The organism is Pseudoruegeria sp. SHC-113, assembly GCF_025376885.1.
Lineage (GTDB): Bacteria > Pseudomonadota > Alphaproteobacteria > Rhodobacterales > Rhodobacteraceae > Pseudoruegeria.
On record NZ_JAHUBR010000001.1, the window covers coordinates 393,286 to 1,282,733 of the forward strand.

Genomic DNA, 889,448 nt, shown 5'->3' on the forward strand with positions numbered 1-889,448 from the left:
CGTGGGCGCGAAGATCGATCACATGCGCGTGCCGCTCTGGACGCGGCTGAAGAACGGCCAGTCGGTGGAGATCATCACCGCGGAAGGCCAGCGCCCGCAGGGCACTTGGCTCGACATCGTGACAACCGGACGCGCCAAGGCCGCGATCCGCAAATCCCTGCGCGAAGAGGATCGCGAGCGCTTCATAAAGCTGGGCCGCGAACTGGCCCGCGTGGCCTTCGAGCACATCGGCAAGAAGGTCACCGACAAAGCTCTGCGCACCGCTGCCGCCAACCTCCGCCTGAAGGACACGAACGAGCTGCTGGCCCGCCTCGGAAGCGCCGAGCTGAAGGCGCGCGACGTGGTGGAGACGCTTTACCCGGATCTGGCCCCTGTCGAAGGCGGCGAAATCGACGAAGCCCGTGCCGTTGTTGGCCTGTCGGAGGATCAGAGCGTCCACCGCGCGCCCTGCTGCCAACCGGTGCCCGGCGAGCGCATCGTTGGGATCACCTTCCGCGGCAAAGGCGTGGTGGTGCACGCCATCGATTGCCCGCGGCTTGGCGAATACGAGGATCAGCCGGAGCGCTGGATCGATCTGCACTGGCACTCGGGCAAGCACAAGGCGGTGCACGCGGTGACGCTCAACATCACCCTGTCCAACGATGCCGGCGTCCTGGGACGAATCTGCACATTGATCGGCGAGCAGAAGGCCAATATCTCGGACATGCACTTCAAGGACCGCAAACCGGATTTCTACCGCCTGCTGATCGACGCGGATGTGCGCGATGCGGAACATCTGCACGCCATCATCACCGCGCTGGATGCCGAAAGCGATGTGGCCAGCATTGAACGCTTGCGCGATGTCTCCGGTGACGGCAAACCCTGATCCGAACACGCCCCGCAACGCCCTGACCCCGGCAAGGATACGCCCCGTTGGTTTTCAAACGCCGAGACAGACGCCCCCCGCATCAGGCCGTGATGGACTTCGTCTATCCGCGGCGCGGCTGGGGCCGGGGCTTCAGCTACCTCAAGCACCGTCTGCGCCGTCTGCCCGACACGCCGGAAAAGATCGCGCGCGGGATCTTTGCCGGGGTATTCGTCTGCTTCACGCCGCTCTTCGGGGTCCATTTCTTCATCGCCGCCTTCATCGCCATGATCCTGCGCGGCAATATCGTGGCCTCGCTTCTGGCCACCTTCTTCGGCAACCCGGTGACCTTCCCGATCATCGCCGTTGTCTCGATGAAGACGGGCCACTTCCTGCTGGGCGAGGCCTATAGCGCGGAAGAGAGCAAGACGCTCTATCAGAACTTCAAGGGCGCGGGCGCGGATGTGAAGGACAACTTCCTCGCCATCTTCTCGGACCGCACGGCCGATTGGTCGCAGCTCAGCCAGTTTTACCACGATGTCTACCTGCCCTATCTGGTGGGCGGGCTGATCCCCGGCATCATCACCGGGCTCGTGGCCTATTACATGAGCGTGCCGGTGATCGCCGCTTACCAGAAGCGGCGCAAGGGCAAGCTGAAGAAGAAACTCGCGCAGCTGCGCGCCAAGGCCGCGAAGGCGGCTGACGAACCTGCCCAGAGCCGCTAGGTTGCGGGCCGGGACGACAGGAGACACCACCACCATGACACAAGCGCCCCTCGGCAAGCTGCGCCTCGGCGTCAACATCGATCACGTGGCCACCGTGCGCAACGCGCGCGGCGGGGCCTATCCCGATCCGCTGCGCGCCGCGCAAATCGCGCAAGAAGCCGGGGCCGATGGCATCACCGCCCACCTGCGCGAAGATCGCCGCCACATTTCGGATGCCGACATCGAAGGCCTGATGGAGGTGCTCACCGTGCCGCTGAACTTCGAGATGGCGGCCACGGAAGAAATGCAGGCCATCGCCCTGCGCCACAAGCCCCATGCCGTCTGCATCGTGCCGGAAAAGCGCGAAGAGCGCACCACGGAGGGCGGGCTCGAAGTCGCGCGGGAAGAAAACCGGCTGGCCCATTTCATTGCGCCGCTGCGCGATGCGGGCTGCCGGGTGTCGATCTTCATCGCCGCCGACAAGCGCCAGATCGAGGCGGCGCACCGGATCGGCGCCGCCGTGATCGAACTGCACACCGGTGCTTATTGCGATGCCCATGCCGAGGGCGATTTCGCCGCGCGCGACCGCGAGCTGGACGCTCTGCGCGAAATGTCGGCCTTCGCCCATTCGCTCGGGCTGGAGGTGCATGCGGGCCACGGGCTGACCTATGACACCGTGCAGCCGGTTGCGGCTTTCCCGGAAGTTATGGAGCTCAACATCGGCCATTTCCTGATCGGCGAGTCGATCTTCCGCGGCCTCACCCCGGCCATCGCCGAAATGCGCCGCCTGATGGATGAGGCGCGCGCATGAAACCAAACCTGATCCGCTACGGCGGCACCGTCATCGCCATTGTTTTCGTCATGGCCATCCTGAACGCGCTCGCGTTGCAATATGTCGGGTTCGGCATCCCGCCCGCGGCGACGATCCTGCTGCCGCTCATGCTGGCCGCCGCGCGCGAAGGGCAGATTGCGGCGCGCGCTGGGTTGGCCGCACCGGAGATGCCCGCCCTGCTGCGCGCCGCCGGGATCTGCACTGCCGTTTACGCCTTGATCGCGGCCTGTTTCTTCCTGGTCCTGCGGCTCTCCTTCGGGGAGGCCTTCGCGCTGCCCGGCGCAGGGATGGCGCGCTTTGGCCTGACGGGCTTCATCCTCGTGGTGGCCTTCGTGATCAACGCCTCCTTCCTGTCGCTCGGGCACAAGACGGAAACGAAGAAGCTGGCGCAGAAGGCGGGCAAATGATCCTCGGCATCGGCACCGATCTGGCCAATATCGAGCGGATCGAGGCCACCTTGGAGCGTTTCGGCGATCGCTTCCGCAATCGCGTTTTCACCGATCTGGAACAAGCCAAGGCCGAGCGCCGGCGCGATACGGCCGGAACCTATGCCAAGCGCTGGGCCGCCAAGGAAGCCTGTTCCAAGGCGCTGGGGACCGGCCTGAGCATGGGCATAGCCTGGAAGGACATGAGCGTCACCAACCTGCGCACGGGTCAGCCGGTGATGCATGTCACGGGCTGGGCGGCGGAGCGGCTGAAGGAAATGACGCCGGAAGGCCATGAGGCGATCATCCATGTGACGCTGACAGACGATCACCCCTGGGCGCAGGCCTTCGTGGTGATCGAGGCGCGGCCCTTGGCCGAGTGATTATGCGCGGCGAGCGGTTGCCCGGGCGGACGCGAAACGCGGCCGCCTTGGGGCGGGCAGCCGCGTGCCCGCCGCTTGCGCGACGGGCGTTCAGCGCAAGACGCCCCGCCGTCCGGGTTGACACCCCGCAGCACTGACGCCAAGACAACACGAACCAAACCCGAGCAGGAATCCCCTTTCATGGCCGCGAAAGCAGAAAAAGAAGAAGGCATCATGGAGACCGTCAAAACGGTCGTCTACGCGCTTCTGATCGCAGGCGTCTTCCGGACGCTCTTCTTCCAGCCCTTCTGGATCCCTTCGGGCTCCATGAAGGATACGCTGCTGATCGGCGATTTCCTCTTCGTCAACAAGATGGCCTATGGCTACTCGCAGCACTCCTGCCCCTTCTCCATGTGCCCGATCCCGGGCCGGATCCTCGGCAGCGAGCCCGAGCGCGGCGACGTGGTGGTGTTCCGCCACCCGGTGAACAACACCGATTTCATCAAGCGCCTGATCGGCCTGCCCGGCGACAAGATCCAGATGCAGAACGGCGTGCTGTTCATCAACGGCGAGGAAGCCGTGCAGACGCCTGATGGCACCTTCACCGAAATCTTCGAAAAGCAGGGCCCCATCGGCAACATGCCCCGTTGTACCACGCCCGTGGGCATCGGCGCGGATTGCGAGAAGGACAAATTCGTCGAGACCCTGCCCGGCGGCGTCTCGCACTCCATTCTCAACATCACCAACGCCGCGACCGACACCACCGGCGTGATCACCGTGCCCGCAGGCCACTACTTCTTCATGGGCGACAACCGTGACAACTCCACCGACAGCCGCGTGCCGCAGAGCGTCGGCGGTGTCGGCTTCGTGCCCTATGAAAACCTGATCGGCCGCGCCGACCGGGTGATGTTCTCCTCCGCCGGGCGTTCGCTGTTCTTCTTCTGGACGTGGCGCTCCGACCGTTTCTTCAAGAGGATCGAGTGAAACTTTCCGCTGACCTGAAAGCGTTCGAGGCCCGGATCGGGCACAGGTTCAAACGGCCCGAGCTTCTGCTGCGGGCCGTTACGCATTCCTCCATGTCCTCGCCCACCCGTTCGGATAACCAGCGGCTGGAGTTCCTTGGCGACCGCGTGCTGGGCCTGACGATGGCGGGCGCGCTGTTTTCTGCTGACAAGGAAGCCACCGAAGGCCAGCTCGCGCCGCGCTTCAACGCGCTGGTGCGCAAGGAGACCTGCGCCGACGTGGCACGTGAGGTCGATCTGGGCGCGGTCTTGAAACTGGGGCGCAGCGAGATGATGTCTGGCGGGCGGCGCAAGGCCGCACTGCTGGGCGACGGGATGGAAGCGGTGATCGCCGCCGTCTATCTGGACGCGGGTTTTGAAGCGGCGCAGGAAATGGTGCTTCGGCTCTGGGGCAAACGCGTGCACACCGTGGAAACCGACAGCCGCGATGCGAAAACCTCGCTGCAGGAATGGGCGCAGGCCCGCAAGCAACAACCGCCGCGCTACGCGCAGCTCAAGCGCGAGGGGCCGGATCACGCCCCGGTTTTCACCATTTCGGTGACGCTGGAGAGCGGCGAAAGTGAAATGGCCACCGCCGGATCGAAACGGCAGGCCGAACAGGCCGCCGCCAAGGCGCTGCTGGCCCGTATGGAGAGTGAAGATGAGTGAAACACGCGCCGGTTTCGTGGCCCTGATCGGGGAGCCCAACGCGGGGAAATCCACGCTGCTGAACCGCATGGTGGGGGCCAAGGTCTCGATCGTGACCCATAAGGTGCAGACCACCCGCGCCCGCATCCGCGGTGTGGCGATGGAAGGGCAGAGCCAGATTGTTTTCGTCGACACGCCCGGCCTGTTCCGCCCGCGCCGCCGGCTTGATCGCGCGATGGTCGCCGCCGCCTGGACGGGTGCAGCCGATGCTGATGTGGTGGTGATGATGGTGGAAGCCCACCGTGGCATCACCGAAGGCGTGCAGGCGATTCTTGACGGTCTGAAAGAGCGCGGCACCGGCCAGAAAGTGGCGCTGGCGATCAACAAGATCGACCGTGTCGCCTCCGAGGTGCTGCTCAAGCTCACCAAGGATCTGAACGAGGCCTATCCTTTCGCGGAGACCTTCATGATCTCCGCCGAGAAGGGCCATGGCGTGGAGCATCTGCGCAAATGGCTGGCGCAGGAAGTGCCCGCCGGGCCGTGGCTCTACCCCGAGGATCAGATCGCCGATCTGCCCATGCGCATGATCGCCGCCGAGATGACCCGCGAAAAGCTCACCCTGCGCCTGCATCAGGAACTGCCCTACCAGCTCACCGTGGAAACCGAGAACTGGGAAGAGCGCAAGGACGGCTCCGCCCGCATCGATCAGGTGATCTACGTCATGCGCGACGGTCACAAGGGCATCGTGCTCGGCAAGAAGGGCGAGACGATCAAGGGCGTCTCCACGGCCGCGCGCGCGGAACTGGAAGCCTTCCTGGATCGCCCGGTGCATCTGTTCCTGCAGGTGAAAGTGCGCCCGAACTGGCTTGAAGAGAAAGAGCGCTACTCCGAGATGGGGCTTGATTTCAAAGACGGCAACGCATGAGCCGGCTGACGGCGGAGTTCTGGGTCTCCGCCTATCTCGCGCGGCTTCGGCTGCGCGACATCCCCGCCTTCGTCACCGCCAAGGGCGATCTGACGGCCGGGGCGGTGCTGGTGAAGCTCAACACGCTGGACGGCGCGGCGCGGGCCTTCCAGCGCAGCTTCGATCTGATGACGGGCGAACGCGCCTGGGTGGTGCTCGCCGAAGGGGCTGAGGCGGAAGTGGATGCCGCTATTTCCCGCCAACGCCGCTTTGACCCGGACCTCTGGGTGATCGAGGTTGAGGACAGGGCGGGGCGGCACCTTCTGGAAGAAGAGGGGCTGGCGGGCTAAACTTTCTTGCCTCCGGCGGGGATATTTGTCCCAAGAAGAAAGGGCTTGCGCTAGGCTGACCCCATGGAATGGCGCGAAGAGGGCGTGTTGATTGCCGTGCGGCGGCACGGCGAAAGCGCCGCGATCATCGAAGTGTTTACCGAAAGCCACGGCCGCCACGCGGGCGTCGTGCGCGGCGGCGCGAGCCGCAAGATCGCCCCGGTGCTGCAACCGGGGGCGCAGCTCGATCTGACGTGGCGCGCGCGGCTTGAAGATCACATCGGTGCTTTCACGGTGGAGCCGCGTAGGAGCCGGGCCGGATTGCTATCAGAGCGGGCCCCGTTGGCCGGGCTGAACGCGCTCTGCGCGATGCTGGCTTTTGCCTTGCCCGAGCGCGAGCCGCACCCGCGCCTTTATGCCCAGACGCAGACGGTGCTCGATCTGCTCGGCGAGAGCGATCTCTGGCCCTATGCCTATCTGCAGTGGGAATTGGCCCTTCTGCGCGCCTTAGGCTTTCCGCTTTCCCTTGATGCCTGCGCGGTGACGGGGGCGCAAACCGGCCTGATCTACGTCTCCCCCAAGACAGGCCGCGCCGTCAGTGCGGAAGGCGCCGGGGACTGGGCCGACAGGCTCCTGCCGCTCCCGGCTTTTCTAGCAGAAGGGCGGCCGCCGGAGGCGGGCGAAATCGCGCAAGGCTTTGCGCTCTCGGGTTTTTTCCTCACGAGCCGCATCGCGGAAGGACTGGCCGGGAAACCGCTGCCACCGGCCCGCCGGCGGCTTCTGGACCTGCTCGCGCGTCAGTCGGCCTCGGCGCGGTAAACCAGCTGCAGGCCGGCCTCATTGGACAGGATCAGCGTGTCGCCCGCCACTTCCGCAAGGCTCACGCTCATGAGCATGGCGAAATAGGTGCCTTCCAGCTCCAGATCCGGGCAGGCCGCGCGGGTGGAAACAAGATCCTGCACCGCGAACCACGGGTAAGGCACGGTCTGCGCGCCGCCATAGCTGTTGCAGGGTGCTTCGCCCGCGATCTGGCCCTCTTCGGGAAACCGCAGCGTGATGCGCGGCCCGATTGGTTGCCCTGCCGCCTCGACAAGCCGCCACGTCGTCTCGGTGCCCGCATAGCCCGAGATCGTCTCGTCTGGCTGGCAGGCGGTAAGGCCGAGGCCCAGAAGGAATACAGCGCGCATCATGCAGCATGCCTGCCACAGCTGTCGCCCGCATGCCAGCCCTTTGGAGGGAAGCCTTGCCGGACGGGCGGCGCGGATGCCAAAGCTTCGGCAAACGGAGGCTCGCCTTGGAAACCCTATGGCTCACCCGCCTGAAACGCCTGCAGGCGCTTGCCGCCACTGGCCAGCACTTCACGCGCGACGGCTTTGACCGCGAGCGCTACGAGGAAATCGATGCGCTCGCCTCGGCCATGCTCGCCGATCTCTTCACCAAAGCCCCGGTGCCGATCCCTGGCCTGCCCAAACCCGCCCACGGCTACGCCACACCCCATGTCGAGGTGCGCGGCGCGGTGATCCGGGACGGTCGCATCCTGCTGGTACGCGAAGCGATGGATGGCCTCTGGGCCCTGCCCGGCGGCTATTGCGACATCGGCCTCTCAGCGGCCGAGAACGTCGAGAAAGAGATCCAAGAGGAGGCCGGGCTCACAGCACGCGCGCGCCACCTCTATCTGATCCGCCACCGCGCCAAGGGCCCCTTCCCGCCGGATCCGAAGGATTTCTACAAGATCTACTTCCTCTGCGACGAAGACGGCCAGGTCACCCCGCGTCCCGCGCAGGAAACCACCGAAGCCGCCTTCTTCGCCCCCGACGCCCTGCCGCCCCTCTCTCCCCTGCGCGTGCATGAAAGCGACATCATGGAAGCTTTCCGCCAAGCGGCCACACCGGGCCTGCCCGTGGAGTTCGACCGCACAGCCCCCTAAAGGCCCCCCACTTTGTTCTTAAAAATTTCTCGGGGGAGGCCCGCAAGGGCCGGGGGCAGAGCCCCCATCCGCCCCTTCAGCCCTCGTCGGCCTCGGGGATTTCGCGCTCCAAGAACCGCTCGAAGGCATCAAGGTTCACCGCCTCGAACTGCCCGAAGCTCTGCATCCAGATCGAGGCATCCCGCAGCGCGTCGGGCTCCAGCTTGCACCATTTCACCCGGCCGAATTTCTCCTGGCTGATCAGCCCGGCGTTCGTGAGCACGTTTAGGTGCTTGGAGATCGCCGCGAGCGACATCTCGAAGGGCTCGGCCACATCCGTCACCGCCATATCATCCTCCAGCAGCATGGAGAGGATCTCCCGCCGGGTGGGGTCGGCCAGGGCCGCGAAGACGGTATCAAGGGGCACAGATTTGCTCACCTCTTTGCCGTAGCTGCGCGCCGCGCGCCGGTCAAGCCGTGCAGGCGAACGGCAAAGGCGCAAGACCCGGATTGGACGGCCCCTTTCCGCCTGCCACACCCGGCAGTGATGTGGGCCATCAGAAATTGCAATTGGCCTCATGGCGGCTGAACGCTTAAGCCAGCCGGGCAGGCGAAAGGACATTGGAATGCAACTGCGCTACTGGGGGCTGATTTTCCTGCTCGGCATGGGGTGGGGGTCGTCTTTTTTCTTCAATGAAATCCTGCTGCGCGAGCTTGGCCCGCTCACCGTGGCACTGGGGCGCGTCGGCATCGGGGCCTTGGGCTGCTGGCTCTGGCTCTTCGCACGCCGCGCGCCGCTGGCAATTCCACTGCGCAGCGTCGGCGTGCTCGTGCTCTTTGCCGCGATCCAATACGCGATCCCGCTCGCCGTCTTCCCGATCACCCAGCAATACATCACCTCTTCCGCCGCCGGGATCGTCAATGCCACCACGCCCGTCATGGCCGTGGCCGTGAGCCATGTCTGGCCCGGCGGCGAGCGGGCGACGTGGCTCAAATCTATCGGCGTCGGCCTTGGTTTGGCCGGCATCGTCGTACTGGTGTCGCCAGCGTTCCGGGGGCAGGGGCCGTCTGATCCCTGGGCGCTGCTGGCCACCATGATCGCGCCCTTCTGCTACGGCATCGCGCTCAACCTCATGCGCGCCTTTGACGGGATGAACCGCACGCTCCTCACAGCCTGGTCGCTGCTGATCGGCACGGCGATGCTTGCCTCCGTCGCGCTGGGGCTGGAGGGCCCCCCCCATATCGAGCGCGCCGGTACATGGGCCGCGCTCTTCGTCATCGGTTTTGCGCTGACCTCCGGTGCCTTCATCCTGCTGTTCTGGCTGATCCCGATCATCGGGGGCACGACGGCCAGCACGATCACCTTCCTCACGCCCGTCTCTGCCGTGCTGCTCGGCGTGCTGATCCTGGCAGAGCCCATTGGCCCGGCGCAGATCGCGGGCATGGCGGTGATCTTCTCGGGCCTGATCTTCATCGACGGCCGCCTGCCGAGGCGCATTTTCAAACCTCAACCAGAAGGTTGAATATCGTTTTCAGGTGGAAATGCGCGATTTCCGCCCTGCGCCGGGGTGTCGCGCCTTTGGAATGTGATTTTAAAACAGATACTTAAGTAGTAAGCCAACCCCGTTGACTCCAAGCGCCGGACTCCCTAGCAAGGCGCTTGAACCGAAAGGAGCGCCTCGCCTGTCTGAGCACGACCACAAAGAGCGTCTGGCCCGCCTCGAAGAGCGCATCCATGCGCTGAAGGGCGGCAAGCAGGAGAAGCACCATTCGGAAGAGCACTACTCGCAGGCCCAGATGGGCTGGCGCATGGTGATCGAGCTTGTGGCTGGCCTTGGGGTCGGCTTTGGCATCGGGTACGGGCTGGACAGCCTCTTCGGCACTCTGCCGATCTTCCTGGTGCTCTTTGTGTTTTTGGGCTTCGCGGCCGGGGTGAAGACGATGCTTCGCACGGCGCAGGAGTTCCAGGAGAAACAGGCGGCAGAGCCCGCCGAGGATGACGAGAGGGCATAACGTGGCAAGCGAAGCACACGGCGAAGAAGGCGGTCTGGTTTTCCACCCGATGGATCAGTTCATCGTGAAGCCCCTGTTTGGGGACGGCGCGGTGCATTGGTACACCATCACCAACGTGACGCTCTGGATGGGCTTCGCGGTGTTGGGCATCTTCCTGCTGATGGTCATCGGCACCCGCGGCCGCGCCGTCGTGCCCTCGCGTGTCCAATCCATCGCCGAACTGGCCTACGGCTTCGTTTACAAGATGGTCGAGGATGTGACGGGCAAGGATGCCGTGCGCTTCTTCCCCTATATCTTCACGCTCTTCCTCTTCATCGTCTTCGCCAACTTCCTTGGCCTGATCCCGATGAGCTTCACCACCACCTCCCACTTCGCGGTGACGGCGGTTCTGGCGCTCGCGGTCTTCATCACGGTCACGGTGCTCGGTTTCGTGCTGAACGGCACCAAGTTCCTCGGCCTCTTCTGGGTGTCCTCCGCGCCGCTGGCGCTGCGCCCGATCCTCGCCGTGATCGAGCTGATTTCCTACTTCGTGCGCCCCGTGAGCCACTGCATTCGTCTTGCAGGCAACGTGATGGCCGGCCATGCCGTGATCAAGGTTTTCGCGGGCTTCGCCGCCATCGCCGTGATCTCGCCGGTCTCCGTGCTCGCGATCACCGCCATGTATGGTCTTGAAGTGCTGGTGGCCTTCATCCAGGCCTACGTGTTCACGATCCTCACCTGCGTCTACCTGAAAGACGCGCTGCACCCCTCTCACTAAGGCAGCGGCGGGCCGTCTGCCCGCCCGCTTCCCCGAACGACACATAAGTTTCTAAAGCTTCCAACCTGTAAGGAGATATCACAATGGAAGGCGAACTCGCACACATCGGCGCTGGTCTGGCTGCAATCGGTTCTGGCGCTGCTGCCATCGGTGTTGGCAACGTGGCCGGCAACTTCCTGTCCGGCGCCCTGCGCAACCCCTCCGCCGCCGGCGGCCAAACCGCGACCCTCTTCATCGGCATCGCCTTTGCAGAAGCTCTGGGGATCTTCTCGTTCCTCGTCGCTCTGCTGCTGATGTTCGCCGTCTAAGAGCTCCGCACGATCCTTACGGTCGGGTGAGCCGCTCCACGGCTCACCCGTTCTTCCACAAGGTTCCTGGAGAACGACGAGATGGCTACCGAGACCCACGACGCCGCAACGGACGCCGCACATACCGCGGGTCACGCTGCAGAATCCGCCGGGATGCCCCAGCTGGATTTTTCTACCTATTCGAACCAGATCGTCTGGCTCGTGATCGCGCTTCTTGCGATCTACTTCATCCTGACCCGCATCGCGCTGCCGCGCGTGGCGGCGGTGCTTGCCGAACGTCAGGGGACCATTACGAATGACATCGCCGCGGCGGAAGAACTGAAGCTGAAAGCGCAGGAGGCTGAGGAAGCCTACCAGCAGGCGCTTGCCGATGCCCGCGCCGAGGCAGCCCGGATTGTGGCCGAAACCAAGGCCGAGATTCAGGGCGAACTGGATGCGGCCACCGCCAAGGCGGATGCCGAGATCGCGGCCAAGGCGGCCGAATCCGAGAAAGCCATCGCCGAGATCCGCGAAGGGGCGCTTGCTGCCGTCAAGGATGTCGCGCAGGACACCGCCTCCGAGATCGTGTCGGCGCTGGGCATGAAAGCCGACGCCGAGGCCATCACCGCCGCCGTCGCAGCGCGTGTGAAAGGGTAAGTGAGATGAAAAAACTGATCCTCGCCCTCTCCCTCGCCGGCACACCGGCTCTCGCAGCCTCCGGCCCGTTCTTCTCGCTGGGCAACACCGACTTCGTGGTGACGCTGGGCTTCCTGCTCTTCATCGGTGTGCTCTTCTACTTCAAAGTGCCCGGGATGATCGGTGGCATGCTCGACAAGCGCGCCGACGACATCAAATCCGAGCTCGACGAAGCCCGCGCCCTGCGCGAGGAAGCGCAAACGGTTCTGGCCTCCTACGAGCGCAAGCAGCGCGAAGTGCAGGAGCAGGCCGATCGCATCGTCGCACACGCCAAGGAAGAGGCCAAACTGGCCGCTGAAGCCGCGAAGAAAGATCTCGAGGCCTCCATCAAGCGCCGCCTCGCCGCCGCGCAGGACCAGATCGCTTCCGCCGAAGCCTCTGCCGTGAAGGAAGTCCGGGATACGGCTGTGAACGTGGCCGTGGCTGCCGCCGCCGAGGTCGTGGCCAAGCAGATGACCGCCGCCGACGGCAACGCGCTCATCGACGCCGCCATCAAGGACGTGTCCGCCAAGCTGCACTAAGCGCTTCGCAAACACCAAAGACGCGAAAAACCCGGCCCCAACAGCCGGGTTTTTTCATGCCCGTCCGCAAGCAAAACGGGCCCCCTTCCTCTCGCTTCAAATACCTCGGGGGGAGCCGCCCGCAGGGCGGCGGGGGGCAGCGCCCCCCAAAGCGCTCCCCAAGCCCCGCAGCTAGCGCCGGTTGCTCTCGTGCTCCAGCCGCTGGCGCGCAATCGCCTCGTTCTGATCGGCCTTCTGCTGATCCTTCAGCGCCCGCTCAACATAGCTCAGATGCGCCTCCACCGCAGCCCGCGCGCCAACCGGATCGCGCGCCTGCAGGGCGCGGTTGATCGCGCCGTGCTGCTCCAGAAGCGAATCCCGCGTGGTGCGTTGCTTGAACATGATCTGGCGATTGTAGAACACACCCTCCCGCAGCAGCCCGAACATCGAGCGCATCATGTGCAGCATCACCACGTTGTGGCTGGCCTCGATGATCGAGAGGTGAAACTCCGCGTCCAGCGCCGCCTCATCCGCCGGGTTGCGCTTGCTGTGGGCGACTTCCATCTTGCGAAAGATCGTGTCGACCACCTTCAGATCCGTGTCCGACCCTAGCCTTGCGGCGCGCTCTGCCGCGAGCCCCTCCATGTCGCGGCGGAAGTCGATATAGTCAAAAACCGCCTCGTCGTGGCTGGCAAAGAGCGTCACCAGCGCATCCGAAAAGGCCGCCTCCAGCACCTGCGCCACGAAGATCCCGGCCCCGGCCCGGGCCTCCAGCAGCCCGCGCTCCTGAAGGTCAGCGATGGCTTCGCGCAGTGAGGGGCGCGAGACCCCTAGCCGTTCGGCCAGCTCGCGCTCGGAAGGCAGCCGTTCACCGGGCCGGAGGATGCCGCGCAGGATCAGCTGTTCGATCTGGCGCACCACCGAACGGGAAAGCTTCTCGGCTTCGATCTTCTGGAAAGGCATGGTGTCTCCGCGTGAATTGGTAAGAACATATGACCACGCCTGCGCGGCGACAACGAAAAAAGCCGGGCGCGGGGCCCGGCTTCCTGCGGTGTCATGGCTGTAGCGTGCCTCAGGCCGTGGGCCGGATGATCACTTCCACGCGCCGGTTCTGTGCCTTGCCTTCCTCGGTAAGGTTGGAAGCCACGGGCTGATCCTCGCCCTTGCCGATCGGCACCAACCGGTTGGAGGGCACGCCGTTGCTGACAAGGATGTTGGACACCGATTGCGCCCGCTGCAGCGACAGCGTCTGGTTATAGGCAGCGGAGCCGGTGTTGTCGGTGTGGCCCACAACTTCGACCACGGAGTCCGGGTATTGCTTCAGGTTTGTCGCCAGCGCGCTCATATCGCCATAGATGGCGGAATTGACGGTGGCGCTATCGGTGGCAAACAGGATGCCCTGCGGCATGATCACTTTCAGCTCCGTCCCGGTGTTCACGATCTGGATGTTGCTGTTGGTGATGCTCTGGCGCAGCGCGGCTTCTTGCTGGTCGAGCCGGTTGCCGATGAAGCCGCCCGCCGCCGCACCCGCCGCCGCGCCGATGAGCGCGCTTTTGGTGGGGTTGCTGCCAGCGGTTGCCAGCCCGGCGAGGCCACCGACGACACCGCCGATGATCGCGCCTTCCTGGGTTTTCTGGGCCCCGTTCGGCAGGTTCGCCGGATCGGTACAGCCCGCAAGTGCGAACGCCCCTGCCACGGAGAGCAGGAGAATGGATTTGGTTCTGGTCATGTCAGGCCTCGATTGGTCCGCGAGGCCGTTCAGCGGTTGTTTTCTTCGGCGTTGCCCACGGCGGCACCGGCAAGGCCACCGATCAGCGCGCCGGTTGCCGCGGATTTACCGGTGTTGCTGCCCGCAGTGGCGACGCCAACCAGCGCACCAGCGGTCGCACCCTGTGCGGCGCGGCGTTCGGTCGTCGTCATGCCGTCACATGCGGCCAGAGCCAGCACACCAAGGGCCGCGGCGGCGATGGGAAGTTTTGCTCGGATCATTTTTCTGCCTCTCGAAGGGGTGATGTGGCGGCAGTATATCACCGCTTGTGAGGCTGCGAAGGCGCAAATGTCGTGCTGTCGGCGGCTTTTCGCCGTGCGCTTGTATGGGCCAGTTGTCAGGAGGCCTCCCCCTCGGCACGCGCGGCCTCATAGGCCAGCATGGCGCGCTTCACGGGCAGGCCCCAGTGATAGCCGCCCAGCCCACCGGATTTGCGCAGCGCGCGGTGGCAGGGGATCAGCCAGCCCACCGGATTGCGCCCCACCGCCGTCCCCACCGCTCGCACCGCACGCGGATGGCCCACCGCGCCCGCGATCTCGCTGTAGGTTGTCACCTGCCCGGAGGGAATGCTCAGCAGCGCTTCCCAGACCTTGATCTGGAACGGCGCGCCGATCAGGTGCAGGCGCGCCTCGCCGGTCTGGCCGAATGCTGCCTCCACCCACGGGCGCAGGGCCTCTGCATCGGCCAGATAGGTGGCTTCGGGCCACCGGGCGCGCAGATCCTCCTGTGCCGCCGCTTCGCCGATCTCATCGGTAAAGGCCAACCCGCAGAGCCCCTTTTCGGTGCCCATCGCCAGCACCAGGCCGAAGGGGCTCTCGAATGTGCCATAGCGGATCACGAGCCCGGCCCCTTTGCGGGCATATTCGCCGGGGCTCATCGCCTCCCAACGCAGGAAGAGATCGTGCAGCCGCCCGTTACCGCTCAGGCCCAACTCGTTCACCGCATCAAGCGTGGTGAAATTCTCGTGCAACATGCGCTTGGCGTGGCCCAGCGTCAGATACTGCTGCACCCGTTTCGGCGAAACCCCGGCCCAGCGGCTGAACAGGCGCTGGAAATGCGCCGGGCTCATGTGCATCCGCGCCGCCAGATCGTCGAGCGAAAGCACCTCCCCGCCCTGCGCGTCGATCTCGGCGATGGCGCGCTTCATAACACCGTAGTGGTAGCCGTCTTCGAGGTTCTGCATGATCTGTCTCCTTGGCCCTGACCCTAGGCACTCCGACGCTTTCAAGCGATCCGAAAGCTGCGCCAAGCGCCGCTCAGGTCTTCAGGTCTTCAGGGCAAACACAAGATCCACGCCCACCACGCCGAGGAACGCATAGCCTTTTGCCAGCATCAGATCGACGATCCGCTGGGCGTGATTGTTGGCTTCGATCGTCCAGGCGGTGATCCTGAACTCGGAGAAGGGAAAGCCCTCAAGCACCCCCAGTTCCGCGCCTTCAATGTCGAGCGAAAGGTAATCGATCTTGTACAGACCCTGTTCGCGCAGCACATCCGCAAGCCGTCGGGCCGGCACGGTGATCGTCTCGGTCCGGGAACGCGGATCGGCCTCAATGGCGGCTTTTTCCCGCGCGCCAAGGCTGTCGACGATGCCGCCCATCTGCGTGTAGCCTGCGCTCACCGACAGGAAGGAGACCTCGCCCGCCTCCGCCGCGATGGCGGTTTGCAGGCAGGGCTGGCTCCGGCTGGCGCGGACCTTGGCGCAGAGCGCCGGGTCGGCTTCGATCAGCAGCCCCGTCCAGCCGCGCAGCAGCTCGAAGAACAGCCCGTTGGAGCCGCTCACCCCGTCATAGGCGCCCACTTCCACGAAGACCCCGCCGCGCTTGCCGCGAAACACATGCTCTTCGAGGAAATGATCCTGCCCGGCTTGCGAGAAATAGCCGGAGGCAGGCGCAAGCATCTGCTGCAGGCCCCAGGCCTGCTGCCGCATGCGCCCTTTCTGCAGGCCTTCCGGCAGCGCCCGGATCTGCGCGGTCGCGTCCGCAAGGCGGGTTTCCAGCGCTTGGCGGGTCTGGCTGGTGAACTGGGCAAGATCGGTTTCGGTCATCGAAAGGGCCTTCGGCAAAAGGGTGTGGCCGCAGTTAGCCATGCAGGACGGCAAAAGCCAAGGAAGCCAGCTTTGCCTTGCAAAACCCAAGGCGCATCGGCAGGGTCTGCCGCCATGAGCACGATGAGCAAACAGTTGGATTTTAACGCGCTGCGCCAGATCTTCGCCCGCTTCCACGCACAGGAGCCGGAGCCGAAGGGCGAGCTTGAGCATGTGAACGTCTATACCCTCGTGGTGGCGGTGGCGCTTTCGGCGCAGGCCACGGATGCGGGGGTGAACAAGGCCACCCGCGGCCTCTTCAAAGTGGCGGACACGCCGCAGAAGATGCTGGACCTCGGCGAAGAGGGGTTGATCGACCACATCAAGACGATCGGCCTTTACAAGCAGAAGGCCAAGAACGTGATGAAGATGAGCCGCATCCTCGTGGAGGACTACGGCGGCGAGGTGCCCTCCTCCCGCGCGGCGCTCCAAAGCCTGCCGGGGGTGGGCCGCAAGACAGCCAATGTCGTGCTCAACATGTGGTGGGGCGTGCCCGCGCAGGCGGTGGACACTCATATCTTCCGCGTCGGTAACCGCACCGGCATCGCACCGGGAAAGAATGTTGACGTTGTGGAACGGGCTATTGAAGACAACATTCCCGCCGAGTATCAGCAGCACGCGCATCACTGGCTGATCCTGCATGGCCGCTACACCTGCAAGGCCCGCAAGCCGATGTGCGGCAACTGCATCATCCGCGACCTCTGCCCCTACGAGGACAAGACCCTATGAGCAAGACCTACAAGGTTGTCGGTATCGGCAACGCCATCGTCGACGTGCTGACCCAATCCGATGACTCCTTCCTCGATCTCATGGGGATCGAAAAGGGCATCATGCAGCTTGTGGAGCGCGAGCGGGGCGAATTGCTCTATGGCGCCATGACAGAGCGCACCCAGGCTGCAGGCGGCTCCGTGGCCAACACGCTGGCCGGCCTTGGGCATCTGGGCCTGTCCACCGCCTTCATCGGCCGCGTGCATGACGACGCGCTGGGGCGCTTCTACGCGCAGACGATGGAAAGCGAAGGCACCGCCTTCGTGAACCCGCCCGTGGAGGGTGGCGAGCTGCCGACCTCGCGTTCGATGATCTTCGTGTCACCTGATGGCGAGCGTTCGATGAACACCTACCTCGGCATCTCCGCCGAGCTGGGGCCTGAGGATGTCTCCGAAGATGTGGCCGGGCAGGCCGAGATCCTGTTCCTTGAGGGCTACCTCTACGACAAGGACAAGGGCAAGCAGGCCTTTGAACGGGCCGCGAAGGTGTGCCAGCAGAACGGCGGCAAGGCCGGCATCGCGCTGTCTGATCCCTTTTGCGTGGATCGCCACCGGGAGGATTTCCGCCGCCTCGTGCGCGAGCTGGACTACGTGATCGGCAACGAACACGAATGGACGAGCCTCTACCAGACGGACGATCTGGGCGCGGCTCTGGAACAGGCGGCCTCTGAAAGCGGGCTGGTTGTCTGCACCCGGTCCGGCGATGAGGTGGTGCTGGTGCAAGGCGAGCAGACCGTCACTGTGCCCGTGAATCGCGTGGTGCCTGTGGATGCCACCGGCGCGGGCGATCAGTTCGCCGCCGGGTTCCTCTATGGCTACGCCACCGGGCAATCGCTGGAGGTTTCGGGCCGCATGGGCTGCATCGCGGCGGCGGAAGTGATCGGCCACATCGGCCCGCGCCCGCAGGCCGACATCAAGGCGCTCTTTGCCAAGGCTGGCTTGATCTGAAGCGTTCCGGGTTTAACCGGACATTTGGTGCATCGCTTTAGCGCTTCTCATCCTCGCGCAGCGCCGCCCCGCCGAGGGCGACGTTGAGGTTCACGTAGTCCACCGCAAGGTTGCGCTTGTCGAGCGCTCTTGCGTTCTGGGCTGAGAGGAACGCCCGTTCGGCGTCCAGTACCTGCAGGAAGTTGATCTTGCGCGCCGCATAGGCCTTGCGCGCAATCGACAACACATCCGCCGCCGCCACCACGGCCTCTTCCGAAGCGGCCACGGCCTCGGTGTGTTTGCTGAGCCCGATGAGGGCGCGTTGAACCTCTTCCACGCCCACAAGCACCACCCGTTCCCATTCCAAGCGCAACTCATCTGCGCGGGCCTTCTGGTAGGCGAGGCGCGCGCGCCGCTTGCCTCTGTCGAACACAGGGATGTCCACAGCACCCCGGAAGAAGCTGCCGATCGGATCGAAACCAGAGTCGGTATAGCCGAGGTTGATGTTGCCGGTCAGCGTCAGGCTCGGATAGAGGTCGGCCTCGGCCACGCCCGTTAGCGCCACGGCTTCCGCATAGCGGCGCTCGGCTTTTCGCACATCGGGGCGGTTGCGCAGCAGGTCTGCGGGGACACCTGTGCGGATGCCGGAGAACTGGGCTGTCGGCTGCGGTGCCTGTTTGTCAAACTTTTCCCGAAAGTCCTGCAGCGGCTCAGCGACCAGCGTGAATATCCTTTGGATCGCGCCTACGAGCAGGATCTCCACCTCGGGCAATTCGGCCTTGGTTTGCGCAACAAGCGCCCGCGACTGTGCGACTTCCAGATCAGAAACCTCGCCGCGCGCTTCAAGCTCCTGCGTCAACTCAAAGGTTCTCTCGCGCGATTTCAGCACTTTGAGGTTGGTACGGATCAGCTCTTGGTAGAACCGCATGTCGATATAGGCGGTTGCGATCTGTGACAGGTAAAACAGCCTTTGCACATCCGCCTCGGCGTATTCGGTATCGATCCGGTAGCCGGCCGCCTCGCGCTCCCGGCGCAGCTCGCCGAAGAGATCGACGATCCAAAGCGATTCAATCCGTGCAAACCCTGAGCCGGAGGCATCTTCGCCGCCGCCAATATCGCGCTTGCCCTCAACCTTGCCGAAAATCGATCCGGGTTGCCCCAACCCGAAGCCAAGCGCCTGCGCCTGTTCGATCCGCGCAAGCGCCTTGCGGATGTCGAGGTTCTGCTTGAAGCCGAGCGCGATCAGATCGTTCAGCAGCGGATCCTTGTAATCCAGCCACCAGCGGTAGCCGTCCCGCACCTGCGGCGTTGCGCCGGTGATGAAGCTGTAGCTGCCGGGCAGATCGGTCTTGGGCGGGGTGAAATCTTCCCCCACCGTGCAGCTCGCCAGCAAGGCGAGGCTCAGCCATCCCGCAAGGGCCTGTCGTCTCAAAAGCGCCTCTCGCCCGTTTGCAGCCGCTATCACTGCGGCCTTTGCGCAAGTCTACGCGCCCGGACACCCCGCAATCAATGCGGGCGCAGGCTTTCAGCGTAAACGTGGCACGACGGACTCACACCTCGGCTATACGCCGAGCTTGGCGTGCACCTCGTCCAGATCGATCTCCCCGATGGGGAATTTGTTCCCGGGGTTCTCGAAATCGTATTTGAACAGGTCAAAATCGCGCTTGTACATCTCGTAGACGAGATGGCGTGACAGGTCGTCGAAGTAATCCTCCACCGGATGCGCGCGCTTGGGCCCGTGGCCTTCGCTTTCGTTGAAACGCGGGATCTCGGCAAGGTTCACGCCGTGGGGCACCTCGATGTGATCGAGCACCGATTGCATGCCGTCGTTGAAGTGCTCGGTGAAAAAGATGTTGTCGTAGCGGCCGCCGTTGACGATGAAGGTCGAGATATGGCCGGACATTGCGGACCAGTGGATGTCGGGCTCCATCGGGCGGCGCCAGCGGATGGTGTCCCGCGCGAACAGCAGGAAGCGGCGGAAGCTGGCGACCTGATCGAACTCGAAGCCGGTTTCAGGATCGCCCACCTCGATGCCGTATTTCTGGATCAGGAGCGGCACGAGGTTGCCCCGGTAGCGTTTGCCGTTGCGCTGGATGCCGCAGATCTTGTCGAAGAAGGACGACAGGATGCGCGTGTAGGGGTTGCGCACGCAGGTGAAGGCGTAGGACGTATGACCCTTCACATTCGCCGTGATCTTTGGCTGGCTGTCTTCTTGGGACCACTTGTGCAGCCCGCTGGTGGAATCGTGAATGTCGCCGTCAAAGAAACTGCCGTGATCCGAGTAATACATGATCTGCCCAATCGTCGAGCAGGCGCATTTCGGAACGACCCGGTAGACGACACTTTCACTCTCGGTCATCCAGGTGCCGGGAAAACCCATAATCTATTTGCCTCCAAGGACCGGGCATTCACACTGTTACCCGGCTACAATTGCCCTCAAAAAAGCAAAGAAGTGGTGTTTATTCAATCTCTCTTCGCAGTATCTATGTAAACAATCGGAGAACTGTGAGGTTTGGGTTTCGGCGATGGCAAAGATTGCCTTCATTTTGTTGTGTCACAAGGATCCGGAAGCGATCATCCAGCAGGCGGAGCAGCTGACCGCCATGGGTGATTGCATGGCGATCCATTTCGACGCGCGTGCCAAGCCCGAACACTACCAAAAGATCCGCGCCGCGCTGGATGGCAACCCGAATGTCACCTTCGCCAAGAAACGCATCAAATGCGGCTGGGGGGAGTGGTCGCTCGTGGAGGCGACGCTTTACGCGGTGGAAGCCGCGGTGGACGCCTTCCCGCGCTGCACCCATTTTTACATGCTCTCAGGCGATTGCATGGCGATCAAATCCGCCAAATATGCGCATGAATTCCTCGACGCCGAGGACGTGGACTACGTGGAGAGCTTCGACTACTTCGAAAGCGACTGGATCAAGACGGGCATGAAGGAAGAGCGCCTGATCTATCGCCACTGGTTCAACGAACGCACCCAGAAATGGCGCTTCTACACCTCCTTCGAACTGCAGAAACGCTTCAATCTCACCCGTGAAGTGCCGGCGGATCTGCAGATCATGATTGGCAGCCAGTGGTGGTGCCTGCGGCGGCGCACCATCGAGTGGATCCTCGATTTCACCCGCCAGCGCCCCGATGTGATGCGTTTCTTCCGCACCACATGGATCCCGGATGAGACTTTTTTCCAGACGCTGGTGCGCCACCTCGTCCCCGAAACCGAGATCCGCACCCGCACGCTCACCTTCCTGATGTTCTCCGACTACGGCATGCCGGTGACCTTTTACAACGATCACTACGAGATGCTGCTGAACCAGGATTTCCTCTTTGCCCGCAAGATCTCGCCGGGGGCGAAGGATCTGAAGCAGAAGCTCGGCGTGCTTTATGCCAACGACGATGCCGATTTCTCGATCAGCAACGAAGGGCGCAGCCTGTTCCGCTTCCTCGTGGACCGCGGCCGTAACGGCCGCCGCTTTGCGCCTCGTTTCTGGGAGACGGAAAGCTCGCTCGGGCCCGAGCGCGAGTTGCTGATCGTCACCTGCAAGAAATGGCACGTCGCCAAGCGGCTGCTGGACAAGGCTAGGCAGGTGACGAACATCCCGATGATCGAATATGTGTTCGACGAAGAGGGCACGCCGCTGCCCGATCTGGGCGGCATCCAGCGCAGCCTCGCCAAACGAACCCGCCACCGCCGCGCCGTGGTGAGGCTGCTGTTCGAATACTATGAAACCGATCGCCTGATCCTCTGCCTCGATCCCGGCAACATCGAGCTGATGCAGGATTTCTTCTCGGACCGCAGCAAGACGAAGATGCTCGAAATCGATTGCGAGTTCACCGACGACTATCTGATCGGCCACGCCAAACGCGTGGGCCTTGCCGGGGAGCGCACGACGCAGGAAACCATCGACAACCTGTTGCCCACCATTCGCGGCGACGTGATCTTTGAAAGCGATCGTATCCGGGATGCCAATTTCCCCGCCACCTTCCGCATGCGCCAGAAAAACAGCGCCGCCGAGAATGCCGAGCCGCTCGCCGAATTCCTCGACATCCCGCTGGATAAGGCGCAGGAGATCGCCGAAACCCCTTACCTCTTCGTGGATTGACCATGCCCTACGCCTATGACGACCAGAACATCTTCGCGAAAATCCTGCGCGGAGAGATCCCGAACACCACGGTGATGGAAACAGAGCACACGCTCGCCTTCCGCGATATCGCCCCGCAGGCGCCCGAACATGTGCTGGTGATCCCGAAAGGTGCCTACGTCTGCTACGATCACTTCGCTCTGGAAGCCAGCGACGCGGAAATCGCAGATTTCACCCGCGTCATCGGCCGCATCTGCGCGGAGCTGGGCGTACAGCCCGGCGAAGGCGGCAAGGGCTACCGGCTGATCGCCAATTCAGGCAACGACGGCGTGCAGGATGTGCCCCATCTGCACGTTCACATCCTCGCCGGTCGCACCCTCGGCCCGATGCTGCTGCGCCGCGACTGAAAAAGATCATTCAAGCGGGGGCCAGCCCCCGCACACAGGATCAGCGGGGGCCAGCCCCCGCACCCCCGGGATATTTGGGCCAAGATGAATGGGCCCCCACTTTGTTCCAAAAATATCTCGGGGGAGTCGCCGAAGGCGGCGGGGGCAGAGCCCCCTCTTTCAGGCTGATGCCGTGGTGAGCGCGAGGAAGACATCTTCCAGATCCGGCTCTTCAGTGCGCACGTCGCGGATGCCGATCCCGGCGTCGCGTAGGCAGCCGAGGACGGCATCTGCGCCGGTCTGGCTGGTGCGGTAGCTGAAGGCGAGGGAGCCATCGCGGCGGTGCTCCAGGGTGACGCCAGCTGGCAGGGTGAGGCCGTTTGCTGCGCCTTCGGGCTGGATCACGAGCGTTTTGCCGTCCATACGGCCTACCAGATCAGCGGTGCGCTCCTGTGCGATCTTTTCGCCGTGGTTGATGATCGCGATTTCGTCGCACATCTCCTCGGCTTCTTCGAGGTAATGTGTTGTCAGGATAATCGTCATGCCCTGTTCGTTGAGGCGGCGCACATTGGCCCAGAGCATCTGGCGCAGCTCGATGTCCACCCCGGCGGTGGGTTCGTCCAGCACCAGCACATGGGGCTGGTGCACAAGCGCCTTGCCCAGAAGCAGCCGCCGCCGCATCCCACCCGAAAGCGAGCGCGCATAGGCGTTGGCCTTGTCGGCAAGGCCGATCATCTCGAGGATCTCGTCGCTGCGGCGCGCCGCCTTGGGCACGCCGTAGAGCCCGGCCTGCACCTCCAGCGCCTCACGCGGGGTGAAGAAGGGATCGAGGTTCAGCTCCTGCGGCATCACCCCGATCGAGGCGCGGCTCTGGCGCGGGTTCACGTCCTGATCGAAGCCCCATATCTTAACGCTGCCGGAGGTTTTCAGCACCAGCCCGGCGAGGATGTTGATCAGGGTCGATTTCCCGGCGCCGTTCGGGCCGAGAAGGCCGAAGATCGAGCCTGCGGGGATCGTCAGGTCCACGCCTTTCAGCGCCTCCTTTGCCGGGGCATTGCCCTGCGCGCCATAGGTCTTGCGCAACCCGGTGATCTGGATGGCGGGCTCTTGCATGATCTGCCCCTTTTGTGGCCTTGCCCGCGTCGGGCGGTTCGCTATCATGCGCCCTGATGTAAGGCCAAGCCCGGCCCGGCTCAACCGCAATGAACGGATCGCAGATGACCCATGAAGCCCCGGAAACCGTGATCGTCAACTCCTGGCGCGTGTCCTGTGATGGTGGCGAGGGCGCGCTCGGCCATCCGCGGGTCTGGCTGTCGATCCCGCAGGATACGGGTGTCGTGGAATGCCCCTATTGTGACAAGCGGATCGTGCATCAGGATCACGCCGAGAAGGCCTGATCTCCAAAGGGCGCCTCCGCGCCGCCGGACCAATTTTCAGCGCGCCCCAGCGGCGCGTTTGCCCTTGAAGGAGGGGCGCTCCCATGAGTTTTGGCAAGGGTCACCACCTCCACCTGATCGACGGCTCCGCCTTCATCTTCCGCGCCTACCACGCGCTGCCGCCGCTCACGCGCAAATCCGACGGGCTGCCCATCGGCGCTGTCTCGGGCTTCTGCAACATGCTGTTCAAGCAGGTGGAGGACACCACCGGCCCCGATGCACCGACCCATGTGGCGGTGATTTTTGACCACTCCGGCAAGAGCTTCCGCAACGCGATTTACGACAAGTACAAGGCCAACCGTCCGCCCGCGCCGGAGGATCTGGTGCCCCAGTTCCCCCTCACCCGCGACGCCACCCGCGCCTTCAACATCGCCTGCATCGAGCAGGAGAATTTCGAGGCCGACGACATCATCGCCACCCTCGCCTGCCGCGCGCGCGAAGCGGGCGGGCGCGTGACGATCATCTCGTCGGACAAGGATCTCATGCAGCTTGTCGGCGACGGCGTCGAGATGCTCGACGTGATGAAGAACAAGCGAATCGACCGCGACGGCGTGTTTGAGAAATTCGGCGTCGGGCCTGAGCGCGTGGTGGATGTGCAGGCGCTGGCGGGCGACAGCGTGGACAACGTCCCCGGCGCGCCCGGCATCGGCATCAAGACGGCCGCGCTGCTGATCAATGAATATGGCGATCTGGAGAGCCTTCTGGCTCGCGCCGAAGAGATCAAGCAGCCCAAGCGCCGCGAAAGCCTCATGGAGAACGCCGAGCTCATCCGCATCTCCCGCGATCTGGTGCAGCTCGATTGCGACATGGAGCTGGATTTTACGCTCGACGATCTGGAGGTGAAGGATCCGGAGGCCGACGCGCTCATGACCTTCCTCGCCTCCATGGAGTTCCGCACTCTCACCAAGCGCATCGCCGATAAGCTGGGCGTGGACAGCCCGGTGATCCCCGACACACCCAAGGCCATTTCCGCCGTGGGAGCCAGTGCGCCGGAAGCGCCGTCGATTGATCCTGCGGCCTATGAATGGGTGAAGGATGCTGCCGGCCTGCAGGCGTGGATCGATCTGATCTACACGCGCGGCTGGGTGGCCATTGATACCGAGACCACCGGGCTCGATGAAATGCAGGCCGATCTGGTGGGCATCTCGCTCTGCGTGAACGCGGGCCACGCCTGCTACATCCCGCTTACCCACCGGGCCTCGGCGGGGGATGATCTCTTCGCCACGGATGCGCTTGCCGAGGGGCAGATGCCGCTGGACGAGGCTTTGGCGATGCTCAAGCCGGTGCTGGCGGATGACAGCATTCTGAAGATCGGCCAGAACCTGAAATACGACGCGAAGATTCTCAAGCGCTACGGGCTCACGATCGCTGCCATGGATGACACCATGTTGCTGTCCTACAGCCTGCATGCGGGCGTGCATGGCCACGGGATGGACACGCTGTCGGATCGCTACTTGTCGCACAGCCCGATCCCGATCAAATCGCTGCTGGGCACGGGCAAATCCGCGATCACCTTCGACAAGGTGCCGATTGAGGACGCGGTGAAATACGCTGCGGAAGACGCCGACATCACCCTGCGGCTCTGGCAGCTGTTCAAGCCGCAGTTGCACCAGCGGCAGGTGACAACGGTGTATGAAACGCTGGAGCGCCCGCTCTCGCCGGTGCTGGCCGAGATGGAGATGCACGGCGTGAAAGTGGACCGCGACGTGCTCTCGCGCATGTCCAACGCCTTCGCCCAGAAGATGGCGGGGCTGGAGGCCGAGATCCACGAGAAGGCTGGTCAGCCCTTCAACGTCGGCTCCCCCAAGCAGCTGGGAGAGATCCTGTTCGACAAGCTGGAGCTGCCCGGCGGCAAGAAGGGAAAGACGGGTGCCTATGCGACCGGAGCCGATGTGCTGGAGGATCTGGCCACCGAACACGAACTGCCGGGGTTGGTGCTCGACTGGCGCCAGCTCTCCAAGCTGAAATCCACCTATACCGATGCGCTGCAGGATCACATCAACCCCGAAACGGGGCGGGTGCATACCTCTTATGTGCAGACAGGGGCCAACACCGGGCGTCTGGCCTCAACCGATCCGAACCTGCAGAACATCCCCGTGCGCAGCGAAGAGGGGCGGCGCATCCGCGAAGCTTTCATCGCGGAGGAGGGCAAGGTGCTCGCCTCGCTCGACTACTCCCAGATCGAACTGCGCATCCTCGCCCATGTGGCCGGGATCGACAGCCTTAAACAGGCGTTCCGCGAAGGGCAGGACATCCACGCCATGACGGCGAGCGAGATGTTCGGCGTGCCGATCGAGGGCATGGACCCGATGGTGCGGCGGCAGGCCAAGGCGATCAACTTCGGCGTGATCTACGGCATCTCGGGCTTCGGCCTCGCGCGCAACCTGCGCATCCCGCGCAAAGAGGCGCAGGATTTCATCGACCGCTACTTCGAGCGCTTCCCCGGGATCCGCGCCTACATGGATGAAACCGTCACCTTCGCGAAGGAACGCGGCTACGTCCAGACACTCTTCGGCCGCAAGATCCATACACCGGAGATTGCCGCCAAGGGGCCCAAGGCCGGTTTTGCCAAACGCGCCGCCATTAACGCGCCTATTCAAGGCACGGCCGCCGATATCATCCGCCGCGCCATGATCCGCATGCCCGCCGCCATTGAAGGCCTGCCTGCGAAAATGCTGCTGCAGGTCCACGACGAGCTTATCTTCGAGATCGACGCTGGCGCGGCAGAGGACACCATCACCCGCGTGCGCGAGGTGATGGAAAGCGCGGCGGCCCCTGCGGTGCATCTGGATGTGCCGCTCGTGGTGGATGCGGGCACCGGGCAGAACTGGGCCGAAGCGCATTAGGACAGAAGTAGGAGCGGGGGCTCTGCCCCCGCACCCCCGAGGTATTTCTGGCAAGAGGAAGGGGCCCCACTTTGTTCTCTAAATATCTCGGGGGAGTCGCCGAAGGCGGCGGGGGCAGAGCCCCCTGGGCGCGGTTCAGTTTGCGCGGGCGTTGAAGGTGAAGAGCTGTTCGCCCGCAATCTGGTAGCCGTTGATGAGGGCTTTCGCGGTGTCCTTGGTCAGCCAGGTTTCGAGCCGCGCAGCACCATCCCCGTTCACATGGGGGTGTTTTTCGGTGCTGACCGGCAGGTAGGCATATTGGTTGAAAAGGACCGGATCGCCTGAAAACAGCAGAGCCAGCGCGCCTTTGTTGCCGAAGTTCAGCCAGCTGGCGCGGTCTGCGAGGATATAGGCGTTCATGCCTGCCGCCGTGTTCAGTGCCGCGCCCATGCCGGAACCGGCGGAGCGGTACCAGCTGCCTTCGGGGGCGATGCCGGCGTCTTTCCAGAGTGCGAGTTCCTTTTTGTGGGTGCCGCTGTCGTCGCCCCGGCTGACGAAGGCGGCATTGCTGCCCGCGATCCGGTTCAGGGCCGCGGCAGCGGTTTCGGCGGTGGCTACGCCGGCCGGATCCTCTGCCGGGCCGATGACCACGAAATCATTATACATGATCTCCCGCCGGTGGGGGCCGTGGCCTGCCGCCACGAAGGCTTCCTCCGAGGCGCGGGAATGCACGAGGATCGCGTCCACATCGCCCGCCTCGCCCAGCCGTAGAGCCTGCCCCGTGCCCACGACCAGAAGCTGCACCTCAAGGCCGGTTTCCGCCTCGATCGCGGGCAGCAGTACATCGGCCAGCCCGGAGTTGTGAAAGGAGGTGGTGACGGCCATTTTGAGCGTTTCGGCCGCAAGTGGCGCGGACAGGCCAAGCGCAGCGGTCAGGGCAAGTAAAAGGGTGCGGATCATTCGACAATGTCTCCGTTGAGGAAGGCGCGGGCTTCCGGTGTTTGGGGATCGGTGAAGAAGGCGGGCGCGGCGGCGGCTTCGTGGATGCGGCCAGCGCGCAGGAAGAGGATGTCGTCGGCGAGCCTGCGGGCCTGCCCCATGTCGTGGGTGGACATCACGATCCGCACGCCTGCCGCGCGGGCCTCGCTCAGGATCGCCTCGATTTCGCGGGTGGCGCGGCCATCGAGATTGGCGCAGGGCTCATCGAGGAGCAGGATCTGCGGCTTGCGGATCAGGGCGCGGGCGAGGGCAAGCTTCTGCTTCTCGCCGCCCGAAAGCACCGTGGCCATGCGCCCGGCGGCCTCGCCAAGGCCCACGCGCGCCGCCCAGTCTTCGGCCTGTGTGCGGGCTTGCGTTTTCGGCGTCCCGTGGGTCAGCAGCGGGTAGGCGATGCTGTCCACCACGGAGCGGCGCATCATGATCGGGGACTGGAACACATAGGCCTGATGGGCGCGGGTTTGCGCCTCGGGCACGGCCCATGCCACCGACCCCTCGCGCGCGCGCTCAAGCCCGTGCATCAGCCGCAGCAGCGTTGTCTTGCCCGACCCATTGGGCCCTATGAGGATCGTTGTGCCGGTGCTGCCGATGGTCAGATCCACTGGGCCGATCAGCCGCTTGCCGCGCCGCTGGACGGTGGCGCCTGTCAGCGTGAGGGGGAGGATGCCAGCTACCATCGGCTTTCGCTTTCCGTGCGCGAGAGCCCGTGGATCAGAAGGTTCACGAGGATCGCCAGCCCGATCAGCACGAAGCCGAGTGCCAGCGCCAGCGCGAAATTGCCCTTGCCGGTTTCCAGCGCGATGGCGGTGGTGAGCACCCGCGTGGCGTGATCGATGTTGCCGCCAACGATCATGATCGCCCCCACCTCGCCGATGGCGCGGCCAAAGCCCGCGAGCGCCGCTGTGAGCAGGGCGCGGCGGCCGTCCCACAGGAGCGCGCGGATGCGCTGGGCTTTCGTGGTGTTCAGCGAGATCAGCAGATCGTGGTATTCCGCCCAGAGATCGCGGATCGCCTGATGGCTGATCGAGGCGATGAGCGGCGTGATGATGATCACCTGCGCAATGATCATGGCCGTGGGCGTGAACAGCAGCCCGAAGACGCCAAAGGGCCCCGAACGCGACAGCAGCAAATAGACGATCAGCCCCACCACCACCGGCGGCAGCCCCATCAGCGCGTTCATCACGGCAATGGTGGCGCGGCGGTGGCGGAAGCGGTTCACCGCGAGCCAGGCCCCGAAGGGCAGGCCGATGGCGGCGGCGATGGCCGTGGCCGTCAGCGTCACCTGCAGGGAGCGCAGGGTGATCTCAATCAGGTCGGGATCCAGCGTCACCACCAGCCGCCCGGCCTCGATCAGGCCTGCGAGGATGTCATTCATGGTGGCGCAACGTCTTGTCTTTCCCCGGAAGTCTGGGTGTCTGGCGGGCAGAGTGGCAAAAACCCCGGCCCCTGCAAAGGGACATTTTGGGGCCGTCCAAGGTCATTTTGGCCGGGCGGGCAGGGGCTTTCGAAAGGCGGCCCCAAGGCCCGAAAGCCTGCGGCCCAGCCAGCGGGAGGCTAGCCCGGCCGCCATGCCGGACGGAAATTCGCTGCGGATCAGCGCCACGGCCTCAGACTCGCTCAGGGCAGCGATACGGCGCACGGTGCCGTCGAACTCCGCCGGACCATAGCGCGCCAGCCGCTGGTTGGCCTGAAAGCCGATCCGGTAGTTATGCCTGAGCGCCTTTGCGCAGGTGGCCTCGTAGCGGGTCAGCGCGCGGGCGTCGCCCTTCAGAAGCGTGGCGCTCAGCGCCGCGCCCAGCAGACGGCCGTAGTCGATCACGATTCGCAGGCCCTCACCCACGGTGGGCGTGGCGAAATTGGCCGCATCCCCGGTGCGGACCGCATCGCCGAAGACTAGCTTCGGCGCGTAGGGCACCGACGGCAGTGTTCCTGCGTTCACCCGCAGCACCTCGCCGATCTCCAGCCCCATACGCGCGGGCATGTCAGAGGCGAGAAACCGCGCCATTAGATCTTTCGGATTGGCGGAACTGTCGGGGTGGATCACCCCTGCGCCGATGCGGATATGGCCGTGGGAGTCGGGAAAGGCCCAGCCGTAGCCCGATGGCACGGCGCTCCCCAGAAAGATGATGCCGCGATCTGGTCGGGCGCTGCCGATGGGCGTTTCATACTCGATGCCAACGCCGATCCGTTCAGGCTTGGGCACATCCCCAAGCGCCGCCATCACCGCACCGTGCCAGCCCGAAGCATCGACGATCTTGCGCGCGAACACCTCCCGTTCGCCGCGTCCGCGCTCGCGGATCACCGCGCGAATACCGCCGCTCACGCGCTTGGCCGAGAGAAATTTCGTACCGCAGAGAAGCGTGCGGTTCTCGTGCTCGGAGCGCGCGGCGAGCCAGCGGTAGAGCCCCGTCACGTCCAGCACCGCCGCCTTGTGGGTGGTCAGGTCATGGCCGCTTTGGGCGGTGTCGGCGTAGAACTCCATCCGGTTCAGCACATGGTAGAGATGGGCGGGGATGCCCAGATCCTCCAGATCGCGCACCCAGGAACAGCCAGAGGTGCGCACCGGAAGGCCGATCTCGCGGTCCTGGTGGACGATCAAAACGCGCAGCTCCGGCGCGAGCGCTTCGGCCACCGAAAGCCCGGCCGGGCCGCCGCCCACGATCAAAACATCAAACGAATCTTCTTTAAACATGCTCCGATCCTACTGCAGCCAGCGCGCTGCGCGGTTGCGTTTTCGCCGCAGGGGGCAGGGACGAGGCAAGAAAATGCCGCCCGGCTGCACACCGGGCGGCGGAGGTGGGGCGCCGTGGGGACGGCACCCGGGGATGAAAGGGCCTAGAAGAAGCCAAGCTTGTTGGGGTTGTAGGAGACGAGCAGGTTTTTCGTCTGCTGGTAGTGGTCCAGCATCATCTTGTGGTTTTCCCGTCCGATGCCCGATTGCTTGTAGCCGCCGAAGGCCGCATGGGCCGGGTAGGCGTGGTAGTTGTTCACCCAGACGCGCCCGGCCTCGATCGACCGGCCAAAGCGGTAGCACCGGTTCGCATCGCGCGACCACACACCCGCGCCCAGCCCGTACATCGTGTCATTGGCCAGCTGCAGCGCTTCCTCTTCCGTCTTGAAGGTGGTCACCGAGACAACCGGCCCGAAGATCTCCTCCTGGAAGACGCGCATCTTGTTGTGACCCTTCAGGATCGTCGGCTGGATGTAATAACCGCCTGCCAGATCCCCTGCAAATTCCGCCGCCGCGCCGCCGGCCAGCACCTGCGCGCCTTCCTCGGCCCCGATCTGCAGGTAGGAGAGGATCTTCTCCTGCTGCTCGGCACTGGCCTGCGCGCCCACCATGGTCTCCATCAGGCGCGGATCGCCCTGTTTGATGGCCTTCACCCGCGCGATGGCGCGTTCGATGAAGGCCTCGTAGATGTCTTCCTGAATGAGCGCGCGCGAGGGGCAGGTGCAGACCTCGCCCTGGTTGAAGGCAAAGAGCACAAAGCCCTCGACCGCCTTGTCGAGGAAGGCGTCATCCGCCGCCATCACGTCGGAGAAGAAGATGTTGGGGCTCTTGCCGCCCAGTTCCAGCGTCACCGGGATCAGGTTCGCGGTGGCGTATTGCATGATCATGCGGCCGGTGTGGGTGGAACCGGTGAAGGCGATCTTGGCGATGCGGTTGCTCTTGGCGAGCGGCGCGCCAACTTCCGGGCCATAGCCGTTGACGACGTTCAGCACGCCATCGGGCAGCAGATCGGCGATCAGCTCCACCAGCACCATGATCGCCGCCGGCGTCTGCTCCGCCGGTTTCAGCACGATGCAATTGCCTGCCGCCAGTGCCGGGGCCAGCTTCCACGCGGCCATCAGGATCGAGAAGTTCCACGGGATGATCTGCCCCACCACGCCGAGCGGCTCGTGGTAATGATAGGCCACGGTGTCGGCGTCGATCTCGCTCATGTTGCCTTCCTGCCCGCGCAGCACGCCCGCGAAATAGCGGAAGTGATCCACAGAAAGCGGGATGTCGGCGAGCGAGGTTTCCCGGATCGGCTTGCCGTTGTCCCAGGTCTCGGCCTTGGCGAGGATGTCGATATTGGCTTCCAGCCGGTCGGCGATCTTCAGCAGCAGGTTGGAGCGCTCCGCAGCCGAGGTGCGCCCCCAGGCCGCGCGGGCGGCATGGGCCGCGTCCAGCGCCGCTTCCACGTCTGCCGCGTCCGAGCGCGCCACTTCGCACACAACCGCCCCGGTGATCGGGGTGATGTTGTCGAAGTAGCGGCCACTGGCGGGCGGGGTGAAGCGGCCACCGATGAAATTGTCGTAGCGCGCCTTGAAGGGCGATGTGTACAGGTCGCTTGCGACCTCGGTCATCTCGTTCATTGGGGTCTCCTCCTCATCAGCCCGGATCCTCCATCCGGGGCAAGTGGGAGGCAGCTTGCGCGCTGCCCGGCGCGCGCGCAGCCGGGGCGCTTGGGCGGCGGCGGACGGTGTGTCTCAGCCCTGAGACACCTGCCGGTCCTTTTCGCTCAACCCGAGGCGTTTCATACGCCGATACAGCGTGGCGCGGCCGATCCCAAGCTGGCGCGCGGCTTCCGAGACATTGCCATCCGAGCGCGCCAGCGCCCGAATCACCGCCGCGCGCTCGGCCTTCTCAAAGCCCGTCGGCCCGTCGTCCCGGCCCAGCAGATCCGCCGCCGGGCGCGGGGCAAGCGCGCCCTCAGCCGCCAGCCCGAAGATCCGCCGCGCCTCCCGCGTGGCCCCGATCACCAGATCATCACCGTCCACCGCCAGCAGCGTCGCCGCCTCGGCGTCCTCGCCGTCGGCCACGAGGATGCGCGCCATGCAATAGGCGGCGCGGAAGTTGGCCTCCTCGATGGCGCGGGCGGTCTGGGCCACTTGCGCGGCGATGAGCCGGTTGAACCCCTCGGTCTGATCGACGCGGGCCGAAGAGACATCTAGCGCCCCAAGGATCTGCCCGCTCGCGCCATAGATCGGCGCATCGATGCAGCTCATCGCGGTGTTGCGCGCATAGAAATGCTCGTCGCGGTGAATGATGATTTTTCTGTTTTCGATCAGACAGGTACCGATGCCGTTGGTGCCCTCCTGCGCCTCGCTCCAATCCGCGCCCTGGGCCAGCCCCCAGCTGTCAAACACCGAGGCCTCCGCCTCGCGCACCCGCCGGTCCAGCACCACGCCGGCGCTGTCGGTCAGCAGCACGGCACAGCCCGATTGTCCGACGAGGGAAAACAGCCGGTCCAGCCGCGGCCCGGCCACCGTCAGGAGCTTCTCCATCGCGCCCCGGCGCTCGCGCAGATCGCTGCCGTCCACCCGGTCCGGCGCGCGCCGCTCCCCGGGATCGAGTCCGTGTTTCTCCGCCGAGCGCCGCCAGCTCGCCGCCAGCCGCGAACGCGCTGCCGCCGAAGGCGAAAGCGCCACGCGCAACACATGCTCCACATGGGCGCTATGGGTCATCGGCCCCTCCTCTCATCCTGACGGGCAGAGTAGGCGCAAGGCCCGCGCGCAGGCAATCCCGGCGCGCGCCCCCTCATCTTGGCAAAAATATCCCGGAGCGCGAGGCAGAGCCTCGCAAGAAATCCTTAGGCTTTCACTCGCTCGGAGGTGGGATCATACATCGGCTTCAGGCTCACCTCTGCCGCCACCCGCCGGCCCGCCACTTCGATCTCATAAGCCGAGGCCAGCACATCGGCGGCTTTCTCCCCGGCGCAGGGCACATAGCCCAGCCCCACGGCCCCGCCCAGCGTGTGGCCGTAGTTGCCCGAGGTCAGGAAGCCCACCACCGCACCGTCGCGCAGGATCGGCTCGGCGTGATAGAGCAGCGGCTCGGGCTCGGTCAGGCGGAACTGCAGCATCCGCATCTTCGGCCCGCTCTCCTTGCGTGCGGCCACGGCGGCGCGGCCGATGAAATCGCCCTTGTCCACCTTCACCGCAAAACCGAGGCCCGCATCCACCGGGTTGTCCTCCGGGGTGATGTCATGGCCGAAGTGGCGATAGCCCTTCTCGATGCGCAGGCTGTCCATCATATGCATCCCGCAAAGCTTCAGCCCCATCTCCTGACCCGCCGCGTGCAGGGTCTCAAACACATGGCCCGCCATGTCGGCAGACACGTAGACTTCCCAGCCCAGCTCGCCCACGTAGGTCACGCGGTGCACCCGGGCGAGGCCCATGCCGATCTCGATCTCCTGTGCCGTGCCAAAGGGGTTGGCCGCATTGCTGAAATCATTGGGCGAGACCTTTTCCAGCAGCCTGCGCGCATTTGGCCCCATTACCGCCAGCACCCCCTCCGCCGCCGTCAAATCGGTGATCACCACGTTAAAATCTCCCACATGGCGGCGTAGGCGGGTCTCATCCGCCAGCCGCGTCGCCGCTGGGGTGACCATCAGGTAAGCGGTTTCGGAAAGCCGCGTCACCGTCACATCGGCCTCGATCCCGCCAAGGGCGTTGAGCATCTGGGTGTAGACGATCTTGCCCACGGGCACGGCCATCTCCCCGCCGCACATGTGGTTGAGGAAGGCTTCGGCATCGCGCCCCTCGATGCGGATCTTGCCGAAGGAGGACATGTCATACATCCCCACGTTCTCCCGCACCGCGTGGTGTTCGCGCGCGCTGTTTTCAAACCAGTTCTGCCGCTTCCAGCTGTAGTTATAGGCGCGCTTCTGCCCCGGATCGGCAAACCAGTTGGCGCGCTCCCAGCCCGCAAGCTCGCCCATCACCGCGCCCTGCTCCAGCAGCTGCGCATGGAAGGGCGTGCGGCGGATCCCGCGGGCGGTGGCTTTCTGGCGGTAAGGGAAGTGATCGGCATAGAGCAGGCCGAGCGTCTCCTTGGAGCGTTCGAACAGATAGTGCTTGTTGCCTTGAAAGGGCTGCATCCGCGCGATGTCCACGTCGCCCAGATCAAAAGGCTTCTCGCCGCTGTCCATCCACTCCGCCAGCGCCATGCCCGCGCCACCCGCCGACTGGATGCCGATGGAGTTGAACCCGGCGGCCACCCAGACATTCTCCATCCCCGGCGCGAGGCCAAGGTGGTAGGCGTCATCCGGTGTGAAGCTTTCGGGGCCGTTGAAGAAGGTGTGGATGCCGGCCTCGGCCAGCATCGGCAGGCGGTTGACGGCGGCCTCAAGGATCGGCTCGAAATGGTCGAAATCCTCCGGGAGCTGATCGAACTCGAAGTTCTCCGGAATGCCGTTCATGCCCCAGGGCTTGGCGTTGGGCTCGAAAGCCCCGAGCAGGATCTTGCCCGCGTCTTCCTTGTAGTAGGCGCATTCATCCGGCACCCGCAGCACCGGAAGCTGCGTCAGGCCGGGAATGTTTTCGGTGACGATGTAGAAATGTTCGCAGGCGTGCAGCGGCACGTTCACCCCGGCCATGCGGCCCACCTCATGGCCCCACATGCCGGCGCAGTTCACGATCATGTCGCAAGCGATATGGCCGCTCTCTTCGCCCTGCTGCCAATCGACTCCCGTCACCCGCAGGCCCGTTTTGCGGATCGCGGTGACCTTGGTGCGCTCGAAGACTTTCGCGCCGTTCTGCTTCGCGCCCTTGGCCAGCGCCAGCGCGATATTGGCCGGATCGCCTTGCCCATCCTTGGGCAGATAGACACCCGCCAGCACGCCCTCGGTGTTCAGATGCGGGTATTTCGCCTTCACCTCCTCCGGCGTGATAGGATCGACCTCCACCCCGAAGGCGCGCGCCATGCTGGCCTGACGCAGGATCTCCTCCTTGCGGTGCTCGGTGAGCGCCACGGTGATCGAGCCGACCCGCTTGAAGCCCGTGGCCACGCCGGTTTCAGCTTCGAGCCCGCCGTAGAGTTCCTGCGAGTATTTCGCGAGCTTCGTCATGTTCTGGGTGGCGCGCAGCTGGGCGATGAGGCCTGCGGCGTGCCAAGTGGTGCCCGAAGTGAGCTGCTTGCGCTCCAGCAACACAACATCCTGCCAGCCCTTCTTGGCCAGATGGTAGGCAATAGAACAGCCGATCACGCCGCCGCCGATGATCACGACGCGGGCTTTTGCGGGGAGGGTCATGCGGGGAACTCCTGTGGCGGGATGAGCACCAGTTTGCCGGGGTAGCGCTTGCTCTGGAAATCGGCCTGCGCGGCGTGGATCTCCTGCAAGGGGTAGGTGTTGGAGACGAGCGGGCGCAGGCGGCCCGAGATCACCAGATCGATCAGCGCGGCGAAAGTCTCGCGCGGCTGGTAGGTGGAGCCCGCCAGATTGAGATCCTTAAGGTAAATCTTGCGCAGGTCCGTCTCCACCATCGGCCCGGCGATCGCGCCCGATACGGCGTAGGTGCCGCCGGGGCGCAGGGCGTCGATCAGGGCACCAAAGCCCGCGCCGCCGACCACGTCGGCCACGCAGTCAAAAGCATCGCGCGGCGGGGTTTCCTCGCGCAGCAGGATCTCGGTTGCCCCGGCGGCGCGCACGGCTTCCGCCTTGCTGGCCGAGGTGAGCCCCGTCACATGCGCGCCCTGCAGATGGGCCAGTTGCACGGCGGCCATGCCGACGCCGCCCGAAGCCCCGGTGATCAGCACGCGCTTGCCTGCCGCCACGCCCGCGCGGCTCAGAAGCGCGACTGCGGTGCCGAAGGCGCAGGGGATGGCGGCGATCTCGATGTCGCTCAGGGGCGAAGCGCCGACGTCATACAGGTCGGCCACGGGCAGGGCGCAGAACTGCGCGAAAGCGCCGTCGCGTTCGCTACCGATGCACTCCATGCCGAAGGGGTTTTCCGCCGTCGGACGGGGCATCACCAGCGGGGCGGTGACGCGCTTGCCAAGCCAGTCAGCCTCCACGCCCGCGCCAAGCGCCGCGACCGTGCCGCAAAGATCGCCGCCCTGCACCAGCGGGAAGGGCAGCGCCCCGGCCCATCCACCAGAGGACTCCTCATCCAAGGCGACACCTTCTCCCGTCGCGCCGCTAACCTCCTCGGCATACCACCCGAGGCGGGTGTTGATGTCGGTGTTGTTCATCCCGGCGGCATGAACGCGGATCAGCGCCTCGCCCGCCTTGGGCTGCGGCACGGGCAGATCCTCTCGCCAGACAAGCTTCTCCGGCCCGCCATGACCGGTGAGCACAACGCCTTTCATCAGGGGGGGCAGGGCATCCATCAGGCATTCTCTCCGGTGATCTCATGGCCCGCCGCTTCCAGCGCGCCGGCAAGCGTTGCAATGTGGTCGGGGCCGACCTCGCAGCAGCCGCCCACGAAGCACGCGCCGGCGGCGACCCAGCCCATGGCGAAGCTCGCGTAGGCGTCGGGCGTCAGATCAGTGCGCGCGGCTAGCACATCGGCGGTGCCGCCGATGGCGAGGCTGTCGATCCCGGTGAAGCCGTTGCCATAGGCTCCGAAGGACAGGCCCGCTTCCGCCAGCAAATGCAGGTTGCCGCTGATCACCTCGGGCTTGCTGCAGTTGAGCATGATGCCTGTTGGCGCAAGATCCTTCAGCAGCGCGACGGCCTCCGAAAGCGGCTCGCCGGAGCGCAACGTGGGGCTGCCATCATCCTTCAACGTCACGGCAACCCATGTGGGCAGGCCGGTGTCCAGCGCGGCGCGGGTGGCGGCTTCGATCTCGCTCAAGGCCGACAATGTTTCGGCCAGCACCAGATCGCTGGCCTCGGCCTGAGCTTCGATGATCTCGGCATAGAGCGGCAGCAGCTCGGCCACGGAAATCGCCATGTCGGGCCGGTAGGAGCCGTGCAGCGGCGAGAGGCAGGCGGCGATCTTGGTGCCGGGCGCGCCGGCGGCTTCGCGCGCGGCATGGGCCAGATCGATCGCGCGCTGTTGCAGGGGGGAAAACATCTCTGCCGCGCCTTCGCGGGCCAGCCGCTCGGGCGTGGTGGAATAGGTGTTCAGCGTCAGCACCTTTGCGCCCGCGCGCAGGAAATCCTCGTGCACGGCCTGCACGATCTCCGGTTCCTCCATCAACACCTTGGCCGACCACAAGGGGTGCGGCTTCATGGATGAGCGGCGCAGAAGCTCCTGCCCGGTGCCGCCATCCTTGAGCATGATCTGCGCCACGGCTGCCTCCTAGGCCCGGATGCGGGCGTTCTCGGGATCCCAGAGCGGCGCATCTTCCTGCACCGTGGCCGGGAACCTCTGCCCGAAAATCTCCACCTCAAGCTTGGTGCCCGGTTCGCAGAGATCGGCGCGCAGCATGGCGAGCGCCACCGAGGCCTCCACCCGGTAGCCATAGCCGCCGGAGGTCGTCTCGCCGACGATCTCGCCGCCGTGCCAAAGGTTGGACATGTAGGGGGCGTCGAACTCCGGGCTGTCCACGATCAGCGTGGCAAAGCGCTTGGCCACGCCGCGCTGCTTCTCGGCCAGAAGCGCAGCTTTGCCGGGGAAGTCCTGCGGCTTGTCAAGCTTGATGAACCGGTCCAGCCCGCCTTCGAGCAGCGAATAATCGGTGGACAGATCGCCCTTCCACGCCCGGTAGCCCTTCTCCAGCCGCAAGCTGTTGAGCGCATACATGCCGAAGGGCTTGGCCCCGGCGGCGGTGAGCGCATCCCAGATCGCGGGCGAGGCCTCCGGCGCGCAGTGGATCTCCCAACCCAATTCACCGGCAAAGGACACGCGCACCAGCGCGGCTTCCTGCCCGGCGACATGGCCCTCAAGGCTTGTGGTCAGCCAGCCCTTGGAAAGATCGTGGTCGGTGAGCGGCGCGAGGATTTCGCGCGACTTCGGCCCTGTCAGCAGCAGGCATTCCACATCCTTGGTGTGGTCCGTCACCGTCACGCCCTCCGGCGCGTTGCGGCGCAGCAGATCGGCATCGTGCCATTGCGCCACTGCGGCGGTGATCAGCCCCACTTCACTGTCGCTGTGCACCATGCAGGACATCTCCGTCACGATGCGGCCGCGATCATCGGCGAAGTAGATAAGCCCGATGCGCCCCGGTGCGGGCAGGCGCGAGGCGGTGAGGCTGTCCACATAGTCCTTCGCGCCCGGCCCCTCGACCTTGAAGCGGCTGAAGCCGGTGATCGGCAGGATGCCCGCCCCATCGCGCACGGCTTCGCATTCCTCCCGCACGCGCGGCTCCCACGGGCCTTTGCGGGCGAAGGTATGGGTGGCCTCTTCCGAGGTGTCATCGCCCGTTTTGGCGTACCAGTTCGCCCGCTCCCAGCCGTTGTAGGCGCCCATCTGGGCTCCCGCATCAAGAAGGCGCGCATGGAGCGGGGAGAGCTTCTTGTCCCGCCCCGCCGGCCATTCATGATGCGGGAAGTGGATGGCATATTCGTGTCCGTAGACCTCCATGCCTTTCTGAATGCAGTAATCTGTGTCGGTGTAATCGGTGTAGCGGCGCGGATCGCAGGACCACATGTCCCATTCCGTCTGCCCCTCGATGATCCATTCGGCCAGCACCTTCCCGGCCCCGCCGGATTGCGCGATGCCGAAGGTGAAGACGCAGGCCTCAAACGCATTGGGCACGCCGGGCATCGGGCCGATCAGCGGCAGCCCGTCGGGCGCGTAGGGAATGGGGCCGTTGATCACCTTGTTGATTCCGGTCTGGCCCAGCAGCGGCACGCGGGCCATGGCGTCCTCGATGTAGAACTCCAGCCGCTCCAGATCGTCCGGGTAGAGCTGGAAGCTGAAATCATCGGGCATCGGGTCGTCGGGCGTGATCCAATGCGCCTTGCAGTTGCGCTCGTAGGGGCCGAGGTTCAGCCCCGTCTTCTCCTGCCGCAGGTAGTAGGAGGTGTCGACGTCGCGCAGCAGGGGCAGCTTGTGGCCGTTCTGGGCCGTCCATTCCGCGATCTCGGGGATCTCGTCGGTGAGCATGTACTGATGGCTCATCACCATCATCGGCACGGTGCGCCCGCCGTAGGGTTTGAACCACTCGCCCACGCGCTTGGCGTAGTAGCCGGCGGCGTTCACCACGTATTCGCAGCGGATATCACCCTTGTCGGTGTGCACGATCCACTCGCCGTTCTCCCGGCTCACACCGGTGGCCGGTGTGAAGCGCAGGATCTTCGCGCCCAGATCCCGCGCGCCCTTGGCATAGGCCTGTGTCAGCTGGCTCGGGTCGATGTCGCCATCGTTGGGGTCATAGAGCCCGCCCGCCAGATCGTGGGTTTCCATGAAGGGGTAGGCGTCTTTCATATCCGCCACCGACATCATCTCGATGTCCATCCCCTGATAGCGGCCCATCGAAGCGGCGCGCTCGAACTCGCGCATCCGCTCGGGGCCATGCGCCAGCCGGACAGAGCCGGTGACGTGGTAGTTCATCGGGTAGTCCACCTCTTCGCCCAGCCGCCGGTACAGCTCTGTCGAATAGCGTTGCAGGTTCATGATTGACCAGCTGTTGGAGAAGGTCGGGATGTTGCCCGCCGCATGCCAGGTGGAGCCTGCCGTCAGCTCGTTCTTCTCAAGCAGCACGCAATCGGACCAGCCCGCCTTGGCGAGGTGGTAAAGGCTTGAGGCCCCGACGGCCCCGCCGCCGATGATCACGACACGTGCAGTGGTAGGGAAATCGGCCATGGCTGAGCTCCTGAATGTTGGATCAATAGACCGGCGGCGAGATCACCCAGATCGCCACCGCCGGTTCAGTGAAGGGGTTTTCCCAGCGCAAGGCCTGTTCGCGCACGCGAAAGCTGTCGCCGGGTGTGATGAGGAATTCGGTATCGTCGAGCCAGATCTTCAGGCGGCCCGAGATCAGGTAGCCAACTTCCTGCGTCGGGCGGGAGATCACGCCGGGCGAGCGCGCGCCGGGGCGGAAGGTGGAGTGGATAACCTCGAAGCTGTCGGTCAGATCGGGCGAGAGCAGCTCCTCCACAAGGCTTGCGTCGGCCTCGCCCACACGGCGGCGGGCGTCGGCGCGCACGATGCGGCCCAGCTCTTCCGCCGGGGCCTCGGCCTGTCCGAAGAGCATCGAGAGCGGCACCTCGTAGAGCGCGGCCAGTGCTTTCAGCTCGTCATAGGAGGGGCTGGAAATATCGCGCTCCACCTGGCTCATCCAGCCAACCGATTTGCCAAGCCGCGACGCCACCTGCCCAAGCGTCATCCCGCGCGATTTCCGCAGGGCGCGCAGGTCCGCGCCAAGCGAAGAAGAGATGCGGGAATCATAAGACATCGGCGCTCCGTGAAAAAACTCTCCGAAATTTCACGACGGGCGCGTGAAAAAGTCAAAGGAAATTTCATGCGTGGCTTAACAGGCGCCGCGGTTGATCCTCGGGCAAGCCCGCATTCACGCCTAGGCGATCCCGGTCAGGCCGCGCTGGGCGTCGCTCCATTGTCGGGGCGGGGTGCCATACATCCGCTTGAATTCACGGCTGAATTGCGAGGCGCTCTGGTATCCCACGTCCAGCGCCGCAGCGTTCACGCTCATGCCGCCCGCGATCTTCATCGCCGCCCGGTTCAGCCGCATGGATTTCACGAACTGGATGGGCGAAAGCGTGGTGGCCTGCTTGAACTTGCGATGAAACACGGCCCGGCTCATGCCAGCGCGGGCAGCCATTTCGTCGATCGAGGCCTCCTCGCTCAGGTGCGAGGACAGATGTGCGATGGCGCGGGCAATGGCGTTCTCCGCGCCGAAGGCCGCGCGGGCAAAGGGCCCGGCCTCGCCTTTCAGGATCGCATAATACAACTCCCGCAGACGTGCCGCGCCGAGCACTGCCGTGTCCATCGGGCTTTCGCCCAGTTGCAGCAGCCGCAGCAGCGCATCCGCAAACCCGGTATCCCAACGCGCGAGGCAAAAGCCGCTTGGCGCGGGCGTTTCGTGCCGCTGCCTCTGGCCGGTGGTGCTCTCCATGTCCATGATCACGTCGAGCATCAATCGCCGATCCAGCGATACCAGAACGCCGTAGAGCGGGGCGTCGGGGCTGGCATCAGGCGTGCCCGCCTGCACTGGCATCGAGGTCGGGCAGCACAGGTACTGGCTGTCGTCGTAGACACAGTGCCGCCCGTCCAGAACGGCCTCCTTGCGGCCGCTGACGATGGCGATGACGGAGGGCTCATAGACGGCGGGCGCACAGGGCACGGCGGTGCAGGCGCGAAACAGCTGCACGCCGGGAAGGCCGGTTTCCGTCAGCCCGTCGGCGCTGGTGCGGTTTGCGATGAGTGTTATAAGCGCTGTCTTGTCCATGCAGGCGATCTAGGGGTGGATTGGGTTCTGTCGCAAGAGGTTTGAGACGATCAGGCAAGAAAGAGAGAGGATAGGCGCTGTTTTCAGTCCCACCCGACATCTATGTGCATATCGCAGAGCAATGAAGGGCCGCGCTGGTCCGTGCCGGATACGGAAAGGATGCCCAATGGCAAAAGACCTCACTTTCGGCCCCAAAGGCTGGCTGCCCGCACGGCTGCCGTCGCTTGCGGGCAAAACCTACGTGATCACCGGGGCCAACGCCGGGGCAGGGTTTCAGGCTGCGCGGACTTTCCTGAGCAAGGGCGCAAGCGTGGTGATGCTGAACCGCAGCGCCGAGAAGTCGCAGGCCGCCGTGGCCGCGCTGAAGGCGGAATACGGGGCGGAGGCCGATGTCCGCTTCATCCGCATGGATCTGTCGGATCTGGCCAGCGTGCGGGAGGCTGCCGCCGAAGTGCTGCGCGCTGTGCCCCGGATCGACGCGCTGATCTGCAACGCCGCCATCGCGCAGGTGCCGGAGCGCAAGCTCACCGTGGACGGGTTTGAGAGCCAGCTTGGCACCAATCACTACGGCCATTTCCTGCTCTGCGGGCTGCTGTTTGACCGTCTGGAGGAGTCCCATGGCCGGATCGTGGTGGTGGCGAGCCTTGGCTACCGGATGGGCCTGCGCACGATCCAGTTCGACGATATGAACTGGGAGAACGGATACGGGGCCAACAAGGCCTACAGCCAGAGTAAGCTGGCGCAGATGATGTTTGCCTATGAACTGCAGGACAGGATCGCGGCCGCGCAAAACTCCGTGCAGGTCTTTGTCTGCCACCCCGGGTCCTCGGCCACATCGCTGATCACCACCAGCGGCAGCCCCCTCATGCGCGCCCTCTTTTGGGCGATGACGAAGACGCCATTGGTGCAGACCGCCGAACAGGGTGCCTTCCCGGAGGTCATGTGTGCCACGGAAACCAGGCTCACCGAGCGCGCGCTGTACGGCCCGACGGGACGCATGGAAGTTGTCGGCCCGGTGGGGCGGGGGTCGCTGGAGCCACATGCCTATGACAAGCCCGTCATGGAACGGCTCTGGGCCGTTACCGAAGAGGCAACCGGCTTCCGCTGGGCCGTCTAGGCGCGGAGCGGCTCCCGGTATTGGGCACGAAAAAAGGGGGCGCGCTGCGCCCCCTTTGGTGGTGATGGATCGGGGTGGGGTCAGCCGCCCTGGTTCGTCTGGAGCGTTTCCAGAACCGAGTCGATCGAGAAGCTGCCCGGTTTCTGGCGCGGCGGGTAATCCGCGAAGGTGCTCAGGAACTGGGACACGATCGCCTGTGCCGGCACCAGCAGGTAGGCGCGCTCAAGCCGCCACTGGCTGTAGTTGATCGCCTCGTGATCGGCCTTCTCGAAGGGGTCAGAGTAGAGGTTGAACACCTTCGGCAGGCGCAACGGCGTCAGCGGGTCCTGCCAGACGTCGAACCCATGGGCGCGCTGCTCTGCGAAGACGACCTTCCATTGGTCATACCGCAGGTTCATCAGGTCGCCGCCATCGGAGAAATAGAAGAACTCCCGACGCGGGCCGCGCTCTTCATCGCCGCGGAAGTAGGGCATGAAGTCATAACCGTCGAGGTGCACCGGCTCGTTGCCTTCGCCGAAGGGGGCTTCGGTCAGCATCCGCTCTTTCATGTCACCATCGCCGAGCGCGGACATGAAGGTCGGGAACCAGTCGAGGTGGCTGATGATCTGGTTGGAAGTGCGGCCCGGTTCGATGACGCCCGGCCATTTGATCATCATCGGAACGCGGAAGCCGCCTTCCCAGTTGGAGTTTTTCTCGTTGCGGAAGGGCGTGGTGCCGCCATCTGGCCAGGAGAAGACCTCAGCGCCGTTGTCGGTGGAATACATCACCACCGTGTTGTCGGCGACGCCCAACTCGTCGAGCTTGTCGAGCATCTGGCCGACCATGCCGTCATGTTCCACCATGCCGTCCGGATAGACGCCGAGGCCGGTGACGCCCTGGCTCTCTTCCTTCAGGTGGGTGAAGATGTGCATGCGGGTGGTATTGTACCACAGGAAGAAGGGCTTGCCCTGTTCCACTGCGCGATCCATGAAATCGAGCGCGCCAGCGGTGACTTCCTCGTCGATGGTTTCCATCCGCTTCTTGGTGAGCGGGCCGGTGTCTTCCACGGAGCCATCGGCGTTGGAGCGGATCACACCGCGCGGGCCGAACTGCTCGCGGAAGGCGGGATCTTTGGGGTAGTCGGCGTTCTCGGGCTCTTCCTCGGCGTTGAGGTGGTAGAGGTTGCCGAAGAACTCGTCGAAACCGTGGTTGGTGGGCAGGTGCTCATCCAGATCGCCAAGGTGGTTCTTGCCGTATTGGCCCGTCATGTAGCCCTTGGACTTCATGTACTCGGCAATCGTCGGATCCTTCTCGGAAATTCCTTCCTTCGCGCCCGGCAGGCCGACCTTCAGCAGGCCGGTGCGGAAGCCCGATTGCCCCGTCACGAAGGAGGCGCGGCCAGCTGTACAGGATTGCTCACCGTAGCCGTGGGTGAAGAGCATCCCTTCCTTGGCGATCCGGTCGATGTTGGGGGTCTCGTAGCCCATCATCCCCTGGTTGTAGGCGGACACGTTCCAGTAGCCGATGTCGTCGCCCCAGATGATGAGGAAGTTCGGTTGCGCATCCTGTGCGGCCAGCGGTGCCGCGATGGCGGATGCTGCAAGCAGCGCCCCTGTGCCAATCGCTTTCTTGAATGAATTGAGACTCATTATTGCCTCCCTGGTGAAAAATTATGCCTCCACAATAGCGCGTTAATTCGTTTCTGAAAGAAAATTGATTCAGCTTTGTGACGCTTCGGGGCAGCGAGCCCCGGCGCTCAGATCATGCTACCCCACGTTCGGCGCAGCGCGGGCGTTGCGTACGGCCAGAAGCAGGCCGAGGCCGGAAGCGATCAGGCTGATGCCCAAGAGCAGCCCCAGCGTGGTGCCCGACACAGCGGCAGGTTGAGCGATCAGGAATATCCCGGCCGTCAGCGGGATCACGCCCCCGAGGGCCAGCAGGGCCCAGCTTGCCTCCGGGCGCAGGCCGAGCCCCTGCCGCAGCCGCGCCGCACCTTCGGCGACCAGAAACAACCCGATCAGGTAGATCGACAACCCAGCGGCCTCCACGAGTTGGATCAGGATGACGAAGCCAGCCAGCAGGGCAAAAAGAAGCGTCAGGATCTGCATCACCGCCCCGCGCATCCGTTTGCCCAGCACCAGCCCCACCAGAAGCGTGGCCGCATAGAGAAACAGCAGCCAGGCGATGATCGTGGTGTCCAGCGGCCCCGCGACCAGCGGATAGGCCGCGGCGAAGGCCCCGGCGGCGAGCATGATGACGGCCTGCAGCGTGAAGAAGCCGCTGTGGCTGGCGAGCGCGGCCAAAAGGAAGTCTTTCCGGGTCTCGGCTTTGGGTGTTTCGGCCATGGGCTGTCTCCTGTCGGCGGCGCGTATCTGTGCAGGCTAGCGCTGCGGGGGCGTTCGGGAAAGCGGGGATTGCGCGAAGATGCTTCACCGCTTGCATCCACTGTGCTAGCGCAGGGGAATGTCTGGTTCCGCTGTGCCCATCCGCCTTCTCACCCTCTGCGCCATCGTCATCGCGCTGGCCGCGGGCGGCTGGATGCTGAACGTCGCCGCCGGGATCGTGATCCCGATCATCCTTGGCGGGCTCGTCGCCTTTCTGCTGAACGCGCTGGCGACCTCGGCCAAGAAGATCCCCGTGATCGGGCCCCTCTGCCCCTTCTGGCTCAGGATGAGCGTGTCGTTCCTGCTGACCTTCGCGGTGCTTCTGGTGTTTGCCGCGCTGCTTGCACGCAACGTGGAGCAGGTGGCCCGCGATGCCTCCAGCTATGGCGAGGCCTTCTCCAACATGCTCAACAGCCTCGCCGCGCGTTTCGGATACGAGGCGGATGTGACATGGCATTCGCTGCAGGATCTCTTCGCAGGCCGGATCAACATGCAGGATACCGTGCGCTACGGCGTGGGGGCGATCACCAATGCGATCGTCTATGTCTTCCTGATCTTCATCTACGCGCTCTTCTTCCTGCTGGAAGCCCGCTATTTCGACATCAAGATGGAGCGCATCTTCCGCACCGCCGACACCCGCCGCCGCGCGCAGTTCATCATGCACCAGATGATCGAGAAGGTGGGCGATTACATGGCGCTCAAGACGCTGGTGAACGTGATGCTCGGCGCGATCTGCTTTGCGATCCTGTTCCTGTTCGGCATCGACTATGCCGCCTTCTGGGCGATCCTGACGGGCGCGTTCAACTACATCCCTTACGTGGGCTCGCTGGTGGCGGTGCTGCTGCCGGTTTTCGTGTCGGTCGGCCAATACGAAAGCATGGACACCACGCTGTCGCTCGCCGCCTGCCTGATCGTGGCGCAGAACATCGTCGGCTATTACATCGAGCCGCGCCTGCTGGGCAAACAGCTCAACATGAGCCCGCTCGTCATCATGATTTCGCTGGCGGCCTGGGGGGCGATGTGGGGGATCGCGGGGGCGATCCTCTCAGTGCCGCTAACCTCGATGATGATCATCCTCTTCGCCGCCTTCCCCGGCACACGCCCGCTGGCCGTGATGCTCAGCGAGGACGGGTTCAGCCGCGACGACGCGGATCCGATGGTGCCGGAACCCGTCACAAGCCTTGCGCCGCAACCGGCGGAAGATCCGGCCGAATAGGCAATCGACATCCCAAGCCCCGCCGCATAAGCATGGCTGCCAATGGCAGGAAGGAAACAAGGGGGCGGCATGTCGGGCGCTGAGTGGGAATTCTGGATCGATCGCGGCGGCACCTTCACCGATATCGTCGCGCGCCGGCCCGATGGCAGCCTGCACACCCACAAGCTTCTGAGCGAAAACCCCGAGCGCTACCGGGACGCCGCCGTGCAGGGCATCCGCGAGATGCTGGGGCTTGGCGCTGGCGATCCCCTGCCCGAAGGCGCGATCCGCGCGGTGAAGATGGGCACCACGGTGGCCACCAACGCGCTGCTGGAGCGCAAGGGCGAGCCGACACTGCTGCTGATCACCGAGGGCTTTCGTGATCTGCTGCTGATCGGCTACCAGACCCGCCCGCGCCTGTTCGATCTCGATATCAAGCGCCCCGATCTGCTCTATGCGGATGTGGCCGAGGTGCCGGGGCGGCTGGATGCCGAAGGCGGCGAGGTTGCCACGCTCGATGAGGCCGCCGCCCGCGAAGCACTACAGGCGGGCTATGATCAGGGCCTGCGCGCCGTCGCCATCGCCTTCCTGCACGCCTATCTGAACCCGGAACATGAGGCCCGCGTGGCCGAGATTGCCACTGAGATCGGCTTCACCCAGATTTCCGCCAGCCACCGCGTCTCGCAACTCGCCAAGCTCGTCGGGCGCGGCGATACCACCGTGGTCGATGCCTATCTCTCCCCCATCCTGCGCCGCTACGTGGAGCAGGTCGCCGATGCGCTGAACGTGGGGCAGGGCGGGGCGGAGCGGCTCCTGTTCATGCAATCCAGCGGCGGGCTCACCGATGCACGGCTGTTTCAGGGCAAGGACGCGATCCTCTCCGGCCCGGCGGGCGGCATCGTCGGCATGGTGAAAACGGGGGCCGCAGCGGGCCACGAAAAGCTCATTGGCTTTGATATGGGCGGCACCTCCACCGATGTGAGCCACTACGCAGGCGAATACGAACGCTCCTTTGAGACCGAGGTCGCAGGCGTGCGGATGCGCGCGCCAATGATGGACATTCACACCGTCGCCGCCGGGGGCGGCTCGATCCTGACCTTCCGCGATGGCCGCTTTCAGGTCGGGCCCGAAAGCGCGGGCGCGAACCCGGGGCCGGCCTGCTACCGTCGCGGCGGGCCGCTCACGGTGACCGATTGCAACGTGATGCTCGGCAAGCTCAGCCCGGCGCATTTCCCCGCAGTGTTCGGCCCCGAAGGCAATGAGCCGCTGGACGCCGCCATCGTGCGCGCAAAATTCGCCGAACTGGCCGCGCAGATCGCAGAAGAAACCGGCCAGCCTGAACTGGCACCCGAGGCCGTGGCCGAAGGCTTCCTGCGCATCGCCGTGGACAATATGGCCAATGCGATCAAGAAAATCTCGGTGCAGCGCGGCCATGACGTGACGCGCTATACGCTGCAATGCTTCGGCGGCGCGGGCGGGCAGCACGCCTGTCTCGTGGCCGATGCGCTGGGGATGGAAACGGTTTTCCTGCATCCTTTCGCCGGGGTGCTATCGGCCTATGGCATGGGGCTTGCCGAGATCCGCGCGCTGCGGGAACGGCAGCTGGATGCGCCACTTGAGGATCTTCCGCTGGCCGAAGCCGCGCGTGTGGAACTAGCGGAAGATGCCAGCGCCGAGGTCGCCGCGCAGGGCGTGGCCGCAGGCGCGATCCGCATCGAGGCCCGCGCGCATCTGCGCTACGAGGGCTCCCATCAGGCGCTGGAAGTCCCCTATGGCAGCACGGAGGCCATGACTGAGGCCTTCGAGTCCGCCCACAAGGCGCGCTTCGGCTTCATCTCGCCGGAACGTGCGCTGTTCTTCGACATGCTCAGCGTGGAGGCCATCGGCGCGACCGGCGAATCCCCCGCCGCGATCTTGCCTGAAGGCACCGTAGGACAAACAGGCGCCATCCCAGTGACCTTCAACGGCACCGCGCATGCCACTCCGATCCTCGATCGCGCCACCCTTGCACCCGGTACAAGCGTCAAGGGCCCCGCCGTCATAACCGAGCCAACCGGCACCAATGTCGTGGAGCCGGGCTGGCGCGCCGAGGTCGATCCGCTGGGCAACCTCGTGTTGCGCCGGGTGGAGGCCAAGGCCCGCCCGCCCGCCGCCGGCACAGAAGCCGATCCGGTGCTGCTGGAGGTCTTCAACAACCTCTTCATGTCTGTGGCCGACCAGATGGGCGCGACGCTCGCCAACACTTCGTGGTCCGTCAACATCAAGGAACGGCTCGATTTCTCCTGCGCGATCTTTGACGCGGCGGGCGATCTGGTGGCCAACGCGCCCCACGTGCCGGTGCACCTCGGCTCGATGTCGGACAGCATCAAAACCGTGATGCGCGAGAACGCGGGCAAGATCCGCGAAGGCGATGCCTTCATGCTCAACTCGCCCTACAACGGCGGTACCCACCTGCCCGACGTCACGGTGGTGACGCCCGTCTTCGTGGCAGGCGAGATCGCCTTCTGGCTCGGCTCGCGCGGCCATCACGCCGACATTGGCGGCCGCACCCCCGGTTCCGCTCCGCCCGACAGCACCCGCATCGAGGAAGAGGGCGTGCTGATCGACAACGTGCGGCTGGTGGCCGAAGGCGTCCTGCAAGAGGCCTTGGCCGAAGAGGTGCTGTCGTCTGGCCGCTACCCCTGCCGCAACATCCCCCAGAACATGGCCGACCTGAAAGCGCAGGTCGCCGCGAATGAGACCGGACGGCAGGAGCTGCTGAAGGTGGTGCAAAGCTTCGGGCGCGACGTGGTGGTGGCCTATATGGGCCACGTGCAGGACAACGCTGAGGAAAGCGTGCGCCGGGTGATCGAACGGCTTACCGATGGCGCCTTCACCTACCCGATGGATCATGGCGCCGAGATCCGCGTGCAGGTCCGGGTGGATCGGGAGGCGCGCGAGGCGGTGATCGATTTCACCGGCACCGCGCCGCAGCACGCGGGCAACCTCAACGCGCCCTCCGCCGTCTGCCGCGCGGTGGTGCTTTACGTGTTCCGCACCATGGTCGGCGCGGAGATCCCGCTGAACGAGGGCTGCCTGAAGCCCCTGCGCATCGTGATCCCGGAAGGCTCCATGCTCAATCCGGTCTACCCGGCGGCGGTGATCTCGGGAAACACGGAAGTCTCCCAAGCCACCTGCAACGCGCTCTACGGCGCGCTTGGGGTGATCGCGGGCTCGCAAGGCACGATGAACAATTTCGTCTGGGGCAATGCGGAATTCCAGAACTACGAAACCATCGCAGGCGGCACCGGCGCGGGGCCGGGGTTTGCGGGGTGCGACGCGGTGCAGACTCATATGACGAACACCCGCAGCACCGATCCTGAGATCCTTGAAAAACGCTTCCCGGTGCGGCTGGAGCATTTCGGCATCCGGGACGGCTCCGGCGGCGCAGGGCAATGGCGCGGCGGCAACGGCGTGATCCGCCGGTTGCGCTTCTTTGCGCCCGTCACCGTCACCACGCTTTGCTCGCATCGCTTGGTGCCGCCCTTCGGCGTGGCGGGTGGCGCGCCCGGCGCGGTGGGGGAGGACTATGTGGAACTGCCCGGCGGCAGCCGCCGCAAGGTGGCCGGTTTTGCCGAGGAGGAGCTGCCTGCAGGTGGGCTTTTCGAGATGCGCACTCCGGGCGGTGGCGGCTGGGGTACGGCGGGTTAGAGGTCAGGCGCTGTCCCGGTCCAGCATCGCCAGCAGGCTCTTGTAAGCGGCGAGCGCCTCTTCCGCCTCGCCGCGCTTTTCGTATTGCTGCGCCAGCGTGCGCAGGAAATTGCGCCGCCAGAGCGGATAGTTGATCTGCTCCGCGATGGCGAGCCCACGGCGCAGCAGGGTGAGCGCGGCCTCCGCGTCACCGGCGTCCAGCGCGAGCATCGCCTGTTGTTCGAGGATCTGGCAGGCGGCGCGCTGATCGCCATCCTCTTCGGCACAGGTCATGCCTTCCTCCAGCGCCTGCCGGGCAGCGTCAAACCGGCCCGTGCGGCGGCAGGCGTCCCCATAGACTTCGCAGGCATAGGGGAACACCACGCGGTTGCGATGGGCGCGGCACAAGTCCATGGCCTCTTCAGCAGCGACAAAGGCCTCGGATCGAAGATCGAGCTGGTTCAGCAGCCGCGCCCGGTTGTGGGCCAGTCGCGCGGCTTCCGCGCCCGTAGCTTGCGCAAGCGCCTCCGTGATTTGTTCCAACGCGGCCTCGGGCTGGCCGGTGTGGCGCATGAGAAGCGCCTCTGAGGCCATCACGTCCAGCCGAGTTTCGATGGGCATCTCCGGGGTGAGCATCCGCCGGGCCGTGTTGATGAACTCACGCGCGCCGGTGAAATCACTGCGGCTGTAGGCGATGATGCAGTGGATTGCATAGACATCCACCAGCGCGGCCAACGGTTTGGCCTGGGGTGCCAACCGCCGCTCCGCGTCCAGGCAATAGCCCTCCGCCTGCCGGAATTGCCCGAGCCACTTGGCCTGCCACGCGAGGGTGCGCAGGGCATCGCCCACCACGGCCTCGGCCTCCGGGTCGCCGGTGCGGGCGGCGGAGCAGATCTGCTGGGCCATATGGGTGCTGCCCGCCCTGTCGCGCCAGCGCGAATACCAAGCGGCGCGGTTCAACACCGACATCTGCGGGACCGAGCCTGCGGCCCTCCCGTGCGTTTCGCTGCCCTGACTCATACCCAAAGAGTAGCCCAAACGCCGGGGAAACGGGCATCAAATTTACCGGCGCCGGCGTGGCTTCGGCGGGTTGATGCCGCGCGCCCGGCAGTGCAGCATGGGCGCGCGCCGCAAGCCGTAGAAATGAAGGAACCAACCGCCGATATGGGCCGCTCCGCCATTTGCCTGACCTTCGACGACCGCCACGTCAGCCACTGGCGCATGGCCCGCGGCATCCTCGCGGCCTATGCGGCGCGGGTCACCTTTTTCATTTCCGGGCCGGATCAGCTGACGGAGGAAGAATTCGCGGCGCTCGACCTGCTGGCTGGGGACGGCCACGAGATCGGCTTCCACAGCATGACCCACCCCCATGCCGAGGCCTTCCTCGCCGAGAAAAGCGCCAAGGCCTATATGGCGCAGGAAATCGATCCGGGGCTTGAACTGCTGAAACGGCGCGGCTTCGCAGCAGAGAGCTTTGCCTTCCCCTACCACGAAAGCGCCGAAGTGCTGATCGCGCCCCTCTTGCGGCGCTTCCGCATCCTGCGGCGGCAGGGGCCGGCAGAGCGGCCCGCGGGGCGCGTGTATGACGGCACCGGCCATCGTATGGTCGATTGCATCGGAAGCATCGACATGGCCAGCAATCCGGCGCTCGACGAGCCCTACTTCAACAAACGCTTCCGCCAGATCGGCAATCGACAGGGCGCGGGGGTGTTCTGCGGCCATGCGGTATGTGCAACAGAAGACGCGGGCACCGCCCCCTACCTGCGCCCGGAAGATCTGGACTGGTTCCTCTGGACCGCGCGCGATAAAGGCCTGCGAAGCCTCCCGATCTCGGCGCTGGCCTGAGCCTTGGAGAAGCGGGGCTGGCTGCCCCGCACCCCGCGGATATTTTAACCAAGATGAAGGGGCCCCACTTTGTTCCCTAAATATCTCGGGGGAGTCGCCGAAGGCGGCGGGGGCAGAGCCCCCTTTTTATCTCAGTAGCTGTAATCGCCGTAGATGCGGGTCAGTTCGCCGTTCCAATCGCCGTTGTAGCGCGCGAGCAACTCGTCGGCCGGTGTCTGGCCGCTGTCGACGCTTTCTTTCAGCGCGTTCAGGAAATGGGTTTCATCGGGGATCAGACCGCCTGCGCCGGGGCGCGCGCGGGATTTCAGGCCGGCTTCGGCGATGGCCACCGCTTCGCGTGCCAGATCGTGCAGCTTTACGCCGCCCGCTTCGCCTTGCAGCCCGTCCACAGACGCCGCGACGCGCAAGCCTTCGCGGGTGTCTGCATCAAGGCCTTTCACCAGATCCCAGGCCGCATCCAGCGCGCCCTGATCGTAGGTCAGCCCGACCCAGAACGCTGGCAGCGCGCAGAGTCTGCGCCAGGGGCCGCCGTCGGCCCCGCGCATCTCGATGAATTTCTTCACCCGCGCTTCGGGGAAGGCGGTTGTCAGGTGGTCGGCCCAATCCGACAGCGTGGGCACTTCGCCGGGCAGCGCGGGGAGTTTGCCGGCAAGGAAATCACGGAAGGACATGCCGAGCGCGTCGATGTATTTGCCGTCGCGGTAGACGAAATACATCGGCACATCGAGGGCGTAGTCGACCCAGCGCTCAAAGCCGAAGCCGTCGTCGAACACAAACGGCACCATGCCGGTGCGCGCGGCGTCCATGTTGCGCCAGACGTAGCTGCGCCAGCTCTTGTGGCCGTTGACCTTGCCCTCGAAGAAAGGTGAATTCGCAAAAAGCGCCGTGGCCATCGGCTGCAGCGCGATGGCCACCCGCATCTTCTGCACCATGTCGGCTTCCGAGGCGAAATCGAGGTTCACCTGCACGGTGCAGGTGCGGCGCATCATCACCCGGCCCATCTCGCCGACGCGGCCCATATAGGCGTCCATCAGCTTGTAGCGGCCTTTGGGCATCAGCGGCATGTCTTCGTGCTGCCAGATCGGCGCGGCACCGAGCCCGATGAAGCCCACCCCGATCTTGTCGGAGATCGCCTTCACATCGCGCAGGTGGGCGTTCACCTCGTCGCAGGTTTCGTGGATGGTTTCCAGCGGAGCGCCCGAAAGCTCCAGCGCGCCGCCGGGCTCAAGGCTCACGTTGGCGCCGCCTTTTTCAAGACCAATCAGCTTGCCGCCTTCGGTGACAGGGGCCCAGCCGTGCTGATCGCGCAGGCCTTCCAGCACCGCGAGGATCGAGCGTTCGCCTTCGTAGGGGAGCGGTTTCAGGCTGTCTTTGCAGTAGCCGAATTTCTCGTGCTCGGTGCCGATGCGCCAATCGGATTTCGGTTTGCAGCCATCCGCGAGATATTGCGCCAGCTGATCGCGGCTCTCGATCGGCCCGCCGCCGGACTGGGGGATAGACATCGCGAAACGCTCCACTTTCACCTGCAGGAAGCCCACAGGTGAAAGCAAAAGCCAGCGAAGTCAATGCAGCATGCGCTGCTCTTTTTGCCAGATCACGACAGGGTGAGCCGGGGGCTGCGTCAGGTAGCGCAGCATCTGCTCGGTCGGGAAGTTCTTGATCGAGGAGAAGACATCAAAGAGCGCGTCCACCCCTTCGGCATTGGCCGGGATGAACAGCGGCGGCGATTCAATGCCGCGCAGCACCCAATGCGGGGCCGGGTCGGGCACCGGGTCCAGCTCCACTTTCGACAGGCCGTCCACCGAGACAGCGCCGCCGGAGAAGGGGCCGTAATAGGCGATGCGGCCTTCGTTGACATGCACCACGCCGGGCCCGCCTTCCCCAAGGCGGAAGCGCGCGCGCTGCACGCCGGCATAGGCCAGCAGGGCGCCGGTGATGCCAAGGATGATGCCGAGCGTCGGCACAAAGCCGAGGCCGCGGAAAATGAGGATGACGCCTACGGCGGCAAACAGCCAGCCGATCAGGAACTCACGCCAGCGCCAGATTGCAGATTTCACTTCTTTTCGCACAAAAGACATTACCAATCACCGAAAACACTTTGCCAGATGGTCAGAGCCGCCACTGCGGCGGTGTCTGCTCTGAGTATGCGTGGACCTAGGCTAATTTGTGTCACGAAGGGGAGGCTTTTAAGATTTTCCCTTTCTTTTAGGGAAAAGCCACCTTCCGGCCCGATCAGGATCGCGGCCTTGGATTGGGTGCCACTGGCTTCAAGCGCGGCGCGCGCGCCGACGAGGGATTCGTTGCAGAAGATCAGGGCGCGGTCTGCGGGCCAGCTGGCGAGCAGCGTGTCGAGCTTCTGCAGGTCGCAGACCTCGGGCACGAAGGTGCCGCCGCATTGCTCGGCGGCCTCCACCGCATGGGCCTGCAGCCGGTCCTGCCGGATGCGTTCGGAGTTGGTGAAGTCGGTCTGCACCGGGAGGATGCGCGCCGCGCCCATCTCGGCAGCTTTCTCCACGATGAAATCGGTGCGGGCCTTCTTGATCGGAGCAAAGAGCAGCCAGAGATCGGGGGGGAGTTGCAAAGGCTTCGTCTGCTCCGCGCAAGCCAACAGCCCGCCGCGTTTGCCGGCCTCGGCCACCTCGGCGCGAAATTCGCCGTCGCGCCCGTTGAACAGCAGCACTGCATCGCCGACGCCCAGCCGCATGACACCAAAGAGGTAATGCGCCTGATCGCGCGACAAAGGAACCGTTTGCCCCTCGGCCAGCGCTGCGTCTACATAAAGCCTGATCTTCGCCGCCGACATGGACGCCCCTTGCATGACCCAATCTTCTGAAACACCGCAATCCAAAGGGCAGGTGGCCGATGCCGTCAAGGGCAATTGGGTGGATCGCCTCGCGCCGGCGGCGACCCGCCCCTATCTTCGGCTGTCGCGGGCGGACCGGCCGATCGGCACATGGCTCTTGCTTTTGCCCTGCTGGTGGGCGGTGCTGCTGGCGGCTCTGGCGACGGGCGGTTTCACCCAATGGGACGGCTGGCTGATGCTGGGCTGTGCGCTGGGCGCCTGGCTGATGCGGGGCGCGGGCTGTACGTGGAACGACATCACCGACCGCGAGTTCGACGCGCAGGTGGCGCGCACGCGCTCCCGGCCGATCCCCTCGGGGCAGGTCTCGGTGCGCGGGGCGGTGATCTGGATGGGGGCGCAGGCGCTTCTGGCCTTTGCGATCCTGCTCAGCTTCCCGCCGCTGGCCATCGCGCTGGGTGTTGGCTCGCTGGCGCTGGTGGCGATCTACCCCTTTGCCAAGCGCTTCACGTGGTGGCCGCAGGTGTTTCTGGGGCTTGCCTTCAACTGGGGCGCTTTGTTGGCTTGGGCGGCGCATGATGGCACCTTGGCCTGGCCCGCGCTGGTGCTTTACGGCGCGGGCATCGCCTGGACATTGTTCTACGACACGATCTACGCCCATCAGGACACCGAGGACGACGCGCTGATCGGGGTGAAATCCACCGCGCGGCTGTTTGGCGAAAACTCCCCGCGCTGGCTTTTTGGCTTCCTCGTGGCGGCGGTGCTGCTGCTGGCGCTGGCGGTGATTGGGGCCACTGCGCCTCTGGGCAACCCGCTTGTGCTTGTTGTGGCCCTTGGCGGCGTCTGGGCTTTCGGCTGGCACATGGCCTGGCAATTGCGCGGCCTGAAGATCGACTCGCCCGAGACCTGCCTGAAGCTCTTCCGCTCCAACCGCGACGCCGGCCTGCTGGTTGCGCTGTTTTTCGCCGTCGCCCTGTTCCTTTGATTGATCCGGCCACGCCCTGCCCCTAAAACCGGGTGCAACATCAAGAACAAGGACGCAAACCACGCATGCGCCTGAAATCCGCTCTTGCCACCGGTGCGGCCTTTACCCTCGCCGGCGGCCTGTGCTTCCTCGCCGCGGCCTCCGCCGTCAATGTGATCGAGGACCGGACCGAGCTCGACGTTACCCGTGCGCTGTCGCTGCAGGGGTTTGATTGGGTCGAGGTGGCCGTCGACGGGCTGATCGTGAACCTCACCGGCACCGCGCCCACCGAGGCCACGCGCTTCCGGGCGCTGTCTGTCGTGGGCTCCGTGGTGGATCACACGCGGGTCAACAACGGGCTGGCGGTCGCCGAGGCCGCGCAGATCGACGCGCCGACCTTTACCATCGAGTTCCTGCGCAATGACAACGGGATCACGCTTGTCGGGCTCGTCCCGGCGCGCGCGGCCCGGACGGAAATACTCTCGGCGGTCTCCAATGCCGGGGGCGGCGCTGTGGTGACGGATCTGCTCGACAGCGCGAGTTACCCGGTGCCGCGTGGCTGGCGTCCGGCGCTGGATTTCGCGCTGGATGCGCTGAAGCTGCTGCCGCGCTCTAAAATCTCGATGACGAGCGAGCGCGTGATCGTCACCGGCATCACCGGCAGCGCCGAAGAGAAGGCTAGGCTCGAAGAACGCCTGCGGGACGCGATGCCCACCGGGCTGGAGGTGGAGATCACCCTCACCGCGCCCCGCCCGGTGCTCACCCCTTTCACGCTGCGCTTCGTCATGGACGAAACCGGCGCGCGCTTTGACGATTGCTCTGCCGACAGCGAAGAGAGCATGGCCCGCATCCTTGGAGCGGCACCAGACGCCGCCAATGCCACCTGTACCATCGGGCTTGGCGTGCCGACCACAAGCTGGGCGCGTGCGGCCACCATCGGGATTGCGGCGGTCCAGAAGCTGGGCGGCGGCACGTTGACGTTCACCGACGCCGATGTCTCTTTCGTGGCGCTGGCAGGCACGCCCCGCGCGGCGTTCGACAAGGCAATGGGCGAGCTTGAGGCGGATCTGCCGGATGTCTTCTCGCTTGCCGCTGAACTGCCTGTGGCCGAAACGGCGGAAGCCGCCGAGGGCGCGCCGGCCGCGCCGGAATTCACCGCCACGCGCAGCCCGGAAGGGCTGGTGCAACTGCGCGGCAAGCTCGCCACGGAGCTGGACCGCGAGGCGGTGGAAAGCTTTGCCCGCGCCGCCTTTGGCGCGTCCAGCGTCTATGCCGCCGCGCGGCTGCAGGAAGAAGGCCTGCCGCCGGGCTGGTCGCTGCGTGTTCTCGCGGGGCTTTCGGCATTCGAGGAACTGAACCACGGTACGCTGCGCATCGAGGAAGACACCTTGACGATTGCCGGTGTCAGCGGCGATCCCGACGCCCGCGCCAATATCGCGCGTATCCTGACGTCGCGGCTCGATGGGGCGGATACGTTCAACATCGACGTCACCTACGAGAAGAAGCTCGATCCTGTCGCCGCCCTGCCAACGCCCGAGGAATGCGTAGCCGATCTGAACACAGCGCTGGGCGAGACGAAGATCACCTTCTCGCCGGGCTCGACAGACATCGAAGCCGGGGCGCTGTCGACGGTGGACAAGCTCGCCGAGATCCTGAAGGCCTGTGCCGAGGTCGAAATGCAGCTGGAAATCGCGGGCCACACGGACAGTCAGGGCCGCGAGGAGATGAACCTGAACCTCAGCCAGTCTCGCGCGGATTCGGTGCTGAACGCCCTGATGGCGCGGCGGGTGCTGACATCCAACATCACGGCCAAGGGCTATGGCGAGGCCGTTCCGATCGAGGATAACGACACCGAGGAGGGCCGCGAGGCCAACCGCAGGATCGAGATCACGCTCGTCGTGCCCGAGGCGCCTGCAGAGGGCGAGGCGGGCGCGGAAGGTGCCGAGGCTGCAGAGGGCGAAACACCGGTGGACGCGGGGGCTGGCAACGCTTCCGATGCCGCTGGCGAAGGCTCAGGCGACGAAGGCTCAGGCGACGAAGGCTCAGGCGACGAAGGCTCCGGCGACGAGGGGTCGGGCGATGAAGGCTCAGGCGATGAGGGCTCCGGTGATGGGCCGGAGGGTGCCGGCGCTGACGGCACCACAGAGACAGGCGACGCCCCGCAAGAGGGCGCAGAGACGGCGGACGGGGACACCACCAATGAACAGAACTGAATTCATCGCCGCAACGGCGCTCATCCTTTTCGTGGCCTTCGCGCTGGGCTGGTTCGCCAACTGGCTGGTGCATCGCTTCACCCGCGTGAGCCAGGCCGACATGGGTGAGTTGGACAAGATGGCCCAGTCGCTGCACGAGGCCGAGGAAACCCGCGACGAGGCGATCATCTACCTGCAACAGCGCGAGGCCGAGATGACCAACGCGCAGGTGCAGCTGGAGGCCGAGCTGTCCGCCGCCATGGAAGGCCTGCGCGACGCCCGCCGCGAGGCCGAGGAACTGCGCGCCTACATCGAATCCCAGAACGCAGGCTGAGGCGGCGCGCAGTCCGCGCGCCTTAGTTCGGCTTGACGGGGCAGGTCTTTATTCCCAGCACCGAGTAGATCGGGCAGACGCCCACGAGGCCGGTGGCCAGTGGGATCAGGCCGATCAGGCCCCAAAGAGTCTGCGGGCCGACGAACACCAGCGACAGCAGGGCGAGGCCGAGGATCACGCGCAGGGCGCGGTCGAGGGTGCCTTCATTCTTGGACATCGTTCTTTCCTTCCGAACAGGGTGTGATGCCCTGATCTAGTCTGCGTGCTGTCGCTTTGACGGTGACTCTGTCACCGCAGGCCTGCGGCAATCTGTTCCAACGCTGTCCGGCTGAGGATGGCGATGCCCTTCTCGCGTTGCAGCACCCACCCTTCCTCGGCAAAAGCCGCCAGCCGGCGCGAGACATAGGCCCGGCCCGAGGCCGTTTCGGTGGCCAGATCGTTGTGGGTGGCTGCCACCACCCCGTCGTTCGACGCCAGCCGCAAGAGCGCCTTGGCGAGGCGGGAGTCGAAATGGGTGAGCGCGACGTCCTCGATCAGTTGCTGATACTCCGTGAAGCGGGTCGAGATCGATACGAGAACCTGCTCGCGGAAGCCCGCGTCCCCGGCGAATTTTTCGCGGAACGCCCCTGCGGGCACAAGCTCACCGGCGAGATCGGTTTCAGCCACGCCTTCCGCGCCATAGGGTTCATCGTTGATCAGGCAGGAAAACGTCTGCAGGCAGACCTCGCCGGGGCGCACCCGGTAGAGCACCACCTGCCGCCCGCTCGCGCCGGTCAGTGTGACCCGGATCATGCCTTCGGTCAGGATCACGAACCCCGGGCAGGCCTGCCCCGGTTGAAACAGGATCTGGCCCTTCTTTGCGGTGAATCCGTTTTGTCGTGCCATGCCGAAACCCCGTTCTCTGCCTTGGCGATTAGAGCCGCGGGGCACGGGTTTCGCAAGCCGGCAGATCGGCTGGGCGGGGTGCGAGCGCTGCCCGCCGCGAGGCCTTCAATACATCGAGGTCCGGTAGGCTTCTTCCAGCTTGCGATCCAGCGCGTCCATATCGGCCTTGGTGGCCGGTGCGCTGTTCGTCTGATCGTGGATGATGGTCATCAGCGAGGGCAGGGCGCTGCGGTCCTGCCGCTCCTCCGGATCCCAGAGCCGTGAGCGCCGCAGCGCCTTGGCGCAATGCAAAAACACCTCCCGCACCCGCACGACGATACCAAGCGTCGGTGCGCGCCCGTTCACCGAAAGCGGGGCCAGCAGATCCGGGTCGCGCGTCAACAGGGCCTCGCCGTTCACGCGCAGGGTGTCCTCATAGCCGGGGATGAGAAACAGCAGCCCCACGGCGGGATTGCCCAGAATGTTGGAGAGCGTGTCGAGCCGGTTGTTGCCCGGGCGGTCGGGGATCAGCAGGGTGTGGGGATCAAGGATCCGCACAAAGCCGCGCGGATCGCCGCGCGGGCTGACATCCGCCGTGCCAGCCGCCGATTGTGTCCCGATGCAGAGAAACGGCGCGCGTTCGATGAAGGCGCGTGCGTGGGGATCGATGTGATCGATGCACTTCTTCACCGCAATCTCGTGGGTTGGCGCGAAGCCGCTGCGCAGGGCCGCCTCGTCCGTCACGAGGAATTCTGGTTTCAGATCAAAGGTATCCGGCATCGCGTGTCACTCCCTTTGGTTCGCGGACGGCTGCCTTTCCGCCCCTATTTCGGCACGGGCAGCCCGCTTGGCACTTTTTTCGGTACGCCGAGCCGCCCCTTGATGGCCTGCGGATCCTCCAGCGCGGCGAGGAAGGCGAGGATCTGCGCCACCTGCGCATCGCTCAATTCGCGCGCGGGCAGATCGCTGGCCAGCGCGATGGCCTGCACCTCTTCCGGGCGGTCCAACACCCAGCTGTCGATGCCGGGGTCATGGCCTTCGGGCAGCGCGGGCAGATCGGCCAGCGCGATGTCGTAGCTCATCAGCCAGCCTTCCGGATCCAGATGGTGGCGGACCACATCTTCCAGCGCGGCATAGGCGCCGGTGTGGCCGTAGGGGGCGGTGTGGGTTACGTTGCGCAAGGAGGGCGTGCGGAAACGGTAGGCATCCTCCTCGCGGCCCGTCACGCGCATGCGGCCCATGTCGCGGTGGTGATCCTCGAACCGTGCCGCTTTGCCGGGGCCGAACTGGGGCATGGCGATGGCGTGGAAGCTGTGGTCCGTCTGGAAGCGGCCCGCGTGGCAGTCGGCACAGCCTGCTTCGCCATAAAACAGCTCCATCCCGGCCAGCGCGTCGCCGGTCAGCGGGGCTTCGCCGCGCAGGTGCTGATCGAAGGCGGAATTGTCCGCGCGCCATTCCTCGGCGATGAAATCGGCCACGACGTTGGCGATGTCGGTAAAGCCCACAGGCGCGCCTTCGCCCAGCAGGGCGTCGAAGCGTTTGCGATATTCAGGGATCGCCGCCACGCGTTCGGCAATCTGCGCCCAAGCCCCGCCCTCATGGGTCAGTTGCCCCAGCCGCACCGCCTGGGAGATCGGATTCTCGGAGTAATGCCCGGCCATCTCATCAGCCGACAGCACCGGGAACATCGCCTGCGCTGAAAGCACGCTCTGGAAACCGGCGACCATCTCTGCCCCGAGCGGCGTGCGGATGCCGCCGGGCTTGTTCGGGTCGGCCTCAAGGCGGCCATCGTGGAACATCACGGTGAACTCGGCTGCGCCAAGGTTGAACAGCGCCGGCGCGTTGCGGGGGATGCGCTCTTCGGGCGGGTTGTCGGGATCAACCTTTCGCTCCGGGCCAAGCCCGATGCCGCCATCGCCGATGGCGAGCGACACGCCATCGCCGGTGCCGAATTTCGGGTGGTGGCAGGTGCCGCAGGCGACCTCCTGATTGCCCGACAGCACCGGATCGTAAAACAGCAGCCAGCCCAGCTCCACCGCCGCCGGATCGCGCGGAGTGAAGGCGCCCTCGGGCAGCAGGGGCTGCGCGGCGGCGGGCAGCGCGAGGAAGGCCGCGGCGGCGGCAAAGCGTGCGGCGCGGATCATGCGGGGGTGGCTCCTGCAGTAAGCTCCAGCTCCAGAACTTGCAGATAGGGCTGGTCGGGTGTTGCGATGATCGACGGAAATTGCGACTTGTTCACCGAATCCGGGCTGTGCTGCGGTTCAAGGCAGAGCCCGCCGAAGGGGTGATAGCTGCGGCCATCAAGGCCGCCGTGGATGTCGCCAAGAGCAGACGCCGTATAGGTCTGGATCGCGGGCTGATCGGTGATGAGCGCAAGCGACAGCCCGTTGGGCGCGGTGAGCCGTGCGGCGGGTTGCGCCGGGTCACGGCCCGCGCGCAGCAGGATGTTGCCGTCCATCCCCTTCAGCTCGGGATCGCGTGCGCGCATCACGGTGGGCTGGCGATAATCCATATGCGCAGGCAGGGGCGCGACCTCTCCGGTGGGGATCAGATCTTGGGCCACGGGCGTCCACTCGCCACCGTCCAGATACAGCTGGTGATCCCAGATCGGCCCTTCGCCCATCAGGTTGTAATAGGCGTGCTGGGCGAGGCAGATCGGCGTCGGGCGATCCACCGTGGCGCGCATCTCGTAGCGCAGCCGCCCACCCTTGAGCGCAACGGTGATGGCAAAATCGGCCACGCCGGGAAAGCCCTCTTCGCCATCGGGCGAGCGATAGGTGAAGCGCGCGGCATTGGCCGCGGTATCAAGCTCCACGGCCATGTTGCGCTGGCTGAGGCCGCCCGCCCCGCCGTGCAGCATGTTCGCGCCTTCGTTGGCGGGCAGGGAGTAGGCCTGCCCGTCCAGCGTGAAGCGCGCGCCGCCGATGCGGTTGGCCACGCGCCCCACGATCACGCCCAGATAGCGGCTGTTGGCCAGATAATCGAGCGGATCATCCAGCCCCAGCACCACGGGCTGATCGACACCACCATGGGCGATGCGCCAATCCTGCAGGGCGACGCCGAGCGAGAGCAGGCAGACTTCCTGCGCGCCCTCTTCCAGAACAACCCGCTGCATCTGCCCGCCACCGGGCAGATCAATCGCCTGAAGCCTGCTCATCGTCCTGTGCCCTGCTGTTGGCGGAGCCGCTTCAGACGAAGCGGTTCCAGAGGTTTTCGAGGTATTCCTGCTTGCCCGAACGCGGCTCGGGGTTCACGCCCGAGGTTGCCACGTAATCGGCCATCTCTTCCAGCGTATAGCCGCCCGAGAGGATCTTCTGCCCCTGATCGCCTTTCCAGCCTGCGTAGCGGTCGGCCACGAAAGCGTCATAGGTGCCGTCTTCGATCACGGCGGCGGCGGCTTTCAGGCCACGGGCGCAGACGTCCATCCCGCCCACATGGGCCATCAGCAGATCTTCGGCGTCGAGCGACTGGCGGCGCAGCTTGGCATCGAAGTTGGTGCCGCCGTTGCCAAAGCCCCCGGCTTTCAGGATGTGGTAATAGGCCATCGCCACTTCCGGCACGTTGTTGGGGAACTGGTCGGTGTCCCAGCCGGATTGGTAATCATTGCGGTTCATGTCGATGGAGCCGAAGATGCCCAGAGCCGCCGCCGTGGCGATTTCATGCTCGAAACTGTGCCCGGCGAGGATCGCGTGGCCCTGCTCGATGTTCATCTTCACTTCGTTTTCCAGCCCGTGGCGCTTGAGGAAGCCGTAGACGGTGGCCACGTCGTAATCATACTGGTGCTTGGAGGGCTCCTGCGGCTTGGGCTCTACGAGGATGTCGCCCTTGAAGCCGATCTTGTGCTTGTACTCCACCACCATGTTCAGCATCCGGCCCATCTGCGCGTCTTCCTGCGCAAGATCTGTGTTGAGCAGGGTTTCATAGCCTTCGCGCCCGCCCCAGAGCACGTAGTTCTCCCCGCCAAGGCGCTGGGTGGCGTCCATGCAGGTCTTGATGGTGGCGGCGGAGAAGGCAAAGACCTCTGGGTCCGGGTTGGTGGAGGCCCCGGCCATGAAGCGGCGGTGGGTGAAGAGGTTCGCGGTGCCCCAGAGGAGCTTCATGCCCGTCTCTTCCTGCTTCTTGGCGAAGACGTCCACGATCTCGTTCAGGGCCTTGGTGTTGTCGGCGAAATTGCCCATCTCCGGGCGCACGTCGGCGTCGTGGAAGCAGTAGTAGGGGGCACCCAGCGCGGTGAACATCTCAAACGCCACATCGGCTTTCAGCTTGGCTTTCGCCATTTCGTCACCGAACCACGGGCGGTCAAAGGTCTGGCCGCCGAACGGGTCGCCACCGGGCCAGGCGAAGCTGTGCCAATAGGCGATGGCGAAGCGCAGGTGATCCTCAAGGCGCTTGCCCATGACAACCTCATCCGGGTTGTAGTGGCGGAAGGCCAGCGGGTTGGTGCTTTCGGGGCCTTCGTAGGCGATCTTGTCGACGGGGAAAAATCCGGTGCTCATGGGTTCAATGCCTTCAGTGCAGGGTAAAGCGCGCGATACTGGGCGAAGGCCGTCTCATAGGCCTCGGCCAGATCGGCACGCGGTTCGATGGTTTCGGCCACTTGGGGCCGGGTCATGATATCGGCCGGGGCGGCGCCTGTGTGGCCCACCATGGCCAGCCGGGCCGCGCCCAGCGCCGCGCCGAAATCGCCCGCCTCGGGCAGATCGACGGGGATGTGCAGAAGCGTTGCGATCAGCTCCACCCAGTAGCGGCTGCGGGAGCCGCCGCCGATGGCCAGCACGCGCGAAAGATCGGTGCCGGTGCCTTTCAGCGCCTCATAATTGTCGCGCAGGGCAAAGCCCACGCCCTCCATCACCGCCTGCGTCAGCGCGGCGTGATCGGTGGCAATTTCAAGCCCGGTAAAAGCGCCGCGGATGCGGCTGTCGTTGTGGGGGGTGCGCTCGCCGGAGAGATAGGGCAGGAAGCGCACCGCGCCGGGGCCGGCGATCTGGTTGCCGAGAAGGCCGGAAAGCTCCGCCGGGCTCTTGCCGAGGTTGCCCGAGAGCCAGTTCATACAGTCCGTGGCGGCAAGGATCACGCCCATCTGGTACCACGTGCCGGGGATGGCGTGGCAGAAGGTATGGACAGCACTTGCCGGATCCGGCGCGAAGCTGCCCTTGGCGGCCAGCACCACGCCGGAGGTGCCAAGCGAGACGAAACCGTCACCTTCCGTGAAGCAGCCCACGCCGCAGGCCGCCACGGCGTTGTCGCCGCCGCCGCCCACCACGACGCAGGGCCCGCTGATGCCCCACTCCGAGGTCAGCGCGGGGCGCAGCATCCCGGCCACCTCGCTGCCTTCCACAAGATCGGGCATCTGATCGCGGCGCATGCCGGATTTTTCCAGAAGCTCCGCCGACCAATCCCGCGCGCCGACATCGAGCCAGCTCGTGCCCGCACAATCCGACATATCCCCCGCGATCTCGCCGGTGAGCCAGAGCCGCAGGTAATCCTTCGGCAGCAGCACCTTGGCGACCTTGGCGAAGGTCTCGGGCTCGTGCTTGGCAAGCCACGACAGCTTGGGCGCGGTGAAGCCGGGAAAGACGATGTTGCCGGAGATCTCCCGAAAGCCCGGTGTGGCGTCCAGCTCGGCGGCTTCCACGGCAGAGCGGGTGTCGTTCCACAGGATACAGGAGCGCAGCACGCCGCCATTGGCATCCAGCAGCACCGCGCCGTGCATATGGCCCGAAAGCCCGATGCCCTTGAGCGCCGAAAGCTCTGCCGGGTGGCGCGCTTTCAGCTCGCCCAAAGCGCCTTCGCAGGCGGCAATCCATTCCGCCGGATCCTGCTCGCTCCAGCCCGAGTGCGGGTGCTGCACGGTGCAGGCGCGCTCGGCTGCGCCAATGATCGCTCCGCCAGCGTCCACGAGCAGCGCGCGCAGCCCGGACGTGCCGAGATCCAATCCCAGATACATCTTTGCCTCCCAAATGCCGCGATCCGTGGCGCGCGTCCTCCTCAGGTGCGGGCCTTCGCGGCAGCTTTTATTTTAGCTGTTAAAATATATAGGAGAGAGTCGCGGGGGCTGTCAATGACTCTTCACAGTGCTCCGCTCAGGGATCGGCCCGCAAGAGCGCGCCAAGGGCGGTGACATCCGCCGCCCCGGCAAGCCCCATGACGGCCTGTGAAACAGCCTCTGCCATAGGCAGGCCGAGCAGGGCTATGGATTTCTCCCGCAGGCGCAAGGCTTTGCTATGCAGGGAGATTTCCGCGTTCAGATCATGGTGGGCCTCGCGCGTTTGCCCCGTGTTCAGCCGCAGGGACACGTGGGAGGCGCTTTCGGCAATGCCCTCGTCAGCAACCACCTCCACGCGGTCACGCAGGGCGGTGAGCGTGGGCAGGGCGCAGGTCTCATCCGAGAAGCTCTCCAATGCGCCGGTTTCTACCCCGGCCAGCGCCATCGCCGCCGTGAGCCGGTAGCTGAACTTCGCCTCAAGCCCGGTCTGGGGGTTAGCGATGTTGCACACGCTCAGCCAGCGCGGGTGGGTGTGGATCTGGACAGAGTCGATGGTCTCCAGATCCTCGACGGGCAAAAGCGCGCGCAGGGCTTCAAGCGCGGCATGGGTGCCGTGGCAGCAGGCGTGGAACTTGTAGGAGGTGCCTTCCAGCACGAAGACTTCCCCCAGCCCGGCGAGCGCTTCCCTGTTCGCCTCACCGTGGTGCGTTTCGCCAAAACCCTGCGGTCCGTCCAGCCCCGCAGGCGTGCTGCCCATGCCGAAGGCCACCAGAAGCGCGGCCTCGACGCCCGCACTGGCGGCCTGACCGGCGTTATAGGGTTTGCCCATGGTGCCAAACTGGCTTTTCAGCCCCGCCGCGCGGGTGGAGGCCAGCCCGATCACCTGAGCCATCTGCGCCCGATCGAGCTTCAAGAGCCGCCCCGCCGCCAGCGCAGCGCCGAAACAGCCGGCCGTGGCTGTCTGGTGGTAGCCCACCTGATAATGCGCCCGGCCCAGCCAATGGCCGATCCGGCAACTGGCCTCATAGCCCAACACGCAGGCCGCAAGGAACTCCGCGCCGGTCGCGCCCTGCCGTTCGGCCACGGCCAGTGCGGCGGGAAAGACCGTGACGCTCGGGTGGCCGATGTGGAGGAAATGCGTGTCGTCGTAATCCAGCGCATGGCTCGTGGTGCCGTTCAGCAGCGCCGCCGCGCGGGCGGGCAGCCGCTGCGCCTGCCCGAAGCCGCTTGCCTCGCCCATGCCAGCCTCCGCCAGCACCAGATCGGCCACGATCCGGGACACTGGCTCCTCGATCCCGGCGCGCCCCACGCTGAGCCAGTCGAGCAAGGAGAGCCGGATCACGGCGCGCGCGCTTTCGGGCAGGGCACTTTCTGGCGTCTCGGTCACGAATCCGGCGATGGCATCGGTGAATGACATGGGCTAGACCTCCGTCGGGCAGGGTGCGGCGCGCCTGATGCGGCCAATCGGCAGGAAATCACGCTTGTGCGGCCCTGCCAACCAGACGCGGGCGCGCAAAAAATTGCTGCCCCCATGTGGGAAGCAATTTGCCCGACGCGCTTGGAAAACCATTTTGTTTTGCAGCCCGCGTGTGGATCAATTTTCATACATTCCCCAAACTGGACGGAACATTTGGCCAATCTGGAGTCATATGCGAAGATTTTTTAATCGCTTTCGAACCCTTGAAGCGCGTATGACTGCCCTCAACGCGCAAACAATGGCCCCGGGCGCAGCCCGTGGCCAACGCGGGCCGTGGCAGCCGGCCTGCAAGCAAGCCAAGCGGGAGGCCGGTACAGCCGCATGACACATCATCAGCCCAAGATCGACCTGTCGCCCAAGGTCTCCGACGAGATCCGCAAGACGACCTGCTACATGTGCGCCTGCCGCTGCGGGATCAACGTGCATATGAAGGACGGCAAGGTCGCCTATATCGAGGGCAACCGCGATCACCCGGTCAATCAGGGGGTGCTCTGCGCCAAGGGCTCTTCGGGGATCATGCAGGTCAACGCGCCCTCGCGGCTGCGCGCGCCGCTCAAGCGGGTGGGGCCGCGTGGCTCCGGTCAGTTCGAGGAAATCAGCTGGGAAGAGGCTCTGACGCTCGCCACCGACTGGCTCGCGCCGATCCGCGAGGAAGCGCCGGAGAAGCTGGCCTTCTTCACGGGCCGCGATCAATCGCAAAGCTTCACCAGCTTCTGGGCGCAGGCTTTCGGCACGCCCAACTACGCCGCGCATGGCGGGTTCTGCTCGGTGAACATGGCGGCGGGCGGCATCTACACCATGGGCGGGGCATTCTGGGAGTTCGGCCAGCCCGATTGGGATCACGCCAAGCTCTTCATGCTCTTTGGCGTGGCCGAGGATCACGACAGCAACCCGATCAAGATGGGGCTCGGCAAGCTGAAGGCGCGTGGCGCGAAGGTGATCGGGGTGAACCCGATCCGCTCGGGCTATAATGCCGTGGCCGACGAATGGGTCGGCATCACGCCGGGCACCGATGGTCTGTTCATCCTGTCGCTCGTGCACTGCTTGCTGAAGGCGGGCAAGATCGATCTGGAGTACCTCACCTGGTACACCGATGCGCCCTGCCTCGTGAACTGCGATCCCAACTCGGAAGAATACGGCCTGATCCTGCGCGATGAGGAGGGCCGCGCGCTTGTCTGGGATCGTATCGAGCGCCGCCCGCGCTGCTACGACAAGCCCGATGTCTGCCCGGATCTGGGTGGCACTTGGGTGAACGAGGGCATCGAGCATAAATCCGTCTTCCAGTTCATGGTCGAGCGCTACCTGAGCGACGAATACAGCCCCGAAGCCGTGGCCGAGCGCTGCGGCGTGCCAGCCGGCAAGATCCGTGCCATCGCCAATGAGCTGGCCCGCGTGGCCTTCGAGGAAGCTTTCGAGATCCAGCAGGAATGGACGGATTTCCGTGGCAAGAAGCACAAGGTGATGAAGGGCCGCCCCGTGGCCATGCACGCCATGCGCGGGATTTCCGCTCACGCCAACGGCTTCCAAACCTGCCGCGCGCTGCACACGCTGCAGATCCTGCTGGGCACCGTGGAAGTGCCCGGCGGCTTCCGCTTCAAGCCGCCGTACCCCAAGCCGGTGGAAGCCCACCCCACGCCCCATTGCAAGAGCCAGCCGGGCCGCCCGCTCGATGGCCCCCACCTTGGTTTCGTGCGCGGCCCCGAACATCTGGCGCTGAAGGAAGACGGCACGCCCGCGCGGATCGACAAGGCGTTCTCCTGGGAAAACCCGATGAGCGCCCATGGGCTGATGCATATGGTCATCAGCAACGCCCATGCGGGCGATCCCTACGAGATCGACACGCTGTTCATGTACATGGCGAACATGAGCTGGAACTCCTCCATGAACACCAAGGGTGTGATGGAGATGCTGACCGACAAGGGCGAGGACGGCGAATACGTGATCCCGCGGATCATCTATTCCGATGCCTATTCCTCGGAGATGGTCGCCTATGCCGATCTGGTGCTTCCCGACACCACCTATCTGGAGCGCCATGACTGCATTAGCCTGCTGGACCGCCCCATTTGCGAGGCCGACGGCGCGGCGGATGCGATCCGCTGGCCGGTGATCGAGCCGGACCGCGATGTGAAGGGCTTCCAGTCTATGCTCTGCGATCTGGGCGCGCGGCTCGGCCTGCCGGGCTTCGTCAATGAGGACGGCAGCCAGAAGTATGCGGATTATGGCGACTACATCACCAACCACATCCGCCGCCCCGGAGTAGGGCCGCTTTTTGGCTGGCGCATGGGCGAGGACGGCAAGGAGCAGCCCGGACGCGGCGCGGCCAACCCCGATCAGCTGCAGCGCTACATCGACAACGGCGGCTTCCACCTGCAGCACGTTCCCGATGCGGCGCGCTACTACAAGCCGTGGAACATGGAGTACCAGGATTGGGCGGTGAAGATGGGGCTCTTTGATGTCCCGCATCCCTACCTGTTCACGCTCTACTGCGAGCCGATGCGCAAGTTCCAGCTGGCCGCCGAAGGCCATGGCGAGCGCCAGCCACCCGAGCATCTGCGCGCCCGCATCAAGGCGACGATGGATCCGCTGCCGATCTGGTGGGACACGGTGGAGGCAAACCGGGGCGCGGAGTATCCCGTTCACGCGCTCACCCAGCGCCCGATGGCGATGTACCACAGCTGGGGCAGCCAGAACGCCTGGCTGCGGCAGATCCACGGCCAGAACCCGCTCTATGTGCCGACGAAAATCTGGGAAGAGAACGGCTTTGCGGAAGGCGACTGGGCGCGGGTGACCTCGCCCCATGGCGAGATCGTCGTGCCCGTGGCCCATATGGCGGCGCTGAACGCAAACACCGTCTGGACATGGAACGCCATCGGCAAGCGCAAGGGGGCCTGGGCGCTGGAAGAGGATGCGCCGGAGGCCACCAAGGGCTTCCTGCTCAACCACCTGATCCACGAGCTGCTGCCCGAAAAGGGCGACGGGCTGCGCTGGTCCAATTCGGACCCGATCACCGGGCAGGCGGCATGGTTTGATTTGCGGGTGCGGATCGAGAAGGCGGCTGCGCCTGCGGAAAGCCAGCCCGCCTTTGACCCAATCGCCTCGCCTGTGGGGCACGGCCCCAAGGTCAACCGTCAGAAGGTGGGGTGAGCGATGCGCAATAACTTTCATGCCTCCGGCGGGGATATTTTCAGAACAAAGTGGGGCCCCAAGCGATGACCGCACTGCCTGACAGCACCGAGAAAAAGCTCGGGCTCGTGATCGATCTGGACACCTGCGTCGGGTGTCATGCCTGTGTGACGGCCTGCAAGGGTTGGAACACCCAGAACTACGGCGCGCCGCTGGCGGATATGGATGCCTATGGGGCCGATCCGGTGGGCTCCTTCCTGAACCGGGTGCATGCGTTTGAGGTCCAGCCCGAGGTGGGGGCCGCGCAGACGATCCATTTCCCGAAATCCTGCCTGCATTGCGATGATGCGCCTTGTGTAACGGTGTGTCCGACCGGGGCCAGTTACAAGCGCGTGGAGGATGGCATTGTTCTGGTCAACGAGGACGCTTGCATGGGCTGCGGGCTTTGCGCCTGGGCCTGCCCCTATGGCGCGCGGGAGCTGGATCAGGACGCGGGCGTGATGAAGAAATGCACGCTCTGCGTGGACCGCATCTATAACGAGAACCTGCCCGAGGAAGACCGCCAGCCGGCCTGCGTGCGCACTTGCCCCGCCGGCGCGCGCCATTTCGGCGATTTCGCGGACCCGGAGAGCAATGTCTCCAAGCTCACCGCCGAACGCGGCGGCATGGCGCTGATGCCCGAGCAGGGCACCCAGCCGGTGAACCGCTACCTGCCGCCGCGCCCGAAGGACACGATGGAGGAGGTGGACGTGCTGGCGCCGCTCCTCAAACCCGTCGCCGAGGAGCCCAAGGGCTTCCTGGGCTGGCTCGACAAGGCTCTGGAGAAGCTCTGACATGCATCCCGCCCCTTCCGTCATCCTGTTCACGACGCTCTCGGGCCTCGGCTTTGGCCTGTTGTTCTTTCTCGGCCTCGGCATCCCCGATGTCTCGGGTTTCGTGGCTTTTGTTTTCTTCTTCATCGGCTATGCGCTGGCCTGTGGCGGGCTCATGGCCTCGACCTTTCACCTTGCGAACCCGAAGAACGCGGTGAAGGCATTTTCGCAGTGGCGCACGAGTTGGCTGAGCCGAGAGGCCTGGCTTGCGGTGCTGGCGCTCACGGTCACGGGGCTTTACGCGGCCTGCCTGATCTTCCTTGGCCTGCATCTGCCTGTTCTGGGGGCGCTGGGCGCGCTTCTGAGCATCGCGACGGTGTTCTCTACCTCGATGATCTACACCCAGCTTGCGAGCATTCCGCGCTGGAACCATTGGTCCACACCGCTCTTGTTCCTGCTGCTGGCCCTTGGCGGCGGTGCGCTTCTGGCCGGGCAGGCGACGCTGGCCGGCGTTCTGCTGCTGGCCGTGGGCGCACTGCAGGCCTGGATCTGGCATGATGGCGATCAGCGCTTCGCGCGGGCGGGTTCGACCATGGGCACGGCCACGGGGCTGGGCGCGATCGGCGACGTGCGGCTGTTCGAGCCGCCGCACACGGGCACGAACTACCTGCTGGAAGAGATGGTCTATGTGGTGGGCCGCAAACATGCGGTGAAGCTGCGCCGGATCGCGCTGCTGTGCATGAGCCTGCTGCCGGCCGCGATCCTGCTGCTGCAGCCTGTGGGCCACCTACTGGCGCTTGTGGCCGTGGTGCTCCATGTGGGCGGGGTCATGGCGGCGCGCTGGTTGTTCTTTGCCGAGGCCGAGCATGTTGTCGGCCTCTACTACGGCAAGCGTGGGGCGGTGGCCTAACGCGCTTTCGGGCGGCCGATCCCCAGTGTCACGATGAAGATCATCCCGGCGGCCAGCACGATGCTGGGGCCGGCGGGGGTGTCGAAGCTCAAAGACAGCTGCAGCCCGGCGAGGCTTGCGAGCATGCCGAGCGCGATGGCGATGGCGGCCATGGCCTCGGGCGTGCGGGCGAGATTGCGCGCGGAAGCCGCGGGGATCAGCAGCAGCGCCGTGATCAGCAGCGCGCCCACGACCTTCAGCGCGACGGCAACGACGATGGCCAGCGCGAGCGTCAGCACCAGCTGTTCGCGCCGGGCGTCGATGCCGCTGGCCTGCGCCAGTTCGGTGTTGAGCGTGGCCGTGAGCAACGCCTGCCAGCGCCATGCCAGCAGCGCCAGTACCAGCGCCGCGCCGCCCCAGATCACCGCCAGATCCTGTTTGGACACCGCAAGGATGTCACCGAAGAGGAAAGCGGACAGATCCACGCGCACCCCACCGAGGAAGCTCATCGCCACAAGGCCCATGGCAAGCGCGGTGTGGCTCATCACGCCGAGCGCCGTCTCGACGGCATGGCCGCGGGCATAAAGCGCGGAGACGGAGAGCGCCATTCCAAGCGCGGTGATCAGTGTGCCGATGTAGATGGAGATCGAGAAGCCGAGCGAGATCGCCACGCCAAGCACGGCGGCATGGGCCGTGGCGTCGCCGAAATAGGCCATCCGTCGCCAGACGACGAAAGAGCCCAGCGGCCCGGCGGCCAGCGCCACGCCGATCCCTGCGAGGGCGGCGCGGATCAGGAAATCATCCAGCATCAGGCGGCTCCGTGGGGGTGGGTGTGCCCGTGATCATGCCCGTGATCGTGGCTGTGATCATGGCTGTGATCGTGGCTGCAGCCCTCGTCGAGGTGGTCGTGCTCATGATCATGGTCGTGTTGGTAAAGCGCCAGCGCGCCGCCGGAGCCAAGGCCGAAGAGCGCGCGGTATTCCGGCGCTTCCGACACCACCGTGGGCGCGCCCTCGCAGCAAATATGGCCGTTGAGGCAGATCACGCGGTCGGTGGCGCGCATCACCACGTGCAGATCGTGGCTCACCATCAGAACGGCGCAGCCCATCTCGGCGCGGATCGCCTCGATCAGGCGGTAGAAGGCGGCAACGCCGGGCTGGTCGAGCCCCTGCGTGGCCTCATCAAGAATCAGGATCTCGGGCTGCATCAGCAAGGCGCGGGCCAGCAGCACGCGCTGGAACTGGCCGCCGGAGAGCGCTGCCATCTGGCGTTCTTCCAGCCCCGGCACGCCGACGCGTGTGAGCATGGCGGCAATCGCTTCCTTGCCGTGGCGCTTGGGCAGGCAGAGGAAGCGGCGCACTGTCAGGGGCAGGTTGGCATCGAGGCTCAGCTTCTGGGGCACGTAGCCGATGCGCAGGCCGGGTTTGCGGCGGATCACGCCGCCGGTGGGGGCGATCACCCCCAGAAGGGCGCGCAGCAGGGTGGATTTGCCCGAGCCGTTGGGGCCGATCACGGTGACGATCTCGCCGGGCTCGATTGCGAAGTTCACTGCCGCCAGCGCGGGCGTGTCGGTATAGGCAACCGACATGTTCTGCGCCTCAAGCAGGCTCATGTAGCGGCGCCTTCGCTGCAGGCGGGGCAGATGCCGACGGCCTCGATGCTGCTCTGGGCCACGGAGAACCCCATGCCTTGTGCCGCCTCCGACAGTGCCGCGAGCACGTTTTCCGCCGGGGCTTCTGCCACGGATTTGCACGAGGAGCAGATCAGGAACACCGGGCTGTGATCGTCGCCGGGGTGGGCGCAGGCGGTATAGGCGTTAAGCCGCTGGATGCGGTGGGCAAGCCCGTTCTCCACCAGAAACTCAAGCGCCCGGTAGGCCACGGGCGGCTGGCTGCCGAAGCCGCCTTCCGCGAGCCGATCCAGCACCTCGTAAGCGCCAAGGGCGCGGTGGCGCTCCAGCAGGATCTCCAGCGTGCGCCGCCGCACCGGTGTCAGCCGCAGCCCGCGCGCCTTGGCGATGGTTTCGGCCTGCGCGAGGCCTTCGTTGCGGCAGGCGGTATGATCGTGGCTGTGAAAGGCGCTGGTGTCTGGCATGGCGGTTTCCCGGTCTTTCGAGTTGTAATGTTATTACATCACGAGTACAGACACCCTCTGTATCGCTTCCCTGACGCCGAAACAAGGATCTCCCATGAAACGCCTGATCGCCGCCGCCGGACTGGCCGCAGCTTCCGCCCAACCCGCCTTTGCCGATGTGCCCCACGTGGTCACCGACATCGCGCCGGTGCATTCGCTGGTGGCACAGGTGATGGGGACATTGGGCACGCCGGATCTACTGATCGACGGCGCGATGGATCCGCACAGCTTCCAGATGAAACCCTCGCAGGCGCGCAGCCTTTCGGAGGCGGATCTCTTCGTCTGGGTCGGGCCGGAGCTGACGCCCTCGCTCGAGCGGGCCATCGAGGGCACCGGCGTGAAGGGCGAAGCGCTCGCGCTGCTGGGCCATGTCCATGGGGAGGCGCATGGCGAGGCGCATGGTGAGGACCACCACGAGGATCATGGCGACGAGAAGCACGGTGATCACGCGCATGATGACCACGCGCATGACGACCATGGCGATGAGAAGCACGACGATCATGCCCATAACGACGAAAAGCATGACGACCACGCGGAAGGCGAACACAAGGAAGCCGGGCACGACGATCACGGGGACGAGCACGGCGACGATCACCACGGCCATGATCACGGCGGGGTGGACCCGCACGCCTGGCTCGATCCGATGGTTGCCCGTGAATGGCTTGGAGAAATCGCGCTCCACCTCGGCGAAGCAGACCCGGAAAACGCCGCCACCTATGCCGCCAATGCGCTGGCTGCCCAAAGCCGCATCGACACGCTGATTGCCAATGTCGAAGGCACGCTCGCTGATGGCGGGCTTGGCCCGGTTCTGGTGTTCCACGACGCCTATGATCATTTCGCCGATCGTTTCGGGGTGGAAATCCTCGGCGCGTTGAAAGCCGGCGATCACGCTGCGCCCAGCGCCGCCCAGATCAAGGAACTGCGTGACGAGGTCGCCGCCCAGCCCGTGGCCTGCGTGTTCCGCGAGCCGCAGCAGGACGACCGCCTGATCCGCGCCGTGGTGGAAGACACCGACGTGGGCTACGGCCTGCTGGATCCGACGGGCGCGACGCTCACCCCCGGTGCCGATCTCTACGATGCGCTGATCCTCGGGATGGCCAAGAGCTTCGCCACCTGCGGCGGCAACTGACACTCGGCGCGCAACCTGTCAGACAACAAAAACCCCCCGGCAGCATTGGCCCATGCTGCCGGGGGGCTTCTCGCATCGCTGAAGTAACGCGGCGGCTTGCAGGACGCCGCGCCCGAGTGATCAGCGGATGCGTTTCTCGGTTTCGGCGTCGAAGAAGAAGAGGTTGGCCGGTTCAAACGTCAGGCCCACCTTGCCGCCGCGCGGCATCGGATCGTCTTCGCGGGCTTCGACCACCAGACGGTCGCCGTTGGCGGCATTGGCATAGACGTAGGAAACGCCGCCGAGGGATTCAGTGATGTCCACCGTGTGGCTCTCGCCCTCCGGGTCCACGCCGATGTGTTGCGGGCGCAGGCCCACGATCACCTTGGCGCCGGGGGCGGGCAGGGCCACCTTGGCCGGGGCCACCGCATCGCCAAGGCCGGGCAGGCGCACGGTGCCGCCTTCTTCCACGACGCCTTCGACAAAGTTCATCGCCGGAGAGCCGATGAAGCCGGCCACGAATTTGTTGTCGGGATCGCGGTACAGATCCATCGGCGCGCCGACCTGTTCGATCACGCCGAATTTCAGCACCACGATCTTGTCGGCCAGTGTCATGGCCTCGACCTGATCGTGGGTCACGTAGATCATCGTCGCACCGATTTCCTTGTGCAGGCGGGCGATCTCCACCCGCATCTCCACACGCAATTCCGCATCGAGGTTGGAGAGCGGCTCGTCAAACAGGAAGACTTCCGGCCCGCGCACGATGGCCCGGCCGATGGCGACGCGCTGGCGTTGGCCACCCGAAAGCGCCTTGGGCTTGCGCTTGAGGTAGTCGTCGAGCTTCAGGATGCGGCTGGCCTCGCCCACCTTTTCCTTGATCTCGGCCTTGGGGTGGCCGTTCATCTTCAGGCCGAAGCCCATGTTTTCTTCCACGGTCATATGCGGGTAGAGCGCATAGGTCTGGAACACCATCGCGACGCCGCGCTCGGCGGGATCCACATGGGTCACGTCGCGCCCGCCGATGTTGATCTGGCCTTCGCTGGTTTCCTCAAGGCCCGCCACCATGCGCAGCAGGGTGGACTTGCCGCAGCCCGAGGGGCCGACGAAAACGCAGAACTCGCCGTCGTCGATCTCCAGATCCACCCCGTGGATGACCTGCACATCGCCGTAGCGCTTGATCACGTTGTTCAGTTTCAAACCTGACATGAATTACGTTCCTGTTCTGGTGGTCTGGGCGGCGGTGTCGGGGAAGCGCCAGCTTGAGGCCTCCCCGGCGATGCGCCGCGCGGTCTCGGCGATCACGGGCGCAAGCGCGGCCAGATCGTCCAGTGATTTGCGGGTGGTTGTGGTGGTGACGGAAAGCGCGCCGAGCACGCGGCTGCTTTCAGTCAGGATCGGCAGCGCGACACAGATGATGCCGGGCTCGTGTTCTTCGCGGTCAAAGGCAAAGCCGCGGGCGCGGATGTTGCCAAGCTCCGCGCGCAGGGCCTCTTCGGAGGCAAGCGTGCTGGGCGTGAAGCGGTGGTAGCTCTGCTGGCTCAGGATCGGGGCAAGCTCTGATTCGGGCAGGTAGGCGAGCATCGCCTTGCCCACGCCCGTGCAATAGGCCGGGCCGACCTTGCCGGCCTGCGAAAACATCTGCACCGGCTCGCGGGCGTTTCGCTTGTCCACGTAAAGCACCTGCGCATGATCGAGCTGCGCCAAGTGCACCGTGTCGCGCACCTCAAGGCTCAGCGCGTCGATGAAGGGGCGCGCGATCGGCGCGAGCGAGCTTTGCGTCCAGGCGGAATGGGCCAGCCGCACAAGGCGCACGCCGGGGGCATAGGTCTGGCGCTCTGTGTCGAAGGCCAGCATCCGCTGGCTGGTGAGCGTCTGGATGAGTCGGTAGGTCGTGGCCTTGGGGTAGGGGCTTTGCTCAAGGATCTCGGAAAACCGCACGGGACGTCCGAAAGACGCAACGAGGTCAAGCACTTCAAGCGCCTTGCCCACGGTCCCATCGCTTCCGGCAACTGCCGCCATTTTCCTCTCCTCCTCCGGCCCGGCGCTCAATTCGTGATCACCCGGCACTTGACAAGCATAGCCGAGTCACGGTTATGTTTTCAATATGCGAAATTAAGTTTCACATACTGGAACCACCACGGGAGGACAAAATGGTTTCCAAAATGAAGATGACGCTTGCCGCACTGGCGAGCTCTGTTGCGCTTGTCGGGCCGGCTGCGGCTGACCTTTCGGGTGATCTGAAAATCTTCCTCGACACTTCCAACCCGGCGCCGCGCGCCACGATGGAAGCGATGATCGCGCGCTTTGCTGAAAAGCACCCCGATCTGAACATCGAAACGACGGTGATCGACCGCGAGGCCTACAAGACCCAGATCCGCAACTTCCTGACGGCGGATACGCCGGACGTTGCCACCTGGTATGCCGCCAACCGGATGAAGCCCTATGTGGACGCTGGCCTCTTCGAGGACGTGTCTGACCTCTGGGCCGAGCCCGAGATCGCCGAGAATCTCGCCTCCACCAAGGGCGCGATGACGATCGACGGCAAGCAATGGGGCGTGCCCTATACCTACTACCAGTGGGGCGTGTACTACCGCAAAGACATCTACGAAGAGCTGGGCCTCTCCGAGCCGTCCAACTGGGACGAGTTCAAGGCCAACTGCCAGGCCATCGTGGATTCCGGCCGCGCCTGCTTCACCATCGGCACCAAGTTCCTTTGGACAGCTGGCGGCTGGTTCGACTACCTGAACATGCGCACCAACGGCTTTGATTTCCACATGGATCTGGCCGCGGGCAAAGTCTCCTGGGAAGACGAGCGCGTGAAGCAGACCTTCATGAACTGGAAAGAGCTCATCGACATGGGTGCTTTCATCGCCGACCACCAGACCTACAGCTGGCAGGAAGCCCTGCCGTTCATGGTTAACGGGGAAGCCGCTGGCTACCTGATGGGCAACTTCGCCGTGGCACCGCTGCGTGAAGCCGGCCTGACGGACGATCAGCTGGACTTCTACCAGTTCCCGGCGATCAACGCAGACGTTGAACTGGCGGAAGACGCCCCGACGGATACGTTCCACATCCCGGCCAACGCCTCCAACAAGGAAGCCGCGCGCGAATTCCTGCGCTTCGTGGTTTCTGCGGACGAGCAGACCGAGATCAACAACGGTGCGAACCTCGGCCAGCTGCCGGTGAACGCGCAATCCGCTGTGGATGACGACAAGTTCCTGAACGAAGGCTTCGCGATGCTCTCGTCCAACTCGCCCGGCGGCGTGGCCCAGTTCTGGGATCGTGACGCACCGGCTGAAATGGCGAAAGTCTCCATGGAAGGCTTCCAGGAGTTCATGGTCAAGCCCGACGAGCTGGATAAGATCCTGGCCAAGCTCGAGCGCGCCCGTGGCCGCATCTACCAATAAGGCCTAAGGCCCTTTCCTGATCGGCCCGCCTGCGTGCGGGCCGATCTTTCCCAGCATTCAGGATTTCTGTCATGGCCGATACCGCCGCACTTCAGACATCCGTAGACACCCGCAGTTGGTTTCACCGCAATCAGCAGAGCATTGCCCCCTGGCTGTTTCTTGCGCCGGGCATCCTGTTTTTCCTCGTCTACGTGATTTTCCCGGTGTTCCAGTCGTTCAACCTTTCGCTCTACGATTGGGACGGGCTGGGCGCGAAAGAATACGTGGGCATGCGCAACTACGAAGATCTCTATTGGGAGTTCGTGGACCGCGATGCCTTCTACGTGTCCCTCAAGAACAACCTGATCTGGCTGGTGCTCTACCTGCTCGCGATCCCGGCGGGCCTGTTCATCGCGCTGTTCCTGAACCAGACCGTCACGGGCATCCGCCTTTATAAATCGCTGTTCTTTTTCCCCTTCGTGATTTCGCAGGTCGTTGTCGGCCTCGTCTTCTCGTGGTTCTACGATCCCACCTTCGGCTTGCTGAACGTGATGCTCGGCTGGGTCGGCATGGGGCCGATCAACGTGCTGGGCAACGAGGATCTGGTGACCTACGGCATCATCGCCGCCGGCCTCTGGCCGCAAACCGCCTATTGCATGATCCTCTACCTCACCGGCCTCAACGCGGTGGACCCGGAGCAAATCGAAGCCGGGCGGCTGGATGGCGCGAAAGGCGTGCGGATGCTCTGGCACGTGGTGCTGCCGCAGCTGAAACCGGCCACCTTCATCGCCTTCGTCGTGACGATCATCGGTGCGCTGCGCTCGTTCGACCTCATCTCCATCATGACGCAGGGCGGCCCCTTCGGCTCTTCGCGCGTGCTGGCCTATTACATGTTTGAAGTTGCGCTCTCGGAATACGGCTTCCGCATGGGCTATGGCGCTGCCATCGCCGTGGTGCTCTTCCTGATCATGCTCTGCTTCATCGCCTACTTCCTGTGGTCGATGTACCAAGAAGAAAAGGGGCGCTGAGATGTTCCCGACTCCGATCGAAAAACAGAGCCGCGCGGCGCAGCTGACCTACCAGTCGCTGCTCCCCGTCGCGCTCCTGATGTGGCTCGCGCCGCTTCTGGCGGTGGCGCTCTTCTCCATCAAGCCCGACACCGATTTCACCAATGCCAACTACTGGGGCTGGCCCTCTTCCTTCGAAGGGATCACCAACTATGGCAAGGTGTTCTTCGAAAGCGACATGCCGCGCTACCTGCTGAACTCGGTGTTCATCACCGTGCCCACGGTGATCGGCGCGGTGGCGCTCTCCACCATGACGGGCTTCGCGCTCGGCGTGTACAAGTTCCGTGCCAACCTCTGGATCTTCTTCATGTTCGTGGCGGGGAACTTCGTGCCCTTCCAGATCCTCATGGTCCCGGTGCGCGATCTGACGCTGGATCTCGGGCTCTACAACACCAAGACGGGCCTCGTGCTGTTTCACGTTGCCTTCCAGACGGGCTTCTGCACGCTTTTCATGCGCAACTTCATCCGCGCCCTGCCGTTTGAGCTGATCGAAGCCGCCCGCGTGGAGGGCGTGAGCGAATGGCGCATTTTCTGGTACGTGGTGTTGCCGCTGATGAAACCGGCACTGGCCGCGCTGGCGGTGCTGATCTTCACCTTCATCTGGAACGATTACTTCTGGGCGGTGGTGCTGACACAGGGCAGCGAAAGCCAGCCGGTGACGGCGGGGATCACCTCCTTCAACGCGCAGTATCGCGCCGCCTACCACCTGATGAGCGCAGGCTCCATCGTGGCCGCCCTGCCGCCCGTGGCGATGTTCTTCCTGATGCAGAAGCACTTTATCGCGGGCCTAACCCTTGGAGCCGTCAAGTAAATGCGCATTTGGCGTTTGGATGATGGGCGGCAGAGCCTTGCCTTTGCCGCCGACACGGGCCTCCCGGAAGTCTTCTACTGGGGGGCCGCGCTGCCGGAAGGCGAAGACCTGCAGGCGCTTTATGCGGCCAGCCGCTCCGATGTGACGGGCGGCATGCTGGATGACAACCCGCCGCTCACGATCTGCCCGGAAAGCAGCGCCACCTTCCCCGGCCAGCCGGGGCTGCGCCTGCGCGACGCCAAGGGCCACGCGCTGGCCCCGCGCTTTGCCTTGCGCGATGTGGTGGCAGGCATGCAGAGCCTCTCCTTCGATCTGGAGGACGCAGCGCTTGGACTGCGTTACTCGGCGGCCTTTTCCCTTGATGCGGAAACGAAGATGCTCACCGCGCAGGCGAGTCTTGAGAGCGAAGCGCCGGTGATCGTCGAGTGGTTCGCCGCGCCGGTGCTGCCCGCCCCGCAGCAGGCGGATGAGATCATCGATTTCTCCGGCAGCTGGATCGGCGAGTTCCGCGAAAACAGCACGCCCTGGGCCCCCGGCCTGCGGGTACGCGAAAGCGTCCTGGGCCGCACCGACCACGCCCATTTCCCCGCCGCCATCCTGCCCGAAACGGGCGCAAACAACACCCAGGGCGCGGCCTATGCGCTGCATCTGGGCTGGTCCGGCGGCCACCGGATGATCGCCGAAGAGCTGCCTGACGGCCGCCGCCAGATCCAGTTAGGTACCGCGTCCGGAAGCCACCGCGCGCCGGTCAAGGCGCTGGCGACGCCCAAACTCTATGCCACATGGTCCGGCGCGGGCATGAACGGCTGCGCCACCGCCTTCCAGCACCACCTGCGCGACCGCGTGATCACCTGGCCCAAACCCGACGCCCCGCGCCCGGTGCATTACAACTGCTGGGAAGCCATCTACTTCGACCATGATCTCGCCACCCTCACCGAGATCGCCGACATCGCCGCCGATCTGGGCGCGGAGCGCTTCGTGCTGGATGACGGCTGGTTCGGCAAGCGCGACGACGATACCACGAGCCTCGGCGACTGGCAGATCGATCCGCGCAAATGGCCCGACGGGCTCACCCCGCTGATCGATCACGTCCACGGGCTGGGCATGAGCTTCGGCCTCTGGTTCGAGCCTGAGATGGTCAACGAGGACAGCGATCTCTACCGCGCCCACCCCGACTGGCTGCTCGGCGCGCCTGATCAGCTGCGCGGCCGCCAGCAACTGGTGCTGAACATGGCGCTGCCCGAGGTGCGCGATTATCTCTACGGCTGCATCGCCGCTGTGCTGCAGAGCCACGCGATCGACTATATCAAATGGGATCACAACCGGGTGCTGCCGGTGTCCGACGCCGCGCAGGCCGAGGGCTTCTACGATCTCCTCGCCCGTCTGCGCGCCGCCTTCCCGGAAACCGAGATCGAAAGCTGCTCCTCGGGCGGCGGGCGCATCGATTTCGGGGTGATGGAGCATTGCCAGCGGGTCTGGCTGTCGGACTCGAACGACGCGCTGGAGCGCCAGCGCATCCAGCACGCCGCCGCGCGCTTCCTGCCCTCTGCTGTCACCGGCTCCCACGTCGGCCCGCGCCACTGTCACACCTCGGGCCGGGTGCTTTCCATGCCCCTGCGTGCCTGGACAGCGGCGCAGCGGCACATGGGCTTCGAGATGGATCCGCGCGAGCTGACGGCAGAGGAAGCCGCCTCTCTGAAATCCGCCACCGCCTGGTACAAGGCCAACCGCGACTGGATGATGGCAGGCAGCATCCTGCGGCTCGATGCGCCCGATCCGGCGATCACCGCCGAGCAGCAGATCGCTTCCGATGGCAGCCGCTTCGCGCTTTTCGCCGCCCACACCGAGGCCTCGACCCAGATCCTGCCGCGCCCGCTGCGGCTCACCGGGCTCGCGCCCGATGCCCGCTATGAGGTCCGCCTCGCCACAGCCACAGATGTACCGGCGCTGTCCCGCACCCCCAACGCGCTGAAAGACGGCCCCGTCACCCTCACAGGTGCCGCGCTCATGCAGCAGGGCCTGCGCCTGCCTTGGTCCTTCCCCGGCACGATCCATGTGGTAGAAGGGCACCGCCTATGAGCCTTCATCTTGGCAAAAATATCCCTGCCGGAGGCAAAATGTGCCGCGCAAGCGGCCCGCTGCCTTTCGCGAAAAGCCCTTTAGACGCCGGAGCATTTCGATGACACACGCCATTTACCCCGATCTTAAAGGGGCTTCCGTTTTCATCACCGGCGGCGGCTCCGGCATCGGCGCGGCGCTGACCGAGGGCTTCCTTGCGCAGGGCGCGAAAGTGGCCTTCGTGCAGCGCTCTGACGCAACCGCCTTTGCCGATGCGATGGAAGCCAAACACGGCAACCGCCCGCTCTACCTGCCCTGCGACATCACCGACATTGCCCGCCTGAAAGCCTGCGTGGCCGAGGCCGCAGAGGCGCACGGCCCGGTGACGGTGCTCGTCAACAACGCCGCCAACGATCAGCGCCACGCCACGCTCGACGTGGATGAAGCCTTCTGGGACTGGTCGCAGGCGATCAACCTCAAGGCCTATTTCTTCGGCTGTCAGGCGGTGATCCCCGGCATGCAGGCCGCGGGCGGCGGCGCGATCATCAACTTCTCTTCCATCAGCTACATGATGGGCGGCGCAGGCTTCCCGGCCTATACCTCTGCCAATTCCGGCATCAACGGGCTCACCCGCTCGCTGGCCCGCGAATTCGGCCCTGACAACATCCGCGTCAACGCGCTCGCACCCGGCTGGGTGCTGACCCAGAAGCAGAAGGATATGTGGGTCACGGAAGAAGCACTCGCTGGCCACATCGAGCGCCAGTGCCTGAAAGAGCCAATGGTCGAGGAAGACATCCTCGGCGGCGTGCTCTTCCTGGCCTCCCGCGCTTCGCGGATGATGACGGGCCAATCCCTTGTGATCGACGGCGGCGTGGTGGTGACAGGCTGATGAGCGGAGAAAGCGCATATTGCGAATGGATCGCGGTGGATTGGGGCACCTCGCACTTGCGGGTCTATGCCATCGCGGCAGATGGCTCCGTGCGGGCCGAAGGGCAGTCGGAAAAGGGCATGGGCGCGCTTACGCCGGAGGGCTTTGAACCCGCCCTGCTGGAGCTGATCGACGGCTGGCTTGGCACCGCGCCGATGGACATTATGGCCTGCGGCATGGTCGGCTCGCGGCAGGGCTGGACGGAAGCCCCCTACCTGCAAGCCCCTTGCAAACCGCAGGGCGGCAGCTTCGCGCTGCCCCCGGTGAACGATCCCCGCCTGCGCGTCTGCATCCTGCCCGGCGTGAAGCAGATTACCCCCGCGCCCGACGTGATGCGCGGCGAGGAAACCCAGATCGCGGGCTTCATCGATCGCCACCCCGGCTTTGACGGCATCCTCTGCCTGCCCGGCACCCACACGAAATGGGTCGAGATCAGCGCGGGCGAGATCGTCAGCTTCCAGACCTTCATGACGGGCGAGATGTTCGCGCTCCTGTCCAAACAGAGCGTGCTGCGCCATTCGGTGCAGAGTGCCGAGTGGGACGATGCCGCCTTCACCGCTGCGCTGGCCGAAAGCATCAGCCGCCCCGAACGCCTCGCCGCGCGGCTCTTCGGCCTGCGCGCCGGTGGGCTCGTGGCGGATCAAACCCCGGCCGAGGCCCGTGCCCGGCTCTCGGGCTACCTGATCGGGGCCGAGCTTGCCGGGGCCAAACCCTATTGGCTGGGCCGCCAGATCGCCCTGATCGGCGCCCCCGCCCTCACCAGCCTTTACGAAACAGCCCTGGCCGCACAGGGTGTCATCGCCCTGTGTGAAGACGCGGCCAGTATGACCCTTGCCGGCCTCGCCGCCGCCCGAGACAGCCTCAAGGAAGGAACGCAATGAGCCGCCCCCTGATCGCCATCCTGCGCGGGATCACCCCCGCCGAAGCCGTCGCCCATTGTGGCGCGCTGATTGACGCGGGGATCACCCGCATCGAAGTGCCGATGAACTCACCCGAGCCGCTGAAAAGCATTGCCGCGATGGTTGAGGCCTATGGCGACAGAGCCCTGATCGGTGCGGGCACGGTGCTGACCCCGGCGCAGGTGCGCGAGATCCACAAGACGGGCGCGCGGCTGATCGTCTCGCCCAATGCCGATGTGGATGTGATCGCTGAATCCAAGGCGCTCGGCATGGAGAGCTTCCCCGGCGTGCTGACGCCGACGGAATGTTTCGCCGCGCTGAAAGCCGGGGCCGACGGGCTGAAGATCTTCCCGGGCTTCCTCTTGGGCACCGAGGGCCTGAAGGCGATCAAGGCGGTGCTGCCACCGGAAGTGCCTGTCTTCATGGTTGGTGGTGTTGGCCCCGACAATTTCGCCGAGTTGATGGCCGCGGGCGCGGCCGGCTTCGGCATCGGCACCTCGCTCTACAAGCCGGGCCGATCTGTCACCGAAACCGCCGCCGCCGCCCGCGCGATGGTGGCCGCCTATGACGAGGCCGCAAACGCATGAGCGCCCCTATTTTCGACGATCGCCGCCTGACCCTTGGCGAAGGCCCGCTGTGGCACCCGCTGCGCAAGCAATACTTCTGGTTCGACATCATGAACCGTCAACTCTGCTCCAACGTCAACGGCGAGGCCCTTAGCTGGCAGTTCGACGAATACGTCAGCGCCGCGGGCTGGGTCGATGAAACCCGCCTGCTGATCGCCTCGCAGACGCAGCTTTTCCTCTTTGACGTGGAAAGCGGCGCGCAGGAGCATGTGGTGGCGCTGGAGGCCGACGATCCGGTGACCCGCTCCAACGATGGCCGCGCCGACCCGTGGGGCGGTTTCTGGATCGGCACCATGGGCATCAACGCCGAGGCACAGGCCGGGGCGATCTACCGCTACTACCGGGGCGAACTGCGCCTGTTGTTCCCCGAGATCACCATCTCCAACTCGATCTGCTTCGCACCCGACAAGAGCGTCGCCTACTACTGTGACACCAAGGCCGGCATCATCATGCGCCAAGCCCTTCGCGCCGAGACGGGCTGGCCCACAGGCCCAGCCGAAGAATGGCTCGATCTGGGCGCGGACGGGCTGAACCCGGATGGCTCCGTGGTGGATGCGGCCGGAAATCTCTGGAACGCCCAATGGGGCGCGGGCCGCGTGGCCTGCTACAGCCCGCAAGGCACGCTCTTGCAAACGCTGGACGTACCGGCAAAACAAGCCACCTGCCCGGCTTTCGGCGGCGACGATGCCACCGACATGTTGGTGACAACGGCCAACGCCGGGCTGGATGAGGCGGCGCTGGCCGCCGATCCGCAGGCCGGGTCGACCTTCCTCTTCAAAGGGCTGGCCAAGGGCCAGCGGGACCATCAGGTGATCCTGTGAAACGCACGCTTGGCGTCTGCTACTACCCCGAACACTGGCCCGAAACACAATGGGCCGAGGATGCCGCGCGCATGGCCGAAGCCGGGCTCTCCTGGGTGCGGATCGGTGAATTTGCATGGTCGCGGCTGGAGCCCACGCCTGGCGATCTGCAGTTCGACTGGCTGGATCGTGCCATCGACGTGCTCGGTGCGGCCGGGCTGAAGGTGATCCTTGGCACCCCCACGGCCACCCCGCCGCGCTGGATGCTCGCCAAACACCCGGACATGCTCGCCGTGGACGAACAGGGCCGCCCGCGCGGCTTCGGCAGCCGCCGGCATTACTGCTTCAGCCACGAAGGCTTCCGCGCCGAGTGCCGCCGCATCGTCACCCTGCTGGCCGAACGTTATGGGAAGAACCCCCATGTGCAGGCCTGGCAGACGGACAATGAATACGGCTGCCACGACACCGTGCTCTCCTATTCCGACAGCGCGCTGGCGGCTTTCCGCAACTGGCTGTCGCAGAAATACCAAAGCCCCGATGCGCTAAACCGGGCGTGGGGCAATGTCTTCTGGTCGATGGACTACGCGAGCTTCGATGAGATCGGCCTTCCGAACCTGACTGTCACCGAGCCCAACCCCTCCCATGTGCTGGCCTTCCGGCGGTTCAGCTCGGATATGGTGGTGGAATTCAACCGCCTGCAGACCGAGATCCTGCGCAAGCACACGGACGCGCCTCTGATCCACAACTACATGGGCCGGATCACCGAGTTCGACCACTACGACGTGGGCGCGGATCTGGATGTGGCCAGCTGGGACAGCTACCCGATCGGCTTCCTGTCGGACCGGCTGGAAGGCACTCCCGAGCACAAGGCGCGCTTCCTGCGGCAGGGCGATCCCGACATGCAGGCGTTTCACCACGATCTCTACCGCTCTGTCGGCAAGGGGCGCTGGTGGATCATGGAGCAGCAGCCCGGCCCGGTGAACTGGGCACCTTACAACCCGGCACCGCTGCCCGGCATGATGCGGCTCTGGGCGTGGGAGGCCTTCGCCCATGGGGCCGAGACCGTCTGTTACTTCCGCTGGCGGCAGGCCCCCTTCGCGCAGGAACAGATGCACGCAGGCCTCTTGCGGCCCGACAGCGTGCCGTCGCCCGCGCTGGGCGATGCCGCGCAGGTGGCCGCCGAGATCGAGGCCATGCCCGAGGTTGGAACGGCGCAGGCGCAGGTGGCGCTGCTGTTTGACTACACCTCCGCCTGGGCCTGGGACACCCAGCCGCAAGGCGCCGATTTTGATTATTTCCGCCTCACCTTCGCCTTCTACCGCGCCCTGCGCCGGGCCGGGCTCTCGGTAGACATCCTGCCGCCGAGCGCGCGCGATTTCACCGGCTACAAGCTGGTGCTCGCGCCGGGGATGATGACGGTGGACCCTGAGCTGCTCGAAGCCCTGCAGGCGGTGGACGGTGCCGCACTGATCGGCCCGCGCAGCAATACGAAAACGCCAGAACTGGCGATCCCAGTGCCGCTGGGGCCGAACCTGCCCGGCATGGACGCTACCATCGCCTTCACCGAAAGCCTCCCGCCCACGAGCGCGGTGGCGCTGGAAGGCGGCGGCGCTTTCCGGCATTGGTTCGAGCAGATCGAAGGTGCCGCCGAGGTGCTGCGGCGCACGGAAGACGGTCGCCCGGCGGTGCTGAAAGCCGGCGCGCTGCGCTATCTGGCGGGCTGGCCCTGCGATGATACGCTCTTTGCCATGGTCATCGAGGCCTGCGCCGAACAAGGGATTCAGACAGTCGACCTGCCCGATGGGCTGCGCCTCCGCGACACCGCCACCCATCGCTTCTACATCAACTACGCGCCCGAAGCGCTCAGCCACGGTGGCGTCACCGTCCCGGCGGCTGGGGTGCATTGGGTGGCTCTCGCTTAAGAAAGGTGGGGGCTCTGCCCCCGCCGCCTTCGGCGTCTCCCCCGAGATATTTTCAGAACAAAGTGGGGCCCCATCATCTTGGCCCAAATATCCCGGGGTGCGGGGCAGCGCCCCGCGTTAAACCTGTGTGCGGGGGCAGAGCCCCCGCTCTTTTCTTTTGTCCGGGGCAGCGCCCCGTGAGAATCCGTTAGGTTTTCTTCTTGCCGATCTTTGGCTCTTCACCCGCGAGGATGCGGGTGATGTTGGCCTTGTGGCGCAGCAGGATCAGCAGCGCCAGAAGGGCGCAGAGCAGGGCGGCGTCGGCGCGGCCGATGAGGATCGCCGCCAGCGGCGAGGTGACGGCGGCCACGAGGGCGGAGAGTGAGGAGATCCGCGTGATGGCGGCTGTGGCGAGCCATGTGCCGCAGGCGATGAGGCCGAGCGGGAAGCTGAGCGCGAGCAGCGTGCCGAGGAAAGTCGCCACGCCCTTGCCGCCCTTGAAGCCAAGGTAGACCGGGTAGCAATGGCCGAGGAAGGCCGCGCCACCCGCCACTTGGGCGGCGTCTTCGCCGATCAGGTACCGCGCCAGCAGCACGGCGATGCCGCCTTTGCCCGCGTCCAGTACCAGCGTCAGGAAGGCGGCGAGCTTGTTGCCGGTGCGCAGCACATTGGTGGCGCCGATGTTGCCCGAGCCGATCTGGCGCAGATCGCCGAGGCCGAAGATCTTTGCCATCACAAGGCCGAAGGGCACGGCCCCGAGCAGGTAGCCTGCGATGGCCGTGAGCGCGAGCAGGGGCAGGGCTGTGGTGAAATCGGGCATCAGAGGGATCCGTGCACTGGGGTTCCGGCAACAAGCGTCAGCAGTACCTTGCCCTGCATCCGCGCGCCGTCAAAGGGGGTGTTCTTGGACTTCGACTGCAGCGTGAAACGGTCCAGCACAAAGGGCGCATCCGGATCAAAGAGCACGAGGTCGGCACGCGCGCCCACGGCAAGGCTACCTCGGGTGAGGCCAAGCCGTTTGGCCGGGTTCAGCGCCATGGCGCGGAACAGCGTGGGCAGATCCAGGAGCTCGGCATGATACAGCCGCAGCGCGGCGGGCAGCAGCGTTTCCAGCCCAACGGCGCCGGAGGCGGCCTCCTCGTAGGGCAGGCGCTTGCTTTCTTCGTCCTGCGGAGTGTGGAAGGAGGAGATCGTGTCGATCAGCCCGTCCTTCACTGCCTGCACCAGCGCCAGCCGATCCTCTTCATCGCGCAGGGGTGGCTTCATCTTGAAGAAGGTGCGGTAATCGCCCACGTCCAGCGCGTTCAGCGTCAGGTGGTGGATGTTTACACCGGCGGTCACGTCCAGCCCGGCGGCTTTGGCGCGGGCCAGCGCGGGCAGAGCGGCGGCGGTGGAGAGCGCGTCGGCGTGGTAGCGCGCGCGCGTCATCTCGACCAGCGCGAGATCGCGCTCAAGCCCCATGCGTTCGGCCATGGGCGACACGGCGGGTAGCCCCTTGAGCGTGGCGAATTTGCCCGAGGTCACAGCCGCGCCCTTGGACAGGATCGGCTCCTGCGGGTGGGTCATCACCAGCGCGCCGAGGGAGCGGGCGTAGGTCATCGCGCGGGAGAGCACCTTGGTGTCCGTCACCACGTGATCGCAATCGGTGAAACCCACAGCACCGGCATCGAGCAGGAAGCCGATCTCCACCATCTCGCGCCCCTCGCGGCCCTTGGTGAGCGCCGCCATCGGCAGCACATTCACCGGCGCGGCCTCATTGGCGCGGCGGGTGACGAACTCCAGCGCTTCGGGCGTGTCGATGGCAGGCAGCGTGTCGGGGCGGGTGACGATGGTTGTCACGCCGCCCGCCGCCGCCGCGCGGCCCGCGGTGCGGAAGCTTTCCTTGTGGCGCTCGCCCGGCTCGCCGATCTTCACACCGATATCCACGATCCCCGGTGCGAGGCATTTGCCGCGTGCGTCATGCACCTGCACGGCAGCGGGCGCCGCGCCCGTGCCCTTCGCCTCGATCCGGCCGTTGTCCACCAGCAGCCAGCCGAGGCTGTCGGTGCCGGCTTCGGGATCAATCAGGCGGGCGTTCTCGATCAAGAGGCTCATGCGCGGCTCCTTTGGACCTGCCGCAGCAGGTCATAGACATGGCGGGCTTCGTCGATGCGTTCGAAGCCGATCCGCTCCCGGCGCGAGCCTTTGGCGGTGTTGCGGTATTGGGTGCGGAAATAGACGGACCCGGGCGAGCCCTCGGCGAGTTCCAGCACATCGTCCGGGGCGATCTCATAGGCGCGCAGCATCTTGCGCGGCCAGAGATTGGCAATGAAGGCGCGCCGGGTGGAGAGTGAATAGGTTGCCACCCGGCGGCGCAGCCAGAAGCGAAAGGGGGTGGCGACGGCCACCGCTAGCCCGGCCGCCACGAAGAGCAGCAGGAACAGGGCCGGGAAGGGGCCATCCTCCAAAGCGCCAGCCATCATCCGCAGAGCGAGCCCAGCGAAGGCGAGGCCGAAGAGCGCGGGCAGCAGATCCTTGCGCATCACCACGAACCGCGTGTCCGGGCGACCCTGCCAGAGCAACGTTTCACCCTCGTCCAATATGCCCTGCCAGCTATCGCTCATCCGGCGGAAATCCAGATCACGACGCCGGTGAGGCCGAACATCAGAAGCAGCATCACCATGGCCACGCGGCCCGACATGGCGGCGTCGGATGGTGTCTTGCGCTTAGGCGTGCCGTCCAGAACGCCGGTGGCGGCGGCGCTTTCCAGCCCGAAGGGCGGCGGCGGGGCGGGGCTTTCCTCGTCAAAACGGGCGAGCAGGCGCAGGGGGGCTTCGGGCCAGAGCTCCTGTTCCACCCCTTTGAAGGCGGAGGAAGCGATCAGCACGACCCAGCCTTCCAGTGCGTTGAGCTGATCCGCGAAGGGTGACAGCTGCTCCTGCGGGATGCCGCCGCCTTCGTGCAGGTATTGCATCAAGCCGAACTCCGCGAGATCGGAGACATCGAAGGCCTCCACGAACTCCGGGTCCAGATCCTGCGCGCCAAGCTTTTCCTGTAGCGGCCAAACAGTGCTGCCGTCGGCGGCCTCGCTCCGGGTGACGAGCGGTTCGGCCACCTCGGGCGGCGCATCCACCGCGAAGAGATAGAGGCGCTTGTGGTCGTGCTCCGAAATCCTGAGCAGGGCGCTCATGCTGTTCCCTCCTGCGGCAGCCCGGCGGCGCGGGCTATGGCGCGGCGGGTGGTGTCCTTGTTGGCCTGATACTTGATCAGGTGCTTGTCGCCGCCGGTGGTGACGATCTGCACCGCGCTTCCCAAGGCGCGGATCTGCGCGATGGAAGCGAGCGGCACGATGCGGCCCATCGGGCCCAGCAAGCGGCGGTCCGTTAGATCCCAGCGCGCCGAAAGATCCTCGCTCGCCAGATAGAAGCCCCGCACGGCAATCGCGGCCAGCCCGCCAACGGCCCCCGTCCAGAGGTAGGGGTTGCCCAGAAGCCAGAGCACGATCATCCCGCCCGCCATCGCCACGGCGGCCATGGCGGCGTGATCGCGCACATAGGTGGCGCGGTCGGCGGGGAAGCTTTCCAGCAGAGTTTCGCCCTCGGCGAGCGGGGCAGTGGGCACCATCTGGTGGTTTGGGATCAGATCGGGATCGGGCATCGGGCCTAGGCCATCACGCCTTGCGGCGCGCGGGCGGCGCGCAGGTTGCGGGCGAGCAGATCCATCGCCGCCATGCGCACGGCGACGCCCATCTCCACCTGTTCCTGAATGACAGAGCGGTTGATGTCGTCGGCGATGGTGCCGTCGATCTCCACCCCGCGGTTCATCGGGCCGGGGTGCATGACGATGGCGTCGTCCTTGGCGAAGGAGAGCTTCTCGGCGTCGAGCCCGTAGCGGTGGTAATACTCGCGCTCGGAGGGGATGAAGCCGCCGTCCATGCGCTCGCGCTGAAGCCGCAGCATCATCACAACGTCCACATCCTTCAGCCCTTCGCGCATGTCCTCATAGACTTCGACGCCCAGTTCCCCCACCTGAGAGGGCATCAGCGTGGGCGGGCCAACAAGGCGCACGCGGTTTTCCATCTTGCCGAGCAGGATTATGTTGGAGCGCGCGACGCGCGAATGGGCGATGTCGCCGCAAATGGCGATGTTGAGCCGGTGCAGCCGGCCCTTGGCGCGGCGGATGGTGAGCGCATCCAGCAGCGCCTGCGTCGGGTGTTCGTGCTTGCCGTCGCCGGCGTTCAGCACCGCGCAGTTCACCTTCTGGGCCAGCAGGTCCACCGCGCCGGAATGGGGGTGGCGCACGACGAGAAGATCGGGGTGCATGGCGTTGAGCGTCAGCGCCGTATCGATCAGGGTTTCGCCCTTTTTGATCGAGCTGGCCTGCATCGCCATGTTCATCACATCCGCCCCCAGCCGCTTGCCCGCGATCTCGAAGCTCGCCTGCGTGCGGGTGGAGTTCTCGAAGAACATGTTGATCTGGGTGAGCCCGGCCAGCGCATCGGCGTGTTTCACCGCGCGGCGGTTGAGGTCCGCGTATTGGTCGGCGAGGTCCAGCAGGGTGCGAATCTCTTCCGGGTGCAGGGGCTCGATTCCGAGGAGATGGCGGTGGTTGAACGTCATGGAGCCTCCTTGTCCGGGTGGCATCGCTTATAGAAAGCAGGGGCGGGGCGCACAAGGTGGCAGCGGCGCGGATTTGCCGGGGATTTACCTTGCCCGCGCACAGGCGTAGCGTGGCGCGCATGAACGCGGAGATGGATTTTCATACGGCCAAGGCCCTGTTGGAATGGCAGCTGGAAATGGGGGCGGACGAGGCAATCCTCGACGCGCCCGTGAACCGATATGAGGCCCCGAAACCGGCTTTGCCTGCGGCAGCGCCCGCAGCTTCCGCGCCCATGCCCACTCGCACGGCCAAGCCGCCGGTCCCCGCGCCCGAGCCGGAAGTGGATCCTGTGGCCGAAGCCCGCGTCGCGGCGCGCGCGGCCACTTCGCTTGAGGCGCTGGAAGCCGCGCTTGCGGCTTTCCCCCATTGCGATCTGAAAAAAGGCGCGCGCAACCTCGTGTTTGGCGATGGCCAGCCAACTGGGCGTGTGATGATCGTCAGTGGCGCGCCGGACCGGGACGAAGATCGCGAGGGCCGCCCCTTTGTCGGCTCCGCAGGCCAGTTGCTGGACCGGATGTTTGATGCCATCGGCTTGAGCCGTGGCGCGCCCGACGCGGAAGCCGCGCTCTATACCACCACGATGCTGCCGTGGCGCCCACCGCAGGGGCGTGATGCGAGCCCGCAGGAGCTCGCCATGCTGCGGCCCTTTGTGGAGAAACACATCGAACTGGCCGCGCCAGACCTGCTGGTGCTGATGGGCAATGCGCCCTGTGCGGGCCTGCTGAAGAAAAGCGGCATCACGCGCCTGCGCGGGCATTGGCAGGAGGTAAAGGGCATCCCGGCGATGCCGATGGCCCACCCCGACGCCCTGTTGAAAAACGCGAGCCTCAAACGCGAGGCGTGGCAGGATCTTCTGGCCATCAAGGCGCGGCTTCTGGGTGAGGGCAAAGCGCCATGATTGATCCGGCGTTCCTGCTGGCTTTCCTGCCCGCCGCCCTTGCCCTGAACCTCACGCCGGGGGCGGACATGATGTTCTGCTTCGGGCAGGGCCTGCGCGCGGGCAAGCGCGCGGCGGTGGCGGCGAGCCTAGGCATTTCGCTCGGGGCGATGGTGCATGTGCTGCTCGCCGGCATCGGCCTTGGCGCGCTGATCGCGCGGCACCCGGCGATGTTCGAGGTGATCCGCTGGGCTGGGGTCGCCTACCTGCTGGTGATTGCCTGGCGCACCCTGCGCTCCCCGCTCACCTCGCCCGAGGACGCGCCCACCCCGGCGGCGCGCTCCGCCCGGCGCGCCTTCCGCGAGGCGCTGGTGGTGAACCTGACAAACCCCAAGGTGATCCTCTTCGTGCTGGCCCTGTTGCCGCAATTCGTGAACCCGGCCCTGCCCACGCTGCCGCAATTCCTTGTCTATGGCGGCGTGCTGGCGGTGGGCGGCTTCATCGTCAACGGGGCGGTGGGCGTCTTCGCGGGCGGGCTTGGCACGCGGCTCCTGCGCTCGGTGCGCTTTGAGCGCGCCATTCGCTGGGTCTCCTCAACGATTTTCGCAGGCCTCGCCCTCCGGCTGGCCTTTCTGCGCCACGGATAGGATCTCATGAGCCGTATCGACGAAACCATCGCCTTCATCCCCACCCGCATCGCCGTGCTCACCGTGTCTGACAGCCGCGGGCTGGCCGAGGATCGCTCCGGCGACGTGCTGGTGCAGCGGCTCACGGAGGCGGGCCACGTGCTGGCCGATCGCAAGATCCTGCCCGACGAACGCGCCGAGATTGCCGAGCAGCTTCGCGCCTGGTGCGCCGATCCGCAGATCGACGTGGTGATCTCCACCGGCGGCACCGGGCTGACGGGCCGGGACGTGACGGTCGAGGCACACCGCGATGTCTATGAAAAGGAAATCGAAGCCTTCGGCACCGTCTTCACCATCGTTTCGATGAAGAAGATCGGCACTTCGGCGGTGCAGAGCCGCGCCACCGGCGGCGTGGCGCAGGGCACCTACCTCTTTGCGCTGCCGGGCAGCCCCGGCGCCTGCAAGGACGCCTGGGACGAGATCCTCGCCTTCCAGCTCGACATGCGCCACCGCCCTTGCAACTTCGTCGAAATTTTCCCGCGACTGGACGAAAAACTCCGACGGAAGTGATCGCGCCGCGCGTATAACCCGTAATCCGCTCGGTTTGAGCTATAATAAAAGAACAGACGATCGGGCGCGCCGTGGCGTGGCCCGCTGCTGCAATGGGAAAGGCAGGCAATGAGGTTTCTGGGACGCAGCCTGATGGGGCTCTTTCTTCTGGCGGTCACGCTGGGGCTCTTTGCCTGGGCGGGCAACACCGTCTATTCGGCGCTGGAAGCCAAACGTGCCGAAGAGCGCCGCGAGCGCCCGTCGCGTGAGCGCGTCTTTGCCGCCGGGGTGATGGATGTTGTGCCCGGTGCGGAAACACCGGTTCTGGAGACCTTCGGCGAGGTTCGCAGCCGCCGCACGCTGGACATTCGCGCGGCCTCCTCGGGCCGTGTTGTCGAGATGGCGGAAGGTTTTGAGGAAGGCGGGCGCGTGCAGGCGGGCGATTTCCTGCTGCGCATCGATCCGGCCGATGCCGAGGCTACACTGGACCGTGCGCGGGCGGATCTGTCCGAAGCACAGGCCGAAGTGCGTGATGCCGAGCGCGGGCTGGAACTGGCCAGTGACGAGCTCTCCTCCTCCGAGCAGCAATTCGAATTGCGCACGGCCGCGCTGGAGCGCCAGCAGAGCCTGAAGGAGCGCGGCGTCGGCACCGATTCCGCCGTGGAAACCGCCGCTTTGGCCGAGGCCGCCGCCCGGCAGCAGGTGGTGTCGCGCCGTCAGGCGCTGGCGCAGGCCGAGGCGCGGGCGGATCTGTCGCTCACCCGTCTCAACCGCGCCGAAATCACCGTGGCCGAGGCCGAGCGCAAACTGGCAGACACCGAAATCACCGCAGGTTTCACCGGCCTTCTGGGCGAGGTCGCCGTGGTGGAAGGTGGGCTCGTGGCCAACAACGAACGCCTCGCCACCCTCACCGACCCGGACGCGCTGGAGGTGGCATTCCGCGTCTCCACCGCCGATTACGCGCGCCTGCTCGATGCCGATGGCCGCCTGATTGGCGCGCCGGTGCAGGTGCGGCTGGATGTGCTGGGGCTCGATCTGACGGCCACCGGCACCATCTCCCGCGAAAGCGCCGCCGTGGGCGAGGGCCAGACGGGCCGCCTGCTGTTTGCTCGGCTTGACCGGCCTGCGGGCTTCCGCCCCGGCGATTTCGTGACCGTCGCCATCGAGGAGCCCGAACTGCGCGGTGTGGCCCGCGTGCCTTCCACCGCGCTCAACGCGGCGTCGCAAGTGCTCGTGATCGGCGAGGAAGACAGGCTTGAAGAGGCCAACGTGGAGCTTCTGCGCCGTCAGGGCGACGAGGTTCTAATCCGCGCGCCGCAGATTTATGGGCGCGAGATCGTCACCGAACGCTCGCCCGTGCTGGGCGCGGGCATCAAGGTGCGCCCGATCCGCCCGGAAGGCACGGAAGCGCCGGAGGAGCCGGAACTGGTGACACTCACGGATGAACGCCGCGCCAAGCTTGTCGCCTTTGTGGAAGGCAATGCGCGGATGCCGGCGGAGGTGAAACAGCGCATCCTGAGCCAGCTTGAAGCGCCGCAGGTGCCCGCGCAGGTGCTGGAGCGGCTGGAAAGCCGGATGGGGGGCTAAGCGATGGTGCGCCAGCTCTCGGGCCGCGCGGGCGGCATCCTCTCCTACTTCACCCGCCACCGCACGGCGGCGAACCTGCTGCTGGTGGTGCTGATCGTCGCCGGCCTTGCCGCGATGCCGCGCATGCGGGCGCAGTTCTTCCCCGATGTGATCGTGGATTCCGTCTCGGTCATCGTCGCTTGGGATGGCGCGGGGGCGGAAGATGTGGACACCGCCATCGTCCAGCTTCTGGAGCCCGCTCTGCTGGCGGTGGAAGGGGTGGAGAGCACCTCGGCCACCTCGCGCGAAGGGCGCGCCAGCATCAACCTTGAGTTCGAGCCCAACTGGGACATGTCCCGCGCCGCCGATGATGTGCAGTCGGCGGTGGATGGGGTGAGCAATCTGCCCGAGGACGCCGAGGATCCCGAAGTCCGGCGCGGCGTGTGGCGCGACAGGGTGACCGATGTTGTCATCACCGGCCCCGTGGATGTGACGCAGCTTGGCCGGTTTGCCGATGAATTCATCACCCGGCTCTTTGCCGCCGGGGTCACGCGGACGACCATCCGGGGCGTCGCCGCGCCGGAAACCATCGTCGAGGTGCCGACGCTCTCGCTGATCCGCAACGATGTGACCATGGCGGAAATCGCCGAGGCCATCGCAGCAGAGGCCAGCGCCGATCCGGCGGGGGATGTGTCCGGCGGCACGGCGCGGGTGCGCACTGGCGTGGCGAAACGCTCCGCCGACGAGATCGAGGCCATCGTGCTGCGCTCCAACCCGGACGGCTCCAAACTGCGCATCGGCGATGTGGCCGAAGTGCGCGTGGAAGGCATCGACCGGGACCGCGCTTATTTCGTGGGGCCGAACCCGGCGATCTCGGTGCGGGTGGACCGCTCCGATCAGGGCGACGCCATCCGCATCCAGCGGCAGGTCGAGGACGTCGCCGCCGAGATGCAGCGCACGCTGCCCGCCGAGGTGAGTATCGATCTGATCCGCACGCGGGCAGAAGCGATCACGGGCCGTTTGAACCTGCTGATGGACAACGGGCTCATGGGGCTGGGCCTCGTCGTGGGCCTGCTGTTCTTGTTCCTCAACGCGCGCACGGCCTTCTGGGTGGCGGCCGGGATTCCGGTGGCCATGCTGGCGGCTATCGCTCTGATGTATGTGGCCGGTCTGACGCTCAACATGATCTCGCTCTTTGCCCTGATCATCACGTTGGGGATCGTGGTGGACGATGCCATCGTGGTGGGCGAACACGCGGATTTCCGGGCACGAAGGCTGAAGGAAAGCCCCGTAGAAGCGGCGGAGAACGCCGCCGTGCGCATGGCCCCGCCGGTGTTCTCGGCCACCATCACCACCGTGATCGCCTTCTTCGGCCTCACCGTGATCTCGGGCCGCTTCGGCGATCTGATTTCCGATATTCCCTTCACCGTGATCGTGGTGCTGATCGCCTCGCTGGTGGAATGCTTCCTGATCCTGCCCAACCACATGAGCCACGCCATCGCCCATTCGGCCAAGCAGCATTGGTACGATTGGCCCAACCGCGTGGTGAACCGGGGCTTCACATGGGTGCGCGAAACGCTGTTCCGCCCGCTGATGCGGTTCGTCGTCTGGGCGCGGTATCCGGTGCTGGCCGGGGCTTTCGTGCTGCTGGCCTCGCAGGCGGTTCTCTTCATCCGGGGCGACGTGCAGTGGCGCTTCTTCAACGCGCCGGAGCAGTCCTCCGTGTCGGGCAATTTCGCCATGGTCTCCGGCGCGAGCCGCGAGGACACGCTGGCGATGATGCGCGAGATGCAGCGCGCCGCCGAGGCGGTGGGCCAGCGCATGGAAGAGGAACACGGACGCAACCCGTTGGACTACGTGCTGGCCGAGATCGGCGGCAACACCGGGCGCTCCATCGCGGGCAGTGAGAACAAGGATGCCGAGCTTCTGGGCTCCATCGCCATCGAACTGATCGACGCCGACCTGCGCCCCTATTCCGCCTTCGCTTTCGTGGCAGATCTGCAGGAAGAGGTGCGCCAGCACCCGCTGGCCGAGACGGTCAGCTTCCGCGGCTGGCGCTCCGGCCCCGGCGGCGATGCGCTGGACGTGGAGTTCTACGGGGCGGATTCCGAAACGCTGAAGGAAGCCGCAGAGGCGCTGAAAACGGCCGTGGCGGTGTATCCGGAAGTCTCTGCCGTTGAGGATTCGCTGGCCTATGACAAGCAGGAGCTGGTGCTGGAGCTGACTCCGCAGGGGCAGGCGCTGGGCTTTGAGATCGGCTCGCTGGGGCGCGTGTTGCGCAACCGGCTCAACGGCATCGAGGCCGCCACCTACCCGGACGGCCCGCGCTCCGCCGAGATCCGCGTCGAACTGCCCACGGGCGAGCTGACGGCGGATTTCATGGAACGCACCCAGCTGCGCTCGCCGCAGGGCGTTTACGTGCCGCTGTCCGACATCGTGACGGTGCAGAGCGAAACCGGCTTCTCCACCGTGCAGCGGGAGAACGGGCTGCGGCTGGTGAATGTGACGGGAGACATCTCCGAAGATGATCCGGCGCGGGCGCAGGCCATCGTGGAAGAGCTGCGCGAGGTGATCCTGCCGCAGATCGAAAGCGATCACGGTGTCGGCTGGCAGATGGGCGGGCTGGCCGAACAGGAGCAAAGCTTCCTGAACGACGCGTTGCTGGGCTTCGCCATGTGCCTGACGGGGATCTACCTCGTGCTGGCGTGGATCTTCGCAAGCTGGAGCCGGCCCTTCGTGGTGATGGCGATCATCCCCTTCGGCCTCGTGGGCACGATCTACGGCCACTACATCTGGGAGGTGCCGCTGTCCATGTTCACCGTCGTCGGGCTGATCGGCATGACGGGGATCATCATCAACGACAGCATCGTGCTGGTGACGACAATCGACGATTACGCCAAGGATCGCGGACTGATCCCGGCCATCGTGGATGGCACCGCCGACCGCCTGCGCGCGGTGATGCTTACGACGGCGACAACCGTTCTGGGCCTTGCGCCGCTGCTTTATGAGCGCTCGGTGCAGGCGCAGTTCCTCAAGCCCACGGTGATCACGCTGGTCTATGGCCTTGGTTTCGGCATGTTCCTCGTGCTTCTGGTGGTGCCCGCGCTTGTGGCGATGCAGCTTGATATCAGCCGGATGTTCCAGGCGCTGCGGCGCGCGCTGCGCCTGCGCCGGGGCGCGCGGGGCGTGGGCGTGGCAACGCTGCTGGCCGCGCTGGGCATGGCCGGGCTTTTCGCAGCAACGATGGGCAGTGTGGCGGTGACGGGGGCCTTCGCGCCGGTCGTGGCAGCGGCCCTGCCGCAGGTGCCCGCGAGCATGGCGGCGGGGTTCGGGCTCTTCGTGGCCGGAAGTTCCGGGCTGGCGCTTGTGGCTTTCGTGGGGGCAGGGCTGCTTAGGCTGCTTGCCCGCGGGCGTGGCCCGGTGGACGGCCCGGCAATCTAACCGGACGCCAGCCTTAGCCAGCCGTACAGCCGCGGATGTCCACCATCCTGTCACGGCCCAACACCGAAATGCGCAGCTCGGAGCGGTCCAGCACGAAGGGCTGGCCGCTCTCGGCGACCATCTCGGCACTGGCCGTAAGCGTGCCGCCCTTGCGGCTGTTCTCGGTTTCCGAAATCCAGACTGAAGCATCACGCAACTCGAAAACGGTGATCTCTTCGCCCCCGGCGGAAGGCATGGTGATCTCTGCCGTCACACGCAGCCCGTCCTCGATCGGCGCGATGCGGCAGGTGACGCCTGCCACCCCTGCCTGTTTCGCCGTCATCGGTTGCGTGGCCAGCGCGGCGGTGATCGCCGGTTCGGGCAATGTCGTTTTCGGCATCTCGCCCTGAATGTTGAGCGTCACCGGGATGCAGACATCCTCGCAGACGCCGATTTCCAGCCGCCCGCGCAGGGTGATCGGCGCACTTGGGTCATGTGGGGTCAGCCGCAGAGGGAAGACGACCTCCCCGGTGTAGCCAATCACGCGCATCCCGTTTTGATGCGAGACTTCGGGCCTAGGCCAGTAGGTCGCCAGACCGGCGATATTCTGGGACGCGCCAAGCGTGAGGCGCGGCGGGATCCCGGCATCGCCTGGGGCGCGCCAGTAGGTTTTCCAGCCGGGCGCAAGCCGCAGGCGGATCCCGGCCATATGGCTGCCATCCTCCGCGCGCCAGCCGGGCAGGAAATCGGCCTGAACGGCCTCATTGGCGGCCAGAACCTGCGCTTTTGCAGGGCTGGCCAGCGCAAGCGCAACGGCGGCACACCGCAGGGCGGCGGCGAAGGAAAAACGGGATCTGCTCATTGGGCGGACAATACGCCGTGCCTGTGGGATGGAAAGTCACAAATCGGATAGGGCCGCGTGATAGTTTGCCCGCCGCCCCTTGCCCTGCCGCGGGCGAGCACGCATCTTTACTCTCATGAGCAAAGCCACCGATCCTATGCGCCTGAAGGGCAAGATTCTCATCGCCATGCCGGGGATGGGGGATCCACGTTTCGACAAGAGCGTTGTCTTCATCTGCGACCACACGGATGAGGGCGCGATGGGGCTGATCGTGAACAAGACAGCGCCAGAGCTCTCGATGGGTGATCTGCTGGATCAGCTGTCGATTAACGGGGATCGGTTTGACACCGATCAGACTGTGCATTTCGGCGGCCCGGTGGAAACCAACCGGGGCTTCGTGCTGCATTCGCCGGATTACTACCGCAAGGGCGCAACGCTGCGGGTGAACGCCATGGCCAGCATGACGGCCTCGCTCGAAGTGCTGCAGGACGCCGCCGAGGGCAGCGGGCCGAAGAGCTTCTTCCTGGCGCTGGGCTATTCCGGCTGGGGCGGCGGGCAGCTTGAGGAAGAGATCGGCCAGAACGGCTGGCTCACCGCCGAGCCCTCGGACGCGCTGCTGTTTTCCGATGCGCAGGACGGCAAATGGACGGATGCGCTGAAGGGCATGGGCGTGGATCCGCTGCTGCTCTCGTCGGCGGCCGGGCACGCATAGAATCTAAGTTCCACGAAAGGTTATTTTGCGCCTGTTTCGCGAGAAACAGGCACGCGCCCGCCCGCCCCATGGCGGGCGCGTTCCGCGCCCACCCGTGCGGGCGCTTACCGCTTGTGGGAATGGGTTTTCGCCGTCAGCCGCGCGGCGCTGCCGCCCGGCGCAGGCGGTCGTTGATCGCGCGGCCCAGCCCGGTTTCGGGGATCGGGGAAACGGCGATGGCCTCGGCTTCTGCCCCGTCCAACTCATGCAGCATCGCAAAAAGGTTCGCCGCTGCTTCCAGTAGATCGCCCGCCGGAGACAGGTTCAGATCCGCCCCTTCCACAGCGCCAAACCCCAGCAAGACCTCGCCCGCGCGCTTCTCCTGCGCATTCAGCCGCACCGGCGCGCCGGGGGCGTAGTGCGATTCGAGCTGGCCGGGGGAGGAGGGCGCATCGGGGCTGGAGCCGCCCAGCCTCAAAGGCGCGCCGATGGCGGCCTCCAGCGCCTCGGCAGGCAGGCCTCCGGGGCGCAGCAGCACGGGCGTTTCCCCGTCAAAGCCGACGATGGTGCTTTCCACGCCAACGCCACAGGCGCCGCCGTCCAGAATGGCGTCGATCCGCCCGTCGAGGCCCTGCGCCACATGGGCGGCCTGCGTGGGGCTGATCTTGCCCGACGGGTTGGCCGAGGGCGCGGCCACAGGGCAGCCTGCCGCCTCAAACAGCGCCTGCGCCAAAGGCGCATCGGGCACGCGCAGGCCCACGGTGGGCAGCCCCGCCGACACCAGCTTTGACAAGGGCGCGCCGGGTTTCATCGGCACCACGAGCGTCAGCGGCCCCGGCCAGAAGGCCTGCGCCAGCCGCAGCGCCGCATCGGGGAAATCGGCCAAGGCCTGCGCCGCCTCAAGCGAGGCCACATGCACGATCAGCGGGTTGAACTGCGGCCGCGCCTTGGCCTCGAAAATCTGCGCCACCGCCGCATCGTTGCCCGCATCCGCGCCAAGCCCGTAGACCGTCTCTGTCGGGAAGGCCACGAGCCCGCCTGAGCGCAGGACGTCACCGGCCCGTTTTATGGCCCGTTCGATGCCGCTTTCCGTGGCGTCCAGATATTCGGTCTTTTGGGTCATGATCTCTGACGCTGCGTTCCGGTTGCCGGTTGACGGCCCATGGCTAGGGTGGCGGATGAGTTGAGTGATTAGCGCCGGAGTCCGCCGATTCCAAGCGCTCCGAGGGAGAAGCCCATGCCATACCGTGCCCCTGTCGAGGATTTCCGCTTCATTTTCGACGAGATCGTCGGCCTGAGCGAGGTTGTTGCCACCGAGCGTTTTGCCGAAGCCACGAGCGATGTCACCCACGCCGTGCTCGGTGAGGCGGGCAAGATGTGCGAAGAGGTGATCGCGCCTGTGAACCGCGCGGGCGATCTGCATCCGGCGCGGCTGGAAAACGGCGTCGTGCGCTCCTCGCCCGGCTTTGCCGAAGCCTATGAGGCCATCCGCGAGGGCGGTTGGGTCGGGCTCGCGGCGGACCCGGAGTTCGGCGGCATGGGGCTGCCCTTCTCCGTGGGCACGGCCGTGAACGACATGATGGCCTCGGCCTGCATGGCGCTGCAGCTGAACCCGTTGCTTTCGCAGGGTCAGATCGAAGCGCTGGAGCATCACGCCTCTGACGAGCTGAAAGCGCTCTACCTGCCCAAGCTCAACGCCGGCATCTGGAGCGGCACGATGAACCTGACCGAGCCGCAGGCCGGATCGGATGTGGGCGCGCTGCGCTCCAAGGCCGAGCCGAACGGCGATGGCACCTATGCGGTGTCGGGGCAGAAGATCTTCATCACCTGGGGCGACAGCGATCTGCACGAAAACACCGTGCACCTCGTGCTGGCGCGCCTGCCTGATGGCGTGGCCGGAACCAAGGGCATCAGCCTGTTCCTCGTGCCCAAGAAACTGCCCGACGCCGATGGCAACCCGGGCGTGGCGAACAGCCTGCGGGTTGTCTCGCTGGAGCACAAGATGGGCATCCACGGCTCCCCCACTGCCGTGATGGAATTTGACGGCGCCAAAGGCTGGCTCGTGGGCGAAGAGCACGGCGGCATGAAGGCGATGTTCACCATGATGAACAACGCCCGCGTCGGTGTGGCCGCGCAGGGCGTGGCCATGGCCGAAGCCGCCTACCAGCACGCGCTGGCCTATGCGATGGACCGCAAGCAGGGCAAAACGCCTGTGGCGGGCGGCCATGGCGGCATCATCGAACACGCCGACGTGCGCCGGATGCTCGCCACCATGAAGGCCGAGATCTTCGCCGCCCGCGCCATCACGCTGGCCTGCGCCGTGGCGATCGACATGCAGAACGCCACAGGCTCCGCCGATTGGACGGCCCGTGCGGCCTTCCTCACGCCGATCTCCAAAGCCTATGGCACCGATGTGGGCAATGAGGTCGCCTATCAGGGCGTGCAGATCCACGGCGGCATGGGCTTCATCGAAGAAACCGGCGCGGCGCAATTCGCCCGCGATGCCCGGATCACCCCGATCTATGAAGGCACCAACGGCATTCAGGCGATGGATCTTGTGGCGCGCAAGCTGATGGATGGCGGCGAGGCTGCTTTCCGCCTGCTGGAGGAGGTCGAGACCCACGCCGAAGCCTCCCGTGGCACCTTCCCGGAACTGGCCGAGGCTGTCTGGGGCGCGGCGGAATCGCTGCGGGAAACCACCGAGTGGCTGATTTCCTGCGAAAACCTGAACGACCGTTTCGCCGGCTGTGTGCCCTACCTGCGCGCCTTTGCCCGCGTGCTGGGTGCCCACTACCATCTGAAGGCCGCCATGGCCGAGGGCGGGGCTGGTGCGCGCACCAATCTGGCGGCCTTCTACATCAAGCGCCTGCTGCCCGAACACGCCGCCCTTCTGGCGCATGTGCAGGAGGGGGCCGAGGGGCTCTACGCCATCACCGACGCCGATCTCGCCGCATGAGCGAGGCTGGCCCGATGCGGATCGGCTACCCGATAGAGGAGCCGCCCGCCTTCGGGGCTGCGGTTCTGATCGCGGAAGGCGTCTACTGGATCCGGCTCAGCCTGCCGATGGCGCTGGATCACGTGAACGCTTACGCGCTGGACGATGGCGACGGCTGGACGCTGATCGACACCGGCCTTGATACCCGCAAGACGCGCGGCCAGTGGCAGGCGGTGCTGGACGGCCCGCTGGCCGGAAAGCCCGTGCGCCGCGTGGTGCTGACCCATTACCACCCCGATCACGTCGGGCTGGCGGCCTGGTTCCAGACCGAGCACGGCGCGGAGCTGGTGACGACGCGCACGAGCTACCTCTATGCAAGGATGCTGACGCTCGACGTGCAGGAGCGCCCGACGCCTGAACAGCTCGCGTTTTGGAAAAGCGCAGGCATGGATACGGCGATCTACGACGCCCGCAGGGAAGAGCGCCCCTTCAACTTCGCCGATGGGGTGGGCGTGCTGCGGCTCGGCTATACCCGTATCCAGCAGGATGACGTGATCACCATGGGCGGGCGGCGCTGGGTGGTGCACATCGGCCACGGCCATGCGCCCGAACATGCCACTTTCTGGAGCCTCGACGATGATCTCGTCATCGCCGGCGATCAGATCATCTCCTCCATTTCGCCCAACATCGGGCTCTATCCGACCGAGCCCGAGGCCGATCCTGTGGCCGAGTGGGACGAAAGCTGCCGCCGCCTCGCCACGCTGGCGCGGCCTGAACACGTGGTACTTGCAGGCCACAAGCGCCCCTTTACCGGGCTGCCGCTGCGGATGCGCCAGCTGATCGAGAATCACGAGGGTGCCCTGCGCCGCCTGCGCGCCCATCTCGCCGCGCCACACACCGCCGGGGAATGCTTCCCGCCGATGTTCAAGCGCGAGATCCGGGCCTCCGAATATGGGCTCGCCCTTGCCGAGACCATGGCCCATGTGGTTCACCTGTGGCATCGGGGCGAGCTATCGCGCCACCGCCGCGCCGATGGCGCATGGCTCTGGCAGATGAAAGGCTGAGCCTGCCGCGCCCCGCACTGCCAAGGGAGGAGAAGCCGTTGGAAGACGATATTCGCACCACCGCCGAAGCCGAAGAGGCAGAGGCCCTGCCGCGCGCCCATGCCGTGCACACCGATCCGGCAGCACAAGGTGCCGAGCAGCGCCCGCTGCCTGCCCGCGTGGCGCAGAAGCCTGTGGGGCAGAAAAGCCCGGCGGAATGGGCCTATGAGCGGCTGATCCTCTACATTCGCAACTTCGAGGAACAGCTCGACAACGAGCATGAGATCGCGATGGGCATGACGGGCGGCAATGCCGGCGTGCTGCGCATCGAGGGGTTGGGGTATTTCGATCCGGATATCGTTACCTTCTACGGCACCGATCCGTCGGGGGCGAAAACGCAGCTGATCCAGCATGTGAGCCAGCTCAGCGTAATGCTGCGCGCCCTGCCGCGGGCCAATCCGCAGGCCGATGTGCCACCGCAGCGGATCGGCTTCCGGCTGGCGCAGGATCTGGAAGGCGAATAGCCGCAACCTTCCTCTGAGACTGGGCCGTGACAGGGCGGGAAAAATCCGCTAGCAACGCGCTCAAACGCTGCAACAGCAACTAACAAGGGACTGCCGGACATGGCCGACGATTTCAAACCGGGTGAGATGGACATCACCGTTCAGGAAAAAACCTTCGCAGGCTTCATCAAGTGGGTGACTTGGGGCGCGACCGTCTCCATCGGCATTCTGATCTTCCTCGCGATCTTCAACAGCTGATCCGAAACCACCGGCCTTGCCGGAAGCGGGAGAACGCGATGATCCTCGATCGACGTTCCTTACTGGCGGGTTTGGCGGCCAGCACGGCCCTTGCGGGCTGTATGGCCGTCGAAGTTGGCGCATCCGACGATGAAATCGCCGCCGTGGCCTATCGCAGTCCCGGCCCGACCAAAATCACCCTCTACACGATGGTGAGCACGCAGAATGACGAAGGCCTGCATTCGGGCCTTCTGATCTCCGCTTCCCAACAGGTTCTGTTTGATCCCGCGGGCAGCTGGTATCACCAGTCGCTGCCCGAGCGCGGCGATGTGATTTTCGGGATGATCCCCCAGGCCGTCGAATTCTACGAGGATTTCCACGCGCGCGAGACGGTGAAGGTCACGATCCAATCCGTCGAGGTTTCGCCGGAAGTGGCCGAGATGGCACTTGGCCTCGCCCGCGCCAACGGGCCGGTCGGCAACGCTTTCTGCTCCAATTCGATCAGCAAGCTGCTGGTTAAACTGCCCGGGTTTGAGGCCGTGGAAGTGACCATGTTCCCGAAGAACCTGCGCGAGTCCTTCTCGCAAGTGCCGGGTGTCCAGACGCGCTATCGTCAGGATCTCGACTCTGATGATCACAAGACCTTGCTTGGCAATCAGGGCGACGTTTAAGCCAGCACGTTCAGCAGCACGAAAAGCGTGCCGGCCCCGGCAAAGATCGCGGCCAGCAGGTTTTTCGTGAAGTACCCCACAACAAGCGTCATCAGCGAGGCGGCCAGCCGGGCCGGATCCGTTTCGCCGCCTGTGGCGGGAGGCCAGACGACGAGCGGTGCGACGAGCCCCGGCAGCACTGCCACGGGCGTGTAGCGCAGAAGGCGCAGGGCCCAGTCGGGCAGATCGCGCCCGCCGATCAGGCCGAGGAAGGAAAAGCGGATCACGAAGGTGCCGATGCCGATCAGCGCGATGATCAGCCAGATTTGCGTATCACTCATGTCCAGCGCCCCTTTCGTTGCAGCCAAAGCTCCACCTGCGCCCCCACGCCCATCGCCGCAAGGGCTGCGATTAGGAGGCCTAGGTTATAGGGCAGTGCTGCGAAGAGCAGCGCCAGCAGGATCGATGTCAGCGCTGCCGCCACATGGGCCAGCGTGCGCAGCATCGGCGCGACGACGGCGAGGAAGGTGATCGGCACCGCGAAATCCAGCGCGTAGTCCGCCGGGATGCTGGCCCCGATCAGCGCGCCCACCAGCGTGAAGGCATACCAGAAGGGGCAGACGAAAGTGATCGCACCGAAGAAGAAGGCCACCTTCGCGGCCACGGACTCTGCCGGGCGGGCTTCGTAATCGGCCATGGATACCGCATAGGCCTGATCCACAAGGAAATAGGCCACGAGCGCGCGCTGCCACAGCGGGGCCGCGCCGATATGCGGGGTGAGGGAGGCCGAATACATCGCCATGCGCATGTTTACCGCCAGCGCCGTGCCGATGATCACCACCGCCGGGGCGTTTTCCGTCAGCAGTTGCACGGCGGCAAACTGCGAGGCCCCGGCGATCACCAGCACCGAGAACCCCAGCACCTGCGCCACGTTCAGCCCGGCCTCGCTCGCCACCACGCCGAAGAGCGTGGAGAAGGGCACGATCACCACGAGGAAGGGGAGCCCTTGTCGCACCCCCCGCAGGTAGGCCGATTTGATGGTGGAGGCCGGCATGTTAACTCCCTAAGGTATCGCTCAAAGCCGCTTAGGCGTTTCGGAAGGGAGTTGCAATTGGCGAGGCTTCACAGCGTCGAAGGCTACCTCATCGCCCCGGATCCCGGCCGCACGGGCCTGACCCGCGCCGTCACCGGGCTCGATCAGGCGGGCCAGCCCACCGAGATTTCAGTCGTGGAAGAGCGCCCGCTCACGATCTACCTGAACCGGCAGGAGATCGTCACCGCCATGACGATCGGCGACTACCCGGAGTATCTGGCGCTCGGCTTCCTGCGCAATCAGGGCATGCTGCACCCCGACGAGGAGGTGACGGCGGTGGATTTCGACGAGGAGCTGGAGACCGTCGTTGTCCGCACCAGGCGGGAAACCGATTACGAAGAGAAGCTGCAGAAGAAAACCCGCACCTCGGGCTGCGCCGTGGGCACGGTGTTTGGCGACATGATGGAGGGGCTTGAGGGCCTGAGCCTGCCCCAGACACCGGTGCGCACCTCGTGGCTCTATGCGCTTTCGGCGCAGATCAACCGCACGCCGAGCCTCTATCTGGAAGCGGGCGCAATCCACGGCACGGTGCTGTGCCGGGAAGATGTGCCGCTCGTCTACATGGAGGACGTGGGCCGCCACAACGCGGTGGACAAGATCGCCGGCTGGATGATGAGCACCCGCGAAGAAGCGGCGGACAAGATCCTATACACCACCGGGCGTCTGACCTCGGAGATGGTGATCAAATGCGCCCAGATGGGCATTCCGGTGCTGGTGTCGCGCTCGGGCTTCACCGCTTGGGGTGTGGAGATCGCCCGACAGGTGGGGCTCACCGTGATCGGGCGGATGCGCGGGCAGCGCTTTGTCTGCCTTGCGGGGGAGGCGCGGCTTGTTTGGGATGCCGATCCGGGCAGCGTGGCCCCGGAAGAGGGCAAGCACCGCCGGAAATCGGTGCAATGAGCGGATCGGAAGGCGGGCAACATGCGTGAACCCTATGGCGTGATCCTTGCCGGTGGCCGTGCCACGCGCATGGGCGGGGGCGACAAGGGCCTGCTGCAGATCGCGGGCCAGAGCCTGCTTGCGCGCGTGGTGGACCGTATCGCCCCGCAGGTTGCGGGCCTCGCGCTGAACGCCAATGGCGATGCGGCGCGGTTTGCGGGCTTCGGCCTACCAGTTCTGCCCGACGGAATTGCCGAGTACCCCGGCCCCTTGGCGGGGGTTCTGGCGGGGATGGATTGGGCCGCCGCGCAGGGCGCGGATCACGTGGTGAGCGTGGCCGCCGATACGCCCTTCTTCCCCGAAGATCTGGTGCCGCGCCTGTTGCTGGCGGCGGAAACCGAAGCCAAGCCCATCGCGCTGGCAGCCACACCAAGGCCCGACGGCGGCCACTGGCGGCACCCGACCTTCGGGCTCTGGCCTGTGGCCCTGCGCCATGATCTGCGGGCCGCACTGGAGGGCGGCCTGCGCAAGGTCGTGCTGTGGACAGACAGCCACGGCACCGCCACAGCGCCCTTCCCGGCCACACCCTTTGATCCCTTCTTCAACGTGAATACGCCGGAGGATCTGGAAACAGCTCGGCGCATGGCGGAAGGCGCGCGCGCATGAGGGTTTACGGGATCGTCGGCTACAAGAACGCCGGGAAAACCGGCCTCGTGGAGCGGCTCGTGGCCGAGATCACCGCGCGCGGTTTCACGGTGTCCACGCTGAAACACGCCCATCACGGGGTGGACGTGGATCAGCCGGGGCGCGACAGCCACCGTCACCGGGAGGCAGGTGCGCAGGAGGTGCTGCTGGCCTCCGCGAAGCGCTGGGCGCTGATGCACGAATTGCGCGGCGCGGCGGAGCCTGCGATGGCGGAGCAGCTTGCGCGGCTCTCGCCGGTGGATCTGGTGCTCGTGGAGGGGTTCAAGCGCGAGGATCACCCCAAGGTCGAGGCCTTCCGGCAGGTCGCGAACAACCCGCTGATCGCGGCGCAGGACGCAAGCGTACGTGCTGTTGCTGCCGATTGCGATGTGGAGGCGGGCGAGCGGCCCGTGTTCGATCTGGACGACACTGGCGCGATCGCGGATTTCATCCTTGCCGAGGTCGGGCTTGTGAAAGCCCCCGCGCCTGCGGCCCCGCTCACCCCGCCCAAGCTGAAGGACGATTGCTTCGCCCTGCCGCCGGGCGTGTCTTGGACTCCTGTGGAGGAAGCGCTCGCGCGTCTGCGCGCGGGGCTCTCCTGCGTGGTGGCGCAGGAGCGCCTGCCGCTCGATCAGGCCGCCGGGCGGATCCTCGCGCAAGATGCCATCGCGGCGCGCGCCAACCCGCCTGCCGCGAATTGCGCAGTGGATGGCTACGGGATGAGGATGTCGGATGTGGGAGGCGCTGGCCCCTTCACCCTGCCGTTGGCAGAGGGCCGCGCGGCGGCGGGCGCGCCTTATGCTGGCACGCCCCCCGCAGGCCACGCGCTGCGCATCCTCACCGGGGCGCTTGTGCCGCCGGGGATGGAGGCCGTGGTGATGGATGAGGACGTCGCCCTCGGCGAGGGCCAGATCGCTTTTGAAGGCCCGATCAAGCCCGGCGCGAACCTGCGCAAGGCGGGCGAAGACGTGGCGCAAAGCGCGATTGCCTTGCCCGCTGGCACGCTCATGGGCGCACCCGAGATTGCCCTGCTCGCGGCGGTGGGTGTGGCGGAGGTCGCGGCCTATCGCCCCTTGCGCGTCGGCGTGCTGTCCACCGGCGATGAACTGGCTCCGAGCGGCAGCACGATGGATAGGGCGCGCACCTTTGATGCCAATCGCCCGATGCTTCTGGAACTGGCCCGCCGCTGGGGCTACGTGCCGGTGGATCTGGGCCACGTGCGCGATGAGCGCAGCGCCCTGCGGGAGCGGCTGAACAGCGCCGCGCGGGAGGCCGATGTGATCCTGACGAGCGGCGGGGCCTCTGCCGGGGATGAAGATCACGTGTCGGCGTTGCTGCGGGAGGAGGGCGCGCTGCAAAGCTGGCGCATCGCCCTGAAACCGGGCCGCCCGCTGGCGCTCGCGCTCTGGGACGGTGTGCCGGTGTTCGGCCTGCCGGGCAATCCGGTGGCGGCCTTCGTCTGTTCGCTGATCTTCGCGCGGCCCGCTTTCTCGGTGCTGGCGGGCGGGGCGTGGCTTGAGCCCATGGGCTTTACCGTTCCGGCGGCCTTTTCCAAGCGCAAGAAGGCGGGGCGGCGGGAATACCTGCGCGCGCGGCTGAATGCGCAAGGTGAAGCCGAGGTCTTTGCCTCGGAAGGCTCCGGGCGCATCTCGGGGCTGGCCTGGGCGGAAGGGATCGTGGAACTGGAAGACGGCGCGCGGGAGATCGCGCCGGGCGATCCGGTGCGCTTCGTGCCCTATGGGAGCTTTGGGTTGGGGTAAGTGTGCGTCGAAGCGCTGGGAAAATATCACAACGGTAGCGCCGTCCCGAGGGGTGGCGCAAACGCGCCGCCCGTTTTGCCGGAGGCAAACCTCCGGTTTGACGGGGGCGGGACGGCGCGGCCCAACAGTGCCTGTTGGGCGGCAAATACCAAGTGAAGTCTAGTTAAACGTCCCCGAAACACGCCCGAGCAGCATGAAGGCGCGGGCGGTGCGGGTGCCGGAGAAGGCCGCGATCTCGGCGTCGGTGGCCCCATCGGCAAACTCGGCAAAGCGGGTGTCGAACTGGCGCAGGAAGTGGTGCGCGGCGTCGCGGAAGATCGGATCGGCCCGCATCCGTGCCGCCGTGAGCGCCAGCGAGGAGCGATCCCGGATCCCGCCCAGAGGCGCAACGGCGCGACCCCGCTCACCGGCCGCGAAAGCCCGCCAGATCTCGGGCCGCGCGCGGTCCGGGCGCAGGTCGTCCATGTAGATGCCTTCCTCGCTCAGCAGCGTCAGCACGTCCTGCGCGGCCTGCACGAGCTTGGCGGTGTCGCGGTGCTTGAGCGCCAGCCGCAAGGCGGTGAAGCCGTCCACGTCATCTGCATCTTCAGGGAAATTCAGCGCCCGCACGAAATCGGCGCGCGAAAGCGGCGGCTGCAGCGCTTCGGCGGGGGTGCCGAGCGCCAGCGCGGCCTGGCCTTCTTCCGTGGCGGTTTTCACCACCTCGCGGGAGATCTTCACCGCTTCGCCTTTCTCGCGCGAGGAGGTGAAGGTGGCGATCCTGTCCTCGGTTTCCTTGGTGCGCGCCGCGATCTCGTCGAGCTTCTTCTCGACCTCGGGCTTGCGCACGCTCTCCATCGCCTTCTGCTGGGCCACGTAGCTCAGGCGCAGCGCGTCGATGGCGGCCTGCAGCCGGGCGCTTTCCTCGCGCATGATGCGGCTGCTCTTGGCCGCCCACGCGCCGATCCAGATCATTGCGACGGGCAGGAAGATCGCCATCATCACCATGACGAAATGCAGCGGATCCAGCCCGGAAAGCGCAGCGCTTTCGCCGCGCATCAGGTAGAAGAAACCGCCGACGAAGGCGATCCAGACCACGGTGAGGATCACCCCGATGCGGTCAGCCGCAGAGGCTCCGCTGTCGCGGGACTGCACGGAATAGATGCCGGCGGCGGGCCGGCCCTTCTCTTGCGGTTCGGCCATAAAACAGCCTCCTGCGCCCGGGCCGCCTTTGCCTCAGACGTATTTCACACTCAAAATTTCGTAGCTCCGCTCGCCACCGGGCGTGCGGACTTCAACACTGTCGCCTTCTTCCTTGCCGATCAGGGCACGGGCCAGCGGGGATTTGAGGTTCAGCAGGCCCTTTTCGATATTGGCCTCTGCCTCGCCGACGATCTGGTACGTCTTTTCCTCGTCGGTGTCTTCGTCCACGAGTTGCACCGTCGCGCCAAACTTGATGGCGCCGGACAGCGAGGCGGGGTCGATCACCTCGGCGAGCGAGAGCATGCCCTCAAGCTCCTTGATCCGGCCTTCGATGAAGCTCTGCTTTTCACGCGCGGAATGGTACTCGGCATTTTCCGACAGATCGCCATGCTCGCGGGCTTCGGCGATGGCCTTGATGATGGCCGGGCGCTCCACGGACTTGAGCTTCTTGAGTTCTCCATCCAGCGCGATGTGGCCGGCGCGGGTCATCGGTATCTTTTCCATGAAGGCCCTGTTTTCTTCGTGTTTATGACGGCGGCAATATCCGCTTGTTAACTCAGGCGGCGCGGCGAAAGTCAAGCCTGCGCGCTTGCGCCCGGCGCTTGCCTGCCGCTGCCTGCGCCAGTGCCGAAATGCCGGGGCGGCGGTTTAGCCGGGGAAGGCGGGCCATGGCAAGGGGGCGGTGAGGGGGATTTGCGGGGCCGAATGTCGCTATCAGCCGGAATAACGCTGTGTTCCGATTGACCGGTGGGGGCGGGATTTGTAGGCCATTCTTCCAGAGAGCTAGCGAACATGGATGAGCGCGCTGCGCCGCGGGGAAGAGAATATGTCTGAGATCGAACGCGAATCGATGGAATACGATGTGGTCATCGTCGGGGCCGGCCCTGCCGGTCTGTCGGCGGCCATCCGCCTGAAACAACTGGACGTCGACCTGAACGTCGTCGTGCTGGAGAAGGGCTCCGAAGTGGGCGCACATATTCTTTCGGGCGCGGTGCTGGACCCGAGCGGGCTGGATGCGCTGATCCCGGACTGGAAGGAAAAGGGCGCGCCGCTCAACACGCCGGTGACGGAGGACAACTTCTACGTCCTCGGGGCCGCCGGCCAGATCCGCGTGCCGAACTGGCCGATGCCGCCGCTGATGAACAACCACGGCAACTACATCGTGTCGATGGGCAACGTCTGCCGCTGGATGGCCGAACAGGCCGAAGGGCTGGGCGTCGAGATCTTCCCGGGCATGGCCTGCTCCGAGCTGGTTTACGGCGAGAATGGCGAAGTGAAGGGCGTGGTGGCCGGTGAGTTCGGCAAGAACCCCGACGGCACGCCGGGGCCGGGCTATGAGCCGGGCATGGAACTGCATGGCAAATACGTGTTCCTGTCCGAAGGCGTGCGCGGCTCGCTCGCCAAGGAAGTGATCGCGAAATACAACCTCTCCGAAGGGCACGAGCCGCAGAAATTCGGACTTGGTATGAAAGAGATCTGGGAGATCGACCCGGCCAAGCACAAGGAAGGCACCGTGACCCACACGATGGGCTGGCCCCTTGGCTCCAACGCGGGCGGCGGCTCCTTCATCTACCACCTGGAGAACAACCAGGTCTATGTGGGCTTCGTGGTGCACCTGAACTACGAAAACCCGCATCTCTTCCCCTACATGGAGTTCCAGCGCTTCAAGCACCACCCGATGGTGGCCGAGCTGCTGAAAGGCGGCAAGCGTGTGGCCTATGGCGCGCGGGCGATCAGCGAAGGCGGCTATCAGTCGATGCCGAAGATGGTCGCGCCGGGCGTGGCACTGCTGGGCTGCTCTGTGGGCATGGTCAACGTGCCGCGCATCAAGGGCAACCACAACGCGATGCTCTCGGGCAAGGCCGCCGCCGAAGCCGCTTTCGAAGCCATCAAGGCCGAGCGTTCGGGCGATGAGCTTTCGGATTACGAGGTCGAGGTGCGCGAAGGCGCGATCGGCAAGGATCTGAAGCGCGTGCGCAACGTGAAGCCGCTCTGGAGCAAGTTCGGCCTCACCACCTCGCTGGTGGCCGGTGGCTTCGACATGTGGGTGAACAACCTTTTCGGCTTCTCCCCCTTCGGCACGCTCAAGCACGGCAAGACGGATGCACAGGCCACGGGCCGCGCCTCGCTCTACCCGGAGATCGACTACCCCAAGCCCGATGGCACGCTCTCGTTTGACCGCCTGACCAACGTCAGCTTCTCGATGACGAACCACGAGGAAAGCCAGCCCTGCCACCTGCAACTGAAGGATGCGAGCATCCCGATCATGGTGAACCTGCCCCAGTTCGACGAACCGGCGCAGCGCTATTGCCCGGCGGGCGTCTACGAGGTGGTGCGTGAGGAAGGCAAGGATCCGCGCTTCGTGGTGAACTTCCAGAACTGCGTCCACTGCAAAACCTGCGACATCAAGGATCCCTCCCAGAACATCAACTGGGCCACGCCGCAGGGTGGGGACGGGCCGAACTACCCGAACATGTAACAATCTCGGCAGCGGGGCGCCCATAGCGGGCGCCCCGCATTGCCTTGCCCCTGCCGAGGCCCTAGATTCGGATCAAGCAGTTCGAAATGACAGGGGCATTCGCGTGGTCAGGAAGCATCTGAGGGCACTTGCCGTGCTCGCATTCGCCGGGGCGCCATTCGCCCCCGTCGCCGTTCAGGCCGAAGACGGGCTCGCCGGGCCCTATCTGGCCGCCCGCCACGCCAGCATCTTCTCCGATTACGAAGCCGCCGCGAATTACTTCACGCGGGCGCTGCTGCGCGATCCGGGCAATCCGGCACTGATGGAGAACGCGCTCACCTCCTTCGTGGGCCTTGGCGATCTGGACCGTGCGGTGCCGGTGGCGCGCAAGATGGTGGCCGATGGGATCAACTCCCAGACGGCGCATATGGTGCTGCTGACCGATCAGTTCCTAACCGGAGAATACACCGCCGCCGTGGCCGATCTGCAGTCGGGCCGCAGTGTGGGCCAGCTTGTGGACGGGCTCGCCGTGGCCTGGGGGCTTGTTGGCGAGGGCGAGATGGGCGAGGCGCTGGCCGAATTCGACGCCATGAGCGAACAACCGGGGCTGGCCGCCTTTGCGCTGTTCCATAAGGCGCTGGCGCTGGCCTCCGTGGGCGATTTCGAAGCCGCCGATCAGATCTTTTCTGGTGAAAGCGGCGTGACGCTGCAGGCCACCCGCCGCGGGGTCATGGCTCATGCGCAGGTGATGGGCCAACTCGATCGCGCCGAGGATGCCATTCAGCTGATCGACGCTGTTGCCGGCCGCGATCTGGACCCGGAAATGCAGAGCCTGCGCGATGCGCTCGCCGCCGGGGAGGATGTACCCTACGACATCGTGCGCGACCCGAAAGAGGGGCTGGGCGAGGTCTTCTACATGGTCGCCGAGGCGCTGCGCTCGGACGCGATGCCGGGCTACACGCTGCTCTATTCGCGCATGTCCGAAGCGCTGCATCCGGGTCAGATCGAGGTGCTGCTGATGAGCGCAGGCCTACTGGAAGAGATGGAGCGCTACACGCTGGCCACCGAAACCTATGACAAGGTGCCCGCCGATCACCCGTCTTTCCATGCCGCCGAGCTGGGCCGCTCGCAGGCGCTGATGGATGCGGGCATGGAAGAGGCGTCCCTCGAAGTGCTGCGCCAGCTTGCCAAGACGCACCCGGATCTGCCGCAGGTCCATGTCTCGCTCGGGGATCGTTACCGCCAGATGGAGCGGTTTGACGAGGCCTCCAAGGCCTATGACGTGGCGCTGGAGATCTACGGCGAGCCCAACGCGAGCCATTGGTTCGTCTACTATGCGCGCGGCATCACCCATGAGCGCGAGGACCGCTGGGAACTGGCCGAGGCCGACTTCCGCGAATCGCTCGAACTGGTGCCGGGCCAGCCGCAGGTGCTGAACTATCTCGGCTATTCGATGGTCGAGATGCAGATCAACCTCGATGAGGCGTTGCAGATGATCGAGGAGGCCGTCGCAGCGCGGCCCGATGATGGCTACATCACGGATTCGCTGGGCTGGGTGCTGTATCGCCTTGGCCGCTACGAGGAGGCCGTGGTGCATATGGAGCGCGCCGCCGAGCTGATGCCGGTGGACCCGATCATCAACGATCACCTCGGCGATACCTACTGGGCTGTGGGCCGCCAGCTTGAGGCGCAGTTCCAATGGCGCCGGGCGCTGTCCTTCGATCCGGAGCCGGAAGAAGCCGAGCGCATCCGCCGCAAGCTCGAGGTGGGGCTCGACGTGGTGCTTGAGGAAGAGGGCGCCGATCCGATTTCCGTGGCCAATGACGGTTAGGGAATTCGCCCCGGCGAAGGTCAATCTCACGCTGCATGTAACGGGCCGCCGGCCCGATCGTTACCATTTGCTGGATTCCTTCGTCGTGTTCGCTTCCGTTGGCGATTGGGTGCGGGCGGAGCCTGCCCCCGAAACGCGGCTCGCCGTGAGCGGACCCCGCGCCGAGGGCGTGCCGGTGGACGGCCGCAATCTGGTGCTGAAAGCCGCCGCGCTGTTGCCGGAGGTGCACGCCGGGATCATGCTTGAAAAACACCTGCCCGCCGCCGCCGGGATCGGAGGCGGCTCCAGCGATGCCGCCGCCACGCTGCGCGCGCTGGCGCGGCTGGGTGGCGCGGAGCTGCCTCCGGCGGAAGCTGTCTTGGCCTTGGGTGCGGATGTGCCCGTCTGCCTTGCGGGTCGCCCCTGCCGGATGGAAGGGATCGGGGAGCGGGTCACGCCGCTTTCGGGGGCTTTGCCGGAGATGGGGATCCTGCTCGTCAATCCGGGCGTGGATGTGCCGACGCCAAAGGTCTTCGCCGCGCTGGACCGGCGAGACAATCCGCCGATGCCTGAGGCGCTGCCCGTCTGCGAGAGCCTCGGCGCTTTCACGGCCTTCCTTGCGCAGCAACGCAACGATCTGGAAGCACCCGCCCGCGCTCTTGAGCCCGTGATCGGCGAGGTGCTTGCCGCTCTTGCAGCCACCGATGGCTGTTCTCTGGCACGGATGTCGGGCTCCGGGGCGACCTGCTTTGGCCTGTATGAAAACGAGGCCGCCGCGCAGGCCGCAGCAAAGGCGCTGCAGCGTCATGTAGATTGGTGGGTGGCCGCGGGGAATGTTTTGCCCTGACAAAGCCGGGCAGGCCTCGCCCGAGGTGGGGGCGAAGCCCCCGCCTTGGGGGCGGGCGGGGGCTGCCCGGCGTGCCGCCGGGCGAACCGAAATCATAAGGTAGGGAGTGCCTAGCTTATCCGCTCGACAACGTAGTCGGCGATGTCCGTCAGCATATCGCGGATCGGATGATCGGGCAGGACAGCAATCGCCTCCTTGGCCTGCACCGACCACGCCAACGCTTCCTGCCGGGTTTCCTCCAGCGTGCCGTGCTTGCGCAGCAATTCCAGCGCATGTTCGAGATCGCCGTCTTCCTGCTTGCGCTTCTCGATCACGCGGGCCCAGAAGGCGCGTTCCTCGGCATCGGCGCAGGCCACGGCCTTGATCACGGGCAGCGTCAGCTTGCCTTCGCGGAAGTCATCGCCCACATTCTTGCCCGTCTGCTCGGCCAGCCCGCCGTAATCCAGCAGATCATCCACGATCTGGAAGCTGATCCCCAGCGCATCGCCATAGGTGAACAGCGCCTTCACATGAGCCTCATCCGCTCCGGCGATCACGCCGCCCACTTCCGTGGCCGCCGAAAACAGTGCCGCCGTCTTACCGCGGATCACCTGCATGTAGATCGCCTCGTCGGTGCGCAGATCCTGCGCCGCCGTCAGCTGCAGCACCTCGCCTTCCGCGATCGTGGCAGAGGCGTTGGAGAGGATGTCCAGTACCCGCAGGTTGCCGGTTTCCACCATCAGCTGGAAGGCGCGGGAAAACAGGTAATCCCCCACCAGCACGGAGGATTTATTGTCCCACAGCAGGTTGGCGGTGGGGCGGCCGCGCCGCTGGGCGCTTTCGTCCACCACGTCGTCATGCAGCAGCGTAGCGGTGTGGATGAACTCCACCGTGGCGGCGAGATTGATGTGATAGGGCCCTTCGTAGCCGCAGAGCCGCGCGGCGGCCAGGGTGAGCATCGGGCGCAGGCGTTTGCCGCCGGCCTCCACAAGGTGGCGCGTCACCTCCGGGATCCGCGGCGCATGTTCCGACGCCATGCGCACGGCAATCAGATCGTTCACCGCGTCCAGATCCGCGGACAGATGGGCGCTCAGGCGCTCGTGGGGTTTGGTTGTGCTATCCAATGCCATCACGCTCTCGTCACTGCTCTCGACAAATGCAGGGGGAACTCATTAGTTGTCAGACTATGAAAGAACTCATGCGTACCAACGACCCGACCCTGATCGCATTCGCCAAAGCCCTGCTTCAGGGGGAGGGTATAGACTGCTTTGAAATGGACGTAAATATGAGCGTCCTTGAAGGGTCCATCGGCATTTTGCCACGCCGGATGCTGGTGCGCAGCGAGGATCATTTCCGCGCCGCTGCCGTGCTGCGCGACAATGACATCCCCGTCTCGGAAGCGGGGCGGTGAGCCAGCCTGACCTGACGCAAGACGCGTTTCTGGGCGGGCGGCTTTCGGTCTGGCAGCCGCGCGCGGGCTACAGGGCCGGGGTGGATCCGGTTTTGCTGGCCGCAGCCGTGCCCGCAAAGGCGGGTGACAACGTGCTGGAGCTGGGCTGCGGCGCGGGCGTGGCCAGCCTCTGCCTTGCGGCGCGGGTGCCGGGGCTGGTGCAGGCTGGTATCGAGGTTCAGCCCTTCTACGCCGCTCTGGCGCGGCGCAACGCGGAAGAAAACGGCGTGGCGCTTGAGGTTTTTGAGGGCGATCTGGCCGCGCCGCCGGAGGCGCTGAAGGCACGGAGTTTCACCCATGTGATCGCCAACCCGCCCTATTTCCTGCGCAATCGGGGCACTGCCGCGCCGCAGGCCGGGCGGGAGCGCGCAATGGGTGAAGAAACCCTTCTGGCCGACTGGCTCTCTACGGCAGCGCGGCGCCTTGCGCCGAAGGGCTGGCTGACGCTGATCCAGGATGCCGAACGCCTGCCCGATCTGCTGCGCGACATGCCCGCGAGCCTTGGAAGCCTCACGGTTTTGCCCCTCGCCGCACGGGAAGGCCGCGCTGCCCACCGGGTGATCCTGCAGGCGCGCAAAGGCGGGCAGGCGGCGTTTTGCTTGCGTGCGCCCGTCGTGATGCATGACGGCCCCCGCCACATCGTCGACGGGGAGGATTACGCGCCGATGATCCGCGCGGTGCTGCGGGAGGGCGCGGCGCTCGGCTAAGCCCCTGCCCGCCGCTGCATCGCAGCGCGCAAAGGCTTGCCGATTTGCGCTGAATTTTACCGGCAGAGCGTGACACGACTCGGATTATGTGCTGCACTCATACTGTTGTTACACAGACCAACACAGGAGGACGAACATGAGCGTCAGCGCACATGTAGCTGAACTGCAGAAGAAGCACCACATCCTCTCGGAGAAGGTTGAAAACGCACTCCGAAGCCCTTCTACGGACGATCTTGAGATCGCGGCGCTGAAGAAACAGAAGCTGCGCATCAAGGAAGAAATCCAGCGCCTTTCGACTGTCTGACCTTTACCTCAACTTCATGTTTTGGCACTGGCGCGGGCCGCCAGTGCCGCACCACCAGTGATCAGCAGCGCCGCCGCCAGCAGAAGCCAGCTTGGCGCTGCAATCCCAAAGATGACCAGCGCCAGAGTTGACAGCAAGGGGGCCGCGTAGGACGCGACGCCCAAAAGCTGGATGTCGCCCTGTTTCACCCCGATATCCCAGACGTAGAAGGCCAGCCCCACCGGGCCGAGCCCCAACGCCAGAACAGCGCCCCAACCAAGGGCGTCCTGCGGCCAAACCGTTGTTTCCAAAGCCAGATGCGCTATGGCTGAAAGCACCGCCGTGGCAAGGCAGAAGACGGCCACCGAGGCAGTGGGCGTTTCGCCGAGTCGCCGCGAGAGCACCGAGTAGCCCGACCACGTGAGCGCGCAGAGAAAGGCCAGCCCGTAGCCCGGCAGCGCACTGCCCTCAAAGGCCGCTCCCCCGCGCAACACGATGAGCGCCGCCCCGGCAAAACCGATGAGTGCGCCAAGGACATGGCCGGCCCGCAAGCTTTCGCCGGGCAGCAGGCCCGAAAACAGCACGATGAGCAGGGGCCAGAGATAGGCAATCAGCCCGGCCTCTGCCGCCGGGGCCATGCGCAGGGCGGAAAAATACAGAAAATGGTAGCCAAAAAGCCCCAGCGTGCCGAAGGCATAGACGCGTAGGGGGATCGCTTTCAGCTGGCCGAACCCACCCGTGCGCCAGACCCAGATCAGCCCGATCGCGCCGCCGATCGAGAAGCAGAGCGCGTTCAGAAGGAATGGCGGCACCGGCGCGCTGCCCACGGTGAAAAGCGCCAGCAGCGCCCAGAGCAGCACGGCGATGAAGCCGATGGCCGTTGCGCGGGATTTTGTCATCGGGGCAGATCCTTCACATCCACGAAGGTGAATTCCTCGCTGATATAGGAGAGCTTTGCAATCTCGGCGGTGATCCAGTCATGAAAGGCGCGGATGGCGGGGCGCGCCTCGCTGCCGGGCAGGCAGACGAAGCGGAAATGGGCGTCGATGGCGAGCGCGGTGCGGAACGGGGCCACGAGCCGCCCCTCCGCGATGTCCTTCACGATGAAGCCGCGCCGCCCCAACACGACACCAGCGCCGTTCAGGGCCGCGTCGATCGCGTGATCGGCCTGGGTGAACCGCGCCCCGCGCGTGGCGGCAAACTCGACGCCGACCGCCTGAAACCACGCGTGCCAATCGCAAGGCGGCTCCAGAAAGGCGATGGAATCATCATGCAGCAGGGGGGCTTCTTTCAGGCTTTCGATGGTGGGGAAGCGCGCGTGCATCTCCGGCGTCATCACCGGGGTGAGCCACTCGCGGGCCAGCGGGCGGGAGTGCAGGCCGGTGTCGGGCGAGGCCCCGAAGCGGATCGCCACGTCCACATCATCGCGCGCCAGATCGGCCATCTTCAGGGAGGCGGCGAAGCGCAGCTCGATCTCCGGGTGATCCTGCGCGAACTGGTAGAGCCGGGGGGCGAGCCATTTCGCGGTGAAGGCGGGCCCGGCGGTGACGCTGAGCGTGTTGCTCTCGCTCAAACGCCGCGCGCTGCGCCAGGCGCTGGCAAGCTGATCGAACCCTTCCGTTGCGCCGGGGCTCAGGGCCTTGCCTGCGGCCGTCAGTTCCACCGCGCGGTTGAGGCGGAGAAACAGCGGTTGCCCGAAATGGGCTTCAAGGGATTTGATCTGGAAGGAAAGCGCCGCCGGCGTGACGTTCAACTCCGCAGCCGCCTTGGCAAAGCTTAGGTGGCGGGCGGCGGCCTCAAAGGCGCGCAGGGCGGTGAGCGGGGGCAGGCGATCCGGCATTTCACATAAGTAAAACTAAACTGACGCCTTGGAAAGTCTCGTTTGTGGCTTTCTTTGCGAGGCTCCATATTGGGTGCAGTTCAGAAACACTTAAGGAAAGCGAGATCGAGATGTTCGAGAGCACCGCCCAGACCCGCACCCGCGACGCGATCCGCGCCGCCCACGCCGAACGCGGCGCAGCCTTTGCCGGCCTGATGAGCCGCCTGTTCACCCGCCACACTTCCCGCTGATCGTTTCCAGTAGATCCGTGGAAAGCAAAGGGCCGGCCTCCTGTTCAGAGTGCCGGCCCTTCCTTTTTGTCCGCTGGCGCGCGATCAGCTCATGTACTGGCCGCCATTGGCGGAGATGGTGGAGCCGGTGATGAAGGCGGCGTCATCCGAAGCAAGGAAAGCCACGCAGCGCGCGATCTCGTCGGCCTCGCCGAGGCGGCCCACCGGGATCTGCGGCAGGATAACCTCGTTCATCACTTTTTCAGGGATCGTGCTCATCATCTCGGTGTTGATGTAGCCCGGGCAGATCACGTTCACGGTGATGCCTGCGCGTGCGCCTTCCTGGGCCAGCGCCTTGGTGAAGCCGATGTCGCCGGCTTTCGAGGCGGCGTAGTTGGCCTGGGCGAACTGGCCTTTCTGGCCGTTGATGGAGGAGATCGTCACGATCCGGCCGAACTTGCGCTCGCGCATCCCGCCCCAGACGTTGTGGCTCATGTTGAAGACGCCGGTGAGGTTGGTGTCGATCACCTCGTGCCATTGCTCGGGCGTCATGCGGTGGAAGGGGGCGTCGCGGGTGATGCCCGCGTTGTTGACGAGCACGTCGACGGGGCCAACCTCGGCCTCGACCTTGGCGATGCCTTCTTTGCAGGCGTCATAATCGCCGACGGACCATTTGAAGGTAGCGATGCCGGTTTCGGCGGTGAAGGCTTTCGCGGCCTCATCGTTGCCGCCGTAGGTGGCGGCGACGTTGTAGCCCTCGGCTTTCAGTTTCTTTGCGATGGCGGCGCCGATGCCGCGTGTGCCGCCGGTGACAAGTGCTGTTCTGGCCATGGATGCTCCTCCCGGGCGCGTAATCAAATTTCCCAAAAAAATTGGGGCGCGCAATTTTCTTGCGCGCCCGTTTGTCTTAGTCGCGTTCGACGCAGAGGGCAACGCCCATGCCGCCGCCGATGCAAAGTGTCGCAAGGCCCTTCTTGGCGTCGCGGCGCTGCATCTCGAACAGCAGCGTGTTCAGCACGCGGCAGCCGGAGGCACCGATGGGGTGGCCGATGGCGATCGCGCCGCCGTTGACGTTCACGATGGCCGGATCCCAGCCCATCTCCTTGTTGACGGCGCAGGCCTGTGCCGCGAAGGCCTCGTTGGCTTCCACGAGATCCAGATCGGAGGCGGACCAGCCGGCCTTCTCCAGCGCCTTGCGCGAGGCGTAGATCGGGCCAACGCCCATGACGGAGGGATCAAGGCCAGCGGTCGCGTAGGAGGCGATGCGGGCGAGCGGTTTGATGCCGCGCTTCTCGGCGTTCTCAGCGCTCATCAGCAGCACGGCGGCCGCACCGTCGTTCAGGCCGGAGGCGTTGGCAGCCGTGACGGAGCCGTCCTTGGTGAAGGCCGGGCGCAGTTTCTGCATGGCTTCGATCGTCGCGCCGTGGCGGATGTATTCATCGCTGTCCACCACGATGTCGCCCTTGCGGGTGGAAATCGTGACGGCGGTGATCTCATCGGCGAATTTGCCGGCCTTCTGCGCGGCTTCGGCTTTGTTCTGGGAAGCGACGGCGAATTCATCCTGCTGCTCGCGTGAAATCTGCCATTTCTCAGCGACATTCTCGGCCGTCTGGCCCATATGGTAGCCGTTGAAGGCGTCCCAGAGGCCGTCCTTGATCATGGAGTCGATGTACTTCATGTCGCCCATTTTCTGGCCCTGACGCAGGTTGGCGACATGGGGGGACATGGACATGTTTTCCTGACCGCCAGCGGCCACGATATCGGCATCGCCGAGCATGATGTGCTGGGCGCCAAGCGCCACCGCGCGCAGGCCGGAGCCGCAGACCTGGTTGAGGCCCCAGGCGGCGCTTTCGATCGGCAGGCCGGCGTTCACATGCGCCTGACGGGCCGGGTTCTGGCCCTGGCCGCCGGTCAGCACCTGGCCGAGGATGGTTTCGGAAACGTCGCCTTTCTCGATCCCGGCACGCTCGACAATGGCTTCGAGCACGATCTTGCCCAGATCATGGGCGGGGGTATTTGCAAAGGAACCAAGGAAAGAGCCGACCGGGGTCCGGGCGGCGGAGGCGATAACGACATTCGTCATGGGGTGAGTCCTCTCCCAAATGAAATCTGGCAAGGCTCGGCCACGGCACGCGCGGCCTGTTATCTCGCCGGTGCAGCATTATTGGTAGGGACATTGCTGCGAAACAGCAACGGACAGGGTGTCTCACATAATGGGCAAATGCCGTTTGTTTGCGCAATCAGGCGCGTTTGCGGCCGGTTTCCGCCTCCCACGGGGGGTGAATCGTGGGCGCGGCGAAGAAATAGCCCTGCATGCAATCGATGCCGAGCCGCAGGAGGTATTCCGCGTCGGCCCGTGATTCGACGCCCTCGGCCACGGTGTACATGTCGAAGTGTTCGCCGATGGAGAGCAGGGCGCGGGCCAGCACCTGATTGTCTGCATCTGTGGCGATGTTGCGGATGAACTGGCTGTCGATCTTCAGGATGTCGAAATAGAACTGCTTGAGGTAGCGGAAGGCCGTGTAGCCCGCGCCGAAATCATCCAGCGCGAAGGCCACGCCTTTGTCCTGCAGGCCCGCCATGAAGGTGGTAACGAGCTCTGGCATGAGCATGGCGCTGGATTCGGTAATCTCGAGGATCAGCCGCTCGCCGATGCGGGGGGCGGCGGTGAGCCCGGCCTCCAGCGTGCGCTGCCATTGCGGATAGCCGATGGAGCGCGCTGACATGTTGATCGAGAGCCGCAGGCTGGGCTGTTCGGCCAGTGTGCGCAGGCCGAGCGCGAGGGCGGTGCAATCGATCTGGCGGCCCAGATCGCTTTCTTCCGCCACGCCGATGAAATCGCGTGCGGGGATCACGCGGCCGGTGTCGTCGAAAATACGGATCAGCCCTTCATAGAAGGCCACGCCGCCGCCCTTCTTGGCGCGCATCACAGGCTGGTAGGCGAGCGCCACCTCCCGATGGGCGAGCGCGCGAGAGACCATGGCCAGCGTATCGCGATTGCGCGAGGCGGTGGCGGCGGCGAGGGGGCTTTGGTGATGGGCGGGAACATCCCGCAGGCGATCCTGAAACTGAGGCGACATCCGGCAATCCTTCTGGCAACAGCCACAGCATGGATCGCGACAGGTTTATCAGTGGTAAAGATTCTTATTTTGTTCTAATTTTCGAACAATGCCGTTTGAAGGGAAATTTTACCGCTTCAGGCGCAACAATCAGGCAGGGCGATCAGGAAGGCAGAACCATGGAACGATGCGGCTGGGTGGGCTCAGAGCAGATCTATCTGGACTATCACGACACCGAGTGGGGCGTGCCCGAATACGACAGCCGTGCGCTCTGGGAGAAGCTGATTCTCGACGGGTTTCAGGCCGGGCTGAGCTGGATCACCATTCTGAAAAAGCGGGAGAATTTCCGTGCCGCTTTTGAGGGCTTCGATCCCGATGTCATCGCGGGCTGGGGCGAGGCCGAGGTGCAGCGCCTGCTTGCCGATCCTGGCATCGTGCGCCATCGCGGCAAGATCGAGGCCACCATCGGCAATGCCCGCGCCTGGCAGAAGATCGAGGCCGATCGGGGGTTTGACCGCTTCCTCTGGGATTACGTCGGCGGCGCGCCGATCCAGAACAGCTTTGTCACGCTGGCCGAAGTCCCCGCCGAAACTCCGCTCTCCAAGCAGATCTCCAAGGATCTGAAGAAAGCGGGCTTCCGTTTCTGCGGGCCGACGATTGTCTATGCCTTCATGCAGGCGGTGGGCATGGTCAATGATCACCTCGTGACCTGCCCGCGCCATGACGCGGTGAAGGCGCTGGCACGGTGAAGGTACTGGCGCGCTAGGCGCGGTAATCCTCGAACCCCGGCGTGCCGGCCACGTCCGGGTGGCGGCGGACGTAGTCGGCCTTGATCGTGGCGGTGCCGTCTTGCGGATTGTCGTGTCGCCAGCCGGGTGGGTTGATGGCATAGCCGAAGCGCTGGCGCAGGCTCAGGCCGGGCTGGGTCATGTCGCGCAGCACGGCGACCCATTCGTGGAAGGCCACCCGCAGCGGATTGAACGTGCCGATATTGGTGACAAGCCCGTAATCGACCTTCTCGTCCTCCCGTTCGGGCACGAAGGTGCCGAACATCTTGTCCCACATAATGAAGACCCCGGCGTAATTCGCGTCCAGATAGCGCGCGTTGCGGCCGTGGTGGACGCGGTGGTGGCTCGGCGTGTTCATCACCGCCTCAAACCAGCGCGGCATCTTTCCGATGGCCTCGGTGTGGATCCAGAACTGGTAGATCAGGTTGATGCCGCCCACGAAGAGCACCATGGCCGGGTGAAAGCCCAACAGGATCAGCGGCGCGCGTACGATCATCATGAAGGTGAAGGTGCCCGTCCATGTCTGGCGCAGGGCGGTTGTCAGATTGTAGTGCTGGCTGGAATGGTGGTTTACGTGGCTCGCCCAAACCCAGCGGATGCGGTGTCCGAAGCGGTGCACCCAGTAGTAGCGCAGATCATCGAGCACGAAGCAGAGCAGCACCACCCAAGCCGAGGTGCCCAGATCCAGCGGCGTGAGCGCCCAGAGGAACATGAAGAAGCCCCAGGCAATGAAGCCCAGCACGATGCCGCTCGCCACGCTGCCCGCGCCCATGATCAGCGACGTCATCGCGTCCTGCATCTCGTAGCGGCCACCCCGGTGCTTGGTGGCGATCCAGATAATCTCGATCAGGATGGCGGCGATGAAGAAGGGCACCGCGAAATTCACGACGTCGGGGTAGGTGAGCATATCGGTCATGCGGCGAGCTCCTGTATCTTTTCTTGCCAGAGGGGCCGCTCTTCGGCGGTGAGGCGCAAGCGCGGGCCGGGGGAGGCGAAGCTGTGGAGATCCACGCGCAGGCCGCAGCGGTTGGGTTTGGCCACGGCACCGGCCAGTCCGCGGGCCACGGTGTCGGCCCCGAAGGCCCAGATCAGCACGCCGCCGGCATCGGTCTCCACCAGCGCGCTGCGGCCATCCTGCGCCAGCAGCACCCGCCCGCCCTCGCGCGCGGGCATGTGGCGCGCCAGCGCGCGGCGCACGTCGTCCTCGCTCTGAAAGGCAAAGGGGTGCGAGACGCCAAGCAGGCGTATCGTCAGCGCAACGGCGATCAGGCCGAAAACGACAAGCGGTCCCAGAACCGAAAGTGGCATGATGTCCTCCCGGGGAAAATCTCGGCCAGCCCTTTGTTTCCTGTCAATCCGGACGTTGGGTCAGCGGGGCTGCAAGGCGCACTGGGCGGCCTCTGCGTATGCGTTAACAGGCCGCTAACGGGCTGCTAACGCGGCACGGGGCAATCTGTGCCTGCGTGACGCTGATGCGTTCGAGGTCTTTTAATTACCTGTTTCTGTTACCAAACATTTCGGCGGTGGCCCGAGCGGAGTTGTGCCCGCGACGGCTGTGTGTAACCGCCTGACCACCTACTTGTTTTAGCTGCCAAGACCACACGGCAACACGCGCATCCCCAGGAGGGTTTCGGCCCTCCGGTGCCCCGGAACGTGCTTCAATTCTGCCTGCCCTGGCGAATCCACGTTCCGGGGTGTTTTCCTTTTGGATTTCGCCAAATGCCCGCCGGCTTGCCCGCCAGCCGTACTGGACACCCAAGCCGCCTTCGTGCTTCCTTCGGGGCAAACCTCTGATCCCGAAGGCCGTTTGTCCGATGCTCCGATCTCTCCTGCGTGAACCGCTCCTGCATTTTGCTCTGATCGGCGTGGTGCTGTTTGCCGTCTTCGCCATGCGCAACCCGGAGGCCGGGGCGCAGGCTGATGCTCGGGTGATCGTAATCGATGACGCCGATGTAGAGCGGCTGCGGCAGAATTTCACCTCCGTCTGGAACCGCCCGCCCGAGCCCGAGGTGCTGGAGGGGCTGGTCGAGAATTACATCTACGAGGAAGTGCTGGTGCGCGAGGCACTGGCCTTGGGGATGGATCAGGGCGATGCGGTGATCCGTCAGCGCCTGCGTCAGAAGATGGAGTTCCTCGCTTCCGCTGCTGCCGAGGCCGTGGCACCGACTGAAGACGAGATCGCGGCCTTTCACGCGGAGAATGCAGCGGCCTACACCCGCCCTGCCCGAATCGGCTTCCAGCAGATTTTCCTTGGTGACAACGGGGTAGAGGCGGACGCCGTGGCGATGTTGAAGGATCTGGAAAATGGTTTGGACTGGCAAACCCTCGGCGCGATGAGCCTGTTGCCGCCGGAACTGTCGTCTGCTCCGCGTGCGGCAATCGAAAGCCTGTTTGGTCCTGGTTTTTACTCGGAACTCGATGGTGCGGAGCCGGCGCAATGGTTTGGGCCTGTGCGCTCAGGATATGGGCTGCACATCGCGCGCATCACTGAAGTGATACCAGCACAAACCCTGCCCCTGGAAGACGTACGATCGAAGGTTGAGGCGGACCTCAAGCAAGCCCGCGCGGCCGAGATGGCCGAGAAGCAGCGCGCCTTTCTCTTGGGGCGCTACACCGTCGAGCGGGCGGAGGCGGCGCAATGATCCGAGCCGCTCTTGCGCTGCTTGTCAGCCTCTGCGCGTTCCTCCTTGCTCCGGCGCAGGCCAACGCCCATGCGCTGCAGCCGGGCTATCTGGAACTTCAGGCGCTGGGCGGCGATGACTTCCGCGCGTTCTGGCGCCGCCCCGATGTGCAGGGCGCGCCAATGGCGATCGACGCCCGGCTGCCCGAAAACTGCACCCTGCGCAGCGGCCCGGCCCCGCAGTTTGATGGCGAAGGCTGGGTCACCCAATGGATCACCGCCTGCCCCGGCGGGCTGGCCGATGGCGAGATCTTCATTGAAGGGCTCGCCAACACCCGCACGGATGTTCTGGTGCGCTACGAGATCGAAGCCGGGCAGGGCGAGGCGCAACGGCTCACCGCATCAGAGCCCGGCTTCACCGTGCCGCGCGCGCCGGGGCCGGGGGAAATTCTGGCGAGCTACTTCGGCCTCGGGATCGAACACATTCTCGAAGGGCTCGATCACCTGCTTTTCGTCTTCGCGCTGCTCCTACTGATCCGGGATCGCTGGCGGCTTCTGGGCGCGGTGACGGCCTTTACCGTGGCGCACAGTGTCACGCTTGCGGCGGCGGCGCTGGGCTGGCTGATCGTGCCCGGTCCGCCCGTGGAGGCGATCATCGCGCTGTCCATCATGTTCCTTGCCGCAGAGGTGCTGAAAAGCGGCGACGGGCAGGCGCGGCTCTCGGAGCGGTTTCCCTGGCTCGTGAGCTTCGGCTTCGGCCTTCTGCACGGGCTGGGCTTTGGCAGCGCGCTGCTGGAGATTGGTCTGCCGCAAAGCGAGATCTGGCTGGCGCTTCTGGCCTTCAACCTTGGGGTGGAGGCCGGGCAGATCCTGTTCATCGCCGTGGTGCTAGCCGCGGGCTGGCTGCTTGCGCGCGTTTTGCCCGCGCTGCTGGACAAGGCCACGACCCTTGGCGCGACGCTGGCAACAGCGGTGACCTATGCCGTGGGGGGCATCGCGGCCTATTGGTTCGTGGAGCGGGTGATGGCCTTCTAGCTGCCGTCCGTTTCCGCAAGCGCTGCGATGATCGCCTTTGCACTGTCGCTGTCCCATTCCGCGTCACCGATCAGCCGGGCGATCTCGCGCCCTTCCGGATCCAGCAGGATCGTGACGGGCAGGCCAAGCACGCCGCTTTCGCGCGCCAGCGCCATGTTCGGATCCAGCAGCACCGGGAGGTGTTGAATCTCAGCCTGTTTGAAGAACTTGTCGATGGCGGGCCTCGGGTTGCGCCCGGTGGCGATGGTTACCACCTCGAAGCGCTCCCCGCCCAGCTCGGCCTGCAGCCGGTCCAGCGAGGGCATTTCGTGGCGGCAGGGGGCGCACCATGTGGCCCAGAAATTCACCAGCGCGTATTTGCCTTTGTAGGCCTCAAGCGTCAGCTCCTGCCCCTCGGCATCGGTGAAGGCCTTGACCGAGGCGGGCGCGGGATCGCTGTGGAACATGAGCTTCTTCATGTCGCCCTCGCGCAGGGCTTCCACCGCAGCCATATCCGCAAAGGCAGCATTTGCACCAAGCGCAAGGGCCGTATAGAGAACGGCGGACCGTAGTAAGCGCATTTATCCCTCCGATGGGCCAGCAAAGGGCCAGACAACCATGACAAACGATACCCCGAAATCCTCTGCCTCCAACGCCATGTGGGGCGGCCGTTTTGCCGCAGGCCCCGATGCGATCATGGAGGCGATCAACGCCTCGATCGATTTCGACAAGCGGATGGCGGCCCAGGATATTCGCGGGTCCCGTGCCCATGCGGCGATGCTCGCTGCACAAGGCATCATTACCGATAGCGATGCGGCGGCCATTCGGGAAGGGCTGCTCACGGTGTTGTCAGAAATCGAGGGCGGCGATTTCCCCTTCTCCAAGGCGCTGGAAGACATCCACATGAACGTGGAAGCCCGCCTGAAAGAGGTGATCGGCGCGCCCGCAGGCCGTTTGCACACGGGCCGCAGCCGCAACGATCAGGTGGCCACCGATTTCAAACTTTGGGTGCGCGATCAGATGGACGCCGCCATCGAGGGCATCGAAGCCCTGATCCGCGCGCTTCTGGCGCAGGCCGAAGCCGGGGCGGATTGGGTGATGCCGGGCTTCACCCATCTGCAAACGGCCCAGCCCGTCACATGGGGCCACCACATGATGGCCTATGTTGAGATGTTCGGCCGCGATGTGAGCCGGTTCCGCGATGCCCGCGCCCGGATGAACGAATCGCCCCTTGGGGCCGCCGCGCTGGCGGGCACGTCCTTCCCCATCGATCGCCACATGACAGCCGAAGCACTGGGGTTTGACCGCCCCGCCGCCAACTCGCTCGACGCCGTAGCCGATCGCGATTTCGCGCTGGAGTTCCTCTCCTGCTCGACGATCTGTGCCATGCACCTGAGCCGTTTCGCCGAGGAACTGGTGATCTGGTCGTCTGCGCAGTTCCGCTTCGTGGTGCTGTCGGATCGTTTCTCCACCGGCTCTTCCATCATGCCGCAAAAGAAGAACCCGGACGCCGCCGAGCTGATCCGCGCCAAGATCGGCCGGATCATGGGGGCGATGGTGGGGCTCTTTACGGTGATGAAAGGCCTGCCGCTGACCTATTCCAAAGACATGCAGGAAGACAAAGAACAGGTGTTTGACGCCGCTGACAGCCTGATGCTCTCGCTCGCCGCGATGACGGGGATGGTCTCGGACATGACGGCCAACCGCCCCTCGCTGGAGGCCGCCGCCGCGTCCGGCTTCTCCACCGCCACCGATCTGGCCGACTGGCTGGTGCGCTCCCTGAACATGCCTTTCCGCGATGCCCACCACGTGACGGGTACGCTTGTGGCCATGGCCGAGAAGAAGGGCTGCGACCTGCCCGACCTGACCTTGGAAGAGATGCAATCGGTTCACGAATCCATCAACGCCTCTGTATTTGACGTGCTGGGTGTGCATAACTCGGTGGCAAGCCGTCAGAGCTATGGCGGCACCGCGCCGGATCAGGTGCGCCTACAGATTGCCCGTTGGAAAGAGTTGCTCGGATGAAACGCCTGTTTGCCCTTGGCCTTGTGGCCCTGCTTGCCGCCTGTAACCCGAACGCCGGTGTCGGCGTGAGCGGTGGCAGCGGGGATGTCTCGGTCAACGCGGGCGTCTCGGGCAATGTGGGCCAGAACTCCACGGCCTATGTCGGCACTGGTGGCGCGGGTGTGTCCACGAGCACTGGCGGGAACACCAGCGTTTACGTCGGCACCGATGGCGCCGGGATTTCCGTGGGCACCGGTAACGTGCGCGTCGGCGTGGGCACGGGCGGCCCGCGCTGGGGCCTTGGCTGGGGCTGGTAACATGACGCGCCCCTTCCTGCTGTGTGCCGCGCTCGCGCTGCTTTCTGCCTGTGGCGTGGACGGCCGACCAATCCCACCTGCCGGATCCGAGGCGCAGGCCCCAAAGCGGGGGCCGGAGATCACGCTGTCCGGTGAAATCAACGTGGGCGTTGTCGTGGACTGACAGGAGGCAGGGTTTTCGCCCGCCCGCAATGTGCTACCTCTGGGCGATCCAAAGAAACGCCCGGAGCCAACCATGCCCTCGCTGCGCCATGTCTACCTTGCCCTTGCCGTGATCGGTGCGATCTGGCCGATGTATTACTTTATCAGCTGGTTTCTTGAATTTGGCTTCTCCCTCACGGCCATGGCCGATGCGTGGCATGTGAATGATGCCACCAGCGGGCTGGTCTGGGATCTCACCATCGCCGCCGTGGCGCTGACGACCTGGGTCCTGAGCGAAACATACGTGCGCAAAAACTGGATTGCCCTCTGGGCGATTCCGGCCACCTGGTGTATCGGCGTGAGCTGCGGCTTGCCGCTGTTTCTGTTCCTGCGCACAAGGCCCATTGACTGATGGATCACTTTCTTTACCGCGGTGGCGTGCTGCACGCCGAAGACGTGCCCGTTCCCACCATCGCGGCGGCTGTCGGCACGCCTTTCTACGCCTATTCCACCGCCACCCTGCAGCGCCATTTCCGCCTGTTTGACGAGGCGCTGGACTGGGGCGAACACCTCGTGTGCTTCGCGATGAAATCCAACAGCAATCAGGCCGTGCTGAAGGTGCTGGCCGAAGCTGGCGCGGGCATGGACGTGGTGAGCGGCGGGGAATACGCCCGCGCCAAGGCGGCCGGTGTGCCGGGCGAGAAGATCGTCTTCTCCGGCGTCGGCAAGACGCGCGAGGAAATGCGCGCCGCCCTTGAAGGCGGCATCCGCCAGTTCAACGTGGAGAGCGAGCCCGAGATGGTGGCGCTGAACGAGGTCGCGCTGAGCCTTGGGGTGCGCGCGCCCATCGCCATCCGCGTGAACCCGGATGTGGACGCAAAGACCCACGCCAAGATCGCCACCGGCAAGAGCGAGAACAAATTCGGCATCCCCATCGCGCGGGCGAGGGAGGTCTACGCCGAGGCCGCCGCCATGAAAGGGCTGGAGGTTGTCGGCATCGATGTACATATCGGCTCCCAGCTCACTGAGCTTGAGCCCTTCCGGCTGGCCTATGAGAAGGTCGCTGAACTGACGGGCGTGCTGCGCGAGGCTGGCCACGCCATCCGCCGCCTCGATCTGGGCGGTGGACTGGGCATCCCCTACGAGCGCTCCAACGCCGCGCCGCCGTTGCCGGTGGAATACGGCGCGCTGGTGAAGGAGACGCTGGGCCATCTGGACTGCGAGATCGAGATCGAGCCGGGCCGGCTTATTTCCGGCAACGCCGGGATCCTCGTCTCGGGCGTGATCTACGTGAAGAACGGCGAGGGCCGTGATTTCCTGATCCTCAATGCGGCGATGAACGATCTGATCCGCCCGGCCATGTATGAGGCCCACCACGACATCGTGCCGGTGGTTGAGCCCGCCCCCGGCGTGGAGCAGCAGCCCTACGACATCGTCGGCCCCGTCTGCGAAACCGGCGATACCTTCGCCAAGCAGCGCCAGATGCCGCCGCTGTCCGCCGGGGATCTGGTGGCTTTCCGCTCCGCCGGGGCCTATGGCGCGGTGATGAGCAGCGAGTACAACTCGCGCCCGCTGATCCCGGAAGTGCTCGTGCATGGCGATCAATTCGCCGTAATCCGTTCACGCCCTACCTATGAAGAAATGATCAGCCGCGATAGCATACCCTCGTGGCTCTGACTGGCGCAGCCGCCCTGCGCCGAACGGAACAGGGAGCATGGCGAACCAAAGCGAAGGCATCACCCGCGCCCTGAAGGGCATCGGCTGGCCCCTGCGTCTGACGCGCTGGGGCATGGTAGCCGAACGCCTGACGCGGGCGTTTTGGCCGCTGTGGAGCCTGCTCTTCGCCGGGGCCGGTGCGCTGCTTTTGGGCCTGCATGAGGCGCTGCCGCTCGAACTTCTCTGGATCATTTCTTTCTGCTGGCTCGTGGCGCTCGTGTTGTTCACAGCGCGCGGCCTGCGCCGCTTCCACTGGCCCACGCTGCCTGAAGCCGAGGCGCGGCTTGATGCAAGCCTGCCGGGCCGCCCGCTTGCCGCGCTGAAGGACACGCAGGCCATTGGCGCGGGCGATGCCGCGTCTGAAGCCGTCTGGCAGGCCCATGTGGCGCGCATGGCGGCCAAGCTGGAAGGCGCGAAGGCGGCGGAGCCGGATCTGCGCATGGCCTCGCGCGATCCCTACGCCCTGCGCTACGTAGCGCTTCTGGTTCTGCTCACGGGGCTTCTGTTTGGCTCTTTCCTGAAAGTCGCCAGCGTGGGCGAGATGGCCCCCGGTGCCGGGGGCGATGGGCTCGCCGCTGCCGGCCCGAGCTGGGAAGGCTGGATCGAGCCACCCCGCTATACCGGCCTTCCGAGCCTCTACCTGAATGATCTGCCCGAAGGTGAGATCGTGATCCCGCAGGGCAGCACCGTGACCCTACGGCTCTATGGCGAGGTCGGCGCGCTGACCGTGGCCGAGACGATCTCCGGCCGCACCGAGATCGCCGAAGGCGCTGCGGAACCGGCGCAATCCTTCACCGTCACCGCGTCTGGCGCCTTGCGCATCGACGGCGAGGGTGGCGCGCAATGGGATGTCACCATGACGCCCGACACCCCGCCGCGCGTCGAGGTCTCGGGCCTGCCCGAGGATACGCTTGGCGGCGAGTTGCGGCAGCCGTTCATTGCCGAGGATGATTACGGCGTTGTTGCCGGGCGGGCGGTGATCGCGCTCGACATGGCCGCGCTGGACCGTCGCTACGGCCTAAGCGCAGCGCCCGAGCCGCGCGAGGACATCCTACTGGATCTGCCGCTCACGATTTCCGGCGATCGGGCCGGGTTCGAGGAAACGCTGGTGGACACCTTTGCCGAGCACCCCTGGGCGGGCCTGCCGGTGACGCTCACGCTGGAGGTGGACGACGCCCTTGGTCAGACAGGCCAGAGTGAGGCCGCGCAGATGGCGCTGCCGGGGCGGCGCTTCTTTGATCCGATGGCCGCCGCGCTGATCGAACAGCGCCGCGATTTGCTCTGGACGCGGGAAAACGCGCCGCGTGTGGTGCAGCTTCTCAAAGCCGTCACCTACAAGCCCGAGGGCCTCTTCGCGCGGGAGGCAGACTATCTGAAACTGCGCGTCATGATGCGCCGTCTGGAAACGGCCACGGAGGCTGGGCTCACTGTGGAAGAACGGGACGACTTCGCGCAGGTGCTGTGGGATCTGGCGGTGCAGATCGAGGATGGCGATCTGTCGGATGCGCTGGAGCGTCTGCGCCGGGCGCAGGATCGGCTCTCGCAGGCGATGCGCGACGGGGCCACCGATCAGGAGATTGCCGAGCTGATGCAGGAGCTGCGCGAGGCGATGCAGGATTACATGCGCCAGCTGGCCGAGCAGGCGCAGGAGGGCGGCGAACAGCAGCAGGCCGAGAACGGCCAATCGCAAGAGATCACCGGCGATCAGCTGCAGGACATGCTCGACCAGATTCAGGAACTGATGGAGCAGGGCCGCATGGCCGAGGCCCAGCAGCTTCTGGATCAGCTGCGCCAGATGATGGAGAATATGCAGGTCACCCAAGGCGGGCAGGGACAGCAGAGCCCCGGTCAGGAGGCCATGGAAGGGCTGGCCGACACGCTGCGCCAGCAGCAGGGGCTCTCGGATGAGGCCTTCCGCGATCTGCAGGAGCAATTCAACCCCAATGCGCAGGCCGGACAGAGCCAGCAGAACGAAGGCCGCAACGGCAGCGAAGGCCGGGGGCAGAGCCACGAAGGCCAGGGCCAGGGACAAGGGCAGGGCGAACAGCAGGGCGAAGGCGGCGAACAGCAGCAGGCCGATGGCCAGCAGGGTGAGCAGGGCGGCGATATGGCCGGCAATCTTGCCGACCGCCAGCAAGCCCTGCGCAACGAGTTGAACCGCCAGCAGCAGAACCTGCCCGGTGCGGGCACGCCCGAGGGCGATGCCGCACGCGAAGCGCTGGGCCGCGCGGGTGATGCGATGGATGGGGCCGAGGAAGCCCTCCGGCAGGACGACCTGCCCGAGGCGCTGGATCGTCAGGCCGAGGCGATGGAGGCCCTGCGCGAGGGCATGCGCAACCTTGGCGATGCCATGGCGCAGCAGCAACAGCAGCAGGGCGGCCAGCAGGGCGAGGCGATGGGCAATGCCCAGCCCAACAACCGCGATCCGCTGGGCCGCGACGCAGGCTCCATGGGCAACGTCGGCACCGACGAGGATCTGCTGCAGGGCGAGGATGTCTACCGCCGCGCCCGCGATCTGCTAGACGCGCTGCGTGAGAAATCCGGCGAACAGGAACGCCCGAGTTTCGAACTGGACTACTTCAAGCGGCTACTCGACCGCTTCTGATCCCCCGAGGCCCGAGAGCTTCTCTGTCAGGCTTGTCATCCAGCCGTTCAGCGCCACGCGGCTTTCGTTGACCAGATCCACATATTGCCCCATCGCCGCTTCGCTTTCCGGCACCGTTTGCACGATGGTGGGGGCGTAGGCATAGGCGCAGATCAGGATCACGATCACGAAAATCATCAGGCTGAAGCCGATGCGGAAGCCCCGGCGCTGCGCGCGCTCGGCCACTTCCGGCTCCACCATCGTGGGCTCCTGCGGGCTGCGCTCCGAGGTGGAGCGCAGGGAGGAGTTGATCTCCTCGATGTCGGGCAGCAGATCCTTGCGGGTGTCTTCGGTTTCGGGTTCGCTGGGCTCGATCCCGCGCAGCCGCGCGGTGCGTTCCTGCACCGGCGTCATCGGCTCCGCCGGTGTCGTTTCCGGCTCGCCGAGCCCCAGATCGCCCTGTGTTTCAAGGCCCGATTGCGCTTCGCGCTGGCGGGCGAGGCTTTCGCGCTCGGCCTCTTCCTTCAGGATGCCAAGGATGGATTCATCCAGCGCCCGCTGGCGCTGCGCCAGAACGGATTGCCCCACGGGCGCACCGGCCTCGGCGTATTCCTCGTCGACCGGTTCGTCTTCGTCGTCGTAGACGTCCTCATCCGCACCGTCATCGTCGTAGGCGCCGCCGTCATCGTCTTCATAGGACGCATCATCCTCAACGTCGCCCTCATCGAACTCCGCCTCTTCCGGCGCATCGGCCTCCGCGTCGTCCGGGGCCACGTCTTCCTGAACGTCGTCCTCGGTGTCCGGCGTGGGGTCCATCGCGGGGCTCAGCCCCTCTTCGGCCAGTTCCTCGCTCAGCGCCGCGTCCAGATGGGCGGGGCGCTGGAACCACGTGTGGCCGCAATTGGAGCACTGCACATCCCGACCGTCGTCGGGAATGACCGCGTCATCCACTTCATATTGCGCATCGCAATTTGGGCAAATCAGCCGCATCGTGCCCCCAGTTCCCGCCGCGCGGGATTGTTTTTTCTCGTTGGCCCCTAATTTCGCCAATCCTATCAAAAGGGTGCGCGAATTCAAAGGATTTGCGCAGGCTTCCATTGAAACCGGGCGCGGGCTTCGGCAAAAGTGACGCACAACCGACGGAGTGAAGACGCGTGATAGACCTGCAAGGGGTGGCCTACAGTTACAGCGGGCGGGAGCTGTTTTCCAACGTGTCCCTCTCGATCACGCCGGGATCGTTCCACTTCCTCACCGGCCCCTCCGGCGCGGGCAAAACCACGCTGCTGAAGCTGTGCTACCTTGAGCTGATGGCCACCTCCGGCAAGGTCAAGGTGTTCGGGCGCGATGCCGGCCAGATGAGCCGGGACGACATCGCCCGCAGCCGGGGCCGCATCGGTGTGGTGCATCAGGATTGCCAGTTCCTCGACCATCTGCCGGTGCTGGAGAACGTCGCCCTGCCGCTGACCGTTTCTGGCAAGGATCCCGAGAAGGCGCGGGAGGATCTGACATCGCTTCTGGCTTGGGTCGGGCTGACCCATCAGGCCGATCGTCGCCCGCCGGAGCTTTCGGGCGGCGAACGCCAGCGCGCAGCACTCGCCCGTGCCGTGATCAACGCGCCCGACGTGATCCTTGCCGATGAGCCCACGGGCAACGTCGATTGGGAGATGAGCCAGCGGTTGCTGTCGCTTCTGGTGGAGCTGAACCGCATGGGCACCGCGATCATCGTGGCCACCCACGACATGAACCTGATCCGCGCCGCCAAGGCGCAGGTGAACACGCGCACGCTGCGGATCTCGGAGCGCAGGCTTGTATCAGCGGGGGCAGACCTGTGAGCGAACGTGTGACCATCGCCAGCTTCCGTGGCTTCCTGCTGGGGGATGCGCAGGCAGACCGCGCCGTGCCGCCGACCGGCTTCACAGCCAGCCTCACCGTTTTTGCGGCCGCCGCCATGAGCTTTCTGGCCGTCTTCGCGCTGGCGCTTTCGCTCACCACCGAACGCATCGCGGAACGCTGGAGCGCGGAGCTCGCGCGCACGGCGACGGTGCGGATCTCGGCCCCGGAAGGCCAGTTGCAGGCTCAGACAGAAGCCGCGCTTCAGGTGTTGCGCACCACGCCCGGCGTGGCCGAGGCGCGGGTGCTCTCCACGGCAGAACAGCAGGCGCTGCTCACCCCGTGGTTCGGCCCGGATCTGCCCATCGACAGCCTGCCGCTGCCGCAGCTGATCGAGATCGAGGAAGGCGGCGAGGGGCTGGACGCGGAGGGCCTGCGCCTGCGGCTCTCCGCCGAAGTGCCCGGCGCGGTGCTGGACGACCACGCCCGCTGGCGCGCGCCGCTGGTGCAGGCGGCGGACCGTCTGCGCGCCTTGGGGCTGTTCTCGCTCGCGCTGATCGGGGCAACGACGGCGGTGATGATCACGCTGGCCGCCAATGCCGCGCTGTCGGCCAATGCGCAGGTGATTGGCGTACTGCGCCTTGTCGGCGCGCGGGATGTCTATATTGCCCGCGCTTTCGTGCGCCGTTTCACCCTGCGCGCGCTCTTTGGCGCGGCCATCGGCACGGCTCTGGCGGCCATAGCGGTGGCCTTCCTGCCCCGCGACGCCACCCGCGACGGCTTTCTCACCGGCCTCGGCTTTGAAGGGCTGGAGTGGGCCTGGCCGCTCGCTATTCCCTTCCTTGCGGCCTTCGTGGCCTTCTGGGCTACCCGCACCGCCGCCTTCCGCACCCTTAAGGAGCTGACCTGATGGCCTATGCCTGGCGCTGGCTGCGCTCGCTTCTCTTCTCGATCCAGATCTACGTGATGATGTTCCTCATGGCGCTCTTCTTCACGCCCATGGCGATCTGGAAGCGTGACTGGGCCTTCCACGGCATCCACACGTGGTGCCGCTATGTGCGCTGGTCTGCCGATTGGATGCTGGGGCTGAAAAGCGAGGTGCGGGGCGAGATCCCGACAGACGAGGTGCTGATCGCGTCGAAACACCAGAGCTTCTTTGACATCATCCTGATCGTCAGCGAAACGCCGCGCCCGAAGTTCATCATGAAGAAACAGCTGAAATGGGCCCCCATCGTCGGCTACTACGCCATGCGCATCGGCTGCGTGCCGGTGGATCGCGGCAAGCGCGGGCAGGCGATTTCCAAGATGGTGGAAGATGTGAAATCCGGCCGCCAGCAGCCGGGCCAGTTGATCATCTACCCGCAGGGCACCCGCGTCGCCCCCGGCGCGATGCTGCCCTACAAGGTCGGCCCCGCCGTGCTCTACAGCCAGACCGGGCAGGATTGCGTCCCGGCGGCCACCAACGTGGGCGTCTTCTGGCCGCGCCACGGCGTCTACCGCAAGCCTGGCCTTGCGGTGGTGGAGTTCCTTCCCCGCATCAAGGCGGGCCTGAGCCGAGAGGCCTTCATGGAAAAGCTCGAAGCCGAGGTGGAGGGCCGTTCGGACGCGCTGATGGCGGAAGCCGGGTTCACGAAAGCCGATTGATCTGAGAGGAGCAGCCGATGGCGCGGATCGAGACGTTGGAGGCGCTTGAGGCGCTCTATGGGACGCCCGGCGAAGCCAGCCTCGTGAAGGTCGCCCGCCGGATGACTCCGGGCTACCGCGCCTTCATCGCGCAAAGCCGTTTCTGCACGCTCACCACCGTCGGCCCGGAGGGCACCGATTGCTCTCCGCGCGGCGATGATGGCCCGGTTGTCACCGAACTGGATCCCGGCACGCTGGCGATGCCCGATTGGCGCGGCAACAACCGGATGGATTCCTTGCGCAATATCGTGCGGGACGGGCGGGTGTCGCTCAGCTTCTTCGTGGCGGGCGCCACCATGGTGGTGCGGGTGAACGGCAGCGCTCACGTCAGCACCGATGCGGATTTGCTGGCGCGCTTCTCTGATCGGGGGCGGCAGCCGCGCAGCGTGATCGTGATTGCCATCGGCGAGGTGTATTTCCAATGCGCCCGCGCCCTGATGCGCGCGCAGCTCTGGCAGGGCATCCCCGCACCGGAGGGCCTGCCAAGCGCGGGCGATCTGCTTTCGGAAATGACGGAAGGCCGTTTTGACGGCGCGTCCTACGATCAGGAATGGCCCGCGCGGGCCGAAAAGACGCTCTGGTAAGGGCTCAAACGGGCAGCGCGGTCGTTTTGAACACGGTTCGCAGCGCGAAGGAGGAATGCATCTGCGCTACGCCGGGCAGGCGGGCCAGATGGCGGCGGTGGATCAGCGCGAAATCCTCGGTGTCCTCGGCAACGACCTTGAGCAGGTAATCGGCGGTGCCCGCCATCAGGTGGCACTCCAGCACATCCGGGATCTTCGCCACTTCGCGCTCAAACGCCTCCAGCACCTCGTCCGCCTGCCCGGACAGCGTGATCTCCACGAACACCGTCGTGGGCCGCCCCAGCTTGCGGCTGTCCAACAGAGCGACGTAATCCTTGATGTAGCCCTCGGACTCCAGCCGCTGCACCCGCCGGTGACAGGCTGAAGCAGAGAGATTGATCCGCTCCGCCAGATCCGCGTTGGAGATCCGCCCGGCCTTCTGCAGCACGGTCAGGATTCGACGATCTATGCTGTCCAAAGCCATAAGCGTGCAAGTTCCTCTCACCGTTTGACAGAAACCTCGCGGCTTCTTGCGTGATTTTGGAAAAACGAGGCAGGAATTTCAAGCCAATTGCGCGCGGCTTGGCAGATACTCCTTTTCAATACGGGAAGGGAGAGAGCCCATGAAAATCGGATGCCCCAAGGAAATCAAGCCACAGGAGTTCCGCGTCGGCCTGACACCGGCCGCCGCGCGGGAAGCCATTGCCCACGGCCACAGCGTGATCGTCGAAACCAATGCCGGCGCGGGGGCCGGCTTTACGGATACGGATTACATCGCCGCCGGCGCGCAAATCCTCGGCACCGCAGCCGAGATCTTTGCCGCCGCCGACATGATCGTGAAGGTGAAGGAGCCACAGGCGGTGGAACGCAAGATGCTGCGCGAAGGCCAGCTGCTGTTCACCTACCTGCACCTTGCGCCCGACCCGGAGCAGACGAAGGATCTGCTGGCCAGCGGCTGCACCGCCATTGCTTACGAAACCGTGACGGATGATCGCGGCGGCCTGCCGCTGCTCGCGCCGATGTCGGAAGTGGCCGGACGGCTCGCGCCGCAGGTCGGGGCCTGGACGCTGCAAAAGGCCAATGGCGGCCGTGGCGTTCTGCTGGGCGGCGTGCCCGGTGTGGGCCCGGCGAAAGTGGTGGTGATCGGTGGCGGCGTTGTTGGCACCCACGCGGCGCGCATTGCCGCCGGGATGGGTGCGGATGTGACGGTGCTAGATCGCTCCCTGCCGCGCCTGCGCTATCTCGATGACGTCTTCGCCCGCGATTTCCGCAACCGTTACGCCTCGGCGGAAGCCACGGCGGAACTGGTGCGCGAAGCCGACATGGTGATCGGCGCGGTGCTGATCCCCGGCGCTGCCGCGCCCAAGCTCGTCAGCCGCGCGCAGCTTTCGGAGATGAAGCCAGGCGCGGCCATCGTGGATGTGGCCATCGATCAGGGCGGTTGTTTCGAAACCTCCCGCGCCACCACCCATCAGGATCCGATCTATGATGTGGATGGCATCATGCATTACTGCGTCGCCAACATGCCCGGTGCCGTGGCCCGCACCTCCACCATCGCACTTGGCAATGCCACCATGCCCTTCCTGCTGGCGCTTGCCGACAAGGGTTGGCGCAAGGCCTGCGAAGAAGATCCACACCTGCTGAACGGGCTCAACGTCCATGCCGGCAAGCTGACCTACTACGCCGTGGGCAAGGCGCTGGGGCTCGACGTGATGGCCCCGCATCTGGCGCTGAAAGCGGCCTAGGCATGGCGCAACGCGAAACGGAAAGGGCCCGCCAGATCGGCGGGCCCTTTTTGGCATCCTGTGATTGGCAGCTTAGCCCTTGTTCAGCGAATCCCGGATCTCGATCAGGATGTCCAGCTCGCTGGGGCCTTCCGGCTCCGCCGGGGCCTCTTCGGCCTCTTCCTTGGCCGCCGCCATGTCCTTCACCTTGTTCACGTAGCGCACGAGCATGAACACGACGAAGGCGATGATCAGGAAGTTGATCACGGCCATGATGAAGCGCCCGTAGGCAAACACGGCCGCCCCGGCTTCCTCTGCTGCCGCGATGGAGGCATATTCGCCCTCGCCCAGCAGCACATACATGCCGGAAAAATCGATCCCGCCGATGAAGAGGCTGATGATCGGGTTGATGAGATCGCCCACCATGGATTGCACGATGGCGGTGAAAGCCGCGCCGATGATGATCCCCACGGCCATGTCCATCACATTGCCCTTGGCGATGAAATCGCGGAACTCCTGAAGCATTCTGTGTCCTTCCCCTGTTGAGGTGCTCTGCGGCACCCAATGTGCCCCACTACCCCATCTCCGGGCTTGAATGTCGGGGAAACTGCGGCGAACACTCCCCGCAATCCATGTTTGTGAAAGCGAAATGCCATGCAGCGCCTCTCTGACCACCCGATCACCCGCCGTTGGCCCGCCATCCGGCCCGAGGTGCTGCAGCTCTATTCCTTTCCCACCCCCAACGGCGTGAAGATCTCGGTCGCGCTGGAGGAGACAGGGCTGCCCTACGAGGCGCATCTCGTCTCGATCCGCACCGACGATCAGCTCACGCCCGAGTTTCTTGCACTCAACCCCAACAACAAGATCCCCGCGATCATTGACCCCGATGGCCCCGGCGGCGCGCCGCTGGCGCTGTTTGAAAGCGGCGCGATCCTGATCTACCTGGCCGAGAAAACCGGCCAGCTCCTGCCCGAGGATCCGGCCGCGCGCTATCAGGCGCTGCAATGGCTGATGTTCCAGATGGGCGGGCTGGGGCCGATGTTCGGGCAAATGGGCTTCTTCACCAAATTCGCCGGGAAAGACTGGGAGGACAAGCGCCCCACCGAGCGCTACGTGGCCGAAAGCCGCCGCCTTGTGGGCGTGCTTGATGCCGCTCTGGCCGGGAAGGACTGGATCGCGGGCAGCTACTCCATCGCCGATATCGCCATCGCGCCCTGGCTCAATGCGCTCGTGACCTCCTATCAGAACGCCGATCTTGTCGGGCTCTTCGAGTTGGACAACGTGCCCGCCTATCTGGAACGCTTCCTCGCGCGGCCCGCCGTGCAGCGCGGCCTCAAAATCCCGCCGCGCCCGCCGGAGTGAGGCCTACGCCCCCGCCTGCGCGCGGCGGCGCAGGGCCAGCCAGATCGTGCCCACGATCAGCAGGTTGATCAGCCCCGCGATCACCGCGTTGGCATAGGTCCAGAAATAGCCTCCCGTAAGATCGAAGACGAAGCCGCCCTGCCAGCCGCCAAGCGCATGGCCGGCCCAGCCGAAGGCCAGCACGATCCCCGTCGCCGAGGCGCGGCGGGCGGGTGGTGTGAGCGTGCCCACAGTGATCAGAACCCCCGTCATCACCCCGCCGTAGCCGAAGCCGTAGAGCGGTGCGAAGAGCCAGAAGCCCTGCATCGTGCCAAGGAAAACAAAGCCCAGCATCAGCGCCGTCTGCCAGCTGGTGGCCGCCATCCAGGCTTGTACAGGGCCGATGATGTCGGCCAGCCGGCCGAAGAACACCCGCCCCAGAACCGCTGCGCCCAGCATGATCAGAAGCGGTCCGCCGGCCTCCGCGCCCACGCCGCAGACGCCCTGAATGAGCGGCACCAGATGCATCAGCGGCACCGCCATGCCGGTGCAGCAGCCCAGAACAGCGATGGAGAGCGCGGGCAGCACCAGCTTCGGCGAAAGCAGCGGCGCGGCCCCTTTCTGGGCAGCCGCGGCAGCGGCCTGCGCCGGGGGCGGAACCATCAAAAGCGACAGCGGCAGCAGCGTCAGACCGGCAAAGGCACCGAGCAGGGTGAAGGCATTCGCCCAGCCCGTGACCTCGATCAGATGGCCCGCCACGAAAGGCACAAGCCCCTGCCCAAGCCCCTGCCCGGCGGAGGCGATACCGATGGCCAGCCCCCGGCTCGCGGTGAACCAGCCGCCCACCAGCGCGATCACAGGTGCGAATAGCGCACCGCCTCCAAGAAACCCGGCGGCGAAGAAGAGCGTGTAGAACTGCCAGAGCGCCTCCGCCCGCGCCGCCAGCAGAAGCGCTGCCGCAAGGCTCGCGGCCCCGATCAGGCAGATCGTCCGCGTCGCGATCCGGTCGGCGAGAAAGCCCATGACGATCCCGCCCAGGGCAATCCCGATCAGCCCCAGCGAGTTGATCGCCGAAACCTCCGCGCGGCTCCAGCCGAAGTGGATCTCCAGCGGGATCACGAAGGCCGACAGCCCGTTCACCAGCGTGCCCATGGCGATGCCCAAAAGCAGGGCCGCCGCCACCACGATCACCCAGCGAAACCTCGGGTTGGACAGGTCAGGGGAAGTCTGCATCGCATCACCGCCACGAGAAAAGAGGCAGCCGGGCGCAAAAAGAACAAGCCTTCGCCCGGGCCGGACTCTGAAAGCTTAACAGATTTCGCGCGCCTCTGACAGAACAAGCGCTCAGCCCGGAAGCGCACCGGTCAGCACGTAGCGCAGGATCTGCACCACCTGCTCTGGCGTCTCGGCCACCGCTTCCGCCGCCGCGTCCACCTCTTTCAAGGCGTGCTGATGCTCCGGCCCGTGCAGGATGATCAGGCTCTTGCCAAGCGCCGCCGCATAGCCCGCGTCAAAGGCCGCGTTCCACTGTTTGTACTTCTCGCCAAAGCGCACCACCACCACATCGGCGGCCTCGATCGCGGTCCGCGTGCGGATCGCATTCACGCCCGCGCCCTTGCGATCATGCCAGAGCGGTTTTTCTTCCGCCCCCAGAATGGCCACGCCGCAATCGTCACTGGCCGCGTGATCGGTGACCGGCGCGGAGAACCGAACCTCCAGCCCCTTCGCGCCCTCAACGATCCGCTCCCGCCAATCGGTGTGGATCTCGCCCGACAGGTAAACCTTCAACATGTGCCGCTCTCCCTAAATCCAAACATGCGAAAGGGGCGCGCGCGCCCCCTCACTTTGTTCCAGAAATATCCCCGCCGGAGGCAAGAAAGTCCAGCCAGCCTCAGCCGCGCAGCACGCCGCCCGTGGCCTTGCCGACCTTCTCCACGATCTTGGCCGCCACGGCCTCGATGTCCTTTTCCTTCAGCGTGGCAGTGGTGGGCTGCAGGCGCACGGTGATGGCGAGGGATTTCTTGCCCTCGCCCAAAGCGCCGCCGATGAACTCGTCGAACACGCGCACCTCTTCGATTAGCGCCTTGTCGGCCCCGGCGGCGGCGTTGACCAGCGTCAGCGCTTCCACATCCGCATCCACCACGAAGGCGAAATCGCGTTCCACCGCCTGCAGATCGCTCGCGGCGAGCGGCGGACGGGTGGGGGATTTGGCTTTCGGGAAGGGCACATTGGCAAGATGGATCGCGAAAGCCACCACGGGGCCTTTCACATCCATCGCCGCGATGGCGCGCGGGTGCAGTTCGCCAAAACCCGCCAGGACCATCTTCGGCCCGAGGCAGATCTTGCCCGAACGGCCCGGATGCCACCAGGCGTTCATCCCGCGCTGGATCTGCGCCTTGGCCGGCGCGCCGACGGCAGCGAGGATCGCCTCGGCATCGGCCTTGGCGTCAAACACATCCACCGCGCGGCGGGTGCCGTGCACATCTTTGGGGCCGGTATGGCCCACGAGGATCCCGGTGATCAGCACTTCCTGATCCTCCGGCTCGCCGCCGTGGAAGGCCGGGCCGACCTCGAACAGCGCCAGATCCATGAAGCCGCGCGCCTGGTTGCGGGCGGCAGCCTGCAGCAGCCCCGGCAGCAGCGAGGGGCGCATGTGGCTCATCTCGCTGGAAATCGGGTTCTCCAGCATCGTCGCATCCGTGCCGCCGCCGAAGGCCTCGGCACTTTTCTGGTCGATGAAGCTGTAGGTCACGCATTCATTGTAGCCGAGTGCTGCCGCCGTGCGCCGCGCGATGGCTTCGCGCTTCTGCATCGGGGTCAGGATCGCGCGCGGCACACCGGCCTGTACACGGGGCAGGGGCTGGCCGACGAGCTTGGTGAGCGAGGCCACGCGTGCGACCTCTTCCACCAGATCGGCCTCGCCCAGCACATCGGGGCGCCAGCTCGGCACATTGGCCATGTCGCCGTCCAGCGTGAAGCCGAGCGCCTCCAGCGTGGCGCGCTGGGTGTCCGCCGGGATCTCCATGCCGACGAGCGATTGCACGCGGTCGGTGTCCAGCCGGTAGGCGCGGGAGACATCGGGCACCGCGCCCGCCGTCACCACGTCGGAGGCCTCACCGCCGCAGAGATCGAGGATCATCTGCGTGGCCTGTTCGATGGCTTGGGCGTTGAAGGCCGGATCGATGCCGCGCTCGTTGCGGTAGCGCGCATCGGAGTTGATCTTCAGCGCACGGCCCGTCTTGGCGATCTGGATCGTGTCCCAGATGGCGGCCTCGAGGAAGACGTTCGTCGTCTCGTCAGTACAGCCCGTGGCCAGCCCGCCCATGATGCCGGCGATGCTTTCCACGCCCTGATCGTCGGAAATCACAACCATGCCCGGCGCGAAGGTGTATTCCTTCTCGTCAAGGCCCACGAGCGTTTCGCCGCCCTTGGCGTGATGCACCCGCAGGTTGCCCTGCACCTTGTCGGCGTCAAACACGTGCAGCGGGCGGTTTTGATCGTAGGTGAAGAAGTTCGTCACATCTACGAGGGCAGAGATCGGGCGCAGGCCGATGGCTTTCAGACGCTTCTGCAGCCATTCGGGCGAGGGGCCGTTCTTCACGCCACGGATCAGCCGGCCCATGAAGAGCGGGGCTTCGTCCAGCGTGACCGCATCAATGGTGACCTTCAGCGGGCTTTCGAAGCTGCCGGCCACCGAAACTTCCTTGGCGGGCTTCAGCGTGCCAAGGCCACGGGCGGCCAGATCGCGGGCCACGCCGCGCACGCCAAGCGCATCGGGGCGGTTCGGGGTGATGGCGATGTCGATGACGGGGTCGATCTTTTCCGGATCGTTGGCGGCGAGCCAGTCGATGAATTTCTCACCCACCTGGCCGGAGGGCAGTTCGATGATGCCGTCGTGATCCTCGCCCAGTTCCAGCTCGCGCATGGAGGCCATCATGCCGTGGCTTTCCACGCCGCGGATCTTGCCGACAGAGAGGGTGATATCCAGCCCCGGCACGTAGTCGCCGGGTTTGGCGAGCACCACGGTGATGCCTTCGCGCGCATTGGGCGCGCCGCAGACGATCTGCTTGTCGCCCTCATCGGTGGCCACGGTGCAGACGCGCAGACGGTCGGCGTCCGGGTGCTGGCTGGCGGCGGTGATCTTGGCCAGCGTGAAGCTTTTCAGCTTCTCGGCCGGGTTGATGACCTCTTCCACTTCAAGGCCAAGATCGGTGAGCGCCTCGGCGATCTGATCCACGGTGGCCTCGGTGTCGAGGTGCTCTTTCAGCCAGGAGAGAGTGAATTTCATTTTTCTTCGGCCTTCCTCATTTTGCGCGCGGGAGCCAACGAAACTGCAGAGAGACCGTATTCCTGCTGACGCGCAATATTTATGAATTCGGTTTGCGCACTGACGACCTTTTGATCGAATGCTTCGTTATCCCGAATTGTTTGCCACAGGTTATTCTGGAAACCAGATTGGATACCTCTTTCTAGATGACGCTGTAGCAATTCGTAGACTTGTCTATGTGTTTCTTGGCAGGCGTATCCAGCTTCAAGGACCTCTGTGTTGCTAGAGACAGTTAGTGCTAGCAGTGCGTCCTCAAGAGCATCCCATCTAGTCGTTAGGTCGGCTAAAGTCTGGATATATGTGTCTGCGGAGTTCGGCCTAAGCCTGTCTATTGTAGACTTGAACCTTCCAAGCTCGACCACAAACTTTTTTAGATCCGTCCGCCGCTCCAACCGAATTTGTAGTTTTCTGTCTTCTTCCTTTTGCCTTGGGTAGACCCGAAGCCCAATATAAAGCGCGGTTGCGGAGGCCAAAACGCTCGCAAGAACGCCTGAAGGGATATGCGAAAGGAAGTTAAAATCACGGCATACGTTTTCGCACACCGTGATGGCGTTGCTTCCGGTCACCGGCTCAGGCCTCCGGCCAGCGTCGGCATGTCCAGCGCGGCGAAGCCGTAGTGGCGCAGCCAGCGCAGGTCGCTGTCGAAGAAGGCGCGCAGGTCGGGGATGCCGTATTTCAGCATCGCCAGCCGGTCGATCCCGAGGCCGAAGGCAAAGCCCTGGTATTCCTCCGGGTCCACCCCGGCGGCCTGCAGCACCTTCGGGTGCACCATGCCGGAGCCGAGGATCTCCATCCAGTCGTCGCCCTCGCCCACTTTCAGCTGGCCACCTTCCCAGGAGCAGCGCAGATCGACTTCGGCCGACGGCTCGGTGAAGGGGAAGTGGGAGGCGCGGAAGCGCAGCTCCACCTGATCCACCTCGAAGAAGGCGCGGCAGAATTCCTCCAGCGTCCACTTGAGGTTGGCCATGGAGATGTTCTTGTCGATGGCGAGGCCTTCGACCTGGTGGAACATCGGGGTGTGGGTCTGGTCGTAATCGGAGCGGTAGACGCGGCCCGGGGCGATGACGCGGATCGGCGCGCCCTGTTTTTCCATCGAGCGGATCTGGACCGGGCTCGTGTGGGTGCGCAGCACGTGGGGCGGGCGGTTGTCGCCTTCGGCGCGGTGCATGTAGAAGGTGTCGAACTCCTGCCGCGCGGGGTGGTGCGGCGGGATGTTGAGCGCGTCGAAATTGTACCAGTCGGTCTCGATCTGCGGGCCTTCGGCCACGGCGAAGCCCATGTCGGCGAAGATCGCGGCGATTTCCTCGGTGACCTGGCTGATCGGGTGGATGGAGCCCCCGGCGCGGCTGCCCGTGCGGCCCGGCAGGGTGACGTCGAGCCACTCGGTTTTCAGGCGCGCATCCAGCGCGGCATCTGCCAGCGCGGCTTTCTTGGCGGTGAGCGCCGTGTTCAGCTCGTCCTTGAGCGCGTTCAGCGCCGGACCGGCCACCTGCCGCTCTTCCGGGCTCATCTTGCCCAGCTCGCGCATCTTGAGCGAAACCTCGCCCTTCTTGCCGATCGCGGCCACGCGCAGCTCTTCCAGCGCGGCTTCGTCGCCGGCGTTCCCAATCGCTTCCAAATAGCGGCTTTTCAGCTCGTTCAATCCGTCCATCGGGCCTTTTCCTCTTGATCGGGCCATGCCCTATCACAGACAGGGTGCAATGCAAGGGAAAGGGAAGGCGCGGGGGCTCTGCCCCCGCACCCCGAGGTATTTCGGGCGAGAGGAAGGCAAAAGAAAACCGCGCCATCCGGGGGATGACGCGGTTTGAACTGTCCCTCGAAGAACGAGGCGGCTTGCTTAAGCCAGAGCGGCTTTCGCCTTGTCCACGATGGCACCGAAGGCTTCGGGCTCGTGCACGGCCAGATCGGCCAGAACCTTGCGGTCCACTTCGATGCCGGCCAGCGACAGGCCGTTGATGAAGCGGGAGTAAGTCAGGGCTTCGTCGTGCGCGCGGACAGCGGCGTTGATGCGCTGGATCCAGAGCGCGCGGAAATTGCGCTTGCGGGCCTTGCGGTCGCGGGTGGCGTATTGGTTCGCCTTGTCGACAGCCTGCGTGGCGGTGCGGAAGGCGTTCTTGCGACGGCCATAGTAGCCTTTGGCTGCCTTGATGACCTTCTTGTGGCGGGCGTGGGTAACTTTACCGGAAGTAACGCGGGACATTGATCAGCTCTCCTTAGCGCGCGTAGGGCATCATCGACTTGATGATTTTCTCATCAGGAGCCGACAGGGTGGTGGTGCCGCGGGCATTGCGGAGGAATTTGTTGGTGCGCTTGATCATGCCGTGACGCTTGCCGGCCTGGCCGGTTTTCACGCGGCCGGACGCCGTCACCTTGAACCGCTTCTTGCAGCTCGATTTCGTCTTCATCTTGGGCATTTCCGTCTCCTTCGATGGGTCGGTCTTGAACGCGACTCGGCATGCCACTTGAGCCGGTCGCGCGATTGAAGTGCGCCGTATAAGGGCGGGTTGGGGAATTGGCAAGAGGCAAAGCGGCCGGATTGGCGGCGAAAACCTAGTGCAGGATGCCGCCGATCACATTGACGAAGGCGTGGGGCACATCGGCGAGTTGGAAGCCGTCGGGCTGCAGCGAGATCGCGTAGAGGATGGCCACGCCGGCGGCCAGCACCAGCACGGCAGACAGCCTTGGGGCATCGCTATCGGCATAGGCCTTGATGGCGGCGGGAAGCGCGAGGGCCAGAAGCACGATGCCGCTCACGAGGAGCATGTCGGGATCCAGATCCGCAAACATCCGCTCTGCCTGTGCCTCCTTCAGATTTGGCGCGGGGCCGGGCTGTAGTGCCCGGCCCCGGGGCCAGAAGTCATGCGCCGGGGCCAAGGCACCGGCTTTAGGGCATTATTCCGCTTCGGAGCTGAAAATCAACCGCTCCTCGCAGGGGGCAACCCGCAGGATGTTGGTGGTGCCGGGCACGTTGAAGGGCACACCGGCGGTGACGACGATGTTGTCCGTCGGCTCGGCAAGGCCCAGATCGCGGGCGGCGCGTACCGCGCCCACCACGGCCATCTTGAAGCGGGCCACCGGGCCCGTCACGGCGCATTGCGTGCCCCAGCTCAGCGAGAGCTGGCGTGCGGTGCGGATGTCGGAGGTGAGGCCGATGATCGGCACGGAGGGGCGCTCGCGGGCCACCAGAAGCGCGGTGGTGCCGGATTGCGTGTAGCAGCAGATCGCCTTGATGTCGGCGGTTTCGGCGATCTCGCGCGCGGCAGACACGATGCCGTCGGCGATGCCGGAGCGTTTCTCCTTCACCAGCGCAATGCGGGAGGCGTCGATCACGGTGCGATAGTTCGGATCGCTTTCCACTTCCTTGGCCACGTTGTGCATCGTCGAGACGGCTTCGATCGGGAAGCTGCCGGCGGCGGATTCGGCCGAGAGCATGATCGCGTCGGTGCCTTCATAGATGGCGGTGGCCACGTCGGAGACCTCGGCGCGCGTCGGCATCGGGCTTTCGATCATGCTTTCCAGCATCTGCGTGGCCACGATCACCGGCTTGGCGGCGGCGCGGCATTTGCGGATTAGGCGCTTCTGGATCGGCGGCACGTTCTGCACCGGAAGCTCCACGCCCAGATCGCCGCGGGCGACCATGATGCCGTCAGAGACTTCGAGGATGCGGTCGAAATCCTTCACCGCGGCAGGCTTCTCGATCTTCGACAGGATCGCGGCGCGGCCCATGGCCAGATCGCGTGCCTCGCGCACGTCATCGGCGCGCTGCACGAAGCTCAGCGCCAGCCAGTCGACGCCCAACTCGCAGACGAACTCCAGATCGCGGCGGTCCTTCTCGGAGAGCGCGGCCAGCGGCAGCACCACGTCGGGGACGTTCACGCCCTTGCGGTTGGAGATGGTGCCGCCCACGGTGACAACGCAATCGGCGAAATCGGAGCCGCATTTCTCCACCTTCAGGCGGATCTTGCCGTCGTTCACCAGCAGGCTGGCGCCCGGCTCAAGCGCGGCGAAGATTTCCTTGTGCGGCAGTTGCACGCGCTCTTTGGTGCCGGCGGCCGGATCCAGATCGAGGCGGAACGTGTCGCCCACTTCCAGCTCCTCGGCCTCGTTGGCAAATTTGCCGACGCGCAGCTTGGGGCCCTGAAGGTCTGCGAGGATGGCGATCGGGGTGCCAACGTCCTTCTCGACCTTGCGGATGATCTCGTGGCGGCGACGGATCTCGTCGTGGTCGCCATGGCTCATGTTGAGCCGGAAGACGTCGGCGCCGGCTTCATGCAGCGCACGGATCATCTTGTAGTCGTCGGATGCGGGGCCCAGCGTGGCCACGATTTTTACATTGCGAGTGCGTGTCATGCTGCCTCGTTCCTCGTGTCGATTCAATTTTTCGGTGGGCCGCGTGCTATATGGCCGAATTGTCGCCCCCTGACAACTGGTGCTTTGCCGCAGGCTGGCCTATTTCAGGGGCTGACAGAATGTTGCGACAGGCCCATGACAGACGCCCCTTTCGAGATCATCGGTGAAGACAGGCCCTCGCCCTGGGTGCTGACATGCGATCATGCCAGCAACCGGGTGCCGCCGGAGATCAACGGCGGTGATCTGGGCCTGCCTGCGCAGGATATGGACCGCCACATCGCCTATGACGTGGGCGCGGCGGCGGTGACGCGGAATCTGGCGGATCTGCTGGACGCCACGGCGGTGCTGTCGAATTTCTCGCGCCTCGTGATCGATCCGAACCGGGGCGAGGATGACCCGACGATCCTGATGAAGCTCTATGACGGCTCGGTGATTCCGGCCAACCGCCACGCCGACGCGGCGGAGCGGGAGCGCAGGCTCAACGCCTATCACCGCCCCTATCATGCGGCGCTGGAGAAGGTGTTCACGGCGCGGCGGCATTCGGCCATTCTTTCGGTCCACAGTTTCACCAATCGGCTGGCCGGGCGGGCCGAACGCCCCTGGCACATCGGTGTGCTGCATTCGCCGGGCGATCAGCGTCTTGCCCTGCCCCTGCTGGCGCGGCTGGCGCAGGAGCCGGATCTTTGTGTGGGCGATAACGAGCCCTATTCCGGCCACCTCACCGGCGACGCGATGGACCGCCACGGGCTGCAGCATGGCCGCGCCCATGTGCTGATCGAGCTGCGCAACGATCTGATCCGCGAGCCGGCCCAGCAACGCGCCTGGGCCGCCCGGCTTGCGCCGATCCTTCGGCAGACCCTTGAAGACGCCGGGCTGGCCCGGCAGGATGCACCCACAGACGCAGGAGCTTGAGCCATGGACGATCAGACCCGCCTTGAACTGGAAGCCGCCGCCTTCCGCCGGCTGCGCGATCACCTCGCCGAACGGACGGATGTGCAAAACATCGACATGATGAATCTCGCCGGTTTCTGCCGCAACTGCCTCTCGCGCTGGTATCAGGAAGCTGCCAACGCGCGCGGCATCGAGATGAGCAAGGATGAGGGGCGCGAGGCTTTCTACGGCATGCCCTATACCGAGTGGCGCGACCGCTATCAAACCGAGGCCAGCGACGCGCAAAAGGAAGCCTTCGCCAAGTCGCACCCGGGGCACTGAGCGGGCCACAATCATCGCATAGCGGACTGTCTACCCACTGTTTTGCCCCGCGAAACAGTGTGTTGAGCGCTGTGGAAGATTGTCAGAAATGTGTTAACGCGGTATAAATCGCCCTGTTTTTGCCATTTTTGAGGCAAGGTTTAAGGGGTATCCGCCGTGGAATTGTTCCTGCTTGTTCCACTTGTTCTGGCTGGCGTGCTGATCGCGCAATCTGACGACGACGATCCGTCGCCTTCGGATGTGGAGGGCGGTGACGGCGCGGATGCGGTGCAGGGCACCGAGGGCGGCGACAACCTCAATGGCGGCGGCGGCGACGATCTGCTGCTGGGCCTTGGCGGCAAGGATCTCCTGCGCGGTGGCGAGGGCAACGACCTCATCGACGGCGGCGCAGGGGATGACGAGATTTACGGCGACGATGGCGATGATGCCGTAACCGGCGGCGCGGGCGATGACCGGATTTTTCTGGCCGGCGGCGACGACATCACCCGGATCGGCGACAGCTGGGACGACAGCGGCGACGATTTCATCCGTGGCGGCAGCGGCAACGACATTCTCTTCGATTTCGGCGGCTCCAACGTGATTTTCGGTGATTCCGGTGATGATGCGATCAGCGGCTTCGATCAGCCGGGAACAGATGAGCCCGATGAGCTTTTCGCAGGGAAAGGCGACGACGAGATCCTTCTGGACGACGGCGATACTGCCACCGGCGCGGCTGGTACGGATCTCTTTACCGTGCTTGTGGACGAGGCTGACGATCAGGCCGCGACCATCACCGATTTCGATCCCGCCAGTGAGCAGCTGGTGGTTCTGCTGGACGCCTCGCTGGGCAGCGTGGACACCAGTGCGCTGGAGCTGCGCGAGAGCGACGGCGACACCGAAGTGCTTCTGGACGAGCAGGTCGTAGCCGTGCTCGCCGGGGTGACGTCGGTCACACAGGCCAATCTGGTTCTTTCCATTCAGGATCTCGGAACCGTCTGAGACCCGGCACCACAAGCCGGGCGCGACATGCGATAGACGATAAGGGGGCGGCGGTACCGGGGGGTGCCGGCGCAGGAGACTGACAATGGACTACATGATTTTCACACCTTTCGCGCTGTTCTGCCTGAGCGTGCTGTTCATGGACGATGAAAGCGAGCCCGTCGAAGAGGGCGATACCGGCGACGGCGGGGATGGCGGCGACGGCGGTTTTCCTGAAGGCGCGATTGGCGGCACCGAAACGGCAGACCTGCTGTCTGGAACCGTTGAGGGCGACGCGATCTTTGGCCTGGGCGGAGACGACAGGCTCTCGGGGCTTGAAGGCGACGATCTGCTCGATGGTGGCGCGGGAGACGATGAAATTTTCGGCGGTTCCGGCGATGATTCGATCCTTGGCGGTGACGGTGTGGATACTGTCTTTGGTGGCGCGGGCGATGATACCGTCGATCTGGGGGCGGGCGACGACCGCATGGGCCCCACCACCGCCGATGAGGGCGATGACACCATCGAAGGCGGTGAAGGCGACGACCGGATCTATGACTGGATCGGCTCCAACACACTGATGGGCGGGGCGGGCGATGATCTGCTCAACAGTCTCGACGATGTGGATGACGACACGCCTGACGTGCTGGATGGCGGCGAGGGGGAGGACCTCCTGCAGGGCGATGACGGCGACACGCTGACCGGCGGCGCGGGCATCGATGATTTTGCAGTGCTGTTTGACGAGCTGGACGATACCGCTGTCACGATCACCGATTTCGATGCGGAAACCGAGGCGCTCGTCGTTTTTGCCCGCAACGATCTGGGCATTCCCGATGATGCGGAGCTGGTGCTGAACACCGCTGAGAACGGCACCGACACCGAGGTGCTGCTCGACGGCGCGCTGGTGGCGCTGGTGCAGGGCACAACGGGGCTTTCGGCGGCCAATCTCACGCTTTCCTTCATCACCCCCGGCGTGGGCTGAGCCAGAAACGGACAGGTGCGAGCCATGCGGCTCGTGCAACGCAGCGTCACGGGCGTTCCGGCTTCAAACCGCTTTGGCCTTCTCCTATTTGTTAACGCAGGAGGACAATCCGAAACGCGGAACAGATGCCATGAATGCCCACGCCGATACGCACACCCACCCCCTGATGGGCCACCTGCCCGAGCTGCAAGATGCGCTGATCGCCCATTACAAGACGCTGTCAGCCGCCTCCCGCCGCCTGCGTTTCCTCACCCCCGCCGCCGACGATGCCTATCTGGAAAAGATCGGCCACCACATTTCGCCTGACCACGTGGTCGAGATCACGCTGGGGGCGGAAACGGCCGGCATTCTCGAGATCTACCTTGGCCGCGACGGCCATGCCGAGATCGGCATTTCCATGGAAGACCGCTTTCAGGGCCGCGGGCTCGGCGGCCAGCTCTTCGCTGCAGGGCTTGAAGCCTGCGCCGAGATGGGCGTGAAAAGCGCCGACCTCTACTTCTCTGCCGCCAACACCGCGATCATGCACATGGTGCTGGAGCGCGGTGCCCGCATCGAGCGCGAAGGCAGCGATGTGATGGCGTTTATCGACCTGTCGAATGGTATTGCGCAGGCGGCTTGATCGGGGCGATCACTGTCCGATGAGTACCCAGAGCGTGTGGGCCGCCATGTAGATCACGATCACGGAGCCGATGGTATAGAACGTGGCGCGGACCTCGTGCGACTTGCTGGTGGCATAGGCCCAGAAGTGCATGGCCCGGGCGACGACGAATCCATAGAGCAGCCCCTGCGCAAGCCCGAGAGCCGGATCCGTTGCTACGAACAAAAGCCCCGCCGCCCAGAAAGCTGGGATGTTTTCAAGGTCGTTTCGATGCAGACGCCGGGAGCGGTCGACGTAGTCGTTGACTTCAAGCTGGGAGGGCGCGGGTGCCCGGTTGATCAAACCTGCGCGCAAGTCTTCCGGGCTGGCGTAACCAGCCCCGATCCGAAGCATCCGGTAGACCGTCATCCAGCCCTGTCCCATGACCTTGAGCACCATCAGGGCCGCCGCGATTGCGTAGGTCGTGAAGACCGGGTTCTCGAAGGTGAATTGCGACATGGCCGTGCCTCCTTGGTGGTGGCCCTAAGCGCATCCGCCTGCGTTCCACCCCTCTTTACTTACCAATGGTAGGCGTTGTAGCTTACCATTGGTAAGCCGTCAAGGAGCACTCCATGCCCAGAGAGAACACCAAAGCCCTTATTCTGGAGGTCGCGGGGGAATTGCTCGCATCCGGGGGGATTTCGGCGGTGTCTTTCGATGCGATTGCCACGCGGCTTGGCCGGTCCAAACAGGCCGTCCTCTACTGGTACCCCAATAAACATGCGCTCCTCGGAGCAATGTTCCTGCCTGCGCTGAAGGCCGAAGCCGAGACGGCAACGGCAGCTTTGGCTCACTGCGAAACCGAGGCTGAGGCGATTGCCGCTTTTGTCTCCTCGATCCTGCGGTTTCACATGGGTGATCTGGACCGGTTCCGCATGATGTACCTACTGCCGCAGACACAGCGCCACGCCGGAGGTGAACCACCGGCCGGCGCCCTGCTGGATGAGGTGCATCCAGTGACCGACGCCATGTATGCGGCGCTGGCGGCTCGGCTCGGGGGCGATCCCATCAGCGCGCGGCAGAAAGCCTTTGCGATCCATTCGGCCGTATTGGGCGTGGCGCTGATGTTCGGTCTGGCCGACAGCCTCGGCGACCCGCTCAAACACGGGGCGGAGGAAGCTGCTCGGGCGCTCATCGAGTCGTTTGGGGCGTCCCTGTAGAAGGGGGCAAACCGGCAAAGAAAAAGCCGCCCGTTGGGCGGCTTTGTCGTTTCGAGGGAAGGCAGTCGCCTCAGACAGCGGCCTTGCGGCTTTCGTCCAGATAGATTTCGCGCAGGCGTTTGGCGACGGGGCCCGGCGTGCCTGCCCCCAGCGCCTTGCCGTCGATCTCCACGACTGGCATCACGAAGGTAGAGGCTGAGGTGATGAAGGCCTCGTCGGCTTCCTGCGCTTCTGCGATAGTGAAGGGGCGTTCTTCCACCACCATCTGGGCTTCCTCGGCAAACTTCAGCACGGCGGCGCGGGTGATGCCGTGCAGGATGTCGTTGGAGAGCTGGCGGGTGATGATCTTGCCGCCCTTCACGATATAGGCGTTGTTGGAGGTGCCTTCGGTGACGGCACCATCTTCCACCATCCACGCATCATCGCAGCCGGCCTTCTTGGCCATCATCTTGCCCATGGAGGGGTAGAGCAGCTGCACGGTTTTGATGTCACGGCGGCCCCAGCGGATGTCCTCGATGGAGATGACTTTGAGGCCCTTTTCGGCAGCGGGCGAGTTGGCAAGGCCCGGCTTGTTCTGGGTAAACAGCACGATGGTGGAGGGCACTTTGGCCGGATCCGGGAAGGCGAAATCGCGATCTTCCGGCGCGCCACGGGTGATCTGCAGGTAGATCATGCCCTCTTCGATGCCGTTCAGGCGCACCAGTTCGCGGTGGACCTCCAGCAGCTCTTCCGTGGTGATCGGCGCGGCCATGTCCAGCTCGGTGAGCGACCGCTCCAGCCGCTTGGCGTGGCCAGCGAAATCGATCAGCTTGCCGTCGAGCACGCTGGTCACTTCATAGACGCCATCGGCCATCAGGAAGCCCCGGTCGAAGATCGACACTTTGGCTTCGGTTTCGGGCAGGTATTCGCCATTCACGTAAACGGTGCGGGTCATCTGTGGCTCCTGAAGATCGTGTTGGAATGTCTGTGGGGGGAAGTCCGGTGTTCGTCAAGCCATCGCTTGGCCGCAGGGCGCGTTGCTGGCCCGCCGCGCAAGCGGTGGGCCCGCGTCCGCCCGCCCCACGGCGGGCGCGTTTCCGCGCCCACCCGGGCGGCCGCTTTGCGCTCTACCCCCAGAGCGCGGCCACGGGCGGGTGCACCCCGGCGGCGTCGAATTGCAATGCGTTGGGGCGGTCCTCGGCCAGAAGCAGTGGCCCGTCCAGATCCGTGATCATCGCCCCCTGCGCCACTAGCGTGGCCGGGGCCATGGCGAGCGAAGAGCCGACCATGCAGCCGACCATGATCCGGTAGCCTTCGGCCACGGCGGTATCGCGCAGGGCGAGCGCTTCTGTCAGCCCGCCTGTTTTGTCGATCTTGATGTTGATCACATCGTATTTGCCCTTCAGAGCGGGCAGCGAGGCGCGATCATGGCAGCTTTCATCGGCACACACTGGCACCGGACGTTCCATGCCGATCAGGGCGTCATCCTCACCGGCGGGCAGGGGCTGCTCAACCAGCGCCACGCCGAGGCGCAGCAGATGCGGGGCGAGATCGGCGTAAACTTCGGCCGACCAGCCCTCGTTGGCATCCACGATGATGCGGGATTTCGGCGCACCGGCGCGCACCGCTTCAAGGCGGGGCATGTCATCAGGCGTGCCGAGCTTGATCTTCAGGAGCGGGCGGAAGGCGTGTTTGGCCGCGGAGGCGCGCATCTTCTCGGGCGTGTCGAGCGAAAGCGTGTAGGCCGTGATCTCAGGGCCGGGCGCGGGCAGGCCCGCCAGATCCCAGGCCCGTTTGCCGGCCTGTTTGGCCTCCAGATCCCAAAGCGCGCAGTCCACGGCATTGCGGGCCGCACCTGCGGGCAGGGCGCTTTGCAGCGCGGCGCGGGTGATCCCTTCGGGCAGGGCGAGGATTTCTTCCGTCACGCTGTCGAGTGTTTCGTTGTAGCGGGCATAGGGCACGCATTCGCCCCGGCCCGTGTGGCCGCAGCGCGTGACCGAAACGGTGAGCACACGGGCCTCGGTGCGTGAGCCGCGCGAAATGGTGAAGGCCTCGGCCAGTTTGAACGTGTCGGGGCTGACGGTGATGGTCATCTTGCGTGGCCTCTCCCAGCGAGCAGTCGAAAAAGAACCGGGCGCGAGCCACCGTTTCCTTGCAGCGGAAAAACAGCAGATCGCGCCCGGAGGTGCAACAGGGGCCTAGACCGCCGCGAGAGCGTCTACAAGACGCCCGGCGCCATGCCGGTAGGGGTCGACGGTGGGCAGGCCCATTTGTGCCTCGACTTTCGCGAGGTATGCGCGGGCGTCTTCTTCGTTCAGGTGCTGGGTGTTGACGGAGATCCCGACAACCTGACAGGCCGGGTTGGCCACGCGGGCCATGGCCAGCGCGGTGTCGCGCAGGTCTTCGAGGCTGGGCAGGCTGTAGCCCGGCAGGCCGCGCATATGGGTGCGGGTCGGCTCGTGGCAGAGGATCAGCGCATCGGGCTGCCCGCCATGCACCAGCGCCATCGTCACGCCGGAGTAGGAGACGTGGAACAGCGAACCCTGACCCTCGATCAGATCCCAGTGATCTTCGTCGTTGTCGGGTGTCAGGTATTCGATGGAGCCCGCCATGAAATCGGCGATCACCGCGTCCAGCGGCACGCCGTGGCCGGTGATCAGGATGCCCGTCTGCCCGGTGGCACGGAAGGTGGATTTCATGCCGCGCGCCTGCATTTCGGCGTCCATCGCCATGGCGGTGTACATCTTGCCCACGGAGCAATCGGTGCCCACGGCAAGGCAGCGCTTGCCGGTACGTTTCACGCCATTGGCGATCGGATAGCCGACGGTGGGCACGCGCACGTCATGCAGGGTGCCGCCATGGGTTTGGGCGGCGGCCACAAGGTCGCCCTCGTCGCGCAGCAGGTTGTGCAGGCCGGAGGCCAGATCGTAGCCCATCTCCAGCGCCGCGATCAGCACTTCTTTCCACGCCTGCGAGATGATCCCGCCGCGGTTGGCCACGCCGATCACCAGCGTCTTCGCACCGGCTTCCTTGGCTTCGGCAAGCGTCATGTCGGTCAGGCCCAGATCGGCACCACAGCCGGGCAGTCGGATCTGGCCCACGGCGTTCTCCGGTCGCCAGTCGCGGATGCCGATGGCAACTTTGGCGGCGAGTTGATCCGGCGCATCGCCGAGGAACAGCAGGTAAGGGGTTTCGATCATGGCAGCCTCTTGTCTTTTGTGTTGGTCCTTCGATACCGGGGCGGGCGGCGAAGGTGTGCCTCAATCGCGGCGCAAAACGTCGGGGAAGGGTGATGAAATTGCGCTCTTTTCTAAAAATGTCGAAGAAAATTCGAATGATTACGAAATAGGCAGGATAAAAACGCCGTTTCGCTCAGGCTGTCGGCGGTTTGTCCCGCGTCCTTTCTGCAGTGCAGGAATCATGCCGCAGGTGCGAAAAAGCCGTTGAATGCTGCGGCGCAATATTCTACCAAAACCAAAACGTGAAATGTAACTTCATTACCCAAGCGAGGTTTGCCGATGAGCTTCCGCCTGCAACCCACTCCGCCCGCGCGCCCCAACCGTTGCCAGCTCTTCGGGCCCGGCTCCAACACCAAGCTTTTTGCCAAGATGGCGGCCTCGGCGGCGGATGTGATCAACCTTGATCTGGAAGATTCGGTCGCGCCCTCCGACAAGGACATCGCCCGCGCCAATGTGATCGAGGCGATCAACACGGTGGATTGGGGTACCAAGACGCTTTCGGTGCGCATTAACAGCCTTGATACGCCCTATTGGTATCGTGACGTGGTGGATCTGCTGGAACAGTCCAGCGAGCGGCTGGATCAGATCATGATTCCCAAGGTCGGCTGCGCCGAGGACATCTACGCCGTGGACGCGCTCGTCACCGCCATCGAGCGCGCCAAGGGCCGCGAGAAGCGCGTGGCGTTTGAGGTGATCATCGAAAGCGCTGCCGGCATCGCCCATGTGGAAGCCATCGCTGCCGCCTCGCCCCGGCTTGAGGCCATGAGCCTTGGCGCAGCCGATTTCGCCGCCTCCATGGGCATGCAGACCACCGGCATCGGTGGCACCCAGGAGAATTATTACATGCTGCGCGAGGGCCAGAAACATTGGTCCGATCCGTGGCACTGGGCGCAGGCCGCCATCGTCGCCGCCTGCCGTACCCACGGTATCCTGCCGGTCGACGGCCCCTTCGGCGATTTTTCCGATGATGAGGGCTATATCGCGCAGGCCAAACGCTCTGCCACGCTGGGGATGGTGGGCAAATGGGCGATCCACCCCAAGCAGATTGCTCTGGCCAACGAGGTGTTCACACCTTCCGAGGAGGCCGTCGCCGAGGCGCGGGAGATCTTGGCGGCGATGGAAGCGGCCAAGGCCAGCGGCGCAGGCGCGACCGTCTACAAGGGCCGTCTGGTGGACATCGCCTCCATCAAACAGGCCGAGGTGATCGTGGCGCAGTCTGAGCTGATCGCCGGGATGTAACCCGTCTGGCCGGGGCCTTCGGGCCGCTGGTGCTTCAAAAACAGGCCGCGCCCGGCTCCTATGAGCGGGCGCGGTTTTGTTTCTGGGCAAGGCCGCCGTCGCTGCCGCAAAGCGTTGCAAATCGCTTGGCGCAGGGTCATATAGGCGCGTGAAGGCATCAGGAGCAGGCAATGAGCAACTATCTTGAGTTCGAAAAACCGCTGGCCGATATCGAAGGCAAGGCGGAGGAGCTGCGCGCCATGGCGCGGGCGAACGACGAGATGGACGTGGAGCAGGAAGCGGCCGCACTCGACAAGAAGGCCGCCGACATGCTGGCCGAGCTCTACAAGGGGCTGACGCCCTGGCGCAAATGCCAGGTGGCGCGCCACCCCGACCGCCCCCATTGCGCCGACTACATCGAGGCGCTTTTCACCGAATACACGCCGCTCGCGGGCGACCGGAACTTCGCCGACGACCATGCCATCATGGGCGGCCTTGCCCGCCTTGGCGACACGCCGGTGGTGGTGATTGGTCACGAGAAGGGCAATGACACCAAGACCCGCATCGAGCGCAACTTCGGCATGGCGCGGCCCGAAGGCTACCGCAAGGCCATCCGCCTGATGGATCTGGCGGATCGGTTCGGCCTGCCGATCATCACGCTGGTGGACACCCCCGGTGCTTACCCGGGCCGTGGCGCGGAAGAACGCGGCCAGTCCGAGGCCATCGCCCGCTCCACCGAGAAATGCCTGCAGGTGAAGGTGCCGCTGATCACGGTGGTGATCGGTGAGGGCGGCTCCGGCGGCGCCGTGGGCATCGCGGCAGGCAACAAGGTGCTGATGCTGGAGCATTCGATCTACTCGGTGATCTCGCCGGAGGGCTGCGCCTCGATCCTGTGGAAGGACGCCGAGAAGATGCGCGAGGCCGCCGAAGCGCTGCGCCTCACCGCGCAGGATCTGCAGAAGCTGGGCGTCTGTGATGACATCATCGCCGAGCCGCTGGGCGGCGCGCACCGCGATCGCGCCGGCACCATCGCGCGGGTTGGCAAGGCGCTGGAAGAACAGCTGCGCGTGCTGGGCAAGAAGAGCCCCGAGAAGCTCGTGAAAGAGCGCCGCCAGAAATTCCTCGACATGGGCAAGAAGGGCCTCTGAGGCCCGTCTTTCCGGATCAGCTTTCGGCAGCTTCCGGCGGATCGGCCCCGATCCGCCCGATGGCGGCATTGGCCTGCATCACCAGCCGATCCAGCAGCGAGAAGAACACGTCGATCGCAAAGCCGAAGAGGAAGGCGATCGTCAGCAGGCCAAGCGAGATGCCCGAGACATCGAACAGGGCGTCCGGCTCGCCCGACCAGAACCAAGCGATGGAGATCCCTGCGAAGGATCCCAGGAACACCCGCAGCAGGATGCGCACGGGGCCGGGATCGGGCAGGAACGGGTTCAGCAGGGCACGCATTGTGAACATCATCGCCCCGAGCGCGCCGTAGAGCGCGGGCAGCCACCAGCGGCTGAGGATGTCCACCTTGTTGCTGATGCCGAGCGCCAGCGCGTTTAGCCGCTGGCGGGAGTTCCCCAGCGCCTGCGGGCTGTCGGACTGGATATTGGCAAAGCATTTGATTGCCCGGATCAGCGAGTCGTGGTGCTGCACCGTGCGCCCGAACATCGTAATTACGGCGAGGCCCTCCGGACCTGCAGGATTGGCAAGGACTCGCACGTGATCAGCGCAGGGGGAGCGCGCCTGCGGCCCGACGGCGGGCTCCACCAAGGGCGCCTGCGGCAGCGAGGCGAGGCTTTGTTGTGGCACCGGCGTGCTGAAATAGGCCTTCGCCCTCAGATAGGCCGGCACCCATGGGTAAATACGTTGCGACTGCCTTTGCGCGTGCTGGATCAGGGTGCGTTCGCGCTCGTCGAGATCGCGCAGCTCGCGCACTTTCTCGCGGAAGAAGACGCTCGTCGTGGCCGGGAAGCTGCCATCGGCCAGGGTCTGGGCGTCATGCTCCAGAATGCGCAGCACAACCTCATTTGTGATGGCCTCCTCCCGCGCCGACTGCAGGGCGCTCACCTGCGAGAGGATCACGCTGGCCTGTTGCTGCCAGACGGTCAGATAGCCGCAGACGAAGATCAGGAAGAAGGCCGCGATCACGAAGGCGATCTTCGTGGTGGCCGTCCGTTTGCCGCCGGAGGCCGGTTTCACGAAGGGGTTCCAACCGCTTTTCAGATCCACCAGCGACACCGGCCGGATGCGCGCCACGGCGGCGTTCAGCGCCTTCTGAACCTCCACGACCTCGGGCGACCCCCACGAAAGCGCCTGTGCGGCATGGGCTTTCTGCAATGCCTCGAAAAGCTGCGTATCATTGAGCTTTCCCGTGTTGCGCCCGTAGGCGGCCACGAGGCCCGCGTCTTCCAGCAGTTCGGCAAGAGAGCTGTCCATCCGCCTGCTCCCGGTCAGCCAAGGATGCCCGGCACCCACCCGTAGTAGGTGGGGCATTCACAGGGCGTGCCCGGGTAGCCGGGATACAGCGCCCAGCACCAGAAGGTGGCTGTGAAGCAGATCGTGCCGGGGGTGTGGGGCGGAACCTGCGCGCGCGCTACGGCGGGGGCGAGCGCTGCGGCAAGCGCAATTGCAAGAACGGGAAGCAGGCGGCGCCGGTGTGGCGCGGGGCGGGACAATTCCATGGATGACCTCGAAATCTGGTCGTCGGTTCAATGTTTGGTTGAGGTTACGGCCTCGAAATATACCCTGAGCATACAGGAACTCTGGGCAAAAGTCACATCCGGCGCAGGCGGAGGCGGATTGACAGGCCCCCGGTGCTGTCGAAGATATCAAGCCATGACACAGGGTGAGGTATCCGGATACTGGCGGAGCGAGAGCGGCCGGGAGGGCGTGCTGGCGGGCTCTGCGGATCCCTCCGCGCTGTTTCCCTATTGGAGTTTCACCAAGACAGTGATCGCGGCGGCGGTTCTGAAACTGGTGGAACAGGGGCAGGCCGATTTGGATGCACCGCTGCCCGATGCGGCCTACAGCCTGCGCCAGCTTCTGGCCCATCGCGCGGGTCTGCCGGACTATGGCCCGTTGCCCGCCTACCACGCGGCTGTTTCAGCCGGTGAGTCAGCTTGGCCGCGCGATCTACTGGTGGCGCGGGCGATGGAGCGGGGGATGCTGTGGCCCCCGGGGCAGGGCTTTGCCTATTCAAACGTCGGTTATCTGTTCTTGCGTGAAGGGATTGAGGCAGCCACGGGGCAGGGGCTGGGGGCGGCGCTTGAGGCCTTGATCCTCGCCCCGCTGGGGCTTGCCTCGGTGCGGCTCTGGGAAGGGCCCACGATGGGCCGCGATCTGCACTGGTCCGCCGCCGTTGGCTACGATCCCGCATGGGTCTATCACGGCTGCCTGATCGGCACAGCGCGCGATGCCGTCACGCTTCTGGACGCACTTCTGAAGGGCGATCTGCTGCCAGCGCCCTTAAGGCGCGAAATGCAAAGCGCTTATCCCGTCGGCGGCGCGCTGCCGGGGCGGCCTTGGGAGCGTTGCGGCTACGGGCTTGGCCTGATGATCGGGGAGGCCACGGGGGCCGGGGCCACTTTGGGCCATTCTGGCGTTGGGCCCTTCTGCGTCAACGCCGTCTACCATTTCCCGGCGCTCGCCGATCCCGTCACCGTGGCGGCCTTCAGCGACGGCAGCGACGAAGCCCCGGTGGAACATGCCGCGGTGCAGGCGGCCCTTGCTAAGCAAAACGCCTAATCACACCCCTAAAAACAACAAACCCCCGCGAAGGGCGGGGGTCGTCGTGTTGGGCCGAGGCCCGAACCAATCGCTAAAAGCTGCTTAGAGCAGCCCTTCGCGTTGAGCTTTTTTGCGCGCCAGCTTGCGAGCACGGCGGATGGCTTCAGCCTTCTCGCGTGCTTTTTTCTCGGAGGGTTTCTCGAAATGCTGCCGAAGCTTCATCTCGCGGAAAACACCCTCACGCTGCAGCTTTTTCTTCAGAGCCCGGAGGGCCTGATCGACGTTGTTGTCGCGAACGCTAACCTGCATGTGGTTTTCACCACCTTTCTAAGTTTGAGTTGCAAGGAAATTGCAGGAGTGGGCCGTATAGCAAAGCCGCCCTATCTTGTCTACAGTCCAGCCAGCCTGTGGAAAGGAATGCCGATGCACCGCCCCGAACATCCCCACGCCGACGTGATTTCCGCCCTTCTGGAGGCCGCTTTGCCCCATGTGGTGTTCGATGGCTGGAGCGAGGAGACCTTCCGCGCCGCTATTGCTGACAGTGAAACCGATTCGGAGCTGGCTCGCATCGCCTGCCCGCGCGGGGCCGTGGATCTGGCCGTGGCCTACCACCGGCTCGGCGATCAGCGCATGGTCGAGGGGCTCAAAACGGCCGATCTCACGACGATGCGCTTTCGCGATCGCGTTGCCTATGCGATCCGCCTGCGGCTCGAAACCGTCGAGGACAAGGAGGCCGTGCGCCGGGCCTCGGCCCTCTTTGCGCTGCCCTCCCATGCTGCCGAAGGCGCGAAGCTCGTGTGGGAGACCTGCGATCTCGTCTGGTCCGCGCTGGGCGACACCTCGGAAGATCTCAACTGGTATTCCAAACGCGCCACGCTGTCGGGTGTCTATGGAACCACGATCCTATATTGGCTCGGCGACGAAACCCCCGGCCATATGGCCACGTGGGAGTTTCTGGACCGCCGGATCGACAACGTGATGCAGATCGAAATGGCCAAGGCCAGCGCGCGGAAGAACCCGCTGCTGAAGCCGCTCATGGCCGGGCAGGACTGGCTGTTTTCGCAAGTCAAAGCCCCGCCCGCCCGCGCTGCGCGCCGCGATCTGCCCGGCGCGATCTGGCCTGAGCAATAACCCCTCCGCGAAGAAGGACAGCGCCCGATGAGCGATACCATGCGCGCGATCGAAATTTCCAAACCGGGTGGGCCCGAAGTGCTGCGCCTCACCGACCGCCCGATCCCTGTCGCCCGCGCGGGCGAGATCGTGATCCGGCTCGCCTATGCCGGGGTCAATCGCCCCGACGCGCTGCAACGCGCTGGCATGTATGCGCCGCCGCCGTCCGCCAGCGATCTGCCGGGGCTGGAGGGCGCGGGCACCATTACCGAGGTCGGCGCGGGTGTCAGTGGCTGGAAGGTGGGCGAAAAGGTCTGCGCCCTGCTGCCCGGCGGCGGTTATGCGGACTACGTCTCCTGCCCGGCGGCCCATGCGCTGCCGATCCCCAAGGGGCTGGATCTGAAACAGGCCGCCTGCCTGCCGGAAACCTATTTCACCGTCTGGTCCAACGTCTTCATGCGCGGTGGCCTGCAGGCGGGCGAGCGCTTTTTGGTGCACGGCGGCTCTTCCGGCATAGGCACCACGGCGATCCAGCTCGCCCGCCATTTCGGCGCGCGAGTGTTCACCACGGCTGGCTCCGAGGAAAAATGCGCGGTCTGCCGCGATCTGGGCGCGGAAGTGGCGATGAACTACCGCGAGGCGGATTTCGTGAAGGTGCTGCAGGCCGAGGGCGGGGCCAACCTGATCCTGGACATGGTCGGCGGCGACTATATCGCCCGCAACATCCGCGCGCTGGCCGATGAGGGCCGCATGGTCCATATCGCCTTCCTGCAGGGCCCCAAGGCCGAGATCAACTTCGCCCAGGTGATGGCCCGCCGCCTCACGATCACCGGCAGCACCCTGCGCCCGCAAAGCGATCTCGCCAAGGCGCGGATCGCGGATCAACTGCGCGAGCACGTTTGGCCGCTTCTGGAAGCCGGGCGCATCGCTCCGGTGATGGACAGCGAGTTCGCGCTGGAAGAGGCCGCGAGCGCCCACGCGCGCATGGAAAGCTCCGGCCACATCGGGAAGATCGTGCTTAAGATCTAGCGGATGAAGCGCTCCACGTAATCCTCGCCAAGCCCGACATCCGCGAAATGCTTGCGGCACATGTCGATCTTGGTGAAGACGTCCTCGTAGCCCAAAACCTCGCCCCAGGGGTCGACGTAACACATCACGCCGTTGACCTGAAAATAGGTGATCATCTCTTCCACATCTTCCGGAACAACGAGGGTGTGGGTCTCGCCGGGCGGCTCGTAAACGTAAGCGCCCGGTGTCGCCTCCCAATCGTGCTCAAGGTAGTGCCAGCGCCCCTTTAGCACGAAGCCATGCACCGGCTGCGGATGGCGGTGGCGCGACAGCACCCCGGCCTTGCGCACCTTCAAGAGGTTCATCCAGTAGCCCTGCGAGCGGTTCAGGCAGAGCGGGCGGAACCAGACGTTCTCCGCCTGCGGCACCCAGAGCCGCTCATCCTCCGGCACCGCGTCGGGGATCACGATCTCCTCCAGCGCATCCCGAGGGAAAGGCAACTGGTAGGGCATCTTCGGGTCTGTATCTTTTGCCATGGGTCCTCCTCACATCGCCAGATATCCGCCGTCCACCGGGTAGACAGCCCCTGTCACGAAACTGGCCTCCGCGCTCAACAGCCAGCCCACCAGCGCGGCCACCTCGCCGGGCTTGCCCCAGCGCTTCATCGGCGTGCGCGCCATGATGCCTTCGGTGCGGGCGGGGTCAGCGCGCAGAGCGCCGGTCATCTCGGTCTCGATCCAGCCGGGCGCCACGGCGTTCACCCGCACGCCTTCCGGAGCCCAGGCCCCGGCCAGAGCCTTCGTCAGCTGCGCCACGCCGCCTTTGGAGGCGGAATAGGCCGGCACCAAGGGCCCGCCGAAGGTGCTGAGCATTGAGGCGGTGTTCACGATCGCGCCGCCCGAAGCGGCCAGCAGGGGCTTGCCGGCCAAACAGCAGCGCATAGTGCCGGTCAAGTTCACATCCAGCACCTGCCGAAACACCTCGATGTCAAATTCATCAACCCGCCGCAGGATGCCCGCGCAGTTCACCAGCCCATCCAGCGTGCCGATCTCTGAAAACAGCGCCGCCACCGAGGCTTCGCTGGTCACATCCAGCGCCCGCACCGATATGCCGTCCTGCGCCACGAACGCGGCGCGTTCCTCCTCAGAGGCCGACGCCGCGATCACTTCCCAGCCCGCCGCCGCCAAGCCGCGCGCTACACCCTCGCCGATCCCGCGCGTGCCGCCTGTCACCACTACCCGCTTCATGCCGCCTCCCACGCCATGCCCACTACAGCCAGCCTACCCCGATTCCCGCGCCGCGCAATCGGCCCTCTCTTCTGACAGGAAATATCCCGGGGGAGACCCCGTCAGGGGCCGGGGGCAGCGCCCCCAAACTCAGGGCTCAGTCCACAGGCTCCAGCAGGGCCTTCGCACTGCAATCCCGGATCACATCCGCCCCGCAGCGCCGCGGGGCCAGATCCTTCGTCAGGCAGATCCGCGCTTCCTGAATATGGCCATCCCGACAGGTCAGCGTGATCCCGTCCGGCGTCAGCCTGGGGTTCTGCGCCAGGAAGGCCTCCTCAACCACCGAAGCCGGCAGGCGCACCGTGCGATCAAGCCGGCGCAGCACCTCTGGCCGAGTCACGCCCTCATAGGCCGCACGGGCCTGCGCGAAGTAGTCCGGGGCGGAAAGCCCCGAACAGCGCCCGTGTTTCTTCCACTGATACCAGGCCGAACCCGCGCTCCCCATGATGTCGGCCATGGCAGCCGTTTCGCCGCGCGTGGCCTCCCGGTGGGGCGTGCGGCAATAGCTTGGCCAGCCGCGCTCATATTGCGGCCAGAGCCCGTGCATCACCCAGCCAAACCCGCTGCCGCCGTCGCATTGCGGCGCGCCCTTCGCGCGGCCCTCCAGCTTGCACCAGTTCGGCGACCAGCTCAGCGCCAGCACGTAGTAGTCGAACTCGCCGGCCCGCTCGCCCTCGGCCCGCGCCGCCCCCGCGAAGGCCATCGCCAGCAGCATGGCCATGATCACACGCATTTGCTCTTCCCTCTTTGCCTTTGCGGCACTATATACGCGGGAAGTTCCCCGACAACGTGAACCCGTCCCGCCCCGGCAGGACCGTCCCGAAAGGGGCGAAGGGAAACGCTTTGTCTGTCGTTAGGACGTGAAAGGAGTAAGACCGATGGCCAAACCGCTCATGGCGAAGGCAACCGCCGTCTGGCTGGTAGACAACACGACGCTGACCTTCAAACAGGTCGCCGATTTCTGCGGGCTGCACGAGCTCGAAGTGCAGGGCATAGCCGATGGCGACGTGGCCACCGGCGTGAAGGGTTTTGACCCGATCGCCAACAACCAGCTGACCCAGGAAGAGATCGACAAGGCCGAGGCCGATCCGCTGCACAAGCTGAAGCTGAAGTTCAACCCGGCCGCCGTGGGCGAGGAAAAACGCCGCGGCCCGCGTTACACGCCGCTGTCCAAGCGTCAGGACCGCCCGGCCTCCATCCTCTGGCTGGTGAAATTCCACCCCGAGCTGTCTGATGGCCAGATCTCCAAACTCGTCGGCACCACCAAGCCGACGATCCAGGCGATCCGCGAGCGCACCCATTGGAACATCGCCAACATCCAGCCGATCGACCCGGTCGCCTTGGGCCTCTGCAAGCAGAGCGAGCTGGATCTTGCCGTGCAGAAAGCCGCTGCGAAACGCGCCGCCGAAGGCGTGGTGATGAGCGATGACGAGCGCCGCAAGCTCGTCTCCACCGAGCAGTCGCTGACGATGGAAACCGAGCCGAAGATCCCCACCGCGATCGAAGGGCTGGAAACCTTCACGCTGGGCGGCGATCCGCGCGGCGACGAGGACGAGGACGACAAGAAAGACGGTGATTTCCTTGACGCCGACAGCTTCTTCAACCTGCCCGAAGGCGGCGACGAGGACGAGCAGCCCTAAGCGGCTGAGCTTTCGAACAACCCAAAAACCCCGCGCTGCAAGGCGTGGGGTTTTTCTTTTCCCTTCGCCTGAGCCTTGCGCAGGAAGCGGATCGCTTGTGCCACTTGGGCACATGATGGTGTGCTCACCGCAACGAGATCTGCCCCATGCAACAAACCACCCTCGCCCTCCTGCTGTTTCTCTTTCCGCTGGCTTATAGTCCCGGACCGGGGAACCTGTTCTTCGCCGGGATCGGTGCCCGTTTCGGCGTGAAAGCCTCGCTCCCGGCCAGCGCCGGGTACCATCTGGCGACCTTCGCGCTCACGCTCTCGATCGGCCTCGGCTTCTCGGGTCTTCTCCACGCAAGCCCTCTGCTGTTTCAGATCCTGCGCTTTGCGGGAGCAGCCTATGTCCTCTGGCTGGCTGTCGGGTTTCTGCGGGCCGGGGCAGAACGTGGCGAAGCGCAGGCGCGCAAGGCCTCTGCGTGGGATGGCGCGGTTCTATTGCTGCTCAACCCGAAGGCCTGGGTGATCATCGCGCTGATGTTCACCCAGTTCCTGCCAGCCTCCCAGCCGCCAGAACCCGCGCGCGTGGTCTGGATCGCCAGTGTCTTCACCCTCAACAATCTTGTCGCCTTCACCCTCTGGACCTGCGCAGGCGATCTCCTGCTGCGCCGGTTTCGAAACCCGGATAAGGCGCGCTGGATGAACATCGCCCTCGGTGTCATGCTGCTCGCCGTGGCGCTTTGGCTCCTGTTGCGCTGATGGCCCAAAACGCAAACACCCCCGCCGAAGCAGGGGTGCATGCGTGTCAGAGTCTGACCGAAATCAGGCGCTTTGCAGCGGCTTCACCTCGATCTCACCTTCCCGGTCGGCCTTCATCGCCAGCGCGGCGGCGTGGCTGGCGGCGGCGGTGGTGAAATAGGGGATCTTGTCAAACAGCGCGACGGCGCGGATGTCGCGGCTGTCCTCGATGGCCTGCGGACCCTCGGTGGTGTTCATCACCAGATCGATCCCGCCGTCCTTGAGCATGTCCACGATGTTCGGGCGCCCCTCATAGACCTTGTTGACGATCTCGCACTCCACCCCGTTTTCACGCAGCCAGCCGGCTGTGCCGCGCGTGGCGACCACGGTGAAACCAAGCTCCGCCAGCACCTGCGCGGCTTCCTTCATGGCCGGGGTCTTGTCCTCATTCTTGATCGAAACGAAGACGCGGCCCGATTTCGGCAGGGCCACACCGGCGCCCATCTGGGCTTTCAGGAAGGCGCGGGCGAAGTTCTTGTCCGAGCCCATCACCTCGCCGGTGGAGCGCATTTCCGGCCCGAGGATCGTGTCCACGCCCGGGAAGCGGGCAAAGGGCAGCACGGCCTCTTTCACGGCGAAGGTGTCGATCTGCGGATCCACGAGGTCGAAGGCGGAAAGCTTCTCACCGGCCATCAACCGCGCGGCGATGGAGGCGATGGGCGAGTTCACGGCCTTGGCCACGAAGGGCACTGTGCGGGAGGCGCGCGGGTTCACCTCGATCAGGAAGATCTCCTGCTCACCGGCTTCATTGGCCTTGATCGCGAATTGCACGTTCATCAGGCCAACCACGTTCAGCTCTTTCGCCAGCGCCACCGTCTGGGCCTTCACCTCGTCGATCAGCGCGGCAGAGAGCGAGTAGGGCGGCAGCGAACAGGCGCTGTCGCCGGAGTGCACGCCGGCCTCCTCGATGTGCTGCATGATCCCGGCCACATGCACGTCGTCGCCATCGCAGAGCGCGTCCACGTCCAGTTCGGTTGCGCCGGAGAGGTAGCTGTCCAGCAGCACCGGGCTCTTGCCCGAAACCACCACGGCCTCGCGGATGTAGCGCTCGAGCTGCGCCATGTCGCGCACGATTTCCATCGCGCGGCCGCCCAGCACGTAAGAGGGGCGGATCACCAGCGGGAAGCCGATCTCACCCGCGATGCGCAGGGCTTCGGCGTCGGTGGAGGCGATGCCGTTCTTCGGCTGCTTCAGGCCAAGGCGGTTCACCAGCGCCTGGAAGCGCTCGCGGTCTTCGGCAAGGTCGATCGCGTCGGGCGTGGTGCCAAGGATCGGGATGCCCTCGGCCTCCAGCGCATTGGCAAGCTTCAGAGGCGTCTGGCCGCCGAATTGCACGATCACCCCGTGCAGCGTGCCGTTCTCCTGCTCCACGCGCAGGATCTCCATCACGTGCTCAAAGGAGAGCGGCTCGAAATAGAGGCGGTCGGAGGTATCGTAGTCGGTGGAGACGGTCTCCGGGTTGCAGTTGATCATCACTGTCTCATAGCCCTGCTCGGTGAGCGAGAAGCAAGCGTGGCAGCAGCAGTAATCGAACTCGATGCCCTGACCGATGCGGTTCGGGCCACCGCCAAGGATGACGACCTTCTTGCGATCGGAGGGCCGCGCCTCGCATTCCACCTCGCCCATGACTGCGCTTTCATAGGTGGAATACATGTAGGGCGTCTGGGCCTCGAACTCGGCGGCGCAGGTGTCGATGCGCTTGAACACGGCCTTCACGCCGAGGTTCAGACGGGCGCGGCGCACGTTCTCTTCGGTGCGGCCCGTGAGCTTGGCAAGGCGGGCGTCGGTGAAGCCCATCATCTTGAGTTTGCGCAGGCCTTCTTCCGTCATCGGCAGGCCATCTTTGCGGATCATGCATTCCGCGCCGATGATCTCCCGGATGCGGGCAAGGAACCACGGATCAAAGGAGGTGATCTCCTGGATCTCGTCGTTGGAGAAGCCAAAGCGCATCGCATCGGCGATCACCCGCAGCCGGTCCGGCGTCTGCTGGGAGAGCGCCTTGGTCATGGCCTTGTCTATGGCGGCCTGGGCACCGGCGTCCTTGCCGACGAGGATCTGTGTGACGAGCGCATCGTCGTGATCGCGCAGCACCATGTCGGCGCGGGCTGGCAGGCCTTCCACGGCCACTTCGTCAAAGCCGGTGAGCCCGGTTTCCAGCGAGGCCAGCGCTTTCTGCATGCTCTCGTGGATCGTGCGGCCGATGGCCATGGCCTCGCCCACGGATTTCATCGCGGTGGTGAGGAAGGGCTGGGAGCCGGGGAATTTTTCGAAGGCAAAGCGCGGGATCTTGGTGACGACGTAGTCGATCGTTGGCTCGAAGGAGGCAGGCGTGACCTTGGTGATGTCGTTGTCCAGCTCATCGAGCGTGTAGCCCACGGCAAGTTTCGCGGCGATCTTGGCGATGGGGAAGCCCGTGGCCTTGGAGGCCAGCGCGGAGGAGCGGCTCACGCGCGGGTTCATCTCGATCACCACCATGCGGCCATCGGCGGGGTTCACGGCCCATTGCACGTTGGAGCCGCCGGTTTCCACGCCGATCTCGCGCAGCACGGCGATCGAGCCGTTGCGCATGATCTGGTATTCCTTGTCCGTGAGCGTCAGCGCCGGGGCCACGGTGATGCTGTCGCCCGTGTGTACGCCCATCGGGTCCACGTTTTCGATGGCGCAGACGATGATGGCGTTGTCGGCCTTGTCGCGGACAACCTCCATCTCGTATTCCTTCCAGCCCAAGAGGCTTTCATCGACGAGGATCTGGTTCACCGGGGAGGCATCCATGCCGGTGCGGCAGAAGTGGATGTAATCATCGCGGTTGTAGGCCACGCCACCGCCGGTGCCGCCCAGCGTGAAGGCGGGGCGGATGATGGCGGGCAGGCCGATGTCTTCCAGCGCGTCCAGCGCGATCTGCACGCCGGCGTCCAGATCGGCATGGCCGTTGGCTTTCTTCGGCGCGGTCACGATGGTGGCGCGGGGGTTTTCAAGGCCGAGGCGGTCCATCGCCTCGCGGAACAGCTTGCGGTCCTCCGCCATCTCGATGGCGTCGCGCTTGGCGCCGATCATCTCCACGCCGAACTTCTCCAGCACGCCCATCTCTTCCAGCGCGAGGGAGGTGTTCAGCCCGGTCTGCCCGCCCATCGTGGGCAGCAGCGCGTCGGGGCGTTCCTTTTCGATGATCTTGGCCACGACTTCCGGCGTGATTGGCTCGATGTAGGTGGCATCGGCCATGTCCGGGTCGGTCATGATCGTGGCCGGGTTGGAGTTCACCAGGATCACCCGGTAGCCTTCCTCGCGCAGCGCCTTGCAGGCCTGGGCGCCGGAGTAGTCGAACTCGCAGGCCTGGCCAATGACGATCGGGCCGGCGCCAATGATCATGATGGAGGAGATATCGGTTCTTTTTGGCATATGTCGGACCCCGGATGACTGGCAAGAAACTCGCGTGAGTGACTCGCGTGCGCGCAAATTGTCGTGGGTTATAGACAGGGAGCGCGAAGGTGCAACCCCTTGAGACGCGAAAGCGCGGGCAATTGCGTGCCCGCCAACCTGCGCCCCGCGCGTTTTTGCAAGGCAGCGCCGCTTCCCCCCTGTGATCGGCCCGATCCCGCCCTATGTTGAGAGCGCAGGAGAGGAGAGCCACAGCCGATGACGATGACTGCCGAAACCAAGAGCCGCGCGCGCTCGGAAACGTCGCTCTGGGTGGAGTTCCTTGCCTTCTTCGTCGCCGGGCCCGTCGCGATCGCCGTTTTCATGCCGCCGGATAGGCTGTTTCCCATGCTCTTCGGGATCATGGTGCTTGGGCTTGTGCTGCTGCACCTGACGCCGGGCTTCAAATGGCGGCTGCTAAAGCAAAGCTGGGGCGGGGTGGAGTGGCGCGCCGTCTGGCTGATGGGGGCGCTGACGGCGGTGGTCTCCTTCGTGGTGATGCAGCTTTTGGCGCCTGAGCAGATGTTCGGCCTCTTCACCCGCGTGCCGTGGTTCTTCTTCCTGATCCTGATCCCCGGCTACACGCTGCTTTCGGCGCTGCCGCAGGAGATCGTCTTCCGCGTGCTCTACTTCCGCCGCTACCGCGCCATCCTGCCCAAGGGCCGCGCGGCGCTTCTGCTGAACGGCGCGATCTTCTCGCTGGCGCATCTGATGTATTGGAGCGTGACTGTCTGCTTGCTCACCTTCTTCGCCGGCGTGATGTTCGCCTGGGCCTACAAGGAGAAACACAGCCTCGGCCTCGCCGTGGCCATGCACGCCATCGCGGGCTGTGTGTTGTTTCTCTTCGGGATGGGCGTGTTCTTCTACTCCGGAAACGTCGTTCGGCCCTTCTGACTTGCTCTTCAGCTTGGCGAAAATATCCCCGCCGGAGGCATGAAGTTTTTCGGCTCTGGCGCTTTCGCGCCAGACCGGGGCGGGGGCTCTGCCCCCGCACCCCCGAGGTATTTGACGCGAGAGGAAAGGGTTATTCGGCGGCGTCTTGTCTGGCCGGGAGGATGCTGGCGTAGAGATAGTCGCGCGTGAGCGGCACCGCTTGTTGGTCGCGGGTCAGCTGGAACTGGTAGACGACCTGACGGTTGTGGCGGAAGGTCAGCTCGCTGGCGCGCAGGTAGTAGCGCCACATGCGGCAGAAGCGGTCGTCATAGAGGGCGCGGGCTTCGTCTTGGCGGGCCATGAAGCGATCATGCCAGTGGCGCAGGGTTTCGGCGTAGTGCAGGCGCCAGATTTCCACATCGCAGGTGCAGAGATCCTCCTTCTCGATGGCTTTAACGACTTCCGACATGGAAGGAACGTAGCCGCCGGGGAAGATGTATCTGTCGATCCACGGGCTTGTGGCGCCGGGCGGGGCGTTTCGGCCGATGGTGTGGATCAGGGCGATGCCGTCCTCCGTCAGGCGGTCGCGTACGTGGCGGAAGTATTCGCGGTAATGCGGCACGCCGACATGTTCGAACATGCCAACCGAGACCACCCGGTCGAACTGGCCGCTCAGGTTGCGGTAATCGGTGAGGCGGAACTCGACCTGATTTTCCAGCCCTGCTGCGCGCACCCTTTCGCAGGCGATTTTGTGCTGTTCTTCCGAAAGCGTGACCCCGAGCACTTTCGCACCGTAGTCGCGCGCGAGGGTGAGCCCCATGCCGCCCCAGCCACAGCCGATGTCGAGCACCTTCATGCCCGGCTCGATCCGAAGCTTGCGGGCGATATGGGCTTTCTTGTTGGCCTGGGCCTGGTCCAGCGTGTCCTGCGGGGTGCGGAAATAGGCGCAGCTGTATTGTTTGTCCGCGTCGAGGAAGAGATCGTAGAGCGCGGCGGAGAGATCGTAGTGGTGGGCGACGTTCTTCTGCGCACGCCCGACCGGATTGTATTGCTGCAGGTGTTTCAGCGCGGTGCGAAAGGCGCGGGCGGGTTGTTGGAACCAGACACGAGGGCGGGTGGCCAGATTGCGGATGACGAAGGTCAGGAAGCCGTGCAGATCGTCGCCGTCGATGGTGAGCGTGCCTTCCATATAGCCTTCCCCCACCGCCAGATCGGGGTTGAAGACGATGCGGCGGGGCAGGCTGTCGTCCAGCAGGTGGATGGTGACGGGATCCCCGGTGCCGTCGCCATAGACGTGGCGGCTGCCGTCCGGGAAATGGACGATAAAGGTGCCGTAGCGCGCGACGCCCGTGATGAATTGGTCCAGCAAACGTTCCCACATGCGCCCCCCTTGTCTGGGCACGGCGCGCGCGTCCTTCCCGTGTCTGCGCGACGTTGCCCTGCGTGGTTCCACCGGATGGTGCTGATACTGTTCACAAAATGGCCCGGTCTGTCCAGTTTTGCGCGAACAGCGCGCGCCGGGGCTGTTCTGGGCGCGTGGGAAGGCCTAAATGGTCGGCAGTCAGCCTGAAAGGGAAGCTATCCGGTGCAGGAGCCGTTCATCCAGTTCGATCAGGGCCCCGGTGGTGGGCCGGAGCGCTTTGCCGCCCCGGCGCGCATGATCGTAGCCTGGGAACCGGAGGAGGTGCCCGCCGCGCTGCAGGCGCTTGGCGCGGCGAGCCGGGCGGGGCTTTGGCTGGCGGGCTATGCCTCTTACGAGCTTGGTTATCTCCTGATGCCGAAGCTGGCGGATAGGCTTCCTTCGGATCGTGATACGCCGCTTCTGGCCTTTGGGGCCTTCCCCGCTACGCCGCAAGGCGCGCTGGGGGCCGAGCCTGCCGGGGCGTTGGCTCCGCTTGCGCCGGTCTGGAGCGCCGACCGCTACGGACAGGCTTTCACGCAGGTGCGCAACTACATTGGCGCAGGTGACATCTATCAGGCCAACCTGACCTTCCCGATTCAGAGCCAGACGGAGGCCGATCCGATGGCGCTCTACCAGCGGCTGGCGGCGCGCCAGCCGGTGCGCCACGGGGCCTATGTGGATTTTGGGATCGGCCCGAAGATCCTGTCGCGTTCGCCGGAGCTGTTTTTCCGCACAGATGCCTCGGGCCGCATCGAGACACGGCCGATGAAGGGCACCATCGCGCGCGGCGAGACGCCCGAGGCCGATGCCGCCAATCGCGCCTGGCTTGCCGAGAGCGAGAAGAACCGCGCCGAGAACCTGATGATCGTGGATCTTCTGCGCAACGACATCAGCCGCATCGCCGAGGTGGGCAGCGTGAAGGTGCCGGACCTTTTCACCATCGAGACCTATGCCACCGTGCATCAGATGACCTCACGCGTGGTGGCGCAGCTTTTGCCCGGTGTCGGGCTTGCCGATCTGCTGGCGGCGCTCTTTCCCTGCGGCTCCATCACCGGCGCGCCGAAGCTGCGCGCGATGGAGATCATCCGCGAATTGGAGGACGCGCCGCGCGGCATCTATTGCGGCGCGATCGGCTGGTGGGCGCCGGACGGGCGCAGCTGTTTCAACGTCGCCATCCGCACGCTTTCGCTGTTCGAGGGCGGCGCGGTGCGGCTGAACGTGGGGGGCGGGCTTGTCTATGACAGCCGCGCCGAGAGCGAATACGAGGAGGCCCTGTGGAAAGCGCGCTTCGCAGACTTGCCCCCGCTGGGCTGATCCTCTTCGAGACCATGGGCTGGCACCACGGCGAGGGGGTGCGCTTCATGGGGCTGCATCTGGATCGCATGTGCGACAGCGCCCGCGCACTGGGCATTCCTTTTGCGCGCCGCGAGATGCACGCGGCGCTTGAGGGTGTGGAAAGCGACGCGCCGCTGCGGCTGCGGCTGAGCATGGGTTTGGACGGCGCGCACAGGCTGGAGCGCTTCCCCCTGCCGCCAACGCCTGCGCGGTGGCGGCTTGGGCTGGCCGAAGCGCGTCTGGAGGCGCGCGATCCGTGGCGGGGGCACAAGACGAGCGAGCGGCAGATCTACGATACCGCGCGCGCCGCGCTCCCTTTGGGGGTGGATGAGCTGCTGTTCCTCAACACGCGCGGGGCCTGCGCGGAAGGCACCATCACCAATCTCTTCGTGGCGGGGCAGGGTGGGGCTCTGCTCACGCCGCCGCTCTCGGCGGGGGTGCTGCCCGGTGTCCTGCGCCGCCACTTGATTGAAACCGGACGTGCGCGCGTGGCCCCGTTGCTGCCGCGCCATCTGATGGAGGCGGAAGCGATCTACATGGGCAATGCGCTGCGCGGGCTCATCCCTTGTGATCTGGCGGAGGATTTTGCCGCCTAGCCGCTTCAGGCAAGGCCAAGGGCGGCGTCACTGGCGGAGGGGCCATATTTGCCGCGCGGTGGCCACGGGCGGCTCTGCCACGGCGGGGAGAAGGCAAAGCTCGATACACTGCGCCCTTCAGGGAGTGCACCGTTTCCGGCCCCGAGCGCATAATCGTAGTAGAGCTTCACCACCTCTTCGCGGCTCACCTGCTGCGCCGCCGGGTGGGCGAGGCAGGCGCTTTGCCATTCCGCCACGCGGCGGTAGTCGGGCGCGTCGGGCAGCAGGAAGCCTTCGTAGTAATCAAGGAACCAGAAGCGCGCGAACATCGGGGTGAAGACGGCTTCCGCAAGTCCAAAATCGCCAAAGAGGAAGGGGCCTTCGGGCGCGTGCTGCTCAAGGAAGGCCCCAAGATCGCGGTAAAGGCCCAAAAGCTTTTCGCGGTGATCCTCGCGCGCGGCGCGATCCTGATTCATAACGAAAAGATAGCCCGCCATGGTAAACGCGCCCTCCTTGCCGATCAGCATGGATTCCACCGCGTGCTCCAGAGGGTCCGCCCGGCGCAGGGGCGCACCGGGCAGCACCTCGTCCAGATAGCGCAGGATCACGAGGCTTTCCTTCAGGATCGCGCCGTCGGCGGTTTCCAGAACGGGCAGGGCCGTGGTGCCGCGCGTCTTGGCCAGAAGCGCCGGATCGCGCGGCTTGGTGATGTCGACCACCTCGAACCGCACCGCATCGGGGGTGCCGCGCAGGGCGAGCAGGATTTCGAGTCGCTGCGAGAAGGGGCAGACGGGGATGTGGTAGACGGTGGGCTTTTCGCTCATGGGCTGGGCTCCAATGGGGGTCCGGTGAAGGTGAGGTGATGGCGCGCGGCGGCCTCCACGATGGCAGGCATGTCGTCGGGGATGCGGAACGCGCCCTGCGCCATCTCTTCGAAAAAGCCTTCAAACCCGCCCGGCGTCAGGATCACGAGGTGGCGGCTTGGCCCCTCTGCGGTGACCTGAAACGTGTGTTCGGTACCGCGCGGAATGAAGACGCTTTCACCGGGGCCGGCGAGCCGTTCCTCGCCCGCGATCCAAACGCGGCAGGCACCGGTGAGCATGACGAAGGTCTCGTCGGCGTCGTGGTGGATGTGCCTAGGCGGGCCGCTCAGGGGTGGGGAGAGGCTGTCCACGATGCTCATGGCGCCGCCGGTGGCGGAGGCGGGCAGGATCGTCTTGTAGCGGACATCGTTCCAGAGGCGGACATCGGGGTCGGTTTCAAGGTCTTTCATCGCAACGCTCCTTGGGGGGAAACTCCGTTTGGGGTGCGAAAGCGCTTTCGGTGGAGGAAGTGTGCGGCAGGGTATGGTATCGTTCAAACGGTTATTTTTGATAATGGGTATCGGACAGATGAATTTCGCGACCTTCGATCTGAACCTGCTGAAGGTGTTGGATGCGCTGTTTCAGGAGGGCTCCACCGTGAAGGCGGGCGCGCGGCTGGGGATGTCGCAATCGGCTGTTTCAGGCGCGTTGGGGCGGCTGCGCCATGCGCTGGGCGATCCGTTGTTCATCCGCCACGGCAACCGGCTGGTGGCGACGGATTACGCCGAGGCCTTGCGCGAGGGGCTGCGGGCGGAGCTTGAGCGGCTGGAGGCGTTGCTGGCCCCGCCACGCGCCTTTGATCCGGCGCAGGCGGAGGGGCAGTTCCGCATCGCGGGCAGCGATTTCTTTGCTGATCTCCTGATGCCGCAGCTCGGGGCGCTTCTGGCGTGGCAGGCACCGGGGCTGAAGGCGCAGCTGGTGGAGCTGGTTCCCACCGACTACATCGCCAGCCTCGAACGCTATGAGGCCGATCTGGTGCTGGTGCCGGACACAGATCTGCCCAGTTGGCTCAAGTCTGCGCCGATGTTCTCCTCGCCGTTTGCTGTGATCGCGCGGGCAGGGCATCCAAGGATCAAAGGGCTGCGGGACGAGGCCGAGATGCCGCTGGATCTGTTCTGCGCCCTGCAGCATGTGCTGTTCTCGCCGGAGGGCAAGCTTGCCGCCATGGGTGATGCGGCGCTGGCGCAGGTGGGCCGCACGCGGCAGGTGGCGATGACGGTGCCGGTGTTTTCGGGCGTTTGCCGGGTGGTGAGCGAGAGCGACCTGATCGCGCTGGTGCCCCTGCAATTGGCGAGGAAAGTGGCCGCGCAGCACGGGCTGCGGCTCTTCGCACCGCCGATGCCCCTGCCTGCGGCCTCCATCATCGGCGTCTGGCACCGCAGGGCCGAGGCCAACCCGCAGGCCGCATGGATGCGCGCGCGGATCTTTGAAGTGCTCAAGCCGTTGGATACAGCGCCGTTGGGGAGACCGCTTGCTGGCGGGAAGTAGCGCTCAGGTTAATGCTTTGAACGCCCGGCGGCACGCCGGGCAGCGCCGACCCGCCCCCATGGGGCGGCGCTTTCGCGCCATCCCGCGGGTCTCTGCTGCCCTTGGAAAACTGCAGTGCAGCCAGGTCTCTGGCTGGCACCTGATTGATCCTAAAGGTTAAACACCCGGCTCGGGTGCAATTCGCCCGATTTGTAGATGCCAACCGCCACCGGTTTGCCCTCATAGGAGGCCCAGGCCTCATCGCCGTATTCCACATCAGAAGCGATCACCATGCCGGGGTTGCCGTTCTTCAGACGGGTCGCCCCTTCCGCCGTCGCGCGCAGTTCGGGCAGCTCATCGAGCCCCACTTCCAGCGGGTGCAGGTATTGATCCAGCTCCGGCGATTTGGCCTTCTCGTTCAACAACTCGAAATCGATCCCGTCCTCGATCTCGAACGGCCCGGACCAGATCCGACACAGCTCGCGCACGTGGCCGTGGCACCCTAGTGCTGCGCCCAGATCCCGCGCGATGGCGCGCACGTAGCCGCCTTTGCCGCAGACCATTTCCAGCGTCACGTGATCGGCATCCTCGCGCGCCACAACCTCCAGCTCTTCCACGTAAAGCGGGCGCGCGGCGATCTCGAAGTCTTCGTCGTCGCGGGCGAGCTTATAGGCGCGCTCGCCGTCGATCTTCACGGCGGAGAACTTGGGCGGCACCTGTTGGATGTCGCCACGAAACGCTGCGAGCGCCTCGGCGATCTGCGCATCCGTGGGGCGCGCGTCGCTTTCTGTGATCACCTCGCCTTCCGCATCATCGGTGTTGGTCGCCTGCCCCAGCCGCACGGTGAAGCGGTAGGCCTTCAGCGCATCGGTGATATAGGGGACGGTTTTCGTCGCCTCGCCCAGTGCCACGGCCAGAACGCCCGTGGCGTCCGGATCCAGCGTGCCCGCGTGGCCGGCCTTCTTGGCGTCAAAGGCCCAGCGGACCTTGTTCACCACCGCGTTCGACGAGATCCCGGCCGGTTTGTTGACAACCAGCCAGCCCGAAATGTCACGCCCCTTGCGCTTGCGGCCCATGTGCGGCTCCTTCGCTGGCCCGCGCGCGGGCCTCTTCACCAGTCAGATAAGGCGCGCCTGCTACAAGCTGCGCGGGGCGGCGTCAACGCCCCGTCAGTTGGAGAGCGCCTCGGCGGACACGACCTTGCCAAGGATCACCCCAAGCGCCAGCCCGGAATCATAGCGCTCCAGCTCCGGCGCGAAGATGCGGGAGACCTTACCGTCGAAGAACAGCGCATCGCGCAGGCCAAGCTCGTCACGGAAGAAACGCGCGAAGGCGTGGAAATTCACCGGATCATCGGCCATCACGAACCACGCCTGCTGGCCGTCCTCGCTCACACCGACGCCATTGCGCAGCAGAAGGCTGTCGCTCTCGGGCAGAAGCTTCGGGTGCAAGTCGCCCCCGAGCACCAGCATCGGGCCGGATTGGGTGGCATAGGTGCAGGCCGGTGGATTGGCCCTGAAAGCTTGGGTCTCGATCACCGAGAGCCGGCCCGGTTCGATGCAGAAGACGCCATTGGGCGTGAGGCCGAAATTGCCGTAGCCGCCGCCATCGGCGATCGGGCTTCGGGTTTCGCCGTTTTCGATAAACAGGCCAACCGGGCGGCGATCGTCGTGATACATGCCCGCATTAGCGGCAAAGGCGAGCCGCTGGCCCTCAGCCTCCAGCGCACGGTTCACCGCCGGGAAGCCGCCGTAGAGCCTGCCTTCGCTGTCGGAATGAAACAGGCGCAGGTCATCGTCCGCGTTGGCGGTGCAGACGGAATAGCGCACCCCTTCAAAGCTTTGCGCCGTGCAGGCCGGGGCTTCGGCGGCAGACACCGCCGGGCCCAGACAGAGCAGAAGGGCAATGCCGAGCGCGCGCAAACCTATTCCTCCTCGTCGCTCCGGCGGGATTCGGTGTCACGGCGCACGCTGTCCTGATTGAGCAGGCGGCGGGTCTCGTCCATCCGGTCGAAGGTCTCGTCCAGCACGAAGCGCAGATCGGGCGCGTATTTCAGCGACATCTGTTTGGAGATCGCACGGCGCAGCTCGCTCTTGTTGCGGCGCAGGATGGCCAGCGCATCCTCGCGGCCCTGCCCGCCGAGCGGCAGCACATAGGCGGTGGCGATCTTGAGGTCGGGCGACACCCGCACCTCGCCCACGGTGATGGACATGCGGTTGAGATCCGGGTCGTGGATGTCGCCCCGGTTCAGCACGTCGGAGAGGGTGCGCCGGATCAACTCGCCGACGCGCAGCTGGCGCTGGGAAGGGCCCGCGCCGGTGTGATGGATGTTCTTTGCCATGGCTGTGAATTACGCCTTGCGCGCAGCCCTTGCAACAGGGGGCTTTGCCAAGCGGGCGAAGAGCCGCTAAACGGAGCGTCACGTTCACGCGAGGAGATCCCACAGATGAGCACGCTTCCCGGTATCGTTGTCACCGGCGCCTCAGGCCGCATGGGCCAGATGCTGATCCGCACCATTGAGGAGAGCGGGAAGGCAAAGCTCGTGGGCGCGCTGGAGCGGCCCGGCCATGATTGGGTGGGCAAGGATGTGGGCATCTGCATGGGCGGCGCGCCCCTTGGCGTGCTGGTGGAGGACGATCCGCTTGAGGCTTTCGCGCGCGCACAGGCGGTGATCGATTTCACCGCGCCGGTCGCCACGGTGGAATTCGCCGCGCTGGCCGCACAGGCGCGCTGCGTGCATGTGATCGGCACCACCGGCATGAGTGAAGAGGAAATCGCCAAGCTCGAGCCCGCCGCCCGCCATGCGGTGATCGTGCGTGCGGGCAACATGAGCCTTGGCGTGAACCTGCTGGTGAAGCTGACGCAGAAAGTGGCCGCCGCGCTGGACGAGGATTTCGACATCGAGATCATCGAAGCCCACCACCACCACAAGGTCGATGCGCCCTCCGGCACGGCGCTTATGCTGGGCGAAGCGGCGGCAGAGGGGCGGGGCGTTGCGCTTTCCGATGTGTCGGACCGGGGCCGCGACGGCATCACCGGTGCGCGCAAGCGCGGCGACATCGGCTTCACCGCCATTCGCGGCGGTGACATCGTGGGCGAGCACGACGTGATGTTCGCCGCCCCCGGCGAGCGTATCGTGCTGCGCCACCTCGCCACCGACCGCGCGATCTTCGCCCGCGGCGCGCTTAAGGCCGCGCTCTGGGGGCAGGATCAGAAGCCCGGCGAATACGATATGATGGACGTGCTGGGGCTGTAGGGGCCTACACGTCAACGCCTCTCGACAGCGCTGTCGACGCGCCACGGCGCCAACACGAGCGAAGCGCTCGACCCGAGGGTGGGCGCATTTCGCGCCCGCCCTGGGGGGCGGGTCGGGCGCGAAGCGGATCGCAAGCGATCCGCGTCATCAAAGAAACGACACACACCCAAACAGCCAATGGTTTGGACGATTTCACTTGCCGGGCCGTGGAATTGGCCCGTCGCCAGCACGGCTTCGCGATCAGAAATCGACGGCGAGGCCCTTCTTCTCCCAGTCGCCAAAGCGCACCGGTTCCGGCCCATCGCGGCCGCCAAGCTCCGTGGGCCGCGCCTTGGCTTCGGCTTGCGCCTTCTCGCGGCGCACCTGCGCTTCGGCCAGCGCGCGCTGGGCGGCGGGCGGCAGATCGGCAGGGGTCTCAGGCGTGTCAGACATGGCGCTCTTCCTTGCTTGGGGCGTGCCCTTGATATACGGCAGGCCATCCCAAGCTCAAGTGACACGAAAGCGCGCCCATGGCCAAACCCGCATCCGACACCCAAGGCATCGCCGCCCGCCGCGCCGCCCTGCGCCTGCTTGACGGCGTTCTGGAAGAGCAGCGGCTGCTGTCGGAGATGGGCGGCGAGGCTGGTCCGATGGGCCGCCTCTCCGCGCCGGACCGTGCCCGCGCGCAGCGTCTGGTCACGGAAACCCTGCGCCAGATGGAGCGGGCTGACAAATTGCTCGGCCCCCATCTGCGCAAACGGCCAGCGCTGCCTGTCCATAACATCCTGCGGCTCGGCACCTATGAAATCTGTGCCGATGGCGCGGCCCCGCATGGCGTGATCAACGCGCTGGTGGAAATCGCGCGCAAGGGCCGCCACAGCCAGCATCAGGCCGGCATGATCAACGCCGTGCTGCGCAAACTCGCAGAAACCGGACCGGCGGACTGGGCCGCGCTGCCGCCGCCCAAGCTGCCCAAATGGCTGCGCAAGCAGATGGTGGCCGACTATGGCAAGGCAGCCGTGGAGGCGATGGAAGCCGCCCACGCAAAAGGCGCGCCGCTGGATCTGAGCCTGAAACCAGGCACGGAGTGGGCCAGTAAACTCATTGGCACGCGCCTGCCCACGGGCTCGCTGCGGCTCACGGATGCCGGGCAGGTCTCCGCGCTTCCGGGCTACACGGAGGGCGCATGGTGGGTGCAGGATGCCGCCGCCGCGCTGCCCGTGCAGGTGCTCGCGCCCAAGCCGGGCGAGAAGCTCCTTGATCTCTGCGCCGCACCGGGCGGCAAGACGATGCAGATGGCCGCCGCCGGGGCGCAGGTCACTGCGCTCGACATTTCCGAGCACCGCATGGCCCGCGTGCAGGAGAACCTCGCCCGCACGCAGCTCACCGCCAGCTGCGTTGTCGGCGATGCGCTGGAGTTTTCCGAAACCGGCTTTGACGCCATCCTTCTGGATGCCCCCTGCACCGCGACAGGCACCATCCGCCGCCACCCCGATCTGCCCCACGCCAAGGACGGGGCCGATTTTCCCGGCCTCTTTGCATTGCAAGAACGGCTTATCGACCACGCGCTCACCCTGCTCGCACCGGGCGGGCGGCTGATCTTCTGCACCTGCTCGCTGCTGCCCGATGAGGGCGAGATCCAGATCGAGGACGCGCTCAAGCGCCACCCCGGCCTGCGCGTCGATTCGGCCGCTTTGGACGTGCCCGGCATCGATCCTTCGTGGAAAACGCCCGAAGGCGGCTTGCGCCTGCGCCCGGATTACTGGGCCGAGGCCGGCGGGATGGACGGCTTCTACATCGCCGCGCTGCGCAAGGATTGAGCCCGTTCGCCGCGCTCGGCGCAAAGCTGCAACGGGCGGGCGTGCAGATCGCGCGCGCCCGGATTAGCGCATGACAGCGCCCCGGCCCGCCGCCTATGATGGCGGGCAACGATAATCGCGCACTTCAAGTTGCAGCTGGGCAGGACGTAAAGAGGCACCATCGGTGGCCACATCCGAGACTTTCCGCGCGCGCCGTCGGCGCTGGATGAACCGCTACACCGCGCGGCGCAGCGCGCTGACGCGCCCGGCCACGGCGCTTGTTTCCCAGCCCGAACCGCGCAGCATCGGCTCCTTCGCGCGGGGGCGTCAGTTGACCAGCGGCAATTTCCTTTTCGCAGGCTACTTGGTGCGCTCGGATGCGGATTCGATCTGGGAGGTGCCGGTGCCCGCGCCGCGCTTCGAGGAGGAGGTGCAGGGCTGCGCCTGGCTCGACGATCTGGCCGCATTGAACGACGCCCGCGCCCGCGAAGCCGCCCGCGCCTGGGTGATGGATTGGGTGCGCCGCTACGGGCGCGGTGGGGGGGCTGGTTGGACACCCGATCTGACAGGCCGCCGCCTGATCCGCTGGATCAACCACGCGCTGGTGATCCTGAACGGGCTGGAGAAACCGGCCAGCGAACAATTCTTCCGCTCCCTCGCGCAGCAGACGGTCTTCCTCTCCAAACGCTGGCAAAGCGCCCAGCCGGGCCTGCCGCGATTCGAAGCCCTTTGCGGGCTGATCTACGCCGGACTCTCGCTGGAAGGCATGGAGCGTTTCGTGCCATCCGCGGTGCGGGCGCTGGGGCGGGAGTGCGCCGAGCAGGTCAACATCGAAGGCGGCATCCCCACCCGCAACCCCGAGGAGCTGCTGGAAGTTTTCACGCTGCTCGTCTGGACGTCGGACGCCCTGCACGAAGAAGGCCGCACGCCGCACCCCGAGCACCTCGCCGCGATCGAACGCATCGCCCCCACCCTGCGCGCGCTGCGCCACAATGACGGCGGGCTTGCACGGTTTCACGGTGGCGGGCGCGGGCTGGAAGGCCGTCTGGATCACGCGCTCTCGGCGGCCGGGGTGCGCCCCAAGCCGCTGGACGGGCTGGCGATGGGCTTTGCGCGGCTGCACGGCGGGCGCGCCAGCGTGATCGTGGATGCCTCCGCCCCGCCGCGCGGCTGGGTCTCGCGCGATGGCCATGCCTCCACGCTGGCCTTCGAAATGACGGAAGGCCGCCGCCCGGTGATCGTGAACTGCGGCTCGGGCGTCTCTTTCGGCGAAACATGGCGGCGGGCAGGGCGCGCCACGGCCAGCCATTCCACGCTGGGGATCGAGGGCTATTCCTCTTCCCGGCTCGGCACCGGCGGGCTGGTGCGCGAGGAGGAGAAGCTCCTGCTCACCGACACGCCCAGCGATGTGCGCTACAGGCTCTCGTCAGGCCCTGCCGGCATGGGGTTTCAGGCCGGGCATGATGGCTACGTGAAAACCCACGGCCTCACCCATATCCGCCAACTCGATCTGCGCTTTGACGGGCGCGAACTGGCCGGGGAAGATACGCTCGCCATCGTCGAGGAAGAGGACAAGGCGCAGTTTGACGCCGTGCTGACACAGAACCGTCTGCAGGGCGTGCATTTCACCATCCGCTTCCACCTGCACCCGGATGTGGATGCGGAGGTGGATCTGGGCGGCACCGCCGTGTCGCTCGCCCTGAAAAGCGGCGAGATTTGGGTGTTCCGCTATCACGGAAAGGCGCAAATGAGCCTTGAGCCGAGCGTTTATCTGGAAAAAACCCGCCTGAAGCCACGTGCGACGAAACAAATCGTTCTCTCTGCCCGCGCAATGGACTATGCGACCCGCATCACGTGGACGCTGGCCATGGCGCAGGATTCCCCCGTGGGGTTGCGCGACCTTGGCCGGGACGTCCCGTATCTGGATGACCTGACCTCTGAGGAAGAGCCCGAATGACCGATCTCACCCCCGTCCGCCGCGCCCTGCTGTCTGTTTCCGACAAGACAGGGCTGATTGAGCTCGCCACCGAACTGGCGGGGATGGGGGTTGAACTGCTCTCCACCGGCGGCTCCGCCAAGGCGATGCGCGAGGCGGGCCTCACCGTAAAGGACGTGAGCGAGATCACCGAGTTTCCGGAAATGATGGATGGCCGGGTGAAAACGTTGCACCCGCGCGTGCACGGCGGCCTGCTGGCCCTGCGCGACAACGACGCCCATGTGGCCGCGATGGAAGAACACGGCATCGGCGGCATCGATTTGCTGGTCGTGAACCTCTACCCGTTTGAAGAAACCGTCGCCAAAGGTGCCGATTATGACACCTGCATCGAAAACATCGACATCGGCGGCCCCGCGATGATCCGCGCCGCCGCCAAGAACCACGGCTTCGTCAACGTGGTGGTGGACGTGCAGGATTACGCCGCGCTTCTGTCGGAACTGAAGGAAAACGGCGGCTCTACTTCCTATCCCTTCCGCCAGAGCCTTGCACTCACCGCCTATTCCCGCACCGCCGCCTATGATGCGGCTGTGTCGGCCTGGATGGCCGAGGCGCTGGCCGAAACCCCGCGCCGCCGCGCCGTGGCCGGCACGCTGGCCCAGACCCTGCGCTACGGCGAGAACCCGCACCAGCAGGCCGCCTTCTACGTGGATGGCACGAACCGCCCTGGTGTGGCCACGGCCACCCAGCATCAGGGCAAGGAGCTCTCCTACAACAACATCAACGACACCGACGCCGCCTTCGAGCTGGTGGCGGAGTTCGCGCCGGAAGACGGCCCCGCCTGCGCCATCATCAAACACGCCAACCCCTGCGGCGTGGCCCGTGGCGCAACGCTGAAAGAGGCCTACCAGAACGCTTTCGACTGCGACCGCACCTCGGCTTTCGGCGGCATCATCGCCCTGAACCAGCCTCTGGATAAGGACACTGCCGAGGAGATCGCCAAGATCTTCACCGAGGTTGTCATCGCGCCGGGCGCATCGGATGAGGCCAAGGCGGTGTTTGCCGCCAAGAAGAACCTGCGCCTGCTCACGACCGAAGGCCTGCCCAACCCCAAGGATGCTGCGCTCACCGTGCGTCAGGTCTCCGGCGGGCTGCTGGTGCAGGACAAGGACAACGGCCACATCGGCATCGAGGATCTTAAGGTCGTCACCAAACGCGCGCCCACCGAGGCAGAGATGCAGGATCTGCTCTTTGCGTGGAAGGTCGCCAAACACGTGAAATCCAACGCCATCGTCTACACCAAGGGCCGCGCCACCGTGGGCGTGGGTGCGGGTCAGATGAGCCGCGTGGACTCCTGCCGCATCGCCGCTCGCAAGGCCGAGGACATGGCCGAGGCGCTGGGGCTGGATACGCCGCTCACCAAGGGCTCCTGCGTGGCCTCTGATGCCTTCTTCCCCTTCGCCGACGGCCTGCTGACAGCCGCCGAGGCCGGGGCGACGGCTGTGATCCAGCCGGGCGGCTCCATGCGCGATGACGAGGTGATCAAGGCCGCCGATGAGGCCGGGCTTGCCATGGTCTTCACCGGCATGCGCCACTTCCGCCACTAAGGACCCGCGATGCGCCTGCTCTGGATCACTGCCGCCCTTATCTTCGTGCTCGATCAGGTCACGAAATACTGGGTGGTGCAGGCGCTCGATCTGAAAACCGTGGGCAGCATCGATGTGCTGCCCCCGTTCCTCAACCTGCGCATGGCGTGGAACGAGGGCATCAACTTCGGCCTTTTCGCGGGCCAGTCCGACACGACCCGCTGGATCCTGATCGCCATCGCCTTCCTGATCACGGGCTGGGTTCTGTGGTGGATCCGCAAGGAAGGCACGCGGCCCATGGCTTTCATCAGTGCGGGCGTGCTGATCGGCGGCGCGATGGGCAATGTGATCGACCGGTTCATCTACGGCGCGGTGGCGGATTTTCTCAACATGTCCTGCTGCGGCTTCACCAACCCCTATGCGTTCAACGTCGCCGATATCGCGATCTTCGCAGGCGCCTTGGGGCTGATCTTTTTCACCGGCGAGTCAAAGCCCGCGTGACGGGGCGGCGATCTTGGGTTAAACAGCCTGGCAAGCGGGCCGGAAATGCAAGGCCGAACAGGACGGGCAAGGAGTAGAGAATGCGCAGAACGGTTGGAGCCATTTCGGTTGCCCTCGCCGCGCTCACGCTGCTGTCGGCCTGTGGCGGCAGCGATCACAAGCTCATGAACATCCGCTCCGAGGACGGCACGCCGGATGAGTTCGGCATCCTGCCGACGAAGCCTCTGGAAACCCCGGAAAACTACGCAAGCCTGCCGGTGCCGACGCCCGGCGCGGGCAACCGCGTGGACCCGACGCCCAAATCCGATGCCGTGGCCGCCCTTGGCGGCAAGCCGTCGGCGCTGGCCGAAGGGCAGGGCATCGCCCGCTCCGATGGCGGCCTCGTGAATTACGCCAGCCGCTACGGCGTGACGCCGGGCATCCGTCAGGTGCTTGCGCAGGAAGATGCCGAGTACCGCAAGGGCAAAGGCCCGCTGCTGTTTGAACGCTGGGCGGGCAAGAACGTCTATTTCGAGGCCTATGAGGATCAGGCCCTGAACCAGAGCGCCGAGTTGCAGCGCTTCCGTAGGGCCGGCGTCAAGACGCCTTCGGCTCCGCCGGAGCTGAAGCAGGACTAAAGTACTGCGAACACAAGCATTTTGCCCTGAACACTGCAGTCCGTGCTCTCTGGATTTAGGCAACGGTAGCGCCGTCCCGAGGGGTGGCGCAAACGCGCCGCCCCGTGGGGGCGGGACGGCGCGGCCCAACAGTGCCTGTTGGGCGGATCCCGATACCGAGCAGACAGCCAATTCATTCCGCCTCACATCCCCGTAACCACGTCTTGAAGCCGCCCCGCTTGCGCGTAGGTTAGGGGAAAGCTGAAAACGGAGGCCTTGATGCGCCGAATCCTTTCCGCCTGCGTGCTGTTCCTCGGCACATGGGCCGCGCCGCTCTTCGCGGACGAGAATGTCACCACCTTCACCCTCGACAATGGCATGGACGTGCTGGTGCTCGAAGATCACCGCGCCCCGGTCGCTGTGCAGATGGTCTGGTACCGCGCGGGCGCGGCCGATGAGCCGCCGGGCACCTCGGGTATCGCCCATTTCCTCGAACACCTGCTGTTCAAGGGCACCGACAAGCTGGAAGCGGGCGAGTTCTCCCGCATCGTGGCCGCCAATGGTGGCACCGACAACGCCTTCACCAGCTGGGATTACACCGCCTATTTCCAGCGCATCGCCGCCGACCGCCTTGAGCTGATGATGGAGATGGAAAGCAACCGGATGCGCAATATCCGCCTCACCGAGGAGGACATCCTCACCGAACGGCAGGTGATCCTTGAAGAGCGCAACCAGCGCACCGACAGCGAACCCGGCGCGCTCTTCGGCGAGCAGCGCCGCGCCGCGCAGTACCTCAACCACCCCTACGGCATCCCGATCATCGGCTGGCGTCACGAGATGGAGACGCTCGACATGGAGGACGCGCTCACCTTCTACGAGCGCTTCTATGCCCCCAACAATGCGATTCTGATCGTCGCCGGGGACGTGGACCCGGAGGAGGTCCGCCGCCTCGCCGAAACCTATTACGGCCCCATCGCGCCGACCGAAGGCCTGCCCGAGCGCGCCCGCCCGCAGGAGCCGCCACAACTCTCCGAGCGCCGCCTCACCTTCAGCGACCCGCGTGTCTCCCAGCCCTATGTGACCCGCAGCTACCTCGCGCCGCAGCGCAAGGCGGGCGATCAGCAGGAAGCCGCCGCGCTCACCCTGCTGGCCAGCCTGTTGGGCGGCAATTCCACCACCTCCGTGCTGGCCCGGAAGCTACAGTTCGAAGAGCAAACCGCGCTTTACACGGCGGCCTTCTACGACGGCGGCACGCTGGATGATGCGAGCTTCGGCCTTGTGATCGTGCCGCAGGAAGGTGTCTCGCTACAGGAGGCCGAAGAGGCGCTGGACGGCGCGATTGAGGCGTTCATTGAGGAAGGCGTGGACCCGGCTCAATTTGAGCGGATCAAGACGCAGATCAAGGCGTCTGAAATCTACGCCCGCGACGATGTGCAGTCCGCTGCCCGCCGCTACGGTATGGCGCTCACCACCGGGCTCACCGTGGAAGACGTGCAGGCCTGGCCCGACGTGCTGATGGCTGTCACCGAGGAAGATGTGATCGATGCCGCGAAGGCGGTGTTTGATAAGCGCAGGGCCGTCACCGGCTGGCTGATGCGCGAAGAAGCGGCGGAGGAGGTCACCCAATGATGATGCGCATGGTTCTGGCCGCGACAGCGGCGCTTGTTCTGGCGCTGCCCGCCCGCGCGGCGGTGGAAATCCAGGAAGTGACCAGCGAAGGCGGCTTCACCGCCTGGCTGGTGGAAGAGCACAGCAACCCTTTCGTCAGCCTTGAGCTGCGCTTCGAAGGCGGGGCGAACCTTGATCCGGAAGGCAAGCGCGGGGCGGTGAACCTGATGACGGGCCTTCTGGAGGAAGGGGCGGGCGATCTGGACGCGCGCGGCTTTGCCGAGGCGCGCGAGGCGCTGGCGTCGAGCTACGGCTTTGACGTTTACGACGACACGCTCACGGTGTCCGCCCAGTTCCTGACGGAAAACCGGGACGAGGCCGTGGCGCTGCTGCGCAAGGCGCTGGTGGAAACCCGCTTCGATCAGGAGGCGCTGGACCGCGTGCGCGCGCAGGTCGTGAGCATCATCCAGAGCGACGAGAAGGATCCCAATTCCATCGCAGCAAGCACCTTCGATGCCCTGGCCTTTGGCGATCACCCCTATGCCACGTCGCGTGACGGCACGCTGGAGAGCATCGCCGCGCTGACCCGCGAGGACATGTTTGAAGCGCGCGACCGCGTGATCGCGAAGGACCGCGTCTTCGTGGGCGCGGTGGGTGATATCACGCCCGAAGAGCTATCGGCCTTGATGGATGCATTGCTGTCGGACCTTCCCGAAACCGGTGCGCCGCAGGTTGGCGAAGCGGAGTTTGCGCTAGAAGGCGGTGTCACCGTTGTGCCCTTCCCGACGCCGCAATCGGTGGTGATCTTCGGCCACGAAGGCATCAAGCGCGACGATGAGGATTTCTTCGCCGCTTTCGTGATGAACCAGATCCTCGGGGCCGGGGGCTTTTCTTCGCGATTGATGGAGGAGGTGCGGGAGAAGCGCGGGCTGACCTACGGCATCTCCACCTTCCTCGTGCCGATGGACCACGCCGAAACCGTGCAGGGGCAGGTGGCCTCGGGCAATGAAGCCGTGGCCGAAGCCATCGAGGTGATCCGTGCGGAGTGGCGACGGATGGCCGAAGAGGGCGTGAGTGAGGAGGAATTGGACAACGCCAAGACCTATCTCACCGGCGCTTATCCGCTGCGGTTCGACGGTAATGGCACCATCGCAAACATCATCGTTGGGATGCAGACGCAAGGCCTGCCGATCGACTACATCGCGACCCGCAACGACAAGGTCGAGGCGGTGACGCAGGCGGATGTGGCCCGTGTCGCCAAACGCCTGCTGGACGCCGATGCGCTGCATTTCGTGGTGGTGGGCGAGCCGGAGGGGCTTGAGACGACGAATTGACCTTCTTTGCCCGGCGGCACGCCGGGCAGCGCCGTCCCGCCCCCATGGGGCGGCGCTTCACGCCACCCCGCGGGACGGCGCTGCCCTCATTCAACTTGAAAACCCTTACTTATGCCCACTGGCAGAATCGCGCCTTCACATGCTACTTCTTGTAGTATGAACTCCTTCACCCCCCACATAAGCGCCAAGAAGCGGCCCGAGATCCGCCAGCTCGATGAAACCGCGATCAACCGGATCGCGGCGGGCGAAGTGGTGGAGCGTCCGGCCTCCGCCGTGAAGGAACTGGTGGAAAACGCGCTCGATGCCGGTGCGCGCCGAATCGAGGTGGCCTTTGCCGATGGCGGCAAGACCCTGATCCGCGTCACCGACGATGGCCACGGCATGGCGCCGGATGATCTGCCGCTCGCGCTCTCCCGCCACGCCACCTCCAAGATCGACGGCTCCGACCTGCTGGACATCCACTCCTTTGGCTTCCGGGGCGAGGCGCTGCCCTCGCTCGGCGCTGTGGGCAGGCTCACAATCACCACCCGCGCCAAAGGCGAGGAGGCCGCGGTGATCCGCGTGGCCGGTGGGCGACTTGAGCCGGTGAAACCGGCGGCGCTCTCGCAAGGCACAGTGGTGGAGCTGAAGGATCTCTTCTACGCCACGCCCGCGCGGCTGAAGTTCATGCGCACCGACCGCGCCGAGGCGCAGGCCATCGGCGACGTGGTGAAGCGGCTCGCCATGGCGGAGCCTTTCGTCGGCTTCACCCTGCGCGATGTCTCCGGCGGCGGCGAGGGGCGAACGGTATTCCGGACCGAGCCCGAGAACGGTGATCTGTTCGATGCTCTGCACAATCGTCTGCGCCGCATCCTCGGCGCGGAGTTCGCCGAGAACGCCCTGCGCATCGAGGCCGAGCGCGATGGCATCGCGCTCACCGGCTACGCCGCCCTGCCGACCTATTCGCGCGGTTCTGCCGTGGCGCAGTATCTCTTCGTCAACGGCCGCCCGGTGAAGGACAAGATGCTCTACGGCGCGCTCCGGGCCGCCTATTTCGACTTCCTCAGCCGCGACCGCCACCCGGCGGCGGTGCTCTTCCTGACCTGCGATCCGCATCTGGTGGATGTGAACGTGCACCCGGCGAAATCCGAGGTGCGCTTCCGCGATCCCGGCATCCCCCGCGGGCTTCTGGTGTCGGGCCTGCGCCACGCGCTGGCGACGGCAGGCCATCGCGCCTCCACCACTGTGGCCGGGGCCACGCTGGGCGCTTTCCGCCCCGAAACACCCGCCGCGCCGCGTGTCTACCAGATGGACCGCCCCTCGCAGGCGGCCCGTTCCTTAAGTTACTTCGCGCAGGCCCCCGCCCCGATGCCGGGCTTCTCCGAAAGCTTCGCGTCCCCCTCGGCCCGCGTGGAAGAGGTGATCGAGCCCGCCCCTGAAAGCGATCCCGCTGCCCTGCCGCTGGGGGCCGCCCGCGCGCAGGTGCATGAGAATTACATCATCGCGCAAACAGGCGATGGCATGGTGATCGTCGATCAGCACGCGGCCCATGAGCGGCTTGTGTACGAGAAGCTGAAGAAGCAGATGGCGGAGAACGGCGTTGCCGCGCAGGCGCTGCTGATCCCGGAGATCGTGGAGCTTTCCGAGCATGACCGCGCCGCGCTGCTGGAGCACACAGAGGAATTGGCGCGTTTCGGCCTCACCATAGAGCCCTTCGGCGGCAATGCCGTGGCCGTACGCGAAACGCCTGCGCTTCTGGGCGAGGTGAATGCCGAAGCCATGCTGCGCGACATTCTGGATGAGCTTGATGACCTTGGCGAAAGCCTCACCCTGCAGGCGCGCATCGAGGCGATCCTGTCGCGCGTGGCCTGCCACGGCTCCATCCGCTCCGGCCGCCGGATGCGCGCGGAAGAGATGAACGCGCTCTTGCGCGAGATGGAAGCCACACCCCATTCCGGCCAGTGCAACCATGGCCGCCCCACCTACGTGGAGCTGAAGCTCGCCGATATCGAGCGGCTGTTTGGCCGGACATGAGGCGGCGCGTCGATTAAGCCTTCGCCCGGCGGCACGCCGGGCAGCCCCCGGCCGCCCCCCCCCCCGGGCGGGGGCTTCACCCCCACCTGGCGGCCTGTGGCTGCCCTCTCCGCGTCTAGCGCATCTGTCCAAAGTCAAAAGACCAAACCCCATGATTCAACTCGGCGACACCACCCTCTCCCTCTCTGATCCGCTCCTGCTCGGCGTGGGGCTCGCCGCGCTGATCGTGCTGGGCCTGCTCATCGCTTCGGTGCGCGCAGCGGGGCGCTCGGCGCGGCTGATGGAGCCGCTGGCCCGGCAAATGGGCCACATGGGCCAGCGCGTGGAGCAGCTTTCGCAAGGCCAGTCCAACCTCGCCGGCAGCCTCTCGAGCGTGTCGCAGAACCAGCAGGTGAGCCAGGCGCAGCTGATGAACCTGATGGAGCAGCGCCTTGGCGAGGTGCAGCTCAACGTCAACGAAAACCTCGCCCGTGTGCAGCGCAGCACCGGCGAGAACCTCGCCACGGTGCAACTCCAGATGCAGGAGAGCCTGACCCAGAGCCAGCTGCAGATGAAGGAGAACCTCGCCAATATCCAGCTCGCCACCTCCCGCAGCCTCGCCGAGGTGCAGGAGAAGATGAACGCCTCCCTGCAGGGCTCGGCCAAGGCCACCGCCACCTCGCTCACCGCGCTGCAGGAGCGTCTGCAAACCATCGACAAGGCGCAGGAGAACATCGAGAAACTCTCCGGCAACGTACTGAGCCTGCAGGACATCCTCTCCAACAAGCAGACGCGCGGGGCCTTCGGGGAGATCCAGTTGACCGACATCGTCTCTAAGGCGCTCCCGAAGGACAGTTTCGGCCTGCAGGTGACGCTCTCCAACGGCAAACGGGCCGACTGCCTGATCCACCTGCCCAACCCGCCGGGCCCCATCGTGATCGACAGCAAGTTTCCGCTGGAGGCCTACGAGGCCCTGCGCCGCGCCGAGACCCCGGCGCAGGTGCAGGAGGCCGCAAGGATGCTGCGCACCTCGGTGAAGAAACACATCAAGGACATCAGCGAGAAATACATCATCGAAGGCGAAACCGCTGATGGCGCGCTGATGTTCCTGCCGAGCGAGGCCGTCTACGCCGAGCTGCATGCGAACTTCCCCGAGTTGGTGCGAGAAGGCTTCGCGGCGCGCGTCTGGATCGTGTCGCCCACCACCTGCATGGCCACGCTCAACACCATGCGCGCGGTGCTCAAGGATGCCCGGATGCGCCAGCAGGCCAGCCACATCCGCAAGGAGCTGAACCTCCTGCACGCCGATGTGGACCGCCTCGGCACCCGCGTCGAAAACCTCGACCGCCACTTCGGTCAGGCCGCCAAGGACATCTCCGAGATCAAGATCAGCGCCGAGAAAGCCGGCCGCCGCGCCGCACGGCTGGACAATTTCGATTTCGAGGAGCTGCAGGCGGAGGAGGCTGTTTCAAACGTTGTGATCGGGCCGGGCGCGTAGCCGGGGATGAAAACCGGGGCCGGATCCTGTAGCATCCTAGGTGATGCCAGATTCCGCCCCGATCCTTGAGAGCGTTCTCACATGCCCTGCCTGCGGCCACCGCACAGGAAACGTCATGCCGACGGACTGCTGCCAATGGTTCTACGAATGCCCCACTTGCAAGGTGTTGCTGAAGCCCAAGCCGGGCGACTGCTGCGTGTACTGCTCTTACGGATCGGTGCCTTGTCCGCCCGTCCAGTCAGGCGATGGCTGCTGCGGCTGACCTGTGTCACGGCTTGATCCGGATCATGGTGCGCCGCTATCCTGCCTGTACAAAACGGACAAAGCGCTCCCGAGGCCTTGTACAGATTGGACAGAATATGCCCCTTCAGATTGCCCCCGAAAAAGTCGCCCAGGTGATCGTGCGGGCGCGCGAGTTTGACTCCAAGGTTGCCCGCTGGGACGGCCCCGGCGACTCGCGCGACAGTGACTCGATCCTTGAAAGCCGCAGCGGCGATGCCACCGAGGCCGAGCTGCGGGAATTCATCCGGGGCCTCAACGAGGACGAGCAGGCGAGCCTTGTGGCCGTCATGTGGATCGGGCGTGACAGTTTCGATGCCAGCGAGCTGGAGGAGGCCATCGCCACCGCGCGGGCCGAGGCCACGGGGCCGACAGACGATTACCTGCTGGGCGTGCCGCTGCTGTCGGACTTCCTCGAAGACGGGCTGGACGCGCTGGGGATCAGCGTGGAAGACGCCGAGCAGGGCATTCTGTAGCCGGCGTTACTCGCCGCAGATCGCCTGCAGGCTGATCCATTGCCCGTCGGTCAGAACGGGCTTTGTGTCCTGACCGCGCATCGGATCGGCCTCGATCAGGGGCAGGGTCGTTTCACCGGAAATATCCACCGCGTAGGCATAGGGCGTGCTGGAGATGCCGCGCGCGGCGAAACGGGCCAGCAGGGCCTCTGTGGGCACCGGATCGGGTTCGGCGATCAGCAGCGTTTCGGCAAATGCATCCAGCACCTCGGGCGCGATGTCGCCGGTTGTCATCAGGTGCAGCGTGGCGCGCAGGCCGGCGGCTTCCAGAAGCTCCTCCATCGTATCCTGCGCGGCGCGGCGCTCGGCCTCGGCCAGCAGGTAGCCCGCCGTCACCGCCGGATCCTCCGGATCCTCCACCAGCGCACGGTTCATCACGATATAGCCGCCGGGCAGATGCACCGTGTTGCGCACACCGCCGGGCAGCACCACGAGCTTGTCATTCGGCCCTAACACGTTTTCGCGCAGCCGGTTCAGCGCCTTGACGCCATAGGTGCCATCGCAGGGCGCGCCCGAGAGCCGCACGAGCCGGTTCAGGAGCTTCTCGCCCACATCCGCGCGCTTGGCGGCGGGCACGATGGTGCCTGCGTAGCGCGTCAGCGCGTCGGGCAGCCAGAAGACGCTCAGCAGCAGGATGGCCAGCGAGAGGCCGCCGATGATCATGCCCCTCAGGCGGCCCGGATGCGGGCGGCTGCGCGCGATGGCCTGCCGCACCTGCCCGATGGCCTCGATCATATCGGCGTCTTCGATCTCCAGCGTTTCGCTGCCCTCGGCATCAGGCGCGTAGAGCGCGGGGCGTTCGCCAGGATTGAGCCGCTCGATGGCCGCAAGGGACCAATGCGTCAGGGGCTGATCGGCGGCGTTGGAGAGCACGAGCGTCGCGTTGCCGAAGGAAACAACCACATCCCGCCGCTGGGCATCGGCGCCGGGTTTCCAGATCCCAGTGGTTTCCAGCCTCTGATATTTGGTGAGGGCCGTCATATGTTGGGTGGTGCCTGCGACTGCTTGTTGTTGGGCGCAGGATAGACGCAACATCTGCGCTTCACAATCCGCCAATCCCGCCAGAGCGCTGCGGATGGCTCTTCCGGGGCGCGTGCGGCTGCTTTACGGTGGCCGCATGATCCTCTCCCGCGGCCGAGGGCTGCTCTTCATCCACATCCCGAAAACCGGGGGCACCTCGCTGGCGTTGGCGCTGGAGGCGCGGGCGATGAAGGACGATATCCTCGTGGGCGACACGCCCAAGGCGGTGAACCGGCGCAAGCGGCAGAAGGGGCTTTCCACCAAGGGGCGGCTCTGGAAGCACTCCACGCTGGCCGATCTGGACGGGCTCATCACCGCCGAGGAGATCGACGCGCTGTTCATCTGCACGCTGGTGCGCAACCCGTGGGACAGGGCGGTGAGCTATTACCACTGGTTGCAGACGCAGAGCTTTGACCACCCCGCCGTGGGGCTGGCGAAATCCCTTGAGTTCAGCCCGTTCCTGAACCACCCGCAGACCCGCGCTTCGCTGCTGCAAACGCCCTATGGCCACTACGTGACGGATGCACGCGGGCGGGAATGTTGCTCCAAATTCATCCGTCTGGAACATCTGGACGAGGATCTTCTGGCGCTCGAAGCCCATCTGGGCTTTTCCCTGCGCCCGCTTCCCTCGGAGAACGCTTCGAGGCGTGGGCGCGACTACCGGGCCTATTATTCCGAAGCCGATGCCGCCCTCGTGGCCCGGCTCTGCGCGGTGGATATTGGACGATTCGGATATGTTTTCACGTAGCGTCACTTGACGGGAACTCACCCGTGAGTTGTGGGTGCGATTGGCGACAATCCCGCCCCTACAGGCGTTTTTACTCCAGAACCGGGCATAATGCCCTTTTTTTGCCAGAGATGGGCCGAAGTTCCGTCCCGACAATCAGGCTTGATGGTTAACGAGGGATGACTGCACCTCCCGATCAAAGGCTACGCACATGTTTGGATTTAAGAAACTGATGAAAAGGACTCCCCTCGGGCGGTCCGACAGTTCCGAAGCCGCCGGTGAACTGGGCACTGCACCTGCCCGCACCGCTGGCCTCGTGAGTGGAACGAAAGTCGCCAGCACGCTCGGCTGGCGCCCCGTCGAGGCAATCGACGTGGGGGACAAGGTACTCACTTTTGACGGCGGCATGCAGCCGGTCGTCCGCGTGGAGCGCGAAACGCTCTGGAAGGGAACGGCGGCCTGCCCGAAAGAGCAGTGGCCGCTGCGCGTGCCCACCGGCGCGCTGGGCAATCAGGATCCGATGTTCCTGCTGCCCGATCAGAACGTGCTGATCGAATCCGACACCGCCGAGGAAGTTCTGGGCGATCCCTTCGCCTTGATCCCGGCGTTGGCGCTGGAAGGGGTGTCGGGCATCCGCCGCATCCGCCCGCACCGGGTGTTGGAAGTGATCACGCTGCACTTCGAAACCGACCAGATCGTTTTCGCCAACATCGGGGCCTTGTTCCATTGCCCCGCCGCCGCGCAAAGCGATCTGCTGACAGCGGAAGGTGAGAACCGCTACGAGCCGCTGCCGCTGACGCAGGCCTGCCTGCTGTCGGATTTCATCGAGCGCGAAGCCGAGGATTTCCGTACTCAGAACGCCCGCCCGATCTAAGAGGGCTCACCGCACGTTTTTCAGGCCCGCGCCCCTCGTGCGGGCCTTTGGCGAGTGCCCGTCGAGCGGATTTTCAGCGCCCGGACCCGGAAAAACCAGGGCCGGGCGTTTTGCATGGCCTGTGCTCAGGCGCGGTCGCCCGGATTGCCGGGCATCAGATCATAGGGTGCCTTCCAGCCCGGCAGGCTGGAGATGTTGGTCAGCCAGCGGTCGATATTGGGCCAATCCGCGCGGTTGAAGCTGAATTCTTCCGGGTAGTAAAGATAGCTGCAGCAGGTGAAATCCGCGATGGTGGGCTTGTCGGCCACGATCCAGTCGCGGCCCTCAAGATGGGCCTCCAGCACCGTGAGCGCGCCTTTCAGGCGGCCCTGAAGAAAGCCGATGACTTCGGCGGGGCGTTTGTCCTCCGGCAGGAAGTTCATCAGGAAGCGCGTCACCCCGGCCTGGCTCGACATCTTGTGGTTGTCCCAGAGGATCCAGCGCAGGATCTCGCGGCGTTCTTCCGGCGTTGCACCGCCGAATTTGCCGGTTTTCTCCACGAGGTAATCCTGAATCACGCCGGATTGCGTCAGGGTGATGCCGGCCTCTTCATCGATCAGAACCGGGGCCTCGCCCATTTCGTTCAGGCCCTTGTAGCCTTCACTGCGGGCCTCGCCGTTGAAGAAATCCACGAACACGGGCTCCCAGTCGAGGCCCGTGAGTTCAAGTGTCAGCGCAGCCTTGTAGGAATGGCCGCTCTCGCCGAAGCAATGCAGTTTCAGTGTCATTTTGGAAAAGTGCCTTTTCGTCAGCTCTTGCGGGAGGCCAGCTCGGCCTGAAACAGGCGCAGCCGGTGGGGCAGCGTTTCCTCGTCGGTCACGCTGTTGAAATTCTCAAGCAGGAAGACGAGCGCTTCGTCCTGGCTCAGCCCGGCTTCGGCCGAGAAGCGGCGCAGGGTGCGATAGGCGGTTTCGGTCAGGGCGACCGGAAAGCGGCGGGTGAGCCGCAGGCGCTTCGGCATGGTTCTTCCCGTTGATCGTTCACCTGCACACTAAAGCCGATGCGCAGGAGAAACGACAGGGGAAAACACGCCGAAGCGGGGCCAAGCAAGTCCGGGCGCTTAGCCGGCGGATTTGGCGTCTTCCTTGGCGAGCTGCGCTTCGCCCCATTCGAGGCGGGCTTTCAGATCGCCGATGGCGGCGGTCAGCTCGTCGCGCTGGGCTTCCATATCCGCAAGGCGGCGGTAGCCCACTTCCATCGTGCGCCGGATCTGCACGTGCTGCGAGTCCGCCACGTTGTAGAGCTCCAGCAGCTGCCGGATCTCTTCAAGGCTGAAGCCAAAGCGCTTGCCGCGCAGGATCAGCTTGAGGCGGGCGCGGTCCGTCTTGTTGTAGAGGCGGCGCTGGCCTTCGCGGTAAGGGGCGAGAAGCTCCTTGGATTCGTAGAAACGCAGCGCGCGCGCCGTCACGCCGAATTCATCGCACATTTCGCGGATGGTCATGAAATCGTCGGTCACGCGGTTGTCTCCCCAATCGTGTGTTTCGGTGGTTTCCCCGAAGTCGTGCACCTTGACGCAAAGGGCAAGATGCCTGCGCCGCCGGTTGCGCGATTACGCCACGTCACTGGGGCGTGACGCTTCGTGCCGAACCCGGCGAAGCCGATGGTTCAGCCGCCAGCCTGCTTGGCAACATCGTCGCGCAGGGCCTGCAACTCGCCTATCGTGGCATCGAGTTGCGCCTTCTGCTCGGCCAGTTCCGCAAGCTGCCTGTCGGCCAGTTCGATCCAGGCCTCCATCTGAGCCCCGGTGCCTTTCTCCTCGTAAATCAGGAGCCATTGGCGGATTTCTTCGAGGCTGAACCCAAAGCGCCGCCCTCGCAGGATCAGCGTCATCCGGGCCACCTCGCGGGGGGTGTAAAACCGGCTTCGTCCCTCTTTTTCCGGGCGCAGAAGCTCGATGTACTCGTAATACCTCAGGGTGCGCGGGGTTACGTCGAACTTCGCGCACATCTCTTTGAAGGAAAGGCGTGTTTCGGTCATAGGCACCATGTCTCCCTGACGCCAACGTAATGGCTTCGCGGCGCGGGTGCAATCGGCAAGGCGCGCCGGATCGGCGGGGCATTTGAGGCTTGCGGCGGTTTTCCGCAGGGCCAATAAATGGGTGGACGTGACGGGAAGGGAAAGGCAGCCGATGGCCTCTGACAGCACAAAACCAAGCCGGGCCGAGATCGCCTCGCAGTTCATCAACGCCATTCCCCATTCGCGCGCGCTGGGAATGGTGATGAAGGATGTTGAGCCCGGCATCGTGCGCATCACCATGCCCTATGATTCCCGCCTTGTGGGCGATCCGCGCACCGGTGTGATGCATGGCGGGGCCGTGTCGGCGCTGATGGACACCTGCTGCGGCGCGGCCGTGATCAGCCACCCGAAAGCGCCGATCACCACGGCCACGCTGGACCTGCGGATCGATTATTTCCGCCCCGCAACGCCGGGGGAAACCCTCCTGTGCGAGGCCCATTGCCACCTGATGACCCGCAGCGCCGCCTTCGTGCGCGCGACCGCATGGGACGCCGACACCTCGCGCCCGGTGGCCGCGGCCAACGGCGTGTTCACGCTCTCCAACGTGAAGGGGAAGAATTGATGAGCCGCAAGCCCGTAGAGCCGCTTCACGTGATCAAGCAGCGCCGCGAGGCCGCGCTGAAGGCGTTGGTGAATGCCATTCCCTATATCGAGTTTCTGGGCGTGGAGTTCGACCGCCACGGCGACGAGCTGACCGGCATCATGCGCTACAGCGATCACCTGATCGGCAACCCGGTTCTGCCCGCGCTGCACGGCGGCGCGACGGCGGCCTTCATGGAAACCGTGGCGGTGATCGAGCTGTCGTGGCGTTTTTTCTGGGAAGACATCGAAAGCGGCGAGATCGACGCATCGGCCCTGACGCCCGAAACCATGCCGCGTCTGCCCAAGACGATCGATTTCTCCATCGATTACCTGCGTTCAGGCCTGCCGCGCGATGCCTATGCGCGCGCCCGGATCAACCGCTTCGGGCGGCGCTATGCCTCCGTTCACGTCGAGGCGTGGCAGGATCACCGCGAGAAGCTCTTTGCGCAGGCCACGGGCCATTTCCTGATGCCCGCGCGGGATGAGTGAGGCAACCGGCAGCCCCAAGGCACCGCTGACCCACCGCCGGGTGCTGCAGATCGCGGTGCCCATCGTGCTGTCCAACGCCACGGTGCCGATCCTTGGCGCGGTCGATACCGGCGTGGTGGGCCAGATCGGCGAGGCCGCGCCCATCGGGGCTGTGGGCATCGGCGCGGTGATCCTTGGCGCGATCTACTGGATCTTCGGCTTCCTGCGCATGGGCACCACGGGGCTGGCCAGTCAGGCTCTGGGGGCCGAGGACAGGCCGGAATACGTGGCGCTCCTGATGCGCGCGTTGCTGATTGGCCTGAGCGCCGGCGTGGTGATGATCTTAGGTCAGGCGCTGCTGTTTGCGGGCGCGTTCCGCGTGGCCCCGGCCTCCGCCGAGGTGGAGGCCTTGGCGCGGGACTATATGGCGATCCGAATCTGGTCCGCCCCGGCCACCATCGCGCTTTACGGTATCACCGGCTGGCTGATCGCAGCGGAGCGTACACGGGCGGTGCTGCTGATCCAGCTCTGGATGAACGGGGTGAACATCGGGCTCGATCTTTGGTTCGTGCTTGGGCTGGGCTGGGGCGTGCAGGGCGTGGCCTTCGCCACGTTTCTGGCGGAATGGAGCGGGCTGGCGCTGGGGCTCTTGTGCTGCCGGGAGGCTTTCGCGGGCCGCGCGTGGAGGGCGTGGGCGCGGATTTTCGATGCCGCCCGCCTGCGCCACATGGCGAGTGTCAACGGCGACATCCTTGTCCGCTCGGTGCTGCTTCAGGCGATCTTTGTCTCGTTCCTCTTCTTCGGAGCCGATCTGGGCGACGTGCCGCTGGCGGCGAACCAGATCCTGCTGCAGTTCCTGCACATCACGGCCTATGCGCTCGATGGCTTTGCCTTCGCCGCCGAGGCGCTGGTAGGGCAGGCGATGGGGGCGAAGGCTGCGCCCCGTCTGCGCCGCGCGGCGGTGATGACGAGCCAGTGGGGGCTGGCCTGCGTGCTGCTGCTCTCGGCCTGTTTCGCGCTCTTTGGCGGGGCGATCATCGACGTGATGACAACCGCGCCCGAGGTGCGCACGGAGGCGCGGATCTACCTTGGCTACATGGTCGCCGCGCCGCTGGTGGGGCTGGCCTGCTGGATGCTGGACGGCATCTTCATCGGCGCGACCCGCACGCGGGACATGCGCAACATGATGATCGTGAGCGCGGTGATTTATTTCGCATCGGTCGCCCTGTTTTTGCCGACACTGGGCAACCACGGGCTCTGGGCCGCGCTGCTGATTTCCTTCCTTGCCCGCGGGCTGACACTGGGCCTGCGCTATCCGGCGCTGGAGGCGGCGGCCAGAAATTGAACGCCTGTTTCGCCAGAAACAGGCACGCGTCCGCCCGCCCCAAGGCGGGCGCGTTCCGCGCCCACCCAGGCGAACGCTCACCGCTTTAGAAGAGCGTCAGCACTTGCTCTGGCGGCCGCCCGATCGCAGCCTTTTCACCGACCACAACGATAGGCCGCTCTAGCAGCACTGGATTGGCCAGAAGCGCTGCGCGCAGATCTGCCTCGGCGCTCTCCGCATTCAGGCCGGCCTCTTTGAAGGCCGCATCCTTCACGCGCATCATCGCGGAGAGCGGCAGGCCAAGGGCGGCCTGCAGAGCGTCCACCTCCGCAGCGCTCGGGCCGTCTTTCAGGTAGAGCCGTACCTCCGGCGCATGGCCGGCCTCTTCCAGCAAGGCCAAGGTCTGGCGGGATTTGCTGCAGCGCGGGTTATGCCAGATGACAACGCTCACAGCCACGCCTCCCGGCCGGTGCCCACGGCCTCGGCCACCGTGGCAAAGCCATCGCGCGCAAGGCAGGCGTCAAGCCCGCGCGCCACCTCGGCCACCAGCCCGAGCCCCTTGTAAACCATCGCCGAATAGATCTGCACCGCAGAGGCCCCGGCGCGGATCTTCTGATAGGCGGCCTCGGCGCTGTCGATCCCGCCAACGCCAATGAGCGGCACCGCGCCGCCGGTCTCCGCCGACAGCCGCGCCAGCACGCGGGTGGATTTCTCAAACAGCGGCTTGCCGGAAAGCCCCCCGGCCTCGTCCTTGTGAGCGCTCGTCAGCCCGTCGCGCGACAGCGTTGTGTTCGTCGCGATCACCGCATCCACGCGGCATTCGGCGGCCACGGCGGCGACATCGGCGATCTCGGCCTCGCTCAGATCCGGCGCGATCTTGAGGAACACCGGGATCGGACGCGCCAAGGCGTCCCGCGTCTCCATCACGCCTGTGAGCAGCGCGGTGAGCGCCGCCTTGCCTTGCAGATCGCGCAGCTTCTCGGTGTTGGGGGAGGAGACGTTGACGGTGGCGAAATCCAGATGCGCGGCGCAATGGGCCAGCACTTGGCTGTAGTCCGCCGCGCGATCCGCGCTGTCCTTGTTGGCGCCGAGGTTCAGGCCCAGCACCATGTCTTTCGGGCGCACGGCAAGGCGACTGCCTATCGCCTCCATGCCCTCGTTGTTGAAGCCGAAGCGGTTGATCACGGCCTCATCTTCGGTGAGGCGGAAGAGGCGCGGCTTTGGATTGCCGGGCTGCGGGCGGGGCGTGGCCGCGCCCACCTCGACAAAGCCGAACCCGGCGCGCGCCAGCGGGCTAAGCGCCTCGGCGTTCTTGTCATAGCCCGCCGCCAGCCCCACCGGGTTCGCCAGATCGAGCCCGGCGAGCCGGGTGCGCAGGCGCTCGGAGGTCACCACGCCGGGCAGGGGCGCGAAGCCGCTGTTGAGCGCCTTGATGGACAGCCCGTGGGCCTTTTCGGGATCCAGCCGGTGCAGGCCCGCAAGGGCGAGTGTCTCGATCAGCTTCATGCCATGCCTTCCGGGAACTGGTGCACGCCATCCACGAGGGGCAGCGGTTTGTGCCAGAGCACATCTTCGATGCGCAAGCTGCGGTAAAGATGCGGAAACAGCGCGCCGCCGCGCGAGGGCTCCCATTTCAACGCTGCGCCAAGGCTCTCGGACTCCAGCGCCAGCAGCCAGAGGCCACTTTCGCTGGCGAAATGCTTCGCGGCGGTTTCGGCGGCCTGCGCGGCGGTGGAGAAATGCACAAAGCCATCGGCCAGATCGACAGGCGCGCCGAGGGTTTGCCCGGCGGCCTCGAAAGCCTCCCATTCGGAGGTGCGGAAGATCTTGTAAATCAGCATGCCCGCCACATGCCCAAGGAACGGGCATCCGTCAAGCGGGGCGGGAAAATGGCGCGAAATTCCCCGCCGGAAAGCGTCACATAGTTTTGACAGGTTGGATGATACGCGTCAGTCTGACCAGATGGACAAAAATAAACAGGGAGTCACCCAAATGCTGTCCCGCATGCTTCTTACTTCCGCCGCCGCGCTCGGCCTTTCCGCCGGGATGGCGGCTGCGGATTATTCGCTGACCATTCTGCACACCAACGATTTCCACGCCCGCTTCGAGCCGATCTCCAAATACGACTCGGGCTGCTCCGAGGAAGACAACACCGCAGGTGAATGCTTCGGCGGCTCCGCCCGCCTCGTGACGGCGGTCGCGGACGCGCGCGCGCGGTCCAACAACTCCATCCTCGTGGACGGGGGCGATCAGTTCCAGGGCACGCTCTATTACACCTACTACAAGGGCAAGGTTGCCGCCGAGATGATGAACAAGCTCGGCTATGACGCAATGACGGTGGGCAACCACGAATTCGACGACGGCCCCGAAGTGCTGCGCGGCTTCATGGACGCGGTGGAATTCCCGGTGCTGATGTCCAACGCCGATATATCGGGCGAACCGGCGCTGGCCGATACGCTGATGAAATCCACGGTGATCGAGCAGGGCGGCGAGAAGATCGGCCTGATCGGCCTCACCCCGCAGAACACCGATGAGCTGGCCAGCCCCGGCAAGAACATCACCTTCTCCGATCCGGTCCCGGCCGTTCAGGCCGAGGTGGACAAGCTGACGGCGGAGGGTGTGAACAAGATCATCGTGCTGAGCCACTCCGGCTACGGTGTCGATCAACGCGTGGCCGCCGAAACCACCGGCGTGGACGTGATCGTGGGCGGCCACTCCAACACGCTCCTGTCCAACACCAATGATCGTGCGGCGGGCCCTTACCCGACGATGGTGAACGGCGTGGCCATCGTGCAGGCCTATGCCTACGGCAAATTCCTTGGCGAGCTGAACGTGACCTTCGATGACGACGGCAACCTGACCGAAGCCGTGGGCGAGCCGCTGGTGATGGACGGCGCTGTTGCGGAAGATGCTGTCACCAAGGCGCGCATCGTTGAGCTGGGCGCACCGCTTGAGGAGATCCGCCAGAAGGTCGTCGGCGCAGCCGGGGCCGCCATCGAAGGCAACCGCGATGTCTGCCGCGCGATGGAATGCGCCATGGGCAATCTGGTGGCCGACGCCATGCTGGAGCGCGTGAAGGATCAGGGCGTGCAGATCGCTTTTGCGAACTCGGGCGGCCTGCGTGCCTCCATCGACGAAGGCGATGTGACGATGGGCGAAGTGCTCACGGTGCTGCCGTTCCAGAACACGCTGTCGACGTTTCAGATCAAGGGTGCGGGCCTTTTGGCCGCGCTTGAGAACGGCGTAAGCCAGGTGGAAGAGGGCGCAGGCCGCTTCCCGCAGGTTTCGGGCATGAAGTTCACCTGGGATCCGGCCGGTGTGGCGAGCGAAAGCCGCATCACCGAGGTGATGGTGGCCGATGGCGACGGCTTCGTGCCGCTCGATCCCGAAGCGACCTACGCCGTGGTGACCAACAACTACGTGCGCAACGGCGGCGACGGCTACAAGATGTTCTCCTCCGATGGCATGAACGCTTACGACTACGGTCCCGATCTGGCCGATGTCGTGGCCGAGTACCTGACGGGCAAGGGCCCCTACGCGCCCTACACCGACGGGCGCATCGCGCAGAAGTAATCGGGCCTTTTGGCTGGAAGGGAAGGGCGCTCCATCGGGGCGCCCATTTCTTTTATACAACAAGCGGTGAGCGTCCGTCCGGGTGGGCGCGGAACGCGCCCGCCATGGGGCGGGCGGACGCGTGCCTGTTTCTGGCGAAACAGGCGAAGTGATCGGCAACTTCGCTCCGGGCTTCTGCTGCCAGCTCAAACCCGCTACCCTCCTCCCATGGACCACCCGCTGATCGACCTCATCAACCAGAAGATCGCCGCCGCCGAAGCCGAAGGGGCGTTTGACAATCTTAAGGGCGCGGGCAAGCCGCTGCCCAGATGCGACGATCCCGAGAACGCGCTGCTGAACCGTCTGGTGAAGGAGGCTGGCGGCGTGCCGGAGTTCGTCTCGCTCTCCCGCGAGCTGGCCCGCCTGCGCGAAGAGCTGCGCGACACGGGCGATCGCACAAAGCGGCAGGCGATCCTCAAGGATATGTCCATGGTGGAAGCGAAGATCGACATCGCCCGCAAGGCGGGGCGCTAGCACGCCATGTGCGGCCGTTTCGCGATCACCCTACCCACGGACGCCATGGCGCAGCTCTTTGACGCCGCGCCCGCCAATGCGCTGCCAGAGGTGCCGAATTACAACGTCTGCCCGACGACGCAGATCCATGTGATCACGGGCCGTGAGGGCGAACGCCGCCGCCTCGGCGCGATGCGCTGGGGCTTCCTGCCCTCATGGTACAAAAGCCCCACCGACGGCCCGCTGCTGATCAACGCGCGGGCGGAAACCATCGCCGAGAAACCTGCCTTCCGCGCCGCCTGCCGAGAGCGCCGCTGCCTGATCCCCTGCTCAGGCTTCTATGAATGGACGAAGGACGAAAGCGGCGCGCGGCTGCCGTGGTACATCCAGCGCGCCGATGGAGCGCCGCTTGTCTTTGCGGCGATCTGGCAGGATTGGGGCCAGGGCGAGGATCGCGCACCCACCTGCGCCATGGTCACCACCGGTGCGAACGACGCAATGGGGCGCATCCACCACCGGATGCCGGTGATCCTTGAAGAGGCCGATTGGGGCCTCTGGCTCGGCGAAGAAGGCAAGGGCGCGGCGCGGCTGATGCGGGCGGCAGGCGAAGAAGTACTGCGGTTCCACCGGGTCGACCCGAAGGTGAACTCCAACCGCGCCTCCGGCGCAGGGCTGATCGCACCGATCCCCGCTTGATTGCGCCCGCCTGCCCCGGCACTCTGCAGGGTAAGGGGCTTGGGAGGGCTTTCATGAAAGACAAGATCGTCACGGCCGAGGCCGCCGCCGCGCTGATCCACGACGGCGACACGATCACCACATCCGGGTTCGTCGGTATCGGCGTGCCGGATCTTCTGCTGAAAGCCGTGGCCGAGCGCTTTGAAGGCACCGGCGCGCCGCGCGATCTGACGCTGGTCTTCGCGGCCGGGCAGGGCGATGGCAAGGCGCGGGGGCTGAACCGGCTGGGGCAGGACGGGCTGCTCAAACGCGTCGTGGGTGGCCACTGGGGCCTGATCCCGCGCGTCGGCGCTCTGGCGATCGACGGGCGTATCGAGGCCTACAACCTGCCGCAGGGCGTGATCAGCCAGATGTTTCGCGACATTGCCGCTGGCAAGGCGGGCACGGTGAGCCATGTGGGGCTCGGCACCTTCGTGGACCCACGCGTGGAGGGCGGAAAAATCAACGCCGCCACCACCGAGGATCTGGTGGAGCTTGTGCAGCTTGGCGGCCGTGAGCAGCTCTTCTACCACGGCTTCCCGATCCATGTGGCCCTACTGCGCGGCACCACGGCCGATCCTTTCGGCAATGTCTCGATGGAGCGCGAGGCGCTGGTGATCGACAATCTTTCCCAAGCCATGGCGGTGAAGAACTCCGGCGGGCTCGTGATCGTGCAGGTGGAGCGCATCGCCGCGCGCGGCGGGCTTAGCCCGCGCGACGTGGTGATCCCCGGCGCGCTTGTGGATGCCGTCGTCGTTTCGGACGCCGAGCACCACATGCAGACCTACGCCACCGCCTATTCGCATCTCTTCGCAGGACAGTTCCGGGCACCGGAAGGCACAAAGGCGAAAACCCCGCTGGACGCGCGCAAGATCATCGCCCGCCGCGCGGCTTTCGAGCTGCCCGTGAACGGCGTGGTAAACCTCGGGATCGGCATGCCCGAAGGCGTGGCCGCTGTGGCCGGGGAGGAGGGGATGCTCGCCCATGTCACTCTCACGGCAGAGCCCGGCGTGGTGGGCGGGCAACCGGCCTCGGGGCTGGATTTCGGTGCGGCGATCAACACCGATGCGATCATCCCGCAATCCCAGCAGTTTGATTTCTACGACGGCGGCGGGCTGGATCTGGCGGTGCTCGGCATGGCGGAAGTGGACGGCAACGGCCATGTGAACGTCTCGCGCTTCGGCACACGGCTGGCCGGGGCCGGGGGCTTCATCAACATCTCCCAGAACGCGCGGCGGGTGGTGTTCACCGGCACGTTCACTGCAGGCGGGCTCGACATCGCGCTGGAAGGGCGACGGCTGCGGATCCTGCAGGAGGGCCGCGCGCAGAAGTTCCTCGACCACGTGCAGCAGATCACCTTCTCGGGCGAGGGCGCGCGCGCCAAGCGCCAGCCGGTGCTCTACGTGACGGAGCGCTGCGTGTTTGAGCTGCGCAGCGAGGGCGTCGTGCTCACCGAGGTCGCGCCGGGGATCGATATCGCGCGCGACATCCTTCCCCACATGGGGTTTGCGCCCATCATTGGCGATGTGATCGAGATGGACGCCCGCATCTTCGCCGATGAGCCGATGGAACTGGCCCGCGACCTGCTGCATCTGGACATGGCCGACCGCATCGCGCTGGGCGATGGCGGCAGGCATCTGTTCATCAACTTCGAGAAACTCCGCCTGCGCTCGCAGGAAGAGGTGGCGCAGATCCGGGCGCGGGTGGAGGAGGTCTGCATGCCGCTAAACCGCCGGGTGGATGTGATCGCTAATTACGACGGGGCACGGATCGACGAGGATGTGGAGGCCGATTTCGCGGCGATGGTGAAGGAGATGGAGGATCGCTTCTACGGTACCGTCACCCGCTATTCCTCCTCGGCCTTCATGCGCATGAAACTGGGCGAAACCTTCCGCCGGGATACGGCCCCCCATGTGTTTGAAACGGCGGCGCAGGCAAAGGACTTTCTGACCCGGCGCGGCTGACTTGCGTGACTGCAGAACGGCAACAAGCCCGATCCGGGGACCGGGCTTGCGCGGGGCGCAAAGCGCCTTGGCTCAGTGGGTGTGGGCGGCGGGCGCGGTGATCAGAAGCCCCGGTGCAGGGGATTTCAGATCGTGGCGCGACTGGCCCTCCGCCGGGATCTCGACCCAAGCGTTCTCGCCGGTGGTGCATTCCTGAACCGTGGCGAAATAGAGCGTGGTGTCGGGCGCGAGCGAGCCGTCCAGCTTGGCGCGGAAGACGAATTCGTCGTAGTGGGCATCTTCGAGGGTGCCGGTCCAGACGATCTCTTTCACCCCTTCGGTGATGGTGCGGCCGTGGGAGTCGTAGGTGTTGGCGTAGGGTCCGGAGACGGTTTCAAGGCTCCAGCCGGCTTTCGGCATCGGTTTGACCGAGATCACGCCTTCCGGGATCGAGATGCGGACGGTCTGCGTGGCGGCACCATCGCAGCCATGGCCAATGCGCATGACGGCCTTGTAGTAGCTGCCGCTGGCGGCTTCCTGCTGTTCCAGCGTTGCATGGGCGAAAGCGCCCGTGGCGAGAGAGGCCGCTGCCGCGGCGATGAGGGCGAAACGGATGGGGTTCATTTTTTTGACCTTTCACATGAGGGGGTGCGCCGGATCTGCCCGGCGCGCGGATGTCATGTGAAACGGGGTGGCGCGCGGGCCCGGTGCCGCTCGTAGGGGGCGCGGCGCACGACATGGTCCGGCGGCGGCATCTCTGCGCGCCGACCGATGGAGTGCCGGACCAGGCATGTGGGCAACAGCGGTGTGGCCGCGGCCTGTGCCAGCGTGCAACTGGGGCACGTTCCGGAATGGGCCTCTTCGCCGCCGCAGATATCGGCGGGGGAAAAGGCGGATAGAGCGAAATCGGGGCCTGTGGCGATCGGGCGGGCAGCGTGGAGGCTGGTGAGCAGGGCAAAGCAGAGCGCCGCCGCCAGAAGGGCGATTGGCCAAGCTCTCCATTTTCCTGTGCTGCGCGGCATTTACCTATTCTTTTCATGCGGTTCGCCCGGCAGCGGCAGGGCCGATGCGGGTGATCTATCCCGGGCCCAGAGATGACGCAAGGGGTGTTGGCCTTCTTTGATGCGGCGCAAATTCACGGAAGGTTTGCAGGCTCCGCCTTTCAGGCGAAGGGGATCAGCGGCGCGCCTGCCGACGCAGATGCCAGCGGTAGATGATCGGGGCGAGGATGTAATCGTAGCCGAAGCAGGAGATCTGGAAGATGCCGGGCAGGGCCACGAGCTTGGCAAGCCAGCGATAGCGGGGCATTTCGCGCCAGAGGATCAGGAAGGCCGGGATGCCTGCGGTGACTTTGCCATCTTTGAGCACATGCAGGCGGCGGGCGGCCTGATCGGCGGTGATACCGAAGGCGGCGAACTCATCGCGGTTGAGATCCTTGAAGGTGAGCGGCAGGGCTTCCTTGCGGGCATAATCCGCGTAGTGGCTGATCTCGAAATTGCACACGGGGCAATCGGCGTTGTAGAGGATCTCGGTTTGCTCGGGCATGGCTTTGCGCTCCTTCACGATGAAACGATAGAGCAGGGGCGTTGGCAGAAAAGGCGGCAGTTTGGCGCGGGTTTTGGGTGCGGCGTGGTTGGCGATCCTGTAGATCACTTGGAAGGGCGCGAGCGGCAGAAAGGACAAGCCAATGGCGGAGCCAGAGATCAAACCGACCGTTGCGGCCGATATCACGGCCTTGCAGGGGGTGCTTGACCAGACGGGGCTTTTCCCCAGCGAGATGCTGCCTGAAATGCTGGCACCGGCGCTGGCTGGGGAAGGCGAAGCGTTCTGGCTCACCTGCCATATGGGCGGCGCGGCCGTGGGCCTGTGCTACACGGTGCCGGAAGCCATGGCGGAGGGCACGTGGAACATGCTTGCGCTCGCGGTGCGGCCGGATCTTCAGGGGCAGCGGCTTGGCGCTAAGCTGGTGGCGGCGGCAGAGGCGCGGCTGCGACAGGCGGGCCAGCGGATTTTGATCGTGGATACGTCAGGCACCCAAGACTTCGACGCGGCGCGGCGGTTTTATCTGGCCAACGGCTATGAAGAAGAGGCCCGGATTCGCGATTTCTGGGCCCCCGGCGATGACAAAGTGACCTTTCGAAAGGCCCTGTGAGGCATCGCGCCTCAAGGGATCTCGGGCTGTGCGCCCGGTGTCAGGATATGGCGCAGCAGGGCCAGTGGATGCGCGCGTAACGTGAGCCGCATGGCGACGTAATCCTCCACCACCTCTTCGCCGAGCGTCATTTCCGGCAGGGTGACCTTGGGCTCGTTGATGGCCTCACCGTCCAGATCGCCCGCGAAGAGCGGCAGCGGCGTGGCGCCGGTGACGGCCTTGGCCTCCCAGAGGGCTTCACGGCGCGAGAGCCCGAGGCTGGCGAAAGCATCGGCCTCGGCCAGCACCGCCAAGAGGCGGGGCGGGGTGCCGGCGCGGCGCCAGAGATCTTCGACCGCCATGTAGCCGTTGCCGCGCGCGGCGGTGATCCATGTGGCCTCTTCCTCGCGCATCGCCTTGATCTGGCGAAACCCCAGCCGCAGCGCCAGCCCGCCCTTGCCGTCAGGCTCCATCACGTTGTCCCAGTAGGAGGCGTTGATGCAGACCGGGCGCACCTCCACCCCGTGTTCGCGCGCGTCGCGCACGATCTGGGCCGGGGCGTAGAAGCCCATCGGCTGGCTGTTGAGGAGCGCGCAGGCGAAGATGCCGGGGTGGTGGCATTTGAGCCAGGCCGAGGCATAGACCAGCAGCGCGAAGCTCGCCGCGTGGCTTTCGGGGAAGCCGTAGCTGCCGAAGCCCTCGATCTGGGAGAAGCAGCGTTCGGCAAAATCGATCTCATAGCCGTTCTTCAGCATGCCCTTGATGAAACGGGCATGAAAATCGGAGACATTGCCGCGTTTCTTGAAGGTGGCGAGCGCGCGGCGCAGGCGGTCGGCCTCTTCCGGGGTGAAGCCCGCGCCGATGATGGCGATCTGCATCGCCTGTTCCTGAAACAGCGGCACGCCGAGGGTTTTGCCCAGCACCTCGCCAAGGGCGTCGGAGGGAAAGCTCACCTCCTCCTCGCCGTTGCGGCGGCGGATGTAGGGGTGCACCATGTCGCCCTGGATCGGGCCGGGGCGGATGATGGCGACCTCGATCACCAGATCGTAGAAGGAGCGCGGCTTCATGCGCGGCAGGAAGTTCATCTGCGCGCGGCTTTCCACCTGGAACACGCCAACGCTGTCGGCCTTGCAGAGCATATCGTAGACGGCCGGATCCTCGGGCGGCAGCGTGGCCAGCGTGAAGCCCTGCTGGTGGTGGCTCTGCAGCAGATCGAAAGCCTTGCGGATGCAGGTGAGCATGCCGAGCGCCAGCACGTCCACCTTCAGGATGCCAAGCGCCTCGATATCGTCCTTGTCCCAGCAGATGACGGTGCGATCCTCCATCGTGGCATTTTCGATGGGGATCAATTCGTCCAGCCGGCCTTCGGTGACGATGAAGCCGCCCACATGCTGGGAGAGGTGACGCGGGAAGCCCTGGATCTCATCGCAGAGCTCAAGGGTTTGCTGCAGGCGGCGATCGCCCGGATCTAGCCCGATTTCGCGCAGGCGATCGTCGCGGATGCCTGCGCCTGCGCCCCAGCCCCAGATCTGGCTGGAGAGCGCGCCCACCGTATCCTCGGTGAGGCCCATCGCCTTGCCTACCTCGCGGATGGCGCGTTTGCCGCGGTAGTGGATCACCGTGGCGCAGAGGCCGGCGCGGTGGCGGCCGTAGCGTTCATAGATGTGCTGGATCACCTCCTCGCGGCGTTCGTGTTCGAAATCCACGTCGATGTCGGGCGGCTCATCGCGGGCTTCCGAGACGAAGCGCTCGAACACCATGGTGCCGATTTCCGGGGAGACGGAGGTGACGCCGAGGCAGTAGCAGACCACGGAGTTGGCCGCTGAGCCGCGCCCCTGGCAGAGGATGCCACGGCTGCGGGCGAAGGCGACGATGTCGTTCACGGTGAGGAAATAGGGCTCGTAGCGCAGCTTGCCGATGAGGGTGAGCTCATGCTGCAGCATCGCCTTCACCCGCTCCGGCGCGCCGGCCGGGTAGCGCCATTTCAGCCCGGCGTGGGCGAGGCGGGAGAGGCGGGCGGCAGGGGTTTCGCCCTCGCTGATTTCGCTGGGGTATTCGTAGCGCAGCTCATCGAGCGAGAAGGTGCAGGCGGCGGCGATCTCGCAGGCGCGGATGAGGGCGGCTTCATGGCCTTTGAACAGGCGCGCCATTTCGGCAGGCGACCGCAGGCGCTGCTCGCCATTGGCCAGCGCGCGGGCACCCAGCTGATCGACGCGCAGCCCTTCGCGCACGGCGGTGAGCACGTCGGCCAGTTTGCGGCGTTTGCCGTGGTGCATGCGCGGGGCGGCGGAGGCCACGGTGGGGATGGCAAGCTGCTCAGATAGAGCGGTGAGCCGGGCAAAGCGGGCGGCATCCTGCCCGTCATAAAGCGGGGCCAGCAGCAGGGAGACATGGTCGGGGAAGCGGCGCGCCAGCCGCTGCGCCTGTGTCTGCCATGCGCCCGCGCCGCGCTGCACCGTTGCGCGTGTGGCGGGCGGGTGCAGGAGCAGGTGGAGGCCGTCGGAAGCCTCCAGCAGGTCTTCGAAGCCCAGATCGCAGGTGCCTTTCGCAGCCCGCAAGCGGCCCTTGGAGATCAGCCGGGTGAGCCGGCCCCAGGCGGTGCGGTCCGTGGGCAGAGCGGTGGCGGTGAAACCGTCGCGCAGGGCAATTTTTGCCGCTGGCAGCAGGCGCGGGGTGCAGAAGATATCGGCAGACGGGGCTGCGGGCAGATGCGCGGGCTTAGGCGGGCCGATCAGGCCGACGGTTTCGTCATGGGCGCGGCGGAGGCGCACCTGCCGGGCGATCTCGCGGCATTCGATATGGGCGCGCACGATCCCGGCGACGCTGTTCTCATCGGCCACGGCGATTTCGGAAATGCCCAAGAGTGCTGCGCGGCGGGCGTATTCCTCCGGGTGGGAGGCGCCGGTGAGGAAGGAGAAATTACTGGTGAGGTGCAGCTCGGGGAGGGATGTGTTCACCTCTTCTGTTTCGCCCGGCGGCACGCCGGGCAGCCCCCGACCGCCCCCGTCACGCCAAAGGCGTGCATCCTGCACGGCGCGGGGGCTTTCACCCCCACCTCCAGCGGGGGCTGCCCTTCTCTCTGCAGTTCCCCCCATCACGCAAACCGCCCCTGGCAGAACCAGCCCGCCGACATCAGCGCGCCATGGGCGAAGTAGAGCCAGAGCGTCTCCCCGGCTTCGGTGGTGAGCCGCCAGTAATCGCGCAGGCCCGAGCGCCAGTGCGGATCATCGAGCCACCACTCCGGCGCGATGCGCTCCGGCCCGGTGGCGATGCGGGTGATATGCGTCTGGCCGCGCCAGCGGAATTCTGCGGGCGGGTTGGGCGCTTCGGGGGCCATCACCGGCTCCGGCGGCCAGAGCCGCAGCGGGCGCGGCGCGGTGGGCGCGGGCCAGTCGGCTGCCGGTTCGGACCAGGCCGCCGCCAGCACGGAGGCGGTCTTCTCGGGGATGTGGCTGGAGGCCGGGTGCAGCCGGGTGATCGTCTCAAGCCCGATGCGCGCCCCGAGGCGGCCGATCAGATCATCAAGCCCGGTATCGCCGGACAGCTGGGCGCGCACCGCGCCCGCGGCCTCGATATGGCCGCGGTGCTGGCGGGCGTGCAGCGGTTCGGTCACATGGGCCTCCAGCCGCAGCATGTCAAAGCCGAAACCGGCCTCAAGCTCGCCGATCTTCAGGCTCAGCAGCGGGCGCAGGCGATCCGGATCGTGGCTGGGGCGGGCAAGGCCCAGATCCAGCGCCTGCATCGTCTGATCGGTGCGATAGGCCTGCAGCCGGATGCGCCGCGCGCCGCGCCCCTTCTCCCGCAGGCGGGTGCAGAGCGGCGGCAGCAGGCGATCCACCGCCGCCATCACATCGGCCTCCAGCCCGATCGGATCGGGCAGGGTGAGGCGCACTGCGAAATGCAGCGGCGGCTTGGCGGGGGAGACGGGCTCCGGCTCCACCCCGAGCGCCTGATCGAGCCTGCGCACCACATCCTGCCCGAAGCGGCGGGCGAGGGCGGCGCGCGGCGTGCCGGCCAGATCGCCGACGCGGCGGATTCCGAGCCGGTTGAGCTGGCTGCGCGCGGCCTCACTGAGCCGGAGCGCGGCGATGGGCAGATCGGCCAGCGCGCTGCGGGTGTGGCCGGGCCGGGCGATGCGGGCGGCCTCGCTGGGCGGCTGGGCCCCGGCAGGGGGCTGCCCGCCACGCTCCCAGTGGCGGCGCTTGGCGGCGCGCGAGCGGGTGGCGCGGGCCTCCTGATCCACCGCATCGCCGCTGCGCAAACCTTCCGCGCCCTGCCCGGCATAGCGCGCCAGCGCCCAGGCCGCGCCCACCGTATCGGCGATGCCCGCCTGCACGCTGAGGCCCAGATCGGCGCAATCGGCCTCCACCTGCGCCAAGAGCGCCTCCTCGCCGCCAAAGAGATGCGCGCAGCCGGTGAGGTCGATCACCAGCCCGCTGGGCGCTTCCTCCCCCACCCAGGGCGAGAACTTCCCGGCCCAGCGGCGCAGCACGGTGAGGAAGGCGGCCTCGGCCTGCGCATTCTGCAGCCGGGTGAGCAGCTCCGGGCACATGGCGCGGGCGTCGCGCAGGGGTTGGCCGGCAAACAGCCCCTCCGCACTGGCGGCCGCCGAGAGCGAAGAGAGCACCTGCATCTGCCCGGTGTCGCGCACCACGGCGAAGGGCGCATCCACCGTGCCCCGCTCCATCCGGAGCAGGCGTTCGGCCCCGAGGCGCGGGAACCAGAGAGAGAGGATTCGGCGGTTTGGCATCGCGTGGCAGCGCAAATGTTCCTGTTATGTTCTAAATCTAATCCGCGCCGGTACAGGAGTCGAGTCCGCCTGTGCGTCAGCGGAGCCTCGTCTGTGCGCCTGCTCACGATCCAGTGAGTAGGCAGGCTGCGACAAAATGGTAAGCTTGGGCTTCATAGGTAGCAGGAGCCCCCGAATGACTCGCTTTTTCCAGATGACGACCGCCGCAACCGTTTTCGCGGCAACCATGGCCTTCGCCCACAGCGGCGTGGCCAACGAAGCCGTGAAAGCCCGCATGGAGGCCATGAAGGCCATCGGCGGCGCCACTGGCACCATCGGCAAGATGGTCCAGGGCCAGACCGATTTCGACGCCGCCGCCGCGCAGGCCGCCGCCGCCACGATGGCGGAGAAGGCCGCTATGATCCCGGCGCTCTTCGAAGCCAATGAAACCGATCCCGAAAGCGAGGCCGCTCCGGCGATCTGGACGAATTGGGACGATTTCCTCGCCAAGGGCAGCGCGCTGGAAATGGCGGCCAAAGGGCTCGACACCTCGTCGCTGGATGCCATGAAGGCCGGTTTCGGCCCCATTGGCGCAGCCTGTGCCGATTGCCACAAGGCCTACCGTATCAAGAAATGATCCCCTGCAGCCTCCCGCCGTGCCCCGCTTCCGTGGGGCCGGCATGATCTGCGGCTACATGGCGGCCTCCGCGGATGGCTATATTGCCGACGCGGGCGGTGGCGTGGGCTGGCTCGAGGCCTTCAACGGGGTGGACACCGGCTATGCTGGCTTCATTGCGGGCATCGACACCGTCGTCATGGGCCGCAAGACCTATGATCAGGTCATCGGCTTTGACGTGGGCTGGCCCTACGAGGGCAAGCGCTGCGTTGTTGTCACCTCCAGCCCGCTCACCAGCCGCCTTGGCCTGCCCGAGGTCTGGAGCGCGGGGCTGCCCGCGCTTGCAAGCGAGCTTGTCGAGGCCAAGGCCTGGGCCGTTGGCGGTGCGCGCCTGCAGGCGGATCTGATCCGTTTGGGCGCGCTGGATTGGCTCGATCTCTTCGTGATGCCGGTCTTCCTTGGGGCCGGCGTGCCGCTGTTTCCCTCCGAAGGCCCGCCACAGGCGCTTGCCCTGCAAGAACAGGAAAGCTTTGAGGGTGGCATCCAGCGCCTGCGCTACGCCCCGCGCACTTAAGGAGCCAACCCCGCGACGCCGCCTGGCCGATACGTCGCGCCCGTGCACTGCCCTGTCGCCCGCGCCGGTTGAAAACTGCCTGCCTTTCCCGCAGGCTCACCCCAAAAGCATTTCGCAGGAAGGATTGACCATGCGCACCAAAGCCGCCGTTGCCATTGCCGCCGGAAAACCGCTGGAAATCATGGACGTGAACCTCGACGGCCCCCGCGCGGGCGAAGTCCTCGTTGAGATCAAGGCCACCGGCATCTGCCACACCGATGAGTTCACCCTCTCCGGGGCAGACCCGGAAGGCCTGTTCCCGGCGATCCTGGGCCATGAGGGCGCGGGCGTGGTGGTGGAGGTCGGCCCCGGTGTCACCTCGCTTAAGCCCGGCGATCACGTGATCCCGCTCTACACGCCGGAGTGCCGGGAATGCGAATACTGCCTGAACCCAAAAACCAACCTCTGCCAGTCGATCCGCTCCACCCAAGGCCAGGGGCTGATGCCCGACGGCACCTCGCGCTTCTCCACGCTCGATGGCGATCCGATCCTGCACTACATGGGCTGCTCCACCTTCGCCAACCACACGGTGCTGCCCGAAATCGCGCTCGCCAAAGTGCGCAAGGACGCGCCATTTGAGAAGATCTGCTACATCGGCTGCGGCGTCACCACCGGCATCGGCGCGGTGATCAACACCGCCAAGGTAGAGATCGGCGCCCGCGCCATCGTCTTCGGGCTGGGCGGCATCGGGCTCAACGTGATCCAGGGGCTGCGGCTGGCCGGGGCCGACCAGATCGTCGGCGTCGATCTGAACCCGGCCAAAAAACCCATGGCCGAACGCTTCGGCATGACGGATTTCGTCAACCCGAGCGAGGTGGACGGCGATCTGGTGGCCTATCTCGTCAACCTCACCAAGGGCGGCGCGGATTATACCTTTGACGCCACCGGCAACGTCAATGTCATGCGCACCGCACTGGAAAGCGCGCATAAGGGCTGGGGCGAAAGCGTCATCATCGGCGTCGCACCTGCGGGCGCGGAAATCGCCACGCGCCCCTTCCAGCTTGTCACGGGCCGCGTCTGGCGCGGTACGGCCTTCGGCGGCGCGCGCGGCCGCACCGATGTGCCGAAAATCGTGGACTGGTACATGGACGGCAAGATCGAGATCGATCCGATGATCACCCACACCATGGGACTTTCCGAGATCAACAAGGGCTTCGATCTGATGCACGCGGGCGAAAGCATCCGCTCCGTCGTCGTCTACTGAACCCTACTTTGTTCTGAAAATACCCTCGGGGGGTCGCGGGGGGCAGACAGCCTCCCGCGCTTGCCTGCCTAGCTCAAGAGCACCCAAAGATAGGCCGCATAAAGCGCCAGAAGCACCAACCCTTCACGCCGCGCCACGCGCCAGCCGGAGCGGGCGAAGAGCAGCAGCAGCGCCGTGGTGCCGCAAAGCACCCAGACATCCAGCCGCGCGATCTCTTCCGGCACTTCCAACGGATGCACGATGGCCGTGATCCCCAGAATGCCGAGGATGTTGAAGATATTGCTGCCGATCACGTTGCCGAGCGCCACTTCGCCCTCGCCTTTGCGCACCGCGATCACCGAGGTCACCAGCTCCGGCAGCGAGGTGCCGATGGCCACGATTGTCAGCCCGATCACGGCCTCCGAAAGCCCCAGAACCGTGGCGACGTTCACCGCGCCTTCCACGAGGAACCGCGCACCGAAGATCGTGATCACCAGTCCGCCAAACGCCATCAGCAGCGCCAGCCCGAGCGAAGTGCCGGGTTCGGGCACGGTGTCGGCTTCAGCCGCATACATCTCGGAAGCCGCCGAGCCCCCGGCGCGGGCCTCGGTGATCAGCGTAAAAGCGAGGTAGGCCACCAGCGAGGCAAAGAGGCCGAGCCCGGCCAGCCGCCCGACATGGCCCCAGAGGATCGCGGCGGCGCAGAGCAGGGTGGCCAGCACCAGCACGCTGCCGTCCCGCCGCAGCGCGGCCGGGTTCACGGCGATGGGGGCCAGCGCTGCAGCGACACCGAGAATAAGAAGCGTGTTGCCGATGTTGCTGCCCACCACGTTGCCGACGGCAATGCCCGGCGCACCGGCGAAAGCCGCCTGAAGGCTGGTGACAAGCTCGGGCGAGGAGGTGCCGAAGCCCACAAGCGTCAGGCCGATCACCATGGGCGAGATCCCGAAGCGCCGCGCGGCCGTCACCGCTCCGCGCACCAGAAGTTCGCCTCCGATTACGAGCCCGATCAGGCCAAGGGCAATCAGCAGATAATCCGTCATCGCGCGCATCCTTCGTGAGCGAACCGCTCCCGCACGTCAGCATTGCGCGGGGGCGATACAAGGGGCGCGCGGCATGAGGGGAAAATAAACTTGGGCAGGCAGCGCGCCGGCTTATGCCCGCGCCGTGCTGCCTGTGCCGTAGCGGGCCATGAACATCTCCACGGCGCCGTCCACGATGCGCGCTTTCTCAGCGTCGGAGAACTTCGTCTGGATGCCGCAGAGAATGCGCGGGAAGATATAGGTCTTGGTCAGCTCCATCAGTTGCTCGGCGGCCAGCTCCATATCGTCGATCACGAAATGGCCCTGCTCGGCCGCACAGCGCAGGAACTCCGACACGCGTTCGCGCACGAGGCGCGGGCCAGAGTCGTAGAACTGGCAGCCCAGCTCGGGAAAGCGCGCCGATTCCGCCACGCAGATGCGGAAGACGTTGATCCCGAAATCAGAGGTCACGAACTCCACCATCGCTCGCGCGATATGGGTCAGGGCTTCGCGCGGGTCATTGGCCATGTCCACCACGTTGATCGTGGACTCCGCCTGCCGCTCGCATTCCTGCCGCGCCACTTCCGCAAAGAGCACGCGCTTGTCGGGGAAATAGGAATAGAGCGTCGCCTTGGAGACACCGGCCGCCTTGGCGATATCGTCCACATTTGCCCCTTCAAAGCCGTCTCGCATGAAGATGGCCCGCGCGCCCTCGATCACCTGATCGAACTTGCGGCCCTTCTTGATGGTGTCAGCAATGATGTTCATGGCGCCTCCGGTTGTGGTCGTCAGTATAAACTGCGCAGTTCAGTTTCGGCAAGCAGACCTAAGCGTGGCGGGGCCGAATAAAAAGGGGGCACACGCAATGGTGTGCCCCAGGGCTCTCGGGATGAGAGGTCAGGGAGGAAAAACGTTGGGGAATTATTTCGCGCCGAGCCAGCCAAACAGCGGCGTGGCCGGCTTCGGGGTGCGGGTGGTGTCGGAGGTGGCATCCTGCGGATAGGACACCGAGGGGATCGAGAAGACGAAACCACCGGCCATGGATTGGCCAGCGGACAGGACGACGGAGGCTGCTGCGAGGGCGAAGAGGGTCTGTTTCATGGGGAGCACCTGTTTAACTGAACTGCTTGGTTCAGTTCTTATCTAAACTATACAGTTCACTTTGCAAGGGGTGAATTGGCCCAAGCTTGTTTTCGCTTGCAAAAGGAACCTGCTGGCATAGTTTAGAACTGTTCTAAAAAAGAGGCTCCCATGTTCTCCCCGCGCAAACGGCTGAAGTTCTCCGATCTCGACGCACGCCAGATTCTGTCGCTCGCCATCGCCTCGGAGGAGGAAGACGCCCAGATCTACCGCCACTACGCCGACAGCCTGCGCGCCGATTTCCCGGCCTCGGCGCAGGTGTTCGATGGCATGGCGCAGGAAGAAGACGATCATCGCCGCCGTCTGATCGATGTCTACACCGAGCGCTTCGGCCCCAACATCGTGCCGATCCGCCGTGATCACGTGGCCGGTTTCCCCACGCGCCATCCCACGTGGCTGGTGGAAAACCTCGGGCTGGAGCGGATGCGCGAAGAGGCCGCGATGATGGAAAAAGGCGCGGCCAATTTCTACACCAAGGCCGCGCAGCGCACCTCGGATGCGGGCATCCGCAAGTTGTTGGGGGACCTGGCGGCCGAGGAAATGGGCCATGCCACGAAGGCCGAGCGCCTGCAGGAAACCCATCTGGACGATACCGCGAAGGATCAGGAAGAAGTGACGGCCCAGCGGCAGTTCATCCTCACATGGGTGCAGCCGGGGCTCGCTGGGTTGATGGACGGCTCCGTCTCCACGCTCGCTCCGATCTTCGCCGCCGCCTTCGCCACGCAGGATACGTGGATCACCTTCCAGGTCGGCCTTGCGGCGTCGGTGGGGGCTGGGATCTCTATGGGGTTCACCGAGGCGGCCTCTGACGATGGCCAATTGTCGGGCAGGGGCTCGCCCGTCAAACGCGGTTTTGCCTCGGGCATCATGACGACGGTGGGCGGTATGGGCCACGCGCTGCCCTACCTGATCCCGGATTTCTGGACCGCTACCGTCATCGCCATCCTTGTTGTCTTCATCGAGCTTTGGGCCATCGTCTGGATCCAGAACCGCTTCATGCAGACCCCCTTCTTCCGCGCCACGTTTCAGGTGGTGCTGGGCGGCGCTTTGGTGTTTGCGGCAGGCGCGTTGATCGGCGGGGGATAGCGCGGGCGCATCAGCCGTGCTAGGCGGCTAGGGATGGTCGAGATCTTTCTGAAAACGCTGCCCTTCTTCGGGCTGATCGCGCTGGGCTACTGGGCCGGGCGCACGCGCTTCTTTTCCGAGGAGGCCACTGCCTACCTGACGAAGTTCGTTTTCTACTTCGCGCTCTCGGCGATGCTGTTCAAATTCTCCGCCAACCTCTCGCTGGCCGAGATCCTCGACTGGCCCTTCATCTGGGCCTACCTGCTGGGCACGGCCGCCGTTTACGTGATCGCCACGCTGGTGGCCCTGATCCGCAAGCGTGGCATCGCCGAAGCGGCCGTAGAGGCCCAATGCGCGGTGATCGGCAATATCGGCTTCCTCGGCATCCCCATGCTGGCGTTGCTGCTGGGTGAAGCCGCCATTGGCTACGTGATGATGATGCTGGCGGTGGATCTGATCGTGTTCGGCAGCCTCATCGTGATCCTGATCACCGGCAGCCGCGACGGGCGTGTTTCGCTACGCACCCTGCGCACCGTGGGCATGGGCCTCTTGCGCAACCCGATGATCGTCTCCATCGCGGTTGGCCTCACATGGTCTGCCCTGCAGGTGCCCATTCCGGTGCCGCTGAACGAATTCGTGGATATCCTCGGCTCCGCCGCCACCCCCGGCGCGCTGTTCGCCGTGGGGGCCTCGCTTGCCTCCAAATCGGCGGAGCGGGTCAGCGTGGCCGTCTGGCTTTCGGTCTGCAAGCTGGCGCTGCACCCGGCGGCAGTGGCGATCTGCGCGCTGCTGATCTTCCCCGTCTCGCCCTATGGCGCGGGTGTAATGATCGCGGCCGCCGCCCTGCCCGTGGCGGGCAATATCTTCATGATCGCGCAGCACTACGGCGTCGCACCTCAGCGGGTGTCGGCGGCGATCCTGATCTCCACCCTCGTAAGCGTCGCCACCGTGCCGCCCGTGATCGCCTGGGTTTCGGGTTTCTGAGCTTGCGCCCGGCGGGCGGGCTGCGTTAGCCCAAGGGCAGGCAGCAAGCGGAGGATGCGTGATGAAGACCCTTTCCGAGAACAAATGCTTCGGCGGCGAGCAGGGCGTCTACAGCCACGCCTCCAAGGCCTGCGCGTGCGAGATGACCTTCGGCCTGTTCCTCCCCGCCGAAGCGCAGGAGGGGCCGGTGCCGCTTCTATGGTATCTCTCGGGCCTCACCTGCACCCATGAGAACGCGATGGTGAAAGCGGGCGCACAGGCCTGGGCGGCGGAGCAGGGCATCGCGCTCGTCTTCCCTGATACCTCGCCGCGCGGCGAAGGCGTGGCCGATGACTCCGAGTATGATCTGGGGCAGGGCGCGGGCTTCTACCTGAACGCCACGCAAGCGCCGTGGGCGGCACATTTCAGAATGTGGGATTACCTCGCCGAGGAGCTTCCGGCGGCGCTTGATGCGGCCTTTCCGCTGGACATGGAACGGCAGGCGATCACCGGCCATTCCATGGGCGGCCACGGCGCGCTGACGCTGGCGATGGGCCTGCCGGGGCGCTTCCGTTCGGTTTCTGCCTTCGCGCCGATTGCCAACCCGACGGAGTCCGACTGGGGCAAGAAACAGCTTGGCGCCTATCTGGGCGAGGGTGCGGATTGGGCTTCCCATGATGCGAGCCTCCTGATGGCGGCGCAGGGCTTTGACGGACCGGTGCTGGTGGATCAGGGCAGCGAGGATCAGTTCCTCGATCTGCTGCGCCCCGAGGCGCTGGCCCAGGCCATGGCGGCGCGGCGGCAGGAGGGGGCGTTCCGGATGCAGAAGGGCTACGACCACTCCTATTTCTTCGTCTCGACCTTCATGGAAGAGCATGTGAATTTCCACGCCGAGGCGCTCTACGCATGAGCAAGCTCTACGTGGACGCCGATGCCTGCCCGGTGAAGGGCGAGGCCGAGAAGGTCGCCACGCGGCTGAAGGTGCCGATGTTTCTGGTCTCCAACGGCGGTTTGCGGCTGTCGCCCAATCCGCTGGTGGAGGTGGTGATCGTGCCGGAAGGCCCTGATGTGGCGGATATGTGGATCGCCGAGCGCGCCGGGGTGGGGGATGTGGTGATCACCACCGATATCCCGCTGGCGGCAAGATGCATCGAGGCGGGGGCGGCGGTGCTGAAGCCCAACGGCGAGGAGCTGACGGCGCGCAACATCGGCAACGTGCTCGCAACGCGTGACCTTATGGCCGACCTGCGCGCCGCCGATCCCTTCCGGCAGGGCGGCGGCAAGGCCTTCTCCAAACAGGACCGCGCCAATTTTCTGAACGCGCTGGACCGTGTGCTGGGTGCGGCGTTGCGCAAGCAATGATCCTCTTTTTGCCTGTTTCACCAGAAACAGGCACGCGTCCGCCCGCCCGTCACACCAAAGATGTGTTTGCAGCACGGGGGCGGGCGCGTTCCGTGCCCACCCGGGCGGACGCTCACTGCTTCATGCAAGCGTTTCCCTCTTGAACCTCACCCACAAACCCAAGAGGCTGTGCGCAAACCTGCTTCCCTACCCATGAAAAGGCCCGCCCCATGCCCAAACCCCAAGCTGTGGTGTTCGACATCGGCAACGTCCTGATCGAATGGCAGCCCGAGCGCCACTACGACGCCATCGTCGGCGAGGCCCGCCGTAAGGAGATGTTCGCCGCCGTCGATCTGCACGCGATGAACGACCGCGTCGATCTGGGCGAGAACTTCCACGACACGGTGATGGATTGCGCTAAAGCCTACCCGGAATTCGCCGAGGACATCCGCCGCTGGCATGACGACTGGCTCCACATGGCGAGCCCCGCCATTCCGCACTCGGTTGCCCTGCTGCGCGCTCTGCGCAAGGCGGGGGTCCCCGTCTTTGCGCTCTCCAACTTCGGGGTGGAAACCTTCGCCCTTGCCGAAGTCGAATACCCCTTCCTGCAGGAGTTCGACCGCCGTTACATCTCCGGCCACATGCGCCTCGCCAAGCCGGGGCCCGAGATCTACGCCGCGCTCGAAGCTGATAGCGGCGTCGCGCCCGAGGCGCTTCTTTTCGCCGATGACCGCGCCGACAATATCGCCGCCGCCAAGGCGCGCGGCTGGCAGACGCACCTCTTTACCGGGCCGCAAGGCTGGGCGCGGGCGTTGGTTGAGACCGGGCTGCTCACGGACGCGGAGGCCGGCCTGTGAGCCTGCCGATCATCAGCCGGGCCGAGGCCGAGCCGCATCTGGACTGGCTCGCCCTCACGGAAGCGCTGGAAGCGGGCCACAGCCTGCCCCGCGCCGAGATCGGCGACACCTTCCTGCGCCGCGGGGAGGACACGCTGCTCTCGCGCTCGGCCTTCATCGACGGCCTCGGCATCGCGGTGAAATCCGCCACCATCTTTCCCGGCAATGCGGGCGGTGACGTGCCGACGATCAACGGCGCGGTGAGCCTCTTTGCCGATGCCGATGGAACGCTGGAGGCGCTGGTGGATTTCCACCTCGTCACCAAGTGGAAAACCGCAGGCGACAGCCTACTGGCCGCCCGCAAACTGGCCCGCCCCGACAGTGAGGTGATCCTGATCGTCGGCGCAGGCACGGTGGGCCATTCGCTGCGGGAAGCCTATGCGGCCGCCTTCCCCAAGGCGCGGTTTCTCGTCTGGAACCGCTCGCCCGCCCCGGCCGAAGCCTTCGCCGCCGCCCATCCCGATACGCAGGCCGCGCCCGATCTGGAGGCCGCCGTGCGGCTGGCTGACATCATCACCTCCGCCACCATGTCCACCGCGCCGCTGATCAAGGGCGCGTGGCTGCGCGAAGGCCAGCATCTGGACGGGATCGGCGCTTACCGGGCCGACATGCGCGAATACGATGACGCGGTACTGCGCTGTGCCAGCCTCTTCGTCGACAGCCGCGACACGACGCTGGCCCATATCGGCGAGCTGAAAACGCCGCTGGCCGAAGGGGTGATCACGGAAGCCGACATCCGCGCCGATTACTACGATCTGCCCTCTGGCCGCTTTGCCCGCAGCAGTGACGCCGAGATCACCTTTTTCAAGAACGGCGGCGGCGCGCATCTCGACCTGATGACGGCCCGACACATCCTCAAAGTCTGGCAAGCCGCGCAGGGGCAGCGCTGAGCCATGCTCTGGCTGGGCCTCTTCCTTCTACTGGCGGCCTGCGTGGCCGGTTTACCCTTCTGGCTGGAACGCCGCCGCGCAGGGGTGCAGAAACGCACCGCTTTGGCCGGGGAGCGCCGGATCGGTGCGGAAGGGGCGCGCACGCTCTGCCGCTGGCAGGGGCCGGTGAAGGGGCCGGTGGCGCTTTGCATCCATGGGCTGACAACACCGCAGCAGGCCTTTGACCCGCTCGCACCCCATCTGGCGCGCATGGGCTTTCGGGTGCTGACCTATGATCTGCCGGGCCGTGGGGGCTCCGAGGCAAGGGCAGGCGAACAGGACACCGCCTTCTTCCTCGCCCAACTTCAGGAAGTGCTGGAGGCGCAGGGCGTGGAGCATTGCGATCTGGTGATCGGCTATTCAATGGGCGGCTCCATCGCCGCCGCCTTTGCTGCCGACGCGCCGCACCGGGTGGGCCATCTTGTCCTGCTGGCCCCGGCGGGGCTGGGGCTGACCCTGCCGCGCTGGCAGGAGATCGCGCGTGACGTGCCGGGTTTGGGCGATTGGCTGATGCTGGGTGTCGGGCGGGCCCGGCTGGCCCAGGCCTTCCGCACGTCTGCCGCAGCAGAAAACGCCCCGCCGGATATTCTCGCCGCTCAGCTTTCCGCCCTCGCACAACGCGGCTTCCTGCCCGCGGTGCTGTCGAGCCTGCGGTATGCGCTTTCGGAAGACGGCGGCCCCGCGCAGGCGCGTCTGGCAGAGGCGGGCGTGCCGCTGCTGGCGATCTGGGGGGCGCAGGACGCGGTGATCCCGAAGTCCGCCCTTGGCCGCCTTGCCCAGATCAACCGCGCCGCGCGGCAGGAAGTGCTGGAAACAGCCGGCCACGGGCTGCCCTACACCCACGCCGACTCAATCGCGGCAGAGCTGCGCGGCTTCCTGAGGGAGCTTTAAACACCCCCGCAAGCAATCCTTGGCCCCGTTTTGCGGATCTGCCACCGGGGCGCAGGAAAAAAGCTGCACATAATTTCGCATCCGCCTGTAAATCTCTGCGCAGAGTTTCGGTGATCCGGCAGGCGCGCGCTCACCCCAAAATCCGGTGATCTCGCAGGTCCGTGATCGACCGTGAGGAAACTCGCGCGTTTACTGGGGTGTTATTTTACGGGTTCGCCCGGAAATCCAGCACCACGCCCGATCAACCCCCACCCCCTCCGTCTGTAAAAAAATGCACAGGGCCTGCGCCGACGGAACGGTGGAGATGCGCGGCGCGGCGCGGTGGCGGCCCCCCTCTTTTCATTCGCCAGCGGCACCCTTACCTCAATCTCATCGCAACGACGGGCCCCAAGCCCACCGAAACTAGAAACCCCAAGTCGCAGGCCAAACCCCAAATGCCTGCAGGAGAAAACGACATGTTCAAGAAACTCGCAATCACCGCCGTCGCCACTGCCCTCGCTGTTCCCGCCTTCGCTGGCAACCCGAACACCCCGGGCGCGATCCAGATGTCTTACGAGGCTGGCGTGACGCCCGGCGTCTACGATGTGGCCCAACTGCAGCGTCTGCAGGAAGCCCGCTCCAACGGCGACATGGAAGCCGTGAACTTCATCCTGAGCCAAGGCGCTGACACCTCCGTCAACACGCTGGACGCCACCTCCGGCAACGCAGGCAAAGCCCAACTCGCCGCGATCGCCGGTGTGAACGCCGACGATTTCACCGTGGCCCAGCTTGATCGCCTGATCGACGCACAGCGCGACGGTGATAAGGAAGAAGTCCGCTTCATCCTGAGCCAAGCCGGCTCCTTCGTGGAAGGCGATGTGGTCTCCACCTCTTCCGTGCCGAGCCAAGGCGCCCAGATGCTGGGCAAGCTGACCGGCAAAGACGCCGCCACCACGCCGCTGAGCGAACTGGTCGGCGACGACCTCTGATCACGGTAGCGCCTGCCCCCCTCGCGGGGGCATGCCACCGGTTTTCCTTCCAGTAAGGACCCAGTCACGGGCACCCGAAGCGGTGCCCGTTTTCGGTCGCGCGCGACCGTTCAGGCGGCAGGAGCTTGGGGCCCTGCCGCCTTTCTTGTGTCTGCCATCCGGCGGGCTCTGCGGCCTGTTAAATCAGCCCCTGCTTTTCGCATTTGCGCACCCTTTCCGATGATCCTTGGACAGGCCATGCGGGAGGCTGGCTCTTGCAATCACCATTGGGGCGGTTGGAAGTTTGCCGGAAAGATGCAGAAATTATGAAAGTCATCGAAAAAACAGTATCTTAACGTTGCTTCGGCAAGGGGCGATGTGGGCCTTTAGGCCCTTTGCCTAGTGTGGAATTCCGCACAGATCCTGTGCCCTTCAAAGCCTCACAATTCGGCGACGATCCGTGATCGGCGGCCCTCTTTTCAGCGTCGGTCCCAGCCCATATCTCCCAATCATCGCAACGACGGGCCCCAAGCCCAACCAGACTTCAAACCCCAAACAACGGCCACCCTCCCCAATGTGGCCAAAGGAGAAAACAAGATGTTCAAGAAAATCGCCCTCACCGCTGTCGCCGCTGCCATCGCCGTCCCGGCTTTCGCAGGCAACCCGCAAAGCGCCGGTGCCATCCAGATGTCGCTGGAAGCCGGCGTCACCCCCGGCATCTATGATGTCGCCCAGCTGCAGCGCCTGCAGGAAGCCCGCGCCAACTCCGACAAGGAAACCGTGGCCTTCATCCTGAGCCAAGGGGCCGACTACGGCGTCAACACGCTGGACGGTTCTTCCGTGAACGGTGGCAAGCAGCAGCTCGCAAATGAGGCCGGTGTGAACGCCGCCGATTTCACGATCGCCCAGCTGGAGCGCCTGATCCAGGCACAGCGCGACGAGGATGACGAAGAGATCAACTTCGTCCTGAGCCAGGCCGGCACCTTCACCGACAACGGTGTCGTCTCCACCTCCTCCGTGCCGACCGCCGGTGACCGTATGCTCGCCGCGATCCACGGTGTGGATGCCTCCAGCCTGTCGCGCCATGACCTGATCCTGCTGGATCAAGCCATCTCCGACAACGATCAGGAACGCATCCGCTGGATCCTGAACAAGTAACACCTTCTCCGGAAGGCTTAGAGCTGCGGGCGCTCAGCATAGGGCGCCCGCACGGCCGCGCGCGGCCGCCACGGGCGGCAGGTGCTTGGGGTCCTGCCGCCCCCCACTTCCTCTAAAATCCCCAATTCTTCCCCTTCTCTTCTGCTTCCGGCGCGCCACACAGGGCGCGCCCCTTGCAAGCCCCCCCTCTTTGCGCCATCTAAACCCTGACACAGCGCCCAAGCGATGCATTCAGGAGGCTTTCATGCTGGAATTCGGCAACACACCCGCCCCGGCCGGGGCCTCGGCAGGCGATCTGATCAAGGACGTCACCGAAGCCACTTTCATGGCCGACGTGGTGGAAGAGAGCCAGACGACCCCCGTGATCGTGGATTTCTGGGCCCCGTGGTGTGGCCCCTGCAAGACCCTCGGCCCGGCCCTTGAAGCCGCCGTCACCGCTGCCGGTGGCAAGGTGAAGATGGCCAAGGTCGACGTGGATCAGAACCAGATGATCGCGGGCCAGCTCCGCATCCAGAGCATTCCCACCGTCTATGCCTTTTGGCAGGGCCAGCCGGTGGACGGCTTCCAGGGCGCGCTGCCGGCGTCCGAGATTCAGACCTTCGTGGATCGCGTCGCCGCTCTGGCGGGCGATGGCGGGTTGGCCGATGCCGTGGCCGCCGCCGAAGAGATGCTCGCCGAAGGGGCCGCGGAAGACGCCGCGCAGACCTTCGCCGCCATTCTGGAAGAAGACCCGAAGAACGCCGCCGCCTATGCCGGGCTGATGAACGCGCTTCTGGCACTGGGCGACACCGCGCAGGTCAAAGCGATGCTGGAAGCCGCTCCGGCCGAGATCGCGGGCACGGCGGAAGTGGAAGCCGTGCGCGCCCAGATCGCGCTGGCGGACCAGGCCGCCGACGCGGGCCCCGTGGCCGAGCTGCGCGCTGCCGTGGAGGCCGATGCCGACAATCTTGAAGCCCGCTTCGAGCTGGCTAAGGCGCTGCATGCGGCGGGCGAGGTGGAAGAGGCCGTGGCCGAATTGCTGGAGCTGTTCCGCCGGGATCGGGAGTGGAACGAGGGCGCCGCGAAGGCGCAGCTTTTCACCATCTTCGACGCGCTGAAACCGCAGGATCCCATCGCGTTGAACGGGCGGCGCAAGCTCTCGTCGATGATCTTTGCCTGACCGCGGTTTCGGTCTATCTTGACCGTCATGTTTCCTGCTGCGGATCTCCCGGACACCATTGCTGTCTTTCCACTGCCCGGGGCGCTGCTGCTGCCCCGCGCCCGCTTGCCTTTGCATATCTTCGAGCCGCGCTACCTCGCGATGCTCGATGATACGCTCAAGACGAGCCACCGGCTGATCGGCATGGTGCAGCCCATGGAAACGCCGGGGCGCACCGAGAAACGGCTGCACCGGATCGGCTGTGCGGGCCGCGTGACGGGCTTCTCCGAAACCGAAGACGGGCGCTACATGATCACGCTCGCCGGCATCTCGCGCTTCCGCATCGAAAACGAAGTCGCCGGATTCAGCCCCTACATCCGGGCGGATGTGAGCTGGGCCGGGTTTGAGCGCGATACCGGGGCGGCCGAGAAGGACTCAGGCTTCGATCGCTCTGCCCTGATGGCCCTGCTGAAGCGCTATTTCACTGCTCAGGATCTGCGCACCGACTGGGAAGCCCTGCGCGAGGCGGAGGATGAATTGCTGATCAATTCGCTCTCCATGCTTTGCCCGTTCGAAAACGAGGACAAGCAGGCCCTGCTCGAAGCGCCCTCGCTGCGCACCCGGCGCGAAACCCTTGTGACGTTGATCGAGTTCGCCCTGCGCAGCGGCGGCCATGAAGAAGAGGTGATGCAATGAAGGAAGACGGAACCTTTGATCCGCGCATGCTGGAGGCGCTTGTCTGCCCGATCACGCAGAACCGGCTGGACTGGAACGCCGAGACGCAGGAGCTGATCTCGAAATCCGCCAATCTCGCCTTCCCGGTGCGCAATGGCATCCCGGTGATGCTGGTCAGCGAAGCGCGCGAGCTGGACTAGACGCGCGCTTTTACGGCCTCAACCTCGCGCCGCCATCCGGCGCGGCATCCGGCGCAGCGCTTTAAAGGTGCTCAAGCCAAGGTAGCTGCCCACCAGCCCAGCGGCGAAGGCCTTCTCGCCCTCCTGAGGTGCCTGCCCTTTGCCCATGCGGTGCATCTGGGCCACGTAGAATTCCACCCGCGCCACGGTGTTGAGCAGGTTTACCACGCCCGGCGGGGCGTTCACGCCAAAGCGTCCCTTACCCAGCACCAGCCCGTCCTCGTCGATACCTATCTTTTCCAGATCGCCCGCGATCAGCCCTTCGGGCGCATCGGGCGCTACGCAGAGCGGGCGGGCCAGCCCGACCATGGCGATGCCATCTTCCGCGATGGCCGCCTCCATCGCCACGCGGCTGCGAAAGCCGCCGGTGACCATGATCGGCACCGAAAGCCCCTCCCGGATCTCCTGCGCATACTCAAGGAAGAAGGCCTCGCGCTTGCGGGTGCTTTCGCGCTGGGGCGCGGCCTCGGCCGTAACCTCGGCGAAGGCCATTTCCTCGTAGGTGCCGCCGGAGATTTCCAACAGGTCGATGCCGTCTTCCTCCAGCCAGCGGGCCACCTGTTTGCACTCTTCCAGAGTGAAGCCGCCCTTCTGGAAATCCGCCGAATTGAGCTTTACGCCGATGGGAAAGCCCGGCCCGACAGCCGCGCGGGTGGCCGTAACGACGGCGCGCAGGAAGCGGGCGCGGTTCTCAAGCGAGCCGCCCCAATCATCGCCGCGCCGGTTGGTGATTGGCGACAGGAACTGGCTGATCAGGTAACCATGCGCCCCGTGGATCTGTACCCCGTCAAAGCCCGCCTTCTGCGCGATGCGCGCGGTTTCAGCGTAGCGGGCGATCACCTCGGCGATCTCGGCCTCCGTCATTGCGCGGGGCTTGCCGAAGAGGCCGAGCAGCTTCAGCTTTTCCTCCGAAGGCGAGAGCGGGCGCGGGTTGATGATCATCGGGCATTGGCGGCCCGGATGGCTGATCTGCATCCAGACGTGCGATCCGCCCCATTGCGCCGCCTTGGCCCAGCGGGACACCGCGGCGAGGTGGCGTTCGTCTTCCACCACCACATTGCCGGGGCGCTCCAGCGAGCGGCCATCCACCATCACGTTGCCCGTCACCAGTAGGCCCGCACCCCCGCGCGACCAGCGGGCATAGAGCGCGTCATGGGCGGGGGTGGGGGCATCATCGGCCCCGGCGAGCGCTTCCGTCATGGCGCTTTTGCCGATCCGGTTGGGCAGCGACACGCCGCAGGGCAGGGGGAGCGGGGCGGCGAGCGGGCTTTGCGTCATGGGGATCCTTAAACCTTTGGTTGCAGCCAGATTTGGGGGCTTTTGACTTTAGGTCAAGATGGCGGAAGAAAACCATCTGGCCTGTGGGGTTGATCCTGCCGCGCTGGCGGGGCAGCAAGGGCGCAAGGAACCGAGGGAGGCCGGGATGGCAGAAGATACTCACACCGCCGTGACTGCAGAAGGTTTGCTGGCGCAGCTCAAGGCTTGGGGCCTGCCCTACATGCTGCATCACCACGTGCCGCTGCGCACGGTGGAGGAGGCCAAATCGGTGGAGGCCAGCATGGCGGTGCCAGGACAGAAGGCCTTCCGCACCAAGAACCTGTTCCTGCGCGACCGCAAGAAACGCGGCTACCTGATCACACTGGAGCAGGATCGCGCAGTGGATTTGAAAGCGCTGGGAGCGCAAATTGGCGCGCCGGGGCTGTCGTTCGGCTCGCCCGAGCGGCTGAAGGAGGCGCTGGGCGTGGCGCCGGGCGCGGTGAGCGCGCTGGCGATGATCAACGGCGTGGAGGCGGGTGTCACCTTCCTGATGGATGCCGCCGCGCAGGAGGCCGATGTGATCTACATGCATCCGCTGGTGAACGATCAGACCGTCGCGATGCGGCGCGAGGACGTGCTCGCTTTCATGGAGCGCATCGGCTGCGATCTGCGCTGGCTCTCTTTCTAGTCACGCTTTCTCGTTACGCCAATGCCAGCCGCAGCGCGGCGCGCACATGGGCGGCGGAGGGGTTCACGAAGGTGAAACCCCCTTCCTCGAAGGCGACATCGTCCAGATGCGCAGGGAAGGCCAGCGGCAGTTCGGTGCAGGCCAGCAGGATGGCCGTGCCCGGCGTGGCATGGCGGGCGCAGAAGGCCAGCAGCCGGGCCTGCGCGGCCGGGCTGGCGCCGCCGTAAAACTCGGTGTCGATCATCGCCTGCATCTCGGCGATCTCATCCTCGGGCAGTTGCGCATTTGCCGCGACGCCGACCTCGGCAAGCGCCTGCGCGTAATCCTGCGCCTGCATCGTGACGGCGGTCCCAAGTACGAGCGCCGCCTTGCAGCCGGTCTCGGCGGTGGCCTGCGCGGCCTCGGTGAAGATCGACAGGATCGGCATCGTCACCCCTTGCCGGATCGCATGGAGCCGGGCGTGGGGCGTGTTGGAGGCGATCAGCGCGAAATCGCAGCTCGCGGCTTCAAGCCGAAGCATGGCGTCGCGGAAGATGGCGTCAAACCCCGCCCAGCTGGCCTCATCGCCGGCGGTGCCACGCAGGGCGCGGGTCTGGGATTGGGTGACGGATTCAATCGTCATCGGCGGCACGGGCAGGGGGGATTTTGCCCCCTGCGCGGCGAAGTGCGCGCCCGCGCCTTCGCAGATCGCCCGGTAGTAATCGATGGTGGACGCCCAGCCGACCCCGCCCAGAATGCCGATTTTTTTCATCGCTCAGCCTTTGCGCGCGGTGAACAGGTTGAAGCTTGCCGGAATCTCGACACCCTCCGCCCCGGCGTAGCGGTGCCAGTCCTGCGCAAGATCCGCTGCAATCGCCCCCTTCTCGGCCTCGCTGGCACCGGCTTCCAGGCAGATCCGCCCAGCAGGCCCGATCTCCATCGCCAGAGAGGCGGCGTCTTCGGGGCTGCCCGGCGGGGTAAGCGCCACCCTGACCGTATCGGCTGAGACGTCCTGCAGCCCTGCCTGCGCAAGCAGGCCGCAGACGCGCTCCTGATCGGCAAAGGCCATGGGGCCGGGCTCATGGGGGTCTGTGGGCGCGGGCGCACCGAAGCGGGTGACGGCGTGGTGGCGCGGCCCGGAGAACCACGGGTTTTCGTCCAGCGCGCGCCAGCAGAGAAAGGCGATGCGGCCTCCGGGGCGCAGGCTGCGCGCGATGTTGCGGAAGGCGGCGACGGGATCGGCAAAGAACATCACCCCGAAGCGGGAAGCCGCAATGTCGAAGGTTGCGGGGGCAAACGGATGCAGTTGCACATCCGCCAGCAGGAACCGCGCGCCGCTTTGCGCCTGCGCCTCCAGCCGTTCGGCGGCGTCCAGAAGGCTGGTGGAAATATCAGCCCCCGTGGCCGAGCCCTCGGGCCCGGCGGTCTGAGCGAAATCTATCGTTGAACGCCCGGCCCCGCAGCCGATGTCCAGTACGTGCTCGCCGGGCTGCACGGCGGCGGCCTCCTGCAGGGCGCGCAGAGGCGGAGTGAACAGCGTGTCGAGCGCCTCCTGCCGGGCCACCCATTTCAGGCCGGGGCCGGATGTCCAGAACTCGCCCTGCGCGGCATTCGGTGTATCTTGGGTCATGGGAGCCTTCCGAAAACTGGTGGGCTATCGGTGAAGGCTGCGCCACGAGCGACCGCTTGGCCAGAAATTTCTTGCCTCCGGCGGGGATATTTTTGCCAAGATGAAGCATGAGGCGCGGCGCTGACAGGAAAGGATGCAGCCTATGGGCGGCGCGAAGACAACGGTTCTGATCCTCGGCAGCGGGCCGAATGCGCTGGATTTGCGGGGCATGGATCGCAACGGATTTGATGAGATCGTGGTGATCAACAACGCCTGGCAGGTGGTGGAGGATTGGACCGTCCATATCGCGCCGGAGGATTTTCCGGCCGAGCAGCATCCGCCTGCTATACGCGCCGGTCAACGCAAGGTGGGGGCGGAGACTTACGTGCCGAGCCAGAACCGCTATGGCGGGGTTGTCTATGCCGGGGGCAGCATGGCGTTTACCACCACCTACTGGGTGCTGGACGCGCTTGCGCCAGATGTGATCGCTTATCTGGGGTGCGACATGGTCTATGCCGCCACTGGCAACACCCATTTCTACGGCACCGGCGCGGCGGACCCCCTGCGCAAGGATCCGACGCTGCAGTCGCTGGAGGCGAAGGCCCTGCGGATGGAGGCCGTGGCGGCGGCGCAGGGCTGTGCCTTGGTGAACCTGTCCGTCGCGGAGTCTGTCCTGCCCTATCCACGGTGCGATGTGGCCGGGCTTGGGGCGGTTGCGGGGCCACGCGAGGTGGATCGGGGGGCTGTAGAACGGGCTTTGGCGGCAGAAGCGCGCGCAGGCCTTGTGGTCCCCAGCGGGCGCTACTGGGAGAGCCTTGATGAACACGCCGGCGCGCAACTCGCGGACATCGATGGGCTTTGGCTGGAGACCTGCCCAGTTCCCGTGACAGCCTGAATTAAAAGCGCCGCCGCCGGCTTGGGGCCAGCGGCGGCTTCGGGGTGCCTAAGCGCGCGTGGGTGTCAGGCGGCTTTCAGGGCGGCGATAGCGGTGTTGGCCGCTTCCAGCGCGCCGGCCTCGTTCATGTTCAGCCCTGTGGCGCCGATGAACTCCACATCCGTGATGCCGATGAAGCCCAGCACCTGCCGCACCAGCGGCGTTGCGTGATCGTAGTCCGAGCCCAGCGGCACCCCGCCGGAGGCCACGGCCACGATGGCGCGCTTGCCCTCCAGCAGGCCGACGGGGCCGTTCTCGGTGTAGGTGAAGGTCACCCCGGCGCGGGCGATCTGGTCAACCCATTCCTTGAAGGCGGCGGGGGCGGAGAAGTTGTAGATCGGCAGGCCGATCACCAGCACATCGGCGGCCTTCACCTCGGCGATCAGCTCATCGGAGAGGGCGAGCACGTCGCGCTGGGCGTCGCTGCGATCGGCCTCGGGCGTGAAGTTCGCGCCCACCCAGGTTTCGCTGATCACCGGCAGGCCGCTGGCGAGATCGCGGGTGGTGACATCGGCACCGGGGAAGCGGGCGATGATGTTTTCGGTGAGTTGGCGGGAGAAGGAGCCTGCCTTGCGGGCGGAGGTCTCGATGCGGAGGATATTGGTCATGTCAGGGGTCCTTATGGCGGTCTGTGACGAGAAATCTGTTGTGGGAGAGATTTGGTTATTGCATTTGTGAACGCAATTGGCCCATTTTCACATTGAGTGTTTGAAATTGCACAGGTGCGCGATGGACAATTGGGATGAGATTCGCACGGCCTACCAAGTGGCCCGGATGGGAACCGTCAGCGGCGCGGCGGATGTGCTGGGCGTGCACCATGCCACGGTGATCCGCCACATCGACGCGCTGGAGGCGCAGCTGGGCGCGAAGCTCTTCCAGCGCCACGCGCGGGGCTATACGCCCACCGAGGCGGGGCGCGATCTCTTGCAGGTGGCGCAGGCCACGGACGATCAGTTCACCCAGCTTGAAAGCCGCATCAAGGGTGGTGAGGGCGATATGCGCGGCGAATTGGTGGTGACGGCGCTGCCCAATTTCACCCCTCTGCTGGCCCCGGTGCTGGCGGAGTTCCAGATTGCCAACCCGGGCCTCGTGGTGCGCCTGCTCACCGGGCTGCGGCTGTTCCGGCTGGAATACGGCGAGGCCCATGTGGCGATCCGGGCCGGTTCCGCCCCGCAGGAGCCCGACAACGTGGTGCAACCTTTCTACAAGCAGGACATGGGGCTCTACGCCCACAAGAGCTACATGGCGCGGGCAGGCGAGGTGTCGAAAGAGGCACCGCTGGACAGCCATGCCTTCATCGGCCCGGATGATCCGGATTCCCGCGCGCCTTTCTACCAGTGGATGAAGGAGGCGATCCCGCGCGAGCGCGTCGTGTTCCGGCTGTCGGGCTCTGAAGAGGTGCTGGATGCCCTGCGCGGGGGCGTGGCGATCGGGTTTTTGCCGGTTTGGCAAGCCGTACAGGAGCCGGACCTCGTGCAGGTGATGCCGCCACGCCCGGAGTGGAGCGCGGCGTCGTGGATCGTGACCCATGTGGATCTGCACCGCACGCCCAAGGTGCAGGCCTTCCTTGGCCTGCTGAAGGAACGTTCGAAGGCATGGCCCTGCGCGACGGTGGAGGCTTGAGCACGGCCTCGCCTGCCGAAGCAGCGGGCGCGCGGCGGCAGGCGCTGCTGGGCCATGCGGCGATGCTTACTTTCTCGGCGCTGGTGGCGGGCAGTTTCAGCCTTGGCTCCATGGCCGCGAACGAGATCGCCCCGGCGGCGCTGAACGCGCTGCGCTTCCTGATCGCGGGCGCGCTGATCGGCACCATCGCCCATGCCACCGTCGGGCTGAAGCGCGTGCAGTTCGAGGCACCGTGGCGCTACGCGGTGCTGGGCGGGCTCTTCGCGATCTACTTCGTGCTGATGTTCGAAGGGCTGAAAACCGCGCCGCCGGTTTCGACCGCGGCTGTGTTCACGCTGACGCCGGTGATGTCGGCGGGGTTTGGCTACCTGCTCTTGCGCCAGATCACCACGCCACGCATGGCGCTGGCGCTGTCCATTGGCGCGGCCGGGGCGCTCTGGGTGATCTTCCGCGCAGATCTGGCCGCGCTGCTGGCCTTCCGCGTGGGCGAAGGCGAGATGATCTATTTCTGGGGCTGCGTGGCGCACGCCATCTACACGCCCATGGTGCGCCGCCTGAACCGGGGTGAGCCTGCCGTGGTGTTTTCCTTCGGGATGATGGTGGCGGGCTTCCTGATCCTCGCGCTCTGGGGCTGGCAAGACATCCTCGCCACTGACTGGCTTTCGCTGCCGCCCATCGTCTGGATCACCATCCTCTACACGGCTGTCTTTGCCTCGGCGGCCACCTTCGTGCTGCTGCAGTTCGCCGCTCTTCGCCTGCCTTCCGCCAAGGTCATGGCCTACACCTACCTCACGCCAAGCTGGGTGATCCTCTGGGAGATCGCGCTGGGACGGGGCGCGCCACCGGCACTGGTGCTGCCGGGGATCGCGCTCACGGTGCTGTCGCTGCTGTTGCTGCTGCGCGCGGAGTAAGCGGGCCGCCGCCGCAGCGCTATTTGGCGCAACCATATGAAAATAATGGAATATGTTTCCGCCCGACCCGGCGCTCGGGCCGGGATTTCAAGAGGCGATTTGCGTTCAGGGCTTGTACAAAAACGTTCATTTCAATCCCGCGTCGGGGGGCATAGCTGTGCCGCAGCGCCGAAGAGTGAACGGCGCAGTACAGTTTTACACGTGACAGAAAAAGAGCAGATCCCCATGAAGAAGATCCTTCTCGGCAGCCTCGCCGTGGCCACCACCCTTGCCGCCCCCGCCGCTTTCGCGGTGGAACTGAACGGCGCCTCCGTAGATCTGGGCTACTCCGCCTTCACCGATGACGGCGATGTGAACAAAACCGATCTCAACAGTTCTGTGGAGCTTGGCTTCTCCCCGAACTTTGCCGCGCAGATCGATCTGGGGGCCTCGAAATTCGGCCTGACCAACGAAGACAACATCAACGCCGCACTGCACGGCATCTACCACCTCGATCAGGCCACCGCCTTCGGTGCCTTCTATGGCGTGGACAGAATTGCCGGCGAGAGCAACACCTTCTACGGCCTTGAAGCCGCCTACGACACCGGCCCCTATGAAACGCAGGGCTACGTGCAATTTGGCGACTACGGAAACGAGGATTTCTGGGGCGCCGGCGGTTCCCTGCGCTACGCGGTGAACGCAAGCTTCGGCCTTGGCGCGAGCTATGACTACGCCGACATCGACAACGCCTTCAGCGCGCAGCGCTTTGCCGCCGTGGCCGATTACAACGTCAACGACTCGACGCGCCTCTATGCGGAACTGGGCGTCCTGGACTCCAACGATCTGGGCGCAGATGCAGAACCCTTCATCGGCGCAGGCGTGAAAGTCTCGCTCGGTGGCGCAGGCGAGCCGACCTTCGGCAACCGTGGCCTGATCGGCCTGCTGCCGGGCCTTTGATCCGCAGCGAAAGACCTTGGGCCTGCCCGGCGATCGGGCGGGCCTCTGAAAGCCCAATCAAGCCCCATCCGCGCGCCGGTTTCCCTCGTTTCCCGTCGCGCGGGTGGGGCTTTTTCTTGAGTGGCATGCGCGCCGGGCTGACAGTACTGCCGCCGGACTTTTCCGGTAAGCGCCGGATTTCCTTTCGCCCTTCCTTGCCGTCACGAATGGCAACGCGCTCGCCTTCCGGTTAAGTTGCGTCCTGAACCAAACCGGAGATTTTCTGATGCTCACCAAACGCACCTTTCTTTCGGGCCTCCTGTCGAGCGCGGCGCTCACAGTGGCCCCCGCAACCGTCAAGGCAGCGACGCCCGATGCGACGCTCTTCACCAATGTGCGGGTTTTTGACGGGACATCCGATGCGCTGACGGGCCTGACCAATGTTTTGGTGGAAGGAGAGCTCATCAAGGAGATCTCACCAACGGCTGATGCTGCGCCAGAGGTGCCGCGTATCGACGGGGGCGGGCGCACCCTGATGCCGGGGCTGATCGACAATCACGTGCACCTGCAGTGGAATCAGGGGCCGATGGAGTTCATGACGGCGCGCCCGGATTACGTTGCCGCGCTGGCCCTGCGCGAGTGCGAAGCCACGTTGATGCGGGGATTCACCGGGGTCCGCGACACCGGCGGTGGGATCCTCGGCGTGGCGCGGGCGATTGACGAGGGCCTCTATCCCGGCCCGCGCATTCAGGCCTGCAACGCGGCGATTGGCATGACAGCCGGCCACGGGGACTATCGCCCGCGCAGCGTCCTGCCCCGTGTCTTCGGAGGGCCCGCCATTACAGAGCTTGAAGCCAAGCAGATTTCCATCATCGCGGACGGGGTCGCCGAGGTGCTGACGGCCACGCGCGAACAGTTCCGCCAAGGCGCGCATTTCATCAAGGTGTTCTCCGGTGGAGCTGTGTCCGGGCTCTATGACCCGCTAGACATCAACGAATACTCGCCGGATGAGTTGAAAGCCGCCGTGGAGGAAGCCAAGCGCTGGAACACCTACGCGGCCTCGCACGCCTATATGGATTCCTCGGTGCGCAGCGCGATTGAGGCGGGCTTTGCCTGTATCGAGCACTGCAACCTGATGACGCCGGACTCGATGGAACTTGCCGTTGAAAAGGGCGTCTGGCTGTCCACGCAGGTCGGCTTCTTCATGACGGATATTCCTGAAGGGTTTTCCGAAGCGCAGGCGCAGCGCCAGCAAATGGCGCGCGATGGGCTGGATGCGATGCTGCGGCTGGCGAAGGACTACGGTGCCAAGATCGCTCTGGGTACGGATTTCGTAGGCTCTTCCGAAACCAAAGCCACCCAGTTGAACGAGCTTGCGCTGCGCGCGCCGTGGTTCAGCAACGCCGAGATCCTGCAGCAGGCCACCGGCAACAACGGGCAGCTTTGGGAACTGGCCGGGCCGCGCAGCCCCTATCAGAAGGGGGCCGTTGGCGTGATCGTACCGGGGGCCTATGCCGATATCCTCCTCGTCAACGGAGATCCGGTTGCCGATCTTTCGGTGATGGCAACGGCCGACAATTTCGATGTCATCATGAAAGGCGGGCGGGCTTACAAGAACACCCTGTCTTGAGGCCGTCGGCGTTTCCAGCCGCGCCGCTGCCTTGAGCAGGGCGGCCTAGAAGCTCTTGCGCGCTTTCAGGGCGGCGGAGATCGTGCCGTCGTCCAGATAATCCAGCTCGCCGCCGATGGGCACGCCCTGCGCCAGCGAGGTGACGGCGACGCCCGCGCCTTCCAGTTGTTCGGCGATGTAATGGGCGGTGGTCTGGCCATCGACCGTGGCGTTGAGCGCGAGGATCACCTCGCTCACGCTTTCGCTGGCCACGCGGTCCAGAAGGCGGGGGATGCGCAGATCCTCGGGCCCGACGCTGTCCAGCGCGGAAAGCGTGCCGCCCAGCACGTGGTAGCGCCCGGCAAAAGCCTTGCCGCGCTCCATCGCCCAGAGATCGGCCACGTCCTCCACCACGCAAATCTGCCCGTTGCCGCGCTTCTCGGAGGCGCAGATCTCGCAGATGTCGGTGACACCGACGTTGCCGCAATTCAGGCATTCGCGCGCCGAAATCGCCACCTGGTGCATGGCGTCGGCCAGCGGGGTGAGCAGCAGGCTGCGCTTGCGGATCAGGTGCAGCACCGCGCGACGGGCCGAGCGCGGCCCGAGGCCGGGCAGCTTGGCCATCATCTCGATCAGATTCTCGATGTCGCGCGGGGCTTCGCTCATGTGGGGCAGATCGCCTTACACGGGCAGTTTCATGTCGGCGGGCAGGCCGAGGGATTCGGTGAGGTTCTTCATCTCTTCCTCATGGCGCACCGCGGCCTTGGCCTGTGCGTCCTTGATGGCGGCAAGGATCAGATCCTCGACAACTTCTTTCTCTTCCGGGTTGAAGATGGAAGGGTCGATCTCAAGGCCGATCAGCTCGCCCTTTACGGTGGAGGTGGCCTTCACGAGGCCCGCACCGGACACGCCTTCCACCTGCATCGTGTTCATCGCCTCCTGAAGCTCGGCGAGCTTCACCTGCATTTCCTGCGCCTTCTTCATCATCTTGGCCATATCGCCAAGGCCGCCGAGTCCTTTGAGCATGGGGTATCCTTCGTTGTCCGTTGTGGATGTGTTCATCTGTTCGGCCCCTGTTTACTTGGCCCGCCGGGCGCTGACAAACAAAAGCCTGCCGCTCGCAGATGGGGGCGGGTTTGATCGGTGTCAAATACACATTCCTGCACGCGAATATGATAGGCCCGACTCACATCCGCACAGGAGGCTTTCATGACGCGGCTGGCAATGGTGATCTTCTCGATGGTGGCAACGACGCTTGCGGGCACGGGCGTGGTGATCGCGCTGGTGACGGGGCTCGATACGCTGGTGCCGATCCTCGCCTTCGCGGCGCTGGGCTTCGTGCTGGCCTTCCCGGCCACGTGGCTGATCGCGCGCAAACTGGCGGCGCTGGGCTGAGCTTACGCCTCAGGCGTTCAGGAACACCCGGAGTGTGGCTTCGAACTCGCGCGGCTTCTCGGCGTGAAGCCAATGGCCCGCGCCGGGGATGCGGGAAAACCGCGCTTTCGGGAAATGCGCCTTGACCGTCTCGCGGTGCGCGGGCAGCACGTAGTCTGACTCCGCGCCGGAGAGGAAGAGCGTCGGGCCGGTGAACTGGCCGGTGACCTCGGGAAAGCCCACGATCTTGCTCATCTCGGCTTCCAGCGTGTCGAGGTTCAGCCGCCAGCGCTTTCCCTTCACGTCGAGCGATTGCAGCAGGAAGGCGCGGATGCCGTCTTCGGGCACGCTTACTTTCAAGGCACGATCCGCATCGCCGCGCGTGGAGATGGCGGAAAGATCCAGCCCGCGCATGGCGTGGATGTACTGCACCTGCGTGTGGCTGTAGGCGACAGGGGCGATGTCAGCCACCACGAGGCGGTTCACCATCTCGGGGTGCTCAAGCGCCAGCACCATGCTCGCCTTGCCGCCCATGGAATGGCCCACCACATCGGCCTGCCCGCCGTTGGCTGCAATGACCTCGGCCAGATCATCGGCCAGATCGGCGTAGCTGTGGGTGGGGAAATGCGCGCTTTCGCCGTGGTTGCGCATGTCCACCGTGAGCACCTCGCGCTCATCGGACAACCGCTTGGCGATCACGCCCCAATTGCGCGCGGAGCCATAAAGGCCATGGACGATCAGGAGGGGCGGGCGGCCGTTGGCAGAGCCGGTTCGAAGCGTGTTGAGCATGGGTTTGCTTTTAGCCGCTGGCACGCGCGCACGCCAGATGGATTGAGATTGCCGCCGCAAGGCTGTAAGCCGGTGGGGCTGCAGGGAAAAGTGACGATGACAATGGTGCCGGTTCAGCAGATGGCCGAGGAGATCTCTGGCCTGTTCTCCGAAAAACTCGCGATCCGCGGGCGCACGCTGGCCGCGCAGGCCCGAAAGGCGCGCCGCTTCCTGCCCAAGGCGGTGCGGGCGGACGCGGCGTTTCTTTCCGAGAGCGTGAAGCTGGCAGACCACCCCAAGCTTGCGCGCCGGATCGACCCGACGCGCGCGCAGGCGGCCTATGAGAACTGCAAGCGGCATCTGGAGGCGGTGGACCCGGCGGAGCGCCGTAAGTCCATGTGGCTCGGGATAGTGACGAGCGTGGCCTGGGCGATCTTCGTGGTGATCGTTCTCTTTGTCGTGGTGCTTGTCTGGCGCGGGTTTGTGTGAGCTGCAGATTGCCCACGTGCATCTTGAGCATTGGTCAGCCCGAATTTGGTTTCCAAGGATTGGATTGGAGCGCCGCTTCCGCGGGGTGGCGCAATCGCGCCGCCCGTTTTGCCGGAGGCAAACCTTCGGTTTGACGGGGCGGAACGGCGCGGCGCAACGGTTCCCGTTGCGCGGGACTTGACCGCTAGCGCCCCGCCAACCCCTCCGGGACGATCAGCCGGTTTTCCGGCTCCAGCCGTTCGATGATCCAGCGGAAGTGATCGCGGCGGAAGGCGATGCAGCCTTCCGTGGGGTGGCGCGGCTTGCGCCAGATGTGCAGGAAAATCGCCGAGCCGCGCCCGGCCTCGGCCTCGGGCCAGTTCCAATCCGTCACCAGCACCAGATCATAGAGCGGATCGGCGCGGCGCAGGCGCTCGTGGCTCAGGCCGTAGGGCGCGCGCACATGCTGGTTGTAGTCGGGCGCGCCAGAGGCATCGCTCCAGAGATCGCCGGGGCCGATGGGAAAGGCTTCCCCCGCAACGCGGACACGGTCTGGGCGGGCCATCAGCCCCATGATGCGATGCACGCCAGCGGGTGTCGCGCCATCGCCCTCGCGCTTGGTGGTGGACACCCCGCCGCGCCCGATGGCGCAAGGGATGGTGCGGCCCAGAAAGCGGATGCCGCGCGGTGTGAGCACCAGATCCTGCGGGCGCATGCTCACAGCAGGTGGCCCGATTTCGCGGCCTTGGTGGCCAGGTAGGCCTCGTTCAGCGGGTTCAGCCCTACTTTCAGCGGCACGCGCTCGGTGACTTGCACACCGGCATCTTCCATCATCGCCACCTTGCGCGGGTTGTTGGTGAGCAGGCGCACCTGCGCGAAGCCCATGCGCTTGAGGATCTCGGAGCCGATACGGAAATCGCGCTCGTCATCCTCGAAGCCGAGCCGGTGGTTGGCCTCCACGGTGTCAAAGCCCTGATCCTGCAGCGAGTAGGCGCGCATCTTGTTGGCAAGGCCGATCCCGCGCCCTTCCTGATTGAGGTAAAGCAGCACGCCGGCGCCTTCAGTACCCATCTGCGCCAGCGCGCCGCGCAGCTGCGGGCCGCAATCGCATTTCAGCGAGCCGAGCACATCGCCGGTGAAACAGGCCGAGTGCAGCCGCGCCAAAACGGGTGCGTCGCGCGGAGGGCTGCCGATCTCGATGGCGTAATGCTCCTCGCCGCCGTCTTCGGGGCGGTAGATGTGCAGCCGCCCGGCCTCGGACGCCATCATCGGCAGGCGCGCGTGCACCACCTCGTTCATCGGGCTCGTGGTGTGGAGCACCGGGTAGGCGGCCCCGGCGTCGAGCCATGTGAGCCCATGCTCGGCGGCGAAAGCGGGGCCGGCGGGGATCTCGACAAGGATCGCGGCCGGCAGCACCTGCGCGGCCTTGCAGAAGGTGATGGCGGCGCGGGCCAGCCGCGCATCGCCTTCGCGCAATGTCTGCAGCGGGCCTTTCATCGGGTGCATCAGGTCATCGGCCGGATCCGCGAGGCTGCGCAGCCAGTCGCAGGTGGCATCACCGGGAATCGCGACACGGGCCACCATCGCATCATAGGCGCGGGCCTTCAGCGTCTCGGCGCGGCGGGTGGTGAGGGCGAGCACCGGTTGGCCGGGCAGGATGCGCATGTCCTGCAGGCGGGCGCTGCTGAGCGTCTCGACCGAGGCCACCAGCGCGAAGCGGCCCTCAAGCCCCAGCACGATGGGCACGCCCATGCGCAGATCGGCGCGGGCGCGGGCCTGAAGCTCGGTGATGTCGGGGCGCAGGTGCATGGCGGACCTGTTATACTGTTACAGCCAGAAGCCGATACTTAGGGGGTTGGTGGCCGAATGTGAAACATTTCTCACTCGTTTCGTGGCGTTTTGACACGAGCGCGTGAGTGTGTTGTAGCAAATCTTGTCGCCGGGGGTGGCGATGATCAACTCTTGTCCCAACAGAGCGAGGAGTGCGAAGCCGATGGCAACCCTGAAGAAAATCCTGCTGGTGGACGATGACGAGGATCTCCGCGAGGCCCTGAGCGAACAGCTCGTCATGACCGAAGATTTCGACGTCTTTGAGGCCGGCAACGGCCAGGAGGCGATGGCCAAGGCCAAGGAGGCGATCTACGATCTGGTGATCCTCGACGTGGGCCTGCCCGATACCGACGGCCGCGAGCTCTGCCGCCTGCTGCGCAAACAGGGCGTGAAATGCCCGATCCTGATGCTGACGGGCCATGACAGCGATGCCGACACGATCCTCGGCCTTGATGCCGGCGCGAACGACTACATCACCAAGCCCTTCAAGTTCCCGGTCTTGCTGGCCCGCATCCGCGCCCAATTGCGCCAGCACGAGCAGAGCGAAGACGCCGTGTTCCAGCTGGGGCCCTACACGTTCAAACCGGCGATGAAGATGCTGGTGGATGAGGACGATCGCAAGATCCGGCTCACCGAGAAGGAAACCAACATCCTGAAGTTCCTCTACCGCGCATCCGAAGGCGTGGTGCCGCGCGACGTGCTGCTGCACGAGGTCTGGGGCTATAACGCCGGTGTAACGACCCATACGTTAGAAACGCATATCTACCGGCTGCGCCAGAAGATCGAACCCGATCCTTCCAACGCACGCCTGCTGGTGACGGAGAGCGGCGGCTACCGCCTCGCCTCCTGACCTCATCCCCTTTTCAGAACGGGGCAATGTTCTGAAACCTCCCTGTTGGACTGGCCCGGCCTTGTGCCGGGCCTTTTTTCTTGGGGCTTGGCGCTTGGGGCAATCCAGCGGTCCGCTGGCGCGGGCAGGTTTGTTGGCCCGCTGACGCGGGCGGCCTCCGGCGTGGATATTTTCCGCCAAGATGAAGGAGGCGGGTTCAAATGTGGGGGGAGGGGATTACATGGAGGGGTTCGAGACAGACAAGCCAGACGAAAGGCAAACCCCATGGTGCTTCAGGCGCGTTACGATTCCTTCGGCGATCCGGCCGATGTTCTTCACCTCAACGACGCCGAGGCGCAGGGGCTTGCCGCAGGGCAGGCCCGGATTGCCATGCTGCGCGCGCCGATCAACCCGTCGGATCTGATCCAAGTGGCGGGCAACTATGGTGTGCGGCCAGAGCTGCCCGCGGTGGCCGGCAACGAGGGGCTGGGGCGCGTTATAGAGGTGGCCGAGGGCGTTGCCACTGTGAAGCCCGGCGATCTGGTGTTGCTGCCTGCGGGCTGCGGCACCTGGCAGAGCGAAGTGGTGGCCGATGCTGCGACGCTCTTTGCCCTGCCGGAGGCCGATCTGGATCAGCTTTCCATGCTCACGGTGAACCCGCCCACGGCCTTTCTGCTGCTGGAAGAGTTCGTGGACCTGCATGAGGGCGACTGGATCATCCAGTCCGCCGCGAATTCGGCCGTGGGGCGCTACGTGATCCAGCTGGCCGCGCAGCGGGGCTTGCGCACCGTGAACGTGGTGCGCCGCCCCGAACTGGCGGCGGAGCTGGAAGACCTGGGCGCCGATGTCGTGCTGGTGGATGGCGAGGACCTGCCCCAGCGGGTGGCCGATGCCGTGGGTGAGGGGCGCATCCGGCTGGGGGTGGATGCCGTTTCGGGCGGAACGTTCGCCCGGATGAGCGAATGCCTCGCGCCGGGGGGCGTGATGGTCTCCTACGGGGCGATGGCCAATGCGCCCGCCATGCTCAGCCCGCAGGCGGTGATCTTCCGCGATGTTCAGGTGCGCGGCTTCTGGCTCGCGCGCTGGTTCACCCATGCGAGCCCCACCCGAAAGCAGGAGGTTTTCGGCGCGCTGATCGGGCTGATCGCGCAAGGCAAGCTGAAGGCCGCGGTGGACGCCGTTTATCCGCTTTCTGCGCTTTCCGACGCCGTGGCCCATGCCGCGCGCGACGGGCGGGGCGGCAAGGTCTTGCTTGCCCCCAGCGAGGGTGTTTAACTCCGCCGTGACCTCGAAGGCCCGCCTGCGCGGGCCTTCTTTGCCTTTGCCCCAAACGCCTAGCGGAGCCGCCCCATGCCCTTCACCCTCGCCACCTGGAACATCAACTCCGTGCGCCTGCGCGAAGAGATCGTGCTGAAGCTGATGCAGGAGGAGATGCCCGATGTCCTGTGCCTGCAGGAGTGCAAGAGCCCGGTGGAGAAGATCCCTTTGGAGGGGTTCCGGGCGCTGGGCTATCACCACATGGTGGCGCGCGGGCAGAAGGGCTACAACGGGGTAGCGATCCTCTCGAAGATCCCGATGGAAGAAGCCGGCAGCGAGGATTTCGCCAGCCTCGGCCATGCCCGTCATATCGCCGGGCGGCTGGAAAATGGCGTGACGGTGCATAATTTCTACGTGCCTGCGGGCGGCGATGTGGCGGACCGTGACGTGAACGAGAAGTTCGGCCAGAAGCTCGACTACCTCACCGACATGCGCGACAGCTTCCATGCCGCTGCGCCTGAGAAATCCATACTCGTGGGCGATCTGAACATCGCGCCGCGCGAGGATGACGTCTGGGATCACAAGAAGCTGCTGAAGGTCGTCAGCCATACGCCGATCGAGGTGGAGTACCTCGCACAGGTGCAGGAGGCCGGCAACTGGGTGGATGTGACCCGCGCCGACATCCCCGACGGGCGGCTCTATTCCTGGTGGTCCTACCGGGCGAAGGATTGGGACGGGGCCGACAAGGGCCGCCGGCTTGATCACGTCTGGGCAACGCCCGACATCGCGGGCGCGGCGCACTCCAGCCGCATCCTGCGCGCGGCGCGCGGCTGGGAGAAACCCTCAGACCACGCGCCCGTTTTCGCGACATTCGATCTGTAGCAGCCGCCCTCAGGCGTTCGCGGTGGTCGGATCGATCACCGTGACGACCTCGGTGATCACATTGGCCGGGAAGCCGCTGAGTTCGGAGTGCTTGCGCACCGCGTCTTCGTTGTCGGCAAGGTAGACGCAGAAGGTCTTGTCGCCGGTCACATAGGAATGCTGCCACTGCACATGGCCAGCGAGTTCCGCGAGGGCTTCATTGGATTTTGCCGCTGCGCCGCAAAGCTCCTGCGCGTTCATGCCGCCGACACCGGGCAGATCGCGTTCGATCACGTATTTCTTCATGGTCTTTCCCCCCTGAAATGCAACGAAATATGCCATTCTGAAACAGTGGAGCCGGTGCGCAGCCGGGCGATTAGCAGGCGCGCGCAGAAGGCTTCCACTGCTTCATGTTAACATAATTCGCACGCAAAGGCACGCGGGCGGGGGGCTCTCGCCGGGGGTGTCAGCGCGCTGCCGTGTAGAAGATCGGCGAGGTATAGGCGCGATCCTGCACTTCCGCCGGGACGGTCTCGGGCAGGGGCACGCCGAAGAAGGCGGCGTCATGGGTAGTCCAGCGCGGGGTCGGGATCTCCAGCACGCGCACGTAGTAAAAGGCGTCCTGCGCGGCGTCGAACTCCGGGTCTTCCCAGTAGCCCTGCAGCGCCACGGCACCGATGGCGTTGGTGTAGGTGGCCGAGGCCACATCCACGGTGGAGCCAACCGGCGTGCGGGCGCGGCCATCTTTGCCGATCTCGCGTCCGTCTGAGACGGCGATGTCATAGATCCGCTCGTGGGTATCGCCTTTTGCATCCAGCCAGCCCTTGATGATCTGGACGCGGTCCAGATTGGCCCCATCCGGATCGCGCAGGGCGCGCACGAGGAAGCGCGGGGTGGCGCCATCGGGCGCGGCCCGCAGATCGCCGCCCATGGGCACGCCACCGTTGTAGCCGGTGGCGGCGAAATCGGTGCTGTTCAGATCACCTTCCTCAAAGCCCCAGCCGCCAAACACGCGCACGCGCATCCGCGTGCCGGTGGTGGCGTAGGCTTCCTTGCGGGTCAGCGCGCCGAATACCTCGCGGCGGGTGTTTTCCCGCGCCCAGACCGCCGTGAGCCCGGCCGCGGATTCCTGTGCGGTGAGGATGCGCAAGGCAGGGTCATCCGCCGGGATCACCTCGATGGTGTGGCGGTTGGGCGAGGGCTCGGTGTGCTGGTACTTGCCGAAGTAGTTGTCCTCCCGCGTGGTGGGGATCGCTGTATGGGCGTCGGTGGTGCCATACATGCCGAACTTGTAGGGGTTCACGCCGATATCGCGGCCGATCTTCAGGCCCAGCTTCAGCGCCGAGCGGGCGTGTTCGTATTGCAGCATCTCGGGCGTTTTCGCAGCGGTGCCGGAGAGGTTTGCCACGTCCCAGCGCTCGAAATCGGCGAACTCGTCGTCGGGCGAGAGCATTGGGTGGGTTTCCTCGTCGCCCTTGATCTGCGTCATCTCATGCATCGGCTCCCAGCGGATGCGCTTGGCGGCGTATTCTGCCGTCAGGGGCGAGCCGTCGAACTGGGTTTCGGGAAACATCAGCCCGTTGCTCATGTTGCCGTTGTGCGGCACCGAGATCGCCTGCCCGCCGGTTTTCTCCTCATAGGCAGCGAGGTAATCCCACAAAAGCTCCGGGTCGGGCGCATCGAAAAAGGTGAGCGGGCGCGTGGCGGAGGTCTTCTCGGCGCCATCGGCAAAGAGGATCACGCGGTGCAGGTTGTCGCCCTGCGGGGTGAAAGTCCATTCAAAGCCCGCAAGCGAGGTGAAGACGCCGGGCTCGTTGTACTCGTCGATCGTCTCCACGAGATCCACCCAGAGATCGCCATCCAGCCCCAGTCCTGCCGTCGGGTCGATCCCGCGCACGGTGCCGATCTCGATGATCTCACCGAAGGCGGCCATGCGGTCCTGCTGGCCGCCGTTGAAGAGCGCGTGGATGCGTGCGCCCCAATCGTCCTGCAACAGGCGCGGATCGCTTTTGCGGATGGCGGTGGCCAGCCCGATCATCTCGGCGTGTTCGGTGACGGCGAGGAAATCCAGCGGCCGGATCAGCTGCACCGGCTGGCCGGTGTTTGAGCGGATTTTCTCGCCGCGCGCGATGCGGAAGGCGTCATGCACGTTCAGCGAGGTGCCAATCAGGCCGGCGTCAAAGGAAATCTCGGTGTGGAAGTGCAGATCCCCGAAGAGCACCTGATCCGGGTAGGCGCGGCCGGCGAAGGGCGAATAGACGGGCGTGTCATCGACGGTATCGGTGCTGACGCTGCCCTCGAAGGCAACAGCGGGCGCGGCGGCAAGACCAAAAGCAAGAGCGAGAAAGCCGAGGCGGTTTGTGAGCGATGAACTGGCGGGCATAGGGCGGACTCCGTCTTGTTTTGCCTTCGTCTTGGGCCATGTGGTGAGCGCGCATTTCGTATCCGGTCCCAGCATAGGCTGCCGCGACGGTTTCACAAAACCCTAAAGTCTTACGATTTCAGCCCGTTCCTGAGGGAAAGACTGCTCAGGCGTTGGCCGCTCCGGCGGGTGATCCGCGCAGCTTGAGCGGAATTTCCTTCACCGGCAGATGCACGATGGCTGAGAAAGCCCCGACGCCCACGCCTACCCACCAGACGGCGGTGTAATCGCCCGTCAGGTCATACATCCGCCCGCCGAGCCAGACGCCGAGGAAGCTCCCCAACTGGTGGCTGAAGAAGACAAACCCGTAGAGCGTGCCCATGTAGCGCAGCCCGTAGATATAGGCCACGAGGCCGGAGGTGAGCGGAATGGTGGCCAGCCAGAGCGAGCCCATCGCGAGCGAGAACAGCACCACGCTCGTTGGCGTGATGGGCAGCATGATGAAGGCGGCGGCCACGATGGTGCGCAGGGTGTAGATGATCGCAAGCAGGTATTTCTTGGAGTAGCGCTTGCCGAGCCAGCTCGCAAACAGCGTGCCGCCGATATTGGCCAGCCCGATGAGCGAGATCGCCACCGCGCCGAGGGCGGAGGTGGTGGTGATGCCCACAGAGTAGAGCATCCCGCCGGGCTGGATCGGGCCGCACATCTCCGTCACGAAGGCCGGGAAATGGGCCGTCACGAAGGAAAGCTGGTAGCCGCAGGAAAAGAAGCCGAGGAAGATTAGCGTGTAGCTCGGATCGCGGAAGGCCTTGCCGAGGATCTCGCTCATGCTCTCCTCGATGTCGGCCTTGTTGGCCACCGGCGCGCGCATCATTGGCAGCACCAGAAGCGCCAGCAGGATGGCCGCCGCGAAGACGAGAAAGACGTTCTGCCAGCTCATGAAGCCCAGAAGCCACTCGGCGGTGGGCGCGCCGATCACCTGCCCCATGGAGCCCGCCGCCGTGGCGATGCCCAAGGCCATGGAGCGGTTTTCGTCTGAAGCGGCTCGCCCGACGATGGCGATGATCAGCCCCATGCCGGTGCCAGCGATGCCGAAACCCACGAGGATCTCGATCCACTGATGCGCGCCCGGCGTGATCGCATAAGCCGAAAGCACAAGCCCCGCCGCATAGGTGAGTGCACCAAGGATCACCGCCTTCCGGTCGCCGAATTTCTCTGCAATCGCGCCGAAAATCGGCTGGCCCACGCCCCAGGCGAGGTTCTGAATCGCGATGGCAAGCGAGAACTCCGCGCGCAGCCAGCCGAACTCTTCCGCAATCGGAATCTGGAACACACCGAAGCTTGCCCGAATGGCGAAGCTGATCATGATCACGATACAGCCGCCGATCAGGACCGGGGTGAAAAGGGGCGCGCGCGTCTCTTGCATGTCTCTCTCCTGCACAGCCGGGCCACGATGGCGAAAGCAGGGCGGCGCGGTCAATTCAGTTTTTGTGAAGGGGCCCATCTGCAGGGGCGAACAGAGGCAGGCAGCGCTTGGCAGCGCGCCGGTTTTTTGGCAAGGGAAGGCCGCGAGGGCAAAAGGACGTGTCGGCAATGGCAACACTGGGCGAGATCTACGCAGCGAAGGTGAAGGCAGGCGAGATCCGCCCCGATCCGGCGCAGGAGCTGGTGTTGCCCCTCCTGCAGGACATCCGCGCGCATCTGGAAACCGCCACCACCCGCAAGCGCGGGGTGCTGGGCGGGCTCTTCAGCAAACCGCCGAAAACACCTGAGGGGCTTTACCTTTGGGGCGGAGTCGGGCGCGGCAAGTCGATGCTGATGGATCTCTTCGTGGAAAACCTCGCGATCGAGCAGAAACGCCGGGTGCATTTCCACGCCTTCATGCAGGAGATCCACGCCGCCCTGCACGAGGCGCGCAAGAGCGGGGTGGAGGATGCGATCCAGCCCGTGGCCGATGCCGTGGCTGCCGAAGTGCGCCTTCTGGCCTTTGACGAGATGCAGATCTCCGACATCACCGACGCGATGATCGTAGGGCGGCTGTTTGACAAGCTCTTCGCGGCAGGCGTGGTGGTGGTGACAACCTCGAACCGGGTGCCAGATGATCTTTACAAGGACGGTCTGAACCGCCACCTGTTCCTGCCCTTCATCGAACTGCTGAAAGATCGCATGGTGGTGCATGAACTGGTGAGCCCGACGGATTACCGGCAGGACAGGCTCTCCGGCGCGCAGGTCTACTTCACACCGATCAACGCGGCGGCGCGCGCCAAGATCCGTTCCGTTTGGGCTGCGCTGTCAGGTGGCGAGGCCGCGCCGCTGATGCTGCCGGTCAAGGGCCGCGAAGTGGTGCTTCCCGCCTACCGAAACGGCGTAGCGCGGGCGAGTTTCTTCGAGCTATGCGGCAAACCGCTTGGCCCGGCGGACTACCTTGCCATCGCGCAGGCCGTGCGTGTGCTGGTGGTGGACGACATCCCCAATCTCTCGCGCAGCAATTTCAACGAGGCCAAACGCTTCGTCACCCTGATCGACGCGCTCTACGAAGCCAAAGTGCGCCTGATCTGCTCGGCGGCAGCGGAACCGGAAATGCTTTACCTTGAAGGCGAAGGCACTTTTGAATTCGAACGCACGGCCAGTCGGTTGCGCGAGATGCAGGACGCGGATTGGGGCAAACCTGCTGCGTCCTAGGGGGCTCTGCCCCCGCCGCCTTCGGCGCCTCCCCCGAGATATTTACAGAACAAAGTGGGGGCCCATCTTCTTCTGGCCGGCAATATCCCGGGGGTGCGGGGGCAGAGCCCCCGCTGAGTCCTGGGTCGGGCCGAAGGCTCCGCAGGAAATGCGTGATGCAGGTCTAACCCAATGTTTCGACGCAATGGCGGCGGAAGGCACGTTTGAGCATGTCCAACTCAGCGCGCAGCAGGTCCATCTCGGCGCGGATGTCCTCGGCCATGGGCTCACCGGTGAGGATGGCAAAGCTTCCGAGCGTGACATCGTCGGGCTTTGAACGGATCAGGAAGGTCTGCACCCCGTCTGACAGTGCGGCGGCCGGGATCGGGATGCGCAGGTGCCATTGGCCGGGTGTTCCCTCGATGGCTGTGAGCGTGACGCCTTCGATTGCGGTCTCAAGGTGGGTGACGTCGATCTCGGGGGCTTCGGCGCTTTCCATCGTGAGCACCCCTTCCCAGGTGCCTGCCTGGATGCGGCTTTTGGTCAGCGTGGGGTCGGACATGTCTGGGGCCTCCTAAAGCTCGGCGCGGGGGCGGCGGGTGAGGGTGAGATCGCGCAGGATGATCTGGTTCATCTCCGGGCCCTCGAAGATGAAATCCACCCACATCCGTTCCACCCGTTTCTCGTTCAGCTTGGTGTAGGTCATGTCGAACTCGACCGACACGTCTTCCTCCTGCCAGGGCAGTTCACGCACGATCTGTTCGGTGTTGGGCCCGTGTTTGACATTGAGCCGCGCGAAGATTTCCAGCGGTTTTTCCAGCTCAACGATGGCGTCCAGTTTCACGAGGTGGCGTTTGCGCAGCCCGTGGGCGGCTTCTTCCGGGAGGTCGATGGCGAGCGACAGGAAGCTGCCGTCAAAGCGAAAGACGTCCATCCGAAGGCCGAAGGGGGCGAGATCCTCTTCCCGCGTGTTGCGGATCTGGCGCACGGTCAGCTCGGAGATGGAGCAATCGTGGTACACGGTCACCTCATGGCCGATCTTTTCCTGCGTCTGCACCGAGGCCCGGCCCGGCGGCGTCAGCGGGCCGCGCCACAGTTCGGGCCGATAGGCCCAATCGCAGAACATCGGCTTCTGGATCGCCGTGGAGCCGATCAGCGGCAGCGCAAGGCGGCTGTCGGCGATGTAGGAGAGCTTGTCGAGTTGGCCGCGCAACTGCCGTGCCCGGCCACGCCAGGTACGCAACTCCGCAGGAGAGGCCTGTTCCGCCGCGCCTGCCACGCGTTTCCAGCGCGCAAGGCTGCGTTTGAACAGGAGCCGATCCAGCGGCGTATCGATCCGTTTGGCCATGTGCAGACTGCCCCGTCTTCCTGCCCGTATTCCTGCCCGTACTGCTGTACGCATTCCTGCCCGGTTCCTGCGCCGGTGACATGCGCAATCATCCCAAGGCTTCACTCTGCAGGCAACACCTTAAGATCAGTTTGCGTGGCTAATTTTTCCGACGAAGGATTTCAGCACCGCGAAGCTGTCTCTTTCGGCAACGGGCTGCTGGCGGGTGCCAGCCACAGTGGCGGAAATGATATGGCCGTCCACATCGAAAAAGGCGCGCCAGTAGTCTTCGCCCAGTTCCGGCGCGGTGCGCGTGCCCGTATCGCGGCTGCGCACGTAGAAGACGCTGCCTTCGCTGCGGGTCTCCAGCACTTCCACGGTTTCGGAGCGCCCATCGCGGCTGAGCACGCGCAGACCATCCTCGGAGCGGAAGAAGCGATCGAGCACCGGCAGGCTTTGGGCGATGGTGTAGCCTTCACCGAGGCCGGAGACGGTGGCCGTGAGCACCGCGCGCACCTCCGGTTCGCGCAGGCCGGGATCCTGCGTGATGGCGGCGCAGCTGCCCAGCAACACGAAGGCCTCCGTGCCGCGCTGGCGCGAAGCGTCCACGTCGATGCAGTAGCCGGACGGCCCGGTGATCACCACGGCGGGCTCGGACACGCTGACCTTGGAGGCCGCGGGACGTTGGGATTGTGCCGTTGATTGGGAGGGGGCTGCGGCGGCCTGCGTTGCGGCGGCCACCAGCAGGAGGAGCGCGCCGGCCGCTCTGGCCGCCACGCTCAGGTTCGATCCGACCTCAGAGGTCCATATAGACATGCTTCTCCGCTTTGCCGCCCGGATGGGTCACGGCACCGCGATAGGTTTCTTGCACCTGCTGCGCGTACTTCCACAGCGCGCCGGAGGCGTAGATCGTTTCGCGGGGGCCTGCCCAGTTTGCCTTACGTTCAGCGAGTTCCTCGTCGCTCAGGGCCACCGAGATCTCACCTTTGATTGCGTCGATCGTAATCCGATCGCCATCTTTCAGCAACGCGATCGGTCCGCAATGAGCGGCTTCCGGCCCAACGTGCCCCACGCAGAAGCCGCGGGTCGCGCCGGAGAAGCGGCCATCGGTGATCAGCGCCACCTTTTTGCCCATACCCTGGCCCGAAAGCGCAGCCGTGGTGGCGAGCATTTCGCGCATGCCGGGGCCGCCGGAGGGGCCCTCGTTGCGGATCACCAGAACCTCGCCTTCCTTGTATTCGCGGGCCTGCACGGCGGCGAAGGCCTCTTCCTCGCATTCAAACACGCGGGCCGGGCCGGAGAAGACCTGCTGCTCCGCCGTCATGCCCGCCACCTTCACGATGGCGCCTTCCGGCGCGAGGTTGCCTTTCAGGCCCACGACGCCGCCGGTCTTGGTCAGCGGCGCGGCGACGGAATGGATCACGCGGCCATCGGCTTCGCGGCTGATCTTGTCCAGCTCTTCGCCGATGGAGTAGCCAGAGGCCGTCATGCAGTCGCGGATGATGAGGCCGGCCTTGTCGAGTTCTTTCATCACCACGGGCACACCGCCGGCCTCGTAGAGGTCTTTCGCCACGAACTGGCCGCCTGGCTTCAGATCCACGAAATAAGGGGTGTCGCGGAAGATGTCGCAGACGTCATCGAGGAAGAATTCGATCCCGGCTTCATGGGCGATGGCGGGCAGGTGCAGGCCGGCGTTGGTGGAGCCACCGGTGCAGGCCACGATGCGCGCGGCGTTGATCATTGCGTCGCGGGTGACGATGTCGCGCGCGCGGATGTTCTTCTCGATCAGGTTCATCACCGCGCGGCCCGAAGCCTCGCCGTATTGATCGCGGCTCTCGTAAGGCGCGGGCGCGCCGGAGGAGTTGAACAGCGCAAGGCCGATCGCTTCAGACACGCAGGCCATGGTGTTGGCGGTGAACTGGCCGCCGCAGGCACCCGCGGAGGGGCAGGCCACGGCTTCGAGCTTCTCCAGCTCGCAGGTGGAGAGGTTGCCGGCCTGGTGCTGGCCGACGGCCTCGAACACGTCCTGCACCGTCACGTCCTGGCCGTTGTGGCGGCCCGGCAGGATGGAGCCGCCGTAGATGAAGACGCTGGGCACGTTCAGGCGCACCATGGCCATCATCATGCCGGGCAGGGACTTGTCGCAACCGGCAAGGCCCACGAGCGCGTCATAGCAGTGGCCGCGCATGGTGAGCTCCACCGTGTCGGCGATGGCTTCGCGGGAGGCCAGCGAGGAGCGCATGCCCTCGTGGCCCATGGCGATGCCGTCGGTCACGGTGATGGTGGTGAATTCGCGCGGAGTGCCCATCGCCTGTTTCACGCCCATCTTCACAGATTGGGCCTGACGGTTCAGCGCGATGTTACAGGGGGCGGCCTCGTTCCAGCAGGTGCCCACGCCGACGAGCGGCTGATGGATTTCCGCTTCGCTCAGGCCCATGGCGTACATGTAGGACCGGTGCGGCGCGCGGGCCGGGCCTTCCGTCACGTGGCGGCTGGGCAGTTTGGATTTGTCGAACGGCGGCTTGAGCATGGAGAACCTCCCAGAAATTGGCTGCGTTCGGGAATAGGCAATGAGGCCGGATTCCACAAGCGCGATTGCGGTTTTTAGGCCCTGCGGGTAGCGTCGCGCCGATGAGCCTGCTTCGCCCTTCCGCCTACGCCCCCCATGAGGCCTTCGTGGCCCCCGCCCGCGCCAAACCGGCGCTGTGGCGACTGGCTGTCGGCATCCTCGGGACAGGCGCGCTCTACATGATCATGGGAAGCGCGATCTACGTGGCCTTCGCCGCGCTGGACGGCGGCCCAGCCGGTGCCAGTTGGGAGGATCTCGGCACGCCGATGGCCACGCTGGGGCTGCTGGTGGGCTTCGCCTTCATGGTGATCGGCTGCTTCGGGGCTGCAAGCCTGCTGCATGGGCGCGATTTCGCCTCTCTGATGGGCCCAAGGGCGCGGTTCTGGGCCAGCTTCCGCGTGGCGCTGGTGGCGATCCTCGCAGTCGAGTTCGTGATCTTCGCGCTGCCGCCCTACGTGATGCCGGAACTCGCCCCGGGGCTGGCGCTTCCACGCTGGCTCCTGTTCCTGCCGATCTCTCTGGCGGCGCTGTTTATTCAGGTGTTCGCCGAGGAGATCTTCTTCCGAGGCTACATCCAGCAGCAACTCGCCGCGCGCTTTGCAAGCCCGCTTGTCTGGATGGTACTGCCCTCTGCGCTCTTTGCCTTCGGCCACTACGACCCTCAAGGCATGGGGGGCAACGCGCTGATGGTGGTGGCATGGTCCTTCACCTTCGGGTTGGTTGCGGCCGATCTGACGGCGCGCACCGGCAGCCTCGGCCCGGCCACCGCGCTGCATTTCGCCAACAATGCCTTCGGCATCCTGCTCGTCAGCCCGCCGGGGCCGCTCTCGGGCCTAGCGCTCTACACACTGCCCTTCACGCTCGCCGACCTGCCCGCGGGCGATCCGCTGATCCTGATCGACCTCGGCCTGATCCTTTGTGGCTGGCTCGCGATCCGGCTGGCGCTCAAGGTCTGATTGCATTTCCCTTGGGTGCACCTTATTTCAGTGCGCAACACAGGCACAGGTACTGGCACAGGGGATACGCACCGGTATGAACTGGATCACCAACTACGTCCGCCCTCGGATCAACTCGCTGTTTTCGCGCCGCGAGGTGCCCGAGAACCTCTGGACGAAATGCCCCGAATGCGGAACCATGCTGTTCCACCGTGAGCTGTCGGACAACCTGCAGGTCTGCCACAACTGCAACCATCACCTCGCCATCACCCCGCGCGAGCGCTTCGATGCGCTGTTTGACGGCGGCATCTACGTTGAGGTGAAAGTGCCCGACGTGGTGGCCGATCCGCTGCATTTCCGCGACCAGAAGAAATACCCCGACCGCATGAAGGCCGCCGTCAAGAAGACGGGCGAGAAAGAGGCCATGCTGGTGGGCGAAGGCGAGATGGGCGGCACCCAGATCGTCGCCGCCGCGCAGGATTTCGCCTTCATGGGCGGCTCCATGGGGATGTATGTGGGCAACGCGATCATCGCCGCGGCTGAACGCGCGGTGGAGCGCGGCTGCCCGATGGTGCTGTTCTCCGCCGCCGGTGGCGCACGGATGCAGGAAGGCATCCTGAGCCTGATGCAGATGCCGCGCACCACGGTGGCCGTCGAAATGCTGAAAGAGGCGGGCCTGCCCTATATCGTGGTGCTCACCCACCCGACGACGGGCGGGGTGACGGCCTCCTACGCCATGCTGGGCGACGTGCAGATCGCCGAGCCCAACGCGCTGATCGGCTTCGCGGGCACCCGCGTGATCGAACAGACGATCCGCGAGAAACTGCCCGAGGGCTTCCAGCGGTCGGAATACCTGCTGGACCACGGCATGCTGGATCGCGTGACCGACCGCCGCGCCCTGCGCGACGAGCTGATCACCATCTGCCGGATGCTGATGAAACAGCCCTCCTCCGTCGCGGGCGCCCTGCCCAAGCCCGAAGACGTTTCGGATGCGCCGGAGGCCCCGGCCAAACCCGCCGCTGACGCGAAGGCTGAGGCCAAACCGGACGCCAAATCCGACGTAAAAGCCAAGCCGGAAGAGGCCGCGGCCGCCAAAGACAAGGGCGATGCGGCATCTGACAAGGGCGAAACCAAGGACGCAGCCAAGCCGTGAGCGCAGCAGGCGCGGGCTCCGACGCCATCCTCGCCCGGATGATGGCGCTGCATCCGAAGATCATCGACCTCACGCTGGATCGTGTCTGGCGGCTCTTGGCGGCGCTCGACCACCCCGAGCGCGCCCTGCCGCCGGTGATCCATATCGCCGGCACCAATGGCAAGGGCAGCACGCAGGCAATGGTCCGCGCCGGGCTTGAGGCCGCCGGAAAGTCCGTCCACGCCTATACCTCGCCCCACCTCGCGCGCTTTCACGAGCGTATCCGGCTGGCGGGTGACCTGATCACCGAAGAAGCGCTCACCGAGGTGCTCGACGAGTGCTATGCCGCCAATGGCGGCGAGGCGATCACCTATTTCGAAATCACGACAGTGGCCGGCCTGCTGGCCTTCGCGCGCAGCCCAGCGGATTACACGCTTCTGGAAGTCGGCCTCGGCGGCCGGCTCGACGCCACCAATGTGGTGGAGACCCCCGCGCTCACCGTGATCACCCCGGTCAGCATCGACCACCAGCAGTTCCTCGGCGAAACCCTGCCTGAGATCGCGGGTGAGAAGGCTGGCATCCTGAAGCGCGGGGTGCCCTGCATTGTCGGGCGTCAGGAAGAGGCCGCGCTTGAGGTAATCGAAGCCCGCGCCGCCCGCCTCGGCGCGCCGCTCTTCACCTATGGCCAGCACTGGCACGTCTGGGAAGAACGCGGACGGCTGATCTATCAGGACGAAAATGGGCTGATGGACCTGCCGCTGCCCGTGCTTCAGGGCGCGCATCAGGTCGAAAACGCGGGAATGGCCATCGCCGCCCTGCGCTGCCTCGGCTTTGGCGAAACCGCCTGCGAAGGCGCGCTGCGGGATGCGGTCTGGCCGGCCCGGATGCAACGACTGAAGGAAGGCCCGCTTGTGGAGCGCGCAGGCACGGCGGAGCTCTGGCTCGACGGCGGCCACAACCCGAGCGCAGGCGAGGCCCTCGCCGCGCTGCTGGCCACCCTGCCGGAGAAACCCACGCATCTGATCTGTGGCATGCTCAACACCAAGGATATCGGCGGCTACCTGCGCCCGCTGGCCGCGCAGGCCGCGTCGCTCCACGCGGTCTCGATCCCCGGCGAAACCGCCACCCTGCCTGCAGCTGAAACGGCCGAAGCTGCACGAAAAGCCGGGCTGGCCGCGGTGGAAGCGCCGGACGTGGCAACAGCCATCACGGCGATCACCGCGAAGGCCCCAAATGCCCGCATCCTGATCTGCGGCTCGCTCTACCTCGCCGGCAGCATCCTGCGCGAAAACGGCTAGGCCATGCGGCTTGTAAGATAAAGCGGGGGCTCTGCCCCCGCACCCCCGGGATACTTCCAGTCAGAAGATGGGGCCCCACTTTGTTCTCTAAATATCTCGGGGGAGGCGCCGAAGGCGGCGGGGGCAGAGCCCCCCATGACTCCGCCAAAGCCTGCCTTTACGTTCGCGTAAACTGTGTGACGTTGCGTTCCTCGTGACTTCGCGCTTGCCTTGAAGGACATCTGTGGCACTGCAGGAGGATCCCACATGACCCAGTCTCACTACCCCAATCTCTTGGCGCCGCTCGATCTTGGGTTCACGACCCTGAAGAACCGGGTGTTGATGGGCTCGATGCACACCGGGCTCGAAGAGACGAAGGACTGGAACCGGGTTGCGGAGTTCTATGCCGAGCGCGCGCGCGGCGGGGTGGCTTTGATCGTCACCGGGGGCATGGCCCCCAACCGCGAAGGTGGGGTATTCCCCGGTGCGGCGGGCCTGTTCAACGATCAGGACATCGCCAACCACCGGATCGTGACCGACCGCGTCCATGACAATGGCGGTAAGATCGCCATGCAGATCCTCCATGCCGGCCGCTACGCTTACTCGCCCGAGTGCGTCGCGCCCTCGCCGGTCAAATCGCCGATATCCCCCTTCCCACCGAAGGAGCTGGACGAGGCGGGCATCGAGAAGCAGATCGCGGATTTCGTGACCGCCACGGTGCGCGCCCGCGAAGCCGGCTATGATGGCGTCGAGATCATGGGATCCGAGGGCTATTTCATCAACCAGTTCCTCGTGACCCACACCAACAAGCGCACCGACCGCTGGGGCGGGGACTATGAGAACCGCATGCGCCTGCCGGTGGAGATCGTGCGCCGCTGCCGCGAGGCGGTGGGGCCGGACTTCATCATCATCTACCGCCTGTCGATGATTGACCTCGTGCCCAATGGCTCTACCCATGAAGAGGTGGTGCAGCTGGCGCAGGCCGTGGAGGCCGCAGGCGCGACCATCATCAACACCGGCATCGGCTGGCACGAGGCCCGTGTGCCTACCATCGCCACTTCGGTGCCGCGCCGTGCCTTCACCTGGGTCACGCAGAAGCTGATGGGCAAGGTCGGCGTGCCGCTGATCACCTCCAACCGGATCAACACCCCCGAAGTGGCCGAAAGCGTGCTGGCCGATGGCTGCGCGGATATGGTTTCCATGGCGCGGCCCTTTCTGGCGGACTCCGATTTCGTGGCCAAGGCAGAGGCGGGCCGCGCCGATGAGATCGCGCCGTGCATTGCCTGCAACCAGGCGTGCCTCGATCACACCTTTTCGGGCAAGCTGACGAGCTGCCTCGTGAACCCACGGGCCTGTCATGAAACGGAGATCGTGATCACCCCCACGGATACGCCGAAATCCATCGCCGTTGTGGGCGCTGGGCCGGCGGGGCTATCGGCTGCGCTGACGCTGGATGAGCGCGGCCACCGTGTGACGCTGATCGACCGCGCGCGTGAGCTGGGCGGCCAGCTCAACATCGCCAAGCAGATCCCCGGCAAGGAGGAATTCCACGGTTTCGTGCAATGGTTCGAGACCATGGTGGCCAAATCCTCCATCACGGTGAAACTCGCCACCGAGGCCACGCCGGATCTGCTGGCGGAGTTTGATGAGATCATCGTCGCCACCGGCGTCGTGCCGCGCGATCCGCAGATTCCGGGGCAGGATGGCGCCAATGTGCTCGGCTACATCGATGTGCTGCGCGAGAAGAAGCCCGTCGGTAAGACGGTGGCCGTGATCGGCGCGGGCGGCATTGGCTTTGATGTCTCCGAATACCTTGTGCACGAGGGCGAAAGCCCCACGGAAGATCTGAAACTCTGGAAAGAGGAATGGGGCGTGGGCGATCCGGAAGAAACGCGCGGCGGCCTCGCCAGCGACGGCCCGCAGCCCCATGCCCCGGCGCGGGCAGTGACGCTACTGCAGCGCAAGGCTCAGAAACCCGGCAAGGGGCTTGGCAAGACCACGGGCTGGATCCACCGCGCCGCGCTTCAGATGAAGGGCGTGAAGATGGTCGGCGGTGTGAATTACGAGAAGATCGACGCCGAAGGTCTCCACGTCAGCCACGGCGAAGCGCGCGAGAACCCGCAGGTGATCCCGGCCGATACCGTTGTGATTTGCGCCGGGCAGGTGTCGGATCGCTCGCTCGCGGACGCACTGGCGGCCACGGGTAAGCCCGTGCATGTGATCGGCGGGGCCGATGTGGCGGCGGAGCTCGATGCCAAGCGCGCCATCAATCAAGGCACGCGGCTCGCGGCTTCGCTTTAAGTCAGGGCGTAGCGGCGCTGTCAAAGCGCCGCCGCGTTTGCCTTTGGCGCTGAAAAACCAGCCTTTTTCAGCGCTCTTGGCTGATTGTTTCTCTGTTTCCCCATCCCGAACGATCCCTTTTTAAACCCCGAGATTGTCGGGCGTTCACCCCAATTCCGCCCGATTCTGGCAGCATACCCTTAGGGGAACACAGGATCTGGTAGGACTTGTTATGGACCGTTTGACCGAAATGGAAGCCTTCGCCACTGTCGTGGATCAGGGAGGGTTTACTGACGCCGCCCGCAAGATGGGGATCTCCAAATCGGCGGTGTCCAAACACGTATCTTCTCTGGAAGCCCGCCTTGGCGCGCGGCTTCTGAACCGCACCACCCGCCGGGTGAGCCCCACCGAGATTGGCCTTGCCTATTACGATCGCGCCCGCCGGGTGCTGAACGATGCGGGCGAGGCGGATGCGCTTGTCACCTCGATGCAATCGGCGCCCTCGGGCCTGCTGCGGATCTCCGTGGCCACCGACTTCGGCGTCAATCACCTCTCGCCGGTGCTGGGGGATTTCCTGCTCGAGTTCCCCGACATCACCGTGAACATGGTGCTCAACAACCGCTACGTGGAGCTGATCAGCGAGGGCTTTGACATGGCCGTGCGCATCGGTGAGCTGGAAGACAGCTCCCTGCGCGCCCGCAAGCTCACGGAAACCACCAAGCGGATGATCGGCAGCCCGGCCTATTTCGAGAAATACGGCCGCCCGCAGAAGATCGACGATCTGAACGAGCACAAGCTTCTGCATTATTCCAGCCAGTCCAACGGGGCCGTCTGGAAGCTCACCGCGCCCTCTGGCGAGAAGCGGCAAGTACGCACGGCGGGCTGGCTTTCGGTGAACGACGGCCAATCGCTGCTCAATGCCGCGATCTCCGGCCTTGGCATCGCTTACCTGCCGAGCTTCCTCTACGGCGACGCGCTGAAGAAAGGGCTGGTGGAAGAGGCCATTCCCGATCTGCCGCAAGAGACACAGGGCATCTATGCCGTCTACCCGCCGGGGCGGTTCACCCAGCCCAAGGTGCGCGCCTTCATCGATTTCCTCGTCAACGCCTTTGCCGAAAAAGGCCCCGACCACTGGTAAGATTTCAAGGGTTTCCCTCGCGAAGGCATTCCTCCCCCGCCTTCGCTACTGGGTCGAAGTGAGAACCACTTCGACCCGTCTGTTTTGGGTGCGCCCGTCATCTGTCAGGTTGCTGGCGCGCGGGGAGAGGAAGCCCATCCCTTCGGCGCTGATCTGCTCCGGGTTCACGCCATGGGCCTGCGTCAGCCGCGCCGCCACAGAGGCGGCGCGTTTCTTTGAAAGCGCTACGTTGCCCTCCAGCGAGCCTTCCGCATCGGTGTGCCCCACCAGCGCGACCGTGCGTTCCGGGTTGGCCCTAAGATAGGCTGCCAGCGCGCCAAGCGAGTCAAACGGCCCCTTGCCCAGCTCGGAGGAGCCGGTTTCGAAGGCCAGATCGTCCAGCACCAGATAGCCCGTGCCTTCCAGCCGCTCTGCGAAACTGCCGGGAATGGTGGGCGTTGGTGCGGTGGTGATGGGCCCCGTTCCACCAGTGCCGCCTGCTTCGCTCTGGTTCGCGGCGGCGGGGCGGATTTCGGTCAGCTGCAGGAAGCCCTCGGTGGCGCTGCGGCTCACCATGACGCCGAGGTATTCGGCCTCCTGCCCGGTGCCACGCCGGGCGGAAAGGAAACGGAAATCGCCGAGATCCACATGCATCGCCGGAGCGTTCATCGTGCCGGAGGCAAAGCGGAAATCAAAGCCGCCGCAGGCGTCGGTTTCGCAGGCAAAGAGGATCGTGAAGCCAGCCGCCTCCAGCTGGCTGCGCAGGGGGGCGATGAGATCCAGCGTCGAGGCGCTGCTGCCAGCGATGCGCCAGGCGCTGCGGCGCAGCTGTCCTTCGGTGGGCAAAAGCTGCGCGCCGCTCTCCTGCCAGGCCCCGGTGGGCAGCGCGAAGCTGCCGTTGGCCTCTGCCTCTTCCGCAGTCAGCTCCGCCCCTGCGGGCAGGCTCAGCGGGGCAGCCATTGCCGCGCCAGAAAGGCAGGCGCAGGCGGCCAGAGCTTGGGCGAAAAGCGCGTTCATCGGGATTGCGAATGATACTCGGGGTTGGGCCGCATGTCGGTGGCCGAAGCGATCCGGTTGCTCATGTTGAAGAACCCGGCCACCGAGGCGATGTCCCAGATGTCGCGCTCCGAAAAGCCCACGCTGCGCAGGCCTTCACGGTCTTTCTCTTCGATGGTGTAGCTCGCGTTCGTCATCAGCGCGGCGAAATCCAGCATCGCGCGGTGGCGGGCCGTGAGCTTGGCCACGCGGTAGTTCATCACCAGCATTTCGCCCAGTTCGGGATCGCCCGAAAGCTCGCGCACCGCCGCGCCATGGGCCACGAGGCAGTAATAGCAGCGGTTGATGGAGGAGACGACGACGGCGATCATCTCGCGCTCGAGCTTGCTGAGGCCGGAGTCCGCAAGCATCAGATCGTTGTAGAGCCCGGTGAAAGCGTTCAGCTTCTCGATGTCGAAGGCATAGGCCTTCAGCACGTTGGGGATGAGCCCCAGCTTCTCGGTGCAGATGTCGAAGTATTTCTGGATGTCGGCGGGCAGCGGATCCACCATCGGCAGATCCAGCGCCGTCGGCTGGGTGTCTTCTGTTGTCACGTGTCTGGTGCCCCGGCGGATGCCAATTGTCGGTAGTGGTAGGTTTCCACAGATGCCATGCCGAGGGAAGCATAGAGCGCGTTGGCTGGCATGTTTTCGCGCGTCACGGCGAGCGCCATCCAGCGCGCACCGGCCTTTTGCGCCCATTGCGCGGCCACGCCCATCATCTTGCGGGCGGCCTGCTTGCGGCGCATCTGCGGGGAGACTTCGAGCGCGTGGAGCATGGCTATTTCCCCGTGCAGCGCCACGAAGGCCGTGCCCGCCGCCCGGGCTTCGGCGCGGCCCAGAATGGCGGCCTTTGGGCCTTGCGCGCGCGGCATCACCGCCAGCCGCGCCGCGCCGATCCCGGCTTCGGCCCAGATTTCCTCCTGAATGGCGAGCGGGGGCCAGATGGCGAAGCCAGAAAGCCGTTCGGTGTCGATCGCGGCGAGGGCCTCGATGGGGGCCACGTAGAGCCGGACCGGGTCCACAAGTGCGTAGCCGCGCGCCGCGAGTGCGGTATCGAGCGCGGAATCCTCCGGGCGGATCATGAAGAGGGGGTCTTGCCCAAGCGCGTGCATGGCGGCCTCGGCCTGCGGGATGTCGGCCTCAGACACGGGGCCTGCCGGTGTCGCCGCCGAAACGCGTTTGCCGCCACCGGCGCCGAAGCGGATGTGCCAAGGGCCGATCGTTTCGAGCCGTGCGGCAGGCCATGTGGCTTCCAAGGCTGCGAAGAGCGCCGCCCGGTCGGGGCTTTGCATCAGAGCGCGCCCTCGAATTCCTGCGCGAGCCGGGTCATGGCGGCATCAATCCGCGCCCCATCCGTGCCCCGGATCACGATATTGGCCCCGTAAGCGCCGTCCTGCTGGAAGGGGTAGGAGCCGATGGAGAGATCAGCGAAATCCGCCGCCAGCGCGGCCAGCGGCCCGGCGATATCGCCCTCGCCCCGGTTGATGCGCAGCGATTGCGACAGCAGCGGCGCGCCGCCGGTAAGTGTGGGAAGCACCGAGGCCACCATGGCCTGAAACACCGAAGGCACCCCGGCCATCACATGCACATTCTGCAGGGTGAAGCCCGGCGCGATGGAGACGGGGTTGTCGATCAGCGCCGCGCCATCAGGGATGCGAGCCATGCGCAGGCGGGCCTCGTTCAGCTCGCGCCCCGTGGCCTCGTAGTGATCGGCCAGCAGCTTGCGGGCATCGGCGCGCACGGTGATCGGCGTGTCGAAAGCGGCGGCGATGCATTCGGCGGTGATGTCGTCATGGGTGGGGCCGATGCCGCCGGAGGTGAACAGGTGATCAGCGGAGGCCGAAAGCGCCTGCACCGCCTTGATGATCGCGGCGCGATCATCGGCCACCACGCGCACCTCGACCAGGTCGATCCCCTGTTTGGCCAGTTCCCCGGCGAGGAAATGCATGTTGGAATCGCGGGTGCGGCCCGAGAGGATCTCGTCCCCGATCACGAGCATGGCGGCGGTGGGGTTGGGCATGGTGGGGCTCCGTCTTGCCGGGTGGTTGGCTTCGGTATAGGCCTGCGCCATGCGCTTTCAAACCCCTCTCGTGCCCGCCACGCTGATCCGCCGCTACAAACGTTTCCTCGCCGATGTGCGGCTTGAGGATGGCCGCGAGGTGGTGGCCCATTGCCCCAATCCCGGCGGTATGATCGGGCTGCAGGAGGAGGGGATACGGATTTGGCTCGAGCCCAACGACGACCCGAAGAAGAAGCTGAAATACGGCTGGCGGCTGGTGGAGCACGAGGGCGGCCACTGGACGGGGATCGACACCGGCGTGCCGAACCGGGTGGTGAAGGAAGCGCTGCAGGCGCGCGAGATCCCGGCGCTTTCCGCTTACTCGGGCGTGCGGCCCGAGGCGAAATATGGCGCGTCGAGCCGGGTGGATTTTCTGCTCACCGAGCCGGGTCTGCCCGATTGCTACGTGGAAGTGAAAAACGTCCATCTGCGGCGGCAGGGCGATCTGGCGGAGTTTCCCGACAGTGTCACCGCGCGCGGGCGCAAGCATCTGGGGGAACTGGCGGCGATGGTGGCGGAAGGCCACCGTGCGGTGATGCTTTACCTCGTGCAACGCACCGATTGCGCTCGCTTTGCGCTGGCGGCGGATATGGACCCGGCTTATGCGGCGGCTTTCGTTGAAGCGCGGGCTGCCGGGGTGGAGGCGCTCTGCCATGGCACGCGGATTTCGCCGGAAGGGGTTTGGCTGGCAGGAGAGCTTCCGGTGGAAGATGTTTAAGGTTCTGAAAAAGTAAAGGAAATGCTGAGCTCTGGCGTGAAGGGCAGCCCCCATCCGCCGGGTGGGGGTGAAGCCCCCGCCCGAAGCGGGCGGACGGGGGCTGCCCGGCGTGCCGCCGGGCGAAAGGGGATCATCCTTTCTGGAAGCCTCCCTCGTCGCTGGCGTTTGAATATGCCGTGCCCTTCCCCCACTGGCACTTTCCGCGCAAAACCCTTATCTGTAGCGCGCACTCAACTGTTCGGAGCATTCCCTTGGACGATAGCCGTGGCCGCCTGACCCGTGACGGAATCCGCATTTACCCGCAGGATGCCTTTGCCGGCATGCATGCCGCTGGCCGCGTGGCCGCGGAAATCCTCGATGGCGTCGCCGCCCTCGTGATTCCCGGCGCGACGACGGGCGAGCTGGATCAATGGATCACCGATCAGGTCGAGGCCATGGGCGCGACATCGGCCACCATCGGCTACAAGGGCTACCAGCACGCCTCCTGCATCTCGGTGAACCATGTCGTCTGCCACGGTATCCCCGGTGAGAAGAAGCTCAAGGATGGCGACATCCTGAACATCGACGTCACCGTGATCGTGGATGGCTGGTACGGCGACACGAGCCGGATGTATGTGGCCGGGAAGCTGCCGCGCAAGGCGGAGCGGCTCATTCAGGTGACGCATGACTCCCTGATGAAGGGCATCGAGGCGGTGAAGCCGGGCAACACCTTCGGCGACATCGGTCACGCGATCCAGAGCTACGCCGAGAGCCACCGCATGTCGGTGGTGCGCGATTTCTGCGGCCACGGGCTCGGCCGCGTGTTCCACGCGCCGCCCAACGTGCTGCACTATGGCCGCCCGGGCTCCGGCCCGGTGCTGGAAGAGGGCATGTTCTTCACCATCGAGCCGATGATCAATCTGGGCCGCCCGGAAACCAAGGTTCTGGCCGACGATTGGACAGCCGTGACCCGCGACAAAAGCCTCTCGGCGCAGTTCGAGCACTCCGTGGGCGTGACGGCTGATGGCGTGGAAATCTTCACGCTCTCCCCGGCCGGGCGCTTCCACCCCACTTACGGGGAATAAGCGGCGGTTTTTCCCCCTTCGCCTTGCGCGCTTGATCCCGGTTGCCGCTTTGGCAATGCTGGCGGGCAGGGAAGGGGAAATCGGCTGTGTCACACCATCTTCTGCGCATCACGGATCTGAAGCCGCGCCAGATCGACTATGTCCTGCAACGGGCGATCACGCTGGGGCGCGATTTCGCGGCGGGGGGCATGGCTCCGGTGCTGGCCGGGCGCCGCGTGGCGCTGATCAACGGGGACCGCGGCTGGCGCAACCCGGTGGCGATGGAGCTTGGGCTTGCCGCCATGGGCGCCCATTGCGTTCAGGTGCCGGTGGGGCTTGCGGGGGCGGAAAGCCCGCGCGATCTGGCCCGCTATCTGGCGAACTGGTTCGATCTGGTGGCGATCCGCACCCCCTCGCTTGGCGCGCTGGACGTCTTTGCCGATGCCTGCGCGCTGCCCGTGCTGAACCTGCGCACCAAGCAGAACCACCCCTTTGAGGTCCTTGGTGATCTCTCCTACGTGCGCGCCCTGCGGGGCGGCATCGAAGGCTTGCGCGTGGCCGTTGTGGGGCCGGACGCCAATATCCTTGCCTCATGGGCGGAGGCCGCCGTGGCCCTGCCGATAGAGGTGGTGCAGATCGCCCCGCCTGCGCGTTGGCTGGCCCCCTCCCGCTACCCGACGGACCGCCTGCAGGTTTCCGATGACATGGGCGAACTGGCCCGTGCCGATGCCATTGTCACCGATTGCTGGCCACGCGGGGCGGAAGAGGCTGAGATGGCCCCGTTCCGCATCGAGGCCGCTCATCTGGACGCCACCAAACCCGGCTGCCTCTTCATCCCGTGCCCACCCGTCACGCGCGGTGAGGAGGTGAGCGCGGCAGCTATGGATCACCCCCGCTGCGTGGCCTATGCGGCCAAGGCGCAGCTGATGCATGTGCAGACGGCCTTTGCCGAGGCGGTGCTGACGGAGCGGTTGCCGTCTTGAATGCCAGATTGTGTATTTGGTTTGAACAGAAGCGCCGCTTCCGCGGGGTGGCGCAATCGCGTCGCCAGTTTTGCCGGAGGCAAACCTCCGGTTTGACGGGGGCGGAACGGCGCGGCCCAACAGTGCCTGTTAGGCACGAGATAAGAAATCGATGTTAGGGCAGTTCTGTTTTTCGTTCCGCCTCCATCCGCCGCCAGATCAGCAGAAACAGCGTTTCACCGCCGGCCGCCGTAGCCACATCGCTCATCAGCGGCCAGAGAGACTGCGCCGGCGCAGGGGCCGCTTTCGCCTGTTTCGGCGCGGCAGTGGCGTAGTCGTCGGTGTAGCCGGTCTCTGTCAGGGGGTGGGCTCCAGAAAGGTGATCACCGTGTCACCATAGCGCTTTTCGCCCAGCACGCCAAATCCGGCCGGGGCGCTGGCCGCGTTGTCCTCGAAAACGATCAGCGCGCCCTCTGCGATCCAGCCGCCCGCCACGGCGCTCTCAAGCGCCTTCTGCCCCAACCCTTTGCCGTAGGGCGGATCGAGGAAGATCAGATCAAACCCGGCCCCTGTGTTGGCGGGCAGCCGCGTGGCGTCGCGCCGGATCAGACGGCTCTCGCCTTCCGCGCGGCACAGGCGGATGTTCTCGGAAATCAGCGCCTGCGCCTTGCGGCCATCGTCCACGAAACAGGCTTCCGCCGCCCCGCGCGACAGCGCCTCAAGCCCCAGCGCGCCGGTGCCTGCAAACAGATCTAAGACGCGCGCGTCCTCAATCGGATCGCCGAACTTCCCGCCCAGAAGCGTGTTGAACAGGCTCTCGCGCACGCGATCGGTTGTCGGGCGCAGATGCGCGCCCGCGTCGCCCTTGCCAACCGAGGCAAGGGCCTTGCCCCGAAAGCTGCCGGCAATGATGCGCATGCTGCGGTTTCCCTCTGGTTTTGAACCCCGCGGAGCCTATATCTGCCGTTCATGGAAACGCAATCGCGAACAGGGAACTGACATGACGATTTCCGTAGGAAACAAACTGCCGACGGCTGAGCTTTTCACCATCGGGGAGGCCGGCCCCGCGCAGGTGTCGCTGGGCGACAAGCTCGCCGGGCGCAAAGTGGTGATTTTCGGCCTGCCGGGCGCCTACACGGGCACCTGCTCCACCGCCCATGTGCCGAGCTTCATGCGCACCAAGGAGGCCTTCGCGGCCAAGGGCGTGGACGAGATCATCTGCGTGTCGGTCAACGATCCGTTCGTGATGAAAGCCTGGGGCGAGGCCACCGGTGCCACCGAAGCCGGCCTCACCTTCCTCGGTGACAGCATGGCCGCTTTCACCAAGGCCATCGGCATGGATTTCACCGCGCCCCCGGCCGGGCTGGTGGACCGCTCCAAACGCTATGCGATGCTGGTGGACGATGGCACGGTGACGGTGCTCAACGTCGAGGAAAACCCTGGCGTTTGCGAAACCTCCGCTGGGGAAGCCCTGCTGGAGCAGATCGCCTGATCTGACGGCGTTTCAGCCCCATGATTTCTACGCGCGCCCCGCCAGCTGGCCGGGCGCGCTTCCTTTGCGCCGTGCCGCGCAGCCCTTTGCTTAAGGCATTTGCTCTGCGCCTTTGGGTGGTGCAGGAATGGCGGCGCACACGTATTGCGATTTTCAGCCCAGAATGTCGCCTCAAAGTTTAAATCTTCGTAAGCGCTTCCCTTAAAGCTTTACTGTTTACGCCACGTTACCTGTTTCGCCCCTTTCCTGACGCGACGGTATTCCCCACATCAGGGGTGTTTCGATGTGTTAACGAGTTTGGGGAATGTCATGGCCCTTCTGACGATCCCGGTGGGTGCCTTCGCCACCGGCAACATCACCGGCAATCCACCTGACAGTGGCGTGCTCGTGACGGGCCTTCCGATCTCGGATTTCGTGGCCGATCTGGGCGGGGATCCCAATGTGGCGCGGGTGCTTCTTGAGATCGACGATTCCGACATCCAGCTGGGCGATGTGAACGGGGACGGAAACCCGGACTCCTACATCACCAACGGCACGCGCCCGCTGTCGTTCCAGATCGACGTCGACGGGGACGGTATCCCCGATTTCGACGTGCGTGGCCAGAACCCCAACGATCTGGACATCTACGTCGGTGGTCAGGAGGGCGACAACATCGCCCGGTTCAACGGCACCTTCCGGATCTTTGAAAGCGGCACCGACACTCAGGTCGGCACCTTCCCGGCACAGAACCTCTATATCTCCAGCAACGGCAATTTCCCCGATCCGGGCGAGGTGAAGACCATCGTCGATTCAGGCTCCGGCACGTTCATCATCGGCGGGGAAGGCGTGTTCCCGCCGCCGCCCGCGATCTGTTTCGTGGCCGGCACGATGATCCAGACGCGGCAGGGCGAGGTGGCGGTGGAGACTCTCAGGGTCGGCGATATGGTGCTGACGCGGGGCAACAGCTACCAGCCGGTGCGCTGGATCGGCACCCGCACCCTTCATGCCCACGAGGTAAAGCGCGATCGGCGCTTCCGGTCCGTCACCATTGCGGCGGGCGTCCTTGGCAATGATCGCCCCCTGCGCGTGAGCCAGCAGCACCGGGTGCTGGTGAGCGGGGCCCGCATGGAACTGATGTTCGGAATGGACGAGGCGCTGGTGCCCGCGATTGCCCTTCTGGACGATCGCCACGTGCGGCTCGACGCGCCCGAAACCGTGACCTATGTGCACATCCTGCTCGATCACCACGAGCTCGTGTTCTCCAACGGCTGCTTCTCTGAAAGCATCCAGCCCGGCGCGCTGTTTCTGGACGCGCAGTCCTCCCGCACCCGCGCCGAACTGCTGGAAATGTTCCCCGACATCTTCACCCCCGGCAGCCTTGAGAACACCGGCGCGCTGATGCCCGTGCTCAAACGCTTCGAGGCCCGCGCCGGGCTACTGCACTAACAAAAAAGGCCCCGTGAAAGGGGCCTTTTGCTTGGGTTACGTGCCGGATCAGGACGTGACCTGCACCATCGTGCGGGTGGGGAAGGGGATGTCGATCCCGCCAGCGTCAAAGGCGTCTTTCACCTGCCGGGTGAGGCCGAACTTGATGTCCCAGTAGTCTGCCGCGTTGCACCAGACGCGGACGGTGAAATCCACCGAGCTGTCGCCGAGATTACCAACCTTCACGAAGGGCTCCGGATCGGCATGGATGCGGGCATCGGCCTTGATCAGATCGCCGATGATCCCTTCGGCCTTCTTCAGATCGCTGCCGTAGGAGACACCGAAGACGAAATCCACGCGGCGGGTTGGGTGGGCCGAGTAATTGGTGATGGGCGAGCCCCAGACTTGCGCATTGGGGATGATGATCTGCACATTGTCCGGCGTGGCCAGTTCGGTGGTGAAGATCGAGATCTCCTTCACCGTGCCGCTTTCGCCGCCAACTTCGATGAAATCACCCGTTTTGAAAGGGCGGAACAGGATCAGCATCACGCCGGCCGCGAAGTTCGACAGCGTGCCCTGCAGGGCAAGGCCCACGGCAAGGCCGGCGGCACCGATCAGCGCCACGAGCGAGGTGGTTTCGACCCCGAAGCGGTTGAGGATGAAGATCCCGCCAAGCGCCATCACCATCACGCGGGCGATGTTGCCGAGGAAGGCAAAGAGCGTCGGATCCAGTTCCTCGCGCTTGCCGCCGAGGCTCACGATCCGGTTCTTCACCCATTTCGCCGCCCAGAGCGTGACGATCAGGATGGCGAAGGCCGCCACCACGTTCAGCCCCAGCTGTACGAGCCAATCGAGCGAGAGATACTTCGAAACATCAATTCCGGCTGCGGTGTCCATAACTCATCCTTACCCTGCGAGTGCATCCATCTTGCGTGCGAGCTTCACGTCCAGCTCCGAAAGCCCGCCCGCGTCATGGGTGGTTAGCGTGACCTCGACCGTCTTGTAAACATTGAACCATTCCGGGTGGTGGTTCCACTTCTCGGCAAACAGCGCGCTGCGCGTCATGAAGCCGAAGGCCTCCACGAAGTTCTTGAAGACGAAGCTCTTGCTGATCGCGTCACGCGTTTCGTCATGGGCCCAGCCGGTGGCGGTGAGCGCGGTGAGCGCCTCGGCGCGCGCCGGGTCTGCGAGTTTCTCGGTCATGTCTCAGGGTCCTTCCCTTTGCGGAACGGGCCGTAGCTGGTGAGGATTTCGATGTCCTCCTCAACGGCGGCGCGTTCGGCCTCCAGATATTGCGCGATGGCGCGGCGAAAGCCGTCGTCTGCCACCCAGTGCAGCGAATGGGTTGTGACGGGCAGGTAGCCGCGCGCCAGTTTGTGTTCGCCCTGCGCGCCGGCCTCCACACGGGCCATGCCGTGGGTGATCGCATGGTCGATGGCCGCGTAGTAGCAGAGTTCGAAATGCAGGCAGGGGTGATGTTCGGTGCAGCCCCAGTAGCGGCCATAGAGCGTTTCGCGGCCGATGAAGTTCAGCGCTCCGGCCACCCAGCGCCCCTCGCGCTCGGCCAGCACAAGCAGGATGTCATCCCGCAAATGGGCCTGTGCCTCGTCGAAGAAGGCGCGTGTCAGGTAGGGTGAGCCCCATTTGCGCGCGCCGGTGTCCTGGTAGAAGTGCCAGAAGGCGTCCCAGTGCTCGGGCTGGATCGCATCGCCCGTCAGGTGATGGATCGTGCCGCCAAAGCCCTGCGCCGTGGCGCGCTCCTTGCGGATCGCCTTGCGCTTGCGCGACGACAGCGAGGCGAGGAAGGCGTCGAAATCGGCGTAGCCTTCGTTGACCCAGTGAAACTGCTGGCTGGCCCGCGCCATCAGCCCCATCTGCCGCCCGGCGATGGCCTCGGCCTCGGTGCAGAAGGTGGCGTGGAGCGAGGAGAGCCCGTTTTCGCTGGCGAGCTGCACCGCCCCCTGCACCAGCGCCCCCATGCCCGCCGCCTCATGGCCGGGCTTTACGAGGAAGCGGCGGCCCGTGGCGGGGGTGAAGGGCACGGCGATCTGCAGCTTGGGGTAGTAACGCCCGCCGGCGTTCTCATAGGCGTGGGCCCAGTTGTGATCGAAGATGTATTCGCCCTGGCTGTGGCTCTTCACATAGAGCGGCGCGGCGGCGATCATCTCGCCGCCTTGCTCTGCCGTCAGGTAGCGCGGGCTCCAGCCGGTGCCCGGGCCAACGGAGCCAGACGTTTCCAACGCGCGCAGGAAGCGGTGGGTGGTGAAAGGATCAAGCGGCCGCCCGCCATCGGCCGTTTCCGGCGCGGCGCAGGCATCCCACGCGGCCGGGGCAACCTCGGAAAGGCTGCTCTGCACGTGAATCTCGATCTGCTCTGCCGTGGCCATGCACTGCCCCTGCGCGTTTCGCCCTGTACCCCAACTTGGCATCCCGAAAGCCGAGGTCAAGCGCTCAGGGCGCAGGCGTGTAGCCTTCGAAGGTGATGTTCTCGGCCACCTGCCGCGCCTGCGCTTCCTGTGCGGCGGAGCGCACCGTCCAGCACAGAATACGGGCACCTTCCGCTTTCAGCTCGACCACGCGCGGCATGGCAAGATCGCGCACGCCGTGGCTGAGGAAGCTCGCGCCTGTGGCGGCATAGTCGGGAATGGTGCTCAGGCGCTCCCGCGTGGCGGCGGGGACGAGCCCCCAATCCTCGGCGGTGAACTCTTCGGTAGTCAGGCCGCGCGGCAGATCCGGGCGCAGCGCGCCGAAGGCGGCCACCGCATGGGGGTTGAAGGACATCACGGCCACCGGGCCCGCGTAACCTACCAGCGCCTGCGCCACAGCGCGTTCCAGCGCATCCGGGCCAGCCGCCAGCGCGCCGGACTGATCCTTGATCTCGATCAGCAGCGGCACGCGGCCGGCCACGAGCGCAAACCCCTCCGCGAGCGTCGGGATGCCTTCGGAGCCGCCTTTAAGCGGGATCGCAGAAAGCTCTGCGGTGCTGCGCTGCGCCACCGCGCCGCGTTCCGCCGTCAGCCGGCCCAGATCGTAATCGTGAAAGATCATTGCGACGCCATCGCTGGACAGCTGCACGTCGATCTCGATGCCGTAGCCCGCCTCCACTGCCGCCTGCATCGCGGCGCGGGAGTTTTCCGGCCGCCCCGCGCCCAGATCGTGCAGCGCACGGTGGGCGATGGGGGCCGTCAGGAAGGCCTCGGGCAGAGGCACAAAAGGCAGGTCAGCCATCGTGGCCTCACTTGATCTGGAAAATGCCTTCGATCTCAACCGCCACGCCGAAGGGCAGGGAGGCGGCGCTCACGGCGGACCGGCTGTGCCGCCCGGCCTCGCCAAGGGCTTCCACCATGAAATCAGATGCCCCGTTGACCACTTTGGGCTGATCGGTGAAATCGGCGGTGGAGTTCACGAAGCCCGTCAGCTTCACCACGCGCACGAGACGATCCAGATCGCCGCCGCAAGCCGCTTTCACCTGGGCCAGCAAGCCGATCGCGCAGGTTTTCGCGGCGGCTGCACCGGCCTCCACCTCCATCGTTTCACCGAGCTTTCCGGTGATAAACCCATCCGGGCCGTTGGAAATCTGGCCCGACACATAGACGGTATCGCCCACGATCACGTAGGGCACGTAATTCGCCTGCGGCGCAGGCGCGTCGGGCAGGGTGACGCCAAGCTCGGCGAGGCGGGTTTCATGGGTTCCGGGCATGGGTCTGCTCCTTGCGGCTTTGACGTTCGCGCGCACGCTATCCGGGGCGTGCGCGCGGCGGCAAGGGCAAATCAGCTCTCGCGGAAGGCGCGGTTGAAATAATCCGCGAGCGGTTTCACGAGGTAAGCCATGGGCGTGCGATCGCTGGTGCGCAGGTAGCTTTCCACCGGCATCCCCGGCACCAGAACGGCCCCTTCCGGCAGCTTCGACATCTCGCCGTCGAGCAGGATGATCTCCGACAGGTAATAGCTCTGACGCGAAGCCTCGTCGATGAAGGCATCCGGCGACACGCGCACCACCTTGCCGATCAACTCCGGCGTGTTGCGGGTATCAAGCGCGGTGAACCGCACGAAGACTTCCTGCCCGGCATAGACCTCGTCTACGTGGATCGGGCTCACCTGTGCGGAGATCACCAGCGGGCGGTCCTGCGGCACGAGCGAGAGGATCGGCTCCGCCGGGCGGATCACCGCGCGTTTGATCGAGACGGATTTCGACAGCACCACGCCCGAGACCGGCGCTGTGATGTCCAGCCGGGAGAGGCGCTCGCGCAGCTTGGTGCGCTGCTCGCGCAGCTCAAGCTCCTGGAACTGCAGGTTGCGCAGCTGGGTGATCGCCTCCTCGCGGCGCTGAACGTCCAGCTTGAGAACGGCGATTTCGATCTCGGTGATGCGCCCCTCGGCCTCGGCCTTAGAGGCCTCAAGCTCGCCCACCGTGCCCAGAAGCCGCGCCTGTTCGCGCTGCAGCGACAGCACCCGGGGCGCCTGCGCCAGTCCCTTGGCCAGAAGCTCCTGCTGGTCTTCCAGCTCTTCGCCGATCAGCTCCAGCTGCCGCGTGAGGGCGTTTTGCTGGGCGCTGATCCCGCTGATCTGGCTTTCGATCTGGCCGGAGCGTTTCTGCAGCTGTTCCACTTCCTTGGAGAGCGTCAGCGCGCGGGCGGTGAAGAGCCTGGCCTGGCCTTCCATCACGTCTTTTACCGATTGGCTGGCCACGGCGGCCTCCACCAGTTCCAGATCGAAGACGACATCGGACGCCCCGTCGCGCTCGGCGGTATAGCGGGCGCGGCGGGCCATGATCTCGTAGAGCTGGCCTTCCACCACGGCCAGATCGCTGCGCAGCTCGCGGCTTTCCAGCCGGATCAGCAGATCGCCCGCCTGTACCAGATCGCCTTCCTCCACGAAGATCTCTTCCACCACGCCGCCATCGGGGTGCTGGACGACCTGCTGGTTCTGATCCACCTGGATCTGGCCTGAGGCGATGATGGCTCCGGCAATCTGGGAGCGCGCCGCCCAGTAGCCGAAGCCCCCGACAAGGATGAAAACGGCGATGAAGCCCACGATCAGCGCGCCGCGCGGAGACCAGGGTTTGGGGGGCTGTTTCTGGCTCACGATACGCCTCCGGCCGATTGGCTCTGCTTGGATTGCTGGATCTGCTGGGCATTGGCGACGGTGCGCTGCAGCACCTCGTCCTTGGGGCCGAACAGCTTGGGAATGCCGCCTTCCAGCACGAGGAGCGTGTCACACTCCATGATGGCCGCCGGGCGGTGCGCCATGATCAGCGCCGCGCCGCCATCGGCCTTGATCGCGCGGATAGCGGCGTTCAGGGCAAGGCTGCCTTCATTGTCGAGGTTGGAGTTGGGCTCATCGAGCACCAGCAGCACCGGGTTGCCGAAAAGCGCCCGTGCCAGCCCGATGCGCTGCACCTGCCCGCCGGAAAGCCGCCCGCCATTGGCGGTGACCTGCGTTTCATAGCCATCGGGCAGCCGCAGGATCATGCTATGGGCGTCGGCTTTCTGCGCGGCCGAGACGATGTCTTCGTCCTTGGCGTTGGGGGTCAGGCGGCTGATGTTCTCGGCTATGGTGCCGTCAAAGAGCTGCACCTTCTGCGGCAGGTAGCCGATCAGGCGGCCCAGCGTGTCCGGGTCGTATTGATCGAGCGCGGCACTGTCGAGCCGGATTGTTCCGCCCGCAAGGGGCCAGATCCCGGTGAGCGCGCGGGCGAGTGTTGTCTTGCCGGCACCTGAGGGGCCGATCACGCCGCAGGCCTGCCCCGGCTCCACCTTGAAGGAGACCATCCTGAGCGAGGCCTGCGCCTCGCCCGGCGGCACCACGGTGGCCTGGTTGACCTCGATCCGGGCCTTGGGGCGCGGAAGCTGGGTGCGCGGCGCGGCCACGGGCACTTCGTTGAGAAGCCCGGCCAGCGAGGCCCGGCCCTTCTGCGCGCGCTGCACCAGCGGCCAGTTGCCGACGATCTGTTCGATCGGCGCGAGGGCGCGGCCCAGAAGGATGGAACCGGCGATCATCGCACCCGCCGTCAGCTCGTTCTGCAGCACGAGGTAGGCACCAAGGCCCAGCATTGCTGATTGCAGGAACAGGCGGAACGTCTTGGACATGGAGGTCGCTCCGCCGCCGAAATCGGCCGCATGCATGGATTCCTCGAGCGCCTGCTGCCGCAGCCCCTGCCAGCGGTTGAAGGCCGCTTTGCGCATCCCAAGGCTCTGCACCATTTCCGAATCGATTCGCATCTGCTCGGCCACGCGGTCGGCGCGATGGGTCAGGCTGGCCGCCTCCACCAGCGCGCGGCGCGTCATGAGCTGGTTCAGGATGGTGATCACGATCAGCACACCGCCGCCCACCACGGCCAGCACGCCGAGCCAGGTGTGGAAGATGAAAATCCCGACAAGGAAGATCGGCGTCCAGGGGATGTCGAAGAAGGCCCCGAAGGCGGGTGAGGAATAGAGCCTGCGCACCGATTCCAGATCCTGCAGCGCGGTTGCGCCGAATTTCGCGCCCCGTCCGGTGGTCTGCGAGGTGAGCATGGCCTGGAAGACGCGCTGGTCCAGAAGCACCTGAAACCGCGCGCCTATGCGGGCAAAGACGCGGGTGCGGGTGAAATCCAGCACCCCCATCATCGCGTAGAGGAAGGCAACCAGCACGAAGAGCGCGGCCAGCGTCTCCTCGGATTGGCTGCCCAGCACCCGGTCATAGACCTGCAGCATGAACAGCGGCCCGGTGAGCATGAGCAGGTTCACGAAGAAACTGAAGATGGCGGACGACCAGTACAGCCCCCGGCTTTCGCGGCGGATGGCGGCAAGTTCGCTTGCGCCGGCTTCTTCCCGTGATGGTTGCGACATTCGTGATTTCCCGTTTCCTGAACTTGCTGTCAGACTATCATTTGGGCGGCGGCTGCGTCAGGGGGCACCCTTGCGGTTTCTGCCGCGCCCGGGTTTTACTATGTTTTCAATATTGTGCGACCTGAGATACCTGATTTGAACCAGAGATGCCGCCAAAGTTCCAATGCTTTGAGTCCGATCGTGCAGATACGGCGTCATTCCCGCGTTAACAAACTGTTGTCCCTGCGCAGACTGGCCGTCCCGCTGGCGCTTGTCGCTCTGCTCGCGGCCTGCGCCGCGCCGGACGTCCCCACGGGAATCAACGACCCCTACGAGGAAGGCAACCGCGCCCGCCATGAGGCCAACAAGGCGCTCGACCGGGCCAGCGGAACGGGCGGCGGCTTTTACGCCGAGGTGCCGGGGCCCGCGCGGCAGGGGGTGACGAATTTTGCCAACAACATCCGCCTGCCTTCGATGGTGGTGCAGAACGCGCTGCAGCTGGACGTGGAAGGCTTCGCGCAGAACAGCTGGCGGCTGGTGATCAACACCACCGTCGGCATCGGCGGGCTGTTCGATCCGGCCGGGGCCATCGGGCTGTACGAAGATCCGACGGGCTTCAGTGAAACGCTCTACGTTTGGGGCGTGGGCGAGGGGGCCTATCTCGAATTGCCGCTGCTCGGGCCCTCCACCCAGCGCGACGTTGTCGGCGGCACGGTGGATCTGCTCGCCAATCCCTATTTCTACGTGACAGGGCCGGCCGGCACCGTTGTCGGCCTGCTTGCCCTTGCCGGGGATCGCCTGAATGATCGTGTGCGCTACGCGGGCACGGTGGAGTCGATCCTGTACGACAGCGTCGACAGCTACGCCCAATCGCGCCTGATCTTCCTGCAGAACCGCCGCTATGAACTGGCGCGCGGGAAGGGGGATCCGGCGGCCGATCTTGCCGATCCCTACGCGGACCCCTACGCTGACCCCTACGGCGATCCGCTGGCCAGCGATCCGGCGTCTGATCCGCCCCATGCAGAGGAGACTGCCTATGCCGATCCCTACGCAGACCCATATGCCGATCCCTACGCGGATCCCTACGCCAACTGAGCCCACACGCCGCCGCTTTCTGGCCGGGCTGGGCGCGCTCGGTACCGCAGCACTGCTGCCCGGCGCAGGCCATGCGCTGAACGCGGGGCAGGCCGAAGCCCTTGTCGGCGCGCTGGTGAAGGACATCAACCGCATCATCAACTCCGGTAACTCCGAAAGCGCGATGTATGGCGATTTCGAACGTCTCTTCGCCAAATATGCCGACGTTCCGACCATCGCACGCTACACGCTGGGGGCGGACGCCCGCAGCGCCTCCTCCGCCCAGCTGCGCGCCTATACGAGCGCCTTCCAGGGCTATATCTCGCGCAAATACGGCAAGCGCTTCCGCGAGTTCATCGGCGGGCGTCTCGAAGTGAACAGCGCCCGCGCGGTGAAGAACTTCTACGAGGTGAAAACCACCGCCTACCTGCGCGGTGAAGCGCCTTTCGAGGTAACGTTCCTCGTGTCCGACCGTTCCGGCAGCACAAAGTTCTTCAACATCTTCATCGAAGGGGTGAACATGTTGCTGACCGAGCGCTCCGAGATCGGCGCCATGCTGGATCGCCGCCGGGGCAACCTCGACCAACTCACAGCAGACCTGCGCAAGCTGCCCTGATTTTGGGCCCCTTCATCTTGGCTGAAATATCCCGGGGGTCTGGGGGCTGGCCCCCAGTCTTTCCTGTGTCTGGGGGCTGGTCCCCAGCCTGACCGCCTTGGTGGTAAGGGCGAAGGGGGAGGGGGGCTCTGCCCCCCGCCGCCCTTGCGGGCGACTCCCCCCGAGGTATTTGACGCGAGAGGAATGGGGCTGTGTCAGTTGCCGCCGAGGATGGTGCCCAGCACTTCGAGGATCACCTGTTCGGCCACGTTTGCCGGGTTCTGCTTGCGTTTTTGCTGCTGGGCGACGGCCGGGGCTTTGGCGGGGGCGCTGGGCACGATCATCGGCAGCGGGCTGACGGGGACACCTTCATGGACCCGTACCATGGTTTCGCGCCAGATTTCTGCCGGTAGACCACCGCCGGTGACTCCGGTGAGAGGGGTGTTGTCGTCATAGCCCATCCAGATCCCGGCCACGTAATCGGCGGTGAAGCCGATGAACCAGGCGTCGCGCGCCGATTGGGAGGTGCCGGTCTTGCCGGCGGCCGGGCGCTCGCCGAGGCGGGCGCGTTGCCCGGTGCCCTGTTCGATGACCTTGTTCATCATGTAGATGAGCCCGCCGGCGGCGGTTTCGGAGATCACCCGTTCGCCCATGCCGCCATCCTGACCGGAGAGCGGCGCATCGTCGCCCTGCAGGCGCAGTTCCATGATGCCGTAGGGCTCCACGCTGCGACCGCCGTTCAGGATGCCCGCATAGGCACCCGTCATCTCGATCAGGGTGGTTTCGGAGGTGCCGAGCGCGATGGCGGGGCCGGGGGCGAGATCGTTCTCAAGGCCGAAATCCCGTGCCACGGTGCTCACGTTCTCCCGCCCGACCGCTTCGGACAGGCGGACGGTGGAGGTGTTGAGCGATTTCGCCAGCGATTCGGTGAGTGTGACCTCGCCGTAGAACTCGCGGCTGTAGTTCTTGGGCGACCACGCGCCTGAGCCCGGCACGTTGATCGTGAGCGGTGCGTCGAGGATCGTGTCGAGCGGGGTGTAGCCGAGATCCAGCGCGGCGGCATAGACGAAGGGTTTGAAGGCCGAGCCCGTCTGGCGCAGGGCTTGCGTGGCGCGGTTGAAGGCACCGGAGACCTTCGTCTTGCGCCCGCCCACCATGGCGCGCACCGCGCCATCGGCGCTCATGATCACGATGGCGGCTTCTGCCTTGGAGCCTTCGCGCACCTTCTCTTCGAAGATGTACTGCAGTGCGCCTTCCGCGGCTTTCTGGATGCGCTGATCGAAGGTGGTGCGGATGATCACGTCTTCGGTGGTGTCGCGGGTCAGGAAGGAGGGGCCGGAATCCATCACCCAATCGGCGAAATAGCCGCCTGCGCGGGCTTGCGCGGCGTCGGAGAGCTCCGCCGGGTGGGTGCGGGCGTAGTCGGCCTCGGCGACGCTCAGGTAGCCCTGATCCTGCATCAGCCCGACGATGACATTGGCGCGGTCCTGCGAGCGCTGCAGGTTGTTGGTGGGGGCAAAGCGGCTGGGCGCTGTCAGCAACCCGGCGAGCATCGCGGCTTCGGCGGCGTCCACCTCGTTGGCGGATTTGCCGAAGTAGCGCTGGCTGGCGGCCTCGAACCCGCGCGAGCCTGCGCCGAGGTAGGCGCGGTTCAGGTAGATGGTAAGGATTTCATCCTTGGAGTATTTCGCCTCCATCGCCATGGCGTAGATGGCTTCCTTCACCTTGCGGGCGATGGTGCCGCGGCGGCATTCGCTTTCGTATTCCGCCTCGGTCTGGCCGGACTCCGGATCATAGGGCGTGCCGAAGCAGAGAAGCTTGGCCGTTTGCTGGGTGATGGTGGAACCGCCGTGGCCCGAGAGCGGGCCGCGCCCTTCGCGCATGTTGATTCGCATCGCCCCGGCCACGCCGCGCGGGCTGATGCCGAAATGGCGGTAGAAGCGTTTGTCCTCGGTGGCGATCACCGCGTTCTTGAGGTGTGGAGAGACCGTATCGGCGGTGATCACCCCGCCGAACTGATCGCCGCGCCAGGCAAAGACCTGGCCGTCCCGATCCAGCAGCGTGACGGAGCCGCGGGTGCGCCCGTCCACGAGATCGCGCGCGTCGGGCAGGCTGGCATAGTAATAGGCTATGCCAAGGCCGATCAGCATCACCAACACAGCCGTGAACCGCCATGTGAAGCCCCAGATCAGCCGGAAGATCCAGGAGAAGATCCCGCCGAAGAAGGCGGCGATCGGGTTGCGGCGGCGTGCGGGCTTCTTCGCGCTTGTCTTGCGGCGTGCCGTGGCCTTGGGCTTGGCGGCCTTCTTCGGCGCAGCCTTGGGCTTGCCGCCCGCGGCTTTGCTGCCCGACGTGCCATAGCGCTTGTCCGCCACCAGGGGCGGGCGGGATTTGCCTGATCTGCTCATGCGGCCCCTTCTGCGACCTGATGTGTTTTTCCGAAAGATACCCTGAAGCAATGGAAATGTAGAGCGGCGAGTTCCTGCCGATTCGCATTTTCCTTTTTGCTTAATTATTAATCTTTACGCCCAATTTGTGCAAAAATTAGGCACATTGCCCCGCAGATATGCAGCAGACCCCCTGACCTTTTGTTGATTACAGCCCCGAAGCCGCGCCTTCTGCCCTCGGTGCAATTGCAGGCGCGCCGGCCCTCACCGGCCCCGCCTGCCAACCGGAAGGGGAAGACAGTGAAACTCATCATTGCAGCAATCAAGCCGTTCAAGCTCGAGGAGGTGCGCGAAGCGCTCACGTCCATCGGCGTTCGCGGCATGATGGTGACCGAGATCAAGGGCTTCGGCTCGCAGTCCGGCCACACCGAGATCTATCGCGGCGCGGAATACGCCGTGAACTTCGTGCCGAAAGTGAAACTGGAAATCGTCGTCAGCGCCGCCATGGCCGACCAAGTTGTCGAGACGATCCAGACCACCGCGAAAACCGACAAGATCGGCGACGGCAAGATTTTCGTCCTCGACGTGAACCAGGCGGTGCGCGTGCGGACAGGCGAGACCAACGAAGACGCGCTTTGAGCCGTCAATCGTAGCAGACAAGGGACTAAGAGACCGATGAAATTGACGAAAACCCTCCTTCTGGCCGGTTCCATGGCCGCGCTGCCGGCGCTGGGCTTCGCCCAGGACGCCGCCGCCGCCCCGGACATCAACCCCTATATCTTCACGACGCTGCTGTTCCTGATCGGCGGCTTCCTCGTGTTCTGGATGGCGGCGGGCTTTGCCATGCTCGAAGCCGGCCTCGTGCGCTCCAAGAACGTGACGATGCAGTTGATGAAGAACATCTCGCTCTTCTCCATCGCCGCCATCATGTACTGGCTGGTGGGCTTCAACCTAATGTACCCCGGCGACGGCTGGACCATCCCGGGCCTGCTGGGCGCGCTCTTCGTGCCGACCTCGCTGGAGCCGGTGGGCCTTGATGCCGCCGATGCCGCGCTGGACTACGCCTCTGTCGGTTCGGATTTCTTCTTCCAGCTGATGTTCTGCGCCACCACGGCCTCCATCGTGTCCGGTACGCTGGCCGAGCGCATTAAACTGTGGCCCTTCCTGATCTTCGTGGCCATCCTGACGGGCATCATCTACCCGATCGAGGCCTCCTGGCAGTGGGGCGGCGGCTTCCTGTCCGAAATGGGCTTCTCTGACTTCGCCGGCTCCACGCTGGTGCACGCTGCCGGTGGTTTTGCCGCTCTCGCAGGGGCCATCGTGCTTGGCCCGCGGATCGGCAAATACAAGGACGGCCGCACCGTGCCGATGCCGGGTTCCAACCTTGCCCTCGCCACGCTGGGTACGTTCATCCTGTGGCTCGGCTGGTTCGGCTTCAACGGCGGCTCGCAGCTGGCCATGGGCACCGTGGGTGACGTTACCGACGTGTCCCGTATCTTCGCCAACACCAACATGGCTGCCGCTGCCGGTGCTGTTGCCGCCCTGTTCATGACGCAGATCCTCTACAAGAAGCCGGACCTCACCATGGTGCTCAACGGCGCTCTGGCTGGCCTCGTGTCCATCACCGCCGGCCCGCTCGATCCCTCGCTCTTCGGCGCGCTCTGGATCGGTGCCGTGGGTGGTATCATCGTGGTCTTCGTCGTGCCGATGCTCGACAAGTTCAAGATCGATGACGTTGTCGGCGCCATCCCGGTGCACCTCGTGGCCGGTTTCTGGGGCACGCTGGTTGTTCCGGTCTACACCGAAGGCACCTCCTTCGTGACCCAGATCATCGGCTTCGCAGCCATCGGCGCCTTCGTCTTCGTGGTGTCGCTGATCGTCTGGATCATCCTGAAGGGGATCATGGGCATCCGCGTCTCCGAAGAGGACGAGATCAACGGTCTCGACATGGCGGAACTGGGCATGGAAGCCTATCCCGATTTCTCCAAAGGCTGATCACCCTTCCTGTCAGTCTTTACACACTGCCCGGGCGTTCGCGCCCGGGTTTTTTGTTTGGGAAACAGATTTTTGCGAGGCTCTGCCTCGCGCTCCGAGGTATTTGGAGCGAGAGGAAGGGGGCCCCGTTCAGGGCCTGCGGCCTGCGCGCAGAAGGGCGGAGAGCTGATCGTAGAGCAGATCGTAGGTGAGCCGGATGCGGCGGCTGGTGTGCAATTCACGGTGGGTGGTGAGCCAGATCGGCACCGGGATCGGGGCCATGTCGGGGAAGACGGATTCCAGGCCGCCGCAGGCCTCGGCGACACGGCGCTCCATTGGCATGATGCCGAGCCCGTGGCGCACCATCTCCCAGCCGGCGATGCCGCTGGTGGAGGTGAGGCGGACGTTTTCTTCACTTAAGGTAACCCCTTGCGCGGCAAAGATGGCCCGCATCTGGGCGCTGTCGCCGATGCTCACGAGCCGCGCCTGTTCGAGGGTGGCGTTTGTGAGGGGGCGGCCGAGGCTGTCGAGGTAGGCGGGGGTGGCGTAGACGAAGGCTTCGGAATCGGGCAGGCGGCGGGCGATCAGGTCGGGCTGTTCGGGGCGCACGTGGCGGATGGCGATATCGGCCTCGCGGCGCAGCAGATCGGAAAGCGCGTTTTCGGCGACGACGGTGATCTCGATCCCCGGCGCGCTCTGCTGGATCGCATGCAGCAGCGGCGGCAGGATATAAGCGGCGAAGACATCGGTGCAGGAGATCGCGACGCGCCCTTCCACCGCCTGCGACTGGCCCGAGGCCGCCAGCGAGATGCGGCTCGCCGCTTCGCCCATGGCGCGCACGTGGTCCAGCAGTTCAAGGCCGGACGGTGTGAGGGTGAGCGCCTTGCCGGTGCGTTCAAACAGCACCACGCCGAGGCTTTCCTCCAGCGCGGCGACCTGCCGGCCCAGCGTGGGCTGGGTCTGCCCCAGCGCGCGGGCCGCCGCCGAGAGCGAGCCCTCCTCCACCGTGGCGAGGAAGGCGCGGATCTGGTTCCAGTCAAAGGAGATGGCCTGCCAATTCATCTCCAAGTGATAGGCGCTTGATCCCCTGCGGAGCAAGGGCGCGCGGCGCGGCGGGGCCATGCATATACGCATGAGCTGGCAACGGATTTCGCCGATGGGCGTAAGTCGCAGTGGGCGCTATCTTTGCCTCCAACAGAGACAGGAGAGAGCCATGGCCGACGCCAGCCAGTTCTGGGATGCGCTTTCGGAGCGCTACAGCAAGAGCCCGATCAAGGATATGCCCGCCTATGAGGCGACTCTCGCCCGCACCCGTGCCTATCTGGGCGCGCAGGACAAGGTGCTGGAGCTGGGCTGCGGCACCGCCTCCACTGCCCTGCTGCTGGCCGGGCAGGTTGCGGAGTATACCGCGAGCGATTTCTCCCACGGGATGGTGGAGATCGGCCGGGCCAAGGCCGCACAGGCGGGGGTGCGCAACCTGCGCCACCTGCAGGCGGCGATCCCGGATGCGCAATTCGCGGATGCCGCCTATGACACGGTGCTGGCCTTTAACCTGCTGCATCTGCTCCCGGATCTCCCGGCATCGCTGGCCGATGTGCACCGGATCCTGAAGCCGGGCGGGCATTTCATTTCGAAAAGCGTCTGCCTTGGGGGGGCGTGGTATCTGAAACCCGTGATCAGCGCCATGCGGGCGGTGGGCAAGGCCCCCTATGTGGCCTTCCTGACGCCCGAGGAGGTGGAGGCTGCCATTTCGGCGGCTGGCTTCGAGATCATCGAGCGCGGGGATTACCCGAAGAAGCGCACACCCAGCCGTTTCGTGGTGGCGCGGAAGCTTTAGGCGGCCACCAGCGCCGCGCGCAGCACTTTGCCGAGCCGCTGCATGCCGGTCTCGATCTTCTCCGGCGTGGCGCGGGAGAAGCTCAGGCGCAGGGTGTTGCGGCCGGAGCCGTCGGCGAAGAAAGCTCCGCCGGGCACGAAGGCGATGCGCTCCTGCTCAAGCGCCTGTTTCAGCAGCTCTGCTGCGTCCATCCCGCGCGGCAGGGTGAGCCAGACGAACATGCCGCCTTCAGGATCGGACCACGTGACGCCCTCCGGCATATGCGCCGTGAGCGCGGCGAGCATGGCGGCGCAGCGGGTGGCGTAGGTGTCGCGCAGCATTTCGGTGTGTTCGGCGTAGATCGTCTGCGCCACCTCTGCGACGGCCATCTGGTTGAGCGTGGCCGAATGCAGGTCGGCGGCCTGTTTCATTAGCACCAGCCGCGCGATGACGGCCTGCGGGGCGCAGACCCAGCCGACGCGTAAGCCCGGCGAGAGCGTTTTGGAGAAGCTGCCGCAATAGATCGTGCGCGCGGCTTCGATGCTGCCTGAACGGGCCACATCAAGGCTCAGGATTGGTGGGATCGCCTCGCCCCGGTAGCGCAGGGCCTGATAGGCGGCGTCTTCAAGGAGGGGGATGTCCAGCGCTTCTGCCAGATCCAGCAGGCTTTCGCGCTCGCGCAGAGAGAGGGTTTCGCCCGTTGGGTTGGCGAAATCGGCGGAGACATAGGCAAATTTCACCGTGCTTCCCGCAGCTTCGGCGGCCTGCCGATAGGCCTCCGCGCCGCGGTTGCCGCCGGGGGTGAGCTGATCGTAGCGCGGCTCATAGGCGTTGAAGGCGCCGAGCGCGCCAAGGTAGGTGGGCCAGCCCAGAAGCGCCGTGTCGCCGGGGGAGAGCAGCAGCTTGCCGAGGTAATCCAGCGCCTGCTGGCTGCCAGAGGTGATCAGGATGTTCTCGCGCGTGCAGGGCACGCCGATGCGGCCCATCTCGCCCGCGATCCAATCACGCAGGGGCCTGTGGCCCTCGGAGACAGAATATTGCAGCGCCGCAGACGCACCGGTGGCGAAGATCTTCTCAAAGGCCGCCCGGAAGGCTTCCGCCGGAAACAGCGCCGGATCGGGGATGCCGCCCGCGAAGGAGATCACTTCGGGCTGATCCAGCAGCTTCAGAAGCTCGCGGATCTCGCTGGCCTTCATGCGGCCCATCCGGCTTGCAAATACGCTGTGCCACTCCATCAGAGCCTCCCTTGGCGATGCGATCGGGCAAACGCTCGCATGGGGATGCATTTACGTCAATATAGCTGACATAAATCGTGATCGCGACGGAAAGCGCCTGAAAGCGTGCAGGCGAAGGGCCACGAGGGCCACTGCCGCCTTGACAACCCGCCCCGCCTCATATGTACCGGCGCCCAACCATACAGACACGCCCGGGAAGGGAGCATCATGCACGCATATCGCAGCCACACCTGCGCAGAGCTCAACAAGGATCACGTTGGCCAGACGGTCCGGCTTTCGGGCTGGGTTCATCGGGTGCGCGATCACGGCGGCCTGCTGTTCATCGACCTGCGCGATCACTACGGTATCACCCAGGTGATGGCGGACCCGGACAGCCCGGTGTTTGCCGCGCTGGAAAAGGTGCGCAGCGAGTGGTGCATCCGCATCGACGGCAACGTCATGGCGCGGGACGAAAGCCTCGTGAACCCGGCGATCCCCACCGGCGAGATCGAGGTGTTCATCCGCGATCTTGAAGTTCTGGGCAAGGCCGAGGAACTGCCGCTGATGGTCTTCGGCGATCAGGAATATCCGGAAGAAACCCGCCTGAAGTACCGCTACCTCGATCTGCGCCGCGAGAAGCTTCAAACCAACATGAAGATGCGCTCCGACGTGGTGGCCTCCATGCGCAAGCGCATGTGGGACAAGGGTTTCCGCGAGTTCCAGACGCCGATCATCACCGCCTCGTCGCCGGAAGGCGCGCGCGATTTCCTCGTGCCCTCCCGCCTGCACCCCGGCAAGTTCTACGCGCTGCCGCAGGCGCCGCAGCAGTTCAAACAGCTGATCATGGTCTCGGGCTACGACAAGTATTTCCAGATCGCGCCCTGCTTCCGCGATGAAGACCCGCGCGCGGACCGCTCGCCCACCGATTTCTACCAGCTTGATCTTGAGATGAGCTTCGTCACCCAGCAGGATGTGTTCGACACGATCTCGCCTGTGCTGGCGGGCGTCTTCGAGGAATTCGGCGGCGGTAAGAAAGTGGACAACCCCGCCGAGTGGCCGCAGATCTCCTACCGCGATGCGGCGCTCTGGTATGGCTCCGACAAGCCGGACCTCCGCAACCCGATCAAGATGCAGGTGGTGAGCGAGCACTTCCGCGGCTCGGGCTTTGCGATCTTCGCCAAGCTGCTGGAGCAGGAGGGCACCGAGATCCGCGCCATCCCAGCCCCGACGGGCGGCAGCCGCAAATTCTGCGACCGGATGAACAAATTCGCCCAAGGAGAAGGCCTGCCGGGCATGGGCTATATTTTTTGGCGCGAAGGTGAGAACGGCATGGAAGCCGCCGGTCCGCTCGCCAAGAACATCGGCCCGGAGCGCACCGAGGCGATCCGCCAGCAGCTGGGGCTGAACGTGGGCGATGCGGCCTTCTTCCTCGGTGGCAAGCCCAAGGCCTTTGAAAAGGTCGCCGGCAAGGCCCGCACCGTGATCGGCGATGAGCTTGGCCTGACCGAGCAGGATCGCTTCGCCTTCGCCTGGATCGTGGATTTCCCGATCTACGAGCAGGACGAGGAAACCGGCGAGATCGATTTCGAGCACAACCCCTTCTCCATGCCGCAAGGCGGGCTGGAGGCGCTCAACGGCGATCCGCTGCAGGTGAAGGGCTTCCAGTACGATCTGGCTTGCAACGGCTACGAGCTGGTGTCCGGCGCGATCCGCAACCACAAGCCCGAGATCATGCTGAAAGCCTTTGAGCTGGCCGGTTACGGCGAGGATGAGGTGAAGAGCCGCTTCGGCGCGCTCTATCAGGCCTTCCACTACGGCGCCCCGCCGCACGGTGGCTGTGCCGCTGGCGTGGACCGCATCGTGATGCTGCTCGCCGAAGAGGCCAACATCCGCGAAGTGATGATGTTCCCGATGAACCAGCGCGCCGAGGATCTGATGATGGCCGCCCCCAGCGCGCCGCAGAACGAACAGCTGCGCGAGCTGAGCCTGCGGGTGATCCCGCAGGAGTGATCCCTGCGCAGCAGTCAAGTATTCAAGGCCCCGGCACTTTTGCTGGGGCCTTTTTCTGTGCGGGCTGCCCTTTTGCGCCGCTTCCTGCCGATTGACGCAATCGTGACGGCGAAAACCCGCGCTGCCCGTGCGAAATCCCTGCGCGCCATGCCCTGCCTTGGGTTACACTTGATGAACGCGCCATTTGAGCGCCCAGCAGCCCGAGTCCCGCCTGCCATGTTCGATCCAGAGACCGCCGCCATCCGCTTCGGCACCGGCCTGTCGCCCACCCTTGCGCCGCCCCAGAGCGTGGCGGCCATGCTTGCCGCGCTGCAAGGCCCTGATGTGGTGGCCGAGGCGCTCCCGATCCAGAGTTTCACTGAAAGGCTCGACACGTTTCAGGCGTTCAACGCGCGCAGCAAGGCGCGGCGGCAGACGCAGAAATCAGGGGACGCGGCGGCTGAACGCGCCGCCATCGAAGAGATCCGCAGCTATCGCCGCCAACTGAATGCTGACAGGCGGGACGGTTTTCGCGCCGAGCTGGCCCGCGCCGCCGAAACGTCGGATGGGTTCCGCGAGCGGCTGGCGTGGTTCTGGGCCGATCACTTCACCGCCGTGGGCCGTTACCCGCCCGCCGAAGCCGCACAGGCGAGCTACCTCGAAGAAGCCATTCGCCCGCATCTGACAGGCAATTTCGCCCAGCTCCTGCGTGCTGCCGCCCTGCACCCCATGATGCAGCTCTACCTGGACCAGAACGCATCTGTCGGCCCCAATTCGCAGGCCGCGAAGAAGAACGCGCGCGGGCTGAACGAGAACCTTGCCCGCGAGTTGCTGGAGCTGCACACGCTGGGCGTGGAAGGCACCTACACCCAAAGCGATGTGCGTGAACTGGCGCGGCTGCTGACCGGCGCGGGCTTCAGTGCGCGCAACGGTGGCTTCATGTATCGCGCCAATGTGGCGGACCCCGGCACCAAAACCGTCCTTGGGGTGCGCTACGGCGAGCCGGAGAGCAACGAGGCCGAGATGCTGCGCTTTCTGGATGCCGTGGCAACGCACCCCGACACCGCACGCCACATCGCGCGCAAGTTCGTGGTGCATTTCGTCTCTGATACGCCCGATGCAGATCACGTGGCCCATGTGGCCCGCGCGTTCACCGAAAGCGGCGGTGCGCTGATGCCAACCTATGCCGCCCTGCTGGAGCACCCCGCCGCATGGGGCCACCCCGACAGCAAGGTGAAGCCGCCCGCCGATTACGTCGCCTCCGCGCTGCGGGCGCTGGGGCTTGGGCATGACGCCTTGCGCGGGTTGAAAACCAACCGGCTGCAGCTTCTGTTCCTTGCGCCCTTGGCCGGGATGCACCAGCCGTGGCGCGCGCCGTCCGGCCCCGATGGCTGGCCCGAAGCGGCGGAGGACTGGATCACGCCGCAGGGGCTCGCGGGCCGCATCCAATGGGCGATGACGGTGCCGCAGGTGCTGCAGCGCGATCTGCCCGATCCGCTCACCTTCGCGGAAACCGCACTGGGGCAGCGGTTGACCCCGGAAATCGCCTTCGCCGCCCAAAACGCCGAAACCCGCTGGGAAGCCATCGGCCTCGTGCTCGCTTCCCCTGCCTTTCAACGCCGATAGGAGGCCCCCATGCGCCTGCTGACACGTCGGAACTTCCTGCTGCGCGCCTCGGCCCTTGGCTGTTCGGCCGCCGCCAGCCCGCTGATCACCCCCGTCACCTTCGCCTCCGCCCCGTGGGACAACCGGCTCGTGGTGATCATCCTGCGCGGCGGGATGGACGGGCTGGATGTGGCCCGCCCCTATGGCGATCCGGGCTTTGCCGCCCTGCGCGCCGGGCTCGCCCCGGAAAAGGAGCTTGGCCCCCGCGATCTGGATGGTTTCTACGCCCTGCACCCCGCGCTCACCGGCCTGCGCCCGATGTGGGACGCGGGCCAGCTGGCCTTCGCCCATGCCGTTTCCACCCCCTACCGGGACAAGCGCAGCCATTTCGACGGGCAGGACATGCTCGAGGCGGGCGGCGACACCGTGCCGGGCGTGGGCACCGCGCGCAGCGGCTGGCTCAACCGGCTGTTGCTGGAAGCCCCTGGCCATGATGTGCGTACCGCCTTTGCCGTTGGCCGCGAGGATCTGGCGATCCTCGCCGGGGAGGCGGACGTGTCCAACTGGGCGCCGGATGCGCGGCTCGCGCTTTCGGCGCAGGCGCGGCGGCTTCTGGAGCTTGTCGCCCATGATGATCCGCTCTTTGCCGACAACGCCGCCGAGGCGATGGATCTGGCCGCCGCGATCGACCCGGACGCCGAGGTGCCGGAGGATTTCGGCGACATGCTGCAGGACATGAGCGAGGGCGTGGCCGAGAGCCGCAAGGGCAAGGGCCATGTGAAACTGGCCGAGTTCACCGCCAGCCAGCTGCGCGAAGACACCCGCATCGCCGCCTTCTCGCTCAACAACTGGGACACCCACCGCGATCAGAAACGCCTGCTGGCACGCTCGCTGGGCCAGCTTGAGGACGTGCTGCTCACGCTGCAGGCCGAGCTTGGCCCGGTCTGGGAAAAAACGGCCGTGGTGGCTATGACGGAATTCGGCCGCACCGCGCGGGAGAACGGCAGCCGGGGCACCGATCACGGCACCGGCGGGCTGATGCTCATGGCCGGCGGTGCGGTGCGCGGCGGGAAAGTCTATGGCAAATGGCCGGGGCTTGGGGCGTCTGACCTCTATAAGGAACGCGATCTTCTGCCCACCGAGGACGTGCGCACCTATGCGGCTATGGCCATTCAGGGGCTCTTCGGCACCGAACAATCGGTGCTGGAACAGACCGTCTTCCCCGGCCTCGACATGGGCGCGCGGCCGAACGTGATCCTGTGAGGTCAGCGGTGGTGGACATCGGCGGAGTAATCCTGTCCTGATGGCTGGGTTTGCGGCCAAGGAAAGGACACTGCCATGGACAGCCACCGCCCCGTCGGGGACATCCTCACAGGCTGGACACCCGCTCCCGCGCCCGGGCCTTCGGTGCTTGAAGGGCGCTACGCGCGGCTGGAGCGGCTCTCGGCCAAAGCCCATGCGGCGCCGCTTTTCGCCGCCAACAGCGCCGATGCCCGGATCTGGGATTACCTGCCCTATGGCCCCTTTGACACGGTTGAGGCCTATAGCGCGTGGGTCGAGGCTATGGCACCGGGGTCAGACCCGATGTTCTACGCGATCCGCGATCAGGACAGCGGGCTCTGGGGCGGCGTGGCAAGCTACCTGCGCATCGCGCCCGAGGTGGGCAGCATCGAGCTGGGCCACATCAACCTTTCCCCCCGCCTGCAGGGCACCCGCGCCGCGACAGAGGCGCTTACCCTGATGATCCGCTGGGCGATGGAGGCCGGCTATCGCCGGTTCGAGTGGAAATGCGATGCGCTCAACGCGGGCTCACGCCGTGCGGCGGAGCGGCTGGGCTTGAGCTATGAAGGCACCTTCCGGCAGGCCACCATCGTGAAGGGGCGCAACCGCGATACGGCGTGGTTCGCCGCCACCGACGGCGACTGGCCCGCCCTGAGCACCGCCTATGACAGCTGGCTTGCGCCGGAGAATTTCACCTCCGACGGCCAGCAGCGCCAGTCTCTCACGGCCCTCACCGCGCCCATTCTGGTGGCGCAGGATCCGGCCCGAAAGGCGCGGGAACGGGGCTAAGAGCGGCATTTCAGATCGGCGGGCGGTCGCGCAGGCGTTCCTCCACGAGGTGAAACAGCTGCGTCAGCTCCGGCGCGCCGCGCCGGGGGCTGGAGGGCAGGGCTTTCGCCGCCTGCTCAAGGGCCGGATCGGCGGCACCGCGGGCAAGACCATGGACAAACCGGGCCAGGTAGCTTGCGCGCATCTCCTCGCTGGGCGCTGCGCTTACCTTTCCAGCGGCTGGCAGCCCCGCGCGGATCGCCGCCAACCCGTGCCGGGCGCGGCGCAGATCGTCGAAATAGGCGAGGCTGTCGGGGGGAGGCGCGGCCTCGCCGTTCTGCTCAAGCACGGTCGGCAGACGCGGCCAATCGCCCGGCGGCTCCGCCCAAGGGGTGCCGGGCGGCAGCGCCTTGCGCAGGGCGGCTTCGAACCCCGACAGCGAGGGAATAGGTTTTTCGATGAAGCCATCCGCCCCGGCCTCCAGCGCAGCACCGCGCAGCTCCGGATCACCGCTGGTGGCCAGCAGCGCCAGCGGTCGTGGGCTGTGGCTGCGCAGCCGGGAGAGCAGTGCGAGCCCGCTGCCGTCGGGCAGGCCCAGATCGGCGAGCAGCACATCCGGGCGGCTGCGCGCCAGATGGCGCCAGGCCGCCGAGAGGCTGTCGGCCCGCCGCATCCGCAGGCCAAGGGCGCGGCACATCAGGCGGATCGCGTCGCTTGCGAAGCGGCTGTCCTCCACCAGCAGCATCGTGAGCCCGGCCAAGGGCGGGCGCGTCTGTTGGGTGTGCGAGCCGGGCATCTGGCATCTCCTTCCATCCGGGGCATGACGTGGCGTGCGGGCTGTTCTTCCGCGCCCCGCGCATTAAATCGCGCCATGACTAACGCCGGGTTAAACCCGCCCGCCTGCGGCACCGCAGCGCTTGCGGCAGGGCAGGGGCGCGGGCATAACCCGCGCTTGAGAGCGCGAGAGAGAGGAGAGCCGAGATGATCGGTCGTCTGAATCATGTGGCCATTGCCGTTCCGGATCTGGAAGCGGCATCGGCCCAATACCGCAACACGCTGGGGGCCAAAGTCGGCGCGCCGCAGGATGAGCCCGATCACGGTGTGACCGTGGTGTTCATCGAACTGCCCAACACCAAGATCGAGCTGCTGTATCCGCTGGGCGACGAAAGCCCGATCAACGGGTTTCTGGAGAAGAACCCGGCCGGCGGCATTCACCACATCTGCTACGAGGTCGAGGACATCCTCGCCGCCCGCGATCACCTGAAGGCCGAAGGCGCGCGGGTTCTGGGCAGCGGTGATCCCAAGATCGGGGCGCATGGCAAGCCCGTGCTGTTCCTGCATCCGAAGGATTTCAACGGCTGCCTCGTCGAACTGGAGCAAGTCTGAGCCATGACCATCACCGCCGCCCTCGTCCTCTATGCCGTGATCTGGTTCATGGTGCTGTTCATCGTGCTGCCGATCCGACTGAAAACGCAGGGCGAGAGCGGTGCGGTGGTGGAAGGCACGCCGAAATCCGCGCCCCTGAACCCCGATCTCAAGCGGAAGACGAAGATCGTCACGCTGGTGACAACGGTGCTCTTCGTGATCATCGCTGGGATCATCATTTCCGGCGTGATCAGCGTGCGCGATCTGGACTGGTATAACCGCATGGGCCCGCCGGCGAGCACGCTGGCGGATTGAACTTCCGCGGAGTGATCCGCGACTAAGTGCTCTGAGCGCCCGCCATGGGACGGGCGGAAGGGGCGGGCGGCCGTGTGCCTTCTACTGGAGTGGCAGGCGACCATCCAGAGGTGCCTAGGTCTTGGCCTGCGTTCCCGTCAGCCGGTGGAACAGGTGGGTGAAGGTCGCCGCGCCCAGCACCGGGATCAGCAGGTTCACGATCGGGATCGACAGCGGCACCGCCATCAGCGCGCCGGACACCCAGATCTGCGGCGCGAACTCCCGCCGCAGCACCGCCGCTTGCGCCCGGCCCACGCGGCGCATGGCCACGAGCTGGAAATATTCCCGCCCCAGAAGGAAGCCGTTCAGCAGCCAGAAGATGATCGGCGCGAGCGGGGCGAAGAAAATGTAAAGCACCAGCGCCACGAGGTTGGCGAGGATCAGCACGCCCAGAAACCCGGCCGCATCGCGGATGGTTTCGGCCAGCGGAATGCGCTCCACGGGCGGTAGGTGAGGATAGTGGCGCTCTTCCACCGCCTCGGAGACCTCTTCGAGAAAGAGCCCCATGAAGGCCGCCGCCACCGGCACCATCAGGAAGACGGACAGCCCCATCATCACGGGGATCATCGCCCAGGAGAGCGCATCGCCGACCCATGTGATCTGCCCCACGAAGGGCAGTGAGACGCTTTCCGGCACAAGCCAGGCCACGCCATACATGAAGACCACGGTGAGCCCGAACAGCAGCGCGACGGTCAGGCCGACGCCGAGCAGCAGCACCTTGCGAAAGCGCGGATCGCCGATCTGGTTCAGCGCGAGGGAGAAATCACGAAACATCAGGCGTCTACCCATTGCGTGATCGCCGCCAGATCCGGGCGCGGGCGCTCGGGCGGGGCATTGGTCTCGGTGCCGATGTGGATCATCCCCGCGATGCGCTCGTGCGCGGCAAGGCCAAGGCCCTCGGCGACGAAAGCGCGGTCGTGGCTGGCCCAGCCGGAGAGCCAGTTCGCGCCCCAGCCAGCCGCCAGCGCAGCGTTCAGCAGCGCGAGGCAGACGGCACCGGCGGAATAGGTCTGCTCTATGGCGGGGATCTTCTCGCTCGCTTTCGGGCTTTCCACCACGGCCACCACGAGGCCCGCATCGGCATATTGGCGGCGGGCCTTCTCGATGGCTTCGGCCTCCAGCCCAAGCGCCACGCCGCGGCTTTCCACCAGCGCCGCAAGCCGCTGCAGGGCGGCCTCTTCCAGCACGATGAAGCGCCAGGGTTCGAGCTTGCCATGATCCGGCGTGCGCGCGGCGGCTTCCAGCAGCGGGCCCAGATCGGCGCGCGCGGGCCAGGGCGCGGTCAGCGTCTTGGCCGGGCGGGAGCGGCGGGTGAGCAGGAAATCAAGGGCCTCGGGGCGCGGGTTCGGCATGGAAGTCTCCGGTCGTCTGGTCACATGCCATGTCGGCATGGGGCGCTGCCCATTCAAGGGCCGCTTGGGGTTTGCATCAAATGGCTGGCGGCGGGCTAGCGGGTGAGGGGGATCAGCGCGAGGGCGAAGAAGCAGAGCGCGGCTGGCACGCCATAGAGCCAAGCGCGCGTCTGCCAGCCCTCTTCCTGCGCCTTCCAGTTCTCGCGGAATGCGCGCCCGGCGAAGATCATCACCAGAAGGAACAGGATGCCCGTGACGGGCGTGAGGCTCAGGCTATCCATGGGCAGGCTCCGCTTGATCAAGGTAATGGCGCACGCAGGTCTGGACGTGGCGGAAGCGATCCCCGCCGAGCTTGGTGCCGCCGTACCAGCGTGTCACCACGATAAGGTGGTTGGTCAGGGCTTCACGCTCCAACATCCGCAGGATCACCATCCCGGCACCGCTCTCGCCATCGTCGTTTTTCAGGGGCAGTTGCTGGCCGCTATCATCCGCGAGCAGCACGGCCCATGTGTTGTGCGTGGCCTTGGCGTAGCGCTTCTGGCGGCAGAGCGCCTTGATCAGCGCCTCGGCCTCTTCCTTGCTGGCAGCAGGGCCGCCGCTGACGGAGTATTTGCTGCCCTTGTCGGACAGCACGCCTTCGAATTGCACAAGATCCGCCATGCGTTCAGTTCAGCCGCGCCGCCGTGGCGCGCACGGTTTGCATGCGGGCGGCGTTGGGCGGATGGGTGCCGAGGAAGCGGTTGCCTGGATCAGGAATGCGCGTGAAATACTCGGCGCCCTTCACCGGATCATAGCCCGCGCGATGGGCAATGACGGTGCCAAGCGCGTCGGCTTCCAGCTCGAAATCCTTCGAGTAGCTGCGCGCGCCCACGGTGGCGCCGAATTCCTGCGCGGCTTCGATGGCGGTGGCATCGCCCCCCAGTTGCGAGGCAAGGATCCCGGCCACAAGCGCGCCTGCCATGGCATTGTCCTGCTGCTTGGTGAGATGGGCGGAGATGTGATGCGCGGCCTCGTGGCCCATGATGAAGGCCAGTTCATCCTCATTCTTCACATCGGCGATGAGCGGGATCGTGAAGGCGAGGATCGGGCGGCCGGAGCGGTCCACCGTCTGGTAGGCATTGGGGGGCTGGCCGGGGCGGTCGTCCACCACGACTCGGAAATCACAGTTGGTGTTCTGCGTGCGCGCCCGGCATTCGGCCTCGGCCACGGGCTCCACGCGTTTCACGACGGAGGTGAAATTATTGGCCGCCTGCTGCGGGCTCGGCAACCCGTCGCGGCTCGCGCTTGTCTGCCCGGAGGGCGCTTGCGGCGGTGGCGGTGCAGCGCAGGCGGTGGCCAGAAGCAGCGCCAGAAGCAGCGCCAGAAGCGGCGCAGCGCGAAGGGGAGTGCGGAAAAGCCGTGTCACCATGTTGCCTGAGTGCTCTTCTTAAGTGCTTTACCTGTCTGCTGAGCCTGTCTGCCCGGAGAAAAACGCCCTCAAGGGCGTGTCTTTCTCATGAGTCTTAGCGCGCGGACACGGGGAAGGCGAGAGCGGCAGTTGCATTCGCCACGGCCCGGCGTAATCTGGCCGTATGTTTACCATCGAACACGAATTCGACGCCACGGTCGTCACCCTCGTCGATGACGGGGACGGCGGGCAGAGCCCGCTTCAGGAAGACGTTGTGATCAACGCTTTCGAGGAATGCATCACCATCGAGCAGCTGGACCCGCGCAGCGAGGAGGTGCAGGTGATCACGCTCTCCATCGCCATGCTCAACGATCTGGCCGCCGCGCTGGATTTGCCCGAGGGCGTCTACAAGCTGGTGGCCGAGAAGCGCAGGCCCGGCTAATCCAGCACGCGGAAAACCTTCTCGCGGGATGTGTCACCCCGGATCAGCGCGAGCCGCGATTTCGCGATCCCCATTTCCTTTGCTAGCAGCTTGCGCACGGCCTCGTTGGCCTTGCCTTTTTCCGGCACCGCGGTGACGGAGACTTTCAGCACACCGTCCTCCAGCCGCATCCCGTTGCGCGCCGCTTTCGGCGTGACCTTCACCGCAATCTCGCATCCGGGCGCAGTTAGGCGCGCCAGATGGGCTTTGTGGTCGGGGGGGCTCATGCGGTTGCCTCGCGTTGCCCCACATGCTGCGGTGCTGCCGCGCAGAGGGCGGTAGTCGCACTGAAGACCACGCCGGGTGAGGCGATACAGGCGGCCAGAAAGCGCGTAACATGCTGGGTGTCCATGAGAGGCGATCCAACTGCAAAAGGTGGGCGGAGTGAACCCGGCCGCTTCAGTCAAGGCAAGGAAATTATGTGCGAAAATCCCCCCATGGACGGCACGCCTGCCCCGGCCTAGGCTGGCCGCAATTGAGGAGGGTGCACCGATGACAACCGGCTTTTACTGGGATGAACGCTGTTTCTGGCACGCGGGCGGCAACTATGCCTTCACCCTGCCTTTGGGCGGGCTGGTGCAGCCGCTGGCCAGTGGCGGCTTGCCTGAGAACCCGGAAACCAAGCGGCGGCTGAAGAACCTGCTGGAGGTCACCGGCCTGATCAGCGAGCTGGATGTGCGCGGCGCAGCGCCTTCGGGGGAGGGCGATCTGCTCCGGGTGCATCCGCGTGAGTACATCAAGAACTTCAAGGCGATGTCGGATGCGGGCGGTGGCGAGCTGGGCTTGCGCACGCCTTTCGCGCAGGGCGGTTTCGAGGCTGCCACGCTGTCCGCCGGGCTGGCGCAGGACGCGCTTTTCAACGTGCTGCGCGGGGCACATGCCAATGCCTATGCGCTGTCCCGCCCGCCGGGGCACCATTGCCTGCCCGATTTCCCCAACGGCTTCTGCCTGCTGGCCAATATCGCCATCGCTGTGCAAGCGGCGCGGGCGGCGGGGCTCTGCGAGCGGGTGGCGGTGCTCGACTGGGACGTTCACCACGGCAACGGCACCGAGGCGATCTTCTACGAGGATCCCGATGTGCTCACGGTCTCGCTGCATCAGGAGCGCAACTACCCGCTTGATACCGGCGATGTGGCGGCGCGGGGGGCGGGGAGAGGCGAAGGCTTCAACGCCAACATCCCGCTGCCGCCGGGCGCGGGCCACGCCACCTATCTGGCCGCGATGGAGCGCATCGCCCTGCCGTTGATCCGTGCCTTCAAACCGGATGTGATTATCGTGGCCTGCGGGTTTGATGCCGCCGCCATCGATCCGCTGTCCCGCATGCTGGCCACCGCCGAGACGTTCCGTGCGATGACGGCGCAGGTGAAAGCTTTGGCGGAGGATATTTGCGAAGGCCGCCTCGTGGCAGTGCATGAGGGCGGGTATTCGGAAGTGTATGTGCCGTTCTGTGGCCATGCCGTGATCGCGGAACTGGCGGGGAGCGCGACGGTGGCGGTCGATCCGATGGCCGAAACGCTGGCCGCGCGGCAGCCGGGGGCGCGGTTTGAGGCCTATTGCGATTCGCATCTAGAGGAGATGCGGGAAGCTTTGGGGGCTTAGATAGACTGATCAGCCATCACGCATGTGACGGCCACGCGCCTGCCTGCCCCTGGGCAGGCGCGTTCCGCGCCCGCCCAGTCAAGCGCTCATCGCTTGTAAGTGGGGGATTTTGCTAGCAGATCAGTTGCCGAACTGGTTTACGATCTGGCCCGCACGCTTGCAGGCGAGCTTGTCGCGCAGCGGGCTGTCGGGATCGATGTCCTTCTTGCAGACAACGCATTTGTCAGCCCCGGCGATGGCGTTGAGCCCGCCGCAGCTGCCCTTGATCGTGCGGCCCTTGAACATCACGCCCACGGCCATGCCGGTGACGACGAGGGTGAGAAGGATGAAGGCGAGTACGAAGGTGGCCATGATCTGCGTCCGTGTGCTTGCTTGAAGGTTTATTTATTGCCTTCGACGTAGGAATCAAAGGCGCGAGATGACGCGGTCACGAAATCGTTGCCTTCGCGGCTGATGAAATAGACGGCCAGCCCAAGCGCCTCGGCGGCCTCAAGCCCGCGCGCCTGCCCCATCGCGAGCATCGCCGTGGCCCAGCCATCGGCAAGCATCGCGTTCTCTGCGAGCACCGTAACAGAGGCCGTCTTGTGGGTGATCGGGCGGCCGGTGTTGGGATCGATGATGTGGCTGTAGCGGATGCCGTCATCCTCGAAATAGTTGCGGTAGTCGCCCGAGGTCGCCATGCCGGTGTTCTCCACCGGCAGCACCAGTTGCAGCGTCTTGCTGCGCGCGTCGGGCTTTTCGATGCCGATGGACCACGGCTTGTTCTCGGCGTTCTTGCCGGAGGCCACCAGATCGCCGCCGATTTCCACCAGATAGCGGCTGATGTCCTTGGAGGCCACGAGCGCGGCCACTTCGTCCACGCCGTATCCTTTTGCAATCGCGGAGAGATTCACCGATACGCCGGGCTTTTCCTTCTTCAGCGTCGGCCCCTCGGCGAGCGTCAGAAGGCTCAGTTGGCCCACGTCGGAGAGCGCGGCGAGGATCTCGGCATCCGTCGGGATCGGCTCGCCGGGCTTCTTCGGGCCAAAGCCCCAAAGTTCGATCAGCGGGGCGAGCGTCACGTCGAAGACGCCGCCCGAGCCAAGGTGGATGCCGTTGGCGGCCTCCATCACATAGGCAAATTCCGCCGACACCGGCTGCGCGCCCAGATCGGTGGAGGCGTTGAAACGCGAAACCTCGGAGTTCGGATCCCAGTTGCTCATCTGGGCGTTCACCCGCGCGAGCACAGCCTCGATATCGGCGTGCAGCGCCTCGGCCTCCAGCCCTTCCGGCATGTCCACCACCGTCACGCTGTAGGTGGTGCCCATGGTTTCGCCCACAAGCCGCACGGGCTCGGGCTCATCGGTGGAAAACAGGCAGGCTGAAAGGGCGAAAGGGGCGATCAAAGCAGGGAGAAGGCGCATGGCGTCAGGTCACCGGGGTTCGTGAGTCTGGGTTGCGGGTGTGTTTCATGCGGCCCCGGCGGTGTCAATTGGCGTGGGGTGAGACATTAAGACGTGCGTTTTCCGGTAAATTCGCACCCGCAGCATGTTGCCCTGACTGGATTAGCTGAATAAAAGCGGGCGCGATGACCGCAGGGCAGGGGCTGATGCGCCGCGCGGTGATTCATGCTATGTGCTGCCCTGTTTGAAAAGACCATCGCGCCCCTGTGGCGCCTGAACTTGCCGAGGCCTATGTCAGAATTCGTACTCAAGCGGGGTCTTGATCTGCCGATTACCGGTGCCCCCGACCAGAAGATCAGCGAGGGCGCTGCACCGGCGTCCGTGGCCCTGATCGGAGCCGATTATGTCGGCTTGAAACCGAAGATGCTGATTGCCGAAGGCGATGAGGTCGTGCGTGGCACGCCGCTCTTCTGCCACAAGGACGATCCCGAGGTGATGTATGTCGCTCCCGCCAAAGGCCGGGTGCGCGCGATCAACCGGGGCGCGCGCCGCGTGCTGCAGAGCGTCGTGATCGACGTGGACGACATCAGCGATGCGGGCATGGATTTCGGCAAGGCCGATCCTGCCGCGCTCACCGGCGATGACCTGCGCGCCAAGCTGGCGGCCTCTGGCCTCTGGACGGGCTTCCTGACCCGCCCCTACGCCAAGGTGCCCGCACTGGACAGCGCCGCTGCCGACATTTTCGTAACCGCCATGGACAGCGAGCCGCTTTCGGCGGATGCCGCCGTGATCCTCGCCGAGAAAACGGCGGAGTTCCGCGCCGGTGTGACGGCGCTCACCAAGCTCACCGAAGGCCGCGTCTTCGTCTGTACCGCACCGGGCACGCAAGCCGGTGTGGACGGCATCGAGCGCGTGGAAACCCACAGCTTTGCCGGCCCGCACCCCGCCGGGCTTGCTGGCACGCATATGCACTTCCTGTCCGTCCCCACGGCTGAAAAGACCGTCTGGTCCATCGGCTATCAGGACGTGATCGCCATCGGCGCACTGCTGCTGACCGGCCATCTGGACATCACCCGCGTGATCTCCCTTGCTGGCCCGCTCGCCGCCAACCCGCGCCTCGTGCGCACGGTGACGGGCGCTTCGCTGGCCGAACTGACCGATGGTGAGATCGCTGGCGATGAGCCTTGCCGCGTGATTTCGGGCTCCGTGCTTTCGGGCACGCAAGCCGAAGGTCCGTTCGCCTATCTGGGCCGCTACGCGCGTCAGGTGACGCTGATCAAGGAAGACGCCGACCAGAGCGTTCTGGGCTGGATCATTCCGCAGCCGAACAAGTTCTCGGTGCTGCCGGTTCTGGCCTCGGCCATGAGCAAGAACAAGCTGTTCAACATGACCTCGAACCTCAACGGCGGCCGCCGTGCGATGGTGCCGACGGGCGTGTTCGAGCGGCTGATGCCGCAGGATTTCCTGCCCACCCAACTGCTGCGCGCCCTTCTGGTGATGGACACCGACACCGCCCAGGCGCTGGGCGCGCTTGAACTGGCCGAGGAAGACGTCGCGCTCTGCGCGTTTGCCTGCCCGGCCAAGTATGAGTATGGCCTCGCCCTGCGCGACAGCCTGCAAAAGATCGAGAAGGAAGGCTGACCCATGGGACTGCGCAGTTTCTTCGACCGGATCGAGCCCAATTTCGAGAAGGGCGGCAAGTACGAGAAGTTCTTCCCGCTCTACGAGATGGTCGAATCCTTTATCTACACGCCGAAAACCGTCACGACCGTTGCGCCGCACGCGCGCAGCTACGTGGATATGAAGCGCATCATGACCTACGTCGTGATCGCCACGATCCCCTGTATCCTGATGGCGCTCTACAACACCGGCCTGCAAACCAACTCCGCCCTCACGGCCCTTGGGCCTGACAGCCACACCGGCTGGCGCGTGGCGGTGATGCAGTTCCTCGGTTTCTCGCTGGAGCCGGGCCTGATCGCCAACCTCTTCCACGGCTTCCTCTACTTCCTGCCGATCTACGTGGTGACGCTGGTTGTCGGCGGCATCTGGGAAGTGATCTTCGCCACCGTGCGCGGCCATGAAGTGAACGAGGGCTTCCTCGTGACCTCCATGCTCTACGTGCTGATCCTGCCGGCTTCCACGCCGCTGTGGCAGGTGGCTCTGGGCATCAGCTTCGGCGTGGTGCTGGGCAAGGAAGTCTTCGGCGGCACCGGCAAGAACTTCCTGAACCCCGCCCTCACCGGCCGGGCGTTCCTCTACTTCGCTTACCCGGCCAACATGTCCGGCGACAAGATCTGGACGCCCGTTGACGGGTTCTCCGGCGCGACCTCGCTCGGCATTTCCGCCGCCGAAGGCGTGCAGGCGCTGGCCGGCTACGGCATCACCTGGTGGGACGCTTTCGTGGGCACCATTCAGGGCTCGCTCGGTGAAACCAGCGCGCTGGCCGCGATGATTGGCCTTGCCTTCCTGCTTGTCACCCGCATCGCCAACTGGCGCCTGATCGTGGGTTGCATGGGCGGCATGATCGGCTTCTCGCTGCTGCTCAACCTGATCGGTTCCGACACCAACCCGATGTTCGCCATGCCCTGGTACTGGCACTTCGTGCTCGGCGGCTATGCCTTCGGCCTTGCCTTCATGGTGACCGAACCCGTCTCGGCCTCCCACACCAACGTGGGCCGCTACATCTACGGCGCGCTGATCGGTTTCATGGTTGTGATGATCCGTGTGCTGAACCCGGCGTTCCCGGAAGGCATGATGCTGGCCATCCTGTTCGCAAACATCTTCGCCCCGCTGATCGACTACTTCGTCGTGCGGGCCAACATTAGCCGGAGGGCCAAGCGCCATGTCTGAGCAAGAGCTCAACACCCCGGAGGCCAAGGGCCCGATCGGCCGCTTCTTGGCCGCAAGCCCCGACAGCACCGTGAAAACCATCACCGTGGCCGTCGTGCTCTGCCTGTTCTGCTCCATGGTCGTGGCCATGGCCGCCGTGAACCTGCGCCCGGTGCAGGAGGCCAACAAGCTGCGCGACAAGCAGGTCAACATCCTGCAGGTCGCCGGCCTCTATGAGCCGGGCGTCGATGTCTCCGAAGCCTTCGCCGCCTTCGAGCCGCGCGTGGTGGAACTGGCAACCGGCACCTACACCGACCAGTTCGACGCGGCCACTTTTGATGACCGCGCCGCGGCCTCCGATCCGACCCTGAGCATCGCTCTGGACGACGATCCGGCCAGCATCGGCCGCCAGAGCAAATTCGCCACCGTCTACCTGCTGAAGGATGACGCCGGCGCGCTCGACAAGGTGATCCTGCCGATCTACGGCTACGGCCTGTGGTCCACGCTCTATGGCTTCATCGCGCTGGAAGAGAACGGCAACGACATCTACGGCCTGCAGTTCTACGAGCACGCTGAAACGCCGGGCCTCGGTGCCGAGGTGGACAACCCGCGCTGGAAAGCGCTCTGGAACGGCAAGCAGCTGCGTGACGAAGACGGCGCGCTGAAGATCACCGTAGCCAAGGGCACGGGCGATCCCCGCTTCCACGTGGACGCGCTGGCTGGCGCCACCCTCACCTCCGTCGGCGTCGACAACCTCGTGCGCTTCTGGATGGGCGAGGCCGGCTTCACGCCCTTCCTTGAAAACCTGAAGGCAGGAGAGCTGTAATGGCCCAGACCCGCAAGACACTGCTCGTCGATCCGCTGGTCGACAACAACCCGATCACGCTTCAGGTTCTGGGCATCTGTTCCGCCCTCGCGGTGACCTCCTCGCTGAAGGTGGCCTTCGTGATGGCGCTCGCCGTGACCTTCGTGACCGCCTTTTCGAGCTTCTTCATCTCGATCCTGCGCAACCAGATCCCGAACTCGATCCGGATCATCGTGCAGATGGTGATCATCGCCTCGCTCGTGATCCTCGTGGATCAGGTGCTGAAGGCCTATGCCTTCGAGATCTCGAAAACGCTCTCGGTCTTCGTCGGCCTGATCATCACCAACTGTATCGTGATGGGCCGCGCCGAAGCCTTCGCCATGAAGAACCCGCCGGTGGCGAGCTTCATCGACGGCATCGGCAACGGCCTTGGCTACGGTCTGATCCTGATGCTCGTCGGTTTCGTGCGCGAGCTCTTCGGCTCGGGCTCGCTCTTCGGCATCACCATTTTCGAGACGGTCAACAACGGTGGCTGGTACGTGCCCAACGGCATGCTGCTTCTGCCGCCGTCGGCCTTCTTCCTGATCGGCCTGATCATCTGGGCCTTCCGCACCTGGAAGCCCGCGCAGGTCGAAGAACGTGAATACAAGATCCAGACGGTGGAGGCTCACTGATGGAAGGGCTGCTTTCCCTGGCCGTTAAGGCCATCTTCGTCGAGAACCTCGCGCTCTCCTTCTTCCTCGGCATGTGTACCTTCATCGCCGTGTCTAAGAAGATTTCGACCGCGATCGGCCTCGGCATCTCGGTGATGCTCGTGCAAACGATCACCGTGCCCGCCAACAACCTGATCCTCACCTACCTGCTGAAGCCCGGCGCGCTGTCGTGGGCCGGCTTCCCGGACGTGGACCTGACCTTCCTCGGCCTGATCTCCTACATCGGGGTGATCGCCGCCATGGTGCAGATCCTCGAGATGATCCTCGATAAGTACTTCCCGCCGCTCTACAACGCGCTGGGGATCTTCCTGCCGCTCATCACCGTGAACTGCGCCATCCTTGGCGGCTCGCTCTTCATGGTGGAACGGGATTACTCCTTCCCGGAGTCGGTGACTTACGGCCTGTCTTCCGGCTTTGGCTGGGCGCTTGCCATCACCGCGATGGCCGGTGTGCGCGAGAAGCTTAAGTACTCCGATATCCCGGACGGCCTGCAGGGCCTGGGCATCACCTTCATCACCGCCGGCCTGATGGCCATGGGCTTCATGTCCTTCTCCGGCGTCAAACTGTAAGGAGACAAGAGGAATGGAAACCTTTTCGCTCGGCGTTCTCCTCTTCACGCTGATCGTGCTGGCGCTCGTGACCGTGATCATGTTCGCCCGCTCGCGCCTCGTGTCCTCGGGCAACGTCAACATCACCATCAACGGTGAGAAAACGATCTCTGTCCCCGCCGGTGGCAAGCTGCTGCAAACGCTCGCGGCCGAGAAGCTCTTCGTGCCCTCCGCCTGCGGCGGCGGCGGCACCTGCGCCCAGTGCCGGGTCAAGGTGCTGGACGGCGGCGGCTCCATCCTGCCGACCGAGGAAAGCCACATCACCAAGCGCGAGGCCGCCTGTGGCGATCGCCTCTCCTGCCAGGTGGCCGTGAAGCAGGACATGGAAATCGAAGTCCCGGAAGAGGTCTTCGGTGTGAAGAAATGGCGCTGTAAAGTGCGCTCGAACGACAACGTGGCGACCTTCATCAAGGAGCTGGTGCTGGAACTGCCCGAAGGCGAGGACGTGAAGTTCCGCGCCGGTGGCTACATCCAGATCGAGTGCCCGCCCTATGCGCTCTCCTACAAGGAGTTCGACATCGATGAGGAATACCATCCGGATTGGGACAAGTTCAAAATCTGGGACGTGAACTCCAAAGTCGATGAGCCGGTGGAACGCGCCTACTCGATGGCCAACTACCCGGAAGAGAAGGGCATCGTGATGCTCAACGTCCGGATCGCCTCGCCGCCTCCGGGCTCCGAAGGCATCCCGGCCGGCAAGATGTCCTCCTACATCTTCAACCTGAAACCGGGTGACGAGGTGACGATCTCTGGTCCGTTCGGCGAGTTCTTCGCCCGCGACACCAAGAAAGAGATGGTCTTCGTGGGCGGTGGTGCCGGTATGGCGCCGATGCGCTCGCATATCTTCGACCAGCTGCGCCGCATCAAGACCGATCGCAAGATCACCTTCTGGTACGGCGCCCGCTCCAAGCGCGAAATGTTCTACGTGGAAGATTTCGACATGTTGGCCGCGGAGAACGAGAACTTCGAATGGCACGTGGCGCTGTCCGACGCGATGCCGGAGGACAACTGGACGGGCTACACCGGCTTCATCCACAACGTCTTGTTCGAGGAATACCTCAAGAACCACCCGGCGCCGGAAGATTGCGAATTCTACATGTGTGGCCCGCCCATCATGAACCAATCCGTGATCAACATGCTGCTCGATCTCGGTGTGGATCGCGAAGACATCATGCTGGACGATTTCGGCGGCTAAGCCCGCTGACCCAAGCGACAGACAGATCGGAAAAGGCCACCCCGCGCGGGTGGCCTTTTTCCTTTCCGAAAGGGGATTTGCGCTGCGGCGCAATAAAATGTCTCGCCAAATGGTGACCCTGCGATAAGCTGGAGGCAAGACTCGCGCATGTCTTTCTTGAGGAGGAGCAAAACATGGCACCCACATCCTACCAGTCCAAGATGAAGGGCGATGATCCCAAGACCCACAGCCAGAGCGTCGATCAGGTTGTGGCCATGGGCAATGCGACGGTGGCGACGATCCTCGAAGGCAAGGGCAGCGATGTCTACGCGGTGCGCCCTCAGGACACGATCGCCGAGGCCACGCGGGTGATGAAGGAGAAGCACATCGGCGCGGTGGTGGTGAAGGATGCCGCCGGGGCGCTCGTGGGCATCCTCTCGGAGCGCGACATCGTGCGCCAGCTGGCCGATACGCCGGGCCAGACGCTGAGCCACACGGTGGAGGCCCTGATGACGAAAAGCCCCGTGACCTGCTCGCCCGATGAGCCGCTGCTGGCGATGCTGCAGCGGATGACGGAAGGGCGCTTCCGCCACCTGCCGGTGATGGAGGAAGATCGCCTTGTGGGGGTGATCACCATCGGCGACGTGGTGAGCTACCGCCTGCGCGAGCTGGAATATGAAGCGCTGAAAATGAAGCAGATGATCGTGGGCTAGGACCCGCGCTTCGGAGTCTCAAAAGGGGGCCTTGATGCAGATCAAGGCCCCCTTTGCCGTTTTTGGCTCTGCTTTGCCTCATGCAACAGGGATCAGGCAGAGGGAGCCCGCGTCGATGAAGCCGCTTGGAGACGAACGAAAGCACTATTGGCTGGCCACACGGATGGCCGATGCCGCCGATGTGAATCTCGTGGAGGCTTTCACAGATGGGCGGCTCAGCTCGAAGGAGTGGGCCGGGCTCGTGACTCGCTGCCGGGGCTGTCAATGGGTCGAGGGCTGCGAGCGCTGGCTGGAGGCCGAGCATCCCGGTGCCGATGTGCCCGCGGGCTGCCGCAACGGCCGCGTTTTCGACGCCCTGAAGATCCCTGCTTGACCGGACCAGAGGAGGAACACCCATGCCCAGCAATGAACAGTTCAAGCGCCACGCCATTCTAGTGGACCGCATGGCCGAGACCCTCGGCGTCGACCTGCAGGAGAAAGTCCTGCGGGGCGAAACCGATATGGTGGAGATCGAGGAAGCTGTCTTCCGCTGCACCGCCTGCACCGATCCGGGCACCTGCGCCCATTGGCTGGACGCCGCGCAGGGCGTGCAGGAGCAAACGCCGCCCTATTGCCGCAATGCAGATATGATGGCTGCGCTGAAAGGCTAAGCCCGCGCCTTTACAGGAAGCCGCGCAGCACGGGCAGCAGGCTCGCCGCTGCGACACCCACCACCGCGCCGACGATCAGGCGCATGGCCGGCGTCTTGAAGCCGGGTGCGGCGAGGCTCAGCAGGCCACAGACGGCGGCATAGAAGATGAGGGCGACGGGATCCATGGCTTGAGCCTAGGCGCATCTGCCTGTTTCTGGCAACGGTTTCTGCGCCGCTCAGGCCCGCAGGTAGCCTTTGCGCAGGAGTCTTTCGCGGGCGCGGTCCGCCTCCAGCGAGGCGGCGCGCAGATCGGAAAAGAGGCGGATCCTCTGCCGCCCCTGCCGCCCGCGCGCGCCCCATTCCATCACCACGGACCACTCGCCGAACAGGTTCAACTGGATCTCGATCCGGTAGAAGCCGGGGCGGCGGTTAGGGTCTGGTTGTGTGAGCAGCAGGCAGACTGGCATGAGCGAAACGTAGGGGAAGCGCGATTCGCCCGCAAGCCCGATGTGACGCGCGCGGGGGCCCTTAGCCCACAAGGATGATGCTGCTGGTGCCAGACGCGCGGCGCAGGGCATGCACCTCGGCCAGCGCCGGATCATCCCGCCACGCCAGCGCGGCCTCGCGGCTGGGGAAGCTCAGCACGCCCGCCATCGTCGGCAGGGGCAGCCCATCGTCCAGCAGCGTTGGCGTCGGGCTCGCGGCCTCCAGCTTGCCGCCGTGGCGGGCAAGTGCTTCGCCCGCGCGTTCGCGATAGGCGGCAAGGGCTTCGGGATCGGTGATGGTCATGTTGACGGTCGCGTAGATCATGGGGGTGGGCCTTTCCTTTTCGGTGATGGTGGGAAGGTAAGCGCGGCCGGCTTTTGCGAAAACCGGGTGCTTTTGCAGATGTCCCATGCAAAACTGCATGCATGAAAGAAGATTGGGACGATCTGCGCGCCGTGCTGATGGTGGTGCGCCATGGTTCGCTCGCGCGGGCGGCAGAGGCGCTGGGGGTGAACTACACCACCGTGGCCCGCCGCATCGCGCAGGCCGAGGAGACCTACGACACGCGCTTCTTCGAGCGCCTGCCCGCAGGCTATGCCGCGACGCCAGAGGGCGAAGCCGCCGCTCGCGCTGCCGAAGCCATGGCCGAGCGCGAAACCGGCCTGCGGCTGCAACTGGCCGGGCAGGACGCGCGGCTCTCCGGTCCGCTCACCGTCACCGCGCCCGCACTGCTGATCAGCTCGCACCTATGTGGCGTCTTCGATGCCTTCACCCGCGCCCACCCGGATGTGGACTTGCGCGTGCTGGCCGCCAACGAGGTGCTGAACCTGAACCGCCGAGAAGCCGATCTGGCGGTGCGCATCAGCAATGACCCGGGCGACACGCTCACCGGGCGACGGCTGGTGCGCCAGCAGACCGCCGCCTTTGCCGCGCCCGCGCTGGCCGCGCGGCTGCGCGATGTGCCGGATACCCCGCTGGAATGGATCGGCTTCACCTTCTGGGAGGCCCCGCCAAAAGCCTCACGGCAGGCCCATCCCGAAGCCCGCATCCGCCTGCGGTTTGACGATATGATCGCCGTAATCGGGGCCACGCAGGCCGGGCTTGGGGTGGCGCGGATGCCGATCTTCGTTGGCCGCGCCGCGGGGCTTGAGCAGGTGCCGGTGATGGAGCCGCAACCCTATACCGATATCTGGATGGTCGCCCATCGCGACGTCTGGCCCGCCGCCAAGGTGGCCGCCATGCGGGCGCTGATCGTGGCGCGCTTCGCGCAGGCGCAGGGCGAGTTCACCACGGACGCCTGACGTGCAGCCGTGCCGCAGCCTGTGAAGGCGCGCTTTGGCTGGTATCGGGCGCGCCGCCGCGCTACACGGGCGCAACGGAAGGGATGAGGACACCATGGCAACTCAGGACAAAGTGCTCGCAACCGTGAGCGCCTCTGCGCCCCGGCGCATATTCGCGATGGGGGTGCTGGGCATTCTCGGGCTTCTGCTGATCTACATCGCCTTCTCCACGCCCCCGGACTCGCTCGGCTGGCAGATCTTCCTGATCGCCTTCGGGGCCTTTGCCGTCTGGGCGGCGGTGGTGCTGGGCAAGGCCACGCAGCATGTGATCGAGCTCACGCCCACCGAGCTGCGCGAAAGCACCGGCCGCGTGCTCTGCCGCGTGGAAGACATTGAGGACGTGAGCCGTGGCGTCTTCGCGATGAAGCCTTCCAATGGCTTCCTGATCAAAGTGAAGAATGCCGAGCGCCGCGCCTGGGCGCCGGGGCTCTGGTGGCGGCTCTATGGCCGCATCGGCGTGGGCGGGGTGACGGCGGCGAGCCAGTCCAAGGTGATGTCGGAGATCATCGCCGCCATTCTGGCCGAGCGCATGGGCGTGTCCGGCACCAACGCTTTCACCGAGGCACTGATGGCGGTGCAGCCGAAACCCGCGCCGCTGCCCGAGCCGGACGCCGAACTGCCGCTGGAAGAGCGCGTGGTGGCCGGGATGCTGGGCTGGCTTTCGATGCGCGACCCGGACGACTGGCACGAGGTGGCGATCAGCTACAACTGGGATCGTTCGATCGAGCCGCTGCTGTGGATGCTGGCGCAGCCGACCTGCGATCAGGCCACCGTGGCGACGCTCTTCTGGCGCGCAAGCCCCGTGGATGCGTTGGGCCACACCGATCTGGACGCCGCGCGCAAGGCCTACAACGGCAAGGGCTTTGAAGTGGTGCAAGCCATCATCGCTCAGCTCAACGCGGGCGGCTACGCGCGTTCCGAGATTGCCTTTGAGGGCCATAAGCTGGGCGGCAGCGTCGAAAGCTGGCAGGCCCGTGCCGAAGGGGCGGGGCTTACGGGCGATCTGCCCGCGTGGCTTTGGGAAAAGCGCGGCGGGCGGGATCTGTCGGAGCCGCGTTACACCGAAGGCCTGCCGCGCCCGATCGTCGAATGGGTCTTTCCGGATTGGGAAGAGGGCTGGGGCGACTGAGGCCGCCCCTAGGCCTGCCTACTCGGCGGTGCGCACGCCCCAATTCTGATAGGCCTCAAGCCCCGCGCTACAGACCTCAAGGCTCATGACCTTGATCTGGTTCGCATCGCTGCGGCCCGAGCGCGTCTCTTCCCCGAGGGTGACGCAAAGTTCCGGCGCGGAGGCTGGCGAGATCGTGCCCTCGCCGCTGAACAGGAAGCTCTGGGCCGGGCTCGCATCGCAGGTGGCCAGCGCCAGCGCACTGCCGGCGGTGAGGCTCTCCGCCTCGGCGCAGACATCGAACTCCGTCATGTAGAGCAGCCCCTCGGCAAAACGGGCCCTGTCAAAGCTCTGATCGAGCCCAAGCGCACCGCCGGGGCTGTAGCAAGTGTGCCCCTGCAGCCCGTCGGCCGGATTAGCCTCGGCCTCGCGCCCACCGGCGATATCGACGCAATAGCCGTTCTGGGTGTTGTCGAGCATGTCGAGCAGGTAAATCTCGACGGTTTCGGCCTGCGCACTGCTAAGGGCGAGCAGGGAGGCGACACAGGCGAGGGCGGTTGTCTTGGGGATCACGGCAAAAACTCCGGGTAAAAACAATCACGCAGCGGCATGGTTTTGCCAAAGCTGCCACCATACTACGCACCGCGCGCAGGTTTCCGTCGCAAAAAAAGAAAGCCCCCTCGGGCTGCGAGGGGGCTTTGGGCAGATGGTGTGCCGTGTGTCGCGGATCAGGAGACGAATTCGAGCTTGGGCACGAAGCGCGGGCTGGTCACGACGAAGTTTTCAAACTCGATCCCCGAGTGCAGCCATGTGGTATAGAACGGCAGGTGCTCCAGCACGGCGGAGTAATCCATGTGCGTTTCCACGAGGATGATCGTATCGCCATCGGCCATCACCGGGATACGGTCCAGCATGCCGTCCAGGTCGGCCTGATCCAATTCGTCTTCCGGGTTGGTGCCAGCGACCTTGCTCCAGTTGAGCAGAAGCTTGTCCTGCGACACGCTCCAAGACACCAGCGAGACGCGGATCCAGGAGGCCTCGGTATCGTCGGTCAGGTAGTCGAAGACGTCAGCGAGCCCGTCGATGAAAGCTTGATCGACCGGATCCTTCTGGCGCGACAGGAGATCGCCCACGGTGTAGGCGGCCTTCACATTGGCGGTGCGGGCGCGGAAGGCGTCGTAATAGGTCACTGTCAGGCCGAACCCCAGCATCATCAAGGGCAGGATGATCACGGCTTCAACGCTCAGGCCGCCATCGCTGCGCTTGGTGAAGCGGCGCAGCCGGGCGCGGATATGTTGGATCACAGACATCAGCTCGGCTCGTTCACAAAAGCCGTCGCCGAAACCAGCGCTGTCTGGTTTAGGTGGTTCAGGCCAAGGTTGGTGGTGAATTTCGTGCTCGGAAAGATCGTGTCGACCATGGAGCAGACCCGCACCAGCATCAGCGTGTTTTCCACGCCGGAGTAGACCGGATCTTCCTGCACGACGATCTCTTCGTCCTGGTATTCAACGCAGGTGGCGTCCGGGTCGAGTGTGCCCCAGTCGGCATCGCTCACGGTGCGCAGCTCGACCATGGTTTCCGCCTCGCAATTGGGGATGATCACTCCGGCGTAGAAGCAGACGCTTTCGCGCAGGTCATCGGCGTCCGGATCCTTGTATTTGCCCAGCCGCAGATCGCGCACCGTCATGTCGACGCCGCGGTCCAGAGCAACCTGCTTGGCCGTCATCATGCCGGTTTCCGCCGCTGCGAAGAGCAGGGTGATGAAGAGCGGCGTCCAGATCGCGAACTCGATGGTGGCGCTGCCGTCCTGCCGCTTGGCAAAGCCGCCAAGGGCACGGCGCATATATCTTACGACACGTTTCATTGGGTCAGCTTCAGGTTGTTGATCTGGGTGGCGATGCTGGCGAAGGCATCTTTGATTTCCAGATCCTGCACATCGTAAAAGTGGTTATAGGTGGACGCGCAATCTTTCATCACCTGTTTGGAATGGTCGGTGACCTCGTAGCCGATGGTGAAGATGATGATGTTCTTGTCTTTGGCCGCCGTGCAGATGTCGTCCAGACGATCATCCTTGGTGGATGCCCCGACATAGGAGCGTGCGCCCGGGTCGATTTTGTCGGCGTAGGAGCTACTGCCGGTCATCGGCTCGTAGATCTTGTCGGCCACATATTCGAGCGAGTAATCGTTCCACAGTTGCGGGTAGCTCTGGCGCACGGCCTCCCCCTCGACGGGCGTCAGCACGACGGTCTCCTGGTCCTGGTAGGAACACTTCGTCTTGCCCTTCTTGTTCTCCCAGCAGACGAGCACCTGCTCATATTCGATCGTCTCGATCTCGGCACCATCGCCGTAGGGCAGATCGTGCAGGGCGTCATCGATCTCCCACCAGTACTGATCTTGTTCAGGCCAGTAGACGGAGAGGTAGCCATCATGGTCGTTTTCGTAGACGTCCGAATAGCCGTTGATGAATTCATCCCTAAGATAGTACTGGCTCGTGTTGATGCCGTCTGTCATCACGATCAGCACTTTCATGCCGCCGTTGTAGTCATACTCGAAGGGGCGGTTTTCGAAGGACGCGTCCACGTCGCCGTCCGCGATCATCTGGGTGATCACTCCCTGCGTGTCCGGGTCCAGCAAGGCCGTCGCCCATTTCACGCCCACGTCGATGGAGGTGTTGCCATCGGCGAAGAAGTCTTCGATGTGGTTCTTCAGCGTTGTCGTGTTCTTCTCGAAGGCCATGATTTCGCGGCTGTCTTCTGTCTGACAGACAAGACGGCGGCCCGAGTAGGAATCCGTGTTGTTGGGCTTGGACCATTCTTTCCACGGGTCGAAATGGCCGGTGCGCTGCATCAGCGTCTCCGTCGACAGGGTCGTCGTCAGGAAGTCGTCGCTGGTGAAATCGACGCAATGCGAATAGCTGTGCTCATCGGTCAGGTTGTAGTGCTGCGCGAGCGTCGCACCGGCGTTCACCTGCGTGGCGTAGGGGATGATCGAATAGGACACCGTGCCGTCGATCGAAGAGGAGGAAATCTGGTCGATGAAGTCCTGCGCCGCGTCCTTCAGGTTGGCGAGTTTCGTCGTCACCCCGTCGGCGGAATACTGCCCCATGGAGCCGGATACATCGAGCACCATCGAGATCTCAAGATCGCGGATCCGCTCCTCGGCGGTGCCGGAGGCCGGCGCAGCGAGTTCATAAATCCCCGACATCTTCATGAAGTGGGTTGTCACCGCGCGGCTCGCTGTGGCGGATACGATCCGGTAGGAAACCAGTTCGTCCTGATCCACCGAGATGTCGCTTTCGCTGATGTAGTCGCCAAGGCCGGCCTTGTCGAAGTAGTCAAGCACCACCGATTTCGGGTCGAGTTCCTGATCGCGGTCGGCGGCGGCGAGAACGGCGCGGTCCAGCGTGTTCTGCAGCGTCACACGCTCGCTTTCAAATTTCATCAGATCCACCGCGATCCCACCCATCAGGATCATCATGATGAAGATGAAGAGGGCGAAAACGGTCATCGTGCCGTCCTCTGCATTGCGGAACTGGCGCGCAAACGCATAGGCTTCGGACAGGGAGACGGTGCGGCGGTCGCGTGTCATCGGTTTCTTCTTCATGGCGGGTATCCAGAGTTCAGGGTAATCCCAATCCTTCATTTCTGCGATTTGGTTGTGGCCAAAATAGGGCAAAGTTCAGGGGGTTATGGGGAATCCGGGCTGTGTTAAGCCTTTGTTTCCCATTCTTGACCAATACTGTTTCGGCCGCTGCGCCAATGGTTTCGGCAGGGGTGGAATGTCCACTTCAGCCTTCGCGATCTGTTGGCGCGTTAATGATTCGCTCATCTCGTGGCATGTTTCCGCAAGGGAAAGTCTGAAGTTTTCAAACTGCCCGAAAAATAGGCTCTTTCCAGCCCCTGCCACCGGGCCTAGGCTTGGAGGGCAATGTTATGCACCGGGCCGGAATTTCGCGGCGCGGGATCAGGGAGAGATATGCATATGAGCACCAAGCGAGAGCCGAGTTTCCGGGAGTCCGTGGATCTGATGTTCAACCGGGCGGCGGGCCTGATGGATCTGGAGCCGGGGCTGGAAGAGAAGATCCGCGTGGTCAACGCCACCTACACCGTGCGCTTTGGTGTGCGGCTGCGGGGCGAGGTCAAGACTTTCACCGGCTACCGCTCCGTCCACTCCGAGCATATGGAGCCTGTGAAAGGCGGGATCCGCTACGCGCTCGGCGTCAATCAGGACGAGGTCGAGGCGCTCGCGGCGCTGATGACCTATAAATGCGCTCTCGTGGAAGCGCCCTTCGGCGGATCCAAGGGCGGGCTTTGCATCGATCCGCGTGAATATGACGCCGCCGAGCTGGAGCGCATCACCCGCCGCTTCGCCTATGAGCTGGCCAAACGCGATCTGATCAACCCCTCCCAGAACGTGCCCGCGCCTGACATGGGCACCGGCGAGCGTGAGATGGCCTGGATCGCCGATCAATACGCCCGCATGAACACCACCGACATCAACGCCCGCGCCTGTGTCACCGGCAAGCCGCTGCACGCCGGCGGCATCTCGGGCCGGGTCGAGGCTACAGGGCGCGGCGTGCAATACGCCCTGCAGGAGTTCTTCCGCCATCCCGAGGACAAGGCGCAGGCCGGGCTGGAAGGCAAGCTCGACGGCAAGCGCGTGATCGTGCAGGGGCTTGGCAACGTGGGCTATCACGCGGCGAAATTCCTGAGCGAGGAGGATGGCGCGAAGGTCATCGGCATCATCGAACGCGACGGCGCGCTCTATGATCCGGACGGGCTCGATGTAGAGGCTGTCTCGGCCTACATCCGCAAGCACGGCGGGGTGAACATGTTCCCAGGGCCGCAATATGTGAAGGAGGGCGCGAAGCTTCTGGAGGAAGAGTGCGACATCCTGATCCCGGCGGCACTGGAAGGTGTGATCAACCTCGACAATGCCGAGCGCATCAAGGCGCCGCTGATCATCGAGGCTGCCAACGGCCCGATCACGGCCGGCGCCGATGACGTGCTGCGCAAGAAGGGCACGGTGATCATTCCCGATCTCTACGCCAACGCCGGCGGTGTGACGGTCTCCTACTTCGAGTGGGTCAAGAACCTCTCCCACATCCGCTTCGGCCGGATGCAGCGGCGGCAGGAGGAAGCGCGCCACCAACTGCTGGTGGACGAGCTGGAGCGGCTGGACCGTTACCTGGGCGATGCCTGGTCGATGACGCCGAACTTCAAGGAGAAGTATCTGCGCGGGGCCGATGAGCTGGAGCTGGTGCGCTCGGGCCTCGATGACACGATGCGGATTGCCTACCAGTCGATGCGCGAAGTCTGGCACGGGCGCGGCGACGTGGAGGATCTGCGCACGGCGGGCTTTATCGTCTCCATCGGCCGCGTGGCCAAGAGCTACGAGGCCAAGGGCCTGTAAAGCCGAGTAGTCTCGCCCGGCGGCACGCCGGGCAGCCCCCGTCCGCCCCCGTCAAACCTATGGTTTGCCTTTGGCAAAACGGGGCGGGGGCTTCTCCCCCGCCCGGCGGTCAGGGGCTGCCCTTCTCTCCCCATAACGGCCGTTCAGCTCAGCGGGCCTGACTCCCAATCTCTCTTTCGCGGCAAAACGCGTCGCGAAAGGGCCAGCCGCTGTCGGCGGGGGGCTTTACCTCTGGCCCCATCCCGCGCCACCATCGCGGGGCAGGGCGCAAGGGGTGCCCGTGGAGAGGGCCATCATGCGATTTTCCGCCTGGCAGCTGCTGAAGGAAGGGCTCACCGGCAACAAGGGCTGGGGTGCGCATTGGCGCGATCCGGAGCCCAAGCCCGCCTATGACGTTCTGATCATCGGCGGCGGCGGCCACGGGCTGGCCACGGCCTATTACCTTGCCAAGGAACACGGCATCACCAATGTCGCCGTGCTGGAAAAGGGCTATATCGGCGGCGGCAACGTGGGGCGCAACACCACCATTGTGCGCGCCAATTACGGGCTGCCGGGCAACTCCGAGTTCTACTCCCACTCCCTCAAGCTCTGGGAGGGGCTGGAAGCTGATCTGAACTACAACGTGATGCATTCCCAGCGCGGTATCATCAACTTGTTCCACTCCGACGGCGCGCGCGATGCCGCCGCCCGGCGCGGCAACGCGATGATCAACCAGGGCGATGACGCCGTTCTGCTGGACCGCGACGGCGTGCGCGCCATGCTGCCCTATCTGGACTATGAAAACATCCGCTTCCCCGTCTACGGTGGCCTCTACCACGCGCGCGGCGGCACCGCCCGCCACGATGCCGTGGCCTGGGGCTTTGCCCGTGGCGCGGATCAGCGCGGGGTGGATCTGATCCAGAACTGCGAAGTGACGGGGATCGACGTTGAGCAGGGCCGCGTCACAGGCGTGCAAACAACGCGCGGGGCCATCAAGGCCAATAAGGTCGCCATGGTCACCGCCGGGCGGTCCGGGCAGGTGGCCGCAATGGCCGGGATGCGCCTGCCGATCGAAAGCCACATCCTGCAGGCCTTCGTCACCGAAGGGCTCAAGCCCTGTATCGATACGGTGATCACCTTCGGCATGGGGCACTTTTACATCAGCCAGTCCGACAAGGGCGGGCTCGTCTTTGGCGGCGATCTGGATTTCTACGCCTCCTACGCGGCCCGCGGGAACCTGCCGCAGGCCGAGCATGTGATGGAAGCCGCGATGACGCTGATGCCGATGATCGGCAAGGCCCGCGTGCTGCGCAGCTGGGGCGGCATCATGGATATGTCACCCGACGGCTCGCCCATCATCGACACCACCCATATCGACGGGCTCTTCCTGAATTGCGGCTGGTGCTACGGCGGCTTCAAGGCGGTGCCGGGATCCGGAAACGTCACCGCCCATCTGATCGCCACGGGCCGCCCGCATGAGGCTGCCACGAAATACCGGCTCGACCGCTTCGCCACGGGCATTGGCCTGATGGACGAAGAAGGCACCGGCAGCCAACACAACCTGCATTAGGGAGCGCATGCCATGAGGATCACCTGCCCCTGTTGCGGCCCCCGCGATCTGCGCGAGTTTTCCTATCGGGGCGCGGCCAGCGATCTGGACCGCCCCGCCGCCGATGCGCCGCCGGAAGATTGGCACGCCTACCTCCACCTGCGCGACAACCCCGCCGGGGTGACGCGCGATCTTTGGTATCACGAGCTGGGCTGCGCAAGCTGGCTCGTGGTGACGCGCAACACGGTGACGCATGAGATCCTCTCCTGCGAGATGGCGCGCGATGTCGCGCGGGAGGCGGCACGATGAGGATCGACGGCACCGGGCTGATCAACCGCGACAAACCCGTCAGCTTCAGCTTCGATGGCCGCAGCTATCAGGGCTTTGAGGGCGATACGCTGGCCTCCGCCTTGCTCGCCAATGGCGTGCGGCTGATGGGGCGCAGCTTCAAGTATCACCGCCCGCGCGGCGTGTTCACCGCCGGCTCCGAAGAGCCCAACGCGCTGATGACAGTCGGGCGCGGCGCGGCGCAAACGCCCAACGTGCGCGCCACCGTGCAGGAGATCTACGAGGGGCTGGACGCCCGCAGCCAGAACCGCTGGCCCTCGCTCTCGGCTGATCTGCTTTCGGTGAACGATCTGCTCTCGCCCTTCCTTGGCGCGGGCTTCTACTACAAGACCTTCATGTGGCCCCGCAGCTTCTGGGAGAAGCTCTATGAGCCGGTGATCCGCCGCGCCGCCGGGCTGGGCGCGCTCTCCGGAGCCCACGACACTGCGCGCTACGATCGCGCCTACGCCTTCTGCGATCTGCTCGTGGTCGGCTCCGGCCCCGCCGGGCTCATGGCGGCGCTCACGGCGGGCCGTTCGGGGGCCGATGTGATCCTCTGCGAGGAAGACAGCGCCTTCGGCGGGCGGCTCAACAGCGAGGCGGAAGAGATCGACGGCGCGCCTGCGCGGGCGTGGGTGAAGGCCTGCCTCGCGGAACTGGACAGCCTGCCCAACGTGCGGCTGATGCGGCGCACCACGGTGACCGGGGCCTATGATCAGGGCACCTACGGTGCGCTGGAGCGCGTGGCCTTGCACATGGCCGATCCCGGCGACCGCCCGCTGGAAACCTTCTGGCACATCGCCGCGAAAGCCTGCGTGCTGGCCGCCGGTGCTTTGGAGCGCCCCATCGCCTTTCCGATGAATGACCGCCCCGGCGTGATGACGGCCAGCGCCCTGCGCAGCTACCTGCACCGCTACAACGTCGCCCCCGGCAAGCGCGTCGCGGTGTTTGGCAACAACGATGGCGCGCGGCAGACGGCCGAGGATCTGCGCGCGGCAGGCGTGGAAGTGGCCGCTCTTGTCGACAGCCGGTCTGACGCCGACCTGCCGGTGGGTTTCAACGCCTTCAAGGGCGCGCAGGTCATCCACACCAAGGGCTATACGGGGCTGAAATCCATCACCATCTCCACAGGGAATCGCGAAGAGGTGATCGAGGCCGATTGCCTTGCCGTCACCGGCGGCTGGAACCCGACACTGCACCTCACCTGCCACATGGGCGCGCGGCCCGTCTGGAGCGAACCCCTCGCCGCCTTCGTGCCCGCAGACCATACCGTGCCCGGCATGATCCCGGCGGGCGCGGCCAAGGGCCTCTTCTCCACGGCGGGATGCCTTGCCGATGGCCAGCGCGCCGCGAAAGAAGCGCTCAGGGCGCTGGGCCTGAAGGCCAAAGCCGCCGATCTGCCCGTGGCCTCCGATGCCCCCTACAGTGTCGCGCCGCTCTGGCAGGTGCCCGGCAAGAGGCGCGCGTGGCTCGATTTCCAGAACGACGTGACGGTGAAGGACGTCAAGCAGGCCGCGCAGGAGAACTTCCGCTCGGTCGAGCACATGAAGCGCTACACGACGCAAGGTATGGCCACCGATCAGGGCAAGAACAGCAACGTGGGTGCGCTCGCGGTGCTGGCCGATGCCACCGGGCGCGGCATCCCCGAAACCGGCACCACCACCTTCCGCCCGCCCTTCGCGCCGGTCTCCATCGCGGCCATGGGCGCTGGCGCGCGCGGCAAGGGCTTTGCGCCCGAGCGCTTCACCACCTCCCACGCCGCCAGCCAGCGCCGCGCCGCGCCACAGATCGAGGCCGGGCTCTGGTATCGCCCCTCCTATTATCCGCTCCCGGGCGATTCCGGTTGGCAGGAGGCCTGCAACCGCGAGGTCGGCTATGTGCGCAATGCGGTCGGGGTCTGCGATGTCTCGACGCTGGGCAAGATCGACATTCAGGGCAAGGACGCCGCCGCCTTCCTTGATTTCGTCTACACCAACACCTTCTCCACCCTGAAAGAGGGGCGCGTGCGCTACGGGCTGATGTTGCGCGAGGATGGCCACGTGATGGACGATGGCACCTGCGCGCGGCTGGGGCCGAACCATTACCTGATGACAACCACCACTGCAGCCGCCGGTCAGGTGATGAAACATCTGGAGTTCGTGCGCCAAGCCCTGCGCCCGGAGCTGGATGTCTGCCTTGCCTCCGTGACCGAGCATTGGGCCCAATTCGCCGTGGCCGGCCCGCAATCGCGCGCGCTGCTGGACGCCGTGCTGGATGCGCCGGTCGATGAAGCGGAGTTCCCCTTCATGGGCTGCGGTGCTGTCACCGTGGCGGGCGTGCCCGGGCGGCTCTTCCGCATCTCCTTCTCCGGCGAACATGCCTATGAAATCGCCGTCCCCGCCCGCTACGGCGCGGCGCTGTTCGGCGATCTCGTCGCCCGCGCCGAGGTGCTGGGCGGCGGGGCCTACGGGATGGAGGCGCTCAACGTTCTGCGGATCGAGAAGGGCTTCATCACCCACGCCGAGATCCACGGTCGCACCACCGCTTTTGACATCGGGATGGCGCGGATGGTGGCGGCCAAGAAGGAGTGCATAGGCAAGGCGGCCTCCCAGCGCGAAGGGCTTTCGGGGCCGGAGCGCGAGCAGCTTGTGGGGCTGAAGCCCGTGCTGCCGGGCGGGCGGATCACCGCCGGCGCGCATCTGTTCTCGGAAGCCAAACCGGCCACACGGGTGCATGATGAGGGCTATGTGACCTCCACCGGCTACTCCCCCACACTGGGCCATGAGATCGGGCTTGGCTTCCTGAAAAACGGGCCGATGCGCCATGGCGAGGTGGTGAAGCTGGTGGACCACCTGCGCGGGGTGGAAACGCTCTGCACCGTCTGCGGCCCGGTTTTCCTTGATCCCGACGGAGGGCGGATGCGTGGCTGACCTGATTGCAAAATCCCCCTGCGCCGGGCTGTTGCCGGTGCAGCACGGCGGGCTGGTCCTGACCGAATGCGCCCCCGAGGCGATCCACCTGCTCGCCGCCTATCAGGGTGCGGCGGCCAAGGCGGGCGCGGCGCTTGAAAAGGCGCACGGGCTGGGCTGGCCAAAGCCCGGCACCTCCACTCAGTCCGCTCAGGCCCGCGCGCTGTGGTTCGCCCCGGATCAGGCGCTCTTGCTCGGCGCGGTGCCCGTGGCCTCGCTCGCGCGCCATTGTGCCATAACCGATCAAAGCGACGGCTGGGCGCGGGTGGACCTGACGGGGCAGGGCGCGGAGGATGTGCTTGCCCGCCTCGTGCCGGTGGATCTGCGCGCTCAAAGCTTCCCCGAAGGTGCAGTGGCACGCACGGCGGTGTTTCACATGAGTGCTGTGATCACCCGCACAGGCGCGGCTAGCTTCGAGATCCTTGTCTTCCGCTCCATGGCCCAGACGCTGGTGCACGAGCTTTTGGAAGCCATGAAAAGCGTGGTGGCGCAGCAGAGCTAAATCGCCCGGCACCGCCGGGCCGCGCCCGCCCCGCCCCATGGGCGGGCGCTTCGCTTCCGCCCCGGAGCGGGCGCCGCCCTCTGTGAGAGCTGAAACGACGCAACGCCCTTGTTTTCACCGCTTGACCAGCGGTCAAATCCACATCATATGCCGAGCCATGACCGATCTCGCCAAAATCCGCAATTTCTCCATCGTCGCCCATATCGACCACGGGAAATCCACCCTCGCAGACCGCCTGATCCAGGCCACCGGTACCGTTCAGGACCGGGACATGAAGGAACAGCTGCTGGACTCGATGGACATCGAACGCGAACGCGGGATCACCATCAAGGCCAACACCGTGCGTATCGATTACGAGGCCGAGGACGGCGAGCGCTACGTGCTCAACCTGATCGACACCCCCGGCCACGTCGATTTCGCCTATGAGGTCTCCCGTTCGATGCAGGCGGTAGAGGGCTCGCTGCTGGTGGTGGATTCCACCCAGGGCGTCGAAGCGCAGACGCTGGCCAACGTCTATCAGGCGATTGATGCGGACCACGAGATCGTGCCGGTGCTGAACAAGATCGACCTGCCCGCTTCCGATTGCGAGCGCGTGGCGGAGCAGATCGAGGACGTGATCGGCATCGACGCCTCCAACGCCATTCAGGTCTCCGCCAAGACCGGCATCGGTATCCGCGAAACGCTGGAAGCCATCGTCACCCGCCTGCCCGCGCCGCAAGGCACGCGCGACGCGCCACTCAAGGCGATGCTCGTGGACAGCTGGTACGACAGCTACCTCGGCGTGATCGTTCTGGTGCGCATCATCGATGGCGTCCTGAAGAAGGGCGACAAGATCCGCATGATGTCCACCAACGCCGTCTACCCGGTGGAGCGCATCGGTGTCTTCCGCCCGGCGATGGCGGTGATCGACGAGCTGGGCCCGGGCGAAATCGGCTTCCTGACCGCCTCCATCAAACAGGTGCGAGACACCCGCGTGGGCGATACCGTCACCCATGAGCGCAAGGGCTGCGAAAAGCCGCTGCCGGGCTTCAAACCCGCCCAGCCCGTGGTCTTCTGCGGCCTCTTCCCGGTGGACAACGCCGAATTCGAAGATCTGCGCACCGCGATCGAGAAGCTCTCGCTCAACGATGCCTCCTTCTCCTCCGAGATGGAAACCTCCGCCGCGCTGGGCTTCGGCTTCCGTTGTGGGTTCCTTGGCCTCCTTCATCTGGAAGTGATCCGCGACCGGCTGGAACGCGAATACGATATCGAACTGATCACCACTGCGCCGAGCGTGGTCTATCACGTACACATGCGCGACGGCGAAGTGCGCGAGCTGCATAACCCCGCCGATATGCCCGATCTGACCCATGTGGATCACATCGAAGAGCCGCGCATCAAGGCCACGATCCTCGTGCCCGACGAATACCTCGGCGACGTGCTGAAGCTCTGCCAGGATCGCCGCGGCATCCAGCTGGATCTCACCTACGCCGGCAGCCGCGCCATGGTCGTCTACGATCTGCCGCTCAACGAGGTGGTGTTTGATTTCTATGATCGCCTGAAATCGGTAACGAAGGGTTACGCCAGCTTCGATTACCAGATGATCGGCTACCGCGAGGACAGCCTCGTGAAGATGCAGATCCTCGTGAACGAAGAGCCGGTGGACGCGCTCTCCGTCATGGTGCACCGCGACCGCGCCGAGATGCGAGGCCGTGCGATGGTGGAGAAGCTCAAGGAACTGATCCCGCGCCACATGTTCAAGATCCCGATCCAGGCCGCCGTTGGTGGCCGCGTCGTGGCCCGCGAAACGCTCTCGGCCATGCGCAAGGACGTGACGGCGAAATGCTACGGCGGCGACGCCACCCGGAAGCGCAAGCTTCTGGACAAGCAGAAGGCCGGCAAGAAGAAAATGCGCCAGTTCGGCAAGGTGGAGATCCCGCAACAGGCGTTCATCTCCGCGCTGAAGATGGACGATTGATCCAGCCGTGGCCCCAACGGGGCCACGAGAAAGCATCGCCTATTCTGCGGCTTTCGGGATGTACCAATCGTCGAATTTGCTGAGGTCCGTCAGGATCCGCTGATAGCCATTGGCCGTCAGCAGCGCGTGGATCTGCGCCCGCTGCTCGGTGAAATTATGCTCCACCGTGATCAGCCCGAACCTATGGCGGCTGAAATCGAATGCGTTCAGGATCTCGAACTCGCTGCCCTCCGTGTCCACCGACAGGTAGTCGATGAAGGCCGGGGCGTTGTGCTGGGCCAGAAGATCTACCAGCGAAACGGTCTCCACGATGATCCGCTCCGCCTTTTCCCGCTTCTCGGCGTGATGATCGCTGTCGGCGAATTGCGCGAGCGTTGAAAGTGTGCGGGAGTCGGCCATGTCGAACTCCAGCTGCTCGCCGGTGGTGCGCCAGACGCAGCGCGTGTCGATGATGCAGTTGCGCTTGCGGCGCAGCTTTGCGTGCCAGCCCACCGCGGGCTCTGAAAGGATGCCCTTCCAGCCGAAATGCAATTCCAGAAGGTTGCTGTTAGAGTATTTCTCACCATTGGTGGCGCCGAATTCCACGAAGTAGCCATCGGGCTTGAAGCCATTGACCACCAGCGCCAGCAGATCCTGCCGCAACTGGCCCCGCACGATCAGCCCCTCAGCCGTTTCGGGGGCGAGGAACTTCTGGCGGATGGCGGCGATTTCGGGGGGCTCGGACGCGAGTTGCGCGTCCGTGGTGGCGGTGAGGTGTTCTTCTGGCATTCCGTTTGCGTTCCGGCTGCGCGCCCTGCCGGTGTGGCCAGCGCCGTCCTGTGGATAGTGGCAGGCATTTCCCGGGGGGGGAAGAGGGAAGGCAGGGGAAGGCCGGAAGGATCAGAACTGCCGCTGCACCTTTTCGGCTTCGCGGCTGATGGTGCTGCCAGCGCTCTCCAGATCCTTGCCGGCCCCTTTCACGGTTTCGCAGGCAGAAAGCATCAGAAGAGCGGCGAGAAGGGCGGTCAGGCGGGGCATGTCTTTCCTCGTGAAACGGGTATTTGGCGCGGCAACCTAGGCGCTCGACGCGGCATTGGCCAGTGGGCAAACGTCTTCCGGCCGGAGATCGGCATCAGCCCGCCTGCGCACTTCTTCGCAATCTTCCCAGCCTGCGCATGCGCCCCAGCAGCCGCTTCAGGCGCGGCCAGCGTGGCGCGCCGGTGCCGATCTCTCCGCCCGTCACCGGCTCCAGTCCGCCTGCCGCGAGGATTTCACGCTCCATCCTCCGGCTCATCTGGAGTTCCTGCACCTGAAGCGCGGCTTCCCGACGGGTCACGAGCTTGCCATCACGCCCTTCCACCAGCCCGGGCGGCAACGACAGTGCCCGCCCCGCGCGGCGCCCGCTCAATGGGGGGCGGTGCCCCAGTGCCTCGGTATCGGCGAGGTCCCAGATCCGGCGGGCTTCCGGGATCGACACCAGTGCCGCCAGCGGTTTGCCGTGCCGTGTCAGCACGATCACTTCACGTGGGTCTTGTGCCCGTGCCACGAGGTGTCCGAGCCTGTCGCGGGCCTGGCTGAGGGGAATCTGCATCGCACGCCCTTGGCCGTTTTTCTGCCCGCAGAATCCCGCGATTGCGTTAACAGCGGTTTGAAGGCGCGCGCGCTGGTGTCACCTTGGCCATTGCGTGCAGGCTCGGCTAAATCATGCAGTACCCGCCCGGAAAGGAGCCGACATGCACCGGAGATTCCTGATCATTGCCCAGGCCCGCAGCGGCTCCACCTACCTGCAATCCCTGCTCAACGCCCATCCCTCCATCCGCTGCCGGGGCGAGTTGTTCGACCTTGGCCAGATCGACGACGACGGCGACAAGATCAGGGATCCGGCGCGGCTTGCGGCCCGGGATGCCGATCCGGCGGGCTTCCTGCACAGGAAGCTGGCGGGCGAGGGGCTGGAAACGGAGGGGCTGCTCTCCATCGGGGCGAAGCTGCTGTTTCATCATAACCCGCGCCTCTTTTCCGAGATCCTGCCATCAGCCCCCGACATCTCGCTGATCCACGTCAGCCGCAGCAACAAGCTCGCCCAGTTTGCCTCTGCCCGGCAGGTCGAAAAAACCGGCCGCTGGGTTGCCTCGGGCGGCGACGGGCCGCCTCCCCGGATCGCACCGGCGCCGAAGTGGGCCTTGGCGGAATGCAACCGGCTGGCCAACGAGGATCTCTTCCTCGGTCACTGGATTGCGGCCCTGCCGAACCCCAGCCTCAGGGTCGCCTATGCCGATCTTTTCGCGCCCGGCATTGCGGATCGTCTCACCGGCTTTCTCGGTCTGCCCTCCGTCGGGCCGCTCGCCGGTGCGTTGCGCAAGCAGGGCCAGAACCGGATCCTTGACCGTTTCGAGAACCCGGGGCCGGTGCGGGCCACCTTCGAAGCCGCCGGTCTGGGCGCATGGCTGGGGCCGGAACTGCCCTGATCGCGGGCTTGTACAAAACCGGCACATCGGCCCGGCGCCTCTGTACAAAACCGGCAATAGGCGGCGTCTTGCCAGAAAATGGTCCTCCGCCTAGGCTGGTCCGACTCGAAGCAAAAGGAGAGCCGCCATGCCCGTGACCGCTGCCGAACTCGTTGCTGCCGCCAATGCCGTCGTCCCCCGGATCAGCCAGGCCGAAGCTGCCGCCAAGGTGGCTGCAGGCGCGCTGCTGCTCGACATCCGCGACGCCCCGGAACTGGAGGCCAACGGCCGCGCCGAGGGTTCGCACCACGTGCCGCGTGGAATGCTGGAGTTCCGGGCTGATCCGGAGAGCCCCTTCCATGATCCTGAGTTGCGCAAGGGTCGCCCTGTGGTGCTGCACTGCGCTTCAGGCGGCCGGGCCGCGCTGGCCGGAAAGCTGCTCAAGGATCTGGGCTATGACGAGGTCTACAACCTCGGTGGCTTCAAGGATTGGGTCGAGGGCGGCGGGGCCGTTGTGGAGCCGATGGACAAGGGTATGTAACCCCGCGCAGGCCTACTTCCGATAATGCGTCGGCACGATGATCAGCGCGCCGACGGAAGCGACGATGGCGTTCAGCCCGGGTGAGCCGAAGCTGATGCCGAACATGATCCGCACGAAGAAGAACAGCAGCGCCCCGCCGACACAGATGATGATCGAGGGCAGGTAGCCGTTGTGGGTGAAGCCCGTGCGCTCTGTCACGTAGCCCACGATCCCCGCGATCACGAGGGTGCCAAATAGGGTGAGAAACATGGGGGCTCCTGTTGCCGCTCTGGCTTTCATCTTGGGCGCAGGCGGGGGCAAGTCAACCTTGGGCGGGCTGCCGTATGCAAAAAGGCCCCGGACATGCCGGGGCCTTCTCTTAAAGTCTGAAAGAAGGGGTGAGGATCAGTCCTCAGCCTTTTCCTTCTTCTCTTCCTTGATCTCTTCGCCGGTCTCCTGGTCCACGACCTTCATGGAGAGGCGCACCTTGCCGCGATCGTCAAAGCCCAGCAGCTTCACTTTCACGTCCTGACCCTCTTTCAGCACGTCGGAGGGGTGGTTCAGACGGCGGTTTTCGATTTGCGAAACGTGCACAAGGCCGTCGCGCTTGCCGAAGAAGTTCACGAAGGCGCCGAAATCGACGATCTTCACGACCTTGCCGTCATAAACCTGGCCAGCTTCCGGCTCTGCCACGATCGAGTAGATCATGTCGTGGGCCTTCTTGATGGCTTCCGCGTCGGCCGAAGCGATCTTGATCACGCCGTCGTCGTTGATGTCGACCTTCGCGCCGGAGGTTTCCACGATTTCGCGGATGACCTTGCCGCCGGAGCCGATGACTTCGCGGATCTTGTCGGTCGGGACGGTCATCGTCTCGATGCGCGGAGCATGATCGGAGAACTCGCCGGCTTCAGACAGTGCCTTGGACATTTCGCCGAGGATGTGGAGGCGGCCTTCCTTGGCTTGCGCCAGGGCTTTCTCCATGATCTCGGGCGTGATGCCGGCCACTTTGATGTCCATCTGCAGGGAGGTGATCCCGGCTTCGGTGCCAGCCACTTTGAAGTCCATGTCGCCGAGGTGATCTTCGTCGCCAAGGATGTCGGTCAGGATGGCGTAGGAGCCGTCATCTTCCAGCACGAGGCCCATGGCCACACCGGCCACGGCGGCTTTCAGCGGAACGCCTGCGTCCATCATCGAGAGCGAGCCGCCGCAGACGGAGGCCATCGAGGAGGAGCCGTTGGACTCGGTGATCTCCGACACCACGCGGATGGTGTAGGGGAAATCGGTCGGGGCCGGCAGAACCGCCTGCAGCGCGCGCCAGGCAAGCTTGCCGTGGCCGATTTCACGGCGGCCCGGGGAGCCCACGCGGCCCACTTCACCCACGGAGTAGGGGGGGAAGTTGTAGTGCAGCAGGAAGTTGGATTTGTAGGTGCCGGTCAGCGCGTCGATCATCTGCTCGTCGTCGCCGGTGCCCAGCGTGGTGACCACGAGGCCTTGCGTTTCGCCACGGGTGAACAGGGCGGAGCCATGCGCACGGGGCAGAACCGAGACTTCGCTTTCGATGGCGCGCACGGTCGTCGTGTTGCGGCCGTCGATGCGGGTGCCGTTCTTCACGACATCGCCACGCAGGATGGTGGACTCGAGCTTCTTCAGCGCGGAGCCGAGGTTCGCGTCTGCCAGCTGCTCTTCGGTGAGAGCGGCCTTGATCGCGTCACGGGCGGCGCCAACGGCGGCCACGCGGTCCTGCTTGTCGGTGATCGCGTAGGCGGCGCGCATCTGCGCTTCACCGGCGGCTTTCACGGCTTCAAACAGATCGGCATAATCCGGTGCTTCGAACTGGAACGGCTCTTTCGCGGATTCTTCGGCCAGCGAGATGATCAGGTCGATCACCGGCTGGATCTGCTCATGCGCGAAGGTCACGGCGCCCAGCATTTCGGCTTCGGTCAGCTCGTAGGCTTCCGATTCCACCATCATCACGGCGTCTTTGGTGCCGGCGACAACCAGATCGAGGCGCTGCTCGGGGTTGTTGCGCAGCATGTGCATGTCGTCGCAGGACGGGTTCAGCACGTATTCGCCATCCACGTAACCCACGCGGGCACCGGCGATCGGGCCCATGAAGGGCGCGCCGGAGATGGTGAGCGCGGCGGAAGCGGCGATCATGGCCACGATGTCGGGATCGTTGACGAGGTCATGGGACAGAACGGTGCACATCACGAGCACTTCGTTCTTGAAACCCGGCACGAAGAGCGGGCGGATCGGACGGTCGATCAGGCGCGCGGTCAGCGTTTCCTTCTCTGTCGGGCGCGCCTCGCGCTTGAAGAAGCCACCCGGGATCTTGCCGGCGGCGTAGTATTTTTCCTGGTAGTGAACCGTGAGCGGGAAGAAATCCTGGCCCGGTTTCTGTTCCTTGGCGAAGGTCACGTTGGCCATGACAGAGGTTTCGCCGAGGGTGGCGATGACGGTGCCATCGGCCTGACGGGCAACCTTGCCCGTTTCGAGGGTGAGGGTTTCGTCGCCCCACTGCATCGATTTCTTGGTTACATCAAACATCTAGCGTATCCTGTAAGGGAGCCCTCCCGGGCGTTCCCGGGTCTCCCTGATGAGTTGGCGGCCCCATTGCCGCCGGCCCTTTCCATCTTAACTGCGAGCGCCAGGGCCAGTGCGCAAGTCTCAGATTTCCCGCGCATACTAGAGTTTGGGCCGGATTGGAAGGGGGCGCTTGTTTTCCGGGCACTGGCAGGCGCTCCAACGCGCATCTGGCGGGATGTTTGCGATAACATCAGGGCCTGAGTCGCCTTTTGGAGTGCCGGGCGGGTTGCGGAGCGGCGGGCTGTGAAGTGGTTCTGAATTCAGACCAATCCCGCCTAATCCGGTTTGCACTATCTGCATAGCCGCCCCGCAGAAAGTGCAAGGCTCTGCGGCGCTCACGGCGGGCCGGATCCATGTTTGCCGAAAAAACAGACGGTTTTATAAGGGGTTGAGAGCACGCTGCGCTGCGGCGTGCGGTTTTTTGCCCCGAACCCGCCCCGCCTCCCTTGAAGCCTGCAAAGAAATCCCTAGCCAGCCGCCGCTTTGAGTGGAATGAAGCCGCCCAACACGCGTTGCGCTGGCCCGCATGGCCGCTTCACAGCCCGCCTCCGCACCGTGTGAGGGATCGAAATGGGCACCCTCGTGCCCGCCAGAAGAACCGGAAAAGAAAAGGTCACAACACATGGGACTGACGTGCCAGGACGTGATGGTGCCGAGTGATGAGCAAATCACTATCGGCCCCGAGGAAAGCGTGGCAACCGCCTTCCAACTGATCAAACAGAACCGCGCCCGCTTCCTGCCGGTGGTGGATGCCGACGGCAAATACCTTGGCGTCTTCACCGCGCCGACGCTGCTCAAGCTCTTCCTGCCGAAGGCCGCGATCATCGGCCTGAACGACAGCACGAGCCGCGTGGCCATGGGGCACCTGAGCTTCATGAACCTCGACAAGGAAGATTTCGACAACCAGCTCGAAGCGCTGAAATACGAGAAGGTCGTCAACAACATGTCCAACCCCGACAACATTCCCGTTGCGGCCCCGGACACGCCGATCATGGAAGGCATCTTCCTGTACTACAAATTCAAGCGTCACGTTGTGCTCGTCGAGCCCAAGACCGGGCGTTTCGTCGGCACCGTCTCCAGCAATTCCCTGCTGGATCGCGCGCTCAGCTAAGCCTGCTCCTCATCCTCCCAAGATCATAAAACCGGACGAAAACCGTGTCTGAACAAACTGCCCACCACGGGGAAGCCGCCTTCTCCGTCCCCGATCTTCTCGGCATTGAGCCGCTTTGGGTCGCCACCGGGATCCTCATCGCCGTTTACGCGGTGCTCATCACCGAGAAAGTCAACCGCGCCATCCTCGCCATGCTGGGCGCTTCGCTGATGGTGCTCTTCGGCATCCTCAACCAAGAGCAGGCCGTGGATGGCGTGGACGCCAACACGCTCGCCCTGCTGATTGGCATGATGGTGATCGTCGGCATCACCTCCAAAAGCGGCCTGTTCCAATATGTGGCCATCAAGGCGGCGAAATCGGTGAAGGCCGATCCAACCGGCATCCTGATCATGCTCACGGTGATCACGGCCGTCTTCTCGGCGCTGCTGGACAACGTGACGACGGTGCTGCTGATCGCGCCGATCACGCTGCTGATCACCGACGCGCTGGAAACCAAGGTTTTTCCCTTCTTCCTCGCCGAAATCCTCGCCTCCAACGTGGGCGGCACGGCTACGTTGATCGGTGACCCGCCCAACATCATCATCGGCTCCGCGGCGGGTCTGAGCTTCAACCAGTTCGTGGTGAACCTCGCCCCGATCTCCGCGATCTGCCTCGTGGTGCTGACCGGCATCATCTACCAGATGAACCGCAAGGCGCTTGCGGCGATCCCGAAATCGGCCTCCGAGCGGATCATGAAGTTCAACGAGGGCGAAGCGATCACCGACCGCGCGCTGATGATCAAATCGCTCTGCGTGCTGGCGCTGGTGCTTGCGGGCTTCACGCTGGGCCACAGCTACGGCATCCAGCCGGGCACCTCGGCGCTGGCCGGCGCAGGCCTGCTGATGCTGCTGGCCTATGGTCACCACAAGGGCGAGGAGCAATCCGAAGCCGTGCACCACATCTTCGGCGAAGTCGAATGGATCACCATCTTCTTCTTCGGCGGCCTCTTTGTCATCGTGGCCGGTGTGGAGCACGTGGGCCTGCTGGAGATCTTTGCCAACAAGGTGCTGGAAATCACCGAAGGCGATCTTGAGAAGACGGCGCTGCTGATCTTCTGGGCCTCGGGCATCCTGTCGGCGATCCTCGACAACATCCCCTTCGTGGCAACGATGATCCCGCTGATCGAAAGCACGGCCGACACCTTCGGTGGGCCTGAGGCGATCGAGCCGCTCTGGTGGTCGCTCGCGCTGGGCGCCTGTCTGGGGGGCAACGGCACGCTGCTGGGCGCTTCGGCGAACCTGACCGTGGCGGCTTTCGCCGAGAAGGCGAAACAGCCGATCGGCTTCATGCAGTTCATGAAGTACGCCTTCCCGATCATGATCCTGACGCTGGCGATTGCCCACGTCTACATCTGGCTGCGCTACTTCTGATCGTGGCCAACGGATGAACCTGAAAGGCCCGCCGGTGCTCCGCGCGGGCCTTTTTTGTTTGGCTTTGTCGCGGGATTTCTCTTGCTAAGGGCAGGTCCCGTCCGCCGGGTGGGGGTGAAGCCCCGGCCCGATGGGGGCGGACGGGGGCTGCCCGGCGTTCCGCCGGGCAAGAGGACAGGTACAAAAAAAAACCGCGCCTTCCGGAGAAGACGCGGTGCGTTTCACAGAGGCCTGTGAAGCGGCGCTTAGCGGCGGATGCCGAGGCGCTCGATCAGGCTCTGGTAACGGGCTTCTTCCTTGCCCTTCAGGTAGTCCAGCAGCTTGCGGCGCTGGGCAACCATTTTCAGAAGGCCACGGCGGCCGTGGTTGTCCTTCTTGTGGGTCTTGAAGTGCTCGGTGAGCGTGTTGATGCGCGAGGTCAGGATGGCAACCTGGACTTCCGGGGAGCCGGTATCGCCTTCTTTGGTGGCGAATTCCTTGATAACGCGGTCTTTTTCTTCAACGGTGATCGACATCGGGGTCTCCTAAAGGTTTGAGTTCATGTCATGGCGCAAGCCGGGATGTCGTCCAGCAGGGCCCGTGGAGGCCTCCCCCCGAAGAGGGAAGGATGGGCGCGTATACGCAGAATCGCGGCGCGGGGAAAGGGAAAAATATGCGCGCTACCCTCAGGCGGCGTGCCGCCGGTGCCGGGGCCAGCCTAGGTCAGAAGGGCGATCTGGCTCGGATCCAGCCCGCTCACCCCTTTCAGCGTGGCGATGTGGACGCCGTCCAGATAGATCTCGCTGTCCTGCCCGTCGCCCGCCTGAACCTCCTGCAGGGTGACCTCGGGCAGCACGCCGGTCGGGCCGGAGTACTGGATCAACAGCGCATCCTCGCTGGCGTTGAAATCCATGATCGTGGCCTCGCTGCCCTCCTCGATCCAGTCGCCGACAAAGAAGCTGTCCGCCCCTTCGCCGCCTGTGCCGACATCTTCGTTGCCGAGCACCAGCACGTCGTCGCCGCTGCCGCCGTTGAGGAAATCCTGCCCGTCCGTATCATTGCCGTCGGCGTCCTGCACGGTGCCGGTCAGCGTGTCGTTGCCGCCGCCGCCTATGATCGCGTCCGCGCCGCTGCCGCCGGTGACGCTATCGTCCCCGTAGCCGCCTTCAAGCTGGTCATCGCCCGTGCCGCCGGAGAGGACGTCATTGCCCTCGCCGCCGATCAGCGTGTCATCGCCCGCACCGCCAGAAAGCGTATCGTCGCCGCCCCAGCCGCGCAGCAAGTCGGCGGCTTCATCGCCGATCAGCACATCGTTGCCATCCCCGCCCACGACGTCATCGGAGCCCTCGCCCCCGGTGAGCAGATCGTCCCCCGCCTGACCAAGGATATTGTCGGAGCCGCTGCCGCCGTCGATGATGTCATTGCCATCGCCCCCGGCGAGCAGATCGTTGCCGCCGTGGCCAGAGATCACGTCGTCCCCGTCGGTGCCTTCCAGCACATCATCGCCTTCGGTGCCCTCGATCTCTTCCCCGCCGAGCATCATGTCGGCGACGAAGCCCGCGGCCAGAAGGCCGAACAAACCCACCAATCCCATCATGGCGCAGGTGCCTCACTCATCAAACCAAGCGCGCGATTCGGACGCGCGTGGAGAGAGTAAACCCGCGTGGGTCTTAGGATGGCGTTAAGAATTCCGAAACTTTTAGGTAAATCCTATTCGCTCGCGGGAGACGCAGGCTCGGCGGCGGAGGCTTCGGTTTCAGGCGCGGGCCTGCCCTTGTCGTATTCGCCTTGGATTTCCTGCGCGATCTCCCCGGCCCAATCGCCGATGATCGGGATGAAATCGATCTTGGAGAGCGAATAGATCACCACCGACACCAGCACCGAGGCGCCGATCACCGTGCCCAGACCCAAGGCGAGGCCACGGGCGAACTGGAACATCAGCGTGCGCCAGATGTTGTTGTTGATGCGCACGATGCGATGGTTGTTGAACGTATGCAGCTCCTGGCGGATGGCAGCCAGTTCTTCGGTCAGCGTATCTTGGTCAGCGCTCATGATGTCCCTTTTTCGTTGCCCCACGTTACCCGGCCAAGCCCGTGGCGCAAGCTATTCCCCGACGTCCCAGGGGCGCGGGGCTTCGGAATAGGCAATGTAGAGCGGGTGTTTGGGGTGGCCCGCCTTGGAGAGGCCAAGGTGGAACAGCGGCAGGCCGGTTTCGCGCAGGAGCGCCTCGACTTGGGGGCCGCGATTGAGATGCGCCCCATGGGTGCCCCAGGCGCAGATGATCTGATCGGCCCACTGCGCGGCCTCCCGGATGGCGGCATCATTCTCGAGGCCGACGGGATCGGCCGCGGCGCGCATTTTGCGCGGGTCGGTGTCGCGCCAGGCGAAGATGTTGCAGACCCGGAAGGCCCCGAAGCCCAGCGTGCGCGCGCGGCGTTCGCAACGCTCCACGGTGGGATCGTTCTGCACTTCCGTGGCGGTGGAGGGGTTGAGCATCAGGAAGACCGCCTTGCGCCCGGCAGGATCCCATATGCGGGTCAGCGCGTAGCGGTAGCGCTCGCAATCGGAGTAGAGCGCGGTGGAGGCGGCGTCGTCTTTCTGGTGGGTGCGGGTGATCATGCTCTGATGGCCCGCCGGTGGCTGAGGTCGGATGCCTCCGGCGGGGATATTTGGGGAACAAAGTGGGGCAGGGCACCGCAAAGGTGCCCCGCCGTGGTTCAAGCCTGTGCTCAGATACCGGCGTCCACGATCGCTTTGGCGAGGATCGGCACGGTTTGGGCGTTGAGGCCGGCGATGTTCATGCGGCTGTCGCCGACCATGTAGATCGCGTGATCGGCGCGCAGTTTTTCCACCAGTTCGGGCGTGGTGCCGAGGCGGGAGAACATGCCGCGGTGCTGGGCGAGGAAGCCGAAGCGATCGGACCCCGCGGCACGCTGCAACTCATCGGCCAGTTGCTGGCGCAGCGAGAGCATGCCGAGGCGCACCTCCTCCAGCTCCGTCTGCCACTCGGCGCGCAGGGCGGGATCGGTGAGGATCATCGTCACAAGCCGGGCGCCGTGGTCGGGCGGGAAGGAGTAGTTCTGGCGGTTCAGGAAGGCGAGGCTGCCCTGGGCCAGCGGCTGGCCGTCGGCTTTTTCCGAGATCGCCATCAGCAGGCCGGTGCGCTCGCGGTAGATGCCGAAGTTCTTGGAGCAGGAGGCCGCGATCAGGCATTCGGGCATTTCGCTCGCCACCATGCGCACGGCGGCGGCGTCTTCTTCCAGACCATCGCCGAAGCCCTGGTAGGCGATGTCCACGAAGGGCACCGCGCCCACGTCCTGCAGGACGGAGATCACCTCGGCCCATTGCGCCAGTGTCAGGTTGGCGCCCGTCGGGTTGTGGCAGCAGCCGTGCAGCAGCACGACGTCACCCGCCTTCACCTGCGCGAGATCTTCCAGCATGCCTTCGAAATCGACACCGCGGGTTTCCTCGTCGAAATAGCGGTACTCGGCCATCGGCATCTTGAGGAACTTCAGGATCGAGGGGTGGTTGGGCCAGGTCGGGGCGGATAGCCAGACGGTGGCGTCCGGGTTGACCCATTTGATCAGCTCGAAGCCCTGCCGGATCGCGCCGGTTCCGCCGGGCGTGGCCACGGCGGCGATGCGGGCGCGCACAACCGAAGTGCCCAGCACCAGATCGATCATCGCATCGCCGAAGGCCGGATCGCCCGCGAGCCCGGTGTAGGATTTCGTCGTCTCCGTTTCCCACAGGGTTTTCTCGGCGGCCTTGATGGCGCGCATCACGGGCGTGACGCCCTCTGCGTTCTTGTACACACCGACGCCCAGGTCGATCTTGCCGTCGCGGGGATCTTCCCGGAAGGCCTGCATCAGGGCGAGGATCTTGTCTGCGGGTTGTTGTTGGAGGAGTTCGAGCATGGTTAGGCTTCGCCGGTTGCTACGTTGAGGTAAGGGAACATGCCCCACTCGGCCCAGGAGCCGTCGTAGAGCGAATGATCGCGATGGCCCATGCGCTCCAGCGCAAGGGAGAGGACGGCCGCGGTGACGCCGGAGCCGCAGGTGGTGATCACGGGTTTGGCCAGATCGACGCCGGCAGCCTCGAAGACCGCGCGGGTCTCTTCGGGCGATTTCAGGGTCTTGTCGGCGTTCAGCAGGCTTGCGTAATGCACGTTGCGGGAATTGGGGATGTGGCCTGCGCGCAGGCCTGCGCGGGGCTCCGGGGCCTCGCCGCGGAAGCGCGAGGGCGAGCGGGCATCGACGATGGCGTGATCGGCGAGCTTGGCGGCATGGGCCACCTGCGTGACGTCCTTCACCAGATGCGCCTGCCGCTGCACCGTCATATGGCGGTCGCGAATGATCGGCGGCATGTCCTCGACCGGGCGGCCCTCGGCCTGCCACTTGGGAAAGCCGCCATCCAGCACGGCGACATCGGTTTTGCCCATCAGGCGGAACAGCCACCAGACGCGGGCGGCGGAGAACAGGCCAGAGCCGTCATAGATCACGACCTGATGGCCATCGCCCACGCCCATCGCCCGCATGCGGGACATGAATTTCTCCACCGGCGGTGCCATATGGGGCATCTCGGAGCGGTGATCGCTGATCTCCTCGATGTCGAAGAAGCGTGCGCCAGGGATATGGGCGGCGTCATACTCGGCCTTGGGATCGCGCGCCTCAGCGGGCAGATACCAGGAGGCATCGAGCACGCGCAGGTCGGGATCCTTCAGATGGGCGGCAAGCCACTCCGTGGATACCAGCGTTTTCGGATCGTCCGTTGCCATGCCTTCCCCCAGTTTGCGCAGCCCGCAACGTGCCGGGTCGCGCCCCGGGCGGGCAGCCCTTGCCTAGCGCCGGGAGGGACGAAGGGCAAGCAAATAGGCGGCTTATTCGCCGTGGCGTAGCAGGCGCTGCTTCTGGCGGCCCCAATCGCGCTTGGCCTCGGTTTCGCGCTTGTCGACCGTCTTCTTGCCCTTGGCGATGCCGATCTTCAGCTTCACGTAGCCCTTGTGGTTGAAGTAGAGCACCAGCGGCACCAGCGTCATGCCCTTGCGCTGGGTCTCGTTCCAGAGGCGGGAAAGCTCCTTGCGGGAGACCAGAAGCTTGCGCTTGCGCCGCTCTTCATGGCCGAAGGTCTTGGCCTGTTCATAGGGCGCGATGTAGCAGTTCGTCAGCCACAGCTCGCCGTTGTCCACGGAGGCATAGCTCTCGGCGATGTTGGACTGGCCGGTGCGCAGGGATTTGACCTCGGAGCCAAGCAGCATCACGCCACATTCGAGATCGTCCTCGATGGCGTAATCGTAGCGGGCACGCCGGTTCTCGGCGATCACCTTGTAGTTCTTTTCTTCCGGGGTCTGCTTTTTCTTGGCCATGCAGCGCACTTAAGCTTTGGGCCGGAATTAGTCCAGAGGGGCACGATGCCGTGAACGGGGCGCGAAAGCCTTTGACCTTCCCCTAGATGGAAGCCTTAGGCGAGGCTTCACCAAGAACAGGGGCATCCATGGAAATGAAGAAAACGCTGATCGCAACAGGGGGCGTGGCTCTGGCCGTCGTGGCCGGTTTTGTCATGTTTGGCGGCGGCGCGGACACGGCGCAGGAGCCGGTGGCCGCGCTGGAGGGGGCGGCGCTGGTGCAGATCATCGTGCCCGAGGTGCTGTCGGAGAATGCCGCGATCGGCAAGCGCGGCTTCGATCTCTATTGCGCGCAGTGCCACGGGCCCAATGCCGTAGGTCAGGACGGCGTCGCGCCGCCGCTGGTGCACAAGATCTACGAGCCCTCCCACCATGCCGACGAGTCGTTCCAGCGCGCGGTTGCGCAGGGGGTACAGGCGCATCACTGGACCTTCGGCAACATGCCCCCGGTACAAGGGCTGAGCCGGGCGGATGTGGCGCTGATCATCGCCTATGTTCGGGAATTGCAGCAGGCCAACGGAATCCAGTGATGTGGGATAGAATGCGGAGATTCGTTGTGTTCGGTGCTGCCGCGCTTTGGGCTGCGCCCGTGTTTGCGGCTCATGAGCTGGAAGGGCGCGATACGGCGGCGGGGCGGGCGCTCTACGCTGAGCATTGTGCAGCGTGCCATGGTGCGAAATTGGAAGGCCAGCCGGACTGGCAGAGCCCCGGCCCCGATGGCCGGTTACCGGCCCCGCCTCACGATGCGAGCGGGCATACGTGGCACCACGACAATCAGCTCTTGTTCGACTACACGTGGCTTGGCGGCGCGGGGGCTCTGGAGGCGCGCGGGATCAGCAATTTCGACAGCGGCATGCCGGGGTTCGAGGGCGTGCTGAGTTCGGAGCAGATCTGGGATGTGCTGGCCTATATCGCTTCGACATGGCCGGATCGGATCCAGTCGATCCAGAAACAGCGAAACCCGCCGCATTGAGCGGCGGGCCTCAAAATGTTTGGGCTGCGTAGCCCGTTCAGATCAGTTCAACAGGCCCGCGTGGCGCAGGGCGGCGTCGATCTTCTCGCGCGTGGGCGCGGTGGCCGGGGTGAGCGGCAGGCGGATTTCCTCGCCGCAGAGGCCCAGTTTGCTCATCGCGTATTTCGCGCCCACGAGGCCGGGCTCGGTGAAGATTGCCATATGCAGCGGCATCAGGCGGTCCAGAAGCGAAAGCGCGGCCGGGTAATCGCCGGAAAGCGTTGCAGCCTGGAAATCGGCGCAGAGCTTGGGCGCGACGTTGGCCGTCACCGAGATGCAGCCCACGCCGCCATGGGCGTTGAAGCCGAGCGCGGTGGCGTCTTCGCCGGAGAGCTGCGCGAAATCGGTGCCGCAGGTGATGCGCTGCTGGGGCACGCGGGACAGATCGCCGGTGGCATCCTTCACGCCCACGATACGCGGCAGCTTCGCCAGCTCGCCCATGGTGTCGGGCGTCATGTCCACGATGGAGCGGCCGGGGATGTTGTAGATGATGATCGGCAGGCCACAGGCATCGTGGATGGCGCGGAAATGAGCCTTGAGCCCTTCCTGCGTCGGCTTGTTGTAATAGGGCGTGACCACGAGGATCGCATCCGCCCCCACGCTTTCGGCGTGCTGGGCGAGGTGAATCGATTCCGAGGTGCTGTTGGAGCCAGCGCCCGCGATCACCGGCACGCGGCCCGCGGCGGCTTTCACCACCTCTTCCACCACGATCTCATGCTCGCGGTGGCTCAAGGTGGGGCTTTCGCCGGTGGTGCCCACGGGCACGAAACCGCTGGAGCCTTCAGCAATGTGCCAATCGACGAGGCGTTTGAGCGTGTCGATATCCAGTTCGCCGTTCTTGAACGGCGTCACCAGGGCTGGAATGGACCCTTTGAACATGACACGTCTCCTTTGGTTCGAATTTTTCTGTATGATGTGGGCGAGTCGCCCGATTGCAAGCGCGCGGAACCTATCCGCGATCGCGGCAATTGCCAAGTTTGTGAATTGCCCCTGTGCGGGGCGGGGCTAGAGTTCCGAAAACGGGCGGAAGCCGAGCAGAGGTTTGCAGAGAATGCACCGATTGAGCTTACTTGTGAGCAGCCTATTCCTGTGCGCCGCGACAGCGGTCGGCGCGCAGCAGCTTTCCGAGGCCCGCGTGCTGGGCAACGCCTTTGAGGCGATGCGGCAGGGGGACTGGGACGAAGCCACCCGCCGCGCGCGGGCGGGCAATGAAGTTGTCGAGGATCTGGTGGAATGGCACCGCCTACGCGCAGGCCGGGGCGAGATGCCCGACTACATCGCCTTTCTGACCGACAACAGCGACTGGCCCGGCCTGCCGCTGCTGCGCAAACGCGGGGAGGACAGCATCCCGCGCGGGGCGTCGCCGCAGAATGTCCTGGCCTACTTTGGGGGCGCGCTTCCGCAAACCGGCGTCGGCGCGTTGCGGCTTGGAGAAGCGCAGGCGCGGCTTGGCAATCAGGGCGAGGCCGAGGCCACGCTGGTGCTGGCTTGGCGCACGCTGGATCTGACCCGCGAAGAGCGCGAGGCCTTCCTTGAGCGGCACGGCAAGCTTGTGACGCCGCACAATGAGGCACGGCTCGACATGCTGCTGTGGCAGGGCGAGAAGATTCAGGCCGAGGCGATGTATCCTTTCGTATCCGAGGGCTGGCGGGCGCTGGGCGCAGCGCGGCTTGCGTTGCGCGATCAGGCGCCGGGTGTGGATGGGCTGATCGAGAAGGTCCCAGCGTCACTCGCTGATCATCCGGGGCTGGCCTATGAGCGGTTCAACTGGCGCGCCCGCAAGGGGCGCAATGCCGATGCGATCGCGCTTCTTCTGGAGCGCAGCACAAGCGCTGCCGCCCTTGGCGAGCCGGAGCGCTGGTCCGGCTGGCGGCGGGCGCTTGCGCGGGTGGAAATGCGCGAAGGCAACGCGCAGACGGCCTATCGCATCGCGGCCAACCACTTCCTGACCGGCGGCAGCGCTTATGCCGATCTGGAGTGGCTCGCGGGCTATATCGCCCTGCGCTACCTGAACGATCCGGCCACGGCCTACGGGCATTTCTCCCACCTGCGCGAGGAGGTCTCCTCTCCGATCAGCAACGGGCGCGCGGGCTACTGGCAGGGCCGGGCGCTTGCGGCGATGGGCGAGGCCGATCGGGCGCGGGAGGCCTATGCCTTCGGCGCGACCTATCAATCGAGCTTCTACGGGCTGCTCGCGGCCGAAGCCGCCGGGCTGCCGATGGACCCGGCGCTGACCGGGGCGGAGGTCTTCCCCGACTGGCGACAGGCCAGCTTCATGACCAGCGACGTGCTGCATGCGGCGCTGATCCTGCACAAGGCAGGCGAACTGAGCCTTGCGGAGCGCTTCCTCGTGCATCTGGCCGAAACGCAGGACCGCACGGCGCTGGGGCAGCTTGGCGATCTGGCCTTTGCCATCAACGAGCCGCATATCGCGCTGATGGTCGCCAAACAGGCCGCCAGCATGGGGCACGTGATCGACAAGGCCTACTACCCCCTTCACGAATTGGCCGACGGGCCCATGCCGGTGCCACCGGAACTGGCGCTTTCCATCGCGCGGCGGGAAAGCGAGTTTGACCCCGCCGTGATCAGCCCCGTGGGCGCGCGCGGGTTGATGCAGTTGATGCCCGGCACGGCGCAGGACATGGCGAAGGAAGTGGGCGTGGACTATTCCAAGGGCCGCCTGCTGAGCGACTGGGGCTACAACGCGAAACTCGGCACCGCTTACCTGAACGAGTTGATCGAGGAGTTCGGAGAGAACTATATCCTCGTCTCCGTGGCCTATAACGCCGGCCCCAGCCGCGCGCGGCGCTGGATCGAGGAGCGCGGCGATCCGCGCTCGGCCGGGGTTGATATCGTCGACTGGATCGAGCACATCCCCTTCACCGAGACCCGCAACTACGTGATGCGGGTGACCGAAGCCCTGCCGATTTACCGCGCACGGATGTCGGGGCAGGTGGGCCTTCCACGGCTCGCGGAAGAGTTGAACGGCTCTTGAGGGGAAGGTTGCGCTGCGGGCCTTGCGCCCCGCAGCGCAGGCAAGAGCGGGGCTCTGCCCCGCACCCCGAGATATTTGTAGAACAAAGTAGGCTCAGGAGGCGGGTTTGGCCGGATCCTCCGGGGGCGCGGCGCGGGCCCGGCTGCGCAGCAGCGTGAAGATGCCGGCGGCGGTGACAATGGCAGCCCCCAGCGCCACATTGGGGCGCAGCGCTTCGCCGAAGAGCAGGATGCCCATGGTGGAGGCGAAGACGAGTTGCAGATAGGCGAAGGGTTGTACGGCGCTGGCCTCGGCCACGGCGTAGCATTTGATCAGCAGCCAGTGGCCAAGCGCGCCAAAGACGCAGAGCAGCGCCATCCAGCCCCAATCCGGCGCTGTCATCGGCTCCCACGACCAGATCCCGATGGCTGTCATCGCGGCGGCGCCCACGGTGCCTGTCCAGAAGAAGCTCGTCGCGGCGCTGTCCTTGCGGGCGGCGAAGCGGGTGGCGAGCCCGTAGCAGGCAAACATCGTGGCCGAGAGCAGCGGCACCACGGCGGCCGGAGCAAAGACGCCGCTGCCGGGCTGCAGGATGATCAGCACGCCGATGAAGCCGATGCCGATGGCGCCCCAACGCCGCCAGCCGACCTTTTCGCCCAGCACCGGGCCTGAGAGCGCGGCGATGATCAGCGGGTAGCAGGCGAAGACGGCGTGGCTTTCTACGAGGCCGAGCAGCACGAAGGCCAGAACCATCACGCAGATCTCCATGGCCAGCAGGAGCCCCCGGAAGATCTGCAGCAGCGGTTGGCCCGTGCGCGCGGTGGCGCGCAGCCCGCCCGGGCGGCGCGCGGCGATCACCACCACGAAGGCGGCGAAGAACCAGTAGCGCACCATCACAACCATCAACGTGTTGTATTCGCCCGCAAGGTGGCGCGAGATGCCGTCCTGCAGGGCGAAGACGAAGGTGGTGGCGACCATCAGAAGGATGCCGAGCCGGGTGTTCTGCTCCGTCATTTGGGTGCTGCCGGGCCGGTGAGCGTGGCTTTCGTCATGTGGCGTTTGCGCCCGTGGCCGGGGATACGCTCAACGGTGAAGCCCGCCTCCGCGAGCCCGCGCCGCACGAAACCGGCGGCCGTGTAGGTGGCGGCGCTGCCGCCGGGCGCAGTGTGGCGGGCAACCTCGCGCATCAGCGCCTCTTCCCAGAGCTCGGGGTTGCGTGCAGGCGCGAAGCCGTCGAGGAACCAGGCGTCGGCCTTGCCCTCCCAGCGGGCCAGCTCCTGCCGCGCATCGCCGATGCGGATGTCGGCGATGAGATCGGGCAGGGTGACCTGCCGCGCGCCGGCCTCCCATTGTGCAAGGAAGGGATCGGCAATGGCGCGGGCCTCGGGGAAGGCCGCGAGCGCGCGAGCCATGTCGGTGGCCGTCATCGGGTAGGCTTCGAAACTGGTGAAGCGCAGCGGGCCGCTCTGGCCGCTATCCCGCCACGCCAGCAGCGCCGCGAAGAGGTTCAGCCCGGTGCCAAAGCCCAGTTCCGCGATCTGAAACCCCGGTTTGAAGCGCGCCGGAAGCCCGTTGCCGGCCAGAAACACATGCCGCGTCTCCGCAAGGCCGTTTTCCAGCGAGAAATAGGGGTCGTCGAACTGGCGGGAGACGGGCAGGGCGCCGTCGCGCCAGTCGAGATCGGCTGTCTGGCTCCGGGGCATGGGATATCCTAAAAGCAGGGGCGAACGGGCGGACAATGGCGAAGGCGGCGGGCGATGGCAACGGTGGATGTGACGGTACGCGGCGCGGGGATCTTTGGGCTTTCGGTGGCCTGGGCCTGCCTGCAGGCGGGCGCGCGGGTGCGCGTGGTGGACCCTTATGGCGTGGGCGCGGGGGCGTCGGGCGGGCTCGTGGGGGCGCTGGCCCCGCATACGCCGGAGCGGTGGAATGCGAAGAAGCAGTTCCAGTTCGAAAGCCTGATGATGGCGGAAGGGTTTTGGCAGGCGGTGGCGCAGGCCGGCGGGCAGGATCCGGGCTATGCGCGCTCCGGCCGGCTGCAGCCCATCGCCGACGACCGCAGCCTTGCGCTGGCGCAGGAGCGCGCCGCGCAGACCGAAGCGCTCTGGCAGGGCAAAGCGGTATGGCAGGTGGTGCCGCAAGGCGCGCATGAGGGCTGGCGGCCCGAGAGCCCCACGGGGTTCCTGATCCACGACACGCTGAGCGGCCGGATGCATCCGCGCCGGGCCTCGGCCGCTCTGGCTGCGGCGCTGACGGCACGCGGGGCGGAGATCGTGGCCGAGGCAGCCGACGAAGGGCAGGTGCTCTGGGCCACGGGCCACGCCGGGCTTGCGGCGCTGTCGGAGGCCTTTGGGCGTAGCCTTGGCGGCGGGGTGAAAGGGCAGGCGTTGCTCCTGCGCTTCGCCGCGTCGGACAAGCCGCAGCTCTTCGCCGATGCGCTGCATATCATCCCCCATGCCGATGGCACGGTGGCGATCGGCTCCACCAGTGAACGGGAGTTCAGCGACCCTGCGTCCACGGATGAGCAGCTTGATGCCATCCACGCCCGCGCGCTTGCGGCCTTTCCGATGCTGCAAGGCGCAGAGGTGCTGGAGCGCTGGGCCGGGGTGCGCCCACGCGCCAAAAGCCGCGCGCCGATGCTGGGGGCGTGGCCCGGAAGGCCCGGCCATTTCATCGCCAACGGCGGCTTCAAGATCGGTTTCGGCATGGCCCCGAAAGTGGCGCAGGTGATGGCAGGCCTGATACTGGAGGGGCGCGACGCGATCCCCGAAGGCTTCCGCGTGGAAGACAACCTCTAGCACTTCAGGCAGGCGTGGCTTCGGCCTCCATGCAAAGCCGCCCATCCTCAGCGCGCACCCAGAGGCGCTGGCCCTTGCGGCAGAACATGGCCGCCTCGCTGTGCATCAGGGGCGCGGTGGCGCGGAAGCGGAAGGCCGCGAGCGGCCCCAGCTCTGCTTGTGCCTTTTCCATCAGCATATGCGCCAGCAGGGGGCCGTGTACCACAAGGCCTGCGTAGCCTTCTATCTGACGGGCATAGACCTCATCGTAGTGGATGCGGTGGCCGTTGAAGGTCAGGGCGGAGTAGCGAAACAGCAGCGTGCTGTTGAAAGCGCGCCGAGTGGCACTCTCCTCATCCGTTGGCGCTTGCGGCGCGACGGGGCGCGGCGTGGCGGGGTCGGCCTCCTGCCGGTAGACGAGATCCTGCCATTCGGTGATACAGAGTTCGCCGCCCTGCCAGATCTCGTGGCGCAGGGTGACGAAACCCAAAGGCCCGCTGCGTCCCTCCTTACGCTTGGTGGCCTCCACGGTGCTGCGCTTCTTAGCCGGGGTGCCGCAAGTAAGCGGCGCGTGGAAGGTGAGCCGCCCCCCGGCCCACATGCGGCGGGGCAGGCCCATGTCGGGGATCAGGCCCTGCCCGGTGCGCGGATGGCCGTCCCGCCCGAGGGCGTCCGGGGGCTGCGCATCCCAGAAATAGATCTGGTGCCAGAAAGGCGGCAGCGCCGCGCCCGCCGATGGCGCGGCCCCGGCCCGGCCAAGGCTTGCATGCAGGGCTTGTGCCCGCGCCGGATCCAGCGCGCAGGTTAGGGTTTGATAAAAGGGGGCTTTCTCTGGCATGATCCCAGCTTATTGGAGAAACACAGGTCATTTGAAGGGGGGAACATGCCGAGCGTGTCGTCTCTGGACCATCTGGTCCTGACGGTGGCCGATCTCGACGCCGCCGTAGCATTTTATTCAGAGGTGCTGGGCATGGAGGCCCGCAGCTTCACGCCCGAAGGGGGCGAGCCGCGCACCGCATTGCATTTCGGGTTGCAGAAGCTGAACCTGCACGTGGCAGGCAAGGAGTTCGAGCCCAAGGCGCAAACGCCCCAGCCGGGCTCTGCCGATCTTTGCTTTCTCTCGGCCAACAGCCTGAAGAACTGGCAGGTGCATCTGGCAAACCACGGCGTGAAAGTGGAGGAAGGTCCCGTGCGCCGCACAGGCGCGACAGGGCCGATCGATTCTCTTTACGTGCGCGATCCGGACGGCAACCTCGTGGAGATCGCCACCCGCGCTTAAGCGGCCTTGGCCAGGGCGCTCAGAGCGCGCAGATCGCTCATCAACTCGGTGAGCGCCTTCTCATAGCGCACGTTGGTCAGCCTGCCTTGCGCATCGAATTGCTCCTCGCACTGGCCTACCAGAACCTCCGGCCCCGGCAGAACATGGGGGCGGAAAGGATTGAGGCACAGCCGCAGCGAGTTCTGCGCCCGCTCGCCGCCTGCGCGCCCGCCGGTGGCCGAGACGATGGCCACGGGCTTGCCGCGCCACGGCCCGCCCTTGGTGCGGCTCACCCAGTCCAGCGCGTTCTTCAGCACGCCGGAGAGGTTCTTGTTGTATTCCGGCGTCGAGATCACCACCGCATCGGCCGCTGCGACCTGATCGGCCAGTGCCTGCACTTGGGCGGGAATGCCCTCGGCATCTTCCAGATCGCCATCATAAAGCGGCAGGCGCAGGTCGGCGCGGACCACTTCGGCCTCGCCAAACAGCCGCGCGGCCTCTTCCAGAAGTTTACGGTTGTAAGAGCCCGCCCGCAGCGAGCCCGAAATCAGCAGAAGCTTCGGCATCTGTCGTCCCTTGTGTTGTCTCTCTTAGCCCAACCTAGGGCGCGCCGCCGCCCGGCACAGCGCCCCAAAAGCGCACAGGCCCTGCGCACCTGGCACACCGCGCTTCCTCACCTGGCTGTAAATATCCCCGCCGGAGGCAAGAAGCTGCACGAAAGGGCAGCGTCTTTCCTTCAGTACTCCACACCGATCTGCGCTTTGATCCCGGAGCGGAACGGATGTTTCACCAGTTCCATTTCCGTTACCAGATCGGCAACCTCGATCAGCTCGTCCTTGGCGTTGCGCCCGGTGAGCACGACATGGGTCATCTCGGGTTTCTCATCGCGCAGGAAGGCGACAACGTCGTTCACGTCGATGTAATCGTAGCGCAGGGCGATGTTGATCTCGTCCAGCAGCACCATCGTGTTCTTGGGGTCGCGGATCAGCTCCTTGGCCTTTTCCCAGGCCGCTTTCGCCATCTCGATGTCGCGGCTCTTGTCCTGGGTTTCCCAGGTGAAGCCCTCGCCCATCGTGTGGAATTCGCAAAGATCGGCAAAGCGCTCGGTGATCAGGTTGCGCTCGCCGCACTCCATGCCGCCCTTGATGAACTGCACCACGGCGCATGGCATGCCATGGGCGATGCAGCGGAAGATCATCCCGAAGGCAGCGGAGCTTTTGCCCTTGCCCTTGCCGGTGTGGATGATGATCAGGCCCTTCTTATCCGTCTTCGTGGCCATGATCTTGTCGCGAGCGGCCTTCTTCTTGGCCATCTTCATCGCGTGGCGTTCCAGATCTTCCGGGCTCTGTTCCGACATGCCTGTCCTCTTTATTGCTCTGTGGGGCACCCGCGGGCGGGCCTAGGAGGCCTCGCCGATCTCGGGCGCATCGGCTGGAGCGAAACCTTCGTATCTGGGCAGGGCATCGTCAAGCGCGATCCACGGCAGTTTCTCGGCGTGATGCACGTGGAAGCGCGGGGTGAAAGCCTCGGGCGACTCGAGCCCGGCGGCATAGAGATGGATCTCGCCTGCGTAGCGTTCGGCCTGAAAGGCCACGGGCGTGCCGCAGCGGCTGCAGAAATGGCGGGTGACACCGGGGGAGGAGGCATAGGCACCGGGCGTCGCGCCTGTCCAGCGAAAGCCCGAGCTGCGCACACCGAGGAACGTTACAACCGGGGCGGCGCACTGGCGGCGGCAGTCGGCGCAGTGGCAATGACAGGCCCAGAGCATCGGCCCCTCGGCTTCCCATCGTGTGTCGCCGCAGAGGCAATGGCCTTTCAGTGTCATGCTGTCACCCTCCCGTTTGCTCTTTGGCAGGGAACGTGGCGAAAACGGGCGCGCGGGGCAAGGGCGCGCCCGTCTTGGGCGGCGGTTAGGCCGGTGCCGCAGGGTTGGCGGGCTGCGCGCCGAAGTGCTTGCGGTTCAGCCCGATCAGCAGCGCGATCATGGCGATCTGGAAGGCCACGGCGACGCCGGAGAGCGCCCAGTAGGCAAGGCCGAATTTCGCGATCAGCCCGCTCGCCACCAGCCCCTTGTTGATCCAGAACTGCAGCAGAACGCTCATCGCCACACCGGGGCAGACCAGCGCATAGGAGCCGGGCGAGGCCTCCGCCCCCCAGAGGAAGCGCGCGCCGTAACCTTGGCGCGCCAGCACCATCAGCCCGAGCAGTCCGAAGAGGATCTGGACAGAGAGGAACCGCGTCAGGCTCATCAGCGTGTCGGCTGGGGCGGTGTGGCCGCCAAAGAGGCTGTGCAGCCCGTGGCCCTGCCGCAGAGTGAGGATGGCAAGGATCGTCATCAGCGGGATCAGGATCATCAACGTCGGGGCGGTCTCCTGCGCGGCGCCGTGCTCCATCATGGCGCGCAGGCCAAGGATCATCGCGAGCCCTGCGATCAGCGCGGCGGTGATCAGGAAGAAGGTCGAGAAGATCAGGCTCAGACCGGCGGTGAGCGTCAGTTGGCTCATCGCGGCCGGGGCGGCCATGCCGACACCGATCATGGCGAAGCCGAAGGCGGGCAGGATCTGGGCGAAGGAGTTGTTCTTACTGCAGTCAAAGCCGCCGTGCACCAGCACCCGGCCCAGAAAACCGCCCAGCAAGCGGAAGGCCAGCACGCCAATGGCCAAAAAGCCGGCCATCGCCAGCGGGAAGAGGTATTCCACCACGCCCCAGAGGCCGGGCACGAAGACGAGGCCGAGGATGAACAGCATGTTCACCGACATCGCCAGCGCCAGCGGCAGCGCCATCAGCTGGCTTTCGGCATTGCTCGCGCGGAGGGCCTTGCCCCGCTCGGACGACAGAAAGGGTTTGAGCCGGGAGAGGTTCCAGGCCAGCGCGCGCAGGTTCAGCACGGCAAAGCCCGCAATGCCAAAGAGCGCGATCAGAATCATGCCTTGCAGGGCAGGCGTGCCCGACAGGAAAGCCGCCTGTATGTCGCCAAACACCGGTACCGGGCGGCCCACATGCGGGATCCAGAACATCAGGTACATGAAGAAGGTCACCGCAAGGCCCCCGGCCCCGACAGAGGCGAGGAAATACTGCGGTGCGTATGTCTCGGAGGGGCGGGGCGGCACGGCGGGGCCTTGGGGAAGGGCAGATGTCTTGCGCATAGCGGGCTCCATTACATTCAGAAGTTTGAATGTAATATATGCGAGAATTTGAATATGTAAACGCGGCAATCTGGCAGCCCCGCGATTGGCGGAGCGTCCGCGCCGGGTTTCATCAAAAGCCTTTAGGAAACAGCGCGTTCGTAGGTGTAGGAGGTGGCACGCGTATAGCCGGGATGCGCCGTGGCGCAGGTGCGCGTGAAGCCGAGATGGGCGAAGAAGCTGTGGTTTTCCGTAAGTTCCACCCGGGTTTGCAGGCGCAGGCCCGGCAGGCCAAGCCGCGCCGCTTCCCGCGCGGCCTCGGCCAGAAGTGCCGCCGCATATCCCTTGCCGCGCGCCGTAGAGGCGACGGCGAGTTTGCCCACGTAGAGGCAATCGGTTTTCGGGGTCAGGAACAGGCAGGCCTGCGGTGCATGATCGCTGTCGCCGACCACAAGCACGCCACCCCCCGCCGCCTGCGCGGCGATGTCCTGCAGGGTGAGCCGGTGCAGCGAGGAGGGGGGATCGATCCGCCCTTCCATTCCCGCGAAAGCCTCTGACAGCAGATCCCGCAGCGCCCGACAGGCCGCTTCATCCGGCTGGGTGAGGCGGCGGGGGCGCAGGCCTGCCTCGCTCACGGCAGCAGCGCCGCGATCCGGGCGCGGGCGGAGTTGGAGCGCGGCTGCCAGAGGCCGCGATCGACGGCCTCCTGCAGGCGTTCGGCGATCTCTTTCAGGGCAGGCGCGTTGTGTTCTGCAATGAAATCGCGGGTGGCTTCGTCTTCCAGAAAGGCCCCTTCCACGAGGTCGAAATGATGGCCCTTCACCGCGCCCGTGGTGGCGGCGAAGGCAAAGAGGTAATCCACCGTCGCCGCGATCTCGAAGGCGCCCTTGTAGCCGTGGCGCTTCACGCCATCGATCCACTTCGGGTTCACCACGCGGGAGCGCACGACGCGGCTGATTTCCTCGTCCAGCGTGCGGATCTGCGGGCGTTCGGGGCGGGAGTGATCGTTGTGGTAGATTGGCCGGTCGCGCCCCTGCAGCGTGGCCACAGCCGCCGCCGCGCCGCCTTCGAACTGGTAGTAATCGTCGGAGTCGAGCAGATCGTGCTCGCGGTTGTCCTGGTTCTGCACGATGGCCTCGGCTTCGCTGAGCCGCGTTTCAAAGGCGCTGCGCGCCCGCGTGCCTTCCGCGCCCTTGCCATAGGCGTAGCTGCCCCATTGCAGGTAGGCCTCGGCCAGATCGGCCTTGTCGGCCCAGAGCCGCTCGTCGATCATCGCCTGCAGCCCCGCGCCATAGGCTCCGGGTTTGGAGCCAAAGACGCGGAACGCACCGCTTTCACCTTCGGTGCGCGCGCGGGCGGCAGCCGGGTTCTGCTCGGCAGGCTCGTCCAGCGCCATCACCGCCCGCGCGGCGCTGTCGACCAGTGCGATGAGCTGCGGAAAGGCGTCGCGGAAGAAGCCGGAAACCCGCAGGGTGACATCCACGCGGGGGCGGCCCAGCACGGAGGCCGGGAGCACCTCGAAGCCTGTGACACGGCGGTTGGCGCTGTCCCACTTTGGCTTCACGCCCATCAGCGCAAGGCATTGGGCGATGTCATCGCCGCCGGTGCGCATGTTGGCGGTGCCCCAGGCGGTGAGCAGCAGGCTGCGCGGCCAGTCGCCATGCTCCTGCAGATGGCGCTCGATCAGGAGGTTGGCGGATTTCCACCCCAGTGCCCAGGCCGTGGGCGTGGGCACGGCACGGCTGTCGACCGAGTAGAAGTTGCGCCCCGTAGGCAGCACATCAAGCCGCCCGCGCGTCGGCGCGCCGGAGGGGCCGGGCGGCAGGAAGCGGCCCGAAAGCGCGGTGAGCAGGCCTGCACTTTCCTGCGGGCCGCAAGCGGCGACCATGGGCGCGACAGTCTCGCGGGCATGGGCGAGCACCTCGGCGCTCAAGGAGCCGGGGGCGTCGCCATCACCGTCCAGTAGCAGCGCGGCGAAGAGCTCAAGCCTTTCGATGGTGTCGCCCGTGCTGCGCCAGTTGGCGCTGTCTACGTTGGCGAGGCATTCTGGGCGCGGGCCGTCCCACGGCGCGGCCATCTCGGCGGACAGCGGGTCAAAGCCAAGCGCCAGATCGTCCGCCAGTGCGCGGATCAGGGAGGCATCGGCCCCTTTGCCCGCGCCGCGCGGCACGCGCACCAGCGCCTGCACCAGATCGCGCGCCAGCCGCCCCTCCGGCGCTTGGCCGAAAATGTGCAGCCCGTCGCGGATCTGGGCTTCCTTCAACTCGCAGAGATAGGCGTCGAGCTTGGCCAGATCGCTCTCCTCATCCTCCCCGGTGAGGCCTGCATCGGCATCAAGACCGGTGGCCGAGGTCATCGACAGGATCTCGCGTTTCAGATGGGCGATGCGGCGCGGGTCCACCCCGGCGGCCTCGTAATATTCGTCCACCAGCGCTTCGAGGTCCTTCAGCGGCCCGTAGGTTTCGGCGCGGGTCAAGGGCGGGGTGAGGTGATCCACGATCACGGCTTGCGCGCGGCGCTTGGCCTGCGTGCCCTCGCCGGGATCGTTGACGATGAAAGGGTAGATGTGGGGCATCGGCCCGAGCACGGCCTCGGGCAGGCAGTCTTCCGAGAGCGACAGCGCCTTGCCCGGCAGCCATTCGAGATTGCCGTGCTTGCCCATATGCACAATCGCCTGCGCGCCGAAATGGTGGCGGAGCCAGAAATAGAAGGCGAGGTAGTTGTGCGGTGGGACGAGATCGGGGGAGTGGTAGGTTTCCGTTGGGTCGATGTGATAGCCGCGCGCGGGCTGCACGCCGACGCAGGCATTGCCGAAGCGGAAGATGGAGAGGGCGAAATGGCCCTCGGGCGGAGTGCCCGTGGCGGGTGAGGAAGCCTCCGGCGGGGATATTTTTGGAACAAAGTAGGGATCGGCTTCAGGCTTGCCCCAGCGATCCTCGATGCGGGATCGCACGGCCCAGGGCAGCGCATCATAGGCGGCGCGGTAGGCGGTGAGGCTCAAGGCCTCGCCGCCGTCTCGGGTGGCGCGATCGGTGAGCCAGTTGGTGGGGCCGGCGAGGATCTGCGCCATGAGGGCGTCGGCATCCTGCGGCGGGGTGTCGATCCGGTAACCGGCTTGCGCAAGGCTTTTCAGCGCGAGGACGGTGGCGGCGGGGGTATCGAGCCCGACGCCATTGGCGAGGCGGCCGTCCTTGTTGGGGTAGTTCGCCAGCACCAGCGCGACTTTGCGCTCCGGTTCCTTGGTGCTGCGCAGGGCGGCCCAGTTGGCGGCGAGATCGGCGACGAACTCCACCCGATCGCCGCGCGCCTTATAGGTGGCGATGGGGCATTCGGTGGCTTCGTCAAAGAAGGCCTCGCCCTTGAAGGAGATCGCGCGCGACAGGATGCGGCCGTCGACTTCTGGCAGGGCGACGTTCATCGCGATATCGCGCCCCGAAAGCCCGGTGACGCCGCTTTCCCAGGCGCTTTCGGTGCCAGCGGAGAGCACCACCTGAAAGATCGGGGCTTCATTGGCGGCGGGGCTGGCGAGCGGGTTCTCCGCTGTGGCGTCGCCCTGATGTGGGGAGCCTGTGGCGAAGGCGGTGGCGTTGAGGATCACCGAAGGGGGCGCTTCGGCGAAGAGGCTTTGCAGCGTGGCGGCGGAGAGCGGATCCTTCAGCGAGGCGACGAAGACGGGCAGGGGGTTCAGCCCGCGCCGCAGCAGAGATTTCACCAGCCGGTTGATCGGGTTGAGCCCCGCGCCCTGCACGAGCGCGCGGTAGAAGACGATGGGAACGACGGGTGCGCCGTCTGTCCAGTGGCTTTGCGCTGCAGCGAGGCCCGCGATGCCGTCGCCGGGCCAGTAGACCCCGGCCTTCAGGAGCGGCGCGGCGGCGGCGGGTTTTTCGCCGCCGTCGATCATCGCCTTGGCGTAGCTCAGGAACCGTGTGGCGTTCTCTGGGCCGCCTTCCACCAGATAAGCCCAGAGGGCTTCGTAATCCTCGTCCGAGACTGTCGAAAACTCGCGCAAGGTGGCGTCGGGCTTGTCGTCGCCGGGCAGGGCGGCGAAGGGCACGCCTGCCTCGCGCAGGCGAGCGGCGTATTGCTCAAAACCGTATTTCCAATAGGCCGCGCCGCCCAGCACGCGGGCCACGACGAGTTTGCATTTCGACGCACAGGCGTCGATGTGCAGATCCACCGACATCGCGTGTTGCAGGTGCATGAGGCTCGCAAGCCGCAGGCCCGGCGGGGCTTCCATCTCGCCGCGCGCGGCGCTGAGTGCGGCGAGTTCGGTGTCGGCGGCGGAGATGAACAGCAGATCAGACGGGCTCTGGCCCAGATCGACCGGTTCGCTTCCGTCTTCGATGGCGCCGGGGGTGGCGGCGAGCAGGTGCATGGATCGGGGCCTTGGTGTTACGGGGCCGGAGGGCACCTCCGGCGGGGATATTTTCAGTCAGAAGAGCGGAGCGGTTTTTCCATGAAGAGGCTGGCGGGGTGTTCCTCATAGGCACCGAAGGGGCCGCGGACCGTATAGCCCAGATCGCTGTAGAGGGCGACGGCGGCAGCGAGTTTCTCTCCGGTTTCCAGCTTGACGGAAGGCAGGCCGAGGGCGCTGGCGCGGGCTTCGAGATCGGCCATCAGGGCGCGCGCGGTGCCGCGCCCGCGCCCCTGTGGCGTGACGTAGAGGCGTTTCACTTCGCCGTAGCCGTCGCATTCACAGAGCGCGACGCAGCCCGCCGGGGTGCCTCCCGCGGTGCGGGCGACAAGGAAGGTGATCCCCGGCGCGGCCAGCTCGGCGGCGGTGAAGGTGAAGCATTCATCTTCCGAGTAGACCTCGCGCAGGGCGGCCTCGGAGCCTTCGATGAGGGCGGCGGCGTCCGGGGTGAGGGGGCTTTCGGCGGCGATGGTGAGCGTCATGGGGATCTCAGGCCTGCAGGGCCGCTTCGATGGCGGCGCGGTCGAGCCCGGCCTGACCGATCACCACGAGCCGCGCCTCGCGGGGCTCATCGGCGGCGATGGGGCGGTCGAAATAGGTGTCCACCCGCGGGCCAACCGCCTGCAGCGTGAGGCGCATCGGCTTGCCGGACACGGCGGCGAAGCCCTTCAGGCGCAGGATGTCATGGGCGCGGATCACCTCGGCCACCTGTGCGGCGAAGGCCTTGGCATCGCTGATTTCTGGGAGGGTGACGACGAAGCTTTCGAAATCGTCGTGATCGTGATCGTGGTGATGATGGTCGTGATCGTCGTGGTCGTGATCATCGTCGTGGTGGTGATGGTGATGCACCTCGTGGCGCGCGGCCAGATCGTTTTCCGCGCCGATGTTCTGGCCCAGCAGCACTTCGACGGGGAGCGCGCCCATGGTGGATTTCACGACCTGTACCCCTTTGCGGCTTTCGCCACGCAGGCGGGTGGCCAGCGCCTCGGCCTCTTCCGGGGTGAGCAGATCGGATTTGTTGACCACGATCATGTCGGCGCAGGCGACCTGATCCTCGAACAGCTCGGAGAGCGGCGTTTCGTGATCGAGGTTTTCGTCCAGTTTGCGCTGGGCATCCACGGCAGCGACGTTATGGGCAAAACGCCCTTCCGTCACAGCCTTGCCGTCCACCACTGTCACCACGCCATCCACGGTGACGCGGGTGGAGATCTCGGGCCAGTTGAAGGCGCGCACCAAGGGCTGGGGCAGGGCAAGGCCGGAGGTTTCGATCACGATGTGATCGGGGGCGTTCTCACGGGCGAGCAGCTTTTCCATCGTCGGGATGAAATCATCAGCCACGGTGCAGCAGATGCAGCCGTTGGAGAGCTCCATCACGTCCTCTTCGGTGCACGTCTCGTCGCCGCAGCCTTTCAGGATGTCGCCATCCACGCCGAGATCGCCGAACTCGTTGATGATCAGCGCGATGCGCTTGCCGTTGGCGTTCTGCAGCATGTGGCGGATGAGGGTGGTTTTCCCGGCGCCGAGGAAGCCGGTAACGACGGTGGCAGGGATCTTTGCGGGCATCGGGGGCGTCCTTGCATGAGGGGATTGCGGAAGTCCGCGGGCCACAGGGGCGGCCCGCGGTAAAGATCAGGCGGAGCGGCTCTGGCTCCAGAAATGCCCGGCAACGAAGCCAAGCAGGGCCCAGGCCATGCAGCCCACGGCAAGCGTGCGTGCGACGAAAAGGGCTGCGAGTTCGGGCGGGGCGACACCGGCGTAGCCGTCCAGATGCGGTGCCCCGATGACGTGGGGCGCGAGGATCAGCGCGAACCCGGCGAGCGGCAGCCAGAGCCCGGTGCCGAAGGCGATGAAGGCCAGCCCAACGACCGTGGCAACCACCGTGGTGATCCACCAGTATTGCCGCAGCACGACGTCGGCGGCGGGGGTGCCGGGAAGCTCCGGGTAGAGCCCTGCCGCCGGGGCGAGTTGCACGGCAATGAAACCGGCAAGCCCCCAGACGAGGCCGCTCTTGGCCGAAACAGCCACGCCGAACTGCGCCGCGAGGGCGAAGCCTGCCACCAGTATCAGGCCAAAGCCCGTGTAGGTGATCATGTTAACGGCGGCCGTCATCCCGTGGCGGGCGAGCGCGTTTTCTTCCGCCTCCTCTTCCGCGGCATGGCCTTCTGCGTTTTCCGTGGGTGCAGAACCATGGCCTTCGGCCTCGTTGATCACGAGCACCCCGGCGTAGTGGGATTTCGCACCGGTTTCATACTCCTCGCCTTCGAGGAGCACCGGGGTCACAAGCCAAAATTGCAGCAAGGCGGCGATCAGCCCTGCTGCAACACCAGCGAACAACGCGCTGGTCAGGATTTTCTGAAACATGAGTCGGGGTGGCCGCGGCTCAGTGGCAGGGGAAGGCGATGGCGTGGCGCGTGTCGTGGGCGGCGTCGTGGAACACCGTAGCCTGCGCGAAGCCTGCAAAGAACAGCAGGCCAATGCCGAAGGCAGCCGCGCCAAGGATCGGCAGAAGGCCAGAGCGGGCACCGGCGGCGGAATGGGTCAGGGTCGTCATTCGTTGTCTCCTCGTCTCCGTCACACCCGACGGATCATTGGTTTTTGGGTGCAGGGCTGGTCTCCTGGCTCGCGGGTCATGGCGCGGCGTCCTCCTTCCCGGCGTTTCGGCCAGTGGGTCTTGGACGGGCGCTCACCGCTTACAGTCGCGGGGGCGGCTGAGGCTTCAGGCCCCGGATTGGGTCACCTTCACCATCATTCCCATTTCATCCCCGGGCGCTTTGCGCCGTGTCGGGGAACCTTACGAGGATTGTTGTGCGCCGTGGGGTGGGCCGTGGTCAAGCTTATTCGCTGGTATCAACAGGCGCGACGTGGGGGCGGCTCCATCTGGTTGCGCTAACGGCACCGCCGCGAATTTCGTTTGCCAAGGCCCGCTTTGGGGGTATCACTTGGCGCATGACACTTTCGCCCATTCGCACCGCCACCCGGCATGATCTTCCCGCCATCGAGCGGGTCTTCTCCGCGGCCTACTCGGAGTATGAGTTTGTTATCAAGGGCTTGCCGGATATGGCGGCGGGCGTGGCCGAAGCTGTCGCCGCCCATGAGGTCTGGGTGGTGGAGAATGATCACGCCATCGTCGGCTGCCTGATCCTGAAGGAATTCGAGGACTCGCTGCAGGTGGTGAATGTGGCCACCACGCCGGAAGTGCGCGGGCAGGGGCTGGGCGGCATGATGATGCGCTTTGCCGAGGCCGAAGGGGCTCTGCGGGGCGTGGATTGCCTGCGGCTGGCGACTCATGTGGATATGCCCGGCAACGTAGAGATGTACCGCCACCTCGGCTGGGAAGAGACCGGCCGCGACGGGATGCGTGTCTTCATGGAGAAGGTGCTTTAAGCGCTCGTTCCGCTCAAAAGGGTCACTCAATATCTTGTGGATAACTAATCCACTGCTGCCACATGGGGTGTGCCAGCATTGACTCAAAGCTGATTCCCCCAAACACTGATCCACAAGAGGAATCAACACAGGCCACCCATTGCGCTTCTCCCGCCTTCGACTGAACGGCTTCAAAAGCTTCGTGGACCCGACCGATCTCGTGATCGCCGACGGGCTCACCGGCGTGGTGGGGCCGAACGGCTGCGGCAAGTCCAACCTGCTTGAGGCGCTGCGCTGGGTGATGGGCGAGAACCGCCCCACGGCGATGCGCGGCGGCGGGATGGAGGATGTGATCTTCGCGGGCGCCTCCTCGCGGCCCGCGCGCAACTTTGCCGAAGTCACCCTGCAGCTCGATAACTCGGACCGCCTCGCGCCCTCGGGTTTCAACGATCTGGACACGCTGGAGATCGTGCGCCGGATCACGCGGGACGCGGGCTCGGCCTATAAGGCCAACACCAAGGATGTGCGCGCGCGCGACATCCAGATGCTCTTTGCCGATGCCTCCACCGGCGCGCATTCGCCCGCGCTGGTGCGGCAGGGGCAGATTTCGGAGCTGATCAACGCCAAGCCCAAGAACCGCCGCCGCGTGCTGGAAGAAGCCGCCGGGATCTCCGGGCTGTACCAGCGCCGCCACGAGGCCGAGCTGAAGCTCAAGGGCACCGAGACCAATCTGGCCCGTGTTGAGGATGTGATCGAACAGCTCGCCCAGCAGTTGGGGCAACTGGCGCGTCAGGCGCGTCAGGCGCAGCGCTATCGCACCATTGGCGAAGAGCTCCGCAGCTTTGAAGGCATGCTGCTCTACCGCCGCTGGCGCGAGGCCGACGAAGCCCGGCAGGTGGCGCAAGCCGAGCTCACCGAGCGCACCCGGCAGGCCGGTCAGGCCGAGGTGCTCGCCCGGGAAGCCGCCCGCAAACGCGAAGAGGCCGATGCCGGTCTGCCTGCCCTGCGCGAGGAGGAGGCCATCGCGGCGGCCGTGCTGCAGCGGCTTTCGGTGCAGCGGGACACGCTGAAGGATCAGGAAGCCCGCGCGCTGCAGCTGATCGACACGCTCACCGGGCGGATCGAGCAACTCACCCGCGACATGGAGCGCGAGGCCGGGCTGAACAAGGATGCCGGGGAGACGATCGAACGGCTCGAATGGGAGCAGGGCCAGCTCACAAAGGCCAGCGCGGGCCACGAGGGCAAACTGGCCGAGGCCTCGGATGCGGCGCGCGAGGCGGCGCAGGTCTTGCAGGATCGCGAGGCCGATCTGAGTCAGTTGACGGAAGATGTCGCCCGGCTCGCCGCGCGGCACCAGTCCGCCAACCGCCTGCTGGAAGACAGCCGCAAAACGCTGGCCCGCAACGAGGAGGAGGCCACGAAGGCCAAGGCCTCCTCGGAAGCGGCGCGGGCGGCTTTGGCGCAGGCGGAGGAGGCTTTTGCCGAGGCCACCGAGGCGCAGGATGAGGCGGCGATTCTCGCGGAGGAAGCCGAGGCCGCGCTGGAGGCCGCCGACATGGCGCGCGACGATGCGCAGGCGCGCGAATCCGAGGCCCGCGCCCTGCGTTCTGAGGCTGAGGGCGAGGCCGGGGCCCTGCGCGCCGAAGTGGCCGCGCTGGCCAAGCTCGTGGAGCGTGATACAGCCGAAGGCGGCCAGCTTCTGGACCGGGTGCAGGTGAGCCCCGGCTATGAAAAGGCATTGGGCGCGGCGCTGGCCGATGATCTGCGCGCACCGGAAGTGGCGGCGGATGCGGCCTCGGGCTGGGCGGTTCTGCCGGGCTATGGCGCGCCGCAATTGCTGCCCGAAGGCATCACCGCGCTGACCAACCACGTGAGCGTGCCCGAGGTGCTGGCGCGGCGCATGGCCCAGATCGGGCTGGTGGAGCGCGCCGATGGCCCGCGCCTGCAGGCTGAGCTGAAGCCGGGGCAGCGGCTGGTGAGCCTTGAGGGCGATCTCTGGCGCTGGGACGGCTTCCGCGCCGGGGCCGAGGATGCGCCAAGCGCTGCGGCCCTGCGGCTGCAGCAGCTCAACCGGCTGGTGGAGCTCAAGCGCGATCTGGAAGAGGTGAAGGCCCGCGCGGAAGGCGCGCAACAGGCCCATGAACTGCTGACGGAAAACCTCAAGCGCCTTACCCGCGAGGATCAGGACGCCCGCGAGGCCCGCAAGCGAGCCGACCGCGCCATGACGGACGCGGGCCGCGCGCTCTCGAAAGCGGAGGCCGACCGCAACATCGCGCAGGGGCGTTTGGAGAGCCTTGGCCTTGCGGTGCGCCGCCACGAGGAAGAGGCGATGAGCGCGCACCAGCGGGTGCTGGAGGCCGAACGCGGGTTGGAGGATCTGGAGGATCTCGACGCCGCCCGCGCCCGCGCCGAGGACATCAAGATGACGGTGGAGGCCGCGCGCATCACCATGATGGCCCGCCGCTCCGCCCATGACGAATTGCGCCGCGAAGGCGAGGCCCGCCTCAAGCGCAGCCAGGAGATCACCAAGGAAATCAGCGGCTGGCGGCACCGGCTCGAAAGTGCGGACAAGCGCATCGCCGAGCTGGAAGAGCGCCGGATGGCCTCGCAGGAAGAACTTGAGGTCGCGCAGGCCGCGCCCGAGGAACTGGCCATCCAGCGCGAGGAACTGCTGGCCGGGATCGAAGGGGCCGAGGCCCGCCGTGCGGCTGCGTCGGATGCTCTGGCCGCTGCCGAAACAGTGGCGCGGGAAGCGGCGGTGCATGAGAAGGAAGCCGAGCGGCTCGCCAGCGAGGCCCGCGAGGCCCGCGCCCGCTCCGAAGCCCGCGCCGAGGCCGCTCGCGACACGGTCGCCCGCGCCGCCGAACGCATCGAGGAAGAGCGCGAGATGGCCCCGGCGGCCTTGTTGGACAGTCTGAAGGTCGACCCCGACAAGATGCCGCCAGCCGCCACGGTGGAGGCCGATGTCGAGCGGCTCAAACGCCAGCGCGACGCGCTTGGCGCGGTGAACCTGCGTGCCGAGGAAGACGCCCGTGAAGTGCAGGAAGAGCACGATACGCTGCTGGGTGAGAAGACGGATCTGGAAGAGGCGGTGAAGCGGCTGCGCAGCGGCATCGCCAGCCTCAACCGCGAAGGGCGCGAACGGCTGCTCACCGCTTTCGAGCAGGTGAACTCCAATTTCGCCATGCTGTTCAAGCATCTCTTCGGCGGCGGCGAGGCCAAGCTCGTGCTGGTGGAAAGCGAGGATCCGCTGGATGCGGGCCTCGAGATCATGTGCATGCCGCCGGGCAAGAAGCTCTCCACGCTGTCGCTGCTCTCGGGCGGCGAGCAGACGCTGACCGCCATGGCGCTGATCTTCGCGGTGTTCCTCGCCAACCCGGCCCCGATCTGTGTGCTCGACGAGGTGGACGCGCCGCTCGATGACGCGAACGTCACGCGCTTCTGCGATCTGCTGGACGAAATGTGCCGCCGCACCGAGACGCGCTTTCTGATCATCACCCACCACGCGGTGACGATGGCGCGGATGGACCGGCTGTTCGGCGTCACCATGGCCGAGCAGGGCGTGAGCCAGCTGGTGAGCGTTGACCTGAAGAAAGCTGAAGCTCTGGTGGCCTGAAGAAGCGGCCTCGCGGGATCGTGACGGGCGTGTGTGCGTGCCGGGCGCTAGGCTCGCGCCATGGTTCAGCAGGAGGGCGAAGGGATGCGGGTTTTTCTGGCAGGTGCGATATGGGCAGTTATGGCCGCCGGTAGCGCCTTGGCGCAGGAGGCCGCCGGCCTGCGGGCGGGTGATACGCCCTTTGCCCCTGCAGAGCTGACGGAATTGCTTTCCGGGCAGGCGGTGACCTTCTTTGACGGCGGCACCGCACGGTTCGGGGCGGAGGGCGCCTATTCCTACATCTACGAAGGCTCCGATCAGGTCTGGGCGGGGACATGGGCCGCCGGGCAGGACAGCGCTGTCTGCGTGGCGTTCGAGAACGGCACCTCCCGCTGCGACACCTATGTGGATGATGGCAAGCGGCTGGTGCTGATCACCGAGGCGGGGGACCGCTTCCCGGCAAAAAGCCGCGAGCCCTTTTAGGCGGCTGCTTGGGGTAAGCCATTATGGCTTTCAGCACGGGGCGGCTTGGGGTAGGCTCAGGCAACCTCAACGCTTTGTTTCATTGCAGGAAACCCATGATGCGCGTCACGATTTCGGCCCTTGTCCTTGCCGCCCTCTCGCTCGGCGGCACCCCCGCCCTTGCCGCCACATGCGGCAACACCGGCGACGGGTTCAACGCCTGGAAACGCGATTTCGCCGCCGAGGCCAAGGCCGCGGGCGTGGGCAACCGGGGGTTGGAGGCGCTCTCGCAGGCGCAATATGCCACCAAGACGATCTGGGCGGACCGCAACCAGAAATCCTTCAAATACAGCCTTGAGAAATTCATGGAGGTGCGCGGCTCTTCCACCATTGTGGCGCAGGGGCGCAAGCGCAAGGCGCGCAACCCGGAGTTCTACGCCGCGCTCGAACGCATCTACGGCGTGCCAGCCGGGGTGCTGATCGCCATTCACGGCATGGAGACGGCCTTCGGCGGCTTCATGGGCGACAGCTCGGTTGTCTCCGCGATCACCACGCTGGCCTATGATTGCCGCCGCTCGGAGTTCTTCGAGCCCCATGCCATCGGCGCGCTGAAACTGGTGGATCAGGGCTCGATCACGCTCAACACCAAGGGCGCGAAACATGGCGAGTTGGGCCATACGCAATTCCTGCCCGGCAATGCCCTGCGCTACGGGGTGGATGGCAACGGCGACGGGAAGGTCGATTTCTACAATGTTTCGGATGCCATGGCCTCCACCGCAAATTTCCTGCGGCAGAAGGGCTGGCAGCCGGGCAAGGGCTACCAGCCGGGCGAGCCGAATTTCGCGGTGATCCAGGAGTGGAACGCTGCCGGTGTATACCAGAAGGCCATTGCGATCATGGCCAAGCAGATCGACGGCTGAGCGCGGGTTGACGACGAGGGAGGGGGGGCGCTGCCCCCCGTCCTTTTCAGGGACTCCCCCCGAGGTATTTTGAGCGAGAGGAAGAGGTTCAGGCCAGGGCGAGCGCGAAGGTGAGCGCAAGGCCTGTGGCCCAGGCGCGCCAGAGGCGGGCGGCGGCGGCGTCGATCTCGTCGGCACCGATCTGGCGGCGGCCTTCCGGGTAGACCCATGGGAAGCTGCACATCTGGCCCTCATAAGAGCGGGGGCCGGAGAGGGCGACATTGAGGCTCGCGGCCATGGCGGCCTCGGGCCAGCCCGCGTTGGGGGAGCGGTGCAGGGGCGCGTCGCGGCGGATCACCTGCCAGAGGCGCGGCCAGGCTTTGGGCGGCGCGCTGGAGGCCATGATCAGCACGGAAGTGAGGCGCGCGGGGATCCAGTTCAGCAGATCGTCAAAACGCGCTGACGCCCAGCCAAAGGCCTCGTGGTGCGGGGTGCGATAGCCGATCATGCTGTCGGCGGTGTTGGTGATCTTGTAGACCATGAGCCCCGGCAGCCCCAGAAGCAGGAACCAGAAGGCTGGGGCGATGACGCCGTCCGACAGGTTCTCGGCGGCGCTTTCGATGGCGGCGCGGGCGGTGGCGGGCGCGTCCATGGTGGCTGTGTCGCGGCCCACGATCATCGCAACCGCGCGGCGACCCTCGGGCAGGCCCGCGCGCAGGCCGTCCGCGACGGCGGCGACATGTTGCACGAGGCTCTTCTGGGCCAGAAGGACCGCTGCGATCAGAACTTCCCAGAGATCACCGAACGGAAGGGCGGCGATCAGGCCGCCGAGCGCCCATGCCCCACCGCAGAGCACGGCGAGCAGCAGCAGGCCCTTCTCACGCCGGTTCACGCCCCTGTTGAACCGTGCATCGGCCCAGCCGATCACGCGCCCCATCAGCACCGCCGGATGCGGCAGGCGATCCCAGAGCCATTTTGGTTCGCCAAGGGCGGCGTCCAGCAGGGCGGCGAGCAGGAGGGCGGCGGCGTGGCTCACGGGGTGAGGCCTTCCAGTGCCGTTTCAAATTGCGTCCAGCGGTCCGGCGCGGGCAGGCCGAGGCGCAGCCAGCTTTTGTTGTAGGGGAAGATGCGGCTCCAGACGTGGGATCGGGCGAGGGCCTCCTGCCAGCGGCCGGCGTCCTCCATGGCGAAGAGGCGGAACAGTGGAGTGCCGCCAAGGGGTTGCGCGCCGTCGCGGGCCATCAGCCCGTCGAGCCTTGCGCTATCTGCGGCAAGTCGGGCACGGGTTGCTTGCGCCCAACTGTCATCAGAGAGCGCGCGGGCGCCGATGGCGAGGGCGGGGCCGGAGACCTGCCAAGGCCCCAGCGCCTCTTTCAGGGGCGCGATGAGGGCAGGCGCGCCGATGGCGAAGCCGAGCCGCAGCCCCGCAAGCCCCCAGAATTTGCCGAAGCTTTTCAGGATCAGGGTCTGGCCATAGGTGGCGCGGGCGATGTGGCTTGCTTGCGGGGCGATGTCGCAGAAGCTTTCGTCGATCACGGTGAGGGCGGGGCCGCCTTTTGACAGATCACTTTCGTTCCAGAACCGGCCATCGGGGTTGTTGGGGTGTACGGCCACGCGCAGATCGGGCGCAGCGGCCGCCGTGCCCGGCTCCACCTGCCAGCCGGCGGCGGTGAAGGCGGCGGCGTGTTCGTTGTAGGTGGGGCTCTGGATATGGGCGCGGCCCGGAGGGCGCAGCAGCGGGGTGCGGGCGATGATCGCCGAGGCCCCCGGTGCGGGCAGGACAGCCGCGCCCTCAGGGATGGCCCAGAAGCGGCGGGCGGCGGATTCCAGTGCGGCGAAAGCTGCGGCATCGGGCAGGGCTGTCCAGGCATCTGCCGGCAGGGTGCCGACAGGGTAGGGCACCGGGTTAATGCCGGTGGAAAGATCGAGCCAGCTTTCACGGGTGCCGCCGAACCGGGCGATGGCGGCATCGATCCCGCCGCCGTGATCGCGCGGGGTCATTCCTCCTCCGGCAGCGGCGCGTGGCGGGTGACGAAATGACCCTTCACCCCTTGTGGCCAGCTGCGGTAGGGCACCTGACCGGAGGCGCTTTCGGCGTGCAGGGCGGCATAGCCGACGATGGCCTGCGCGGCTTCTGCATCCGGCGTAAAATCCCCCAGCGTATAGGCAAGCTTGCCATGGGACTGGATCGCGATGTTGCAGCCGGACTTGCAGCCCATCAGGCAGGATTGGCGGCGTGTGCGCAGGGTGGGCAGCGCGGCGGCCTCGGCCTCGATCAGGGCGGCCAGCGCCTCGCCGTCGGTCTGATCGTTGCCGCGCTCTTCCCAATCCTCGCGCTTGCAGGTGTCGCAGATCGTGATCCAGGTCGTCATCAAAAAGTGCCTCGCGTCGGTTCCCCGCACCATCAAGCGCATTCGCAGCGCCGGTGCAACCCGCGCACCGCCTGGTTAATCGTGGTTAAAGCAAAATTAACCAATCGGATGCTACGTTAGCGCGAACGGTCGGGGATGGCCGTTCAGGGATGCGAAACGTGTACAGGGACTTACCGGAGGACATATGCAGGTTCTGATCGTGGAAAGCGATCCGGGGCTTGGCGATTTGTGGCAGCGCCATATCGAGCGCCAGGGCTGCGGCGTGCTGCGCGCGGACAGCGAGGCGGCGGCCATTGCCGCCCTGCGCGATACGCGGACACCGGTGAATGTGATCGTGCTGAACCTCTTTCTGACGGGGGGCAGCGCGCTCGCCGTTTCGGATTACGCCAGCTACCGCCACCCGAAGGCGCGGGTGATCTTCGTCACCTCCACCAGCTTCTTCTCCGATGGCTCGCTCTTCGCGATCGCGCCCAATGCCTGCGCCTATGTGCCCACCCACACGCGGCCAGAGGATCTGGCCGCGATGGCAGGCCACTACGCGGCCAGTTGATCGCGCCCGTGCGGGGCGTCGAAATCCGGTGCCGGGTTGATCGGGATGATGCGGTGCGGATTGATGCTTTCGTGGCTGTAGTGGTAGTGGCGCACGATGTGATCGAAGTTCACCGTCTCGCGCACGCCGGGGTATTGGTAGAGCTCGCGCGTGTAGGCCCAAAGATTGGGGAAATCCACCAGCCGGTTGCGGTTGCACTTGAAATGCAGGTGGTAGACGGGATCGAACCGCAGGAGCGTGGGCAGCAGTCGCCAGTCGGCTTCGGTGATCTGGTTTCCCACCAGATAGCGCTGGTGGGAGAGGCGTTCTTCCAGCCAGTCCATCGTGTCAAACAGCGCGTGCACGGCCTCGTCATAGGCGCGCTGGCTGGTGGCGAAGCCGGATTTATACACGCCGTTGTTGACCGTGTCGTAGATGCGCGCGTTCACCACTTCGATCTCGCCGCGCAGGGCCTCGGGCCAGAAATCCTGCGTGTTGCCGGTGAGCCCGTTGAAGGCGGAATTGAACATGCGGATGATCTCCGCACTTTCGTTGGAGACGATGGTGCCTGTCGCCTTGTCCCAGAGGATCGGCACCGTGGCGCGGCCCGACACATCCGGCTTGGCCTTCACGTAGAGATCGCGCACGAAGCGGGCGCCGTTAACGGGATCGCCCGTCGCGCCGGGGTAATCATCGGCAAGGCTCCAGCCGTCCGAGAGCATGTCAGGATGCACCACAGAGACGCCGATATGCGGGGCGAGTCCCTTGATCGCGCGGAAGATCAGCGTGCGATGCGCCCAGGGGCAGGCGTAGGAGACGTAGAGGTGATAGCGCCCGCTTTCGGCGGGAAACCCGGCCGCGCCCGTCGGGCCTGCGCTGCCGTCTGCGGTGATCCAGTTGCGAAAGCCCGCAGTGGAGCGGACGAATTTTCCGCCGGTGGATTTCGTGTCATACCACGTGTCTTCCCAGACACCGTTCACAAGCTGGCCCATCATGCGCTCCTTCGTTGATCTTGCGCCTAACCTAGTCAGGGACGCGGGCCAGACCAGAGGCACCCGCGCGCAAGGCCTCTGCGCTGATGCACGGTCGCTCGGGAGCTGCGCGCGACGTGTCGGAATCACGCGGCACTGCGGCGTGTTTACCGTTGCCCCACCCGTGCCGCTTCTCTACACCGGGCACAGACGAAGCCCATTATGGGCCGGAGCGGAGGGCAGCCCGCGCATCGACCCAATCTGGGGATGCAGAGGCTGCGTCGTCGGATGGCAGCCCCGCGCGGGCTGCACGGCTGCCTTTGCCCGGTCCAAAGCCGCGAAAAGGAGCCACATCGTGAAAGCCATTCTCTTCCCCCTGACGCTCGTCCTGCCGGGCATGGCAGTGGCCCATACCGGGCATATCGCGGATGTGGCGGGCGCGGGCCATGATCACTGGGTCGCGGGGGCCGCCATCGGCGCGGCCATCGCCATCTCGCTCTGGGCGGCGCTCAAGGGCGGGCGCAAGGCGGAAAGCGAGGCCGAGGCCTCAGAGGATGACGCCAGCGACGCCACCCCGCAGGACGCCTGAGCCATGAGCGAGGTGAAGACGGGCGTGATGATCTGCGGCCACGGCTCCCGGAGCCAGGCTGCCGTCGATGAATTTGCCGTGCTGGCCGAGAAACTCCCCGCGCTTCTGCCGCCGGAGTGGAAGGTCGACTACGGCTATCTCGAATTTGCAAACCCGGTGATCCGCGACGGGCTGGACCGCCTGCGCGAACAGGGCTGCGAGCGCATCCTCGCGGTGCCGGGGATGCTCTTTGCCGCGATGCACGCCAAGAACGACATCCCCACCGTGCTCAACAGCTATGCCGCCAAACATGGCATCGAGGTCTCCTACGGGCGCGAGTTGGGCGTGGACCCGAAGATGATCGCCGCCGCCGCCGGGCGCATCCGGGAGGCCGTGGCGCAGGCGGATGCCGAAAGCGGCCCCGTGCCGCTGGAGGAGACCTGCCTCGTCGTGATCGGGCGCGGGGCCTCGGACCCGGATGCCAACGCCAATGTCGCCAAGATCGCGCGGCTGCTGCACGAGGGCATCGGCTTTGGCTGGTGCGAGGTTGGCTATTCCGGCGTCACCTTTCCGCTGGTGGAGCCCTGCCTGCAACATGCTGCGAAACTGGGCTACAAGCGCATCGTCGTCTTCCCCTATTTCCTCTTCACCGGCATCCTGATCGACCGCATCTACGGCTTCACCGATCAGGTAGCGGCCGAACACCCCGGCATTGAATTCGTGAAGGCGGGCTACCTGAACGATCACCCCAAGGTGCTGGAAACCTTCGCCGAACGCGTGCGCGAACAGGCCGGGGCCAACCCGCCGCCCAATTGCGGCACCTGCGGCTACCGCTCACAGGTGCTCTCGATCGAAGGGCAGGCCCCAGTGCATGTCGCCATCGAAGATCGCGCCAGCCATCCCGCCTTCGCCGATACACCGCCGCCGACCTGCGTCATGTGCAAATACCGCACCGAGGTGCTGGGGTTCGAGGCTGAGCTGGGCGCGGTGCAGGAAAGCCATCACCACCACGTCGAAGGGCAGGGTGCTTCCGCCCCCGGCTCTAACGTGGCCGATTGCAGCCTGTGCTCGACCTTCTGCACCGGCCTCTGCCGCCTCGAAAAGGCGCATCACCACCATCATCACCACCACCACCATGGCGATGGGTACCACCATCATCATCATCACGATGACAGCCACCACCATGACCACGATCACCACCACGATCATGATCACCACCACCCGGAATACCCCCACGCCAAACACCCCCACGGGCCCGAAAGCGCCCGCAAGGCAAAGGCATAAGCTCCCCGCTTGGGCCCCCACTTTGTTCTTCAAATATCCCCGCCGGAGGCTCCCCAGCCTCCCGCCAGACCTGAGGCAGGGCAAATATGCGCCCCTATGAGAAAGATCCGCAGGCGATCTACGCCGAAAGCTTCGCCACCGTCCGGCGCGAAGCAAGGCTGGATCGCTTCCCGCCCGGCATGGAGCGGCTGGCAATTCGTCTGATCCACGCCTGCGGCATGGTCGAGGTGGCCGACAGGCTGGCCTTCTCGGAAAACGCGTATCGCGCCGGGCAGGCCGCGCTCGCCAAAGGCGCGCCGATTCTGTGCGATTGCGAGATGGTCGGCGCGGGCATCATCCGCCGCTACTTACCGGCTGAGAACGAGGTCATCGTGACCCTCAACGATCCCCGCGTGCCGGGCATGGCGCAGGAAATCGGCAACACCCGCTCCGCCGCCGCCGTGGAGCTTTGGGCCGAGCATCTGGAGGGCGCGGTCGTTGCCATCGGCAATGCGCCCACGGCACTGTTCCATCTGCTCGAACTGCTCGACGCCGGCGCGCCGAAACCCGCCGTGATCCTCGGATTCCCGGTGGGCTTCGTGGGGGCTGCCGAAAGCAAGGCCGAACTGGCCGCCAACCCGCGCGGCTGCGATTTCGTCGCGCTCCGGGGCCGCCGCGGCGGCTCCGCCATCGCCTCCGCCGCTGTCAACGCGCTGGCGGCAGGGCTGCCCGAAGAAGGAAAACTGCAATGAGCTCTCAGGCCTGGCTGCATATCGTCGGCATCGGCGAAGACGGGATGGAGGGCCTCACCCCGGCCACCCGCGCCGTGGTGGAGGCCGCCGAGGTGATCATCGGCGGCGAGCGCCACCATGCGCTGTCCGACAGCCTCACGGCGGAGCGCCTTGCCTGGCCCTCGCCCTTTGACGCGCTGATCGACCAGCTCGAAGGCCTCAAAGGCAAGCGGGTGGTGGTTTTGGCCACGGGCGATCCGCTCTGGTATTCGGTTGGCGCGCGCATCGGCCGGGCGATTCCGCCCGGCGAAATCACCTATCACCCACAGCTTTCAGCCTTCCAGCTGGCCGCCGCGCGGATGGGCTGGTCGATGGCGGATCTCGAAACGCTCACCGTGCATGGCCGCCCGGTGGAGCAGATGATCGCCTTCATCCAGCCCCACCAGCGCCTGCTGATCCTCACCACCGGGGCCGAGACGCCCGCCCAGATTGCCCGCTTCCTCACCGAGCGCGGCTTCGGCGAAAGCCGGCTGAGCGTACTGGCCGCGATGGGGGGCACACGGGAAGAGCGCTTTGACGGGCTGGCCAAGGATTGGTCCCACGAGGTACCTGCCTTCAACACGCTGGCCGTGGAATGTATCGCCTTGCCTGAAGCCGCGCTTCTGCCGCGTGTGCCGGGGCTGGCGGATGATCTTTTCCAGCACGACGGCACCATGACGAAACGCGAGGTCCGTGCGGCCACGCTGGCCAAGCTCATGCCGATGCGCGGCGCGCTTCTGTGGGACATCGGAACCGGCTGCGGCTCTGTCGCCGTGGAGTGGATGCGCGCCGCGCGCTACGCCCGCGCCATCGGCATCGAGCCCCGCGCCGACCGCCGCGCCATGGCCGCCGCCAATGCGCTGGCGCTGGGCACGCCCAAGCTCGAACTGCGCGACGGGCAGGTGCCCGAAGCGCTGGACGGCCTTGAAGCGCCGGATGCGATCTTCATCGGCGGCGGGCTCTCCCGCGAAACCTTTGAAGCCGCTTGGTCTGCCCTGCGCCCGCTGGGCCGGCTCGTGGCCAATGCGGTGACGCTGGAGAGCGAAAGCGTGCTCGTGACGCTGCACAAGGAATACGGTGGCGATCTGGTGAAGCTCTCGGTGAACCGCGCCGAGCCTGTTGGCCCGCGCACCGGCTGGCGGCCGCTGATGCCCGTCACCCAATGGAGCCTGATCAAGCGATGAGTTCCCCCGGAAAGCTCTATGGCGTGGGCCTCGGCCCCGGCAACCCGGAGCTGATGACTCTCAAGGCCCACCGCCTGATCGCGCAGGCGACCACCGTGGCCTATCCGGCGCTCGCGGGCGGCGAGAGCTTCGCCCGCCGCATCGCCGCCGATGTGATCCCCGCCGGCGCACGGGAGATCGTGATGGACGTGCCGATGACGCCCGCCCGCGAACCGGCGCAGGCCGCCTACGACAAGGGTGCGGCCGAAATCGCCGTCGTGTTGGAGGCAGGTGAGGACGTTGTCTGCCTCTGCGAGGGCGATCCCTTCTTCTACGGCTCCTTCATGTATCTCTTCGCGCGGCTGTCGCAGCGGTTCGAGGTGGAGGTGGTGCCCGGCGTCACCTCCGTCACCGCCTGTGCGGCGGAGGCCGGGATGCCGCTGTCGGCCCGCAATGAGCGCGTCACCATCCTGCCCGGCCCGCTGCCGGAGGCGGAACTGCGCGCCCGCGTGGAAGGGGCCGAGAGCGTGGTGCTGATGAAGGTGGGCCGCCACCTGCCCAAGATCCGGCGCGTGTTCGACGGCCTCGGCCTGACCCACCGCGCCACCTATGTGGAGCGCGCGACGCTGCCCGAGCAGAAGGTGCTTCCGTTAAGCGAAGCCCCGGAAACCGCGCCCTATTTCTCGATGATTCTGCTGACGAAAGGTGCCGATCCATGGCTCTGACCCCCATCGTGATCTGCCTCAACCGCTCCGGCGAACCCACCGCCCGCCGCGTGGCGCAAGCCCTTGGCGCGCCCGTTCATGGCCGCGAGGGCCGGGTGGATGTGGCCGATGCCTTCTTCCCGGACGCGCTGGAGCACATCCGCACGCTTTTCGCCGCGGGCACACCGGTGATCGGCGTCTGCGCCGCCGGGATCCTGATCCGTGCCGTCGCGCCTTTGTTGGTGGATAAAACCAAAGAGCCGCCGGTGGTGGCGGTCTCAGATGATGGCGGTGTCGTGGTGCCGCTGCTGGGCGGCCATCGCGGGGCGAACCGCTTGGCAAGCGAAATCGCGCAAGCGCTGGAGGCCACCGCCGCCGTCACCACGGCAGGCGATGTGGCGCTGGGTGTGGCGCTGGATGCGCCGCCCGCAGGGTATCGGCTGGCCAACCCGCAAGACGCGAAATCGGTGATGGCGCGGCTGCTTGCCGGGGAAACCCCGCGCGTGGAAGGCGAAAACATCTTTGGGCTGAAGGCCTCGGCCACCGGCACGCTTACGATGTCGGTGGGCGAGACTCCTTCCCAAGCCGATCTGCGCTACCATCCGCAGAGCTATACGCTCGGGCTGGGCTGTGCGCGCAACGCCGACCCGGAGGAACTCTGGGCGCTGGTTCAGGAGGTTCTCTCCGAGGCCAACATCGCGCCGGAGGCCGTGGCCAGCGTGAACTCCATCGACCTGAAAGGCGATGAGCCCGCAATGAACGTCGTCGCACAGCGCCTTGGCGTGCCCCTGCGCCTCTTCACCGCGCAGGAGTTGGAAGCCGAGGCCGCGCGGCTGGAAACCCCCTCTGAGGTCGTCTTTGCCGAAGTCGGCTGCCACGGCGTGAGCGAAGGTGCCGCGCTGGCGGCAGCGGGGCAGGGCGGAACGCTTGCCGTGGCCAAGCGCAAGACGGCCAACACAACGGCGGCGCTGGCGAAAGCTCCCGAACCGATCCTTGATCTGCCGGGCCGCGCGCGCGGGCGGCTCTCGATCATCGGCATCGGCCCCGGTCAGCATTCCTGGCGCACGCCCGAGGCCAGCGCGCTGGTGGCGCAGGCCGAGGAGCTGGTGGGCTACGGGCTCTATATCGATCTGCTCGGCCCGCTCGCGGCGGGCAAGGAGCGTTCCGATTTCCCGCTCGGCGGCGAGGAAGATCGCTGCCGCTTCGCGATGGAACAGGCTGGCAAGGGCAAGAACGTGGCCCTGATCTGCTCGGGCGATGCGGGGATCTACGCCATGGGTGCGTTGGTGTTCGAACTGCTGGACCGTGGGCCCGAAGCCATGGGCGTCACGGATGCCGCGCGCCGCGTGGAGGTGATCTGCACCCCCGGCGTTTCCGCGCTGCAAGGGGCCGCTGCCCGTGCTGGCGCGCCGCTGGGGCATGATTTCTGCGCCATATCACTCTCCGATCTGCTCACCCCGCGCGAGGACATCGTGAAGCGCCTGCACGCCGCCGCCGAGGGCGATTTCGTGATCGCCTTCTACAATCCGGTGTCCATGCGCCGCCGCACCCTGCTGGCCGAGGCCCGCGAGATCCTACTCAAGCACCGCCCCGCCGATACGCCCGTGATGCTGGCCTCCTCACTGGGCCGCCCGGAAGAACACATCCGCTACCGCAAACTGAGCGAGTTGGAGGTGGACGAGGTGGACATGCTCACCGTTGTGCTCGTCGGCTCGTCCCACTCCCGCCTTGCGCAGCTGGGCGAGGGGCCGCGCATGTTCACCCCGCGCGGCTATGCCCGCAAGATCGACGGCGATCTTGCCAAACCGGCTTAAGAAGGAAGCAACCATGACCGTCTATTTCATCGGCGCCGGGCCGGGCGATCCGGAACTGCTCACGCTCAAGGCACAGAAACGCATCGGGGCCTGCCCTGTCTGCCTCTATGCGGGCTCGCTGGTGCCGGCTGAAGTGGTGGCCTGCGCACCCGAGGGCGCGCGGGTAATGGACACCGCCGCCATGACGCTGGAGGAAACCCACGCCGAGATCTTGGCAGCGCACGCGCGTGGCGAGGATGTCGCCCGCGTGCATTCCGGCGATCCCTCGCTCTACGGCGCGATCGCCGAGCAGATCCGCCGCCTGAAGGCCGATGGCATCGCTTACGAGATCATCCCCGGCGTGCCCGCCTATGCGGCAGCAGCGGCGGCGTTGGGGCAGGAGCTGACGATCCCAGAAATTGCGCAGTCCATCGTGCTGACGCGCATGTCGATGCAGTCGACCTCCATGCCCGCAGGCGAGACGCTGGAGAATTTCGCCCGCACCGGCGCGACGCTGGCGATCCACCTAGCGGTGCGCAACATGCGCGAGATCGAGCGCGTGCTCACCCCACACTACGGCGCGGACTGCCCCGTGGTGGTGGCCTATCGCGTGGGCTGGCCCGATCAGATCCTGTTGCGCGGCACGCTGACTGATATCCGCCAGAAGGTGCGCACGGAGAAGATCACCCGCACGGCGCTGATTCTCGTCGGCCCGGCGCTGGAGTCAGGGCGCGACTTCAAGGACTCGGCCCTTTATGATCCGGCCAAGCCCCACGTGCTACGGCCCGTGGTTGGTGTCGATCTGGTGGAGCCCCACAACACCTAGGATATTGCTGCGCGCGCAAGCGAAATTGCTGCGCGCGCGAGCGTGCCGAAGGCGCATCAGGCGGGCGGAAGCCCTTGGGCCTTCACAATAAATTCTTGAATCTCCGCTAGGCTCTGGCACGTTAAGACTCATTAAGGAGCACGGCCATGTCGGAATATCTGCCCAGGGAAGTGCGCGAAGGGCTGGAGCAGGCCCGCCGCCGCGATGCCAAGATCATCTCCCGCCTGCGGGTGCATTCGGGCGATCAGGTGTTCCGTATCCTCTCGATGACAGAGGAAGGCTTCACGCTCGAGGGCGAGAAGGGCTTGCGCGGCTTCGTGGAGATTTACGAAGGCAACCGGCCGATTTCGCAATGCCTGATCGTTCGGGCCGACTCAGATGGCGACGAGGTGCGTTACATCTTCAAGCGCCGCTCCCCGATCCGAGACAGCGCCGCATTGGATTTCGCCGAGCCGGACAACAAGCCTGCCGGTTTCCTGCCGCGCCACTAGCCGTCAGGGCGCTTTCGGCTCCCAAAGCTCGATCGGGTTGCCTTCCGGATCCTGCAGCCGCGCAAAGCGCCCGATGGGCATGGGATCGCTTTCCGTCACCTCAATTCCCGCGGCGCGCAGCTGCGCCAACATTGCATCCATGTCGCTCACCCGGAAATTCAGCATGAAAGCCTGCGCCGGATCGCCGAAGTAATCGGTATCTGCCGGGAAAGGGGCGAAGACGGTGGGGCCACCTTCGGGCGTCCAGGGCTGGCTGTCGAAATCCTGCGGCACCTGCGCGATGCCGAGGTGGGTGTCATACCAGGCCGCGAGCGCCGCCGGATCCTTGCTGCGAAAGAAGACCCCGCCAAAGCCGATCACCTTTTCCATGCCGTTTCCTCCTGAACATCCGCCCAAGGATAGCATGGCCGGGGCGCAGCGTCGCTATTGCAGATCGCCGAAGGCCGCCGCCAGCCGCTCCACCGCTTCCTGCACGCGGGCGCGCGGCATGCCGAGGTTGAAGCGCAGGAAGCTCTCGCCCCCGGTGCCCAGCGTATGGCCCGGCGTGGCGGCGATGCGCGCGTCCTTGAACACCCGGCGCTGGAATTCCTCCCGCACCATGCCCGTGCCTGCGAAATCCACCCACGAGAGGTAGGTGGACTCCATCGGCATGAACGAAAGCCCCGGAATGGCGGCGATCCCCTCGCCAAAAAGCGCGGCATTGCCCGCCAGATAGGCCCGCAGCTCATCCACCCAAGCCGCGCCCGCCGGGGAATAGGCGGCCTCCATCAGCACGATCCCGAAGAGGTTCGGGTTGATGTCGAAGCCACGATAGAACCGCCCGAAGCGCTCCCGCAGGGCCGGATCGGGGATCGTCACACAGCCGCAGCGCGTGCCCGCGATGTTGAACGTCTTGGAGGCCGAGGTGGTGATGATCAGCCGGTCCGTGATCTCGGGGCAGGCGACCGGCATCGGCAGGTGGGTCTGGCCCGGGAAGGTCAGATCATGGTGGATCTCGTCGGAGACAAGGATCAGATCGTGGTGCTTGCAGAAATCGGCCAGTTGCGAGAGTTCGGACTGCGTCCAGACGCGCCCCGCCGGGTTGTGCGGCGAGGAAAACAGCACCATCTTCTCGCGGCCCGTCATCATGCCGTCGTAGGCGGCGAAATCCATCGTGTAGCGGCCGTCCTCCTGCATCAGTGGAAGCTCCGTCAGATTGCGGCCTGTCTTGCCGATCTTGATCGCGAATTCGTGGTAGACGGGCGAGAAGATCGCCACGTGATCCTCGGGCTCCGTGAAGCACTGGATCGCCATGGCGATGCCGTGGCCCAACCCGTAGGTCGTGAACATGTGGTCGGTGTCCAGCGCCCAGCCGTGGCGCTCCTGCATCCACCAGCGCACGGACTCGTTGAAGCTCTCCAGCCCGCAGAAATAGCCGTAGTTGGCCTTTTCAAGCTGCGCTTTCACGGCATCCTGCAAGAAGTCCGGCGCGCGGAAATCCATATCCGCGATCCACATCGCCAGCCCATCTTCCTGCGGCACGCCAAAGGCGCGCTCCATCAGATCCCATTTGGAGGAATTGCTCCCCCGGCGGTCGATGATCTCATCAAAGGGGCTGGCGGTGTCGAGGCTCATGGATGTCTCCGGATTGTCTTGCGCTGCCACGCTAAACCTTCACCGCGCGAGCGCAACCCCGTTGCACCAAGGGCAGGGCTGCCTTACATGAGCGCCATGAGCAAACGCGATATCCTGATCCACCCCGATCCGCGCCTGAAGAAAGTGGCCGATGAGATCGACACCTTCGATGCCGGGCTGAAACAGCTGGCGGACGACATGCTGGAAACCATGTACGACGCACCGGGCATTGGCCTTGCCGCGCCGCAAATCGGTGTGCTGCAGCGGATCATCGTTCTGGATTGCGTGAAGGAAGGCGAGGGCGATCCCGCGCCCATCGTCATGGTGAACCCGCAGGTGATGTGGTCTTCGGAAGATACAAGCGTCTACGAAGAGGGCTGCCTGTCGATCCCCGAGCAATATGCCGAGGTCACGCGGCCGTCCGAAGTGGAAGTGCGCTGGTTCTCGACGGAGGGCGGGGAGGAGTCGGCAAAGTTCGACAAGCTCTGGGCCACCTGCGTGCAGCACGAGATCGACCACCTCGACGGCAAGCTCTTCATCGATTACCTGAAGCCGCTCAAGCGCCAGATGATCACGCGCAAGATGCAGAAGCTGAAGCGCGAACGCGCCCGCTCATGAGCCGCCTTGCGATCCTGCGCTGGCCGGATCCGCGCCTTGCTGCGGTCTGCGAGGCGGTCACGGACATTCCCGCCGCCGCCGCCCTCGCGCAGAATATGCTCGAAACGATGTATGCCGCCCCGGGCCGGGGCTTGGCCGCGCCACAGGTGGGCGTGCTCAAGCGGCTTTTCGTGATGGATGTGACGTGGAAGGAGGGCGCGCCCGCGCCGCTCATCTGCATCAATCCCGAGGTCGTTTCATCCTCGGAAGAGCGCGGCGAAGGCGAAGAAGGCTGCCTGTCGATCCCCGGAGTCACCGCCCTAGTGCGCCGCCCGCTCGCGATCACGCTCCGCTACTTGGATGAAACGGGTGGGCAACAGGAGGCCGCGCTCACCGGCTTCGCCGCTCGCTGCGCCCAGCACGAGCTCGATCACCTCGACGGGCTGGTGACCTTCGACCGCCTTCCGCCCGAGGCCCGTGCACCCCTTGAAGCCCAATACGAGGCCCAGCCATGACGATCCGCCCCTGCCTGCGCTACCCTGACAAACGCCTGCGCACCCGCGTGTCCGAGCTTGCCGAGATCACGGAGGAGGCCCGCACCGCCTGGCAGGACATGATCGACACGATGGAGGCCATGCCCGGCGTCGGCATGGGCGCGCCCCAGATCGGCGTGATGCTGCGCCTCGCGGTGGTGGATGCGTCGGAGAAACGCGGCCAGGCCGTACGCATGGCCAACCCGGAAATCCTCCATGCCTCAAGCCAGATGCGCAGCCACGAGGAAGCCAGCCCCAACCTGCCCGGCGTCTCCGCCGTGATCGAACGCCCCCGCGCGGTGACGGTGCGCTTCCTGAACGCCGAGGGCGAGATGGAGGAGCGCGATTTTGTGGGCCTCTGGGCCACCTCCGTGCAGCACCAGATCGATCACCTCAACGGCAAGCTCTTCGTCGATCACCTCTCCAAGACCAAGCGCGACATGCTGATCCGCAAGAGCCGCAAGCTGCACGGCTGAGCGCCGCCCCCATGCATCTGCGCATATCGCCCCTGCGAAATTGGTGAATGTGCAGGGCACAGCGCGCCGGGTAGGTTCATCCCCACGATAGACGTGAGGACGCCCAAGATGACCCTTTTGCCCAGTGACCGCTCCGATGACACCCGCGCCACGCTCACCGCGCTCTGGCTCGCGCTGCTGATCAACGCGTTCATCTGCGATCCGCAGGTGCTTCTGGGCGCAGGCGGCGTGATGGCGGGCGCTCTGGCCGTGAGCCTCGGGTTGATCCTTCTCGGCACGTTCCTGCCGCGCCGCTTCGCCCGCGTCGCACACGGGGCAGCGGCGCTCCTGATGCTCGCCGAACTGGCGGCGCTGCCATTGGGCGCATGGTTTGCCCTCTCGCAGGCGGCAGGGCTGCTCGCAGTGCTCTGGCTGGCGCTGCGCTGGCAGGGGCGTGAGGCTCCCATGCATCTGGCACGCCACCCCGCCTTGCGCTAAGAGGCCTGCGTAAGGGGCCACGCGCCCCGGCTCACAGCGTCGGAGGCAGGCATGCGCATCATCTTCATGGGAACGCCGGAGTTTTCAGTGCCGGTTCTGGACGCGCTGATCGAAGCCGGGCACGAGATCGCCTGCGTCTATTGCCAGCCGCCGCGCCCGGCGGGCCGCGGCAAGAAGGAGCGCCCCACGCCGGTGCACGCCCGTGCCGAGGCGCTGGGCCTGCCGGTTCGCCACCCGACCTCGCTGCGCAACGAAGCCGCGCAGGCCGATTTCGCCGCGCTTCAGGCCGACATCGCCGTGGTCGTCGCTTATGGTCTGATCCTGCCGCAGGCGGTGCTGGACGCCCCCACCAACGGCTGCCTCAACATCCACGCCTCGCTGCTGCCGCGCTGGCGCGGGGCCGCGCCGATCCACCGCGCGATCCTCGCAGGCGATGCCGAAACCGGCGTCTGCATCATGCAGATGGAGGCCGGGCTCGATACAGGCCCCGTCCTGTTGCGCGCCGCCACGCCCATCGGCCCTGAGGAAACCACCGCCCGCCTGCACGATCGCCTCTCCCTGCTGGGGGCCGAGAAGATCGTCGAGGCCCTCGCCACCCTCCCCACCCTGACGCCTGAGCCGCAGCCCGAGGAGGGCGTGACCTACGCCGAAAAGATCGATAAATCCGAAGCCCGGATCGACTGGTCCGCCCCCGCAGAAGACGTGGACCGCAAGATCCGCGGCCTCTCCCCTTTCCCGGGCGCATGGTGCGAGGCAGGCGGCGAACGCCTGAAACTCACCGAAAGTCGCCTCGCCGAGGGCAACGCCGCGCCCGGCACCCACCTTGGCACCTTTCGCATCGCCTGTGGCTCCGGTGCGGTGCAAATCCTTGCCGCCCAACGCGACGGCAAACGCGCCATGACAACCGAAGACCTCCTGCGCGGCTTCACGCCTCCCGATCGCTTCACATGACGCCATGGGCCTTGAGGGCCTTGATCGGGGCCCCCTACTTTGTTCTATAAATATCTCCGCCGGAGGCATAAAATCTCTGGCGCTCCCTCGCCGCTTGCGCGGCGCAGCCAGTGAAGGCCTGCCATGTCCGTTCTCGTCCTGATCATCGTCGGTGCCGCCGCAGGCTTCCTTGCCACCCGGCTGATGGATGTGGAAACCGACACCGTCACGACCGTCGCCATCGGCGTCATCGGCGCGCTGTTGGGCGGGTTTATCCTGCGGCTATTGGGCTCGCTCTTCGGGATGCTCTCGGGCTTTGTCGGCGCAGTGTTGGGCGCCATGCTCTTGCTGTGGCTCTGGAAACAGTACCAGGCGCGTAAATAGCCTAGTTCCGCGGCGGGCGCGGCTTGTAGAGCGGCAGCCGCCAGCCGAAGGCAATAGAGCCCGCCCGCAAAACAAAAGCTGTGGCGGCGGCGACAAACATCGCCATCCCAAGCGTGCCGCCCAGTGCCAGCATGCCGATCCCGCAGGCCGCACCGGCGAGGCAAGCCGTGGCGTAGATCTCGCCCTGATTGAGCAGCAGCGGCACTTCATTGGCCACCACGTCCCGCATCAGCCCCCCCATGGTGCCGGTGATCATCGTCATCATCGCCACCACGAAAAGCCCATGCCCGTGATCGAGAGCAACGCCGAACCCAACCGAAACGGCGACCGAGAGTGCAACGGCATCAAGCCAGACAATCCACGTCTTGCGGCTTTCGAGCATCGGGGCGGTGAAGTAGATCAGGATGCTCGCGGCCGTGGCAACGCCGACATAGCTTGGCGAGGCAATCCAAAAGACAGCTTCCCGGTTCAGCAAAAGATCCCGGATCGTCCCTCCGCCCACAGCCGTGAGCGTGCCAAGGAAGATGAAACCCACGATATCAAGCTGCGCGCGGCTGGCCACCAGCGCGCCCGTCAGCGCGAAGACGAAAACCGAGGTGTGATCCAGCAGCGCGAAGGCCGTCATTTCCCGGCCTTGCTCTTCTTTGGTTTGTAAGGGGCCATCCCGGCGCGCGCCAGTTCATCGGCGCGTTCGTTTTCCGGGTGGCCGGCGTGGCCCTTGACCCATTTCCACTCCACCGTGTGGCGCTTCACCGCCTCATCCAGCCGCCGCCAGAGATCCTCGTTCTTCACCGGCTTCTTGGTGGAGGTTTTCCAGCCGTTGCGTTTCCAGCCATACATCCACTGGGTGATGCCGCCCTTCACATAGGCGCTGTCGGTCACCACGGTGAGGGTAGAAGGGCGCTCCAGCACCTCCAGCGCGTGGATCGCGGCCAGAAGCTCCATCCGGTTGTTGGTGGTCTCCGCCTCGCCGCCCTTCAGCTCGCGCTCCTTGAGCACGGTTTCGCCTTCGCGCGCGATCAGCAGCGCGCCCCAGCCGCCGGGGCCGGGGTTCCCGGAACAGGCGCCATCGGTATATGCAAACAGTTCAGCCATGGGCGGTCAGTATGACAAAGGGATCGCTTGTGCCAGCCAAACCTGCGGCTTCCCCAAACCGTTTTCCGGCCACCCTGAATCCGGCCTGCGCAAGCAGGTTTTCCAGCTCTTCAACGCTATAGTAGGTGTAGAACCGCCCCAGCCCGTCGCGCCCCTCGCCACTGCCAAGCTTCATGCCCAGATGCAGCAGCCCGCCCGGTTTCAGGGCGCGTTTGATCGCCTGAAGATGGGTGGAAAAGGCGGCGCGCGGGGCGTGGAGCAGGCTGAAATTGGCCCAGATCCCATCGTAGCGATCTATCGCTTCAAGATCGGCAAACGTCGCCACCCGCGCTTCAACCCCGGCCTTTCGGGCCAGCGCCACCATTTCCGGCGCGGCGTCCGTGGCCTCCACGTCAAAGCCCGCGTCCATCATCATCCGCGCCGAATTACCCGGCCCGCAGCCCAGATCCAGCACCCGCGCATGGGCGGGCAGGGCGGCCATGAAGGCGCGCAGATCGGCGTCGGGCTGCCCCCGGCTGACGAGCTGCGCATAGTCAGAAGCCTTGGCCGCGTAGACGGCGAGGGTTTCGGCGTCGGACATGGGGGGCTACAGCCGCTCGGTGGCGAGTTTCAGCCCGAGCCCTGCAAAGGCGGCGGCAAAGGCGCGGCGCATCCAGCGCAGCGCGCGCGGGGAGCGCAGAACGCGGTCCCGCGCGGCGGCTGCAAAGAGGCCATAGGCGATGAACACCGCGAAGGTCATCGCCATGAAAACTGCACCCAGAAGCAGCATTTCTGCCGTGGCCGTGGCGGGGTTGGCCGTCAGGAACTGCGGCAGGAAAGCGAGGAAGAAGATCGAAAGCTTGGGGTTCAGGATGTTGATCAACCCGCCCTTCAGCGCGATCGGCCCCGCGCGCAAGGGGGCTTTCGCGCCCGCGCCTTCCGCATCGAAGCTGCCGCCCTCTTTCAGCGTCTGCCACGCGAGGTAGAGCAGGAAGGCGACTCCGGCGAATTTCACCACCTGAAAGATCAGCGCACTCGTGTGCAGCAGCGCGGCCAGCCCAAGCGTCGCGGCCAGCAGATGCGGCACGATCCCCAGCGTACAGCCGAAGGCGGCGGCCACGGCGGCGCGGCTGCCACGCGCAAGCCCGGTACCGAGCGTGTAGATCACGCCCGTTCCCGGTGCGAGCACAACGATGAAAGCGGTCAGAAGAAACTCGGGGCTGATCATGCAGGGGCCGCCTTCCGCGGTTAGAAACTCACCCCGACATAGAGGCAGAGCAGCACCAGCCCCGTCAACAGGATGCGCAGCCACATCCACCAGCGCGGCGCCAGCGTGCGCCACCAGAACCAGCCGTCAAACAGCAGAAGCACGGTAAAGCCCACCATCAGCGCCACCAGCGGGGCCATCAGGCCTGAACCGACGAGGAAGAAGGCCCAGAGCGCGGGCAGCACCGACAGCACATAGCCCACGGTGGCGATCCGCCCCGCCGTCTGCGCGGCAAAGCCCCAGAGCACGCCGGACATGAAGGCAAGGATCACGATCCCGTAGCTGATCATCACCGAAGTGCCGGAGAAGCGCGCGGGCATCAGATTGCGCAGGGGGCCGGTGAGATCGGGCAGCAGGTGGCTCAGCGCGCCCCAGGCAAAGGGCAGCACGCCCGCGAGGCCAAGGATCAGGGCGGCGCGGGGGATCGTGCTCATGCAGGCACCCGCAGCACGCGCGGCACTTTGAACTCCACGTTCTCCTGTGCGGTTTCCACCATCTCGACCGTCACCTCGTAGCGGGCGCGGAAGGCGTCCACCACCTCGTTCACCAGCACTTCCGGCGCGCTCGCACCGGCGGTGAGCCCGATGGAGCGGATGCCTTCAAGGGCGCGCCAGTCGATGTCGGCGGCGCGTTGGACGAGCTGTGAATACTTGCACCCGGCCGCCGCGCCCACTTCCACCAGCCGCTTGGAGTTGGAGGAGTTCGGCGCGCCGATCACGAGGATCGCGTCGCAGTTCGGGGCCATTTCCTTCACCGCGTGCTGTCGGTTGGTGGTGGCGTAGCAGATGTCTTCCTTGTGGGGGCCGACAATGGCGGGGAAGCGGGCTTTCAGCGCCGCCACCACATTGGCGGTGTCATCGATGGAGAGCGTGGTTTGCGTGATATACGCAAGCTTTTCCGGATCGCGCACCTCAAGCGTGGCCACGTCGCCGGGCTCCTCCACCAAGAGCACCTCGCCTTCGGGCAGCTGCCCCATGGTGCCCACTGTCTCCGGGTGGCCCGCGTGGCCGATCATGATCATCTGCAGCCCGTTCTCATGGTGCCGCTCGGCCTCGATATGGACCTTACTCACCAGCGGGCAGGTGGCATCCACATAGACCATCTCGCGCGCCTCAGCGGCGGCAGGCACCGCCTTGGGCACACCATGGGCCGAGAAGATCACCGGGCGGTCCGGCGGGCATTCGTCGAGCTCTTCCACGAAAACGGCGCCCTGATCGCGCAGCCCGTCCACGACGAATTTGTTGTGCACGATCTCGTGGCGCACATAGACGGGCGCGCCCCATTTCTCCAAGGCCATCTCCACGATCTTGATCGCGCGCACCACACCGGCACAAAAGCCGCGCGGGGCGGCGAGATAGAGGGTCAGGGGGGCTTTGGACATGGTGAGGCCTTCCTCATGCGGTTCGGCCCAAGATGTAGACGCTTTGCGGCCCCGGGCCAAGGGCATGCGGCGCGCGGGGGGCTCGTGGAATGTCGCATCCCGGCTTGCCTGCGCGGGCGGGCTGCGGGATAGATGCCCAAACGGGCATTTGGCGAAAGGGGCGCATCATGGGGCAGATCATCGTTGTGGGGGCCGGGCAGGCCGGGGCATCGCTGGTGGCGAAGCTGCGCGCGCTGGGCTGTGAGGATGCGATCACCCTGATCGGCGAGGAGCCCGTGCCGCCCTACCAGCGCCCGCCGCTCTCCAAGGCCTATCTGCTGGGGGAGATGGCGCGGGAGCGGCTCTACCTGCGGCCCGAGAGCTTCTATGCCGAGCAGGATATTGCCTTGCGCATGGGCACGGGCGTTGCCGCAATCGCCCCTGAGGCCGGCAATGTGACCCTGACCACAGGCGAGGTGCTGCCCTTCGATCAACTGGCGCTTACCACCGGCTCTAGCCCCATCCGGCTGCCTGCCGCGATCGGCGGCGATCTGGGCGGCGTTTACACCGTGCGCGGACTGGCGGATGTGGACGCAATGGCGGAGGAGTTTTCCGAAGGCCGCCGCGTTCTGATCGTGGGGGGCGGCTACATCGGGCTGGAGGCCGCCGCCGTGGCTGCGAAGAAGGGCCTGCAGGTGACGCTCGTTGAAATGGCCCCGCGCATCCTGCAGCGCGTCGCCGCGCCGGAGACGGCGGATTTCTTCCGCGCCCTGCACCAAAGCCACAGCGTGGATCTGCGCGAAGGCGTCGGCCTTGCGCGGCTCACCGGCGAGGGCCGCGTTTCGGCGGCGGAGCTTTCCGATGGCACCACGCTCGCGGTGGATTTCGTCATCGTCGGCATCGGCATCCGCCCCAATGTGGCTTTGGCCGAAGCCGCCGGGCTTGCGATCGAGAACGGGATCCGCACCGATGAAACGGGCCGCACCTCCGCTCCCAATATCTGGGCGGCTGGCGATTGTGCGTCCTTTCCGTTCCGGGGGCAGCGCATCCGGCTGGAGAGCGTGCCCAATGCCATCGATCAGGCCGAAGTTGTGGCGGCCAACATGCTGGGCGCGGCGCTGGCCTACGAGGCCAAGCCGTGGTTCTGGTCCGATCAGTATGACGTGAAGCTGCAGATCACCGGGCTGAATACGGGCTATGATCGCGTGATCCGGCGCGCTGGTGCCAAGGAAGGCACGGGCTCGCATTGGTATTACGCGGGTGCGCAGCTTCTGAGCGTGGACGCCATGTCGGACCCGCGCGCCTATATGGTGGCGAAGAAGGTGCTGGATGCGGGGGGCAATATCCCGCCGGAGGCCGCTGCCGATCCGGATGCCGATCTGAAAAGCTATATGCGCTGAAGGAGGCCCGAGATGAGCCAGTCTGCTGCCGATATCGCCTATGCCAACGCCGATTTCATCCCCGATGCCGCCGCCTATCCGCTCCGCTGGGAGGAAGCCGCGCGCAACTGGCGCGAGGTGGAACATGCCGTGGGCCGGGCACAGCTGAACCTGCCCTATGGCGAAGGCGCGCGGCAGCGTTTCGATCTGTTCTTCCCCGCCGGACGGCCCGAGGGGCTGATGGTGTTCGTGCATGGCGGCTACTGGCGGCGGTTTGACAACAAGCTGTGGTCCCACTTCGCCGCCGGTGCGCAGGCGGCGGGCTGGGCTGTGGTGATGCCGAGCTACACGCTCGCGCCCGAGGCGCGGATTTCTGAGATCACGCAAGAGGTGCGCCGCGCCGTGGAAGCCGCCGCCACGCGGGTGCGGGGGCCGATCGTGCTTACAGGGCATTCCGCCGGAGGTCACCTCGTGGCGCGGATGCTGTGCCCGGATGTGGGGCTGGATGCTGAGGTGGCGGCGCGGCTGCAGAAGGTTGTGCCAATTTCGCCGCTCTCCGATCTCGCCCCGCTGATGGAAACGTCGATGAATGCCGATCTGCGGATCGACGCGGCAGAGGCGGTGTCTGAAAGCCCGATCCGCCATACGCCTTTGGCTTGCCCTGCCACTGTCTGGGTTGGCGCGGAAGAGCGTCCGGCCTTTCTGGATCAGGCGCGCTGGCTCACCGAGGCCTGGGAGGGCGCAGAGCTGCAGATCGATCGGGGGCGGCATCATTTCGATGTGATCGACGGGTTGGAAGAGGCCGAGAGCCCGTTGATGAAAGTGCTTTTGGGCTAGGCACGCCGGCAAACAAGGGAAATTTGACTTGTTTTATTGCCTGGCGGCACGCCGGGCAGCCCCCGTCCGCCCCGTCACGCCTCAGGCGTGCAGTTTACCTGTTGCGGGGGCTTCTCCCCCGCCCACGGCCGGGGGCTGCCCTATGGAAGGGGCGCAAGCGGTTGTTTCAATTATGGATTTAAACCATCCGCTCAGTTGGCCTCATACACCCCGCGCGCAATCGCCCGGGCCATGCAGAGCGCGGCGGCGTGGCCCAGCAGGATGGGATCCGCGACGGGATCGGCGAGCGGCCGCACCCCGGTGCTCACCCCGAAGATCAGATCGCCGTCAAAGGGCGTGTGCGACGGGTAGAGCGCGCGGGCGTAGCCGTCATGGGCGGCCGTGGCCATGCGCTGGGCCCCGGCCTGCGTGAGCGTGGCGTCGGTGGCGACAATGCCGATGGTGGTGTTCTCTCCCGGCCCGCCTTTCAGGCGCGGGGAGGCGAGCGGGTCAAACGCCCCGGCGGGGGCTGGCCCCAGCCCGCCGAACTCTCCGTCCAGCTCGAACGGCGCGGCCCAAAAGTGCTGGCTCTCACCCACCGTGGGGCTTCCCAGCGCGTTCACCGCCACGAGGGCCCCCACGGTTTGCCCACCCGGCAGCACGAGCGAGGCCGAGCCCAGCCCGCCCCGGCCAGTGGCCGTTGTGGCGCCAATTCCCGCGCCGGACGCGCCGAGCGCGAAGTCTTCCGCTGAGGCGTCCAGCGCCGCTTTTCCAAGGCTCTTGTAGGGGTTCTCTGCCCATTCCTTCTGCCCGCCGTTGAGCAGATCAAACAAGATCGCCGCCGGGACAATAGGCACCTTTTGCCCACCCACATCAAAGCCCCGGCCCGCAGCGCGCAAGCCATCGGCCACGCCCGAGGCCGCATCCAGCCCGAAGGCCGAGCCGCCGGAAAGCACCAGCGCATCGACCTGCTGCACTGTCTTGTCGGGCGCAAGCAGATCTGTTTCCCGCGTGCCGGGCGCACCGCCCATGACGTGGACCGCCGCCGTGAAGGGTGCATCCCCCACGAGCACAGTGCTGCCCGTCAGAACGCGCGCGTCTTCGGCATTGCCGACGCGCAGGCCGGCCACATCGGTGATCAGGTTGCGGGGGCCTTTGCGCATCAGATTGTGGGCTTGTGCACAGCGGTTGCGGGATCGCCGGTGTTGGGCGTGCCAGCGGGTTCGATCAACATCACCTTGGCTTCCGCAACAGAGCGCGGGCGGTGGCGCACACCGGCGGGTACCACGAACAGCTCACCGGGGCCGAGCACATGGGTTTCGTTGCCTACGTCCAGCAGCACCTCGCCTTCGAGCACGAGGAAAAGATCGTCCGTATCCGGGTGATCGTGGTAGGGAAACTCCCCCTGAAACTTCGCCACCATCACGTCATTGCCGTTGTAACTGGCCACGATATGGGGCGACCAAGGCGCGCTGATCTGCGCCAGCTTCTCAGCCAGATTCACCTTCTTCATATGCAGCGGCCTCCATCCACTTCCAACGCGACACCGGTGATCATAGCGGCCTCCTCCGAGCAAAGGAAACAGGCGGCATTGCCCAGATCCTCGGGCTGCGAGAAGCGCCCGAGCGGGATGGTGGAGAGGAATTTGGCGCGCATTTCCGGCGTGTCTTCGCCAAGGAAAGAGGCCAGAAGCGGCGTTTCCCCGGCCACGGGGTTGAGCGCGTTGACGCGGATGCCTACGGGCGCAAGCTCCACAGCCATGGTGCGGGTGGCGGTGATCATCCAGCCCTTGGAGGCGTTGTACCAGTTCAGGAGCGGGCGCGGCGAAACACCGGCCGTAGAGGCGATGTTGAGGATCGCCCCGGCACCATGGGCCTTCATATGCGGCACGATATGGCGGGCGGTGAGGTAGACGGATTTGGCGTTCACCGCGAGCACTCGGTCGAACTCCTCCTCCCAGACATCCTCCAGCGGCATGGGCGGATGGGTGATGCCTGCGTTGTTCACGAGAATGTCGAGCTGGCCGAAGGTATCGAAGGCGGCCCTTGCCATGCGCTCCACGCTGACATTGAGCGACACATCGACGTGCTGGGCGATCCCGCCCACCGCTTCGGCCACGCTGCGCGCGGCCTCGATGTTGATGTCGGCCACCATAACCCGCGCGCCCTCGGCGGCGAACTTGCGCGCGATCCCGGCGCCAAAGCCCGAGCCCGCGCCCGTCACGATGGCTGTTTTTCCGTGCAAACGTCCCATGTGTGCCTCCCTTTGGGAAAGTGTTTCACAGGGGCGGACGTGGGCAAAGGCTTTTGCCTTGCCAAATCTGCGCGATTTTCGGAAAGCTTGGCCTTGAGCATCGGCGATGGCGTCGCCGGGGCGCAGCCTGCGCTGCTTGGCCCTCACCGGCCTGCCGTCCTGAACGCCGGGATCTTTCGAGGGGCCCGTGATGCGTTGCGTGGCCCCGCCTGAAAAGGGGTCTCAGATGACACTCGACCGCCCTGAATTCTACCGCTTCCACAATGGTGAGAAAGCGCCTCTACCATTCGCGACAGAGGAATATGAGACCCGGCTCGCCGGCCTGCGCGCCATCATGGCGGAGGCAGGGCTTTCGGCCTGCGTGCTCACCTCGATGCACAACATCGCCTATTACTCGGGCTTCCTCTATTGCGCCTTCGGGCGGCCCTATGCCTGCGTGGTGACGCCGGAGACCAGCGTGACGATCTCTGCCGGGATTGACGCGGGCCAGCCTTGGCGGCGCTGCCATGGCGACAACATCACCTACACCGACTGGCAGCGCGACAACTACTGGCGCGCGATCCGCTCGGTGACGGGAGAGGGCGGCGCGATCGGCTATGAGGGAGATCACCTGACGCTCTTGCAGGCCGAGAAGCTCGCGGCCTTCCTGAAGCCCGCCCGCAAGGCCGATATCGCCCCGGCCACGATGCGCCAGCGAATGCATAAATCCCCCGCCGAAATCGCCCTGATCCGGGCCGGGGCCGCCGTGGCCGATGTGGGCGGCTTTGCCATCCGCGACGCGGTGGCCGTGGGTAAGCGCGAGATCGACGTGGCCATGGCCGGGCGGGACGCGATGGAAGCCGAGATCGCGGCGCGGTTTCCCGACGCGGAATACCGCGACACCTGGGTCTGGTTCCAGTCTGGGCTGAACACCGACGGCGCGCACAACCCGGTGACCGGGCGTGTGTTGGAGCGCGGTGACATCCTGAGCCTGAACACGTTTCCGATGATCTCGGGATATTATACCGCGCTGGAACGCACGCTTTTCGTGGCGGAGGTGGACGCGGCGAGCCTTGCCTATTGGGAGGCCAATGTGGGCGCGCATGAACTGGGCATCTCGCTGATCCGCCCCGGTGTGAGCTGTGCCGAGATCACCGCTGGCGTAAACGCCTTCTTTGCCGAACGCGACCTGCTGCAGTATCGCTCCTTCGGTTATGGCCATTCCTTCGGGGTGCTGAGCCATTACTACGGGCGCGAAGCGGGGTTGGAACTGCGCGAGGACATCGACACGGTGCTGGAGCCGGGGATGGTGATCTCGATGGAGCCGATGATCACGATTCCAGACGGTGCGCCGGGGGCCGGGGGCTACCGGGAGCACGACATTCTGGTGGTCACCGAGGACGGTGCGGAGAACATCACGAAATACCCTTATGGCCCGGCGTTTAACGTGGTCGGCTAGGGGCTGCCCCTGTGCGGGGCAGCGGGGGAGGGGGGCTCTGCCCCCCGTCCCTTTCGGGACTCCCCCCGGGATATTTCCAGTCAGAAGAGTGGGACGGCAGGCTTTGAATGCCGTGTGTTCTGCCTCTACATAGAAGGGGAAGAAGGAGGGCCGGGATGGCTTTGGTGCGTTTGGTTGTCGTGGGGTTCATCGTTTTGACGGTGGTCTATGTCTGCCTTTCGCTCTATTCCCGCTCCGTGCGGCGCGAGAAGCTAGAGCGGGAGTTCGACGAGGAGATCCGGGAGGGCGACCGCGATGGGTTTGTGCGCGAAGGGCTGCGGGACTATGACCAATCGTTGCGCCGCAAGCTGATCCTTGGTGTCTACGTTGTGCCGATGCTGGCGATAGCAGCGACCGTTTATGTTGTGAATTTCATGTGAGGGAAGAATGCGTTACGTCAAATGGGGCCTGATCGGCACGGTGCTTCTGAGCCTGTTTGCCTTCCTGCATTACACGCTGCCGCGGACCGATATCGTCATCGTGACGGGGGTGGATATCAAGCTGGAGCAGGTGTCGCCGAACTCGATCTTCTGGGCCAATTCGGAAACTGGCACGGTGACGGCGGATGGCAAGGTGCAGCGCGATGTGCGTTTCATCAACACCACCAAGGCCAATGGCAAGCCGCGGGTGTTTCGCAACGAGGACACCGGCTGGGGCTGGCCGCCGTACTTCAAGCTCGACTCCTCCAACCTGCACACCGAGGCGCAGGGGTTGATCTCCAACCGCGACAACCCGCAATGGGTGGCGATGCGTGCCTATGGCTGGCGCAGCGAGTTCCTGTCGATTTACCCCAACGCGGTGAGTGTGCGCCCTGTCGAGGGGCCGGATGTGCGGATCATCCCCTGGATCAACATCGTGATCCTGACGCTGCTGGCGGCGTTTGCCTTCTGGCTCTGGCGGGTCTGGGTGCGCTTCAAGGAGCGGCGGATCGACCCGGTTCTGGAGGATGCCGCGGTGGCGCTGGATGAGCTTGACGATCGGGCCGATGCGGCGGCTGACAAGGCCAAGGGGTTTTTTGGCAGGATGGCCGCGCCGTTTCGCCGGAAGTAAAGCGGGGGCGCTGCTCCCGCACCCCCGAGGTATTTGTGGAACAAAGTGAAAGGGCGCCGGGTGAGGGCGCCTTTTTCGTTATTCGCCGTAGGGCACCCAGATGTTTTTCACCTCGGTTGCGGCTTCGAGGAAGCGGCGGCCTTCGGCTTCGGCCGCGAACCAGTCGGTGGCCTGGTCGTTGCAGACCCAGGTGCGCTTGAGATTGCCAGCAGAGGCTTTCTCGACCAAGGCCGAGAGCCCTGGCGAGAAGGCCCAGAGGGCGTCGACGTCCATATGGGCGGCGAGTGCCGGGGCCGTATCGCCGTGGGGGCCGGTGAGGATGTTCACCACGCCTGCCGGCACGTCGGAGGTTTCCAGCACCTGATAGAAATCGGTGGCGGCGAGCGGGTAGGGGTGGCTGGCGGCGAGCACCACGCGGTTGCCCATGGCGATGGCCGGGGCCATCAGCGAGACGAGGCCCAGAAGCGGGGCCTCATCGGGGCAGAGCGCGCCGATCACGCCGATGGGTTCCTTCATCGCCAATGCGACGCCCCGGATCGGCACGCCATGCGCTGCGCCGTCGTATTTGTCGGCCCAGGCGGCATAGGTAAAGAGGCGGCTGATGGCGGTCTCCACTTCCTTCGCGCCCTGTTTGCCGCCGGTCATCGCGTCGATCCGTGCGGCGAATTCTTCCGCGCGGGCCGAGAGGTTCTCGCCAATGTAATAAAGGATCTGGGCGCGCAGGTGGCCGGTGGTTTTGGCCCAGCCTTTTGCGGCCTGAGCGGCTTCCACGGCGTTGCGGACGTCTTTGCGATTGGCGATGCCGACATGGCCCAGAAGCTTGCCCTTGGGGGACCAGACGGCTTGCGCGTAGCCGCCGTCGGGGCGGGCCTGCTTGCCACCGATGTAGAATTTCGCGGTGCGGTCCAGCCCTTCGGCTTCGGGCTTTTTCGGCGCCGGGGTGGGGGCAATGGGGCTGAGCGCTTTGGCTTTGCCGGCGGGCTTGGTGTAGGCCGACAGCCCCTCCCAGCCGCCTTCGCGCCCGTAGCCGCTTTCGCGGACGCCGCCGAAACCGGCGGCCGCGTCGAACATGTTGGTGCCATTGACCCAGACGACGCCCGCGACGAGCTTGGGGGCAATATCCAGCGCGAGGTTGATGTTTTCCGTCCAGAGCGTGGCGGCGAGGCCGTAGCGGGTGTTGTTGGCGATGGCCACGGCCTCTTCGGGCGTGCGGAAGGTGGTGGAGGCCAGAACGGGGCCGAAGATTTCCTCCTGCATCAGCGGGCTGGCCGGGTGCAGGCCTGTGATCAGCGTGGGCGGGTAGAAGCAGCCGTTTTCCGGCACCGGGCCGGGCTGGAAGATCTCGCCCTCATGGGCGTTTTCGCTCACGAGGCGGGTGATGGTTTGCAGTTGTACCGGATCGACGATGGCGCCGACGTCGATGCATTTGTCCAGCGGATCGCCAAGGCGCAGGCCTTCCATGCGGGCCTTGAGCTTGTCGTAAAACCGCTCGGCGATGCCTTCCTGTACCAGCAGCCGCGAGCCCGCGCAGCAGACCTGGCCCTGGTTGAACCAGATCGCATCGACGAGCCCCTCCACGGCGCTGTCCAGATCGGCGTCGTCAAAGACGATGTAGGGGGATTTGCCGCCCAGTTCGAGTGTGAGCGCCTTGCCGGATCCTGCGGTGGCTTCTCGGATGCGGCGGCCCACGTCTGTGGAGCCGGTGAAGGCGATTTTGTCGATGTCGTCGTGGGCAACGATGGCCTCGCCGGTGCGCCCGTCGCCGGTGACGATGTTGACGACGCCCTTGGGAAGGCCCGCCTCCTGACAGATCTGCGCGAAGAGCAGTGCTGTGAGCGAGGTGTATTCGGCCGGTTTCAGCACCACGGTGTTGCCCATGGCCAGCGCCGGGGCGATCTTCCACGCGAGCATCAGCAGCGGGAAGTTCCACGGGATGATCTGGCCGCAGACACCAAGCGCCTCGCGGCCCGGAAGCTCGGCCTCCATCAACTGAGCCATGCCCGCGTGATAGTAGAAGTGGCGCGCGACGAGGGGGATGTCGATGTCGCGGCTTTCGCGGATGGGTTTGCCGTTGTCCAGCGTCTCCAGCACCGCGAAAAGGCGGCTGTGCTTCTGCACGAGGCGGGCGAGCGCGTAGAGGTATTTGGCGCGGGCATGACCGGGGAGAGCGGCCCATTTGGCTTGCGCGCGGCGGGCGGCTTTCACCGCTGTATCCACGTCCTGCGCGCTGCCTTGCGTGAGAAGGGCGAGCGTATTGCCATTGGCCGGGTTGCGGCTTTCGAAGGTTTCGGCGCCGGGGGCTGTGAAGCTTCCGTCGATGAAATGGCCGAAGCTGTCGCCCGCGTCCACGAGCCAGGCGAGCGCTTCGGCGGCGCTTTCGGGGGCGGGGCCGTAATCCATGGTTTCGAAGATCTCTTTGACGGTCATTGGATGTGCTCTCTCAGGACGAGGAAGATGACGAACAGGAGCCAGAGGCCCGCGAGCCCCCAGAGGGCGCGCTGCACGCGGGCGGTGCGCTGGTGCAGGCGGGCGTAGGCGGCAAGCTCGGGCGTTTGTGCGATGTGCTCGGGCGGCAGGTAGTCGGGCTCCGGGCCAAGCTGGCGCTGCAGCAGGGTGGGCAGATCCCGCACCGCGCGTTTGAGCTTGCGCCGACGCCATGTCTGCGCGCCGAGCCAGATCGCGGCGGCGAGGCCGAAGAGCAGCATATAGGGGTTCTGCTGCATCCCGATCACGCCATCGGGTGGCGGTAGCCGGCGGAATAGGCGCCGGTGACGTGGTGTTCGAGCTGGCGCTCGATGTCGCCCAGCAGGGAGGAGGCCCCGAAGCGGAACAGATCGGGCTGCAGCCAGCGATCGCCCAGCTCGTCCTTGATGAGGGCGAGGTAGGTGAGCGCGTCCTTGGCCTTGGAGATGCCGCCGGCGGGTTTGTAGCCGACGCGGTAGCCGGTGCGGGCGTGATACTCGCGGATGGCGCGGATCATCACGAGGCTGACGGGCAGCGTGGCGTTCACGCCTTCCTTGCCGGTGGAGGTCTTGATGAAATCCGCGCCTGCCATCATGCAGACATAGGAGGCGCGGGCGACGTTGCGCAGGGTGCCAAGCTCGCCGGTGGCGAGGATGGCTTTCACATGGGCCTCGCCGCAGGCCGCGCGCATCTCGGCCATCTCATCGTAGAGCGCCTGCCAGTTGCCCTGCAGCACGTGGCGGCGGGTGATGACGATATCGATCTCTTTGGCCCCGGCTTTCACGCTCTCGCCGATCTCGGCAATGCGCAGCGGGAAGGGGGACAGCCCGGCCGGGAAGCCGGTGGAGACGGCGGCGACGGGGATGGTGGTGCCTTTCAGTGCCTCGACGGCGGTTTCCACCATGTCGTGGTAGACGCAGACGGCCCCGGTGTGGATCGGCCCCATGCCGAGGGCCTTGAGGATGTCAGGGCGGACGGGCTGGCGGGCCTTGGCGCAGAGGCGGCGCACGCGGCCTTCGGTATCGTCACCGGCGAGCGTGGTGAGATCGATCAGGGTGATCGCCTTCAGGAGCCAGGCGGCCTGGTACTCTTTCTTCACCGAGCGGCGACCCGGCAGCGTGGCGGCGCGGCGTTCGATGGCGGAGGTATTGGCCTGCAGGCCGCGGATCCAGTCCAGATCCAGCGCCATGCCAGGGTTGCGCGGCTCATGGAGCTGCGGCAGCTGGGCGGTGCCGGTGCGTGTATCTGCGCTCTGTGTCTCTGATGTCATCGTCTCTGTCTGCACGGCTGAGCCTCCCGCTCGTCGAATGTCAAACCGTCTCACGGCTCTTCGGCTATTTCAAGTTTGGCCTATTGCAAGTTTGACCATTTGGTCAAGTCTGCCGCGGCGTGCCTGTTTGGGCGGGCAATCCAGTGGACGCGCCTTGCAGGCGCGGAAGGATCTCTCGCCCCTCCGCTGGCGCGGGGGGGCTCGGGGGCCTGCGGCGCGGATATTTTCCGCCAAGCTGAAGGGCTGTGGTTTGCCTTTTTCGCGGGATTCGGATTAGGAGGGGGCAAGCAAGGAGAGCTGCCATGAGTTTCAATCGTTCGATCAAGATCGCGCCCTCGATCCTGTCTGCCGATTTCGCCAATTTCGGAGCCGAGTGCGCCGCCATCGAGGCGCAGGGGTGTGACTGGGTGCATGTGGATGTGATGGACGGGCATTTCGTGCCCAACCTCACTTTCGGGCCCGCCACCTGCAAGGCGATCCGCCCGCATATCAAGACGGTGATGGATGTGCATCTGATGATCGCACCCGTCGATCCCTACATCGAGGCCTTCGCTGAGGCCGGGGCCGATGTGATCACCGCCCATGTGGAAGCCGGCCCGCATATCCACCGCACGCTGCAGGCCATTCGTGGCGCAGGGGCGAAGGCCGGTGTGGCGCTGAACCCCGGCACGCCGGTGGAGACGGTCGATTACCTGCTGGACATGGTGGATCTGGTCTGCGTGATGACGGTGAACCCCGGGTTTGGCGGGCAGAAGTTCATCCATTCGCAGGTGGAAAAGGTGCGCAAACTGCGCAATATGATCGGGGATCGCCCGATCCATATCGAGATCGACGGCGGGGTGACACCGGAAACCGCGCCTCTGGTGGCTGAAGCTGGCGCCGATGTGCTAGTGGCCGGCTCTGCCGTGTTCAAGGGCGGCTCGGTGGCGGAACCTGCCGCTTACGGCGAGAACATCCGGGCCATCCGTGCGGCGGCAGAAGCCGCGCGGGGCTGAGGCCTAGCTGTCAGCGGGCGGCTCCTGGCCCGCGGGCAGCCAGATCGTGAAGCTTGTTCCCGTGCCGGGCGTGCTGGCCACAGCGATACGCCCACCGGCACGGGTGATGAGATCGCGGCTGATCGAAAGTCCGAGGCCTGTGCCCTCACTGCGCTTGGTGGTGAAAAACGGGTCAAACACCCGCTCTGCCACCTCCGGTGCCATGCCCGCGCCAGTATCTGTCACGGTGATCTGCACGCCGGGCGTGCCCCCCTCTGCTTGGTCGCGGGTGCCTAGCGCCAGTTGACCGCCCTCGGGCATGGCATGGATGGCATTGACGATCAGGTTGATCAGCACCTGCTGCAGCTCGGTGCGGTTCATGGCGACAGGTTCCGTGGCTGCCATGTCCAGATCGACTGCGATCGCCACCCGGTGCATGAGGTGCTGCACCAGCGGCAGGCAATCGCGGATCACCGCTTCGGGCGGGTGGCTGTCGATCACGCCTGCGTATTCCTCTGGGCGGGCGAATTGCAGCAGCTTGCCGACGAGCACGTTGATCGAATGTACCTGCTCGTAGATCAGGGAAAATTCGGTTTCCACGTCCAGATCGGCCGCGCCGATTTCCTCGCGGATCACGTCGAGGTTGCCTTGAATCACCGCCACCGGGTTGTTGATCTCATGGGCGATGCCGGCGGTGATTTCGCCGATGGCGGCGAGCTTCTCGCTCACCACGAGCTGTTTGGTAGTGGCTTCCAGCCGCTGGTTGGCCTCTTCCAGCGCGCGGGTGCGTTCGGCGACGCGATCGTTCAGGCGGCGGTCGCGTTCCTGGATCTGCTCCAGCAGATCGTCGAAAGCCCCGGCGACGCGGCCGATTTCATCGGCTGTCTGCGGCGCGCCGGTGCGCGCGCCCAGGTCGCCGCCTTCGACGCGGGCGATGGTGTGGGTCATGCGCTCCAGCGGTTTGAAGATGCTGCGCGCCCACCGCAGGAAGATCGGCACCGAAAGCGCCACCACCAGCAGGAAGGCCGCCGTGATGATCAGCAGCGTCTGGCGTTTGGCGGCCTGAAAGGGGGTGTCCAGAAAGCCGACGTAGAGCATGCCGATGCGGGTGCCGAAACTGTCTTCGATGGGCTGGTAGGCGGAGATGTACCAGTCGTTCACCACGAAGGCGCGGTCGAGCCATGTTTGCCCCTCGCCCAGCACCGCTTGCCGCACCACGGCGGAGACGCGGGTGCCGAGCGCGCGCACATCGGCGAAGAGGCGCACGTTGGTGGAGACGCGTACGTCCTCCAGAAACAGCGTGGCGGTGCCTTGTGAGCCCTCGGTGAGGCTTTCGGCCGGGTAGACGAGATCGTTGATGGTGTCGATGAAGGCGAGGTTGCGGTTCAGCAGCACGCCGCCCACGAGCGCGCTGCCGTCTGCGGCGGGCGCGGCCACATGCATCACCATGCCCCGGCTTTCCTCGGTTCGTTCGGTGGGCACGGCGGCCTCGGTGGGCACCAGATCGAGCCGGGCCTGTGCGGCCAGCGCGGGGGAGATGGCGGCGAGGTCTGCGCCGGAGAACAGATCGATGGCGGCGGATTGGGAGCCAGCGCGCGCGGCCTGCACCACGGGCCATTTGCCGGGGGCATTGAGGCTGGCGGAGGCGGGGCTTATGAGGGGCGGCGCCTCTGCGGGGAGGAGGTAGAGGAAATCGAGGCCGAGGGCGGTGCGGCGGGCTTCCAGCAGGGCTTTGATGCGGGCGGGATCCCCTGACGCGCGTGCCTCGGCCAAGGCGGCGCTTTCGGAGAGCGCGCGGACTTCGGCGCTGCGGGCCTCCAGCAGGCTGCTCATATATTGGCGCGCAATGGTCAGCTCGCCGTTCACCTTGGCGATCAGCAGCCTGTCGAAGCGGTCGGCCCAGTTGTAGAGCGTGATGCCGATGAACAGCGGCATGACGACGAGCATCGGCAGAAGCGCGATGGCCAGAAGCCGGACGCGGACGGAGCGGAACCGGCTCAGGCCGCGCCGCCGGGCCTCAGACATTCCACATGGCGCATTTGCGGTCCACCGTCTTGCGTGAGACGCCAAGCCTGCGCGCGGCCTCGGCGCGGTTGCCGCCGCAGGCTTCGAGCACCGCGAGGATGTGGCGACGCTCGACCACATGGAGGGATTCCGACGGCGCGTCGGTATCGCTTTCCTGTTGTCCGGCGAACTCGGGCGGAAACTCACCAAGGATCAGCGAGCGTTCAATCAGGTTGCGCAACTCGCGCACATTGCCGGGCCAATCATAGCGCGAGAGGTTCACCAGCACGTCTTCGGTGAGCGTGAGCGGCAGCACCCCCAGATCGCGGGAGATCTTCTGCATGAACATCAGCGCCAGCTCCTGCACATCGCCGATGCGATCCTTCAGGCGCGGCATGGTGATGGTGAGCACGTTGATGCGGTGGTACAGATCGGCCCGAAAGCGCCCGGCCTCTACAGCGGCTGGAAGATCAGCGTTGGTGGCGAAGACAAAGCGCACGTCGAGCGGGATTTCCCGCGTCGCCCCGGCGGGGCGGATGCGCTTTTCTTCGATCACGCGCAGCAACGTGGCCTGCACGGGCAGGGGCAGCTCGGCGATTTCGTCCAGAAAAAGCGTGCCGCCGTTGGCATAGGCAAAGAGCCCGTCCTTGCGCTCAGGCCGTGGCGCGCTGCCATCGGGCACATGGCCGAAGAGTTCGGTTTCGATGCGGTCCGGTGAGATGGCGGCGCAGTTCACCGGCACGAAGGGTTTGGCGGCGCGGTCCGATATGGCGTGCAGCGTGCGGGCGGCGATTTCCTTGCCGGTGCCGCTGGCCCCGGTAAACAGCACGCTGGTGGGCAAAGGCGCGGCGCGTTCCAGTGTGTTGCGGATCTCACGGATGCTGTCGGAGCTGCCCAGAAGCCGGCCACGCTCGCCGGCGGCATCGCTGGCCAACTCGTGCTTCAGCAGGTAGTTCTCGCGCCGCAGCTGCATACGATCGAGGCAGCGGGCCACGGCGTTCAGAATCTGGTTGGAACGGAAGGGCTTGAGCACGAAATCCACCGCACCCGCGCGCAGGGCCTGAATGGCGGTTTCCAGATCGGCGAAGGCGGTGATCAGGATCGCATCGGCGTAAAAGCCCACTTCGCGCTGCTCGCGCAGCCAGTCGAGCCCGGTCTTGCCGGGCATCACGTTATCAAGGATCACGATGTCGAAATGGACCTGATCCATCAGCTTCGCGGCCTGATCGGTGTTGGCGGCCTGTTCCACCCGCAGGCAGCGGGGCTTGAGGATCTTCACGAGAAAATTGCGCATCCCCGGCTCGTCGTCGATCACGAGGATCGACGCGCCGGAGAGGGCGAACTCCTGCCCGTCGGATTTCTGCGGGCGGGAGAGGGGCGTTTGGATTTGGCTCATCTGGCTGCTTGTGGGCCTCAATCGGTGCGCACGTTCTCGCTGGTGTTGCGATCCTGCGCGGAGAAGCCCGCGTTCTGAAGCGCAAAATAGGCGGCGACGGAGATCACCCCTATGGCGACAAAGGCCAGCAACATGGTTTTCATTTCTCTCTCCCCTCTTCGGATGAGGCCGCGCGCAGGTAGGCGATCAGATCGTCCCGATCCTGTTGCGCGGTGATCCGCTGCATCGGCATCTTGCTGCCCGGGATGTAGTGATCCGGCCCGAGATCGAACAAGGCGTCGATGGTCTCATCATTCCAGATGATGGCGGCGGTTTGCAACGTTTGCGAATAGCTGTAACCGGCCACGCTGCCTGCGGGCCTGCCAAAGAGCCCGTAGAGCGTCGGCCCGGCGCGGCGCTTGCTGTCGGGCGTGAGCGTGTGGCAGATGGAGCATTTGCGTTTGAACTGGCGCTCGCCGTTGCCCATCTCCGCCGGGTCTTCCAGAAAGCTGCGCTCGCCAGCGGCCATGGCAGCCTCGGTGGCGTCGGCCTCCACCGGCCAGGAATACATCGCATCATCCAGCCCCCCGGCGTGGATGTTCTGCCCATCGGCCGAGAAGCGCAGCGCCCAGACGGGGCCGCGCAGGGCGGCCTTGAAATCGTTCACGATGCGGCCGCGTTCGGTGTCGATCACCATGATGTAGCCTTCGCCATCGCCCACCGCGAGCAGGCGGCCATCGCGGCTGATGTCCATGGCGAGGATCGGGCGGCGGTCCAGCGTGAAATCGGCGATCTTCTCGCCGGTGTCCACGTCCACGATGCGGGTGCCGCCATCCACGGCGCCATAGGCGAGCCAGCCTTTGTCCGCGTTCAGGACAAGCGTGTTGATGCCGAAGCCGTGGCGCAGCAGCAGGCGGGTTTCCTGTGCCGTCGCCACGTCCCAGACGCGGAGTGTGCCATCGGTGGAGGCGGAATAGAGCGTGCTGCCATCTGCGGAGAAGGCGGTGGCGTTGACGCCTGCGGAATGGCCTTTCAGGAAGCGCGGCGTGCCGGTGGCAAGATCCCAGAGGCCGATGCTGCCATCCCAGCTGGATGAGGCGAGCGTTGCGGCGTCCGGCGAACGCGCGAGGCCGATCACCTTGCCTTGGTGCCCCTCAAGCCGCTCTGCGGTGCCCGCTTCCAGATCCCAGAGCAGCACCGCGAAATCATCCCCGGCGGAGGCCGCGCGGGCCTCGTCGATGAACAGCACGGCATTGGCGGCGGCGTCATGGCCTTCGAGCCAGCGCGGCGTGCCGGACCGCCAGAGGCCCACGGTGTAGTCGAAGCTGGCGGTCAACACCGACTCCCCTGAAGGCGATACGTCGATCCCCTTCACCGGGCCGCCGTGGCCTTTCAGCGTGTAGAACTCCTGCGCAATCCCCGCGCCGGACAGGAGCAGGCCGCTTGCCAGACACAGGGCAAAGATAGGGCGCGAGCGTAGGGCAGGCATGGGCGCGGCGGGCTATTCGGCCGGCGCGGCTGCCGGGGTGTCCTTGCTGCCGTCGCCTTGCGCCGCGCCATGCACCTCATCGTACCAGAGGTTGTGGTGCTCCTTGGCCCATTGCGCTTCCACCTCGCCAGAGCCCATGGCATCGAAAGCGCCCTCCATGCCGACACTGCCCAGATAGATATGAGCGAAGATGATGCCGATGAAGACGAAGGCGACGATGGCGTGCCAGCCTTGGGAAAGCTGCATCTCCTGCTGCGGGGTGAGGGCTGTTTGCAGATCGCCCATGCCCATCGCCTGCGGGATGCCCATGGCGTTCAGGATGTCGAAGGTCTTGGCGAACATCGGCATTTCGAAGGGAAACAGCAGCGAAAGACCGGAGAGCGAGATCGACACGCCCAGCACGATCACCGCCCAGAAGATTATCTTCTGCCCGGCGTTGAACTTCTTGGCCGGCGGGTGGCTGTTCTTGGAAAACAGCCCGCCGCCCTTGGCGAGCCAGACAAGATCGTGGCGGTTGGGGATGTTGTGGGCGACCCACATCACGAAGATCATCACGAGCGCGATCATGAAGGCCCACGACACATTGTTGTGCACCCATTTGCTGTAGAGCGCGATGGTGGCATAGGCCTCCTTGCCGAGGAAGGGGATCAGCCCGGTGCGCCCGAAGAGCGAGATCAGCCCGGTGATGCCCAGCAGGATGAAGGAGCCCGCCAGCAACCAGTGGCCAAAGCGTTCGATGTCTTTGAAGCGCAGGATGTATTGGCCGGTCTTCTCGCCGTCGATGCGGATCTTGCCGCGCAGCAGATAGAAGAGCACCAGAAGGCCAAGCACGCCGAGCAGGAAATAGCCGCCCCATGTTTTCAGGGTGGTGTCGCGCCAGATCAGCCATTCCATGCCGCCGTCCTGCATGATCACGCGATCCACGTCGCGGCCGGTGGAGACGGTGACATCGGCCTCGTTGAAGCGTAGCGCGCGCCAGAGTTCGGAGTCCGACACGCCGCCAAGCGTGCCAAGCTGGTTGGTGATGCCTGCGGCGTTGTTCGGATCGCCGATCGCTTCGCGGCGGAATGTGTTGTCCACCTGTTCGCCGCGCTGGCGCGCCATGATGTCTTCGCGCGTCTGGGCACCGCCCGTTGCGGCGCGCGGATCGGGTTGGCTGGCCTCGGACGTGGTTTCTGCCGGGCCTGTGGCTTCCTGTGCCAGCGCGGGGGCTGGCCCCGCAGACAAGAGGGTGACGGTCAGAAGCAGGGAAAGGGCGTAACGCATCATGGCTTTGCTCGCTCGCGATCAGGCTCGTTTACGTTGGGGCAGGTGAATACCTAGGGCCGCAGCCCCCCCTTTCAAACGCGCAGTCAAAATCCGGCAACAGGGCGGAGTCCAGCTCCGCCCTGTCGGGGCCGGGGCAACACGGGAAGGGGATGAGCCCGTGCCGCCCCGGCGGGTTCAAAAGGCAACCGGTAAGGTCAGCCGCCTTTCTGGTCGTAGGCCGTGCCCCAGCCCCATGCACCGGAGCCGAAGCCGCGCGCCACGACGCGTTCGCGGTAGATCGCGGAGACGACATCGCCATCGCCGGCCAGAAGCGCCTTGGTGGAGCACATCTCGGCGCAGATCGGCAGCTTGCCTTCCGCGATCCGGTTGCGCCCGTATTTGGCGAACTCGGCGGTGGAATGGGTCTCTTCCGGGCCACCGGCACAGAAGGTGCATTTGTCCATCTTGCCGCGGGATCCGAAATTGCCCGCCTGCGGATACTGCGGCGCGCCGAAGGGGCACGCGTAGAAGCAGTAGCCGCAGCCGATGCAGAGATCCTTAGAATGCAGCACCACGCCTTCTTCGTCCTGGTAGAAGCAATCCACCGGGCAGACGGCCATACAGGGCGCGTCCGAACAGTGCATGCAGGCCACCGAGATGGACCTTTCGCCGGGTTTGCCGTCGTTGATGGTGACCACCCTGCGCCGGTTGATGCCCCAGGGCACCTCGTGCTCGTTCTTACAGGCGGTCACGCAGGCGTTGCATTCGATGCAGCGCTCGGCGTCACAGAGAAACTTCGCTCTTGCCATTTCTCACTCCTCCTTATGCGGCCCAGATCTTGCAGAGAGTGGCTTTCGTCTCCTGCATCTGGGTGACCGAGTCATAGCCATAGGTCTGGGCGGTGTTGGTGGATTCACCGAGCACGTAAGGATCGGCACCGACCGGATACTTGCTCCGCAGGTCCTCCCCTTCCAGATGCCCGCCGAAGTGGAACGGCATGAAGGCAACGCCTTCGCCCACGCGTTCCGTCACCATGGCCATCACCTTGACCTTGCCGCCTTCCGGGCCTTCGACCCAGACCTGCGCGCCGTCCCGCACACCAAGGTTATTGGCGTCACGCGGGTTGATCTCGACGAACATGTCTTGCTGAAGTTCGGCCAGCCAGGGGTTGGACCGGGTTTCGTCCCCGCCGCCCTCATATTCGACCAGACGGCCGGAGGTGAGGATGATCGGGTAGTCCTTCGAGAAGTCGTTCTTCTGGATGGAAGCGTACAGCGTGGGCACGCGCCAGAAGTGCTTGTCCTCGTAGGTCGGGTAGTCCGCCACCAGATCGCGCCGGTTGGAATAGAGCGGCTCGCGGTGCAGCGGCACCGGATCCGGGAAGTTCCACACAACCGCGCGGGCCTTGGCGTTGCCGAAGGGCGCACACTCATGGGCAATGGCCACGCGCTGGATGCCGCCCGAGAGGTCGGTCTTCCAGTTCACGGTGCCAATGTCGCCATCACCGGCCACGGCCTCGATCGCGGCACGCTCTTCCGGTGTCAGGTCGCCGTCCCAGCCGAGATCCATCAGCATCTGCATGGTGAACTCGGGGTAGCCGTCCTGAATCTCCGAACCCGCCGAATAGACGCCCTCGGCCAGCAGGTTGTCGCCATCGCGCTCCACGCCGAAACGGGCGCGGAAGGTCAGGCCACCCTGGCTGACAGGTTTGGACATGTCATAGAGGTTCGGCGTGCCGGGATGGTTCATCTCGGCGGTGCCCCAGCTCGGCCACGGCAGGCCATAGTAGTCGCCATCGGCCGGCCCACCCACAGCTTGCAGCGTGGTGCGGTCGAAGGTGTGCTGGTTGGCCATGTGCATCTTCAGCCGTTCCGGGCTCTGCCCGGTGTAGCCGATCGTCCACATGCCGCGGTTGAACTCGCGGGTGATGTCCTCGATGTTGGGCTCGTTCTCGCCATCCATGGAGATGTTGCGGAACAGCCGATCCTCGAAGCCGAACTTCTTGGCAAACAGCGCCATGATCACGTGGTCGGGCTTGCTCTCGAAGAGCGGCGCCATGACCTGATCGCGCCACTGCAGCGAGCGGTTGGAGGCCGTCACCGAGCCGCGGGTCTCGAACTGCGTCGTCGCCGGCAGCAGGTAAACGCCATCGGTCCGGTCCTGCAGCACAGCCGAGACGGTCGGGAAGGGATCGACCACGACGAGAAGGTCGAGCTTCTCCATCGCCGTCTTCATTTCCTTCTGACGCGTCTGCGAGTTCGGCGCGTGGCCCCAGAGCACCATGGCCCGCGTGTTGTCGGGCTGATCAAGGTTCTCCTTGGCTTCCAGAACACCGTCGATCCAGCGGCTTACGGGGATGCCCGTCAGGTTCATCATGGCTTTATCCTTGCCGTCAGCGCCCTTGATGGTGCCGAAGCGGGATTTCAGCCAGTCCAGATCCTCTTCCCAGACCCGGGCCCAATGCGCCCAGGAGCCGGCCGACAGGCCGTAGTAGCCCGGCAGCGTGTCGGCCAGAACGCCAAGGTCGGTTGCGCCCTGCACGTTGTCGTGGCCGCGGAAGATATTGGTGCCGCCGCCTTCGGTGCCCATGTTGCCAAGGGCGAGCTGCAGGATGCAGTAGGCGCGGGTGTTGTTGTTGCCGTTGGTGTGCTGCGTGCCACCCATGCACCAGATCACGGTTCCGGGGCGGTTGTTGACCATGGTAAGCGCCACGCGGCGCAGCTGGCTGCCGGGCACGCCGGTGACGCGCTCGACTTCTTCCGGGTTCCATTTCCGCACTTCCTCGCGGATCTGGTCCATCCCCCAGACACGGGTGCGGATGAACTCCTTGTCCTCCCAGCCGTTCTCGAAGATGTGGTACAGGATGCCCCAGATCAGGGCCACGTCGGAGCCCGGACGGAAGCGGACATACTCATCGGCGTGCGCGGCCGTGCGCGTGAAGCGCGGGTCGCAGACGATGAGCGGTGCGTTGTTCTGTTCCTTGGCTTTCAGGATGTGAAGCAGCGAAACAGGGTGCGCCTCGGCCGGGTTGCCGCCGATCAGGAAGATCGCGCGGGATTTGTGGATGTCGTTGTAGCTGTTGGTCATGGCGCCGTAGCCCCATGTGTTCGCAACACCCGCAACGGTGGTGGAGTGGCAGATCCGGGCCTGGTGATCGATGTTGTTCGTGCCCCAGTAGGCGGCGAACTTGCGATACAGGTAGGCCTGCTCGTTGTTGTGCTTGGCGGAGCCGAGCCAGTAGACGCTGTCTGCGCCGCTTTCTTCGCGAATCGAGAGCATCTTGTCGCCGATCTCGTCGATCGCCTGCTCCCAGCTGATGCGCACCCATTCCCCGTTCTCTTTCTTCATCGGGTACTTCAGGCGGCGCTCGCCGTGGGCGTGTTCGCGCACGGCTGCCCCTTTGGCGCAATGGGCGCCAAGGTTGAACGGGCTGTCCCAGCCGGGCTCTTGCCCGATCCAGACGCCGTTGCTGACCTCTGCCACCACGGTACAGCCAACCGAGCAGTGGGTGCAGACGGATTTCACCGTCTCCACGGCGCCGGTGATGGCGGCTTGGGCGTTGGCGCGGGTGACGGTGCCTCCGGTGGCACCGAGTGCGGCTAGGCCACCGATGGCCAGGCCGGAGCCACGCAGAAAGGCGCGGCGATCCACCGATTTATCGGCGATGTTTTGCAGGAGGCTTGTCCGCTGGGGGCGTCGCGCAACCCCGTTGGTCTTTTTCCTGAGCATGTGTCCTCTCCCTTGCTAGACCGGGCTTCCCCGGTGGGCTGGGTATGAAAAATGGCTGGCCTTTCTGGGCGTCACGCAACCGGCGGGCCGTAGTGCCGTCCGTCCGCTCTTAGAAGCGGGCGGTGTCGTAGTACTGGCGGGTGTGCGGGGTATCCTGCATCCCGGTGCCCGGAGCCTCGGCCGCTTCGGCCTCGTCTGCGGGCAGGGCGGCGGCCGCAACGGCAGCCGGTGCACCGGTGGCAGCGAGTTTCAGAAACCCGCGGCGGCTGGTGCCTTCGCCTTCAGTCTTCTTGCTCATCCTTGCTCCTCCTTAGGGTTGTTCAAGGGGTGCGGGCTCATCCCGCGCTCATCCGGAAGGCCTCGCGCTCGATCTCCATGAAAGCCTTGCCGATCGAGCCGACAGAGGCATAGAGGACCGAGGACTGAGCCCCTTCCAAATCCGAAAAGAAATGCGCGGCCCAGGGGCCGATGTGCTTGCCGTAAAAGGCTTTCTGAACCTCCAGCGGCGCGGGCTTGCCGAAGCGCCCGGTGATCATCCCGGCCATCATCTCCATCAGGCTGGCGATGTTGTCTTCGGGTTCATAGACGTTCTCGGCCCGCGTGATGCCCTGTGCGGCCATGTCGTTGCGCAGCAGGGCGAGCGGTTTTTCGTTCAGGAACCCCGTCAGGTAGAAGCTCGCGTAGGGCAGCAGCTCGCCGCGGCCAAGCCCGATGAACAGCGCGTTGAACTCGCGTTCCGCGGCTTTGGGCTTGGTGACCTTCGCCACGCGCGACAGCGCCGAAACGGCCTGCCCCAGATCGCTCTCATCCCCGGACAGCGCGGCGGCGCGGCCCAGAAGATCGGCATTGGGCGGGGCTGCCAGAAGCACGCCGAGGAAATCGTAGAGATCGGCCCGCAGCTGATCTTCCTCGGCAATGGCAATGGGGGTGGCTTCTGCAGACATCTAGGCTCCTTCGGGGGCGGCAGTGAAATGAAACGCCATGCGGCGGCGCGCCGGCGGGGCAAGGGGCTCGGCGGCAGGGGCCATGTGGTCGGGCGCGGGTTCAGCTTGTGCTTCAGGCGCGGCCTCGGCGAGCAGCGGCTCCTCGGTCGGTGCCTCTGCAGCCACCTCTGCGTCGCTTGCCTCGATTGCTTCCACGAGCGTGTCCTTGGCTGCCTCTGCGGCCTTTCGGGCCATTTCCTCGACATGGACGCTCAGCCCCTTGCCGACGATGTAGCTCGTCTGCAGATCCTTCACGACGGTCGCGGCATCGGTGTAGTCGTCGGCGTAATCCACCAGATCATCGAGGCAGGCCAGCACTGGATTCGAGCGCCAGAGCTTGCGCAGCGCGCGGCGGCGCAGGTGTTCGGGGACGGCCTTGGTCATGAAGCCCGAGAAATCGTCGCCGGGCTGCAGGCTGTCGGGATCGGGCAGATCGAGGCTGGCGAGGATCTCGGCGTCGGTTTGCTCGGCCTGCTCGGCGCGCAGGGCTTCGGCCTGCGCCTCCTCCTCGGCAGCGGCCAGCGCGGCGGCCTCCTGTGCCGCCTCGGCCTGCACGCCCGCCTTGCGGCGCGACCAGAAATCCGCGCCCCGGCTCATTGCAAACGCCCCCGACGGCTGCCCGGCGCACGGAACACATCCGCCATTTGCGGGATGCGCGCATCGCCCTTGCCGTCTTCCTTCATGTCCACGCGGCGCTTGTCGCGGCGGCGTTTCACGAAGACTTCGTCCTCGTGGTGCTCCTGCACGAACGCATGGATCCAGCCGACGAGCCCCTCGGGCATCGGCACCAGCTCCACGATCTCTTCGCCGCTATCGAGGTAATCCTGCGTCTCGTAGGGAGAGGCCGTGGCCATCACCACCTCAAGGCCCGTCGGGCTGCCGGGCGTTGGGCGCAGCACCACGCCGATGCTAGGCACGCGGCTCGAAAGGGCAGTGAGATAGGCCTCGGTTTCGCCGCGCCACAGCTCCAGCGGCACGGTGGCGGCGTGGTATTCCACCGCCTCGCCTTCGCGGCGCAGCTCGTACCAGCTGCGGTCCGGCGCTCCGGGCAGAACCGCCACCGCCTTCCACGCCCACTGCGCCCACCGCGTCACCCCCGGAGATTTCCGGATGACGATCCCGAGTGGCATCGAAGCAGTGGCCTGCGGCATGTAATGTCTTCCTCCCGTTGCCGGACTTTTGTCTCTGGCCCTTCCACTCTGAGCCGATCTCGCGCTTTCGCAAAGGAAATTTACTTCAGGGCAAGTGGGCCGGACCAAAGGTGGACATTTTGACCGTCCCGGGATCGGCGCGGTGCGCGGCTCGGACGAATTGTCTAGTTTTGCGAAAGCCTGAGTTTTTTGCTTGGGGAGGTGCTGCGATGCGGCATGCGAATCACCTGCCGCTTTCCCTGAAAACGCCTTTACGCGCCCTAGGTTTCGTGACTACGTGAATAGGGGAATCGCGATCGCCAGGCCCGGCGCACCGGCACATTGCCGAGGAGGAGACATGGCCAAGCAGCTGATTTTATGTGATTGTTTGGGGAGCCAGGCGATCGACGGCGCGGCAATCGGCGCGGCAAGCGGGCTCGCCTGCTCACGCGTGCACTCGGGCTTGTGCGGCGCGCAGGCCGAGGCCGCCGCCGCCCTGATCGCGCAAGGCGAGGCCGTGATCGCCTGCCAGCAGGAGCGCAGTTTTTTCGAGGATCTGGCGGCTGAAATCGAGGCCCCGACACCGCTCTTCGTGGACCTGCGCGACCGGGCCGGATGGTCCGACGAAGGCGACTCCGCCGCGCCGAAAATGGCCGCGCTGGCCGCCGAAGCCCTGATCCCGCCGGCTGGCGGCAAACTGCTCGACGTGACCTCGGAAGGGCTCTGCCTAATCCTCGGCCCCGCCGAACGCGCTTTTGAAGCCGCCGCACAACTGGCCGGGAGCCTGAGCGTCACCGTGCTGCTGGAAACCCCCGCCGAGCTGCCGCTGGATCGCGGCTTTGACGTGGTGGTGGGCCGCCTGAAATTCGCCTCGGGCGCGCTGGGCCAGTTTGCGCTGCGCGTCGATGCCTTGCAGCAGGTCGAGCGGGGCGGGCGCGGAGCCTTCACGCTCACGCCACCGCGCGATGGCGGCCAGACGGAATGCGATGTGATCCTCGATCTGCGGGGCGGCACGCCGCTCTTTCCTGCGCCGGAGAAACGCGAAGGCTACCTGCGCCCCGATCCGGGGGATGCCAAGGCCGTGGCGGCGGCGATTTTCGAGGCCGGGCAGATGGTCGGCACCTTCGAGAAGCCGCTCTATCTGGCCTACAACGAACATATCTGCGCCCATGCCCGCGCCGAGCAGACGGGCTGCAGCAAGTGCCTCGACATCTGCCCCACCGGGGCAATCACGCCCGATGGCGAGCATGTGGCAATTGACCCGATGATCTGTGCCGGCTGCGGCGCCTGTTCGGCGCTCTGCCCCTCCGGTGCGATCACCTATGACGATCCGCCTGTGGCCCATGCGGTGCGCCGGATGCAGGTACTATCCGAAACCTACGCCAAGGCCGGCGGCAAAGCCCCGCGCCTTCTGGTGCATGATGACGTCTACGGCAGCGAGATGATCTCGCTCTCCGCCCGCTTCGGGCGCGGCCTTCCCGCCGATGTGCTGCCGCTGGCGGTTGGTACCGTGACGGGCTTTGGCCATGCCGAGATGCTGGCAGCATTGGCGGTCGGCTTTGCCGAGGTCTCGGTTCTGCTCGCGCCCAAAGCCGAAGCCGGCGTGATCGAAGGCGAGGCAGCGCTGGCCCGTGCGCTCTCCGGGGCCTCCGGCGCGCAGGTCCATGTGCTCGATATCGCGGACCCGGACGCCTTGAGCGCACAGCTTTACGAGGCGGCAAAACCGCCCGCGCCCATCGCACCCGTGCTTCCCTTGGGGGATCGGCGGCAGGTCACCCGGCTCGCCGCCAAGGCGCTGAACCCCGGCAGTGACGCCACCCTGCCGCTGCCCGCAGGCGCGCCCTATGGCGCGGTGCTGGTCGATACCGACGCCTGCACGCTCTGCCTCTCCTGCGTGTCGCTCTGCCCCGCAGGCGCGCTTCTGGACAACGAGGACATGCCGCAGCTGCGTTTCCAGGAAGACGCCTGCCTGCAATGCGGCATCTGCAAGACGATTTGCCCGGAGCAGGCCATTGCCCTTGAGCCGCGGATGAACCTCTCGGAAACCGCTCTGGCGCAAGTGGTTTTGCACGAAGAAGAGCCCTACGCCTGCATCGAATGCGGCGCGCTCTTCGGGGTGAAATCCACAGTGGAGCGCATCGTGGAGCAGCTCGCCGGGAAGCATCCGATGTTTGCCACCAGCGAGGCCGGGAAGATGATCCGCATGTGCGACAATTGCCGGGTCAACGCCCAGTTCCACCAGCAGAACAACCCGTTCTCAGGCGGCGAGCGGCCCAAACCGCGTACCACCGACGACTACTACAGCGAGCGCAAGGATCACTGATGCTGGATTGGAGCGCCCAGATCAGCCGGGGCGATGGCGGACACAAAGGCAAGGATCGCGTCGAGATCCTCCAGCGTCATTTCCACCGGCGCGATGGGGCTTGGGCGCGTCGCGTCGAAGGGCTCGGTGATGTCGGCGACCTGCGTAAACGCCGGGTGTGGCTTGAGCGCGTAGAAGGCCATGAAACGCTCCTCCCAGTCGCCAAAAGTGCGCAGCACGGCGAAAGAGGGCGTGGAGCCAAGCCCGTCCATCCGGTTGATCTCGCCGATCACATGGCAGCGCCCGCAAAGCGTGAGCGACAGACGCGCGCCTTCTTCCGCGTCGCCGTCAAACACGGTGGCCTCCGCGACAACGGCCTCGACCATGGGCGCGGTATAGGCCTCGCCCGCCGCAGGCTGGAAGGCCAGCACGGTGTTCAGGCCGGTGTCCGACAGCAGCCAGTCGGCGAATTTCGCGCGATACTCGGCCCGCTCCGCGGCGGATGTATCGGCTTCGATCAGCACATAAGTTGTGCCACCGCCGGAGAAAGCCGCCTTCCCACCGCCCTCGGCCGGGCGGGCAATGAGCAGCATGTCCACGCCCTCGGCATCGGGCAGGGCCACGGCCACACGGATAGAGTTTTTCAGCGAAAACCGGGGCAGCATATGCTTCAGAAGCCCGCTTTCGGCCAGTTCGGGCGCCGCGCCGAGCGTGATCTGACGCTCCTGCGCGGCGGCCTGAGCGCCGCAGAAAATCAGGGCCGCAATGGCCAGGCTTCGCTTGAATCCCTCTGTGCGCATCCGCAGCCTCCCTCGCTTTCGCGCCCCTGTTCGCACCCTTGGCAAAGCGTAAGCGGCAGCCGTTTCGCGCGTCAATCCCCACAGAAATACCCCAAAGAACACTCCAGAAACCAACGGGAGATCGCCCCATGAGCGACGATTTCAACATGTCCATGCGCAAGTTCCTCAAGCAGGTCGGCGTGACGAGCCAGCAGGCCATCGAAGCCGCCATGCGCGAGGCCGGCAAGCCCGGCGAGGCCTATGAGGCCAAGGTGGTGCTCACCATCGACGGGCTGAACCTGACCCACACCGTCACGGGCACCATCGCCGGGGATAACGCATGAGCCTGACCCGTGAAGACGTGCTCGCCGTTCTTAAAACGGTCGAGCTGCCCGGCGGCGGCGGCGATCTTGCGGCCTCCGGCATGGTGCGCGCGCTCACCGTGGACGGCGGTGCCGTGCGCTTCGTGATGGAGATCGATCCCTCCCGCGCGCCTGCGGCCGAAGCCGCCAAAGCAGAGGCGGAAACCAAGATCAAAGCGCTGCCCGGCGTGCAGGGCGTCTCCATTGTGATGACGGCCCACAGCAGCCCGAAAGCGCCGCCGGATTTGAAAGCCAGCCGTCCGGCGCAGCCGCAAGGCCCGCAGAAGATCCCCGGTGTCGATCACATCATCGCTGTCGCCTCCGGCAAGGGCGGCGTGGGCAAGAGTACCGTGTCGGCCAACCTCGCCGCCGCGCTGGCCGCTGAGGGGCGCAAGGTCGGCCTGCTCGACGCCGATGTCTACGGCCCCTCCCAGCCGCGCATGCTCGGCGTCTCCGGTCGCCCGGCCTCGCCGGATGGCAAGACAATCCTGCCCCTGCGTAACCACGGGGTGACGATGATGTCCATCGGGCTGATGACGCCGGACGATCAGGCGGTCGTTTGGCGCGGGCCGATGCTGATGGGCGCGCTGCAGCAGATGATGAACCAGGTGCAATGGGGCGCGCTCGACGTGCTGATCGTCGATCTGCCGCCGGGCACGGGGGATGTGCAGATGACGCTCACCCAAAAGGCAGCAGTGGACGGGGCGATCATCGTCTCCACCCCGCAGGACGTGGCCTTGCTGGATGCCCGCAAGGGGATCGACATGTTCAACAAGATGAAAACGCCGATCCTTGGCATGATCGAGAACATGTCCACCCATATCTGCAGCAACTGCGGCCATGAGGAACATGTGTTCGGCCATGGCGGCGTGAAGGCGGAAGCCGAGAAGCTGGGCGTGCCGCTTCTGGCGGAGATCCCGCTGCATCTCGATATCCGGCTGGCCGCCGATGGCGGCGCGCCGATCGTGGTGACGAAGCCCACAAGCCCGCAGGCCGAGGCCTTCCGCGCCGTGGCGCGCGATTTGGTGGCGCGGGGGCTCGCGTGAGCGAGGCGCTGAGCTTTCCGCCGCTGATGTCGGGGCTTGCGCTCTCCGGCACGGTGGATCCCTTCGAGCGTGCTTGTGCTCAGGCCGCGCTGGGATGTGATGCGGGACTGGTGGCGTACAACATCGGGGCCGACACGATCCGCGCCGCCCTCGTGCTCGCCCCCGAAGTGCCGCTGCGCGCGGCGATGGCGATGCTGCCCACCTGCGGCCTCGGGTTGCAGAATGCGCTCGGCGCGCTGGCACCGCCGGAAGTGGCGGTGCATCTGGAATGGAGCGGGGGTGTGCGCGTAAACGGCGCGCTTTGCGGGGGGCTTCGTGTCGCGGCCTCCACGCAGGAGCCCGATCAGGTGCCTGACTGGCTGGTGGTCGGCCTGAGCCTCGCCTGGCTGCCGCCGGACCCGGACGCGCCCGGCATCACACCCGATGCCACCGGCCTCGTCGCCGAGGGTTGCGGCGAGGTGGATCCGGGCCAGCTTCTGGAAAGCTGGGCGCGACATACGCTCGTCTGGATCAACCGGTTGGAAGACGGCGGCGCTGCCGCGCTGCACACTGACTGGCGCGGGCTTGCCCACGGGCTGGGGGAGGAGATCTCTCAGCCGTGGCAGGGCGAACACCTGCGCGGCAGCTTTCTGGGCGTGGACGAGAATTTCGGCATGCTTCTGCGGCAGGGCAGCGAAACGCGCCTTCTGCCCCTGACTGGCCTTCTGGAGGAAACCCGATGAGTCACGCCGCCAAACTCGCCCGCGCGATTCATTTCGATGAAAGCGATATGAACGTCTTCCAAAGCCCCGCGCGCACCGGGGAATGGGCCATCTCTGGCGGGTTCGAATTTTCCAACTGGGGCGAAGCAGACCTCACCGGCAAGGCGCGGCAGGCCTTCGCCAACGGCTGGCTGGGCCTTGAAACCTTCGGCCGCGTGACATTCGTCGCCGTCACCGCGATCGAGCCCGGCGAACTGGCGGACCTCGCCGAGCGCCTCGCCGATCATTTCGTGCAGATCTACGGCGCGCCCTCGCCAGAAGCCGCCCGCGCCGTGGCCGAAGAGGAAATCGCCCATATGCGCGCGCTCTGCGAGGATCACGCGCCCAACACGCTGCTCACCGTGCAACGCAGCCTCGCCGAGACCGGCGTGCGCGAACAGTTCCGCTTCATCGAACCCAGCGACGCCGGCCTCGACCAATTTGCCATCCACGGCTCGCTCGACGAATAGGGGCGCTGCCCCTCTTGGCCGTTTCCGGCCAATTCACCCCGGGATAATTGGGCCAAGCTGAAGGGGCCCCACTTTGTTCCAAAAATATCTCGGGGGAGTCCGAAGGACGGGGGGCAGAGCCCCCCTTCGCCCGGATCATCCTGGCCTGCGGTCGGGGATGTCCTCACAGGCGGCCATGGCAGCGTAGAAGGCACGCAGGGACTTGGCGGCGTCGTTGGGGAACGCGCCATCATCCTGCACATCCGTGATGCGGTCCACGCGGAACATGCGGAAATCCTCGCGCAGTTCGCACCAGGCCACGAGCGTCCAGACCTTGCCCCAGAACCAGAGGCCAAGGGGGCGGATGCGGCGCGTGGTGGCGGCGCCGGATTGATCTTCATAGGCCATCTGCAGCGCGGTGCGCGTTTCGGCGGCGTCTTCCAGCCGGTCCAGCAGCGCGCGGGTTTGGGGGGTGAGGTCGCCGGGGTTGCGGGCGTGCACGCGCACGGTTTCAGTCTTTTCACGCATTGCAGGTGGCAGCACCGCGTCGATCTTCACGAGTGCTTCTTCGGCGGCCAGCGCCATCCCGGCCCCGCCCCATTCGCGCACCATGCGTGCACCCGCCACCAGCGCCACCAGCTCGCTGCGGGTGAACATCAGCGGCGGGAGGTCATAGCCCGCGCGCATGACGTAGCCGACCCCGGCCTCCCCCTCGATGGGGACGCCAGAGCCGATCAGATCGGCGATGTCGCGGTAGATGGTGCGTTCGCTCACTTCCAGCCTTTCGGCCAGCCGCGCCGCTGTCAGCAGCCGTCCGCCCCGCAAGGACTGGACGATCTGGAACAGGCGGTCGGCGCGGCGCATGGCTCAGGCGGCCTCGAAGAGGCCGATGGAATTGCCATCGGGATCAAGGATGTAGATGAACTGCCCCGGCGGGATGGTGATCGGCCCGGCCACGCGGGTGCCGCCTGCTGCCACGGCGCGCGCGGCGGTGGCTTCGGCGGTGTCGCTCACGGCCAGATGCACCGTGGTGCCCGCGCCGCCTCCGGGTTCGCCCGGATAGAGATGGCCCGCGATGGAGGTCTCCGTCATCGGGAAATAGGCCACCGGATTGGGGCCGCTTTCATCGAGCTTCAACTCCCAGTTCATCGTGGTGGCGTAGAAATCCATCGCATCGGCGAGGTTGCTCACGGGAATCTCGCACCAGACGAGGGCGTGTTCTTTATCGGTCGGCATGTCTCAAATCCTGAGTTTGGGTTGGCAATGCCGATGTTCTGCCACAGCCCCCCTGACAGCATACTGTCAGGAGCCTGTCAGGGGGAGGCGTTTTTCTTGCCCGGTTTCCGACCCTAAACCCCGAAGCGCGCGTTCACCCGCTTGCGCACGATGGGCCCGACGGTGGCGATCACCGCAAAGGCGATGGGCCAGGCCAGCGCCCAGGCTGCGAGCCAATCGCCCAGAAACCCCGCGCCAAATCCGAGCGCCTTCCATGTGGCCACACAGGTGACGATGAAGCTCATCAGCCCCGATGTAATGGCGCTGAAGGTGAGATGGGCCTGCAGGGGGCGCGTCATTCCAGCTCCTCCGAGGGGATGATCGGGAAGAAGCTCCCGCCCGACCAGACTCCGAACCAGAGCCGCCCTTCGTGCTGGCGGTGCTGGCCCAGTTCGATCAGCCGGTAGAAGCTCTTGCGGTCGACCAGCGCTTCCAGATTGGCGCGCACCAGCACATAGGGTGAGGGCTCGCCGGTTTCGGCATCCCGCACCACGCGGATCGGATGCGCGGCATCGGCCGTCACCACATCCTCGATATGGGTGTGAAAGGTGAGCTGCTGCTCCGCCCCTTCGCCCTCCACCTCGAAATCCACCGCCACGAAGGGTGCGTCTTCCACGGTGATTCCCACCTTCTCGACGGGGGTGACGAGGAAGTAATCCTCCCCATCCTTGCGCAGAATGGAGGAGAAGAGCTTCACCAGCCCGAAGCGCCCGATGGGGGTGCCGAGGTAGAACCACGTGCCGTCGCGTGCGATGCGCATGTCCAGATCGCCGCAGAAGGGTGGGTTCCACAGGTGCACCGGCGGCGGGCCCTTCTTGCCGGCGGCTTTCGCCGCGGCTGCCAGCGTGTCGGCGCTCGGTTTCACGATGTTTTCATCAGCCATAGGTTTTGCCATTTGTGCTGTGGGAATTATCGTCCTTTAATAGCTCATATAGCGAGCAGAGGAGACTTGCCATGCCCCAGACCGAAGACCTCGTGTCAGATATCGAAGCCCTCGGTGAAAAGCTCGCCGCCGCGAAGGCCAGCATTTCCAGACGTTTGATCGGTCAGGAGCGGGTGGTGGACCTCACGCTGGCCTCGCTTCTGTGCGGTGGTCATGCGCTGCTGATCGGCCTGCCGGGGCTCGGCAAGACGCGGCTGGTGGAGACGCTCTCCACCGTCATGGGGCTCGATGGCTCCCGCGTGCAGTTCACGCCGGACCTGATGCCGGCCGATATTCTGGGCTCCGAGGTTTTGGAAAAGAAAAAAGGCGGTGAGCGGGAGTTTCGCTTCATTCAGGGGCCGATCTTCTGCCAGCTTCTGATGGCCGATGAGATCAACCGCGCAAGCCCCCGGACGCAATCGGCGCTGCTGCAGGCGATGCAGGAGAAGAAGGTGACGATCGCCGGCGAGGAGCGCGCGCTGGGCGCGCCCTTCCATGTGCTCGCCACCCAGAATCCGATCGAGCAGGAGGGCACCTATCCGCTGCCCGAAGCCCAGCTTGACCGTTTCCTCGTGCAGATTGACGTCGAATACCCGGACCGCGACACCGAACGCGCGATCATCCTCGCGACGACGGGGGTTGAGGAGGAGGAGGCACAGGCTGTCTTTTCCGCCGAAGAGCTTCTGGCCGCGCAAACGCTTCTGCGCCGGATGCCGGTGGGCGAGGGGGTGGTGGAGCTGATCCTCGATCTGGTGCGCGCCTGCCGCCCCGATGATCCCGACGCGCCGGATGTGGTGCGCGAGAACGTGTCGTGGGGGCCGGGGCCGCGTGCGGCGCAGGCGCTGATGCTCACCGTGCGCGCCGAGGCGCTGCTGCACGGGCGGCTCGTGCCTTCGCCGGAGGATGTGCTGCGGATGGCGCGCCCGGTGCTGTCGCACCGCATGGCGCTCTCCTTCGCGGCGCGGGCGCGTGGTGTGGAGCTTTCGGATGTGATCGCAGAGGTGGCTGAGCGCGTGTCGCGCACCGAGGCCGCTGCGTGAGAGCCCCCCGCGCCCTTCGCCGGACGGCGGCGGAAACCGCCGCGCCCTTCCCGCCCCTGCTGGCGGATGCCGAGCGGCTTGCGGCCACCGTGTTGCTGGGCGAACACGGGCGCAGGCGGGCAGGGATGGGCGATGAGTTCTGGCAATACCGCCCGGCCACGGAGGGCGATGAGGCGCGGCTAATCGACTGGCGGCGCTCTGCCAAATCGGATGTGCATTTCATCCGCCAGCGCGAATGGCAGGCGGCCCAGAGCGTGATGTTCTGGATCGACAACGCCCGCGCGATGGATTTCACCTCGGATGAGGGCTGGCCGCGCAAGGTCTCTCGCGCACGCACTTTGGCGCTGGCACTCTCGATCCTGCTGGTGCGCGCGGGCGAGCGCGTGGGGCTGACGACGTCGGACCACCCGCCGCGCTCAGGCGAGGCGCAGCTGTTGCGGCTGGCCGAGGAACTGTTGGGCGAAGGCGAGGGCGCGGAATATGGCGCGCCGGAAACGCGGGGCATGCGGCCCCATTCGGCGGCTGTCTTCTTTTCGGATTTTCTCGGGCCCCTGGCTGGGATCGAATCCGCCGTGGCGCGCGCGGCGGATCGCGATGTGCGGGGTGTATTGTTTCAGGTGTTGGACCCGCAGGAGGAAAGCTTCCCCTTCGATGGCCGCACCATCTTTGAAAGCGTCGGCGGCACCATGAGCCATGAAACCCGCCGCGCAGGCGATCTGCGCAGCCGCTATCTGGAGCGGCTGGCCACCCGGCGCGACGCACTCACCGCGCTCTGCCGCGCCACGGGCTGGCAGCTGCATGTGCACCATACCGATCAGCCGGGGCAGGCCGCGCTCCTGTGGCTGCATCAGGCCTTGCAGCGGGGGCGCCGCTGATGCTTGTGCTCGGCCCCATAGGCTTCACTGCGCCCTGGCTTCTGTTGGGGCTTCTGGCATTGCCGGTGCTCTGGATCCTGCTGCGCGTGATGCCACCTGCCCCGATCCGGCGGCGCTTTCCGGGCGTTGTGCTGCTTCTGGGCCTGAAGGACGAGGAAAGCGAAACCGATCGCACCCCGTGGTGGCTGCTGCTTCTGCGCCTCGCAGCTATCGCGGCGCTGATCCTCGGCTTCGCGGGGCCGGTGCTGAACCCGCAGCCGGATCGTGGCGGCGAGGGGCCGCTGCTGATTGTCTCGGATTCCACCTGGGCCTCAGCACAGGGCTGGCCGCGCCGCATGGAGCGGGTGGAAGGCCTGCTGGATGAGGCCTCGCGCGCCGGGCGCTCGGTGGCTGTTGTCTCGCTCACCGACCTGCCGCCGCCGGGCGATCTGCCCTTCCTTGCGGCGGATGCGTGGAAGCCCCGGCTCGCAGGCCTCGCCCCGCAGCCCCATGCGCCGTCGACAGAGGCGCTCTCGGCGTGGTTGCTTTCCTTGCCGCAGGGCAGTTTCGAGACCTATTGGATCTCCGACGGGCTGGCGCGTGACAGCCGTGGTCCGCTGCTCTCGGCCCTGCAAACCCGGGGCGCGGTGACGGTGTTCCAGCCGCCAAGCCCCACCCTTGGCCTGCGCCCGGCGACCTATGCGGACGGCGTGATCGATGTCACCGTGCTGCGCGATCTGGCCGCCGTGGCGCAATCGGTGCCGGTGAGCGCCATCGGGCTGGACCCCTCCGGCACCGAGCGCGTGCTGGCCAGCGGTTCGGCGGAGTTCCAGCCGGACGAAAACGAGGCCACCGTCGTCCTCGCGCTGCCGCCGGAACTGCGCAACCGCGTGACCCGTTTCGCGCTGGGTGGTGTGCGCTCGGCAGGCGCGGTGTCGCTGACTGACGATGCGCTGAAACGGCGCGAGGTGGCGCTGATCGCGGGCCGCGAGGATCGCGAAGGGCTGGAGCTGCTCTCGCCGCTGCACTACCTGCGGCAGGCGCTCGCCCCCACCGCCGACCTGCTGGAAGGCGCGCTGACCGATCTTTTGCCCGCCAATCCCGACGCCATCATCCTTGCCGATGTCGCCACGCTTTCGGGCGGGGAGGCGGCGAGCTTGCAGGAATGGGTCGAGGCCGGGGGGCTGCTCGTGCGCTTTGCCGGCCCGCGCCTTGCTGCGAGCGACGTGAGCCGCGAGGCCGAGGATCCGCTGATGCCGGTGCGCCTGCGCGCCGGAGGCCGCACCGTCGGCGGCGCGATGAGCTGGGGCGCGCCCAAGAGCCTGCGCGCCTTCGCCGACGGCTCGCCCTTTTTCGGCCTCGCCGTGCCGCAGGATGTGGACGTGAGCGCGCAGGTGCTGGCCCAGCCCGACCCGGAGCTTGCGAGCCGCACCATCGCCGTACTGGAAGACGGCACGCCGCTTGTCACCCGCAAGAGCCTTGGCGAGGGGCAGGTGGTGCTGTTCCATGTCACCGCCAATGCTGAATGGTCGAGCCTGCCCCTTTCCGGCCTCTTCGTGCAGATGCTGGAGCGGCTCGCTGTCTCCACGCGCCCGGCCCGCCCCACGGTGGAGGATCTCGAGGGCACCACATGGCAGCCGATGCGCGTTCTGGATGGTTTTGGAGATTTCGCCGAGGCAGGTGCGCTGTCCGGTGTGCCGGGCGAGGTGATCGCCGAGGGCACCACCGGCCCAAGCGCCCCGCCGGGGCTCTACGCTGCCGGGGATCGCGCCATCGCACTGAACGTAATTGGTGCTGAAACCGAACTGGCGCGCGCCGCATGGCCGGTGGGCGTGCCTGTGCAAGGCCTGGCCGTGGCGCGGGAGATCACGCTGAAGGGGCCGCTGCTCACCGCCGCGCTGGCGCTGCTGATCGCCGATATTCTCGCCTCTCTTCTGGTCGCGGGCCGCCTTTCGGGCTTGCTGCGCCGCCCGGCGCGGACCACGGCGCTGATTGCCACTCTCGGCCTGGGCGCGCTGCTGCTGCCCACGCCGCCTGCCTTCGCGCAAGAGGCGCAGAACGATCCAGCCGCCGAGGCCCTTGCGCTGGCCGCCACGCAGGAAGTGGTGCTGGCCCATGTGATGACGGGCGACGCACAGCTTGACGCCATCGCGCAAGCCGGCCTGCGCGGCCTCGGGCGCACGCTCTTCCAGCGCACCGCCGTGGAGCCGGCGGAGCCCATCGCAGTGAACCTCGAAACCGACGAGCTGGCCTTCTTCCCCTTCCTTTACTGGCCGATTTCCTACGGCCAGCCGATCCCGAGCGAGGAAGCCTATGCCAAGCTCAACCGTTACCTGCGCTCTGGCGGCATGATCTTGTTTGACACCCGTGATGCCGATGTGTCGGGCTATGCGGGCCAGACGCCGGAGGCGCGCAAACTGCAGCGCCTTGCCGCGCCGCTCGACATTCCGCCGTTGGAGCAGATCCCGGCCGATCACGTGCTCACCCGCACCTTCTATCTGCTGCAGGATTTCCCCGGCCGCCACGCGGGCCGCGATGTCTGGGTGGAGGCCGCGCCGCCGGATGCGGTGCAGATTGAGGGCATGCCCTTCCGCAATCTCAACGATGGCGTCACACCCGTGGTGATCGGCGGCAACGACTGGGCGGCGGCCTGGGCCATAGATGAGCGCGGCGGGCGCATGTTCCCCGTCGGGCGCGGCTTCGGCGGCGAAATGCAGCGCGAGATCGCCCTGCGCTTCGGGGTGAACCTCGTGATGCATGTGCTGACGGGCAACTATAAATCCGATCAGGTCCATGTGCCTGCGCTTCTGGACAGGCTGGGGCAATGACGGCAGACAGGATCCTCTTCGACGCGCTGGTGTCTTGGCCGCTGATCTGGGCTGGGGCCGCGCTGTTGGCGGCACTGCTGGTGTTTGCCGCGTTCCGGGGGCTTTCAGGCTGGTGGCTTCGCGCCCTTGGCGGTGCTGTGCTGCTGCTTGCGCTGGCCAACCCGTCGCTCCAAACCGAGGAACGCGAAACGCTCTCTGACATCGCGCTGGTGATCGAGGATCGCAGCGCGAGCCAGACCATCGCCGCGCGCCCCGCGCAGATGGACACGGCCGCCGCGCAACTCGATGCTGCCCTCGCCGCGCGCCCCAACACCGAGGTGCGCCGCGTGGTGGTGGGTGACGGGGACGAAAACACCGGCACCCTGATGATGGGCGCGCTGGCGCAGGCGATGGCCGACCTGCCCGATGACCGGCTGGCAGGTGTCTTCCTGCTCACCGACGGGCAGGCCCATGATGCCGAGCTTCAGCCCGCCGTGCCCGCTCCCTTGCATGTGCTGCTCACCGGAGAGCCACAGGACTGGGATCGCCGCCTCGCCGTGCGCAACGCGCCGGCCTTCGGCATTCTGGGCGAGGAGGTCTCCCTGCGGTTGCGGGTGGAGGATCAGGGCGCGGTGCCGGAAGACGTGATGGGGATGGCCGAGTTGCAGATCTCGGTCGACGGCAATCCGGCGGTCTCGGTGCAGGTGCCCACGGGGCGCGATCTGGAACTGCCGATCACGCTGGCCCATGGCGGGCTGAACGTGGTGCAGATCACCGTGCCGGAAGCCCAAGGCGAGCTGACCACCCGCAACAACTCCGCCGTGGTGCAGATCAATGGCGTGCGCGATCGCTTGCGCGTTCTTCTGGTGTCGGGCGAGCCGCATCCGGGCGAGCGCACATGGCGCAACCTGCTGAAATCCGACAGCTCTGTGGATCTCGTCCATTTCACCATCCTGCGCCCGCCGGAAAAACAGGATGGCGTGCCGGTGTCGGAGCTTTCGCTGATCGCCTTCCCCACGCGCGAGCTGTTTCTCGACAAGATCGACGAGTTCGATCTGATTATTTTCGATCGCTACAAGCGGCGCGGCATTCTGCCGGGGCTCTACCTTGATAACATTGCCCGCTACGTGGAAGAGGGCGGCGCGGTGCTGATCGCCGCGGGGCCGGATTTTGCCTCCGCCGACAGCCTGTTTCACTCCGGCATCGCCTCGGTGCTGCCCGCCGCCCCCACGGCGCGGGTGATCGAGGAGGGCTTCCGCCCCGCGATCACCGAACTGGGCCAGCGCCACCCGGTGACGGAGGGGCTGGATACGCCCTTCCTCGATGGCGAAGGCCCGCCGGAGTGGGGCCGCTGGTTCCGCCTCGTGGATCTGGAGCCCATCGGCGGCAGCGAGGTGATGGAGGGCATCGACGGCCGTCCGCTCCTGATGCTGGATCGCGTCGGCGAGGGGCGCGTGGCGCTATTGGCTTCTGATCACGCATGGCTCTGGAGCCGGGGCTTTGAAGGCGGCGGCCCGCAGTTGGAGCTGCTGCGGCGGCTGGCGCATTGGATGATGAAGGAACCCGAACTGGAGGAGGAGGCCCTCTGGGCCGAGGCCAACGGGCAGGAGATGACCATCGTGCGCCGCACTTTGGGCGAAGAGGTCGGCCCGGTTGAGATCACCACACCCGATGGCAGCAGCGTTTCGGTGACGCTGGAGCAGGTCGCGCCGGGGCGCTACGAGGCCACCTATCTGGGGCCGGACATGGGGCTTTATCGCCTCACCGAAGCCGATCTGGAAAGCGTCATCGCGCTGGGGCCCGCCGCACCGCGCGAGTTCGAGGAAACCATCGCCTCCGCCGCGCCGCTCGCCGCGCAGGTGGCGGCGACGAATGGCGGGGCCGTGGCGCTGTCGGAAGGTATGCCGGGCCTGCGCAATGTGCGCGCCGGGCGGCCCGCCGCGGGCCGGGGCTGGCTCGGGCTGACCCCGCGCGAGGCCTATCTGACCACGGATGTGCGCGTCGCGCCGCTGTTGCCGGGCTGGCTGTTCCTGATGCTGGCCGCACTTCTGGCCGTGGGCGCCTGGCTCTATGAGGGGCGGCGCGCGCGGCGGGAGGCGTGAGCCGGGCTTACTCCAGCTCGATCAGGAAGATCGGCGCGGCCCACCCATCCTGATTGCAGCGCGCCTGTATGCCCACATGGGTGGTGCCTTCGGGCAGGGAGACGCCGCCGAGCGAGCGGGTGAACGGCTGTTCATCCACATGGGGATGCAACAACTCGCGCACGCCCAGAACCTGCCCATCCTCATCCACGATGCGCCAGCCATCGGCGTAGTGATCCCAGCCGGTGTCCGGGTGGGCGAGCGTCACGGTAAAGCGCCACGTGTCGCCGGTTTGCTCGGCATAGGCGGTGTCGATGAACGGGGCATCGGCAAGCGCGGGCGCGGACAGCAGCAGGAGGGCAAAGGCGGCGTGTTTCATTCGGCAGGCTCCGTTGAGAGGGTTCCAAGCCCGTCCAGCAGCACGGTGCGGGAACGTGAGGAAAACTCGCGCCGCCATAGGAAAGAGAGCGTCAGGACGGTGGCGAGCAGCAAGACCCAAGCCCCTAGCAGCCACGTGAGCGCGGCGAGCGCGAAATAGACGGAGCGCAAGCCGCGATTGTAGCTGCGCGCCGCCGAGATGTTGAGTTCGGCGGCCTGTGCGGCGCGGGCGTAAACGGCGGGATTGTCGTGATCATTGGGTACGGCGGCCATCACCACGGCGCAATAGCCAAACAGCCGGTGCGCCCAGACGAATTTGAGGAAAGCGTTCACCACAAAGATCAGCGCCATGCCGATCTTCACCTCCCAGACGATGTCGGGCGCGGTTTCGAAGGTGAAATCCTCAGCCACGCCCGAAAGCCGCTCGGTGTTGCCGATCAGGGCCATGCCGCCGCCGAGCGCGATCATGCAGGCCGAGGCAAAGAAGGTGGTGCCCTGCCGCAGCGAGGACAGGATCGTGGCGTCGAAAATGCGCGGCTGGCGGGTCACGAACTGGCGCATCCACTCGCGCCGGTAGCGCCGCATCAGCACCGAAACCGAGGGCTTGTGGCTCTTGGCGTTGTCCACGAGGTGGCCGATCACGAACCAGCCGCCCCAGATCAGCAGAACGGCGGCGAGGTCGACGGGGGTGAAATGGGGCAGGGCGGTCTGAAAATTCATAGGGCGCGTTTTAAGCGCTGCCGCTTGCTGTTGCTAGGGGGCATCCTTGCGCGCGGGCCTTTGTGCGGTTGTGCGGCCACGGCGCAGCCAGAGGCGCAGGCGCGCGCGCCATCCCGAAGGGCTGCCCGGTTTGGGGACAGCGGCCAGCAGCGCGGCATCGGTGACTTCGCGCCGCTCGGCGGCTTTCGCGCGGCGGCTCCGGGCGTTCAGCAGGCGGATCAGTGCGGCGAGTTCGGCGCGGGCCGGAGAGCGGCAGTCGGGAAAATAGAGCCTCGCCGCGCCAAGGAATTCATCGTCGTGCAGCACTTCAGCCTTCCGCACGACGGAAATCTCAAGGCGGCCATAGGGAAAGAACAGGCGGCAATCGCGTATTTCCCCGTAGGAGTCCGCATCGATCGGGCCTTCGATCACCGCCATATCGGGCGCAATGCGGATCCCCGCGTGCCAGTGTCCGTCGATCTGCACCGAGAAGGTAAGCGCCTGCGCGGGAACGGCGGGCGGCGGGCCATCGGCCTCTGCCAGCCTGCGGGCGGGCGAATCGGCCGCTTTGGCTGCGCTGGCAGCCCGTGTCTGATCGCGCTGCAAAACACGCATTCTGCCCCTCCCTGACAACAGACACGGGCCGCAAACGGAAAATGGCCCACTCTGGGAACTGCTGGCTCCAGACTGCGCCCGGCTTGGTTATCAATTGGTTAATGCCGCTCGGGTCGCAGGCAGCTGCCCTGCGCGCTTTGCGCACAGGGGGGTGGAAAATGCTTGGTGTTTTACCGAAGCGTTGCTATCGGTGGAAAAATTGGTAAAGTAATTTTACCAATGAGGGTGAGGGGCCGAAGCCGCCCCGGATGGAGGAGAGACGCCATGCAGATGCCACAGCCCGACGCCGGGATCCTTGCGCGCAAGGCGCGGATCGTCTCCCGCCTGTCCGCCGTTTTGAGCGACGGCGCGGTGATCCACGCGCCGGAGGAAACCCGCGCCTACGAATGCGATGCGCTCACCGCCTATAAATGCCCGCCGATGGCCGTGGTGCTGCCCGCGAGCACGGCGGAGGTTTCGGCCGTGCTGAAGGTTTGCCATGAGGAGGGCGTGCCGGTGGTGCCGCGCGGGGCGGGCACCTCGCTTGCAGGCGGCGCGTTGCCCACTGCCGATTGCGTGATCCTGGGCACCGCGCGCATGAACGCGGTCCTGGAAACCGACTACGACAACCGCTTCGTCCGCGTGCAATCCGGGCGCACCAACCTTTCCGTCACCGGGGCTGTCGAGGAAGAAGGCTTCTTCTACGCGCCCGATCCCTCAAGCCAGCTTGCCTGCGCCATCGCGGGCAATGTGGCGATGAATTCCGGCGGGGCGCATTGCCTGAAATACGGCGTCACCACCAACAACCTGATGGGCGTGACGATGGTGCTGATGGATGGCACCGTGGTGGAAATCGGCGGCGCGCATCTGGATGCGGCGGGGCTGGACCTGCTTGGCGTGATCTGCGGCTCCGAAGGGCAGCTTGGCGTCGTCACGGAAGCCACGCTGCGCATCCTGCACAAGCCCGAAGGCGCGCGCCCCGTGCTGATCGGCTATGACAGCAATGAGGTGGCCGGGGCCTGCGTGTCCGACATCATCCGCGCGGGCGTGCTGCCGGTGGCCATCGAGTTCATGGACCGCCCCTGCATCCGCGCCTGCGAGTCCTTCGCCAAGGCAGGCTACCCCGATTGCGAGGCGCTCCTGATCGTGGAGGTGGAAGGCAGCGAGGCGGAGATCCAGCATCAGCTTGGCCTGATCACCGAGATCGCCCGCCGTCATAACCCGGTGGAGCTGCGCGAAGCCAAGGATGCCGATGAGGCCGGGCGCATCTGGCTGGGGCGCAAATCGGCTTTCGGCGCGATGGGGCAGATCAACGATTACATGTGCCTTGATGGCACGATCCCTGTCTCCTCCCTGCCCACGGTGCTGCGCCGGATTGGCGAGCTGTCCGGCGAATATGGGCTGGATGTGGCCAACGTCTTCCATGCGGGCGATGGCAACATGCACCCGCTGATCCTGTTTGATGCTAACAAGCCCGGCGATCTGGAGAAATGCGAGGAACTGGGCGCGGAGATCCTGAAGCTTTGCGTCGAGGCGGGGGGCTGCCTGACGGGCGAGCATGGCGTGGGCGTGGAGAAGCGCGACCTGATGGGCTTCCAATATGCGCCCGAGGATCTGGAAGCGCAGATGGCGGTGAAGGATGTGTTCGATCCGCAGTGGCTGCTGAACCCCGCGAAGGTCTTCCCGCTGACCGTCTCCCAACCGCGCCGCGCCGCCGCCTGACACCGGAGCCCAACGCATGACACTGAAGACCGAAACCGAGCTGGCCGAGGCCATCGCCACGGCGCAAGGCCCGCTGGCTATCAAGGGCGGCGGCACCCGCACCATCGGCCACGCCGTGGGCACCCCGCTGGAGACCGCTGGCCTCACCGGCATCAGCCTGCATGAGCCGGGTGCGCTCACCCTCGTGGCCGCCGCCGGGACGCCTTTGGCCGAAATCGATGCGGTGCTTGCCGCCGAAAACCAGCGGCTGGCCTTCGAGCCGCCCGACCTGCGCGCGCTTCTGGGCCGTGAGGGCACGCCGACCATTGGTGGCGCGGTGGCGGCCAATGCCTCTGGCCCGCGCCGCATTCAGGCCGGGGCCTGCCGCGATCACCTGCTGGGTGTGCGCTACGTGGATGGCAGCGGCACCGTTGTGAAGAACGGCGGGCGGGTGATGAAGAACGTCACCGGCTATGATCTCGTGAAGCTCATGGCCGGGAGCCACGGCACGCTTGGGGTGCTCTCGGAGGTCTCGCTTAAGGTGCTGCCCGCGCCGGAAGCCACGGCAACGGTGCTGATCGAAGGGCTTGCGGACGATCAGGCCGTCGCGGCGATGGCGGCGGCGCTGGGCTCGCCGTTCGATGTGTCCGGTGCCGCCCACACGCAGAAGGGAGTGGACGGCGCGCCGGTGACGATGATCCGCGTGGAGGGCTTTGCGCCCTCCGTGGCCTACCGGGCGCAGGCGGTGAAGGAGAAGCTGGCGGGCTTTGGCGATGTCACCATTGAGGACGATCCCGAGAAAACCGCCGCCGGTTGGGCCTGGGTCCGCGACGTGACTCAACACGCAGGCCAGCCCGGCGATGTCTGGCGCATTTCGGTGAAACCCAGCGACGGGCCGGAGGCCGCGCGGCGACTTTCAGGCGCAGAGGTGCTTTATGATTGGGGCGGCGGGCTCCTGTGGGCGCGGGTGCCGGAAGGCACGGACGTGCGCGCGAGCCTTGGTGGGCTGCCCGGCCATGCCACCCGTGTGCGCGGGGCAGGGGTGAAGGATCCGGCCTTCCCCGTAGAGGCTGCCCCCGTGGCCGCGCTTTCGGCAGGCCTGCGCGCGCGGTTCGATCCGCGCGGCATTCTCAACCCCGGCATCATGGGCTGAAGGACAAAGACCAATGCAGACGAATTTCACCGAAGCCCAGCTGAAAGACCCCGGCATCCAGCGCGCCAACGAGATCCTGCGCTCCTGCGTGCATTGCGGCTTCTGCACGGCGACCTGCCCGACCTATCAGGTGCTTGGCGATGAGCTCGACAGCCCGCGGGGCCGCATTTACCTGATCAAGGACATGCTGGAAAATGAGCGCCCGGCGGATGAGAAAACGGTGAAACACATCGACCGCTGCCTCTCCTGCCTGGCCTGCATGACGACCTGCCCTTCGGGCGTGCATTACATGCATCTGGTGGACGAAGCCCGCGCCTATATCGAGAAGACCTACAAACGCCCCTTCTCGGACCGCGCCCTGCGCTGGATCCTCGCGCAGATCCTGCCCTATCCGACGCGCTTCCGCCTTGCGCTTCTGGGGGCAAAGATCGGGCGGCCCTTCAAGTTCCTGATGCCCGATGCGCGGCTGAAGGCGATGCTGGAGATGGCGCCCAAGTCTATCCCGCCGGTGAGCCGCAACGACGATCCGCAGGTCTTCCCGGCCAAGGGCGAGCGGCTCAAGCGCGTGGCGCTGATGACGGGCTGCGCGCAGAAGGCGCTCAACACCGACATCAACGACGCCACCATCCGCCTGCTGCGGCGCATGGGCTGCGAGGTGGTGATCGCGGAAGGCATGGGCTGCTGCGGCGCGCTGACCCATCACATGGGCAAGGTGGACGCCAGCCACGCCGCTGCTGCCGCCAACATCCGGGCCTGGATGGCCGAGGTGAACGGCGAGGGGCTCGATGCCATCGTCATCAACACTTCGGGCTGCGGCACCACGGTGAAAGACTACGGCCATATGTTCCGCAATGATCCGCTCGCGGCGGAGGCTGCTAAGGTTTCTGAACTGGCGGTGGACGTGTCCGAGCTGTTGGAAAAGCTCGACGTGCCGGAAGGCGCGGACAAGGGCCTCACGGTGGCCTATCACGCGGCCTGCTCGCTGCAGCACGGCCAGCAAGTGAAGACTGCGCCCAAGACGCTGCTGAAGAAGGCCGGGTTCACCGTGGTGGAGCCCGCGGACAGCCACCTCTGCTGCGGCTCGGCCGGCACCTACAACCTGATGCAGCCGGAGATCTCCAAGCAGCTCAAGGAGCGCAAGGTGCGCACGCTGGAGGCCAGGAAGCCCGATGTGATCGCAGCCGGAAACATCGGCTGCATGATGCAGATCGGCGGCGGTACGCAGGTGCCGGTGGTGCACAGCGTGGAGCTTCTGGACTGGGCCACCGGCGGCCCCAAACCGCGCGCTCTGGCGCAGGCGGAGTAAAGCCGATCCCACGCGGGGCCAGAGTTTGAGCCCGCACTAGGGAAAAACCGGGCCTTTCGTGCTATGCTCCCCCCATTGGAGCGATGATTTTGCCAATGGGGGGCGCCATGCCGACATTTGACAGCGAAGAGGCCGCGCGGCACCACCGGGATCTCCATTCCCATCTGCCGTCCGATCCGGCTCTGCGGGTCAAGACGTTGGAAAGCCTCGCGGTGGAGCGCGGGCTGGTGGCCCCTGAAAGCGTGGACGCCTGGGTCGAGGCCTATTCGGAACATGTCGGCCCCAAACGTGGCGCACAGGTGGTGGCCCGCGCTTGGGTGGATCCGGCCTTCCGCGCGCGGCTGCTGGAGAACGCAGCGGAAGCGATCAAGGATTTCGGCTTTCAGGGCGGCGCAACCGGCCATCTGAAGGCCGTCGAGAACACGGGGGATCAGCACAACATCGTCGTCTGCACGCTGTGCTCTTGCTACCCGTTCGCGATCCTCGGCATGTCCCCGGCGTGGTACAAATCCGCCGAATACCGGGCGCGCACCGTGCGTGAGCCCCGCGCGGTGTTGCGCGAGTTTGGCGTGGACCTGCCAGAGAACGTGGGCGTGCGCGTCTGGGACAGCACGGCGGAGCTGCGGTATCTGGTGATCCCTCAGCGCCCGGCAGGCACAGAGGGTTGGAGCGAAGAGGCTCTCGCGGCCATCGTCACGCGCAATTCCATGATCGGCACCGAACGCGACCTGAAAACGGAGGCCGCGTGATGGATGGCATTCACGATCTGGGCGGGATGGAGGGCTTCGGGCCCATTCCCATCACCGAAGGCAGCGCCGATTTCGCTGATCTGGAGATCTGGGAGCAGCGCATGTGGGGGCTCTCAAGCAGTCCCATCGCGCCGGGCATTACCATCGACTGGTTCCGCCACGGCATCGAACGCATGGTGCCGGGCGATTACCTGACCTACGCCTATTTCAACAAGTGGTGCGCCAATTACTTCATGTTCCTGCTGGATGGCGGCACCGTGACGCTTGCAGACATAACGCGCGGCCATGTGCGCGATCCTGCTCCGGCGGCCAAGGCGATGACGCTCGCGGAGGTTCTGGCCGAGGAAGCGGCCAGCGATTTCAGCTTCGTAAGGGACATCGCGGCGGCGCCGGGCTTCACCAAAGGGGAGACCGTCCGGACCCGTCGGCACATGGGGTCAGGCCACACCCGCCTGCCACGTTACGCGCGGGGGGCGGCGGGCCGGGTGCTGGCCCACCACGGGGCGCATGTGCTGCCTGACAAGGGGGCCTTGGGGCTTGATGAGGCGGAGCACCTCTACACGGTCGTCTTCAGCGCGCAGGAGCTTTGGGGCGAGACCGCCAACCCGCGCGACGAGATCACGCTGGATCTTTGGGAGAGCTACCTTGTTCCGGCCTGAGTTCCAGCCCGAAGATCCGCTCGCGCCTCCGGTGGCGGCTTTCGACGAACCTTGGCAGGCCCAGGCCCTCGCCTTGGCTGATGCCATGGTGCAGGCAGGGCATTTCAGCACATCCGACTGGGCTGAGGCCTTGGGCGCATCGCTGAAAGAGGCCGAGGCGGCGGGCGCGCCGGATACGTTGGATACCTACTACACAGCGGTTCTGACCGCCCTTGAGCATCTGGCCGAGGCAAAGGCCGGGATAGACGCCGGGGCGCGCAAGGCGCGCCGAGCGGGGTGGGAAAAGGCCTATCGCCGCACACCGCATGGGCAGCCTGTGATCCTTCGTCCGTCGGACGGCTGAGCCGTCACAGCCGGCCTCCTGCGTGGTTAATCAATTCGGCGCACCGCGGCCCCCGGGCCTTCACAGAACCGCAGCATTGGCCCCAACCGGCCACAATCCTGCCCAACGCCGCCGCTAGCTTTCGGGGAAGATATTCGGAGGCTTCATGCGGTTCTTTACCATTCTTCTGCTTTTCCTGCTCTCCTGGGGCGGCGCGGCGCAGGCGCAGGGATTCGGCGCGGGCGATGCGCATTCCCTGCGCGCCCTGCAGACGGCCGATGACGGCAAGGGCTGGGAAGCCGTGGGCCGGCTCAACATCGGCAACCGCAGCATGTGCACCGGGGCCCTGATTGCCGACGATCTGGTGCTGACAGCCGCCCATTGCCTCTTTGACCGCCCCACCGGCGCGCGCGTGGATATTTCCGGCATCCAGTTCCTTGCCGGATGGCGCAATGGCCGCGCCTCGGCCTATCGGGGCATCAGCCATGCGGTGGTGCACCCGGACTACTTGTTTGGTGCGGCGGATGGCGAAAGCAAGGTGCGCAATGATATTGCCCTGCTGCGCCTCGACCAGCCCGTGCGCAATGGCACGATCCAGCCTTTCGCCATCGACACCCGACCCCGCCGGGGCGATGAGGTGGGCGTGGTGTCCTACGCGCAGGATCGCTCCGAACAGCCCTCGCTGCAGGAAGTCTGCCATGTGCTGGCCCGTCAGTCCGGTGCGCTGGTGCTCTCCTGCGATGTGGATTTCGGCTCGTCTGGTGCGCCGATCTTCGTGATGCAGAATGGCATCGCCAAGATCGTGTCCGTCGTCTCGGCCAAGGCCGAGGTAGGCGATCAGAAAGTGGCGCTGGGCAGCGAACTGGAAACGCCGCTGGCGACCGTCATGGCGATGATGGAGGACGCAGCCGACCCCTTCCAGCGTGCCCGCCCCACCGTGCGCCGCATGAGCCTGAGCGAAGATCGCGCAAGCTCCGGCGCGAAGTTCCTGCGGCCCTGAGGCGCGGCCGCTCATGACACCTCTCCTCCGCCTTGCCGCCTTACTTCTGCTCCTGCCCGCCGCAGCGCTGGCCCAGCAGGACAGCGGCCTTCAACGCCTCACCGACCGCGACGATGTCTTCGGGCTGGAGGCCGTGGGGCGGATCGATCTGGGGGAAGATAGCTATTGCAGCGGGGCATTGATCGCACCCGATCTGGTGCTCACCGCTGCCCATTGTTTGTTCGATCGTAGGACCCGCCAACCGCGTGACCTGTCACGCACCCTGTTCAGTGCCAGTTTAAGGGATGGAACGGCTCTGTTTCAGGCGGCGGTTCTGCGGGCCGTGCCACGGGAAGGTTATGTGCCCTTCGCGCCGGTCAGCCGGGACAACATCGTGCAGGATGTTGCCCTACTTCAGCTGTCCAGCTCCGTGAGCACGGCCATTATTGCGCCCTATGCAGTGGATGTGGCCCCGCAGGCGGGTGCGCCGGTGAGCGTCGTCTCTTATGCCAGGGGGCGCGACGAAGCGCCTTCGTGGCAGCGCTCCTGCAAGGTGGTAGAGCGCGATACCGAAGCGCTCGCGCTGTCGTGCGACGTATACTACGGCTCCTCCGGCGCGCCGGTCTTTGGCGGCGACGGGCGTCGGCGGCGCATCGTTTCGCTGATCTCGTCGGGTTACCGCGATGGCGAGAGCCACATCGCCTTCGGCATGGTGCTGCCCGAGGCCGTGGCCGAACTGAAAACCGCCCTGCGTGCCGGGCGCGGGGTGATCGAAGCGGGGCCGTCAGGGCCGCGCCGCTTCGGGGCCGACATCAACGGAAAATCCAGCAGCGGCGCGAAATTCCTGCGGCCCTGAAGGCCAGCACGCGCCCTCTTGAAACCGCGTTTTTCCCTGCCTACCTGAATGATACCGGGTGCCACTTGAGGGCCCGGTGATCAGAAACAATGGCCTGTCCGCAACAGGAAGGCCGCCACATGGAAATCGCTTGAAGAAGGATATCCCACATGCGTAATTTCGATCTCTCCCCGCTCTATCGCGCCACCGTTGGCTTTGACCAGATCGCCGATCTGATGGATCGCGCCCTTGCGAGCGATGTGAGCCAGAACACCTATCCGCCCTACAACATCGAGAAAACCGCCGATGATGCTTACCGTATCACCGTGGCCGTGGCCGGCTTCTCCGAGGCCGAGCTCTCTGTTGAGGTGAAGGAAAACGCGCTGATCATCTCGGCCAAGAAGGCCAAGGATGAGGCCGAGCGTAACTACCTGCACCGGGGCATCGCCACCCGCGCCTTCGAGCGCCGCTTCCACCTGGCCGACCACGTGCGCGTGGCTGGTGCCACCCATGAAGATGGTCTGCTGCACATCGATCTGGTGCGCGAAGTGCCCGAAACGCTGAAGCCGCGTACGATCCAGATCAACGGCGGCAAGGCCATCGAAGGCAATACCGTCAACTGATCCGGCCCTTTGGCTGAACGAAGAAAGGCGCGCCACAGGGCGCGCCTTTTGTTTTCTTGAGCGTTTCGGCCGCCGTTTGGGCTGCCCTTACATCGCGCCGCCGAGCGAGAAGAACAGCGTCTCGCCGGAGTGATCGTCCACACCGTCATTGTCGGTGGAGACGAAGAAGGTGCCGGACGCGTCGATGGCGAGGCCCTCGACCTTGTCCTGCACGTAGCCGTTCAGGCTGAGCAGATCCTGGATCAGATCGCGCACCTCTTCCTTGCTCACGACGGGCAGCGCGCCGCCGAGGGGGGCAGGCACCATTTCAGCGGCGGGGATGCGATAGATCTTCTTCGTCACCGCCTCTGCGCCGATCTGGTTGTCGCGCTCGATCACATAGACATGATCGCCGTGGGCCACGATTTCCGACAGGCCGACCCAGCCTTTTGCGGGGGCGGCTTTCGGATAATGCACCGCGCCCCATTCCTCGGTTTCGAGGTTGTAGGCCACGAGCTTCACGTGGTTTTCCGGGTCATCGCCCCATTCGCGCTGTACCGCCATCCAGAGCGTGTCGCCCAGTTTGGTGATGCCCTCGAACCCGAAGCGTTCCTCGACCGCCATCAGCTCTGCCGGCAGGCCGATCTCCTGCTTGATCTCGCCTTTGGCGTTCACGTTGTAGAGCGCGTGCGGGATCACGCGATCGGTGCGGCCTTCGCTGGCGAGCCAGAAGCCGCCGTTGCCGTCCAGCGTGATTCCTTCCAGATCAAGCTTCTGCGCGGGCGCACCGGCGCGGGTCACGCGGAGCGCTTCTGTGATGCGGGCCGGGGTGGCGGTGGCGTCGATGGTGAAGATCGTCGGCTGGTAGCCGTAGAAGCTGTCGTTCACCGCGTAGAGCAGGCCGGGCGTTTGCGCATCGGCTACCATGCCAGAGATCGCGCCCCAACCGATCAGTTCATCGGTGCCGGCGCTGGTGAGTTGCGGGTAGGCGGCGGGGGCGTCCTGATACTCATAGATCATCACATGGGCGCGGATGCCGCCATCTTCGATGAGGTCTTTCTCATTGGCCGTCACCAGCAGGTTGCGCTGGGGGATCGCCACGATGCCTTCGGGCGCGATGCCGGAGGGCAGCAGCTGGGTGAGCTGCGGGTTGGCCGGATCGGTGGCATCGTAGACGCCCACGATGGAGCCACGTTCGGAGCCGACGAAGACCATCGGCGTGCCGTCAAAGCGGGCGGTCTCGATGGATTCCGGCTCCACGCCTTTCGCATCGGAGCGTTTGTCCGGGTAGTGGCCGATCTGGATCAGCGCGTGCTCGAAGGCGGTGCCGGACTCATAAACGACCTCGCCGGATTTGTGGAAGATCGTCCAGCCGCGGGAGCCGCCCTGATAGTCGCCCTCGTTGGCGGTGGCGAAGTGATCGTCGTCCAGCCATTTCACCGCGTCAGGCTCGCGCAGGCGGCCGGGCTGGCGTTCGGTGAAGCGCAGCGCGCCGCGCTCGTCGGTGGCGTCGATGCCCTCCAGATCCACGGATCCGGCGGAGAAATGCGACAGCACCTCACCGTCACGGCTCACCACAACCATATGGTTGTTTTCCTGCAGGGAGACGACGATCTCGCCCAGCCCGTTCACATCCACGAACTCCGGCTCCGGATCGCTGCCCGCGATCCCGGCAAGGCCCGTCAGGTCCACAACCTTCATCGTTGCGCAATCGGCCACGCCCTCCGGCGTGTCGATCAGCACGAGGGTACCGGCGGGCATCTGCGGGATCGCGCTGTCGTTCAGATCTTCATCGCGCTCGTTCTCGATGGCGATGGCCACGAAAGAGGCATCCTTTGCGGTGGCGATGGAATCGGGCTGGCCGCCGATATCGCAGCGGGCCACTTCCGCTTGCGTGTCGATGTCGATCACGGCGAGGTGGCCAGACGGGGCCACGTAGCTTTCCGAGGTGTTCACGCCCACAAGCGCTTTGGTACCGATGAGGGACACCGAGGTCGGCTCGCCCTCAAGCGCGATGTTGCCGAGGGGCTTGGGGTTGGCCGGGTCGGTGATGTCCACCATACCCAGAACGCCCAGCGGGCTATCGGTGTAGACAAGGCGCATGCCGTCCGCCGTGGCGGCGATGATCTCGGGCGAGGTCTCGCGGCTCTGGTCTTCGCCCTGCGCCATGTTGGCCGGGGTCGCGAAGCTGGCGATGCGGTTGAAGTTCATCTCGGCGGACGCGGTGCCGGCGGTCAGCGCCAGCACGGAAGTCAGCCCAAGCAGGTGTCTGGACATTGCAGTCTCCCCTTCAGGTCTTGGATCTGTGCGGGAATGCTGCGGCGAGGTGACAGGCGGGTGACGGCTCTGTTTCGGTTTTGTGAAATCCTGCCGGGTGGTGAAGAATTGGGCGCTGGCGCGTTCGCGGGCGTATTTTCATTGATCAAGGCCGCGCCCTATGCCTAGCTGAGCGGCGAAGAAACGCATTTCGCGCCAAGCTTTTTGAAAGGATGACACATGGAAGACTCCATCGGCTTCTTCGATATTTTCTGGTCCATTTTCTGGCTGTTCCTGATGGTCGCCTGGTTCTGGGTGGCGATCTCGGTCGTGGCCGACATCTTCCGCTCCAAGGATATGAGCGGCATCTCCAAGGCGATCTGGATTGCCTTCGTGATCCTGATCCCCTGGGCTGGTGTGCTCGGCTACCTCATCATCCGGGGCGACAAGATGAAGGAGCACAACGAGGCGGCCGTGGCCCAGATGCAGGCCGCGCAGAAGGATTACATTCGCTCCGTGGCGACCGTTTCGCCCGCTGAGGAAATCGAGAAGCTCGCCGCGCTGAAGGAAAAAGGCGCACTGACGGAAGAGGAATTCGCAGCCCAGAAGGCCAAGATCCTGAACCCGTAATCCGGGAACTCCCCGAACAGAAATGGCCCGGCGCATTGCCGGGCCATTTTGTTTTCTAAACCTGTGGTGCTGCCGGTTAGTCCAGCAAGCGCCGCGCGATTACCTGCGCCTGAATTTCCGCCGCCCCTTCGAAGATGTTCAGGATGCGCGCATCGCAGAGGATGCGGCTGACGGAATATTCCAGCGCAAAGCCGTTGCCGCCGTGGATCTGCAGCGCGTTGTCCGCTGCCGCCCAAGCCACGCGGGCGCCCAGAAGCTTGGCCATGCCGGCTTCCAGATCGCAGCGTTTGTCGTGGTCCTTCTGCCAGGCGGAGAAGTAGGTCAGCTGACGGGCGATCATGATCTCCACAGCCATCATCGCGAGCTTGCCGCCGACGCGCGGGAATTCGATCAGGGATTTGCCGAACTGCTTGCGGTCGATCGCGTATTGCATGCCGACTTCCATCGCCGACTGCGCCACACCAATAGCGCGGGCGGCGGTCTGGATGCGGGCGCTTTCGAAGGTCTGCATCAGCTGCTTGAAGCCCTGGCCTTCCTTGCCGCCGAGCAGGTTCTCGCCCTTCACCTTGAAGCCGTCAAAGCCCAGCTCGTATTCCTTCATGCCGCGATAGCCGAGCACTTCGATTTCGCCGCCGGTCATGCCGGGGGTCGGGAAGGGGGCCTCATCGGTGCCGGGGGTCTTTTCGGCGAGGAACATCGACAACCCGGAGTAGTTCGTGGTGGTGGGATCGGTGCGCGCCAGCAGCGTCATCACATGGGTGCGCGCGGCGTGGGTGATCCATGTCTTGTTGCCGGTGACGGTGTAATCGCCATCCTCGCCCTTCACCGCGCGGGTGCGCAGGGCGCCGAGGTCGGAGCCGGTGTTGGGCTCGGTGAACACGGCGGTGGGCAGGATCTCGGCACTGGCGAGCTTGGGCAGCCATTGCTGTTTTTGCTCTTCCGTGCCGCCGCAGAGGATCAGCTCTGCCGCGATTTCGGAGCGCGTGCCCAGCGAGCCGACGCCGATATAGCCGCGCGAAAGCTCTTCCGACACAACCACCATCGAGGCCTTGGACAGGCCGAAGCCGCCGAATTCTTCCGGGATCGTTAGGCCGAAGACGCCCATCTCCGCCAGATCGCCAATCACCTCCATCGGGATCAGCTCATCCTTCAGGTGCCATTCGTGGGCGTAGGGGATGACCTTCTCATCGGCATAGCGGCGGAACTGATCGCGGATCATCTCCAGCTCTTCGTCGAGCCCGGAGGTGCCGAAGGTGGCGTTGGCGCTCTGCTCCTGCATCAGCTCCACAAGACGGGTGCGGGCGGCGGTGGAGTTGCCTTGGGCCATAAGGCGCTCCACCGCCGGCTCGCGGTTTGCCGGGGGCGTGAGGCCGAGGTCCTGCAAGCGGGCCATTTCCCCCTGGCTCATCGGGATGCCCCCGAAGATCTGGTTGAGGTATTCTCCGAAGGCGATCTGGTGGATCAGCGCTTCGATCTCCCCGAATTTGCCTTCGCCCTGCACGCGCTCTGCCCAGGCCTGCATCTGGCGCAGGGATTGCGCGTAGGTGGCGAGCCAGCTCAGCGTATGGGCGGCGTATTGGTGCTGCTCCAGCAGGCCGGACGAGACGCGGCCCTCCTTGGTGACCAAGGCGCGCAGCTTCTCGCGCCCGGCCTGAAACAGCGCCTCGACCGTGGGCAGCGCAGCCGCCGTGGTGGGCAGAAGATCGTCCAGAAGCGGGCTTGTCGTCATGTGGCTCAAGTCCTGTCCGTCATGTGGCATGTCTGGCTCCTTGAATCGGGGTCTCACCGGGTTTAGCCATTTTGCAGGTGCAGCGCAATAATAATGCGCGAAAATATCCGCGCGTGAACGAAAATAACCTTACGACTTTTTGCGCTGCCCGCAGACCTCCGGCTGAGATATAGAAGGGAGAGCGCCGATGGGGAGCCCTTTCAACATGCTTGTTTTACAGGAATTTGCAACGCAAACGCTGCTGATCGCCTGCGCCGTGGCGCTGCTGGCGGGCTTCGTGAAAGGGGCAACAGGCTTTGCCATGCCGATGATCATGATCTCGGGGCTCGGCTCGATCATGGCGCCCGATCTCGCACTTGCGGCACTGATCCTGCCCACGGTGGTGATGAACGCCGCGCAGGCGCTGCGGCAGGGGGTAGGGGCGGCGCTGGCCTCGGCGCGGCGGCATTGGCTCTACCTCGCGCTGGTGCTCGCCTTTATTGCGTTAAGCGCCCAGCTCGTGCGGGTGCTCTCCTCACAGGCGCTGTTTCTGATGATCGGCGTGCCGGTGACGCTCTTCGCGGTGAGCCAGCTTCTGGGCTGGCGGCTCAGCTTCCCCGAAAGCCGCCGCCGCGTGGTGGAGGTCACCGTGGGGGCCATCGCGGGATTCTGCGGCGGGATCTCGGGCGTCTGGGGGCCGCCGACAGTGGCTTACCTCACCGCTTTGGACACCCCAAAGCAGGAGGCCGTGCGGGTGCAGGGCGTGATCTACGGGGCGGGGGCTGTGGTGCTGCTGCTCGCCCATATGCGCTCTGGCATCTTCAACGCGGAGACAGCCCCGCTCTCGGCCCTGCTGCTGCTGCCCGCCGGGGTGGGCATGGCGCTGGGGTTCAGAGCACAGGACCGCATGGATCAAACCCGCTTCCGCACCGCCACGCTGGTGGTGCTGGTGGTGGCGGGGCTGAATTTGGTTAGGCGGGGGGTAGTGGGGTAGGGATAGGTTTAGCTCTTGCTAAATATGGCAAGCTGGCGTGCTAGCGATTTCGCTAGACGGGCCAAAAAATGTTTTTATTTTCAGTTATTTGCGGCGGTTATTGACTTAGTATCACGGCCTTGATACTAGTTCGACATGCTAGAGATTTCCAAATCAGACGTTTTAAGAAGCTTCCGCAGAGATAACCCATGGTGGGACGAAGCTTTCAGTGCACCAAAGGACCCTAGGGAAAAGAAGCGCGCCTATTTCGAGCCGTTTGCAGGCCTTGCCTTGGATTGGTCTGTACGCCGATCCACAATTTTAATGGGGCCGAGGCGAGTTGGTAAGACGGTCATGCTGCGCCAGCTTATCGAACAGGCTATAAGTGATGGCTTTAGTGGTAAGAACATTCTGTTCGTTTCAATTGATACTCCACTGTATAGCGGAATGCCTCTGTTAAGGTTGATAGAGTTGTTCGAGGAAGAAACTGCCCACAACCCTAGTGAACGGCGTATCATCGTCTTTGATGAGATTCAGTATCTAAAAAACTGGGAAGTACACCTGAAGGTGTTGACGGACCAGTACCCGAACACGCGTTTTATCGCCTCCGGTTCGGCGGCCGCAGCACTTAGGCTCAAAAGTGAAGAATCGGGTGCAGGTAGATTTACTGACTTTTTTCTACCTCCTCTGACTTTCGCAGAGTTTCTTGCGTTTAGTGAGATAGAAGATGATTTGATCACATCTGCAGCGCTAGGGTCTACTCTTCGTTTCGCAACTCCGGATATTGCTAAGCTCAATCAAGAATTTATCAACTACCTGAACTTTGGCGGTTACCCAGAGGCTGTTCTGAACGAAACTATCAAAGCAAACGTTCAACGGTTTCTCGGTCGCGACATTATTGACAAAGTACTTCTGCGCGACCTGCCAAGTCTATATGGTATCCAGGACATTCAGGAACTGAATAGACTTTTCACAACCTTAGCTTACCACACGGGGCAAGAGATAAGCCTCGATGGCCTTGCTCAGAGCTCGGGCGTCGCAAAAAATACTATTACGAAGTATCTGGACTACCTCGAAGCCGCATTCTTAATTGTACGGGTGCGTCGTGTGGATGATACTGGAAAAACCTTCAAAAGAATGAGGAATTTTAAAGTCTACCTAACAAACCCTTCTATGAGGGCCGCACTATTCTCTCAAATATCGGATGGTGATGAGGCAATGGGTGCGATGGCCGAGACCGCCATTTTCTCTCAATGGTTTCATTCGGATACTATGAAAAACTTGCACTATGCTCGGTGGAAAAAGGGGAAAAAGGATTTAGAAGTGGATATTGTCAGGGTTGATCCAGCGCGTCTGAAATCAACTTGGGCCTACGAAATCAAGTGGTCAGACCGTTATGCGTTAGATCAGCCTGGGGAGCTTAGTGGACTTGTTGAGTTTGCAAAGCGAAACTTCGAGAAAGGTTTCCCGGCTGGCGCTACAAGCAAGACGGTCTATGCTGAAAGTGAAGTGGACGGAGTTCTTGTAAGGCATTTTCCTTGTTCCTTGCACTGTTATCAAGTCGGTAAGAACGTGGCAGAAGGGCGGGCTCCCTAGATCTGGAGTCGGCCTTGGTTTTTTGAAAGTCTTCCAGCATTCGATGTAAGAACGCCCGGCTCTCACCGGGCGTTCTTCTTAACCACTCTGCCGAACCCTCACCCGATGGCGACGGCCTTCACGTCCTCGTCGATGTAATCCACGTATTGCGCGAAGTTCTCCGCGAACATGTGGACGAGCTTGGCGGCTTGCTCATCGTAGGCGTCCGCATCGTCCCAGGTGCGGCGGGGGTCCAGCAGGATGTCCGGCACGCCGGGCACCGATACGGGCACTTCAAAGCCGAAGTTCGGATCCTTGCGGTATTTGACCTCGGCCAGCGTGCCGTCCAGCGCGGCTGTGAGCAGGGCGCGGGTGGCCTTGATCGGCATGCGCGAGCCCGTGCCGTAGGCGCCGCCCGTCCAGCCGGTGTTCACCAGCCAGCAGGTGGCCCCGTGCTTGGCGATCTTTTCGCGCAGCAGGTTGCCGTAGGCCTCCGGGCGGCGGGGCATGAAGGGCGCGCCGAAGCAGGTGGAGAAGGTCGGCTCCGGCTCCGTCACGCCGCGCTCGGTGCCGGCCACCTTCGAGGTGAAGCCCGACAGGAAGTGATACATCGCCTGCGCCGGGGTGAGCCGCGCGATGGGAGGCAGCACGCCGAAGGCATCGCAGGTGAGCATGATGATGTTCTTCGGGTGGCCGCCAAGCGCGGATTTGGACGCGTTGGAGATATACTCCAGCGGGTAGGCGCAGCGCATGTTGGCGGTGAGGCTGTCGTCCTCGAAATCCAGCTCCTTGGTGTGGGCATCGTAGACCATGTTCTCGATCACGGTGCCGAACTTCTTGGTGGTGGCGTAGATCTCGGGCTCGGCCTCTTCCGAGAGGTTGATCGTTTTGGCGTAGCAGCCGCCTTCGAAGTTGAAGGTGCCGCGGTTGGACCAGCCGTGTTCATCGTCGCCGATCAGCACGCGGTTTGGATCGGCCGAAAGCGTGGTTTTGCCGGTGCCGGAGAGGCCGAAGAAGATCGCCGTGTCCACCGGGTTGTGCGGCGCGTGGTTGGCGGAGCAATGCATCGCCATGACGCCCTTGCCCGGCAGGATGTAGTTGAGCAGCGTGAAGACGCTTTTCTTGTTCTCGCCCGCGTATTCCGTGCCGCCGATCAGGATCAGCTTGCGATCGAAATTCATCGCGATCACGGTTTCGCTCCGGCAGCCGTGCCTGGCCGGATCCGCCTTGAAGGTGGGGCAGTTAATCACGGTGAACTCGGGCTGGAACTCGGCGAGATCTTCCATGTCCGGGCGGCGCAGCATGTGGCGGATGAAGAGCCCGTGCCATGCCAGCTCGGTGACCATGCGCACGTCGAGCCGGTGGGTGGGGTCGGCCCCGCCGAAGAGATCCTGCACGAAGTAATCGCGCCCCTTCATATGGGCGAGCATGTCTTCGTAGAGCACGTCAAAGGCGGCGGGCTCCATCGGGGCGTTGTTTTCCCACCAGATGCTGTCTTCCACGGAGGGCGTGCGGACGACGAATTTGTCCTTGGGCGAGCGGCCCGTGTGCTTGCCTGTGGAGACAAGGAAAGTGCCGCCCTGACCGAGCGTGCCTTCCTTGCGCTGCAGGGCTTCCTCGATCAGCGCGGGCTCGAGGTAGTTGTAATAGACGTTCCCCAGCCCGGTGATGCCTTGATCGTCGAGTGTGAAAGCGGGGTTTACCCGGCCATGAGTCATCTGCAAGCTCCTCGCGCGCGCAGGATTGCTGCGGCGCCTCTCTCTTTCCCTGAAGTGTGAAGCAATGGGCCATCATTGCCGCCGCGCCGGTGTGGTGCGGACAATTCTTTCATAACATGCCGCTCTGCAGAAAGAATAGGTCGCAATCGCCTGGTTAGCGCAATCAGTCGCACCGGTTAGCGCAACCGTCGCGTGAAAAGTGAGTCATATTCGCCAGAGTTAACGATTTTTATGCAGCTATGACGGCCAAATCAGGGGCGATTCGCAGTTTGGAGTTGATTCTGGCCCTGTCAGGCGTGAGAGTATGTCAAAAATCAGGCATAAAAACATATCAAGGGCAGTACCCATGTCGAAAATTGCACTTGTCGATGACGACAGGAATATCCTGACGTCGGTCTCCATGACTCTGGAAGCCGAGGGCTTCGAGGTGGAGACCTACAACGATGGCCAGACGGCGCTGGACGCCTTCAACAAGAAGCTCCCCGATATGGCCGTTCTCGATATCAAGATGCCCCGGATGGACGGGATGGATCTGCTACAGCGGCTGCGCCAGAAGACCTCGATGCCGGTGATCTTCCTTACCTCCAAGGACGATGAGATCGACGAGGTGCTCGGCCTGCGCATGGGGGCAGATGATTATGTGAAGAAGCCCTTCTCGCAGCGGCTGCTGGTGGAGCGCATCCGCGCGCTTCTGCGCCGTCAGGAGGCGATGAACAACGAGGATGGCCCCGTCACCGAAGAAAACAAGGTGATCGAGCGCGGCGCGCTGACGATGGATCCGCTGCGCCACTCGGTGTCCTGGAAGGGCAAGGACGTCTCGCTCACGGTGACGGAATTCCTGCTGCTGCAGGCGCTGGCGCAGCGCCCCGGCTTCGTGAAAAGTCGCGATCAGCTGATGGACGTGGCCTATGATGATCAGGTCTACGTGGATGACCGCACGATCGACAGCCACATCAAACGTCTGCGCAAGAAGATGCGCACGGTGGATGAGGATTTCTCCGCCATCGAAACCCTCTACGGCATCGGCTATCGTTACAACGAAGAAGAATGACACTCGCACCGGAGATTGACGTGCGCGACGGCAAAAGCAGAAGCGCGAATGTCCTGCTGGGGGAGGATTGGGAAAATCCGACCGCCGGCGGCGATGGGGAGCTGTCCGCCCGCCGGGCGCGGCGGGGCTTCATCGCGCTCAACCGCTCTGCCCTGGCGCGCAAGATCATCACCTTCAACCTGCTGGCGCTGATCATTCTCGTGGCCGGGGTGCTCTATCTGAACCCGGTGCGCAGCTCGCTCGTGGAGCAGCGCGACGCGGGCATCGTGTCCGAAACAGCGCTGGTGGCCAGCGTGTTCGAGGCGCAGATTCCGGCCAGCGTGCCTGTAAACCTTGCGACGGGCGACGGCGTGGATGTGCAGCGCACGCTGGACGCGCTTTCGCTGCCCTCGGGCACCGAGGCATTCGTATTCGACGCGAACGGCACCCTTGTGGGGCAGGCGATGGGTGCCTTGGATCGGGATGGAGGCAGTGACGCGCAGGAACGCAGCACCCTGATCACCGATTTCCTGAATTCTGTCTGGGAAAGCATCTCGGGCGTTCTGGGGCCGGACAGCCCCGCGGTGGAAGCGACCCCGCTCAGCGCCGAGGACATCGCCCGCGATCTGCTGCCCACGGCGCTGGAATCCGCTGCGCCGGCACAGGTGACGCAGGAAGGCGAGGGCGGCGAGCGCTTCGCGGTTGTGTCGCCGATCCTGCAGAACGGATCGCCCGTGGGTGCCGTGGCGCTTACAAGTGCGGCCGGGGAGATCGATCGCCTCGTGCGGCAGGATCGTGAGCAGGTGCTGCAGATGTTCGTGGTGGCGCTTCTGGTGTCCATCGGGTTGAGCCTTGCACTGGCCTCCACCATCGCCAATCCGCTTTCGGATCTGGCGGAGGCGGCGGAGCTGGGCCGGGATCGTAACGCCCGCAAGATGAGCCCGAGCCGCATCCGGATCCCGGATCTGACGGCCCGTCCCGACGAAATAGGCCGCCTGTCCGGCGCGCTGCGCGGCATGGTGACGGCGCTTTATGATCGCATCGACGCCAACGAGCAGTTCGCCGCCGACGTGGCCCATGAAATCAAGAACCCGCTCGCCTCGCTACGCTCCGCCGTGGGCACGCTGCGGGTCGCGAAGCGGGACGATCAGCGTGAGAAGCTGCTGGACGTGATCGATCACGACGTGCGCCGCCTTGATCGCCTCGTGTCCGACATTTCCAACGCCTCCCGGCTTGATTCCGAACTCGTCCGCGAGGAGGAAGAGGCCTTCGATCTGCTCAAGATGCTGGGCAACATCAACGAATACCTCGGCAATGAGGCGCGCACGAAGGGGATCGAGTTCATCTCGGATCTGCCGAGCAAGCCGATCATCGTGATGGGGCTTGAGGCCCGGCTGGCGCAGGTGTTTGTGAACCTGATCACCAATGCGATTTCCTTCTGCGAAGACGGCGACGCGATCCGGGTCTGGGCGCGCAAGCGCGAGAACCGCATCCTGATCGTCGTGGAGGATACCGGCCCCGGCATTCCCGATCAGGCGCTGCACAAGATCTTCAACCGCTTCTATTCCGAACGCCCCCCCGGCCAGTTCGGCAACAACTCGGGCCTCGGACTTGCGATCTCCAAGCAGATCGTCGAGGCCCATGACGGCGTGATCTGGGCAGAGAACATCCGCCCCACCGAGGCCGACGTGACGTCTGAACCGCTGGGCGCACGCTTCGTGGTGGGCCTGCCTGTCTAGGCGGGGCGGCCATGGCGCAGAACGCGGAAATCCTTGAAGAAAAGCTGAAACGGGCGCTCTCCTCCGGAGCGCCCGTTCATGCCTCTGCCGTCGCGCTTGAGGGGAACGGGTTGCTGATCCTCGGGGCGTCGGGCAGTGGCAAATCCGGCCTCGCTCTGCAGCTTCTGGCACTGGGGGCGGGGCTGGTGGCCGATGACGGCGTCCTGCTTGAGTCCGGCGAAGCCGGTGAGGCCGGGATCACCCTGCGCTGCCCGCCGCCGATTTCCGGGCTGATCGAAGCGCGCGGGCTTGGCCTTGTGCCGGTGCCCGCCGTGACCGAAGCCCGCCTGTGCCTGATCGTGGATCTGGATGCCCCCAGCCCCGCGCGCCTGCCTGCGCCGCAGGCAATCCCCCTTCTGGGACATTCCGTCCCCTTGCTCCCGAAGGTCGATGCCGCACATTTTCCGGCAGCCCTGATGCTCGCCCTGCGCGCCGGCGGCGTGCTGACCGAGGAGAGAAGCCAATGAGCGATCCAAGCCCGCGCGGCCAGAAACTTGTCTTTGTGACGGGGCCGTCCGGGGCGGGGCGGTCCAGCGCGATCCGCGTGCTGGAAGATCTTGGCTTTGAGGCCATCGACAACATGCCGCTGACGCTGGTGCCCCGCCTGCTGGAGGGGGCGGCGTCCAGCCGCCCGCTGGCGCTTGGGATCGACGCGCGCAACCGGGATTTCTCGGCCAACGCCATGGCCGCACTGATCGACGATCTGACCGCGCGCAGCGACGTGGCCGTCGAGGTTCTGTTCTTGGATTGCCGGGCCGATGTGCTGCTGCGCCGCTTCTCCGAAACCCGCCGCCGCCACCCGCTGGCCCCGGCCGACACGCCCATCGCCGGGATCGAGGCCGAGATGGATCTGCTGCAGCCCGCGCGCAAGCGGGCCGATGTGCTGATCGACACAAGCGAGCTGACCCCGCACGAGCTGCGCGCCGAGATCGAGCGCTGGTTCGCGCCGGAGAGCGGGCAGCGTCTGGCCGTATCTGTTCAAAGCTTTTCCTACAAGCGTGGCACCCCGCGCGGGATCGATATGATCTTCGATTGCCGTTTTCTGGCGAACCCCTATTGGAAGCCTGAGCTACGCGCGCAGAACGGGCAGGATGCGCCGGTGCAGGATTACGTCGCGTCCGATCCGCGCTTCGCGGCCTTCTTTGCCAAGGTGCTCGATCTTTCGGAACTGCTGCTGCCCGCCTATATCGAAGAGGGTAAGGCACATTTGTCGATCGGGTTCGGCTGCACGGGCGGCCAGCACCGTTCGGTCACAATGGCTGAAAAACTCGCCGCGGCGCTTGCACAAGCCGGATGGCAGGTGTCTATAAGACATCGGGAACTTGAACGTCGGGCGTCACTCCCGCCCGACAAACACTAGGATGAATACGTGATCGGCATCGTGATTGTCGCACACGGGGGGCTGGCCGGGGAATACCTGTCCGCTGTCGAGCATGTGGTCGGCAGGCAGGCGGGCATGCGTGCCATCACCATCGGTGCGGAGGATGACCGGAGCCTCAAGCAGGATGAAATCTGCGCCGCCGCTGATTCAGTGGATACCGGGGATGGTGTCGTGGTGGTGACGGATATGTTCGGCGGCTCACCCTCCAACCTCTCTTTGCGCGCCTGCAGCCCGTCCAACCGGATGATCCTGTACGGGGCGAATCTGCCGATGCTGATCAAGCTGGCAAAAAGCCGAAGCAAACCGGTGGAGATCGCGGTCGAGGCCGCGAAGGCCGCTGGCCGGAAATATATAAACAGTTACGACGTGTCGTCGGGCTGAGGGACATTATGACAGAACGCCGTAGCCTGAAGATCATTAACGAGAAGGGCTTACATGCCCGCGCCTCTGCTAAACTCGTGGAAGTTGTCGAAGCCCATGACGCCGAGGCCGAGGTCTCGCGCGATGGCATATCCGCATCAGGGGATTCCATCATGGGGCTTTTGATGTTGGCAGCCTCAAAGGGAACCACTATTGAGGTGGAGACACGCGGACCAGAAGCTGCACAACTGGCCCAAGCCCTCGAGACCCTCGTGGCAAACAGGTTTGGCGAATCCTTCTGATCCGCGCCGCACGGCAAGGACGGGGCGCATATGATGGATGAGACCGGACACGGCAAAGCTCCCGCGGAAGGCGAGTACGTGCCGTATGACAAACGGCAGCTCTCCTACGCCAACACCTTCCCGAACCCGTTCAAGGCCAATGTGATCCGCACCATGGAATGGTGCACGGGCAAGATCCCGATCCTACGCCGCATCCGCCAGTTCGAACGCGAAGGCGTTGAGCAGGGGCAGGGGTTCTGGTCCCATGCGCTGCGGCTGATGGGGGTGGAGCTTCAAACACCCGATGAGCAGATCCGGCGCATCCCGAAAGAGGGCCCCGTGGTCATCGTCGCCAACCACCCGCACGGGCTGGTGGATGGCATCGTGCTGGCCGAGCTCGTGGGCCGCGTGCGCACCGATTACAAGATCCTCACACGCTCGCTCCTGACGGGGGTGGACGAGGTGAAGCAGTTTATGATCCCGGTGCCCTTCCCCCATGAGGACGGCGCGCAGGAAAAGAGCCTCGACATGCGCCGCCAGGCAATGGCGCATCTGGCCGAGGGCGGTGTGATCGTGCTGTTCCCCTCCGGCGTTGTGGCCACCTCCGACAGCTGGTTCGGCCCGGTGATCGAGAAGGAATGGAACCCGTTCACTTCCAAGATGGTGAAGCGCTCCGGGGCGACGGTGGTGCCGGTCTATTTCCCGGGGCAGAACTCCCGCGCCTATCAGATCGCCAACCAAATCTCTGCCACGCTGCGGCAGGGGCTCCTGCTGCATGAGGTGGCTCATGCGCTGAACCGGCCGCAGGCGCCCGTGGTGGGCTACCCGATCACGCCGGAGGAGATCAGCCGTTGGGAGGGCAATGCGACAGAGTTCGTGGCCTATCTGCGCGCGCGCACGCTGGCGCTGCGCACCCAACCGCAGGCGCGTGGGCTAAGCCTGAAGGATGCCGCCAGCATCCGTCCGCTTGCCAAGGAATAGACGCGTGCCTCAGCGCGTCGGCACCGGGGTCTCGCCGCGGTAATCGTAAAAGCCGCGCTTGGTTTTGCGGCCCAGCCAGCCAGCCTCGACGTATTTCGTCAGCAGCGGGCAGGGGCGGTACTTGGTGTCCGCCAGCCCCTCGTGCAGCACGTTCATGATCGCAAGGCAGGTGTCGAGCCCGATGAAATCGGCCAGCTCCAGCGGCCCCATCGGGTGGTTCGCGCCCAGCTTCATCGAAGTGTCGATGGAACGCACATTGCCGACGCCCTCATAGAGCGTGTAGATCGCCTCGTTGATCATCGGCATCAGGATGCGGTTCACGATGAAGGCGGGGAAATCCTCGGCCGAAGCGGCTGTCTTCCCGAGGTTTTCCACCACTTCAAGGCAGGCGTTGTAGGTCGGCTCGTCGGTGGCAATGCCGCGGATCAACTCCACCAGCTGCATGATCGGTACCGGGTTCATGAAGTGGAACCCCATGAATTTCTCGGGCCTGTCGGTGCGCGAGGCCAGCCGGGTGATGGAGATGGACGAGGTGTTGGACGTCAGGATCGTTTCGGGCTTCAGATGCGGGAGCAGATCCTCGAAAATCGCTTGCTTGATCGTCTCGCGCTCGGTGGCGGCCTCGATCACGAGGTCCGTCTGGCCGAGATCCGGCAGCGCCAGCGTGGTGCTGATCCGGGCGATGGCGGTTTCCATGTCGTCGCGGGTGATCGTCTCTTTGGAGACCTGCCGGTCCATGTTGCGGCGGATCAGGGCCATGGCCTTGTCCAGCCCGTCCTGCGAGATGTCGTTGAGCTTCACGTCATAGCCCGCGAGCGCGAAAACATGGGCAATCCCGTTGCCCATCTGGCCTGCGCCAACGATTCCGACCGTCTTGATACCCATGGCTCTGCCTCGCTGAAAATCCCCGTGACACTAATCGCTTGCGCCGGGAAATCGCAAGGGCTCGCGGGCGGAAACCGTGCAGCTGCGGCAATTGTTAAGGCTTTGGTAAAGGTACTCTGCGAGCCTGTGGGGGCCATTTGAAGACGGGAGGGTGCAATGGTGGGAAAGCACTCCGAGCCACAGTTGACCCAAGGCGAGGGCCTGGGGGGCGCGTCGCTTTGGCTCAAGGGGCAAATCCTTGAAGCGCAAGCCGTCGCGCCGCATCCCGAAGCACACGTGGTGTTTCTGGGCGGGACGCTGACAGCCGGGCACGGCGTGGCGCATCCTTTCGCGCAGCAGGTGGGGGCACTTCTTGAGCGCCCGGTGGCCCGTTTCGGGCTTCCCAATGCGGGCGTGGATGCCCTTCTGGCGCTTACCGTCGGGCTGGAGGCTGCGCGGGCGGCGCGGATCACCGTCGTGGAGACACCGGGGCTTCATGGGCTCAACAATCGCTTCTACCATGTGCACCGCAAGCGCAATGATCGCTTCGTCGCGGCGCTGCCGCCCCTCATTGCCCTGTACCCGCGCACCGATTTCACCGGGATCAATTTCGTCGGCCATCTCACACGGGTGCTGCAGCATGAAAATGCTGCCGCCTATGAGCGTGTCGAGGCAGAGCTGCGCCTGCAATGGGCGGCGCGGATGGCGGAGCTGATCGGGATCGCCGGGCCGGAGGTGCTTCTGCTGACCCTGCGGGCCGAGGATCCGGCAGGCCCGCGCGGCGGGATCATGGCGGCGGGTGTCACGCCGCAGATGCTGACGGCGCTGAGCCTGCAAACCGGCGCGCAACTGCTGGAATGCATCCTGCCGGAGCCAAAGGCCACGCCCTATTCCGTGATCCCCGGAGCTTTCGCCCATGATCTGATCGCCACGCGCCTGCAGTTCACCCTGGAAACACTGTTTGACGACGTGTAGCGCTGCTCAAGGAACGCGGCCCCATGAATAAGGCCCGCCACATGGGCGGGCCTTTGGCAATTCTCACGCAGGCCGGGGCCTGAGCGGGCTTGATCAGCCCAGCTTTTCTGTCAGCTCTGGCACGGCCTGGAACAGGTCGGCCACGAGGCCGAAATCGGCGACCTGGAAGATCGGCGCTTCTTCGTCCTTGTTGATGGCGACGATGATCTTGGAGTCCTTCATGCCGGCGAGGTGCTGGATCGCACCGGAAATGCCGCAGGCAATGTAGAGCTCGGGCGCAACCACTTTGCCGGTCTGGCCCACTTGCCAGTCGTTCGGAGCGTAGCCCGAATCCACGGCGGCGCGGGAGGCGCCAACGGCGGCACCGAGCTTGTCGGCCAGCGCTTCGATGATCTTGAAGTCGTCCTCAGAGCCAACACCACGGCCGCCGGACACGACGATGCCTGCGCTCGTCAGCTCGGGGCGGTCGCTTGCGGCCACCTTGTCCTCGACCCAGGATGCAAGCCCGGTGTCGGAGGCGCCGCCGATGGCTTCCACGGCAGCGGAGCCGCCTTCGCCAGCGGCATCAAACGTGGAGGTGCGGAAGGTGATGACCTTCTTCGCATCGCTCGACTTCACGGTCTGGATCGCGTTGCCCGCGTAGATCGGGCGCTCGAACGTGTCGGCATCCACAACCGCCGTCACGTCGGAGATCACCATCGCGTCCAGAAGGGCTGCCACGCGGGGCATCACGTTCTTGGCGTCGGTGGTGGCCGGGGCGACGATATGATCAAAGCCATCGGCCAGCGAGACGATCAGCGCGGCGGTGTTCTCGGCAAGGCGGTGGCCCAGCGCGGCATCCTCGGCAACAAGCACCTTGGACACGCCGTCGATCTTGGCGGCGGCGTCACCGGCGGCGGAGGCAGAAGCGCCTGCGGCCAGAACCGTCACGTCGCCCAGCGCTTTCGCGGCCGTCACAGCCTTGGCGGTGGCATCAAAGCTCAGTTCGCCATTGTTCACTTCGGCAAGGAGAAGAACAGCCATTACACAGCCCCCGCTTCTTTGAGTTTCGCAACCAGCTCGTCCACGGAGCCCACCACGATGCCGGCGGCACGGGCTTCGGGCTCTTTCGTGGAGACGACGGTGAGGCGCGGCGTGACGTCGACGCCAAAGTCGGCGGCGGTTTTCTCGTCCAGCGGCTTCTTCTTCGCCTTCATGATGTTGGGCAGTGAGGCGTAGCGCGGTTCGTTCAGGCGCAGGTCGGCGGTGACGATGGCGGGCATCTTCACGCTGATCGTCTGCAGGCCGCCGTCCACTTCGCGGGTGACCTTGGCGGTGTCGCCGTCCACGTCCAGTTCGGAGGCAAAGGTCGCCTGGGACCAGCCGAGCAGGGCGGACAGCATCTGGCCGGTGGCGTTCATGTCGTTGTCGATTGCCTGCTTGCCGGCGATCACGAGGCCGGGCTGCTCTTCTTCCACGACTTTGGCGAGGATCTTGGCAACGGCCAGGGGCTCGATGTCCTGGTGGACGTCATCGGCAGCCACCACGAGGATGGCGCGATCGGCGCCCATGGCCAGCGCGGTGCGCAGGGTTTCCTGAGCCTGCTTCACGCCGATGGAGACGACGACGATCTCGTCGGCCTTGCCCTTTTCCTTCAGGCGGATCGCCTCTTCGACGGCAATCTCGTCAAAGGGGTTCATCGACATTTTGACGTTGGCGAGATCAACACCCGTGCCGTCCGCTTTGACGCGAACCTTCACGTTGTAATCGATCACGCGTTTGACAGGCACCAATACCTTCATCGCGTTTTTCTCCTTAAAAACCTCTCCCCGCTCAGCGCGGGGCCTCAAGCTCTCGAGGGATTAAGTAGCGTGGCGCGTTCGGAGAAAACAGAGCAAAATCGACAGGAAAGCGCCCGGCGACGCCGCGTTTTGTTTCCGATTGACGTAAGGGGAGGTATTTGGCGGGCAAAAGCGGCCTGATTGCAGGCGGTTGCCGCGAAGGGCTCAAAGGGAATCGGCGGCGGGAGAAAAATCAGCCCGCCGCGTCAGGCGTTAAACTGTTTGCGCTAGCGGTTCGCGCCGGGCACCCAGAGCACATCCGCGCGGCCATCGTCATTGGCAATGCGCGAGGCCACGAAGCACCAGTCGCTCAGGCGGTTGAGGTATTTCACGGCGGCCGGGTTGATCAGTTCCATCGTCGCCAGTTCCACCGAAAGCCGCTCGGCGCGGCGGGTGACGGTGCGGCAGAGATGCAGATGCGCGGCCAGCGCGCTGCCGCCGGGCAGCACGAAGGAGCGCAGCGGCTCAAGGGCGGCGTTCATCGCGTCGATCTCGCGCTCCAGCCGGGCGACCTGCCCATCGCTCATGCGCAGCGGCGGGTATTCGGCCTCGGCGTCCTTTTCCATGTCGGGGCGGCAGAGGTCCGCGCCCAGATCGAAAAGGTCGTTCTGGATCGCGGCCAGTTGCGCGTCCATCTCGCCCTCCGCATGGAGCCGAGCCAGGCCGAAGGTGGCGTTGGCCTCGTCCACGGTGCCGTAGGCGTTCACGCGAGCCGAGTGTTTGGCCACGCGCGCGCCATTGCCGAGCGCGGTTTCGCCAGCGTCGCCGGTCTTGGTGTAGATCTTGCTGAGAACGACCATATCAGCCCCCGGATTGGCGCAGGAAAACGAAAACAAGGATCAGGGCCACGGCCACCGCCTGTGCGATGATCCGGTAGCGCATGATCCGGTTGGCGTGTTTGCGGTTGAAATCGCCGCCGCGGGCAAAGCCGCCGATCCCGATCATCAGGATCACGAGAACCAGCAGGGTTGCGCCGGCAACGACGAGGAAAAGCGGATCCGAAAGCATGGGGGCTCCGTTTGTTTGCTGTTGCACGTGATGTAGCCGCCGCGCGCGCGAAAGCGAATATGAATTTGCGACGCAGGGGCTTCGCTAGCCTTTCACCAGCAATTTGTCCAAGGCGCGCGTCGACAGGATCCGCCGCAGCGCGCCCATGATGTAGGTGGGCGTTGTCACGTAGTAGCGCGGGCGCGGGCGCTTGGATTCCAGCGCGTGGATCAGCTTCTGCGTGACAGCCTCGGCGGGCAGTTCGAACTTGTCCGGTCCGCGATCCTCATACAGCCGCTTCATCAGCTTGCGCCGGTACTGTTCGGCGCGGGGTGAGGCCTCCCAGTCGATCCAGCGCTCGAAATGGGGGATGGCGTTTTGCCGGATCTTCGAGGTGATCGGGCCGGGCTCGATTAGGATGACCTCGATGCCGGTGCCCTGCATTTCGATGCGCAGCGTGTCTGAAAGCCCTTCGAGCGCGTATTTGCTGGAGACATAAGCGCCGCGGAAGGGGGCGGTGACGAAGCCGAGGATGGAAGAGCAGTTGACGATCCGCCCATGCCCCTGCGCGCGCATCACCGGGATCAGGCGGCGAGTCAGCTCGTGGTAGCCGAAAAGGTTGGTCTCGTAGATGGCGCGCAGGGCATCGGTGGGCAGATCCTCCACCGCGCCGGGCACGGCGTAGGCGCCGTTGTTGAACACCGCATCGAGCGTGCCGCCGGTGCGGCTCAGGCTTTCGGCCACGGCGGCGGCGATGGAGGCCTCATCAGTGTAATCCAGCACGAAGCTTTCCAGCCCTTCGCCGCGCAGGCGGGCGCAATCTTCTTCCTTGCGGCAGGTCGCGAACACGCGCCAGCCGCGTTTGGCCAGCCCGTGGGCCGCGTCATATCCGATGCCCGAGGAGCAGCCCGTGATCAGGACCGACTTTTCCTTGCTCATGCCTCACCCTTGCCAGTTGTCGCTTTGATTTGCGGCAACCTTAGGCAAGGGTGGGCGGGGGAGGAACCGGAAAAATCCGGGGATCGCGCAGCGTTAGGGGGCGCTGCGGGAGAGGAACTTCGCGGACATATAGCCCGTCTGTCCAGTGGTGAGATCCCGGATACGCGCCCAGCCATTGGCCTCAAGCGCGATCATCTCGGCGGCGCTGCCGCGCGTGAGCGATGCAAGCACGCCATTAGCGGTGGAGGGGCCGGAGCGCATGTTCACGCGGCTTCCCGTCACGTACCAGACGTCATCGCCGGAGGCCTGCACCTGAGCGATCTTCTTCGCCGCAGTTTTGGAGACATAGCCCGCCGGGGCATCGCTCTTGCCGATGGCCAGCATCTCAGGTGCGATGGGCGCGGAGGTCATCTTGGCGACGCGTTTGGCCGGCGGAAAGGCCTTAGCGGCGGCGGCTTCCACGTTCGGGGCTTCGGCCTCGGGCGCGGGGGCCAGAAAAACGGGGGGTTCGGCGTCGAGCGAGGCCACTTTGATCTCGCTCGGCAAGCCCTCGGCCTGCGCCACTTCGGCGGCCTCGGAGGCCCCGTCGCCCGCCGGGATAAAATACATTGCGCCAAACAGGCACAGGCTCAAAATCACAATCAAACGTACCATAATACTCTTCCCCCGGAGGGTGGCAGCCCTCCTCACACAACCCCGACAGGTTAACACGAATGTGCTGAGTCGGGGACTCTTAACGCCTTTATTTCTTGCTTGAGGCGGCGTTTCACGGGGAAGAAGCCGGGAATCTTCCCACGTTATCAGCCGGTGCGGCGATGCCGCTTTACCTGTCATGCCTTGGGGGGTATCACATCATCTATGAGCGAGCAGACAGAAGACAACAACATCGTGCCCAACGAGATCGCCGAGCCGCTGCGCCGCGCCATTGGCGAGCGCTATCTGACATACGCGCTGTCCACCATCATGCACCGGGCGTTGCCCGATGCGAGGGATGGTCTGAAGCCGGTGCACCGCCGGATTCTCTTCGCGATGCGCGAACTGCGGCTCTCCTCTACCGGGGGCTTCCGCAAATCCGCGAAGATTTCAGGCGACGTGATGGGCAACTATCACCCGCACGGTGACGCCGCGATTTACGATGCGATGGCACGTTTGGCGCAGGATTTCGCCGTGCGCTACCCGCTGGTCGATGGCCAGGGCAACTTCGGCAACATCGACGGCGACAACCCGGCCGCCTCGCGTTACACCGAGGCCCGCATGACGGTGGCCGCCGAGGCGCTGCTGGAAGGGCTCAACGAGGACGCCGTCGATTTCCGTGAAAACTACGACGGCACGCTCTCGGAGCCGGAAGTGCTGCCGGCGAGCTTCCCCAACCTTCTGGCCAATGGCGCCAGCGGCATCGCCGTGGGCATGGCCACGAACATCCCGCCGCACAACATCCCCGAACTGGTGGATGCCTGCCTGCACATGATCAAAGTGCCGGACGTGCGTGACGATACGCTTCTGAACTATGTGAAGGGCCCCGACTTCCCCACCGGCGGCGTTTGCGTCGAACCGCCCGAGAGCGTGGCGCAGGCCTATCGCACCGGGCGCGGCTCTTTCCGGCTGCGCTGCCGATGGACAACCGAGGATCTGGGCCGCGGCCAGTGGCAGGTTGTCGTGACCGAGATCCCTTATCAGGTTCAGAAATCCAAGCTGATCGAGAAGATCGCCGAGCTGATCCAGACGAAGAAGATCCCGATCCTCGCCGATGTGCGCGATGAAAGCGCCGACGATATCCGGCTGATCCTTGAGCCCAAGAGCAAGAACGTCGATCCCGAGGTTCTGATGAACACGCTGTTCCGCAACTCCGATCTGGAGGTGCGCTTCAGCCTGAACATGAACGTGCTGATCGACGGGCGCACGCCGAAGGTCTGTTCGCTGAAAGAGGTGCTGCGCGCCTTCCTCGATCACCGCCGCGACGTGCTGGAGCGGCGCAGCCGCCACCGGCTGGGCAAGATCGACCACCGGCTCGAAGTGCTCGACGGCTTGATCATCGCCTTCCTCAATCTGGACCGCGTGATCGACATCATCCGCTACGACGACGACCCCAAGGCCGCGCTGATGGCGGAGAACTGGGAAGAGCCGCGCGGGCGGGTGGCCTATGAATCCGATTACGTCTCGCCGCTGGACATCAAGGCCAAGGGCGGCACCCGGCTCACCGAGGTGCAGGTCGAGGCGATCCTGAACATGCGCCTGCGCTCCCTGCGCCGCCTTGAGGAAATCGAGCTGGTGCGCGAGCGCGATGGCCTGCGCGAGGAGCGCGCGGGCCTGTTGGAACTGCTGGGCAGCGAAGATCTGCAGTGGCAGCGCATCTCCGAGCAGCTGCGCGAAACCAAGCAGCAGTTCGGCAAGGATTACGAAGGCGGCAAGCGCCGCACGCTCTTTGCCGAGGCCGCCGAGGTGGAAGACGTGCCGCTGGAAGCCATGATCGAGCGCGAGCCGATCACCGTGGTCTGCTCCAAGATGGGCTGGATCCGCGCCATGAAGGGCCATATCGGCCCCGACCAGCAGCTCAAGTTCCGCGACGGCGACGAGGGGCGTTTCGTGCTCCACGCCGAAACCACCGATCGCATTCTCGTCTTTGGCAACAACGGGCGCTTCTACACGCTCTCGGCGGCCAACCTGCCCGGCGGGCGGGGCATGGGCGAGCCGCTGCGGCTGATGGTGGATCTGCCCAACGAGACAGAGATCGTCGATCTACTGGTGCTCAAGCCCGAAGAGAAGCTGATCGTGGCCTCCTCGGCCGGTGACGGCTTCATCGTGGCGCAGAAGGACGTTGTCGCGCAGACGCGCTCTGGCAAGCAGGTGCTGAACGTAAAAGGCGAGGATCGCGCTGTGATCTGCAAGCCGGTGGTGGGCGATCACGTGGCGATTGTCAGCCAGAACCGCCGCCTCTTGGTCTTCCCCGTCTCGGAACTGCCCGAAATGGGCCGGGGCAAGGGCGTGCGTCTGCAGAAATACAACATGGCCCGTGGCAAACAGGGCGTGCTGGAACTGGACGGCGGCTTGTCGGACGTGACGACCTTCACCTTCGCAGACGGCCTGAGCTGGACGCGGCAGGGCGGGGGCAACCGCACTGAGCCGGACATGACGAACTGGCTCGGAAAGCGCGCCAGCGTCGGCAAGACGGTGCCCCACGGCTTCCCGCGCGACAACAAGTTCACCTGATCGATGGGGTCGGCGCTGCATACGGAATTTGCCGGGCAGCGCCGCGCTCTCTTCTGGCTCGCGCTGCGCACCGCGCTGCTCACCGTCCTGACCCTCGGCATCTATCGTTTCTGGATGAAAACGCGGCTGCGGCGGTACTACTGGTCCTCCGTGCGCCCCGGCGGCGTACCGCTGGAATATGCGGGCGAGCCGCTGGAGAAGCTGCTGGGCTTCCTCGTGGCTGTTGTGGTGATGGCCTTCTACCTCGGCGTGGTGAACCTCGTGCTGATGTTTGCCTCCTTCTCGCTGCTGAATTCGGCGATGGCGGCTTACGCGATCTCCTTCGCGGGCGTCTTGCCGGTGATCTTCTACGCCAGCTACCGCGCGCGGCGGTATATCCTTGCGCGCACCCGCTGGCGTGGCCTGCGCTTTGGCATGGTGCCCGGCGCTTGGGGGTATGCCTGGCGCTGCATCGCCCATTGGATGGTGACGCTGCTGAGCCTCGGACTGCTGCTGCCGCGCCAGACCTTCTGGCTGGAGAAATACCGCGCCGACCGCACCCGCTACGGCTCCGCCGCGCTGGAGCAGGGCGGCAGCTGGCGCAAGATGTATGGCGCGGCGATGCTGCACGTGCTGATCGGCGTTTTCGCAAGCCTGCTGTTCCTGATCGTCGGCCTCAATGGCGGCGAGCCGGGGGCACTCTGGGGTCTGTGCCTTTCGCTGCCGTGGCTGCTGCTGGGCCTGATCGCCTACCGGGTCGAGACCTTCCGCTACCTGACGAACCACAAGCGCCTTGGGGGTGTTGGCTTTGAGGCGGCCCCCCGCCTGGGCCGCGTCGCCTGGATCACCCTGCGCGGCTGGCTGGGCATCGGGCTTGTGGTGGGCGGGCTCGCCACGCTGGGCGCCGTGGCGATCACATTCGCCGTGCATCCGGGCGGATTTGACGTGGAACTGATGGAAGAGATGGGCATCGAGCCCGGCGAGGCAGAACCGGAAACCGCCGAAGCCCCGGACGCACCAGAACCGCAGGCGCTGCCCGATTGGGTGGTCTTCGCGGCGCTGATCCCGCTCTATTTCGCGGTCTTCACCCTCTACGGCGTGCTGCGCCATATCTTCCTGACGCTGCCTCTGGCCCGTCACTATGCCGAAACGCTCACCCTCACCAATCCAGACGCCCTTGAGGCCATCACCCAGCGCGCGCGCGATCCCTTCGCGGAGGCCGAAGGCTTTGCCGATGCGCTCGATGTCGGGGCGGCTTTCTGATGGGGGTGCGGATTCATGTGGGCGCGGCCCCTGAGCCTTTCACTGGTACGGCCCGCTACGTGGACGCCGAGCGCGCACTTGTGATGCCGGTCGAAATCCTGATCGACGATGAGGCCGCGCCGGGGGTCCTGCAGATCCGCGCGAGCGCGCTGCCGGAGGTGCCGGTGCTGATCGAAACGCCAGACGGGGGCGATCCCGAGCCGCAGCCCGAACCTGTACCGCGCCCCGAACCGGGGTCCGAGATTGCCCGCTGGCCGCTGGCTGAGATCCGCCGTCTGCGCGATCAGGCCGATCCGGCGCTGCTGACCCTCAAGCATCTGGGCGCGGACCGGCTCGAACGGCTCTATATCGACGATGCGGAGGTGATGCAGCGCCTGCTGGTGCGCTGCCCTGCGCCGGAGCGGCCTGAGCGCACGGTAAAGCGCGGGCGCATCGCGCTCTGGGCGCTGGGGGCGGTGGCCTCCGTAGCGCTGATCCTCTTCGTGCTGGTGCCCAACATGGCCAATCAACTGGCCACGCTGCTGCCGCCCGATGGTGAAAGAGCTCTGGGCGCGGCCACGCTGGAGCAGATCCGCGACGCGCTGAGCGATGACCCGCTCGCGCCGGTCGCCTTCTGCGAAAGCCCTGAGGGCGATGCTGCCCTTGCCGCGATGGCTGCGCGCCTCACGGACGGGCTTGAGCTGGCCCAGCCCCTGAGCCTGCATGTGCTGGATGACCCGATGGTCAACGCCTTTGCTCTGCCGGGGGGCTACGTCGTGTTTTTCCGGGGCATGATCGATGCCGCCGACCACCCCGACGAAATCGCCGCCGTGATGGCCCATGAGATCGGCCATGTCGTCTCCCGCGATCCGGCGCGCCACGCGCTGCGCTCGGCGGGCTCCATCGGCGTGCTGGGGCTGCTGTTTGGCGATTTCGCTGGCGGGGCGGTGGTGCTGCTGCTGGCGGAACAGCTGATCTCGGCCAACTATTCACAAGAGGCCGAACGCGCGGCTGATGGCTTCGGGCTGGGGCTCATGGAGGCTGCCGGGCTCGATGCCGAGCAGATGGCGCGGATGTTTGAGCGCCTGCAGGCCGAAGAGCAGGCTGTCACGGGGGACAGCGCCAGCGAAGAGGCGGCCGAAACCGCTGGCCTTTTGCGCTATTTCCTGAGCCATCCGCAGACGAGCGAGCGCATCGCCGCCGTACGCGCGGCCGGGGCAGGAGGCAGCGACGCCACGCCCTCGCTGGATGCGGCGCAATGGCAGGCGCTGCAGGGGATCTGCGGCCCCTCCGAAGCAGATCAGAAATACTGAGCCGCTTTAACGCTTGTGCGCGCGCACCCACACGCCGCCTTCCGGGCGCAGGGTGAGCAGCATCACGGGCTTGGGTTCCTTGCCGTCCACGGGCTCAAACCGGAAACGCGACAGCAAGGTGCCCAGGACAATGACGGTTTCTTGCAGGGCGAACTCCGCGCCGATGCAGATTCTGGGGCCATCACCGAAGGGCAGATAGGAAAACCGGGTGATCGATTTGCGATCCCGGAAGCGTTCCGGTTTGAAACTGTCCGGGTCCTTCCAAAGCCGTCGGTTGCGATGTAAGGCATAGATCGGCAGGACCAACGGATCCCCTTTGCGCACCTCGTGGCCAATGAGCGTATCATCCCCTTTTGCCGACCGTATCAGCAGTGCAAAGGGTGGATAAAGCCGCATGGTTTCCTCGATGATGCAGCGGATGAACGGCATCTTGGCCACGTCATCGATCACCGCTGTGCGCCCGTTCAGGACGGCCCTGGCTTCCTGTGCGGCCTTTTCCTGAACCTCGGGATCAATCGAGCAGAGGTAGATGGCCCAGGCGAGCGTCAGCGCGCTGGTCTCGTGGCCCGCGACAACAAAGGTCAGAAGGTTGTTGCGCAGCTCTTCGGTTGTCATCTTGCGCTTGGTGACAGGATCTTCGCCCGCCAGAAACAGGTCCGTCAGGTCGGGGTTCGGGTTTGGCCCTTCCGCGCGGCGCTTCTCGATGGCGCGGTCCACGATCTTCTGTACTTTGGTCAGGTCGCGGGCGCTGAACAAGCGGGAGGGGCGTGGGATCCAGAATGGCGCTCCCAGCGCATCCAGCAAGGAAACGCGCCCGGTACGCTTGATGAAACTGTCCAGAGCGCGGTGCATCTGCTCGCGGCTCAGACTGTCATCATTGGACAGGGTTACATCGGAGATGATTTCAAAGGTGACCTCGATCATCGGGTCGAGGATGTTGAACGGCTCCCCTTCCGGGATCTGCGCGATCTTCTCGACCGTGCGCGCCGTGGATTCCGTCATGATGGGCGCAAGGCTGGCAACGTTCCGATAGGAGAAAATCGGCGCAGCTGTGCGCCGTTGCCAGAGCCAGTATTGCCCGTGCGCCACGAAGATACTCTCCCCGATGGCCGTGCGCATGATGTTCACGGCGACTTCCGCTTTCGGGTAGTTATCAACGTTGTCCTTCAGGATGCGCTTCAGGGCTTCCGGGTCCATCACCATATGCCAGCGGCGGATGGTTTCGCTCGTCAGCATCGGTTCGTGCACCGCGTTCTGCGGTATCATTTCGACAAGGTTACGGCGGGCGGTTCGTAGGAAGCGAAGCACCCCGGCCACCCCCCAGGGCTTCGTGCGCAGCGGGACTTTGACGGGTTCCATGGGGCAGGCGGTATCCAAATTCGTGAAGTATGGGCGCAGCTTACACCGGCACGCGGCCTGGTGGAACCGGGGCATTGCGTCTCAAGCACGGCTTATGCGGGATGCACCTTCAGCCAGACCCCACCTTCCGGACGCAGGGTGAGAATCATCACCGGTTTCGGATCGCGGCCGGGGATGGCCTCGAACCGGTAGCGCGACAGCAGGGTGGCGAGGATGATCACCGCCTCCTGCAGGGCGAAGCTCGCACCGATGCAGATGCGGGGGCCATCGCCGAAGGGCAGGTAGGCAAACCGGTCGATCGCGCGCGGGTCGGCGAAGCGGTCTGGCCGGAAGGCGTCCGGGTCCTCCCAGAGCAGATGGTTGCGGTGCAGCGCGTAGACCGGGATCATCACCGTGTCGCCCTTGCGCACCTCCCGGTCGCAGAGCGTGTCCGGTGCCAATGCGGTGCGCGACAGGAAGGCCGCCGGCGGGTAGAGGCGGAGGGTCTCGTCGATGATCCGGCGCGTGAGCGGCAGGTTGGGCACATCTTCAGCCGTGGCGGCGCGCCCGTTGAGCACGGCTTGCGCCTCGGCGCGAGCTTCGGCCTGCACCTGCTCATCAAAGGCGCAGAGATACAGCGCCCAGCTCAAGGTAAGCGCGGTTGTCTCGTGCCCGGCGACGATGAAGGTCAGCAGGTTGTCGCGCAACTCCGGCGTGCTCATCTGCCGCTTGGTCTCGGGATCTTCCCCGGCCATCATCAGATCCAGCAAGTCCGGCGCGCCGGGTTTCGGCCGGGATTTGCGGCTTTCGATGGCGCTGTCGGAGACGCGTTTCATCGTCTTCAAAGCCGCCCCGCTCATCACACGGCCCGGGCGCGGCACCCATGTGGGCACGCCCACCACATCCATCAGCGAAAGCTTGGCCGTCTGCGCGATGTAAGCGTCGATGGCCTTATGCACCTCGCTGCGGTCAAAACCTTCGCCGCCGGAGAAGGTCACATCTGAGATCACCTCGAAGGTGGCGGTGACCATTTCCTCGAACAGATCCGCGGCCCGCGTGCCGCCAGACTGGGCAAAAGGCGCTAACCGAGCGCAGGAGCGTTCCGCCGCCGCCGACATGATCGGCGCAAGTCCGGCCACATTGCGGTGGGAAAAAACCGGCGCGGCGGCGCGGCGCTGCCAGTGCCAATGTGCCCCTTCCGCGATGAAAAGGCTGTCGCCTATGGCCGGGCGCAGGATGTTCTTGGTGACGTCGGATTTCGGGTAATCCGCCAGCCTGTCGCGCAGGATGTGCTTCAGGCTCACCGGATCCATCACCATATGCCAGCGCTTGCCGGTGCGCCCGGAGACGATGGGCTGGCGCGTGGCGATTTCGGGGATGATCTCCAGCACGTTGCGCCGGGCCACCTGGAAGGATTGCCAGATGCCCCAGGGCTCCTTGACCAGCGGCACGAAGGCGGGCACGCGGCCCGCCTGCGCGGTGTCAATCGGGGCCGGGGCGGCGGTGCTGATGGGGGCAGACTGTTGCATATCAAGGACCTCCCCCCTCAGTATAGGCGGCGCACCGCGCGGGGCAATTGCCTTGCGGGGCCTGCCTTGCTATCGAAAGCCCCATTGCCCAGCCGGAGACCCCCATGCGCCCCATTCTTTCCCGCCGCACCCTCCTTGCCCTGCTCGCCGCGCCGCTTCTGGCCGCCTGCAGCGTCGGCTCTCCGGAACTGGAGCCGCCCAAGGATCTCGGCGAGTTCCGGCTGGGGCGCTACTTCATCTACGCCGATGACGCGCAGATCGGCCCGCTGTCCAAAAATGTGACGGCGGACGACTGGGAAGACATCATGGCCGATGCGCTGGTGGAGCGGCTGGGGCGTTACCAGGGCGGGCGGGCCTATGACATCGGGATCAATCTGGTGGGCTATGTGGTGGCCGTGCCGGGGGTGCCGGTGGTGGCCTCGCCCAAGTCGGTGGCCATCGTCATGGTGAACATCTGGGACGAAGGCAACAAGCAGAAGCTCAACGCCGAGCCCAAGCAGATCACGGTGCTGGAGAATTTCACAGCCGATGGGGTGATCAGCTCCGGCCTGACCATGTCGAGCCGCGAGCAGATGGAAGAGCTGTCGCGCAACGTGGCGCGCAGCATCGAGAAATGGATCTCGGAAAACCCGGATTGGGTGAACCGCCCCTCGCTGCTGGAAGAAGGTGAACTGCCCTCGCCGCCGCAGCGGATTTTCGACAAGTCCGACGCCCGTGCGGCGGTTTCCTCAAGTGGCGCTTGATTTTTCCTGCGGAGCCCGGTAACGAGCCCGCGATGCAGACTCGGGCCCCATCTGGCCCCCCAAAACACGAGGCGCCGCGACTATGGCAAAGGAAAAGTTTGAGCGTACGAAACCGCACGTCAACATCGGCACCATTGGCCACGTTGACCACGGCAAGACGACGCTGACCGCAGCGATCACCAAGCAATTCGGTGACTTCAAAGCCTACGACGAGATCGACGGCGCCCCGGAAGAGAAAGCCCGCGGCATCACCATCTCCACGGCGCACGTTGAGTACGAGACGGACGCCCGTCACTACGCCCACGTGGACTGCCCCGGCCACGCCGACTACGTGAAGAACATGATCACCGGTGCTGCCCAGATGGACGGCGCGATCCTGGTTGTGAACGCTGCTGACGGCCCGATGCCGCAGACCCGCGAGCACATCCTGCTGGGCCGTCAGGTTGGCATCCCGAAGATGGTCGTGTTCATGAACAAAGTGGACCAGGTGGACGACGAGGAACTGCTCGAGCTGGTGGAAATGGAAATCCGCGAGCTGCTGTCTTCCTACGACTACCCGGGCGACGATATCCCGATCGTGGCAGGCTCCGCCCTGGCCGCTCTGGAAGGCCGTGACGACAACATCGGTTCCGAGAAGATCGCCGAGCTGATGCAGGCCGTCGACGACTACATCGACACGCCCGAGCGCGCAGTGGATCAGCCGTTCCTGATGCCGATCGAAGACGTGTTCTCGATCTCCGGCCGCGGCACCGTTGTGACCGGTCGTGTTGAGCGCGGCGTGATCAACGTGGGCGACAGCATCGAGATCGTGGGCATCAAGGACACGCAAACGACGACCTGTACCGGCGTTGAAATGTTCCGCAAGCTGCTGGATCGCGGTGAAGCCGGCGACAACATCGGCGCCCTGCTGCGCGGCATCGACCGTGAAGCCGTCGAGCGTGGCCAGGTTCTGTGTAAGCCGGGCTCCGTGACCCCGCACACGAAGTTCGAAGCCGAAGCCTACATCCTGACGAAGGAAGAAGGCGGCCGTCACACCCCGTTCTTCGCCAACTACCGCCCGCAGTTCTACTTCCGCACGACGGATGTGACCGGCACGGTGACGCTGGCCGAAGGCACCGAGATGGTGATGCCGGGCGACAACATCTCCTTCACCGTTGAGCTGATCGCCCCGATCGCCATGGAAGACGGTCTGCGCTTCGCCATCCGCGAAGGCGGCCGCACCGTCGGCGCTGGCGTTGTGTCCAAGATCCTCGCGTAAGCGAGATCTGACGCTCCAATAGAAAAGGGCCGCTCTTCGGAGCGGCCCTTTTTGCATGCCTGCGCGCTTGTTGTGGGCAAAAAAAGAGGGGGCTCTGCCCCCGCCACGCCTCGCGGCGTGCCTCCCCCGAGATATTTACAGAACAAAGTGGGGCCCCATCTTCTGACCCGAAGTATCCCGGGGGTGCGGGGGCTGGCCCCCGCTTGAAACGGCGTGCGGGGTGCAAGCCCCGCGGGTTTGCTAGAGGAGCGGGGTGCTATGTCCGCAGGCGGTATCGGCGCGGGCGCAGAGGGCGGTGAGCTGGGTTTCCAGGGCAAGGCGCAGGGCTTCGGTTTCAGTTTCCGTCGGTTTCTTGGGCATATCCTCAGCGAAGCGTTCGCAGAGGATCACGCCGGAGGTCCAGGGCAGGGGGACGAAAAGGCGATCCCAGGTGCCGAGCCGAAAGCCGCGGCGCGCGGAGAAGGCGGTGAGGTAGATCGGGCGGCCTGTGAGCCTTGCCCAGGCCAGCGGCACTGTTTTGGCCACGCCGCTGGGGCCGGAGGGGCCGTCCACAGCGAAGCCCACCGACACGCCCTCGCGCATTTTTCCGACGATGGCGCGGGAGAGCGCCACATGGCTTTGCTTGCGGGGCAGGGGCACTGTCTGAAAACCGAATTCCTCCTGCACCAGACCGGCGAGTTTGCCGGCTTTGGCGGCGGAGGTGATCGAGCAGATGTCGCCTTCTTCGCGGGGCGGGAACATGAAGGGCGAGAGCATCAGGCGCTGGTGCATGAGCCCCATGATCACCGGACGCCCGGCGCGGATTTCGGCGCTGATCTCCTCCATGCCCTCACAGCTGTAAGTGCTGGTGCGATAGGCGAAGCGGATATAGGCCGCGAAGCGGCGGGCGAGGAAGCGGTTCAGCCGGGGGCTGTTGCTCAAGCGTTTGCGTAGCTTCACGGGGTGTCCTTTCCTTGCGCGAGGGTTAGCGCTGCCCGCGCGTCGGATCAACTCCTTCTCCCATCTGGCGCAACAGGGCTTCGGTGGCCGCGTCCTCCGGGATCAGCAGTTCGATGTCAAACCCCTCCACCATCTCGTCCTGCACGGTGGCGAGTTGGCCCAGTAGTGAGGTGATCCGCAGGCTCGCCCCCCCGGGCGGCCGGATCACGACGGGGATATAGACAGGCACCGTCCGCCCGTCTGTCAGCAGCGCCTCGACATGGGCAAAGAGGCCGCGAGCGCGGGCATCGTCAAAGATTGCCGCCACCGTGGCGTCCCGCGCGGCGGCGGATTGCAGGCGGAAGAACAGGGCGGCGCTGGCGTCTTCCCAGTTTTCGATGAGCCCCATAAAACCAGGCGACAGCATGACGGCCAGCAGGTTGTCCGGGCTGTTGGTGGGCTCCGTGCCGGGCAGGAAGGCGCCGAACAGGTGCTGCGCCATCGCGTTGCGGCGCAGGATGTTCCAGCTTTTGTCCAGCAGGAAGGCCGGGAAGGGCCAGTTGCCCAGCACGCGGTGTTCGATCATGTCCAGCGTTGCCGTGACATCGCGCGAGTCCAGCTCGCGCATCCGGTAGGGGTTCGCATAGCCCGAAGCGGCAAACAGGCTCGCCCGCTGGCCGGGGCTCAGGCGCAGCTCCGCGCAGAGCCGCACCAGAAAGCTGCGCGAGGGCTGGGCGCGGCCGGTTTCCAGAAAGGAGATGTGGCGTTGCGTGGAGGCCAGTTCCAGCGCCAGCGCCGCTTGCGACAGCCCCAGCGCGCTGCGCACCGATTTGAGGACGGGCCCGAAGGCGGTTTGCTCCATCTCATTCCCTCCGAAGGAATTGCCACCATTCCCAGTGGGCCATAGGCTCCGCGCCAAGGCAACCCGCCTCTGCAGGACAGGAAAGGACACCCCATGATGCAGCATTGGATACTCGCCGCGCTCGCGCTTTACCTGGCCGGGATTTATCTCTGCTCGGCGCTTCTGATTCCGGGTTATGGGATCTCGGCCTATCTCGGTTCGCGCGACAGTGAGCCTGCGCCCGCGCCGGTTCTGGCCCGGGCGCGGCGGGCCTCGCGCAATTTTCAGGAGAACCTACCTGTGTTCCTTGCGCTGGCGCTGTTGGCGATGATTCTGCCGGAGGCGAAGATGGGGCAGGCGCTGCTCGGCGCGCAGATCTTCGTTCTGGCGCGCATTGTCTATCTTCCGCTCTATCTGGCTGCGGTGCCGGTGCTGCGCTCGGCCGTGTTCACGGTGGGGTTTGGCGGGCTTGTTCTGATGGCTTTGGCCGTTCTTTGAAACGGCTTCAAGCCCATGCCCGCCTGCCGCCAGACCCTCGCGCAGCGGGCGGCTTCTTTTTTTGCGAAGTGCTCTTGATTCCCCCGTACAGGCGTCGTAATCCAGCGCACGGCCTAGGGGTTTAGCTCAGTTGGTAGAGCATCGGTCTCCAAAACCGAGGGTCGTGGGTTCGAGTCCCTCAGCCCCTGCCAGGCCGCCCAAGGGCGGGCTGGTTCCGCCGAGAAACCGCGCGCATCCCGCGACAGGCGATGCGCCAACGGGGATCGAGCGAGATCGTGCCAGACAGCCTGAACGTCTTCCTGCACATCGGCGCCCACAAGACGGCCACCACCCATTTCCAGAAGCTGCTGGACCGCAACGCCGAGCGCCTTGCCGCGGCTTCCGTGCGCTATGTGGGGCCCAGCACGATCCGCCCCACGGGGCTGAGCCTGCGCCAGATTCTGGGACTTGAGACCGGCAGCCGGCCGGGCGCGGCGCTGCCCGTGCTGGAAGATCTGGCTCAAGGCGCGCGGACGGTGATCCTGTCGGAAGAAAACCTGCTCGGACCGATGTTTCAGGGCGACACCGCACAGCTGTTTCCGCTCTATCCCAAGGCCGATCTGCGGGTCGAACGGATCGTCCGCGGGCTTTCGGGATGCAACCTGCGCCTGATGCTGTCGGTGCGCGAGCCGTCGTCCTATCTGGTCTCAGCCTACAGCCAGGCCATGTTGCGCGCGCGCTATGGCCGCTTCGTGGATTTCGTCGGCGGCGCACAGCCAGAACAGATCCAATGGTCCAATCTTGTGCGGCGGTTGAGCCTGATCAAGGGCGCTCAGGAGCTGATCCTCTGGCGCTACGAGGAGTACGGAGCACTTCTGCCGCAGATCCTTGGCGAAGCCATCCCGGAGGGCGTCGTGGCCGCGCTGGACCACCCCGAGGGGCTGGCCCATCAGGGGCTGTCGCGCACCGCCGTGGCGGTGACACAGGCCTGGGCCGAAGACGAACCGAAGGACAAGGGGCTGGCCAAACGTGCGCGCGAGGCCTTCCCGGTGAGCAAGGCGCATCCGGGGTTCGATCCCTGGCCAGACACCATCAAGGAGGCCAGCCGGGCCGCCTATGAGGCTGATATCGCCACGGCTGCGGCCCTGCCCGGTGTCCGGCTCCTGCAGCCTTACGCCTGAGCGGGGCGCCGCTGCTGCACCGCCTGACGCGCTATTGACTTGAAAACCGCCGCCAGAGCCCGTATCTGCAGGGCGTTTCCGGATAAAGGCAGACGATAGAATGGCAACCAAGACGAATCCGCTTCAGTTCATCCAGCAGGTGCGGGGCGAAGTCTCCAAGGTGGTATGGCCCACCCGCCGCGAGGTGATCCTGACCACCGTGATGGTCTTCATCATGGCGACGCTGACGGCGATCTTCTTCTTCTTTGTTGATCTGCTGATCCGCACCGGGCTGACCGGCCTTCTCGGGATGTTCGGCTAAGGCCGAATGCAAGGCCTGCCGGTGCTTGTCATTTCAGCAGGCAGGCTGTAGGTAGCCCAGACTTCCCCAATCCGGCGTGCTTCGAATCGAGTCGCACGCCGATTTATATTGCGGAACCAAGAGTTGAATTTCCGGGCAAAGCCCCGGGCGATGCGAGGACGAAGGCAGATGGCAAAGCGGTGGTATTCGGTGAGCGTGCTCTCGAACTTCGAGAAGAAGATCGCTGAGCAGATCAAACACGCCGTCGAGGAAGCCGGCCTCGAGGAAGAGATCGAAGAAGTTCTGGTGCCGACCGAAGAGGTCATCGAAGTGCGCCGGGGCAAGAAGGTCTCGACCGAGCGCCGCTTCATGCCGGGCTACGTGCTTGTGCGCATGGAAATGACGGATGCGGGCTACCACCTGATCACCTCGATCAACCGCGTCACCGGGTTCCTTGGTCCGCAAGGCCGCCCGATGCCGATGCGCGATGCCGAGGTGAACCAGATCCTCAACCGCGTCGAGGAAAACCAGGAAGCGCCGCGCACGCTGATCCGTTTCGAGGTCGGCGAGAAGGTGAATGTGAACGACGGCCCCTTCGAGGGCTTCGAAGGCATGGTGGAAGAGGTGGACGACGACAACCAGCGCCTGAAGGTGACGGTGTCGATTTTCGGCCGCGCAACCCCCGTCGAACTGGAATACACGCAGGTTTCCAAAGGGGCCTGATCCCCGGACGGTGGATCACCAGACAGTTTCAAAAAGCGCCCCGGTTCAAGGGGCGCTTTTTTCGTTCAGGCGGGTGGATCACGCCTCAGCCATGCGCATGGACAACGCTGAGGGCATGTGCGGCTGCGGCCAGTGCAAAGGAGCCATCCTTGTCTTCGGGCAATAGCCCGGCATCGCGCTGGGGCAGCGAGCCGACCTGCAGAAGCCGCCCTTCCAGAACCGTCCCCCAGACTTCAATATCCTTGATGGCCATGGGCTCCACCGTAAGCGGGTTTTCGGAAACCACGGTGAAATTGGCCCGTTTGCCTGTCTCGATGCTGCCGAGCGCGTGGTCCAGCCGGTGGGAAAACGCAGCGTCCAGCGTGACGCTCTTCAAAGCCATCTCCGCCGTCACCCGTTGCTCCGGGCCAGCGATGCGGCCCGAGCTGGTGACGCGGTTCACCGCGCACCACATCAGAAACAGCGGATCGCAAGGAGCCATCGGCATGTCTGAGTGGAGCGAGAAGGACACGCCCGCGCGGCCCACATCTCCCAGCCGGACCATCGAGTCCGCCCGCTCCGGGCCGAGGCCCACCTTGCTGTATTGATCGGCAAGGGCGCGCACGTAGTAGGGGTTCGCGCTCACGATGGCCCCGAGCGCGCGGATCCACGCGACCTGATCTTCCGCGCTGACACCGAAGTGGACGATGACCGTCCGGTGATCAAAGCGCGGCGTGCGGCGCTGGTTGGCTTCCAGATTTTCAAGCACGCGATCAAGGCCCGCATCGCCGTTGACGTGGATATGGATCTGATAGCCCGCCTCCCAGTACAGCCGGAACGCGCGCTCGAAGAGGTCGGCGTCCATCATCCAGTCGCCTTCATGGCCGTCGAGATAAGGCTCGCGCACCTGCATCGCGAGCGAGTAGATCGCGCCATCCGCAAAGAGCTTGATGCTGCCTTCGGCCAGCGCGGTGAAGCCGTCGTACCAATCGTGCAGTGCCTCGGTTTCGGCAATGACCTCTGCGTCATCCTCCGATTTGGCCACGAGGCTCTTGCCGTCGGCGATGAAATCCCAGCGGAAGGGCATGTCGGACGAGGACATGACGGAGTTCACGATATCCTGCACTGGTTTTGCGAGGATGCCGCCGGGCTCATTGCCGTGGGTGATGCCCTTGGCGTGCATGTAATCACGCATGGTGTGCAGCCCGGCGACGAATTTCTCCGGCCGGATCACCAGAGAGGCGATGCTGGGCAGCACGGCAAAGAGCCCCTGTTCCCAGAAATGGCCGTCTTCGAAACTGGATTGGCTTTGCGCGGAGTCGCTCCAGCTCTGCATCAGCGCTTCGGTGACGCCACCTGCCTCCATCGCGGCGGTGTTGAGGATGAACTCGTGGCAGGAGCGGGCCCAGGCGAAGATCGGGCGCGTGGTGCTGACCGTGTCCAGATCCGCGCGTGTGAGGGGCCCGTAGAAGGCCGCGTGGTAGCCCCATGTGAGCAGGGGCTCGTCGGGATCGTCCATGGCGTCATGGGCCTGTGTGAGCCGTGTCAGGAAATCGTCCTTGTCCGTCACGGCGCGCACGGTGCCCGTGGGCAGCGCCCAATCCTCGATGGCCAGAATTTCTGAGGACATCGTAAGCCCCGCGAGCACAGGGTGATCGTGCTGTGCGATGAAACCGGGCAGGATCACGAGATCTTCAAACGTGGTGTCGATGTCGAAGGGTTGCGTGCCGAGGGCGGCTGTCACCTCGTCCAATGACCCCGCGCCAAGGATCCGCCCGCCGATCACGGCCACGGCTTGGGCCGTTGGGCGGTCCGGGTCGAGCGTGACGATCTCGCGCGCGGTGTAGACGGTCGCGCGGTCTGCGGGCTGAAGCGAGGTGCCGATGTCGCTCAGGCTGCCTTCCTGCGCGAAGGCGCGCGCAACGCCGGACAGGGACGTGGCCCCCAGCAGGGCGGCGCGCAGGAGCATGCGCCGATCAATGGGCTTCATGGGAAATCTCCTTTTTGAAATCCTCCCCACTATCCGGAGGCGGTCCGGACGCGTCAATTTTTTAAAGCTTTCGGCAGGGCCTTGCATTCAGGGCCGCTTACGCGTAGTGCGTGCCGATCACCTCGTATGGGGTGATTCATACGTGGGAGGCGGCGCGCACGCGTGCGGGCACCTGACCACGGGCAAACCTGACGGCAGATCGCGATCTGTCGTTGCTGTAACAAGGAGATGGCCAATGGCCAAGAAGCTTGCTGGCACCATGAAGCTGCAGATCCCTGCAGGCAAAGCCAACCCGTCGCCGCCCGTGGGCCCCGCCCTGGGTCAGCGCGGCATCAACATCATGGAATTCTGCAAGGCGTTCAACGCCAAGACGCAGGACATGGAGCCCGGTGCGCCGTGCCCGACCGTGATCACCTACTACCAGGACAAATCCTTCGCGATGGACATCAAGACGCCGCCCGCGTCTTACTACCTCAAGAAGGCTGCTGGCCTGAAGCCCGTCGGCAAGCGCAACCGTCCGAAAGGCGCTGAGAAGCCCGGCCGTGAGACGATCGCTTACGTGACCGTGGCCCAGGTGCGCGAGATCGCCGAAGCCAAGATGAAGGACCTGTCCGCGAACGACGTGGAAGCCGCAATGCAAATCATCCTGGGCTCCGCGAAGTCCATGGGCATCGAGGTGAAGTAATCATGGCCAAGCTTGGAAAACGCACCACCGCCGCCCGCGCCGCATTTGCCGGCAAGGAAAACCTCTCCGTCGAGGAAGCCGTTGCCCTGATCAAAGGCAACGCGACCGCCAAATTCGACGAGACGCTCGAGATCGCGATGAACCTCGGTGTTGACCCGCGCCACGCTGACCAGATGGTCCGCGGCGTTGTTACGCTACCCAACGGCACCGGCAAAACCGTGCGCGTTGCTGTCTTCGCCCGTGGCCCGAAAGCGGAAGAAGCCCAGAAAGCTGGTGCTGACATCGTGGGCGCCGAAGACCTGATGGAAACCATCCAGGGCGGCACCATCGAGTTCGATCGCTGCATCGCGACCCCGGACATGATGCCGATCGTTGGCCGCCTGGGTAAGATCCTCGGCCCGCGCAACCTGATGCCGAACCCGAAGGTCGGCACCGTGACGATGGACGTGGCGCAAGCCGTGGCCAACGCCAAGGGTGGCGAAGTTCAGTTCAAGGCTGAAAAAGCAGGCGTCGTGCACGCCGGCATCGGCAAGGTCTCCTTCGACGAGGCCAAGCTGGCCGAGAACGTGCGTGCCTTCGTGGAAGCCGTCTCCCGCGCCAAGCCGACGGGTGCCAAGGGCTCCTACATGAAGAAAATCGCGCTGAGCTCCTCCATGGGCCCGGGCGTGACGATCTCCGTGGAAAACGCCACCGGCAACTGAGCCCAACCGGTTCAGACTAGAAATTGAGGAAGGGGCGCGGTTTTCGCGCCCCTTTTTCGTTGCGCTGCTATTTTGGGGCGCTCTGCTTGCGGAAATCGCCCGTTCTCCGGGCCGTGGAAAGCCTTCGTTAAGCTTTTGCTTGGCATAGTCCGGGGCAAGTGGGCAGGCAGAAAGGCGCAAAGTGTGACGCAGCAAGGCGATGGGTTCAGGGATCGGGATTTGCCCTCCCGTCTTGCCGGTGTCGGAATCATTTTCCTGGCGTCGGGGTTCTTCCTGCCGACGGCTTTCGTTGTCGCGGCCTTTGCCACCGTGGCCTATAGCGAAGCGCGGCTCTATGGCCTGCGGCGCCGTGCGGCAGAGGCGGGGCAGCCGCCTGACCCGGCCTTCAGCGTGGCTTTGATGGGGCTCGCGAGCGCGGCCATGATGGCCAATTGCGCGCTGCTGGCGCTGCAGGGGGGCGTGGCAGAAACGGTTCTGGCGCTTGCGATCCTGATCGGGGCGCTCACCCATACGATGCTGATCAAGGAGCACAGCTTTGCAGAACGTCTGGCCAAGCTCGGCCCTCTGATCGCAACGGCGCTTTTCCTTCCGGCAGCCCGCAGTCTCAACGGCGCGCCCGCGATGCAGGTTTTGCTTTTCGCCTTCATCATTGCGTTTCTTCTGCTTTACCTGAGCCTTGCCTACCGGGTGAACCAGCGTCTGAAAGCGGAGATGGCGCAGGCCCGCGCGCGGGCGGAAGCGGCCAATCGCGCCAAAGATGATTTTCTGGCCGTCATCAGCCATGAAATCCGCACTCCGCTCAACGGGGTGCTGGGTGCGGTTCAGCTATTGCAGGAGGAAGAGGATCCGGACCGCCGCAAGCGGCAGCTCGATCTGCTTGAACGCTCCGCGCGCGATGCGGAGCGGATCGTGACGGAGCTTCTGGACAGCGCCAAAATCGAGTCCGGCCATTTCAGCCTCGCGTCGGAGGTCGCCAACCTCGCCCAGACCTGTGGCGACGTGGTGGATCTGTTCCGCGGCCTTGCCGAGGACAAGGGGCTTGATCTTGCATTCAGGGTGGATCCGGCCCTGCCGCAGGATCTGATGTTTGACCGGATGCGCGTGCGCCAATGCGTGTCCAACCTGCTGTCGAACGCGCTGAAATACACCGATGACGGTGGGGTGGAGCTTTGGGCGGGCCGGGCGCCGGGCGAACCGGGCAAGGTCGAGGTCCGCGTAAAGGACAGCGGCCCCGGCATCGCCCGGGAGGATCAGGCGCGGATCTTCGAGAAGTACCAGCAGATCCAGCCTGCAGCGCGCAGCACGGGCGCGGCCGGGCCCGCCGGTGGATTGAAGCTCAACAGCACAGGCCTTGGCCTGCCGATCACCCGCCAACTGGCGCGGCGGATGGGCGGGGATGTGACCCTGCGCTCCCGCCCCGGACGGGGCTCGGAATTCTGCCTGAGCTTCGAGGCTCAAGCCGTGGCGAGGCCGGTGCCGGCTGCCGGTGAAGCCGTCACGCCTTCGCGTGATATGAAAGCCGCCGTAGCCACTCTGGACGCTGGCGCGCATGTTCTGGTGGTGGATGACAACCGCACCAACCGCACCATCGCGCTGGCCTTCCTGCGCCGCATGGGGCTGACCGGCGCAGAAGCCTGCGACGGGCTGGAGGGCCTTGCCGCGCTGGAAGCTGCGCGCTTCGACCTGGTTCTGCTCGATCTGAACATGCCGCGCATGGGCGGGGCGGAGATGTTTGCCGCGATGCAAGCGGCGGGCGGCCGGATCGCGGCGACGCCGGTCATTGCGCTCTCGGCGGAAGACGAGGAGGAAGCGGCGGCCCGGATCCGGACCCTCGGCATGGCGGACTATGTGCCCAAGCCGATCGACAAGGCGGTGCTGGAAGCCCGTGTTGCGAAGGTGATCGGCGCTGCCCGCGCCACGGCGGGCTCCTCCGCGGAGCATCCTGCGGACGGGGGCAGAGAGCCCGCCACACCGCGGCCCATGGGGCCGAAACCGGCGCTCCCGCATCCCGGCCCTCATTCCGGCCCGCAGTCTCGCGCTGCGGCGACGTCCGCCAAGGCGCGGTCCGATCTGCTGGCGCGCGATGCCTGAGTTGCCGCTCACCGGCTGGTGAGCAGGGGTGGGTAGACGGCAGGCAGTGGGAAAGACCGGGGCATTCGCCCTTGCCCCCGCGCCGAGAACCCCCTAAGAGGCAGTCCTGCACTGGAGCGCGCGATTCGTCGGGCGCTGCTTTGCGTTTCGTCCGAGACGGTGGGTGAGGCCTCGCTTCATAATTCCTGCCCGAGACGGGAGATGACAGAATTTGCCAGAGACTACCTCGGGCGCATTTTGGCTTTGTCCCGTACATCAAGGACTTAAGAGGCCGTTTCGACATCGGAGCGGCTAAACCTGAGCCGAGGGGTGATGCCCCTCACATTTGGAGTAACGCTGTGGATAGAGCCCAGAAAGAGAAACTGGTCGAGGAACTCGGCCAAATCTTCGAAAGCTCTGGCGTCGTCGTGGTTTCCCACTACGAAGGCCTCACCGTTGCTGAGATGCAGGATCTGCGTGCCCGCGCCCGCGAGGCAGGTAGTTCCGTGCGTGTTGCCAAAAACAAGCTCGCCAAAATCGCCCTGGAAGGTAAGCCCTGTGCTTCGATTTCCGAATACCTTTCGGGCATGACCGTTCTGACCTTCTCCGAGGACCCCGTGGCAGCAGCCAAGGTGGCCGAGGACTTCGCCAAAGATAACAAAAAGTTTGAGATCCTTGGCGGTGCAATGGGTGAGAGCGCTCTGGACCGTGCTGGTGTTACCGCCGTGTCGAAGATGCCGTCCCGCGAGGAGCTTATCGCTTCCATCGTCGGCTGCATCGGCGCCCCGGCTGCCAACATCGCCGGTGCCATTGGCGCGCCTGCAAGCAACATCGCTGGCATCCTCTCCACTCTGGAGGAGCGGGAAGCCGCTTAAGCAACAAGAGACCTGCGTGGGGGTTGAACCCTGGCACGTTGGAACACATCTTAACGAACGGAAAACAGTACAATGGCTGATCTGAAAAAACTGGCTGAAGAGATCGTTGGTCTGACCCTTCTCGAAGCTCAAGAGCTGAAAACCATCCTGAAAGACGAGTACGGCATCGAGCCGGCTGCTGGTGGCGCCGTGATGGTTGCTGCTGCAGGCGACGCCGGTGGCGCTGCTGCTGAAGAAGAAAAAACCGAGTTCGACGTCATCCTGAAGTCGGCCGGCGCGTCCAAAATCAACGTCATCAAAGAAGTCCGCGCCATCACCGGCCTGGGCCTCAAAGAAGCCAAAGAGCTGGTGGAAGCCGGCGGCAAGGCTGTCAAAGAAGGCGTGTCCAAGGACGAAGCCGAAGACATCAAAGGCAAGCTGGAAGCAGCTGGCGCCGAAGTCGAAGTCAAGTAATCTACCGGGGCTCAAGCGCCCCGCAGTGACTTGTAATTTCTGGCTGGATCCGGAGCAATCCGGGTCCAGCCGAACCTGTCTTGGAAAGGGCTTTGCCTGAGAAGCTCTTTCCAAGGTGTGGTTCAACGATCGGGAGGGCCCCGGTGGGACGGAGCCCAGGCATAGATCGAACCCCCTTGTTTCGTGTGCGGCGCGGTGCTGTGGCCCCGGCAGACTCGTGCCCGCGAAGAACGCTGAAAAGGTGACCACGCGCATGGCTCAGACCTACCTTGGCCAAAAACGGCTTCGCAAATACTACGGTAAAATCCGCGAAGTCCTGGAGATGCCGAACCTGATCGAGGTTCAGAAATCCTCCTACGATCTGTTCCTGAAATCCGGCGACCAGCCTGACCCGACCGACGGGGAAGGCATCAAGGGCGTCTTTCAATCGGTTTTCCCGATCAAGGATTTCAACGAAACCGCCGTTCTGGAGTTCGTCAAATACGAGCTTGAGAAGCCGAAGTACGATGTTGAGGAATGTCAGCAGCGCGACATGACCTACAGCGCCCCGCTGAAGGTGACCCTGCGCCTGATCGTGTTCGATGTCGATGAGGACACCGGCGCGAAATCCGTGAAGGACATCAAGGAGCAGGACGTGTTCATGGGCGATATGCCCCTGATGACGCCCAACGGCACCTTCATCGTCAACGGCACCGAGCGTGTGATCGTTTCCCAGATGCACCGCTCGCCGGGCGTGTTCTTTGACCATGACAAAGGCAAGACGCATTCCTCCGGCAAGCTGCTGTTTGCCTGCCGCATCATCCCCTACCGTGGCTCCTGGCTCGATTTCGAATTCGACGCCAAGGACATCGTCTTTGCCCGCATCGACCGTCGCCGCAAGCTGCCCGTCACCACGCTGCTGTACGCGCTCGGCCTCGATCAGGAAGGCATCTGCGACGCCTACTATGATACCGTCACCTACAAGCTGAAGAAGAACAAGGGCTGGGCCACCAAGTTCTTCCCCGAGCGTGTGCGTGGCACCCGCCCCACCTATGACCTGATCGACGCCGCCACCGGCGAAGTGATCGCCGAAGCGGGCAAGAAGGTCACCCCGCGCGCGGTGAAACAGCTGATCGATGAAGGCAAGGTGAAGGAGCTTCTGGTGCCCTTCGACCGGATCGTGGGCAAATATGTTGCCAAGGATCTGATCGACGAGGAAACCGGCGCGATCTTCGTGGAAGCCGGCGACGAGCTGACGCTGGAGCACGACAAGGACGGCGAGCTGATCGGTGGCACGCTGAAAGAGCTGATGGATGCCGGTTTCACCGAGATCCCGGTTCTGGACATCGACAACATCAACGTCGGCCCCTACATCCGCAACACGATGGCCGCCGACAAGAACATGGGCCGCGACACCGCGCTCATGGACATCTACCGCGTCATGCGTCCGGGCGAGCCGCCCACCGTTGAAGCGGCCTCCACGCTGTTTGACAGCCTGTTCTTCGACAGCGAGCGCTACGATCTTTCCGCCGTGGGCCGCGTGAAGATGAACATGCGTCTTGCTCTGGATGCGGCTGACACCCAGCGCACCCTGCGCAAGGAAGACATCATCGCCTGCATCAAGGCGCTGGTGGAGCTGCGCGACGGCAAGGGCGACATCGACGACATCGACCACCTCGGCAACCGCCGGGTGCGTTCGGTTGGCGAGCTGATGGAAAACCAGTACCGCGTCGGCCTGCTGCGCATGGAGCGTGCGATCAAGGAGCGGATGTCTTCCGTCGAGATCGACACGGTGATGCCGCAGGATCTGATCAACGCGAAACCGGCCGCTGCCGCCGTGCGCGAGTTCTTCGGCTCGTCCCAGCTGTCGCAGTTCATGGACCAGACGAACCCGCTCTCCGAAGTGACGCACAAGCGTCGCCTCTCGGCGCTTGGGCCGGGCGGTCTGACCCGCGAGCGCGCCGGTTTCGAGGTGCGCGACGTGCACCCGACGCACTACGGCCGCATGTGCCCGATTGAAACGCCGGAAGGCCCGAACATCGGCCTGATCAACTCGCTGGCCACCTATGCCCGCGTGAACAAATACGGCTTCATCGAGACCCCCTACCGCAAGGTGGTGGACGGCAAGGTGACGGATGACGTGCAATACATGTCCGCCACCGAGGAAATGCGCCACACTGTGGCACAGGCCAACGCCAAGCTTGATGAGGACGGCAAGTTCGTCAACGACATGGTCTCCACCCGTCAGGCCGGCGAATACACGCTGCAGACGATCGAGAACGTGGACCTGATCGACGTGTCGCCGAAACAGCTGGTGTCTGTGGCTGCCTCGCTGATTCCGTTCCTTGAAAACGACGACGCCAACCGCGCTCTCATGGGCTCGAACATGCAACGTCAGGCGGTTCCGCTGCTGCGCGCCGATGCGCCGCTCGTGGGCACCGGCATCGAGGAAGTCGTGGCCCGGGATTCCGGTGCTGCGATCATGGCAAAACGCGCCGGTGTGATCGACCAAGTCGACGCCCAGCGTATCGTTGTGCGCGCCACTTCCGATCTGGAAGTGGGTGATCCCGGCGTGGACATCTACCGGATGCGCAAGTTCCAGCGCTCCAACCAGAACACCTGCATCAACCAGCGTCCGCTGGTGAAAGTGGGCGACATCGTGGGCAAGGGCGAAGTGATCGCCGACGGCCCCTCCACGGATATGGGGGAACTGGCGCTCGGTAAGAACGTCGTCGTCGCCTTCATGCCCTGGAACGGCTACAACTACGAGGACTCCATCCTGATCTCCGAGCGCATCGCGCGCGACGACGTCTTTACCTCGATCCACATCGAGGAATTCGAAGTCGCCGCCCGTGACACGAAGCTCGGGCCGGAAGAGATCACCCGCGATATCCCGAACGTCGGCGAGGAAGCCCTGCGCAACCTCGACGAGGCGGGCATCGTCTACATCGGCGCCGATGTGGAGCCGGGCGATATTCTCGTCGGTAAGATCACGCCGAAGGGCGAAAGCCCGATGACGCCGGAAGAAAAGCTTCTGCGCGCCATCTTCGGTGAGAAAGCCTCCGACGTGCGCGACACCTCGCTGCGCGTGAAGCCGGGCGACTACGGCACCGTCGTGGAAGTGCGCGTCTTCAACCGCCATGGCGTGGAAAAAGACGAGCGTGCCCTGCAGATCGAGCGTGAGGAAATCGAACGCCTCGCCCGTGACCGCGACGACGAGATGCACATCCTTGAGCGCAACATCTACGCGCGCCTGAAGGACATGATCCTCGGCAAGCAGGCCGTGAAAGGCCCGCGCGGCGTGGCACCGAACTCGGTGATCACCGAAGAGCTGCTGGGCACCCTGTCCAAAGGCCAGTGGTGGCAGCTCGCCCTTGAGGACGAGGACGACGCCAAGATCGTGGAAGCGCTCAACGAGCAGTTCGAGGCACAGCGCCGTGCGCTGGAGCATCGCTTCGAGGACAAGGTCGAGAAGGTCCGCCGCGGCGACGATCTGCCGCCGGGCGTGATGAAGATGGTCAAAGTCTTCATCGCGGTGAAGCGCAAGCTTCAGCCGGGCGACAAGATGGCCGGCCGTCACGGCAACAAAGGTGTGATTTCCAAGGTTGTTCCGATGGAAGACATGCCGTTCCTCGCCGATGGTACCCCTGTTGACTTCTGCCTCAACCCGCTGGGCGTGCCCTCGCGGATGAACGTTGGTCAGATCCTCGAAACCCACATGGGTTGGGCGTCCCGTGGTCTGGGCATCCAGATCGACGATGCGCTGCAGGAATACCGCCGCTCCGGTGACATGACGCCGGTCCGCGAGGCCCTGCGCATTGCCTATGGCGACGATGTCTACGAGGAAGGCCTCGCCGGCCTCGAAGAGGACTCGCTGCTGGAGCGTGCAGGCAACGTGACGCGCGGTGTGCCGATCGCAACGCCGGTGTTTGACGGTGCCAAGGAAGCCGATGTGAACGAAGCTCTGGTGAAAGCGGGCTTCTCGCAGTCGGGCCAATCGGTGCTCTACGATGGCCGCACGGGCGAGCAATTCTCCCGTCAGGTCACCGTGGGTGTGAAATACCTGCTCAAGCTGCACCACCTGGTGGACGACAAGATCCACGCCCGTTCCACGGGCCCGTACTCGCTCGTCACCCAGCAGCCGCTGGGCGGTAAGGCGCAGTTCGGTGGTCAGCGTTTCGGGGAGATGGAAGTCTGGGCTCTGGAAGCCTATGGCGCCGCCTACACCCTGCAGGAAATGCTCACCGTGAAGTCGGACGACGTTGCTGGCCGGACGAAAGTCTACGAAAGCATCGTGAAGGGCGAAGACAACTTCGAAGCCGGCGTGCCGGAATCCTTCAACGTGCTCGTCAAAGAAGTCCGTGGCCTCGGCCTGAACATGGAACTCCTGGATGCGGAGGAGGAGGATTGAGCCAACAGGCGGGTTAACCCCCGCCTCACGGCCCCGGGGCGCGCGAAGCCTGCTTCGCCGCCCTCACATCCTCCCCCGCACCCTCTGACCCACGAGGTATCAAAATGAACCAGGAACTCACGAACAACCCGTTCAACCCGCTGACGCCGCAAAAGACCTTCGACGAGATCAAGGTCTCGCTGGCCAGCCCTGAGCGGATCCTCTCTTGGTCCTACGGTGAGATCAAGAAGCCCGAAACCATCAACTACCGCACGTTCAAGCCCGAGCGTGACGGCCTCTTCTGCGCGCGGATCTTTGGCCCGATCAAGGATTACGAATGCCTCTGCGGCAAATACAAGCGCATGAAATATCGCGGCGTTGTCTGCGAGAAATGCGGTGTGGAGGTCACGCTGCAGAAGGTCCGCCGCGAGCGCATGGGCCACATCGAACTGGCCGCACCGGTGGCGCACATCTGGTTCCTCAAGTCGCTTCCGTCCCGGATCGGCCTGATGCTGGACATGACCCTGCGCGATCTGGAACGCATTCTCTACTTCGAGAACTACGTCGTGATCGAGCCGGGCCTCACGGATCTGACCTACGGCCAGTTGATGAGCGAAGAAGAGTTCATGGACGCCCAAGACGTCTATGGCATGGACGCCTTCACCGCCGGCATCGGCGCGGAAGCCATCCGTGAAATGCTCTCCATGATCGATCTGGAAGCCGAAGCCGAGCAGCTGCGCGCCGATCTGGCCGAAGCCACCGGAGAACTGAAGCCCAAGAAGATCATCAAGCGCCTGAAAGTGGTGGAATCCTTCCTTGAATCTGGCAACCGCCCGGAGTGGATGATCCTCACCGTGATCCCGGTGATCCCGCCGGAACTTCGCCCGCTGGTGCCGCTGGACGGTGGCCGCTTCGCGACCTCCGATCTCAACGATCTGTACCGCCGCGTGATCAACCGCAACAACCGCCTCAAGCGCCTCATCGAGCTGCGCGCGCCCGACATCATCGTGCGCAACGAAAAGCGGATGCTGCAGGAATCCGTGGATGCACTGTTTGACAACGGCCGCCGCGGCCGCGTGATCACCGGCGCCAACAAGCGCCCGCTGAAATCGCTGTCGGACATGCTGAAAGGCAAGCAGGGCCGCTTCCGCCAGAACCTTCTCGGCAAGCGCGTGGACTTCTCGGGCCGGTCCGTCATCGTGACGGGCCCGGAGCTGAAGCTGCACCAGTGTGGCCTACCCAAGAAGATGGCGCTGGAGCTGTTCAAGCCGTTCATCTATTCGCGCCTTGAAGCCAAGGGGCTGTCTTCCACCGTGAAGCAGGCCAAGAAGCTCGTTGAAAAAGAGCGCCCCGAGGTCTGGGACATCCTTGACGAGGTCATCCGTGAGCACCCGGTTCTGCTGAACCGCGCGCCCACACTGCACCGTCTTGGCATTCAGGCCTTTGAACCCACGCTGATCGAAGGCAAGGCCATCCAGCTGCACCCGCTCGTCTGCTCGGCCTTCAACGCCGACTTCGACGGTGACCAGATGGCTGTCCACGTGCCGCTCTCGCTGGAAGCCCAGCTGGAAGCCCGCGTGCTGATGATGTCCACCAACAACGTGCTGTCGCCCGCCAACGGCGCGCCGATCATCGTGCCGTCGCAGGATATGATCCTCGGCCTCTACTACATCACGATGGAACGCGAAGGCATGAAGGGCGAAGGCATGGTCTTCTCCTCCGTGGACGAAGTCCAGCATGCGCTCGCCGCCGGCGAGGTGCACCTGCACGCCAAGGTGAAGGCCCGCATCAAGCAGATCGACGAGAACGGCCTTGAAGTCTACAAGCGCTTCGACACCACGCCGGGCCGCATCCGCCTCGGCGCGCTGCTGCCGCTGAACGCGAAAGCACCGTTTGAACTGGTGAACCGTCTTCTGCGGAAGAAGGAAGTGCAGCAAGTGATCGACACCGTCTACCGCTACTGCGGTCAGAAAGAGTCCGTCATCTTCTGTGACCAGATCATGAGCCTCGGCTTCAAGGAAGCCTTTGCCGCCGGTATCTCCTTCGGCAAGGACGACATGGTGATCCCCGACACCAAGTGGGAGATCGTTGAAGACACCCGCGAGCAGGTGAAGGGCTTCGAGCAACAGTACATGGACGGCCTGATCACCCAGGGCGAAAAGTACAACAAGGTTGTCGACGCCTGGTCCAAATGTAACGACAAGGTCACGGACGCGATGATGTCCACGATCTCGAACGCCGGTCACGACGAGACCGGCGCCGAGAACGAGCCGAACTCCGTTTACATGATGGCCCACTCCGGTGCGCGGGGCTCGGTGACGCAGATGAAACAGCTCGGCGGGATGCGCGGCCTGATGGCCAAGCCGAACGGCGAGATCATCGAAACGCCGATCATCTCGAACTTCAAGGAAGGCCTGACCGTGCTCGAGTACTTCAACTCGACCCACGGTGCCCGTAAAGGCCTCTCCGATACCGCTCTGAAAACGGCAAACTCCGGGTACCTGACCCGCCGCCTCGTTGACGTGGCGCAGGATTGCATCGTGCGCCTGCCCGACTGCGGCACCGAGAAGGCGATCACGGCCGAAGCCGCTGTCAACGACGGTGAGGTTGTCTCCTCGCTGGCCGAACGCATCCTTGGCCGCGTGGCCGCCGATGACGTTCTGCGCCCCGGCACCGATGAGGTGCTCGTGGCCAAGGGCGAGCTGATCGACGAGCGCAAGGCGGATACGATCGAGGAAGCCGGTGTGGCCTCCATGCGCATCCGCAGCCCGCTGACCTGTGAAGCCGAAGAAGGCGTTTGCGCCCAGTGTTACGGCCGGGATCTGGCCCGCGGCACGCGCGTGAACATCGGCGAGGCTGTCGGCATCATCGCCGCGCAGTCCATCGGTGAGCCGGGCACGCAGCTGACGATGCGGACCTTCCACATCGGCGGCGTTGCCCAGGGTGGCCAGCAGTCCTTCCAGGAAGCGAGCCAGGAAGGCCGCGTGGAGTTCCGCAACACCAACCTTTTGGAAAACGCGCATGGCGAGCTGATCGTCATGGGCCGCAACATGCAGCTTGCGATCATCGACGAGAACGAGCAGGAGCGCGCCTCCTTCAAGCTCGGCTACGGCTCGAAGGTGCACGTCAAGGAAGGCATGAAGGTTGTTCGCGGCGACAAGCTGTTCGAATGGGATCCCTACACCCTGCCGATCATCGCGGAGAAAGCCGGTAAGGCGAAATTCGTCGATCTCTACTCGGGCATCTCCGTGCGCGACGTGACCGACGATGCCACCGGCATGACCCAGAAGATCGTGTCCGACTGGCGCGCCGCGCCCAAGGGCAACGAGCTTAAGCCCGAGATCATCATCGTCGACGCCGATGGCGAGCCGGTCCGCAACGATGCGGGCAACCCGGTGACCTACCCGATGTCGGTGGATGCGATCCTCTCGATCGAAGACGGTCAGGACATCAAGGCAGGTGACGTTGTGGCGCGTATTCCGCGTGAAGGCGCCAAGACGAAAGACATCACCGGTGGTCTGCCCCGTGTGGCCGAACTGTTCGAAGCCCGCCGCCCGAAAGATCACGCGATCATCGCCGAAATCGATGGTTACGTGCGCTACGGCCGCGACTACAAGAACAAGCGCCGCATCTCGATCGAACCGGCCGATGAGTCGATGGAACCCGTCGAATACATGGTGCCCAAAGGCAAGCACATCCCGGTTGCCGAAGGCGATTTCGTCCAGAAGGGCGATTACATCATGGACGGCAACCCTGCGCCGCACGACATCCTGTCGATCCTCGGTGTGGAGGCTCTGGCCAACTACATGATCGACGAGGTGCAGGACGTGTATCGACTGCAGGGCGTGAAGATCAACGACAAGCACGTCGAGGTCATCGTCCGGCAGATGCTGCAGAAGTGGGAGATCTCCGAATCCGGCGATACGACGCTTCTGAAGGGCGAGCACGTGGACAAGATCGAGTTCGATCAGGCCAACGAAAAGGCGCTGGCCCGTGGCAAGCGTCCGGCGCAAGGCGAGCCGATCCTGCTCGGGATCACCAAGGCCAGCCTGCAGACGCGCTCCTTCATCTCGGCCGCCTCCTTCCAGGAGACGACCCGCGTCCTCACCGAGGCCTCGGTGCAGGGCAAGAAGGACAAGCTCGTCGGCCTGAAGGAGAACGTGATCGTGGGTCGCCTGATCCCGGCCGGGACGGGTGGCGCGACCCAGCGCGTGCGCCGCATCGCGGCCGACCGCGACAACGTGGTGCTCGAAGCACGCCGTGCCGAAGCCGAGGAAGCCGTGGCCCTTGCCGCGCCGACCGAGGCCGATGCCGGCAGCTTCTCCGACGATGTGATCGGTGGCGACGAGTTCGACACCATCCTCGTGGAAACGCCGGAAAGCCGCGAAGAATAAGCGCCGCTTTCTCGCGCCTGAACACATCAAAGCCCTCCGCCACACCGGCGGGGGGCTTTTCCTTTGGGGCCCCTTTCCTCTTGCCAAAAATACCTCGGGGGAGGCCCCGTCAGGGGCCGGGGGCAGAGCCCCCTCTTTTTGCGGCCCTTCCTCAAGCCCGCTTGACAGAGCCGCGCGAAACCGCCACCGCTTCGTCTATGAAAGACAACACGCGCGGCGCGCTTCTGATGATCGGCAGCATGACAGGCTTCACCCTGAACGATGCCTGCATGAAATCGCTCTCCGGCGAGATTCCCCTGTTTCAGGCCATCCTGCTGCGCGGCGTGGTCACGACGCTGGCGATCCTGCTGCTGGCCCGCGCCATGGGCAAGCTGACCTTCCGCATTCCGAAACGGGATCGCAAGATGATCCTGCTGCGCACGCTGGTCGAGGTGGGCGCGGCCTATTTCTTCATCAGCGCGCTCTTCAACATGCCGATCGCCAATGCCACGGCGATCCTGCAAACCCTGCCGCTCACGGTCACGCTCGCAGGCGCGGTGTTTCTGGGCGAGCCCGTCGGCTGGCGCAGGCTCTCGGCGATTTTCGTGGGCTTCATTGGCGTCTTGCTGATCGTGCGCCCGGGCACGGAAGGCTTCAATATCTATTCCGTCTACGCGCTGATTGCCGTGGCGCTGGTCACGGCGCGCGATCTTTTCGCGCGCGCGGTGTCCCCGGCGGTGCCCTCACTCACCGTCGCGGCGGCGGCGGCCTTCGGCGTCACGCTTCTTGGGGCGGCCGGAACGGCGGGCAGCGAATGGGTGGTGATGGAGCCACGACATTGGGCGCTGATCGGCGGCAGCGTTGTCTTCGTCATTGCGGGCTACGTGTTCAGCGTTGCCGTCATGCGCGTGGGCGACATCGGCTTCGTCGCACCCTTCCGCTACACGAGCCTGCTGATCGCGCTGGTGCTCGGCGTGCTGGTGTTCGGCGAATGGCCACGCCCTGCCACGCTGCTGGGCGCGGCGATTGTCGTGGGCATGGGGGTCTGGGTGCTCTACCGCGAGCAGGTGGTGCAGCGGCAGGGGTAAGCGGGCTTAGGGCAGGGCAAAGGCCGCACGGGAAATCGCGCCGCCGTCGCGCGTCAGCTCGTAAAGCAGCGATTGCGCCTCGAAGCGGCGCAGGTGCCGCGTTTCGGGGGCCCCGTGGCTCAGCGCCTGCAGCGGGCAATCCGAAAGCCCGGTCACCAGCCCGACCGATTGCAGCCTTGGCAGCCATTCCGGCGAGACGGTGGACAGGTTCACCGTCTCTGTCCAGAGATCGCCCACCTGTACCGGGGCGGGGGCGGAGAGGATCAGGTTGTGATAGGTCACCCCCCGGCTCGGCGCATCGGCATAGGCCTTGGTGAGCGGTGCGAACTCGCGCGCGGCCACCAGCACATCGATCTCACCGAAATCATATTCCACGTTGGGCCCGCCGACGCGCAGCCCCTGACCGGGGGCCAGCGAGAAGGCGCGCGCGTTGCCAAGGGCATTGGCCGGGAAGACAACCGGCGCAAACCGCGGCAGGCAGGTGAGCACCGTCTGCGGGACAGGGGTGCGCGCCACGGCCAGGACGGTTTCATAGGTGCCGCCCGGCGTCACCACGCGCGTGCCGGGCCGGATCGATTCCACGGCCTCTTCGCCCTGTTCGCAGCGCACCTGCGTGCCGGACACGAGGCCCAGGCAGCCGCTGGTGGGCAGGGCGGCGAGGAAGCCGAACAGCGCTTCGCGCAGCAGGCTGAGCCCGTCGCGCTGTGGCTCTTGAAAGAGGGTGATTTCCCGGTAGCCTTCGGCCAGCACAAAGGGGGGCTCAGCGTCCGAAGCGGCCGGCTGCCGCAGGAACACGCGGCGGCGGCGATCAACGAGGAATAGCGTTTCGCGCGGATCCAGCGCCGGGGCAGCCCCTAGCGCGGCAGCCGGAAAAGCGGCGGACAGATGCGCGGCGGTGATGTCTGGCAAAATGCAGTCGTCGGGGTGAAAGCTGTGGACAAGCCCGTAATCGGAAGACCAGATCTCGATCCCGGCCAAGGAGGCCGCTTTTCCTGTATTCTTTCCATCTTCCCCAACGCCCAGGCCTTGTAACGGGTGTGATGAGTGGGCACCCTTCAACAAGCTGGAGGAAAGAACCCCGACCATACCATTACTCCGAAAACTGATTAACTCTGCACAGCCTCATCTAGGTGGCGGGCCGGGGCGTTTGTTGGGATGAATCTGGACAATTTGAGGGCAATTTGAACCGCCCACTCTTGGTGACGTTGCGGCACCCGGCCATGGCCCGCGGGGAAGCGGCCAAACCGGGGGGCTCTGTTGACATCCCGCCCGACTCCCATTAAATCGCGCGTCACTCAGGCAGGGGCCCCGTGCCCCGTTTGCTTGCGAAAGCCTAAACTTGAGTGGTCATGATCCGGGCCAAGGCCCCGATCCTCTGTCATCTGACCGTGTTCGTCCCGGACGTTTCGAAGGGGCGTATGCGGTATTGGCGTTTTGTCATGGGGGCAAGACGCTGTCGAGAAGCAGCGCCTCAGGGTTTGAGGCGAGTATTGACACCATGCAACAAGAGGATTGTGCATGCCAACGATTCAACAGCTGATCCGCAAGCCGCGGCAGCCGAAAGTGAAGCGACAGAAGTCCCAGCACCTGCAGGCTTGCCCGCAGAAGCGCGGCGTCTGCACGCGCGTCTACACCACCACGCCGAAGAAGCCGAACTCCGCTATGCGGAAAGTTGCGAAGGTCCGCCTGACCAACGGTTTCGAGGTGATCTCCTACATCCCCGGTGAAAGCCACAACCTTCAGGAGCACTCTGTGGTTCTGATCCGCGGCGGCCGGGTAAAAGACCTTCCGGGTGTGCGTTACCACATCCTGCGCGGTGTTCTGGATACCCAGGGCGTCAAAGATCGTAAGCAACGCCGTTCGAAATACGGCGCGAAGCGTCCGAAGTAAGGAGATCCCGGAATGTCTCGTCGTCACGCCGCTGAAAAACGCGAAGTGCTGCCCGACGCCAAATATGGCGATCGCGTGCTGACCAAATTCATGAACAACCTGATGATCGACGGCAAGAAAAGCGTTGCCGAAAAGATCGTCTACAACGCCTTCGACCGCGTTGAGGCCAAACTGAAGAAAGCGCCGGTGGAAGTGTTCCACGAAGCGCTGGACAACGTGAAGCCCTCCGTTGAGGTCCGCTCCCGCCGTGTTGGTGGTGCGACCTACCAGGTGCCCGTCGAAGTGCGCCCCGAGCGTCGCGAAGCTCTTGCGATCCGCTGGCTGATCACCGCTGCCCGCGCCCGCAACGAGAACACCATGGAAGAGCGCCTCGCCGGCGAACTCCTGGACGCTGTCAACAGCCGCGGCACCGCGGTCAAGAAGCGCGAAGACACTCACAAGATGGCCGAAGCCAACAAAGCTTTCAGCCATTACCGCTGGTAACAACCGTCCAAGGACACAAAACCCATGGCACGCGAATATCCCCTCGACCGCTACCGCAACTTCGGGATCATGGCGCATATCGATGCAGGCAAAACCACCTGCTCGGAGCGCATCCTGTACTACACCGGCAAATCCCACAACATCGGCGAGGTGCACGATGGTGCAGCCACGATGGACTGGATGGAGCAGGAGCAGGAACGCGGTATCACCATCACTTCCGCTGCGACGACCACCTTCTGGGAGCGCACCGAAGATGGCCAAACCGCAGACACGCCGAAGCACCGTCTGAACATCATCGACACCCCCGGTCACGTTGACTTCACGATCGAGGTGGAGCGTTCGCTCGCCGTGCTCGACGGTGCCGTCTGCGTGCTCGACGCCAACGCCGGCGTTGAGCCCCAGACCGAAACCGTGTGGCGTCAGGCTGACCGCTACAAAGTTCCGCGTATGGTCTTCGTCAACAAGATGGACAAGATCGGCGCTGACTTCTTCAACTGCGTTCGCATGATCGAAGACCGCACTGGCGCGCGCGCCGTGCCGGTTGGTATCCCGATCGGTGCCGAAAGCGAGCTGGAAGGCCTGATCGACCTCGTCACCATGGAAGAATGGCTCTGGCAGGGCGATGACCTCGGCGCAAGCTGGATCAAAGCTCCGATCCGTGACAGCCTGAAAGACATGGCCGACGAATGGCGCGGCAAAATGGTGGAAGCCGCCGTCGAAGAAGACGACGACGCGATGGAAGCCTACCTCGAAGGCGAAGAGCCCGACGTGCCGACCCTGCGCAAACTGCTGCGCAAGGGCACGCTGGCCCTGCACTTCGTGCCGGTTCTGGGGGGCTCTGCCTTCAAGAACAAAGGCGTGCAGCCGCTGCTGAACGCCGTAATCGACTACCTGCCGAGCCCGCTCGACGTGGTGGATTACATGGGCTTCAAGCCCGGCGACGAAGAAGAAGTGCGTAACATCGCCCGCCGCGCGGACGACGACATGCCCTTCGCTGGCCTTGCCTTCAAGATCATGAACGACCCCTTCGTGGGCTCCCTGACCTTCACCCGGATCTACTCCGGCAAGATGAACAAGGGCGACAACGTCACGAACTCGACCAAAGGCAAGAAAGAGCGCATCGGTCGTATGATGATGATGCACTCCAACAACCGTGAAGAGATCGAAGAGGCATTTGCCGGCGACATCATCGCTCTGGCTGGCCTGAAGGACACGACCACCGGTGACACGCTTTGCGCCACCAACGACCCGGTCGTTCTGGAAACGATGACCTTCCCGGAGCCGGTGATCGAAATCGCCGTGGAGCCGAAAACCAAGAACGACCAGGAGAAAATGTCCCAGGGTCTGGCCCGTCTGGCCGCCGAAGACCCGTCCTTCCGCGTCGAAACGGATCTCGAATCCGGTCAGACGATCATGAAGGGCATGGGCGAACTTCACCTGGACATCCTGGTGGATCGTCTGAAGCGCGAGTTCAAAGTGGAAGCCAACATCGGCGCGCCGCAGGTGGCCTACCGCGAGACCATCGGTCACGAGGTGGAGCACTCCTACACCCACAAGAAACAGTCGGGTGGCTCTGGCCAGTTCGCCGAGGTGAAGCTGATCATCACCCCCACCGAGCCGGGCGAAGGCTACTCCTTCGAATCCCGCATCGTGGGCGGCACCGTGCCGAAGGAATACATCCCGGGTGTCGAAAAAGGCATCAAGTCGGTGATGGATTCCGGCCCGCTTGCCGGCTTCCCGGTGATCGACTTCAAGGTTGCCCTGATCGACGGTAAGTTCCACGACGTGGACTCCAGCGTTCTGGCCTTCGAAATTGCCTCCCGCATGTGCATGCGCGAAGGGATGCGCAAAGCCGGCGCCAAGCTGCTTGAGCCGGTGATGAAGGTCGAAGTGATCACGCCGGAAGAGTACACCGGTGGCATCATCGGCGATCTCACCTCCCGTCGGGGTCAGGTGACGGGGCAGGAGCCGCGCGGCAACGCCGTTGCGATCAACGCCTTCGTGCCGCTGGCCAACATGTTCGGCTACATCAACACGCTGCGTTCCATGTCCTCGGGCCGCGCGCAGTTCTCGATGCAGTTCGATCACTACGATCCGGTGCCGAACAACATCTCCGAAGAGATCCAGGCGAAATACGCATAAGAACCGGGTGGCGGGGTTGACCCCGCCCTACCCACCCCCAAGTAGGGCGGGGCTCACCCCGCCGTCCGACACAGAAAAGGAGCTTTGCACATGGCAAAGGAAAAGTTTGAGCGTACGAAACCGCACGTCAACATCGGCACCATTGGCCACGTTGACCACGGCAAAACGACGCTGACCGCAGCGATCACCAAGCAATTCGGTGACTTCAAAGCCTACGACGAGATCGACGGCGCCCCGGAAGAGAAAGCCCGCGGCATCACCATCTCCACGGCGCACGTTGAGTACGAGACGGACGCCCGTCACTACGCCCACGTGGACTGCCCCGGCCACGCCGACTACGTGAAGAACATGATCACCGGTGCTGCCCAGATGGACGGCGCGATCCTGGTTGTGAACGCTGCTGACGGCCCGATGCCGCAGACCCGCGAGCACATCCTGCTGGGCCGTCAGGTTGGCATCCCGAAGATGGTCGTGTTCATGAACAAAGTGGACCAGGTGGACGACGAGGAACTGCTCGAGCTGGTGGAAATGGAAATCCGCGAGCTGCTGTCTTCCTACGACTACCCGGGCGACGATATCCCGATCGTGGCAGGCTCCGCCCTGGCCGCTCTGGAAGGCCGTGACGACAACATCGGTTCCGAGAAGATCGCCGAGCTGATGCAGGCCGTCGACGACTACATCGACACGCCCGAGCGCGCAGTGGATCAGCCGTTCCTGATGCCGATCGAAGACGTGTTCTCGATCTCCGGCCGCGGCACCGTTGTGACCGGTCGTGTTGAGCGCGGCGTGATCAACGTGGGCGACAGCATCGAGATCGTGGGCATCAAGGACACGCAAACGACGACCTGTACCGGCGTTGAAATGTTCCGCAAGCTGCTGGATCGCGGTGAAGCCGGCGACAACATCGGCGCCCTGCTGCGCGGCATCGACCGTGAAGCCGTCGAGCGTGGCCAGGTTCTGTGTAAGCCGGGCTCCGTGACCCCGCACACGAAGTTCGAAGCCGAAGCCTACATCCTGACGAAGGAAGAAGGCGGCCGTCACACCCCGTTCTTCGCCAACTACCGCCCGCAGTTCTACTTCCGCACGACGGATGTGACCGGCACGGTGACGCTGGCCGAAGGCACCGAGATGGTGATGCCGGGCGACAACATCTCCTTCACCGTTGAGCTGATCGCCCCGATCGCCATGGAAGACGGTCTGCGCTTCGCCATCCGCGAAGGCGGCCGCACCGTCGGCGCTGGCGTTGTGTCCAAGATCCTCGCGTAAGCGAGATCTGACGCTCCAATAGAAAAGGGCCGCTCTTCGGAGCGGCCCTTTTTGCATGCCTGCGCGCTTGTTGTGGGCAAAAAAAGAGGGGGCTCTGCCCCCGCCACGCCTCGCGGCGTGCCTCCCCCGAGATATTTACAGAACAAAGTGGGGCCCCATCTTCTGACCCGAAGTATCCCGGGGGTGCGGGGGCTGGCCCCCGCTTGAAACGGCGTGCGGGGGCTGGCCCCCGCTTGAACCTGCGTGCGGGGGCTGGCCCCCGCTTGAAACAGCGTACGGGGCAAAGCCTCGCGAAAGACTTTAGAAGTCCAGGCCGAGATCGAGGGTCTTCACCGAATGGGTGAGGGCGCCGGAGGAGATGTAGTCCACGCCCGTTGCCGAGACTTCGGCGATCCGGGGCAGGGTCATGTTGCCGGAGGCTTCGGTTTTCAGGCGGCCAGCCACGGCAATGACGGCCTGCGTGAGGGTTGCGGTGTCCATGTTGTCCAGCAGCACGACGTCGGCCCCGCCCTCGGCGAGCACTTCATAGAGCTGTTCGAGCGTGTCGACCTCGATTTCCACGCGGATCATATGGGAGGCCTGCGCCTTGGCAGCGCGCAAGACTGGGGCGATGCCACCGGCGGCGGCGATGTGGTTGTCCTTGATCAGGATTGCATCCGAGAGGCCAAAACGGTGGTTGAAGCCGCCGCCATGCAGCACGGCCTGTTTCTCGAAGAGGCGCAGGCCGGGGGTGGTTTTGCGTGTGCAGGTGATGCGCGTCTGCGTGCCGTGCGTCTCAGCAACGAAAGCGGCGGTGAGCGTTGCGATCCCGGCCATGCGGCCGGCGAAATTTAGGGCCACGCGTTCGGCCGAGAGGATCGAGGCGGCGCTGCCCTCGATGGTCATCAGCGTGTCGCCGGGCGCGCAGGGGCTGCCGTCGGCTTTCACGATGGCCACTTGCAGCATGGGGTCAAAGAGGCGGAAGGCCAGCGCCGCCACCTGCATGCCCGAAACAACCCCAACCTCGCGGCTGTTGAGTCTGGCGGTGTAGCGCAGGCCTTCGGGGATCACGGTGCGCGTGGTGATGTCGCCGTTGTGGCCCAGATCCTCTGCCAGCGCGGCGCGGATCATGGGCTCGAGGATCAGGTCGGGCAGGGGGCCGGTTTTCTGAAGGGTCATCGGGACAGGGCCTCGGCTTGGAGGGTTATGGCATCTGCAAGCGTCAGGCGGCTGCGCTGTGCCTGGGCCGGGTCGGCCTCGGGGAAATCGGCGCGGAAGTGCCCGCCCCGGCTTTCGCGGCGCTGCCAGGCGGCGGCCGTGATCAGCGTGGCGGTGGCCAGCATGTTCTTCAGGCTCTCATCCTGCGCGGTGCTTTGCAGCTCGGCGAGGGTGGCGAGCGCCTTGCGCAGCCCGTCTGCCGTGCGGACTACGCCGACATGGACCGTCAGGGAGGTACGCAGGGTGGTAATGGCGGCCTCTGTTTCAGGCGCAGAGGCCGGGGGCAGGGCAAGCGCCACGGGGGCTGCTGTCTGAGGGCCATCGGGCAGCGCCTCTGCGATGGAGAGCGCACAGGCGCGGGCGAAGACGAGAGCTTCGAGCAACCCGTTGGAGGCCAGCCGATTGGCGCCGTGCAGCCCTGTGGAGGCCGCCTCGCCGCAGGCCCAGAGGCCGGGCAGGGAGCTTTTGCCGGAGAGATCGGTGTCGATCCCGCCCATGTGGTAGTGCGCGGCGGCGGCGACGGGGATCGGTGTGGTGAGCGGATCCAGCCCGGCGCGCGCGCAGGCCTCGGCCACGGCGGGGAAGCGGGCGAGGCCCTCCTTGGCGAAGACCTCCCGGCAGTCGAGCATCGGGCGTTTGCCGACTTGCGTTTGCGCGAAGATGGCGCGGGCGACGATGTCGCGCGGGGCCAGTTCGGCCTTGGGGTGCTCGGCCAGCATGAAGCGCTCGCCGGCGGCGTTCACCAGCGTGGCCCCTTCGCCGCGCAGGGCTTCGGTGGCGAGCGGGGCCGGGTCTTCGCCTATGTCGATGGCGGTCGGGTGGAATTGCACGAATTCCGCATCCGAGATCACCGCGCCCGCTCGCGCGGCCATGCCGATCACCTGCCCGCGGATGCGCGGCGGGTTGGTGGTGAGCGCGTAGAGCCCGGCGGAGCCGCCGCCGGCGAGCAGGATCGCTGGGGCCGTGAGTAGAGCAGAGGCCGTGGGCGTCGCCGGATCGGCGCTTTGCAGCCAGACACCGGTGGCGCGGCCCACTTCGGTTTCTATGCCGGTGGCCAGAACGCCTTCAAGCACCTGCACCGAGGGCGTTTCCCGCGTGACAGCGATCAGCGCTTCCATGATCTCGCGGCCCGCCTGATCGCCCTTTACCCGTACCACGCGTGCGTAGCTGTGGGCGGCTTCCAGCGAGAGCACATATTGGCCGTTTTCGTCGCGGTCAAAGGGCGTGCCCAGCGTGGTGAGATCGAGGATGTGGTCGCGCGCGGCATGCGTGACGAAGCGGGCGACCTCCGGGTCCACCGTGCCCGCGCCGGCGCCCAGCGTATCGGTGGCGTGGCTTTCGGCGCTGTCGGCTGCCGCCATGGCCGCCGCCACACCGCCCTGCGCCCAGGCCGAGCTTGCGCCCTGGCCCAGCGGATCGGGCGAGATGACGAGAACCGGGCGCGGTGCCAGTTTGAGCGCCGCGTAAAGCGCGCCGATCCCGGCGCCGACGATCACGATGCGATCGGTGTGCGTGGCCATTCCCCCGATGTCTCCCGCTGAGGCCCTAGAGGCCCAGTTCGCGGCTGAGATCGATCATCCGCTCGACCGACAGGCGGGCCTTCTCGGCCACCTCGGCGTCCACTTCCACGGCACCTTCCATCGTGTGCAGCGCGTGGAGCACCTTTTCCAGCGTGATCTTCTTCATGTAGGGGCACATGTTGCAGGGTTTGGCGAAATTCACGTCCGGCAGCTCATCGGCGATGTTGGAGGCCATGGAGCACTCGGTAACGAGCATCACCTCTTGGGGGCGGTTGTCCTCGACCCATTTGATGATGCCGGAGGTGGAGCCGGTGAAATCGGCCTCGGCCACCACGGCGGGCGTGCATTCCGGGTGCGCGATGATCTTCACCTCGGGCTGCAACTCGCGGTAGGCGCGCAGATCTTCCGGGGTGTAGAGCTCGTGCACGATGCAGGAGCCCGGCCAATAGACGACCTTTTTCTTCGACAGGTTCGCCACGTTCTGCGCGAGATACTGATCGGGCGTCATGATGACGGTGTCAGACTCCATCGCATCCACGATCTGCACGGCATTGGCGGAGGTGCAGCAGATGTCGGAGGCGGCTTTCACCTCGGCGGTGGTGTTGACGTAGCTTACCACGGGCGCGCCGGGGTATTTCGCGCGCATCTCTTCCACGCCTGCCGCCGTGATGCTTTCGGCCAGCGAGCAGCCAGCCGCCATGTCGGGCATCAGCACCGTTTTGGCCGGGTTCAGGATCTTGGAAGTCTCGGCCATGAAATGCACGCCGCATTGCACGATCACCTCTTCCTCGACCTCGGTGGCCTTGATGGCGAGCTGCAGCGAGTCCCCCACGAAATCGGCGATGCCGTGGTAGATCTCGGGCGTCATGTAGTTATGGGCGAGGATCACCGCGTTGCGCTCTTTCTTGAGGCGGTTGATCTCGATCACATAGGGCGCGTAGATCGCCCAATCGGCGGGCGAAACGACGCGATCCATCTTCTCGTAAATCGCCTGCGTTGCCTCCGCCTTCTCGATGGACGGGGCAAGATCGTAATGCTTGGCCAGTTCGGCACCGGCTTGGCTCAGGTCCAGCACGTGCGGCCCTCCTCTGCGCGTTCGGGGCTTTCGCTTATCCGCTTCCGGGGCGAGTGGCTACATCAAACTGTCACAGGAGCGCGTTTCGCCGCGTTTTCGGCCTGTTTTCCTTGGATTTCTGACCGTCTGGTTAGCTTTCAGCGTTCCTCGCTCTGCCAATTCGCCTTCGGGTGCATCTGCTTTTGCTCATCGCGGAAGGCATCGGGCAGCACGCGGCTCATCAGGCTGACGAGGAAGGCGGTGGAGACGCCGAAGGTCAGAAGCCCGGTGACGGAGGCGAAGGCGCCGAAGATGCGGTGGCCCGGTTCCAGCACGATGTCGCCGTAGCCGAGCGTCGTGTAGGTGACGAGAGAGAAGTAAACGGCATCCGACGTGGTGCCTAGCGCGCCCATTTTCATCAGCGCAAAGGCCCAGAGCCAGACCTGTACCGTATGGGCCAGCACGAGGAAGAGGAAGGCTCCGCCCACGATCAGCGAGATGCGTACCATTGGGCGCATCCGGGCCACGCGGCGGGCGATGTCGATCGTCACCGGCACGGCCCCGGCGATGAACATCACGTGGATCACCGCGCAGGCCGACAGGATCACCGATCCCCAGAACAGTTGATTCAGCATGGTTTCGGGCGGCCTCCCTTTTGGTTCGGGCCAGCCTATGCGCATGGGGAGGGAGGCTCAAGACGGGAGACCCCAGAGCAGGCCGCAGGGCGTGAAACGGCTAGTGACGCTGAAAATGAAATCGATTACATTGATGCGGACAATCAAAGAGGGGAGGCGGCAATGGCGCGCAAGGCATTGATCACATGGGGCGGCTGGGAGGGCCATGAGCCGGAGCAGGTCGCCCGGTTGTTTCGCGGTATGCTGGAGGCCGAGGGCTTCGAGATCGCGCTGCATGACACGCTCGACTGCCTCGCCGATGGCACGGCGCTGCAGGAACTGGATCTGATCGTGCCTGTCTGGACGATGAGCGAGATCGCCAAGGAGTCCGTGCAGAACGTCTCGGAGGCCGTGGCGCGGGGCACCGGGCTTGCGGGCGTGCACGGCGGCATGTGCGATGCCTTCCGCAACAATACGCTCTGGCAGTTCATGACGGGCGGCAACTGGGTGGCGCATCCGGGCGGCGATGGTGTGCGCTACCGGGTGACGATGGCCAACAGTTCCTCGCCGCTGGTGGCCGGGATTGGCGATTTCGACGTGGAGAGCGAGCAGTATTACCTGCATGTGGACCCGGCCAACGAAGTGCTGGCCACCACGCGTTTCCCGGCCGTGACCTGGTATCACAGCCCCAACGGCCCGGTGGAGATGCCCGTGGCCTGGACAAAGCGCTGGGGGCTGGGGCGCGTCTACTACAATGCGCTCGGCCACAAGGCCAATGTGATCGATCACGGCCCCGCACAGGAGATGATCCGCCGCGGGCTGCTCTGGGCCGCCGAGGGCAAAGCCGAAGCTGCCGGGGGCGATGTGGCGCAGTTTGCTTCGCCGGGGAACCACCTTTAGGCGCAGGCCGCCTGTCTGCCAGCAAAAAGCCGCCACTTGTGGCGCGCGGCGCGCAGTGGGCGGCGAAACCCGCGCCGCCCGCTTGACCTTTTCGCCCCCATTTGCGCAGGGTGCCGCCACAGCGCGCCTTGGCGCGAAAGCCGCTTCAGGAGCACAGGTTTGGCCGCCACACCGCCCCCTTTCGCCCGTTTCGAATGGATGATCGCCTGGCGCTACCTGCGTGCCAAGCGCGCCGAAGGGGGCGTCAGCGTCATGACGTGGATCTCGCTCGTTGGCATCACGCTCGCGGTCTTCGCCCTGATCGCCACGCTCGCCGTGCGCTCGGGCTTCCGCACCGAATTCGTCGATACGATCCTCGGTGCCAATGCCCACGTCACCGTCTACAACGCGCTTGAAATCTCCGACACCGGCGTGACGAGCCGCGCCATGGCCGATTACGCCGAGAAGGCCGAGGACGTGCGCGGCGTTGCGGGCGTCACGCGCGTTGCGCCGCTGGTAAAAGGGCAGGTCATGGCCAATGCCCGCAACAGCAACACCGGCGTGATTGTCTTCGGCATCTCGGAGGAGGATCTGCTTGGCATCCCCCGCGTGGCGGACCCGGAGACGGGCGAGGGCGATATCACCCGGTTCAACGAGGGCGTGGCCATCGGCTCCGGCGTCGCGCGCGAGTTGGGGCTCATGCTGGGCGACAACATCACCTTGATCTCCCCCAATGGCGTGCGCACCGCCTTCGGCACCAGCCCGCGCGTGAATGTCTACGAGGTCGTCTACGTCTTCACCGCAGGCCGCTATGACATTGATTCCACACGCGTTTACATGCCGTTTGCCGAGGCTCAGAGCTACTTCAACCGCGAAGGCGTGGCCGATGAGCTTGAGGTGATGGTGCAGAGCCCGGAAACCATTGAAAAGCTGCTGCCCGCCATCGTGGAGGCCGCCGGGGATCGCGCCCTTGTCTGGACGTGGAAGGATTCCTCCGGCTCCTTCCTGCGCGCGCTCGACGTGGAGGACAACGTGATGTTCATCATCCTGTCGATCCTCGTGCTGATCGCCTCGATGAACATCATCTCCGGCCTGATCATGCTGGTGAAGAACAAGGGCCGCGACATCGGCATCCTGCGTACCATGGGGCTCACCGAGGGCTCGGTGATGCGGGTGTTCTTCATCTGCGGGGCCTCAACCGGGCTGATCGGCACGCTGGCCGGGGTGATCCTCGGCTGCCTCTTCGCGATCTACATCGATCCGATCTTCTCGGCGGTGAACTACCTGTCGGGCGGCGGTGTCTGGGATCCCTCGATCCGCGGCATCTACTACCTGCCCGCCGAGTTGCGCCTGAGCGATGTGCTCTCGGCCATCAGCCTGTCGCTGTTCCTATCCTTCTTCGTGACCCTCTTTCCCGCCCGCCGCGCGGCGCGGATGAACCCGGTGGAGGCCCTGCGCTATGAGTGAGCCGCTACTGGAATTGTCAGGCGTCACAAAGGTTTACAAGCGCGGTGAGGCCGGTGAGGTGCAGGTGCTGCGCGGGGCTGATCTGGTGCTGAACCCCGGCGAGGTGGTGGCGCTTGTGGCCCCCTCCGGGGCCGGGAAATCCACGCTGCTGCACATCGCCGGGCTTTTGGACACGCCAGACGCGGGCGAGGTGCGCATCGCGGGGCAGGCCATGCAGGGCCAGAGCGATCGCCGCCGCACCGCCGTGCGCCGCGCCGATCTGGGCTTTGTCTACCAGTTCCACCACCTGCTGCCGGAGTTCACGGCCGCCGAGAACATCATCCTGCCGCAGCTTGCCAACGGCGTGAGCCAGCGCGCCGCCGCGGCGCGGGCGGCGGATCTTCTGGGTCGCGTCGGGCTGTCAGAGCGCATGGAGCACCGCCCGGCCGCGCTTTCAGGCGGCGAGCAGCAGCGGGTGGCCTTCTGCCGCGCGCTGGCCAACAGCCCCCGCGTTCTGCTGGCCGATGAGCCCACCGGCAACCTTGATCCGGGCACGTCGGATCAGGTGTTTGCAGCGCTGATGGAACTGGCCGCCGGCACCGGGCTCGGCGCACTGATCGCCACGCACAACCTCGATCTCGCCGCGCGCATGGACCGCGTGGTGCGGCTAGAAGCGGGCGAACTCGTTTCCGCGTAAGCCTTTCTTAAAGCGGGTATCGGAGACTGGGCGGCGAATCCTGTCTGGAGGCCCTGTTCGTGCCCTTTGCCATTTCGCGTTGCCGTTTTTCCGTTCACCGATGGCTGATCGCCGTCGGCCTCGTGATGCTTTTGGGGGGCGGCGGGGCCTCTGCCCAGCCGCTGGAGCCGCAGGAACGGTTCTGGATCCTCTGGGAACATATCGAGCACAGTGGGCAGAATTGCCCCGATGGGGCCAGCTGCGAAACCCGGCGCAGCTACACCAGCCGCCTGTTTGAGCCGCTGGACAAGCGCGGCGTCTACCGGCTGTTCGGCCTGCTCGATCTGCATGCCGCCAGAAGGGGGCAATCCGCCGAACACCCGGAAGCGCCCCGCATTTGCCAGCACACTGACTCCGAGGTGCTGCTGGGGTTTGACCCTGAACGGCTGCGCCTGTCCGAAAAGATCGACGCCCTAGCGGGTTTGCCCGGTGTTCATGTCAACCTGCGCGGCCTCAAAGCGCCGGAAGGGTTTGAGGGGGATTTCGGCGGCGGTCTGCAAGCGGCTTTTGAAAGCCGGTTCAAGGCTGCGGGCATCAGGCTTCTCACGGAAGAAGAGATGGAGCAGACTCCCGGCCAGCCGAAGCTCAATGTCTATTTCAGCCGCACCAACCCCGACACCGGCTGCTGGTACTCTGTCTTTGCCAGCCTGAGCCAGACGGTGCTGCTGACGCGGGACATTCGTATCAAGCTCGTTGCCGGCACTTGGGCCATGTCGGCAGGCTACTCCGCCGATACCCCTGACGCGACGGAATATGGCTCCATCCTGCGCGTGGCGGATGCCTTTGTTCGGGATTACCTCAAGGCCAATGCCAGCGGTGGGTAAGCCATGCGTTGCCACTGGCCATTTGCCTCGCTAGGCTGATGAAATCACGAGGTTTCATTGGTGGGAGGGTTCCATGCGCGTGAAAACAGGGATCGTGGCCGGGTTGGCACTGGCTGTTCTGGCGGGGTGTAACGTGGCCGTGGGCACCAGCGGCAGCAACGGCACTGGCGTGGCCGTTAGCACCAACGTCGGGGCGCGTGGCGGCACCTACGTAACGCGCAACGGCTTCACGGCGATCCCCGACCCGCAGGTGCCCGGCCAGTTTGAGATCCTGCCCTCTGGCCGCTCCGGTGCCTCCGACTATTGGTGCGCAGCGGGCGATTACGTGGCCATGGGCCTCGGGCGCGGCGGCAACACGCGCATTTACGTCGCCAAGCCGGAAGGCGGGAGCCGCTTTGTATCCGGGCGCAAGGCGACGACTTTCACCTTTGCTCCAAGTGCCGAGTTGCAAGCCGCAGGAGAGGCCTTGCCAGACAGCTACAATTTCTCGGTCAAACGCGTCGGTGAAAACCGCCACGCCGCCGCCGCTCAGACAGTCTGCCGCCCGATCAACCCCTTCTTCTTCGACTGACGCCCGTCAACTCGTTGGAGAGGGCCCGCTGCAAGACGGCCGGGGCGCGCGCCCATCTGGGCTTGCTGGACTGAAGGCAATGCAGCGGATCACGGCGCGCGCTTCCGTGTCGGGCGCTGCGTGGCCGGCCCAATCGGCGATGCTGGGATCGGCCGCCCAAATATTGGCGAAGAGCCGTCCCGGCACCTCGGGCAGCGCGTGTCCGTCGCGGGCGTTGATCCGCAGAACCTCCCGTCCGTTGACCTGCCAGGCGATGAAACCCGGATGCCAGTCGAACGCATAGTGGTTGAACCCTTCGGAGGCATCAAAGCCAAGCGGGATGCGACGGCTCTGCAATTTGCCATCAACAAACCAGGCCGCATGGAGGTGGTCGGGCGATTTTCCCAGAATTTCGATGTCTATCTCATCATGGCGGCTGCCGTAGGCCGGCCCCGTATAGGTGAAAAATCCTGTCACCAACCCAGCGCCACGGGCCGTCCGCATCACCACCTCGTAGCGCCCGTAGCCCGTTGGCGCATGGCGGCGCAGCGATGCCCCCGAGAAACGGTTCGCGCCGCCTGAGTGCGGACGCAGGGAGAGGGAAAGCCCCGTGGCTGCCGCGCGCAAATTGCCACGACGCCAATCCGTGTCGAAGGCGGGGTGGCTGAAATCGTAATGCGCCACGCTCCAAGCCGTACTGTCGAGCGCCGGAAAGCGATCCATAAACCCGGCGCCGGGCGCGGAGGCTGAGGGCAGCGGCGACGCAGGCATCGGCGCGAGTGATCCTGCCAGGGCCAGCGCAGCCAGCCCGGTATGAAGGCGGTTCATGAGGCCTCCGTGTCAGATTAACGATTTGTTAACCATTAACCTAAAGGCGTCTCGTTGGGGGCGAAACAGGATCGTTAATTCTTGGTTAACGCGCGCGCACGGGCCCGGTGTAAAATGTGTGATCCGTGCCCCGCTGGCTCCGCGTCCAATTGCCTGTTTCATTCACAGGGTTTTGCCCGCTTTGGCGTGGACGCACTTGCTCCGGCGCTTTAGGGTTGCCGGTGATTGCATTGCCTCCCAAAGGAGATTTCACATGAAAGCGCTTGCCGCTTCCGCCCTTGTTGCATTGACCGCATTGGCTGCCTGCAATACCAGCAGCGGCCCGCCGGCCTTCATCGCTCAGAATTCGCTGCAGGTGATCGCGAACCCGTCACGCCCCGTTGATTTCGAAGTGCTGCAGCAATCGCCCAATGGCCCGTCGGATTACTGGTGCGCCGCAGGCGATTACGCCATGCGCAAGCTGGGTGTGCCCAGCACGGCCCGCATCTACCTGCGCAAACCGATCGGCCCGGCCGAATTCCGCTCTGGCCGCAACGCCATCGGCTATACCGTCGATCCCAGCCCGGAGCTGAGCCAGCGCGCCAGCGTGCTGCCGTCGCGGCTGACGATGTCCATCAACCGCGTGGGCGAGAACTGGGGTGCCGAACACGCGCGCTTCACCTGCCAGACGCGCGCGGCCATGCTGCGGGACTGATGGGGTGACCCAGACAAACTTCGAGCTCCGGACCAATGGCCCGGGGCTCTATGAAGTCACGCGCGAGGTGCGGGGCTTTCTAAGCTCGGGGCCATCCACAGGGCTGCTCACGCTCTTCGTGCGCCACACTTCCTGTTCGCTCCTGATCCAGGAAAACGCCGATCCCGAGGTGCAGGGCGATCTGCAGGCCTTTTTTCACCGGCTGGTGCCCCCGACGAGCGATCCTTCCATGGCCTACCTGCGCCACACCTATGAGGGCCCGGACGACATGCCCGCGCATATCAAGGCGGCGATGATGCCGGTGAGCCTCTCGATCCCGATTTCGGGCGGCCAAATGGTGCTTGGCACATGGCAGGGGATCTACCTGTTCGAGCACCGCACCGCCCAGCACACCCGCCAGATCTTTGGCCATATCTCCCCTTAAGCGCCCCTCATCTGGGGGTGGCAAATGCCCCCTACCCAAACTGTTGGGGAGCGCCTATAGTGCCTGTGGATAACTCTAAAAGCACTTCAAGGGAGAGGCCATGCGCTGCCCGTTTTGCGGTAATATCGATACTCAGGTGAAAGATTCCCGCCCGGCAGAGGATCATGTTGCGATCCGGCGGCGGCGGTTTTGCCCGGCCTGTGGCGGGCGGTTCACAACCTATGAACGGGTGCAGCTGCGCGATCTGGTGGTGATCAAATCCAATGGCCGCCGCGAGGATTTCGACCGCGACAAGCTGGAGCGTTCGATCCGTATCGCGCTGCAGAAACGCCCGGTTGAGCCGGAGCGGATGGATCAGATGATCTCCGGCATCGTACGGCGGCTCGAAAGCATGGGCGATACCGACATTTCCTCCAAGACGATCGGCGAGATCGTGATGGAATCCCTCGCCCGGATCGACACCGTCGCCTATGTGCGCTTTGCCAGCGTTTACAAGAACTTCCAGGCTGCGGATGATTTCGAGGATTTCGTGCACGAGCTGCGTCCGCCTTCACAGCCGGAAGAATAGCCTGATGGACATCCGGTACATGCGGCTCGCGCTCACCTTGGCGGCGCGGGGGCTGGGGCGCTGTTGGCCGAACCCGGCTGTGGGCTGCGTGCTGGTGCGCGACGGGCGCATCGTCGGGCGCGGGTTCACCCAGCCGGGCGGCCGGCCCCATGCCGAGCGAGTGGCGCTGGCACAGGCGGGCGATCTGGCCCGCGGCGCGACCGCTTACGTTACGCTTGAGCCCTGTTCCCATCACGGCAAGACGCCACCCTGCGCTGAGGGGCTGATCGAGGCGGGGGTGGCCCGTGTGATTAGTGCGCTGGAAGACAGTGACCCCCGCGTCGCGGGCCGGGGCCATGCCATGCTGCGTGCGGCCGGGATCGAGGTTGTCACCGGCGTGTTGGCGGAAGAGGCCCGCGCGGCGAACCTCGGGTTCCTTCTGCGGGTGGAGCAGAACCGGCCCCTCGTCACGCTCAAGCTTGCCAGCTCTTTCGATGGCCGTATCGCCACGGCAACGGGCGAAAGCCAGTGGATCACCGGGCCCGAGGCGCGCCGCTTGGTACATGCCGAGCGTGCCATCCATGACGCGGTTCTTGTGGGCGGCGGCACGGCGCGGGCGGATGATCCCGGGCTCACGGTGCGCGGGCTGGGCGTGGCGCATCAGCCGGTGCGCATCGTGGCCTCGCGCAGGCTCGATCTGCCGCAGGACGGGCAACTCGCGCGGACCGCGCGGGAGGTGCCGGTGTGGCTCTTGCACGGGCGCGATGCGGCAGTGGCGGATGTGCAGGCGTGGCAGTCGCTGGGCGCGGAAACGATTGAGGTCGAGGTTGCGCCCAACCGCGAGCTTTCGGTTCCGGCGCTTCTGCAGGCGTTGGCCGAGCGTGGGCTGACGCGGGTGTTCTGTGAGGGCGGCGGGGCCTTTGCGGCCTCGCTGCTGAACGCGGGTCTGGTGGATAGGCTGGTGGGCTTCACAGCGGGCGTTGCGCTGGGTGCGGAGGGGCGGCCCTCGCTGGGGGCCATGGGCGTGGAGCGCCTGGCCGAAGCGCCGCGTTTTGCCTTGCAGGAAAGCCGTGCTGTGGGGGGCGATGTGATGCATGTCTGGCATCGGGTCGACAAAGCCGACTGACTCTGCCCGGTGGCGTGCCGGGCAGCCCGCGACCGCCCTCATCGGGCGGGGCAGCCCATTTCACCCAAGCATTGCTTACCGCCAGAGATACGCACGGCTGGCAAAGAGGCCCTGCAATTTCGAAAGGCTCCGATTGAAAGGGCCGGGGCGCGGCAGATCGCCTGCGGCGAGCCGGGCCACGATCACTTCAGGCGGGCAGGGCAGGCCAGTTATGGGATCACAGTAGCGCGGGTAGTCAATCAGCGCGGCGTGGATCAGCCCCGAAAGCGCGGGCCGCGCCTTACGCCGTGCAGGCACCTCGCCCAGATCCTGCGTCAGCCCCCAGCCCGCGTAAAATGGCGTGCCAAGGCAGGTGACGGGTACCCCACGCAGCAGCGCTTCGAACCCGAGCAGCGAGGTCATCGTCCAGACCTCCTTAACCTCCTTTAGAAGCGCCACCGGATCAGCCTCCCGCAGCACGGCATCGGCGAGGCGGGCCAGATCGGCCTCCGCCACCGCGCCCTGCCGCAGCCCGGCCTCCACGTCCGGGTGGGGTTTGTAGAGGATCACGGCTTCCGGGTTGGCGGCGCGGGTGGCTTCCAGCAGGGCGAGGTTGCTGGCCACAGTTTGCGTGCCGGTGCGGATCGAGGCGTCATCCTCTACCTGTCCGGGCACAAGGATGCGGTGGCCTTCGGGCAGCGGGGGCAGGGGGGGGGCAGTAAGGTTGTACTTACTGAGCCCGGCCTTCAGGATGCGCGCCTGCAGCGCCTCGGCGCGGGCCACACCTTCCGGGAGGAGCTGTTCTGAGGCCGCGATCAGGCGTTCAAGGCGGCTTTCACGGCGGGGATCGTAGTAGATGCCGAGATCGTCCAGCACCAGCGAGAGCGGCGGGATCAGCTCCGCGCCGAGCCCCTTGGACCGCAGGAAGCCATCCTCCACACGGGCAAGCGGAACCTGCGCGGCATGGGCGGCGCTTTCCAACTCGGGCGTGACCTTCCCGGCCCAGCCCATGAGCGGGCGGTCCAAGGCCTGCGCCTGTGCAAGCGCCTTGTCGGGGGCGCCCTGAAAACGCAGCGAGGCCTGTGTGCCGAAGAAAAGCTGAAAGGGCTTGCGCTTCCAGAGGCGGATCCCTGTGCCGACCCAACCTCGGCGATCCTCGCGCCACGCGCGGGCCAGCGCGGGCAGGGTGGTGAGCACCTCTTCGAGGTCGCAGAGCCTGTCGCCAAAGGGATCGTACCACTTGGGGTACAGCAGCATCACCCCGGCATAGAGCTGCGCGCGGGTGAGCGAACGGCTGCGGCGGGCCACGGGCATGCGATCATCCGTCAGCCCCCAGCCCGCGTAGAAGGGCTGGCCGAACACCACGGGCCTATGCCCGGCATAGATCGCCTCAAACCCCATGAGCGAGGAGACGGTATAGACGGCCACCGCGCCCTCCATCAGCGCCCAGGGCGAGACGGGATCCGAGAGCAGATGCACGCGGGCAGAGGCGTCTCGCGCATCGAAATGGCCTTGCCGGTGGCCTTGCGCCGTTTCGGGGTGCGTCTTGACGTAGACGGGCAGGCCGGGATGTTCGAGCTGCGCGGTGACGAGCATGTCGCGGAAGGTGGCCACATCGGCCCCGCAGGCGGTGAGCGAGGCATCGCCGCGGGTCTGGTCCAGCACCAGCACATAGGGGGCCTCGGGCACCGGCGTGGCCGGGTCGAAAGCGTTGTATTTGGAGAGATGCGCGGCGGCCTGCTGCGCGGCGCAGGCGCGGGCGCGGTCCAGCAGGGCGGTGTCGTCCAGCGGGTGAGTAGCGAGCAGGGTTTCCAGATCGCTGGGGGTGCGGCCGTCGAAATGCACGCCGGTTTGATCCAGCACGAGACCCAGCGGCGGCTCGCCATCGCGCCCCGGTTTGACGGAGCGCAGGAAGGCGTCTTCCACCCGCAGGATCGGGTTGCCCGTGCGCGCCGCCACGCCTTCGCCGCGCGGCGCGGTCGGGCTCTGGCCCCAGACGCCCACAAGGTCGGCCTCGCCGGGTTTTCCCAGCGCCACCTTATTGCCGGACAGCTCAAGAATGCGCCGCACCCGTCGCTGAGTCAGAAAGCCGCCGTTGTAAACGAAAAGCCGCCGGGCGGTGTCCCCCCCGGCGGCTTTGGGATCGTCATAGCCTTGCGGCACGGGCCTAGTTGGCCAGCTGAGAGAGCGAGGCGGTGGTGTTGACCGGCCCGACAACGGCGTTGAAGGTTTTCTGCCAGCGTACGTAGGGCGCTTCGGTCACGTAGACGGTGTCATCCTCGCGGATCACGAAATCCCGCGCCATGAACATGCCGTTGGGCTCTGTCAGGTTCAGCACGTAGACCATGCGCTGCGCGCCCTGCAGATCACTGCGGCCGAGCACGGTGTTGGCGATCTCCGCCGGCTCGTTGCGCATGACGAACACGCCCGTCGGGTCGGCAAGGTTAGAGTTCAGGCCGCCCACGAGCGCCAGCGCCTCGATGGCCGAGATCGTCTGGGTCTCAAAGGGCACGCGGCTCTGGGCCCCTGTTGCGCCAAGCACGGTGAAATCGCGGGTGTCTTCCTCCACCACGATGCGATCGCCGTTGCGCAGGGCGATGTCCATATGGGGGTTCTTGTAGAGATCAGTGAGCCAGATGCGTTCGGTCTTGCCGCCACGGATCACGTTCACCTGCGTGATCTCAAGCTCGGTGGTGATGCCACCGGCCTGTGCGAGCATGCCTGAGAGCGTGCGCGAGGGGCGCTCGATCGGGTAGACACCTTGGCCAGCCACGCCGCCTACGACGGAAACGGTCGAGCCATCGCCCGCGGCACGCGTGATCAGCACCTGCGGGTCGGGGGTTTGGGTATCCAGCTTCTCGGTGATGATCTGGCGCAGGGCTTCGGGCGTGTTGCCTGCGGCCCGCACACGGCCCGCGTAGGGCACGAAGATATGGCCGGAGCCATCCACCTGCACTTCGGCCAGCTGGGTGAAGTTCACGCCTTCCTGCCCCAGAAGCGGCACATCGCTGTTTTCCCAGATCGTCATCGCCAGCGTATCGCCGGGGCTGATCGTGTCAGACCCAAGAACGCCTGCGTTCTGGAAGGATTGCGAGAAGCCAAGGGCCGGGACAAGCGAGGTCGCGCGCGTAACGCGGTCATTGACGGTGATGATGAACGCATCGCCCTGCCGCTGGACGCTGCCTTCGTAGATTTCTTCCTTGTTCGGGCCGGAACGTGGGAGCGTACACCCCACAAGGCTTGCACAAAGCAAGCAGAATGCCGCTGCGCGAGCGACGCTGGACGCCACACTTTTCACGGTTGGGCTCCTCGATTATGAACACTGCCTCAAGTTTTTTTCGTAAACTACGAGAATCCCGTTCTAAAATCCAGTCGCATGAATGTGGCCTTCAGGTGACAACCCGCAACTGTTGCCGAGGAGCCGCTTTGCCGGATTTTAGCGCATCATAGGGATCCTGCGGTGCGAGCATCAGATCCACGATCTGGCGCAACAGCTGCCTGCGCCCCCGGCTGGAGTAGAACCCGCCGGAAACCTGCGACGTTTCCAGAAGGTAGTCGCGATAATCGCGGTAGGCGCGGGTATCGGGCCGCGCCGGCGTGGCGAAAAAATCCGCTAGCGGCTGTGTCGAGACGAACTCGGGCTTGGAGTAGACGGCATCGCCAAAGACTTTCAGCGGCAACCCGCGCCAGAGCACTTGCTGGGCGGCGGTGGAATTGACCGTCACCGCGCTGCGGGCGTGATCCAGCAGCTGGGCCAGCTTGCCGCCGCGCACGTAATGCACGCGGCCCGCCACGCCATGGGCGCGGGCCAGATCCTTCACCTGTTTGCGAATCGGCACTTGCCCGTTTTCCAGCGGATGCGCCTTGAACACGAGGTGATGATGGCCCGGCGCGCCGTCGGCAAAGCCCTCGATCACCAGCGCGAGGAACTCACTCATGGAGGAAAACGGGCTGTGCATCTGGAAGCTGGAGTCATGCTCAAGCTGTAGCAATGCGAGGTGATAGGGAAAGCCGCCCGTCTTGATCTTCGTGGTGGCGATCACGCGATCCGCCCAGAGCGCGGGCATCAGCAGGAGCCTGCGGAAGTAGAGCTGAAATTCGCGGGTGACGGGCAGGGCGCGGTGCGGGCGGAAATTGCGGTACTCGCCGTTTCGCAGCATCACGAAGTAATGGTAGAGCGCGCCGTAGAACACGTGCTGGCGCATGTCACCCCAATGGGCAGGGGCCTCGGGCACATCCACATCCGATTGCGCGAGCGCTTCCTGCATGGACGGGATGCTCATCTCCATCAGGCGCGAATGGCCGTTGCTGCCGCCGCGCTCATAGGTCACCCAGTAGGGGCGCAGGTAGCCTTCCTCGAAGACATGCACGGTGATGCCAAGGCTTTCGGCGATTTCCACCGCCTGCGCATGGATCGGGCGCGTGTCGCCGTAAAGAGCGATGTCCGTGATCTGCTTCTCGGCCAAGATTTGGCGGAAGCGTGCGGGCCATTGCTCCTGACTGTCGCGGAAAGGGATGTAGCTTGCGCCATGGAACCAGAAGGCGCGATCGCCCTGGTTGAAGCCCACCCGCCAGACCTCGGCCCCCGCCAGCCGCAGCATCTTGCCGAGCTGGTGGAAAAAGGGCCCATGCGGCCCCTGCAGGAATAGAAACCTGCGATCGGTGACGAGGTTGCGTCCCATAGTCCCTCACATGATGCGCGGCTGCACCCGCATTGCATCTACACGAAAACATTTACCCAACGGGGAACTCACCCGCCAGAATGAACGCTCAAACTGTCATAAATATGGCGAAACAAGTATATCAATCCTGCATCAATTTTACCGAACCGCTATAAATGCCGTCACGTTGGCCCCGCCCCGCCCCCTTGCGTCACCTGTGGGGAGCCGCTACGTCAGGCGCAGGATTTCGCCCTCAGGAAGGAGCGCCCCATGTTCACGGGTATCATCACCGATGTCGGCCGCATTCTGGAGCTGGAGCAGCGCGGCGATCTGCGCGCGCGCATCGGCACCGCTTATGATGTGTCGGGCGTGGATCTCGGTGCCTCCATCGCCTGCAACGGTGTCTGCCTGACGGTGATCGCCAAGGGCACGGAGCCGCAGAACTGGTTCGACGTGGAGATCAGCGCTGAGAGCGTTGAGAAAACCAACATCGGCACGCAGGGCTCCGAGTGGCTGGTCGGAGGCCGCCTCAATCTGGAACGCGCGCTGAAAGTGGGCGACGAGTTGGGCGGACACATCGTCTCGGGCCATGTGGATGGCGTGGCCGAGATCACCGAGACCCGCGACGAGGGTGACAGCACCCGCTTCACCTTCCGCGCGCCGGAAGCGCTGGCGAAATTCATTGCGCCGAAAGGCTCGGTAGCGCTCAACGGCACCTCGCTCACCGTGAACGAGGTCGAGGGCTGCACCTTCGGCGTCAACATCATCCCGCACACCAAACAGGTCACCATTTGGGGCGCGGCCAAGGCCGGCGACGTGGTGAACCTCGAGATCGACACAATGGCCCGCTACGTGGCGCGGCTTCGCGAATGGGGCACCCAATGAGCGCCGAATTTCATGATGCGATTTCCTCCATCGAGGAGATCATCGAAGACGCCCGCAACGGGCGCATGTTTGTCCTTGTCGACGCCGAGGACCGCGAGAACGAAGGCGATCTCGTGATCCCCGCGCAGATGGCAACGCCGGAAGCGATCAACTTCATGGCCACCCATGGCCGTGGTCTGATCTGCCTCACCCTCACCGAGGATCGCATCGACGCGCTGGGCCTGCCCCTGATGGCAAACTACAACTCCTCGCGCCACGAAACCGCCTTCACCATCTCCATCGAAGCCCGCGAAGGCGTGACCACCGGCATCTCCGCCCATGACCGCGCCCGCACCGTGGCCGTGGCCATCGACGCCGGCAAGACCGGGGCCGACATCGCCACGCCGGGCCATGTCTTCCCGCTGCGCGCGCGCGACGGCGGCGTGCTGGTGCGCGCTGGCCATACCGAAGCCGCGGTGGACATCAGCCGGCTCGCCGGGCTCAACCCCTCTGGCGTGATCTGCGAGATCATGAACGAAGACGGCACCATGGCGCGCCTGCCCGATCTGGTGAGCTTCGCGCAGCTGCACGGGCTCAAGATCGGCACCATCGAGGATCTGATCGCCTACCGCCGCCGCCACGACAACCTCGTGGAAATCTCCTCCGATCACCCGATCACCTCGGAATACGGCGGCGAGTGGCAGATGAAGATCTTCACCGACAAAACCATGGGTGCCGAACACATCGCCCTGATCAAGGGCGACATCACCGCCCCCGGCCCGGTGCTCACCCGCATGCACACGCTCGATCCGCTGCTCGATGTTGTCGGCACGGGCGCGGCCGGGCGGGCTGCTGAGTTCGGCGATGCGATGCGCGAAGTGGCCCGCGAGGGCCGCGGCGTTGTTGTGCTGCTGCGTGATCTGCACATGAAGCTTGAGAAGGACGATGTCGTCACCTCGACCACGCTCAAGCAATACGGGCTTGGTGCCCAGATCCTGAGCAACCTCGGCCTCTCCGAGATCGTGCTGCTCACCAATTCCCCGAAACCCAAGGTCGTCGGGCTGGAGGCTTATGGGCTTTCGATCACCGACACCCGCAAGATCCCGATGGAGCGCGGCTGATGGCTGGTATTTCGCATTACGTTCTGGAGCGCCCGCGCTTTGAGAAGCCGGTGAAACTGCTGGTCGTCGTTTCGCCCTACTACAAGGAAATCGCCGATGATCTGGTGGCCGGTGCCAAGGCCGAGATCGAGGCCGTGGGCGGCAGCTGGGAGCTGATCGAAGTCCCCGGCGCGCTGGAGATCCCCACCGCCATCGGCATCGCCGACAGGCAGGCGAATTTCGACGGTTACGTGGCGCTGGGCTGCGTGATCCGCGGCGAAACCACCCATTACGAAACCGTCTGCAACGACAGCTCCCGCGCGATCCAGCTTCTGGGCCTGCAGGGCCTGTGCATCGGCAACGGTATCCTGACCGTCGAGAACGAAGCGCAGGCCATCGTGCGCGCGGCCACCGATCAGCAAAACAAAGGCGGCGGCGCGGCGGCTGCGGCCTTGCATCTGATCGCGCTTTCGCGCAAATGGGGCGCCCAGACCAAAGGCATCGGATTCCGCCCGCAAAGCGAGGAGATCCGCATCGCCGAGCAAAGCAGCGGATCCAAACCAGCATGAGCGCCAAATCCGATCAGAAACGCCAGATGAAATCCGCCGCCCGGCTCTATGCCGTGCAGGCGCTGTTTCAGATGGAAAGCGCCGGGCAGACCGCCGAGAAGGTGATGCGCGAGTTCGAAGATCACCGCTTTGGTGCCGTCTATGAAGAGGGTGAAATGGCGGAAGGCGATCTCAGCCATTTCCGCTTCCTGATGGACAATGCCGTCAACTACCAGGCCAAGATCGACCAGATGACGGACCGCGCCCTCGTGGCGAAATGGCCGATCGACCGGATCGACCCCACCCTGCGCGCGCTCTTCCGCGCCGCCGGGGCCGAGCTCACCAAGGGCGACACCCCGCCACGCGTCGCGATCACCGAATTTGTCGACGTGGCCAAAGCTTTCTACCCGGAAGGCCGCGAGCCGAAGTTCGTCAACGCCGTGCTCGATCACATGGCCCGCGAAGCCAAGCCCGAAGCTTTCTGAAGGGGCGCCCCTCCCGGGCCCCCACTTTGTTCCCCAAATATCCCCGCCGGAGGCATGAAACCGGCGCCGCCTGCGGCGCCTTGCGCCCTTGGCAGACAAGCGCGATGGCCTATCCTCTATCAGCGTTACCCGTTGCCGGAGGTTCCCATGCCCGCCCTTGTGCGCCTGTATATCACCCATTCCCTGATCGGTTTCGGCATCGCCGCGCTCTTCGTGGCGATCCTGCTCTGGTTCAACGTGGCCAACCTCTGGCATCTCGTCACCCATTCCGACATCGGCTGGATGGCGGTGGCGCTCATGGTGCTCTTTAACGGGATCGTCTTTTCCGGCGTGCAATTCGGCATCGCCATCATGCGCATGGCCGATGAGGACGATGACACCGGCGGCAAGCGCGATGCGCTGCCGCTCATGGCGCCAAATCCCGTGCCGGTGCCGGTGGAGACGCGTCAGAAGCGGTAAAGTGGCGGGCCCGCAAACGCAGCCGTAGAGGTTGACGAATTCCCGAGGACCTGTGTGAACAGGTGGGCGCCAGATAACGCGGCCAGGACCGTGCCAGAGCCAGCTCCCTCGGATTTGCTTAAGGCCACCGGAATTGAACCTATGTTTACGAGAAGGGCAGCACCCGCCGCTGATCTACATAGGGTGCGCGCGCTGCTTTGCCAAGCGCCTGCAGATCACGGAAGCAGGCGCAGATCGGCAAAAGCGTTTCGCAGCGTCTGAAACACATCCAGATTGAACCGCACAAGGGTGCGATCCTCGCGCGCCCACACGGACGACAGCAGGCATTTCACCATGGCCCAGCCCGCGAGCCGTTCGGCCTCCAGCCCGGTGGTGCGGGCAAAAAGCTCCAGTCGGCCAGCCTGACACGCCGGCATCAGCCGGCCTTCAAACCCCTTCGGGTTGCGAAAGGCATTGGCAAGTTCAAAGGCCGGATCGCCCCAAAGCCCCTTCGGATCGATCGCCACGCAGCCCGCATCCGTTCGGATGACGTTGTCATGGTGCAGATCGCCGTGCAGCAGGTGGGGCGTGGGGGCGGTGTCCAACAGATGGCGGGCCAGGGCTTTCGCCGTCTTTAGGGCGGCAACATCTTCCGGCTGCCACCACGCTTGCGGCTCATAGGCCCACAGGGCCTTGCACCAACTGGCGTGATCGGGGAAATCGGCTTGCTCCGGTGTGCGGCGGGAAAGCAGGCGCTGGGCCAGTTCGGCGAGTTCGAGATCCGCGAGGCGATCGGCCCCTTGCCGACAGATGTCACCAAGGGCGGGGCCTTCCAGCCATTCCAGCAGAACGATCCCCGGCTCATGCGCAAGGCAGCGCACAACGCCGGGCCCTTTCATGGCCTCAAGCCAATGCGGCGCACGCCCCTCGTTGCGCGAATTCCTCGCCTTGAACAGTTTAAGCGCGGCAGGCCCCCAGCGGCTTTGGACCCGGTAGACATCCGCAATATCCGTCCGGGCCACATGCTTTGGAGATTGGATGCCCCAATCGCGGGGCAGCTCCGGGAGGGAGGGGATCAGGGCTGTCATGGCACATTGATCCGAGCACGCGGGGGCAGGCGCTGTCAATTTGGTTCCGGGGCAGGCAGCGCGCAGGCGGCAGAAGCGAAGCCCTTGCCTTTTGTTCACCTATTGTTCATGGTTTGCCCATGAGTGATCTGTCCGATCTTTCCGGTGCGCCCGAGTTGCAGCCGGGCCAACTGCTGGCCCGCGGTGTCTGTCGCCACCTGCGCCACCATGATTTCGTGGCGATCGAGGAATTCGTGCCTGATCGCGGCCTGCGGGTGGATGTGATGGCGCTGGGCCCGAAAGGCGAGATCTGGGTGGTGGAATGCAAATCCAGCCGCGCCGACTACCAGAGCGATTCCAAGTGGCAGGGCTATCTGGACTGGTGCGACCGCTATTTCTGGGCGGTGGATGCCGATTTCCCTACGGATCTGCTGCCACAGGAAACCGGGCTGATCATCGCCGATGCCTATGACGCGGAGATCCTGCGGCTGGGGCCCGAAAGCAAACTGGCCGCGCCCCGGCGCAAGGTGCTGACGCATAAATTCGCCCGCCACGCCGCGCGGCGGCTGCAGGCGTTCCGCGATCCGGGCGTCAGCGCCCTTTTCGGGCCTTGACGGCTTCCGCGGCGGCGCGGATTTCCTCGGCGATCTCGATGGCTTCCTCAGGCTCGAAATCCATCGGGATTTCCACGCCGTCGGCCTCGATGTAAATGCGCACCATGCCCAGCGAGGTGGGGCCGATCTGCATGTTGGCAGAAATGTCGCTTTCGCTGTTGATCCCCATCGGGCGATCTCCTTTGTCTGGTCTGCCCGGAGGTACTGCTTTCGCTGCCGCCACGCAAGGGTGCCGAGCTTTGCCGCTTTCTTGAACTGACAGCGAAAAACCCGTAGACTCGCTCTTGCATTCGCCGGACAGCGGCGATACATGAGCCCCCGTGCCGCCTTAGCTCAGTTGGTTAGAGCGCTTGATTGTGGATCAAGAGGTCCCCCGTTCGAGCCGGGGAGGTGGTACCACCCTCACTTCTTTTTTGGCGTGCCCCTGCGGCTGAAGCAGTGTGAGTCGCGCCCGATTCTCCCGATCCTTTCCACGCCGGTGTTTCAACACCCCCACTGCGCGCACAGTCTGCTTGGAAATCCAGCCCGCCGCCGATTTCAGAAGCACTGTCTTTTGCGAAATCCGCCGCCTATCCCACGGTCGAAAATCCGATATTTCACGCCATCTTGGCCTGTTCCGATGGGCTATAGGCCGATTTGGGCCTAGCGCCGCCGGGGCTGCGACGCGGCCTTGGCGCGGCCTGAAATTTGCCGCGCGTCATCGAATGAGTTGCAAAGTCTTTAGGCAGTTGTTTTAGTCAGAGCTGAAAAGAGAGCGCTTGCAAGCGCCACGCAAGACAGGGAGCCCACAGTGGCCACATCCGAAGCGGATAGCGCGTTCGTCGTCTTCGACCGCGTGCAGAAAAGCTATGACGGGGAAACACTCGTCGTCAAAGATCTCAATCTTTCCATCGGCAAGGGGGAATTCCTGACGATGCTCGGGCCGTCGGGCTCCGGCAAGACGACCTGCCTGATGATGCTCGCCGGGTTTGAAACCGCCACCCATGGCGAGATCCTGCTCGATGGCAAGCCGATCAACAACATCCCGCCGCACAAGCGCGGCATCGGCATGGTGTTCCAGAACTACGCCCTCTTCCCGCATATGACGGTGAACGAGAACCTCGCCTTCCCGCTGGAAGTGCGCGGCATGGGCAAGGACGAACGCGAGGCCAAGGTCAAGCGCGCGCTCGAAATGGTGCAGATGGGCGCCTTCGGCAACCGCCGCCCGGCGCAGCTTTCGGGCGGCCAGCAGCAGCGGATCGCTCTGGCCCGTGCGCTGGTGTTCGACCCGGCGCTGGTGCTGATGGACGAACCCCTTGGCGCGCTCGACAAGCAGCTGCGCGAACATATGCAATACGAGATCAAGCACCTGCACGAAAACCTCGGGATCACCGTGGTTTACGTGACGCACGATCAGTCCGAAGCGCTCACCATGTCCGATCGCGTGGCGGTGTTTGACGATGGCATCATCCAGCAACTCGCCCCGCCCGAAGAGCTCTATGAGCAGCCGAAAAACAGCTTTGTGGCCCAGTTCATCGGCGAGAACAACAAGCTTTCCGGCAAGGTCACCGCGATTGAAGGCGATATCGCCACGGTGCAGCTTGCCGATGGCGAAAGCTGCACCGCGCTTGCGGTGAATTGCGGTGGTGTGGGCAGCGATACCCTGATCTCCGTGCGCCCGGAACGCGTGAGCGTGGATGCGGGGCAGGGGCCCAACAGTACCGAGGCCACCGTGCAAGAGCTGATCTACCTCGGCGATCACATCCGCTGCCGGCTCACCGTGCATGGCAACAGCGAATTCGTGGTGAAAGTGCCCAACTCCGCCGGGCACAGCCACCTGAACGTGGGCGAAACCACGCGGGTCCAATGGCTCGCGGAGGATGCCCGCGCCCTCGACGCAGGCTGACCCATTTCCAGCCTTCGGCCGCTGGCCGTGCCGAAAGGTGCGGCCCACGGCAAAACCATAAGACCAAGTACCAACATGGGAGATACATGATGAAAAAGACACTGGTCCTGACCACGGCCCTGACGAGCCTCGCCTATGGCGCAAGCGCGCAGGAAGTCACCGTGATGTCCTGGGGGGGCGCTTACACGAAGTCCCAGGTCGAAGCCTACCACAAGCCCTTCACCGCCGAGACGGGCATCAGCATCAACTCCGTTGACGCCGACAACCCCGCCACGCCGATCAAGGCGCAGGTGGAAGCCGGCAACGTGACGGTCGACGTCGCCGACGTGGAATTCTCCGACGCCGTGCGCCTCTGCGACGAAGGCCTGCTGGAAGAGATCGATCTCTCCATGCTGCCCGCCGCCCCGGATGGCACTCCGGCCGCGGATGACTTCATCGAAGGCGCGCTGCAGGATTGCGCCGTGGCCAACATCGTGTGGTCCACGGTCTACGCCTACAACACCGCCAACGTCGAAGGCACGCCGATGACGATGGCGGACTTCTTCGACACCGAGAAGTTCCCGGGCAAGCGCGGCCTGCGCAAATCCGCCAAGGCGACGCTGGAAATGGCCCTGATGGGCGATGGCGTGCCGGCCGGCGAGGTCTATGACCTGCTGGAAACCGACGAGGGTGTGGACCGCGCCTTCGCCAAGCTCGACGAGATCAAGGGCGACATCGTCTGGTGGGAAGCCGGCGCCCAGCCGCCGCAGCTTCTGGCTGATGGCGAGGTGGTGATGTCCACCGCTTACAACGGCCGGATCTTCAACGCCGCCGTGGGTGAAGGCCAGCCCTTCGAGATCGTCTGGGACGGCCAGATCCTCGACTTCGACCTCTTCGTGGTGCCGAAAGGCGCGCCCAACAAGGACGAAGCCATGAAGTTCATCGCCTTCTCCACCGACACCCAGCGCCTCGCCGATCAGGCCTCCTGGATCTCCTATGGTCCGGCCCGGAAATCCTCCGGTGCGCTCGTCGGCCTCTACTCCGACGGCAAAACCGAGATGGCACCGCATATGCCGACGGCCGCCGACAACCTCGGCAATGCGCTCGTGAACAACTTCGAGTTCTGGGTCGATCGTGACGCCGAACTGAACGAGCGTTTCAACGCCTGGCTCGCCAACTAAGCCTTTTTCGGGCGGCCCTCCCACGGGGGGCCGCCCGCTTCTTTCCGCAGGATACGCCCCATGGCCGACACCACCGCCCCCCTCACCACGGCTGACGGCAAACCGTTGAAAGCCGCGCTCGCCTCGGCACAAGCCAAGGCCCGCCGCCGCGCGTTTTTCCTCGTTCTGCCGCTTCTGGCCTTCGTCCTGCTCACTTTCGTGGCCCCGATCACCCAGATGCTGCACCGCTCGGTGCACAACCCCGGTTTCACCACCCACAAAGATATCGGCTCCGGGGTAGAGACCCCGATCATGGTGAACCTGCGCGCATGGTTTGATGAAAACCCGGCCGGCACCGAACCCGATGAGGCCGCCTACGAGGCGCTGGCGCAGGATCTCGTTCTGCTGCGCGAGCTGAAAGCGCCGGGCAACGTGGGCACGCGGATCAACTACGAACGCGCCGGTTCGCGTTCCATGTTCACCAAGGCCGCCCGCAGCGCCGCAAAGCTGGAGCCGCCCTACAAGGAGGCCATCCTTGATCTCGATGAGGATTGGGCCGATCCTGAGCTCTGGCAGGTGATGCGCGGGGCCTCCTCGGCCTATACGGTCAACTTCTACCTCGCTGCGCTCGATCTGGCCCGCGATGCGGATGGCTCGGTCGTCTCGGTCGATGAAAACCGGCAGGTCTATGTGAAGCTCTTCACGCGCACGCTACTGCTGTCGCTGCTGATTACCTTCCTGTGCTTCCTGCTGGCCTACCCGATCGCGCACCTGCTGGCGACGCTGCCCTTGCGCCACTCCAACCTCCTGATGATCTTCGTGCTCCTGCCCTTCTGGACATCGCTTCTGGTGCGCACCACAAGCTGGATCGTGCTCTTGCAAAGCCAGGGCGTGGTGAACGACAGCCTCGTCGCCACCGGCCTGCTGGACGACGACAACCGCATCCAGATGATCTACAACCAGACCGGCACGATCATCGCCATGACGCATATCCTGCTGCCTTTCATGGTGCTGCCGCTCTACTCGGTGATGCGCCCGATCAACCCCTCCTACGTGCGCGCCGCGCGCAGCCTCGGCGCCACCAGCTGGACGGCCTTCCGCCGGATCTACTTCCCGCAAACCGTGCCCGGTATCGGCGCGGGCGCTCTCCTCGTCTTCATCCTCGCCGTGGGTTACTACATTACGCCCGCCCTGGTGGGGGGGGCCGATGGGCAGCTGATCTCCAACCTCATCGCCTTCCACATGACGAAATCGCTGAACTGGTCGCTCGCTGCGGCGCTGGCGGCGATCCTGCTGGGCGGCATCCTCGTGCTCTACTGGCTCTACGACCGCCTCGTGGGCATCGACAACCTGAAACTCGGCTGAGGGGGAACACCGCCATGCATCTTCCTCTCGCCGGAAATACCTCGGGGGTGCGGGGGCAGAGCCCCCGCTTCGAAACTGTGGTGCGGGGGCAGAGCCCCCGCCCTGATCTGAACAGAAAGCGCAGCTGATGGCTCTTCCCAACCACGCTTCCACCCTCGAACGTGTCTGGCACTACGCCTATCTCGTGATCTGCGGGCTGATCTTCCTGTTCCTGATCGCCCCGATCCTCGTGGTGATCCCGCTCTCCTTCAACGCCGAGCCCTATTTCACCTTCACCGAGAAGATGCTGGCGCTCGATCCCACCGGCTATTCCACCCGCTGGTACGATCTGCTGCTGACCTTCGGCATGGAGAACCCGGACGCCGCCCGCGATGGCAGCTGGTGGTCGGACGCCTGGGAGAATGCCGCCTGGATCAGCGCGGCGAAGAACTCGGTGATCATCGGCTTCTTCTCCACCATCCTCGCGACCTTCCTCGGCACGCTCGCCGCCCTTGGCCTGAGCCGCCCGGAGATGCCCTTCCGCCGCGCGATCATGGCGATCCTGATCTCGCCGATGATCGTGCCGATCATCATCACCGCCACCGGGCTCTTCTTCTTCTACTCCATGACGGGGCTTGCGAACTCCTACTTGGGTGTGATCATGGCCCACGCCACGCTGGGCATTCCTTTCGTCATCATCACCGTGACAGCCACGCTCGTGGGGTTTGACCACTCGCTCACCCGCGCCGCCGCGAGCCTTGGTGCGAACCCGACGACCTCCTTCTTCAAGATCACCATGCCGCTGATCCTGCCCGGCGTGATCTCCGGTGCGCTTTTTGCCTTCGTGACGTCCTTTGACGAAGTCGTCGTGGTGCTCTTCGTGGCCGCTCATGATCAGCAGACAATCCCGCGCCAGATGTGGAACGGTATCCGCGAGCAGATCAGCCCGGCGATCCTCTCGGTGGCCACGATCCTCGTGCTGGTCTCCATCGCCCTGCTGACCACGGTCGAACTGCTGCGCCGCCGCTCGGAGAAGTTGCGCGGGGTTGCGCCGCAGTAAATAGGGCGAAGGCGAGCAAGTCCAAGACTGATTGCACGTCGTTCCAAGGTATCGCCCGGCGGCACGCCGGGCAGCCCCCGTCCGCCCCCCTCGGGCGGGGGCTTCACCCCCACCCGGCGGATCGGGGCCGCCCTTAGCGCGGACCACAGCGGGCCGTTTCAATGCAGTCTCAAGGTCGAGAAGAGGGGGGCTATGTCCCCAGCAGCGCAAGCCACACCCAAGCCGTGAGGATCGTGCCTGCCGTGCCCAGCAGCACCGCGCTGGCGGCCACCCGTTTGCCCACCCCGTAGAGATTGGCAAAGACATAGGCGTTCACCCCCGGTGCCATGGCGGATGTCAGGATAGCGGAGCGGAAGGCGGCCTCGTTCAACCCGCTGGCCGTGCCGAAGATCCAGACGAGCGAGGGGTGCAGGATGAGCGAGACCGCCACCACGAAACAGATCGTGCGCAGATCGCCTTCCGGGCGGTAGCGGTAGAGCACGCCACCGAGCGAGAACAGCGCCGCAGGCAGGGCTGCGCGCACCATGAGATCCAGCGCATCCGTCACCACGCCGGGCAGGGGCACATGGGCGAGGTTCACCACGAACCCGAGCGCAATCGCGATCACCAGTGCGTTGGAGAACATCGCTTTCAGCACCCGCAGTGGCACTCTCGCAAGCGATCCGCCCCGGTTGCGCGCCAGCTCCATCACCGTGATCCCGAGCCCGTAGCAGAAGGGCGAATGCAGCGCGACGATGGCGAAGTTCGCCTCCAGCGCCTCCGGCCCGTAGGCGCGTTCGGTGATCGGCAGGCCCAGCAGCACGGAGTTTGAGAAGAGGCAGCAGAAGCCGATGGCGACGCTGTCTTCCCACGGGCGATTGAACAGCAGCCGCGCCCCCGCGATGCCCACGGCAAAACAGAGCGCCGCCGCGCCGTAGAAGCTGCCGAGCAAGGCCAGATCGAAGCCCGCCGAAAGATCCAGCGTCGAGATAGCGCGAAACAGCAGGCAGGGGATGGCGAAGTTCTGGGTGAATTTGACGATGCCGTCGATGGCCTCGTCCGAAAGCTTCTTGCGCCAGACCGCGAGGTAGCCGAAGCCGATCACGAAGAAGACCGGCAGGATGACCTCGATCAGCGCCTGCATCTGCTAGACCGCAAACCGCAAGGTGAGCCCGTCGTAGGCGGGCTGGATGTGATCCTCGGTCTCCGCCAGCACCGTGGCGTAATCCAGATCGATGTGCATGTTCGTCAGCACCCCCTGTTTCGCCCCGCTGCGGGCGATCCACTCAAGGGCAGTGTCCAGATGGATATGGGTCGGGTGCGGGGTGCGGCGCAGGGCGTCCAGAATGAAGCACTCAAGGCCCTGAAGCCTGGCCCAGTTCTCCTCCGGCATTTCGCTCACATCGGGCAGGTAGGCCACATCGCCGATGCGGAAGCCAAGGGCGTCGATGCTGCCGTGGCGCACGCGGAAGGGGGAAAGCGTGATCACCCCGCCGTCTCCTGCAATCACCACATCGCCGTCGATGGAATGCAGATCGAGGATCGGCGGGTAGGGGGAGCCCGCGGGCTGCACGAAAGCATAGCCGAAGCGCGAGATCAGATCGTTCTGCGTGTCGCCATCGGCCCAGACGGGCAGGCGCTGGCGGGTGTTGAACACCACCTGCCGCAGGTCATCGAGCCCGTGTACGTGATCGGCGTGGGAATGGGTAAACACAACCGCATCCAGCGTGCCGGCTCCGGCGTCGATCAACTGCTGGCGCATATCGGGCGAAGTGTCGATCAGCACCCGCGTCACACCGCCTTCGGCCTCACGCTCGATAAGAAGCGAGCAGCGGCTGCGGCGGTTTTTAGGGTTCTCAGGGTCGCAATCGCCCCAGTTGCCGCCAATGCGCGGCACGCCGCCCGAGGAGCCGCAGCCGAGGATGCGAAAGCGGATCTCCCCCATCAGGCGGCCTGCGCCGCTTTGGCGGCTTTGGTGAAGAGCCGGTCGAAATTGGCGCAGGTTTGCGCGGCGAAATCCGCATAGCTCAGGCCGAAAATCTCAGCCCCCACTTTAGCGGTGTGGATGGAATATCCCGGCTCGTTGCGTTTGCCGCGATAGGGCTGTGGCGCGAGATAGGGCGCGTCCGTTTCCACGAGGATGCGTTCCACCGGGGCGCTGGCGAAGATGTCGCGCAGCTCCTGGCTTTTCTTGAAGGTCGCGATGCCCGACATGGAGAGGTAAAAGCCCAGATCAAGCGCCGCTTCCGCCAGCGCGCGGCTGGAAGAAAAGCAGTGCATCACGCAGGTATAGACCCCGGCGGCATGTTCCTCGCTCAGGATGCGCGCCATGTCCTCATCCGCCGCACGGGCGTGGATGATCAGGGGCAGGCCGGTTTGCCGTGCGGCCTCGATATGGATGCGCAAGCTGTCCTGCTGCACGGCCTTGCTCTCGGCGGTATAGTGGTAATCCAGCCCCGACTCGCCGATGCCGACGAATTTGGGATGCTGCGCCAGCGCGACCAGCTCTTCGACCGTGGCCAGCGGTTCATCTGCGGCGCTCATCGGGTGGGTGCCTGCGGCGTAGTAGACGGGCGCAAAGCGCTCCGCGATGGCGCGCACCTGCGGCTCAAGGCGCAGGCGGGTGCAGATGGTGACCATGCGGCTCACCCCGGCCTCAACGGCGCGCTCCACCACCTGCGGCAGTTCCTCGGCGAAATCGGGGAAATCGAGGTGGCAGTGGCTGTCGACGATCTGGGGAACTGCTGTCATGGCGGCCTTTGTCAGGCGGCCGTGCGCGCCGCCGTTTCATTGATCTTGAAGACCATATCAAGCAGAAGCGCGGCAGGGTCAAGGTTGACGGCCCGCCCATGGCGCACCCGCGCGCCAAGGCTCTGCTGCAGCTCGGCCCAGCGGCGGCCTGCCTGCGGATTTGGCGCCATGCGCGCGAGCAGCGCGGCCTCGCCGGGGGCGGCCTCCACGGCGGGCGGGCCGATCACACCGGCGCGCGCGGCGCGGGCGAGAAAGAGATCGAGCAGATCGAACAGCAGCGCCTGCTGCGCCTCCTTGCCCTTGCCCAACGTGCTTTCCGAAAGCGCGATGGCCAGTTGTCGATCCACGCGGGGCAGGCCGGTGAACAGCTTCACGATGGCCCCGTAAAGGGCGAGCCCGTCGTGGTGCAGCAGTTGCAGCGCCTCGCCCACGGAGCCCGCAGACAATTCGGCTAGCGCCTCAGGCGAGGGCACCTCGGCCTCCCCGGCCTGCGCCAGCGCCTGCGCGATGGTCTCTGGCGGCAGGGCACGGCAGCGCAACTCGCGGCAGCGAGAGCGGATCGTGGGCAGAAGGCGTGAGGGCTGGTGGCTGATCAGCAGCAGCACCGCGCCCGCCGGGGGCTCTTCGAGCTGTTTCAGCAGGGCGTTGGCGGCGTTGACGTTCAACTCGTCGGCAGAATCCACGATCACCACGCGCCGTCCGCCATCCGCCGAGGATAGGCCAAAGAAGCTGCGCATCTTGCGCACCTCATCCACCGTGATTTCCTGCCGTAGAGCGCCGGTTTTCTCGTTCACCGGGCGTTTGAGCGAAAACAGCCCGCCTTCCGCGCCGGAGAGCAGGCGGCGCGCAACCGGGTGATCGGCTGGAATGTCGAGCGTTTCGGGCGCAGGGGGCGCATCGCCGAACAACCCGCCGCTGTCGGCCTTGGGTGTGGCCAGCAGGAAACGGGCGATCTTCCACGCCAACGTCGCCTTGCCCACGCCCTTGGGGCCGGTGATCAGCCAGGCATGGTGCAGGCGGCCGGTGTTGAACGCGTCCAGAAAGGCGGCTTCGGCCTCGGATTGGCCGAGCAAGGTGGCGGTTTCGCGCGGGTGCGGCGCGCCTTCGATCCGATCGGGTTCCGGGGGCGGGGTGTCGCTCATGGCAGGCGGGCTTTCACGGCGGCAAAGACCTGCTCCGCCACGGTATCCGGCGTCGCGTCGCCGTCGATCACGGCAAAGCGGGGCGCAAATTCCGCCGCCAACTCGAGGAAGCCTGCGCGCATCTTTTGCTGCAGCTCCAGCCCGAAGTCCTCGAACCGCTCTTCCGCCGTCTGCCGGGCCTTGGCGCGGGACAGCCCCTTGGCCGGGTCCATGTCGATCAGCACGGTGAGATCCGGCTCGCGGCCAATCATCAGGCTGTGCAGCGCATCCACCGTGCCGCGCAGATCGCCCCGGCTGATGCCCTGATACATGCGCGTGCTGTCAGCGAAACGGTCGCAGAGCACGATCTTGCCCTCGGCCAGGGCGGGCTGGATCGTGCGCTCAAGGTGATCGCGGCGGGCGGCGGTGAACAGCAGGATTTCCGTCTCGGCGGACCAACGGTCCGGATCGCCTTCCAGAACCAGACGGCGGATTTCCTCGGCCCCCGGCGAGCCGCCGGGTTCGCGCGTCAGCACCACCGCGTGGCCTTCAGCCTCAAGCCGTGCGGCCAGCAGGCGGGCCTGCGTGGATTTGCCGGATCCGTCGATCCCTTCGAAGGAAATGAACATCCTGCGGGTTATAGGCCGGAAGCCAGAGTGTCCGCCTGGGCTTCCCCCATCACCTGTCGGTACAGCACCTGCGCCGCGGCCCTCAGGCGCGGCAGGAAGCCTCCACGAGCCACGTCACGATCCGCCACCAGCGGAATGCGCGCATCGGGCATGCCTTCGAGCTGCACCACAAGCGTGCCGATCTCATCGCCCTTCGCGATGGGGGCTTCGAGCGGGGATTTATGCTCCACCGTGGCCGTCAGATCACCGTGGGACAGCGCGGGCACCAGCAGCGTGGCATCCGCGGTCGGCACGAGCCCGACGGACGGGGACGCGCCCATCCACACCTTGGCAGACGCGACTTGCGTTCCGGCGGTGGCCACGGTTTTCTCCACGAACTGGCGGAAGGCCCAGCTCACCACGCGCTCGGCCTCTTCGGCACGCGCGCGTTCACTGTCGAGCCCGGTGATCACGAAGGTCACGCGGCGGCTGCCTTGCTTGGCGGAGCCGACAAGCCCGTAACCGGCTTCCTGCGTGTGGCCCGTTTTCAGCCCATCCGCGCCGATGCCGAGCTTCAGCAGCGGGTTGCGGTTGAAGCGGTTGTCGGGCGAGCGGCCATCGAAGGGGAACTCGGTCTGCGCGAAATAGGGGTAATACTCGGGGAAGTCGTTGATCAGCCGCTGGGCCAGAACGCCCAGATCATGCATCGACATGCGCTGCGAGGGGTGCGGCCAGCCCGAGGCATTGGCGAAGGTGGAGTTCGTCATGCCGAGCGCCTGCGCGCGGGCGTTCATCTGGGTGGCAAAGGTGGCTTCCGATCCCGCCAGCCCTTCGGCCACTACGACACAGGCGTCATTGCCCGATTGCACGATGATGCCGAGGATCAGTTCTTCCACGGTGGGGCGATCGCGCTCGTTCAGGAACATGGTGGAGCCGCCCATCGCCTTGGCGCGGGAAGAAACAGGAAAGCGCGTCTCCATCGTCACGCGGCCATCCTTGAGCGCCTCAAACAGCATGTTCAGCGTCATCAGCTTGGACATGGAGGCCGGCGGCAGCGCCACATCGGCGCGTTTCTCCAGAAGCACGGTGCCGGTGGTCTGGTCGATCACATAGGCCGCCGTGGCCGCTGTCTCGAAGGAGAAGGCGGGCAGGGGCAGAGCAAGGATCATTGCGGTGGCGGCGGCTTTCAGCATCTGGCGCATCTTTGTCTCCGGTTCGCGTTAGCTGGACACGAAATAGGCATCCTCGAAGCCGAGCCCCTGCACTTTCTTCAAAAGCACGTTGCGGTCGGATTTCGAGCTGGCCGGGCCAACGATGACCCGCCAGAAGGTTTTGCCTGCGGTGGTCTGTTTCTTAACGGTCGGGATCACCCCGTGCTGGCGCATCGCCTCGGCGGTGCCCTTGGCGTTGTCCTCCACGGAGAAGATGCCGATCTGCACGTAGGGTTTGTCGAGCTTGCTGGTGGTCGTCGGCTTGGGGGCCGGGGCCGGGACCGGGGCGGCAGCGGCAGGCGCTGCGGCCTCGCTGGCTTCCACAGCGGCGATGGCGGCGCCGGCAACGGCGATCGGATCTTCCAGCGTCTGCGATTCAATCTGGTCGGGTGCATCCAGCTGCGCCGTGGCGGTGGCTTCGGGCTCCACCGGCACCTCTTCCTTGCGCAGCGCGGTGACGTTCAGGCTCACGGGCTGGCCGGCCAGCATGCCAAGCGCCTCGGCGGCATCGGAGGAGACCTGGAACACCGGGCCCGGCGTCTCGCGTTCGCGGCGGAACAGCGCGCCGATCACGAATTTTCCGTTGTCCTCGTTGCGGATGATCACGCGTTCTGGATCCTTGCTGTCGGGGTGGGCCACCCAGACGCCGCCCAGCGAGGGGCGGCCGTCCCACAGGCCTTTCTCCGTCTGTTGGAACACATCCGGCGCCTCGACATCGCGTTCCACGATCTTGACCGAGGTCGCGGTGGAGGTGGTGGAGGCTTCGGGATCGTCATCGCCACCGAAGGGGTTGATTTTGGTGGCCTCGTTGCAGCCTGCCACGGCCAATGCACATAGAACGGCCGCGATGGCCGTGCTCCGCTTGACTGCTGTCATGGTGTTGCCCTTTTCCTCTCGCCTCGCGCCTGCCGGGGCGCCCCTCGTTTCGCGGGGGCATGCCGTTCGCGCCGGTTTTACCGTCTTTGCGGCGCAGTGTAGCGGTTTGGCAAGGGTATGGGAAGTGGATCGGCGGCATCCGGCCGAGCCGATCACGCGGAAGTTTGCGGTTTCAGAATCAACCCGGCCCCGCTAGGAGTTCTCGGCACCGGAGAGGTGGCAGAGTGGTCGAATGCGGCGGTCTTGAAAACCGTTGAGCGTGTGAGCGTTCCCTGGGTTCGAATCCCAGTCTCTCCGCCACCATCACCATTGCGAAACATCGAACGCCCCCGGTCAGCGCCGGAATTTTCCCTGTTTTCAAAGGGGTTTGCGGACTGAGTCCGAACCTCTGAGACGGGCCTGACCCCCGGTTTCGGTCTCTGAACCGCCCCGGGTCTCTGGTCGCGCGAACCTCGCGTAATTCGGTTCGCTGTGATTTTCGCAAGCGTTTTCAATGACCTGAGTTTCAACCCCGCCAAAACTTCGTCCCCTGTTTCCAATGCCTACGAGGGAAACATGCCCCGAACCAACAGGAGGCGTAGTGGCTGGGGCTGGTGGCAGATTGGTTCGCAAGAATGACGGCGCATGGCGGTGTGTCACTGGCCAGCGCCCTGATCCTCGCACATCGCCGCGCGGCCATGAAAATGCCGCCGGTTTCGCGCGGTATTGGTAAGGTGGGAACAAATAGACGGAGACTTCATGGCAACCATCGACATTTTCCCAGACATTCACGGGCAGATCGGCAAGCTGCGGACAGCGCTTGATGATCTGGGTTGGCACCGCCGCGCCGCCGGCTGGGTCCACCCGGAACCCGAGCGCGCCATCGTCTTCCTGGGCGACTTCATCGACCGAGGGCCCGAGAACAGGGCCGTCATCGATCTCGTCCGCAGCCTGATCGACAGCGGCAAGGCGCGCGCGATCATGGGCAACCACGAGCTCAATGCCCTTCATTTCCACACCGTGCATCCCCAAACGGGCCAGCCTTTGCGCGACCGCTCGGACAAGAACCTGCGCCAGCACAAGAGTTTTCTCAACGAGTTCCCGCTCGGCGCGCAGGATACCCGCGAAGTGCTGGATTGGATGCGCACCCTGCCGCTCTTCATCGAAGAGGCCGGATTTCGGGCGGTTCACGCTTGCTGGCGGGAAAGCTCGATCGACAGGGTGCGGGCACTCACCGGCAACGGTGTGCTGTCGGAGGAGCAGCTGATATGGGCGGCCGACCGGGAAAACGAGCTTTTCCACCTCACCGAGGAAATCGCCAAGGGCCCCGAGCACAAGCTGCCCGACGGCGCCTGCTTTCACGACAAGGACGGCACCAGGCGCGACGCCGTTCGCTTGCAATGGTGGAACTCGGATGCGAAAACGTGGCGCGAAATCGCGATCTCGGTGCCCGATCCGGACGATCTGCCAGATGATCCTCTGCCCGACACCCTACAGGCGCAGACATATCCAAAGGCGGGGCGCCCGGTATTCTTTGGCCACTACTGGCTGACCGGCGCGCCGCGATTACAGGCTCCCAATGCGTTGTGCCTTGATTATTCGGCAGGTAAGGACGGCCCCTTGGCCACATACGAATTGGAAGCTGGCGACAGGACGCTCACGCCCGAGCGCATCCGCGTTCACGCCGCGAAAAGTTGACGGGACGGTCACTCAAACACCCGCTCCACCTGTTGCTCCCACGGCAGCGAGGCGATCAGGCACAACTCGTAGATCGTGATCGCGCAGGGTTCGCGGTGGACGACGAGGCGTTCCAGCACCTCGGGCGCCAGCCAGGCGAGGCGCGTGAGGCGGCTGAGGTAGCGGTCGGAGAGGCCCTCGTCGGCGGCGAGATCCGTGAGCGTGGCGACCTCGCCACTCTCCAGCATCTTTCGCCAGCGCCAAGCTCGGCCGATGGCGCGCAAGAGGCGGGGATCCTGACCGGTGGGCATTGCGGCCTCAATCTCCTTCGGCGGCAGGATGCGCGGGCGGCCGCCTCGCTTGCGCAAGGTGAGCGGCACGTGGACGCGGATCGTGTTGGTGCTTGGCATCAGGCGGCGTCCTCGGTCTTGGGCGTCAGCAGGCTGGCCAGCGCGCCAAGCCCGTCATGGCGCAGGTCGATGTCCATCCCGTCCTCGCCCACCGTGACCCGCGCCACCAAGAGCTGCACGACGCGCGCCTGTTCGGCCGGGATCAGCGCGGCCCACATGTCGTCGAACTGGCCAAGCGTGGCGACGACGGTGTTCTCGTCGAGATCCGGGCGCTCCTTCCTCAGCGCCCGCGCCGTGCGCGCCACGATCTCTGGCGTGCGCAGCATCCGCCGCACTTCCGCGATCACAGCCTCCTCGACCATCGCCGCCGGCAGCCGCTGCGGCCCGCGCAGTTCGGCCCTTGGCTGGCTACGGATCACGTCCATCGAGGTGTAGTAGCAATAGCGCTTGCCCTTGCGCTTGGTGTGATGCGGCGTCATCGCGGCGCCGGTCTGGGTGAAGATCAGCCCGCGCAACAGGGCCGGCGCGGCTGCCCGGGTTCGTCCGGCGCGTGCGTGCGTGTTGCCCTTCAGAACGGCATGGGCGGCTTCCCACAGCTCCGGACTGATGATCGCCTCATGCACGCCGGGATGGACCGCGCCCTTGTGGGTGATCTCGCCGCGGTAGATGCGGTTGTGCAGGAGCTTGTAGAGCGCGCCCCGGTCGATGGGCCGTCCGCGCTTGGAGCGGATGCCGCGCGCGTCGAGTTCGCGCACGACCGAGGCGGTGGTCTCGGACCGCGCGAAGAGCTCGAATATGGTGCGCACGTTCTCGGCCTCGGCCGGGTTGATGACCAGCTTGCGGTCGATGGCGTCATAGCCGAGCGGGACGAAGCCGCCCATCCACATGCCCTTCTTCTTCGAGGCTGCGACCTTGTCGCGGATCCGCTCGCCGATCACCTCGCGCTCGAACTGGGCGAAGCTGAGCAGGATGTTGAGCGTCAGGCGCCCCATGGAGGTGGTGGTGTTGAAGGACTGGGTGACGGACACGAAGGTCACCCCATGGCGGTCGAAGATCTCGACCAGCTTCGAGAAATCCATCAGCGCGCGGCTGAGCCGGTCGATCTTGTAGACAACCACCACGTCCACCAGCCCGTCCTCGATGTCGTCGATCAGCTGTGCCAGCGCGGGACGGTCCAGCGTGCCGCCGGAGAATCCGCCATCGTCGTAACGTTCCCGCAGACACGCCCAGCCCTCGGCGCGCTGGCTGGCGATATAGGCTTCGCAGGCCTCGCGTTGGGCATCGAGGCTGTTGAACTCCATGTCGAGCCCTTCTTCGCTCGACTTGCGGGTATAGATGGCGCAGCGCAGGCGGCGCGCAGGCGTTTGTCGTGCGGTCATTTCACCCCTCCCGTCCGGTCGAGGCCGAAGAAGCGCCAGCCGTTCCAGTTCACGCCGGTGATGGCGCGCACGGCGGCCGAGAGCGACTTGAAGCGGCGCCCCCGCCATTCGAACCCGTCCGCCAGCACGGTGACGACATGCTCTTCGCCTTCCCATTCGCGCACCAGCTTGGTGCCGGGGGCGGGCTTGCGCGGGTCCGAGACCAGGCCGCCCAGCTTGCCGGCGGCGACCTCCTCGGCCAGCACGTCGAGTGTGCGCCGCGTCTCGCGCCCCAGCCCGCCGAGGGCCAGCTCCTGGATGCGGTAGCCAAGCCGAAGCTCGAGGTTGCCGCGGCTGCCATTCGGCGCGGGCGCATCGAACAGCGCCTCCCACTTCTCGCGCAACTGCGCCACGCTCATCGCCCGCAGGGCCATCAGTTCCGCCAGGACGTCGGGCCGTCCCGCCGCGCTTCCATTCGATCTTGTGTGTCTCATTCTTCGCCTCCAACTCGGTTTCGCAACTGCCTCCGACGACGGCGTCTGAGGGCGAGAATGTCCAGCGAACTGTCTGGGTGCGCGGAAGAATTATCCTGAGGTTTCGGTGGGTTGGCGCGCATAATGGCGCCTGCGAGGATCTCGGCCAGCTCAGCGAGCCGCTGGCTGGTCGTGAGCGTCTCGGCGGGCGGCGCGAAGGACAAATCGTCGGGCATGGGGAGCGAACCTCCTGAGGCAGTTTGCTCCGTGTTCGCCGCGCGAGGGGACGGATTTCAAGGGAAATCAGAGGGTTGTCGCAGGGATGCGAATTTGCGCGAAGCGCGTAGTATGTACAGCCTTGGGGATGATCCACGTTGGTCGTTTCTGGAGATCGCTTCGCAAGAGAAAGCTCCGATGTGACATGAATAACCACCAAAAAAGATCACGAAACACCACCAGTTTACCCCAAAATATACCACCAAAAAAATCCCCAAATTGCGGGAGATTTATGATACGCAGTCAAGCAAATTGGCCTCGTCAACACCACTGAGGACAATCCAATGCAAACACAAACGAACGATCAGATGACTGTCACGATCACCGCACATGCCAACCAGCGCATCGCCCAGCGAGGCATCTGCCGCAAGGCGTTAAACCTTGTAGCTCTTTATGGACATGACACCCCGGCACGTAACGGGAGCAAAGCGCGCGAGATTCGCGTGTCGCAGTTCTCGGAACTGTATGAGTTGGGATTCGCCGTCACCACTATCGAGAAAGCATTGCGCATCCGCGCGATCATCACTCGCGATGAAAAGGTGCAAACCTGCTATCACAGGCCTCCGGAGAAGCACGCGCGCCCGCGCCGGTCCAAACAAGTACGTTCGTTGCGCCCGAACTGGAGGGGCTGACCATGTCGAGCCGTATCATCGATGCAAGAAACCGTTTTTCGGGAACACAAAAACCCGCCGGCAAGCAACAGATCGAGGCCGACTTGCAGGAGCGCCGCGCCCGACAGCAAAGAGAGGCTCGCAAGCTGCGGGGTCATCTCAAGGCAACGCCGAGGCTCCCGGTGGAAGATCGTAGCGCCATTGCACGAAACCTGGGGCGTGTCATAGAACGCGTCCCCGGCGAAAAACCGACGCTCACGGTCCGGCAGTTTCTGTTTTCTGCCTTTGGCGAGGATGAAGCGGTGTCGAAAGAGAAGAAGCGCAAGCGATACTTCCGGTTCGACGGCGAACAACTGGACGGCGATCTCAACGCCTCGGGCGCGACATTCCTCCGGCTCAGCGAGCACCTTGCCGACTTCCTGAACCCGGAATTCGACGTTGAGATGCGGCGCGACCAGATGCTCTTGGCCGTGTGTGACGGAACATCGTTTTACGGACCGTCCCGTCCACGCCTCAAGGCCGACGTGCCGCTGTTCGAGAAGTTTCGCGATGTGATGCAGCGGTTCGTGGACCGGATCGCGCGGGAAACCGACGTGATCGCGTATTTCGACGAGGTTCGGAACTACTCGATCCGAAATCACCCGCACACGATGCATGACTGCGCGCCGGAAGTGCTGGCCAATCTGCATAGACAGACCTTTCCCGTTGATCGCTTCGAGCACCTTCCCGGCGACGAAGAGGGCACCGTATATGAGGAATACAGCCGGCTGCGCCTTGCCGGGTTCGACATCCAGGCGGAAGGAGTGTCTCTCCTCTATCCGAAAATTCGTTTGGCACGAATCTATGTGCCGCGCCCGGTGCTTTGCCTGCCGGCCTATGTGCCGACCGCGAAGCTCGAGGAACTTCGGACCCGCGCGTTGACAGAGGCCGAGTTGAAAGAGGCGCTGGACCGCTACGAACCTAAATCGTATGCCGACAAGACCGATGACGACATCAGGAAGCACGCTATCCAGGAATGGCGTAATCGGCGCGAGCATGAGATGTGGCGCGCCGCCATCCGCGAGGCAGGGCTTGACCCGGACAACATGGATTGGCATGGGTTCGAGGACGAGCTGGATGGCGAAGCCCTGCACGGTGCCGCATGGCATACCTTCTGGCAGGCGATGAGTGTGGACATGCATTTGGTCGCCGACGGCCGCCCGGAAGCCTTGCGTCTCGGCTTGTCCTTTTCGTCGCTGCAATACCCACACTGGACGGATGCCGCGAAGGATCTCGCGAAGCCAGCCGACGACGATTTGCCAGATAAGGAAAAAGTCAATTGCGTCTGGTTTGACGAAAACCCTGAAGACCCTTTTGTCCCTTGGTTCCCGGTCGGCGATAGAAGCTATGTCTGCCGTGGATGGAAGCACAACTGGGGGGCTGACGTCGGCCGGGAGGCGGACTTTGAACCCGCGCTGCCGGACTACGTTGACGGATTGGCGGAGGAGCCACTCTGGCCGCTTCAGGGCGCGCAGATCTGGCAGCTGCTGACTATGAAGTTGAAGGATTGGCAGGCGTTTCATCATTCAGTCGGCCTGAAGCACCGGGCGGAAAATGAACCGCCCAGCCTTCGCCCGCTGTTCGACGCCCCAAAAAGATGGGCGCAGGCACCGGATGGATCACTTGCCGCCGCGATGCTCTCCAGCCTCGCTTTTGGCGAAGGCCCGGAGCGGCTGGACGACAAGTTCATCGCGCAGGTCAACAAGATGGTTCGCTGCTTTCGGGACATGAAAGAGGGTCTGGCCGGCGATTTCGAGGACGCCTTGGTCAAACACGGATATCATCCGGACCGTTGAGGTTCAGCGAAGCAAGCTAATTGCGATCACCTCAAATCTCCCGCGCGAACCAACGAATGCGGCCGACGATGTGGATTTCGTCGGCCGTTCGTTCATAGGGGCTGTAGACGGGATTGTCGGAGATGACGCGCACGGCGGGCGGGTCGCTGTTGGGGATGTGCTCGAGCCGCTTGGCGACCAGCCCCATGCCGTCGTCGAGCACGAAGATGCCGGGCGGGTTGGGGGTGCGGCGGGCCATGTCGACCAGCACCGTGTCGCCGCTCAAAAGCGTCGGCGCCATGCTGTCGCCCTCCACATGCATGATGCGCAGCTGCGAGGGGCTGGCGCCGAGGCTGCCCTTTATCCAGGAGCGGCGGAAGTGATAGGCGCGGCCGGCGCTGTCCTCGTGATCCTGCACCACCGCGCCGCCGCCCATGGACGGGCGCGGGCTCGCGTGGGCGATGGAGACGAAGGCCTCGTCGGGGTTCTCGATGAAGGGGGGCGTGCCCTCGACATCGCCGATGCCGTGGATCAGCCAGTCGCGCTCCACCTTCAGAACCTGCGCGACGGCGCCGAGGCGTTCGACGTTCGGACGGGTCGAACGGCCCCGCAGGATGTCGTAGACGAAGGAGCGATTGACCCCGGCCATCTCGGCCACATGCGCGGGGCTGAGCCCGAGCTGGTGCGCGCGGGCCCTGAGACGGTCGGCCAATGTGTGATGCAAGGTCATGTTGTCCCCAGCGAGTTGTGGATGAAATAGGATAAAACAGGATTGATCGTGAGGCGTCAAGCGAATAGGAACAAAGGGTAAACAATCGGGGCGGGATTCGGAGGGCGCGCGTGCATATCGAGAAGCTGTATTTCACGCTGCCCGAGATCCTGGAGCGCTGGTCGATCAGCGAGGATGACCTCATCTATCTCGCCGAGAATGACAGGCTGCGGCTGTCGGTTCGGGTGTTCGGCGTGCCGATCGAGTTCGGCGATTTCGAAGAGACGCCGGAGGGGGAGCATTTCCCGGTGCCGTGGGAGCAGACCCGCTTCAACGGCCTGCTGGATCTGCATGCGCAGGACGTCTTTCAACTGTTCCGCTGTGGCCAGATCCATGTGAGCTCGTTCCGCACGGACCGGGCTGGCTACTCGTTCGTGCAGGACGGCGCGGAGCCGGTTCTGGTGCTGATCGGGGATCTCCTGTTGCGGCGGGATGAACGAGACCGCTTTGAAATCCAATCCGGATTCTCCGGCCGTTCGGAGGCTGGCGAAGAGAACACCTTCATCGTCTCTGCTGACTACCAGGACGTGCGCTGCAACGGCTACCGCTTCAAGCTGGGCCCGATCCAGGCCGAGGTGGTGCGCGCGCTGCACGCGGCCGCCCAAGCCGGCGAGCCCTGGCAGAACGGCAAGGCGATCCTCAGCATGGCCGGCTCGAAGAGCCTGCGCATGGCCGACGTGTTCAAGTCGAAGAAGAACTGGCGCCAGCTGATCCGCTCGGACCGCAAGGGTGGTTATCGCCTGAACGTCGACTGAAACGCCTCTTCCCCTCGCGATCCGACTCGCGGATTGCTCCAAAGGGGGATCGGCAGGGGGATGGTGGGGGATCACCCATCCCCCACCTGACCGGAAACCCCACTGCCGCAAGGCGCAAGTGATCCCCCTCCGCATCCCCCGATGATCCTGACGACATCCCCCAGCGGGATTTGGCATCACTTCCCCGAAGCCATCAACGAGGGGTAGCACGATGCGGAAACCACAATGTCTCAACCAGAAGGAACTCGCCCGGCGCTGGACCATCTCCCACCGAACGCTGGAGCGTTGGCGGTGGGCGGGTGAAGGCCCGGCCTACATGAAGATCGGCGGCCGGGTGGTTTACCGGCTCGAGGACATCATCGCCTTCGAGCAAGGCCAGTTGCAACAAACCGCCGACACCGCGCCGGGAGCGGCGTGATGGGACGCCTGTCGCCCATCACCGAGGCCGAGGTGGTACCGATCCACGGGTTGAACGGCCCCGGTCTCGACGAGGTCGGGCTCTGCGCCTGGATCGCGCAGGCCGAGCCCGGCGAGACGCTGGTCTATCACCGCGGCTTTCTCGCGGTGGATGCGACCTCGGTCGTCTCGCGGCTCTCGTCCGAGCAACAACGCAGCCTGCAGCAGGTAGCGGCGGCGGCCATGCGCGCAGCGGACCAGGGGCTGGTGCATCTCGTGCAGACCCGGCTCGACCCCGACGAATTCGCCTACATCGCCATCGCTCGACCCAGACCCGGCCCGCCCGGCGCGTCCCTGTCCATGCGGCTGCTCGAAGCGGCCTGACACCCATTCCCCCAAAAAACCGGAGACACCCATGCCATATCCCGAGAACACCCCGAGCATCGACGAGTTGCTCAACCTTCCCACCGGCGAGATTGCCCAGCTGCCGGTCGAACTGCTCGCCGTCCTGCAGCGCGAGATCGCCGAGGCCGCGCGCCAGATGCGCGCCGTCAGCGCCCGGTTCAACGCCGCGCTGGATGTCCGCTACGGCTCCCGCGCCGCCGAGGCCCGCCGCGCCTGCGGCAAGGACACCGGCACCGTGCGCATCGCCGATGGCGACTTTACCGTGGTCGCCGATTTGCCCAAGCGAGTGGATTGGGACCAGGAGCAACTTGCCGCCATGGTTGAGCGCATCCGCGCCGCGGGCGACGATCCCGCCCAATATGTCGATGTCACCTACAAGGTGCCCGAGCGCAAATACGCCGCCTGGCCCGAGGCGATCCGCGCCGGATTCGAGCCCGCCCGCACCGTGCGTCCGGGTGCGCTGAAGGTCGAGATCAAGCCGGAAGGGGCGGATCGATGACCCTCCCAATCATCACCGCCGATCAGCGGCTGGCCGAGATGCGCGGCGTCAAGGCCGCGATCTTCGGAGCCAGCGGCGCGGGCAAGACCACACTTTTGCGCACGCTCAAGGCAAGCACGACGCTGTTCTTCGACCTCGAAGCGGGTGATCTCGCCGTCGAGGGGCTGGCCATCGACACGATCCGGCCGCGCACCTGGACCGAATGCCGGGATTTCGCGGTGTTCATCGGCGGAGCCAACCCGGCGCTGCGCGAGGACCAGCCCTACAGCCGGGCGCATTACGACGCGGTTTGCGAGAAGTTCGGCGATCCGTCTGCGCTCGACAAGTACGACACGATCTTCGTCGACTCGATCACCGTCGCCGGGCGCCTCTGCTTCCAGTGGTGCAAGGGTCAGCCCGAGGCGCATTCGGACAAGACCGGCAAGCCGGATGTGCGCGGCGCCTACGGGCTGCACGGGCGCGAGATGATCGCCTGGCTCACCCATCTGCAGCACACGCGGGCGAAGAACGTGATCTTCGTCGGCATCCTCGACGAGAAGCTCGACGACTTCAATCGCAAGGTCTTCGTGCCGCAGATCGAGGGCTCCAAGACCGGGCTGGAACTGCCCGGCATCGTCGACGAGGTGCTGACACTCACGTTGCTGCCAGATGACCAGGGTGTGCCCCGGCGGGTCTTCGTCTGCCAGACCCAGAACCCCTGGGGCTATCCGGCCAAGGACCGCTCCGGTCGGCTGGAGATGCTCGAGCCCCCCGATCTCGGCCAACTCATCAAGAAGATCCGCCAGCCGCTTCCGATCGATGCACGTCCGCTTGTCACCGACGCGCCGCGCATCCCGGCGCCGGCAACGACCCCTCAATCCGATCCCACTAACTGAAAGGACCCCACACCATGACCGGTCTCTGGAACGATTTCAACGACGCGCAATCCAATGCCAACCTCATCCCCAAGGGCACGCTCGCCAAGGTGCGGCTGACCATCCGGCCCGGTGGTTTCGACGACCCTTCGCAGGGCTGGACCGGGGGCTATGCCACCCGCGGCTCCACCGGCGCGGTGTATTTGAACGGTGAGTTCACCGTGACCGAGGGCCCCTATGCCCGACGCAAGATCTTCACGCTGATCGGGCTTTACAGCCCCAAGGGGCCGGACTGGGCCAACATGGGCCGCAGCCTGATCCGGGGCATGCTGAACTCGGCGCGGGGGATTTCCGACAAGGACCAGTCCCCGCAGGCGCAGGCGGCGCGACGCATCGGCGGCTTTGCCGATCTCGACGGGCTCGAGTTCGTTGCCCGGATCGATGTCGGCACCGACGCCATGGGCGAGGAGAAGAACGAGATCCGCGCGGCGGTGACGCCGGATCATCGGGACTATGCCCGGATCATGGGGACGGCAGGGCACGGTTATCAGCCGCCTGCGCAACCTGCGCCGCAGTCTTCGACCGCGCAGCAACCCACCGCCCCGGCAACCCCGGGCCGCCCGTCCTGGGCCGAGTGAGGGCACCCCCATGCGCCTTCGTCCCCGCCAGAAACTCTTCGTGGAGCGCAGCCTCGCTGCGCTCTCGACCCACGGCAACACGCTCGGCATCGCCCCTACCGGATCGGGCAAGACCATCATGTTGTCCGCCGTTGCGGGCAAGATGGTCGAGGGCGGCGCCAAGGCCTGCGTTCTGGCCCATCGCGATGAGCTGACGGCCCAGAACCGCGAGAAGTTCGGCCGGGTCAATCCCGATATCTCAACCTCGGTCGTGGATGCCGTCACGAAGGACTGGTCCGGCCAGGTCACCTTCGCCATGGCGCCAACACTCACGCGCGCTGCCAATCTCGCGGCCATGCCCAAGCTCGATCTGCTGGTGATCGACGAGGCGCATCACGCGATTGCCGAGAGCTACCGCCGCATTGTCGACCGGGTGCGGGGCGCCAACCCCGAGGCCCGGATCTTCGGCGTCACCGCCACGCCGAACCGCGGCGACCGCAAGGGGCTGCGCCGGGTCTTCGACAACGTGGCCGACCAGGTCCGGCTGGGCGAGCTGATCGCCTCTGGCCACCTCGTGCCGCCGCGCACCTTCGTGATCGACGTGGGCGTGCGCGCGCAACTGCAAAAGGTGCGCAAGACCGCCCTCGACTTCGACATGACCGAGGTCGCCGGGATCATGGACCGCGCGCCGGTCACCGACGAGGTGATCTGCCACTGGCGCGAGAAGGCCGCCGGGCGGCCCACCATCGTCTTCTGCTCGACCGTCGCCCATGCCGCCCATGTCGCCGAGGCCTTCAACGCGGCGGGCATTCCGGCGGGGCTGATCCATGGCGATCTGGCAGCCGACGAGCGCCGCAACATCCTCGCCGCCTACGCCTCGGGCGAGATCGCCGTGCTGGTCAACGTCGCCGTGCTCACGGAGGGCTTCGACCATCCGCCTACAGCTTGCGTGATCCTGCTGCGGCCCAGTTCCTGCAAGTCCACCATGATCCAGATGGTCGGGCGCGGCCTGCGCACCGTTGATCCCGCCGAGCATCCTGGCATCGTCAAGACCGATTGCGTGGTGCTGGATTTCGGGACGTCGAGCCTGATGCACGGCACGCTGGAACAGGACGTGGACCTCGATGGCCGCGATGCCGTCGGCATGGCGCCCACGAAGACCTGCCCGGACTGCGAGGCCGAGATCCCGCTTGGTGCGCGGGAATGCCCGCTCTGTGGTGCGTTGCTGGTCGAGCCGAAGGACGAGGCCGGTGCCGAAGCGCTCGAGGGCTTCGTGATGACCGAGATCGACCTGCTGAAGCGGTCGAGCTTCCAGTGGGTCGACCTCTTCGGCGACGAGGCGGCGCTGATGGCCACGGGCTTCACCGCCTGGGCCGGCATCTTCTGGCTCGAAGGGCTCTGGCATGCGGTCGGTGGCCGGCGCGGGGCGCAGCCCCGGCTTCTCGGCATCGGCGAACGCGCCGTCTGCCTTGCACAGGCCGATGACTGGCTGAACACACATGAGAGCGACGAGAGCGCTTTCAAGACCCGGGGCTGGCTGCGCCAGGCGCCGACCGAGAAGCAGCTGCAATACCTGCCGGCGAGCGCGCGGCAGGACTACGGGCTCACCCGCTACCACGCCTCGGCGCTGATCTCCTTCCGGTTCCACAAGCGCGCGATACGGCAACTCGTCCGCTCCGCCGCCATGCCGGAACGGAGGGCCGCGTGAGCCATGTCGCGCAAGTCCCATCCCCGCCCGCAGCGGCTGCGGATCGACCGGGCTCTGATCGCCTCTGGCATCCGCGCCCGGTGCTCTGCGCCGTCTGCACATCCCGAACCCGCGGCTTCGGCTGGTTCGACGCCTCCCGTCCGCGTCCGCACCGAACCCGCCGCTGGTTCTGCTCAATGGGCTGCCAGGCGGCCTTCACCCGAAAGGCAAAGAGAGGACTGAACATGGTCGATTTCACCGAGGAGGAAACCCGGGCGCTGCCCGCCGTGATGCGTGCGCTTGCCCCCGAGATGGAGCGGATCGGCTGGGACCGTCCGTTGGGCCAGCTGACGCAGAACGACATGCACCGGCTGATCGTCACCACCGTCGAGGCCTTCCGCGCCGAGATGGCCGAGATCGCCAGCCAATCGGAGATCCCGTTCTGATGCTGGACTACAACCATCGCCCCGGTATCGCGGAGCGCATCAACGCCGCCGTGGATGCCGCGCTCGAGGCCGAACGCGCCGCGACCCCGCCGCGCGATTATCTCGGGGCCTCCCGGCTGGGGCAGTCTTGCGAGCGGGCGCTGCAGTTCGAGTTCGCCCAGGCCCCCAAGGACGAGAGCCAGGAGTTTTCCGGCCGGTCGCTCAGGATCTTCGCGATCGGGCACGCGCTCGAGGATCTCGCCATCAAGTGGTTGCGCGCCGCCGGGCTCGATCTGGTCACCCGGAAGCGCGACGGGGGCCAGTTCGGCTTTTCGGTCGCGGGCGGGCGCATTCGCGGCCATGTGGACGGGATCGTCGTGGGCGCCCCTGCCGCCATGGGTCTGCGCACACCCGCCCTCTGGGAATGCAAGACGATGAACGCCAAGAACTGGCGCGAGACGGTGGCCAAGGGCGTGACCGTCTCCAAGCCCGTCTATGCCGCCCAGATCGCGCTCTACCAGGCCTACATGGAAGCCACGGTGCCGGGCCTCTCGTCCAACCCGGCGCTCTTCACAGCGATCAACAAGGACACCGCCGAGCTGCACCACGAACTGGTGCCCTTCGATGCCGATCTCGCGCAGCGCATGTCGGATCGCGCGGTGCGGATCCTGCGAGCGACGGACGCGGGCGAGTTGCTGCCGCGCGTGGCCCGGAACCGCGATTTCTTCGAGTGCCGCTTCTGCCCCTGGGCCGAGCGCTGCTGGAGCCTGACGCGATGAGCGACGCCCCCAAAGACCCGCCCGAACCACCCCAGGACACCGACATGCGCGATGACCACACGGCCGACCAGTCCGAGGCCAACCTCGTCCATTTCAACCCCTGGCGCGATTTCAACGACGCCGCACCCATGCTCGACCCGTTCGGCGACGAGCCGGATCCCGAGCAGATCGCCTCCTTCATGGAGGTGGTCTTCGGCTACTGCGACGGGCTGGTCCCGGTGCGCAGCTTCATCGACAAAGGACAGGGGATCGACGGCCGGCCGCACAACATCTGGATCGCCGCCGACGCGACGGCGCCGGAGAAGATGGCGACCTTCGCCAACTGGGCCGCGCGCGAAGGCGCGGCGGTCTATGTGATCCCCGGCACGGTCGCGGAAACCGGCCAGGCCAAGGCCGCCGACGTGGCGCAGATGCAGGCCGTCGTCGTCGACATCGACAGCGGCGACATCGCCTCCAAGCGCGCCCATCTGGAGCGCCATCTCGGCCCGCCCACAATGGTCGTCGAAAGCGGCGGCATCACGCCCGAGGGCCAGCGGAAAGCGCACGTCTGGTGGAAGCTCACCGAGCCCGCCGAGGGCGATGACATCCGGCGCCTTTGCCGTCTGCGTGGCGACATTGCCGCCAAGGTCGGAGGCGACATGCATTTCCGCTCGGCGCATCAGCCGATCCGGGTGGCGGGCTCGGTCTATTACAAGAACGGCCTCAAGACGTTGGTGCGGATCGTCGAATTGAATGCTGGCCTCGAGCGCGATCTCGACGAGTTCGCCGAGGCCGTGGCCGACATGCCGCCCGCGCCGGGCGTGAACCTCACGCCGGACTTTGCCACAGCCGACAAGCCCGCCGTGGACGACGTTCTGGTCACCCCGGTGCGCGAGGGCGGCTCCGACGACTGGTCGCGCTTCGAAGGCGCCTCCGCCGCCATCGGCTACTTCATCCGGCTGGTCCACGAGGGGCGCCTCTCGAAGAACGAGGGCTGGGAGGCGATCTGCGGCTACAACGCCGCCATGCTGCGCCCCCAGTGGCCGGTGGACCGGCTCAAGCGCGAATCCGAACGCCTCTGGGCGCGCCATGTCGAGCGCCACGGCCCGCCGCTCGTCCGGCTCGACAGCGCCGCCCCGGTGCCCGACGAGATGCCCAGCTTCACGCTCGGGCAGCTGCTAGACGACCAGAGCCCGATGCCCGCCGATCTGATCGGCCCCCGGGTGCTGACGCCGGGCGGCCTCCTGGTGCTCGGCGGCGCGCCCAAGGTGGGCAAAAGCGATCTGCTAATCTCCTGGCTCGTGCACATGGCCGCCGGGGTGCCATTTCTGGGCTTCACCCCGCCACGGCCCTTGCGGATCTTCTACCTGCAGGCGGAGATCCAGTATCACTACCTGCGCGAGCGCATGCAGCAGATCGGCCTGCCAGCGGAGCTGATCGCCGCGGCGCGCGACAACCTGGTCGTCACCCCGAAGCTGAAGATGCTGCTTGATGCCGAGGGCAGCGCCCGCCTGGCCGCCGCGATCCGGGCCGCGTTCCCCGACGCGCCCCTCGACATCCTCTGCATCGACCCGATCCGTAACCTCTTCGACGGCGGGCCCGATGGCGGCGGCGAGAACGACAACGCCGCGATGATGTTCTTCCTCAAGGACCGCGTCGAGGTGCTTCGCGACCACGTCAATCCCGACTGCGGCGTGATCCTCGTCCACCACACCAAGAAGCTCTCCAAGAACCAGGTGAAGGAGGATCCATTCCTCGCGCTGTCCGGCGCCAGCGCGCTCAGGGGTTTCTACACGACGGGTCTGATCCTGCACCGGCCGGACGAAGACGCCAGCGAACGCCGGTTGGAAATCGAACTCAGGAACGGCCCCGCGCTGCCTGCCAAACTCGTCGACAAGGTCAAAGGGGCGTGGGTCGAGGTCAACCCGATGAACGAACGCCTGGTGCGCGCCGAACAGGGCGCGAAGTTCGATGCCGAGCGCGTTCGGAAACAAGACGTGATCCTTGCCCTGTTGCTCGACGAGGCGGTCGAGGGGCGGCTTTACACCTCCACCCAGTTCGGGGCGGCCTTCGAGAACCAGCACGGGCTGGGCAGTCAGTACACCATCCGCGACCGGCTGAGCGTGCTGGCGACCAAGGGCTTCGTGAAGTTCCGTCGCGATCTGGCCGAACATGGCTACCCCGCCACGCGATCGCACTTCGGCTACCTTTGCGTCGAGGGCATGCGCTTCGGCCGCGACCCGGTGGTCGATGACGAGACCGGGGAGGTCCTGGCGGAGGGCGAACCGGTCCTGCCAACCCACTTCAAATGTCCCCATTCCGGACGTGCCAGGGAGGTCGAGAACCCCGCCGTCTGGCTCTATCCGGAGGGGCTCGATGAGTGACTTCGTCATATGACAAAGGCCTTTGTCATCCTCATGCCTTTGTCATGAATCCAATGAAATCAACGACTTGGCGATGACGATGACAAAGGCCTCTGTCATGCCCCTTTGTCATCCAAAACGGGAGAAAGCAACGTGAAAACAGATACTTGTCAGGATCGGATGAGGAAGAGTGGGAACCCCTATACTACGTATGAGGGGGGCGACCTCCAGTCCGCCCCCTCATACGACGGTAGTATCCGCGCGACAGGCCATCGCCAGCCCACCTCTCATGGCGGCAAGCACATGCCCACAAAGAGAAATCAGCGGGTCATCCGCAAGATCGATTTTCGAGTGCTGCCCGCCCCGGGCACGGTGCTGATGCATGAAGGCCAGCGATACGTGATGGTCGGGTCGGATCTGCACGTCAGCCGCGACGGAAAGACCGTTCCGATCATCCTCTGGCAAAGTTACTGCGCCGAGTGTGGAACGCCATTCCAATGTTCAAGCGGCCTCAAGTCCGGGTCGTTGAACCGGCGCTGCCCTGTCCACCATGCGCCCGGCAAGGCCGTCTCCGGCTCGGGGCGCAAGCGGGTGTCGCGGCATCTGCGCAAACACGGCAGGCGCAAGAAACCCTGAACCGAAATCCGACGACGGCGGCCGGTACCGCCAAGCATCAACCGCCGTCGTCTTCCACCCGAGCAGCCACCAGAAAAGGAGACCACCCATGGCTGATACGACTCTGTCCGGCGACGTGCCGGGCGCAACCCTGAATCCGCCCTCACGCACGATCCTTGCCCTCGATCTGGGCACCACGACCGGCTGGGCCTTGCGCGGCCATGACGGTCTGATCACCACCGGCACGGTCAGCTTCCGCCCCGGCCGCTTCGACGGCGGCGGCATGCGCTATCTGCGCTTCACCAACTGGTTGACCGAGATCGATCGGCTCTCGGGGCCGGTGGAAGCGATCTGGTTCGAGGAAGTCCGCCGCCATGCGGGCACCGACGCGGCCCATGTCTACGGCGGGCTCATGGCCACGCTGACCGCATGGGCCGAGTTGCGTGGCGTGCCTTACGAGGGCGTGCCCGTCGGCACCATCAAGCGTCACGTCACCGGCAAGGGCAATGCGCCCAAGCACGCCATGATCGAGGCGGCTTGTGCGCGGGGCTTCAGCCCGGCAGACGACAACGAGGCCGACGCCATCGCGATCCTGCTTTGGGCGATCGAAACCAAGGGAGGGCTGGCATGAAGGCGATGAGGTTCACCCCACCGGGCTATGGCGGGCAGCGACGCGACCCCGACGAGGTCAAGCGCGACGGCTGGCGGGAGCAAGGCTTGCTGGCAGTTTCCCTTGACGACCAACGGCTTACTTGGCCTGAGCGTGAACTGGTGCGGCAACTCGGCGAGCGTCTCTACGGCGCGCGCCTCGACAAGACGGAGGACAAACGATGACCCATTGGACACCCGCCCTCGTGGAGGAACGGCTCGCGGAAGCGGCCCTGATCCTGCGACGGCTCCCGGACCCGCGCCGGCGTGGCTATTTCTCGACCTGGCCCGAGATCGTCCACAGCTTCGCCGACAAGGTGGGCCAGGAGCCGAAACAGATGCGCGTGCTGCCCTCGCCGCAGGCGATCAGCCGGATGGAGGAGACGCTGACCTGGACCGGCTGCCTCGAACCCATCGACGGCAAGATCGTCTGGATGAAGGCACATGGCGAGCGCTGGAAGGAGATCTGCTACGCGGCGGGCCTGCAACGCGCGGCGGCCCATCAGCACTGGGCCTATGGGCTTTCGGTCATCGCGCTCACCTTGAACCGGCAACCGGTCAACCGACAGCTTTCCAAGCGCAAGCTGATCCGCCTCGCACGCGGCGCGTAGCGGATGGAAAATTGTCTGGCAGACAGTTTTCGATGAGACAAAAACGGCTCTTCCGGGGTAGAAATCAGGTATCCTCGGGAGAGGCGCGCGCGGGACGGCCCGGGCTGCTGGCTTCCGAGAGTCCATCGAAGGGTCCAGCCGGGCCAATTCGCTAACCCTTTGAATTCTTGGTTCCTTCTGGGCCAAATACGTATGCTGGCGGGCTTGGCGCGCAATATCGCCAGCGACAGAGCCGAATTTTTGGGAAGCCACCCGGAATCCGGACCAACCCCCGACGCCGAAAAATCGTCGTAACATCAAATACATGACCGGCCACGCGGGGTGGATACCCCGTGGATGCCGGAGTCCAGCGCGCAAGCCGATGGACTCCGCCGCGCCGGAATCCACCACCACTCACGGAACATCGCCCATGACGCTGAGCTTCGCCCCCGAGCGGATCGAAACCTGGCCGCTGGCCAAGCTCCAGCCCTACGCGAAGAACGCGAAGGTGCACGGGGCCGACCAGGTGGCGAAGATCGCCGCCAGCATGGCCGAGTTCGGCTGGACCGTGCCGTGCCTCGTCGGCGAGGACGGCGAGCTGATCGCGGGCCATGGCCGGGTGCTGGCCGCCACGCAGCTCGGCCTGACCGAGGCGCCAGTCATCGTGCTCGGCCACCTGACCGAGGCGCAGCGTCGGGCCTACCGCATCGCGGACAACAAGCTGACAGAACTCGCCGACTGGAACGAAGCCGTTCTTTCGGCGGAACTGCGGGACTTGCTGGCCGACGACTACGACCTGTCTTTGGTTGGCTTCTCGGACGGTGAACTCGACAAACTGCTTGCGTTCGATCCGGACGGGGACGGTGAAGAAGAAGTTGGCGCTGGGGGCTCCGTGCCGCCGGTGACCATCCCCGAACCGCCCCGCAACCCGGTGTCGCGGACGGGCGACCTGTGGATCCTTGGTGATCACCGCCTGCTCTGCGGGGACAGCACGAACCACGAAGACGTCCGCCGCCTGATGAACGGCGAGCGCGCGGTGCTGTTCGCCACCGACCCGCCGTATCTCGTCGACTACGACGGCTCGAACCACCCGACACGGAACAAGGACTGGTCGGCGTCCTACGGCACGACCTGGGACGACAGTTCGCAGGGCGCGGACCTCTACGACGGCTTCATCGCCGCGGCGGTCGCCGAGGCAATCACAGAGGACGCCGCCTGGTACTGCTGGCACGCCTCCCGCCGTCAGGCGATGCTGGAAGCCTGTTGGGAAAAAGCCGGGGCCTTCGTCCACCAGCAGATCATCTGGGTGAAGGACCGCGGGGTGCTCACCCGGTCGCATTACCTCTGGAAGCACGAGCCCTGTTTCATGGGCTGGCGCCGTCCGAACCGGCCTCCGAAGGTCGCCGAGCAGACGCTGCCCTCGACATGGGAGATGCCTTCCTTCGCGAAGGACGAGCGCCCGGACCACCCGACCCCGAAACCGCTCGACGCCTTCGGGATCCCGATGCGCCAGCATGTGGCTCGCGGCGGGCTTTGCTACGAGCCGTTCTCGGGCTCCGGCTCACAGATCATGGCGGGCGAGGCCAACGGCCGCCGCGTCTTCGCGATGGAGATCAGCCCGGCCTATGTCGACGTCGCGGTCGAGCGTTGGCAGGCCGACTCCGGCAAGAATGCGAACCTCGACGGCGACGGCAGGACCTTCGCCGAGGTAAAAGCGGAGCGGCTGGGCGAAACCGCCACCACTGGGGCCGATGCCGCCGCCTGATGGCCGTCTACTACAACGATGCCGATCCTGCGGCCTGCGCATGGCTGCGGGAGCTGATTGCGGCCAAGCTGCTGCCGGCCGGCGATGTGGACGAGCGCTCTATCCTCGAGGTGGAGCCCGCCGACCTGCGCGGCTTCGCGCAATGCCATTTCTTCGCCGGGATCGGCGGCTGGCCCTACGCGCTGCGCCTCGCGGGCGTCGCGGAGGAGCTGTCCGTCTGGACCGGATCGCCGCCCTGCCAGCCCTTCAGCCAGGCCGGGCAACGCAAGGGACAGGACGATGACCGCCATCTCGCCCCGGCATTCCTGCGCCTCGTCACCGCCTGCCGACCGGAGCTCGTCTTCGGCGAGCAGGTCGCAAGCGCGGCGGTGCTCGGAAGGGTTGGCGGCGCGGCTCGAACGGCGGCTGAAGGCAAGGCTGGCTGGGCGTGGTTCGACGCTCTGGCGGCTGACCTGGAAGCGGCATCTTACGCCGTCGCAGCGGCCGATCTGCCGGCTGCGGGCATCGGCGCGCCGCACATCCGCCAGCGGCTGTTCTTCGGCGCTGTCGCCTTGGGGTCCGGCGGGATGGGCGACAGCCTCGGCGCGGGATTTCAAGGACGGATCGGAATGCCGGTCCGTCCCGATCAACGCGCTGCTGGGCCGGCAGGTCTGGCTCGCGGGCTGGCCGACGGCGATGGCGGGCTCGCCCGCGACGGCAGCGTACAACGCGGCGGGCAACACGGATGCAAGCCGCAGGACGGTGAAGCTGGTGGACTGGTCGACGGCGCCGACCCCGCCGGGACCCGTGCGACGGACGGCGTCTGGCGAGATCCGGACTGGCTCCTCTGCCGCGATGGCCGCTGGCGGCCCGTTGAGCCCGGAACATTCCCGTTGGCTGATGGGATACCCGGCCGCATGGGGCTCTTGCGGGGCTACGGCAATGCGATCGTGCCGCCGCTCGCGGCGGAATTCGTGACGGCGTTTCTGGAGTGCCTGTAATGAAGCAGAGCCGGATCATGTCCATGGTCGAGGCGGCAACGAACGTCGTCGTCGGCTACGTTTTGGCCATCGCCACGCAGATCGTGGTGTTCCCGTGGTTCGGGATCGAGACGGGTCTCGCGGAGCATCTGACCATCGGTCTTGCCTTCGTCGGCGTCTCGTTGGTGCGGTCCTTCGCCCTGCGTCGCCTGTTCGAGGCGATCCGAATCCGGGGCACGCAATGAAGAACCACCGCCCGACATTGGGCGGCGGTAGCAAGATCTAGAGGTGAGGGGCGTCAGTCGCGGGCGATGCGATAGACTCGTCCGCGCTGTTCGTCCTTCTCTGAGGTAACCGTCAGCCCGAGCTTCTTCTTCAGCGCGCCGGACATGGCACCTCGAATCGTGTGCGACCGCCACTGAAGCGCCGTGGCGATCTCGCCGATGGTGGCACCGCCCTCGGCGCGGAGCATCTCGATCAGCTTCGCCTGCTTCGTACCCGTGCGCGGTTTGCGAGTCTTGTGCGCGGGGGTGGTGTGCGTTTGCTCCGGCTCGATGCCGATGGCCGCGAGACCCGCGTCGGTGACGTGCAGGAGGATGGCGCAACCGTCTTCGTCGTTGCGCCAGATGCGGTTCAGCGCGGGATCGGCCTTCGCAAGCTGGTCCGTCACCGTCTCGGCGATCAGCCCGCGCTTCAGTAGCGAGCCGATCACTTTCTGCGCGGCACCTCCGCGCAAGCTGCCGGGCAGCGGCAGGACGTTGCGGTCGTCGCGCTGCGCGGCGGCGCCGAGGATCACGAGCTGGGTGTCGGAAAGTCTTGTCATCTGGGGTCTCCGTTTTTTGAGGCTCGCGTCATGCGGCGCCTACTACGACCCCGAGCCCGCCAGCGGGCGGGCCGGAGTTCGGTCCGGGCCGGGGATCACTCGGCGTATTCGCCTTCGCCGAACAGGAAGTCGGTGATTTCCCTGAGGTCGCTGGCGACGTGTTCGAGCGATCCAACGCTGCCCCAATTGACCGCCTCGGGATCGAACCCGAAGTGATCGTCGCTGAGCGCCTGCAGGCGGGCGAGCATCTCGTCGATCTCAGCCTTCTTGCCGATGAAGGCGGCGAGTGCGGCTTCTTTGTTGCGCCGCGCCTTCTCGGCGCGCAGTTCATGGCGGGGGGTGGTTTGCGGGTTGAGGCGGGTCGTCATCGTGGTGGCTCCGTGGTGAGTTGCATCGTCCTTGTGATGACACGTTCGCTCTGGTCGGGAGGCTTATCAACACCATAAGCATATGTTTTTTCATGATAATCGGAGCGCGCCATGGAGGGGTTGAGCGAGCGCCAATACGCCGCCCGTGTCGGCCTGTCGCGCGGTGCGATCCAGAAGGCCAAGGCGACGGGGCGGCTGGTGCTGCACGAAGATGGCAGCATCGACGCGGAAGCCAGCGATGTCCTGCGCGCGCAAGCGACCGATCCGTCGAAGACCCGCAAAGCGCCGCAGCCGAAGCTGAAGCCCGTTCCGGAAGCGGCGGTCACCGCCGTTGGCGAGACGCTCAAGGAACAGGGAATGGCGGCTCCGCCGGTCGGCGGCGGTACCACCTTCCTGCAGGCCAAGACGGCCAACGAGGTGCTGAAGGCGCAGGAGCGCCGGCTCCGGCTGCAGAAGCTCAAGGGCGAGTTGATCGACCGGGCCCGCGCGCTGTCGCTCGTGTTTCGGTTGGCGCGGCAGGAACGTGATGTCTGGGTCAATTGGCCCGCGCGGGCGGCGGCGCTGATGGCGGCTGAGCTCTCGGCCTCATGCAGCGAAGCGGTAGGCCAAGAAATCGTGATCGAGCCCGCCAGGATGCAGAAAGTTCTGGAGAAACATGTCCGTGCCCAGCTCGACGAACTTGCCGAGGTCAAACCCGATCTCCGGTGAGGATGCGTTTGAGGGCGCGGCGGAGATCCTGCGCGCCTGGGGCGAAGGCCTCAAGCCGGATCCAGACTTGACGGTGTCGGAATGGGCGGATCGCCACCGGATGCTCTCCGGCCGCGCCTCGGCCGAACCGGGGCGATATCGCACGGCCCGCACGCCCTACATGGGCGAGATCATGGACCGGCTGTCGCCCGGTGATCCGACCCAACGGATCGTTTTCATGAAGGCCGCTCAGGTCGGCGCGACCGAAGCGGGAAACAACTGGATCGGCTTCGCGATCCACCAGGCACCAGGGCCGATGCTCGCCGTCCAGCCCACGGTGGAATTGGCGAAACGGAACTCGCGGCAGCGGATCGATCCGCTGATTGACGAAAGCCCGGAGCTGCGGGAGCGGGTAAAGCCGGCACGCTCGCGCGACGCGGGCAATACCATGTTGTCCAAGGAATTCGCGGGCGGCATCCTGATCATGACCGGGGCAAATTCGGCGGTAGGTCTCCGCTCGACCCCGGCGCGGTACATCTTCCTCGACGAGGTCGATGCTTATCCGGCCTCGGCCGATGAGGAAGGCGATCCGGTGACGCTGGCGGAAGCGCGCTCGCTGACCTTCGCGCACCGGCGCAAGGTGTTCCTCGTCTCGACGCCGACGATCCGGGGGATGAGCCGGATCGAACGGGACTATGAGGCCAGCGATCAACGCCGGTTCTTCGTGCCGTGTCCGCATTGCGGTGCGATGCAGTGGCTGAAATTCGAGCGGCTACGCTGGGAGAAGGGCCGGCCGGAAACGGCGGAATACCGTTGCGAGGCCTGCGAGGTGCCCATCGCGGAACACCACAAGACGGCGCTGTTGCAAGCGGGCGAATGGCGTCCGACCGCCACGGCGGCCGATCCGAACACCGTCGGCTATCACCTCTCGGCGCTCTATTCACCCATCGGTTGGCTGAGCTGGGAGCGGATCGTGCGAGCCTGGGAGGCGGCCCAAGGGTCGGACGAGGCGATCAAGGCCTTCCGCAATACGATCCTCGGCGAGACATGGGTCGAGACCGGCGAGGCGCCCGATTGGCAGCGGCTTTACGACCGGCGCGAGCGCTGGAAGCCGGGCATCGTTCCTGCGGGCGGGCTGTTCCTGACGGCCGGGGCCGACGTTCAGAAAGACAGGATCGAGATCGATATCTGGGCCTGGGGCCGTGGGCTCGAAAGCTGGCTGGTCGATCATATCGTGATCGAGGGTGGACCGGACCGGCAGGATGCCTGGGGCGACCTGACGGAATTGCTCGGCCGCACCTGGCCGCACGAACGTGGCGCGCATCTGAAGATCGCGCGGCTGGCCATCGATACCGGCTACGAGGCCCCGGCGGCCTATGGCTGGGCGCGGGCGCAGGGATTTGCGCAGGTCGCTCCCGTCAAGGGTGTCGAGGGGTTCAACCGCGCGAGCCCCGTTTCCGGGCCGACTTATGTGGACGCGACCGAGGGCGGCAAACGTCTGCGCCGTGGCGCACGCCTTTGGACCGTGGCGGTCTCGACCTTCAAGGCCGAAACCTACCGCTTCCTGCGGCTGGCGCGGCCCACGGAGGAGGATCTGGCCAAGGGGGCGGCGTTCCCGGCCGGCACGGTGCATTTGCCGCATTGGGTCGAGAACGAATGGCTGAAGCAGTTCGTGGCCGAACAACTGGTGACGGTGCGCACGAAACGCGGCTTCGCCCGGCTGGAATGGCAGAAGCTTCGGGAACGTAACGAGGCGCTGGACTGCCGGGTTTATGCCCGCGCCGCCGCCTGGATCGCGGGCGCGGATCGCTGGACCGACGAGAAATGGCGCGATCTCGAGGATCAGCTTGGGGTCGCCGATCCTTCCGCGGATCCTGCGGGGCAGATCAACAGGCAGGCGAAGACGTCGCAAGGCAAACGCCGATCCGACTGGCTCGGGCGGCGCGGGGGATGGTTTTGAGTGAGGACCGGTCCGCGTAGCGGATGCGAGGCTCCAGTGGAGCGTCGCAAGGGAACGAACGCACTGAGCGGGAGCGAAGGGCATGGATTGGACGGAAACCGAGCTCTCGGCGCTGCGCCGGGCCTATGCCAGCGGCACGACCCGGGTCAGCTATGACGGCAAGTCCGTCGACTACGGATCGGCCGAGGATCTTCTGGCGCGCATCCGGACCATCGAGCGGGCGATTGCGGGCACCACCCGGCCTTTGCCGGTGGCGGGCCTCGCGGGCTTCTCGCGCGGGGATCGGTGATGTCGGCGACCTGGTTCGATCACGCCATCGCCACGGTGGCGCCGCGCACGGCGGCCCGCCGTGTTCTCGCCAGGCAAGCCTTCGAGACCCTGGCGCGGGGCTATGACGGCGCCGCGAAAGGGCGACGGACGGAAGGCTGGCGCGCGCCGGGCAGTTCCGCCGACACCGAGATCGGCATCGCCGGGGCGCTCTTGCGCGACCGGATGCGCGACCTGGTCCGCAACAACCCGCATGCGGCCAAGGCCGTGGCGGTGCTGGTGAACAACATCGTCGGTGCGGGCATCATGCCGCGCGCGGCCAGCGGCGACGACACGCTGGATCGAAAAGTAAACGCGCTCTTTGCCCAATGGTCCGAGGCGGCCGACGCCGATGGCCAGCTCGACTTCTACGGCCTGCAGACGCTGATCTGCCGCGAGATGGTCGAAGCGGGCGAGGTGCTGGTGCGCCGCCGCCTGCGCCGATCCTCGGACGGACTACCCGTTCCGCTGCAATTGCAGGTGCTGGAGGCCGACTTCCTCGACGCCACCAAATCCGGCGCCATCGGCAAGGGCCGCCTTGTGCAGGGGATCGAGTTCGACGCGATCGGCAAGCGCCGGGCCTATTGGTTGTATGCCGAACATCCCGGCGATGCCTATGGCGCCTTGCGCGGTGCCACCAACAGCCGCCCGGTCCTGGCGACCGAGATCGCCCATGTCTACGAGAAGCAGCGCACGCAGGCACGCGGCGTTCCCTGGGGCGCGCCGGTGATCCGGTCCTTGCGCGATCTCGACGATTACGAGGTCGCCGAGATCGTGCGCAAGAAGACCGAGGCCTGCGTCACCGCCATCGTCTTTGGCGACGACGAGGCGCAGCAGGGCATCGCGCCCGCCGTGGTCGATGCCGACGGGAACCGCGTCGAGCAGTTCGAACCGGGCCTCATCGCCTATGCCCGTGGCGGAAAGGACATCCGGTTCAACCAGCCTGCCGCCACCGGCGGCTACGGCGAATACAAACGCGCCAGCCTGCATACGATCTCGGCGGGGTTCCGGGTGCCCTACGAATTGCTGACCGGGGACCTCTCCCAGGTCAATTACTCCTCGATCCGGGCGGGGCTCGTGGAGTTCCGCCGGATGATCGATGCAGTTCAGTGGCAGCTCTTCATCCCGATGCTCTGCGCGCCCGTGTGGCGTTGGTTCACCGAAGCGGCGTGGGCCGCGGGCCAAATCCCGACTCCGGATGTGCCGGTCGAATGGTCGCCGCCAAAGTTCGAGGCGGTCGATCCGCAGAAGGACGCGATGGCGAACCTCTTGTCGATCCGCTCGGGGACCATGACGCTGGCCGAGGTGATCGCCCAGCAGGGCCGCAATCCCGACGCCGTGCTGGCGGAAATTGCCGCGACCAACGCGAAACTCGACGCGCTCGGGCTGGTGCTCGACAGCGATCCGCGCCGGGTTACCAAGACCGGCAGCGCGCAGACGAGTGACCCGGTGGATGAACCTTCCGCCGACACACCGACCGACCCGGCACCGACCGCCCAACAGGACTGACCAACATGGACACGATGATCGAACTGCCGGCCCTGCGCCGGTCGGCGGAGCTTGCGCCGAACTCGGCCGATAGCGAGGCCCGCACCGTCGAGGTGATCTGGTCGGCGGGGGCGCGTGTCCGCCGCTCGACCCTGTTCGGCGAACCCTATGACGAGGAACTGAGCCTCGATCCGACCCATGTGCGGCTGGACCGTTTGAACGCGGGAGCGCCGTTTCTGAAGGTGCACGAGATCGACACGCTGGACGCGGTGATCGGCTCGGTCGTACCCGGTTCGGCCCGCATCGAAAACGGCCGGGGCATTGCGCAGGTGAGGATCAGCGAGCGCGCCGACGTCGAACCGATCTGGCGCGATATCCAGGCCGGCCACATCCGGGCCGTCTCCATCGGCTACCAGGTTCATCGCTTCGAGGTCACGAAGCCCGAGTCGGGCCGCGAGCTCTGGCGCGCCGTCGACTGGACGCCCTTCGAGGTGTCGGCCGTGCCCGTGGGGGCCGATCCCGCCGCGGGCTTTCGAGCCCATTCCCAACTTCACGACTGCGTCCTCCATCGCCGGGACGTGCAACCCACCATCACAGGAGCCATCCCGATGAGCGACAAGACCGACACCCCGGCCACCGACGCCGCAACCCGCACCATCACCCAGCCGACCGAGCCGGTCGCGACCGAGGACACCAACATGCCCGAGCCGAAAACCCCCGCGACGGAACCGCAAACGGCTGCGGTCGAAACCCGTTCCCAGCCGAAACCGCAAAAGCCCGAACTCACCCCGGCGCCTGACGCGGAAGCCGCCGCCACCCGTGCCCGCGAGGCAGAGCGCGACCGCGTCTCCACCATCTACGATCTGGCCGGCCGCCTGAACCTCGAGCGCAGCTTTGCCGAGGATCTGGTGAAACGCGGCACGGATATCGACGAGGCCCGGCGCCTGATCCTCGACCAGGTCGCCGCCAAGTCCGAGGAAACCCGCACCTTCGGCCAGGTGTCGATCCCGCTCGGTGGCCGTGACGAGCAGGTCACCCGGCGCGAGGCCGTGGCCAATGCGCTCCTGCACCGCTACAGCCCGACGCTCTTCGAACTGGAAGATGCGGCGCGGCAATATCGCGGCATGACGCTCATGGAACTGGCGCGCGAGAGCCTCGGCAATGCCGGGGTCAACACGCGCGGTCTGTCGCGCGACGAGGTGGCGACGCGGGCGCTGCATTCCACGTCCGACTTTCCCGAGATCCTCGCCGCCGTCACCAACAAGACGCTGCGGCAGGCCTACGAGGCCTATCCCCGGACCTTCATGCTGTTCTGCCGCCAGGTGCTGGCGACCGACTTCAAGGCGATGCACCGGGTCCAGCTGGGCGAGGCGCCACAGCTGCTGGAGGTGGGCGAGAGCGGCGAGTTCAAGCGCGGCACGCTGGGCGAGAGTAAGGAGAGCTACAAGGTCAAGACTTATGGCCGGGTGGTTGCGATCACCCGCCAGACGCTGATCAACGACGATCTCGACGCTTTCACCCGGATCCCGGCGATGTATGGCAACTCCATCGCGCAGCTGGAATCGGACGTGGTCTGGGGCATCATCACCGCCAACCCGACCATGGCCGACGGCAACGCGATCTTCCACGCCAGCCACAAGAACCTCGCCGGCACCGGCGCGGCGCTCGATGTCAGCAGCGTCGGTGCGGCCCGCGCGGCCATGGCCAAGCAGACCGGGCTCGACAAGAAGACGGTGCTGAACGTCCGCCCCGCCTACCTGATCGTGCCGGCGGCGCTGGAGCTTAGGGCCGAGCAGCTGGTGGCCCAGAACCTCGTGCCCGCCCAGAGCGGTAACGTGGTCCCGCAGTCGATCCGCACCCTCTCGCCCATCGCCGAGCCGCGGCTCGACGCGGCGAGCGAGACGGCCTGGTATCTCGCAGCCTCGCCCAACCAGATCGACACCATCGAGTACGCCTATCTCGAAGGCCAGCAGGGCGCCTACATCGAGACGCGCAACGGCTTCGACGTCGATGGCGTCGAGATCAAGTGCCGCCTCGACTTCGGCGCCAAGGCCATCGACTGGCGCGGCCTCTACAAGAACCCCGGCGCGTAAGCCGGGCCAACCCCTGAACCCTGATCCCTGACGAACGGGCGGCCCTCGCGCGCCGCCCGTCGTCGTATCCAAGAGGACCCTGCGATGAAGAACTATGTCCAGCCCGGCACCACGCTCACCCTGACCGCGCCCTATGCCGTGACCTCCGGCGACGGCCTCCTCGTGGGCTCGATCTTCGGCGTGGCCGCCGGCGATGCCGCCAATGGCGAGACCCTCGAGGTCGCGCTCACCGGTGTCTTCGATCTCAAGAAGGTCGCGAGCCAGGCCTGGTCCGCCGGCGACAAGGTCTATTGGGACAACACCAACAAGGAGGTCACCAAGACCGCCACGGCGAATACACTCATCGGGGTGGCAACCGAAGCCGTCGCGGGCGGCTCGGGCGACGTGATCGGCCGGGTGCGCCTGAACGGCAGCTTCTGATGACGGCGTTCTCCGCCGTCGTCGATGCCCTGTTCAACGACCCCAACATCGGCCGCGAGGCGATCTATACCTCCGGTGGGGGCACGCCCGTTCTGGTGCGCATTGTCTCCCGGCAGGGGGACGCCATCACCGACTTCGGCGACGCGCGCCTCTGGTCGGAGACCACGAAGGTCGACCTGCGTGTCGCCGAGGTTCCGGCGCCACGCCCCGGCGACCGGCTCGAGATCGACGGCGAGGCCTTCCTTATTCAGGGCGAACCGGTCCGCGACCGCGAGCGGCTGGTCTGGACGGTGGATCTGCGGCCTGCGTGACTCGCGATGAAAAGCAAGCTCGACATCACTCCGGATCTCGTCGCCGCCATGGCGGCCGAGGTGAAGGCGGGCGAGAAGGCCGTCACCGCCGCCATGCGCGAGGCCGGGACCGGGCTCAAGACCGCCTGGCGTGGCCAGATCATGGGTGCCGGGCTCGGGCGGCGGCTTGCCAATTCGATCCGCAGCCAGACCTACCCGAAGGCCGGAGAGAGTCTGAACGCCGCCGCGCTGGTCTGGTCCAAGGCCCCGGTCATCGTCGGCGCCCATGACACCGGCCCGCTGATCCGCTCGAAGGACGGGTTCTGGCTGGCAATTCCGCTCCCCGCCGCCGGCAAGGGGCGACGCGGGGCGAAGCTGACCCCCGGCGAATGGGAACGGCGCCGCGGCATGCGCCTGCGCTTCGTCTATCGTCGGACGGGCCCGAGCCTGCTGGTGGCCGACGGACGGCTCAACACGAAGGGTCTCGGTGTTGCCTCGCGCTCCAAGACCGGACGCGGCCGCGCCACCGTGCCGATCTTTCTGCTGGTCCCGCAGGTGAAATTGCCGAAGCGGCTGGATCTCGACCGCGACGCCGAGCGGGCGCTCGACAGCGCGCCGGGGCTGATCGTGGCGAACTGGGTGGAAGTCAGAATGTGATGTCCACTTTCCCGATGGGGTAGTCGTTGTATGCAGGCAAAAAATGTCTCGGGCAAAAAAGACAAAGGCGATAGTCGGCATCCGGCGATGTGAGGGTTTCAGTGCAACAACAAAGACTTTAAACAATCCTGACGGCGTGTTCGGCTAAAGTCGAACTCTGCGATCTGACGTCTGACGCCTATGGGACAGTTGAACGAAATGTACTGCTATGTCGACGAAAGCGGCAATACTGGGGCTAACCTGTTTGATCCGGCTCAGCCCGTCCTCTATTATGGCCTAGTCACCTCCAAGACGAACCTCGACGTCACGGCCGAACCTCTTCTGCGAGCGGCTCGCGCGAAGCTCGGCGTTGAACGTCTTCATGCCAATGCACTGGGCGTTGGGAGGCTATCGGAGATTGCCCAAAGTCTCGGCCGCTTTGCCCTGAAGCGCGATGTCCGGTTCTCGCTCTTCAAGGTCGTGAAGCCCGATCATGCTGTGATCACCTTCTTTGACCAGGTGTTCGATGCTGGTCTCAACGACGCTGTTCCGTGGCATCATTACTGGACACCACTTCGATATGTTCTCGTTTTTAAGGTCGCCTATCTCTTCGACGAAGATACGGCGAAGTTAGCGTGGGCGGCGCGGCAGGAGACGAACCCGGCAAAGGCGGCTGAGGCTTTGCGCGCAATCTGCGCCACACTGCATGGGAGGCTTAATCGGCTACCGGATCCTCGCTCTCGAGAGTTGATCTCCGGAGCCTTGACATGGGCAGCTGCGAACCCGTTCGAGATCAGCTATGGCGCGGGCAACAAGGACAGCGCACTTCAGATTTCCCCAAATCTGGTAGGTTTCCAGCAGGTCCTGCAATACACCGCCATTCAGGCGCGGAAGCAGTCAAGGCAGGTACGTCAGATCACTGTCGATCGGCAGACGCAGTTCAATCGGGCACAGGGTGAGCTGGCGGAGTTCTATCGCAGGATCCGAGGCCACAAGCAGAGTATGGGGCCGGGGATGCCCGAGATGGACATGACTAGCATGCCTAAGGTTCCGCCTGTGTTTCGTCCTGGCGACGATAGCGCTGGCCTCGAACTGGTCGACGTCGTGCTGTGGGTTGCGAAGCGGCACGCGGAGGGGAAGCCGATCTCTGCGGAACTGGCGGAGATGTTCAACGCCTTCGCCAAGCGCGGCGTAACGGACGAGGTCTCACTACGTGGTCTTGAACGTCGGTGGAGTTTCCTCCTCGATCTCCCGGAGCCCGAGGGGCCCTTGCCTGAATACCTGGCAGCTCGGATCGAAAAATGGGAAGAGGACCGGCGAAGGGCCGTCGAAAGTTGCTGACACTGTAGTTGCTGGCGATCGGAGTTTCTCTGGGAGCTTGCAGGCTTGAGCAAGTGCATTTCAGCGCCGGGCAGAACGGTTCGAAGCATTCCTTCTCTGCATGCGCGCGATGGCAGGAATCCATGCCCACCCAACGCGAAACCATCCTCGCCGCGCTGCACGCGCGGCTTTCGGCGCTGCCGGCGACCGTCCTGCGCGGCGACGTGCTGCCGGAGCGCGTGCCGGCCGGGGGCCTCGTGATTCTGCGCGACGGTGAACCGGGGGAGCCGGAGGTGACGCTGTCGCCGCTCGCGTATCATTACCAGCACCGGGCGGAGCTCGAGGTGGTGGTGCTGGGCGCGGACCGCGACGCCACCTTCGACGCGCTTTGCGCCAGCATTGGTACTGCGCTCGCCGCTGACCGCACGCTGGGCGGGCTCTGCGACTGGGTCGAAGCGGAAGTGCCAAGGCCCGTGGATCTGCCCGTCGAGGGCGCGGCGAGCCTCAAGGCAGGCGTCATTCCGGTTGTCTTGCACTACACCACGGCCGATCCGCTCGGCTGATCCCACCATTTGAGGAGAACACCATGGCACGCGCCCAGGGGGCGCGGTCGCAGCTCGCGGCCGCGTTCGAGACGACCTATGGCACCGCCCCGGCCTCGGGCTTCATGCAGATGCCGTTTGCCAGCGCCTCGCTGGGGGCCGAACAGCCGCTCCTGGCTTCCGAGCTTCTCGGCTATGGCCGCGACCCGCTGGCGCCCTTGAAAGACGCGGTGACGGCGGATGGCGACATCACCGTGCCGCTCGACGCCGAGGCCTTCGGCTTCTGGCTGAAGGCGGCGTTCGGCAATCCGACCACTACTGGCACGACGAACAAGACCCACACCTTCAAGTCGGGCAGTTGGAACCTGCCCAGCATGGCCATCGAGGTGGCGATGCCCGAGATCCCGCGCTTCGCGATGTATACCGGTTGCGTGCTCGATCAGTTGAGCATCGCCATGCAGCGCTCGGGACTGCTGACGGCGGACGTGAAGCTAGTGGCGCAAGGCGAGAACGTCGCCTCATCGACAGCAGCCGGCACCCCCACGGCCTACGCCCTGCAACGGTTCGGCCACTTCAACGGGGCGATCAAGAGGAACGGCACCAGCCTCGGCAACATCGTCTCGGCCGACCTGACCTACGCCAACAATGTCGAGCGCATCGAAACCATCCGCAACGATGGCCGCATCGATGGCGCGGACCCGTCCATCGCCGCGCTCACCGGCAAGATCGACGTGCGCTTTGCCGACACGACGCTGATGGACCAGGCGCTGAACGGGACGGCGGCCAGCCTCGAGTTCTCTTGGGTGATCTCGGCGAATGTGAGCCTGACGATCATTGCCCATGCCGTCTACCTGCCGCGCCCAAGGGTCGAAATCCAGGGGCCGCAGGGCATCCAAGCCAGCTTCGACTGGCAGGCGGCCTATGACTCCGTGGCCGGGCAGATGTGCACAATCGTCCTCAAGAACCAAGTGGGGAACTACTGACATGCTGACCCTCGATCTTTCCAACGAACCGCGCTGGCACGACCTCGCCCCAGGCGTCCGGGTTCAGCTGCGCCCGCTGACCACCGCCCTGATGGTGGCGACGCGCAGCGATCCGGCCGTCGAGGCGGTGCACGAGGAGGCGTCCGACGAGGAGCGCGCGCTGGCGTTCGCGAAGGCGCTAGCGCGGCGCGCCGTGCTCGCGTGGGAAGGCGTGGGCGATGCCGACGGCAATGCGATCGATCCGAGCGCGCAAGCCATCGATGCGCTGCTCGACATCTGGCCGATCTTCGAGGCCTTCCAACTCGCCTACGTCTCCAAAGGCCTGCTGTTGGAGCAGGAAAAAAACGCCTCCGCGCCCTTGCCGAGTGGTCCTTCGGCGGGGGCGAGCGATACTGCGAAGCCTGCGCGCAAGTCTGCCCGGATTGTCCGGCGCGGCTGAACCGGCCGCTGACCCTCGAGGGCTGGCAGGTTTGGGACCTGGTCGGCCGCCTCGGCGGCCAGCTTCGTGTGCTGCCCGGCGCGGTGATCGGCTGGGATATGGCGGCCGCGCTGGCGCTCGGAGATGCCCTCGGCGTGCCGCCCGCTGCCACGGCCGAACTTCTGCCCATCATCGAGGCGGTGATGGTCGCCAAACTCAACGAACAGATGGAACACGCACATGGCGGAAAAACGGGTTAGCGTCCGCCTCGCCGCGGTCGGCGGCAGGCAGGTGCGCGCCGAGCTGGAAGGCGTCGGTGAAGCCGGCGCCCGCGGCTTCGGCCGGCTCAGCCGCGAGATGGAGGCGGCCAACGCAAGGCTCGCGGGCTTCGCGCGCCGAGTGCGCGTCGCGGCAGCGGCTGCGGTCGCGGCTGCCACGGCTGCCGGTGTTGCAATGGTCCGCTCCGGCCTGCAGACGGTCGATGCGCAGGCGAAGCTCGCGCAATCGCTTGGCACCACCGTTGCCTCGATCCAGACGCTGGAACGCGCCGGGGAACTCGCCGGCGTGTCGATGTCCGGCATCGAGCAGGCGACGAAGGACCTGACGCGGCGCCTGAGCCAGGCGGCGGCTGGAACCGGCCCGGCGGCGCAGGCGCTGGAGCGGTTGGGGCTTTCGGCCGCTGACCTTCTGGCCCTGCCGCTCGACGAACGCGTGGGCGCGATCAATGCCGCCATCGAGGACTTCGTCCCTGTCGCGGAGCGCGCGGCCGTCGCGGGGCAACTCTTTGGCGAGGAAGGCTCCATTGCCATGAGCCGGATAGACACGGCGACCTTGCGGCAGGCGACCGAGAATGTGCGCGCCTTCGGTGTGGTCGTTTCGGAAGCCGACGCCGACCGGATCGAACGGACAAACGATGCGATCTCCCGGCTGGGCCTCATCTGGCGGGGGCTATCGAACCAGCTCGCCGTTGCTGCCGCTCCGGCGCTGGAAGCGGTGGCCGATGCCATGGCGACACTCGCGAGCCGCACCGGACCGCTCGGCCAGGCCATCGTAGGATTGTTCGAGAACATCGGCCGGCTCACCGCCTATGCCGCGACCTTCGCGGGTTTCCTTGCGAGTCGCTGGGTGGCTGGCATGGCGGCTGCGGCCTTGTCCGTGCGCGGCCTTGCCACCGCGCTGGTCGTGTTGCGTGGGGCGCTCATCCGCACCGGTATCGGCGCGCTGATCGTCGGCGCGGGCGAGCTGATCTACCAGTTCACGAAGCTGGTGCGCGGCGCCGGCAGCTTTGGCGAGGCGCTCGAGCTCATGGGCAATGTCGCCAAGGCAGTGTGGGACGGGATCAAGCTGACCGTCACATCTTTCGTCGATGATTTCCGGGCGATGCGGGCGGACATCGAGGCGATCTGGCTGCGCCTCATGGCCTTCCTCTCGCAAAAATGGGCCGACTTCCTCGCCCAGATCGGCCCGACCTTCAACGCGGTCTCGGAGCGCATCGGGGCCGACGCCAGGATCGATATCTTCGGGGCCCAGAGCTACGCCTCCTACCTAGATCATGCCGCCAGCAATGCTGGCCACCAGGCCGATGCGGTGCGCAGCCGCGCGGCGGAGACAAGGGCACACGCCTTCGATGGAGTCCGCGAGGCGGTGGAGGCGTTGCGGGCCGCCATGCGCGCAAGCGGCGAGGACGGGGCGGATGCGCTCGACCAGGCAACGGAAGCCGCCGACCGGGTGACGGATGCGCTGGATGCCACCGGCCAGGCGGGTCGGGCTGCGGGCGCGACCAATGCCGACGGCGCGGAGGAGGCGGCGACCGGCTGGGCGGCGGTCACCGCGACGCTGGCCGATTACGCCGCCACGGCCCGCGACATCGGCGCCGATATCGGCCAGTCCCTCGTGGGAGCCTTCCGCAGCGCCGAGGATGCGGTGGCGGCGTTCGTTAAGTCCGGCAAGCTGGATTTTCGGGATCTGGTGACGTCGCTCATCGCCGACTTGGCCCGGCTCGCCGCCCGGCGGTTCATTCTCGGGCCGATGGCCAGTGCGCTTGGCGGCATCCTCGGGGGTGCCGGTGGGCTGTTTGCCAACGTCCTGCATGCGGGCGGGATGGTCGGATCCGAAGGACGCGCGCGCATGGTCCCGGCCATGGCCTTCGCCGGTGCGCCTCGGATGCACGGTGGAGGTTGGGCCGGTCTAAAGCCCGATGAGGTGCCCGCGATCCTCCAGCGTGGTGAGCGGGTGCTGAGCCGGCGCGAGGCACAGGTTTATGGCGCTGGAGGTGGAGTCACCATCAGCATCAACACCCGCGACGCGGAAAGCTTCCGGCAATCCCGCACGCAGATCGCGGCCGACATAGCCCGCGCGGTGTCGCTTGGCCGCAGGGGGCTCTGATGGCGTTTCACGAGGTCCGGTTTCCGGACGATATCAGCCGGGGCGCGCGCGGCGGGCCGGAACGGCGCACGCAGATTGTCGAGCTGGCCTCGGGCGACGAGGAGCGCAACGCCAGCTGGGCCAATTCGCGCCGCCGCTACGATGTGGCTTATGGCATCCGCCGCGCGGACGATCTGGCGGCTGTGGTCGCCTTCTTCGAGGCGCGCAACGGGCGGCTCTACGGATTCCGCTGGAAGGACTGGGCTGACTTCAAGTCCTGCTTGCCATCGCAGGCCCCATCGGCAACCGATCAGGTCATAGGCACTGGCGACGGGACCATGACCGACTTCCAGCTGGTGAAGGCCTACGCCTCGGGCGCGCAGAGCTGGACCCGGACCATCACCAAGCCGGTCGCGAGCAGCGTGACGGTTGCGATTGACGGGGTTGAGCAGGCCGCCGGCTGGTCGGTCGACATCACCACCGGCCTCGTCAGCTTCGACAGCGCGCCTGCGGCTGGCGTCTCCATCACCGCCGGATTCGAGTTCGACGTGCCGGTCCGCTTCGACGCGGACGCGCTCGACGTGAGGCTCGATCTCGAGCGGCTTGGCTCCATCACTTCCATCCCGCTCCTGGAGATCCGGCGATGAACGACAATTCCGGCTTCGTCGCGACAGTGCTGCGCGACCTCGCGGCCTCTACCGCCGTGATCCTCGCCGCCTGGGGCGCGCTTGGCGGCGCCACCAACGCGCTGACCACGAAGATGCGCTTGCGCGACGCCCTGCGCCACATCCTGCTCGGCGGGCTGATCGCCGCCGGCATGGGCAGCCTGTCGATGGCGGTGATCACCAGCTGGCTCGGCCTGCCGCCGCAGGCGATCCCGGCCGGAGGCGCTGCCGGTTCCGCCGCCTATCTCGTCGGCGTCTTCGGCCCGGCGGTGATCGAACTGGTGCTCGCCCGGCTGCGCCAGGCACGGGGGGGCGACGATGACTGAGCTCGTCCGTGTCCTGCGCGGCCTGCGGCGTCTGACCGACGACCCACGCGATGCCTTTGCTCACCGTCTGCGCATCGGCCTCGCGGTCGCCGCGCTGATCCTGATCCTCTCCTTCCTGAGGTAACCCCATGCACATGACAGACCGGGGCCTTCTGGCTCTTGCCCGGCACGAGGGCATCGTGCCCGGGCCCTACCGCGATTCCACCGGCACCTGGACCTTCGGCATCGGCCATACGGCTGCTGCCGGGCCGCCCGATCCGGCAGAGATGCCGCGCGGGATGCCCGAGGACCTGGACGCGGCAATCCGTGAGGCGTTCCGGCTGTTCCGCGAGGACATCGGAAGCTACGAGGCCGACGTCCGGCGCGCCGTGACCGTGCCGCTGGCACCGTGCGAGTTCGATGCGCTGGTCTCTTTTCACTACAACACCGGCGGCATTGCCCGCGCCGCGCTGACCCGGCATCTCAATGCCGGCAATCGCGTCGCGGCCGCCGACGCGTTCCTGAACTGGCGCAAGCCTGCGTCCATCTTCCCGCGCCGCGAGGCCGAACGCTACCTGTTCCGTGATGGCCGCTATCCCACCGGCACGATCCCGGTCTGGGGCGTGGACGCGCAGGGACGAGTGGATTTCTCCCGGCCGATCCGTCGCCTGACCGAGGATGAGGCTCTGGCCTTGGCTCGCGGGCCGTTGCCGACGCCTACGGTCCTCGAACCTGCACCCAACCCGCCGACTGGCTGGCTTGTCCGGCTGGCCGCCTTCTTCTCCACCCTGATCCGGAGGGTCTGATCCCATGCGCTACATCCGACCCAAATCCCTGACATGGTGGGCGGGGCTGCTCGCGATGTTGACCGGTATCGCCTCCGTCGCGCTGCCCGCCACCGGCCCGCTCGCTGAAATGTCCAGCCTCGTCGCGCTTCTGGCCGGCTCGGGCGACGCCTCACCCGCCGGGCTCATCTTTCTCGGTCTCGGTCTCATCGGCCTGCGCGACCGGATCGAGCGGGGGTTCAAAGGTGATGACTGATTTCCTGATCTGGCTGGTTGCGGCCTTCGGTGCGGTCGGGGGCGTCGTCCTCGGCCGCATCTGGGGGCGGGTGGAAGGCAGGCGCACAGGCAAACGGGAGGCGGAACGCGATGCGATGGAAGACAAGAGCGAGCGCGTCGAGCGCGGGCGCGACGCGGTTCGCGACGGCCGCGGCGCTGGCGATCCTGCTGACCGGCTGCGCCGCAACGATGGGCGCTGGTGACGCCGGCTGCGCGTCCTATGCCGAGGCGCGGCTCGCCCAGCCTGCAGCAGAGACCGTCGCAGAGGTGCCGTCCGCATGGGCGGACTGGATCGCCGATCTCGACGACCGCATGACGGGAACCTGCCGATGAAATCCCTCTCGCCCGCGCTTCAGGCGCATCTAGACGAGGGCACGACCACGCTCGCCTGGTGCTGGCGGATCGCCCGTGCCGACGGTGTCACCTTCGGCTTCACCGATCACGACCGGACACTCAGCTTCGACGGCACGAGCTTCGAGCCGGAAAGCGGGCTGACGGCTTCCGAAGTTCGCTCCGGCTCGGACCTGTCCGTAGATGCGCAGGACGCCGAGGGCGTTCTGACCTCGGACCGGATCACCGAGACCGACATCCTCGACGGTCGCTGGGACAACGCCGAGGTCGAGGTCTGGCGGGTGAACTGGGCCGACACAAGCCAGCGCGTTCTGATGCGACGCGGCGCCATCGGCCAGATCCGGCGGGGGCGGCTTGCCTTCGTCGCCGAGGTGCGCTCGCTGGCCCATGTGCTCGGGCAGACGGTGGGGCGAACCTTCCAGGCGAGTTGCGACGCGGCGCTCGGCGATGCGCGCTGCGGCGTCGATCTGGAGAACCCAGTGTTCAAGGGAACCGGCGCCGTGATCGACCTTCTGCGCGACCGGGCCTTCACCGCGTCGGGGCTCGCTAGCTTCGAGGCGGGCTGGTTCACCTTCGGCACGCTGGACTGGACGAGCGGCGCGAATGCTGGGCGGCGAACCGAGGTGCTGGGCCATGACGTTGCGGATGGCGTCGCCATCCTGACTCTGCTCGAGGCGCCGGTGCGGGCGATCGTCGAGGGCGATGCCTTCACTATCCGCGCGGGCTGTGACAAGCGCATCGAGACCTGCGGGTCGAAGTTCGCCAACACCGCCAACTTCCGTGGCTTCCCGCATATACCGGGCCAGGACACGATCCTGCGCTACGCGATGAAGGACGGCGGCCATGACGGGGGCGTGCTGTGACCAACGTCGTTTCGAATGGAACCGACGGGCGGCAGTGCATCGCATCGCGATGCACGAGCGCCACCGCCGATCCCTCCCGCGTCATTGCCATCGCGCGGTCATGGCTCGGAACGCCGTATCACGACCAGGCGAGCCTGCGCGGCGTGGGCTGCGACTGCCTCGGGCTTGCACGGGGCATCTGGCGAGAGGTCGTCGGCCCTGAACCTTTCCCGATCCCGCCCTACAGCCGCGACTGGGGCGAGACCGGCCCGCGCGAGGTTCTGGCCGAGGGCGCCCGCGCCATGATGATCGAGGTGCTGCCCGCCGAAGCTGGTCCGGGCGCGTTGGTGCTCTTCCGCATGATGCCCCGCGCCATCGCCAAGCATGTCGGCATCCTGACCGGCCCCGCGACCTTCCTCCATGCCTACGAGCGGCTCGGCGTGATCGAGGAACCGCTCACCCCATCCTGGCGGCGACGCATCGCCTTCGCCTTCCTGTTCCCGCAACGCTGAAGCATCTCCATGGCCACTCTTGTTCTCGGCGCGGCCGGCGCCGCCATCGGCGGTTCGATCGGCGGCGCCATCCTCGGCGTGAGCGCCGCGACCATCGGCGGCTTCGTCGGCTCCACCATCGGCTCGGTGGTCGACAGCTGGATCGTGTCCTCGCTTGCACCGACCCAGCGCATCGAGGGGCCGCGCCTCGATAGCCTTCGGATCACGTCCTCGACAGAAGGAGCGGTGATTCCACGCGTCTACGGCCGCATGCGCATGGGCGGCAACGTGATCTGGGCGACCGACTTCCGCGAGGAGACCAAGACCACCACGCAGGGCGGCGGCAAGGGCGGCGGGGGCGGCGGCAAGGTCAAGACGACCGAGTATCTCTACTACGCCAGCTTTGCCGTCGCGCTCTGCGAGGGCCCGGTCACTGGGATTGGTCGCATCTGGGCCGACGGCAAGCTCCTCGACACGGCCAGCATCATCTGGCGCTGGTATCCGGGCGACGAGAGCCAGGCCGCGGACCCGTTCATCGCCGCGAAGATGGGCGCGGCCAACACCCCGGCCTATCGCGGCACCGCCTATGTCGTCTTTGAAGACCTCCCGCTCGGTAACTTTGGCAACCGCTTGCCGCAACTCTCCTTCGAGGTCTTCCGCCCGCTTGCCGATCCGGACACCGCCGAGGGGCTGACGCAGGCCGTCACCATGATCCCGGCCTCGGGCGAGTTCACCTATGCCACGACCGGCATCCGCAAGGGCAGCGGCGGGGCGCAAACGCCTGAGAACCTGAACGCGCTCTCGGATACCGCCGACATGGTGGTGGCGCTCGACCGGTTGCAGGCGATGGCACCGAAGGTGGAAAGCGTCAGCCTCGTGGTCGCCTGGTTCGGCAACGACCTGCGCGCAGGCGAGTGCAAGATCCGGCCCGGCGTGGAGGTGTCGGCCAAGTCCACCAGCCCGCAAACATGGTCCGTGAACGGCGTGTCCCGTGCCAATGCCCACCTCGTCAGCCGGGATGACCAGGACCGACCGACCTATGGCGGAACGCCCGCCGATTTCGCGGTGATCCAGGCGATCAAGGAAATGAAGGCGCGCGGGCTGCGCGTGACCTTCTATCCCTTCATCCTGATGGACGTTCCGCCGGGCAACACCCTACCGAACCCATACTCCGACAACGCTGCAGAGGCAGGGCAACCCGTCTTTCCTTGGCGCGGCCGGATCACGTGCTCGCCCGCGGCGGGCTATGCCGGCAGCGTCGACAAGACTGCCGCTGCGGCAAGCCAGGTCGCGGCCTTCTTCGGGAGCGCCAGTCCTTCCGACTTCGCGGTGTCCGGCGAGACGATCTCCTGGACCGGCTCTGCGGGCGACTGGGGCCTGCGGCGCATGGTGCTGCACTACGCCCATCTCTGTGCAGCGGCGGGCGGGGTCGATGCCTTCCTGATCGGCTCTGAGCTGCGCGGCCTTACCACCATTCGCGACAGCGCCACCACCTATCCCGCGGTGGCGCAGCTTCAAAGCCTCGCGGCCGATGTGCGCTCTATCCTCGGGCCCGGAACGGCGATCAGCTACGCTGCCGACTGGTCGGAATACTTCGGCCATCAGCCCGGCGATGGCTCGGGCGACGTGTTCTTCCACCTCGACCCGCTCTGGGCGGATACCAATATCGATTTCGTCGGCATCGACAATTACATGCCGCTGTCGGACTGGCGCGATGGCTTCGAGCACGCAGATGCGCAAGAGGGCTGGCCTGCCATCTACGACCGGGCTTATCTGCAAAAGAACATCGCCGGCGGCGAGGGCTTCGACTGGTTCTATGCCAGCGACACCGACCGCTCCGCGCAGGTCCGCACACCGATCAGCGATGGCGTTTACGGCGAGCCATGGGTGTTTCGCTACAAGGATTTGTGGAACTGGTGGTCGCGACCACATCACGACCGCCAAGGCGGTCTGCGCACCAATCCCATCCCCGACGGCGACACCCCCGCGACCTGGTCACCGACGACAACCACCGTGTCGCCCAGGCCGGAAGGTTTCGGCCCGTTCACCTCGGCCGCCAGGATCGCGGCCATCGACGGCTCCAACGATTTCGCGCAATCGGCCTCGGCGCAGGATCTGGTGGTGGCGGGCGAGACCTATGAGACCGGCGTCCTCCTCAAGCCGGGGACGTCGGGCAGCGCCCGGATCTATGTCAACCTTACCGGGGCGCCGAACAAGGAAGTCCGGATCGACGACTTCTCCGGCGCGGCGCCATACACCTCGGATCCTGACATCTTCGATCTTGCGCTTGCCGACATCGGCGGCGGGATCTGGCGGCTGACATTCAACTGGATCGCGCCGATCACAGACACGACCGTGCAACTGCGCGTCGGACCCTATTCGTCCGTGCCGGGCGAGGACGTGCATGTGCTGGCTGGCTGGATCACCTCCCGCAACCGTGGCACCACCCCGTGGCTTCCGCAGTCCAAACCGATCCGCTTCACCGAACTGGGCTGCCCGGCCATCGACCGTGGCACCAATCAGCCCAACGTCTTCTTCGATCCGAAATCGTCGGAGAGCTTCACGCCACATTTCTCGCGCGGTTGGCGGGATGACGCGATCCAGCGGGCTTATCTCGAGGCGACCTGGCTCTTCTGGGCCGATCCGACGAACAACCCGCTGTCCTCTGTCTATGGCGGCCGGATGGTCGATGCGCCGCAATGCGCGGCCTGGACCTGGGACGCGCGGCCATACCCGTTCTTTCCCGAACTGACCGATGTCTGGACCGATGGCCCCAACTGGCGGCTTGGCCACTGGCTGACGGGGCGCCTCGGAGCGGTCTCGCTCGCGGCGCTGGTCCGGCATCTCTGCCTGCGCGCGGGGCTGCCCGAGGACCGCATCGACGTCTCCGGCCTCTGGGGCGCGGTGGAGGGCTACGCCATCACCGCGCTGGAGAGCCCGCGCGCGTCGATCACCACGCTCGCGCGGCACTTCGGCTTCGACGCGGTGGAGACTGAGGGCGTGATCCGCTTCGTCATGCGCGGCCGGGCAGCGGTAGCTACAGTCAGCCCCGACGATCTCGTCGCGCCTCGCGAGGGCGATGTCCTCGAACTGACCCGCGGCCAGGAGACCGAACTCCCACAGGCCCTGAAATGGCAGGTCGCCCGCGCCGACGAGGATTACGAGGCCGCGCAGGTCGAGGCCCGGCGCATCACCGTGGACACGACCCGCATCGCCTCCGAGTCCTTCCCCATGGCGGTGCCGCCCGAGGAAGCGGAACGCCGTTGCCGCCGCGCGCTGATGGAGGCGTGGACGGCCCGCGAGAGTGCTGTGTTCCGCCTGCCGCCCTCGCGGCTGGCGCTCGACCCGGCCGATGTCGTCTCGTTCACACATGACGGCCGCGCCGTCCCGCTGCGGCTCGTCTCCATCGCCGATGCCGATGCCCGAGGCATCGAAGCAGTCCGCCAGGACCGGGAGGCCTACGATCTGCCGCCCGGCGCCCCGCGGCCCTCGGCGCTCTCGCAGGCCGTCGTCTTCGGCGCGCCCGAGGCAGTGCTGCTGGACCTGCCGCAGCTGACCGAGGACCAGCCCGCGCACCGGCCGCTGGTCGCCGCGCACGCCGTTCCCTGGCCGGGCGAGATCGCGGTGTTCCGCAGCCCCTCGACCGATGGCTTCGAGCTGCTGACCACGTTCGGCAGCCGCGTCCGGATCGGCGCGTTGGTGTCGGACCTCTACGCGGGCCCCACCTCGCGCTTCGACCTCGGCAACGTGCTGGTGGTCGACCTACTGTCCGGCACGCTGGAGAGCGTCACGGACCTGACTCTGTTCGGCGGTGCCAACGCGCTCGCCATCGAGAGCACGCCCGGCGTCTGGGAGATCGTGCAGGCGGGCGCAGCGGAGCTGATCGCCCCGGGCCGCTATCGCCTGACCCGGCTCCTGCGCGGCCAGCGCGGCACCGAGGATGCCATGGGCAATCCCGCGCCGGCAGGCGCGCGGGTCGTCGTGCTGGACACCGCGCTGGCGTCAATGCCGATCGCCGAGGCCGACCTCGGGATCCGATGGAACTGGCGCATCGGCCCCGCAAGCCGCCCGGTCAGCGACGAGACCTATGTCGCGCAGAATTTCACGCCCCAAGGCGTCGGGCTGCGGCCGTTCTCAGTCGCCCATGTCGAGCAGCCGTGGCGAAAGCCCCGCGCGCCCGGCGATCTGACGATCCGCTGGACGCGCCGGTCCCGCGCGCTCGCCGCCGACAGCTGGGGCGGGCTGGAGGTGCCGCTCGGAGAGGAGATCGAAGCCTACGAGGTCGAGATCCTCGACGGCGCCACAGTGAAGCGGGTGCTGAGCACGGCAACCACCAGCGCGGTCTACACGGACGCGCAGCAGACTGCCGACTGGGGCGCGCCGCTTGGCCCCGGCGACACGCTCGACATCCGCATCTTCCAGCTCTCCGCCCTCATCGGGCGGGGCGCGCCGAAAACCGTCACGCTGACACTCTGAAGGCCAACCCATGTCCGACGCCACGACTCATCTCCTGCTGCCGTACATCCTGGCGGCGCAGGCCCAGAAGCATGTCTCCCACAACGAGGCGCTGCGGATCCTCGACGGGCTCGTCCAGCTCTCTGTTATCGATCGGGACCTGGCAGCACCCCCTGCGAGCCCCGCCGATGGCGACCGCTACATCGTCGCCTCGGGCGCGACCGGCGACTGGGCGGGCTGGGACCTGAACGTCGCGCTCTGGACGGATGGGGCCTGGCTGCGCCTGCCGCCGCGCACCGGCTGGCGGGCGTGGGTCGAGGACGAGGGGCTGCTGTTGGTCTACGACGGCGCGGGCTGGATCGGGACCACCCCGGCGGCACTGCAGAACATGGCGCTCCTCGGGCTAGGCACGGCGGCCGACGCGTCCAACCCGTTCTCGGCCAAGCTGAACGCCGCGCTCTGGACCGCGAAGACCGTGGCCGAAGGTGGGACCGGCGATCTCTTCTACACCATGAACAAGGAGGCAGCGGGCGACGACCTCGGGCTGACGCTCCAGACCGGTTTCGTAACCAAGGCGCTGGTCGGGCTCTTCGGCTCCGACCGGTTTCGTCTTGCGGTCTCGGCCGATGGCAGCACCTTCTTCGACGGGCTCAGCGTCGACAACGCAACCGGCATCGTCGACCAGCCCCGGCTGCCGCGGTTCAAGGCCTACACGAACTACGACAACTACGTCGGCGTCGGGACCTGGACGAAGATCGGCCTGAACAACACCGACTACAACGATCAGGGCGCCTTCGACGCCGCCAACAACCGCTTCGTGGCGCCGGTCGACGGCACCTATCTGTTCGGCGCGACGCTCATGTACAAGGTGAACGCCAGCACCACAGCGCGGATGAGCGGGCGACTGGTGCTGAATGGTACCACCGAAATCAGGGGCTCTCGTGGCGAAATCAGCGGCACCCATGTGTCAGAGGCGACCGCGCTGTGGCTGCAGACGATGGTCGCGCTCACCGCGGGCGACACCGTCGAGTTGCAGGGCAATTTCCGCGCGGCCGACGGGTATTTCGCGGCGGATCATACGTCGTTCTGGGGGACGAAAATCGGTTGAGCAGCGAAAGGAGGCTCCGATGACACAACCACGACCGAGGGCTTCGTGCGCATGCCCAATGCCGAGTTCGAGGAGATCGCGCATCGCTGAGTTGGTGCCGCAGGTAGTCTATATTGGTTGGCGACAGCAATAGCGCTTCAGAGTCTGGCCACCTTGCGCCTTAGACGAGCGGCTGCCTCTTCTCGATACATCTCTTCCCCCTGACGCCGCATCTCTCGGATCACCCCGTCAATCTTGATTTCAGCCGCCTTTAGCTGCGGGGGAGAAATGTGCACGTTAGCCTCATCGCCCGGTATCCCTCGAAACGAGGTCTCAGAAAGCATCGGTGTTCGATGAGCGAGGCGAGCCGGCTGCATTCGGACTAGGAGACCGTGGGGCCTGTTCGGTATCAGTTCATCCCGAAGGCGACGGTGCAGATCATCCGCGTCGTTTGCGCCGGTTGCGGTCTCCAGATATGCGGCAGCGATCTCGTGGGATAGGACCAGCTGCTCCGCGGACGCGCGCCTGTTCGCGTTGACGTCATCAATGCCTTTCTCGACGGCGCGGATCTCGTCCGTTAGCGCCTTTGCCAGTTCGGCTTCGACCGGCGCCGAGTCGACCTCTCCAACCGTGGCATTCGGATCAATCTCAATCTCCTTAAGGTCAGCGACCCGTAGCGCACTGACCGGACCGGTCGTAGTGGCAACACAGAAGCCGACTCTCTCGATCCCGTTGTTTCCGAGTGCCCCTGAAACACTGACACGCGCCATCCACCCCGCGTGCAAATCCGGGAGCTGTTCCAAGAGATGATCGAAGGCGGGAGCGCCGTAGGACGCGAACTCTAGCGTAGTCCGAACCTCAGGCGGAGGCCGATCAAGAAGTTCCCGTGATGCGGTGATATGAGAAACCCGTCCGTCCTCGTAACGAAGGGCGAAGATACCGGGATGTTCGGTCACGGAGAGAAGATGCGGGGCCACTTTTGCGAGGGAAGTCAGCGCGACATCAATGTCCGCCAACGAGACTGGGGCGGCGAAGTCGCCCGACCGCTCCCAGGCCCGGTAGAACTCCTGCAGCTCCTTTGGCGGAATCTCGAGGGCCTCAGCCGCCGCTTTGGATCGACGTAGCCGTTCGGCCGCTTCTGTCTCTATCCGCCGGAGCTCGTCGGCCGAGACACTAGGGTTCTCGAGGGCTCGGAAGTCTGCCTCGGTGACCGGCAGCAGTGCGATTTGTTGTGGGCCAACTATCAGGCCCGCCTCAGCGAGACGGGAGAGGAGTCGCCCGTAGACCCGCTCCTCCGCCGACCCGGCGTAAGCGTAGTTCGCGACGAAGATCTCATGATACTTCTGGCCGATCCGGTCGATGCGCCCGATCCGCTGCTCCACCTTCGCCGGGTTCCAAGGAAGGTCAAAGTTTATCAGCAGGTCTGCGGTCTGGAGATTCAGCCCTTCAGCCGCGGCGTCCGTACACAGCAGGACGTCGATATCCCCGCGGACGAAGCTTTGGGTGATCTCGAGGCGTGTGGTGCTGATCATCTTCCCAGCGGCAGGGTCGTAACGGCTGCCGCCCGCCCCGGAGAAGGTGCCGACCAGCGCGCTAGGCATCCGGGAGCGGAGCTCGTCGACCAAGTGATCAAGTGTGTCCTTGAAACGGGTGAAGACCACCGTCTGTCGAAACCGGCTGCCTTGGCGCCGCGCGTTCAACTCGGACAGGAGCCGGTCGAGCTTTGACGGCACACCGACTAACTCGTCGAGGCGATCCAATAGACCCCGAAGCGCCTCCTGCTCCCAAAGGAGGTCAGATTCGGTGCGCCCGTCCAGCAGAGCATCGACGGCGACCTCGTCCCCTTCATCATCCCCTTCGAATACGGCTTCTTCCAGCTCCTCGTTGGTAGGATTGAACCCGGCGTGCTGGTGGGCCCGAAGGGTGGCTTTCACCTTCTCTGTCCGCCGCTCCAGCGTCTTGCGGATCGCATGGAGGCTGGAAGCGAAACGGAGCCGAAGGAAGCTTAGATAGAAGCCGACGGAGGCGACGCGTCGCTGGTCCTCCTGGCGGGCGGAGGCCCGAACGCGGGTGTCGAGATCCCGACAGTATGCCTCGAGCGCGTCGTAGACGCGCCGCTCGGTCGGCGAGAAGTTGATCGGGTCGAGTGGACGCACATGCCTTTCGGCCAAGTTTGCGTTCAGCTTTCCGCTGTCCCGGTAGAGCCGCAGAAGGTCCCTAGTGTGACGCAACATGACGCGCGAGAGCGGGGCGGCCGCGCGCAGAACCCGGGCGATAAGTCGCCAGTCCCCGGCAGGGAACGGGCGCGCTTCCTCCACCCAACGGGCCACGGTCCGCTGATCTGCTGGCGAACGGTAAGCGCTCATAATGAATGTCCAGTACTCCGGGTCGAGCAGCTTGATCTCGAGAATGGCGCGGCGCAGGAACTCCAGCGTCGCGTCGGAGATCCGGCCCCGGCCCCGAACGAATTCCTGGACCGCCTCGTAGTACTGTCGCGAGATGTCGTCATCGAGCCCGAAGCTCCCGACCCGTCCCGTGAGCCGCATCAGGTCGAACGCCTCCTGCATCGCGAGCTGCATTGGGGTCGCCGTCGCGAGTAGAAGGGCGCGAGCTTTCGGGCGGATCACCTCATCTATGAGTGAGTAGAGCTGGTTCTGCCGGTGCACCGCACGCGCATAATGGGCCTCGTCCACGAGGGCGATATCCCACCCCTTGGCACCCCGGACCTCGCTGCGCCTAGTCCTGTGCGTCAGCAAGCCGGTTGAGGCGATCACCAGGTTCGGGGCGAGAAGGCCCCCTTCGGAAACCTCGACCGGGTTCGAGTCCTCGTCGAGGCGTTCATGGCTCATTCGCCCCCGCGGGGCCGTCCGGGCGAAATCGAGCAGAAACTTCGACTTCATCTCGCGCTGCCATTGTCGCGTCAGCGAGGCAGGGGAAGCAATCAGCACCCTCGAGGCGATGCCGGACAGGGTAAGGGACCGGATCGCAAGGCCCGCCTCGATCGTTTTCCCGAGCCCCACCTCGTCGCACATCAGGAAGCTGTGCGGCCAGGAATTGACCAGGCGGCGGGCGACGAAGGCTTGGTGCGGCCAAGGGACAACCGGTGCGGTCTCGATGCCGACGAACCGCCCGCCTGGCAAGCACGGCCCGTCCTTGATCAGGCGCCACCGAAGATAATCGATCGGGGCGAGCGCGGCGAACGGGCTTTCTGGATCCTTCGGCGGAGTGGGTGCCTCCGTCCCGTCGATCTCCTTCGGCTCGATCACGTCCCGTCCCATTCGGACCAAACGCGCCTTGACCGCCTCTGGCAAATCCATGACGCGGATCCCCTCGCTCCCATGACGCCAGAGGTGATCGAAATCTTTCAGAGCTTTTCCAGTCTGGCGACGGCTCCGTTCATCCCACCACGAACAATGCAGCAGGACGTTCTCGGCGTTGATCGACAGGGCTGTCTTTGACTCGTTCAGGGACCCGTCAATCCGGATCACGTTTCCCTCACCGTCCACGAACACGGCCCATTTCTCGTGAACGTACCCGTCGGCCGTGGACTCGACGGAGAGCGGATCGCCGGTTTCCTTGTGAACCCGAAAGGCCACCTTCACCTCGAGGAGCCCCTTGGAAACCAAATAGGCGAACAGGTCGACGCCCCGGACCGTCTCCGCGCTCCAGGACCCGTCATTCTCAAGGGCGGCCGTCAGGTGTGCGACAAGCGCCTCATCAGCACCCCGCAGCGCCGCCTTCACGTCTTCCGCGTCCAGATCGCAACCGACCAGGAAGCGGGCCTTCGCCCCGTTGCGAGCGAAGGCGGTGAACCCCTGAGAGGCGGCCGCGAGGGACGAGGACCGGAAGTACCCGGCGACCCGGTCATAGCGGACCGACCGCTCCAAGGCCGGGATATAGAACTCCTTCAGGATATCGGTCGCGGGCTCGCCGGGACGGATCTCTGACGTCCGGTACTCGTCCCGCCACTCGACGTCCCGGAAGGACGCCGGCGTCTCTTTCGCGCCGGCTGCTTCTGTCACTGCGCGTCCCCGAAGCTCTCAAGGGCAAAGCGCACCCAGTCGACCTCTTTCTGGAGACGCTCATCCCCGATCTCGGCCCGGTAAACCTCCAGCAAGTCTCGCAGCAGTTGCGCCTGCGGCAGACAGTGCTTCTCGAAGTAGGCCCGGACTAGAACGTCCTCCCCTTGCCGATAGGCGGCGATCAGACCGTGCAGCCGGTCCCAAGCAGTCTGGGGTTTTTCAATGCGCGCAGGGGCCCGCTCTTCCGGTGCCGCAAGGCGCACCTTCGAACCCGACTTCACGAGGGGCGCGGCATAGGTCGCCCCGGACTGCTGGGTCGCAAGGCCCACTCGGCGATCGGCAACGGTATAGTTCCCGCTCTTCCCTTCGATCGCGACGTTCAGGGCGTTTGCGAGGTTCCGCGCGTCGTCGAAGGCGAACTCGGCCGTGCCGAATGCGCCGAGGATGGTGAGCGCGACGCCGGTCTCCGTGTCCAGCTCATCGACCGAGAGGCGACCCTGCGTGATCCGGGTGATCTGGTGCGCTGCCACGACGGCGCTGGCGGCGGTCATCGCCTGAACCGGAGAGACCACATCATCCCCGTCATACACTGGCCAACGCTCCGACAGGACCTGAAGCGCCCGCCCGAAGCTGGCGATCATCTCATCGACCGGGCTGAGGTTCAGACGGTCGAACTCGGCTAGGCCGTCTCGAACTGCCGCGCGGATCCGGGCGGCGACCCCGGTCCCACCGATCCCCTGCCAGGCGGCCGGTTCTGCGTCCTCATCGACCCGCTTGCGGCAGGTGATGAAGATGGTCGAAGCGGCAGCCGCCAAGTTCATTTGGTGTGTTGAGTAGCCAAATTCCGACTCAACTGGCATGCAGGCGGTGATGACCCAACCCGACTCGATCAGGGACCGCGTCAGGGTCTCCCACGCCTCCTGCTTCTTGTGTGTAAACATCAAGGTCATGACGCCATCATCACTGAGGACACGGCGGCACTCGGCGAAAATCTCGCCCATCATGCGCTCATAAGCGGCTTTGGCTTTCTTCGCTGATCCATCGCGCGCAGGGTTCGCGACGGCCTCTTCTTTCTTATTCACGAAGCGGCGCGAGAAAAGCTCGGGATAGACATCGCGAAGGCCGCGTTTCTGCCAGACGTAGTAGAAGTCCGAGAGTTCGCCGTATTGAACGTTGTCGTAGTAGGGCGGATCGAAGCAGACGAGATCGACCGAGCCGGACGCGACCGGCGCCATATTTCCTGCCGAACCGTTCAGGACGGTCAGGGGCAGAGTTCCATCCTGAGCCCGGTGAACCGTGAGTGCCAGATCAGCAATCCCCTTATACGCATCGATCACTTGGGAAAGCGCCCACCTGAGACCACTCGCAGGCCCAGAGTACGGCATCTCGCCGTAAGTCCACTTCAGCGAAAAGTCATGACGGCTGAAAGTCCCGGAAACCGATGTTCGCTGAGGGATCCAACGTGTCTGCCGGCTATTGTAGTCGACAAACTTGTCCACCATGAACTGCAGGTAAGTAATGACAGCATTTCCGCGAGCCTCGCCGAGCGATGCGCGGATCTCAGGCTGCAGGCTCCGAAATCGTTCAATCATAGTGAGATGGCCCAGGAGCTGCCGAGGTGCAAATAGATCGCTCCAACGCTTCATTCCGTAGCGCAATGGTTCGCTTGTCTTTGAGCCCGTTGGGATGGCTTCTGTAGGGATCAAGTCAGACGATTCCCAGCGGCCCCAATTATCAACCAAGCGGCCTTGAGCTCGTTCCAAAGCAGCGATGTCAAACTCCGTTGCCGCACGGAAGAACTTTACTTTCTCAGTCTTTACTTCGCCCGTGCGATCTCCTGAAGCATACCGTTGAGGGCGACCGCGAGCATCCATCTTCGGTTGGAAGCGCACCGCTTGGACCGCATAAACGCGGTCCCACCAATCACCGTGACGGCTTTCCCCATTCGCTTGTGCCTTGATCTCATCCCCGGAGATCGCCTGTCGACAATGGACACACTGCCCAATGCCGCGCGTAACGGTAGAGCCGTCAGGGTCTTCTCCATTTGGACCTTTACCGCCCTTCACTTCGTAAGTTTCGAAAGATACGGTTTTGTCTCCGTGAGGGACGATCCTGACGCCCCACTGATCGCTCCCTGACTTGGCCAGCCATTGGCTGTTCATCAACGGCGCTTCTCCGCCACAAGAGGGACATCTTACCATTCGGCAGTAGAGGATCCCGTTCTGGTCATGCTCCGTTTGGCCATAGACGCGCATCAGCTCCGGATCTCCGCGCACGACTCGCTCAAGCTTCTGACGCTCGGCCTCAGGCAACGGTGAGCGCGGGGTGACGTCGAGCATCTCCGCCTCGACCTCGGAAACCAGTCGATCGCCCCATTTCTGAATGTCGTTCAGCAGTTCGGGGCCGAACCGAGCCGGAAAGTCGAGGGTCGCATGCAGGATCGTGGTCGCGACCGGGTTCAGCTCGTTGGCAATCACGGTGTGTCCAAGGCGCAGCGCCTCGAACGGAATGCTGCCTCCCCCGGCAGTCGCGTCCAGAACCGTCAACCCGGTCGGCCGGTATTCCGGAGAGTTCGCATAGGCGCGGTTGTAGGCGTAAAGGTCCTCCGGGTCCCAACGAATGGTCTCGCCCAGCGCCTTCTTCACTCGGTCGAGTTTGGCGAAAGCGACGCGGTCGTTGACATGCGCCGGGTCAGCCGCGCGCTCTTCAACGCGGAGCCGGGTGCCTTCCGCCGGAAGTGGCAACCGAAACGCTGCGGAATCCCGCTCCCAACGGATCACGACAGGATCGCGGGAAAACGCCGGATCATAGGAGGTCAGGCGGTCGATGATCTCCCGGTTCCGCTCGCGCCGTTCGACCTCTGCATCCAGGAACTTCATTCCCTTCTCGTCCAGAAGAAGGGACTCGCCTGAAGCGGTCCGGCGCACATGCGCCAGCGGCTTCCCGACAAGGGTCCATTCCTGGTCGCCGACGATCGCGACTTTCTTCATGATTCCGAGGTCCCGGACGAAGGCTTCTGGATCGGCATCGGACCCGAGGAGGGACGCCTGGATAGCCGCTCGAGACGGGATCAGGGGGCGTCGCGCCCACCAGACGTGGAGGAAGTAGAGGGGTGGCAGGGCCGAGCTGGACCCGCGCTCTCGTTGCGTTTCCGCGCCCACCTGGTGACACGGGAAGCCGCTCTCCATGAGCCGCAGGTCGTTCGACAAATCCTTCATACCATTCCTTCTTTCTTCTTCATTGGCGCGCGCGCAGCTTGGTGAGCATGGTGTCGACCTCAGTGTCAGGTCCCTTCCCCTGCCCACACAGCATCACCCGAAGTCCGGATACGGCCCACCGGTTGGCGACCGGCCCATAATGCGTGATCCGGGAGAACCAGTAGACGGCCTCCTCCCGCGAAAAGGTGGCGACGCGCCGTGACAGCAGTTCCGACCGATCAAGGTCGCTCAGGCGCTCTTGAAGCTTGAAGATGATCCCGAGCTTCGCGCCGGCCTCTTCATCGAGAACCAGGGTCCTATGTGTGCGCATCCCTTCCTCGGACAGGAAGGCGTCGACCTCTAGCGGAACGTCATTTTCGTTTCGGGCCCGGGACGCGATCGCTCGGACGACCGGCAGGAGGCGGCGGAGGCTGTCCCCATGCAGTCGGCCGCGGTCCTGAAGATGTCCGGTCCGCGCATCCCCCTCATCCCCGTCACGGGCCCGCCGTTCCTTGATCACGAGGACAGGCGGAGGAACGTCGTTGTGACGCGTGATCCGCAACGCGAAGGGCGCCGCAGAGAGGTGCCCCTCGTGCAGCGCCTTGTAGAGTTCCGCATGTCTGTGCGGACGCCCTTTCTTGGCCATCATTCAGCGCCTTTCTTGAGCTCTGCCACCAAGGCGCACTCATCATCCGGATGTTCAATTTCGATCGACGCAAATGTGTCGGCATCGACCCGGCCAACGGTCATCACGGTTTCGAACAATTCATCCAGTGCTTTCAGGCTTTCTGGTGTTGCGCCTGAAATCTTGAGGTCGATCGATGCTCCTCCGGGTACCTTGAGGGCCTGGACCCTGAGGTCATCCACTGTCGATTTAGTGCCATTGGCGCCCACACGACCGAGACGCTTGACCAAAGGCAGAAGAACCCTCGGTGCGTCTCCTTCTTCTTCGATCAGAAGGGTCTGGGGCGCGCTCGCGAGCCAGCCGCGCCTCGCAGCTTCAGCCCGGACAATCAGCACATCATCGGGGCGCGGGGGACGGATGGTCGCTTCGACACCTTCACGAAAGCCGTTTGGCTTTTCTTGCTGCGCCGGCTCGCCATCGTGAATGAGGTATCGGTCCTGCGCGATCACCTTGGGGATAACGTTCAGGACGTCCGCGTCTGTCACGGCCTCAGATTTCTCTTTGACCTTCTCTACGATGTCGGAGACGCGGGTTTCAGTGGCAAGCCGCGCCACCTCTGCTGCCCATTCCCTGATCTTGTCTTCGGACGGCTTCTCACCCTTGATCCAGCCGCGGGCTCGGGCCTTCGCCACCTGAATGATAGACCACCCATCGGCAGAGAGATCGACGTTCAGCGGGACCTGGTTTTGCGCGTCGTAAATCTCGTCAGGCCGATCGCTCTTGGCGTCGGTGAAGCGGAACAAGCACCAGACACCTCGCTCTACACCTGCGGAGATTACGCGGTTCAAGACGCTTGGGTTTTCTAGAATTGGCCAGCGCCGTTGCTGCGCGAACGCGTCCCGGATCCCGTTGACGGTTGGTGTATCCCCGCCAAGGCCGAAGAAGAGCTGCGAGAGGCCACGAACGATCTCCATGGTGGCTGCCCGATCCGTCTCGATTACCTCTCCGTCCTTGCGTAAGATCTCCTTGACCTGCTCGGCAACCGGGGCACCCCCTTCACCGCCAGCAACCCGAATCTCTCGGATCGCGATGCCGTCGGACCCCGGATATACAAGCCGGGTGTAGCTCTTGCTTACCGCAACGTTTAGGTCGTTCCGGGCCCGCGCTCGGCGGCCTTGGAAATCGTCATCAAGTTGCCGGAGAGTGAGTCCATAGGCGCCGGGGTCGGCGGCGAGCTTCTCCATAGCCCGGACATCTCGCGCCAGCTCAAGGAGCCTGTCTAGGCTCTGTTGCGCCCGCTGGTCGCCGAACATCCCATCACTGTCCCGGTCTGTCGGAACAGTGTTGGGGATCAGAAGCGCCACATGGTTCTGAGATATCCTCGGCTGTCCGTTCCCCACCGTTTGAATGAAATCGTCGACGACTATGCGCGGGGCGTCGACCCGAACGATCCCGATCGAGGGGCGACGGGGGGACTCAGCCATGTCTTGTGGGGCGGTCACGTCTTCTCGAACCTCGAAGATTCCGTTCTGGTTAGTGATCACCTTCCGAGACGCCTCGAGGATAAGCCGCAAAGCGTCATCCCGTTTCACCCCCTCACGGATGTCGCTGAGGGCCCGGTTGATGGTCGGGTCGGTGTTCGCAAAGAACTTTCCCCCATCCTCTCGCAGATAATAGGCGTGCTTCTGAATTGCCTCGAGGGCGGTCTTCACAGCGGTTGCGGGCAGCCCCGGCATCAGTACGGAGAGGAGGGCGTCTGCCTCGTTGATCCCAAACAGGTTGTTGGACACCCCACCGGCGCGGCCAACCAGGCTGTTCACCAGAACGACGCGCCAAGTCATCTCGTGGTATGGAACCCCAGACGGGAGCGGGTTGGCGGCGTCGCGCATCTGAGCTCGGCTCCGGTTCGAGGCGAGCGCATCTGACTGAGGCCCCCCGACGTCGGTGTTGAGGACGATCTGCATATCGCCCGCCTTGAGACGACTTCCCACGATCTCGTCCGCCATCAGCCGGTCCGAGAAGTCGAGATGCCCCACATGGATCATTGGGGCGTACGGCCGCTTCTGCCAGAGGAGCCTGATCGCCAGCGTCATAACCCGCAGAACCCCGCGAGTTCCCTGAAACGTTTCGATCGAAGCGAGCTTTTCGTTCAGGAACCGCAGGAAAGTCGGGTGGAAGGGGTAGCTAGCCCGGATCCGGTCCGCATAGTCGGTCTGTTTCGCCTCTGAAGGCAGGTCGGCCGGTGAGCTGGCGTAAAGAGCGGCATAAGCCTCCGCGGCCCTTTCTGCTGCTTCGGGATCGATGTGCGAAAACAGTCGGCGGGCGAGAACCCGGGCGAGCTCGCTCTGTGGGACTGGCTTAATTGGTAGCGCATCACGCGCAACGACGCTCTCGGTCTCGCCGACGGCGCGCGCGGCCCGTTGCGCAGCCTCCTCCGGGGCGACCTCGGACCCTGTGATCCGAGTAAGTTCGGTTCCAAGGCTCTCGCTTTGGCGGGCGAAAGCGTCCGATGAGCTGGCAAGGGAGATCACGACCGCGATGCCGGATGCGGACCGGGCGAAGGTCGACAAGGACATGAGGAAGGCAGCCACTTGTGTTGCGCCCTTTCCCGGATGCGCTGCCTCGAACCGCGCGACATACTGTGCAAGCTCGTCGATAAGGATAATCACCTTACGCCCGTCGAGTACCCGTTTGAAGAAGTCCTTGCCGGGCGCTGCAACCGAGGTGGCGTCCCCTTCTAATTCCCTGTAGAGCGTCTCACCTCCCACCTGCATTGCAAGCTCGCCCCAGAGGGTATGGGGGATGAGCGCGGCACCGGACGGCTTATTCACAGAGAGAACGTCTCCCGCGATCGCTACGACGTCCACGGCGCCCGGCGCAGGCAGCGGCAGGCCCGGAAAGAGGGGGTCAACGAGCTCGCGAATCTCCGTTCCACATTTGGCGCAGTGGACCAGCCCGATCAGGGAGTGGGTCTTCCCACCACCAAACCCGGTCTCAAGACGGGTGATCGCGCTCGCCGTGGTGTCTCCAGCGACCCTCAGGAAGACGGTGGACAATAGGTCGCGCATCCCGCTCGTGGGGTATGTCGCCTCTCCGAAGAAGACAGAGGCATCAGTGTAGGGGGTCTCCGCAACACTTTGACCTGCATAGCTATCCATCACCTGGTTCAGGCTCGCAGTGAAAAGCTCTGGGTTGAAAGTCCCCTTGATAATATCCGCACGCGGGGTGCAACTGTCATAGAGGGACAACAGTCCATTGGTATTGTTTTCCGAGTTCGTCATCCGCCAAAGCCCCCTATCCTCACTGTTCTCATTTCTTGGCGCCAATCCGCCGTGCCGTGCTTAGTCGGCTGCCGCTTTTCTGACTGCTGGGTATGGCTGCCATTACATCGCCACGATTTATCAAGATGATTTGTTGGTTTTGAGGTGTACGTGCGCTCGGATCAGTGTCGAGACCGAGGCGCTTTAAAGCGTAGTAGAGCAATGCGCGTCGGACCTTTATCTTGGCCTTTCCGCCGCGCATGCCGTAGTCGAGAGCGATGACCTTCGCCTGTGTTTCTGAGAGCTCGGGGTGGGGCCCAACTTCCAGAGTAACCTCACAATGCCAGTCGCAATCTTCGTCGGCCGATGTATCGCTCTCCCTTGATCCGCGGATGTCGAGAATTCGTGAAAGCAGGAAGTCCTTGAAGCATTCGTCAGTCAGGCAATACGCCCGGGCGTGCCAGCGGAACCCGTCGAAGGCGATGGCGTGGGGCGCGATCCAGCGCCAGCTCGGCTCGGGGCGGGACAGACTTTGGTATTTTACCTCGATCGCTTCCGACCGGCGAATGGCGCCAACGACTGATCGGAGCGTTGCAGGATTGACGCCACGCACCGGCGTCGGTGCGGATGCAAACGGCGGAAGCTCCGTGATCCAGGCGTCGTCACGGTCAAGGATGCCATCGGCGACCGAACGCAGCTGGGCCAGATACTTGCTGGCGTCGGGTTCGCTGAAATGGGCCTTGAAGTCTGGCGTGCGGACATAGGTCCGGGCGCTCTTGTCATAGACCATGTTGTCGGGCGCCAGGCCGATGTAGCGATTCAGGTCGGCCGACGCCTGGTTCACCGAAACTCCGAACTGATCCATCAGGTCGCTGCGGTTCACGCGCCCCTCCCAAAACAGGCGGAACTCGATGAACTCGAGCCGTTGCTCGACGCCCCAGCGAAGCTCCGCCTTGCTGTCTTCCACATCACTCTCCCGGCTTGGCCGATGCGCATGGTAACTATGCGCGCACATTTTCTGTGCTTGAGGGGATGCTAGCGGAGTGGTTGAGCGCAGGCAATCGCAAATCGCGTATCGAGATGAAATTGGCGGCAGCCTGTCGGTTCACGTAAGCCTATGCCATCAAGCCGTTTTTTTGGCTACTCTGCGCGTCAGCCACAGAAGGAAAGATTTCGTGTCCAACAAGCAGAACGGGGAAAGCATAGGGTCAAATGGCTCCCACCAGAGCGGATCAGGTGAAGATGAAACCGGCCGGAGTGAGTCGGGAAACGCCAATCGCGACTCAATCGACCGCCTGAAAGCAGAACTTGGTCGTGCGTTTTCTGCTCCCGAGGAGGAATACAAGCCGTTGACCGTTTCCGATGTGATCGCCCGAAATCGCGAATGACCATATCAGCGTGCTCGAATTGACCTCCCCCGGTTTGTGGGGTCTCCGAGCCGGGGGAGGCGGGCAGCCAGAGGGCAAACGCAGTCATCCTGCGAAGTCAAGTTCCGCGACCTGGTCTCGTGTCTTGCCCAGAAGCATGGCGCGTTCGAATGCCAGGATGTCTTCCAGCCGATACACCACGCGTCCGCCGATTTTCATGTACACTGGACCTTCGCAGGCCCACCGCCAGCGCTCAAGCGTTCGATGACTGATCCTCCAACGCGCCGCCAATTCCTTCTGGTTCAAGCAAGTCGGTTGCATGTGTTACTCCTTTCGCACAACTCGGTTTTGTTGCTCGCAAACCAAGGCGTGAATGGAAAAACGAGTAAAGTCAGAAGTTTGCGCGAATTGCACATGCGGACCAAACCTTCGGAGAGTTCGCGAGTATCAGACAACACCCGCCTCGATTCCTCGATTTGTCATCGGCCACTGGTGGCTACGTTGAGACGGGATTTTCGGTATTCCGTCCCCTCCGCCACTATCACCCTTTCGAACCCGTCGCACAAAAACTGCGCGTCCATCAGCTGACGCGGTTCTCCTACTACATCGTGGCGCCGCCTGGCTGGGAAGAGCGCGTGCGGGGCAAGGACTGGCCCGCGCTCATGCAGCTGCCCTGGATCGGCACGCCACCGGCGTCGGTACACAACCGGCTGCTGACACCAATCTTCGCGCGGCACGGGCAGGCCCCGAAGATCGTGGCCACGGTGGATCAGGAGCTTTCGATGCTCGCCATGGTGCAATCGGGTGTGGGCTTAAGCCTGTGTCGGGATTCACTGGCGCTCTACCAGCGGCAGGCCAACGGGCTGGCCATCGCCGATCAGGTGGAGATCGAAACCTCGCTCAGTTTCCTGTCGCTTGAAGCCCGGCGCGGCGATCCGCGGATCGAGGCCGTCTGCGCTGCGATCTCGCGCATCTGGCCCGCCCGCCCCTGAACAACGTGGCCCGGCTCATTTGCCTTTCTTGATGTAGGCGGCAACCAGATCAGCCTCGCGCCGGTCTACCCGCGCCCGGCCATGACGTTCGCCGCGTAGGGCGTGAGCCGTTTGTCCCTTTCGCGCTGGGCGACTTCCTGCACCTTGCGCCAGAGCACCGGCAGGGCCGGGTGGCCCACGCGGTTGGCGAGCCGCATCATCGCCCATGTGCCGTCGATGCCCAGATCCACCGGGATTTCGGCCAAAAGCCCCAGCGCCAGCATGTTGCGCACGCAGCCGCGCGTGGTGAGCAGGATCAGATCGCTCTCGGCCACCGCGTCGCGCAGCAGGGCGATGTTGTGGGAGTTCACGGCGATCCGCGCCCGCCCGTCGGGCGCTGGCGCAAGGCGGGCGGTGAAATCGGAGATCACATCGGCGGGCAGGTGGGTCGTTGCGAAGTGGTAGCTGGCCAGATCCTCGATGCGGGGTTTTAAGAGCGAGAGCATCGGGTGGCCGGGGCGGCAGAATGCGCCACCGGCCTGTGCGGGGAGGTCCAGCCGCTGCAGGCGGGCATCTGAGGGCGGAAGATCGCGCGTGTCGCCGATCAGCAGGTCGATCTCTTCCTTTTCGAGCATCGGCACGAGCTGGGTTGTTTCCGCGACCCTTACGTCCAGCGCGATCCCCGGGTGTGCATTGTGAAATTCAGCCACGATGGGGCCGCCGAGGCTGGTGGAGAACACCGCCGTCATGCCGACTCGCAGGGTGCCCGACTCACCGCTGGCCAAGTTGTTGATCTCTTGCTCAAGGTTGCGGGCCTCAAACAGCAGCTTGCCGATCCGCTCCAGCAGCGTTTCACCCATAGGGGTAAGCCGCACCGGGCGCTTGCTGCGCTCCACGAGCTGCAACCCGACGCGTGTCTCCAAGGCCTTGATCGAGTTGGACAAAGCGGGCTGCGTTATGTTCGCCTGTTCGGCGGCCAGCGCGAAGCTGCCGGTTTCAGCCAGAAGTTGTAGGTGGTGGAGCTGGGAGATGTTGAGCATGGTGCGACGTTGTCTGAAATATTATTAAAACCATGAATGATAACCTTCAAAAAGTAAACTGGACTGAATGATTTGCTCTGGCTAACCCTTCCCTGCCAGAAGGAGCTCCGCCGCGCGGGGACAGGGAGAGAGACAGACCATGAAAATCTTTAAAACCGCTGCCACAGTTGCGGCCTTGGCTGCTGGATTTGCCGCGCCGGCCTTTTCGGAGACGGTGCTGAAACTGGCCACCGCCGCGCCTGAGAAAACCCCTTGGGGCGCGCAGGTGATGCGGCTGGCAGAAGCCGTGGCTGCCGAAAGCGAAGGCCGCCTGCGCATCGAGCCTTACTTCAATTCCCAGCTTGGCACCGAGAACGACACGCTCGCCCAGCTGGCGCGGGGCCGCATCGAGATGGGGCTCTTCACCGTGAACGCGGGCGCCCAGCAGGCGCCGGAAATCGGCCTGATGCAGCTCTACGGGATCTACGACAGCAACGATCAGCGCGCCTGCGTGCAGGACAACCACCTGACCGACGAGATCCGCGCCCGCCTCGGGGAGAAGGGCGTCTACTTCGGCGCCTGGGCCGAGGTCGGCAATGGTTACCTGATGTCGGACCGCGCGCTGACCAGCGTGGAAGATCTGCGCGGGCTGAAGGTTGGCATCTCGGTGAACCGCATCAACACCGAATACTGGAAGGCCATGGGCGCGAACCCCGTGCCGATCAGCCCCGGCGAGGCCGCCTCGGCTGCCTCCACCGGCCTGATCGATCTCTACCCGACCGTCTACACCTTCTTCGTGCCGTCCGGGCTGAACAAGGTTTATCCGATCGTCAACGAGTACAACTACTCCACCGGCCCGGCGATGTGGGCCATGAGCCAGCGCGTGCTGGACCGCCTGAGCGCCGAGGATCAGGAGGCGGTGAAGCGCGCCTTTGCGCAATTCAACTCCGCCGATGTGATGGCCGAGATCTTTGCCTTCGAGGACGTGCTGCGCGGCCTGCACACCAAGAGCGGCGGCCAGATTGTGGATCTGACGCCGGAGCAGATTGAAGGCTTCCGTGAAAAGCTCCCCCCGTTCTGGGAGGCGATGGCTGCGGATTACGGCGACGATGGCGCTGCGATCCTCAAACTTGTGCAAGACGGCAAGGCCGCCTGCGGCAGCTAGGCTGCACAGCCGGGCGCGCGCTCATCTCTGCCCTCGCGCGCCCGGCACCTATTTCTTTCGCCCGACAGCAAGCCAACCCGCGAGCCGCGCATGAACGCCTCTTCCCAATCCCCTTCCAGCCACGCCGCCCCGCCTGCGGTGCAGCGCTTTCTGGCCCGCTGGCAGATGGTGGAGCGCTGGGTGGCGGTGCTGGCCTTCACCGGTATCGGGGCGCTGATCTTCGCCGATGTCGCCGGGCGCGAGCTGATCGGCCCGCTGGCGGATTTTCTGGGCATCGAGATGGGCGCTACCGGCGTCTATGGCGCGCGCAAGATCTCGCTGCACCTGCTTGTGATCGGGGCCTTCGCGGGCCTTGGCGTGAGCGTGGCCACCGGCACACAGATCGTGCCGCGCGTGGCCTTCGGCTGGGTGCCAGCCGCCTGGGAGGCCGCGGTCACGCGCCTCGGTAACCTCGTGAGCGCGGCCTTTCTTGGGGCTGTCACCTATTACGCCATCGTCTTTGTCGCCTCCTCGCGGGAGATCGGCACGGTGATCCCCGGCCTCGACTGGCCGGCGTGGATCATCCAGTCCTTCATGCCCATCGGCTTTGCCTCGGCTGCCCTGCGCTACCTCGCCTTCGCCATCTGGCCGGGCGTTGCCCCCCAGCTTGAGGAGATCCCGGAATGAGCGCGCTCGGCCTGTGCCTTCTCGTGCTGGTGTTGCTGATCCTGCGCCAGCCGCTCACCATCCTGCTGATCGCCGCCATCGGCTATGTGCATCTCGTCTGGGGGCATGGCTACCTTGATTACATCGTCGAGGACATGTGGACCTCGCTCAACAAGGAGCTGATCCTCTCGGTGCCGCTGTTCCTGCTCTGCGGGGCGGTGATGAGCAAGGGCAGCTCCGCCAAGCGGCTGGTGCGCATCATCCGGGCGCTCACCGCACCAACACGGGGCGGGCTGGGCGTGGCGACGATTGTCTCCTGCGCGGTGTTCGCCGCGATCTCCGGCTCCTCCATCGTGACGATGATCGCCGTGGGCTCGGTGCTTTATCCGGCTATGCAGGAAGCCGGCTATACCAAGCGCTATGCGCTGGGCTCGGTGGTGGCCGGGGGCACGCTGGGCATCATCATCCCGCCCTCAATCCCGCTGATCCTTTACGGGCTCGTCACCGAAACCTCCGTGGTGGATCTTTTCCTCGCCGGGCTTCTGCCGGGGCTTCTGCTGATCGTGCTGATGATCCTTTACGGCATCTGGGCCAACCGCCACCAGCCGGCGCAGAAGATGGATTGGGCCGAACTGCGCGCCGCGCTGAAAAGTGGCATCTGGGCGGCCTTCTTCCCGGTGATCCTGCTGGGCGGTATCTACTCGGGCTTCTATTCGCCCACCGAAAGCGCGGCCGTGGCGCTTGTCTATGCGCTGCTGATCGAATTCTTTGTGCATCGCGAGATGAATTTGCGCGGCTATTTCGACGTGGTGACGGAAACCGCCAAACTCGGCGGCGCGCTGTTTCCGTTGATCGCGGTGGCGCTGTCGCTGAACCTGATTCTCACGGAGTACCGCGTCCCGGCGCAGATGGTGGAGCTGACGCAGGGCTATATCGACAACCCTTGGGCCTTCCTGATCCTCGTCAACCTGCTGCTGCTGGCGGTTGGCGCCTTCATGACGACGAACGAGGCGATCCTGATCCTTGCGCCGATCCTAATGCCGGTGGCCGCCTCCTACGGGTTCGATCCGATCCATTTCGGGATCATCATGATCGTGAACCTCGAAATCGGCTACCTCACCCCGCCTGTGGGCATGAACCTGATGGTGGCCATGATCACATTCCGGGAGAAATTCTCCGATCTCGTCATGGCGGTGCTGCCCTATATCGCGCTGATGATCGTCGGCCTTGCGATCATCGCCCTCGTGCCCTGGCTTTCGCTTGCCCTTCTGTAACCCTTCGCCCCGTTTCCCCGTTTCAAGGAGCCTCGCCATGCAGGCGCATCTCAAAACCCCCTCCGCCCAAGACACGGCCCGGCTGCGCTCGCAGGTGAGCGTGCCCAAGCTCTTGGAATGCGGGGACGTGGCCCATTGGTGGTGCACCCATATCGCCGAGGTGATGCCCACGGCGGTGATCCCCAGCGCGCAGGCCGCCGCGCCGCTTCCCGTGGCGAAGAATGATGCGTTGCTGGACGTGCAGGCCGACACCGCGCTGGGCCACCTGTCTTTGCGCGACTTCCTCGCCCACCCCGAAAGCGGCGCGCGCGGCTTTCTCGTGGTGCACAAGGGTCAGATCGTCTGCGAGGAATACCCCGATCTGCGCCCCGATCAGCCGCACCTCTGGGCCTCCTGCGCCAAACCAATGGCGGGGCTGATGATCGAGCACCTCATCGAGGCGGGCCAGCTTTCGGAGCAGGACACGCTGGGCCAGCACATCGCCGCCCTGCGCGAAACCGACTGGGCCGAAGTGCGGGTGATCGACGTGCTGGACATGACTCCGGGCATGGACTGCGAGGAGAACGAGGCCACCCGGTCTGACCCCCGCTCCAACGCCATCCGCGCCTTTCTGGCGGAGTTCAACATGCCCTATGAGGGCCGTGTGGAGAGCCTGCTGGAGGTGCTGCAATCCAGCCGCAAGGTTTCCGAGCCGGGGCGGAAGTTTGAATACGGCTCGCCCTGCACGCAGGTTCTGGTGCTTCTGGCCGAAGCGGTGAGCGGCCTGCCCTGGGCCGAGCTGTTCCGCCAGCAGGTCTGGGCGCATCTGCGCACCGAAGGCCCTTTGCAGATGCACCTCACCCCCGATGGAACCCCGCTGGCCCATGGAGTCGTCTCAAGCACCCTGCGCGACATGGCCCGCTTCGCGATGCTTTACACGCCCAGCTGGAACAAGGTCGCGGCGCAGCTGGTGGTGAGCGCGGACACGCTCGCCCGCATCCGCGCCGTGGCACGTGGCAAGGCGTTCTTTCAGGCGGGCTACGATGGCCCCGTCTTCACCGAGCGGCTGGGCGATGACACCATGCTCGGCAACGCCCGTCAGTGGGATTGCATCTGGCCCGATGGCGATCTCTACAAGGGCGGTTTTATGGATCAGGGCCTCTATGCTTCGCCTGAGCGGGATTTCGTGATCTGTTACTTCTCCACGACGCCCGAGATGAAAACCACGCGCTACCTGCGCCCGCTTGCCACCTCCGGCCTGCTCGGCTGAGCGGCTCTGCGACAGAAGGAGACAGCGATGAACGCCCCCGTCAAACGCCTCGACATGACCCTAGAGGATCGCCTCAACCAGCAGGAAGGCTGGGTCTATATGACAGGCATGCAGGCGCTCGTGCGCTTGCCGATCCAGCAGATCCGCCGCGACCGCGCGGCCGGGATGAACACCGGCGGCTATATCTCGGGCTACCGCGGATCGCCCGTTGGCACCTACGACATGACGCTGCAACAGGCCGCCGCAGCGTTGAAGGAGCACAATGTGGTGTTCCAGCCCGGCGTGAACGAGGATCTCGCCGCCACCGCCACGTGGGGCGCGCAGCAGGTGGGGCTGTTTCCCGGCGCGACGGTGGAGGGGGTGTTCTCCATCTGGTACGGCAAGGCGCCGGGGATGGACCGCTCGATGGATCCGCTGCGCCACGCCAACCTTGCGGGCACCAACCCGAAGGGCGGCACGCTCCTGCTGGTGGGCGATGACCACGGCGCGAAATCCTCGACGCTGGCCTGCTACTCCGATCTCAACTTCGCCTCGCTCGGCATGCCGCTGCTGGCCCCGGCCAACGCGCAGGACGTGCTGGATTTCGGCCTGCACGGCATCGCCATGAGCCGCTATTCCGGCACGCTCACGGGGCTGAAGCTCGTGACGGATGTGGTGGAGGGCGGCGGCTCTGTCCATGTCGGCCCCGAGAGCCCGGCGATCACCATGCCTGAGGACACCGGCGTGGACACCGGGATCAAGCCTTTCGTGCCGATGCTGGAGCAGGAGCGCATCCTGTGGGACGTGAAGCTCAAGAAGGTCATGGCCTATGCGCGGGCCAACGGGCTCAATCAGGTCAGCGGCGCGGCGAAAGCGAAGATCGGCATCGTCGCCGCCGGCAAGGCCTGGCAGGATCTCAACCAGGCGCTGGCGGGCATGAGCTATGCGGACGGGCGCATCGGCGCGACCGAGGTGAAGCTGATGAAGGTCGGCATGGTCTGGCCGCTGGACCCGGACGCCATGCGCGCCTTCGCCCGGGGGCTCGATACGCTCATCGTCGTGGAGGAAAAGCGCCCGCTGCTGGAGGATCAGATCCGCGCCGCGCTCTATGGCTCTGACGCCGCGCCGCGCATCATTGGCAAGGCTTTCGCGGGCAGCGCCTATAGCGCGGCGGGGGCAGACACGGCCTTCCCGGCCTACGGCGAGATCGATCCGAACCTGATCACCCGCGTGATCGCGCGGGCTGCGGGCGAGGCCGATCCCGCAAGCAACATCGCGCTGCCCAACCAGTCCGGCGAGCCGCCGCAGCTGGGGGCAGGGGGCGTGATCCGGCCGCCCTCCTTCTGCGCGGGCTGCCCCCATGGGCGCTCCACGCAGGTGATCGAGGGCAGCCGCGCGCTGGCGGGCATCGGCTGCCACACGATGGCGATGCTACGCAATCCGGTGCAGACGAACTCCGTCAGCCACATGGGCGGCGAGGGCGTGATGTGGCTGGGGCAGTTCCCCTTCACCCGGGAAGAACATGTCTTCGCCAATATGGGCGATGGCACCTATTTCCACTCCGGCCTGCTGGCGATCCGCGCCGCCGTGGCCGCGAAGGCACCGATCACCTACAAGCTCCTGCACAACGGCTTTGTCTCCATGACGGGCGGGCAGGGGCATGATGGCGAGGTCTCGCCGGAAAGCATGGTGGCCCAGCTGCGCGCCGAAGGGGTGGAGCGCATCGCACTAGTGGCCGATGAGCCGGAGAACTACACCGGCAAGGATCTGGGCACCGGCGTCACGCTGCATGAACGCGGCGAACTTGAGAGCGTGCAGCGGGATCTGCGTGGCTTTCCCGGCGTGAGCGTGCTGATCTACGATCAACCCTGCGCCACCGAGCGCCGCCGCCTGCGAAAGCGCGGCAAATGGGCCGATCCCGACAAGCGCGCCTTCATCAACCCCGCCGTTTGCGAAGGCTGCGGCGATTGCTCCACTGTCTCGGCCTGCATGGCCATCGAACCGCTGGAAACCGAATACGGCCGAAAGCGCCAGATCAACCAATCCTCCTGCAACAAGGATTTCTCCTGCGTGGAGGGCTTCTGCCCCTCCTTCGTGACCGTCAGAGGCGCGACCCCGCGCAAGGCGCAAACCGGCGGCAAGGCGGTGGACGCAAGCCACCTGCCCAGCCCTGCGATCCCGGTGGTCGAGGGCTCGTGGTCCATCCTCGTCTCGGGCATCGGCGGCGCTGGCGTGGTGACGGTGGGCCAGACGCTGGCCGTGGCCGCCCATGCCGATGGCTATTACTCCTCCAACCTCGACATCACCGGGCTCGCACAGAAATACGGCGCGGTGCACAGCCACATCAAGATCGCCGCCAGCCCGGCGCAGATGCGCGCAACCCGCATCGCCATGGGCGAGGCCGACGCGCTGATCGGCTGCGATCTGGTGGTGGCGGCGGGTGACGAGGCGCTCTCGCGCCTGAACGTCGGCGCGGCCGTGGCGGTGACGGACACGACGGTTGTGCCGACCTCGGCCTTCTCGGCCAACCCGGACTGGCAGCTGAACGGGGCCGAGCAGGTCGAACGCCTCACCCGCCTGCTGGGCACCCGCGCGCAGGCGATGGACGCGCAGGCGCTGGCCGAGGCGGTGATGGGCGATCGTGTCTTTGCCAATATGGTGCTGATGGGCGCGGCCTGGCAGCAGGGGGGCATCCCGCTCTCGCTGGCCGCCATCCACCGTGCGATCGAACTGAACGGCGTGGCCGTGGCGGCGAACCTGAAAGCCTTCGATCTGGGCCGCATCGCGCAGGCTGAGCCCGAGGCCGCTGCGGCCCTCATGGGCAAGGGCGCGCCAGTGGATCTGGCCGCGCACCGCGAAGTGCCGTTGGCCGATCTCATCCAGCGCCGCACCGTCGATCTGACCGCTTATCAGGATGCCGCCTTCGCCGCCCGCTACACCGCCATGCTCGACAAGGTGCAGGCGGCGGGGCTTCCCGAAGCCGCCATCCGCGCCGTGGCCAAGGGCTACTATAAGCTGATGGCCGTGAAGGACGAATGGGAGGTTGCGCGGCTCTACACAAGGCCTGCGTTCCGCGCCGAACTGGATGCGGCTTTCGACGGCGAGAAGGAGCTGACTTTCTACTTCGGCGCATGGCCCTTCGGCGGCACTGATCCCAAGACGGGCAATCCGGTGAAAGGCGCCGTGAAGGGGCGCACCGCGCTGCGGGCGTTTGCCTTGCTGAACCGTCTGCGCCGCTTGCGCGGCACCCGGTTTGATCCGTTCCGCAACAGCGAGGAGGCCCGGCTGGGGCGCGACCTGCTGGCGCTCTATGAGGACGACATCGCCTTCGCGCTCAGCCATTGGTCGCCTGCCTCTGCCGAGACCCTGAGCGAGCTTCTCGATCTGCCCGAACACATCCGCGGCTACGGACATGTGCGCGCGCGCCACGCGGAGGCGGCGGCCAAGCGCCGCGCCGAGCTGCGCGCCCGCGTACTCGATCCCGAAACCGCCGCTGCCTGACAAAGGACCAACCTATGAAACTGCGTTCTGACAAGGTCACCCAGGGTGACATCAATACCGGTGTGCGCGCGCTCTGGCGGGCCACGGGCACCGGCGAGGGCGATTTCGGCAAGCCGATCATCGGCATCGCCAACAGCTTCACCGAGATGGTGCCGGGCCATGTGCACCTGCAGCCGCTGGGGCGGCTTGTCGCGAAAGAGATCAAGGCCGCCGGTGGTGTGGCCAAGGAGTTCAACACCATCGCCGTGGATGACGGCATCGCCATGGGCCACGAGGGCATGATGTATTCGCTGCCCTCCCGCGAGCTGATCGCGGACGCAGTGGAATACATGGCCAACGCCCATGCCATCGACGCGCTGATCTGCCTGAGCAATTGCGACAAGATCACCCCGGCGATGCTGATGGCCGCCAACCGGCTGAACATCCCGACGATCTTCGTCTCCGGCGGGCCGATGGAAAGCGGCCAGATGCAGTATCGCGGCAAGCTCAAGCGCATCGACGCGATCGACACGATCTACGTGGCCGGGGCCGCCGATGCCACCCGCGAGGAGATCCAGACCGTCGAGGAAAATGCCTGCCCCACCTGCGGCTCCTGCGCGCTGATGGGGACGGCGAACTCGATGAACTGCCTGACCGAGAGCCTTGGGATCGCGCTGCCGGGCAACGGCACCATCGTCGCCACCCACACCGACCGCAAGCAGCTCTTCGTGGACGCCGCCCACCGCATCGTGGCGATGGCGAAGGCCCATTACGGCGAAGGCGATACAAGCGTTCTGCCGCGCTCGATCTGCTCGCGCGAAGGGCTTGAGAACGCCGTGCGCGTCTCCATGGCCATCGGCGGCTCCACCAACACGATCCTGCATCTGCTCGCCATCGCGCAGGAAAGCGGCGTGCCCTTCACCATCGACGATTTCGACCGCATCAGCCGCGAAACCCCCTGCCTGTGCAAGGTCTCGCCCACTGCCGAGGAGGTCTTCATCGAAGACATGCACCGCGCCGGCGGTGTGATGGGCGTGGTGGCAGAGCTGAACCGCGCCGGGCTTCTGCACAAGGATCAGCCGACCGCGCAGGGCTGCTCCATCGGAGAACTCGCCGCGCGCTGGGACATCTGCAACCCGGAAAACCTTGAAGCCCGCCGCCTCTATAGCGCTGGCCCCGGCGGCATCCGCTCCATCGCGGCCTTCTCGCAGTCCAGCCGCTTCGGCGAGTCGGACGGCAACCGCGAGACCGGTGTGATCCGCGATGCCGATCACGCCTTCACCAAGGAGGGCGGGCTGGCCGTGCTGCGCGGCAATCTCGCGCCGGACTCCTGCGTGGTGAAAAGCGCGGGCGTGCCGGAGAAGATCATGCAGTTCCGGGGCACGGCCATCGTAACCGAAAGCATGGAAGAGGCTTTGGAGAAGATCCAGAACGGCACCGTTGGCGAGGGCCATGTGGTGGTGATCCGCTACGAAGGCCCGCGCGGCGGGCCCGGCATGCGCGAGATGCTCACCCCCACCGGGATGCTCAAGGCGCGCGGACTGGGCGACAAGGCCGCACTCATCACCGATGGCCGCTTCTCCGGGGCCACCTCGGGGCTGTCGGTGGGCCATGTCTCGCCGGAAGCGGCCTCCGGTGGGCCAATCGCGCTGGTGCGGGATGGCGATCCGATCGTCTTTGATATTCCCGCGCGCAGTGTGCGGCTGGAGGTCAGTGAGGAAGAGCTTGAAAAGCGCCGCGCCGAAGAGCTGGCCCGTGGGGCGGCCGCCTTTACGCCCCGCGCACGCGTTCGGGATGTTTCGACCTCCCTGCGCATCTACGGGCTGATGGCAGCCTCTGCCGACAAGGGCGGCGCGCGCGATGTGGAGCGGCTCGCCGCTCTGGAGCAATTCGCCAAGACGCTCTGAGAACGACCAGGAACAGGAAAGGCCCGCCGCCATGCCGACATTCGATTTCGTCCCCGCCTCCACCGAGGATTTCCGCCGCCGCGCCGAGCGCCGCCTGCCGCGTTTCCTGTTCGACTATGTCGATGGCGGGGCCTATGGCGAGCGCACGCTGGCCGCCAATGAGGCCGGTTTTGCCCGGATCGGGCTACACCAGCGGGTGATGCGCGATGTTTCGGCCTGCGACATGGCCACTGCGCTGGCCGGGCAGGCGGCGGCGCTGCCGGTGGCCCTTGCGCCCGTTGGCATGGCCGGGATGCTGGCACAGCGCGGCGAGGTGCAGGCCAAGCGCGCGGCCGATGCGGCCGGGGTGCCTTTCACGCTCTCCACCGTGTCGATCTGTTCGATGGAGGAGGTCGCGGCGGTGTCCGAGGTGCCCTTCTGGTTCCAGCTCTACATGCTGCGGGATCGCGCCGTGGTGCAGGAGCTGTTGGAGCGCGCCTGGGGCCTTGGGGTGCGCACGCTGCTGTTCACGGTGGATCTGGCTGTGGTGGGCGCGCGCTATCGCGATGTGAGGAACGGCATCGCGGGCGGGGCCTCGAGGCTGGCCCGCCTGCGCGCTGGGCCGGTGGATTTCGCCGCCCATCCGCGCTGGCTCTGGGACGTGGCGCTCAAGGGCAAGCCGCACGGCTTTGGCAACCTCTCCACCTATGTGCCCAACGCCACCAACCCGCAGGCCTATCGCGGCTGGGTGGAGAGTCAGTTCGATGCCTCCGTCACCTGGGAGGACATCCGCTGGCTGCGCGATCAGTGGAAAGGGCGGCTCGTGATCAAGGGCGTGTTGAACGGCGAGGATGCGAAAGCCGCTGTGGAAGCGGGGGCCGATGGCGTGATTGTCTCCAACCACGGCGGGCGGCAGTTGGATGGTGTTGCTGCTTCAATCGAGGCGCTGCCCGAGGTTGTGGCCGAAGTGGGCGAGGCTTGCGAGGTTCTGATGGATGGCGGCGTGCGCAGCGGGCTCGACGTGCTGCGGGCGGTCTCGCTCGGGGCGAAAGGCGTGCTCATTGGGCGGCCCTGGGCCTGGGCGATGGGCGCGGGCGGGGAGGCGGCTGTTTCGGCGCTTCTGAAAACATGGCAGGGCGAGATGCGCGTGGCCATGGCGCTGACCGGCATCCAGAGCCTTGCGGAGGCCGGCCCCGGCCTGCTGCGCCCCGCCACCGCTTAAGCCGTGGCAGGGCGCGCTTTCTGGCCTACTTCACCGCCCCGGCGGTGAGGCCGGATTGGAACTGCCGCGTCATCAGCAGGTAGGCTACGACGACGGGCAGGGTCGAGATCACCACCGAGGCAAAGACCAAGCCCCATTCGGTGGAATAGGCCCCGATGAAACTGACGATCCCAACGGGCATCGTCTGGGCTTCGGGCTTGAAGGCGATGATCAGCGGGATGAAGAACTCGTTCCACATCCAGACCCCGTTCAGGATCGCCACCGAGACGAGGCCCGGCTTCATCAGCGGCATCACCACGCGCCAAAAGATCTGCCATTCGGTGGCGCCGTCCATCCGGGCAGCATGGATCAGATCGCGCGGCAGGGCGGCGGCGATGGGCGTCAGCACCAGCACGCCCAGCGGCAGGCCCATGGCGATATAGGGGAAGATCAGCGCCAGCAGCGTGCCGAAGAAGCCAAGGGCCTTGAGCAGGATGAACAGCGGCAGGATGATCGCATGCACCGGGATCAGCAGGCCCGACACGAAGAGCGAATAGAGCGGCAGCGCGAATTTCTTCTCTTTGCGGCTGATGCCATAGGCGATCATCGTGGCCAGCACCGTGGAGCAGATCACCGAAACGGATGTGACGATGATCGTGTTCGGCAGCGTGATCGAGATATGGGCATCCGTCCAGGCGCGGGCGTAGTTGTCAAAGGCCCAGCTCTTCGGCATGCCGAAGGGGTTCATGAAGAACTCCGGCACCGTCTTGAAGCTGGCGATCACCATGAAGAACAACGGCCCCAGCACCCAGGCGCAGGCGATCAGCAGCACCGAGGTGCGCATGGCCTTGCCAAGGAAGCGCTTCAGCGGTCCGGCGCTGTGGGTCAGCGGCGCGGCGGCAGGGCGGGAGGTGGCGGTTGCGGTATAGGTCATTGCTCGATCTCCCGGCTGCGCAGGATGCGGATGAGGCCCCAGCAGATCGCCGCCATCACCACCAGAACGAGGATGGAGATCGCCACGCCGAAGGCAAAGCGGACTTCCGCCGACGAGAAGGCGGAGCCGCCGAAGGCGGTGCGGTAGATCAGCGTGCCCAGCACGTCTGTCGCGAAGTTTGGCGCGCCTAAGGGGCCGGTCAGCACGTAGACGACGTCAAAGGTGCGGAAGGTGCCGATGAAGGTGAGCACGGTGAGGGCTGTGAAGGCGGGCGAAAGCTGCGGAAACACCACGCGCCAGAACACCTGACGGCTGTTCGCGCCGTCCATCTCGGCGGCCTGTTTCAGCTCTTCGGGCACATTCTGCAGGCTCGAAAGGTAAATGATGATCGACCAGCCAAGGCTGTTCCACGCGATCACCATGATGATCGTGGGCAGCGCGGTGGCAGGGTTGGAGAGCCATTGCTCGGCCAGAAAGCCCAGCCCGATCGCCTTCAGCATCGGGTTGATGAGGCCGATATTGGCGGAAAGCATCAGCGTCCAGACAAAGCCGGTTGCCACCAGCGACATGATCACCGGCAGGAACAGCACCGTGCGGTAGACTTCCATGAAACGCGGGCGTTCGTTCAGCAGCACCGCGATGTAGAGCCCCACCGTGTGCTGGAAGACGAGGATCACCACGAAGATGATCGCATTGTGCCAGGCGGCGCGCCAGAAGGGCGCATGCATCAGGATCTCGACGTAATTGGCGAGGCCGATGAAGCTGTACTCATTGCCCAGCCCCGTCCAGTCGGTGAGCGAGATGGCGACGGCGAAGCCGAGCGGAAACAGCATCACGGCGGCGAAGAACAGGAAGCCCGGCAGCACGAACCAGAGGTGTCCGTAGGTGCGGGCGAAGGCCGAGGGTGGCTTTGGCGGGCGGGGGGTGGCGGCGTGCGACATCTGGCTATTCCTTGCGCGCAGGGCGCAATCGGGCAGGGAAAAGGGAAACAGCGGCCCCTTATTAGGAGGCCGCCGTGGCTGTGCTTGCGATCAGCTGCCGGAGGGCTGCACGGCCTCTTGCAGGCGGGCGGCGAACTCTTCAGGCGTGATTTCGCCAAGGAAGAGCGCGCCGACGTTCTGCTGCGCGGCCGAGAAGACAGCGCCGGTCTCAGGCAGCTCGTAGAACACGCGCACGTCGTTGGAGAGCGCGGCCTCGATCATCTCCTTGATGACGCGGTTCTCGGACGGCACGACGCCTTTCGTGGTGGAGAGCGTGATCGTGTCCACCACCATCTGCGCGGCCTCGGTGCCCATCATCCACTGCAGGAACTGTTTGGCTTCTTCCGGGTGCTCGGACTGGCTGTTGATGGCGTAGACATATTCCATCCCCGTCACCGTGGCCGGTGTGCCGCCTTCAACGGCGGGGAAGGGCACCACGCCCAGATCGACGGCCGGGTTGATCTCCTGATAGCCGGCGTAATCGGCCGAGCCACCGGGCATCATCGCGCCCTGACCAAGGGCGGCGAGCGCCTTGCCTTCCACGTAGGGCGTGGAGAGCGCGCCGTCCTGCATGCAGGGGTAGATGTCCTGCAGGAACTGGGCGGCGGCCACCAGATCCGGGTCGGTGAACTTGCGCTCACCGGCGCGCAGCTGCTCGTAGCCTTCCGCGCCCATCACCGAGGAGGCCATCATCATGTAGAGGAAGCTCGGCACGATGCCGTCCTGCGCGGGCACGACGAGCGGGGTGATGCCGCGCTCTTTCAGGGTGGCGCAGACCTCCATGAACTCGGACTGCGTGGAGGGCGGGGTCAGGCCCTGCTCTTCAAAGATGTTGCGGTGGTAATAGAGGCCCACCGTATAGGCGCCCATGATCGGGGCGGCGTAGTTCTTGTCGCCGTTGGTGATCGCGTCGCGGCCTGCATCGGTGAGGCCGGAGTAATCCAGCGCGCCGGTCAGATCCGTCAGGTAGCCTGCAGCGGCGGCGGCGTCGATCTCGGGTCCGGCGGGCAGGCCGAAGAGATCGGGCGCTTCACCGGCGGCCAGCGCGGTGTTCAGGCGGGCGGAGTAGTTGGTGCCCGCGATTTCCTCCAGCTCGATCTTGATGCCGGGGTTGGCTTCTTCGAACTTGTCCAGGATCGCCTGCGCGCGGTCTTTCCACTCCGGGTGGTTGTGCCACATCGTGAGTGTCACATCCCCGGCAAGCGCGCCGGCGGCTGTCAGGGCAAGGGACGAGGCCAGAAGGCCCGTTTTAAGCAGCGATTTCATTCTCTCCTCCGTGTGTTGAAATCGTATGGTTTTTGGTCTTTCGGGCCGGAGCCGGCGGGCCTGTCCGCCTCCGGGTCTTTTCTTAAGGATCCGGGCCTAGAGCGCCTCGCCCGTGACTGGATCGAAGAAATGCAGGTAGGTGCAGGAGACGGCGACGCGCACATCACTGCCTGCGTGGGCCTTGGAGCGTGCGCCAAAGCGGCAGATGCAATTGGCCTCGGCCTCGCCTGCGGCTTCGAAACTCACGTGATCGAGGCCTTCCTCGTTCTCCTCGCCATCGCGCACCGGGGCCACCGGCAGGGCGACATGGGCCATGTGATCGGAGCCCAGCGATTCAACCAGCCGCAGCGGCACATCAAGGCATTGATCCGCCGGATGATCCTTGGCGAGGCTTGCGTCCTCGATGTCTTCCGGGCGGATGCCAAAGATCACCTCGCGGCCCGCGAAGCTTTCGGCCTTCGGGTAGCGGGCGAGGGCCTCTGCGGGCACCGCAAGGCGCTGGCTGCCGATCTGCAGCGCAAGCCCGCCTTCGGCGGCCACCAGCGGCGCGCGGAAGAGGTTCATCGCGGGCGAGCCGATGAAACTGGCCACAAAGGTGTTGGCGGGCTGGTGATAGAGCACATCCGGCGCGCCGACCTGCTGCAGCACCCCATCGCGCATCAGCGCCACACGGTCGCCCATCGTCATGGCTTCCACCTGATCGTGGGTTACGTAGATCGTTGTCACGTTCAGCCGTCGCTGGATCTGGGCGATCTCGGAGCGCATCTGCACCCGCAGCTTGGCATCGAGGTTGGAGAGAGGCTCGTCCATCAGGAAGACAGAGGGCCGCCGGATGATCGCCCGCCCCATGGCGACGCGCTGGCGCTGCCCGCCCGAAAGCCGCCCCGGCTTGCGCTTGAGGTAGGGCTCAAGCTGCAGGATCTTGGCGACCTCGGCGACGCGGCGGTCGATCTCGGCTTTCGGCGCTTTGGCGATCTGCAGCGGGAAGGCGATGTTGTCGTAGACGGAGAGGTGGGGGTAGAGCGCGTAGCTCTGGAACACCATGGCGATGTCGCGGTCGCGCGAGGCGAAATCATTCACCACCTGATCGCCGATGCGGATGGTGCCCTCGCTGGCCTCTTCCAGCCCCGCGACGATCTTGAGCGCGGTGGATTTGCCGCAGCCCGACGGGCCGACGAGCACGAGAAACTCGCCATCCTCGATCTCCAGATCCAGGTTGCTCAGCGCCTGCAGATCGCTGCCGGCATAGCTCTTGCCCAGGTGTGAAAGCGTTACTGTTGCCACGAAGGCCTCCCCCAAAATTCTGCGCGCGAGTCAGCCCAAGGGCCGGGCCCGCTGCCCCGCGATCCGGCCCCTCTGCCGGATGTCTTCTCTATAATTGCGCGCATTGGTAGCTGTGGGTCAACAGTTAATGTAATGAACGTATCAAAATAATATACTAAATGGCCAGATCGTCCAAATCGCACCGCTCCGAGTACGCTGTGCGGGTGGCGTGAGCCCTACGAAGAGCGCGAATCAAGCAGGGGAAATGACAAATGGCCGCGCTTTCGGGGCGCGGCCGTTCGTGAAAAGGTAGGTCGGTGTCAGCCCTCGCGGATCTCGCCTGTCCAGGCGGTGCGGTCGATGTCGAGATCGGGGTAATCCGCCGGCTGCAGCACCGGGCGATCCACCCCGGCGGCCAGCTGGCTGCGGAAATCGGTGAGCAACCGCAGGCAGGTGGGCAGCAGCATCATGATCACCACGAGGTTCACCACCGCAAGCACCCCCATTAGCGGATCGGAGAAGAAGAAAACCGCCGTCGCCCCTGGGGCCGTGGCGCCGAGGAAGACGATGCCAATGATCACCACGCGCAAGATATTGCGTGCGATGGGGGCTTCGGTGATCACGGTGAGCGCGTTCTCTCCGAGGTAGTAGTTGTAGATGATCGAGGAGAAGGCAAAGAGCAGGATCATGAGCGAAAGCGCGTATTGCGCCCATGTGCCGAGGTGGAACACCAGCGATTGCTGGGTCAGAGCGATGCCGTCGATCGCTTCCGCGCCGGGCTGGTAGATGCCGCCCAGCAGGACGATCATCGCGGTGCAGGTGCAGATGAAGATCGTGTCGATGAAGACAGAAAGGCTCTGCGTGATGCCCTGGCTGATCGGGTGGCGCACATCCGCCGTCGCCGCCACGTTGGGGGCGGAGCCAAGGCCCGCCTCGTTGGAAAACAGCCCGCGCTGCAAGCCTTGAGAGAGCGCCGCGCCCATGCCGCCCGCCACTGCCTCGCGGAAGCCAAAGGCATTGGCGACGATGTCCACCAGCACGCCCGGCACAGCGGTGATGTTGAAGAGGATGATCAGGAGCGCCATGGCGATGTAGCCAAGCGCCATCACGGGCACCACCACATCGGCGACCTTGGCGATCCGGTGGATGCCGCCAAAGACGATGAAGCCCGCGATCACAGAAAGTAGCGCGCCGGTCACGGTGCGGCTCACGCCCATGCTGTCCTGCATTGCTCCGGCCACGGTGTTGCCCTGAAAGGCGTTAAAGCCAACGCCGAAGGCGGCGATCAGGCAGACGGCATAGACGATGGCGAGCCAGCGGTACTGCATGCCAAGCCCGTGCAGGATCGCGCGCGCCGGGCCGCCGCGGAAGGTGCCGTCCGGTTGGCGTTGTTTGAAGAGCTGCGCAAGGGAGCATTCCACGAGGCTCGTGGCCATGCCGACAAGCGCAATCGCCCACATCCAGAACACCGCGCCGGGCCCGCCCACGGTGATTGCAACAGCGACACCGGCGATATTGCCGCCGCCCACGCGGCCGCCCACGCTGATCAGCAGCGCCTCGCGCGCGGAAATCGCATCCGGGTCGGCGGATTGGTTCTTGCCTGAAAGCACCCGGAACATCCGCTTGAAGAAACGGATCTGCACGAAGCCGGTGAGCATCGTGATGAAGCCGCCGAAGACAACCAGAAGCGGAATCAGCGCCCAGCCCCATGTCAGATCGCCGATGACGCCGAAAAACGTTTCAAGCAGGCCCATACCTGTCTCCCTGTCCCTGATGCGCCGTCATAAGCGCGGCACCCTGCGGCGCACTCTGCCGCAAGGTCAGGGAAGGGAATAGGAAAATCTGGCCCCAAGACGCGGGCGGTCAGCCCGCGATCTCGATCCGCTGGCCGCTATCGGCCTCGAAAAAATGCAGCGCATGGGCGGGCAGGGTGACGCTGAGCGCATCGCCAGCGGCCACACGGGCGCGGGCGGGCAGGCGGATGGTGACGGTCGTCTCGCCCAGCTTGGCCTCGGCGAAGGTGTCACCGCCGGTGCGCTCGATGCGCTCCACGATGAGCGGGGCCGAGAAGCTGCTCGCGCCCTCGCGCAGTTCGGCATCCTCAGGCCGGAAGCCGAATTGCACCGGGCCTTCGGGCAGAGCGGCGTCAATCGCAAGGCTGTGGTCGCCGAAGGACAGCAGGCTGCCAGCCCCCTCGCGGCGGCAGGTGGCGGGCACGATGTTCATCGGCGGGTTGCCCATGAAGCGGGCTACGAAGGTGTTGGCCGGGGTGAAATAGATCTCGTCCGGCGTGCCGAACTGCTGCACGTAGCCCGCGTGCATCACGCAGATCTTGGTGGCGAGCGTCATGGCTTCGATCTGGTCGTGCGTCACGTAAACAACCGAGGCATTCACCGTTTCATGCAGGCGGCGGATCTCGGCGCGCATTTCCACACGCAGCTTGGCGTCAAGGTTGGAGAGCGGCTCGTCAAAGAGGAAGAGCTTGGGATCGCGCACCAGCGCGCGGCCCATGGCAACCCGCTGGCGCTGCCCGCCGGACAGTTCGCTGGGCTTGCGTTCCAGAAGCGGTTCGATCTGCAGCACGGCCGCAACGCGGGCCAGCGCTTCGGCCTGCTCGGCCTTGGAAATACCGCGCACCTTCATACCGAAGGTGATGTTTTCGCCCACCGTCATCGTCGGGTAGAGCGCATAGGACTGGAACACCATGGCGATGTCCCGGTCGCGCGGCGGCACATCGCCCATGTCGGCCTCGCCGATGCGCAAGCTCCCCGAGGTGATTTCCTCCAGCCCGGCGATGCAGTTCAGCAGGGTGGACTTGCCGCAGCCCGAGGGCCCCAGCAGCACGAGGAAATCGCCGGGCAGCATGGAGAGGGTGATGTCGTGCAGCACCTCCACGTCGCCGTAGCTTTTCTTGAGGTTTTCGAGGCTGAGCACGGGGCTTGTCGTGGTTTTCATCGGATCATTCCTGCGGAGCGGCCGAGGTGGAGGCGCGAACGATCAACTCCACGGGGGCGGTTTTCTGTTGGGTGTCGACCTTGGCGCCATTGCCGAGCGCCACGAGCATGCGGGCGATCTCCTGCCCGGCTTCGCGGATCGGGGCGCGGGTGACGGTGAGCGGGACGGAGAAGTTCTCTGTTTTCATCGAGGACAGCCCGTCATCGTGGGAGATGACGGAGACATCGCGGCCCATCTCCAGCCCCTCTTCGCGCAGGCGACGGGTGAGGCCGAGGGTCTGCAGCGTGGAGGAGCAGAGGATCGCCGTGGGGGGCTCGCTGCCGGCGAAAAGCTGGCGGGTGAGCGCATAGCCCTCATCCTCGCTCATGGTGGCGTGGTGGATGAGGCGCGGCTCGGTCTGCAGGCTCTTCTCGGCGAAGGCTTTCTTGAAGCCGTCCAGCCGCTGGCGGGCAAACATCGTATCCGTGGGGCCATTGATCAGGGCAATGCGCCGGTGGCCGAGGTTCAGCAGCAGGCGCGTGGCGTCGTGGAAGGCGCGCTCATTGGCGATATCGTAGAAGGCGTAGGGCGCATCGGCCTCTGTCTGGCCGTGGACGACGAAGGGGAAGGCCATCTCGGTCAACGCGGCGACGCGGGCGTCTTTTACCTTGGGCGCGGAGATCACGAAGCCATCCACCTTGCCGGTGGAGGCGTAGCGCCGGTAGGTGGCGAGCCCTTCGGCGGAGGTGAGCATCACGTCCAGATCCTGCGCGGCGAGCTCCTGCGTGAAACCGGCAAGAAAATCCACGAAGTGCGGATCGTTCAGCAGATCGTCGGATTGATCGAGCACCAGACCGTAAGCCCCGGCGCGGCCCGTGGCGAGGCGTCGGGCCGAGGTGTTGGGGCGGTAGTTCAGCTGCCGCGCCGCCTCCTGCACCTTGCGGCGGGTGTCCTGGTTCACGGTGGAATAGCCGTTGAGTGCACGGCTGACCGTGGCCTGAGACAGGCCCAGATGCTCGGCAAGATCCTTGAGATTGGCCACGGCGCTCCTCATCGCTGGCGGGGTGCGCTTACGGGTGTTTATGAAAGCGCTTTAAGTTTGCTTGTACCGCAGGAGCGGGCGTTGGATCAACCAAAACTCTCCTGCAGGCGCTTTTATTCATGTAAATAAGGAAAATGCACCGTGCCGCGATCCGGGCTTGACAGAATCGCCCGACCTGAAATTATAGAAAGCGCTTTCAATAACCCGCCGCACACCGGAGAATCACATGACGTCGCCTCTTTCCCTTCCCGCAAACGGACAGCTGGCCGGCGATGCCGATTGGTGGCGTGGCGCGGTGATTTACCAGATCTACCCGCGCTCCTTTCAGGATGACAACGGCGATGGCATCGGCGATCTGGCGGGCATCACCCGCCGCCTCGATCACATCGCAAGCTTGGGCGCGGACGCGATCTGGCTTTCGCCCTTCTTCACCTCGCCCATGAAGGACATGGGCTATGACGTGTCCGATTACTGCGACGTGGATCCATCCTTCGGCACGCTCGCCGATTTCGACGCGCTGGTGGCCAAGGCCCACGGGCTGGGCCTGCGCGTGATGATCGATCAGGTGCTCTCGCACACGTCTGATCAGCACCCGTGGTTCGAGGAAAGCCGCCAATCCCGCGAGGGCGACAAGGCCGATTGGTACGTCTGGGCCGATGCGCAGGCCGATGGCACCCCGCCGACGAACTGGCAGTCCGTTTTCGGCGGTGCCGCCTGGACGTGGGATGCCCGCCGCAAGCAATACTACCTGCACAACTTCCTGTCCTCGCAGCCGGATCTGAACTTCCACTGTGTCGCTGTGCAGGATGCGCTGCTCGATACCGTGCGTTTCTGGCTGGATCGCGGTGTGGATGGTTTCCGGCTTGATACCGTGAACTTCTATTTCCACGATCAGGATCTGCGCAACAACCCGCCCGCCGGCGGCGCAGGCAATGACGTGCCCGATATCAACCCCTACGGCTATCAGGATCACGTCTATGACAAGACGCGGCCCGAAAACATCGGCTTCCTGAAGCGCTTCCGCGCGCTGCTCGATCAGTTCCCCGGCACCGCTGCCGTGGGCGAAGTGGGCGATGGCGAGCGCAGCCTGCAGACGATGGCGGAATACACTGCCGACGGCGACCGGCTGCAGATGTGCTACTCCTTCGACATGCTGGGCCCGGATTTCTCCAAAGAGCACTTCCGCGGCTGCATCGAGAAATTCGAAGCCGCCAGCGAGGAATTCAGCCAGGGCAATTCCTGGCCGTGCTGGGCCTTCTCCAACCACGATGTGAACCGCCACATGAGCCGCTGGGCCCATCACGCGGAAGATCAAGCCGCACTGGCCAAGCTCGCAGGCGGCCTGCTGATGAGCCTGAAAGGTTCGATCTGCCTCTATCAGGGCGAGGAACTGGGCCTCATCGAGGCCGAGCTGCAATTCGAGGATCTGACGGACCCTTACGGCATCACCTTCTGGCCCGAGTTCAAGGGCCGCGACGGCTGCCGCACGCCGATGGTCTGGGATCACGCCGCGCCCAACGCGGGCTTCTCCGCCGCCAACAAGACATGGCTGCCGGTGACCCCGCCCCATGCCGCCGTCGCGGTGGACACGCAGGCCGGGCTTGAGCTGTCGATCCTTGAGCACTACCGCGCCTTCCTCTCGATGCGCAAAACCCGCGCCTCGCTGATCAAAGGCGACATCGCATTCCTCGATTGGGAGGGCGGTCTCGCCTTCCTGCGCCGCTACGAGGGCGAAACCACGCTCTGCGTCTTCAATCTGACGAAAGAGCCGGTGCGGTTCGCGCTGCCCGAAGGCCATATCACGCCGCTGTTCGGTGCCGTTTCCGGTGCCGCGGCCAGTCTGGAAGGCTTCGGCCTTCTGATCGCAGACATTTCGTAACACCAAGCAAAACCCCCGGGAGGAGAAAAATGGTGAACAAACTCAAAGGCACGCTGTCGCTGGTGGCCCTGCTGGCCGCAACGCCGGCCGTCGCGCTGGAAGAAGGCAAGCTGATCATCTGGATCAACGGTGACAAAGGCTACAACGGCCTTCAGGCCGTGGGCGACAAATTCGCCGAGGAGCTGGGCGTTGAAGTCGTTGTCGAGCACCCCGAGAGCGTGACCGATAAGTTCCAGCAGGCTGCCGCCAACGGGCAAGGCCCCGATATCTTCATTTGGGCACATGACCGTTTCGGCGAATGGGCCGCAGGCGGCCTGATCTCCCCGGTGGAGCCCTCCGAGGCCGTGAAGGCCAACACCTTCGATTTCACCTGGGACGCGGTGAGCTTTGACGGCAAGGTCTGGGGTTACCCAGTGGCCGTGGAAGCCGTTGGCCTGATCTACAACAAGGATCTGATCGACACGCCCCCCGCCACCATGGAAGAGATCGCCGATCTCAAGATCGACGGCGTGACCGCCCCGATCATGTGGGACTACAATAACACCTACTTCTCCTTCCCGCTGCTGATGGCTGGCGGTGGCTTCGCCTTCGAGAAGGTGGACGGCAACTATGACGCCTCCACCACCGGTGTGGCCAATGCGGGCTCCGTGGCCGGCGCATCCGTGATCAAATCCCTGATCGACGGTGGCGTGATGCCGAAGGGCGTGGACTACGGCGTGATGGATGCCGCGATCAACAAGGGCGAAACCGCCATGGTGATCAACGGCCCCTGGGCGTGGTCCAACCTCAAGCAATCCGGCGTGAACTTCGGCGTGGCGCCGATCCCGTCGGTGGCCGGTGAGCCCTCCAAGGCCTTCGTCGGCGTTCTGGCCGCAACGGTGAACGCCTCGAGCCCGAACAAAGACATCGCTGTCGAGTTCATCGAGAACTACCTGCTGACCGATGAGGGGCTCGACTCCGTGAACTCCGACGTGCCGCTGGGCGCTGTGGCCTCCGTCTCCTTCGCCGAGAAAGTGGGCAACGACCCGCTGATCGCCGCGACGCTGGAAAACGCCCGCACCGGCGTGCCGATGCCCTCCATCCCGGCGATGGGCAAGTTCTGGTCCGCCATGGAGCCGGCGCTGAAAGCCATCACCGGCGGCCAGTCCTCCGTTGAGGAAGCGCTGGGCGCGGCAGAGACCCGCATCCTCGCCGACTAAACCGATCTGAAACGGGCGGCGCGTATGGGCCGCCCGTTTTGCATATTGCCGAGGGAGGAGCCCCGCATGGCCATGAGCGACACAGTTTCCGCCGCCCCGATGACAGGCGCGCGTTTTGGCCGGTTGATCCGCTTCGCCGGGCTTGGCGCGATTGCCGTGGCCTTCCTCTACGTGATCTGGGGCCTCTATATGGCGGCTCAGCCGGTCTACGCGGTGCTGACCTTCGCGCTCGGCGCGGCGATCGTGATCCTCTACGGCTGGTCGCGCTTCTACACTTGGCGCTTCGTCTTTCCCGGCGTCGCGGCCGTGGCCGTGTTCATCGTGCTGCCGGTGATCTACACCTCCGCCATCGGCTTCACCAATTTCTCTGCCACCAACCTTCTGACGCTGGACCGCGTGCAGGCCTACCACCTGCAGACGCTGGTGAAAGAAGAGGGCAGCAAGCGCCCCTTCGCACTGACCACCGAAGGCGAGATCTACTTCCCGGCCGAGGGCGACCGCCCGGCGCTGATCACCCCGCCGCTTGGCGCGGCTGAACCGCTTCTGGCCGAGCCCGCGCTCGTGGCACCGGAGACCGAAGCGCTGAAGGCCGTGATGGCCAACCGCGACGCGCTTCAGGCCGCTTCCGTGCAAACGCCGGACGGCCAGATCCTGACGATGGACGGGCTGCGCGCTTTCTCGGCCTCGGCCCCCTTCTACACGCTGCTGCCCGATGGGGTTCTCGTCGGAGCCGATGGCACCCGCCTGATCCCGAACCAAGAGATCGGCTTTTACGAAACCGAAGAGGGTGAGAAGGTCACCCCCGGCTGGCGCGTGCCCGTGGGATGGGACAACTTCCGCGACATCGCCCAGAACGAGGGCATCCGCGAGCCGATCTTCCAGATCTTCGTCTGGACCTTCACCTTCGCCTTCCTGTCGATGCTGCTGACCTTCTCCGTCGGCACCGGGCTTGCGGTGATCCTTGAGTGGCCGCATCTGAAAGGCGCTGCGATCTACCGCGTGCTGCTGGTGCTGCCCTACGCCGTGCCGGCCTTCATCTCGATTCTCGTGTTCCGCGGGCTGTTCAACCAGAACTTCGGCGAGATCAACCTGATCCTGAGCCAGCTCTTCGGCATCAAGCCAGACTGGTTCACCGATCCGGCGCTGGCGCGCTCGATGCTGCTGATCGTGAACACATGGCTTGGCTATCCGTACTGGATGCTGCTGATCGCGGGCTACCTGCAGGCGGTGCCCAAGGACCACTACAAGGCCGCTGCGCTGGAGGGGGCCGGGCCGGTGCGCTGCTTCTTCTCGATCACCCTGCCGCAGATCCTGCCGCCCTCGGTGCCGCTTCTGATCGCGAACTTCGCCTTCAACTTCAACAACATCGTGCTGGTGCTGCTGCTGACGCGCGGCGGCCCGGACATCCCCGGCACGCTGCTGCCGGCGGGTTCGACCGATCTGCTGGGCTCCTTCACCTACCAGATGGCGTTCAATGACTCCGGCCAGAACTTCGGCATGGCCGGCGCGATCTCCACGCTGATCTTCGCCGTCACCGGCATCATCGCCTACACCAACTTCCGGGTGATGCAGAAACTCGCCGCCAAGAGGAGTGCGCGCTGATGATCGTTGAACGCAAATCCAACCTGCTGCGCCGCAAGATCCTCGCCCATGGCTGCCTGCTGATCTTCCTCGCACTGATCATGTTCCCGTTTCTGATGGTGCTGTCGATCTCCTTTAGGGAAGGCAACTTTTCGACCGGCGCGCTGTTTCCCGAACGTCCGACGTTGGAGCACTGGGCGCTGGCGCTCGGCTTTGACTACACCCGCGCCGATGGCACCGTGATCACGCCGCCTTACCCGGTGCTGCTGTGGCTCTGGAACTCGATCAAGGTGGGGCTGATTGCCTCGGCCGGGGTGCTCGTGCTCTCCACCACCTCCGCCTATGCCTTCGCGCGGATGCCCTTCAAGGGGCGTCAGGGCGTGCTGGATACGCTGCTGATCGTGCAGATGTTCCCGGCGGCGCTGGCCGTGGTGGCAATCTACGCGATCTTCGACACGCTGGGCCGTGTGGTGCCTTGGCTTGGCGTGGACAGCCACCCGGCGCTGATCCTGAGCTACCTCTCGGCGATCACCCTGCACATCTGGACGATCAAGGGCTACTTTGACTCCGTCGATCCGGCGCTGGACAAGGCCGCCCAGATCGACGGCGCGACGCCGTGGCAGGCCTTCCGCTACATCTTCCTGCCGCTCTCGGTGCCGATTTTGGCGGTCGTCTTCGTGCTGGCCTTCATCTTCTTCATCAACGAATACCCGGTGGCCTCGGTGCTGCTGCGCGAAACCGACAAGATGACCCTCGCCGTGGGCGCGCGGCAGTATCTTTATGAGCAGAAATACCTCTGGGGCGATTTCGCCGCCGCCGCGATCCTGTCGGGGCTGCCGATCACGGTGCTCTTCCTGATCGCACAACGCTTCCTTGTCTCGGGGCTGAGCGATGGGGCTGTGAAGGGGTAGGGCGGAAAACGCCTGCCAGAAAGTGCGAGGCCAGCCCCCGCCCGGGGGGCGGGTCGGGGGCTGGCCGGCTTCGCCGGCTGAAGTCCAAACTTTGAAAATCGCCTTACAGGCTGCTCAGCCTGTGGCGTTCCAGCAGGCTCACGATCATCTCCCGCGCCCGCTCGCGGTGGGCACGGTGCAGAAGCCGCGCGGCCCCGGCATCGCCGCGCCGGATCGCGTCCAGCACCTCGCGGTGATCGTCGTTGGATTGCGTGGGCAGGGGGCGGATGTACAGCGTGCTCGCCTTCGCGCGCCGCACCTGATCGCCCATCATCCCCACAATCGCCGCCGCCCGCGCGTTGCCGCCAAGGCGCACCAGCTCGCTGTGAAACAGATCATCCGCCGCCGCCCAGGCCTCGCGATCTTCCGCCGCCAGAGCCGCGTCCATATCGGCAATCGCGGCCTCAAGCTGCACCAGATCATCCGCGCCCGGCTTGCTCAGCGCCGCGCGTTCGGCGGCGAGGCTTTCAAGCTCGGTCAGGATCTCGTAGATCTCGCGCATGTCCTCGGGCGACACGGGGAGGATCCGCACGCCCTTACGGGGCCGCATCTCCAGCAGGCCCTGGCTTTCCAGCGTCAGCGCCGCTTCCCGTACCGGGGTGCGCGACATGCCCAGCCTCTCGGCCAGCTCGCTTTCCAGATGATCGGAGCCGCCAGAGAGCTCGCCAGTAAAAATCATGCGCCGCAGTTCCTGCAGCGCACGCTGGGTGTTGGACAGGGATTTTACCGGCTGAACCGCCACGCTCACTCCAATCGTATCTTTGCCTGCGCATCAGCCGATGCGTAGATCGCGTCCTCTATCTGGATCACTTTAAGATAGTCTTGGGCGGTGTTTTCAAGAGGCGATCCCTCACGGATCCCGGCTATGACGTGCGCTTGCAACGCATGGACGCAATCTCCGCCGAAGCCCTCCCAGCCGTCGGGCGGCAGGATTTCCTCGGTTTCGAGCCCGCCGAAGGGGCGCAGATGGACGGAGCCATCCCCCAGCAATGTGAGCGTGCCCTCGGTGCCTTCAAACCACGCCTCGCCCATGGTGCGGCGGTGGTTGTCGGCGGCGTGATCGAGGCTGCGGTTGCCGTCAAACAGCGCGCGAACACCGTTTGGGTGGTCAAACAGGATGTAGCCCGCATCCTCGCCCGCAATCACCGGGTTCACCTTGCGCAGATCGGCATAGACCCCTTCCGGATCGCCCATCAGGTAGCGGAAGGTATCGACCCAGTGAACGGCCGTTTCATGCACGAGGAAGCGCTCCATCTGCTGGAAATAGGGCTGCCGGTCCAGATAGGCGCGGGGGCCCTGGCCATCGCCGGGGCGCAGGCGGAAGGTGGCCTGCTGAAGCGTGCCGATGCGGCCCGCCTCAAGCGCGCCCTTGATGGCGCGATACCACGGCTGGAAGCGGAAGTTCTCATGCACGACGATGGTCGCGCCCGCCGCCTCGGCCTCGGCACAAATGGCCTGCGCTTCCGCCAGATCCTTGCAGAAGGGCTTCTGGCAGATCATCCATTTCACCCCGCAGTCAAGCGCGGTGCGGATCGCCTGCGCATGGGCCACGGGGGGCAGGATGATGTCCAGCAGGTCGGGCTTTTCACTCTCCAGCATCAGGCGCAGATCATCATAGGCGGGCAGGCCGGTGGCCTGCGCCTTGGTGATGTCGCGGTTGCAGGAGGCCACCGGAACGGCGCCGGGCATCCGTGCCCAGCTGCCGTAGTGGAACTGGCTGAAATACCCCGCGCCGAGGCAGGCCACGCGCACGTCCTTCATGGGGCTCATGCCACGAAGAGCGTGTCGAGCACGGCCGAAGCGGCCTCTTTGGTGCCGGCCTTGCCGCCCAGATCGCGGGTCAGAACCTCGCCGCGGGCCACCACGTCTTCCACCGCTTCGCGCAGGCGGTTGCCGTCGGCGATCATGGCGGGCACGTCGTGCTGGATGCCGAGCCAATCGAGCATCATGGCTGCCGAAAGAATCATCGCCAGCGGGTTGGCCACGCCTTGCCCGGCGATATCCGGCGCGGAGCCGTGGCAGGGTTGGAAGACAGCGTGCTCAAGGCCGATGTCAGCCGAGGGGGCAAGGCCGAGGCCGCCCATCAGGCCCGCGCCCAGATCGGAGAGGATGTCGCCGAACATGTTCTCGGTGACCATCACGTCAAATTCCCAGGGCTTCTGCACCATCCAGAGCGCGGTGGCGTCCACATAGGCGTGATCGGCCTTCAGATCCGGGTGGTTCGCGGCTTCGGCGTCAAAGAGCGAGCGGAAATAGGCGAAGGCGCGGAAGACGTTGGCCTTGTCCACGCAGGTGACCCGGCCCTTGCCGCGCCCTTGCGCCTTGCGGGCGGCAGCGAGCTCAAAAGTGAAGCGGAAGAGCTTCTCGGAAATGTCGCGCGTGATCAGCAGGGTTTCGCGGGCTTCGTTCTCGCTCACCTCGCCCTTGCCTTGGGTGAAAAACAGCCCTTCCGTGCTTTCGCGGATCAGCACGAAATCGATCTCCTTGCCTTCGGGCAGGGCGAGCGGCGTGCGCTGGCCGGCTTTCACCGTAACAGGGCGCACCCCGGCAAAGAGCGTGAGCGCCTTGCGCAGATCGATCTGCGGCGAGATCTCGGTGCCGTCCGGGTAACGCACATCGGGCAGGCCCATGGCGGAAAGCAGGATCGCATCGGCGCGTTTGGCCGTTTCCATCGAACTGGCCGGGAATGATTCGCCGGTCTTGGCGTAATGCGCCGCGCCTGCCGGGACGTCGGTGAATGTCAGCGCATAGTCCGGGGAGGCCTCGGCCATCCGTTTCAGAATCTCCACCGTAGGTGCCGTGATCTCCGGCCCGATTCCATCGCCTTCAAAAACCGCGATCTCAAACGTCTTCGTCATGTGTGCTCCCGCCTTCATCTCGACCTGAATTGCATATCTTGCAGATTTTTCCATCTGAAAGTTGACAGCGCATGAATTAATGCATACGCAAAAAAATGCAATACGAAATGCACATGCAGGGAGGAATATCAGTCATGCGCACTCACCTCACCAAACTTGCCGCCGTTGCGGCCCTCGCCCTCGGCGCGACCGGCGCTGTGGAAGCTCAGCAATACCCCTACCGTGACATCACCACGGCCGTTGTCTGGGGCGCCGGTGGCGGCACCGACACGATCAACCGGATGATCATGGCGGAAATGGAGAAGCACCTGCCAGTGTCGATCAACGTGATCAACCAGACCGGCGGCGTGGCCGGCTCCAACGGCATGGTCTACGTGATGAACCAGCCCGATGACGGCTACACGCTGGTGGGCCTGTCCGAATCCAACGTCACCGCGGCCGTGCAGGGCGGCTGGGACAAGAAATTCGACTACTGGTACCCCTTCATCGTCGGCGGCTCGCCCGACCTGATCTCGGTTCCCGCAAACAGCCCCTACAGCACGCTGCAGGAACTGGTTGACGCTGCCAAGGCCGCTCCGGGCACCATCCCGGCGGCTGCCTCCGGTGCTGGCTCCATCCACCACCTGAACCTGCTCGCCATCGAGCAAGGCGCGGGCGCAACCTTCAAATTCGTGCCCTACAAAGGTTCCGCCCCCGGCCAGGAAGCCGCGATTGCCGGTGAGGTTGCCCTCGTCGTGACCTCGCTCGCCGAGCAGGCCGCGCTGATCGAAGGTGGCCAGCTGAAGCCGCTCGCCATGCTGACCCCGGAAACCGCCGACATCGCCGGCATGACGATCCCGTCCGCTTTCGACATCTACGAAGGGCTCGACAAATACCTGCCGCTGAAACAGGCGATCGGTTTTGCCGTGCACAACTCCGCCAGCGACGAGGTGAAAGCCGCCCTTGGCGAAGCCTTTGAGAAGGCCATCGCGGGCGACACCGTGGCCGAATGGGCTGCTGCCAACAACTACGACGTGGGCGGCCAGTACGGCGAAGAAGCACAGGCGCTCTTCTCCACGCTGGAAAGCACCTTCGCCTACACGCTGAAAGAGCTCGGCGCCACCACGGTGGACCCGGAAAGCCTCGGCATCGCGAAGCCCTAAGGCCAGAGACCGGGCCCGGTTTCGGGCCCGCTACAGGCCCGCTACAGGCAAGAAAAACAGGGGGTGCAGCCCGTCTGCGCCCCCTGACCTGACACCAGATCCGGCCACCACCAAGCCCACCACCAAGCAGGAGATCCCCCTTGGCCCCGCAACAGGATGAAACCGCCGTGCTGCGCGCACGGGATTTCTGGGCGTCGCTCGCGCTGATCGCGCTGTCGCTCTTCTTCCTCTGGAAAACCTCAGCCATTCCGTTGTTCGGCGAGAACCGCGCAGGCGTGAGCGGGGCGGACTGGTACACCTCCGCCGCGCTGGTGCCGCTGGGCATTTTTGGCGGGCTCTTCGTGCTGGCCTGCATCCTGCTGAGCATTGCCATCCGCTCCGGCGGCGCGGCCCACGCGCTCTCGGCCGTAGGCATCGGCTGGGACCGTGCGGAGGCGCAGCGCTTCGGCACCATTGCCGTGATGCTCTTCTTCTACATCGCGGGCCTTGTGCCGCGCGTGGATTTCATCATCGCTAGCGGCCTGCTGATTACGGCGATGATCTTCGGCTACCACGGTGGCCATGCCCGCCGCGCGCTGCTCTCGGCTGCCGTGGTGGCGCTGGCCGGGGCCTATGCGCTGATCGCCCACGGCCCGCAAGCCGAGTGGAACGCCCATTCCGACGATTGGCTCACGCTCTTCTGCTGGATCGGCCTCACCGTGCCGGTGCTGCGCGCCTCCCGGCAGGAACGCGTGCTGCGCATCGTGCCGCTTCTGGCCTTCTTCGCACCTTTCATCCTCGTCTGCGCCATGGCCTTCGGCTTCCGCCAGAACGTCCCGGCGCGGGGCGGGCTCTTCTTCAAGCAGATCGAGTATCACTACTACGTCACCCTGCGCCCGCTGTGGAAAGACTGACATGGACTTCGTATTCTCCCAACTCGCCGGTTTCGGACACGCCTTCTGGGCGCTGGCCATCGATCCGGTCACCTATCTCTATCTGGTTTCCTCCGTCTTCCTCGGGATCACCTTCGGCGCGCTGCCGGGGCTCACCGCCACGCTGGCGGTGACGATCCTCACCGGCTTCTTCGGCAACAAGATCCCGCTGGATTACGCGCTGATCGCCCTGCTGGGGGCCTATGTGGGCGCGATCTATGGCGGCAGTTATCCCTCGATCCTGCTCAACATCCCCGGCACGGCGGCCTCGGCGGCCACGGCGATGGACGGCCACCCGCTCGCCAAGGCGGGCCGGGGCGGCGAGGCGCTGGGGCTTACCACGACGGCCAGTTTCATCGGCACGATCATCGGCACCTTCGCGCTGCTGATCTTCGTCTGGGTGCTGCTCGGGATCTCGAAAAACATCGCCAGCCCCGAGAAGGCGCTGCTGGCGCTCTTCGGCATCCTTCTCTCGGGCACGCTGATGAGCGAGGATCTGGTCATCAAGGGCTGGATCGCCGGGCTGATCGGGCTGGCGATGGCCATGGTCGGGCTGGATCCGCTCCTGTCGGAGCCGCGTTACACCTTCGGCTGGTCCTACCTGCTGAGCGGCTTCCAGGTGGTGCCGGTGCTGATGGGCGCTTTCGCCGTGCCGCAGATCATCGAAGGGCTGCGCCATGTGGAAGTGGGGCAGATGGCCGAGCTGAAGGGCCGCATCCTCCCCAACCTCAAGGCCATCCGCCGCTACCTGCCCACGATCACCCGCTCCGGCGTGATCGGCACCGGCGTCGGCGCGCTGCCCGGCGTGGGCGAAGATGTGGCGGGCTGGGTCTCCTACGGGGTCGGCAAGACCGTCTCCAAGGAGGGCGACAAGTTCGGTAAGGGCAGCACCGAAGGGTTGCTTTCGAGCGAGACCGCCAACAACGCCTGCATCGGCGGCGCGCTGATCCCGCTTCTGGTGCTCGGCATCCCCGGCTCGCCCCCGGCGGCGGCCCTGATGGGGGCCTTCAAGATCAACAACGTAATCCCGGGGCCGACGATCGACCCGGCCATCATCCTGCGTGTGGTGGCAATCCTCGTGCTCGCAAGCTTCACCATGTTCATCATGGGGCTCTTCACCGCGCGGATCTTCATCAAGATCCTGAAGATCCCGCAGACGATCTTCCTGCCCATCGTCATGGTGCTCACCGCCATTGGTTCCTTCTCCGTGGGCGGCGGCATCAACGATCTCTACCTGATGCTGGGCGTCGGCTTCGTGGCCTACATGATGAACCTGATGAAATACCCGATTGCCCCGCTGGTGATCGGCGTGATCCTGGGGAGCCTGTTCGACGAAACCTTCCGCCGTTCGCTCTTCCTGTCGGATGGAGATCTTTCGGTCTTTGTTTCGCGCCCCGGCGCTGCCATTCTGGTGGCGCTCAATGTGGCGCTGATCATCAGCCAGGTGCCGCTCGCCAAACGGGCCTTTGCCCGCATGAAAGGAAAAACCGCCTGATGTTCGCCGTGACAGTGACCTTCACCCTCAAGCCCGGGCAGATGGAGGCTTTTCTGCCGCTCATGCTCGCCAATGCCCGCACCTCGCTTGAGGTGGAGCCCGGCTGCCTGCAGTTCGACACCTGCCGTAACGCGGGCGGCGATGAGATCTTCCTCTACGAGATCTACACCGACCGCGCCGCCTTCGACACGCATCTGGCCAGCCCCCATTTCAAGGCCTTTGACGCCGAGGTGGCCGACATGGTGGCGGCCAAGCAGGTGGCGCTGTTTGACGAGGTGCTGCGGTGAGCGACTGGGAGGTCTACGCCGTCAAATACGCCGACCGCAACGCGCGGGTGCGGGGCGACAGTTTCATCTTTGACGACAACCACGATGCCCCCCATGCGATGGACTATTTCATCTGGGTGCTGCGGCAGGGCAGCCGCGTGATCCTCGTGGACACGGGCTATGATGCCGAAGAAGCCGCCAGCCGGGATCGTCCGATACGCATGGATCCGCGCGAGGCGCTCGCCCCGCTGGGCATTGCGCCGGAAGCGGTGGAGCAGGTGATCGTCACCCATCTGCACTATGATCATGCCGGGGGGCTGCATCTTTTTCCCAACGCCACGCTGCATTTGCAGGCCGCCGAGATGGCCTATGCCACCGGCCCCTGCATGTGCCACGGCGTGCTAAAGATGCCCTTCACGGCGGGGCATATCTGCGAGGCGGTGCAGCGGCTCTATTCCGGGCGGCTCACCTTCTACGAGGGCGATGGCGAGGTGGCTGATGGGGTCACCGTGCATTGCATCGGCGGCCACAGCCGGGGCCTGCAATGCGTGCGCGTGCGCACCAAGGCGGGCTGGCTCGTGCTGGCCTCGGACGCGACCCACTACTACGAGAACGTGTTCAAGCGGAAACCCTTCCCCATCGTGGTGGATCTGCAGAACATGCTCGACGGGTTCACCCGGCTCGAAACCCTCGCCAGCACGCGCGCGCTGATCGTGCCGGGCCATGACCCGCTGGTGCGCCAGCTCTTCCTGCAGGGCCCCGCCGCCCATATCGTGCGGCTCGACACAGGCCCGCAGGACACAAATCTAATGACGGAGATCCTTTCATGAAGATCGGAGTGATTGCCGACGATTTCACCGGCGCGTCCGATATTGCGCTCACTTTGGCTGAGGCCGGGATGGCGGTGAGCCAGTTCATTGGCGTGCCCGAGGGCGCGGCGGATGCGGCGCTGGATGCGGGTGTCGTGGCGCTTAAATCGCGCACCGCGCCGGTGGCAGAGGCCATCGCCCAATCGCTGGCTGCCTGTGACTGGCTGCTCGCGCAGGGATGCGCACAGATCATCTTCAAGGTCTGCTCTACGTTCGATTCCACGCCGGAAGGCAACATCGGCCCGGTGCTCGATGCGCTGGCCGATCGCCTCGGCGCGGAAGGCGTGATCACCTGTCCGGCCTTTCCGGAAAACGGCCGCAGCGTCTACATGGGGCATCTCTTCGTGGGCGATGTACCGCTGAACGAAAGCGGCATGCAGAACCACCCGCTGACCCCGATGACGGATTCCGACCTGCGCCGCGTTCTGGCCGCGCAGTCGTCCCGCCCCGTGGGCCATGTGGCGGCGCTCACCGTCATGGCCGGGGCGGAAGCGATCCGCGCCGCGCTGCCGCGCGAGGGCCATGTGATCGTGGACGCGATCCGGGACGCCGACCTGATGGAGATCGGCAAGGCCGCAAAAGGGGCCGCGCTTCTCTGTGGCGGCTCCGGCATCGCGCTCGGCCTGCCAGCGAACTTCGGCCACAGCCCCGCCACGCCTGCGTGGGAGCCGGTGAAAGGCCCCGGCGTCGTGCTGTCGGGCTCCTGCAGCCGCGCCACGCGCGGGCAGGTGGCGCGCTACAAGGCACTGGCCCCGCACCGCGAAATCTCCGCCGCCGAGGCCGTGAAGGGTGAAGTCACCACCGAGGAACTGGCCGATTGGGTTCTGGCGCAGGAGGTGCCGCCGCTCGTCTATTCCTCTGCCGATCCCGAAGTGGTCAAGGCCGCGCAGGAGATCTTCGGCAAGGGCGTCGCCGCCGAGGCCATTGAACAACTGTTCTCCGACCTCGCCGCCACGCTGGCGGCGCGCGGCGTGGCGCGCATCGTGGTTGCCGGGGGCGAGACCTCCGGCGCGGCGGTTCAGGGCGTGCAGGCGCGCGCCTTGCGCATCGGGATGCGGCTGGCCGCGGGCGTCCCTGCGGTGCGCGTCGAAGGCGACCGCCCGCTGGCCATGGCGCTAAAATCGGGCAACTTCGGCGGGCCGGATTTCTTCTCAGAGGCGCTGGCGCTGCTGGCAGGTGAGGCATGAGTACGGAGGCGAGGCTGCGCGAGCAGATCTGCCTGCTCGCCAAATCCATGTTCGACCGCGGGCTCACCGGTGGCAGCACCGGCAATATCTCGGCCCGCACTGAGGACGGCGGCTTGCTCGTCAGCCCCACCGGCACCAGCTTCGGCAGGCTCGATCCGGGCCGTTTGAGCCGCTTTGACGCCAAGGGCGTGCTGATCGGAGGCGATGCGCCGACGAAGGAAATGCCGCTGCACAGCGCTTTCTATGACACCCGCAGCACGGCCGGCGCAGTGGTGCATCTGCACTCCTGCCATTCCGTGGCGTTCTCGATGCTGCCCGAGGTGGACCCGGACAACTTCCTGCCCCCGCTCACGCCCTACGGGATCATGCGGCTCGGAAAGGTGAAGCTCCTGCCCTTCTTCCTGCCGGGCGACCCGGCGATGGGCGAGGCGGTGCGCGGGCTGGCGGGCAAACGCTCCGCCGTGATGCTCGCCAACCACGGCCCGGTGGTGGCCGGAAAGGACGTGGAAGCCGCCTGCAACGCAATCGAGGAACTCGAAGACACCGCCCGCCTCGCACTCCTCACCCGCGGCATGCACCCACGCGCCCTGACCGAAGCGCAGGTGCAGGCGCTGGTAACGAAATTCGACGTGGAGTGGGACGACTAGAGGAAGACCGGTTGAATGAAGCAGTGAGCGTCCGCCCGGGTGGGTGCGGAACGCGCCCGCCGTTGTGCTGGAAGCACACCTTCGGTGTGACGAGCGGGCGGACGCGTGCCCGTCACTGGCGTGACGGGCGAAAATTCTCAAAAAAGTCTTTCGACTAGGGCAGGGGATCCGTCTTGAAGAGCCGGATCTTCAGCCCTCCGTGGGCGACCGGGCTGCGCAATGGGCCAAAAGGCAGCCCGGTCGCCTGCGCCAATCCGGCGTCCGAGGTGATCACCCCCACGCGCCAGCCGGAAAACCCGGCCATCAGCCGTTTGCCCAGTGTGCCATAGAGCGAAAACAGCTCCCTGCGATCCCCGATCCGCGCGCCATAGGGCGGGTTCACGATCACGAGGCCGGGGCCTGCGCAGGGCGGCACCAGCGCCCCCACCGAGCGCTGCGCGAAGCTGGCCACATCGGCCACCCCCGCCCGCGCGGCGTTCTGCTGGCTGGACTGCACCGCGCCGGCGTCCCTGTCAAAGCCGAAGAACCGGGCCGGCGTGCTGCGGGGCGCGGCCTCGGATTTGATCGCCTCATAGGCCTCGGTGTTGAACGTTGCGAGCTGCTCGAAGGCAAAATGGCGGCTGCGCCCCGGCGCAAGGCCAAGCGCCCAATCCGCCGCTTCGATAATGAAAGTGCCCGAACCGCACATCGGATCGACAACGGGCTCCGCCCCCGTGAAGCCGCAATCGCGCAGGAATAGCGCGGCCAGCGTTTCCCGCATCGGCGCCTTTGCCACGGCGGGCTTGTGGCCGCGCTTGTGCAGGGACTCGCCCGAGGTATCCACGCTGAAGGTGCAAAGATCATCTTCGATGCGCAGCTTCAGCACCACCTCGGCCCCTGGCGAAACCGTCGCGCCGAAGCTTTCGGTCAGCGCCCTCTCCACTCGCTCGGCGGCCGCCTTGGCGTGGTAGATCTTGCTGCGCTTGGAGGTCACATCCACCCGCAGCGGCACATCGGCGCGCAGCACCTCGCCCCAAATAAAGGCGCGCGCCTTCTTGTCGAGCTGTGCCAGATGGTTGGCGTGAAAGCTGCCGATCCGCGCCAGCACGCGCCCCGCGCCGCGCATCCGGTAGTTAGCGCGCCAGACATCAGACCAGCCGCCCTGAAACGTCACGCCGCCGGGCGTCATTTGCGGATCGGAACAGCCCAGCTCAATCGCCTCGCGGCGCAGGGCGGGCTCGAGCCCCGGCGGGGCCATCAGGAAGATCTCGAAAGGGGATGTGCTGCTCATGGGGCCTCCATACGCCCAATGCCTGCCCCGCACGAGGCCAAAAGCACCCGGTTTGGGGTAAACAGCGTCAATATGCGCGCCTGTCTGGCACGTTCTTCCGGTTGATCCGCGCCGCAGTTTTGTCTAAGCGGAGAGCGCCTGCTGCCTGCAGCGGCGCCTCTGCCTTTGCGCAAAGGCCCCCGGGCGGCACCGAGAGTTACCGACGCGATGGCGCCGCCACCGCTGGCCACAGAGACTTCTTAAAACGCACGAGAAAGGTTTTGGGACATGGCAGAAAAACAGACGCCGAACATATTGTATACAATTGTAGACGAAGCGCCCCAACTGGCGAGCGCCTCGCTCCTGCCGATCATCCAGGCCTTCGCCGCGCCTGCCGGGATCACCGTGGGCACCAAGGATATTTCCGTTGCAGGCCGCATCCTTTCGACCTTCCCGGAATATCTCGAAGAAGGCCAGCGCATCGCCGATGATCTCGCCGAATTGGGCGAGCTGGTGAAAACCGCCGACGCCAACGTCATCAAACTGCCCAACATCTCGGCCTCCGTGCCCCAGCTGACCGCCGCCATCGCCGAGCTGCAGGCGCAGGGCTATGCCGTGCCCGCCTACCCGGAAGAGCCGAAGACGGACGAAGAGAAAAGCGTGCGCGCCCGTTACGACGCCATCAAGGGCTCCGCCGTGAACCCGGTGCTGCGCGAAGGCAACTCCGACCGCCGCGCCGCCAAGGCCGTGAAGAACTACGCCCAGAAAAACCCGCATTCCATGGGCACATGGGAGGCCACGAGCAAGACGAAGGTCAGCTCCATGCCGGGCAATGATTTCTACGCCAACGAGAAATCCGCCACCATCACCGCCGCCCAAGCCGGTGACGCGAAGATCGAATTCGTCGCCAAAGACGGCGGCGTGACCGTGCTGAAAGACGCCTGGCCGCTGGCCGAGGGCACCGTGGCCGATGCCACCTTCATGTCGGTCAAGGCGCTCTCTGCTTTCCTCGCCGAGGCCATCGAAGATACCAAGGCCGACGGCACCATGTTCTCGCTGCACATGAAGGCCACGATGATGAAGGTCTCCGACCCGATCATCTTCGGCTACGCGGTGAAAGCCTGGCTCGCGCCGGTGTTCGAACAGTTCGGCGACAAGCTGGCCGCGCTCGGTGTGAACCCGAACTCCGGCCTCGGCGATCTGCTGGCCCGCGTTAAGGGTGAGCCCGAGATCATGGCCGCCATCGAAGCCGTGACCGCCACGCGCCCGGCGATGTATATGGTCGACAGCGACAAGGGCATCACCAACCTGCACGTGCCCTCTGACGTGATCATCGACGCCTCCATGCCCGCCGTGATCCGCGCGGGCGGCAAAGGCTGGGATCAGACCGGTGCCAAGGGCGACACCAACTGCGTGATCCCCGACCGCTGCTACGCGACAGTTTACGACGAAACCATCAACTTCTTCAAAGCCAATGGCGCGCTGAACCCGGCCACCGCCGGGGCCGTGGCCAACGTGGGCCTGATGGCGCAGAAGGCCGAGGAATACGGCTCCCACCCGACGACCTTTGAAGCGCCGGCGGATGGCTCCATCCGCATCGTGCTCGCCAACGGCGACGTGCTGCACGCCCATGAGGTGGAAGCGGGCGACATCTGGCGCGCCTGCACCGTGAAGAAAGCCCCAATCGAGAACTGGATCGAACTGGCGATGGACCGCCAGCGCCTGACCGGCTCCGAGGCGATCTTCTGGCTCGATGCCAACCGCGCCCATGACGCTGAGCTGATCAAATACGTTCAGCCCGCGCTGGAGGCTGCCGGCGTGGCCGAGAAGTTCCAGATCCTCGCCCCACGCGAGGCCACGGCGCAATCGCTGAAGACGATCACCGCAGGGGAGGACAGCATCGCCATCACCGGCAACGTGCTGCGCGACTACCTCACCGATCTCTTCCCGATCCTCGAGCTGGGCACCTCCGCCAAGATGCTCTCGATCGTGAAGCTGATGAACGGTGGCGGCTTGTTTGAAACCGGGGCCGGCGGCTCTGCGCCCAAACACGTGCAGCAGCTGGTGGAAGAAAACCACCTGCGCTGGGATTCGATGGGCGAATTCTGCGCGCTCGGCGAAAGCCTGAACTTCCTCGCCGATACCCAAGGCATCGCCAAAGCGGGCGTGCTGGGGGCAGCCGCCGAGGCCGCGACGCAGGGCATCCTCGATTTCAACCGCTCGCCCTCGCGCAAAGTGGGTGAGCCCGACAATCGCGACAGCCACTACTGGTTCGCCCGCTACTGGGCCGAGGCTCTGGCCGCGCAAACCGACGATGCCGAACTCGCCGCCCATTTCGCCCCCATCGCGGCGGATCTGGCCGCGAAAGAAGAAGCCATTCTTGGTGAACTCGCTGCGGCCCAAGGCAAGGCGGCTGATCTCGGTGGCTACTACCACACCGATCCGGCCAAAGCGGCAGCCGTGATGCGCCCCAGCGCCACGCTGAACGCCATCATCGGCTGATCTACCCAAAAATCACACTGTTAAACGCCCGGTCCTTCGACCGGGCGTTTTCACTTTCAGCGGGGGCTCTGCCCCCGCACCCCCGGGATATTTTCGGTCAGAAGATGGCCCCACTTTGTTCAACAAATATCTCGGGGGAGACGCCGAAGGCGGCGGGGGCAGAGCCCCAAAAGGCAAAACAGAAAGCCCCGGCGCGATGGCCGGGGCTTTCTCATGTCTGGGATGCGCCGCTCAGTGCTTCTTCTTGCGCGGCGGCATGAGGTCCGTGATCGTGCCTTCGAACATCTCGGCGGCGAAGTTCACGGTTTCGCTGAGCGTCGGGTGGGGGTGGATCGTGTGGCCGAGGTCCACCGCATCCGCGCCCATTTCGATGGCCAGCGCCACTTCGGCGATCAGGTCACCGGCGTTGGGGCCAACGATGCCCGCCCCGATCACGCGATCATCGCTTTCATCAAAAATCAGCTTGGTGATGCCTTCCGAACGCCCCAGCGAGAGAGAGCGACCTGACGCAGCCCAGGGGAACACCCCTTTGCCGATTTTCAGACCCTTCGCCTTGGCTTCGTTCTCCGTCACGCCCACCCAGGCCACTTCCGGATCGGTATAGGCCACGGAGGGGATGATTTTGGCATCAAAGAAGCGCTTGTGCCCGGCGCAGACTTCCGCCGCCACTTTGCCTTCATGCACCGCTTTATGCGCGAGCATCGGCTGGCCCACCACGTCGCCGATGGCGAAGATATGCGGCACGCCGGTCCGCTGCTGGTTGTCCACCGCGATGAAGCCGCGCTCATCCACCGCTACACCGGCCGCAGCGGCGTTGATCTTGGCGCCATTGGGGCGGCGACCAACGGAGACGAGCACCATGTCGAAGGTGTCCACGATCTCCCCGTCGGGGCCTTCCATCGTGACCTTCAGCCCCTTCTTCTGGGCCTCCACGGCGGTGACCTTCGTCTTGGTGAAGATGTTCTCGTAGCGGCCCTCGATGCGCTTGGCCAAGGGCTTCACGATGTCCTTGTCGGCGCCAGGGATGATCTGATCCATGAACTCGACAACCGTCACCTTGGAGCCGAGCGCATCGTAGACGCAGCCCATCTCGAGCCCGATGATGCCGCCGCCCAGAACCAGCAGGCGTTTCGGGATCTCTTTCAGCTCCAGCGCGCCGGTGGAATCGATCACGCGCGGGTCGTCATGGGGAATGAAGGGCAGCTCCACCGGCTCGGAGCCGGCCGCGATGATGCAATTGTCAAAACTGACGGTGGTCTTCTTGCCGTCGTTGTCGACCTCGATCATGTTCGGCCCGGTGAACTGGCCGTAGCCCGTCACCACCTCGACCTTGCGGCCCTTGGCGAGCCCGGCAAGGCCGCCCGTGAGCTGTTTCACCACGCTCTCTTTCCAAGACCGCAGCTTGTCGATGTCGGTCTTGGGCTTGGCGAAGGTGATGCCGTGCTCGCCCATTTCCTCGGCCTCGGTGATCACCTTGGCCGCATGCAGCAGCGCCTTGGAGGGGATACAGCCCACGTTCAGGCAAACCCCACCGAGATAGGGATCCTTCTCGATCAGCACGACCTTCTTGCCCAGATCGGCAGCCCGGAAAGCGGCGGTGTAGCCGCCGGGACCGGAGCCCAGAACCACAACCTCGCCATGCACATCACCCTTGCCGGATGCGGTGCCTGTCGCGGCAACGGCGGCAGGCGCCGCCGGGGCAGCGGCGGCCGAGGGGGCCTCGACGGCCTCCGAGGCCGCTCCCCCTTCTGCTTCCAGCGTCAGGATCAGCGAGCCTTCGGACACGGTGTCGCCTTCGGCCACAGCGATCGAGAGCACCTTGCCCGCAGCCGGGCTCGGCACTTCCATCGTGGCCTTGTCGCTTTCCAGCTCGATCAGCGGATCCTCGGCAGCAACGGTGTCGCCCACCGCCACGAGGATGCTCACCACCGGAACGGAATCGAAATCACCGATATCGGGTACTTTGACGTCCATCTCTCAGCGCCCCCTCACAGCATCAGCCGGCGCACGTCGCCGAGCAGGTGTTTCAGCGTGGCGCAGAAGCGCGCGGCCAACGCGCCGTCGATGGCGCGGTGGTCGTAGGAGAGCGAGAGCGGCTGCATCAGGCGCGGCACGAATTGCTCGCCGTCCCAGACGGGTGCCATCTTGGAACGGGTGAGGCCCAAGATCGCCACTTCCGGTGCGTTCACGATCGGGGTGAAGCTGGTGCCGCCGATGCCGCCCAGCGAGGAGATCGTGAAGGTCGCGCCGGACATGTCATCGCCCTTCAGCTTGCCGTCACGCGCCTTGGCGGAGAGCTCCATCAGATCCTTGGAGATCTCGATGATGCCCTTGCGGTCGGCGTCCTTGATCACAGGTACAACCAGCCCGTTGGGCGTGTCTGCCGCGAAGCCGATGTTGTAGAAATCCTTCTTGATCAGCTTGTCGCCATCCGGGTGGATCGAGGAGTTCACCTCCCAGTGCTGCTTGAGCGCAGAGACGGAGGCTTTCACCACGAAGGACAGCAGCGTGACGCGGTAGCCTTCCTGCTTGGCAATGCCGTCAAGCTCGCGGCGGTAGCCGTCCAGATCGGTGATATCGGCTTCCTCGTTGTGGGTCACATGCGGGATGTTCAGCCAGCTGCGGTGCAGGGCCGGGCCGGAGATCTTCTTGATCCGGGGCATGTCCACATTCTCGACGGGGCCGAACTTGGAGAAGTCCACCGCCGGGATCGGCGGGATCCCCATGCCGCCTTGGGCGGCGCCGCCAGAGGCGGCCGGTGCGGCGGCGCCTTTGAAAGCTTTCATCACGTCTTCACGCAGGATGCGGCCCTTGCGGCCCGTGCCGTTGACCTTGGCGATGTCCACGTCAAGCGTGCGGGCGAAAGCGCGCACGGAGGGGCTCGCGTGGGCCTTGCCGAAGCCGGCATCGGTAACAGGGGCCGGAGCCGCCGCCGGGGCAGCAGCGGGAGCGGCAGCAGGCGCTGCGGCGGGGGCAGCAGCTGGCGCGGCGGCCGGAGCCGCTGCGGGGGCGGCGGCAGCGCCCTCGCCTTCCAGCACGAGGATCAGGGAGCCTTCCGACACCGTATCGCCTTCGGAGACCTTGATCTCCACCACCTTGCCAGCGGCAGAGGAGGGGACTTCCATCGTCGCCTTGTCGCTTTCCAGCTCGACGATCGGATCCTCCACGGCGATCACATCGCCCACGCTCACCAGAACCGTGACGACCGGGACCGAGTCGAAATCGCCGATGTCGGGAACTTTCACTTCAATTGTCATTTTCGTTCTCCTCCTTCGGCCTTACACGAGCCGCGGGTTCGGCTTAGCGCCGTCGATGTCGTATTTGGTGAGGGCTGCTTCGAGATCTTTCTTCGTCACCGCGCCATCGCGGTAGAGATCGACCATCGCGGCAGCGGCGATGTGGTTGGCGTCCACTTCGAAGAAGCGGCGCAGGTTGACGCGGCTGTCGGAGCGGCCGAAGCCATCGGTGCCCAGAACCGTGAAGCGCTGGCCGTCCGGGATGAAGCCCCGGATCTGTTCGGCGTAGTTCTTCATGTAGTCCGTGGCGCAGATGATCGGGCCCTTGGAGCCTTCCAGCGCTTCCGTCACATAGGCCTTCTTCGGCTCGGCGAGCGGGTTCAGGCGGTTGTGGCGCTCGGCGTCCTGACCGTCGCGGGCCAGTTCGTTGAGGCTGGTGGCGGACCAGATATCGGCCGTGACGCCGAAATCTTCCTTCAGCATCTCCGCGGCCTTCAGCGCCTGCACGAGGATCGTGCCGGAGCCCATCAGGTTCACGTGTTTCTTCGTCGGCTTCTTCACTTCGGAGAAGCGGTAGAGCCCCTTGATGATGCCCTCCTCGGCGCCCATGGGCATGTCGGGGTGGGCATAGTTCTCGTTCATCAGGGTCAGGTAGAAATACACGTCTTCCTGATCGCCATACATCCGCTTCAGCCCGTTCTGGATGATCACGGCCACCTCGAACTGGAAGGTCGGATCATAGCTGATGCAGTTCGGGATCGTGCCGGCGAGGATGTGGCTGTGGCCGTCCTCGTGCTGCAGGCCTTCACCGTTGAGCGTGGTGCGCCCCGCGGTGCCGCCCAGCATGAAGCCGCGCGCACGGCTGTCGCCTGCGGCCCAGGCCAGATCGCCGATCCGTTGGAAGCCGAACATGGAGTAGTAGATGAAGAAGGGGATCATCGGCACGCCATGGTTGGAATAGGCGGTGGCCGCCGCGATCCAATCGGCCATGGCACCGGCCTCGTTGATGCCTTCCTGCAGAACCTGACCGTCCGTGCTCTCCTTGTAGTAGGACATCTGGTCGGCGTCCTGCGGCGTGTAGAGCTGGCCGAGCGGGTTGTAGATGCCCACCGAGCGGAACAGGCCTTCCATGCCGAAAGTGCGGCTTTCATCCGGCACGATCGGTACCACCTGCTTGCCGATCTGCTTGTCGCGCAGCAGCGTTGTCAGGATGCGCACGAAGGCCATCGTGGTGGAAATCTCGCGATCGCCGGTGCCTTTCAGTTGCGCGGCGAATTTGTCGAGCGCCGGGATGTCCAGAGCGGGCGTGTCGTGGAAACGCTGCGGGAAGGCCCCGCCGAGCGCCTTGCGACGGTCCGCCAGATAGGCCTTCTGCGCGTTGTTGAGCGAAACGAAGGGCGCCTTGCCCACGTCCTCGTCGGAGACCGGGATCTGGAAGCGATCACGGAAAGCGCGCAGCTGCTCTTCGTTGAGCTTCTTCTGCTGGTGGGTGGTGTTCTGGCCTTCGCCAGCGGTGCCCATGCCGTGGCCCTTCACGGTTTTCACCAGAAGGCAGGAGGGCTGGCCCTTGGTCTCGGTGGCCTTCTTGAAAGCGGTATAGACCTTCTCCGGGTCGTGGCCGCCGCGGCGGAGCGCCCAGATCTGCTCGTCGCTCCAGTCTTCCACCAGTTTGGCCGTCTCCGGGTATTTGCCGAAGAAATGCTCGCGGATGTAGGCGCCATCCTTGGATTTGAACGTCTGGTAGTCGCCGTCCACGGTTTCATCCATCAGCTGGCGCAGGCGGCCGGAGGTGTCTTTCTCCAGCAGCTCGTCCCAGCCCTTACCCCAGAGGAGCTTGATCACGTTCCAGCCCGCGCCGCGGAAATCGCCTTCGAGTTCCTGCACGATCTTGTGGTTGCCGCGCACCGGGCCATCAAGGCGCTGCAGGTTGCAGTTGATCACGAAGATCAGGTTGTCGAGCCCTTCGCGGGCCGCGAGGTCGATCGCGCCACGGCTTTCGGGCTCGTCCATCTCGCCATCGCCGAGGAAACACCACACCTTACGGTCGGCCATGTCGATCAGGCCGCGGTTGTGCATGTATTTCATGAAACGCGCCTGGTAGATCGCCATCAGCGGGCCAAGGCCCATGGAGACGGTCGGGAACTGCCAGTAATCGGGCATCAGCCAGGGGTGCGGGTAGGAGGAGAGCCCTTTGCCGTCCACTTCGGAGCGGAAGTTCAGAAGCTCTTCCTCACTGATGCGGCCTTCCATGAAGGAACGCGCGTAGATGCCGGGGATCACGTGGCCCTGGAAGAACACCAGATCGCCGCCGTGGATCGCGGATTTTGCGCGCCAGAAGTGGTTCAGGCCGATGTCATACATCACCGCCGAGGAGGCGAAGGAGGCGATGTGGCCGCCGTACTCGCTGCTTTCCTTGTTGCGGCGCACCACCGTGGCCATGGCGTTCCAGCGGTTGATGGTGCGGATGCGCCATTCCATTTCCATGTCGCCGGGGAACTCAAGCTGATCGTCTGCCGGGATGGTGTTCTGGTAGGGGGTGGTTGCCGAGAAGGGCAGGGTGGCCCCGGCGGCGCGGGCCTGCTGGACGGCTTTGTCGAGCAGGAAATGCGCGCGGTCGGCGCCGTCCCGGGCGATCACATCCTCGATGGCTTCCTGCCATTCCTGTGATTCAACGGGATCGATGTCAGGGGTCTGACCACTCATAGTCGTTGTTCCTCCCTTGAGGGGTTAGGCCATGTACTGGCCGCCATTGGCGGAGATGGTGGAGCCGGTGATAAAGGCGGCGTCATCCGAAGCAAGGAAGGCCACGCAGCGCGCGATCTCGTCGGCCTCGCCGAGGCGGCCCACCGGGATCTGCGGCAGGATAACCTCGTTCATCACTTTTTCAGGGATCGTGCTCATCATCTCGGTGTTGATGTAGCCCGGGCAGATCACGTTCACGGTGATGCCTGCGCGTGCGCCTTCCTGGGCCAGCGCCTTGGTGAAGCCGATGTCGCCGGCTTTCGAGGCGGCGTAGTTGGCCTGGGCGAACTGGCCTTTCTGGCCGTTGATGGAGGAGATCGTCACGATCCGGCCGAACTTGCGCTCGCGCATCCCGCCCCAGACGTTGTGGCTCATGTTGAACACGCCGGTGAGGTTGGTGTCGATCACCTCGTGCCACTGTTCGGGCGTCATGCGGTGGAAGGGGGCGTCGCGGGTGATGCCGGCGTTGTTGACGAGCACGTCGACGGGGCCAACCTCGGCCTCGACCTTGGCGATGCCTTCTTTGCAAGCCTCGTAGTCGCCGACAGACCATTTGAAAGTGGCGATGCCGGTTTCGGCGGTGAAGGCTTTCGCGGCCTCATCGTTGCCGCCATAGGTGGCGGCGACGTTGTAGCCCTCGGCTTTCAGTTTCTTCGCGATGGCGGCGCCGATGCCGCGTGTGCCGCCGGTGACAAGTGCTGTTCTGGCCATGATCTCCTCCGGGTCGTTTAATGTTTAACAGTCAAAAGGGCTGACGTATTTGGCATTCCATAGCGTAACACGGGGGCGCATGGCAGGGCTCTGGGGGCATGGCAGCCATGCGTCAGGGGAATGGTTTAACCTTAAATTAAATATATTCCCTTTATTTTCATACCGTTGCGCTTCCGCCTGCTGCATTCCGTAGCGGAAAGCCTCGGCCGATACCTCCTTGATCGGCGGTTTTTTGCGCGTTCCTTGGCGGGGCGGCCCGGTCAAAGCGGGCCGGATTCGTATCCGCGCCATCCGATGATCAGACACCGGCACAAGAGCGAAAAACTCTCAGAATCTGTCTGTGTCCCCCCATCTGGCATTTGCTTTACCTTCCTGCGTTCTTTACCGTCCGATCAAGTTATTTTGTTAGGGCAGCAGGCGAACTGTGCAGAAGACACTGCAAATCTCGGTTATCGGGGATGTTGAAATTCGCCTTTCCGGAGAGGCTGTTCTGACGGGCAAGCGCAAGGCGCTGGCATTGCTCACCTATCTGGCACTCGTTGCCCCGCACCGTTTTCCGCGCAGTGTGGTGGCCGGGCTACTGTGGGAGGACGTGTCTGAGGCCGCTGCCCGCAACTCGCTGCGCCAGATCCTGTCGGATGTGCGCAAGGCGTTCACCGGCCCCGCCGAGCCGCTGGTGGCGATCGACCGGGAAACCATTGGGCTGGATCTCGAAAACACTTCCATCGATGCCGTCACACTGATGGATGACCTGGCGGCGGGCCAGCTGCCGGACGTTCTGCAGGCCAACCCGGAACTCCCCGACCTGCTCTTCCGTGGGCTGGACGGCATCGGAAGCGAGTTTGATAGCTGGCTGCGCGAGATGCGGCGCGTGTTTGAAGAGCAACTGACCGAGCGGCTCGGCAAGCTGATCGAACCCGGGCAAGCCGCGGAAGACATCCGCCTTAAGGCCGCCGGCATCTTGTTGCGGCTCGATCCCTACAACGAGAAAGCCTGTCGTGTGGTCATGGCGATCTCGGCCGGGCAGGGCGAGACGCGCGAGGCGCTGAAGGCCTATGATGCGCTCTTCCAGCGGCTGGAAGAGGAGATGGACATCGAGCCCTCGCCCCAGACGCAGGATCTGGCGGTGAAGATCAAAATGGGAGAGTTCAGCGTTGAACCATCTCCCGCGCCTGCCGCCCCGACTGCCGGTCCAGCCGGCCCCGCCGCGCCGCTGGGCCAAAACGGCCCGCCCCGGCTGGCGGTTTTCCCCTTTCAGAACCTCGGCCCGGATGACGTGCCGGATTACTTCGTGGATGGCATCCTTGAGGATACCGTCTGCATGCTCGCCTCCCTGAAGGAGCCGCGGGTTCTGTCCTCCAACTCCACGCGCGGGGTGAACCTGCGCGAGCGCTCCGCGCAGGATCGCGCGCGGGATCTTGGGGCCAATTACACGGTCTTCGGCAGCATCCGCCGCGCGCATCAGCGCTATCATATCTCGGTGCAACTGGTGGAAGTGGGCACCGAGCTTGTGGAATGGGCGCGGACCTATACCGCCAGCGAGAACGAGCTGTTTGACATCCAGAGCCATATCGCGGGCTCTATCGCCAACCGGCTGCAGCCCTCCGTGCAAACGGCCGAACTGCGCCGTACCAACGGCTTCAAACCGGCCGATCTTTCCGCTTATCACCTGACCCTGCGCGCTAAGGAGCTGGCCTTCCGGCTCAACCGCGAAAGCTTCGGCGAAGCGCGCGATCTGCTGGTGATGGCGGCGGAAAAGGATCCGACCTTCGCCCCCACCTTCATCGCCCTGACGGATTGGTATTCGATCAGCCTCGGGCAGGGCTGGTCCTCCGATGTGGGCAAGGATTGGCGCGCCTTGGAAGACGCCGCCTCGCAGGCACTGCGCCTGAGCGGCGAAAGCGGCCGCGCGCTGGCGATGTATGCCCACAACCGCGCCATCCACGGCGGGGCGCGCTCTGTCTCTCACCAGATGCTGGAGCGGGCGCTGGAGCATTCCCCCAGCGACGCTGAAACCCTGCTCTGGACGGTGCCGACCTTCGCCTTTCAGGGGCAGGCCGCTCTTGCGGTGCAGAACGGGCAGCGCGCGATGACGCTTTCGCCGCAGGATCCCTTCATGTTCCGCTACGAGCATTTCCTCAGCATCGCGCAATATGTGGAAGGCAACTACGAGGAAGCCGCGCGGCTTGGGCTGGACAGCTACGAGAAGAACCCCTCCTACACGTCAAACCTGCGGATGACGGCGGCCTCGCTCATGGAAACGGGCCGCACCGGCGAAGCACAGGAGCTCGTGGCCGTGATGAAGCGGCTCGATCCCGACTATTCCCTTCAGAAATTTCAGGAAAACCAACCCTTTGACGATCCGAAAGTGGGGCAGCGCTATGTGACTGTCCTACGGGATGCGGGGCTGGATTGAGCGTGGGGCTTAACCTTTAACGATTGGATCACACTCGCCTCACACGTGTTCATTTTTAAACGTGCTATAAATCAGGGAGACGACGATGGTCGGATATTTGAACGGCGGTGTGAATGGCGGCGTTAACGGAGGTGTTAACGGCGGGGTGAATGGTGGCGTGAACGGCGGCGTCAACGGCGGGGTCAACGGGGGCGTGTCCACAAGCCCCTACGCCATTGGCGGCGCGCCCCTGCATATTCCAATCGTGGATTCGCTGAGCAACGTCGACGACAAGCCCTTCGCGATGATCACCGATGTGGAATTCCCGGAAGCAGCCTGGGCGGCGAGCCTGAAGGCGCAGCTGATCGTCAACAAGTTCTGCAAGACGGATTGGGACGATCCCGCCACCGGCATTCAGGGCACCGCGCCTGACAATTCGGCGGCCGCCATCGAGGCCGAGATCCAGAAGCTGATCCATGAGCGCAATTACCTGCGCGGCCAGCGCGTGGGCGAGATCCTCGCGCAGGTGGATGGCTCGGAGCTCTACTGGTCCAACCTTCTGATGGCGGGGGCCAACAACCGCCCGCGCACCGCCGAGCTGATCGCCTGCGGCATGATGATCGGCACCGTTGTGGCGATGCATTTCAAGCACAAGTGGAAGCGCGCCCGGCCGAGCCAGGTGTTCCCGGCGATCATGCCCGCCATCCCCACGCCGCGCCATCCCTCCTACCCGAGCGGCCATGCCACGCAGTCTTTCCTCGTGATGCAGCTTCTGGCCGCCGTGCTGCCCGGCGAGAAGGACAACGTGATGTTCCCCTACATCCGCTCCATGGCCGATCGCATCGCCCACAACCGCGAGGTGGCCGGGGTGCATTTCGGCTCGGATTCCGATGAGGGCGAGCGTCTGGCGCAGGAAGTCTATGAGCGTTACCTGACGCAGCTTGCCCCGCTGCAGGATCTGATCACGGCGGCGAAGGCGGAATGGGTGGATGTGGCCTCCACGCTGCCACTGAAGGATTCCGGCGAGCTGGACGGTCCGCCCAATGTCTCCAAGCAGATCGCGCGGGATTTGGCCAATGATCTGGCAAAGGATGCATGAGCCATGGGCCGCGATATTCTGGACAATGATTTCGGCACCGGCGGGGGGCTGCCCTCGCCCACGGTGACGGCCGCCATCTGCGCGCAAGGCTATGCGCAGGGCGTGCTTGATACGTTCAACGCCACCCGTCCGCTGGATGATCGCGCCGCGATCGATTTGGTGGACGGCATGGACTGGCCCGCCCGCGATCAGTGGCGGCGCGGCACCTGCACGGCCTTTGCGGCGGCGGCGCTGGCGGAGTTCACGCAGGCCAAGGCCTGCGGCAGTTTCGAGAGCTTCTCGCCGGAGTTCCTGTATTGGTGCATGCGCAAGGAGGAAGGCTACACGCCCGATCCGGGGATGCCCTACTACGATCTTGGGGCGACGAAGCTTGAGCAGGCCAAGCGCGTTCTGGCCGATCTCGGGGCCTGTCGCGAGAAATACGCCCCCTATGTGCTCAACCCGGCCACGCTGATGCGCCGGCCTTCGCAGGCGGCGTGGGACGATGCCAAGGCGCATCGGTTCGAAACCGTGATCTACGATGATTTCGAGGGCCGAGGCCCGGATTTCGACGTGGCGCACACGATCTATGAAGAGCTGGCGGCAGGCCGCCCGGTGGCCGTGGGCCTACCCGTCTTTGGCTACAAGGGCAACCGCGCGCTGGACAACTGGACCAACAGCCGGACGATGAACACCGGCCGCGTGATGGGCCCGGTGAACGAGCCCGATCTGGTGGATCCGGAGGAGGTCGTGTCAGGCCATGTTGTCTGTATCACCGGTTACCAGCCTGATCCGGGCAGCGTGGCGGGGGGCTGGTTCATCTTCAAGAACAGCTGGGCCGCGCGGTTCAACGATCCGGTGATGATCTACCATGAGAACACCGTGCCCCGGATCAAGCGGCGCGGCTACGGGGCTGTGTCCGTGGCCCATGTACTGGGCTACACGCTGGAGCTTCTGAGCGTGAAGGTGAAGGCTTAGGAGAAAGGTTGAGAAGGGCTGACCCTGCCCGTTGGGGGCGGTCGGGGGCTGCCCGGCGTGCCGCCGGGCAAAGGGGCGCTTCACCCTAGTAATGGCTCGTGTAGCCGCCATCCACGGCCAGAACCTGCCCCGTCACATAAGAGGCTTCCTCAGAAGCCAGAAACAGCGCCGCCGGGGCCAGTTCTGGCGGCTCGCCCCAGCGCTTGAGCGCGGTTGCCGCTTCCAGCCGCGCTTGTATCTTCGGATCCTGCGCGGCTTTCGCATTGGGGGCGGTGCGGAAAAAGCCCGGCGCGATGGCGTTTACGGTGATCCCGTGAGGGCCAAGCTCTGCCGCCAGAGCTTTCGTCATCCCGTTCACTCCGGCCTTGGCCGATGTATAGGCCGCATCGCCACTCTGGGCGATGATCCCGGCAATCGACGAGATGTTGATAATCCGCCCTCGCGTGCCGCCCGTTACCATCAGCCGCGCCGCCTGTTGGGCCAGCAGGAAGGGCGCCACAAGATCGGCGTTGATCAGCCGCGCCACATCGGCGGCGTTGAAATCGGCGAGCGCCCGGCGGTCACGTAGCCCGACGTTGTTGACAAGGATGTCCAGCCCGCCCGGCGTAAACTGCGCCATGGTGGCTTCGATGGCCTCAGGCGATGTGGCGTCAAAGGGCAGGGGGCGGGCGTGGCCCTCGATGCCCGACATCGCAAGCGCGCAGCTTTCTGGGCTGCGGCCATTCACCAAAACATGCGCACCCTGCCGGGCAAAGAGCTTTGCAATCTCGAACCCAAGCCCGCTGGTGGCCCCGGTGATCAGGGCGGTTTTTCCGGTGAGACTGAAGGCGGCAGGATGCATGGGCGGCTCCGGTAAGGTGATCCCCCTGTCCTAGGGCAGATTCTCGCGGATGACGATCTCCAACCGGATCTTTTCCTGCGCTTCGATGATCTGCGTGCCATCGCAGGTGGCGCGCAGCACGCGGATGGCGCTGCGCACGATATGGCCCACGTTCTGCGTGATCACCGCATCCACCACGCCGCTTTCCAGCCCACGCCTTGTGGAGTCCGTCAGTTCATGGGCGATCACCGTCACCTGCTGAGAAAGCCCCACTGCCTTCAGTACCCGGCTGACCTCACGGTTGCCTGCGCCCATCACGTAGAGCCCCGTCACATCGCCGCGCCCTTCCAGCGCGCGGGGCAAAAGCGCGGCGATATAGGCCATGTCGTCCCGGCCTTCGAGCGAGGGCAGCACGGTGATCTCGGGGAAGGACTCGGCCATGACCTGATCGAAGCCAAAGCGCCGCTCAAGGCTGTCGCGCGCCTGCATGGAATTCACCAGAACCATCACACGATGCGCACCGGGGCCTAGAAACCGCCCCATCAGCGCGCCCGCCGTGCGCCCGGCCTGCACGTTGTCCACGCCAACGAAATGATCCCGGTCGGAGTTCGGCTGATCCGAGACCAGCGTCACCACCGCGCGGTCCTGTTCCTTCAGATGGCGGATCGCATCGCGCACGGGCGGGGTTTCCGGCGCCAGGATCGCCACGCCATCCACCGCTTGGCTGGCCAGTTCATCGAGCCGCGCGGCGATCTGATGCGGGTCATGGCCGGGCACGGGCAGGATCGTCACCCGCGTGCGGTCCAGCCGGGAGAGCGTGGCGACCTCGTTCACCATGTCGCGCACCGATTGCAGGAACAGGCTGTCGCCATCGGGCAATACGAAGACGAAATGATACTCCCGCCGACGCGCCAGATTGGCGGCGGTGATGTCGCGCACATAGCCGATCTTGGCGATAGCGGCGTTGACCTTCTCTACCGTCTTCTTGCGCACGCCGGGGCGTTCGTTGAGCACGCGATCCACCGTCGCAAGGCTCACTCCGGCCTCTTTCGCGATGTCGTTGACGGTTGGCCTTCCCACGCTGCTCACTCTTCCATTTACAGTTTGTTAACCATTTTGCCCCATGCCGGGATGCGCGCCGCCAGAAACAGGCGCAGGGCATTCTTGTCAAGTTTACAAGCACATATTGCCCATCCTTCCCACCGCTGTCGAGAAAAATGAGGTGCGTACCTCAGAAAATTCTAGACGTGAGGGGCGTACCTCAGATAACTCATACATTAGGCACGAGGGAATCGCTTTGCCATGGTTTCGGCGGGGCGGGCGTGCCTTCCATTCTGGGAGGAGATAAAATGACCTATAAGACAAAAGCTGCCGTTTCCGCCTTGGCACTCGCGGCCGCCGGCTTCGGCTCCGCCGCACAGGCCGACGATCTGACGCTCTGTTGGGCGGCCTGGGATCCGGCCAACGCGCTGGTGGAACTGTCCAAGGATTTCGAGGAGAAATCCGGCCATTCGATGAGCTTCGAGTTCATCCCCTGGCCCAACTTCGCGGACCGGATGCTCAACGAGCTGAACTCCGGCGGCAAGCTCTGTGACCTGCTGATCGGCGACAGCCAGTGGATCGGCGGCGGTGCCGAGAACGGCCACTACGTGAAGCTCAACGATTTCTTCGACGCCGAAGGCATCAGCATGGACGATTTCGCCCCGGCGACCGTCTACGCCTATTCTACATGGCCCAAAGGCAGCCCGAACTACTACGCGCTGCCCGCCATGGGCGATGCGAACGGCTGGTTCTACCGCAAGGACTGGTTTGAAAACGAAGAGATCCGCGCGGCCTACAAGGAAGCCACCGGCAACGAGCTGGGCGAGCCCAAAAGCCAGAAAGAGCTGATGGAGATCGCCAAGTTCTTCCAGGGACGTGAGATCGACGGCAACACCGTTTACGGCGCTTCGATCTTCACCGAGCGCGGCTCGGAAGGCATCACCATGGGCGCGACTGGCGCGCTCTATGCCTGGGGCTTCAAGTATGAGAACGAGCCCGGTTCCTACGATATGGAAGGGGCGGTGAACTCGCCCGAAGCCATCGAGGCGCTGGAGTTCTACAAGGCGCTTTATGAATGCTGCACCCCGCCGGGCTACACCAACTCCTACATGGGGGAATCGCTCGATGCCTTCAAATCCGGGCAGGTGGCGATGGCGATGAACTGGTTCGCCTTCTTCCCCGGCCTCTATCAGGATCCGGACGTGGGCGGCGACAAGATCGACTTCTTCGTCAACCCGCCGCAGAACCAGCCAGGCTCCACGCTGGGCGGGCAGGGCATCTCGGTCGTCAGCTACTCCGAGAAGCAGGACGCAGCGCTTGAGTATATCAAGTGGTTCGCCGATCCCGCGATCCAGGCCCGTTGGTGGGAGCTGGGTGGCTACTCTGCCCATAACGACGTGCTGAACGATCCGGGCTTCGTGGACAGCCAGCCTTTTGCGGGGGACTTCCTCGAAGCCATGCAAAACGTGCAGGATTTCTGGCAGGAGCCGGCCTATGCCGAACTGCTGCTGGCGATGCAGAAGCGCCTGCATGACTACATCGTGGCCGATCAGGGCACGGCGGAAGAGGCGTTGAACCTGCTGATCGAGGATTGGACGGAAACCTTCGAAGACGAAGGCAAACTCTAAGCCGCACCGAACTCTCCCGGGTGGCCCGCCAGCACGGCGGGCCGCCTGATCCCGAGGGCGTCCGCCGGCATGGCGCGGGCGGGCGCTCCCCCTTTGCCTTTCAACTGGATGCGAGATGTCAGAGTCACCCATCACCCGCATGGCCGAGGCCACGCCCCCGCCGCTGGCGCGCAAGGTGCGCGGCCTGTCGGACAGGGCCATCGCGTGGATCTTCGTTGCGCCCACGATATTCCTGCTGTTGGCGGTCAACATTTTCCCGCTGATCTGGACGATCAACCTGAGCTTCACCAACTTCCGGGCCAACCGGCCCAACAGGGACGTCGAGTATATCGGCCTGCGCAACTACGAACGCATCCTCACCGACTCCGACATTTGGCTGTCGATGCAGGCCACGGCGCATTTCCTGTTCTGGACGATCTTCTTCCAGGTGCTGATCGGCTTCACGCTGGCCTGGCTGATCAACCGGAAGTTCAAGGGCAATGATCTCTGGACGACGATCATTGTGCTGCCGATGATGCTCTCCCCCGCCGTTGTGGGCAATTTCTGGACGTTTCTCTACCAGCCCCAGATCGGCCTGTTTAACTACATCGTCGCCTTCTTCACCGGGGCGGATCCTTCCAGTTTCGAGATGCTCGGATCGGTGCAGCTTGCGCCATGGGCCATCGTGATCGTGGACACGTGGATGTGGACGCCTTTCGTGATGCTGATCTGCCTCGCCGGCCTGCGCTCGATCCCCGATTACATCTACGAAGCCGCTGCGATCGACCGCGCCAGCAAGTGGCGGCAGTTCTGGACGATCACCGTGCCGATGGTGATGCCCTTCCTCATGCTCGCCGTGCTCTTCCGCGGCATCGAGAACTTCAAGATGTTCGATCTCGTGGTGCAGCTCACTGGGGGTGGGCCGGGCTCCACCACCGAGCTGGCCTCGATCAACCTCAAACGCGAGGCGTTTGAGAAATGGCGCACCGGCTATTCCTCGGCCTTCGCCATCATCCTTTTCGTCACCGTCTTCGGGCTTGCCTCGATCTACGTGAAGGCGCTGAACAAGGTGAAAGACAGATGAGCTATTCCATCACCGACCCCTCGCCGCGCCAGAAGTGGTTCGCCGGCACGCTCGTGATCCTCTACGCGCTTATCACGCTGATGCCGCTGGTCTGGATCCTGATGACGGGCTTCAAGACGCCGCCGGATTCGATCAGCTACCCGCCGAAAGTGATCTTCCAGCCCTCGCTCGAAGGCTATGTGAACCTCTTCACCACCCGCACCCGCGTGTCGCCCGATGATCTGGCCGCGCTGCCGCCGCCCGCCAATTTCGCCGAGGAAATCGTACGCAACCGCGACATGGTGATCGTGGGGCCAAGCAAGTTTGGCGAGCGCTTCATGAACTCGGTGATCATAGGGTTTGGCTCCACCTTCCTGAGCATCTTCCTTGGCACGCTCGCGGCCTATGCCTTCAGCCGCTACAAGATCCCGCTGAAAGACGATCTGCTGTTCTTCATCCTCTCCACGCGGATGATGCCACCCATCGCCGTCGCCATCCCGATCTTCCTGATGTACCGCACGCTGGGGCTATCGGACACGCATCTGGGCATGATCCTGCTCTACACGGCGGTCAACATCTCGCTCGCGGTCTGGCTGCTGAAAGGCTTCATCGACGAGATCCCGACCGAATACGAGGAAGCGGCGCTGATCGACGGCTACACCCGCTTTCAGGCCTTCTACAAAGTGGTGCTGCCTCAGGCGGCCACGGGCATCGCCTCCACCGCGATCTTCTGCCTGATCTTTGCCTGGAACGAATACGCCTTCGCTGTGCTGCTGACCTCGGGCACCGCGCAAACGGCCCCGCCCTTCATCCCAACGATCATCGGCGTGGGCGGCCTCGATTGGCCCGCCGTGGCCGCTGGCGCCACGATCTTCCTGCTGCCGGTCATGGTCTTCACCATCCTCCTGCGCAAGCACCTGCTGCGTGGCATCACCTTCGGAGCGGTTCGCAAATGAGCAATTTCATCAACGGTTTGCTGCGCCTGCGCCGCGGCCCATGGGAAATGGTGGCAACGATCCTCATCGCGCTGGGCGTCTTCATGCTGATGCAGCCCTTCGCGCTCTGGATGTACACCTATTCCTTCATCGTCACGCTTGTGGGCACGGTGATGTTCATCATCGTCAGCCATTTCCCGGAGTAAGAGATGGCCGAGATCATCATCAAGAACCTGCAGAAGATGTTCGGCGAGTTCACCGCCGTGCAATCTTCCTCCTTCACCATCGAGGATGGCGAGTTTTTCATGCTGCTGGGGCCCTCGGGCTGCGGCAAGACAACCACCCTGCGCATGATCGCGGGGCTGGAACTCCCCACCTCCGGCGAAATCTATCTGGACGGCGAAGAGGTCAGCCAGCGCCCGGCGAGCCAGCGCGATATTGCCTTCGTCTTCCAGATGTTTGCGCTCTATCCGCATATGAAAGTGGGCCAGAACCTGCGCTACCCGCTCATCAGCCAAGGGATGGGCCGGGCCGAAGCCAATGCCAAAGTCGCTGAGGTGGCCAAGATCCTCGGCATCGAAGGCATCCTGAATCGCCCTGTGGGCGGGCTTTCGGGCGGGGATCGCCAGCGCGTGGCTTTGGGCCGCGCCATCGTGCGCAACCCCAAGGCCTTCATGATGGACGAACCCCTCGGCGCGCTCGATGCGGAGTTCCGCGAGCATATGGCCGAGGAATTGCGCGCGCTGCATGATCGCATGGGGGCAACCACTGTTTACGTCACCCACGATCAACTTGAGGCCATGCAGATGGGCGACAAGATCGTGGTGATGAACCACGGCGTGGTAGAGCAGTTCGGCACCCCGCAGGACATCTACGACAAGCCCGCCACCATGTTCGTCGCCGATTTCATCGGCGCGCCTTCGATGAACTTCCTCGATTTCAAAGGCGCCGTGCGCCCCGGTCAGACGTCCGTTGCGCTGGGCGAGGCGGAGTTTGCCGTGCCCGAACAGATCGGCGCGGGGCAGGGGGATCTCGTCTTCGGCGTGCGGCCCGAGCACATCGGCTTCTCCGACGCCAGCCCCTACCGGGGGCGCATCGACGCCACCGAGTATCTCGGCACCACTCAGATCGTCACCGTGCAAACACCTCATGGTGATGTGAAGGCGCGCATCCCCTCCAGCCAGCATGTGACGGAAGGCGAGGCCGTCGGCCTCACCTTCGCGCCGGAGCGCATCACGCTGTTTGACAAGCCTTCGGGCCGCGCCCTGCGCAGCGCGCTGAACAAGGAGTATGTGGCCGATGTCTGAAGTCATTCTGAACGCCGTCTCCAAACGCTTCGGCGACACGCAGGCGCTGGAAGATGTTTCCATGGTGGTGCCCGATGGCTCCTTCGTGGTGCTTCTTGGCCCCACGGGCGCGGGCAAAACCACCACCCTGCGCCTGATCGCGGGGCTGGATCGGCCCGATGCGGGCGATATCTCCATCGGCGGCCATAGTGTGCTCGACTACACGCCTGCGCAGCGCGATGTGGCCATGGTGTTCCAGCAATATTCGCTCTATCCACATCTCACCGTGCGCGACAATCTCGCCTTCCCGCTGAAATCGCCGCTGCTGAAAACCCCAGCGGATGAGATCGCGCGCAAGGTGCAGGAGGTGGCCGAAAAGCTGCGCATCCCGCACAAGCTCGATAACAAGGCCACCGAACTGTCTGGCGGCGAGATGCAGCGTGTCTCCATCGGCCGCGCGCTGGTGCGCCAGCCGCAGATTTACCTGATGGACGAGCCGCTTTCCTCGCTTGATGCCAAGCTGCGCGCCGAATTGCGGGTGGAACTCAAGCACATTCAGGCCGATCTGGGCGCAACGATGCTCTATGTCACCCACGATCAGATCGAGGCGATGACGATGGCCACCCATATCGGCGTGCTGGAGGAGGGCCGGCTTGTGCAGTTCGGCACCCCGCGCGAGATCTACGAAAACCCCGTCAGCACCTATGTGGCCACACGGCTGGGGCAGCCCAAGATCAACCTTCTGCCGGCGGATCTCTTCCCCGGTGCGCCCAGCGGGGCGCAGACGATCGGCCTCAGGCCCGAGCATATCCTGCAGGGCGAAGGCCAGCCCGCCACCGTGCTGCGGGTCGAGCACCTTGGCGATCAGACGCGCCTGCACCTGCGCTTTGGTGGCCATGAGGTCGTCACCACGACGGAGGTGCACAGCCATCTCGCCCATGGCGACGAGATCACGATCCGCCCGCAATCCCCCCTTTATTTCGACGCCACCGGCGCGTGCATGACGACGGGAGCCTGAGCATGAAACAGTTCATCAACGCCAAAGAAGATCTTGTCACCGAGGCCATTCAGGGCGCGTTGCGCACCGCAGGCGGGCGATTGGCGCGGCTCGACGGGTTTCCCCACATCAAGGTCGTGGTGCGCACCGATTGGGACAAATCCAAGGTCGCGCTCGTTTCGGGCGGTGGCTCCGGCCATGAGCCCTCGCACGCCGGCTTCGTCGGGCGCGGGCTGCTGACGGCGGCGGTCTGCGGCGATGTTTTCGCCTCGCCTTCGGTGGACGCGGTGCTGGCGGGCATCCTTGCGGTCTCCGGCAAGGCGGGCTGCCTGTTGATCGTGAAGAACTACACCGGTGATCGCCTGAACTTCGGGCTGGCGGCGGAGCGCGCGCGGGCCTTCGGCATCAAGGTGCGCATGGTGATCGTGGACGACGACGTGGCGCTGCCCGATCTGCCGCAGCCGCGCGGCGTGGCAGGTACGCTCTTCGTGCATAAGATCGCAGGCCATCTGGCCGAAGCGGGCGCGGATCTGGACACCGTCGCCAATGCCGCGCAGGCGGTGATCGACAATGTCGTCTCCATCGGCATGTCGCTCGATACTTGCACCATCCCCGGCTCCCCGAAGGAAGATCGCATCGGCGCGGGCATGGCCGAGCTTGGCCTTGGCATCCACGGCGAAGCGGGCATCGAGCAGGTGCAGTTCGAAGGCGCGCGCCACGCGATGTCGCTCGTTGTGGGCAAGCTTGCGCCGCGCGCGGGCAAGGGGCCCTATGTGGCGCTGCTGAACAACCTCGGCGGTGCGACGCCTTTGGAGATGAGCGTTCTGGCCGAGGAACTGGCACGCTCCGAGATCGGCGGGCAGATCCGCTGGATGATCGGCCCCGCGCCCCTGATGACCTCGCTCGATATGCGCGGCTTCTCCGTCTCGCTGCTGTCGGTCTCGCCCGTGCAGGAGGAGGCGCTGCGCAGTGCGGTGGCCCCCGGTGCATGGCCCGGCATGCAGGGCTTTGGCGATGTGGACGTGCGCCCCTTGCCCGACGGGCTCTCCCCGATCCAGCCGCTGCCCAGCAAACACGCAGGCAACGCCGCGCTGCTGGCGAAATGCTGCACGCTGATGATCGGGGCCGAAGCCGCGCTGAACGCACTGGACGCGAAATCGGGCGACGGCGATACGGGCTCCACGCTCTCCACGGCGGCGCGCGCCTTGGTGGCCAGCACCGACCGGCTGCCGCTCGCCGATCTCACGCAGCTCTACCGCGCCATCGGCCTTGAGCTGAGCCAGACGATGGGCGGCTCTTCCGGCGTGCTGCTGGCGATCTTCTTCTCCGCGGCTGGCGATGCCTCGGCCAATGGGGCCGGGCCTGTCGAGGCTTTGAAGGCAGGCCTTGCGCGCGTGCAGCAGGTCGGCGGCGCGCAAGTGGGGGATCGCACCATGATCGACGCGCTCGCCCCTGCGCTCGACGCCCTGCCGCAGGGCGTGGCGGCGGCGGCTGCTGCAGCGCGCGCCGGGGCCGATGCCACGGCGCAGATCACCAAGGCCAAGGCGGGCCGCGCGAGCTACATCTCCGAGGCCTCCCTTGCGGGCCACAACGATCCGGGTGCGGAGGCGGTGGCCTTGCTGTTTGAAGGGCTCTGAGCAGAGCCGGGAATGGCGGGGCGGCCACGCTGGCTGCCAAGAAGGGCGCGGAAGGCTTTCGCGCTCTTTATCATTTCCGCAAAGCCGCCTAGGCTGACCCACAAAAGGGCACGCAACGCACGGCGGGCGTGCGGAGCAGCAACGGCCACGGGGGAAGAGCGGGCGTGTTTCGCGGAGATAACGGCGGAGTTCTGTTGCGCGTTGAAGGTGGCGTGCTGATCGCCCATGATTCCACCGGAGTCAGCCTGCGCCTTTCAGACTCCACCCTCGCCGACCTGCGCGCCCGGTTGGGGATTTCAGTGCCCCGGCCTGCAAACCTTCCGCCTCATGTGGCCGGGCTCGATTGCTGGAATGTAACCGCCGAAGGCGACTGGCTGCGCTTTGACGCGCGCATCCCCCCCTATGATCACCCACGCGGCTTCCGCGCGCATCTGCGCGGTGGAGGCGTGCTGGCCGATGGCGCAGGGCCGATGCTGGGCCTCTTCTCCATCGGCGGCGCGCGGCGCGCCATGGGGCGCGATCTGCCCTTGGCCTTTCCCTGCCATGTGGTGTCGGCGGATGATGACATTGGCGCCGTTGGCATGGCGGGCGTGGAGCCTGCACCGGAAACCGATCTGCTGCACCCTTTGCGTGAAGCCACGCAGGACGCGCTGGTGGCCGACGCGCTTCTGGCCATGCGGCAGGCGCAGGGGCAGAGCCTGCCGCTGATCGTGGCGCGCGCCGAGACCGAAAGCGCCCATCGGGCGCAGGATCTGGCGTCGGGGCTGGCGCTGGACAACCTCAAGACGGCGATCCACAATTTCACAGCCGCCGCCGCCACGTTGGGCCGCCCGGCGCGCGTGCTGGCGGTGACGATCGATTTCGGCGCGGAGGACGTTCTGAGCGATGCCGCCTCCTACGAGGCCGGGATCCGCGCGCTGGTGGCCGAGATCACGGGGTTCATCGGCGAGTTGGGCCTGCACGAACCTCTTTTCCTGCTTCGTTGCGATGAGAGCGGAGCGCGGGTCGCTGAACATTGGGCGCTGTCCGTGTTTCCCGCAGCCACGACCCTTTCTGTTGCCGGGCCGGACTACCCTTTCGAGCGGGACGGCTACGGTCGCTACACGGAGGCCGGCGCGCGCGCCGCAGCTGCTCTGGAGGCGCATGTGCTTTGCGCCCGTCTCGCAGGTACTCCGTGGGCGGCACCGCGTCTGTTGCTGGCCGAACGTGTGGACGCCGGGCGAATACGCGTGACCGCGGAAGGGCTTGGCACCTTGCATCTTGAGGCCAACGCTAAGTTTCCGGTCGCGGGCAAGAGCGGTTTCGTGTTGACCGATGCCAAAGGCAAGACACTCGCATTGTCAGGGGTGGCGATTGCGGAGGACGATCCGCGAAGCCTTGTTCTCTCGTACAAGGCAAAGGGCACTGCGCCGCTCACTCTGTCCTACGCTCGGGGAAGCGGTGGGCTGCTGTGCGACGATTGGCGCTGCGCCGAAGACCCGACCCTGCGTCGGTGGGCCTTGCCGGCGATACTGGAGGTCAGATGAGCTTCGGGGATCTTTCCAAGGTGGCGCCGTCTGCATGCCTCGACCCGGAGGCCCTTCCACTGACCGAAATCGTGGCGGCTCAAGGCGGCCTTTGGTTCAGTTCCGAGTCCAGCCTGCTCCAGCAGGAGGACGAAGGCGTTGTATCCCTTCGCGCACGTTGCGGCGGAGATGTCGCCCGCGCGGCCAATGGCAACACAGAGTTTTGCGGCCTGACCGAGATCGCGGGTCAGCCCTTCCTCGTTTTCCCGCCGCGCAAAAACGCTGGCTTTGTGGCTGATCTTGGCCAGATCAAAACCTGCGTGAGCCTTGCGGTGGTCCATTCTGACTCCGCGAAAGCGGGGAAAATTTCAGGCACGCTCTGCGCGATAGCCACGGGGGATGGCGCCAGCACATTGGTGCTCGAGGATCGCGGCGAGGGGTTGCGCCTGACCAATCGCGATGGCGATCCGGCTCAGACCGTGCCTGCGGCCTCTGGCCTACGCCTGAGCTTTCTAGTCTGGGATAGCGCGGGCGCAACTTATGCCGATGCGGCAGGGCGCAGTTGCAAGCTGGATTGGCCGGGGGCAATCGCCGAGGGCGCGGCGCAGCTGTTCATCGGGTGCCGCCGCGACAGCGCGGGCATGCTGAAAACCCAAGGCGCGGCCGCCATCGCCGATGTCATCGCCTTTCCAGAACGCGACATCCTCTCCCCCGCCATGGCCCCGGTGCGCGCCCGGCTGGCCACCTACCTGCGCGAGGTTTTCACCGATGGGCTTTGACGCGAATTCCGTCGCCACCGACAATATCGCAGTGATCTGGATCGACGATCTGATCGACGTCTTTACATGGCGCGAAGCCTTTGGCGTGCGCATCCAGACGCCGAACCTCGATCGCTTCATGGCGCGGGGCGTGCGCTTCAAAAACGCCTATGCCACCGTGCCGCTCTGCGCGCCCTGCCGCGCGGAGCTTGCCACCGGGCTTTCGCCGTTTCGCACCGGGCTTGTGGATCTCAACCGGCTCTGGCGCGATGTGCTGCCGCCCACCGAAGGCTGGCAATACGATCTGCGCCGGGCCGGTTTTGAAACCTTCACCACCGGCAAGACGGATGGCACCTACAAGCCGATGCCGGAGGCCTACCGCCGCGTGCTCTTCCACACCGACGCCCCCGCGCAGGCGCGTGGCAACCGCAAGGGCTACAAGGAATACTGGCACACCGGCCCCGGCATCAAGGGCATCAACCACCCCGAGGACGACGGCAGTCAGGATGATCGGCTCTATGATTATTGGGTGGCGCAGAACGCCATCGATCACCTCGCTCGGGTCGATCCAAAGAAGCGTCACCTGATCCAGCTGGGCTTCCAGCACCCGCATTACGATCTCGTCTGCCCGGATCGCTTCTACCAGATGTATGACGCGAGCCAGATCCGCTGGCCCGACATCGCCGAAGAGGCCGATTTCCACGGCCCCGCCTCCAACATGGCCGTCTATGAAGCGGCCTATATCGCCAATGGCCAGTTCACCCCCGAACGCGCGGGCGAGGACGGCTGGCGGCAGGTGGTGCGCGGCTATTTCGCCGCCTGCTCCCACATGGATCACGAGCTGGGCCGTTTCCTCGACGCGCTGGAGGCCTCGCCCATCGGGCAGAACACCACGGTTGTGCTGTTGTCCGACAATGGCTTCAACCTCGGCAACCACGACAGTTTCCACAAGATGAGCCAATGGGACAGCGCCGCCCATGTGCCGCTCGGGATCTGGTCGCCGCGGATGAAGGCGGGGCAGGAGATTGCGCTGCCGGTCTCGCTGCACAATCTGCCCAAGACGATCATGCAGCTTGCAGGGCTGCCGCCGCGCACGCATTGGACCTCGGGCCAGAGCCTGCTGCCGCTGATCGATGAGAGCTTCGGCAGCTTTGACACCAGCAAATCCCCGATCACCTGCGTCTTCGGCACACTCTCGGTGCGCCCTTCGGTGGAGGGGCTGCAGCACCTGCGTTACTTCCGCTACCCGAACGGCGAAGAGCATGTCTATGACGTGGAGAATGACCCCGGCGAGACGGAGAACCTGATCGAAACCGCCCCCATCGAGGTGCTGCGTAGCGAGCTTGTGCGCGGGGCGCTGGAGCTGGGGCTCGATCTGCGCGGCATGGAGGATCCGGCCAGCGGCGTGAACGCGATGATGGCGGTGGATGGCACCGTGGTCCTGCGTGGCGGGGTGGCGAACAATGATTACTGGGCCTATGGCGCGGATGCCGAGAAGATCGAAGAGGAAAAGGACGGCGGCACCGATACGCTCTGGTACATGGGCGGGCCGGATGATTACGTGCTGCGCGCGCCTGCCAACGTGGAGAAGATCCGCATCGCCACCGTCGTGGCTCGCAACGAGCAGCCCCGCGATGAGCCCCGCCGCATCGCCATCGTCGCCCACCCCGAAAGCCCCATCGAGTTTGAAACCAGCGAGCGCGTGGTGGTGGATGTGACGGGCTCCAACGGCGATGACGTGATGTACGGCCCCAAATATGACGGCGCGCGGTTTCTGGGCGGCAAGGGCAATGATCGCCTGATCGCGCGCTCCAAACGCTCCAAGTCGCGCCACCATTTCGAGGGCGGCGAGGGGCATGACTACCTCTTCGGTGGCAAGGGGGCGGATTACCTGCACGGCGGCACCGGCAACGATGAGATCCACGGCCGCGAGGGCAAGAACGTGATCCACGGCGGCCATGGCAACGATGTGATCTTCGACGGCCCCGGCGCAAGCCAGATCCACACCGGCCCCGGGCGCAACCGGGTGGTGTCGGACAGCGGCAAGGACGTGATCCACGTCGGCTCCGGCGAAAACGACATCACCCTGGGCAGCGACGCGAGCCTTTTGCACATCGCCTATGGCGGGCTGACGCGGGTCACCGGGTTCAAACCGGGCGACGTGTTGAACCTCGAAAGCTGGCCCGCCGCGCCGGAGGTTGTGGCCGAGGGCGAAGGCCTGCGGCTGTCGCTCGGGGGCGCCCATGTCTGCCTGCTGGATTTCGCCGAGGAGGCCGCGCTTGTCGACGCGCTGCGCCTGCCGGCTTTTGCCTGATCGGATGCATTGTGATGAATGAGTGGAGCAAAGGATTGCCGAGCGATGGCTGAGGCGTTTGACCCGCAGGCGCTGTTATTGCCCGGCGTTGAAGTGATCGAAAATGCCGTTGTTGTGCCTTGGGGGCCGGAGCGCAAACGCGGCATCGCGCGGCCTGCGGGGGTGTTCTACCCGGATGGCACCCTCTGCGACGCCGCAACATGCCTGCGCTCCTTCGGGCGGCCCACGACGCTGCCCACGGGCTTTCCCGACGCAAGCGAGATCGCCGAGACGATCCCCGGCACCCATCTGTTCGCGGGGCTGGCCTATGGCCATTTCGGCCACGCGCTGTGCGAGTCCCTTGGGCGGCTCTGGTATCTGGACCAGCCCAATGTGCAGATCGCCGGGCTCTACTTCTTCCCGAAAGCGAAAAAGTCCCGCCCGCGCAACGCGCTGTCGGGCGTCCTGCCGCTTCTGAAGGCCTTGAAGGTGCGCAAGCCGCCGATGGCCTCCAACACGCCTTTGCGGTTTGAGCGGCTCGTGGTGCCGCCGCAGGGGTTCGGCGTGCACGAGATGATCGCCGGCGCGCCGGAGTTCCGCGCCTTTGTGCGCAACCGTCTGAAGGCGGGCACGGCCACTGGGGCGGGGCGCAAGATCTACATCTCGCGCAGCCGGCTCTATTCCAAGCGCGGGCGCATTCTGCAGGAGCAGCTGATCGAGGAGCGGCTGGTGGCGGAAGGTTACGAGATCTTCCACCCCCAAGCCCATGACATAACCGAGCAGCTCGCCACCTACCGCGCGGCCGACAGCATCATCTCCACCGACAATTCCGCGCTGCACCTCGCGGCCTTTGTCATGCCCAAGGGCGCACGGGTGGCGCTGCTGATCCGCCGGCCAGGCGACATCTACAAGGATTTCGTTCTGCAGCTGTCGCGTTTTGCCGAAACGGAGCCGGTGATTGTGGACTGCGGCACCAATTACTGGGCGCTTGAAGCCGAGCGGGTGAGTTTTAACGAGGTCTATACCGGTGTCGATTTCCCGGCGATGGGGCGGGCGCTGGCCGAGGCGGGCTTCATCAAAAATGGGGCTTGGCCGGAAGCCGACGCACGTGTGGTTGAAGACCAGATCGCGGGCTATGCCCAAGGCCTTGGCGGGCCTGTGGTGGAAGTGTTTCCTCCGGCAAGGTTGTTGAAGGGGGGGAGTGCTTAACTCTTTTTTGTCTGTTTCGCTAGAAACAGACACGCGCCCGCCCGCCCCATGGCGGGCGCTTAGCTCTGTGTGGGAAGCGGTCCTTTCCGCCTCAGAAATCAAACCTCACCCCCTGCGCGAGCGGCAGCTCCGCCGAGTAGTTCACGGTGTTCGTTTGCCGCCGCATATAGGCCTTCCACGCGTCTGAGCCGCTCTCGCGCCCGCCGCCGGTTTCCTTCTCGCCGCCGAAGGCTCCGCCGATCTCGGCCCCAGATGGCCCGATGTTGACGTTGGCAATGCCGCAATCCGATCCCGCGGCCGAAACGAAAGCCTCCGCCTCGCGCATGTCGCGGGTGAAGATGCAGGAGGAAAGCCCCTGCGGCACGCCATTCTGCATCGCCATAGCGCTGTCGAAGTCCTCGTAGCCCATGACGTAGAGAATGGGCGCGAAGGTCTCGTGTTGAACGATTTCACTCTGGGCGGGCATCTCCACGATGGCCGGCGCGTGGTAGGCCCCGCCCTGCGGCACACCCGACGCGCAAGCCGCGCCGCCATGCACCGTGCCGCCCTGCGCCCGCGCTGCTTCCAGCGCGGCCTGCATCGCGTCCGCCGCGCCCTGATCCACCAGCGGGCCGACGAGCGTGGCCGGGTCCAGCGGCGAGCCGATGGGCAGGCTTGCGTAGGCTTTCACCAGTTTCGCCACCAGATCGGCGCGCAAGCTCTCGTGCACGATCAGACGGCGCAGGGAGGTGCAGCGCTGCCCGGCGGTGCCCACGGCGGAAAAGACGATGGCGCGCACGGCCATGTCCAGATCCGCCGACGGGGCCACGATCATCGCGTTGTTGCCGCCCAGCTCAAGGATCGAGCGGCCAAAGCGCGCCGCCACTTTCGGGGCCACGGCGCGGCCCATGCGGGTGGATCCTGTGGCCGAGATCACCGGCACATCCGCGCTATCCACTAGCGCTTCGCCCAGTCCCGCGCCGCCGATCACCACGTGGTGCAATCCCTCCGGCGCATCGCCAAACCGCGCCAGCGCGCGCATGAAAATGGCCTCGCAGGCCAGCGCGGTGAGGGGTGTTTTCTCGCTCGGCTTCCAGATCACCGGATCGCCGCAAACCAGCGCCAGCGCCGTGTTCCAGCTCCAGACCGCGACCGGGAAGTTGAAGGCCGTGATCACGCCCACCGGGCCGACCGGGTGCCAGCTTTCCATCATCCGGTGGCCGGGGCGTTCGGAGGCGATCGTGAGGCCATAGAGCTGGCGCGACAGCCCGACCGCGAAATCGCAGATGTCGATCATCTCCTGCACCTCTCCAAGCCCTTCGGAGCGGATCTTGCCCGCCTCAAGCGAGACGAGAAGGCCCAAAGGCTCTTTCGCGGCGCGCAGCTCTTCGCCGAGCAGCCGCACCAATTCGCCCCGGCGTGGGGCGGGCACGCTGCGCCACTGCAGGAAGGCCGATTGCGCAGCGGCAATCACGCTCACCATATCGGATTGCGGGGTTTCATGGACCTCCGCCAGAAGGCTCCCGTCAATCGGGGAGCGCACCGGCAGGCTGCCGCCGCTGATGTGTTTGGCATCGATCGCCAGTGCCGCGCGGCAGGCCTCCAAGGCTTGGGCGACGGTTTCGGTTTTGACTTGGGTCATCTCGTTCATGCGGCCCCCTTGAGCTCGGTTACGGTGCCAGCCCGGTAGAGCTGGCCAAAATCGGTGGCGAGGAAATCGGAAAGCCGGACCTGCTCCTGCGACAGGAAGCCCGCCTGCGGCAGCACACCTTTCCGTAGAAGCTCCACCACGCTGCAAATGCCGGCGGCCGTGGTGATCTGGATCGCGCTCCAATGCTGGCCGTTCACCTCCCTCGCGTAGGTCTTGTTGAGGAAACTGTGCTCGCGCAGCGCGCCATCGATCAGCCCTGTGGCGGTGCAATGCACGATCACCACGTCCTGATCGGTGCGGGGCAGGGCGGCCTCGAAGATCTCTTTCATCAGGTCGCGTCTGGCCTCAAGCCGCAGATCCTGCAGCAGCAGCTTCACCACGTCCCGGTGGCCGGGGTAGCGGATGGTGCGATAGCTCACGCTGCGCGCCTTCCCGGCGAGCGTTTCGGCCAGCGTGCCCAGCCCGCCGGAGGTGTTGAAACACTCGTAATCCACCCCGTCGAGGCTGAAGGCTTCCAGCCCCTCAAGCGGGGCAAGCCTCTGCAGGCTGCCGCCCACGATGGCTTCGCAGGGGTTGCAATACTCGTTGATCAGCCCGTCGGTGGACCATGTGAGATTGTATTTCAGCGTATTCGTCGGGAACTGCGGCAGCGCGCCGACGCGCAAGGAGAGCGTGTGCAAGTCGTCAAACCGCGCGGCCAGATCCGCGCCCGCGATGCCCACGAAGCCCGGCGCCAGCCCGCATTGCGGCATGAAGGCGGTTTGCGCGCCGTCCGCCAGTTGGCGCACGGCTTTAGTGGCGGCCACGTCTTCGGTCAGGTCGAAGTAATGCGCCCCGGCGCGTTTGGCGCCTGCGGCGATGCTTGGGGTGAGGAAGAAGGGCGCGGCGCTGATGACCGCGTCGCAATCGGCAAGGGCTTCGGCCACGCTCGCGGCATCGGCCCCATCGACCTGCCGCATCACCGCGCCGGGGATGTCGAGCCGCTTCAGGGCCGCAAGATCGCTGTCCGCGATCACCACCCGGTAGTTGCGCGATGCCGATAGAAAGGCTGCGATCGTTTGCCCGATCTTGCCCGCGCCCATGATGCAGACTGTCCACATCCCGAGATCTCCTCCTGTTGCCTCAGCTTCAGGCTGCGCCCGGAGATGTGCGGGGGGTATCAGGTAAAGTGTCGGATACGCTTTATGTGGCTGTGTTTTTGCCGGTTTTTACGGCAAATCGTCGGAGGCAATCCCAAATTGCTCCGTGATCCGCTGCGCCGTCTCGTCATAGCGGCGGTCAAAGCGGCTGCCGAAGACGATGGAGGTCTTCGTGCGCAGCACCCCCGGCATTTCGCCGATTTCATCCACGATGGCGTCCAAATCCTCGATCCCCGGCGCTTCAAGTTGTAGGAAAAGATCGAACTCCCCATTGATCGACAGGCAGACCCGTGCCTCGGTGTATTGCGAAAGGCGCTGGATGATCTTGCGGGTTTCGGGCTGCTTTACCTCAATCAACACAAGGGCTTGGATGCCTTTGCTGCCGGGGGCCTGCGCCAGAACCACGGAATAGCCTGCAATCACGCCTTCGCGTTCCAGCCGGCTGATGCGCTCATGCACGGTGGAGCGCGGCACGCCGAGGCGCGCCGCGAGGGTGGAGGTGCTTTGCCGCGCGTTGCGCTGCAACTCGGCGATGATGCGTCGGTCCAGCGCGTCGCGGAACCATGTGGGGGCGGAATTCGTCATCCTGTCAGGATGCGCGCAAATCCCGGCAGTCTGTCAAGCCCGCGCGGCAGACCACTCAAGCCCCCGGATCGCACCGCGCAGTTCCGCCAGCCCGCGCAGGCGGCCAACGGCGGGGTAGCCCGGCGTGCTCTCGCGGCCCAGATCGGTGAGGATCTTGTGGCCGTGATCGGGGCGCATCGGGATCTGAACCCCGCGCGCCTTTTCCGCCGAAAGCAGGCCGGTGAGCACGGCCATCATGTCCAGATCGCCGGCCAGATGGGCGTCCTCGTGGAAAGAGCGCGGATCGCTCTCCCGCTTGGTGGCGCGCAGGTGGGCGAAATGGATGCGCGGGGCCAGCGCCGCGATCATGGCGGGCAGGTCATTGTCGGCCCGCACGCCCAGCGAACCGGTGCAGAAGGTGAAGCCGTTTTCCGGCGTGTCCACCATGGCGGCAATGTCTTGCAGATCGGTAAAGGAGGACACGATGCGCGGCAGGCCAAAGAGCGGGCGGGGGGGATCGTCGGGGTGGATCGCGAGGGTGAAGCCCTCGGCCTTTGCCACCGGCACCACGATCTCAAGAAAGGCGGCGAGGCGGGCCTTCAGCCCGGCGGCGTCGATGCCCGCGTAGCGCGCCAGTTGGGCGCGGAAGCTGTCCAGCGAATAGCTTTCCTCGCTGCCCGGCAAGCCGGCGATGATGGTGGCCTGCAGCTTCGCGCGATCTTCTTCGGAGGAAGCGTCAAACCACGCCTGCGCAAGCGCCTTGTCGGCCTCGGAATAGTCGGCCTCCGCCCCTTTGCGCTGCAGGATCAACAGGTCGAACGCGGCATAGGCGGCGAAATCGAAACGCAGGGCGCGCGCGCCGTCGGGCATTTCGTAGGTCAGATCGGTGCGGGTCCAGTCGAGCACCGGCATGAAGTTGTAGCAGATCGTGCGCACGCCCTGCCGCGCCAGCCTGCGGGCCGTCTCGGCCCAGTTTTCTGCCAGCGCTTCCCAGCCGGGCGCGCCTGTCTTGATGTCCTCGTGGATCGGGATGCTTTCCACCACGGCCCAGTTCAGCCCGGCGGCCTCGATCATCGCCTTGCGCGCGGCGATTTCCTCTTCCGGCCAGACTACACCATTGGGCTGATCATGCAGCGCGGTGACGATGCCCGTGGCCCCGGCCTGCCGCACATCCGCCAGCGAAACGGGATCCTTCGGCCCGAACCAGCGCCAACATTCCTGCATGATCATTCCTCCCGCTTGTGAGTGCGGCGCCACCTAAGCCGCTGATCTGGCGAATGTCGAGAGAGAAGCGACCTTGGGTTAACTTCGCGGCTAGGCAAGCCCGCGCGCTTGGCTAGAGTGACGCCATGAAAGCATTGCGACTCTGGGAGGTTGCGCAGGCCGGGCCGGATGGGCTCACCCTGCGTATCGATGGGCGCCACCTGCTGCGGCTGGAGGCGCTGGAGGCGGATTTGATCCGCGTGAGCCTGCTCAACGGGGGTGCGTGGCGCAACCCGCGCACGTGGTCTGTTGCGCCGGAAGAAGATGTGCCTTGGGAGGGGCGCTGCCGCGACAGTCGCGCGGGGTTTGCCGTCCCCGCGCTGCGGTTTGACGCTGACACGGCCACTGCAGAGACGGACCATCTGCGGGTGAAGATCCACGCGCCGCTGGCGCTGGAATGGCACTGGCGGAGCGGCCCGGACGCCCCGTGGCAGCCCCTGATGGCCGACCGCCCCGAGGCCGCCTACATGCTGGGCACCCGCGATCACCGCAACAGCCATTTCCTGCGCCGCAATGCAGGCGAGCGCATCTTCGGGCTGGGGGAGAAATCAGGCCCGCTCGAGCGCACGGGTCGCCGGTTTGAGATGCGCAACCTCGATGCGCTCGGCTATGACGCCCGCAGCACCGATCCGCTCTACAAACACATCCCCTTCACGCTCACCGCCCGCGAAGCTGGCCCGGCCTACGGGCTGTTTTACGACAACCTGTCCACCTGCTGGTTCGATCTGGGCAACGAGTTGGACAATTACCACCCGGCCTATCGCGCCTACCGCGCGCAGGACGGTGATTTGCAGTATTACGTGATGGCAGGCGCGGGCGTGCCGGAGGTCGTCTCCCGCTTCCATCGCCTGATCGGGGGCACCGCCTTCATGCCGCTCTGGGGGCTCGGCTATTCCGGCTCCTCCATGGCGCTGGCGGATGCGCCGGACGGGCAGGCGCAGATCGAGGATTTCCTTGCGCGCTGTCGCAGCGAGGGCATTCCGCTCGACAGTTTCCAGATGTCCTCGGGCTACACCACGATCGGCCCGCGTCGTTACGTGTTCAACTGGAACACGGATCGATTCCCGGACCCGGAAGGCATGGCCGCCAAATTCGCTGCCGAGGGCGTGGAACTGATCGCCAACATCAAGCCGGTGCTGCTGGACGATCACCCGAAATACGCCGAAGCGGAAGCGGCGGGGCTCTTCGTGAAAGATGGCGACACCGGCGCGCCCGAAACGTCTGCCTTCTGGGACGGGCGCGGCTCGCATCTGGACATGACGAACCCCAACACTCTGCGCTGGTGGCAGAAAGGCGTGCGGGAGCAGCTTCTGGCAAAAGGCATCCGCAACACCTGGAACGACAACAACGAATTCGAGGTCTGGGAGGATGCGGCGCAATGCGCGGGCTTTGGGGAGCCGCTTGATATTGCCCTGATCCGCCCGCTGCACGGCATGCTGATGACGCGCGCCTCCAGCGAGGAGCAGAAGCGCCACCGCCCCGATGAGCGGCCCTACCTGATCTCCCGCTGCGCCGCGCCGGGCACCCAGCGCTATGCCCAGACATGGACAGGCGACAACCGCACCAACTGGGAGACCTTGCAATACAACATCCCCATGGCACTGGGGCTGGGGCTTTCGGGCTTCTTTAACATCGGCCACGATGTAGGCGGGTTCGCCGGTCCGCCTCCGGGGCCGGAGCTGTTCCTGCGCTGGGTGCAGAACGGCATCTTCTCGCCGCGCTTCACGATCCATTCGTGGAACGATGATGCCACCTCCAACGTGCCGTGGATGCACCCGGAGGTGGCGGGCGAGGTGAAGGCGGCCATCGCGCTGCGCTACCGTCTTATGCCCTACTTCTACACGCAGCTTTATCGCGCCGTCACCGAAGGCGCGCCGATCCTGCGGCCGCGGTTCTACGATTTCCCCGAGGATCCCACCTGCTGGGAGGAAAGCTTCGACGTGATGGTCGGCCCCGATCTGCTGGTCGCCAATGTGGTGGAGCCGGGGGCCAAGCGCCGGGCTGTGTATCTGCCTCAGTGCGCAGAGGGCTGGTGGGACTATGCCACCGGCCTTTGGTATGCGGGCGGGCAGTGGCTGGACCTCGCGGTGGATCTGGCCAGCATCCCGATTTTCGTACGCGGCGGGGCGTTGCTGCCGCTTGCCACGGCCGCCTGCAAGGGCGTGGCCGATACACTCAAGGCCCGCGCGCTGGCCGTCTATCCCTCCGGTGCGGACGGATCGCGCGAAAACCTGCTCTACGAGGATGACGGCGTGGCGGTGGACGCGCTCAGTGGCAACCACGCGCGCCTGCGGTTCACGCTTGAGCAGGCAGGCGAGGCTTGCACGCTCTCCGTCTCGCGGACAGGAGCCTTCGCCTTGCCCTATGAGGCGGCAGAGATCCTTCTGCCGGAGGGGTTCACTGGCGCGCTGACAGGCCCCTCCGGCCCGCTTGCAAGCGGCGCGCGGCTGGTGCTCTGATTGCTTGCCGCGTGGGCGGGCTTGCACCTTCCCGCGCGGCTTGAAACACTCTCGCAACAATCGTGACTCATGCCGTCATGGTCGCGAGGCTTGGAGGATTCTCATGGATATTGGACAGAACACACCTGTGGTCATCACTGGGGGCGGCTCCGGCCTTGGCGAGGCCACGGCCCGCAGGCTTGCCGGGCTTGGCGCGAAAGTGGCGATCTTCGATCTGAACCCGGAAGCCGGGGAGGCCGTGGCAGCCGACATCGGCGGGCTCTATTGCCAGGTGGATGTGAGCGATCCCGAAAGCCTCGCCGCAGGCTTCGCGAAAGCCCGCGCCGCCCACGGGCAGGAGCGCATCCTTCTGTGCTGCGCCGGCATCGCGCCCGCGCAAAAGACGGTAGCAAAAGGCGCGCCGCATGATCCGGCGCTCTTTGCCAAGGTCATCAACGTGAACCTCAATGGAAGCTTCTTCGCCGCCTCGCAGGCAGCGGCCGGCATGGCGGCCGCCGAGCCGATCACCAAGGATGGCGGGCGCGGCGTGATCATCATGACGGCCTCCATCGCCGGCTACGAAGGGCAGGTCGGGCAGGCGGCTTACGCGGCCTCCAAGGGCGGCATCATCGGCCTCGCTTTGCCCATGGCGCGCGATCTGACGAATGTGGGCGTGCGGGTGATGGCCATTGCGCCGGGGCTCTTCCTGACGCCGATGCTGTTGGGCCTGCCGCAGGAGGTTCAGGATTCGCTCGGCGCGCAGGTGCCGTTCCCGGCCCGCCTTGCCGATCCGCAGGAATACGCGCAACTCGCCCAGCAGATCTGCGAAAACGAGATGCTCAACGGCTCCGTTATCCGCCTTGACGGCGCTCTGCGCATGAGCCCGCGCTGATGATCGCCCATTGCGTCTTCCTCGATCTGCGCGCAGATGCAGACACCAATGAACTGGCCGAGGTGCTCGCCTGGCTCGATGCGCTGCGCGGTGAGATCGACGGCTATGACGGCTTCGAAGCCGGGCCCAACCGCGACTATGAGCTGAAAACACCGCAATATCCGTGGGGATTCATCTGCCGCTTCCGCGATGCGGCTGCGCTGCAGGTCTATGCGCAGGACCCAGGCCACAAAGCACTGGGCGCGCGGCTCGTGGCCATGTGCAACGGCGGCGCGGACGGCATTCTGGTCTTCGATCTGGAAAGCTAGGTCCGGCCCGCAACATTCTGGAAACAATTGCGCGCAACATGCATGCTGAGGCGCGAGAGGGAGGGAGAGCCCGATGTTCAACGCAACCATGAAATTCGATCTCGGTGAGGACGTGAACGCCCTGCGCGAGATGGTACACCGCTGGGCGCAGGACCGGGTGAAGCCGCTCGCCGCCGAGGTGGACAAGAGCAATGAGTTTCCCGCCGCGCTCTGGCGCGAAATGGGCGATCTGGGCCTGCTGGGCATCACCGTGCCGGAGGAATTCGGCGGCGCTGGCATGGGCTATCTGGCCCATGTGATCGCGGTGGAGGAAATCGCCCGCGCTTCGGCCTCCGTCTCGCTCTCCTACGGCGCGCATTCCAACCTTTGCGTGAACCAGATCAAGCTCAACGGCACGCCCGAGCAGAAGGCGAAATACCTGCCTGGGCTGATCTCGGGCGAACACGTCGGCGCGCTGGCGATGAGCGAGGCGGGCGCGGGCTCGGACGTGGTGTCGATGAAGCTGCGCGCCGAGAAGCGCAACGATCGCTACGTGCTGAACGGCACGAAATACTGGATCACCAACGGCCCTGATGCCGATACGCTCGTCGTCTACGCAAAGACCGATCCCGAGGCCGGCAGCAAGGGCATAACCGCCTTCCTAATCGAGAAATCCATGCATGGCTTCTCCACTTCGCCGCATTTCGACAAACTCGGCATGCGCGGCTCCAACACGGCCGAGCTGATCTTCGAGGACGTGGAAGTGCCGTTCGAGAACGTGCTCGGCGAAGAGGGCAAGGGCGTGCGCGTGCTGATGAGCGGGCTCGACTACGAGCGCGTGGTGCTTTCGGGCATCGGCACCGGCATTATGGCCGCCTGTCTGGATGAGATCATGCCCTATATGGCCGAGCGCAAGCAGTTCGGGCAGGCGATCGGGAACTTCCAGCTCATGCAGGGCAAGATCGCCGATATGTACACCAAGATGAACTCCGCCCGCGCTTACGTCTACGAAGTCGCCAAAGCCTGTGATCGCGGCGAAGTCACCCGGCAGGATGCGGCGGCTTGCGTGCTTTATGCCTCGGAAGAAGCCATGGCCGTGGCGCATCAGGCGGTGCAGGCCATGGGCGGCGCGGGCTTCATGAACGAAACCCCGGTCAGCCGCATCTTCCGCGACGCCAAGCTGATGGAAATCGGCGCAGGCACCAGCGAGATCCGCCGCATGCTCGTGGGGCGCGAGATGATGGCGGCGATGGGTTAAGGCGCATGAAACTCACCTCCGCCATCTCCCCCGGCTCCGACACCTTCAAGGCCAATGAGGCCGCCCATGAGGCCGCGCTGGCCGAGATCCGCGCGGCGGCCGAAATGGCCATGGCCGGTGGCGGGGAACGCGCCCGCGAACGCCACCTCTCGCGCGGCAAGATCCTGCCGCGTGAACGGGTGGAACGCCTGCTCGATCCCGGCTCGCCCTTCCTTGAGGTCGGGCTCTTCGCCGCCCATGGGCTCTACGAGGGCGCCTCGCCTGCCGCCGGTGCGGTGGCGGGCATCGGGCTCGTGGAGGGGCAGGAGTGCATGATCGTCTGCAACGATGCCACCGTGAAAGGCGGCACCTACTACCCGATGACGGTCAAGAAACACCTGCGCGCACAGGAGATCGCGGAAGCGAACAACCTGCCCTGCATCTATCTGGTCGACAGCGGCGGCGCGAACCTGCCCAACCAGGACGAGGTTTTCCCCGACCGCGATCACTTCGGGCGTATCTTCTTCAATCAGGCCAACATGAGCGCCAAGGGCATTCCGCAGATCGCCGTTGTCATGGGCTCCTGCACGGCCGGCGGGGCCTATGTGCCCGCGATGAGCGACGTGACGATCATCGTGAAGGAGCAGGGGACGATCTTCCTCGCAGGCCCACCGCTGGTGAAGGCCGCCACGGGCGAGGTGGTCAGTGCGGAGGATCTGGGCGGCGGTGATGTGCACACGCGGCTCTCCGGCGTAGCCGACTATCTGGCCGAGGATGATGCCCACGCGCTGGCGCTCGCCCGTCAGGCCGTGGCCAACCTCAACCGCCCCAAGCGTTCCCAGCTCGATCTGCGCACTCCGGAAGAGCCCGCCTATGATCCGGCAGAGCTTCTGGGCGTCGTCCCTGCGGATCTGAAAACGCCTTATGACATCCGCGAGGTCATCGCGCGGCTGGTGGACGGCTCGCGGTTTGACGAATTCAAGGCCCGCTACGGCACCACGCTCGTCTGCGGCTTTTCCCATGTCATGGGCATTCCAGTGGGCATCATCGCGAACAACGGCGTGCTGTTTTCAGAAAGCGCGGTAAAGGGCGCGCATTTCGTCGAACTCTGCTCCCAGCGCAAGATCCCGCTCGTTTTCCTGCAGAACATCACCGGTTTCATGGTCGGCCAGAAATACGAAAGTGGCGGCATCGCCAAAGATGGTGCCAAGCTCGTCACCGCCGTGGCCACCACCAAAGTGCCCAAGATCACCATGCTCGTGGGCGGCTCCTTTGGCGCGGGCAACTACGGCATGTGCGGCCGCGCCTATTCGCCCCGCTTCCTGTGGACATGGCCCAACTCCCGCATCTCGGTGATGGGCGGCGAGCAGGCAGCAGGCGTGCTGGCCACCGTCAAACGCGACGCCATCGAACGCGCGGGCGGCAGCTGGAGTGCAGAGGAAGAGGCCAGCTTCAAACGCCCCACCATCGAGATGTTCACCGAGCAATCCCACCCGCTCTACGCCTCCGCCCGCCTCTGGGACGACGGCATCATCGACCCGCGCGACAGCCGCCGCGTGCTCGCCCTTTCCCTGCGCGCAGCCCTCAACGCCCAGATCGAGGAAACACGCTTCGGCGTGTTCCGGATGTAATGTCTGAGATCGCCGCTCTGAAAGCGAAATACCCGGGTGCCGTGACCTTCAAGTTCGGCGACAACCCCACCCTGAGCGCCGAGCTGATCGCGCTGGTGCGCGCGGGGCGCAAAACCGCCACCTGCGGGGCCCTGCGCGATTATGAGGCCGGTGGCGAAGCCCTGCCCGAAGTCGGCCGCCGCGATATCGCGCTCAACTGGGACGACACCCCGGCCTTCGTCATCGAAACCGTGGAAGTCACGCTGAAGCGCTACTGCGACGTGGATGAAGCCTTCGCGCTGGAGGAGGGCGAAAACCCCGATCTTGCCGGCTGGCGCGCGGGCCATGAGGCCTATTTCCGCCGCAATGGCGGCTTTGACCCCGAGATGATGCTCGTCTGCGAACGCTTCCGCATGATCGAAGATCTGCAACCGGACGCGGAGGCCTGAATGCTGCCCGCGCCCGCCTCTCTTCTGACCCGAAATATCCCGGGGGAGTCGTGCCGCAGGCACGGCGGGGGCAGCGCCCCCACGCCCCATGCACAAAGGACCCTTGCCCATGTTTGACAAGATCCTCATCGCCAACCGCGGCGAAATCGCCTGCCGCGTGATCGAAACCGCTCGCCGTCTGGGCGTGGCGACCGTCGCCGTCTACTCAGATGCCGATGCGGGTGCGAAACACGTCGCGCTGGCCGATGAGGCGGTGCACATCGGCCCGCCCGCTGCTGCTGAAAGCTACCTGCTGGGCGCGCGTCTCATCGAAGCCGCGCAGGCCACCGGCGCGCAGGCGATCCATCCGGGCTACGGCTTCCTTTCGGAAAACCCCGGCTTCGTGGAGGCCGTCGAGGCCGCGGGCCTCACCTTCATCGGCCCGCCCGCCGACGCGATCCGCGCCATGGGGCTGAAGGATGCCGCCAAGGCGCTGATGGAAGAGGCCGGCGTGCCCGTGGTGCCCGGCTATCACGGGGCCGAGCAGGGCGCGGATTTCCTGAAATCCCGCGCCGATGAGATCGGCTACCCCGTCCTGATCAAGGCCCGCGCGGGCGGTGGCGGAAAGGGCATGCGCCTTGTCGAGCGCCCCGGGGAATTTGCCGCCGCGCTGGAAGGCGCGCAGCGTGAGGGGCAGGCGAGCTTTGGCGATCCTGCCGTTCTGGTCGAGAAATACATCCAGCAGCCGCGCCACATCGAGATCCAGGTCTTCGGCGATGCCCATGGCAACGTCATCCACCTGTTTGAGCGCGACTGCTCCCTGCAGCGCCGCCACCAGAAGGTGATCGAGGAAGCCCCTGCGCCCGACATGCCCCCCGAAGTGCGCGCCGCCATGGGGCAGGCGGCGGTCAACGCCGCCAAGGCCATCGGCTATCAGGGCGCGGGCACCGTGGAATTCATCGTCGACGGCGCGAACGGTCTGCGGACGGATGGCTTCTGGTTCATGGAAATGAACACCCGTTTGCAGGTGGAGCACCCTGTTTCCGAGGCGATCACCGGGCTCGATTTCGTCGAGCTTCAGCTGCGCGTCGCCGCGGGTGAGCCGCTCCCGGTCCTGCAAGAGGATCTCGCCATCACCGGCTGGGCTTTCGAGGCGCGCGTCTATGCGGAAGACGCCACCAAGGGCTTCCTGCCAGCCACCGGCACGCTTACCTACCTCAGCTTCCCGCAAGGCACCGAGTTCTCACTCGGCGGCGTGCGGATCGACAGCGGCGTGCGCAGCGGCGATGCCGTTTCGCCGTGGTATGATCCGATGATCGCCAAGGTGATCACCCACGGCCCCACACGCGAAATCGCCTTGCAGAAACTGATCCGCGCCTTGCGGCAAACGCAGGTCGCCGGGCTCACCACCAACATCCCCTTCCTGATCCGCCTTGCGGAGCATGAAGGCTTCGCGGCGGGGCAGGTCGATACCGGCCTCATCGCCCGCGATCAGGAAGCACTCACCCATGTGACCGCGCCCGATGCTGCGGCGCTTGCCGTCGCCGCTGCCGCCACGCTCCCGGCACGGATAAAAGATGGATGGCAGCCGCTGGCGGGCTTCCGCGCCTGGGGGCAGGGGGGCAGAACCGTTGCCCTCCAACAGGGGGAAACCCAGACAGAGGTACGCCTCAACCACGCGGGTGATCAGCTCACTGCACAGGTCGGTGATCAAACCGTCACGCTGCAGCCACTCGGACAAGGCAACTACAGCGTCTCTTCCCCCGAAGGCCGCCGCAGCCTCTCTGCCAGTTTCGACGGCACGGAGGTGACCGTCTTCACCGGCGCGGCGACCCACCGTTTCACGCGCCCCGACCCGCTTGCGGCTGGCGCGGGCGATGCCACAGGGGGCGACACGATTACCGCGCCTATGCCGGGCCTCGTGAAGGCGGTGCTGGTCACCGCAGGGCAGGCCGTCACCAAGGGCCAGCCGCTCGCCATTCTGGAAGCCATGAAGATGGAGCACACGCTCACCGCCGCCCGCGATGGCACGGTGGCGGAGCTTCTGACCTCCGAGGGCGCACAGGTGCAGGACGGTGCTTTGCTGCTCGCGCTCGAACCGGAAGAGACAGGCTAAGGCCACTGGCGCAGGGGCCGCGCTTCTCCTATGTCTTGGGGCCGGCCCACCACAGGAATTTGCCCATGCCCGCCCGCCTGCCGCGCCCGAATTGCGCCCTGATCCATCCCGCCGCCGCCGATTGGGCGGCCGGGCCCGGTTTCACGCTGGTGGATCCGGCCACGGAGGCGGAGGTGGCGGAGATCCCCGTCTGCGGCACAGCAGACGTGGACAGCGCCGTCGCAAAGGCCAAGGCCTTCTCGCGGCAGCTGGCGCTCGGCGCGGTGCAGCTGGATCCGCTTGAGATCCTCGAACGGCTCATCGCCGAAATCGAAGCCCGGCAAGCGGCCTTTGCCGAAGCTGTCGCCCGCGAAATGGGCGCGCCGCTGGACTTCGCGACCGACAAACAGGTCGGCACTGCGCTGGCCCACCTGCACACAATCCTGAAAGCCGCCCGCGAGAACCCATCCGAACAGGCCACCCCGCCGGGGCAGGAGAGCCATTTCGTTCGCCATGAACCGCTCGGCGTCGCCGCGTTGATCACGCCCTGGAACTGGCCGCTCAACCAGGTCGCGCTGAAGGTGGGCGCGGCACTTGCAGCGGGCTGCACGATGATCCTGAAGCCCAGCGAATACGCCACCCGCTCGGCCCTGCTCTTTGCCGAATGCATGGAGGCCGCAGGCGCGCCCGAAGGCCTCTTCGCGCTGCTGTCCGGCGATGGCCGCACCGGCGCGGCGTTGGCCGCCCATCCCGGTGTAGACGTCATCTCCTTCACCGGCTCCACCAGCGTGGGCCGCGCCATCGCCGCCGCCGCCGGGGCCAATCTCACGCCCTGTTTGCTGGAACTCGGCGGCAAGTCCGCCAACATTCTCTTCGCCGATTGCGACGTGGACACCGCCGTCACGCAAGGGCTGGCCCATTGCTTCCGCAACGCCGGCCAAAGCTGCAACGCCGCCTCCCGCATGCTGGTGGCGCGCGAAATTTATGCAGAGGTCTGCGCGCGCGCCACAACCGAGGCTGAAACCTACCGCTTCGATAGCCCGCTCAAACCCGGCGGCCATCAAGGCCCGCTGGTGAACCACGCCCAGTTCGATCACGTTCAGGCCGCGATCCGCAAAGCGCAAAGCCAGGGCGCGCGGCTGCTCACCGGCGGGCCGGGCCGCGCCGATGGCCACAACAAGGGCTTCTACCCGCGCCCCACCGTCTTCGCCGACGTCACGCCCGAAATGGCGCTCTTCCACGAGGAAGCCTTCGGCCCCGTCCTCTCCCTCACGCCATTTGACGGCGAAGAAGACGCAATAGCCCTCGCCAATGAAAGCGCCTACGGGCTCGCGGGCTACATCCAGACAGGAAGCCGCGAAACCGCGATGCGCGTGGCGCGTCAGCTTGAGGTGGGCATGGTGCAGATCAACGGCCAGAGCCGGGTGGAAGGCGCGCCCTTCGGGGGACGCAAGGCTTCGGGCTATGGCCGCGAAGCTGGGCTCTGGGGCATCCGCGCCTTCCAGACGGTCAAATCGATCAGCGGCGTCTAACCCTTTCCTCTTGCCAGAAATACCTCGGGGGGAGCGCCGCAAGGCGCGGGGGGCAGCGCCCCCCGAACTGCCCCGTCAGCCGCCCAGCCGGTCGATCAGGAAATCCATGAACACCCGCACTTTCGGGGTCAGCACATTGGAGCGCGGGTAGATCAGCCAGAGCACCGAGGCATCGTCCAGCCGCCACTCCGGCAAGACTCTCACCAACCGCCCCGCCGCCAGTTCCTCCCCCACGCTCCAGAGCGAGTTGAACGAAAGCCCCGCCCCGGCCAGCGTGGCGGCGCGCAAGGAATCGCCATCGTTCAGAATGGTGCGGCAGCTCATGGTCGCCAGATCCAGCCGCGCCTTCTGCCCGCTGTCATGTACCAGAGGCACGGCCTTCGTGGTGCACCAGGCCAGAAACTCGTGGCCCGCGAGGGCGTCCAGCGTTTCGGGCGTGTCATGCTGCGCGAGATAGGCGGGCGCGGCGCAGAGCACGCGGGTGTCTTCGGCGAGTTTGCGCCCGCGCAGGCTGCTGTCTTCTAGTGGTGCGGACCGCAGGGCCAGATCGAAGCTGCCCTCGATCAGGTCCAGACGGCTGTCGGAGAGATGCAGATCCAGCGTGATCTTCGGGTAGAGGGCATGAAACGCAGGAAGCAAGGGCATGATGTGCCGCTGCGCATAGCTTGCAGGCGCGGTGAAGTGCAGGGTGCCGCCGGGCCCGGCGGTGTCGAGCCCAAGGGCCGCGCGCCCGGCCTCGGCCTGGGCAAGGATCTCCCGCGCGTAAGGCAGGAAGGCCGCGCCCTCTTCGCTGAGCGAGACCTTGCGCGTGGTGCGGTGCAAAAGCTCCACCCCCAGCTCGTGCTCCAGCTTGGCGAGCCGCGCGCTGGCCACGGCGGGGGCGAGCCCCAGCTTGCGCCCGGCGGCGGAGATGTTGAGCCTCTCGGCGGCTGCCACGAAAAGGCGGAGCGTCTCTGTGTCCATGGGTGATTATATCGAAAAGGCGAATTCTCTAATCCATTCTGTGCCGATTTTATCGCTGATCACAAGTGATACCTCCCTGTGACAGACATTCTCTGACAACAGGACCAGCCCATGAACGCGATCACCCCAACCACCGCCGACGTCGCCGCCCAGATCCGCGCGGCTTTCGCCTTCCGCCACGCGACCAAGATTTTCGATCCCGCCCGCAAGGTCTCCGAGGCCGATATGGCGACGATCCTTGAGGCCGGGCGGCTCTCGCCCACCTCCTTCGGCCATGAGCCCTTCCGCATCCTGATGATCCAGAGCCCGGAGAAACGCGAGTTGTTTCGCGACTTTTCCTGGGGGGCGAACGGGATGATGAATGGTTCTGCGGGCCAGCTTGGCACCGCGAGCCATTTCGGCATCCTTCTGGCCGCGCGCGCGCCGCTGATGACGGCGGGTTCGGACTATCTGCTCAACCACTACCGCACGGTGAAACATCTGCCCGAAGAGGTCATCGAGCTGTTCAACGGCGCTTACGGCAAGTTTCAGAGCAGCGATCACAAGATCACCACGGATCGCGAGATCACCGACTGGTCGGGCAAACAGGCCTATATCGTGCTTGCCAACATGATGACGGCGGCGGCGCTGCTGGGGGTGGATTCCTGCCCGATCGAGGGGTTCGATATGGCGCAGACGGCTGCAGTTCTGCAGGCGGAGTTCGGCATCGACACCGAAGCCTGGCAGCCTGCCGTGATGTTTGCCTTCGGCCACCGCGCGCAAGAGCCTGCCTTCCCGCAGACCCGCCGCAGCATGGACGACACGGTCAGCTGGTTCTGACCCAAACACGGGCCGCGCAGCCTTGCGCGGCCCGTTTGATCTGGGAGGAAAAGCCGATGGCAGAGCAGGCGTTTGCAGAGATCAACCGGGGCTTCAACGCCACCTTTCGTGCGGGACGGCTGAGCCTTGGCCTCGTGGTGCCCGTTGCGGCCTATCCCGGCAGCCCGGTGCCAGATATGGAAGGCCATCTGGCACGCGCGAAGCGGGCCGAGGCGCTGGGCTTTGCCGCGCTCTGGCTTCGGGATGTGCCCTTCAACGTGCCGAGCTTCGGCGATGCGGGGCAGCTTTTTGATCCCTTCACCTATCTCGGCTTTCTGGCCGGCCAGACCCGCGACATCGCCCTTGGCGTGGCCAGCATCGTGCTGCCCCTGCGCCACCCGGCCCATGTGGCCAAGGCGGCGGCCAGCGTGGATGTGCTCTCGGGTGGGCGGCTGATCCTCGGGGTGGCCTCGGGCGACAGGCCGGAGGAATACCCGGCGATGGGGGCGGATATCGAGGCCCGAGCGGAGGCCTTCCGGGAGAGCTTTGCCTATATCCGCGCCATGGGCGAGGCCACACCGCGGATCGTCAATCACTTCGGGCAGACCGACGGGCGCATCGATATGTTGCCCAAACCCACGGGCACGCGCCTGCCGCTTCTTATCACCGGCTCCAGTCGGCAAGCGCCGGACTGGATCGCCGAACACGGCGATGGTTGGATGACCTATCCGCGTGGCGGGGCCGCTCAGGCGCAGGTGCTGGCAGACTGGCGGGCAAGTCTGGCGCGGCTGGGCCAGCCCGCAAAGCCCGTCCTGCAGCCGCTTTACGTGGATCTGGCGGAAGATCCCGATGAGGGCCCCAGCCCGATCCATCTGGGCGTGCGCACGGGCCATCGCTGGCTGCTGGCCTACCTGAGAGAGCTTGAGGCCAGCGGCGTGCACCACGTGGCGCTGAACCTGCGGTTCAACCGCGCGCCGATCGACGCGACATTGGACAGGCTGGCGCGCGACGTGCTGCCGTCCTTCACCTGAAGGGAGAGCGAAGATGAAAAAGACGATCCTGATCACCGGCGCGACCGACGGCATCGGCCGCGCCACGGCGCAGGCGCTGGCCGGCGATGGCCACCGGCCGATCCTGCACGGGCGCAATGCCGAGAAACTGGCCGCCGTGGCGGCTGAAGTTGGTGGAGAGGTACGCACAGAACTGGCGGACTTCGCGGATCTTTCTAAGGTCGCCGCGCTGGGCCGCCGCGTGGCGGAGGCCCATGGACCGGTGGACGTGTTGATCAACAACGCGGGCGTGTTGCGCACCAGTCAGCCGCGCACCGCATCGGGGGAGGACGTGCGCTTCGTGGTGAACACATTCGCGCCTGCGTTGCTGTCCCGCCTGCTGCTGCCCGCCCTCGCGCCGGGGGCACGGCTTGTGCATCTCTCCTCGGCGGCGCAGGCCCCGGTGGATCTGGCCGCCCTGCGCGGTGAGAGGCCTTTGGAGGCGATGGAGGCCTATGCCCAGAGCAAGCTTGCGCTCACCCTGTGGAGTCAGGCCTTCGGGCAGGCGCACCCTGAGGGGCTGGTATCTGTGGCGGTCAATCCGGGCTCGCTTCTGGCCACCAATATGGTGCGGGAGGGGTTTGGGATGGCTGGCCATGACATCGGGATCGGCGTGGGTATCCTCACGCGCGCCGCCCTGAGCCCTGAGTTCGCCACGGCGTCCGGCAAGTATTTCGACAATGACGCGGGCCGCTTCGCCGCGCCTCAGGCGGATGCCTCTGACCCGGCCAAGCTGCGCGCCGTGGTGGAGGCCATCGAGAGCCGGATCGCGGGCTATCTGTAAGGCGTTTCGGATCTATTTTTAAAAGGAAACGGGCCCCGAGGGGCCCGTTGCAGGTTTCTGGTGCTTCGTTCAGGCGAAGCTGACGCCGTGTTCGACCATCGGAAGATCGGCAATGGTCAGATCGCTGGCCGCCGCGATGGCATTGGCCAGCGCCGGGGCGGAGGGCGGGGTGCCCGGCTCGCCGATGCCGGTGGGGGCTTCGGTGGATTTGACGATATGCACCTCGATCGCGGCGATGTCGCCGATGCGCAGGGGCTCGTAGTCGGGGAAGTTGTATTGCTCCACCGCGCCGCCTGCGAGCGTGATCTGATCGCGCATCGCGTGGCCGATGCCGTAGCCGATACCGCCTTCCATCTGGGCGCGGATGATGTCGGGGTTCACGGGGATGCCGCAATCCACCGCCGCCGTCACCTTCTCGATGCGGAAGCCGGCCTCTGCGGTGCCCGAAAGCTCCACAACTTCCGCCGCGTAGGAGCCGAAGGACTTGTGCACGGCAATCCCCATGGAGCGCCCTGTGGGCGCGTTGCCCCAGCCCGCTTTCTCGGCGGCGAGTTTCAGCACGGCGGATTTGCGCGCCTGATCGGCTCCGGTTCCTTGAAGGTGGGCGAGACGGAACTCCAGTGGATCGCGGCCCGCAGCCTTGGCGGCCATGTCCATCATCACTTCCATGGCGTAGGCCGTGTGGGTGTGGCCCACGGAGCGCCACCAGAGGGTGGAGGTGGCCTTCTTGGTATCGGTCAGGCCCACGAACATGCCGGGCACCTGATAGGGGGTGTCCGACACGCCCTCCACCGAAGAGCTGTCCACCCCGTCGTGCACGGCGAAGGCCTCAAACGCGGTGCCCTTCATGATGGACTGGCCCGCGATGCGGTGATCCCAGCCGAGGATGTCGCCCTCGGCGGAAAGCCCGACGCGCACCTTGTGGCCGAAGGCCGGGCGGTAGTAGCCGGAGCGCAGATCGTCTTCGCGGGTCCAGACGAGCTTCACTGGGCGGGAGCGGTCCGTCATCACGAAGGCCAGCGCGGCCTCGACCTGGTAGTCCGCATCCGGCGTGGCGCGGCGGCCGAAGGAGCCGCCGGCGAGCATCGTGTTGATGTGGATCTTCTCTGCCGGCAGGCCAAAGATCTGCTGGTAGGCCATATGCGGCCCCGTGGGCATCTGCGCGCCGTCGTGGAGCACGATGTCGCCCTCCGCCGTCTGCTCGATGGTGCAGTTCAGCGGCTCCATAGGAGCATGGGCCAGAAGCGGGAAGTAGAAGGTTTTCTCGACCACTTGCGCCGCGCCCTCTATGGCGGCCAGCGTTGCGGCGTGATCCTTCTTCAGCACGTTGTATTCCGGCTCGGCGTCAAGCGCGGCCATGATCTCGGCGCGGATCTCATCAGACGAACGGGTTTCCGCCGCCGAAGTGTCCCACTCCACGCTGAGCGCCTCGCGGGCCTGGATCGCGGCCCAGGTGGTTTCGGCATAGACGGCCACGCCGGCCTGATTGGGCAGCACCGCGGCGCGGATGTAGCCTTTGACGCCCTGCGCGCCGCTGTCGTCAAAGCCGGTGGCCAGCGCGCCCTTCTGTTCGGGGCGGGCGATCATCACCACCATCTGGTTGTCCAGATGCACATCCATGGCGAATTTCGCCTTGCCGTTGCCCTTGATCACGGAATCCAGCCGCCGGGTGCTTTCATTGCCGATGATGCGCCATTCCTCGGGCGTTTTGAGCCTTGGTTCGGCGGGCGGCTCCAACTGCGCGGCGGCAGCGACAAAATCGCCGATGGGCGCACTTTGGCTACCGCCAACAACCATGCCTTCCTCGATGGTAAGGCCGGACGGTTCAACGCCCCAAGCCTCGGCGGCGGCTTTGATCAGCATCTCGCGCGCGGCGGCCCCGGCCTGCCGGTATTGCATGAAACTGTTGGCCATGGCGGTAGAGCCGCCGGTGCCCTGGAAGGGGCCGAACAGAAGGTTGTTGTAGACCTGCGGGTTGGAGGGCGCGAAGGCGTATTGGATCTGATCCATGCGCAGGCCCAGTTCTTCGGCGATCAGCGTGGAGAGGCCGGTGGCCGGGCCCTGGCCCTTCTCGAAATGCTTGATGATCGCGGTGAAATTGCCGTCTGCGTCGATCTTGACGAAGGGGTTCATCATCGCATCGGAAGAGGAGGCGGCAAGCGCCCCGTTCGGGCGGGCACCGATGAAGAGCGCGGCACCGGCAGCGGCGGCTGCGCCTTTCAGGAAGGAGCGGCGGGAGGTGGAAAGGGTCATCAGATCAGGCCTCCATGATCTCTGCGGCGCGCTGGATACCGGCGCGGATTCGCTGGTAGGTCGCGCAACGGCAGGCGTTGCCGTACATGTAGTCGTCAATCTCTTGAGCGCTGGGCTTGGCGTTTTCCCGCAGCAGCCCGACGGCCGACATGATCTGCCCCGACTGGCAGTATCCGCATTGCACCACGTCCAGCTCGGCCCAGGCCTGCTGCACGGCCTGGCCGATCGGATCTTCCTCCATCTGCTCGATGGTGGTGATCTCGCTGCCTTCCACATCCTCGATGTAGGTCTGGCAGGAGCGCACCGGTTCGCCGTCCAGATGCACGGTGCAGGCCCCGCAGGAGGCCACGCCGCAGCCGAATTTGGTGCCGGTGAGTTTCAATTCGTCCCGGATCACCCAGAGAAGGGGGGTGCCGGGCTCGGCCTCGACCTCATGGGTCTTGCCGTTCAGGGTAAGGGATATGGCCATTGGGGGATCTCCTGTTGGAAGAGTGCCTGATGGGGTGATTGCGCCTGCGCCGAGGGGAGACGTGAGACTTCTTGGTGTAAACTGTGGCGTTTACTCTATCGTTGAATGCCGAGATGTAAACGCTAAAGTTTACACGGAAATGTGATTGCCCCTGCGACGCCCGGTTCCGCCCCTCTGCCCCTGTGCGAATGAGCTAGCCCGTGCTAAGGAAAAATCCATGACGGATGCGACCCCCTGCACTGGCCCCACCTGCGAAAACCCGAAGCGGCTTCAGATCATCGAGGCCGCCGTGGCGGAATTTGGCGAGCGTGGCTTTGCCGAAGCGAGCATGGACAGGATCTCGGCGCGGGCCTGTGTGTCCAAGCGGACCGTCTACAAGCACTTCGAAAGCAAGGAAAATCTCTTTGCTGCCATTGCCGAGGAGATGTCGGCGCGAATGGCGGCGGAGCTGGATGTGGCCTATGTGCCCGGTGAACCCATCGCGCCGCAGCTGATGCGGCTGGCGGAGGCGGAGGGGCGGATTTTCCGCTCGCCCGAGGCGATGGCGATGGCGCGGATGTGGCTGAGCGAGACGCTGCGCGCGCCGGAGATGGCGCAGAAGAGTCAGGCCAAGATCGACGCTCACGGTGCCTTCGCGCGCTTTCTGGCGGCGGCTTCGGCGGATGGAGCGCTCAGCCTAGATTCCGTGGATCGCGCCGCGAGCGAGTTTGTCGGCCTTCTGAAAGCGCGCGCCTTCTGGCCCCATGTGCTGGGCGGCACCGTGATCAGCGCCGAGGAGATGCAGGATGTGCAGCGCGAAGCTGTCGCCATGATGCTCGCGCGCTATGGCGTGGCCGGGTAGGGCACTTACCTGAGGATGAACACCGAGCAGGGCGCGCGGCGCGCAGCGCGGGCGGCGGTGGAGCCGAGCGCATAGCCGCGCGCGTCCGGGCTTTGGGCGCTGACCACGATCAGATCCACGGCATTCTCAGAAGCATAGCTACAGATCTGCACCCCGGCCTTGCCCTTCACCACGGCCGTTTCAACGCCCTCTTCGGTGGCGGCGATGGCCTCGAGCCGTTCCTTCACGCGATTGGAGAGGTGGTTTTCGGCGCTGACCGTGACGAACTCAGCCACGAAGCCGGGGATGTCCTCCAATACTGTGAGCAGGGTGATGCGCCCGCCGGGGGCCAGCAGGTGGCGGGCGGTGGCGATCTTGCGGGCGGCGGCCCCTTCGTGATCAAGGGCGACGGGGATCAGGATGTGGGAATACAAGGCCTTGGCCCTCCTTTGACGGGTTAAACTGGCGCAAGGCCCGCAAGGGCGCGGGCCTGCTCAACGTAGGCTTTTGGCACCGCGATCCCTTCGGCTTGCGCGCGGGCAAGAGTTTTGATGCGGCGGGTGCCGGGCAGCCGTGCGCCCTCGGCCCCTTCGATAAGCGACAGCAGCGCTTCAAGCCGGGTGGCAAAGCCAGCGGCGTCCGCAGGTTGCAGGGCCAGTAGGAACTGGCCCGCGCCGGGGGGCGGGCCGTCGGCGGTGAAGAAAGAGGAGATGCCGGGGCTGGCATTGGCCCCCGTGAAGCTGGCGGCGAGGATCTCGACCATCAGGGCAAGGGCCGTGCCCTTGGCCTCGCCGATGGGCAGCATCGTGCCCGTAAGCGCGGCCTCTGCATCCGTCGTCGGCTGGCCCTCGGCATCAAGCGCCCAGCCCTCGGGGATCGGCTGGCCGGATTTCTTCGCATGCATCACCTTGCCTCGCGCCACACGCGAGAGCGACAGATCGATGACAAGCGGCGGCTTGCCGGGCCTTGGCACGGCGAAGGCGATGGGGTTGGTTCCGAACACCGGGGTTTTGGCCCCAAAAGGCGCCATGGCGGCGGGCGCATTGGCAACCATCAGCCCCACGAGCCCGGCCTGCGCGAGCTTCTCCACCTGCACGGACAGTGCGCCGCAATGGTGGGAGCGGCGGATGGCGAGCGAGGCGGTGCCTGCCGCCTGCGCGGCCTCGATCAAGGCGGTGATCCCGGCCTCAAGCGCGGGGTAGGCAAAGCCGTGGGCGGCGTCCACTTCCACCCGGCCGGGCGCGGTGCGCTGGCAAATGGGCACGGCTGCGCCATCGACCTTGCCCGTCTGAACCTGAGCCGCGTAATCCGCCAGCCGCGAGAACCCGTGGCCGACCTGGCCCTCGGCCTCTGCCGCCACAAGCGCGCGCGCCACGGAGGCGGCGGCAGGTGCGGCCACGCCCACGCCCGCCAGAGCGCTGGCGATCAGCGCTTCGGCCTCGGCGAGCGAAAGGATCTCATGGCTTTCAGACATCTTCAAAACTGCAGGCGGCCCGGGAAGGGGCCGGGCCGCCTGCCACCCGTCAGGCGCTGCGGTAGAGCTTCGTCATCGAGAATTCCCGATGCCCGAGCGCCTCGGCGGCGGTGTTGCGGCCATTGGCGGTACGGCGGATCATCTCGATCAGCGCATCGCCGGCTTCATCGATGGTCATCTCGCGGCGCAGGATGCCGGAAACATCCACATCCACATGCTCACTCATGGTGCGCACCGTGCGCGGGTTGGCCGTGATCTTGATCACCGGCACGATCGGGTTGCCGACCACGTTGCCCTGCCCGGTGGGGAAGGTGTGGATCACCGCCCCGCCCGCTGCCATCAGCGTGACGCATTCCGCCGCCGCCGAGGAGCTGTCCATGAAGTAGAGCCCCGCGCCGGATTGCGGCGCTTCGGCGGCATCGAGGATGTCGATGTACTGCGAGGTGCGGCCGATCTTTTCGAGGTTGCCAAGCGCCTTTTCTTCGATGGTGGTCAGGCCGCCTTCGATGTTGCCCTTGGTGGGCTGGCTGTCGGAGAGGTCATCGGTCTGGTGGGCGAAGATCACATCGTCCTGATAGGCTTTCCACATCTTGTACCAGCGCTCGCCGACTTCCTCGTTGATCGCGCGCTTCTGGCAGATGTGCTCAGCGCCGGTGATCTCGGAGGTTTCGCCGAAGAAGCCGGTGATGCCTTCGGGCAGGAGCTTGTCGTACATGTTGCCCACGGTCGGGCAGGAGCCGAGGCCGGTGGTCGTGTCGCTCTCGCCGCATTTGGTGGAGACCCAAAGCTCGGAGATCGAGCATTCCTCGCGCTGCAGCTCGGTGGCCCAGTGGACGAAATCCTTCGCCGCCCAGCTGGCGCGGCGGATGGTTTCGAAATCGCCGTTCTGCTCGATGGAGAATTCCGCCACCGGCTTGCCCGTTTCGCGGATGCCATCGGCGATCCGCTTCGTCCAGCCCGGCTCGATGCCGATCACCACAACTGCGGCCACATTGGGGTTCGCGCCGGTGCCGATCATGGTGCGGAAGTGCAGCTCCAGATCCGCGCCGAATTGCAGGCGGCCATAGGCGTGGGGGATCGCCAGCGTGCCCTTCACGTTGTTGGCCACGGCCTCGCAGGCGGCGTTGGAAATATCGTCGACGGGAAGGATCACGACGTGGTTGCGCACGCCCACACGGCCGTTTTCACGCCGGAAACCCTTCACGGTGATGTTGGAGTATTTAGATGCCATCAGATCGGCTCCTTACCAGCGTTTCGTTTTGCAGTTGTGGGTGTGGACGTGGCCGCCTTTGGGGATGTCGGCGATGATCTTGCCGATGTCCTCGCCGTATTTCGTGGCGGTGTCGCCGTTCTTCAGATCCTTCAGCGCGATCTTGTGGCCGATCGGCACATCGGCCCCGGCGGTGAGGCGGAAGGTGGAATTGTCATGCGTCACGCAGCACAGCATGTCCGTGCCCGCGGTCAGCCCTTCCACCACGACGACACCGACGTTGTCGGCATGTTCGTGGACGAGCAGGTGGGGGATTTCAGCCATTGATGGTCTCCTCAGGCGTCAGGTTTGAGAATGATCTTCGGGGCCGCTGTGCGGCCCGCTCGGATGTCGGCGAAGGCGGAAGCGCCTTCGGAAAGGGGGCGGCGTTCGACCCAGTCAAGCGGGCCGAGACGGCCGTCAAACATCGCTTGCGCGCAGTCGCGGAAATCCTGCGCGGTGTAAGTATAGGTGCCGGTAAACGTGATCTCCTGCAGAGTCATGCGGCGGATATCGAGCCCGCCTTCGGACGAGCCGAGGCCGATATGCACGATGATGCCGCCGGGGCGGGCTGCCGCCGAGGCCGCCGCGCGGGTGGGGGCGATGCCGACGCCATCCACGATCACGTCATAATGGCGCTGGGTGGCGGCCTCCGCCTTTATCACGGTGACCCCGCAACGCTCGCTCAGGTAGCGGGCGCGCGCGAGGTTGGGTTCCACGAGGCGGACGTCGGTGATGCCTTGGGCCATCAGGCTCAGAGCCGCGCCAAGGCCGATGGCCCCGCCGCCGAAGACAAGCGCCCGCGCGCCGTCCCGCGCGCCGGCAGGGTGCGCCCGTGCGATGCGGGCGGCGTGCCAGCCGCAGGCGATGGGCTCCGCCAACGCCGCCTGATCGGGGGAGATGTGATCGGGCACCGCCACGAGGTTGCGCTCGGGGAGCGCGACCCATTCGGCAAAGCCTCCTTCGCGCGGCGGCATGGAGATGATCTGACGCTCCGGGCAGAGGTTGTCCTGCCCGGCCTTGCAGGCCCGGCATGTGCCGCAGGTGACGAGCGGGTTGATCGTCACGCGCTGGCGGCTGCCATCGGGCATCTCCGCCACACCGGCCACCTCATGGCCAAGGATCAGCGGGGCCGGGCGGCGCTCGTCATGGCCGAGAAAGGCATGCATGTCGGAGCCGCAGATGCCCGCGCTTTCCACGCGCACCGGCACCTCGCCCGCCTTGTGAGACGGCGGCAGAACATCCCGGATTTCAAGGCTCTCGGGGCCGGTATAGACAAGCGCTTTCATTTCGCGGTGAACCCCCCATCAACCATGAGCACCTGCCCCGTCACGTAGCGGGAGGCCTCGGAGCAGAGAAACAGAAGCGGGCCGTCGAGATCTTCGGGCACGCCATTGCGGCCCACGCAGGTTTGGGCGGCGTTGCGGGCGGCACGGGCTTCATCGGAGAAGACGGCCGCCGTGAGTTCGGTCGGGAAGAACCCCGGCGCGATGGCATTGGCGGTGATGCCCCGGCCAGACCACGCCTCGGCCATGGCCCGCGTCATCTGCGCCACGCCGCCCTTGCTCGCGCCATAGGCGATGCCGCCGGGAAAGGCGCGGAAGGATTGCAGGGACGCGAAATTCACGATGCGGCCCCAGCCTTTCTCCGCCATCGCAGGCGCAAACGCCTGGCTCAGGAAGAAAGGGGCGGAGAGGTTGACGGCGAGCGTCGCTTCCCAGCCCTCAGGCGTGACGTCATCGGCGGCCTGCCGGGTGTTGAGCCCGGCGGCATGGACCAGAATATCCGGCGCACCAAAGGGTGCCGCAATGCGGGCGACAAGATCCGCGCGCTTTGCGGGATCCGCCACATCGCCCGCTACGGCGGCGCGTTTGCCGGAGCCTTCGGCGCAGAAAGCCTGAAGCGCCTCTTCGCGCCGCGCCACGGCCACCACGGAGGCCCCGGCGGCTGCCAGAACCTCGGCGGCGCGCCGCCCCAGCCCGGAGCTGGCCCCGGTGACGCAGGCCACCCGGCCCGCGACCGAGAACAGCGGCGCATCCGCCACCGGGGAAGGGGCGGCGTGACTATTCATTGGCCGACAGATCGAAGGTTTCGTCGGGGAAGTATTTCTTCAGCCGGATGTCGGCTGTGCGGGCGTGGCCCTCCATGCCTTCCAGCCGCGAAATCCGCGCAGTGGCTTCGGCCACGGGCTTGGCCCCTTCGCGGGTGGCGCGCTGCCAAGTGACGATCTTCATGTATTTGTGCACCGACAGGCCGCCGGTGTAGCTGGCCGCGCCCGAGGTGGGCAACACGTGGTTGGTGCCGGAGGCCTTGTCGCCAAAGGCAACGGTGGTTTCTTCGCCAAGGAAAAGCGAGCCGTAGCAGGAGAGGCGGTCGAGCCACCAATCCAGATCCTCGGCCTGCACGGTGAGGTGCTCCGGCGCGTAATCGTCAGAAGTGGCGGCCATTTCCTCGCGGTCGGCGCAGAGGATCACCTCGGCGTAGTCGCGCCAAGCGGCGGTGGCGTTTTCGCGGTTCACCTCTGGAAGATCCGCAATCAGCAGCGGCACGAGGCGCATCACCTCTTCGGCGAGCTGGCGGTCATCCGTCACCAGCCAGACCGGCGAGTTGTAGCCATGCTCGGCTTGGCCCACCAGATCGGCGGCCACGATCATCGGATCAGCCGCACCATCGGCCAGCACGAGGCTGTCGGTCGGCCCGGCGATCATGTCGATGCCGACACGGCCAAAGAGCATCCGCTTGGCTTCGGCCACGAATTGGTTGCCGGGGCCGACGAGGATATTGGCCTTGGGCAGGCCAAAGAGGCCGAAGGTCATCGCGGCGACGCCCTGAACGCCCCCCATGGCCATGATCTTGTCCGCGCCGCAGACATGGGCGGCGTAGATGATAGCGGGCGCGATGCCCACGCCGGGGCGGGGCGGGGAGGCGGCCACGATGTGTTTGCAGCCCGCAACTTTTGCCGTCGTCACCGTCATGATCGCGCTGGCGATATGGCTGTAGCGCCCGCCGGGCACGTAGCAGCCCGCCGCATGCACGGGGATGGCCTTCTGGCCGGCGATCAGGCCGGGTACGACCTCGACCTCGAAGTTGCCCACTGTCGAAAGCTGCGCTTCGGCAAATTTCTTCACGTTGGCGTGGGAGAACTCGATGTCCCGGCGCAGCTGCTCCGGCACCAGCGCGGCGGCGGCGGCGATGGTCTCTTCCGACAGCAGGATCTCGCCCTCGTAGCGGTCGAACTTCTGCGCGTATTCCAAGGCTTTGGCGTCGCCGCCGGCCTCGATGTCGTCAAGGATGTCGCGGACGATCTTCTTGGTTTCAGACGCATCGCTCTTGGAGGTCAGCGTGGCTTTTTTCAGATACTCTCTCGGCATGGCAGGGCCCTACTTGTAGATGTCTGGAAGGAGGATGGTGGAGATCGTGGGCACGTAGGCGATGAAAAGGGTGACCACGAGCATGAAGAAAACGAAGGGGATGGCGCGGTAGGCGATCTTGAGGATCGATTCCCCGGTGATCCCGGCCACCACGAAGAGGTTCAGCCCCAAGGGTGGCGTGATGAAGCCGACACCCAGTGCGGTGATCATCATGATGCAGAACTGGATCTCGTTCATGCCGATGTCATCGGCCAGGGGTTTGAGGATCGGCGCGAGGATCACGATGTTGGGCGTGGTTTCCATCACGCAGCCCGCTGCGATCAGGATGCCCACCATCATGAGGATCAGCACCAACGGCTCGTCGCTCACCGAAGTGGCGGCGGCCACGAAGCCTTGCGGCACGCCGATGATGGCAAGCGCCTCGGCCAGCGGGGCGGAGAAGGCGATGATCGGCAGGATCACCCCGTTCACTTTTGCGGACGAAACGAGCATCGCCGGGAAATCGCTCAGACGCAGGGTGCCGAGGATGAAGCCCATGATGATCGTCACCACAACGGCGGTGGCCCCGGCTTCCGTCGGCGTCAGGCGGCCGGAGAAAATGCCGTAGAAGATGATGCCGGGCACGAGGAAGGCATACCAGCCGGATTTCAGCGCCGTTCCGAGGCGGGAGAAATACTCAGCCATGCTGATGTTGCCACCGCCTTCCCAGCCCTTGAGCCGGTTCATGATGATGTTGGTGGCAAGGATCGACAGCAGGATGGCGATGCCCGGGATCAGCGCGGCGAGGAACAGCGTGGAGGCCGATATGCCCAGCACGAGGCCGATGATGATATAGGCGATGGAGGGGGGGATCAGGATGCCGGTACAGGCACCTGCCGCAACCAGCGCACAGGCGTAGGGGCGGGGGTAGCCCGATTCCACCAGCCGGTCGATCGTCATCCGGCCCACGGCGGCGGCCCCGGCGGCGTCAGAGCCCGAGATCGCGGCGAACATGCCGCAGACCAGCACCGTGGCCGAGCCGAAGCCACCCTTGGCGAATTGGGTGAGCGCTTCCGCCACATCAAGGAATTTTCGACTGAGCCCGGTGCGCACCAGCACGTCGCCCGTCAGGATGAAGAGCGGCACGGCGGTGAGTGCGAAGAAATCGATGCCGGAGAACAGCTTCTCGCCCACGAGGCTCAAGGGGAGCGCGCCGGACCAGACCAGCATCAGGATCGCAGAGGAGCCGATGGCGGCCCAGACGGGCACGGCAAGCGCCACGAGAAGCACGAAGAGGATGACGGGGCCGTAGAAATCCCAGCCAAGGACAACGGATTGATCGAGTTGGTTCCAGAGCATGGCTTTCCTCCTCAGTCGAACAGCTTGTCGCCTTCGTAGACGGGGCGACCCGCACGAAGGTCCGCGAGATCGCGGAGGATGGATTGGATGAGGCGCAAGAGCACCAGCGCGAAGCCCAGCGGCACGGCCATCAGGAACCAGACGCGGCTGATGCGCAGCCCGTCGGTGACGGAGCCGAACTTGGCGGAGACATGCACGGTTTCGTAGGAGTAGTAGAGCGCGACGACCGAGACGGCGACCATCACGAAATCCCCGAAGAGGTAGATCAGCGCCTTAACGCGCGGGCTGACGTAATGCAGGATCACGTCGATCCGGATATGGCCCCGTTCCTTGACGGCGGCGGCGGCCCCGATCCAGGCCAGATAGATGAAGGAGTAGCGCACGATCTCCTCGCCCCAGATCGAGGAATAGGAGAGCAGTTCGCGCCGCAGCACTTCGATGAACATCGTCGCCACGAGCATCGTGTAGAAGATGAGCAAGAGCCATCGCTCGGCATTCCGGTTGAGGGTTTGCAGAACTTGCATCCGTCACATCCTTCCCGTGCGCTGGCTTTGAACGGCCTGCGGCGATGCTGGTTTCAAGAGGGGTTTCAAGGGGTTGGCAGGGCGGGGGTACCGCCCTGCCGCAGTGTATCAGGCGTCGTGGACGTAGTAGCGGCCCATGGTGCCCGCGGCCTCTTCGAGCTTGGCGAAGGTCTCCATCGAGCCGGCAAGCTCCACTTTGAACTCGTCCCACTCGGAGCGCTGGAAGCCACCGGCCTCTTTCCACTCACCGAGCTGATCTTCGCTCAGGGAATGGAATTCCACGCCGGCCTTCACCAGCTCGGCCATGGCATAGGCGCGGGCGGAGGGCACTTTGGCGAGGTTCTGGTGGGCGGTTAGCTCACCGGCGAATTCCACGCCTTCCTGCACGTCAGCGGGCAGCGAGTTGAACCACTCGAGGTTCATCGAGTAGATCTGGCTGTCCGGCACGGCCTGCGTGAAGGTGACGTGGCTCAGGATGTCCTTGAAGCCAAAGACGTAGAGCGCGCCGACGGAGGGATCGAGCGCATCGGCCACGCCCTGCTTGATGGCAGACGGCGTTTCGCCCCATGCCACCGGCGTCGGGTTGGCGCCGACCATGCGGTAGTATTGCTGCAGCATCTTGGAGCCCGGCACGCGGAACTTCACCCCGGCCATATCGCCCGGCGTGATGACGGCATCGCCGCCCTTGCGCACGGCCACGACGCGCGGATCGATGTTGATGTAGAACAGCGCCTTGAAGCCTGCGGCTTCGATCTTGGGGTGCACTTCGCTCTTCCAGGCGTCAGAGGTGACGAGGTTGGTGAAGCGCTGGTTGGAGCCGCAGAAGTAGGGCATGTTGATCAGGTCGGCTGCGCTCGCGTAGGGCGCGAAGTTCGACAGCGAGTGCTGGGCGCATTGGATCGTGCCGGCCTGCACCGCCTGCACCAGCGCACCGCCCGCGCCGAGCTGGCCGCCGGGGGCGAGCTTGACGTAGATCTTGCCGTTGGTGGCATTCTGGATGTTTTCTTTCAGATCCAGCTGCATGATCGGGTAGCTGCGGGACGCGCCCAGCACATAGGCCGTGGCGATGGTCATCACGTGGTCAGCGGCGGCTTCGCGCTCGCTCTCTTCCTTGGCGGTCTGGGCCACCGCTTCGGTGGACCACAGCATGCCACCTGCACCGGCCACAACAGCTGCTGTAAAGCCGCCAGTGCTGGCGAGTTTCAGAAAGTTGCGGCGCTCCAGCGACGCGATCTCGCGTTTTTCACGATCCATGTTTTCCTCCCTAGAATGGTTCATGAGTGGTTGTCGTTCTTGGATTTCTCGGCTGACTCGCGCCGCAGGATCTCGATCACAAAGACGATCGTTGCGGCGAAGAGTGTCAGCATCTCGCCAACGTCGCTCATGAACTGCGCGCCACCGAAGGCGCCGAGCAGAACGTTTGCGAGGTAGATCGCGAATATCGCGGCGGCCAGTAACAGAATCACGGGTGAGTCCTCCCTTCACTCTGATTCCCTGAGAAATGTAAGCGCTTACATTTTGCAATGCAAGCGCTTACATCTGAAACTGGTTCGGCAAGGCGGTAAGGCAAGCCCCAAAGGAAAAGCTATTCGCAAGCGAGGCGAAGATGAGCGATGAGCGGCAGAATCTGGGCGGACCCGGCGCAGGGGGGGATTTTTCCCCGACGCTGGAAGACGTTGCCGCACGTGCGAAGGTTTCAACCGCCACCGTCTCGCGTTGCCTGAACACGCCGGAGCGGGTGTCGGAGGCCACGCGGGAGCGGGTGATGGAGGCGGTGCGCGCGCTGGGCTATGCGCCGAATTTCGGCGCGCGGGCGCTGGCGGCCAACCGCACCAACACCTTCGGCGCGATCATCCCGACGATGGAGAACGCCATTTTCGCGCGCGGCCTTCAAGCCTTTCAGGAGGAGTTGGGCCGCCACGGGATCACGCTGCTCGTGGCGTCCTCCTCCTACAGCCCCGAACTGGAGGAAGAGCAGATCCGCGCCCTCGCCGCACGCGGGGCGGAAGCGATCCTGCTGATCGGGACAGACCGCACGCCGGAAAGCTACACGCTGCTGCAGCGGCGCAAGATCCCCCATGTCATCGCCTGGACGAGCATGCGGGGCGAAGGGCAATATTCCATCGGCTTTGACAACCGAAAGGCGATGGAAGCTCTGACGGCGAAGGTGCTGGAGGCGGGCCACCGGCGTTTGGCGCTGATCTCGGCCCCTCGCGCAGGGAACGACCGCGCCCGCGAGCGCGCGGAGGGCGTGGTGCAGGCGATGCAGGCCCATGGCTTGCCGCCCAAGGCCCTGACGCTGATCGAAACGCCCTATTCCATTTCCAACGGGGCCGAGGCCTTCGCCGGGCTGATGGCGGGGGCCACGCGGCCCACAGCGGTGATGTGCGGCAACGACGTGCTGGCTGCCGGGGCCCTGCGGCAGGCGCGCAGCATGGGCATCTCGGTGCCAAAGGACGTCTCCGTCACCGGCTTTGACGACATCGAGATCGCCGAGATCGTCAGCCCCGCGCTCACCACGGTGCATGTGCCCCACCGCGCCATGGGCGCAGGTGCGGCGCGCAAGCTGATGGCGCTGCGCAACGGCGAGACGGTGGCCGAGAGCGAGGAACTGCCCGCCACGATCATGTGGCGGGACTCGCTCGGGCCTGTACGCGCCGGGTGAGTTCCAGGCCTAAGCCGCCTGGCTCCGGCGCAGGCATTCTGCGTTGAACACCACGAAGCTGATCAGATCGATCGGATCCGCTGTGGCCAGCGCGAGGTGGTCGGCGCTGGTATCGAGCATCTCGGCAAGCGAGAGCTGGCCGCCATCCACGAACCCCATCTGCCAGTCCGGCAGATGACGGCTGGCCAGTTTGCCCTGTGCCAGAACGGTGATGGCCTCATGCCGTGGATCCGCCGAGATGCGGGCCAGAACCGTTTCCAGTGCAGCCTCGCTGCCTTCCAGATATTGCAGGAAGTGATCGCCTTCCCGGTGCAGAAAACCGGTGACGCCTTCCTTGATGTTGTTGCGGCGGCAGGCGGCGAGGATGTCATTGTGATCGGCCGCGCTGGCGGGGATCAACGCATGGCTGGTGTAGATCGTGTAATGCAAGGCCGAGCTCCTTTCTCCGGATCGGGACAGGATCCGGCATAAGCCTTTGCGTGGGGTTAATCCGTCAATTTGAACGAAACGGCTTCAGACGATGGCGTGACGCTCCGTGAGCAGTGGATCGAGCCAGGCCCGCAGCGCGGAGGCCTCGGGCGCGATCGGCTGGGCGAGCCCTTCGGTAAAGCTGGCAAAGGCTGCCTCGTTCATCCGGTTGAGCCCGACGATCACCGGGATCTCCAGCGCAAGCGCCTCGGCGATCAGGGGGCGGAAGCCCCGGCCATCGGCCTCGTGCTTGCCGAACTTGTTGACGATCAGGCAATCGGGCCTCGTGGCCAGTTGGGCTTCCACCAGCCCCACCGCCTGTTCCAGCGCCGCCGGATCCAGACGGCAGCCGCGCGCCTCCGCGCCGAGGCTCTGGGATATGCGGATCACCGGCCCATCAGGCAGCACCTGCACGTCCATGTCGCAAGGGCCATCGCAGGGGCGTTCGGTGTTGATCTGGACAACGCCAGCCGGGCGGTGGCCACCCGCGATTAGGGCCTCTGCCAGCCCGTGCAGCAGCAAGTCGGTGTCCCCGCGCCCGGGGGCCATGGTGTAGGCGATGTTCATTGCGGCTCTCCTTCGGCAAGGAGCAAAGCGTAGAGGCGCGGGGAGCGCAATGGGTCAGGTGCGCGCGGCCTCGAACGCCGCCCAGGCCTTCTCAAATGCTGCGAAATCAAAGCCGGGCTCGCGGGCGGGGCCAAGGATCAGCGCTTCGGTGTCCAGCAGCTTGTGGATCGCCGTGCCCAGCTCGCTTAAGTAAGCCTCGGGGATCACCAGCGCACCGTGGCGGTCGGCGTGGACGATCTCGTCATTGGCAATGGTGAGGCCAAAGAGCGTGACCGGCGTGCCGATCTCGCGCACATGGACAAAGCCATGGCTGGGGCCCACCGAGCCCGCGATCACCGGGAAGCCCTCGGGCAGATCGCCCAGATCGCGCATCACGCCGTTGGTCAGCGCGCCCGACAGGCCCAGCCCCTTGTGGACGGTGGTGTTGATCTCGCCCCAGAAGGCGCCGATGGCGTCCGCGCCGTCCAGATCTTCGATCACGGCGAGCGCGGGGCGGGGGCCTTCGGACATGTGTTTGTAATAGGCCATGCGGCGGGCTTTGATCACCTCAGCCGCTTCAGTTGGGGGCGCGAGCGCGGCGATCTTGGCGGTGCGGGCATGGCCGACGATGGCCCCTTCCGTTGGCGCGCTGCTCAGTACGGTGCCGCGGGTGAAACGGTTAAAGCCGCGCTTGCCCTCCACCACCTCGATGGCGTTGCAGACGGTGGGGGTGTCGACCCTGCGCAGCAGGGCCAGAAGGTCATCGGTCAGCATGGGGGTCTCCATCCACTTCGGTCAGCCAGCGGCGTAGGGCCGCGTTTGTCTCCTCGGGTGTCTCCAGCACCGGCAAATGGCCCGCGCCTTCGATCACCACAAGCTTTGCGCCGGGGATCAATCCGGCCATCAAGTCGTGCCGCGCCACCGGGCAGAGCGCATCCTGCGCGCCGCAGAGCACCAACGCCGGACCTTGGAAGCGGGCCAGCGTGGCCGTCTGGTCCGGGCGGTCGCGCAGGGCGCGCGATTGGCGCAGAAAGGCCTCTGGCCCCAGATCCAGCGCCATCTCCATGCAGAGATCGAGCACCGCCGCGCGCCCCTCACCGGGGGCGAGGTAATTCGGCTTCATCTCGTCACGCATCACCGACGCCAGCCCGCCACTTGCCGCCTTCACCATCTGCGGCGCGCGCCGGGCTTTCACCTCGTCTGTTTCCGCCAGCGGGTTGGTATCCAGCAGCGCAAGGCCCGCCACCCGCTCCGGGGCCTGCCGCAGCACCTCCATGGCGACGATGCCACCCATGGAAAGCCCGGCCAGCGCGAAGCGGGGCGGGGCCTGTGCCAGCACCTTTTCCGCCAAAGCCGCCACGGTATCCGCGCCTGCAAGGCCGGGCGTGAGTATCTCACGCTCCGCGCCAAAGGCGGCGATCTGGGGGCCAAACAGCCGCCCGTCGCACATCATGCCGGGCAGCAGAACGAGCGGCAGTGTCACGACACCAGCGCCGCGCCTTCCGAAAGCGCGGCCAGCTTGGCGTAGGCGATATCGGGATCGATGGTGCCAAAGCCCGCAAAGGTGCCAAAGCCGCAATCGCTGCCCGCGATCACGCGCTCATGGCCGACGATATCGGTGAAGCGCGCGATGCGCTGGGCGACAAGCTCGGGGTGCTCGACGAAATTCGTCGTCGTGTCCACCACGCCGGGCACCAGCACCTTGCCGTCGGGGATGTCGGCTTTGCGGTCGCGGAACACCGTCCACTCATGGCCGTGGCGCGGGTTGGAGGTTTCAAACAGCACATAGCGCGCCTTGGCACTCATCAGCGTGTCAAACATCTTCGCCATCGGGATGTCGCAAACATGCGGCCCTTCGTAGTTGCCCCAGCAGATGTGAATGCGGATCTTCTCTTCCGGTACGTTCTGCAGCGCGTGGTTCAGCGCCTCGACGTGGGAGGCGGCAACCTTGAGGAATTCCTCATCCGACAGCTCGGTAAACAGCATGTGGCGCGAGAGCGCGAGGTCGGGGCAATCCAGTTGCAGATCGAGGCCGGAGGCGACGATGGTCTCGTATTCCTCCTTCATGGCATCGGCCAGCGCGGCGAGATAGGTCTCGCGGGTGGCGTAGTGATCGTTCTGCAGGAAGAGCGAGATCACGCCGGGCGAGGCGGCGTTCATGAAGCCGCGCTCCACGCCGTGTTTGGCCATGGCGGCTTTCAGGTTGGCGATGTCGGCCTGTAGCTCGCCCTGACCCTTGCTCTTCACCTCACCCACGCACATCGGGCGGGCATATTTTGGCGTGCCGCCATCATCGGCCAGTCGCTTCAGGAAGCCGGGGAACTGCTTGAGATCGGCGGGCGCATTGCGCGGGCTGTCGCCGTCAAAGCCGGTGTAGCGATCCTTCACATAGGTCGCGTAGCTGATCTTCGACGTTTCGCCATCGGAGACGATGCCAACCCCGGCCTCCACCTGACGGCGGACGGTTTCATCCACGGCCTCCGTCATGGCGGCGTCGAAATCGGCCTGCTCATAGGCCGTGCCATTCTCGCGGGCGAAGATGAAATCCACCACCTTCTGGGTGCGGGGCAGGGAGCCCACGTGGGTTGTTGCGATCTTGCTCATGTGGGCTCTCCCTTTGGTGTCGGATCAGTTTGGCTGCCAGCTCGGGCCGGCGGCGTCATCGGTGGCGACGATGTGATAGAGCGCGGCGTCGCCTGTCATCGAAGGCTGGGCGCGGTGGGCGAGGCCTTCGGGCACGCTCATCGTATCACCGGGCGCAAGCGTTGCGCTGCCGCCTTCCCACTCCACGCGCCAATGGCCGGTAACGGGCATCAGCACGGAGGGGCGCTCGTGGCTGTGCATGGCCTCGCTCGCGGAGCCACGTGTGATGAAATCTACCTCGAAACCGGGCTTGTCGCGCAGAAGGCCGTGTTCGCCGATCACCTTGCAGGGCTGCTTATCGGCGAGCGCGACCATGTCCCAGTAGCGGGCCACATGGTTGGGCAGCACATCGGCCGTGCTCGGCTCCGGGCGCTTGGCGAGTTCTTCGGCGCTCATCAGCGGCATCGGGTTGACGCCTTCGGGCAGGCTCTGGCCCTTCTTGGTGTCATAAAGCTTGCCGTTCTCGCCCAGCACGAGGCCATGCTCGGCGGCATCCTCGATCACCTGCGGGGCCCACATGACACCGCCGCCAGCATCGTCGCCGCCGAGGATCGCCATGATCATCCCGTAATCGTTGCCGATGTTTTCAAAACCCCGGAAGATGCCGGTGGGGATGTTGAAAATGTCACCGGCTTCCAGCACCACTTCGCCTGCCGTGCCCCAGCGGCCCCAGAAGAAGCGCCAGCGGCCGGAGAGCACGAAGAAGGCCTCCGCCGTGTGGTGATCGTGCAGCGAGTTGCGGCAGCGGGGCGGCTGGCCCGCCGCGCCGATGTTGAAGCCATGCGGGATCGAGATATGCACGTGCTGATCGGGGCTTTCGGACACGCCGCCGCCGATGATGGTGAAGTTTTCCTTCTGGTTCGAGCCGGGGGTATGGGCGTCGATGAAGGCGGTTTTACAGGGTTGCAGATCGCCGTAGCGGACGATGCGGTCTTCAAGGGTGGTCATGGGTCAGCTCCATTGGCTGAGGGTCATTCTCTGGTGCGAAAGGGGCGGGAGGGCCCCGCCTCCGGGTGGCCGCAGGTTGAGCCTGCGCGCGCGACGGCTGGCGAGATAACCATGCCGGCGGCGCAGGGCTTGGGAGGGATGCGGCAGGGCGGCCATCTACGCAGCGCCTTCATGCAGCAGGATCTGTTTCCAGACGGCAGTTTCGTCAAACAGCGTCCACTCACGGCGCAGGCGCACAGGCGCGGCACCGAGCGTGCCGAATTCGGCGTGTGTGATGCCCATCACATGGACCGGCGCGCCGGTGGGTTTGCCGAAGCTGCCCCAGCCCTCGTGTTTGCCGGTCAGGCTCCAGCGCAGCGCGGCGCGGGGCGGCATGGTGGGATCTTCGCGGCCGATCACGTGGTGGATCTCGAAATCCGCAGACGGGAAGGCCGCGCGCAGGCCCATCCAGAAGCGTTCTGCCGCGTCCCAGCCGTGGCCGGAGATCCCGCCGGGGTATTCCACCTGTGCGGCGCGGTCATACTCGGAGCCGATGGCGGCAATGTCGGCCCCCATGATGCGGGTGATCAGATCGGCAAGCCGCGCGCCCCATGCGTTGTCGTTGCCGCGGCCCTTGTAGGGGCCGGGCACGTCGATGGCGGGGGTGAATGGCTTCACGCAGGCCTCCGCCCCGCCTTCGCGGGCGATCAGATCGCGGGCGTAGTCTTTCGGATCCCATCCCAACTGCCGTACGATAGCACCCTGATCGCGGATCAGCCATTCGTCGTTGATCGCGTTGTCGATGGCGTGGCAGTCCGCAAGGATACGGTAGCGCAGCTTGGTGCCGGAGGCCTTGCCGTAGACGCCATCGCCCATGTGCGTTGCCGTAGAGAAGATCCGGTGGCTTGAGAGCATTCCGTCTTCCGGCGTGCCGGACCAGATCACATCCTCGCCCAGCAACTGGCGGTCGGGGAATTCGGCCAGCGTGGCCATCGTTGCGCCGATGACGCCCTGATTGCCCACCACGACAGAGCTGGGCGAGCGCACCACGATGTCGGGCGCATAGTAGTGGTGCAGGGTCGCGATGCCGCGATCCTCCCAGATTTCCTTGGTGATGCCGATGATGTAATCGGGGAAATCGGCGAATTTGGGGTCAAAGCCCTTCATTTGGTCCAACCTTCAGGTATGCGGGCCGAGCTGCGCAGGATCAGCTCGCCTTCGATTTCGATATGCTCCGGCGCGGCCTCGCGCTCCTCGATCTGGCGCAGGACAAGATCGACGGTGGCCTCCACCATCCGGTTCACGGGCTGGCGCAGGGTGGTGAGTTTGTAGGGCCCCCAGCTGGCCAGCGGCACGTCGTCATAGCCGACAACCGAGATGTCGCGGCCCGGCTCATGGCCGCCTTCGCGCAGGGCGTCGATCACGGCGAAGGCCATGTGATCGTTGCCCACGAAGATCGCGTCGGGCTGCAGCGTGCCGCCCATCAGCTGATAGGTGCAGGCCATGGCCACCTCGCGGCTGTACATGCCGTCGACCATGGCGAAGGGCTGCTGCCCGGCGGCCTCCATCGCCGAAAGGAACCCGGCCTGACGGTCGCGCCCGGTGGAGCTGCCCTGCCAGCCCGCGATATGGGCGATGCGCTCATGGCCGCCGGCGAGCAGGAACTCCGCTGCCTTGCGCCCGCCCGCCACGTTGGCGGAGGTCACGTAGGAGAGCCCCGGCCCGCCTTGCCCGCGGTTGAAGAGCACCACGGGGATGCCCGCGCGCTGGGCGCGCTCGGCCAGATCGGAGCTCATCGAGACCGAGGCCGCGATAATGCCGTCCACCTGATAATCCATCAGCTCTTCCAGTAGCCCGTCCACGCCATCTGTGGAGTTGGGCGCGGTGAAGATCAGGATGTGGTAGCCGCGTTTCTGCAGCGCGTTGGAGAGCATCTCCAGCGCCACCGGGTAGAACTGGTTTTCGAGATAGGCAACGACAAGCCCGATGATGCGGCTGCGGCCTGACACCATGGCGCGGGCCAGCACGTTGGGGCGGTAGCCCAGCTCTTCGGCGGCCTTGCGCACCTTCTGCACCGTCTTTTCCGAGGCCGAGGCCCCCGGCGTGAACACGCGGCTCACTGCCGACTGGCTGACCCCGGCCCGCGCAGCAACCTCGGCCGATGTGACCTTCTCTTTTGCCATCAATCCGCCGTCCAACCTCCGTCGATCATCATCGCGGTGCCGGTGACAAGCGCCGAGGCCTCCGAAGCGAGGTAGACGGCCGCGCCCATGATGTCTTCCACCTCGCCGGGGCGGCCGAGCTTGATCTTCTCCTTGATCCACGCCCGCTTGGCCGGATCGCCGAAGGTGCCACGGGTCAGCTCGGTGAGGATGAAGGTGGGGCAGATCGTGTTGACGCGGATCTTCGCCGGCCCCCATTCGATGGCCATGGCTTTTGTCATGCCCTCGACGGCGTGTTTGGAGGCGCAGTAGACGGCGCGCTCCGGCCCGCCGACATGGCCCATCTGGCTGGAAATCGTCATGATCGAGCCGGGCTTTCCGGCGGCGATCAGCTTCTTGGCCACCGCCTGCGCAAGGAAATAACAGCCGCGCAGGTTGATCCCCATCACCGCGTCGAAATCCTCGGGCGTGGTGTCCACCGTCTTCGTGTGGCGGGCGAGCCCTGCGGCGTTGAGCAGGATGTCGAAAGGCTCCGCAGCCTCAATCGCGGCGCGGGTCGCGTCTACGTCAGACACATCCAGCGCCAGCACATCGGCCTGCCAGCCCTTGGCGGCGAAGGCCTCGGCGGCGTCCTTGAGCGTGTCGGCGCGCCGGGCGCAGAGGGTGACAGCCGCCCCGGCCTCGGCCAGAGCCACGGCGCAGGCAAGCCCGATGCCGGAGGAAGCCCCGGCCACAAGCGCGCGTTTGCCATCAAGGCGGAAAGAGGGGGTGCGGGGCAGATCCATCAGGCAGGTTCCATCATGGCGGGCGTGCTGCCCGGATGCCGCCCATGCGTCAGTTCCCGAAGCCGGGCAAATACGTCTACCCCGATCTGATCGTAGAGATCCAGCAGGTCCACCAGCACCCAGTTTTCGCGGATTTTTCCAGCCTCGATACGCCAGAAATCCAGCGAGCGCAGGGTGATGCGCTGGCCCGTTGGCGCGATGCCGAGCCAGCCGCCGCCGGTGATCGTTTGCGCCATGTTGGGCCAGCCGGTGACGGCGACGTAGTGGTTGTCGGCGAAGAAATGGTGCTTGATGCCTTCAGGGCTCAAAGCGCGATCGGGCATAGCGGCGAGGAAGGGGATCTGGTGGATGTTGCGGAAGCCATCGATCCCGCGCGCGGTGCCGATGCCGGCGGGGCCGTACCAATTCATCCGCTCATGCCAGAAGCGCGGCATCTCCATCACTTCGGGGCCGCCTTGGGCTGGGTGGCGCGTCATATGGGTGAGCATGTCCACAACCAGCGCGCAGGAGGCGGCACTTGTGGCCTCATCGCGGGGCGCGCGGTGCAGCCCGTCGCCGCTGGCAGGGCCGGGGATGCAGAACTCGCGCCCCAGCGAGGGCGCAAGCGGCCAGGCTCCGGCCTGCATCATCAGCTCCGGGATGTCCCAGATCGCCTGCATCTCCACGATGCGGCCCGCCTCCATGCGGTAGAACTCGTGAAAACGCATATGCGCGAGCCGCCCGGTCGGGGGGATGCCGAGGAAGGGCGCGGCGAAGGTGCCCAGATAGGTGCCGCCACAGCCGACCCATACCGCGCCGTCCTCATCGGTGCCCTCCATCACGATCCAGTCGCGCCGCTCCAGATCGGGCAGGGCGGCGGCGAGGGCGGCGAGGGCTTCTCGGTAGAAGGTATCGGGCCCGGCGAGGGTGCCGAAAGGGTGGCAGAGGCGGATCACTGCATCAGGGTAAAAACAGGCGGCAAGCGCGGCCTGTACGCCAGCCGCGCTCCAATCGTATTGCGCCGTGCGCAGGGGGGCGATGGCCTGCGCAAGGGATGCGGCGGCTGCGCTCATTCGGCGGCTTCTCCGTAAGGAACATTCTGCCCGCCGTAGCGGCGGACGCGCAGGTTGCATTGCTCGGCATGGCCCACGAAGCCTTCGAGCAGGCAGAGCCGGGAGCCGTAAGCGCCGATCTTGGCGGCGGCCTCATCGGTGGTGATGCGCTGATAACTGTGGGTTTTCAGGTATTTGCCGACCCAAAGCCCGCCCGTGTAGCGGCCAGCCTTCTTGGTGGGCAGCGTGTGGTTGGTGCCGATCACCTTGTCGCCATTGGCCACATTGGTGCGCGGGCCAAGGAAGAGCGCGCCGTAGCAGGTCATATGCTCAAGGAACCAGTCGTCGCGGTCCGTCATCACCTGCACGTGCTCGTAGGCCATATCGTCGGCGACCTGCAGCATCTCCTCGTAAGTGTCGCAGAGGATCACGTCTCCGTAGTCGCGCCAGCTCACGGAGGCCGTGTTCGCGGTGGGCAGGATCGCAAGGATGCGCTCCACTTCCGAAAGCGTCTCCTCGGCGAGGCGGCGCGAGGTGGTGAGCAGGCAGGCGGGGCTGTTGTAGCCGTGTTCGGCCTGCCCCAGCAGATCGGTGGCGCACATTTCGGCGTCCACGGTCTCATCGGCGATCACCATGGTTTCGGTGGGGCCAGCGAACAGATCGATGCCGACGCGGCCGAAAAGCTGGCGCTTGGCTTCGGCTACGAAGGCGTTGCCGGGGCCGACGAGCAGGTGCACGGGTTCCATGCTTTCGGTGCCGATGGCCATGGCGCCCACGGCCTGAATGCCGCCGAGCACGTAGATCTCATCCGCGCCACCCAGATGCATCGCGGCGATCACGGCAGGGTTCGGCTCGCCGTTGAAGGGCGGGGTGCAGGCGACGATGCGCGGCACACCGGCCACTTTGGCGGTGGCCACCGACATATGCGCAGAGGCCACCATCGGGAACTTGCCGCCGGGCACGTAGCAGCCCACGGACTGCACCGGGATGTTCTTGTGGCCGAGGATCACGCCGGGCAGCGTCTCGACCTCGATGTCCACCATGCTGGCGCGCTGGGCCTTGGCGAAATTCACCACCTGCTCCTGCGCGAAGCGGATGTCGGCCATGTCGCGCGGGGAGACCTTGGCGATGATCGCCTCGATTTCCTCTGCGCTCAGACGGTAGCTCTCACGCTCGTAGCCGTCGAACTTCACCGCCAGCTCACGAACGGCGGCGTCGCCGCGGGCCTCGATGTCGGCCAGCGTGGCGGCGACGGTGTCGCGCACGCGTGCGTCGTCCTCGGCCTTCTCGGTTTCGGGCTTGCTGCGCTTGAGATACTCGATTGCCATCTGTCTTTCCTTACGCCGTCGGCGCGGCTTTGGCCGCCGGACGGGGCGCGATACGCTCGCCCCGGTCATAGGCTTCCCAGCCCTCGCCGTTGAAAACATCGTGGCCCAGTTGGGCCAGCACATGGGGGAAATCCACCATCACCCAATTGTCGGTGATGCGCCCCTCTTCGACCTTCCAGAAATCCATGTACCGGATCTCTACCCGCTTGCCGGTGGGGGCGATCCCCATGAACTCGCCGGAATGCAGGGCCTCCTGCCGCCCGAAGGCCGCCGCCCATTCGCCCATGTAGAGCCGGGCCTCATCAACACAGACCTTGTCGGAGAAGGCGGCCTGAAACGGGCGCTGCCAGTTGTCCTGAAAGGCCTGCAGGCCGATCTTGGTGCCGCAGCCCTGATTGCCCATCCAGCGGAAGCTTTCGGCAAAGAACTGGCCGATGTCGTCGATCCGGTGATCGTTGAGCCCGTCGACCATGCCTTCGATCACGGCGCGGGTTTCTTCCGTTTTCGAAAGATCGGTGTCGCGGCTCAGGACCGCCTGTTCGGGGCGCGCACCGCTCATCCTTTCACCGCCCCGGCGGTCAGGCCGCTCACGATCTGGCGTTGGAAGAACATCACGAGCACGAAGAGCGGCGCGGTGGCCGAGACAACGGCGGCAACGGCGAACATCACGTTGCCTTCGGTGTAGGTGGTGCCGAGGAAGGCGGCGATTTCAGGAACCATGGTGCGGTTGCTTTCAGAAAGGAGCATGGAGGTCACGGCGAAGTCGTTGTAGGCCAACAGGAAGCTGAACAGGCCGGTGGTGATCACGCCGGGCCACATCACCGGCACGATCACGTGGCGGAAGGCCTGAAACTGGGTGCAGCCATCCACCTTGGCGCTTTCGTCGAGCTCTTTGGGGATGTTCTGGAAGAAGCTGTGCAGCATCCACAGCGTGAAGGGCTGGTTGATCGCCACGAGCACGATGATCGTGGTGGGCAGGATGCCCCAGAGGTTCCACTCGAAGAAGGGCAGCAGGTAGCCCGCAACCAGCGTCACCGGCGGCATGGCGCGGAAGATCAGCGCGATGATCAGCAGCCAGAAGGTGTAGCGGAAGCCCGAGCGCGACAGCGCGTAGCCCCCGAGCGTGCCGATGGTTAGCGAGGTGAGCACCACGAAGAAGCAGACGATGAAGGTGTTGATCACCGCGCGCCAGAATTCCTCCTGCACCCAGGCCCCGTGGTAGCCCGCGCCGGTGAAGGAGCTGCCATAGGCGGCCTCGGTGTTCTTGCCGGTGAGCGCGTTCGTCCAGTCGGCGATGGAGAAGAAGTCCAACTCCACCTTGAAGCTGCCCCAGAACGTCCAGAGGAAGGGAAAGGCGGCAAGGATCAGCCAGACGATCACGAAGAGGTTCGCGGCGATCTTCAGCCCGGTCGGGGTGCGTTGTGCTTTGGAGGCCATCAGTGCTTGCTCCGGAAGTCGCGCCATGTCCGGACAAGGACCGGCGAAAGAAGGATTGCCACGCCGAGGATCGTCATGACGGAGGTGGCCGAGGCCGCCGAGAGCTGGCGGGTTTCGCCCTGAAGATCGTTGAAGATGATCCACGACAGCGAGGTCGCATGGGCGGAGGCGTTGAAGCCGACGATCGGCTCAAAGACGCGGAAATTGTCCATCAGCTGGATCAGCGCCACGAAGGTGACGAGCGGCATGAGATGCGGGATCACCACGAAGCGGACCTGTTGCCAGCGGGTGGCACCGTCGATCTGCGCGGCTTCAAGCTGGTCCTGCGGCAGGGTCTGAAGCCCGGCGTAGAAGACGACGAAGGCAAAGGGGGCGGAGTGCCAGACGCCGTAGACGATCAGCATCACCCATGTGAGCCCGGTAGAGGCTTTGAGCGAGAGATCCGGGTCATTGGCGGCCCATTGGATGAAGGAGCCGAGGATGCCGCGGCTGTCGATCATCCAGAACAGGATCAGCGAGCCCACGAGCGGGGTGACGATCATCGGCAACAGCGAGAAGAAGATCACGAAACCCTTCAGCCCGGCCTGCAGGCGGTTCACGGCCAGCGCGATCATCAGCCCGAGGGCGATCAGCAGCGGCGTGACGGTGAAGGTATAGGTGAGCGTGAAGGCCATCGCGCGGTAGAAGGGCAGGTTGCCGAGCCGCTTGAAGAAGCCAGAAAGGCTTTGGCGGTTGTTCCAGGCTTCCGCCACTTCCGCGAAGGCGAGGTGGCCGCGATCAAGGTAGATGTCGAGGCCCACGAAGCGGCCCAGCGGGCGCTCGTCGCGCAGCTCGCGGGTGGCGTCCTGATCGATCGAGGTCTCCTCACGGCAGCCGAAGGGGCCGCAGGATTCCACCGTCACCAGCACGGCTTCATGCGGGGCGAACATCGATTGGGTCACGACCGAAACGATCGGCATGGCAATGAACAGCAGCATCGCAAGGCCGGTCGGCAGGAAGAACCAGAAGAAGGTGCGGTGTTTCATGGGGCTCGCCGTTGCGGCGCGGGCGCGAGGGCCGGTGCCAGATCAGATGCGTAAAAGGGTGGGCGGTGGCTGTGGCTCCGGCCGCAAGTGGCCGGGTGCCTGTGATTTGGAAAAAAAGCGGGGGGCGCGAAGGCCCCCCACCAGGAGGAGAGCTTATTGCAGGAAGCCTGCTTCCTTGGCGGCTGCCGTATAGGCGGCTTCCACGTCGGCCAGGGCCTGTTCGGCGCTTTCCTTGCCTTGCATGAAGTCGGAAAGCTCATTGCCGAGCGCGGTGTGCAGCAGGCCCATGTAGGGCAGCATCGGGTAGGGGATGGTGCCCGCGTTGGCGGCTTCGAACACGCCCACGGCGGCCTCGGTCGGCTGGTAGCCGTCGATCAGCCACACGGCCTGCGTACGGATCTCTTCATCTTGCATCAGCTCCGGGCGGATGCCGTTCATCATCGCTACGAAAGTGGCCTCGGCCTCTTCATCGGAGATGTTCTTGGCCACGGTCCAGCCGTCCCACCACAGGGTGGAGGCTGGGGTGGAGCCGCCGTTGACCGTCATCGGGCCGGCAATCGCGAAACCGTCCACAACTTCCTGCGGCACGCCTTCGGCGGTGACAAGCGTTGCGGCGCGGCTGCCCCACATGTTCATCAGAGCCACGTTGCCGGCGCGGTATTCCGCGTTGGTGGCGTTGGAGTCATGGGTCAGGAAATCGGGGTTCATGAATTCCGACAGCGATTTCATCATGTTGAGCGCGTTCACACCGGCTTCGGAGTTCACGTTCGGCTCTGCGGTGCCGGCCTTGAAGAATTCGCCGCCCATGCCGAGGAACATGTTGTTGAATTCCTGTGCGAGGTTCCAGCCGGACGCATAAGCGCCGCCGATCGGGTTCTCCATGATGCCCTTGTCGCGGATCATCTGCGCGGCGGCGAGCATGTCTTCATAGGTTTTCGGCGGTTCGACACCGATCTGCTCCAGCACATCGGCGCGGTACACAAGGTGCTGCGCGTTGGCCATGAAGGCCACGGCCATGACCTTGCCGTCGATGGTGATCAGCTGCGTCTTGCTCAGATCGCCGCCGTGCTTGGCCACCAGATCGTCCAGCGGGCGGATCACGTCTTCATTCATCAGCGCCACGATGGAGGAGTTGGCGATGATCGCCGAAGTGTATTCGGCCGGGTTGCCCTGCATGCCCGGGACGTTGATCGTCTGGTGTTCGCTCGTGAGGTTGGTTTTCACCTCGCCGCCGGTGCAGGCCTGCGCGCCAGCGCCCACGGTCTGGATGGCGGGGAATTCGTTGCCGACGATGCTGACGCGGGCGCCGATTTCACAGGCGTTCGCGCTTGTCGCGGCGAGGACGGCGAAGGCACTGGCCGTCGTGAACTTCTTCAGAAACATTCTCTTCTCTCCCTGTTGTGTGGTGCCGGATGCGCCTTGCAATCACGCACCTGGCGTTGCCCCGCCGCACTTGGTGCGCGGCGGTATTCCTGCGGGGTCAGTCCCCGATACGCGCCCCTGTGTCTGCGTCGAACAAGTGGCAGATGCTGGCCGGAATGCGGATCGAGACCTGATCGCCGATCTCGGCGCGGTAGGTCTTGTCGGCCTTCGCGCTTACAAGCGCGCCGCCGATGCGCACGCTGACCATCGTGGCGTCGCCCAGAAGCTCCAGCGTGTAGATCGGCGCGGTGATCTGGCCGCCGTCGCTCGCCACCTCCGCATCCTCGGCGCGGAACCCCAGAGTGATCGGGCCATCCGGGGCGTTCAGCCCTGCAATCTCGGTGTTCTTGGCGCGGAAGGTGCCGCCCGACATCTCGCCCTTCATCAGGTTCATCGCCGGGCTGCCGATGAAGCTCGCCACGAAGGTGTTGGCGGGCTTGTCGTAGATCTCGGTGGGGCTGCCCACCTGTTGGACGATGCCCTTCTCCATCACCACCACGCGGTCCGCGAGCGTCATCGCTTCGATCTGATCGTGGGTCACGTAGATCGTCGTCACCGCCAATTCGTGGCTGAGGTTCTTGATCTGGGCACGGGTGGAGACGCGCAGCTTGGCGTCGAGGTTGGAGAGCGGCTCGTCCATCAGGAAGACGTTGGGCTCGCGCACGATGGCGCGGGCGAGCGCCACGCGCTGGCGCTGGCCGCCGGAAAGCTCCGCCGGTTTGCGGTGCAGGAACTCGTCGAGCTCCACCATGGCGCTCGCGCGCATCACCTTTTCCTTGTGGGTGGCGGGGTCAGACCCGCGCACCCGCAGCGGGAAGCGGATGTTTTCATAGACGTTCATGTTCGGGTAGAGCGCGTAGCTCTGGAACACCATCGCGACGTCGCGATCCTTGGGCTCCAGATCGTTGACGACCTTGCCGTCGATCAGGATCTCGCCGTCCGTCGGATCCTCAAGGCCTGCGATCATGCGCATCGTCGTCGTCTTGCCGCAGCCCGAGGGGCCAAGCAGCACGAGGAACTCGCGGTCGGGAATGGTGAGGTCGAACTTGTCGACGCCGATGAAGGAACCCCAGCGCTTGGATACGCCGGACAATCTGATTTCCGCCAAGGCGGCCTCCCCTGATGCAGTCGCGTTTTGCATACGCTTGCAATAACGGTAGACTTGCCGGGTCGATTCCGGCAAGCTAATTTTGCATGCGTTTGCAAGATCGCGTTTAGAAGGTTGAAAACGTGACGGATTTTCAGGAAGAAAAGGCGCTCGTGCGGCGCTTTCACAGAGCGCTGGAAGGCGCTTCGGGTGACGTTGGGGCAGGTGGGGTGTCAGAATCACTAAACCTAGCGCTCACCACCCATTGCGCGCCGGGGCTGATCTGGCGCGGGTTTCACCCGTTTGGTAAGATCATCGGGCCAAAGGCCGTGGCCGCGCGCTTCTGGGCCCCGCTCAAGCGCGCGCTCACTTCCCTGCAGCGGCGGGAGGACATCTTCTTCGCCGGCAAGAACCAGATGGACGGGTTTGAGGGCGTCTGGGTCGTGTCCATGGGCCATCTGATGGGGCTCTTCGATACGCCCTGGCTGGGGATCCGGCCCACCGGCAAGCTCGCCTTCCTGCGCTATTGCAGCTTCTACAAGGTGGAAGGCGGGCAGATCTCCGAAACGGCGATGTACGTCGACATCCCGCATCTGATGGCGCAGGCGGGGCAGGGGATCTTCCCGAACCAGACGGCCCAGCACCTCGTGCAGCCGGGGCCGCGCACCCATGACGGGCTGCTTTATGAGGCGCAGCCGGCTGCAACGGGCGAGGAGACGCTGGCCCTGATCAACCGGATGATTTCCGACCTCGGGCAATGGCAATCGGGCCTGCCGCTGGAGGAGGAACTGGCGCTCACATGGGCGCCCGACATGCTCTGGTGGGGGCCGGAAGGCATCGGCGCGACCTACACCATCAAGCGCTACGCCAAGCAGCACTCGGGGCCCTTCCGCGCGGCCTTTTCCGAGCGCTCCAAAACCAAACACATCGCGCGGCTGGCGGAAGGCCACTACGGCGGCTTCTTCGGTTGGCCCAATTTCACCGCCAAGCCGACGGGCGGTTTCATGGGGCAGCCTCCGAGCGACACGGCGGGTGAGTTTCGCGTGATCGACATCTACCGGCGCGAGGGCGGCAAGCTGGCCGAGAACTGGATTTTCATCGACCTTCTGCACTTCTGGAAGATGCAGGGGCGGGATTTTCTGGCCGAGGCAACTGGAGTCAACCATGCGGATTGATGCCCATCACCACCTCTGGGATCTCGCGGCGGTGCATTACCCGTGGCTCATGGCGCAAGGCGTGCCGCGCTTCTTTGGCGATCCCGCCCCGATCCAGCGCGATTACCTGATCGACGAATTCCGCGCGGATGCCGCCGGGTTTGAAGCCTCGGTGCATATTCAGGTGGGCGCAGAGGATGCGCTCGCCGAAGCGCGTTGGGTGCAAAGCGTCGCCGATGCCACGCCGGACTGGCCGCTGCTGCAGGTCGCCTTCTGCGATCTCACCGCGCCGGATCTGGGCGCGCGGCTGGATGCGCTGCAGGCGCTGCCCTCGTTGCGCGGAGTGCGCCAGATCGTGGGCCGCGCTCCGGGGGAGGACGCCCAGACCGGCACCAACGCCCTGCTCACCGATCCGCGTTTCGCGGCGGGCCTGCGAGAGATCGCGGCGCGGGGGCTTTCCTTCGATCTGCAATTGGTTCCAGAGCTTTACGAGGTGATGGCGCGGGTTCTGGATGCCGCACCCGAGGTGCAGGTGGCGCTCTGTCACGCCGGATCGCCCCATGATCGCAGCGCGCAAGGGCTTGCAAGCTGGGCGCAGGCGTTGCGCCTGCTTTCGGATCGCGAACAGGTCGTGTGCAAGCTCTCGGGCCTCGGCATGTTCGAGCACGACTGGCGCATCGAAAGCCTGCGCCCGATCGTGGAGACCTGCCTTGATCAATTCGGCGCGGCGCGCTGCATGTTCGGCTCCAATTTCCCGGTCGACAGCCTCACCTCCGATTACGCCACCCTGCGCCAGGCCCATGAGGCGCTCGTGCCAGCGGCACAGCATACTGAAGTATTCGGCGGCACTGCGGCGCGCTTTTACCGCTTTGCGGCCTGATCGGCCCTCAGCCTCTGCCGGTAGGCGCGCGGCGTTTCGCCCGCGTTGGTTTTGAAAAAGCGGGTAAAATTGGCGGCGGCGGAGAAGCCCAGCCGGGCGGCGATATCGGCCACCGGCGCATCGTTGGCCTGCAGGGCTTCGCGCGCAAGCGTAAGCCTTGCGCGCCGCATCTCTCGCGGCAGGCTGGTGCCCAGAACCGCGAGCCCGCTTTCCAATTCCTCCGGCGAAAGCCCGATGGCCTCGGCAACGGCCCTTGGCAGGTTGTCTTCGTGGCGGGCGAGGATGTCGGGGGCCACGGCGGCAATGGCGCGGGTGAGGGACGGGCGGCCATGAGGCTCAAGCGTGGCAAGGATCTGCTCGGGCGGGTTTACAACTTTCGCGCGCAAGAGCCGTGAGGGGAAGCGGAGCACCTGTGTCGTGCCCCCGGTTTCCCTGACCTGCACGCCGCGATAGCCCGCCGGGAGTGCGCGTGCGGAGGGCGTTTCCAGCACCACATCCGCGCCGGACCAGCCGCCCTCGATCAGGTCAAGAAACCGCAGATGCACGGCAAAGCCGAAGCCGATGACCTGAAGCGGAACCTTGCGCGGCCGAAACTTCCGGCTCACCACATAGGCGGTCTCCTTGGCCTCGATCTCCAGCCGGTGGCGCACAGATGTCCCGAAAGCAGGCGTGGACAGGATCAGGCCGGTGAACATATGGCCAAGAGTTTCCCCGCCCGCGAGCGCTTCGCGTGTGATCGGCCAGGCCTGCATGTCCATCTGTTCGGCCACATGGACCCCGAGCCAGGGATCGCCAGAAGCCTGCGCGAAGGTCTCCAGCAGCCCGTATACAACCTCTGCCTGCACCAACCGCGCAGGATCGCGCGCGGCGTCCAACGCAAGATTTTGCACTCCCAGCAGGCGTTCGACGTCGTGACCGCGCGCTTTCAGGTGGGCAAGAAACGGAGCGATTGTCGCCAGTTGCACCAAAGCGTTGGCGCGTGATTCGGCAGGGCCGTGGCGAGGGGGGGGAGCATGGGAAGGCATGTGTAATTCTATAACACGCCCTTTCCGAAAAACTATCAAGATTCTTATGGGTTGTGAGTAAGTCTGGCTGAAAATGATAAGTTTCCGAGAGCCCCGGTTGGTAGCCTGACACCAGCGGCCAGCAAGCTGCCTGTTGGGCAGTGCCAATGGCCACAATTTCGGGAGAGGAACGAATGAAGGCGTATCTGAAACCGGCGGCGCTTGCCGCCTTTGCTGCCGCACCGGTGTTCGCGCAGGACGCGGCTCCGCAGGTGCTGATCACCAATGTCCACGTCTTTGACGGGGTTAACGAGCAGCGGATCGAAAACGCTTCGGTGCTGATCGAAGGCAACCTGATCAAGACGATCTCCACCGAGGCCATCGACGCCCCGGATGCCGAGATGATCGACGGCGGCGGCGGCACGCTGACTCCGGGGTTTGTTGAAACCCATGCCCACCTGCTGCTGATGGGGCCGAGCCTGAGCGCGATGGAAGCCAATACGACGTGGGAGGATTTCGCCATCCACGGCACCCGCATGGCCGAGATGTACCTGATGCAGGGGTTCACCACCGTCCGTGACGCTGGGGGGGCCAACGGCGGGTTGCGTCGCGCCATCGAAAGCGGGCAGATCGTTGGTCCACGCTATTACCCTGCCGGCGCGTTCATCGGCACCCGTGGCGGCCATGCCGATTTCGCCAACTTTACCGCGCCTCCGGGCAGCGAAACCAACTTCGGCCGCCTGAACATGGCACAGGAAGTCAGCGGCGTGGATGACGTCTATCGCTACGCCCGCAACAACCTGCGCATGGGGGCGACCCAAGTGAAATTCATGCAGTCCGGCGGGGTCGTTTCGGCCTTTGACCCGTGGCAGCTGCTGGCCGGCTCGAAGGAAGAAATCGAAGCCGCGGTGCAGGTGGCCAACGAATACGGCACCTATGTGATGGCGCATTCCTACCGCAAGGAAGCGATCATGAACGCGCTGGACGCGGGCGTGATGTCCATCGAGCATGGCTTTTCCTTCGACTGCGAGATTGCCGAGGTAATGAACGAGAAGGGGGCCTTCATCTCCACGAACCTGACCGCTTTTGATCCGGGACTATTGGACGTTCCCGCCGTCAAGAACCAGCCATCCAGTCTCCGTAAAGCGATATCTGCAACAGCGACCTTCGAGAACTACATTCCGAACATGAAGCAGTGTCCGGTCAAACGTGCCTTCCAGACAGATTGCGTTGGCTCGGTCGAAGACTGCAACATCCAGATCGCTTACGAGAAGCACCTTAATAACGAGTTCTTTGGCCCCCATCAATCGCTGGTGACGATGACATCGATCGGCGGTGAGCTTGTGGCGCTTTCGGGGGATTTCACGAACCCCTTCACGGAAGGCAAGCTGGGGGTGATCGAAGAGGGCGCCTATGCCGACATCCTGATCATCGACGGCAACCCGCTGGAGGATTTCAGCGTGGTCGGCACGGGTGATGTGTGGTTCGGCGCGGATCCGCGCCCTGAAAGCCCCGAAACCATCCGCCTCATCATGAAGGATGGCGTCGTTTACAAGAACACGCTGCAATAATGGTGCGTTTCGGGGGCAGCCGGTTTTCGCGGGCTGCCCCTGAACAAGAAAGAAAGGCAGGCGCATGAGCACGTGGAACCAAGTGCGGCTGACTGCCGTGGCGCTGGTCCTTCTGGGAGCGCAATCGGTCGGGGCGAACGAAAACCTGAGTGTCGATGACCTGGCAAAGGAACTTGCCAACCCGGGCGCAGCCAATGCGACTCTCAACTTCAAAACGGAGTACAGGAGTTTTGACGGCAGCCTGCCCGGCGCTTCGGACGCAGGCAGCCTCACCTTTACCTTCCAACCCGTGTTTCCTTTCAAACTACCGAATGGGAACAACCTGATCTTCAGACCGGCGCTTGGCTACGTCGTGGATGCCCCCCGGCCGGGTGCTGGCGGCATTTCAGATGTCAGTGCGTGGAACGACATCCCGTTCGATCTTTTGTATTCTTGGCAGAATGACGCCTGGACCATCGGGGCTGGTATCGTCGGCAGCGTTCCCATCGGATCCTCTGTATCGTCGGAAAACTGGCTCTTGGGCCCAAGTTTCCTGGCGGTGCGCACATTTGATTGGGGCGTGGCTGGCATATTCCCCTTCCACAACGAAAAGATCGGCGGGAGCGGGCCCGATGCCTCGATCACCTCCCTTCAGTATTTCCTGTTTTATGGCCTCGGCGGGGGATGGCAGATCGGCACCGGGCCGACGATCACCTACAACTGGGAAGCCCCCTCGGATGATGCCTTGACCTTTCCGATTCAGTTGGCCGTTTCGAAGACAACGGCCATCGGAAGCCAGATCGTCAAATTGAACCTCTCCGCGGAGCGGAATGTAATCCGCCCGGACGACTTCTCGGAAGACTGGACATTCACCTTCACTGTCAGCCCGGTCGTGAAGAACCCGTTTCAGCCAAACCCGCCTGCTCCACCTGTAGACGCAGCCACACGGGCGGCCGTCCTGGCGCCGGTCCGGTAAGGCTAAACGCAGCATTCCAGACCAACGCGAGCGATCATGTTAAGGTCAGACAAACAGAAGGACACGCAGGTAAGCGCATGAACGGCAGATTCTCATCCACTTTGGCAGCGTTTCTTGGGGGCTGGTGCCTGCTGACAGGTGCGGTTCAGGCCGAAGGGCTCTCGGGGCCGTCTTCCACCGCAGCGGCGCTCGCGCCCGGCGATGGGCTCACCGATCCGCAGTTCCGCTCCGATTTTCCCCTCAGTGCCCTGCCGGGGTTCTATGCATGGAAGGATGGGCTGGCAGAAGGCGGTTTCAGCTTTGGCGCGGACTACCTTGCGCTCGGCCAATGGGGCAATTCCGACATCGGCTCCGGCGATGCCGGTGGTGGCATCGCGCGGCTCTTTGGCACCTATGATGCCGGGGGCGGCCATTCCTACACCTTCAAGCTGGAGAACCGCCACGCCTATGGCGCGGTCGCTCCGCAGTTCTTCGGGCTCGACTCCGGCGCGCTCTCCATCACCGGCACGGCTTTCAACGATAGCGGCACGCTGCTGACGAACCTCTTCTACACCTACCGCGATCCCGAAGGGCGCTTCACGCTGCAGGCGGGCCAGATCGACGTGACGGATTTCCTCGACATCTACAGCCTCGTCAGCCCCTACACGGCCTTCCAGAACCTCGCCTTCAACACCAACCCGACGATCAACGCCCCCAACCCGGGCCTTGGCCTCGCCGCCGGGGTGCAGCTTTCCCCGAATGTCTACGCCGTCGCTAGTATCGCCGATGCAAATGGCGATCCGTCTTCGCCGGACACCGGCGTGTTCTCCAGTGGCGAAACCTTCAAGAGCCTTGAGATCGGCTATACTTCGGGGCCGGGCAGGATCTATTTCGACAACATCCACCTGACGTTTTGGCAATCCGACGCCAGCGACGATCTGGGCCGCCCAAAGGACAAGGGCGTCAGCTTCTCCGCGTCCTGGCTGTTTGGCAACGCATGGGCCCCTTTCCTGCGCTACGGGCAATCCGACGGCACCGCGGCGCTCTATGAACGCTCGCTCTCCACCGGGATCGGCTGGTATCGCCGCAACACCGATCTGGCAGGGCTCGGCCTGAACTGGGCCGAGGGCAACGGCATCGACGGGCGGCAATTCACGGCTGAAGCCTTCTACCGCTTCTCGATTTCGCCGAACTTTCAGATCACGCCGTCTGTGCAGTTCATCGAGAACCCGCTGCTGGATCCAACGCAAAGCTCCATCACCCTCTTTGGCCTGCGCGCGCGGATGCTGTTCTGACACATGGCGGCAGGGCTGCGGGCCGGATAGCCCGTGCCCATTGCCCGCGTTCATAGGCCCGCGCGAGCATGCAGCTATTGAAAACACCCAGCCCACCCAAAGCCCTGCTTTTTTCCACCTTTTTCGCCTTGTCTTCCGCAAACCGCCCCATTACACGGGTCGACGGAGACGTGGCCGAGTGGTCGAAGGCGCTCCCCTGCTAAGGGAGTAGGCGGGAAACCGTCTCGAGGGTTCGAATCCCTTCGTCTCCGCCATCACACATAACGTGTTGTTATTGCGAGGTTTTTGCGACGATGTCCAACGGCTTGTTGTCCAGAATGGACCACAGGAAGGCCGAGACAGACGACATGCGATACCTCGTTCAGCCTCGCGGCCCCGGCAAAAGCTGGGTGTTTCGTATGGTAACTCCCCATGACCTCGTGGGTGTTCCAAACCCGTGGGATGGAAAGCCGCTCGGGAAAGAGATCAAGAGAGGGCTTGGGACACGCCAATTAACCGAGGCCCGTAAGCGCCGTGACATCGCGCTGGGCGACATCCGCAGGCTTCAGGATGGTTTGAGCGACGGTGAAACCTTTTCGCTCGCCTCTGCAGTTCAGTGGCGGGAGACAATCTTGGCTGATCAGGCCGAGGCCGAAGCTCGCGATGATGGATCCAACGTAGGCTCAGAGTTTGTACTGCACCACATGCTGGAGCAAGCTGAGGCGCGTGGTATTCCTCGGGACCAGCTCAAGCGTTTCGCTCGTGTTGCCACAGGGAAGGGGTTCCCGCTCGATGTTGCTCACTCCCAGTACGTGGAAGCTCGGAAAGTCGGAAACGCCTTCGGTTTCGCTCCATTGAAGCGCACAACGATTATGAACCTCGATACGGCAATCAAGCATCTACGCGCCCATCTCAGCGATGAAGCGAAGACTGCCTGCTTGGAGGACGTGACGCCAGAGGTCGCTCTTCGATTTCGTGACGTGTACCTCCCCTCAGCCCGCAGTCATCGCAGCCCTGAGGGCTTATCAGCTCAGACGGTAGCTAAGAACGTTAATCTGCTGAAACAGCTCTGGCTCTGGGCAATCGAGAGTGGGCACCTTGGGAGAAAAGCCCGAAACCCTTGGGAGTTCAGGAGGGGTCTTCGCCGTTCCGCAGGGAACCGTGAACAGGTCCGGCAGGACTACCAGCCGAAAGAGTTCTCCAAACTCCTGAAGGCGACCAGCAGAGGCACCAAGGAGGGCGATCTGATCCGCCTCGCCATCGCCACCGGCTGCCGTGCGGACGAGCTTGCAACGATCTCCTCCGCTCAGGTCCGCAACGATGGATCTGGCTTTGACCTCACCGACGGCAAGACAAAGAACGCCCGTCGCTTCATTCCCGTCGTAGGTGACGCCAGAGCGCTTCTACAGGACCGTGTAGCGGCGCATGGCCCGACTGGCAGGCTCTTTCCCGAGTGGCCCATCAGACCCGCCTCAGGGAAAGCTGCAGCGGTCTCGCAGTGGTTTACACGCTTCCGCCGAAAGGAGCTGGGGAAAGAATCTGACGGACGCCTCGCCCTTCACTCGACCCGCCACACATGGCGCACTGTTGCCCGCCGCGCCAACGTTGACGAGGCAGCAATCAACGACCTTGGAGGATGGGCAGGACCTCGTAAGTCAAACTCAGCGTATGACCATGGCTTGCTTGAGGGGCAGCTTGTTGAAGCGCAAGGGAAGGTCTGGGACGAGTTGCAGCGAGCAGGGTATCTGGACGGGTTTTAGCCTCGGCCAGCGGCCTTCAAAACGTCGGAAATCATTTTCACAGCGCTTGGGTCGATACCGCCGTCTTTCGCTTCAGGTGTTACTCTGTTTTGTCCAAAGAGTTTTTGGGTCAACTGATTTTTGAGTTCAAAACGTATGTCGTCAGGAAGCGACGAGAGGAAGGGGTCAATCGCTTTCACCTCCAAGGCGAACCAACGCATGTGCTGTTCTGTCAATCGGTGGACGCTCGACTGTCTCGCTGCGTAACCGCCCATGCCGAGAAAGACAAATGTTAGAGACGCAGCTGCAAGCAACTCAGGCCAGTTCGGTGAACCATCAGTGTTTGCTTCGAAGCCCATGAAGTACTTCAGAAGAAGCCACAAGCCGGCAGCAATGAACGATCCCATCGCTACCCACCGCCAAGTGTTAGCAGCTTTATGCTCATCTTCAGCGCTCTTTTGGTAACCCCCGGCGACACCATCTGTTCCAACCAACTTATGGATTTCGAGAATGTCTTTGTGTTTGGCTTTTGCGTCGAGAAGGTGTGTTTTGATGCGTTCTTCAAATGTCGCGAAAGCATCGCTTAACTTCTTGTTGTGGTCGGAACTAATACTCTTGACCTCAGCTTCGGATTTGTCACGCCATTCACGAAGGGCTGTATCGAACTGCTTTCTTCGCTCAATTTGATTTGTAGAAAACTCTTCTGCACGAGTTGTTTGAGCTGTTGTGAACTCACCCTGCCAGTCGCTGAAAGCTTGATCCGTCTGTTTTTCGAGATCGCTAAGTGCCAGCTTGAGTTTCGAAGTCGCTTTCTCTACCTCGGCAAGCTTTGTCTCACCTTGCTCAATGCGACTGGAAAAGTCTTTCTCGCGGGTCTCAATCGCTTTGCAAAACTTGTCGTATGCTTTTTCGATTTCCCGCAGCTTGGGCGTCACTCCGGTCGCATTACGCGAGAACATTAGCCCAACGAAAGGATGTAGTTTGTCTGCAAGAAAATCGTTTGCCGCTCGAAGTTGTTGTACGCTCGGACTCGATGAATAGGTTTTGAGGTTGCTCCATACTTGGGCCTGTCGCAGTTGCTGATCAAGTTGCGTGAGCGGCAACAATGGGAAAAGCTCGGGGTCGACTTCACTCAATGATACGCCAATTGCGTCGAGAGTTTTGAAGAACCTGCGTCGTTCGACCTCATGCTCACTGTCAATTTGCTCAACATTAACGTTCAGCCACTCCCTCAGTTGCGCAAGTGAGTTATGGATTTGATGACCTTCAAACTGCTCAGCCCAACGCGACATGGAAATACCTTGTTTTAGTCCAATGGATGTGCACAACTTTTAGATGTGAAATTGCTTCTTGGCCAGACATCTGTAGCGGCGATTTTCGGAAGACCGGTCACCCGGTTTGCCGGATCTTCAGAGAAACAAATACAGGCAAAAAGATCACCTAAGAACTCTGTAAACCGACGTCCTCGCGATCCCAAGTTCTCGGGCAATTTCTGTCGCTCCCATACCCTCAACATCCCTGAGCCTCTTCACTTCGTCTACGTCGATGGACGGTTTGCGTCCCCTGTAGATCCCCGCAGCTTTCGCTTTGGCGATCCCTTCCATCTGCCGTTCACGCCGCAAGTTCGTTTCGAACTCAGCGAAGACCCCAAGCATTTGGAAGAAGGCCTTGCCAGCTGCACTACTGGTATCCACAGGCTGCTCTGTCGCTTTAAGCGCCACACCATTCTCTTGAAGCTCTCTGGCGATCCCGGAGAGATCGTCCATTGAGCGGGCAAGGCGATCAAGCCGCGTCACGACCAGCACGTCTCCCGGCCTCAGGAAATCCATCAAGGTCTTCAATTCTTCGCGCCCCTGTCTGCTTGTCCCGCTGATCTTCTCCTCACGGATGATCTCGCAGCCCGCCGCACTTAACGCTTCGCGCTGTATCGTCAGGTCTTGATCTGCGGTAGAGACACGCGCGTATCCGTATGTAGCCATCGTTGTTTGTCCTTTTTGGGTCTTTGACCCTTCCTCTGTATTGTCCTGTATTTCTGAAAGCAACCCTAAAAGGACACGCAATCTGTTCTGTCGCAGTGTTCAGTAAGGGTATACCCCATCGCGACACATGTGGTCTGGGGCTTATCGTCCTCCACCTCGTCCGCTCAACGATGACGGCAGGGCTTTCAATGCAAATGGGGGCTAATAACAGGGCCTTACTTTGCTTTAGCATTTGAAGGACATGCGTTACGACCGTCCTAATTTTCAAAGCCTTCCCTCCTTTCAGGTGCGTCTACGCCCAGCGCGGCCCGTTCGTCACATCCCGCTTGTCAGTGGAACTGTTGCGCTCCCCATCTGGTCGGAATTTACTGTAGTGCTGCGGTCGCTTCAGGCTTCGACTGACGCCCAATTTCACGCTTGCCTCTGAGGGGCGCTGAGCGAGCCTCTGAGGGGGTGTCCTACGGGTGGCCCCCCCTCTCTTGCTCAGAGAACGCCCCTCTTTCGCAAGCCTACGGGGGAGAACATTCATCTCCGTGTTTATGATGATGCTCTGAAAAATGTGCGGCGTAAAACACGTCGGGTCCCATTGGGTAAGGGCTGGGGATGTAATGGTAAGGGAGGAAGTTCAGTCCACGTCGCCGTCATCGTCCATGAGGCAATAAGGGTCGATCATGTCCCCAAGCTCGTAGTGAATGTATTCATCGTAGAGGTACTGTAGCCCTTTTCGTCCGAGCCGCTTTGCTACCACGGCGCATGCCGCCTCAACCTGCAGGCCTGCCATGAAGCCGAGGTCGCGACCAATCTTTTCATCCAGCTCAGCTGTCTTTGCCTCAATCATCAATTCTCGCTCCTCTTCGGTATACTCCCGCCTTTCCCGGTCCTTCAGAGTAGCCATCGCCTGTCGCCAGTGCTTGGGCAGACCGTCATCGGGGTTAAGCTCCTGAAGTGCTCTTAGAGTGCTTCGCATGTTGGCGACGGTGCGCTCGCTTGCACCAGTTGCCTTTGCGATGGCTTTTCTGCTGTAGATACTCGGACCAAGACACACGAGCCTCCACGCTGCGTCGGTTCTTTCCTCGGACGTCAATGGCAGTCGAGCCTTGCTGTTCTCAGCCAAAGCCATCAATTGAGCTTGTTCGATTCCGCATTGATGAACTACGACGGGGACTTTCTTCCGCCATTCCGCTTGCCGGTATGCAGCGAGCCTGTGATGGCCATCCACGACGACCATCTGTTCTTTGTCCGGATCCATCCAAATCGTTATTGGATCAAGCACGTTTCCGTTGTCCAGCACCTTAGCAAGTTCGTCCACATGGTGCTGATCGACTTCAAAATGCCGAAACTGAAATACTCCAGGATTCGTAGTGATGTAGCGAAGGCTCACGTTCTGCCGCGCTGGCCGGGCAGGGTGTTGTTTTGTCATGGTTTTTCCGTTTCCAAAGTGCGGTTTGGTGCTTTGAGAGAGCCTGCTGAGCCTGTGCAGAATACACACCCCTGAAGCTGCACACCCCAGCGTCACTGGGGAGACCGCGTCTGTTACTTCTCAGGCTTGAGCGTAGGGGACAACCCGCCCACCGGGCATTAAGTCAAATACAGGCCCAGCCGACTTGCTTCTCGATGGGGGAACCTAAAGCGATCCTTCTGTAATGGTGGGCCTTAAGGCGGCAGAGAAATTCTCAATGATGTCCACCAATGCTTGCGCTACCGCGTCGCACATGCTGTTGTCCAACAAGGACAACGCTCAAAATGGACAACGTCAGAGCGAAAAGCAAAGTGATAACATGCGGTTAGTTGGAGGGGGGAAGTCTCCCTTCGTCTCCCCATTGCGCACTCGCACGAAAGTGATGTCGGCGCACCATACTTGGTTCAGGCGCTGGATCTGCATCTTTCTCAGCAGATACGGATACACTGGATGGTGGGGGTGCGGCTGGCTGGTTTTGGGCCTTTTGTAGATCGCCTCGAGGCCCATCTTCGCCATCAGTCTCCTGACGCGATGACGCCCGACAACAATCCCTTCCCGGCGCAGATAGCCAGCGATCTGCCGCGACCCGAAGAACGGGTATCTGGTGAACACACGGTCGATCTCGTTCATCATCGCCAGCGTGTCCGCGTCGATGCCGACTGCTTGTATTGCAAATCCCCCGTCCTCTGCGATGATCGCCGGTGCCCGGGATTTGCATGGAGGTCAAAGTGGCTCAAACCAAAATAGACCTTCGGTTGCTGAGTTACTTTTTGCGTACGGCCGAAATGGGCAATATCACCAAGGCTGCGGACTCTCTGAATGTTGCACAGCCGACTCTGTCCAAAGCAATCCAGCTTCTTGAACATCAGCTGAAGGCGCCGTTGTTCCGAAGAACGGCATATGGGGTAGAGACCACGGTCATCGGTGATCAGCTTCTTCGTCACGCCCGTTTGGTCGCGGCGCAGGTGGCCGATGCCGTGGACGAGGTCGAGATGTTGCGGGATGGAACAGCCGGGCAGGTGCGCATTGGGGCGGGGCCGTCATGGGTACGTCGTATGTTGCCGGAGGCAATCGCTGCGGCGCTGCGGGATCGGCCGGGATTGGGGATATATGTCTCAAGTGGCTTTGACGAGCGGCTTCTGGCCGGGCTTGATGATGGCGCGCTGGATTTTGTGGTCGCTGAAAAACCCTTGTCCGGTGAGACATCGGACTATGATTACGAGCCATTGACCGATGATGCGCTGATCGTCACCGGCCGGCCTTCTCATGCACTTGCCGGGCAGGGTTCTGTTCCACATGCCGAAGCGTTGGCACAGAATTGGGCGCTGCCACCCAAGCACACATTGGCCCGACGCAAGCTGGACGGGAAGGTCATCAGCCTGGGCGAAACTCCGCCCGAGCCAATCGTCGAAAGTAATTCGCAAACCTTCCTTCTGGGCTTTGCGCAGCAATGCGATGTGTTGCTCTACACAACACGGTCTGTCCTGGCGATCCCGGAAGGCAGGGGGCTGGTCGAGATTGATGTTCCCGGTCTTGCATCGTCGCGCGCAGCGGGGCTGATCTTTCGCAAGCCAAAACTATTGTCTCCGGCCGCACTGTTCGTGGCAGAAAAACTCAAGGAAATCTGCGCTTTGGATCCGGTAAACTGAACGCCATAGCCATTAGCTATGGGGATCGAAGGTTTTATCATTTCACGAATGATGTGGGGCTTGACATAGTTGCAGAACCTTCTGGCCGGACAATGTGTGTTCGACGCCAGAATTCAATGGGAGGAGATCCGCAATGAAAAAACACCTTTGGGGTGATCGGTTCTGTTTGGCTGGATTGCTGGCCGGAACCGCAATGGCCGCCGCTCTGGCCGCACCGGTCATGGCAGAAGAAGCACCAATCACCATCGTCATCAATCAGTCGCCCTGGTTTCCCGGCTTTCAGAACGTTGTCGAGCTGTACGAAGAGAAAACCGGCAATACGGTTGAACTGGATGTGAACCCTTTTGCTGGGTCGTTGGAGAAACAACGCACGGCCGTTCGCACTGACGAAAGCCCGTTCGATATCTTGATCATGAATGCCGGCTTCTTTGTCGAGTTCTACAAGGGTGGTTTCATGGACCCGCTGACCGACATTGACGCCGGTTTCAAACTGTCCGACGCCATTTACGACTTCGACGAAAGTGTTTGCTGGGACAATAGCGCCGCGACCGTATCCTGCGACGGTGACGGCAAGCTGATGACCGTTCCGGTAAACCCCAACATTCTGATCCTGCACTATCGCGCGGATCTCTATGAAGAAAATGGTCTGAAAGTGCCGGCAACCTGGGACGAGCTTTTCGCCAATGCCAAGGCGCTGAACAACCCGCCAAAGATGTATGGTATCAGCCAGCGTGGTCAACGCGGGGCGTTTGATGTCACCTTTGATGTCTTTCCCTATCTCTGGTCGCATGGCGGCGGCATTTTCAAAGACCAGAAAGCGGGCGATTACACGATCACGATCAACAGCCCTGAAACCCTTGCCGGTATGGAAACCTATCTGAAGTTTGCCAACGAGGTCGGGCATCCCTCGACTGCAGGTCAGACGCAGACCAACGTGATCCAGAACATGGCAACTGGTAAAGCCGGGCACATCATGTCCGTTTTGGCACCTGGACTTTTTGACGACCCGAACCAGTCGGCCGTCGTGAACAAAGTGAACTATGCGGCGCCGCCCTCTTCCGCTGATTTCCCCGGTGCCACACCGCTTGGCCACTGGCTGGCAGGCGTACCCAAGAACGTGCCGGACGAGCGCAAACAAGCTGCGCTGGCCTTCTTGGAGTGGTTCCAGACTGATGAGGCGCAAGAGGCTTATGCCCGTGCCGGATCCGCTCCTGTGAGCCGTGCGATCCTGGAAGGACCGATGTCGGAAACGCAGGAATTCCGCTGGATGAAGGCAATGGCCGAGGCCATCCCGAATGCCGGTCTGACCTTCCTGATCCCCGAGGCCAGCCAGGTCCTTGCCATTACCGAACTGCGCTTGAACGAAGCTATTGGTGGTCAGCTCGAGCTGAAAGACGCGCTGAACACCGCCGCTGCGGAAATCGCCGAGATCATGACAAGCGCGGGCTATGATGCCCCCGTCCTGCCTGACCTCGAGTGATCTCCTCCCAAGGCCGCCCGGTGTGATGAGCCGGGCGGCCGCTTTGACCGAAGGAATACCCACCATGCGATCGGACACTTTCTGGCGCTATGCCACGCTGGCCCCTGCCGTGATTCTGTTTCTCGTCCTAACCATCCTGCCGCTATTCAATCTTGGCGCGCTTGGGTTTCACAAGGTCGAGTGGGTCGACAGGCAAGCTGTGTGGGAATGGGAAGGCCTTCGCAACTATGCCCATCTGGCCAAGGACACGTTGTTCAAGGCCGGTATTCTGAACACGATAATCTTCTCGGTTGTCGCGGTCGCGTTCCAGATGGTTCTGGGGTTCTGGCTGGCCTTGCTGACGACCCGCGTCACGCGCTTCCGCATCTTCTATCGCACGGTCTTTATTCTTCCGATCCTGGTGCCCGGCATCATCATCGGCGCGATCTGGAAGCTGATGTATTCTTACGATTTCGGAGTGATCAACCAGGTGATCCTGTGGCTGGGTGGTAATCCCGTCGACTGGCTGGGCAATCCTGATCTTGCCTTGATGAGTGTGATCATCGTTGATGTTTGGCATTGGACGCCGTTTTGTTTTCTGCTGATGCTGGCCAGTCTCGAAAGCCTGCCGCAGGATATTTTCGAGGCCGCCGAGATCGATGGCGCCGGCCGCTGGCAGGTACTGCGCCATATCGTTTTGCCGCTGATGCTGCCCGCGATTATCGTCACGTTCATTTTCCGAATGATCCTGGCCTTCAAGGTGTTTGACGAGATCTACCTTTTGACGGGAGGGGGGCCGGGGACGTCCACGGAAGTGATCAGTTATACCATCTACCGCCGTTTCTTTACCGAGGATCAGATCGGGTACGGATCGGCCATGTCGCTGGCAACCATCGCCGTGATTGCAACCTTGATCATCCTCGCCTCGCGCTTTGCCACCAAGAAAGGACCGAACGCATGATCGACCATTCGCGCACCGCACCGCTTGCCCGCCATGCGGTCCTGATCGGCTTTGCCCTGATCGTGCTGTTTCCTTTTTTCTGGATCGTCGTGGCATCTTTCAAGACCCAGATCGCCCTTCTGATGGGGCAATGGAAATTCACCCCGACGCTGTTTGGCTATGACGCTGTCATCAACTCGAAAACCTCGGATTTCGTCAACAACTTCAAAAACTCGGCCATCATCGCGCTGGCGTCTACGGGTATCGTTCTGTCGGTCGCGACATTGGCTGCATTTTCGCTTTACCGGCTGACCTGGGCTGATTGGGTTTTGCGGGGTCTTCTGGCGTGGTCCGTGATCTTTCACATGGTGCCCCCGATCACGCTTGCGGGGGCTTGGTACACGATGTTCCGCGCGGTTGGCCTGGACAACACCTATGCGGGCATCATCCTTGCCCATACGACGATCAACCTGCCCATGGCGCTGTGGATGATGGGCGTGTTCATCAAGGATGTCCCGAAAGAGCTGGTTGAGGCCGCCCAGATCGACGGTGCAAGGACGCCGCAGGTTTTGTGGTCCGTGGTCGTGCCCATCGTGCGCCCCGGTCTGGCGGCAACCGGCATTCTTTGCTTCATCTTCTCGTGGAATGAATTCCCGGTGGCCCTGACCCTGACCCAGCGTGACACCGCAACGGTACCGCTTGGGATCGGCAAATACGCTCAGGAAAATACCATCGCGTTTACCGAAATGGCCGCCGCGTCGACCCTTTCCATCGTGCCTGCCTTCATCCTTCTGATCTTTGCCCAACGCTTCATTGTGCGCGGGCTGACCTCTGGCGCTGTGAAATAAGGATCGATCCCGATGCGAACCGTATTCCTTCTGTTCGACAGCCTGAACCGGCACATGCTGGAACCCTATGGCGGCAAGGCGCTGGCGACTCCGAACTTTGCCCGGCTGGCAGCCCGCAGCGCGACCTTTGACAAGCACTATGTTGGCTCGATGCCTTGCATGCCGGCGCGGCGTGACATCCTGACGGGGCGGCTGGGGTTCATGCACCGGTCCTGGGGGCCGGTAGAGCCGTTCGACATCTGTTTCACCGAGGTTCTGCAAAAGGCCAAGGGAACTTACAGCCACCTTGCGACCGACCACTTCCATTATTGGGAAGACGGGGGGGCCACCTATCATAACCGATATGACAGCTATGACTTGATCCGGGGTCAGGAGGGGGACCGATGGGTGGCAGAAGTGTCGCCGGATTTTGATACGCTGCGCACCAAGTACCACCCTGCCCAGTTCAGCGAGAAGCCCCGAAGCTATCCGCGCGCGCATATGCTGAACCGCAAACGCATTGCCGCCGAGGATGAGTTCCCGTCCTACCAGACCGTGCAGGCGGGGCTCGAATTTATCGAAACCAATCGGGACACGGATAACTGGTTCCTCCAGATCGAATGTTTCGACCCGCACGAACCATTCCACGCGCCGGATCGTTTCAAGGCTGAATTCGATAGTGGTTGGGATGGGCCAATCCGTGACTGGCCGCCTTATGGGCATGGCCGTGGCGATACCGTCGAAGACAGAGAGTTGCGAGCAAATTACTTGGCCTCGATCGCCCATTGTGATGCGCTTTTGGGGCAGGTTCTGGATGCGTTCGATACCCACGATCTTTGGCAGGACACCGCGCTTGTGGTGACAACAGATCATGGGTTTCTGTTGGGAGAACACGACTTCTGGGCCAAGAACCGGATGAACCTGTACGAGGAACTGGCGCATATCCCGCTCTTCCTGCACGACCCGCGCTTTCCAACACCGGGGGCTCGTGTCGATGCGCTGACCCAGACACCGGATCTTTGCGCGACCTTTCTTGATCTGCATGACGGCCCACGTCCCGAGTCCGTGCAGGGCCGCTCTTTGGTTCCGATGCTGCAAGGCGCGCCGGGGCATGATGCGGTGATGTTTGGCTTTTTCGGAGGTGCGGCCAATGTGACCGACGGGCGATACACCTATTTCCGGTTCCCCGAAGATCTGATGCAGCAGGAGCTGTTCCAGTACACTCTCATGCCGACGCATATTTTCGATTTCTTTGCCGAGGATGAGCTGACCGAGGCGGAACTTTCGCCGCCAATGCCCTTCAGCCGCAACATGCCGTTGCTCAAGGTGCCGGTGCGCCCTTCAAGCGCGATGTTCAACACCTATGGACCGGGTTGCCTGATGGAAACCAAAACAGTTCTGTATGACCTGCAAACTGATCCGGGACAAACCAAGCCGCTGCATGATCCCGCTGCCGAAGCGCGTATGATCAGGCTTCTGGGCGCCCGGATGAGCGCAGTTTCCGCCCCGGCGGAAGCTTTTCGCCGCTTTGATCTTACCGAACCGGAGTGCGTGTCATGATCATTGGCCCCGTGCCGACGGCGCGCGAACGTCTGACCGAATTGACCGGCGACCGCCGGCAACTGGCTTCGGTGCGCCGGATTACGCTGGATGATGGGCCGGAACGCGGCCTTCAGGCGCTGGCATTTTCAACCGGAGGCGGGTTGGATTTCTGGGTGTTGTCAGACCGGACCATGGACATTGGTCCGCTTTGGTACCATGGCATGCCGGTCGCATGGCAACATCCGGGCGGCACGACATCTCCGAAACTTCACAATCCTCATGGTGACAATGGCACCGGAGTTGACCGCGCTTTGACGGGCTTCCTGTTGACCTGTGGCCTCGACAACGTGCGACAACCGCGGAACGGTTTACCGCTGCACGGGACGCTGCCGCTCACACCTGCCCGCATCACTTCTCATGGAGAGGATTGGGACGCCGGTCGACCGTTTTTGTTCGCGCAAGGTGAGATTGTCAAAGCTCACCTGTCAGGTCCGTCTTTTGCGTTGACCCGGCGGATCGAAGCGCCAATTGGCGGCACGGAACTGCGCCTTGTGGACACGGTCGAAAATATCGGACCGGAAACCGCTGAATTCCGCATCCTTTATCACACGAATTTCGGCTTTCCTGCAGTTGGCGCTGGCACAAGCGTGAGCCTGAACGGACACACGGTGTTGAGGCACGACCCCCCGGACAATGGCCGATCCGGGCCATGTGCGCCGGCGATGTGCCGCAACGCGGGCGACGCGCCGGTGTGTACGACAGTGCTCGACCGGCCAGCCGCCGGACAATGGCGCGGATTGTCGGTCGCGGTCGAGACTGAAACGGCAAACCTGCCGTACCTCCAGGTTTGGTCCGATCCGCGCCCGCGCCGAAACATCGTGGCGATTGAGCCCGCGAACTGCGACCGCAATGCGGATGGCACAAGTGGCCCGGGAACCACGCTTAATCCCGGCGAAACCTGGACGTCGACACTCACCTACCGTTTCGCGTCCCCTGACGCGTCAATAGAAGGAGCGCCAAATGGCAACGGTTGAACTTAAGCGCGTCAGCAAGACTTTCGGTCAGGTTGACGTGATCAAGGGTATTGATCTCGAAATCCGTGAAGGCGAGTTTCTCGTGCTTGTTGGTCCGTCGGGATGTGGCAAATCAACCTTGTTGCGGATGATCTCCGGGCTTGAGACAATTTCGGGCGGCGACCTTTTGATCGGAGGCCAGAGGGTGAACGATGTGCCCGCGCGCGATCGCGGCATTGCGATGGTGTTCCAGTCATACGCGCTTTATCCGCATATGACGGTGGCACAGAACATGTCCTTTTCTCTGAAGCTATCCGGTAAATCGGCGGCTGAACAAAGGCAATTGATCGGACCCGCTGCCGAGATCTTGGGCTTGGAACCCTTTCTTGACCGTTTTCCGAGAGAGCTGTCCGGTGGGCAGCGCCAGCGTGTCGCCATGGGGCGTGCCATCGTACGCGAACCCGAGGTGTTCCTGTTTGACGAACCATTATCGAACCTTGATGCCAAGCTGCGCGTCAGGATGCGGGCCGAGTTGAAGGAACTGCACCAGAAATTGCGAACAACGACGGTCTACGTGACCCATGACCAGATTGAGGCCATGACGCTTGCCGATCGCATCGTTGTGCTTCGCGATGGCCAAATCGAGCAGGTTGGCACACCGCTTGAGCTTTACGACAAGCCAGCCAACCGATTTGTCGGGTCATTCCTTGGCTCACCGGCGATGAACTTTTTCGACGTGCCGCTGTCGGGCGACCAACACGACCAAGCGCGATTTGCCGACGGCGATGTGGTGCGGCTTCCGCACGGCATGGCGGGGCATGACAGGGTAACACTTGGCGTTCGTCCCGAGGCGATGGAACTGGTCTCGGAGAAAGGCGAGGGCACAATATCGGCTGAGGTTGTGGTTGTCGAACCGACGGGCTCGGAAACTGAGTTGTTCCTTCGCAAAGGCCAAAGCCAATTCACCGCCTGCTTCCGCGATCGGATTAACATCCAGCCCGGCGAAAGGGTGCATTTGAAGATTGATCCGGTAAAATATCACATATTCGACAGCCAGACCGAGGTAGCAATCTGATTGTGTTCCGGTCGCTCCGACTGCGAGGGGCATTGTTGGCAGTTTGCGCTGGTTGTGTCCTACTTTGTCAAATGATCGGGGAAAACCGTCGACAATCCACGTATCGACCGGAATAGGGCGACACACAAAGTTGAAGCGCCTACATCAACTGCGCGAACAGGAAAATGACCCACCCTAAGCCTTTCCACATAATGACCAAACCGATGGGGCCGCGCTGCAACATCGACTGCAAGTATTGTTATTATCTGGAGAAAGAAGGGCTTTACCCCTCGGAAAAGAAATTCCGCATGTCCGAGGATATGCTTGAGCATTATGTGCGCGCATTGATCGAGACCAGCCGAAAGGCAGGTATGAAAGAGGTAGCGTTTGCCTGGCAAGGTGGAGAGCCGACACTATTAGGTCTGCCGTTTTTTGAGCGGGCCGTGGAACTGCAACGGACACATTGTCCTGACGGCATTCAGATATCCAACTCCATTCAGACCAACGGAATCCTGCTAGACGATGACTGGGCGCGTTTCTTGGCGCGGGAAAACTTCCTCGTTGGCCTCAGCGTCGATGGTCCCAAGTCGGTTCATGATCGTTATCGTGTCGACAGGCAGGGGCGCCCGACTTTCGACAAGGTCATGCAAGGGGGTGAAATTTTGCGGCGGCATAGGGTGGAATTCAATATCCTTTGCACGGTCCACCGGGGAAATGCCGGAAAGGGTAAAACCGTTTATCGGTTCCTGCGTGAGCTCGGCTCGCCGCATATCCAGTTCATTCCAATCGTCGAACGCGCCGGTTCGCATGGCGGTTTGGCCGCAGCTCCGCAGATCGACGCGGCCCATGCCAACGAAATTACGACATGGAGCGTATCGCCCCGGGCCTATGGTAAGTTTCTGTGTGACATCTTTGATATCTGGTACCGACAGGATATCGGGCGTGTGTTCGTTCAGTTCTTTGAAACCCAAATTGGCCTTTGGTCGGGCGGTCTGGCCTCACTCTGTGTGTTTGCCGAAACCTGTGGAAATGCGCTTGCGATGGAGCACAATGGCGACCTCTATGCCTGCGACCACTTTGTCTATCCCGAGTATAAGCTTGGCAACATCGGCAAGGCGCCAATGGACGAACTTGTATGGTCCGAACGTGCAAAAGCCTTTGGGGCGGCCAAAAAGGAAACGCTTACAACCCAGTGCCAAACTTGCAAGTTCCGTTTTGCATGTAACGGTGGGTGTCCCAAGCACCGCTTGATTGCGTCGAAAGACGGTGAAGCCGGGCACAACTACTTTTGTGAAAGCTACACCATGTTTTTCCACCACGCGGGCGGTCGCCTTAGGTCGATAGCTAGAGCGCTTGGACCGGTGTGAAGGTCTTGTCAGAGGAGTGCTGCTTGATGCGGGCAGGGCGAGGAAGTGGCGTTGCCCAATGGCAAACAATCCCCATTCCGCTACTTTTGAACGTCACCAGAAGTCATCCGCCTGGCGGTCATGATGTACAATCGATTTCCTCTGTCGCTTCGAAATGTGGAGGATCTCCTCCACGTGCGCGGCGTTGATGTAAGCCATGAAGCCGTGCGGTATTGGTGGCATCGGATTGGTCCGATGTTCGCCACCGAGATCCGGAAACGACGAATTGCCGGTATGAAATCTACCGACTGGCGTTGGTATCTGGATGAGGTTTTCGTGTAGATAAACGGCGAGCGGCACTGCCTCTGGCGCGCCGTGGACCACTAAGGCGAGATACCCGAGAGCCACGTCACTTGGAAGCCAGACAAAAAGGCTGCGCTAAAACTTCTAAGGAAATCAATGCGCAAGCACAGTCGTCCCGAAGTGATCGTGACCGATCGGCTTAGGCCCTATGGTGCTGCGTTAAAGGAGTTTGGCGCCGATCATCGCCAGGAAACCGGTCGCTGGCTGAAAAACCGTGCTGAGAATTTGCACTTGCCCTTCCGACGACGGGAACAAGAGATGCTTCGCTTCAGGCGCATGCGAATTTTGCAGAAATTCGCTGCCCTCCATGCGTCATCTATAACCTCTTCAATCCGGGACGTAGCCTCACCTCAATATCGAATTTCAAGGTAAACCGTGCTGCGGCTCTGACCGAGTGGCGGCAACTTTGTGCCACTTAAGGGCAGTTATGCTGTCCTAGCTGAGACGAGTTCGAAACCGTCTGACAGCACCGCCACCCAGCCTTGTGGATGACCGTTCGTGCTCACCAACCTTTGGCCTGGTGTTTTCGCTTTATCGACGGCTGTGTCGCTCGCGCCAAGGGGTGGATATCCCGCGCGATCAGGCCTCAAGCCAGACAGTTTGGCTTCAACACTGCGACATCGGCGACTCCGCGAGCCGCATGTGTGTCAGAAAATCACGGCAACGACCAAAATGACCAGACAGGCCGCGCCGATCGTGCGGCTTCTCACCGTTCCGCCCCAGTCTGATACATCTTTTCTGTATTGGGCGAGTACAGTGGAGATGTCCTTGTCCCCCTTCACCAACTGGTTCAGATCCTGTTCGAAATCCTGTTCCCGTAGGGTTTTGTTCATCGCCTGATTGTCCGCTCTTTTGAATCTGTTTCGCTTCAGACTTAACCGCGTGGGGCGCGCGAACAAGCGCGCTTTGACGTTGGACCCTTGACTGAAGCGCTAGCGCCGGAGGGCAGACTATGCTTAAGCCCAAAGCCCTCAGCACGCCCGGCCAACCTACCCGGTTGGTGAGCCAATAATCATGCGGTCTCTATGGGCGGGATATTGGAGGCGAGTACCGGAATCGAACCGGTGTACACGGATTTGCAATCCGCTGCGTCACCACTCCGCCAACTCGCCGAAGAGGTAGGGCGGTGGATATACGACTACCCGAGGCTCTGCAAGCGCGGAAATGGGGGAAACTGCGCAGTTGCTCCGCTGGGCCTGATGTGGCAAAAAACATCACGTATACAGGACCGCACGCAAGAGTATTGCCCATGCCGGATTTCGAGCAACGCCGCAGGCTGATGGTGGACACACAGATCCGCCCCTCTGACGTGACGAAGTTCCCCATTATCGACGCCATGTTGACCGTCCCGCGCGAGCATTTCGTGCCGGGCTCCCTGCGCGAGGCCGCCTATGTGGGGGAGACCCTGAGTATCGGCCGGGATCGCGTTCTGCTGGAGCCGCGCAGCCTTGCCAAGATGCTCGATGCGCTGGACATTCAGCCCAGCGAACTGGTGCTCGACGTGGGCTGTGGCCTTGGCTACTCGGCAGCGCTCATCGCGCGCCTTGCGGAGGCTGTCGTGGCAGTCGAGCCCATGGAAGGGCTGGCCGAAGAAGGGCAGGGGATCCTTGCGGACGCGGGGATCGACAATGCCGTGATCCTGGAGCGCGCCCTTACAAATGGCGCGCCCAAGCACGGCCCCTATGATGTGATCACGCTGCAAGGCGCGGTGGAGATCCTGCCGGATGGCCTCTTGGCGCAGCTGAAGGAAGGTGGCCGGATCGGGTGTATCTTCGCCGATGGCGATCTTGGCATCCTCAAGGTCGGCACCAAGATCGACGGGCGGATCTCCTGGCGGTTTGTCTGCAACGTCGGCGCGCCTGTCTTGCCGGGGTTTGCGCGGGAAGCCCACTTCGCATTGTAAGCGCAGGGCGAGAACGCCCGCGCCAAAAAAGGAAAACGAGATGTCGAGCAGCACCTGGAAATCGAAACTGGCGGCGCTGGCGGCGGCAACGTGCCTTTGCGCACCCGCGGCCCACGCCCAATCCCTGTCGGACACGCTGATCGGGGCCTACAACCACTCGGGCCTCATCCAGCAGAACCGCGCCGTGTTGCGCGCCGCCGACGAAGACGTGGCGCAATCCGTTGCGGCTCTTCGCCCCGCTCTGGAATATTCCGCGGGCTACACCTACGGCTCCACGGCCTTCACAAGCTCCAGCATCAACGAGACGGCTACTGGAAACGTCGCCCTGACCGCAAGCCTGTTGCTCTATGATTTCGGCCGCACGCGGCTCTCGATCGACGCCGCCAAGGAAACGGTGCTGGCCACGCGCGATGCGCTGAAGGGCATCGAGCAGGATGTGCTTCTGCGCGCGCTTGCCGCGCATATGAATGTGCGCCGGAGCATCGAATTCGTCTCGCTTGCCGAGAACTCCGTGCGCCTGATCGCCGAAGAACTGCGCGCCGCGCAGGATCGCTTCGAGGTCGGGGAAGTGACGCGCACGGATGTTTCGCTCGCCGAGGCCCGACTGGCTTCCGCCCGCTCAACGCTTGCAGCCGCGCAGGGCAACCTGGCGCAATCCCGTGAGGAATACCGTGCAGCCGTGGGCGTTTACCCGACGAGCCCCGGTGCCCCCGGCGCCCTGCCGCGCACCGCAGAGTCGCTGGAAACCGCGCGGGACATCTCGATCCGCAGCCACCCGGACATGGCACAGGCCAAGCGCAACGTGACGATCTCCGAGATCAACATCGCGCGGGCGGATTCGCTCAAACGGCCCACGGTGCGGGGCTTTGCCGATGTGACCCACAATTTCGGCGATCTCTCGACGGGCAACAGCCGGGATGACGCCCGCGTCGGGCTGACGCTCTCTGGCCCGATTTACCAGGGCGGCGCGCTGGCGTCGCAAAGCCGGCAGGCCATCGCGCAGCGCGATGCCGCCCGCGGCGCGCTGCATGTGGTGCGCCATGCGCTGGGGCAGGAAGTCGGCAACGCGTGGTCGGCGATCCTCGTGGCCGAGGCCAGCGTGCGCGCCGGCACCCAGCAGGTGCGGGCCGCGCAGGAAGCCTTCGACGGTACCCGCGAGGAAGCCCAGCTCGGCGCGCGCACGACGCTGGACGTGCTTGACGCGGAACAGGATCTGCTCGACGCGCAGGCCGATCTCGTCTCCGCCCAGATCGATGTCTACATCGCGACGTACCAGCTTTTGTCGTCCATGGGTCTGATGAGCGTGGAACATCTGGGGCTGAACGTGCCCACTTATGATCCGGCGGCCTACTACAATTCGGTGCGCAACGCGCCCGCCGGCCTGAGCGCGCAGGGGCGCGAGCTGGATCGCGTCCTGCGGGCCATCGGCAAACAGTAATCGTCGCATTTTCGACAATCTGTTGTGTGAACAAGGCCTTGCCGCTACTATGAGCGGCGAGGCTATACAGAAAAAAGCAGGTCAGCGATGGAAACCAGGGCGGAATATGAGGACGTTTTAAGCTCCATCCGGCGGCTCGTTTCCGAAGAGGTGCGCAGCCGTGCCCCGCTGGCCGACGTGAAATCAGACTCGAAACCGGAACCGCGCGAAAGTCGCGCGTCTGCCACGGTTGAAAAACTCGTGCTGACACCGGCGCAGCGGATTTCCCCCGCACCCTCTCACGAAACCGAGGCCCCGCGCGCGGCCAGCCCCTCAGAACCGCTTCTCTTGCGTCCGGTGGATGCCCCGCAAGAGCATGTCTCGAAGGCTTCCGAGGCAACACCTCAGCTTGCGGGCGAGGAGGATCCTTTCGCCTCTTTCGAGGAGGTCTTCGGCAGCGATGAATGGCCCCGCGCCCCCCTTGCGGATTCGCGCCTTGCCAGCCTTGAACGCACCATTGCTGAACTTGAAGCCGTGGTCGGCGATCAGGGCCATGTCTACGAGCCCGACGGCAGCGAAGAGGAAGGCTCGAGCCCCGAGGTGGAGCCGCTGCGGGTTGTACCAACACGCGCCAGGGCTGCGGATCCAGAGTCGGAGCCTGAAATCGCTGTAGCGGCTGAGCCGGAGGCACCGGCCGACGTGGAGGAGTCACACGGAGAGCTTCCGAGCTTCCTGCGCAGCGCGCCCGAGGCCGGGCATCACGCGCCGGACACGGAGCCGGCTTTCGAGCCTGTATCAGACTCCGCCCAGGAAGAGCCCGTAGCGGAGTCTATTGCGGAGGGCGGGGACGAGGTCGAGCCGGACGCAGATGTTTTCACCAGCATGGCCGAGGACGAAGACGCCGTGCTTCTCGACGAAGAAACCCTGCGCCAGATGGTTCGCGATCTCGTGCGCGAAGAACTGCAGGGTGTGCTGGGCGAGCGCATCACCCGCAACGTGCGCAAGCTCGTGCGGACCGAAATTCACCGGATCGTCGCCAGCCAGGACTTCGACTGATCCGCCAAACCTCCCCGGCGTGAGCGCTCTTTGCCAATCTGCATAGGCGGCCGTGTTTGACTGCTGCCAGACTTTTCGCGGGGCTCTGCCCCGCACCCCGGGATATTTTCGCCAGGATGAAGGGGCCCCATTTCCTCTTGCCACAAATACCTCGGGGGTGCGGGGGCAGAGCCCCCGCGGCGCCCGTCAGGCGCCTTTGTGACCGTCATCGGCCATCGCGAGCAGAGCGTCGAGGTCCAGGCAAGCCTCGAGGTGGTCTGCCAGCCTGTCGAGCGTTTCATCGACGGAGGCCTCGTAGTCCGAAACACCCGGCGTGCCGCCAAGGCGGGCGAGCGAGGTGTGGCGGAACGCATCGCTGGCGAAGAGCCCGTGCAGGTAGCAGCCGCGCACGCGCTGGTTTGGGCTCTGCGCGCCGTGGAGTGCGCCATTGACCTGCAGCCAGCCGTTCGCGCAATCGGGGCCAGTGGTTTCGCCAATATGGATCTCATACCCCGAGACAGTTGCACCACTGCTGATGTCGATTGCTGCGGTGAGGGCGAGCGTCTTTGCAGGTTTCATCGTGGTTTCGACGTCCAGATGCCCAAGCCCCTCTACGCTGCCCGCAGGGCCCTCGATGCCATCGGGATCGTGGATCCACCGCCCCAGCATCTGGTAGCCGCCGCAGATGCCCAGCACATGGCCACCGCGCCGAAGATGGGCGGCGAGGTCGATGTCCCAGCCTTGGGCGCGGAAATGAGCCAGATCGGCAATGGTGGATTTGCTGCCCGGGATCAGTATCAGATCGGCGTCACCGGGCAGGGGCGCACCTTCCTGCACGATCACGACCTCCACGTTCGGCTCGGCGGCCAGCGGGTCCAGATCGTCGAAATTGGCGATCCGCGAAAGCCGGGGGACGGCGATCTTCAGGCCTTTGCCTTTTGAGGACGTTATGTCCATCACGTCTTCTGCTGGTAGCTTCCACGCATCTGAAAACCAGGGCACCACACCAAGCGGCACCCAGCCGGTGCGCGTTGCGATGGCGGTCATCCCTTCGTCAAAGAGGCTTGGGTCGCCACGGAACTTGTTGATGGCAAAGCCCTTGATACGCGCGCGATCCGCCTCTGACAGCACGGCATCGGTCCCCACGAGTTGGGCGATGACACCGCCACGATCAATGTCACCGATCAGCACCACGGGCACGTTTGCAGCCTCGGCAAAGCCCATATTGGCAATGTCACCCGCCCGCAGATTGATCTCGGCGGGGCTTCCGGCCCCTTCCACAAGGACAAGATCGCAGGTTTGCGCCAGCCGGTGAAAGCTCGCAAGCACCTCGGGCAGCAGCTGCCCCTTCATCTTGCCATAGTCGCGCGCCTTCACCGTGGCGCGGCGTTGGCCGCGCACCACCACTTGTGCGCCGGTGTCGGTCTCCGGCTTCAGCAGCACCGGGTTCATATCCACCAAGGGCGCCGCGCCACAGGCGCGCGCCTGCAGCGCCTGCGCGCGGCCGATCTCGCCGCCATCGGCCGTCACCGCAGCGTTGTTGGACATGTTCTGGGGCTTGAAGGGGCGGACGGCGAGGCCACGGCGGCTGTAGGCGCGGCACAGCCCGGCCATGAGGATCGACTTGCCGACATTGCTGCCCGCCCCCTGCAGCATGATTGATTTGGCCATCCGCGCCGCTCCCTCTATGGTCCTACTTCGGATACCCCGTCACGCGCAGAAGGCAAGCCCCGGATCGATGAACACCCCCGCCCATCTTCTGCTCGGCGCCGCCGTCTTCGCCAAACCGGGCGCGCGGCTGGTGACGGCGGCAGCCGTTTTCGGCGCGCTGCTGCCCGACCTGTCGCTCTATCTGCTGGCCGGCGGCGCGATCTATGTGCTGGGGGTGCCGCCGGAGACGGTCTTTGGCGAGTACTACTTTTCCGACAGCTGGCAGACGATCTTTGCCATCGACAACAGCCTGATCCTCTGGGGGGCTTTGTTTGCCCTGTCCCTGGCGTGGGGCGGGGCAGCGCTGCGCGCCTTCGCCGGATCGGGGCTGCTGCACGTGGCCTCGGACTTCCTGCTGCACAACGATGATGCGCGCCGACAGTTCTGGCCTCTGAGCGACTGGGTGTTCCATTCGCCCGTCAGCTACTGGGACCCGGACCACTACGGCTGGCTCATCGGGCCTCTGGAAATGCTGCTGTGCATCGGCTTGGCAATCGTGCTGTGGCGCCGCTTTCACGGGGTGATTGCAAGGCTCACTGTGCTGCTGCTGCTCGGGCTCGAAATCCTGCCTTGGGCCGTGTTTTTCCTGTTTCTTGGGGGGGGCAGCTAGGGCGCTTCTGAAGCGGGAAAGCCCCAAAGAAAAAGCGCGTCCCCTTTCGGGGAACGCGCTTTTTGGGGGCGGGCGGAAGCCTTGGTTTAGGCGGCTTCAGCCTGTTGCTGGCGGCGTTCGCTCTCTTCGCGCGACAGCGCTACAGATGTGCGGATGCCTTTGGAAACGAAGTCCATCAGCCCGGAGACAACCCGCTCGTTGGGGTCGATCCCGGCACAGGACAGCACTTCGCGCCCATCCCGCGAGCGTGCCCACCGGGCGATCTGCTCCGGTCCGTTGCCATATTTTTTGTCGTCGGCAATCGCGTCATCCAGTGCGGCCAGAACGACGGCGGCGAAAAGCTTGCGCGCGCGGTTGCCCTGTTCGTGGTTGAAAGCGGTGCCATCAACGAAATCAGCCATCTCGTCGTCCTTTTTATTCTTGCTCTTGCAATTTTGGCGTTCGGCGAATATCGCGATTTCTGCGCGATTCGGTATCCCAATTATTTCAAGGGAGCCATGCGCCTAGTGCATAACTGGTGAAGCGGTGTACGGGTTCCTGGGTGACTTGTCAGCGCCTGACGTGCTGTATATAGGGTTGCGCCAATACCGATCAACCCTCATTGACATGGTTTTGTTACATGCCAAAAATCAACGGAAACGAAATCCGCCCCGGCAACGTTCTGGAGCACAACGGCGGCCTCTGGGTTGCGGTGAAAGTGGATCACGTGAAACCCGGCAAGGGCGGCGCATTCGCCCAGGTCGAAATGAAGAACCTGCGCAACGGCTCGAAACTGAACGAGCGTTTCCGCAGCGCCGATAAGGTCGAGCGCGTGCGGCTTGAGCAGAAGGACCAGCAGTTCCTCTACGAGAGCGACGGCATGCTGGTCTTCATGGATTCCGAAACCTTCGAGCAGATCGAACTGCCCGCCGACATCCTCGGCGAGCGCCGCCCCTTCCTGCAGGACGGCATGACGATTGTCATCGAATACCATGAATCTGAAGCACTTAGCGCCACGCTGCCGCAGAAGGTGACCTGCACCATCGAGCAGACGGAGCCTGTGGTCAAAGGCCAAACGGCGGCGAACTCCTTCAAGCCGGCGATCCTCGACAATGGCGTCAAGGTCATGGTGCCGCCCTTCGTCGGCCCCGGTGAAGCTATCGTGGTGAACACCGAAACCATGGAATATTCCGAGCGCGCCTAAGCGGCAGCCTCAGACTGTACGAATGAAGAAGGGGCGCGGTTGCGCCCCTTTGTTTTTTGCGAGGCTCTGCCTCGCGCTCCGGGATATTTTGACCAAGATGAAGGGGCCCCTTTCCTCTTGCCAAAAATACCTCGGGGGTGCGGGGGCAGAGCCCCCGCTCTTACGTTTGCAGCAGTCGTAACGTTGCGTCACCGGCGCGCAAGGGGCCGCTCGTTCGGTCAAATCGCAGGTAGGCGAGCGCCTTTTGGCCGCTTTGAGTGAAGAGTGTGCCGGCGGGTTTTCCCTCTGCGGTGATCTCGCTGCCCTCGGGGGCGGTTCCTTCAATGGCGACCTGTGCAAGTCCTTTGCGCAGCTCGGTTTTGTGCTTCATGCGCGCGGTGACTTCCTGCCCCACGTAGCACCCCTTCTTGAAATCCACGCCGGAGAGGCGCTCGAAGCCGTTTTCGAGGATGTAGCTTTCGTCCGGGCGCAACTCGATGCCGCTCTCGGGAATCACGTGTTCCACGCGCAGGGCGTCCCAATTGGTGCCGTCTTCGGGAAGAGCCCCCTCGCTATAGAGCCGCCATCCTAGGGCTGGATGGCGTGGATCAGACAGGGCTCCGTCCGGTGCGGGGCCGGTGCCGCGCGACATCTTCAGCGGGCTTTGTGCGATCTGAACATCGGCACGCAGGCGATACATCGTCAGTCGTCGCGCAAGATCGGCGGCAAGTCCCGTGGCCACGTCCAGAAGGATTGCATCGCCTTGCCGGGTCAGGAAGAAATCGGCCAGGTATTTTCCTTGCGGCGAGAGCAGCGCGGCATAGACGAGCCGCCCCTCCAGCCGGGAGAGGTCATTGGTCACGAGGTTCTGCAGGAAGTCCTCCGCATCCGCCCCGGTGAGGCTCAGGATCGTTCGGTCGCCGGTCATCTTGGGCTCCTCTTGTTCGCGCCGCTTCAATATAGGACAACGCGGGCCGGGCAACAGGCCCCACGCCGCGTCCCCATGAAGGAGTTTTCCATGCGCGCCCCGATCTCGGTCCTCATTCCGACGCTGGATGCGGGCAAGTCTCTGCCGGATCTTCTGGGTGGGTTGATGGAGGCCAATGCGGAAGGGCTGATCCGGGAAGTGATCTTCACCGATGGCGGCTCGCAGGATGACACCCGGCGGATTGCCGAGGCCATCGGCGCGCAGTGGATCGCGGGTGTTGCCGGGCGCGGCGGGCAGTTGGCGCGCGGCGCCGCAGTGGCGCAGGGGGAGTGGCTCTTGGTGCTCCATGCCGACAGCCGCCTTGCGCCGGGGTGGTCGGAAACCGTGGCGGAATTCATGGGGCAGAAGGATCAGGCGGGCTATTTCTGGCTGCGCTTCGCGGAGGGCGGCGTGCCGGGGGCTTTGGTGGCGCGTTGGGCAAACCTGCGCAGCCGCGCTATGGGTCTGCCCTATGGCGATCAGGGGCTTTTGATCCCGCGTGCGCTTTACGATGCCGTGGGCGGCTATCCCGAGATTGCCCTGATGGAGGACGTGGCCATCGCCCGTGCGCTGAAACGGCAGCTCGCGCCGATTGGCGCCACGCTCACGACCTCTGCCGACCGCTACCGTCGGCAGGGCTGGCTCCGGCGCGGCAGCCGCAATCTGATCCTTCTGGCGCGCTATTTGCTGGGGGCCGATCCTGACAGGCTCGCGGCGGCCTACCGGCGCTAGCTGTTTTCTTCGCTGCGGAACTGCAGACGGTAGAGATCGGCGTAGATCCCGCCGCGGCTGAGCAATTCGTCATGGGTGCCCTCGTCCACCACGCGCCCATGATCCATCACCACGATCTTGTCGGCCTCACGGATGGTGGAGAGCCTGTGAGCGATCACCAGTGTCGTGCGTCCCTTGGAGAGCGTCTCCAGCGCCTTCTGCACCTGGATCTCGGATTGGGCGTCCAGCGCCGACGTGGCCTCGTCCAGCAGCAGGATCGGGGCGTTGCGCACCAGCGCGCGGGCGATGGCGACGCGCTGGCGTTGCCCACCGGAGAGTGCAGAGCCGCGCGGGCCGGCGTGGGTCTCCACGCCATCGGGCAGTTTGGCGAGGAATTCGCTCACACTGGCCGCATCCAGCGCGGCGCGCAGCTCGTCCTCGGAGATGTCGGTTCGGCCCAGCGTGATGTTTTCCCGGATGGTTTCGTCAAACAGCAGCGCATCCTGTGTGACGACTGAAAACTGGCTGCGCAGATCCGAGAGCGACAGGTCCGACACCGGCGTGTCGCCCACCGTCACGCGGCCCGAGGAAGGGTCCACGATCCGGGTCAGCACGTTGAAGATGGTGGATTTCCCTGCGCCGGAGGCCCCGACGAGAGCGGTCGTTGCCCCGGCCTCGGCGGTGAAGCTCGCGCCGCGCAGCACTTCCACCTCACCGTAGGAGAGGCGCACGTCTTCCAGCGCTATCTTCGTGCTTGGGAGCGGCAGACTGGCTTTCACCGTGGCCGGAGACAGGATCGTCGGCTCCTCGTCAAACAGGCGGTACAGCCGCTCGAGGCTCGCCGCCGCCACCTGCCACGTGCCGGCGATTCCGCCCAACCGGCGCAATGGCTGGAAGGCCAGCGCCATGGCGGTGAAGAAACTCATGAACTCCCCCACGCTCTTTTCGCCCGAGATGATTTCCTGCCCGCCCACCATGAGCACGCCGAAAAAGCCGATGCCGGTGACGATGTCGATCATCGCGGGGATCAGCGCGCGGATGGCGGCGGTGCGCACTTCCACACGCACGATGCGGTAGACGATCCGGTCAAACCGGTTGGCTTGATACTCCTCCATCCGGTTCAGCTTGATCGGGTTGATGCCGTGGAAGACTTCATCCAGCCGGGTCGACCGTTGAGAAGCGCCTTCGCGCGACTGGCGCGCTTTCTTGCGGATGTAGCGTTGCAGGTAGGCGGTGGGCAGGATCAAAACGGGGGCAGCGATGAGCGCCAGCAGCGTCCAGTACCAGTCGATCGCGATGGCCACGGCGAAGAGCGAGATGAGCGAGACGAAATCGCGCCCCACGCCCGAGATGATCACCGACCACACGCGCTGCACCGCCACCGTATCGCCCTGCACGCGCTCCATTAGGGAGCCCGGCGGGTTCTTCTGGAAGAAGGTGCTGTCCAGCCGCATCATGTGTTTGACGAGATCGCTCTGCATCTCGGTCGAAGTGGCCTGCGCGACCTGCGTGAGGATGGCTTTCTGGCTGATGTTGGTGATGGCGCGCACGAGGAAGAGGAGCAGGATCGCCATGCCGACCCACCAGAGCGCATCCGCGCGGCCGCCCACGAAAACAAGGTCAAACATCGGCTGCAGCATGTAGCTGAGAATGCCCAGCGTGCTGCCCTCAACGACCATCAACAGGCCCGCCAGCGCCATCCACCAGACGTGCTTCTTCAGGTACCCGTGCCAGAGCCGCTTGAGCAGCACACGGGAGTCGTAATCGTGGTGGGAAAGCTCGTCTGCCAAGGGGCCGTTCCTTGTGTGGTCCTTGTCCGTGGGACGCATCTGCTTGCGCCCGGCGTCGCCTTTCCGTCTAGCGGCTCTCGCCAATACAGGCAAGACACGGGCATGGTGCGGGGAAGGCGGGCGGAAAGCGGCACAGGCTGATTGACGCTGCGCTTCAGAGGCGTAAGGTTCGCCCGACTTTGAAGTGAGGATCCCCGATGAACCTGTCATCCGGCCGCCATTACCTTGCCATTCCGGGCCCCTCCGTGATGCCCGAGCGCGTGCTGCAGGCCATGCACCGGCCAGCGCCCAATATCTACACGGGCGAGCTGGTGGAGATGGTCGCGGGCATGGTCCCGGATCTGAAGGCCGTGGCGCGCACCGAGCACAAGGTGGCGATCTATATCGCCAACGGCCATGGCGTCTGGGAAGCCGCGCTCGCCAATGTCGTGAACCGCGGCGAAAAGGTGCTGGTGCTGGCCACGGGGCGGTTTGGCCACGGCTGGGGTGAAATGGCGCAGGCCATGGGGATCAATGTCGAGGTGATGGACTACGGCAAGCGGGCCACCTTCGATCTGGAAGCGGTTGAGGCGCGGTTGCGGGCCGATGCCACGGGCGAGATTCGCGCGGTTCTTGCTGTGCAGGTAGACACCTCCACCTCGGTACGCAACGACATTGCCGCCCTTCGCAAGGCGATGGACGCTGCCGGCCACCCGGCGCTGCTGATGGCTGATTGCATGGCGAGCCTTGGCTGCGATCTGTTCGAGATGGACGCCTGGGGCGTGGATGTGATGCTGGCGGGCTGCCAGAAGGGCCTGATGACCCCACCGGGCATGGCCTTCGTCTATTTCAACGAAAAGGCGGCCGAGGCACGCAAGCGGGTCGAGATCGTCTCCTCCTATTGGGATTGGACGAAGCGCGCCGATCCGGCGGAGTTCTACCAGTATTTCTGCGGCACCGCGCCGACGCACCACCTCTACGGGTTGCGCGAGGCGCTCACGATGATCGTCCATGAAGAGGGTATCGAGGAGGTGTGGAAGCGCCACGCGGTGCTGTCGCGGGCGATCTGGGCGGCGCTGGAGCATTGGGGGCAGGATGGCCCGATGGAGATGAACATCGCCGATCCGGCGCTGCGCAGCCATTCGGTGACGGCGGTGCGCATGGGCACGCCCTCGGGCACCGATCTGCGCAACTGGATGTCGCAGAACGCCGGTGTGACGCTGGGCATCGGCCTTGGCATGGCGGACCCAAAAGATCCGGCCTGGCACGGGTTTTTCCGCATCGGCCATATGGGCCATGTGAACAGCCAGATGGTGCTGGGGGTGCTTGGTTCTATTGAAACGGGCCTGCGCGCGCTCAACATCCCGCACGGGAAGGGCGCACTAGAGGCGGCCACGCGGGTGCTGGCGGAAGCGCAGATCTGACAAAGGGTCGGCGGAAGCCGTTCACGCGCGGGAGCGACGCCAGTCCAGTAGCTTGTTCATCCCCCAAGAGATCGCCAGAGCGGCGAGCAGGCCGAGCCAGGCCCAGATCACCAGCAGGGTGGAGAACAGCAGCACGCCCGCCGAAACCAGAAACGGCGTGGTGTAGTTTTCGACCGGTTTGACGGGGTGTTCCTGCATGCCGTACGCCTCTGACCACTTGTGAAAACAGTAGCCGATCAGGGCCGTCTGGCGAGTCACATTGTTGCGCGCCTCAGGCCTCGGCGGCTTTCAGCGCTTCGGGTAGTGCCTGCGCGACCTTTTCCAGATCCTGCGGTCGGCCTGCGGAAATCCGGATGCAGCGTTCCTGCGGGGCCACGAAGGGCATCCGCACGAAGACATCCTGCGCGATCATTTCGGTGAGCACCCGGCGGGCATAATCGCCATCGCGTCCGCAATCCACGGCCACGAAATTCGTGGCACTGGGCAGGGCGGAAAGGTCATTGGCTGCCGCAATACGGGCAATCTCGGCGCGGGCGGCCTCGACTTGAGAAATGACGCCGCGCAGGTAGGTTTGGTCCGCCAGTGCCGCCAGCGCCCCGGCCTGCGCGATGCGGTTCACGCCGAAATGGTTGCGGATCTTGTTGAAGGCGGTGGCCAGTTCCGCCGCACAGATCGCATAGCCCACGCGCGCGCCGGCCATGCCGTAAGCCTTTGAAAAGGTGCGCATGCGGATCACGCGCGGATCATCTGCTACCAGCGGCGGGGCGGTGCCTTCGGGGGCAAACTCCACATAGGCTTCATCGAGCACCAGCAGGCAGCCCTCGGGTAGGGCGTCGATCATGGCGCTGATGGTCTCGGCTGCATGCCACGTGCCCATGGGGTTGTCCGGATTGGCGAGATAGACGAGTTTCGCGCCGGTTTCGCGCGCCTTGGCAAGGAGCGCCTCCGGGTCTTCATGATCGCCTTTGTAGGGCACTTTGTGCAGCACACCGCCAAAGCCCGCGACGTGGAAGTTGAACGTGGGGTAAGCGCCTTCTGAGGTGACGACGGCATCGCCTTCCCCGATAAAGAGCCGCACGAGGTAGCCCAGAAGCCCGTCGATCCCTTCGCCCACCACGATATTGGCCGGGCTCACGCCGTGATGTGCGGCCAGCGCGGCCTTCAGATCGTGGTTTTCCGGATCGCCATACATCCACACACCACTCGCGGCCTCGGCCATGGTGGCGATGGCCTTGGGCGAGGGGCCGAAGGTGCTTTCATTCGCACCCAGCCGCGCGGCGAAGGCGCGGCCCCGCGCGCGCTCCTGCGTCTCCGGGCCGACGAAGGGCACGGTGGCGGGCAGGCTTTCCACGAGGGGCGTGAAACGGGGCGGGGTGTGGCGCGGTGCTGTCATGGCGGCAAGGAAAACGGAATTCCGCCGCCCGGCGCAAGCGGGAAAACGCGGTGATCAGGCTTTGCGCGGGCGCAGGCCCAGATAGGCCACGAGCGCCAGCGCCCCGGCCAGCAGCATTGTCAGGCTGATCGCCCGGTGGCTGCCATCATAGAGCAGCGTCGCCACCAGCGCGCCGCCCGCGCCAAGGCTCATCTGCACCGTGCCCAGAAGCGAGGAGGCAAAGCCCGGCATGTCGCCCGCCGGCTCAAGAGCGGAGGAAATCGACAGCGGGAAGACCATACCGAAGGCGTAGACGTAGAAGCAGACGATGAACCAGAAGAGCGGCAGCGGCGGGGTGAAAAGCGCGGTGACACCATTGGCCAGAGCCGCCACAGCCAGCACTTTGACAGCGAGTTTCAAGCCTTCGGGCAGGCTGCGGGCTTTCAAATATCTGTTCACGGTGACCGCCCCGAGCAGGTTTGACAGCGCCGCAATTGCAAAAATCGAACCAAAGGCCGCCGGGGAGACGCCATAGGCCTCTTCCGTGATCACAGCGCCCATCGACAGGATCGAGGCATAGCCCGCGAAGGTGAAACCGCCGAGCAGCAGGGGCTGCTGGAAGGCGCGGAGCGAGAGCAGATGCTTGCCCGCGCTGCCCACGAAGGAGAGCGAGAAGCGCTCGGGCCGCCGCTCACCCGTCTCCTGCAGCGCCCAAAGACTGTAGGCGAGGAAGGCAAGCCCCATGAGGCCCAGCCCGATGAACATGGCGGGCCAGTCAAAGAGCACCAACAGGCCCGAGCCGAGGATCGGCGCGATCATCGTGCCGGCGGTGAGAATTGCGGCAAGTATGCTCATCAGCTGCCCCGCTGCGCTGCCCTTGGCCACATCGCGCACCATGGCGCGCGCGATCACCGGCGTGCCGCCCATCAGCCCTTGCAGCACGCGCAGCGCGATGAGCGTGTTGAAGTCCGGCGCATAGGCGCAGGCGAAGCTGGCGGCCGAGAAGCCGACGAGTGAGAAGATCAGCGCCCGGCGGCGGCCGAAGGCGTCGGAGAACAGGCCCCAGAACAGCTGGCCCACCGCATAGGCGAGGAAATAGGCCCCCACCAGCAACGCGCCCAACTGCTCCTCCACGCCGAAATCGCGCGCGATCACGCCCGTGGCGGGGAGGATGATGTCCGTCGAGACAGCGGTGAGCGCGGTGATGCCGCCCAGAAACAGCAGGGCATCGAAACGGCTGAAGGCGTGTTTGGCGGCCATGGGGCAAATCCTTGCGGCGGAACGAAAAAGGGCGCCCCGCGGGGCGCCCGATCAGGCCTTAGCCGATTTCAGCGAGCCGCGCCAGCGCTGCGCGGAGCTTGGCTTCCTCGCCTTCCTTTTCCGCCAGCAGCGCGCGGTTTTCCTCAACCACTTCCTCCGGGGCCGAGGCCACGAATTTCGGGTTGTTGAGCCGCCCACGCAGGCCGCCCATATCCTTGGCGAGCTTGCCCAGCGTCTTTTCGAGCCGCGCCTTTTCTTCGGCCACGTCGATGATGTCGGCCAGCGGCAGGCAGAAGGTGCCGCCCGCAACGGCGATCGTCACCGCGCCCTTGGGGGCCTCGGTGGCTTCGCTGAGCGCTTCGATGCGGCCCAGCTTCAGGATCAGCGCCGCGTTGCGTTCCCATGCGCCCTTGCCGGCTTCGTCCAGCTCCAGCTGCACCATCGGGATCTTCGCGCCCGCAGGCACATGCATCTCGGCGCGGGTGGAGCGGATGCTCTCGATCAGGCCCACGACCCAGTTCATCTCGCGGTCGGCTTCGGCATCCACCAGTTCGGCACCGTAAGTGGGCCAATCGGCGTGCACCAGCAGGCTCGCGCGCTCCTGCGAGATCGCGCCCCAGAGCTCTTCGGTGATGAAGGGCATGATCGGGTGCAGCAGGATGAGGCACTGGTCGATCACCCAGGCCATGGTGGCGCGGGTCTCGGCAACGACGGCGGCATCCTCGCTGTTCAGGAGCGGCTTGGCAAATTCGACGTACCAGTCGCAGACGACGTTCCAAACGTAGGCATAAAGCCCAGTGGCGGCATCGTTGAAACGGTAGCCCGCGAGCGCCTCATCGGTGGCGATGCGCGCTTTGGCGGTTTCGCCGATGATCCACTTGTTCACTGTCTGCTGCACGCTTGCAGGATCAAACGCCGCGCTCGGCACGCATTCGTTCATCTCGGCAAAGCGCGCGGCGTTCCAGAGCTTAGTGCCGAAGTTGCGATAGCCCGCGATGCGCTGCGTATCGAGCTTCAGCGCGCCGCCCATGGAGGCCATGGCCGCATTGGTAAAGCGCAGCGCGTCCGCACCGAATTCCTCGATCAGCTCCAGCGGGTCGATCACGTTGCCGGTGGATTTGGACATCTTCTTGCCCTTGGCATCGCGCACGAGGCCGTGGAGGTAGACATCGTGGAACGGGATCTGATCGACCACGGCAAGCTGCATCATCATCATCCGGGCGACCCAGAAGAAGAGGATGTCCTGCCCCGTCACCAGCACCGAGGTGGGGAAATATTTCGCCAGCGCATCCGTCTGCTCGGGCCAGCCGAGCGTGCCGATGGGCCAGAGACCGGAAGAGAACCATGTGTCCAGCACGTCGGGGTCGCGGGTCAGCGCGACGCCTGCGCCGGCCTGCGCCTGTGCTTCGGCCTCGGTGGCGGCGCAATACTGGTTGCCCTCGGCGTCAAACCACACCGGAATCTGGTGCCCCCACCAGAGCTGGCGAGAGATGCACCAGGGTTCGATGTTTTCCAGCCAGTGGTAATAGGTCTTCTCGCCGCTTTCGGGCATGATCCGCACGGTGCCGTCCTTCACCGCGTCCAGCGCCGGGCCGACGATCTTGTCGGTGTCCACGAACCACTGGTCGGTGAGCATCGGCTCGATCACGACCTTGGAGCGATCCCCGAAGGGCTGCATGATCGGCTTGTTTTCGACCATCGGCACGGTCTCGGTGATCTCAGAGGCGTTGCCCTCCTCATCTTTCACCGTTTTCGTTTCCGTGACCATCACGGCAAGTCCTTCGGAGGTGATCTGTTCGACCACCTTCTTACGCGCCTCGAAACGGTCCAGGCCGCGCAGATCATCCGGCACGAGGTTGATCGCGTCGACCTCGTTCTCGGTGAATTCCGCGCCTTTGGCGTGGGCCTGCGCCTTGGCGGCTTCCTCGGCGTATGGCGCGCCATCGGCACGCATCGCGCCCTTGGTGTCCATCAGGCGATACATCGGGATGCCGCCGCGTTTGGCGACCTGATAGTCGTTGAAATCATGGGCGCCGGTGATTTTCACCGCGCCGGAGCCGAAATCGGGATCCGGATATTCATCGGTGATGATCGGGATCAGGCGGCGGTGCTCTTTCGGGCCCACCGGGATCTCACAGAGCTTGCCGACGATGGGCGCGTAGCGCTCATCATCCGGGTGTACGGCCACTGCACCATCACCCAGCATTGTTTCGGGGCGGGTGGTGGCGATGGAGATGTAATCGCGCTCTTCTTCCAGCACGACATTGCCGTCTTCATCCTTCTCGACATAGGTATAGGTCACCCCGTCGGCGAGCGGATATTTGAAGTGCCACATGTGGCCGGCGACCTCGATGTTCTCCACTTCAAGGTCGGAAATCGCGGTTTCGAAATGGGGATCCCAGTTCACCAGCCGCTTGCCGCGATAAATCAGCCTCTTGTTGTACATCTCAACAAAGACCTTGATCACCGCATCATGGAAGTTGCCCCCGGCCTCATCGGCAGGCGCACCCGGCGCGCCGGACATGGTAAAGGCGGTGCGATCCCAATCGCAGGAGGCCCCGAGCCGCTTGAGCTGGTTGATGATGGTGCCGCCGGACTGGTCTTTCCATTCCCAGACCTTCTCAAGGAAGGCCTCGCGCCCCAGTTCGGCGCGGGAGGGCTGCTGATGTTTGGCCAGTTCGCGCTCCACCACCATCTGCGTGGCGATGCCCGCGTGATCGGTGCCGGGCTGCCAGAGCGTGTCGTAGCCCTGCATTCGTTTCCAGCGGATCAGGATGTCCTGCAGGGTGTTGTTGAAGGCATGGCCCATGTGCAGCACGCCGGTGACGTTGGGCGGCGGGATCATGATCGAGAAGGCGGGCTGGCCCGGCTTGGCGTTCGCGCCAGCGGCAAAGGCTTTCGCCTCTTCCCAAGTTTCATAGATCCGGGCCTCGGCGGCGCCGGCGTCGAAGGTTTTTTCCATGGCCATTTCGGGTGGTCCCACGTGTTTTTTTTCGCGTCACGCGTTCTCTAGCGAAAGCGTGCTGCGAGGGAAAGGGGCAGGCGGAAGCAGGGGGCATTCGGGGGGTGTTTTGCTAGAATCGCCTTATGCGTGTATTATGCCGTTAATATTCAACAAAAACGAATTTCTGGGAGGGAAGATCATGAGACAAAAAGGATGGGCCCTTGCGCTCCTGTTTGGCCAGGTTGTGGCCATGTCCGGCGCGGTTTTTGCGCAGGACGGCCCCAACGGGCTGCAGAAGCTGATGTTGTATCGCAGTTTCGTGCAGGACGATCCGGCCTGCGCGGTCAGTGTCGAGAACGGTGCGCCCGTCTTCGCAGCGCCACAGGCCGGTTCTGCTGCCGCCACCTGCCCGGATGCCTTTGCCTGGGTGCAACTGGCCGAAGCGATCACGCAATCTTTCTGGAACTGGGGCACCGACCAGACAGTCTGGCCCGCCACGCCCTGGCCGATGTGCAGCGCGCAGGTGAGCAGCAACTGCTGTGATCCGAATGCGGCGATCGATCCGGCCAGCCAGCCTACAAATTGCCCGGTGTTCCGGGCGGATTACGATCCGATCAGCCCACTTCCGGCAACGCCCAGCGGCACGCCGTCGGGCAACGTGATCAACCACGCAGGCCTAAACATCGCCGATACGATCGATCCGGGCCGCCTGCTGCGGGATCTGGAACTGGAGCTTGTGTTCCGCAACAAGCCGATGGTGGATTACATCTACCGAAACGACATGTACTCCCGCGAAGGCATGGCCGCGCGCAATGTGGCGCAGAACGCCGCCATCAACGCAGGGGACATCGGCAAGGCGCACAGCCTTGAGGTGCGATTCCCTGTCGAGGCGTCCATGGTGAAGGTCGATTTCCTGCATCAGGACATTCTGCTGTCACAAGGATTGATCTCAACGACTGACAGCGCCGGTAACCCGCTCGACCCTCCGAACAACCCGGAGTATCCGATGATCACCGTCTACGTTGAAGGTACAGGCGCCGAAGGCGAAGTGCCGGGATATTATTACCTGATGGCGATGACGAATGCCTCCAAGGCGCTGCCGATCTGGCATTGGTACGCGGTGGAGCATGTCGCCAACCCCGGGCGCTGCGATTACATCGGCTGCAACGACAGCTTCGGCTACGCCACTCCCGGCGCGGCGCAGGATGGCGCAAGCTTCGGCTCCACGTACATCCCGCCGATGATCACCCTGAATGATGATCAGGCAGAGCCCGGCCCCGGTGAGGCCAACCCCAACAGCCCGCTTTTCGTGACGGGCGAGTTCTACGACCCGGTACAAACGGGCGAGGCGATCACCCCGGCTCTGCAATCCTTGTTTGCGGGCATGGGCATCGCCACGGCGGCAAGCGATCCCGATCCAACGGTGATTTCTGCGGATGACCCGGCCTGGGTGAACTACCGTCTGAAAGGCACCCAAACGACCTTCAACACCAACGCCGGCGTGCCGACAGGGCAGGGCGCGACGATCACCGAAGGCGGCTTCGTCAACTCCGCCTCCTGCACAACCTGCCATTCGCAGGCCTCCGTCAGCGCGACAGCCGGAATCGGAATGCAGGGGGTTGGCGGCAGCTGGCGGCCCAATCTCTTGGGCTACACCCAGATCCAGATGGGCGCGCCCGACATGGACTGGTTCTATGCCAATTCGCGTGCCGTTGTGACGGCCACGCAGATGGATTTCGTCTGGGGGATCCTGAACGCCAACTGCCAGGTGCCCAAACAGGGTGCACCGCATGGCACCTGTGAAACGATCCCGGACGCGCCGGTGATCGTGCCGCCGCAGTAGCACGGGCCCTTCTCGCGTGCTTCCAGTCTGGACACCCTGACGTGCGGGGTTACAGTTCGGCGAAACGGATGACACGCGAGGAGAGACCCGATGGAGAAGTTCGGTAAGAGCCAACCCGTGAAACGGGTGGAGGATGTGCGTTTTCTCAACGGCACCGGCCGCTATGTGGACGATCTGGCCCCGAAGGGCGCCCTGCACGCCTTTTTCCTGCGCTCGCCTGTCGCCCATGCGGAGATCACGCGCCTTGATCTGGAGGATGCGCGTTCCGCGCCCGGCGTGCATCTTGTGGTGAGCGCGCAGGATCTGCTGGACGCGGGCGTCAAGCTCGGCATGGACGGTCATCTCGTGCGCAATCTCGATGGCAGCAAGGGCGCGGACCCGGAGCGGCCGATTCTTGCCAAGGGGCGCGTGCGCTTCGTGGGCGAAGCCATCGCGGCGGTGATCGCCGAAACGCCTGAGGCCGCCAAGGATGCGGCCGAGCTGATCGGCTATGACTTCGACGAGCTGGACGTGCACATCGATCCCGTCCCCGGTGGTGCGCAGATCCACCCGGAAGCGCCTGAAAACATTGCCTTTGACTGGGGCATGGGCGATGCCGAGCGCACCAAGGCCGCGCTTTCGGGCGCCGCGCATCACCTGACCTACGAGATCGGCGACAACCGCATCATCGCCAACGCGATGGAGCCGCGCGCTTGCTATGCGGAGTTCGACGGCACCCGCCTGCATCTCTGCGTGAACGGGCAGGGTGTCTGGGGGCCGAAGAAGGATCTGGCCGCACATTTGGGGATGGATGCGGTAGATATCCGCGTCACCAACCCGGATGTGGGCGGCGGCTTCGGCATGAAGGCCTTCATGTACCCGGAGTATTTCGTCACCGCCCATGCGGCGCGGGCGCTGGGCAAACCGGTCCGCTGGAGTTCGGAGCGCACCGAGGCGATGCTGTCGGACAACGCGGGCCGCGATCTTGTCACCACCTGCGAGCTGGGCTTTGACGCGGATCACAAGCTTCTGGCCTATCGCGTCACCACCGCTTGCAACATGGGGGCCTACAACTCCGGCTTCGCGCAGGCGATCCAAACGGAGCTTTTCGCCAAGGTGCTGATGGGCACCTATGACGTGCAAGACACCTACCTCGGCGTGAAGGGCATCTACACCAACACCACGCAGGTGGACGCCTATCGCGGTGCGGGGCGGCCCGAGGCGATCTATGCGCTGGAGCGGGCGATGGATTACGCCGCGGCCGATCTGGGCGTGGATGCCTGGGAGCTGCGGCGGCGGAATTTCATCAAGCCCACGGCCTTCCCCTACACAAGCTCCACCGGCGAGATCTACGACGTGGGTGATTTCGACCGCGTGCTGGATCGGGTGGCGGCGGAATGCGATCTGGCCGGCTTCGCCTCCCGCCGCGCCGCGAGCGAGGCGGCGGGCAAGCTGCGCGGCATCGGGCTCTGTTACTACATCGAATCCATCCTCGGCGATCCGCAGGAAACCGCGCGCGTGGATTTCGAGGAGGACGGCACGGCGACGATCTACGTCGGCACGCAGTCCAACGGGCAGGGCCATGAAACCGCCTTCACCCGCTTCCTGTCTGATCACACCGGCATCCCGCCGGAGAAGATCAATTTCGTGCAGGGCGACAGTGACCGCATCCAGAAAGGCGGCGGCACCGGGGGCTCGCGCTCGGGCACCACGCAGGCCACGGCCACGCTGGGCACGGTGAGCAAGATGATCGCGGCGTTCACGCCCTTCCTCGCCGAGGCTTTCGACGTGGCCACGGACGCGATCTCCTTTGACGACGAGAAGTTCCGCGCGACAGGCACCAACCAGACCTGCACCATGCTGGAAGCCGCCGAGATGGCGCGCACGGCAGGGCGCAGCGATCTGCTGAGCCATTCCGCCACCACCGAACTGCCGGGCCGCTCCTTCCCCAACGGGGCCCATGTGGCCGAAGTGGAGGTGGATCCCGCAACCGGCTTCACGCAGGTGCTGCGCTACACGGTGACGGATGATTTCGGCAACCTGCTGAACCCGATGATCGTGGAAGGGCAGGTCCATGGCGGCGTGGCGCAGGGGCTGGGGCAGGCGCTCACCGAACATGTCGTTTACGATGAGACAGGCCAGTTGCTCACGGCAACGTTCATGGACTACGGCATGCCCCGTGCGCAGGATATGCCCATGGTCGCCTTCACCACCGAGGGCGTGCCTTCCACCGCAAACGTGCTGGGCATGAAGGGCTGTGGCGAGGCCGGAACGGTGGGCTCCATGGCGGCTGTTTCGAACGCGGTGATGGATGCGCTGCGCGAGGCCGGGGTGCGGCGGGCAGACATGCCCTTCACCCCGCACCGCGTCTGGCAAATGCTGAACGAGGAGAAAGGGCAGATTGCGGCTGAATGATCGCCTCCGGCGCTGGCTTGGGCTGTCGCCGCCTGTCAGACAGGCCCCGCTGCGCCGGGTGCGGGGGCCGGTTGACCATGTGATCATCATCGATGGCACGATGTCCTCGCTGAAGCCGGGATGCGAAACCAACGCGGGCCTGCTTTACAAGCTGCTCGCCTCCCTGCCGCCCGATCCGGGGCTTTCGCTCTATTATGACACCGGCATCCAATGGGTGAACTGGCGCACCACGGGCGATGTGATCCAAGGTAAGGGCACCAACCGCAAGATCCGGCAGGCTTACGGGTTTCTCGCCTCGCGTTACCGGCCCGGTGACCGCATCTTCCTGCTGGGCTATTCGCGCGGCGCTTTCGCGGTGCGCTCTCTGGCCGGGATCATCGACCGGATCGGCCTGCTGACACCACAACAGGCCACGGTGCGCCAGATCCGGCAGGCCTACCGACACTACGAGCGCGCCCCGGACTCTGACGCCGCACAGATCTTCGCCCGGCTTTATTGCCACGAGGCCTGCCAGATCGAGATGGTCGGCGTCTGGGATACGGTGAAGGCGCTGGGCCTGCGGGTGCCGCTGTTGTGGCGGCTCACCGAGCAGCAGCACGCTTTCCACAACCACAAGCTGGGCGCGAGCATCCGCCATGGCTATCAGGCGCTGGCGATGGATGAAACGCGCGAGGCCTTCGCTCCGGTGCTCTGGGATTGTCCGCCGGGCTTCAAGGGCGATGTGCAGCAGGTCTGGTTTCGCGGGGCCCATGGCGATGTGGGCGGGCAGTTGGGCGGCTATGACGCCGCGCGCCCGCTCGCCAATATCCCGCTTGTCTGGATGCTGGAGCGGCTTGAGGGCCATGGCGTTGCGCTGCCTGCAGATTGGCGCGCGCGCTTTCCCTGCGATCCAGCTGCGCCTTCGGTGGGGATGAACCGGGGCTGGGGCAAGATGTTCCTCGCCCGCCGCCGCCGCACCATCGGGCAGGATGTGTCGGAAAGCATCCACCCCACGGCCGAAGCCCATGTGCCCAAAGCGAAAGCGAAAATCGTGCTGGCGCTACCCGGCGGGGCGGGGGCCGTTCAGCACGATGCAGGTGGTTGAGGCCGTGGCGTAGAGTTTGCCATCCGCCACGCCCCGGATCTCGCCCGAGGCCACGCCGGTTGAGCGGCCCGCGTGCTGGCAGAGGCCGATGGCGTCCACCTCAATCCCCAGTGGAATGCTCTTGATGATGTTCACCTTCAGCTCAAGCGTCGTGTAGCCTGCGCCCTTTGGCAGGCGGCTTTGCACCGCGCAGGCGACGCAGCTGTCGAGGATCGTGGCATACCAGCCGCCATGGGTCGTGCCGAGCGGGTTGAAGGCATCGAACGTCGGCGCGCCGCGAAAGGTGACGCGGCCCTCTTCCACCGCGTGCAGCCGGTAGTTCAGCGTTTTGGAGATCGGCGGGGCGGGGTAGCGCCCCTCCAGAATGCCGCGCAGAAAATCGACGCCCGGCATCGAGAGCATCTCGGCCGGGGTCAGCAAATCATCAGGTGATGTGGCGTAGTAAAGATCGGGCATGGCTCCTCCTGCCTGCCCGACCCTAGGCGACTAGACCGATCGGTTCAATCGCTCCCGTGGCGGCTTACGCCACTTTCTCAAGCGAAGCCTGCGGCGTGACACCAAGGGCATGGCAGACGTCGCGCGTCAGGTGGGGGCGGTTGAGCGTGTAGAACTGCAGGTGATCCACGCCGCCTTCGATCAGATCGGAGCACAGCTCGGTGCAGAGCGCGGTGGCCAGCAGATCCTCGCGGCCGTCGCGGATGGCCTTCTCGAAGGCCTCATCCAGCCACGCGGGCACGGAAGTGCCGCAGCGCAGGGCGAAGTTGCGCACGCCTTTCCAGCTGTGGATCGGCAGGATACCGGGGATGATCGGCGCATCGATCCCGGCCTTCTCGCAGGCATCGCGGAAGCGGAAGAAGGTCTCGGCCTCGAAGAAGAACTGTGTGATCGCGGAATGGGCACCGGCGTCGATCTTGCGCTTTAGCCATTCCACATTGGCCTGCACGCTCTCGGCCTCCGGGTGTTTCTCGGGGTAGGCACCCACGCGCAGCTTGAACTTGCCGGTCTCCGCCAGCGCCTCGATCAGCTCGCAGGCATGGGCAAAGCCCTCCGGGTGCGGCGTGAACTTGCCCTCGCCCTTCGGCGGATCGCCCCGCAGCGCGACGATCTCCGTCACGCCGGCCTCGGCATAGGCGTTCGCGATCTCCAGCGTTTCAGCGCGGGAGGCGTTCACGCAGGTCAGATGCGCGGCCACGTTGAGCCCGTAATGGGTGTGGATCGTCTGCACGGCGTCGTGGGTCAGATCGCGGGTGGTGCCGCCCGCGCCATAGGTCACCGACACGAAATCCGGCCCCAGCGGCGCCAGCATCTGCACGGTTTCCCACAGGCGGAACGACGCATCCAGCGTCTGCGGCGGGAAGAACTCGAAAGAGATGCGGGGCGATGTCATGGAATCGGATCCTTGTTTGCGTTGCCTGCCTTTTCGCATTTGGCTAACAATGAAACAAATTCATAATTCTCATCATCAATATGAGGAAGATTTGAAGATGCATCTGGAGTTCCGGCATCTGCGCTCGATCAAGGCCATTCACGATGCAGGCGGTCTGGCCCGGGCGGCGGATCTTCTGCACATCACCCAATCGGCGCTCTCCCACCAGATCAAGGGGCTGGAGGATCAGGCCGGGGTCGAGCTTTTCGTGCGCCGTTCCAAGCCCTTGCGGCTCTCGGCGGCCGGCATGAAACTGCTGCGCCTTGCCGAGAAGATCCTGCCGGAGGTCGAGGCGCTGGAGCAGGATTTCGCAGGGCTGCAATCGGGCCGCTCGGGCCGCCTGCACATCGCCATCGAATGTCACGCCTGTTTCGAATGGCTCTTTCCGGTGTTGGAAGAATTCCGCAAGGCCTGGCCTGACGTGGATGTGGACATCCGCCCCGGCCTCGCGTTTGACGCGCTGCCTGCGCTGCAGAAAGAGGATGTGGATCTTGTCGTCTCCTCTGACCCTGAGAATCTCGACGGCGTGGAGTTCTCGCCGCTTTTCGATTACGAGCCGGTGTTCGTGGCCTCCTCCCAGAACCCGCTGGCGCAGAAACCTTTCGTCGTGGCCGAGGATTTCCGCGAGGAAACACTCATCACCTACCCGGTGGACCGCTCCCGGCTCGATGTATTCACAGAGCTTCTGACGCCCGCGAAAGTGGAGCCCAAGGCCACGCGGCAAGCCGAGCTGACGGCGGTGATCCTGCTTTTGGTGGCTTCCAACCGCGGCGTCGCGGTGCTGCCCGATTGGGTGGTGCGCGAGGTGAAGTACAATTCCGATTACGTCACTCGGCCGATCACCGAAAAGGGGCTGACCAAGCGGCTTTACGCGGCGATCCGTTCCGACGATGCGCAGAAACCCTACATGAGCCACCTGATCCGGCTGGCCCGCACCGAACCCGTGAAACTGCAAAGGATGTGACGCTGCGGCAGGCGCAAGCCGGCCTTGCGCGCCACGCAGCCCGGAAGGCTTGGCAAAACCCCATCTTCCGCGTATACGCGCGGCCTGACAAAGGAGCGCCCCCCGATGCAAGGCAGTGCCAATCTCAACGTAATGATCAAAGCCGCCCGTAAGGCCGGCCGTTCGCTGGTGAAGGATTTCCGCGAGGTCGAGAACCTGCAGGTCTCCATGAAAGGGGCCGGGGATTTCGTCAGCCGCGCCGATCTGGCCGCCGAGGCGATCATCCGCGAAGAGCTGATGGAAGCACGCCCGAACTACGGCTGGGTGGGCGAAGAAAGCAAAGCCGTTGCGGGCGCGGATCCGACTCGCCGCTGGATCGTCGATCCGCTGGATGGCACCACGAACTTCCTGCACGGCCTGCCGCATTGGGCGGTGTCCATCGCGCTTGAACACAAGGGCGAGGTTGTCTCGGCGGTTGTTTTCGACGCCGCCAAGGACGAGCTTTACTTCGCCGAGAAAGGCGCGGGCGCCTGGATGAACGAAAGCCGCCTGCGCGTCTCGGGCCGCCGTTCGATGATCGAATGCGTTTTTGCCACGGGCCTGCCCTTCGGCACCCGCCCCGACCTGCCGGAAACGCTGCAGGATCTGGCCCGCCTGCTGCCCGCCTGCGCCGGTGTGCGCCGCTGGGGCGCTTCCGCGCTCGATCTCGCCTATGTGGCTGCGGGCCGCTACGACGGTTACTGGGAGCGCAGCCTGCACTCCTGGGATATCGCCGCCGGCCTTCTGCTGGTGAAAGAGGCCGGTGGCCTTGTCGAGCCGCTGCGTGAAGGCGGCAACGCCGTGGAAGACGGCGAGGTGATCTGCGGCAACGAGGCGATCTTCAACCAGTTCGCCAAGGTCATCCGCAACGCGTGATCCTACCGGTCGGCGGGGTGTTTCACCCCGTCCGCCCAGGGGATATCCCCCAGTTCCGAGGGGTTCACCCCCTCCAGCGCGCCCACGTTCACCCCGTATTCATTCGGGTTGGAGCGCCTTTGATGGTGCGTGTAGATCCCGCAGGTTTTGCAGAAATAATGCTTCGCGATGCCGGTGCCCCATTGGTAGAGGGTCAGGTGGTTTGCGCCTTTCACGATCTCGATGCCGTCCAGCGGCGCAGAGGCCGCGATCGCGCCCCGGCGGCGGCAAAACGAACAATCGCAGCGCCGCATGGTGTTGAGCCCGTCGCTCAAAGTCACGCGCAGTTCGACGGCCCCGCAGTGGCAGGTCAGTTTGTGGGTCATTTTCGTCTCCGGGTGTTCGGTATGCGAGAGGGGGACAGGCGATAGTGCGCCTCCGGGTGGGGCGGGTGGCCTTCGGTGCGCTGCCAAAAGGCTGGCCCGCCGCGTTTGAGCCAGGCGGGCAGGGTGGCAATCAACCCGATCACGAAGCCGCCGGTGTGGGCCCAATAGGCCACGCCGCCGCTGTCCGGATCTGCCCCGGCGCTGTTGAAAAGCTGCAGGGCAAGCCAGGCCCCGAGCACGATCCAGGCCGGGATCGGGATGATCTTGAAGATCACGATGAAGATGAACAGCACGTCCACCTTCGCTTTCGGAAACAGCAGAAAGTAGCCGCCCATCACCCCGGCAATCGCGCCCGACGCGCCGACGGTCGGGATCCGCGAATAGGGCGCAGCGGCGAAATGCGCCAGTGCCGCCACCACGCCGCAGACCAGGTAGAACAGCAGGAAGCGGCCATGCCCGAATTCCTCTTCCATGTTGTCGCCGAACACCCAGAGAAACAGCATGTTCCCCGCCAGATGCATGACGCTGCCATGCAGGAACATCGAGGTGCCGATGGTGTGCAGATCCACGCCGGCGGCAATCTCAACAGGGCGCATGGCCCAACGGTCATAGAAGGCGGCGGTGGCAAACGGATCGCCCAGAAGGCCCCAGTAGCCGAGGAATATCAGCACGTTGCTCGCGATCAGCACCAGCGTGACATAGGGTGTTTTTTGAGAGGGGTTGTGATCGCGAATGGGAAACATGGCGCGACGCTGCAGCAGCAGCATGGCGGCGTCAAGCGGATTGAACGCAGAGGGTTTGGACCGGGGTCTGCGCCTGTACCCCGCGCTCCGCATGGGCGTTCGTCGCTTCACAACCGCGCTTTGATCAAGAGGTGACACCTTGAGGGGCGCAGTTGTGCTTTGTGCCTTTCATTCAGCCGTTTACACCGCTGCTCCAACGTTTATGGTCGCCACTCCTGCACCGCGGGCGTGGTGGAATGGTAGACACAGGAGACTTAAAATCTCTAGGCCGAAAGGCCGTGCCGGTTCGAGCCCGGCCGCCCGTACCAGCTCTTGTTCCTCAGGCTGACAATCAAGTTTTCTTGCCAGTTCGTTGCCCGGCAGTTTTGACCAGGTTAGTTCTGAGCCTGGCGATCCGTTCTGGGTGTGCCGGGCTTTACCGCCTTCAGCGCATTTCACGGCCCCGGCGCTGGGACGGGTAATCAAAACCGGAGGTCCGGAAGAAGCCGAGGCCAACCGAGCCGTGCCGTTGAAGCAGAAATCAGGCTGGCCAGCGGCACCGGTGCCATTTCGACGGAAATCTGGCTCGCAGAGCCTTCACCGGCAAAAGCGAGCCCACTATAGCGGTCGGCCATCCGCGCGAGGCTGTCTTCGCTCAGGGCGATCCGGGCGTCCACCAGAAGGGGCGTTTGGACCGGCGCCAAAGCGGGGGGGACTGGCCCTGATACGGCCGTATGGGAGGCCTGCGTTTGATACTCGGGGATGAAGCCTGTGACCTCACCGGTCAACGGGAGGCGTCCGGGGGCAGCGCCCATTGGCAAAATCCGTACCTCCGAACCCAAGGGAACCTTCAGAGCCGTTGCTTCATCCAAGCGAAAGCGGACGTCATACGTCTGGGGGTCGGAGGCTTCGAGCCGCAGGATCGGTGTATCCTCAGGGGGTGCGGCAAGGGCGGATTGGGTGCGCACATTGCGCGCCACGCCGCTTGCGGGAGCTTGCAGGCGCGGGGTGTCCAGAAAACGCTCCATCAGGCGGAGCTGCGCCTCGGCCACACGCACGGACTCCCCAAGCGCCGCGAAGGCTTCGGCGATTGCGAGCCGCTCGGTGGCAATGGCTAGGCGCTCTTCGTCATGAAGCTGCGCCAAGGCCTGCGCGAGATCGGCGCGGTTGCTATCCGTCAGAACCGCCGCGCGGGTGAGCGCCTCCCGGTCCGCGAGGGCGCGCGCTGGATTGCGGGCGGACTGTACCAGAAGCGCCTTGCGTTGCTCTTCAAGAGCGATCCGCTCCAGAAGGTGCGCGGCCTTTTCGGTGTGGCTTTCATGGATCCGGTCGAGGCCGATTGCGGCTTCCTCGCAGCGGCGCAGTGCAGACAGCAGGCGAAAGGGGTGTGGTGCATTCAGGCTTGGTGTGGAGAATGCCTCCGGCAGGTCCACCCGGCCTTCCGGGCGCGCCAATGTGCCAAGGCATCGCATCAGCGCGCGATCGGTTTCCAACCGAAAACGCGCCTCCTGAATGGCGGTCTCCAATTCCCCCGTGTCCACAAGCGCAACGGTTTCCCCCCGACTCACGGCTTCACCGTTTGCCACAAGGATGGTTTGCAGCGGAATACCGGCAGGCAGGACCACGAGCGCGGGCGGATTGAGCGGCGCAAGCACACCCTGGTAGCGGCCTGTGTCCGAAACCCGCGATGACGCCACCGCGTGCCAGATCAGATGTGCCCCCGCGCCCACCAGCAGCAGGGAGGCGGCAAGCATCAGGATGCTGAGGAACCTCAAAGGGGCTCGTGGCATGGCTGTCCTCCTTCCCGCTCGTGTCAATGCGCGCGCGTGGCGGCGCCAACGGCCGGTGCCATGCGGGGATCATATGTCTCGATCTGGACAGAGATCGTGCGGCTGTCCTTGGAAATCCGTTGATCAAAGCTCTGGCTGTGCCGCAGGATTTCGGCGAGCGGATCTCGGTTCAGGACCTCCCCAGATTGCGCCAGCTTTCCGCGGGCGCTTTCAAGTTGGGCGTTGGAGATCGCCGCACCGGAATCGGTGAGCTCCAGTTGGCAGAACCCTTTGAAGTGCTTGAAGTCAAAGCGGATCTTTTGACGATCACTTCCGTTGTTCTCGCCAGCGCTGAGCGCGAGCAGTTCGCTGCCAACAACGCAGGCTTTCCGGCGGTTGCCTTCGTCACCACGCCGACGGAAATGGCTGCGCAGCCACAGGTGGAGCGAGTCCTCGGCTTCAAGCGTATCCTCCGTCACGAAGCGGGACCACCCTTCAGCGAGGCGGCTGCGGATTTCCGCCGCGGGGCCAACATCCAGCAAACGCCCACCCTCAAGGACAATGATCGTGTCGCAAAGCTCAAGGAGGCCGCGGTGATCAGTGGCCAGAAGGAAGCTTCGCCCTGCCCTCCGCTCCGTCCGGATCCGTTCAGCAAGCGCGCCCATCAGGGCTTCGCTCGCGCCATCTTCAGGGCGGTCCAGCAGGTAAAGCGCCGGGTTCAGAAGGAAGCCGCGGGCCAGCGCCAAGGCGTTCTGCTCGCTCGCAGACAGGCGGGTGGCATCCTTCGCGGCCACGATTCGCTCCGCGGCATCGGCTGAATAGACGATCTGTTCAAGTGCCCGCCGGGCCCGCAGGCCCAGACTGTCTGCTGAGAAACAGGTTAGGTTGTCGAGCCCGGACACCGGCAGGATACGCGGGGTGGCGGGGAGGTAGACGCAGGGCGGCGTGAATTCACGGCGGCTGCGGCTCCAGAGATCCTCTTCGTTTAAGGCTGCAAAGCCGCTCACGCGCAAGCCCGTCAGATCAAGCGGAGCGGCGAGGGCTTGCAGAAGCAGTGACTTCCCGGAGGCCGCGGAGCCGATAACCCCTGTCACGCTGCCTGGCGGCAGCGAAATCTCCACGTCGCGCAAGAGGGCGCCCTGTGTTGGGGAGGCAACCGTCAGCCGGTGAACACGCAGGCCGGAGGGGCCGGCGGGGGCGTCTTCTGTTTCCGGCAGGGCGATCTTTTCAATCTCGGCTGGTACCGGCAGACGATCGGCCTGCGCTTCCGGCCAAACCGGCTTCGCGCCTGCCAGCACCGCCCAGAGAACAAGCAGGAGAATCCCCGGCATGGCGGCCGTCGCCAGAACCTGCTGGGCCATCAGCCAACTGCCAAACGCAAGGGTCACAATCAGGGCAACGCCCGTAGACAGCGCGCCCGGCGTGGCCATCAGGCCAAAGGGGCGCGGGGCCGCGCTGGCCAGGGCAAAACCTGTGGCGTCCCGCCCGGCCAGAACCGATGCTGCTTCCGAGGCTGTGAAATCCCACGGCGGCTCCGCCAGGTTGAGCGCGCGCGCAATCGCAGGTAGGCCATGGTTAAGCGCAACCCCTGCGAAGACGCCGAGCCCAAGCAGGGGGTGGACTGCCGTCAGGGCGATGCCGATCAGGACGCCGATTGCTGCCCGCGCGCGCGCTTCGTTTCTTTGCCGTGTGTACTGATACCCGGTGAGGGCGCGGCCATGGGCGAAATCCAGCACGATCAGCCCCAGAAGGGGCGCAGTGCCCAGGACAGCGAGGGCCAAGGCGGCCTGAAGCTTGCGTTGTTCGGCCACGATATCGGTGAAGAAGATCGCCAGCACCGCGATGGACAGCCAGCAGGCTGCCGAACTGGCGGTGAATATAAAGGATAGCGTTGCAGCCCAGCTTGGCAGGGCGCGATCGGTGACGCGCAATGGTTCGAGCGCGGCGACCGCTCCGGCCTGAGCGGCTGCCTCTGATTTCAGTTTCTCGGTCTGCTGGGCGATTTTACTCATGTCGGCCGCTCCGGGTGATTGGGACTTGCAGCAGCAATAGAGCGGAAGGGTAAACATTCCCTTTTCAGCGGCACGCTCGAAGACGAGAAAACTTCGAAACAAATTCGGGGAATTTGCGGGCAAGGTTTATGCGCTTGTTAAGGATGTAGCGGGTAGAAGGCCAGAGACCAAGGATTTATGTGCTTAGGAAGGGTCTGCGTCATGTCTGGAAGCAAAACATCAAGAAAGTCAGCGGGCTACGGTGTTTTTGTTCTTGCACTCTCGGCGCTGTTTCTTACGGCAGCGGCGGCAGGCATTGGCACGCGCGCACGGGAAATCCTATTGTTCCAGGAAGAAGAGGTGATCCCGATTATTGCCGGCAGCGAATTGGATAACATTCCGGCGCTCATGCGGGGTAACATGCCGGTGCACACCACAAGTCTGATCCGGGGGGATGCACCACGGGTGAAGCCGCCGCGCATGTGCGAAATGGAACCCGACTACTTTGACAGGCTTGCCCTCGATGTCCCCCTGAAGCCCGGCTACACGCGACACAACGAATATGTGCGCAGCTATAAGGCCCGCCGGGGGTTCCTGACAGAGCGCGAGTTGCGCGCTGCCAAGGTTGCTTGGCATTACTTCGAAAAATTCACTCAGGAAACCACTGGCCTTGCCAATAGCGTGGGGAACTTTCCGTCTACCACCCTGTGGGACACCGCAAGCTATGTCAGCGGGCTGGTGGCGGCCTATGAGCTTTGTCTGATCGAGAAGCCGGAATTTGACATTCGGATTTTCCGGCTGCTGACGACGGTCAAGGATCTGAAATTGTTTCGGGGGGAATTGCCGAACAAAGTATACCACACGAAAACGGCCGAGCAGGTCGACTATACCAACAAACCGGGTGAGATCGGCTTTTCCGCGCTGGATATCGGCCGGTTTCTCGTGTGGATGCGGATCATCAAGAACCGCTACCCCTACCTCGGCAACTCGGTGGATTCGATCCTGCTTAAGTGGGATTTCCACAATGTGATCGACAGCGAAGGCCTGTTGTTTGGCGCTTATGTCGACAAAGAGACCGGTGAAACGGTCTATGCACAGGAGGGGCGGCTTGGCTACGAGGAATATGCGGCCAAAGGCTTTGCGCTCTGGGGGTTTCGCCCGCTGCTGGCCCACCGGGCCGAGCCCTATCTGACGGCCAGCATCTTTGGTGTCGCGGTTCCCTATGATGGGCGCGATCCGCGGATCTTCCACTCCCAGAATTACGTGGTCACGGAATCCTATCTGCAGGACGGGCTCGAACTTGGGTTTGATCTGCCGCACGATGACAGTTCGCCGGAACGCGTCCATTCCGATGGGTGGCGGGCGGAGTTCGCCGATCGGATCTACCAGGTTCAGGAAAACCGCTGGCGGCAAACCGGGTTCATGACAGCGCGCAGCGAGCACAATGTGAAGGGCCCGCCCTACTTCACCTACGATACGATTTTTTCCGATGGCTACCCGTGGAACACGGTCACACCACGGGGCGATTATGCGCCGGACCATGCTGCGATTGCCGCAAAGGCGGCGATGGGCCTCTGGGCACTCTGGGATACGCCTTACACAAATGAGCTCTTTGAGGCTGTGATCGAACTCTACGACCCGGAAAACGGCATGTATGAGGGGCTGTACGAGCGTGGTCAGGGCAAGGTCGAAATTTTCACCGCCAACAACAACGGCATTATTCTCGCGGCCCTGCTCCACAAGGTTCAGGGGCCAATCCTGACCCCATATCGCGGCGAAACGGAGGTTTGGTATACCGCTTTCCGCGATCAGGACATCCGCGAGCGCCGCAAGTACCCCGATCCCCCGCGCGAGGAAAACTGGCTGCCCGCCTTGCGCCATTCCGTCCAATCCGAGGAGGATTTCTGATGCACCGTTCTTCGCAATATGCGCTGGTTGCGGGCCTGGCCAGCCTTCTGGCCCTGTCACCGCTCGCAGCCCAGTCACCCACGGCCGAGGATCCCGCCGAGCGGTTCGACTCCGAGAATGCCATACTCGATACCTCTCTGCCCTTTGCCATCGGGGCCCAGGAAGCAAGGCAGAGCCTGCGAGGCTCATTCGGGTGGCCCACCTTTCAGGAGGGGCTGGTGGAAGGTGTTTATTTTCGGTTCGATCCGGATGGCTATGCCCGCTTCTCCCCCGCGCCGCGGCTGGATACCGATGTGTTTGAGGTCATCTGCCGCCCCCGGACCTATAGCTGCATGGGCCGCAAAGGGGCGCTGGGCCTGTTTCTGAACGCGCGCGGCCAGTTGCAATTGCGCATCGAAGGGATTGCCGAGGGGGATACGTTCCACATCGCGGAGGGCGTGACGGAAATTCAGCTTCCGCCGCGGCTGCTTCACCCTCTGGATTCGCGTTTTGAAGCCCTGCTGATGGCGGGGGGCGAGCTTGTCGTCCGGCGTGGCGGGGAAGAGTTCGATCGGATTTCCCTGATCGGGTTTTCTGCCGTTTCCACCTATCTGCGCTGGGTCATGGCTCGGCAGGATTACACCATCCTTCCGCGGGGGTGGCCGGTTCCGAACTCACGGGCAAATAAGGCCGGTGGGATCACCCAGGCGGCCAGTTGGCAAAGCCCGATGCCTCAGCCGCAAGCCGTGTTGCCGGTCGCACCGGTCGCGGCCGAACAGGGGATCGCCCCCGCACTTCAGGCGATCTCTGGCCAGCAGGACGAACTGGCGGAGGTGCGAAGTGAGCTCTCCATGCTGCGTGCTTTGCTGGAAGAGGAAGCGTCCGCGAGCGGAACCATGGACAAACCCATGGCGCCCGGCTTTTCTGCAGAACAACCGATTGGCGCCACACTTCATGTACCGCTTGGTGAGGCCGGCGCATTAGAAGAGCGCATTGCACGGCTTGAGAGCGCCGTTGCCGCCTTGGAATCGCTCTTCGCCAACACCGCACCTCGCGCGATCGAGCAAGCTGCAGTGACTGTTGATCCCTTCACCCCGCCCACCGACATGGGAGCCGCAGGGGAAGCCGCCGCTTTCGGTGCCGCGGCCGGCCAGGAAGAGACGACAGGGCAACTCTATGCGGCACCAAGCGCCAGCCTTGACGATTTCCTGGGGCGAACCGGCGAAGCTGCTGCGGCGGTCGCACCTGGTGTCGTCTGGGGGGAGGCTTCGGAACAGCCCAGCCTCGCGGCCCTCAGTGAAACGCTGCAGACGGCATATGATGTGCCCCCCGACGTAGCACAAATGGTGATCTCGATGATTTCCTCTCCGGCGCGCCATACTGCAGTTGCCGGCCCGCCCATGGCGGCCGGTACGGCATCTTTGACGGGCGATCCCTTTTCCGTTGTGGACCCATCCACGGATAAGGAGATGATCGATCTGTTCCGAACCCGCGAAGTTGATCGTATTCTCGCCGAACTGGACGCAAGCCTTTCGGGAGCGGGGCCCGCCGAGGCCGTGCAAGGTGCTCCATTCGGGGGGGGCGAAACGGGAGAGGCCACGCTTTTCCCGTCACTTGAGCGGGCTGTGGCCGCGCCGGCCTCCGCTGGCCCGGCGATGGTGGTGGCAAACGCAGGAACAGAGCCGATGCAGATTGATATGACGCCAAATGTTCCAACAAACGATCTGGAGGAGTACCTGACCCTTTCAGCCTATTTCAAATCCGTATTGGAGTAGGTTGGCCGGTAAAGGCACTGGCAGGCGGCTTCCAAACGCTTGGCAAGCCGCTATAAATATGCACAGGACACCTGTGAGAAGGCCAATGCTCCATGCCCGTGCTGCCCTGCCAGCTGATGCGCTGCCTCGCCGTCGCAGTTTCTGTGGCGCTTTCGTCTCTGGCAAGCGGAGCCGCATTTGCAGCGGGCGAACTGCGTGTTTTTGCTGCCGCGAGCCTGCAAGAAGTGCTTCAGACAGCAGCGGATCTCTATGAGGCTCGAGCGGGCGAGGAGGTTGTTTTGGTCTATGCTGGCAGCGGAGCGCTGGCGCGTCAAATCGCTGCTGGAGCGCCGGCGGATCTCTTCATCTCGGCCAACACGGCCTGGGCCGAATGGCTCGTGACGGCGCGCCCTGAGGCGAAGCCATCCGGATTTGTTGCTGGAAACGCCCTTGTCGCTATCGTGCCCAATGAGGGATCTGAAAGCCTAAGAAGCGAGTTGAGTGCAGAGCTCTTCGGATCTCGCATTGCCATGGGTTTGACCGAAGCCGTACCGGCGGGGATCTATGGGCGACAGGCTCTGGAAAACCTCGGGCTTTGGGAGGCAGTCGGCCCCAATGTCGTTGAGACAGAAAACGTCCGCGTGGCGATGGCACTGGTGGCGGCGGGTGCCGTGACCTCAGGAATTGTCTACCGCTCAGACGCTCTGGCAGAACCGAAGGTGCGCATCGCGGCGCAGTTTCCCGATGCCAGCCATGATCAGATCCGCTACCCGGTGGTCAGGATAGGCGATCAAGCCGCGGCCTTCCTCGAGCTTCTGATGTCGGCGGAAGGTCAGAGCCTCTTCGCAGCTCATGGTTTCGCACCCCTGGCGGGGCCCGGCAAGTGATGGGCCTCGGTGCGGAGGAATGGCAGGTCGTCTGCCTTTCCGTAAAGGTTGCTTCCGTGGCGACGATCCTTAGCCTGCCTGTGGCAGTGGTGGTTGCCTATCTTCTCTCGCGCACCCGGTTTGCGGCAAAACCCCTTCTCAATGCATTCGTGTATCTGCCCCTTATCATGCCGCCCGTCGTGACCGGTTTCATCTTGTTGCGCCTCTTTGCGCCAAACGCGCCGCTGGGGCGGTTTTTAGAGGAAACACTGGGGCTGACGCTGGCCTTCCGCTGGACAGGCGCTGCTTTGGCGGCGGCTGTGATGGCTTTTCCCCTGATGGTGCGCGCGATCCGGCTTGCGCTCGACGCTGTGGACCCCAGGTTGGAAATCGCGGCGGAGACCCTCGGAGCGCGCCGCTCTGTGGCATTCTTCACGGTGACCCTGCCCCTGGTGCTGCCAGGCATCCTTGCTGGGGTGGTTTTGGCCTTCGCCAAGTCTCTGGGAGAATTCGGCGCCACGATCACCTTCGTGTCCAACATTCCCGGTGAAACGCGCACGCTCCCCTTGGCAATCTACACAAATCTGCAGATCCCGGGGCAGGAAGCGGCCGCGTTGGAGCTTGCCTTCTTGGCGGTCGCCATCTCCCTTGTCGCGATTTTCCTCTCGGAATGGATCGCGCACCGAATGGCCCGTCGGATGCAGGGGGGCTGATGCTCAAGGTCGATTTCCAACATACCTTCCCCGGTTTGGCCTTCGATATCCGCTTCAAAGCCGCTGCCGGCATTACCGTGTTGCTGGGGCCTTCTGGTTGCGGGAAGACAACGGTTGTCAATGCGATTGCAGGCATTCTGCGCCCGGATGTGGGCCGGATCTCGCTGGGACAAGAGGTGCTGATGGACAGCGGCTCGGGCCGCTTTCTGCCGCCAAGAGCGCGCCGGATTGGCTACGTCTTTCAGGATGCGCGCTTGTTTCCGCACATGTCGGTGGAGAGCAATCTTCTCTATGGCGCGCGGCGAAGGGGGATTGCGCGCAACGCGGATTTTCAGGAACTCGTCGCCCTGCTTGGGTTGGGTGGGCTTCTCAAACGTGCACCGGCGCGGTTGTCTGGCGGGGAGCGGCAGCGCGTGGCCTTGGGGCGGGCCTTGTTATCTGGCCCGGACGTCCTGTTGATGGATGAACCCATGGCGGCATTGGATGAGGGGCGCAAAGCCGATTTGCTTCCCTATATCGAACGGCTCGCTCAGGAACGTGCCGTGCCCATGCTCTACGTGACCCACAATATTTCGGAAGCCGCGCGCCTTGCGGATACGATTGTGGTTTTAGAACGGGGGCGTGTCGCTGCGTTCGGCCCGGCTGCGGATGTTTTTTCAGACCCTGAGCTCGCACCCGTCTTGGGGGTTCGCGAAGCGGGCGCAGTGGTGGAAGGGCGGGTGGAAGGAGCGTATTCGGACGGGCTTGCGGAGGTTGCGGTGCCCGGCGGGCGTTTGTTCCTGCCTGGATTATCTGCTGAGAAAGGGGCGGCTGTTCGCCTGCGGATCGAAGCGCAAGACGTGATGATTGCACTGGAGCCACCACGCGGCATCTCCGCTTTGAACATCTTGCCTGTTGTTGTGACGTCTGTGAAGCAAGGCCATGGCCCCGGGGTCCTTGTCCAACTTGCAAATGGCGACATGCGGCTTCTGGCGCGGGTCACCAAGCGCAGTGCGATGGCGCTGGATCTGCGCGAAGGGTTGGCGTGTCATGCGGTTCTAAAATCCGTTTCCGTGGCAAGGGACGGGATTCAGACGCGCCGTTGACCATTTTGTCCGCCGTTCAGAGCCGGCCGGGTGGAACCAATGGGCCAAAAGCCTTGTAGTGTAGCGCTTCAAGAACAACGGCATTCGTGTTCAGGGCAAGGGCGGTGTTGGGGCGCGATCCGGCTTCATATACGCCGGCCATCCAGCCACGTTCTGTCGCGGTTTCCCGGGTGACATGTGCCCGGACCCTTCCGGCGTAAGGGCCGCCAAACAGGGCCTCCCAGCCGAAAGCCGCTTTCAGGGATTGGCTGAGCAGCGCATCGTGATGGCTGCCGTCTTCCGCAAGTGCTGTCCAGGCTCTGCCATTTCCAAGAACCGCGCCGTAGAGAAAATAAGGCGGGGCATCGATATGGTCTTCTGAGAGCATAGTCAGGATCCCGGTGTCCGCGTGGCGGGCCTGCATGGCGCGCAGCACCTGAGAGGCCTGCTGCCAGCCATCGTCATCGAGCCCGAGTTCCAGTCCCATCAGAACATAGGGCTCGCTCAGGGTGGTTGTAATCGCATCGAACCTGCGATGGCTCCGGCGATCGTCAGGCACGGGCACGTTCAAAACCTCTGTCCAGGTCACGGTATTGGCAGCCGACACCGCACGGGTGGCCCCAAGCCCTGACCGCATGAGCGCCCGCGCGGCGTATTGCTCGTATCCCAGCCGCCCTTCCTGTACGAGCTTGTGTTCCTGTGTGTCTGCGTCGCGCGTTGCGCCGAATAGCATCCCATCCGAGATGAGCGCCTCGAAAGACCAGCGCGCGACGGCTTCGTGGATTACCGGGGTCATATCGGGCGCGTGGAGCTGTAGCGCCTTGAGGGCCAACATCAACCGCCCCAAATCAACCGCAGACCAGCCAACGCCGCGCTCGGAGCTTTCGTTCTGGTAGTTCACCATGGCGAGGGATTGCGTGTCATAGGCCTTGTTGGGCAGGAGCCCTTCGTAGAGGGGCATGCGAGCAAGCGCGGCAAGGGCACGCTGGGCGCGGTCTTCAAAGTCTGAATTCGGCAGGATGCCAAGCTTGTTCGCTGAAACCAATGCAAACAGGTAAGAGCCAAAGTCCCAGAGCGTAACTGACGGGAAGCCGTCCACCGCGTTGACAAGCCCTGTCTGTGGTTGCGTGTTTTCAGAAAAATATGCCCAGGCCGTTTGCGCGGCCTGCATGTCTGCGGCGGTGAGTGTGCTTTGCGGTGCCAGGGGGAGAGGATCGGAGACCTCCGCCGGGGCGAGCTCGAGCACAGAAACGGGATCGAAGGATGCGCTGCGGTGTTCAACAGCGACGGCCACGGCTGCGGCCGCGCAGAGGCCAAACAGGAAGGCGAAGTTGGGGCGATAGAGTCTAAAAGCGTTCATGGGTGCGATCCTTCCACCATCTTGTCGTATGTTTGAGACAGCGGCGCAGGCCTCCAAAGCGCGGCGCGCGGTGCGGCCGACAACAGAAAAACGTTCCATGCAGCCCAAAACAGATTGACGAGCAGGAACGGCAGGCCTAGCCCCGACTGCCCGAAGGCCGCCTGCCAGGTGGCAAAGACGACAGCGCAGACCGTCGCGCCGATCAGTGCGAAATGTGGCCAGACGGTTCGAATGGCATCTGAGAAAAGGGGGGTTTTGGGGGTGGGTTTGAAACCGATACGCTGCTTGCGCAGAACCTGCCAGAAGGCCCGCAGTGTCAGCGGTAACGTGGCGACAGCAAGCAGGCGCCCCTTGTTGACGTCATGGCCCCAACACCCCGCAATCAGAGCAAGCTCCGTGGCCACAAGCATTGGCAAAAGATGCAGGAAGAAGGTGGAAATATCGGCCTTGAGCGGCGCGGTGCCCGTGGCAAGCGCCACAACCGGCGCGGCAAGAAGGATCGGCAGCCACAGGCAGGACAGGTAGGACCAAAATGTTGCCGCATAGTGAAGCTTGGTGTGCCAGGGCAGGCTACGCATGCGTAAGGGGTTGTTGTGAAACAGGATATCGAGGCTGCCACCGGCATACTTCAGGCGCTGCGTGGCCCAAGCCTTGATGCCCCATGGGCTCAGCATCCGACTTTCAACGTCCGGATGGTAGACGGATCGCCACCTTGCTTCAGGCTCTGCCTGCGTCAGGATCGAGGTGTAGATGTCCTCGGAGACATGGTATCGAAACGGTTGCAGATCGCGGTTTGTAAAACCAATGGGCCCTGGAGCCGATTGCGCAAGATGCCGGGCGTAACCTGACAAGGCGGTATCGAACACGGCTTCGCGCCGATGAATGGACCCTGCACCGCAACAGAACGAAGCATTGTTGCGGTGCCTCCGCCGCTGAATCACATCGAAGAAAAGCCCCGGGTCAGACAGGAAGACGTCGGCTTCGCGTGTTCCACCGCGCTTGGCGGGCAGATCGTAGAACCAATGCGGCGTTTGAACCCAGGCGACCTTTGCGTCGCGAAAATAGCCCAACGTGTTCTCCAGAAACCCGGGCAAAACGCGTGTGTCCGCATCGCAGATCACGAAAAAATCGCCTGTGGTGCGCAGCAGGGCATGCCGCAGGTTTCCGGCTTTGAAGCCGGTGTTCTGCTGCCGGGCAATGTAATTGACGCCTTCCTTTGCCGCCCGAATGGCCATCTCAGCCCTGTCACCATCGTCCAGAATATGGATCAAAGCGCGGCACCCGGGCGGCACATGCAAGGCTTTCGCAGCTTGGATGGATAGGGCCACGATTCCGGGATCTTCATTGTAGGTTGTGATGAGAACGTCGATCACTATCTGCCGGTTCCCAACGAGCCCAACATCCTGCGCCCTTTCGGGCGGCATGGCGCGAGGGGTGTCCGCGAGGCTCCAAATGTCGTGGAAGAACAGAAGGCAGCCGACGAAGGCGAGTGTTTCGGCGCCAGCCACGCTGATGGAAAACAGAAGGGCGTCCGGGTTCAGTGTTTCACTCCACCGCCAATACAAATACCAGGTGCCCTGGCCAAGGCTGAGCGCAGCCAGAAAGTGCCAGCACCGCAACTGCTCTTTGGATGGAGGCGTCCAATGGGGCGGCTTGCGGCCCTCGAAGGGGGCGAAATGGTAACCCATGGAGTTGCTCATTGGAGGGGCCGGGCAAGGGCGAGGCTGCTCTGCGCTGCCACCCGTGCAACCGAACTGGTGAGAGGCGCTGCCGATGGCTGCGCCTGTTCTACCGCTCGGCGACTGCCATCGTTTGCCGCAAGGATCGGCAGTTGCCAGCCGGGGGCCGCGACGACGTTGTGCAGACGGCCACCGGTTGCCGGGGTCAGCAGAGAGGTAAGCACGCTGCTCACAACCTCCGTTCCACGCCCGAGCCGGCACCCGGTTTCGATGATCGCCGGCCCGGAAATTCTGCATCCAGCAGCGATCTCGACGTCCGAACCGATGTAGCACGGGCCAGAGATCTGCGCCCGGCGCGACAACCTCGCGCTGGGTTCCACGAGAAGGGTTCGGCCGTTCACTCCCGCGAGCCGCTCAGCGAGCGACGCGCGCAGGTGGCCGAAATAGACAGCACTGTCGCTAACCAAGGGCTTATGCGCGGCGGCGGCGAAACTTTGCACGGTTTGGCCCCTGCGCATCATGTCTGGCAGCAATGTGGAAAAGAAGCCGCGCCCGGGCGAGAGGTTCAATCCGTCCAGCGCGCCCGCGGAGAAAACGGCTACCCCGGCAAAGGAAGCCTTGCTGGCGGCCACCGCGTTGAGATCTGCAAGGATCATGCTGCCGGATGAGCCGGCTATCGCGAGGCTGACTGCGCAGTTCGATGTGCGATGTGCCTCCAAGAGATCCGGGATACCTGCAGTGGACGCCGCGTGGCCAAAGACCACAAGGCACTCGCGCTCGAAGGCACTCAGATCCCTGTGCAGGGCCAGCAGGGCAGAGCCGGCTTCACGCCCGCAGTAGGCGTTGTTGTAGGGGCGGAGGGTTTGCGCCGGGACAAGCGCGCGCAGGGCATGGGAGCGGATTTCCTCACCGTCCGGGCCGCAGTCAAGCGTGATCTCGGCGATGCCTTCTGCGCTTAGCCCCTGCAGCGTGCCGTGAAGCAAGGTGGTTCCGAAGACCGGGAGCAATCCGAGGGGCACATTGTGCGAGGGTGGGCCGGGGTGGCGCTCTCCAGCCAGAACAATGGCCTGCCGGTCTGCCAGACGCAGGCGGCGAAGCCCCTCGCTTTCAAGCGCGTCTTTGCGGGTTTCAAACAGAGGCAGCCAGGCCGTGATCGGGTGGCTGCTTTCCTCGAAGCCGGCGGGATCCGGCAAGCCGCACACCGCAATCTGGCAAAACGGCGAAAAACGACGGTAGATCTCAAGCAGAGCGCCGAGTGCCGCCATGTCCGGCGTATGAGCCTTGGTGAACTCCAGCACTACTCCAGGTGTTTTCAGAGCCACCTGACCAGAGAGCAGGCTTTCGAGAGCCGGGTAGAGCGGGGCCGGCAAGCGAGGGCTTTTCACAGCAAAGACAGCGATGCCGCCGATCCGATCGGTGAGCTCAAACATGCGCACGCTCCTGTTGGTTGGATCGTTGAAGTGAGAAAAATTGGGTGAGGCGGGGCATAGGCCCCATGCCAATCGTCCATGCGAGGCTGTTCAGACGCGAAAGGGCCAGAACGAAAAAACTTGTCGCGACAAGTGCAAAGCCGACTTCTGCAAGGAACTGCCCTGTTGGCCCAAGGTGGGTTTTTGCTGTGGTGGACTCTGCGAGATCAAGGAAAATCGGGTGGCACAGGTAGATCCCAAAGCTGTAGGGTGCCAGCCGCGATACCCAGCCGGGCCAGCGGCGGTTCGCCAAGAGCATGGCGCAAACAAACAGGACGGCAGGCATCGTGTAATCAGCCCAGTAGCCCGGGGTGAAATTATAGTCCCAATCCCCGCGCACCATGATCCGGGCGGTGTGCCAGAACTTGATCGCAAGCAGCACAAGGCCAAGAGATACGGCGACCGCCAGTGCCTGCCGGGGCCAGCGGCCATGGCCGTAGCGTTTTGAGAGCCCATAGAAAGCGCCCGCCAAAAGCCCGTAACCGCAGTATGAGAGGATCTTCAAGGTGCGCAGGATATAGTCGAACCCCGGCAGATCCTGAGCGTTGACCCAGAGGAATACATCGGCTTCCCGTTTCAGCGCCAGGCCAAAAAGAAACAGGACTCCAAGCCAGGGGCGTTTCACCGCGCAGAGGAAAAGCGGGTAGGCCAGGACGAGTCCGAACATGGTTGGCAGGAAATGCATGTGGTACTTGCTGCTGCCGAGCACTAGAAACCTCAGCCATTCCGACGGGCTTGCAAGAACGTTCTGGTAGCCGTCCAGGTAGCCGAAAGCGCTGGCTTTTTGCAGGTTCCAAACTGCATAGAAACCCGTCCAGAACAGGAAAGGCACCAGCAACCGGCGCGTTTGCTCTTTGATAGTTGTGGCATAGGGGCGGGGGCGGCGATCCAGTGCCATGACCAACAGAAAAAGCGAGATCAGGATGAACAACTCGGTGCGGGCGGTGTAAATGAACGCGCGCGCGATGAGGGGGAAGGCCTTTTCGGCCAGCTCGGCGTCTGGATAAGGTTGGCCAGCCGCGTCGGACGATGCGTGCAGCCCCACCATGGAGACCCCGGCCGCGAGTCGCAGCGCGTCGATCCATCTGTGGCGGGTGTCTGGCATGTAAGCATCCTTGAGTGAGCGGGATTTCCCTTCGAGGTATGCATGTGAGTCGGAAAGATAGGGTAAACAAAACCCGGCTCACGGGCGGCAAAAGGAAAAGATCAACATTCAGAAAATGTTAGGATTTTCCGGTCAACCTCACGGGTATGTTCTGCGTTGAATCCCTGCCGGAGGCTTGCTTATGGCTGTTGCCCCTTTCCTAAGAACCTGTCTGTTGATCGCTGCCGTCCTGCCGCTTTCTAAAGGGGTGCATGCGCAAGGGGCGGACGGGTTTTCGAAAGCGCCGAGCGCCGTCAATATGGAGACGGATGTGCTCTTCTTCGCGTCGGGCTCCGATCGTCTGACCCCGGAATCCGACAAGCTTCTGACGGATTTGGCCGGGGTGATGAAAACCGAAGTCATGGCCGGGGCTTGCCTGCTTCTTGTCGGGCATTCAGACACTGTCGGCCCGGAAGCGGCGAATCTGCGGATTTCGGAAAAACGCGCCGAACGCGTGCGTGCTCTATTGCAGGAACGCATGGCACCGCAGGAGATTCAGATCGCCATTGAAGCCATGGGCGAAAGTGACCCGATCGAGGGGGAGCCGGGGGAGAGCGCGAAAAATCGCAGGGTTGTGATCTGGGCGCGGCGTTGCCCCGGAGCAGCTTGAGGCCTGGTTCGAAGAGCAGGGGGTTGGCGGGGTTTCGCAAGCCGATGCCGGGTTCCTTTTCCATCTGTCCGGGAATAGGGTTTCATGGTTCACGGCTCCAACAGAGGGATCAAGAGCTGTAGTTGTTGCGCGCTCAAAGGCTCAAATGCGCAGCGCCGACCGGGCAGATGCTTCTAAAAAGTATGTGCCTGCCTTGGGCTCGCGCTTGGCCTGCGCCGGGGGTGGGCGATTGACTTCATCCTCTGGTGTAGCGGGGCGGACACCGGCGAACGTGGACACGTTTGGTAGATCAATTCTTCGGGCTTAAAAGGCAAAGGGCAGAGCGCAGCAAAAGAAACCCGCGCCGATGGCGCGGGTTTTTTGGTTGGGGGCCGGTGTTGTGTTCGGCAGAACGATGCAGCATCTGCCCCGCGGCTCTTGAAATGTGCCCGGGCGAAGGGTTGCTTAGCTGCGCTGCCCGGCGAATTCAGTCTGCCAGCCTTCACGCTCCTCGTCGGAGATTTTGCGGAACATGACGTCGGGCACCGAGAAGGGATGGCCCGAGGGCAAAGCGGCCAGCGCGCCTTCCAGATCGCCGGGCCAACTGTCGTCCTTGGTCTGCATTGCCTGCAGCATGGCGGCTGCGGCATCGGGGATGAAGGGGGCGGAGAGGATCGCGTAGAGGCGGATCAGGTTCAGCGAGAGGCGCACTATCGCGGCGGCGGCCTCGGGATCAGTTTTGAACTTGGCCCAGGGCTCGGCGGCCTGCAGGTACTCGTTGCCCAGCACCCAGATGGCGCGCAGCTCGCCTGCGGCCTTGCGCACTTCCATGGCTTCCATGAAGCCCTCATAGGCGCGCACGCGGGTTTCCAGATCGGCGATCAGCTGGGCTTCGGCCGGGCCAAAAGCTCCGCCCTCCGGCACCACTTCGCCGAACTTCGAACGGCAGAACTTGGTGACGCGGGAGACGAAATTGCCCAGCACGTCGGCCAGATCCTTGTTCACCGAGGCCTGGAAATTCTCCCATGTGAACTCGCTGTCGGAGTTCTCCGGCGCATGGCTCAGCAGCCACCAGCGCCAGTAGTCGGCGGGCAGGATCGCCAAGGCCTGATCCATGAACACGCCGCGTCCCTGGCTGGTGGAGAACTGGCCGCCATCATAGTTCAGGTAGTTGAAGGACTTGATGTAATCGACAAGCTTCCACGGCTCGCCCGAGCCCATGATCGTGGCCGGGAAGGAGAGCGTGTGGAAGGGCACGTTGTCCTTGCCCATGAACTGCACGTAGCGCACATCCTCAGCGCCCTTGTCGGTGCGCCACCAGCGCTCCCAATCGGCATCCGTCTTGCCATTGGCATCGGCCCATTCGGCGGTGCCGGCGATATATTCGATGGGCGCGTCAAACCAGACGTAGAAGACCTTGCCCTCCATGCCGGGCCAGTCCTCGGTGCCTTTTTTCACGGGCACACCCCAGTGCAGATCGCGGGTGATGCCCCGGTCCTGCAGGCCGTCGCCATCATGCAGCCATTTCTTGGCAATCGAGGTGGTGAGCACGGGCCAGTCGGCCTTGCTGTCGATCCAGCTGTCCAGCTGATCCTTCAGCGCGGATTGGCGCAGGTAGAGGTGCTTGGTTTCGCGCACTTCCAGATCGGTGGAGCCGGAAATCGCGGAGCGCGGATCGATCAGATCGGTCGGATCCAGCTGCTTGGTGCAGTTTTCGCACTGATCGCCGCGAGCCTTGTCGTAGCCGCAGTTGGGGCAGGTGCCTTCGATGTAGCGATCCGGCAGGAAGCGGCCATCGGCGTGGGAGTAGACCTGCTTCTCGCTCACTTCGGTGATGTAGCCATTCTCGGCCAGTTTGCCGGCGAAATGCTGGGTCAGCACGCGGTTGCGCGCCGAAGACGAGCGGCCGAAGTGATCGAAGGACAGCCGGAAGCCATCGGCGATCCCGGCCTGCACGGCGTGCATTTCGGCGCAGAAGTCTTCCACCGGCTTGCCGGCCTTGGCGGCGGCCAGTTCTGCCGGTGTGCCGTGTTCGTCGGTGGCGCAGATGAACATCACCTCATTGCCACGCTGGCGCATGTAGCGGGCATAGAGATCGGCCGGCAGCTGGGAGCCGACGAGATTGCCGAGGTGTTTGATCCCGTTGATGTAGGGGATCGCCGAGGTGATGAGAATGCGTGCCATGCGGGGAGCGCCTTTTTCTTGTTCGGGCTCCCTTTATCGCATGGCTTGCGCGGTGGAAAGCGTCAGTCGTCTTCTCGTGGCTTTGGCTCCGCTTCCGCGCTGCCCCGCGTGGGCTTGTCGCGCTCGCGGCCCATGAGGCGGCCAATGGTGAAGGAGGTGCGGGGCGCGTAGACGTAGCGCGTGCGCTCGGGCACAGTCGGTCGGGCGCGCATCCGGGTCAGGCCGAAGACCACCAGCACCACATGGCCCAGGGCGATGAAGGCGAAGAGGGCAGGCGGCCCGTAGGCTTCGATCAGGGCGGAGGTGAGCACCGGGCTGGCGATGGCGCCGAGCGCGAAGAGGAACATCAACGCGGCTGAAAGCTCGATCCGCTCGTGGCTTTCGGCGAAATCATGGGCATGCGCGGCGGAAACAGAATAGATCGGGAATGTGGTGAAGCCGAAGAACGTCGCCGAGGCGAGGATGATGGCGGTGCTGCCGGTGCCTGCGACAACGGTCGTGATGCAGGAGAGCGTGGCGGCGGCGGAGAGCCAGATCAGCACCCAGCGGCGATCGTATTTGTCGGCCAGCCAGCCCACGGGATATTGCGCCAGTGCGCCCCCGGCCACGAAGGCGGCGAGGAACAGGCCGATCTGGTCGGCGCGCAGGCCCACCTCCTGCCCGTAAATTGGGCCGACCATGCGGAAGGCGGCGCTCGTGAGCCCTGCCACGATCACCCCGGCAGCGGCCAGCGGCGAGCGGCGCACGGCGATCATCGGGCGCAGGCGCGGGGAGTCCGGCGCTTCGGGCGGTTTGCTCGTGGTCAGCGCAAGCGGCAGCAGCGAGGCGCAGCAGATGATGGCGAGCAGGTTGTAAGAGATGAAATGCGCGGGCTCCAGAAAGGCAATCAGCAGCTGCGCAACGAGCGAGGCCCCCATGTCCACCACGCGGTACATGCCCATGGCGCGGCCCCGGCTTTCGTTGGTGACCTTCGCGTTCAGCCAGCTTTCGATCACCGTGTAGCAGCCCGCCACGCACATGCCCGAGGCCACACGCATCAGCGCCCAGGCGGTCGGGTCCACGATCATCATGTGGCTCATAAGTCCGATGGCCCCGGCGGCGGCGAAGGCGGCGAAGGCGCGGCTGGGGCCGACGCTGCCCATCAGGCGCGGGGCCCACCAGCAGCCGATGAAGAAGCCGAAGAAATGCGCCGAGCCAAGGAAGCCGACCTGCGCCGGTGTGAAATCGAGCGCGAGGCCCGAGAGCGCGTCCAGCGGGCCGACGCCACCGGAGGACAGCTGCAGGAAGACGACCGACAGCAACAGGGCGGCGAAGGAGATCATCAGGCGCATGGCGCAAAAGGGCTTTCGGTTTTGGCCGCAGGCAGGCTCAGGCTAGGGGGGCGCTTCGCCGCGCGTCTTGCCCGAAGTCGACACCTCGTGTCGGAAACCGGGGCTTTGCGCCTGCCTCAGGGGGCGCGTTGGATTCGCGCGCGGATCGACAGGTCAATCGGATCCTGCACGAATTGCGGAAAGCCGTCAGCCCCGAATGCCCCCCGGCTGATGCGCCCGGTGAGCAGGATGGTGAGCTGGCTCAGATCGCCCTCGGCCTGCCCGCGCTGCCGGTAAAGCCGGGCCTGCAGCGTGACGGGGCGTGTGATACCACGGATGGTCAGATCGCCCTGCATCTGCGCGCGGGCGGGGGAGCCGGTTATGCTGCGGCTCTGGAAGGTGATCGTGGGGTGGTTGGCCACGTCCAGCACTTGCCCGCCCAGCATGGCCTCGGTGGCAAAGGGCAGGCCCGCATCGGCACGCGCGGGCAGCAGGGTGACGGAGACGCTGCTGCGGCTCACATCGGTGAAGTCGATGCGGATGTCGGCCTCGGCCACGGGCATCTGCCCGCGCACGCGCTCGGCGTTGAGGAAATAGCTGAAGCCCACGGTGGAGGCTTCGGGCTGCAGCGCGTAGCCCACGGGCGCCGCTGCCACGGGCGTTGCGGCAAGGCAGAGGGCGAAGAACGGGGCGCAAAGAGAAGAGGCGAGTCGCTTCAGCATGGGCTTAGGTTAGGCCGATGCTGCGGGTTTGCCTGTCACGTTTTCGGGAAGCGGGGTTACGCGGCCTCCGGCTGCAGATCGAAGGCGGGGCCTCGGTTGCTGGCCCGGTTGCTGGCCTGAGTGCTCACCTGCCAGCGTTTCACCGGGGCATTTCGGGCGCGGCTGCGGGTCAGCTGCCAGCGCTCCTGCGCGCCGGTATGGGCGGCGGCGAACTGCCAGCGGCTTTCCACGCCCTGCGCACCGCCCTCGCCGGGGGTGAGCAGCAGGCCAAGGGGGGCAAAGCGCCCCTCAGCCGCGCCGGTCTCCGCCGCGAGGTGCAGCCTGCGCACCGGGGTGAGCGCGGGCGGTGCAGGCAGATCGGCCACCACCAGCGGCACGGCACCAGAGCGCAGCCCTTCCTCCATCGCCCAGAGCAGATCCTCGGGCCGGCGCGGGGTGGCAAAGAGGAAGCGCCCCGGCGCGGCGAAGCGCACCATGCCCTGCCCATGCAGCGCGTCGGGCAGCCAGCCGGGGCTGATCCAGAGCACCGGCCCCTCCTGTGCGCCGGCCAGAATCATCGCCAGCGTGTGCCGGGCCCCGCCGCAGAACTCATGGGTGCGCGCCTTCGCAAGGCCCAGATCGCCGATCAGCGGGGCCTCGGCGGCGGGGCGGTGGGGTTTATGGCTCAGAATCGCAGGGGTCATGGGAAGGGAGGCTAGCATGTTCTTGTTATGTTCTCAATCTTCACATCCTGCCCAAACTCTGGGCTTGCGATTCGCGCTCTGGTGGTTAGCCTCCCTCCTGATTTCCAAAAAAGGCGGCGATATGCGCAAGGTAACCCTCGGTCGGACAGACCTGCTGGTAAGTGAACTCTGTTTGGGCTCCATGACATGGGGCACCCAAAACACGCTCGATGAGGCCTGCGGGCAGATCGACATGGCGCTTGAGCGCGGGGTGAACTTCATCGACACGGCCGAGATGTACCCGGTGAACCCGGTGAAGGCCGAGACGGTGGGGCGCACCGAAACCTATATCGGGGAGTGGGTGGCCCGCTCCGGGCGGCGCGACGAGGTGGTGATCGCCACCAAACACGCCGGGCTGAACGAGCGTTTCGTGCGCCCCGGCGAGCCGATCAGCGGCGCCACGATGCATGCCTGCGTGGATGCGTCGCTCAAGCGGCTGCAGACGGATGTGATCGATCTTTACCAGCTGCACTGGCCGAACCGGGGCTCTTTCCACTTCCGCCAGATCTGGAATTATGACCCGTCCAAACAGGATCGCGCCGCCACCATCGCCAATATGGTCGATGTGCTGGAGGCGATGAGCGCGCTGCAGAAAGCGGGCAAGGTGCGCCACTTCGGGCTCTCCAACGAAAGCGCCTGGGGCACGACGCAATGGCTCATGCAGGCCGAGGCACTGGGCGCGCCGCGGATGGAGACGATCCAGAACGAATACTCCCTTCTGTGCCGCCAGTTCGACAGCGATCTGGCCGAGATGAGCGTGAATGAAGATGTCACGCTGCTGGCCTTTTCACCGCTGGCCACCGGCCTGCTGACCGGCAAATACGACGGCGGCAAAACCGTGCCCGAAGGCTCACGCCTGGCGCTGAACGGCGATCTGGGCGGGCGCGTGGGGCCGCGAGTCTGGCCCGCCGTGGAGGCCTATCTGGCGATTGCGCGCAAGCACGGGCTGGATCCGTCGCAGATGGCGATTGCCTGGTGCCTGACGCGCCCCTTCAAGACGATCCCGATCTTCGGCGCCACCTCGCTGGCGCAGCTGGACGTGGCGCTGGGCGCAAGTGATGTTGTATTGAGTGACGAGGTTTTGCAGGAGATCGACAGCGCGCATCGCGCCCATCCCATGCCGTATTGATGCGCCACGAGAAGCTTCATACCGCCTCCGTTCTGGGCTGCGGCGCCGCCGGGCGCCTCTGGGCCAGCCGCTTCCTTGCCTCGGGTTGGGAGGTGGTTCTATTTGATCCCGACCCTGCGCGATCCGAAGCCCTGCTGGAAGCCTTGAGCGCCGCCCATCCGGGCGGGCGCGTCTCTGTCGTGGGGGCGATCTCGGCCGCCGTGGGGCAGGCGAGCTGGATTCAGGATTGCGTGCCCGACCGTCTGACGCTCAAGCGCACGCTCTATCAGCGCGTGCAGGGCCATTGCCGGGAGGACGCGCTTGTCTGCAGTTCGAGCAAAGGCTTCAAGCTGGAGCAGATCCGCCGTTGCGCTACGCGGCCCCGTCAGATCCTGAAGGTGACGCTCTGCGAGCAGACGCTTTCGCCGAAAGTGGAGGCCAGCGCCTCGGCTGATCCGGCCCTGATGGCGCGCGCGGAGGAGCTGCTGCGCTGGGCCGAGCCGCTGCCTGCGCATGTTTAGGTTAAAGCTCTGAGGCCAGCCCCTTCCCAGTGAGAGTGTCGGGGGCTGGCCGGCGATGCCGGCTGATTGCATGTCGGCTAAAGCGCCGCCTCAAGCCCCTCCAGAAATCCCGGAATATCGCGGGAATCCACCGCAGCCTCGCGCACCAGCCAGTCGAAGTGGCGCGTGATGGCCTGCACCCGTTCGGTGTCGCGGAAGGCGATGTAGTTGCGCCCCAGATAGATCACCGCCAGCAGCGGGCCGAACACCGTGACCGGCGCGGAATAGAGCCTGCGCGCATCAAACAGCACGATCCGCAGCGTCGGATAAAGCTGATCATAGAGCGCGATCAGGTGGCGCAGTTGGGCGGCGCGCAGATCGCGGCCCAGATCGGCGTAATAGCCCTCGCCGCGCGCGAAGGCCTCGATCTCGTGGCGGGGCAGGGCGATCTCGTAATCCGAACGCGCGCTGCGCATCCAGCGCAGGCGGTCCTCCATCGCGCCGATGGCCTGATCCGTGGTGCGCCCCAGCTGCGGCAGGTATTCCCAGCGCAGCATGTCGCGGGTTTTCAACATGTCGGGCAGCGTCGCGGGGACGTGGCGGATCTTGTAGCCCGCCGCCTCCTGATGCCAGGCGAAGATCTCGTCATCCACCAGCGCGCGCGGTGCTTCCGTCATGGTGAGCGCATTGGCCATCAGGTCCGCCGCAAGTTCGGGGCGGTTCGTCAGGCCAAGGAGCCAATCCGCCGAAACCCCGAGATGGGCCGCGCATTCCGCCGCCAGCTGGGCGTTGGGCAGACGGGCCGTCTGCGAGGTGAGGATCTGTGAGATCGTGGAGCGGTCCACCCCCACCGCGCGGGACAGCGCGCTACGGTTGCTGCCGCGCTCCTGCATGGCCTGCGCGAGCCTTTCGCGGAAGAGCAGGGCGCGATCCCGCTTGTCGGTTTTTGTCATCATCGCTGTGTTTTCTCACCAATGTTGGGAAAACCTTGTGCATCCACCAGATACCTCCCGGTACGGGCTCTGGCTAGAAAAAAGAAACAACAAAAAACCCGTGAGGCAGGCATGGACAGCACCGGACGCACCTTCGTGAAAGCTCTTCTGTGGCAGGTGACGGGCATCCTCTGCACCGTGATCATCGGGCTGGTGCTGACAGGCTCCGCCGCGCTCGGCGGCAAGATCGCGCTGGCCAATGCAGCCCTCGGCTTCGCGCTTTACGCGATTTACGAGCGGCTCTGGGCGCGGGTGCGCTGGGGGCGGGCGGATGCGTGAGCGAGGCGGAAAAGGCGGCGTGGAATGGATCACGCTGGCCACACTGGCGGGCTGCTATGGGGCATGGGCGTTGGCCATTTTCTGCCTGGCGGACCTCAGCCCCTTGGCGGCAGGGCTTTTGGCAGCGCTCGCCATCGCGCTGCATTCCTCGCTGCAACATGAGGCGCTTCACGGCCACCCCTTCCGCAACGCAACCGCCAATGCCGCGCTCGTCTTCCCGGCGCTGGGGCTTTTCATCCCCTACGCGCGCTTTCGCGACACCCATCTCGCCCACCACCGCGATGCGGCGCTGACGGACCCATACGACGATCCGGAATCCTACTACCTCGCGCCGGAAAGCTGGGGCCGGCTCTGCGCGATCCGGCGCGGGCTTTATACCTTCAACAACACGCTCTTCGGGCGGATGCTGATCGGCCCGGCGCTAGGGCAGGCCTGTTTCCTGATCACCGAGGTGCGCGCCTTCCGGGCAGGCGCGCCGGGGATTGCACGCGCCTGGGGGCTGCACGCGCTCTCCGTCGCGCTCGTGCTTTGGGCGGTTTCCTTCTCGGCTCTGCCGCTTTGGGCCTACGCGCTGGCGGCCTATGGTGGGATGTCGATCCTGAAGATCCGCACCTTTCTGGAGCATCAGGCGCATGAGCGCGCCCGCGCCCGCACAGTGATCATCGAAGATCGCGGCCCGCTGGCCTTTCTCTTCCTCAACAACAACCTGCACGTGGTGCACCACATGCACCCGCGCGTGGCGTGGTATCGCCTTCCCGGCCTCTACCGCAAACACCGCGCCCATTACCTGCGGGTCAACGATGGCTACCGCTACAATAGCTACACCGAGGTGCTGCGCCGCTACGCCTTTCGCCGTAAGGATCCGGTGATCCATCCGCTGATCGCGCATCCCGGCGAATAAAGGCTCGACATTTCCGGCCCATGGGGTAGGCGCTGGGTATGGAACTCTGGATCCCCATCACCATCGGCGCTGCTCTGGCGCAGAACCTGCGCTTCATGCTGCAAAAGCATCTGAAGGGCGGCAAGCTCTCCACCGGCGGGGCGACGTTTTCGCGCTTCCTCTATTCCGCGCCGCTGGTCGCGCTTCTGGTGGCGGCCTATGTGGGCGCCACGAGGCAGGCGCTGCCCGATCCCGGCGCGCGCTTCTGGATCTTCGCGCTCACCGGAGGGCTGGCGCAGGTGCTCGCGACGATGTGCGTCGTCGCGCTCTTTGCCGAGCGTAATTTTGCGGTGGGGATCACCTTCAAGAAAACCGAAGTGCTGCAAACCGCCTTGCTGGGCTTCGTGGTGCTGGGCGAGGGCATCTCGCTTGGCGCGCTTTGTGCGATGCTGCTGGGCTTTGTGGCCGTTGTCCTGCTGGCCGATCCGCCCAAGGCGGGCGGGCAGGGGGGCTGGAAACGCTACCTGAACCGCGCCACCGGGCTGGGCGTGCTCTCTGGCGTGCTCTTTGCCTGCTCCGCCGTGGGCTACCGGGGCGCGTCGCTTTCGCTGGGGGATCTGGATTTCTTCCTGCGCTCGGCCTTCACGCTCTCCTGCGTGACGGCGGCCCAAACGATTGGCATGGCGCTCTGGCTGCGCTGGCGCGAACCCGGCGAGATCACCCGCGTGCTGGCAAGCTGGCGCGTGGCTGCGCTTGTGGGGGTGACGTCCATGCTGGGCTCGCTCGGCTGGTTCACGGCCTTCACCCTGCAAAACGCCGCCTATGTGAAGGCGTTGGGGCAGATCGAACTGCTGTTCAGCTTCCTCGCCACCGTTTTCGTGTTCCGCGAAAGCACCACCCGGCGGGAGATCGTCGCGATGCTCCTGCTGACGGCCAGCATCCTGCTGCTGATCCTCTTCAAGTAAGAGGCGAGGCCCCGGCGAGCCGCAGGAAGAGCGATTCCTCGTCGTCGTTGCGGAAGAAGGGCACCTCTTCGGGCATCTCGCCCGTGCGCAGCGCGCGGGAAAGCTCGGCCAAAACCACCTCGGTGATGAAGGGCAGATCGTAGCTGCGGGCTTCGGACAGCGGCACCCAGTGCAGATGCGAAAGCTCATCGGAGGCGCGGGAGAAATCGTCCGGATCGCTTTGCAGCGCCTCCACATGGGCCACGAAGAAACGCGCATCGAACCGGCGGGGGCGGCCCGGCGGGGTGATCGCGCGGAAGAAGAAGCGCAGGCCCTCGGGCGAGGGCAGGTGGCCTGTGGCGGCGTAACTGTGCCAATCGTCCGGCACCTCATCAGGCCATGTGCCGGGCGCGCCGAGGATCAGCCCGGTTTCCTCCCACAACTCCCGCACGGCGGCCACGTAGAGCGCCGGCACGAGTGCGGCGTCAGATTCCTGTGCGAGGCGTGCGGCGCAAGGCGCAGGCGGCGGGCTGGCGAGCGCCACATCGGCGTCGCCCGCATCCACCGCGCCACCGGGAAAGACATATTTGTTGGGCATGAAGACAGCCCCGGCCCCGCGCTGGCCCATGAGCACCTTGGGGGCGCTGCCCGCATCGCGCAAAAGGATCACCGTCGCGGCGTCGCGGATCGCTGTCTTGTCCATGGAAGGCCCCTTTGAAACCTCGTCCGCCAGTGGGGCGCGTGGGCTACTTATGCCCGAAGCCGTGCAGGCGCTTGGCCCATTGCAAGGCAATGAACGCCCCCTTGATGCGCGGCAAGAGATACAGCGAAAGCGCCACGCAGCCAACCGAAAGGAAGGCCGCCATAGTTAGCGGGTCCGGGCGCAGCTCCGTGTAGGTGACATGGATCACCGGGGCCATCAGGTGGCCGACGACGAGGATCGTCAGGTAGGCGGGGCCATCGTCGGCGCGCTGGTGGTGCAGTTCTTCCCCGCAGACAGGGCAGCTGTCGCGGACCTTCAGATAGCCCGAAAACATCTCGCCCGCGCCGCAGTTGGGGCAGCGGCGGCGCCAACCGCGCAGCATGGCGGGGCGCACGGGGCGATCTTCTTCCTGGTGCCCCGGATGGGTGGCGATGTCGGTCATGAGGCGCGCCCTGTGGTTTGCGTTGAGCCCTGCAACATAGGGCTTTGCGCGCGCACGGGAACCCGGTGAAGTGACCTTGCGTCGAGGTGTCGCAAGACTGTGCGCGCTAATCACGAGGCCGTGATCAGACGAAAAAAATCGCCCCCCGCCGACGGAAACCTGAAGCCCCTCCGTTTGACCTTGTGAACGCGGCAGACACAGGCCGCGCTTCCAGAGAAACCGAAAAGGAAGGACTACAGGATGAAACGCTCCCAACTGATCGCCGGCGCAACCGCACTGGCCGTTCTGGCCACCGCATTCGGGGCCGCGACCACGGCAGAGGCCAAGCCAGGCAAGGGCGGCCACCGTGGCCAGGAGATGACCTTCGAGCAGCTCGACGTCAACGGTGACGGCAAGATCACCGCAGAAGACCTCGCCGCCGCGAAAGCTGCGCGCTTCACCGAGATGGATGCCGACGGCAACGGCACGATCTCTGCCGAAGAGCTGAGCGCCAAGATGGAGGCCCGCCACGCCGACCGCGCCGCGAAGATGATCGAGCGGCTCGACACCAACGGTGACGGTGTGCTCTCGGCCGAAGAGCTTGAAGCTGGCCGCGGCGGCAAGGGCGATCGCGAAGGCGGCGACCGGGCCGCACGGATGATCGAACGCTTCGACACCGATGGCGATGGTGCCATCTCGGCCGAGGAATTCGAGGCCGCCAAGGAAAAGATGGCCGAACGCCGCGATGGCAAGGGCCGCGATGGCAAAGGCAAGGACGGCAAGCGCGGCGAATAAACGCCACGCGTGCTGGCGGGGGCGGCGTGCTGCCCCCGCCGCATTGCCCGGGCGGATTGCTCCGGGCGTTTGAACGCGCTACGCAAAACGGGAATGGATATGCCGTTTGATGCCATGAGCGAGGTCAGCGACGAGGCCCTTCTCGTCCTCTACGCCAACGGGGACCGCGCCGCCGCGCGGGCCTTGACGGTGCGGCTGACTCCGCGTGTTCTGGGCTATGCCGCCCGCGTGCTGTCGGATCCGGCGGAGGCCGAGGACGTGGCGCAGGAGGCGATGTTGCGGCTCTGGCGGATCGCGCCGGAGTGGCGGCAGGGGGAGGCAAAAGTCTCCACCTGGCTCTACCGCGTGGTGGCCAACCTGTGCACCGACCGGCTGCGCAAGCGCCGGGCCGGGTCGCTGGACGAGGCCGAGGAGCCGCAGGACGAGGCCCCCGGTGCCGAGGAACGCCTGCAACAGGCCGCCCGCGCGCACGCCTTGAACGCCGCGCTGGCCAGATTGCCCGAACGGCAGCGGCAGGCGGTGGTTCTGCGCCATTTGGAAGGGCTTGCGAACCCGGAGATTGCCGAGGTTCTGGAGATCAGTGTCGAGGCCGTGGAAAGCCTGACGGCACGGGGAAAGCGCGCGCTGGCCGAGGCGCTGGCCGCACAACGTGAAGCATTGGGGTACGAAGATGACTGACCGCAGCGAAATGGACGATGAGCTGGAGCTGTTCTTCAGCGCCGGTCGCGCGCATGCCGCGCAGCCGTCCAACGACCTTTTGATGAAAATCGCCGCCGAGGCCGATGCCGAAGCGCTGGCGCGCGAGGCTTTGGTGGCTGCACAGGCCCGCCCCGCGCCGCGCGGGCTCTGGGCCGGGCTGGTGGCCACCATCGGCGGCTGGCCCGCCATGGCCGGCGTGCTGACGGCCTCGGCCGCGGGTTTCTGGATCGGTTTCAGCGCCCCGGCCCCCCTTGCCGACGGGGTGTCCTGGCTCAATGATACGGCCTATGTGTCGGATTACCTGCCCAGCTACGAGCTGGCATCGGCGCTGGAGTGACGGATGACGAATGAAACACAATCCCCCAAGCCCGGCCCCGATGCGGGTGGCCCCGAAAAACCGGGCCTGCCGCGCCGGGTGAAGCTGCTGCTTGGGCTCTCGCTCAGCCTGAACGCGCTGGTGGTTGCCTTGGCGCTGGGCGCGGTGCTCTCGCCGGACGGTCCGCGCAAGGGGCCGCCGCGGGTGAAGGACATTGGCGCGAACGCCATGGTGCGCGCGCTGCCCGAGGCGCGGCAGAAAGCCCTGCGCGAGGCTCTGGGCAACCGGATTGGCAAGGATGGCAAAGACGCGCGGGTGGATCTGCGCGCCATCAGCCGCGCCCTGCAGGAGGCCCTGCGGGCCGAGCCCTTCGACGTGGCGCGGGTGGATGCGATCCTGCAGGAAACCGAATCCCGCCGCGACGCGCAATTGGCGATCGGACGGGAGGTCTTCCTGATGCAGCTCAACGAGATGAGCCCTGAGGAGCGCCTCGCCTTTGCCGACCGCTTGCAGGAGCAAAGCCGCCGCGGCCCAGGCAAACCGCCGCGCGACTGACCCATCGGCCCTTTTTGCGAACGCCACCCGTGTTCTGGCGGGCCGTTAAGGCTCGCTTTGACCCGCCTGCAGCCCGGCGCGGGCTGGCGCGCGGGAGCGATGGGGGGGATGGCAGGGCATGGGCCGCGAAAGAGCCTGCAGCATTTCGGATTGGGCAAATGTCGCGTCTTCTCGGCCTCTCTCATGGATCAAACGCGAAGGACGATGCACGATGTGTCAGGTGAGACCCGAAACGCTTTTAGAAAGAGCGAACGGGCACGGAGGCTGCCCGGCGCATTGCCCCTTGATTTCTGGCGCACAGAAACTCTGCGCGCTAAAGCTTTACCCGGTTCGTTTTTCCAGCGCGGTTTAGCTGGTTCATTTTGCCAGCTGTCTTCGATCCGTGCACCCGATAGACCTCCCGCAGCAGCGGAGAAATACAATGGGCGGGCCGTTCCTGCCGCCCCTCGCGCCCTGCGCCAAAGAGTAGGCCAACACGCCACCCACCAAGAACGCCTCGGCGTCATCCCACCAGCCTCCCAACAACCGACAGGCCATGCGACAAGCGGGTTGCGATCAGACGCCGGACACCGAGAGCCAGGGCGCATCCGGCGGGGCCGTTCCGCCGGGCATAACCTGTGGCCCGGTGGAGGCCCCTGTCAGACGGTGACGTTCCCAGGCGCGGCGCAGGCGTAGGAGCACTTCCTGCTCGCCGCAGGCCCCGTCGATCACATCCAGCGCGCCGCAGCGCAGGGCAAAGCGCGCGGCCTCGCCAAAAGGCTGGCGCGTGACGAAAACGAAAGCGGCGCTGGCCGGCACCCGCCACCCCGGCCCGTCCATCACGATGGCAAGGCTGCGCTCCGCAGGCGCATGGGCGGTGGAAAGTGCCCCGGCATGGGCCGCGAGGCGAGTGATCATGTCGTGCGTGGCCCCGGCGGGGCCGGGAGAGATCCAGAACACTGCCTTGCCCGCAAAGGCACGCTCGGGCTCGCGCAGCCCGGCCTGCAGCGGCGGTGGCACGGTGAGCCCCGCCCGGCGGCGGCTGATGTTGTTGATCCTGTCCAGTAGGTAGCCCGGCGAGGCATCCTCCGCGATCCAGTCTTCCGCGCCCATATCGAGCGCCTTGCCGCGCCGTGCCGCATCGGAGGGGCCGACAAGCAGTACGGCGGGCATCTGGCCGCTGCCCTGCGGAAGTGTAGAGGGGGTGGCTTGCGGTGCGGGTGGCGCTTCCGAGGCGCGAGGGGAAAGCGAGGGCTGCCCGGCGCCGGTGGGCTTTGCCCCGACAAGGATTTTGCGCAGATCGGTGCCTGCAGCGACGCGTGCCACGACGATATCGGCCCCGCTGTCCTTGCCGCATTCCGCGATGCGCCAGCGCGCGGGCAGTTCCACCACATTGTGATTGCCCGCTGCAAGCACGCCGCGCAGGGCGTGCAAAGGGCCACCGGCCAGATCGATCAGAAGTATCCGCGACGCCATATATCCACCGTTCAAAATACGCGCTATCAGGCTTTCCTGAAGTGTCACGTGCAATGGTTAAGAAATTGCATACAACCCTAGGCTGAAACATGACTCCTGACAACGCTCAAGTTCTGGCCCTGCAGGCCCTCGGCTGGCTGGCATCAAATGACGATCTTCTGCCCGTCTTCCTCGGGGCCAGCGGTGCGTCGCTTACGGATGTCCGCGCGCGGGCGGCGGAGCCCGAGTTCCTCGCCTCGGTGCTGGATTTCCTGCTGATGGACGACGCCTGGGTGATCGGCTTCTGCGCTGACTGCAACCTGCCGAATGAGGCGCTGATGCAAGCCCGCGCCGCGCTGCCCGGCGGCGGGCAGGTGCATTGGACTTAACTCAGAGGTCCAGCTCCAGCACACCGCCGGGCTCTGCCGCGCGGGATTGGCAGAGGATGATACGGTTTTCCCGCTCTGCCTTTGACAGCACGAAGTCGCGGTGCTCCACCGCGCCGCCCGTAAGCCCGCAGGCGCAGACACCGCAGAGCCCGTCGGAACACTTCAGATCCACATGTACCCCGGCTGCGATCAGCGCATCCGCCGCGCTTTCCTGCGCGGACACGGCAATCTCGCGCCCGCTCTGGCGCAGCTTCAGGCGGAAGGGGTGGTTTTCGTACTGGGGCAAGTCCGGCACGGCGAAAAATTCCTGATGGCGGGCCTCCTCGGGGAAGCCAGCGGCCTCTGCCGCCTCCATCACGGCGGCCATATAGGCGTCCGGCCCACAGGTATAGACATGCGCGCCCGCGCGATGCGTCAGGATCTGTGCGAGATCGGCGCGGGTGCCTTCCGCCGAGATATGGAGATGCACTTTGTCGGCCCAGGGCACGGTGGCCAGATCGGCCAGAAAGCCCGCGCTGTCGCGGCTGGCCACGCTGTAATGCAGCGCGAAGGGCCGCCCAAGCGCGTGCAGCCGATGGGCCATGGCGATCATCGGCGTGATGCCGATGCCGCCGCCCATGAGAAAGCTGAAACTGGCCTCTTCCTGCAGCGGGAAGTGGTTGATCGGGTGGGAAACGAACACCCGCCGCCCCGGTGCAAAGATGCGGTGTAGGAGCTTTGAGCCGCCCCGGCCTCGCGCCTCGCGCAGCACGGCGATCTGGTAGCAAGAGCGGTCCGCCGGATCGCCCGAGAGCGAATACTGCCGGAAGAACTCCGGCGCGACGACGACATCCACATGCGCCCCTGCCGTGAAGGGCGGCAAGTCCGCGCCGTCGGGGTGGCGGAACTCGTATTTCGTGACGCCCTGCGCCATCTGCTCCACCTTGCTCACAACGAGCGAGAGCACCGGCGCTTCCGCGTTGCCGGCCGTATAGACATGTTCCGGCGGCGTGCCGGCAGCGCGGGCGGCCTTGTGCTGATCGGCGGTGAGCATGGCCTTATAGGCGGCAATCCCGGCCTCGCGGTCCATCGGGAAGGGCCAGGGGTAGGGCGGCGGGGCCAGCGGAGCGGGGTAGACGGCCAGCGTCTGATCCTCAAACCGCAGCTTCAGATCCTTCTGCAAGGCGCGGGCGTTTACGGGGTGCGCGGAAGGGCGATAGGCCCCATCGTCCACCATCTCCAGATCCCACCACCATTTCTTTGCCTGGTTGATCTCCCCCTTGCCGAGCGCGTCATCCAGTTTGGCCAGCGGCTTGGCGAGCCCCGGCGCGTGGCTGGCGAGCCAGCGGAAGGGGGCCTCGGCGAAAAGGCCTTCAAGGTTCCACGGGCAGGTTTTCATGCAGCGGCCACACATGGCACCGTTCTTCTGGCTCACGCGGTAGGTGGTGCATTTCTGGCTGTCGGATTTCCAGATTTCATAGCCGTTGAACATCAGCTTCGGCCCCGCCGTGATCGCGCCTGAGGGGCATTCGCGGGCGCATTTGTTGCAGGCCTCGCAGAAGCGCTGCAGGCCGAAATCGATCGGCTTGTCGTGCGCCATCGGCATGTTCGTCGTCACCACGCCGCTTTTCAGGCGCGGGCCGAGGAAGGGGTTCAGGATCACCTCGCCGATGCGGGAGACCTCGCCCAGCCCGGCGAGCAGCAGCAGCGGCGGGTGAAGGACTTCATCGTCCATCACCGAATGCACGCGCGCGGTATAGCCGAGCTTGCGGATATGGGCGGCGAGCACGCCGCCGAGCAGCGAAAACCTCAAATAAGCGCGCATGGACTGAGCGCAGGCGATCCAGTCATCGCCGCTCGCGCCTTCCATCGTTTCGTGCCCCTGATCGATGATCATGGAAATCGCGTTGCGGTGGTAGGGCGCGATCGGCTGGCCGCTGGCGTCGTGGGAGTAATAGGCCCAATCCGGGCAGGCAGAGAGGCCGACGGCATCCACCCCCAGATAATAGAGCGCAGCCTTGATGCTGGCAGCGTTGCGCGCGGGATCTTCGGTGGAGGGGTGCACGTCGGGCGCGGCCTCGCCGTCCTGCAGCACGGTGAAGGCCCCAAGGCTGGGGCGGAAGGCAAAGGCAGAGGCCGACTTGCGCACGTAGTTGCCGTTCTTTGCAGCCTCCTGCACCTGTTTGCCCAGATCGCCAAAGAGGCCGCGCGCGAACATGTTGGCGCGTTTCGGCACGCGGGCCACATTTTCAGCGTCGATATAGGTTGTCGGCTCCTCCACGCGCTTCAGGGTTTCGAACGGGTGCGGCCCGGCGGCGAAATCGCGCTTAGAGAAAGGATCGCGGTTGCGGGCGGATTTCGCGTGGGTGCCGAGCCCGCTGCGGTAACTGGCGGGCGGCTTGGCCCCGGGTGCTAGCGGCTGATCGGGGGCAAGATCCAGCGTGGTTGTCACCACGGCAAGCTGGTAGCGCGAGCCAAGGAAGGGGTTGTCCGCCTGCGCGCCTTCGGCAAGGCCCGCGTTCACGGCGAGGCGGCGCAGGTGCACATCGCTCTCGGCCTCAGAATGGGCGCGAGCATCCCAGCCCAGCGAGCGGATGTAGCTCGCCAGCGTGACGGCTGTTTCCATCGCGCGCAGGGTGCCGCGCTGGGCCTCGGCCTCGTGGATCCAGTCGCTGCCAGCTTCATCGGCGCGCGGCGGGCGCGGGGCGTCATAGAGGAACACCAGCGCGTGGGTGTGGTGGCGGCAATCGCCCTTGGGCGCTTTGAGGGACTCCCTCAGCCCGGCCATGATCACGTCGATCCCGGCGGCCAGCGTCTTGACCTGTTTTGTTTCCAGCGTCTGCGCCAGACGCGCGACATCCGGGTTGCGCGTGGGGGTGGCAAGCCAGTCGGCATCGCCGATCCGGGCCACGCCCACCATGGAAGCGTCGCAGTAATAGCCGAAGGCTTTCAGATGGTTGGCGCGCTCTTGCAGCTCGGAAGGGATCTTGGCACGCTCGGCCTTCACGAGCCCCTCGCGCGTGGCGTCCAGCATCGCCTGATACTCCTGCATCGCGTTGACGATGGAGAGCGGATCTTCGGGCCGGCGGAAGCTCACCCCCTGCTGGGGGGGCAGGGCTGCCAGCACGGCCTCGGGCAGGCTGGCCACACGCGGCAGGGCCTCCAGCGGGTAAGGGCCAAGGTGCATCGGGCGGGAGCGGTAGGAGCGGAGCTTGCGCATCTGGCGGGCTTTCGGCTAGCGGGTATGGGCGGGATCACGCGGATCAGAGCTTGGAGAGGCGGGTCTCTTCCCCTTCGCGCAGCGCATCGAGCAGGCCCAGAAGCTGCGCTTTCTCGCCCTCGCCCAGCTTGGCAAGGAAATGCGCGCTGTTGGCGCGGGCGTGGGCATTGGCCTCCAGCAGCAGGTCGGCGCCACGCGGCGTGGCCGCCACCAGCGTCATCCGTTTGTCGTCCTGCCCGGTGGAGCGCGCGATCAGCCCTGCGGCCTCCATCTGCCGCAACGCGCGGGAGATGGCGGTGCGGTCCACGCTCACATAGGCGGCGATCTCGGAGGGGTTCTGTAACCCTTCCCCTTCGCAGGCCAGCAGGATACACCAATGCAGGCGCGTGAGGCCAAGATCCTTCAGCCCGTCCTCGAACCGCTTCTCGATCACCCGCGCGCTCAGCGAGAGCTGATAGCCCAGGGCGGCGTGCAGGTCATATGCCGTCTTCTTCAACATAATTGACAGCGTTAACTAAATTTCTGCCCCTGTCAACAAGCGTGCAATCGCTTGCATGGTTGATCGCGGGGGTGCTTGGCGACAGAATATTGCGATTGAGGGAGGAAACATGAAAGAAATTCGCGCAGTCCTTTTCGATAAGGACGGAACCCTTTTTGATTTCCACGCCACCTGGAGCGCCTGGGCGCATGATTTCCTGCAGGCGCTTTCGGGCGGCGAGCCAGCGCTGGCCGCAAGGCTTGGCAACGCCATCGGCTATGACACCGAGTTGCGGATCTTCAAACCCGGCAGCCCCGTGATCGCGGGCACACCGGGGGAGATCGCCGATGCGATGTTGCCGCATCTGCCGGGGCAGGGGGCGGCTGCGCTGATCGAGCAGATGAACCGCGCCGCCGCCGAAGCCCCCATGGTGGAGGCCGCGCCTTTGGCCGAGCTGCTGTCTGAACTGCGCAAGGCGGGCTTTAGGCTGGGCGTTGCCACCAATGACGCTGAAGCGCCCGCGCGTGCGCATCTCGAAGCCACCGGCATCCTTCCGGCCTTCGATTTCATCGCAGGCTTTGACAGCGGCCACGGGGCCAAGCCCGATCCGGGCATGCTGCTGGCCTTCGCCCGCGCCACGGGGCTTGCGCCCGATCAGGTGGTGATGGTGGGTGACAGCCGCCACGATCTTCTGGCCGGCCGCGCGGCGGGCATGGCCACCGTGGGCGTGCTCACCGGCCTTGCCGGGCCCGAGGAACTGGTGCCGCTGGCCAACGCGGTTTTGCCCGACATCAGCCATCTGCCCGGCTGGCTGCGCGGGCAGGCCCCGGAACTGGAACTGGCAGAGGCCGCCGGGTAGCCCATCCCCAGCCGCCTTGCGGCAGGATGGAAGACGGGCGACAGGAAATGTCGCATTCTGGCGCTCCACCTTTGGGCTTTGCGCGCAGGATTTCCCTCAGACGGAGGGAATGCCCATGGCTGAACACGCCACCAAACGCCGCCGCCACGGCGGCCGTGCCGGCAACGCGCGGCGCAGCACCACGGCCACGATCGAGCAGATGCCCTGGCGCGTCCCGGTCAACACCGATGCGCCCACAGAGCCGCTCAACGAGGAGGGCATCGAGGCCATCCATGACTGCGCCATGCGGATCCTTGAGGAAATCGGTATCGAATTTCTCAACGCCGAGGCGCTGGCCGTTCTGAAAGATGCAGGCTGCACCATCGACGGGCAGAACGTGCGTATGGGGCGCGATTGGGTGATGGAGATGGTCGCCAAGGCCCCGGCCGATTTCACCATCACGCCGCGCAACCCCGCGCGGGAGATCCATATCGGCGGCAAGAGCATGGTCTTCGTCAATGTCTCCTCGCCGCCCAACTACTGGGATCTGGAAAAGGGCAAGATCCCCGGCACCCGCGAGGATTGCCAAAACCTGCTCAAGCTCACGCAGTATTTCAACTGCATCCACGTCGCCGGCGGCTACCCGGTGGAACCGGTGGACGTGCACGCCTCGGTGCGCCACCTCGACGTGCTCTATGACAAGCTCACCCTGACCGACAAAGTCGCCCATGCCTACAGCCTCGGCAAGGAGCGGGTGGAAGACGTGATGGAGATGGTGCGCATCGCGGGCGGGCTTACGCAAGAGGAATTCGAAGCCACACCGCGCATGTACACCAACATCAATTCCACCTCGCCCCTCAAGCACGATGAGCCGATGCTCGATGGCTACATGCGCTGCGTGCGGCGCGGGCAGGCGACGGTGGTCACGCCCTTCACGCTGGCCGGTGCCATGGCACCGGTGACAATGGCCGGGGCCGTGGCGCAGTCCATCGCCGAAGCGCTCTGTGTGATCGCGCTGGCGCAATATATCCGCCCCGGCGCGCCTTGCGTGCTGGGCACGTTCACCTCCAACGTGGACATGAAATCCGGCGCCCCCGCCTTCGGCACGCCCGAATACATGCGCGCCACCCAGATGACGGGCCAGATGGCGCGCTACTACGGGTTGCCCCTGCGCTCCTCCGGCGTTTGCGCGGCCAATGTGCCGGACGGGCAGGCGATGTGGGAGACGTCCAATTCGCTCTGGGCGGCCGTGCAATCGCAGACGAACATGGTCTACCACGCCGCCGGCTGGCTTGAGGGCGGGCTGATTGCGAGCCCCGAGAAATTCATTATGGATTGCGAGATCCTGCAGCAGATCCAGCGCTATTTCGAGCCCGCCACCTTCGCCACCGGAGAAGACGACATCGCGCTGGAGGCGATCCGTTCCGTTGGCAATGATGGCCATTTCTTCGGGATCGACCACACGCAGGAGCGCTACACGACAGCCTTTTACCAGCCTTTCTTGAGCGACTGGCGCAATTTCGAAGGCTGGAATCTGGCGGGCGGCGTCTGGACGGCGGAGCGCGCGCACCGGATGTTCAAGGCGATCATGGCGGAATTCCAGCCGCCGCCGATGGAGGACGCGATCCGCGAGGAACTGGCCGATTTCGTGGCACGGCGCAAACGCGAAGGGGGCGCGCCGACGGATTTCTGACCGTCGAAAAACTTCGGTGCGCAAAATAATGATCTGCGTCAGGCTTTCTTTAACGCCTGTTTCCTAGGGTGCGAAAAAACAACCTCGGGAAAATCCAGATGCACGGATTGATCAACCGCTCGATCGAGATCTTTTTGAAAGAGCGCCACGGCGCGGCGCTCTGGCAGGCGGTCGCGCAGGAAGCGCAGGTACCGGACGGAAGTTTCGAGGCGATGCTGCCCTATGAGGATGCGCTTACGGGCCGGGTGATCGCCGCCGCCGCGCAGAGGCTTTCGCGCAGCGAGGCAGAGATTCTGGAGGATCTGGGGATCTTCCTGATCACCTCGGAGCGCACGCAAGTGGTGCGCCGCCTGCTGCGCTATGGCGGGGTGAGCTTTCTGGATTTCCTCTACTCGCTGGATGATCTGCAGGATCGCGTCAAGCTCGCGGTGCCGGAACTTGAGGTGCCGCGGTTCGAACTGCAGCGCGAAGGCCAGAGTGGCTTTCACCTGATCGTGGAAAGCCCGGTGGCAGGCATGGGCCACGTGACGGTCGGCATCCTGCGCGCGCTGGCCGATGATTACGGCGCGCTGGTGGTGCTAGAGGAAAGCCACGATGCCGGCACGCAAAGCGATATCACGGTGCATCTGCTCAACAGCACCCATGCCGCCGGGCGGCGGTTTTCGCTCGCCGGGGAGCCTGCATGATGGCCGCGTTTCAACCCGCCAATATCCCGCCCGAAGGCCTGAATCGGCTGATGCCCATGCATGTGATGCTGGACGAAAAGGGCTGCATCCAGCATTTCGGCCCCACGCTGCATTGCCTCTGGCCCTATGGCGCGCCGCTGGGGCGCAGCTTTTTCGAGGTGCTCACGGTGAGCCGCCCGCGCGGCATCACCGATCTGAAAGGGCTGATGGCCCATGCGAGCGAACGGCTGCACATTGAACTTGCGGAAGGCGAGGCCCCGGCGCTCAAGGGCATCGCCATGCCCTTGCAGGACGGCGGCGCGCTGCTGAACCTCTCGTTCGGGATCTCCGTTGTGGAGGCCGTGCGTCTTTACGATCTGACAGATGCCGATTTCGCTCCCACCGATCTGACGGTGGAAATGCTCTACCTGATCGAGGCCAAATCGGCCGCGGCGGCTGAGCTGTCGCGCCTCAGCCAGCGGCTGCAGGGCGCGCGGATCGCGGCCGAGGAACAGGCCTTCACCGACACGCTCACCGGCCTGCGCAACCGCCGCGCGATGGATGTGGTGCTGGCCCGCCTCATCAGCTCTGAGCGCGGCTTCGGGCTGATGCATCTGGATCTGGACTACTTCAAGGACGTGAACGACACGCTGGGCCACGCCGCGGGCGATCTGGTGCTGCAGCATGTCGCCAAAGTGCTGGTGGAGGCCACCCGGGAGGACGATCTTGCCGCCCGTGTCGGTGGTGATGAGTTCGTGCTGCTCTTTGCCGGGCTTACGGATGTGGATCAGCTCAACCGCATCGCCGGGCGGATCATCGAACGGCTTGAGGATCCGGTTTACTTCGAAGGCCAGCCCTGCCGTATTTCGGGGAGCATCGGCACCACGGTGTCTGATTTCTACAAGGCCCCGGAGGCCGAGGCGATGCTGCATGATGCCGACATTGCGCTCTATGCCTCCAAGCACAAGGGCAAGGCTTGTTACACCGTCTTCTCCAAGGATCTCGGCCAGTTGGAGCCCCCCAAAGGCCGGGAGGCCGCGCCGCCCCACTAGCCTTCCGTCTCGTTCGCCGGTGCCTCCTGTCCCCGCCTTTCGGGCACCGGCACACAGCGGGCGCCCGGCCTTCCCCCTCCCCAGCGTCCGGGCGCCCGACATGTGAAAACCTTCTGTAGCTAGGCTTGAGGGGACTTTAGCATGAAAGGGTCACTGAAGGCGGCGCGGTGAACCGTGGCGACTGGCGGGTCGCGGCCGGGCCTCTGGTGAAAATCTCCGCAAATCGCCCCGCGACCCAGCGCGCCTTGAGGTTGCGGGCGGTAGCCCATAGCCTTGCCCCGAACCAAGGGTGGAGGCCCGGACAATGGCAGAACCGAACACTCGGAAAGTCGCTCTTGTCACGGGGGCCGCCCGTGGGATCGGGCGGGCCATCGCGCAGGATCTGGCGCAGGATCACGATCTTGCCTTCACCTGGCTCACCACCACGCCTAAGGCCCCACCCGAGGGTGCGTTGGCTTTGCAGGCTGATCTGTCACAACCCGGCAGTGCGGAAGAGGTGATCAAGGCAGTCATAACCCGCTTTGGCCGGATCGATGTGATCGTCAATAACGCAGGCCTCGTGCAGCCAAGCCCGCTTGAAGCCTATGATCCCAGCGCCGCGCAAGCCGTTCTGACCGTCAACCTGCTGGCCCCAGGCGCGCTGCTCGCGGCAGCCTTGCCGCACCTTCAGCCCGGCGCGGCCATCGTCAATATTTCCTCTGTGAACGCCTACCTGCCCCCACGCGGCGCGGCGCTTTATGGCGCGAGCAAGGCGGCGCTCAACCTTTGGACAAAGGGCGCGGCCAAGGAGCTGGGGCCAAGGGGCATACGCGTCAATGCCATCGCACCGGGGGCGATCAACATCCCCGAAGCACCGCGCCCCGACGAGCTGACCGAGCTCTTCGTGAAAGAAACCGCACTGGGCCGGATCGGCACACCGGAAGACATCGCCCGTGCCGTGCGCTTTCTGGCCAGCGAGGCGGCGGGCTTCATCACAGGCGAGGTGCTGACGGTGTCCGGCGGCTACCGGCTCTAGCGGATCTGATCGTCCAGCCAGATCGTGACTGGGCCGTCATTCACCAGATGCACCTGCATGTTTGCCCCGAAGATGCCGGTTTGCACCGGGATGCCTTCCCCCGAAAGCGCTTCGGCGAAGGCCTCATAGAGCGCCTTGCCGTGAGCAGGCGCGGCGGCCTGCGAGAAGCCGGGGCGATTGCCCGAGCGGGTGTCGGCGGCAAGGGTGAACTGCGAAACAACCAGCGCGCTGCCGCCAATATCGCGCAGGCTGCGGTTCATCTTGCCCGCGTCATCGGTGAAAATGCGCAGCTTGGCGATCTTGGCCGCGAGCCGCGCGGGCTGCTTTGCCGTATCGCCCTCCATCGCGCAGACGAGGATCAGCAGGCCCGGCCCACATGCGCCGACGGTTTCTCCGTCCACCTCAACCCGCGCCTGCGTGACGCGCTGCAACAGCGCCCTCACGAGAGTTCGGAGAGCCGCGGCGGGTTGGCCCCGGCGCGCGACACGGTAACGGCGGCGGCCTTCACGCCAAGCCTCAACGCATGGGCGACGTCCTCAGCCGTGAGCCCCGCCAGCGCGCCCTTGTCGAGTGTACCCCGCTGAGCCAAACCGGCCAGCACGCCCGCGTTGAACGTATCGCCCGCGCCGACAGTATCGACGACCTCCACGGGCGTGGCGGCCACGAAGGCTTCCTCGTTGCCCCAGAACGCCCGCGCGCCCTTCGCGCCCTCGGTGATGCAGACAAGCTGCGCGCCCTTGTCCAGCAGGCCCTGCGCCAGCGGTGCAATCTCGCCGTCGCCTTCCAGCCAGTGCAGATCCTCGTCCGACAATTTCACGATGTCGGCGATGGCGATCATGCGGTTGATGCGGGCGCGATAGGCAGCTTCGTCGGTGATGAAGCCGGGCCGGATGTTGGGGTCGATCATCGTGAGCGCGGTTGGGGCGACCTGCGCCATCAGCGTTTCATAAGCACTGCCGCCGGGCTCGGAGACAAGGCTGATGCCGCCGAAGAAATGCGCGCGGTCAGCTTCAGGCGCTTTCGGCATCTCCTCCACCGCGAACATGCGGCCGGCGGTGTTTTCATCGTAGAACGCGTAGCGCGCCTGCCCGTCGGTGAGCGTCACGAAGGCGAGCGTCGTGGGGCGGGGCGAGCGCACGCAGCCGCTGTGATCGACGCCGCTGGCCGTGAGCACCGCTTCCAGCTGCGCGCCGAAAAGGTCGGTCGACAGCCCGGTGACGAAGGCGGTGTCCTGTTCCAGCCGCGCCAAGGCGATGGCGGTGTTGAACACCGCGCCGCCCGCAAAGGGCGCGAAGGCCGCTTCGCCGCCCGTAGCCTCGCGCGGCAGCATGTCGATCAGGGCCTCGCCACAGCAGACAACCATCCCGTTTCTCCCCTAGAAGTCAGCCATTCTGCGCCGCGAAATAGCCGATGACCGCCGCGATTGATAGCGCAAACATTGCCGCGAGTAAAATTTTCCACGTGGAGTAGGGCCGCTCCCCCTGCACCCGGCCGGACTGACCGTTGACGACGAAGCGATAGGTCTTGCCGCGATACTTGTAGGCCGCCATCCAGACCGGCAGCAGGATGTGCTTGAAGGTGATGTCGGAGACCGCCGTATCCAGCGACTGGATGCGCTGCACATCGCCGCCGATGTCGAATTTCACGTCCCGCTCGATCACGCGATCCATGCGCGCGCGGGCCTCGTGGAAACCTTCATCGAGCTGCACTTGGTAGCCTTCCGCGCGCATCCCGGCCAGGTATTCGGCCTGATAGGGCTCCAGCAGCGAGAGGTCCCAGGGCTCCAGCGCATCCGTATAGCTCTTGGGGAGCGAGCGGCTCGCGAGCACCAGCACATCGTCGAAGAAGCGCGCCACGCGGCCCGCCGCCGGGCTCCAGCGGATCTTACGCTCCTGGCGCTGCTGGGTCTTTCCGTCCACCACCACTGTGCGGGTGACGTAGTAATAGGTGCCGCGCTGGCCGGTGTAGCGGCTTTTGGTGTCGGCGTCATAGGTCCAGTAGGGCACGTAGATGCCCTCGAGCTTTCGGCCCTTGCGGGCGTATTCCTGCAAGCCGTTGGGGGCGAACCAGAGGCGGCCCAGCCAATCGTTCATCGCTTTGTGAGCGGCGCGTTCTTCCACCACGAAGGGGATCACGCCGCGCGGCTTGATGTGGCGGTGTGCGCCGGTGTCGGTGACGACGGGGCTCGCGCAGAAGGGGCATTCGGCGGCGTGGGTTTCTTCGGAGAATTCCACCTGCGCGCCGCAGCTTTCGCAGGTGATGACGCGAGTTTCCTCGATCTCGGCTTCGGGCAGCATGTCGCGCAGGGCTTGCTGGAAATCGAGCTCCTTGATGGCTTCCAATTTGCGGCCCGTGCCCTCGATGGCTTCGGTGAAGCCGCAATGATCGCATTGCAACTGGCCTTCAACGGGCGAGTAGCGCAGATCGGAGCCGCAGGAGGGGCAGGGGAAGCGGTGATCTTCCACTTCCGGGCGTTCTTCCTGTGCTTTCAGGTGCTTGCTGCCCGGCATGGCGGTGCCGGGCAGGGGCGGTGGCACGTCAGGTGGGCACAAGGCTTACACCCCCGGCGGCGGGGGCGGCGGCAGGATGGTGAAGAGCTGCGCCAGCTCGGCCACGTCCTCGGCTTTCATCCAGCCGTCCTGACCCGGCGTCCAGACGAAGCTTTCGCGGGTGAGGCTGCCATCGGCGGCCATGCGCCCGAGATCGGCCTTGGAGAAGGGGCCCGAGGTCTGCCCGTCCTTGGCGATGTGCCAGACATGCTCCACCGGCGGGGGCGGCGGGGCGACCGGTGCGGCCGCCGCGGGCGCTTGCGCGGGGCGGGCACCCCAGGGGCCGGATTGGGCCATCTGGTTGGCCATCGCCATGCCCATCCCCATGCCAAGGCCCGCGCCCATGCCTCCCCCGCCATTGGGGTTCGCGGCGGCGGCCGTCATGGCTTCGGCGGCGGAATACTGGGTAAACTGCCCCAGATCGCCCGCCAGCCCCATGGACGTGCGCTTGTCGAGCGCGGCTTCCACGGCGGGCGGCAGCGAGATGTTCTCGATGTAAAGCTCGGGCATGGTGAGCCCGTAGGCCGTGAGCGTGTCGGAGATCTGCGCGGCCACGAGCTTGCCCAGATCGGCGGTGTTGGCGGCCATGTCCAGCACCGGGATGCCGGAGGAGGCGAGCACCCGGCTGGCTTCCTGCACGATGATGTTGCGGATCTGGTAGGTGATCTCATCCTTGGTGAATTCACCGTCGGTGCCAACGATCTCCACCATGAAGCGGCCCGGATCGGTGACGCGGATCGTATAGGTGCCGAAGGCGCGCAGGCGCACCGGGCCGAATTCCGGGTCACGGATGATGATCGGGTTCTTCGTGCCCCATTTCAGATCGGTGAAGCGGGTGGTGTTGACGAAGTAGATCTCGCTCTTGAAGGGCGATTTGAAGCCGTGATCCCAGTGCTGCAGGGTCGTCATCACCGGCATGTTGTTGGTTTCGAGCATGTAGAGCCCGGGCGAGAACACATCCGCCAGCTGCCCCTCATGGACGAAGACCGCCGCCTGCCCCTCGCGCACGGTGAGCTTGGCGCCGTATTTGATCTCGTGGCCATGACGCTCAAACCGCCAGACGATGGTGTCGCGCGTGTCGTCGGTCCAGTGGATCACATCGATGAACTGGCCGGAGAGGAAATCGAAGATGCCCATGGCTGGTCGCCCTTCTTTAACGGAAATCAGTTGTGTTTCATGTCCCAGAGGATGCGATCCACGATGGGGCGCGCCTGTTTGGCGTTCATGCCCACCTTGAGGCGCGGATCGTAGAGAATGCGCAGCAGGGTTTCGTCGTGCTGGGTGAGCAGGGCGAATTCCTTGTCGTCGTTGAACAGCGAGGGGCGCGCCTTGGGGCTGTCGTTGGGCAGGCCGAGGCCCTGCGCCACTTCCTCGTGAATGCAGGAGAGCCGCAGCAGATCGGGCAGCTCCGCCGGAATCATGGCGATGGCCTGCCGGTAGGGGTTGCCCTCGCCGCCGGGGGCGATGGCGATCACGAGGCACAGCTGGCTGCGCGGGATCTTGGTGAGATGGCGGATCGAGGCCTGCGAGAGCGTCGGCACCAGCTGCTTGAGCCGGGGGCCATAGGCGGCGCGCTCGGCCTCGTTCAGGATCAGCACGTGGAAATTGCCGCCGCGCTTGGACAGGCTCACCGAATGGCGCGTCGCCCCGGCCAGCCGCTTGGTATAGGCGCCGAGGTTCTGGGTGTCCTTCTTGCGCTGCGCGGCTGGCACGGAATCGCCGAACTCGACGCTCACCCGCACCGGGCCTTCCCAGCGTTTCAGGGTAGAGGCCCCGCCGCGCCCCCCAAGCCGCCCGCCGCGCTGATCGTATTCCGTTGCCAGCGCGATGGCGGTGAAATTGTTGATCACGTCGAGCCGATCATAGCGGACATTCTTGCCGCGATCGGTGCGCAGGTAGCCTGCGCGCACGAAATCATTCTGCACGCGGGCATAATGCGCCTGCAGGGGGCTTGCCTTACGGGCCGAGGCCACCTGCGATTTCGGCAGCGATGAGCTGGACCGCGTCGCCGTCTGGCCGGGCTGCATGGCGTTGCCGGTCAGCCCGAAGAGGCCGACACAGGCAGCCGCCATGCAAAGCACGCGGCGCAGGCGGGTGCGGTGTGCGCTCATCCCGGGATCAGCCCTTGCCCGCCGGCACGGCCTCACCGGCATTGCTGCCGATCCCGTCCTTGCGGGCCTTGGCGGAGGCCAGCGTGTCGCGCAGCTCGTGCTCCATCTGCACGAGATCCTTCTCGGCAGCAGCGCGCTTGGCCTTGCCCTCATCGGCAATGGCAAGGCTTTCGTTGATCGTCGCGATCAGCTCGGCGTTGGCCGCCTTCACGGCTTCGATGTCGAAGACGCCGCGCTCCATCTCCTCGCGCACGGCCTTGTTGGCCTGCCGCAGGTTCTTGGCGTTGGCCGTCAGCAGCTCGTTCGTCAGATCATTGGCGTCCTTCACGGCGGCGGCGGCTTCGGAGGAGCGCTGGATCGTCACCGCTTGTGCGAGCTGGGTTTCCCAGAGCGGCACGGTGTTCACGAGCGTGGAATTGATCTTGGTGATCAGGGATTTGTCGTTCTCCTGCACCAGACGGATGGAGGGCAGCGATTGCATGGTGACCTGCCGCGTGAGCTTCAGATCATGCACCCGGCGCTCCAGATCGTCGCGCGCGGCGCGCAGATCGCGCAGTTCCTGCGCCACCATCACCTGATCGGCCTCCGGTGCGGCCTCAACGGCCTTCTCCTTGGCCGGGATCACGGTGCCGTCGAGTTCTTTCAGCTTCTCCTCACCCGCGGCGATGTAAAGCGCCAGCTCATCGTAGAAGTTCAGCGTTTTCTCGTATAGCAGATCGAGCGATTTCACGTCTTTCAGCAGCGTGTGCTCGTGCTTCAGCAGCTCGTCGGTGATGCGGTCGATCTGATCCTGCACGTCTTCGTATTTGGCGACGAATTTCGCCATCGGCGTGGCCTTGCCCGTGAGCCGCTCCCACCAGCTGCGCTTGCGGTTCGGATCCAGCTCCTCCACCGAGAAGCCGCGGATGGTGGAGACGATATCGCGCAAGGAATCGCCTGCCGGGCCAACGTCCTTGTTTTTCACGTCGGCCAGCATCGCCTGGCTGATTTCCTGCAGCTCGGCCTGCGCGGCGGAGCCGAAGCTGATGATCGAGCCGGTGTCCGTCATGTCCAACTCGGCCATGCGGCTGCGGATGCCTTCGGCCACCGGGGCCTCGGCCTGCGCAAGGGGCACGATATCGCTGGCCGGTTCGGGCAGCACCACGGCGGTGGCCTCTTCAACCTCCGTCAGGACAGCTTGCGCCTTCAGTCTTGTTTCTTCCGACATCGTCTCTTCCCTCTGTTCAGAACAGGCGTTCCGTTTCTCAGGCTTTGCAGGCGCTTATTGCGAGCGCGCCAGCCCTTCGCGCTGAAGTCTTTCGCGCAATACATCAATTTCAACATCAAGATCGGCCTTGTTGTCCAGCAACAGGGCCTCGGTGCGGGCGTCGAAATTGGCCTCAAGATCGTCCAGAAGCGCTTCGAACTCGCCCTTTGCGGCGGAATTCCGCGTAGTGGTGTAGAGATCGGCGAATTTCACCGCTGCGTCGCTGGCGCCCTGCAGGTAGATTCCAAGATATTTGCGCGCCGCCGTCAAATCGCGCGGATCATCCTCCACGGTGCGGAACATGCGCCGCGCGCTGGCCTGAAACCGCTCCACGCGGGCGGTCAGGGCACGATCGTTCACCCGCGCCACGGCCGCGCTCATGCGCTTCAGATTGGCCTCGGCCTCTCCCACGGCGCGGGCCACACGGTCGCTCTGGTGGCGGTCGACGCCCTCCACGTTCTTGTCCGTCAACGGATCTAGGCCGAAGGCAAAGCTGTGCAGCCCGGCCCCCAGCACGCCGAAGATCAGCGCGTTCAGCAGCGAGCCCGAGCCTGCAAACCCAGCCAGCGCCAACCCCGCGCCGGTGAGGGCAGAGGCGAACATCTTGCGCGGAATCGCCGGTTTGCGCGCCACTTTGCGGGCGTCATAGGCCTCCTGCGCGAGGATCCCCTCGCGTGTTAGCCAGGCGGCAAGCACGAGGATGCCGAAGGCCGTGAGATTTGCGGCCATGCCCACGGGCTCCATGGTGAAGGCCCGGATCGCCAGCGGGATCGGCGCGAAGAACAACAGGTTGGTGCGCCCGCCCGCCCGGCTGCGGCGCTTGCCCTCAAAGGGGTTGCGTGGGGCCTCTGCCGCGTGCTCTGTCGCGCCGCCGGGGCTGTATTTTCCGCCAAACTTCTGCGCCATCACGCGCCACCGGAGGCGGAGACATAGGCGATCAGCCCGATCAGCAGGAAAAAGGCGATCTTGCGCAATCCGTCCGCAGACATGGCATCTCCCGGGGTAAAACCTCACACTCAGGAGCAATATAAGCAGCCTCGGGGCGGCTTACCACCGGGGAAAGGAACGCAGGCGTTCCCCCTGCAAAACCTGCCCCATGGGAAAGCGCTTAGCTACGCGGCTTGCGGCGGGTGCGCACGGGCTTGGGCTTCGGGGTCGCGTCAAGGCCCAGCTGGTCACGCACCACGCGGCCCTTCAGCTCTTCCACCTCGCCGGGCTTCAGATCGCCCAGCCGGAAGGGGCCGTAGCTGATGCGCAGCAGACGGTTCACCTCAAGGCCGATGCTCTCCATCGCGCGGCGGATCTCGCGGTTCTTGCCTTCGCGCAGGGAAACGGTGAGCCAGGCATTCGCACCCTGTTGCCGGTCCAGCGTCACCGTCATCGGCTGGAAGCGCTCGCCATCCACCGAAACACCCTTGCGCAGCGGCGCGAAATCCTCGTCCTTCGGTGTGCCCTTGATCCGCACCCGGTACTTGCGCAGCCAGCCGGTGGAGGGCAGTTCCAGCTTACGCTTGATGCCGCCGTCATTGGTCAGCAGCAGCAGCCCTTCGGAGTTGATGTCGAGCCGGCCCACGCTCATCACCCGCGGCATGCCTTCGGGCAGGGAGTCAAACACCGTCTGGCGCCCCTTTTCGTCCTTGTTCGTCGTCACAAGGCCCAGCGGCTTGTGATAGAGCCAGATACGCGCCTGCTCCGGTTCGGCCAGATCCGCGCCGTCGACCTTGATCCGGTCCTTCTCCGTCACGTTCAGGGCGGGGCTGTCGATCACCTTGCCGTTCACGCTCACGCGCCCGGCCTCGATCATCCGCTCCGCCTCGCGCCGCGAGGCCACGCCGGCCCGCGCCAGCACCTTGGCGATCCGATCGCCCTGTCTCGATTCATTGCTCATGGATCGGGCTTACGCCGGATCGCGCGCGATGGAAAGCGGCTTGGCAAAGCCGCGCGTGGCAGGCAGAAACACGCCATGAGCCCATTTCGCTCTCATATGGCCATCGCACTTGAGGAAGCCCGCGCCGCCGCCGCGCGCGGCGAAGTGCCTGTGGGCGCGGTGCTGATCGCGCCCGATGGAAGTCTGCTGGCCCGCGCCGGCAACCGTACCCGCGAGCTTTCCGATCCCACTGCCCATGCCGAGATCCTCGCCATCCGCGCCGCCTGCGCAGCAACGGGGCAGGAGCGCCTGCCGGGCTGCGATCTCTACGTCACGCTCGAGCCCTGCCCGATGTGCGCCACCGCCATTTCCGCCGCCCGCATCGCGCGGCTCTACTATGGCGCGGCCGACCCAAAGTCGGGAGGCCTCAACCAAGGCCCGCGCATCTTCACCCACGCCCAAGCCCATCACGTGCCCGAGGTCTATGACGGCATCGACGCCGCCTCCAGCGAAGCCCTGCTCAAATCCTTCTTCGCAACCCTGCGCTAACCCTACTTTGTTCTGAAAATATCTCGGGGGTCCGGGGGCAGAGCCCCCGGCCTCTCCTCAATAGAGCCCCCTCTAAGCCCGGATCGCCTCCAACACCTCAGGCTCCACAACCGTCACCCCCGGCAAGCCCGCTTTAAGCTCTTCGGCGTCCTGCGCCAGCAGCGGGAAGGTACGGTAGTGGCAGGGGATCACCATCTCGAAATCGAAAAATGTCCGCGCGGCGAAAGCGGCGGCGCGCATGTCCATGGTGAAATGCCCGCCCGCACAAAGGATGCCGATGTCGGGTGTGTAATACTCCCCCATCCACGCCATGTCGGCCATCACGTCGGTGTCGCCGGACACATAGACCGTGCGCCCTTCGCCGCGGATCATGAAGCCAGCCTCCGCCCCCGCGTAGATCGGCCCGCCTGCGCTCCCGAGCGAGGAGGAATGCACCGCGTTCACCATGCTCACCGCCACATCCCCGAGCGCCACCGTGCCGCCCTTGTTGAAGCCCACCGTCGTCACGCCCTCGCTGGCCTCCCAATGGCTCATCAGATCGTAGATCCCCACAAGCGGGGCCGAGAGCTCCTTTGAAAGCGCCAGCGCATCGCCGGCGTGATCGCCGTGGCCGTGGGTGATCAAGATATGTGTCGCGCCGGACACCGCCTCGGCCCGCCGCCCTGCCGGAAACATAGGGTTGCCGGTGAGCCAGGGGTCCACCAGCAACACCTGATCCCCGATCTCGATGCGAAAGCCCGAATGGCCAAGCCAGATGATGTTCATTGCCGCTTCCTCCGCTATGTCTGGCCTCAGAGTAGCAAAGCTTGGGGGCAAGTCACGTGGATTGGACGGCAGAGATTGACGGCTATTGCGAACGGCTGGATGCCTCTTTCTGGGCCGAGACGCTCAACGCGCTCTCCAATGCCGCCTTCCTGATCGCCGCCCTGTGGGTCGCCCGCCGCCTCGGCGCGGGCGCGGCCCCTATCGCGCGCCTGCTCTGCGTGGTGCTCTTTGCGATCGGTGTCGGATCCTTTCTGTTCCACACCTTCGCAAATACGTGGTCAGCGCTGGCCGATGTGCTGCCGATCCTTGCCTTCGTGCTGATTTACATCTTCGCCGCCAACCAGGATTTCTGGGGGCTGTCCGGCGCAAAGGCCTTGGGGCTGACGACGCTGTTCTTCCCATACGCCTTTGCCACCGGGGCCGGTTTCAGCGCGCTCCTGCCTGTGCTGGGCGGCTCTGCGGCCTATATGCCCATCGCGCTGCTGATCGCGATCTACGGCCTTCTGCTGCGCAAAAAGCACCCGGAGACCGCGAAAGGCCTGCTGATCGGCGCGGCGCTCCTGAGCCTGTCTATTCTGGCCCGCACGCTGGACGAACCGCTCTGCGCCGCCTTCCCGCTGGGCACCCATCCGGCCTGGCATCTGCTCAACGCGCTGATGCTTTGCCACATGATCATGGTTTACCAGCGCCACATGCTTGCGGCGGGCGGGGCAGGGCGCTAAAGGCTTGTGCCAATCACGCCCGACGAAACGGAAGGGAACACCATGTCGATCGACACGGAGACCGCCGCCCGCGTGGCCAAGCTGGCCCGCATCAAGGTGGAAGAGTCCGCGCTGCCCGCGCTGGCCGAAGAATTCAACACGATCCTCGGTTTCATCGAGGAGCTGAACGAGGTGGATGTGGAGGGCGTCGAGCCGATGACCTCCGTCACCCCGATGCGCCTGAAACGCCGCGAAGACGTGGTGACCGAAGGTGACCAGCAGGACAAGATCCTCGCCAACGCGCCCGATGCCCGCGAAGGGTTCTTTGCCGTTCCAAAGGTGGTGGAATAATGTCTGATCTCAACACGCTCACCATCGCCGAAGCCCGCGACAAGCTGCGCGCAGGTGAGGTGACTTCCGCCGAGCTGACCGAGGCCTGCCTCACCGCCATCGAAGGCGCAGGCGCGCTCAACGCTTTCGTGCACAACACGCCCGAGATCGCTCGCGCGCAGGCCGCAGCGGCAGACGAGCGCCTGAAATCCGGCGATGCGCCCGCCATGTGCGGCATCCCTCTGGGCATCAAGGATCTGTTCTGCACCAAGGGCGTGCCGAGCCAGGCGGCCTCCGCTATCCTTGAAGGCTTCAAACCCGAATATGAAAGCACCGTCTCCCAGCAGCTCTGGGACGCAGGCGCCGTCATGCTGGGCAAGCTGAACATGGACGAGTTCGCCATGGGCTCCTCCAACGAAACCTCCACCTACGGCAACGTGGTGAACCCCTGGCGGCGCGGCAATGAAGCAACCCCGCTCACCCCGGGTGGCTCCTCCGGCGGCTCCGCGGCTGCCGTGGCGGCCGATCTCTGCCTTGCCGCCACCGGCACCGACACCGGCGGCTCGATCCGCCAGCCCGCCGCCTTCACCGGCATCACCGGCATCAAGCCCACCTACGGGCGCTGCTCGCGCTGGGGCATCGTCGCCTTTGCCTCCTCGCTTGATCAGGCCGGCCCGATGACGAAAGACGTGCGCGACGCAGCGATCATGCTGGAAGCCATGTGCGGCCATGACGACAAGGACAGCACCTCTGCCGAGCTGGCCGTGCCGAATTTCGAAGCAGCCCTGACGGGCGACATTCGCGGCAAGAAGATCGGCATCCCGAAGGAATACCGGATGGAGGGCATGCCCGCCGAGATCGAAAAGCTCTGGGCCGATGGCACTGCCATGCTGAAGGACGCCGGTGCCGAGATCGTCGACATCAGCCTGCCGCACACGAAATACGCGCTGCCCGCCTATTACGTGATCGCGCCGGCCGAGGCCTCCTCCAACCTCGCCCGCTACGATGGCGTGCGCTACGGCCACCGCGCCAAGCTCGCCGCTGGCGATGGCATCACCGAGATGTATGAGAAGACCCGCGCCGAAGGCTTCGGCCACGAGGTGCAGCGCCGCGTGATGGTCGGCACCTATGTGCTTTCTGCGGGCTTCTACGACGCCTATTACAACCGCGCCCGCCGCGTCCGCACGCTGATCAAGAAGGATTTCGAGGATGTCTTCGCCGCAGGCGTGGACGCGATCCTGACCCCGGCGACGCCGTCCGCCGCCTTCGGCTTGGGCGAGATGACGGATGCCGATCCGGTGCAGATGTATCTCAACGACGTCTTCACGGTGACGGTGAACCTTGCAGGCCTTCCCGGCATTTCCGTGCCGGCCGGGCTCGATGCGCAGGGCCTGCCGCTGGGGCTGCAGCTGATCGGCAAGCCCTGGGAAGAGGGCGATCTGCTGAACACCGCCTATGTGCTGGAACGCGCCGCGGGCTTCGTTTCCAAGCCGGCCAAATGGTGGTAAAACCTGCCAAACGAGGCAGGCCTGAGGAAGAGACATGCGCGCAGCCGTAGCGGTTTTCGCCCTTGCAGGGCTCGCAGCTTGCGAGCCCACCATCCCTGATTCCGGCGCGGGTGTCGGCTTTAATAATTATGCCGAATACCAGCAGGAACGCGCCCGGCGCGAGGCGGAGCTGACGGGCGGCACGCCGCTCCCTTCCGCGCAGGCGATCTCGGCCGAGACCGCCACACAAGCCGGGGCACCGCTCTCCGCGCTGAACGCGCAGGGGCAGGCGACGGTCACCGCCGCCGCAGCGCCTGTGGGCACGCTGCCGGGGGCCGCGCCGGTGGCCTCTTCGGCGCTCTCGGAAGCGCCTGTTGCGCCGGGGGCGCAGCCCGCCGTGGCTCCGATCACCGCGGGTGAGCTCGATGCCGCCCTTGGACGCGCCCCGGCAGCCCAGCCGCGCGCGCTGTCGTCCACCAATTCCGACGGCTCCCCCAACATCGTGGCCTATGCGCTGAACACCACGAACGCCGTGGGCCAGCCCGCCTATGTGCGCGATGGTGGTGTCTCGGCAGAGAAGCTGCAGCGCAACTGCGCCAAATACGGCACCTCTGATCAGGCACAGGCGGCCTTCCTTGCCGCCGGTGGCCCGCAGAAGGATCGCCACGACATCGATCCCGACGGCGACGGCTTTGCCTGCGGCTGGAACCCGGCCCCCTTCCGCGCCGCGCGGGGCGGCTGAGGTGCAGATCACGCCCTTCCCCTCGCCGAACTTCGGCGAACGGCGGGGGGCGGCACAGCCTGATCTCATCGTTCTTCACTACACTGCCATGCAAAGCTGCGACGCCGCGCGGGATCGGCTGTGCGATCCCGCGTTCGAGGTTTCCGCACATTACCTGATTGGCCGCGATGGGGCCTGCCTGCGGCTTGTGGAGGAGGACAAGCGCGCCTGGCACGCAGGGGCAGGGCGCTGGGGCGATGTGGTGGATGTGAACAGCCGCTCCATCGGGATTGAGCTCGACAATGACGGCGCGAGCCCGTTTTCCGCCCCGCAAATGGCAACGCTCGAGGCGCTGCTGCCCGAAGTGATGCGGCGCTGGGGCATTCCGCCTGCGCGCGTGATCGGCCATTCCGACATGGCGCCTGCGCGCAAGATCGATCCCGGCCCGCGGTTTGACTGGCGGCGGCTGGCGCTGCAAGGGCTCTCGGTCTGGCCAGAACCGGCTGCGCCGGGGGATCTCTATGCCGATCTTGCCCGTTTTGGCTATGATCCCGAAGCCCCGCGCGAAGCTGTGCTGGCTGCTTTCCGTGCCCGGTTTCGCCCCGGCGCAGACGGCTCGGCGGATGCGGAAGATGCAGGCCTAGCGGCGGATCTGGCCGCGCGCTTCGCGGTTGACCGGACAGGCGCGCTGACATAAGCCTCGCGGCGCGCGGATGGCCGGATGGCCGCGGCCCCTTCGGGGGGCGAGGAAAGTCCGGACTCCACAAGGCAACGGTGCCGGGTAACGCCCGGCCGGGGCAACCCGAGGGAAAGCGCCACAGAAAACAGACCGCCAGCGCGCGGGTCGGGCAACCGATACCACGGGCGGGTAAGGGTGAAACGGTGAGGTAAGAGCTCACCGCGCTTCTGGCAACAGCGGCGGCACGGCAAGCCCCACCGGGAGCAATGCCAAATAGGGATCGCGCGTGGCCTCGGCCACAGGGGTGCTTTGCCCCGAGCAGATCCGGGTTGGCAGCTGGAGGCGGCGTGGCAACACGGCGTCTAGATGAATGGCCATCCAGGGGGCGCAAGCCTCTGGACAGAATCCGGCTTACAGGCCGTCCGCGCGTTTTGCCTGTTTGAAGGAATCGGCCGCCCTTTCAGGGCAACAGGTTGGTTGGCGCACTTGCGTGCGCGGCCTTCGGCGAGGATATTTTTTGCCAAGATGAAAAGGGGCGCGCGGTTTCGCGGGCTTTCTGGTTGACTCGGGCCACGGGAGGCGTAAAAGGCGGCTTCTATGTTTTCACGGGCGGCACTCCCGCCCCGCGCAGGAGCTATGACATGGCGAAGCCGACCACGATTAAAATCCGCCTGAACTCGACCGCGGGCACGGGCCACTTCTATGTGACCAAGAAAAACGCTCGCACCATGACCGAGAAGATGGTTGTGAAGAAGTATGACCCGGTTGTGCGCAAGCACGTCGAGTACAAGGAAGGCAAGATCAAGTAAGTTGATCTGCTTTCTCCCCGGAGAGGGGCGATGAAGAGGCCACGCCGCGCGCGTGGCTTTTTTCGTTTTGGGTCAGCTTTTTCAGGCCGGGGCGGTGGCGAGGCGGCGGAACTGCAGCAGCGCGAGGACGCTGATCGCCAGAAGGGCTGCGCCGAAATAGACTGCGGCTGAGGCTAGGCCGGTTTTGTCGGAGAGCGCCCCTGCCAGGGCGGGCGCGGCCATCATTATCGCGTAGTAGATGGTGAAGAAGACGCCCATGCCGAAGCTTCGGCTTTCAGCCGGCAGGACTGTGCCGGGCAGCGTCATGATCGGGCCGGCTGCGAGGCCGAAGAGCGCGCCGGCCACCAGCAGCATCGGAGCCACGAGGCTGGCTGGGCCCTGCACTGCGGCAGGCACGAGGATCATGTAGCTCACGAGGCTCAGCAGGATGATCGTGTCGCGCCGCCCGGTTTTGTCGGCCAGCACCCCGCCCAGCGGTACGGTGATCGCGAGCAGGAGCATGAAGAGGCTCGTGGTCGCGCTGGCGGCGGCGAGGCTCCAGCCTTTCTGGGCGAGTAGGGCGGGGCCGAAGCTGAAGACCATGGCAAGGGCGGTGTTGTAGAGCGCCCAGACGAGACCCGCGCAGACAAGGGCGGCGAGGGGGAGGCGTGTGCGGCCCGGGCTGGCGGGCGGTGCCGTGCTGGCCGCCGGTGCCCGGTAGACCAGCAGGAAGAGCGCCAGCGCGGCGGCGATGAAGCCAAGCGTTACGCCGCGTGCAAGCGACAGGCCGCCAAGGCTCTCGGCGATGGGCAGAACGAGCAGGGCAGCCGCGATGCCGATGGGCCAGGAGTTGATGAAGATCGCCATGGCGGTGTTGATCTCCCGCCCGAGAAACCAGTCGACCAGCATCTTCGTCATCACCACATTGATGATGACCCCGCCCGTGCCGGAGATGAGCCTGCCACTGATGGCCACGGCAAAGGGGGAGGCGAAGCTTTCGGAAAACGCGATCAGCGCGCCGCCGGTCAGCATAAGCCCAAGGCTCACCGCGACGGTTCGGACTTCGCCGAAGCGGGCGGCGATGGCGCCGCCGGGCAGGGCGACAGCGATGCCCGGGGCAAGGTAGAGGCCGATCAGCACGCCGATGTCGACGAGGGTGACATGGTAGCTTTCGGCGATGACCGGTGACAGGGCGGCGATGGATTGAAACTGGAACGCCATCGTGGTGCGCGCAAGGAAGAGCACGCAAAGGATTTGCCAGCGTTTGTCCATGAGCCCTCCGTCCCCGCTGGTATCATGGGCAGGGAAGGGGCGGTGAGGCAAGCTTTAGCGGCGGACGGGCAGGGTGGTTGTCGCTTCAGAGAGCGTTTTCCCGGCGCGGATGAGGCGCAATTGGCCTGTGTAGAGGCCTTCGGCAAGCCCCTGAGCGCGGCGGCCTGAGGCGCGGAAGGCCTGTGCCTGCGTGCGCTCGAAGCTGGCTTCGCTTTGATGAAAAAGGCTGCCGTCGGGCGCCGTGATGGTGATCTGCAGCACGTCACCGGCGCGCGGGCCGAAGGCGTGGCCCCAGAGCACGAGGGCAGGGGCCTCAGTCGGCAGGGTTTCCCGTGCGGCGGTGCCCGCCTTGATGGCCGCGTACTCTGGCACGGCATCGGAAAAGCCCAGACTGATCAGCCCGCCGGCCTGATACTCGAGCGGATCGGCCCAGAGGCTTTCACCGGAAGGTGCCCCAGCGCAGCTTGTGGCAAGCGGCGCGAAAGGATCGAGCGTTTCGCCGTCCTTGCGGATCGAGATGTGGACATGGGGGAACTCGGTGCGCCCGGAGAGGCCGACAAGGCCAAGCGGTGCGCCGGTGGCGACCTGCTGGCCAAGCGAGACGGACACGCTGCCCTGTTTCATGTGGCAATACTGGCTTTCCCAGCCGTCGCCATGATCCAGCACCACGCCGTTGCCGCAGTCGCGCCCCTCCAGTGGTGGCGCGCCGGGATCGGAGAAGCGGATGTCGGGCATCGAATTGCGGATGCCGGTGACGGTGCCGGGGGCGGAGGCCAGAACCGGAACGCCGAGCGCCATGATAGAATCGTCAGGCAGGGCGAAATCGGTGCCCTTGTGGCCGTCGTAGGCCAGCGGGCCGCAGGTGAAATCCTGTGCGCCGGGGCCGGGATCGCGATCCATGTAGTTCTGGATGTAGCAGCCCATCTCGGGGGTGCAGTCCAGCGGGGGCTGAAGACGAATCTCCCCCGCAACCGGGGTTGCGAGGGAGAGGCTTAGCACTGCGGCCGCAGCGCGCATGATCAGTCGGCGGTTAGCAGCGGCGGCTTGCGCGAGGAGAGCTGCCGCGTTTCGGGCGAATCGATCTGCAGATCGATCTTGCCGTCCTTGATCGCCACCTTGACGTTGCCGCCCTTGGCGAGCTTGCCGAAGAGAAGCTCCTCGGCGAGCGGCTTCTTGATGTGCTCCTGGATCACGCGGCCCAGCGGACGCGCGCCCATCTTGTCGTCGTAGCCTTCTTCGGCGAGCCATTCGGCAGCCGGCTTGGTGAGCTCGATCGTGACGTTGCGGTCCAGAAGCTGGGCTTCCAGTTGCAGCACGAACTTCTCGACGACCTGCAGGATCACTTCCTTGCCGAGCGGCGCGAAGGAGACCACCGCGTCCAGACGGTTGCGGAACTCCGGCGTGAAGGTGCGCTCGATGGCGGCAGTATCTTCACCCTCGCGGCGGTCGCGCCCGAAGCCGATGGCGGCTTTGGCCTGCTCAGCCGCACCGGCGTTGGAGGTCATGATCAGGATCACATTGCGGAAATCCACCGTGCGGCCGTTGTGATCGGTCAGCTGGCCGTGATCCATCACCTGCAGCAGGATGTTGTAGACATCCGGATGCGCCTTCTCGATTTCGTCCAGAAGCAGCACGCAGTGCGGGTGCTGATCCACGCCATCGGTGAGCAGGCCGCCCTGATCGAAGCCGACATAGCCCGGAGGCGCGCCGATCAGGCGGGAAACCGCGTGTTTCTCCATGTACTCGGACATGTCAAAGCGCATCAGCTCCACCCCGAGCGTATCGGCCAATTGCTTGGCGACCTCGGTCTTGCCCACACCTGTCGGCCCGGCAAACAGGTAGTTGCCGATGGGCTTTTCAGGCTCGCGCAGGCCGGCACGGGCCAGCTTGATCGCGCTTGCGAGCGATTCGATGGCCTTGTCCTGCCCGAAGACGACGCGCTTGAGCGTGCCTTCCAGATCCTTGAGCACCTCGGCATCGTCCTTGGAGACGTTTTTCGGAGGGATGCGCGCGATCTTGGCGACGACATCCTCGATCTCCTTCACGCCAATCGTCTTGCGGCGCTTGCTCTCGGCCACCAGATGCTGCGCTGCGCCGGCTTCATCGATCACATCGATGGCCTTGTCGGGCAGTTTGCGGTCGGTGATGTAACGCGCCGACAGCTCCACCGCGGTGCGGATCGCATCGTTGGTGTAGCGGATATCGTGGTGCGCCTCGAAATGCGGCTTAAGCCCCCGAAGGATCTTCACCGCGTCTTCGACGCTGGGCTCGTTCACGTCGATCTTCTGGAAGCGCCGCGACAGGGCGCGGTCCTTCTCGAAGTGCTGGCGGAACTCCTTGTAGGTGGTGGAGCCCATGCAGCGCAGCTTGCCGCCCTGCAGCGCGGGCTTCAGCAGGTTGGACGCGTCCATAGCGCCGCCAGAGGTGGCCCCGGCGCCGATCACCGTGTGGATTTCATCGATGAACAGCACCGCGTCGGGGTGCTCTTCAAGCTCCGTCACGACGGCTTTCAGCCGCTCCTCGAAATCGCCCCGGTAGCGCGTGCCGGCGAGCAGCGCGCCCATGTCCAGCGAGTAGATCGTGGCAGACGCCAGAACCTCGGGCGTTTGCCCTTCCACGATCTTCTTGGCGAGCCCTTCGGCGATGGCGGTTTTGCCCACGCCGGGATCGCCCACCAGAAGCGGGTTGTTCTTGCGGCGGCGGCAGAGCACCTGGATGCAGCGCTCAACCTCGTGATCGCGGCCGATCAGCGGATCCACGTCGCCCTTGCGGGATTTCTCGTTCAGGTCCACGCAATATTTGCCGAGCGCGCTTTCCTTCTGCTCGCTGGCTTCCTCTGAGGCCTGCGACACGGCTTCCTCGTCCATGTCGTCCGCGCCGGTGACCGGGCGGGATTCCCCGAACTCCGGGTTCTTGGCGACGCCATGGGCGATGTAGTTGACCGCGTCATACCGGGTCATGTCCTGCTCCTGCAGGAAGTAAGCGGCGTTGGATTCGCGTTCCGCAAAGATCGCGACGAGCACATTTGCCCCGGTCACTTCGGTGCGGCCGGAGGATTGCACGTGAATGGCGGCGCGTTGGATCACGCGCTGGAAGGCGGCCGTGGGCACGGCTTCACTGCCTTCGATATCTGTGATGAGCGTGGCGAGATCATCGTCGATGAAATCTTCGAGCGTGGCGCGCAGCTGTTCGAGATCGACATTGCAGGCGCGCATGACCTTCACCGCGTCCGGCTCGTCCGTCAGGGCCAGAAGGAGATGCTCCAGCGTGGCCAGCTCGTGCTTGCGCGCATTGGCCAGCGCCAGCGCATTGTGGATTGCTGCTTCGAGAGATTTGGAAAATGACGGCATTCCACTTTCCTTTCTTGCCTTAGGGGGACTTAAACCACCCGCATGGGCGCGGCCCCTATATGTTAAGATTTCGGTTTTCTGGCGCGCTCTTCAAGGCCAAAATCCGAAACTTTCACTATTGTGACAGTTTTTGCAGCGCTTCGTTACGATCCCGCTAAGCAAAGCGGCGTTACCCCAAGAAACACCGGTTGAAGCGCCCGAATGTCGGGCGGTTTGTGCTGCGGTGCAGCATTTTCGCCCGCGCCGTCGCGGGCCAAGGTGCTGCAGATAAGCTCTGCGCGGGCTGTTTCAAACCCTGCCCACGCTCAAGTGCCAAATTCCTGCGCCCCTGCGAGGGGGCTAAAAATTGTTGCGGGCCTCGCGCACCGCCGTGAAGACCTCCAGATCGCTGCCCGATGGCAGGCCGATCCCCGCCTTCACCGAGTCCATATGGGCGCGCAAGAAGGGGTTGGTGGCTTTTTCCGTGCCCAATGCGCTTGGCACCGTGGGCTCGTCAGCCTCGCGCGCCGCTGTGATCGCGGCCATGCGGGCCTGCAGATCGGCGTTGCCGGGCTCCACCGTCAGGGCGAAATGGGCGTTGTGGGCCGTATACTCATGGCCGGAATAGACCTGCGTTGCGTCGGGCAGAGCGGCGAGCTTGGCGAGGCTTGCCATCATCTGCGCAGGCGTGCCCTCGAAAAGCCGGCCACAGCCCATCGCCATCAGGCTATCGGCGGTGAAGAGCGCACCGGACGCAGGGAGGTAGAAGGCGATATGCCCTAGGGTGTGGCCGGAGACGTCGAACACGCGCATCTCTTCGCCCAGCAGGGTGACGCTTTCGCCGTCGGTGAGGCTGTAATCCAGATCCGGCAGCCGCTCGGCGTCCAGCTCCGCGCCCCAGACCTTCGGCTTGAAGGCCTCCTGCAGATCCGCCAGCCCGTCCACGTGATCCCAGTGGTGATGGGTCAGCAGCACGTGATCGAGCCCCCAGCCGCGCTCGTCCAGCGCGACGCGGATCGGATCGGCCTCCGGCGCATCCACCAGCGCCGTTTCACCGGTTTCGGCATTGTGCAGCAGGTAGGCGTAATTGTCGGACAGGCAGGGGACGGTAACGATCTCAAGAGGCATGGTTTTTCCGGGGCTCTTCGGTATGCTCGCCTTAACTTTTGCCGATCCCGGGGCGCCTTGCAATGCACTTGGATGTGCTGGACCTGAAGAATTTCTACTACCGCAGCGCGCTGGGGCGCGTGGCGCAGAAGGCCGTGCGCGATCAGGTCCTGCAGCTCTGGCCGGAGGCGCAGGGGCAGACGGTGGCAGGCTTCGGCTTCGCGGTGCCCTTGCTGCGCCCGTATCTGGAAGACGCGCGCCGGGTGATCGGGCTGATGCCCGGGCCGCAGGGCGTGATGAGCTGGCCTGCGGGCATGAAGAATGTCGCGCTATTGTGTGACGAGATGCACTGGCCGCTGGAAACCGGCTCGGTGGACAAGCTCGTGCTGATGCACGGGCTGGAAACCAGCGAAACACCGGCGGCGCTCTTGGAGGAATGCTGGCGCGTGCTGGGCCCCGGCGGGCGGATGATCGTGATCGTGCCCAACCGTGCCGGGCTCTGGGCGCGGCGGGACATCACCCCCTTCGGCTTTGGCCGCCCCTACAGCCTTGGCCAGCTCGAAGCCCAGCTCAAGAGCCACAGCTTTGAACCCGAACGCCACGTGGCCGCGCTCTTCGCGCCGCCCTCGAACCGCCGCTTCTGGCTGAAAACCGGCCCCGTCTGGGAAAGCGCCGGGCGCAAGATCTCTTCCGCGCTGGCGGGTGGGGTTGTCATGGTGGAAGCCTCCAAGCAGATGTTCCAGCCGCGCCGCCCGGGCCTCCCGGCCGCCGTGCGCAAGCCACTGCGGCTGCTGGATGGCATCGCCCAACCCGGTGTCGAGCCGATCTGACAGAATCGAAACCGCCCATACACGGCGCTTTTGGCCCGCTTTACGCCGGGACAATTGGACGCGCCTTGGCGCTAACAGCCCCGCAAGCCCGGCAGATAATGCTGCATGGGCATAAAAACCCCGGTTCAACGCTGTTGCGAGGTGGCAATCCCTCTGCTACACCCCCGCTGATTTTGGCGCATGCGTTCGTATGCGCTTCTCAGCCTGCCCTGTCCGCGGCCCTCGCGGAAGCCCGGGGCTCAAGACATCGGAAGGGTGGACGTGTCCGAACCAGCTTCGATTTCCTCCGGCATCGCCTCGCGCTACGCGACCGCGGTGTTCGATCTGGCCAAGGAGGCCGGAAAGATCGCTGATTTCGAATCCAACATCGCGGATTTGGAAACAGCCCTGAACGACAGCGCAGACCTGCGCGACCTGATTTCTTCTCCTCTCTATACCCGTGACCAGCAGGAAGCCGGTATCGCCGCCGTTGCCAAGGCGATGAAGCTGCGCCCGAACCTCGCGAACGCCCTGAGCCTGATGGCCCAGAAGCGCCGCCTGTTCGTGCTGCCGCAGTTCCTCGCGGCCCTCAAGGCGCTGATCGCGGAAGAGAAGGGCGAGATTACGGCGGATGTCACCGCCGCCAAGAAGCTGACGAAAGCTCAGGAAGAGGCCCTTGCCAAGGCCCTGAAAGAGACCGTCGGTAAAGACGTGAACCTGAATGTTGCCGTCGACAGCGCGCTGATCGGTGGCCTCGTTGTGAAAGTGGGCTCCAAGATGATCGACACCTCGATCCGCTCGCAGCTCAGCAAGCTCCAGAATTCCATGAAAGAGGTCGGATAATGGGTATCCAAGCAGCAGAAATCTCTGCGATCCTTAAGGACCAGATCAAGAACTTCGGCAAGGAAGCCGAAGTTGCCGAAGTTGGTCGTGTTCTGTCCGTCGGTGACGGTATCGCGCGTGTCTATGGCCTCGACAATGTTCAGGCCGGCGAGATGGTCGAGTTCCCCGGCGGCATCCAGGGCATGGCCCTGAACCTTGAAAGCGACAACGTGGGTGTCGTGATCTTCGGCTCCGACCGCGACATTAAAGAAGGTGACGTTGTTAAGCGCACCAACTCCATCGTGGACGTGCCCGCAGGCGACGGCCTTCTGGGCCGCGTTGTGGATGGCCTTGGCAACCCGATCGACGGCAAAGGCCCGATCGAGGCCTCCGAGCGCCGCGTCGCCGACGTGAAGGCGCCGGGCATCATCCCGCGTAAATCCGTGCACGAGCCGATGGCCACTGGCCTGAAGTCCGTGGACGCCATGATCCCGATCGGCCGTGGCCAGCGCGAGCTGATCATCGGCGACCGTCAGACCGGTAAAACCGCTGTAGCGCTCGACACGATCCTGAACCAGAAAACTTACAACGACGCCGCCGGCGATGACGAGAGCAAGAAGCTCTACTGCATCTACGTGGCCGTGGGCCAGAAGCGCTCCACCGTTGCCCAGCTGGTGAAGAAGCTCGAAGAATCCGGCGCGATCGACTACTCCATCGTCGTCGCCGCCACCGCCTCCGACCCGGCCCCGATGCAGTTCCTGGCGCCCTACGCCGCGACCGCAATGGCCGAGTACTTCCGCGACAACGGCCGCCACGCCCTGATCATCTACGATGACCTCTCCAAGCAAGCCGTGGCCTACCGTCAGATGTCCCTGCTGCTGCGCCGTCCGCCGGGCCGCGAAGCTTACCCGGGCGACGTGTTCTACCTGCACTCCCGCCTGCTGGAGCGTTCCGCGAAGCTCAACGAAGACAACGGCTCCGGCTCGCTGACGGCTCTGCCGATCATCGAAACCCAAGGCGGTGACGTGTCGGCCTTTATTCCGACCAACGTGATCTCCATCACCGACGGCCAGATCTTCCTTGAGACCGAGCTTTTCTTCCAGGGCATCCGCCCCGCCGTGAACACCGGTCTGTCGGTGTCCCGCGTGGGCTCCTCGGCCCAGACGGACGCTATGAAATCCGTTGCCGGCCCGGTGAAACTGTCGCTCGCCCAGTACCGCGAGATGGCCGCCTTCGCCCAGTTCGGCTCCGACCTCGACGCCTCCACCCAGCAGCTGCTGAACCGGGGTGCCCGTCTGACCGAGCTGATGAAGCAGCCGCAGTACTCGCCGCTGACCAACGCGGAAATCGTCTGCCTGATCTTCGCCGGCACCAACGGCTTCCTCGACAAGATCGCCGTGCGCGACGTGGGCCGCTACGAAGCCGGCCTGCTGAACCACCTGCGGTCTAAGAAAGCCGACCTGCTTGACTGGATCACCAAGGAAGATCCGAAGATCAAGGGCGAAGCCGCTGACAAACTGAAGGCCGCGATCCAAGAATTCGCCGCTGATTTCTCGTAAGGCGCCGTTAGGACAAGCTTATGCCCAGTCTTAAGGACCTCAAAAACAGGATCGAAAGCGTCAAGTCGACGCGGAAGATCACCAAGGCCATGCAAATGGTCGCGGCGGCCAAGCTCCGCCGTGCCCAGGAGGCGGCGGAAGCCGGCCGGCCTTATGCAGAACGGATGAACGCCGTTCTGAACGGGCTGGCGGCATCCGTCGGCAGCTCCGACAGCGCACCGAAGCTGCTTTCGGGCACGGGCTCCGATCAGACCCACCTTCTGGTGGTGATGACCGCTGAGCGCGGCCTCTGCGGCGGCTTCAACTCCTCGATTGCCAAGCTGGCGCGCGTCAAAGCGCAAGAGCTGGTTGCCCAAGGCAAGACGGTCAAGATCCTGACCGTCGGCAAGAAGGGGCGGGAGCAGCTGAAGCGCGACCTCGGCGAGCACCTCGTGGCTCACGTGGACCTGAGCGACGTGAAATCGGTCGGCTATGCCAATGCCGCCGAGATCGCGGGCCAGATCCTGCAGCGGTTCGATGGGGGCGAATTCGACGTCGCCACCATCTTCTACAACCGCTTCGAAAGCGTGATCAGCCAGGTGCCGACGGCGCTGCAGATCATCCCGGCGACCTTCGAGGACACCGCGGAAGAAAGCACGCTCTACGATTACGAGCCCAGCGAGGAAGGTATTCTTGCCGACCTGCTGCCGCGCGGCGTCGCCACCGCCATCTTCTCGGCTCTGCTCGAGAACGGCGCCTCTGAACAGGGCGCCCGGATGTCGGCCATGGACAACGCAACCCGCAACGCTGGCGACATGATCGAAAAGCTGACGATCGAGTACAACCGCTCGCGTCAGGCCGTGATCACCAACGAGCTTATCGAAATCATCTCGGGCGCCGAAGCGCTCTAAAGGACCCGGAGAAACGACATGGCAAATGCAAAAGGCAAAGTGACCCAGGTCATCGGCGCCGTCGTGGACGTTCAGTTCGAAGACCATCTTCCCGAAATTCTGAACGCACTGGAAACTGAAAACAACGGCAAGCGCCTGGTTCTGGAGGTTGCACAGCACCTCGGCGAGAACACCGTGCGCACCATCGCGATGGACGCCACCGAAGGCCTCGTGCGCGGCGCCAAGGTGACGGACTCCGGCGAGCCGATCTCCGTGCCCGTGGGCACCGCGACGCTCGGCCGTATCCTGAACGTCATCGGCGAGCCGGTGGACGAAGGCGGCCCGGTGAACGCGTCGGAAAAACGCGCCATCCACCAGCCCGCCCCGGAGTTCCAGGAGCAGGCCACCGAGACCGAGATCCTCGTGACCGGCATCAAGGTTGTGGATCTTCTCGCGCCCTACTCCAAAGGCGGTAAAATCGGCCTCTTCGGCGGTGCCGGCGTGGGCAAGACCGTTCTCATCATGGAACTGATCAACAACATCGCAAAGGTGCACTCGGGCTACTCCGTGTTCGCCGGTGTGGGTGAGCGGACCCGTGAGGGCAACGACCTCTACCACGAGATGATCGAATCCAACGTGATCAAGCCCGACAACCTGGAAGACTCCCAGGTGGCCCTTGTTTACGGTCAGATGAACGAGCCTCCGGGGGCCCGTGCCCGCGTTGCCCTGACCGGCCTGACGCTGGCCGAGCAGTTCCGCGATGCCTCCGGCACCGACGTTCTGTTCTTCGTGGACAACATCTTCCGCTTCACGCAGGCCGGCTCCGAAGTGTCCGCTCTGCTGGGCCGTATTCCTTCTGCTGTGGGCTACCAGCCGACACTGGCAACCGACATGGGCGCCATGCAGGAGCGCATCACCTCCACGAAAGCAGGCTCGATCACCTCGATCCAGGCTGTTTACGTTCCGGCAGATGACCTTACCGACCCGGCTCCGGCCACGACCTTTGCCCACCTTGACGCAACGACCGTTCTGTCGCGCGCCATCTCCGAGCTGGGCATCTACCCGGCCGTGGACCCGCTGGACTCCTCCAGCCGGATCCTCGACCCGGCGATTGTTGGCGAAGAGCACTACCAGGTTGCCCGTGACGTGCAGGAGATCCTGCAGCGCTACAAGGCCCTGCAAGACATCATCGCCATCCTCGGCATGGACGAACTGAGCGAAGAAGACAAACTGACCGTGGCCCGCGCCCGGAAGATCCAGCGCTTCCTCTCCCAGCCGTTCGACGTGGCGAAAGTCTTCACCGGCTCCGACGGTGTGCAGGTTCCGCTGGAAGACACGATCGCGTCCTTCAAGGCCGTTGTGGCCGGCGAGTACGATCACCTTCCGGAAGGCGCCTTCTACATGGTTGGCGGCATCAACGAAGTGATCGCCAAGGCCGAGAAAATGGCGGCAGAAGCCGCTTAAGGAGTAGCCAATGGCTGAGACCATGCAATTCGATCTGGTGTCGCCCGAGCGCAGCCTTGCCTCGCTCGAAGCGACCGAAGTCCAGATCCCTGGCGCCGATGGCGACATGACGGCGATGCCGGGTCACAGCCCGGTCATCACCAGCCTGCGCCCCGGTGTCGTGCGGATCAAGACGGCCGAAGGCGAGAAGGATTTCGTTGTCACTTCCGGTTTTGCCGAAGTCACCGCGAGTTCCGTCTCCGTGATCGCCGAACGGGCCCATCCGGGCACCGAGGTGACCAAGGCCGATCTTGAGGACGTTCTGGCAGACGCCCGCGCAAAAGCGCAGGCCGCCGTGGACGACAAGGATGGCGCGGAGAAATTCGTGGCCGATCTCGTCGCCCTCATGGACGCGATGGACTGACCCGCAGGGCATCTACCTTGCCGGAAATCGAAAAGGCCCTGCGGCATCCGCGGGGCCTTTTTGTTTTTTGATCTTTTTTTTGGCGTTTTTCTGATTTACGCCAGTAGGGAAACACCAGAAGACCGGAAATGCGGAAATTTCAGTCCCACACCCTAGGCATTGAGCAAGGCTCCATCGTTCTTTTCTCCGATTACCAGCACGACGGCGTGATGTGGACGGGGAAGGGCGCGCGGGAATTTCGCCATGTGGTGAGCTTTGACAACCCCTTCAGCACGCCGCCGATGGTGCAGGTCGGGGTCTCGATGTTTGATTTCGACCGCGACACCAACCAGCGCGCCGACATCTCCGCCGAGTTGATCACCCGCGAAGGCTTTGCAATCGTTTTCCGCACCTGGGGCGATACGCGCGTGGCCCGGATCCGGGCCGATTGGATCGCGTTCGGCGATGTGCCCAATGAAGACGATTGGGACGTGGACTAAAGACAAGGCGCGCGCTTTTGGCATGAAAAAACCCCGCTTCAGTGAAGCGGGGTTTTTCGTTTGGGTATCTGGGCAGGATCAGTCCTGCGTGTAGAGCCCTTCGTAGATCGGGCCCAGCGTGTCCAGATCAAACAGCGAGGAGACGGAAGTGCCGTTCCAGGTGTTCAGGATCGCCTGCGCGAAGATCGGCGCGGTGGGGACGATGCGGATGTTCTCGGCCTTTTTCACGGCCGGCGTGGCCTCGATCGTGTCGGTGATCACGAGGCTCTTCATCACGGAGTTCGTGACACGGCCCACGGCGGGGCCGGAGAGCACACCGTGGGTGATGTAGCTGTGCACTTCCTTGGCACCTTGCTCCATCAGGTGCTCGGCGGCCTTGCAGAGCGTGCCTGCGGTGTCGCAAAGGTCGTCCACGATCAGGCAGACCTTGCCTTTCACATCGCCGATAACCGTCATCTCGGCCACTTCGCCGGGCTTCTCGCGGCGCTTGTCGACGATGGAGAGCGGGCTGTCGATCCGCTTCGCGAGCTCGCGGGCGCGGGCCACGCCGCCCACGTCCGGCGAAACGACCATCAGCTCGTCCATCTGATCCTTGAAGTGATGCGCGATATCGAGCGCGAAGATCGGCGAGGCGTAGAGGTTGTCCACCGGGATGTCGAAGAAACCCTGGATCTGGGTGGCGTGCAGATCCATCGTCAGCACCCGCTCAACACCGGCTTCCACCAGCATGTTGGCCACGAGCTTGGCGGTGATCGGCGTGCGGGCCTTGGTGCGGCGGTCCTGACGGGCGTAGCCGAAATAGGGGATCACGGCGGTGATGCGCCCGGCCGAGGAGCGGCGCAGCGCGTCGGCGATGATCAGCAGTTCCATCAGGTTGTCATTGGCCGGGTTCGAGGTGGGCTGGATGATGAACATATCCTCGCCGCGCACGTTCTCGAAGACCTCGACAAAGATCTCGCCGTCGTTGAAGCGTTCCACGCGGGCATCCACGAGGCCGACGTTCATGCCGCGGTGCATCGACATGCGGCGGGCCACCGCCTTGGCGAGGGACTTGTTGGCGTTGCCAGCGATCAGCTTGGGCTCATTGTTGGTGCGCATGGGGCAGCTCTCTTTTCGGCAGGGATCCGGGTGGGCTTGACGGATTCGTGAGTTTGACACCGCTTAGCACCCCTCTAGGCTCTTGCAAAGTTTACAGGGCCGGGAAGGGGCACGGATGGCACGGATTGACTATTATTTCGCGACGGTTTCACCGTTCACCTACATCGCGGGCACGCGGCTAGAGGAGATCGCGGCCCGGCACGGAGCCGAGATTGCCTATAAGCCGCTCGACATCATGGCGCTGTTTGCGCGCACCGGCGGCACGCCGCCAAAGGATCGCCACCCCTCCCGTCAGGAATACCGACTGCAGGAGATGCGCCGGCAGGCGGCCAAGAACGGGATGCCGATCAACCTGAAGCCCGCCTTCTGGCCTGCCAACCCTGCGCCCTCGTCTTATGCGCTCATCGCTGCGCAGAAGGCCGGCGGCGGCGATCTGGGCGCGCTGGTGGCCGGCTTCACCCGCGCCTGCTGGGCCGAGGACCGCAACATCGCCGAGGACGAGGTGATCCGCGATTGCCTCGCGGCGGCGGGCTTTGATCCGGCGCTGGCCAATGCCGGACTGCTGGAGGGGGCCGAGGCCTATGTGCGCAATCTCGAAGAGGCGGTTGAGGCCGGGGCTTTTGGGGCGCCGTTCTACATCGTTGGAGAAGAGCGGTTTTGGGGGCAGGACCGGCTCGCGGAGCTGGATGCATACCTGAGCACGCATGGATAGGGCAGGGCCGGGGCTCTGCCCCGGACCCCGAGATATTTTTGGAACAAAGTAGGGTTTAGAGCAGGGCGAGGAAGCGGTCGATCTCGGCCTCGGGCAGGGACCAGTCTGTGACGAAACGCGCGGTGATTTCGCCCTCGGCCGTTTCGCTGGCGCTGTAGACCGCACCGGCAGCTTGCAGGCGGGTGTGCAGGGCGGCAGGGAAGCGCGCGAAGATCATGTTCACTTCCGGGCTGTGCGTGAGGGTGACTTGCGGGCAGGCGCGCAGGCCTTTGGCAAGGCGGGCGGCTTTTTCGTTGGCCTGCTGCGCCATTTCCAGCCAGAGGCCGCCTTGCAGGTAGGCCAGCATTTGGGCCGCAAGGAAACGGTGTTTGGAGAAGAGATGCGCGGCGCGTTTGCGGCGCAGGGCAAGCTCCCAGTCGTGTGCGAGATCGAAGAAGATGACGGCCTCGACCCCCAGAAGGCCGTTTTTGGTGCCGCCGAAGCTGACGGCATCGATGCCGGCTTTCCACGTCATTTCGGCCGGGGTGCAGCCGAGGGCGGCGCAGGCATTGGCGAAGCGCGCCCCATCGAGATGGGTGGCGAGGCCGTTTTCGCGGGCCAGTGCTGTGAGGGCGGCGAGTTCGGCGAGGGTGTAGAGCGTGCCGCGCTCGGTGGCCTGTGTGAGCGTGAGCGCGCTGGGTTGGGGCACATGGACATCACCCTTCGGGCGGCGGGCCAGCGCGGCCTTGAGGGCTTCCGGCGTGATCTTGGCGTTCTCGGTGGCGACGGGGGAAAGCTTCGCGCCGCCGGAAAAGAACTCAGGCGCGTTGCATTCGTCTTCCTCTACATGGGCCAGATCGGCGCAGAAGGCGGTGCCCCAGGGCGGGGTGAGCGCGGCGAGGCTCAGGGCGTTGGCGGCGGTGCCGGTGGCCACGAGATGCACGCTGGCCTGCGGCGCCTCAAACAGGGCGTGGATGGCCTCAACCGCCTGCCGGGAAAGATCATCATTGCCGTAGGGGCGCGCGTGGCCCGTGTTGGCGGCCAGCAGCGCCTCCATCACCTGCGGATGCGCGGGGCCGGCGTTGTCGGAGGCGAAGAACATCAGGTCGGCTCCTCGATGATGTGGTCTTCCCACTCTTCTTCCGGCACCTCGAACTCGGGCACCGTCCAGCCGCGTACCGAGACGCCGGCCTCATGCACGCTTTCGGGCGTGCCGGAGATCAGCGGGTGCCAATCGTAGAGCGGCTTGCCCTCGTAGAGCAGGCGATAGGCGCAGGTGACGGGCATCCAATAGGCGGTGTCGGGCAGGGTTTTCGGCGAGAGCACCACGCATTCGGGTACGAATTGCTTGCGGATCTCATATTGGCTGCAGCGGCAGCTTTCATCGTCCAGCAGGCGGCAGGCAACGCGGGTGAGGGCGACCTCGCCGGTGTCGGCGTCCTCAAGCTTGTTGAGGCAGCATTTGCCGCAGCCGTCACAGAGCGCCTCCCACTCGGCGGGGGTGAGCTTGTTCAGCGCATGGCGCTCCCAGAAGCGCGGGCGCAGGCCCTTGCGCCGGATCGGATCCTTGGCGGCCATGGCTTCAGGCGCTCGCAAGGATCTGGCGGGCGTGGGCGCAGTCGGCGTCCATCTGGGTGATGAGCGCTTCAAGGCTGTCAAACCGCTCCTCGGGCCGCAGATATGCCACCAGCGCCACCGACAGGTGGCTGCCGTAGAGATCGCCTTTGAAATCGAAGACGAAGGTCTCGATATTGGGATGCTTGCCGTCAAAGGTGGGGCGGATGCCGATGGAGGCCGCGCCCAGATAGCTGCCCTTATGGGGGCCGGAAAGCACATCCACCTTCACCGCATACACGCCGAACATCGGCTGGTGCAGCCCGGCGATGGACATGTTGGCGGTCGGATAGCCCAGATCGCGGCCGCGCTGATCGCCGCGGATCACCTCGCCTTCGATGCGGTGCAAATGGCCCAGCATGCGCGCGGCATCTTCGGGGCGGCCTTCGGTGAGCGCGGTGCGGATGTTGGTGGAGGAGACCTCGCCGGCCTCGGTCTCCACGATCTCCACCACATGGACATCAAAGCCCATCTGCGCCCCGAAGGTTTTCAGATCCGCAACCGTGCCCTTGCGCCCCTTGCCGAAGCAGAAATCCGCGCCCACAACAACGCCTGAGAGCCCGAGCCCCTTGCTGATCACCTCGCGCGCGAACTCTTCAGCGGTGAGCGCCGAAAGCGTGGCGTTGAAGTTCATCTCGTAGAGCCGTTCCACACCCAGCCGCTTGAGGCGGTTGGCTTTCGCCTCGGCGTTCATCAGCCGGAAGGGCGGCGCGTCGGGTGCGAAATATTCGCGCGGGTGGGGCTCGAAGGTCATCACGCCGAGGGGGCGGCCCGCGGCCTGCGCCAGCGCGCGCGTCTGGGCGATGACGGCCTGATGGCCGATGTGCACGCCGTCGAAATTGCCGATCGCGGCGATGGCGCCCCGGTCCTGCTCTTCGACGAATTGGTAATCTCGTATGATCCGCATTTGCCCGGCGTAGCGCCCTTGCGGAAGCGTTGCAAGGGGGCGCGCTGCGTCGCTGGGATGTGGCGGGCGGGGTTAGTCGAACTTGCGGCTGGGGGCGAGCACGGTGGCTTCGCCTTTGAGCACGGGTTTGCCGTCGATCAGGCAGCGGGTGTCGAGCCGTACCCGGCGCTTGGCGTGATCGATTTCCAGCACTTCCACCTCGGCCAGCACCACGTCACCAGGGCGCACGGGGGCGAGGAACTTCAGGCTCTGGCCCATGTAGACAGTGCCATGGCCGGGCAGTTGCTCGCCGATCACCGCAGAGATCAGACCGGCGGTGAGCATGCCATGGGCGATGCGCCCTTCAAAGATCGTGTCCTGCGCGTAGGCCTCGTCCAGATGCACCGGGTTGCGGTCGGTGGAGACCTCGGCAAAGAGCTCGATGTCGCGATCGGTGACCTGTTTGCGCAGGGACCGCACCATGCCGATCTCCAGATCCTCGATGCAGATGGTGCCGCGGGGCATGTTGTCCAACATGGGGGCGTCTTTCCTGTTCATACTGCGCTGCAGCATAAATCAGGGGCGGGCAGAAATCAATCCGCCGCGCAAGAAAGAGGCGCAAGTGGCGCAAGTGTCGCAATTATGTTTCGCGTCGGATGCGCCGCCATGAGTTAGCGCAGGAAGCCGATGGCATAGGTCGGAGCCATCATTTCCTTTTGCAGATAGGCGTTTAGCAGGGCTTCATCGGGCTGTTCGCGGGTCGCGGTCTCGGCGGCGGCCAGCCCGCCGGTGATGAAGAGGCTGTCGATGTCCTCGCCCAGAGCGCCTTCGATATCGGTGCGGATTCCATCGCCGATGGCGAGGATACGGGAATCGGGGATGACCTCGCCAAGGGCGGTGAGCCGCAGCCGGGCGAGATCATAGATCGGCGGGTGGGGCTTGCCGAAATAGAGGCTCTCGCCGCCCATCTCGGTGTAAAGCTGCGCCACGGCACCGGCGCACCATTCGCGGGTCTCGCCGCGATCCACCACGATGTCGGGATTGGCGCAGAGCAGCTTCAGCCCCTTCTGCTTGGCATAGAGCAGCTGCGGGCGCAGGTCTGCCGGATCGGCCATCGCATCGAAGGGCCCGGTGCAGACAATGCCCTCGGCCTCTTCTAGCGCCACCTGCGAGATTGCAACCGGATCCTCGATGATCTTCAGCGGGTCGAAGAAGCTCTGATCATGGGGCGCGCCGATGAAGAAGATTTTTTCGCCCACGGCCCCGCGGAACATGGCGGCGCGGGCGGAATCGCCGCTGGTGGCGATGGAATCCCAGCAATCCGACGGCACGCCAATCTTGGCGAGCTGTTCCTCCACCGAGGCGCGGTGGCGGGGGGCGTTGGTGACGAAAACCACCTTGCCGCCCTGCGCGCGAAAGCCCTGCATAGCGGCGACGGCCTCGGGGAAGGGGCGGATCCCGTTGTGCATGCAGCCCCAGAGATCGACGAAGAGGGCATCGTATTGCGCGGCGATCTCGGAGAGGGATTGGATGATGCGGGTCATGGGGTCCTCGGGGCTGTGCGGTGGCGTGGTGGCACGTGCTTACCCGCTGCGGCGGGCGAGGTGCAGCCCTAATCTGGGGCAGGGGCCATGTTGCGGCGGTTTTCTGAAGCCATGGCGACGGAACCCCCGGCGCGGCGCGTATCAGGTTTAACCGGACCGAATGACTTAGACGTGAGGGATTTGAGATGAGCGATTTGGGGGCAGGGCGTGCATGGCTCGGAAACCTGCAGCGGGTGGCCGCCGCTTTTGTCTGCGTCAGCCTTGCACTGCTCACCGTTTCTGCCGTGGCGCTTTCGCCGGTGCTCTGGGCAGAGGTGCCCTATGCCGTTGTTCTGGACGCGGCCCGGTGACGCGTTTCTTCGCGGCCCTGCGGCGCATCTGGCGCGCGGCCCCGGTGGCGAGTCTCGTCTTGGCTGTTGCGCTTCTGGCGAGCGCGGTGTTCGGCCTGCGCGCCGCGCTGCACTGGCACCAGATGCCGCCGCGCGCGGAGCGGATGCAGCCCGTGGCCGGCTGGATGACACCGCGCTATGTGGCGCGATCGTGGCGCGTGCCGCCGGAGGTGGTGCTGGAGGCCATCGACGCTCCGCGCCCGCCGCCTGACGGGCCGATGAGCCTTGATGCGCTGGCCACCTTTCGTGGGGTTCCCACGGCGCAGGTGATTTCCGAGGCCGAAGCGGCCATCGCCGCCTTTCATGCTGCCAAACGGGCGGCGGACGAAGGCAAGATGCGATGACGGAAACGATCTTTGCCCTCGTCACGCAATACGGCAGCGTGGTGATCATGGCCTCGGCCTTTCTTTCCTGCCTGCTGCTGCCAATCCCGACCTCGCTGATGATGCTCACCGGCGGGGCCTTCGTAGCCTCGGGCGATCTCGACCCGCTCGCGGTTGGCGGCGCGGCCTTTCTGGGCGCGGTGCTGGGCGATCAGGCGGGCTACCTGATCGGGCGGCGGGGCGGTGCTGTGATGCTGCAGCGCCTTGCTCGCTCCCCGGCGCGCGCCGCTGCCCTTGGCCGCGCGCAGGCGCTGGTGGCGCGGCGCGGCGGGATCGGGGTGTTCCTTTCCACATGGGCGCTTGCGCCGCTGGGGCCCTGGGTCAATTTCGCCTCCGGTGCCGCGGGGCTATCGTGGCGGCGCTTCACGCTCTGGGACGTGGCGGGCGAGGCGATCTGGGTCACGCTCTATGTTGGGCTGGGCTACCTGTTCATGGATCAGGTGAGCTATGTGGCCGATGTCATGGGCAATGTGATCGGCTTTCTCGTGGCGCTTGCGGTCGCCGGGGCGATGGCGCTCTGGATCCGCGCCGTGCTGCGGGCCAAGGAGGCCGGGAGGGCAAGGGGGCTCCGGCCTGCCACTGGCGCTACTCCGCAATCGCCCCGCTGAAGGTGGCCGTGAGGCGCTCGTTCAGGGCGTGGTGGGGCTTGGCGGAAGTGCCATAATGCAGCTCTGCGAAGGCGGCGATGTCGTTGAAGATCACCTTGGTGGTGCCATCCGCACCGGCATAGACCAGCAGCTTCTGGCAGAAGGCATCGAGCCCGATGGCCGGGAAATCGGCCATGGCCACGCCGCCGGGGCCGGGGCCGCCGAAGAGAAGGAGCACCGCGTCCGGCACGTCGGTGCCAAGCGCTTCGGCTTCTGCGGTGAAGTCGATCTCTCCGAACCAGACGGTATCGTCCTGCGCCATCACCACCTCTTTCAGGCTGGCCACAGCCGTAGGGACGTCCATGCCGGTGGTCAGTTCGATGACTCCGTAATCCTGCGTGAGCGCCTCGGTGGGCGCAGTCGCAACGGGACCGGCCATTTCTCCGGTGACACTGGCAAGGCGCGCGCTGAATTCCTCAAGGGCAGCGCCGCCGGACAGGCCATGGCGGATCTGCAGGAAGCCTGCACCTGTGGTGATCGCGGCGGCCTCGGACCCGTTGCCATAGGCGAGCAGGCGGAAGGGCAGATCCAGCCCGGCACGGATGTTTTCCGCCAGAAGCGGTGTGTTCACTGCCGGATCCGAGAAGATCTGCACCCGCGAGGGCGGCATGGCAACGCCCTCGGCCTCGGCAAGGCGGGCGTGATCAATTTCCACGATAGGCGTGAGCCCGGCGCTCTCGATGGCGCGGGTGGCCCCTTGAGCGATGGCGTCCACATCGGCCTGAAGCGTATCAGCAAGGGCTGGCGCGGCGAAAAGGCCCGCGAAAGCCGCGCCCTTGGCGAATGCCCGAAAATGGAGTGGTTTCATTAGTCGTCTCTCCTTCGTCGTTGAGCGTGGATCGGTCACGTCGCGGCCCGCAGGCAGCGCAGGGCAAGAGCGGCAAAGAACAGCTCAGCCACCAGATAAAACAGCAACACGCCGTTTGGCATGCCGTCGAGGACGATGCTTAGGATCCGTCCTGCCGCCAGTCCGGCCATGAACAGGAAAAGCACCCATAGGGCGGGGATGGTGAGGTTAGGGCGGCTCGCACCGGCCAACCAGAAAAGAGCGTTGGCAAGATACAGCCCCATGATGGCGCGAAAGACGTGAGTCTGGTTCACACCCTCGACGGGGAAGCCGAGCAGGTAGGTTACAGTGGCTGACGGCATGACGCCGTAAGACAGGGCAATCGGCACCAGGCCCAACGCAGCGAGGATCAGGACGAGGCGATCAGACAATAGCTTGCCCTCCAGTCAGAAATGCCGAGCAGTGCGCTCGCCCTGAGCGGGAGATAAACGTCGCCGGCTAATCAATGGAGTAACCTTTGCGCATTCGGCGCTTTGGGGAAAGGGGGCAACCGGGTAGGACTTTAGCCTTTCGGTTGGCGAGAAAACGATTGAAAAGACAAAAAAAGGGCCGCCCGATGGGCAGCCCTCGCATTGGTTCTGAAGTGCGGGCGCGGCCCGCTGCGGATCAGACCTTCAGGTTGGGAATGATCTGTTTCTTGCGGCTCATGATGCCCGGCAGGACCACGGCATCGCCCGAAACGGTGGCGCCGAAGCTCTTCTCGGCGACGGTTTTCACCAGATCGTTGGGCACCAGAAGCGTGGCTTCCTCGGCGAGGATATCCACCACGAACAGAAGCACCTGATCCACGCCATCCTCGGCGGCCACACCACCCATGGAGGCCATCAGGCTCGCCTTGCGGTCCAGCACCATCTTCGGCGCGGTGGTTTCCAGCACGGAAACGCGGAACTTGGTGCCGTCGAGCGCGTATTCCTTGGAGTCCATGCGCAGCAGTTCGGCATCGGAGAAAGCGGAGACGTCGGATTTGGCTTCGAACATCTCAGACGCATAGGCGTCCACGTCCACACCCAGCTCAGCGGCCAGCTTCAGGGCCACGGCTTTGTCGTGCTCGGTGGTGGTGGGGGAGCGGAAGTTCAGCGTGTCCGACAGGATGCAGGAGAGTGCGGCGCCCTTGATGGCTTCGGGCATCTTGGCGGCGTCATCGCCCATCAGGTCCACCATGATCGTCGCGGTGCAGGCCAGCGGGCGCACGGTGATGTCGATCGGCTTTTTGGTGGCAAGACCGCCCTGCAGCATGTGGTGGTCGATGATCTGCACCACATCGGCCTCGTTGATGGAGGCGGGCAGTTCGGCGACGTTGTTGGTGTCCACCACAACCACGGTGTCCTCAGCGCTCACGTCGGCGATGATTTCCGGCTGCTCAAAGCCCCAGCGCTTCAGCACGAAGGCGGCTTCGGTGTTGGGCTCGCCCAGCAGCTTGGCTTCGGCCGGGGTGCCTTTGATCTCAGAGAGGTACCACGCCCAGACGAGCGGGGAGCCGGTGGAATCGGTATCGGGGGATTTGTGGCCGAGAACTTTGATGGTCATAGGGGAGGGTCCACTTGCAAAGAAAAGCGTTGAATTTGGCCCGGCTTATAGGCGGCGGGGGCGGGCTTGTCACGAGGTGGGATGTCGCGGTTGCAGCACGCCGAAAGATGCCGCACTCTGGGGACAGAACACGCAGAGCGCCCGGCAAGCGGCGCGCGGCAATAGGCGGAGCAGCACAGATGCAAACATGGAAACACACAGTGGCAGGGGGCGGGCTGATGCTTGGCCTCGTGGCCTGCGCCCAGACAATCGGCACCCCGGTGGCGCAGGGCAAGGCGACCTACGATCAATATTGCGCCCAGTGCCACGGCACCTCAGGCATGGGTGATGGTCCGCTGGCGGGCAGCCTGCCGGGCGGCAAGGCCCCGGATCTGACGGGAATCGCGGCGGCCAATGGCGGCACTTTCCCGGAAGTGGCGGTGATGAGCCAGATCGACGGCTATTTCCGCGAAGGCTCGCACACGAGCCTGATGCCGGAGTTTGGCGAGATCCTCGCCGACGGGCCGACGGTGATCTACGAAAGCGGCGATGGCACCGAGACGCCAACGCCCGAGCTTCTGGTGGATCTCGTCGCCTACCTGGAAACCCTGCAGCGCTAGACGCGTGGCAGGCAGATCACATCAGGGCAGGCTACATCAGGCAAAGCGCCAGCCAGGGCACCACGGTGAACACCAGCGTGGCGATCTTGTAGTTGGCGAGGAAGCTGAAATAGGCCTCTGGCAGCGCCTCCTGTGGCACGCCGGTGAGCTTTGTATGGATCGCCTTGGCCCAGTCGCCAAGCAGCATGAGCATCACCGTTGCGAAGAGCAGGAAGGCAATGTTGATCAAAGCCATCAGGCCGAAGAACTGCTGCAGGGTGTCAATGGTCATTGGGGCCTCCTTGGGTGGCCAGAGGGGAGGCGAAAGGCCTCCCTTTCTCACCCTTTAGATGGGGATTTTGGCGTGTTTTCTCAAGGGGCGGCGTGGTGAGCAAGCCCAGCGAAACCGATCTCTACGCGCCGCTGAAATCCTATCTGGAGGCGCGCGGCTTTACCGTGAAGAGCGAAGTCTCCGGGGTGGATATCGTGGCCGTTCAGGAGGGCGGGCCGGACGCTGATGCGGAGCCCGTTCTGATCGAGATGAAGCTTAGCTTTTCCCTCACATTGTTTCATCAGGCCGTCGCGCGCCAGACAGTGAGCGAGGCCGTTTACATCGCCGTGCCACGCGGCAAGGGGCGCGCGTTTCAGAAGGTGCTGAAATCCAGCCTGACCCTGTGCCGCCGCCTCGGTCTCGGCCTGCTGACGGTGCGGCTTTCGGATGGCTTCGTGGAGGCCCACGTTGACCCGGGCCCCTACCGCCCCAAGATGGCGGCGCGGCGCAAGGCGGGGCTGCTGCGCGAATTTGCCCGGCGCGCGGGTGATCCTAACACCGGCGGCACGCGGGGCCAGCTCGTGACCGCCTACCGGCAGGACGCCCGCCGCCTGCTGGCCTATCTGGCCGAGGCCGGGCCGAGCAAGGGCAGCGTGGTGGCCAAGGCCACGGGCGTGGCGCGGGCCACCGAGATGATGGCGACCAATCACAAGGGCTGGTTCTGCCGCGTGGAGCGCGGGATCTATGCCGCTACCGACGCGGGGCTTGCAGAATTGGCGCAGGCTGAGGCCGAGTAGGCCTGCCTATTTGATGCCGACACCCAGACGGAAGCCGCTGGTTTTGCCCGTGTCCCGATCATTGCCCATGTGGTAGACGCGGATCGTGTAGTCGCCGTTTTCGGGCAGTTCGATAAAGGCGTCGTTGCCGTCGATGGAGCCATTGTAGATCGCGTAGCCGTCGGAGCCCGGCGGTAGGATGTTGAAATAGACGGTGCCGCTACCGTTGGTGCCTTCCACGGAGAGGCCCACATTCATCTGCTGGCCCGCGCGGGCGCCGAGCACGTAGTCGGTATATTCGTCGCCAATGATGCTGCCGCTTAAGGTTGCGCTGTCGGTGCCGCGTTCGAACTGCACGGGGATCGTCGTTTGCGCCGTCGCGGGAAGTGCGAAAAGTACGAGGGCGGACAACAGGATGTGTCGCATGGGGGCCTCCGGTTGATGATGCGTGAACCGAAAGCCTAGCGCGTCGGGGGCGTTGCGGCCAGTTCTCTGCAAGAGCAGGGCTCAGTTGCCAGCCCTTTTGCCCCGCCAGAGAATGAAGAGGCCCGAGGCCACAATCAGAGCTGAGCCCAAGAGCATCGCGGGCGTCAGGCTTTCTCCGAACAGCAGGAGCCCAAGCGCCACGCCGAAGATCAGCCGGGTGTAGCGGAAGGGCGTCACGGCGGAGACTTCACCGGTGCGCATCGCCTTCATCAGGCTCGCATAGGCCGCCGTGCCGCAGAGGATGGCACCCAACAGGCACATAGCGGCGCGGGGATCGGGCAGGGCGAAGGCCGCCCCTTCCCAAAGCGCGTAGCCGCTGCCGGCCACGATCAGCGCAAGGAAGCCGTAATAGCCCAGCACGGCGGTGGAGAGCCCCGCCGGGGCCGCGCGGCTGGCCAGATCGCGGCCCGCGAAGCCCAGCATACCGACCACGGCGATCAGCGACAGAGGTGAGAAGCTCTCTGCGCCCGGCTGCAGGATGATCAGCACCCCGGCAAGGCCGATGCCGATGGCGCTCCAGCGTCGCCAGCCGACGCGCTCGCTGAACACAAGCGCGGCCCCGGCCACCACCACAAGCGGCGTGGCCTGCAGGATCACTGTGGCCGTCGACAGCGGCAGCAGCGCGATGGCGAGCATGTAGAAAAGCCGCCCGACCACCTCGAACACCGCCCGGATCTGCATCGGGCGGGAGGCAACCTCGGGGGCCAGCAGGTGCGCCCCCGTCAGGCGGGCCACCAGTGCGAAAATCAGCGCGCCACCCAGACCGAAGAGGATCAGCACCTCGCTCACGGGCAGGCTTTGGGCGGCGGCTTTTAGGAAGGCGTCTTCCACGGCGAAGGCCGCCATGGCTGCGATCATGAAGGCACTGCCGCGCAGGTTGGCGGTCCGGTCCGTGGCGATCTGCATGAGAAAGGGGCCTCTGCCCGCGTGGCGGCCCGGTCAGGCCGCCCTGGCGCGCCTAGGCCTTGCCCTTGTTGTTGGCGTTGCGCCCGGCGCCGGGCTGGGCGATGGGGCCGATGGCCGTCCAGGTGATGGAGGCGCGGGCGATGTGGGTGTTGTCCCACGTCAGGAACACGGCCGTGAAGCCCGTGGCCGAGACATTCTCGGCGGCCACGTGAAAGCGCAGGTTGGTGCTTTGGTCGGCGTCCATCCCGGTCAGCGCCACCGACATCACCGGCACGTCGAGGAAAGGCTGCTTGAAGATGAAGCTCATCTCCACCCGGCGCTCACCGTCGCCCGACCACATGTAATCGCCGGAATCGACATGGTTGAACAACTCATCCGTCGCCGAAAGCACGGCGCTGCTGGAGGAGAGGTGCAGCAGTTGCTGGATGAAAGGTGTGCGGATCACCTCGTCTTTCATGGCGGCCTTCTTCTCTGTGTCGCTTGTAGGTTTCATACGCTTTGGTGCCTCAAAGCGATACCACCTGTCAAAGGTGGAATTCCTGACTGGACAGCCGTTCAGTGACGCTGCGTGCAGTTTTTTCCGGGCGGCGCTGTTGACAGGCCGCGGGCCGTTGCCTATTTCCGGTGCGTTATCACTCTACACGCTTGAGTGCTAACATTGGGAGACAACTCGAACTGAGGAACGAATTCGAGATGGCATTTACACCGCTTCACGACCGTGTTCTGGTCCGTCGCGTTGAGAGCGACGAGAAAACCGCTGGCGGGCTGATCATCCCCGATAGCGCAAAAGAAAAGCCGGCCGAAGGCCTGGTTGTTGCTGTTGGCGCTGGCGCCAAAGACGAAGACGGCGACCGCATCGCGATGGATGTGAAAGAAGGGGACAAGATCCTCTTCGGCAAATGGTCCGGCACCGAAGTCACCATCGATGGTGAAGAGCTGCTGATCATGAAAGAATCCGACATCATGGGCATCATCGCCTGATCGTCGACTGACCTTTCCACAGAAATTCTCTAGGAGCATTCGAAATGGCAAAAGACGTCAAATTCGATACCGATGCCCGCAACCGCATGCTGAAAGGCGTCAACATTCTGGCTGATGCCGTGAAAGTGACGCTCGGCCCGAAAGGCCGCAACGTGGTTCTGGACAAATCCTTCGGCGCCCCGCGCATCACCAAGGACGGCGTGTCCGTGGCGAAGGAAATCGAACTGGAAGACAAGTTCGAAAACATGGGCGCCCAGATGGTGAAGGAAGTCGCTTCCCGCACCAACGACGAAGCTGGCGACGGCACCACCACCGCCACCGTTCTGGCCCAGGCCATCGTGAAAGAAGGCATGAAGCAGGTTGCTGCTGGCCTGAACCCGATGGATCTGAAGCGCGGCATCGACCTCGCGACCGCGAAAGTGGTTGAGTCCATCAAGGCGGCCTCCCGCCCGGTGAACGACTCCGCTGAAGTCGCCCAGGTTGGCACCATCTCCGCCAACGGCGAAGCCGAGATCGGCCGTCAGATCGCTGACGCGATGCAGAAAGTCGGCAACGAAGGCGTCATCACGGTTGAGGAAAACAAAGGCCTCGAAACCGAGACCGACGTTGTGGAAGGCATGCAGTTCGACCGCGGCTACCTGTCTCCCTACTTCGTAACCAACCCGGACAAGATGGTTGCTGAGCTCGAAGACTGCATGATCCTGCTGCACGAGAAGAAGCTCTCTTCCCTGCAGCCGATGGTGCCGCTGCTCGAGTCCGTGATCCAATCCCAGAAGCCGCTGCTGATCATCGCAGAGGACGTGGAAGGCGAAGCCCTCGCGACCCTCGTGGTGAACAAGCTGCGTGGTGGCCTGAAGATCGCTGCCGTCAAGGCTCCGGGCTTCGGCGACCGTCGCAAGGCCATGCTGCAGGACATCGCGATCCTGACCGGCGGCCAGGTGATCTCTGAAGATCTCGGCATGAAGCTCGAGAACGTGACCGTGGACATGCTTGGCTCCGCCAAGAAAGTCACCATCACCAAAGACGAGACCACCGTTGTGGACGGCGCTGGCGAGAAGGCCGAGATCGAAGCCCGCGTGGCCCAGATCCGCACCCAGATCGAAGAGACCTCCTCTGACTACGACCGTGAGAAGCTGCAAGAGCGCGTGGCCAAACTGGCCGGCGGTGTTGCCGTGATCCGCGTCGGCGGCATGACCGAAGTGGAAGTGAAAGAGCGTAAAGATCGCGTTGACGATGCTCTGAACGCCACCCGCGCTGCCGTTCAGGAAGGCGTGGTTGTCGGCGGCGGTGTTGCCCTCGTGCAGGCTGGCAAGGTGCTGGAAGGCCTCGAAGGCGCCAACTCCGATCAGAACGCCGGCATCATGATCGTGCGCAAGGCCATCGAGGCCCCGCTGCGCCAGATCGCCGAGAACGCCGGTGTTGACGGTGCTGTCGTGGCTGGCAAGGTCCGTGAATCCAACGATCTGACCTTCGGCTTCAACGCCCAGACCGAAGAATATGGCGACATGTTCAAGTTCGGCGTCATCGACCCGGCCAAGGTTGTCCGCACCGCTCTGGAAGACGCTGCTTCCGTTGCTGGCCTGCTGATCACCACCGAAGCCATGGTTGCCGACAAGCCCGCCAAAGACGGCGGCGCCCCGGCAATGCCCGACATGGGCGGCATGGGCGGCATGATGTAAGCCACACGGCTGAACATCTGTTCATCAGGAGGGGCTGCCCATCGGGCGGCCCCTTTTTCATTTGTGCGATCAAGGTTCTGGCGGGCAGTTCGGACGCGCAACTCATCCAAAATACCTCCTGCCGCGTATCCTTCTGTAGATGACGCACACACGTCCCGGAGGTTCAACATGCGCAAATTTCTGATCGCCCCCGCTCTTGTCGCCCTTGCGATGGTGACGGCTCCCTTGCGTGCCGACGCTCTGCCGCCCGAGATTTCCGCCACCGTGGGGCAGGCCACGCCCATCGGCGCGGTCTCTTTCTCTGCGCTTGGCTTCAAGTTCTACGACGCAAAGCTCTACACCGCCGGTGGCCGCGCCTTCGGTTGGGAGCAACCTTTCGGGCTAGAGCTCGCCTACAGCCGCGGCATCTCGGCGGGTCAGCTGATCGGGGCCACCATGCGCGAACTGCGCCGGATGGAGGGACGTCAGGGGGATCACGCTGCGATTGAAGCGCAGCTGGCCACCTGCTTCAAGAGCGTCTCCCAAGGTGATCGCTACGTGGCGATCCCAGCAGGGCGCGACGGGGTGGATTTCTGGCTGAATGGCCGCAAGACCTGCGAGCTGCGCCATCCGGGTGCGCGGGAGCGGGTGCTGGGCATCTGGCTCTCCGACAACGCCCGCGACCCGGCACTTTCACGGAAGCTGCGCGGCCAGGGCTAAAGCGTTAGTGTACCCCCGCATCGCTCTCTACGCGGCCATGCTCGCCTTCGCGGGCCTGCCGCTCTATGTGCACCTGCCGCGCTTCGCGACGGGGGAACTGGACCTGTCGCTCGCCGCTCTGGGCAGCGTGCTTCTTGTGATCCGTCTGATGGATTTCCTGCAGGATCCCCTACTGGGCTGGCTGGCGGACAGGCCGGGCGCGCCCCGGCGGGGGCTGGCCCTGCTGGGCGGTGTTGCGCTGGCGGCGGGGTTTCTGGGCACCTTTGCGGTGCCGCCCCCGGCTGGCATGGCCCCGGCGCTCTGGTTGCTGCTGACGCTGATCCTCGTCTTCACCGCTTATAGCCTTCTGATGATCCTCTTCTACGGGCAGGGCGTGCGCCTCGCCGCCACAGTGGGCGAGGGCGGCCATGTGCGGCTGGCCGGGGTGCGCGAGGCCGGGACGGCGGCGGGCATCCTGCTGGCCACGGCGCTGCCGAGCTTGCTTGAGGCCACGGGCCGCGCCGAGACCGCCTATCGTGATTTCGCGCTGGCCGCCGGGCTGGTGATCCTGCTCGCCAGCCTCGCCATGTGGCCGCTCTGGCGGCAGGGCGCGCGCGTGTCCACGAGCCAAGCCATGCCCAATCCGCGCGATCTGTTCAAAAGCCCGCGCCTGCGCTTCCTGCTGTTGCTGGGCTTCGTGAACGCGCTACCGGTGGCCGCCACCAGCACGCTGTTTCTGTTCTTCGTGGAAGACAGGCTGGCGCTCCCGGCGCTGGCCGGGCCCTTCCTGCTTTTGTTCTTCGCGGCCGCTGGCGCAACCGCGCCGCTCTGGTCGCGCGCGGCGCGGCGCTTCGGCACGCGCGCCACGCTGCTCACCGGCATGGCGCTTTCGGTCGTGGCTTTCATCGGCGCTGCCGCGCTGGGCCCCGGGCAGGGGCTGGCCTTCGCCGTGGTCTGCCTCGCCTCCGGTGCTGCCGTGGGGGCCGACATGGTCCTGCTGCCCGCCCTTTTTGCCATGGCCGTGGACAGCGAGAACCAGCCCGAGGGGCTGGCTTTCGGGCTCTGGGCCTTCGTCGCCAAAGCCGCGCTGGCGCTGGCGGCGGGCATTCTGTTGCCCCTGCTGGATGCCTTCGGCTTTGTGCCGGGGCAAGAGAACACCGCCCGCGCGATGTCGGCGCTCGTGGTCGCCTATGCGCTGCTGCCCTGCGCGCTCAAGCTCTTCGCGATGGCGCTCGTGCTGCGGCTCCCCTCTGACGCGACAGAGCAAACGGTGCGTCTTCGCGGGCACGCGTAGCGCTCTTAGTCCCGCACTGTTGGTGAAACTTCCCGCAAGCTCCCGATAAGGTTGTATCATACCGTCCTATTGGCGGAAGTTGACCTAGGGTGAGTCGCGCTCCGCCGTGTTCAGGGCACTTTGGGGGGACCATCCATGCCTGTTTCGATCAAACGCATTTTCTTGCACCTGGCCGCATCCGGCCTCGCGCTCACGGCGGCGAGCATTGCCACGCACGCCGAAGAGGGCATGAAGGCTTACGAAATCAAAGACATGCGCGGAATGCGCTTTTGCGAGTTCCTGCTGATCAGCGCCGACAATGTGGTGATTTACAACACCTCCGCCTCCGATGGCTGCCCGGCCGACAAATGGGAGGCGCTCGATCTGGAGGCGCTCGCCGCAGAGCATGGTGTGCTGAAGGCGCAGCTCAACGGGCCGAAGTTCTGGGCCATGGATGAGCAGACGGTTTACCTGGGCGAAGAAAAGATCTTCGGCGGCATCGCCGCCCGCTACGGTGCAACCCTGCCGCTGGCCGCCCTTGGCAGCGGCGAAGGGGCCGCGCCCTATGAGCCCTACGTCAGCGCCAAGAACCAGAGCTTCGTCTTCCGCGCCGGGGCGCCGATCTATGAGTTGGTGGATGCAGAGGGCAACGTTTATGCGCTCAATGCGTGGGGCCCGAATGTGACGGATGGCAACCCCGACAACCTCGCCGCCCAACTTGCCCCCGCGGAAGGCTGGACGGCCCGCGCGACGCTGCCCGAGGCCGATGTGATCATCGCAGGCACCTCGGACACGCCGGTGGACATGGTCGGTGATGACATGAAGCAGTATTACACCCGCTACAGGGCCGATCAGTGAGCGGCAGCCGCCTGAGCGCCATCGCAGGCGCGGCGCTGGCCTTCCAGCTCTGCGCCGCGCCGCTTTTGGCACAGGGCCTACCGCCCGCCAAAACGTTGTCAGGCTATCAGGAGACCGCGAGCCTTGAGACGGGCGACAGCGTCACCGAAGATCTTGCGCTGGATGATCAGCGCGTGCGCGGCGTGCTCTCCTTTCCCGGGCTGGAGCAGGCCGTGGCCCCGTGGTTTGCCTGGAAGAAACGCCTGAATGATGAGTATGGGCTGAAGCTTCAGTTCAGCTACCAAAGCTCGCGCCAGACTTTAAGCGACACGCTGGGCGAGGAGGATGCGGCGGCGATGCGGCTGCAGCTTCAGGGCTCGTGGGATCTGCTGGGGCGCGGCACCAAGAACAAGGGCACGCTCACCTTCCGCCTTGAAGAGCGCCAGCGGCTGGGCACGGCGATTCCGCCCACGAAGCTGGCCTTTGAATACGGCGGTATCAAACCCTCCGGCGGCTTCTCCGATTTCGGCTTTGCGCTCACCGAGCTTGCGTGGCGGCAATCGCTCATGGAGGGGCGCTTGCGCTTCGTCGTGGGCAAGATCAGCGCGCTCTCGTGGTACAACGGGCACGCGCTGTCCTCCTCGCTGCGGGGCTTTCAGAACCTCGCCCTGCAGAGCAGCCTCACCAAGCCTGCGCCGGGCCGCGGTATCGGCGGCGGCGTGGCCTATGAGTTTTCTGAGCATTTCGGCGTGGTGGCGGGTATCCACGATGCCAATGCCAAGACCGCCGACAACCCGTTCGACACCATCGATCAGGGCGAATTCTACAAATCCGTCGAATTCCGCTACTGGCCCACGAACCGCGACATGCGCCGCTGGGACGTTGTGCGCTTGCAGTTCTGGCAACAGGACGCGCTGAAGGACAAAGGCGTGCCGGAAAGCAAGGGCGTGACCTTTCTCGCCAGCCGTCTGCTACAGGATCGCTGGTTTCCCTTCGTGATCGCCGGGCTTTCGGATGGCAAATCCACGGTGATGAAGAAGGATTTCACCGCCGGGCTCGGCGTGGGGATCGACACCCAGCACCGCGCCGCGCGCGATATCTTCGGGATCGCGGTGAATTGGGGGGAGCCCTCCAACGATCTGCTGCGCGAACAGGTGACGACAGAAGCCTTCTACGCTTTGACGCTGGTGCAGAACGTGGTGATCACGCCCTCGGTGCAATGGGTGCGCAACCCGGCGGCCAGCACGGCGTTTGACGATGTCTTCACCTTCGGGCTGCGCTTCCGCACGACATTTTGAGGGCAGGGGGCCAAGCTCCCCCTCTCGCGCCGCCATGGTTTTCTGCTACCACATTGCCCATGGAGATTCGCGCCACCACACCGGATGACTACGCCGCCATAGATGATGTGATCATCGAGGCCTTCGGGCAGGTGGATGAAGCCCGCCTCGTGGACATGCTGCGCCGCGATCGCGCCGTGGCGCTGGAGCTTGTGGCCGAGGTGACACGCCCCAACGGGCCGGAGATCGTCGGCCATATCCTGTTTTCGCGCTTTGCGGAGCCCGCCGGCTGGCTGGCGCTCGCTCCGGTTTCGGTGAAGCCGAGCCGCCACCGGCAGGGGATCGGCGGCAAGCTGATTGCTTCGGGATGTGCGGCCGCACAGGAAGCCGGATATGCCGCCGTGGTGGTGCTCGGGAGCCCCAAGCTCTATGGCCGCCACGGGTTCTCGGTGAAACAGGCCGCGGGCCTGACCTCGCCCTATCCGCTGGAGTATACCGGCCTGCGCTGGCTCGGGGAGGGCAGCGGCACGCCCGAGGCCCGCCTGCGCTACCCGGACGCTTTTGCCCGCCTCGAAAACTGATCCTGAAAGCCTGATCAAGAAAGCTAACCGATGCGCCTTGCCCTGCTGACGGCCCTCACCATGGTGGCCTTCGCCGCCAATTCGATCCTGAACCGGCTTGCGCTGGCGGGCGGCCATATCGATCCGGCAAGCTTTGCGGTGGTGCGCTTGGTGGCGGGTGCGGTGATGCTGGCGGTGTTGCTGGGCCTGCGCGGGCGGCTCGCGCCCCTCAGCGCGCGGCCCAACCTCGCGATGGTGGCGGGGCTTGCCGTCTACATGATCGGCTTCTCCTTTGCCTATGTCACGTTGGACGCCGGGGTCGGGGCGCTGATCCTGTTTGGCGTGGTGCAGGTCACGATGTTTGCCGGGGCGCTTTTGGCCCGCGAACCGGTGCCGCCTGCGCGCTGGCTCGGGGCTTGCGTCGCCTTCGCGGGGCTCGTGCTGTTGCTCTGGCCCGCGTCCGGTGCCGCGCAGGGGATCTCGCTCGCCGGGGCGGCCCTGATGGTGCCGGCGGCGGTGGGCTGGGGAGTCTATTCCTTGATGGGCCGGGGCGCGGCGGACCCTCTGGGCGATACCGCGCGCAATTTCCTCTGGGCGCTGCCCGTCGCGCTGCTGCCGCTCGCCGTGGCGGGGCCGCTGAGTGCCAACGGCGCAGGCATCGCGCTGGCGGTTGTTGCGGGGGCGGTGACATCGGCGCTGGGCTACGCGCTCTGGTACGCGCTTCTGCCCGCGCTGGGGGCCACCCGCGCCGCCGTGGCGCAGCTGACGGTGCCGGTCATCGCGGCCTTTGGCGGCGTGCTGCTTCTCGCGGAGCCGATGACCCTGCGCTTCGCACTGGCCGCAGCGCTTGTGCTCGGCGGTGTCTTGCTGTCGCTGCGTCGCGCCCGCGCGTGAGGCCTCGCCAAGTGGCCAAGCGGTGCCTATCTTAGCACCCATGAAACAGTTTCTGCTTGCCTCACTGGTGTTGCTCATGCCTCTGCCCGCAAAGGCCGAATGCGTTGTCCTGCTGCACGGGCTTGCCCGCGGCGAAACCTCCATGGTGGTGATGGAAAAGGCGCTGCAGGCGCTCGGCTATCGCACCGTGAACGACGGCTACCCCTCCACGGAAGCCACGATTGAAGAGCTCGTGGCGCAGACGATCCCGGCGGCCGTGGCCAAATGCGGCTCCGACAAGACCCATTTCGTGACCCATTCCATGGGCGGCATCCTCGTGCGGGCCTGGCTGGCGGAAAACAGCCCCGAGAACATGGGCCGCGTTGTCATGATGGGCCCGCCCAACCACGGCTCCGAACTGGTCGATCAACTCGGCGATCTGGAGCCGTTTGAGTGGATCAACGGCCCGGCGGGCCTGCAGCTTGGCACCGATGAGAACTCGCTGCCCAACCGTCTCGGCGCGGCGTCGTTTGAGCTTGGCGTGATTGCCGGGGACCGCACGCTGAACCCGCTCTACTCGTCGCTGATCGACGGGCCGAACGACGGCAAGGTCTCGGTGGCGAGCACGCGGATTCAAGGTATGCAGGATCACATCGTGCTGCCGGTGACCCATACGTTCATGATGAACAACCCGCTGGTGATCGCGCAGACAGATCACTTCCTGCGCGAGGGAAAATTCGATCACGCGATGACCTATGTCGACGCCCTGCAAGGCGCGCGCGATGTGCTGCTGGAGCTGCCGATCCTGAAGGGGGAGTAGCCTGCGTGCCGGCTCCGGTCTCAGCGCCCTCCATCGAGGCCTTCCACGCAGCCCTCAGCGCGCAGGACCGTGCCATCGCGGATGAGTTGCGCAGCGCGATCCAAAACGCGCTGCCGGAGGCCGAAGGCAAGATCTGGCACCGCCATCCGGTCTGGTTTCTCGAAGGCAACCCGATCGTCGGCTACAGCCGCCTGAAAGACGCCCTGCGCCTGATGTTCTGGAGCGGACAGTCCTTTACGACTGAAGGCCTCTCGCCCAGCGGCAGCTTCAAGGCCGCCGAGATCCGCTACCGCGCGGCCTCCGAGATCGACGCGCAAGCCCTCGCCAAATGGCTTGCCGAGGCGCGCGTGGTGCAGTGGGATTACAAGAACATCGTGAAACGAAAAGGGCAGCTCCGACGGCTGCCCTGATTGATGTCTTGCCTCTGGCGGGGATATTTCTGGCCAGAAGAGAGGCTCAACTGCGCACGCGGTTGACGTGGCCCATCTTGCGGCCGGGCTTGGCGTCTTCCTTGCCATAGAGGTGCAGCGCCGCGCCGCTTTCGCGGGCTATTTCGGGCACGCGGAGCACGTCGTCGCCGATCAGGTTCTCCATCACCACATCGCTGTGACGCTTGCCGTCGCCCAGAGGCCAGCCCGCCACGGCGCGGATGTGCTGTTCGAACTGATCCACCGCACAGCCATTCTGCGTCCAGTGGCCGGAGTTGTGCACGCGCGGGGCGATCTCGTTCACGACGAGGCCCTTCGGCGTCACGAAAAGCTCCACGCCCATGACGCCCACGTATTTCAGCGCGCTCAGGATCTTGGCGGCCAGCAGCACCGCATCGGTGCGTTGGCCCGCCGTCAGCCGCGCCGGAACGGTGGTGGTGGCGAGGATGCCCTCCTTGTGGACGTTCTCACCGGGATCGAAACAGGCCACTTCGCCATCGATCCCGCGCGCGGCGATCACGCTGACTTCGTGGCTGAAATCGACGAACCCCTCAAGGATCGCGGGCGCACTGGCCATATCGGCCAGCGCCTGCGCGGCGTCTTCTGGGTTGCGCAACCGGGCCTGCCCCTTGCCGTCATAGCCGAAGCGGCGGGTTTTCAGGATCGCAGGCGTGCCGATTTCCTCGATGGCTTCGGCCAGATCCACGGCGTCATCCACCGCCGCGAAGGGGGCGGTGAGCAGGCCGAGATCGGAGAGGAAGGCCTTCTCCACCAGCCGGTCCTGACTCACGGCCAGCGCCTGACGGTTGGGGCGGATCGGGCGGTGGGCTTCGAGTGTGTCGAGCGCCTCGGTGGGAATGTTCTCAAACTCGTAGGTGATCACGTCCACCGCATCGGCGAAGGCCAGAAGCGCTGCGGTATCCTCATAGGGCGCGGTGGTGACGGCATCGGCCACATGGCCTGCCGGTGGGTTGGCGCCGGGCTCGTAGATATGGGTGCGAAAGCCAAGGCGCGCGGCGGCGACCGAAAGCATCCGGCCCAACTGGCCGCCGCCCAGAATGCCGATGGTTGCGCCGGGGGCGAGCATCTCGGGCGTGTCAGTCATCTTGCGGCTCATCGGGAATGGAGGCAGAGAGGGTTTCACGCCAAGCGTCGAGGCGCTCGGCAAGCTCGGGATCCTGCAGCGCGAGGATGCCGGCGGCCATCAGCCCGGCGTTCGCCGCCCCCGCCGCGCCGATGGCCATCGTGGCCACGGGAAAGCCCTTGGGCATCTGCACGATGGAATAGAGGCTGTCCACGCCTGAAAGCGCCTTCGTCTGCACCGGCACGCCCACGACAGGCACGCGCGTCTTGCTGGCCATCATGCCCGGCAGATGCGCCGCACCGCCGGCGCCTGCGATGATCACCTGCAAGCCCCGCGCAGCGGCGGATTTTCCGTAGTCCCAAAGGCGGTCCGGCGTGCGGTGGGCGGAGACGATCTTGGCCTCATAGGCCACGCCCAGCTCGTCCAGAATATCGCCTGCGAGTTTCATCGTCGGCCAGTCGCTCTGACTGCCCATGATGATGCCGACCTTGGGGTGTGTCATCCGTGCCGCGTCCCTGTTTTGGAGCCTGTTTGAAAGGAAGCGGCACTATAGCCGGATGCAGGCCCGATGCAATGCGGCAGGCGTGCGGCCATCCCCGCTCGGGCGTTCAGGCGATAATGTCTGGCGTCAGCTCGTCCTCGATGCGGGCGATCTGATCCTTCAGCTGCAGCTTCTGCTTCTTGAGCCGCCGCATCATCAGCATGTCCGCATGGGGTTTTTCCTGCAGCGCGTGGATGGCTTCATCCAGATCGCGGTGCTCGCGCCGCAGCACTTCGAGCTTCACCCGCAGCACCTCTTCGTGGGTCAGTTCGTGGGGGCTGTCCATTGCTTTCGCTGTCGCGCTTTCTTCTGTCTGCTCTGGTTTGAAACTAGCCGGTTTGAGCCCCGCCGCAAAGGGGCGAATCTCTTGCGAACCCCTGCCAGAGCCCCCATATTTCCTTGCAAAGGGCTGCCTTCGGGGGCCTTGCACAGACCGTCGCTTACAAAAGGACGCATAAGATGAGCAAACTGACCCTCGGGTCCCATCCCTTCCTTCTGGGGTTCGACCAGCTCGAACGCCTCGTGGAGCGCACCGCCAAGAGCGGCAACGATGGCTACCCGCCCTTCAACATCGAACAGACGAGCGAAAACAGCTACCGCATCACACTGGCGGTGGCCGGTTTTGCGGAAGCCGATCTGGCGATCACGGTGGAGGATCGGCAGCTTGTGGTGCGGGGCCGCCAGCGTGACGACAGCGAAGGCCGGATCTTCCTGCACCGTGGCATTGCTGCACGCCAGTTCCAGAAAAGTTTCGTTCTAGCGGATGGTGTTGAAGTCGGCGAAGCCAGCATGGAAAATGGCCTTCTACATATCGACCTGAGTCGCTCGGTGCCTGACGCCGTGGTCCAGACGATCAAGATCAATAAGAATTAAGGAGGCGCGACTTGGAAAACGAATTCGAGATCCCGTCCGGGGCCAAGGATCGTATCGTCTACATCCGCCCCATCGAGCTGAACGACCTGCCCGAAGAGGTGCAGGAACAGGCCATGGACGCCAAAGATCTGGTGGCCGTGCACAATTCCGACGGCGAGCAGCTTGCACTGGTCGATGGCCGCCGTCTTGCCTTCATTCTTGCCCGCGAGCATGATTTCGAGCCGGTGAGCATCCACTGATGGCCGCTTACGCCTTCGATTGGGTGGACGCTTTCACGGCGCAGCCCTTCGGAGGCAACGGTTGTGTCGTGGTGCACGGTGCGGCCGATATCTCCTATGAGGATCGCCTCGCGCTGGTGCGCGAAACATCGCTGGCGGAATGCGCATATATGGTCGGCTCCGATGTGGCCGACTTCGGCGTGCGCTATTACCTGGCCGACAAGGAAATCCTGATGGCGGGTCACCCGACGGTGGCCACCGTTGCTTCGCTGCTGGATCGCGGCATGGTGCGGCTGGAAGGCGGCTTGGCGGAGTTCACGCTGGAAGTGGGCGCGGGGGTTTTGCCGATCCGTGTCGAAGATACCACCAGCGGTCCGCTCATCACCATGACGCAAGCTGCGCCCAGTTTCGGCAAGCAGCACGAGCCCGCGCGCATTGCTGCGATCTACGGGCTGTCTGCCGATGACATCCTCGGCACGCCGCAGACCGTTTCCACCGGAACGCCTTTCTGCATCACGGTTCTCAAGAGCCGCGACGCCCTGCGCCGCGCTCAGATGGACGTGGGGGCGCTGGAGGCGTTCCGCGCCTATGACGGCTCCGATCGCGCCAGCCTGATGGAGCCCTTCCTCGTCACGCTCGGCGGCGAAACCGAGGCGGGCGATACATTTTCGCGCCTGCTTTTGGCCCCGCCTTCGCTGCCCGAGGATCCCTTCACCGGCTCGGCGACGGGCTGCATGGCCGCCTACCTCTGGCACCACGGACTGATCGAGGCCCCACGCTTCACGGCGGAGCAGGGCCATTGGATGGGCCGCCCCGGCCAGGCGCAGGTGGAGGTTCTGGGCCCGCGCGAGGCGATCACCGGTGTGAAGGTCGGCGGGCAGGCCCGCGTGCTGATGCGCGGCGAACTGGCGCTCTAAGCCTTACCGATCCAAGACTTCCACCGACAGAATCGTCGGCAGGTGGCGCACCACCTCCTGCCAGCTTTCGCCTTCATCCCGCGTTGCGAAGACAGAGCCGCTGTTTGTCCCGAAGTAGACGCCCGCGGGCTCCTGCCGGTCCCCCGCCATCGCCTGACGCAGCACGGTGAAGAAACAGGCTTCCTGCGGCAGCCCCTGCCGCTGCGCCTGCCAGCTGTCGCCGCCGTCGCGCGAGCACCAGACGGCGCAGGCGGCATCGGGCGGGAAGCGCCCGGCCATGTCGCCGTTGAGCGGCAGCGTCCAGATCACATCGGGATCGCGCGGGTGGGCGTGGATCGGGAAGCCGAAGGTCGAGGGCAGGCCTTCGGTGATGTCATCCCAGTTGCGCCCGCCGTCCTTGGAGCGCCAGACGCCGTGGTGGTTTTGCTGGTAGAGCAGATCGCCGCCCCCTGCGGCGCGCTGCATGTTGTGCACGCAATGGCCGATTTCGCCACCCTTGGGCGCGGCGGGGTGATCATGGCCCTCGCAGGCCTGCGCATTGCTCACCCGGTTGCGCCGCTCCCAGCTTGCGCCGCCATCCTCGCTGGCGAAAACCCCGGCCGCCGAGATCCCGACCCAGAGCTTTTCGGGTGCGGCAGGGTCATGCAGGATCGTGTGCAGCGTCAATCCGGCCGCGCCGCCTTGCCAATCTTTGGCGGACGGGTGATCTGTGAGGCCTGAAAGTTTCTCCCACGTCTGCCCGCCATCGGTGCTTTTCAGAAGCGTGGCTGGTTTCGTGCCCGCATAGAGCGCGCCGTCCGCCTGATGCAGGGACCAGACCTGCGCGAAGTCATCGCCGAAGGGCAGCGGGGCATCGGTCCAGCCGATCATCGCGGCAAAATCGGCGTCGTTCTTCGCCCATTCGTCCTGCTGCCCGCTTGTCATGCGCGAAAGCGACCATGTCTCGCCATTGTCGGTACTGCGCCAGACGCCCGCGCCGAACCAATCGCCGCCGCCCCCGGCCCAGATCGTGCCGGTCTCGGGATCGCCCGCCATGTGGTTGATCGGCCAGCCGCCGCAGAAGGGGCCGCGTACGCGGAAGCTTTCGCGGGTTGCGTCACTTTCGGCGAGGAAGGCACCCTTGGTGGTGCCGATGAGCAGGGTGAGGGGCATGGGAAACCTCCGGTTGAACGCCCCATCCTACCACGGGTTTTCGCAAACTGAGCGCAAACAAAAAGCCCCGCACGCGGCGGGGCTTTCCAGAGCACTTAAAGGGTTGCCGATCAGGCCCCGATCAGGCCCATGCTTTCGAGCTTCAGCAGAACCTGCTGGGCGCAGTAATCCACGTCGTTGCCTTCCGTCTCAAGGCGCAGCTCGGGGTTCTCGGGCACGTCGTAGGGATCGGAGATGCCGGTGAACTCCTTGATCTTGCCTTCACGGGCAAGCTTGTAGAGCCCCTTGCGGTCGCGCTTCTCGCATTCCTCGATCGAGGTCGCCACATGCACTTCCACGAAAGCCCCGAAGGCTTCGATGTCCTCGCGCACGGCGCGGCGGGTCGAGGCGTAGGGCGCGATGGGCGCGCAGATGGCGATACCGCCGTTCTTGGTGATCTCGCTCGCAACATAGCCGATGCGGCGGATGTTCAGATCGCGGTGCTCCTTGGAGAAGCCCAGCTCGCTGGAGAGGTTCTTGCGCACGAGGTCGCCGTCCAGAAGCGTCGTCGGGCGGCCGCCCATTTCCATCAGCTTCACCATCAGCGCGTTGGCGATGGTGGATTTGCCGGAGCCGGAGAAGCCGGTGAAGAACACCGTGAAGCCCTGCTTGGAGCGCGGCGGCTTGGTCTTGCGCAGCTCGTTCACCACGGCCGGGAAGGAGAACCACTCGGGGATCTCAAGGCCCTCGGCGAGGCGGCGGCGCAGTTCGGTGCCGGAGATGTTGAGGATCGTGACCTTGTCCTTGTCGGCAATCTCGTCAGCCGGCTCGTACTGGGCGCGCTCCTGCACATAGACCATGTGTTTGAAGTCGACCATTTCGATGCCCATTTCCTCCTGGTGTTCCCGGAAGAGATCCTGCGCATCGTAGGGGCCGTAGAAATCCTCGCCCTTGGAGTTCGAGCCGGGGCCAGCGTGATCGCGGCCAACGATAAAGTGCGTCAGGCCGTGGTTCTTACGGATCAGGCCATGCCAGACGGCTTCGCGCGGGCCAGCCATGCGCATGGCAAGGTTCAGCAGGCTCATGTGCGTGGTCGAGGCCGGGTACTGATCGAGCACGGCTTCATAGCAGCGTACGCGGGTGAAGTGGTCGATGTCGCCCGGTTTCGTCATGCCAACAACGGGGTGGATCAGCAGGTTGGCCTCGGCTTCCTTCGCGGCGCGGAAGGTCAGTTCCTGGTGGGCGCGGTGCAGCGGGTTGCGCGTCTGGAAGGCGACGATCTTGCGCCAGCCCATCTTGCGGAAATAGGCGCGCAGCTCGTTGGGCGTGTCGCGGCGGGAGCGGAAATCGTAGTGTACCGGCTGTTGGATGCCGACGACGGGGCCGCCGAGGTAGATCTTGCCAGCGTGGTGGTGCAGGTAGTTCACAGCAGGGTGGGCGATGTCATCAGCACCGAAGACCTTCTCGGCCTCGTTGGATTTGTTCGGCTCCCAGCGGTCGGTCACGGTCATCGTGCCGAGGATCACGCCTTCCTGATCGCGCAGGGCGATGTCCTGGCCGAGTTCCAGCTTGGCGGCGAAGTCTTCGCTCACGTCCAGCGTGATCGGCATCGGCCAGAGCGAGCCATCGGCGAGGCGCATGTTTTCCACGACGCCGTTGTAATCTTCTTCCGTCAGGAAGCCCTTGAGCGGGTTGAAGCCGCCGTTCATCAGCAGCTCGAGATCGCAGATCTGGCGCGGGGTCAGATCCCAGCTCACGAGGTCGGCGGCCTCGACTTTCAGTTTTTGCGAAGATTCGTAGGAAACAAAGAGCTCCGGGATGGGAGCGAGATTATTCTGCATTTCATTGGTCCTATGCTTTAAGGGAACGAGGCCACTGGTTGTGCCCGTCAGCTCGGCGTGCAAAGCGTCGTATTCGGCGAACTTCCGGGCGAGAAATCTGTCGGTGAGCCGGTTTTTCTCGGCCGCACCACGGGCGGTGATGTCGTAGGTGAAGCGCTGGCGTTTGTCGGGGCCCTGCCGGTTGCTGACCCGCACGAGCCCGGCCTCGGTGGCGGCGCGCAGCTGCGCGTTCAGCCGGCCAAGGGAGATCCCCAGCGCCGCCGCCGTATCGCGCTGGCTGGCCCCCGGCGCCAGCTCCAGCTGGCGCAGCAGGCGAAAGAGGAGATCTTCCTCTTCAGACAGGCTGGCTTTGGCAGTTTGGGAGGACATTTTCCCGACTCTCAAATGCGTTCACGAGTGAACACATTGCACAGTTTGCAGCTGCAGCAAAGAAAAATCTTTGTAACAAGAGCGGAATAGCGCCTATGCGCTGGGGTTATGCCTCTTGCGCCACCTGATCGCGCAGCAGCCGGCGCAGGATCTTGCCGGAGGCGGATTTGGGGATTTCAGCCACGAAACGGATTTGATGCAGCTGTTTGTAATGGGCGAGGTTGGCCTCCATATGGGCGTGGATCGCCTCCGCATTCGGCCCCCCTTCGGCGCAGAGCACGAAGGCGATGGGCACTTCCCCGGCCTCGTCATCCGGCAGGCCGATCACGGCGGCATCATTGACACCCTCAAGCGCGATAAGCGTGGCCTCAAGCTCGGCAGGGGCGATCTGGAAGCCCTTGAATTTGATCAGCTCTTTCAGGCGGTCGACGATGTACATGTAGCCTTCGGCATCAAAGCGTGCGATGTCGCCGGTGCGCAGCCAGCCTTCAGGCGTGATGGTGTCTGCGGTGGCCGTGGGGTTGTTCAGGTAGCCCTGCATCACCTGCGGCCCCTTGATCCACAGCTCGCCCTCTTCGCCCACGGGCAGCGGGGCCAGCGTTTCTGGATCCACGATCTGGCAGGTGGTGTTGGAGACGGTGAGCCCGGCCGCGCCAGAGCGCGGGCGGCTGGCGGGCACCACGTGGGAGACGGGGCTCAGTTCCGTCATGCCATAGCCCTGCACCACCGTGCAGCCGAGCCGTGCGGAAAGCGCGTCTGAAAGCTCCTTGCCCGAAGGGGCGGCCGCGATGAACACCTCTTTCACATGGCTCAGGTTGTAGTCCTCCACCAGCGGATGTTTCGCCAGCGCCAGAGCGACAGGCGGCACGACCCAGCAGCGTTTGCAGTGGAAATCCTGCGTGATCTGCAAGAACAGCGCGAGGTCAAAACGCGGCATCGTCACCAGCACGCCGCCGGCCCCCAGATGGACGTTCATCAGCACGGTCATGCCGTAGATGTGGAAAAGCGGCAGGAAGCCCGCCGTTGTCTCGCCGCGCTCAAAGCCTGCGGCCTCGATCGTCTGATCCACATTCACCACCATGTTGCGATGCGACAGCATCACGCCCTTGGGCAGCCCCGTCGTGCCGGAGGAATAGGGCAGGGCGACGATGTGGCTGTCCAGATCCACCGGGTGTTGCGCGTCCTGCGGTGCGCCGAAGAGGGCAGTAAACTCCGGCGTGCCGATGGCGATCACCGGCTTTCCGTTTGCCCCGGCCTGCGCCGTTTCAAGGAAGGCTGGGATGGTGAAAAGAATATCGGCCCCGGAATCCGCCATCTGGTGGGCAACTTCCGGGCCAGTGTATGTGGGGTTCAGCGTGGTAACCGTGCCCCCCGCCCAGGCAGCGCCGTGGAAGATCACGCAGTATTCCGGCAGGTTCGGCGCCATCAGCGCCACCGTCTTCCCGGCCCCAAACCCCGCAGCACTTAGCCCGCCCGCGAAGCGCTTGACTTGATCCATGAAGGCCGCCGCCGTCACTTCGCGCCCCGTGGGGCCGTCGATCAGCACCACGTCATCGGGGCGGGTCACAAGATCGGCGAACACGCGTTCGGTGATCGTTTGCTCTGTCAGGGCGACATCGGGAAAGGGGCTGGTGATCTGGGTCATTGGGTCCTCCGCTGCCGCCAGCTTGGCACAGGCGCGGTGCACGGCCCAAGGAAAATGAACAGGCGGGCTTTCCGCCAGCGTGCCGCCGAAATGAAAAACGCCCGGCTCTAAGAGCCGGGCGCTGAAATGGCTAATGCCTGCTGGCTTACTCCTGCTCGGCGAGGAAACGCTCGGCATCGAGCGCGGCCATGCAGCCCATGCCGGCCGAGGTCACGGCCTGACGGTAGACCGGATCGGTGATGTCACCGGCGGCGAAGATGCCGGGCACCGAGGTCTGCGAAGTGCCGGGGGTGACTTTCACGTAGCCGCCCATGTGGGTTTCGAGCTTGTCTTTAACCAGCTCGTTGGCGGGCGCGTGGCCGATGGCGATGAACACGCCCTTGGCCGGGATCTCGGTGATTTCGCCGGTTTCCACGTGTTTCACCTTCACGCCTTCCACGCCCAGCGGCATGTCGGTGCCGGTGACTTCGGCCAGCTCGTGGAACCAGAGGGTTTCGATCTTCTCGTTCTTGAACAGGCGGTCCTGCAGGATCTTCTCGGCGCGCAGCTCGTCGCGGCGGTGGATGAGCGTGACCTTGGACGCGAAATTCGTCAGGAACAGCGCCTCTTCCACGGCGGTGTTGCCGCCGCCCACAACCACGATCTCCTGCCCGCGGTAGAAGAAGCCGTCACAGGTGGCGCAAGCCGAGACGCCGAAGCCCTTGAACTTCTCTTCCGTCTCAAGCCCCAGCCATTTGGCGCGCGCGCCCGTGGCGAGGATCACCGCATCGGCGGTGTAGGTGGTGCCGCTGTCGCCCTTGGCGGTGAAGGGGCGGCTTTCCACGTCCAGTTCGGTGATGATGTCGGAGATGATCTCGGTGCCCATCGCCTTGGCGTGGGCTTCCATGTTTACCATCAGGTCCGGGCCCTGAATTTCGGTGTTGCCGGGCCAGTTTTCCACTTCGGTGGTCGTCGTCAGCTGGCCGCCCGGCTCGATGCCCTGCACGAGGATCGGCGACAGCATCGCGCGCGAGGCATAGACGCCGGCGGTGTAGCCGGCGGGGCCGGAGCCGATGATCAGGACTTTGGTGTGACGGGTGTCGGCCATGGGGCATCTCCGGGAGTGTTGCGGTGGGCGCATCAGGCGCGTTGCGCAAGCGATATAATGATGCCTGCCCGCTTCGGCTACCCCTTAAGGCGCCTCTGTGGGGGCGGCCATGCGTGCAGGTCATTTCGGGCTTGAACTTGGTGCTTAGATTAACTTAATTGCGCATCTGTGAAATATTATTGCGCCAAAGGGGCGCGATGGATAGAGTTCGCAAAAATCGTCACCAGAAGAACACGCAAGGGGGGCCCATGCCCGGCGCCAAACTCGATCCGATCGACCGCAAGATACTCGCCGAGCTTCAGGCCGACGGTCGGATGACCAACGTCGAGCTGGCCAAACGCGTGGGCATCTCCGCGCCGCCCTGCCTACGCCGGGTGCGCACGTTGGAGGAAAACGGCTACATCAAGGGCTACCACGCCGAGGTGGACGCGCGCGAGCTTGGCTTCGAGGTACAGGTCTTCGCCATGGTCGGGCTGGCCAAACAGGCCGAGGCCGATCTGAGCGCTTTTGAGGACCGCTGCCGCAGCTGGCCGCTGGTTCGCGAGTGCCACATGCTCAACGGCGAGGTGGATTTCATCCTGAAATGTGCCGCGCCGGATCTTTCCACCTTCCAGACGTTCCTGACCGAGCAACTCACAGCCGCCGACAACGTGGCCAGCGTGAAAACCTCGCTCGTGATCCGCTGCGCCAAGGATGAGCCCGGCGTGCCATTCGAGGTGCTGGAGGCCCGGCTCAGCCAGGAGCCGTAGGTGGGTAGACTGTTCAGCTTGGTGAGGGCAGCCCCAGACCGCGGGCGGGGCTGAAAGCCCCCGCGCAGTAGCAAAGGCACGCCTCCGGCGTGACGGGGGCGGTTGGGGGCTGCCCGGCGTGCCGCCGGGCAAGAAAGCCTATAGGGCGCGCTGCCTAACCTCTTGATTCCATGACCATGACAAGCTGCGTGCCCGGCTGAAGCGCCTCGTAGACGTGGCTCACATCCGCCGGGTAGCGGTAGTAATCACCCGGTCGCAGGATCTCCTCCGCGCCCACAGGGCCGATGCGCGCTTCCCCGGCCATGAGCAGGCAATGCTCCACCGTGCCCGGTGGGTGCGGATCAGACCGGCGGGGCTCGCCGGGGGCCAGCTCCACACGGTAGATGTCGCGTCGCAGGCCGGGCGGGCAGGGGGCCAGAAGCGTGGCGCGGTAGGCGGCGTGTTCGGAGCCCACACCGTGCCCTTCGCCCGCGCGCACCAGCGTCAACTCGGGCGTCGGGGTTTCAAACAGGAAGGAAAACGGCACGCCAAGGGCCGTGGCGATGGCCCAGAGCGTTTCGATCGAGGGGTTGCCCTTGCCTGATTCCAGCTGCGAGAGCGTGGATTTCGCCAGCCCGGCGGCCTCGGCGAGCGCCGAAAGGCTCAACGAAGCCTTGGCGCGTTCGCGGCGGATGGCGGCGGCGATCATCTCGTTCGGTGCGGGCTGGGGCATCGGAGATCGTTTTCTGAAGTGAACGGTTGACGGGTTTGCCGAACGGCGTATGTTCGTCTGAGTGAACAATGTTCGTTTCATCGGGTCAAGCCATGTCTGCCGTCACTGCCACTTCCACCCCGCCCTCACCGCTGCAGGAGGCCCTGCTGGGCGTGCGGGACATGCTGCCGCTGGCTTTCGCCGTGGCCACCTATGGCGCGGCCTTTGGCGTGCTTTCGGCGCAGGGCGGGCTGTCGCTTGGCCAGTCCGGCGTGTTCAGCGCGCTGGTGTTCGGCGGCTCCGCCCAGATGATCGCGCTGGAGCGGCTGGGGGCCGGGGCGGGCGCGCTCGCGGCTGTCATGGCGGGCGTGGCGCTGAACCTGCGGATGCTGCTGACAACGGCGGCCATGCGCGAGGCGCTTTCCGGTCAGGCGGCGTGGAAGATCGCGCTTGGCGCACATCTGACGACCGACGCTTCCGCCGCGCTCCTGCAGATGTCGCGCGCCAAGGGGTTGCGCGCGAGCTACTGGTATCTGACGGGCGGGGGGCTGCTGCTCTATGTGACTTGGGTCGCCGTGACACTCGCGGGCTACGGGCTTTCGGGCTTCATCGCCTCGCCGGAGCGGCTGGCGGTGGATTTCGCCCTCGCGGCGGGCTTCGTGGCGATGCTGCCGGGCCTCTGGCGCGGATCGCGCGATCTGCGGCCTTGGGCCGGGTCGGCGGCGACGGTCTGCGCGTTGATGCTGCTCACGCCCCTTGCGGCAAGCTGGGCGCTGATCCTCGGCGCGCTCGCCGGGGCATTCATCGCGGGGGTGCAGGGCGATGAGTGAGCAGGACGCTGTGATCTGGTTGATCATCTTCGGGCTGGCGGCGGGAAGCTTCGCGATCCGGCTTTCGGGTTTCCTGCTGGCGCAACGCCTGCCGCGCACGGGGCCCTGGGCGCGGGGGCTTGAGGCGCTGCCGGGCTGCCTGATCATCGCGCTCGTGGCGCTCCTGATGGTGCAGGGCGGGCCGGTGGAATGGGCCGGCGGCGCGGTGGCGCTGGGGGTTGCCTTCGCCTTCCGCAACGTGCCGCTTTCTATGATCGCGGGCATGGCCGCCGTGGCGATTTTGCGGGCGCTTGGGTAGGTGGCTGCTAGAAAAGAATAATCCCGCCCGTCGGTACGACGGGCAGCCCCCGACCACCCCCTCGGGCGGGGGCTTCGCCGCCCACCCGGCGGCCGGGGGATCCCCTAGGTTTGAAACGGATCCTGCGGATAGGTTACATGGGCCAGACAGAGCCCCTGCGGCGGGCAGACGGGCCCGCAGGCGGCGCGATCCTTGGCCTCCAGCGCGGCCTGAACGTCATCCGGGCTCCATGCGCCTGCGCCCACCCGCTCCAGCGTGCCCACGAAGCTGCGTACCTGATTGTGCAGGAAGCTGCGCGCGCGCACGTGGAAGCGGAACTCCTGCCCGTGCGGCACGGCAAATTCCTCGATTTCCAGCGAATCCAGCGTCTTCACCGGGCTTTCTGCCTGACACATCGTGGAGCGGAAGGTGGTGAAATCATGCAAGCCCACAAGGCGCTGCGCGGCCTCCTGCATCGGCGCAAGCATGAGCGGATAGGCCACCTGCCACACGTTGCCCCGCTCATGGGTTGCCGGCGCGCGGCGGCACAGCAGGCGGAAGAGATACTGCCGCTCCGTGGCTGAAAACCGCGCGTGGAAATCCTCCTCCACAGGCGCGACCTGCAGGATCGACACCGGCAGGGGCTTGAGGTGATGGTTCAGCGCCTCGCCCAGCCGGAAGGGATCCCAGTCTTTCACCAGATCGCAATGGGCCACCTGCCCAAGCGCATGCACGCCCGCATCGGTGCGCCCGGCGGCGGCGATCCCCGGCGCATCGGGCTGCAGTTTCCGCAACGCCTCCTCGATGGCCTGCTGCACGGACGGATGCTCCTTCTGCCGCTGCCAGCCAGCGAAAGGCGCACCGTCATATTCGATTTTCAACGCAAATCTGGGCATATGCGCCAGATAGCGGCAGGCGGGCGCAATGTCCATCATGCGCTGCCCGCCCTAGGCAGGGCCGCCCAGCATGCCTATCTTCACGAAACTGCGCTTTGGCGCGTGCATGAGAAAAAGGATACCCGCTTGAGGCTGAGCGATCTGGCAGATGGGGTGACCCGGCAGGTGGAAAACCTGGGGGCGAGCGTTTCGGAAACCTTTCTGGAGCCCACCGTGCGGCTCGGGGTGACGGGGCTTGCGCGCTCGGGCAAGACGGTGTTCATCACCTCGCTGGTGGCGAACCTCTTGAACCGGGGCCGCATGGCGCAGTTCACGCCCGAGGTGAACGGCACCATTCGTGCTGCCTACCTGCAGCCCCAGCCCGACGATACCATCCCGCGTTTTGACTACGAAAGCCATCTGGCCGCGCTTACCGGCCCCGCGCCGCATTGGCCGGAAAGCACGCGCTCGGTTTCCGAGCTGCGCCTGAGCTTCCGCGTGCAGCCCACGGGCCTTCTGGGCGGGCTTTCCGGCCCGCGCACCGTCCATGTGGACATCGTGGATTATCCGGGCGAATGGCTGCTCGATCTGGCGCTGCTGGATCAGGATTATGCCGGCTGGGCCGAACAGGCGCTCGTCAAGGTGCGCGCGCGGGAGGCAGGCGCTGCCTTTGCCGCGCTCGCCGAGGCCACCGATCCGGCGGCGAAGTTCGAAGAGACGCAAGCCAAGGCGCTGGCCGAGGCCTTCACCGCCTATCTGCGGGGCGCGCAGGCGGCGGGGTTTTCCGATTGCACGCCGGGGCGCTTCCTGCTGCCCGGCGAAATGGAGGGCTCACCGGTCCTGACCTTCGCGCCCTTGCCACGGCCCGAACGAAACAAGCGCGGCGGCCTCTGGCGCGAGATGGAGCGGCGGTTTGAAGCCTATAAAGCGCAGGTCGTAAAGCCCTTCTTCCGCAACCATTTCGCCCGGATCGACCGCCAGGTCGTGCTGGTGGACGCGCTGGGCGCGATCCACAACGGCCCCGCCGCCGTGGAGAACCTGCGCCAGTCGATGGCGGAAATCCTCGCCGCCTTCCGCCCGGGCCGCAACGGCTTCCTGCAGCGGCTGCTGCTGGGCAAGCGGGTGGAGCGCATCCTCTTTGCCGCCACCAAGGCCGATCACCTGCACCACAGCCAGCACCCCCAGCTGACCGCGATCATCGAAGCACTGGTGCGCGATGCGCGCGACCAGGCCGATTTCGCCGGGGCCAAAACGGGTGCGCTCGCCATCGCCGCCCTGCGCGCCACGGTGGAGGAGACGCGCCAGCATCAGGGCGAAACGCTCAACCTCGTGCGCGGCACGCTTCTGGACACCGGCAAGCCCGCCGCCTTCCACCCCGGCACGCTGCCCGATGATCCCGCGCGCCTGCTCACCCCGGCGCGGCAGGGGGCGGAGGGCTGGCTCGACGGCGATTTCGCCGCCATGCGCTTTGCCCCGGCCGAGCTGCGCCTGAAGCCGGGCGAAGGCCTGCCCCACATCCGGCTCGACCGCGCCGCCGACTTTCTGATCGGAGACATGCTGACATGAGCGAGCCCCGCCAGCCTGCCCGCCCCGGCCCCGTGCTGATCGACATCGAAGAGGGCGCCGAGGCCCACAGCCCCGCCGAAGCGCCGCCGGTTCCGGACGCGATGCCGGTGACGGGCGCGGCCATGCAGCAGATAGCCCAGATCGCCGCCCGCCCACGCTCGCGCCTGAGCCGCTGGTTCTGGGGCCTGCTGGGCGCGCTCTTCACCTTCGTGCTGTCGGTGGCGGCCTGGGATTTCGTCGCCGGGCTTCTGGCGCGCAACGCGCTGCTGGGCAACGCCGCGCTGGCGCTGGTGGCGCTCTTCATCATGGTGCTGCTGGCCATTGCCGGGCGCGAATGGCTGGCCTTTGCCCGCCTGCGCCGGATCGACCACCTGCAGCACGCAAGTGCCGACGCCCTGCTGCATGGCAATCTGGGCGCGGCGCGCAAAGTCAGTGCGGAGGTCAAGGCGCTCTATGCAGGCCGCAAGGATCTGGACTGGGCCATGGCGCGTTTCAACGACCGCGAGGCCGACCAGCTTGATGCCGAGGCGCTGCTGGGCCTTGTGGAAACCGAACTGCTTGCCCCCATCGACGCCGCCGCAACCCGCGAAGTGGAGGCCGCCGCACGGCAGGTCGCCACCGTGACGGCCATCGTGCCGATCGCGCTGGCCGACGTGGTGGCCGCGCTCACCGCCAATGTGCGCATGGTGCGCCGCATTGCCGAGCTTTATGGCGGGCGGGCCGGCACGCTGGGCAGCTGGCGGCTGATGCGCACCGTGATCACTCATCTCGTGGCCACCGGGGCTGTGGCCGTGGGCGACGATCTGATCGGCTCCGTGGCCGGGGGCGGCATGGTCAGCAAGATCTCGCGCCGGTTCGGCGAAGGCATCGTCAACGGCGCGCTCACCGCGCGAGTGGGCGTTGCCGCGCTGGAGGTTTGCCGCCCGCTGGCCTTCTCCGCGCGCAAGCGCCCCTCGGTGACGGGCATCGTGCAGCGCGCGTTGCGCGGGCTGTTTGGGCAGGGCTAAGCGCGGCCTAGAAGCGCGGGACAGCGCCTATGGGCGTGTCCCGATCCTCCACACCCATGCGCAGGCCACGCCCGATCCGATGCGCCAGCGCCGAGAAGCTCTGAGCCGTTTCCGGCGGCAGGGTCTCGGCCAACGTGCTGTCAAACAGAGCGAGCCAATCGGTGAAATGCGCCGCCTTCACATCGCCCGCCGCGAGGTGCTTCTGCATCGGATTGCCCGCATAGCTGCGTTCTATCAGGATCGCGTTGCGCCAGAAGGCGGCGATGTTGGCCTCATGGGCCTGCCAGCTGGCGTGGCTCGTGCCGACATGGCGCAGGAAAACGGGCCCCAGCACGGGATGCACCCGCACCCGCGCGTAAAAGCGTGCCACGACGGTGTCGATCTGTTCTGCGGTGATCGGAAAACGGGCCAGCATCGGCGGGCTCCTTGGGCTGCTGCTGCCCCTGTCTAGCCCCGCTCGCGCAAAGGAGCGACGGGCCGCGTTGCCGCATCCGCTAGTCGCTGTCGGGCGCTTGGGCCGGTTCAGGGTCTGTGACCGGTTCAGGAGCCGCATCTGCCTGCGGTGCGGGGGCCGGTTCTAGCTCCGGCGCTGTCGTAGAGGTCGGGGCAGACTCAGCGGCGGGCGCAGGCGTCGCCGCAGGGGGTGTCGCAGGCGCAGAGGCTGCCTGAGGGGCGGGCACAGGTGTGAGGGCAGGGGGCTCGGGCGGGCGCTGGCAGTTCACGGCGCTCAGCACGATGTCCTTCAGCACCTCGCCCGAGGAAATGATGGCCTGATCGATCAGCACCTCCGGCGCATCCAGAATGGCGTGGATCTGCGCCGTGGTGGCGGCCACCTCGGCCTCGATCCTGCCAACCCGTGCCTGAACTGCCAGCATCGCCGCGTCCGAGGCCTCGCCCGAGGCGTCCCGCATCGTGGCCAGATCGCTGCGCAGGCCCGAAAGGTTCTCGTTCATCGCTGAGAGCTCATCGCGCAACGGCTGCACCTCGATCAGGTTTTCCGCGAACGTGGCCACCACCCCATCGACCTTGCGCATGGTCAGATAGGCGAAGATGAGGCACAGGAGCGCCAGCATCAGCGTGGCATTGAGCAGGGCCAGCAGCAGGTTCTTGATCAGTCTCGGGATACGGTTGCGCCGCGCCATGTGTGGCCTCTTGTGTTGCTGTCTGTGCTCGTTTGGCGGCCACTAGGGCGGGCCGGAGCGTCTGGGTCAAGTGTGTTCCTTCGGCGGCGGTGCTTGAAGCGATCCAGCGGCGGCCTTCACGGCGCGCGTCAGCGATGCCAGAGGCGCGCGCACCAGCCGGTTGAATTGCCAATGCAGCGGCACTTCCAGAACGGGCTCCCGCCCCAGCGCCACGAGCGTGCCCGCGCGCAGGTGGTCCGCCACCAGCGCCTCCGGGTTCATACCCCAGCCCATGCCCCGCAGCGCGCCCTCCACGAAAGCCTGCGTGGAGGGCAGAAAATGGCTGGGGAAGGGCTGCTCCCGCCCCAATTCGCGTTTGAGCCAGCGCTTCTGCAGCCCGTCGCGCATGTTGAACGTCATCCCGGGCGCAAGGGCCGCGGTCTCGGCGGTGACCCCTTTAGGGAAGTGACGCGCGGCGAAGGCGGGGCTGGCGGTGGCCACGTAGCGCAGCGCACCCAGCGGGTGGCTGTCGCAGCCCTGCACAGGCGCGCCGTGGCTGCTGACGGCGGCCATCACCTCGCCCCGCCGCAGCCATCCGGCAGAGTGATCCTGATCGTCCACCACCACGTCAAACAGCAAGCCCTCCTGCGCGGCCATGGCCGGCAGGAACCAGGTGGCAAGGCTGTCGGCATTGACGGCGATGCGCAGGGGCTCGGGCCGGGTGCTCTGACCCAGATCCGCCGCGAGGGTCTGTTCCAAGAGCGCCACCGCCTCGCCGTGGCGGCATAGGCGCTGACCGGCCTCGGTGGCCTCGCAGGGCTGGCCCCGGCGCACGAGCACAACGCCCACGCGCTCTTCCAGCGCCTTGATGCGCTGGGAGATGGCGGAAGGCGTCACCCCAAGCGCGGCGGCGGCGGCCTCGAAACTGCCGCTGCGTACAACGGCCAGAAGGGCGGTGAGGGCGGGATCGGTAAACATTAGTTCTGCTTAATCTAGACAAGTAACATTAACTGGTCTTGCTTGTCCGCACAGCGTAGTCAACCGAAAACGCACAGAAGGACACCCGCCATGAGCGCCTATTTCGCCGGTTTTGCCCTCGGCTTCAGCCTGATCCTCGCCATCGGGGCGCAAAACGCCTTTGTGCTGCGGCAGGGGTTGCGCAACGAACATGTGCTCGCCGTGGTGCTGGCCTGCGCGCTTTCGGACGCGGTGCTGATCGCCATCGGTGTGAGCGGCTTCGGCGCCATCGCAGGGGCCGCGCCTTGGCTGATCCCGGCCTTCAAATACGGCGGCGCGGCCTTCCTGCTCGGCTACGGCGCGCTGGCGTTCCGGTCTGCCATTCGTGGAGGTGCGGCGCTCACCGCGGGCGATCAGCCGCGCCAGAGCCTCACGGCCGCGCTCACCACCTGCCTCGCGCTGACATGGTTCAACCCCCATGTCTACCTCGATACGGTGGTGCTGCTGGGCTCGATCAGCACCCAATACGAGGGCGCTCGGCTTGCGTTTGGCCTTGGCGCAATCACCGCCTCTTTCACCTTCTTCGTCTGCCTCGGCTTCGGAGCCCGGTTGCTGCGCGGCTTCTTCGCCCAGCCCGCCGCCTGGCGCGCGCTGGATCTGGTGGTGGGCGCAACGATGTGGGCCATCGCCGCCTCGCTGATTGTCAACTGAGCTTGCATGCCCGCGCGCTTTGCGCTTAGCTCGCGCCATGCCCCAAGCACAGGACCGCCCCGCCGCCGGCATCTTCTGGATGATCGTGACCGGCCTGAATTTCGTCGCCGTGACGGCGATCGTGAAACACGTGGGCGCAGGGCTCCCGGCCGCGCAATCGGCCTTCCTGCGCTACCTGCTGGGGCTTGTGTTTCTTCTGCCGATGATCCGGCCCATGCTGCGCACCCCTATGGACCGCCCGCTGCTCCTTCTCTTCACGGCGCGCGGCGCGGTGCATACCGTGGGGGTGATCCTTTGGTTCTACGCGATGACCCGCATTCCCATCGCGGAAGTGACGGCGATGAACTACCTCTCGCCCGTCTACGTGACGCTCGGTGCCGCGCTCTTCCTCGGCGAAACCCTGGCCTTCCGGCGCATCCTCGCAGTGCTCGCCGCCCTGCTCGGTGCGCTGATCATCCTGCGCCCGGGCCTGCGCGAGGTGAACGCGGGCCACCTTGCGATGATCGGCACCGCGCTGGCCTTCGCGGGCAGCTACCTGATCGCCAAACGGGTGTCCGGACAGGTCAGCCCGGCGGTGGTGGTGGGGATGCTCTCGATCACGGTGACACTCGGCCTCGCCCCCTTCGCCGTCGCCGTCTGGGTGACACCGAGCCCGGCGGAGCTGGGCTGGCTCTTCCTCGTCGCCTGTTTCGCCACGGCCGGCCACTACACGATGACGCTGGCTTTCCAGGCCGCGCCGCTCACGGTGACGCAGCCTGTTACCTTCCTGCAGCTGATCTGGGCCACTTCGCTTGGCGCCTTTGTCTTTGGCGAGCCCGTAGATGGCTGGGTGGTGTTGGGCGGCTCCATCATCCTTGGCGCGGTCAGCTTCATCACCTGGCGTGAGGCCGTTCTGAAACGCCGGACACGCACCCCTCCAGCCAATGCGACCAAGGTCTGACGGCGAAAAAAGAGGGGGCTCTGCCCCCGCCGCCCTGTGGGCGCCTCCCCCGAGGTATTTTTGGCAAGAGGAAAGGGGCCCCACTTTGTTCTGTAAATATCTCGGGGGGAGTCCGAAGGACGGGGGGCAGAGCCCCCTCTTGATCCGTGGCGGCGTCAGCCGCGCGGATCCAGCAGTTTGCTCAGCACCGTGTCCTTGGTGATCTGGCCGAGCAGGCGGCCATCCTCGACCACGCCGACGGGCGCGCCGGTGTGGGTGATGCGGTCCATGACGGATTGGATCTTTTCACCGGGTGGCACGGTTTCGGCCGGGCTGCCGGTGGCGGGTTCCATCACGTCGCGCGCACAGAGCACGCCGAGCGGGTTCATATGGGCGACGAAGTCGGCCACGTATTCATTCGCGGGGGCCGAGAAGATCTGCTGCGGGGTGCCGCATTGCACGATGCGCCCGCCTTCCATGATGGCGATGCGGTTGCCGATCTTGAAGGCTTCGTCCAGATCGTGGGAGACGAAGATGATCGTGCGCTTGAGTTTGGCTTGCAGTTCAAGAAGCTCGTCCTGAAGCTTGGCGCGGATCAGCGGGTCGAGCGCGCTGAAGGGTTCGTCCATCAAGAGGATCGGCGCTTCGGTGGCGAAGGCGCGCGCAAGGCCAACGCGCTGCTGCATGCCGCCGGAAAGTTCCCCGACCTTGCGCTCGGCCCAGTCCGACAGCCCCACGAGGGCAAGCTGTTCGTCCACTTTCGCGTCGCGCTCGGCCTTGGAAAGCCCGGCCAGTTCCAGCCCCAATCCAGCGTTTTCGCGCACGCTGCGCCAGGGCAGCAGGCCGAATTGCTGGAACACCATGGCGATGCGCGTCTGGCGCATATGGCGCAGCTTGGCGCTGTCGGCGTTGGTGACATCCACCATCTCCTGGCCGTCATGCACCCGCACGCAGCCGCGCACCACCGGGTTCAGCCCGTTCACCGCCCGCAGCAGGGTGGATTTGCCGGAGCCAGACAGCCCCATCAGCACGAGGATCTCGCCCTCTTCCACGGAGAGCGCGCAATCATGCACGCCCAGCACTTGCCGCGTGGCTGTCTGCACTTCGGCGCGGCTCTGGCCCGCGTCCATCAGCGGCAGCGCGGCTTCAGGGTCCTCGCCGAAGACGATGGACACATTATCAAATTCCACGGCACTCATTTGCGTTCCACCCTCAGGATACGGTCCAGCATGATGGCGACGACGACGATGACGAAGCCGCTTTCAAACCCCAGCGCGGTGTTGACCTGGTTCAGCGCGCGCACCACCGGCACGCCGAGCCCGTCTGCGCCCACCAGTGCGGCGATCACCACCATCGATAGCGACAGCATGATCGTCTGGTTCAGCCCCGTCATGATCTGGGGCAGGGCGTAAGGCAGCTCCACCTTCCAGAGCCGCTGCCTCGGGGTCGCCCCGAAGGCCTCGGCAGCTTCCAGCAGCGGTGTGGGGGTGGAAGACACGCCCAGGTGGGTGAGCCGGATCGGCGCGGGGAGCACGAAAATCACCGTGGCGATCAGACCGGGCACCATGCCGATGCCGAAGAAGACGATGGCCGGGATCAAGTAAACAAACGTCGGCAGCGTCTGCATCAGATCGAGGATCGGGCGCAGGAAGCTGTAGAGCTTGGGCCGGTGCGCCGTGGCGATGCCGATGGGCACGCCGATCCCCATGCAGACGACACAGGCCGAGAGCACCAGCGTCAGGCTTTCGGTCGTCTCCTCCCAGTAGCCCTGGTTGAGGATGAAGAGCATTCCGAGCGCCACGAAGAGGCAGGTCTTCCAGCTTTTCTGCAGCAGCCACGTGATGCCGACGATGACAAGGACCATCAGCAGTGGCGGCGGGGTCTGCAGCACCCAGAGAATGCCGTCGATCAGCGCTTCCATCACCGTGGCCAGCCCGTCGAAGAACCATTCGCCGTATTCCTGCAGCCAGTCGAACACCGCCGCAGCGGCCTTGCCGACCGGGATCTTGTACTCTGTGAGCCAGTCCATCCGTTCGCCTTGTTGTGGGGGTTTCTGAGATCTTTAGTGCCCGGCACCGCCGGGCCGCGCCCGTCCGCCCCCCCGGGCGGGCGCGATGCGCCCACCCGCGGACGGGCGCGGCTCTCATGTCAAAGGCCGCACCCGCCCAAGGCGGTCAGGGTTTGGGAGGCTTACATGCCCAGGGCGGCTTTCACAGCGGCCACGGCGTCGCCGCCATCGGCGGTGGTCACGCCGTCGAGCCAGGCCATGAAGGCGTCCGGGTTGGCGGCCAGCCAGGCGGAGGCCGCATCCCGCGGATCGGCACCATCGTTCAGGATCGCGCCCATGATCTCGTTCTCCATGGCCAGCGTGAACTCGAGGTTCGTCAGCAGTTTGCCGACATTCTCGCATTCCGCCACGTAGCCTGCGCGGGTGTTGGTGAACACGCTTGCGCCGCCGAGGTTGGGGCCGAAGAACTCATCGCCGCCGGTCAGGTAGCCCATCTCGAAGTTGGCGTTCATCGGGTGCGGTTCCCAGCCGAGGAAGACGATCGGATCGCCTTTTTTCGTGGCGCGGGCGACCTGCGCCAGCATGCCCTGCTCGGAGCTTTCCTTGACCGAGAAGCCTTCAAGGCCAAAGGCGTTGCCGTCGATCATCGACTGGATCAGGCGGTTGCCGTCGTTGCCGGGCTCGATGCCGTAGATCTCGCCGTCCAGCTCATCTGCGAATTTCGCGATGTCGGCGAAATCCTTGATGCCCAGATCGGTGCCGGCCTTATTCACGGCCAGCGTGTATTTCGCGCCGGCGAGGTTTTCGCGCACGGTGTCCACGGTGCCGGCCTCGCGGTAGGGGGCGATGTCGGCTTCCATCGTGGGCATCCAGTTGCCGAGGAAGATGTCGATGTCACCGTTGGCGAGCGAGGTGTAGGTCACCGGCACGGAGAGCACCTTGATGTCGGTCTCGTAGCCGAGCGCGTCCAGCACGAAGGTGGTGGCGGCGGTGGTGGCGGTGATGTCCGTCCAGCCCACGTCGGAGAAGGAGACGGAGCCGCAATCGGCGGCGGCCTGTCCGGCGATGGCGGTCAGCGCAAGCGCCGAAAGGGTGGTGCGAAGGGTCATGTGGGGGTCTCCCTGTTTTTTCTTGATTGACGAGTCAATTAAAAACCACCAGACTCATTCTGGCAAGTGGTTTACGGAGTTTAGCATGCCGAAGGTCGGAATGGAGCCGATCCGGCGCGAGGCGCTGGTCTTGGCGACGATCGCCGAAGTGGGCGAGGCGGGCTCGCTGGATGTGACCGTGAGCCAGATCGCCAAACGCGCGGGAATGTCCAGCGCGCTGGCGCATCATTACTTCGGCGGCAAGGATCAGATTTTCCTCGCCGCGATGCGCCATATCCTCACCGGCTACGGCCGCGAGGTGCGCGCGGCGCTGGCGGGTAAGGCCGACCATACCGCGCGGCTCGAAGCCATCATCCGGGCAAGCTTTTCCGACAGCCAGTTCGGGGCCGAGGTGATCTCGGCCTGGCTGAACTTCTACGTGAAGGCCCAGCAATCGCCCGATGCGGCGCGGCTGCTGCGGCTGTATCACCGGCGGCTGCATTCCAACCTGCTCCATGATCTGCGGCCCCTCGTGGGCGCACGCGCCGACGAGGTCGCGCGCAGCATCGCCGCAATGATCGACGGTGTCTATATCCGTCAGGCGCTCTCGGGCGCGCCGGTGACGCCTGAGGCCGCCGCCGCGCTGGTCTCAAGCGTGCTGCATATGGCTCTGGCACAGGAGGCACGGCAATGAGCAGCCCCAACATCCTGATTTTCATGGTGGATCAGCTGGCAGGCACCTTCTTCCCGGACGGCCCTGCAGATTGGCTCCATGCGCCCAACCTCAAGCGGCTCGCGGCGCGCTCGGCGCGGTTTGCCAATGCCTACACGGCTTCGCCCCTCTGTGGCCCGGCGCGGGCGAGCTTCATGACGGGCTGCCTGCCCAGCCGTACCGGCGTCTATGACAACGCCGCCGAATTCGCCCCCGATAAGCCCACCTTCGCCCATCATCTACGGTCTAGCGGCTACCAGAGCTGCCTTGCGGGCAAGATGCATTTCGTCGGCCCCGACCAGCTGCACGGCTTCGAGGAACGGCTGACAAGCGACATCTACCCAGCCGACTACGGCTGGACGCCGGATTACCGAAAGCCCGGCGAGCGGATCGACTGGTGGTATCACAACATGGGCTCCGTCACCGGCGCGGGCGTGGCTGAGATCACCAACCAGCTGGAATATGACGATGAGGTCGCCGCGAAGGCCACGGCGAAGGTCTATGATCTGGCGCGCGGCAAGGATGCGCGCCCGTGGTGTCTGACGGTGAGCTTCACCCATCCGCATGATCCTTATGTGGCGCGGCGCAAGTATTGGGATCTCTATGAGGACTGCGCGCACCTCTTGCCCGAGGTGCCGCCCATTCCCTTCGCCGAACAGGACGCCCAGAGCCGCCGGATTTTCGAGGCCAATGATTTCGAGAACTACTCCATCACGGCGCGCGAGGTTCAGCGCTCCCGTCGGGCCTATTTCGCCAATATTTCTTACATCGACGAGAAAATCGGTGAGGTGATGGAAGCCTTGGAGGCCACGCGGCAGGAGGCGGTGATCCTCTTCACTTCTGATCACGGCGACATGCTGGGCGAGCGCGGGCTCTGGTTCAAGATGAGCTTCCTTGAGGGCTCCGCCCGTGTGCCGCTGATGATTGCCGGGCCGGGCATCGCGCCGGGGCGGCATGAGGCGCCCGTTTCGCTGCTGGATGTGACGCCGACGCTTTGCGAAATCGCGGGGATGCCGTCTGAGGCCGTCACGCCATGGTGCGAGGGCGAAAGCCTCTTGCCGCTCACGCGCGGGGCGGAGCGCACGGCACCGGTGCGGATGGAATATGCCGCCGAAAGCAGCCAGGCCCCGCTTGTCTGCCTGCGCTATGGCAAGTGGAAATACATCCGCTGTGCGCTCGATCCCGATCTGCTGTTCGATCTGGAGGCCGATCCGCAGGAGCTAGAAAACCTCGCCGAACACCCGGCCCATCAGGGCACGCGCAACGCGCTGCGGGTAAAATCGGAGGCGCGCTGGGATCTGCAGGCGTTTGACGCCGATGTGCGCGCCAGTCAGGCCCGCCGCTGGGTCGTCTATGACGCCCTGCGACAGGGGCACTACACCCCGTGGGAATACAGCCCGCCGCGCGAAGACGCCTACCGCTTCATGCGCAACCACATGAATCTCAATACCCTCGAAGAAGAGGCGCGGTTCCCGCGCGGCGAATAGCTGCCGGGCTCATGCCCCTTTGACTGCTGATAGAACAAGGACGATCCGATGCGCCCCAATGCCCAGCCCGTGGCCAGCCACTTCATCAATGGCCGCTACGTGGAAGACACCGCCGGCACCCCGATCCCGGTGATCTATGCCGCCACCGGCGAGCAGATTGCACAGGTCCATGCCGCGACACCCGCCATCGTGGAAGAGGCGCTTGCGGCGGCGCAGGCGGGCCAGAAGATCTGGGCGGCGATGAGCGGCACCGAACGTGGCCGCGTGCTGCGCCGCGCCGCCGATATGATCCGGGAGCGGAACAGGGCGCTGTCGGAACTGGAAACGCTCGACACCGGCAAACCGATGCAGGAGACGCTCTACGTGGACGCCACCTCGGGTGCGGATGCGCTGGAGTATTTCGGCGGGCTGGCGGGCAGCCTGACGGGCGAACATATCCCGCTGGGGCGCGATTGGGTCTATACGGTGCGCGAACCTTTGGGCGTGTGCGTTGGCATCGGCGCGTGGAACTACCCCACGCAGATCGCCTGCTGGAAAGGCGCGCCCGCGCTGGCCTGTGGCAACGCGATGGTTTTCAAACCCAGCGAAACCACGCCGCTCTGTGCGCTGAAAGTGGCCGAGATCCTGCATGAGGCGGGGCTGCCTGCCGGTGTTTACAACGTGGTGCAGGGCATGGGCGAGGTGGGCGCTGCCTTGGTGAGTGATCCGCGCGTGGCGAAGGTCTCGCTCACCGGCTCGGTGCCGACGGGGCGCAAGGTCTATGCGGCGGCGGCGGACGGGATGAAGCATGTCACGATGGAACTCGGCGGCAAGAGCCCGCTGGTGATCTTTGACGATGCCGATCTGGAAAACGCCGTGGGCGGCGCCATTCTGGGGAACTTCTATTCCTCCGGGCAGGTCTGCTCCAACGGCACTCGGGTCTTCGTGCAGAAGGGCATCAAGGAAGCCTTCCTCGCCCGCCTGAAAGAGCGGCTCGCGGCGGGTGTGGTGATGGGCGATCCGCTGGATGAGGCGGTGAACTTCGGCCCGATGGTGAGCGAGCGCCAGATGCAGATCGTGCAGGGCTATATTGCGAAAGGCGTCGCGGAGGGCGCGCGGCTTGTCCATGGCGGTGGCCGGGCGGAGCGGGAGGGCTTCTACCTTGAGCCGACCGTTTTTGCCGATGTGACTGACGGCATGACCATCGCGCAGGAAGAGATTTTCGGCCCCGTCATGGCGGTGCTCGACTTTGACTCGGAGGACGAGGTGATTGCGCGGGCCAATGACACGGTCTTCGGCCTTTCGGCGGGCGTCTTCACGCAGGATCTGACCCGCGCGCACCGGGTGATCGGGGCGCTGGAGGCGGGCAGCTGTTTCATCAACTCCTACAACGACGCCCCGGTGGAAGCGCCCTTCGGCGGCAGCAAGATGAGCGGCGTGGGGCGGGAGAATTCGAAAGAGGCCATCGCCCACTACAGCCAGGTGAAATCCGTCTACGTGCGGATGGGCGACGTGGAAGCGCCTTTCTAGCAAGGCGCGTTTCGGCCGAGGCGGGGGGGCTCCCGCCAGCGGCGCGGCGCGCCCCTTGGGGGCGCTTGGCCGCTGTTGGGCCCGGCGCCGCTGGCGCGGCGCGGTTTCGCAGGATGACAGAGGAAAGACACCCGGCGGATCGCTGGCGTTGGCAAGGAATGAGTGACGGTATGGAAGCGGATTTCGTGATCGTAGGCGCAGGCTCGGCAGGCTGCGCGATGGCCTATCGTCTGAGCGAGGCGGGCGCGTCGGTGCTGGTGATCGAACATGGCGGCAGCGATGCGGGGCCCTTCATCCAGATGCCTGCCGCTCTGAGCTATCCGATGAACATGAGCCTTTATGACTGGGGTTTTCAGAGCGAGCCGGAGCCGCATCTGAACAACCGCCGCCTTGCGACCCCGCGCGGCAAAGTGATCGGCGGCTCCTCCTCGATCAACGGCATGGTTTACGTGCGCGGCCACGCCAAGGATTTCGACCATTGGGCGGAGGCGGGCGCGCAGGGCTGGGCCTATGCAGATGTGCTGCCTTACTTCAAGCGCATGGAGAGCTGGCATGACGGCGGTCACGGGGGCGATCCCCGCTGGCGCGGCTCTGACGGGCCGCTGCACGTGAGCCGGGGCCCGCGCGACAACCCTTTGCATGACGCTTTCGTCGCGGCCGGCCAGCAGGCGGGCTACGAGATCACGCAGGATTACAACGGCGAGAAGCAGGAGGGCTTCGGCCCGATGGAGCAGACCGTCTGGCAGGGGCGGCGCTGGTCGGCGGCAAATGCCTATCTGCGGCCGGCGCTCAAACGAGAGACCTGCAGCCTGATCAAGGGGCTGGCCACGCGCATCGTGATCGAGGAGGGCCGCGCCACGGGCGTCGAGATCCTGCGCGGTGGCGCGCCCGAGGTGATCCGCGCCCGGCGCGAGGTGATCATCGCGGCCTCCTCCATCAACTCGCCCAAACTGCTGTTGCTCTCGGGCATCGGCCCGGCGGGAGAACTGGCGGCGCAAGGCATCGATGTGGTGGCCGACCGCCCCGGCGTTGGCAAGAACCTGCAGGATCACCTTGAGGTCTATTTCCAGATGGCCGCTGCCAAGCCGGTGACGCTCTATCGTTACTGGAACCTGATCTCCAAGGGGCTGATCGGGGCGCAATGGCTGTTTACGAAAACCGGGCTGGGGGCCTCGAACCAGTTTGAAAGCGCGGCCTTCATCCGCAGCCGGGCTGGGGTGGAGTACCCCGACATCCAGTATCATTTCCTGCCCCTCGCCGTGCGCTACGATGGCCGCGCGGCGGCAGAAGGCCATGGCTTTCAGGCCCATGTCGGCCCGATGCGCTCGCCCTCGCGCGGGGAGATCACGCTCAAGAGCAGCGATCCCCGCGAGGCGCCGCGCATCTTCTTCAACTACATGTCCTGCGAACAGGATTGGCAGGATTTCCGCACCTGCCTGCGCCTGACGCGAGAGATCTTCGGGCAGGAGGCCTTCAAGCCCTTCGTGAAGCACGAGATCCAGCCCGGGGCCGCCTTGCAAAGCGACGACGAATTGGATGGCTTCATCCGCGAACACGCCGAAAGCGCCTATCACCCCTGCGGCACCTGCAAGATAGGCGCGGCGGAGGATACGATGGCGGTTGTGGACCCTGAGTGCCGGGTGATCGGCGTCGAGGGCCTGCGCGTGGCCGACAGCTCCATCTTCCCGCGCATCACCAATGGCAACCTCAACGGCCCGTCGATCATGGTGGGTGAGAAGGCGAGCGACCATATCCTCGGCAAACCGGCGCTGGCGCCTTCCAATGCCGAACCCTGGCTCAGCCCGCGCTGGCAAAGCGCGCAGCGGTGATTTTCGGCAACGTATTAACCTTCGTTAACAAAGCCGCTTGAAGCCCTCCGATACCGCCGGTAGCCGGGGGGCATGACGCGCTTTCTCCTCCTGTTCGCCCTTCTCCTCGCCACTCCGCTTGCCGCCGCGCCTTTTGGGGGGCGCGTTGAGGTAAGCGATGGCGATTCCTTGCGCATGGGCAGCACCCGCATCCGGCTTTTCGGCATCGATGCGCCGGAGCTGGATCAATCCTGCCGCAAGGCCGATGGGCGGGTCTGGGCCTGTGGCGATTGGGCGAAGGCCACGCTTGCAGGCCTTGTGGCCGGGCAAAAGCTGAGTTGCCAGCAGCGCGACACTGATCGCTATGGCCGGGTGGTGGCCAGTTGCACGGCGGGCGGCAAGGATCTGGGGGCGGAGATGGTCCGGCTTGGGGCGGCGATGGCCTATCGCAAATACGCGCTGGACTACGTGGATCTGGAGAAACAGGCCGTCTTCGCCAAGCGCGGGATCTGGGCGGGCGAGGTGCGCGCGCCGGAGGATCACCGGCGCGGCAAGGCGGCGGCTCCGGCTGCGCAGGCGCAACCCCTGCAAGGTTGCGTGATCAAGGGCAATATCTCGGGCAACGGGCAGATCTACCACATGCCGGGGCAGGCCGATTACACCAAGGTGCGGATCAACACCGCCAAGGGCGAGCGCTGGTTCTCCTCTGAAGGCGAAGCGCAGGCGGCGGGCTGGCGGAGGGCGCGGCGCTGAGGCGCGGCTGCGAAGTGCAGCCGGAGCGCCGCCCGAAACACCTGACGATTTTTACCTGAAATTTGCCGCCGATTTGATCCCGATCAAGGCAGTCGGGCGCCAGCGTCCCTACCTGTTGTTTGCAACAGAAAGACGGAGACGCAGATGTCCAATACCCCGCATGAACTTGCCGCCGAATTTCCGGACAAACTGGAAGAGATCAGCAAGCTGAAGCAGGAAAACGCCCATTTCGCCAAGCTGATGGAAGAATATCACGAGGTGAACCGCGACGTGCACCGGGCCGAAACCAATGTCGCCCCCACGGATGATCTGCACGAAGGCGAGCTGCGCAAGAAGCGTATGGCGCTGAAGGACGAGCTTTGGAAAATGCTCAGCGCGGTGGACTGAGACACCGGGAGGACGTTGAGCATTTGGGCGCTGCGGGGGGTTTAGTCCTTTCCCCTCGCGGCGCCTTTGTCGTTTTAAGGGGGAAGTTTGGCGGGGCAGGGGCCGTGGCCCCTGCCCCAGGGCTTTAGCGGCCCCGGATACGCGGATCGAGCGCGTCGCGGAGGCCATCGCCGATGTAGTTCACGCTCAGCACCGTGAGCGAGATCGCGATGCCCGGCCAGACCACCCGCTCCGGGTAGGAGACCATCCGGTCTACGCTGTCGTTCAGCAGGCGGCCCCATGTGGGGAAATCCGGCGGGAAGCCGAAGCCGAGGAAGCTGAGCGCGCTTTCGGTGATGATCGAGGCAGCGATGCCGAGCGTGGCCGAAACCATGATCGGGCTCATGATGTTGGGTAGGATGTGGTTGGTGATGATCCGGCGCGAAGGCGTGCCGATGGAGCGCGCCGCGAGCACGAATTCCCGCTCTTTCAGCGCCAGCACGTCGCCCCGCACGATCCGCGCGGTCTGCATCCAACTGGTGATGCCGATCAGCGCCACGATCAGTGCGAACGTGCCGCCTTCCACACCGAAAGTGGCCGAGAGCGGCTCGCGGAAAAGCAGCGAGGCCACGAGGATCAGCGGCAGCAGGGGCAGCGCCAGGAATAGGTCCGTCGTGCGCATCAGTGGGCCGTCGAGCTTGCGGAAGTAGCCCGCCACCACGCCGATGGCCGTGCCCAGCACGATCGAGAGCACCATCGCCGTGAGCCCTACCGCGATCGACACCCGGCCGCCGTACATCAGGCGGGCGAGGTTGTCGCGGGCGAGGTTGTCGGTGCCCAGCGGATTGGCCCAGCTGACCTTGGCACTGCTGTCCCAGAGCGCGGTGTAGATCGGGCGGATATCGCGCTGCTTGATCATGTCCACCACGGGCGGGATCGCCTGCGGATCGGCGCGCCAGAGCACCGGGCCCAGCGTCACGCCGAAAACGATGGTGGCGAAGATGATCAACCCCACGAGCGCGCCGCGGTGGCTTTTGAACTGATCCCAGACATCCCACCACTGGCTGCGGGTGCCTTCCATCTCTTCGAGTTGTTGCACGGTCTCAGTCATAGCGGATCCTCGGATCAAGAATGCCGTAGAGCACATCGGCAACAAGGTTGAAGAGCACGATCAGCACCGCGAAGATGAAGGTGAGCGTCTGAACCATCGGCAGGTCATTGGCCTGGATCGAGGTGATCAGCAGCTGGCCGATCCCGTTCACCTTGAAGACCTGCTCGGTGATGATGGCCCCGCCGAAGATCGAGGGGATGCCAAGCGCGATCACGGTGACCACGGGGATCATCGAGTTGCGCAGCACATGCACCATGACAACGTGCCATTCGCCGAGCCCTTTGGCCCGCGCGGTCCGCACGTAATCCTGATTGAGGTTGTCCAGCATCGAGGCGCGCATGAAGCGGCTGATCTGGCTTGTGATCTGCAGCGCCAGCACCATGACGGGCAGGAACATCTGGTTCAGCTGAACCTTGAAGCTCGCCCAGTCGCTGACCTTATGCGTGGTGTCGTAGATCGAGGGGAACCAGCCGAGGTTCACCGCGAAGATCACGATCACCAGCACACCCGAAAAGAAGGGCGGCACGGAGAAGCCGACCATGGTTATGAACGTCCCGGCGTTATCGAACACCGAGTATTGCTTGTAGGCCGAGTAGATGCCGATGGGCAGGGCGATCAGGATGCCCACGAGGTAGGCGACGCCCACGACCCAGAGCGTCTGCGGCAGGCGCTGGTAGACGATGTCCATCACCGGAGAGCGGGTCTGCCAGCTGATCACGCGCAGCTTGCCTTCGGTGAGGTTGGTGCCGAACATGTTGTCGATGAGCACCTGCGGTTCGATCCAGAAGAACTGCACGATCCATTTCCAATACTGGACATAGACCGGCTGGCCGAGGCCAAGCGCCTCGCGCATCTTCTCTTTCACTTCCGGCGGCACGGTGAGGGGCACCTGGGCCATCGGATCGCCCGGTGCAAGCTGGAGAAGCAGGAAGATCACCAGCGAGATAAACAGAAGCGTCGGGATCGCGAGGATCAACCGGCGAAGGGTAAAGGTAAGCATGGAGGGAGTGGCCCGCAGCTAGGGTGCCGCCGCACGCCCGTAAAGGGATGCGGCGGCGGTTGGTTTTACTTCACGCGGTGCCAGTCGGCGACGTTCCAGAGCTCGGAGTCCCAGACGTTCAGCTTCACGCCGCCAAGGCTGTTGGCGTGGGCCGAGAGGCGGCCACGGTGCACGAGCGGGATCATGCCGCCGTTTTCCACAACCATGCGGTTCAGCTCTTTCGCGATCTCGGCGCGCTCATCGGCGTTGGCCGTGGAGGCGAGCTTGGCGTGCAGCGCGTCATATTCCTCGGAGCAGAAGCGGGAGATGTTCTCGCCCTGCCACTGGTTGGCCGGCGACGGAGCCTTGTCGCACAGCGCGTTGCCGAGGTAGGTCTGCGGGTCGGTGCCGTTGAAGGTGTTGGCGTACATTTCCACGTCCGCGTAGAACTTCTGGAAGGTGTCCGGGGAGCCCGGATCGCCACCGAAGAAGACGGATGCGTTGATGTTGCGCAGCTCGGCTTCAACGCCAATTTCGCTCCACCACTGTTTGATCAGGGCTTGGAAGTCCTGACGCACGGCGTTGGTGGAGGTCTGGTACAGAACCTTCAGCGCCACGCCGTCTTTCTCGCGGATGCCGTCGCCGTCGGTGTCAACGATGCCGGCTTCATCGAGCAGCGCGTTGGCGCCGGCGATGTCCTGCACGTCACAGCCTTCGACTTCGATCGCGTAAGCCGCCGGGGCCGGAACCCAGGAGCAGGACACGCGGCCGGCCTTGCCGTAGCCGACTTCCACCAGCAGCGGGCGGTCGATGGCCATGGAGAGCGCCTTGTAGACGGCCGGATCCGAGAGGAACGGGTGCGGACGCACGACGGAACGCTCGTCCGGGCCAAGCGCCGGATCGGGGTTGGTGTTGTTGAGCATGATGCGCTCAAGCAGCGGGCCGAAGCCGGCCACGGCGGTGCCTTTGCCAGCGGCTTCCATGCCGGCAATCACGTCGGGTGCGAGCTGCAGGTTCCAGGCGTAGTCGAACTCGCCGGTTTCCATCACGGCGCGGCCCGCAGCGGTGGCATCGCCGCCGCCCTTGAAGGTCAGCGTGGCGAAGGCCGGCTTGGCGGCGTCGCGGTAGTTCTGGTTGGCTTCCATCGAGATCACGTCGTTGGGACGGAAATCGGTGACGGTGAAGGGGCCGGTGCCAACGGGGTTGAAGTTTTCCGTGGTGCACTCGGGCGCTTTGGCGCCAAGGCAGTTGGCGAATTGTGCCGCCTGCAGGATCGGGCTCTCACCGCCCACGAAGGGGCCGTAGGGGAAGGGGGTGGGCTTGTCGAAGGTGACGACAACGGTCAGCTCGTCGGGCGTTTCCACGCTCGTCACGCCGCCGAATTTCGTCAGCTGGGCGCAGCCGCCTTCGGGATGCATGCAGTAGTCGGCGGTGAATTTCACGTCAGCCGAGGTGAAGGGGGTGCCGTCGGACCACAGGATGCCCGGTTTGATCTTCCAGGTGATGGAGGTCAGATCCTCGGCCACGCCGCCGTTTTCCACGGTCGGCACTTCTTCGGCCAGCCAGGGCACCAGCGTGCCGGTCTCGTCGTAGCGGGCCAGCGGCTCGATGATCAGCGAGGCGGCCTCGATGTCCTTGGTGCCACCCGACAGGAACGGGTTCAGGATCGACGGTGCCTGCCAATAGATGATGTTCACATGGCCGTCCGCGCCACGCTCGGCCATGGCCATCGGTGCCATGGCAAAGGCGGCGGCAGCGCCCAGCAGGGTTGCTTTGAGGTTCATTCAGACTCTCCTTGTTGGATTTCCCCGTTTTCGGGTTTGCCCCGAAAATCGTTTTTCACGTTTGTTGCGGACACCTTTTTGGTGCTCCGGTCAGTATGACACTGTTTGAAGGCTCCCTGACAATGCCCGCGTTACGTGCGGTGGAGTTGACACCGATCGCTGCCCAATGGGCGAGCGAATGCCCATAGTCTGACCAGTTCCAGATTTTTGTAAAGGCCCTGCGCGGCACTCGGGCACATCTTGTTGGCTACGTTAGTTAACATTGCCAACTAACTATGCAAAGCTGGTCGAAAGAGGCAGAGAATCGCTCCGTACCGGTGCCGTAGGGGCAGGGGAATCAGGCAGGCGCGGCTGCGCTTGTGTTTGACAATTTCCCGAAAGCCTCGCTAGCGTTCCGGCCAAAACAACAGGGTAAGCAACCATGCTCGATCAACCGCTCATCGATGTGCGCAACCTGCGCGTGGAGTTCGATACCAACTCTGGCCTCGTGGTGGGTGCGGAGGATGTTTCCTTTGAAATTCAACCGGGTGAGACGCTCTGCGTCGTCGGCGAATCCGGGTCGGGCAAATCGATTTCCGCGCTCTCGATGATGCGTCTGGTGGAGTTCGGCGGCGGCCGGATTGCCAACGGCTCGCTGATGTTCCGAATCAAGGACGGCGAGACGATCGACATCGCCAAGGCCGATCCGCGTGACATGCGCGAGATTCGTGGCAACGAGATCGGGATGATCTTTCAGGAGCCGATGACCTCGCTCAACCCGGTCTTCACCATCGGCCGCCAGCTCACCGAAGGGCTGAAGCTGCACAAGAACCTGAGCCAGAAGAAGGCCGACGCCCGCGCCATCGAACTGCTTCGGCAGGTACGCATTCCCGAGCCCGAGCGGCGGATGAAGCAATACCCGCACGAGTTGTCCGGCGGTATGCGCCAGCGCGTGGTGATCGCCATGGCCATGGCCTGCGAGCCGCGCATTCTAATCTGCGACGAGCCCACAACCGCGCTCGACGTGACGATCCAGGCCGAGATCCTCGCCCTGATCGACCGCCTCAAGCGCGAGCACAACACCGCCGTTCTGTTCATCACCCACGATATGGCCGTGGTGGCCCAGATGGCCGACCGCGTTGTCGTCATGTATCGCGGCAACATGGTGGAAGAGGGCAGCGTCGAGGAGATCTTCGAGAACCCGAAGGCCGACTACACCAAGGCGCTTCTGGCCGCCGTGCCGCGCCTTGGCGAGATGACGGGCAAGCCCGCGCCCGAACCAATGCGTATCATGGGTCAGGAAACGCCCGACTGGACGACGAAAGCCCCCAAGGCCACGCCCGGCGAACTGCTGCTGGAGGTGAAAAACCTCACCACGCGTTTCCCGGTGAAGAAGGGTCTGATGCGCCGCACCGTGGCCAATGTCCACGCGGTGGAGGATGTCTCCTTCCGGCTGAACGCGGGTGAGACGCTCTCGCTCGTGGGCGAAAGCGGCTGTGGCAAATCCTCCTGTGGGCGCTCGATCCTGCGGCTGGTGGAGCCCCAGTCGGGCACGATCAACCTCGGCGGCACGGATGTGATGGCGCTGGATCAGAAGGGCCTCCTGAAGGCCCGGCGCGACATGCAGATGGTGTTTCAGGATCCCTTCGCCTCGCTCAACCCGCAGGTGCGCCTGATGGATCAGGTCGCTGAGCCGCTGCGCAACTACAACATCGCCTCGGGGGCTGAGTTGACGGACCGCGTCGCCCGCCTGTTTGACCGCGTGCACCTGCCGCGCAGCTTCATGAAGCGCTACCCGCACGAGCTCTCCGGCGGCCAGCGCCAGCGCATCGCCATTGCGCGTGCGCTCGCGCTGAACCCCAAGCTGATCGTCGCCGATGAGGCGGTTTCGGCGCTCGATGTCTCGGTGCAGGCGCAGGTGCTGAACCTGATGATGGAACTGCAGGCCGAGCTTGGCATCGCCATGCTCTTCATCAGCCACGACATGGCCGTAGTGGAGCGCGTCTCGCATCAGACGGCGGTGATGTATCTGGGCCGCATCGTGGAGATCGGCCCCCGCGCCGCCATCTTCGAGGATCCGCGCCACCCCTACACGCAATCGTTGCTCTCGGCGGTGCCCGTGGCCGATCCGCGCCAGCGCGCCGGTGCGCGAGAGCTGAACTTCAAGCCGATCCCTTCGCCGATCTTCCCGGTTGGCTATGAGCCCGGCCCCTCCCTATATGACGAGGTGAGCCCGGGTCATTTCGTGCTCCGATCCTGATCCGATCGCGCGGCCCGGTCAGGAGGCATCTGTGAGAGAAGACCTTACCGCACGCGAGATCCTTGAGCGGCTCGTCGCCTTTCCCACCGTCAGCAGCGGCAGTAATCTGGCGTTGATCGACTGGGTGGAGGGCTATCTCGCGGGCCATGGCGTTGCCGCCCACCGCGTTTATAACGCCGATCGCACCAAGGCCGCGCTGTTTGCCAATGTGGGGCCGGAGGTGGCGGGCGGTGTCGTCCTCTCTGGCCATACGGATGTGGTGCCGGTGGAGGGGCAGGCGTGGACCAGCGATCCCTTCACGCTCACCGAACGCGACGGCAAGCTCTATGGGCGCGGCGCTTGTGACATGAAAGGCTTCTGCGCGCTTGCGCTGGCGGCGGTGCCCGAGGCGCTGCAGGCCGGGGTGAACCGCCCGCTGCAGATCGCGCTCTCCTATGACGAGGAAATCGGCTGCACCGGTGCACCGCCGCTGGTTGAAGCGATGAACGCAACCCTGCCCAAGGCCTTGGCCGCGCTGATCGGGGAGCCGACGATGATGCAGGTGGTGACGGGCCACAAGGGCATGTCGGGGCTGCGGGTGCATGTGAAGGGCTTTGAGGTGCATTCCTCGCTGCTGCCCGAAGGGGTCTCGGCCATTCTGGAAGGCACGCGGCTCGTAGATTGGGTGCGCCAGCGCAACGCGGAGCTTCAGGCCGCCACCCCAAGCGCGCTCGCGGCCATGTTCCATCCGCCCTTCACCACCGCCCATGTGGGCGAGATCCGGGGCGGCACGGCCCATAACATCACCGCCAAGGATTGCCGGTTTGACGTCACCTTCCGCAGCGTTCCCGGCGAATCTGCTGCCGATTGGGCAGATCGCTTCCGCGAGGAAGCCGCCGCGCTGGATGCAGAACTGAAAGCACGTCATCCGGCCGCTGGCGTCGTGGTGGAAGAGGATTTCATCATGCCCGCCCTGCGCCCCGAAACCGACGGCGCCGCGGAAGAACTCGCCCGCCGCCTGACCGGCGACAACGGCAGCCACACGGTGAGCTACGGCACCGAAGCCGGGCATTTTCAGGATGGCGGCTATTCGGCTGTCGTCTGCGGCCCGGGCGACATCGCCCAGGCCCACCAGCCCGACGAATACATCACCCTTTCCCAATTCGACGCCGGCCAGGCCTTCCTGCGCCGGCTGATCACCCATCTCTCAGAATAGGACGATCCATGCCCATCAAGAACCGTTTTGCCGAGCTTCAGGACGAAATCACCGCCTGGCGGCGCGACCTGCATGAAAACCCTGAGATCCTCTTTGAAACCCACCGCACCGCGGCGATGGTGGCCGAAAAGCTGAAGGAATTTGGCTGCGACGAGATCGTCACCGGCCTCGGGCGCACCGGGGTTGTGGGCGTGATCAAGGGCAAGGCCAACACCTCGGGCAAGGTCGTGGGCCTGCGCGCCGATATGGACGCGCTGCCGATCCACGAGGCGACGGGGCTGGAGTATGCTTCCAAGACCCCGGGCGCGATGCACGCTTGCGGCCACGATGGCCACACCGCCATGCTGCTCGGCGCGGCGAAATACCTGTCGGAAACGCGCAACTTCGACGGCACGGTGGTGGTGATCTTCCAGCCCGCCGAAGAAGGCGGCGGCGGTGGCCGCGAGATGTGCGAAGACGGCATGATGGAGCGCTTCGGCATTCAGGAAGTCTACGGCATGCACAACTGGCCGGGCCGCCCTGTTGGCAGCTTCGCCATCCGCCCGGGCGCTTTCTTTGCCGCCACGGACACGTTTGAAATCGCGGTGAAAGGGCGCGGCGGACATGCCGCCAAACCCCAGGAAACCGTGGATCCTGTGGTGATGGCGAGCCAGATCGTGACCGCCCTGCAAACCATCGCCAGCCGCAACGCCGATCCGGTGAAGCAGGTGGTGGTTTCCGTGACAAGCATCGAGAGCGACAGCAAGGCTTTCAACGTGATCCCGCAGAAGGTCACCCTGCGCGGCACCGTGCGCACGCTTGATGCGGAGATCCGCGATTTGGCCGAAACCCGGATCAAGGCGATCTGTGAAAGCATGGGCGTAGCGCTGGGTGGCGCGGCGGATGTGAATTACATGCGGGGCTATCCGGTGATGGTGAACAGCGAGGCCGAAACCGAATTCGCCGCCGAAGTGGCGCGCAAAGTCTCCGGCGGCTGCGATGACGCGCCGCTCGTCATGGGTGGTGAGGATTTCGCCTATATGCTCGAAGAACGCCCGGGCGCCTACATCCTTGTCGGCAATGGCGATACGGCCGCGGTGCATCACCCGGAATACAACTTCAACGACGATGCCATTCCAGCGGGCTGCTCCTGGTGGGCGGAGATCGTGGAAAGCCGGATGCCCGCCGCCTAACGCCATTCAAAATGCATGCGGGGCTTTGCCCCGCATACTGGATTGTTGCGAGGCTCTGCCTCGCGCTCCGGGATATTTGGGGCAAGATGATGGGGCCCCACTTTGTTCTGTAAATATCTCGGGGGAGTCGCCGAAGGCGGCGGGGGCAGAGCCCCCTCTGGCCAGTTTATCCGCCCGTATGGCTCATGTGGCGGCTCATCTGACCGCCGAGTTCCTGCCGGGAATAGTCGAAATCATGGCCCTTGGGCTTCAGCCCGATGGCAGCGCGGATGGCCTCTTGCAGCGGAGCGTCCTGATCTGGGTGGGCGCGCAGGGGCGCGCGCAGGTCGCTTTTGCCTTCCTGCCCAAGGCAGGTGTAGATCTCGCCGGTGCAGGTGATGCGCACGCGGTTGCAGCTTTCGCAAAAATTATGGGTGAGCGGCGTGATGAAGCCGATCTTCTGGCCGGTTTCCTCAAGCCGCACGTAACGCGCCGGGCCGCCGGTGCGTTCCGTTAGATCGCTCACGGTGAAGCGTTCGGCAAGGCGCGCGCGCAGATCCTTGAGCGACCAATATTGCCCGAGCCGGTTTTCGTTGCCGATGTCGCCCATCGGCATGACCTCGATGAAGGTGAGGTCCATATCCTTTTGTGCGCACCAGTCGGTCAGCGTGAACAGTTCGTCCTCGTTGAAGTCTTTCAGCGCAACGGTGTTGATTTTCACGCGAAGGCCTGCCGCCTGCGCTGCTTCGATGCCCTCCAGCACCTGTTGCAGGCGGCCCCAGCGGGTGATTTCAGCGAATTTGGCCTCATCCAGCGTGTCGAGCGAGATGTTGATGCGGCGCACACCGGCCTCAAACAGCGGCTGCGCGAATTTCGCCAGCTGGCTGCCGTTGGTGGTGAGCGTCAGTTCCGAGAGCGCGCCGCTGTCAAGGTGGCGGCTCATGCCCTCGAAAAACGTCATGATCCCCTTGCGCACGAGCGGCTCGCCGCCGGTGATGCGCAGCTTCTTCACGCCCATGCCGATGAAGGCAGAGCAGAGGCGGTCCAGCTCTTCCAGCGTCAGCAATTCCTTCTTGGGAAGGAAGGTCATGTTCTCCGACATGCAGTACACACAGCGGAAATCGCATCGGTCTGTCACCGAAACCCGCAGGTAGGTGATGGCGCGCTGGAAGGGGTCGATCAACTGGCTCATGCAGGGAAGGTAGGAGTCAATTCGCCCAAGGGCAAGCGCGGGATTGCACCTTCAAAACCGGGTGCCTAGGGTGGCGTCATGAAAATGCGTTCCGTCCTTTCCCCCTTTCCCCTCGCGCTTGCCCTGGCAGGCTGTGCGTCGCTGCAGATGCCACAGCTGGCGCCCACGCCAGAGGCGCCTGAAGCCACGGCGACAGCGGCCGATCCTGAGGCGCGCGTTGCGCCTGCAGATGCGGTGACGGTGGAAGAATTCGACACCACGACGTCTGCCGAACGCGCGGCCGCTGAAGCTGCCCCGGCCCCGGCTGGCGAGGCGCTTCTGGGCAAGACGGTCGCCTCGCTCGGCGATCCCACGCTGGGTGGGTTCTGGCTGGAAACGCCGCTCGTGGATTCCACCCGACAGGGACGCATCGAAAGCGCTGCTGGAAAAAGCGTGAACGTGGAGCTGCGCCCCATCGACGGCGCGGCGTCGGCCGGCAGCCGCATCTCGCTGGCCGCGTTGCGCCTGCTGGAAGTGCCGTTGACCGATCTGCCGGAGCTGTCCGTCTATGGCGGCTGAGCCCCTGCGGCTTCTGGATCCGGCCTGGGACTGGAGCACAGCGCAGGCCCGCTTCCGCTGGCAGGTGCCGGAGCATTTCAACATCGCCGAGGTCTGCTGCGATCGCTGGGCGCGCCGTGAACCGGACCGCCTTGCGCTGACCCACATTGGTGACGATGGCAGCCGCAGCAGCTGGAGTTACGGCCAGCTCAAGCTGGCCTCAGACAGGCTGGCGGCGGCGTTCCGGGCCGAAGGCGTGGGGCAGGGGGATCGCGTGGCGCTGCTCTTGCCGCAGGGCCCTGAGGTGCTGATCACCCATTTCGCCGCGATGAAACTGGGCGCGATTGTCCTCCCGCTCTTCACGCTCTTCGGCCCTGAGGCGCTGGACTTCCGCCTCTCCGACAGCGGCGCGCGCGTGCTGGTGACCGATGGCGCGAGCCTTGAGAAACTCGCCGCACTGCAGACGAGGCCGCAGGCTGTTTTCTGCACCGATCCCGCGCCCGCGCCGATCAGAAGCTTTGCGCAGGCCATCGATCACGGGCCGGGGCTCACTCAGATGGTGAACACCCGTTCAGAAGATCCGGCGGTGCTGATCTACACCTCCGGCACCACCGGCCCGCCGAAAGGCGCGCTCCATGCCCATCGCTTCCTGCTTGGCCATCTGCCCTGCATGGAGCTTGGCCATATGCACTTTCCGCAGCCCGGCGCCGTGGGTTGGACGCCCGCCGACTGGGCCTGGATCGGTGGGCTGATGGATATGGCGATGCCCTGCCTCTACTACGGCGTGCCGCAAATCTCGGGCCGGATGCGCAAGTTCGATCCTGACGCCGCCTTCCGCCTGATCCGCGAGGAGGCGCTCACCACGCTCTTCCTGCCGCCCACCGCGCTGCGGCTGTTGCGGCAGGCGCAGGTGCCTGCGGGGCTCTCTGTGCGCTCGATCACCTCGGGCGGCGAGAGCCTTGGCGCGGATCTGTTGCAATGGGGGCGGGACGCGCTGAACGCGCCCATCAACGAGCTTTATGGCCAGACCGAATGCAACCTCGTGATCTCCGGCAACCCCGAGATGATGGAGATCCGCCCCGGCACCATGGGCCGCGCCCTGCCGGGCCATGAGGTCGCCATCATCGACGCGCAAGGCACGCCCCTGCCGCCCAACACCGAAGGCGAGATCGCCGTGCGCGCGCCCGATCCGGTGATGTTTCTGGGCTATTGGAACCAGCCCGAGGCCACGGCGAAGAAATTCGTCAACGGCTGGCTGAAAACCTGCGATCTGGGGCGGATGGACGCCGAAGGCTACGTCACCTACGGCAGCCGCGATGACGATGTGATCACCTCTGCCGGATACCGCATCGGCCCCACCGAGATCGAGAACTGCCTTGCGGGCCATCCGGATGTGCTGGCGGCCGCCGTGGTGGGCGTGCCCGATCCTGTCCGCACCGAGGCCGTGAAGGCCTATGTGGTGCTGCGCGAGGGCGCGGCTTGGGACGGGCTGGAGGCCACGCTGATAGCCCGCGTGCGCGCGCAGGTCAGCGCCCATGTCGCCCCGCGCAGCGTGGAGCGGATCGCGGAAATGCCGATGACGGCCACCGGAAAAATCCAGCGCCGCGTGCTGCGCGCGCGCGGCTAGACAAAGCGCCGCCCAAGCCGCCCCAAAGCCTTCCCTTGCCCCCCGCGCGGCCCTTCCGTATACGCGAGGCGCATATGACCCCAAAGGGACAGGACCATGGCCAAAGTGAAGAAACAGCCCCGGCCCAAGGCGTTGCCGCCGAAGGGCTTCCGTGACTATTTCGGAAGCGAAGTGACCGAGCGCAAACATATGCTCGATCAGATCGCCGCTGTGTATCATCGCTATGGTTTCGAGGCGTTGGAAAGCCCCGCCGTGGAAACGGTGGAGGCGCTCGGCAAGTTCCTGCCCGATGTGGATCGCCCCAACGAGGGCGTCTTTGCCTGGCAGGATGAAGACGAAAGCTGGATGGCGCTGCGCTACGATCTGACGGCCCCGCTGGCGCGTGTTTATGCCCAGCACCGCAACGATCTGCCCACGCCCTACCGCCGCTACGCGATGGGGCCTGTCTGGCGCAACGAAAAGCCCGGCCCCGGGCGCTACCGCCAGTTCTACCAATGCGATGCCGACACGGTGGGCACCGCTTCCGTGGCTGCTGACGCCGAGATCTGCGCGATGCTCTCGGACACGCTGGAGCACGTGGGCATTCCGCGCGGCGATTACGTGGTGCGGGTGAACAACCGAAAGGTGCTGAACGGCGTGCTGGAGGCCATGGGGCTGCCTGAAGACGCCAGCACCCGCGATGACGTGCTGCGCACCATCGACAAGTTCGACAAGGTCGGCGAGGCGGGCGTGCGCCAGCTCCTGACCAAGGGGCGGCTCGATGCCTCCGGCGCTTACATCGACGGTGTAGGCCTGAGCGAGGATCAGGCCGAGCCGGTGATCGCCTTCCTTACCTCCAAGGCCGCGGATGTGGCGCAAACCTTCGCGAACCTGCGCGGTGCGGTCGGCGCGAGCAAGATCGGCGCGGAAGGCATCGCGGAGCTGGAACAGATCGGCGATCTTCTGGCCGCAGGCGGTTATGGTGCAGACCGGATCGAGATTGATCCAAGCGTCGTGCGCGGGCTTGGCTATTACACCGGCCCGGTGTTCGAGGCCGAGCTGACCTTTGAAATCTTTGACGAAAAGGGCCAGAAGCGGCAGTTCGGCTCTGTCTCGGGCGGCGGGCGCTACGACGATCTGGTGAAGCGCTTCACAGGCCAGCCGGTGCCCGCAACGGGCGTGTCCATCGGTGTTGATCGCCTTCTGGCCGCCCTGCGCGAGAAGGGTCGCATCCAGAGCGAGGCCACCGGCCCCGTCGTGGTGACGGTGATGGATAAGGCCCGCATGGCTGATTACCAGGCCATGGTCACCGAGTTGCGCAATGCCGGGATCCGCGCCGAGGTCTATCTGGGCAACCCGAAGAACTTCGGCAACCAGCTCAAATACGCCGACATGCGGCATTCGCCTGTGGCTATCATTCAGGGTGGCGACGAGGCCGAGCGCGGTGTGGTGCAGGTGAAGGATCTGGTGCTTGGGGCGAAGATCGCCCAGAGCGCCACGCTAGAGGAATGGAAGGCCCAGCCCGCGCAGACCGAAGTGCCGCTGGCGGATCTCGTGGCCGAGGTGCGCCGCATCCTTGCGGGCGCGGAGGGCTGACATGTCGATCAAACCCGATGCGCGCGCCGAGGCCCTGCGCCTGCGCGCCTTTTTCGAAGCTGCAGGCGCGGTGCCGGTGGAGGCAGACATCCTGCAACCCGCCGAAACGCTGCTCGATCTTTACGGCGAGGACATCCGCGCGCGTGCTTACGTAACGAGCGATCCCCTGCGCGGCGAGCAGATGCTGCGCCCGGATTTCACCGTGCCGGTGGTGCAGATGCATATGGCCGACGGGGCCGAACCCGCCCGCTACACCTACGCGGGCGAGGTCTTTCGGCGGCAGGAACAGGACACAGGCCGCCCCAGCGAATACCTGCAAGTGGGATACGAGGTCTTTGACGGCAGCGATCCGGCGGCGGCGGATGCGGAAGTCTTCGCGCTGTTTCAGGAGGTGCTTTCGCCCCTCGGCCTAAGGGCTGCGACGGGCGACATCGGCGTGCTGAAAAGCGCGGTGATGGGGCTTTCGACGACCGAGCGCCGCAAACGCGCCCTGCTGCGCCACATCTGGCGTCCGCGCCGCTTCCGTGCGCTGCTGGACCGCTTCGGCGGCAAGGCGCAGGCTCCGGCGGCCCGTCAGGCACTGCTGGCGGCTTTGGATCGCGGCGAGGATGTCTTTGCCAAGGCCGGGCCGGAGAACGGCTTGCGCAGCCGCTCGGAAGTGGAAGCGCGGCTTGCCGCCTTGCAGGAAGACGCCGCCGAGCCGCCGATCGCGGCCAGCGAAGTGGCCGTGCTGAATGACATCCTGTCGCTCAAGGAAAAGCTGCCCCATGTGGTGGCCAACCTCGGCGATATCGCCGTGGATCTTCCGGCCATCCTGCCTGCCGTGGAGCGGCTCAAACGCCGGATGGAGGCGCTCTCGGCGCGCGGTGTGGATGTGGCGGATCTGGATTTCGAAACCAGCTACGGCCGCACGCAGATGGAATATTATGACGGTTTCGTCTTCGGCTTCTACGCCACCAGCCGCGCCGATCTGCCGCCTGTGGCCACCGGCGGGCGCTATGACGCGCTCACCGAAGTTCTGGGGCGCGGCACGTCGATCCCGGCCGTGGGCGGGGTGATCCGGCCCGAGGTCGTGGCGCTTCTGCGCGCTGGAGGTGCAGCATGACGGTGAAGCTCGGGGTGCCCTCCAAGGGGCGGCTAATGGAAAAGACCTTCGACTGGTTCGGCGCGCGTGGCGTGAACTTGAGCCGGGCCGGGGGCGAACGCGAATATGCCGGCGCCGTCGAGGGCGTCGAGGGCGTTGAACTGGTGCTGCTGTCAGCGGGCGAGATCCCGCGCGAACTGGCCGCCGGGCGCATCCATCTGGGCGTGACGGGCACCGATCTGGTGCGCGAGAAGCTCGCCGCGTGGGATACGCGCGTGCAGGAGGTGGCGGCGATGGGCTTCGGGCAGGCCGACCTGATCATCGCCGTGCCTAACCACTGGGTGGACGTGGACACGCTCGACGATCTGGACGCCGCCGCCGCTGCCTTCCGGCGTACGCATGGCTTCCGGTTGCGCATCGCCACCAAGTACCACCGGCTGATCCGTGAATTCCTGAAGGAAAACGGTGTGGCCGATTACCAGCTCGTGGACAGCCAGGGCGCGACCGAAGGCACGGTGAAGAACGAAACGGCGGAAGCCGTGGCCGACATCACCTCCACCGGCGAGACCCTGCGTGCCAATCACCTGAAGATCCTGTCGGACGGTCTGGTGCATAAATCGCAGGCCACGCTGTTGAAGGCGCTGAACGCGCCTTGGACAACCGAAGACCGCGCGGCTTATGCGGCGCTGGTGGAAAAGCTGGGTGTGGCGGACTGAGGGCTGGTTGTTTAAAGGGCTGATTGGCGGTGTAAACCTAGAACAACGGTAGCGCCGTCCCGAGGGGAGGCGCATCGCGCCGCCCCGTGGGGGCGGGACGGCGCGGCCCGACAGTGCCTGTCGGGCGGAACTCTTTCGTACTAAGCCGCCTCGTGCAGCAGGATCGCGGCCTCGGAGGCCGAGAGATTGCGCCGGGCGTAGTCGCCGTAGGTGTGGGGGTCGGCCTCGATGCCGGGCAGCACCTGCGCCAGTTCGGCCAGCTGCGGTGCCTCGATCGCGCCAAGCCCGGTGTTGGCCGGGTGGAAGCTTTCGGTCTCCACGCCATTGGCCCAGACGATCTGATGCCGGTCCAGCAGCAGGTGAAAATAGGTCACCTCCCGCGCCGCCAGATCGCGCTGCACGCCGCGGTGCTGTAATAGATCACGCGCCGCAACGAGCACCTCGTCGCTGTTGAACAGCGCCTGCGCCTCGCGCCCGCGCAGAAGCATCCGGTGATCGGGCGAAACCAGCAGATCCTCGCGCGGATCGCCGTCGCCAAACGCCCCGGCGCGGATGCGGATCGGGCGGTAATCCGGCATCGCGTAAAGCCGCGCGCCGCTGATCCGGCGCTTGCCAACCCAGCGGATGGCTTGCATGCCGTCGTCCTTCGTCTGCAGCCTGTCGCCCTCGGTGAGCTCTTCCACAAGGCGCGGCCCGCGCTCCGTCAGGATCGTGGTGCCTGCGGTGAAGCAGATCACCCCCTGCGGCGCGTCGCTGCCCCGGCCTTGCCGCACGTCCAGCGCGCGGTGCACGACCCAAAGCTCCACGCCCTGCGGCGGCAGCTCGTTGAGGAACATGATCAGCGCGTTGCGCTGCGGCCCGGTGTCGATGATCGACGCCGTATAGCTGCGCCGCCCGTCGGTGACGGTAAAGCCCGCCTCCATCAGCGGCTCGTCATATTCAAAGTGGCCATCCTGGGGCGCGCCTGTGCCAGCGTTTTGCCCCATCGCCGCGCCCACCAGTTTGCGTACCGCGCGCGCCGCTGTTTTCCGATCCGCGCTTGCCCCGCCTGATCCGCCCAGAACCAACACGTTGCCGGGGCCGTCCACCCGGACAGCCTCCCCTCGCCAACGCCAAGTGGCGCCCACGACGAGGGCACGTGGATCCGCGGCCTGTTGGCCGTCGGTTTCTGTTTGGGTCCAGGAGATGACAAACGTGCCGCGAAAGCCCGTGTCCATACCTGTATGCCTGCCATTTTATTCTTTTTTGTGCCACGGACGGTAACACCGGCGAATCAGCGCGCAAAGCTTTTTCTGACCGATCTATACGGAAGAGGCAGGGCCGGGCGGCCGCTGTTGCACGGAGCCCGCAGAAACGACAAACGGGCGCCGAAACGCCCGTTCATTTCTGTACGGCGAGGCAAGCGCCGTCAGAAGGCCCAGTGCAGTCGCAGCGAGCCGACAAACTGGCCCTCGGATTGGGTCTCGAATTCCTCGCCGAGGTAGGAAAGCCCGTAGAAGAAGCCCGCGTTGCCTTGCTGCCAGTGGAAACCGGCGCGGGCGCGGGTGCGGAAATCCGTCAGCTCCAACCCGTCTTCTTCGGGCAAGTAGATCGAGTCAAACACCTTGGCAATGTCGGCGCCCAGCACGAAGGAGGTGCCGGGATCGAAATCGCGGGTGCCGCGATAAAGCTGGCCCGAGCTCACGTCGCGTAGCAGCAGTTCGTTCTGGCCGATCTTGCCGAAGATGTAGTCAAAGCCCGCGCGCACCAGCGTTTCCTCGCCCGCGCGGCCCTCGATGAAGGGGCGCAGCAGGTGGTTTTCGCCGAAGCGCAGCGGTTGCGCCATCTCGCCGGAAACAGCGCCGTAGAGCTTGTTGCCCAGCTGGTTGGCCAGCACAGCCTCGCTCGGGGAGGGGGCACTGATCCAGTCGTGCAGGATGTCCTGCAGGGAGGAAAGCCCGGTGTCCTCGCCCACGAGCACCAGATCGCCGCCGAGGCTGATCTCGGTGCCGCGCATCTGGAAGTGGCTGTGCGCGCCGAAGGTCAGCACACCGGCATAGCGGCGGTCTGTCGGGTCCACGAAGCCCAGCGTCTCGGGCTGCAGGATCTCGCCGCGAAAGCGCAGCTCCACCAATTCACCGAAGCCGGCCGGGCGGCGGCCTGTCCAATCCTCGCGGCCATAGACCTTGGACACCACATAGGAACCGGTGCGCCAGCGGTCGTGGCCATCGCCAATGAGATCGTTGGTGAGAAGGCGGCCGGTGCCAACGCCGCGCCAATCCTGTGCGAGTGCGGGTGCCGCAAGCGTGATCGCTGCGGACAGAAGCCCGATGAGAGCCTTGCGCATCTCTGCTCCTAACTTTGCCTGTAGAACTGCTTCTTTGTTGTTGCCGCCACTGTAGCGGAGCCATGTGGCCCAAAAAAGGCGGAAACCCCAAAAAAGCCGCGCCCGGAGCGGGGCGCGGCTTTGATTGAGGCTTGAGCACCACACTAGCCCTCAGGTTGCCGCGAAAACGGGCAGCCCACAAGACTATGTTAGCCGCATTTGCTGTGGCCGCAGGAGCGGCAGGTCATGCAGCCCTCGACCATCTGCATGTCATATTGCCCGCAGGAGGGGCAGGCCTTGCCGCGCGGGGCTTCGCCCACGGCAACAGCCTCGGCCTTGGGATCGCTCTTCAGCCCCATGCCTTCGCCCTCGATGAAGCCGATGGTGATCAGGTGGCGTTCGATCACGCCGCCGATGGCTGCGAGGATGGACGGAATGTATTTGCCCTGGATCCACGCCCCGCCGCGCGGATCGAACACCGCTTTCAGCTCTTCCACCACGAAGGAGACATCGCCGCCACGCCGGAACACCGCGGAGATCATCCGCGTCAGTGCCAGCGTCCAGGCGTAATGCTCCATGTTCTTGGAGTTGATGAAGACCTCGAAGGGCCGGCGGTGGCCGTTGATGATGATGTCGTTGATCGTCAGGTAGATCGCGTGTTCGCTGTCGGGCCACTTCAGCTTGTAGGTGTTGCCCTCCAGTGCCTGCGGGCGGTCCAGCGGCTCGGACATGTAGATCACGTCGCCGTGGGGCATCTGCGGCTCGTCATCGCCGGAAGCCACAACGGTGGGGGCGTCCTTTTCTTTCTTTTCTTCGCTGACGCTCAGCACCGAGCCCGTCACATCGTTGGGGCGGTAGGTGGTGCAGCCTTTGCAGCCGGTATCCCAGGCTTCCATGTAGACGTCTTTGAAATCCTCGAAGGAGATATCCTCGGGGCAGTTGATTGTCTTGGAGATCGAGGAATCGATCCATTTCTGCGCCGCCGCCTGCATTCGCACGTGATCAAGCGGGGCGAGCGTCTGGGCGTTTACGAAGTGATCGGGCAGCGGGGTGTCGCCGAATTTCTCGCGCCAGAGCTGCACGGCGTAATCCACCACTTCTTCCTCGGTGCGCGAGCCATCCTTCTGCAGCACCTTGCGCTTGTAGGCATAGGCAAACACCGGCTCGATCCCGGAGGAGACATTGCCGGCGTAAAGGCTGATCGTGCCGGTGGGGGCAATGGAGGTGAGCAGCGCGTTGCGGATGCCGTGGGTGCGGATCGCCTCGCGCACGTCGTCGTCCATGTGCTGGAGCGAACCGGAGGCGAGGTAGGCCTCGGCGTCAAACAGCGGGAAGGGGCCTTTCTCCTTCGCGAGTTCCACGGAGGCCAGATAAGAGGCCCGTGCGATTTGCTTCATCCAGGCTTCGGTCTGCGCGGCGGCCTCTTCGGAGCCATAGCGCAGGCCGACCATCAGCAGCGCATCGGCAAGCCCCGTCACGCCTAGGCCGATGCGGCGCTTGGCCTGGGCTTCCTGCGCCTGGGCTTCCAGCGGGAAGCGGGAGGCATCCACTACGTTGTCCATCATGCGGATGGCCATACGCACCAGATCATCCAGCGCGGCCTCATCCAGCGCGGCATTCGCCTCGAACGGGTTCTTCACGAGGCGGGCCATGTTCACCGAGCCCAGCAGGCAGGCGCCATAGGGGGGCAGGGGCTGCTCGCCGCAGGGGTTGGTGGCGGCGATCTGCTCGCAATAGGCGAGGTTGTTCATCTGGTTGATGCGGTCGATGAAGATCACGCCGGGCTCGGCGTAATCATAGGTGCCTTTCATGATCTTGTTCCACAGATCGCGCGCCTGCACCGTGTGGTAGACCTTGCCGTCAAACACCAGCTCCCAGCTGCCATCGGCCTTCACAGCCTCCATGAAGGCATCCGTCACCAGCACCGAGAGGTTGAACATCCGAAGCCGCGCGGGATCCTGCTTGGCGGTGATGAAATCCTGAATGTCGGGGTGATCGCAGCGCATGGTGGCCATCATCGCGCCCCGGCGGGAGCCCGCGCTCATGATGGTGCGGCACATGGCGTCCCAGACGTCCATGAAGGAGAGCGGCCCCGAGGCATCGGCGGCCACGCCTTTCACATCCGCGCCGCGCGGACGGATGGTGGAGAAATCATAGCCGATGCCGCCGCCCTGCTGCATGGTGAGCGCGGCTTCCTTCAGCATGTCGAAGATGCCGCCCATGCTGTCGGGGATCGTGCCCATGACGAAGCAGTTGAACAGTGTCACCGCGCGGCCCGTGCCTGCGCCCGCGGTGATGCGGCCTGCGGGGAGGTATTTGAAATCCTCCAGCGCTTCGTAGAACTTGCCTTCCCATGCGGCCGGCTCGGCCTCCACCTCGGCGAGCGACCGGGCGATGCGGCGCCAGCTGTCTTCCACCGTTACATCGACCGGGCTGCCGTCAGCGGCTTTCAGACGGTATTTCATATCCCAGATCTGTTCGGCGATGGGGGCGGCAAAGCGGGTCATTTCAGGCTCCGGTGAGTGGCGTCGGCATGGGGGTGTGATCTATGTCGAAAACACAGGCAGGCAATCTAGCAAAAGGGGGGCAGACCCACAAGAGATTGAAGCCGCCAATCGTGGTGCTACAATATCTATGAAATCTGGGGACGACTCTGTGGATAAACCTGTGAATCTTGTCAAACTCTGCGTCGGGGCCGAGGCGGTGGAGGATCTGGAGGGCTGGCAGGCGGCACGCCGGGCGGCGGATCCGGATTTCGAGCTGCGCCACGTGACGCGGATGTGGCCCAAGCGCGAGGCCGAGCTTCTGGCGGGTGGCTCGCTCTACTGGGTGTTCAAGGGCATGATTCTCGCTCGCCAGCGCATCCTGCGGCTGGATGAGGTGATCGGGGAGGACGGCATCCGCCGCTGCGGCATCGTGCTGGATCCGGACGTTGTGCGCACGGCCGCCGTGCCGCGCCGCCCGTTTCAGGGCTGGCGCTACCTCGCCCCCGCCGACAGCCCGCCCGACCTGCGCGCCCGCGCCGCACAGGAAGAGGCCCTGCCGCCGGAACTGAGCGCCGCGCTGGCCGAGATCGGCGTGCTTTAGGCCTTTCGCGGCCTTCTTTTGCTGCGCGTCCGCCTTTTGCCGTTGACACCACCCGGCGCGGCTGTATAAGCCCGCCATCCCGGCTCTCGCAGCCGGGCTATTCATTTGGTGTTGGTGGCCCCCGCAAGGGGATGCCTGTCAGCCGCAAGGTTAAGGACAACGCCCTTCATATGCGCCTTCGGGCGCGGACCTAACGAAGGAGATCAGCCGTGACCAAACGCACGTCTGCCAAGTACAAAATCGATCGCCGCATGGGCGAAAACATCTGGGGCCGTCCGAAATCCCCGGTGAACCGCCGCGAATACGGCCCCGGCCAGCACGGCCAGCGCCGCAAGGGCAAACTCTCCGATTTCGGCATCCAGCTGCGCGCCAAACAGAAGCTGAAAGGCTACTACGGCGATCTGACCGAGAAACAATTCCGCCGCATCTACAGCGATGCAGAGCGTGTGAAGGGTGACACCGGCGAGAACCTGATCGGCCTGCTCGAGCGCCGTCTGGACGCTGTTGTCTACCGCGCCAAATTCGTGCCGACTGTCTTCGCTGCCCGCCAGTTCGTGAACCACGGCCACGTGCTCGTGAACGGCAAGCGCGTGAACATCCCCTCCTACCGCGTGCAGGAAGGTGACGTGATCGAAGTCCGCGAGAAATCCAAGCAACTGGCCATCGTGCTGGAAGCCGCTGCCCTCGCAGAGCGTGACGTGCCCGACTACCTCGAAGTTGATCACTCCAAAATGACCGCCACTTTCGTGCGCACCCCCGGCCTGTCCGACGTGCCCTACCCGGTGGTGATGGAGCCCAACCTCGTCATCGAATACTACGCGCAGAACTAAGCCTCTGCCGCGACCCCGCGATTGGGAGGGCTGCGCATCCGGCGCGGCCCTCCTTTTTCGTTTCTTCCCCCCTTCCCGTGTATACTGCCCCTTTCTCCTCCCTCCCTTGCCGGCACAGTTCCGGCGCAAAGGACTGCCGCCATGACCGATGACATCGAAGCCAAAGCCGCCGCGCTCGCGGAGCGCATCTCTGCCGCGCCCGTGTTGAACACGGAGGCCGATGCGCAGGCTCGGGCAGCAGCGGCGCTCCTGCTGGACGCCCATGGCGTCGAGGCCATTGCAGCGGCTTTCGTGGCGCAATTCGTGGCGCAGGAAGCGGCTGCCGCGCGCAAGCCCGCCCGCGATGAGAAGAAACCCTCTGTGGCGCGCGATGAGTTCGCCGAGTGCTTCTGGGTGCGCCTGTCGCTGGGCCATGACCGCAAGGCGGAGGCGCGCTGGCTGCTGCCGATGCTGCTGACCAACGGCAAGATCGAAAAAGCCGCCGTGGGCGCGATCCGCGTGCGCGACGAGGAAACCTTCGTGCAGCTCGATCTCTCCTGCGAGGAGACCTTCTTCGCAGCCATCGGCGAGTCCATGATGCTGGAAGACAACATCGAGGTCACACGCCTTGACGGCGAGCCGAACTTTCCCTCTCGCGGCCCGCGCCCCGGCGGCCGCCCGGATCACCGTGGTGGGGATCGCGGCGGCTACAAAGGCGGCCGTGATGGTGACCGTGGCGGCTACAAAGGCAAACGCGACGGTGATCGCGGTGGCTATCAGGGTGGCTACAAGGGCAAGCGCGACGATGATCGCGGTGGCTATCAGGGTGGCTACAAGGGCAAGCGCGATGAGGATCGTGGCGGCTATCAGGGCGGCTACAAGGGTAAGCGCGATGACGACCGTGGCGGCTATCAGGGCGGCTACAAGGGCAAGCGTGATGACGACCGCGGCGGTGACCGTGGCGGCTACAAGGGCAAGCGCGATGAGGATCGCGGTGGCTATCAGGGTGGCTACAAAGGCAAGCGCGATGACGACCGTGGTGGCGACAAACCCTACGGCGGCAAACCCAAATCCTTCGGTGACAAACCCAAAGCTTATGGCGACAAGCCCAAGGGCAAGGGCTTTGCCAAACCGGGCGGCAAGCCTGGCCCCAAGCCGGCGGCGCGTCCGAACATGGCCGATGCCAGCGTCTCGCTGCGCAAGAAGGGCGGCGGGCGCCCCCATACCGCCAACAAGCGCGGCTAAGCTTCAGTCAATCCAATTGCAAACGCCGCCCCATGGGCGGCGTTTTCCGTATTCTGGTGCCTGTGGCGCGCGTCAGAGCGGCAGTGGACGTTCCTCGGCGATGGCTTCCATCGCGAAGAAGGAGGTCACGCTGTCCAGTTCCACCCCTTCGATCAGGCGCTGGTAGACGCCATCGTAGCTGTCCATGCTCTCGGTCACGACTTTCAGCAGGTAGTCGTAGTCGCCGCTGATGCGGTGGAAATCGATCACTTCGGGGATCGTCAGCACATGACGGCGGAAGGTCTTGAGCCAGTCCGCCGAATGGTGCCGGGTGCGGATCATCACGAAGACGACGAGCCCGAGCCCTGTCTGCTTGCGGTCGATCCGGGCGCGCGCGCCCTGCAGCACGCCGCGCGCATTGAGCGCGTTCAGCCGCCGCCAGCAGGCGTTCTGGGACATGCCGACACGCTCCGCCAGATCGCGCTGGGAGAGCGAGGCGTCTTTCTGGAGCTCGGCGAGGATGCGGAGATCGATCTGATCAAGGGGTTTGTCTGCCATGGCGGCAGTGAAGGCGACAGCGGCGGGCATGGCAAGCGGGTTCCAGTCCGTTGATCTGGATTTTTCTACAGCGGGTGTCATTTGACACGCAGTGAGATATACATCTCTCATTTAGACCCAAAATCTGGCGTAAATTCGCATAAACTGGGGGCGTTTCCTCGCGTCTCTGCCGCCATATTCCTTCCACGAGCACGAAGGATACCGATCACATGACCCTCTCCCAGTTCCACCACTCACTCAAGACCCCGGCCCTGCTGGGAGAGCTGAGGGCAGGCCTGATCGGTGAGGGCGCGATGATTCCCGGCCTGCATGGGGATGTGCCGCTGGTCTATGCCGACTATGTTGCCTCGGGCAGGGCCTTGCGGCAGGTCGAAGACTTCATCGCGTCCTCTGTTCTGCCCTATTACGCCAACAGCCATACCGAGGCCTCCTACTGCGGCGGCTACATGACCCGCCTGCGCCGCGAAGCCCGGGCCGAGATCGCGCGGATCACCGGGGCTGGGGAAGACTGCGCGGTGATCTTCGCAGGGGCCGGGGCGACGGCCGGGCTGAACCGGCTGGTGTCGCTCTTCGGTATTGCCCAGGCGCGCAAGCCTGTCGTCTTCATCGGCCCCTATGAGCATCACTCCAACATCCTGCCCTGGCGCGAAAGCGGGGCGCAGGTTGTAGAGATCCCGGAATGTGCCGAGACCGGTGGGCCGGATCTCGCGGCACTGGAAGAGGCCCTGAAAGCCCATGGCGATGCCGACCTCAGGATCGGCGCTTTCTCCGCAGCCTCCAACGTGACGGGCATCATCACCGATCCCGATCCGGTGACGCGGCTCCTCAAGGCGCACGGCGCGAAGGCTGTCTGGGATTACGCCGGGGCCGGGCCTTACCTGCCGATCACCATGGGCACGGGCAGCGATGCCGCCAAGGACGCCGTCGTCGTCTCGCCGCATAAGTTTCCGGGCGGCCCCGGTGCCTCCGGCGTGCTGATCCTGCGCAAGGCCGCCGTCGCGCGCAATGCGCCCAGCTGGCCCGGCGGCGGCACCGTTTCCTTCGTCTCGCCCTGGGGGCATGAATACTCCCGCGATCTGGCCACCCGCGAAGAGGCCGGCACGCCGAACGTCATCGGTGACATCCGCGCCGCGCTCGCCTTCCTCGTCAAAGAGGCCGTGGGCGAAGACGTGATCGCCGAACGCGAATGCGCCCACAACGCGGCCGCGCTTGCGGGCTGGCAAAGCAACCCGCGCCTGTCGCTTCTGGGGGCGGGGCATCCGCATCGCCTGCCGATCTATTCCTTCCTCGTCCGAGACCGCGAAGGCAATCCGGTGCACCAGCAGCTCTTCACGCGCATGCTCTCAGATGTCTACGGCATCCAGGCGCGCGGCGGCTGCGCCTGCGCCGGCCCTTACGCCCACCGGCTGCTGGGGATCGACCGCGCCGCTTCCGAAGCGCTGTTCTCCGATCTTCAGGCAGGGCGCGAGCTGCGCAAACCGGGCTGGGTGCGGCTGAACTTCAGCTACCTGATGAGCGAGGAAACGGCGCGCTACGTGATCGACTCCGTCAACGCCCTCACCGAGCGCTGCGCGGACCTCGCCCCGCTCTACGCGGCCGATCCCTCCACCGCCCGCTTCAAACCCGCTCGCGCCGCCTGAGGCTGCCGCGAGAATTCGGAGACAGCAAACGCCCCTGCTTTCCTCTCGCTTCAAATACCTCGGAGGTGCGGGGGGCAGAGCCCCCGCTCCTCCGCTTTAAAAAAAAGGCCGGTGCTTTCACACCGGCCTCTTCGTTTCCAGATCCGTCTGCGCTTATTCGCGGTTGCCGAAGAGCTGCAGCAGGAACATGAACATGTTGATGAAGTCGAGGTAGAGGCTCAGCGCGCCCATGATGGCGGCTTTGCCGAGCCACTCGCTGTCCATCGAATGCGCATGGGCGAGGTAGTCGTTCTTGATCTTCTGCGTGTCATAGGCGGTGAGGCCTGCAAAGATCAGCACGCCGAGGATCGACACGGCGAAGGCAATCGCCGGGCTGCCCAGCCAGATGTTGATCAGCGAGGCGACCACAAGGCCGATCACGCCCATGATCAGGAAGCTGCCCATCGCGGAAAGGTCTTTCTTGGTGGTGTAGCCCACCAGCGAAAGGCCCGCGAAGGCGATGGAGGTCACGAGGAAGACCTGCGCGATCGACGTGCCGGTGAAGGCGATGAAGATCCAGGCCATCGACAGCCCCATCACGGCGGCGAAAGCGTAGAAGAACAGCTGCGCGCCGGCGGCGGAGAGGCGGTTGATCGCCGCGCCGAAGGCAAAGACCATGATCAGCGGGGCAAACATCACGACCCAGCCGAGGATGTTCATTTTCAGCGTCACCGGATCGCGGAAGATCGACATCAGCTCCGGCGAGGAGCCGACGGCCCATGCCACGAGGAAGGTCAGCAGCGTGCCGACCGACATCGTTGCGTAGACCTTGTTCATATGCGTCCGCAGACCTTCGTCGATCTGCGCGGCGCGAGCGCCTGACTGGGCGCGGACCGTATCGAATTGAGCCATTCATGCCTCCAAGTTGTCAGATGGGCGGCATGCAAAGCAATGCGGCCGCCTTCCTCGCAAATATCGGGGCAGATGGCGGGGATTTCAAGGATTTCCGGGCGCGGGGCTGGCCGATTTCCGCCAGCCGCGCGCTATCATGGGGCGACTGGGGTACTCAGTTGCGCCAAGTGGCGGGCACGTCCCAAAAGGGGCGGGCGGATTCTGCCTCGGCTTCGGCGCGGGTCAGGCCGATATCGGCGAGCGCGGCGGCGTCGAGCGCCTTGAGGGCTTGGCGCTGGCGCCAGGCAGCGTCGGCGGCCAGAAGGCGGGCGAGGAAGGGGCGGCGGGCGGTCTGAACGGCGGCACCGCGGGTGTGGGAGGCGTAGGCTTGCATGGGTCTTTCCTTTCCATTCCGTGATGTATGGTAGGGGTTCGATAATTCTTGTTGATGTATATGGCGTGGCGTGGTCTATTTTTGAAATAAATCATTTTTGCCCAATACATCACGGATGTTGATATGCCCCGGAACCTCGATCTCACCGCCCTGCGCTCTTTCGTGGCCGTTGCCGAAGCCGGTGGTGTGACCCGCGCAGCCGGGTTCTTGAACCTCACGCAATCGGCGGTGTCGATGCAGCTCAAACGTCTGGAAGAGTCCCTCGATCTGCAGTTACTGGACCGGTCGGGCCGGGGCATCGCGCTCACTGCCGCCGGGGAGCAGCTTCTGGGCTATGCGCGCCGGATGCTGCAGCTCAATGATGAGGTTTATGCGCGGCTCACCCATCAGGCGTTTGAGGGCGAGGTGGTGCTGGGCGTGCCGCATGACATCGTCTACCCCGCAATTCCGCAGGTTCTGCAGCGCTTCAACGCCGAATACCCGCGCGTGAAGGTCCAGCTGCTGTCGAGCTACACGCGCAACCTCAAGGCGCAGTTTGCCCGTGGCGAATGCGATCTGATCCTCACCACCGAAGACATCTGCGATGCCGGCGGCGAGACCCTGCGCAGCCTGCCGCTGATCTGGGTCGGGGCACCGGGCGGCCACGCCTGGAAGCAGCGCCCACTGCGGCTGGCCTATGAGCACAACTGCCTGTTTCGCAGCACGGTGCAGGCGGCGCTGGATACGGCGGGAATCCCGTGGGAGATGGCGGTGGAAAGCGATTCCACCCGCACCATCGAGGCCAGTGTGTCGGCCGATCTGGCGGTGCACACCTCGCTTGCGGGCATGGAGCCGCCTTACCTTGAGCGCATCCCCCACAATGGCGCACTGCCGGAGCTGACCGGCAAGAAGATCAACCTCTACGTGGCCGAGATGGCCGCCACACCTGTGCTGCAGGATCTGGCCGGGCTGATCCGGCAGGCCTATGCCAAGGCCGGGCGGCCACAGCTTCAGGCGGTGTCGGCCTCCTGATCACCTGCTTCGGCCGTTTCTGCCTCGACATCCTTGCTAGACGGCGGCACCCACCCACGTTGGAAGCGGTTGCCGAAAGCATTGCCTGAGCCTCGCATCTCCGCGTCCATCTCGGCGCGCATCTCCTTGGCGCGGGCCACATAGGGCGCGTTCTCATGGGCGGGGACATTCGGATCATAGAGCCCGGCCAGCTCGCGCAGCTGCTTGCGGTCCTGCCGCTCAAAGCCGCGCACCATGCGCTCGGCCTCGAAAGGGTGCACGCCAAGCGCCTCCAGCGCGCTGCGCCCGGCGCGCAGGGAGCTGTCGAAGGTCTCGCGGATGATGTCACCGGCCCCGGCGGCGAATAGCTCATACACGTGGTGCCGGTTGCGCGCCCGCGCCACGATATGCACATGCGGGTGGTTCTGGCTGACGTAGCGCGTCAGCTCGGTGATCCGGTGCTCGTCGTCGATGGCAACCACCAGCATCTTGGCTTCTTCGATCCCAGCGGCATGCAAGAGGTCGGGCCGGGTGGCATCGCCGTAAAACACCTGCGCATCAAAGGCGCGCAGCATTTCGAGC

Annotated in this window: 886 protein-coding genes, 6 tRNA genes, 1 other RNA gene, 1 pseudogene and 1 riboswitch (2 of these 895 only partly in view); of the genes and pseudogenes, 492 read left to right on the forward strand and 402 right to left on the reverse strand. The window is 65.0% G+C overall.

Annotation, left to right across the window (positions count from 1 at the left end; all coding sequences use genetic code 11):
- From KVX96_RS01875 to recO, 10 genes are all read left to right on the forward strand, one after another.
- Positions 1-865 carry the 3' end of a RelA/SpoT family protein gene (locus KVX96_RS01875; protein ID WP_261192479.1) on the forward strand. Its footprint begins 1,262 nt before the window's first position, so the window shows 865 of its 2,127 coding nt (coding positions 1,263-2,127); its start codon lies beyond the left edge, outside the window; the stop codon is at positions 863-865.
- 92 nt (positions 866-957) lie between these two features.
- Positions 958-1,569 (forward strand): DUF2062 domain-containing protein, encoded by a 612-nt coding sequence (locus KVX96_RS01880; protein ID WP_314733127.1) that lies wholly within the window; start codon positions 958-960, stop codon positions 1,567-1,569.
- A 34-nt stretch (positions 1,570-1,603) separates the two neighbouring features.
- On the forward strand, positions 1,604-2,359 hold the full coding sequence (locus tag KVX96_RS01885) for a pyridoxine 5'-phosphate synthase (protein WP_261192482.1): 756 nt from the start codon (positions 1,604-1,606) through the stop codon (positions 2,357-2,359).
- Positions 2,356-2,787: an ABZJ_00895 family protein gene (locus KVX96_RS01890; RefSeq protein WP_261192484.1), complete on the forward strand. Its 432-nt coding sequence runs from the start codon at positions 2,356-2,358 to the stop codon at positions 2,785-2,787. Before KVX96_RS01885 ends, KVX96_RS01890 begins: the two co-directional genes overlap by 4 nt.
- Complete coding sequence (gene acpS, locus KVX96_RS01895) at positions 2,784-3,188, forward strand: holo-ACP synthase (RefSeq protein ID WP_261192485.1); 405 nt, start codon at positions 2,784-2,786, stop codon at positions 3,186-3,188. Before KVX96_RS01890 ends, acpS begins: the two co-directional genes overlap by 4 nt.
- 180 nt (positions 3,189-3,368) lie before the next feature.
- Positions 3,369-4,151 (forward strand): signal peptidase I, encoded by a 783-nt coding sequence (gene lepB, locus KVX96_RS01900; protein ID WP_261192487.1) that lies wholly within the window; start codon positions 3,369-3,371, stop codon positions 4,149-4,151.
- Positions 4,148-4,837, forward strand: a complete 690-nt coding sequence (gene rnc, locus KVX96_RS01905; protein ID WP_261192490.1) for a ribonuclease III — start codon at positions 4,148-4,150, stop codon at positions 4,835-4,837. The genes lepB and rnc overlap by 4 nt, the downstream gene beginning before the upstream one ends.
- The gene (era, locus tag KVX96_RS01910) at positions 4,830-5,741 is read left to right on the forward strand and encodes a GTPase Era (protein ID WP_261192492.1); all 912 of its coding nucleotides are present in this window, start codon (positions 4,830-4,832) and stop codon (positions 5,739-5,741) included. The genes rnc and era overlap by 8 nt, the downstream gene beginning before the upstream one ends.
- Positions 5,738-6,070: a DUF1491 family protein gene (locus KVX96_RS01915; protein WP_261192493.1), complete on the forward strand. Its 333-nt coding sequence runs from the start codon at positions 5,738-5,740 to the stop codon at positions 6,068-6,070. Before era ends, KVX96_RS01915 begins: the two co-directional genes overlap by 4 nt.
- Before the next feature lie 63 nt (positions 6,071-6,133).
- Positions 6,134-6,868 (forward strand): DNA repair protein RecO, encoded by a 735-nt coding sequence (recO, locus tag KVX96_RS01920; RefSeq protein ID WP_261192496.1) that lies wholly within the window; start codon positions 6,134-6,136, stop codon positions 6,866-6,868.
- Here recO and KVX96_RS01925 read toward each other — a convergent pair.
- Positions 6,847-7,239 (reverse strand): META domain-containing protein, encoded by a 393-nt coding sequence (locus tag KVX96_RS01925; protein WP_261192497.1) that lies wholly within the window; start codon positions 7,237-7,239, stop codon positions 6,847-6,849. The genes recO and KVX96_RS01925 overlap by 22 nt on opposite strands.
- A 104-nt stretch (positions 7,240-7,343) precedes the next feature.
- Between KVX96_RS01925 and KVX96_RS01930 the strand changes: the two genes are divergently transcribed.
- Positions 7,344-7,976 carry an NUDIX hydrolase gene (locus tag KVX96_RS01930; RefSeq protein WP_261192501.1) on the forward strand — a complete coding sequence of 211 codons (633 nt, stop codon included), beginning with the start codon at positions 7,344-7,346 and terminating at the stop codon, positions 7,974-7,976.
- A 76-nt stretch (positions 7,977-8,052) separates the two neighbouring features.
- On the opposite strand, the gene KVX96_RS01935 is transcribed toward KVX96_RS01930, so the two are convergent.
- Positions 8,053-8,394, reverse strand: coding sequence for an ArsR/SmtB family transcription factor (locus KVX96_RS01935; protein ID WP_261192503.1), 342 nt, complete (start codon positions 8,392-8,394; stop codon positions 8,053-8,055).
- A 187-nt stretch (positions 8,395-8,581) separates the two neighbouring features.
- Here KVX96_RS01935 and KVX96_RS01940 point away from each other — a divergent pair, with 187 nt between their 5' ends.
- The 6 genes from KVX96_RS01940 (at position 8,582) to KVX96_RS01965 (ending at position 12,229) form a co-directional block, all read left to right on the forward strand.
- Complete coding sequence (locus tag KVX96_RS01940; RefSeq protein ID WP_261192505.1) at positions 8,582-9,478, forward strand: DMT family transporter; 897 nt, start codon at positions 8,582-8,584, stop codon at positions 9,476-9,478.
- Positions 9,479-9,638: 160 nt separating this feature from the next.
- On the forward strand, positions 9,639-9,968 hold the full coding sequence (locus tag KVX96_RS01945; protein WP_261195358.1) for an AtpZ/AtpI family protein: 330 nt from the start codon (positions 9,639-9,641) through the stop codon (positions 9,966-9,968).
- A 1-nt stretch (position 9,969) separates the two neighbouring features.
- Positions 9,970-10,725, forward strand: coding sequence for a F0F1 ATP synthase subunit A (locus KVX96_RS01950; protein ID WP_261192506.1), 756 nt, complete (start codon positions 9,970-9,972; stop codon positions 10,723-10,725).
- An 83-nt stretch (positions 10,726-10,808) separates the two neighbouring features.
- Complete coding sequence (locus KVX96_RS01955) at positions 10,809-11,033, forward strand: F0F1 ATP synthase subunit C (protein WP_085867918.1); 225 nt, start codon at positions 10,809-10,811, stop codon at positions 11,031-11,033.
- An 81-nt stretch (positions 11,034-11,114) separates the two neighbouring features.
- Positions 11,115-11,669 carry a F0F1 ATP synthase subunit B' gene (locus KVX96_RS01960; RefSeq protein WP_261192508.1) on the forward strand — a complete coding sequence of 185 codons (555 nt, stop codon included), beginning with the start codon at positions 11,115-11,117 and terminating at the stop codon, positions 11,667-11,669.
- Between the two features lie 5 nt (positions 11,670-11,674).
- A complete protein-coding gene (locus KVX96_RS01965) occupies positions 11,675-12,229 on the forward strand; it encodes a F0F1 ATP synthase subunit B (RefSeq protein ID WP_261192509.1) in 555 nt (184 codons plus the stop codon).
- 171 nt (positions 12,230-12,400) lie between these two features.
- Here KVX96_RS01965 and KVX96_RS01970 read toward each other — a convergent pair whose 3' ends face one another.
- The 5 genes from KVX96_RS01970 to KVX96_RS01990 all read right to left on the reverse strand — a co-directional run bounded on the left by KVX96_RS01970 (position 12,401) and on the right by KVX96_RS01990 (position 16,020).
- Entirely contained in the window at positions 12,401-13,171 is a 771-nt protein-coding gene (locus KVX96_RS01970; RefSeq protein WP_261192511.1) for a FadR/GntR family transcriptional regulator, read from the reverse strand.
- Between the two features lie 109 nt (positions 13,172-13,280).
- Positions 13,281-13,937: an OmpA family protein gene (locus KVX96_RS01975; protein ID WP_261192513.1), complete on the reverse strand. Its 657-nt coding sequence runs from the start codon at positions 13,935-13,937 to the stop codon at positions 13,281-13,283.
- 29 nt (positions 13,938-13,966) lie between these two features.
- Positions 13,967-14,197: a DUF3482 domain-containing protein gene (locus KVX96_RS01980; protein WP_261192515.1), complete on the reverse strand. Its 231-nt coding sequence runs from the start codon at positions 14,195-14,197 to the stop codon at positions 13,967-13,969.
- A 116-nt stretch (positions 14,198-14,313) separates the two neighbouring features.
- Positions 14,314-15,159 carry a bifunctional helix-turn-helix domain-containing protein/methylated-DNA--[protein]-cysteine S-methyltransferase gene (locus KVX96_RS01985; protein ID WP_261192516.1) on the reverse strand — a complete coding sequence of 282 codons (846 nt, stop codon included), beginning with the start codon at positions 15,157-15,159 and terminating at the stop codon, positions 14,314-14,316.
- An 81-nt stretch (positions 15,160-15,240) separates the two neighbouring features.
- The gene (locus tag KVX96_RS01990; protein WP_261192518.1) at positions 15,241-16,020 is read right to left on the reverse strand and encodes an FkbM family methyltransferase; all 780 of its coding nucleotides are present in this window, start codon (positions 16,018-16,020) and stop codon (positions 15,241-15,243) included.
- Between the two features lie 123 nt (positions 16,021-16,143).
- Between KVX96_RS01990 and nth the strand changes: the two genes are divergently transcribed.
- Together nth and KVX96_RS02000 are read left to right on the forward strand one after the other, a co-directional pair.
- A complete protein-coding gene (nth, locus tag KVX96_RS01995; protein ID WP_261195359.1) occupies positions 16,144-16,788 on the forward strand; it encodes an endonuclease III in 645 nt (214 codons plus the stop codon).
- A complete protein-coding gene (locus KVX96_RS02000) occupies positions 16,785-17,774 on the forward strand; it encodes an adenosine kinase (RefSeq protein WP_261192521.1) in 990 nt (329 codons plus the stop codon). Before nth ends, KVX96_RS02000 begins: the two co-directional genes overlap by 4 nt.
- A 37-nt stretch (positions 17,775-17,811) precedes the next feature.
- Here the strand turns inward: KVX96_RS02000 and KVX96_RS02005 are convergent, their stop codons facing one another.
- The gene (locus KVX96_RS02005) at positions 17,812-19,185 is read right to left on the reverse strand and encodes an efflux transporter outer membrane subunit (protein WP_261192522.1); all 1,374 of its coding nucleotides are present in this window, start codon (positions 19,183-19,185) and stop codon (positions 17,812-17,814) included.
- A gap of 129 nt (positions 19,186-19,314) precedes the next feature.
- The gene (locus KVX96_RS02010) at positions 19,315-20,133 is read right to left on the reverse strand and encodes a sulfotransferase family protein (protein ID WP_261192523.1); all 819 of its coding nucleotides are present in this window, start codon (positions 20,131-20,133) and stop codon (positions 19,315-19,317) included.
- A 145-nt stretch (positions 20,134-20,278) separates the two neighbouring features.
- Here KVX96_RS02010 and KVX96_RS02015 point away from each other — a divergent pair, with 145 nt between their 5' ends.
- On the forward strand, positions 20,279-21,856 hold the full coding sequence (locus KVX96_RS02015; RefSeq protein WP_261192524.1) for a beta-1,6-N-acetylglucosaminyltransferase: 1,578 nt from the start codon (positions 20,279-20,281) through the stop codon (positions 21,854-21,856).
- 2 nt (positions 21,857-21,858) lie between these two features.
- Positions 21,859-22,242: an HIT domain-containing protein gene (locus tag KVX96_RS02020; RefSeq protein ID WP_261192525.1), complete on the forward strand. Its 384-nt coding sequence runs from the start codon at positions 21,859-21,861 to the stop codon at positions 22,240-22,242.
- A 159-nt stretch (positions 22,243-22,401) separates the two neighbouring features.
- Here the strand turns inward: KVX96_RS02020 and KVX96_RS02025 are convergent, their stop codons facing one another.
- Positions 22,402-23,334 (reverse strand): ABC transporter ATP-binding protein, encoded by a 933-nt coding sequence (locus tag KVX96_RS02025; protein WP_261192526.1) that lies wholly within the window; start codon positions 23,332-23,334, stop codon positions 22,402-22,404.
- Between the two features lie 104 nt (positions 23,335-23,438).
- On the opposite strand from KVX96_RS02025, the gene KVX96_RS02030 reads away from it, so the two are divergent.
- A complete protein-coding gene (locus KVX96_RS02030; protein ID WP_261195361.1) occupies positions 23,439-23,618 on the forward strand; it encodes a zinc-finger domain-containing protein in 180 nt (59 codons plus the stop codon).
- An 83-nt stretch (positions 23,619-23,701) separates the two neighbouring features.
- Positions 23,702-26,503 (forward strand): DNA polymerase I, encoded by a 2,802-nt coding sequence (polA, locus tag KVX96_RS02035; RefSeq protein ID WP_261192527.1) that lies wholly within the window; start codon positions 23,702-23,704, stop codon positions 26,501-26,503.
- 135 nt (positions 26,504-26,638) lie between these two features.
- Here the strand turns inward: polA and KVX96_RS02040 are convergent, their stop codons facing one another.
- The 12 genes from KVX96_RS02040 to KVX96_RS02095 form a co-directional block, all read right to left on the reverse strand.
- A complete protein-coding gene (locus KVX96_RS02040) occupies positions 26,639-27,442 on the reverse strand; it encodes a substrate-binding domain-containing protein (protein ID WP_261192529.1) in 804 nt (267 codons plus the stop codon).
- Positions 27,439-28,155 carry an energy-coupling factor ABC transporter ATP-binding protein gene (locus tag KVX96_RS02045; protein WP_261192531.1) on the reverse strand — a complete coding sequence of 239 codons (717 nt, stop codon included), beginning with the start codon at positions 28,153-28,155 and terminating at the stop codon, positions 27,439-27,441. The genes KVX96_RS02040 and KVX96_RS02045 overlap by 4 nt, the downstream gene beginning before the upstream one ends.
- A complete protein-coding gene (locus KVX96_RS02050; protein ID WP_261192535.1) occupies positions 28,149-28,853 on the reverse strand; it encodes an ABC transporter permease in 705 nt (234 codons plus the stop codon). The genes KVX96_RS02045 and KVX96_RS02050 overlap by 7 nt, the downstream gene beginning before the upstream one ends.
- Before the next feature lie 102 nt (positions 28,854-28,955).
- Positions 28,956-30,170 (reverse strand): NAD(P)/FAD-dependent oxidoreductase, encoded by a 1,215-nt coding sequence (locus KVX96_RS02055; protein ID WP_261192536.1) that lies wholly within the window; start codon positions 30,168-30,170, stop codon positions 28,956-28,958.
- A 143-nt stretch (positions 30,171-30,313) separates the two neighbouring features.
- A complete protein-coding gene (locus KVX96_RS02060; RefSeq protein ID WP_261192539.1) occupies positions 30,314-31,837 on the reverse strand; it encodes an aldehyde dehydrogenase family protein in 1,524 nt (507 codons plus the stop codon).
- Between the two features lie 114 nt (positions 31,838-31,951).
- Positions 31,952-32,929, reverse strand: coding sequence for a helix-turn-helix domain-containing protein (locus KVX96_RS02065; protein ID WP_261192541.1), 978 nt, complete (start codon positions 32,927-32,929; stop codon positions 31,952-31,954).
- Positions 32,930-33,054: 125 nt separating this feature from the next.
- On the reverse strand, positions 33,055-35,496 hold the full coding sequence (locus KVX96_RS02070) for an FAD-dependent oxidoreductase (protein ID WP_261192543.1): 2,442 nt from the start codon (positions 35,494-35,496) through the stop codon (positions 33,055-33,057).
- Positions 35,493-36,575 (reverse strand): zinc-binding dehydrogenase, encoded by a 1,083-nt coding sequence (locus tag KVX96_RS02075; RefSeq protein WP_314733083.1) that lies wholly within the window; start codon positions 36,573-36,575, stop codon positions 35,493-35,495. Before KVX96_RS02075 ends, KVX96_RS02070 begins: the two co-directional genes overlap by 4 nt.
- Positions 36,575-37,483 (reverse strand): homocysteine S-methyltransferase family protein, encoded by a 909-nt coding sequence (locus KVX96_RS02080; RefSeq protein ID WP_261192545.1) that lies wholly within the window; start codon positions 37,481-37,483, stop codon positions 36,575-36,577. The genes KVX96_RS02075 and KVX96_RS02080 overlap by 1 nt, the downstream gene beginning before the upstream one ends.
- A 9-nt stretch (positions 37,484-37,492) precedes the next feature.
- Complete coding sequence (locus tag KVX96_RS02085; RefSeq protein ID WP_261192547.1) at positions 37,493-39,940, reverse strand: FAD-dependent oxidoreductase; 2,448 nt, start codon at positions 39,938-39,940, stop codon at positions 37,493-37,495.
- Between the two features lie 22 nt (positions 39,941-39,962).
- Positions 39,963-40,532 carry a helix-turn-helix domain-containing protein gene (locus KVX96_RS02090; RefSeq protein ID WP_261192549.1) on the reverse strand — a complete coding sequence of 190 codons (570 nt, stop codon included), beginning with the start codon at positions 40,530-40,532 and terminating at the stop codon, positions 39,963-39,965.
- Between the two features lie 120 nt (positions 40,533-40,652).
- A complete protein-coding gene (locus KVX96_RS02095) occupies positions 40,653-41,543 on the reverse strand; it encodes an AraC family transcriptional regulator (protein ID WP_261192551.1) in 891 nt (296 codons plus the stop codon).
- Positions 41,544-41,709: 166 nt separating this feature from the next.
- Between KVX96_RS02095 and KVX96_RS02100 the strand changes: the two genes are divergently transcribed.
- Positions 41,710-42,660: an SDR family oxidoreductase gene (locus KVX96_RS02100; RefSeq protein ID WP_261192552.1), complete on the forward strand. Its 951-nt coding sequence runs from the start codon at positions 41,710-41,712 to the stop codon at positions 42,658-42,660.
- An 80-nt stretch (positions 42,661-42,740) separates the two neighbouring features.
- On the opposite strand, the gene KVX96_RS02105 is transcribed toward KVX96_RS02100, so the two are convergent.
- Complete coding sequence (locus KVX96_RS02105; protein ID WP_261192553.1) at positions 42,741-44,288, reverse strand: arylsulfatase; 1,548 nt, start codon at positions 44,286-44,288, stop codon at positions 42,741-42,743.
- Positions 44,289-44,405: 117 nt separating this feature from the next.
- Entirely contained in the window at positions 44,406-44,984 is a 579-nt protein-coding gene (locus tag KVX96_RS02110) for a DUF308 domain-containing protein (RefSeq protein ID WP_261192554.1), read from the reverse strand.
- Positions 44,985-45,102: 118 nt separating this feature from the next.
- Here KVX96_RS02110 and KVX96_RS02115 point away from each other — a divergent pair, with 118 nt between their 5' ends.
- Positions 45,103-46,239: an AI-2E family transporter gene (locus tag KVX96_RS02115; protein WP_261192555.1), complete on the forward strand. Its 1,137-nt coding sequence runs from the start codon at positions 45,103-45,105 to the stop codon at positions 46,237-46,239.
- Positions 46,240-46,308: 69 nt separating this feature from the next.
- On the forward strand, positions 46,309-49,908 hold the full coding sequence (locus KVX96_RS02120; protein WP_261192556.1) for a hydantoinase B/oxoprolinase family protein: 3,600 nt from the start codon (positions 46,309-46,311) through the stop codon (positions 49,906-49,908).
- A 3-nt stretch (positions 49,909-49,911) separates the two neighbouring features.
- Here the strand turns inward: KVX96_RS02120 and KVX96_RS02125 are convergent, their stop codons facing one another.
- Entirely contained in the window at positions 49,912-50,856 is a 945-nt protein-coding gene (locus KVX96_RS02125) for a hypothetical protein (protein WP_261192557.1), read from the reverse strand.
- Positions 50,857-51,030: 174 nt separating this feature from the next.
- On the opposite strand from KVX96_RS02125, the gene KVX96_RS02130 reads away from it, so the two are divergent.
- Positions 51,031-51,732: a polysaccharide deacetylase family protein gene (locus KVX96_RS02130; RefSeq protein ID WP_261192558.1), complete on the forward strand. Its 702-nt coding sequence runs from the start codon at positions 51,031-51,033 to the stop codon at positions 51,730-51,732.
- Between the two features lie 131 nt (positions 51,733-51,863).
- On the opposite strand, the gene KVX96_RS02135 is transcribed toward KVX96_RS02130, so the two are convergent.
- The 3 genes from KVX96_RS02135 to KVX96_RS02145 are packed head-to-tail and all read right to left on the reverse strand — an operon-like array spanning position 51,864 to position 54,535.
- Entirely contained in the window at positions 51,864-53,234 is a 1,371-nt protein-coding gene (locus tag KVX96_RS02135; RefSeq protein WP_261192560.1) for a glutamate--cysteine ligase, read from the reverse strand.
- 60 nt (positions 53,235-53,294) lie between these two features.
- The gene (locus KVX96_RS02140; protein ID WP_261192561.1) at positions 53,295-53,789 is read right to left on the reverse strand and encodes a hypothetical protein; all 495 of its coding nucleotides are present in this window, start codon (positions 53,787-53,789) and stop codon (positions 53,295-53,297) included.
- Positions 53,790-53,809: 20 nt separating this feature from the next.
- Positions 53,810-54,535 carry a 16S rRNA (uracil(1498)-N(3))-methyltransferase gene (locus KVX96_RS02145; RefSeq protein WP_261195363.1) on the reverse strand — a complete coding sequence of 242 codons (726 nt, stop codon included), beginning with the start codon at positions 54,533-54,535 and terminating at the stop codon, positions 53,810-53,812.
- 13 nt (positions 54,536-54,548) lie between these two features.
- Here KVX96_RS02145 and ubiA point away from each other — a divergent pair, with 13 nt between their 5' ends.
- From ubiA to KVX96_RS02160, 3 genes are all read left to right on the forward strand, one after another.
- Positions 54,549-55,517, forward strand: a complete 969-nt coding sequence (ubiA, locus tag KVX96_RS02150) for a 4-hydroxybenzoate octaprenyltransferase (RefSeq protein WP_261192562.1) — start codon at positions 54,549-54,551, stop codon at positions 55,515-55,517.
- A 65-nt stretch (positions 55,518-55,582) separates the two neighbouring features.
- Positions 55,583-57,709: an OmpA family protein gene (locus KVX96_RS02155; RefSeq protein ID WP_261192563.1), complete on the forward strand. Its 2,127-nt coding sequence runs from the start codon at positions 55,583-55,585 to the stop codon at positions 57,707-57,709.
- A complete protein-coding gene (locus tag KVX96_RS02160; RefSeq protein ID WP_261192564.1) occupies positions 57,696-58,022 on the forward strand; it encodes a hypothetical protein in 327 nt (108 codons plus the stop codon). The genes KVX96_RS02155 and KVX96_RS02160 overlap by 14 nt, the downstream gene beginning before the upstream one ends.
- Positions 58,023-58,044: 22 nt before the next feature.
- Here KVX96_RS02160 and KVX96_RS02165 read toward each other — a convergent pair whose 3' ends face one another.
- The 8 genes from KVX96_RS02165 to KVX96_RS02200 form a co-directional block, all read right to left on the reverse strand.
- On the reverse strand, positions 58,045-58,239 hold the full coding sequence (locus KVX96_RS02165; RefSeq protein ID WP_261192565.1) for a DUF2892 domain-containing protein: 195 nt from the start codon (positions 58,237-58,239) through the stop codon (positions 58,045-58,047).
- Positions 58,240-58,310: 71 nt separating this feature from the next.
- A complete protein-coding gene (locus tag KVX96_RS02170) occupies positions 58,311-58,907 on the reverse strand; it encodes a Crp/Fnr family transcriptional regulator (RefSeq protein ID WP_261192566.1) in 597 nt (198 codons plus the stop codon).
- Between the two features lie 105 nt (positions 58,908-59,012).
- Positions 59,013-59,666, reverse strand: a complete 654-nt coding sequence (locus tag KVX96_RS02175) for a pyridoxamine 5'-phosphate oxidase family protein (RefSeq protein ID WP_261192567.1) — start codon at positions 59,664-59,666, stop codon at positions 59,013-59,015.
- A gap of 44 nt (positions 59,667-59,710) precedes the next feature.
- On the reverse strand, positions 59,711-61,030 hold the full coding sequence (locus KVX96_RS02180) for a cytochrome-c peroxidase (RefSeq protein ID WP_261192568.1): 1,320 nt from the start codon (positions 61,028-61,030) through the stop codon (positions 59,711-59,713).
- Complete coding sequence (locus tag KVX96_RS02185) at positions 61,027-62,043, reverse strand: aldose epimerase family protein (protein ID WP_261192569.1); 1,017 nt, start codon at positions 62,041-62,043, stop codon at positions 61,027-61,029. Before KVX96_RS02185 ends, KVX96_RS02180 begins: the two co-directional genes overlap by 4 nt.
- A gap of 31 nt (positions 62,044-62,074) precedes the next feature.
- The gene (gene xylA / locus KVX96_RS02190; RefSeq protein ID WP_261192570.1) at positions 62,075-63,382 is read right to left on the reverse strand and encodes a xylose isomerase; all 1,308 of its coding nucleotides are present in this window, start codon (positions 63,380-63,382) and stop codon (positions 62,075-62,077) included.
- Entirely contained in the window at positions 63,379-64,833 is a 1,455-nt protein-coding gene (gene xylB / locus KVX96_RS02195) for a xylulokinase (protein WP_261192571.1), read from the reverse strand. The genes xylA and xylB overlap by 4 nt, the downstream gene beginning before the upstream one ends.
- 136 nt (positions 64,834-64,969) lie before the next feature.
- On the reverse strand, positions 64,970-66,289 hold the full coding sequence (locus KVX96_RS02200; RefSeq protein ID WP_261192572.1) for an MmgE/PrpD family protein: 1,320 nt from the start codon (positions 66,287-66,289) through the stop codon (positions 64,970-64,972).
- Between the two features lie 381 nt (positions 66,290-66,670).
- Between KVX96_RS02200 and KVX96_RS02205 the strand changes: the two genes are divergently transcribed.
- The 3 genes from KVX96_RS02205 to KVX96_RS02215 all read left to right on the forward strand — a co-directional run bounded on the left by KVX96_RS02205 (position 66,671) and on the right by KVX96_RS02215 (position 71,194).
- The gene (locus tag KVX96_RS02205; RefSeq protein ID WP_261192573.1) at positions 66,671-69,493 is read left to right on the forward strand and encodes a molybdopterin oxidoreductase family protein; all 2,823 of its coding nucleotides are present in this window, start codon (positions 66,671-66,673) and stop codon (positions 69,491-69,493) included.
- Positions 69,494-69,558: 65 nt separating this feature from the next.
- On the forward strand, positions 69,559-70,305 hold the full coding sequence (locus KVX96_RS02210; RefSeq protein WP_261192574.1) for a 4Fe-4S dicluster domain-containing protein: 747 nt from the start codon (positions 69,559-69,561) through the stop codon (positions 70,303-70,305).
- 1 nt (position 70,306) lies between these two features.
- The gene (locus KVX96_RS02215) at positions 70,307-71,194 is read left to right on the forward strand and encodes a dimethyl sulfoxide reductase anchor subunit family protein (RefSeq protein WP_261192575.1); all 888 of its coding nucleotides are present in this window, start codon (positions 70,307-70,309) and stop codon (positions 71,192-71,194) included.
- On the opposite strand, the gene KVX96_RS02220 is transcribed toward KVX96_RS02215, so the two are convergent.
- Genes KVX96_RS02220 through KVX96_RS02230 form a run of 3 tightly spaced genes read right to left on the reverse strand, consistent with a single transcriptional unit; the run spans position 71,191 to position 73,267 of the window.
- Positions 71,191-71,982, reverse strand: a complete 792-nt coding sequence (locus KVX96_RS02220) for a metal ABC transporter permease (protein ID WP_261192576.1) — start codon at positions 71,980-71,982, stop codon at positions 71,191-71,193. The genes KVX96_RS02215 and KVX96_RS02220 overlap by 4 nt on opposite strands.
- Positions 71,982-72,785 (reverse strand): metal ABC transporter ATP-binding protein, encoded by an 804-nt coding sequence (locus KVX96_RS02225; RefSeq protein WP_261192578.1) that lies wholly within the window; start codon positions 72,783-72,785, stop codon positions 71,982-71,984. The genes KVX96_RS02220 and KVX96_RS02225 overlap by 1 nt, the downstream gene beginning before the upstream one ends.
- A complete protein-coding gene (locus tag KVX96_RS02230; RefSeq protein ID WP_261192579.1) occupies positions 72,782-73,267 on the reverse strand; it encodes a transcriptional repressor in 486 nt (161 codons plus the stop codon). Before KVX96_RS02230 ends, KVX96_RS02225 begins: the two co-directional genes overlap by 4 nt.
- A 94-nt stretch (positions 73,268-73,361) precedes the next feature.
- Here KVX96_RS02230 and KVX96_RS02235 point away from each other — a divergent pair, with 94 nt between their 5' ends.
- On the forward strand, positions 73,362-74,435 hold the full coding sequence (locus KVX96_RS02235) for a zinc ABC transporter substrate-binding protein (protein WP_261192581.1): 1,074 nt from the start codon (positions 73,362-73,364) through the stop codon (positions 74,433-74,435).
- 120 nt (positions 74,436-74,555) lie between these two features.
- Here the strand turns inward: KVX96_RS02235 and KVX96_RS02240 are convergent, their stop codons facing one another.
- A complete protein-coding gene (locus tag KVX96_RS02240; protein ID WP_261192583.1) occupies positions 74,556-75,620 on the reverse strand; it encodes an ABC transporter ATP-binding protein in 1,065 nt (354 codons plus the stop codon).
- 3 nt (positions 75,621-75,623) lie between these two features.
- On the reverse strand, positions 75,624-76,433 hold the full coding sequence (locus tag KVX96_RS02245; protein WP_261192585.1) for an IclR family transcriptional regulator: 810 nt from the start codon (positions 76,431-76,433) through the stop codon (positions 75,624-75,626).
- 131 nt (positions 76,434-76,564) lie between these two features.
- Between KVX96_RS02245 and KVX96_RS02250 the strand changes: the two genes are divergently transcribed.
- The 9 genes from KVX96_RS02250 to KVX96_RS02290 all read left to right on the forward strand — a co-directional run bounded on the left by KVX96_RS02250 (position 76,565) and on the right by KVX96_RS02290 (position 86,911).
- Positions 76,565-77,821 (forward strand): ABC transporter substrate-binding protein, encoded by a 1,257-nt coding sequence (locus KVX96_RS02250; protein ID WP_261192586.1) that lies wholly within the window; start codon positions 76,565-76,567, stop codon positions 77,819-77,821.
- Positions 77,822-77,892: 71 nt separating this feature from the next.
- Complete coding sequence (locus KVX96_RS02255; RefSeq protein ID WP_261192588.1) at positions 77,893-78,828, forward strand: carbohydrate ABC transporter permease; 936 nt, start codon at positions 77,893-77,895, stop codon at positions 78,826-78,828.
- 1 nt (position 78,829) lies between these two features.
- On the forward strand, positions 78,830-79,678 hold the full coding sequence (locus KVX96_RS02260) for a carbohydrate ABC transporter permease (RefSeq protein ID WP_261192589.1): 849 nt from the start codon (positions 78,830-78,832) through the stop codon (positions 79,676-79,678).
- Positions 79,679-81,757 (forward strand): alpha-galactosidase, encoded by a 2,079-nt coding sequence (locus KVX96_RS02265; protein ID WP_261192591.1) that lies wholly within the window; start codon positions 79,679-79,681, stop codon positions 81,755-81,757.
- A 100-nt stretch (positions 81,758-81,857) separates the two neighbouring features.
- Positions 81,858-82,625: an SDR family NAD(P)-dependent oxidoreductase gene (locus KVX96_RS02270; protein ID WP_261192592.1), complete on the forward strand. Its 768-nt coding sequence runs from the start codon at positions 81,858-81,860 to the stop codon at positions 82,623-82,625.
- Positions 82,625-83,545: a 2-dehydro-3-deoxygalactonokinase gene (locus KVX96_RS02275; protein ID WP_261192593.1), complete on the forward strand. Its 921-nt coding sequence runs from the start codon at positions 82,625-82,627 to the stop codon at positions 83,543-83,545. Before KVX96_RS02270 ends, KVX96_RS02275 begins: the two co-directional genes overlap by 1 nt.
- Positions 83,542-84,150 (forward strand): 2-dehydro-3-deoxy-6-phosphogalactonate aldolase, encoded by a 609-nt coding sequence (locus KVX96_RS02280; protein WP_261192594.1) that lies wholly within the window; start codon positions 83,542-83,544, stop codon positions 84,148-84,150. Before KVX96_RS02275 ends, KVX96_RS02280 begins: the two co-directional genes overlap by 4 nt.
- Positions 84,147-85,010 (forward strand): SMP-30/gluconolactonase/LRE family protein, encoded by an 864-nt coding sequence (locus tag KVX96_RS02285; RefSeq protein ID WP_261192595.1) that lies wholly within the window; start codon positions 84,147-84,149, stop codon positions 85,008-85,010. Before KVX96_RS02280 ends, KVX96_RS02285 begins: the two co-directional genes overlap by 4 nt.
- On the forward strand, positions 85,007-86,911 hold the full coding sequence (locus tag KVX96_RS02290; protein ID WP_261192596.1) for a beta-galactosidase: 1,905 nt from the start codon (positions 85,007-85,009) through the stop codon (positions 86,909-86,911). The genes KVX96_RS02285 and KVX96_RS02290 overlap by 4 nt, the downstream gene beginning before the upstream one ends.
- Before the next feature lie 187 nt (positions 86,912-87,098).
- Here KVX96_RS02290 and plsY read toward each other — a convergent pair whose 3' ends face one another.
- The 6 genes from plsY to KVX96_RS02320 are packed head-to-tail and all read right to left on the reverse strand — an operon-like array spanning position 87,099 to position 91,488.
- A complete protein-coding gene (gene plsY, locus KVX96_RS02295; protein WP_261192597.1) occupies positions 87,099-87,710 on the reverse strand; it encodes a glycerol-3-phosphate 1-O-acyltransferase PlsY in 612 nt (203 codons plus the stop codon).
- Complete coding sequence (pyrC, locus tag KVX96_RS02300; RefSeq protein WP_261192598.1) at positions 87,710-88,984, reverse strand: dihydroorotase; 1,275 nt, start codon at positions 88,982-88,984, stop codon at positions 87,710-87,712. The genes plsY and pyrC overlap by 1 nt, the downstream gene beginning before the upstream one ends.
- Entirely contained in the window at positions 88,981-89,493 is a 513-nt protein-coding gene (locus KVX96_RS02305; RefSeq protein ID WP_261192599.1) for an aspartate carbamoyltransferase catalytic subunit, read from the reverse strand. Before KVX96_RS02305 ends, pyrC begins: the two co-directional genes overlap by 4 nt.
- Entirely contained in the window at positions 89,490-90,059 is a 570-nt protein-coding gene (locus KVX96_RS02310) for a hypothetical protein (protein ID WP_261192601.1), read from the reverse strand. Before KVX96_RS02310 ends, KVX96_RS02305 begins: the two co-directional genes overlap by 4 nt.
- Positions 90,056-90,526, reverse strand: coding sequence for a hypothetical protein (locus KVX96_RS02315; protein ID WP_261192602.1), 471 nt, complete (start codon positions 90,524-90,526; stop codon positions 90,056-90,058). The genes KVX96_RS02310 and KVX96_RS02315 overlap by 4 nt, the downstream gene beginning before the upstream one ends.
- A gap of 5 nt (positions 90,527-90,531) precedes the next feature.
- Entirely contained in the window at positions 90,532-91,488 is a 957-nt protein-coding gene (locus KVX96_RS02320) for an aspartate carbamoyltransferase catalytic subunit (RefSeq protein WP_261192603.1), read from the reverse strand.
- 119 nt (positions 91,489-91,607) lie between these two features.
- On the opposite strand from KVX96_RS02320, the gene KVX96_RS02325 reads away from it, so the two are divergent.
- The 5 genes from KVX96_RS02325 to KVX96_RS02345 all read left to right on the forward strand — a co-directional run bounded on the left by KVX96_RS02325 (position 91,608) and on the right by KVX96_RS02345 (position 98,587).
- Entirely contained in the window at positions 91,608-92,426 is an 819-nt protein-coding gene (locus tag KVX96_RS02325) for a uracil-DNA glycosylase (protein WP_261192604.1), read from the forward strand.
- Positions 92,423-93,052 carry a LysE family translocator gene (locus KVX96_RS02330; protein WP_261192605.1) on the forward strand — a complete coding sequence of 210 codons (630 nt, stop codon included), beginning with the start codon at positions 92,423-92,425 and terminating at the stop codon, positions 93,050-93,052. Before KVX96_RS02325 ends, KVX96_RS02330 begins: the two co-directional genes overlap by 4 nt.
- Positions 93,053-93,058: 6 nt before the next feature.
- Positions 93,059-93,601, forward strand: a complete 543-nt coding sequence (gene moaB, locus KVX96_RS02335; protein WP_261192606.1) for a molybdenum cofactor biosynthesis protein B — start codon at positions 93,059-93,061, stop codon at positions 93,599-93,601.
- A gap of 108 nt (positions 93,602-93,709) precedes the next feature.
- Positions 93,710-95,167: an efflux RND transporter periplasmic adaptor subunit gene (locus KVX96_RS02340; protein WP_261192607.1), complete on the forward strand. Its 1,458-nt coding sequence runs from the start codon at positions 93,710-93,712 to the stop codon at positions 95,165-95,167.
- Between the two features lie 3 nt (positions 95,168-95,170).
- Positions 95,171-98,587: an efflux RND transporter permease subunit gene (locus KVX96_RS02345; protein WP_261192608.1), complete on the forward strand. Its 3,417-nt coding sequence runs from the start codon at positions 95,171-95,173 to the stop codon at positions 98,585-98,587.
- Between the two features lie 13 nt (positions 98,588-98,600).
- On the opposite strand, the gene KVX96_RS02350 is transcribed toward KVX96_RS02345, so the two are convergent.
- Complete coding sequence (locus KVX96_RS02350) at positions 98,601-99,428, reverse strand: protein-disulfide reductase DsbD domain-containing protein (RefSeq protein ID WP_261192609.1); 828 nt, start codon at positions 99,426-99,428, stop codon at positions 98,601-98,603.
- A gap of 115 nt (positions 99,429-99,543) precedes the next feature.
- Here KVX96_RS02350 and KVX96_RS02355 point away from each other — a divergent pair, with 115 nt between their 5' ends.
- Complete coding sequence (locus KVX96_RS02355; RefSeq protein WP_261192610.1) at positions 99,544-100,119, forward strand: YqgE/AlgH family protein; 576 nt, start codon at positions 99,544-99,546, stop codon at positions 100,117-100,119.
- A gap of 133 nt (positions 100,120-100,252) precedes the next feature.
- On the opposite strand, the gene KVX96_RS02360 is transcribed toward KVX96_RS02355, so the two are convergent.
- Positions 100,253-101,221 carry an L-threonylcarbamoyladenylate synthase gene (locus KVX96_RS02360; protein ID WP_261192611.1) on the reverse strand — a complete coding sequence of 323 codons (969 nt, stop codon included), beginning with the start codon at positions 101,219-101,221 and terminating at the stop codon, positions 100,253-100,255.
- Positions 101,222-101,335: 114 nt separating this feature from the next.
- Here KVX96_RS02360 and KVX96_RS02365 point away from each other — a divergent pair, with 114 nt between their 5' ends.
- The 5 genes from KVX96_RS02365 (at position 101,336) to KVX96_RS02385 (ending at position 105,487) form a co-directional block, all read left to right on the forward strand.
- Complete coding sequence (locus tag KVX96_RS02365) at positions 101,336-103,054, forward strand: acyl-CoA dehydrogenase (protein WP_261192612.1); 1,719 nt, start codon at positions 101,336-101,338, stop codon at positions 103,052-103,054.
- Positions 103,051-104,097 (forward strand): MBL fold metallo-hydrolase, encoded by a 1,047-nt coding sequence (locus KVX96_RS02370; RefSeq protein WP_261192613.1) that lies wholly within the window; start codon positions 103,051-103,053, stop codon positions 104,095-104,097. Before KVX96_RS02365 ends, KVX96_RS02370 begins: the two co-directional genes overlap by 4 nt.
- A gap of 38 nt (positions 104,098-104,135) precedes the next feature.
- The gene (locus KVX96_RS02375; RefSeq protein ID WP_261192614.1) at positions 104,136-104,600 is read left to right on the forward strand and encodes a DUF6173 family protein; all 465 of its coding nucleotides are present in this window, start codon (positions 104,136-104,138) and stop codon (positions 104,598-104,600) included.
- Between the two features lie 99 nt (positions 104,601-104,699).
- Positions 104,700-104,837: an aa3-type cytochrome c oxidase subunit IV gene (locus tag KVX96_RS02380; protein WP_261192615.1), complete on the forward strand. Its 138-nt coding sequence runs from the start codon at positions 104,700-104,702 to the stop codon at positions 104,835-104,837.
- A gap of 38 nt (positions 104,838-104,875) precedes the next feature.
- Positions 104,876-105,487, forward strand: coding sequence for a hypothetical protein (locus KVX96_RS02385; RefSeq protein WP_261192616.1), 612 nt, complete (start codon positions 104,876-104,878; stop codon positions 105,485-105,487).
- Here KVX96_RS02385 and KVX96_RS02390 read toward each other — a convergent pair.
- The gene (locus KVX96_RS02390) at positions 105,484-105,807 is read right to left on the reverse strand and encodes an AzlD domain-containing protein (protein ID WP_261192617.1); all 324 of its coding nucleotides are present in this window, start codon (positions 105,805-105,807) and stop codon (positions 105,484-105,486) included. The genes KVX96_RS02385 and KVX96_RS02390 overlap by 4 nt on opposite strands.
- Positions 105,804-106,520 (reverse strand): AzlC family ABC transporter permease, encoded by a 717-nt coding sequence (locus KVX96_RS02395; RefSeq protein ID WP_261192618.1) that lies wholly within the window; start codon positions 106,518-106,520, stop codon positions 105,804-105,806. The genes KVX96_RS02390 and KVX96_RS02395 overlap by 4 nt, the downstream gene beginning before the upstream one ends.
- A gap of 57 nt (positions 106,521-106,577) precedes the next feature.
- On the opposite strand from KVX96_RS02395, the gene KVX96_RS02400 reads away from it, so the two are divergent.
- Genes KVX96_RS02400 through KVX96_RS02410 form a run of 3 tightly spaced genes read left to right on the forward strand, consistent with a single transcriptional unit; the run spans position 106,578 to position 109,882 of the window.
- Positions 106,578-107,459 (forward strand): formate dehydrogenase accessory sulfurtransferase FdhD, encoded by an 882-nt coding sequence (locus tag KVX96_RS02400; RefSeq protein WP_261192620.1) that lies wholly within the window; start codon positions 106,578-106,580, stop codon positions 107,457-107,459.
- Between the two features lie 21 nt (positions 107,460-107,480).
- On the forward strand, positions 107,481-108,104 hold the full coding sequence (gene mobA / locus KVX96_RS02405) for a molybdenum cofactor guanylyltransferase MobA (protein WP_261192621.1): 624 nt from the start codon (positions 107,481-107,483) through the stop codon (positions 108,102-108,104).
- Positions 108,101-109,882: a bifunctional molybdopterin-guanine dinucleotide biosynthesis adaptor protein MobB/molybdopterin molybdotransferase MoeA gene (locus KVX96_RS02410; RefSeq protein WP_261192622.1), complete on the forward strand. Its 1,782-nt coding sequence runs from the start codon at positions 108,101-108,103 to the stop codon at positions 109,880-109,882. Before mobA ends, KVX96_RS02410 begins: the two co-directional genes overlap by 4 nt.
- 159 nt (positions 109,883-110,041) lie before the next feature.
- Here KVX96_RS02410 and KVX96_RS02415 read toward each other — a convergent pair whose 3' ends face one another.
- Positions 110,042-111,064 carry a hypothetical protein gene (locus KVX96_RS02415; protein ID WP_261192623.1) on the reverse strand — a complete coding sequence of 341 codons (1,023 nt, stop codon included), beginning with the start codon at positions 111,062-111,064 and terminating at the stop codon, positions 110,042-110,044.
- Positions 111,065-111,097: 33 nt separating this feature from the next.
- Complete coding sequence (gene greA / locus KVX96_RS02420; RefSeq protein WP_261192624.1) at positions 111,098-111,568, reverse strand: transcription elongation factor GreA; 471 nt, start codon at positions 111,566-111,568, stop codon at positions 111,098-111,100.
- Between the two features lie 322 nt (positions 111,569-111,890).
- On the opposite strand from greA, the gene KVX96_RS02425 reads away from it, so the two are divergent.
- The 3 genes from KVX96_RS02425 to KVX96_RS02435 all read left to right on the forward strand — a co-directional run bounded on the left by KVX96_RS02425 (position 111,891) and on the right by KVX96_RS02435 (position 116,179).
- Positions 111,891-113,543, forward strand: coding sequence for an electron transfer flavoprotein-ubiquinone oxidoreductase (locus KVX96_RS02425; RefSeq protein WP_261192625.1), 1,653 nt, complete (start codon positions 111,891-111,893; stop codon positions 113,541-113,543).
- Between the two features lie 133 nt (positions 113,544-113,676).
- Positions 113,677-115,353, forward strand: coding sequence for a tetratricopeptide repeat protein (locus tag KVX96_RS02430; protein ID WP_261192626.1), 1,677 nt, complete (start codon positions 113,677-113,679; stop codon positions 115,351-115,353).
- On the forward strand, positions 115,343-116,179 hold the full coding sequence (locus KVX96_RS02435; RefSeq protein WP_261192628.1) for a 4-(cytidine 5'-diphospho)-2-C-methyl-D-erythritol kinase: 837 nt from the start codon (positions 115,343-115,345) through the stop codon (positions 116,177-116,179). The genes KVX96_RS02430 and KVX96_RS02435 overlap by 11 nt, the downstream gene beginning before the upstream one ends.
- Before the next feature lie 110 nt (positions 116,180-116,289).
- Here the strand turns inward: KVX96_RS02435 and KVX96_RS02440 are convergent, their stop codons facing one another.
- Complete coding sequence (locus tag KVX96_RS02440; protein ID WP_261192629.1) at positions 116,290-117,288, reverse strand: polyprenyl synthetase family protein; 999 nt, start codon at positions 117,286-117,288, stop codon at positions 116,290-116,292.
- A 56-nt stretch (positions 117,289-117,344) separates the two neighbouring features.
- On the opposite strand from KVX96_RS02440, the gene KVX96_RS02445 reads away from it, so the two are divergent.
- The 3 genes from KVX96_RS02445 (at position 117,345) to KVX96_RS02455 (ending at position 118,619) form a co-directional block, all read left to right on the forward strand.
- Positions 117,345-117,569: a DUF2007 domain-containing protein gene (locus tag KVX96_RS02445; RefSeq protein ID WP_261192630.1), complete on the forward strand. Its 225-nt coding sequence runs from the start codon at positions 117,345-117,347 to the stop codon at positions 117,567-117,569.
- Positions 117,566-118,315, forward strand: coding sequence for a tRNA1(Val) (adenine(37)-N6)-methyltransferase (locus KVX96_RS02450; protein WP_261192631.1), 750 nt, complete (start codon positions 117,566-117,568; stop codon positions 118,313-118,315). Before KVX96_RS02445 ends, KVX96_RS02450 begins: the two co-directional genes overlap by 4 nt.
- Before the next feature lie 136 nt (positions 118,316-118,451).
- A complete protein-coding gene (locus tag KVX96_RS02455) occupies positions 118,452-118,619 on the forward strand; it encodes a YdcH family protein (protein ID WP_261192633.1) in 168 nt (55 codons plus the stop codon).
- A gap of 14 nt (positions 118,620-118,633) precedes the next feature.
- Here the strand turns inward: KVX96_RS02455 and KVX96_RS02460 are convergent, their stop codons facing one another.
- From KVX96_RS02460 to KVX96_RS02480, 5 genes are all read right to left on the reverse strand, one after another.
- Positions 118,634-119,497, reverse strand: coding sequence for a DMT family transporter (locus tag KVX96_RS02460; protein ID WP_261192635.1), 864 nt, complete (start codon positions 119,495-119,497; stop codon positions 118,634-118,636).
- Entirely contained in the window at positions 119,494-120,438 is a 945-nt protein-coding gene (gene gcvA / locus KVX96_RS02465) for a transcriptional regulator GcvA (protein ID WP_261192636.1), read from the reverse strand. The genes KVX96_RS02460 and gcvA overlap by 4 nt, the downstream gene beginning before the upstream one ends.
- Before the next feature lie 314 nt (positions 120,439-120,752).
- Positions 120,753-121,478, reverse strand: a complete 726-nt coding sequence (gene phbB / locus KVX96_RS02470; protein ID WP_261192638.1) for an acetoacetyl-CoA reductase — start codon at positions 121,476-121,478, stop codon at positions 120,753-120,755.
- A 76-nt stretch (positions 121,479-121,554) separates the two neighbouring features.
- The gene (locus tag KVX96_RS02475; RefSeq protein ID WP_261192639.1) at positions 121,555-122,730 is read right to left on the reverse strand and encodes an acetyl-CoA C-acetyltransferase; all 1,176 of its coding nucleotides are present in this window, start codon (positions 122,728-122,730) and stop codon (positions 121,555-121,557) included.
- A 157-nt stretch (positions 122,731-122,887) separates the two neighbouring features.
- Positions 122,888-123,727 carry an EAL domain-containing protein gene (locus tag KVX96_RS02480; RefSeq protein WP_261192640.1) on the reverse strand — a complete coding sequence of 280 codons (840 nt, stop codon included), beginning with the start codon at positions 123,725-123,727 and terminating at the stop codon, positions 122,888-122,890.
- A gap of 158 nt (positions 123,728-123,885) precedes the next feature.
- Here KVX96_RS02480 and KVX96_RS02485 point away from each other — a divergent pair, with 158 nt between their 5' ends.
- Positions 123,886-124,455, forward strand: coding sequence for a DNA-3-methyladenine glycosylase I (locus KVX96_RS02485; protein ID WP_261192641.1), 570 nt, complete (start codon positions 123,886-123,888; stop codon positions 124,453-124,455).
- 13 nt (positions 124,456-124,468) lie between these two features.
- Here the strand turns inward: KVX96_RS02485 and KVX96_RS02490 are convergent, their stop codons facing one another.
- Positions 124,469-125,410, reverse strand: coding sequence for a sterol desaturase family protein (locus KVX96_RS02490; protein ID WP_261192642.1), 942 nt, complete (start codon positions 125,408-125,410; stop codon positions 124,469-124,471).
- On the reverse strand, positions 125,407-125,802 hold the full coding sequence (locus KVX96_RS02495) for a hypothetical protein (RefSeq protein ID WP_261192643.1): 396 nt from the start codon (positions 125,800-125,802) through the stop codon (positions 125,407-125,409). Before KVX96_RS02495 ends, KVX96_RS02490 begins: the two co-directional genes overlap by 4 nt.
- A 506-nt stretch (positions 125,803-126,308) precedes the next feature.
- On the opposite strand from KVX96_RS02495, the gene KVX96_RS02500 reads away from it, so the two are divergent.
- Both KVX96_RS02500 and KVX96_RS02505 read left to right on the forward strand, forming a co-directional pair.
- On the forward strand, positions 126,309-127,136 hold the full coding sequence (locus KVX96_RS02500; protein WP_261192644.1) for a peptidylprolyl isomerase: 828 nt from the start codon (positions 126,309-126,311) through the stop codon (positions 127,134-127,136).
- A complete protein-coding gene (locus KVX96_RS02505; RefSeq protein WP_261192645.1) occupies positions 127,133-128,149 on the forward strand; it encodes a HupE/UreJ family protein in 1,017 nt (338 codons plus the stop codon). The genes KVX96_RS02500 and KVX96_RS02505 overlap by 4 nt, the downstream gene beginning before the upstream one ends.
- Here the strand turns inward: KVX96_RS02505 and KVX96_RS02510 are convergent.
- On the reverse strand, positions 128,146-128,709 hold the full coding sequence (locus KVX96_RS02510) for a TlpA disulfide reductase family protein (protein WP_261192646.1): 564 nt from the start codon (positions 128,707-128,709) through the stop codon (positions 128,146-128,148). The genes KVX96_RS02505 and KVX96_RS02510 overlap by 4 nt on opposite strands.
- A gap of 37 nt (positions 128,710-128,746) precedes the next feature.
- Between KVX96_RS02510 and argH the strand changes: the two genes are divergently transcribed.
- From argH to KVX96_RS02540, 6 genes are all read left to right on the forward strand, one after another.
- Positions 128,747-130,153 (forward strand): argininosuccinate lyase, encoded by a 1,407-nt coding sequence (argH, locus tag KVX96_RS02515; RefSeq protein WP_261192647.1) that lies wholly within the window; start codon positions 128,747-128,749, stop codon positions 130,151-130,153.
- A complete protein-coding gene (locus KVX96_RS02520; protein ID WP_261192648.1) occupies positions 130,150-130,449 on the forward strand; it encodes a hypothetical protein in 300 nt (99 codons plus the stop codon). The genes argH and KVX96_RS02520 overlap by 4 nt, the downstream gene beginning before the upstream one ends.
- A 1-nt stretch (position 130,450) precedes the next feature.
- On the forward strand, positions 130,451-130,612 hold the full coding sequence (locus tag KVX96_RS02525) for a hypothetical protein (RefSeq protein ID WP_261192649.1): 162 nt from the start codon (positions 130,451-130,453) through the stop codon (positions 130,610-130,612).
- Between the two features lie 72 nt (positions 130,613-130,684).
- Positions 130,685-131,002 (forward strand): DUF2834 domain-containing protein, encoded by a 318-nt coding sequence (locus KVX96_RS02530; protein WP_261192650.1) that lies wholly within the window; start codon positions 130,685-130,687, stop codon positions 131,000-131,002.
- Positions 131,002-132,267, forward strand: a complete 1,266-nt coding sequence (gene lysA, locus KVX96_RS02535) for a diaminopimelate decarboxylase (protein WP_261192651.1) — start codon at positions 131,002-131,004, stop codon at positions 132,265-132,267. The genes KVX96_RS02530 and lysA overlap by 1 nt, the downstream gene beginning before the upstream one ends.
- Before the next feature lie 37 nt (positions 132,268-132,304).
- On the forward strand, positions 132,305-134,911 hold the full coding sequence (locus tag KVX96_RS02540) for a TIGR02302 family protein (RefSeq protein ID WP_261192652.1): 2,607 nt from the start codon (positions 132,305-132,307) through the stop codon (positions 134,909-134,911).
- Here KVX96_RS02540 and KVX96_RS02545 read toward each other — a convergent pair.
- The gene (locus tag KVX96_RS02545; protein WP_261192653.1) at positions 134,894-135,880 is read right to left on the reverse strand and encodes a zinc-ribbon domain-containing protein; all 987 of its coding nucleotides are present in this window, start codon (positions 135,878-135,880) and stop codon (positions 134,894-134,896) included. The genes KVX96_RS02540 and KVX96_RS02545 overlap by 18 nt on opposite strands.
- A gap of 164 nt (positions 135,881-136,044) precedes the next feature.
- Between KVX96_RS02545 and KVX96_RS02550 the strand changes: the two genes are divergently transcribed.
- From KVX96_RS02550 to KVX96_RS02565, 4 genes are read left to right on the forward strand one after another with little or no spacing between them, the layout of a single operon-like run.
- A complete protein-coding gene (locus KVX96_RS02550) occupies positions 136,045-136,722 on the forward strand; it encodes a cell division ATP-binding protein FtsE (protein WP_261192654.1) in 678 nt (225 codons plus the stop codon).
- A complete protein-coding gene (locus KVX96_RS02555; RefSeq protein ID WP_261192655.1) occupies positions 136,719-137,630 on the forward strand; it encodes a cell division protein FtsX in 912 nt (303 codons plus the stop codon). Before KVX96_RS02550 ends, KVX96_RS02555 begins: the two co-directional genes overlap by 4 nt.
- Positions 137,630-138,364: a lysophospholipid acyltransferase family protein gene (locus KVX96_RS02560; RefSeq protein WP_261192656.1), complete on the forward strand. Its 735-nt coding sequence runs from the start codon at positions 137,630-137,632 to the stop codon at positions 138,362-138,364. Before KVX96_RS02555 ends, KVX96_RS02560 begins: the two co-directional genes overlap by 1 nt.
- A gap of 17 nt (positions 138,365-138,381) precedes the next feature.
- On the forward strand, positions 138,382-138,987 hold the full coding sequence (locus KVX96_RS02565) for a pyridoxamine 5'-phosphate oxidase family protein (protein ID WP_261192657.1): 606 nt from the start codon (positions 138,382-138,384) through the stop codon (positions 138,985-138,987).
- 4 nt (positions 138,988-138,991) lie between these two features.
- On the opposite strand, the gene KVX96_RS02570 is transcribed toward KVX96_RS02565, so the two are convergent.
- Positions 138,992-139,450, reverse strand: coding sequence for an Lrp/AsnC family transcriptional regulator (locus KVX96_RS02570; RefSeq protein ID WP_261192658.1), 459 nt, complete (start codon positions 139,448-139,450; stop codon positions 138,992-138,994).
- Between the two features lie 139 nt (positions 139,451-139,589).
- Here KVX96_RS02570 and ald point away from each other — a divergent pair, with 139 nt between their 5' ends.
- Positions 139,590-140,711: an alanine dehydrogenase gene (gene ald / locus KVX96_RS02575; RefSeq protein ID WP_261192659.1), complete on the forward strand. Its 1,122-nt coding sequence runs from the start codon at positions 139,590-139,592 to the stop codon at positions 140,709-140,711.
- A 72-nt stretch (positions 140,712-140,783) separates the two neighbouring features.
- Here ald and mscL read toward each other — a convergent pair whose 3' ends face one another.
- Complete coding sequence (gene mscL, locus KVX96_RS02580) at positions 140,784-141,215, reverse strand: large conductance mechanosensitive channel protein MscL (protein ID WP_261192660.1); 432 nt, start codon at positions 141,213-141,215, stop codon at positions 140,784-140,786.
- A 129-nt stretch (positions 141,216-141,344) separates the two neighbouring features.
- Here mscL and KVX96_RS02585 point away from each other — a divergent pair, with 129 nt between their 5' ends.
- Positions 141,345-142,052, forward strand: coding sequence for a glutathione S-transferase N-terminal domain-containing protein (locus tag KVX96_RS02585; protein WP_261192661.1), 708 nt, complete (start codon positions 141,345-141,347; stop codon positions 142,050-142,052).
- A 3-nt stretch (positions 142,053-142,055) separates the two neighbouring features.
- Here KVX96_RS02585 and KVX96_RS02590 read toward each other — a convergent pair whose 3' ends face one another.
- The 9 genes from KVX96_RS02590 to pyk form a co-directional block, all read right to left on the reverse strand.
- Positions 142,056-143,264, reverse strand: coding sequence for an MFS transporter (locus tag KVX96_RS02590; protein WP_261192662.1), 1,209 nt, complete (start codon positions 143,262-143,264; stop codon positions 142,056-142,058).
- Positions 143,265-143,375: 111 nt separating this feature from the next.
- The gene (locus KVX96_RS02595; protein ID WP_261192663.1) at positions 143,376-143,822 is read right to left on the reverse strand and encodes a YtoQ family protein; all 447 of its coding nucleotides are present in this window, start codon (positions 143,820-143,822) and stop codon (positions 143,376-143,378) included.
- Between the two features lie 100 nt (positions 143,823-143,922).
- Positions 143,923-146,319, reverse strand: a complete 2,397-nt coding sequence (gene pheT / locus KVX96_RS02600) for a phenylalanine--tRNA ligase subunit beta (RefSeq protein ID WP_261192664.1) — start codon at positions 146,317-146,319, stop codon at positions 143,923-143,925.
- The gene (locus KVX96_RS02605; RefSeq protein ID WP_261192665.1) at positions 146,316-146,924 is read right to left on the reverse strand and encodes a hypothetical protein; all 609 of its coding nucleotides are present in this window, start codon (positions 146,922-146,924) and stop codon (positions 146,316-146,318) included. The genes pheT and KVX96_RS02605 overlap by 4 nt, the downstream gene beginning before the upstream one ends.
- Positions 146,921-148,009, reverse strand: a complete 1,089-nt coding sequence (pheS, locus tag KVX96_RS02610; protein WP_409977080.1) for a phenylalanine--tRNA ligase subunit alpha — start codon at positions 148,007-148,009, stop codon at positions 146,921-146,923. The genes KVX96_RS02605 and pheS overlap by 4 nt, the downstream gene beginning before the upstream one ends.
- A gap of 186 nt (positions 148,010-148,195) precedes the next feature.
- Complete coding sequence (gene rplT, locus KVX96_RS02615) at positions 148,196-148,558, reverse strand: 50S ribosomal protein L20 (RefSeq protein ID WP_085869862.1); 363 nt, start codon at positions 148,556-148,558, stop codon at positions 148,196-148,198.
- Positions 148,559-148,571: 13 nt separating this feature from the next.
- Positions 148,572-148,772, reverse strand: coding sequence for a 50S ribosomal protein L35 (rpmI, locus tag KVX96_RS02620; protein WP_085869861.1), 201 nt, complete (start codon positions 148,770-148,772; stop codon positions 148,572-148,574).
- A 136-nt stretch (positions 148,773-148,908) separates the two neighbouring features.
- A complete protein-coding gene (locus KVX96_RS02625) occupies positions 148,909-149,145 on the reverse strand; it encodes a hypothetical protein (protein ID WP_261192666.1) in 237 nt (78 codons plus the stop codon).
- Positions 149,146-149,250: 105 nt separating this feature from the next.
- Positions 149,251-150,708, reverse strand: coding sequence for a pyruvate kinase (pyk, locus tag KVX96_RS02630; RefSeq protein WP_261192667.1), 1,458 nt, complete (start codon positions 150,706-150,708; stop codon positions 149,251-149,253).
- 135 nt (positions 150,709-150,843) lie between these two features.
- Between pyk and KVX96_RS02635 the strand changes: the two genes are divergently transcribed.
- From KVX96_RS02635 to KVX96_RS02655, 5 genes are all read left to right on the forward strand, one after another.
- Positions 150,844-151,620 (forward strand): N-formylglutamate amidohydrolase, encoded by a 777-nt coding sequence (locus KVX96_RS02635; protein WP_261192668.1) that lies wholly within the window; start codon positions 150,844-150,846, stop codon positions 151,618-151,620.
- Between the two features lie 3 nt (positions 151,621-151,623).
- On the forward strand, positions 151,624-151,920 hold the full coding sequence (locus KVX96_RS02640) for a DUF1244 domain-containing protein (protein ID WP_261192669.1): 297 nt from the start codon (positions 151,624-151,626) through the stop codon (positions 151,918-151,920).
- A 156-nt stretch (positions 151,921-152,076) separates the two neighbouring features.
- Positions 152,077-152,898 (forward strand): calcium-binding protein, encoded by an 822-nt coding sequence (locus KVX96_RS02645; RefSeq protein WP_261192670.1) that lies wholly within the window; start codon positions 152,077-152,079, stop codon positions 152,896-152,898.
- An 85-nt stretch (positions 152,899-152,983) separates the two neighbouring features.
- Complete coding sequence (locus KVX96_RS02650) at positions 152,984-153,859, forward strand: calcium-binding protein (protein WP_261192671.1); 876 nt, start codon at positions 152,984-152,986, stop codon at positions 153,857-153,859.
- Between the two features lie 130 nt (positions 153,860-153,989).
- Positions 153,990-154,478, forward strand: a complete 489-nt coding sequence (locus tag KVX96_RS02655; protein WP_261192672.1) for a GNAT family N-acetyltransferase — start codon at positions 153,990-153,992, stop codon at positions 154,476-154,478.
- Between the two features lie 9 nt (positions 154,479-154,487).
- On the opposite strand, the gene KVX96_RS02660 is transcribed toward KVX96_RS02655, so the two are convergent.
- Positions 154,488-154,955, reverse strand: a complete 468-nt coding sequence (locus KVX96_RS02660) for an MAPEG family protein (protein WP_261192673.1) — start codon at positions 154,953-154,955, stop codon at positions 154,488-154,490.
- A gap of 113 nt (positions 154,956-155,068) precedes the next feature.
- On the opposite strand from KVX96_RS02660, the gene KVX96_RS02665 reads away from it, so the two are divergent.
- Positions 155,069-155,656: a TetR/AcrR family transcriptional regulator gene (locus KVX96_RS02665; protein ID WP_261192674.1), complete on the forward strand. Its 588-nt coding sequence runs from the start codon at positions 155,069-155,071 to the stop codon at positions 155,654-155,656.
- 70 nt (positions 155,657-155,726) lie between these two features.
- On the opposite strand, the gene KVX96_RS02670 is transcribed toward KVX96_RS02665, so the two are convergent.
- From KVX96_RS02670 to dgcN, 3 genes are all read right to left on the reverse strand, one after another.
- Positions 155,727-156,590 carry a D-amino-acid transaminase gene (locus KVX96_RS02670; protein ID WP_261192675.1) on the reverse strand — a complete coding sequence of 288 codons (864 nt, stop codon included), beginning with the start codon at positions 156,588-156,590 and terminating at the stop codon, positions 155,727-155,729.
- Positions 156,591-156,762: 172 nt separating this feature from the next.
- On the reverse strand, positions 156,763-157,728 hold the full coding sequence (dgcA, locus tag KVX96_RS02675; protein ID WP_261192676.1) for an N-acetyl-D-Glu racemase DgcA: 966 nt from the start codon (positions 157,726-157,728) through the stop codon (positions 156,763-156,765).
- Positions 157,729-157,833: 105 nt separating this feature from the next.
- The gene (dgcN, locus tag KVX96_RS02680) at positions 157,834-158,835 is read right to left on the reverse strand and encodes an N-acetyltransferase DgcN (RefSeq protein WP_261192677.1); all 1,002 of its coding nucleotides are present in this window, start codon (positions 158,833-158,835) and stop codon (positions 157,834-157,836) included.
- 318 nt (positions 158,836-159,153) lie between these two features.
- Between dgcN and KVX96_RS02685 the strand changes: the two genes are divergently transcribed.
- On the forward strand, positions 159,154-160,113 hold the full coding sequence (locus tag KVX96_RS02685) for an L-malyl-CoA/beta-methylmalyl-CoA lyase (protein ID WP_261192678.1): 960 nt from the start codon (positions 159,154-159,156) through the stop codon (positions 160,111-160,113).
- A gap of 170 nt (positions 160,114-160,283) precedes the next feature.
- Positions 160,284-161,240 carry an acetyl-CoA carboxylase carboxyltransferase subunit alpha gene (locus KVX96_RS02690; RefSeq protein WP_261192679.1) on the forward strand — a complete coding sequence of 319 codons (957 nt, stop codon included), beginning with the start codon at positions 160,284-160,286 and terminating at the stop codon, positions 161,238-161,240.
- Between the two features lie 16 nt (positions 161,241-161,256).
- On the opposite strand, the gene KVX96_RS02695 is transcribed toward KVX96_RS02690, so the two are convergent.
- Both KVX96_RS02695 and KVX96_RS02700 read right to left on the reverse strand, forming a co-directional pair.
- On the reverse strand, positions 161,257-162,516 hold the full coding sequence (locus KVX96_RS02695) for a hypothetical protein (protein WP_261192680.1): 1,260 nt from the start codon (positions 162,514-162,516) through the stop codon (positions 161,257-161,259).
- Positions 162,517-162,530: 14 nt separating this feature from the next.
- Positions 162,531-162,761, reverse strand: coding sequence for a hypothetical protein (locus tag KVX96_RS02700; RefSeq protein ID WP_261192681.1), 231 nt, complete (start codon positions 162,759-162,761; stop codon positions 162,531-162,533).
- A gap of 154 nt (positions 162,762-162,915) precedes the next feature.
- On the opposite strand from KVX96_RS02700, the gene KVX96_RS02705 reads away from it, so the two are divergent.
- Positions 162,916-163,824: a serine hydrolase domain-containing protein gene (locus KVX96_RS02705; RefSeq protein WP_261192685.1), complete on the forward strand. Its 909-nt coding sequence runs from the start codon at positions 162,916-162,918 to the stop codon at positions 163,822-163,824.
- A gap of 84 nt (positions 163,825-163,908) precedes the next feature.
- On the opposite strand, the gene rpsU is transcribed toward KVX96_RS02705, so the two are convergent.
- The gene (gene rpsU / locus KVX96_RS02710; RefSeq protein ID WP_007818122.1) at positions 163,909-164,115 is read right to left on the reverse strand and encodes a 30S ribosomal protein S21; all 207 of its coding nucleotides are present in this window, start codon (positions 164,113-164,115) and stop codon (positions 163,909-163,911) included.
- Between the two features lie 108 nt (positions 164,116-164,223).
- Here rpsU and KVX96_RS02715 point away from each other — a divergent pair, with 108 nt between their 5' ends.
- Together KVX96_RS02715 and KVX96_RS02720 are read left to right on the forward strand one after the other, a co-directional pair.
- Positions 164,224-164,937 carry a COQ9 family protein gene (locus KVX96_RS02715; protein ID WP_261192686.1) on the forward strand — a complete coding sequence of 238 codons (714 nt, stop codon included), beginning with the start codon at positions 164,224-164,226 and terminating at the stop codon, positions 164,935-164,937.
- A 27-nt stretch (positions 164,938-164,964) separates the two neighbouring features.
- Positions 164,965-165,945: an NAD(P)H-quinone oxidoreductase gene (locus KVX96_RS02720; protein ID WP_261192687.1), complete on the forward strand. Its 981-nt coding sequence runs from the start codon at positions 164,965-164,967 to the stop codon at positions 165,943-165,945.
- Here the strand turns inward: KVX96_RS02720 and KVX96_RS02725 are convergent.
- The 3 genes from KVX96_RS02725 to KVX96_RS02735 form a co-directional block, all read right to left on the reverse strand.
- Positions 165,942-166,460: a 2,4'-dihydroxyacetophenone dioxygenase family protein gene (locus KVX96_RS02725; RefSeq protein ID WP_261192688.1), complete on the reverse strand. Its 519-nt coding sequence runs from the start codon at positions 166,458-166,460 to the stop codon at positions 165,942-165,944. The two genes, KVX96_RS02720 and KVX96_RS02725, sit on opposite strands and share 4 nt — an antisense overlap.
- A 9-nt stretch (positions 166,461-166,469) precedes the next feature.
- Entirely contained in the window at positions 166,470-167,171 is a 702-nt protein-coding gene (locus tag KVX96_RS02730) for an SDR family NAD(P)-dependent oxidoreductase (RefSeq protein WP_261192689.1), read from the reverse strand.
- Between the two features lie 136 nt (positions 167,172-167,307).
- The gene (locus tag KVX96_RS02735; RefSeq protein WP_261192690.1) at positions 167,308-167,943 is read right to left on the reverse strand and encodes a ribonuclease T2; all 636 of its coding nucleotides are present in this window, start codon (positions 167,941-167,943) and stop codon (positions 167,308-167,310) included.
- A 145-nt stretch (positions 167,944-168,088) separates the two neighbouring features.
- Here KVX96_RS02735 and KVX96_RS02740 point away from each other — a divergent pair, with 145 nt between their 5' ends.
- Complete coding sequence (locus KVX96_RS02740) at positions 168,089-168,850, forward strand: DUF1013 domain-containing protein (RefSeq protein WP_261192691.1); 762 nt, start codon at positions 168,089-168,091, stop codon at positions 168,848-168,850.
- A 146-nt stretch (positions 168,851-168,996) separates the two neighbouring features.
- The gene (locus tag KVX96_RS02745; RefSeq protein WP_261192692.1) at positions 168,997-169,593 is read left to right on the forward strand and encodes a LysE family translocator; all 597 of its coding nucleotides are present in this window, start codon (positions 168,997-168,999) and stop codon (positions 169,591-169,593) included.
- 63 nt (positions 169,594-169,656) lie between these two features.
- Here KVX96_RS02745 and carB read toward each other — a convergent pair whose 3' ends face one another.
- Complete coding sequence (carB, locus tag KVX96_RS02750; RefSeq protein WP_261192694.1) at positions 169,657-173,028, reverse strand: carbamoyl-phosphate synthase large subunit; 3,372 nt, start codon at positions 173,026-173,028, stop codon at positions 169,657-169,659.
- 237 nt (positions 173,029-173,265) lie between these two features.
- On the opposite strand from carB, the gene KVX96_RS02755 reads away from it, so the two are divergent.
- Entirely contained in the window at positions 173,266-173,940 is a 675-nt protein-coding gene (locus KVX96_RS02755; protein ID WP_261192695.1) for a CPBP family intramembrane glutamic endopeptidase, read from the forward strand.
- A 130-nt stretch (positions 173,941-174,070) separates the two neighbouring features.
- Here KVX96_RS02755 and KVX96_RS02760 read toward each other — a convergent pair whose 3' ends face one another.
- Complete coding sequence (locus tag KVX96_RS02760) at positions 174,071-175,300, reverse strand: SAM-dependent methyltransferase (RefSeq protein WP_261192696.1); 1,230 nt, start codon at positions 175,298-175,300, stop codon at positions 174,071-174,073.
- Between the two features lie 204 nt (positions 175,301-175,504).
- On the opposite strand from KVX96_RS02760, the gene KVX96_RS02765 reads away from it, so the two are divergent.
- Together KVX96_RS02765 and KVX96_RS02770 are read left to right on the forward strand one after the other, a co-directional pair.
- On the forward strand, positions 175,505-176,635 hold the full coding sequence (locus KVX96_RS02765) for an aminodeoxychorismate synthase component I (RefSeq protein WP_261192697.1): 1,131 nt from the start codon (positions 175,505-175,507) through the stop codon (positions 176,633-176,635).
- On the forward strand, positions 176,596-177,252 hold the full coding sequence (locus tag KVX96_RS02770; RefSeq protein ID WP_261192698.1) for an aminotransferase class IV: 657 nt from the start codon (positions 176,596-176,598) through the stop codon (positions 177,250-177,252). The genes KVX96_RS02765 and KVX96_RS02770 overlap by 40 nt, the downstream gene beginning before the upstream one ends.
- A gap of 5 nt (positions 177,253-177,257) precedes the next feature.
- Here KVX96_RS02770 and KVX96_RS02775 read toward each other — a convergent pair whose 3' ends face one another.
- Both KVX96_RS02775 and KVX96_RS02780 read right to left on the reverse strand, forming a co-directional pair.
- On the reverse strand, positions 177,258-178,055 hold the full coding sequence (locus KVX96_RS02775; protein ID WP_261192699.1) for a glutathione S-transferase family protein: 798 nt from the start codon (positions 178,053-178,055) through the stop codon (positions 177,258-177,260).
- The gene (locus KVX96_RS02780) at positions 178,052-178,504 is read right to left on the reverse strand and encodes a cupin domain-containing protein (RefSeq protein WP_261192700.1); all 453 of its coding nucleotides are present in this window, start codon (positions 178,502-178,504) and stop codon (positions 178,052-178,054) included. The genes KVX96_RS02775 and KVX96_RS02780 overlap by 4 nt, the downstream gene beginning before the upstream one ends.
- A 103-nt stretch (positions 178,505-178,607) precedes the next feature.
- On the opposite strand from KVX96_RS02780, the gene KVX96_RS02785 reads away from it, so the two are divergent.
- Positions 178,608-179,582 (forward strand): LysR family transcriptional regulator, encoded by a 975-nt coding sequence (locus tag KVX96_RS02785; protein ID WP_314733084.1) that lies wholly within the window; start codon positions 178,608-178,610, stop codon positions 179,580-179,582.
- A 149-nt stretch (positions 179,583-179,731) separates the two neighbouring features.
- On the opposite strand, the gene truB is transcribed toward KVX96_RS02785, so the two are convergent.
- From truB to rbfA, 3 genes are all read right to left on the reverse strand, one after another.
- Positions 179,732-180,637, reverse strand: a complete 906-nt coding sequence (gene truB / locus KVX96_RS02790) for a tRNA pseudouridine(55) synthase TruB (RefSeq protein ID WP_261192701.1) — start codon at positions 180,635-180,637, stop codon at positions 179,732-179,734.
- A gap of 93 nt (positions 180,638-180,730) precedes the next feature.
- The gene (locus tag KVX96_RS02795; protein ID WP_261192702.1) at positions 180,731-181,483 is read right to left on the reverse strand and encodes a phosphodiester glycosidase family protein; all 753 of its coding nucleotides are present in this window, start codon (positions 181,481-181,483) and stop codon (positions 180,731-180,733) included.
- Positions 181,484-181,485: 2 nt separating this feature from the next.
- A complete protein-coding gene (gene rbfA / locus KVX96_RS02800) occupies positions 181,486-181,902 on the reverse strand; it encodes a 30S ribosome-binding factor RbfA (protein ID WP_261192703.1) in 417 nt (138 codons plus the stop codon).
- A gap of 105 nt (positions 181,903-182,007) precedes the next feature.
- On the opposite strand from rbfA, the gene dapB reads away from it, so the two are divergent.
- Positions 182,008-182,817, forward strand: a complete 810-nt coding sequence (gene dapB, locus KVX96_RS02805) for a 4-hydroxy-tetrahydrodipicolinate reductase (RefSeq protein ID WP_261192704.1) — start codon at positions 182,008-182,010, stop codon at positions 182,815-182,817.
- Positions 182,818-183,057: 240 nt separating this feature from the next.
- On the opposite strand, the gene KVX96_RS02810 is transcribed toward dapB, so the two are convergent.
- Positions 183,058-183,249, reverse strand: a complete 192-nt coding sequence (locus tag KVX96_RS02810; RefSeq protein WP_261192705.1) for a DUF1674 domain-containing protein — start codon at positions 183,247-183,249, stop codon at positions 183,058-183,060.
- 77 nt (positions 183,250-183,326) lie between these two features.
- Between KVX96_RS02810 and KVX96_RS02815 the strand changes: the two genes are divergently transcribed.
- From KVX96_RS02815 to KVX96_RS02865, 11 genes are all read left to right on the forward strand, one after another.
- Positions 183,327-184,616, forward strand: coding sequence for an RsmB/NOP family class I SAM-dependent RNA methyltransferase (locus KVX96_RS02815; RefSeq protein ID WP_261192706.1), 1,290 nt, complete (start codon positions 183,327-183,329; stop codon positions 184,614-184,616).
- A 205-nt stretch (positions 184,617-184,821) separates the two neighbouring features.
- The gene (locus KVX96_RS02820; RefSeq protein ID WP_261195366.1) at positions 184,822-186,552 is read left to right on the forward strand and encodes a heparinase II/III family protein; all 1,731 of its coding nucleotides are present in this window, start codon (positions 184,822-184,824) and stop codon (positions 186,550-186,552) included.
- Complete coding sequence (gene purH / locus KVX96_RS02825) at positions 186,549-188,135, forward strand: bifunctional phosphoribosylaminoimidazolecarboxamide formyltransferase/IMP cyclohydrolase (protein WP_261192707.1); 1,587 nt, start codon at positions 186,549-186,551, stop codon at positions 188,133-188,135. Before KVX96_RS02820 ends, purH begins: the two co-directional genes overlap by 4 nt.
- Positions 188,136-188,144: 9 nt before the next feature.
- The gene (lspA, locus tag KVX96_RS02830; RefSeq protein ID WP_261192708.1) at positions 188,145-188,615 is read left to right on the forward strand and encodes a signal peptidase II; all 471 of its coding nucleotides are present in this window, start codon (positions 188,145-188,147) and stop codon (positions 188,613-188,615) included.
- An 80-nt stretch (positions 188,616-188,695) separates the two neighbouring features.
- Positions 188,696-189,232, forward strand: coding sequence for a DUF3035 domain-containing protein (locus tag KVX96_RS02835; RefSeq protein ID WP_261192709.1), 537 nt, complete (start codon positions 188,696-188,698; stop codon positions 189,230-189,232).
- A 258-nt stretch (positions 189,233-189,490) separates the two neighbouring features.
- The gene (locus KVX96_RS02840; protein WP_261192710.1) at positions 189,491-190,840 is read left to right on the forward strand and encodes a M16 family metallopeptidase; all 1,350 of its coding nucleotides are present in this window, start codon (positions 189,491-189,493) and stop codon (positions 190,838-190,840) included.
- 2 nt (positions 190,841-190,842) lie between these two features.
- A complete protein-coding gene (locus KVX96_RS02845; protein ID WP_261195367.1) occupies positions 190,843-192,153 on the forward strand; it encodes a M16 family metallopeptidase in 1,311 nt (436 codons plus the stop codon).
- 156 nt (positions 192,154-192,309) lie between these two features.
- Positions 192,310-194,166 carry a DNA mismatch repair endonuclease MutL gene (gene mutL / locus KVX96_RS02850; protein ID WP_261192711.1) on the forward strand — a complete coding sequence of 619 codons (1,857 nt, stop codon included), beginning with the start codon at positions 192,310-192,312 and terminating at the stop codon, positions 194,164-194,166.
- Between the two features lie 151 nt (positions 194,167-194,317).
- Positions 194,318-195,643 (forward strand): DNA recombination protein RmuC, encoded by a 1,326-nt coding sequence (locus tag KVX96_RS02855; RefSeq protein WP_261192713.1) that lies wholly within the window; start codon positions 194,318-194,320, stop codon positions 195,641-195,643.
- 43 nt (positions 195,644-195,686) lie between these two features.
- A complete protein-coding gene (locus KVX96_RS02860; protein WP_261192715.1) occupies positions 195,687-195,905 on the forward strand; it encodes a GDCCVxC domain-containing (seleno)protein in 219 nt (72 codons plus the stop codon).
- A 97-nt stretch (positions 195,906-196,002) separates the two neighbouring features.
- Positions 196,003-196,398, forward strand: coding sequence for a DUF3775 domain-containing protein (locus tag KVX96_RS02865; protein WP_261192717.1), 396 nt, complete (start codon positions 196,003-196,005; stop codon positions 196,396-196,398).
- 6 nt (positions 196,399-196,404) lie between these two features.
- Here KVX96_RS02865 and KVX96_RS02870 read toward each other — a convergent pair whose 3' ends face one another.
- Positions 196,405-197,418 carry a hypothetical protein gene (locus KVX96_RS02870; protein WP_261192718.1) on the reverse strand — a complete coding sequence of 338 codons (1,014 nt, stop codon included), beginning with the start codon at positions 197,416-197,418 and terminating at the stop codon, positions 196,405-196,407.
- A 136-nt stretch (positions 197,419-197,554) separates the two neighbouring features.
- On the opposite strand from KVX96_RS02870, the gene KVX96_RS02875 reads away from it, so the two are divergent.
- Both KVX96_RS02875 and KVX96_RS02880 read left to right on the forward strand, forming a co-directional pair.
- On the forward strand, positions 197,555-198,205 hold the full coding sequence (locus KVX96_RS02875) for a sulfotransferase family protein (RefSeq protein ID WP_261192719.1): 651 nt from the start codon (positions 197,555-197,557) through the stop codon (positions 198,203-198,205).
- A 211-nt stretch (positions 198,206-198,416) separates the two neighbouring features.
- On the forward strand, positions 198,417-199,058 hold the full coding sequence (locus tag KVX96_RS02880; RefSeq protein WP_261192720.1) for a Hint domain-containing protein: 642 nt from the start codon (positions 198,417-198,419) through the stop codon (positions 199,056-199,058).
- A 125-nt stretch (positions 199,059-199,183) separates the two neighbouring features.
- Here the strand turns inward: KVX96_RS02880 and KVX96_RS02885 are convergent, their stop codons facing one another.
- From KVX96_RS02885 to KVX96_RS02900, 4 genes are all read right to left on the reverse strand, one after another.
- Positions 199,184-199,825: a glutathione S-transferase family protein gene (locus KVX96_RS02885; RefSeq protein ID WP_261192721.1), complete on the reverse strand. Its 642-nt coding sequence runs from the start codon at positions 199,823-199,825 to the stop codon at positions 199,184-199,186.
- 20 nt (positions 199,826-199,845) lie between these two features.
- A complete protein-coding gene (locus tag KVX96_RS02890) occupies positions 199,846-200,058 on the reverse strand; it encodes a hypothetical protein (RefSeq protein ID WP_261192722.1) in 213 nt (70 codons plus the stop codon).
- 99 nt (positions 200,059-200,157) lie between these two features.
- Positions 200,158-200,553 (reverse strand): MerR family transcriptional regulator, encoded by a 396-nt coding sequence (locus KVX96_RS02895; protein ID WP_261192723.1) that lies wholly within the window; start codon positions 200,551-200,553, stop codon positions 200,158-200,160.
- Positions 200,554-200,702: 149 nt separating this feature from the next.
- Positions 200,703-201,074 carry a MerR family transcriptional regulator gene (locus KVX96_RS02900; RefSeq protein ID WP_261192724.1) on the reverse strand — a complete coding sequence of 124 codons (372 nt, stop codon included), beginning with the start codon at positions 201,072-201,074 and terminating at the stop codon, positions 200,703-200,705.
- Positions 201,075-201,225: 151 nt separating this feature from the next.
- Here KVX96_RS02900 and KVX96_RS02905 point away from each other — a divergent pair, with 151 nt between their 5' ends.
- From KVX96_RS02905 to KVX96_RS02915, 3 genes are read left to right on the forward strand one after another with little or no spacing between them, the layout of a single operon-like run.
- Positions 201,226-201,675: a PaaI family thioesterase gene (locus KVX96_RS02905; protein WP_261192725.1), complete on the forward strand. Its 450-nt coding sequence runs from the start codon at positions 201,226-201,228 to the stop codon at positions 201,673-201,675.
- Positions 201,675-202,184, forward strand: a complete 510-nt coding sequence (locus KVX96_RS02910; protein WP_261192726.1) for a PaaI family thioesterase — start codon at positions 201,675-201,677, stop codon at positions 202,182-202,184. The genes KVX96_RS02905 and KVX96_RS02910 overlap by 1 nt, the downstream gene beginning before the upstream one ends.
- Complete coding sequence (locus tag KVX96_RS02915; RefSeq protein ID WP_261192727.1) at positions 202,177-203,508, forward strand: MATE family efflux transporter; 1,332 nt, start codon at positions 202,177-202,179, stop codon at positions 203,506-203,508. Before KVX96_RS02910 ends, KVX96_RS02915 begins: the two co-directional genes overlap by 8 nt.
- Before the next feature lie 85 nt (positions 203,509-203,593).
- Here the strand turns inward: KVX96_RS02915 and arsC are convergent, their stop codons facing one another.
- The 3 genes from arsC to KVX96_RS02930 are packed head-to-tail and all read right to left on the reverse strand — an operon-like array spanning position 203,594 to position 205,328.
- Positions 203,594-203,938: an arsenate reductase (glutaredoxin) gene (gene arsC / locus KVX96_RS02920; protein ID WP_261192728.1), complete on the reverse strand. Its 345-nt coding sequence runs from the start codon at positions 203,936-203,938 to the stop codon at positions 203,594-203,596.
- On the reverse strand, positions 203,935-204,993 hold the full coding sequence (locus tag KVX96_RS02925; protein ID WP_261192729.1) for a quinone-dependent dihydroorotate dehydrogenase: 1,059 nt from the start codon (positions 204,991-204,993) through the stop codon (positions 203,935-203,937). Before KVX96_RS02925 ends, arsC begins: the two co-directional genes overlap by 4 nt.
- Entirely contained in the window at positions 204,990-205,328 is a 339-nt protein-coding gene (locus tag KVX96_RS02930; protein ID WP_261192731.1) for a DUF952 domain-containing protein, read from the reverse strand. Before KVX96_RS02930 ends, KVX96_RS02925 begins: the two co-directional genes overlap by 4 nt.
- 151 nt (positions 205,329-205,479) lie before the next feature.
- Between KVX96_RS02930 and KVX96_RS02935 the strand changes: the two genes are divergently transcribed.
- The 4 genes from KVX96_RS02935 to KVX96_RS02950 all read left to right on the forward strand — a co-directional run bounded on the left by KVX96_RS02935 (position 205,480) and on the right by KVX96_RS02950 (position 210,230).
- The gene (locus tag KVX96_RS02935; protein WP_261192732.1) at positions 205,480-207,060 is read left to right on the forward strand and encodes a bifunctional metallophosphatase/5'-nucleotidase; all 1,581 of its coding nucleotides are present in this window, start codon (positions 205,480-205,482) and stop codon (positions 207,058-207,060) included.
- Positions 207,061-207,267: 207 nt separating this feature from the next.
- Positions 207,268-207,573: a DUF1992 domain-containing protein gene (locus KVX96_RS02940; protein ID WP_261192733.1), complete on the forward strand. Its 306-nt coding sequence runs from the start codon at positions 207,268-207,270 to the stop codon at positions 207,571-207,573.
- A gap of 6 nt (positions 207,574-207,579) precedes the next feature.
- The gene (locus KVX96_RS02945) at positions 207,580-208,248 is read left to right on the forward strand and encodes an SOS response-associated peptidase (RefSeq protein WP_261192734.1); all 669 of its coding nucleotides are present in this window, start codon (positions 207,580-207,582) and stop codon (positions 208,246-208,248) included.
- Between the two features lie 53 nt (positions 208,249-208,301).
- Entirely contained in the window at positions 208,302-210,230 is a 1,929-nt protein-coding gene (locus tag KVX96_RS02950; RefSeq protein WP_261192735.1) for an acyl CoA:acetate/3-ketoacid CoA transferase, read from the forward strand.
- A 72-nt stretch (positions 210,231-210,302) separates the two neighbouring features.
- On the opposite strand, the gene KVX96_RS02955 is transcribed toward KVX96_RS02950, so the two are convergent.
- The gene (locus KVX96_RS02955) at positions 210,303-210,833 is read right to left on the reverse strand and encodes a YcnI family protein (RefSeq protein ID WP_261192736.1); all 531 of its coding nucleotides are present in this window, start codon (positions 210,831-210,833) and stop codon (positions 210,303-210,305) included.
- 552 nt (positions 210,834-211,385) lie between these two features.
- Complete coding sequence (locus tag KVX96_RS02960) at positions 211,386-211,862, reverse strand: DUF393 domain-containing protein (RefSeq protein ID WP_314733085.1); 477 nt, start codon at positions 211,860-211,862, stop codon at positions 211,386-211,388.
- Positions 211,863-211,896: 34 nt separating this feature from the next.
- On the opposite strand from KVX96_RS02960, the gene KVX96_RS02965 reads away from it, so the two are divergent.
- The gene (locus tag KVX96_RS02965; protein WP_261192737.1) at positions 211,897-212,361 is read left to right on the forward strand and encodes a GNAT family N-acetyltransferase; all 465 of its coding nucleotides are present in this window, start codon (positions 211,897-211,899) and stop codon (positions 212,359-212,361) included.
- A gap of 11 nt (positions 212,362-212,372) precedes the next feature.
- Here KVX96_RS02965 and KVX96_RS02970 read toward each other — a convergent pair whose 3' ends face one another.
- Together KVX96_RS02970 and KVX96_RS02975 are read right to left on the reverse strand one after the other, a co-directional pair.
- Positions 212,373-215,297 carry an error-prone DNA polymerase gene (locus tag KVX96_RS02970; protein WP_261192738.1) on the reverse strand — a complete coding sequence of 975 codons (2,925 nt, stop codon included), beginning with the start codon at positions 215,295-215,297 and terminating at the stop codon, positions 212,373-212,375.
- 137 nt (positions 215,298-215,434) lie between these two features.
- The gene (locus KVX96_RS02975) at positions 215,435-217,090 is read right to left on the reverse strand and encodes a DNA polymerase Y family protein (RefSeq protein ID WP_261192739.1); all 1,656 of its coding nucleotides are present in this window, start codon (positions 217,088-217,090) and stop codon (positions 215,435-215,437) included.
- Between the two features lie 175 nt (positions 217,091-217,265).
- On the opposite strand from KVX96_RS02975, the gene KVX96_RS02980 reads away from it, so the two are divergent.
- The 3 genes from KVX96_RS02980 to KVX96_RS02990 all read left to right on the forward strand — a co-directional run bounded on the left by KVX96_RS02980 (position 217,266) and on the right by KVX96_RS02990 (position 219,502).
- A complete protein-coding gene (locus KVX96_RS02980) occupies positions 217,266-217,706 on the forward strand; it encodes a c-type cytochrome (RefSeq protein WP_261192740.1) in 441 nt (146 codons plus the stop codon).
- A gap of 19 nt (positions 217,707-217,725) precedes the next feature.
- Complete coding sequence (locus tag KVX96_RS02985; RefSeq protein ID WP_261192742.1) at positions 217,726-218,259, forward strand: dihydrofolate reductase family protein; 534 nt, start codon at positions 217,726-217,728, stop codon at positions 218,257-218,259.
- Positions 218,260-218,389: 130 nt separating this feature from the next.
- Entirely contained in the window at positions 218,390-219,502 is a 1,113-nt protein-coding gene (locus KVX96_RS02990) for an S-(hydroxymethyl)glutathione dehydrogenase/class III alcohol dehydrogenase (RefSeq protein WP_261192743.1), read from the forward strand.
- Positions 219,503-219,570: 68 nt separating this feature from the next.
- Here KVX96_RS02990 and KVX96_RS02995 read toward each other — a convergent pair whose 3' ends face one another.
- The 3 genes from KVX96_RS02995 to KVX96_RS03005 all read right to left on the reverse strand — a co-directional run bounded on the left by KVX96_RS02995 (position 219,571) and on the right by KVX96_RS03005 (position 221,604).
- Complete coding sequence (locus tag KVX96_RS02995; protein WP_261192744.1) at positions 219,571-220,524, reverse strand: calcium/sodium antiporter; 954 nt, start codon at positions 220,522-220,524, stop codon at positions 219,571-219,573.
- A 111-nt stretch (positions 220,525-220,635) separates the two neighbouring features.
- Positions 220,636-221,271 carry a TetR/AcrR family transcriptional regulator gene (locus KVX96_RS03000; RefSeq protein ID WP_261192745.1) on the reverse strand — a complete coding sequence of 212 codons (636 nt, stop codon included), beginning with the start codon at positions 221,269-221,271 and terminating at the stop codon, positions 220,636-220,638.
- A gap of 153 nt (positions 221,272-221,424) precedes the next feature.
- Positions 221,425-221,604 (reverse strand): hypothetical protein, encoded by a 180-nt coding sequence (locus KVX96_RS03005; RefSeq protein WP_261192746.1) that lies wholly within the window; start codon positions 221,602-221,604, stop codon positions 221,425-221,427.
- A gap of 150 nt (positions 221,605-221,754) precedes the next feature.
- Here KVX96_RS03005 and mbfA point away from each other — a divergent pair, with 150 nt between their 5' ends.
- The 12 genes from mbfA to KVX96_RS03065 all read left to right on the forward strand — a co-directional run bounded on the left by mbfA (position 221,755) and on the right by KVX96_RS03065 (position 231,846).
- Positions 221,755-222,729: an iron exporter MbfA gene (gene mbfA / locus KVX96_RS03010; protein WP_261192747.1), complete on the forward strand. Its 975-nt coding sequence runs from the start codon at positions 221,755-221,757 to the stop codon at positions 222,727-222,729.
- A gap of 33 nt (positions 222,730-222,762) precedes the next feature.
- Positions 222,763-223,692: an AEC family transporter gene (locus KVX96_RS03015; protein WP_261192748.1), complete on the forward strand. Its 930-nt coding sequence runs from the start codon at positions 222,763-222,765 to the stop codon at positions 223,690-223,692.
- Positions 223,693-223,753: 61 nt separating this feature from the next.
- Complete coding sequence (gene fghA, locus KVX96_RS03020; RefSeq protein ID WP_261192749.1) at positions 223,754-224,581, forward strand: S-formylglutathione hydrolase; 828 nt, start codon at positions 223,754-223,756, stop codon at positions 224,579-224,581.
- Entirely contained in the window at positions 224,578-225,033 is a 456-nt protein-coding gene (locus KVX96_RS03025; RefSeq protein WP_261192750.1) for a YaiI/YqxD family protein, read from the forward strand. The genes fghA and KVX96_RS03025 overlap by 4 nt, the downstream gene beginning before the upstream one ends.
- A 209-nt stretch (positions 225,034-225,242) precedes the next feature.
- On the forward strand, positions 225,243-225,869 hold the full coding sequence (locus KVX96_RS03030; protein ID WP_261192751.1) for an HAD family hydrolase: 627 nt from the start codon (positions 225,243-225,245) through the stop codon (positions 225,867-225,869).
- Positions 225,866-226,798, forward strand: a complete 933-nt coding sequence (locus KVX96_RS03035) for an ornithine cyclodeaminase family protein (protein ID WP_261192752.1) — start codon at positions 225,866-225,868, stop codon at positions 226,796-226,798. Before KVX96_RS03030 ends, KVX96_RS03035 begins: the two co-directional genes overlap by 4 nt.
- Before the next feature lie 3 nt (positions 226,799-226,801).
- Entirely contained in the window at positions 226,802-227,728 is a 927-nt protein-coding gene (locus KVX96_RS03040; protein WP_261192753.1) for an alpha/beta fold hydrolase, read from the forward strand.
- Positions 227,729-228,183: 455 nt separating this feature from the next.
- Positions 228,184-228,696 carry a hypothetical protein gene (locus tag KVX96_RS03045; RefSeq protein WP_261192754.1) on the forward strand — a complete coding sequence of 171 codons (513 nt, stop codon included), beginning with the start codon at positions 228,184-228,186 and terminating at the stop codon, positions 228,694-228,696.
- A gap of 576 nt (positions 228,697-229,272) precedes the next feature.
- Complete coding sequence (locus KVX96_RS03050; protein ID WP_261192755.1) at positions 229,273-229,833, forward strand: hypothetical protein; 561 nt, start codon at positions 229,273-229,275, stop codon at positions 229,831-229,833.
- Between the two features lie 244 nt (positions 229,834-230,077).
- Positions 230,078-230,992 carry a thioredoxin family protein gene (locus tag KVX96_RS03055; RefSeq protein ID WP_261192756.1) on the forward strand — a complete coding sequence of 305 codons (915 nt, stop codon included), beginning with the start codon at positions 230,078-230,080 and terminating at the stop codon, positions 230,990-230,992.
- A gap of 27 nt (positions 230,993-231,019) precedes the next feature.
- Positions 231,020-231,667: an LON peptidase substrate-binding domain-containing protein gene (locus tag KVX96_RS03060; RefSeq protein WP_261192757.1), complete on the forward strand. Its 648-nt coding sequence runs from the start codon at positions 231,020-231,022 to the stop codon at positions 231,665-231,667.
- Entirely contained in the window at positions 231,664-231,846 is a 183-nt protein-coding gene (locus tag KVX96_RS03065) for a Trm112 family protein (protein WP_261192758.1), read from the forward strand. The genes KVX96_RS03060 and KVX96_RS03065 overlap by 4 nt, the downstream gene beginning before the upstream one ends.
- Positions 231,847-231,864: 18 nt before the next feature.
- Here KVX96_RS03065 and KVX96_RS03070 read toward each other — a convergent pair whose 3' ends face one another.
- Positions 231,865-233,163, reverse strand: a complete 1,299-nt coding sequence (locus KVX96_RS03070; protein WP_261192759.1) for an NADH:flavin oxidoreductase/NADH oxidase family protein — start codon at positions 233,161-233,163, stop codon at positions 231,865-231,867.
- 145 nt (positions 233,164-233,308) lie between these two features.
- On the opposite strand from KVX96_RS03070, the gene KVX96_RS03075 reads away from it, so the two are divergent.
- Positions 233,309-233,830, forward strand: coding sequence for a prolyl-tRNA synthetase associated domain-containing protein (locus KVX96_RS03075; RefSeq protein WP_261192760.1), 522 nt, complete (start codon positions 233,309-233,311; stop codon positions 233,828-233,830).
- Positions 233,831-233,843: 13 nt separating this feature from the next.
- Here the strand turns inward: KVX96_RS03075 and KVX96_RS03080 are convergent, their stop codons facing one another.
- Entirely contained in the window at positions 233,844-234,581 is a 738-nt protein-coding gene (locus KVX96_RS03080) for an aspartate/glutamate racemase family protein (RefSeq protein ID WP_261192761.1), read from the reverse strand.
- Positions 234,582-234,584: 3 nt separating this feature from the next.
- Complete coding sequence (locus KVX96_RS03085; protein WP_261192762.1) at positions 234,585-235,439, reverse strand: class I SAM-dependent methyltransferase; 855 nt, start codon at positions 235,437-235,439, stop codon at positions 234,585-234,587.
- Between the two features lie 142 nt (positions 235,440-235,581).
- On the opposite strand from KVX96_RS03085, the gene KVX96_RS03090 reads away from it, so the two are divergent.
- A complete protein-coding gene (locus KVX96_RS03090; protein WP_261192763.1) occupies positions 235,582-236,313 on the forward strand; it encodes a hypothetical protein in 732 nt (243 codons plus the stop codon).
- 65 nt (positions 236,314-236,378) lie between these two features.
- Here KVX96_RS03090 and KVX96_RS03095 read toward each other — a convergent pair whose 3' ends face one another.
- A complete protein-coding gene (locus KVX96_RS03095; protein WP_261192764.1) occupies positions 236,379-236,960 on the reverse strand; it encodes an FMN-dependent NADH-azoreductase in 582 nt (193 codons plus the stop codon).
- 121 nt (positions 236,961-237,081) lie between these two features.
- Between KVX96_RS03095 and KVX96_RS03100 the strand changes: the two genes are divergently transcribed.
- The 4 genes from KVX96_RS03100 to KVX96_RS03115 all read left to right on the forward strand — a co-directional run bounded on the left by KVX96_RS03100 (position 237,082) and on the right by KVX96_RS03115 (position 241,431).
- Positions 237,082-237,975 (forward strand): LysR family transcriptional regulator, encoded by an 894-nt coding sequence (locus tag KVX96_RS03100; protein ID WP_261192765.1) that lies wholly within the window; start codon positions 237,082-237,084, stop codon positions 237,973-237,975.
- A complete protein-coding gene (locus KVX96_RS03105; protein ID WP_261192766.1) occupies positions 237,948-238,886 on the forward strand; it encodes a DMT family transporter in 939 nt (312 codons plus the stop codon). Before KVX96_RS03100 ends, KVX96_RS03105 begins: the two co-directional genes overlap by 28 nt.
- Before the next feature lie 225 nt (positions 238,887-239,111).
- Entirely contained in the window at positions 239,112-239,822 is a 711-nt protein-coding gene (locus KVX96_RS03110; protein ID WP_261192767.1) for a hypothetical protein, read from the forward strand.
- Positions 239,823-240,087: 265 nt separating this feature from the next.
- Positions 240,088-241,431, forward strand: coding sequence for a metal-dependent hydrolase family protein (locus KVX96_RS03115; protein ID WP_261192768.1), 1,344 nt, complete (start codon positions 240,088-240,090; stop codon positions 241,429-241,431).
- Between the two features lie 45 nt (positions 241,432-241,476).
- Here KVX96_RS03115 and recR read toward each other — a convergent pair whose 3' ends face one another.
- Together recR and KVX96_RS03125 are read right to left on the reverse strand one after the other, a co-directional pair.
- Positions 241,477-242,076, reverse strand: a complete 600-nt coding sequence (gene recR / locus KVX96_RS03120; protein ID WP_261192769.1) for a recombination mediator RecR — start codon at positions 242,074-242,076, stop codon at positions 241,477-241,479.
- A 15-nt stretch (positions 242,077-242,091) separates the two neighbouring features.
- Positions 242,092-242,436 carry a YbaB/EbfC family nucleoid-associated protein gene (locus KVX96_RS03125; RefSeq protein WP_261192770.1) on the reverse strand — a complete coding sequence of 115 codons (345 nt, stop codon included), beginning with the start codon at positions 242,434-242,436 and terminating at the stop codon, positions 242,092-242,094.
- Positions 242,437-242,619: 183 nt separating this feature from the next.
- Here KVX96_RS03125 and KVX96_RS03130 point away from each other — a divergent pair, with 183 nt between their 5' ends.
- Entirely contained in the window at positions 242,620-242,805 is a 186-nt protein-coding gene (locus KVX96_RS03130; protein ID WP_261192771.1) for a CTP synthetase, read from the forward strand.
- 9 nt (positions 242,806-242,814) lie between these two features.
- Here the strand turns inward: KVX96_RS03130 and KVX96_RS03135 are convergent, their stop codons facing one another.
- Entirely contained in the window at positions 242,815-243,573 is a 759-nt protein-coding gene (locus tag KVX96_RS03135) for an alpha/beta fold hydrolase (protein WP_261192772.1), read from the reverse strand.
- A 90-nt stretch (positions 243,574-243,663) separates the two neighbouring features.
- Between KVX96_RS03135 and KVX96_RS03140 the strand changes: the two genes are divergently transcribed.
- The gene (locus tag KVX96_RS03140; protein ID WP_261192773.1) at positions 243,664-244,041 is read left to right on the forward strand and encodes a hypothetical protein; all 378 of its coding nucleotides are present in this window, start codon (positions 243,664-243,666) and stop codon (positions 244,039-244,041) included.
- A 184-nt stretch (positions 244,042-244,225) separates the two neighbouring features.
- On the opposite strand, the gene KVX96_RS03145 is transcribed toward KVX96_RS03140, so the two are convergent.
- Both KVX96_RS03145 and ribA read right to left on the reverse strand, forming a co-directional pair.
- Positions 244,226-244,735 (reverse strand): L,D-transpeptidase, encoded by a 510-nt coding sequence (locus KVX96_RS03145; RefSeq protein ID WP_261195369.1) that lies wholly within the window; start codon positions 244,733-244,735, stop codon positions 244,226-244,228.
- A 2-nt stretch (positions 244,736-244,737) separates the two neighbouring features.
- A complete protein-coding gene (gene ribA, locus KVX96_RS03150; protein ID WP_261192774.1) occupies positions 244,738-245,829 on the reverse strand; it encodes a GTP cyclohydrolase II in 1,092 nt (363 codons plus the stop codon).
- 184 nt (positions 245,830-246,013) lie between these two features.
- Here ribA and KVX96_RS03155 point away from each other — a divergent pair, with 184 nt between their 5' ends.
- The 3 genes from KVX96_RS03155 to KVX96_RS03165 all read left to right on the forward strand — a co-directional run bounded on the left by KVX96_RS03155 (position 246,014) and on the right by KVX96_RS03165 (position 248,818).
- Positions 246,014-246,700 carry a response regulator transcription factor gene (locus KVX96_RS03155; RefSeq protein WP_261192775.1) on the forward strand — a complete coding sequence of 229 codons (687 nt, stop codon included), beginning with the start codon at positions 246,014-246,016 and terminating at the stop codon, positions 246,698-246,700.
- A gap of 264 nt (positions 246,701-246,964) precedes the next feature.
- Entirely contained in the window at positions 246,965-247,954 is a 990-nt protein-coding gene (locus KVX96_RS03160) for a zinc-dependent alcohol dehydrogenase family protein (protein ID WP_261192776.1), read from the forward strand.
- A gap of 75 nt (positions 247,955-248,029) precedes the next feature.
- A complete protein-coding gene (locus KVX96_RS03165) occupies positions 248,030-248,818 on the forward strand; it encodes an exodeoxyribonuclease III (protein WP_261192777.1) in 789 nt (262 codons plus the stop codon).
- 9 nt (positions 248,819-248,827) lie between these two features.
- Here KVX96_RS03165 and KVX96_RS03170 read toward each other — a convergent pair whose 3' ends face one another.
- The 3 genes from KVX96_RS03170 to KVX96_RS03180 form a co-directional block, all read right to left on the reverse strand.
- Complete coding sequence (locus KVX96_RS03170; protein ID WP_261192778.1) at positions 248,828-249,103, reverse strand: DUF4242 domain-containing protein; 276 nt, start codon at positions 249,101-249,103, stop codon at positions 248,828-248,830.
- Positions 249,104-249,263: 160 nt separating this feature from the next.
- Positions 249,264-251,180 (reverse strand): DUF3604 domain-containing protein, encoded by a 1,917-nt coding sequence (locus KVX96_RS03175; RefSeq protein ID WP_261192780.1) that lies wholly within the window; start codon positions 251,178-251,180, stop codon positions 249,264-249,266.
- Positions 251,181-251,325: 145 nt separating this feature from the next.
- Positions 251,326-252,585 (reverse strand): MFS transporter, encoded by a 1,260-nt coding sequence (locus tag KVX96_RS03180; protein ID WP_261192782.1) that lies wholly within the window; start codon positions 252,583-252,585, stop codon positions 251,326-251,328.
- A 167-nt stretch (positions 252,586-252,752) separates the two neighbouring features.
- Here KVX96_RS03180 and zapE point away from each other — a divergent pair, with 167 nt between their 5' ends.
- Entirely contained in the window at positions 252,753-253,841 is a 1,089-nt protein-coding gene (zapE, locus tag KVX96_RS03185; protein ID WP_261192783.1) for a cell division protein ZapE, read from the forward strand.
- A gap of 163 nt (positions 253,842-254,004) precedes the next feature.
- Here zapE and KVX96_RS03190 read toward each other — a convergent pair whose 3' ends face one another.
- The 4 genes from KVX96_RS03190 to ilvD (KVX96_RS03205) all read right to left on the reverse strand — a co-directional run bounded on the left by KVX96_RS03190 (position 254,005) and on the right by ilvD (KVX96_RS03205) (position 257,677).
- Complete coding sequence (locus KVX96_RS03190) at positions 254,005-254,382, reverse strand: hypothetical protein (protein ID WP_261192784.1); 378 nt, start codon at positions 254,380-254,382, stop codon at positions 254,005-254,007.
- A gap of 12 nt (positions 254,383-254,394) precedes the next feature.
- Positions 254,395-255,168, reverse strand: a complete 774-nt coding sequence (locus KVX96_RS03195) for a DUF6478 family protein (RefSeq protein ID WP_261192785.1) — start codon at positions 255,166-255,168, stop codon at positions 254,395-254,397.
- 126 nt (positions 255,169-255,294) lie between these two features.
- Positions 255,295-255,963 carry a hypothetical protein gene (locus tag KVX96_RS03200; RefSeq protein WP_261192786.1) on the reverse strand — a complete coding sequence of 223 codons (669 nt, stop codon included), beginning with the start codon at positions 255,961-255,963 and terminating at the stop codon, positions 255,295-255,297.
- Positions 255,944-257,677 (reverse strand): dihydroxy-acid dehydratase, encoded by a 1,734-nt coding sequence (gene ilvD / locus KVX96_RS03205; RefSeq protein ID WP_261192787.1) that lies wholly within the window; start codon positions 257,675-257,677, stop codon positions 255,944-255,946. Before ilvD (KVX96_RS03205) ends, KVX96_RS03200 begins: the two co-directional genes overlap by 20 nt.
- Before the next feature lie 101 nt (positions 257,678-257,778).
- On the opposite strand from ilvD (KVX96_RS03205), the gene KVX96_RS03210 reads away from it, so the two are divergent.
- The 5 genes from KVX96_RS03210 (at position 257,779) to KVX96_RS03230 (ending at position 264,478) form a co-directional block, all read left to right on the forward strand.
- The gene (locus KVX96_RS03210; protein WP_261192788.1) at positions 257,779-258,672 is read left to right on the forward strand and encodes a CPBP family intramembrane glutamic endopeptidase; all 894 of its coding nucleotides are present in this window, start codon (positions 257,779-257,781) and stop codon (positions 258,670-258,672) included.
- A gap of 76 nt (positions 258,673-258,748) precedes the next feature.
- Positions 258,749-259,804, forward strand: coding sequence for an acetyl-CoA carboxylase, carboxyltransferase subunit beta (accD, locus tag KVX96_RS03215; RefSeq protein WP_261192789.1), 1,056 nt, complete (start codon positions 258,749-258,751; stop codon positions 259,802-259,804).
- A 38-nt stretch (positions 259,805-259,842) separates the two neighbouring features.
- Complete coding sequence (locus KVX96_RS03220; RefSeq protein WP_261195370.1) at positions 259,843-261,081, forward strand: bifunctional folylpolyglutamate synthase/dihydrofolate synthase; 1,239 nt, start codon at positions 259,843-259,845, stop codon at positions 261,079-261,081.
- A 246-nt stretch (positions 261,082-261,327) separates the two neighbouring features.
- Positions 261,328-263,361: an NADPH-dependent 2,4-dienoyl-CoA reductase gene (locus KVX96_RS03225; RefSeq protein ID WP_261192790.1), complete on the forward strand. Its 2,034-nt coding sequence runs from the start codon at positions 261,328-261,330 to the stop codon at positions 263,359-263,361.
- Positions 263,362-263,572: 211 nt separating this feature from the next.
- The gene (locus tag KVX96_RS03230) at positions 263,573-264,478 is read left to right on the forward strand and encodes a LysR family transcriptional regulator (protein WP_261192791.1); all 906 of its coding nucleotides are present in this window, start codon (positions 263,573-263,575) and stop codon (positions 264,476-264,478) included.
- A 45-nt stretch (positions 264,479-264,523) separates the two neighbouring features.
- Here KVX96_RS03230 and KVX96_RS03235 read toward each other — a convergent pair whose 3' ends face one another.
- Genes KVX96_RS03235 through KVX96_RS03250 form a run of 4 tightly spaced genes read right to left on the reverse strand, consistent with a single transcriptional unit; the run spans position 264,524 to position 267,514 of the window.
- Positions 264,524-265,474, reverse strand: coding sequence for an OmpA family protein (locus KVX96_RS03235; RefSeq protein WP_261192792.1), 951 nt, complete (start codon positions 265,472-265,474; stop codon positions 264,524-264,526).
- A complete protein-coding gene (locus KVX96_RS03240) occupies positions 265,471-266,046 on the reverse strand; it encodes a peroxidase-related enzyme (RefSeq protein ID WP_261192793.1) in 576 nt (191 codons plus the stop codon). Before KVX96_RS03240 ends, KVX96_RS03235 begins: the two co-directional genes overlap by 4 nt.
- On the reverse strand, positions 266,043-266,786 hold the full coding sequence (locus KVX96_RS03245; RefSeq protein ID WP_261192794.1) for a GNAT family N-acetyltransferase: 744 nt from the start codon (positions 266,784-266,786) through the stop codon (positions 266,043-266,045). The genes KVX96_RS03240 and KVX96_RS03245 overlap by 4 nt, the downstream gene beginning before the upstream one ends.
- Positions 266,786-267,514 carry a competence/damage-inducible protein A gene (locus KVX96_RS03250; RefSeq protein WP_261192795.1) on the reverse strand — a complete coding sequence of 243 codons (729 nt, stop codon included), beginning with the start codon at positions 267,512-267,514 and terminating at the stop codon, positions 266,786-266,788. Before KVX96_RS03250 ends, KVX96_RS03245 begins: the two co-directional genes overlap by 1 nt.
- A gap of 49 nt (positions 267,515-267,563) precedes the next feature.
- On the opposite strand from KVX96_RS03250, the gene sfsA reads away from it, so the two are divergent.
- From sfsA to KVX96_RS03265, 3 genes are all read left to right on the forward strand, one after another.
- Positions 267,564-268,271, forward strand: a complete 708-nt coding sequence (gene sfsA, locus KVX96_RS03255) for a DNA/RNA nuclease SfsA (RefSeq protein ID WP_261192796.1) — start codon at positions 267,564-267,566, stop codon at positions 268,269-268,271.
- A gap of 251 nt (positions 268,272-268,522) precedes the next feature.
- The gene (gene map, locus KVX96_RS03260; protein ID WP_261192797.1) at positions 268,523-269,335 is read left to right on the forward strand and encodes a type I methionyl aminopeptidase; all 813 of its coding nucleotides are present in this window, start codon (positions 268,523-268,525) and stop codon (positions 269,333-269,335) included.
- Between the two features lie 86 nt (positions 269,336-269,421).
- Positions 269,422-270,297, forward strand: coding sequence for an ornithine carbamoyltransferase (locus tag KVX96_RS03265; protein WP_261192798.1), 876 nt, complete (start codon positions 269,422-269,424; stop codon positions 270,295-270,297).
- Between the two features lie 336 nt (positions 270,298-270,633).
- Here KVX96_RS03265 and rsmD read toward each other — a convergent pair whose 3' ends face one another.
- Entirely contained in the window at positions 270,634-271,194 is a 561-nt protein-coding gene (rsmD, locus tag KVX96_RS03270) for a 16S rRNA (guanine(966)-N(2))-methyltransferase RsmD (protein WP_261192799.1), read from the reverse strand.
- An 82-nt stretch (positions 271,195-271,276) separates the two neighbouring features.
- Here rsmD and KVX96_RS03275 point away from each other — a divergent pair, with 82 nt between their 5' ends.
- Both KVX96_RS03275 and KVX96_RS03280 read left to right on the forward strand, forming a co-directional pair.
- Positions 271,277-271,768 carry a peroxiredoxin gene (locus KVX96_RS03275; RefSeq protein ID WP_261192801.1) on the forward strand — a complete coding sequence of 164 codons (492 nt, stop codon included), beginning with the start codon at positions 271,277-271,279 and terminating at the stop codon, positions 271,766-271,768.
- 309 nt (positions 271,769-272,077) lie between these two features.
- Positions 272,078-273,193 (forward strand): Hint domain-containing protein, encoded by a 1,116-nt coding sequence (locus tag KVX96_RS03280; RefSeq protein ID WP_261192803.1) that lies wholly within the window; start codon positions 272,078-272,080, stop codon positions 273,191-273,193.
- A gap of 48 nt (positions 273,194-273,241) precedes the next feature.
- Here the strand turns inward: KVX96_RS03280 and KVX96_RS03285 are convergent, their stop codons facing one another.
- The 7 genes from KVX96_RS03285 to KVX96_RS03315 all read right to left on the reverse strand — a co-directional run bounded on the left by KVX96_RS03285 (position 273,242) and on the right by KVX96_RS03315 (position 280,002).
- Positions 273,242-274,069: a mechanosensitive ion channel family protein gene (locus KVX96_RS03285; RefSeq protein ID WP_261192804.1), complete on the reverse strand. Its 828-nt coding sequence runs from the start codon at positions 274,067-274,069 to the stop codon at positions 273,242-273,244.
- A 9-nt stretch (positions 274,070-274,078) separates the two neighbouring features.
- The gene (locus tag KVX96_RS03290; RefSeq protein WP_261192805.1) at positions 274,079-274,375 is read right to left on the reverse strand and encodes a 4a-hydroxytetrahydrobiopterin dehydratase; all 297 of its coding nucleotides are present in this window, start codon (positions 274,373-274,375) and stop codon (positions 274,079-274,081) included.
- Positions 274,372-275,559, reverse strand: a complete 1,188-nt coding sequence (locus tag KVX96_RS03295) for a GNAT family N-acetyltransferase (RefSeq protein WP_261192806.1) — start codon at positions 275,557-275,559, stop codon at positions 274,372-274,374. The genes KVX96_RS03290 and KVX96_RS03295 overlap by 4 nt, the downstream gene beginning before the upstream one ends.
- Positions 275,560-275,623: 64 nt before the next feature.
- Positions 275,624-276,400 (reverse strand): glycerophosphodiester phosphodiesterase family protein, encoded by a 777-nt coding sequence (locus KVX96_RS03300; protein WP_261192807.1) that lies wholly within the window; start codon positions 276,398-276,400, stop codon positions 275,624-275,626.
- Positions 276,401-276,407: 7 nt separating this feature from the next.
- Entirely contained in the window at positions 276,408-276,872 is a 465-nt protein-coding gene (locus tag KVX96_RS03305; protein WP_261192808.1) for a RidA family protein, read from the reverse strand.
- A gap of 71 nt (positions 276,873-276,943) precedes the next feature.
- Positions 276,944-278,260, reverse strand: a complete 1,317-nt coding sequence (locus tag KVX96_RS03310; protein WP_409977114.1) for an HlyD family type I secretion periplasmic adaptor subunit — start codon at positions 278,258-278,260, stop codon at positions 276,944-276,946.
- Positions 278,254-280,002: a type I secretion system permease/ATPase gene (locus KVX96_RS03315; protein ID WP_261192810.1), complete on the reverse strand. Its 1,749-nt coding sequence runs from the start codon at positions 280,000-280,002 to the stop codon at positions 278,254-278,256. Before KVX96_RS03315 ends, KVX96_RS03310 begins: the two co-directional genes overlap by 7 nt.
- A 216-nt stretch (positions 280,003-280,218) precedes the next feature.
- Here KVX96_RS03315 and KVX96_RS03320 point away from each other — a divergent pair, with 216 nt between their 5' ends.
- Positions 280,219-281,076, forward strand: a complete 858-nt coding sequence (locus tag KVX96_RS03320) for a VacJ family lipoprotein (protein ID WP_261192811.1) — start codon at positions 280,219-280,221, stop codon at positions 281,074-281,076.
- On the forward strand, positions 281,042-281,671 hold the full coding sequence (locus KVX96_RS03325; protein ID WP_261195372.1) for a phospholipid-binding protein MlaC: 630 nt from the start codon (positions 281,042-281,044) through the stop codon (positions 281,669-281,671). Before KVX96_RS03320 ends, KVX96_RS03325 begins: the two co-directional genes overlap by 35 nt.
- 194 nt (positions 281,672-281,865) lie before the next feature.
- Here the strand turns inward: KVX96_RS03325 and KVX96_RS03330 are convergent, their stop codons facing one another.
- Complete coding sequence (locus KVX96_RS03330; protein ID WP_261192812.1) at positions 281,866-284,058, reverse strand: transglycosylase domain-containing protein; 2,193 nt, start codon at positions 284,056-284,058, stop codon at positions 281,866-281,868.
- 279 nt (positions 284,059-284,337) lie between these two features.
- Here KVX96_RS03330 and KVX96_RS03335 point away from each other — a divergent pair, with 279 nt between their 5' ends.
- The gene (locus tag KVX96_RS03335) at positions 284,338-284,676 is read left to right on the forward strand and encodes a P-II family nitrogen regulator (protein ID WP_085869927.1); all 339 of its coding nucleotides are present in this window, start codon (positions 284,338-284,340) and stop codon (positions 284,674-284,676) included.
- Between the two features lie 36 nt (positions 284,677-284,712).
- Positions 284,713-286,032 carry an ammonium transporter gene (gene amt, locus KVX96_RS03340; protein ID WP_261192813.1) on the forward strand — a complete coding sequence of 440 codons (1,320 nt, stop codon included), beginning with the start codon at positions 284,713-284,715 and terminating at the stop codon, positions 286,030-286,032.
- A 129-nt stretch (positions 286,033-286,161) separates the two neighbouring features.
- Here amt and KVX96_RS03345 read toward each other — a convergent pair whose 3' ends face one another.
- Positions 286,162-287,073 carry a LysR family transcriptional regulator gene (locus KVX96_RS03345; protein ID WP_261192815.1) on the reverse strand — a complete coding sequence of 304 codons (912 nt, stop codon included), beginning with the start codon at positions 287,071-287,073 and terminating at the stop codon, positions 286,162-286,164.
- Positions 287,074-287,224: 151 nt separating this feature from the next.
- On the opposite strand from KVX96_RS03345, the gene KVX96_RS03350 reads away from it, so the two are divergent.
- A complete protein-coding gene (locus KVX96_RS03350) occupies positions 287,225-287,848 on the forward strand; it encodes a class I SAM-dependent methyltransferase (RefSeq protein WP_261192816.1) in 624 nt (207 codons plus the stop codon).
- On the opposite strand, the gene KVX96_RS03355 is transcribed toward KVX96_RS03350, so the two are convergent.
- Positions 287,845-289,062, reverse strand: coding sequence for a PLP-dependent aminotransferase family protein (locus tag KVX96_RS03355; RefSeq protein ID WP_261192817.1), 1,218 nt, complete (start codon positions 289,060-289,062; stop codon positions 287,845-287,847). The two genes, KVX96_RS03350 and KVX96_RS03355, sit on opposite strands and share 4 nt — an antisense overlap.
- 207 nt (positions 289,063-289,269) lie before the next feature.
- On the opposite strand from KVX96_RS03355, the gene aspS reads away from it, so the two are divergent.
- The 4 genes from aspS (at position 289,270) to KVX96_RS03375 (ending at position 294,705) form a co-directional block, all read left to right on the forward strand.
- Positions 289,270-291,051 carry an aspartate--tRNA ligase gene (gene aspS / locus KVX96_RS03360; RefSeq protein ID WP_261192818.1) on the forward strand — a complete coding sequence of 594 codons (1,782 nt, stop codon included), beginning with the start codon at positions 289,270-289,272 and terminating at the stop codon, positions 291,049-291,051.
- Between the two features lie 216 nt (positions 291,052-291,267).
- Entirely contained in the window at positions 291,268-292,656 is a 1,389-nt protein-coding gene (locus KVX96_RS03365; protein ID WP_261192819.1) for a DUF1800 family protein, read from the forward strand.
- Between the two features lie 9 nt (positions 292,657-292,665).
- Positions 292,666-293,898, forward strand: a complete 1,233-nt coding sequence (locus KVX96_RS03370; protein WP_261192820.1) for a DUF1501 domain-containing protein — start codon at positions 292,666-292,668, stop codon at positions 293,896-293,898.
- Positions 293,899-293,973: 75 nt separating this feature from the next.
- A complete protein-coding gene (locus KVX96_RS03375) occupies positions 293,974-294,705 on the forward strand; it encodes a GNAT family N-acetyltransferase (RefSeq protein ID WP_261192821.1) in 732 nt (243 codons plus the stop codon).
- Between the two features lie 10 nt (positions 294,706-294,715).
- On the opposite strand, the gene KVX96_RS03380 is transcribed toward KVX96_RS03375, so the two are convergent.
- Positions 294,716-295,480, reverse strand: a complete 765-nt coding sequence (locus KVX96_RS03380; RefSeq protein WP_261192822.1) for a response regulator — start codon at positions 295,478-295,480, stop codon at positions 294,716-294,718.
- Positions 295,481-295,665: 185 nt separating this feature from the next.
- Between KVX96_RS03380 and mce the strand changes: the two genes are divergently transcribed.
- Positions 295,666-296,070: a methylmalonyl-CoA epimerase gene (gene mce / locus KVX96_RS03385; protein ID WP_261192823.1), complete on the forward strand. Its 405-nt coding sequence runs from the start codon at positions 295,666-295,668 to the stop codon at positions 296,068-296,070.
- A gap of 3 nt (positions 296,071-296,073) precedes the next feature.
- Positions 296,074-296,364, forward strand: a complete 291-nt coding sequence (locus KVX96_RS03390) for a DUF1467 family protein (protein ID WP_261192824.1) — start codon at positions 296,074-296,076, stop codon at positions 296,362-296,364.
- A 114-nt stretch (positions 296,365-296,478) separates the two neighbouring features.
- On the opposite strand, the gene KVX96_RS03395 is transcribed toward KVX96_RS03390, so the two are convergent.
- From KVX96_RS03395 to KVX96_RS03415, 5 genes are all read right to left on the reverse strand, one after another.
- On the reverse strand, positions 296,479-297,192 hold the full coding sequence (locus tag KVX96_RS03395; RefSeq protein WP_261192825.1) for an EI24 domain-containing protein: 714 nt from the start codon (positions 297,190-297,192) through the stop codon (positions 296,479-296,481).
- Complete coding sequence (locus tag KVX96_RS03400; protein WP_261192827.1) at positions 297,177-297,755, reverse strand: nitroreductase; 579 nt, start codon at positions 297,753-297,755, stop codon at positions 297,177-297,179. The genes KVX96_RS03395 and KVX96_RS03400 overlap by 16 nt, the downstream gene beginning before the upstream one ends.
- 95 nt (positions 297,756-297,850) lie before the next feature.
- Positions 297,851-298,036 (reverse strand): hypothetical protein, encoded by a 186-nt coding sequence (locus KVX96_RS03405; protein WP_261192828.1) that lies wholly within the window; start codon positions 298,034-298,036, stop codon positions 297,851-297,853.
- Entirely contained in the window at positions 298,029-298,415 is a 387-nt protein-coding gene (locus KVX96_RS03410) for a YigZ family protein (protein WP_261192830.1), read from the reverse strand. Before KVX96_RS03410 ends, KVX96_RS03405 begins: the two co-directional genes overlap by 8 nt.
- A 4-nt stretch (positions 298,416-298,419) precedes the next feature.
- A complete protein-coding gene (locus KVX96_RS03415) occupies positions 298,420-299,163 on the reverse strand; it encodes a M48 family metalloprotease (protein ID WP_261192832.1) in 744 nt (247 codons plus the stop codon).
- A 163-nt stretch (positions 299,164-299,326) separates the two neighbouring features.
- Between KVX96_RS03415 and KVX96_RS03420 the strand changes: the two genes are divergently transcribed.
- Positions 299,327-299,584: a hypothetical protein gene (locus tag KVX96_RS03420; RefSeq protein WP_261192833.1), complete on the forward strand. Its 258-nt coding sequence runs from the start codon at positions 299,327-299,329 to the stop codon at positions 299,582-299,584.
- Here KVX96_RS03420 and KVX96_RS03425 read toward each other — a convergent pair.
- A complete protein-coding gene (locus KVX96_RS03425; RefSeq protein ID WP_261192834.1) occupies positions 299,581-299,850 on the reverse strand; it encodes a DUF167 domain-containing protein in 270 nt (89 codons plus the stop codon). The two genes, KVX96_RS03420 and KVX96_RS03425, sit on opposite strands and share 4 nt — an antisense overlap.
- A gap of 265 nt (positions 299,851-300,115) precedes the next feature.
- Here KVX96_RS03425 and KVX96_RS03430 point away from each other — a divergent pair, with 265 nt between their 5' ends.
- Positions 300,116-301,222, forward strand: a complete 1,107-nt coding sequence (locus tag KVX96_RS03430) for a class II histone deacetylase (protein ID WP_261192835.1) — start codon at positions 300,116-300,118, stop codon at positions 301,220-301,222.
- 120 nt (positions 301,223-301,342) lie between these two features.
- Here the strand turns inward: KVX96_RS03430 and nqrM are convergent, their stop codons facing one another.
- Positions 301,343-301,573, reverse strand: a complete 231-nt coding sequence (gene nqrM / locus KVX96_RS03435) for a (Na+)-NQR maturation NqrM (protein ID WP_261192836.1) — start codon at positions 301,571-301,573, stop codon at positions 301,343-301,345.
- 29 nt (positions 301,574-301,602) lie between these two features.
- Positions 301,603-302,625 carry an FAD:protein FMN transferase gene (locus tag KVX96_RS03440; RefSeq protein ID WP_261192837.1) on the reverse strand — a complete coding sequence of 341 codons (1,023 nt, stop codon included), beginning with the start codon at positions 302,623-302,625 and terminating at the stop codon, positions 301,603-301,605.
- Between the two features lie 270 nt (positions 302,626-302,895).
- On the opposite strand from KVX96_RS03440, the gene KVX96_RS03445 reads away from it, so the two are divergent.
- The 9 genes from KVX96_RS03445 (at position 302,896) to KVX96_RS03485 (ending at position 310,096) form a co-directional block, all read left to right on the forward strand.
- On the forward strand, positions 302,896-304,245 hold the full coding sequence (locus KVX96_RS03445; protein WP_261192838.1) for a Na(+)-translocating NADH-quinone reductase subunit A: 1,350 nt from the start codon (positions 302,896-302,898) through the stop codon (positions 304,243-304,245).
- Positions 304,246-304,248: 3 nt separating this feature from the next.
- The gene (locus KVX96_RS03450) at positions 304,249-305,454 is read left to right on the forward strand and encodes an NADH:ubiquinone reductase (Na(+)-transporting) subunit B (protein ID WP_261192839.1); all 1,206 of its coding nucleotides are present in this window, start codon (positions 304,249-304,251) and stop codon (positions 305,452-305,454) included.
- On the forward strand, positions 305,447-306,259 hold the full coding sequence (locus tag KVX96_RS03455; RefSeq protein WP_261192840.1) for a Na(+)-translocating NADH-quinone reductase subunit C: 813 nt from the start codon (positions 305,447-305,449) through the stop codon (positions 306,257-306,259). Before KVX96_RS03450 ends, KVX96_RS03455 begins: the two co-directional genes overlap by 8 nt.
- Positions 306,259-306,912: an NADH:ubiquinone reductase (Na(+)-transporting) subunit D gene (locus KVX96_RS03460; RefSeq protein WP_261192841.1), complete on the forward strand. Its 654-nt coding sequence runs from the start codon at positions 306,259-306,261 to the stop codon at positions 306,910-306,912. The genes KVX96_RS03455 and KVX96_RS03460 overlap by 1 nt, the downstream gene beginning before the upstream one ends.
- Complete coding sequence (gene nqrE / locus KVX96_RS03465; protein WP_261192842.1) at positions 306,912-307,520, forward strand: NADH:ubiquinone reductase (Na(+)-transporting) subunit E; 609 nt, start codon at positions 306,912-306,914, stop codon at positions 307,518-307,520. Before KVX96_RS03460 ends, nqrE begins: the two co-directional genes overlap by 1 nt.
- A 13-nt stretch (positions 307,521-307,533) precedes the next feature.
- Entirely contained in the window at positions 307,534-308,754 is a 1,221-nt protein-coding gene (gene nqrF, locus KVX96_RS03470; RefSeq protein WP_261192844.1) for an NADH:ubiquinone reductase (Na(+)-transporting) subunit F, read from the forward strand.
- A 173-nt stretch (positions 308,755-308,927) separates the two neighbouring features.
- The gene (locus KVX96_RS03475) at positions 308,928-309,446 is read left to right on the forward strand and encodes a CBS domain-containing protein (RefSeq protein WP_261192846.1); all 519 of its coding nucleotides are present in this window, start codon (positions 308,928-308,930) and stop codon (positions 309,444-309,446) included.
- Positions 309,447-309,561: 115 nt separating this feature from the next.
- A complete protein-coding gene (locus KVX96_RS03480; RefSeq protein WP_261192847.1) occupies positions 309,562-309,819 on the forward strand; it encodes a DUF6455 family protein in 258 nt (85 codons plus the stop codon).
- A gap of 22 nt (positions 309,820-309,841) precedes the next feature.
- Positions 309,842-310,096 (forward strand): DUF6455 family protein, encoded by a 255-nt coding sequence (locus KVX96_RS03485; protein WP_261192849.1) that lies wholly within the window; start codon positions 309,842-309,844, stop codon positions 310,094-310,096.
- Between the two features lie 10 nt (positions 310,097-310,106).
- On the opposite strand, the gene KVX96_RS03490 is transcribed toward KVX96_RS03485, so the two are convergent.
- The 3 genes from KVX96_RS03490 to KVX96_RS03500 all read right to left on the reverse strand — a co-directional run bounded on the left by KVX96_RS03490 (position 310,107) and on the right by KVX96_RS03500 (position 310,887).
- Positions 310,107-310,262 carry a hypothetical protein gene (locus KVX96_RS03490; RefSeq protein WP_261192851.1) on the reverse strand — a complete coding sequence of 52 codons (156 nt, stop codon included), beginning with the start codon at positions 310,260-310,262 and terminating at the stop codon, positions 310,107-310,109.
- A 51-nt stretch (positions 310,263-310,313) separates the two neighbouring features.
- Positions 310,314-310,544, reverse strand: coding sequence for a WGR domain-containing protein (locus KVX96_RS03495; RefSeq protein ID WP_261192853.1), 231 nt, complete (start codon positions 310,542-310,544; stop codon positions 310,314-310,316).
- 61 nt (positions 310,545-310,605) lie between these two features.
- Positions 310,606-310,887, reverse strand: a complete 282-nt coding sequence (locus KVX96_RS03500; protein ID WP_261192855.1) for a DUF1330 domain-containing protein — start codon at positions 310,885-310,887, stop codon at positions 310,606-310,608.
- A 101-nt stretch (positions 310,888-310,988) separates the two neighbouring features.
- On the opposite strand from KVX96_RS03500, the gene KVX96_RS03505 reads away from it, so the two are divergent.
- Entirely contained in the window at positions 310,989-311,864 is an 876-nt protein-coding gene (locus tag KVX96_RS03505) for a LysR family transcriptional regulator (protein WP_261192856.1), read from the forward strand.
- 94 nt (positions 311,865-311,958) lie between these two features.
- Positions 311,959-313,032 (forward strand): DUF4274 domain-containing protein, encoded by a 1,074-nt coding sequence (locus KVX96_RS19200; RefSeq protein ID WP_314733086.1) that lies wholly within the window; start codon positions 311,959-311,961, stop codon positions 313,030-313,032.
- Between the two features lie 18 nt (positions 313,033-313,050).
- On the opposite strand, the gene KVX96_RS03520 is transcribed toward KVX96_RS19200, so the two are convergent.
- The 4 genes from KVX96_RS03520 to KVX96_RS03535 form a co-directional block, all read right to left on the reverse strand.
- Positions 313,051-313,584, reverse strand: a complete 534-nt coding sequence (locus tag KVX96_RS03520; RefSeq protein ID WP_261192857.1) for a hypothetical protein — start codon at positions 313,582-313,584, stop codon at positions 313,051-313,053.
- A 155-nt stretch (positions 313,585-313,739) separates the two neighbouring features.
- A complete protein-coding gene (locus tag KVX96_RS03525; RefSeq protein WP_261192858.1) occupies positions 313,740-314,321 on the reverse strand; it encodes a TadE/TadG family type IV pilus assembly protein in 582 nt (193 codons plus the stop codon).
- On the reverse strand, positions 314,321-314,875 hold the full coding sequence (locus KVX96_RS03530) for a TadE/TadG family type IV pilus assembly protein (protein ID WP_261192859.1): 555 nt from the start codon (positions 314,873-314,875) through the stop codon (positions 314,321-314,323). The genes KVX96_RS03525 and KVX96_RS03530 overlap by 1 nt, the downstream gene beginning before the upstream one ends.
- Positions 314,872-316,599 carry a TadE/TadG family type IV pilus assembly protein gene (locus KVX96_RS03535; protein WP_261192860.1) on the reverse strand — a complete coding sequence of 576 codons (1,728 nt, stop codon included), beginning with the start codon at positions 316,597-316,599 and terminating at the stop codon, positions 314,872-314,874. Before KVX96_RS03535 ends, KVX96_RS03530 begins: the two co-directional genes overlap by 4 nt.
- A gap of 393 nt (positions 316,600-316,992) precedes the next feature.
- Here KVX96_RS03535 and KVX96_RS03540 point away from each other — a divergent pair, with 393 nt between their 5' ends.
- The 6 genes from KVX96_RS03540 (at position 316,993) to lepA (ending at position 325,685) form a co-directional block, all read left to right on the forward strand.
- Positions 316,993-318,423, forward strand: coding sequence for a Glu/Leu/Phe/Val family dehydrogenase (locus KVX96_RS03540; protein WP_261192861.1), 1,431 nt, complete (start codon positions 316,993-316,995; stop codon positions 318,421-318,423).
- 295 nt (positions 318,424-318,718) lie between these two features.
- Positions 318,719-319,972: a sarcosine oxidase subunit beta family protein gene (locus KVX96_RS03545; protein WP_261192862.1), complete on the forward strand. Its 1,254-nt coding sequence runs from the start codon at positions 318,719-318,721 to the stop codon at positions 319,970-319,972.
- Positions 319,973-319,984: 12 nt separating this feature from the next.
- Complete coding sequence (locus KVX96_RS03550) at positions 319,985-320,260, forward strand: sarcosine oxidase subunit delta (RefSeq protein ID WP_261192863.1); 276 nt, start codon at positions 319,985-319,987, stop codon at positions 320,258-320,260.
- Positions 320,257-323,187, forward strand: coding sequence for a sarcosine oxidase subunit alpha family protein (locus KVX96_RS03555; protein ID WP_261192864.1), 2,931 nt, complete (start codon positions 320,257-320,259; stop codon positions 323,185-323,187). The genes KVX96_RS03550 and KVX96_RS03555 overlap by 4 nt, the downstream gene beginning before the upstream one ends.
- Complete coding sequence (locus KVX96_RS03560) at positions 323,180-323,728, forward strand: sarcosine oxidase subunit gamma (RefSeq protein ID WP_261192865.1); 549 nt, start codon at positions 323,180-323,182, stop codon at positions 323,726-323,728. Before KVX96_RS03555 ends, KVX96_RS03560 begins: the two co-directional genes overlap by 8 nt.
- A 157-nt stretch (positions 323,729-323,885) precedes the next feature.
- On the forward strand, positions 323,886-325,685 hold the full coding sequence (lepA, locus tag KVX96_RS03565; protein ID WP_261192867.1) for a translation elongation factor 4: 1,800 nt from the start codon (positions 323,886-323,888) through the stop codon (positions 325,683-325,685).
- A gap of 39 nt (positions 325,686-325,724) precedes the next feature.
- Here the strand turns inward: lepA and KVX96_RS03570 are convergent, their stop codons facing one another.
- The 3 genes from KVX96_RS03570 to KVX96_RS03580 form a co-directional block, all read right to left on the reverse strand.
- The gene (locus tag KVX96_RS03570; protein ID WP_261192868.1) at positions 325,725-326,453 is read right to left on the reverse strand and encodes an FkbM family methyltransferase; all 729 of its coding nucleotides are present in this window, start codon (positions 326,451-326,453) and stop codon (positions 325,725-325,727) included.
- A gap of 111 nt (positions 326,454-326,564) precedes the next feature.
- Complete coding sequence (locus KVX96_RS03575; RefSeq protein WP_261192869.1) at positions 326,565-326,702, reverse strand: entericidin A/B family lipoprotein; 138 nt, start codon at positions 326,700-326,702, stop codon at positions 326,565-326,567.
- A 94-nt stretch (positions 326,703-326,796) separates the two neighbouring features.
- A complete protein-coding gene (locus tag KVX96_RS03580) occupies positions 326,797-327,255 on the reverse strand; it encodes a type II toxin-antitoxin system Phd/YefM family antitoxin (protein WP_261192870.1) in 459 nt (152 codons plus the stop codon).
- Between the two features lie 142 nt (positions 327,256-327,397).
- On the opposite strand from KVX96_RS03580, the gene KVX96_RS03585 reads away from it, so the two are divergent.
- Positions 327,398-328,129 carry a sulfotransferase gene (locus KVX96_RS03585; RefSeq protein ID WP_261192871.1) on the forward strand — a complete coding sequence of 244 codons (732 nt, stop codon included), beginning with the start codon at positions 327,398-327,400 and terminating at the stop codon, positions 328,127-328,129.
- A 127-nt stretch (positions 328,130-328,256) separates the two neighbouring features.
- The gene (locus tag KVX96_RS03590; RefSeq protein WP_261192872.1) at positions 328,257-328,649 is read left to right on the forward strand and encodes a rhodanese-like domain-containing protein; all 393 of its coding nucleotides are present in this window, start codon (positions 328,257-328,259) and stop codon (positions 328,647-328,649) included.
- A 12-nt stretch (positions 328,650-328,661) separates the two neighbouring features.
- On the opposite strand, the gene KVX96_RS03595 is transcribed toward KVX96_RS03590, so the two are convergent.
- Both KVX96_RS03595 and pnp read right to left on the reverse strand, forming a co-directional pair.
- A complete protein-coding gene (locus KVX96_RS03595; protein WP_261192873.1) occupies positions 328,662-328,898 on the reverse strand; it encodes a hypothetical protein in 237 nt (78 codons plus the stop codon).
- Between the two features lie 135 nt (positions 328,899-329,033).
- Positions 329,034-331,175: a polyribonucleotide nucleotidyltransferase gene (pnp, locus tag KVX96_RS03600; protein WP_261192874.1), complete on the reverse strand. Its 2,142-nt coding sequence runs from the start codon at positions 331,173-331,175 to the stop codon at positions 329,034-329,036.
- 661 nt (positions 331,176-331,836) lie between these two features.
- Here pnp and KVX96_RS03605 point away from each other — a divergent pair.
- Together KVX96_RS03605 and KVX96_RS03610 are read left to right on the forward strand one after the other, a co-directional pair.
- A complete protein-coding gene (locus KVX96_RS03605; RefSeq protein ID WP_261192875.1) occupies positions 331,837-332,325 on the forward strand; it encodes an HPP family protein in 489 nt (162 codons plus the stop codon).
- Positions 332,326-332,369: 44 nt separating this feature from the next.
- Positions 332,370-333,734, forward strand: coding sequence for an ArsB/NhaD family transporter (locus KVX96_RS03610; RefSeq protein ID WP_261192876.1), 1,365 nt, complete (start codon positions 332,370-332,372; stop codon positions 333,732-333,734).
- A 245-nt stretch (positions 333,735-333,979) separates the two neighbouring features.
- Here the strand turns inward: KVX96_RS03610 and rpsO are convergent, their stop codons facing one another.
- The 7 genes from rpsO to smpB form a co-directional block, all read right to left on the reverse strand.
- Entirely contained in the window at positions 333,980-334,249 is a 270-nt protein-coding gene (gene rpsO / locus KVX96_RS03615; protein ID WP_261192878.1) for a 30S ribosomal protein S15, read from the reverse strand.
- Between the two features lie 182 nt (positions 334,250-334,431).
- Complete coding sequence (locus KVX96_RS03620) at positions 334,432-335,310, reverse strand: calcium-binding protein (RefSeq protein WP_261192880.1); 879 nt, start codon at positions 335,308-335,310, stop codon at positions 334,432-334,434.
- 113 nt (positions 335,311-335,423) lie between these two features.
- Positions 335,424-335,765, reverse strand: a complete 342-nt coding sequence (locus tag KVX96_RS03625; protein ID WP_261192881.1) for a DUF5665 domain-containing protein — start codon at positions 335,763-335,765, stop codon at positions 335,424-335,426.
- 51 nt (positions 335,766-335,816) lie between these two features.
- The gene (locus KVX96_RS03630) at positions 335,817-336,332 is read right to left on the reverse strand and encodes a DUF1643 domain-containing protein (RefSeq protein ID WP_261192883.1); all 516 of its coding nucleotides are present in this window, start codon (positions 336,330-336,332) and stop codon (positions 335,817-335,819) included.
- A gap of 110 nt (positions 336,333-336,442) precedes the next feature.
- A complete protein-coding gene (locus KVX96_RS03635; RefSeq protein WP_261192884.1) occupies positions 336,443-337,627 on the reverse strand; it encodes an aromatic amino acid transaminase in 1,185 nt (394 codons plus the stop codon).
- A gap of 2 nt (positions 337,628-337,629) precedes the next feature.
- Entirely contained in the window at positions 337,630-338,487 is an 858-nt protein-coding gene (sseA, locus tag KVX96_RS03640; protein ID WP_261192885.1) for a 3-mercaptopyruvate sulfurtransferase, read from the reverse strand.
- 102 nt (positions 338,488-338,589) lie between these two features.
- Complete coding sequence (smpB, locus tag KVX96_RS03645) at positions 338,590-339,075, reverse strand: SsrA-binding protein SmpB (protein WP_261192886.1); 486 nt, start codon at positions 339,073-339,075, stop codon at positions 338,590-338,592.
- A 134-nt stretch (positions 339,076-339,209) separates the two neighbouring features.
- Here smpB and KVX96_RS03650 point away from each other — a divergent pair, with 134 nt between their 5' ends.
- Complete coding sequence (locus tag KVX96_RS03650) at positions 339,210-339,644, forward strand: c-type cytochrome (RefSeq protein ID WP_409977115.1); 435 nt, start codon at positions 339,210-339,212, stop codon at positions 339,642-339,644.
- 11 nt (positions 339,645-339,655) lie between these two features.
- Positions 339,656-340,087: a c-type cytochrome gene (locus KVX96_RS03655; RefSeq protein ID WP_261192887.1), complete on the forward strand. Its 432-nt coding sequence runs from the start codon at positions 339,656-339,658 to the stop codon at positions 340,085-340,087.
- 42 nt (positions 340,088-340,129) lie between these two features.
- On the opposite strand, the gene dapA is transcribed toward KVX96_RS03655, so the two are convergent.
- Positions 340,130-341,005 carry a 4-hydroxy-tetrahydrodipicolinate synthase gene (gene dapA / locus KVX96_RS03660; protein WP_261192888.1) on the reverse strand — a complete coding sequence of 292 codons (876 nt, stop codon included), beginning with the start codon at positions 341,003-341,005 and terminating at the stop codon, positions 340,130-340,132.
- Positions 341,006-341,198: 193 nt separating this feature from the next.
- On the opposite strand from dapA, the gene KVX96_RS03665 reads away from it, so the two are divergent.
- Complete coding sequence (locus KVX96_RS03665; protein WP_261192889.1) at positions 341,199-343,121, forward strand: lytic transglycosylase domain-containing protein; 1,923 nt, start codon at positions 341,199-341,201, stop codon at positions 343,119-343,121.
- A gap of 93 nt (positions 343,122-343,214) precedes the next feature.
- Here KVX96_RS03665 and KVX96_RS03670 read toward each other — a convergent pair whose 3' ends face one another.
- Together KVX96_RS03670 and mnmD are read right to left on the reverse strand one after the other, a co-directional pair.
- On the reverse strand, positions 343,215-344,114 hold the full coding sequence (locus tag KVX96_RS03670) for a DMT family transporter (protein WP_261192890.1): 900 nt from the start codon (positions 344,112-344,114) through the stop codon (positions 343,215-343,217).
- A complete protein-coding gene (gene mnmD, locus KVX96_RS03675) occupies positions 344,111-344,803 on the reverse strand; it encodes a tRNA (5-methylaminomethyl-2-thiouridine)(34)-methyltransferase MnmD (protein WP_261192891.1) in 693 nt (230 codons plus the stop codon). Before mnmD ends, KVX96_RS03670 begins: the two co-directional genes overlap by 4 nt.
- Positions 344,804-344,857: 54 nt before the next feature.
- On the opposite strand from mnmD, the gene KVX96_RS03680 reads away from it, so the two are divergent.
- The gene (locus KVX96_RS03680; RefSeq protein WP_261192892.1) at positions 344,858-345,898 is read left to right on the forward strand and encodes an NAD(P)/FAD-dependent oxidoreductase; all 1,041 of its coding nucleotides are present in this window, start codon (positions 344,858-344,860) and stop codon (positions 345,896-345,898) included.
- Between the two features lie 4 nt (positions 345,899-345,902).
- On the opposite strand, the gene KVX96_RS03685 is transcribed toward KVX96_RS03680, so the two are convergent.
- Positions 345,903-346,715 carry a MaoC family dehydratase N-terminal domain-containing protein gene (locus tag KVX96_RS03685; protein ID WP_261192893.1) on the reverse strand — a complete coding sequence of 271 codons (813 nt, stop codon included), beginning with the start codon at positions 346,713-346,715 and terminating at the stop codon, positions 345,903-345,905.
- A gap of 45 nt (positions 346,716-346,760) precedes the next feature.
- Between KVX96_RS03685 and KVX96_RS03690 the strand changes: the two genes are divergently transcribed.
- On the forward strand, positions 346,761-347,156 hold the full coding sequence (locus KVX96_RS03690) for a VOC family protein (protein ID WP_261192895.1): 396 nt from the start codon (positions 346,761-346,763) through the stop codon (positions 347,154-347,156).
- Here the strand turns inward: KVX96_RS03690 and KVX96_RS03695 are convergent.
- The 10 genes from KVX96_RS03695 to KVX96_RS03740 all read right to left on the reverse strand — a co-directional run bounded on the left by KVX96_RS03695 (position 347,153) and on the right by KVX96_RS03740 (position 357,225).
- Positions 347,153-347,701, reverse strand: a complete 549-nt coding sequence (locus KVX96_RS03695; RefSeq protein WP_261192896.1) for an NADPH-dependent FMN reductase — start codon at positions 347,699-347,701, stop codon at positions 347,153-347,155. The two genes, KVX96_RS03690 and KVX96_RS03695, sit on opposite strands and share 4 nt — an antisense overlap.
- A 170-nt stretch (positions 347,702-347,871) precedes the next feature.
- On the reverse strand, positions 347,872-348,492 hold the full coding sequence (gene cobO / locus KVX96_RS03700) for a cob(I)yrinic acid a,c-diamide adenosyltransferase (RefSeq protein WP_261192898.1): 621 nt from the start codon (positions 348,490-348,492) through the stop codon (positions 347,872-347,874).
- 42 nt (positions 348,493-348,534) lie between these two features.
- Complete coding sequence (locus tag KVX96_RS03705; RefSeq protein WP_261192899.1) at positions 348,535-348,960, reverse strand: GFA family protein; 426 nt, start codon at positions 348,958-348,960, stop codon at positions 348,535-348,537.
- Between the two features lie 85 nt (positions 348,961-349,045).
- On the reverse strand, positions 349,046-350,281 hold the full coding sequence (locus KVX96_RS03710) for a TsoY family (seleno)protein (protein WP_261192900.1): 1,236 nt from the start codon (positions 350,279-350,281) through the stop codon (positions 349,046-349,048).
- A gap of 122 nt (positions 350,282-350,403) precedes the next feature.
- Positions 350,404-350,895, reverse strand: a complete 492-nt coding sequence (locus KVX96_RS03715) for a GNAT family N-acetyltransferase (protein ID WP_314733087.1) — start codon at positions 350,893-350,895, stop codon at positions 350,404-350,406.
- Positions 350,892-354,635, reverse strand: a complete 3,744-nt coding sequence (cobN, locus tag KVX96_RS03720) for a cobaltochelatase subunit CobN (protein WP_261192901.1) — start codon at positions 354,633-354,635, stop codon at positions 350,892-350,894. The genes KVX96_RS03715 and cobN overlap by 4 nt, the downstream gene beginning before the upstream one ends.
- 53 nt (positions 354,636-354,688) lie before the next feature.
- Positions 354,689-355,156, reverse strand: a complete 468-nt coding sequence (locus tag KVX96_RS03725) for a GNAT family N-acetyltransferase (protein WP_261192902.1) — start codon at positions 355,154-355,156, stop codon at positions 354,689-354,691.
- A gap of 7 nt (positions 355,157-355,163) precedes the next feature.
- A complete protein-coding gene (gene cobW, locus KVX96_RS03730; protein WP_261192903.1) occupies positions 355,164-356,237 on the reverse strand; it encodes a cobalamin biosynthesis protein CobW in 1,074 nt (357 codons plus the stop codon).
- 66 nt (positions 356,238-356,303) lie between these two features.
- Positions 356,304-357,035: a CbtA family protein gene (locus KVX96_RS03735; RefSeq protein WP_261192904.1), complete on the reverse strand. Its 732-nt coding sequence runs from the start codon at positions 357,033-357,035 to the stop codon at positions 356,304-356,306.
- A gap of 19 nt (positions 357,036-357,054) precedes the next feature.
- A complete protein-coding gene (locus tag KVX96_RS03740; RefSeq protein WP_261192906.1) occupies positions 357,055-357,225 on the reverse strand; it encodes a CbtB domain-containing protein in 171 nt (56 codons plus the stop codon).
- Between the two features lie 36 nt (positions 357,226-357,261).
- Positions 357,262-357,483: riboswitch (cobalamin riboswitch) on the reverse strand.
- A 137-nt stretch (positions 357,484-357,620) separates the two neighbouring features.
- Here KVX96_RS03740 and KVX96_RS03745 point away from each other — a divergent pair.
- The 4 genes from KVX96_RS03745 (at position 357,621) to KVX96_RS03760 (ending at position 363,014) form a co-directional block, all read left to right on the forward strand.
- The gene (locus KVX96_RS03745; RefSeq protein WP_261192908.1) at positions 357,621-358,058 is read left to right on the forward strand and encodes a GNAT family N-acetyltransferase; all 438 of its coding nucleotides are present in this window, start codon (positions 357,621-357,623) and stop codon (positions 358,056-358,058) included.
- Between the two features lie 139 nt (positions 358,059-358,197).
- Positions 358,198-361,653 (forward strand): chromosome segregation protein SMC, encoded by a 3,456-nt coding sequence (gene smc / locus KVX96_RS03750; protein WP_261192910.1) that lies wholly within the window; start codon positions 358,198-358,200, stop codon positions 361,651-361,653.
- Positions 361,654-361,737: 84 nt separating this feature from the next.
- Positions 361,738-362,115, forward strand: coding sequence for a hypothetical protein (locus KVX96_RS03755; protein WP_261192911.1), 378 nt, complete (start codon positions 361,738-361,740; stop codon positions 362,113-362,115).
- Between the two features lie 95 nt (positions 362,116-362,210).
- A complete protein-coding gene (locus tag KVX96_RS03760; protein WP_261192912.1) occupies positions 362,211-363,014 on the forward strand; it encodes a lytic transglycosylase domain-containing protein in 804 nt (267 codons plus the stop codon).
- 88 nt (positions 363,015-363,102) lie between these two features.
- On the opposite strand, the gene cbiB is transcribed toward KVX96_RS03760, so the two are convergent.
- Genes cbiB through KVX96_RS03775 form a run of 3 tightly spaced genes read right to left on the reverse strand, consistent with a single transcriptional unit; the run spans position 363,103 to position 365,365 of the window.
- Positions 363,103-364,029: an adenosylcobinamide-phosphate synthase CbiB gene (gene cbiB / locus KVX96_RS03765; RefSeq protein WP_261192913.1), complete on the reverse strand. Its 927-nt coding sequence runs from the start codon at positions 364,027-364,029 to the stop codon at positions 363,103-363,105.
- Positions 364,026-364,994 (reverse strand): threonine-phosphate decarboxylase, encoded by a 969-nt coding sequence (locus tag KVX96_RS03770; protein WP_261192914.1) that lies wholly within the window; start codon positions 364,992-364,994, stop codon positions 364,026-364,028. Before KVX96_RS03770 ends, cbiB begins: the two co-directional genes overlap by 4 nt.
- A complete protein-coding gene (locus KVX96_RS03775; RefSeq protein WP_261192915.1) occupies positions 364,991-365,365 on the reverse strand; it encodes a DUF1636 domain-containing protein in 375 nt (124 codons plus the stop codon). The genes KVX96_RS03770 and KVX96_RS03775 overlap by 4 nt, the downstream gene beginning before the upstream one ends.
- A 184-nt stretch (positions 365,366-365,549) precedes the next feature.
- Here KVX96_RS03775 and KVX96_RS03780 point away from each other — a divergent pair, with 184 nt between their 5' ends.
- Entirely contained in the window at positions 365,550-365,915 is a 366-nt protein-coding gene (locus KVX96_RS03780) for a hypothetical protein (protein ID WP_261192916.1), read from the forward strand.
- Here the strand turns inward: KVX96_RS03780 and KVX96_RS03785 are convergent.
- The gene (locus KVX96_RS03785; protein ID WP_261195376.1) at positions 365,900-366,886 is read right to left on the reverse strand and encodes a glutathione S-transferase family protein; all 987 of its coding nucleotides are present in this window, start codon (positions 366,884-366,886) and stop codon (positions 365,900-365,902) included. The genes KVX96_RS03780 and KVX96_RS03785 overlap by 16 nt on opposite strands.
- A gap of 334 nt (positions 366,887-367,220) precedes the next feature.
- Between KVX96_RS03785 and KVX96_RS03790 the strand changes: the two genes are divergently transcribed.
- From KVX96_RS03790 to KVX96_RS03825, 8 genes are all read left to right on the forward strand, one after another.
- Positions 367,221-367,454, forward strand: a complete 234-nt coding sequence (locus KVX96_RS03790) for a DUF6732 family protein (RefSeq protein ID WP_261192917.1) — start codon at positions 367,221-367,223, stop codon at positions 367,452-367,454.
- 3 nt (positions 367,455-367,457) lie between these two features.
- Positions 367,458-368,717, forward strand: coding sequence for a sirohydrochlorin chelatase (locus KVX96_RS03795; RefSeq protein WP_261192918.1), 1,260 nt, complete (start codon positions 367,458-367,460; stop codon positions 368,715-368,717).
- An 86-nt stretch (positions 368,718-368,803) separates the two neighbouring features.
- Positions 368,804-369,448, forward strand: coding sequence for a precorrin-8X methylmutase (locus KVX96_RS03800; RefSeq protein WP_261192920.1), 645 nt, complete (start codon positions 368,804-368,806; stop codon positions 369,446-369,448).
- Complete coding sequence (gene cbiE / locus KVX96_RS03805; protein ID WP_261192921.1) at positions 369,445-370,650, forward strand: precorrin-6y C5,15-methyltransferase (decarboxylating) subunit CbiE; 1,206 nt, start codon at positions 369,445-369,447, stop codon at positions 370,648-370,650. Before KVX96_RS03800 ends, cbiE begins: the two co-directional genes overlap by 4 nt.
- Positions 370,647-371,354: a precorrin-2 C(20)-methyltransferase gene (gene cobI, locus KVX96_RS03810; RefSeq protein WP_261192922.1), complete on the forward strand. Its 708-nt coding sequence runs from the start codon at positions 370,647-370,649 to the stop codon at positions 371,352-371,354. Before cbiE ends, cobI begins: the two co-directional genes overlap by 4 nt.
- Positions 371,345-373,147 carry a precorrin-3B C(17)-methyltransferase gene (gene cobJ, locus KVX96_RS03815; RefSeq protein WP_261192923.1) on the forward strand — a complete coding sequence of 601 codons (1,803 nt, stop codon included), beginning with the start codon at positions 371,345-371,347 and terminating at the stop codon, positions 373,145-373,147. The genes cobI and cobJ overlap by 10 nt, the downstream gene beginning before the upstream one ends.
- A 13-nt stretch (positions 373,148-373,160) precedes the next feature.
- The gene (gene cobM / locus KVX96_RS03820; protein WP_261192924.1) at positions 373,161-373,952 is read left to right on the forward strand and encodes a precorrin-4 C(11)-methyltransferase; all 792 of its coding nucleotides are present in this window, start codon (positions 373,161-373,163) and stop codon (positions 373,950-373,952) included.
- Between the two features lie 146 nt (positions 373,953-374,098).
- Positions 374,099-374,443 (forward strand): hypothetical protein, encoded by a 345-nt coding sequence (locus tag KVX96_RS03825; RefSeq protein ID WP_261192925.1) that lies wholly within the window; start codon positions 374,099-374,101, stop codon positions 374,441-374,443.
- A gap of 3 nt (positions 374,444-374,446) precedes the next feature.
- Here the strand turns inward: KVX96_RS03825 and KVX96_RS03830 are convergent, their stop codons facing one another.
- On the reverse strand, positions 374,447-374,812 hold the full coding sequence (locus KVX96_RS03830) for a VOC family protein (RefSeq protein WP_261192926.1): 366 nt from the start codon (positions 374,810-374,812) through the stop codon (positions 374,447-374,449).
- Positions 374,813-374,866: 54 nt separating this feature from the next.
- Positions 374,867-376,057, reverse strand: a complete 1,191-nt coding sequence (locus KVX96_RS03835; RefSeq protein WP_261192927.1) for a MalY/PatB family protein — start codon at positions 376,055-376,057, stop codon at positions 374,867-374,869.
- A 96-nt stretch (positions 376,058-376,153) separates the two neighbouring features.
- Between KVX96_RS03835 and def (KVX96_RS03840) the strand changes: the two genes are divergently transcribed.
- From def (KVX96_RS03840) to KVX96_RS03865, 6 genes are all read left to right on the forward strand, one after another.
- The gene (def, locus tag KVX96_RS03840) at positions 376,154-376,675 is read left to right on the forward strand and encodes a peptide deformylase (protein ID WP_261192928.1); all 522 of its coding nucleotides are present in this window, start codon (positions 376,154-376,156) and stop codon (positions 376,673-376,675) included.
- Positions 376,672-377,169: a peptide deformylase gene (gene def / locus KVX96_RS03845; RefSeq protein WP_261192929.1), complete on the forward strand. Its 498-nt coding sequence runs from the start codon at positions 376,672-376,674 to the stop codon at positions 377,167-377,169. Before def (KVX96_RS03840) ends, def (KVX96_RS03845) begins: the two co-directional genes overlap by 4 nt.
- Positions 377,166-377,663, forward strand: coding sequence for a peptide deformylase (gene def / locus KVX96_RS03850; protein ID WP_261192930.1), 498 nt, complete (start codon positions 377,166-377,168; stop codon positions 377,661-377,663). Before def (KVX96_RS03845) ends, def (KVX96_RS03850) begins: the two co-directional genes overlap by 4 nt.
- Before the next feature lie 108 nt (positions 377,664-377,771).
- Complete coding sequence (locus KVX96_RS03855) at positions 377,772-378,140, forward strand: hypothetical protein (protein WP_261192931.1); 369 nt, start codon at positions 377,772-377,774, stop codon at positions 378,138-378,140.
- Positions 378,141-378,191: 51 nt separating this feature from the next.
- Positions 378,192-379,091 (forward strand): methionyl-tRNA formyltransferase, encoded by a 900-nt coding sequence (fmt, locus tag KVX96_RS03860; protein ID WP_261192932.1) that lies wholly within the window; start codon positions 378,192-378,194, stop codon positions 379,089-379,091.
- Between the two features lie 123 nt (positions 379,092-379,214).
- Positions 379,215-379,454 (forward strand): GlsB/YeaQ/YmgE family stress response membrane protein, encoded by a 240-nt coding sequence (locus KVX96_RS03865; RefSeq protein WP_261192933.1) that lies wholly within the window; start codon positions 379,215-379,217, stop codon positions 379,452-379,454.
- Position 379,455: 1 nt separating this feature from the next.
- Here the strand turns inward: KVX96_RS03865 and KVX96_RS03870 are convergent, their stop codons facing one another.
- From KVX96_RS03870 to ispH, 6 genes are read right to left on the reverse strand one after another with little or no spacing between them, the layout of a single operon-like run.
- A complete protein-coding gene (locus KVX96_RS03870; protein WP_261192934.1) occupies positions 379,456-380,079 on the reverse strand; it encodes a trimeric intracellular cation channel family protein in 624 nt (207 codons plus the stop codon).
- A complete protein-coding gene (rnhA, locus tag KVX96_RS03875) occupies positions 380,076-380,549 on the reverse strand; it encodes a ribonuclease HI (RefSeq protein WP_261192935.1) in 474 nt (157 codons plus the stop codon). Before rnhA ends, KVX96_RS03870 begins: the two co-directional genes overlap by 4 nt.
- Positions 380,542-381,129 (reverse strand): class I SAM-dependent DNA methyltransferase, encoded by a 588-nt coding sequence (locus tag KVX96_RS03880; protein WP_261192936.1) that lies wholly within the window; start codon positions 381,127-381,129, stop codon positions 380,542-380,544. Before KVX96_RS03880 ends, rnhA begins: the two co-directional genes overlap by 8 nt.
- Positions 381,130-381,135: 6 nt before the next feature.
- Positions 381,136-381,756, reverse strand: coding sequence for a LysE family translocator (locus KVX96_RS03885; RefSeq protein WP_261192938.1), 621 nt, complete (start codon positions 381,754-381,756; stop codon positions 381,136-381,138).
- 20 nt (positions 381,757-381,776) lie between these two features.
- Positions 381,777-382,229: a DUF3429 domain-containing protein gene (locus tag KVX96_RS03890; RefSeq protein ID WP_261192940.1), complete on the reverse strand. Its 453-nt coding sequence runs from the start codon at positions 382,227-382,229 to the stop codon at positions 381,777-381,779.
- A complete protein-coding gene (gene ispH, locus KVX96_RS03895; protein ID WP_261192941.1) occupies positions 382,226-383,176 on the reverse strand; it encodes a 4-hydroxy-3-methylbut-2-enyl diphosphate reductase in 951 nt (316 codons plus the stop codon). The genes KVX96_RS03890 and ispH overlap by 4 nt, the downstream gene beginning before the upstream one ends.
- A gap of 167 nt (positions 383,177-383,343) precedes the next feature.
- Here ispH and KVX96_RS03900 point away from each other — a divergent pair, with 167 nt between their 5' ends.
- Entirely contained in the window at positions 383,344-384,555 is a 1,212-nt protein-coding gene (locus tag KVX96_RS03900) for an NAD(P)/FAD-dependent oxidoreductase (RefSeq protein WP_261192942.1), read from the forward strand.
- A gap of 12 nt (positions 384,556-384,567) precedes the next feature.
- Positions 384,568-385,371: an alpha/beta hydrolase gene (locus KVX96_RS03905; RefSeq protein WP_261192943.1), complete on the forward strand. Its 804-nt coding sequence runs from the start codon at positions 384,568-384,570 to the stop codon at positions 385,369-385,371.
- Between the two features lie 191 nt (positions 385,372-385,562).
- Here the strand turns inward: KVX96_RS03905 and KVX96_RS03910 are convergent, their stop codons facing one another.
- From KVX96_RS03910 to KVX96_RS03920, 3 genes are read right to left on the reverse strand one after another with little or no spacing between them, the layout of a single operon-like run.
- A complete protein-coding gene (locus tag KVX96_RS03910; protein WP_261192944.1) occupies positions 385,563-386,513 on the reverse strand; it encodes a P1 family peptidase in 951 nt (316 codons plus the stop codon).
- Complete coding sequence (locus tag KVX96_RS03915) at positions 386,513-386,863, reverse strand: cupin domain-containing protein (RefSeq protein ID WP_261192945.1); 351 nt, start codon at positions 386,861-386,863, stop codon at positions 386,513-386,515. The genes KVX96_RS03910 and KVX96_RS03915 overlap by 1 nt, the downstream gene beginning before the upstream one ends.
- A complete protein-coding gene (locus tag KVX96_RS03920; RefSeq protein ID WP_261192946.1) occupies positions 386,860-387,603 on the reverse strand; it encodes an SDR family oxidoreductase in 744 nt (247 codons plus the stop codon). The genes KVX96_RS03915 and KVX96_RS03920 overlap by 4 nt, the downstream gene beginning before the upstream one ends.
- A 226-nt stretch (positions 387,604-387,829) precedes the next feature.
- Here KVX96_RS03920 and KVX96_RS03925 point away from each other — a divergent pair, with 226 nt between their 5' ends.
- The 3 genes from KVX96_RS03925 to KVX96_RS03935 all read left to right on the forward strand — a co-directional run bounded on the left by KVX96_RS03925 (position 387,830) and on the right by KVX96_RS03935 (position 390,130).
- Positions 387,830-389,041, forward strand: coding sequence for an aminopeptidase P family protein (locus KVX96_RS03925; protein ID WP_261192947.1), 1,212 nt, complete (start codon positions 387,830-387,832; stop codon positions 389,039-389,041).
- A 155-nt stretch (positions 389,042-389,196) separates the two neighbouring features.
- Positions 389,197-389,460 carry a hypothetical protein gene (locus tag KVX96_RS03930; RefSeq protein WP_261192948.1) on the forward strand — a complete coding sequence of 88 codons (264 nt, stop codon included), beginning with the start codon at positions 389,197-389,199 and terminating at the stop codon, positions 389,458-389,460.
- A gap of 7 nt (positions 389,461-389,467) precedes the next feature.
- Complete coding sequence (locus KVX96_RS03935; RefSeq protein WP_261192950.1) at positions 389,468-390,130, forward strand: DUF1523 family protein; 663 nt, start codon at positions 389,468-389,470, stop codon at positions 390,128-390,130.
- A gap of 78 nt (positions 390,131-390,208) precedes the next feature.
- Here KVX96_RS03935 and KVX96_RS03940 read toward each other — a convergent pair whose 3' ends face one another.
- From KVX96_RS03940 to deoC, 3 genes are read right to left on the reverse strand one after another with little or no spacing between them, the layout of a single operon-like run.
- Positions 390,209-392,557 carry an aldehyde dehydrogenase family protein gene (locus tag KVX96_RS03940; RefSeq protein ID WP_261192951.1) on the reverse strand — a complete coding sequence of 783 codons (2,349 nt, stop codon included), beginning with the start codon at positions 392,555-392,557 and terminating at the stop codon, positions 390,209-390,211.
- Positions 392,554-392,853, reverse strand: a complete 300-nt coding sequence (locus tag KVX96_RS03945; protein WP_261192952.1) for a hypothetical protein — start codon at positions 392,851-392,853, stop codon at positions 392,554-392,556. Before KVX96_RS03945 ends, KVX96_RS03940 begins: the two co-directional genes overlap by 4 nt.
- 5 nt (positions 392,854-392,858) lie before the next feature.
- A complete protein-coding gene (deoC, locus tag KVX96_RS03950) occupies positions 392,859-393,863 on the reverse strand; it encodes a deoxyribose-phosphate aldolase (RefSeq protein ID WP_261192953.1) in 1,005 nt (334 codons plus the stop codon).
- 302 nt (positions 393,864-394,165) lie between these two features.
- Here deoC and rpe point away from each other — a divergent pair, with 302 nt between their 5' ends.
- The gene (gene rpe / locus KVX96_RS03955) at positions 394,166-394,858 is read left to right on the forward strand and encodes a ribulose-phosphate 3-epimerase (RefSeq protein WP_261192954.1); all 693 of its coding nucleotides are present in this window, start codon (positions 394,166-394,168) and stop codon (positions 394,856-394,858) included.
- 3 nt (positions 394,859-394,861) lie between these two features.
- Here the strand turns inward: rpe and KVX96_RS03960 are convergent, their stop codons facing one another.
- The 11 genes from KVX96_RS03960 to KVX96_RS04010 form a co-directional block, all read right to left on the reverse strand.
- The gene (locus tag KVX96_RS03960; protein ID WP_261192955.1) at positions 394,862-396,862 is read right to left on the reverse strand and encodes a cache domain-containing protein; all 2,001 of its coding nucleotides are present in this window, start codon (positions 396,860-396,862) and stop codon (positions 394,862-394,864) included.
- Positions 396,855-398,237: a sigma-54-dependent transcriptional regulator gene (locus tag KVX96_RS03965; protein WP_261192956.1), complete on the reverse strand. Its 1,383-nt coding sequence runs from the start codon at positions 398,235-398,237 to the stop codon at positions 396,855-396,857. Before KVX96_RS03965 ends, KVX96_RS03960 begins: the two co-directional genes overlap by 8 nt.
- Positions 398,238-398,254: 17 nt before the next feature.
- Positions 398,255-398,380 (reverse strand): hypothetical protein, encoded by a 126-nt coding sequence (locus KVX96_RS03970; protein WP_261192957.1) that lies wholly within the window; start codon positions 398,378-398,380, stop codon positions 398,255-398,257.
- Positions 398,377-399,705 carry a c-type cytochrome gene (locus KVX96_RS03975; protein ID WP_261192958.1) on the reverse strand — a complete coding sequence of 443 codons (1,329 nt, stop codon included), beginning with the start codon at positions 399,703-399,705 and terminating at the stop codon, positions 398,377-398,379. The genes KVX96_RS03970 and KVX96_RS03975 overlap by 4 nt, the downstream gene beginning before the upstream one ends.
- Positions 399,706-399,717: 12 nt before the next feature.
- Positions 399,718-400,974, reverse strand: coding sequence for a formate dehydrogenase subunit gamma (locus KVX96_RS03980; RefSeq protein WP_261192959.1), 1,257 nt, complete (start codon positions 400,972-400,974; stop codon positions 399,718-399,720).
- A 194-nt stretch (positions 400,975-401,168) separates the two neighbouring features.
- Positions 401,169-401,762: a formate dehydrogenase FDH3 subunit beta gene (gene fdh3B, locus KVX96_RS03985; RefSeq protein WP_261192960.1), complete on the reverse strand. Its 594-nt coding sequence runs from the start codon at positions 401,760-401,762 to the stop codon at positions 401,169-401,171.
- 13 nt (positions 401,763-401,775) lie between these two features.
- Entirely contained in the window at positions 401,776-404,682 is a 2,907-nt protein-coding gene (locus KVX96_RS03990) for a formate dehydrogenase subunit alpha (protein WP_261192961.1), read from the reverse strand.
- A gap of 109 nt (positions 404,683-404,791) precedes the next feature.
- Positions 404,792-404,980 (reverse strand): twin-arginine translocation signal domain-containing protein, encoded by a 189-nt coding sequence (locus tag KVX96_RS03995; protein WP_261192962.1) that lies wholly within the window; start codon positions 404,978-404,980, stop codon positions 404,792-404,794.
- A gap of 37 nt (positions 404,981-405,017) precedes the next feature.
- Positions 405,018-405,626 (reverse strand): molecular chaperone, encoded by a 609-nt coding sequence (locus KVX96_RS04000; RefSeq protein ID WP_261192963.1) that lies wholly within the window; start codon positions 405,624-405,626, stop codon positions 405,018-405,020.
- On the reverse strand, positions 405,627-406,262 hold the full coding sequence (locus KVX96_RS04005) for a DUF3306 domain-containing protein (RefSeq protein WP_261192964.1): 636 nt from the start codon (positions 406,260-406,262) through the stop codon (positions 405,627-405,629). It lies immediately after the preceding gene.
- Complete coding sequence (locus tag KVX96_RS04010) at positions 406,259-406,816, reverse strand: DUF3305 domain-containing protein (protein WP_261192965.1); 558 nt, start codon at positions 406,814-406,816, stop codon at positions 406,259-406,261. Before KVX96_RS04010 ends, KVX96_RS04005 begins: the two co-directional genes overlap by 4 nt.
- Before the next feature lie 337 nt (positions 406,817-407,153).
- Here KVX96_RS04010 and KVX96_RS04015 point away from each other — a divergent pair, with 337 nt between their 5' ends.
- A complete protein-coding gene (locus tag KVX96_RS04015; RefSeq protein ID WP_261192966.1) occupies positions 407,154-409,118 on the forward strand; it encodes a 4Fe-4S binding protein in 1,965 nt (654 codons plus the stop codon).
- Here KVX96_RS04015 and KVX96_RS04020 read toward each other — a convergent pair.
- Positions 409,112-409,897 (reverse strand): hypothetical protein, encoded by a 786-nt coding sequence (locus KVX96_RS04020; protein ID WP_261192967.1) that lies wholly within the window; start codon positions 409,895-409,897, stop codon positions 409,112-409,114. The genes KVX96_RS04015 and KVX96_RS04020 overlap by 7 nt on opposite strands.
- A gap of 128 nt (positions 409,898-410,025) precedes the next feature.
- On the opposite strand from KVX96_RS04020, the gene KVX96_RS04025 reads away from it, so the two are divergent.
- The 4 genes from KVX96_RS04025 to KVX96_RS04040 are packed head-to-tail and all read left to right on the forward strand — an operon-like array spanning position 410,026 to position 412,494.
- Positions 410,026-410,220, forward strand: a complete 195-nt coding sequence (locus KVX96_RS04025; protein ID WP_261192969.1) for a DUF6494 family protein — start codon at positions 410,026-410,028, stop codon at positions 410,218-410,220.
- Positions 410,217-411,284: an Mrp/NBP35 family ATP-binding protein gene (locus KVX96_RS04030; RefSeq protein ID WP_261192970.1), complete on the forward strand. Its 1,068-nt coding sequence runs from the start codon at positions 410,217-410,219 to the stop codon at positions 411,282-411,284. Before KVX96_RS04025 ends, KVX96_RS04030 begins: the two co-directional genes overlap by 4 nt.
- 26 nt (positions 411,285-411,310) lie before the next feature.
- On the forward strand, positions 411,311-412,006 hold the full coding sequence (locus KVX96_RS04035; RefSeq protein ID WP_409977116.1) for a DUF4444 domain-containing protein: 696 nt from the start codon (positions 411,311-411,313) through the stop codon (positions 412,004-412,006).
- The gene (locus KVX96_RS04040; protein ID WP_261192972.1) at positions 412,003-412,494 is read left to right on the forward strand and encodes a DUF6505 family protein; all 492 of its coding nucleotides are present in this window, start codon (positions 412,003-412,005) and stop codon (positions 412,492-412,494) included. Before KVX96_RS04035 ends, KVX96_RS04040 begins: the two co-directional genes overlap by 4 nt.
- 135 nt (positions 412,495-412,629) lie before the next feature.
- Here the strand turns inward: KVX96_RS04040 and KVX96_RS04045 are convergent, their stop codons facing one another.
- From KVX96_RS04045 to KVX96_RS04060, 4 genes are all read right to left on the reverse strand, one after another.
- The gene (locus KVX96_RS04045) at positions 412,630-413,337 is read right to left on the reverse strand and encodes a helix-turn-helix transcriptional regulator (RefSeq protein ID WP_261192973.1); all 708 of its coding nucleotides are present in this window, start codon (positions 413,335-413,337) and stop codon (positions 412,630-412,632) included.
- A 3-nt stretch (positions 413,338-413,340) separates the two neighbouring features.
- Positions 413,341-413,709: a VOC family protein gene (locus KVX96_RS04050; RefSeq protein ID WP_261192974.1), complete on the reverse strand. Its 369-nt coding sequence runs from the start codon at positions 413,707-413,709 to the stop codon at positions 413,341-413,343.
- Between the two features lie 113 nt (positions 413,710-413,822).
- Positions 413,823-414,047 (reverse strand): DUF2798 domain-containing protein, encoded by a 225-nt coding sequence (locus tag KVX96_RS04055; RefSeq protein ID WP_261192975.1) that lies wholly within the window; start codon positions 414,045-414,047, stop codon positions 413,823-413,825.
- Positions 414,044-414,631 (reverse strand): DUF1285 domain-containing protein, encoded by a 588-nt coding sequence (locus KVX96_RS04060; protein WP_261192976.1) that lies wholly within the window; start codon positions 414,629-414,631, stop codon positions 414,044-414,046. Before KVX96_RS04060 ends, KVX96_RS04055 begins: the two co-directional genes overlap by 4 nt.
- Positions 414,632-414,702: 71 nt before the next feature.
- On the opposite strand from KVX96_RS04060, the gene KVX96_RS04065 reads away from it, so the two are divergent.
- The 4 genes from KVX96_RS04065 to KVX96_RS04080 are packed head-to-tail and all read left to right on the forward strand — an operon-like array spanning position 414,703 to position 421,473.
- Complete coding sequence (locus KVX96_RS04065; RefSeq protein WP_261192977.1) at positions 414,703-415,710, forward strand: AAA family ATPase; 1,008 nt, start codon at positions 414,703-414,705, stop codon at positions 415,708-415,710.
- A complete protein-coding gene (locus tag KVX96_RS04070) occupies positions 415,707-416,585 on the forward strand; it encodes a DUF58 domain-containing protein (RefSeq protein WP_261192979.1) in 879 nt (292 codons plus the stop codon). The genes KVX96_RS04065 and KVX96_RS04070 overlap by 4 nt, the downstream gene beginning before the upstream one ends.
- Positions 416,585-419,392, forward strand: coding sequence for a DUF4159 domain-containing protein (locus tag KVX96_RS04075; protein ID WP_261192981.1), 2,808 nt, complete (start codon positions 416,585-416,587; stop codon positions 419,390-419,392). The genes KVX96_RS04070 and KVX96_RS04075 overlap by 1 nt, the downstream gene beginning before the upstream one ends.
- On the forward strand, positions 419,389-421,473 hold the full coding sequence (locus KVX96_RS04080) for a hypothetical protein (RefSeq protein WP_261192982.1): 2,085 nt from the start codon (positions 419,389-419,391) through the stop codon (positions 421,471-421,473). The genes KVX96_RS04075 and KVX96_RS04080 overlap by 4 nt, the downstream gene beginning before the upstream one ends.
- A gap of 7 nt (positions 421,474-421,480) precedes the next feature.
- Here the strand turns inward: KVX96_RS04080 and KVX96_RS04085 are convergent, their stop codons facing one another.
- The 3 genes from KVX96_RS04085 to KVX96_RS04095 are packed head-to-tail and all read right to left on the reverse strand — an operon-like array spanning position 421,481 to position 423,144.
- Positions 421,481-421,831: a hypothetical protein gene (locus KVX96_RS04085; protein WP_261192983.1), complete on the reverse strand. Its 351-nt coding sequence runs from the start codon at positions 421,829-421,831 to the stop codon at positions 421,481-421,483.
- Positions 421,828-422,550, reverse strand: a complete 723-nt coding sequence (locus KVX96_RS04090; RefSeq protein ID WP_261192984.1) for a DUF599 domain-containing protein — start codon at positions 422,548-422,550, stop codon at positions 421,828-421,830. Before KVX96_RS04090 ends, KVX96_RS04085 begins: the two co-directional genes overlap by 4 nt.
- 33 nt (positions 422,551-422,583) lie before the next feature.
- Positions 422,584-423,144 carry a hypothetical protein gene (locus KVX96_RS04095; RefSeq protein ID WP_261192985.1) on the reverse strand — a complete coding sequence of 187 codons (561 nt, stop codon included), beginning with the start codon at positions 423,142-423,144 and terminating at the stop codon, positions 422,584-422,586.
- Positions 423,145-423,408: 264 nt separating this feature from the next.
- Between KVX96_RS04095 and KVX96_RS04100 the strand changes: the two genes are divergently transcribed.
- The 9 genes from KVX96_RS04100 (at position 423,409) to KVX96_RS04140 (ending at position 431,450) form a co-directional block, all read left to right on the forward strand.
- Positions 423,409-424,845 carry an FAD-linked oxidase C-terminal domain-containing protein gene (locus KVX96_RS04100; RefSeq protein ID WP_261192986.1) on the forward strand — a complete coding sequence of 479 codons (1,437 nt, stop codon included), beginning with the start codon at positions 423,409-423,411 and terminating at the stop codon, positions 424,843-424,845.
- A gap of 16 nt (positions 424,846-424,861) precedes the next feature.
- Positions 424,862-425,977 (forward strand): FAD-binding protein, encoded by a 1,116-nt coding sequence (locus KVX96_RS04105; RefSeq protein WP_261192987.1) that lies wholly within the window; start codon positions 424,862-424,864, stop codon positions 425,975-425,977.
- Between the two features lie 13 nt (positions 425,978-425,990).
- Positions 425,991-427,283 carry a glycolate oxidase subunit GlcF gene (glcF, locus tag KVX96_RS04110; protein ID WP_261192988.1) on the forward strand — a complete coding sequence of 431 codons (1,293 nt, stop codon included), beginning with the start codon at positions 425,991-425,993 and terminating at the stop codon, positions 427,281-427,283.
- Between the two features lie 107 nt (positions 427,284-427,390).
- Complete coding sequence (nthA, locus tag KVX96_RS04115) at positions 427,391-428,032, forward strand: nitrile hydratase subunit alpha (protein ID WP_261192990.1); 642 nt, start codon at positions 427,391-427,393, stop codon at positions 428,030-428,032.
- On the forward strand, positions 428,032-428,691 hold the full coding sequence (gene nthB / locus KVX96_RS04120) for a nitrile hydratase subunit beta (RefSeq protein WP_261192991.1): 660 nt from the start codon (positions 428,032-428,034) through the stop codon (positions 428,689-428,691). The genes nthA and nthB overlap by 1 nt, the downstream gene beginning before the upstream one ends.
- Positions 428,678-429,034 carry a nitrile hydratase accessory protein gene (locus tag KVX96_RS04125; protein ID WP_261192992.1) on the forward strand — a complete coding sequence of 119 codons (357 nt, stop codon included), beginning with the start codon at positions 428,678-428,680 and terminating at the stop codon, positions 429,032-429,034. The genes nthB and KVX96_RS04125 overlap by 14 nt, the downstream gene beginning before the upstream one ends.
- 145 nt (positions 429,035-429,179) lie before the next feature.
- Positions 429,180-430,013, forward strand: a complete 834-nt coding sequence (locus tag KVX96_RS04130; RefSeq protein ID WP_261192993.1) for a trypsin-like serine peptidase — start codon at positions 429,180-429,182, stop codon at positions 430,011-430,013.
- 13 nt (positions 430,014-430,026) lie between these two features.
- On the forward strand, positions 430,027-430,848 hold the full coding sequence (locus tag KVX96_RS04135) for a trypsin-like serine peptidase (protein WP_261192995.1): 822 nt from the start codon (positions 430,027-430,029) through the stop codon (positions 430,846-430,848).
- Positions 430,849-430,997: 149 nt separating this feature from the next.
- Positions 430,998-431,450: an Hsp20 family protein gene (locus KVX96_RS04140; protein ID WP_261192998.1), complete on the forward strand. Its 453-nt coding sequence runs from the start codon at positions 430,998-431,000 to the stop codon at positions 431,448-431,450.
- 87 nt (positions 431,451-431,537) lie between these two features.
- Here KVX96_RS04140 and KVX96_RS04145 read toward each other — a convergent pair whose 3' ends face one another.
- The gene (locus KVX96_RS04145; protein WP_261193000.1) at positions 431,538-433,706 is read right to left on the reverse strand and encodes an esterase-like activity of phytase family protein; all 2,169 of its coding nucleotides are present in this window, start codon (positions 433,704-433,706) and stop codon (positions 431,538-431,540) included.
- A gap of 219 nt (positions 433,707-433,925) precedes the next feature.
- Here KVX96_RS04145 and KVX96_RS04150 point away from each other — a divergent pair, with 219 nt between their 5' ends.
- A complete protein-coding gene (locus KVX96_RS04150) occupies positions 433,926-434,315 on the forward strand; it encodes an SHOCT domain-containing protein (RefSeq protein WP_261193001.1) in 390 nt (129 codons plus the stop codon).
- Positions 434,316-434,391: 76 nt separating this feature from the next.
- Here KVX96_RS04150 and KVX96_RS04155 read toward each other — a convergent pair whose 3' ends face one another.
- The gene (locus KVX96_RS04155; protein ID WP_261193002.1) at positions 434,392-436,074 is read right to left on the reverse strand and encodes an acyl-CoA dehydrogenase family protein; all 1,683 of its coding nucleotides are present in this window, start codon (positions 436,072-436,074) and stop codon (positions 434,392-434,394) included.
- Between the two features lie 175 nt (positions 436,075-436,249).
- On the opposite strand from KVX96_RS04155, the gene KVX96_RS04160 reads away from it, so the two are divergent.
- The gene (locus KVX96_RS04160; protein ID WP_261193003.1) at positions 436,250-437,017 is read left to right on the forward strand and encodes a sulfite exporter TauE/SafE family protein; all 768 of its coding nucleotides are present in this window, start codon (positions 436,250-436,252) and stop codon (positions 437,015-437,017) included.
- Between the two features lie 135 nt (positions 437,018-437,152).
- Positions 437,153-438,592, forward strand: a complete 1,440-nt coding sequence (locus KVX96_RS04165; protein WP_261193004.1) for an ATP-binding protein — start codon at positions 437,153-437,155, stop codon at positions 438,590-438,592.
- Positions 438,593-438,690: 98 nt separating this feature from the next.
- Here the strand turns inward: KVX96_RS04165 and KVX96_RS04170 are convergent, their stop codons facing one another.
- Positions 438,691-440,289: a phosphoenolpyruvate carboxykinase gene (locus tag KVX96_RS04170; protein WP_261193005.1), complete on the reverse strand. Its 1,599-nt coding sequence runs from the start codon at positions 440,287-440,289 to the stop codon at positions 438,691-438,693.
- Positions 440,290-440,635: 346 nt separating this feature from the next.
- Here KVX96_RS04170 and KVX96_RS04175 point away from each other — a divergent pair, with 346 nt between their 5' ends.
- Genes KVX96_RS04175 through KVX96_RS04205 form a run of 7 tightly spaced genes read left to right on the forward strand, consistent with a single transcriptional unit; the run spans position 440,636 to position 446,100 of the window.
- A complete protein-coding gene (locus tag KVX96_RS04175; RefSeq protein WP_261193006.1) occupies positions 440,636-441,340 on the forward strand; it encodes a response regulator transcription factor in 705 nt (234 codons plus the stop codon).
- On the forward strand, positions 441,337-443,058 hold the full coding sequence (locus KVX96_RS04180) for a sensor histidine kinase (protein ID WP_261193007.1): 1,722 nt from the start codon (positions 441,337-441,339) through the stop codon (positions 443,056-443,058). The genes KVX96_RS04175 and KVX96_RS04180 overlap by 4 nt, the downstream gene beginning before the upstream one ends.
- Before the next feature lie 11 nt (positions 443,059-443,069).
- Positions 443,070-443,564: an HPr kinase/phosphorylase gene (locus KVX96_RS04185; protein WP_261193008.1), complete on the forward strand. Its 495-nt coding sequence runs from the start codon at positions 443,070-443,072 to the stop codon at positions 443,562-443,564.
- Positions 443,561-444,457: an RNase adapter RapZ gene (rapZ, locus tag KVX96_RS04190; RefSeq protein ID WP_261193009.1), complete on the forward strand. Its 897-nt coding sequence runs from the start codon at positions 443,561-443,563 to the stop codon at positions 444,455-444,457. The genes KVX96_RS04185 and rapZ overlap by 4 nt, the downstream gene beginning before the upstream one ends.
- A 9-nt stretch (positions 444,458-444,466) precedes the next feature.
- The gene (locus KVX96_RS04195) at positions 444,467-444,859 is read left to right on the forward strand and encodes a PTS sugar transporter subunit IIA (RefSeq protein ID WP_261193010.1); all 393 of its coding nucleotides are present in this window, start codon (positions 444,467-444,469) and stop codon (positions 444,857-444,859) included.
- Between the two features lie 8 nt (positions 444,860-444,867).
- The gene (locus KVX96_RS04200; RefSeq protein WP_261193012.1) at positions 444,868-445,140 is read left to right on the forward strand and encodes an HPr family phosphocarrier protein; all 273 of its coding nucleotides are present in this window, start codon (positions 444,868-444,870) and stop codon (positions 445,138-445,140) included.
- A 30-nt stretch (positions 445,141-445,170) separates the two neighbouring features.
- A complete protein-coding gene (locus KVX96_RS04205; protein ID WP_261193013.1) occupies positions 445,171-446,100 on the forward strand; it encodes a lysophospholipid acyltransferase family protein in 930 nt (309 codons plus the stop codon).
- A gap of 9 nt (positions 446,101-446,109) precedes the next feature.
- Here KVX96_RS04205 and KVX96_RS04210 read toward each other — a convergent pair whose 3' ends face one another.
- The gene (locus tag KVX96_RS04210) at positions 446,110-446,985 is read right to left on the reverse strand and encodes a 3-hydroxybutyryl-CoA dehydrogenase (protein WP_261193015.1); all 876 of its coding nucleotides are present in this window, start codon (positions 446,983-446,985) and stop codon (positions 446,110-446,112) included.
- A 156-nt stretch (positions 446,986-447,141) separates the two neighbouring features.
- Between KVX96_RS04210 and KVX96_RS04215 the strand changes: the two genes are divergently transcribed.
- Positions 447,142-447,939 (forward strand): DUF6473 family protein, encoded by a 798-nt coding sequence (locus tag KVX96_RS04215; RefSeq protein WP_261193017.1) that lies wholly within the window; start codon positions 447,142-447,144, stop codon positions 447,937-447,939.
- Between the two features lie 93 nt (positions 447,940-448,032).
- Here KVX96_RS04215 and KVX96_RS04220 read toward each other — a convergent pair whose 3' ends face one another.
- The 6 genes from KVX96_RS04220 to KVX96_RS04245 form a co-directional block, all read right to left on the reverse strand.
- Positions 448,033-448,962 carry an electron transfer flavoprotein subunit alpha/FixB family protein gene (locus KVX96_RS04220; protein WP_261193018.1) on the reverse strand — a complete coding sequence of 310 codons (930 nt, stop codon included), beginning with the start codon at positions 448,960-448,962 and terminating at the stop codon, positions 448,033-448,035.
- Positions 448,962-449,720, reverse strand: a complete 759-nt coding sequence (locus KVX96_RS04225) for an electron transfer flavoprotein subunit beta/FixA family protein (RefSeq protein ID WP_261193019.1) — start codon at positions 449,718-449,720, stop codon at positions 448,962-448,964. Before KVX96_RS04225 ends, KVX96_RS04220 begins: the two co-directional genes overlap by 1 nt.
- 266 nt (positions 449,721-449,986) lie before the next feature.
- Positions 449,987-450,559: a cob(I)yrinic acid a,c-diamide adenosyltransferase gene (locus KVX96_RS04230; RefSeq protein WP_261193020.1), complete on the reverse strand. Its 573-nt coding sequence runs from the start codon at positions 450,557-450,559 to the stop codon at positions 449,987-449,989.
- A 1-nt stretch (position 450,560) separates the two neighbouring features.
- Positions 450,561-450,767: a twin transmembrane helix small protein gene (locus KVX96_RS04235; RefSeq protein WP_261193021.1), complete on the reverse strand. Its 207-nt coding sequence runs from the start codon at positions 450,765-450,767 to the stop codon at positions 450,561-450,563.
- A gap of 84 nt (positions 450,768-450,851) precedes the next feature.
- Positions 450,852-451,685: an SDR family oxidoreductase gene (locus KVX96_RS04240; RefSeq protein WP_261193022.1), complete on the reverse strand. Its 834-nt coding sequence runs from the start codon at positions 451,683-451,685 to the stop codon at positions 450,852-450,854.
- Between the two features lie 93 nt (positions 451,686-451,778).
- Positions 451,779-452,339: an SH3 domain-containing protein gene (locus tag KVX96_RS04245; protein ID WP_261193023.1), complete on the reverse strand. Its 561-nt coding sequence runs from the start codon at positions 452,337-452,339 to the stop codon at positions 451,779-451,781.
- A 204-nt stretch (positions 452,340-452,543) separates the two neighbouring features.
- On the opposite strand from KVX96_RS04245, the gene KVX96_RS04250 reads away from it, so the two are divergent.
- Genes KVX96_RS04250 through KVX96_RS04260 form a run of 3 tightly spaced genes read left to right on the forward strand, consistent with a single transcriptional unit; the run spans position 452,544 to position 457,426 of the window.
- Complete coding sequence (locus KVX96_RS04250; RefSeq protein ID WP_261193024.1) at positions 452,544-454,892, forward strand: DNA topoisomerase IV subunit A; 2,349 nt, start codon at positions 452,544-452,546, stop codon at positions 454,890-454,892.
- Positions 454,893-454,895: 3 nt separating this feature from the next.
- Complete coding sequence (locus KVX96_RS04255) at positions 454,896-456,134, forward strand: YjgN family protein (protein ID WP_261193025.1); 1,239 nt, start codon at positions 454,896-454,898, stop codon at positions 456,132-456,134.
- A complete protein-coding gene (locus KVX96_RS04260; RefSeq protein ID WP_261193026.1) occupies positions 456,134-457,426 on the forward strand; it encodes a M48 family metallopeptidase in 1,293 nt (430 codons plus the stop codon). Before KVX96_RS04255 ends, KVX96_RS04260 begins: the two co-directional genes overlap by 1 nt.
- 6 nt (positions 457,427-457,432) lie before the next feature.
- Here KVX96_RS04260 and KVX96_RS04265 read toward each other — a convergent pair whose 3' ends face one another.
- Positions 457,433-458,692 (reverse strand): cytochrome P450, encoded by a 1,260-nt coding sequence (locus KVX96_RS04265; protein ID WP_314733088.1) that lies wholly within the window; start codon positions 458,690-458,692, stop codon positions 457,433-457,435.
- Between the two features lie 185 nt (positions 458,693-458,877).
- Entirely contained in the window at positions 458,878-460,293 is a 1,416-nt protein-coding gene (locus KVX96_RS04270) for a cytochrome P450 (protein WP_261193030.1), read from the reverse strand.
- A 104-nt stretch (positions 460,294-460,397) separates the two neighbouring features.
- Here KVX96_RS04270 and KVX96_RS04275 point away from each other — a divergent pair, with 104 nt between their 5' ends.
- Together KVX96_RS04275 and tuf (KVX96_RS04280) are read left to right on the forward strand one after the other, a co-directional pair.
- Positions 460,398-461,036, forward strand: a complete 639-nt coding sequence (locus KVX96_RS04275) for a hypothetical protein (RefSeq protein ID WP_261193031.1) — start codon at positions 460,398-460,400, stop codon at positions 461,034-461,036.
- Between the two features lie 82 nt (positions 461,037-461,118).
- A complete protein-coding gene (tuf, locus tag KVX96_RS04280) occupies positions 461,119-462,294 on the forward strand; it encodes an elongation factor Tu (protein ID WP_261193032.1) in 1,176 nt (391 codons plus the stop codon).
- A gap of 240 nt (positions 462,295-462,534) precedes the next feature.
- Here tuf (KVX96_RS04280) and KVX96_RS04285 read toward each other — a convergent pair whose 3' ends face one another.
- Both KVX96_RS04285 and KVX96_RS04290 read right to left on the reverse strand, forming a co-directional pair.
- Positions 462,535-463,215 carry a lysophospholipid acyltransferase family protein gene (locus tag KVX96_RS04285; protein WP_261193033.1) on the reverse strand — a complete coding sequence of 227 codons (681 nt, stop codon included), beginning with the start codon at positions 463,213-463,215 and terminating at the stop codon, positions 462,535-462,537.
- Positions 463,216-463,258: 43 nt separating this feature from the next.
- Positions 463,259-464,074: a helix-turn-helix domain-containing protein gene (locus KVX96_RS04290; protein WP_261193034.1), complete on the reverse strand. Its 816-nt coding sequence runs from the start codon at positions 464,072-464,074 to the stop codon at positions 463,259-463,261.
- Positions 464,075-464,167: 93 nt separating this feature from the next.
- Between KVX96_RS04290 and KVX96_RS04295 the strand changes: the two genes are divergently transcribed.
- The 5 genes from KVX96_RS04295 (at position 464,168) to nusG (ending at position 466,714) form a co-directional block, all read left to right on the forward strand.
- A complete protein-coding gene (locus KVX96_RS04295) occupies positions 464,168-464,551 on the forward strand; it encodes an MAPEG family protein (RefSeq protein WP_261193035.1) in 384 nt (127 codons plus the stop codon).
- Positions 464,552-464,666: 115 nt separating this feature from the next.
- Positions 464,667-464,742: transfer RNA gene (locus KVX96_RS04300), tRNA-Trp, on the forward strand.
- A gap of 57 nt (positions 464,743-464,799) precedes the next feature.
- Positions 464,800-465,711 (forward strand): hypothetical protein, encoded by a 912-nt coding sequence (locus KVX96_RS04305; RefSeq protein WP_261193036.1) that lies wholly within the window; start codon positions 464,800-464,802, stop codon positions 465,709-465,711.
- Between the two features lie 100 nt (positions 465,712-465,811).
- Positions 465,812-466,012, forward strand: a complete 201-nt coding sequence (gene secE, locus KVX96_RS04310) for a preprotein translocase subunit SecE (RefSeq protein WP_261193037.1) — start codon at positions 465,812-465,814, stop codon at positions 466,010-466,012.
- A gap of 168 nt (positions 466,013-466,180) precedes the next feature.
- A complete protein-coding gene (gene nusG, locus KVX96_RS04315; protein WP_261193038.1) occupies positions 466,181-466,714 on the forward strand; it encodes a transcription termination/antitermination protein NusG in 534 nt (177 codons plus the stop codon).
- Positions 466,715-466,799: 85 nt separating this feature from the next.
- Here the strand turns inward: nusG and KVX96_RS04320 are convergent, their stop codons facing one another.
- Positions 466,800-468,683 (reverse strand): amidohydrolase, encoded by a 1,884-nt coding sequence (locus KVX96_RS04320; protein ID WP_261193039.1) that lies wholly within the window; start codon positions 468,681-468,683, stop codon positions 466,800-466,802.
- 235 nt (positions 468,684-468,918) lie between these two features.
- Here KVX96_RS04320 and rplK point away from each other — a divergent pair, with 235 nt between their 5' ends.
- The 8 genes from rplK to KVX96_RS04360 all read left to right on the forward strand — a co-directional run bounded on the left by rplK (position 468,919) and on the right by KVX96_RS04360 (position 483,297).
- The gene (gene rplK / locus KVX96_RS04325) at positions 468,919-469,368 is read left to right on the forward strand and encodes a 50S ribosomal protein L11 (RefSeq protein WP_261193040.1); all 450 of its coding nucleotides are present in this window, start codon (positions 468,919-468,921) and stop codon (positions 469,366-469,368) included.
- Between the two features lie 2 nt (positions 469,369-469,370).
- Positions 469,371-470,069 (forward strand): 50S ribosomal protein L1, encoded by a 699-nt coding sequence (gene rplA, locus KVX96_RS04330; protein ID WP_261193042.1) that lies wholly within the window; start codon positions 469,371-469,373, stop codon positions 470,067-470,069.
- A 183-nt stretch (positions 470,070-470,252) separates the two neighbouring features.
- Complete coding sequence (locus KVX96_RS04335; protein ID WP_261193043.1) at positions 470,253-472,160, forward strand: hybrid sensor histidine kinase/response regulator; 1,908 nt, start codon at positions 470,253-470,255, stop codon at positions 472,158-472,160.
- A gap of 338 nt (positions 472,161-472,498) precedes the next feature.
- Positions 472,499-473,014, forward strand: coding sequence for a 50S ribosomal protein L10 (rplJ, locus tag KVX96_RS04340; protein ID WP_261193044.1), 516 nt, complete (start codon positions 472,499-472,501; stop codon positions 473,012-473,014).
- Between the two features lie 72 nt (positions 473,015-473,086).
- On the forward strand, positions 473,087-473,467 hold the full coding sequence (gene rplL, locus KVX96_RS04345) for a 50S ribosomal protein L7/L12 (protein WP_261193045.1): 381 nt from the start codon (positions 473,087-473,089) through the stop codon (positions 473,465-473,467).
- A gap of 253 nt (positions 473,468-473,720) precedes the next feature.
- Positions 473,721-477,857 (forward strand): DNA-directed RNA polymerase subunit beta, encoded by a 4,137-nt coding sequence (gene rpoB / locus KVX96_RS04350; protein ID WP_261193046.1) that lies wholly within the window; start codon positions 473,721-473,723, stop codon positions 477,855-477,857.
- 104 nt (positions 477,858-477,961) lie between these two features.
- The gene (rpoC, locus tag KVX96_RS04355; RefSeq protein WP_261193047.1) at positions 477,962-482,230 is read left to right on the forward strand and encodes a DNA-directed RNA polymerase subunit beta'; all 4,269 of its coding nucleotides are present in this window, start codon (positions 477,962-477,964) and stop codon (positions 482,228-482,230) included.
- Between the two features lie 197 nt (positions 482,231-482,427).
- Entirely contained in the window at positions 482,428-483,297 is an 870-nt protein-coding gene (locus KVX96_RS04360) for a DMT family transporter (protein ID WP_261193048.1), read from the forward strand.
- 6 nt (positions 483,298-483,303) lie between these two features.
- Here the strand turns inward: KVX96_RS04360 and KVX96_RS04365 are convergent, their stop codons facing one another.
- Positions 483,304-484,275 (reverse strand): Hint domain-containing protein, encoded by a 972-nt coding sequence (locus KVX96_RS04365; protein WP_261193049.1) that lies wholly within the window; start codon positions 484,273-484,275, stop codon positions 483,304-483,306.
- 540 nt (positions 484,276-484,815) lie between these two features.
- Here KVX96_RS04365 and rpsL point away from each other — a divergent pair.
- The 4 genes from rpsL to tuf (KVX96_RS04385) all read left to right on the forward strand — a co-directional run bounded on the left by rpsL (position 484,816) and on the right by tuf (KVX96_RS04385) (position 489,078).
- Positions 484,816-485,187, forward strand: coding sequence for a 30S ribosomal protein S12 (rpsL, locus tag KVX96_RS04370; RefSeq protein WP_042456862.1), 372 nt, complete (start codon positions 484,816-484,818; stop codon positions 485,185-485,187).
- A 12-nt stretch (positions 485,188-485,199) separates the two neighbouring features.
- Positions 485,200-485,670 carry a 30S ribosomal protein S7 gene (rpsG, locus tag KVX96_RS04375; protein ID WP_261193055.1) on the forward strand — a complete coding sequence of 157 codons (471 nt, stop codon included), beginning with the start codon at positions 485,200-485,202 and terminating at the stop codon, positions 485,668-485,670.
- Positions 485,671-485,694: 24 nt separating this feature from the next.
- Complete coding sequence (gene fusA, locus KVX96_RS04380) at positions 485,695-487,812, forward strand: elongation factor G (protein ID WP_261193056.1); 2,118 nt, start codon at positions 485,695-485,697, stop codon at positions 487,810-487,812.
- Between the two features lie 90 nt (positions 487,813-487,902).
- Positions 487,903-489,078, forward strand: coding sequence for an elongation factor Tu (tuf, locus tag KVX96_RS04385; protein WP_261193032.1), 1,176 nt, complete (start codon positions 487,903-487,905; stop codon positions 489,076-489,078).
- A 300-nt stretch (positions 489,079-489,378) separates the two neighbouring features.
- On the opposite strand, the gene nadC is transcribed toward tuf (KVX96_RS04385), so the two are convergent.
- The 4 genes from nadC to KVX96_RS04405 all read right to left on the reverse strand — a co-directional run bounded on the left by nadC (position 489,379) and on the right by KVX96_RS04405 (position 493,484).
- The gene (gene nadC / locus KVX96_RS04390) at positions 489,379-490,236 is read right to left on the reverse strand and encodes a carboxylating nicotinate-nucleotide diphosphorylase (RefSeq protein WP_261193057.1); all 858 of its coding nucleotides are present in this window, start codon (positions 490,234-490,236) and stop codon (positions 489,379-489,381) included.
- Positions 490,233-491,795 carry an L-aspartate oxidase gene (locus KVX96_RS04395; protein ID WP_261193058.1) on the reverse strand — a complete coding sequence of 521 codons (1,563 nt, stop codon included), beginning with the start codon at positions 491,793-491,795 and terminating at the stop codon, positions 490,233-490,235. Before KVX96_RS04395 ends, nadC begins: the two co-directional genes overlap by 4 nt.
- A 25-nt stretch (positions 491,796-491,820) precedes the next feature.
- Positions 491,821-492,870, reverse strand: coding sequence for a quinolinate synthase NadA (nadA, locus tag KVX96_RS04400; RefSeq protein ID WP_261193059.1), 1,050 nt, complete (start codon positions 492,868-492,870; stop codon positions 491,821-491,823).
- Positions 492,871-493,007: 137 nt separating this feature from the next.
- Positions 493,008-493,484, reverse strand: a complete 477-nt coding sequence (locus KVX96_RS04405; RefSeq protein ID WP_261193060.1) for a potassium channel family protein — start codon at positions 493,482-493,484, stop codon at positions 493,008-493,010.
- 162 nt (positions 493,485-493,646) lie between these two features.
- Between KVX96_RS04405 and KVX96_RS04410 the strand changes: the two genes are divergently transcribed.
- The 5 genes from KVX96_RS04410 (at position 493,647) to KVX96_RS04430 (ending at position 497,919) form a co-directional block, all read left to right on the forward strand.
- Positions 493,647-494,363 (forward strand): ThuA domain-containing protein, encoded by a 717-nt coding sequence (locus KVX96_RS04410; protein ID WP_261193061.1) that lies wholly within the window; start codon positions 493,647-493,649, stop codon positions 494,361-494,363.
- A 159-nt stretch (positions 494,364-494,522) separates the two neighbouring features.
- Positions 494,523-495,809, forward strand: a complete 1,287-nt coding sequence (locus KVX96_RS04415; RefSeq protein WP_261193062.1) for a lipoprotein-releasing ABC transporter permease subunit — start codon at positions 494,523-494,525, stop codon at positions 495,807-495,809.
- A complete protein-coding gene (locus tag KVX96_RS04420) occupies positions 495,802-496,485 on the forward strand; it encodes an ABC transporter ATP-binding protein (protein ID WP_261193063.1) in 684 nt (227 codons plus the stop codon). The genes KVX96_RS04415 and KVX96_RS04420 overlap by 8 nt, the downstream gene beginning before the upstream one ends.
- A 59-nt stretch (positions 496,486-496,544) precedes the next feature.
- Positions 496,545-497,348: a hypothetical protein gene (locus KVX96_RS04425; RefSeq protein WP_261193065.1), complete on the forward strand. Its 804-nt coding sequence runs from the start codon at positions 496,545-496,547 to the stop codon at positions 497,346-497,348.
- Between the two features lie 73 nt (positions 497,349-497,421).
- A complete protein-coding gene (locus tag KVX96_RS04430; protein WP_261193066.1) occupies positions 497,422-497,919 on the forward strand; it encodes a hypothetical protein in 498 nt (165 codons plus the stop codon).
- A 6-nt stretch (positions 497,920-497,925) separates the two neighbouring features.
- Here KVX96_RS04430 and KVX96_RS04435 read toward each other — a convergent pair whose 3' ends face one another.
- Positions 497,926-498,726: a family 16 glycosylhydrolase gene (locus tag KVX96_RS04435; RefSeq protein ID WP_261193067.1), complete on the reverse strand. Its 801-nt coding sequence runs from the start codon at positions 498,724-498,726 to the stop codon at positions 497,926-497,928.
- 253 nt (positions 498,727-498,979) lie between these two features.
- Here KVX96_RS04435 and KVX96_RS04440 point away from each other — a divergent pair, with 253 nt between their 5' ends.
- The 4 genes from KVX96_RS04440 (at position 498,980) to ribD (ending at position 501,517) form a co-directional block, all read left to right on the forward strand.
- On the forward strand, positions 498,980-499,420 hold the full coding sequence (locus KVX96_RS04440; protein WP_261193068.1) for a hypothetical protein: 441 nt from the start codon (positions 498,980-498,982) through the stop codon (positions 499,418-499,420).
- Positions 499,421-499,424: 4 nt separating this feature from the next.
- Positions 499,425-499,844, forward strand: a complete 420-nt coding sequence (locus tag KVX96_RS04445) for a secondary thiamine-phosphate synthase enzyme YjbQ (protein ID WP_261193069.1) — start codon at positions 499,425-499,427, stop codon at positions 499,842-499,844.
- A 100-nt stretch (positions 499,845-499,944) separates the two neighbouring features.
- Positions 499,945-500,412 (forward strand): transcriptional regulator NrdR, encoded by a 468-nt coding sequence (gene nrdR, locus KVX96_RS04450; protein WP_261193070.1) that lies wholly within the window; start codon positions 499,945-499,947, stop codon positions 500,410-500,412.
- Positions 500,413-500,416: 4 nt separating this feature from the next.
- Positions 500,417-501,517, forward strand: a complete 1,101-nt coding sequence (gene ribD, locus KVX96_RS04455; protein WP_261193071.1) for a bifunctional diaminohydroxyphosphoribosylaminopyrimidine deaminase/5-amino-6-(5-phosphoribosylamino)uracil reductase RibD — start codon at positions 500,417-500,419, stop codon at positions 501,515-501,517.
- A gap of 75 nt (positions 501,518-501,592) precedes the next feature.
- Here the strand turns inward: ribD and KVX96_RS04460 are convergent, their stop codons facing one another.
- The 3 genes from KVX96_RS04460 to KVX96_RS04470 form a co-directional block, all read right to left on the reverse strand.
- On the reverse strand, positions 501,593-503,659 hold the full coding sequence (locus tag KVX96_RS04460) for a capsular polysaccharide biosynthesis protein (protein ID WP_261193072.1): 2,067 nt from the start codon (positions 503,657-503,659) through the stop codon (positions 501,593-501,595).
- A 4-nt stretch (positions 503,660-503,663) separates the two neighbouring features.
- The gene (locus tag KVX96_RS04465) at positions 503,664-504,731 is read right to left on the reverse strand and encodes a polysaccharide biosynthesis/export family protein (protein WP_261193073.1); all 1,068 of its coding nucleotides are present in this window, start codon (positions 504,729-504,731) and stop codon (positions 503,664-503,666) included.
- Positions 504,732-504,885: 154 nt separating this feature from the next.
- The gene (locus tag KVX96_RS04470; protein WP_261193075.1) at positions 504,886-506,178 is read right to left on the reverse strand and encodes a capsule biosynthesis protein; all 1,293 of its coding nucleotides are present in this window, start codon (positions 506,176-506,178) and stop codon (positions 504,886-504,888) included.
- A 249-nt stretch (positions 506,179-506,427) separates the two neighbouring features.
- On the opposite strand from KVX96_RS04470, the gene KVX96_RS04475 reads away from it, so the two are divergent.
- The 5 genes from KVX96_RS04475 to KVX96_RS04495 all read left to right on the forward strand — a co-directional run bounded on the left by KVX96_RS04475 (position 506,428) and on the right by KVX96_RS04495 (position 509,613).
- A complete protein-coding gene (locus KVX96_RS04475; protein WP_261193077.1) occupies positions 506,428-507,042 on the forward strand; it encodes a riboflavin synthase in 615 nt (204 codons plus the stop codon).
- On the forward strand, positions 507,039-508,142 hold the full coding sequence (gene ribB, locus KVX96_RS04480) for a 3,4-dihydroxy-2-butanone-4-phosphate synthase (protein ID WP_261193079.1): 1,104 nt from the start codon (positions 507,039-507,041) through the stop codon (positions 508,140-508,142). Before KVX96_RS04475 ends, ribB begins: the two co-directional genes overlap by 4 nt.
- On the forward strand, positions 508,142-508,690 hold the full coding sequence (locus tag KVX96_RS04485; protein ID WP_261193081.1) for a 6,7-dimethyl-8-ribityllumazine synthase: 549 nt from the start codon (positions 508,142-508,144) through the stop codon (positions 508,688-508,690). Before ribB ends, KVX96_RS04485 begins: the two co-directional genes overlap by 1 nt.
- A complete protein-coding gene (nusB, locus tag KVX96_RS04490; RefSeq protein WP_261193083.1) occupies positions 508,687-509,154 on the forward strand; it encodes a transcription antitermination factor NusB in 468 nt (155 codons plus the stop codon). Before KVX96_RS04485 ends, nusB begins: the two co-directional genes overlap by 4 nt.
- 147 nt (positions 509,155-509,301) lie before the next feature.
- Complete coding sequence (locus KVX96_RS04495; protein ID WP_261193085.1) at positions 509,302-509,613, forward strand: hypothetical protein; 312 nt, start codon at positions 509,302-509,304, stop codon at positions 509,611-509,613.
- Between the two features lie 215 nt (positions 509,614-509,828).
- On the opposite strand, the gene KVX96_RS04500 is transcribed toward KVX96_RS04495, so the two are convergent.
- Entirely contained in the window at positions 509,829-510,680 is an 852-nt protein-coding gene (locus tag KVX96_RS04500; RefSeq protein WP_261193086.1) for an aminoglycoside phosphotransferase family protein, read from the reverse strand.
- 119 nt (positions 510,681-510,799) lie between these two features.
- On the opposite strand from KVX96_RS04500, the gene KVX96_RS04505 reads away from it, so the two are divergent.
- On the forward strand, positions 510,800-511,273 hold the full coding sequence (locus KVX96_RS04505; RefSeq protein WP_261193087.1) for an MmcB family DNA repair protein: 474 nt from the start codon (positions 510,800-510,802) through the stop codon (positions 511,271-511,273).
- Here the strand turns inward: KVX96_RS04505 and KVX96_RS04510 are convergent.
- Positions 511,251-511,442, reverse strand: coding sequence for a DUF6324 family protein (locus tag KVX96_RS04510; protein ID WP_261193088.1), 192 nt, complete (start codon positions 511,440-511,442; stop codon positions 511,251-511,253). The two genes, KVX96_RS04505 and KVX96_RS04510, sit on opposite strands and share 23 nt — an antisense overlap.
- A 153-nt stretch (positions 511,443-511,595) precedes the next feature.
- On the opposite strand from KVX96_RS04510, the gene KVX96_RS04515 reads away from it, so the two are divergent.
- The 5 genes from KVX96_RS04515 to KVX96_RS04535 all read left to right on the forward strand — a co-directional run bounded on the left by KVX96_RS04515 (position 511,596) and on the right by KVX96_RS04535 (position 516,701).
- Positions 511,596-511,672, forward strand: a tRNA-His gene (locus KVX96_RS04515).
- Between the two features lie 391 nt (positions 511,673-512,063).
- Entirely contained in the window at positions 512,064-513,158 is a 1,095-nt protein-coding gene (locus KVX96_RS04520) for an ABC transporter ATP-binding protein (protein ID WP_261193089.1), read from the forward strand.
- An 89-nt stretch (positions 513,159-513,247) separates the two neighbouring features.
- The gene (locus tag KVX96_RS04525) at positions 513,248-514,318 is read left to right on the forward strand and encodes an ABC transporter substrate-binding protein (protein WP_261193090.1); all 1,071 of its coding nucleotides are present in this window, start codon (positions 513,248-513,250) and stop codon (positions 514,316-514,318) included.
- 60 nt (positions 514,319-514,378) lie between these two features.
- The gene (locus KVX96_RS04530) at positions 514,379-515,662 is read left to right on the forward strand and encodes an ABC transporter permease (RefSeq protein ID WP_261193091.1); all 1,284 of its coding nucleotides are present in this window, start codon (positions 514,379-514,381) and stop codon (positions 515,660-515,662) included.
- Positions 515,663-515,789: 127 nt separating this feature from the next.
- Positions 515,790-516,701 carry an ABC transporter permease gene (locus KVX96_RS04535; protein WP_261193092.1) on the forward strand — a complete coding sequence of 304 codons (912 nt, stop codon included), beginning with the start codon at positions 515,790-515,792 and terminating at the stop codon, positions 516,699-516,701.
- 190 nt (positions 516,702-516,891) lie between these two features.
- On the opposite strand, the gene KVX96_RS04540 is transcribed toward KVX96_RS04535, so the two are convergent.
- From KVX96_RS04540 to KVX96_RS04570, 7 genes are read right to left on the reverse strand one after another with little or no spacing between them, the layout of a single operon-like run.
- Positions 516,892-517,824 carry an AEC family transporter gene (locus KVX96_RS04540; protein ID WP_261193093.1) on the reverse strand — a complete coding sequence of 311 codons (933 nt, stop codon included), beginning with the start codon at positions 517,822-517,824 and terminating at the stop codon, positions 516,892-516,894.
- Between the two features lie 3 nt (positions 517,825-517,827).
- Positions 517,828-518,625 carry an MBL fold metallo-hydrolase gene (locus tag KVX96_RS04545; protein ID WP_261193094.1) on the reverse strand — a complete coding sequence of 266 codons (798 nt, stop codon included), beginning with the start codon at positions 518,623-518,625 and terminating at the stop codon, positions 517,828-517,830.
- Complete coding sequence (locus KVX96_RS04550) at positions 518,625-519,431, reverse strand: TatD family hydrolase (protein WP_261193095.1); 807 nt, start codon at positions 519,429-519,431, stop codon at positions 518,625-518,627. Before KVX96_RS04550 ends, KVX96_RS04545 begins: the two co-directional genes overlap by 1 nt.
- A gap of 11 nt (positions 519,432-519,442) precedes the next feature.
- A complete protein-coding gene (locus KVX96_RS04555; protein ID WP_261193097.1) occupies positions 519,443-520,573 on the reverse strand; it encodes a DNA polymerase III subunit delta' in 1,131 nt (376 codons plus the stop codon).
- Complete coding sequence (gene tmk / locus KVX96_RS04560) at positions 520,570-521,181, reverse strand: dTMP kinase (RefSeq protein WP_261193098.1); 612 nt, start codon at positions 521,179-521,181, stop codon at positions 520,570-520,572. The genes KVX96_RS04555 and tmk overlap by 4 nt, the downstream gene beginning before the upstream one ends.
- 8 nt (positions 521,182-521,189) lie before the next feature.
- Complete coding sequence (locus KVX96_RS04565) at positions 521,190-522,362, reverse strand: D-alanyl-D-alanine carboxypeptidase family protein (protein ID WP_409977081.1); 1,173 nt, start codon at positions 522,360-522,362, stop codon at positions 521,190-521,192.
- 18 nt (positions 522,363-522,380) lie between these two features.
- The gene (locus tag KVX96_RS04570; protein ID WP_261193100.1) at positions 522,381-523,247 is read right to left on the reverse strand and encodes an SPOR domain-containing protein; all 867 of its coding nucleotides are present in this window, start codon (positions 523,245-523,247) and stop codon (positions 522,381-522,383) included.
- Between the two features lie 210 nt (positions 523,248-523,457).
- On the opposite strand from KVX96_RS04570, the gene KVX96_RS04575 reads away from it, so the two are divergent.
- A tRNA-Ser gene (locus KVX96_RS04575) sits at positions 523,458-523,547 on the forward strand.
- A gap of 438 nt (positions 523,548-523,985) precedes the next feature.
- Positions 523,986-524,924: a metallophosphoesterase gene (locus tag KVX96_RS04580; protein ID WP_261193102.1), complete on the forward strand. Its 939-nt coding sequence runs from the start codon at positions 523,986-523,988 to the stop codon at positions 524,922-524,924.
- A gap of 8 nt (positions 524,925-524,932) precedes the next feature.
- On the opposite strand, the gene KVX96_RS04585 is transcribed toward KVX96_RS04580, so the two are convergent.
- From KVX96_RS04585 to KVX96_RS04600, 4 genes are read right to left on the reverse strand one after another with little or no spacing between them, the layout of a single operon-like run.
- The gene (locus tag KVX96_RS04585) at positions 524,933-525,313 is read right to left on the reverse strand and encodes a hypothetical protein (protein WP_261193103.1); all 381 of its coding nucleotides are present in this window, start codon (positions 525,311-525,313) and stop codon (positions 524,933-524,935) included.
- The gene (locus KVX96_RS04590) at positions 525,313-526,632 is read right to left on the reverse strand and encodes a recombinase family protein (RefSeq protein ID WP_261193104.1); all 1,320 of its coding nucleotides are present in this window, start codon (positions 526,630-526,632) and stop codon (positions 525,313-525,315) included. The genes KVX96_RS04585 and KVX96_RS04590 overlap by 1 nt, the downstream gene beginning before the upstream one ends.
- The gene (locus tag KVX96_RS04595) at positions 526,629-527,045 is read right to left on the reverse strand and encodes a DUF2924 domain-containing protein (protein WP_261193105.1); all 417 of its coding nucleotides are present in this window, start codon (positions 527,043-527,045) and stop codon (positions 526,629-526,631) included. Before KVX96_RS04595 ends, KVX96_RS04590 begins: the two co-directional genes overlap by 4 nt.
- Before the next feature lie 56 nt (positions 527,046-527,101).
- Positions 527,102-527,320 (reverse strand): hypothetical protein, encoded by a 219-nt coding sequence (locus tag KVX96_RS04600; protein ID WP_261193106.1) that lies wholly within the window; start codon positions 527,318-527,320, stop codon positions 527,102-527,104.
- Between the two features lie 348 nt (positions 527,321-527,668).
- Here KVX96_RS04600 and KVX96_RS04605 point away from each other — a divergent pair, with 348 nt between their 5' ends.
- A complete protein-coding gene (locus tag KVX96_RS04605; RefSeq protein WP_261193107.1) occupies positions 527,669-527,992 on the forward strand; it encodes a hypothetical protein in 324 nt (107 codons plus the stop codon).
- Positions 527,993-527,994: 2 nt separating this feature from the next.
- Positions 527,995-529,806: a hypothetical protein gene (locus tag KVX96_RS04610; RefSeq protein ID WP_261193108.1), complete on the forward strand. Its 1,812-nt coding sequence runs from the start codon at positions 527,995-527,997 to the stop codon at positions 529,804-529,806.
- Positions 529,807-529,837: 31 nt separating this feature from the next.
- Here KVX96_RS04610 and KVX96_RS04615 read toward each other — a convergent pair whose 3' ends face one another.
- Positions 529,838-530,515: an XRE family transcriptional regulator gene (locus KVX96_RS04615; protein WP_068344375.1), complete on the reverse strand. Its 678-nt coding sequence runs from the start codon at positions 530,513-530,515 to the stop codon at positions 529,838-529,840.
- Between the two features lie 110 nt (positions 530,516-530,625).
- Between KVX96_RS04615 and KVX96_RS04620 the strand changes: the two genes are divergently transcribed.
- The 17 genes from KVX96_RS04620 to KVX96_RS04700 all read left to right on the forward strand — a co-directional run bounded on the left by KVX96_RS04620 (position 530,626) and on the right by KVX96_RS04700 (position 544,135).
- Positions 530,626-531,309, forward strand: a complete 684-nt coding sequence (locus tag KVX96_RS04620; RefSeq protein ID WP_261193110.1) for a hypothetical protein — start codon at positions 530,626-530,628, stop codon at positions 531,307-531,309.
- A 211-nt stretch (positions 531,310-531,520) separates the two neighbouring features.
- A complete protein-coding gene (locus KVX96_RS04625; protein ID WP_261193112.1) occupies positions 531,521-531,727 on the forward strand; it encodes a helix-turn-helix transcriptional regulator in 207 nt (68 codons plus the stop codon).
- The gene (locus tag KVX96_RS04630; RefSeq protein ID WP_261193113.1) at positions 531,727-532,089 is read left to right on the forward strand and encodes a hypothetical protein; all 363 of its coding nucleotides are present in this window, start codon (positions 531,727-531,729) and stop codon (positions 532,087-532,089) included. The genes KVX96_RS04625 and KVX96_RS04630 overlap by 1 nt, the downstream gene beginning before the upstream one ends.
- Before the next feature lie 31 nt (positions 532,090-532,120).
- Complete coding sequence (locus KVX96_RS04635; protein ID WP_261193115.1) at positions 532,121-532,609, forward strand: hypothetical protein; 489 nt, start codon at positions 532,121-532,123, stop codon at positions 532,607-532,609.
- The gene (locus tag KVX96_RS04640; RefSeq protein WP_261193116.1) at positions 532,606-533,484 is read left to right on the forward strand and encodes an ATP-binding protein; all 879 of its coding nucleotides are present in this window, start codon (positions 532,606-532,608) and stop codon (positions 533,482-533,484) included. Before KVX96_RS04635 ends, KVX96_RS04640 begins: the two co-directional genes overlap by 4 nt.
- Positions 533,485-533,498: 14 nt before the next feature.
- On the forward strand, positions 533,499-534,101 hold the full coding sequence (locus tag KVX96_RS04645; RefSeq protein WP_261193118.1) for a hypothetical protein: 603 nt from the start codon (positions 533,499-533,501) through the stop codon (positions 534,099-534,101).
- A 10-nt stretch (positions 534,102-534,111) separates the two neighbouring features.
- Positions 534,112-535,788: a DEAD/DEAH box helicase gene (locus KVX96_RS04650; RefSeq protein ID WP_261193119.1), complete on the forward strand. Its 1,677-nt coding sequence runs from the start codon at positions 534,112-534,114 to the stop codon at positions 535,786-535,788.
- Between the two features lie 224 nt (positions 535,789-536,012).
- Entirely contained in the window at positions 536,013-536,213 is a 201-nt protein-coding gene (locus tag KVX96_RS04655; protein ID WP_261193121.1) for a DUF6511 domain-containing protein, read from the forward strand.
- Complete coding sequence (locus KVX96_RS04660; RefSeq protein WP_261193123.1) at positions 536,213-536,971, forward strand: PD-(D/E)XK nuclease family protein; 759 nt, start codon at positions 536,213-536,215, stop codon at positions 536,969-536,971. Before KVX96_RS04655 ends, KVX96_RS04660 begins: the two co-directional genes overlap by 1 nt.
- Entirely contained in the window at positions 536,968-539,334 is a 2,367-nt protein-coding gene (locus tag KVX96_RS04665) for an AAA family ATPase (protein WP_261193125.1), read from the forward strand. Before KVX96_RS04660 ends, KVX96_RS04665 begins: the two co-directional genes overlap by 4 nt.
- A 282-nt stretch (positions 539,335-539,616) precedes the next feature.
- Positions 539,617-539,949, forward strand: a complete 333-nt coding sequence (locus KVX96_RS04670; RefSeq protein ID WP_261193127.1) for a hypothetical protein — start codon at positions 539,617-539,619, stop codon at positions 539,947-539,949.
- A gap of 88 nt (positions 539,950-540,037) precedes the next feature.
- Entirely contained in the window at positions 540,038-540,559 is a 522-nt protein-coding gene (locus KVX96_RS04675; protein WP_261193128.1) for a crossover junction endodeoxyribonuclease RuvC, read from the forward strand.
- A gap of 5 nt (positions 540,560-540,564) precedes the next feature.
- Complete coding sequence (locus tag KVX96_RS04680; protein ID WP_261195378.1) at positions 540,565-540,762, forward strand: hypothetical protein; 198 nt, start codon at positions 540,565-540,567, stop codon at positions 540,760-540,762.
- Positions 540,759-541,187, forward strand: a complete 429-nt coding sequence (locus KVX96_RS04685) for a DUF6362 family protein (RefSeq protein WP_261193130.1) — start codon at positions 540,759-540,761, stop codon at positions 541,185-541,187. Before KVX96_RS04680 ends, KVX96_RS04685 begins: the two co-directional genes overlap by 4 nt.
- Positions 541,188-541,596: 409 nt before the next feature.
- Positions 541,597-542,931 (forward strand): site-specific DNA-methyltransferase, encoded by a 1,335-nt coding sequence (locus tag KVX96_RS04690; RefSeq protein ID WP_261193131.1) that lies wholly within the window; start codon positions 541,597-541,599, stop codon positions 542,929-542,931.
- A complete protein-coding gene (locus KVX96_RS04695; protein ID WP_261193132.1) occupies positions 542,931-543,911 on the forward strand; it encodes a DNA cytosine methyltransferase in 981 nt (326 codons plus the stop codon). Before KVX96_RS04690 ends, KVX96_RS04695 begins: the two co-directional genes overlap by 1 nt.
- Positions 543,911-544,135 carry a hypothetical protein gene (locus KVX96_RS04700; protein ID WP_261195379.1) on the forward strand — a complete coding sequence of 75 codons (225 nt, stop codon included), beginning with the start codon at positions 543,911-543,913 and terminating at the stop codon, positions 544,133-544,135. The genes KVX96_RS04695 and KVX96_RS04700 overlap by 1 nt, the downstream gene beginning before the upstream one ends.
- Before the next feature lie 53 nt (positions 544,136-544,188).
- Here the strand turns inward: KVX96_RS04700 and KVX96_RS04705 are convergent, their stop codons facing one another.
- Both KVX96_RS04705 and KVX96_RS04710 read right to left on the reverse strand, forming a co-directional pair.
- Positions 544,189-544,713, reverse strand: a complete 525-nt coding sequence (locus tag KVX96_RS04705) for a DUF3489 domain-containing protein (protein WP_261193133.1) — start codon at positions 544,711-544,713, stop codon at positions 544,189-544,191.
- A 95-nt stretch (positions 544,714-544,808) separates the two neighbouring features.
- Positions 544,809-545,081: a hypothetical protein gene (locus KVX96_RS04710; protein ID WP_261193134.1), complete on the reverse strand. Its 273-nt coding sequence runs from the start codon at positions 545,079-545,081 to the stop codon at positions 544,809-544,811.
- A gap of 111 nt (positions 545,082-545,192) precedes the next feature.
- Here KVX96_RS04710 and KVX96_RS04715 point away from each other — a divergent pair, with 111 nt between their 5' ends.
- The 24 genes from KVX96_RS04715 to KVX96_RS04830 all read left to right on the forward strand — a co-directional run bounded on the left by KVX96_RS04715 (position 545,193) and on the right by KVX96_RS04830 (position 567,866).
- A complete protein-coding gene (locus KVX96_RS04715) occupies positions 545,193-545,789 on the forward strand; it encodes a hypothetical protein (protein WP_261193135.1) in 597 nt (198 codons plus the stop codon).
- Entirely contained in the window at positions 545,737-547,728 is a 1,992-nt protein-coding gene (locus KVX96_RS04720; RefSeq protein ID WP_261193136.1) for a phage terminase large subunit family protein, read from the forward strand. Before KVX96_RS04715 ends, KVX96_RS04720 begins: the two co-directional genes overlap by 53 nt.
- Positions 547,729-547,810: 82 nt before the next feature.
- The gene (locus KVX96_RS04725; protein WP_036751162.1) at positions 547,811-548,017 is read left to right on the forward strand and encodes a phage head-tail joining protein; all 207 of its coding nucleotides are present in this window, start codon (positions 547,811-547,813) and stop codon (positions 548,015-548,017) included.
- Positions 548,017-549,543 carry a phage portal protein gene (locus tag KVX96_RS04730; protein ID WP_261193138.1) on the forward strand — a complete coding sequence of 509 codons (1,527 nt, stop codon included), beginning with the start codon at positions 548,017-548,019 and terminating at the stop codon, positions 549,541-549,543. The genes KVX96_RS04725 and KVX96_RS04730 overlap by 1 nt, the downstream gene beginning before the upstream one ends.
- A 5-nt stretch (positions 549,544-549,548) precedes the next feature.
- Complete coding sequence (locus KVX96_RS04735; RefSeq protein ID WP_261193139.1) at positions 549,549-551,615, forward strand: prohead protease/major capsid protein fusion protein; 2,067 nt, start codon at positions 549,549-549,551, stop codon at positions 551,613-551,615.
- 84 nt (positions 551,616-551,699) lie between these two features.
- Positions 551,700-552,035, forward strand: coding sequence for a DUF2190 family protein (locus tag KVX96_RS04740; RefSeq protein ID WP_261193140.1), 336 nt, complete (start codon positions 551,700-551,702; stop codon positions 552,033-552,035).
- Positions 552,035-552,346 (forward strand): hypothetical protein, encoded by a 312-nt coding sequence (locus KVX96_RS04745; RefSeq protein WP_261193141.1) that lies wholly within the window; start codon positions 552,035-552,037, stop codon positions 552,344-552,346. Before KVX96_RS04740 ends, KVX96_RS04745 begins: the two co-directional genes overlap by 1 nt.
- Positions 552,347-552,352: 6 nt before the next feature.
- Entirely contained in the window at positions 552,353-552,982 is a 630-nt protein-coding gene (locus tag KVX96_RS04750) for a DUF6441 family protein (RefSeq protein ID WP_261193142.1), read from the forward strand.
- 180 nt (positions 552,983-553,162) lie between these two features.
- On the forward strand, positions 553,163-554,302 hold the full coding sequence (locus KVX96_RS04755; RefSeq protein ID WP_261193143.1) for a DUF3800 domain-containing protein: 1,140 nt from the start codon (positions 553,163-553,165) through the stop codon (positions 554,300-554,302).
- 122 nt (positions 554,303-554,424) lie between these two features.
- Positions 554,425-554,844 (forward strand): acyl-CoA transferase, encoded by a 420-nt coding sequence (locus KVX96_RS04760; RefSeq protein ID WP_261193144.1) that lies wholly within the window; start codon positions 554,425-554,427, stop codon positions 554,842-554,844.
- Between the two features lie 23 nt (positions 554,845-554,867).
- Positions 554,868-555,806 carry a phage tail tube protein gene (locus tag KVX96_RS04765; protein WP_261193145.1) on the forward strand — a complete coding sequence of 313 codons (939 nt, stop codon included), beginning with the start codon at positions 554,868-554,870 and terminating at the stop codon, positions 555,804-555,806.
- Between the two features lies 1 nt (position 555,807).
- Complete coding sequence (locus KVX96_RS04770) at positions 555,808-556,245, forward strand: hypothetical protein (RefSeq protein ID WP_261193147.1); 438 nt, start codon at positions 555,808-555,810, stop codon at positions 556,243-556,245.
- 83 nt (positions 556,246-556,328) lie between these two features.
- Complete coding sequence (locus tag KVX96_RS04775; RefSeq protein ID WP_261193148.1) at positions 556,329-556,484, forward strand: hypothetical protein; 156 nt, start codon at positions 556,329-556,331, stop codon at positions 556,482-556,484.
- Positions 556,465-558,609, forward strand: a complete 2,145-nt coding sequence (locus KVX96_RS04780; protein WP_261193149.1) for a phage tail tape measure C-terminal domain-containing protein — start codon at positions 556,465-556,467, stop codon at positions 558,607-558,609. Before KVX96_RS04775 ends, KVX96_RS04780 begins: the two co-directional genes overlap by 20 nt.
- Positions 558,609-559,235 (forward strand): DUF2460 domain-containing protein, encoded by a 627-nt coding sequence (locus tag KVX96_RS04785; protein ID WP_261193150.1) that lies wholly within the window; start codon positions 558,609-558,611, stop codon positions 559,233-559,235. Before KVX96_RS04780 ends, KVX96_RS04785 begins: the two co-directional genes overlap by 1 nt.
- Complete coding sequence (locus KVX96_RS04790; protein WP_261193151.1) at positions 559,232-559,579, forward strand: hypothetical protein; 348 nt, start codon at positions 559,232-559,234, stop codon at positions 559,577-559,579. Before KVX96_RS04785 ends, KVX96_RS04790 begins: the two co-directional genes overlap by 4 nt.
- Positions 559,572-559,703 (forward strand): hypothetical protein, encoded by a 132-nt coding sequence (locus tag KVX96_RS04795; RefSeq protein ID WP_261193152.1) that lies wholly within the window; start codon positions 559,572-559,574, stop codon positions 559,701-559,703. Before KVX96_RS04790 ends, KVX96_RS04795 begins: the two co-directional genes overlap by 8 nt.
- Before the next feature lie 4 nt (positions 559,704-559,707).
- Positions 559,708-560,364: a lysozyme gene (locus tag KVX96_RS04800; protein ID WP_261193153.1), complete on the forward strand. Its 657-nt coding sequence runs from the start codon at positions 559,708-559,710 to the stop codon at positions 560,362-560,364.
- A gap of 4 nt (positions 560,365-560,368) precedes the next feature.
- Complete coding sequence (locus KVX96_RS04805) at positions 560,369-560,599, forward strand: hypothetical protein (protein ID WP_261193154.1); 231 nt, start codon at positions 560,369-560,371, stop codon at positions 560,597-560,599.
- Complete coding sequence (locus KVX96_RS04810) at positions 560,592-560,822, forward strand: hypothetical protein (RefSeq protein ID WP_261193155.1); 231 nt, start codon at positions 560,592-560,594, stop codon at positions 560,820-560,822. Before KVX96_RS04805 ends, KVX96_RS04810 begins: the two co-directional genes overlap by 8 nt.
- A gap of 126 nt (positions 560,823-560,948) precedes the next feature.
- On the forward strand, positions 560,949-561,833 hold the full coding sequence (locus tag KVX96_RS04815) for a DUF2163 domain-containing protein (protein WP_261195380.1): 885 nt from the start codon (positions 560,949-560,951) through the stop codon (positions 561,831-561,833).
- Between the two features lie 38 nt (positions 561,834-561,871).
- Complete coding sequence (locus KVX96_RS04820) at positions 561,872-562,324, forward strand: NlpC/P60 family protein (RefSeq protein WP_261195381.1); 453 nt, start codon at positions 561,872-561,874, stop codon at positions 562,322-562,324.
- A gap of 9 nt (positions 562,325-562,333) precedes the next feature.
- Positions 562,334-566,779 (forward strand): glycoside hydrolase TIM-barrel-like domain-containing protein, encoded by a 4,446-nt coding sequence (locus tag KVX96_RS04825; RefSeq protein ID WP_261193156.1) that lies wholly within the window; start codon positions 562,334-562,336, stop codon positions 566,777-566,779.
- 10 nt (positions 566,780-566,789) lie between these two features.
- Positions 566,790-567,866, forward strand: coding sequence for a DUF2793 domain-containing protein (locus tag KVX96_RS04830; RefSeq protein WP_261193157.1), 1,077 nt, complete (start codon positions 566,790-566,792; stop codon positions 567,864-567,866).
- 137 nt (positions 567,867-568,003) lie between these two features.
- Here KVX96_RS04830 and KVX96_RS04835 read toward each other — a convergent pair whose 3' ends face one another.
- Genes KVX96_RS04835 through KVX96_RS04855 form a run of 5 tightly spaced genes read right to left on the reverse strand, consistent with a single transcriptional unit; the run spans position 568,004 to position 579,916 of the window.
- Complete coding sequence (locus KVX96_RS04835; protein ID WP_261193159.1) at positions 568,004-571,867, reverse strand: helicase-related protein; 3,864 nt, start codon at positions 571,865-571,867, stop codon at positions 568,004-568,006.
- Positions 571,864-575,085 (reverse strand): DUF1156 domain-containing protein, encoded by a 3,222-nt coding sequence (locus KVX96_RS04840; RefSeq protein WP_261193160.1) that lies wholly within the window; start codon positions 575,083-575,085, stop codon positions 571,864-571,866. Before KVX96_RS04840 ends, KVX96_RS04835 begins: the two co-directional genes overlap by 4 nt.
- A 19-nt stretch (positions 575,086-575,104) precedes the next feature.
- A complete protein-coding gene (locus tag KVX96_RS04845; protein WP_261193161.1) occupies positions 575,105-575,713 on the reverse strand; it encodes a hypothetical protein in 609 nt (202 codons plus the stop codon).
- Positions 575,710-578,970: an ATP-binding protein gene (locus KVX96_RS04850; protein WP_261193162.1), complete on the reverse strand. Its 3,261-nt coding sequence runs from the start codon at positions 578,968-578,970 to the stop codon at positions 575,710-575,712. The genes KVX96_RS04845 and KVX96_RS04850 overlap by 4 nt, the downstream gene beginning before the upstream one ends.
- A 28-nt stretch (positions 578,971-578,998) precedes the next feature.
- Positions 578,999-579,916, reverse strand: coding sequence for a WYL domain-containing protein (locus KVX96_RS04855; RefSeq protein WP_261193163.1), 918 nt, complete (start codon positions 579,914-579,916; stop codon positions 578,999-579,001).
- A 76-nt stretch (positions 579,917-579,992) separates the two neighbouring features.
- Between KVX96_RS04855 and KVX96_RS04860 the strand changes: the two genes are divergently transcribed.
- The gene (locus KVX96_RS04860; protein WP_261193164.1) at positions 579,993-580,337 is read left to right on the forward strand and encodes a hypothetical protein; all 345 of its coding nucleotides are present in this window, start codon (positions 579,993-579,995) and stop codon (positions 580,335-580,337) included.
- A gap of 84 nt (positions 580,338-580,421) precedes the next feature.
- Here the strand turns inward: KVX96_RS04860 and KVX96_RS04865 are convergent, their stop codons facing one another.
- A complete protein-coding gene (locus tag KVX96_RS04865; RefSeq protein ID WP_261193165.1) occupies positions 580,422-580,622 on the reverse strand; it encodes a helix-turn-helix transcriptional regulator in 201 nt (66 codons plus the stop codon).
- 170 nt (positions 580,623-580,792) lie between these two features.
- Between KVX96_RS04865 and KVX96_RS04870 the strand changes: the two genes are divergently transcribed.
- Entirely contained in the window at positions 580,793-581,308 is a 516-nt protein-coding gene (locus KVX96_RS04870; protein WP_261193166.1) for a LysR substrate-binding domain-containing protein, read from the forward strand.
- A gap of 65 nt (positions 581,309-581,373) precedes the next feature.
- Here the strand turns inward: KVX96_RS04870 and KVX96_RS04875 are convergent, their stop codons facing one another.
- Positions 581,374-582,327: a LysR family transcriptional regulator gene (locus tag KVX96_RS04875; protein ID WP_261193167.1), complete on the reverse strand. Its 954-nt coding sequence runs from the start codon at positions 582,325-582,327 to the stop codon at positions 581,374-581,376.
- Between the two features lie 139 nt (positions 582,328-582,466).
- Between KVX96_RS04875 and KVX96_RS04880 the strand changes: the two genes are divergently transcribed.
- The 7 genes from KVX96_RS04880 to KVX96_RS04910 all read left to right on the forward strand — a co-directional run bounded on the left by KVX96_RS04880 (position 582,467) and on the right by KVX96_RS04910 (position 593,206).
- A complete protein-coding gene (locus tag KVX96_RS04880; protein WP_261193168.1) occupies positions 582,467-583,471 on the forward strand; it encodes a TRAP transporter substrate-binding protein in 1,005 nt (334 codons plus the stop codon).
- Between the two features lie 90 nt (positions 583,472-583,561).
- Positions 583,562-584,137 (forward strand): TRAP transporter small permease, encoded by a 576-nt coding sequence (locus KVX96_RS04885; RefSeq protein ID WP_261193169.1) that lies wholly within the window; start codon positions 583,562-583,564, stop codon positions 584,135-584,137.
- Entirely contained in the window at positions 584,134-585,390 is a 1,257-nt protein-coding gene (locus KVX96_RS04890) for a TRAP transporter large permease (protein WP_261193171.1), read from the forward strand. The genes KVX96_RS04885 and KVX96_RS04890 overlap by 4 nt, the downstream gene beginning before the upstream one ends.
- A 37-nt stretch (positions 585,391-585,427) precedes the next feature.
- Positions 585,428-586,639, forward strand: coding sequence for a serine hydrolase domain-containing protein (locus tag KVX96_RS04895; RefSeq protein WP_261193173.1), 1,212 nt, complete (start codon positions 585,428-585,430; stop codon positions 586,637-586,639).
- Positions 586,640-586,666: 27 nt separating this feature from the next.
- Positions 586,667-590,119, forward strand: coding sequence for an indolepyruvate ferredoxin oxidoreductase family protein (locus tag KVX96_RS04900; protein WP_261193175.1), 3,453 nt, complete (start codon positions 586,667-586,669; stop codon positions 590,117-590,119).
- Between the two features lie 14 nt (positions 590,120-590,133).
- Entirely contained in the window at positions 590,134-592,005 is a 1,872-nt protein-coding gene (gene ilvD, locus KVX96_RS04905) for a dihydroxy-acid dehydratase (RefSeq protein ID WP_261193177.1), read from the forward strand.
- A gap of 31 nt (positions 592,006-592,036) precedes the next feature.
- Positions 592,037-593,206: an L-lactate dehydrogenase gene (locus KVX96_RS04910; RefSeq protein ID WP_261193179.1), complete on the forward strand. Its 1,170-nt coding sequence runs from the start codon at positions 592,037-592,039 to the stop codon at positions 593,204-593,206.
- 25 nt (positions 593,207-593,231) lie between these two features.
- On the opposite strand, the gene KVX96_RS04915 is transcribed toward KVX96_RS04910, so the two are convergent.
- From KVX96_RS04915 to KVX96_RS04945, 7 genes are all read right to left on the reverse strand, one after another.
- Positions 593,232-594,119: a carbohydrate ABC transporter permease gene (locus KVX96_RS04915; RefSeq protein WP_261193180.1), complete on the reverse strand. Its 888-nt coding sequence runs from the start codon at positions 594,117-594,119 to the stop codon at positions 593,232-593,234.
- On the reverse strand, positions 594,116-595,060 hold the full coding sequence (locus KVX96_RS04920; RefSeq protein WP_261193182.1) for a carbohydrate ABC transporter permease: 945 nt from the start codon (positions 595,058-595,060) through the stop codon (positions 594,116-594,118). Before KVX96_RS04920 ends, KVX96_RS04915 begins: the two co-directional genes overlap by 4 nt.
- A gap of 90 nt (positions 595,061-595,150) precedes the next feature.
- Positions 595,151-596,365: an ABC transporter substrate-binding protein gene (locus tag KVX96_RS04925; RefSeq protein WP_261193184.1), complete on the reverse strand. Its 1,215-nt coding sequence runs from the start codon at positions 596,363-596,365 to the stop codon at positions 595,151-595,153.
- A 96-nt stretch (positions 596,366-596,461) separates the two neighbouring features.
- Positions 596,462-597,649 carry an ABC transporter ATP-binding protein gene (locus KVX96_RS04930; RefSeq protein ID WP_261193185.1) on the reverse strand — a complete coding sequence of 396 codons (1,188 nt, stop codon included), beginning with the start codon at positions 597,647-597,649 and terminating at the stop codon, positions 596,462-596,464.
- Positions 597,650-597,948: 299 nt separating this feature from the next.
- Positions 597,949-599,382 carry an alanine/glycine:cation symporter family protein gene (locus KVX96_RS04935; RefSeq protein ID WP_261193186.1) on the reverse strand — a complete coding sequence of 478 codons (1,434 nt, stop codon included), beginning with the start codon at positions 599,380-599,382 and terminating at the stop codon, positions 597,949-597,951.
- A 109-nt stretch (positions 599,383-599,491) separates the two neighbouring features.
- Positions 599,492-600,583: an ABC transporter ATP-binding protein gene (locus KVX96_RS04940; protein ID WP_261193187.1), complete on the reverse strand. Its 1,092-nt coding sequence runs from the start codon at positions 600,581-600,583 to the stop codon at positions 599,492-599,494.
- Positions 600,584-600,587: 4 nt separating this feature from the next.
- The gene (locus KVX96_RS04945) at positions 600,588-601,604 is read right to left on the reverse strand and encodes a substrate-binding domain-containing protein (protein WP_261193188.1); all 1,017 of its coding nucleotides are present in this window, start codon (positions 601,602-601,604) and stop codon (positions 600,588-600,590) included.
- A gap of 226 nt (positions 601,605-601,830) precedes the next feature.
- Here KVX96_RS04945 and KVX96_RS04950 point away from each other — a divergent pair, with 226 nt between their 5' ends.
- From KVX96_RS04950 to malG, 4 genes are all read left to right on the forward strand, one after another.
- Complete coding sequence (locus KVX96_RS04950) at positions 601,831-603,483, forward strand: alpha-glucosidase family protein (RefSeq protein ID WP_261193189.1); 1,653 nt, start codon at positions 601,831-601,833, stop codon at positions 603,481-603,483.
- A gap of 29 nt (positions 603,484-603,512) precedes the next feature.
- On the forward strand, positions 603,513-604,682 hold the full coding sequence (gene malE, locus KVX96_RS04955) for a maltose/maltodextrin ABC transporter substrate-binding protein MalE (RefSeq protein WP_261193190.1): 1,170 nt from the start codon (positions 603,513-603,515) through the stop codon (positions 604,680-604,682).
- A 72-nt stretch (positions 604,683-604,754) separates the two neighbouring features.
- Positions 604,755-606,284: a maltose ABC transporter permease MalF gene (malF, locus tag KVX96_RS04960; protein ID WP_261193191.1), complete on the forward strand. Its 1,530-nt coding sequence runs from the start codon at positions 604,755-604,757 to the stop codon at positions 606,282-606,284.
- A complete protein-coding gene (malG, locus tag KVX96_RS04965) occupies positions 606,284-607,174 on the forward strand; it encodes a maltose ABC transporter permease MalG (protein WP_261193192.1) in 891 nt (296 codons plus the stop codon). Before malF ends, malG begins: the two co-directional genes overlap by 1 nt.
- A 103-nt stretch (positions 607,175-607,277) precedes the next feature.
- Here the strand turns inward: malG and KVX96_RS04970 are convergent, their stop codons facing one another.
- From KVX96_RS04970 to KVX96_RS04980, 3 genes are read right to left on the reverse strand one after another with little or no spacing between them, the layout of a single operon-like run.
- Positions 607,278-607,961: a GntR family transcriptional regulator gene (locus tag KVX96_RS04970; protein ID WP_261193193.1), complete on the reverse strand. Its 684-nt coding sequence runs from the start codon at positions 607,959-607,961 to the stop codon at positions 607,278-607,280.
- On the reverse strand, positions 607,958-608,983 hold the full coding sequence (locus KVX96_RS04975) for a Gfo/Idh/MocA family protein (RefSeq protein ID WP_261193194.1): 1,026 nt from the start codon (positions 608,981-608,983) through the stop codon (positions 607,958-607,960). Before KVX96_RS04975 ends, KVX96_RS04970 begins: the two co-directional genes overlap by 4 nt.
- Positions 608,980-610,071, reverse strand: a complete 1,092-nt coding sequence (locus KVX96_RS04980) for an isocitrate/isopropylmalate dehydrogenase family protein (protein WP_261193196.1) — start codon at positions 610,069-610,071, stop codon at positions 608,980-608,982. The genes KVX96_RS04975 and KVX96_RS04980 overlap by 4 nt, the downstream gene beginning before the upstream one ends.
- A 134-nt stretch (positions 610,072-610,205) precedes the next feature.
- Here KVX96_RS04980 and KVX96_RS04985 point away from each other — a divergent pair, with 134 nt between their 5' ends.
- From KVX96_RS04985 to KVX96_RS05015, 7 genes are all read left to right on the forward strand, one after another.
- Entirely contained in the window at positions 610,206-611,213 is a 1,008-nt protein-coding gene (locus KVX96_RS04985) for a Bug family tripartite tricarboxylate transporter substrate binding protein (protein ID WP_261193197.1), read from the forward strand.
- Positions 611,214-611,353: 140 nt separating this feature from the next.
- Positions 611,354-612,106 (forward strand): hypothetical protein, encoded by a 753-nt coding sequence (locus tag KVX96_RS04990; protein WP_261193198.1) that lies wholly within the window; start codon positions 611,354-611,356, stop codon positions 612,104-612,106.
- A gap of 1 nt (position 612,107) precedes the next feature.
- Positions 612,108-613,619 (forward strand): tripartite tricarboxylate transporter permease, encoded by a 1,512-nt coding sequence (locus KVX96_RS04995; protein WP_261193200.1) that lies wholly within the window; start codon positions 612,108-612,110, stop codon positions 613,617-613,619.
- Positions 613,619-613,906 carry a putative quinol monooxygenase gene (locus tag KVX96_RS05000; RefSeq protein ID WP_261193202.1) on the forward strand — a complete coding sequence of 96 codons (288 nt, stop codon included), beginning with the start codon at positions 613,619-613,621 and terminating at the stop codon, positions 613,904-613,906. The genes KVX96_RS04995 and KVX96_RS05000 overlap by 1 nt, the downstream gene beginning before the upstream one ends.
- Complete coding sequence (locus tag KVX96_RS05005) at positions 613,903-614,715, forward strand: N-acyl homoserine lactonase family protein (RefSeq protein ID WP_261193203.1); 813 nt, start codon at positions 613,903-613,905, stop codon at positions 614,713-614,715. Before KVX96_RS05000 ends, KVX96_RS05005 begins: the two co-directional genes overlap by 4 nt.
- Complete coding sequence (otnK, locus tag KVX96_RS05010; protein ID WP_261193204.1) at positions 614,712-615,941, forward strand: 3-oxo-tetronate kinase; 1,230 nt, start codon at positions 614,712-614,714, stop codon at positions 615,939-615,941. The genes KVX96_RS05005 and otnK overlap by 4 nt, the downstream gene beginning before the upstream one ends.
- Positions 615,938-616,588 carry an aldolase gene (locus tag KVX96_RS05015; RefSeq protein ID WP_261193205.1) on the forward strand — a complete coding sequence of 217 codons (651 nt, stop codon included), beginning with the start codon at positions 615,938-615,940 and terminating at the stop codon, positions 616,586-616,588. Before otnK ends, KVX96_RS05015 begins: the two co-directional genes overlap by 4 nt.
- Before the next feature lie 154 nt (positions 616,589-616,742).
- On the opposite strand, the gene KVX96_RS05020 is transcribed toward KVX96_RS05015, so the two are convergent.
- Positions 616,743-617,858: a class I SAM-dependent RNA methyltransferase gene (locus KVX96_RS05020; RefSeq protein ID WP_261193206.1), complete on the reverse strand. Its 1,116-nt coding sequence runs from the start codon at positions 617,856-617,858 to the stop codon at positions 616,743-616,745.
- Between the two features lie 267 nt (positions 617,859-618,125).
- Here KVX96_RS05020 and KVX96_RS05025 point away from each other — a divergent pair, with 267 nt between their 5' ends.
- The gene (locus KVX96_RS05025; RefSeq protein WP_261193207.1) at positions 618,126-620,339 is read left to right on the forward strand and encodes an NADP-dependent isocitrate dehydrogenase; all 2,214 of its coding nucleotides are present in this window, start codon (positions 618,126-618,128) and stop codon (positions 620,337-620,339) included.
- 231 nt (positions 620,340-620,570) lie between these two features.
- Here KVX96_RS05025 and lpdA read toward each other — a convergent pair whose 3' ends face one another.
- From lpdA to phbB (KVX96_RS05045), 4 genes are read right to left on the reverse strand one after another with little or no spacing between them, the layout of a single operon-like run.
- Positions 620,571-622,313, reverse strand: a complete 1,743-nt coding sequence (gene lpdA / locus KVX96_RS05030; protein WP_261193208.1) for a dihydrolipoyl dehydrogenase — start codon at positions 622,311-622,313, stop codon at positions 620,571-620,573.
- A gap of 14 nt (positions 622,314-622,327) precedes the next feature.
- On the reverse strand, positions 622,328-623,596 hold the full coding sequence (gene aceF, locus KVX96_RS05035) for a dihydrolipoyllysine-residue acetyltransferase (RefSeq protein WP_261193209.1): 1,269 nt from the start codon (positions 623,594-623,596) through the stop codon (positions 622,328-622,330).
- A 21-nt stretch (positions 623,597-623,617) separates the two neighbouring features.
- A complete protein-coding gene (gene aceE / locus KVX96_RS05040) occupies positions 623,618-626,278 on the reverse strand; it encodes a pyruvate dehydrogenase (acetyl-transferring), homodimeric type (protein ID WP_261193210.1) in 2,661 nt (886 codons plus the stop codon).
- 24 nt (positions 626,279-626,302) lie between these two features.
- Entirely contained in the window at positions 626,303-627,028 is a 726-nt protein-coding gene (gene phbB, locus KVX96_RS05045) for an acetoacetyl-CoA reductase (protein ID WP_261193211.1), read from the reverse strand.
- A gap of 424 nt (positions 627,029-627,452) precedes the next feature.
- On the opposite strand from phbB (KVX96_RS05045), the gene KVX96_RS05050 reads away from it, so the two are divergent.
- The 3 genes from KVX96_RS05050 to KVX96_RS05060 all read left to right on the forward strand — a co-directional run bounded on the left by KVX96_RS05050 (position 627,453) and on the right by KVX96_RS05060 (position 631,479).
- Positions 627,453-629,444, forward strand: coding sequence for a BTAD domain-containing putative transcriptional regulator (locus KVX96_RS05050; protein WP_261193212.1), 1,992 nt, complete (start codon positions 627,453-627,455; stop codon positions 629,442-629,444).
- Between the two features lie 85 nt (positions 629,445-629,529).
- Complete coding sequence (locus KVX96_RS05055) at positions 629,530-630,522, forward strand: phosphatase PAP2 family protein (RefSeq protein ID WP_261193213.1); 993 nt, start codon at positions 629,530-629,532, stop codon at positions 630,520-630,522.
- 3 nt (positions 630,523-630,525) lie between these two features.
- Positions 630,526-631,479, forward strand: a complete 954-nt coding sequence (locus tag KVX96_RS05060) for a hypothetical protein (protein WP_261193214.1) — start codon at positions 630,526-630,528, stop codon at positions 631,477-631,479.
- An 85-nt stretch (positions 631,480-631,564) separates the two neighbouring features.
- Here the strand turns inward: KVX96_RS05060 and KVX96_RS05065 are convergent, their stop codons facing one another.
- Both KVX96_RS05065 and KVX96_RS05070 read right to left on the reverse strand, forming a co-directional pair.
- Positions 631,565-632,320: an SDR family oxidoreductase gene (locus tag KVX96_RS05065; protein WP_261193216.1), complete on the reverse strand. Its 756-nt coding sequence runs from the start codon at positions 632,318-632,320 to the stop codon at positions 631,565-631,567.
- A gap of 30 nt (positions 632,321-632,350) precedes the next feature.
- Positions 632,351-633,388 (reverse strand): LacI family DNA-binding transcriptional regulator, encoded by a 1,038-nt coding sequence (locus KVX96_RS05070; RefSeq protein ID WP_261193217.1) that lies wholly within the window; start codon positions 633,386-633,388, stop codon positions 632,351-632,353.
- Positions 633,389-633,648: 260 nt separating this feature from the next.
- Between KVX96_RS05070 and KVX96_RS05075 the strand changes: the two genes are divergently transcribed.
- The 11 genes from KVX96_RS05075 to KVX96_RS05125 all read left to right on the forward strand — a co-directional run bounded on the left by KVX96_RS05075 (position 633,649) and on the right by KVX96_RS05125 (position 646,630).
- Positions 633,649-634,968: an ABC transporter substrate-binding protein gene (locus KVX96_RS05075; RefSeq protein ID WP_261193219.1), complete on the forward strand. Its 1,320-nt coding sequence runs from the start codon at positions 633,649-633,651 to the stop codon at positions 634,966-634,968.
- 115 nt (positions 634,969-635,083) lie between these two features.
- Positions 635,084-636,031 carry a carbohydrate ABC transporter permease gene (locus tag KVX96_RS05080; protein ID WP_261193220.1) on the forward strand — a complete coding sequence of 316 codons (948 nt, stop codon included), beginning with the start codon at positions 635,084-635,086 and terminating at the stop codon, positions 636,029-636,031.
- Positions 636,028-636,966, forward strand: a complete 939-nt coding sequence (locus KVX96_RS05085; RefSeq protein WP_261193221.1) for a carbohydrate ABC transporter permease — start codon at positions 636,028-636,030, stop codon at positions 636,964-636,966. The genes KVX96_RS05080 and KVX96_RS05085 overlap by 4 nt, the downstream gene beginning before the upstream one ends.
- A complete protein-coding gene (locus KVX96_RS05090; RefSeq protein ID WP_261193222.1) occupies positions 636,963-637,151 on the forward strand; it encodes a hypothetical protein in 189 nt (62 codons plus the stop codon). Before KVX96_RS05085 ends, KVX96_RS05090 begins: the two co-directional genes overlap by 4 nt.
- Before the next feature lie 3 nt (positions 637,152-637,154).
- Positions 637,155-638,252 (forward strand): ABC transporter ATP-binding protein, encoded by a 1,098-nt coding sequence (locus tag KVX96_RS05095; RefSeq protein ID WP_261193223.1) that lies wholly within the window; start codon positions 637,155-637,157, stop codon positions 638,250-638,252.
- Complete coding sequence (locus tag KVX96_RS05100; protein WP_261193224.1) at positions 638,245-639,249, forward strand: ABC transporter ATP-binding protein; 1,005 nt, start codon at positions 638,245-638,247, stop codon at positions 639,247-639,249. The genes KVX96_RS05095 and KVX96_RS05100 overlap by 8 nt, the downstream gene beginning before the upstream one ends.
- Before the next feature lie 2 nt (positions 639,250-639,251).
- Complete coding sequence (locus tag KVX96_RS05105) at positions 639,252-640,865, forward strand: dihydroxyacetone kinase subunit DhaK (protein WP_261193225.1); 1,614 nt, start codon at positions 639,252-639,254, stop codon at positions 640,863-640,865.
- A 164-nt stretch (positions 640,866-641,029) separates the two neighbouring features.
- Positions 641,030-642,391, forward strand: a complete 1,362-nt coding sequence (locus KVX96_RS05110; RefSeq protein WP_261193226.1) for a hypothetical protein — start codon at positions 641,030-641,032, stop codon at positions 642,389-642,391.
- Positions 642,388-643,149, forward strand: coding sequence for a hypothetical protein (locus tag KVX96_RS05115; RefSeq protein ID WP_261193227.1), 762 nt, complete (start codon positions 642,388-642,390; stop codon positions 643,147-643,149). The genes KVX96_RS05110 and KVX96_RS05115 overlap by 4 nt, the downstream gene beginning before the upstream one ends.
- A complete protein-coding gene (locus tag KVX96_RS05120) occupies positions 643,139-645,442 on the forward strand; it encodes a sulfatase-like hydrolase/transferase (RefSeq protein WP_261193228.1) in 2,304 nt (767 codons plus the stop codon). Before KVX96_RS05115 ends, KVX96_RS05120 begins: the two co-directional genes overlap by 11 nt.
- Before the next feature lie 45 nt (positions 645,443-645,487).
- Positions 645,488-646,630 carry a glycosyltransferase family 61 protein gene (locus tag KVX96_RS05125; RefSeq protein ID WP_261193229.1) on the forward strand — a complete coding sequence of 381 codons (1,143 nt, stop codon included), beginning with the start codon at positions 645,488-645,490 and terminating at the stop codon, positions 646,628-646,630.
- A 91-nt stretch (positions 646,631-646,721) separates the two neighbouring features.
- Here KVX96_RS05125 and KVX96_RS05130 read toward each other — a convergent pair whose 3' ends face one another.
- The 4 genes from KVX96_RS05130 to uxuA all read right to left on the reverse strand — a co-directional run bounded on the left by KVX96_RS05130 (position 646,722) and on the right by uxuA (position 651,187).
- Entirely contained in the window at positions 646,722-648,251 is a 1,530-nt protein-coding gene (locus KVX96_RS05130; RefSeq protein ID WP_261195382.1) for an aldehyde dehydrogenase family protein, read from the reverse strand.
- Between the two features lie 5 nt (positions 648,252-648,256).
- Positions 648,257-649,360, reverse strand: a complete 1,104-nt coding sequence (locus KVX96_RS05135) for a saccharopine dehydrogenase family protein (protein ID WP_261193230.1) — start codon at positions 649,358-649,360, stop codon at positions 648,257-648,259.
- A 108-nt stretch (positions 649,361-649,468) separates the two neighbouring features.
- The gene (locus KVX96_RS05140; RefSeq protein WP_261193231.1) at positions 649,469-649,984 is read right to left on the reverse strand and encodes an Lrp/AsnC family transcriptional regulator; all 516 of its coding nucleotides are present in this window, start codon (positions 649,982-649,984) and stop codon (positions 649,469-649,471) included.
- 33 nt (positions 649,985-650,017) lie between these two features.
- Entirely contained in the window at positions 650,018-651,187 is a 1,170-nt protein-coding gene (uxuA, locus tag KVX96_RS05145) for a mannonate dehydratase (RefSeq protein ID WP_261193232.1), read from the reverse strand.
- Between the two features lie 125 nt (positions 651,188-651,312).
- On the opposite strand from uxuA, the gene KVX96_RS05150 reads away from it, so the two are divergent.
- The 8 genes from KVX96_RS05150 to KVX96_RS05185 all read left to right on the forward strand — a co-directional run bounded on the left by KVX96_RS05150 (position 651,313) and on the right by KVX96_RS05185 (position 661,745).
- Entirely contained in the window at positions 651,313-653,685 is a 2,373-nt protein-coding gene (locus KVX96_RS05150; RefSeq protein WP_261193233.1) for a glycoside hydrolase family 31 protein, read from the forward strand.
- A 103-nt stretch (positions 653,686-653,788) separates the two neighbouring features.
- Entirely contained in the window at positions 653,789-654,556 is a 768-nt protein-coding gene (locus KVX96_RS05155; protein ID WP_261193234.1) for an SDR family NAD(P)-dependent oxidoreductase, read from the forward strand.
- On the forward strand, positions 654,556-654,864 hold the full coding sequence (locus KVX96_RS05160; RefSeq protein WP_261193235.1) for a Dabb family protein: 309 nt from the start codon (positions 654,556-654,558) through the stop codon (positions 654,862-654,864). The genes KVX96_RS05155 and KVX96_RS05160 overlap by 1 nt, the downstream gene beginning before the upstream one ends.
- Before the next feature lie 73 nt (positions 654,865-654,937).
- Positions 654,938-656,101, forward strand: coding sequence for an isovaleryl-CoA dehydrogenase (locus KVX96_RS05165; RefSeq protein ID WP_261193236.1), 1,164 nt, complete (start codon positions 654,938-654,940; stop codon positions 656,099-656,101).
- A 5-nt stretch (positions 656,102-656,106) separates the two neighbouring features.
- Positions 656,107-657,711, forward strand: a complete 1,605-nt coding sequence (locus tag KVX96_RS05170) for a carboxyl transferase domain-containing protein (RefSeq protein ID WP_261193237.1) — start codon at positions 656,107-656,109, stop codon at positions 657,709-657,711.
- Complete coding sequence (locus tag KVX96_RS05175) at positions 657,711-658,139, forward strand: ASCH domain-containing protein (RefSeq protein WP_261193238.1); 429 nt, start codon at positions 657,711-657,713, stop codon at positions 658,137-658,139. The genes KVX96_RS05170 and KVX96_RS05175 overlap by 1 nt, the downstream gene beginning before the upstream one ends.
- Before the next feature lie 109 nt (positions 658,140-658,248).
- Positions 658,249-660,234, forward strand: a complete 1,986-nt coding sequence (locus KVX96_RS05180; RefSeq protein WP_261193240.1) for an acetyl/propionyl/methylcrotonyl-CoA carboxylase subunit alpha — start codon at positions 658,249-658,251, stop codon at positions 660,232-660,234.
- A gap of 65 nt (positions 660,235-660,299) precedes the next feature.
- Positions 660,300-661,745, forward strand: a complete 1,446-nt coding sequence (locus KVX96_RS05185; RefSeq protein WP_261193241.1) for an aldehyde dehydrogenase family protein — start codon at positions 660,300-660,302, stop codon at positions 661,743-661,745.
- 75 nt (positions 661,746-661,820) lie between these two features.
- Here KVX96_RS05185 and KVX96_RS05190 read toward each other — a convergent pair whose 3' ends face one another.
- Positions 661,821-662,708 carry a LysR family transcriptional regulator gene (locus KVX96_RS05190; RefSeq protein WP_261193243.1) on the reverse strand — a complete coding sequence of 296 codons (888 nt, stop codon included), beginning with the start codon at positions 662,706-662,708 and terminating at the stop codon, positions 661,821-661,823.
- Between the two features lie 111 nt (positions 662,709-662,819).
- Between KVX96_RS05190 and KVX96_RS05195 the strand changes: the two genes are divergently transcribed.
- Genes KVX96_RS05195 through KVX96_RS05205 form a run of 3 tightly spaced genes read left to right on the forward strand, consistent with a single transcriptional unit; the run spans position 662,820 to position 665,339 of the window.
- Positions 662,820-663,527, forward strand: a complete 708-nt coding sequence (locus KVX96_RS05195) for an NAD(P)H-dependent oxidoreductase (RefSeq protein ID WP_261193244.1) — start codon at positions 662,820-662,822, stop codon at positions 663,525-663,527.
- A 56-nt stretch (positions 663,528-663,583) separates the two neighbouring features.
- Entirely contained in the window at positions 663,584-664,537 is a 954-nt protein-coding gene (locus KVX96_RS05200) for an LLM class oxidoreductase (RefSeq protein ID WP_261193246.1), read from the forward strand.
- Positions 664,538-664,550: 13 nt separating this feature from the next.
- Complete coding sequence (locus tag KVX96_RS05205; RefSeq protein WP_261193248.1) at positions 664,551-665,339, forward strand: SDR family NAD(P)-dependent oxidoreductase; 789 nt, start codon at positions 664,551-664,553, stop codon at positions 665,337-665,339.
- Positions 665,340-665,408: 69 nt separating this feature from the next.
- Here KVX96_RS05205 and KVX96_RS05210 read toward each other — a convergent pair whose 3' ends face one another.
- Both KVX96_RS05210 and KVX96_RS05215 read right to left on the reverse strand, forming a co-directional pair.
- A complete protein-coding gene (locus KVX96_RS05210) occupies positions 665,409-667,592 on the reverse strand; it encodes a xanthine dehydrogenase family protein molybdopterin-binding subunit (RefSeq protein WP_261193249.1) in 2,184 nt (727 codons plus the stop codon).
- A gap of 4 nt (positions 667,593-667,596) precedes the next feature.
- Positions 667,597-668,061 carry a (2Fe-2S)-binding protein gene (locus KVX96_RS05215; protein ID WP_261193250.1) on the reverse strand — a complete coding sequence of 155 codons (465 nt, stop codon included), beginning with the start codon at positions 668,059-668,061 and terminating at the stop codon, positions 667,597-667,599.
- Positions 668,062-668,278: 217 nt separating this feature from the next.
- Between KVX96_RS05215 and KVX96_RS05220 the strand changes: the two genes are divergently transcribed.
- Complete coding sequence (locus KVX96_RS05220) at positions 668,279-668,902, forward strand: TetR/AcrR family transcriptional regulator (protein ID WP_261193251.1); 624 nt, start codon at positions 668,279-668,281, stop codon at positions 668,900-668,902.
- A 5-nt stretch (positions 668,903-668,907) separates the two neighbouring features.
- Here KVX96_RS05220 and KVX96_RS05225 read toward each other — a convergent pair whose 3' ends face one another.
- The 11 genes from KVX96_RS05225 to KVX96_RS05275 all read right to left on the reverse strand — a co-directional run bounded on the left by KVX96_RS05225 (position 668,908) and on the right by KVX96_RS05275 (position 678,303).
- Positions 668,908-669,315: a universal stress protein gene (locus KVX96_RS05225; protein WP_261193252.1), complete on the reverse strand. Its 408-nt coding sequence runs from the start codon at positions 669,313-669,315 to the stop codon at positions 668,908-668,910.
- A gap of 23 nt (positions 669,316-669,338) precedes the next feature.
- A complete protein-coding gene (locus KVX96_RS05230; protein ID WP_261193253.1) occupies positions 669,339-670,355 on the reverse strand; it encodes an Ldh family oxidoreductase in 1,017 nt (338 codons plus the stop codon).
- Between the two features lie 49 nt (positions 670,356-670,404).
- Complete coding sequence (locus KVX96_RS05235; RefSeq protein WP_261193254.1) at positions 670,405-671,586, reverse strand: UxaA family hydrolase; 1,182 nt, start codon at positions 671,584-671,586, stop codon at positions 670,405-670,407.
- Between the two features lie 12 nt (positions 671,587-671,598).
- Entirely contained in the window at positions 671,599-671,889 is a 291-nt protein-coding gene (locus tag KVX96_RS05240) for a UxaA family hydrolase (protein WP_261193255.1), read from the reverse strand.
- Positions 671,890-671,900: 11 nt separating this feature from the next.
- On the reverse strand, positions 671,901-672,893 hold the full coding sequence (locus KVX96_RS05245) for a zinc-dependent alcohol dehydrogenase (protein WP_261193256.1): 993 nt from the start codon (positions 672,891-672,893) through the stop codon (positions 671,901-671,903).
- On the reverse strand, positions 672,890-673,648 hold the full coding sequence (locus tag KVX96_RS05250; RefSeq protein WP_261195383.1) for an SDR family NAD(P)-dependent oxidoreductase: 759 nt from the start codon (positions 673,646-673,648) through the stop codon (positions 672,890-672,892). Before KVX96_RS05250 ends, KVX96_RS05245 begins: the two co-directional genes overlap by 4 nt.
- Before the next feature lie 19 nt (positions 673,649-673,667).
- Positions 673,668-674,975 carry a histidinol dehydrogenase gene (gene hisD, locus KVX96_RS05255; RefSeq protein WP_261193257.1) on the reverse strand — a complete coding sequence of 436 codons (1,308 nt, stop codon included), beginning with the start codon at positions 674,973-674,975 and terminating at the stop codon, positions 673,668-673,670.
- A gap of 9 nt (positions 674,976-674,984) precedes the next feature.
- Positions 674,985-676,313 (reverse strand): TRAP transporter large permease, encoded by a 1,329-nt coding sequence (locus KVX96_RS05260; RefSeq protein WP_261193258.1) that lies wholly within the window; start codon positions 676,311-676,313, stop codon positions 674,985-674,987.
- Positions 676,314-676,324: 11 nt separating this feature from the next.
- Positions 676,325-676,837 (reverse strand): TRAP transporter small permease, encoded by a 513-nt coding sequence (locus KVX96_RS05265; RefSeq protein ID WP_261193259.1) that lies wholly within the window; start codon positions 676,835-676,837, stop codon positions 676,325-676,327.
- 108 nt (positions 676,838-676,945) lie between these two features.
- Positions 676,946-678,091 carry a TRAP transporter substrate-binding protein gene (locus KVX96_RS05270; RefSeq protein WP_261193260.1) on the reverse strand — a complete coding sequence of 382 codons (1,146 nt, stop codon included), beginning with the start codon at positions 678,089-678,091 and terminating at the stop codon, positions 676,946-676,948.
- A 20-nt stretch (positions 678,092-678,111) separates the two neighbouring features.
- Positions 678,112-678,303, reverse strand: a complete 192-nt coding sequence (locus tag KVX96_RS05275; RefSeq protein WP_261193261.1) for a hypothetical protein — start codon at positions 678,301-678,303, stop codon at positions 678,112-678,114.
- Between the two features lie 140 nt (positions 678,304-678,443).
- Here KVX96_RS05275 and KVX96_RS05280 point away from each other — a divergent pair, with 140 nt between their 5' ends.
- Positions 678,444-679,502, forward strand: a complete 1,059-nt coding sequence (locus KVX96_RS05280; RefSeq protein ID WP_261193262.1) for a LacI family DNA-binding transcriptional regulator — start codon at positions 678,444-678,446, stop codon at positions 679,500-679,502.
- A gap of 9 nt (positions 679,503-679,511) precedes the next feature.
- On the opposite strand, the gene KVX96_RS05285 is transcribed toward KVX96_RS05280, so the two are convergent.
- The 16 genes from KVX96_RS05285 to KVX96_RS05360 form a co-directional block, all read right to left on the reverse strand.
- Positions 679,512-679,931, reverse strand: coding sequence for a BLUF domain-containing protein (locus KVX96_RS05285; protein WP_261193263.1), 420 nt, complete (start codon positions 679,929-679,931; stop codon positions 679,512-679,514).
- A gap of 84 nt (positions 679,932-680,015) precedes the next feature.
- Entirely contained in the window at positions 680,016-680,537 is a 522-nt protein-coding gene (locus tag KVX96_RS05290; RefSeq protein WP_261193264.1) for a DUF2478 domain-containing protein, read from the reverse strand.
- Between the two features lie 54 nt (positions 680,538-680,591).
- Complete coding sequence (locus KVX96_RS05295) at positions 680,592-681,287, reverse strand: RraA family protein (RefSeq protein ID WP_261195384.1); 696 nt, start codon at positions 681,285-681,287, stop codon at positions 680,592-680,594.
- On the reverse strand, positions 681,277-682,095 hold the full coding sequence (locus tag KVX96_RS05300; RefSeq protein ID WP_261193265.1) for an alpha/beta fold hydrolase: 819 nt from the start codon (positions 682,093-682,095) through the stop codon (positions 681,277-681,279). Before KVX96_RS05300 ends, KVX96_RS05295 begins: the two co-directional genes overlap by 11 nt.
- Positions 681,996-683,120 (reverse strand): cobalamin-independent methionine synthase II family protein, encoded by a 1,125-nt coding sequence (locus KVX96_RS05305; protein WP_261193266.1) that lies wholly within the window; start codon positions 683,118-683,120, stop codon positions 681,996-681,998. Before KVX96_RS05305 ends, KVX96_RS05300 begins: the two co-directional genes overlap by 100 nt.
- 24 nt (positions 683,121-683,144) lie before the next feature.
- On the reverse strand, positions 683,145-684,107 hold the full coding sequence (locus KVX96_RS05310; protein ID WP_261193267.1) for a cupin domain-containing protein: 963 nt from the start codon (positions 684,105-684,107) through the stop codon (positions 683,145-683,147).
- A 156-nt stretch (positions 684,108-684,263) separates the two neighbouring features.
- A complete protein-coding gene (locus KVX96_RS05315; protein WP_261193268.1) occupies positions 684,264-685,253 on the reverse strand; it encodes a nuclear transport factor 2 family protein in 990 nt (329 codons plus the stop codon).
- Complete coding sequence (locus KVX96_RS05320; protein WP_261193269.1) at positions 685,250-686,269, reverse strand: LacI family DNA-binding transcriptional regulator; 1,020 nt, start codon at positions 686,267-686,269, stop codon at positions 685,250-685,252. Before KVX96_RS05320 ends, KVX96_RS05315 begins: the two co-directional genes overlap by 4 nt.
- Complete coding sequence (locus tag KVX96_RS05325) at positions 686,269-687,033, reverse strand: SDR family NAD(P)-dependent oxidoreductase (RefSeq protein ID WP_261193270.1); 765 nt, start codon at positions 687,031-687,033, stop codon at positions 686,269-686,271. Before KVX96_RS05325 ends, KVX96_RS05320 begins: the two co-directional genes overlap by 1 nt.
- Complete coding sequence (locus KVX96_RS05330) at positions 687,033-688,085, reverse strand: ester cyclase (protein ID WP_261193271.1); 1,053 nt, start codon at positions 688,083-688,085, stop codon at positions 687,033-687,035. The genes KVX96_RS05325 and KVX96_RS05330 overlap by 1 nt, the downstream gene beginning before the upstream one ends.
- The gene (hisD, locus tag KVX96_RS05335) at positions 688,082-689,392 is read right to left on the reverse strand and encodes a histidinol dehydrogenase (protein ID WP_261193272.1); all 1,311 of its coding nucleotides are present in this window, start codon (positions 689,390-689,392) and stop codon (positions 688,082-688,084) included. The genes KVX96_RS05330 and hisD (KVX96_RS05335) overlap by 4 nt, the downstream gene beginning before the upstream one ends.
- 10 nt (positions 689,393-689,402) lie before the next feature.
- Entirely contained in the window at positions 689,403-689,951 is a 549-nt protein-coding gene (locus tag KVX96_RS05340; RefSeq protein WP_261193273.1) for an ester cyclase, read from the reverse strand.
- A complete protein-coding gene (locus KVX96_RS05345) occupies positions 689,948-690,829 on the reverse strand; it encodes a carbohydrate ABC transporter permease (RefSeq protein WP_261193274.1) in 882 nt (293 codons plus the stop codon). Before KVX96_RS05345 ends, KVX96_RS05340 begins: the two co-directional genes overlap by 4 nt.
- A complete protein-coding gene (locus tag KVX96_RS05350; protein ID WP_261193275.1) occupies positions 690,829-691,854 on the reverse strand; it encodes a carbohydrate ABC transporter permease in 1,026 nt (341 codons plus the stop codon). The genes KVX96_RS05345 and KVX96_RS05350 overlap by 1 nt, the downstream gene beginning before the upstream one ends.
- Positions 691,855-692,007: 153 nt before the next feature.
- Positions 692,008-693,237, reverse strand: a complete 1,230-nt coding sequence (locus tag KVX96_RS05355; protein WP_261193276.1) for an ABC transporter substrate-binding protein — start codon at positions 693,235-693,237, stop codon at positions 692,008-692,010.
- A gap of 97 nt (positions 693,238-693,334) precedes the next feature.
- On the reverse strand, positions 693,335-694,384 hold the full coding sequence (locus tag KVX96_RS05360; protein ID WP_314733091.1) for an ABC transporter ATP-binding protein: 1,050 nt from the start codon (positions 694,382-694,384) through the stop codon (positions 693,335-693,337).
- A gap of 122 nt (positions 694,385-694,506) precedes the next feature.
- Here KVX96_RS05360 and KVX96_RS05365 point away from each other — a divergent pair, with 122 nt between their 5' ends.
- Positions 694,507-695,538 carry an ester cyclase gene (locus tag KVX96_RS05365; protein ID WP_261193277.1) on the forward strand — a complete coding sequence of 344 codons (1,032 nt, stop codon included), beginning with the start codon at positions 694,507-694,509 and terminating at the stop codon, positions 695,536-695,538.
- Entirely contained in the window at positions 695,528-696,397 is an 870-nt protein-coding gene (locus KVX96_RS05370; protein ID WP_261193278.1) for an amidohydrolase family protein, read from the forward strand. The genes KVX96_RS05365 and KVX96_RS05370 overlap by 11 nt, the downstream gene beginning before the upstream one ends.
- Here KVX96_RS05370 and KVX96_RS05375 read toward each other — a convergent pair.
- On the reverse strand, positions 696,379-697,362 hold the full coding sequence (locus tag KVX96_RS05375) for a helix-turn-helix transcriptional regulator (RefSeq protein WP_261193279.1): 984 nt from the start codon (positions 697,360-697,362) through the stop codon (positions 696,379-696,381). The genes KVX96_RS05370 and KVX96_RS05375 overlap by 19 nt on opposite strands.
- Positions 697,363-697,595: 233 nt before the next feature.
- Between KVX96_RS05375 and KVX96_RS05380 the strand changes: the two genes are divergently transcribed.
- The 5 genes from KVX96_RS05380 to KVX96_RS05400 all read left to right on the forward strand — a co-directional run bounded on the left by KVX96_RS05380 (position 697,596) and on the right by KVX96_RS05400 (position 702,940).
- Positions 697,596-698,972 carry a metal-dependent hydrolase family protein gene (locus KVX96_RS05380; RefSeq protein WP_261193280.1) on the forward strand — a complete coding sequence of 459 codons (1,377 nt, stop codon included), beginning with the start codon at positions 697,596-697,598 and terminating at the stop codon, positions 698,970-698,972.
- A 64-nt stretch (positions 698,973-699,036) separates the two neighbouring features.
- Entirely contained in the window at positions 699,037-699,927 is an 891-nt protein-coding gene (locus KVX96_RS05385) for a hypothetical protein (protein WP_261193281.1), read from the forward strand.
- Positions 699,928-700,004: 77 nt separating this feature from the next.
- Entirely contained in the window at positions 700,005-701,201 is a 1,197-nt protein-coding gene (locus KVX96_RS05390; RefSeq protein ID WP_261193282.1) for a carbohydrate porin, read from the forward strand.
- Between the two features lie 164 nt (positions 701,202-701,365).
- Positions 701,366-701,455, forward strand: a tRNA-Ser gene (locus KVX96_RS05395).
- Between the two features lie 93 nt (positions 701,456-701,548).
- Positions 701,549-702,940, forward strand: coding sequence for a tyrosine-type recombinase/integrase (locus KVX96_RS05400; RefSeq protein WP_261193283.1), 1,392 nt, complete (start codon positions 701,549-701,551; stop codon positions 702,938-702,940).
- On the opposite strand, the gene KVX96_RS05405 is transcribed toward KVX96_RS05400, so the two are convergent.
- The 4 genes from KVX96_RS05405 to KVX96_RS05420 all read right to left on the reverse strand — a co-directional run bounded on the left by KVX96_RS05405 (position 702,937) and on the right by KVX96_RS05420 (position 706,990).
- Positions 702,937-704,211, reverse strand: a complete 1,275-nt coding sequence (locus KVX96_RS05405; RefSeq protein ID WP_261193284.1) for a hypothetical protein — start codon at positions 704,209-704,211, stop codon at positions 702,937-702,939. The two genes, KVX96_RS05400 and KVX96_RS05405, sit on opposite strands and share 4 nt — an antisense overlap.
- Positions 704,212-704,355: 144 nt before the next feature.
- On the reverse strand, positions 704,356-704,898 hold the full coding sequence (locus KVX96_RS05410; RefSeq protein ID WP_261193285.1) for a recombinase family protein: 543 nt from the start codon (positions 704,896-704,898) through the stop codon (positions 704,356-704,358).
- A 625-nt stretch (positions 704,899-705,523) separates the two neighbouring features.
- Positions 705,524-706,318, reverse strand: a complete 795-nt coding sequence (locus KVX96_RS05415; protein ID WP_261193286.1) for a ParB/RepB/Spo0J family partition protein — start codon at positions 706,316-706,318, stop codon at positions 705,524-705,526.
- A gap of 333 nt (positions 706,319-706,651) precedes the next feature.
- On the reverse strand, positions 706,652-706,990 hold the full coding sequence (locus KVX96_RS05420) for an IS3 family transposase (RefSeq protein ID WP_409977082.1): 339 nt from the start codon (positions 706,988-706,990) through the stop codon (positions 706,652-706,654).
- A gap of 83 nt (positions 706,991-707,073) precedes the next feature.
- On the opposite strand from KVX96_RS05420, the gene KVX96_RS05425 reads away from it, so the two are divergent.
- The 9 genes and pseudogenes from KVX96_RS05425 (at position 707,074) to KVX96_RS05465 (ending at position 716,969) form a co-directional block, all read left to right on the forward strand.
- Positions 707,074-708,006 carry a LysR family transcriptional regulator gene (locus tag KVX96_RS05425; RefSeq protein ID WP_261193287.1) on the forward strand — a complete coding sequence of 311 codons (933 nt, stop codon included), beginning with the start codon at positions 707,074-707,076 and terminating at the stop codon, positions 708,004-708,006.
- Between the two features lie 133 nt (positions 708,007-708,139).
- Positions 708,140-709,486, forward strand: coding sequence for an extracellular solute-binding protein (locus tag KVX96_RS05430; RefSeq protein WP_261193289.1), 1,347 nt, complete (start codon positions 708,140-708,142; stop codon positions 709,484-709,486).
- 64 nt (positions 709,487-709,550) lie between these two features.
- A complete protein-coding gene (locus tag KVX96_RS05435) occupies positions 709,551-710,426 on the forward strand; it encodes a carbohydrate ABC transporter permease (protein ID WP_261193290.1) in 876 nt (291 codons plus the stop codon).
- Entirely contained in the window at positions 710,423-711,253 is an 831-nt protein-coding gene (locus tag KVX96_RS05440) for a carbohydrate ABC transporter permease (protein ID WP_261193291.1), read from the forward strand. The genes KVX96_RS05435 and KVX96_RS05440 overlap by 4 nt, the downstream gene beginning before the upstream one ends.
- Before the next feature lie 12 nt (positions 711,254-711,265).
- Entirely contained in the window at positions 711,266-712,792 is a 1,527-nt protein-coding gene (locus KVX96_RS05445) for a sulfatase (protein ID WP_261193293.1), read from the forward strand.
- A complete protein-coding gene (locus KVX96_RS05450) occupies positions 712,789-713,808 on the forward strand; it encodes a DUF4432 family protein (protein ID WP_261193294.1) in 1,020 nt (339 codons plus the stop codon). The genes KVX96_RS05445 and KVX96_RS05450 overlap by 4 nt, the downstream gene beginning before the upstream one ends.
- Positions 713,795-714,862 (forward strand): ABC transporter ATP-binding protein, encoded by a 1,068-nt coding sequence (locus KVX96_RS05455; RefSeq protein WP_261193295.1) that lies wholly within the window; start codon positions 713,795-713,797, stop codon positions 714,860-714,862. Before KVX96_RS05450 ends, KVX96_RS05455 begins: the two co-directional genes overlap by 14 nt.
- Positions 714,863-715,053: 191 nt before the next feature.
- Entirely contained in the window at positions 715,054-716,208 is a 1,155-nt protein-coding gene (locus tag KVX96_RS05460) for an anaerobic sulfatase maturase (protein WP_261193296.1), read from the forward strand.
- Positions 716,209-716,313: 105 nt separating this feature from the next.
- Positions 716,314-716,969: pseudogene (locus KVX96_RS05465) on the forward strand (IS6 family transposase).
- A gap of 228 nt (positions 716,970-717,197) precedes the next feature.
- Here KVX96_RS05465 and KVX96_RS05470 read toward each other — a convergent pair.
- A complete protein-coding gene (locus tag KVX96_RS05470) occupies positions 717,198-717,383 on the reverse strand; it encodes a hypothetical protein (protein ID WP_261193297.1) in 186 nt (61 codons plus the stop codon).
- A gap of 205 nt (positions 717,384-717,588) precedes the next feature.
- Positions 717,589-717,662, reverse strand: a tRNA-Cys gene (locus KVX96_RS05475).
- A gap of 137 nt (positions 717,663-717,799) precedes the next feature.
- Here KVX96_RS05475 and KVX96_RS05480 point away from each other — a divergent pair.
- The 3 genes from KVX96_RS05480 to KVX96_RS05490 all read left to right on the forward strand — a co-directional run bounded on the left by KVX96_RS05480 (position 717,800) and on the right by KVX96_RS05490 (position 720,926).
- On the forward strand, positions 717,800-718,453 hold the full coding sequence (locus tag KVX96_RS05480; protein ID WP_261193298.1) for a protein-L-isoaspartate O-methyltransferase family protein: 654 nt from the start codon (positions 717,800-717,802) through the stop codon (positions 718,451-718,453).
- Positions 718,454-718,493: 40 nt separating this feature from the next.
- Positions 718,494-719,891 (forward strand): TolC family outer membrane protein, encoded by a 1,398-nt coding sequence (locus tag KVX96_RS05485; RefSeq protein ID WP_261193299.1) that lies wholly within the window; start codon positions 718,494-718,496, stop codon positions 719,889-719,891.
- 87 nt (positions 719,892-719,978) lie between these two features.
- The gene (locus KVX96_RS05490; protein ID WP_261193301.1) at positions 719,979-720,926 is read left to right on the forward strand and encodes a hypothetical protein; all 948 of its coding nucleotides are present in this window, start codon (positions 719,979-719,981) and stop codon (positions 720,924-720,926) included.
- A 186-nt stretch (positions 720,927-721,112) separates the two neighbouring features.
- On the opposite strand, the gene KVX96_RS05495 is transcribed toward KVX96_RS05490, so the two are convergent.
- On the reverse strand, positions 721,113-722,576 hold the full coding sequence (locus tag KVX96_RS05495) for a cobyric acid synthase (RefSeq protein ID WP_261193302.1): 1,464 nt from the start codon (positions 722,574-722,576) through the stop codon (positions 721,113-721,115).
- A 67-nt stretch (positions 722,577-722,643) separates the two neighbouring features.
- Here KVX96_RS05495 and KVX96_RS05500 point away from each other — a divergent pair, with 67 nt between their 5' ends.
- Positions 722,644-723,225: a cobalamin biosynthesis protein CobQ gene (locus KVX96_RS05500; protein WP_261193303.1), complete on the forward strand. Its 582-nt coding sequence runs from the start codon at positions 722,644-722,646 to the stop codon at positions 723,223-723,225.
- An 86-nt stretch (positions 723,226-723,311) separates the two neighbouring features.
- On the opposite strand, the gene KVX96_RS05505 is transcribed toward KVX96_RS05500, so the two are convergent.
- A complete protein-coding gene (locus tag KVX96_RS05505; protein WP_261193304.1) occupies positions 723,312-723,626 on the reverse strand; it encodes a DUF6280 family protein in 315 nt (104 codons plus the stop codon).
- A 218-nt stretch (positions 723,627-723,844) separates the two neighbouring features.
- Here KVX96_RS05505 and efp point away from each other — a divergent pair, with 218 nt between their 5' ends.
- Positions 723,845-724,408: an elongation factor P gene (gene efp, locus KVX96_RS05510; protein WP_261193305.1), complete on the forward strand. Its 564-nt coding sequence runs from the start codon at positions 723,845-723,847 to the stop codon at positions 724,406-724,408.
- Between the two features lie 160 nt (positions 724,409-724,568).
- Here the strand turns inward: efp and KVX96_RS05515 are convergent, their stop codons facing one another.
- On the reverse strand, positions 724,569-725,315 hold the full coding sequence (locus KVX96_RS05515) for a YgfZ/GcvT domain-containing protein (RefSeq protein ID WP_261193306.1): 747 nt from the start codon (positions 725,313-725,315) through the stop codon (positions 724,569-724,571).
- A 90-nt stretch (positions 725,316-725,405) separates the two neighbouring features.
- Here KVX96_RS05515 and KVX96_RS05520 point away from each other — a divergent pair, with 90 nt between their 5' ends.
- Positions 725,406-726,086, forward strand: a complete 681-nt coding sequence (locus KVX96_RS05520) for a TIGR04283 family arsenosugar biosynthesis glycosyltransferase (RefSeq protein ID WP_261193307.1) — start codon at positions 725,406-725,408, stop codon at positions 726,084-726,086.
- Here the strand turns inward: KVX96_RS05520 and KVX96_RS05525 are convergent.
- Positions 726,083-727,855 carry an ABC transporter ATP-binding protein gene (locus KVX96_RS05525; protein WP_261193309.1) on the reverse strand — a complete coding sequence of 591 codons (1,773 nt, stop codon included), beginning with the start codon at positions 727,853-727,855 and terminating at the stop codon, positions 726,083-726,085. The two genes, KVX96_RS05520 and KVX96_RS05525, sit on opposite strands and share 4 nt — an antisense overlap.
- Positions 727,856-728,052: 197 nt before the next feature.
- Between KVX96_RS05525 and KVX96_RS05530 the strand changes: the two genes are divergently transcribed.
- Entirely contained in the window at positions 728,053-729,258 is a 1,206-nt protein-coding gene (locus KVX96_RS05530) for a pyridoxal-phosphate-dependent aminotransferase family protein (protein WP_261193310.1), read from the forward strand.
- 21 nt (positions 729,259-729,279) lie between these two features.
- Here KVX96_RS05530 and KVX96_RS05535 read toward each other — a convergent pair whose 3' ends face one another.
- The 4 genes from KVX96_RS05535 to KVX96_RS05550 form a co-directional block, all read right to left on the reverse strand.
- On the reverse strand, positions 729,280-729,456 hold the full coding sequence (locus KVX96_RS05535; protein ID WP_261193311.1) for a hypothetical protein: 177 nt from the start codon (positions 729,454-729,456) through the stop codon (positions 729,280-729,282).
- 73 nt (positions 729,457-729,529) lie between these two features.
- Positions 729,530-730,651, reverse strand: coding sequence for a pyridoxal phosphate-dependent aminotransferase (locus tag KVX96_RS05540; protein ID WP_261193314.1), 1,122 nt, complete (start codon positions 730,649-730,651; stop codon positions 729,530-729,532).
- 54 nt (positions 730,652-730,705) lie between these two features.
- A complete protein-coding gene (locus KVX96_RS05545) occupies positions 730,706-731,890 on the reverse strand; it encodes an MFS transporter (protein WP_261193315.1) in 1,185 nt (394 codons plus the stop codon).
- Positions 731,891-731,948: 58 nt separating this feature from the next.
- The gene (locus KVX96_RS05550) at positions 731,949-734,858 is read right to left on the reverse strand and encodes a valine--tRNA ligase (protein ID WP_261193317.1); all 2,910 of its coding nucleotides are present in this window, start codon (positions 734,856-734,858) and stop codon (positions 731,949-731,951) included.
- 175 nt (positions 734,859-735,033) lie between these two features.
- On the opposite strand from KVX96_RS05550, the gene KVX96_RS05555 reads away from it, so the two are divergent.
- From KVX96_RS05555 to KVX96_RS05565, 3 genes are all read left to right on the forward strand, one after another.
- Positions 735,034-736,677, forward strand: a complete 1,644-nt coding sequence (locus KVX96_RS05555) for a hypothetical protein (RefSeq protein WP_261193318.1) — start codon at positions 735,034-735,036, stop codon at positions 736,675-736,677.
- A gap of 90 nt (positions 736,678-736,767) precedes the next feature.
- Positions 736,768-739,071 carry a xanthine dehydrogenase family protein molybdopterin-binding subunit gene (locus KVX96_RS05560; protein WP_261193320.1) on the forward strand — a complete coding sequence of 768 codons (2,304 nt, stop codon included), beginning with the start codon at positions 736,768-736,770 and terminating at the stop codon, positions 739,069-739,071.
- A complete protein-coding gene (locus KVX96_RS05565; protein WP_409977083.1) occupies positions 739,058-740,155 on the forward strand; it encodes a DUF2235 domain-containing protein in 1,098 nt (365 codons plus the stop codon). The genes KVX96_RS05560 and KVX96_RS05565 overlap by 14 nt, the downstream gene beginning before the upstream one ends.
- Here KVX96_RS05565 and KVX96_RS05570 read toward each other — a convergent pair.
- Entirely contained in the window at positions 740,111-740,611 is a 501-nt protein-coding gene (locus tag KVX96_RS05570; RefSeq protein ID WP_261193321.1) for a PaaI family thioesterase, read from the reverse strand. The genes KVX96_RS05565 and KVX96_RS05570 overlap by 45 nt on opposite strands.
- A gap of 64 nt (positions 740,612-740,675) precedes the next feature.
- Positions 740,676-741,542, reverse strand: a complete 867-nt coding sequence (metF, locus tag KVX96_RS05575) for a methylenetetrahydrofolate reductase [NAD(P)H] (RefSeq protein WP_261193323.1) — start codon at positions 741,540-741,542, stop codon at positions 740,676-740,678.
- Positions 741,543-741,639: 97 nt separating this feature from the next.
- Here metF and KVX96_RS05580 point away from each other — a divergent pair, with 97 nt between their 5' ends.
- Together KVX96_RS05580 and KVX96_RS05585 are read left to right on the forward strand one after the other, a co-directional pair.
- On the forward strand, positions 741,640-742,545 hold the full coding sequence (locus tag KVX96_RS05580) for a LysR family transcriptional regulator (protein ID WP_261193324.1): 906 nt from the start codon (positions 741,640-741,642) through the stop codon (positions 742,543-742,545).
- A gap of 105 nt (positions 742,546-742,650) precedes the next feature.
- Entirely contained in the window at positions 742,651-743,439 is a 789-nt protein-coding gene (locus KVX96_RS05585; RefSeq protein WP_261193325.1) for an inositol monophosphatase family protein, read from the forward strand.
- A 2-nt stretch (positions 743,440-743,441) separates the two neighbouring features.
- Here KVX96_RS05585 and KVX96_RS05590 read toward each other — a convergent pair whose 3' ends face one another.
- Positions 743,442-743,804, reverse strand: coding sequence for a GFA family protein (locus KVX96_RS05590; protein WP_261193326.1), 363 nt, complete (start codon positions 743,802-743,804; stop codon positions 743,442-743,444).
- The gene (locus KVX96_RS05595; RefSeq protein ID WP_261195388.1) at positions 743,801-744,547 is read right to left on the reverse strand and encodes a rhomboid family intramembrane serine protease; all 747 of its coding nucleotides are present in this window, start codon (positions 744,545-744,547) and stop codon (positions 743,801-743,803) included. Before KVX96_RS05595 ends, KVX96_RS05590 begins: the two co-directional genes overlap by 4 nt.
- A 222-nt stretch (positions 744,548-744,769) precedes the next feature.
- On the opposite strand from KVX96_RS05595, the gene KVX96_RS05600 reads away from it, so the two are divergent.
- Positions 744,770-744,855, forward strand: a tRNA-Leu gene (locus KVX96_RS05600).
- Between the two features lie 153 nt (positions 744,856-745,008).
- On the opposite strand, the gene KVX96_RS05605 is transcribed toward KVX96_RS05600, so the two are convergent.
- Positions 745,009-746,316 carry a hypothetical protein gene (locus KVX96_RS05605; RefSeq protein ID WP_261193327.1) on the reverse strand — a complete coding sequence of 436 codons (1,308 nt, stop codon included), beginning with the start codon at positions 746,314-746,316 and terminating at the stop codon, positions 745,009-745,011.
- 23 nt (positions 746,317-746,339) lie between these two features.
- Complete coding sequence (locus KVX96_RS05610) at positions 746,340-748,307, reverse strand: ATP-binding cassette domain-containing protein (RefSeq protein ID WP_261193328.1); 1,968 nt, start codon at positions 748,305-748,307, stop codon at positions 746,340-746,342.
- 201 nt (positions 748,308-748,508) lie between these two features.
- On the opposite strand from KVX96_RS05610, the gene KVX96_RS05615 reads away from it, so the two are divergent.
- From KVX96_RS05615 to modC, 5 genes are all read left to right on the forward strand, one after another.
- Positions 748,509-750,194 carry a DUF3131 domain-containing protein gene (locus tag KVX96_RS05615; RefSeq protein WP_261193329.1) on the forward strand — a complete coding sequence of 562 codons (1,686 nt, stop codon included), beginning with the start codon at positions 748,509-748,511 and terminating at the stop codon, positions 750,192-750,194.
- Positions 750,194-751,948, forward strand: a complete 1,755-nt coding sequence (locus KVX96_RS05620) for a hypothetical protein (protein WP_261193330.1) — start codon at positions 750,194-750,196, stop codon at positions 751,946-751,948. Before KVX96_RS05615 ends, KVX96_RS05620 begins: the two co-directional genes overlap by 1 nt.
- A gap of 92 nt (positions 751,949-752,040) precedes the next feature.
- Positions 752,041-752,814 carry a molybdate ABC transporter substrate-binding protein gene (gene modA / locus KVX96_RS05625; RefSeq protein WP_261193331.1) on the forward strand — a complete coding sequence of 258 codons (774 nt, stop codon included), beginning with the start codon at positions 752,041-752,043 and terminating at the stop codon, positions 752,812-752,814.
- Complete coding sequence (modB, locus tag KVX96_RS05630; protein ID WP_409977084.1) at positions 752,814-753,506, forward strand: molybdate ABC transporter permease subunit; 693 nt, start codon at positions 752,814-752,816, stop codon at positions 753,504-753,506. Before modA ends, modB begins: the two co-directional genes overlap by 1 nt.
- Positions 753,506-754,591 carry a molybdenum ABC transporter ATP-binding protein gene (modC, locus tag KVX96_RS05635; RefSeq protein ID WP_261193333.1) on the forward strand — a complete coding sequence of 362 codons (1,086 nt, stop codon included), beginning with the start codon at positions 753,506-753,508 and terminating at the stop codon, positions 754,589-754,591. The genes modB and modC overlap by 1 nt, the downstream gene beginning before the upstream one ends.
- 16 nt (positions 754,592-754,607) lie before the next feature.
- Here the strand turns inward: modC and KVX96_RS05640 are convergent, their stop codons facing one another.
- From KVX96_RS05640 to KVX96_RS05655, 4 genes are read right to left on the reverse strand one after another with little or no spacing between them, the layout of a single operon-like run.
- Entirely contained in the window at positions 754,608-756,029 is a 1,422-nt protein-coding gene (locus tag KVX96_RS05640; RefSeq protein WP_261193334.1) for a DUF3131 domain-containing protein, read from the reverse strand.
- Positions 755,927-757,618 (reverse strand): cellulose synthase catalytic subunit, encoded by a 1,692-nt coding sequence (locus KVX96_RS05645; protein WP_261193335.1) that lies wholly within the window; start codon positions 757,616-757,618, stop codon positions 755,927-755,929. The genes KVX96_RS05640 and KVX96_RS05645 overlap by 103 nt, the downstream gene beginning before the upstream one ends.
- 8 nt (positions 757,619-757,626) lie before the next feature.
- A complete protein-coding gene (locus KVX96_RS05650; protein WP_261193336.1) occupies positions 757,627-759,039 on the reverse strand; it encodes an NDP-sugar synthase in 1,413 nt (470 codons plus the stop codon).
- Complete coding sequence (locus tag KVX96_RS05655) at positions 759,032-760,183, reverse strand: acyltransferase (RefSeq protein ID WP_261193337.1); 1,152 nt, start codon at positions 760,181-760,183, stop codon at positions 759,032-759,034. Before KVX96_RS05655 ends, KVX96_RS05650 begins: the two co-directional genes overlap by 8 nt.
- Positions 760,184-760,397: 214 nt before the next feature.
- Here KVX96_RS05655 and KVX96_RS05660 point away from each other — a divergent pair, with 214 nt between their 5' ends.
- On the forward strand, positions 760,398-760,832 hold the full coding sequence (locus KVX96_RS05660; protein ID WP_261193338.1) for an OmpA family protein: 435 nt from the start codon (positions 760,398-760,400) through the stop codon (positions 760,830-760,832).
- 444 nt (positions 760,833-761,276) lie between these two features.
- Here the strand turns inward: KVX96_RS05660 and metG are convergent, their stop codons facing one another.
- The 4 genes from metG to KVX96_RS05680 all read right to left on the reverse strand — a co-directional run bounded on the left by metG (position 761,277) and on the right by KVX96_RS05680 (position 765,710).
- The gene (metG, locus tag KVX96_RS05665) at positions 761,277-762,995 is read right to left on the reverse strand and encodes a methionine--tRNA ligase (RefSeq protein WP_261193339.1); all 1,719 of its coding nucleotides are present in this window, start codon (positions 762,993-762,995) and stop codon (positions 761,277-761,279) included.
- Between the two features lie 62 nt (positions 762,996-763,057).
- The gene (locus KVX96_RS05670) at positions 763,058-764,326 is read right to left on the reverse strand and encodes an MFS transporter (protein ID WP_261193340.1); all 1,269 of its coding nucleotides are present in this window, start codon (positions 764,324-764,326) and stop codon (positions 763,058-763,060) included.
- A 116-nt stretch (positions 764,327-764,442) separates the two neighbouring features.
- Positions 764,443-764,961 (reverse strand): YceI family protein, encoded by a 519-nt coding sequence (locus KVX96_RS05675; RefSeq protein WP_261193341.1) that lies wholly within the window; start codon positions 764,959-764,961, stop codon positions 764,443-764,445.
- A gap of 122 nt (positions 764,962-765,083) precedes the next feature.
- Positions 765,084-765,710: an ImuA family protein gene (locus KVX96_RS05680; protein ID WP_261193342.1), complete on the reverse strand. Its 627-nt coding sequence runs from the start codon at positions 765,708-765,710 to the stop codon at positions 765,084-765,086.
- A 121-nt stretch (positions 765,711-765,831) separates the two neighbouring features.
- Here KVX96_RS05680 and KVX96_RS05685 point away from each other — a divergent pair, with 121 nt between their 5' ends.
- Both KVX96_RS05685 and KVX96_RS05690 read left to right on the forward strand, forming a co-directional pair.
- Positions 765,832-766,878 (forward strand): aldo/keto reductase, encoded by a 1,047-nt coding sequence (locus KVX96_RS05685; protein ID WP_261193343.1) that lies wholly within the window; start codon positions 765,832-765,834, stop codon positions 766,876-766,878.
- A complete protein-coding gene (locus KVX96_RS05690; RefSeq protein ID WP_261193345.1) occupies positions 766,878-767,378 on the forward strand; it encodes a 3-hydroxyacyl-CoA dehydrogenase NAD-binding domain-containing protein in 501 nt (166 codons plus the stop codon). Before KVX96_RS05685 ends, KVX96_RS05690 begins: the two co-directional genes overlap by 1 nt.
- Before the next feature lie 77 nt (positions 767,379-767,455).
- Here the strand turns inward: KVX96_RS05690 and KVX96_RS05695 are convergent, their stop codons facing one another.
- The gene (locus KVX96_RS05695; protein ID WP_261193346.1) at positions 767,456-768,313 is read right to left on the reverse strand and encodes a helix-turn-helix domain-containing protein; all 858 of its coding nucleotides are present in this window, start codon (positions 768,311-768,313) and stop codon (positions 767,456-767,458) included.
- A 108-nt stretch (positions 768,314-768,421) separates the two neighbouring features.
- Here KVX96_RS05695 and KVX96_RS05700 point away from each other — a divergent pair, with 108 nt between their 5' ends.
- Genes KVX96_RS05700 through KVX96_RS05710 form a run of 3 tightly spaced genes read left to right on the forward strand, consistent with a single transcriptional unit; the run spans position 768,422 to position 770,473 of the window.
- The gene (locus tag KVX96_RS05700; RefSeq protein ID WP_261193347.1) at positions 768,422-768,628 is read left to right on the forward strand and encodes a DUF2061 domain-containing protein; all 207 of its coding nucleotides are present in this window, start codon (positions 768,422-768,424) and stop codon (positions 768,626-768,628) included.
- Positions 768,621-769,529, forward strand: coding sequence for a fatty acid desaturase (locus tag KVX96_RS05705; protein ID WP_261193348.1), 909 nt, complete (start codon positions 768,621-768,623; stop codon positions 769,527-769,529). Before KVX96_RS05700 ends, KVX96_RS05705 begins: the two co-directional genes overlap by 8 nt.
- Before the next feature lie 38 nt (positions 769,530-769,567).
- Positions 769,568-770,473, forward strand: coding sequence for an EamA/RhaT family transporter (locus KVX96_RS05710; RefSeq protein WP_261193349.1), 906 nt, complete (start codon positions 769,568-769,570; stop codon positions 770,471-770,473).
- On the opposite strand, the gene KVX96_RS05715 is transcribed toward KVX96_RS05710, so the two are convergent.
- On the reverse strand, positions 770,466-771,155 hold the full coding sequence (locus tag KVX96_RS05715; RefSeq protein ID WP_261193350.1) for an NUDIX hydrolase: 690 nt from the start codon (positions 771,153-771,155) through the stop codon (positions 770,466-770,468). The genes KVX96_RS05710 and KVX96_RS05715 overlap by 8 nt on opposite strands.
- A gap of 43 nt (positions 771,156-771,198) precedes the next feature.
- Complete coding sequence (locus tag KVX96_RS05720; protein ID WP_261193351.1) at positions 771,199-771,597, reverse strand: DUF983 domain-containing protein; 399 nt, start codon at positions 771,595-771,597, stop codon at positions 771,199-771,201.
- A gap of 240 nt (positions 771,598-771,837) precedes the next feature.
- On the opposite strand from KVX96_RS05720, the gene KVX96_RS05725 reads away from it, so the two are divergent.
- The 4 genes from KVX96_RS05725 (at position 771,838) to KVX96_RS05740 (ending at position 773,941) form a co-directional block, all read left to right on the forward strand.
- Positions 771,838-772,371, forward strand: a complete 534-nt coding sequence (locus KVX96_RS05725) for an EF-hand domain-containing protein (RefSeq protein WP_261193352.1) — start codon at positions 771,838-771,840, stop codon at positions 772,369-772,371.
- A gap of 93 nt (positions 772,372-772,464) precedes the next feature.
- On the forward strand, positions 772,465-773,049 hold the full coding sequence (locus KVX96_RS05730) for an RNA polymerase sigma factor (RefSeq protein WP_261193353.1): 585 nt from the start codon (positions 772,465-772,467) through the stop codon (positions 773,047-773,049).
- Positions 773,042-773,407 carry a hypothetical protein gene (locus KVX96_RS05735; RefSeq protein ID WP_261193354.1) on the forward strand — a complete coding sequence of 122 codons (366 nt, stop codon included), beginning with the start codon at positions 773,042-773,044 and terminating at the stop codon, positions 773,405-773,407. Before KVX96_RS05730 ends, KVX96_RS05735 begins: the two co-directional genes overlap by 8 nt.
- Before the next feature lie 3 nt (positions 773,408-773,410).
- A complete protein-coding gene (locus KVX96_RS05740; protein ID WP_261193355.1) occupies positions 773,411-773,941 on the forward strand; it encodes a periplasmic heavy metal sensor in 531 nt (176 codons plus the stop codon).
- A gap of 555 nt (positions 773,942-774,496) precedes the next feature.
- Here KVX96_RS05740 and KVX96_RS05745 read toward each other — a convergent pair.
- A complete protein-coding gene (locus KVX96_RS05745) occupies positions 774,497-775,396 on the reverse strand; it encodes a hypothetical protein (protein WP_261193356.1) in 900 nt (299 codons plus the stop codon).
- A gap of 89 nt (positions 775,397-775,485) precedes the next feature.
- Here KVX96_RS05745 and KVX96_RS05750 point away from each other — a divergent pair, with 89 nt between their 5' ends.
- A complete protein-coding gene (locus KVX96_RS05750) occupies positions 775,486-775,764 on the forward strand; it encodes a DUF3572 domain-containing protein (protein ID WP_261193358.1) in 279 nt (92 codons plus the stop codon).
- Position 775,765: 1 nt separating this feature from the next.
- On the opposite strand, the gene KVX96_RS05755 is transcribed toward KVX96_RS05750, so the two are convergent.
- Entirely contained in the window at positions 775,766-778,963 is a 3,198-nt protein-coding gene (locus KVX96_RS05755; protein WP_261193359.1) for a reductive dehalogenase, read from the reverse strand.
- Positions 778,964-779,006: 43 nt separating this feature from the next.
- On the reverse strand, positions 779,007-779,462 hold the full coding sequence (locus tag KVX96_RS05760; RefSeq protein ID WP_261193360.1) for a MarR family winged helix-turn-helix transcriptional regulator: 456 nt from the start codon (positions 779,460-779,462) through the stop codon (positions 779,007-779,009).
- Between the two features lie 109 nt (positions 779,463-779,571).
- Between KVX96_RS05760 and KVX96_RS05765 the strand changes: the two genes are divergently transcribed.
- The 5 genes from KVX96_RS05765 to KVX96_RS05785 all read left to right on the forward strand — a co-directional run bounded on the left by KVX96_RS05765 (position 779,572) and on the right by KVX96_RS05785 (position 784,704).
- Entirely contained in the window at positions 779,572-780,300 is a 729-nt protein-coding gene (locus KVX96_RS05765; protein ID WP_261193361.1) for an HAD family hydrolase, read from the forward strand.
- 115 nt (positions 780,301-780,415) lie between these two features.
- Entirely contained in the window at positions 780,416-781,972 is a 1,557-nt protein-coding gene (locus tag KVX96_RS05770; RefSeq protein ID WP_261193362.1) for a trimethylamine methyltransferase family protein, read from the forward strand.
- Between the two features lie 98 nt (positions 781,973-782,070).
- Positions 782,071-782,658, forward strand: a complete 588-nt coding sequence (locus KVX96_RS05775; protein WP_261193363.1) for a heme NO-binding domain-containing protein — start codon at positions 782,071-782,073, stop codon at positions 782,656-782,658.
- Positions 782,658-783,689 (forward strand): GGDEF domain-containing protein, encoded by a 1,032-nt coding sequence (locus KVX96_RS05780; protein WP_314733092.1) that lies wholly within the window; start codon positions 782,658-782,660, stop codon positions 783,687-783,689. Before KVX96_RS05775 ends, KVX96_RS05780 begins: the two co-directional genes overlap by 1 nt.
- A gap of 304 nt (positions 783,690-783,993) precedes the next feature.
- Positions 783,994-784,704: an SDR family NAD(P)-dependent oxidoreductase gene (locus tag KVX96_RS05785; protein WP_261193365.1), complete on the forward strand. Its 711-nt coding sequence runs from the start codon at positions 783,994-783,996 to the stop codon at positions 784,702-784,704.
- Here the strand turns inward: KVX96_RS05785 and dtd are convergent.
- From dtd to KVX96_RS05825, 8 genes are all read right to left on the reverse strand, one after another.
- Complete coding sequence (gene dtd, locus KVX96_RS05790) at positions 784,701-785,147, reverse strand: D-aminoacyl-tRNA deacylase (RefSeq protein ID WP_261193366.1); 447 nt, start codon at positions 785,145-785,147, stop codon at positions 784,701-784,703. The genes KVX96_RS05785 and dtd overlap by 4 nt on opposite strands.
- Positions 785,144-786,067 (reverse strand): carbohydrate kinase family protein, encoded by a 924-nt coding sequence (locus tag KVX96_RS05795; RefSeq protein WP_261193367.1) that lies wholly within the window; start codon positions 786,065-786,067, stop codon positions 785,144-785,146. Before KVX96_RS05795 ends, dtd begins: the two co-directional genes overlap by 4 nt.
- A gap of 19 nt (positions 786,068-786,086) precedes the next feature.
- Positions 786,087-787,214, reverse strand: a complete 1,128-nt coding sequence (locus KVX96_RS05800; protein ID WP_261195389.1) for a TFIIB-type zinc finger domain-containing protein — start codon at positions 787,212-787,214, stop codon at positions 786,087-786,089.
- 45 nt (positions 787,215-787,259) lie between these two features.
- Positions 787,260-788,390 (reverse strand): SPFH domain-containing protein, encoded by a 1,131-nt coding sequence (locus tag KVX96_RS05805; protein ID WP_261193368.1) that lies wholly within the window; start codon positions 788,388-788,390, stop codon positions 787,260-787,262.
- Positions 788,391-788,416: 26 nt separating this feature from the next.
- Complete coding sequence (locus KVX96_RS05810) at positions 788,417-789,364, reverse strand: DUF2927 domain-containing protein (protein WP_261193369.1); 948 nt, start codon at positions 789,362-789,364, stop codon at positions 788,417-788,419.
- Positions 789,365-789,371: 7 nt separating this feature from the next.
- Positions 789,372-790,571, reverse strand: coding sequence for a toxic anion resistance protein (locus tag KVX96_RS05815; protein ID WP_261193370.1), 1,200 nt, complete (start codon positions 790,569-790,571; stop codon positions 789,372-789,374).
- Between the two features lie 54 nt (positions 790,572-790,625).
- Positions 790,626-791,516 (reverse strand): 5-bromo-4-chloroindolyl phosphate hydrolysis family protein, encoded by an 891-nt coding sequence (locus KVX96_RS05820; protein ID WP_261193371.1) that lies wholly within the window; start codon positions 791,514-791,516, stop codon positions 790,626-790,628.
- A 202-nt stretch (positions 791,517-791,718) separates the two neighbouring features.
- Positions 791,719-792,498: a pseudouridine synthase gene (locus KVX96_RS05825; protein ID WP_261193372.1), complete on the reverse strand. Its 780-nt coding sequence runs from the start codon at positions 792,496-792,498 to the stop codon at positions 791,719-791,721.
- Positions 792,499-792,594: 96 nt separating this feature from the next.
- Between KVX96_RS05825 and KVX96_RS05830 the strand changes: the two genes are divergently transcribed.
- Positions 792,595-793,026, forward strand: coding sequence for a nucleoside deaminase (locus KVX96_RS05830; protein ID WP_261193373.1), 432 nt, complete (start codon positions 792,595-792,597; stop codon positions 793,024-793,026).
- 72 nt (positions 793,027-793,098) lie between these two features.
- Here KVX96_RS05830 and KVX96_RS05835 read toward each other — a convergent pair whose 3' ends face one another.
- Entirely contained in the window at positions 793,099-793,791 is a 693-nt protein-coding gene (locus tag KVX96_RS05835) for a metal-dependent hydrolase (protein WP_261193374.1), read from the reverse strand.
- Positions 793,792-793,847: 56 nt separating this feature from the next.
- On the opposite strand from KVX96_RS05835, the gene KVX96_RS05840 reads away from it, so the two are divergent.
- The 7 genes from KVX96_RS05840 (at position 793,848) to rpmG (ending at position 798,518) form a co-directional block, all read left to right on the forward strand.
- Positions 793,848-794,513, forward strand: a complete 666-nt coding sequence (locus tag KVX96_RS05840) for a ceramidase domain-containing protein (protein ID WP_261193375.1) — start codon at positions 793,848-793,850, stop codon at positions 794,511-794,513.
- A 42-nt stretch (positions 794,514-794,555) separates the two neighbouring features.
- The gene (gene gatC, locus KVX96_RS05845; protein ID WP_261193376.1) at positions 794,556-794,843 is read left to right on the forward strand and encodes an Asp-tRNA(Asn)/Glu-tRNA(Gln) amidotransferase subunit GatC; all 288 of its coding nucleotides are present in this window, start codon (positions 794,556-794,558) and stop codon (positions 794,841-794,843) included.
- Complete coding sequence (gene gatA, locus KVX96_RS05850) at positions 794,843-796,330, forward strand: Asp-tRNA(Asn)/Glu-tRNA(Gln) amidotransferase subunit GatA (protein WP_261193377.1); 1,488 nt, start codon at positions 794,843-794,845, stop codon at positions 796,328-796,330. The genes gatC and gatA overlap by 1 nt, the downstream gene beginning before the upstream one ends.
- A 34-nt stretch (positions 796,331-796,364) precedes the next feature.
- Positions 796,365-797,051, forward strand: a complete 687-nt coding sequence (locus KVX96_RS05855) for a hypothetical protein (protein WP_261193379.1) — start codon at positions 796,365-796,367, stop codon at positions 797,049-797,051.
- A gap of 1 nt (position 797,052) precedes the next feature.
- Positions 797,053-797,727 carry an N-acetylmuramoyl-L-alanine amidase gene (locus tag KVX96_RS05860; RefSeq protein WP_261193380.1) on the forward strand — a complete coding sequence of 225 codons (675 nt, stop codon included), beginning with the start codon at positions 797,053-797,055 and terminating at the stop codon, positions 797,725-797,727.
- Between the two features lie 12 nt (positions 797,728-797,739).
- An RNA gene (rnpB, locus tag KVX96_RS05865) (RNase P RNA component class A) lies at positions 797,740-798,139 on the forward strand.
- A 211-nt stretch (positions 798,140-798,350) separates the two neighbouring features.
- Complete coding sequence (rpmG, locus tag KVX96_RS05870) at positions 798,351-798,518, forward strand: 50S ribosomal protein L33 (RefSeq protein WP_058315632.1); 168 nt, start codon at positions 798,351-798,353, stop codon at positions 798,516-798,518.
- A gap of 81 nt (positions 798,519-798,599) precedes the next feature.
- Here rpmG and KVX96_RS05875 read toward each other — a convergent pair whose 3' ends face one another.
- The 4 genes from KVX96_RS05875 to gloB all read right to left on the reverse strand — a co-directional run bounded on the left by KVX96_RS05875 (position 798,600) and on the right by gloB (position 804,226).
- A complete protein-coding gene (locus tag KVX96_RS05875; RefSeq protein ID WP_261193381.1) occupies positions 798,600-799,769 on the reverse strand; it encodes a CynX/NimT family MFS transporter in 1,170 nt (389 codons plus the stop codon).
- A 54-nt stretch (positions 799,770-799,823) separates the two neighbouring features.
- A complete protein-coding gene (locus KVX96_RS05880) occupies positions 799,824-800,693 on the reverse strand; it encodes a M23 family metallopeptidase (protein ID WP_314733093.1) in 870 nt (289 codons plus the stop codon).
- Between the two features lie 95 nt (positions 800,694-800,788).
- On the reverse strand, positions 800,789-803,119 hold the full coding sequence (clpA, locus tag KVX96_RS05885) for an ATP-dependent Clp protease ATP-binding subunit ClpA (RefSeq protein ID WP_261193384.1): 2,331 nt from the start codon (positions 803,117-803,119) through the stop codon (positions 800,789-800,791).
- A 339-nt stretch (positions 803,120-803,458) separates the two neighbouring features.
- Positions 803,459-804,226: a hydroxyacylglutathione hydrolase gene (gene gloB, locus KVX96_RS05890; RefSeq protein ID WP_261193385.1), complete on the reverse strand. Its 768-nt coding sequence runs from the start codon at positions 804,224-804,226 to the stop codon at positions 803,459-803,461.
- 62 nt (positions 804,227-804,288) lie between these two features.
- On the opposite strand from gloB, the gene KVX96_RS05895 reads away from it, so the two are divergent.
- From KVX96_RS05895 to KVX96_RS05925, 7 genes are all read left to right on the forward strand, one after another.
- Positions 804,289-805,035: a class I SAM-dependent methyltransferase gene (locus KVX96_RS05895; protein WP_261193386.1), complete on the forward strand. Its 747-nt coding sequence runs from the start codon at positions 804,289-804,291 to the stop codon at positions 805,033-805,035.
- A gap of 255 nt (positions 805,036-805,290) precedes the next feature.
- Positions 805,291-805,857, forward strand: a complete 567-nt coding sequence (locus tag KVX96_RS05900; protein ID WP_261193388.1) for a F0F1 ATP synthase subunit delta — start codon at positions 805,291-805,293, stop codon at positions 805,855-805,857.
- Positions 805,857-807,395, forward strand: coding sequence for a F0F1 ATP synthase subunit alpha (gene atpA, locus KVX96_RS05905; protein ID WP_261193389.1), 1,539 nt, complete (start codon positions 805,857-805,859; stop codon positions 807,393-807,395). The genes KVX96_RS05900 and atpA overlap by 1 nt, the downstream gene beginning before the upstream one ends.
- A gap of 20 nt (positions 807,396-807,415) precedes the next feature.
- Complete coding sequence (locus KVX96_RS05910; protein ID WP_261193390.1) at positions 807,416-808,285, forward strand: F0F1 ATP synthase subunit gamma; 870 nt, start codon at positions 807,416-807,418, stop codon at positions 808,283-808,285.
- Positions 808,286-808,303: 18 nt separating this feature from the next.
- A complete protein-coding gene (atpD, locus tag KVX96_RS05915; protein WP_261193391.1) occupies positions 808,304-809,728 on the forward strand; it encodes a F0F1 ATP synthase subunit beta in 1,425 nt (474 codons plus the stop codon).
- A gap of 10 nt (positions 809,729-809,738) precedes the next feature.
- Complete coding sequence (locus tag KVX96_RS05920) at positions 809,739-810,131, forward strand: F0F1 ATP synthase subunit epsilon (RefSeq protein ID WP_261193392.1); 393 nt, start codon at positions 809,739-809,741, stop codon at positions 810,129-810,131.
- 128 nt (positions 810,132-810,259) lie between these two features.
- Positions 810,260-810,610: an H-type lectin domain-containing protein gene (locus KVX96_RS05925; RefSeq protein WP_261193393.1), complete on the forward strand. Its 351-nt coding sequence runs from the start codon at positions 810,260-810,262 to the stop codon at positions 810,608-810,610.
- Between the two features lie 78 nt (positions 810,611-810,688).
- On the opposite strand, the gene KVX96_RS05930 is transcribed toward KVX96_RS05925, so the two are convergent.
- Complete coding sequence (locus KVX96_RS05930) at positions 810,689-811,708, reverse strand: ribose-phosphate pyrophosphokinase (RefSeq protein ID WP_261193394.1); 1,020 nt, start codon at positions 811,706-811,708, stop codon at positions 810,689-810,691.
- A 115-nt stretch (positions 811,709-811,823) separates the two neighbouring features.
- Here KVX96_RS05930 and KVX96_RS05935 point away from each other — a divergent pair, with 115 nt between their 5' ends.
- Complete coding sequence (locus KVX96_RS05935; RefSeq protein WP_261193395.1) at positions 811,824-812,420, forward strand: 2-hydroxychromene-2-carboxylate isomerase; 597 nt, start codon at positions 811,824-811,826, stop codon at positions 812,418-812,420.
- A 55-nt stretch (positions 812,421-812,475) separates the two neighbouring features.
- Here KVX96_RS05935 and KVX96_RS05940 read toward each other — a convergent pair whose 3' ends face one another.
- The 5 genes from KVX96_RS05940 to KVX96_RS05960 form a co-directional block, all read right to left on the reverse strand.
- The gene (locus tag KVX96_RS05940) at positions 812,476-813,501 is read right to left on the reverse strand and encodes a threonine aldolase family protein (protein WP_261193396.1); all 1,026 of its coding nucleotides are present in this window, start codon (positions 813,499-813,501) and stop codon (positions 812,476-812,478) included.
- Positions 813,501-813,977: a YcgN family cysteine cluster protein gene (locus KVX96_RS05945; protein ID WP_261193397.1), complete on the reverse strand. Its 477-nt coding sequence runs from the start codon at positions 813,975-813,977 to the stop codon at positions 813,501-813,503. Before KVX96_RS05945 ends, KVX96_RS05940 begins: the two co-directional genes overlap by 1 nt.
- Before the next feature lie 4 nt (positions 813,978-813,981).
- Complete coding sequence (locus KVX96_RS05950) at positions 813,982-814,920, reverse strand: bifunctional riboflavin kinase/FAD synthetase (protein ID WP_261193398.1); 939 nt, start codon at positions 814,918-814,920, stop codon at positions 813,982-813,984.
- Between the two features lie 72 nt (positions 814,921-814,992).
- Positions 814,993-815,436 carry a MaoC family dehydratase gene (locus KVX96_RS05955; RefSeq protein WP_261193399.1) on the reverse strand — a complete coding sequence of 148 codons (444 nt, stop codon included), beginning with the start codon at positions 815,434-815,436 and terminating at the stop codon, positions 814,993-814,995.
- 134 nt (positions 815,437-815,570) lie between these two features.
- Positions 815,571-816,443 (reverse strand): TIGR01459 family HAD-type hydrolase, encoded by an 873-nt coding sequence (locus KVX96_RS05960; protein WP_261193400.1) that lies wholly within the window; start codon positions 816,441-816,443, stop codon positions 815,571-815,573.
- A 185-nt stretch (positions 816,444-816,628) separates the two neighbouring features.
- On the opposite strand from KVX96_RS05960, the gene KVX96_RS05965 reads away from it, so the two are divergent.
- From KVX96_RS05965 to KVX96_RS05975, 3 genes are read left to right on the forward strand one after another with little or no spacing between them, the layout of a single operon-like run.
- Complete coding sequence (locus KVX96_RS05965) at positions 816,629-816,793, forward strand: hypothetical protein (protein WP_261193401.1); 165 nt, start codon at positions 816,629-816,631, stop codon at positions 816,791-816,793.
- Complete coding sequence (locus KVX96_RS05970) at positions 816,790-817,176, forward strand: hypothetical protein (RefSeq protein WP_261193402.1); 387 nt, start codon at positions 816,790-816,792, stop codon at positions 817,174-817,176. Before KVX96_RS05965 ends, KVX96_RS05970 begins: the two co-directional genes overlap by 4 nt.
- Positions 817,173-817,823 (forward strand): DedA family protein, encoded by a 651-nt coding sequence (locus KVX96_RS05975; protein WP_261193404.1) that lies wholly within the window; start codon positions 817,173-817,175, stop codon positions 817,821-817,823. Before KVX96_RS05970 ends, KVX96_RS05975 begins: the two co-directional genes overlap by 4 nt.
- Here KVX96_RS05975 and KVX96_RS05980 read toward each other — a convergent pair.
- The 3 genes from KVX96_RS05980 to KVX96_RS05990 form a co-directional block, all read right to left on the reverse strand.
- Entirely contained in the window at positions 817,801-818,670 is an 870-nt protein-coding gene (locus tag KVX96_RS05980; protein ID WP_261193405.1) for a DUF302 domain-containing protein, read from the reverse strand. The two genes, KVX96_RS05975 and KVX96_RS05980, sit on opposite strands and share 23 nt — an antisense overlap.
- A 35-nt stretch (positions 818,671-818,705) precedes the next feature.
- Positions 818,706-819,080, reverse strand: a complete 375-nt coding sequence (locus tag KVX96_RS05985; protein WP_261193406.1) for a DUF4345 domain-containing protein — start codon at positions 819,078-819,080, stop codon at positions 818,706-818,708.
- 235 nt (positions 819,081-819,315) lie between these two features.
- Positions 819,316-820,236 (reverse strand): manganese-dependent inorganic pyrophosphatase, encoded by a 921-nt coding sequence (locus tag KVX96_RS05990; RefSeq protein ID WP_261193407.1) that lies wholly within the window; start codon positions 820,234-820,236, stop codon positions 819,316-819,318.
- Between the two features lie 179 nt (positions 820,237-820,415).
- On the opposite strand from KVX96_RS05990, the gene KVX96_RS05995 reads away from it, so the two are divergent.
- Complete coding sequence (locus KVX96_RS05995) at positions 820,416-820,835, forward strand: c-type cytochrome (RefSeq protein ID WP_261193408.1); 420 nt, start codon at positions 820,416-820,418, stop codon at positions 820,833-820,835.
- Between the two features lie 31 nt (positions 820,836-820,866).
- On the opposite strand, the gene KVX96_RS06000 is transcribed toward KVX96_RS05995, so the two are convergent.
- Entirely contained in the window at positions 820,867-821,106 is a 240-nt protein-coding gene (locus tag KVX96_RS06000; protein ID WP_261193409.1) for a DUF6868 family protein, read from the reverse strand.
- 95 nt (positions 821,107-821,201) lie between these two features.
- On the opposite strand from KVX96_RS06000, the gene KVX96_RS06005 reads away from it, so the two are divergent.
- A complete protein-coding gene (locus tag KVX96_RS06005) occupies positions 821,202-821,882 on the forward strand; it encodes a DUF2161 domain-containing phosphodiesterase (RefSeq protein ID WP_261193410.1) in 681 nt (226 codons plus the stop codon).
- A 6-nt stretch (positions 821,883-821,888) separates the two neighbouring features.
- Here the strand turns inward: KVX96_RS06005 and KVX96_RS06010 are convergent, their stop codons facing one another.
- From KVX96_RS06010 to KVX96_RS06020, 3 genes are all read right to left on the reverse strand, one after another.
- Positions 821,889-822,287, reverse strand: coding sequence for a hypothetical protein (locus KVX96_RS06010; RefSeq protein WP_261193411.1), 399 nt, complete (start codon positions 822,285-822,287; stop codon positions 821,889-821,891).
- An 81-nt stretch (positions 822,288-822,368) separates the two neighbouring features.
- On the reverse strand, positions 822,369-823,253 hold the full coding sequence (locus KVX96_RS06015) for a DMT family transporter (RefSeq protein ID WP_261193412.1): 885 nt from the start codon (positions 823,251-823,253) through the stop codon (positions 822,369-822,371).
- 52 nt (positions 823,254-823,305) lie between these two features.
- Positions 823,306-823,710: an H-type lectin domain-containing protein gene (locus tag KVX96_RS06020; protein ID WP_261193413.1), complete on the reverse strand. Its 405-nt coding sequence runs from the start codon at positions 823,708-823,710 to the stop codon at positions 823,306-823,308.
- A 236-nt stretch (positions 823,711-823,946) separates the two neighbouring features.
- Here KVX96_RS06020 and KVX96_RS06025 point away from each other — a divergent pair, with 236 nt between their 5' ends.
- From KVX96_RS06025 to KVX96_RS06070, 10 genes are all read left to right on the forward strand, one after another.
- The gene (locus KVX96_RS06025) at positions 823,947-824,234 is read left to right on the forward strand and encodes a co-chaperone GroES (RefSeq protein ID WP_261193414.1); all 288 of its coding nucleotides are present in this window, start codon (positions 823,947-823,949) and stop codon (positions 824,232-824,234) included.
- 44 nt (positions 824,235-824,278) lie between these two features.
- Positions 824,279-825,913 (forward strand): chaperonin GroEL, encoded by a 1,635-nt coding sequence (gene groL, locus KVX96_RS06030; RefSeq protein WP_261193416.1) that lies wholly within the window; start codon positions 824,279-824,281, stop codon positions 825,911-825,913.
- Between the two features lie 168 nt (positions 825,914-826,081).
- Positions 826,082-826,612: a chalcone isomerase family protein gene (locus KVX96_RS06035; RefSeq protein WP_261193417.1), complete on the forward strand. Its 531-nt coding sequence runs from the start codon at positions 826,082-826,084 to the stop codon at positions 826,610-826,612.
- 7 nt (positions 826,613-826,619) lie between these two features.
- On the forward strand, positions 826,620-827,885 hold the full coding sequence (locus tag KVX96_RS06040; protein ID WP_261193418.1) for an MFS transporter: 1,266 nt from the start codon (positions 826,620-826,622) through the stop codon (positions 827,883-827,885).
- Positions 827,886-828,020: 135 nt separating this feature from the next.
- Positions 828,021-828,722 (forward strand): hypothetical protein, encoded by a 702-nt coding sequence (locus KVX96_RS06045; protein ID WP_261193419.1) that lies wholly within the window; start codon positions 828,021-828,023, stop codon positions 828,720-828,722.
- Positions 828,719-829,999 carry a carbohydrate porin gene (locus KVX96_RS06050; RefSeq protein ID WP_261193420.1) on the forward strand — a complete coding sequence of 427 codons (1,281 nt, stop codon included), beginning with the start codon at positions 828,719-828,721 and terminating at the stop codon, positions 829,997-829,999. The genes KVX96_RS06045 and KVX96_RS06050 overlap by 4 nt, the downstream gene beginning before the upstream one ends.
- 59 nt (positions 830,000-830,058) lie before the next feature.
- Positions 830,059-830,559 carry a GNAT family N-acetyltransferase gene (locus KVX96_RS06055; protein ID WP_261193421.1) on the forward strand — a complete coding sequence of 167 codons (501 nt, stop codon included), beginning with the start codon at positions 830,059-830,061 and terminating at the stop codon, positions 830,557-830,559.
- Positions 830,560-830,589: 30 nt separating this feature from the next.
- On the forward strand, positions 830,590-831,432 hold the full coding sequence (locus tag KVX96_RS06060; RefSeq protein ID WP_261193422.1) for a DMT family transporter: 843 nt from the start codon (positions 830,590-830,592) through the stop codon (positions 831,430-831,432).
- A gap of 40 nt (positions 831,433-831,472) precedes the next feature.
- Positions 831,473-832,231 carry a lipase family alpha/beta hydrolase gene (locus KVX96_RS06065; RefSeq protein WP_261193423.1) on the forward strand — a complete coding sequence of 253 codons (759 nt, stop codon included), beginning with the start codon at positions 831,473-831,475 and terminating at the stop codon, positions 832,229-832,231.
- Between the two features lie 5 nt (positions 832,232-832,236).
- On the forward strand, positions 832,237-832,641 hold the full coding sequence (locus KVX96_RS06070; RefSeq protein ID WP_261193424.1) for a DUF1801 domain-containing protein: 405 nt from the start codon (positions 832,237-832,239) through the stop codon (positions 832,639-832,641).
- A 46-nt stretch (positions 832,642-832,687) separates the two neighbouring features.
- Here KVX96_RS06070 and KVX96_RS06075 read toward each other — a convergent pair whose 3' ends face one another.
- The 3 genes from KVX96_RS06075 to KVX96_RS06085 all read right to left on the reverse strand — a co-directional run bounded on the left by KVX96_RS06075 (position 832,688) and on the right by KVX96_RS06085 (position 834,570).
- A complete protein-coding gene (locus tag KVX96_RS06075; protein ID WP_261193425.1) occupies positions 832,688-833,764 on the reverse strand; it encodes a 5-(carboxyamino)imidazole ribonucleotide synthase in 1,077 nt (358 codons plus the stop codon).
- Positions 833,757-834,245 carry a 5-(carboxyamino)imidazole ribonucleotide mutase gene (gene purE / locus KVX96_RS06080; protein ID WP_261193426.1) on the reverse strand — a complete coding sequence of 163 codons (489 nt, stop codon included), beginning with the start codon at positions 834,243-834,245 and terminating at the stop codon, positions 833,757-833,759. Before purE ends, KVX96_RS06075 begins: the two co-directional genes overlap by 8 nt.
- 106 nt (positions 834,246-834,351) lie before the next feature.
- Positions 834,352-834,570: a YdcH family protein gene (locus KVX96_RS06085; RefSeq protein ID WP_261193427.1), complete on the reverse strand. Its 219-nt coding sequence runs from the start codon at positions 834,568-834,570 to the stop codon at positions 834,352-834,354.
- Between the two features lie 173 nt (positions 834,571-834,743).
- Here KVX96_RS06085 and KVX96_RS06090 point away from each other — a divergent pair, with 173 nt between their 5' ends.
- The 3 genes from KVX96_RS06090 to KVX96_RS06100 are packed head-to-tail and all read left to right on the forward strand — an operon-like array spanning position 834,744 to position 836,292.
- The gene (locus tag KVX96_RS06090; RefSeq protein ID WP_261193429.1) at positions 834,744-835,157 is read left to right on the forward strand and encodes an Hsp20 family protein; all 414 of its coding nucleotides are present in this window, start codon (positions 834,744-834,746) and stop codon (positions 835,155-835,157) included.
- A gap of 11 nt (positions 835,158-835,168) precedes the next feature.
- Complete coding sequence (locus KVX96_RS06095) at positions 835,169-835,396, forward strand: DUF1150 domain-containing protein (protein WP_261193431.1); 228 nt, start codon at positions 835,169-835,171, stop codon at positions 835,394-835,396.
- Positions 835,396-836,292, forward strand: a complete 897-nt coding sequence (locus tag KVX96_RS06100) for a PhzF family phenazine biosynthesis protein (RefSeq protein WP_261193433.1) — start codon at positions 835,396-835,398, stop codon at positions 836,290-836,292. The genes KVX96_RS06095 and KVX96_RS06100 overlap by 1 nt, the downstream gene beginning before the upstream one ends.
- 3 nt (positions 836,293-836,295) lie before the next feature.
- On the opposite strand, the gene KVX96_RS06105 is transcribed toward KVX96_RS06100, so the two are convergent.
- From KVX96_RS06105 to trxB, 4 genes are all read right to left on the reverse strand, one after another.
- On the reverse strand, positions 836,296-837,444 hold the full coding sequence (locus KVX96_RS06105; protein ID WP_261193435.1) for a WD40/YVTN/BNR-like repeat-containing protein: 1,149 nt from the start codon (positions 837,442-837,444) through the stop codon (positions 836,296-836,298).
- Positions 837,445-837,554: 110 nt separating this feature from the next.
- The gene (locus tag KVX96_RS06110) at positions 837,555-839,633 is read right to left on the reverse strand and encodes a bifunctional sulfate adenylyltransferase/adenylylsulfate kinase (RefSeq protein WP_261193436.1); all 2,079 of its coding nucleotides are present in this window, start codon (positions 839,631-839,633) and stop codon (positions 837,555-837,557) included.
- 106 nt (positions 839,634-839,739) lie between these two features.
- Positions 839,740-841,278 carry an AMP-binding protein gene (locus KVX96_RS06115; RefSeq protein WP_261193437.1) on the reverse strand — a complete coding sequence of 513 codons (1,539 nt, stop codon included), beginning with the start codon at positions 841,276-841,278 and terminating at the stop codon, positions 839,740-839,742.
- A gap of 145 nt (positions 841,279-841,423) precedes the next feature.
- On the reverse strand, positions 841,424-842,365 hold the full coding sequence (trxB, locus tag KVX96_RS06120) for a thioredoxin-disulfide reductase (RefSeq protein ID WP_261193438.1): 942 nt from the start codon (positions 842,363-842,365) through the stop codon (positions 841,424-841,426).
- A gap of 248 nt (positions 842,366-842,613) precedes the next feature.
- Between trxB and KVX96_RS06125 the strand changes: the two genes are divergently transcribed.
- A complete protein-coding gene (locus tag KVX96_RS06125; RefSeq protein ID WP_261193439.1) occupies positions 842,614-843,114 on the forward strand; it encodes an Lrp/AsnC family transcriptional regulator in 501 nt (166 codons plus the stop codon).
- A gap of 154 nt (positions 843,115-843,268) precedes the next feature.
- On the opposite strand, the gene KVX96_RS06130 is transcribed toward KVX96_RS06125, so the two are convergent.
- Positions 843,269-843,826 (reverse strand): helix-turn-helix domain-containing protein, encoded by a 558-nt coding sequence (locus KVX96_RS06130; RefSeq protein ID WP_261193440.1) that lies wholly within the window; start codon positions 843,824-843,826, stop codon positions 843,269-843,271.
- 92 nt (positions 843,827-843,918) lie between these two features.
- On the opposite strand from KVX96_RS06130, the gene KVX96_RS06135 reads away from it, so the two are divergent.
- Together KVX96_RS06135 and KVX96_RS06140 are read left to right on the forward strand one after the other, a co-directional pair.
- Entirely contained in the window at positions 843,919-844,635 is a 717-nt protein-coding gene (locus tag KVX96_RS06135; protein WP_261193441.1) for an AzlC family ABC transporter permease, read from the forward strand.
- A complete protein-coding gene (locus KVX96_RS06140) occupies positions 844,628-844,933 on the forward strand; it encodes an AzlD family protein (protein WP_261193442.1) in 306 nt (101 codons plus the stop codon). The genes KVX96_RS06135 and KVX96_RS06140 overlap by 8 nt, the downstream gene beginning before the upstream one ends.
- Positions 844,934-845,037: 104 nt before the next feature.
- Here the strand turns inward: KVX96_RS06140 and truA are convergent, their stop codons facing one another.
- On the reverse strand, positions 845,038-845,808 hold the full coding sequence (truA, locus tag KVX96_RS06145; RefSeq protein WP_261195390.1) for a tRNA pseudouridine(38-40) synthase TruA: 771 nt from the start codon (positions 845,806-845,808) through the stop codon (positions 845,038-845,040).
- A gap of 126 nt (positions 845,809-845,934) precedes the next feature.
- On the opposite strand from truA, the gene KVX96_RS06150 reads away from it, so the two are divergent.
- Positions 845,935-847,353 (forward strand): YcjX family protein, encoded by a 1,419-nt coding sequence (locus KVX96_RS06150; protein ID WP_261195391.1) that lies wholly within the window; start codon positions 845,935-845,937, stop codon positions 847,351-847,353.
- Entirely contained in the window at positions 847,350-848,360 is a 1,011-nt protein-coding gene (locus KVX96_RS06155; RefSeq protein WP_261193443.1) for a YcjF family protein, read from the forward strand. The genes KVX96_RS06150 and KVX96_RS06155 overlap by 4 nt, the downstream gene beginning before the upstream one ends.
- Before the next feature lie 7 nt (positions 848,361-848,367).
- Here the strand turns inward: KVX96_RS06155 and KVX96_RS06160 are convergent, their stop codons facing one another.
- The 3 genes from KVX96_RS06160 to KVX96_RS06170 form a co-directional block, all read right to left on the reverse strand.
- Positions 848,368-848,775 carry a group III truncated hemoglobin gene (locus KVX96_RS06160; protein ID WP_261193444.1) on the reverse strand — a complete coding sequence of 136 codons (408 nt, stop codon included), beginning with the start codon at positions 848,773-848,775 and terminating at the stop codon, positions 848,368-848,370.
- Positions 848,776-848,854: 79 nt separating this feature from the next.
- Complete coding sequence (locus KVX96_RS06165; protein ID WP_261193445.1) at positions 848,855-849,502, reverse strand: hypothetical protein; 648 nt, start codon at positions 849,500-849,502, stop codon at positions 848,855-848,857.
- 66 nt (positions 849,503-849,568) lie between these two features.
- Positions 849,569-850,459: a LysR family transcriptional regulator ArgP gene (locus tag KVX96_RS06170; protein WP_261193446.1), complete on the reverse strand. Its 891-nt coding sequence runs from the start codon at positions 850,457-850,459 to the stop codon at positions 849,569-849,571.
- Between the two features lie 90 nt (positions 850,460-850,549).
- On the opposite strand from KVX96_RS06170, the gene KVX96_RS06175 reads away from it, so the two are divergent.
- Positions 850,550-851,149: a LysE/ArgO family amino acid transporter gene (locus KVX96_RS06175; protein ID WP_261193448.1), complete on the forward strand. Its 600-nt coding sequence runs from the start codon at positions 850,550-850,552 to the stop codon at positions 851,147-851,149.
- A gap of 37 nt (positions 851,150-851,186) precedes the next feature.
- A complete protein-coding gene (locus tag KVX96_RS06180; protein WP_261193449.1) occupies positions 851,187-852,089 on the forward strand; it encodes a DMT family transporter in 903 nt (300 codons plus the stop codon).
- 155 nt (positions 852,090-852,244) lie between these two features.
- Here the strand turns inward: KVX96_RS06180 and choV are convergent, their stop codons facing one another.
- The 3 genes from choV to KVX96_RS06195 form a co-directional block, all read right to left on the reverse strand.
- Positions 852,245-853,267: a choline ABC transporter ATP-binding protein gene (gene choV, locus KVX96_RS06185; RefSeq protein ID WP_261193451.1), complete on the reverse strand. Its 1,023-nt coding sequence runs from the start codon at positions 853,265-853,267 to the stop codon at positions 852,245-852,247.
- Positions 853,264-854,097, reverse strand: a complete 834-nt coding sequence (choW, locus tag KVX96_RS06190) for a choline ABC transporter permease subunit (RefSeq protein ID WP_261193452.1) — start codon at positions 854,095-854,097, stop codon at positions 853,264-853,266. The genes choV and choW overlap by 4 nt, the downstream gene beginning before the upstream one ends.
- Positions 854,098-854,258: 161 nt before the next feature.
- Positions 854,259-855,185, reverse strand: coding sequence for a choline ABC transporter substrate-binding protein (locus KVX96_RS06195; protein ID WP_261193453.1), 927 nt, complete (start codon positions 855,183-855,185; stop codon positions 854,259-854,261).
- An 85-nt stretch (positions 855,186-855,270) separates the two neighbouring features.
- On the opposite strand from KVX96_RS06195, the gene betI reads away from it, so the two are divergent.
- From betI to KVX96_RS06225, 6 genes are all read left to right on the forward strand, one after another.
- Positions 855,271-855,858, forward strand: coding sequence for a transcriptional regulator BetI (gene betI / locus KVX96_RS06200; protein ID WP_261193454.1), 588 nt, complete (start codon positions 855,271-855,273; stop codon positions 855,856-855,858).
- On the forward strand, positions 855,855-857,363 hold the full coding sequence (gene betC, locus KVX96_RS06205; protein WP_261193455.1) for a choline-sulfatase: 1,509 nt from the start codon (positions 855,855-855,857) through the stop codon (positions 857,361-857,363). Before betI ends, betC begins: the two co-directional genes overlap by 4 nt.
- Before the next feature lie 48 nt (positions 857,364-857,411).
- Positions 857,412-858,872 carry a betaine-aldehyde dehydrogenase gene (betB, locus tag KVX96_RS06210; protein WP_261193456.1) on the forward strand — a complete coding sequence of 487 codons (1,461 nt, stop codon included), beginning with the start codon at positions 857,412-857,414 and terminating at the stop codon, positions 858,870-858,872.
- A gap of 170 nt (positions 858,873-859,042) precedes the next feature.
- Complete coding sequence (gene betA / locus KVX96_RS06215; RefSeq protein ID WP_261195392.1) at positions 859,043-860,701, forward strand: choline dehydrogenase; 1,659 nt, start codon at positions 859,043-859,045, stop codon at positions 860,699-860,701.
- Positions 860,702-860,773: 72 nt separating this feature from the next.
- Positions 860,774-861,433, forward strand: a complete 660-nt coding sequence (locus KVX96_RS06220) for a thermonuclease family protein (RefSeq protein WP_261193457.1) — start codon at positions 860,774-860,776, stop codon at positions 861,431-861,433.
- 144 nt (positions 861,434-861,577) lie between these two features.
- Positions 861,578-861,820, forward strand: coding sequence for a YdcH family protein (locus KVX96_RS06225; RefSeq protein ID WP_261193458.1), 243 nt, complete (start codon positions 861,578-861,580; stop codon positions 861,818-861,820).
- A gap of 124 nt (positions 861,821-861,944) precedes the next feature.
- Here KVX96_RS06225 and KVX96_RS06230 read toward each other — a convergent pair whose 3' ends face one another.
- The 3 genes from KVX96_RS06230 to KVX96_RS06240 form a co-directional block, all read right to left on the reverse strand.
- A complete protein-coding gene (locus KVX96_RS06230; RefSeq protein ID WP_261193459.1) occupies positions 861,945-862,910 on the reverse strand; it encodes an ABC transporter permease in 966 nt (321 codons plus the stop codon).
- Complete coding sequence (locus KVX96_RS06235) at positions 862,903-863,910, reverse strand: ABC transporter permease (RefSeq protein WP_261193460.1); 1,008 nt, start codon at positions 863,908-863,910, stop codon at positions 862,903-862,905. Before KVX96_RS06235 ends, KVX96_RS06230 begins: the two co-directional genes overlap by 8 nt.
- Before the next feature lie 65 nt (positions 863,911-863,975).
- Positions 863,976-865,673 (reverse strand): peptide ABC transporter substrate-binding protein, encoded by a 1,698-nt coding sequence (locus tag KVX96_RS06240; protein ID WP_261193461.1) that lies wholly within the window; start codon positions 865,671-865,673, stop codon positions 863,976-863,978.
- Positions 865,674-866,094: 421 nt separating this feature from the next.
- Between KVX96_RS06240 and KVX96_RS06245 the strand changes: the two genes are divergently transcribed.
- From KVX96_RS06245 to KVX96_RS06255, 3 genes are read left to right on the forward strand one after another with little or no spacing between them, the layout of a single operon-like run.
- Positions 866,095-867,912, forward strand: a complete 1,818-nt coding sequence (locus KVX96_RS06245; protein ID WP_261193462.1) for an ABC transporter ATP-binding protein — start codon at positions 866,095-866,097, stop codon at positions 867,910-867,912.
- 31 nt (positions 867,913-867,943) lie between these two features.
- Positions 867,944-869,107 (forward strand): acetylornithine deacetylase, encoded by a 1,164-nt coding sequence (gene argE / locus KVX96_RS06250; RefSeq protein WP_261193463.1) that lies wholly within the window; start codon positions 867,944-867,946, stop codon positions 869,105-869,107.
- Positions 869,108-869,115: 8 nt separating this feature from the next.
- Positions 869,116-870,279: a M20 aminoacylase family protein gene (locus tag KVX96_RS06255; RefSeq protein WP_261193464.1), complete on the forward strand. Its 1,164-nt coding sequence runs from the start codon at positions 869,116-869,118 to the stop codon at positions 870,277-870,279.
- A 166-nt stretch (positions 870,280-870,445) separates the two neighbouring features.
- Here KVX96_RS06255 and moaA read toward each other — a convergent pair whose 3' ends face one another.
- Positions 870,446-871,450, reverse strand: a complete 1,005-nt coding sequence (gene moaA / locus KVX96_RS06260) for a GTP 3',8-cyclase MoaA (protein ID WP_261193465.1) — start codon at positions 871,448-871,450, stop codon at positions 870,446-870,448.
- Between the two features lie 147 nt (positions 871,451-871,597).
- Between moaA and KVX96_RS06265 the strand changes: the two genes are divergently transcribed.
- From KVX96_RS06265 to hisG, 5 genes are all read left to right on the forward strand, one after another.
- Positions 871,598-872,008, forward strand: a complete 411-nt coding sequence (locus KVX96_RS06265; RefSeq protein WP_261193466.1) for a hypothetical protein — start codon at positions 871,598-871,600, stop codon at positions 872,006-872,008.
- Positions 871,998-873,614, forward strand: a complete 1,617-nt coding sequence (locus tag KVX96_RS06270; RefSeq protein WP_261193467.1) for an AMP-binding protein — start codon at positions 871,998-872,000, stop codon at positions 873,612-873,614. The genes KVX96_RS06265 and KVX96_RS06270 overlap by 11 nt, the downstream gene beginning before the upstream one ends.
- A gap of 96 nt (positions 873,615-873,710) precedes the next feature.
- A complete protein-coding gene (gene hisS, locus KVX96_RS06275) occupies positions 873,711-875,189 on the forward strand; it encodes a histidine--tRNA ligase (protein ID WP_261193468.1) in 1,479 nt (492 codons plus the stop codon).
- A 1-nt stretch (position 875,190) separates the two neighbouring features.
- Positions 875,191-876,294, forward strand: a complete 1,104-nt coding sequence (locus KVX96_RS06280; protein WP_261193469.1) for an ATP phosphoribosyltransferase regulatory subunit — start codon at positions 875,191-875,193, stop codon at positions 876,292-876,294.
- Positions 876,291-876,989: an ATP phosphoribosyltransferase gene (gene hisG, locus KVX96_RS06285; protein ID WP_261193470.1), complete on the forward strand. Its 699-nt coding sequence runs from the start codon at positions 876,291-876,293 to the stop codon at positions 876,987-876,989. Before KVX96_RS06280 ends, hisG begins: the two co-directional genes overlap by 4 nt.
- 140 nt (positions 876,990-877,129) lie before the next feature.
- On the opposite strand, the gene KVX96_RS06290 is transcribed toward hisG, so the two are convergent.
- The 3 genes from KVX96_RS06290 to KVX96_RS06300 form a co-directional block, all read right to left on the reverse strand.
- Positions 877,130-878,206 carry a Hint domain-containing protein gene (locus KVX96_RS06290; protein ID WP_261193471.1) on the reverse strand — a complete coding sequence of 359 codons (1,077 nt, stop codon included), beginning with the start codon at positions 878,204-878,206 and terminating at the stop codon, positions 877,130-877,132.
- A gap of 191 nt (positions 878,207-878,397) precedes the next feature.
- Entirely contained in the window at positions 878,398-879,315 is a 918-nt protein-coding gene (locus KVX96_RS06295; protein WP_261193472.1) for a lipid A deacylase LpxR family protein, read from the reverse strand.
- Positions 879,316-879,503: 188 nt separating this feature from the next.
- A complete protein-coding gene (locus KVX96_RS06300; protein WP_261193473.1) occupies positions 879,504-881,801 on the reverse strand; it encodes an adenosylcobalamin-dependent ribonucleoside-diphosphate reductase in 2,298 nt (765 codons plus the stop codon).
- 127 nt (positions 881,802-881,928) lie between these two features.
- On the opposite strand from KVX96_RS06300, the gene KVX96_RS06305 reads away from it, so the two are divergent.
- The 3 genes from KVX96_RS06305 (at position 881,929) to KVX96_RS06315 (ending at position 884,435) form a co-directional block, all read left to right on the forward strand.
- Entirely contained in the window at positions 881,929-882,381 is a 453-nt protein-coding gene (locus KVX96_RS06305; RefSeq protein WP_409977085.1) for a DUF1489 family protein, read from the forward strand.
- 209 nt (positions 882,382-882,590) lie between these two features.
- Positions 882,591-883,211: a 30S ribosomal protein S4 gene (gene rpsD / locus KVX96_RS06310; protein WP_261193475.1), complete on the forward strand. Its 621-nt coding sequence runs from the start codon at positions 882,591-882,593 to the stop codon at positions 883,209-883,211.
- Between the two features lie 141 nt (positions 883,212-883,352).
- Positions 883,353-884,435, forward strand: a complete 1,083-nt coding sequence (locus KVX96_RS06315; RefSeq protein WP_261193476.1) for a DbpA RNA binding domain-containing protein — start codon at positions 883,353-883,355, stop codon at positions 884,433-884,435.
- 72 nt (positions 884,436-884,507) lie between these two features.
- Here KVX96_RS06315 and KVX96_RS06320 read toward each other — a convergent pair whose 3' ends face one another.
- Positions 884,508-884,972, reverse strand: a complete 465-nt coding sequence (locus KVX96_RS06320; RefSeq protein WP_261193477.1) for an Lrp/AsnC family transcriptional regulator — start codon at positions 884,970-884,972, stop codon at positions 884,508-884,510.
- A 209-nt stretch (positions 884,973-885,181) separates the two neighbouring features.
- Here KVX96_RS06320 and KVX96_RS06325 point away from each other — a divergent pair, with 209 nt between their 5' ends.
- Positions 885,182-886,612: an aminotransferase class V-fold PLP-dependent enzyme gene (locus KVX96_RS06325; RefSeq protein WP_261193478.1), complete on the forward strand. Its 1,431-nt coding sequence runs from the start codon at positions 885,182-885,184 to the stop codon at positions 886,610-886,612.
- Between the two features lie 153 nt (positions 886,613-886,765).
- Here KVX96_RS06325 and KVX96_RS06330 read toward each other — a convergent pair whose 3' ends face one another.
- Together KVX96_RS06330 and KVX96_RS06335 are read right to left on the reverse strand one after the other, a co-directional pair.
- The gene (locus KVX96_RS06330) at positions 886,766-887,503 is read right to left on the reverse strand and encodes a Bax inhibitor-1 family protein (protein WP_261193479.1); all 738 of its coding nucleotides are present in this window, start codon (positions 887,501-887,503) and stop codon (positions 886,766-886,768) included.
- Between the two features lie 154 nt (positions 887,504-887,657).
- On the reverse strand, positions 887,658-887,876 hold the full coding sequence (locus tag KVX96_RS06335) for a DUF1127 domain-containing protein (protein WP_261193480.1): 219 nt from the start codon (positions 887,874-887,876) through the stop codon (positions 887,658-887,660).
- Between the two features lie 123 nt (positions 887,877-887,999).
- Between KVX96_RS06335 and KVX96_RS06340 the strand changes: the two genes are divergently transcribed.
- Positions 888,000-888,887, forward strand: coding sequence for a LysR family transcriptional regulator (locus KVX96_RS06340; protein ID WP_261193481.1), 888 nt, complete (start codon positions 888,000-888,002; stop codon positions 888,885-888,887).
- On the opposite strand, the gene KVX96_RS06345 is transcribed toward KVX96_RS06340, so the two are convergent.
- A protein-coding gene (locus KVX96_RS06345; protein ID WP_261193482.1) for a cation:proton antiporter crosses the window boundary here: on the reverse strand, positions 888,866-889,448 show its 3' portion. The gene runs 1,427 nt beyond the window's last position; 583 of the gene's 2,010 nt are visible here — the last part of the coding sequence; its start codon lies off the right edge, out of view; the stop codon is at positions 888,866-888,868. The genes KVX96_RS06340 and KVX96_RS06345 overlap by 22 nt on opposite strands.

Excerpts from the sequence above, each read along its gene's own strand:
- KVX96_RS01880 (WP_314733127.1), top strand. The coding sequence starts at position 958 with ATGGACTTCGTCTATCCGCGGCGCGGCTGGGGCCGGGGCTTCAGCTAC.
- KVX96_RS01885 (WP_261192482.1), top strand. The coding sequence starts at position 1,604 with ATGACACAAGCGCCCCTCGGCAAGCTGCGCCTCGGCGTCAACATCGAT.
- KVX96_RS01890 (WP_261192484.1), top strand. The coding sequence starts at position 2,356 with ATGAAACCAAACCTGATCCGCTACGGCGGCACCGTCATCGCCATTGTT.
- acpS (WP_261192485.1), top strand. The coding sequence starts at position 2,784 with ATGATCCTCGGCATCGGCACCGATCTGGCCAATATCGAGCGGATCGAG.
- lepB (WP_261192487.1), top strand. The coding sequence starts at position 3,369 with ATGGCCGCGAAAGCAGAAAAAGAAGAAGGCATCATGGAGACCGTCAAA.
- era (WP_261192492.1), top strand. The coding sequence starts at position 4,830 with ATGAGTGAAACACGCGCCGGTTTCGTGGCCCTGATCGGGGAGCCCAAC.
- KVX96_RS01915 (WP_261192493.1), top strand. The coding sequence starts at position 5,738 with ATGAGCCGGCTGACGGCGGAGTTCTGGGTCTCCGCCTATCTCGCGCGG.
- recO (WP_261192496.1), top strand. The coding sequence starts at position 6,134 with ATGGAATGGCGCGAAGAGGGCGTGTTGATTGCCGTGCGGCGGCACGGC.
- KVX96_RS01925 (WP_261192497.1), bottom strand. The coding sequence starts at position 7,239 with ATGATGCGCGCTGTATTCCTTCTGGGCCTCGGCCTTACCGCCTGCCAG.
- KVX96_RS01940 (WP_261192505.1), top strand. The coding sequence starts at position 8,582 with ATGCAACTGCGCTACTGGGGGCTGATTTTCCTGCTCGGCATGGGGTGG.
- KVX96_RS01955 (WP_085867918.1), top strand. The coding sequence starts at position 10,809 with ATGGAAGGCGAACTCGCACACATCGGCGCTGGTCTGGCTGCAATCGGT.
- KVX96_RS01960 (WP_261192508.1), top strand. The coding sequence starts at position 11,115 with ATGGCTACCGAGACCCACGACGCCGCAACGGACGCCGCACATACCGCG.
- KVX96_RS01965 (WP_261192509.1), top strand. The coding sequence starts at position 11,675 with ATGAAAAAACTGATCCTCGCCCTCTCCCTCGCCGGCACACCGGCTCTC.
- KVX96_RS01970 (WP_261192511.1), bottom strand. The coding sequence starts at position 13,171 with ATGCCTTTCCAGAAGATCGAAGCCGAGAAGCTTTCCCGTTCGGTGGTG.
- KVX96_RS01975 (WP_261192513.1), bottom strand. The coding sequence starts at position 13,937 with ATGACCAGAACCAAATCCATTCTCCTGCTCTCCGTGGCAGGGGCGTTC.
- KVX96_RS01980 (WP_261192515.1), bottom strand. The coding sequence starts at position 14,197 with ATGATCCGAGCAAAACTTCCCATCGCCGCCGCGGCCCTTGGTGTGCTG.
- KVX96_RS01985 (WP_261192516.1), bottom strand. The coding sequence starts at position 15,159 with ATGCAGAACCTCGAAGACGGCTACCACTACGGTGTTATGAAGCGCGCC.
- KVX96_RS01990 (WP_261192518.1), bottom strand. The coding sequence starts at position 16,020 with ATGACCGAAACCGATCTTGCCCAGTTCACCAGCCAGACCCGCCAAGCG.
- nth (WP_261195359.1), top strand. The coding sequence starts at position 16,144 with ATGAGCAAACAGTTGGATTTTAACGCGCTGCGCCAGATCTTCGCCCGC.
- KVX96_RS02000 (WP_261192521.1), top strand. The coding sequence starts at position 16,785 with ATGAGCAAGACCTACAAGGTTGTCGGTATCGGCAACGCCATCGTCGAC.
- KVX96_RS02010 (WP_261192523.1), bottom strand. The coding sequence starts at position 20,133 with ATGGGTTTTCCCGGCACCTGGATGACCGAGAGTGAAAGTGTCGTCTAC.
- KVX96_RS02015 (WP_261192524.1), top strand. The coding sequence starts at position 20,279 with ATGGCAAAGATTGCCTTCATTTTGTTGTGTCACAAGGATCCGGAAGCG.
- KVX96_RS02020 (WP_261192525.1), top strand. The coding sequence starts at position 21,859 with ATGCCCTACGCCTATGACGACCAGAACATCTTCGCGAAAATCCTGCGC.
- KVX96_RS02025 (WP_261192526.1), bottom strand. The coding sequence starts at position 23,334 with ATGCAAGAGCCCGCCATCCAGATCACCGGGTTGCGCAAGACCTATGGC.
- KVX96_RS02030 (WP_261195361.1), top strand. The coding sequence starts at position 23,439 with ATGACCCATGAAGCCCCGGAAACCGTGATCGTCAACTCCTGGCGCGTG.
- polA (WP_261192527.1), top strand. The coding sequence starts at position 23,702 with ATGAGTTTTGGCAAGGGTCACCACCTCCACCTGATCGACGGCTCCGCC.
- KVX96_RS02040 (WP_261192529.1), bottom strand. The coding sequence starts at position 27,442 with ATGATCCGCACCCTTTTACTTGCCCTGACCGCTGCGCTTGGCCTGTCC.
- KVX96_RS02045 (WP_261192531.1), bottom strand. The coding sequence starts at position 28,155 with ATGGTAGCTGGCATCCTCCCCCTCACGCTGACAGGCGCCACCGTCCAG.
- KVX96_RS02050 (WP_261192535.1), bottom strand. The coding sequence starts at position 28,853 with ATGAATGACATCCTCGCAGGCCTGATCGAGGCCGGGCGGCTGGTGGTG.
- KVX96_RS02055 (WP_261192536.1), bottom strand. The coding sequence starts at position 30,170 with ATGTTTAAAGAAGATTCGTTTGATGTTTTGATCGTGGGCGGCGGCCCG.
- KVX96_RS02060 (WP_261192539.1), bottom strand. The coding sequence starts at position 31,837 with ATGAACGAGATGACCGAGGTCGCAAGCGACCTGTACACATCGCCCTTC.
- KVX96_RS02065 (WP_261192541.1), bottom strand. The coding sequence starts at position 32,929 with ATGACCCATAGCGCCCATGTGGAGCATGTGTTGCGCGTGGCGCTTTCG.
- KVX96_RS02070 (WP_261192543.1), bottom strand. The coding sequence starts at position 35,496 with ATGACCCTCCCCGCAAAAGCCCGCGTCGTGATCATCGGCGGCGGCGTG.
- KVX96_RS02075 (WP_314733083.1), bottom strand. The coding sequence starts at position 36,575 with ATGGATGCCCTGCCCCCCCTGATGAAAGGCGTTGTGCTCACCGGTCAT.
- KVX96_RS02085 (WP_261192547.1), bottom strand. The coding sequence starts at position 39,940 with ATGGCCGATTTCCCTACCACTGCACGTGTCGTGATCATCGGCGGCGGG.
- KVX96_RS02090 (WP_261192549.1), bottom strand. The coding sequence starts at position 40,532 with ATGTCTTATGATTCCCGCATCTCTTCTTCGCTTGGCGCGGACCTGCGC.
- KVX96_RS02095 (WP_261192551.1), bottom strand. The coding sequence starts at position 41,543 with ATGGACAAGACAGCGCTTATAACACTCATCGCAAACCGCACCAGCGCC.
- KVX96_RS02100 (WP_261192552.1), top strand. The coding sequence starts at position 41,710 with ATGGCAAAAGACCTCACTTTCGGCCCCAAAGGCTGGCTGCCCGCACGG.
- KVX96_RS02105 (WP_261192553.1), bottom strand. The coding sequence starts at position 44,288 with ATGAGTCTCAATTCATTCAAGAAAGCGATTGGCACAGGGGCGCTGCTT.
- KVX96_RS02110 (WP_261192554.1), bottom strand. The coding sequence starts at position 44,984 with ATGGCCGAAACACCCAAAGCCGAGACCCGGAAAGACTTCCTTTTGGCC.
- KVX96_RS02115 (WP_261192555.1), top strand. The coding sequence starts at position 45,103 with ATGTCTGGTTCCGCTGTGCCCATCCGCCTTCTCACCCTCTGCGCCATC.
- KVX96_RS02120 (WP_261192556.1), top strand. The coding sequence starts at position 46,309 with ATGTCGGGCGCTGAGTGGGAATTCTGGATCGATCGCGGCGGCACCTTC.
- KVX96_RS02125 (WP_261192557.1), bottom strand. The coding sequence starts at position 50,856 with ATGTCGGTGTTGAACCGCGCCGCTTGGTATTCGCGCTGGCGCGACAGG.
- KVX96_RS02130 (WP_261192558.1), top strand. The coding sequence starts at position 51,031 with ATGAAGGAACCAACCGCCGATATGGGCCGCTCCGCCATTTGCCTGACC.
- KVX96_RS02135 (WP_261192560.1), bottom strand. The coding sequence starts at position 53,234 with ATGTCTATCCCCCAGTCCGGCGGCGGGCCGATCGAGAGCCGCGATCAG.
- KVX96_RS02145 (WP_261195363.1), bottom strand. The coding sequence starts at position 54,535 with ATGTCGGCGGCGAAGATCAGGCTTTATGTAGACGCAGCGCTGGCCGAG.
- ubiA (WP_261192562.1), top strand. The coding sequence starts at position 54,549 with ATGACCCAATCTTCTGAAACACCGCAATCCAAAGGGCAGGTGGCCGAT.
- KVX96_RS02155 (WP_261192563.1), top strand. The coding sequence starts at position 55,583 with ATGCGCCTGAAATCCGCTCTTGCCACCGGTGCGGCCTTTACCCTCGCC.
- KVX96_RS02160 (WP_261192564.1), top strand. The coding sequence starts at position 57,696 with ATGAACAGAACTGAATTCATCGCCGCAACGGCGCTCATCCTTTTCGTG.
- KVX96_RS02165 (WP_261192565.1), bottom strand. The coding sequence starts at position 58,239 with ATGTCCAAGAATGAAGGCACCCTCGACCGCGCCCTGCGCGTGATCCTC.
- KVX96_RS02170 (WP_261192566.1), bottom strand. The coding sequence starts at position 58,907 with ATGGCACGACAAAACGGATTCACCGCAAAGAAGGGCCAGATCCTGTTT.
- KVX96_RS02175 (WP_261192567.1), bottom strand. The coding sequence starts at position 59,666 with ATGCCGGATACCTTTGATCTGAAACCAGAATTCCTCGTGACGGACGAG.
- KVX96_RS02180 (WP_261192568.1), bottom strand. The coding sequence starts at position 61,030 with ATGATCCGCGCCGCACGCTTTGCCGCCGCCGCGGCCTTCCTCGCGCTG.
- KVX96_RS02185 (WP_261192569.1), bottom strand. The coding sequence starts at position 62,043 with ATGAGCAGGCTTCAGGCGATTGATCTGCCCGGTGGCGGGCAGATGCAG.
- xylA (WP_261192570.1), bottom strand. The coding sequence starts at position 63,382 with ATGAGCACCGGATTTTTCCCCGTCGACAAGATCGCCTACGAAGGCCCC.
- xylB (WP_261192571.1), bottom strand. The coding sequence starts at position 64,833 with ATGTATCTGGGATTGGATCTCGGCACGTCCGGGCTGCGCGCGCTGCTC.
- KVX96_RS02200 (WP_261192572.1), bottom strand. The coding sequence starts at position 66,289 with ATGTCATTCACCGATGCCATCGCCGGATTCGTGACCGAGACGCCAGAA.
- KVX96_RS02205 (WP_261192573.1), top strand. The coding sequence starts at position 66,671 with ATGACACATCATCAGCCCAAGATCGACCTGTCGCCCAAGGTCTCCGAC.
- KVX96_RS02210 (WP_261192574.1), top strand. The coding sequence starts at position 69,559 with ATGACCGCACTGCCTGACAGCACCGAGAAAAAGCTCGGGCTCGTGATC.
- KVX96_RS02215 (WP_261192575.1), top strand. The coding sequence starts at position 70,307 with ATGCATCCCGCCCCTTCCGTCATCCTGTTCACGACGCTCTCGGGCCTC.
- KVX96_RS02220 (WP_261192576.1), bottom strand. The coding sequence starts at position 71,982 with ATGCTGGATGATTTCCTGATCCGCGCCGCCCTCGCAGGGATCGGCGTG.
- KVX96_RS02225 (WP_261192578.1), bottom strand. The coding sequence starts at position 72,785 with ATGAGCCTGCTTGAGGCGCAGAACATGTCGGTTGCCTATACCGACACG.
- KVX96_RS02230 (WP_261192579.1), bottom strand. The coding sequence starts at position 73,267 with ATGCCAGACACCAGCGCCTTTCACAGCCACGATCATACCGCCTGCCGC.
- KVX96_RS02235 (WP_261192581.1), top strand. The coding sequence starts at position 73,362 with ATGAAACGCCTGATCGCCGCCGCCGGACTGGCCGCAGCTTCCGCCCAA.
- KVX96_RS02240 (WP_261192583.1), bottom strand. The coding sequence starts at position 75,620 with ATGTCAGGTTTGAAACTGAACAACGTGATCAAGCGCTACGGCGATGTG.
- KVX96_RS02245 (WP_261192585.1), bottom strand. The coding sequence starts at position 76,433 with ATGGCGGCAGTTGCCGGAAGCGATGGGACCGTGGGCAAGGCGCTTGAA.
- KVX96_RS02250 (WP_261192586.1), top strand. The coding sequence starts at position 76,565 with ATGGTTTCCAAAATGAAGATGACGCTTGCCGCACTGGCGAGCTCTGTT.
- KVX96_RS02255 (WP_261192588.1), top strand. The coding sequence starts at position 77,893 with ATGGCCGATACCGCCGCACTTCAGACATCCGTAGACACCCGCAGTTGG.
- KVX96_RS02260 (WP_261192589.1), top strand. The coding sequence starts at position 78,830 with ATGTTCCCGACTCCGATCGAAAAACAGAGCCGCGCGGCGCAGCTGACC.
- KVX96_RS02265 (WP_261192591.1), top strand. The coding sequence starts at position 79,679 with ATGCGCATTTGGCGTTTGGATGATGGGCGGCAGAGCCTTGCCTTTGCC.
- KVX96_RS02270 (WP_261192592.1), top strand. The coding sequence starts at position 81,858 with ATGACACACGCCATTTACCCCGATCTTAAAGGGGCTTCCGTTTTCATC.
- KVX96_RS02275 (WP_261192593.1), top strand. The coding sequence starts at position 82,625 with ATGAGCGGAGAAAGCGCATATTGCGAATGGATCGCGGTGGATTGGGGC.
- KVX96_RS02280 (WP_261192594.1), top strand. The coding sequence starts at position 83,542 with ATGAGCCGCCCCCTGATCGCCATCCTGCGCGGGATCACCCCCGCCGAA.
- KVX96_RS02285 (WP_261192595.1), top strand. The coding sequence starts at position 84,147 with ATGAGCGCCCCTATTTTCGACGATCGCCGCCTGACCCTTGGCGAAGGC.
- plsY (WP_261192597.1), bottom strand. The coding sequence starts at position 87,710 with ATGCCCGATTTCACCACAGCCCTGCCCCTGCTCGCGCTCACGGCCATC.
- pyrC (WP_261192598.1), bottom strand. The coding sequence starts at position 88,984 with ATGAGCCTCTTGATCGAGAACGCCCGCCTGATTGATCCCGAAGCCGGC.
- KVX96_RS02305 (WP_261192599.1), bottom strand. The coding sequence starts at position 89,493 with ATGAGCGATAGCTGGCAGGGCATATTGGACGAGGGTGAAACGTTGCTC.
- KVX96_RS02310 (WP_261192601.1), bottom strand. The coding sequence starts at position 90,059 with ATGAGCGCCCTGCTCAGGATTTCGGAGCACGACCACAAGCGCCTCTAT.
- KVX96_RS02315 (WP_261192602.1), bottom strand. The coding sequence starts at position 90,526 with ATGCCCGATCCCGATCTGATCCCAAACCACCAGATGGTGCCCACTGCC.
- KVX96_RS02320 (WP_261192603.1), bottom strand. The coding sequence starts at position 91,488 with ATGACGTTCAACCACCGCCATCTCCTCGGAATCGAGCCCCTGCACCCG.
- KVX96_RS02325 (WP_261192604.1), top strand. The coding sequence starts at position 91,608 with ATGAACGCGGAGATGGATTTTCATACGGCCAAGGCCCTGTTGGAATGG.
- KVX96_RS02330 (WP_261192605.1), top strand. The coding sequence starts at position 92,423 with ATGATTGATCCGGCGTTCCTGCTGGCTTTCCTGCCCGCCGCCCTTGCC.
- moaB (WP_261192606.1), top strand. The coding sequence starts at position 93,059 with ATGAGCCGTATCGACGAAACCATCGCCTTCATCCCCACCCGCATCGCC.
- KVX96_RS02340 (WP_261192607.1), top strand. The coding sequence starts at position 93,710 with ATGAGGTTTCTGGGACGCAGCCTGATGGGGCTCTTTCTTCTGGCGGTC.
- KVX96_RS02345 (WP_261192608.1), top strand. The coding sequence starts at position 95,171 with ATGGTGCGCCAGCTCTCGGGCCGCGCGGGCGGCATCCTCTCCTACTTC.
- KVX96_RS02350 (WP_261192609.1), bottom strand. The coding sequence starts at position 99,428 with ATGAGCAGATCCCGTTTTTCCTTCGCCGCCGCCCTGCGGTGTGCCGCC.
- KVX96_RS02355 (WP_261192610.1), top strand. The coding sequence starts at position 99,544 with ATGAGCAAAGCCACCGATCCTATGCGCCTGAAGGGCAAGATTCTCATC.
- KVX96_RS02360 (WP_261192611.1), bottom strand. The coding sequence starts at position 101,221 with ATGACCCAAAAGACCGAATATCTGGACGCCACGGAAAGCGGCATCGAA.
- KVX96_RS02365 (WP_261192612.1), top strand. The coding sequence starts at position 101,336 with ATGCCATACCGTGCCCCTGTCGAGGATTTCCGCTTCATTTTCGACGAG.
- KVX96_RS02370 (WP_261192613.1), top strand. The coding sequence starts at position 103,051 with ATGAGCGAGGCTGGCCCGATGCGGATCGGCTACCCGATAGAGGAGCCG.
- KVX96_RS02380 (WP_261192615.1), top strand. The coding sequence starts at position 104,700 with ATGGCCGACGATTTCAAACCGGGTGAGATGGACATCACCGTTCAGGAA.
- KVX96_RS02385 (WP_261192616.1), top strand. The coding sequence starts at position 104,876 with ATGATCCTCGATCGACGTTCCTTACTGGCGGGTTTGGCGGCCAGCACG.
- KVX96_RS02390 (WP_261192617.1), bottom strand. The coding sequence starts at position 105,807 with ATGAGTGATACGCAAATCTGGCTGATCATCGCGCTGATCGGCATCGGC.
- KVX96_RS02395 (WP_261192618.1), bottom strand. The coding sequence starts at position 106,520 with ATGCCGGCCTCCACCATCAAATCGGCCTACCTGCGGGGGGTGCGACAA.
- mobA (WP_261192621.1), top strand. The coding sequence starts at position 107,481 with ATGCGTGAACCCTATGGCGTGATCCTTGCCGGTGGCCGTGCCACGCGC.
- KVX96_RS02410 (WP_261192622.1), top strand. The coding sequence starts at position 108,101 with ATGAGGGTTTACGGGATCGTCGGCTACAAGAACGCCGGGAAAACCGGC.
- KVX96_RS02415 (WP_261192623.1), bottom strand. The coding sequence starts at position 111,064 with ATGGCCGAACCGCAAGAGAAGGGCCGGCCCGCCGCCGGCATCTATTCC.
- greA (WP_261192624.1), bottom strand. The coding sequence starts at position 111,568 with ATGGAAAAGATACCGATGACCCGCGCCGGCCACATCGCGCTGGATGGA.
- KVX96_RS02425 (WP_261192625.1), top strand. The coding sequence starts at position 111,891 with ATGTCTGAGATCGAACGCGAATCGATGGAATACGATGTGGTCATCGTC.
- KVX96_RS02435 (WP_261192628.1), top strand. The coding sequence starts at position 115,343 with ATGACGGTTAGGGAATTCGCCCCGGCGAAGGTCAATCTCACGCTGCAT.
- KVX96_RS02440 (WP_261192629.1), bottom strand. The coding sequence starts at position 117,288 with ATGGCATTGGATAGCACAACCAAACCCCACGAGCGCCTGAGCGCCCAT.
- KVX96_RS02445 (WP_261192630.1), top strand. The coding sequence starts at position 117,345 with ATGAAAGAACTCATGCGTACCAACGACCCGACCCTGATCGCATTCGCC.
- KVX96_RS02455 (WP_261192633.1), top strand. The coding sequence starts at position 118,452 with ATGAGCGTCAGCGCACATGTAGCTGAACTGCAGAAGAAGCACCACATC.
- KVX96_RS02460 (WP_261192635.1), bottom strand. The coding sequence starts at position 119,497 with ATGACAAAATCCCGCGCAACGGCCATCGGCTTCATCGCCGTGCTGCTC.
- gcvA (WP_261192636.1), bottom strand. The coding sequence starts at position 120,438 with ATGCCGGATCGCCTGCCCCCGCTCACCGCCCTGCGCGCCTTTGAGGCC.
- phbB (WP_261192638.1), bottom strand. The coding sequence starts at position 121,478 with ATGGCCAGAACAGCACTTGTCACCGGCGGCACACGCGGCATCGGCGCC.
- KVX96_RS02475 (WP_261192639.1), bottom strand. The coding sequence starts at position 122,730 with ATGACGAATGTCGTTATCGCCTCCGCCGCCCGGACCCCGGTCGGCTCT.
- KVX96_RS02480 (WP_261192640.1), bottom strand. The coding sequence starts at position 123,727 with ATGTCGCCTCAGTTTCAGGATCGCCTGCGGGATGTTCCCGCCCATCAC.
- KVX96_RS02485 (WP_261192641.1), top strand. The coding sequence starts at position 123,886 with ATGGAACGATGCGGCTGGGTGGGCTCAGAGCAGATCTATCTGGACTAT.
- KVX96_RS02490 (WP_261192642.1), bottom strand. The coding sequence starts at position 125,410 with ATGACCGATATGCTCACCTACCCCGACGTCGTGAATTTCGCGGTGCCC.
- KVX96_RS02495 (WP_261192643.1), bottom strand. The coding sequence starts at position 125,802 with ATGCCACTTTCGGTTCTGGGACCGCTTGTCGTTTTCGGCCTGATCGCC.
- KVX96_RS02500 (WP_261192644.1), top strand. The coding sequence starts at position 126,309 with ATGCTCCGATCTCTCCTGCGTGAACCGCTCCTGCATTTTGCTCTGATC.
- KVX96_RS02505 (WP_261192645.1), top strand. The coding sequence starts at position 127,133 with ATGATCCGAGCCGCTCTTGCGCTGCTTGTCAGCCTCTGCGCGTTCCTC.
- KVX96_RS02510 (WP_261192646.1), bottom strand. The coding sequence starts at position 128,709 with ATGCGCTTACTACGGTCCGCCGTTCTCTATACGGCCCTTGCGCTTGGT.
- argH (WP_261192647.1), top strand. The coding sequence starts at position 128,747 with ATGACAAACGATACCCCGAAATCCTCTGCCTCCAACGCCATGTGGGGC.
- KVX96_RS02520 (WP_261192648.1), top strand. The coding sequence starts at position 130,150 with ATGAAACGCCTGTTTGCCCTTGGCCTTGTGGCCCTGCTTGCCGCCTGT.
- KVX96_RS02525 (WP_261192649.1), top strand. The coding sequence starts at position 130,451 with ATGACGCGCCCCTTCCTGCTGTGTGCCGCGCTCGCGCTGCTTTCTGCC.
- KVX96_RS02530 (WP_261192650.1), top strand. The coding sequence starts at position 130,685 with ATGCCCTCGCTGCGCCATGTCTACCTTGCCCTTGCCGTGATCGGTGCG.
- lysA (WP_261192651.1), top strand. The coding sequence starts at position 131,002 with ATGGATCACTTTCTTTACCGCGGTGGCGTGCTGCACGCCGAAGACGTG.
- KVX96_RS02540 (WP_261192652.1), top strand. The coding sequence starts at position 132,305 with ATGGCGAACCAAAGCGAAGGCATCACCCGCGCCCTGAAGGGCATCGGC.
- KVX96_RS02545 (WP_261192653.1), bottom strand. The coding sequence starts at position 135,880 with ATGCGGCTGATTTGCCCAAATTGCGATGCGCAATATGAAGTGGATGAC.
- KVX96_RS02560 (WP_261192656.1), top strand. The coding sequence starts at position 137,630 with ATGGCCTATGCCTGGCGCTGGCTGCGCTCGCTTCTCTTCTCGATCCAG.
- KVX96_RS02565 (WP_261192657.1), top strand. The coding sequence starts at position 138,382 with ATGGCGCGGATCGAGACGTTGGAGGCGCTTGAGGCGCTCTATGGGACG.
- KVX96_RS02570 (WP_261192658.1), bottom strand. The coding sequence starts at position 139,450 with ATGGCTTTGGACAGCATAGATCGTCGAATCCTGACCGTGCTGCAGAAG.
- ald (WP_261192659.1), top strand. The coding sequence starts at position 139,590 with ATGAAAATCGGATGCCCCAAGGAAATCAAGCCACAGGAGTTCCGCGTC.
- mscL (WP_261192660.1), bottom strand. The coding sequence starts at position 141,215 with ATGCTTCAGGAGTTCCGCGATTTCATCGCCAAGGGCAATGTGATGGAC.
- KVX96_RS02585 (WP_261192661.1), top strand. The coding sequence starts at position 141,345 with ATGCAGCGCCTCTCTGACCACCCGATCACCCGCCGTTGGCCCGCCATC.
- KVX96_RS02590 (WP_261192662.1), bottom strand. The coding sequence starts at position 143,264 with ATGCAGACTTCCCCTGACCTGTCCAACCCGAGGTTTCGCTGGGTGATC.
- KVX96_RS02595 (WP_261192663.1), bottom strand. The coding sequence starts at position 143,822 with ATGTTGAAGGTTTACCTGTCGGGCGAGATCCACACCGATTGGCGGGAG.
- pheT (WP_261192664.1), bottom strand. The coding sequence starts at position 146,319 with ATGAAATTCACTCTCTCCTGGCTGAAAGAGCACCTCGACACCGAGGCC.
- pheS (WP_409977080.1), bottom strand. The coding sequence starts at position 148,009 with ATGGACGGATTGAACGAGCTGAAAAGCCGCTATTTGGAAGCGATTGGG.
- rplT (WP_085869862.1), bottom strand. The coding sequence starts at position 148,558 with ATGTCCCGCGTTACTTCCGGTAAAGTTACCCACGCCCGCCACAAGAAG.
- rpmI (WP_085869861.1), bottom strand. The coding sequence starts at position 148,772 with ATGCCCAAGATGAAGACGAAATCGAGCTGCAAGAAGCGGTTCAAGGTG.
- KVX96_RS02625 (WP_261192666.1), bottom strand. The coding sequence starts at position 149,145 with ATGTTTGCGGATCTGGATCCCGACATGCTCCTCGTGAGCGGCATCGTG.
- pyk (WP_261192667.1), bottom strand. The coding sequence starts at position 150,708 with ATGACACGCACTCGCAATGTAAAAATCGTGGCCACGCTGGGCCCCGCA.
- KVX96_RS02635 (WP_261192668.1), top strand. The coding sequence starts at position 150,844 with ATGACAGACGCCCCTTTCGAGATCATCGGTGAAGACAGGCCCTCGCCC.
- KVX96_RS02640 (WP_261192669.1), top strand. The coding sequence starts at position 151,624 with ATGGACGATCAGACCCGCCTTGAACTGGAAGCCGCCGCCTTCCGCCGG.
- KVX96_RS02650 (WP_261192671.1), top strand. The coding sequence starts at position 152,984 with ATGGACTACATGATTTTCACACCTTTCGCGCTGTTCTGCCTGAGCGTG.
- KVX96_RS02655 (WP_261192672.1), top strand. The coding sequence starts at position 153,990 with ATGAATGCCCACGCCGATACGCACACCCACCCCCTGATGGGCCACCTG.
- KVX96_RS02660 (WP_261192673.1), bottom strand. The coding sequence starts at position 154,955 with ATGTCGCAATTCACCTTCGAGAACCCGGTCTTCACGACCTACGCAATC.
- KVX96_RS02665 (WP_261192674.1), top strand. The coding sequence starts at position 155,069 with ATGCCCAGAGAGAACACCAAAGCCCTTATTCTGGAGGTCGCGGGGGAA.
- KVX96_RS02670 (WP_261192675.1), bottom strand. The coding sequence starts at position 156,590 with ATGACCCGCACCGTTTACGTGAATGGCGAATACCTGCCCGAAACCGAA.
- dgcA (WP_261192676.1), bottom strand. The coding sequence starts at position 157,728 with ATGACCATCACCGTCAGCCCCGACACGTTCAAACTGGCCGAGGCCTTC.
- dgcN (WP_261192677.1), bottom strand. The coding sequence starts at position 158,835 with ATGATCGAAACCCCTTACCTGCTGTTCCTCGGCGATGCGCCGGATCAA.
- KVX96_RS02685 (WP_261192678.1), top strand. The coding sequence starts at position 159,154 with ATGAGCTTCCGCCTGCAACCCACTCCGCCCGCGCGCCCCAACCGTTGC.
- KVX96_RS02690 (WP_261192679.1), top strand. The coding sequence starts at position 160,284 with ATGAGCAACTATCTTGAGTTCGAAAAACCGCTGGCCGATATCGAAGGC.
- KVX96_RS02695 (WP_261192680.1), bottom strand. The coding sequence starts at position 162,516 with ATGGACAGCTCTCTTGCCGAACTGCTGGAAGACGCGGGCCTCGTGGCC.
- KVX96_RS02700 (WP_261192681.1), bottom strand. The coding sequence starts at position 162,761 with ATGGAATTGTCCCGCCCCGCGCCACACCGGCGCCGCCTGCTTCCCGTT.
- KVX96_RS02705 (WP_261192685.1), top strand. The coding sequence starts at position 162,916 with ATGACACAGGGTGAGGTATCCGGATACTGGCGGAGCGAGAGCGGCCGG.
- rpsU (WP_007818122.1), bottom strand. The coding sequence starts at position 164,115 with ATGCAGGTTAGCGTTCGCGACAACAACGTCGATCAGGCCCTCCGGGCT.
- KVX96_RS02715 (WP_261192686.1), top strand. The coding sequence starts at position 164,224 with ATGCCGATGCACCGCCCCGAACATCCCCACGCCGACGTGATTTCCGCC.
- KVX96_RS02720 (WP_261192687.1), top strand. The coding sequence starts at position 164,965 with ATGAGCGATACCATGCGCGCGATCGAAATTTCCAAACCGGGTGGGCCC.
- KVX96_RS02725 (WP_261192688.1), bottom strand. The coding sequence starts at position 166,460 with ATGGCAAAAGATACAGACCCGAAGATGCCCTACCAGTTGCCTTTCCCT.
- KVX96_RS02730 (WP_261192689.1), bottom strand. The coding sequence starts at position 167,171 with ATGAAGCGGGTAGTGGTGACAGGCGGCACGCGCGGGATCGGCGAGGGT.
- KVX96_RS02735 (WP_261192690.1), bottom strand. The coding sequence starts at position 167,943 with ATGCGTGTGATCATGGCCATGCTGCTGGCGATGGCCTTCGCGGGGGCG.
- KVX96_RS02740 (WP_261192691.1), top strand. The coding sequence starts at position 168,089 with ATGGCCAAACCGCTCATGGCGAAGGCAACCGCCGTCTGGCTGGTAGAC.
- KVX96_RS02745 (WP_261192692.1), top strand. The coding sequence starts at position 168,997 with ATGCAACAAACCACCCTCGCCCTCCTGCTGTTTCTCTTTCCGCTGGCT.
- carB (WP_261192694.1), bottom strand. The coding sequence starts at position 173,028 with ATGCCAAAAAGAACCGATATCTCCTCCATCATGATCATTGGCGCCGGC.
- KVX96_RS02755 (WP_261192695.1), top strand. The coding sequence starts at position 173,266 with ATGACGATGACTGCCGAAACCAAGAGCCGCGCGCGCTCGGAAACGTCG.
- KVX96_RS02760 (WP_261192696.1), bottom strand. The coding sequence starts at position 175,300 with ATGTGGGAACGTTTGCTGGACCAATTCATCACGGGCGTCGCGCGCTAC.
- KVX96_RS02775 (WP_261192699.1), bottom strand. The coding sequence starts at position 178,055 with ATGAGCGAAAAGCCCACCGTCTACCACATCCCCGTCTGCCCCTTCTCG.
- KVX96_RS02780 (WP_261192700.1), bottom strand. The coding sequence starts at position 178,504 with ATGAAAGACCTTGAAACCGACCCCGATGTCCGCCTCTGGAACGATGTC.
- KVX96_RS02785 (WP_314733084.1), top strand. The coding sequence starts at position 178,608 with ATGGGTATCGGACAGATGAATTTCGCGACCTTCGATCTGAACCTGCTG.
- truB (WP_261192701.1), bottom strand. The coding sequence starts at position 180,637 with ATGGGCCGCAAGCGCAAGGGGCGTGACATTTCGGGCTGGCTGGTTGTC.
- rbfA (WP_261192703.1), bottom strand. The coding sequence starts at position 181,902 with ATGGCAAAGAACATCCATCACACCGGCGCGGGCCCTTCCCAGCGCCAG.
- dapB (WP_261192704.1), top strand. The coding sequence starts at position 182,008 with ATGAGCACGCTTCCCGGTATCGTTGTCACCGGCGCCTCAGGCCGCATG.
- KVX96_RS02810 (WP_261192705.1), bottom strand. The coding sequence starts at position 183,249 with ATGTCTGACACGCCTGAGACCCCTGCCGATCTGCCGCCCGCCGCCCAG.
- KVX96_RS02815 (WP_261192706.1), top strand. The coding sequence starts at position 183,327 with ATGGCCAAACCCGCATCCGACACCCAAGGCATCGCCGCCCGCCGCGCC.
- KVX96_RS02820 (WP_261195366.1), top strand. The coding sequence starts at position 184,822 with ATGAACCGCTACACCGCGCGGCGCAGCGCGCTGACGCGCCCGGCCACG.
- purH (WP_261192707.1), top strand. The coding sequence starts at position 186,549 with ATGACCGATCTCACCCCCGTCCGCCGCGCCCTGCTGTCTGTTTCCGAC.
- lspA (WP_261192708.1), top strand. The coding sequence starts at position 188,145 with ATGCGCCTGCTCTGGATCACTGCCGCCCTTATCTTCGTGCTCGATCAG.
- KVX96_RS02835 (WP_261192709.1), top strand. The coding sequence starts at position 188,696 with ATGCGCAGAACGGTTGGAGCCATTTCGGTTGCCCTCGCCGCGCTCACG.
- KVX96_RS02840 (WP_261192710.1), top strand. The coding sequence starts at position 189,491 with ATGCGCCGAATCCTTTCCGCCTGCGTGCTGTTCCTCGGCACATGGGCC.
- KVX96_RS02845 (WP_261195367.1), top strand. The coding sequence starts at position 190,843 with ATGCGCATGGTTCTGGCCGCGACAGCGGCGCTTGTTCTGGCGCTGCCC.
- mutL (WP_261192711.1), top strand. The coding sequence starts at position 192,310 with ATGAACTCCTTCACCCCCCACATAAGCGCCAAGAAGCGGCCCGAGATC.
- KVX96_RS02855 (WP_261192713.1), top strand. The coding sequence starts at position 194,318 with ATGATTCAACTCGGCGACACCACCCTCTCCCTCTCTGATCCGCTCCTG.
- KVX96_RS02860 (WP_261192715.1), top strand. The coding sequence starts at position 195,687 with ATGCCAGATTCCGCCCCGATCCTTGAGAGCGTTCTCACATGCCCTGCC.
- KVX96_RS02865 (WP_261192717.1), top strand. The coding sequence starts at position 196,003 with ATGCCCCTTCAGATTGCCCCCGAAAAAGTCGCCCAGGTGATCGTGCGG.
- KVX96_RS02870 (WP_261192718.1), bottom strand. The coding sequence starts at position 197,418 with ATGACGGCCCTCACCAAATATCAGAGGCTGGAAACCACTGGGATCTGG.
- KVX96_RS02875 (WP_261192719.1), top strand. The coding sequence starts at position 197,555 with ATGATCCTCTCCCGCGGCCGAGGGCTGCTCTTCATCCACATCCCGAAA.
- KVX96_RS02880 (WP_261192720.1), top strand. The coding sequence starts at position 198,417 with ATGAAAAGGACTCCCCTCGGGCGGTCCGACAGTTCCGAAGCCGCCGGT.
- KVX96_RS02885 (WP_261192721.1), bottom strand. The coding sequence starts at position 199,825 with ATGACACTGAAACTGCATTGCTTCGGCGAGAGCGGCCATTCCTACAAG.
- KVX96_RS02890 (WP_261192722.1), bottom strand. The coding sequence starts at position 200,058 with ATGCCGAAGCGCCTGCGGCTCACCCGCCGCTTTCCGGTCGCCCTGACC.
- KVX96_RS02900 (WP_261192724.1), bottom strand. The coding sequence starts at position 201,074 with ATGACCGAAACACGCCTTTCCTTCAAAGAGATGTGCGCGAAGTTCGAC.
- KVX96_RS02905 (WP_261192725.1), top strand. The coding sequence starts at position 201,226 with ATGGCCTCTGACAGCACAAAACCAAGCCGGGCCGAGATCGCCTCGCAG.
- KVX96_RS02910 (WP_261192726.1), top strand. The coding sequence starts at position 201,675 with ATGAGCCGCAAGCCCGTAGAGCCGCTTCACGTGATCAAGCAGCGCCGC.
- KVX96_RS02915 (WP_261192727.1), top strand. The coding sequence starts at position 202,177 with ATGAGTGAGGCAACCGGCAGCCCCAAGGCACCGCTGACCCACCGCCGG.
- KVX96_RS02925 (WP_261192729.1), bottom strand. The coding sequence starts at position 204,993 with ATGAAGCTGATCGAGACACTCGCCCTTGCGGGCCTGCACCGGCTGGAT.
- KVX96_RS02930 (WP_261192731.1), bottom strand. The coding sequence starts at position 205,328 with ATGCTGATTTACAAGATCTTCCGCACCTCCGAATGGGAGGCTTTCGAG.
- KVX96_RS02935 (WP_261192732.1), top strand. The coding sequence starts at position 205,480 with ATGCTGTCCCGCATGCTTCTTACTTCCGCCGCCGCGCTCGGCCTTTCC.
- KVX96_RS02940 (WP_261192733.1), top strand. The coding sequence starts at position 207,268 with ATGGACCACCCGCTGATCGACCTCATCAACCAGAAGATCGCCGCCGCC.
- KVX96_RS02945 (WP_261192734.1), top strand. The coding sequence starts at position 207,580 with ATGTGCGGCCGTTTCGCGATCACCCTACCCACGGACGCCATGGCGCAG.
- KVX96_RS02950 (WP_261192735.1), top strand. The coding sequence starts at position 208,302 with ATGAAAGACAAGATCGTCACGGCCGAGGCCGCCGCCGCGCTGATCCAC.
- KVX96_RS02955 (WP_261192736.1), bottom strand. The coding sequence starts at position 210,833 with ATGAACCCCATCCGTTTCGCCCTCATCGCCGCGGCAGCGGCCTCTCTC.
- KVX96_RS02965 (WP_261192737.1), top strand. The coding sequence starts at position 211,897 with ATGGCGGAGCCAGAGATCAAACCGACCGTTGCGGCCGATATCACGGCC.
- KVX96_RS02975 (WP_261192739.1), bottom strand. The coding sequence starts at position 217,090 with ATGCCAAACCGCCGAATCCTCTCTCTCTGGTTCCCGCGCCTCGGGGCC.
- KVX96_RS02980 (WP_261192740.1), top strand. The coding sequence starts at position 217,266 with ATGACTCGCTTTTTCCAGATGACGACCGCCGCAACCGTTTTCGCGGCA.
- KVX96_RS02990 (WP_261192743.1), top strand. The coding sequence starts at position 218,390 with ATGCGCACCAAAGCCGCCGTTGCCATTGCCGCCGGAAAACCGCTGGAA.
- KVX96_RS02995 (WP_261192744.1), bottom strand. The coding sequence starts at position 220,524 with ATGACGGATTATCTGCTGATTGCCCTTGGCCTGATCGGGCTCGTAATC.
- KVX96_RS03000 (WP_261192745.1), bottom strand. The coding sequence starts at position 221,271 with ATGAACATCATTGCTGACACCATCAAGAAGGGCCGCAAGTTCGATCAG.
- KVX96_RS03005 (WP_261192746.1), bottom strand. The coding sequence starts at position 221,604 with ATGAAACAGACCCTCTTCGCCCTCGCAGCAGCCTCCGTCGTCCTGTCC.
- mbfA (WP_261192747.1), top strand. The coding sequence starts at position 221,755 with ATGTTCTCCCCGCGCAAACGGCTGAAGTTCTCCGATCTCGACGCACGC.
- KVX96_RS03015 (WP_261192748.1), top strand. The coding sequence starts at position 222,763 with ATGGTCGAGATCTTTCTGAAAACGCTGCCCTTCTTCGGGCTGATCGCG.
- fghA (WP_261192749.1), top strand. The coding sequence starts at position 223,754 with ATGAAGACCCTTTCCGAGAACAAATGCTTCGGCGGCGAGCAGGGCGTC.
- KVX96_RS03025 (WP_261192750.1), top strand. The coding sequence starts at position 224,578 with ATGAGCAAGCTCTACGTGGACGCCGATGCCTGCCCGGTGAAGGGCGAG.
- KVX96_RS03030 (WP_261192751.1), top strand. The coding sequence starts at position 225,243 with ATGCCCAAACCCCAAGCTGTGGTGTTCGACATCGGCAACGTCCTGATC.
- KVX96_RS03040 (WP_261192753.1), top strand. The coding sequence starts at position 226,802 with ATGCTCTGGCTGGGCCTCTTCCTTCTACTGGCGGCCTGCGTGGCCGGT.
- KVX96_RS03045 (WP_261192754.1), top strand. The coding sequence starts at position 228,184 with ATGTTCAAGAAACTCGCAATCACCGCCGTCGCCACTGCCCTCGCTGTT.
- KVX96_RS03050 (WP_261192755.1), top strand. The coding sequence starts at position 229,273 with ATGTTCAAGAAAATCGCCCTCACCGCTGTCGCCGCTGCCATCGCCGTC.
- KVX96_RS03055 (WP_261192756.1), top strand. The coding sequence starts at position 230,078 with ATGCTGGAATTCGGCAACACACCCGCCCCGGCCGGGGCCTCGGCAGGC.
- KVX96_RS03060 (WP_261192757.1), top strand. The coding sequence starts at position 231,020 with ATGTTTCCTGCTGCGGATCTCCCGGACACCATTGCTGTCTTTCCACTG.
- KVX96_RS03065 (WP_261192758.1), top strand. The coding sequence starts at position 231,664 with ATGAAGGAAGACGGAACCTTTGATCCGCGCATGCTGGAGGCGCTTGTC.
- KVX96_RS03070 (WP_261192759.1), bottom strand. The coding sequence starts at position 233,163 with ATGACGCAAAGCCCGCTCGCCGCCCCGCTCCCCCTGCCCTGCGGCGTG.
- KVX96_RS03075 (WP_261192760.1), top strand. The coding sequence starts at position 233,309 with ATGGCAGAAGATACTCACACCGCCGTGACTGCAGAAGGTTTGCTGGCG.
- KVX96_RS03080 (WP_261192761.1), bottom strand. The coding sequence starts at position 234,581 with ATGAAAAAAATCGGCATTCTGGGCGGGGTCGGCTGGGCGTCCACCATC.
- KVX96_RS03085 (WP_261192762.1), bottom strand. The coding sequence starts at position 235,439 with ATGACCCAAGATACACCGAATGCCGCGCAGGGCGAGTTCTGGACATCC.
- KVX96_RS03090 (WP_261192763.1), top strand. The coding sequence starts at position 235,582 with ATGGGCGGCGCGAAGACAACGGTTCTGATCCTCGGCAGCGGGCCGAAT.
- KVX96_RS03095 (WP_261192764.1), bottom strand. The coding sequence starts at position 236,960 with ATGACCAATATCCTCCGCATCGAGACCTCCGCCCGCAAGGCAGGCTCC.
- KVX96_RS03100 (WP_261192765.1), top strand. The coding sequence starts at position 237,082 with ATGGACAATTGGGATGAGATTCGCACGGCCTACCAAGTGGCCCGGATG.
- KVX96_RS03105 (WP_261192766.1), top strand. The coding sequence starts at position 237,948 with ATGGCCCTGCGCGACGGTGGAGGCTTGAGCACGGCCTCGCCTGCCGAA.
- KVX96_RS03110 (WP_261192767.1), top strand. The coding sequence starts at position 239,112 with ATGAAGAAGATCCTTCTCGGCAGCCTCGCCGTGGCCACCACCCTTGCC.
- KVX96_RS03115 (WP_261192768.1), top strand. The coding sequence starts at position 240,088 with ATGCTCACCAAACGCACCTTTCTTTCGGGCCTCCTGTCGAGCGCGGCG.
- recR (WP_261192769.1), bottom strand. The coding sequence starts at position 242,076 with ATGAGCGAAGCCCCGCGCGACATCGAGAATCTGATCGAGATGATGGCC.
- KVX96_RS03125 (WP_261192770.1), bottom strand. The coding sequence starts at position 242,436 with ATGCTCAAAGGACTCGGCGGCCTTGGCGATATGGCCAAGATGATGAAG.
- KVX96_RS03130 (WP_261192771.1), top strand. The coding sequence starts at position 242,620 with ATGACGCGGCTGGCAATGGTGATCTTCTCGATGGTGGCAACGACGCTT.
- KVX96_RS03135 (WP_261192772.1), bottom strand. The coding sequence starts at position 243,573 with ATGCTCAACACGCTTCGAACCGGCTCTGCCAACGGCCGCCCGCCCCTC.
- KVX96_RS03145 (WP_261195369.1), bottom strand. The coding sequence starts at position 244,735 with ATGCGCCCGCAGGATCTGGTGCTCACACCGCGCGGCATCCGCTTTCTG.
- ribA (WP_261192774.1), bottom strand. The coding sequence starts at position 245,829 with ATGCACCTGCGCCCCGACATCACCGAGCTTCAGGCCCGCGCCCGCGCC.
- KVX96_RS03155 (WP_261192775.1), top strand. The coding sequence starts at position 246,014 with ATGGCAACCCTGAAGAAAATCCTGCTGGTGGACGATGACGAGGATCTC.
- KVX96_RS03160 (WP_261192776.1), top strand. The coding sequence starts at position 246,965 with ATGGTGCTTCAGGCGCGTTACGATTCCTTCGGCGATCCGGCCGATGTT.
- KVX96_RS03165 (WP_261192777.1), top strand. The coding sequence starts at position 248,030 with ATGCCCTTCACCCTCGCCACCTGGAACATCAACTCCGTGCGCCTGCGC.
- KVX96_RS03170 (WP_261192778.1), bottom strand. The coding sequence starts at position 249,103 with ATGAAGAAATACGTGATCGAACGCGATCTGCCCGGTGTCGGCGGCATG.
- KVX96_RS03175 (WP_261192780.1), bottom strand. The coding sequence starts at position 251,180 with ATGCCCGCCAGTTCATCGCTCACAAACCGCCTCGGCTTTCTCGCTCTT.
- KVX96_RS03180 (WP_261192782.1), bottom strand. The coding sequence starts at position 252,585 with ATGCAAGAGACGCGCGCGCCCCTTTTCACCCCGGTCCTGATCGGCGGC.
- zapE (WP_261192783.1), top strand. The coding sequence starts at position 252,753 with ATGGCAACACTGGGCGAGATCTACGCAGCGAAGGTGAAGGCAGGCGAG.
- KVX96_RS03190 (WP_261192784.1), bottom strand. The coding sequence starts at position 254,382 with ATGTCCGACCCCACGCTGACCAAAAGCCGCATCCAGGCAGGCACCTGG.
- KVX96_RS03195 (WP_261192785.1), bottom strand. The coding sequence starts at position 255,168 with ATGGCCAAACGGATCGATACGCCGCTGGATCGGCTCCTGTTCAAACGC.
- KVX96_RS03200 (WP_261192786.1), bottom strand. The coding sequence starts at position 255,963 with ATGTCTATATGGACCTCTGAGGTCGGATCGAACCTGAGCGTGGCGGCC.
- ilvD (WP_261192787.1), bottom strand. The coding sequence starts at position 257,677 with ATGCTCAAGCCGCCGTTCGACAAATCCAAACTGCCCAGCCGCCACGTG.
- KVX96_RS03210 (WP_261192788.1), top strand. The coding sequence starts at position 257,779 with ATGAGCCTGCTTCGCCCTTCCGCCTACGCCCCCCATGAGGCCTTCGTG.
- accD (WP_261192789.1), top strand. The coding sequence starts at position 258,749 with ATGAACTGGATCACCAACTACGTCCGCCCTCGGATCAACTCGCTGTTT.
- KVX96_RS03220 (WP_261195370.1), top strand. The coding sequence starts at position 259,843 with ATGATGGCGCTGCATCCGAAGATCATCGACCTCACGCTGGATCGTGTC.
- KVX96_RS03225 (WP_261192790.1), top strand. The coding sequence starts at position 261,328 with ATGACCCAGTCTCACTACCCCAATCTCTTGGCGCCGCTCGATCTTGGG.
- KVX96_RS03230 (WP_261192791.1), top strand. The coding sequence starts at position 263,573 with ATGGACCGTTTGACCGAAATGGAAGCCTTCGCCACTGTCGTGGATCAG.
- KVX96_RS03235 (WP_261192792.1), bottom strand. The coding sequence starts at position 265,474 with ATGAACGCGCTTTTCGCCCAAGCTCTGGCCGCCTGCGCCTGCCTTTCT.
- KVX96_RS03245 (WP_261192794.1), bottom strand. The coding sequence starts at position 266,786 with ATGCAAAGCCCCGACCGGGCGGCGCTCTTCGCAGCCTTGGAAGCCACA.
- KVX96_RS03250 (WP_261192795.1), bottom strand. The coding sequence starts at position 267,514 with ATGCCCAACCCCACCGCCGCCATGCTCGTGATCGGGGACGAGATCCTC.
- sfsA (WP_261192796.1), top strand. The coding sequence starts at position 267,564 with ATGCGCTTTCAAACCCCTCTCGTGCCCGCCACGCTGATCCGCCGCTAC.
- rsmD (WP_261192799.1), bottom strand. The coding sequence starts at position 271,194 with ATGCGCATCATTGCCGGCAGCTTTCGGGGCAAGGCCCTTGCCTCGGTT.
- KVX96_RS03275 (WP_261192801.1), top strand. The coding sequence starts at position 271,277 with ATGACGATTTCCGTAGGAAACAAACTGCCGACGGCTGAGCTTTTCACC.
- KVX96_RS03280 (WP_261192803.1), top strand. The coding sequence starts at position 272,078 with ATGGCCCTTCTGACGATCCCGGTGGGTGCCTTCGCCACCGGCAACATC.
- KVX96_RS03285 (WP_261192804.1), bottom strand. The coding sequence starts at position 274,069 with ATGGACACCGCAGCCGGAATTGATGTTTCGAAGTATCTCTCGCTCGAT.
- KVX96_RS03290 (WP_261192805.1), bottom strand. The coding sequence starts at position 274,375 with ATGACCGAGAAACTCGCAGACCCGGCGCGCGCCGAGGCGCTCACCGCG.
- KVX96_RS03295 (WP_261192806.1), bottom strand. The coding sequence starts at position 275,559 with ATGGCCACGGCAGAGCAGATCGAGATTCACGTGCAGAGCAGCCTTTCC.
- KVX96_RS03300 (WP_261192807.1), bottom strand. The coding sequence starts at position 276,400 with ATGGCTGACCTGCCTTTTGTGCCTCTGCCCGAGGCCTTCCTGACGGCC.
- KVX96_RS03305 (WP_261192808.1), bottom strand. The coding sequence starts at position 276,872 with ATGCCCGGAACCCATGAAACCCGCCTCGCCGAGCTTGGCGTCACCCTG.
- KVX96_RS03315 (WP_261192810.1), bottom strand. The coding sequence starts at position 280,002 with ATGTCGCAACCATCACGGGAAGAAGCCGGCGCAAGCGAACTTGCCGCC.
- KVX96_RS03325 (WP_261195372.1), top strand. The coding sequence starts at position 281,042 with ATGCCGATCCCTACGCGGATCCCTACGCCAACTGAGCCCACACGCCGC.
- KVX96_RS03330 (WP_261192812.1), bottom strand. The coding sequence starts at position 284,058 with ATGAGCAGATCAGGCAAATCCCGCCCGCCCCTGGTGGCGGACAAGCGC.
- amt (WP_261192813.1), top strand. The coding sequence starts at position 284,713 with ATGAAATTGACGAAAACCCTCCTTCTGGCCGGTTCCATGGCCGCGCTG.
- KVX96_RS03345 (WP_261192815.1), bottom strand. The coding sequence starts at position 287,073 with ATGAATTGGCAGGCCATCTCCTTTGACTGGAACCAGATCCGCGCCTTC.
- KVX96_RS03350 (WP_261192816.1), top strand. The coding sequence starts at position 287,225 with ATGGCCGACGCCAGCCAGTTCTGGGATGCGCTTTCGGAGCGCTACAGC.
- KVX96_RS03355 (WP_261192817.1), bottom strand. The coding sequence starts at position 289,062 with ATGGAGTGGCACAGCGTATTTGCAAGCCGGATGGGCCGCATGAAGGCC.
- aspS (WP_261192818.1), top strand. The coding sequence starts at position 289,270 with ATGCACGCATATCGCAGCCACACCTGCGCAGAGCTCAACAAGGATCAC.
- KVX96_RS03365 (WP_261192819.1), top strand. The coding sequence starts at position 291,268 with ATGTTCGATCCAGAGACCGCCGCCATCCGCTTCGGCACCGGCCTGTCG.
- KVX96_RS03370 (WP_261192820.1), top strand. The coding sequence starts at position 292,666 with ATGCGCCTGCTGACACGTCGGAACTTCCTGCTGCGCGCCTCGGCCCTT.
- KVX96_RS03375 (WP_261192821.1), top strand. The coding sequence starts at position 293,974 with ATGGACAGCCACCGCCCCGTCGGGGACATCCTCACAGGCTGGACACCC.
- KVX96_RS03380 (WP_261192822.1), bottom strand. The coding sequence starts at position 295,480 with ATGCCCGGCTCGCACACCCAACAGACGCGCCCGCCCTTGGCCGGGCTC.
- mce (WP_261192823.1), top strand. The coding sequence starts at position 295,666 with ATGATCGGTCGTCTGAATCATGTGGCCATTGCCGTTCCGGATCTGGAA.
- KVX96_RS03390 (WP_261192824.1), top strand. The coding sequence starts at position 296,074 with ATGACCATCACCGCCGCCCTCGTCCTCTATGCCGTGATCTGGTTCATG.
- KVX96_RS03395 (WP_261192825.1), bottom strand. The coding sequence starts at position 297,192 with ATGGGTAGACGCCTGATGTTTCGTGATTTCTCCCTCGCGCTGAACCAG.
- KVX96_RS03400 (WP_261192827.1), bottom strand. The coding sequence starts at position 297,755 with ATGCCGAACCCGCGCCCCGAGGCCCTTGATTTCCTGCTCACCCGCCGC.
- KVX96_RS03405 (WP_261192828.1), bottom strand. The coding sequence starts at position 298,036 with ATGGATAGCCTGAGCCTCACGCCCGTCACGGGCATCCTGTTCCTTCTG.
- KVX96_RS03410 (WP_261192830.1), bottom strand. The coding sequence starts at position 298,415 with ATGGCGGATCTTGTGCAATTCGAAGGCGTGCTGTCCGACAAGGGCAGC.
- KVX96_RS03415 (WP_261192832.1), bottom strand. The coding sequence starts at position 299,163 with ATGGTGACACGGCTTTTCCGCACTCCCCTTCGCGCTGCGCCGCTTCTG.
- KVX96_RS03420 (WP_261192833.1), top strand. The coding sequence starts at position 299,327 with ATGTTTACCATCGAACACGAATTCGACGCCACGGTCGTCACCCTCGTC.
- KVX96_RS03425 (WP_261192834.1), bottom strand. The coding sequence starts at position 299,850 with ATGAGCCCCCCCGACCACAAAGCCCATCTGGCGCGCCTAACTGCGCCC.
- KVX96_RS03430 (WP_261192835.1), top strand. The coding sequence starts at position 300,116 with ATGACAACCGGCTTTTACTGGGATGAACGCTGTTTCTGGCACGCGGGC.
- nqrM (WP_261192836.1), bottom strand. The coding sequence starts at position 301,573 with ATGGCCACCTTCGTACTCGCCTTCATCCTTCTCACCCTCGTCGTCACC.
- KVX96_RS03440 (WP_261192837.1), bottom strand. The coding sequence starts at position 302,625 with ATGCGCCTTCTCCCTGCTTTGATCGCCCCTTTCGCCCTTTCAGCCTGC.
- KVX96_RS03445 (WP_261192838.1), top strand. The coding sequence starts at position 302,896 with ATGTCAGAATTCGTACTCAAGCGGGGTCTTGATCTGCCGATTACCGGT.
- KVX96_RS03450 (WP_261192839.1), top strand. The coding sequence starts at position 304,249 with ATGGGACTGCGCAGTTTCTTCGACCGGATCGAGCCCAATTTCGAGAAG.
- KVX96_RS03455 (WP_261192840.1), top strand. The coding sequence starts at position 305,447 with ATGTCTGAGCAAGAGCTCAACACCCCGGAGGCCAAGGGCCCGATCGGC.
- KVX96_RS03460 (WP_261192841.1), top strand. The coding sequence starts at position 306,259 with ATGGCCCAGACCCGCAAGACACTGCTCGTCGATCCGCTGGTCGACAAC.
- nqrE (WP_261192842.1), top strand. The coding sequence starts at position 306,912 with ATGGAAGGGCTGCTTTCCCTGGCCGTTAAGGCCATCTTCGTCGAGAAC.
- nqrF (WP_261192844.1), top strand. The coding sequence starts at position 307,534 with ATGGAAACCTTTTCGCTCGGCGTTCTCCTCTTCACGCTGATCGTGCTG.
- KVX96_RS03475 (WP_261192846.1), top strand. The coding sequence starts at position 308,928 with ATGGCACCCACATCCTACCAGTCCAAGATGAAGGGCGATGATCCCAAG.
- KVX96_RS03480 (WP_261192847.1), top strand. The coding sequence starts at position 309,562 with ATGAAGCCGCTTGGAGACGAACGAAAGCACTATTGGCTGGCCACACGG.
- KVX96_RS03485 (WP_261192849.1), top strand. The coding sequence starts at position 309,842 with ATGCCCAGCAATGAACAGTTCAAGCGCCACGCCATTCTAGTGGACCGC.
- KVX96_RS03490 (WP_261192851.1), bottom strand. The coding sequence starts at position 310,262 with ATGGATCCCGTCGCCCTCATCTTCTATGCCGCCGTCTGTGGCCTGCTG.
- KVX96_RS03495 (WP_261192853.1), bottom strand. The coding sequence starts at position 310,544 with ATGCCAGTCTGCCTGCTGCTCACACAACCAGACCCTAACCGCCGCCCC.
- KVX96_RS03500 (WP_261192855.1), bottom strand. The coding sequence starts at position 310,887 with ATGATCTACGCGACCGTCAACATGACCATCACCGATCCCGAAGCCCTT.
- KVX96_RS03505 (WP_261192856.1), top strand. The coding sequence starts at position 310,989 with ATGAAAGAAGATTGGGACGATCTGCGCGCCGTGCTGATGGTGGTGCGC.
- KVX96_RS19200 (WP_314733086.1), top strand. The coding sequence starts at position 311,959 with ATGGCAACTCAGGACAAAGTGCTCGCAACCGTGAGCGCCTCTGCGCCC.
- KVX96_RS03525 (WP_261192858.1), bottom strand. The coding sequence starts at position 314,321 with ATGTCTGTGATCCAACATATCCGCGCCCGGCTGCGCCGCTTCACCAAG.
- KVX96_RS03530 (WP_261192859.1), bottom strand. The coding sequence starts at position 314,875 with ATGAAACGTGTCGTAAGATATATGCGCCGTGCCCTTGGCGGCTTTGCC.
- KVX96_RS03535 (WP_261192860.1), bottom strand. The coding sequence starts at position 316,599 with ATGACACGCGACCGCCGCACCGTCTCCCTGTCCGAAGCCTATGCGTTT.
- KVX96_RS03540 (WP_261192861.1), top strand. The coding sequence starts at position 316,993 with ATGAGCACCAAGCGAGAGCCGAGTTTCCGGGAGTCCGTGGATCTGATG.
- KVX96_RS03545 (WP_261192862.1), top strand. The coding sequence starts at position 318,719 with ATGCGATTTTCCGCCTGGCAGCTGCTGAAGGAAGGGCTCACCGGCAAC.
- KVX96_RS03550 (WP_261192863.1), top strand. The coding sequence starts at position 319,985 with ATGAGGATCACCTGCCCCTGTTGCGGCCCCCGCGATCTGCGCGAGTTT.
- KVX96_RS03555 (WP_261192864.1), top strand. The coding sequence starts at position 320,257 with ATGAGGATCGACGGCACCGGGCTGATCAACCGCGACAAACCCGTCAGC.
- lepA (WP_261192867.1), top strand. The coding sequence starts at position 323,886 with ATGACCGATCTCGCCAAAATCCGCAATTTCTCCATCGTCGCCCATATC.
- KVX96_RS03570 (WP_261192868.1), bottom strand. The coding sequence starts at position 326,453 with ATGCCAGAAGAACACCTCACCGCCACCACGGACGCGCAACTCGCGTCC.
- KVX96_RS03575 (WP_261192869.1), bottom strand. The coding sequence starts at position 326,702 with ATGCCCCGCCTGACCGCCCTTCTCGCCGCTCTTCTGATGCTTTCTGCC.
- KVX96_RS03580 (WP_261192870.1), bottom strand. The coding sequence starts at position 327,255 with ATGCAGATTCCCCTCAGCCAGGCCCGCGACAGGCTCGGACACCTCGTG.
- KVX96_RS03585 (WP_261192871.1), top strand. The coding sequence starts at position 327,398 with ATGCACCGGAGATTCCTGATCATTGCCCAGGCCCGCAGCGGCTCCACC.
- KVX96_RS03590 (WP_261192872.1), top strand. The coding sequence starts at position 328,257 with ATGCCCGTGACCGCTGCCGAACTCGTTGCTGCCGCCAATGCCGTCGTC.
- KVX96_RS03595 (WP_261192873.1), bottom strand. The coding sequence starts at position 328,898 with ATGTTTCTCACCCTATTTGGCACCCTCGTGATCGCGGGGATCGTGGGC.
- pnp (WP_261192874.1), bottom strand. The coding sequence starts at position 331,175 with ATGTTTGATGTAACCAAGAAATCGATGCAGTGGGGCGACGAAACCCTC.
- KVX96_RS03605 (WP_261192875.1), top strand. The coding sequence starts at position 331,837 with ATGGGACTGACGTGCCAGGACGTGATGGTGCCGAGTGATGAGCAAATC.
- rpsO (WP_261192878.1), bottom strand. The coding sequence starts at position 334,249 with ATGTCGATCACCGTTGAAGAAAAAGACCGCGTTATCAAGGAATTCGCC.
- KVX96_RS03620 (WP_261192880.1), bottom strand. The coding sequence starts at position 335,310 with ATGATGGGATTGGTGGGTTTGTTCGGCCTTCTGGCCGCGGGCTTCGTC.
- KVX96_RS03625 (WP_261192881.1), bottom strand. The coding sequence starts at position 335,765 with ATGAGCGCTGACCAAGATACGCTGACCGAAGAACTGGCTGCCATCCGC.
- KVX96_RS03630 (WP_261192883.1), bottom strand. The coding sequence starts at position 336,332 with ATGATCACCCGCACCCACCAGAAAGACGACGCCGCCTCCACCGCGCTC.
- KVX96_RS03635 (WP_261192884.1), bottom strand. The coding sequence starts at position 337,627 with ATGCTCGAACTCCTCCAACAACAACCCGCAGACAAGATCCTCGCCCTG.
- sseA (WP_261192885.1), bottom strand. The coding sequence starts at position 338,487 with ATGGCAACGGACGATCCGAAAACGCTGGTATCCACGGAGTGGCTTGCC.
- smpB (WP_261192886.1), bottom strand. The coding sequence starts at position 339,075 with ATGGCCAAGAAAAAGCAGACCCCGGAAGAAAAGAACTACAAGGTGATC.
- KVX96_RS03650 (WP_409977115.1), top strand. The coding sequence starts at position 339,210 with ATGAAGAAAACGCTGATCGCAACAGGGGGCGTGGCTCTGGCCGTCGTG.
- KVX96_RS03655 (WP_261192887.1), top strand. The coding sequence starts at position 339,656 with ATGCGGAGATTCGTTGTGTTCGGTGCTGCCGCGCTTTGGGCTGCGCCC.
- dapA (WP_261192888.1), bottom strand. The coding sequence starts at position 341,005 with ATGTTCAAAGGGTCCATTCCAGCCCTGGTGACGCCGTTCAAGAACGGC.
- KVX96_RS03670 (WP_261192890.1), bottom strand. The coding sequence starts at position 344,114 with ATGACGGAGCAGAACACCCGGCTCGGCATCCTTCTGATGGTCGCCACC.
- mnmD (WP_261192891.1), bottom strand. The coding sequence starts at position 344,803 with ATGCCCCGGAGCCAGACAGCCGATCTCGACTGGCGCGACGGCGCCCTG.
- KVX96_RS03680 (WP_261192892.1), top strand. The coding sequence starts at position 344,858 with ATGGCAACGGTGGATGTGACGGTACGCGGCGCGGGGATCTTTGGGCTT.
- KVX96_RS03685 (WP_261192893.1), bottom strand. The coding sequence starts at position 346,715 with ATGCCAGAGAAAGCCCCCTTTTATCAAACCCTAACCTGCGCGCTGGAT.
- KVX96_RS03690 (WP_261192895.1), top strand. The coding sequence starts at position 346,761 with ATGCCGAGCGTGTCGTCTCTGGACCATCTGGTCCTGACGGTGGCCGAT.
- KVX96_RS03695 (WP_261192896.1), bottom strand. The coding sequence starts at position 347,701 with ATGCCGAAGCTTCTGCTGATTTCGGGCTCGCTGCGGGCGGGCTCTTAC.
- cobO (WP_261192898.1), bottom strand. The coding sequence starts at position 348,492 with ATGTCGGAACAGAGCCCGGAAGATCTGGAACGCCACGCGATGAAGATG.
- KVX96_RS03705 (WP_261192899.1), bottom strand. The coding sequence starts at position 348,960 with ATGACACTGAAAGGCCATTGCCTCTGCGGCGACACACGATGGGAAGCC.
- KVX96_RS03710 (WP_261192900.1), bottom strand. The coding sequence starts at position 350,281 with ATGCGCAAGACATCTGCCCTTCCCCAAGGCCCCGCCGTGCCGCCCCGC.
- cobN (WP_261192901.1), bottom strand. The coding sequence starts at position 354,635 with ATGCACCTGCTCGCCGCCACCCCCGGCGCCATCGAAGACGGAAGCGAA.
- KVX96_RS03725 (WP_261192902.1), bottom strand. The coding sequence starts at position 355,156 with ATGACGCTCACCATCGCCGCCGAAAGCCCCCTCACCCCGGACGCCGCC.
- cobW (WP_261192903.1), bottom strand. The coding sequence starts at position 356,237 with ATGCCCGCAAAGATCCCTGCCACCGTCGTTACCGGCTTCCTCGGCGCC.
- KVX96_RS03735 (WP_261192904.1), bottom strand. The coding sequence starts at position 357,035 with ATGTTTCAGAAAATCCTGACCAGCGCGTTGTTCGCTGGTGTTGCAGCA.
- KVX96_RS03740 (WP_261192906.1), bottom strand. The coding sequence starts at position 357,225 with ATGACGACCCTGACCCATTCCGCCGCCGGTGCCCGCTCTGGCCTTCTG.
- KVX96_RS03745 (WP_261192908.1), top strand. The coding sequence starts at position 357,621 with ATGACACTTTCGCCCATTCGCACCGCCACCCGGCATGATCTTCCCGCC.
- KVX96_RS03755 (WP_261192911.1), top strand. The coding sequence starts at position 361,738 with ATGCGGGTTTTTCTGGCAGGTGCGATATGGGCAGTTATGGCCGCCGGT.
- KVX96_RS03760 (WP_261192912.1), top strand. The coding sequence starts at position 362,211 with ATGATGCGCGTCACGATTTCGGCCCTTGTCCTTGCCGCCCTCTCGCTC.
- KVX96_RS03770 (WP_261192914.1), bottom strand. The coding sequence starts at position 364,994 with ATGACCCCGCGCGATCACGGCGGCGGGATCGATGCCGCCATCGCCCGG.
- KVX96_RS03775 (WP_261192915.1), bottom strand. The coding sequence starts at position 365,365 with ATGACGACCTGGATCACGATCTGCGACACCTGCAAGCGCGAGGATTGG.
- KVX96_RS03780 (WP_261192916.1), top strand. The coding sequence starts at position 365,550 with ATGCAGGTTCTGATCGTGGAAAGCGATCCGGGGCTTGGCGATTTGTGG.
- KVX96_RS03785 (WP_261195376.1), bottom strand. The coding sequence starts at position 366,886 with ATGGGCCAGCTTGTGAACGGTGTCTGGGAAGACACGTGGTATGACACG.
- KVX96_RS03795 (WP_261192918.1), top strand. The coding sequence starts at position 367,458 with ATGAGCGAGGTGAAGACGGGCGTGATGATCTGCGGCCACGGCTCCCGG.
- KVX96_RS03800 (WP_261192920.1), top strand. The coding sequence starts at position 368,804 with ATGCGCCCCTATGAGAAAGATCCGCAGGCGATCTACGCCGAAAGCTTC.
- cbiE (WP_261192921.1), top strand. The coding sequence starts at position 369,445 with ATGAGCTCTCAGGCCTGGCTGCATATCGTCGGCATCGGCGAAGACGGG.
- cobI (WP_261192922.1), top strand. The coding sequence starts at position 370,647 with ATGAGTTCCCCCGGAAAGCTCTATGGCGTGGGCCTCGGCCCCGGCAAC.
- cobJ (WP_261192923.1), top strand. The coding sequence starts at position 371,345 with ATGGCTCTGACCCCCATCGTGATCTGCCTCAACCGCTCCGGCGAACCC.
- cobM (WP_261192924.1), top strand. The coding sequence starts at position 373,161 with ATGACCGTCTATTTCATCGGCGCCGGGCCGGGCGATCCGGAACTGCTC.
- KVX96_RS03825 (WP_261192925.1), top strand. The coding sequence starts at position 374,099 with ATGTCGGAATATCTGCCCAGGGAAGTGCGCGAAGGGCTGGAGCAGGCC.
- KVX96_RS03830 (WP_261192926.1), bottom strand. The coding sequence starts at position 374,812 with ATGGAAAAGGTGATCGGCTTTGGCGGGGTCTTCTTTCGCAGCAAGGAT.
- KVX96_RS03835 (WP_261192927.1), bottom strand. The coding sequence starts at position 376,057 with ATGAGCCTCGACACCGCCAGCCCCTTTGATGAGATCATCGACCGCCGG.
- def (WP_261192928.1), top strand. The coding sequence starts at position 376,154 with ATGAGCAAACGCGATATCCTGATCCACCCCGATCCGCGCCTGAAGAAA.
- def (WP_261192929.1), top strand. The coding sequence starts at position 376,672 with ATGAGCCGCCTTGCGATCCTGCGCTGGCCGGATCCGCGCCTTGCTGCG.
- def (WP_261192930.1), top strand. The coding sequence starts at position 377,166 with ATGACGATCCGCCCCTGCCTGCGCTACCCTGACAAACGCCTGCGCACC.
- KVX96_RS03855 (WP_261192931.1), top strand. The coding sequence starts at position 377,772 with ATGACCCTTTTGCCCAGTGACCGCTCCGATGACACCCGCGCCACGCTC.
- fmt (WP_261192932.1), top strand. The coding sequence starts at position 378,192 with ATGCGCATCATCTTCATGGGAACGCCGGAGTTTTCAGTGCCGGTTCTG.
- KVX96_RS03865 (WP_261192933.1), top strand. The coding sequence starts at position 379,215 with ATGTCCGTTCTCGTCCTGATCATCGTCGGTGCCGCCGCAGGCTTCCTT.
- KVX96_RS03870 (WP_261192934.1), bottom strand. The coding sequence starts at position 380,079 with ATGACGGCCTTCGCGCTGCTGGATCACACCTCGGTTTTCGTCTTCGCG.
- rnhA (WP_261192935.1), bottom strand. The coding sequence starts at position 380,549 with ATGGCTGAACTGTTTGCATATACCGATGGCGCCTGTTCCGGGAACCCC.
- KVX96_RS03880 (WP_261192936.1), bottom strand. The coding sequence starts at position 381,129 with ATGTCCGACGCCGAAACCCTCGCCGTCTACGCGGCCAAGGCTTCTGAC.
- KVX96_RS03885 (WP_261192938.1), bottom strand. The coding sequence starts at position 381,756 with ATGATCAGCCCCGAGTTTCTTCTGACCGCTTTCATCGTTGTGCTCGCA.
- KVX96_RS03890 (WP_261192940.1), bottom strand. The coding sequence starts at position 382,229 with ATGAGCACGATCCCCCGCGCCGCCCTGATCCTTGGCCTCGCGGGCGTG.
- ispH (WP_261192941.1), bottom strand. The coding sequence starts at position 383,176 with ATGTCCAAAGCCCCCCTGACCCTCTATCTCGCCGCCCCGCGCGGCTTT.
- KVX96_RS03900 (WP_261192942.1), top strand. The coding sequence starts at position 383,344 with ATGGGGCAGATCATCGTTGTGGGGGCCGGGCAGGCCGGGGCATCGCTG.
- KVX96_RS03905 (WP_261192943.1), top strand. The coding sequence starts at position 384,568 with ATGAGCCAGTCTGCTGCCGATATCGCCTATGCCAACGCCGATTTCATC.
- KVX96_RS03910 (WP_261192944.1), bottom strand. The coding sequence starts at position 386,513 with ATGCGCAAAGGCCCCCGCAACCTGATCACCGATGTGGCCGGCCTGCGC.
- KVX96_RS03915 (WP_261192945.1), bottom strand. The coding sequence starts at position 386,863 with ATGAAGAAGGTGAATCTGGCTGAGAAGCTGGCGCAGATCAGCGCGCCT.
- KVX96_RS03920 (WP_261192946.1), bottom strand. The coding sequence starts at position 387,603 with ATGGGACGTTTGCACGGAAAAACAGCCATCGTGACGGGCGCGGGCTCG.
- KVX96_RS03925 (WP_261192947.1), top strand. The coding sequence starts at position 387,830 with ATGACACTCGACCGCCCTGAATTCTACCGCTTCCACAATGGTGAGAAA.
- KVX96_RS03930 (WP_261192948.1), top strand. The coding sequence starts at position 389,197 with ATGGCTTTGGTGCGTTTGGTTGTCGTGGGGTTCATCGTTTTGACGGTG.
- KVX96_RS03935 (WP_261192950.1), top strand. The coding sequence starts at position 389,468 with ATGCGTTACGTCAAATGGGGCCTGATCGGCACGGTGCTTCTGAGCCTG.
- KVX96_RS03940 (WP_261192951.1), bottom strand. The coding sequence starts at position 392,557 with ATGACCGTCAAAGAGATCTTCGAAACCATGGATTACGGCCCCGCCCCC.
- KVX96_RS03945 (WP_261192952.1), bottom strand. The coding sequence starts at position 392,853 with ATGCAGCAGAACCCCTATATGCTGCTCTTCGGCCTCGCCGCCGCGATC.
- deoC (WP_261192953.1), bottom strand. The coding sequence starts at position 393,863 with ATGACATCAGAGACACAGAGCGCAGATACACGCACCGGCACCGCCCAG.
- rpe (WP_261192954.1), top strand. The coding sequence starts at position 394,166 with ATGAGTTTCAATCGTTCGATCAAGATCGCGCCCTCGATCCTGTCTGCC.
- KVX96_RS03960 (WP_261192955.1), bottom strand. The coding sequence starts at position 396,862 with ATGTCTGAGGCCCGGCGGCGCGGCCTGAGCCGGTTCCGCTCCGTCCGC.
- KVX96_RS03965 (WP_261192956.1), bottom strand. The coding sequence starts at position 398,237 with ATGAGCCAAATCCAAACGCCCCTCTCCCGCCCGCAGAAATCCGACGGG.
- KVX96_RS03970 (WP_261192957.1), bottom strand. The coding sequence starts at position 398,380 with ATGAAAACCATGTTGCTGGCCTTTGTCGCCATAGGGGTGATCTCCGTC.
- KVX96_RS03975 (WP_261192958.1), bottom strand. The coding sequence starts at position 399,705 with ATGCCTGCCCTACGCTCGCGCCCTATCTTTGCCCTGTGTCTGGCAAGC.
- KVX96_RS03980 (WP_261192959.1), bottom strand. The coding sequence starts at position 400,974 with ATGATGCGTTACGCCCTTTCCCTGCTTCTGACCGTCACCCTCTTGTCT.
- fdh3B (WP_261192960.1), bottom strand. The coding sequence starts at position 401,762 with ATGGCAAGAGCGAAGTTTCTCTGTGACGCCGAGCGCTGCATCGAATGC.
- KVX96_RS03990 (WP_261192961.1), bottom strand. The coding sequence starts at position 404,682 with ATGCTCAGGAAAAAGACCAACGGGGTTGCGCGACGCCCCCAGCGGACA.
- KVX96_RS03995 (WP_261192962.1), bottom strand. The coding sequence starts at position 404,980 with ATGAGCAAGAAGACTGAAGGCGAAGGCACCAGCCGCCGCGGGTTTCTG.
- KVX96_RS04000 (WP_261192963.1), bottom strand. The coding sequence starts at position 405,626 with ATGTCTGCAGAAGCCACCCCCATTGCCATTGCCGAGGAAGATCAGCTG.
- KVX96_RS04005 (WP_261192964.1), bottom strand. The coding sequence starts at position 406,262 with ATGAGCCGGGGCGCGGATTTCTGGTCGCGCCGCAAGGCGGGCGTGCAG.
- KVX96_RS04010 (WP_261192965.1), bottom strand. The coding sequence starts at position 406,816 with ATGCCGCAGGCCACTGCTTCGATGCCACTCGGGATCGTCATCCGGAAA.
- KVX96_RS04015 (WP_261192966.1), top strand. The coding sequence starts at position 407,154 with ATGGCCAAGCAGCTGATTTTATGTGATTGTTTGGGGAGCCAGGCGATC.
- KVX96_RS04020 (WP_261192967.1), bottom strand. The coding sequence starts at position 409,897 with ATGCGCACAGAGGGATTCAAGCGAAGCCTGGCCATTGCGGCCCTGATT.
- KVX96_RS04025 (WP_261192969.1), top strand. The coding sequence starts at position 410,026 with ATGAGCGACGATTTCAACATGTCCATGCGCAAGTTCCTCAAGCAGGTC.
- KVX96_RS04030 (WP_261192970.1), top strand. The coding sequence starts at position 410,217 with ATGAGCCTGACCCGTGAAGACGTGCTCGCCGTTCTTAAAACGGTCGAG.
- KVX96_RS04035 (WP_409977116.1), top strand. The coding sequence starts at position 411,311 with ATGTCGGGGCTTGCGCTCTCCGGCACGGTGGATCCCTTCGAGCGTGCT.
- KVX96_RS04040 (WP_261192972.1), top strand. The coding sequence starts at position 412,003 with ATGAGTCACGCCGCCAAACTCGCCCGCGCGATTCATTTCGATGAAAGC.
- KVX96_RS04045 (WP_261192973.1), bottom strand. The coding sequence starts at position 413,337 with ATGCGCCGCGCCGACCGCCTGTTCCAGATCGTCCAGTCCTTGCGGGGC.
- KVX96_RS04050 (WP_261192974.1), bottom strand. The coding sequence starts at position 413,709 with ATGCCGACCGATAAAGAACACGCCCTCGTCTGGTGCGAGATTCCCGTG.
- KVX96_RS04055 (WP_261192975.1), bottom strand. The coding sequence starts at position 414,047 with ATGACGCGCCCCCTGCAGGCCCATCTCACCTTCAGCGCCATTACATCG.
- KVX96_RS04060 (WP_261192976.1), bottom strand. The coding sequence starts at position 414,631 with ATGGCTGATGAAAACATCGTGAAACCGAGCGCCGACACGCTGGCAGCC.
- KVX96_RS04065 (WP_261192977.1), top strand. The coding sequence starts at position 414,703 with ATGCCCCAGACCGAAGACCTCGTGTCAGATATCGAAGCCCTCGGTGAA.
- KVX96_RS04075 (WP_261192981.1), top strand. The coding sequence starts at position 416,585 with ATGCTTGTGCTCGGCCCCATAGGCTTCACTGCGCCCTGGCTTCTGTTG.
- KVX96_RS04080 (WP_261192982.1), top strand. The coding sequence starts at position 419,389 with ATGACGGCAGACAGGATCCTCTTCGACGCGCTGGTGTCTTGGCCGCTG.
- KVX96_RS04085 (WP_261192983.1), bottom strand. The coding sequence starts at position 421,831 with ATGAAACACGCCGCCTTTGCCCTCCTGCTGCTGTCCGCGCCCGCGCTT.
- KVX96_RS04090 (WP_261192984.1), bottom strand. The coding sequence starts at position 422,550 with ATGAATTTTCAGACCGCCCTGCCCCATTTCACCCCCGTCGACCTCGCC.
- KVX96_RS04095 (WP_261192985.1), bottom strand. The coding sequence starts at position 423,144 with ATGCGTGTTTTGCAGCGCGATCAGACACGGGCTGCCAGCGCAGCCAAA.
- KVX96_RS04100 (WP_261192986.1), top strand. The coding sequence starts at position 423,409 with ATGCAGATGCCACAGCCCGACGCCGGGATCCTTGCGCGCAAGGCGCGG.
- KVX96_RS04105 (WP_261192987.1), top strand. The coding sequence starts at position 424,862 with ATGACACTGAAGACCGAAACCGAGCTGGCCGAGGCCATCGCCACGGCG.
- glcF (WP_261192988.1), top strand. The coding sequence starts at position 425,991 with ATGCAGACGAATTTCACCGAAGCCCAGCTGAAAGACCCCGGCATCCAG.
- nthA (WP_261192990.1), top strand. The coding sequence starts at position 427,391 with ATGCCGACATTTGACAGCGAAGAGGCCGCGCGGCACCACCGGGATCTC.
- nthB (WP_261192991.1), top strand. The coding sequence starts at position 428,032 with ATGGATGGCATTCACGATCTGGGCGGGATGGAGGGCTTCGGGCCCATT.
- KVX96_RS04130 (WP_261192993.1), top strand. The coding sequence starts at position 429,180 with ATGCGGTTCTTTACCATTCTTCTGCTTTTCCTGCTCTCCTGGGGCGGC.
- KVX96_RS04135 (WP_261192995.1), top strand. The coding sequence starts at position 430,027 with ATGACACCTCTCCTCCGCCTTGCCGCCTTACTTCTGCTCCTGCCCGCC.
- KVX96_RS04140 (WP_261192998.1), top strand. The coding sequence starts at position 430,998 with ATGCGTAATTTCGATCTCTCCCCGCTCTATCGCGCCACCGTTGGCTTT.
- KVX96_RS04145 (WP_261193000.1), bottom strand. The coding sequence starts at position 433,706 with ATGTCCAGACACCTGCTTGGGCTGACTTCCGTGCTGGCGCTGACCGCC.
- KVX96_RS04150 (WP_261193001.1), top strand. The coding sequence starts at position 433,926 with ATGGAAGACTCCATCGGCTTCTTCGATATTTTCTGGTCCATTTTCTGG.
- KVX96_RS04155 (WP_261193002.1), bottom strand. The coding sequence starts at position 436,074 with ATGCCACATGACGGACAGGACTTGAGCCACATGACGACAAGCCCGCTT.
- KVX96_RS04160 (WP_261193003.1), top strand. The coding sequence starts at position 436,250 with ATGCTTGTTTTACAGGAATTTGCAACGCAAACGCTGCTGATCGCCTGC.
- KVX96_RS04165 (WP_261193004.1), top strand. The coding sequence starts at position 437,153 with ATGCTAGAGATTTCCAAATCAGACGTTTTAAGAAGCTTCCGCAGAGAT.
- KVX96_RS04170 (WP_261193005.1), bottom strand. The coding sequence starts at position 440,289 with ATGACTCATGGCCGGGTAAACCCCGCTTTCACACTCGACGATCAAGGC.
- KVX96_RS04175 (WP_261193006.1), top strand. The coding sequence starts at position 440,636 with ATGTCGAAAATTGCACTTGTCGATGACGACAGGAATATCCTGACGTCG.
- KVX96_RS04180 (WP_261193007.1), top strand. The coding sequence starts at position 441,337 with ATGACACTCGCACCGGAGATTGACGTGCGCGACGGCAAAAGCAGAAGC.
- KVX96_RS04185 (WP_261193008.1), top strand. The coding sequence starts at position 443,070 with ATGGCGCAGAACGCGGAAATCCTTGAAGAAAAGCTGAAACGGGCGCTC.
- rapZ (WP_261193009.1), top strand. The coding sequence starts at position 443,561 with ATGAGCGATCCAAGCCCGCGCGGCCAGAAACTTGTCTTTGTGACGGGG.
- KVX96_RS04200 (WP_261193012.1), top strand. The coding sequence starts at position 444,868 with ATGACAGAACGCCGTAGCCTGAAGATCATTAACGAGAAGGGCTTACAT.
- KVX96_RS04205 (WP_261193013.1), top strand. The coding sequence starts at position 445,171 with ATGATGGATGAGACCGGACACGGCAAAGCTCCCGCGGAAGGCGAGTAC.
- KVX96_RS04210 (WP_261193015.1), bottom strand. The coding sequence starts at position 446,985 with ATGGGTATCAAGACGGTCGGAATCGTTGGCGCAGGCCAGATGGGCAAC.
- KVX96_RS04215 (WP_261193017.1), top strand. The coding sequence starts at position 447,142 with ATGGTGGGAAAGCACTCCGAGCCACAGTTGACCCAAGGCGAGGGCCTG.
- KVX96_RS04220 (WP_261193018.1), bottom strand. The coding sequence starts at position 448,962 with ATGGCTGTTCTTCTCCTTGCCGAAGTGAACAATGGCGAACTGAGCTTT.
- KVX96_RS04225 (WP_261193019.1), bottom strand. The coding sequence starts at position 449,720 with ATGAAGGTATTGGTGCCTGTCAAACGCGTGATCGATTACAACGTGAAG.
- KVX96_RS04230 (WP_261193020.1), bottom strand. The coding sequence starts at position 450,559 with ATGGTCGTTCTCAGCAAGATCTACACCAAGACCGGCGACGCTGGCGAA.
- KVX96_RS04235 (WP_261193021.1), bottom strand. The coding sequence starts at position 450,767 with ATGCTTTCGGATCCGCTTTTCCTCGTCGTTGCCGGCGCAACCCTGCTG.
- KVX96_RS04240 (WP_261193022.1), bottom strand. The coding sequence starts at position 451,685 with ATGAGCAAGGAAAAGTCGGTCCTGATCACGGGCTGCTCCTCGGGCATC.
- KVX96_RS04245 (WP_261193023.1), bottom strand. The coding sequence starts at position 452,339 with ATGGTACGTTTGATTGTGATTTTGAGCCTGTGCCTGTTTGGCGCAATG.
- KVX96_RS04250 (WP_261193024.1), top strand. The coding sequence starts at position 452,544 with ATGAGCGAGCAGACAGAAGACAACAACATCGTGCCCAACGAGATCGCC.
- KVX96_RS04255 (WP_261193025.1), top strand. The coding sequence starts at position 454,896 with ATGGGGTCGGCGCTGCATACGGAATTTGCCGGGCAGCGCCGCGCTCTC.
- KVX96_RS04260 (WP_261193026.1), top strand. The coding sequence starts at position 456,134 with ATGGGGGTGCGGATTCATGTGGGCGCGGCCCCTGAGCCTTTCACTGGT.
- KVX96_RS04265 (WP_314733088.1), bottom strand. The coding sequence starts at position 458,692 with ATGATACCGCAGAACGCGGTGCACGAACCGATGCTGACGAGCGAAACC.
- KVX96_RS04270 (WP_261193030.1), bottom strand. The coding sequence starts at position 460,293 with ATGCAACAGTCTGCCCCCATCAGCACCGCCGCCCCGGCCCCGATTGAC.
- KVX96_RS04275 (WP_261193031.1), top strand. The coding sequence starts at position 460,398 with ATGCGCCCCATTCTTTCCCGCCGCACCCTCCTTGCCCTGCTCGCCGCG.
- tuf (WP_261193032.1), top strand. The coding sequence starts at position 461,119 with ATGGCAAAGGAAAAGTTTGAGCGTACGAAACCGCACGTCAACATCGGC.
- KVX96_RS04290 (WP_261193034.1), bottom strand. The coding sequence starts at position 464,074 with ATGGAGCAAACCGCCTTCGGGCCCGTCCTCAAATCGGTGCGCAGCGCG.
- KVX96_RS04295 (WP_261193035.1), top strand. The coding sequence starts at position 464,168 with ATGATGCAGCATTGGATACTCGCCGCGCTCGCGCTTTACCTGGCCGGG.
- KVX96_RS04305 (WP_261193036.1), top strand. The coding sequence starts at position 464,800 with ATGCGCCAACGGGGATCGAGCGAGATCGTGCCAGACAGCCTGAACGTC.
- secE (WP_261193037.1), top strand. The coding sequence starts at position 465,812 with ATGGCAACCAAGACGAATCCGCTTCAGTTCATCCAGCAGGTGCGGGGC.
- nusG (WP_261193038.1), top strand. The coding sequence starts at position 466,181 with ATGGCAAAGCGGTGGTATTCGGTGAGCGTGCTCTCGAACTTCGAGAAG.
- KVX96_RS04320 (WP_261193039.1), bottom strand. The coding sequence starts at position 468,683 with ATGAAGCCCATTGATCGGCGCATGCTCCTGCGCGCCGCCCTGCTGGGG.
- rplK (WP_261193040.1), top strand. The coding sequence starts at position 468,919 with ATGGCCAAGAAGCTTGCTGGCACCATGAAGCTGCAGATCCCTGCAGGC.
- rplA (WP_261193042.1), top strand. The coding sequence starts at position 469,371 with ATGGCCAAGCTTGGAAAACGCACCACCGCCGCCCGCGCCGCATTTGCC.
- rplL (WP_261193045.1), top strand. The coding sequence starts at position 473,087 with ATGGCTGATCTGAAAAAACTGGCTGAAGAGATCGTTGGTCTGACCCTT.
- rpoB (WP_261193046.1), top strand. The coding sequence starts at position 473,721 with ATGGCTCAGACCTACCTTGGCCAAAAACGGCTTCGCAAATACTACGGT.
- rpoC (WP_261193047.1), top strand. The coding sequence starts at position 477,962 with ATGAACCAGGAACTCACGAACAACCCGTTCAACCCGCTGACGCCGCAA.
- KVX96_RS04360 (WP_261193048.1), top strand. The coding sequence starts at position 482,428 with ATGAAAGACAACACGCGCGGCGCGCTTCTGATGATCGGCAGCATGACA.
- rpsL (WP_042456862.1), top strand. The coding sequence starts at position 484,816 with ATGCCAACGATTCAACAGCTGATCCGCAAGCCGCGGCAGCCGAAAGTG.
- rpsG (WP_261193055.1), top strand. The coding sequence starts at position 485,200 with ATGTCTCGTCGTCACGCCGCTGAAAAACGCGAAGTGCTGCCCGACGCC.
- fusA (WP_261193056.1), top strand. The coding sequence starts at position 485,695 with ATGGCACGCGAATATCCCCTCGACCGCTACCGCAACTTCGGGATCATG.
- tuf (WP_261193032.1), top strand. The coding sequence starts at position 487,903 with ATGGCAAAGGAAAAGTTTGAGCGTACGAAACCGCACGTCAACATCGGC.
- nadC (WP_261193057.1), bottom strand. The coding sequence starts at position 490,236 with ATGACCCTTCAGAAAACCGGCCCCCTGCCCGACCTGATCCTCGAGCCC.
- KVX96_RS04395 (WP_261193058.1), bottom strand. The coding sequence starts at position 491,795 with ATGGCCACGCACACCGATCGCATCGTGATCGTCGGCGCCGGGATCGGC.
- KVX96_RS04405 (WP_261193060.1), bottom strand. The coding sequence starts at position 493,484 with ATGCTGAATCAACTGTTCTGGGGATCGGTGATCCTGTCGGCCTGCGCG.
- KVX96_RS04410 (WP_261193061.1), top strand. The coding sequence starts at position 493,647 with ATGGCGCGCAAGGCATTGATCACATGGGGCGGCTGGGAGGGCCATGAG.
- KVX96_RS04420 (WP_261193063.1), top strand. The coding sequence starts at position 495,802 with ATGAGTGAGCCGCTACTGGAATTGTCAGGCGTCACAAAGGTTTACAAG.
- KVX96_RS04430 (WP_261193066.1), top strand. The coding sequence starts at position 497,422 with ATGCGCGTGAAAACAGGGATCGTGGCCGGGTTGGCACTGGCTGTTCTG.
- KVX96_RS04435 (WP_261193067.1), bottom strand. The coding sequence starts at position 498,726 with ATGAACCGCCTTCATACCGGGCTGGCTGCGCTGGCCCTGGCAGGATCA.
- KVX96_RS04440 (WP_261193068.1), top strand. The coding sequence starts at position 498,980 with ATGAAAGCGCTTGCCGCTTCCGCCCTTGTTGCATTGACCGCATTGGCT.
- nrdR (WP_261193070.1), top strand. The coding sequence starts at position 499,945 with ATGCGCTGCCCGTTTTGCGGTAATATCGATACTCAGGTGAAAGATTCC.
- ribD (WP_261193071.1), top strand. The coding sequence starts at position 500,417 with ATGGACATCCGGTACATGCGGCTCGCGCTCACCTTGGCGGCGCGGGGG.
- KVX96_RS04470 (WP_261193075.1), bottom strand. The coding sequence starts at position 506,178 with ATGGGACGCAACCTCGTCACCGATCGCAGGTTTCTATTCCTGCAGGGG.
- KVX96_RS04475 (WP_261193077.1), top strand. The coding sequence starts at position 506,428 with ATGTTCACGGGTATCATCACCGATGTCGGCCGCATTCTGGAGCTGGAG.
- ribB (WP_261193079.1), top strand. The coding sequence starts at position 507,039 with ATGAGCGCCGAATTTCATGATGCGATTTCCTCCATCGAGGAGATCATC.
- KVX96_RS04485 (WP_261193081.1), top strand. The coding sequence starts at position 508,142 with ATGGCTGGTATTTCGCATTACGTTCTGGAGCGCCCGCGCTTTGAGAAG.
- nusB (WP_261193083.1), top strand. The coding sequence starts at position 508,687 with ATGAGCGCCAAATCCGATCAGAAACGCCAGATGAAATCCGCCGCCCGG.
- KVX96_RS04495 (WP_261193085.1), top strand. The coding sequence starts at position 509,302 with ATGCCCGCCCTTGTGCGCCTGTATATCACCCATTCCCTGATCGGTTTC.
- KVX96_RS04500 (WP_261193086.1), bottom strand. The coding sequence starts at position 510,680 with ATGACAGCCCTGATCCCCTCCCTCCCGGAGCTGCCCCGCGATTGGGGC.
- KVX96_RS04505 (WP_261193087.1), top strand. The coding sequence starts at position 510,800 with ATGAGTGATCTGTCCGATCTTTCCGGTGCGCCCGAGTTGCAGCCGGGC.
- KVX96_RS04510 (WP_261193088.1), bottom strand. The coding sequence starts at position 511,442 with ATGGGGATCAACAGCGAAAGCGACATTTCTGCCAACATGCAGATCGGC.
- KVX96_RS04525 (WP_261193090.1), top strand. The coding sequence starts at position 513,248 with ATGAAAAAGACACTGGTCCTGACCACGGCCCTGACGAGCCTCGCCTAT.
- KVX96_RS04530 (WP_261193091.1), top strand. The coding sequence starts at position 514,379 with ATGGCCGACACCACCGCCCCCCTCACCACGGCTGACGGCAAACCGTTG.
- KVX96_RS04535 (WP_261193092.1), top strand. The coding sequence starts at position 515,790 with ATGGCTCTTCCCAACCACGCTTCCACCCTCGAACGTGTCTGGCACTAC.
- KVX96_RS04540 (WP_261193093.1), bottom strand. The coding sequence starts at position 517,824 with ATGCAGGCGCTGATCGAGGTCATCCTGCCGGTCTTCTTCGTGATCGGC.
- KVX96_RS04545 (WP_261193094.1), bottom strand. The coding sequence starts at position 518,625 with ATGGGGGAGATCCGCTTTCGCATCCTCGGCTGCGGCTCCTCGGGCGGC.
- KVX96_RS04550 (WP_261193095.1), bottom strand. The coding sequence starts at position 519,431 with ATGACAGCAGTTCCCCAGATCGTCGACAGCCACTGCCACCTCGATTTC.
- KVX96_RS04555 (WP_261193097.1), bottom strand. The coding sequence starts at position 520,573 with ATGAGCGACACCCCGCCCCCGGAACCCGATCGGATCGAAGGCGCGCCG.
- tmk (WP_261193098.1), bottom strand. The coding sequence starts at position 521,181 with ATGTTCATTTCCTTCGAAGGGATCGACGGATCCGGCAAATCCACGCAG.
- KVX96_RS04565 (WP_409977081.1), bottom strand. The coding sequence starts at position 522,362 with ATGCGCCAGATGCTGAAAGCCGCCGCCACCGCAATGATCCTTGCTCTG.
- KVX96_RS04570 (WP_261193100.1), bottom strand. The coding sequence starts at position 523,247 with ATGACAGCAGTCAAGCGGAGCACGGCCATCGCGGCCGTTCTATGTGCA.
- KVX96_RS04580 (WP_261193102.1), top strand. The coding sequence starts at position 523,986 with ATGGCAACCATCGACATTTTCCCAGACATTCACGGGCAGATCGGCAAG.
- KVX96_RS04585 (WP_261193103.1), bottom strand. The coding sequence starts at position 525,313 with ATGCCAAGCACCAACACGATCCGCGTCCACGTGCCGCTCACCTTGCGC.
- KVX96_RS04590 (WP_261193104.1), bottom strand. The coding sequence starts at position 526,632 with ATGACCGCACGACAAACGCCTGCGCGCCGCCTGCGCTGCGCCATCTAT.
- KVX96_RS04595 (WP_261193105.1), bottom strand. The coding sequence starts at position 527,045 with ATGGCCCTGCGGGCGATGAGCGTGGCGCAGTTGCGCGAGAAGTGGGAG.
- KVX96_RS04600 (WP_261193106.1), bottom strand. The coding sequence starts at position 527,320 with ATGCCCGACGATTTGTCCTTCGCGCCGCCCGCCGAGACGCTCACGACC.
- KVX96_RS04605 (WP_261193107.1), top strand. The coding sequence starts at position 527,669 with ATGACTGTCACGATCACCGCACATGCCAACCAGCGCATCGCCCAGCGA.
- KVX96_RS04610 (WP_261193108.1), top strand. The coding sequence starts at position 527,995 with ATGTCGAGCCGTATCATCGATGCAAGAAACCGTTTTTCGGGAACACAA.
- KVX96_RS04615 (WP_068344375.1), bottom strand. The coding sequence starts at position 530,515 with ATGACCTTGCATCACACATTGGCCGACCGTCTCAGGGCCCGCGCGCAC.
- KVX96_RS04625 (WP_261193112.1), top strand. The coding sequence starts at position 531,521 with ATGCGGAAACCACAATGTCTCAACCAGAAGGAACTCGCCCGGCGCTGG.
- KVX96_RS04630 (WP_261193113.1), top strand. The coding sequence starts at position 531,727 with ATGGGACGCCTGTCGCCCATCACCGAGGCCGAGGTGGTACCGATCCAC.
- KVX96_RS04635 (WP_261193115.1), top strand. The coding sequence starts at position 532,121 with ATGCCATATCCCGAGAACACCCCGAGCATCGACGAGTTGCTCAACCTT.
- KVX96_RS04640 (WP_261193116.1), top strand. The coding sequence starts at position 532,606 with ATGACCCTCCCAATCATCACCGCCGATCAGCGGCTGGCCGAGATGCGC.
- KVX96_RS04645 (WP_261193118.1), top strand. The coding sequence starts at position 533,499 with ATGACCGGTCTCTGGAACGATTTCAACGACGCGCAATCCAATGCCAAC.
- KVX96_RS04650 (WP_261193119.1), top strand. The coding sequence starts at position 534,112 with ATGCGCCTTCGTCCCCGCCAGAAACTCTTCGTGGAGCGCAGCCTCGCT.
- KVX96_RS04655 (WP_261193121.1), top strand. The coding sequence starts at position 536,013 with ATGGTCGATTTCACCGAGGAGGAAACCCGGGCGCTGCCCGCCGTGATG.
- KVX96_RS04660 (WP_261193123.1), top strand. The coding sequence starts at position 536,213 with ATGCTGGACTACAACCATCGCCCCGGTATCGCGGAGCGCATCAACGCC.
- KVX96_RS04665 (WP_261193125.1), top strand. The coding sequence starts at position 536,968 with ATGAGCGACGCCCCCAAAGACCCGCCCGAACCACCCCAGGACACCGAC.
- KVX96_RS04670 (WP_261193127.1), top strand. The coding sequence starts at position 539,617 with ATGCCCACAAAGAGAAATCAGCGGGTCATCCGCAAGATCGATTTTCGA.
- KVX96_RS04675 (WP_261193128.1), top strand. The coding sequence starts at position 540,038 with ATGGCTGATACGACTCTGTCCGGCGACGTGCCGGGCGCAACCCTGAAT.
- KVX96_RS04680 (WP_261195378.1), top strand. The coding sequence starts at position 540,565 with ATGAGGTTCACCCCACCGGGCTATGGCGGGCAGCGACGCGACCCCGAC.
- KVX96_RS04685 (WP_261193130.1), top strand. The coding sequence starts at position 540,759 with ATGACCCATTGGACACCCGCCCTCGTGGAGGAACGGCTCGCGGAAGCG.
- KVX96_RS04690 (WP_261193131.1), top strand. The coding sequence starts at position 541,597 with ATGACGCTGAGCTTCGCCCCCGAGCGGATCGAAACCTGGCCGCTGGCC.
- KVX96_RS04695 (WP_261193132.1), top strand. The coding sequence starts at position 542,931 with ATGGCCGTCTACTACAACGATGCCGATCCTGCGGCCTGCGCATGGCTG.
- KVX96_RS04700 (WP_261195379.1), top strand. The coding sequence starts at position 543,911 with ATGAAGCAGAGCCGGATCATGTCCATGGTCGAGGCGGCAACGAACGTC.
- KVX96_RS04705 (WP_261193133.1), bottom strand. The coding sequence starts at position 544,713 with ATGACAAGACTTTCCGACACCCAGCTCGTGATCCTCGGCGCCGCCGCG.
- KVX96_RS04710 (WP_261193134.1), bottom strand. The coding sequence starts at position 545,081 with ATGACGACCCGCCTCAACCCGCAAACCACCCCCCGCCATGAACTGCGC.
- KVX96_RS04715 (WP_261193135.1), top strand. The coding sequence starts at position 545,193 with ATGGAGGGGTTGAGCGAGCGCCAATACGCCGCCCGTGTCGGCCTGTCG.
- KVX96_RS04720 (WP_261193136.1), top strand. The coding sequence starts at position 545,737 with ATGTCCGTGCCCAGCTCGACGAACTTGCCGAGGTCAAACCCGATCTCC.
- KVX96_RS04725 (WP_036751162.1), top strand. The coding sequence starts at position 547,811 with ATGGATTGGACGGAAACCGAGCTCTCGGCGCTGCGCCGGGCCTATGCC.
- KVX96_RS04730 (WP_261193138.1), top strand. The coding sequence starts at position 548,017 with ATGTCGGCGACCTGGTTCGATCACGCCATCGCCACGGTGGCGCCGCGC.
- KVX96_RS04735 (WP_261193139.1), top strand. The coding sequence starts at position 549,549 with ATGGACACGATGATCGAACTGCCGGCCCTGCGCCGGTCGGCGGAGCTT.
- KVX96_RS04740 (WP_261193140.1), top strand. The coding sequence starts at position 551,700 with ATGAAGAACTATGTCCAGCCCGGCACCACGCTCACCCTGACCGCGCCC.
- KVX96_RS04745 (WP_261193141.1), top strand. The coding sequence starts at position 552,035 with ATGACGGCGTTCTCCGCCGTCGTCGATGCCCTGTTCAACGACCCCAAC.
- KVX96_RS04750 (WP_261193142.1), top strand. The coding sequence starts at position 552,353 with ATGAAAAGCAAGCTCGACATCACTCCGGATCTCGTCGCCGCCATGGCG.
- KVX96_RS04755 (WP_261193143.1), top strand. The coding sequence starts at position 553,163 with ATGGGACAGTTGAACGAAATGTACTGCTATGTCGACGAAAGCGGCAAT.
- KVX96_RS04760 (WP_261193144.1), top strand. The coding sequence starts at position 554,425 with ATGCCCACCCAACGCGAAACCATCCTCGCCGCGCTGCACGCGCGGCTT.
- KVX96_RS04765 (WP_261193145.1), top strand. The coding sequence starts at position 554,868 with ATGGCACGCGCCCAGGGGGCGCGGTCGCAGCTCGCGGCCGCGTTCGAG.
- KVX96_RS04770 (WP_261193147.1), top strand. The coding sequence starts at position 555,808 with ATGCTGACCCTCGATCTTTCCAACGAACCGCGCTGGCACGACCTCGCC.
- KVX96_RS04780 (WP_261193149.1), top strand. The coding sequence starts at position 556,465 with ATGGCGGAAAAACGGGTTAGCGTCCGCCTCGCCGCGGTCGGCGGCAGG.
- KVX96_RS04785 (WP_261193150.1), top strand. The coding sequence starts at position 558,609 with ATGGCGTTTCACGAGGTCCGGTTTCCGGACGATATCAGCCGGGGCGCG.
- KVX96_RS04790 (WP_261193151.1), top strand. The coding sequence starts at position 559,232 with ATGAACGACAATTCCGGCTTCGTCGCGACAGTGCTGCGCGACCTCGCG.
- KVX96_RS04795 (WP_261193152.1), top strand. The coding sequence starts at position 559,572 with ATGACTGAGCTCGTCCGTGTCCTGCGCGGCCTGCGGCGTCTGACCGAC.
- KVX96_RS04800 (WP_261193153.1), top strand. The coding sequence starts at position 559,708 with ATGCACATGACAGACCGGGGCCTTCTGGCTCTTGCCCGGCACGAGGGC.
- KVX96_RS04805 (WP_261193154.1), top strand. The coding sequence starts at position 560,369 with ATGCGCTACATCCGACCCAAATCCCTGACATGGTGGGCGGGGCTGCTC.
- KVX96_RS04810 (WP_261193155.1), top strand. The coding sequence starts at position 560,592 with ATGACTGATTTCCTGATCTGGCTGGTTGCGGCCTTCGGTGCGGTCGGG.
- KVX96_RS04815 (WP_261195380.1), top strand. The coding sequence starts at position 560,949 with ATGAAATCCCTCTCGCCCGCGCTTCAGGCGCATCTAGACGAGGGCACG.
- KVX96_RS04825 (WP_261193156.1), top strand. The coding sequence starts at position 562,334 with ATGGCCACTCTTGTTCTCGGCGCGGCCGGCGCCGCCATCGGCGGTTCG.
- KVX96_RS04830 (WP_261193157.1), top strand. The coding sequence starts at position 566,790 with ATGTCCGACGCCACGACTCATCTCCTGCTGCCGTACATCCTGGCGGCG.
- KVX96_RS04840 (WP_261193160.1), bottom strand. The coding sequence starts at position 575,085 with ATGAAGGATTTGTCGAACGACCTGCGGCTCATGGAGAGCGGCTTCCCG.
- KVX96_RS04845 (WP_261193161.1), bottom strand. The coding sequence starts at position 575,713 with ATGATGGCCAAGAAAGGGCGTCCGCACAGACATGCGGAACTCTACAAG.
- KVX96_RS04850 (WP_261193162.1), bottom strand. The coding sequence starts at position 578,970 with ATGACGAACTCGGAAAACAATACCAATGGACTGTTGTCCCTCTATGAC.
- KVX96_RS04875 (WP_261193167.1), bottom strand. The coding sequence starts at position 582,327 with ATGCTCAACATCTCCCAGCTCCACCACCTACAACTTCTGGCTGAAACC.
- KVX96_RS04880 (WP_261193168.1), top strand. The coding sequence starts at position 582,467 with ATGAAAATCTTTAAAACCGCTGCCACAGTTGCGGCCTTGGCTGCTGGA.
- KVX96_RS04885 (WP_261193169.1), top strand. The coding sequence starts at position 583,562 with ATGAACGCCTCTTCCCAATCCCCTTCCAGCCACGCCGCCCCGCCTGCG.
- KVX96_RS04890 (WP_261193171.1), top strand. The coding sequence starts at position 584,134 with ATGAGCGCGCTCGGCCTGTGCCTTCTCGTGCTGGTGTTGCTGATCCTG.
- KVX96_RS04895 (WP_261193173.1), top strand. The coding sequence starts at position 585,428 with ATGCAGGCGCATCTCAAAACCCCCTCCGCCCAAGACACGGCCCGGCTG.
- KVX96_RS04900 (WP_261193175.1), top strand. The coding sequence starts at position 586,667 with ATGAACGCCCCCGTCAAACGCCTCGACATGACCCTAGAGGATCGCCTC.
- ilvD (WP_261193177.1), top strand. The coding sequence starts at position 590,134 with ATGAAACTGCGTTCTGACAAGGTCACCCAGGGTGACATCAATACCGGT.
- KVX96_RS04910 (WP_261193179.1), top strand. The coding sequence starts at position 592,037 with ATGCCGACATTCGATTTCGTCCCCGCCTCCACCGAGGATTTCCGCCGC.
- KVX96_RS04915 (WP_261193180.1), bottom strand. The coding sequence starts at position 594,119 with ATGACCTATACCGCAACCGCCACCTCCCGCCCTGCCGCCGCGCCGCTG.
- KVX96_RS04920 (WP_261193182.1), bottom strand. The coding sequence starts at position 595,060 with ATGTCGCACGCCGCCACCCCCCGCCCGCCAAAGCCACCCTCGGCCTTC.
- KVX96_RS04925 (WP_261193184.1), bottom strand. The coding sequence starts at position 596,365 with ATGAAATCGCTGCTTAAAACGGGCCTTCTGGCCTCGTCCCTTGCCCTG.
- KVX96_RS04935 (WP_261193186.1), bottom strand. The coding sequence starts at position 599,382 with ATGGGCCTGCTTGAAACGTTTTTCGGCGTCATCGGCGATCTGACATGG.
- KVX96_RS04940 (WP_261193187.1), bottom strand. The coding sequence starts at position 600,583 with ATGAAAACCACGACAAGCCCCGTGCTCAGCCTCGAAAACCTCAAGAAA.
- KVX96_RS04950 (WP_261193189.1), top strand. The coding sequence starts at position 601,831 with ATGACGTCGCCTCTTTCCCTTCCCGCAAACGGACAGCTGGCCGGCGAT.
- malE (WP_261193190.1), top strand. The coding sequence starts at position 603,513 with ATGGTGAACAAACTCAAAGGCACGCTGTCGCTGGTGGCCCTGCTGGCC.
- malF (WP_261193191.1), top strand. The coding sequence starts at position 604,755 with ATGAGCGACACAGTTTCCGCCGCCCCGATGACAGGCGCGCGTTTTGGC.
- malG (WP_261193192.1), top strand. The coding sequence starts at position 606,284 with ATGATCGTTGAACGCAAATCCAACCTGCTGCGCCGCAAGATCCTCGCC.
- KVX96_RS04975 (WP_261193194.1), bottom strand. The coding sequence starts at position 608,983 with ATGAGCCCCATGAAGGACGTGCGCGTGGCCTGCCTCGGCGCGGGGTAT.
- KVX96_RS04980 (WP_261193196.1), bottom strand. The coding sequence starts at position 610,071 with ATGACGAAGACGTTTGAGATCGCGGTTTTTGAAGGCGATGGAATCGGG.
- KVX96_RS04985 (WP_261193197.1), top strand. The coding sequence starts at position 610,206 with ATGCGCACTCACCTCACCAAACTTGCCGCCGTTGCGGCCCTCGCCCTC.
- KVX96_RS04995 (WP_261193200.1), top strand. The coding sequence starts at position 612,108 with ATGGACTTCGTATTCTCCCAACTCGCCGGTTTCGGACACGCCTTCTGG.
- KVX96_RS05000 (WP_261193202.1), top strand. The coding sequence starts at position 613,619 with ATGTTCGCCGTGACAGTGACCTTCACCCTCAAGCCCGGGCAGATGGAG.
- otnK (WP_261193204.1), top strand. The coding sequence starts at position 614,712 with ATGAAGATCGGAGTGATTGCCGACGATTTCACCGGCGCGTCCGATATT.
- KVX96_RS05015 (WP_261193205.1), top strand. The coding sequence starts at position 615,938 with ATGAGTACGGAGGCGAGGCTGCGCGAGCAGATCTGCCTGCTCGCCAAA.
- KVX96_RS05020 (WP_261193206.1), bottom strand. The coding sequence starts at position 617,858 with ATGAGCAGCACATCCCCTTTCGAGATCTTCCTGATGGCCCCGCCGGGG.
- KVX96_RS05025 (WP_261193207.1), top strand. The coding sequence starts at position 618,126 with ATGGCAGAAAAACAGACGCCGAACATATTGTATACAATTGTAGACGAA.
- lpdA (WP_261193208.1), bottom strand. The coding sequence starts at position 622,313 with ATGGACGTCAAAGTACCCGATATCGGTGATTTCGATTCCGTTCCGGTG.
- aceF (WP_261193209.1), bottom strand. The coding sequence starts at position 623,596 with ATGACAATTGAAGTGAAAGTTCCCGACATCGGCGATTTCGACTCGGTC.
- aceE (WP_261193210.1), bottom strand. The coding sequence starts at position 626,278 with ATGAGTGGTCAGACCCCTGACATCGATCCCGTTGAATCACAGGAATGG.
- phbB (WP_261193211.1), bottom strand. The coding sequence starts at position 627,028 with ATGGCCAGAACAGCACTTGTCACCGGCGGCACACGCGGCATCGGCGCC.
- KVX96_RS05055 (WP_261193213.1), top strand. The coding sequence starts at position 629,530 with ATGGTCGGATATTTGAACGGCGGTGTGAATGGCGGCGTTAACGGAGGT.
- KVX96_RS05060 (WP_261193214.1), top strand. The coding sequence starts at position 630,526 with ATGGGCCGCGATATTCTGGACAATGATTTCGGCACCGGCGGGGGGCTG.
- KVX96_RS05065 (WP_261193216.1), bottom strand. The coding sequence starts at position 632,320 with ATGCATCCTGCCGCCTTCAGTCTCACCGGAAAAACCGCCCTGATCACC.
- KVX96_RS05075 (WP_261193219.1), top strand. The coding sequence starts at position 633,649 with ATGACCTATAAGACAAAAGCTGCCGTTTCCGCCTTGGCACTCGCGGCC.
- KVX96_RS05080 (WP_261193220.1), top strand. The coding sequence starts at position 635,084 with ATGTCAGAGTCACCCATCACCCGCATGGCCGAGGCCACGCCCCCGCCG.
- KVX96_RS05085 (WP_261193221.1), top strand. The coding sequence starts at position 636,028 with ATGAGCTATTCCATCACCGACCCCTCGCCGCGCCAGAAGTGGTTCGCC.
- KVX96_RS05090 (WP_261193222.1), top strand. The coding sequence starts at position 636,963 with ATGAGCAATTTCATCAACGGTTTGCTGCGCCTGCGCCGCGGCCCATGG.
- KVX96_RS05095 (WP_261193223.1), top strand. The coding sequence starts at position 637,155 with ATGGCCGAGATCATCATCAAGAACCTGCAGAAGATGTTCGGCGAGTTC.
- KVX96_RS05100 (WP_261193224.1), top strand. The coding sequence starts at position 638,245 with ATGTCTGAAGTCATTCTGAACGCCGTCTCCAAACGCTTCGGCGACACG.
- KVX96_RS05105 (WP_261193225.1), top strand. The coding sequence starts at position 639,252 with ATGAAACAGTTCATCAACGCCAAAGAAGATCTTGTCACCGAGGCCATT.
- KVX96_RS05115 (WP_261193227.1), top strand. The coding sequence starts at position 642,388 with ATGAGCTTCGGGGATCTTTCCAAGGTGGCGCCGTCTGCATGCCTCGAC.
- KVX96_RS05120 (WP_261193228.1), top strand. The coding sequence starts at position 643,139 with ATGGGCTTTGACGCGAATTCCGTCGCCACCGACAATATCGCAGTGATC.
- KVX96_RS05125 (WP_261193229.1), top strand. The coding sequence starts at position 645,488 with ATGGCTGAGGCGTTTGACCCGCAGGCGCTGTTATTGCCCGGCGTTGAA.
- KVX96_RS05130 (WP_261195382.1), bottom strand. The coding sequence starts at position 648,251 with ATGACCCAAGTCAAAACCGAAACCGTCGCCCAAGCCTTGGAGGCCTGC.
- KVX96_RS05135 (WP_261193230.1), bottom strand. The coding sequence starts at position 649,360 with ATGTGGACAGTCTGCATCATGGGCGCGGGCAAGATCGGGCAAACGATC.
- KVX96_RS05140 (WP_261193231.1), bottom strand. The coding sequence starts at position 649,984 with ATGACGAATTCCGCCCCCACATGGTTCCGCGACGCGCTGGACCGACGC.
- uxuA (WP_261193232.1), bottom strand. The coding sequence starts at position 651,187 with ATGCAGGAATGTTGGCGCTGGTTCGGGCCGAAGGATCCCGTTTCGCTG.
- KVX96_RS05150 (WP_261193233.1), top strand. The coding sequence starts at position 651,313 with ATGAAAGCATTGCGACTCTGGGAGGTTGCGCAGGCCGGGCCGGATGGG.
- KVX96_RS05155 (WP_261193234.1), top strand. The coding sequence starts at position 653,789 with ATGGATATTGGACAGAACACACCTGTGGTCATCACTGGGGGCGGCTCC.
- KVX96_RS05160 (WP_261193235.1), top strand. The coding sequence starts at position 654,556 with ATGATCGCCCATTGCGTCTTCCTCGATCTGCGCGCAGATGCAGACACC.
- KVX96_RS05165 (WP_261193236.1), top strand. The coding sequence starts at position 654,938 with ATGTTCAACGCAACCATGAAATTCGATCTCGGTGAGGACGTGAACGCC.
- KVX96_RS05170 (WP_261193237.1), top strand. The coding sequence starts at position 656,107 with ATGAAACTCACCTCCGCCATCTCCCCCGGCTCCGACACCTTCAAGGCC.
- KVX96_RS05175 (WP_261193238.1), top strand. The coding sequence starts at position 657,711 with ATGTCTGAGATCGCCGCTCTGAAAGCGAAATACCCGGGTGCCGTGACC.
- KVX96_RS05180 (WP_261193240.1), top strand. The coding sequence starts at position 658,249 with ATGTTTGACAAGATCCTCATCGCCAACCGCGGCGAAATCGCCTGCCGC.
- KVX96_RS05185 (WP_261193241.1), top strand. The coding sequence starts at position 660,300 with ATGCCCGCCCGCCTGCCGCGCCCGAATTGCGCCCTGATCCATCCCGCC.
- KVX96_RS05190 (WP_261193243.1), bottom strand. The coding sequence starts at position 662,708 with ATGGACACAGAGACGCTCCGCCTTTTCGTGGCAGCCGCCGAGAGGCTC.
- KVX96_RS05195 (WP_261193244.1), top strand. The coding sequence starts at position 662,820 with ATGAACGCGATCACCCCAACCACCGCCGACGTCGCCGCCCAGATCCGC.
- KVX96_RS05200 (WP_261193246.1), top strand. The coding sequence starts at position 663,584 with ATGGCAGAGCAGGCGTTTGCAGAGATCAACCGGGGCTTCAACGCCACC.
- KVX96_RS05205 (WP_261193248.1), top strand. The coding sequence starts at position 664,551 with ATGAAAAAGACGATCCTGATCACCGGCGCGACCGACGGCATCGGCCGC.
- KVX96_RS05210 (WP_261193249.1), bottom strand. The coding sequence starts at position 667,592 with ATGACCCTTTCCACCTCCCGCCGCTCCTTCCTGAAAGGCGCAGCCGCC.
- KVX96_RS05215 (WP_261193250.1), bottom strand. The coding sequence starts at position 668,061 with ATGGCCATATCCCTTACCCTGAACGGCAAGACCCATGAGGTCGAGGCC.
- KVX96_RS05220 (WP_261193251.1), top strand. The coding sequence starts at position 668,279 with ATGACGGATGCGACCCCCTGCACTGGCCCCACCTGCGAAAACCCGAAG.
- KVX96_RS05230 (WP_261193253.1), bottom strand. The coding sequence starts at position 670,355 with ATGTCTGAAAGCCATGAGATCCTTTCGCTCGCCGAGGCCGAAGCGCTG.
- KVX96_RS05235 (WP_261193254.1), bottom strand. The coding sequence starts at position 671,586 with ATGGCATCTAAATACTCCAACATCACCGTGAAGGGTTTCCGGCGTGAA.
- KVX96_RS05240 (WP_261193255.1), bottom strand. The coding sequence starts at position 671,889 with ATGGCTGAAATCCCCCACCTGCTCGTCCACGAACATGCCGACAACGTC.
- KVX96_RS05245 (WP_261193256.1), bottom strand. The coding sequence starts at position 672,893 with ATGAAAGCGCTTGTCTATACCGGCCCCGAGAGCCTTGAAATCCGGGAT.
- hisD (WP_261193257.1), bottom strand. The coding sequence starts at position 674,975 with ATGCCGAGAGAGTATCTGAAAAAAGCCACGCTGACCTCCAAGAGCGAT.
- KVX96_RS05260 (WP_261193258.1), bottom strand. The coding sequence starts at position 676,313 with ATGCTCTGGAACCAACTCGATCAATCCGTTGTCCTTGGCTGGGATTTC.
- KVX96_RS05265 (WP_261193259.1), bottom strand. The coding sequence starts at position 676,837 with ATGCAAGTTCTGCAAACCCTCAACCGGAATGCCGAGCGATGGCTCTTG.
- KVX96_RS05270 (WP_261193260.1), bottom strand. The coding sequence starts at position 678,091 with ATGGATCGTGAAAAACGCGAGATCGCGTCGCTGGAGCGCCGCAACTTT.
- KVX96_RS05280 (WP_261193262.1), top strand. The coding sequence starts at position 678,444 with ATGAGCGATGAGCGGCAGAATCTGGGCGGACCCGGCGCAGGGGGGGAT.
- KVX96_RS05290 (WP_261193264.1), bottom strand. The coding sequence starts at position 680,537 with ATGAACATCGCCTACACCATGGCCCCCGGGCGCGGGGACACCGACTTG.
- KVX96_RS05305 (WP_261193266.1), bottom strand. The coding sequence starts at position 683,120 with ATGAGCAAGATCGCAACAACCCACGTGGGCTCCCTGCCCCGCACCCAG.
- KVX96_RS05310 (WP_261193267.1), bottom strand. The coding sequence starts at position 684,107 with ATGACCACCCTTGAAGACCGCATCGTCCGCTACGGCGATCTGCAACCC.
- KVX96_RS05315 (WP_261193268.1), bottom strand. The coding sequence starts at position 685,253 with ATGAAGGGCTTTGACCCCAAATTCGCCGATTTCCCCGATTACATCATC.
- KVX96_RS05320 (WP_261193269.1), bottom strand. The coding sequence starts at position 686,269 with ATGGCAAAAGAGAAGGTCACATCGGCCGAGGTTGCTGCGCGGGCCGGG.
- KVX96_RS05325 (WP_261193270.1), bottom strand. The coding sequence starts at position 687,033 with ATGGATCTGCCCCGCACCCCCTCTTTCCGCCTTGATGGCAAACGCGCG.
- KVX96_RS05330 (WP_261193271.1), bottom strand. The coding sequence starts at position 688,085 with ATGAGCGCAGCCGCCGCATCCCTTGCGCAGGCCATCGCCCCCCTGCGC.
- hisD (WP_261193272.1), bottom strand. The coding sequence starts at position 689,392 with ATGGCAATCGAGTATCTCAAGCGCAGCAAGCCCGAAACCGAGAAGGCC.
- KVX96_RS05340 (WP_261193273.1), bottom strand. The coding sequence starts at position 689,951 with ATGAGCGGTGCGCGCCCCGAACAGGCGGTCCTGAGCCGCGACACCGAT.
- KVX96_RS05345 (WP_261193274.1), bottom strand. The coding sequence starts at position 690,829 with ATGGCCTCCAAAGCACAACGCACCCCGACCGGGCTGAAGATCGCCGCG.
- KVX96_RS05350 (WP_261193275.1), bottom strand. The coding sequence starts at position 691,854 with ATGAAACACCGCACCTTCTTCTGGTTCTTCCTGCCGACCGGCCTTGCG.
- KVX96_RS05355 (WP_261193276.1), bottom strand. The coding sequence starts at position 693,237 with ATGTTTCTGAAGAAGTTCACGACGGCCAGTGCCTTCGCCGTCCTCGCC.
- KVX96_RS05370 (WP_261193278.1), top strand. The coding sequence starts at position 695,528 with ATGCGGATTGATGCCCATCACCACCTCTGGGATCTCGCGGCGGTGCAT.
- KVX96_RS05380 (WP_261193280.1), top strand. The coding sequence starts at position 697,596 with ATGAAGGCGTATCTGAAACCGGCGGCGCTTGCCGCCTTTGCTGCCGCA.
- KVX96_RS05385 (WP_261193281.1), top strand. The coding sequence starts at position 699,037 with ATGAGCACGTGGAACCAAGTGCGGCTGACTGCCGTGGCGCTGGTCCTT.
- KVX96_RS05390 (WP_261193282.1), top strand. The coding sequence starts at position 700,005 with ATGAACGGCAGATTCTCATCCACTTTGGCAGCGTTTCTTGGGGGCTGG.
- KVX96_RS05400 (WP_261193283.1), top strand. The coding sequence starts at position 701,549 with ATGCGATACCTCGTTCAGCCTCGCGGCCCCGGCAAAAGCTGGGTGTTT.
- KVX96_RS05405 (WP_261193284.1), bottom strand. The coding sequence starts at position 704,211 with ATGTCGCGTTGGGCTGAGCAGTTTGAAGGTCATCAAATCCATAACTCA.
- KVX96_RS05410 (WP_261193285.1), bottom strand. The coding sequence starts at position 704,898 with ATGGCTACATACGGATACGCGCGTGTCTCTACCGCAGATCAAGACCTG.
- KVX96_RS05415 (WP_261193286.1), bottom strand. The coding sequence starts at position 706,318 with ATGACAAAACAACACCCTGCCCGGCCAGCGCGGCAGAACGTGAGCCTT.
- KVX96_RS05420 (WP_409977082.1), bottom strand. The coding sequence starts at position 706,990 with ATGATGAACGAGATCGACCGTGTGTTCACCAGATACCCGTTCTTCGGG.
- KVX96_RS05425 (WP_261193287.1), top strand. The coding sequence starts at position 707,074 with ATGGAGGTCAAAGTGGCTCAAACCAAAATAGACCTTCGGTTGCTGAGT.
- KVX96_RS05430 (WP_261193289.1), top strand. The coding sequence starts at position 708,140 with ATGAAAAAACACCTTTGGGGTGATCGGTTCTGTTTGGCTGGATTGCTG.
- KVX96_RS05435 (WP_261193290.1), top strand. The coding sequence starts at position 709,551 with ATGCGATCGGACACTTTCTGGCGCTATGCCACGCTGGCCCCTGCCGTG.
- KVX96_RS05440 (WP_261193291.1), top strand. The coding sequence starts at position 710,423 with ATGATCGACCATTCGCGCACCGCACCGCTTGCCCGCCATGCGGTCCTG.
- KVX96_RS05445 (WP_261193293.1), top strand. The coding sequence starts at position 711,266 with ATGCGAACCGTATTCCTTCTGTTCGACAGCCTGAACCGGCACATGCTG.
- KVX96_RS05450 (WP_261193294.1), top strand. The coding sequence starts at position 712,789 with ATGATCATTGGCCCCGTGCCGACGGCGCGCGAACGTCTGACCGAATTG.
- KVX96_RS05455 (WP_261193295.1), top strand. The coding sequence starts at position 713,795 with ATGGCAACGGTTGAACTTAAGCGCGTCAGCAAGACTTTCGGTCAGGTT.
- KVX96_RS05460 (WP_261193296.1), top strand. The coding sequence starts at position 715,054 with ATGACCAAACCGATGGGGCCGCGCTGCAACATCGACTGCAAGTATTGT.
- KVX96_RS05470 (WP_261193297.1), bottom strand. The coding sequence starts at position 717,383 with ATGAACAAAACCCTACGGGAACAGGATTTCGAACAGGATCTGAACCAG.
- KVX96_RS05480 (WP_261193298.1), top strand. The coding sequence starts at position 717,800 with ATGCCGGATTTCGAGCAACGCCGCAGGCTGATGGTGGACACACAGATC.
- KVX96_RS05485 (WP_261193299.1), top strand. The coding sequence starts at position 718,494 with ATGTCGAGCAGCACCTGGAAATCGAAACTGGCGGCGCTGGCGGCGGCA.
- KVX96_RS05490 (WP_261193301.1), top strand. The coding sequence starts at position 719,979 with ATGGAAACCAGGGCGGAATATGAGGACGTTTTAAGCTCCATCCGGCGG.
- KVX96_RS05495 (WP_261193302.1), bottom strand. The coding sequence starts at position 722,576 with ATGGCCAAATCAATCATGCTGCAGGGGGCGGGCAGCAATGTCGGCAAG.
- KVX96_RS05500 (WP_261193303.1), top strand. The coding sequence starts at position 722,644 with ATGAACACCCCCGCCCATCTTCTGCTCGGCGCCGCCGTCTTCGCCAAA.
- KVX96_RS05505 (WP_261193304.1), bottom strand. The coding sequence starts at position 723,626 with ATGGCTGATTTCGTTGATGGCACCGCTTTCAACCACGAACAGGGCAAC.
- efp (WP_261193305.1), top strand. The coding sequence starts at position 723,845 with ATGCCAAAAATCAACGGAAACGAAATCCGCCCCGGCAACGTTCTGGAG.
- KVX96_RS05515 (WP_261193306.1), bottom strand. The coding sequence starts at position 725,315 with ATGACCGGCGACCGAACGATCCTGAGCCTCACCGGGGCGGATGCGGAG.
- KVX96_RS05520 (WP_261193307.1), top strand. The coding sequence starts at position 725,406 with ATGCGCGCCCCGATCTCGGTCCTCATTCCGACGCTGGATGCGGGCAAG.
- KVX96_RS05530 (WP_261193310.1), top strand. The coding sequence starts at position 728,053 with ATGAACCTGTCATCCGGCCGCCATTACCTTGCCATTCCGGGCCCCTCC.
- KVX96_RS05535 (WP_261193311.1), bottom strand. The coding sequence starts at position 729,456 with ATGCAGGAACACCCCGTCAAACCGGTCGAAAACTACACCACGCCGTTT.
- KVX96_RS05540 (WP_261193314.1), bottom strand. The coding sequence starts at position 730,651 with ATGACAGCACCGCGCCACACCCCGCCCCGTTTCACGCCCCTCGTGGAA.
- KVX96_RS05545 (WP_261193315.1), bottom strand. The coding sequence starts at position 731,890 with ATGGCCGCCAAACACGCCTTCAGCCGTTTCGATGCCCTGCTGTTTCTG.
- KVX96_RS05550 (WP_261193317.1), bottom strand. The coding sequence starts at position 734,858 with ATGGCCATGGAAAAAACCTTCGACGCCGGCGCCGCCGAGGCCCGGATC.
- KVX96_RS05555 (WP_261193318.1), top strand. The coding sequence starts at position 735,034 with ATGAGACAAAAAGGATGGGCCCTTGCGCTCCTGTTTGGCCAGGTTGTG.
- KVX96_RS05560 (WP_261193320.1), top strand. The coding sequence starts at position 736,768 with ATGGAGAAGTTCGGTAAGAGCCAACCCGTGAAACGGGTGGAGGATGTG.
- KVX96_RS05570 (WP_261193321.1), bottom strand. The coding sequence starts at position 740,611 with ATGCCCGATCTTTACTACGCCACATCACCTGATGATTTGCTGACCCCG.
- metF (WP_261193323.1), bottom strand. The coding sequence starts at position 741,542 with ATGACATCGCCCCGCATCTCTTTCGAGTTCTTCCCGCCGCAGACGCTG.
- KVX96_RS05580 (WP_261193324.1), top strand. The coding sequence starts at position 741,640 with ATGCATCTGGAGTTCCGGCATCTGCGCTCGATCAAGGCCATTCACGAT.
- KVX96_RS05585 (WP_261193325.1), top strand. The coding sequence starts at position 742,651 with ATGCAAGGCAGTGCCAATCTCAACGTAATGATCAAAGCCGCCCGTAAG.
- KVX96_RS05590 (WP_261193326.1), bottom strand. The coding sequence starts at position 743,804 with ATGACCCACAAACTGACCTGCCACTGCGGGGCCGTCGAACTGCGCGTG.
- KVX96_RS05595 (WP_261195388.1), bottom strand. The coding sequence starts at position 744,547 with ATGTTTCCCATTCGCGATCACAACCCCTCTCAAAAAACACCCTATGTC.
- KVX96_RS05605 (WP_261193327.1), bottom strand. The coding sequence starts at position 746,316 with ATGCCACGAGCCCCTTTGAGGTTCCTCAGCATCCTGATGCTTGCCGCC.
- KVX96_RS05610 (WP_261193328.1), bottom strand. The coding sequence starts at position 748,307 with ATGAGTAAAATCGCCCAGCAGACCGAGAAACTGAAATCAGAGGCAGCC.
- KVX96_RS05615 (WP_261193329.1), top strand. The coding sequence starts at position 748,509 with ATGTCTGGAAGCAAAACATCAAGAAAGTCAGCGGGCTACGGTGTTTTT.
- KVX96_RS05620 (WP_261193330.1), top strand. The coding sequence starts at position 750,194 with ATGCACCGTTCTTCGCAATATGCGCTGGTTGCGGGCCTGGCCAGCCTT.
- modA (WP_261193331.1), top strand. The coding sequence starts at position 752,041 with ATGCCCGTGCTGCCCTGCCAGCTGATGCGCTGCCTCGCCGTCGCAGTT.
- modB (WP_409977084.1), top strand. The coding sequence starts at position 752,814 with ATGGGCCTCGGTGCGGAGGAATGGCAGGTCGTCTGCCTTTCCGTAAAG.
- modC (WP_261193333.1), top strand. The coding sequence starts at position 753,506 with ATGCTCAAGGTCGATTTCCAACATACCTTCCCCGGTTTGGCCTTCGAT.
- KVX96_RS05640 (WP_261193334.1), bottom strand. The coding sequence starts at position 756,029 with ATGGAACGTTTTTCTGTTGTCGGCCGCACCGCGCGCCGCGCTTTGGAG.
- KVX96_RS05645 (WP_261193335.1), bottom strand. The coding sequence starts at position 757,618 with ATGGGTTACCATTTCGCCCCCTTCGAGGGCCGCAAGCCGCCCCATTGG.
- KVX96_RS05650 (WP_261193336.1), bottom strand. The coding sequence starts at position 759,039 with ATGTTTGAGCTCACCGATCGGATCGGCGGCATCGCTGTCTTTGCTGTG.
- KVX96_RS05655 (WP_261193337.1), bottom strand. The coding sequence starts at position 760,183 with ATGCCAGACACCCGCCACAGATGGATCGACGCGCTGCGACTCGCGGCC.
- metG (WP_261193339.1), bottom strand. The coding sequence starts at position 762,995 with ATGGCACGCATTCTCATCACCTCGGCGATCCCCTACATCAACGGGATC.
- KVX96_RS05670 (WP_261193340.1), bottom strand. The coding sequence starts at position 764,326 with ATGCGCCTGATGATCTCCTTCGCCGCCCTGTTGCTGTCGGTCGTCTTC.
- KVX96_RS05680 (WP_261193342.1), bottom strand. The coding sequence starts at position 765,710 with ATGACCCCTGCGATTCTGAGCCATAAACCCCACCGCCCCGCCGCCGAG.
- KVX96_RS05685 (WP_261193343.1), top strand. The coding sequence starts at position 765,832 with ATGCGCAAGGTAACCCTCGGTCGGACAGACCTGCTGGTAAGTGAACTC.
- KVX96_RS05690 (WP_261193345.1), top strand. The coding sequence starts at position 766,878 with ATGCGCCACGAGAAGCTTCATACCGCCTCCGTTCTGGGCTGCGGCGCC.
- KVX96_RS05695 (WP_261193346.1), bottom strand. The coding sequence starts at position 768,313 with ATGATGACAAAAACCGACAAGCGGGATCGCGCCCTGCTCTTCCGCGAA.
- KVX96_RS05700 (WP_261193347.1), top strand. The coding sequence starts at position 768,422 with ATGGACAGCACCGGACGCACCTTCGTGAAAGCTCTTCTGTGGCAGGTG.
- KVX96_RS05705 (WP_261193348.1), top strand. The coding sequence starts at position 768,621 with ATGCGTGAGCGAGGCGGAAAAGGCGGCGTGGAATGGATCACGCTGGCC.
- KVX96_RS05710 (WP_261193349.1), top strand. The coding sequence starts at position 769,568 with ATGGAACTCTGGATCCCCATCACCATCGGCGCTGCTCTGGCGCAGAAC.
- KVX96_RS05715 (WP_261193350.1), bottom strand. The coding sequence starts at position 771,155 with ATGGACAAGACAGCGATCCGCGACGCCGCGACGGTGATCCTTTTGCGC.
- KVX96_RS05720 (WP_261193351.1), bottom strand. The coding sequence starts at position 771,597 with ATGACCGACATCGCCACCCATCCGGGGCACCAGGAAGAAGATCGCCCC.
- KVX96_RS05725 (WP_261193352.1), top strand. The coding sequence starts at position 771,838 with ATGAAACGCTCCCAACTGATCGCCGGCGCAACCGCACTGGCCGTTCTG.
- KVX96_RS05730 (WP_261193353.1), top strand. The coding sequence starts at position 772,465 with ATGGATATGCCGTTTGATGCCATGAGCGAGGTCAGCGACGAGGCCCTT.
- KVX96_RS05735 (WP_261193354.1), top strand. The coding sequence starts at position 773,042 with ATGACTGACCGCAGCGAAATGGACGATGAGCTGGAGCTGTTCTTCAGC.
- KVX96_RS05740 (WP_261193355.1), top strand. The coding sequence starts at position 773,411 with ATGACGAATGAAACACAATCCCCCAAGCCCGGCCCCGATGCGGGTGGC.
- KVX96_RS05745 (WP_261193356.1), bottom strand. The coding sequence starts at position 775,396 with ATGGCGTCGCGGATACTTCTGATCGATCTGGCCGGTGGCCCTTTGCAC.
- KVX96_RS05750 (WP_261193358.1), top strand. The coding sequence starts at position 775,486 with ATGACTCCTGACAACGCTCAAGTTCTGGCCCTGCAGGCCCTCGGCTGG.
- KVX96_RS05755 (WP_261193359.1), bottom strand. The coding sequence starts at position 778,963 with ATGCGCAAGCTCCGCTCCTACCGCTCCCGCCCGATGCACCTTGGCCCT.
- KVX96_RS05760 (WP_261193360.1), bottom strand. The coding sequence starts at position 779,462 with ATGTTGAAGAAGACGGCATATGACCTGCACGCCGCCCTGGGCTATCAG.
- KVX96_RS05765 (WP_261193361.1), top strand. The coding sequence starts at position 779,572 with ATGAAAGAAATTCGCGCAGTCCTTTTCGATAAGGACGGAACCCTTTTT.
- KVX96_RS05770 (WP_261193362.1), top strand. The coding sequence starts at position 780,416 with ATGGCTGAACACGCCACCAAACGCCGCCGCCACGGCGGCCGTGCCGGC.
- KVX96_RS05775 (WP_261193363.1), top strand. The coding sequence starts at position 782,071 with ATGCACGGATTGATCAACCGCTCGATCGAGATCTTTTTGAAAGAGCGC.
- KVX96_RS05780 (WP_314733092.1), top strand. The coding sequence starts at position 782,658 with ATGGCCGCGTTTCAACCCGCCAATATCCCGCCCGAAGGCCTGAATCGG.
- KVX96_RS05785 (WP_261193365.1), top strand. The coding sequence starts at position 783,994 with ATGGCAGAACCGAACACTCGGAAAGTCGCTCTTGTCACGGGGGCCGCC.
- KVX96_RS05795 (WP_261193367.1), bottom strand. The coding sequence starts at position 786,067 with ATGGTTGTCTGCTGTGGCGAGGCCCTGATCGACATGCTGCCGCGCGAG.
- KVX96_RS05800 (WP_261195389.1), bottom strand. The coding sequence starts at position 787,214 with ATGCCGGGCAGCAAGCACCTGAAAGCACAGGAAGAACGCCCGGAAGTG.
- KVX96_RS05805 (WP_261193368.1), bottom strand. The coding sequence starts at position 788,390 with ATGGGCATCTTCGATTTCCTCTCCGGCCAGTTCATCGATGTGATCCAC.
- KVX96_RS05810 (WP_261193369.1), bottom strand. The coding sequence starts at position 789,364 with ATGAGCGCACACCGCACCCGCCTGCGCCGCGTGCTTTGCATGGCGGCT.
- KVX96_RS05815 (WP_261193370.1), bottom strand. The coding sequence starts at position 790,571 with ATGTCGGAAGAAACAAGACTGAAGGCGCAAGCTGTCCTGACGGAGGTT.
- KVX96_RS05820 (WP_261193371.1), bottom strand. The coding sequence starts at position 791,516 with ATGGCGCAGAAGTTTGGCGGAAAATACAGCCCCGGCGGCGCGACAGAG.
- KVX96_RS05825 (WP_261193372.1), bottom strand. The coding sequence starts at position 792,498 with ATGAGCAATGAATCGAGACAGGGCGATCGGATCGCCAAGGTGCTGGCG.
- KVX96_RS05830 (WP_261193373.1), top strand. The coding sequence starts at position 792,595 with ATGGCCATCGCACTTGAGGAAGCCCGCGCCGCCGCCGCGCGCGGCGAA.
- KVX96_RS05835 (WP_261193374.1), bottom strand. The coding sequence starts at position 793,791 with ATGAACATCATCTGGCTTGGCCATTCGGGCTTTCGCATCGAGATCGGG.
- gatC (WP_261193376.1), top strand. The coding sequence starts at position 794,556 with ATGTCGATCGACACGGAGACCGCCGCCCGCGTGGCCAAGCTGGCCCGC.
- gatA (WP_261193377.1), top strand. The coding sequence starts at position 794,843 with ATGTCTGATCTCAACACGCTCACCATCGCCGAAGCCCGCGACAAGCTG.
- KVX96_RS05855 (WP_261193379.1), top strand. The coding sequence starts at position 796,365 with ATGCGCGCAGCCGTAGCGGTTTTCGCCCTTGCAGGGCTCGCAGCTTGC.
- rpmG (WP_058315632.1), top strand. The coding sequence starts at position 798,351 with ATGGCGAAGCCGACCACGATTAAAATCCGCCTGAACTCGACCGCGGGC.
- KVX96_RS05875 (WP_261193381.1), bottom strand. The coding sequence starts at position 799,769 with ATGGACAAACGCTGGCAAATCCTTTGCGTGCTCTTCCTTGCGCGCACC.
- KVX96_RS05880 (WP_314733093.1), bottom strand. The coding sequence starts at position 800,693 with ATGGGCTGCTACATCCAGAACTACATGGATCGCGATCCCGGCCCCGGC.
- clpA (WP_261193384.1), bottom strand. The coding sequence starts at position 803,119 with ATGCCGTCATTTTCCAAATCTCTCGAAGCAGCAATCCACAATGCGCTG.
- gloB (WP_261193385.1), bottom strand. The coding sequence starts at position 804,226 with ATGCCTCTTGAGATCGTTACCGTCCCCTGCCTGTCCGACAATTACGCC.
- KVX96_RS05895 (WP_261193386.1), top strand. The coding sequence starts at position 804,289 with ATGCACTTGGATGTGCTGGACCTGAAGAATTTCTACTACCGCAGCGCG.
- atpA (WP_261193389.1), top strand. The coding sequence starts at position 805,857 with ATGGGTATCCAAGCAGCAGAAATCTCTGCGATCCTTAAGGACCAGATC.
- KVX96_RS05910 (WP_261193390.1), top strand. The coding sequence starts at position 807,416 with ATGCCCAGTCTTAAGGACCTCAAAAACAGGATCGAAAGCGTCAAGTCG.
- atpD (WP_261193391.1), top strand. The coding sequence starts at position 808,304 with ATGGCAAATGCAAAAGGCAAAGTGACCCAGGTCATCGGCGCCGTCGTG.
- KVX96_RS05920 (WP_261193392.1), top strand. The coding sequence starts at position 809,739 with ATGGCTGAGACCATGCAATTCGATCTGGTGTCGCCCGAGCGCAGCCTT.
- KVX96_RS05925 (WP_261193393.1), top strand. The coding sequence starts at position 810,260 with ATGCGGAAATTTCAGTCCCACACCCTAGGCATTGAGCAAGGCTCCATC.
- KVX96_RS05930 (WP_261193394.1), bottom strand. The coding sequence starts at position 811,708 with ATGCGCACCAACAATGAGCCCAAGCTGATCGCTGGCAACGCCAACAAG.
- KVX96_RS05935 (WP_261193395.1), top strand. The coding sequence starts at position 811,824 with ATGGCACGGATTGACTATTATTTCGCGACGGTTTCACCGTTCACCTAC.
- KVX96_RS05940 (WP_261193396.1), bottom strand. The coding sequence starts at position 813,501 with ATGTTCTTCGCCTCCGACAACGCCGGCCCCGCGCATCCGCAGGTGATG.
- KVX96_RS05945 (WP_261193397.1), bottom strand. The coding sequence starts at position 813,977 with ATGGCCGCCAAGGATCCGATCCGGCGCAAGGGCCTGCGCCCGCGCTTC.
- KVX96_RS05950 (WP_261193398.1), bottom strand. The coding sequence starts at position 814,920 with ATGCGGATCATACGAGATTACCAATTCGTCGAAGAGCAGGACCGGGGC.
- KVX96_RS05955 (WP_261193399.1), bottom strand. The coding sequence starts at position 815,436 with ATGTTGGACAACATGCCCCGCGGCACCATCTGCATCGAGGATCTGGAG.
- KVX96_RS05960 (WP_261193400.1), bottom strand. The coding sequence starts at position 816,443 with ATGACCCGCATCATCCAATCCCTCTCCGAGATCGCCGCGCAATACGAT.
- KVX96_RS05965 (WP_261193401.1), top strand. The coding sequence starts at position 816,629 with ATGAGCGATTTGGGGGCAGGGCGTGCATGGCTCGGAAACCTGCAGCGG.
- KVX96_RS05975 (WP_261193404.1), top strand. The coding sequence starts at position 817,173 with ATGACGGAAACGATCTTTGCCCTCGTCACGCAATACGGCAGCGTGGTG.
- KVX96_RS05980 (WP_261193405.1), bottom strand. The coding sequence starts at position 818,670 with ATGAAACCACTCCATTTTCGGGCATTCGCCAAGGGCGCGGCTTTCGCG.
- KVX96_RS05990 (WP_261193407.1), bottom strand. The coding sequence starts at position 820,236 with ATGACCATCAAAGTTCTCGGCCACAAATCCCCCGATACCGATTCCACC.
- KVX96_RS05995 (WP_261193408.1), top strand. The coding sequence starts at position 820,416 with ATGCAAACATGGAAACACACAGTGGCAGGGGGCGGGCTGATGCTTGGC.
- KVX96_RS06000 (WP_261193409.1), bottom strand. The coding sequence starts at position 821,106 with ATGACCATTGACACCCTGCAGCAGTTCTTCGGCCTGATGGCTTTGATC.
- KVX96_RS06010 (WP_261193411.1), bottom strand. The coding sequence starts at position 822,287 with ATGCGACACATCCTGTTGTCCGCCCTCGTACTTTTCGCACTTCCCGCG.
- KVX96_RS06015 (WP_261193412.1), bottom strand. The coding sequence starts at position 823,253 with ATGCAGATCGCCACGGACCGGACCGCCAACCTGCGCGGCAGTGCCTTC.
- KVX96_RS06020 (WP_261193413.1), bottom strand. The coding sequence starts at position 823,710 with ATGAAAGACGAGGTGATCCGCACACCTTTCATCCAGCAACTGCTGCAC.
- KVX96_RS06025 (WP_261193414.1), top strand. The coding sequence starts at position 823,947 with ATGGCATTTACACCGCTTCACGACCGTGTTCTGGTCCGTCGCGTTGAG.
- groL (WP_261193416.1), top strand. The coding sequence starts at position 824,279 with ATGGCAAAAGACGTCAAATTCGATACCGATGCCCGCAACCGCATGCTG.
- KVX96_RS06035 (WP_261193417.1), top strand. The coding sequence starts at position 826,082 with ATGCGCAAATTTCTGATCGCCCCCGCTCTTGTCGCCCTTGCGATGGTG.
- KVX96_RS06045 (WP_261193419.1), top strand. The coding sequence starts at position 828,021 with ATGCCTGTTTCGATCAAACGCATTTTCTTGCACCTGGCCGCATCCGGC.
- KVX96_RS06055 (WP_261193421.1), top strand. The coding sequence starts at position 830,059 with ATGGAGATTCGCGCCACCACACCGGATGACTACGCCGCCATAGATGAT.
- KVX96_RS06060 (WP_261193422.1), top strand. The coding sequence starts at position 830,590 with ATGCGCCTTGCCCTGCTGACGGCCCTCACCATGGTGGCCTTCGCCGCC.
- KVX96_RS06065 (WP_261193423.1), top strand. The coding sequence starts at position 831,473 with ATGAAACAGTTTCTGCTTGCCTCACTGGTGTTGCTCATGCCTCTGCCC.
- KVX96_RS06075 (WP_261193425.1), bottom strand. The coding sequence starts at position 833,764 with ATGACTGACACGCCCGAGATGCTCGCCCCCGGCGCAACCATCGGCATT.
- purE (WP_261193426.1), bottom strand. The coding sequence starts at position 834,245 with ATGACACACCCCAAGGTCGGCATCATCATGGGCAGTCAGAGCGACTGG.
- KVX96_RS06085 (WP_261193427.1), bottom strand. The coding sequence starts at position 834,570 with ATGGACAGCCCCCACGAACTGACCCACGAAGAGGTGCTGCGGGTGAAG.
- KVX96_RS06090 (WP_261193429.1), top strand. The coding sequence starts at position 834,744 with ATGAGCAAACTGACCCTCGGGTCCCATCCCTTCCTTCTGGGGTTCGAC.
- KVX96_RS06100 (WP_261193433.1), top strand. The coding sequence starts at position 835,396 with ATGGCCGCTTACGCCTTCGATTGGGTGGACGCTTTCACGGCGCAGCCC.
- KVX96_RS06105 (WP_261193435.1), bottom strand. The coding sequence starts at position 837,444 with ATGCCCCTCACCCTGCTCATCGGCACCACCAAGGGTGCCTTCCTCGCC.
- KVX96_RS06110 (WP_261193436.1), bottom strand. The coding sequence starts at position 839,633 with ATGTCCTCCCAAACTGCCAAAGCCAGCCTGTCTGAAGAGGAAGATCTC.
- KVX96_RS06115 (WP_261193437.1), bottom strand. The coding sequence starts at position 841,278 with ATGACCCAGATCACCAGCCCCTTTCCCGATGTCGCCCTGACAGAGCAA.
- trxB (WP_261193438.1), bottom strand. The coding sequence starts at position 842,365 with ATGGCCGACACCCGTCACACCAAAGTCCTGATCATCGGCTCCGGCCCC.
- KVX96_RS06125 (WP_261193439.1), top strand. The coding sequence starts at position 842,614 with ATGCCCGGCGCCAAACTCGATCCGATCGACCGCAAGATACTCGCCGAG.
- KVX96_RS06130 (WP_261193440.1), bottom strand. The coding sequence starts at position 843,826 with ATGCCCCAGCCCGCACCGAACGAGATGATCGCCGCCGCCATCCGCCGC.
- KVX96_RS06135 (WP_261193441.1), top strand. The coding sequence starts at position 843,919 with ATGTCTGCCGTCACTGCCACTTCCACCCCGCCCTCACCGCTGCAGGAG.
- KVX96_RS06140 (WP_261193442.1), top strand. The coding sequence starts at position 844,628 with ATGAGTGAGCAGGACGCTGTGATCTGGTTGATCATCTTCGGGCTGGCG.
- truA (WP_261195390.1), bottom strand. The coding sequence starts at position 845,808 with ATGCCCAGATTTGCGTTGAAAATCGAATATGACGGTGCGCCTTTCGCT.
- KVX96_RS06155 (WP_261193443.1), top strand. The coding sequence starts at position 847,350 with ATGAGCGAGCCCCGCCAGCCTGCCCGCCCCGGCCCCGTGCTGATCGAC.
- KVX96_RS06160 (WP_261193444.1), bottom strand. The coding sequence starts at position 848,775 with ATGCTGGCCCGTTTTCCGATCACCGCAGAACAGATCGACACCGTCGTG.
- KVX96_RS06165 (WP_261193445.1), bottom strand. The coding sequence starts at position 849,502 with ATGGCGCGGCGCAACCGTATCCCGAGACTGATCAAGAACCTGCTGCTG.
- KVX96_RS06170 (WP_261193446.1), bottom strand. The coding sequence starts at position 850,459 with ATGTTTACCGATCCCGCCCTCACCGCCCTTCTGGCCGTTGTACGCAGC.
- KVX96_RS06175 (WP_261193448.1), top strand. The coding sequence starts at position 850,550 with ATGAGCGCCTATTTCGCCGGTTTTGCCCTCGGCTTCAGCCTGATCCTC.
- KVX96_RS06180 (WP_261193449.1), top strand. The coding sequence starts at position 851,187 with ATGCCCCAAGCACAGGACCGCCCCGCCGCCGGCATCTTCTGGATGATC.
- choV (WP_261193451.1), bottom strand. The coding sequence starts at position 853,267 with ATGAGTGCCGTGGAATTTGATAATGTGTCCATCGTCTTCGGCGAGGAC.
- choW (WP_261193452.1), bottom strand. The coding sequence starts at position 854,097 with ATGGACTGGCTCACAGAGTACAAGATCCCGGTCGGCAAGGCCGCTGCG.
- KVX96_RS06195 (WP_261193453.1), bottom strand. The coding sequence starts at position 855,185 with ATGACCCTTCGCACCACCCTTTCGGCGCTTGCGCTGACCGCCATCGCC.
- betI (WP_261193454.1), top strand. The coding sequence starts at position 855,271 with ATGCCGAAGGTCGGAATGGAGCCGATCCGGCGCGAGGCGCTGGTCTTG.
- betC (WP_261193455.1), top strand. The coding sequence starts at position 855,855 with ATGAGCAGCCCCAACATCCTGATTTTCATGGTGGATCAGCTGGCAGGC.
- betB (WP_261193456.1), top strand. The coding sequence starts at position 857,412 with ATGCGCCCCAATGCCCAGCCCGTGGCCAGCCACTTCATCAATGGCCGC.
- betA (WP_261195392.1), top strand. The coding sequence starts at position 859,043 with ATGGAAGCGGATTTCGTGATCGTAGGCGCAGGCTCGGCAGGCTGCGCG.
- KVX96_RS06220 (WP_261193457.1), top strand. The coding sequence starts at position 860,774 with ATGACGCGCTTTCTCCTCCTGTTCGCCCTTCTCCTCGCCACTCCGCTT.
- KVX96_RS06225 (WP_261193458.1), top strand. The coding sequence starts at position 861,578 with ATGTCCAATACCCCGCATGAACTTGCCGCCGAATTTCCGGACAAACTG.
- KVX96_RS06230 (WP_261193459.1), bottom strand. The coding sequence starts at position 862,910 with ATGACTGAGACCGTGCAACAACTCGAAGAGATGGAAGGCACCCGCAGC.
- KVX96_RS06235 (WP_261193460.1), bottom strand. The coding sequence starts at position 863,910 with ATGCTTACCTTTACCCTTCGCCGGTTGATCCTCGCGATCCCGACGCTT.
- KVX96_RS06240 (WP_261193461.1), bottom strand. The coding sequence starts at position 865,673 with ATGAACCTCAAAGCAACCCTGCTGGGCGCTGCCGCCGCCTTTGCCATG.
- KVX96_RS06245 (WP_261193462.1), top strand. The coding sequence starts at position 866,095 with ATGCTCGATCAACCGCTCATCGATGTGCGCAACCTGCGCGTGGAGTTC.
- KVX96_RS06255 (WP_261193464.1), top strand. The coding sequence starts at position 869,116 with ATGCCCATCAAGAACCGTTTTGCCGAGCTTCAGGACGAAATCACCGCC.
- moaA (WP_261193465.1), bottom strand. The coding sequence starts at position 871,450 with ATGAGCCAGTTGATCGACCCCTTCCAGCGCGCCATCACCTACCTGCGG.
- KVX96_RS06265 (WP_261193466.1), top strand. The coding sequence starts at position 871,598 with ATGCCACAGCTGGCGCCCACGCCAGAGGCGCCTGAAGCCACGGCGACA.
- KVX96_RS06270 (WP_261193467.1), top strand. The coding sequence starts at position 871,998 with ATGGCGGCTGAGCCCCTGCGGCTTCTGGATCCGGCCTGGGACTGGAGC.
- hisS (WP_261193468.1), top strand. The coding sequence starts at position 873,711 with ATGGCCAAAGTGAAGAAACAGCCCCGGCCCAAGGCGTTGCCGCCGAAG.
- KVX96_RS06280 (WP_261193469.1), top strand. The coding sequence starts at position 875,191 with ATGTCGATCAAACCCGATGCGCGCGCCGAGGCCCTGCGCCTGCGCGCC.
- hisG (WP_261193470.1), top strand. The coding sequence starts at position 876,291 with ATGACGGTGAAGCTCGGGGTGCCCTCCAAGGGGCGGCTAATGGAAAAG.
- KVX96_RS06290 (WP_261193471.1), bottom strand. The coding sequence starts at position 878,206 with ATGGACACGGGCTTTCGCGGCACGTTTGTCATCTCCTGGACCCAAACA.
- KVX96_RS06295 (WP_261193472.1), bottom strand. The coding sequence starts at position 879,315 with ATGCGCAAGGCTCTCATCGGGCTTCTGTCCGCAGCGATCACGCTTGCG.
- KVX96_RS06300 (WP_261193473.1), bottom strand. The coding sequence starts at position 881,801 with ATGACCCGCTTTGCCGCCCCCATCGCCGAACAGATCTGGGATATGAAA.
- KVX96_RS06305 (WP_409977085.1), top strand. The coding sequence starts at position 881,929 with ATGAAATCTGGGGACGACTCTGTGGATAAACCTGTGAATCTTGTCAAA.
- KVX96_RS06315 (WP_261193476.1), top strand. The coding sequence starts at position 883,353 with ATGACCGATGACATCGAAGCCAAAGCCGCCGCGCTCGCGGAGCGCATC.
- KVX96_RS06320 (WP_261193477.1), bottom strand. The coding sequence starts at position 884,972 with ATGGCAGACAAACCCCTTGATCAGATCGATCTCCGCATCCTCGCCGAG.
- KVX96_RS06325 (WP_261193478.1), top strand. The coding sequence starts at position 885,182 with ATGACCCTCTCCCAGTTCCACCACTCACTCAAGACCCCGGCCCTGCTG.
- KVX96_RS06330 (WP_261193479.1), bottom strand. The coding sequence starts at position 887,503 with ATGGCTCAATTCGATACGGTCCGCGCCCAGTCAGGCGCTCGCGCCGCG.
- KVX96_RS06335 (WP_261193480.1), bottom strand. The coding sequence starts at position 887,876 with ATGCAAGCCTACGCCTCCCACACCCGCGGTGCCGCCGTTCAGACCGCC.
- KVX96_RS06340 (WP_261193481.1), top strand. The coding sequence starts at position 888,000 with ATGCCCCGGAACCTCGATCTCACCGCCCTGCGCTCTTTCGTGGCCGTT.